Here is a 910,118-nt window from a genome sequence, read left to right as displayed (position 1 = left end):
TCGGCCTCGCGCGGCGACAGGCCGGCGGTCGGGTCGGGCGCGGCGTCGGCGCGCGCCGCGAGCAGCCGGCGCGCCGCGCGCGGGTCGATCGGCGACTCCCCGCGCGCGACCGCGCGGATGCCGTCGAGCAGCACCTCGGGCTCGGCGTCCTTGAGCAGGTAGCCCACGGCGCCCGCGTCGATGGCGGCGTGGATGCGGGCCTGGTCGGAGAACGACGTCAGCACCAGCACCTCCGTGCCGAGCGCCTCGGCGAGGATGGTGCGCGTCGCCTCCACCCCGTCGACCTCCGGCATCTGCAGGTCCATCAGCGCCACGTCGGGCCGGTGCTCGCGGACCATCTCGACCGCCTCGGCACCGTTGGTCGCCACGCCCACGACCTCGAGGTCGTCGGTCGAGTCGATCAGGCCGGTGAGCCCCCGTCGTACGACGTGGTGGTCGTCGGCCACCACCACCCGGATCATCGGACCGGCACCTCCATCCGCAACGCGGTCCCGTCCCCCGGGGCCGACTCGACCTCCAGTGTGCCCCGCGACTCCCGGACCAGTCCCTCGAGGTTGCGCAGGCCGAAGTGTCCCTCGGGCTCCTCCACCCCCCGGTCGAAGCCGCGACCGTCGTCGACGACCTCCAGCACGAGGGAGTCGCCCTCGCGGCGCACGGTGACCGAGACCCGGGTCGCCGAGGCGTGGTGCACGACGTTGCGCACGGCCTCCTGCGCGACCCGCCAGGTGAGGGCGACGACGGCCTCGCTCGCCTCCTCGTCGCCGGACACGTCGACGTCGACCGCCGTCCCGGTCGCCGTGAGCGGGGCGACGAGGTCGTGCAGCGCCGCCGCCAGACCACCCGCGTGCAGGTCTGGTGGGTAGATCTCGACCAGCAGCGAGCGCAGCGAGCGCATGCTGGTGCGCAGCGAGCGGCTCACCTCGTCGAGCTCACCGCGCACCTGCGGCTCGAGCGAGCCGGACGAGGACACCGTCGAGAGCGCGAAGGACGAGCCGGCGAGGTCCTGCACGACGCCGTCGTGCAGGTCGCGCGCGATCCGCAGCCGTTCGGCGTCGGACGCGCGCACGGCCGCCTGCAGCAGCTCCTCGCGCACCCGTGCGCCGCGGGCGATGCGCCGCGCCAGGAGCAGCACGAGCGGCGTGGTCAGGGCGAGCAGGACGATCAGCGAGCCGAGCGTGATCGGCAGGAAGCGGGCCAGCACGGCCTCGCGCTGACGGCCGATCTGACCGGCGGTGAAGTAGGCCTCGAAGAGCAGCGGCTCGCCCTCGGGTGACCAGATCTGGGTGTAGACCTCGAGCAGGTCCGGGCCGAGGTCGCGCTCGAAGCGGTTCTCCGGCTTGGACAGGTCGGACAGCTCGGCGTCGGTGTGGCCCTCGCGCAGCGCCTCGAGCTCGTCCTCGTCGAGCGGGTAGACCGAGCCGATCAGCTCCGTACGGTCGCTGTAGACGATGGTGCCGTCGGCCTTCCAGATCTTGATCCGGCGCACGTCGCCGACCAGGAGCCGGTCGAGGACCTTGCGGTCGAGACGGTCGATCGCCGCCGGGTCCTCGCTGACCAGCCCGCGCGGCACCGCCGGCTGGGCCACCGACCGGCCGAGGACCTGGGTGAGGGTCCGGGCGTCGTCGATCGCCTCCTCGTCGGCGGCGTCGCGGCTGAGCCAGCTGGTCGCCACCCCGACGAGCACCAGCACCACGACGCCCGCGGCGAGGAACTGCACCACGGGGTGGGTGAGCCAGCGCATGCGACCTCCTGTGTGGTCAGTAGTGGACCACACCCCGGCAGACCTGTCCGCCGTACGTCGCACGGAACTTCACGGTGTCCGTACCGGCGAGGTCGACCAGCATCCGCTCGACGTCGAAGGACCCGCTCGGACCGGACGTACGCCCGGTTCCCCGGGCCGTGACCGACCCGTTGTGGCGCAGCTTCCACGCCCAGCGCTGACCGGTGCGCCCGCTGTCGACCTCGCCCTCGACCTCGAGGCGGCCGTCGTCGGGCTTCACCTTGAGCTTCCACTCGGTGCTGCCGCCGCGGCACCCGCCGCGGGCCTCGACGCGGTCGCCGCCGCCTCCACCCGAGCCGCTCGACGTGGTGGTGCCACCGCTGGTCGAGCCGGTGCCCGAGGTGGTGCCGTCGTCGGCGCCGTGGCCGCCCGAGCCGCCCGAGTCGTCGCCACCCTCGCCCCCGCCCGGGTCGAGCCGGACGACCGACTCGTCGCCGTGGCTCGCCGCGGCGGGCACGGCGAGCGCCGGCACGAGCACCACGCAGCCCACGACGACGGCCGTCGCGGCGCGGGTGAGACGGGGTCGGGTGAGCACGGTTCCTCCTCTGTCGGGCCCAGCGTCCCGCAGCCGGGCCCGACGGAGAAGGTGTCCGATGGTGCTAGTACCCCGGGGGACCGACGTCCGGGACCTGCCTCCGGCAGCGTCAGGCGGTGAGGCCCTGCACCAGCAGCAGCAGCCCGAAGACGACGAACGCGGCCGTCGCGCCGTAGCGGATCGCCTTCTCCGGGAGCCGGCGGCCGAGGACCGCACCGACGCCGATGGCGAGCGCGTCGGCGGCGACCATCCCGACGGTGGAGCCGATCCAGGTGCCGAACCAGCCCTCGTGCGTGGCCAGCGTGATGGTGGCGAGCATCGTCTTGTCCCCGAGCTCGGCGAGGAAGAACGCGACACTGACCGCGAGGATCGCCGCCCCCTGGCTGCTGCGGGCCTTGTCCGCCTCCTCGTCGGTGAGCTCGTCGCCGCGCAGCGTCCAGGCCGCGAAGCCGAGGAAGGCGAGGCCGGCGACGACGTTGATCGCCGCCTGGTAGTCGCCGAACGCCGAGCCGATCGCGGCGCCGATGCCGACCGACGCGAGGTGGACGATGGCGGTCGCGACGGTGATGCCGATCAGCACGTCGCGGGCGCGGTAGCGGGCGGCGAACGTCATCGCCATGAGCTGGGACTTGTCGCCGAGCTCGGCGACGAAGATGACGGCGGTGCTCAGGAGCAGCGCTTCCATGGGGTTCCTCTCCGGCCCGGCCGGAGGTGTGTCCCAGGACGATCAGGGAGGACGCGCCTTCGACCAGGCACGTCCGTCTACAGGGTCGTGTTGCTGGTCGAAAGTCTCGTCCGCCACCGTGACGGTGGCCGGCTGCACCGGACCCGAGGGGTCAGTGTGTCGACGCAGCTGTTGGGGACTACTCCCTTTCGACACCCACCCTAGGCAGGTGCGTCGCCGGCCCGCCAATCCCCAGGACGAGGGCTGCGTCACACCTGGGTCACCCCTGGATCACCCCTGGATCACCCCTGGATCACACCGCCGTGCGACGGAACCGCTCGAGCAGCTCGAAGGCCGACTCGGCGTGGGTGTCGAGGTCGCGGCCGACCGAGTGCTTGACGAACGCGGTGTAGCCGACGATGTCGGCGACCTCGCGCGCGCTGACGTTGCGGAAGCCCATCGACCAGGTGGCGAACGCGCGGGCCGCGACCGTGCGCCGGTCGACGACCTCGATGGCGGTGTGCCGCTCGTCGCCGCAGATCGCGTCGAACACGGTCATCACGTCGGCCTCGGACCCCTCGAGGGTCTGGATCACGTTGCCGCCGCTGTAGAGCAGCAGACCGGTCACGCCGAGCTGCTCGTTCTTCGGCCGGATCTGCTCGATCAGCTCGACGAGCTCGTCGATCGTCAGCAGCGCGGTGGCGGTGCTGGTGTAGGTCAGGGTGAGGACGGCGCCCTCGACGTGGGGCTCGGTCTCGAGGGTCAGCGCACTCATAGCCGCAACACGGTAGGCACACCGGACCGGCCGGGACCACACCCGTGGGTGGGGTCCCGGGTCCGACCGCCGGGTGATCCCGGTCTCAGACGGTGATCGCGATCTTCCCGCCGGGGCTGCCCTCCTCGGAGAGGCGGTGCGCGTCGGCGATCTGCTCGAGCGGGAAGGTCCGGGCCACGGTCACGCGCAGCCGGCCCTGCTCGACGAGGTCGGCGAGCGCGTCGAGGCCGTCGCGGTCCGGGCGGACGAAGACGTAGCGGCCGCCGAAGCCCGCCACGACGTCGGCGTCGGTGACCGTCGCGATCCGTGAGGGGTCCTTTACCTGGGCCGGGGCATCGGCCAGCGCGTCACCGCCGACGAGGTCGAGGACGGCGTCGACCGGGCCGCCGTGGTCGGCGAGCTGCTCGCTCACGGGGCCTTCCGCGTGGTCGAGGACGACCGAGGCGCCGAGGCTGCGCACCAGGTCGTGGTGGCGCGCGGAGGCGGTGCCGACGACCTCGGCGCCGAGCGCGACGGCGACCTGGACGGCGAGCTGGCCGACGCCGCCGGACGCGGCGTGCACGAGCACCCGGTCGCCCGGTCCGACCTGCAGCGCCTCGGTGAGGGCCTGGTAGGCGGTGAGGCCGGCGAGCGGCACGGACGCGGCCTCCTCGAACGAGAGGCCCTCCGGCTTCAGCGCCACGGTGCGCTCCGGGGCCGGCACCAGCTCAGCGGCGGTGCCGGCGTGCACGTCGTCGCGTCGGACGTAGCCCCAGACCTCGTCCCCCACGCGGAGCCCGGTGCGGACCGCCGGACCCACGGCCTCGACCACGCCGGCGACGTCCCAGCCCGGGATGATCGGGAGGTGGTGCGGGAAGGCTCCCTGGAGGTAGCCCTCGCGCACCTTCCAGTCGACCGGGTTCACGCTCGTGGCGCGCACCCGCACGAGCACGGTGTCGGGGCCGACGGGCGGATCCGGTCGCTCACCGACGGTCAGGACCTCGGGTCCGCCGAAGCGGTCGTAGCTGGCTGCGCGCATGGTGCATCTCCTCGGGGGCGGGGATCGGACGGCTGGTGCAACGCCGCACGCGGTCGCGGATCTTCCGGGGCGGGTCAGACGTCGGCGGGTCAGTCGTCGAGGTCGATGGTGCCGACCCAGCGCTCGCCCGGGTCGCCTCCCCAGGCGTCCCACGCGACGCGGCCGGGCGACGGGAACCCGTCGCCACCACGGCTGAAGCCCTCCGCGTCCTTGTCGACGCCGTGGCGGGAGAAGTACGCCTTCATCTTGCGCACCACGTCGTCGCTGACCTCCGACCCGTCCGCCAGCTGCGAGGCGCGACGCCGGCCGGTGTCGGTGAAGCCCTTGCCGGCCTTGCCGTCCTCGATCCAGCGGACCGCGCGCTGCGCGGCCTCCTGCACGTCCTTCGGGGGCTGGTGTCCCACCGGGTCCTCCTCTGCTCGGGCTCGCGGTCGCGCCGCCACGCTAGGAGGTCACGGCGACGGGCGCCTCACCCGCGCGGACCGGCGCCGAGCCCGCGCAGCAGCGGCAGCACGTCGGCGCCGAAGGAGGAGAGGAATCGCTCCTGGTCGTGCCCGGGGGCGTGGACGACGAGGTGGTCGAAGCCGGCCTCGACGTAGGGCCGCATCGCGTCGAGGACCTGCTCGGGCGTCGTGGCGACGATCCAGCGCGATGCGACCTGCTCGATCGGCAGCCGGTCGGCGGCCGCCGCCATCTCGACGGGGTCGTCGAGCCGGTGCTTCTCCTCGGCGCTCAGCGACAGCGGCGCCCAGAACCGGCAGTTCTCCAGCGCCTCCTCCTCGGTCGACGCGTAGGACAGCTTGATCTCGATCATCCGCGAGAAGTCGCTCCGGCTGCCGTCCGCGGCCGCGCGGCCCTCCTCGACGGCCGGCAGGAGCCGGTCGGTGTAGAGGTCCATCCCCTTGCCGCTGGTGCAGATGAAGCCGTCGCCGACGCGCCCGGCGTACTTCGCCATCTGCGGTCCGCCGGCGGCGACCCAGATCGGCACGCCGCCCTCGGGGCGGTCGTAGATCGTGGCGTCGACGGTGCGGTAGTAGTCGCCGTCGAAGGTGACCCGCTCGCCGTCCCAGAGTGCACGCATCAGCCGCACCGCCTCGCGCATCCGGGCCCAGCGCTCCTTGAAGTCCGGCCACTCCTGCAGCCCGACCGAGATCTCGTTGAGCGCCTCGCCGCTGCCGATCCCGAGCACCACCCGGCCCGGGTTGAGCAGCGCGAGCGTGGCGAACTGCTGGGCCAGCACGGCCGGGTTGTAGCGGAAGGTCGGCGTCAGCACGCTCGTGCCGAGCACCACCCGCTGGGTCCGCTCGCCGATCGCGGTGAGCGCGGCCAGCGCGTTGGGGGCGTGGCCACCCTCGTGCCGCCACGGCTGGAGGTGGTCGCTCACCCACACGCTGTCGAGGCCCACCTCCTCCGCCCGCACGCCGAGCTCGACGAGGTCGCGGGGTCCGAACTGCTCGGCCGAGGCCTTGTAGCCGATCGAGAGCGTCATGGGGAGATCATGTCGTGTCGGCGGCTGCCGGCCCTCGGACTCCCCCGTCCCCGTGGGTAGTCCAGTGGCGAGACGCTCCCGGCCCCGGGTAGTCCAGTGGCAAGACGTCGGACAGCGGGCGTCCCGACGACCGTTCGCCACTGGACTACCTGGGCAGGCGGGCCACCCGCATCGCGACCCGGGCTCAGCCGGCGTACCGGTCGGCGACCGCCTCGAACCGCTCGCGCGACATCGCGACGACGGTGTGCAGGTCGTCCTCGTCGAGGCCCAGGATCCTCATGAGCGGCGCGATGTCACCGTGCGGCGCCGCGTGCGCCCCGCGTGGCTCCGCGACCTCCTCCGGCGAGGTGATCTCGTACGACATCGCGCACGCCAGGCCGACGGCCGCGCTCACGACGGACAGCTCGTCGTGGGCCTCGTGGTGGTCGCGGATGCCGGCGACGATCGTGCGCGGGAGCCCCCAGGCCTGGGCCACGGTGCTCCCGATGTCGGCGTGGGTGCAGCCGAACACCACGCGCTCGGTCTCGAGCTGGTCGACGCCGTCGGTCTCCGACGCCAGCTCCAGCATCTGGAGGATCTGCTTCCCGAAGTGCTGGGCGAGCACGACCATGCCGAAGTCGTGGAGGAGGGCGGCGGTGGCCACCTCGGCCGGGACCGGGGTGCGGGCCCGGGAGCGGATCACCTCCGCGGCGATGGACGCCGCCACCGAGCGCCGCCACAGCGCGCCGGGCTGCAGGCCGTACGCCGGCAGCGCCTGCCCCATCCCTGTGCCGACGCGCGCGGCCAGTGCCAGCGACAGCAGCGTGCTCGGCCCGAGCCGCACGACCGCCGAGCGGACCGACGTCACCTTGATCCGCCCGCCCAGCGCGGCCGAGTTGGCCCGGCGCAGCAGGTCGGCGGTCAGTGCCACGTCGAGGGAGACGGTGTCGGCGATCTCGCGGACGTCGCACTCCGGGTCGGCGACCAGCGTGGCGAGCCGGGCGACGGTCTGGGGCAGCGGCTCGACGGACTCGGCCGCGGCCATCAGGTCAGCACGGTCGACCAGCGGGGACAGGGGCACGTACGTGCGATCGGCCGACGGGGGCCCGACCTGAGGGACCCGGGCGCGTCGGTCGGGGGTCGGACCGCCCGAGGACCTCCGCTCAGCCGGCCGCCATGTCGACGAAGCGCGAGTAGTGGCCCTGGAAGGCGACGGTGAGGTCGCGGGTGGGGCCGTTGCGGTGCTTGACGACCAGCAGGTCGGCCTCGCCGGGGCGGGTCGACTCCTTCTCGTAGACGTCGTCGCGGTGCAGCAGGATCACCATGTCGGCGTCCTGCTCCAGCGACCCCGACTCACGCAGGTCGCTCATCATCGGGCGCTTGTCGCCACGCTGCTCGGGGCCACGGTTGAGCTGGGACAGCGCGATGATCGGGCACTCGAGCTCCTTGGCGAGGAGCTTGATGTTGCGGGAGAACTCCGAGACCTCGAGCTGGCGGGACTCGACCTTCTTGCCCGAGCTCATCAGCTGCATGTAGTCGATGACGATGAGCTTGAGGTCGTGGCGCTGCTTGAGCCGGCGCGCCTTGGCCCGGATCTCCATCATGGTCATGTTGGGGCTGTCGTCGATGAACATCGGCGCCCCGGAGACCTGGCCCATCTTGCGGGCGAGCTTCTCCCAGTCGTCGTCGCGCATGGTGCCGTTGCGGATGTGGTTGAGCGGCACCTTCGCCTCGGCGGAGAGCAGGCGCATCATGATCTCCGAGCGCGTCATCTCGAGGCTGAAGAAGACGCTGGTGAGGTTGTTGTGGATCGACGCCGCGCGGCAGAAGTCGAGGGCGAGGGTCGACTTGCCCATGGCGGGTCGCGCCGCGACGATGATCATCTGGCCTGAGTGCAGGCCGTTGGTGAGGTCGTCGAGGTCGGCGAATCCGGTCGGCACGCCGTAGAGCCCGGCCTCCCGGTTGCCGATCGCCTCGATCTCGTCGAGGACGCCGCTCATGATGTCGCTCAGCGGGGCGTAGTCGACCGCGGCGCGGCGGTCGGTGACCTTGTAGACCTCGGCCTGCGCGGAGTCGACGACGTCGTCGATCTGGCCCTCACCGGCGTAGCCGAGCTGGGCGATGCGGGTGCCGGCCTCGACCAGGCGGCGCAGGATCGCCTTGTCGCGCACGATCTCGGCGTAGTAGCCGGCGTTGGCCGCGATCGGCACGTTGGCCGAGAGGGTGTGGAGGTAGGGGGCGCCGCCGATGCGCTGCAGCTCGCCCTTCTTCTGCAGCTCGGCGGCCACCGTGATCGGGTCGGCCGGCTCGCCGCGGCCGTAGAGGTCGATGATCGCGTCGTGGATCACCTCGTGCGCGGGGCGGTAGTAGTCGACGGCCTTGATCACGTCGACGACGTCGGCGATGGCGTCCTTGGACAGCAGCATCGACCCGAGCACGCTCTGCTCGGCGGCGTTGTCCTGCGGTGGGGTGCGGTCGCCCGGGGAGCGCGGGGACTCGCCCGGCTCGTAGGCCGCGGGGCCGTCGCCCCACGCCTCGTCGGTGTCCCCCTCGAAGGCGATGCTCACCGCTGCTCCCTTCCCTGCTCCGCTGGTCCGACGCTAGGCCAGACCTCCGACACCGGCGCCGGACACCGGACCCGCGTGTCGCGGCCGGCTCCCGTCCGGGTCACCGACCCTGGTCAGGTTGCCGGTCCGCCACGTGGCCCGCGCGAGACCGTACGCGCTGGCGAGGGGTTCCGTGAAGCCGGCGAGCCCGAGTTATCCACAGGGCGTGTGGACAAGCTGGGTACGACCGTGGACGACACGCCGCCCGCTGCGTACACAGCGTGGACAGACCTGTGGACAAGACCCGGCACATCTCCCTCGACGGGGCTCTGACCTGCGCAAACGCCGTCGCCGGACTGTGGACGCAAAGTTTCTGCACGATGTCGTCGTTCACCCGTCCGACATCTGGGAGACGCCTGTTGCTTTGTCGACACGAGGTCGTGACCGCGGCCACCCGGCATTCATCCACACCGCCATCAACAGGTGGTCCGAAAGGACTATGTACGCGGCCGGGTGCCGTTCGGTAGTGGCCTCCCGCGCGGCTGTCGCCGCCGCTTCCTAGGGTGGTGGACGTGAAGGCCGTCGACCGCGAGATCCTGCGCCTGGCGGTGCCCGCCTTCCTCGCCCTGGTCGCCGAACCGCTCTTCCTGCTCTCCGACGCGGCGATCGTGGGCCACCTCGGCACACCCGAGCTGGCCGGGCTCGGCGTGGCGGCGGTCGTGCTGCAGACCGTCGTCGGCCTGTGCGTGTTCCTCGCCTACGGCACGACCGCCAGCGTCGCGCGCCACCTCGGTGCCGGCGACCTGCGGGCCGCGCTCGCCCAGGGCGTCGACGGCGTCTGGCTCGCGGTGCTGATCGGCACGGTCGCGACCGTCCTCGGCATCACGCTGACCCCGGCGCTCGTGGGCGCCTTCGGCACCGGGGACGAGGTCGCCGGCCACGCCGAGACCTACCTCGCCATCGCCTTCCTCGGCACCACCCCGTTGCTGGTCATGCTCGCCACCACGGGGGTGCTGCGGGGACTGCAGGACACCCGCACCCCGCTCGTGGTCGCCGTCGCCGGCAACGGGCTCAACATCGTGCTCAACCTCGTGCTGGTCTACGGCCTCGACCTCGGCATCGCCGGGTCCGCGATCGGCTCGGTCGTCGCCCAGGTGCTGTCCGCGGCCTGGCTGGTCACCGTCGTGGTCCGGGCCGCGCGGGAGCACGACGCCCCGCTGTCCCCCGACCGCGCCGGCATCCTGGCCGCGGCCCACGCCGCGGTCGCGCTGGTCGTCCGCACCCTCGCGCTGCGCGCCTGCCTGCTCGTCGGGACCTACGCCGTCACCCGCGCGGGAGGGCACGACGTCGACGTCAACGTCGCCACCCACCAGGTCGCGATCACGCTGTGGTCCTTCCTCGCCTTCGCCCTCGACGCCATCGCGATCGCCGCCCAGGCCCTCACGGGACGCGCGCTCGGGGAGGGCGACACCGCCACCACCCGGCGGCTCACCCGCCGGATGGTGCAGTGGGGCTGGGGCAGCGGCCTGGTCGCGGGGCTCGCGCTCGCGGCCGCCTCGCCGTTCGTGGGGGCGCTCTTCACCAGCGACCCCGAGGTCCGAGCCGCACTGGTCCCGGTCCTGCTGGTCGCCGCGGTGGGGCAGCCGCTCGCCGGCCTGGTGTTCGTGCTCGACGGCGTGCTCATCGGCGCCGGCGACGGCACCTTCCTGGCCTGGGCCGGGCTGGTCGTGCTGGGCGCCTACGCACCGGCCGCACTTCTCGCAGCGACCCTCCCGCACGGCCTGGTGATGGTCTGGGTCGCGATGACCGTCGTGTTCATGGGTGCGCGCGGGGCACTGCTGTCGTGGCGGGCGCGCGGCGACGCCTGGCTCGTAACCGGGGCGACGCTGGCGCGTTGAGCCTGTCGGAGGGAGCGCCGGCACCCCGCTCGGCGCACCGGAGGAGGGCTCTCGATGACCACGACCCGGGCACGCCGCTCGGCCAGCACCCTGGTGCTCGCCCTGGCCGCGTCCACCCTTGTCGCCACCGTGATCGGCACCGGCGCGGCGCCTGCCGCCGCTGAGCCGGGCTGCCTCGACGAGTCGCCGCAGACCGTGGCCGGCATCCCGACCGGCAACGGGTGCGACGACTCGACGCCGCCCGACACCCTGCTCACGCCGTCGAGCACCCCGAACGCTGCCGGGATGGTCGCGACCGCGACGATGACGTTCGCCTTCACCGCCGCGGTCTCCGACGGCGACCCGGGACCCTTCGGCTTCGAGTGCGCCTTCGCGACGCCCGCGGCGCCGACCCCGGCCTGGGAGGCCTGCACCAGCCCGGTCACGGTGCCCGCCCAGGCCGACGCCCCGGCGGGCTCGTACGGCTTCCGCGTCCGGGCCGTCGACCTCGGCGACCGGCCGCGCAACCCTGACGTCAACCCGCTGCTCCCGCCGGCCGTGGCGGACACCCCGGACGAGGACCCGACACCCGCCTCACTGACCTGGGGCCAGGACACCAAGGCCCCGTTCGTCTTCGTCACCCGCAGCGCCTACGACGAGATCACGCCCACCCAACCGGTCATCACCACCCCGAGCGTGCCGCTCCGCCTCGACAGCAACGAGCGGGGCAGCACCTTCGAGTGCCTCGACGGCGAGCGGCCGGTCGCCTGCACCGGTGGGAGGTGGGCCCTCGAGGACCCACGGCCGGGTCGCCACGTGTTCACCGCCCGCACCGTCGACAGCGGCGGCCACGTGAGCGAGTGGTCCGACCCCGTCGAGTTCTTCGTCCCGACCGACCTGCGTCGCACCCGCGGCTGGACGAAGGTCCGCGGCGACGGGTACGTCGACGGCGACGCGCTACGGGCGACCCGCCGGGGCGCCCGGCTGGTGCTGCCCCGGACCGCGGTCGGCGAGCTGCGGCTGATCGCGGCCTCGGGGCAGCGCCTGGGCAAGGTCCGGGTGCGGGTCGGTCGACGCGACTGGCACGTCGTCGACCTCGCCGGCCCGCGCGCGCCGCTGGTCCAGCACGTGGTGATCGACCGCTACTCCGGCATGCGCACCGGCCGGATCGTCATCGAGTCGCTCTCGCGACGGCCGGTCGTGGTGGATGCCGTCGTGGCGCGACCGAACCGCTTCCCCTCCGGCCACCAGCGCACGGCCGGGTGAGGGCCGACGCGGAACGCCGAGCGGCGCCTCCGCGTCGTACCGCCATGACGATCTCGGTACGTCACGTCCTCGCCCTCGCGACCTGCGCCGCCCTGCTGGGCGGGTGCGGCGGGTCCCCCGACCCGACACCGGAGGAAGCCGTGGACCCGACCGGCTCCTCCAGCCCCAGCGAAAGCGGCCCCGGGGAGAGCGGCGCCGACGAGGGCGGCCCCGGCGAGGGCGACGCGACCGGCCAGGCCGTCGCCGACCTCGCCGCGCGACTCGGCCTCGACGCCGCCGAGGTCGAGGTGGTCGCCGTCGAGCAGGTCACCTGGCGCGACGGCAGCCGGGGCTGCGCCGAGCCCGGCACGATGTACACCCAGGCCCTCGTCGAGGGGACCCGGATCACCCTGCGCGCCGACGGCGCCGACCACGAGTACCACTCCGGCGGCGGTCAGCGGCCGGTCCTGTGCGAGGACCCGACCGAGTAGCGAGGGGTGTCCCCCGCGCTGTCCACACCCCCTCGGGGTAGTCCGCTGCGTTCGACCGGTTCCGCACGCCTGCCGACCGGCCGATCGCAGCGGACTGTCGAGGAGGGTGGGGACGACGAACGGCCCGCCACCCCGGTGGGGTGACGGGCCGTCGTGTGGTGCGTCAGTGCGTGATCAGCGCGATCAGGCCGGGACGACGTTGAGGGCGACCGTGGCCGTGACCTCGTCGTGCAGCTTGACCGACACCTCGTGGGCGCCGAGCGACTTGATCGGGTTGGCGACCACGATGGTGCGGCGGTCGACCTTCTCGCCCGAGACCTCGGCGATCGCGTCGGCGATCTCCGCGGTGGTGACGGCACCGAACAGGCGGCCACCGGCGCCGGCGCGGACCTTCACGTTGACCGGGTTGGCCTCGAGCGTGGTCTTGATCTCCTGGGCGTGGCCCTCGTCGCGAGCGGCACGGGCCGAGCGCGCGGTCTTGATCGACTCGACGGTCTTCTCGCCGCCGCGGCTCCACTTGATGCCGAGGCCACGGGGAACGAGGTAGTTGCGGCCGTAGCCGTCCTTGACCTCGACCACGTCACCGGGGGCGCCGAGCCCGTCGACTTCCTGGGTCAGGATGAGCTTCATCGTCCGTGCTCCTCTCAGCGACCGGTGGACGTGTAGGGCAGCAGGGCGAGCTCGCGCGCGTTCTTGACGGCGATGGCCACGTCGCGCTGGTGCTGGACGCAGTTGCCGGTCACGCGGCGGGCGCGGATCTTGCCGCGGTCGGAGATGAACTTGCGGAGCAGCGTGGTGTCCTTGTAGTCGACACCGGTCGCCTTCTCCTTGCAGAACTGGCAAACCTTCTTCTTGGGCTTGCGCAGAATTGCCTTGGCCATTGTGGTGCTCCCTTTCAGTGAGCCCGGCCCTGAAGGCAATCAGGGACGGAATGGAGTGTGTATTTCTGGTGATCCCGGATCAGGGATCAGAAGGGGGGCTCGTCGTTGCCGCCGCTGACCCCGGGCGTGGCCCACGGGTCGTTGGCCGGCGCCGACTGGCCGCCGCCGTAGGACTGGCCACCCTGGGACTGGCCGCCCTGGGACTGACCGCCCCAGCCGCCGCCGCCCTGGCCACCCTGCGAGGGGGCCGGGCTGGCCCACGGGTCGTCGGCCGGGGCCGACTGCTGCTGGCCGCCACCGGAGTAGCCGCCACCGCCACCGCCGCCCGAGTAGCCGCCACCGCCGCCGGACCGCTGCGTCTTGGTGACCTTGGCCGAGGCAGAACGCAGCGACGGGCCGACCTCCTCGACGTCGATCTCGAACACGGTGCGCTTCTCGCCCTCGCGGGTCTCGTACTGACGCGACTTCAGGCGACCCTGGACGATCACGCGCATGCCCCGCTGGAGGGACTCGGCGACGTTCTCCGCGGCCTGGCGCCAGACAGCGCAGGAGAGGAACAGCGTGTCGCCGTCCTTCCACTCGTTGCTCTGGCGGTCGAAGGTGCGCGGGGTCGAGGCGATCCGGAAGTTCGCCACGGGGGCCCCCGAGGGGGTGAACCGCAGCTCCGGGTCGTCGACCAGGTTGCCGACAACGGTGATCGTGGTCTCGCCTGCCATGTCAGGTCTCCTCTAGATGTCCCTGGTGATCCGGGGTGCTCCCGGTGATCCGCCCATCCAACAGGCACTCACCGACAGCGGGAAGGGTCTTTCCACAGATGCCGCGAGGCGATCAGTGGGCGTCGGGACGCATGACCTTCGTGCGCAGGATCGACTCGTTCAGACCGAGCTGGCGGTCGAACTCCTTGACCGTCGCGGGCTCGGCCGTCAGGTTGACGACGGCGTAGATGCCCTCGGCGTTCTTCTTGATCTCGTACGCCATCCGGCGACGACCCCACACGTCGACGGACTCGACCGAGCCGCCGTCCTTGCGGATCACGTTGAGGTACTTGTCGAGCGACGGCTCGATGGTGCGCTCGTCGAGACTCGGGTCGAGGATGACCATCACTTCATAGGCACGCATAGCGGTCTCCACCTCCTCTGGGCTAGAGCGGCCACGGGCTTTCCGTGGCAGGAGGGCTGTGCGTTCGCGGCGTCCGACATGGGGTCGGGCCCGCGGGTGGTCGCCCGGAGGCAACCGGGAGAGGCTACCAGCGCGCGGGCGGCGCGCCGGAATCGTCGTGCGCGCCCGCCGCAGGCTCAGGGGGCGGTGCGGCGCAGCGCGGCGAGCGCGGTCCCGGCGAGCGAGCCGAGCAGCGCCAGCCAGTAGCCGATGCCGTGGCCCTGGTCGATCAGGTCGCACACGGACCCGCCGAACAGGGTGTCGTCGCACGAGCCTCCCGGGAGCACGAAGAGCGCGAGAAGCGTGCAGAGCGCGGCCACCGCGAAGAGGCCCAGCACGGTCAGCCGCACCGGCACCGGGAGCGGACGCGAGAGGAGGTGGAGCACCAGGACCACCGCACCGGCCAGCGCGAGCAGCGCACCGAACCAGCCGAAGAAGCCGTGCCAGGCGGTGGCGGACGCGCTGCTGCTCGCACCGAAGGCGTCGACGGAGACCGTGTAGTAGGGCAGGAACGAGCCCAGGAACACCACCAGGCCGGCGCCGATCGTGGCGAGGTCGAGCGGGTTGCCCTTCTTCAGGGTCGCCACCGCCTCGTTGGCCTGGCGCGACGCCTCGGCGCTGGACCAGCCGGAAGCCGGTCCGGACGCCGGGGACGGGCCACCTGCCTGTGGCGTCGCGGGATCGGCGGGCTGCTCGGACCTGGGCTGCTCGGGCGTGGGCTCGGCGCCGGGCGTGGTGTCGGACATGGGTGTCTCCCCCTCTGGGTGGCCCGCGTCCGGGCCGTGCACGCGTGAGGGTGGCGCACCCGGTGGACCGCGGCAAGGGGGCTGGCACCACTGTCTGGACCGCTGCGCCGCCGGGCCGGGCGTTGCCACCGCTCGTAGACTCCAGACGTGAGCGAGACCTCGGGGCCGAGCAGGCGGACGGTGGTGCGGGGGGCCGCGTGGGTCACCCCCGCCGTGGTCGCCGGGACCGCTGCCCCCGCCTTCGCCGCCAGCCCGTGCACGACGTCGGCCTGTCCGGACCTCTCCTTCGGCACCGTCGCCGGCGCCAACGCCGCGACCGCCGGCAACGGCTGGTCCTACGCCGCGACCTCGTCGCCGGGCAGCTGGAGCAACACCAACCCGGTCGGCTTCCAGCCGTCGGTGACGTCCGGCAACGACGTGATGGTCGGCAAGGGGCCGCACTTCGCCGCGACCGCGGAGCCGACGACCGCGAACCGCGTGCTGACGCTCTCGCAGACCGGGCAGCCGGCGCTCGTGTCCGGGTGCGCCTACACGATCAGCGTCGGGATCGTCACCTACACCTCGACCTCGACCCCCCTCGTGCTCAACGTGATGGTCGGCAGCACCCGGGTCGGGCAGTACAGCACCCAGCCGGAGCCGTCGGCCGGCTACACCGACCGTGGCACCAAGACGTTCTCCGTCCCGGCCACCGCCAGCGGTGCGGTCACCTTCCAGTTCGTCTTCGGCGCCGCGGGCGACCACGAGGACATCAAGCTCTACCGGCCGACCATCACCTGCGCCTGACGGCCTGTGGAGGACGCCCCACGGGCCGCCGTCCGGCCCTACCGTCGAGGGGTGTCCACGCTCCCACGCTCGCGGACCGGCACGGTGGTGGCCGGGCGGTACGCCCTCGTCGACCAGGTCGGCGCCGGGGCCATGGGGTCGGTGTGGCGTGCCCGTGACGAGCGCACCGGCGACGAGGTGGCGGTGAAGGTGCTGGGCCGGCCCGGGTCCGCGCTCCTCGCCCGCTTCGTGCGCGAGCAGGCGGTGCGGGTGCGACACCCGCACGTCGTGGCGCCGCACGGCTGGGCGGCGGAGGACGACCTGGTGGTGCTGGCCATGGAGCTGGTCCGCGGCGGATCGGTGGCTGACCTGCTGCGCGAGCACGGCCCGCTCGACGCCGGCACGGTCGCGGCAATCCTCGAGCAGCTGCTGCTGGGGCTCGGCGCCGTGCACGCCGCCGGGCTGGTCCACCGCGACGTCAAGCCAGCCAACCTGCTGCTCGAGGCGACTCCCGGCGGTGCCCCGCACCTGCGCCTGGGCGACTTCGGGGTGGCCGCCCCGGTCGCCGACCGTCGGTTCACCACCGTCCCCGGCGCGATCGGCACCGACGGCTACATGGCGCCCGAGCAGGCGCGGGGGGCGGCGCCCGACCCCACCCAGGACCTCTACGCCGTGGGGCGGGTGGCGCTGGAGCTCATCACCGGGCTGCCGCCGCTGCAGCAGGGCGCGATCCCCTCCCACCCGCTGCGCCCGCTGCTGGAGCGGCTGCTGGTGGCCGACCCCGAGCAGCGGCTGGTGTCGGCCGACGCCGCCCTGCGGCTGCTGCGCCGGCTGCCGGTCCCCCCGCCGGAGTGCCCCGGCGTCCCGGACCGCCTCGGCCGTCGGCCGGGCGAGGCCGCCGGTCGGGTCGACGTGGTCGGCTGGGCGGTGGTCGCGACCCTGCTCACCGTGATCGCGGGCTGTCTGTGCGTGCTCCTAGGGTGGTGGGCATGAGCACCCCCTCGCCCGCCCTCGCCGTCGGCGCCCACGTCGAGCAGACCGACCCGGTCTCCGAGGCAGTCGCCCGCGAGACCTCGCTCGTGCAGTTCTTCCTCGGCGACCCGCAGGGCTACAAGGGGCCCGAGGTCCGGTTCGAGGGCGGCGCCGCGGCGCTGCGCGCGGCCGCCGACCAGGCGGGCGTCGACCTCTACGTCCACGCGCCCTACATCGTCAACGTCGCCACCACCAACAACCGGATCCGGATCCCGAGCCGCAAGCTGCTGCAGCAGCACATGGACGCCGCGGCCGAGATCGGCGCCAAGGGCCTCGTCGTCCACGGCGGCCACGTCAACAAGTCCGACGACCCGTCCGTCGGCTTCGACAACTGGCGCAAGGCGATCGAGGCCACCGACCTCAAGATCCCGCTGCTCATCGAGAACACCGCGGGCGGCGACAACGCGATGGCCCGCCACCTCGACCGGATCGCGGGGGTCTGGGACGCGATCTCGTCGGCCGAGGGCGCCGACATGGTCGGCTTCTGCCTCGACACCTGCCACGCGTGGGCCGGCGGCATCGAGCTCGGCGACGCGGTCGAGCGGATCCGCGCCATCACCGGACGCATCGACCTCGTCCACGCCAACGACTCACGTGACGACTTCGACTCCGGCGCCGACCGGCACGCCAACTTCGGCCAGGGCCACCTGCCGGCCGACGAGTTCGCCGCGGTGGTGCGCGAGGCCGGCGCGCCCGTCATCTGCGAGACGCCCGGCGGCGCCGCGGAGCACCTCGCCGACTTCGCCTGGCTGCGCGAGCACCTCTGACCAGACGCCCAGCACCTGAAAAATCTGTCAGGAAAGTTCTGACATCGGTGCAACCAAACCGCGTGGTGCTGCGTCTGTACGGGTGAAGGGACCAGACACGTACGGGGGTCGTGTCTGGTCCCTTGTAGCCTCTCCGGGGTGACGACCCGCCTGACGCTCCGCCCGATCTCCGCGCAGGAGCACCGCGACTTCATCGCCGGCCAGTCGTCCGCCAGCTTCCTCCAGACGCCCGCGTGGGCGTCGGTGAAGGCCGACTGGCGCTCGGAGTCGGTCGGCTGGCACGAGGGCGACACCCTGGTCGGGGTGGGGCTGGTGCTCTACCGCCAGCTGCCCAAGGTCAAGCGCTACCTCGCCTACCTGCCGGAGGGCCCGGTCATCGACTGGGCCGGCGACGACCTCGCCGCCTGGCTGACGCCGCTGGTGTCGCACCTGAAGTCCAGCGGCGCGTTCGCGGTCCGGATGGGACCGCCGGTCGTGACCCGACGCTGGTCGGCCGAGCAGGTCAAGGCCGGGATCGCCGACCCGGCCGTACGACGCCTCGGCGACGTCCCGCCGCTGGAGCGCTGCCAGGAGGGCGCCCGCGTGGTCGCCCAGCTGCACGAGCTGGGCTGGCAGCAGCAGGGCACCGAGGGCGGCTTCGCCGCCGGGCAGCCGCAGTTCAACTTCCAGGTCCCGCTGGTCGCCGAGGACGGCTCGCCCCGCACCGAGGCCGACGTGCTGGCCGGGATGAACCAGCTCTGGCGGCGCAACATCAAGAAGGCCGACAAGTCCGGCGTCGAGGTGCGCCGCGGCGACGCCGGCGACCTGGAGGCGTTCCACGCCCTCTACGCCCACACCGCCGAGCGCGACCACTTCACCCCGCGTCCGCTCTCCTACTTCCGGACCATGGTCGACGCGCTGGGGGCCGAGGACCCCGACCGGATCCAGCTCTGGCTGGCCCACCACGAGGGCGACCTGGTCGCGGCCACCATCGCGATCCGGGTCGGCACCCACGCCTGGTACTCCTACGGCGCCTCCTCGACCGAGAAGCGCGAGGTCCGGGGGTCCAACGCCGTGCAGTGGGCGATGATCCGGCACGCGCTCGAGGCCGGCGCCGCTGTCTACGACCTGCGCGGCATCACCGAGACCCTCGACGCCGACGACCCGCACGTCGGGCTGATCCAGTTCAAGGTCGGCACCGGCGGCCAGGCCGTCGAGCACGCCGGCGAGTGGGACCTGCCGCTCAACCGGGCAATCTACAAGGCCTTCCAGGTCTACCTGGCCCGGCGGGGGTGAGGACGTGAGCGAGCGGAGCGAGCGAACCATCGAGCACAGTTCCCCTCGTGCCTCGTGCGCGCACGGAGCGAAGCGAGTACGCGCATGAGTCTGACCCTGACTGTCGACGGGGAGCGCTGGCGCGCCCACCTGCTCGCCACCGCGACCCGCAGCCCCGGCATCGTCCCGGTCGCCAAGGGCAACGGCTACGGCCTGACGCTCGGGCGCCTCGCGCGCCGCGCGCAGTGGCTCGCCGACCACGCCGCCGAGACCGGTGCGCCGCTCGACCTGCTCGCCATCGGCACCTACGACGAGCTCGGCGAGGTGACGTCCCGCTACCACGGCGACGTGCTGGTCATGACGCCGTGGCGCCCGTTCGGAGCGGCCCTCGCCCTCGACGAGCAGGCGGCTGCCCGCGTCGTGCACACGGTGAGCCGGCCCGAGGACCTCGACGCCCTGCGCGAGCGGCACCCGTCCGCCCGCTTCGTCCTCGAGCAGCTCACCTCGATGCGCCGCCACGGCATGACCCGGCGCGAGCTCGAGGCCGCGGCGCACGCGCTCGGCAGCGCACGCAGCGGCCTGCGCGGGGTCGCCCTCCACCTGCCGCTCGGCACCACCTCCCACCTCGGCGAGGTGAGCCGGCTGGTCAACGACGTGGTCGCCTCGGGCCTCCCGACCCGCACGATCTACGTCTCCCACCTCACCCACGCCGAGATGGGCCAGCTCGCCTCCCGCTACCCCGACTTCACGATCCGCCCGCGCATCGGCACCGACCTCTGGCTCGGCGACCGCGGCGCGCTGCGGGTCACCGCCACGGTGCTCGACGTCCACCCGGTCGAGCGCGGCGACGTCTTCGGCTACCGCGGACGCAGCGCCCCCAAGAGCGGGCACATCGTCGTGGTCAGCGGCGGCACCGCCCACGGCATCGGCCTCGAGGCCCCCACCGGCGACCAGTCGCTGCGGGCCCGCGCCGCCACCCTGGCCCGCGGCGGCATGGACGCCGCCGGCTTCGTCCGCTCGCCGTTCTCGATCGACGGCAAGCAGCGGCTGTTCGCGGAGCCGCCGCACATGCAGGCGTCGATGCTGTTCCTGCCCTCAGGGGCGCGTACGCCCCGCGTCGGCGAGCAGGTCGACGTCCGGGTGCGGTTCACCGCCACCGACGTCGACCACGTCGTCGTCGACTGACTCCTCCGTCAGGACCGCGACCACCAGCCACAGCAGGCCGGCGGTGCGCACCAGCACCGCCAGCCAGTAGGCGCGTACGTCGTCGGTGACGGTCGGCTCGATCGCCCCGCCGACGTACCAGCCGGTCACCACCCAGCTCACCAGCTCGCACGCCTGCCACACGAGCAGGTCGCGCCAGCGGCGCACGGCGACGGCCGCGAGCGGCAGCACCACGACGGCCACCTCGGGCGGCGCCGAGCCGGAGACGAGGATCCCGGCGACCAGCAGCACCAGCCCGGCTCCGGCCGCGGTGCGCGGACCGCCGTCGCTCCGCACCGCCAGCCGCGCCACGGCGAGGGCGGCGACGGCCAGGACGAGGACCGCCACGACCGCGCGGACGGTGCGCGACGGGGTGTGCCCCGCCTGCTGGAGGACCAGCCAGAGGGACCCGATGTCGGCGCGCTCGAGGCCGGCGCGTCCCGGCAGCGTGACCACGACGTACGCGGCCGCCGCAGCGAGGACGGCGTCGACCCGGTCCCGCACCCCGGCCCGGCCCTCGCGACCGCCGACGGCGAGCACGCCGGCCAGCGCGACCGCGACCGGCAGCGTGACCGCTGCGCCGATCCCGGCGCCGACGCCGGCCAGCCACGGCCGCCCGGTCGTCCAGCCCCAGAGCAGCACCGCGACGCCGACCGCGGCGAGCGACTCCCACGACAGCCACTGGACGGCGAGCACGGGGGCCATCGCCCACCCCGCCGCGGCCCACGGCCGACGCGGGTCGACCCGCACGAGCAGCGCGGTCGCGAGCAGCAGGAGCGGGGCGAGCAGCAGCGCGAGGCCGACCACCGTGGCGACCGGGCCCGTCCCCGGCACCCCGCCGGCCAGGCGCTCCAGCCACTGGGTCACGCCCGGCGGGGCCGCCGAGGTGACCGGTCGGTCGGCGAGCGCGGTCCAGCAGAGCTGGGCGTAGGGCTGCTGGTCCTTGCCCCACGCGGACGCGACGCAGGCCGACTTGCTGACCATCCCGGCGGCGAGGACCACGCCGGTGACGCCCAGCAGGACGCGCGCCGGCCCCCACCACGGGTGGGCCGCGGCGTGGTCGCCGACCGGTCCGCCGACGACCGCCGAGAGGTGGGTCGCGGTGGGATCGGTGCGGGTGGGCGACTCCGCCACGATCTCGTCCACGGGAGGTCAGGGCCGGACGTCGGCACCCGCCCGCGACTGCTGCCGCGGCGTGGTCGTCGGGGTCTCGGTCGGCGTCGCAGGGGTGGTCGGGACCGGGGTCGTCGGGACCGGCGTGGTCGGGACCGGCGTGGTCGGGACCGGCGTGGTCGGGACCGGGGTCGTCGGGGTCTCCGTCGGGGTCTCCGTCGGCGTCTCGGTCGGCGTGGGCGTCGGGGTGGGCGTGATCGTCACGCCACCGGTCGGCGACTTCGTCGGCGAGGGCTTCGGCGGCGGCGGGGGCGGCGGGACGTACTCGTGACCGTCCTCGGGCGCGTCACCGTCGACGTAGACCGGCTCGGGGAAGTCCTCGACCTCCATGCCCTCCATGACCTTGCCCATGATCGAGGTCCAGGTCTTGGCGGGGTAGTTGCCGCCGAAGTAGCCCGAGCGGCCGTCGGAGCTGGTGGGGAGCCACAGGTCGGCGCCGTCGGGGCGCAGCTCGTCGAGCGACTCGCGGCCCTTGCCGCGGACGTACATCACCGCGGTGGAGACCTGCGGGGTGAACCCGACGAACCACGAGGAGGAGACGCCGCCGTCGTCGTTGGTCGCGGTGCCGGTCTTGCCGGCGGCCGGGCGGCCGAGGGCGAGTGCCTCGGAGCCCGAGCCGGACTGCACGACCTGCTGGAGGGCGTACGTCACGTCGGAGGTGATGTCCTCGTCGACCGTGCGCTTGCTGCGCGGCTGGGCCTCGTAGATCGTCTCGCCGGCCTTGTTGACGACCTTCTGGACCACGTGGATCTCGTTGCGGCTGCCGCCGTTGGCGAGGGTGGCGTAGGCATTGGCCATGTTGATCGGGCTCACCTGGGCGGTGCCGAGGGTGACACCGACGTTGTCCTGCAGGTCGCTGGAGGCGCGCGGGATGCCCCACGACTCGCCGTCGTTGCCCGGGATGCCCATGTCCTCGGCTGCCTGGATGACCTTCTGCGGCCCGTCGTCCATCGAGTCGACCATGTCGACGAAGGCGGTGTTGATCGAGTTCTCGGTCGCCGTGATCATCGAGACCGCCGAGCCGTAGGACTCGTCGCCCTGGTTCTCGAACTCGGTGCCGGCGATGTCGATCGGGCTGTTGCCGTCGAAGGTGTCGTTGAGCGAGAAGCCGTCGCGGATCGCCGCGACGTCCGTGGCGGCCTTCATCGTCGAGCCGGCCATGCCGCCGGCGACGGCCCAGTTGATCTGGGAGTCGAGGTAGTCCTGGCCGCCGTAGAAGCCGAGCAGCGCGCCGGTCTGCGTGTCGACGGTCGCGGCGCCGATGTGGAGGTCGGCGTTGCCGGCCGGGCCGGGCATGCCGGCGTCGGGGCGCTGCTCGTTGACCGACTGCTCGATCTCGCTCATCACCTGCGGGTCGAACGTGGTGGTGATCCGCAGGCCGCCGCCGTCGATCTCCTCCTCGGAGGCGATGCCGCGTGCGAGCAGCTCCTTCTTCACCAGAGCCAGCATGTGGCCCTTCTGGCCGCCGAACTGGCTCTGGGCGGCGATCTTGGGGAACTTGGGCAGCCGCTTGAGCGCCTTGTCGCGCTGGTCGGTGGTGATGGTGCCCATCTTCGCCATCGAGTCCAGGACGTACTCGTAGCGACCCTTGAGGTCCTCCTTGGCCTCCTTGCCGTTGGCCGGGTCGTACTGCGTGGGATTGTTGAGCACCGTCGCCAGCACCGCGGACTCGCGCAGGTTGAGGTCGGCCGCAGGGTGGCCGAAGTAGGCCTTGGAGGCGGCCTGGATGCCGTAGGCGCCGCGCCCGAAGTAGATGGTGTTGAGGTAGCCCTCGAGGACTTCCTTCTTGCTGAGCTGCTGCTGGATCTTGAGCGAGACGACCGCTTCCTTGATCTTGCGCTTGTAGCTCTGCTCGCTGGTCAGGTAGAGGATCTTCACGTACTGCTGGGTGATCGTCGACGCGCCCTGGCGGGCGTTGCCGCGTGCGTTGGAGAACAGCGCGCGCACGATGCCCTTGGGGTCGATGCCCTTGTCGGACCAGAACGTCTGGTTCTCGGCGGCGACGACGGCGTCCTGGATCGTGTCGGGCATCTCCGCGAGCGGGATCGACTCGCGGTTCTGGTCCTCGTAGTAGGTGCCGAGCTGCTGCTTGCCGTCCTTGTAGTAGACGAACGTGGTCTGGGCCTGGAACGCGGAGTTCGGGGTCGGGATCGAGATCGCCTGGTAGAGCACGACGACGACGCCGGCCACCACGAGGGCGCCGACGACGCCGAGGATCGCGAGCACCTTGGCCACCTTGGCGAGGCGCTGGCGAGGAGTCCGACGGGGCTTCGGTCGACGGGTCTGTGCCGGACCGGTGGCCCTCCTCTTCTTCGCAGTCACCCAGAAAGGGTACGGGTGGCGCTCGGAGATCCCTGATTCGTCGTTCACGGATATATCGGTACGATAGATCGCATGGCACGTCGTGGTGACACCATCGAGCTGGCAGTCCTCGGACTGCTGCACGAGGGACCCATGCACGGCTACGAGCTGCGCAAGCGCCTCAACCTGATGCTCGGATGGGGCCGCGTGCTGTCCTACGGCTCGCTCTACCCGGCGCTCAAGAAGATGCTGCGCGCCAACCTCATCACCGAGGCCGCGACGACGACCACCACGGCGAGCCGCCGCCCGCGGATCGTCTACGAGGTCACCGACGCGGGACACGAGGAGTTCCACCGGTTGATGTCGGAGGTCGGCCCCACCGCGTGGGAGGACGACAACTTCGACATCCGCTTCACGTTCTTCTCCTCCACCGACATGGAGATCCGGCTGCGCGTCCTCGAGGGACGTCGCTCACGGCTCCAGGAGCGCCTGGCACGGGTCCAGGCCGAGCTCGAACGCACCCAGGCCGAGGTCGACCGGTACGCCGGCGAGCTCCAGCGTCACGGCGTGGAGTCGGTCGAGCGCGAGGTGCGGTGGCTGTCGGACCTGATCCGCGCCGAGCGCGGTGACGACCCCCCGACCGCACCGCCGGCCAGCACCCAGCAGTCCGGCACACCAGCCAGCAGTCCAGCCAACCAGCAAGCACAGACCCAGCAATGAGAAGGAGAGCCCCATGGGTTCGGTACGAGTAGGGATCGTCGGAGTCGGCAACTGCGCCACCTCCCTCGTCCAGGGCGTGGAGTACTACAAGGACGCGGACCCGTCGGCCACCGTCCCCGGGCTCATGCACGTCGTCTTCGGTGACTACCACGTCAAGGACGTCCAGTTCGTCGTCGCCTTCGACGTCGACGACAAGAAGGTCGGCAAGGACCTCTCCGAGGCGATCAACGCCTCCGAGAACAACACCATCAAGATCGCCGACGTCCCGACGCTCGGCGTCGAGGTCAAGCGCGGCCCGACCCTCGACGGCCTCGGCAAGTACTACAAGGCCACCATCGAGGAGTCCGCGGCCGAGCCGGTCGACGTCGTCCAGGCGCTCAAGGACGCCGAGGTCGACGTGCTCGTCTCCTACCTCCCGGTGGGCTCCGAGGAGGCCGACAAGTTCTACGCCCAGTGCGCGATCGACGCCGGCGTCGGCTTCGTCAACGCGCTGCCGGTCTTCATCGCCTCCGACCCCGAGTGGGCCAAGAAGTTCGAGGACGCGGGCGTCCCGATCGTCGGCGACGACATCAAGAGCCAGGTCGGCGCGACCATCACCCACCGCGTGATGGCCAAGCTGTTCGAGGACCGCGGCGTCGCGCTGGACCGCACGTACCAGCTCAACGTCGGCGGCAACATGGACTTCAAGAACATGCTCGAGCGCGAGCGCCTGGAGTCGAAGAAGGTCTCCAAGACCCAGGCCGTGACGTCCAACCTCACCGGCGAGCTGGCCGACAAGATCGACAGCAAGAACGTCCACATCGGCCCGTCCGACTACGTCGCGTGGCTCGACGACCGCAAGTGGGCCTACGTCCGCCTCGAGGGTCGCGCGTTCGGCGACGTCCCGCTCAACCTGGAGTACAAGCTCGAGGTCTGGGACTCCCCGAACTCCGCCGGCATCATCATCGACGCCGTCCGCGCCGCCAAGATCGCCAAGGACCGCGGCATCGGCGGCCCGATCATCCCGGCCTCGACCTACCTGATGAAGTCCCCGCCGGTGCAGATGCCCGACGACATCGGTCGCGCCGAGCTCGAGAAGTTCATCAAGGGCGAGTGACCCCCGGCTGACGCCCGCGCGGCGTCCGCCCCAGAACTGCGGCCGTACGACGACCCGGAGCCCTCCGGAGTGGTCGTACGGCCGCAGTTCTTCGTGCATCACCCGGCCTGAGGTCTCGCCCCGTGGCGCCGGGCGAGGGCCTCGCGGCCGGCGGCGGTCCACCCTGACTCGCGTAGGAGCGCGGTCCACGCGCGGATCCGCTGCGGCTCGTGAGGACGACCGATGACGGCATCTGCCTCGCGCAGGATGCTCACCGGTCGACGGAGCACGTCCTCGTCGGTGTAGGCATTGAGCACCCAGTCCGCACCGCTGACCCTCCGGTCACGCCGGCGGTCCTTGCGCTGCTGGCGCCGGTCGGCGTGGACCGCGCCGTCGAAGTCGACCAGGGTTCGGGTGCCGACGAGCCACAGGTCGCCGCGCGCGACCAACCAGCCCTGCTCGTCGCGCACCGTGTGCTGGGTCTCCACGGCGATGCCGCACACCACGTGCAGCACCCTCAGCAGGGTCTCCATGACCGATTCGGCCTCGGGATCGGCCAGCGCCACCGCGTCCCGCAACCGTCCTACGCCCCGGCGGTGGTGGCGACACGCGAGGTGCAGCTCGAGGAGCTCGATGTCCTTCGCGCGCAGCGCGCTGTCCACGAGCACCACGAGATCGAGCAGGCTGAGCAGCGGCGCGCAGGTCAGCAACGTCTCAGCCGCAGTGGTCAGTCGCACTCCGTCCCGGACGTCGTGCGGGGGCACCAGGCGGTGACGCGTGACCCGCAAGGCTCCCGGGCGGACCGGCGCCGTCGCGCCGTAGGGCATCGCCACGCACACCGGCAGTCGCTCGGGCAGGGGAGGCAGGTCCCACCCGCGCCGCTCGGCGGCGGTCAGGGCCGCGAAGGCGGCCCCGTCCGGCAGGAGTGCCTGCCACGCGAGCAGGTCCGCGCCCCGGGGGTCGGCCGCGTCAGCGCGACGATGGAGGCCCCGGCTGACCCGCACCCACTCCCGCCCACGCCGACAGCCGACCGCAACCACCGCGTCGCCCTGCTCCCCCGTCTGCTCCACCCAGGCACCGTTCCGTGCTGGCTCGATCGGCGCACCCGGGCCGCTCCCGCCCTGTGGAGGACCGCCGCGGTGCGCAGCCTGTGGAAGGAACGGGGCTCACGCCGTGGGCCGGGCTGCCACCTCGAGAACTGCGGCCGTACGACGACCCGGAGCCCTCCGGAGTGGTCGTACGGCCGCAGTTCTCCGTCCAGGGGGCGTCGAGCCGGCCGAGGGTGACGCACGTACGCTCCCCGCGTGACCGCACGCACGCCCCTCGTGGTCGGCTTCGACCTCGACCTCACGCTCATCGACACCGCAGCCGGGTTCCGGCAGGTGCTGCTGGCGCTCGGCGCCGAGCTCGGGGTCGACTTCCCGGTCGAGGAGATGACGGCGCGGCTCGGCCCGCCGCTCGACCACCTGCTCGCGCCCCACCTGCCGGCCGAGCAGGTCGGCCCGGCCGGCGACCGGTTCCGCGAGCTCTACCCCGACCACGCGATCACCACGGTGCCGGCGCTGGCCGGCGCCCACGAGGCGTTCGAGGCGGTGCGTGCGCACGGCGGGCGGGTGCTCGTCGTCACCGGGAAGTACACCCCCAACGCCCGGCTCCACCTCGACCACCTCGGCCTCGAGGCCGACCACCTCGAGGGCTGGGTCTGGGGCGTCGGCAAGGCCGACGTGCTGCGCCGGGAGCGTGCCCTGGCCTACGTCGGCGACCACGTCCACGACGTCGAGGGCGCCCGCGCCGCCGGCGTGCTGAGCGTGTCGGTGCTGACCGGCGGCTGCACCCGTGCCGAGCTGGTCGACGCCGGCACCGACGTCGTCCTCGACGACCTCACCCGGTTCCCGGCCTGGCTCGACGAGCAGGTCGGCGCGCGCAGCGCCTGAGCTGGCTCAGCGAGCCGCCCACCACTCCCGCAGCGCCGCCTCGGCCTGCTCGGGCGTCCGCGGGCCCTCGTCGAGGCGCAGGTCGAGCAGGAACTTGTAGGCCTCGCCGACCTCGCGACCCGGGCCGATCCCGAGCAGCTCCATGATCTGGTTGCCGTCGAGGTCGGGCCGCACGGCCGCGAGCTCCTCCTCCTCCGACAGCCGCGCGATTCGCTCCTCGAGCGAGTCGTACGTCCGCCGCAGCCGGTCGGCCTTGCGCTGGTTGCGGGTGGTGCAGTCGGCGCGGGTGAGGATGTGCAGCCGCTCGAGCTGGTCGCCGGCGTCGCGGACGTAGCGGCGCACCGCGCTGTCGGTCCACTCGCCCGAGCCGTAGCCGTGGAAGCGCAGGTGCAGCTCCACCAGCTTCGAGACCGCGTCGATGTCGTGGTTGGAGAAGCGCAGCTTCTGCATCCGCTTGCGGGTCAGCTTGGCGCCGACGACGTCGTGGTGGTGGAAGGTCACCACGCCGCCGGTCTCGAAACGCCGCGTCCGGGGCTTGCCGACGTCGTGCATCAGCGCGGCGAAGCGGCTGACGAAGTCCGGACCGCCGCCCAGGCGGTGCTCGAGGTCGATCGACTGCTCGAGCACGGTCAGCGTGTGCTCGTAGACGTCCTTGTGCCGGTGGTGCTCGTCGCGCTCGAGCGCCAGCGCCGGCAGCTCGGGCAGCACGTGCTCGGCCAGCCCGGTCTCGACGAGCAGGCTCAGCCCGCGGCGGGGGTGCGGCGCGCAGACCAGCTTGACCAGCTCGTCGCGCACCCGCTCGGCGGAGATGATCTCGATCCGCCCGGCCATCTCGGTCATCGCCGCGACCACCTCGGGCGCGACGTCGAAGCCGAGCTGGGCGGCGAAGCGGGCCGCCCGCATCATCCGCAGCGGGTCGTCGGAGAACGAGTCCTCCGGGGCACCCGGCGTGCGGAGCACCCGCTCGGCCAGGTCCACCACGCCGCCGAACGGGTCGACGAACTCGCGGCCCGGCACCCGTACGGCCATCGAGTTCACGCTGAAGTCGCGCCGGCCGAGGTCGCCCTCGAGGCTGTCGCCGAAGTCGACGTCGGGCTTGCGCGAGGACGGGTCGTAGCTCTCCGAGCGGTAGGTCGTGATCTCGACCTGCCACGGACCCTTGCGGCAGCCGATCGTGCCGAACGCGCGGCCCATGTCCCACACCGCGTCGGCCCAGCCCGACACCAGCCGCTCGGTGACGTCCGGGTGCGCCGAGGTGGTGAGGTCGAGGTCGTTCTGCAGCCGCCCGAGCATCGCGTCGCGCACCGGCCCGCCGACCAGCGCGAGCTCCTCGCCCGCCGCGGCGAAGCGGGCGCCGAGCTCGTCGATCACCGACCCGATCCGGTCCAGCTCCGCGCCGACGCGGTGCTGGATCTCCACGATCGTGAGCGGGGGCGGGGCGACGTCGGACACGGCGCCTGAGTCTAGGGGGAGATCGCCGGGCGCCCTCATCCGAGCGCACGTGGGGGGCGCGCGTCAGCCGGGGAGGGTCCCCACCGGTCCTCTAGAGTTCGTCCGTGCCCCGCCCGTCCGTCCTCCGTGCTGCCCTGGCGGGACTGGTGGCGCTCGGGGCGGTCGTGACGGGCGCGACGACGCCCTCCGCGGCGGCCGCCGCGGAGGACCCCGACCCGCTCGTGGTGCACCTCGACGAGATCGACCCGACGGTCCCACGACGCGGCGACATCCGGATCAGCGGCACCGTCACCAACACCAGCGACGACACCTTCACCCGGGTCAACATGCACGCGTTCGCCTCGCAGAGCCCGATCCTGGACTCGCTGACCAACGCCGCCGCCATCCCCACCACGGCCGACGTCGGTGGCCGGGTCACCGTCCCGGGGACCTTCGACACCATCGACACCCTCGCGCCCGGCGAGACGGCACAGTTCTCCGACTCGGTGCCGGTCGACCTGCTCGGCATCCCCGACGAGGCCGGGGTCTACTGGATCGGCGTGCACGCGCTCGGCGACGGCGCGGTGCCGCGCGACCTGGTCGCCGACGGGCGGGCCCGGACGTTCATCCCGGTGCTGCCGCGGGGCGACGTGGGGCTCGACGCGTCGTTCGTGCTGCCCGTCCGCAACCGGGTCTGGTACGACGCGGAGGGCCGGATCGGCGGCACCGAGCGCTGGCTGCGCCGGCTCTCCGACGGCGGGACGCTCGACGGCGTGCTCGACACCGCGGACGCCGCCGGCACCACGCCGTACACGTGGCTCGTCGACCCGGCCGTGCTGCTCGCGATCACCCGGCTCTCGCTCGGCAACCCGGAGCGCTCGCTGGCGCCGGACCCCACGGTCCCCGGCCAGGAGCCGACCGAGGAGCCGAGCCCGCCGGAGTCGGAGGAGCCCGCGCCCGTCCAGCTCGACCCGGCGGTGCCGACCGACGGCGAGGTCGACCCCGAGGTCGCGCCCGTCGCGGAGGCGGCGTCGGCCTGGCTCACCCGCTTCCGCACGCTCGTCGGCTCGGGCAGCGTGCTCGCCCTGCCCTTCGGCGACCTCGACGTGTCGGCGGCCGTGCGGCAGTCCCCCGAGCGCTACACCCAGGCGCTCACCCGGAGCACCGAGGCGATGGCGGACCTGCAGGTCCCGGCCACCCTCGCGGTCGCCCCGTCCGGCGGCCGGCTCAGCCCGGAGGCAATCGCGGCCACCCCCGAGGACGTCCAGATCATCCTGGGCGACAGCGCGTTCGCCATCCCGCCGCAGACGACCACCTCCGTGGTCCGCCTGCTCGGCCACGAGGCGCTGCTGACCAGCACCGGCGCCGAGTCCGGCGGTCCCGGGCCGACCGACCCCCTCGATCCCCTGGCGCTGCGCCAGCGCGTGCTGAGCGAGGCCGCGCTGCGGATCGCCCGCGACGACCGCGCCCCGCTCGTCGTCACGCTGCCGACCACGTGGCGCGACCAGGACGCCGCGTCCTTCTTCGACGGGCTCGAGCAGCCGTGGCTCGACACGATCCCCGCGACCTGGGTCGCCGCACGCCGGGCGACCGGCGTCAACGCGTCGAACCTCGCCTACGAGACCCTCGACGTCGACGAGGAGCTCCCCGCGACGGGCTTCGCCGCCGCCGACCGCGCCGACGACGCCGCGACGCTCCTCGAGCAGGTCCTCACCCTCCAGACGACGCTCGAGCAGCAGGTGGGTGACGAGGTGCTGGTCACCCTGTCCGAGCAGCACCGGCAGAGCCCGCGCCGCGCGCGGGTGGCCGCCGACCGGGTGGACGACTCGCTGCGCGCCGACCTCGGCCGGATCACGATCGAGGTGCCGACGCGGGTCACGCTCTCGGGCGACTCCGGCGGACTCGGTGCGACGCTCGTCAACGGGCTCGACCAGCCGGTGTCGGTCGGGATCGGCATCGTCACCGACGGCGAGGTCACCCTGACCGGCGACAGCGTGCGCGACCTCGGGCCCCGCGCCCGCAGCGTGGTGCGGTTCAAGGCCACCACGACCCAGGCCGGTATCCACCCGGTCCGGATGCGGGTCACCAGCGTCGACGGGGTCGCGCTCGGCTCGAGCGAGGAGCTCCCCATCCGCGCCGCCCGGGTCAGCGCGCTGATCTGGGTCGTCATGGCCGCCGGCGCCCTCGTGCTGTTCGGGATGATCGGCTACCGGCTGCCCGGCCAGATCCGCGCCCGGCGCGCCGAGCTGCGGGCCGGCGAGCACCGCGCAGCGGCAGAGCCGACCTCAGAGCCGACCGCAGAGCCGGCGCCCGAGCCGGCTCCCGAGCAGGCTCCCGAGCAGGCTCGGTCCACCTCCTCCGACACCGCGATGGGACAGGTGTGAGCGACCAGAAGGTCCTGGCCTCCTCGGCCGTCATGGCCGCGGGCACGGTCGTCTCGCGCGCGTCCGGCTACGTCCGGGCGGCGCTGCTCGTCGTCGCGCTCGGCTCCGGGCTGCGCGGCGACCTGTTCGCGATCGCGAACACGCTGCCCAACATGGTCTACATCCTGCTGGCCGGCGGCATCTTCAACGCCGTGCTGGTGCCCCAGCTGGTGCGGCGGATCAAGGAGGACCCCGACGGCGGCGACGCCTACGCCAGCCGGGTCATCACCCTCTCGGCGCTGTTCCTCGGCGCCGTGACCGTCCTGCTCGTCCTCGTCGCACCCCTCGTGCTGCGGCTCTACCTCGACTCGAAGTACTACGGACCGGCCCTCGAGGCCCAGCTGGAGTCGATCGTCGACCTGACCCGGTGGTGCCTGCCGCAGGTGTTCTTCTACGGCATGTACGTCCTGGTCGGGCAGGTCCTCAACGCGCGCGGCCGCTTCGGGCCGATGATGTGGGCGCCGATCGCCAACAACCTGATCGCCGTCGGCGTGCTCGTGGCCTACCTGCTGGTCCTCGGTCCGACCGCGGAGGCCGACGCCCAGGACGCGCTCGGGACCGGCGCCGAGGTGCTGCTGGGCCTGGGGTCCACGCTAGGCATCGTCGCCCAGCTGGTCGTGCTCGTGCCCTACCTGCGCTCGTCGGGCTTTCTCTACCGACCGCGCTTCGACTTCCGCGACCCCGAGCTGCGCCACACCCTGCGCCTGGGCGTGTGGACGGTGCTCTTCGTGGTGGTCACCCAGCTGGCGTACCTGCGGGTGGTCAAGCTCGCGTCCGGCGGCAGTGCGGAGGGCGGCACCGGCTACCTCGTCTACTCCAGCAGCCTGCTGATCATGATGGTGCCGCACGCGGTCGTCACCGTCTCGCTGGCGACCGCGATCCTGCCGCGGCTCTCGTCGTACGCCCACGAGGGCCGCCTGGCCGAGCTCGGCCGCACGGTCGGCTCCACCCTGCGCACGTCGCTCGCCCTGGTCCTGCCGTTCGCGGTGCTGCTGCCGATCACGGCGGTCGACGTCGCGAGCGTCGCCTTCAGCTGGGCCGACAAGGAGCAGGCCGCCCGGTTCGCCCCGACCCTCGCCGTCTTCGGGCCGGCCCTCGTGTTCTTCACCGTCCACTACTTCATGCTGCGCGGCTTCTACGCGATGGAGCGCACCCGGCTGGTGTTCTTCATCCAGCTCGCCGTGTCGGCCACCAACGTCGTCGTGGCGAGCGTCCTGGTGCCCCTCGGGTCGGCCGACGACACCGCCCCGCTCCTCGTGGTGGCCTACCTCGCGTCGTACGTCGTGGGCGCGGTGGTGAGCTTCGTGCTGCTGCGGCGCACGGTCGGCGGCCTCCAGACGCCCCAGCTGGTGCGGTTCCTGGTCCGGATGGGGCTCGTGCTCCTCGCGGCCGGCGTCGCCGCCTGGCTGGTCGAGCGCGGGCTCGCGGGCCTCGGCGCCTACCCCGGGCCGGTGCTCTCGCTGGTGCGCGGTGGGGCGAGCGCGGGGGTGGGGATGATCGTCGTGCTGGCCGGCGCCCGCCTGCTGCACGTGCGGGAGGTCACGAGTCTGGTCGACACCGTCGCGGCGAGGGTGCGTCGCCGCTGAGGTTCCCTACGATGAACCTCCGGGACGTGGGGAGCCTCCCGCGCCGGGACGAGCAGAGCGAGGTGAGGAGGTGAGGTCGATGCAGGCCGGAGACGTCCTCGCCGACCGCTACCGCCTCGACGACCTGCTCGCCGAGAACGGCACCGGCCGCTTCTGGCGGGCCCACGACCGGGTGCTGCACCGCGCCGTCGCGGTCCACGTCCTCGCCGCCGACGACGAGCGCGCCGGACCGCTGCTGGAGGCCGCGCGCCGGGCCGGGCCGGTGATCGACCGGCGCCTGCTGCGGGTGCTCGACGCGGAGGTCGCCGACGGCCGCTGCTACGTCGTCAACGAGTGGGGCCAGGGCGACTCGCTCGACGTGCTGCTGACCCGGGAGGGTCCGCTGCCGCCGCGCCGGGCCGCCTGGCTGGTGGCCGAGGTGGCCGACACCATCGCCGAGGCCCACGCCCTCGGGCTCGCCCACGGCCGGCTCGCGCCGGAGAACGTGCTCGTCGACCAGCACGGCCAGGTCAGGATCATCGGCTTCGGCGTCGACGCCGCGCTGCGCGGCCTCGCACCGGGCCGCACCGGGGTCGACGAGATCGACCTCGTCGGCCTGCTCTACGCCGCCCTCACCGGCCGCTGGGCCGGCGTCTCGCAGTCCGCGCTGCCGCCCGCCCCGGAGGCGCACGGCACCGTCCTGCGGCCGCGCCGGGTCCGGGCCGGCATCCCGCGGGTGCTCGACACGCTGTGCGACCAGGTGCTCGCCCCGCAGCACTCGTCGGCCGCCGCCTCCGACCTCAGCGCCCGGGCGGTGCGCGACCTGCTCGCCGACTACGTGGGCGAGATGACCGGCACCCACGTGCCGGTGGCCGGTCCACGGCCCGCCGGCCCGCCGAGCGCACCCGCGGTCCAGCCCGAGCCCGTGCCGGAGCCCGAGCCGGTCGCCGCCGAGGACGCCGAGGCCACCGCGGTCACGCCGGCCCTCGAGCCCACGGACGTCCCCGAGCCGGTCGAGGCCGCCGACACCGCCGACCCCATCGAGCCCACCGAGCAGGTCGCGCCGGTGGAGCCGACGACCACCGGTGACGTGTCGTCGACGGACCTGCCGACGCAGGCCGGCATGCCGGTGTTCCACGACGACGACGACGAGGTCGACTGGCTGCGCGCCCGCGCCGACAAGCCGGCTCCGCCGCCGCTGCTCGACGAGCCTGCCCCGAAGCCGCTGTTCGCCCCCGACCCGCCGGAGGGCGAGCCGGTGCGCCGCCCGCGTCCCGGCAGCCGCGCCGCCTCCGCGGGCCCGGACTACTGGCCGTGGGACGCGTCCTCCCCGGGCCCTGACTCGGGCGTGCGCCCGGTGTCGCGCGACACCGGCGGCTGGGGCACCGGCTCCTGGTCGGGCGACCCGTGGGGCACCGACGACGGCCTGCAGGACACGGGCGACCAGGTGCCCGGCCGCAGCTGGTTCCGCCTCGCCCTGGTCGTCGCGGTGCTCGCCGTCGTCGCGGTCGCGGCCGTGGCGGCCTACCAGCTCGGGCTGCCCGCCGCGATCGACGACGCCACGGACGACCCGACGACCTCGGCGTCCCCGAGCGCCGCCGACCCGACGCCGTACACCGGGCTGGTCGCCGACGACTTCGACCCCCAGGGCGCCGAGCCCCGCGAGGAGAACCCCGAGTCGGTCCCCAACGTCGTCGACGGCGACCCCGCGACCACCTGGAGCACCTCGACCTACAAGCAGAACTTCGGTCCCGGCGGCCTCAAGACCGGTGTGGGCGTGATCGTCGACCTCGGCGCCACCAAGGGCGTCCGACGCGTCGTGGTCACCACCGACGGCGGGCAGACGTCGCTCGCGGCCTACGTCACGACGCAGGCGCCGACGGGCGTCGCCGACCTGAGCCCCATCGGTACGGCGTCGGGCACCGGCGAGCTCACCATCGACGTGCCCGAGGCGGTGTCCGGGCGCTACGTCACCATCTGGCTCACCCTGCTGCCGGCGGTCAGCGACGGGTTCCGGGGCACGATCTCCGAGGTGCAGGTGCTCGGGTGAGCGACGACCAGCTGCCCGGCCGGTCCGACCAGGACCTGCTCCGCGCCCACGTCGACGGCGACGCGGAGGCGTTCGGCGAGCTCTTCGGGCGTCACCGCGACCGGCTGTGGGCCGTCGCGCTGCGCACGATGGGCAACCCGGAGGACGCCGCCGACGGTCTCCAGGACGGCATGATCGCGGCGTTCCGGCGCGCCGGCTCCTACCGCGGCGAGGCCGCCGTCACCACCTGGCTGCACCGCGTGGTGGTCAACGCCTGCCTCGACCGGATCCGGGCGGCGAAGATCCGTCGGCTCGAGGCCCTCCCCGAGGACGTCGAGGACCGCGGCGCACTGGTCGCGACCGCGGAGCACGACGACGAGCCCGACGCGGCCGCGGAGGCCGCCGAGCGCCGTCGTCGGGTGCTGGACGCGCTCGCCACCCTCCCGGCGGACCAGCGCGCGGCCCTGGTGCTGGTCGACATGGAGGGCTACCCGGTCGCCGAGGTGGCCGAGATGCTCGGCTGCGCCGAGGGCACCGTGAAGTCGCGGTGCTCGCGCGGGCGCACCAAGCTCGCCGCCCTGCTGCTCGACCTGCACCAGCCACCGGGTGAGGTGCCTCACGGGAACCCCGCGCCCGACGGCACCGTCCCACCCACGATGCGCCAGCGGGGTCCGCCGGCGCCCTGAGCACCCCGACCCCCCCCCCGTCCGCCCCCATTCCACCCACGCACGCCCCGAGGAGGTGAGCCCCGATGACCGACGCACCCGACCTGCCGCCCGAGCAGGACGCCGTACGCCGGCTGCTGGCCGACGCCCGCCACGACGGCGCCACGCCTCCCGAGGTCGTCGCCCGCCTCGACGAGGCCCTCGCCGGACTGGTCGCCGAGCGCACCTCCGCGCCCGTCACGCCCGCCGACGACCGCTCACCGGCACGGGTCGTCGACCTCGGCGCACGCCGTCGGCGCCTCGCCGGAGCGGGGCTCCTGGCGGCTGCGGCCGTCGTGGTGGCCGGCGTCGCGGTCGGGCAGGTCCTCCCCACCGGCGGCGGCTCCGACGACTCCTCCGCCAGCGGCTCCGCCTCCTCCGGCGACGCCGGCGGCGGGAACACGTTCTCCCAGCAGGACTCCTCGGGCGCGGAGGCGGCACCGTCCGACGAGCCGGACTCCCTCACCTCGCCGGATCCCAAGCGGGAGGTCACCCCGGAGTCCGGGCTGCCGGCCGTCTCGACGACCGACGCGGCGCTCCGCCAGCAGCTGCTGACCCTGCGCGCAGGCGCGTCCCGTCGTCTCGTGGCCCTCGACGACCTCGCCGCGGCCAGCGCCTGCCGCGCCACCGACACCGGGCCCGGACGCCGGCTCCCGGTCGAGGTCGACGGCCAGGTCGGGCTCGTCGTCTACCGCGCCCCGACCGGCACCGACCAGGACGCGGTCATCTACGTGTGCGGCACCCCGGAGCCGGTGGGCACCGTCACGCTGCCCGCGCCGTCGCCCGCTCCCTGAGCCCGTCGACCCCGGCGCGGGAAGAACGCTGGCCTACGATCGGTTGAGCACGTCGTACGCCCACCACCGAGCACTACAGGAGCCACTGAGTCGTATGAGCACCTCCGAGACCCGCAACGTCATCATCATCGGCTCGGGGCCCTCCGGCTACACGGCTGCGGTCTACGCCGCGCGCGCCTCGCTCCAGCCGCTGGTCTTCGAGGGCTCCGTCACCGCCGGCGGCGCCCTGATGAACACCACCGAGGTGGAGAACTTCCCGGGCTTCCGCGACGGCATCATGGGCCCGGCCCTGATGGACGAGATGCGCGCGCAGGCCGAGCGATTCGGCGCGGAGCTGGTCGCCGACGACGTCGTCGAGGTCGACCTCACCGGTGACGTCAAGATCGTGAAGACCGCCACCGACACCTACACCGCGCGCTCGGTGGTCCTCGCCACCGGCTCGGGCTACCGCAAGCTCGGCCTGCCTCGCGAGGACGAGCTCTCCGGCCGCGGCGTCTCGTGGTGCGCCACCTGTGACGGCTTCTTCTTCCGCGAGCAGGCCATCGCGGTCATCGGCGGCGGTGACTCGGCGGTCGAGGAGGCCACCTTCCTCACCCGTTTCGCCTCCAAGGTCTACCTGGTCCACCGCCGCGACGAGCTCCGCGCGTCGAAGATCATGCAGGAGCGCGCGTTCGCCGACCCCAAGCTCGAGATGGTCTGGAACGCCGAGGTCGCCGAGATCAACGGCACCGACAAGCTCGAGTCGATCACCCTGCGCGACACCGTCACCGGCGAGGAGCGCGGCCTGGACGTCACCGGGCTGTTCATCGCCATCGGCCACGACCCGCGCTCGGAGCTGCTGACCGGCCAGGTCGACCTCGACGACGACGGCTACGTCCTGGTCGACCACCCGTCCACCCGGACCAACCTCGCCGGCGTCTTCGCCGCCGGTGACCTGGTCGACCACCACTACCGCCAGGCCATCACCGCCGCCGGCACCGGCTGCCAGGCCGCCCTCGACGCCGAGCGGTTCATCGCCGCGCTCGACCACGAGGCGTCCACCGCCGGCGACGCTGCCGCGACGGTCGAGGCTATCGAGGAGCAGGTCCAGACCGCAGGCGCCTGAGCGCCCGCCGCCTGCACCGTCTCGAGCCCCAGCACCCTCACGAGCCCCACGCCCTCGCGGCGTGGGGCTCGTGCGGTCTCGGGTTCACCGGGCGGGGGCACGACCGACCTCCCCCTCGGGGTAGTCCAGTGACGAACGGTCGTGCCGACGGCCCTTTCGCGACAGTTCGGCACTGGACTACCCCGCCCCGGGCGTCGGCGGGAACAGATGTCGCCGGGGTGGTGTTGACTGAGGTGTTGCCGCACCCGGGCAACCCGAGACTTCCGATGAAAGGGGCAAGTGCAGTGGCCGACATCGCCGCCGTGACCGACGCCGAGTTCGAGGCGCAGGTCCTCAAGTCCGACAAGCCCGTCCTGGTGGACTTCTGGGCGGAGTGGTGCGGCCCGTGCCGCCAGGTCGCCCCGATCCTCGACGAGCTCAACAAGGAGCACGGCGAGAAGCTGACGTTCCTCAAGATGAACGTCGACGAGAACCCCGTCACGCCGTCCTCCTACCGCGTGACCGGCATCCCGACCATCAACGTCTACCAGGGCGGCGAGGTCGTGAAGTCCATCGTGGGCGCCAAGCCGAAGGCTGCGCTGCTCAAGGAGCTCGAGGGCATCATTTGATCCCTCGCCGGTCCCTCGGGACCCGCTAGTCGCTCGAGGCGGCCCGCACCGATCCGATCGGGCGGGTCGCCTTCTGCGTGGGGCGCACGACGCCCCACACCTTCTCGAGCGCCGCCTCGACCTCGTCCTTCCAGCTGAGCGCGGTGCGCAGCTCCATCCGCATCCGCGGAGTCGTCGGGTGCACCCGCTGGGTCTTGAACCCGACGCTGCCCCAGAACTCCGCCGGCAGCACGCACCCGTCCGGGCGGCCACGGGTGTCGCCGTACGCCTCGATGGCGGTGTGGCCGCGCTGCACGAGGTCGGCGGCCATCGCCTGGACCAGCAGGCGGCCCAGCCCGCCGCGACGCCAGGCCGGGTCGACCCACGCCGTGGCGGCCAGCACCGCGTCCGGCGAGGTCGGCGCCGTCGGCAACGCGGCTGCTCCCGGCAGCCGGGACGCCGGGGCGTACAGGATCATGCCGACGGTCCGGCCGTCCATGCGCACCACCCGACCGCACGAGCCCCAGTCGCGCAGCACCTCGGAGAGCCACTGCTCCTTCTGGGCGGTGCGCTCCGCGGCGTCGAGCCGGCCCCGGTCGACCGGTCCGAGCTCCCAGAACAGGCAGGCGCGGACCGGATCGGCCAGCTCCGCGAGGTGGTCGACCGTCAGGCGCGCGGTCTTGCGGGACACACGTCGATGCTAGCGGGGCGCGGCGCCTGAGAGGATGAGGCGTGCGCCCGATCCGACAGAGCAAGAAGCTGCAGGGAGTCCGCTACGACGTGCGCGGGCCGATCCTTGTCGAGGCCCAGCGGCTCGAGGCCGAGGGCCACCGGATCCTCAAGCTCAACATCGGCAACACCGCCCCCTTCGGCTTCGAGGCGCCCGAGCAGATCCTCGCCGACATGATGCACCACCTGCCGCAGGCGCAGGGCTACGCCGACTCGCAGGGCATCTGGTCGGCGCGCACCGCGGTCATGCACTACTACCAGTCGCGGGGGCTGCGCGACGTGGGCGTCGAGGACGTGTTCATCGGCAACGGCGTCTCCGAGCTGATCTCGATGGTCCTCCAGGCGTTCGTCGACGACGGCAACGAGATCCTGGTGCCCTCACCGGACTACCCGCTCTGGACCGGGGCGGTGACGCTGGCCGGTGGCATCCCGGTGCACTACCGGTGCGACGAGGAGGACGACTGGAACCCCGACCTCGCCGACATCGAGTCGAAGATCACCGAGAACACCCACGCGCTGGTGATCATCAACCCGAACAACCCCACCGGCGCCGTCTACAGCGAGGAGACGGTCAAGGGCCTCGTCGACATCGCCCGGCGCCACGAGCTCGTCGTGATGGCGGACGAGATCTACGAGAAGATCCTCTTCGAGGACGCGGTCCACCACCACGCCGCGACCTACGCGGGCAACGACGTCCTCACGCTGACGTTCTCCGGCCTGTCCAAGGCCTACCGGGTCTGCGGCTACCGCGCGGGCTGGGTGATGGTCTCGGGGCCGAAGGAGCTCGCCACCGACTTCCTCGAGGGCCTGACCCTGATCGCCAACATGCGGATGTGCGCCAACGTCCCTGCCCAGCACGCGATCCAGACCGCCCTCGGCGGCTACCAGTCGGTCGAGGAGCTGATCGGCCCCGGCGGGCGGTTCTACGAGCAGTCGATGCTGGCCCACCGGCTCCTCAACGAGATCCCCGGCGTCTCCAACGTCAAGCCACGTGGAGCGCTCTACTGCTTCCCGCGGCTCGACCCCGAGGTCTACCCGATCGAGGACGACCAGGACTTCGTGATCGACCTGCTGCGGGCCAAGAAGATCCTCGTGACGCACGGGACCGGCTTCAACTGGCCGGCCCCGGACCACTTCCGGCTCGTCACGCTTCCGGAGGCGAGCGTCCTCGAGGAGGCGATCGGCCGGATCGCCGACTTCCTCGCGACGCGACGCTGATCACGAAGGGTCGCGGGCACGCTTGCGGGACCCTAGGCTCCTCGCCATGCGCGACGTGACGTACCCGCCCATCATCGTCACCGCCAAGGCGGCTTTCCGGGCGCTGGGCCAGACCTTCCAGATGACCGGCACCGAGCACGTCCCCCGCGAGGGCGGCGTGCTCCTGGCCTACAACCACATCGGCTACGTCGACTTCGTCTACGGCGGTTTCGCCGCGAACCCCTCGGGTCGCCTGGTGCGCTTCATGGCCAAGCGCGAGCTGTTCGACCACCGCTACGTCGGTCCGCTGATGCGCTCGCTCCACCACATCGAGGTCGACCGCGGCGAAGGCGTCGCGAGCTTCCACACCGCGGTGGACTACCTGCGCCAGGGAGAGGCGGTCGGCATCTTCCCCGAGGCCACGATCTCGCGGGCGATGGAGCTCAAGGAGTTCAAGACCGGCGCCGTACGCATCGCGGCGGAGGCGGGCGTCCCGCTGGTGCCGGTCATCCTCTGGGGCACCCAGCGGATGATGACCAAGGACCACTCGCGCGACTTCTCCCGCGGCAAGACGATCGCCATCCGGGTGGGCGAGGCGATGCACCCGACTGGCGCGGACCCGATGGCCGAGACCGCCGAGCTGCGGGACCGGATGGCCGCCATGCTGGCCGAGACCATCGCGGACTACCCCGCCGACGAGCAGCCCCCGGGGTCCTGGTGGGTGCCCGCGTCGATGGGCGGCTCGGCGCCCACGCTCGAGGAGGCTGCCCGCCTCGACGCCGAGGAGAAGCGGGAGCGGGCCCGCAGGCGCGCCGAGAAGCGCGCCAAGCGCCAGGGATAATAGTTCTGTCGTTACATCGATCTGTCGACGTATCTCTTTGTCGACAAACCTGCCTGAGGACGCTGCGGACCGGTGCCGGCCGTGATGAGTCCCGCCGGGTCCGCGGGTGTCGCCGACATCGGCGACGAGCTGCCACCACCCGTGGGCATCTGAGGACGGGGTGCAGCGTTCGGGCCTCCTGGGGCTGCAACACGTCCTCAGACGCCTTCACAGGTGTCGCTGACGGCCGAGCGGCACACGAGGGCGCACGTGTACACCGACCAGCTCGCGTGCCCGGCCGATCGGGTCCCAGGTGTCTGAGGACGCCACGGGACGATTCGGATCTCCGGGACTTCCACCACGTCCCCAGATGATCCCGCGACTCGGTGGTTGAGGTGCGAGCGGAGCGAGCATCGGAACCACCGAGCTCAGCGGGCCCCGGCCCCGCCGGCGGGGGCGGTCAGATGGGGCGGTCGCTCCGGTTCCGCGGGTCCATCACGTCGACGATGCGGCGCAGGTCGTCCATGCTGGCGAACTCGACGGTGATCTTGCCCTTGGCCTTGCCCAGGTCGACCTTGACGCGGGTCTCCAGGCGGTCGGACAGCCGCTCGGCGAGGTCCTCCAGCCCGGGGGCGACAGGACGCTTGCGCTGCACGCGCGGGGCCTCGTCCTCCACGCCCATGGACACGATCTCCTCGAGGCCGCGCACCGAGATGCCTTCGGCCGTCACCCGAGCAGCGAGCCGGTCCTGCAGGCCGTCGTCCTCCACGCTGAGCAGAGCACGGGCGTGCCCCGCGGAGAGCACGCCGGCGGCGACGCGCCGCTGGACCGCGGGCGAGAGGCGCAGCAGTCGCAAGGTGTTGGAGATCTGCGGCCGTGAGCGGCCGATCCGCTGGGCGAGCTCCTCGTGGGTGCAGCCGAAGTCCTCGAGGAGCTGGCCGTAGGCCGCCGCCTCCTCGAGGGGGTTCAGCTGGGAGCGGTGCAGGTTCTCCAGCAGCGCGTCGCGCAACATGTCGTCGTCGTCGGTCTCGCGGACGATCGCCGGGATGGTGTCCCGACCGGCCTCCTGCGAGGCGCGCCAGCGGCGCTCGCCCATGATCAGCTCGTAGCCGCCCTCGCCGGACGGGCGCACCACCACCGGCTGCAGCAGTCCGACCTCACGGATCGAGTGCACGAGCTCGGCCAGCGCCTCCTCCTCGAAGACCTGGCGGGGCTGCTTGGCGTTGGGCTTCACCTGGCTGATCGGCAGCTCCGCGAAGTACGCCCCGGCAACGGTCGCCGGTGCTCCCTCCACGGTCCCCGGTCGCTGGGTCGCGACAGCGGACTCCACAGCCGAGCTGGTCGCCGAGGTCGGCGCCTCAGCGGGCGTCGGTGCAGGACCTGTCGGGATGAGCGACCCGAGTCCTCGTCCCAGTCCTCGACGGGGCGGGGTGCTGCTCATGCGGTGACTCCTCTGCTCCTGCCGGCGATCTCCCGGGCCGCCTCCAGGTAGGAGAGCGCGCCTGCCGACGCAGGATCGTAGGTCATGACGGTCTGGCCGTAGGAGGGGGCCTCCGAGACCCGCACCGACCGCGGCACGGCCGTACGCAGCACCTGCTCGCCGAAGTGGGACCGCACCTCGTCGGCCACGCCCGCAGCCAGGCGGGTGCGGGCGTCGTACATGGTGAGCAGGATGGTCGACACCTCGAGCTGGGGGTTGAGGTGCTGGCGCACCATCTCGACCGTCTCCAGCAGCTGACCCAGTCCCTCGAGGGCGTAGTACTCGGCCTGGATCGGGATGAACATCTCCCGCCCGGCGACGAGGGCGTTCAGCGTGAGCAGCCCGAGGGACGGCGGGCAGTCCACGAAGACGTAGTCGAAGCGCTCCTCCCCTGCTTCGGCCGCACTCCCGACCAACGGGTGGGCGTTGATCGCCCGGGCGAGCCGCTGCTCGCGGGCCACGACGCTGACCAGCTCGATCTCCGCGCCGGCGAGATCGATCGTCGCGGGAACTACCCAGAGGCCGGGCAGGTCGGTCGACTCGGTCATCACGTCTGCGAGGGAATGACCGTCGACCAGCATGTCGTAGGTGGAGGGAACGCCACGATGGTGGTCGACGCTGAGGGCGGTCGACGCGTTGCCCTGGGGGTCCAGGTCGATGACGAGCACCTTCTGCCCGAGCTGGGCGAGACCGGCGGCGACGTTGACGGTCGAGGTGGTCTTGCCGACCCCGCCCTTCTGGTTCGCCACGACGAACACACGGGTCGCGCCGGGACGCGGCACACCCTGCCGTCGCAGGCCTCCGGTGCGTGCCAGGACCGAGTGCTGAGCTGCCTGGGCGAGGGGTGTGTTGTGGTGCTCGAAGTCGTCGTGGCCGCCGGCCAGGTCGGCGGCTGTCCTGACCTGCCAGGCCGGCTTGGTTTCACGTGAAACGGAGTCCACCGACGTTTCACGTGAAACGCTAGCCGAGCCCACTGCCTGTGGATGAACCCCCCCAACCTGTGGAGACTCCCGCTCAGCACCCGTGTTCCACCCGGTGGAAAACTCCGAGTCACGTTCCCGGGGGGCCGGGCGCGAGCCCTGCTCCGGACCGTCGCTCACGTCACTTCACCTTTCGCTGGGCGCTACGTCGGCGACGGCGCTGCGAACCCGCGCGCGTTCCGACTGCCAAGGGCCAACCTATCTGGGCCGGATCGGCCCACGGCACCCGCACCAGGGTCGTCTGTGGATCGACCATGCCGGCGCCCACCTCGCTCACCTCGGGCGTGCCGCACCGGTACCGCGCCAGCACCGGCGCCGCAGTCTCGATCTCCTCGGCGATGCTCCTGCCCTTCATCGCCACGAGTGCTCCATGCGGTGCCACCAGCGGCATGGACCACGTGAGCAGCCGCTCCAGCGGAGCCACCGCACGCGAGGTGACGACGTCGAAGGTCTCCACCCCGTGCAGCACCTCGGCACGTCCCCGCACCACACGTACGTGCGACAGCCCCAGCTCGTCGACGACCTCCTCGAGGAAGGTGGTCCGACGCAGCAGCGGCTCGACCAGGGTCACCGTCGTGTCGGGCCGGGCGATCGCGAGCACGAGACCGGGCAGTCCGGCGCCGGAGCCGATGTCGCACACGGAGGACCCGTCGGGAATCGCCTCGCCGACGACGGCCGAGTTCAGGACGTGGCGATCCCAGAGGCGCGGTGCCTCTCGTGGCCCGATCAGGCCGCGCACCACTCCCTCCGTCGCCAGGAGCTCGGTGTACCGGACCGCCAACGGCAGGCGCTCGGACGCGAACACCCTCCGCGCCGCCTCGGGCACGGAGGGTGTTTCACGTGAAACGTCGTTGCTCACGCCGGCAAGATCACCACGTGGCGCTTGGGCTCGGCGCCCTCGGACTCCGACGTCAGCCCCGCGGCGGCCACGGCATCGTGCACCACCTTGCGCTCGAACGCACTCATTGGCTCGAGCGACAGGGACTCGCCGGACTCCTTGACCTCCGCGATCGACTTCTCGGCCAACGCCACCAGGCGGGTCCGCTGCTCGGCTCGGTGACCGCCGACGTCCAGCATCAGTCGCGACCGTTCACCGGTCTCGCGGTAGACCGCCAGCCGGGTGAGCTCCTGGAGCGCCTCCAGCACCTCGCCGTCACGTCCCACGAGCTGGCTCAGGTCGGCGCCGCCGATCTGCACGCTTGCCCGGTCGCCCTCGACGTCCATGTCGATGTCACCGTCGAGGTCGGCGATGTCGAGGAGCTCCTCGAGGTAGTCGGCGGCGATGTCGCCCTCGTGCTCGAGGCGCTGCAGCTTGGACGGGCGCGCCGCCGCAGCGGCGTCCTGCTCGACCTCGGTCTCGGCCGCGGTGCCGCCCTCGGGGTCGGTGATCTGCTCGGTCACGTCAATCTCCTGGTGGTGTCGTGCAGGGACGGTGGACCGGGCGTGCCCGCCACCGTGGGGTCGTGGGGTCAGCGCTTCTTCTTCTTGTTGGTGCGCTGCGCCTTGGTCTGGCGCTGCGGCTGGACGCGCGTCTGCGCCTTCTCCTCGCGACGCGCCTCGGCCTCAGCAGCGAGCCGCTCCTCCTCGAGCTGGGCCGGCGTCTTGAGACCCTTGCGCTCGGCCTTCGCGCGGTCGCGCTGCTCCTTGGCCTCGGCGGCCGGCGTGCCGGGCGCCGGGTTGTTCCGGATGACGTAGAACTGCTGCGCCATGGTCCACAGGTTCGAGACCGTCCAGTACACGAGCACGCCGATCGGGAACGCGATGCCACCGACGGCGAAGACGACGGGCAGGACGTAGAGGAGCAGCTTCTGCTGCTGGGCGTACGGGCCGGACAGCGCGTCGGCGGGCATGTTCTTGCTCATCAGCTGACGCTGGGTGAGGAAGGTGGTCGCGGTCATCGCCAGCACGAGGACGGCGGCCAGCACCATGACCTCGGTGACGCCGCCGGTCTTGAGGAACGTGCCCGAGACCGGGATCACGTCGAACAGCTTCGAATCACCGAACTGCCGGGCGAGCGTCTCGTCGAGGAAGCCGTGGGCCTTGCCCTTCTTCGACGCCTGGTCGAGCATCCGGAACAGCGCGAGGAAGATCGGCATCTGCAGCAGGATCGGCAGGCAGGACGCGAACGGGTTCGTGCCCGAGTCCTTGTAGAGCTTCATCGTCTCCTGGGCGAGACGCTCGCGGTCGTGGCCGTACTTCTTCTGCAGCTCGCGCACCTTGGGCTGGATCAGCTGCATGTTCCGGCTCGACTTGATCTGCTTCACGAAGAGCGGGATCAGCGCGGCGCGGATGGTCAGCGTCAGCCCGATGATCGAGAGCACCCACGCCGCTCCACCCGCGGGGTCCATGAACGTCGAGAACAGCTTGTGGAAGCCCACCAGCACGAAGGACACCGCGTAGTAGAGCGGCACCATGATCGCGTGGCCGATGGATCCGAAGAAGTCGAGCACTCAAGCTCCTCGAGTTGCGGGTGGCTGGGGAGGGGTGTCCGCAGCCGGTGTGGCGCGGGAGGGGACGGGGTCGTAGCCGCCGGCCGCCCACGGGTGGCAGCGGGAGATCCGGCGAAGGCCGAGCCAGCTGCCGCGGACCGCCCCGTGCACGGTGACCGCCTCGAGGGCGTACGCCGAGCAGCTCGGGTGGTAGCGGCAGACCTGGCCGTAGAGCGGGCTGATCGCGAACCGCCAGGCCTTGATCAGGCCGATCAGGACGTGCTTCATGCTCGACTCACGCGCTCGAGGCTACGTCCGAGGTCCGCGCCGAGGTCCGCGTAGGACGCGGAGGCGGCGGCCGGGAGCGCCCTGACCACGAGTGCAGCACGACCCGGAAGCTCCTCCAGCGAGGGGAGGTGCTCCCGGGTCAGGTGACGAAGTCGTCTCTTCACACGGTTGCGGGTGGCGGCGTCGCCCACGGCCTTGCTCACCGTGAACCCCACCTCGACCGGACCGTCGACGCCCGTCGGGTCCACCCACAGGTGGACGACGAGGGTCGCAGAACCGGCGCGACGTCCACCGCGGACCGCACGACGGAAGCTGTCGCTGTCGGTCAGGCGGTGGGCCGGGGGGAGCACGGCGGGCTGCCGTGGGCCGGGGCCGTCAGACAGCCAGGCTCTTGCGGCCCTTGCGGCGACGGCTCGACAGGATCGCGCGACCGGCGCGGGTCCGCATCCGCAGGCGGAAGCCGTGCACCTTGTGACGGCGACGGTTGTTCGGCTGGTAGGTACGCTTGCTCACGGCTATTTCTCCGAAGGTTTCGAGGGATGTCCACTCCACAGCGAGAGATGCAGGCTGGAACGTGGTGACATGTTCGGCCGGCACCGCCCACCCACGTGGCCACCTGGTGGTGGATCGTGGACATGCGGCACCCGTCGACACGGAGCGACCGGCCAACGGTACGCGGTGGCCGAACAGAGGGTCAAACCCGCGCGGGTCCCCGCGCGAAGCCCCTGTGGATGACGCCTTGCCCGCCCCCTCGCCGGGTTGTTACGTTGCGTGCTTCCGCGGCCTGTGGATTGCGCGGACCTCCCCGGCTCGACGTACGCCCGTGCGTACCGCCGGCGGGACCCCGATCCGGGTCCTGACCTGCACGAACAACGGGGAGGTCGTCCTGTTCGCGGCTGTGGAGAACTTCTGCCCCACCCGGGGCAGCCGGAGTTCACAGCTTGTGGAAAACTCTGTGGACCCGCAGGTCAGGCCAAGCCCGGCAGGACCCGGACGACGGTGATGAACGAAGGCGGTCTGGTGGACGAGCAGCAGGTAGACCTCGGGACGGCTTGGCAGCAGATCGTGGAGGACCTCCAGCCCAACCAGCGTGCCTGGTTGCGCCCGAGCGTGCCGATGACGCTGCACGAGAACACCGCGATCATCGCGGTGCCCAACGACTTCACCCGCAACCAGCTCGAGGGCCGGCTGCGCAACCACATCGAGGACGCCCTCACCGAGGGCTTCGGCCGCGAGATCCGGATGCTCGTCACGGTCAACCCGGCGCTCGAGGACTCCCCCGCTCCTGTCGATGAGACGACAGATCGACATGTCTCTTTGTCGACAAACGATCGGGTCGACGCCCCGGTCGACCCCTCCGGCTTGGCCGAGTCCGCCGATCCGGGCGCCCACGCCACGTCCGCGGGCGAGCGGCGCCCGTCGGCGCTGGAGACCCGCCTCAACCCCAAGTACACCTTCGAGACCTTCGTCATCGGGTCGTCCAACCGGTTCCCGCACGCCGCCGCCGTCGCGGTCGCCGAGGCGCCCGGCAAGGCCTACAACCCGCTCCTCGTCTACGGCGAGTCCGGCCTGGGCAAGACCCACCTCCTGCACGCCATCGGCCACTACGTCCGCAGCCTCTACAGCAACGCGAAGGTGCGCTACGTCTCCAGCGAGGAGTTCACCAACGAGTTCATCAACGCGATCCGCGACGACCGCCAGGACCGGTTCAAGCGCCGCTACCGCGACGTGGACGTGCTGCTGATCGACGACATCCAGTTCCTGGAGGGCAAGACCCAGACCCAGGAGGAGTTCTTCCACACGTTCAACACCCTCCACAACGCCAACAAGCAGATCGTGCTGACCTCCGACCGCGCACCCAAGCGGCTCGAGGCGCTCGAGGACCGGCTGCGCAACCGGTTCGAGTGGGGACTCATCACCGACGTCCAGCCGCCGGACCTCGAGACCCGCATCGCGATCCTGCGCAAGAAGGCCGCGATGGACCGGCTCACCGCGCCGCCGGACGTGCTGGAGTTCATCGCCTCCAAGATCCAGACCAACATCCGCGAGCTCGAGGGTGCGCTGATCCGGGTCACGGCGTTCGCCAACCTCAACCGCCAGGAGGTCGACATGACCCTGGCCGAGATCGTCCTCAAGGACCTGATCCCCGAGGGCGGCGAGCCGGAGATCACCCACGCGCTGATCATCGCCCAGACCGCTGCGTACTTCGGCGTCTCCCTCGAGGACCTCACCGGCCCCTCGCGCGGTCGCCACCTGGTGATGGCCCGCCAGATCGGCATGTACCTGTGCCGCGAGCTCACGTCGATGTCGCTGCCGCAGATCGGCCGCGAGTTCGGCGGTCGCGACCACACCACGGTGATGTACGCCGACCGCAAGATCCGCCAGCTGCTCGCCGAGCGCCGCGCTGTCTTCAACCAGGTCAGCGAGCTCACCAACCGGGTCAAGATGCAGGCGCGCCAGGGCTGAGCCCGTCGGGCCTGCCCGCGAGCCCGTCGGACGTGTGGAGAACATGTGATTCGGTCCGGTCGTTCGTCCCCAGCCCCTGTGGAGACCTCGGGACGAACCACACGAGTCCCGTCGCCGTCCACACCGCCGGCTGTGCCGTCCGGCCTCGTGCACAGTTGCCGTCAACAGGGTCGCAGCGCGCTGACCAGCGCAAACCCCGGTCATCCACAGTTTCCACGGACCCTACGACGACTGTGAACCTCAAGACTGGTCCGATCTCCCACGAACACCGAACGACCCCTTCGCTGGGGAGAACCCTGCCGATGGGCTCGGTGCGCGTGGCAGGATGCACTTCCCACGCGCACGCGCGTCCACCGATCGCGCCTGCCCGTCGAACCTGTCGTGCACCCCACCTCTCCCCGAGGAGACCCTTGTGAAGTTCCGCGTCGAACGCGACGTCTTCGCCGACGCCGTCGCCTGGGCTGCCCGCAGCCTGCCGGTCCGCCCCAGCTCCCCGGTCCTCGCCGGGCTGCTGATCGAGGCCAGCGACGCGGGCCTGGTGCTCTCCACCTTCGACTACGAGACGTCCGCGCGCGCGACGCTCACCGCCGAGGTCAACGACGAGGGTCGCGCCCTGGTCAGCGGCCGGCTGCTCGCCGACATCTGCCGCAGCCTCCCGGCCAAGCCCGTGGAGCTCACCCTCGACGGCCCGCGCGTGTCCCTGACCTGCGGCTCCGCCCGCTTCAGCCTGCAGACCATGCCGGTCTCGGACTACCCCACCCTCCCGGAGATGCCGGCGGCCACCGGCACCGTCTCCAGCGCCGACTTCGCCCACGCGGTCTCCCAGGCCGTGACCGCGGCGGGTCGCGACGACATGCTCCCCGTCCTCACCGGCGTCCGGATCGAGATCGACGGCTCGACCATGGCGCTGCTGGCCACCGACCGGTTCCGGCTCTCCCACCGCGAGCTCACGTGGAACCCCCAGTCGCCCGACGAGTCGGTCGCGGCGCTCGTCCCGGCGAAGGTCCTCGGCGACACGGCCAAGTCGCTCACCTCCGGCGCCGAGGTCACCATCGCGCTCAGCGCCAGCGGCGCAGGCGAGGGCCTGATCGGCTTCGAGGGCACCGGGCTCGGCGGCGTACGTCGCACCACCACCCGCCTGCTCGACGGCGAGTTCCCCAAGGTCCGCTCGCTGTTCCCGGCCGAGCACCTCACCGTCGCCAAGGTCAACAAGGCCGAGCTGATCGAGACCGTCAAGCGCGTCGCGCTGGTCGCCGAGCGCAACACCGCCGTCCAGCTGAAGTTCGGCGACCACCAGATCGTCCTCGACGCCGGGTCGGGCGACGAGGCGATGGCGACCGAGGCCGTCGACGCGGACATCACCGGCGACGACCTGACCACGGGCTTCAACCCGCAGTTCCTGCTCGACGGCCTCAGCGCCATCGACGGTGAGTTCGTCGACCTGTCCTTCACCCAGGCGACCAAGCCGGTCGTCATCTCGGGCACGGACGCCGACGACGACACCAGCTCGTTCCGCTACCTGCTGATGCCGCGTCGCCTGCTGTCCTGAGCCACGCGCTCGCACCCCTCGGTGGTTGAGGTGCGAGCGTTCGCTTGCCTCGGTGGTTGAGGTGCGAGCGCAGCGAGCCTCGAAACCACGTCCGGGCGGGCATCGATGCGCCTGGGTGCTCAGGTATCGCTCGTCCATGGGTTTCGACGCGCCTGACGCGACCTCGTTCCTCGGTCGCGGGCTTGCTCAACCTCCTCCGCTGCGCCGTGCACTCGTTCCTCGCGCACGGCTACGCTGCGGACATGGACATCGGACTGATCGGTCTCGGCAAGATGGGCGGCAACATGCGCGAGCGCATGCGCCGCGCGGGCGTCACGGTCGTCGGCTACGACCGCAACGCGGACGTCAGTGACGTCGGCTCCCTCGCCGAGCTGGTCGAGGCGCTGCCCAGCCCGAAGGTCGTGTGGGTGATGGTCCCCGCCGGCGAGGCAACCCGCGCCACGGTCAAGGAGCTCGGCGAGCTCCTCGGCGAGGGCGACGTGGTGGTCGACGGCGGCAACTCGCGCTGGACCGACGACATCGCCAACGCCGAGCTCCTCGCCGCGAAGGGCATCGGCTACGTCGACTGCGGCGTCTCCGGCGGTGTCTGGGGCCTGGAGAACGGCTACGCCCTGATGTACGGCGGCGACGCCGACGACATCGCCAAGGTGCAGGAGGCGTTCGACGCGCTCAAGCCCGAGGGCGACTTCGGTGCCGTCCACGCCGGCAAGGTCGGCGCGGGGCACTTCTCCAAGATGGTCCACAACGGCATCGAGTACGCGATCATGCAGGCCTACGCCGAGGGCTGGGAGCTGCTCGACAAGGCGGAGCTCACCGACAACGTCACCGAGGTCTTCCGCTCCTGGCGCGAGGGCACGGTCATCCGCTCCTGGCTGCTCGACCTCATGGTCAATGCCCTCGACGAGGACCCCGGGCTCAGCAAGATCGCCGGCTACGCGGCGGACTCGGGCGAAGGACGGTGGACCGTCGAGGCGGGCATCGAGCACGGCGTCGCGACCCCCGCCATCACCGCCGCGCTCTACGCGCGGTTCGTCTCCCAGCAGGACGACTCGCCGACGATGAAGGCCGTCGCAGCGATGCGCAACCAGTTCGGTGGCCACGCGGTGCGGTCGTCGGCCCCGAAGGGCGGCGACGCCGAGGGCTCGGCCGGGGCCGAGCAGTCGGACACCTCGAAGCACGCCGGCGCGGGCGACGGCGCGGAGCCCGGCGAGAGCTAAGTGCACGTCGCCCACCTGTCCCTGCACGACTTCCGCTCGTACGCCGACCTCGACGTCGCGCTGGAGCCGGGGGCGACGGCGTTCATCGGACGCAACGGCCAGGGCAAGACCAACCTCGTCGAGGCGATCGACTACCTCTCGCGGCTGTCCTCGCACCGGGTCGCCACCGACACCCCGCTCGTGCGGGCCGGTGCCGACCAGGCCGTCGTGCGCGCGTCGGTGGTCAAGGACGGCCGCACCGCCCTGCTCGAGGTCGAGCTCAACCCGGGCCGGGCCAACCGGGCGCGGATCAACCGCTCCCCCCTCGCCCGGCCGCGCGAGCTGGTCGGACTGGTCCGCACCGTCGTCTTCGCCCCCGACGACCTGACCCTCGTCAAGGGCGACCCGTCGGACCGGCGCAAGTTCCTCGACGACCTGCTGGTGCTGCGCACGCCGCGCCTGGCCGGAGTCCGCAGCGACTACGACCGGGTGCTCAAGCAGCGCAACAGCCTGCTCAAGACGGCTGGCCTGGCCCGCGGCGGGTCGCGTGACGCCGCCCTGGCCACCCTCGAGATCTGGGACGAGAACCTCGCCCGGGTCGGGGCCGAGCTGCTCGGCGCCCGGCTGGCGCTGGTCGAGGCGCTCCGGCCCTACCTCGGCAAGGCCTACGAGGCCGTGGCCCGCGGCGCCAGCCGCGACGACGCCGACGTCGACTACCGGGCGAGCATCGACGTGTCCCCGGTGGTCGAGGAGGGTGCGCAGCACCCGTCACGAGACCTCCAGCAGGCGCTGCTCGACGCGATCGCGGCCCGGCGCAAGGACGAGCTCGACCGCGGCATCTCGCTCGTCGGTCCGCACCGCGACGAGCTGCTGCTGACCCTCGGCAACGGTGAGCTCCGCCTCCCGGTCAAGGGCTACGCCTCCCACGGCGAGTCCTGGTCGTTCGCCCTCGCGCTGCGCCTGGCGTCCTACGACCTGCTGCGCGCCGACGGCGACGACCCGATCCTCGTGCTCGACGACGTCTTCGCCGAGCTCGACTCCGAGCGCCGCAGCCAGCTGGCGCAGCTGGTGGCGGGCGCGGAGCAGGTGCTGGTCACCGCCGCGGTGGCCGCCGACGTCCCCGAGGCCCTGCACGGCACCCGCTTCCGGGTCGCCGACGGACAGGTGACCCGTGACGACTGAGCGGCCGGACGACGACGGGACCCTCGAGGCCTCGGACCCCACGGAGCCCCCGGTCCCCGAGCACCGGCCGGACGGGCTCGACCTCGCGCGCTCGGCGGCCCGGGCGGCCGCGGCCTCGCCCGGCACGCCCCCCGCGCGGCGACGCACCGGCCCCACCCGACGGCGTACGCCCGGCAAGGCCACCGGCGCCCGCCCCGACGACCGCGACCCCCAGCTGCTGGAGCAGGCGATGGGGCGTCTGATCGCCAACCACGGATGGGAGGTCGACCTGCGGGTGCAGGGGGTCTTCGGCCGGTGGGCCGAGCTGGTCGGCGAGGAGGTCGCCGCCCACTGCACCCCCGAGTCGTTCGACGAGGGCCGGCTCGTCGTGCGCACCGACTCCACGGCCTGGGCCACCCAGCTCAAGCTGCTCGCGCCGGCCGTCGTGCGCCGGCTCAACGAGGACCTCGGGCACGGCACCGTCACCCTCATCGAGGTGCTCGGTCCGCACCTCCCCACCTGGACCAAGGGCCGGCTCTCCAGCCGCGACGGACGCGGTCCGCGCGACACCTACGGCTGAGGTGGGCCTCCGCGGACGCGAGGCCAGATCTGCCGATCTGCGGGCCCCGCGGTGGTGGGGACCCCCATCGACCCCCCTGTTCGGCCGCGAGACACGGCCCTGTGGGCCGCCTACGGGCGAATTTCCACCTCGGTCGTCCCCAGCTGCGGGGTAGATGCTGGGATCTGAGGCCGCTGACGGGTATCATGGGCGTACGAGTCGCAGGTCGGATCTGCTCACGCAGCCGCGGCGACTCGACTCATGTCGAGCGCCCCGTGGGCGAAGAGTAGAAGGCCGTGCCTTGAGCGAAGAGAACACCGAGTTCACCCCAGGTCAGATCTCCGACTCCGCTCCAGACCCACAGTCCGACTCCCCCAGCGAGGCGCAGCGTGCCGAGGCCCTCGCCGACTCCGTCACGGAGGCGACCGAGGCCGCCGAGGCGGCGGTCGAGAAGCGCTCGAACACCGCGGTCGACGAGGGCACCGAGTACGACGCCTCCGCGATCCAGGTGCTCGAGGGCCTCGAGGCGGTCCGCAAGCGCCCCGGCATGTACATCGGCTCGACCGGCGAGCGCGGCCTGCACCACCTGATCTGGGAGATCGTCGACAACGGCGTCGACGAGGCCCTCGCCGGCTACGCCGACCGGATCGTGCTGACCCTGCAGGCCGACGGCGGCGTGCGGGTCGAGGACAACGGGCGCGGCATCCCCACCGACACCGCCCCCGGCCAGGAGATGCCCGCGCTCACGATGGCGCTGACCATGCTCCACGCGGGCGGCAAGTTCGGCGGCGGCGGCTACAAGGTCTCCGGCGGCCTGCACGGCGTCGGCGTCTCGGTCGTCAACGCGCTGTCCACCCACCTCGTCGCCGAGGTGAAGAACCGCGGGCACGTGTGGCGCCAGTCCTTCCAGCTCGGCGTGCCCGACGCCGACCTCGCACAGGTCCGCCCGATGGAGGACGGCGAGCGCACCGGCACCACCGTCACCTGGTACGCCTCCCCCGACATCTTCGAGCACACCGACTACAGCCTCGAGACCATCACCTCGCGCATCCGCGAGATGGCGTTCCTCAACAAGGGCGTCGAGTTCGTGGTGCGCGACGAGCGCGAGCGGGCAGACGCGATCATGGACGCCGTCGAGGACGAGACCGTCGCGGGCGAGATCGACAGCGCCGGCCACGACGCGCCCAAGCGGGGCGAGGCCGGCGGCATGGAGCAGGTCTTCAAGTACGACCGCGGCCTCGTCGACTACGTCGAGCACCTCAACCGCCGCAAGGACGCCGCCAACCCGACGGTGATCTCGTTCGAGGCCGAGACCGCCGAGGGCGCGACCGGGCAGCACATGAGCCTTGAGCTCGCGATGCAGTGGAACACCTCCTACACCGAGTCGGTCCACACCTTCGCCAACAACATCAACACCCACGAGGGCGGCACCCACGAGGAGGGCTTCCGTGCGGCGCTCACCTCGCTGATCAACAACGCCGGCATGGACTGGGGCCTGATGAAGAAGCCCGAGGACCGCGTCTCGGGCGACGACATCCGCGAGGGCCTGACCGCGATCATCTCGATCAAGCTCAGCGAGCCGCAGTTCGAGGGCCAGACCAAGACCAAGCTCGGCAACACCGAGGCGAAGGGCTTCACCCAGCGCATCGTCAACGACCAGCTCGGCGCCTGGCTGGAGCAGAACCCCAACGAGGGCAAGGAGATCATCCGCAAGGCCCAGGCCGCGGCCACCGCCCGCATCGCCGCCCGCAAGGCGCGCGAGCTGGCGCGCAACCGCAAGGGCCTGCTCGGCGGCGGCGGCCTCCCCGGCAAGCTCAGCGACTGCCAGTCGACCAACCCGGCCGAGTGCGAGGTCTTCATCGTCGAGGGCGACTCCGCCGGCGGCTCCGCGCGGCAGGGCCGCGACCCGCGCATCCAGGCGATCCTCCCGATCCGCGGCAAGATCCTCAACGTCGAGAAGGCCCGCATCGACAAGGTGCTCGCCAACACCGAGGTCCAGGCGATCATCTCCGCGCTCGGCACCGGCATCCACGAGGAGTTCAACCTCGAGAAGCTGCGCTACCACAAGATCGTGCTGATGGCCGACGCCGACGTCGACGGCCACCACATCAACACCCTCCTGCTGACGCTGCTCTTCCGCTTCATGAAGCCGCTCATCGAGCACGGCTACGTCTACATGGCCCAGCCGCCGCTCTACCGCCTGCGGTGGAACAAGCCGGCCGAGCACGAGTTCGTCTTCTCCGACGCCGAGCGCGACGCGCTCACCCGCGACGGCCTGGCCAACGGCAAGAAGCTGCCCAAGGAGAACCCGGTCCAGCGCTACAAGGGTCTCGGCGAGATGAACGCCGACGAGCTCTGGGAGACCACGATGGACCCCGACGCCCGCCTGATGAAGCAGGTCACGCTCGAGGACGCCGCGCACGCCGACGAGATCTTCTCGATCCTCATGGGCGAGGACGTCGAGCAGCGCCGCTCCTTCATCCAGCGCAACGCCAAGGACGTCCGATTCCTCGATATCTAGGCCGCTAGCGGTATCTATACGCATTCCTAGACATCGATAGAACGCAGGAGAAACCACCATGACCGAGACCCCCACGGGCACCGGAGCCGGCGGCTTCGGCTTCGGCGACGACCGCATCCAGCCCGTCGAGCTGCAGACGGTGATGCAGCAGTCCTACATCGACTACGCGATGACCGTCATCGTCGGGCGCGCGCTGCCCGACGTGCGCGACGGCCTCAAGCCGGTGCACCGCCGCATCCTCTACGCGATGTACGACGGCGGCTACCGCCCCGACCGCGGCTTCTCCAAGTGCTCGCGCGTCGTCGGCGACGTGATGGGTCAGTACCACCCGCACGGCGACTTCGCGATCTACGGCACCATGGTCCGCCTCGCGCAGCCGTGGGTGCTGCGCTACCCGCTGATCAACGGCCAGGGCAACTTCGGCTCACCGGGCAACGACTCCGCCGCGGCCATGCGGTACACCGAGTGCCGGATGGCGCCGCTGGCCATGGAGATGGTCCGCGACATCGACGAGGACACCGTCGACTTCCAGCCCAACTACGACGGTCGCTCGCAGGAGCCGACCATCCTGCCCAGCCGGTTCCCCAACCTGCTGGTCAACGGCTCGGCCGGCATCGCGGTCGGCATGGCGACCAACATCCCCCCGCACAACCTCATCGAGGTCGCCGACGGTGCGAAGTGGGCGCTCGAGCACCCTGACGCCACCAAGGCCGAGCTCCAGGACGCCCTCCTCGAGCGGATCAAGGGCCCCGACTTCCCCAACGGGGCGCTGATCGTCGGCCGCCAGGGCATCGAGCAGGCCTACCGCACCGGCCGCGGCTCGATCACCCAGCGCGCCGTGGTGGAGATCGACGAGGACGCCAAGGGCCGCACGATGCTCGTCATCAGCGAGCTGCCCTACCTCGTCAACCCCGACAACCTCGCGCTCAAGATCGCCGAGCTCGCCGACTCCGGCCGGATCCAGGGCATCTCCGACGTGCGCGACGACACCTCCTCGCGCACCGGCCAGCGCCTCGTCGTCGTGCTCAAGCGCGACGCCGTCGCCCGGGTCGTGCTCAACAACCTGTTCAAGCACACCGAGCTGCAGACCAACTTCTCCGCCAACATGCTGGCGCTCGTCGACGGGGTGCCGCGCACCCTGAGCATCGACGCGTTCATCAGCAACTGGGTGACCCACCAGATCGAGGTCATCCAGCGCCGGACGCGCTTCCGCCTCGCCGAGGCCGAGCGCCAGGCGCACATCTACCGCGGTCTGGTGAAGGCGCTCGACGCGCTCGACGAGGTCATCGCGCTGATCCGCAACAGCCCCGACGTCGAGCAGGCCCGCACCGGGCTGATGGACCTCCTCGAGATCGACGAGATCCAGGCCAACGCGATCCTCGAGATGCAGCTGCGGCGCCTGGCCGCCCTCGAGCGCCAGAAGATCATGGACCGCCTCGCCGAGCTCGAGCGCGTGATCGCCGACCTCGAGGACATCCTCGCCAACGAGGCCCGCCAGCGGCAGATCGTCTCCGACGAGCTCACCGAGATCGTCGACAAGTTCGGCAACGAGCGGCGTACGCAGATCATCGCCGCCGACGGCGACCTGTCGATGGAGGACCTGATCCCCGACGAGGACCTCGTCGTCTCGATCACCCGCGGCGGCTACGCCAAGCGCACCCGCGCCGACCAGTACCGCCTGCAGAAGCGCGGCGGCAAGGGCGTGCGCGGCGCGACGCTGCGCGGCGACGACGTGGTGCAGCACTTCATCTCCACCACCAACCACCACTGGCTGCTGTTCTTCACGACCGCCGGCCGGGTCTACCGCACCAAGGCCTACAACCTGCCCGAGGCGGCGCGCGACGCGAAGGGCGGCCACGTCGCCGGCCTGCTGAGCTTCCAGCCCGACGAGGACATCGCGCAGGTGCTGGCGATCCGCGACTACGAGCAGGCCCCCTACCTCGTGCTCGCCACCCGCACCGGCCTGGTGAAGAAGACCAAGCTGGGCGACTACAACAGCCCGCGCCAGGCCGGCGTGATCGCGATCAACTTCCGCGAGGACGACGACGAGCTGATCGGCGCCGAGCTGGTCAACGGCGACGACGACATCCTGCTGGTCTCCCGCAAGGGGCAGTCCATCAGGTTCAAGGCCGACGACGAGCAGCTGCGCCCGATGGGACGCGCCACCGGCGGCGTGCGCGGCATGAAGTTCCGCGACGGCGACTCGCTGCTGTCGATGTCGGTCATCCGCGCCGCGCAGGTCGAGGCCGAGGAGGCCGTGGCCGGCGACGCCGCGGAGTCCGACGAGGTCAAGGAGCAGTACGTCTTCACCATCACCGACGGCGGCTTCGCCAAGCGCAGCCGGATCTCGGAGTACCGCCTGCAGTCGCGCGGCGGCATCGGCATCAAGGCGATGTCGCTGTCCAACGAGGACCGCGGCGGCCTGGTCGGCGCGTTCATCGTCGAGGAGGACGACGAGGTGCTGTCGATCACCAGCAGCGGGCAGGTCGTCCGCAGCCCGATCGACGCCAACTTCCGTCCCACCGGACGCTCCACCATGGGTGTGAAGTTCGTGACGCCGAAGAAGGGCGACACGGTGGCCGTGGTGGCCCGCTCGGTCGAGGCGAAGGTCGTCGAGGAGGCCGCCGGCGAGGGCGAGGAGGGTTCCGCGGAATCGCCGGACGTGGTCGACGGTGCAACAATCGAGGGTCAGGACGCCACCGAGGCGCCCGCCGACTCCACCACCGAGACCCCCGACGAGAACACCGAGGAGTGATCCATGTCGGACCGCACCGCGACGCCACGTCGTACGTCGGGGAGTGAGCCCGCCCGCCGCTCGTTCGCCGGGAAGCTGCAGGACACCCTCGCCGGAGCGGCCGAGGAGCACCGGGCCAACGCCGCACCGGCGAAGAAGGCCCGGCGCTCCGGCTCCGGCCCCTCGCGCCAGCCCCGCCGGGCCCGGCTGCGGCTGACCCGGGTCGACCCCTGGTCGGTCATGAAGACGTCGTTCCTGCTGTCGGTCGCCTTCGGAGTCGTGACGTTCGTCGCGATCTTCATGGTGTGGTCGGTGCTCGGCGCCGCCGGCGTGTGGGACTCCATCAACTCCGCGGTCGCCAGCATCGTCGAGGGCGACAGCGGCAACTCGACCTTCGACGTGACCGACTACGTCGGCATGTCGCGGGTCCTGGGCTTCACGCTGCTGGTCGCGGTGCTCGACGTGGTCCTGCTGACGGCCATCGCCACCCTCACCGCGTTCCTCTACAACCTCGCGGCCGCGCTGCTCGGCGGCATCGAGGTCACCCTCGCGGAGGACGAGCGCTGATCCCCGATTGGCACCGCCCGACCGCGGTCGGGTAACCTCTGGCGTCGCCGCACTGCGGCGGATGCGGGCCTATAGCTCAGACGGTTAGAGCGCTTCCCTGATAAGGAAGAGGTCACAGGTTCAAGTCCTGTTAGGCCCACCGCACACCCCCCTCGACGTCCTCGACGCAAGGAGAGAGTCCGTGAAGAAGCTCCTGCTGGTCGTCCTCGCCGCCGCCGGCGCGGCGTTCGCGAAGCGCAAGATGGTCGAGGGCAAGAACGAGCAGGCCCTCTGGGCCGAGGCCACCGACACCGTCGAGCGGGCCTGACTTCTCCCGATCACGGGGCCTTGGCGCAATTGGTAGCGCACCTGCTTTGCAAGCAGGGGGTTAGGGGTTCGAGTCCCCTAGGCTCCACCACACATAGCCGCAGGTCAGAGGCCAGTTGGACGCTGTTCTGCACCGGATCACCAGAGGTCTCTGCGGCCAGGTAGGTCACCGATCGGTGACGTGTCTGTCGGACGATCAGCGAGTCGGCCGCCTCAGCCGCTGCCTATCAACCTCCTTGGTGAGGCGCGGATGACCGACGTGGACCTGACCTGCACGAACGCGGCAGACGCGACATGTCCCAACAGCGCCCGTCATGGCGCGAATCTGCTTGGCAAGCAGGGGGTCAGGGGTTCGAGTCCCCCAGGCTCCACCAGTTCATGCCGCGACCCGCTCCGCAGGGAGCGGAGACGCGCAGGCATTGGTAGCCCGTGGACCCTGCTCCACGTGGGGCTGCTGGCGGCTGCGCGGGACCAATGCCTGCGCGTCTGCGACGACCACGTCGCGGGATCGACGTGCGCCGGAGCGGGCTCGAGCCCCACACTGGTGCCGTGCTGGGCATCACCGACCTCCCGACCTACCTCGTCGGCCTGGTCCTGATCGTCCTGCTGCCCGGCCCGAACTCGCTCTACGTCCTCTCCGTCGCCGCGCGGCGCGGGGTGCGCAGCGGGTACGCCGCGGCGGCGGGCGTGTGGACCGGCGACGCGGTGCTGATGACGCTGTCCGCGGCCGGCGTCGCCTCCCTGCTGCAGGCCAACCCCACGGCCTTCGGTGTCGTGAAGTGGGTGGGCGCGTCCTACCTGCTCTGGCTCGCGGTCGGGATGCTGCGGGCGGCCTGGGGGATGTGGCGCTCGCGGCGCAGCGTCGGCGACCAGCTCGCCGACGCGACGGCCGAGGCGGGCGTGGAGGCGCGCGTGCGCGGGGAGCGGCCCTACCGCCGCGCCCTGCTGATCAGCCTGCTCAACCCGAAGGCGATCCTCTTCTTCGTGGCGTTCTTCGTGCAGTTCGTCGACCCCACCTACCAGCGTCCGGCGGTGTCGTTCCTGGTGCTCGGCGCGCTCGCCACCCTCGCCAGCGCGGCGTACCTCAGCGTGCTGATCGTCAGCGGCACCCACCTGGCCGAGGCGTTCCGCCGCCGCAAGGCGCTGTCGGCGGGCGCGACGTCGGCCGTCGGCGCGGTGTTCGTCGGCTTCGCGGTCAAGCTCGCCCTGGCCTCCGCCTGACGCAGGATCGGGGAGTCCTCGAGCCACCAGGTGGCACCAGGCGTCCACGGTGCCGCCGGTCCGCGATGACCGGGCGGCTGGGACAATCGAGGCCGTGACCTCCTCGCGCCGGCCCCCGCTGCTCACCGACCTCGGTGCCGCGGTCCTGGCGCTGGTGCTGGTGGCGCTGGCCGGCCGGCTCGGGCTCTGGCAGTACGACGCCTGGCAGGCGCACCGCGTCAACGAGGCGCGCGACCTCACCGAGCTCGCGCCGGTGCCGCTCGACGACGTGATGGGCAACGACGACCCGTTCCCCGCCCCCGACGTGGGGCGGCCCGTCGAGGTGTCGGGCGAGTGGCTCGACGGCGGCTTCTGGGTCGCGGACCGCGCCTACGACGGGCGCGACGGCTACTGGGCGGTCAACCCGCTGCAGGTCGGCGACGAGGCCGTCCTGGTCGTCCGCGGCTGGGCGCCCGAGCCCGACGCGCAGCTGCTCGCCGTGGACGGCTCGGCCGACCTCACCGGCTGGCTCCAGCCCCCCGACGGCAGCCTGGCCGTCGACGACGACCCGACCGACGACGTGTTCCCGGAGATCCGTGTTGCGGACGCGGTCCAGCGCGTCGACGTCGACCTCTACTCCGCCTACGTTGTCGACCAGGCGGTGGGCGCCGGCCTCGAGCGGGCCGAGCTGGCGTCGCTGCCCGAGCCCGGCACCTTCACCGGCGTCCGCAACCTGCTCTACGCCTTCGAGTGGTGGATCTTCGGCGCGTTCGCGGCCTTCATCTGGTGGCGGTGGCGCCGCGACGCGACCCACCCGGACGAGACGCCGGTCACGGACGCGGCCGTCCCCGCGGACCGGGAGCAGGCCACCCAACCGGTCGACGGATAGGTTGGCGGCCGTGCAACGCAACCTCACCGCGTACCGCGTGATGGCCACCGTCGTCGGTGTGCTGCTCGTGGTGCTCTGCCTGATCGGCGTCCCGCTCGCGAACTTCGACGGCTCCGCCATGTGGGGCGTCTTCGACAGCACCCCGTCGTGGGTGACCCCCGGCTCGGACCTCCAGCACACCGGCGAGCTGATCACGACCTACCTCGGCGTGGCGCACGGCTGGCTCTACATGATCTTCCTGCTCAGCGCGTTCCTGCTCTCGCGCCGCGCGCGCTGGGACCTGCCGTTCACGCTGGTCACGCTGGTCTGCGGCACGGTCCCGCTGCTGTCCTTCTGGGCCGAGCACCGCGCCACCCGCCGGGTGCGTGCGGAGCACCCCGAGCTGCGCTGAGCCCGCCGCGGCCCGCCCCTGGCGGTGGCCGCCCCTGGCGGTGCGTGAGCCACCTTTCGTACGCCGGAAAGGTGGGTGGGGCACCCCCCGCGAGCGTGTCGCGCCCGGACACGCCACGAGCGGTGCCCCAGCCACAGTCCGTACGCACGGAATGTGGGTGGGACACCGCTCGTCGGTGAGTCGGGTCAGTCCTTCTTCTGCGGGACGTCGTCGACGTCGATGACCTCGGCCGGCTCGTCCGGCGTGGTGGCGGGGTGCGCCTCCTCGACGGAGTCGCTGATCGCCTCGCCGGGGGCGCCGCCGCCGGTGTCGTCGCTGGCCGGCGGGTCCTGGGTGACCACGTCGTCGGCGGTCGGCGCGTCGGGGAGCGGGTCCGTCAGCGGGTCGGGGGTCGCACCCGACGCGGGCGCGGCCGGCGAGGCCGGGGCCGCGGGGGTGGCCGGGCTCGCGGGCTTCGGCGGCGCGGGCGGGACGTAGGTCGACTGCCAGTTGGAGCCCTCGTCCTGCTTGGCCTTGAGCTTGCTGAAGACGAAGCCGCCGACGGCGAGCAGGCCGCTGAGCAGCAGCAGCTTCTTGAGCTTGCCGCCCTTGGGCTCCGGCTCGACCCCGCGGAGCTCGTTGACCTTGGCGGTGGCGATCTCGCGGCTCGCGGCCGCCTTCTCCGCGGCGAGCGCGGCGCCGACCGACGCCTTGTCGGCGGCGGTGGCGCGGGCCTCGGCGAGCAGCGGCGCCGCCTTCTCGCGGGCCTCGGTGGCCTTGGCGGCCGCCACCGCGGCACCGGCCTGGGCGGTCTCCGTGGCCTTGTCGCGGGCGTCGGCGAGGATCGGGGTCGCCTTGTCGCGGGCGTCGGCGATCGCCGGCCCGGCCTTGTCCACGGCCTGCTCCCACGCGTGCTCCAGCTGGGGCAGCACGGCGTCCGAGAGCTGCTCGACGTAGTCCTGGGCCCGGTCCTTCAGGGACTTCTTGCGGCCGAAACGCATGCGGTGACCTCCTGTGATCAGTGTGTGTCCATCTCACCATGCCGCCCCCAGCGTCAACAGCCCCGTCCGGGTGAAGGACCGCCAGTGGGTGGTGCGTGGGAGGATCGGGGCCACAAGCACGACCCACATCGAGAGGCACATCCATGGCCGACCTGAAGGCGACCCTGAAGACCAACCGGGGCGACATCGTCATCGACCTGTTCCCGAACCACGCCCCCGAGACCGTCGAGAACTTCGTCGGCCTGGCCGAGGGCACCAAGGACTACCGCGACGACGCCGGCCGCAGCGGCGAGAAGTACTACGACGGCCTCGGCTTCCACCGGGTCATCGACGGCTTCATGATCCAGGGCGGCTGCCCGCTCGGCACCGGCACCGGCGGCCCGGGCTACACGTTCAAGGACGAGATCCACCCGGAGCTCGTCTTCGACAAGCCCTACCTCCTCGCCATGGCCAACGCCGGCCCCGGCACCAACGGCTCGCAGTTCTTCATCACCGTCGGCGCCACCCCGTGGCTCAACCGCAAGCACACGATCTTCGGCGAGGTCGCCGACCAGGCCAGCCGCGACGTCGTCGACGCGATCGCCACCACGCCCACCGGCGCGATGGACCGCCCGGTCGACGCCGTGGTGATCGAGTCGGTCACCGTCGAGCGCTGACCGACCGCACATGACCCAGCCGTCCGACGGCCAGCCCGCGACCGGGGTGCCCACCTGCTACCGGCACCCCGGTCGCGAGACCTGGATCCGCTGCCAGCGCTGCGACCGTCCGATCTGCCCCGACTGCATGCGTGACGCGTCGGTCGGCTTCCAGTGCCCGCAGTGCGTGCAGGAGGCCAACCGGGGCTCGCGCCAGAACCGGGCGATGTACGGCGGCCAGCGCAGCGGCGACCCGCGGCTCACGTCGTTCGTCCTGATCGCGCTCAACGCCCTCGTGTGGCTCTCGATCACCGCGACCGGCGGTGGGTCCTCGCGCATCCTCGCGCTGCTCGGGCTCACCCCCAGCGGTCGCTGCGAGCTGTCCGACGGCACGGGCCGCTACTACCCCGGCGTCGGCAGCCAGGCGCTCTGCGACACCGTCCCGTCCACGACGTGGCACCCCGGCGTCGCCGACGGCGCGTGGTGGCAGCTGCTCACCAGCGCCTTCACCCACGTCCAGGTGTGGCACATCGCGATGAACATGTTCGCGCTGTTCCTCTTCGGCCCGACCCTCGAGGCCATCATCGGCCGCACCCGCTTCCTCGCGGTCTACCTCGTCAGCGCGCTCGGCGGCTCCGCGGCGGTCATGCTGCTCAGCAGCCCGGGTGGGTCCACGGTCGGCGCCTCGGGCGCCCTCTTCGGCCTGCTCGGCGCGCTGCTCGTCGTGGCCCGCAAGGCCCGGCTCAACTCCCAGGCGCTCATGCAGAACCTGATGCTCGGTGTCGTCATCACCGTCTACGGGTTGTTCACCGGCGGCATCTCCTGGCAGGGACACCTCGGCGGCTTCCTCGCCGGCGCCGCGGCCGCCGCGGTGGTCGCCTTCGCACCGAAACGGCAGCGCTCGCTGGTGCAGTGGGGCGGCTTGGCGCTGCTCACCATCGCCCTCGTGGTGCTGGTCCTGGTGCGGGTCACCGCGCTCACCTGACGCCCGGCCCGGTCCGACGCCGGTCCGACCCCTCGGCCCCCGCTCCGCCTCGTACGAGGAGGGGCGGGGGCCGGTGCATTTCCCACAGGTGTGCACACAACTGTGGACAACTACACGGGTGTAATTCTCCACAGCAGTTATCCACAGTGTGGAGAACTCGGAGCCGCTCCTGAGCGCGGAACCGGCGGGGGACAGCCTGTGGACAACCGGGGTGGCGGGCGCTGGCGGTTGTGCACAGGCGGGGAGAGCAAGAGCCCCGAAATCGACTCGAGCGGTGAGAGAGACGCCTTCCCTTCCCCAGGAAGGCGCCTCACTCACCGCTCGAGGCGCGGGACCGGCGAACCGGTCAGGGAGAACCTACTCCCACTTGGTCGCGAAGCTGAAGCCGACGGCCATGAACGCGATGCCGACCACGAGGTTCCACTGGCCGAGGTCGTTGAAGATCCACAGCTTCGACAGGTCGTCGGAGAAGATGTAGAAGGTGCAGATCCACACCAGGCCGACGAGGAAGCACCCGAGCATGCCGATGACGACGCCGCGCCCGCGCCCGAGCGGGGTCGAGGGGTGGGCACCGACCATCAGGCCGAGCATGAAGACGCCGAAGCCGATCGCGTAGTTCCAGCGGCCGAGGTCGGCCACGGCCTTGGGCGAGCCCTCGACCGGCGGGAACGCGAGCGGGTTGCCGCGGGCCTGGGTGTAGTAGAAGACGAGCCAGGCGATGCCGGCGACGATGAGCACGAGGCTGATCAGGAACCTGACGGTGAAGAGCTTGCTCTTCTCCTGGGCGACGAGGTTCGTGGACTTCGACACGGGTGCTCCTGGGGCTCGGCCTGCGGCGTGCGTACGGCGGTCACGGGCGCGAGGCGCCCGACGGGGGGCTAGCGTAGTCGCCATGCCTCCGCAGTCCCACGCATCCCCCGGGCGCCGCCGCGTCTGGAGGGTGGCGACCCCGGTGGTGGTGATCCTCAGCGGGACCCTCTTCGCGGTGAGCGCGGAGCAGAGCGACGGCACGGACCTGCGCGGCGGACGCCTCACCGACCTCAGCTCGGTGGTGCGCGCCGAGCGGGACGAGGCGGGCGACCTCACGGCCCAGGTCGCCGACCTCACCTCCGAGGTCGAGTCGCTCAGCGCCGAGCTCGGTGACCGCTCGGTGGCCCGTGCCCAGGACGAGATCGCCACGCTCGTCGACCCGGCCGGCCTGACGGAGAGGTCGGGCCGGGCGGTGCAGGTGACGCTCGACGACGCGTCCTTCGACGCGCGCGTCGCCTACGAGGGCGACCCCAACGACCTGGTGGTGCACCAGCAGGACATCCAGGCCGTCGCGAACGCGATGTGGAACGCCGGCGCGGTCGCGGTGACGATCCAGGGCCAGCGGGTGATCTCCACGACCGGCATCAAGTGCGAGGGCAACGTGGTCAAGCTCAACGGCCTGTCCTACTCGCCGCCCTACGTCGTCGTCGGCATCGGCGACCCGCTGCGGATGGAGTCCGAGCTCACGACCGACCCGATCCTCGCGACCTACCGCGACTACACCGACGAGCCCGGTGGCGGGGTGTCGTGGGACATGACCGAGCTCGAGTCCGCCACGGCCCCGCCCTACAGCGGCCTGCTCGACCTCACCTGGGCGACGCCCATCCCGGAGTGACCTGACGGGTGGTCACGGGGTCGTCGTCGGCGTCTCGGTGGGCGTCGTCGGTGTCTCGGTCGGGGTGGTCGGCGTCTCGGTGGGCGTCGTGGGGGTCTCGGTCGGGGTCTCCGGCTCCTCGTAGGCCGACACGAACAGCGTGATCGTGCTGTTCTGGTCGGCCGTCCCGCCGACCGGGATCTGGTCGACGACCGTCCCCTTCGGCTCCGTCGAGGTCGCGTCCACCCGCACGTCCGGGACGAAGCCGGCCTCGCGGATGGTGCGCTCGGCCTCGCCCTGCTTGAGCCCGCGGACGTCCGGCACCTTCTCCGGGCCGTCGGAGTAGAACACCGTCACGGTGGTGCCCTCGGCGACGGGGGTGCCGGCCGACGGCTCGGTGCGCAGGACCTGGTTGGCGTCCTCGTCGGAGTCCTCCTCCTCGAAGCGGACCTTGAGGTTGGCCTCGAGCAGGCGGGCGCGGGCCTCCTTGCGGAGGTTGCCGACGACGTAGGGGACCTCCACCTCGGGCTTGCCGAGGGAGAGGACGAAGCTGATCGAGTCGCCGGGGTCGCGGAAGACGTCGCGGGCGGGGTCCTGGCTGATCACCTGGTCGGCCTCGACGGTGTCGGAGGTCTCCCGCGTGATCCGGCCGACCGAGAACCCGGCGTCCCCGATCGCCATCCGCGCCTCGTCCTCGGTCATCCCCACCAGGTTGGGCACCGCGGTGCGCTCGGGGGCGTCGTCGAAGAGCATCCCGTTGAGGAACCACGCACCGAGACCCAGCAGCAGGACGAGCAGCAGCCCGCCCAGCACCCACGCGGCGCGGCCGCGCCGGGGCTCCTGCGGGGGCGGCGTGGCGGCCGCACCTGCTGCAGTGGCACCGGCGGCCATGGTCGTCGTCGCGTCGGCGGCCGGGACGGGCGGGACGTACGCCGTCGCGGCCGGCGCCGGCGCCACGGCGGGCGCCTGGATCGGGTGGCCGGCGAGGTAGCGCTCGATGTCGGCCTTCATCGCCGCGGCGCTTTGGTAGCGGTCCTCGACGCGCTTGGCGAGCGACTTCATCACGATCGCGTCGATCTCGGGGTCGAGCTGGTCGTCGAGGTCCGACGGGGGCGACGCGGGCTCGCGGACGTGCTGGTAGGCGACCGCCACCGGGCTGTCGCCGACGAACGGCGGGCGGCCGGTCAGCAGCTCGTACATCAGGCAGCCGGTGGAGTAGACGTCCGAGCGCGAGTCGACGGTCTCGCCGCGCGCCTGCTCCGGCGAGAGGTACTGCGCGGTGCCGACGACGGCGGCGGTCTGGGTCATCGTCGAGGAGGCGTCGGAGATCGCGCGGGCGATGCCGAAGTCCATCACCTTGACGTCGCCGGCCGGGGTCAGCATCACGTTGCCCGGCTTGATGTCGCGGTGGATGATCCCGGCGCGGTGGCTGTAGTCGAGCGCGGACAGCACGCCGGCGGTGATCTCCAGCGCCCGCTCGGGCAGGATCTTGCGGCCTTCGCGCAGGATGTCGCGCAGCGTGCGACCCTCGACGCACTCCATCACGATGTAGGGCTGGGCCACGCCGGACCCGTCGGTGGCCATCTCCTCGCCCGTGTCGTAGGTCGACACGATCGCGGGGTGGTTGAGCGACGCGGAGGACTGCGCCTCGCGGCGGAAGCGGGCCTGGAACGTCGCGTCGCTGGCCAGGTCGGTGCGCAGGCGCTTGACGGCGACCGTGCGGCCCAGACGGAGGTCCCGGCCCTTGCGGACCTCGGCCATCCCGCCCCGGCCCAGCAGCTCGCCGAGCTCGTAGCGTCCGCCGACCATCGTCGGCTCCGACTGCGTCATCGCGTGCTGCCACCTTCCTGGTTCTTCTGCTTCCCGGGCGCTGCCGCACCCGGACCGCCGGGACCCTGCCCGGGCGGGACCTTGCCCCAGAAGCTCACGGTCACCGGGGTCCCCTCCTCGAGGCTGCCGGAGGGATCGATCGACTCCACGATGCCGTCCGGCTGGTCGCCGGGGTTCTCCAGCTCCGCGGGCACCGGCTCGAGGCCGAGGTCGCGCAGCTCCTTCTCGACGTCCTTGTGGTCACGCCCGACGTAGGCCGCGGGGTCCACCTCGACCGTCGTCGGCTCCTCGGTGGGGGTCTCCGTCGGAGTCTCGCTCGGGGTCTCGGACGGGGTCTCGCTGGGCGTCTCGGAGGGCGTGTCCGAGGGGGACTGCGACGGCTCGCGGCTCGCGCTGCGGGTGGGGTCCTGGCCCTGCCGGTCGGACCCGGCGTCGGTGGTGTCGTCGCCGCGCGAGCCGAGCCACACGGCGAGCAGCACGGCGGCGGCGACCGCGACGAGCCCGATCACCAGCGGCCAGGGCGTACGCCGCTCGCGGGCCTGCCGCGGGGTGGGAGCGGGAGTCGGGGTGGGCGCCGGCCGCGGCGCGGGCGAGGCGGCCGGCATGACCTGGGTGCTCTCCCCGGTCAGGGGCGCGGCGACGGGCGCGGCGACGGGCGCGGCGACAGTGGCCGCACCGGTGACGGACGCGGGGTCGCGCAGCGCGCGGGCGAGGGCGGCGCCGTCGGCGAACCGCTCGTCGGGCGACTTGTCGAGCGCGCGGCGCACGACGGCGGCGAGGTCGGCCGGCACCTGCGCGGGCAGGTCGGGGACGGGCTGGCGCAGGTGGGCGAGCGCCGTCGCGACGGGGGTGTCGGCGACGAACGGCTTGCGGCCCGCGAGGCACTCGAAGGCGACGACGCCGAGGGAGTAGACGTCGGAGGCGGGGGTGGCGGTGCGGCCCTCGGCCTGCTCGGGGGAGATGTACGCGGGTGTGCCGAGCACCTGCCCGGTCTCGGTGAGCGCCATCCCCTCGGTCGCGCGCGCGATGCCGAAGTCGGTGACCTTGATCCGCCGGTCGGGGGTGACGAGCAGGTTGGCGGGCTTCACGTCGCGGTGCACGATCCCGGCCGCGTGGGCCTGGCCGAGCGCGTCGGCCGCCTGGGCGAGCAGCGCGGCCGCCGCGGCGGCGTCGAGCGGGGCGTCGGGCCGCAGCAGCGCCGAGAGCGGCTGGCCCTCGACCAGCTCCATCACGAGGTAGGGCCGCGGGGTCGTCGACCCGTCGTCGACGTCGCTCTCGCCGAAGTCGAAGACGGCGGCGATGCCGGGGTGCTGGAGGCCGGCCGCGTGCCGGGCCTCGGTCTCGAAGCGCTGGCGGAAGAGCGGGTCGTCGGCGTACTCGGTCTTGAGCACCTTGATCGCGACGGCACGACCGAGCACGGTGTCGCGGCCGGCCCAGACCTCACCCATGCCACCGGTGGCGATGCGGGACTCGAGGACGTAGCGGCCGGAGCCGTCGACGGCCTCGCCCGGGGCGAGCGTGCTCACCGGTTGATCACCGCCTCCATGATCGCCTTGGCGATCGGGCCGCCGAGCAGGCCGCCGGCGATCTCCTCGCGGGCGGTGTCGCTGGACTGCACGAGCACGGCGACCGCGACCTGCGGGTCGTCGGCCGGGGCGAAGGAGACGAACCAGGCGTACGGCGGGCGGTCGGGGGTGGACTGCGCGGTGCCGGTCTTGCCGGCGACCTCGACGCCCGGGATCTGGGCCGGGGTGGCGGTTCCGGAGTCGACGGTGGCGACCAGCATCTTGGTGAGCTCGTCGGCGGTGGTGCTGGAGATCGCCTTGCTGATGGTCTGCGGGTCGGTGCGGTCGAGGACCGAGAGGTTGGGCGCGCGGACCTCGTCGACGACGTAGGGGCGCATCACGTCGCCGTCGTTGGCGATCGCGGCGGCCACCATCGCCATCTGCAGCGGCGTGGCCGTGACGCTGGACTGGCCGATGCCCGACATCGCGGTCTGCGGGGCGTCCATGTCGCGGGGGTAGAGCGACTTCGCCTGGCCGCCGAGGTCCTCCAGCGAGGTGTCGTTGAAGCCGAACTTCTCGGCCTGGTCGGCCATCGCGTCGTTGCCGAGCTCGTTGGCGAGGCTGAGGAAGGTGACGTTGCAGGAGACCTGCATGGCCTGGGTCATGGTGATCCGGCGCCCGCCGCAGTCGCCGCCGTCGTGGTTGCGGATGACGGTGGACGACTGGGGCAGCTTGAAGCCCGAGCCGCCCGGGACCATTGAGTCGGCGTCGTAGTTGCCGGACTCGATCGCCGCGGCGGCGGTGACCAGCTTGAACGTCGAGCCGGGCGGCAGCGTGGTGCCGATGGTGCGGTTGATGAGCGGCTGGCGCTCGTCGGCGTTGAGCTTCTTGCTGAGGTCGGCGACCGCCCCGAAGTCGTGGGAGGCGAAGTTGTTGGGGTCGAACGTCGGCGTGGAGGCCATCGCGAGGACCCGGCCGGTGGTCGGCTCGAGGGCCACGACCGCACCCTGCGCGTCGCCGGGGAGGTTCTCCAGACCGTTCCACGCGGCGTCCTGCGCGGCCGCGTTGACGGTGAGCTGGACGTTGCCGCCCTTGGGGTCGCTGTTGCTGAGCAGGTCGACGAGGCGGGTCACGAAGAGCCGCGAGTCGTCGCCGGAGAGCACGTCGTTCTGCGAGCGCTCGACGCCGGTCTGGCTGTACCAGGAGAAGTAGCCGGTGATCGGGGCGTACTTGAACGGCTCGGAGTAGGTCCGCTGGAACTTGTACTGGTCGTCGGACGGCACGCTGCGCGCGATCGCCTCCTTGCCGACGAGGATCGCGCCGCGCTCGCGGGAGAACGTTGCGGTGATGATCCGGCGGTTGCGCGGGTCCTTGGCGAGGTCGTCGGAGCGCACGGCCATCAGGTAGGTCGCGTTGACCAGCAGCGCCAGGAAGAGGACCAGGCAGAAGACGGAGACGACGCGGATGGGCTTGTTCACTTGAGCTTCACCACCTGGGTGTGCTCGCTGTCGGCCTCCGCGTCGTCGACCGGGTCGAGGCGCGGGGCGGGACGGCGGGCCTGGTCGGAGATGCGCAGCAGCAGCGCCACGATCACCCAGTTGGCGACCAGCGACGAGCCGCCGTAGGACAGGAACGGCGTGGTGAGGCCGGTCAGCGGGATCAGGCCGGTGACGCCGCCGATGACGACGAAGACCTGGAGGGCGACGATCGCGCCGAGCCCGACGGCCATCAGCTTGCCGAACCCGTCGCGGGAGATCAGCGCGATCCGCAGCGCCCGCTCGACGATGAGGCCGTAGCAGAGCACGATCGCCATGACCGCGGTCAGGCCGAGCTCCTCGCCGATCGCGGCGATGATGTAGTCGGACTCGGCGTAGGTGATCCGCTCGGGGAATCCGTTGCCGAGACCACGCCCGATCAGGCCGCCCCAGCCCATGCCGAAGAGCGCCTCGACCGGCTGATAGCTGCCGGGGGAGGCGTCGTAGTAGTCCATCGGGTGCAGCCAGAAGTTGAACCGGTTCTGCACGTTGCCGACGAAGGTGTAGGCCGCGAACGCGCCGAACGCGAACAGCAGGCCGCCGACGACCAGCCAGCCGGGACGCTCGGTCGCGACGTAGAGCATCACGAGGAAGAGGCCGAAGAACAGCAGCGAGGACCCGAGGTCGTTCTGCAGGACCAGGATCATCATCGAGATGCCGAACATGGCCAGGATCGGGCCGAGGTCGCGACCACGCGGCAGGTCGACGAAGACGACCCGCCGCCCGGCCAGCGCCAGCGCGTCGCGGTGGAGCACGAGGTAGCCGGAGAACGCGATCACCAGCAGCACCTTGGCGACCTCGCCGGGCTGGAAGCTGAAGCCGGCGACGTTGATCCAGATGTTCGCGCCGTTCTTGCCGCTGCCGATGACGGGGAGGAACGGCAGGATCAGCAGCAGGATGCCGCCGAGGCCGGCGGTGTAGGTGAAGCGCTGCAGCACCCGGTGGTCGCGCAGCAGCGCCAGCGTCAGCACGAAGAGCACCACGCCGAGCGTCATCCAGATCAGCTGCTGGCGGGCGAAGTCCTGGTTGGTCCGGCCCAGCTCGGCGTAGGTGAGGTCGAGGCGGTGGATGACCGCGAGGCCCAGGCCGTTGAGCGCGGCGACGAGCGGAAGCAGCACGGGATCGGCGTACGGAGCGACGAGGCGGATCGTCACGTGGGCGACGACGATCAGGGCGGTCAGCCAGCCGCCGTAGCCGACCAGGTCGGCGGGCACGACGCCCTCGACGCCGAGCCCGACCGCGGCGTAGGCGCCGATGCCGACCGCGAGCGCGAGCAGCAGCAGGAACAGCTCCGCGCCCCGGCGTCGCCGGTGCACGAAGCCCATCAGGGTGCCGTTCTGGCTCATCGAGTGCCTCCCGTCACGCTCAGCCGACGTCCTGGCGGGCGGCGTAGTTGTCGACGGTGAGGCGGGCGTCGTCGAGCGAGTCGGCCTCGATCCCCTCGCGGACCTGCTCGGCGTCGATGTCGCTCAGCCGGTCGAGGTCGACGTCGGTGGTCTCGTAGGGGTGGGACAGGGAGACGCCGGGCAGGGAGGCGTCGATGCCGCGGAAGATCGCGACCTTGCCGTCCTGCTCGGCGACGTAGAACTGCTGCTGGCTCCACGACCAGCCCGCGGCGACGACCACCCAGGCGAGGCCCAGCACGACCGCGAGGACGAGCAGCCGCCGCAGCCAGGCGAACCGGTGCGGGGCGCGGGGGGCGTAGCGGGCGGTCTCGTGGTCGATCGGGTCGGCGGCGAAGGCGCCCTCGGGCACGTCACCCGGCACCGGGGGGATCTCGCCGGTGTCGCCGGAGCGGTGGCCGCGGAAGAGGCCGCCGACCGCGCCGGCGGCCCCGGCGAGGGGCGTACGCCGCGGCAGGTCGGCCGCGGCGCCCACCAGCAGCGGCACGAGGTCCTCGGCCGGCGGCTGCTCGCTGACCTCGGCGACGACGCAGGTGACGTTGTCGGTGCTGCCGGCCTCGAGGCTGGCGCGGACCAGCTCGACGGCGGCGAAGTCGGGCGTGCCGCTGGTGAGGATGTCGGCGATCCGGTCGTCGGTCAGGGTCCCGCAGGCGCCGTCGCTGCAGACCAGGACACGGTCGCCGGGCTCGGCGGGGAACTCGAAGAGGTCGGGCTCCTCGTGGCGGATGCCGTCGAGGGCCTTGAGGATGAGGTTGCGGTGCGGGTGGGTCCGCGACTGCTCCTCGGTGATCCGGCCCTCGTCGATGAGCGACTGCACGAAGGTGTGGTCGTGGGTCAGCTGGCGCAGTTGGCCGCGGCGGTGGAGGTAGGCCCGGCTGTCGCCGATGTGGCCGATCGCGAAGCGGGTGCCGTCGAAGAGCGCGACGGTGGCGGTGGTGGAGGTGCCGTTGAGGGCGGGGTCCTCCTCGACCAGCTCGGCGATCCGGTCGTCGGCGCGGTGGAGCGCGCCCGCCACCTGGCCGACGACGTCGTCGTCGGGCTCGCGGTCGAGCTTGCGCAGCGCCTGGACCGCGGTGCTGGACGCGAGGTCGCCGCGGACCGCACCGCCGACGCCGTCGCAGACGGTGAGCAGCCACGGACCGGCATAGCCGCTGTCCTGGTTCTCGCGGCGGACCCGCCCCACGTCGGAGATCGCGGAGTAGTGGAGGTACATCACTTGCGCAGCTCCAGGATGGTCTTGCCGACGCGCACCTGCACGCCGAGGCCGATCGTGGTGGGCTGGGTGATCCGGACGGGGCCGACGTAGGTGCCGTTGGTGGAGCCGAGGTCCTCCACGAACCACTCGTCGCCGCTGCTGGCGACCCGGGCGTGGCGGGTGGAGACGTAGTCGTCGTCGAGCTTGATCGCGGCGTCGCTGCCCCGCCCGATGAGCAGGGGAGCGTCGGCGAGCTCGGCGCGGACGCCGGGGTTCTCGCCCTCGACGACCAGCAGGTGGGTCGGCGCGCCGCGCCGCGGCTTGCGCGGCGCCTTGGTCTTGCGGCCGGTCGGGACGGGGCCGGTGCCGCGTGCGGTCTCGGGCACGCGGGCGCCGAACATGTCGGAGCGGATCACCGAGATCGCCGAGAGCACGAAGATCCACAGCACGGCGAGGAACGCGGCGCGGATCAGGAACAGGGTGAGCTCAGACATTCCAGCCCCCGGCCTCGTCGCGGCCGCCGTCGATGCGGACCGTCATGTCGGTGTGGCCGATCCGGATGGTCGACCCGTCGCGCAGGTGCGCGCGGGCGACCTTCGTGCCGTCCACGAGGATGCCGTTGGTCGAGCCCAGGTCGACCGCCTCGACGCCGTCGACCGACACCTCGAGCTCGAGGTGTCGGCGGCTCACGCCGGGGTCGTTGATCCGCAGGTCGGCCTCGGTGCCACGCCCGATGACCAGGCCCGGCGGGCGGAGCGGGTGGCGGGTGCCGTTGACCTCGAGGGTCGCGTGCGAGGCACGGGTGCGGGTGCGCTGGTCGTTGTCGGTGACGCTCGCCTGCGCCTTGCTGCGGATCCGGAACCGCCCGGTGGTGAGGTCGTCGGCCTGCTCGAACCCGATCGTGATCGGGCCGGTGAAGACGTAGCCCTGCGCGTCGGCGTGGTCCTGCAGCTGGTCGACGAGGTCCTGTTCCAGCGCGCGGCCGAGGCCGCCGATGCGCTCGAGGTCGGTGGCGGACAGCTCGACGTGGAAGTCGTTGGGCACCAGGCGTCGCTGGCGGCTCATCACCTGGGCGTTGTTGTCGCACTCACGCTGCAGCGCGGCGGCGATCTCGACCGGCTGCACCGCGCTGCGGAAGGCGCGGGCGAAGGCCCCAGAGATGAGTCCCTCGAGCCGCTGCTCGAAGCGCTGCAAGGCGTTCATCGGCGGGGCCTCCTCTCCTTGCGCTCGGGTCGCGTCGTCGTGGTGGGCAGGCGTGACTGGACCGCCCGGCCGGTGCGGCCGAGCGTACCGGCCGAGCGCCGCCGCGCCACTCAGCCGCCCCGGTGCCCACCCGTCGGAGCGTGACGAACCGGGCGATTGGGTGGCCGTGCGCCGGGTGGGGTAGCCTGAGCCCGCTTCTGGCGCGAGTGGCGGAATAGGCAGACGCGCACGGTTCAGGTCCGTGTGTCCGAAAGGACGTGGGGGTTCAACTCCCCCCTCGCGCACCAGGGCCGGTTTAGGTATTACCGGTCCAGCGGTTTAGGTAATAGAAAGGGCCCCTGGCCTGCGGAGACGCAGACCAGGGGCCCTTCTGCTGCACCTAGCTCAGGCGGCCATGCCGCCCGCGTTGGCGGCGTTGTCGCGCACCCGCGCCGCTGCCTGGTCGGCGGCGTAGCGGCTCGAGAACGACTCTCCAGAGCTCGCGACCTTGTCGGAGCCGCGCCACGCCCGCCACCGCCAGGCGCCACCGGCGTCCTGGTAGATGTCGTACCGCGCGGTCTTGGCCCCGGCCTTGAACGAGGCCGCCGCTCGCTGGGCGTTGTGTCGCGAGGCGAACGTTTCTCCGGCCCACGCGACCATCTCGTTGTTGGCGGCGTAGAGCCACCAGCTCGGCTGCCCAGCCGTGTTGTCACCAACATGGAATCGCCACATGGCGATCCTCCAATCTCCCGCATGAGCGGGCTCTTGCGCGAGCGAGGGACGTGGTGATGTCATGAACGTTCTTCCGTACGGCGACATCGCGTGTCCCGTGCACCTCAGCGCCCGGCCTGGCAGCCGGGCGCTTTGGCTTTTCGCGCGGGTTTCGCGCCACCTGAGATCTCAGGGGCACGTCCAGTGAACCCCGTCTTGCGGACCGCGCGTCGCACCGAAGTGGCGTGTCGCGCAGGATTTCGCGGTGATATCGCGCGGATAAACAGCCGTGTAGTTCGGCGCGCCTGACCACACGAGGACGTTCGTCGCGCCAGACTGAGCGTGTAGGACGGGAATCGATTCGCGCGGATAGGCGGACACATGGACGATCGACAGGAACAGACGTCGCTAGGCCAGATCGCGAGCTACTGCGGTCGCTTGTCGTGTCGGAAGCCGATCGTGCAGGAGATCGGCCCGGGCCGCCGCAAGGAGTTCTGCTCGGAGACCTGCCGGCGCGGAGCTGATCGCGAGTACAAGCGCGCGAAGGCGCACGTGGAGTTCTTCGAGGAGCAGCTCCGCCGAACGCAGCATGAGGTGGCCACTTATGGTCGGCGAGCCGACGAGGGCGTTCTGACCGCCGACGAGGTGCTGCGGCTACAGGCTGATGCCCGAGTTGCCTTGACCCGCGCCGCGACGGTCGCGGAGCTCGGCAGCGATCAGCCTGAGCGGATTCGCGCGGAACTGGACGCACTCATCGCAGCGGTCCGCCCGATCTTGGACGCAGGCCAGACGCTGCTCGCGGTTCACACCGCGTAGACAGTCGCCCCGGCACGCTCACGTGGTTGCTTCAGGCGCGGATGCCCCCTGGCCCTTCGCCCGAGGCGGGTCCTCGACTACCGCGCGCCACCCGGCTTGGTGCGCCGCAGTCGATTAGGCTCCCTCTTGCGGGGACGAGCGCGTGGTGTCAGCCGTCTCGGCTTTCCTCGTGCGACCGCGGTCAGCCTCGCGATCCCCCGAGTGTTCGGTGGGCAACACCCATGCCCATAACGCCAGGAAGGCCAGCCGTGGCTCTGAAGAAGTCGGATCTCTACTCGTCGCTCTGGAGCAGCGCTGACGAACTGCGCGGCAGCATGGACGCCAGCCAGTACAAGGACTACGTCCTGACGCTGCTCTTCGTGAAGTACGTGTCGGACAAGGCCAAGGCTGACGCATACGCCCTCATCCAGGTGCCCGAGGATGGCTCGTTCGACCACCTGGTCACCCTCAAGGGCAAGTCCGATGTCGGCGAGAAGGTCAACGTCGCGATCCGCAAGCTCGCGGAGGCGAACGACCTCCAAGGCGTCATCAACAACGCCGACTTCGACGACCCGACCAAGCTGGGCCCTGGCAAGGAGCTCCAGGACAAGGTCTCCAACCTCATCGGCATCTTCCAGGACATGGACTTCTCCGGCTCGAAGGCCGAAGGAGACGATCTCCTCGGAGACGCCTACGAGTACCTGATGCGGCACTTCGCCACGCAGTCAGGCAAGAGCAAGGGACAGTTCTACACGCCGGCCGAGGTCTCTCGCGTGATGGCCCAATTGCTGCAGATCCCGGCGGGGACGCCCAAGGCGACAACTGTCTACGACCCGACGTGCGGTTCCGGGTCGCTGCTCATCAAGGTGGCCGACGCCGCACCGAACGGCCTGACCATCTACGGCCAGGAGAACGACAACGCCACCTGGGCGCTCGCTCGGATGAACATGATCCTCCACGGCAACGAGACCCACGAGATCGTGCAGGGGAACACCCTCTCGGACCCGAAGTTCCGAACAGGCGACAAGCTGGCGACGTTCGACTACCTCGTCGCCAACCCGCCGTTCTCGGTAAAGACCTGGAGGAACGGCTTCGACGAGGACTACGACCGCTTCGACGGCTTCGGCTGGCCGCCGGACAAGAACGGTGACTACGCCTTCCTGCTGCACATGGTGAAGTCGCTCAAGTCGACGGGCAAGGGCGTGGTCGTCCTGCCTCACGGCGTCCTCTTCCGGGGCAACGCCGAGGCAGCCATCCGCACCGAGCTCGTCAAGCGCGGCTACATCAAGGCGATCATCGGCCTGCCTGCGAACCTCTTCTACGGCACGGGCATTCCAGCCTGTCTCATCGTCCTCGACAAAAACGACGCCCAGGCGCGCACCGGCATCTACATGATCGACGCCAGCAAGGGCTTCGAGAAGGACGGCCCCAAGAACCGCCTCCGGCCCCGAGACATGCACAAGATCGTCGATGCCTTCGTCAACCAGAAGGAGATCGACCGCTACTCCCGCATGGTGCCGCTGACCGAGATCAGCGACCGCAAGAACGACTACAACCTCAACATCCCGCGCTACATCGACAGCTCCGAACCCGAGGACATCCAGGACCTCCACGCCCACCTTCAGGGCGGCATCCCGAACCGCGACCTCGACGCGCTGCAGCCTTACTGGAACGCGTTCCCCGGCCTTCGCGGCCAGCTCTTCAAACCCCTTCGCGAGGGCTACTCGGAGCTGATCGTCGACAAGGCGGACATCCAGGCCACGGTCACCGGCTCGCCGGAGTACGTCGCCTTCGAGGAGGGTACGTCCGCAATCGTCGATGCCTGGTGGGGGAACAAGCGGAAATTGCTTGTAGACATCACTGGCACGACGCGACCGAATGACCTCATCCACGGCGTGTCCGAGGCGCTTCTCGACGACTTCCGTCCGAGGCCGCTGATCGACGAATACGGCGTCTACGAGCAGCTGATGAGCTACTGGAACGCCTCGATGCACGACGATGTCGCCCTCATTGTCAGTGAAGGCTGGGATGGCGCCGGGAAGCCGCGCCTTGCGCGTGCCTGGAAGGACAAGAACAACAAGACCAAGTTCGAAGACGCCCACATCGTGACTGGCGCTCGCGCGGCCGCGAAGCGGTGGGTCATGGACCTGATCCCGCCCGAGTATGTGATCGCCCGCTTCTTCCCGACTGAGAAGGCAGAGCTTGACCAACTCATCGCCGAGCAGGAGGCCGCGTCTCAAGCCGTGGAGGAGTTCACCGAGGAACACGCCGTCGAGGAGGGCCTGCTCTGGGAAGCCGTCGAGGACGACAAGATCAGCAAGACACTCGCTGCTGCGCGGCTCCGTGTCGCGAAGCGAGAGGGTGCGGAGGCCGACGAACTCCAGGCCCTGCAGCGGGTCATCAAGCTGTACGACGCTGAGGCTGCTGCGAAGAAGGCGGTAAAGGAAGCGACTGCCAAGCTCGAAGAGCAGGCGTTGGCCCACTACGGGGCGCTGTCGGTCGAGGACGTTCAGGTGCTGGTGATCGACGACAAGTGGGGTGGCACGATCCGTGCTCGCATCGGAGCGGAGGTTGTTGTGCTCGGCCAGGCTCTTGTCGGGCGGCTCCGTGTGCTGGCCGATAGGTACTCGTCCACGGTTGGCGAGTTGGAGGCTGACCTCCACGACCTCGGCGCGCGGGTTTCAGCACACCTGGCGGCTATGGGGGTCAAGCCGTGACTTCTGACGGTTGGCGGGAGGTTGGCGTCGACGATCTCGTGGCTCGAACACCAAACGCTCTGGCTACGGGACCATTTGGCTCAGCAATCAGCTCGCGATTCTTTCGCGCCGCCGGTGTGCCCGTGATCCGCGGAAGCAATCTTAGTGTGGATCCCGAAATTCGCCTGAAGGATGAAGGTCTCGTCTTCCTCGAATCCGCTAAGGCGGCGGAGTTCTCACGTTCCGTCGTTGTTCCGGGTGACCTCGTATTCACGTCATGGGGCACGATCAACCAGGTCGGGTTGATCGATGGTTCGGCAGCGTACGAGCGATATGTGATCTCCAACAAACAGATGAAGATGACGCCCGATCCGAACAAGGCTTCGGCAGAATTTCTCTATTACCTCTTCTCGGCGCCCGCAACACAGCAAGAGATCCTGGATGGCGCTGTCGGTACGGGAGTTCCAGGCTTCAACCTCACCCGGCTCCGTTCGATGCGTTTCCGTGTTCCGCCTCTTCCGGAGCAGCGGGCGATCGCGACGGCAATCTCTGAGGCAGATGCGCTTGCGACCAAGCTTCGTGAGCTGATCAAAAAGAAGCGCGAGATGTTGCAGGGCATGATGCAGGCGCTCTTGACGGGTCAGACCAGACTGCCCGGTTCATCAGGCGATTGGCACGGGTTGCGCGTTGCTGCTGCGTCGCATCTCAAGGCGCGCATTGGTTGGCAGGGCCTGACCACTCAGGAGTACCGCCACTCTGGGGATTATCGCCTTGTCGGTGGTACCGACTTTCGCAATGGCCGCGTGGACTGGGAGACGACGCCGTACGTGGACAAGTGGCGGTTCGACCAGGACCCCAACATCTGCGTGAAGGTCGGTGACGTCCTGCTGACCAAGGACGGGACGATCGGGAAAACGGCGTTCGTGAATTGGCTGCCCGGCCCGGCAACTCTGAATAGCGGTGTTTTCGTGTTGCGACCGAAGCGGGGTGCGTATGACCCAGAGTTTCTGTACTGGATGTTGCGGTCGCGCATGTTTGAACGATTCGTCGCAGGACTTAGCGCCGGTTCGACAATCAACCACCTGTACCAGCGCGACCTCGTCACCTTGGAGCTTGACGTGCCTCCGACAACTGAGGAGCAGAGCGCGATCGCCGCGGGCCTTTCGCAACTCGATCAGGAGATCTCCACGCTTGAGCAACGCCTAACCTCCGCCCGCGCCATCAAGACCGGCATGATGCAGGAGCTGCTCACCGGCCGCACCCGTCTTCTCGTGGAGGCTGCTTCATGAGCAACGTCGGCCAGAAGGAACGCGAGACCCAGAACCGAGTCGTGGCACATTTCCGTGATCGCCTGAAGTACGAGTACGGCGGCAACCGGGAGGACCGGGATAACACCAACATCGACGAGGCGCTGCTTCGTCAGAACCTGCTTGCGCGCAAGATCGACGACGAGCTCGTCAATCGCGCCATCCAACAGCTCCTGACCGCCGCCTCGTTGGGATCTGGTCAGTCGCTCTACGACGCCAACCGCAGGGTGTACGACTTGCTGCGCTACGGCGTGAAGGTCAAGAAGGACGTCGGGGAGAACTTCGAGACCGTCTGGCTCATCGACTGGGGCAACCCGGACGCGAACCACTTCGTTGTGGCGGAGGAGGTCACGGTCAAGGGCGAGCACACCAAGCGCCCCGACATCGTGCTCTACGTCAACGGCATCGCGCTGGGAGTCATTGAGCTCAAGCGCTCATACGTCAGCGCGAGCGAGGGCATCCGCCAGAACATCGGCAACCAGAAGCAGACCTTCGTGCGGCCGTTCTTCACGACGGTGCAGCTGCTTTTCGCCGGCAACGATGTGGAGGGCCTGCGCTACGCGGTCATCGACACTCCGGAGAAGTACTGGCTCGAGTGGAAGGAGGCCAAAACGAGTCAGCTTGGCGTCGATGTCGCCAATCCGCTGGACCGGGCCATCACGCAGATGTGCTCCAAGGAGCGCTTCCTCGAGCTCATCCACGACTTCATCGTGTTCGATGCAGGCACCAAGAAGACCGCGCGGCACAACCAGTTCTTTGGGGTGAAGGCGGCTCAGGCCCGCATCCGCTCGCGCGAGGGCGGCATCATCTGGCACACCCAGGGCTCGGGGAAAAGCCTGACCATGGTCTGGCTCGCCAAGTGGATTCAGGAGAACCAGACCGACGCCCGCGTCCTGATCATCACCGACCGAACTGAGCTCGACGAGCAGATCGAGAAGGTCTTCGGCGGGGTCAATGAGAAGATCACGCGGTCGCGCTCCGGCGCGGAGATGGTCACGCTCCTCAACCAGAGCCAACCGTGGCTTATGTGCTCGCTCGTGCACAAGTTCCGTGGTTCGGACGACGATTCCTCGCGCGACGAGGATGCGGCGGACTTCATCAAGGAACTCAGCGGCAAGATCCCGGCGGACTTCAAGGCCAAGGGCAACCTCTTCGTTTTCGTCGACGAGGCGCACCGCACACAGGCGGGCAAGATGCACCGCGCAATGAAACAGCTGCTGCCGGAGGCGATGTTCATCGGCTTCACTGGTACCCCGCTGCTCAAGGCCGACAAGATGACGAGCATCGAGACCTTCGGGTCGTTCATCCACACGTACAAGTTCGACGAGGCCGTTGGCGACGGCGTCGTACTCGACCTGCGCTACGAGGCGCGGAAGGTCGACCAGGAGCTCAAGGGTGCCGCACAGGTCGACAAGTGGTTCGACCTCAAGACCCAGGGCCTGACCGATCTCTCGAAGGCTCGCCTCAAGAAGCGCTGGGGCACGATGCAGAAGGTCACCTCGGCCAAGTCCCGCGCGGAGATGATCGTCCAAGACATACTCATGGACTTCGCGCGCGAACCCCGGCTGATCTCCGGACGTGGAAACGCCATGCTCGTCGGCGACGACATCTACCAGGCGTGCAAGTTCTACGAGCTCTTCGCTCAGGCCGGATTCAAAGGCAAGGTCGCCATCGTCTCCAGCTACGTTCCCAACGCCACCAAGATCTCCAAAGAGGATGCCGGCGCGGGCGACAACGAGGAACTCCGGAAGTACGACATCTATCGGCAGATGCTCAGTGACTACTTCAACGAGCCCGCCGACAAGGCTCTGCTTCGCATCGAGGAGTTCGAGAAGGAGGTCAAGCGCCGCTTCATCGAAGAGCCCGGCCAGATGAGACTGCTCATCGTTGTCGACAAGCTCCTGACGGGCTTCGACGCACCGAGCGCCTCCTACCTCTATATCGACAAGAAGATGCGAGACCACGGGCTCTTCCAGGCCATCTGCCGCGTCAACCGCCTCGACGGCGACGACAAGACCTACGGCTACGTCATCGATTACCGCGATCTCTTCAAGTCCCTCGACAAGGCCATCACCGACTACACCTCCGAGGCTCTCGACGGCTACGCCAAGGACGACATCGAAGGTCTCCTTGAGGATCGCATCAAGCAGGAGCGCGAGGACCTGGACGAAGCGCTCGAAAGGGTCAAGGCGCTCTGCGAGCCGGTCGCCGCACCCAAGGGAACGGTCGAGTACCAGCACTACTTCGTGGCATCCGTGCCGGGGGACGCTGAACAGATCAAGGACAACGAGCCGAAGCGCGTCGAGCTCTACAAGTCCGTCGCTGCACTCGTCCGTGCCTATGGCGCCCTCGCTAACGACATGGACCGCGCCGGCTACACCCCTGCCGAAGCCAAAGCCATCAAGGACGACGTCACCCACTTCGTCGCCGTCAAGAACGAGGTCGAGGTCGGTGCCGGCGAGAACATCGACATGAAGCAGTTCGAGGCGGGCATGCGTGCGCTCCTCGACACCTACATCCAGGCCGACCCCGTGGAGCAGGTCGCGACCTTCGACAAGGGTCTTGTTCAGCTCATCGTCGAGCGCGGCGCCGACGCCATCGACACGCTGCCCGAGGGGATCAAGAAGAGCCCTGAGGCGGTCGCCGAGACGATCATCAACAACGTCCGCAAGACGATCGTTGACGAGCGGGCGATGAACCCGAAGTACTACGACCGCATGTCGCTGCTCCTCGACGCCATCATCGAGCAGCGACGCCAGGACGCGATCGAGTACGCGGACTATCTGGCCAGGCTTCTAGAACACGCCGAGAAGATTGGCAAAGCCGAGTCCGAAGCAGGCGTCACCTACCCGGACTGGGCCACCACGTCGGCCCGGCGCGCGCTCGTCGACTTCGCGTGGCCACAGGGCGTCGAGATCGACATCGAGTACGTCCACGGCGTCATCCAGAGCGCCAAGGAACACGGCTGGGCGGGCAACCCAATGAAGGAGCGCGCTCTGGCTCGTGAGCTGCGCAAAGTACTGCCAGACGGCTTCGACAGCCAGAGCATGAAGGAGCTCATCGACCGACTCAAGGAGCACGATGAGTACCGCTAGCGCCTACCTCACCGTCGCGGGCCTTGGCGTCGACGTCATCTACAAGGACATCAAGAACCTGCACATCTCGGTGTACCCGCCGGTCGGTCGAGTGCGAGTTGCAGCGCCGCAGCGTACCGACGAGGACACCATTCGGCTCGCGGTCGTCCAGCGCTTGCCGTGGATCAAGCGCCAGCGCGCGCAGCTCCAGAATGCCGAGCGCCAGTCGGAGCGACGGATGCTCTCGGGCGAGACCCACTACGTATGGGGCCAGCGTTACCAGCTCGACGTCTCGCGAACCAGCGGCCACTACAGCGTCGAGGCCAAGGGCAAGACGCTCTGGGTAGTGACCCCGGCGGGCACCGACTCCGATGGTCGCCGCTCGACCTTGGATCGTTGGTATCGCCGTGAACTCAAGGCAGCCGTCGCACCGCTCATGCACAAGTGGCAACCGCTCATCGGTGTCGAGGCGAACAAGGTCGTCGTACGACGCATGAAGACCAAGTGGGGCAGTTGCGTCGCCCACTCTCGCACCATTTGGCTCAACCCCGAACTCGCGAAGAAGAACCCGCGGTGCCTGGAGTACATCGTTGTCCATGAGTTGACGCATCTTCTGGAGCGCGGCCACGGCGAGCGCTTCCTCGAACTCATGGATCAGTTCATGCCCGACTGGCGCGTCCGTCGTGACGAGCTGAACAGCGCGCCTTTGGCCGAGGAATCCTGGTCGTGACCAGCACTCACTCCGGTCCTTGACGGCCACTGCCCGGGACGGAGGTCTGGCGCCGCAGTGTTGATCGAGCCCGCAGCGCGGCTCGAAAGCCCTCGCGAGAGGCCTGTTGCGGCCTACGATGCTCTTCGGAGGTGACGGCGCGTGCCCAGAGTGGACAGCATCGAGAGTCGGATTGAGCAGATCGAGGGCTTCCGTGTGCGGATCTTGCGCAACGGTGCCGACGCCTATGGGAACCTCGAACTCCCTGTCCACTACCGCAGCTACGAGCGCAAAGCCAACGACAGCGCCACCGTGCATGAGTGGAAGCAGGCACGGTTCCGCCCCACCTTCGTCGGCTTCGACGTCGAGGTGCTCGATGGCTACGGGCGACCGGTACACGGATCCACGTCGCTGCGAACCGTGCGGCAGAGCTACAACTGACTAGATCCCAGCGGTGCAACCGGTCGCCGGCGCTGGTGCGCGTCACCACCAGCACCGCCAGCCGAGCGTATTGGACTCAGACTGCCCGCAGGTGCGCCCCATTGCGCTTCTGTCGGCGAGTTGCCTCTGCCTCGACGTCGCGGCGTGCGGCATCCCGTAGTGCCATTTCCTTCTCGATCGCGATCTCGCGGTAGGCGTCTCGCTGGGCCTCGATGGGGCGAACTAGGGAATCGACGAAGGGCCCCAAGTCCCCGTCCCGGGTGAGGTCGCGCAGCCGTGCGCCGCCCGACTCGTCGATCGAGTTGTATGGATCGTTCACGGGGTCCCCCTCGAGGTCCTCAGGATGGGCTCGCAGAGTACGCGAGCTCGCCGGATCAACGGAAGGTCCCGTTGATGCTCGTTCTTGGACCACCGACGTCATTCAAGGCTCAAAGCACGCTGACCTGTAACCGGTTTCCCGGACACCGATGCTGAGGCGATGATCGTCTCGAAGAGGAGTCCGCCATGCCGGCACCCAAGGACCCGGAGTTTCGTCGCAGGGCTGTTGAGCTCGCGCGGTTGCGGGAGAAGCCTGTCGCGCAGATCGCGAAGGATCTCGGGATCGCTGAGTCGGGTCTGCGTCGTTGGATGGCGCAGGCTGATGTCGATGACGGCAAGCGCGAGGGCCTGACGAGCGACGAGCGGGCCGAGCTGGTCCGGCTGCGTCGGGAGAACCGCACGCAGGCGATGGAGATCGAGATCCTGAAGCGGGCCAGCGCCTACTTCGCCCGGGAGAACGTGCTCCCAAAATAGGGTTCCGGCTCGTTCGTGAGCTTGCCGCTGACGGGTTCCCCGTCGCGGTGGCGTGCCGGGTCCTGGGCGTGTCGACGTCGGGCTACTACGAGTGGGCCAAGCGGCCGCCGTCGAAGCGTGATGTCGAGGACGCTTACCTGCTCGACGTGATCATCGAGGTTCATGCCGCGGCGCGGGCCACCTACGGCGTGGGGCGGGTCCATGCCGAGCTGGTGGTGGGCCGCTCGCACCGGGTGGGGCGGCGCCGGGTCGCACGTCCGATGGCCTGCCACGGCCTGGCCGGGGTTCACCGCAGGCGGTGGCGTCACCATCAACGAGCCGAGGCGACAGGGCCCGATCACGTACAACGCCAGTTCGTCGCCGACGCCCCGGATCGCTTGTGGGTCACCGACATCACCCAGCACCGCACCAGCGAGGGTTGGGTCTACTGCGCCGCCGTTCTCGACGTCTTCAGCTGCCGGGTGGTGGGCTGGTCGATCGCGGACCACCTGCGCACCGACCTCGTCGTCGACGCACTCGAGATGGCTCGGCTGCGCCGAAGGCCGGCCGGGACGATTCTGCATTCGGACCGCGGCACCCAGTACACGTCGTGGTTGTTCGGGCACCGGCTCCGCGAAGCGGGACTGCTCGGGTCGATGGGCAAGGTCGCCTGCGCTTACGACAACGCGCTCATGGAGTCGTTCTGGGGCTCGATGCAGATCGAGCTCCTCGACCGCCGCTACTGGTCGACCCGGACGAACTGGCCACCGCGATGTTGGCGTGGATCGAGGCGTTCTACAACCCGATCCGCAGGCACTCCGAACTCGGTTACAGGTCACCCGTCGAGTTCGAACGCCTTCACAAGACCGCCAACCCGGCGGCATGATCACCACACAGAAACCGTCCGGAGAACCGGTACAGGTCACGATTGTTTTTGACCTAGGTGGGGTATAGGTAGGTCGCCTCTACCAACGGGGGGTTGGCTGCGCGGACGATGTGGTTTCCTTGTCCATCCATCCGCCGCGGCGTTTTGAGCGGCGTCGAAACGTCATAGAAACGCCAGGGGGGACTGTGCCGACCTCGTCAACGACTTCTGAATCGCTTGCGGTGCCGGAGGGTGGCGTGAAGTTGTTGGATGTGACGTGGCCGCCGGCGGTGCGGGAGACGGAGCCAAACGTTCCGTTGATGCATCAGGTTGTTACTGCTCAGTTGGCTGCCGCGAGGCAGGGCACGCATTCAACACGGACGCGTGGTGAGGTTCGCGGGGGTGGACGCAAGCCGTATAAGCAGAAGGGCACCGGCCGTGCGCGGCAAGGCTCGACGAGGGCCCCACAGTTCACTGGCGGCGGTGTTGTGCATGGCCCCAAGCCGCGGTCGTATGGCCAGCGAACGCCGAAGAAGATGAAGAGAGGCGCGTTGTTGGGCGCGCTGTCTGACCGGTTGCAGAGCGACCGGTTGGTGGTGATCAGCGGCTTCGGGCTGGAGCGGCCTTCGACGAAGCGGGCGCGGTTGCTTCTTGAGAGCATCGCGGATGACAAGGGCACGCAGTTCTTGGTGGCGCTGTCCAGGGACGAGCTTCACGAGCAGTTGTCGTTGCGAAATCTTCGGTCGATGGTGCATGTGAACTTTGTGGACCAGCTCAACACCCTCGATGTGTTGAACGCCGATTACGTCGTGTTCACCAAAGCGGCCTTCCATCAGTTCGCTGATCCGACGGTCGATACAGCTGAACAGAACGGTGCGTCCTCGGGCGCGGTGCCGACAGGCAAGGCCAGTGAACTGCTAGAGAAAGGACATGAGGATGGCAAGGTCAGCCCCATCAACCTCGATCTTTCAGCCGCCATCGAAGTCGCGTCAACCATGAGCGACATCGAGACCTACGTCCGTGATGGACAGCAGCGCCATGCCGCGTCCTTTGCCGCAGCCGAAATGGACGCGATCGCTGTGGAACAGCACGACGGTTTCGTCTTAATTTCTTGGCCCACTGCTCTGCGCGCCGCTGATGCGTTGACCCTTCTGCGTGGGCACGCCCAAGCCGAACGCAACACAAGCGACGTGACGCTGTACGCCGGGTCTGACGACCGGTCTATTGAGCACGAAGACGGGGATCCCATCGAGTGGCAGGAACTGTATGCGATTGGTGACCAGTTGCACTACGTGCGCCTCGAACTTGCCGATCGAACGTTGGTGTGGAGCAAGCCGGATGGTCCGTACGAGAACGAGAACCGATTCGCGAGCTTGGCGCCGAGCATTGGTTCTGACGATCTGTTTGCTCTCTTCGCAGAGACGAAAGCGAAGCGGGTCTCCAAGGTCATGCGGAGCGTTCTGGGCAGTTCTTCTTGGGTGATGAACGGTTTGCCCGAACTCGTTTGACTTCCATGTAGCCTGCTCCGGCTGCCACGCCCCTGTGTCAGCGGAACCGCAGGAGATCGAACACGATGGCCGCTGAGACGCGCATGCGCTACGAAGTCAACGTCGCGAGCGACATCAGGGAAGCTCCGAGCGGTCAGAAGACCCTCAAGTCCATCAAGGCAGGCACGCCCACAGACGCTCTGCAGCGTCTGGTCGGTTTCAACCTGGGAAGTGGCACAGCGACGTACTACGTGAAGTTCAAGTGTCAGCCCACCACTCCGATCGTGGCCTACGACGGCTACTCGGCAAACGGGCACCAGACAACGTCGGGCGACACGTGGGAGGGAGAGATCGAGGTGACTCCTGCCTTGAAGCGCCGGCAGGCCACCCCACGGTTCAACCTGCTGACCGTTCCCGCCGCAGTGCACGCCAAGACACCAGCTGCCATCCAGTGTGACGTGCGATTGAAGGCCCGCACGACGGTCATCCAGACCCGGGAACGCCTCTCCAAGGACGACCATCGCCATTGGGGCGCCTTCGTCGTCAACTTCGACGTCGCGCCGTGAGGCTCATCTCGTGAAGGACGGGTTGCCGTTCGCGCTGGCGCTCTTCTTCATCATCGCGCAGCCTGTGCTCGACCGGATTTGGCTCCAGCACTATATGGAGGTCTTGGACCCGGCTAATTCGGACAACATCGAGAACCCGGCGAAGTGGGTCGCTGACGTCGCGCAGTTCTTGCCGTCGGCGTCGCTGACGATCGTCGGTGTGGCGCTCCTTCTCCCGGAGGACGAGGGGAACGCGACTGTCATCGCGTACGTGGCCGGCGGTTTGATCGTGGCCTTCTTCCTGTTCGTTGCCGCCGGCACGCGCGGACGGCCCGGGGTGGAGCACGCGGTCCCGTATAGCTGGCTTCAGATCGTTCTGTTTGTTCTCAATGCGGTGGGCTTGATCCTTGCGATCGTCCAAGCGCAGGCCAAGACTCCAAGCTGACTGGCCATCGCGACGGAGACCCACCTAGAGCAGGACTGCTGAAGGTCTAGTTGTCGCTCGTGGTGAGTGGTTTCAGGCCGCGTCAGCGGCCGTGCAGATGGTCTCAAACTCGATCGGGGTGAGCTTGCCGAGGGCTCGCTGACGACGGCGACGGTGGTAGGTCCGTTCGATCCAGATGACGATCGCCAGGCGGAGCTCGTCGCGGGTGCGCCAGCGTCGCCGGTTCAGGACGTTCTTCTGCAGCAACGCGAAGTACGACTCCATCGTGGCGTTGTCGCCAGCTGCACCCACGCGTCCCATCGAGCCGGTCAAGTGGTGGTGCTTGAGCTCCTCCACGAAGCGCCTCGAACGGAACTGGCTACCACGGTCGGAGTGGACCGTGCACCCGGCCACCGCGGCCGGTCCACCGCGGCGCGCGACCGCGCTCGACAACGCGTTGACCGCGATGCGAGTCTTCATCCTGGAGTCGATCGAGTAGCCCACGATCCGAGTCGAGCAGACGTCCTTGATCGCGCAGAGGTAGGGCTTGCCCTCGTCGGTGTGGTGCTCGGTGATGTCGGTGAGCCACAGCTGGTTCGGGCCGTGAGCGGTGAAGTCACGTTGGACCAGGTCGTCGTGGGCCGGCGCCCGGCCGCTTGGCAGTGCCGCGTTTGCGGCTGTGCGCAGAGAAGATCCGAGCTTGGGAGCACAGGAGCCACACCCGTCGCTCCGAGGCGACGTGGCCGGCGGCGAGCTCGTCGGCGACGAACCGGTAGCCGAACTCGGGGTCGTCGGTGTGCACGTCGAGCGCGGCGTTGGTCAGGTAGGCGTCGTCGAAGTTGCGGCCGCTGACCGGGTTCTTGTCCCAGGCGTAGAAGGCTTGGCGGGAGAGGCCCAGCACCCGGCAGGTCACCGCAACGGGGACCGGGAATGTCTCGTCGTCGGCAAGGTCACGGACCAGCGGGAACGTCATCTGGGGACTGGCTCAGCTTCAGATGCGCCTGCGAGGTGGACCGCTGCGCGGCGCAGCACCTCGTTCTCCTGCTCGAGAAGCCAGAGCTTCTTCCGGTCCTCACGTAGCTCGGCGTTCCCACTGCTGGTGACACCGGGCTTCACACCGTCCTCGACGTCGGCCTTGGCGAGCCAGTTGCGCAGACAGGACTCGCTGATCCCGAAGTCACTGGCGATCTGTGCAATCGGTGCGTCACCGCGACGAGCGACCGCGACAACGTCATCACGGAACTCCTCGGGATGGGGAGCGGGCATGGTCGACCTCCTTCCAGCGGCGACTCCCGTCGCCACAGGTCAGGGGACAACCAAATTTTCAGCAGTCCCCGATTCGCAATCATCCGATGACCTGCGAACTTGAATCGGTCACCAGCATCGAAGGCCCCGGACATCGTCCGGGGCCTTCGGCGTTCCCGGGCGGCCTGCCGGTCGACGTGCTCGCCGTTCCCGTTGGCACGACCCTGCACGAGGTCCGCGCAGGATCAGGCTGGGGAATCGGCCTCGTCGAAACGACGCCAGAATCCGTTGCGCACGAGTACTCTGTGCGCGTTCTCCGTCAGGTGGTCGCCGACGATCGCGTCCGCGGTGTCCATAAGCTCGGTGTCGTACCTGCCCGGGATCGAGCGAACGGTCTCCCCACCGCGGGTGCGGAACGTCGTCGAGGCGATCTCGCCGCGGACTGATTCCCACGCAGGGCCGTACTGCTCGACCAAGGCATCGTGCGCTGCCCGACCGACACTGATCAATTGGTCGTCGCCCCACGCGGAGCCCAGTGCGTCGTCGCTCGGCGCCGCGTGGTCGTGGTTGGAGGAGGTGCTGAGGAGCGTGGACCGGAAGTGATCGACCTGGCTGTCCGAGGTGAGAGGCACGTCAGAGCTGGGGTCGTTGTCCGTGTCGGTCTCGGGGACGAACGTCGACGCCCAGTGAGCAGGCAGGACCTTCCAGTCGTCGACGACGCGGAGGAGCCGGCTGGAGATCTGGTCGCGCTGGTCCCGGTCGGCAATCCCCCAGAGGTGGACCACGAGACCGTGCTGTCCCGCGGCGTCGAGCTCTTCTTCCATGTCCTGGTCGCCGGTCAGGACCACAAGATCCGTCACGGCCTTGTTCTGCGACAGAGCGAGGATGTCGCGCTGGATCAAGCGATCGACTCCCTTCTGCCTCCCGTTGCTCATGCTCCCGACCCGGAGCTTGACGCGATTGACCCGGCCAACCGCACGCTGCTGGACGTTGGGTACCCGGTCGGGAGCGCCGTCGTACCAGTACGTGCGCAGCACGCGGAGCTCGTCGCCCTCGGCTTCTTCCACCAGTGCCTCGATGAGTGGGACGCCGTACCCGATGAGGGGAACCTCGCGCCTGTGCTGCCGACCGACAGCCTTCGCGACCTGCTTCCAGACGTATCCCGCATCGATCAGGATCGCTGCCGTCCGACCCGCCATGTCCGTCCCCCGTTCGATGTGTTGCGCCGTGTTGGGCGCCTGCGCCGCCGACCATGGAGCGAGTGGGTCGCAGCACAGGCCCTATCCCCCAGTCGACGACGTAGTTGACCGAGACTGCCGGGCGACATCTCCGTCCTGCGGCACGATCACCGATTCTGGTGACGTGGCCGTTCCCGGGCTCCCGATGCGCCAGGGACCTCCGGCCGCCTGCCCCCACCCGCGCGCACCACGGGGGTGGCACGCACGGGCCACCCGCCCCGGGACGTCCGTCCCGCGCGCCCCGGGACCATGGGCCCGTTCGCTCCCGGCTGCCTCAGGAGGCCCCCGGCGACGCCGATCCGACGCTCGACAAGACCTCTCGGGTCTTCCCTGCGGACGGAGCCCACGTTGGATGCGATGGACGGCCTCGACGAGATCATCGGCGAGTTCCTGGTCGAGAGCCACGAGAACCTCGACCAGCTGGACCGCGACCTCATCGCGCTCGAGCGCGACCCCTCCTCCTCCACGCTGCTCGCCAGCGTCTTCCGCACCATCCACACGATCAAGGGCACCAGCGGCTTCCTGGCGTTCTCGATCCTGGAGTCGGTGACGCACGTCGGCGAGAGCCTGCTGGCCCGGCTGCGCGACGGCGAGCTGGCCCTGACGCCGGGCCTCACCAGCCTGTTGCTCGAGGTCGTCGACGCCGTGCGGTCCCTGCTGACCAACATCGAGCACACCGGTGCCGAGGGCACCCAGACCTACGACGACCTGGTGGCCCGGCTGGCCGCCGTGCTCGACGGCGCGCTGCCGGAGGACCCGGCAGCGCCCGAGGCCACCGACGACAACGCGGAGGCCGACGAGCCTGGCGAGGACGGAGACGTCGAGGAGTCGGCCGAGGACGAGGAGCCCGAGGCCGTCCTGCCGGCGCCCACCACCCTGGGTGTCGTCCCCCCGCGCGCCCCCGAGGCCGCCGAGGGCCCCGACCCGGCTGCGTCCGAGGAGCCCGCCGAGGGGCGTCGCTCGGTCGCCGACAGCACCATCCGCGTCGACGTCGCGCTGCTCGACTCGCTGATGAACCTGGTCGGTGAGCTGGTGCTCACCCGCAACCAGATGCTCCAGCGCGCCGCGACCCGCGAGGACGTCGAGCTCGCCCGCACCACGCACCGGCTCAACCTGGTCGCCGGAGAGCTGCAGGAGAGCGTGATGAAGATGCGCCTGCAGCAGATCGACACGCTGTGGAGCAAGCTGCCGCGCGTCGTCCGCGACCTCTCGGTGCAGCTCGGCAAGACGGTCGAGCTGGACATGCGCGGCAAGGAGACCGAGCTCGACAAGACCATCCTCGAGGCGGTCCGCGACCCGCTGACCCACCTGGTCCGCAACAGCATCGACCACGGCATCGAGAAGCCCGACGTCCGCACCGCGCAGGGCAAGCCGGCCCACGGCACCTTGTCGATGCGCGCCTTCCACGAGGGCGGCCAGGTCAACATCGAGATCACGGACGACGGCGCCGGCATCGACCCCACCCGGCTGCGCGACAAGGCCGTGTCGAAGGGCCTGATGGACCGCGAGACCGCGGCCAGGCTGAGCGACCACGAGGCCGTCAACCTGATCTTCACGCCCGGCTTCTCGACCGCCGAGGGCGTGACCAACGTGTCGGGTCGCGGCGTCGGGATGGACGTCGTGCGCACCAACATCGAGCGCATCGGCGGCGCGATCGACCTCTCCAGCGAGCCCGGCGAGGGCACCACGGTCCGGATCCGGATCCCGCTCACCCTGGCGATCATCCCGGCCCTGGTGGTCGCGGCGGCGGGCCACCGCTTCGCGATCCCGCAGGTCAACCTGCTCGAGCTGGTCCGGCTCGACGCGGCCCAGGCCGCGACCGCGATCGAGAGCGTGCACGGCTCGCCCGTCTACCGGCTGCGCGGACGACTGCTGCCGCTCGTCGACCTGCGCGAGCAGCTCGACCTGCCCGCCGTCCAGCGCGAGACGACCTACGTCGCGGTGCTCAAGGCCGACAACCAGCAGTACGGCCTGGTCGTGGACGACATCCTCGACACCGAGGAGATCGTCGTGAAGCCGCTCGGCACCCACCTGCGCCAGCTGCCGCTCTACGCCGGAGCCACGATCATGGGCGACGGCGCCGTCGCGCTCATCCTCGACGCCACCGCACTCGCCCGCCGCGCCGGCATGACCCCGGAGGCCGAGCTCGGCACCCTCGCCGCCCACGGCACCGACGCCGGCGAGGACGCCGCGTCGCTGCTGCTCGTCGAGCTCGGCGACGGTCGCCGCGCGGCGATCCCCGTCGCGGCGGTCGACCGGCTCGAGGAGATCGAGCGGGGCCGCATCGAGCGCGCCGGCCACCACGAGGTCGTGCAGCACCGCGGCCAGATCCTGCCGCTGGTGCGCCTCGACCACGTCCTCCACGGCGACGCCGGGCACCAGGGCCTCTCGACCCTCCAGGTGGTCGTGTGCCGCCAGGGCGAGCAGCAGGCCGGGGTGGTCGTCAACGCGATCCTCGACATCGTCGAGGCCACGCTGGAGGCGCGTACGCCCCTCGACTCCACCGGCGGAGACGGCTCGGCCGTCGTGTCCGGCCACGTCACCGAGCTCGTCGACATCGCCCAGGTCTTCGCCGGCCTCCCGTCCGGCGGCCGCCTGGCCTGGTCGGCCTAGGAGACCCCATGTCCCAGTACTGCACCTTCGCCCTCGACGGCCACGTCTTCGGCGTCCCGGTGTCCTCCGTCCAGGAGGTGCTCCGCTCGCAGGACCTCACGGTGGTGCCGCTGGCGCCGGACGACATCGCCGGCCTGCTCAACCTGCGCGGCCAGATCGTCACGATGCTCGAGCTCCGGGCCCGCCTCGGGCTGCCGCCGCGCGAGCCGGACGCCCCGTCGGTCAACGTCGTGGTCAAGTCGCCCGACGGTGGTGCCGTCAGCCTCGTCGTCGACGAGATCGGCGATGTCCTGGCCCCCTCGAGGGACGCCTTCGAGGCGCCGCCGGACACCGTGCCGGCCTCGATCCGCAGCCTCGTGACCCGGGTCTGCAAGCTCGACACCCACCTCATGCTCCTGCTCGACACCGAGCGCGCCATCACCTCAGAAGGAATGTCATGACCGTCCTGAACGCCCCGGCCCGCACCACGTCGTTCGCCCGCCCGCGGGCCGGACGAGCGCCGGCACAGCCGGCTGGTCGTGGCCTGCTCGGACGCTTCCGCGACCTGGGCACGGCCCGCAAGCTGCTCGTCGGCTACCTCACGCTGGTGGCGATGATGGGGGTCGTGGGTGCCATCGGCCTGCAGCAGCTGAGCGCTGCGGAGAACCGGATCGAGTCGCTCTACACCGACAGCTACACGGCGTCGCTCAACCTCGGCCAGGTCGAGACCGACGAGGCCCTCGTCTCCACCGTGCTGGAGACGGCCACCGCCGAGGGGATGACGCCGGACCTCCAGAAGCAGCTCGACGGGCTCGCCGCGGACGTCAACAGCAACTGGGAGGCCTACCTGGCCACCGACACGACCGGCGGCGAGAAGGTGATCGCGCAGTTCGAGAAGACCCTCGGCGAGTTCCGCACGATCCGCGACGAGACCGTCCTCCCGCTCCTCGCCGACGGCAAGCTCGGGCAGGCCAACACCGCCAAGCACGAGCAGCTCGACCCCGTCTTCGAGCAGGTCAGCGCCGACCTCAGCGCGGTCATCGACACCGAGAAGGGCCTCTCGGAGGACCTGATCAGCCAGTCCAAGAGCGCGTACGCCCACGCTCGCCTGCTGATCCTCGGCCTGGTCGTGCTCGCCACTGCCCTCGGCATCGGGCTGGCGGTCTTCCTGGGTCGGCTGGTGGCGCGGCCGCTGCAGCGGACGGTGCAGGTGCTGGAGGGGGTGGCCGCGGGTCGGCTGGACCAGCGGCTGACCGTGGAGTCGGCCGATGAGATCGGCCAGATGGGGGTGGCGCTGAACGACGCGCTGGCCAAGCTGGCGTCGGCGATGGGTCAGATGGATGTGAACGCGCAGTCGTTGGCGTCGGCGTCGGAGGAGCTGTCGTCGGTGTCGGGTCAGATGAGTGGGTCGGCGTCGGAGTCGTCGTCGCAGGCGGGGCTGGTCTCGGCTGCGGCGGAGCAGGTCTCGAGGAACGTGCAGACGGTGGCGACGGGTACGGAGGAGATGTCGGCGTCGATCCGTGAGATCGCGCAGAACGCGTCGAATGCTGCGGGTGTGGCTGCGCAGGCGGTGGTGGTGGCGGAGTCCACCAACGCGACGGTGGCGAAGCTGGGTGACTCCTCGGCGGAGGTCGGGAACGTGATCAAGGTGATCAACTCGATCGCGGAGCAGACGAACTTGTTGGCGTTGAACGCGACGATCGAGGCGGCTCGTGCGGGTGAGGCGGGCAAGGGGTTCGCGGTGGTGGCCAACGAGGTCAAGGAGCTGGCGCAGGAGACGGGGAAGGCGACCGAGGACATCGGTCGGCGGATCGAGGCGATCCAGGCCGACACGGAGGCTGCGGTGGCGGCGATCGCGGAGATCGCGGAGATCATCGGTCAGATCAACGACACGCAGGCCACGATCGCCTCGGCGGTGGAGGAGCAGACCGCGACGACGAACGAGATGTCGCGCAACGTGGCGGAGGCGGCGACGGGGTCGAGTGACATCGCGGCGAACGTGACGGGTGTGGCCAGGAGTGCCTCGGACACCCAGGCCGCGGCGAACTCGACCAGCCAGTCGGCCGACGAGCTGGCGCGGATGGCGGCCGAGATGCGGTCGCTGGTCGGCCAGTTCCAGTTCTGAGCAGCGACCGGTCGAGGAGGAGGACGTCATGTCGAGGAAGGCGCGGGTGCTGGTCGTCGACGACTCCGTCGTCGTGCGCCGGCTGGTCGCCGAGGCCCTCGCGGTGGACCCGCAGATCGAGGTGGTCGGCACGGCCGCCAACGGCCGCGTCGCACTGGCCAAGATCGCCCAGGTCAACCCGGACCTGGTGACGCTCGACATCGAGATGCCCGTGATGGACGGGCTCGAGACCCTGCGCCACCTGCGCCCGGCCCACCCGCGGCTCCCGGTCGTGATGTTCTCCACCCTCACCGAGCGGGGTGCGACCGCGACCCTGGACGCCCTCGAGCTCGGCGCGAGCGACTACGTCACCAAGCCGGCCAACGTGGGCAGCGTGATGGCCTCGATGGAGGCGGTGCGCCAGCAGCTGGTGCCGAAGATCCACGGCCTGTGCCGGGCGATCATCGCTCCGCCCGCGCCGCTGCGACCCGTGGCGCCCGCCCCGGTCGCACCCGTCGCACCGCTGGCCCCGCGCTCCCGCCCGGCGGGGACCCAGCAGATCGACGTGGTGGCGATCGGTGCCTCCACCGGCGGACCCGACGCGCTGTCGACGGTGCTCGCCGCCCTCCCTGCCGACCTCGGCGTCCCGGTCGTGGTCGTGCAGCACATGCCGCCGGTGTTCACCCGGCAGTTCGCCGACCGGCTCGACGGCAAGGTCCCGCTCCACGTGAGCGAGGCGAAGGCCGGAGATCCCGTGGTGGCCGGCGGGGTGCTCGTCGCACCGGGTGACCACCACCTGCGCTTCCGCGGCTCGCGGGCCCTCCCCTCGAGCATCGTGGCGACCCTCGACCAGGGCACCCCCGAGCACTACTGCCGGCCGGCCGTCGACGTGATGTTCCGGTCGGTGGTCGAGGTCTGGGGCGGCCACGTGCTGGCGGTCGTCCTCACCGGCATGGGCTCCGACGGGGCCAGCGGGTGTGCCGCGGTCGTCGCCGCCGGTGGCTCGGCGCTCGTCCAGGACGAGGCGACCTCGGTCGTCTGGGGCATGCCCCGGGCGGTCGTCGACGCGGGCGTCCCCGCCCAGGTCCTTCCCCTCCAGCAGATCGGTCCAGCCATCGTCGACCGCGTGCGCCGTGGGCGCCGCGGCCCCTACTCCCCCCGAGAGGCGGCCCTCGCATGAGCCTGTCCCCCCGCTCGTTCAGCTTCGTCGCGGACCTGGTCCGCCGGGAGGCGGCCATCGTCCTCGAGTCCGGCAAGGAGTACCTCGTCGAGGCCCGGCTCCAGCCGCTCGCCCGCGCCGCCGGCTTCGCGGACCTCGACTCGTACGTGTCGCACCTGCAGTCCGCCGCCGGGTATCCCGGCCGGGCAGCCGTCGTGGAGGCCCTGACCACCAACGAGACGTCGTGGTTCCGCGACCGCGAGCCGTTCGACGTGCTGGTCTCCCACGTCATCCCGGACCTGCTCGCGCGCAACGCCGCGCGTCGCAAGATCACGGTGTGGTCGGCCGCCTGCTCCAGTGGTCAGGAGGCGTACACGATCGGCATGCTGCTCGCCGAGCACGTGGTGCCGCGCGGCTGGCAGGTCGAGATCTTCGCCACCGACATCGCGCCGAGCATGGTCGCCCGCACCCGCGCGGGCACGTACAGCCAGCTCGAGATCGGGCGCGGCCTGCCGGCGCCGCTGATGGTCAAGCACTTCCAGCGCCAGGGCACCCAGTGGCAGGTCTCCGACCAGCTGCGCTCGATGGTGCGGACCCAGGTGATGAACCTGGCCGCACCGTTCCCGCCGATGCCGGTCTTCGACCTGGTCTTCCTGCGCAACGTGCTCATCTACTTCGACCAGCCGACCAAGCGCTCGGTGCTCAGCCGGGTGCGGCAGGTGATGTCGCCCGACGGCTACCTGTTCCTCGGCGGTGCGGAGACCACGCTCGGCATCGACGACACCTGGCACCGACAGCCCGTCGGCCGGCTCACCCTCAATCGTCCCCGTCCGCCCGCGACACCCGCTCCGGTCCCGCCGCGCACCGTGCCCGGCTTCACCCGACCGACCCGACAGGAAGCGATCTGACATGCACGCCCTCGTGATCGACGACTCCCGCACGATGCGGATGATGCTCGCGCGCCAGCTGCAGAGCCTGGGCTTCGACGTGCTCCAGGCCGGCGACGGCAAGGAGGCGCTGGAGGTCCTCGAGGAGTACCGCGACGACCTGCCGGTCCTCGCGACCGTGGACTGGAACATGCCGGTGATGAACGGGCTCGAGCTCGTGCACGCCGTGCGCGCGGACCCCGGCCTGCGCGACGTCACGCTGATGATGGTGACGACCGAGGCCGAGCAGGGGCAGATCGTGCGGGCGCTCGCCGCCGGCGCCCACGAGTACCTGATCAAGCCGTTCTCCGCCGAGGCGTTCGTCGACAAGCTCGACTACCTCGGCCTCAACCCGCGAAGGGGTGTCGCATGAGCTCGTACGTCCAGGAGTCGCCGGTCACGCCGGACGACCTCCACCTCCTCGGCGAGGAGGTGCTCACCGCCTTCCTGCTGCAGGACGCTCCGCCCGCGTCGTCGCCCGAGCAGGAGGAGACCGGCCGGCTGCGCGCGTCGGTGGCCGTCCACGGCCAGTGGACCGGCTGGATCACCCTCGAGGTGTCCCGCGCCGCCGCCCGCGACCTGACCCGGCGGATGCTGAGCGACCCGGAGGTGAGCGAGGAGGACGTCCGCGACGCCGTCGGCGAGCTCGTCAACGTGCTCGGCGGCAACGTCAAGAGCCTGCTCGTCGACGGCAGCACCCTCGGCCTGCCCGAGGTGCTCGACGCCGACGCGGGCGACTGGCCCCACGTCGAGATCTGCCAGGCCCTGCTCTGGTGGGCCGGCCACCCCGTCGAGGTCCGTGTCTGGGGCGTCGACCCGGACCGTCCCGAGCTCTGAACGACCAGCCGAACCAGGAGAACCCCCATGAAGATCCTCATCGCCGATGACAGCCGGGTGATGCGCCAGATCGTCATCCGCACGCTGCGCCAGGCCGGCTACGGCGGCCACGACCTCATCGAGGCCGAGAACGGCGCCGTCGCGCTCGAGCTGGTGCACACCCAGGCGCCCGACCTCGTGCTGTCGGACTGGAACATGCCCGAGATGAACGGCATCGACCTGCTGCGCGCGCTGCGCGCCAGCGGCGAGCAGGTGCCGTTCGGGTTCGTCACCTCCGAGGGGACGCCCGAGATGGTGGACCGGGCGATGTCGTCCGGCGCGCTGTTCCTCATCGCCAAGCCGTTCACCGCGGACTCGTTCCGCGACCAGCTCGACGCGGTGGTCGCATGAGCGCCGACCTCGACCAGCTGGTCCGCGCGCCCGGCGCGGCGGACGTGCGCGAGCTGCTCACCGGACTGCTGGGACGCGACGTCACCCTCGAGCCGTCGGACGGGTTCACCGGGGACGCGGCCACCGGGTCGACCTTCGCGGTCTACGTCGACGACCAGCTGACGACGCGAGCCGTGGCGGTCGTCGACCTCCCGCTGTCGGCGTACGCCGGCGCGGCGGTCGGGCTGCTGCCCGCGGGCGGCGCCCAGGACGCCGTCGCCGAGCGCGACCTCACGCCGATCCTGAAGGAGAACCTCGCCGAGGTGCTCAACGTGATGGCGGCGCTGCTCAACGAGGAGGGCCGCCCGCACGTCAAGCTGGCCGACGTCCACCACGTCGGGTCGTGGCCGAGCCCGCAGGTCTGCGCGGACGCCGCCGCGACCGGGCGGCGGCTCGACCTCACCGTGACCATCCCGCTCTACGGCGCCGGCCGGCTCTCGATCGTCGGGGTGCGCTGAGGCGCCCTCGGGGGTGACCCACGCCTCACCGGCCGGACGGCGAACGCCGTGACGGGCAGGCCGGTCAGGAATACCGTGGGGGGTATGACCACTGTCGTGATCGTCGGCGGCGTGGCGGGCGGGATGTCCGCGGCCACCCGGTTGAGGCGCCTGGACGAGGACGTCACCATCGTCGTCCTCGAGCGCAGCGGGCACGTGTCGTTCGCGAACTGCGGCCTGCCCTACCATCTCGGCGGCGTGATCGAGCACCGCTCGTCGCTGCTGCTGCAGACGCCCCAGTCGCTGGCCGCACGGTTCGGGATCGACGTCCGGGTCCGCCACGAGGTGCGCTCGATCGACCGCGAGGGCAAGCGGGTGGAGGTCCGCGACCTCGCGACCGACGAGACGGCCTGGATCGCCTACGACGCGCTCGTGCTCTCGCCCGGGGCCAGGCCGGTCGTCCCGCCGCTTCCGGGCATCGAGGTGGCGCACACGCTGCGCGACGTCGAGGACCTCGACCACCTGGTCGGCTCGAGCTCCGGTGCCTCGTCCGCGCTGGTCGTCGGTGGCGGCTTCATCGGGCTCGAGCTCGCGGAGAACTTCGTCGAGCGCGGCGTCGCGGTGACCCTCGTCGAGGCGGGGGAGCAGGTGATGGCGCCGTTCGACCCCGAGATGATCGAGCCGGTCCACGCCGCGATGCGGTCGGCCGGGGTGGAGCTCGTCCTCGGCGCGTCGGCGACCCGCATCGATCCCGGGCCGCTGCGGACGAGGTCCTCGGGCGACGGAGGCGTGGTCACCGAGGTGGGTGAGCCGGTGGTGCACCTGTCGGACGGTCGCGAGGTGCAGGCGGGCGTCGTGGTCGCGGCCATCGGCGTACGTCCCGAGCAGGTGCTGGCCCGGCAGGCGGGCCTCGCCGTCGGCGAGCTCGGCGGCATCCTGGTCGACGACCAGCTGCGGACGTCCGACCCCGACATCTACGCCATCGGCGACGCGGTCGAGAAGCGCGACGCGCTCGACGGGTCCCCGGTGCTGGTGCCCCTCGCCAACACCGCCAACCGGCAGGGCCGGGTGGTGGCCGACGTGATCTCCGGGCGGCCGGGGGCCGACCGACCGGTCCGTGGCACCGCCATCGTCAGCGCCTTCGGGCTCGACGCGGCGGTCGTCGGGTGGAACGAGCGCCGCCTGCGGACGACCGGACGCCCCCACCGGGTGATCCACCTCCACCCCGGATCCCACGCCGCCTACTACCCCGGGGCGCAGCCGATCGCGCTCAAGCTGCTGGTCGATCCGGGGACCGACGAGATCCTCGGCGCCCAGGCGGTCGGACGCGACGGCGTCGACAAGCGGATCGACGTGATCGCCACGGCCATGGCCGGCGGCCTGCGTGCGGGGGACCTGGCCGACCTCGAGCTGGCCTACGCCCCGCAGTTCGGCTCGGCCAAGGACCCGGTCAACATGGCGGGGTGGGTCGCCCGGAACCTCGCGGAGGGCCTGGTCGACACCGTGCAGTGGCACGAGCTCGCCAACGCGCTGGCCGCCGGTGCGACGCTGCTCGACGTCCGCGACCCGGCCGAGCACGAGGCGCGGCCGATCCCCGGCGCGATCAACGTGCCGGTCAACGAGCTGCGCGACCGGCTCGACGAGCTGCCCGCCGGCGACCTCGTCGTGCACTGCGAGGTGGGGCTGCGCGGCTACCTCGCCACGCGGGTCCTCGCCGAGCACGGGCGCAGCGCGCGCAACCTCGACGGCGGCTACCGCACCTGGGCGGCCGGCGTCGCGTCGACGAGGGCCGCGAGCCCGTCGAGCGTCCGCTCCAGCCCGAACTCCCACGCCCCCTCGGCCGACCACGCGCTGCCCTGAGCCTCGCCGGCAGCGCCGCCGACGCGGACCGCACGGGGGTAGGCCGCAGGGTCGAGCGCACGGGCGAGCACCGGCTGGTTGGCCGCCCACCACGCGGCGTCGCTCATCGCGGTGTCGGTCGTGGCGCGCGCTGCGTCGTGGGCCGAGCGGCAGTGCTGCTGCACGAAGCCGAGGAGGAACGCCAGGGCGGCGTCGGTGTCGACGTCCGACAGGCCGGTGCCGTCGAACGCGGCCAGCTCGTGCTCGTACTTCGCCATCAGTCCCGGCCCGAGCGGCGGACGGCTCAGCGCCGCCACCTCGGTGAGCCAGGCGTGGGCGGTGAGCAGGAGGCGGTTGTCCTGCGCGACCACGCGGAGCCGGTCGCGCCAGTGCTGGCCGGCGAGGTCCGTCCGCTCCATCGCGGCGTAGCAGCGGTCGACCATGAGGTCGAGCAGCTCCGGCTTGCCGGGCACGTAGGTGTAGACCGACATGGGCGCGACGCCGACCCGCTCGGCGACCGCCCGCACGGTCACCGCGGGCAGCCCCCGCTCGTCGGCGAGCGCGACCGCCGCGTCCACCACCCGCTCGACGCTCAGCGAGCGGGCCGGTCCTTTGCGCGGCGGTTCGGAGGCGGTGCCCCAGAGCAGCGCCAGCGTCCGGCTCGGCTCCCCGGCTCCCGTGCTCTCACCCATGGGAACCATCCTGCCACCCGTTCGTTGTACGTTGTACGCCGTACAACGTACGGTGCACTGACCGGAGGAGAGAGCCCATGCACGTCACCGATTCCGCCATCTCGCTCAACGTCGCCGACGTCGAGGCGTCCGCCGCCTGGGCGCGCGAACACCTCGGCTTCACCACGGCGATGGAGGCCGACGGCTTCTGCTCCCTCGCCCACCCGCACGCGGGCTTCCACCTCATCTACCTCCGCACCGGTCTGGGGTCCTTCAAGCCGGCCTCGGCCGCGGGCAGTGCGGACGGCCTGCTGGTCGTGCTGACCGTCGACGACGTCGACGCCGAGCAAGACCGGCTGGTGGGGGAGGGGGTCGAGGTGGTCACGCCGCTCGAGACCGAGCCGTGGGGCGAGCGCTACTTCCAGATGACCGACCCCAACGGCGTGGTCTTCCAGCTCGTCCAGTGGGTAGAGGCGCCCGACCCGCAGTACGCGGGCTGAACGGGGCCAGCCTGAACGGGGACCGGCTGGCATCCTCGAGGGATGGACGAGCCGACCGAGGACGAGAAGTGGCTGGTCGTCGACGGGCGGCGCTGGCGCCGTACGGACCCGGCGATCCCCGACGACGCCCTCGCGCGGCTGACGTCCCACCTCGGCCGGGGTCGCTCCGGCGTCCGCTCGGCGGCCGACGACGAGGCGCTGGCCGCGACGCGGCACCGGACCCAGGTGGCGAAGGTCGGGCTCGGCGAGCGCGGCACCCCCTGGTGGGAGCAGACCGACGCCGAGCGGCGCGAGCGCTGGGAGTCGGCGCTCGCCGAGCTCGACGCCCTCGACGGCTGACGGGACGCCTGAGGCCGGGCTAGGGGGGCGGTCACGCCCGGTCGGGCGTCCGCATCCGCCGTCCGGGTGGTGTGACGGGGACGAAGGTCCCGATCTCTCGTCGACTGCTTATCTCGACGTCGAGATTGCCGTTCGGTGGGGAGAGCCCACATCCATGAGTGTTCCAGTGCCTGGATCGATCTCCGTACCTCGGAATCCGCGACAGGACTCTCGGAACACCGAGATGACCACCCGGAGGTACTGTCGTGACCGCCATCCTGACCCCGCCCGCCACCCGATCGGCCGCGGCCTCCCCGCGGACGACCCGTCGCGCGCCCGGCACGGACGCGCTCGTTGCCTCCCGCCGCGGCCCGGTGGGACGCTTCAAGGACCTGGCGACCTCCCGCAAGCTGCTGGCCGGCTTCCTGGCCGTCGTGCTGCTGATGATCGGGGTGGGCGCGTTCGCCATCTCGCGCCTCGGCGCGGCCCAGGACCGCCTCGACTCGATGTACGTCGACAGCATGCAGGCGACCCTCTGGCTCACGGACACCGAGCAGCACATGACGGCGATGACCGACGCGTTCCACGACGCCGCGCTCTCCGGACGCGACGCGTCGGTGAGCGACCTCGAGGCGACGATCGCGAAGGAGGACGCCGCGCTCGACAAGTCGTGGGGGCTCTACACCGCCACCGACATGACCGGCCGCGAGAAGGCGCGCGACGCCTTCGACGCCGCCCTGGCTGACTGGCGTACGGTCCGCGACGACACGCTGGTCCCGCTGATCGCCGCGGGCCGGGCCGACGAGGTCGCGACCACGCTGCAGAACGACCTCGCGACCCCCGAGGACGCCGCCGGCGCCGCGCTCGGCGACCTCGTGCAGATCGAGACCGACGTCGCCCAGGCCACGATCGACGACGCCCGCTCGGGGTACCACACCGCTCGCAACCTGATCCTCGCCCTGCTGGCCGCCGCCACTGCGCTCGCGGTCGGCCTCGCGGTCGCCCTCGGTCGGATGGTCTCCCGACCGCTGCAGCGCACCGTCGAGGTGCTCGAGGAGGTCGCCTCCGGTCGTCTCGACGCCCGTCTCGAGATCGACTCCGCTGACGAGGTCGGTCGGATGGGTGTGGCGCTGAACGGTGCGTTGGCGAAGCTGGCGTCGGCGATGGGGCAGATGGATGCGAATGCGCGGTCGTTGGCGTCGGCGTCGGAGGAGCTGTCGTCGGTGTCGGGTCAGATGAGTGGGTCGGCGTCGGAGTCGTCGTCGCAGGCGGGTCTGGTGTCGGCGGCGGCGGAGCAGGTGTCGCGCAACGTGCAGACGGTCGCGACGGGTACGGAGGAGATGTCGGCGTCGATCCGGGAGATCGCGCAGAACGCGTCGAATGCTGCGGGTGTGGCTGCGCAGGCGGTGGTGGTGGCGGAGTCGACGAACGCGACGGTGGCGAAGCTGGGTGATTCCTCGGCGGAGGTCGGGAACGTGATCAAGGTGATCAACTCGATCGCGGAGCAGACGAACTTGTTGGCGTTGAACGCGACGATCGAGGCGGCTCGTGCGGGTGAGGCGGGCAAGGGGTTCGCGGTGGTGGCCAACGAGGTCAAGGAGCTGGCGCAGGAGACGGGGAAGGCGACCGAGGACATCGGTCGGCGGATCGAGGCGATCCAGGCCGACACCGAGGCTGCGGTGGCGGCGATCGCGGAGATCGCGGAGATCATCGGTCAGATCAACGACACGCAGGCCACGATCGCCTCGGCGGTGGAGGAGCAGACCGCGACGACGAACGAGATGAGCCGCAACGTGGCGGAGGCGGCGACGGGGTCGAGTGACATCGCGGCGAACGTGACGGGTGTGGCGCGGAGTGCCTCGGACACGCAGGCCGCGGCGAACTCGACCAGCCAGTCGGCCGACGAGCTGGCCCGGATGGCGGCCGAGATGCGCTCGCTGGTCGGCCAGTTCCAGTTCTGAGGCTCCGGGGCCGTGGGGGCCCCGGTCACCTCCAGGGGACGCCCCGGGACCGTTGGTCCCGGGGCGTGGGCCATTCCCGATCCCCTGATCGGGCCACGCGGCGCAGGGACCACCGTCCCCTCGTGCGGGCCCGTTGGTCCCGACGACCTGCGCGGCACCTCAGGACCAGGCTGCCCGCGCCGAAGCCAGGGTGACTGCCCCGCGACCCCCGTGCGGGGCGGTCACGATGCCCGACCCGGCACGCTCCCCGACCCCCGAAGGACCGCCATGGCCCTCCTCGCGCCCGCTCCGCCGGCCACCGACCGGACCCCCGCCCGCGCCGTACCCCGTCGAGGAACGACGCCTCCGACGCCCCCGCGTGGCTCGAGGGGCCGGGTCGGCGGGCTCGTCGCCGACCTCGGCGTGGGCCGCAAGCTGGCGCTCCTCACCGTCGCGTGCCTGCTCCCGTCCTTCCTCGTGGGCGTCGTCGGCTTCTCGACGATGAAGCGGCTGACCGACGACACCCACGTCATCGACGCCATGCGCACTGCGTCGGGTGAGCTCTTCCACCTCGACAACCGCAACAGCGAGATCAAGGCCGACGCCTTCCGTTCGTTGATCCCGGGCGCCGACACCGAGGCTGCCGTCACCGACGCCGCCGACGACATCGCCAGCGCGCAGGAGGTCATCGCGACGATCGACGGCCTCGACCTGCCGGCCGACATCACCGACGCGCTCGCCGACCTGCCCCCCGCTGCGGCCACCTACTACGACGACGTCGACGCGTTCGTCGCGGACGCCACCGACGGTGACGGTCCGGCGCCGTCCGACGCCGACGTCATCGAGGCCAACCACGAGCTCGACGCGCTCTTGGACGAGATCCGCACGGTCGTCGACGACGACATCGCCACCCGTGAGCGGGACATCGCAAGCTCGCGCCAGCAGGCCGACGTCCTCTTCGTCGCGCTGGTGCTCCTCGGCATGCTGGTCGGTGCGGGCGTGGCGCGCTGGATCACGCGGGGCATCGTGCGGCGGCTCCGCCGCACGGTCGACGTCCTCGAGGGCGTGGCCGGTGGTCGCCTCGACCACCGGCTCGACGTCGACTCCGCCGACGAGGTCGGCCGGATGGGCGACGCGCTCAACGCCACTGTGGCCCGGCTGGCCACGGTGATGTCCCAGATGGACGACAACGCCCGCTCGCTCGCATCGGCGTCCGAGGAGCTCTCCGCGGTCTCGGGGCAGATGAGCGGGTCGGCCGCCGAGTCCTCGACGCAGGCCGGCCTGGTCTCGGCCGCCGCCGAGCAGGTCTCGCGCAACGTGCAGACGGTCGCCACCGGCACCGAGGAGATGTCGGCGTCGATCCGCGAGATCTCCCAGAACGCCTCCAACGCCGCTGGCGTGGCGGCTCAGGCGGTCGTCGTCGCCGAGTCCACCAACGCGACCGTCGCCAAGCTCGGCGACTCGTCGGCCGAGGTCGGCAACGTCATCAAGGTGATCAACGCGATCGCCGAGCAGACCAACCTGCTCGCGCTCAACGCCACCATCGAGGCGGCCCGGGCCGGCGAGGCCGGCAAGGGCTTCGCCGTCGTGGCCAACGAGGTCAAGGAGCTGGCCCAGGAGACCGGCAAGGCGACCGAGGACATCAGTCGCCGGATCGAGGCCATCCAGACCGACACCGAGGCCGTCGTCGTCGCCATCGCCGAGATCGCCGAGATCATCGGCCGGATCAACGACACCCAGGCCGTCATCGCGTCCGCGGTGGAGGAGCAGACCGCGACCACCAACGAGATGAGCCGCAACATCGCCGAGGCCGCGACCGGGTCGACCGACATCGCCGCCAACGTCACGGGGGTGGCCCGCACCGCCTCGGACACCCAGGCGGCTGCCGGCAGCACCAACGAGGCGGCCGACGAGCTGGCGCGCATGGCGGCGCAGATGCGGTCGCTGGTCGGGCAGTTCCAGTACTGACCTGCTGGCAGACTCGGGGCATGACCACTCTCTCCGACTTCTCCGCGACGGCGATCGACGGCACCGACACGGACCTGTCCGCCTACGACGGCAAGGTCGTCCTCGTCGTCAACACCGCGTCCCAGTGCGGCTTCACCGGCCAGTACAAGGGCCTCCAGCAGCTCCAGGACACCTACGCCGACCAGGGCCTCGTCGTCCTCGGCTTCCCCTGCGACCAGTTCGGCAACCAGGAGCCCGGCGACGAGGCGGAGATCTCTGAGTTCTGCGAGCGCAACTTCGGCGTCACCTTCCCGCTGTTCTCCAAGGTCGAGGTCAACGGTGACGGCGCGCACCCGCTCTTCCAGTGGCTCAAGGACTCCAAGGGCGGGCTGCTCGGCAGCAAGATCAAGTGGAACTTCACCAAGTTCCTCGTCGGCCGCGACGGCCAGGTGATCGACCGGTACGCCCCGACCACCGAGCCGGAGAAGCTCTCGAAGGACATCGAGAAGGCACTGTGAGGCGCGCCGGCGCCGTCGCCCTGGCGCTCGTCGTCGCGGTGGCGGCGTCGGCTGCTCCGGCGCAGTCGGTGGTCGAGGAAGGCGCCCCGGCGCACCCGCTGGTCGAGGAAGGCGCCCTGGCGCCTGTCACGAGACCCCTGCGCCCGGCCGCCACCTCGGTCGTCGGCACCGGCACCCGGGCGTCCTGCACGTCGCGCGCGGTCGTGCGTGCGGTCGCCCGCGGCGGCCGGATCTCGTTCGACTGCGGGCCCGACCCGGTCACCATCGTGATGCGCCGCACCGCGAAGGTCGTCAACACCTCGTCCGAGGTGGTGCTCGACGGCGGCGGCCTGGTCACCCTCAGCGGGCAGGGCAGGCGGCGGATCCTCTACCAGGACACCTGCGACCGCCGCCAGGTCTGGACGACCACGCACTGCGACGACCAGGCCACGCCGCGGCTGGTCGTGAAGCGGATGCGGTTCGTCGACGGTGACGCGAGCCGGGCGGACGAGGGCGGCGGCGCGCTCTACGCCCGCGGCGGCCGCCTGCGGATCCTCGACTCGGTCTTCGAGGGCAACCGGTGCGCGCGCACCGGGCCCGACGTGGGCGGCGGCGCGGTCCGGGTGCTCGACCAGCACCGCGACCGGCCGGTGGTGGTGCGCGGCTCGACGTTCACCGGCGGGCGCTGCAGCAACGGCTCGGCGCTCAGCTCGATCGGCGTCTCGTGGCGGATCACCTCCTCCACCTTCAGCGACAACCGGGCCGTCGGCCGCGGCGCCAACCCGGCGCGACCGGGCACGCCCGGCGGCGGGTCGGGGGGCGCGATCTACCTCGACGGCAACGACATCCACCTGGCCCTCGACCGCTCCACGCTCACCGGCAACCGGGCCCGCGAGGGCGGCGGCGCGATCTTCTTCGTCTCCAACGACCGCACCGGGACGCTGACGATCCGCGACTCGCGGCTCACCGACAACCCCAGCGCCGGCTTCGAGACGCTGCCCGGCATCTTCTTCCTCGGCGCGAGCCGCACCATCACCGGCTCGGTCGTGCGCTGACGCGCGCGCTCGTCAGCCGGCCACGAGGTCGGCGTACTCGGGGTGCTTCTCGATGTACGACGCGACGTAGGGGCAGACCGGGCGGACGCTCAGGCCACGCGCCCGAGCCGCGTCGAGGGCGCCACGCGCCAGGGTCGCGGCGTGGCCCTGACCGGAGTGGGCCGGGTCGACCTCGGTGTGGACGAGCGCGATCGTGCCGTCGCGCAGCAGGTAGTCGATGAAGCCGACGAGCTCGTCGCCGGCGCGCAGCTCGTAGCGGCTCTGCGCGGGCGCGTCGGAGAAGACGGGGTCCATGCCCGGAGGCTAGCCCGAGCGGCGGGTCGGCGAACACTACGACCACAACCCCGTCGCCGGCCCGAGGTGACTTGCCCGTAACCCCGACGGGGCGAGAGGGTCGGGGGCATGGCAGCAACCGCGTCGTCGTACTCGATCACCATGCGGTTGTACACCGCTCCCGACCACGGCGTGGTCGGCCACGTCGCGACCACCATCGCGCGCAACGGCGGCATCGTCACCGCCATCGACGTGACGGAGTCGCGCCACGACCGGCTGACCGTCGACGTCACCTGCTCGGCCGCCGACGCCACCCACTCCCAGGAGCTGGTCGCCGCCGTCGACGCGGTCGACGACGTCACGGTCCACAAGGTCAGCGACCGGACCTTCCTGCTCCACCTCGGCGGCAAGATCGAGGTCAGCTCGAAGGTGCCGCTGCGCACCCGCGACGACCTGTCGATGGCCTACACCCCGGGCGTCGGCCGGGTGTCGATGGCGATCCACGACAATCCCGATGACGTCCGCAAGCTGACCGTCAAGGGCAACTCGGTCGCCGTGGTGACCGACGGCTCGGCCGTCCTCGGCCTCGGCAACATCGGCCCCGGCGCCGCGATGCCGGTGATGGAGGGCAAGGCCGCGCTGTTCAAGCGGTTCGCCGACATCGACGCCTGGCCGATCTGCCTGGCCAGCCAGGACACCGACGAGATCGTGAAGGCCGTCGAGATGATCGCGCCGGGCTTCGGCGGGATCAACCTCGAGGACATCGCCGCACCGCGCTGCTTCGAGATCGAGCGCCGACTGCGCGAGTCGCTCGACATCCCGGTCTTCCACGACGACCAGCACGGCACCGCGATCGTCGTGCTCGCCGCGCTGACCAACGCGCTGCGCTGCGTCGACAAGGAGCTCGCGTCCGTGCGGATCGTGGTCTCCGGCGCCGGCGCGGCCGGGACGGCCATCGTCACCCTGCTGCTCGCGGCGGGCGCGCACGACGTGGTCGTGGTCGACCGCTTCGGCGCGCTGTCGGCCGACGACGAGACGCTCTCTCCGGCCCACCGCGACCTGGCCGGCGCCACCAACCCGCGCCGCGCCACCGGCTCGCTGCAGGAGGTGCTGGTCGACGCCGACGTGTTCATCGGCGTCTCCGCCCCCGGCATCCTCGACCCCGAGTGGATCCCGACCATGGCCCCCAAGCCGGTCATCTTCGCCCTGGCCAACCCCGACCCGGAGGTCGACCCGGCCGAGGCCGACCGCTACGCCGCGGTCGTCGCCTCCGGACGCTCGGACTACCCCAACCAGATCAACAACGTGCTCGCGTTCCCCGGCGTCTTCCGCGGCCTGCTCGACGCCGGTGCCGACGAGGTCACGACCGACATGCTGCTGCGGGCGGCCCAGGCGATCGCCGACACCGTGACCCCCGACGAGCTGCACGCGGCGTTCATCATCCCGAGCGTCTTCCACCCCGACGTGACCAAGCGGGTCGCCGCCGCGATCAGCGGTCGCGTGGGCTGATCGCGGCGGCGCCCGTCAGCCGGTCACCTTCCGCGGCCACCAGAACTTCTCGCCGAGCGTCATCGCGAGCGCCGGCACCAGCACGGTGCGCACCACGAGGGTGTCGAGCAGGACGCCGACGAAGATGATCGCGCCGAGCTGGGCCAGCACCACGAGCGGCAGCACGCCGAGCACCGCGAACACCGCCGCGAGCAGGATGCCGGCGCTGGTGATCACGCCGCCGGTGGCGGTCAGCGCGCGCAGCATGCCCGTACGGGTGCCGTGCTCGCGGGCCTCCTCGCGGGCCCTCGTGACGAGGAAGATGTTGTAGTCGACGCCGAGCGCCACCAGGAACAGGAACGCCAGCAGCGGCACCCCGGTGTCCATCGCGGCGAAGTCGAACACGCTGCGGAACAGCCACCACGACGCGCCCATCGCGGCGGCGTACGTCGCGAGCACCGTCGCGACGAGCAGCAGCGGAGCCACGACCGAGCGCAGCAGCACGACCAGCGCGCCGAGCACCAGCAGCAGGATCAGCGGGAGGATCAGCAGGCGGTCCTGCGCGGCGTAGTCCTTGGCGTCGACCGCCTCGGCGTCCCCACCCCCGACGTGGGTGTCGTCGAAGTCGGCCACGGCGTCGCGGACGTCGCCGACGAGCGCACGGGCCTCCTCGCTGCCGGGCTCGGCGTCGGGGACGGCGTTGATCTGGGAGATGCCGTCGGTGCTGGTGGTGATCATCGCCGAGCTGACGCCGTCGACGTCCTCGACCGCGCTGAGCACCTGGTCGGCGTCGGCCCGGGTGACGACCTGGAGCGGGTCGCTCGTGCCGGCGGGGAACGACTCGCCGAGCCGGTCGGCGGCCGCGATCGCCTCGGGCCGCTGGAGGAACTGGTCCGAGGGCTTGAGGCCGGTGCTGATCGAGAGCGTGCCGGAGGCGAGGACGGCGAGCGCGGCGATGGTGCCGACCACGAACGTGCGCGGGCGACGCGAGACCGCCTCGCCGACCCGGTGCCACAGCGAGTTCGAGTCGACCAGGACGGTGTCACCGACGCGGGGGACCCGGGGCCAGAAGACCCAGCGGCCGAACACCACGAGGGCCGCAGGCAGCACGACCAGCGCGAACGTCGCGGCGATCAGCACGCCGACGGCGCAGGCGAGCCCGAGGCCACGGGTGGTCGGGATGGTGGAGAGCAGCAGGGTCAGGAGCCCGAGCACGACGGTGGTGGCGCTGGACAGCACCGCCTCGAAGGTGCGGCTCAGCGCGTGGGCCATCGCGTCGAAGCGGTTCTCGGTGGTCTTGAGCTCGTCGCGGTAGCGCGAGATCAGCAGCAGCGCGTAGTCGGTGCCGGCACCGAAGACCAGCACGCTGAGGATGCCGACCGTCGACTCGTCCCACGCGACCCCGGTGAGCTCGAGGACGTTGGTCGCGACGATCGCGGCGAACCGGTCGGCGATGCCGACCACGATCAGCGGCACCAGCCACAGCACCGGGCTCCGGTAGGTGATGATCAGCAGGATCGCGACGACCAGGGCGGTCGCGCCGAGCAGGCGGAAGTCCGCGCCGTCGAAGACCTGGCCGATGTCGGCCTGGATGCCGGCCGGGCCGGTGACCTGCACCTCGACGCCGTCGGGCGCGTCCTCGCGCAGCGAGGTGCGGAGCTCCTCGACCTTCTTGATGTTGTCGGTGGCCGACGACGAGGTCACCGGCACCGCGACGAACGCGGCGGTGCCGTCCTCGGCGACGACGAGCGGCGACTGCTGGCCGCCGCCCTGCTCACCGCCCTGACCGCCCTGACCGTCCTGGCCGCCCTCGGTCGCGCCCGGCGGGGGACCCTGGCCCCCCTCGCCACTGCTCTCGCCACCGGCCTCGGAGAGCAGGCCGACCGCCTGCTGGGTGAGGTCGCCCTGGACCTGCTGGGAGAGCTCGCCGTCCTCGGCGGTCCAGAGCACGATCGCGACCTGCCCCTCGTCGTCGGGCAGCTCGTCGAGCAGCTGGGCGGCCAACGTGCTGTCGGCCCCGATGGGGGCCGTGTCGGTGCTGGTCGTCTCGCGCTCGCCCTCGGGGACGAGGGCGAGGACGGCCAGTGCGAGCAGGATCGGCACGAGCGCGACGACCCAGGCCGTACGCCGTCCGGCGACGAACCGTGCCGCGGCGGGGGTTCGGTGGGGGGACACAGGGGCTCCTCGGGCGTTTCGCTAGGCAGGGTGGTTGCTAACCAAGTTACTCATCAAGTTAGCGGTATGCTGTCCGGGCAGGCAAGTACGGGGGTGCCGACGTCACCCCCCGAGGTGAGTGGGAGAAGGTCATCCGAGTGCGAGGTGGGTCATGACGGACCAGCCGTCACCGGCAGCGCCCGCGTGGACCGAGCGCGGGGCGGAGCGGCACCAGCCGCCGACGCTGGCTGCGCTGCGCGACCTGGTGTCGGCCGGCAGCCGGGTCACCCACGTCGTCTCCCGACGTGCGGGGCTGAGCGAGTCCGAGCTGGTGACGCTCGAGCACCTCAGTCGCGAGCAGATCGGACCGGCCGAGGTCGCGCGCAGGCTCGAGGTCTCCACCGCGGCGGCCACGGGCATCGTCGACCGGCTCGTCTCCCGCGGGCACGTCGAGCGTCGCCCGCACGAGGTCGACCGGCGTCGCACCGAGCTGCACATCACCGACTCCGGGCGTGGCGAGATCGTCGGCCACCTGATGCCGATGTTCGCCGCGCTCGACCGGCACGACGCGTCGTTCTCCGAGGAGGAGAAGGCGATCGTCGAGCGCTACCTGCGCGGCGCGACCGCCGCCTTCGAGCAGGTCAGCGGGCCGGTGCCGCGCCCCGGCGGCTGAGCCGGGACGTACGTCAGTCCGCCTGGCCCGCCTTGCGGTGCGCGACGAGCGCCGCGCCGACGATGCCCGCACGGTTCTGCAGGCTCGCCGGGATGATCTCGGTGTCGATCTCGATGAGGTGGCCGAACTTCTCCCACGACTTGCTCACGCCGCCGCCGACGACGAACAGGTCGGGGGTGAAGAGCCGCTCGAGGTGGCGGAAGTAGGTGGTCAGCCGCTCCGACCAGACCTCCCACGACAGTCCCTCGCGCTCACGGGCGCTGGTGGCCGTGGTGACCTCGGCGACCGCGCCGCCGAGCTCGAGGTGTCCGAGCTCGGTGTTGGGCACGAGCTCGCCGTCCCAGATCATCGCCGAGCCGATGCCGGTGCCGAGGGTGATCACGAGGACCTGGCCGCGGCGGCCGCGCGCGGCGCCGTACTCCGCCTCGGCGAGGCCGGCGGCGTCGGCGTCGTTGACGACGTGCACCTCGCGACCGAGGGCCGCGGTGAAGATCGCGTCGGCGTCCTCGCCCATCCAGGACTTGTCGATGTTGGCCGCGGAGTGGACCACGCCGTGCTTCACGATGCCGGGCACGGTCACGCCGACCGGGCTGGAGGAGGCCGGGAAGCTGTCGACGATGGTGCGGAAGACCTGCGCCACGGCCGCCGGGGTCGCCGGCCTGGGCGTGTCGATGCGGACCCGGTCGTGGGCGAAGTCGCCGACCGCGAGGTCGACCGGCGCGCCCTTGATCCCGGTGCCGCCGAAGTCGATGCCGAAGGGGTGGTCCATGGCGCACAACCTATCGCCAGCGCTCCTCGACTGTGACGCCGGCAACAGGGGTTTGAGACGTGGCCGTGCGCGGGTGCGTGGGTCGCACCGGCCTACGATCCGGGCATGGCCGTCCACACCACCCGCATGCTGCTGCTGGGCGCGGTGGCGATGTTCGAGCCGGTCAACGGCTACCAGATCCGCCGCGAGCTCGTGTCGTGGCGGGTGGACGAGTGGGCGAACCTCGGACCCGGGTCGATCTACAGCGGGCTGACCACGCTGGAGAAGCTCGGCCAGGTCGTGCGCCACGACGTCTCCGACGACGGCCGCCCGGTGGCGGTCTACGAGATCACCGCCGCCGGCCGTGACGAGCTCGCCCGCCTGCTCGGCGCGGGGCTGGAGACCGTCACGCTGTTCAACGCCGTCGCGTTCCACGCCGCGTTCGGCATGCTCCCGCTGATCTCGCGCGACGCGGCGGTCCGCCACCTCGAGGTCCGGATCCAGGAGATCGACCGCTCGCTCGCGGAGTGGGACCCGGGTGAGGGGGAGGCCGCGCCGCCGCACGCGGTGCACGGCGTACGCCACTGGCTGGCGCTGCTGCGCGAGGAGCGGGAGTGGTTGGGTGCGACGGTCGGGCGCCTGCGCGCGGGTGACTTCGACCTCGCCGGGGAGCCGTGGCGCTGGGTGCCGCCGGCCGACGACCCCGGCCGCGAGATGGCCGCGGACCGCGAGCGCTACCTCGGGCTGCTGGGCCGCTGATCCCCCGGCTCCGACGAAAGTCGGTTGTGCTGGAGCGCCGCGACCCGCAGACTTGTTCAAGTTTGAACACCACCTGAGGGGGATCGATGATCACAGCGCGAGGGCTCGTGCAGACCTTCCACACCCGGGCCGGGAGGGAGAAGAAGGAGGTCCGCGCCGTCGACGGCGTGGACCTCGACGTGGCCGAGGGCGAGGTGGTCGGCTTCCTGGGGCCCAACGGGGCCGGCAAGACCACGACGCTGCGGATGCTGACGACCTTGCTGCGACCGACCGCCGGGACGGCGACGGTCGCGGGCCACGACGTGGTGGCCGAGTCGGAGCAGGTGCGCCGCTCCATCGGGTACGTCTCGCAGGCCGGGGGCGTGTTCTCCTCCGCCCGCGCCGGCGAGGAGGTGATGGACCACGGCATGCTCTACGGCCTCGGTCGCCGGCAGGTCGAGACGCGCGGCCGCGAGCTCTTCGCGCAGCTGCAGCTCGACGGCCTGTGGGAGCGGATGCCGAAGAACATGTCGGGTGGCCAGAAACGGCGCCTCGACATCGTCATGGGGCTCATCCACGATCCGACGCTCGTCTTCCTCGACGAGCCCACCACCGGGCTCGACCCGCAGGCGCGGGCCAACCTGTGGGAGCACATCGGCCGGCTGCGCTCCGAGCGTGGCGCGACCGTCTTCCTCACCACGCACTACCTCGACGAGGCGGACGCGCTGTCGGACCGGATCGTGATCATCGACCAGGGTCGCATCGTGGCCTCGGACACCAGCGACAACCTGAAGGCGCAGGTGTCGGGAGACCTGGTCTCGCTGGAGGTGGCCGCGGACCAGGTGGGCCTGGCTGCGCAGAAGCTCGGCGCCGTCGCCGACGGGGTCGGGACCGACGGCCTGCAGGTGCACGGCCGCGTGCCGCGCGCCGGCCGCGTCGTACCGGCCCTGCTCCGCGAGCTCGAGCAGGCGGGCGTCACGCTCGAGTCGATCGAGGTGCGCCGGCCCACCCTCGACGACGTGTTCCTCACCCTGACCGGGCGCTCGCTGCGCGACGCCGAGACCGAGACGCAGGCCCCCGACGCACCGACCGCCGCTCCCGAGGAGGCGATGACCCGATGAACACCTTTGCCCGCGACAGCCTGATCGTCTTCCGGCGCCAGATCCGGATGAACCTGCGCAACCCCGCGTGGGTGCTGATCGGGATCCTTCAGCCGGTGCTCTACCTGCTGCTGTTCGGTCCCCTGCTCAAGCCGATCGTGTCCTCGTTCCCCGGGGCCGCCGACAACGAGTTCACCTTCCTCGTGCCCGGCCTGCTCGTGCAGCTCGGCATGTTCGGCGCCTTCTTCGCCGGCTTCGGGCTGATCGCCGAGTGGCGTGAGGGCGTCGTGGAGGCCGAGCGGGTCACGCCGGCGTCGCGCACCGCGCTGCTGGTCGGGCGGCTGCTGCGCGACCTCGCCCAGCTGCTGGTGCAGGCGCTGATCCTGATCGGCCTCGGCCTGGCCATGGGGATGCGGGGCTCGTTCGGCGGGATCGTCGTCGGCGTCGTGCTGACCCTGCTCGTCGGCGGTGCCTGCGCGGCCGCGTCGAACGCGGTGGCGCTGACCACCAAGTCCGAGGACGTGATGGCGCCGCTGATCAACATGGTGATGATGCCGGTGCTGCTGCTCAGCGGCATCCTGCTCCCGATGACGCTCGGCCCGACCTGGCTGCAGCGGATCAGCGACTTCATGCCGTTCCGCTGGATCGTCGACGCCGTCCGCGGCTCCTTCGCCGGGGACGTCGCGGGCAGCAGCCTGCTCTGGGGCACGACCTGGGCGCTCGGGCTGTTCGTCGCCGCGGTCTGGTGGGGCACCGCGACGTTCCGCAAGGAGAACGCCTGAGACGCCCCTTCAGCGATCCCCGGTCAGCCGGTGATCGCTGAACTTGTCAGGTGTTGCACGGGCCGACAAGTTCAGCGAGAGCCGGTCAGCCGGGAATCACTGAAAGGTTGACAAAAGGCGACCTCTTGTCAAACGAGTTGACAGATCATACGGTTCTGTCAACCCGATGGCAGGAGGCCCGCGATGCCCGGCTACCCCACCCGACTCGCCCCCAGCGGCACGGTGCCCGACGGCACGACCGCGCTGTGGACCGACCGCAAGCGCTACCTCTGGCTGATCGGCCTGGTCGTGCCGAGCCTGGCGTTCGTGGCCTTCGGCGGCTACGTCGCCACCGGCTGGGGCGTGTGGTTCTGGGTCGGGCCGATCGTCATCCTGGGGATCGTCCCGGCGATCGACCTGGTCGCCGGGCTCGACCGCTCCAACCCGCCCGACGACGTGATCGAGGCGCTCGAGCAGGACCGCTACTACCGGTGGATCACCTACCTCTTCCTGCCGATCCAGTACGCCGGCTTCCTCGGCGCGATGGCCGTCGTCGGCGGGTGGGACGCCTTCGGGCTGCTCGCCGACCAGCCGCTCGGCACGGTCGACCGGATCGGCCTCGCGGTCTCGATCGGCTGCATCGGCGGCATCGGCATCAACACCGCCCACGAGCTCGGCCACAAGAAGGAGGCCAACGAGCGCTGGCTCTCCAAGGTCGCGCTGGCGCAGGTGTTTTACGGCCACTTCTACATCGAGCACAACCGCGGCCACCACGTCCGGGTCGCGACCCCGGAGGACCCGGCGAGCTCCCGGCTCGGCGAGAGCTTCTACCGGTTCTGGCCGCGCACCGTCGGCGGGTCGCTGCGCTCGGCCTGGCGCCTGGAGGAGCGGCGCCTGGCCCGCCGCTCGCAGGGCCCGTGGCGCCTGGACAACGACGTGCTCAACGCGTGGCTGATGAGCGTCGTCCTGTGGACCGTGGTCGTCGCCGCGTTCGGCGTCGAGGTGCTGCCCTTCCTCGTGATCCAGGCGGTCGTCGGCTTCTCGCTGCTCGAGGTCGTCAACTACATGGAGCACTACGGGATGCTGCGGCAGAAGGTCGGCGAGGGCGACCGACGGCGCTACGAGCGGGTCCTCCCCAGCCACAGCTGGAACTCCAACAACATCGCGACCAACGTGCTGCTCTACCACCTCCAGCGCCACAGCGACCACCACGCGAACCCGACCCGGCGCTACCAGACGCTGCGCGACTTCGAGGAGAGCCCGGTCCTGCCCACCGGCTACGCCGGCATGATCGTGCTGGCGCTCGTCCCGCCGGTGTGGCGCCGGGTGATGGACCAGCGGGTGGTGGACCACTTCGGCGGCGACGTGACGCTGGCCAACATCAGCCCGCGCCGGCGGGAGGCGTACGTCCGTCGGTACGGCGCCGCGGGTCTCGAGGCTCGGTCGGCTCGCACCTCGACCGACGAGCCCGGGGCGCCCCAGGGAGAGGTGCTGGCCGCGCGCTGCCCGGGCTGCGAGTACGTCTACGAGGTGGCGGCGGGCGACGAGCACGAGGGCTTCGCCGCCGGGACGGCGTGGGCGGACATCCCCGCGGACTGGTGCTGCCCGGACTGCGGCGTGCGGGAGAAGGTCGACTTCGTGCCCTGCGAGCCGGAGCGCGCTGCCTAGACTGCCGGTCATGCCCGACCCCACCCGCCAGCGCATCGTCGCGGCGGCCGTGGACCTGACCACCTCCGAGGGGTGGGCCGCGGTGACCATGGCGCGGCTGGCCGCGGCGGCCGGGGTCAGCCGGCAGACGGTCTACAACGAGGTCGGCTCCAAGCCGGCGCTCGCCGAGGTGATGGTGCTCGAGGAGCTGGCGCGCTTCCTCGGCGTCGTCGAGCAGGCCTTCGACGCCGAGCCCGACGACCTCACCCGGGCGATCGAGGGCGCGGTGCGCGACGTGCTCACCTACGCCCGCGCCAACACCCTCCTGCACGCGGTGGTGAGCGCCACCCACGGCGCCGACACCGAGCTCCTCCCGCTGCTGACCACCAACGCCGGCTCGCTGCTGGGGGCCGCCAAGGAGGTCGTCAGCGCCCGCGTCGCGCCGTACGCCCCCGACATCGACGCCGCCCACCTCGACCCTGCGATCGACATGGTGGTGCGGGTCGTGCTCAGCCACGTCATGCAGCCGTCCTCCTCGCCCGAGCAGACCGGCGCCGACCTGGCGTGGCTCGCCGGGCGCGTCCTGGCCCGCTGAGGCCTAGGCTCCTCGGGTGAGCGGGGAGAGCGGGGTCGCCTGGGGTACGCCGACGGGACGCGGCGTGGTCGCGGCGGCCACCCTCGGCTCCGGGTTGACGCTGCTGGACGGCACGGTGGTCAACGTCGCGCTGCGCACGGTCGGCGACGACCTCGACGCCTCGCTCGTGCAGCTGCAGTGGATCACCAACGGCTACTTCCTCTCGCTCGCGTCGCTGATCCTGCTCGGCGGCGCGCTCGGCGACCGGCTGGGCCGGCGGCGGGTCTTCGTCATCGGGACGGTCTGGTTCGCCCTCGCGTCCCTCGCCTGCGGGCTGGCGCCGACCGCCGAGGTGCTCATCGTCGCGCGGGTCCTCCAAGGCATCGGCGGTGCGCTGCTGACGCCCGGCAGCCTGGCGATGATCCAGGGCGCCTTCCGCGCCGAGGACCGCAGCCGCGCGATCGGCGCGTGGTCGGGCCTCGGCGGCATCGCCGCCGCGCTCGGCCCGCTCGTCGGCGGCCTGCTCATCGACCACGCCTCGTGGCGCTGGATCTTCCTCATCAACCTGCCGCTCGCGGTCGTCACGGTGTGGCTCGCGCAGACGTGGGTCCCCGAGACGCGCGACACCCGGGCGCTCGACCGGTTCGACGTCCCGGGCGCCGCCCTCGCGTCCCTCGCCCTCGCCGGGACCACGTGGGCGCTCACCGACGCCGGTGGCCCCGCCACGTGGTGGGCGGCGGGCCTCGGCGTCGCCGCCGCGGTCGGGTTCGTCGTGGTCGAGCGCCGCACGCACGGGCCGATGGTGCCGCTCGGGCTGTTCGCCGACCGCACCTTCAGCGCGGCCAACCTGATGACGCTGGTCGTCTACGCCGCCCTCGGCGCGATCCTGTTCTTCCTCGTGCTCCAGCTCCAGACCGTCTCCGGCTACAACGCCCTCGAGGCCGGCCTCGCGACGCTGCCGATGACGCTGTGCATGCTGTTCCTCGCGGCCCGCGGCGGAGCGCTCGGGGAGCGGATCGGCCCGCGGATCCCGATGACCGTCGGCCCGATGGTGATGGCCGGCGGCACGCTGCTGCTCCTCAGGGCCGGCCCCGACGCCGTCTACTGGCGCGACGTCGCGCCCGGCCTCACCGTCTTCGGCCTCGGGCTGGCGCTCATGGTCGCGCCGCTCACCGCGACCGTGCTCGCCGCCGCCCCCGACGAGGTCGCCGGGATCGCCAGCGGGATCAACAACGCCGTCGCCCGCGCCGGGTCCCTGCTCGCGGTCGCCGCGCTCCCGACGGCCGTCGGGCTCGCCGGCGACGACTACCGCGACCCGGGCGTGTTCGACGCCTCCTACGGCACCGCCCTGATGATCTGCGCCGCGCTGCTGGTGCTGGGCGGACTGGTCTCCTGGTTCACCATCCCGCGACGGCTGCGCCCGGAGCCTGCCTAGGCTCTCCCCATGCACGGACGGCGGGGGGCTGGGACACGGGTGGCGGCTGCGGCCGCCCTCGTGCTGCTGCTCGGTGCCTGCAGCGGGCCCACCGAGCCCGACCCGGACGCCGACCCCGACCCGGCCGCGAGCAGCACCTCGTCCGAGCCGTCGGCCGAGCCGACGGTGCCCGTGGCCGACCCCGCGCACGCCGTCGACCCGCCCGGGCCGCGCAAGGACCGGCTGTGGAGCGCCGACGTCCTGGTGCAGTGGGACAAGCCGCTCGACGACGCGACCGTGAAGCAGATCAAGCGGCTGAAGGGGGTCGCCCACACCGAGCGGATCGGGCTCGGCCAGGTCAGCCTGGAGAACCGGGTGCTGACGGTCGCCGCCGTCGATCCGGCGGCCTACCGCCTCTTCACCCGCTCCGACGTCGCGGACCTGCAGGAGGCCTGGGACCGGGTCGCCGGTGGCGAGCTCGCGACCGATGAGAAGGTCGCCCGGAGGCTGGCCGACGACGACGGGATGATCCGCCTCGGTCTCGACGACTCGGCGCCGAGCCTGCACGTGGGGGCGTACGCGCCGCAGGTCCCGACCATCGACCTCGTCGTCAACACGGCGTGGGCCCCCGACATCGAGATGGCCGACGACAACGGACTGCTGATCTCGACCGACGGCACCACCCCGGCCTCGATCCGCAAGCCGCTCGAGCGGCTGGTCGGCAGGGGCGCCTCGGTGCAGATGCTCGACGTGGCCTCGCGCCTCGGCCTCGACCCCGACGCGAAGCTCACCGCTGTCCCGACCGGCGGCACGCTCGGCAGCCTGGTCGGCACCTACCGGTACCGGGTGCTCGGCGGCGGCCGGATCGCCCCCGACCCGGACTGGGTGGCGGCCAACATCCGCACCGAGGTGGTGCCGATCCTCGGCAGCGTCACCTGCCACAAGGACCTCTTCCCGCAGCTGCGCGCGGCGCTGCTGGAGGTGCAGCAGCGCGGGCTGGCCGACGAGATCCACCCCGGCGAGTACGCCGGGTGCTACTACCCGCGCTTCATCGCCGGCACCACGACGCTGTCCAACCACTCCTTCGGCCTCGCCCTCGACCTCAACGTCCCGGGCAACCAGCGCGGCACGGTCGGCGCCATCGACCGTGACGTGGTCGCGATCTTCCAGACCTGGGGCTTCGCCTGGGGCGGCGACTGGAAGTACACCGACCCGATGCACTTCGAGCTCGCCGAGGTGAAGCGGCCCGGGTGAGGGCCACCGCCGGTCGAGGAAGGACGGACGCCCGCCTCGCTGGTCGAGGAAGGACCGACGCCCGCCTCGCTGGTCGAGGAAGGACCGACGCCCGCCTCGCTGGTCGAGGAAGGACGGAGTCCTGTCACGAGACCTCGCAGCCCCGGGTCGGCCGGGTCTCGTGACGGTCGCTGCGCGACCTCCTCGACCAGCGGGGCGGGTCGGCCGGGTCTCGTGACGGTCGCTGCGCGACCTCCTCGACCAGCGGGGGCGGGTCGGCCGGGTCTCGTGACGGTCGCTGCGCGACCTCCTCGACCAGCGGGGCGGGTCGGCCGGGTCTCGTGACGGTCGCTGCGCGACCTCCTCGACCAGCGGGGCGCGGCCGGGTGACTAGGGTCGCCCCATGAAGGCAGCCCAGGTCGTCACGCTCACCGGTCCCGCCGACGTCGAGGTGCGGGAGGTGGCCGAGCCGGTGCCCGGCCCGCACGACGTGCTGGTCGAGGTGCACAGCGTCGGGATCTCCTTCCCCGACCTGCTGCTCAGCCGCGGGGAGTACCAGTTCAAGCCGGAACCGCCCTTCACCCTCGGCGTCGACTTCGCCGGCGTGGTCCTCGATCCCGGCTCGCCGGAGTCGAGCGGCTTCACCGTCGGCCAGCGGGTTGCGGGCGTCAACCTGCACGGCGGTGCGGCCGAGCAGGTCGCCAACCCGGCGGTCTTCACCTTCGCTCTGCCCGACGCGCTGTCCTACGACGAGGGCGCCGCGCTGCCGATGAACTACCTCACCGCACTCTTCGCGCTCGAGGAGCGCGGCGGGCTGCGCGACCGCGAGACCGTGCTCGTCCACGGCGCGGCCGGCGGGGTCGGCACCGCCACCCTCCAGGTCGCCAAGGGCCTCGGTGCGCGCACCATCGCGGTCGTCAGCACCGAGGAGAAGGCGGCGTTCGCCCGCGCCGCCGGCGCCGACGAGGTCGTCGTCGGACCCGAGTTCCGCGACGAGGTCACGGAGCTGACACAGGGCAAGGGCGTCGACGTGGTGCTCGACGTGGTCGGCGGCGACGCGTTCACCGACTCGTTGCGCTGCCTGGCCGAGCAGGGCCGGGTGCTCGTCGTCGGCTTCGCCGCGGGCCAGGGCATCCCGGAGGTCAAGGTCAACCGGCTGCTGCTCGGCAACACCGACGTCCGCGGCGTCGGCTGGGGCGCGTACGCCATGACGCGGCCCGGCTACATGCAGAAGCAGTGGCACCGGCTGGCCCCGATGATCGAGTCGGGCGTGGTGCGCCCGCCGGTCGGCGCGACCTACGACCTCGCCGACTTCGGCGCGGCGCTCACCGACATGGACGAGCGCCGCACCCTGGGCAAGTCGGTCGTACGGGTGCGCTGAGGCCCCGCCCGGTGGGTCAGCGCCTCACCTTCACCGTCGTGGCGCCCGCTCCGTAACCGCTACGCGTGGCCGTCACCTTCACGCTCCCGGTACGGCGCGGGGTCAGCCTGATCCGGCAGGTGCCGCGTCCGTTCGTCCGGCACGACGCGCCGCCGGCCCGGACCTTGGCGCCCCGGACGCCCACCCCGGCGTCGGTGACCTTCACCTTCAGCGACACGCGGCGGTCGACGCGCACCTTGCCTGGGCTCGCCGCCACGGCCAGGCCCGGGTCGACGACGCGCGCCCAGACGGCGTCGGCGCCGTCCTCGTTGACCAGGACGGTCGCCTGCGCGAGCGAGCCCTCGACCGCGATCTTCCACACCGACTGGCCGCGGCTGGGCGAGCCGAGCGAGCGCACCCCGCCGACGCGCAGGCCGGTCTCGCCGGTGCGGGCGGCGTGGACCTCGTCGTCGTCGTCGAACCAGGCCAGCCACATGCGTCCCGAGGGAGCCGCCGAGAGGGCCACCTGGTCGACGCCCGGCGCCTTGAGGAGGGTCGGGCGGCCGCCGCCGACGTTCCACAGCGCGATCCGGTCGGAGGTCGGGTAGCCGACCTTGTAGGCCACCACCGCGCCGCCCCCCGGCCGCGCCACCATCGCGACGGTCTGGTCGGCGGCGCCTGCGGAGAGGCCCTGGCTCGACTGCGGCGCCTTCAGCACGGGTCCGGGGGTCGGCCACACCTGCTGGACGAAGGTGCCGACGGTGTCCTCCGTCGAGCCGTTGGCGAACCAGGCCGCCCACACCGTGTCGCCGACGTTGACCAGCTGCGTGTCGTAGCGGCAGCACGACGAGCTGGTGTAGTCCGCGTCGGGGCTCGCCGCGATCACCGTCGCGGGAGTGGTGGTCTCGATTGCGCCGACCCGCACCGACATCGTGCTGTTCAGCGTCGACGCGGTCACCGGGGTGCCGTCGGAGAGCTGGGTGGCGCCGGTGCCGTAGCCGCCGTACGCGCTGGACGTCCGGGTCAGGGCCCGGGGCTGGAGGGCCCAGACGGCGCTGGCGGTGTCGCTGAGCGCCTCGTAGGCGTAGCCCTGGGAGTAGAAGTTGGCGCTGTTGGTGTCCTGCAGGCCGCTGAACACCAGCCGCAGCCCTCCGCTGGCCGTCGGCACCAGCTTGGGGTTGAAGACGAGCCCTCCCCAGGTCCCGAGCACGTCGCCGCGTGACACGAGGCGACCCCGACCGTCGATGCCGGCGTGCTCGTAGGACGCGCTCGCACCCTGGTCGAGGGTGTAGACGGCGTGGAGGGTCCCGTCGCCCGTGCGCTGGACGGCGATCTCGGAGAGGCTGTCCACCGGCGCGGCCGACACGCGCGTCCAGCGGCTGTCGGCGCGTGCCTGGGCGGGTGCGGCGCGATCGTGGTCGCCGGCGCCGGCCGTCGCCGACGTGGGGGCGAGCGCGGCGGCCACGAGGCCACCGACGGCGAGCAGGGCGAGCGCCCGATGACGTACGAGCATGGTTCCTCCCGGAGGTCTGGTCCGCCCAGCGTGCCCCCGCCCGCGGCCCTCCGGCAGTCGTGCCACCACGTGGTCTGGACCGGTCGGTGGCGCCGCCGGGGTGGTGTGCGGGGCTAGGGTCGGGCGGGTGACGATCCTCGACGCTGCCCGCGACGGCATGAACCCCGACATCCGCCCCCAGGACGACCTCTTCGGCCACGTCAACGGCCGGTGGCTCGACGAGACGGAGATCCCGTCCGACAAGTCGAGCTGGGGTGCGTTCATCGCGCTCGCCGACGCCGCCGAGCAGCACGTCCGCGACATCATCACCGAGCTCGCCGACCGTCCGGCCGACCAGCTCGACGAGGACGAGCGCAAGATCGGCGACCTCTTCGCCTCCTTCATGGACACCGAGGCCATCGAGGCCAAGGGACTCGACCCGGTCCGCGGCCTGCTCGACCAGGCGCGGGGGGTCTCCGACCTCACCGGCCTCGCGGCGTTCGTCGGGATGTTCGAGCGGATCGGCGGTCCCGGCCTGTTCGGGTCCTACATCACCCCCGACCGCGGTGACGCCTCCCGCAACATCGTCTACCTCGCGCAGGGCGGCCTCGGCCTGCCCGACGAGTCCTACTACCGCGAGGACAAGTTCGCCGAGATCCGCTCGACGTACGAGCGCTACCTCACCACCCTGCTCGAGCTCAGCGAGCACCCCGAGCCGGCCGCCGCGGCCGCGCGGGTGCTCGCCTACGAGACCCGGCTGGCCGAGGGCCACTGGGAGGCCGCGGCGACCCGCGACGTGCAGAAGACCACCAACCACAAGACGCTCGAGGAGCTGCGCGAGCTGTGCCCCGCGTTCGACTGGGTGACGTTCGCGACCGCGCTCGGTGGCTCCGAGGAGACGCTGCGGCGCACCATCGTCATGCAGCCCGACTTCTTCGCGCACCTGTCGGCGGTGCTCGAGGAGACCCCGCTCGAGACCTGGCACGACGTGCTGCAGGTCCGCGTGGTCCGCAGCTCCGCGCCCTACCTCCCCGAGCCGTTCGTCGAGGCCAACTTCGACTTCTACGGCCGCACCCTCAACGGCACCCCCGAGCTGCGCGCGCGGTGGAAGCGCGGGGTCGACTTCGTGGAGGGCGCGATCGGCGAGGCGGTCGGCAAGGTCTACGTCTCGCGACACTTCCCGCCGAGCTCGAAGCAGATGATGGACGAGCTCGTCGCCAACCTCGTCACGGCCTACCGCCGCTCGATCGAGGCGCTCGACTGGATGGGCGAGGAGACCAAGCAGAAGGCGTACGACAAGCTCGACCGCTTCTACCCGAAGATCGGCTACCCCACCGAGTTCCGCGACTACTCCAGCCTGACCGTCTCGGCCGACGACCTGTTGGGCAACGTCGCGTCGGCGTCGGCGTTCGAGACCGACCGCCAGCTCGAGAAGGTCGGCCAGCCGGTCGACCGCGACGAGTGGCTGATGCTGCCGCAGACCGTCAACGCCTACTACCACCCCGGCACCAACGAGATCTGCTTCCCGGCCGCCATCCTCCAGCCGCCCTTCTTCAGCCCCGACGCCGACGAGGCGGAGAACTACGGCGGCATCGGCGCGGTGATCGGCCACGAGATCGGTCACGGCTTCGACGACCAGGGCGCGCAGTACGACGGCGACGGCAACCTGCACGACTGGTGGACCGCCGACGACAAGACCGCCTTCGAGGAGAAGTCGCAGGCGCTGGTCGCGCAGTACGACGCCTTCGAGCCGCGCACGCTGCCCGGCGAGCACGTCAACGGCAGCCTCACCGTCGGCGAGAACATCGGCGACCTCGGCGGCCTGACCATCGCGCACAAGGCGTTCGTGATCGCCCGCGGCGGCGAGGCGAGCGAGGAGGACCGCCGCACGCTCTTCCTCAACTGGGCGCACGTGTGGCGCACCAAGCGCCGCAAGGAGCAGGAGCTGCAGTACCTCACCATCGACCCGCACAGCCCGGCGGAGTTCCGCGCCAACATCGTGCGCAACCTCGACGAGTTCCACGAGGTGTTCGCGACCGCGCCGGGCGACGGGCTGTGGCTCGAGCCGCAGGACCGGGTGCGGATCTGGTGACCTGGGGACCTTCGGCCCACGCAGGAGGGCACCTTCGGCCCGGTCGCGGGCGGCGGCGGTCTTCGTAGGCTCAGGTCATGGCCGGCGGCACGGAGCCCATCACCCCCGACGGGGTCGTGGTCGGACACGACGGGTCCCGACGCTGCGACACCGTGGTGCTCCGCGCCGCCGGCCTGGCCCGACGCCTCGGGTTGCCCCTGCACGTCGTGCGGGTGTGGTCGATCGCGACCGCGCCCCGGCCCGCGTCGCGTACGACGACCTACGTCCCCTCGCTCGCCGAGTTCGAGCAGGCCGTCGTCGAGGCGCTGACCGCCCAGGTGGGCGCGCTCGACCTCGGACCCGACGTCGAGGTCCAGCTGCACGCGATCAAGGGCCAGCAGGCCGCCGAGCGGCTGCTCGCCTGCGCGCGCGACGCCGAGATGCTCGTCATCGGCGCGCGAGGGGCGGGCGGCTTCCCCGGCCTGAGCATCGGCTCGACGGTCAGCCAGGTGGTGCGGCACTGTGCGGTGCCGGTCCTGGTGGTGCCGACCGCGACCACGTGACCCTGACGACCCACCAGCCCCTGCGTCCTCCTCGCAGGACGAGCCGGGGCGGGCCCGTCCTGCGGAACCACCCGGTGGGGACGGGTGGGTGAGGAGGATCGGCAGTGGCCCGTGTGGATGGGCCGTGGGTGGGACGTTGACGTGCGTTTCCCCCACGGTACGTCGCGGACCGGCCCGACCGCGACCCCCCGGACCGATTTCGTCCCGTGTGTCTGGACCGGCGTGCGGCAGGGTTGAATGAGCGGGTGACGATCCCGGGGCACGACCAGTCCACCCACCGCCTGCGCGCGGAGTGGGGTCCGACCGGTGCGGTGGCGATCCCGGCCGACATCGCCGTCGTCGTCGACGTGCTCTCCTTCACCACCACCTTGAGCGTCGCCGTCGAGCGGGGCATCGAGGTCTTCCCGTTCCGCTGGAAGGACTCCCGCGCGTCCGAGCACGCGATGCGCCACGGCGCCACGCTGGCGGTCGGCCGCTTCGAGGCGCTCTCGCGCGGCGACGCCCGCCACGTGTCGCTGTCGCCGGCCAGCCTGGCCGAGGTCGAGGGCGTCATGCGGCTGGTGCTGCCCTCTCCCAACGGGTCGACGATCGCCTTCGCCCTCGCCGAGGCCGGCGCCCGCGTCGTCGGGGCCTGCCTGCGCAACGCCTCGGCCGTGGCGGCGTGGCTGGCGCCCCAGGTGGCCGCCGGCGCCAGCGTCGTCGTCGTGCCGGCGGGGGAGCGGTGGCACGACGACAGCCTGCGACCCGCCGTCGAGGACCTGTGGGGAGCCGGGGCGGTGCTGGCCGCCCTGGTCGACCTGCTCGGGCCGGAGGCGGACCCCAGCCCGGAGGCCCGGGTCGCGATCGCGGCCTGGCGGGCGGTCGACCTCCCCACCGACCTGCTCGGCTGCGCGGGCGGGCGCGAGCTGGCCGAGGTCGGCTTCGTCGCCGACGTCGACATCGCTGCGCAGCACGACGTCAGCACGGTGGTCCCGGTGCTGGACGGGGAGTCGTTCCGCGACGCCGCGAAGCGCGACGAGGACCCGGGTGGTCGGCACCTGCGTCGCGTCGACGGCCGGGGCTGAGCCCCGACCACTGGTGCACTGTCACCGGCCTTCCCTAGTGTGAGGGCGGCCACACTCGGGTGGCCACATCTCTCGGGAGGTCTTCTGACCATGCACCGCCACGCTCGCACGTCCTCACGGCTCGCCCTCCTCGGCGCAGCCCTCGTGGGTCTGCTCAGCCCGCTCCTCGTCCAGCCGGCCCAGGCCGCCGCCCCGGTCTACGTCGCGCTCGGCGACTCCTACTCCTCCGGGACCGGCACCCGCTCCTACATCGCCGACGGCACCTCGTGCCAGCGCTCCACCTCGGCCTACCCCAGCCTGATCGCCGCCGCCCGCGGCTACGCGCTCAACTTCCGAGCCTGCTCGGGCGCGACCATCCCGGACGTCACCGGCACCCAGCTCGGCGCGCTCACCTCGGCGACGACCTACGTCACGATCTCGGTCGGCGGCAACGACGCGGGCTTCGCCGACGTGCTCACCGAGTGTGCGCTGCCCTGGTGGGCGAGCGACTGCAACGGCGCCATCGACGGCGCCCAGGCCTACGTCAACGGCTCGCTGCCCGGCCAGCTCGCGACGCTCTACTCCTCGATCCGCTCCCGCGCCCCGCAGGCCAAGGTGGTCGTCGTGGGCTACCCGCGCATCTTCCAGGGTGAGGACTGCAACGCGCTCACCTGGTTCTCGCCGGAGGAGGAGGCGCGTCTCAACCAGATGGCCGACCTGATCAACACCCGCACCCAGGCGGCCGCGTCGTCGGCCGGCTTCTCCTTCGCCAACCCGACGAGCGCGTTCATCGGCCATGCGGTGTGCGACTCCCCGGAGTGGCTCAACGGCCTGTCCAACCCGATCTCGGAGAGCTACCACCCCAACGTGCTGGGCCACTCAGGTGGCTACACGCCGGTCGTCAGCGGCGCCGTCGGCGCCGCGCTCGCCGTGACCGGTGACGTCGTCGCCGCGTCCGAGGCGTCCGGCGCCGACCAGGCGGCGCTGCAGCGCCAGTACGCCGCGGCCGACCGCACCATCGAGCCCGAGGTCGTCGAGGCGCCCGACCTGACCACGCCCGAGGTCCGCCGCGCCGCCCGCAAGGCCGGGATCGACATCGACCGCTTCGTCGAGCGCACCACCCGCTGAGCCGGCCGGAGGTCGGTCCGCCGTCCGTGACAACCTGACGGCCCACCGGCACGTCGAGGGAGCATGAGTCCAGAGACCGACCTCCGAGACCGGCTCGAGCAGGAGCTGGCACACCTGCCGGCCACCCCGCCGGAGCACTACCTGCGGGCGGGCCGGCGGGTGCGCCGGCGTCGGCGCGCCGTCGCGGTCGCAGGTGCCGTCGCGGCGTCGGTGGCCGTGGTCCAGCTCCTCGCCCCCGGCGGCGGCAGTCGCGAGGGCTCGCTGGCCGAGCAGCCCGGGGTCCCGCAGCCCACCGAGGTCCCGCCCGGTCCCGACCCGGACTTCGTGGCGCCCGCGCCCAACAACCCGGTCGAGGCCGTCGACGGGCTCGAGGGCGTCGACTGGTTCACCTCCTCGGAGATCCCCGCGTGGGCCAGCGAGGCGGGGCGCCACGGCCCGGTCGCCACGATGCCCGACGGGCGGCTGTGGGTCGCGCCCGAGGCCACCGTGCGGCGCACCGTGGTCGATCCTTTCGTCCCTGGCGAGCTCGGCATCACGGCGTCGTACGCCGTCGAGGTGGAGTGCTCGTGCCTCCCCGAGGACATGACCGACGGCATCGGATGGGTGCTGACCTCCAGCGACGGCCGCGGCGCTGGGCCCGGCAGCATGTGGGTGCCCGGGTGGTCCGAGAGCCCGGTCGCCGCCACGACCGACGACTTCGAGCTGTGGGTCGACGAGGAGACTGCGCGCGACCAGGGTCGTCCGCCGCTGGCGGAGCGGTTCGCCCACTTCGCCGACGGCACCACCGGCCGCATGGTCGCCGGTGCCCCGGGCGTCACGGTGATCCACCAGGAGCCGGATGCCTACCTCGGCTCGGGTCGGGTGACGCACACCCGCGCCGGCGCCGCCGAGGTCTCCTACGCCGGCCAGACGTTCTGGGTGGTCGGCGTCGACCCCGAGCAAGGACCGCCCTACTACCGCTGGTGGCCCGCCGAGCGAGTCCCCGACTTCGACGCCTTCCTCACCATGCTGCGGGGCAACTGGTGAGCGCGGCGGTCGAGGACTACGTCGAGTTCGTCACCGCCCGGCAGGCGGTCCTGCGGCGGATCGCCTACGCCGTGTGCCGTGACGACGCGCGGGCCGAGGACGTGCTCCAGGAGGCCCTGGTCAAGCTCTACCTCGCCTGGCCGCGGGTGCGCGGCACCGGTCGCGAGGAGGCGTACGCCCGTCGCATCATCGTCAACGCCGACCTCGACCAGCGGCGTCGTCCGTGGCACCGGCTGCGGTCCTCGGTGGAGGTCGAGCTGCTGGACCCCGCGCAGGAGTCGCGCGGGGTCACCGACGACCGGATGGAGCTGGTCGCGGCGATGCGGCTGCTGCCGCACATGCAGCGGCGCACCGTCGCGCTCCGCTACCTGATCGGGCTCTCGGTCGAGGAGACCGCCGCCGAGCTCGGCATCTCGACGGGCACGGTCAAGAGCCACGCCTCGCGCGGCCTGGCCACGCTCAGGACGCGGCTCGGGGAGCAGATCGGCTCGGCCTGACCGATCAGGCCGTCCAGCCGTTGCGGTGCCGCTCCCGGGCCACCACGGCGTCGAGGTCGTCGGGCGCGATCCGGTCGAGGTGGAGCCGGGCATCGCGGTCCAGCCGGCTGCGCCCGTCGACGAGGAGGGTCACCTCCGAGGAGCCGTAGCCGGAGTGCGAGTCGACGACCGCGAGGGCGCGTCCGCGTGGACCGTCCGCCCCGCCCTCGCGCAGCACCCACGCGGTGGGGGTGTCGCGGAGCGTGCCGACGACCGGCCCACGGGCCCGCAGGGCCTCCTCCACCTGCGACATCCGCGCCCCGCGGGACGGCAGCGCGAGCGCGACCTCCCGCACCGGGTCGTCGCCGCGGAGCGTCTCCTCCGGGCGCAGCGGGTCGCGCGTCACCACGAGGTGCCCGGGCGGTCGGGCCGTGAAGGTGCCGTGCTCGACCTCCTGGGCGAGGTCGTGGATCCGGGTCCGCGACTCGGTCCAGTCGCCCGCGGGCTCGGCGTGCACGACCGGCCACGCGAGGCTGCCGCGGCCCCGCCCGGTGCGGCGTACCTCCACCTCCCACGGCACACCGGCTGCGGTGCGAGCCAGCACCGCGATCGGCAGGAGCGCGGTGAGCAGGGCGACCTCGAGCGCGGCCCCGAGCAGCAGGACCAGGCCGGGCAGCACGAGAACGAGGGCCAGCAGGCCGAAGACCACCAGCAGCACCGCGCTGAACGGGTCGTCTCCGAGCCCAGCGACGTCGGGGAGCGAGTCGGGGCCGCCGGTGTCGATGTCGCGGATCCGACGTCGCCACGGCACCCAGCGCCGCGTCACGGAGTACGTCCTGCCCTGCGGGTCCGTCGCCCTCACCGTCTCCCCCGGTCCTGCCGTCCCCCGACGGCACCCGGTCGAGGATGGTGCCTCGGCGCGCGCCCCGCAAGGTGACCCACCGGCTCGTCCACAGGTCGACGGGACCGGGCTGCCGGGCGTCGGTGCCGGTTGGTAGGAAGGACCCATGACCACCGGGACCGACGCAGCCGTCACCGACGAGGTGCGCCTCGCGGCGCGCGAGTCCGCCGAGCGCCACCTGCGGGCGCTCGTGGGCCGCGACGACGCCGTGCTCCGCGAGGACCAGTGGTCGGCGATCGAGGCGCTGGCGGTCGACCGGCGGCGGGCGCTGGTCGTGCAGCGCACCGGCTGGGGCAAGTCGGCGGTCTACTTCGTCGCCACCAAGCTGCTGCGCGAGCGCGGGGCCGGCCCGACGGTCATCGTCAGCCCGCTGCTCGCGCTCATGCGCAACCAGATCGCGGCCGCCGAGCGTGCCGGCATCCGCGCAGTCACCATCAACTCCACCAACATCGACCAGTGGCAGCCGATCCACGACCAGATCAACGGTGGCGAGGTCGACGTGCTGCTCGTGAGCCCCGAGCGGCTCAACAACCCGGGCTTCCGCGACGAGGTGCTGCCCCGCCTGGCCGCGACGTGCGGCCTGCTCGTGGTCGACGAGGCCCACTGCATCTCCGACTGGGGCCACGACTTCCGCCCCGACTACCGCCGACTCCGCACCCTGCTCGCCGAGCTGCCGGCCGGCATCCCGGTCCTGGCCACCACCGCCACCGCCAACGCGCGCGTCACCTCCGACGTCGCCGAGCAGCTGGGGGTCCACGCCGACGGGACGGCAGGCTCGGAGGTCCTCGTCCAGCGCGGCACCCTCGACCGCGAGTCGCTGCGCCTCGGCGTGGTCCAGCTGAAGACCCCGCAGCAGCGGCTGGCGTGGCTCGCCGACCACCTCGCCGAGCAGCCGGGCTCCGGCATCGTCTACTGCCTCACGGTCGCCGCCACCCAGGAGGTCGCCGGCTACCTCCGCGACCGCGGGCTCGAGGTGGCGGCCTACTCCGGGCAGACCGAGGCCGACGAGCGGCACACGCTCGAGCAGGCGCTGGTCGAGGGCCGGGTCAAGGCGTTGGTCGCCACCAGCGCGCTCGGCATGGGCTTCGACGCGAGCCTCGGCTTCGTGATCAACCTCGGCGCCCCGTCGTCGCCGGTGTCCTACTACCAGCAGGTCGGCCGCGCCGGTCGTGGCACGGACGACGCCACCGTGGTCCTGCTGCCGCAGGTCGAGGACCGCGACATCTGGGCCTACTTCGCCTCGCTGGGCTTCCCGCGCGAGGAGCAGGTCCACGAGACGCTGGCGGCGCTCGCCGACTCCGACCGGCCGCTGTCCACCGCCACGATCGAGACCCGGGTCGAGCTCGGCCGCAACCGGCTGGAGTCGATGCTCAAGGTGCTCGACGTCGACGGGGCGGTGCAGCGGGTGCAGGGCGGCTGGGTCGCCACCGGGCGCCCCTGGCACTACGACGCCGAGCGCTACGCCCGGGTCGCGGAGGCCCGCGAGCGCGAGCAGCAGGCGATGCTGGGCTACCTCCGCACCACCGAGTGCCGGATGCGCTACCTCCGTGAGCAGCTCGACGACCCCGACGCCGCCGACTGCGGTCGCTGCGACAACTGCGGCGGCCTGACCCTGTCGACGTCCGTCAGCGACGCCGCCGTCGCCGAGGCGGGCGAGCGGCTCTCGCGTCCCGGCGTGGTGCTCGAGCCCCGCAAGATGTGGCCCACCGCGCTGGCCAACCTCGGCCTCGACCTCAAGGGCAAGATCAGCGACGCCGCCGAGCCGGGCCGGGTGGTCGCCCGGCTGACCGACCTCGGCCACGGCCAGGCCCTGCGTGCGCTCTTCCGCGAGGACACCCCCGACGGCCCGGTGCCACCGCCGCTCGCCCAGGCCGTGATGGACGTGATGAAGGACTGGGCGCCCCACTGGTCGAGGCGTCCAGACGCGATCGTCGTCGTCGAGTCCGCCACCCGCCCGACCCTGGTGCGCGACCTCGCGGAGAACCTCTCGCGCGTCATGCAGGTCCCGCTCGTCGGCACGTGGGCGATCCGCGACGAGACGGTCCCGCCGCGCGCCGGGCAGTCCAACTCCGCCCAGCGGGTCGCCGCGGTGCGCCGCCGCGGGGGTCTCGACGCCGAGGTCCCGCCCGGAGCGACGGTCCTGCTCGTCGACGACCAGGTCGCCACCGGCTGGACCCTCACCGTCGCCGCCGCGGCGATCCGCTCCGCAGGCGCCGCTGCGGTGCTGCCGCTCGCCCTCGCCACCCAGGGCTGACCCGCGGCGCCCCCCGCCGACGAGGCTCGACTCAGGAGCCGTCGTCGAGCGGGCGCCGGTGGAGCCGGGTGGTCAGCAGGCGGCGCTCGGCGTCGTTGGTGGTGAGCTCGAGAGCACGTCGGTTGGCCGCCTCGGCCTCCGCCGCGCGGCCCACGGCGGTGAGCAGCTCGGCGCGGGTCGCGTGGAAGAGGTGGTAGTCCGCCAGCGGGCCGGAGAGCTGCTCGAGGCCGGCGAGGGCCTCGAGCGGCCCGAGGACCTGCGAGCGCGCGACCACCTGGTTGAGCCGGACCACCGGGGAGGGGTCCCAGCGCGCCAGCTCGTCGTAGAGCAGCGAGATCTGGAGCCAGTCGGTCTCCTCCCAGCTCGCGCCGATGGCGTGCACGGCCGCGATGGCGGCCTGCAGCTGGTAGGGCCCCGGCTTGCCGAGCGACGCTGCCCGCTCGATCATCCGCTCGCCTCCCGCGATCGCGGCGTGGTCCCACAGGCGGCGGTCCTGGTCGCGCAGCAGCACGAGGTCGCCGGCGACGAACCTGGCACGGCCGCGGGCGTGCTGGATCGTGAGCAGGGCGGCGAGTCCCCACGCCTCCGCCTCGGTCGGCAGCGAGGTCGCGACGACGCCGGCCAGCCAGACCGCGTCGGCCGAGAGGTCCCGGTCCTGCGTCGGTCCGGTCGAGGACACGAAGCCCTCGTTGAACATCACGTAGACGACCGCGAGGACGTCGCCCAGGCGCTCGGCCAGCTCGGACTCGGCCGGGACGGTGAGGCTGATGCCGGACGAGACGATCTTCCGCTTCGCTCGCACGATGCGCTGGGCGAGCGTCGACTCGTGGGCGAGGAACGCGCGGGCGATCTGCGGGGTGGTGAGGCCGACCACCGCGCGCAGGGTCAGGGCGAGGCGGGCCTCGGGTGCGAGCGCCGGGTGGCAGCAGGCGAACAGCAGCGCCAGCCGTTCGTCGGTGCCGTCCGCGGGCTCGGAGGACGGTGGGTCGGCGCGGCCGGCCAGCGCTCGCTGGCGATCACGGTGTCGCATCCCGTCCATCGCGTTGCGGGTCGCCGCGACCTGGAGCCAGGCCCCCGGGTTGTCGGGCGGACCGTCCCGGCGCCACCTGGTCAGGGCCTCGACCACCGCGCCCTGCACCGCCTCCTCGGCGAGGTCGAAGTCGCCGAACCGCCGCGACAGCCGTGCCACCAGCGGGCCGGCCTCCTGGCGCAGGGTGCGCGCCAGGAGGCCGTCCGTGGTGGTCATCATGTCGTCTTGCGGCGCTGGGTCACTCGAACTGGGAGTAGTCCTCGACCATGGGGCGGATCTCGACGGCGACGCCCGGCAGGTCGAGCATCGGCCAGGTCTTCACGATGGCGATGGCGGCGTCCATGTCCGCCACGTCGATCACGCTGAAGCCGCCGATCACCTCCTTGGCCTCGTTGAAGGGGCCGTCGACCACGACCGCACCAGCGGGGTCGTGCTTCACGGTGGTGGCGGTCTCGACGCCGAGCAGCTCGGCGCCGGAGTCGGCCATCACGCCCGCATTCTCGCCGAACCACTCGTAGACCCGCTTGTAGATCGCCTGGGCAGCCTCGCTGTCGGTGTTCGCGGCCAGGTCGGGGCGGGAGGTGTACATCAGGACGTACTTCATGCTCGTGCCTCTCTCTCGTGACCCCGTGGTCCGGGGTTCGTCACCACCTTGTCGCCGCCCGCCGCCCGGGATCGACAGCCCGCGGAGATCTTTCTCGTCCGATCTTCCTCGCGAGGGCGAGAAATGGCACGCGGCCCGCCCTCCCGGAGGAGGACGGGCCGCGAGCACGTACGCCGTGGGTGCGCGCCGAGGGTCAGTGACCCATCACCGCGGTCGGGTCGACCGGAGCCACCTTCTTGCGCGGCAGGAACGCCGCCGGGACCAGGCAGCAGGCCACCAGCACGGTCGCCACGATGAAGACGGTGGCGAAGGAGTCGGCCATGTCGAGCGTGGCCCGGGCGAAGAGCTGCTGCAGGGACGCGGGGTCGATGCCGAGCTGCTGGGCGGCCTGGCCCAGCACGTTCGGGTCGGTGCTGCCGTCGGCCGCGGCGGTGACCGCGCCGGCCTGGGCGATCGCGTCGCTGCCCTTCATCTGGTTGGTGAGGATCACCGAGAACAGCGCGGTGCCGATCGAGGCCGCCACCTGCTGGGTGATGTTGAGCAGCGTCGAGCCGCGCGCGACGTTGTGGGCCGTGAGCGTCGCGAGCGCCGCGGTCATGATCGGCATCATCGTGCCGCCCATCCCGAGGCCCATGATGAAGAGCGCGCCGAGGATGTAGACGTAGGACGTGTCGGCCCCGATCTGGGTGAACATGCCCATGCCGACGGTGATCACCGTGATGCCGACCAGCACGACCTTCCCGGGGCCGATCTTGTCGGCGAGGATGCCGGCGACCGGCATGGTCAGCATCGCGCCGACGCCCTGCGGGGCGAGCAGCCAGCCGGTGAAGAGGGTGCCCTCGCCGCGGACCTGGATGAAGTAGAGCGGGAAGAGCAGCGAGGCGCCGAAGAAGGCGATCGCGAAGAGGGTCATCGCGATGACGGCGACGGTGAGGTTCTTGTTGGCGAACAGCCGCAGCTCGACCAGCGGGTGGATGTTGCGGCGGTTGAGCGCCCACGGGACGAACGCGACGATGAGCACGAGGCCGAGGACCATCGGCACCATCACCCGGGCGGCCATGGCGGTGCCCTCCTCGGGGATCGAGGAGACGCCGTAGAGGAAGGCGGCGAGGCCGGGGGAGAGCAGCAGCATCCCGAGCCAGTCGAAGGTCTCCGACGGCTCGACCTCGTCCTTCGGGAGCACCACCCAGGCGTAGGCGAGCGCGGCGATGCCGATCGGCAGGTTGATCAGGAAGATCCAGTGCCACGAGGCGCTCTCGATCAGCGCCCCGCCGAGGATCGGGCCGAAGATCGGTCCGAGCAGCATCGGGATGCCCAGGACGGCCATCACGCGGCCCACGCGCTCGGGGCCGGCGGCACGGGTCAGGATCGTCATGCCGAGCGGCATCAGCATGCCGCCGCCGAGGCCCTGCAGCACCCGGAAGAGGACCAGCATCTCCAGCGAGGTGGCGGCGGCGCAGAGCACGGAGCCGGCGGTGAACAGCGCGACGGCCAGCAGGTAGAGGCGCTTGGTGCCGAACCGGTCGGCGGCCCAGCCGGTGAGCGGGATGACGCTCGCGAGGGCCAGCGTGTAGCCGGTCATCGTCCACGCGACCTCGGCCGCCGTGGCGCTGAACTCCTGCTGGAAGGTGTTGAGTGCGACGGAGACGACGGTGATGTCGAGGATCGACATGATGGCGCCGAGGACGACGACGCCCGCCACCATCAGGACGCCCTTGTCGAGCTTGTCGGAGCTGTCCGGCTGGATCTCGCCGGGGGAGGTCTGGGTGCTGGTCACCGGTCAAGGGTATTGGTTGACGACGACAACCACCCAGCGATTATCGGGTGGGCTGCGTCACCCCTGGCTCATGCCGGCGCGCCGTCGAGGTCCTCGATCCGCGCGATGCTCGGGGCGCGGGTCGACTGCAGCTCGCGGGCGACGTCCTCGACCTCGCGCATCACCCGCAGCGTGTTGCGGCAGGTCAGCCGCGCGAGGTCCTCGGCCGACCAGCCGCGCCCGGCGAGGGCGGAGAGCAGGGCGGGGTACGTCGACACGTCCTCGAGGCCGGTCGGCAGCACCTGCACGCCGTCGTAGTCGCCGCCGAGGCCGACGTGGTCGATGCCGGCGACCTCGCGCACGTGCTCGCAGTGGGCCACGACGTCGTCGAGGGTGGCGGTCGGCGGCGGGTGCTCGGCCTCCCAGCGGTCGGAGAACGGCCCGAAGCGGGCACCGTCGGCCTCCGGGATCCCCTCCGCCTCCCCGGCCGCGACCATCTCGCGGTGCGCGTCGGCGCACGCCTGGTTCACGAACTTCGGCACGAACGTCACCATGCACACGCCGCCGCCGCGCGCGGTCGCCTCCAGCACGTCGTCCGGCGCGTTGCGCGGGCTGTCCGTCACGGCGCGGGCCGAGCTGTGGCTGAAGATGACGGGCGCCTCGCTCACCGCCAGCGCGTCGCGCATGGTGTCGGCCGAGACGTGCGACAGGTCGACCATCATGCCGACCCGGTTCATCTCGCGGACCACCTCGCGCCCGAACGCGGTGAGCCCGCCGGCGACCGGACGGTCGGTGGCGGAGTCCGCCCACGGGGTGTTGGCGTTGTGGGTGAGGGTCAGGTAGCGCACGCCGAGCCGGTGCAGCTGGCGCAGCGTCGCCAGCGAGCCGTTGATCGAGTGGCCGCCCTCGGCGCCGGCGAGCGACGCGATCCGGTCGGAGGCCCACGCCTGCTCGACCTCGTCGGCGGTGGTCGCCCACGCGAGGTGGTCGGCGTACCTCCGGGTCAGCTCGCGGGCGGCGTCGACCTGCTCGAGGGTCGCGGTGACCGCGGCGTCCCCGGCGAGGCGGGTCGGGACGTAGACCGACCAGAACTGCGCCCCCATCCCGCCGGCGCGCATGCGGGGCAGGTCGGTGTGGGTGGGCGTCCCGCCGGCGCCGACGTCGAGCCGGTCGAAGTCGTAGGCCACCTGGGCGCGGGCCTCCCACATCAGGTCGTTGTGCCCGTCGATCACGGGGTGGGCGGCCAGCAGCGCGGAGACGTCCATGCGAGCGACGGTAACGGAGGGGGCGCGGGGCGGGACCTGGTGGGAACGACCTGTCGGTCCCACGCGTTAGCGTCCTCGTGCCCGCAGCCAGCGGTCACGGAAAGGCACCGCATGAGCTTCGTCCCGGTCACCGGACCCGCCAGGCTGCTGGTGGGGGAGCCGCCCCGGGACGGCTCGATCGAGTTCACCGACGAGCGGCGCACCATCGTGATGCCGGTGCGCGGCGCGCTGCCGGTGCTCGGCAAGGTCCGCGACCAGGACGACCTGCACCCCTCGGTCGCGCTGCTCGCGGGCGCGGCGCTGATGGGCCTCCAGCTCGTCGCCGCCGGCCGGTTCGCGCCCGAGCCGGGCGGGAGACACTGGCAGGTCGCCGGCCTCGACGCCGACGACGAGCGGCGGATCGCCGAGCTGGTGCGGGCGCGCGGGCACGACGGGTTCGACGCGGCCACCGCCGAGGGCACCGTCCGCGCGCTGCTCGACGCCATCGCCGACACGGTGCCCCGCACCTCGCCGGGCGCCTCGCGGCACCGGGCCCGCGCGGTCGCGCCGGCCCCGACGGTCCTGCGCCCCGACGACTTCAGCGACCAGCTCCAGCAGCGGATCGCCCGGATCCGCTCGCGCGGGCGCGACGACCGCCCGCACCTGGTCTCGGTGTCGTTCCGGGTCGAGGCCGACGAGGAGGAGCTGGTCGCCGGGGCCGTACGCCTCGTGACGCAGGTGCACGCGGTCGACAACGCCGCCCACGTCGCCGACGCGGTCGAGCTCTGGGAGGACGCCGGGCCCGAGGCCGCGCACGGGTTCGGGGAGCGGGCCCGCACCCACGCCGCGATCGCGCTGCGGTCGGCCGCCGACGCCTGGCCGGTGCTCGAGCGGCTGCTCGACCTGCGCGTGCCCGACGAGATCACCCTCGACTCCGACGAGATCCTGTCGCTGCTCGACGGCGGGGCGAGTGCGCTCACCGAAGCCGGTCACCAGGTGATGTGGCCCAAGTACCTCGACCGCGAGGTCACCCAGCGCGTCGAGCTCGGCCGGCGGCAGGCCGCCGCCCCCCGCGAGGAGGCGCTCCACGACGGGCTCTTCGGCCCCGACGCGCTCTTCGGCTTCGAGTGGCAGCTCGCGCTGCACGGCGAGGAGCTGACCGACGAGGAGATGGACGAGCTGGCCCGCACGACCAGCCCGATCATCAAGCTGCGCGACAACTGGGTCGCGGTCGACTCGGGCGTGATCAAGCGGGCGCGCAAGCGGCTGATCCGCACCGTCACCCCGGTGCAGGCGATCGCCGCGACCCTCACCGGCGTCGTCGACATCGAGGACGTCCCCTACGAGGCGGTCGTCGGCGCCAGCCTGCTGAAGGTCCGCGAGCGGCTGGCCGGCGCCACCTCCGGCGAGCTGGTCGAGGTGCCAGCCGCGTTGCGGGCCGACCTGCGCGACTACCAGCGCCGCGGCCTGTCCTGGCTCGCCGAGCTCACCTCGCTCGGGCTCGGCGCGTGCCTCGCCGACGACATGGGGCTGGGCAAGACCGTCACGGTCATCGCGCTCCACCTCCACCGCGTGGAGCGTGGTCTCGAGGCTCGCTCCGCTCGCACCTCGACCGACGAGGGGAAGGAGCGCGGGGCGGGCGGCCCCACGCTCGTCGTCTGCCCGGCGTCGCTGCTCGGCAACTGGGAGGCCGAGATCCGCCGCTTCGCGCCCGGCGTCGCCGTACGCCGCCACCACGGCAGCGCCCGCGACCTCGACGACGTCGCGTCCGGCTTCGTGCTGACCACCTACGGCACCATGCGCAACGACGCGGCCCTGCTCGCGGAGGTGCCGTGGGACCTCGTCGTCGCCGACGAGGCCCAGCACGTGAAGAACGCCCGCTCGGCCGCGGCCCGCGCGCTGCGGACGATCCCGAGCGCGGCCCGCGTCGCGCTGACCGGCACGCCGGTCGAGAACGACCTCACCGAGCTCTGGGCGATCCTCGACTGGGCGATCCCGGGCCTCCTCGGCAGCCGCAACGCCTTCCGCAAGGTCTGGGCCGGGCCGATCGAGTCGGGCCTCGAGCCGACCAAGGCACGGCAGTTCGCCGACCTGATCGGGCCGTTCCTGCTGCGCCGGCGCAAGTCCGACCCGGGCATCGCGCCCGAGCTGCCGCGCAAGACCGAGACCGACCACGTGCTCGGCCTGACCCGGGAGCAGGTCGTGCTCTACGAGACGCTCGTGCGCGAGTCGATGCGTCGCATCGAGGAGGCCGACGAGGAGACCCGCCGCGGGCTCGTGCTCGCGCTGCTGACCGGCCTCAAGCAGATCTGCAACCACCCCGCCCACTTCCTGCGCCAGTCCAACCCGCGGCTGCGCGGCCGCTCGGAGAAGCTCGACCTGCTCGACGAGCTGGTCGGGACCGTCGTGGCCGAGGACGGCGCGGTCCTGCTCTTCACCCAGTACGTCGCGATGGCCCGGCTCGTCGAGCGCCACCTCGCCACCACCGGCGTCCGCCACCAGCTCCTGCACGGCGGGACGCCGGTGCGCGAGCGCGAGGCGATGGTCGCGCGGTTCCAGGCCGGCGAGGTGCCGGTCTTCCTGCTGTCGCTCAAGGCCGGCGGCACCGGCCTCAACCTCACCCGCGCCGACCACGTGATCCACTTCGACCGCTGGTGGAACCCCGCGGTCGAGGACCAGGCCACCGACCGCGCCTACCGGATCGGCCAGACCCGCCCGGTGCAGGTCCACCGGTTCGTCACCGAGGGCACGATCGAGGAACGGATCGCCGAGCTGCTCGCCCGCAAGCGTTCGCTGGCCGACTCCGTCCTCGCGCGCGGCGAGACCGCGCTCACCGAGCTCTCCGACGCCGAGCTCCGCGACCTCGTCGAGCTGCGTCGATGACGACCCCCGACAGCGGGGCCACCATCCACCCGCGGCTGCCGCCCCGGCGCGGCGGAGGCGGCGGCACGTGGTGGAGCAAGGCGGTGCTGCGCGCGGTCGAGGAGGCGGCGTTCGGCGAGAAGGAGCTGCGCGCGGGCCGGGCCTTGGCGCGGGCGGGAGCGGTCGGCGCGATCACCGTCGCCGACGGCTCCGCGGTCGCCGCGGTCCACGACGGCGACGACGCCTTCACCGTCGAGGTCACGGTGCCGGTGCTCGACGGCGGCGACGCGGCGGCGTTCACCGAGCTGGTCGCGGCGGAGTCCGGCCGCATCGCGGCACTGCTCGCCGGCCAGCTGCCGCATGCCCTCGTCGAGGCAGTGGAGGAGGCCGGCGTCGAGCTGCTGCCCTACGGCGGCGAGCTGGGGTCGGCCTGCTCGTGCGACTCGTGGCTCGACCCCTGCCCGCACGCGCTCGCCGTGCTGACCCAGCTCGCCTGGCTGATCCAGGCCGACCCGTTCGTGCTCACCCACCTGCGCGGCCTGCCGCGCGACCGGGTGCTCCGCGACCTGCACCGGATCACCCGTCCGCGTACGGCCGGCTCCGCCGACGACTCCGCGGAGGACGACGCGGAGGACGACGCGGCCGAGGCGACGGAGGAGGTCGACGACCTCGCCGTCGCCGCGGAGGCTGCTGCCCGCGCGGCCCGGCTGCTGGAGCTGGGCCCGGCCGCCGACGCCTGGTGACGCCACCCTCCGCCACCAGAGGTGTCTGAGGACGTCCTGCACCCGGGACGGGGTCATCCTCCTGCACCACGTCCTCAGATGACCCCGACCGGTTCACCCCTGGCCGCGCGACCGGGACCGTCGCTCGGGCGTCAGAGGCCGAGGGCCCCGTGCGCCATCTCGCGCAGCACCTCGTGCAGCTGCGGGTCGGGCAGCCGGCCGGAGTGCGGGGTGGAGTTGAGCAGCCCGAACAGCACGTGGGCGCGGGTGCGGGCGGCCTCCGGCGTGATCGCCGGGTCGAGCAGCCGCACCTGCGTCGCCCACACGTCGACGTACGCCCGTTGCAGCGACCGCACCCGCTCGCGCGCCTCGTCGGGCAGGCTGCTCCAGTCGCGGTCCTGCACGACGATCAGCGCGCGGTGGTCGATGGCGAACTCGATGTGCCACTCCACCAGCGCCTCGAGCGCGGCGCGCGGTCCGTCGGCGCTCTCGGCGCGACGTCGGCCCTGAGCGAGGAGCGTCTCGCTGATCGACACCAGCATCTCGGCCAGCATCGCGTCCTTGGACTCGAAGTGCTTGTAGAGCGCCGGGCCGGAGATCCCGCACGCCGAGCCGAGCTCGGCGACCGACACGCCGTGGAAGCCGCGGGCGGCGAACAGCTCGGCGGCGATGCCGAGGATCTGCTGGCGGCGCGGGGTCACGAGGTCGAGGTTAGTGGTGATTAACCCGGACGTCGGCAACGACCGTCGGGTGGACGGGACGCGACGCACGGGCGCCTCCCACACGGCGAGCGGTATCACGACGTCCTCCCTGCACGGGTCGGCACGAGTGGCCGCTCCCCCCCAGCGGCCACCGCGACCCCCACGGTCCGTGCCGACGCGGAGCATCCTGCCGTCGTCGCCGCACGCGTGTCAGTGGTGCCAGCACCACCCCCGCAGGCCCGATGGTCGCCCGTCCGGACGCCTCGCCGCCCCACGGTGGTGCCCGCCCCACCGACAGCGAGGCGCGCGCGTGGCTAGATTGCCGCCATGGCTCCCATCCGCGTGGTCCTCGCCGAGGACGGGGACCTGCTGCGCGCCGGGGTGCTCGCCCTCCTGTCCGGGTTCGACGACATCGAGGTCGTCGCGACCGCCACCAACCTCCCCGAGGTGCTGGCCGCGGTCGACCGCCACCGTCCGGACGTGCTGCTCACCGACATCCGGATGCCGCCGGACTTCACCGACGAGGGGATCCGCGCCGCGACCCACCTCCGCCGCGCCCACCCGGAGGTCGGCGTGGTGGCGCTGACCCAGTACTCCGACGTCGAGTACGCCCTCGACCTGGTGCGCGAGGGCAGCGACCGTCGCGGCTACCTGCTCAAGGAGCGGGTGGCCGACGTCGACGAGCTGGTCGCGGCGCTGCACACCGTGGCCTCCGGCGGCTCGGTGATCGACCAGATCGTGGTCGACGCGCTCGTGGCCACCGGCACCCGCCGCCACGACTCGCTGCTCGACCGGCTCACGCCCCGCGAGCTGGAGGTGCTCGCGATGGTCGCGCGCGGGATGACCAACGCGGCGATCGCGGCCGACCTGGTGGTCACGGACCGGGCCGTGGAGAAGCACATCAACTCGATCTTGACCAAGCTGGACCTGCCCGCCGACGCCCCCGTGCACCGCCGGGTGGCCGCCACGCTGGTGTTCCTCAGCGAGGCCGGCGTCGGCGGCGCGGTGGCCCCGCGCGGATGAGCCGGCTGCTCGGCGGCTGGGACGGCCTCGACCCCGCGCTGCGCTGGCTGCTGCGGATCAACCTGGTCGCGCTGACCACGGCGACCCTGCTGCTCGCCGCGGCGTACTTCCTGGGCTTCAAGCACACGGCGGTGGAGATCGACCTGGGCGTGATGGTCGCGTCGATCGTCATCATGCTCGTCACGCCGCCGCTGTGCCGGCGCTACGGCGCGCCCGCGGCGATCATCGGGCTGACGGTGTCGTCGCTGCTCTTCGCCGTCGGCGGCACGTGGGCGACCCCCAACCTGAGCCCGCTGACCGCGCTGCTGACGATGGTGCCGCTGCTCGTCGGCTTCCCCTACCTCCCGCAGCGGTGGATCCGCGCGCTGATGGTCGTGGCGGTGATCGGCAGCGCCGGGGTGGCGGCACTCGGGGAGTGGCGGCGCACGGACAACCTCAACGACACCTGGTGGGTCAACGCCGTGGTGATCGCGGCGTCCCTGCCGGCGGGCGTGGTGATCGTGGTCTACCTGGTGCGCGACGCCTACGTCCGGCTGCGCGACCAGGCCGACGAGCTCGCCGACTCCCGTACGCGCGTGGTGGCGGTCGCCGACGCCGCCCGCCGCAGCCTCGAGCGCGACCTGCACGACGGCGCCCAGCAGCGGCTGCTCGCGATGAGCGTCACCGTCGAGCGGGCCCGCAAGGAGCTCCTCGCCGGCCGCGGCGACGGCGCGGCCCGGCTGCTCGACCAGCTCGCCGCCGACAACCGCGAGGTGCTGGTCGAGCTCCGCGAGCTCGCGCGCGGCATCTATCCCCCGCTGCTCGCCGAGCGCGGCCTCGTCGCGGCGCTCCAGGCGACCGCCCGTCGCTCCCCGGTGCCGGTGACCCTCGACGTCGCGGACGTCGAGCGGCATCCCCAGCAGGTCGAGGCGGCAGCCTACTTCTGCATCCTCGAGGCGATGACCAACGCGGCCAAGCACGCGCGCGCCTCCGAGCTGCTGGTGGTGCTGCGCGGCCGGCCGCACCTCGCCTTCCGCGTCACCGACGACGGCGGCGGCTTCGACCCCGCCCGCGTCACCCGCGGCGGGCTGGAGGGGATGGTCGCGCGGATCGAGGCCGCAGGCGGCACGCTGCGCCTCGACGCGGCGCCGGGGCGCGGGACCACCGTGGTGGGCGAGTTCCCCGCACTGGACGCTGCGGGTTAACGATCGCTAACCTGACCCGGTGCCCGAGCCCCTGACCCCACCGTCCATGCGCGAGCTCGTCGACGACCTGCGCTCCCGGCTGGCCCGGGTGCGCGAGGGCGGCTCGGAGTCCGCGCGGAAGAAGCACACCGACCGCGGCAAGCTGCTGGTGCGCGACCGGGTCGACCGGTTGCTCGACCCCGGCAGCCCGTTCCTCGAGCTCGCCCCGCTGGCGGCGTACGGGATGTACGGGAGCGGCGACGACCACGCGGTCCCGTCGGCCGGGGTCGTGGCGGGCATCGGGCTGGTCTCGGGACGCGAGTGCGTGGTCGTCGCCAACGACGCCACGGTCAAGGGCGGCACCTACTACCCGATGACGGTGAAGAAGCACCTGCGCGCGCAGGCCGTCGCCGCGGAGAACGGCCTGCCCTGCATCTACCTCGTCGATTCCGGCGGCGCGTTCCTGCCGATGCAGGACGAGGTGTTCCCCGACCGCGAGCACTTCGGCCGGATCTTCTTCAACCAGGCGAACATGTCGGCCCGCGGCATCCCGCAGATCGCCAGCGTGATGGGGTCCTGCACCGCCGGCGGGGCCTACGTCCCGGCGATGTCGGACGAGACGGTCATCGTGCGCGACCAGGGCACGATCTTCCTCGGCGGCCCGCCGCTGGTGAAGGCCGCGACCGGCGAGGTCGTCACGGCCGAGGACCTCGGCGGCGGCGACGTCCACGCCCGCACCTCCGGCGTGGTCGACCACCTCGCCGAGGACGACGCCCACGCGCTGGAGATCGTCCGCTCGATCGTCGACACGCTGCCGCCCGCGACCCCGGCCCGCACCCCGGCTGTCGACGTCGAGGAGCCGCACGAGTCGCCTGAGTCGATCTACGACGTCGTCCCGACCGACACCCGCACGCCCTACGACGTGCGCGAGGTGATCCGCCGGGTCGTCGACGGCAGCCGGTTCCACGAGTTCAAGAAGCTCTACGGCGACACCCTCGTGTGCGGTTTCGCCCGGATCCACGGCTACGAGGTCGGGATCGTCGCCAACAACGGCATCCTGTTCAGCGAGTCGGCGCTCAAGGGCGCCCACTTCATCGAGCTGTGCAACCAGCGCGGCATCCCGCTGGTCTTCCTCCAGAACATCACCGGCTTCATGGTGGGTCGCGAGTACGAGAACAAGGGCATCGCCCGCGACGGCGCCAAGCTGGTCACCGCGGTCGCCTGCTCGGTCGTCCCGAAGTTCACCGTCGTCATCGGCGGCTCGTTCGGCGCCGGGAACTACGGCATGTGCGGTCGCGCCTACGACCCGCGCTTCCTCTGGATGTGGCCCAACGCCCGGATCTCGGTGATGGGCGGCGAGCAGGCCGCCGGCGTGCTCTCGACCGTCCGTCGCGACGGGCTCGAGGCCCGCGGCGAGGAGTGGTCGGCCGAGGACGAGGAGGCTTATCGAAGCCCGATCCGGGAGCAGTACGAACGCCAGGGCTCGCCCTACTACGCCTCCGCCCGCCTGTGGGACGACGGGATCATCGACCCCGCCGACACCCGCCGCGTGCTCGGCATGGCGCTCGGCGCGACGTCCTACACCCCGATCCCCGAGCCCCAGTACGGCATCTTCCGCATGTGATGGACCTCGGTCTCGTGACAGGACTCCGTCCTTCCTCGACCAGCGGCACCGCTGGTCGAGGAGGTCGCGCAGCGACCGTCACGAGACCTCGGTCGAAGGAGACCTCATGAACACCGTCCTCATCGCCAACCGCGGCGAGATCGCGCTCCGCGTGATGCGCACCGCCCGCCGCCTCGGCTGGCGCACCGTCGCGATCCACACCGACCTCGACGCGCAGGCCCCGCACGCCCGGGCCGCCGACGTGGCGGTGCGGGTCGGGTCCTACCTCGACGTCGACGAGGTGGTGGCCGCGGCGCGCGAGTCCGGCGCCGGCTTCGTGCACCCGGGCTACGGCTTCCTGTCCGAGCGGGCACCCTTCGCCCGCGCGCTCGCCGAGGCCGGCATCACGCTGGTCGGCCCGTCGGCCGACGTGATGGACGCGATGGGCCGCAAGGACGCCGCCCGCGAGGTCGCGCTGGCCGCCGGGGTGCCGGTCGTGCCGTCGTACGCCCTCGACGACGACCCCGCCTCGCTCGCCTACCCGGTGCTGGTCAAGGCGGCCGCCGGCGGCGGCGGCAAGGGGATGCGGGTGGTGCGCAGCGCCGCCGAGCTCCCCGAGGCCCGCGCGGCCGCCGCCCGCGAGGCGGCCAGCTCGTTCGGCGACGACACCCTCCTCATCGAGAAGTACGTCGAGTCCGGCCGGCACATCGAGGTGCAGGTGCTCGGCGACAGCCACGGCACGGTGCTGCACTTCTTCGAGCGCGACTGCTCGACCCAGCGCCGCCACCAGAAGGTGCTGGAGGAGGCGCCCGCGCCGACGATCGACGAGGCCCAGCGCGCCGCGATCACGTCCGCGGCGGTCGCCCTCGCCGAGCAGTGCGGCTACGTCGGCGCCGGCACCGTCGAGTTCCTCCTCGACAACGCGACCGGGGAGTTCTACTTCCTGGAGATGAACACCCGACTGCAGGTCGAGCACCCGGTGACCGAGGAGGTCACCCGGGTGCGCGGCGAGCGGGTCGACCTCGTCGAGCTCCAGCTGCTGGTCGCGACCGGCGAGCCGCTCGGCATCGCGCAGGGCGAGATCAGCCTCGAGGGCCACGCGATCGAGGCCCGGGTCTACGCCGAGGACTCCTTCCACGGCTTCCTGCCCCAGGCCGGCCGCACCTCGATCGTGCGATGGCCCCACTCGCTGGTCGAGGAAGGCGCGCAGCGCCTGTCTCGAGACCCGTTCGTACGCGTCGACCACGCCCTCGAGCCGGAGCAGGAGGTCTCCACCTCCTACGACCCGATGCTCGGCAAGGTCATCGCGTGGGGCGCCGAGCGCGAGGCCGCCCGGCGCACGCTGGTCGGTGCGCTCGAGGAGACGGTCGTCCTCGGCATCACCACCAACACCGGCTTCCTGCGCGTCCTCGCCGACTCCGACGAGTTCCGCGACTGCTCGATCGACACCGCCTGGCTCGATCACCACGAGGTGCCCGAGCCCGACGCCGACCTGGCGCGGGTGTTCGGCGCGTGGACCGAGGTGCTCCTCGACACCGTCGGCCGGGGCGCCGGGCCGTGGCGCGCGGACGGGTGGCGGATGGGGGCCGACCCCGCGCCCGACACCGTCGTCCTCGGCGACACCCTGGTCGTGGTCGACCGCCACCGCGGACGCGTCGACGACCACGCCGTCGAGATGGTGTCGGCCGAGAACCACACCGTCCACCTGCTCGTCGACGGCCGGCCCGAGCACGCCGTGCTCAACATCCAGCGCGACGTCGTCGACGTGGTCCACCGCGGCCAGCGCTGGGTCTGGGAGCGCCCCGACCCGTTCGGCGACCACGCCGTGGCGGCCGGCGACGGCACGCTGCTCGCGCCGATGCCCGGCACGGTCCTGGCGGTCAACGTCGCCGAGGGCCAGGTCGTCGAGGAGGGTGAGACGCTGGGGGTGATGGAGGCGATGAAGATGGAGCTCGCGCTCAAGGCGCCCTTCGCCGGCACGGTCACCACGATCGGCGCGGCCGCGGGCGACCTGGTGAAGCTCGGCGCCGCCCTCTTCGTCGTGGACGGGTTCGGTGGTTGAGGTGCGTCCTTCGAGGCTCGTCGCCGGGGCTCCTCGCACCTCAGGAACCGAGAGGGGGGTGGCGAAACCACTCCCCATGACCGTCCGCGCCGACGGCCTGCCCGACCGCGTCACGATCTACGAGGTCGGTCCCCGCGACGGCCTGCAGAACGAGCAGGCGATCGTCCCCGTCGCGGTCAAGGCGGAGTTCGTCCGACGCCTGGTGGTGGCCGGCCTCCCGATCGTCGAGGCGACGTCGTTCGTCCACCCGCGGTGGGTCCCCCAGCTCGCCGACGCGGCGGAGCTGATGACCGAGCTCGGTGACGCCGGGCGGCACCTGCCGGTCCTCGTCCCCAACGAGCGCGGCCTCGACCGGGCGCTCGAGCTCGGGCTGGAGCACGTCGCGATCTTCGGCAGCGCCACCGAGACCTTCGCGTCGAAGAACCTCAACCGCACCTTCGACGAGCAGTTCGCGATGTTCGAGCCCACCGTCGCCCGCGCCCGGGAGGCCGGCATGGACGTCCGCGCCTACGTCTCGATGTGCTTCGGCGACCCGTGGGAGGGCGCCGTCGCGATCGATCAGGTCGTCGCCGCCGGCACCCGCCTGCTCGACCTCGGCGCCTCGCAGCTCAGCCTCGGCGACACCATCGGCGTCGCCACCGCCGGGCACGTGACGGCGCTGGTGGCCGCGTTCGCGGACGCCGGGGTCGGCACCGACCGGCTGGCGATGCACTTCCACGACACCTACGGCCAGGCCCTCGCCAACACCTTCTCGGCGCTGCAGGCGGGGATCACCACCTTCGACGCGAGCGCCGGCGGCCTCGGCGGGTGCCCCTACGCGAAGTCGGCGACCGGCAACCTCGCCACCGAGGACCTGGTCTGGATGCTCACCGGTCTCGGCATCGAGCACGGCGTCGACCTCGACGCGGTCGTCGCGACCAGCACGTGGATGGCCGGCGAGCTCGGCCGCCCGAGCCCGAGCGCCGTCGTCCGCGCCCTCGGCTCCGCCTGAGCGGCGAGTCGATGTCCGGCCGCCTCCCGCCCGCGCGCGTCGCTCGGGCAGAATCAGCGCCATGAGTCGCGTCGTCCACCTCCACATCGGGGCTCCGAAGACCGGCACGACCTACCTCCAGGACCGGCTGATGCTCAACGCCGGGTCCCTGGCGCGCCACGGCGTGACCATCCCGTCGCAGAACCGCTTCGTCGACACCGACGTCTTCCACTTCCGCGCCGCTCTCGACCTGCTCGAGCAGGACTGGGGCGGTGCGCCCGGCCACGCCAAGGGTGCCTGGGACGCGATGGTCCGGCGCATCGGGCGTGCCGAGGGCAACGTGGTGGTCAGCCACGAGATCCTCGCCGGCGCCAAGCCCGACAAGGTCGCCAAGGCGCTCAACGACCTCGCCGGCAGCGAGGTCCACGTCGTCTACTCGGCCCGCGACCTCGGCCGCCAGCTGCCCGCGGCGTGGCAGGAGTCGATCAAGCAGGGTCGCAAGTGGCCGTTCAAGCGCTTCCTCACCAAGGTCGAGCGTGGCCAGACGTGGATGTTCAACGCGATGGACCTGCCCACCGTGCTGGCCCGCTGGGGCGCCAAGCTGCCGCCCGAGCGGGTGCACGTGGTCACCGTCCCGCACGACCGCGGCCCCAACGGCGACGAGCTCTGGCTGCGCTTCTGCCGCGCCTTCGGCATCGACCCGGCCTGGGCGCCGCTCGACTCCGAGCGCGACAACCGCTCGCTCGGGATCGCCGAGACCTCGTTGCTGCGCAAGCTCAACCGGCGTCTCGAGCTCGGCGTGTGGCGCGAGCCGGCCTACGACGCGCTCATCCGCGAGCTGCTCGCGCAGGAGGTGCTGGTCTCCCGCAAGGCCGTGCCGGTGCGCCTGCCTCCCGATCGCTACGGCTTCGCCGAGGAGCAGGCCGAGCGCTGGATCGAGTGGGTCCGCGGCAGCGGCGTCGACGTCATCGGTGACGTCGAGGACCTGCGCCCGCGCCGTCCCGAGCCGGACGCCGAGTGGCGCGACCCCGACAAGGTGCGCGCCAAGCTCGAGCTCGGCGCCGCCCTCGACGCGCTGACCGTGATGACGCAGGAGGCCGCCAACCGCGCCTCGGCCGACTCCGGCGGCCGGTTGCGCAGCGCGGCCCGACGGCTGCGCGAGCGGTGACCACCCGCGACCGGGCCACCGCGCACGGCTGGGTCGCCCACCTGCGCGGCGGTGGGACGACGCCCTGGCTGGACTGGACGGGCGAGGCCGCGTCGTCCGGTCCGCTGCCGGGCGCCCAGCAGCTCGAGCTGCTGCGCCGGGTCAACCTGGCCTCCGGCGGCAGCACCGACGCCGGCCTGGCAGACCGGGTGCTCGCCACCCCGGCCGCCGGGCGGGGGAAGGCCGACCTGCCCCTGGTCGGCGTCGACGCGTCGGCCTACGGGCCCCGCCCCGTCGACCCCGCCGCCGTCGGCGCCCACGAGCTGCTGCGGGTGGCGAGCGTGCTGCTCGCCGAGGACCTCGTCGCGCTCGGGCCGGACCCGGTCCGGACGTCGTGGGCGCGGCCGTGGCGTCGCCGGTTCCGCCTGGTCGGCGACCCCGTGACGGTCGCCGGGCTGCGCCGCGACCTCGTCGCGCGGGGCCGCCCCGAGGGTGGTCCGCGGCCGTTCCTCGTCGCCGTCGGCGCGCCGCTCGACGAGCTGCTCGCCCGCACGTGGACCCAGCGCTGCTTCGAGACCGGCACCAAGCCCTGGGAGGAGTGGCTGCGGTTCTGGCGCGAGCGCGACCAGCTCCCGGCTCGCGCCGACCTCGTGGGGTCCGTGCACCGTTGGCACGCCCGCCGACCGTTCGTCCGGGTGGTGACCGACCTCGAGCGGCTGCCGCGGCAGGTCGGCGTGCGCCACCTCCCCCACGTCCCGGTCCCCGGCGCCGACCAGGCCGAGCTCGCCCGGCGCGTCGCCGCCGTCGTCGGCCTCCGCGTCCCGGCCGCGGAGCGCCCGGCCCTGATGCGCACCCTGCAGGACCGGATGCCCGGCACCGGCGCCGAGCCCGTGGCGGTCCCGCGACGCGAGCACGACTGGGTCGCGACGTCCGCTGCCCGGGCCGTACGCGCGGTGACCCGTGCTGGCTACCCTGTCGTCGGCGACCTCGCCGCGCTCGAGCCGAGCGGAGCGACGCCGGCCGCGGACGGCGGGCCCGAGCGGGTCCTCGACCTGGCGGTCCGGATGGTCGTCGACCCCGGCTGGCGCACGGCCGGCGCACGGGGACCGAGCGAGGGGCAGGTGGAGCGGTGAGCAGGCGGGTGCTGCTGCACGTGGGCTGCCCGAAGACCGGCACGTCGTACCTCCAGGACGTGCTCTTCCGGAACCAGTCGCTGCTGCGCGAGCACGACGTGCTCTATGCCGCCGACCGCTTCGACGCCCACTTCCTCGCCGCGCTCGACCTGATGACCCTGCCCTGGGGCGGCCTGGAGACGGAGGCCGTCGGGGCGTGGGACCGGCTCGCCGCCCAGGTGCGTGCGTGGCACGGCACCGCGATCATCAGCCACGAGATCTTCGCCCGCGCCACCCCGACCCAGGTCGCCCGCGCGCTGGACTCGCTGGGCGACGCCGAGGTCCACCTCGTGCTGTCCGCGCGCGACCTGGTCCGCCAGATCCCTGCGGAGTGGCAGGAGAACGTCAAGCACCGCAGCCACATCACCTACGCGACGTTCCTCGAGACGATCCGCGACGCGGGTCGCGACTCGAAGATCGGGTCCTGGTTCTGGGCGGTGCAGGAGCTGCCCGACATCCTCGACCGCTGGGGCTCGTCGCTGCCGCCCGAGCGGGTCCACCTGGTGACGGTGCCGCCGCCGGGCTCCGACCGCGGCGAGCTGTGGCGCCGCTTCTCGCGCACCTTCGGCCTCGACGACCTGCCGCTCGACCTCACCGCCGAGCGGGAGAACCCCTCCCTCGGCGTGCCGGAGACGTCGCTGCTGCGCACCATCAACCAGCGGGTCACCTCGATCATCGCGCCGCCCGACTACCGGCCGCTGGTGCGTGAGGTGCTGGCGCACCAGACGTGGTCGCGCAGCGTGTCGTCGGCGCGCCTCGGCCTGGCCCCCGATGACCACGCCTGGGCGCGCGGCCTCTCGGCCCGCTGGGTCGAGACGCTCCGCGCCCGCGGCTACGACGTCGCCGGCGACCTCGACGACCTGCTCGGACCGGAGGCCGGCGACTTCGCCGACCCGGACACGGCCACCGCCGACGAGCTCCTGCCGCCGGCGCTCGACGCGATCAGCGCGCTGCTGGTCGAGGCCGCCCGGCTCCGGGCGGTGGAGGAGCGGCTCCACCAGGAGCTCCGCGACGCGCGCGAGGAGCGCGACCGGGCGCACGCCACCCCGGCCTACCGGGTGCGCCGCAAGATCGTCACGACGCTGGAGGACAGCCCCGCCGGGCGCGGCACGCTCGACGCGTACCGCCGGGTCCGGCGCCGGGGCTGACTGACCATGCACCCGAGCCCCTGGCCCGTCCGGACCGACGACCTGCTCCTGCGCGATCCGGTCGAGGCCGACGTGGACCGCCTGCTGAGGTTCCGCAACGACCCGGGCGTCAACTGGTTCATGGTCCGCACGTACGTCGACCCCGACGAGCTGCGCCGTGAGGTGCTGGCGATCCCGGACAGCCCGACCGACCACTCGTGCGTCGTGGAGCGCGACGGGGAGGTCGTCGCCATCGGCTTCCTCGACGTCGTCGACGGGCCCGGCCAGCCGGGTGCCCCCGAGGGGACCGACGGGCTGATCGGCTACATCGTCGACCCGGCGCACGCGGGTCGGGGCATCGCGACCGCGACCGCCCGCGCGCTGCTCGCAGCGGCGTTCGACCACCTGGGCCTGCGACGCGTGACGGCCGCGGCCAACGCCGACAACCACGCCTCGGTCGCCGTCCTCGAGCGGGCCGGGATGCGCCGCGAGCGGCTGTCGCGCCAGTCGCTGTGGCACCACGAGCTCGGCTGGCTGGACGAGGTCGGCTACGCGATCCTCGCCGAGGAGTGGGCGGCGCTGCGGGACTGAGGTGCCTCAGGGCCGTCGGCGCGCCAGCAGCTCGCGGTCGGCGTAGCGCCCGACCTTCCACGTCGCGAAGCCGTCGGCGCCCGCGCCGACCACGCCGCCGACCACGGGCACCCGGCGCCCGACGGTCGTGGCGAGCCGCTTGCCCACGACCCGGGTGAAGATGTCGGAGGCGACGACCGACGCGATGGTGCCGTCCAGCGACGGGTCGTGGACCGGCGCCGTGGCGAGCGCCATCGGGGTCGCGGGGAGCTTGCGGGTCTTCACCATCTCGGTGACGGTCTCCTCACCGAGCAACAGCGCGAGCACGGCGTTGCGGACCCGCGGGTCGGTGAGGTCGTGGCCGCGCAGGTGGGCGATGCCGGCAGCCATCCGGCACTGGATGATCGCCAGGCCGGTGACGTTGGCCGGGATCGCGACCGTCGCGGTCACCAGCCCCCCGACGTTGGTGGCGAAGCCCTGGGCGCCGGCGATGCGGACGTTGTTCTCGATGACCTCGTGGATCGCGCGCTCGACGTCGCCGCGCTGCTCCTTCAGCTGCTTGTCGGCCGCCACGGCGGCCGGCGCGAGCGGCCCGATGCCGTCGATCGCGCGGTGGAGCGCCTCGCGCACGAAACCGGTGCTCAGCCCGGGCGTGAGCTCCTGGATCTTGGGAGCGAGCTGGCGCCCCACCGTCTGCTTCAGGCCCATGGCCCGATCGTACGGCGGGGCGCCAGCGCGGCGACCGGTCAGCGGTGCGTCAGCGGCGCACCTCGCAGCGCGACAGCTTCTCGCCGTGCAGGCAGCGGTCGCGACCCTCGCCGCCGTCGATCGTGTCGCGCCCGCGACCTCCGTCGAGCAGGTCCGTGCCGTAGCCACCCTGCAGTGCGTCGTTGCCGCCTGCCCCGAAGGCGCGCACGCCGACGTCCTGGCCCTCGGCGTCGAACGTCTCCGCCCGGCCGGAGCCGAACCACCGGATGCGCGCCGACGAGCTCTGCGAGTTGAAGTCGTACTTCTCGATGCCGCCGAAGCGGACGAGCGTGCCGGCCTTCACCGTCATGGTCCGGTCGGGCACCCGCACGACGATCCGGCTCTTGTGCGGCGCGACCGCGAGCGAGGTGTTGGGGGCGAGGGTGTCGCGCCCGGCTCCGCCGCGCACGAGCACCTGGTCGGCCGCCGAGGTGAGCCCGGGGAAGAGCAGGTCGTTGCCCGCACCGCCGACGAGCTCGCTCGTGCCGCTCCCGCTGCCGGCGAACCCCCACGCACCGAGGGAGTCCCGGCCCGGGCCGCCCCACGCCTTCGCCCGCTCGCCCTGCTCGAGGACCACCTCGTCGCGTCCCTCGTCCCCGTGGACCCGGTCGGCACCGTGGCCGGCGCGGATCTCGTCGGCGCCGGGACCGCCGTGGACGACGTCGTCGCCGGGCTCGGCGGGCGCCGGGGCGTAGGGCGGCGCGGTGATCCGGTCGGCGTCGATCAGGTCGTCGCCGCCGCGACCGTCGACGACGTCGTCGCCGCCGCCCGCGTTGATGAAGTCGTCCTTGTCGGTGCCGCGCAGCGTGTCGTCGTGGGCCGAGCCCTCGATCCCGGCAGCGAAGACGATCGGGGCGATGGTGTCGGTGCCCTCGCCGGTGGCGGTGCCGGCGACGAGGTCGACGGTGACCGGACCGGTGGCGTCGCGGAAGGAGACCTGGTCCCAGTAGCCGCGGTCGACGGGGTCGAGGTCCTCGGCCTGCGGGTCGTGGCCGAGGTCGACGTAGTCGTCGCCCGGCCCCGGGACCACCAGGTCGCCCCAGAAGTCGTCGTCCGGGACGTAGACCCCGTCGAGGCCGCCGAACAGGCGGTCGTCGCCCTCGCCGCCGCGGACGGTGTCGTCACCGCCGAGCGCGCAGATCGTGTCGTTGCCCCCGGCGCCGTCGATGGTGTCGCGGGCCTCGGTGCCGACGATCACGTCGTCACCCGGAGTGCCGGTCACGGGCGCGGTCTCGGTGACGTCGGTGATCTCGCCGGGCGGCGTGGGCACCACGATCGTGGCGACCTTGCCGTCGCAGGTGACGGCAGCGCTGGCCGGTGAGGTGCCGACGAGCGCGGTCAGCGAGAGCGCGCCGGTGAGCGCGAGGGTGGTCAGGGTCGTCGTGCGTCGCATCGTGGTCCTCCGAGTCGGGTGATGTCGTGCAGGAGACGCCGTACCCGTGGGAAAAGTTGTTCGCTACCGTGCGAGGCGTGCCCCTCGCCCCCGATCCGACGCCGTGGGCATTCCCGCACCACTCCACCTGGGACCCCGACGACGACCTGGTCGCTCTCGGCGCCGACCTCGAGGCCGGCACCCTGCTCACGGCGTACGGCCTGGGCCTCTTCCCGATGCCGGTGACCCTCGAGCGCGAGGAGCTCGGCTGGTTCTCCCCGGTCGAGCGCGGGGTGCTCCCGCTGGCGGGGATGAAGGTCTCCCGCTCGCTGCGTCGCGCGGCGCGGACCTTCGAGATCCGGGTGGACACCGCCTTCGACGAGGTCGTCGCCGGGTGCGGCAGCCCCGACCGGCCGGACGGCTGGATCACCCCGGACTTCGCGCGGGCCTACGGCCGCCTGCACCGGCTCGGCTGGGCCCACTCGGTCGAGGCCTGGCGCGACGGCCGGCTCGCGGGCGGGCTCTACGGCGTGTGCATCGGCGGGCTGTTCGCCGGGGAGTCGATGTTCCACCGCGAGCGCGACGCGTCGAAGGTCGCGCTGCTCGGGCTGGTCGACCTGCTCGCCGATGAGCACGCGGAGCGCCGGGTCCTCGACGTGCAGTGGCAGACGCCGCACCTGGCCACGCTCGGCGTCGTGCGCCGCTCGCGTGCGGAGTACCTCGAACAGCTCGCCGTCGCGCTGCGCCTGCCGCCCCCGGCCGGCCTCGGAATGGACGATTGACCGGCGCCACGACAGGGTAGGCACCCTGTGACACTCGGTGACGCGACCGCCGCGTCCCAGCGAAGGGGAGCCCCATGACCGTCCGTACCCGCCTCACCACCACCGCCGCCGTCCTGCTGGTCGGCGCCGTCACCGCGGCGTGCGGCGGCTCCGCCGGGGGCGCGCCGTCCGACGCGAGCAAGGACGACTTCTGCAAGGCCCAGACCAGCCTGTTCACCAACCTCGACATCGACGTGACCGACCCGGAGGGTGGGCTGCCGTCGGAGAAGGAGATGGCCGACGCGATGCACACGTGGGCCGACAAGATCTCCGAGGTCGGCACGCCGGAGGGCATCTCCGACGACGCCCGCGACGGTTTCGAGGAGACGGTCAAGGCCGCGCAGGACATCTCCGAGGCCGACCTCAAGTCCCCCGACCTCGACGCCCTCGAGAGCGACATGTCGGAGAGCGCGAAGAAGAACGTCGAGGCGTTCTCGACCTACGTCACCGACACGTGCGGCTCGATGTTCGGCGACCTCGATATGCCGGAGGTCCCCGACGCCGGCTGAGGCGACTTGTCGAAGCCGCTGACCGATCAGGTGGGCGCCGGTAGCATGCCGAGCAGGGCACTGGACAAGGGGAGGGCGCCGTGGCCATCACACGTGAGGGAAAGATCTGCTCCTTCTGCGCGACCCCGGGTGGCACCGGGACCGACGTGGAGCTGATCGGCGGGCTCGGTGCGCACATCTGCGTGCCCTGCCTCAACGACTTCCACGCCATCATGCAGGACCCCGAACGCGTGGCGATCGCCAAGAAGTCGTCGCCGTGGGACCGCATGCCCGACACCGAGCTGCTCGCGACGTTGCCGCAGATCCTCGCGTCGGCCGAGCAGAACGCGTTCTTCGCCCAAGAGTGGGTCGACCTGCTGCGCGAGCGGGGGGTGACCTGGGCCGAGATCGGCCGGGTGCTCGGCGTCTCGCGACAGGCGGCGTGGGAGCGGTTCACCAAGAAGCCGACGCGAAAAACCGCGTCTGCATGACCGAACGGCGTGCGTCAGGGTAGGCTTGACGCACGTTGGTCGGGCTGTCACGGGGGTGAGCCCGACCAACGCTCATTTCCCGGGCGGTGTGCTCGGCGGCGCTACTTCAGCAGCCGCGACATCCTGCGGTCGGCCAACGGCTTCCCGCCGGTCTGGCAGGTCGCGCAGTACTGCAGGCTCGAGTCGGCGAAGGACACCTCGCGCACGACGTCGCCGCAGACCGGGCACGCCTGGCCGGTCCGTCCGTGGACCGCGAGGTTGCTCTTCTTCTCGCCCTTGAGCTCGCTGGCCGCGAGCCCGCTCGAGCGCGCCACCGCGTCGCCGAGGGTGGTGCGGATCGCGTCGTACAGCGTCGTGAGGTCGTCGTCCTCGAGGCTGCTGGCCGGCTTGAACGGTGACATCCGGGCGGCGTGCAGGATCTCGTCGGAGTAGGCGTTGCCGATGCCGGCGATGATCGACTGCATCCGCATCACGCCCTTGATCTGCTTGCGGCCCTCCCGCTGGAGGATCTCGCGCAGCACGTCGGGGGTGAAGTCGTCCGACAGCGGGTCGGGCCCGAGCCGGGCGATGCCCTCGACCTCCTGCGGGTCGCGGACGACGTAGATCGCCAGGCCCTTCTTGGTGCCGGCCTCGGTGATGTCGAGGCCGGGCTGGGCGTCGAGGTCGGGGTCGTCGATCACCACGCGCGCAGCCAGGGGGTTCTTGCCTCCCGGGCGTGCGGGGGTCGCCGGCACCTCGTCTCGCCAGCGGATCCACCCGGCCCGCGCGAGGTGGACGACGAGGTGCACGCCGCTGGCGTCGACGTCGAGGAACTTGCCGTGCCGGGTGACGTCGTCGACCAGGGTGCCGTGCAGCGCGTGCAGCGGCGGGTCGAAGGTCTTCAGCGCGCTGAACGCGGCGAGGTCGACGCGGCTGATCGCGCGGCCGACGAGGCGGCCGCGCAGGTCCTGGGCGAGGGCTTCGACCTCGGGCAGCTCGGGCACGAGGCCGAGTCTAGGCAGAGCCTTGTGGTCGGGGTCACAATGGAACATGGCCCAGCAGCGCACACCTCGCACCGGGACGGTCTTCCTCGACCCCCGCGGTGAGGACCGCTCGCTCCGGGTCACCTGGCACCACGAGTCCCAGCTGGTCGTGCTGTCGCTGTGGCGCGACAACGTCTGCGCGGGCACGTTCCGGCTCGCCGCCGACGAGGTGCCCGACCTGATCGCGCTGCTGCGCCGCGGCCTCGACGACGCCTACGACACCGCGCGCACACGGGTCGAGCGGGTCGACCGGGCGCCCGAGGCGGGCTGAGCGACTCGCGGACTATCCGGCAATCTAGGTCAGCGCCTAGATTCCCCGATAGCGTCCGATCATGGACCCGATCCGCAACCCGTACGCCCCGGGTGCCGGCCAGCGCCCGCCCGAGCTGGCGGGCCGCGACGAGCAGCTCGCCGCGTTCGACGTCGTGCTCGAGCGGGTCGCGAAGGGCCGCCCCGAGCGGAGCCTGGTGCTCACCGGGCTGCGCGGCGTCGGCAAGACCGTGCTGCTCAACGCGCTGCGCGGCACGGCGGTCCGCAAGGGCTGGGGCACCGGCAAGCTCGAGGCCCGCCCGGGCCAGGGGCTGCGGCGCCCGCTGAGCAGCGCGCTGCACCAGGCGGTGCGCGAGCTGGGGCACCGCGACGAGGAGTCGGTCGACCACGTCCTGGGAGTCCTGAAGTCCTTCGCCCAGCGCGACGCGGGCGCGGGCGCGCGGCTCAAGGACCAGTGGAGCCCCGGCATCGACGCGCCCCCCGTGCGCGGTCGTGCCGACTCCGGCGACATCGAGATCGACCTGGTCGAGCTCTTCACCGACCTCGGCGGGCTCGCGGCCGACGTCGGCAAGGGCGTCGCGGTCTTCATCGACGAGATGCAGGACCTCGGGCCCGACGACGTGTCCGCGCTGTGCGCGGCCTGTCACGAGCTCAGCCAGTCGGGCCTGCCGGTCATCGTGGTGGGCGCCGGCCTGCCCCACCTGCCCGCGGTCCTCAGCGCCAGCAAGTCCTACAGCGAGCGGCTCTTCCGCTACCAGCGCATCGACCGGCTCACCCGCGAGGCCGCCGACCGCGCGCTCGAGGCGCCGGCCGCCGACGAGGACGCGGCCTACGAGCCCGACGCGCTGGCCGCGATGTACGCCGCGACCGGCGGCTACCCCTACTTCATCCAGGCCTACGGCAAGGCGGTCTGGGACCTCGCGCCCCGCTCGCCGATCACCGCCGCCGACGTGGCGGTGGCCGCGCCGGAGGCCGAGTCGGAGCTCGCGGTCGGCTTCTTCGGCTCGCGCTACGAGCGGGCCACGCCCGGGGAGCGCGACTACCTGATGGCGATGGCCGACGTGGCCGCGCAGGCAGACGAGGCGGAAGGCTCCGCCGACGTCGACGGCGGCGCCGTGCTGAGCGCCGACGTCGCCGCCGCCCTCGGCAAGAAGCCCCAGTCGCTCTCGCCGGCGCGCGACTCGCTGCTGAAGAAGGGCCTGGTCTACTCCGGCGAGCGGGGCCGGATCGCGTTCACCGTCCCCCACTTCGGGCGCTACCTCCGCGAACGGGGCTGACGGCTCCGCCTCTCGGTGGTTGAGGTGCGAGCGCAGCCCGGGCTCCTCGGTGGTTGAGGTGCGAGCGCAGCCCGGGCTCCTCGGTGGTTGAGGTGCGAGCGCAGCGAGCCTCGAAACCACGCGCGAGCTGGGGTCGCTGGGTTTCGAGGCTCGTCGCTGGCGCTCCTCGCACCTAACCACCGAAGAGAGGCATCAGTCTGGCGGGGTCCGGAACTCCCGGGGCAGCTCCTCGAGCAGCCGCAGCCACAGCTCGGCGGCGGTGGGGTACGACGCGACGGCGTGGCGCAGCACGTGGACCGGCACCCCGCCGGTGATCGCGACGGTGGCGGCGTGGACCAGCTCGCCCGCCTCCGGGCCGACGAAGGTGGCGCCGAGCAGCAGCCGCGACTGGGTGTCGACGACCAGCTGGGCGTCGCCGACGACGTGGTCGCGCAGCAGGCCGGTGCCGGCGGCCGAGGAGGTCGGCACCCGTGACGTCACGACGTCGTGGCCGGCGTCGCGCGCCTGCGCCTCGGTCATCCCGACCGAGGCGACCTCCGGCTCGGTGAACACCACCTGCGGCACCGGTGCCTCGCGGTCGGGCTCCCACGCCACCTCGCCGGCAGCGGCCGCGGCGATCCGGGCGCCGACGACCCGCGCCTGGTGCTTGCCCCAGTGGGTGAGCGGCGGGCCGCCGCTCGCGTCGCCGACCGCGTGCAACCACTCCGGCAACCGGCCCCCGGTGACGTCGTCCGGGGTGACGCCGAAGGAGTCCAGGCCGACGTCGTCGAGCCGCGGGGAGCGGCCGATCGCGAGGAGCAGCTCGTCGGCCTCGACCTCACCGGCCGACGTCGTGAGGGTGACGGCGCCGCCGTGCACGCGTCCGGTGCCGGTCGCCTCCGCGGCGTCGCGGCGTACGTCCGTCACCTCGGCGCCCAGGTGCACCGTCACCCCGCGCTCGCGCAGGCCCTCGAGCACCGCGTCGGAGGCGAACGGCTCCACCCGGCCGAGCAGCCGCCGGTCCCGGACCAGCAGCGTGACCTGCGACCCGAGGGCCGTCATCCAGACCGCGGCCTCGCACGCGACGACCCCACCGCCGACGATCGCGAGCCGGTCCGGCACCTCGACCACACCGGTGGCGTCGCGGGAGTCCCACGCCTGCACGTCGGCGTAGAGGTCGGGCACCCGGGCGACGCTCCCGGTGGCGAGGACGACGGCACGGCGGCCGCGGACGGTCGTGGTGCCCTCCGACGAGACGACCGAGACGGTGCGTTCGCCGGAGAGCCGGCCGTGGCCGCGCAGCACGTCGATCCCGGCGCCCTCGGCCCACGTGACCTGCCCGGAGTCGTCGTAGTGCGACACCCAGGCGTCGCGGCGCTCGAGCAGCGCCTTGGGCGCGACGTGGGCGGTCGACACGCCGGGCAGGTCGGCGGTGATGTCGGCGACCGCCACCGGGCGCAGCAGCGCCTTGCTGGGCATGCACGCCCAATAGCTGCACTCGCCGCCGAGCAGCTCGCCCTCGACGAGCGCCGCGGTCATGCCGGTGCCCTCGACGGCGTACTGGGCGGCGTTCTCGCCCGCCGGTCCGCCGCCGATCACGACGACGTCGTACTCCCTGGTCTGGTCCATGACCCGACCATACGGGTGAGCGGGTTTGGCGCGCCCTTGCCGCTTCAACTAAAATTCCCCACGAGGGGAGTACCCCATCCAACATCCGTCGGTCAGTACGGTGCCTCGACAGGCACCCCGGCGGAGACCGCCACTCGGAGCGGTGGGGGAGACCTCAGGCACTGACACCTGAGGAGACCCATGTCGTCCATCGCGTCCCCCACCCTGTGGTTCATCACCATCGGCGTGGTGCTCGCCCTGCTCGTCGTCGACTTCATCGCCACGCGCAAGCCGCACGAGGTGAAGATGAAGGAGGCCATCGCCTGGTCGGCCTTCTACGTCGCCCTGCCGCTCGCGTTCGGCCTCTACGTCTGGACCCAGTACGGCGGTGACCGCGGGCTGGAGTACTACACCGGCTACCTCGTCGAGAAGACGCTCAGCGTCGACAACCTGTTCGTCTTCATGCTGCTGCTCGCGGCGTTCGCCGTGCCGGAGGCGCTCAAGCAGCGCGTGCTGCTCTACGGCATCGTCGGCGCGCTCGTGCTGCGCGGCATCTTCATCGCGCTCGGCGCCGCCGCGCTCTCGCGCTTCGACTGGGTCTTCCTGATCTTCGGCCTGATCCTGCTCGCCACCGGCGTCAAGCTGCTGCGCGACGCGATCAAGGGCCAGGAGCACGAGGTCGAGGTCTCCGACATGCGCGTGGTCAAGCTGATGCGCCGCATCATGCCGGTCACCGACGACTACGAGGGCGCCAAGCTCACCGTGGTCAAGAACGGCGCCCGCGCGCTCACCCCGTTCGCCCTGGTCACCGTCGCGGTGTTCGCCACCGACGTCGTCTTCGCCGTCGACTCGGTCCCGGCCGTCTACGGCATCACCGGCGACCCGTACCTCGTGTTCGTCACCAACGCCTTCGCGCTGCTCGGCCTCCGGGCGCTCTACTTCGTCCTCGAGGGCGCGCTCGGCGCGCTGGAGCACCTGTCCTACGGCCTCGCCGCGATCCTCGGCTTCATCGGCTTCAAGCTGGTCCTTCACTGGGCCCACCTGGTCTGGCCGTCGGTCCCCGACGTGCCGACCCTGATGTCGCTCTTCGTGATCGTCGGCATCCTCGGCATCACGATCGCGACGAGCCTGGTCGCCAACAAGCGGAAGAAGGCTGCCCGGTCGGCCGACTCCTCCGACGAGGCCGTCGGCACGCACTGAGCCACGGCTCCACCCGCACGACCCGGACGGCGTACGTCAGCACCAGCGGCGTACGCCGTCCGGCGTGAGGTCGCGGTCGCGCAGCACCAAGGCGAGCCGGTCGCCGAAGCCCTCGCAGGTCCGCCGGAAGTCGCGGGCGCGGTACTCCACGACCAGCACCTGGTCGCCGTAGACGTCGGTGTAGTCACCGCACTCGTCGTAGCGCCCGCACTCCTCGGCGACCGCGAAGTCGAAGCCGACCCGGGTGCCGTCCCAGCCGGCGCGGTTCTTCTGCCCGGCGGCCAGCCCGGCGTCGTGGGCCGCGGCCACCAGCAGCCGTGCGTACGCCGTCGCGTGGCGGGCCCGCAGCAGCCCACGGCTGCGGGTGAAGGAGTCGAGGTTGTCGTACTCCACGGCGTCGAAGCCGTCGCGGGCGCAGCCGGCGGTCCAGCGACCGACGATCCGGACGAGCCGCTCGCGCTTCGCAGGGGTGCGGAGGTCGAGCAGCCACTCGCCCCACGCCTCGTCGCGGACCAGGCGCCCGGAGTCGTCGCGCAGGAGGAGGTCGCCCCGCGCGCGCCAGAACCGACGCGCGCCGGGCTGGGTCTGGAAGCCGTTGACGTAGCAGACGTTGTAGGCGCCCGGTGCCGGCGTCGCGGTGCGGTCGCGCACCACGATGCCGACGTTGTCGGGGACGTAGGCCGGTCCGCCGAGCTGGTAGTCGACGTCGGTGCCGGTGGGGAGCGGGACCGGGTCGGCGTGTGCCGCCACCGGGCCCAGCAGGAGGGCGGCGAGGAGCGTCGGGAGCAGGGTCCCGAGGAGGCGTCGCACGGCGTCAGTCGACCGTCAGCATGGTCGCGCCGAGCCCGATCATCATCGTGCCGCCGGTGGCGCTGAGCGCGTCGAGCCGGGTGGGCCGCCGGGCGAACCAGGTGCGGGCCGCGCCCGCTGCCAGGGCCCAGATGCTGTCGGACGCGGCCGCCATCACGCCGAACACCACGCCGAGCAGCATCGTCTGGGCCGCGACCGCCCCGCCGGGATCGGTGAACTGCGGCAGGAAGGCGACGAAGAAGACGATCGTCTTGGGGTTGGTGGCCCCGACGGTGAAGCCGATCCGGACCGGGTGGCCGCGGCGGACCGGGGTCGCGGTCATCATCGCCACCCGCGCGTCGGCGCGGTGCCGGATCGCCTGGACGCCCAGCCACACGACGTAGCCGGCGCCGAGCAGCTTGACCACGGTGTAGGCCGTCGCGCTCGCCGCGACGATCGCCCCGAGCCCGACGGCGACCAGCGCGACCTGCACGACGAGGCCGAGCGCGTTGCCCACGACGGACAGCAGCGCCTCGCGCCGCCCGACGGTCAGTGCCCGGCCGATGGTGAACAGCAGGCTCGGTCCGGGGACCTGGATGAAGAGGATCGACGCGACGAGGAACGCGACCCACTGGCTCGACGACGGCATGGCACCAGTGTGGGGCCACGCCGCCGCCGGTGTCACCGGACTTCGCTGGTCGAGGAGGTCGCGCGTCTCGGTGGTTGAGGTGCGAGCGCAGCGAGCCTCGAAACCACACCCGTCGGGGCAGGTCTCGAGGCTCGTCGCTGGCGCTCCTCGCACCTCGACCGCCGAGGGTCGAGGGGGTGGGTGCCTGACCTCAGCAGCCGCAGGAGTAGTAGGTGATGTCCCAGTGGTTGCTCTCGCGGGCGTAGACGTTGCCGGACGGCGCGGTGTAGAGCGCGGCGCCGTCGCTGCGGGTGCCGGAGTAGGAGTAGTGGCTGGTGATGTAGCTGCTCACGCAGGTGGTGGGGCTGACGTCGACCTTGTAGCCGTTCCAGTGGCTGTAGGTGCCGGACGCGTGGCCGGTCTCGGTGCCGCCGGTGATGGTGATGGCGCAGCCGGAGATCGACGTGAAGGTCGTGATGCCGTCGACGGTGGCCTGGTTGATCTGCTCGTAGGAGGTGCAGGTGCCGACGTTGCGGTTGGTGCACCCGCCGCTGGACGAGCGGGAGATCCCGGCCGCCGACAGCTGGCTGGCGGCCTGGGAGTCGGTGAGCTTGGTGACGGCGAACGAGGGGCCGGCGAGGCCGGCGACCGCGACGAACGAGCCGAGCAGGGCCACGGCGGCCCTGGTGGTGATGGCGTGGTTGCGCATGCGTGCTCCATGGGTCGTGGCGAGACCCCCGATGGCCTCGCCGCTGCTCCCACCCGATCCGATGGAGGCCGTGCGGGTCAACCCTGCGCGGGTGAATTCGGGTCGCCTCGCGCCTGAGTCTCTGGGAGACTCAGCGGTGAGGGCGACGTCCAGCGCCCAGCCGACGCGACGGCCCCAGTCCGCGCGAGGTGGCGAAGGGGAGCAGATCCTCGGGCGGTCCGAGACGAGTTGTTCGACGCGACGCCCGCTGCGGTGGCGCACTGGGGGCGCGGTGCAGCCGAGGTGATCGAAGGATGACGAAGGACAGCGACGTCAAGCAGGTCGTGCGCGCCCGGATGGCGCGGACGGGCGAGACCTACACGGCCGCACGTGCGGCGGTGCTGGCGACGCCGGATCCGCGCCGGGAGGCGTACGCCGTGGCGCGCGCGGAGCAGGAGCGGCTGGTCGGCCGGCTCTTCAGCGACGGGCGCATCGAGCGGGTGCCGGCCAGGCGGAAGGTGCGCGCCGCGGTGCTGCTCGAGGTGCTGGCGCGCTTCGAGCCGGGCCGGACGTACTCCGAGAAGGAGGTCAACGAGGTGCTGCTCGGGGTGCACGAGGACTTCGCCTACCTGCGCCGCGAGCTGGTGAACTACCACTACCTCCGCCGCGAGGACGGCCGCTACCGCACGGCTGAGGCCGCGCCGCAGCGCAGCGCCCAGCAGCGCCAGGAGATCCCGGCGTGGGAGGAGCACTGGCTGCCCGGCTTCCTCGCGGGTCGTGCCTCTGGCCAGTGAGTCGCCGAGGGGGCAGTCTGGTGCCATGAGCACCGCTGCCCCCGAGGGCATCGACCCCTCCGTCCCCCCGTCCGGCACCGGCTGCGTGGAGTGCGAGGAGGCGGCCGGCTGGTGGGTGCACCTGCGCCGCTGTGCGCAGTGCGGCCACGTCGGGTGCTGCGACAGCAGCCCCGGCCAGCACGCCACCGCGCACTTCCGCGCGACCGGCCACCCGGTCATGCAGAGCTTCGAGCCGGGCGAGGACTGGTTCTGGGACTTCGCCCGCGAGACCGGCCTTGAGGGTCCACGCCTCGCCGACCCGCAGGCCCACCCCGAGGAACAGCCGGCCCCCGGCCCGGCCGGCCGCGTCCCGCCGGACTGGCGCGACCACGTGCACTGAGCCGGGTCAGCAGCCCAGCCCCGTCAGCAACCCAGGGCGGTGAAGGTCATGTCGCTGATGAAGATCCGCTGGTTGCCGTTGCCCGAGGCGTTCCAGAACCGCAGCACGATCGGGGTGTTGGCGGCGATCGCCGCGGTGTACACCACGTCGAGGTTGCGGGTGTTGGAGCCGTTGGCCGCGTTGCCGGCGTTCGTCGCACGCCACGGGTCGGCGCTCGTCCCCGAGCCGGTGACCCCGGTCGCGGTGCCGGTGCGGGTGCCGGTCAGCTCGACCCGGTCGCTCCAGTCACCGTTGCTGATGTCGATGTCGGTGATGGTGAACGCGAGCCCGGAGACCGCGCGGCTGAAGGAGATCGACAGCTCCTGGGCGTTGGCGCTGCCGCTCGGGATGGCTGCGGCGTGGGAGATGTTGAGCCCCGGTCCGCCGGTCGCGCCGACGTTCGCGACGGCGCCGGTCTGGGTGAGGTCGGTCGAGAGCCGCAGGTTGTCGGCGTCGCGCTGCATGGTGCCCGTCATCACGCTGCTGAAGGTGACCGTCATCGGCGCCGTGCCGGTCGAGCCGGTGACGACCGCGGAGCCGGTCTGCACGCCGTTGACGGTGCTGCCGCGGGTGTAGGACGTACCGGCCGCGCCCCAGTCGACGCGCCAGGCGTACGACGTCCCGCAGGGCGAGGCGGCGAAGGCCGGGGCGGCCGTGCTGGCGGCGACGGCAGGCACGGTCCAGGCGGCCGTGCGGACGACGGTGCGGCGGGTGGGGGTGATCAGGTCGGTCACGGGGGGAGCTCCTCGGGCGGCCGGCCGCGTCCCCCACGCGTCGAATCGGTCAGTGCACCTCAGAGCCTCGTGGGTGCGCGGAGGCGGCGCAGCGTCTTGGTGCTTCCTACGACGAACGTTGAGGATCGGAGGGGCACGCGGTCCAGACCACGTGTCCCACCGTCCGGGGAGTCCCGCGCCGCTCACCCCTCCGGGCGTGCCATGCTCCTCGCATGCGTCGTGCACCGCGCATCCGCCGCGCCCGCTCGCCCCGGGACCGTCCGCAGGTGGTCGCCCACCGGGGGAGCAGCCACGACACGGCCGAGCACACGCTCGCGGCCTACGTGAAGGCGCTCGACGAGGGCGCGGAGGCGCTGGAGTGTGACGTCCGGCTGACCGCCGACGGCCACCTCGTCTGCGTCCACGACCGCGACCTGCGCCGGACCGCCTCGACGCCCGGCCTGGTGTCGACGATGAACCTCGCCGAGCTCGACGAGCTCGACTTCGCGTCCTGGAAGAACCCGTGGGCCGACCTCGACGACGAGGCGCCGACCTCCGACCCCGACCGGGGACGGGTGCTGACGCTGCGCAAGCTGCTGGAGACGGTGGCCGACTACGACCGGCACGTGGAGATGGCGATCGAGACCAAGCACCCCACCCGCTACGGCGGGCTGGTGGAGCGGCGGCTGGTCGACACCCTCGGGGACTTCGGCTGGGACCGCGCGGGGTCGCCGGCACGGGTGATGAGCTTCTCGCTCAACGCGATGAACCGGGTCAAGAAGCTCGCCCCCGACCTCGACGTCGTGATGCTGGTCGACAAGGCCCACCACTGGCCGGTGCTGCGGCCCGTGGTCGGCGACGACTGGATCATCGGTCCCGGCGTGGAGGAGCTGCGCGACCACCCCGGCCTCGGGCGCCACCTGGTGAAGGCCGGTCGCGAGATCCACGTGTGGACGGTCAACACCGCCGAGGACCTGCAGGTCTGCCTCGACCTCGGGGTGACCGCGGTGATCTCCGACCGCCCGGCCTACATGCTCGAGCTGCTCGGCGCGTAGCGGCTCCGCGCGCGCGAGGGCGGCCAACTAGGCTCGCGCCATGGCCAAGAAGTCCCGCAACCGCACCCAGCCCGCTGCCGCCGCCCCCGGCGAGGTCGGCCCCCGCCAGCCCTGCCCCTGCGGCTCCGGCAAGCGCTACAAGGCCTGCCACGGCGCGGCAGGCGGCGCGGCGCCCACCTTCGTGGCGCGTCCGTTCGAGGGCATGCCGAGCGAGTGCGACGTGATCGCCCTGCGCGAGCTGGTGCCCGCGGCCACCGCGCCGCTGACGCTGAAGGAGGGCTCGCGCACCGTCCGGCTCGCCACCCTCCTGCCCGGCGCCGCCCCGGCGATGGTCCGCGAGTCCGGCGACGTGTGGCTCGGCCTGCAGGTGCAGCACGCCTACGGCAACCCGGCCCGCGACCTCGGCGCGGTCCTCGAGCTCGCGCTGGCCACCGAGGAGCCCGGCATCGTCGGCCTGGTGAACGCCCCCGGCGAGGGCCCGAGCCTGCAGGACCTGATCAGCGACACGGCGCTCGACATCACCGTCCACGACGGCTTCGAATACTGGATCGACGACATCCCGGAGCGCGACGCGAGCATGGAGGCTGCCCTCGAGCAGGCCAACAGCGGCGTCATGCCGACCTCACGGCTCGCGTCGGTCGAGGCGGCGTACTGGACCAACGTCGGCACCAAGGAGCACCTGCGCTGGGTGATGCCGCACGACGAGGACCGCCTGCTCGATGCCCTCGCCCGGCTGCACGCCGCCGGGCAGGACTCGGTCGCCGACGGCTCGCGCTTCGTCGGCATGTTCCGCGCCCACGGCCTGCTCGCCCCGGTGTGGGACCTCCCCGTCGGCACCGGCGCCGACGTGCTCGAGGAGCCGGCCGCCCGGTTCGCCGCCGACCTCGCCGAGGCGCTCGAGGGCGGCGAGCTCACGGCCGCCGAGCGCTCCGCACGCGCCGGACTCGCCAACCGTCAGGTGACGATCCGGTAAGGACTGACCCACGTTCTCCACCGTGCGAACACAACGCCCGCGAATGTTGTGCGCGTCGTCGCGGTGCGAGTAGATTGGTCATCGCCCGGTCGTTGTTGTTTCCCCCGTCAACAACGGCCGGGCTTTCCATGTCCCGGGAGTGTCCGCCAGCCGGTCCTCGGACATCCGCAGATTCCCGGCAGATCGTGGAAGATCCGAGCCACCAGGTGACGCGGATCTTTCACGATGTCCGTCGAGTCCCCGGAGATCCGGGGACTCCGACGATCCCGGACCCGCGCTGAGCTCAGGCCAGCCGGAGCCGCTCGATGCGCAGGTCCGAGCCCTCGCGCAGCGGCTCCCGCTCGCCGGTGCCGACGAAGCCGTGCGCCTCGTAGAGCCGGCGCGCGCCGTCGTTGCCGTCGGTGACGTGCAGCGACACCGTCCGGCCGAGCCGTCGCGCGTGCTCGAGGAGCTCGCGCAGGACCCGGGCCCCGAGGCCATGCCCGCGCGCCTCCGGGGCGACCCACATGCCCCAGACGAAGGCATCCAGCGAGTCCGCGGGGACGAAGAGCCCTCCCATCGCGACCGGCTCCTCGCCGTCGAAGGCCATCAGCAGCGGGCCGGGTCCGTCGGCCCGGTCGCGCCACATCGCCTCCGGCTGCGCCTCGACGTCGGCCAGCACGGCGCCGAACGCGGTGGGGGAGTCGGCGAGGGCCCGCAGCCGCAGGGAGCGGAAGGCCGCCCAGTCGTCGCCGGAGATCACGCGCAGCACGGGTTCCATGCCCGGGAGCGTACGGGCGCTCAGTCGTCGGTGTGCGCCCGTGCCCGCCACGCCTCGAGGTGCGAGAAGCCCTTGGCCTGCACCCGGCGGGCCCGGCGCAACCGCCACGTCGGGTCGTCGCCGATCGCCTCGTGGACCCCGGCGTCGACGAGCACCGAGCCCGGTCGCGCGGCCGAGGTGAGGCGCGCGGCGGCGTTGACGGTCGCGCCGAAGACGTCGCCGAGGCGGCGTACGACCGGGCCGTGCGCGACCCCGGCCCGGACGGCGGGGAAGGGGTCGTCCTCGTCGGCGCCGCGGGCGGTCAGGGCGAGCGCGACCGCGACGGCTTCGGCGGGCTCGGCCACGGTGAACAGCACCTCGTCGCCGATGGTCTTGATGACCTGACCACCGTGGTCGACGACGAGCGTGGTCGTGTCCTGCTCGAAGCCGTCGACCCACGCGACCAGCTCGGCGCCGTCGAGCGCGCGGCTGCGGGTGGTGTAGCCGACGATGTCGACGAAGCAGACCGACAACCGGGCCTCGCCCTGGGCGAGCGCGTCGGCGTCCTCGAGGAGGTGCTGGGCCGCGCTCGCGAGGTGACGCCGCCAGACGTAGGTCTGCAGCGCCTCCACCCGCGGGAGCACGTCGGCGGTGAGCGTGGTCAGCTGGTCGGCGGGGTCGCGCGCGCCGTCGGGGCCGTCGAGGGCGAGGCCCGCGAGCAGGGTGGTCTGCCACTCCGCGAGCCGGGCATAGCTGCGGCCCCAGGTGCGCACGAGCGCGGCCTGCGACTCCGGCGGCAGGATGCCGAGCCGGACCAGGTCGGCGCTGAGCCGCAGCGCCTCGACGTCGCCCTCGACGAACGCCACGTCGTCGTCGCCGCGGTGCGGGAAGCCGAGCTGGTGCCACAGGGAGACGGCCAGGTCCAGCGGCACGCCGGCGCGCTCGGCGACCTGGACGCGGGTCAGGCTCGGCTCCTGCCCGAGGAGGAACGTCTCCATCGCGTCGGCCACGGCCCGCTCGGTCACGGCGTCAGCCCCGGCCGGTACGCCCGGCGGCGGCCGCCCGCAGCGCCGCGCCGAAGGCCGGCACCTCCTCGGCGAGCGCGGTGATCCGGTCGCTGGTGAAGTGCACGACGCGCAGCGGCGTGAGCGCGACGACGCTCGCCGAGCGCAGGGTGCGGTTGACGATGGCGGCCTCGCCGACCACCGCGCCCGGGCCGAGGGTGGCGACCTCGACGCCGCCGCGGCGCACCGACACCTCGCCCTCGGTGATCAGGTACGCCTTGTCGGCGGGCGTGCTCTCGGCGATCGGCGACCAGCCCTGCGGGAGGGTGAGCGCGGTCCCCGCGGCCAGGACCCGCTGGCGGTCGGCCGGGTCGAGGGAGTCCAGGATCGAGTCGGTCATGCCCTCTCAACGAGCGGGCCGACCGAACGTGATGCTGGTCCAGTCAACAGATGTGCACCGACCTGTGGACGGCGCGCGGTCAGTCGACGGCGAGCGGTTCGCGCGAGATCGGGCAGCTCATGCAGCGCGGCCCGCCGCGGCCCGAGCCGAGCTCGGAGCCGGCGATCCGGACCACCTCGATGCCGGCGTCCTCGAGCCGGTCGTTGGTCTCGTCGTTGCGCTCGTAGGCCACGGCCACCCGCGGCGCGAGGGCCAGGGTGTTGTTGCCGTCGTCCCACTGCTCGCGCTCGGCGGTGACCGGGTCGAGGCCGGTGTCGATCTGGTGGAGCGTGTCGATCTGCATCGCCTTGGCGGCGGCCACCAGGAACGGCTCCGAGTCGCTGACCTGCAGCGTCAGGTCGGACTCGTCGGAGCCCGCGTCGGCCAGCGTCACCGTCACCGCGCGGAGGGTGTCGGCGACGTTGGGGTACATCACCACCTTGTCGACGTCGACCATCGTGCACACGGTGTCGAGGTGCATCGTCGCGCGCTCCTGCGCGATCGGGACGGCCAGCACGGTGTGGGCGAGGCCGGCGTGGAAGACCTGCCGGGCCAGCCGCTCGACGCCCGCGGGCGTCGTACGCTCCCCGACGCCGACCGCGATCACGCCCGGGGCGAGCAGCAGGACGTCGCCGCCCTCGACGTGCTCGTTGTGCCAGCCGTGGATCTTGCGGGTGCCGGCGAAGCGCGGGTGCTCGGTGTAGATCAGCTCGGTGAGCTGGGTCTCGCGCTTGCGCGCGGGCATCGCGAGGCTGGTGACGGCCACGCGGTCGCGCACCCACACGCTGGAGTCGCGGGTGAAGAGCAGGTTGGGGAGCGGGTCGATGAGGAAGTCGTGCGGGTCGAGCAGGCTGGTGACCAGGCCGTGGCCGCCCTTGACCTCGTCGTTGCGGATGCCCGCGGTCAGCACGTCGGTCAGCTCGGCCGGCGACAGGTCGCGCAGCGCCGAGGCGAGGTAGCGGCGCATCGTGTCGCCGAGGTGGAGGCCGGAGAGCGCGCTGGTGATCGCGTGGTTGCGGGCCAGCTCGCTGTCGAGGGTCTCGGTGAGCAGCTCGGTCAGGTAGAGCACCTCGACGCCGCGGTTGCGCAACGTCTCGGCGAAGGCGTCGTGCTCCTCCTGCGCGCGGCTGACCCACGGGATGCCGTCGAAGAGCAGCCGGTCGTTGTTGCGCGGCGTCAGGCGCTTGAGCTCGTTGCCGGGGCGGTGGAGCATCACGGTGGCCAGGCGGCCGACCTCGCTGTCAGCGCCGTGGGGAGTGGTGACCATGGCCGGACTCTATCGGTGCGGGCGCGGGACACGTGTCCGAGAAGTCGCCGCGGTGCTCGCGGGGTGAGGGCGAGATCGCGGACACGTGTGGGCGTGCGCGCTCAGGCGGCGTCGGACCAGCCCGGGAAGTGCGGCCGCCAGTCGTCCAGCAGCCGCGGCCGGACGTCCGGGTGACCGCGCGAGACGAGCACGCGGTGGACCCGGCTGAGGGTGCGGAGCGGGTCCCGGTAGATCCCCGAGCTCACGACGACCACGAGCCGCCAGTCGTCGTCGTCGATGTCGGCGCGACGCTCGAGGTCGTCCTCCCAGGTCGCGAGCACCTCGACGTGCACCTTGCCGTTGTACTCGACCGCGACCCGGACTCCGGGATAGCTGAGGTCGTAGCGCCGGACCACGGCACCGTCCTCGTCGCGGATGGTCAGGTTGATCTCGGGTTCGGGCAGTCCGCCCAGGACGAGGAGCATCCGCAACCGGGTCTCCATCGGCGAGTCCACGTCTCGCCGTACGTACCTCGCGGCGGCCAGCGCCTTGCGTGCGTCCTTGTGCCGGCTGCGCTCGCAGGCACGGACGAGGTGAGCTGGCGAGGCGCCGCGGCGACGCACGAGCCAGTCGCCCACGACCACCAGGTCGACCAGTCCCAGCTGGCCCCCGAGCTCGATGAACATCTCGACGTCCCCGGACACCCGTACGCCTCTCTCCACGACCACGCCGCTGGGATCGCCGACGTGGCACCGCAGGCCGCGGTGGTGGCATCGCATCTTCTGGTGGGCGACGCTCACGTGCTCGTCGGCGATGGTGGGGATCGGCGCCTCCTTGACCCGCGCAGCCGACGCGTGGCTCGCCCACGCGTCCTCGTGCTGGAGCAGGAGGGCGCCGACCACGCGCTGGAGCGGCGTCGCGGGGGTGGTCGAGGCGACCAGGACCCCGCGGAAGAGCTGGCGGAAGCCGGGTCCGCGGAGCACCTTGTCGGTCAGCCCGTGGGCGAGGCCGTCCGCACGGCGGAACGGGCGCGTCGGATCGAAGGACATGCCGACAGCGTCGACGATCCGGCGCCGATGCGTCGGTCGTCCTCCACAGCCCCCGCCAACCGCGTACACGTGTCCGAGAAGTCGACCTCAGATCGGGCTCGGGAGGGCGAGTACCCGGACACGTGTGCGGGCCGGGCGCGCGAGGGCCACAACCCGGACACCTGTGCCTCAGGCCCGCTGCGCGGCCCACTCCTCGCGGAGGATCGCGTACTCGTACGAGCTGGTCCACTCGCCCTTGGACCAGAAGTCCCGGAGGCGGTGCACCTCGCGGCGCATGCCCAGGCGCTCGCAGAGCGCGGCCGAGCGGTCGTTGCGGACGTCGAGGTTGGCGACGATCCGGCGCAGGCCGTAGTGCTCGAACCCGAGGGCGAGCACCGCCCGGGCGGCCTCGGTGGCGTAGCCCCGGCCGCCCTGGCCGGGGATCATCGTCCAGCCGATCTCGCCCTCGCTGAGGCCGGTGCCGCCGAGCATGAGGATCGAGTCGCCCACGACCTCGCCGTCGTGCTCGACGACGAGCCCGACGAACCTGCCGTCCCCCGGGTCCATCCGCCGGCGCACCATCTCGCCGACCTCGGCGGGGTTCATGGTCCGGGTCAGCAGCAGGCTGGCGTAGTCCTCGTCGGCCCATGCCCCGGCGAACGCGACCTCGTCGCCCGTCTGCCAGGCGCGCAGCAGCAGTCGCTCGGTGCGCACCGGCAGCTCGGGCGCGACGGGGGTCAGGAACGCCTCGCGCGGCGCGTCGACCCAGCGCTCGCGGCTGGTGGGACCGCCGAAGCGCAGCCGGTCGTACGCCGTCATCGGCCGCAGCAGGACGTCCAGCCCCGGGACGGCGAGCACGCCGTCGACGGCCTGCCCGAGCATCCCGCGACCGATCTCGTCGTGCGGGTCGCGGCGCAGCAGGTCGACCGCAGCCTCGGCCTCGGCGATGCGCTCGGTCTTCTGGCGGATCCGGACCGGCGTGACCTCCTTCAGGCAGACGTACTGCCCGGAGAGGTAGGCCGCCCACTCCTCCTCGCCGGTCGCCGGGTCGTCGGGCCAGAACGCGACGAACCAGTCGTGCAGCCGGTCGAGCCCACCGGCGTGGTCGGCCAGGACTCCGTGGTCGGCCGGCACCATCGGGGTCCCGTCGGACAGGACGTAGGACGGGAGCGGCAGCCGCCCGGCGAGCATGTGCTCCAACGTCTCGTCGGTGGCCGGGACGAAGTGCTCGCGCACGTAGGCGTCGTCGGCCGGCGTCATCGGGTGCTCCCCGTTGACCTCGGTGTAGCGGCGGTGGATCGCCTCGGTCAGCGCGTCATCTCCCACACGGTCAAGGCTGCCATGAGGACGCAGACCGTCGCACCCACGTAATGGAGGACCGACAGCCGGACCCGCTGCAGGAGCAGCCGGCCGACGATCACCGCGAGCCCGGACACCGCGAGCAGCGCGCCCCAGGCGCCGATGAAGACCGAGACCGGGTCGTCGTACTTCGCGACCAGCGAGATGGTCAGCAGCTGCGACAGGTCGCCCCACTCGGCGGCGAAGAGGACGAGGAAGGACGTCAGCACCACCTTCAGGCCGTGGGCCGTGGCGTCGGACTTCGCGGCGTACTCCTCCTCCTGCTCGGACTCCTCGGCGTCCGCCGAGCGGGCCTCGCGGAACAGGATGATCGCGCCGATGACGAACATCAGCGCCGCCACCGAGTGGATCAGCTGCTCGGGCAGGAACGACGCGGCCTTGCCGACGCCGACCGCCACCCCGGTCTGGACGAGGAACGCGAGCCCGACGCCGACCCACACGAGGAGCGGGCGCATCTTCGTAGACATGACGAGGGTGGCGATGAAGGTCTTGTCGGGCAGCTCGACGACGAAGATGGCGCCGAAGGCGAGGGCCACGACCAGCAGATCGATCACCGGGTGAGTATGCCGGTCAGGCGTCGCGGAAGGCGTCCGCGGGGTAGACGCCGAGCACCTTGACCTCGGTGGTGAAGAACGCGAGCTCCTCGAGGGCGTTGCGCACGCCCGGGTCGTCGGGGTGGCCATCGACCTCGGCGAGGAACTGGGTGGCGGTGAAGTGGCCGCCGACCATGTAGGACTCGAGCTTGGTCATGTTGACGCCGTTGGTGGCGAAGCCGCCGAGCGCCTTGTAGAGGGCGGCGGGCAGGTTGCGGACGTTGAAGATGAACGTCGTCACGACCGGCCCGTCGCCGGACGGCGCCTGCTCGAAGTCGCGCGAGAGCACCACGAACCGGGTGGTGTTGTGGTCCTCGTCCTCGATCTCCTCGCGCAGCACCTGCAGGCCGTAGATCTCCGCGGCGAGCGGCGGCGCGATCGCCGCCTGGGTCGGGTCGCCCGACTCCGCGACCTCCCGGGCCGCGCCCGCGGTGTCGCCGGCGACGACCGGCGTGAGCCCGAGCTCGCGGATCACGCCGCGGCACTGGCCCAGCGCGTGGACGTGGCTGTGCACGGTGCGCAGCGAGTCGACGCTCGCCTCGGGCAGCGCCATCAGGGAGAACTGGATGCGCAGGAACCGCTCGCCGACGATGTGCAGCGACGAGGTGGGCAGGAAGTGGTGGATGTCGGCGACGCGGCCGGCGATCGAGTTGTCGATGGGGATCATCGCCAGGTCGGCCTCGCCGTTCTCCACGGCCGCGAAGGCGTCCTCGAACGACGCGCAGGGCAGCGGCTCCCAGTCGGGGTAGGCCTGCTGGCACACGAGGTGGGAGTTGGCGCCCGGCTCTCCCTGGTAGGCGATCCGTCGAGCAGTCACGCCGCCGAGTCTGTCACCTCCGGCCGTGTCCGCCGGGCCGTGACCGCACCCCGAACATAGGGTTCGGGGGTGCTGTCCGTCGTCGCCGTCCTCCTCGCCGCCGTCGCCTGCGTGCTCGCCGGCCTCGCCCTGCGTCGTACGACCGTCCGCCCCGGCGGCGACGGCGTCGACGCCCTGCCCGAGGACGTCCACGGCCTGCGCCAGGAGGTGGCCGCGCTCAAGGCGGAGAACGCCGACGCGCTGCGCCACGTCTCGGTGGTGCGCTACGACGCCTTCGGTGACGTCGGCGGTCACCTCAGCTGGAGCCTCGCGCTGCTCGACGACGCCGGTCACGGCGTCGTGCTGACCTCCATCCACGGGCGCAGCGAGGCCCGCACCTACGCCAAGTCGATCTCCTCCTGGTCGTGCGAGCAGCAGCTCTCGCCCGAGGAGGAGGAGGCGATCGAGCACGCCCGCCCCTGACCCTGCGTCGGGTCGGCGACAGGACCGCGTCAACGACGCGTCAAGGGCGGTCCCGGAGGGGTGCGACGGTGCTGCACTGACGAGATGATCACCGTCCAGACCCCTGTCCCGTGGTGGCGCACGCCCTCGTTCGTCCGGGCCGCCGCCGTCCTGTCCCCGCTCGCGGTGTGCGGCGTGCTCGCGGGCTTCCGCGGCAGCGTCCCGGCCGCCGTCGCGGCGCTCGTGCTCGTGCTGTGCGTCGTCGCGGTCGCCGCGACCGGCGACCGGCTCGCCGGCGTGGTCGCCGCGCTGTCGAGCGGCGCGTGGTTCGACTTCTTCCTGACCGAGCCCTTCAACCGGCTCGAGATCCACGACCCGGGGGACATCCAGGTCGCGGTGCTGCTCGTGCTGATCGGGCTGTCGGTCACCGAGCTCGCGATCTGGGGCCGGCGCCAGCAGGCCCGCGCCGCGCGTCGCTCGGGCTACCTCGACGGGGTGCTGTCCGCCGCCGCGACCGTGAGCCGCGGCGAGACCGGCCCCGAGGAGGTGGTCGACGTGGTGGCCGCAGCGATCGCCGACGTGCTCGGCGCCGATCGGTGCCGCTACGTCGCCGGGCCCGTGCACGACCGCCGGGTCGCGGTGCTCGACCACGACGGCGTGCTGACGCAGAACGGCCACCAGCGCGACGTCGACCGGACCGGCCTGCCCGTCGACGAGCTCGTCGCGGTGGACGTACGCCGCGCGGCGCGCGTGGTCGGGCACTTCGAGGTCGTCTGCGCGACCCGTGTCGCCCGCCCGACCCGCGAGCAGTGCCGGGTCGCGGTCCTCCTCGCCGACCAGGTGGCCGCCCTCGTCGACGCGTGAGGCGGCCACCCGGATCCGGGGCGAGGCCTCACGCCGCGCGCGAGGCGTGGCGTGAGGCCTCGAGGACGCCAGAGGTGAGGGCGGCGCAGAGGCCGACCGCACCGTCCGGACGTCGGAGGGCCCGTGCGTGACGGGCCAGGCACTGGGAGACCTCGTCGAGCTCGCGCCCGCAGGCGAGGTAGTCGGCGTCCCGGAGCCCGGGTCGGCGGCCGAGGGCGAGGTCGTGCAGCCGCTGGGCGCCGGCCCGGCCGAGGACCGCCACCTCCGGGCGCAGGTCCTGGTCGAGGTGGGCACGACCCGAGAGGACCCGCCGGGCGGTGGCGACGATCAGCTGCTCGAGCCGCTCCACGTCGCCGATCAGCTGGACGGTGTTGACCGAGCGGACCAGCCGGCGCGCGGTCAGCACGATGCGGGCCTCGGACAGCTGGGCCTGGGCGCAGGCGCGGGCGCGCACCGCGGCCACCCGCCGCTCGCGGGCGCCGGCCAGCACCCGGCGGGCCACCTCGCAGTCGTGGAACACCACGGCGTCCAGGGCGTCGCGCCAGGCGCTGGAGGTGAGCTCGAGGAGGCAGGCGAGCTCGGTGGTGGCGTCGGTGCGGGAGTCGGCGGGCAGCGGGTCGGGATCAAGGGTCGTCATGCCCTGATCGTCACCACGGACGGGCCCGTCGTGGGGCCGCCTGACGGCGTCCTGACAGCGGATTGTCGCGTCCTTGGCACCCGGAGTGCGGCGCGCGCCACACCGGCGACAAGTGCCCGTCAACGGGCGCCAAGATCGCGTCAAGACGCCCGGTGGGGGCCGGCGACGGGATGACGCTGGGGCCATGAGCATCGAATCCAGTCTGCTCGTGGTCGCGGTGGTGCTCGCCGCGCTCTACGTCCTGGCAGCCCTGATCTTCCCGGAGCGTTTCTAGTGTCTGACACCCTCGGCGGTCTGCTGACGATCGCCCTCCTCGTCGCCCTGCTGGCGGCGGCCTACGTCCCGCTCGGCGACTACATGGCGCGGGTCTTCACCAGCTCGCGCCACCTGCGCGTCGAGCGTGCGGTCTACCGCCTCAGCGGCGTGAACCCCGACGCCGAGCAGGGCGCGCGGTCCTACGCGACCGGCGTGGTCGGCTTCAGCCTGGTCAGCATCGTGGTGCTGATGGCGATCCAGCTCGGCCAGGCGGCGCTGCCGATGGACCGCGACCTGCCGGGCGTGCCGTTCTGGATGTCGTTCAACACCGCGATCTCCTTCGTCACCAACACCAACTGGCAGTCCTACGCGGGCGAGTCCACGCTCGGCTTCACCGCCCAGATGGCCGGGCTCGCGGTGCAGAACTTCCTGTCCGCCGCCGTCGGCATCGCGGTCGCGGTCGCGCTGGTCCGCGGGTTCGCCCGCTCCCGCAGCGGCTCGCTCGGCAACTTCTGGGTCGACCTGACCCGCGGCACCGTACGCATCCTGCTGCCGATGGCGTTCGTCGCCGCGGTGCTGCTGGTCGCGGGCGGCGTGGTGCAGAGCTTCGCCGACTCGACGATGTCGACGCTCGCCGGTCACTCCCAGGTGCTCACCGGTGGCCCCGTCGCCAGCCAGGAGGCGATCAAGGAGCTGGGCAACAACGGCGGCGGCTTCTTCAACGCCAACTCCGCCCACCCGTTCGAGAACCCGACGGGCTGGACCAACTTCCTCGAGATCTACCTGATCCTCGTGCTGCCGGTGGCGCTCACCCGCACGCTCGGCACGATGCTCGGCAACCGTCGCCAGGGCCTGGCGGTCCTCGGGGTGATGGGCGTGCTGTGGACGGTCTCCCTCGTCGTCACGACGTGGGCCGAGGTCGGCGCGCACTCGCCGACCGCCCAGGCCGCCGGCGCCGCGATGGAGGGCAAGGAGACCCGGTTCGGCGAGTGGGCGTCCGCGCTCTTCGCGGTCGCCACCACCGGCACCTCGACCGGTGCGGTCAACGCCTCGCACGACTCGCTCACCGCCACCGGCGGCGGGACCGTCATGGTCAACATGATGCTGGGCGAGATCGTCCCCGGAGGCGTGGGCGCCGGCATCTACGGCATCCTCGTGATGGCCGTCCTCGCGGTCTTCGTCGCCGGCCTGATGGTCGGGCGCACCCCCGAGCTGCTCGGCAAGAAGATCAGCGCCAAGCAGATGACCTACGTCGCGCTCTACACCCTCACCACGCCCGCCCTCGTGCTGGTCGGCACCGGCATCGCGATCTCGCGCGGCTCGACCTCCGACGCGATGGGCAACCCGGGCGGCCACGGCTTCTCCGAGGTGCTCTACGCCTTCACCTCGGCGGCCAACAACAACGGCAGTGCGTTCGGCGGCATCACCGTGACCTCGGACTTCTTCCAGATCATGCTCGGCCTCGCGATGCTGCTCGGCCGGCTGCTGCCGATCGTCCTGGTCCTGCTGCTCGCCGGCTCGCTCGCCCAGCAGGGCACGGTGCCGGTGACCGCCGGCACGCTCCCCACCCACACTCCGCTCTTCGTCGGGATGCTGGTCGGCGTCATCCTCATCATGACCGGCCTCACCTACTTCCCGGCGCTCGCCCTCGGACCGATCGCAGAGGCCCTCGCATGACGACCACGCTGACCCCACCCACCGGCACCGGGCACGAGCCCGAGGCCCCGCGCCCGGCCCGCCCGGCCGCCGGCATGACCCTCGGCGTGCTGCTCGCGCAGGGCGCCCGGCAGCTGCCCGAGGCGATCCGCAAGCTCGACCCGCGACACATGTGGCGCTCGCCGGTGATGTTCCTGGTCCTGGTCGGCTCGGTCGTGACCACCGTCGCGGCCGTCCGTGACCCCGGGTTCTTCACCGTCTCGATCGCCGTCTGGCTGTGGCTGACGGTCGTCTTCGGCAACCTCGCCGAGGCCGTGGCCGAGGGCCGCGGCAAGGCCCAGGCGGCGTCGCTGCGCGCCACCCGCACCGACACCGTCGCCCGGCTGCTCGCCGACGACGGCTCCGAGCGCGAGGTCCCGGCCACGCAGCTCGCGGTCGGCGACCGGGTGGTCGTCGAGGCCGGCGACGTGGTCCCCGGCGACGGCGACATCGTCGAGGGCATCGCCTCGGTCGACGAGTCCGCCATCACCGGAGAGTCCGCGCCCGTGATCCGCGAGGCGGGCGGTGACCGCAGCGCCGTCACCGGCGGCACCCGCGTGCTGTCGGACCGCATCGTCGTCCGGATCACCGCCGCGGCCGGCGAGACCTTCCTCGACAAGATGATCGCGCTGGTCGAGGGCACCTCGCGCCGCAAGACGCCCAACGAGATCGCCCTGTCCATCCTGCTCTCGAGCCTCACCCTGGTCTTCCTCGCGGCCGTGGCGACGCTCGCTCCGATGGCGACGTACGCCGGGGCACCGCAGGACGTCGTCGTGCTGGTCGCGCTCCTGGTCTGCCTGATCCCGACCACCATCGGCGCCCTGCTCTCGGCGATCGGCATCGCCGGCATGGACCGCCTGGTCCGGGTCAACGTGCTCGCCATGTCGGGTCGTGCCGTCGAGGCGGCCGGCGACGTCAGCACCCTGCTGCTCGACAAGACCGGCACGATCACCTACGGCAACCGCCAGGCCAGCCGCTTCGTGCCCGCCCCGGGCGTCGACCGCGGCGAGCTGCGCGACACCGCGCGGCTGTCCTCGCTGGCCGACCAGACGCCCGAGGGCCGCTCGGTCGTCGACCTCGCGCTCGTCCAGGGCGCCGACGACACCGACCTCCCGGCCGGTGCGGAGTTCGTCGAGTTCACCGCGCAGACCCGCATGTCGGGCGTCGACCTCGCCGACGGCACCCAGGTCCGCAAGGGCGCCGGCTCCGCCATCGCCGCATGGCTCGGTGTCGCCCAGCCCGACGAGGTCCACCAGATCGTCGAGTCGATCTCGCGCGACGGCGGCACCCCGCTGGTGATCGGCCGCAAGGACGCGTCCGGCGCCGGCCAGGTCCTGGGCGTGATCCACCTCAAGGACGTCGTCAAGGAGGGCATGGCCGAGCGGTTCGCCGAGCTGCGCGCGATGGGCATCCGCACGGTGATGATCACCGGCGACAACGCCCTCACCGCGCAGGCGATCGCCGCCGAGGCGGGCGTCGACGACTTCCTGGCCGAGGCCACGCCCGAGGACAAGATGGCCTACATCCACCGCGAGCAGGAGGGCGGTCGGCTGGTCGCGATGACCGGCGACGGCACCAACGACGCCCCCGCCCTCGCCGCCGCCGACGTCGGCGTCGCGATGAACAGCGGCACCGCGGCCGCCAAGGAGGCCGGCAACATGGTCGACCTCGACTCCGACCCGACCAAGCTCATCGACATCGTCGAGATCGGCAAGCAGCTGCTCATCACCCGCGGTGCGCTGACGACGTTCTCCATCGCCAACGACGTCGCGAAGTACTTCGCGATCATCCCGGCCATGTTCGTCGCGGCCTACCCGTCGCTCGACCGGCTCAACGTGATGGGCCTGGCCACCCCGCAGTCGGCGATCCTCTCGGCGGTCATCTTCAACGCCCTGGTGATCGTCGCGTTGATCCCGCTGGCCCTGCGGGGCGTGCGCTTCCGTGCCGCGTCGGCGTCCGCGGTGCTGCGCCGCAACATCCTCGTCTTCGGGCTCGGCGGCATCGTGGTGCCCTTCGTCGGCATCAAGCTCATCGACCTGATCGTCTCGACCATCCCCGGCCTCGGCTCCTGACCGGGCCCAGCCGGACCAAGAAAGCGTGCTGACCATGTTCACCGACCTCGCCCGCCAGTCCCTCGCCGGGCTGCGACTCCTGCTCGTGATGACCGTCCTGCTCGGCGTCGGCTACCCGACCGCCGTGTGGGCGGCCGGCCAGGCCTTCGGCGACCGCGCCGACGGCTCGCCGGTCCGCGTCGACGGCCAGGTGGTCGGCTCCCGGCTGATCGGCCAGCAGTTCGAGGGCGACCAGTGGTTCCTCTCCCGGCCGTCCGCCAACGACTACGACACCCTGGCCAGCGCGCCGAGCAACCTCGGCCCGCTCAGCCCGGACCTGATGGCCTCGATCGAGGACCGCAAGGCCGAGGTGGCCGCCCGCGAGGGGGTCGACACCTCGGAGGTCCCGGCGGACGCGGTCACCGCCTCCGCCTCCGGCCTCGACCCGCACATCTCCTCGGCGTACGCCGCGCTGCAGGCGCCGCGGGTGGCCGAGGCCAACGGGCTGACGCTGGAGGAGGTCGAGCGGCTGGTCGCCGAGCACACCGACGGCCGCAGCCTCGGCTTCCTCGGCGAGCCGGGCGTCAACGTGCTCGAGCTCAACGTCGCCGTGCAGGCGGCGGCCGCGGGCTGAGGCCCGGCAGGGGAGACTGGGCCCATGGATCGTGGACGGCTGCGCGTCTACCTCGGCGCCGCGCCCGGCGTCGGCAAGACGTACGCCATGCTCGACGAGGGCCACCGCCGCGTCGAGCGCGGCACCGACCTGGTCGTCGGCTACGTCGAGACGCACGGCCGGCCGAAGACCGAGCGCGAGCTCGCGGGCCTCGAGGTCGTCCCCCGCAAGCAGGTGACCTACCGCGACACCGTCCAGGAGGAGATGGACCTCGAGGCGGTGCTGGCCCGGCGCCCCGACGTGGTGCTCGTCGACGAGCTCGCCCACACCAACGTCCCGGGCGGCACCCACGAGAAGCGCTGGCAGGACGTGGAGGCGCTGCTCGACGCGGGCATCGAGGTCATCACGACCGTCAACGTCCAGCACCTCGAGTCGCTCAACGACGTGACCGAGCAGATCACGGGGGTCCGGCAGCGCGAGACGGTGCCGGACCACGTGGTCCGCTCGGCCGACCAGATCGAGCTGGTCGACATGAGCCCGCAGGCGCTGCGGCGCCGGATGGCCCACGGCAACATCTACACGGCCGAGAAGATCGACGCCGCCCTCTCCCGCTACTTCCGCGAGGGCAACCTCACCGCGCTGCGCGAGCTGGCGCTGCTGTGGCTCGCCGACCGGGTCGACGAGGGCCTCGAGCGCTACCGCGACCAGCACGAGATCGACTCGACCTGGGCGACCCGCGAGCGGATCGTCGTGCCGGTGAGCGGCGGACCCGAGTCATCCACCCTGATGCGCCGCGCGGCCCGGATCGCGACCCGCCGCTCGGGCGGGGAGTGGCAGGCGCTCTACGTCACCCGCCAGGACGGCCTCACCGGCATCGCCCCCGACCAGCTCACCCGCCTCGCCGCCAAGGCCGAGGAGCTCGGCGGCAGCTTCCACACCGTCGTCGGCGACGACGCCGCCGAGGCGATCCTCGCCTTCGCGCGCGCCGAGAACGCCACCCAGGTCGTCATCGGCGCCAGCCGGCGCGGACGGGTCTCGACCCTGCTGCGCCCCGGCGTCGGCGAGCGGGTGGTCATCGGCTCGGGCGACATGGACGTCCACATCGTCAGCCACGACTACGTCGGGCGCGCCTCGTTCCGGCCGCGCACCGACAGCCTCGGGACCCGGCGTCGTGTCGCGGGGATCGTCTTCGGCGTCGTGGTGCCGTGCCTGCTGAGCCTGCTGCTCCACCTCACCAAGGACCTGCACGGCCTGCCGATCGAGGCGATGTCGCTGATGGTCGTGGTCGTGGCGACCGCGCTGATCGGCGGGCTCGCGGCGGCGGTCGTCTCGGCCCTGCTCAGCGCGGTGCTGCTCAACTACCTGTTCACCCCGCCGCTCTACACGCTCACCATCGCCGAGCCGGAGAACGTGGTCACCATCGCGATCTTCGTCGCGGTCGGCATCGCGGTGGCGACCGTCGTCGACACCGCGGCACGGCGTACGGCGCAGGCGCGCGCCGCGCGGTCCGAGGCCGACGCGCTGACCGTCCTCGCGCACAGCCTGCTGACGTCGAGCAACGACACCGCCGGTCTGCTGTCGTCGGCCTGCCGGCTCTTCGGCGCCAACGGTGCGGCGCTGGTCCGCCGCGAGGAGTCCGGTGCCGAGGTGGTCGTGGCCAGCTGCGGCGACGCACCGGCGACGGTCGAGCGGGCCGACATGTCCGCCGTCGTCGACGAGCGGAGCACGCTGGTCCTCTCCGGGGCGACCCTGCCGGCCAACGAGCGCGGGCTGCTCAACGCCTACGCCGCCTACGCCAAGGTGATGGAGGAGCGCCGGCTCGCGACCCTGGCCGACGTCGAGCGGCTCCGTCTCGCCGAGGTCGACCGCACCCGCACTGCCCTGCTCGCCGCCGTCTCCCACGACCTGCGCAACCCGCTCGCGGCCGTGAAGGTGGCCGTCGCGAGCCTGCGCAGCACCGACGTGACCTGGTCGCCGCAGGACGAGGCCGAGCTGCTCGAGACCATCGAGGAGTCGACCGACCGGCTGTCCGCCCTGGTGGCCAACCTCCTCGACATGAGCCGGATCAGCACCGGGTCGGTGAGCGTCGCGCTCGCCGAGGTCGACCTCGCCGAGGCGGTCCGCGCCAGCATCGCGCCGCTCGTGGGCGGGGAGCGGATCGAGGTCGACGTGGCGCCCGAGACCCTCGCGCTCGCCGACGCCGGTCTGCTCGACCGGGTGCTGGCCAACATCTGCGAGAACGCGCTGAAGTACACCCCCGCCAGTGCGCGGGTCCGGGTCGACGCCGGCGTCGTCGGCGACCGGGTCGCGCTGCGCATCGCCGACACCGGACCGGGCGTCCGCGACCACGACCAGGAGCGGCTGTTCGCCCCCTTCCAGCGTCTCGGCGACGTCCCCCAGCAGGACGGCGTCGGCCTCGGGCTCGCGGTGGCCCACGGCCTGACCGAGGCGATGGGTGGCACCATCGCCACCGAGGAGACACCCGGGGGCGGGCTCACGTTCGTCCTCGAGCTGCCCACCCCCTCCCCGCAGCAGACCGCCACGACAGACGCCCTCCCGACCCTCGAGAGCGAGGCCCGATGACCTTCGTGCTCGTCGTCGACGACGACCCGGCGATGCGCCGCACGCTGTCGATCAACCTGCGCGCCCGCGACTACGACGTCGAGACCGCGGGCGACGGCCGTTCGGCGCTCCAGATCGTCGACGAGCGGATGCCCGACGTGGTGCTGCTCGACCTCGGCCTGCCCGACCTCGACGGGATCTCGGTGCTGACCCGGCTGCGCTCGTTCACCCAGGTCCCGGTGATCGTGGTGTCGGCGCGCACCGAGTCCGACGACAAGGTCGAGGCGCTCGACCTCGGCGCCGACGACTTCATCACCAAGCCGTTCTCGATCGAGGAGCTGCTCGCCCGGGTGCGCGCGACCTCGCGCCGGGTGGGCCGCGAGGAGCCGGAGCTGGTGGTCGAGGTCGACGGCCTGCGCCTCGACGTCACCGACTCGCGCGCCACCCGTGACGGCGAGGAGCTGCACCTGACCCCGACCGAGTGGCGCATCGTCGAGGTGCTCGCCCGCCACCGCGGCCGCCTGGTCCGCCAGGGCGAGCTGCTGACCGCGGTCTGGGGCCCGCAGTACGAGCGGCAGACCAACTACCTCCGGGTCCACCTCGCCAGCATCCGCCGCAAGCTCGAGGCCGACCCCGCCCACCCGGTGCTGTTCGTCACCGAGCCGGGGATGGGCTACCGCTTCCTCCCCTGACGCGGACCAGCGCCGAGTGGGCGTGGATGCGCCGCAGATCAGCGCCGAGTAGGCAGAAGTGCGCAGCGGATCGGCGCCGAGTAGGCAGAAGTGCGCCGCAGATCAGCGCCGAGTAGGCAGAAGTGCGCCGCAGATCAGCGCCGAGTAGGCAGAAGTGCGCAGCGGATCGGCGCCGAGTCGGCAGAAGATCCAGGGAACGCGTGGCATTCGCGCCGACTCGGCGGGTCCGGGCGTGACATTCGCGCCGACTCGACGAGTCCGGGCGTGACACTCGCGCCGACTCGGGTCAGCGGGGGACGCGGACCAGCAGCCGCCCGTGGACGCACTCCATCCGCAGCTCGCGGCCCTCGCCGATCGAGTCGCCGTCGAGCTGGCGCGGGGTGTCGGACGTCGCGGTGATCCGCACGCGCGAGCCGGTGCGGCGGTCGAGGGTCTCGTCGACGATCGGGCTCTTGCGCAGCACGCGCATCGCGACGGTGATCCAGGACAGGAACTGGCGCGGGTGGATGATCACCACGTCGAGCACGCCGTCGTCGATCGCGGCGTCGGGCAGCAGCGGCATGCCGGCCTGGAGGAAGCCGACGTTGCCGACCACGACGGTGCGCGCGCGGTGGGTCGTCGGCTCGTGGTCGTCGATCTGGATCTCGACCTTCACGGCCGGGAACATCAGCGACTTCAGGCCGGAGACGACGTAGGCCACCCAGCCGATCTTCTTCTTGATGTCCTCGTTGACGCCCTCCATGATCGCGGCGTCGAAGCCCATGCCGGCCATCACCATGAAGTGGGTGTCCTCGATGCCGTCGCCGCTCACCTCGACGAGGTCGATCGCGCGGTCCTGGCCGTTGAGCGCGACGTCGATGGCCGAGCGGAGGTAGAGCGGGACGTCGAGGTTGCGGGCCAGCAGGTTGCCGGTGCCGGCCGGGATGATCCCGACCGGGATGCCGGTGCCGGCGAGCTCGGCGCACACCTCGCGCACCGTGCCGTCGCCGCCGCACACGATGACCAGGTCCGCGCCGGAGACGGCGGCCCGCTCGGCCATGCCGGTGCCGGGGTCCTCGACGGTGGTGTACTGCCAGGTCGGCTCGGACCAGCCCGACTCCTTCGCCATCGCGCTGACCGTCGCGCGGAACTGCCCGACGTCCTCGACCTTGATCGGGTTGAGGATCACCGCCAGCCGGCGCTCCGACGCGTAGACCTCGGGCAGGGGCTCGGCGTGGGCGGCGGTCGAGCGCGGCCTCGGGTCGATGACCGCCAGCGCGAGCGCGAAGATCCCGATGCCCAGCAGCGACCCCGCGATCACGTCGGTGGGGAAGTGCCGCCCGAGCAGCACCCGGTCGAGGCAGACGACGAGCCACCACGCGACCACCAGGGTGGTCCCGAGTCGCCGCAGGCTCGCCCGCCGCACGAACAGCACCAGCAGCGTGACGAGCAGGCAGGCGTACGCCGCGGTCGACGAGGCGTGCCCGGACGGGAAGCTGTAGGAGCTGAGCGGGCTGAAGTCGGTGCCCTGCCACTCCGGTCGGTCGCGGCCGAGCCAGATCTTGAGCCCGGACGTGGCCAAGGAGGTCGCGACCATCACGACCACGGCCAGCAGCGCGGCCCAGCGCTGGCGCCGGAGCAGCAGCCCGAGGACGAGGACGACCGTGAGGACGGTCATGCCGACGGTCCCGAAGAGGTGCTCGACCCACCGCAGCACGTCGAGGAGCAGCGGCGAGCCGTCGGCCCAGTCCTCGAGGTTGCGCCCCTCGACGTCGAAGGAGTCGAGGGGTGCGCGGTCGCCGGTGACCGCCCACCCGAGACCCGCGAAGCCGAGCAGGCACACGCCGGACAGCGTGAGGGAGCGGTTGCGGGAGGCGGGAGTCACCCGCGAAGTATGCCCAAGTCGATTGCCGCGGCGTACGCCCCTCCGGATAGCCTCTCGTCATGATCGACCCGCGGATCCTCCGAGACGACCCCGACCGCGTCCGCGCCGCGCAGGCCAAGCGTCGGTTGTCCGACGACGTGGTCGACACCGCGCTCGCGGCCGACGCCGCGCGACGCCAGGCGATCGCCGACTTCGAGGCCAAGCGCTCCGAGCAGAAGGCCAGCGGCGCGCTCGTCGCGCGTGCCCAGGGCGAGGAGAAGCAGGCCCTCCTCGCGCAGGTCAAGGAGCTCGCCGCCGGGGTGAAGGAGGCCGAGGCCGCCCGCGCCGCCGCCGAGGCCGCGTGGGACGAGGCCATGAAGGCCATCCCCAACCTCGCCGACGAGGCCGCCCCCGCCGGCCTCGAGGACGACTACACCGTCATCGAGCAGGTCGGCACGCCGCGCGAGTTCGACTTCGAGCCGCGCGACCACGTCGAGCTCGGCCAGCTGCTCGGCGCCTTCGACCTCGAGCGCGGCGCCAAGGTCAGCGGCTCGCGCTTCTACTTCCTCACCGGCGTCGGCGCCCAGCTCCAGCTCGCACTCGTGAACATGGCGATGGACCAGGCCCGCGCCGCCGGGTTCGTCCAGACCGCCGCACCGTCGCTCGTACGCCCCCGCGCGATGGAGGGCACCGGCTTCCTCGGCCAGGCCGCCGACGACGTCTACCGGATCGAGGGCGAGGACCTCTACCTCGTCGGCACGTCCGAGGTCCCGATGGCGGCCTTCCACTCCGACGAGATCCTCGACTCCGCCGCGCTGCCGCTGCGCTACGCCGCCTTCAGCCCGTGCTTCCGCAAGGAGGCCGGCTCGCACGGCAAGGACACCCGCGGCATCTGGCGCGTGCACTGGTTCGACAAGGTCGAGATGTTCGTCTACACGACGCTCGAGGAGTCCTACGCCGAGCACCAGCGGCTGCTGGCCTGGGAGAAGGAGTTCCTCGACAAGCTCGAGCTCTGCTACCGCGTCATCGACACCGCGGCCGGCGACCTCGGCCTCAGCGCGGCCCGCAAGTTCGACTGCGAGGCGTGGATCCCGACCCGCAACGGCTGGGGCGAGCTCACCTCGACCTCCAACTGCACCGAGTTCCAGGCACGCCGCCTCGACGTCCGCACCCGCGTGGAGGGCCAGACCACCCCGGTCGCCACCCTCAACGGCACGCTCACCGCCGTCACCCGCGCGATCGTCGCGATCCTCGAGACCCACCAGAACGCCGACGGCTCGGTCACCCTGCCCGTCGCGCTGCGCCCCTACATGGGTGGCCTGGAAGTGCTGAAGCCGGTTCACCTCGGTGGTTGAGGTGCGAGCGCAGCGAGCCTCGAAACCGGCTGACTGGCGCCCCCAGGTCGTCGCGCTCGACATCGACGGCACCCTGCTCGCATGGGTCGACGGGCAGACCGAGGACTACGAGACCGTCACGCCCGCCGTCCACGACGCGGTCCACCGCGCGCTCGACGCCGGCGCCCACGTCGTGCTGGCCAGCGGCCGCTCGCCGCACGGCATGACCCGGATCGCGGACCTGCTCGGCCTGCCGCGCGAGGGCTCCGACCGCCTCTGGGTGGTCGCCTCGAACGGCGCGGTGGTCTTCCGCTACCCGCCGATGGAGGTCGTCCACGAGGAGACCTTCGACGCGGCCCCCGCCGTCGCCGCCGTGCTGGAGCACCACCCCGACGCGCTGGTCGCGGTCGAGGAGCGCGAGGTCGGCGGCTACCGCGTCAACCGGGTCTTCCCCGACGGGGAGATCTCGGGCGAGCAGATCATCACCGACGTCGCCGACATCGTGGGTGAGCCGGTCAGCCGCGTCATCATCCGCGACCCCGAGGCGACCGCCCAGGACTTCGTGGACCTCGGCGCCCGGCTCGGCCTGCACGGCACCGACTACGTCGTCGGCTGGACGGCCTGGCTCGACCTGTCGCCGGTCGGCGTCTCCAAGGCGTCCGGCCTCGAGCACGTCTGCGCAGCCCTGGGTCTGTCGGCGGCCGACGTGCTCGCCGTCGGCGACGGCCGCAACGACATCGAGATGCTCCGGTGGGCCGGTCGTGGCGTCGCCATGGGTCAGGCGGTCGAGGAGGTCCGCGCCGCAGCGGACCACGTGACCGACCCGGTCCACGAGGACGGCGCCGCCGTCGAGCTCTCGCGCTGGTTCCCACCCGCGGGATCGTGACGATGACGGGTGCGCCGCGCCTGGTCGCGACCGACCTCGACGGCACGCTGCTCGACGCGCACGGCCGGGTGTCCGCGCGTACGCGTGGGGTGCTCGACGCGCTGGACGCGCGCGGCGTGCCGGTCGTCTTCACCACCGGGCGCCCGGTGCGGTGGATGGAGGAGCTGTGGGACGCGGTGGGCGGCCACGGGCTGGCGATCTGCAGCAACGGCGGCATCGTCTACGACGTCGCCCGCCGCGCGGTGCGCGACGTCAGCGTGGTGCCGCGCGAGGTCGGGCTCGAGCTGGCCGAGCGGGTCCGGCGCGCGGTGCCCGGCACCAGCTTCGCGGTCGAGCACACGTCGGGCTGGGCGCGCGAGGACGCCTTCCCGCGCCACCCCGACGACCGCGACTCCCGGCGGGGCACGTGGGAGTCGATCTACACCGACGACGTGGTCAAGGTGCTCGCCACCCACCCCGACCTCGAGGCCGAGGACTTCTGGCGCCGTGTCGAGGACGCGGTGGGCGACCTGGTGACCACCACCTGGTCGTCGAGCTTCGCGCTGGTCGAGATCAGCGCCGCGGGCGTCACCAAGGCCACCACGCTCGCGGTCGTGGCCGAGGAGCTGGGCCTCGACGCGGGCGACGTGGTGGCGTTCGGCGACATGCCCAACGACCTGCCGATGCTGGAGTGGGCCGGCACGTCGTACGCGATGGCCAACGCCCACGCCACGGTCCGCGAGGTCGCCGACCACCTCGCCCCGCGCCACGACGAGGACGGCGTCGCCGTGGTGCTCACCGAGCTCTTCGACCTGCCTCGTTAGGGTGTGGGCCATGTCCCGCGCCCTCCGACTCGTCGCCGCGATGGTGATCGCCTGCACCGGCCTGGTGCTGAGCGTCTCCGCCCCGGCCTCGGCCGCGTGCACCTGCAAGCAGGGCCAGCTCGCCCAGCAGGTGAAGAAGGCGGACGTCGTCTTCATCGGCACGGTCGACGCCGTCGGCACCCAGGGCGACGGCCACACCTACACCGTCACCGCCTCCCGCGCCTACCAGGGCAGCCCGGAGCGCTCGACGCTCGTCACCTCGCCCGGGCCGGATGCCTGCGGGCTGGGCGCGCTGAAGGTCGGCACGACTTACCTGTGGCTCGCCACCGGCACCGCGTCGCCCTACACCGCCGACAGCTGCGGCGGCACCGCGGTGGCCAACCCCACCAAGGTGCAGAAGGTCGAGAAGCTGCTCGGCGAGGGCACGCCCGTCGCCCCGCCGCCCCCGCCGGAGGCCGTGCTCACCAAGGTCGAGGACTCCGCGCCGCCGCGCTTCACGCGGATGGCCGCACCCGGCGCCGCCGCCGCCCTCATCGGGCTGCTCGGCCTCGCCGTCGTACGCCGCGTCGGACGACGCTGACCCTCAGCCGCCCCCGCCGTCGCTGGTCGAGGGAGGGACGAAGCGGTGTCCTGAGGAAGCCGCCCGCGGCCGTCTCGAAGGGTCGTGTCACGAGACCCCTCTACCGTGGTCTGGCGCCGGATCGTGGTGCCCGGGTCTCGTGACGGTCGCTGCGCGACCTCCTCGACCAGCGGGAGCCGGGATCGCTGCGCGACCTCCTCGACCAGCGGGAGCCGGGATCGCTGCGCGACCTCCTCGACCAGCGGGAGCCGGGATCGCTGCGCGACCTCCTCGACCAGCGGAAGCCGGGATCGCTGCGCGACCTCCTCGACCAGCGGTGGTCCGGCGGCGGTCGGGTCAGAGGTACATGCCCCCGGTGCCGCCGTGGCCGTCGCCCTCCTCGGCGGAGTCGTCGGCGGGCATGTTGGGCATGCCCATCGGCGGGTGACCGGCGCCGTGGCCGCCGCCCGCGGGCAGGGCGCGGCGCATCTGCTCGAGCTGGGCGCGCGAGGCCATCTGCTGGGCGTAGATCGCGGTCTGGATGCCGTGGAAGAGGCCCTCGAGCCACCCGACCAGCTGCGCCTGGGCGATCCGCAGCTCGCCGTCGGACGGGGTGCCCTCCTCGGTGAAGGGCAGCGAGAGGCGCTCGAGCTCCTCGACCAGCTCGGGCGCCAGGCCCGACTCCAGCTCCTTGATGGAGGCGGCGTGGATCTCCTTGAGCCGCTGGCGGCTGGCCTCGTCGAGCGGCGCCGCCTTCACCTCCTCGAGCAGCTGACGGATCATCGAGCCGATCCGCATCACCTTGGCCGGCTGCTCGACCAGCTCGGTGACGTGGCGCTCGCCGCGCTCCTCGTCCCCGGATCCGTCGGCAGCCTCCGCGGCCTGGGCCATCGCGGGCAGGGCGCTGGCCGGGATGGTGCCGATCGGCTGGCCGTCGGGGCCGAGGACCACGACCTGGTCCTCCCCGTCGCCGGCGCTGGGGGCTGAGGGCTGCTGGGTCATGCCCACGACCCTAGCCGGGCGGGTCAGACGGTCAGAGGGTCAGCACGATCTTGCCGCTGTGGCCGCCCTCGTCCATCAGGCGGTGGGCCTTCGCGACGTCCTCCAGCGGCATCGTGTTCTCCACGATCGGGCGCACCTGCCCTGCCGCGACGAGCGGCCAGACGTTCTCCACGACGCCGCAGCAGATCGCGGCCTTCTCCTCCAGCGGCCGCGCCCGCAGGGAGGTCGCGGTGACCGAGGCGCGCTTGCGCAGCAGGGCGTTGATGTCGAGCTCGCCCTTCGCCCCGCCCTGCATGCCGATGATGACGAGCCGGCCGCCGGTGGCGAGGGCGGCGACGTTGCGCCCGAGGTACTTCGCGCCCATGTTGTCGAGGATCACGTCGGCGCCGCCGGCCTCCTCGAGCACCTCGACGAAGTCCTCGTCGCGATAGCTGATCGCGCGGGTGGCCCCCAGCGAGCGGCACAGCTCGAGCTTCTCCGGGGAGCCGCCGGTCGCGAGGACCTCCGCGCCGCGGGCCGCGGCGAGCTGGATCGCCATCGTGCCGATCCCGCCGGCCCCGCCGTGGACGAGGAAGCGCTCGCCGCGGGCGAGGTGGGCGGTCATGAAGACGTTGGACCAGACGGTGGCGGCCACCTCGGGCAGCGCCGCCGCCTCGACCAGCGACACCCCGCCCGGGACCGGCATGACCTGACCGACCGGCACCGCCACGCGCTCGGCGTAGCCGCCGCCGGCGAGCAGGGCGCACACCTCGTCGCCGACCGACCAGCCCTCCACGCCCTCGCCGAGGGCGGCGATGCGCCCGCTGCACTCCAGCCCGATGGTGTCGGAGGCGCCGGGCGGCGGCGGGTAGAACCCCTGGCGCTGGAGGGTGTCGGCGCGGTTGACCGCCGTGGCGACGACGTCGAGGAGGACCTCGCCGGGCGCGGGCGTGGGGTCGGGGACCTCCCCGACGGACAGGACCTCGGGACCGCCGGTCCCCTCGGCGACGACAGCGCGCACGTCAGTCCTCGTACTCGTCGTCGGTGTGGTCGACCGAGGAGTCGTCCGGCACGTCGTCGTCGACGTCGTCCGGGTCGGGCGCGTCCGACGGCTTGTCCCAGCTCTCGGCGAGCGCCTGGGCGCGGGCGGCGAGCCGCTCCACCTGCTCCGGGTCCGCGTCGCCGGCGCCTGCGGCGTAGCCGAGGAGGTACGCCGTGATCGGCGCGGCGGTCTTCTGCACGTTCTGCGCGGCCGTCCGCGCGAGGTCGAGGACCAGGCCCTCGTCGACCTCGGTGTCGACGTCGAGCGCGTCGCTGAGCTCGTCGATCCAGTCGTGGAGGTTCACGGGTCCAATCTCCACCACCGCGCGGTCCGCGCACAAGCGACCCCGCGCCGACGGGCGGGTCAGCCGCGGAGGTCGCGCAGGTCGGCCCACGTGTCGACGTCGACGGCCTCGTCGGCCTCGGCCGGGACCTGGGCGAGGCGCAGCGGGGCGAGCAGGCGGTGGAGCGCCATCGCGTGCTGGCCCTCGAGGTCGGGGCGCACCTGCCCGAGCCGGTCGGCGTCGAGCACCCCGGCGAGCTGGCGGCGGCCGTCGTGGTCGTGCAGGAAGGCACCGTCGTGGCCGGCGGCCGCCTCGCGCAGCCGGCGCCACGTCGTGGCCGTCACGCGCGGCATGTCCACCGCCACCACCCCCACCGTGCGCGGCCGGCGCAGCAGGGCGTCGACGCCGGTGAGCAGGCCGGCCACCGGCCCGCCGCGCGGCGGGTCCTCGCAGACGAACGTCACCGGCCGGGCGGTCGGGACGCTCCGCGGGGCGACGACGACCACCTCGTCGGCGTCGACCAGCGCGTCGACGGCCAGGTCGAGCAGGGTGCGCCCGTCGAGCTCGATGCCCCCCTTGTCCACCCCGCCCAGGCGCGCCGCCGTGCCGCCAGCGAGGACGACGCCGCAGAAGCCGCCCGGGGCGCGCTGGGGATCGACGTCGGGCTCCATGCCCCCATCCTGCCCGGACGGCTGGCACGCTGGTTCCATGAGCGACCGGCTGCGCGTGCGCGTCCACCAGTGGGGCAGCGGGCTCGACCCCGCCGCCAACCGCGAGCGGCTCGAGGCGGCGGCGGGCGCGGGTGCCGACCTGGTCGTGCTCCCGGAGGCCTTCGCCCGCGACTTCGGCGAGGCCGGCTCGGACGTCAGCGCCTACGCCGAGCCCCTCGACGGTCCGTTCGCGCGGGAGGTCTCGCGCGCCGCCGACGCCGGCGGGTGCGCGGTGGTGGCCGGGATGTTCGAGGTCTCCGACGACCCCGACCGCCCGTTCAACACCCTCGTCGTCGGCGGGACGGCGCGAGCGGTCTACCGCAAGATCCACCTCTACGACTCCTTCGGCTACCGCGAGTCCGACCGGCTCTCCGGCGGCGCCACCGAGCCGGTCGTGGTCGAGGTCGCGGGCTGGCAGGTCGGCCTGATGACCTGCTACGACCTGCGCTTCCCCGAGCTCGCCCGCCGCCTCGTCGACGCCGGCGCCGAGGTCCTCGTGGTGCCGGCCGCGTGGCTGCCGGGGGACCGCAAGGTCGCGCACTGGCGCACGCTGCTGGCCGCCCGGGCGATCGAGAACACCTGCTTCGTCGTCGGCGCGGGCCAGCCCGAGCCGCGCTACGTCGGCCACTCCGCGGTCTACGGCCCGCTCGGTGACCTGCTCGCCGAGGCCGACGGCGCCGAGACGACCGTGGAGGCGACCCTCGAGCGGACCGTCCTGGTCGAGGCCCGTCGCACCAATCCGTCGCTGGCCAACCGCCGGCTGTAACCTCGTCCGACGTGTCTTCCCCCACCAACGGCGGTGCGCGCGGCTCGTCCCGCGGCAAGCGCGCGGCCGAGCGCCCCCCGTCGCGGTGGCGCCGGACCCCGAAGGTGACGGCGCCCGCCGACCGCCCCGAGCCCGCGCCGGCCCCTGTCCCTGCCGAGCCTGCCGAGCCTGCCGAGCCGGCCGCCGCACCCGACCCCGCGCCGGAGCCGATCCCGTCGCCGGCGATCGGCGCGCCGATCATCCCCGACGACGGACCGCCCACCCGACTGGTCGTCGCGTGGCTCGCGCTGCTGCTCGCCGGGACCCTCGCGCTCCTCTGGGCCGCCGCGGGCGCCACGTCCGACGGCGACCCGCTGCCGTCGGCCCCGACCTGGCTCGACGGGGCCGGGTCGGTGGCCGTCGTGACCGCCCTGTCGTGGCTCCTGGCCACCCGGACCGCCGGGCGGGCGCTCGTCTCCGCCGGCCTCGCGCTCGCGCTCGGCGCCGCGAGCGTGCTCGTCGGCGGGCGGGTCCTGCCCACCGGCGCCGCCGTGATGACCTGCGTCGTGGGCAGCGTCTACGCCGTGATGGCGACCGTCCCGGCCGTGACCTGGTGGAAGGCGGTCCGGGAGGTCCTGCTCGCCACGCTGGTGGCCGCGGTGACCGCGCTCGCCGCCGTCGGCTTCGAGCCGACCGTCGGCGCCGAGCGCTTCGAGCTCGCGGCGCTCGTGCTGGCGCTCGCCCTGCTCTTCACCATCGTCTACCGGCTCGGTGCCGGCCTGCACGGGCTCGGCCGGCGCGGTGCGGTGATCGTCGCCATCGGCCTGGTCGTGCTCGTGGTCACGCTGGCCTACGCCGAGCTGCTCCGGCGCTACGGCGCCCAGAGCTTCGTGTCGTCGGTGCTCGACTTCGCCGACCGCACGGCCGACGTGATCGGTGCGTTCCCGCGGCCGCTCGTCGTCCTGCTCGGCATCCCGGCGCTCGTCTGGGGGACCCACGTCCGAGCCCGGCGCCGCCAGGGCTGGTGGGTCTGCGCGTTCGGCGTGGCCGCGACGGTGCCGATGGCGAGCGGCCTGGTCGCACCCGACAGCTCCTACCTCGAGGCCGCGCTGCGCGTGGCGTACTCGCTCGTGCTGGGGCTGCTCGTCGGCTACCTCCTGATCCGCGTGGACCTCGCGTTGACCGGCCCCAAGGGGCGGCGCGGACGCCGGGCCGAGGAGGCCGGCCCGCACCGGCCCGAGCCGCGGCGCTTCGCCGAGCTCTGAGCGCGGCGGCCCGGATCAGCGTCTACGCCCGGGTAACCGCTAGCGTCGGGTCCATGGCCCGCTCCCAGTCGCTCGAGATCGTGTCCGAGCTGGTCGCCAACGTGCTGACGATCGAGGTCGCGGAGGGCGACCGCGTCGAGGCCGGCGACACCGTCGTGCTGCTGGAGTCGATGAAGATGGAGATCCCGATGCTGGCCGAGCGGGCCGGCACGGTCTCGGCGGTCAAGGTCACCGTCGGCGACGTCGTCCAGGACGGCGACGTGCTGGTCGTGCTGGACTGACGCACGCGCCATGGCTGCCGAGCGTGCCCGCAGGGTGCACCTGGTCGTGGCGGCGGTGGCGTGGTTCGCGGTGCTGTTCCAGCTGCTGCTCGTCCTCACGGGTGAGGCGATCCTGGTCGAGGAGGACCCGCCGGGGCTGGCGACGCGGATCTACCGGTTCTTCGCCTACTTCACGATCCAGAGCAACCTGCTCGTGGCGGTCACCTCGACGGCGCTGGCACGCGATCCCGCGCTCGACTCGCGCGGCTGGCGGGTCGCCCGGCTCGCGGGCCTGGTCGGCATCTCGGTGACCGGCGTCGTCCACTTCTTCCTGCTGCGGCCGCTGCTCGACCTCGACGGCGCGGACCTCGTCGCGGACAAGCTGCTCCACATGGCGGTGCCGGTGCTCGCCGTCGCAGCGTGGGCGTGGGTCGGCCCGCGACCGCGCGTGACGACCCGGGACGCGGCGTACGCGCTGGTCTGGCCGGTGCTGTGGACCGCCTGGACGCTGGTCATGGGTCAGGTGGACGGGTGGGTGCCGTACCCGTTCCTGAACGCCGCCGAGCAGGGCTGGGGCGCGGTCGGGGTCGCGTGCGCCGGGATCACGCTGCTGTTCGTGGCGCTCTTCGCGCTCTTCGGGTGGCTCGACCGGCGGCTGCGGCCGGCACCGGAGGCCCGGTGAGCGCGACTGTCGAGGCGCTCGAGGCGGCCCTGCGCGACCGCGGCTTCCGGACCGCGCCCGCGGCGTCGAGGTGCGCTGGGACGACTGGGAGGCCGTGCCCTGAGGGTCGCCCCGCGGGGTGAGGGCCCTGCGACGGCGTCGCTAGTGTCGGAGCCATGGAATTCCGATACCTCGGCAACAGTGGTCTGAAGATCTCCGAGATCACCTACGGCAACTGGCTCACCCACGGCTCCCAGGTCGAGAACGACGTCGCCACGCAGTGCGTGCGCGCCGCGCTCGACGAGGGGATCTCGACCTTCGACACCGCCGACGTCTACGCCAACACCGCGGCGGAGACCGTGCTGGGCGAGGCCCTGAAGGGCGAGCGCCGCGAGTCGCTGGAGATCTTCACCAAGGTCTACTGGCCGACCGGACCGAAGGGCAAGAACGACACCGGGCTGTCGCGCAAGCACGTCATGGAGTCGATCAACGGCTCCCTGCAGCGACTGCAGACCGACTACGTCGACCTCTACCAGGCCCACCGCTACGACGTGGAGACGCCGCTCGAGGAGACCATGCAGGCGTTCGCCGACGTGGTGCGCCAGGGCAAGGCGCTCTACATCGGCGTCAGCGAGTGGACCGCCGACCAGATCACCGCCGGTGCCGCGATGGCGAAGGAGCTCGGCTTCCAGCTGATCTCCAGCCAGCCGCAGTACTCGATGCTGTGGCGCGTCATCGAGGAGCAGGTCGTCCCGGCCTCCCGCGAGGCGGGCGTCTCCCAGATCGTGTGGAGCCCGATCGCGCAGGGCGTGCTGACCGGCAAGTACAAGCCCGGCGCCGAGCCGCCGGCCGGCTCCCGCGCGACCGACACCAAGGGCGGGTCGGACATGATCTCGCGCTGGATGAAGGACGACGTGCTCACCGCCGTGCAGGACCTCGAGCCGGTCGCTGCCGACGCCGGGCTCACCATGGCCCAGCTCGCCGTCGCGTGGGTGCTGCAGAACGACAACGTCGCCTCCGCGATCGTCGGCGCCTCGCGCCCCGAGCAGGTCGCCGACAACGTCAAGGCCGCCGGCGTGAGGCTCGACGACGACGTGATGAAGCGCATCGACGACGCCATCGGCTCGGTCGTCATCCGCGACCCGAAGCTGACGCAGGTGCCGGAGGGGCGCGCGGTCTGAGGGTTCTCTCCGGGCTCTTTTCAGCGATCCCCGGTCAGCCGGGGATCGCTGAACATGTCAGGCCGTGCACGCCCTGACATGTTCAGCGAGAGCCTGACAACCCCTGGGTGTGCGCGGTCGCCCGGGTGGCCTGCCGCGCCGGTGACGTCGAGGACGGTGGGCGGGATCACGCGTCGACCGTAGCGGGCCGCGGTCACTCGATCCCGGTGCAGTAGAAGGCGCCGTTGCCGACCATCGGGAACGCCTTCACCTTCTCGGCCGACGTGTTGGCTGCCTGCATGCCGAAGCGGTACGGGCTGGGCAGCGCGAGCTCGACGGGGAGCGTCATCCCGGGCGTGAGGGCCGGGGACTGGTAGACGGTCGCGCTCTCGTCGGTGGTGAAGGCGATGGTCCCCGTGGAGCCGTCGTCGGAGGTGTCGGCCAGGCCGAGGGTCGCGCGGAACCGCATGCAGTGACGGCCCGGCGTCACGCGGGCCTCCCACGAGCGAGTGGAGTAGCTGTAGAGGCCGCCCCAGACCTCGTAGCGGACGCCGTTGATCTCGGACTCTCCATACGTCGCCTGAGACGTCTGGAAATACGGCGCGAACTCGTGCAGCGGGACCCACCGCCACACCTTCACGCTCGTCGCGCGGGACACGACGGGCTTGACCCGCCCGCGGTAGCTGACGGCGACTCGGTAGGACGCGGTGTTCAGCGAGGTGACGGTCTCGACGAACTTCACGCGCGACCGCGCTCGCCGCGTCGTCACGTCCTCCCACACGACATCGCCCAGGATCGTCGTACGACGCTCCTGGAGGACGACCTTCTTCGCGAGCCCGGCACGAGGTACGCGTACGCGCACGGTGAGGCGGTCGCCCTCGGTGACCTCGCTCGCCGAGGCCTTCACCACCGCCTTCGGGAACGCCGAGGGGCGGTCGTGGGTCGGCGCGGCCGGCTGTGCGAGTGCGGGCATGGGCTGGACGGCCACTGCGAGGAGAGCAGCGGCCAGCGAGACGAGCTTCACGAGATCACGTTCCCCCGGTTCGATGGACCAGGAACCCTAGCCGCGCCGCCGGGAGCTCGGGCACGGTTTCGCGCAAGCCCCTCGAACGCGACACACCGCGGTGCACAACCCGCGGTTGGTAGAGGGGCGTGGTGACACAGGGCGTGTCACCTCAGGACGGGAAGGGTCGTCGGAGGCGACCCAGGTCGTGTCATGACCCGAGCCTTGCGCCCTCAGCCGACCCGCGTCACCCGGTAGCGCACGAAGGCCGGGACGGCGAGGGCGGCGGCGACGGTGAGCACGACCACCAGCACGCCGCCGCCGGCGGCGGCGACGGCGGCGCCGGTCACCGCGGCGGTGGCGCCGTGCGCGACGTCGGCGACGCGGGGGCCTCCGGCGACCACGACGATGAAGATGCCCTGGAGTCGGCCGCGCACGGAGTCGTCGGCGGCGGCCTGGAGCATCGAGGTGCGGAAGGCGGCAGAGGCCATGTCGGCGGCACCGCCGATCGCGAGCATGAGGACGGCGACGCCGAGCATGCCGGGCAGGTGGGGCGCCAGCAGCGCGGCCGTGCCGAAGCCGACCATCGCGAGGCCCCAGACGATGATCGCGGCGATCACGGCGAGGCCCTGGCGCTCGACGCGGGAGACCCAGCCGGACAGCACCCCGCCGACGACGGCGCCCGCGGGGATCGCGGCGAAGAGCAGCGCGAAGGCCAGGCCGCCCTCGCTCGGACCGCCGAAGTCGACGTGCGCCAGCTCGGGGAAGAGCGCGCGCGGCATCCCGAAGACCATCGCGATGATGTCGACGACGAACGACATCATCAGCACCGGCTGCGTACGCAGGTAGCGGAAGCCGTCGACGACCGCGCCGATGCCGGGGGTCCCGGTCGCGCCCACCACCGGCAGCGCCGGCAGCCCGATGACCGCAAACAGGGTGGCGAAGAGCGTGATCGTGTCGAGCAGGTAGAGCCAGGAGAAGCCCACGAGCGGGATCAGCGCCCCGCCGACGAGCGGTCCGGCAATGCCGCCGGCCTGCATGACCGTCATGTTGAGCGAGTTGGCCGCCGGCAGCAGGTCGGCCGGAAGCAACCGCGGCAGGAGCGCCGAGCGGGTCGGCTGGTTGACCGCGAAGAACGCCTGCTGCACCGAGAAGAGGGCCAGCAGCAGCCAGACGTCGTCACCACCGAAGGCCGCCTGCAGCCAGAAGCACGCGCTGGTGGCGATCAGGCCGGTGGTGGTGACCATCAGCAGCGTGCGCCGGTCGAACACGTCGGCCAGCGCGCCGCCCCAGAGGCCGAACACGACCAGCGGCACCAGGCCGAAGACGCCGGTGAGGCCGACGTAGGCAGACGACCCGGTGATCGCGTAGATCTGGGCCGGCACCGCCACGACGGTCAGCTGGGCACCGATGACGGTGACGATGTTGGCCAGCCACAGCCGGCGGAAGTGGGGGTTGGCGAGCGGTCGGGTGTCCGCCAGCAGCCGCCTCTCCACCTCCGCAGGCTAGGTGACCCCACCCGCGGGGACCGAAACGAGGTCCCTACTTGGCAGCGACCTGGTCGCCCCACGCCGCCTTCGCGCCGGAGTCGCCGACGCGGTAGACCTGCACGGTGGTGGCGAGCGCCGCCACGACGGCGAGCACGGTGACCGTACGCACCACGCCGGCGCCCGCGGGACGGCCCGCACCGGCTCGCCGGTCCAGCCACCACATCGCGGCGGCCAGCAGGAGCATCGGGATCGCGAACCAGATGAGCTGCTCGCCGAGCTCGGCGTGCTCACCCGGGTTGCCGACGTGCTTCTCCAGCGCCTCGCCGCTCGACGTCGACACGGGGATCAGCACGGTGGCGACCGCGGTGCACGCCACGACCAGCAGGCCGTAGGGACGACGCCACGCGGGCCGCACGGCGATCGCGATCGTGCCGAGGGTGGCGAGGGGGAGCAGGACGACCACGGCGTGGACGACCAGCGGGTGGACGGGGAGGCCGTTGATGAGATCGAACATGCTTCGACGGTAGGACCGTGAACCTGCACCCGACCTGACTTTCCCGAGCGCCAGTCAGGTCACGTGCAGGTTCGCGGAGGATGCTGGTGCCGTGAGGCGCACGAGAGGAAGCAGGACGTGGCACGGGTAGGGCTCTGCGAGGACGACCCGACGATCCGCCGCGTGGTGACCGACGCGATGCGCATCGTGGGCCACGAGGTGGTGGCCGCCCACGACGGCGGCGAGGCGCTGCGGATGTTCGGCGAGGACGACCGCCTCGACGTGCTGATCCTCGACATCGGACTGCCGGACGCCGACGGCCGCGACGTCTGCCAGGCGCTGCGCTCCGCCGGCCAGTCGGCGCCGGTGCTGTTCCTGACCGCGCTGGGGTCGGTCCACGACCGACTGGCCGGCTTCAGCGCCGGGGCCGACGACTACCTCCCCAAGCCGTTCGACGTCCTCGAGCTGATCGCCCGGGTCGAGGCTCTCGCCCGCCGTGGCCGTCTCGTCGTGGCCGAGGCCCCCACCGACCTGGTCCTCGACCCCGCGCGGCACTCGGTGGCCTGCAACGGCAAGGAGGTCCTGCTGACGCCCACGGAGTTCCGGATGCTGGCCGCGATCACGTCACGCCCCGGTGAGGTCGTACGCCGTCGGGCCGTGGTGGCAGCCGCGTGGCCGCACGGCGGCATCGTCAGCGAGAACACCGTCGACTCCTACGTCCGGCGCATCCGGATCAAGCTCCGGGAGGTCGACTCACCGCTCGAGCTCACCACCGTCCGCGGCGTGGGCTTCACACTGAGGTGATGGAGGAGACGCAGGACGCCGGCCGCAGCGGGCTCGGCCGGTTCGCGCCGCGGTCGTTCCGCGGCGCCATCGTCGCCTCCACGGTCGGGCTGATGACGGTCGCGATGGTGCTGGTGGTCCTCGGCATCCAGGTCGTCCTCGAGGTGGCCGCCCAGCGCGACATCCGCCAGGTCCTCGACGACCGCACGGACGCCATGGTGCGGGTGCTCCAGCAGGCGTCGACCGACCGGCTGACGGTGCCGGAGGAGTCGCTGCAGCCGGGCATGGTGGTCTACGACGGCGACGGGCGCCGGGTCGCGGGCTCGGTCGCCTCCGAGGTCCGCGACGCCGCCGACGGGGTCGCGACCACCGACGTGGTCCGGACGGTCAGCGGCGGGGAGGAGGACGACCGGCTGCTGGGCACGCCGTTCACCACCCCGAGCGGGGAGGGAGGCGTCCTGGTCGTCAGCCAGGAGACCGCGCCCTACGAGCGCTCGGAGCTCTACGCCCTGATCGCCGCGGTCGTGCTCGGCGTGCTGGTCATCGCCGCCACCGCGCTGATGGCGCTGCGGGTGACCAGCCAGGCGCTGCGTCCGGTCACGGTGATGGCCGACCGCGCGGCCGACTGGAGCGAGCACGACCTGTCCCACCGCTTCGCGCTCGGCCCGCCGACCAACGAGCTCGCCGCCCTCGGCGCGACCCTCGACGGGCTGCTGGACCGGGTCGCGTCGGCGATCCGGTCGGAGCAGCGGCTCACCTCCGAGCTCGCCCACGAGCTGCGCACCCCGCTGACGGGGATCCAGGGCTCGGCCGACCTGGCCCTGCTGCGCGGGGTGGCGGACCCGGCGGTGCGCGAGGACCTCGAGCAGATCGCCGCGTCCGCCCGGGAGATGGGCGCGGTCATCACCTCGCTGCTCGACATCGCGCGCGACGGCACGACCTCGGGGCGCGAGCAGTGCCACGTGGCCGACGTGGTGCCCGCCCTGGTGGCCGCCGCCGGTGGCCGGCTCGAGGTGGTCGACCGGACGGCGACGTCGACCGCGTCGGTCGCCGCCCCGGCGGGGCTCGTCGTGCGGGCGGTGGCGCCGCTCGTCGACAACGCGTGCCGGCACGGGCGCGAGCGGGTGGTGATCGAGGCGACCGACCACCCCGACCACGTCGAGCTGGTCGTCCGCGACGACGGTGACGGCGTGGAGGAGGGGGTGCGCGCGACGCTCTTCGAGCCGGGGGTCTCACGACGCGCCGGCGGCGCCGGCCTGGGTCTCGGGATCGCCCGCCGGATGGCACGCTCGTTCGGTGGCGAGGTGCTCCTCGGCGACGGTCCGGGCGGCGCGGCCTTCGCCGTCCGCCTCCCACGCCGCTAGCCGAGCCGCGGTCACCCGGCAGTCAGGTTGCGTGCAGGTCCGATGGTGCACACTGTGCGCAGGCGGGTCCGCTCATCCCCCGTGGCGGGCCCGCCGCCTGCTTCCTGCGCCGCGGCTAGCATCGTCGCCATGACGCCGCGCGAGGTCACCCGAGGCCCGGCCTGATGGGCCACGGGCACGGTCACGGCCACGCCGGCGGACGCCACCGCTGGCGGCTGGCGGTCTCCTTCGGGCTGGTGGCGGCGTTCTTCGTCGTCGAGCTCGTCGTCGGGCTCGCCAGCGGCTCGCTCGCGCTGCTCTCCGACGCCGGCCACATGGCCGCCGACGTGGTGGCGCTGGGTGCCGCGCTGCTCGCCACCAAGATCGCCACCCGCCCCGACGGGACCGGCCGCCGGACCTACGGCTCCTACCGCGCCGAGGTCTTCGCATCCGGCTTCACCGTGCTGGTGATGCTGGGCGTCGCCGCCTACGTCGTCGTCGAGGCGGTGCGCCGCGCGGGCACCGAGGTGGAGGTGGCCGCCGGGCCGATGCTGGTCGTCGGCGCCGTCGGGCTGCTGGTCAACCTGGTGTGCCTGCTCCTGCTGCGCGGCGGCGCGCAGGAGTCGATCAACGTCAAGGGCGCCTACCTCGAGGTGGTCGCCGACGCCGCGGGGAGCGTCGGCGTCCTGGTGGCGGGCCTGCTCGTACGGCTCACCGTGTCGCCCGCCTGGGACACGGTGGTCGCGGTGGCGATCGGCGTCTTCGTCGCGGTCCGCGCGGTCGTGCTCGGGCGCGAGGTGCTGGCCGTGCTCGGCCAGCACGCGCCCCAGGGCCTCGACCTCGCGGCCGTCGTGCGCGACCTCGAGGCCGTGCCGGGCGTCGCCGAGGTGCACGACCTGCACGCCTGGACCCTGACGTCGGGGATGAACGTCGCGACGGCGCACGTCGTGCTGCGCGTCGGCGCGGACGCGCAGGCGGTGCTCGCCGGCAGCCAGGCCGCGCTGCGCGAGGGCCACGGCATCGACCACGCGACGCTGCAGGTCGAGGCGAGCAAGGCCCGGGAGTGCCACGCCGCCTCGTGGTGAGGCGCGCGGGGACGGATGGAAGACTGACCGGTCTACGGCGCGTGACCCGCACGGCGCCGGGGACGGGGTGTGCGTGTCAGAGGCAGTGATCGACCAGTCGGCGACACCGACGGTGGCGAGGACGGCGAACGTGTTCGCCAAGGGGGCGCTGGTCCTGCTGCTGGTGCTGGCCCTGCTCTACCCCGACCAGGGCAACCTCCGCGACAAGGCGGCCGGCATGCGTGCGGTGGGCTACCCGCTGATCTCGTTCACCGTCCCCGTCCTGTGGTGGGCGCTGTGGCGCGACCGGATCTCGTTCCCGTGGCTGCCCGACCTGCTGATCACGATCACCTGCTTCACCGACATCCTCGGCAACCGGATGGACCTCTACGACACGGTCGTGTGGTTCGACGACTGGATGCACTTCATGAACACCGGTCTCCTCGCCGCGGCGTTCGTGCTGCTCACGCTGCCCCGTGACGTCGGCCTCGGACGCGTCGTCGAGCGGTGCCTCGCCTTCGGGGCGACGGCCGCCATCGCGTGGGAGGTCGCGGAGTTCTTCGCCTTCATCAGCCGCTCGACCGAGCGGGAGTTCGCCTACGCCGACACGCTGGGCGACCTGTCGCTCGGCACCGCGGGCGCGGTCGTGGCGGCGTTCGTCGTGCACGCGTCGTGGCGGCGCGGGCGGCTGCTCGACCCGCCGCCGGCCGTCCGGTAGGCGGCGACGCGTCCCACCCGTTCGTGCGTGGATCGGACGCGGGAGCGGGCTAGTCTCGAAGAGCCGGGACCACCCGTCCCGGCATCCCCGAGGCACAGGAGCACGCACATGGGCATCATCGGTTTTCTCGTCTTCGGACTCGTCGTAGGCGCGCTCGCCCGGCTCATCAAGCCCGGCAAGCAGAACCTCAGCATCCTCGCCACGCTGCTGCTCGGCGTGGTCGGCTCGGTGATCGGCGGCGTCGTCGCCAGCGCCCTCGGCACCGGCGACATCATGGAGCTCAACGTCCTCGGCGCGATCGTCGCGATCGTCGCCGCCGTGCTCCTGATCGGTGTCGCCGAGGGTCTCTCCGGCCGCAACAAGGCCCACGTCTGACGCAGCAGCGGCTCTCGCCGCGCCCGGCACCGTCCCGCCGCCCCGCCCCGCCGCTCAGGCCGGGGCCGGAGCGGCGGTGTCGTTGCCGGCCGGCTCCGGCGCCCGCGCCTCGATCGCCCGTCCGTTGGCCCACGCGTACGTCGTCAGCAGCGCGGTGACCGGCCACACCAGGGCGGTGACGAGCTGCGGGATGCCGCTCACCACGCCGAAGGGCGCGGGCGACACGATGAACACGATCGTCGCCAGCGCGCCGCCGAGCGCCGACACGAGCGCCACCGACACCGCGAGCACCAGCAGCACGGTCAGCAGCTGGTGGCGCACCAGCCGCCAGCTGCGCGCGAGCGCCCGCCAGCCCGCGAGCCCCTCGAGCTGGACGACCGGGAGCACCAGCGACCACGCGACCAGCAGCGCCAGCGCGACGGGGGACAGGAACCCGGTCACCAGCAGCGGCACCAGCACGACCGCCCACACCGCGAGCGTCGCGACCAGCGCCGGCACCCGCGCCCGGGTCGCCGCGACCAGCGAGCCGAGGGTGGGCACGCGACCCTCGTCGAGGTCGACGACCGCCTGCGCGGAGGCGACCTGCGCCCAGGCGAGCGCGAGCCCGAGAGTCAGCAGCACGACCACCCCGAGTGCCGACCACCACCACGTGGAGACCGGCGGCGCCACGCCGGTCAGCACCGACGACAGCACGGAGGCCGCCGCCGCCGGAGCCGCCACCAGCAGGAACACGCGCCAGTGCCGGGCCAGCATCTTCAGCGCCGCCGCGACCACCTGGCCCGGACGCCGGTGGGCGATGACCGGGCGGGGCGTGGCCTCGTCCCAGCCGGACCGGCGGACGACCCAGCCGAGCAGGAGCAGCACGCCCAGCAGGACCAGCAGGGTGGGTCCGGGGTCGGCGGAGAACTTCCGGAAGACGTCGGATCCGCCGCCGACCAGGCTGCAGAAGGAGGAGCCGGCCGTGCTGCTCGCCACCTCGGCGCCGGGCAGCGAGAACGAGTGGTCGCGGGCCTTGGCCGACCAGGCGAACGGCCGCTTCCACGACTGCTTCATGTTCGGCCCGGTCGGACCCTCGTAGAAGCGCTGCGGCCCGACCTCGCCCCAGTGGCCGCGGTAGGTCGTCCACGGGAACGCCTCGGCCGCGGCCGCCAGGTCGTTCGGGATGGTGACGACCGTCGGGCGGACCTCGTCGTGGGGGCCGAGCGTCGTGTCGCACCCGAAGCCCTCGGTGGCCGACCGGCCGAGGTAGAGCCCCTCGGCGTACTGGCTGGCGTGCGAGCCGGCGGAGACGTAGACGACGGGGTGGGTGCCGTCGTCGACCTCGAGCTTGTCGTCGCCCCACGCGGACCGCTCCGCGCCGTAGTGCTGGGAGTAGAGCACCACGTCGGGGTCGGTCCCGAGCGCCGCCTCGGCGTCGCCGACCGGGAACTCGACCTGGATCCGCTCCCAGTCGCTCTCGTGCTTGTTGTTGTAGTCGTTGAACGGGTAGTAGAACCAGTACTCCAGCGCCAGCCGGTCGTCGACGCCCGACTGGGTCACGACGCGGGCGTAGATCGTCGGCTCGGGGTCCGAGCCCCAGACGCTGTCGGCCCACTCCTCGTAGGTGCAGCCGGGCTTGAGCGGGTCGCCCGGCTGGTCGAGGGCATAGCCGTCGAGGCCGACCGAGAGGTCCTCGGCGGTCGGGGCGACGGCGACCAGGTCGCGATCGGTCCAGGGTCCGCGCAGGGCGATGGACGGCTCGCCGAAGAGCGGGTCGACGTCCCGGGGGACGTAGGGCTCGCCGGGCCCGCACGCCTCGGGCTGGGCGACGAGCATCATCACCGGGGCGTACGTCTCCGCGAGCTGCTGCTCGGCCTCCGGTGCGGCGCTCGTCGCTGTGTCCGCCCCAGCAGTCATGGAGCCCTCGGTGCCGCTGGCCTCGTCGGCGACGGCCGGGGCGCCGCCCAGGAGCAGCGTCGCCAGTGCCAGCCCGAGCCCGCGTCCCGACCTGCGCATGTCCGTCTCCCTCCGCCGACCTGCCCGAAGCGTGGCGGAACCCCGTGCTGCAGCGCAACGGACCGCTATCGTCGGGCCATGTCGGCCCCGGGTCCACGCGTGCTCGTGGACCACGCGCGAGAGCTCGAGCACCGCTTCGAGCACACCGTCCCGGTACGCCTGGTCCGGGTGTTCCTCGCCGTCGACGGCCGCGACCGGGTGCTGATGCTCGCCGGCCAGGCCTTCATCGCGGTGATCCCGCTGCTGATCGTGGTCGCCACCGTCTCCGGCACCGGCGGCGCCGGCGCGGTGGGCGGCTATCTCGTCGACCGCTTCGACCTCGACGGCAGCGCCGAGGCGTCCGTGCGGATCCTCTTCGACCGGCCACCCGACGCGACCGGCGGCATCACGATCCTCAGCGTGGTGGTCCTGCTCTGGACCACCAACAGCTTCGCCCGCTCCCTGCAGCGCACCTTTGCCGCCGCCTGGTCGCTGCCCCGGACCGGGATCCGGGGAACCGGCCAGCGCACCGTCGGGCTCGGCGTGCTCCTCGTCGTGCTGTTCGGGCTGTCCTTCCTCGGCGGACGTCTGGAGGAGGGTCCGCTGGTGACACCGGTGGTGGTCGTGGTCCAGGTCGTCGTGCTCGTGGGCGGCTGGGCGCTGGCCGCGCACCTCATGCTCGGCCGCCGGGTGCCGCTGCGCCGGCTGCTGCCGGGCGCCGTGGCGAGCGCGGTCGTGCAGGTGCTGGTGGGCTGGGGCACCGCGATCTGGCTGCCCGGCCTGGTCACCCGCAACGCCGACAACTACGGCGTGATCGGCGCCGCGCTCGCGCTCGTGTCGTGGCTGATCGTCGTCTCGGCGAGCATCGTCGCCAGCGCGGTCCTCGGCCGGGTGCTCGACCCCGAGACGGAGGCGACCCGTGCCTGACAACCCCGTCACCACCGTGCTCGCGGTGCTCGCCTCGCTGTCCGTGCTGGTCGGGATCGCGCTGCGCGTCGCGGCGCTCGGCATCATCCCGGCGCGCCGCAAGCCGTCGACGGGCATGGCCTGGCTGCTGCTGGTCCTGCTCGCGCCGGCCCTCGGGCTGATCGCCTTCGCCTTCTTCGGCAGTGCCCGCCTGGGTCGGCGCCGCGAGCAGCGGCTGCGCCGGATCAACGCCGTGATCGCGGAGCGGGCCACCCCGCTGCAGCCGCGGGAGGAGCCGCGGGACGTGCCGGCGTACGTCACGTCGGCCGTGCGGCTCAACCACCACCTCGCGTCGCTGCCGCTCTCCCACGACAACACCGTGACGCTCCTCGAGGACTACGCCGGGTCGGTCGCGGCGATGACCGAAGCGGTGCGCAAAGCCGAGCGCTACGTCCACGTCGAGTTCTACATCACCGCGCTCGACGACCTGACCCGTCCGCTGCTCGACGCGCTCGGCGACGCCGTACGCCGCGGGGTGGCGGTCCGCCTGCTCCTCGACCACCTCGGCTCGCGCGGCATCCCCGGCTGGCCCGACCTGCGCCGCGCCCTCGACGCCTCCGGGGTCGACTGGCACCCGATGCTCCCGATCGCGCCGCTCCAGGGGAAGTTCCGCCGCCCCGACCTGCGCAACCACCGCAAGCTCCTCGTCGTCGACGGCGTGGTCGGCTTCATGGGCTCGCAGAACCTCACCGAGCCCGGCTACAACAAGCCGAAGAACCACCGGCTCGGCCGGGAGTGGGTCGAGCTCATGGTCCGGCTGCGCGGTCCGGTCGTCGCGTCGCTGGAGGCCGTCTTCGCCTCCGACTGGGCGCTGGAGACCGGCGGCGTGCTCGACGTCGTGCCGGGCCCGCCCGCGGGCGAGGCGCAGCCGGGCGAGGTGTCCGGCGCGAGCTGCCAGGTGGTCCCGAGCGGGCCGGGCTACGCCGCCGAGAACAACCTGCTGCTCTTCACCACCCTGGTCTACGGCGCGACCCGCCGGCTCTCGATCACCAGCCCCTACTTCGTGCCCGACGAGTCCCTGCTCTACGCCGTCACCACCGCCGCGCGGCGCGGCGTCGCCGTCGAGCTGTTCGTCAGCGAGGTGTCCGACCAGTTCATGGTCGGCCACGCCCAGAACTCCTACTACGAGGCGCTCCTCGAGGCGGGCGTGAGGATCCACCGCTACCCCGCGCCGTACGTCCTGCACGCCAAGCACTTCTCGGTCGACGACGACGTGGTGGTCATCGGGTCGAGCAACATGGACCAGCGCTCGTTCGCGCTCAACTTCGAGGTGTCGCTGATGATGACCGGCGCCGACGTGGTCGCGGCCGTGCGCCGCGTCGAGGACCGCTATCGCGCCCTCTCGCGCGAGCTGACCCTCGAGGAGTGGGGACGGCGCGGGCCGGGCCGGCGCTACGTCGACACCGTCATGCGGCTCACGGCGGCGCTGCAGTAGGGACCGTGGGTCGCGGTTGACCGAGATCACAGCGCCGTCGTATTGGATCGTTCCAATCGAGTCGTCACACTGGAGGGGAGGAGTCCTATCCGAGGAGATGACATGCGACTCATCGACGAGCTCAACGAGCTCCACGACCACTACGCCGGACGCATCGACGAGGCCGTCGCCCGCGACGACCTGTCGGGTGCCCACGACCTGGCGCAGGCCTACGAGGACGACGCGGTGCGGCTGATGGCCGAGCGCGAGGGCCTCACCCACCTGCTGCCGCTCCAGCGCCCGCGCCCGCAGAGCGCGCTGCGCGCCCTGCTCCACCGCCTGGTCCCCAGCCGCGCCGCCTGAGCCGGGTGGCCGACGCCGTCGCTCAGATGGCGTCGTCCTCCGGCAGCGCCATCTCGGTGACCATCTCGACCACGTCGGCGATCGAGTCGACGACGAGGGTCGGGCGGTAGGGGAACTCCTGCACCTGGTGGCGCTCGGTCAGGCCGCTCGCGACGAGGATCGTGCGCATGCCGGCCTCGAGGCCGCTGATGATGTCGGTGTCCATCCGGTCGCCGATCATCACCGTGGTCTCGGAGTGCGCCTCGAGCCGGTTGAGCGCGCTGCGCATCATCAGCGGGTTGGGCTTGCCGATGTAGTACGGCTGGCGTCCGGTGGCGGCGCTGATCAGGGCCGCCACCGCTCCCGTCGCCGGCAGCACCCCCTGCGCGCTCGGTCCGCTGACGTCGGGGTTGGTGGCGATGAACCGGGCGCCGTCGTTGACCAGCCGGATCGCCCGCGTGATCGCCTCGAAGGAGTAGGTCCGGGTCTCGCCGAGCACGACGTAGTCGGGCTCCTGGTCGGTCATCACGTAGCCGATGTCGTGGATGGCCGTGGTCAGCCCGGTCTCGCCGACGACGTACGCCGACCCGCCGGGCCGCTGGTCGTCGAGGAACTTGGCGGTCGCCAGCGCCGAGGTCCAGATCGACTCCTCCGGCACGTCGATGCCGCTGCTGCGCAGCAGCCGCACCCGCAGGTCGCGCGGGGTGAAGATCGAGTTGTTGGTCAGCACCAGGAACGGCACGTCGTTCTCGCGCAGCGCGGCGATGAACTCCTTCGCGCCGGGGATCGGGTCCTCCTCGCGCACGAGGACGCCGTCCATGTCGGTCAGCCAGGTGCGTACGGGTCGCGATTCGCTCACGCGCCCATCGTCGCACCTCCCGCGCGAGCCCGACGTGAGGAGCGTCCCACCGCCGGACGGGGTCGCCAACTGGTGCCGCGGGCCGCGGAGGGACAGGCTGGTCCGGGCGCCCCCACGACGCCGCACACCCCCAGCACCAGGAGCACCGTGGACACCGACGACACCCCCGCCGAGGCCGAGCAGGACCCCGCGCCGCCCGCCGCCGAGCCCGAGCCGGAACCGGCCCCCGCCCCCGAGCCCGTACGCCTCGAGGCGCGCGGCGTCGCGATCCGTCGCCGCCGGGCCTGGCTGCTGCCGGCCACCAGCCTGGAGGTCGTGCAGGGCGAGGTGACCCTCGCGGTCGGCGACCCCGACGACCGGCACGCGCTGCTCGCGCTCGCCGTCGCCGGACGGCTGGCCGGCGTGGAGGGCGAGGTGGTCGTCGACGGCGCCGCCGACGCCCGGCGCCTGCAGCACGAGGTGGCGCTCGTCGACGTCGTCGGCGTGACCGCGCCCGAGCCCGTGCTGCCGGTGCGCGCCGTGGTCGGCGAGGACCTCGCGATGGCCGGCCGCCGTGCGTGGCCGCGCGACGTCGTCGCCTGGCTCGCCGACGCCGGCCTCGGGCCGGACGTCGACGGCGACGCCCAGGTCGGCGACCTCGAGCCGGTCGCACGGGTCTCGCTGATGACCCGGCTGGCGCTGCTGCGCGAGCCCACGTTCCTCGTCCTCGCCCTCCCCGAGCGCCACGGCGCGCTCCCCGACGGGTGGTGGCAGGTCGTGGCCGACGCCGCCACCGCGGGGGCCGGCGTGCTGGTGACCGCCAGCCCGACCGCTGCCTCGCACGTCGCCGACCGCGCCGACCGCACCGCGACCATCGGGCCCCGCCCCACCGACCAGGAGGTGTCCGCGTGACCGGCTTCAGGATGGCGCTCAACGAGCTGCGCCGGATCACCGCGGGGCGGCTGCCCAAGCTCGCCGTCGTCGCGCTCGTCCTGGTGCCGACGATGTACGCCGGGCTCTACCTGTGGGCCAACTACGACCCCTACGGCAACCTCGACCAGGTGCCGGCGGCGATCGTCGTCGACGACACCGGCGCCGACCTGCCCGACGGCACCCGCCTCGACGCCGGACGGCAGGTCGCCGACGACCTGCTCGACGGCGGCGACTTCGACTGGAGCGAGGTCAGCCTGGCCCAGGCCGAGGACGGGGTGCAGGACGGGACCTACGACTTCGCGCTGCACGTGCCGCAGGACTTCTCGGCGTCGCTGGCCAGCAACGCCGACCTCGACCCGAAGCGGGCCCGGCTCGCGCTGATCACCAACGACGCCAACTCCTACCTCTCGACCACCATCGCCGGCACCGTCACCGATCGGGTCCGCGACGCGCTCGCCAGCCAGGTGGGCGCCGAGGCGGCGACCACCTTCCTGACCGGCTTCTCCGACATCCGCACCCAGCTGGCCCAGGCCGCCGACGGTGCGGGAAAGCTGGAGGACGGCCTCGGGGAGGCCCGCTCCGGCGCCCGGCAGCTGGCTGGCGGGGCCGGTCGGCTCGAGGACGGCGCGGGCGAGCTGGCCACCGGCCTCGGCACCATCGCCGACAAGACCTCGTCGCTCCCGTCGCAGACGCGACGCCTCGCCCGGGGCGCCCGACAGGTGGCCGACGCCAACGCCCGGATCGCCGACGTCGGGGCGGAGGCCGCGGCTGCGGCAACGCAGATCGACCGCGCTCGCAAGGAGCGACGTCGCGAGCTCGTGCAGCGGATGCGCCAGCAGGGCCTGACCGGCGAGCAGCAGCAGGCCGTGCTCGCGGTCTACGACGACCTGGGCGCCACCGTCGCCGACGGGACCGCCACGGTGCGGCGCACGTCCGCGCGGCTCGACCGGCTCGCGAGCGGCGCCGACCAGGTGGCCGACGGCAACGAGGCGCTCGCCGCGGCCGTGCCCGAGCTGGTCGACGGCATCGGACAGGCGCGCTCCGGCGCGGTCCGGCTGCGCGACGGGGCGTCGCAGCTCTCCGACGGTGCCGACGAGCTCGGCACCGGGCTGAAGAAGCTCGACCAGGGGGCGCGCAAGCTCCGCACGGGGCTGGAGAAGGGCGCCTCGCAGGTCCCCGACGTCGACGGCACCACGCGCGAGCGGCTGGCCGACGTCATCGGCGACCCCGTGCGCGTGGACTCCCGGTCCGACGCCACGGCCGGGACGTACGGGGCCGGGCTCGCGCCGTTCTTCCTCAGCCTGGCCGCCTGGATCGGTGGCTACGTGCTGTTCCTGCTGGTGCGACCGCTCTCGCCGCGGGCGCTCGCCGGTGACCAGCACCCGTTGCGCGTCGCGCTCGGCGGCTGGCTCGCGCCGGTGCTGCTCGGGGTCGCGCAGATGGTCGTGATGTCCACGATCGTCTTCGGGGTCCTCGACATCGTGCCGGCCAACATCCCCGGCGCGCTGGCCTTCCTCGTCCTCACCTCGGCGGTGTTCGTCGCGATGGTGCACGCGCTCGCCACGTGGTTCGGCAAGGCCGGCCAGTTCATCGGCCTGGTCCTGATGGTGCTCCAGCTGATCACCGCCGGCGGCACCTTCCCGTGGCAGACGCTCCCGCCGGCGCTGCACCCGCTGCACCACGCGCTGCCGATGTCGTACGCCGTCGACGGTCTGCGACAGCTCGTCTACGGCGGCCCGGACGTCCGGGTGCTCTCCGACGTGCTGGTCCTGCTCGCCTGGCTCTCCGTCGCGCTCCTCGCGACGACCGTCGCCGCGCGCCGGCAACGGGTGTGGTCGCTGAAGACGGTGAGCCCCGAGCTGCAGATGTAGCGCAACGTCATGGGAACCGGCGGTCCGGACCGCCGACTCCCATGACGTCCCGGCGGGTCAGCTCGTCGCGGCGTGCCGCCCGGCCGGAGCGTCGCCTGCCACCTCCGCGTCCTCGTGCACGGGGTGGCTGCGCTCGAGGCGGGCGCCCTCGACGTCGACGTCGGGGAGGATCCGGTCCAGCCACTTCGGGAGCCACCAGGCGGCCTCGCCCAGCAGGTGCATCGCGGCCGGGATCAGCAGCATCCGGACCACGAAGGCGTCGAGCAGCACGCCGAACGCTAGGCCGAAGCCGATCGGCTTGATGGTCGCGTCGTGGGAGAACACGAAGCCCGCGAAGACCGAGATCATGATGATCGCCGCCGCGGTGACGACCGAGCGACCGGCGTGCAGGCCGTGCTGGACCGCGACCCGGGCGGGTGCGCCGTGGGCGTACGCCTCGCGCATCCCCGAGACGAGGAACAGCTGGTAGTCCATCGCGAGCCCGAAGAGGATGCCGGTGGCGATGATCGGCAGGAAGCTCAGCACCGGCCCGGGCGCATGGACGCCGAAGAGGTCGGCGAGGAAGCCGAGCTGGAAGATCGCGGTGATGCCGCCGAACGCCGCCAGCAGCGAGAGCACGAAGCCGAGCGTCGCGGTCAGCGGCACCAGGATCGAGCGGAAGACCAGCACCAGGATGAGCAGCGACAGGCCGACCACGAGCACGAGGTAGACCGGCAGGACCGACGCGAGCTTGTCGGAGATGTCGATGCCGGCGCTGGCGTTGCCGGCGACGCCGAGCGTGGCCCGCTCGCCCGAGGTGGTGACCGGCTCGAGGGTCCGGAGGTTCTGGACCAGCTCGGCGGTCGACTCGCTCGACGGCGACCCGGTCGGGACGACCTGGAAGGCCAGCGCGGTGCGGTCCTTCGAGACGCCGATCGGCACGACCGCCTCGACGCTCCAGGTCCGGCCGACCTGCTCGGCGATCGTCGCCTGCTCGGCCACGACGCCGTCCTCCGCGACGGCGGAGGGGAGGTCGGCGACGACCAGCAGCGGACCGTTGGCGCCCTCGCCGAGCTTGTCGGCCTGCACCTCGTAGGCCTGGTAGGCCGCGGTGTCGGGCGGCTGCGTCGAGCCGTCGGGCAGGCCGAGGCGCATCTGGGTCGCCGGGGCGGCGACCGCCAGCAGGGCGACGACACCCACGCCCAGCGTGGCCAGCGCGCGCCGCGTGGACATCGGGGTGTCGCGGGCGGTGATGGCCGTCGGGTCGGCAGCGTGCTCGCCCGAGTCGAGGCGGGCGCGCTCGCGGCGGCCGAGGATGCGGCGGCCGACCAGCGACAGCACGGCGGGCGTGAGCGTCACCGCCATCAGGATCGCGACCAGCACCGCCACGCCGCCGACGGTGCCCATCAGGCCGAGGAACGGGACGCCGGTGACGTTGAGCGCGAGCAGCGCGACGATCACCGTCACCCCGGCGAACACGACCGCGTTGCCGGACGTGCCGTTGGCGAGGCCGATCGACTCGTGGAGGTCGGCGCCCTGCTTCAGCTGGCGGCGGTGCCGGTTGATGATGAAGAGGGAGTAGTCGATGCCGACCGCGAGGCCGAGCATCACGCCCAGCACCGGGGTGACCGACACGAAGTCGACCACGCCGGAGAACGACAGCGAGGCGAGCGAGGCGACGCCGACGCCCAGCAGCGCGGTCACCAGCGGCAGTGCGGCACCCAGCAGGGTCCCGAGCATGACGAAGAGGACGATCGCCGCGACCACGACGCCGGCGACCTCGCCGGGGCCGAGGATCGACGGCACGGTCTGCGCGATGTCCTGCGACGGGTAGAGCTCGACCCCGTCGATGTCGGCGCCCGTCACCAGGTCCTCGATCTCGGCCTTCGCCTCGAGGCTGACCTCGTTGATCGCGACGTCGAAGGTCACGTTGGCGACGGCGGCGCTGCCGTCCTCGGAGACGGTGCGGAAGCCCGACGACAGCCGCGACAGCGTGATGCCCTGCTCGAGCGCGGGCTGCTGCTCCACGACCTTCGCGCGGTTGCGGTCGATCCGGACCTGCCCGGCGTCGAGCTGCGCCTCGGCGTCCGCCAGCGCGGCACGTGTGGCGGCGTCGAGGGTGCCGGCCTGCCGGGCCTGCTCGCGCTGGGCCTCGACCCCGGCGCGCCCGGCGTCGACCTGGTCCTGCGCCGTCTTGAGCTGGTTGAGCCCGTCGTTGAGCTGCTGCTTGCCGTCGGCGACCTTGCGGGCGGAGGCGTCGAGCTGGTCCTGGGTGGCGAACGGGTCGCTCACCTCCGAGACCTCATCGACCTCGCCGACCCGGTCGAGCAGGTCGGCGACCGCGCGCCGCTGCTCGGCGGTGAACGCCGCGCCGTCGGTCGTCTCCACCACGATCGCGCCGTTGCCGCCGCCGGTGCCCTCGAAGTCCCGCTCGAGCTGTGCCGAGACCCGGGTGGTGGGTGTGTCGGGCAGCGTGATCGAGCTGGACAGCGTGCCGGCGAAGGCGACGTACGTCCCAGCGGTGACGGCCAGGACGGCCAGCCACGCGACGACCACGGTCCAGTGGCGACGCGCGGAGAAGCGTCCGAGGCGGTAGAGGAGCTCGGCCATGGAGGGGCCTTTCGGTCAGGTGCGGGGAGGGGCGGGTCAGCCGGCGTGGCCGCGCTCGAGGCGGACGAGCAGGCGGTCGAGGAGCCGGTCCCAGTCGGTGCGGGCGCCGGCCGGGACGTCGGGGGTGAGGTCGGGGTGGTCGCACAGCCAGTGGCCGGCGATCGCGGCGAGGCCGTTGGTCAGCAGGACCAGGGTCAGGTCGAGGTCGAACGGGTCGAGCGCGGGCGCGCGGTCCTGCAGCCGCTCGCGCAGGCGGGCGCCGACGTGCTCGAGCGCCGTGCGGGAGATGGCGTCGGTGCGCTCGTCCGCCTCGCCCGGTCCGCCGAGGACCCGGCCGATCGTGGCGACCGCCGTCGCCAGGTCGACCCCGCGCGCCGCCTCGCACACGGCGGCGAGCGCCGCCCGTGAGCCGGCGTCGCCGTCGGGGAGGTCGACGGTGTCGCGGTCCACCGCGTCCAGCAGCTCGGCGGTGACCTCGGCCAGGATCTGCTCGCAGACCGCGACCAGCAGCTGGTCGATGCCCGCGACGTGGTTGAAGACGGTGCGGCGCGAGACGCCGGCGAGGACGGCGACCTGGTCGACGGTGAAGCCGTCGGCGCCGTGCTCGGTCGCCAGCGTCCGGGCGGCGTCGAGGATGGCGCGGCGGCGCTCCTCGCGGGCGGTGGACGTGGTCACCGTCCCAGTGTTGCACTCAGTGCAAATCAGCGGGTCGGGTCGATGATCGTCATCCCCGCGACGGTCGCGGTGTCGAAACCCGGCAGCATCGCGGCCGCCTCCTCGAGGCCGACCACTCGCTCGACGAGGCGCTGCGGCTGGAGGACGCCGGACTCGACGAGGCCGAGCATGGCGGGGTAGTCGGCCGCGGCCATCCCGTGGCTGCCGAGCAGGTCGAGCTCCCACCCGATGACCCGCGCCATCGGCACGCGGGGGTGGCCCCCGACCGGTGGCAGCAGGCCGACCTGCGCCAGCCGGCCGCGCCGCCGCAGCGCGAGGATCGCGTCGGCGCAGGTCTGCTCGCTGCCGACGGCGTCGACCGAGACGTGGCTGCCGCCACCGGTCAGGTCCGCGACCGCCGCGGGGACGTCGGTGGTGCCGTCGGCGAGGACGGTGTGGCCGGCGCCGAGGTCTGAGGCCACGGCCAGGGCCTCCCGGTTGCGGTCGACGGCGACGACGCGGGCACCGAGCGCCCGCGCGATCATCACCGCGCTCAGCCCGACCCCACCGGCGCCGACGACGGCGACCCACTCGCCGGCCTGCACGCGGGCCCGGCCCACCAGTGCGCGGTACGCCGTCGCGAAGCGGCAGCCGAGCCCCGCCGCGGTGACGAGGTCCACGGAGTCCGGGACGGCGACCAGGTTGGTGTCGGCGGCGTGCAGCGCGACCAGCTCGGCGAAGGAGCCCCAGTGGGTGAAGCCCGGCTGTTGCTGGTCCGGGCACACCTGGGCGTCGCCGGCCCGGCACCACTCGCAGCGCCCGCACCCGCACACGAACGGCACCGTCACCCGGTCGCCGACGCGCCAACGGGTGACGCCCGCGCCGACGTCGGCGACGTGGCCGGCGAGCTCGTGCCCGGGCACGTGGGGGAGGGCGATGTCGTCGTGCCCGGCCCACGCGTGCCAGTCGCTGCGGCACAGCCCGGTCGCCGCGACACGTACGACCACGCCGCCGTCGGGCGCGGTCGGCGCCGGGACGTCCCGCACCTCGGGCTGGGACCGGACCTCGTCGTAGACCACGGCTCGCATGGTCCGGATCGTCGCAGAGCGGCGGTCGGGGCGCAGCGTACGCTCGATGGCGTGGACGAGCAGACCCCGGCGCTGCGCGCGCTGGCCGAGGCAGGGATCGCGCACGAGGTCACCCGGCACGGCCGGGTCGGGTCGCTCGCGGAGGCCGCGGCGGTCCGTGGCGTCGAGCCGTCGGCCATCGTGAAGACGATGGTGGTGCGGCGCGGCGAGGGCGACCACCTGCTGGTGCTCGTCCCGGGCGACCGCCAGATCTCCTGGCCCAAGCTACGGGCCCTGCTCGGGGTCAACCGGATCTCGATGCCCGACGCCGACGCGGCGCGTGAGGTGACCGGCTACGAGCGCGGCACCATCACGCCCTTCGGCACGCTCGCCCCGCTCCCGGTCGTCGCCGACGAGCGGGTCGTGGGGCGGACCATCTCGCTCGGCGCCGGCGCCCACGGCGTGGCCGCCACCCTCGCCGCGGACGACGTCGTACGCCACCTCGACGCGCAGGTCGCGGACGTCACCGACCCGGCGTGAGCCCGTCGAGGAAGGCCGTGATCCGCTCGGCCGGCCAGTCCGCGTCGAGCTCGGCCGTGACCCGGTCCAGCACCTCGGCGGGAGTGCCGTCGGCCTCGGTCCAGGCGCTGCGCTCCCAGCCGGCGAGGTAGTCGTCCGCGCCGGTGTCGCCCAGTCGCATCGCCGCCTCGTCGATCGCCTCCGCGAAGCGCGGCGCCAGCTCGGCCTTCACCGCCTCGTCGCCGGACCGGGCGGCGACCATCGAGGGCAGCTCGCGCCACCGGGTGACCTGGAACTCCGTCATGACGGGAGCCTAGGGCCGGGCGTGGGCTCCCGGGAACGACGATCGGGCCGGCCCCAGGGGGACCGGCCCGATCGGCTGGCGGTGACGGAGGGATTTGAACCCTCGGTGGACTTGCGCCCACAAACGCTTTCGAGGCGTTCTCCTTAGGCCGCTCGGACACGTCACCGCGCCGAACGTTACTAGAGGGCGGTGCCGAGGATGAAACCGAGGCCGGTCCCGGTCGGGCCATGGTCAGGGTGTGGGTGACGCAGGTAACTTTCGGCGCACGCCCGTGCCCGCGCCCCGGCGCCGGCAGGAAGGAGGGGCCGTGACCGCCGTCCGACGTGTCCGAGACCTCGCGCGGGCAGGCCTGCCCCGCAGCGTCGGCGAGCGGCTGCCGGCCGCGCCGCCGCAGGAGGTGACCGAGCTCCTGCACGACAAGCGCTTCCAGGCCGCGGTACGGGACTGGGCCGAGGAGCAGGGGCGCGACGAGCCCGACGTGTGGGAGGAGGTCACCGGCTACCTCCACGAGATGGCCGCCGACCACGACGACCGCACCTCGCAGGGCTGGGCCCGGCTCGGCGACTGGTTCCTGCGCGCCTACGACGTGCTCGTCGACGAGGACCAGATGCAGCGGCTGCGCAAGGTCGACCGCGCCCACAGCCTCGCGCTGGCCTTCAGCCACCGGTCGTACCTCGACGGCATGGTCATCCCCAACGTGCTGATGGCGCGACGGTTCTCCCCGACCTACACCTTCGGCGGCGCCAACCTCAACCTCCCGGTGATCGGCACGGTCGCCAAGCGCACCGGCATGATCTTCATCCGCCGCTCCACCCAGGAGATCCCGGTCTACCGGCTCGCGCTGCGCTCCTACATCCGCCAGATGGTGACCAACAAGCGCAACCTCGCCTGGTCGATCGAGGGCGGCCGCACCCGCACCGGCAAGCTGCGCCCGCCGGTGCACGGCATCCTCAAGTACCTCACCGACACGGTCGACGGGCCGGACGCCCCGGACGTGCAGGTGGTGCCGGTCTCGGTGGTCTACGACCAGCTCCACGAGGTCTCGCTGATGACCGAGGAGGCGCGCGGGGCCAGCAAGACACCGGAGGACTGGCGCTGGCTGGTCCGCTTCGCGCGGCTGCAGCGCAACCGCCTCGGCCGGGCCTACCTCACCGTCGGCGAGCCGTTCTCGCTGCGCGAGCGGATGGACGAGCTGGCCGCGGAGGGCGTCACCGGGCACCAGGCCGTCGAGCGGGTCGCGCTCGACATCTCCCACCGGCTCAACCGGGCCACGCCGGTCACCGTCACCGCGATCGTGTCGCTGGCGCTGCTCGGTGCCGACCGGGCGCTCACCGTCGACGAGGTGCTCGAGACCGTCGAGCCGCTGGCGGCGTACGTCGAGTCGCGCCGGTGGCCGGTCGCCGGCGCCGCCGACCTGCGCGACCGCTCGACGATCCGCCGGGCGTTGGCCGAGCTGGCGCGCAGCGGGGTGCTGACGGCCTACGACCAGGGCACCGAGCCGGTCTGGAAGATCGGCGACGACCAGCACCTCGTCGCCGCGTTCTACCGCAACACCGTGATCCACATCCTCGTCGAGCGGGCGATCGGCGAGCTCGCGCTGCTCACCGTCAGCGAGCTCGAGCCGGGCGCCGACCTGCCGCCCGGTGGTGAGCTCCAGGTGGGCTGGGAGGAGGCGAAGCGGATGCGCGACCTCCTCAAGTTCGAGTTCTTCTTCCCCTCGCGCGCCGGCTTCGAGGACGACCTGCGCGCCGAGCTGCGGCTGCTGGTGGGCGACGACGTCGGCGACCTCACGCCGGTGCGGGCCCGCGAGCTGCTCGTCACCGCGCGGCCTCACCTCGCGCACCTCGTCCTGCGACCGTTCCTCGACGCCTACCTCGTGGTCGCCGACCGGCTCGCGGAGCACGGCGACGGGCCGGTCGACGAGGCCGACCTGCTCGCCGAGGCCCTGGCCGTCGGGCAGCAGTGGGCGCTGCAGCGGCGGGTGGCGAGCGCGGAGTCGATCTCGCTCGAGCTGTTCCGCACCGCGCTCGCGCTGGCCCGCCACAAGGGACTGCTCGACGAGGGAGAGGGCGTCGGGTCGGCGCGCGAGGCCTTCGCCGCCGAGCTCCGCGACACGGTGCGCCGGGTCAACATCGTCGGCGAGATCGCGGGCGAGCCGGTGCAGGTCGTGCCGCCGCCCGTGCCCCAGCCGGCCCCGGCGCAGGACCACGTGTGAGCGGGCTGTCGACCGCTGCCCGCGAGGCGGTCGAGGCCATCGAGGCCGGCCCGCAGGGCCCGGAGGTCGGGGCGTTCTTCGACCTCGACGGCACCCTCGTCGCCGGCTACACCGCCGCCACCTTCTACGGCGACCGGCTCAAGGGCCGCGAGGTGTCGCCGGCCGAGTTCCTCCGCACGGTCGTCACGGCGGTCGACGGCGAGCTCGGCGGCGACCCCACCCGCATCGCCCGCGTCGCCTTCTCGGCGATGCGCGGCGAGTCCGAGGAGGCCTTCGCCGACCTCGGCGAGCGGCTCTTCCGCGCCAAGATCGCCGGCACGATCCGGCGCGAGTCACGGGCGCTGGTGGCGGCCCACCAGCGCGCCGGGCACACCGTCGCGGTGGCCTCGGCGGCGACGACGTACCAGATCGCGCCGGTCGCGCGGGACCTCGGCGTCGAGCACCTCGTCTGCACCCGGCTGGTGGTCGAGGACGGGCAGTTCACCGGCGAGACCGACGGCCCGATGCTGTGGGGGCGCCACAAGGCCAGCGGCGTCCGCGCCTTCGCGCGCGAGCACGGCGTCGACCTCGCGGAGTCCTACGCCTACGGCAACGGCTACGAGGACGTCGCCTTCCTCTCCTCCGTCGGGAACCCGACGGCGCTCAACCCGCACCGCGACCTGCGCGCCGCGGCGGCCCGGCTCGGCTGGCCGGTGCTCGACCTCGCCGACCCGGTGAGCGGGTCCCTGCTCGCGGCCGGGCGCACCGTCGCCGCGCTGGCCGGGATGAACGCCGGCGTCGGCGCCGGCCTGGCGTACGGCCTGCTGCGCGGCGACCGCGGCGAGGGCCGCACCACCGCGGTGAAGCTCGCCACCCACCTGCCGATGGCGATCGCCGGCGTCTCGATGGAGGTCCTGCACCAGGAGCGGCTGTGGACCCACCGGCCCGCGATCTTCGTCGCCAACCACCAGAGCTCGCTCGACATCCCGGTGCTCGGGCGGCTGCTCGAGCGCGACTTCACCATCGTGGCCAAGAAGGAGGCGCGCTGGGACCCGCGCGCGATCGTGGGCTCGGTGGTGATCGACCCGGCGTGGATCGACCGGTCCGACTCGGCGTCGGCCCGGGCCACGCTCGACGGCGTCGTCGACCGGATCCGCGGCGGCACGTCGCTGATGATCTTCCCCGAGGGCACCCGGTCGGCCACGCCCGTGCTGGGGCCGTTCCGCAAGGGCGCCTTCCACCTCGCGGCGCAGGCCGGCGTGCCGGTCGTGCCCGTGGTGCTGCGCAACACCGGCGAGCTGATGGGCCGCAGCTCGCTCGTGCTCAACCCGGGGGTCGTGGACGTCTGCGTCCTCGAGCCCGAGACCGACTGGAGCACCGACGACATGGACGACCGGATCGCCGCGCTGCGGCAGAAGTTCCAGGACACCCTCGCGCGGTGGCCCTCGTGAGTCCCGCCACCTCGTCGGAGGACCTCGAGCGCTGGGGCAGCGCCGCGAGCTGGTCGTCGGGCGCCGAGCTGACGCCGATGCAGACCCTCCTGTGGCGTGCGGAGCGGCACCCGGTGCAGTCGTCGACCACGACGGTGGTCATCGACCTCGACCGTGCCCCCGACTGGCAGCGGTTCGTCGCGGCCACCGAGTGGGGCACCCGGCTGGTCCGCCGCCTTCGCCAGCGCGTGGTCGACCCGGTCGTGCCGACCGCGTCGCCCACCTGGGCCGACGACCCCACCTTCGACCTCGCCTACCACCTGCGGCGCGAGCGGGTCGGCGGCCGCGACGAGGTGCTGGCCGAGGCCGCACAGGTCGCGCTGCGCCCCTTCGACCGGTCGCGCCCGCTGTGGGAGGGCGTGCTGCTCGAGGGCGCGGACGGCGGCGCGGCCTACGTCCTCAAGATCCACCACGCGCTCGCTGACCCGCTCGGCACCGTCCAGCTGCTCTCGATGCTCCAGTCGGGCCGCAGGGCCCACACGCCCCGCAAGCCGCTGGGGGACGAGGACGCCGCGCCCGCCGAGGTGGACCCGGTCGACCTCGCGGTCGCCGGGCTGCGCGGCGACGCCGCCGCGCTCGCCGGGTCCGCCCGGAGCGCGGCGCGGTCGCTGCTCTCGACCCGGCCGTCGACGGTGGTCGCGTCCGGCCTGCGTTACGGCGCGTCCGTGCGCCGGCTGCTCACGCAGGCCGCGCCGCCGTCGCCCGAGCTCGCGCCGCGCACCGGTCGCTCGTGGGCGTTCCTCACCCTCGACGCCCCGCTCGACCCGCTGCGCTCCGCGGCCCGTCGTGGCGGCGGGACGCTCGACGACGTCGCGGTGGCGCTGGTGCTGGGCGGCCTGCGCCGCCACCACGAGCGGCGGGGGAGCGACGTGACCGAGGTGCCGGTCGGCGTACGCGTCTCGCTGAGCCGCGCCGACGACCTCGGCAACCGGTTCGCCGGGGCTGTGATCTCCGGACCGATGGCGATCGAGGACCCGGTCGACCGGGTGGCCGCGGTCCGCGGGGAGGTGCTGTCGCTCCACACCGAGCGCGCGCTCGAGGTGCTCGACGCGGCCGCCCCGCTGCTCAACCGGATGCCGTCGTTCGTCGGGGCCTCGGCCCTCCAGGCAGCGGCGCCGCCGGACGCGTTCGTGCTGACGCTGCCCGGCCCCCCGAAGCGGCGCTTCATGGCCGGCGCGCAGGTGCAGGGGATGTACGTCCTCGGCCCGCTGCCGGGCTCGGCGCTCACCGCCGTGCTCACCACCGTCGGCGACACGGCCTGCATCGGTGTCAACGTCGACGCGAGCGCCGTCGGCGACCTCGCCGCGCTGCGCTCGTGCCTCGACGAGGCAGTGGACGAGATGGTGGCGGCGGGTCGCTGAGCCTCACCCGAGCTCCCTGCGGACCACCCGTCGGCGCAGGGTGGGCGAGGCCACCACCTCGTAGCCGGCGTCGAGGAAGACCTGCAGCAGACCGACCGACGCCTCGTCCCAGATGACCGTCTTCCCGTCGGCGGGCTCGGTCGGGTAGCCCTCGAGGACCCGGGCGCCGACCTGCTGGCCGTACGCCACGGTGGCGGCAGCGAGCTCGTACATCAGCCCCGCCCGGCGGTGGCCCTTGCGGACGACGAAGCAGGTCACCGACCAGACACCCTCGCGGTCGGGGTCCATCCGCATCCACGGCTGCCTGCGGCTCCAGATGCGGGGGTAGCTCTCCCGCGGCTCGACCGCGACCCACCCGGCCGGCTCGCCGTCGACGTAGCCGATCAGCCCCGAGGTCGGGCCGTCCGTCCCGCAGCCGGTCTGCTCGACCTGCGCGGCGTCGCGCTGCTCCTGGGTGGTGTCGCGCCAGATCCAGCCCGCCACCTTGAGCCCCTGGCAGCGGCACTTGTGCGCCCCGCCGGCCTCGAAGACGGCCGCGACGTCCGCGTCGGTCGCCTCGTTGGCCGGGCGCCAGGTGAACTCGGGCATGACCCCACCCTGCCCCAGAAGCCTGCCCGCGGCGAGGCTTCGCACCCGGAGCTCGTGCTTCGCACCCGCGATCTCGGGTGCACAGCACGAGAGTCCCCGGATATCCGAGGAGCTCGGAGAGCCACCCCCGGTCCAGCGCACCAACCGCCGACCAACGCGCGGGTGGTCCCCTGTGGGCCATGAGCGTGGACAGCATGCGCGCGCACGTCGCCGACTCGTGGCACCTCTCCGCCGCGGCGGGGGTGGACGCGGAGGCGGCGGAGGCGCCGATCACCCTGGACGCGGGCGACCTGCGCGACCACCGGTCCGCGCACCCGCTCGCGCGGGTCTTCCCCCTGCTCGACGACGTGCTCGGCCAGGCGGCACGCGAGTGCGGCGCGATCATGGCGGTCAGCGACGCGGCGGGACAGCTGCTGTGGGTGTGCGGCACGCCCTCGACGCTGCGGCGGGCCGAGTCGATCGGGTTCGTCGAGGGGTCCAACTGGGACGAGCGGATGGCCGGCACCAACGCACCCGGGATGGCGCTGCGGCTCGGCCAGACCGTCCTGGTCCGCGGCTCGGAGCACTTCCGGCGCTCGGTGCAGCCGTGGAGCTGCGCGGCCACGCCGATCCTCGACCCCACCTCGTCGAGCCTGCTGGGCGTCCTCGACGTCACCGGCGGCGACGACATCGCCGTCCCGCAGACCACCGCGATGGTGCGCGCCGCGGCGCGGATGGCCGAGGCCGAGCTCGCCCGCGACCTGCTCACCGGCCGTCCCGAGGCACCGCGCAGCGGCCCGGGGCTCCAGGTCGGCGTCGAGCTCCTCGGGCGGCACGAGGCCCTGCTGACCGTGTCGCCGGACGGGCGGAGCGGGACCACGCTGCGCCTCACGCCGCGCCACAGCGAGATCGTCCTGCTGCTCGGCACGGCACCGCACGGCCTCTCGGGCGACGAGCTCGCGGTGCTGCTCTACGAGGACGACGGCGCGTCGTCCACGCTGCGCGCCGAGCTCAACCGGCTGCGCCACCTGCTGGGCGACGAGCTCCTCGTCTCGCGGCCCTACCGGCTCGCCGCCGCGGTCGCCGGCGACTGGCTGGCGGTCGAGGCCAGGCTCGCGGCCGGCGACCTGCGTGGCGCGCTGCGGGCCTACCGCGGTCCGGTGCTGCCGCGCTCGACCGCACCCGGGGTCGTACGCCTGCGCGAGCAGCTGCACCACTCGGTCCGCGGGGGCCTGCTGGCATGCCGTGAGCCCGACCTGATGGCGAGCTGGACCCGCTCGGCGTGGGGTGCCGACGACTACGAGATGTGGCTCGCCCAGCTCGACGTGGTTGCCGCGACCTCGCCGGTGCGCGCCCTCGTCGAGGGCCAGGTCGCGCGGCTCGACCGCGAGCTGGGCTAGACCCCGCCCCGCGGTAGTCCAGTGGCGAGCTGTCGTCCGCGGGGCCGCGTCGCGACAGTTCGCCACTGGACTACCCCCCCCCCGCGGGCCGGGGGCGGCAGGGGACGAGCGGCGCTGCAACGTCATCGCAACGTGCGCGTTCCTAGCGTGACGACGGTCACGTCCCCACGCACCCTGGAGCAGCACATGAGCGTCTACGCACCCCCCGGCACCGCCGACTCGGCGATCGAGGTCAAGAGCCGCTACGGCCACTACATCGGCGGCGAGTGGGTCGACCCGGTCAGGGGCGGCTGGTTCGAGAACATCTCGCCGGTCAACGGCAAGCCCTTCACCGAGGTCGCGCGCGGCACCGCCGAGGACATCGAGAAGGCCCTCGACGCCGCGCACAACGCCGCACCCGCCTGGGGGCGTACGTCGGCCACCGAGCGGTCCAACATCCTGCTCAAGATCGCCGACCGGATGGAGGCCCACCTCGAGGACCTCGCCGTCGTCGAGACCTGGGACAACGGCAAGGCCGTCCGCGAGACGCTCAACGCCGACCTGCCCCTCGCGGTCGACCACTTCCGCTACTTCGCGGGCGTGCTGCGCTCGCAGGAGGGCACCATCTCGGAGATCGACGAGACCACGATCGCCTACCACTTCCACGAGCCGCTCGGCGTCGTCGGCCAGATCATCCCGTGGAACTTCCCGATCCTCATGGCCGTCTGGAAGCTCGCGCCCGCCCTCGCCGCCGGCAACGCCGTCGTGCTCAAGCCCGCCGAGCAGACGCCGTGGTCGATCCTCAAGGTGGCCGAGCTGGTGGGCGACCTGCTGCCGCCCGGCGTGCTCAACATCGTCAACGGCTTCGGCGTCGAGGCCGGCAAGCCGCTCGCGTCGTCGCCGCGGATCTCCAAGATCGCCTTCACCGGCGAGACCACCACGGGCCGGCTGATCATGCAGTACGCCTCGGAGAACATCATCCCGGTGACGCTCGAGCTTGGCGGCAAGAGCCCGAACATCTTCTTCGAGGACGTCGCCGCCGAGCGCGACGCGTTCTACGACAAGGCGCTCGAGGGCTTCACCATGTTCGCGCTCAACCAGGGCGAGGTCTGCACCTGCCCGTCGCGTGCGCTGGTGCAGCGCTCGGTCTACAGCGACTTCGTGCCGGACGCGATCGCCCGGGTCGAGGCCGTCGTCCAGGGAAACCCGCTCGACACCGACACGATGATGGGCGCGCAGGCCTCCAGCGACCAGCTGCACAAGATCCTGTCCTACCTCGAGATCGGCCGCGCCGAGGGCGCCAAGGTGCTCACCGGCGGCGCGCGCAACGTGCTCGAGGGCGACCTCGCCGAGGGCTACTACGTGCAGCCGACGGTCTTCGAGGGCGACAACTCGATGCGGATCTTCCAGGAGGAGATCTTCGGCCCGGTCGTGGCCCTGACGTCCTTCGACGACGAGGCCGACGCGCTCAAGATCGCCAACGACACGCTCTACGGCCTCGGCGCCGGCGTGTGGACCCGTGACGGCGCCCGCGCGTTCCGCGCGGGCAAGGAGATCCAGGCCGGCCGGGTGTGGACCAACTGCTACCACGCCTACCCGGCGCACGCGGCGTTCGGCGGCTACAAGCAGTCCGGCATCGGCCGCGAGACCCACAAGATGATGCTCGACCACTACCAGCAGACCAAGAACCTGCTGGTGTCCTACTCCCCGGACAAGCTCGGCTTCTTCTGATGCCGTCACCACCCTCCCGGGTCGCGATCACCGGTGAGGCGGCAGACCTGGTCCGCCGCCTCACCGGCCTCCACGGCCCCGTGATGTTCCACCAGTCCGGCGGCTGCTGCGACGGGTCCGCGCCGATGTGCTACCCCGACGGCGAGTTCCGCGTCGGCGGCTCCGACGTGCACCTCGGCGACCTCGACGTCGGCCTCGAGCGGGCGGTGCCGGTGTGGATGTCGGCGGCGCAGTTCGCGTACTGGAGCCACACCCACCTCACCATCGACGTGGTGCCCGGCCGCGGTGCCGGCTTCTCGCTCGAGGCGCCGGAGGGCGTCAGGTTCCTGACCCGCTCGCGACTGCTGACCGACGAGGAGCAGCTCGCCCTCTCCCTCGGTGGTTGAGGTGCGAGCGGAGCGCTCGGTGGTTGAGGTGCGAGCGGATCCCTCGGTGGTTGAGGTGCGAGCGGATCCCTCGGTGGCTGAGGTGCGAGCGGAGCGAGCCTCGAAACCACTCGGTCGCGGTGTCGCAGGTTTCGAGGCTCGTCGCTGGCGCTCCTCGCACCTCAACCAGCGAGGCGGGCTGGCGCTCCTCGCACCTCAACCAGCGAACCTCTTCAACCAGCGAACCACCTCAACCAGCGAGCGTGCTCCCGACGTAGCAGAGCATCCGCCAGTCGGTGCCGTCCTCGACGGTGACGAAGCCGTGCCGCTCGTAGAAGCGCCGGGTATCGGCGTCGACCTCGTCGACGTTGATGTGCATCTCGGGGGCGCCCGCCTCGCGGGCCAGGGCGCGGGCGAGGTCGAGCACCTGCGTGCCGATCCCGGCCGAGCGGAGGCGGGGCACGACGTAGAGCTCGTCGAGGGTGGCGACCGGCCCGTCGAACCAGATCGCCGGGCGCAGCGTGACCAGCGCGAAGCCCACCGCGTCGGCGTCGTCCTCGGCCAGCACCGCGTACGCCGTCGCGAGGTCCAGCAGCCGCTCGAAGCGCACCGCCAGCACGGCGGCCGGGTCGGTCTCGGAGTCGAACTCGGTGTTGAAGTCCCACAGCAGCCGGGCGAGCACGCCGGCGTCGGCCGGGGTCGCGCGGCGGACCTGCGTCATGGCGGCGAGCGTACGCCGCGCGGCGCGAGCGGTCAGTCGTCGACGGTGTCGCCGAGGCGGACGCCCTCGAGCAGCATCGCGTCGACGGCGGCCGGTGCGAGCGCGTTGTCGAGCGCCAGCACCGCGCAGCCGACCAGGCCGGCGCGGTCGCCGTAGGTCGACGGCAGCACCTGCAGGTCGCGGGTGGCCATCGCGGTCGCGCGGGCGTAGATGCTCTCGCGCAGTCCGGCGGCGTAGACGTCGAAGGCGGCCGACATGTCGCCACCGACGACCAGGGCGTGCGGGTTGAGCAGCGTGATGGCCATGGCCACCACCTCCCCGACGAGCCGCCCGCTCTCGCGGAGCATCGCCTTGGCGTCGGCGTCGCCGCTGAGCGCGAGCGCGGTGAGGTCGCGGACGTGGCTGGCCTCGTGGCCGCGCTCGACGAACTGGGCCACCAGCGCCCAGCCGCCGGCGACGGTCTCCAGGCAGCCCTCGCCGCCGCAGCGGCACGCCCGGCCTGCGGCTGCCTCGGTCCGGACGTGCCCGATCTCGCCGGCCCCGCCGAGGTGCCCGCTGACCACCCGGCCGTCGGCGATGATGCCCAGGCCGAGGCCGGTGGAGACCTTGAGGACCAGCAGGTCGTCGTAGGACGCGGCATGGCCCAGGCGCTCGGACAGCGCGAGCACGTCGGCGTCGTTGCCCACGTGGAGCGGGGCGTCGGTGACGGAGGAGAGGTACGGCGCGAGGTCGACGCCGTCCCAGCCGGCCATGACCGGTGAGTCGATGCTGACCGCCCGGACCGGGTCGACCGTGCCGGGCAGGCTCAGCCCGACGCCGAGCACGGGACGCCCGGCGTCGCGGACCAGCCCGGCGAGCTCCTCGGCCAGGGGCGGCATCACCTCGTCGGGGCCGGCCCCGACCGTGTGCTCGACGGACACCGAGCCGAGCTCGGTGCCGCCGAGGTCGAAGGTCGCGAGCTGGCTGCGGGAGCGGCCGATGGCCACGGCCAGCACCACCCCGGCGTGGACGTCGAAGACCAGGCTGCCGGGCGGGCGGCCGCCGGTGCTCGCGAGCTCCTCGCCGAGCAGCACGAGCCCCGCCTCGGACAGCGCGCTCACCCGGGCGACGACGGCGGTGCGCGACATGCCCGTGAGGCGGCGCAGGTCGGAGCGCGTGTGGGCGCGTCCGCTGCGCAGCAGGGCGAGCAGGTCGCCGGCGGTCTCGTTCATCGTGGGGATCCTAAGCCCCGCCTACTTATGCACGAAAAAGACCGAACAAGGGATCACAAAAGACCCAACGTCCTCTACGGTGGACGAGTGACCCTCCCGACCACCGAGCTCGCGACCGAGCTGCCGGCGTGCGACTTCGTCGTCTTCGGCGGCACCGGCGACCTGGCGCTGCGCAAGCTCCTGCCGGCCCTCTACCACCGCGAGCGCGAGCACCAGCTGCCGCGCGACTTCCGGATCGTCGGTGCCTCGCGCAGCGAGATCGACGACGACGGCTACCGCGCGATGGCCCGCGAGGCCCTCGGGCGCCACGTCCCCGCCGACGAGCTGGAGCCGGTCGCGGTCGACCGGATGCTCGATCGGGTCCACCACCTCACCGTCGACGCGAGCGACCCCGACGGGTGGCACCTGCTGCACGGCCTGCTCAAGGAGCACGACCGCGGCCAGGTGCGGGTGTTCTACCTCGCGGTCGCCCCCGCGCTCTTCGGCCCGATCTGCGACCGGCTCGACGAGATCGGGGTCGTCGAGCCCACCTCCCGCGTCGTGATGGAGAAGCCGGTCGGCACCGACCTCGCCTCGGCCCGCCGGGTCAACGACGCCGTCGGACGGGTCTTCCAGGAGCACCAGGTCTTCCGGATCGACCACTACCTCGGCAAGGAGAGCGTCCAGAACCTCCTCGTCACCCGCTTCGCCAACACCTTCCTCGAGCCGCTGTGGAACTCGCGGTGGGTCGACCACGTGCAGATCACCGTCGCCGAGACCCTCGGCGTCGGCGAGCGCGGCGCGTACTACGACACCTCCGGCGCGCTGCGCGACATGGTGCAGAACCACCTGCTCCAGCTGCTCTGCCTGGTCGCGATGGAGCCCCCGACCTACGTCGGGCGCGAGACCGTGCGCGACGAGAAGCTCAAGGTGCTCCAGGCGCTCAAGCCGATGAGCGCCGAGGACGTCGACCGCGACACCGTCCGCGGGCGCTACGGCCAGGGCGTCGTCGACGGCGCCGTCGTGCCGTCGTACGACGAGGACCTCGGCGCCGCGCACGGCACCCCGGGCAGCGGCACCGAGACCTTCGTCGCGCTGCGCGCGGAGGTGCAGAACTGGCGGTGGGCGGGCGTGCCGTTCTTCCTGCGCACCGGCAAGCGGATGGGCCGCCGGCTCTCCGAGATCGTGGTGGTCTTCAAGGAGCCGCCGCACGCGATGTTCCCCCACTCCGAGGGCGCCGTCCTCGGCAACCGGCTGCACATCCAGCTCCAGCCCGAGGAGGGCATGCGGCTGCACATGACCGCCAAGGAGCCCGGTCCCGGCGGGATCCGCCTCCACCCGGTCTCGCTCGACCTCAGCTATGCGACCGCGTTCTCCGAGCGGTCGCCCGACGCCTACGAGCGCCTGCTCATGGACGTCATCAAGGGCAACCCGACCCTCTTCATGCGCCGCGACGAGGTCGAGGCGGCGTGGACGTGGGTCGAGCCGGTCCTCCGGCGCTGGCAGGCCGCCGGTGTCCCCCCGAAGCGCTACCCCGCCGGTACGTCCGGCCCGACCGCAGCGGCCATGCTCCTCGAGCGCGAGGGCCGGGCCTGGCAGGAGATCGAATGAGCCACCAGCAGATCCACCCCGTCGTCGCCGAGGTGACGGCCCGCATCGTGGAGCGCAGCAGCGCCAGCCGCGCGGCGTACCTCGCCCGGGTGCGGGCCGCCGCCGGCACCGGTCCGGCCGCGCGCACCGACCTCGGCTGCGCCAACCTCGCCCACGGGTTCGCCGCGAGCGAGCCGACCGAGAAGACCGCGCTGCGTGGGCGCACCAAGCCCAACCTGGCGATCGTCACGAGCTACAACGACATGCTCTCGGCCCACCAGCCGTTCGTCGACTACCCGCCGGTGCTGAAGAAGGCCGCGGTCCGTGCGGGTGGGCTCGCCCAGGTCGCCGGCGGCGTGCCGGCGATGTGCGACGGCATCACCCAGGGCCGCGACGGCATGCAGCTCTCGCTCTACAGCCGCGACGTGATCGCGATGTCGACCGCGATCGCGCTGAGCCACGACATGTTCGACGGCGCGCTGCTGCTCGGCGTCTGCGACAAGATCGTCCCCGGCCTGCTGATCGGCGCGCTGTCCTTCGGCCACCTGCCGACGGTCTTCGTGCCCGCCGGTCCGATGCCCTCGGGGCTGCCCAACGGCGAGAAGGCGCGGGTGCGCCAGCTGCACGCCGAGGGCAAGGCGACCCGCGAGGAGCTGCTCGAGGCGGAGGCGGCGTCCTACCACTCGAAGGGCACCTGCACCTTCTACGGCACCGCCAACTCCAACCAGCTGCTGATGGAGGTCATGGGCCTGCACCTGCCGGGCTCGTCGTTCGTCAACCCCGGTACGCCGCTGCGCGAGGCGCTCACCCGCGCCGCCGCCGCGCGGGCCGTCGCGATCACCCGGCAAGGCGGCGAGCCGACGCCGGTCGGAGAGCTCGTCGACGAGCGGACGATCGTCAACGCGTGCGTCGCGCTGCTCGCCAGCGGCGGCTCGACGAACCACACGCTCCACCTCGTCGCGATGGCGCGCGCCGCCGGGATCGCGCTCACGTGGCAGGACCTGTCCGACCTGTCAGCCGTCGTCCCGCTGCTGTGCCGGATCTACCCCAACGGCCAGGCCGACGTGAACCACTTCCACGCCGCCGGCGGCATCGCGTTCCTCGTCCACACGCTGCTCGGCGCAGGGATGCTGCACGAGGACGTACGCACGGTCGCCGGGCACGGGCTGTCGCTCTACACCCGCGAGCCGGTGCTGCGCGGGGACGACCTGACCTGGGAGGAGGGCCCCAAGGCCAGCCTCGACCACGACGTGCTGCGCCCGGCCGACGACCCGTTCTCGGCGGACGGCGGCCTCAAGGTGCTCACCGGTCCGCTCGGCACGGCCGTCATCAAGACGTCCGCGGTGAAGGCCGAGCACCGGGTCGTCACCGCGCCCGCGCTGGTCTTCGACGACCAGGCCGACTTCCTCACCGCCTTCGCCGAGGGTCGCCTCGACGGCCGCGACCTGGTCGCAGTCATCCGCTACCAGGGGCCGGCGGCCAACGGGATGCCCGAGCTGCACAAGCTCACCCCCGCCCTCGGCGTGCTCCAGGACCGCGGCCAGCGGGTCGCGATCGTCACCGACGGCCGGATGTCCGGCGCCTCCGGCAAGGTGCCCGCCGCCATCCACGTCACGCCCGAGGCCGCGCTCGGCGGACCGCTGTCGCGCGTCGTCGACGGCGACGTCCTCACCGTCGACGCCGTGTCGGGCCGGCTGCTCGTGGAGGACGAGGACGCGCTGCGGCACCGTCCGTCCACCGGCCGCGCACCGGTCGGCGAGGAGTTCGCCGGCACCGGACGCGAGCTGTTCGCCGCGTTCCGCGCCACCGTCGGGCCGGCCGACGCCGGCGCCAGCGTCTTCCCCGCGTTCGACATGCCCAGCCCGGAGGTCCCCGTTGTCCAGCACGCCTGAGCCCTCGACCGGCTCCACCCAGTCCGTCACCAGGTCGGTCCTCGACGTCGTCCCGGTCATGCCGGTCGTCGTCGTCGACGACCTCGCCCACGCCGTCCCGCTCGCCCGTGCCCTCGTCGCGGGCGGCCTGCCCGCCATCGAGCTCACCCTGCGCACGCCGGTCGCCCTCGACGCGATCGCCGCCATCGCCGCCGAGGTGCCCGAGATCCTCGTCGGCGCCGGCACGATCGTCGCCCCGGGGCAGGCCAAGCTCGCCCAGGACGCCGGCGCGCAGTTCCTCGTCTCGCCCGGTGCCACCCCCGCGCTGCTCGGCGCGATGGCCGACACCGGCCTGCCGTTCCTGCCCGGCACCTCGACGGTGTCGGAGGTGCTCGCGGTCCTCGAGGCCGGCTTCACCGACATGAAGTTCTTCCCCGCCGAGGCCGCCGGCGGCGCGCCCTGGCTGAAGTCCGTGGCTGCCCCGGTGCCGGACGCGCGGTTCTGCCCGACCGGCGGCATCACCGCCGCCTCGGCCCCGGCGTACCTCGCCCTCCCGAACGTCGGCTGCGTCGGCGGCTCGTGGCTCACGCCCGCCGACGTCGTCGCCCGCGGCGACTGGGCCGAGGTCGAGCGCCGGGCGCGGGAGGCCGCCGCCCTCGCGGGGTAGTCCAGTGGCGAGACGTCGTCCCGGGGGTGTAGTCCAGTGGCCAGGCGTCGTCCCGGGGTGTCCAGGACAGCGGTTGGCCACTGGACTACCCCGGCCCGGCGCAGGGGGCCACCCCGCCCCGCCCCGGCCCGGCGGACGTCAGCGGCGGGAGGCGAAGAAGCCGTCGAGGAGCGCGGTGGACTCCTCGGCGAGCACACCGCCCACCACCTCGGGGCGGTGGTTGAGCCGACGGTCGCGCACGACGTCCCAGAGCGAGCCGACGGCGCCCAGCTTGTCGTCGTACGCCCCGAACACGAGCCGGTCGACGCGGGCGAGGACGAGGGCGCCGGCACACATGGTGCAGGGCTCCAGGGTCACGACCAGCGTGCACCCGGTGAGGCGCCACCCGCCGCGGGCGGCCGCGGCGGCACGCAGCGCGACCACCTCGGCGTGACCCGTCGGGTCGCCCTCGGCCTCGCGCGTGTTGCGGCCGGTGCCGAGGACGGCGCCGGCCTCGTCGAGCACGACGGCGCCGACCGGCACGTCGTCACCGACGAGCGCCGACCGCGCCTCGGCCAGGGCCAGGCGCATCGCGTCCTCGTACGTCATGCAGACGTCAGTCCGACGGTGTCGTCGAAGAGCTGGCCGAAGCCGAGCCGGCCCGCGATGTCGGAGAGCACCTCGTCAGGGTAGAGCTCGACGTCGTCGAGGAGCGCCCCGAGGTCGATCGCGTGCAGCCCCAGGTCGGCGAGCAGGTCGAGGTCGCCGGCCGGCACCTCGACGTCGTCGTCCTCCGGCGGCGGCAGGCCGAGGAAGTCGATGGCCGACTGCGCCAGCTCCCACTCGTCGGCCGCGGTGACGTCGGAGAGCAGGACGCGGGTGCTGGGCCCGTCGACGCGCACCAGCACGAAGAAGTCCTCGTCGACCGCCACCATCGCGACGGCGCCGGCGTCGCCGGGGAGCCGGCGCAGTGCGTGGCTCAGCGACTCGACGGAGTCGAAGGCGGGCGAGGCGATGTCCTGCAGCTGCCAGGCGCCGTCCTCGCGGAAGGCGGCCAGCGCGAAGTCGACCTCGGCGCTCTGCTCGGTCACGGCACACCTCCCCACGCGTCGTCTGACCCGTCCAGAGTCGCAGAAACGCGGAGGCCCGCCAACCCTCTTCCGCACCCGGTCCCGCGCGCTCCTGCCTCGATCCGCACGGCTCCCGCCCACTAGGGTGATGACCATGCGCCTGCACGTGGTGAACCACCCCCTCGTCTCCCACAAGCTCACGGTCCTCCGCGACCAGGACACCGACTCCCCGACCTTCCGTCGGCTGACCGACGAGCTGGTCACCCTCCTCGCCTACGAGGCGACCCGCGAGGTGCGCGTCGAGCCGATGGGCATCACCACCCCGGTCGGCCCGACCACCGGCGTCTACCTCGCCCAGCCCAAGCCGATGGTGGTCCCGATCCTGCGGGCCGGACTCGGCATGCTCGACGGGATGATGCGGCTGCTGCCGACGGCCGAGGTCGGCTTCCTCGGCATGGTCCGCAACGAGGAGACCCTCGAGGCGTCGACCTACGCCGAGCGCCTGCCCGAGGACCTGTCCGGGCGCCAGTGCTACGTCCTCGACCCGATGCTCGCGACCGGCGGCACGCTCGCCGCCGCGATCCGGTTCCTCACCGACCGCGGCGCCGACGACATCACCGCGATCTGCCTGCTCGTCGCCCCCGAGGGCGTCGCCAACCTCGAGGCCGGCCTCGAGGGCCTCGACGTCCCGGTCACGGTCGTCACCGCCGCCCAGGACGAGAAGCTCAACGACAAGGGCTACATCGTCCCGGGCCTCGGCGACGCCGGCGACCGGCTCTACGGCGTCGCGCACTGACCTCGCTCTTCTCGCCCTCCTCGAAAGTCCCCGGATATCCGGGGACTTTCGTGCTTCGCACCCGAGATCTCAGGTGCGAAGCACGAGTCCCGGGTGCGAAGCCGCCCGGCGGCCGCGCATGGATCGATCCAACCGCGGGGCGAGTGACGACGGTCACCTGAGACTCCCGTGGCAGGCACTCGGTGTTCGGTACGTTGAGCGCGGCCAGACACCCGTGCCCCACGCAGGAGGCAGCAGTGCGCATCGGCATCCCCCGCGAGTCCCGTCCCGGCGAGACGCTGGTCGCGGCCACCGCGACCACGGCCTCCCGGCTCGCCGCCCTCGGCTACGACGTCGTCGTCGAGCAGGACGCGGGCGCCGCGGCCGACCAACCCGACACGGCGTACGCCGACGCGGGCGTCACCGTCGGGTCCTCCGACGACGTGTGGTCCAGCGACGTCGTGGTGAAGGTCAACGCGCCCTCCGACGAGGAGCTCGCGCGGCTGCGGCCCGGCGCGACCGTCGTCGGCCTGCTGGCACCCGCGCGCAGCCCCGAGCTCGTCGAGCGCCTCGCGGCGGCCGGCGTGACCGCGCTCGCGATGGACGCGGTGCCCCGCATCTCGCGGGCGCAGTCGATGGACGTGCTGTCCAGCATGGCCAACGTCGCCGGCTACCGCGCGGTGATCGAGGCGGCGCACGAGTTCGGCCGGCTGTTCACCGGCCAGGTCACCGCCGCCGGCAAGGTCCCGCCGGCGCGGGTCTTCGTCGTCGGTGCCGGCGTCGCCGGTCTCGCCGCCATCGGTGCCGCGGGCTCGCTGGGCGCGGTGGTGCGCGCGTTCGACGTACGCCCCGAGGTGGCCGAGCAGGTCGAGTCGATGGGCGCACAGTTCGTCACGGTCGAGATGGAGCAGGAGGTCTCCTCCGACGGCTACGCCAAGGAGATGACCGCCGAGCAGGAGGCCGCGACCGCGGCGATGTACGACGAGGAGGCGCGCGCCGCCGACATCGTCATCACGACCGCGCTCATCCCCGGGCGCCCCGCACCGCTCCTGGTCACCGCCGAGACGGTCGCGGCGATGCGCCCCGGCTCGGTCGTCGTCGACATGGCCGCGGCCAACGGCGGCAACGTCGCGGCGACCGTGGCCGACGAGAAGGTGGTCACCGCGGGCGGCGTGACCGTCCTGGGCTACACCGACCTCGCCGGGCGCCTCGCGGCCCAGACCAGCCAGCTCTACGGCACCAACGTCGTCAACCTGCTCACGCTGCTCACCCCGGAGAAGGACGGGCGGCTCACCCTCGACCTCGACGACGTCATCCAGCGCGGCATCACCGTCACGCGGGACGGGGCGACCATGTGGCCCCCGCCGCCGGTCCAGGTCTCGGCCGCGCCGACCACCACCGCCCCGGCCGCACCGGAGCCCGCGCCCGCGAAGGCGCCACCGGACCCCCGCCGGCGGTGGTACGCCGCCGGGCTGGCCGCGGTGCTGTTCCTCGCCCTCGCGACCGCCGCGCCGGCGAGCTTCCTGCCCAGCCTGACCGTCTTCGTGCTCGCGGTGGTGATCGGCTTCTACGTCATCGGCAACGTCCACCACGCGCTGCACACGCCGCTCATGAGCGTCACCAACGCCATCAGCGGGATCATCGTGGTCGGCGCGATCCTCCAGGCGCCCGTCGACAACGTCGCCGTCCAGGTGATCGCCGGGATCGCGATCCTGCTCGCCAGCATCAACGTCTTCGGTGGCTTCCTGGTCACCCGGCGGATGCTCAACATGTTCCAGAAGGGCTGATCGGCGTGGAGTCCTTCGTCACCGGCGCCTACATCCTCGCGGCGCTGCTCTTCATCCTCGCCCTCGCCGGGCTGAGCAAGCACGAGACCGCGCGGCGCGGCAACGCCTTCGGCATGGCCGGCATGGGCCTGGCGCTGGTCGCCACGCTGCTGCTGGTCCTGCGCTACCTCACCGAGGACCTGCTGGTCGACAAGACGTCGATCTGGGTGGGGCTGGTGATCATCGCGCTCGCCGGCTCGGTCGGCGCGACGATCGGGATCCGGCTCGCGCGCAGCGTGGAGATGACCGGCATGCCCGAGCTGATCGCGATGATGCACAGCTTCGTGGGCCTCGCCGCCGTGCTGGTCGGCTACAACACCTTCATCGAGGCGGCGTCGCTCTTCGGCGACGTCGGCGTCGCCCCCGACGGCATCCACAACGGCGAGGTGTTCCTCGGCGTCTTCATCGGCGCCGTGACCTTCACCGGCTCGGTCGTCGCCAACCGCAAGCTGGCCGCGAAGATGAGCTCGGCGCCGATGATGCTGCCGGGGCGCCACCTGCTCAACCTGGCGATCCTCGTCGCGTCCGCCGTGCTGATGGTGTGGTTCATGCTGTCCGACGGGTGGATCGGGCTGGTGCCGCTGGGCCTGATGACGGTCCTCGCGCTGGTGCTCGGCTTCCACCTCGTCGCCGCCATCGGCGGCGGCGACATGCCGGTCGTGGTGTCGATGCTCAACAGCTACTCCGGGTGGGCGGCGGCCGCGGCCGGCTTCATGCTCGGCAACGACCTGCTGATCGTCACCGGAGCCCTGGTCGGCTCGTCGGGTGCGATCCTCAGCTACATCATGTGCCGGGCGATGAACCGCTCGTTCGTCAGCGTCATCGCCGGCGGGTTCGGCTCCGACGGCGCGGTGAGCGGCGAGGCCCGCGACTACGGCGAGCACCGCGAGATCCAGGCCGACGCGGTCGCCGACCTGCTGGCCGGCGCCTCGTCGGTCGTGATCACCCCGGGCTACGGCATGGCCGTGGCCCAGGCGCAGTACCCGGTCGCGGAGCTGACGAAGCGGCTGCGCGAGAAGGGAGTCGACGTGCGCTTCGGCATCCACCCGGTCGCGGGCCGCCTCCCGGGGCACATGAACGTGCTGCTCGCCGAGGCGAAGGTGCCCTACGACATCGTGCTGGAGATGGACGAGATCAACGACGACCTCCCCGACACCGACGTCGTGCTGGTCATCGGCGCCAACGACACCGTCAACCCCGCGGCGATGGAGGAGCCGGGGTCGCCGATCGCGGGCATGCCGGTGCTCGAGGTCTGGAAGGCGAAGGACGTCATCGTCTTCAAGCGGTCCATGGCCACCGGCTACGCCGGCGTGCAGAACCCGCTCTTCTTCAAGGACAACACCCAGATGCTCTTCGGCGACGCCAAGGACAAGGTCAACGAGATCGTGGCTGCGCTCGGCTGAGCGAGGCGGCGTGGCCGGGCGTCAGTCCGGTGCGCTGGCCGTCGAGCCCCGGACGACCAGCTCGGGGCGGTAGAGCACCTCGCCCCCGCGCGGGGGCGTGCCGGCGATCTGCTCGGCGATCTCCTGGCTCGCGGCCTGGGCGAGCGCCTCGGCGGGCTGGCGCACGGTGGTGAGTGGCGGGTCGCAGAACTCCATCATCTGGCTGTCGTCGCTCCCGACGACCGACACGTCCTCCGGCACCCGCAGCCCGCGCCCGCGGGCGGCCCGCACGACGCCGAGCGCCATCACGTCGGAGCCGCAGATGATGCCGGTGACGCCGCGGTCCAGCAGCCGCTCGGCGGCGCTCTGCCCGCCCTGCACGGAGTACGTCGTGCTCTCCACGAGCTGGGTCACGTCGAGGTCGTCCGGGACCAGGCCGCGTCGCTCCACGCTGGCCAGGAAGGCGTCCTTCTTGCGCTGCGCCGGGACGTACCTCAGCTGCCCGAGCGCGGCGCCGATGCGGCGATGTCCCATGTGCTCGAGGTGCTGCACGGCGAGCTCGACGGCGGCCTCGTCGTCGGTCGACACGCACGGCGCCTCGAGGCCGGCGAGCGCCCCGTTGACCAGCACGACCGGCAGTCCCAGGTCGAGCAGCCGCTGGTAGCGGGCGGGATCGCTGTTGACCAGCGCGTGCACCCCGGAGACGAAGACGATGCCGGCGACCGAGTGCTCGAGCAGGTTCGCGACGTAGTCGTCCTCGTGCACGCCGCCGAGGGTCTGGCTGCACAGCACCGTGGACAGGCCCACCCGGGAGAGGTGGAGCTCGAGGTGGTGGGCCAGGCGCGGGAAGAACGGGTTCTCCAGCTCGGGCATCACCAGGCCGACGAGCCCCCCGGCGCGCGGGCGCAGCCGCACGGGCCGGTCGTAGCCGAGCACGTCGATCGCGGTGAGCACCTGTCGCCGGGTCTGCGGGCTGACGTTGGGCTGCTCGTTGAGGACCCGGCTGACGGTGCTGATGCTCACGCCGGAGCGCTCGGCGATCTCGCTCAGCCTGATCCTCACGCGGGTCACTCTAGTGACCCTCGCCACCTCGGGCACCACATCTCATGGGATTTTTTGCAGCCCCTTTTCATCCCTGCAAACCGCTGCTAGGTTGTGGCGACCCTCACACCTGCCGCACTCGGAGGACCCATGCGCAGACTGTCCCGCACCCTCGGCCCCGTCGCCGTCGCGGTGCTCGCCCTCACCGCCGCGGGCTGCGGCGGCGGATCCGGATCGAGCGACAGCTCGTCCAGCTCCGACAGCAGCTCCAGCTCGAGCCCGTCCGCCGACTCCGGGGGTGGCGACGCCGACCTCCTCGTGTGGACCGACTCGCTCAAGATCGACGCGGTCAAGCAGGTCGCCGAGGACTTCGGCGAGGCCAACGGCATCAACGTCAAGGTCCAGGCGATCTCGGAGGACCTGCAGGGCAGCTTCGTGACCGCGGACGCGGCCGGCAACGGTCCCGACGTCGTCGTCGGCGCCCACGACTGGATCGGCAACCTGGTCCAGAACGGCGCCATCGACCCGCTCAACCTCGCGCCCGACGAGCTCTCCGGCTACTCGGAGAAGGCCGTGCAGGCGACGACCTACGACGGCAAGCTCTACGGCGTGCCCTACGGCATCGAGGCGCTCGCGCTCTACCGCAACACCGAGGTCGCGCCCGACGAGCCGGCCACCATGGACGACGCCATCGCCGAGGGCGAGGCCGCGGTCAAGGCCGGCAAGGTCGACTCCGCCCTCAACCTGCCGGTCGGCGAGCTCGGCGACGCGTACCACATGGAGCCGATCCTGACCTCGTTCGGCGGCTACATCTTCTCCTACGACGACGCCACCGGCTACGACGCCCAGGACGTCGGCATCGGCAAGGAGGGCTCGATCAAGGCGGCCGAGGAGATCTCCAAGCTCGCCCAGTCCAAGGTGCTGCGCACCTCGATCAGCGGCGACAACTCGATCGCCCTGTTCACCAGCGGCAAGGCCGCCTTCCTCGTCTCCGGTCCGTGGGCCCTCGCCGACGTGAAGAAGGCCGGCTTCGACTACGCCATCCAGCCCGTGCCCGGCTTCGCCGGCCAGGGCGACGCGGCGCCGTTCATGGGCGCCCAGGCGTTCATGGTCGCCGCCCACGGCACGAACAAGGACATCGCGCAGGAGTTCGTCAACAACGGCGTCAACAGCGAGGACGCCATGATGACCCTCTACGAGGGCACCCAGCTCCCGCCGGCCATGACCGCCGTGCAGGACCAGGTCGACGACCCCGACCTGAGCGTCTTCACCGAGGCAGCCAACGTGGCCGCGCCGATGCCCGCCATCCCGGCGATGGCCTCGGTCTGGGAGCCGCTCGGCAAGGCCTACGCCGCGATCGTCAGCGGCAAGGACCCGGCCGCGACCATCAAGTCCGCCGGCGACACCATCACCAAGGCGATCGCCGACGCCGGCTGAGCCCGCAGGCACGACCCCGGCGGGCGGCGCACGCCGCCGCCCGCCCGGGGCCGTGCTCGACGCGCCCGCGCCCGTCCGGGCGCCCGCACACCCGTCCCACCTGCTCAGCCCGCTCGGACCCTGAAGGGGAACTGACCATGGCGGACCTCCAGACCAGCGAGCCCTCGACCAGCTCGTCGACCGACCCCGGGCCACGACGTCCCCGGTTCACGCAGCCCGGTCGCGACGGCGTGCCCGCGCTGCTGGTGAAGGTGCTCTTCCTCGGTGTCGTCGTCGGCACCGCGATCGCCCTCACGCCGGCCCTCGTCGGCAACGGGTCGTGGTTCTTCCTCGGCGCCATCTGGGTGGTCGCCGCGATCCTCGTCGCGACCTACGCCACGGGCCGCGCGCTGCCGGCCAAGTACCTCGTGCCCGGAACGCTCATGCTGGCGCTCTTCGTCGTCTACCCGATCGCGCTGACCGCGAAGACCTCCTTCACCAACTACGGCGACGGCACCCGCAACGACAAGCAGACGACCGTCGACCAGATCGTCGGCTCGTCGGTCACCCGGTCCGCCGACTCGCCGCAGTACAACCTCACGGTCGCCACCGACGGCGACCCCGCCTCGGGCCCCTTCACCTACTTCCTGGTCCCGCAGGACGACCCGGAGACGGTCTACGAGGGCACGCCCGACGGCCTCGAGGACGCCCCGGACGGGGTCACCCTGGACAACGGACGGGTCACCGCCGTCGACGGCTACACGATCTTGAACATCAAGCAGATCAGCGCCGCGTCCGACGACCTCGACGAGATCGCGGTCCCGACCGACGACGACACCTTCATCGTCCGCGACGGCACGAGCGAGGCGTTCGAGGGAGCGCCCACGCTGGTCTACGACGAGGACGCCGACACGATCACCGACACCACGAGCGACACGGTCTACTCCGTCGCCAAGCAGGGCGACCGCGAGTACTTCGTGGACGGCGACGGCACCCGGATCTCCGACCAGTCCTGGACCGCCAACGTCGGGCTGCGCAACTACGAGCGGATCGCCACCGACGCCCAGATCCGCACCGACTTCGCGAAGATCTTCATCTGGAACGTCATCTTCGCCACCGTGTCGGTGATCGGCACCTTCCTGCTCGGCCTGCTCTTCGCGATCACCCTCAACGACCCGCGGGTGCGTGGGCAGAAGATCTACCGCGCGCTGCTGATCCTCCCCTACGCGATCCCGGGCTTCATCTCGCTGCTGCTCTGGTCGAGCTTCTACAACCGGGACTTCGGCCTGATCAACGACCTCACCGGGCTGGACGTCAACTGGTTCGGTGGGGCCACGACCGCCAAGATCGCGGTGCTCATCACGAACCTCTGGATGGGCTTCCCCTACATGTTCCTGGTCTCGACCGGCGCGCTGCAGGCGATCCCGGAGGACCTGCGCGAGGCGGCGACGATCGACGGCGCGGGCGGGTTCGCCGGCTTCCGGCGGATCACCTTCCCGCTGCTCCTGGTGACGGTCGCGCCGCTGCTGGTGGCGACGTTCGCCTTCAACTTCAACAACTTCGGTGCCATCTACCTCCTCACCGGTGGCGGCCCGTTCACGCCGGAGAACCCGACGGCCGGTGGCACCGACATCCTGATCAGCTATCTCTACCGCCTCGCCTTCGGCGCGGGCGGCGTGCAGATCGGCTTCGCGTCCGCCGTCTCGGTGGTCCTCTTCGTCATCACCGGCGTGATGGCAGCCCTGCAGTTCCGCGCCACCCGCTCGCTCGAGGATGTGAACTGAGATGACCCAGGTCCAGGGCCCGCCGCCGGGCACCACCCTCGTCGAGGACGCCCCACCCACGGAGTCCGGGGGCGGCCGCCGCCGCCGCGACCCGGCCCCGCGGACGAAGATGCCCCCGGGCCGGTGGTTCCGGGAGATCGGCTGGCGCCACCTCGTCGGCGTGCTGGCCGTGGTGTGGGCGCTCTTCCCGGTGTCCTACCTCGTGTCGGCCTCGCTCAACCCGCTCGGCAACGTCGTCACCTCGACGATGATCCCGAGGTCGTTCAGCCTCGACAACTTCACCCAGCTCATCGACGAGCAGCCCTTCGGCACGTGGTACCGCAACAGCATCATCGTGTGCGTCTGCGTGGTGTTCGTGCAGCTGCTGTTCAGCACGTTCGCCGCGTACGCCTTCAGCCGCTTCCGGTTCAAGGGCCGCCGCGGCGGCCTCCTCGCGCTGCTGCTGATCCAGATGTTCCCGCAGTTCCTCGCCGCGGTCGCGCTCTACCTGATGTTCACCGAGATCGGCGAGGTCATCCCGGCCATCGGCCTCGACACGCTGCCCGGCTACATCCTGATGATGTGCGGCGGCTCGCTCGGCCAGGTCTGGCTGATCAAGGGCTTCTTCGACTCGATCCCGATGTCGCTCGACGAGGCGGCGATGATCGACGGGGCCAGCCACGTGCAGGTCTTCTTCCGGATCATCCTGCCGCTGCTCCGGCCGATCCTCGCGATCTGCGGCCTGCTCGTCTTCGTCGGCGTGATGGGCGAGTTCCTGATGGCGTCGATCTTCCTGCGCGACGAGGGCAACAAGACGCTCGCGACCGGCCTCTACGGCCTGATCGACGCCGACCGCTCCAACAACCTCGGCGTCTTCGCCGCGGGCTCGATCATGACCGCCATCCCCGTGGTCCTGCTGTTCCTCTACCTCCAGAAGTTCATCGTCGGCGGCATCACCGCCGGCGGTGTGAAGGGCTGATCCCGCCGATGCCGCACCACCCCCACCCGCTCGACCCGCACCACGACGGCTCGGTCCACTACGTCGTCGGCGACACGTCGGTCCTCGGTGGGGAGGTGACCCTGCGCGTGCGGGTGCCGCACGCCGAGGACGGCACGCCCGGCGCGACGCGCGTCGTGCTGCGGGCCGTACGCGACGGCGAGCCCGCGATCGGTCAGGCCGAGCAGGTGTCGACCGACGCGGCAGGCGCCTGGTGGGAGGTCACCCTGCGGCTGGTCAACCGGCTCACGTCCTACCGCTTCCTCGTCTCTCGCGGCCCCGACGACTTCCGCTGGCTCACCGCCACCGGCGTGCACGAGCGCGACGTCTCCGACGGCGGCGACTTCCGGATCAGCACCGACCACCGGCTGCCGGACTGGGTCGCCGACCAGGTCGGCTACCAGGTCTTCCCCGACCGCTTCGGCCGCACCGAGACCGACGCCCCGGTCCCGGACTGGGCGATCCCGTGCGACTGGGACCAGCCGGTCGTCCACAAGGGCCCCGACGTGCCCTACCAGCTCTACGGAGGCACGCTCGACGGTGTCGCCGACCACCTCGACCAGCTCGACCTGCTCGGGGCGACCCTCCTCTACCTGACCCCGGTCTTCGAGGCGTGGTCCACCCACCGCTACGACGCCGTGTCCTTCGACCGGGTCGACCCGCTGCTCGGCGGCGACGAGGCGCTCGAGCGGCTCGCGAAGGCGGCCCACGAGCACGGCCTGCGGCTGATGGGAGACCTGACGACCAACCACACCGGCCAGCACCACGACTGGTTCCTGCGCGCGCTCGCCGACCCGGACGCCCCCGAGCGGGCGTTCTACCGCTTCGGCGAGGACTACACCCACGGCTACGCCGCCTGGTTCGACATCGAGAGCCTGCCCAAGCTGGACCACACGTCCGAGGAGATGGCTCGGCGGCTCTACGCCGGCGACGAGTCGGTGGTCGCCCACTGGCTGCGCCGCGGGCTCGACGGGTGGCGCGTCGACGTCGCCAACATGACCGGTCGCCTCGGCGGCGACGACCTCGCCCACGCGGTCGCCCAGCGGATCCGGGGCACCATCGACGAGGTGTCGCCGGACGCCTGGCTGCTCGCCGAGCACGGCCACGACGCCACCGCCGACCTCATGGGTCCCGGCTGGCACGGCACGATGGACTACGCCGGCTTCACCCGTCCGGTGTGGTGCTGGCTCAACGGTGGCGCGCCGGACGGCCCAGGGCTCGCGCACGGCCTGGACTACCTCGGGCTGCCGGTCGACATCCCGGTGCTGCCCGGCACCGCCGCGGTGGCGACCATGCGGGAGGTGCACGGCGCAATGCCGTGGGCGTCGTGGCAGGGCTCGACGATGCACCTCGACTCCCACGACACCCCCCGGTTCCGCACCGTCGCCGGCGGCGGCACCGACGGCGGCGTGGACCTCGACGGCGTGGGTCGCGAGCTGCACCTCGTCGGGCTCGGGCTGCAGATGACGATGCCCGGCGTGCCGGTCGTCTTCATGGGCGACGAGCTCGGGCTGACCGCCGTCGACGGCGAGCACGCCCGTACGCCCTACCCGTGGGAGCACCCCGACACCTGGGACCGCCCGACCTTCGAGGCCTACCAGCAGTGGATCGCGCTGCGCCGCGACCACGTCGCGCTGCGCCGCGGCGGCCTGCGGTGGCTGCACGCGGGTGAGGACTCGATCACCTACCTCCGCGAGCACCCCGACGAGACCCTGCTCGTCCACGCCGTACGCCGTCCGACCGGCGCGGTCACCCTGCCGGCCGGTGCGCTCGGGCCGGACGCCTCGCTCGCCACCGTGGTCGGGGTCGACGCCGAGATGGCCGGGGGCACCGTGACGCTGCCCGGCGCGACCGGCGTCTGCGTCCACCGCGTCGGATGAGCGAGGGGGTGCAGCCGGGCGCCCTCGACCGGCTGCGCGCGGCCGGCTGGCCGGTCACCCACGAGGTCGGCCGCGGCATGGAGGGCGTGGTGGCGGCGCTCGAGGGCGACCGCGTGGTCAAGCTGTGGGACCGGCGTCCACGGGCCGAGGTCGACCGGCTGCGCGCGTTCTACGACGCGGTCGCCACCGGCCTGAGGGAGGCAGGGGCGCCGTTCGGGGTGCCGCGGATCTCCGAGGTGGGCGAGGTCGACGGACTCGTCGTCACCGTCCACCCGCGCCTGCGCGGGCGGGCGCTCGCGCTCGACGGCGCGGGGCCCGAGCCCGTGGTCGAGGTGCTGGAGTGGCTGGCCCGGGTCGAGCCGCACCCGGACATGGCGGCGCTGCCCGTGCCGGACGGCGAGGCGGCGTTCGACCCGGCGGTCCCCTTCGGGTGGTCGATGGCCGACCTGGTGGAGCGGCGCGCGCCGCTCCTCGCCGACGCCCTGCCCGCCGCGGTGGTCGAGCGGCTGGCCGTCGCCCTGCGTGCGCTGGAGCCGGTGCCGCCCAGGCTCGTGCACGGTGACCTCGGCCCGGTCCACGTGCTGCTCGAGGACGGTCGCCCGACCGGGCTGCTCGACTTCGGCTACGTCTCGACCCTCGGTGACCCGGCCTTCGACGCCGCCGTCGCGGCCTGCCTGCAGGACATGTTCAGCCCCGGCGCGGCGGCAGCGACCGCGGCGTTCGACGAGCTGTCGGTGCGGCGGCTCGGGCACGACCCGGCGCACCTCGTGCTGCACCGCGCGGCGTACGGCCTCGTCACCGCCAGCTGCCTGGCCGGCCACCCGGGTCGACACCTGACGTGGTGCCTCGACCTGGTCGCCGGGTGGGAGCGCCGCTGAGCCGGGCGGTCAGTCCTCGCCGGACTCGCCGCCGCTCGGCGTGGTGTTGGCGACGATGTCCTTCCAGACCGACGACGCGCCGGAGTGGCCGGCGTTGAAGACCGCGAACATCGCGAAGGCGAACGCGGCGAGCGCCACGACCGTGCCGATCGCCGAGGTCGACGCGGTCTGGCCGGCCCGGGCGAGGAGGAAGATGACGACGACAGCGGCGCCCAGCAGGACGTACATCGAGATCGCGGCGAGGTCGCCCTTCTCCGCGTGGTCGAAGCCGGGCTCACCGACCCGCCCCTCGAGCTGCTCGCCGCTCTCGGTCGCCGTGAAGGCGGAGATCGTAGCGATGGCGGAGAGCAGCAGGGTGGGCCAGCGCAGGCCCGTGCGCCAGGTCGGGCGCAGCGCGTAGGCGAGGAGCATCAGGGCGGCGAGGGGGCCGAGGACCACCACCGCGTGGACGACGAGTGCGTGGACGGGCAGGCCTGCGATGGTGTCGAACATCCGAGCTCCTCCGTTGGTGTCTAGCCGAGACTAGTGCCTGCGAGCATGCCGATGAGGTACGTGACACCCATCGCCAGCAGGCCGCCGGAGACGTTGCGCACGACGGCGGGCACGCGCGGGCTCAGCCCGATGCGGGCGCTCACGAAGCCGGTGAGGGCCAGCGCGGCCGCGACGCTCACCACGGTGAGGAGGACCCGGACGCTGTCGGGCACGAACGCGACGATCAGCAGCGGCAGCAGCGCGCCGACGGTGAAGGCCACCATCGAGGCCCACGCGGCGTGCCACGGGTTGGTCAGGTCGTCGGGGTCGATCCCGAACTCGATGTCGGCGTGCGCCCGCAGCGCGTCGTGCTCGGTGAGCTCGCGCGCCACCTGCTTCGCCGTCTCGGGCCGCAGGCCCTTCTCGACGTACATCCTGGCGAGCTCGCGCTCCTCGGTCTCCGGCATCTGCCGCAGCTCCTTCGCCTCGAGGGCGAGGATCGACTTCTCGGAGTCGCGCTGGGTGCTCACCGAGACGTACTCGCCGGCACCCATGCTCAGCGCGCCGGCGGTCAGCGCGGCGATGCCGGCGATGACGATCGCGCCGCTGTCGTCGGTGGCGCCGGCGACACCCATCACCACGCCGGCGGTCGACACGATGCCGTCGTTGGCGCCGAGGACGGCCGCGCGCAGCCAGTTCAGCCGCGCGCCGACGCTGTCGCCGAGCTCGTCGTGGAAGTGCTGCGGCTCCTCGTCGGTCCCGATCTCGATGCTCATGCCCCGATGCTCCCCCTGCATCCCGGGGCGTGCAACGAAGGTGAGGCTGTGCTCATCACCCCAACGTGTACGTCGCCAGCACCTCGTGGCGCGGCCGTCGCCGCGGGCCCTCGCCGAGGTGGGAGGAGACGAGCGCGACCTCCCCGACCTGCCAGCGTGGACCCTCGTACGCGTCGAGCAGCCGGACCCACGACGTGACGTTCGCCGGCCGGCCGAGGCGGGCCAGGGTGAGGTGGGGACGGAACCGCTGTCCGTCCACGCGGGCGCCGGCGCGCGACATCGCCGCCCGGCACGCCACGGCCAGCCGGTCCAGGGCGTCGTCGTCCTCGACCGCCAGTCCGGCGAAGAGCACCCGTGCGTCGTCGGGGTGGGGGAAGGCGCCGCCACCGCCGAGACGGGCGCCGAAGGCGGGGCGCCGGGCGGCCGCGTCGCGGAGCAGCTCGTCGAGCAGGTCCAGGCTGCGCTCGGGCAGCACGGCCGCGAAGGCCAGCGTGAGGTGCCACTGCTCGGCCGCCGACCAGCGCAGGTCGGCGGCCGCGCGACGCACCTCGAGGAACTCGTCGAGGTGCGCGACGACGTCGGGCGGCGGAACGACCGCGACGAACGCCCGCATCACAGGCCCAGGTCGCGCCCGATCAGCATCTTCATGATCTCGTTCGAGCCGGCCCAGATCTTGGTGACCCGGGCGTCGCGCCAGGCGCGGGCGACGCGGTACTCGTTCATGTAGCCGTAGCCGCCGTGCACCTGCACGCAGTGGTCGAGGACGTCGTTCTGGACCTGCGAGGTCCACCACTTCGCCTTGGCGGCGTCGACCGGGGTGAGCTCCTTGCGGTTGTGCGCGAGCACGCACTGGTCCACGAACGCCTGGGTGACGTCGACGCGGGTGACGAGGTCGGCGAGCAGGAACTGGGTGTTCTGGAAGGCGCCGATCGGCTGGCCGAACGCCTGGCGGTCCTTGGCGTACTGGACCGTCTCCTCGAGGATCTGCCTGGCGTGGGCGAGGTTGGTGATGGCCGAGCCGAGGCGCTCCTGCGGCAGGAACTGCATCATCGAGATGAAGCCGGTGTCGAGCGGGCCGACCAGGTCGGCGCCCGAGACGCGGACGTCCTCGAAGGCCAGCTCGGCGGTGTCGGACTCGTCCTGGCCGACCTTGTCGAGCACCCGGCCGACGCTGAAGCCGTCGAGGGTGGTGTCGACCGCGAAGAGCGAGATGCCCTTCGCCTTCTTCTCGGGGCTGGTGCGTGCGGCGACCAGGACGAGGTCGGCGGAGCCGCCGTTGGTGATGAAGGTCTTGGACCCGTTGATGATCCAGTCGTCGCCGTCGCGCACGGCCGTGGTCTTGAGGTTGGCCAGGTCCGAGCCGCCGCCGGGCTCGGTCATGCCGATCGCGGTGACCAGCTCGCCCGACGCGGCCCGCGGGAGCCAGCGCGCCTTCTGCTCGTCGTCGGTGAGGTGCACGAGGTAGGGGACGGTGATGTCGGCGTGGATGCCGACGCAGCTCGGGAGGGTCATGTTGACCTTGGCGAGCTCCTCGGTGAGGACCGCGTTGAAGCGGTAGTCGCCGGCCTCGGAGCCGCCGAAGGCCTCCGGGATCTCGAGTCCGAGGAAGCCCTGCTTGCCGGCCGCGACCCAGAAGTCGCGGTCGAGGCCGTGGTTCGCGGCGTACGTCTCGAGGTGGGGGTGACCTCGCGGTCCAGGAACTGCTTGACCGAGGCGCGGAAGGCCTCGTGGTCCTCGTCGTAGATGTCACGCTTCATGCCGCTATGTTACCCGCCAGTCACCTAGGTGGGCCATCTCTGCCCAAACCCGCCACACCGGGCCGTGGTGCGACGTAACCTCGCAGGTGCTGGCGCGTGGTAGGGGGCGGAGCAGGCGTGACGGAACACTCGAGGACGTGGGTCAGACCACGAGAGCTCGCATGGGGCAACGAGGCCCAGCGGGCCGTCCTGCACGCCATCGCCGAGGACATCGCCAAGCGCACCGACCACAAGGTGGCGGCGCTGGAGGTGCTGCGCGCCGACGGCTACCTCGAGTTCGTCGCCATCGCCGGCGACGAGGACGCCCGGTCCAAGCTGCTCGGGCAGGCCTCGCCGCTGGCGCTCGAGCACATCGTCACCCTCGGCCAGGAGATGCACGGCTGGCGCCACATCCCCGGCGAGCGGATCGACGACACGCTGCGCGCGTGGCTCGACCAGTACGGCCACAAGCCCGACGTCCCGGCCTCCGACCTGCCCGACGGGTGGGACCCCGACGACCAGATGGTCCGGATGCTCGAGGACGCCGACGGCGAGCTGCGCGGCCTGCTCTACCTCGACGAGCCGCTGTCCGGGCTGCGTCCGACGCCGGAGGTCGCGGCCGCGATCAACGCCGACGCGGGGGTGCTGTTCGAGGCGATCATCAGCATCGTCGAGCGCGAGCTCTACGGCGAGCAGGTCCGGATGGTCAACCAGGCGCGGGCGGCGATGCAGGCCAGCCCGCCCGGCGCCGCCCTCGCCGACTTCCTCGAGGCGATGACGGCCGCCATGGCCGAGCGGATGAACGTCGACACCGCCGACGTGGTGCTCAAGGGTGACGCCCTCCCGGGGCTCACGCCCGACCTCGCGCGCCTCGAGGAGGCGATGACCGAGGTCTGGCGCCGGCGCGGCCACCTCGTCGTCGAGCGTGAGCAGACCTGGGGGGCGCGGGAGACGCCGGTCCCCACGTCGAGCGGGCTGGTGGAGGAGATGGACCAGCGCGGGCTCGCGTCGTGGCTGCTCGTGCCGATCGGGCTCGGCGACGACTTCCTGGGCACGCTCGGGCTCGGACGCACGGCCGCCGGGCCGCGCTGGACCGACTCGGAGGTCAACGCCGCGTCCGTCGTGGCGGCCGACCTCGCCGGCGTGGTCCTCGACGCCCGCATCGTCGAGCGCGAGCGCGAGCTCAACGCCGAGCTCCGCCAGCTGAGCGACTACCGCCGCGACATGGTGATCACGCTGGCCCACGAGCTGCGCAACCCGGTCATGGTGCTCTGGAGCAACCTGGAGATCATCCAGGAGGACGGTGCGCCCGACCACCTCGACGGGCCGCTCGCCGCGCTCGACCGCGCCACCCGCCGGATCGAGGACATGGTCGAGGACATGATGGCGCTCGGCCGGGTCGCCGAGGGCCACCAGGTCGAGCGCGAGCCGGTCGACCTGTCCGCCGTCGTGCGCGACGTCGGGGAGTTCCTGGCGCCGATGGGCTCGCCCGACGGTGTCGCCCTCGACCTCGACGTCGGCGACGGCCTGGTCGTCGACGGGGAGGCCGCCGGCCTGCAGCGGCTGGTCACCAACCTGCTGTCCAACGCCGTCAAGTACACCCCGGCGCAGGGCCGGGTCGCCGTCGTCCTCCGGCCCGAGCAGCGCGACGGCGCGGACGGCGTGGTCCTGGTGGTCGCCGACACCGGCATCGGGATCGCCGAGGACGAGGTGGCACGGGTGTTCTCCCCGTTCTTCCGCTCGAGCAGCCCGTCGGCGCGCCAGCGCCCCGGCACGGGCCTCGGACTGGCGGTCGTCGAGGAGGTCGTGCGGCTGCACGGCGGCACCGTCGAGCTGGCGTCGGTGCTGGGGGAGGGCAGCACGTTCACCGTCTGGCTCCCGGTCCATCCCGCGGGTCCGCGCGAACCTTGACCCGCCATCCCCTTCCTGTGCGTGGCTGCCACGCCTACGATCGCCGGTGGCGACGGAGGGACGGGGCGCCATGGACCAGGTGCGTGAAGGTGAGCGACGCACGCGAGACCTCAGCTGGGGTGACGGGCGTGCGCGCGCGCTGATGCATGCCCTCGCACGGGACGCCGCCGCGCGTGCCGGCTTCGAGGTCTGCGCCATCGAGGTGGTCCGCCCGCAGGGCCTGCTGGAGTTCGTCGCCATCCACGGCGACACCGTCCACGCCGAGGAGCGGCTCGGCACGGCGTCCGGGCTGGCCGAGATGGAGCTCGCGCTCGCCGACGGCGACACGGTCGGCCACTTCGTCTGGATCCCGGAGGAGCGCTTCTCCGACGAGGCGCTCGAGCGGCTCGACGGCCTGGTGGTCGTGCCCGACCTGCCGGACACCGACGACCCCGACGCGTGGCGGGCGATGGACATGCTCGTCGCGCGGGTCACCGACGAGCGCGGCGACCTGCGAGGCCTGCTCTACCTCGACGTGCCCCACGACCTGCGGCGTCCCGACAAGCAGCGCCTGTTCGAGATCTCCGACACGCTGTCGATGACCCTGCGCTCGATCGTCACCGCGATCGAGCGCGAGGAGTACGCCGACCACATGCGCGTCATCCGCGCCACGCGCCGCCTCGCCCGCTCCAACCCGGCCCGCCACGACGTCAACCACCTGGTGCGCGAGGCCCGCAGCACCCTGCTCGGCGCGCTGTCGGTCGACGAGCTGGAGATCCATCTCTTCATCGACGAGACGCAGAGCCCCGACAGCCTCGGCCTCGACATGGCGCCCGACGTGCGCCGCGCACTCGACCGCGCGGCCGCGCGCGCCTGGGCCGCCCAGCGCGTGATCATCATCGAGCCCGACCAGGTGTGGGGCGACACGGAGCTCGCCGCGGCCCACGCCGACTGGTTCACCGACGCGCTGCGCGAGGCCGGGCTGCAGGCGGTGGTGGTGGCGCCGGTCGGCGTCGACGACGAGGTGCTCGGGATGCTGATCGCCGCCCGCCGCACCGGCGCGCGGCGCTGGACCGACGGCGAGGGGGTGGCGGCGCTCGAGCTCGGCCACGACCTGGGGCGCGCGATCGCCAACGCCCACGCGACCCAGCGCGAGCGGCGGCTGCTCACCGAGCTCCGCGAGCTCGAGGAGACCCGCCGCAAGTTCCTGCGGGTCGTCACCCACGAGATCAACAACCCGATGACCGTGATCGCCGCCAACGCCGAGTTCCTGGCCGGCAGCGAGCTCGCCGACGAGCGCGACCGGCGTCGGGCGCGGGCCATCATGCGCGGCTCCGAGCGGCTGGCCGGCCTGCTGGAGGGGCTGGCCCTGCTGTCGCGGGTCAGCGACCCCGAGCACCCGCCGGCCCGGATGCGCGTCGACCTGCGACAGGTGGTCCAGGACGCGGCGCTGTCGATGGCCGCGGTGGCCGAGCAGGCCGGCATCACGCTCCACCCGGCCCCGGCGGGCGACGCGGCGGTCGTGCTCGGCGACCCCCGCGAGGTCGCCGGGGCGGTCGCCAACCTCGTCGACAACGCGGTCAAGTACTCCGACGAGGGCGACGAGGTCTGGCTGTCGCTCGAGGTGGGCGACGAGCACGTCGTGTTCACCTGTCGCGACGAGGGGATCGGCATGTCCGAGGAGGACCGGGCGATCATCTTCACCCCGATGTTCCGCTCGACCAACGACGCCGCGCTGCGCCGCCCCGGCACGGGCCTCGGGCTCGGCATCGTGCGCGAGATCATGCAGCGCCACGACGGGACCGTCGAGGTGGAGTCGGAGCTCGGGCGCGGCACCGCCGTGCGTCTCTGCTTCCCCCGTCAGTCGGCGGGCTGAGCCGACCGGAGGTCAGGGTCGCAGCACCTCGTCGGCCGACGGCCGCTCGACGTCGACCGGCAGGTCGAAGTCGGAGAGCGACAGGGCACCGCCGTCGCGACCGGTGCGCTCGATGCGGACGACGTGGTGCGGGGCCTCGCTGAGGACCCAGACGGTCTGACGGGGATCGGGGGAGAAGTGCACCGCGCGCACGCCGCCGCCGAGGTCCTCGTCCTCCACCAGCGTGACCGAGGAGAGGTCCTCCGCCGTCAGCGGCTGCGACTCGCCGTCCGCGCCGCCCGCGCCCGGCCGGGTGAAGGTGTCGGTCCACGTCCGCAGGTCGCACAGCTCCAGCAGCGGCGGGGCGTCCGCACGGATCCACGAGGTCGCGAGGTGCGAGAGCGCACCCGGTGGGAGCGAGGCGCCGCCGCCCGCCCGGACGATGAACGCCTCGTCGCCCGTGACCCAGGCCCGGCGGCCGATCCGGCGCAGGGCCAGCCGGCCTTCACCCGTGCGCATCGTCGCGGTGCAGCTCCCGCTGTCGTCCATCGCGACGTCCACGAGCACCTCGCTGCCCCTGACCCGCACCTGGCCCGTGACGCGCATGCTGGTCACGTCGGACATCGCCTCGACCGCCGCGGCGACGACCTGCTCCGGCTCCTGCCGCGCGAAGTCGGAGGTGGTCAGCCGGTCGTACGTCGAGCACCCCGCGGTGGTCGCCACGAGGGCGGCGAGCGTCACCGCCGTGCGTACGTGCATCATCCCTGGGCCCCTCGGTCGCGCGGCGTGCTGCGCCATTCGACCACGCAGCGGACGACCGCGTGACCGGTTTCGCTCAGCCGAGCAGCTCCTCGACCCACGCCGGCACCAGCACGCTCGCCGGCCCGTGGCGCGACTCCGCGAACTCGGTCGCACCCGCGCTGGGCTCGAGGTTGAGCTCGAGCGTGGTGCCGCGGGCCCAGAGCACGAAGGCGGCGGCCGGGTAGACCACCCCGGACGTCCCGATCGAGACGAACAGCTCGCACGTGTCGAGGGCGTCCTCGACGAGGTCCATGCCGTAGGGGATCTCACCGAACCACACGATGTCCGGACGCAGCTCCGGCTCGGCGCAGGCCGGGCACGGCGGGCGGTCGCCGAGCGCGTCCGTCCAGGGGTGGCGTACGTCGCACGCCGTGCACCACGCCGAGTGCAGGCTGCCGTGCAGGTGGTGCACGCGGCGCGAGCCGGCCCGCTCGTGCAGGTCGTCGACGTTCTGGGTGACCACGAGCAGGTCGTCGCCGAGCTCGCGCTCGAGGCGCGCGAGGGCGTGGTGGGCGGCGTTGGGCTCGACGTGGGCGAGCGCGGCGCGGCGCTCGTCGTAGAAGCGCTGGACCAGCGCCGGGTCGTCCTCGTAGGCCTCGGGGGTCGCGACCTGCATCGGGTCGTGGCCCTCCCACAGGCCGCCGGAGTCGCGGAAGGTCGACAGCCCGCTCTCCGCGGAGATCCCGGCCCCGGTCAGGACGACGACCCGCGGCCCGCTCACGCGACGCCCGCCGCGGCGCGTCGTGCGTAGGCCCAGCCCGGTCGGCGCAGGAGGAACGACCACCGGTCGTGCCAGGTCCCGGCCGCGGCGACGTCGACGGCGATGTCGGCCCACTCGTGGGAGGCGATGCGCGCCGGGCTGTAGGAGTCGATGTTCTTCGTCAGGCCGTAGACGACGGGCGCGTCCTCCTCCTCGAAGGTGCCGAAGAGACGGTCCCAGAGGATGAGGATGCTGCCGTGGTTGCGGTCGAGGTACTCGCTGTTGGAGCCGTGGTGGACCCGGTGGTGCGACGGGGTGTTGAACACCTTCTCGACCCAGCCCAGTCGCTGGATCGCCTCGGTGTGGATCCAGAACTGGTAGATCAGGTTGATGCCGCGCGCCTGCTCGATCAGCGCGGGCCGGACCCCGAGGAGGGCGAGCAGGCCGTAGGGCACGGTGAGGGTGACGCCCTCGGCGACCGGCTGGCGCAGCGCGGTGGAGAGGTTGTAGCGCTCGCTGGAGTGGTGCACCACGTGGACCGCCCACAGCCAGCGGCTCTCGTGGCTGAGCCGGTGGTTCCAGTAGTAGATGAAGTCCCATCCCAGGATCGCCGCCGCGGCCGCCCACGGTCCGGTGCCGAGGTCGAGCGGGGACCGCTCGTGGAGCCGCTTGCCCGAGGTCATCGCGGCCCACGTCGTCGACGCGACGAGCGCGGTGGACGCGACGGCGCTGACCGCGAGGGCGCCGTGCGCGCGCCGCAGCGCCGGAGGGGTGCGGTCGCCGGGCCGGGAGGCGGGACCCTGGCGGATCTCCGCGAGCTCGTCCTGCACGGCGCGGACGTCGGCCGGCACCGTCTGCGGGTCGGGCAGCGAGCCGTCCCGCAGGCGACGGCGGACCACGTCCCCCACGGTCGTGAGCGCGGCCGCCGCCGCGCCCAGGGCCAGGAGGGTCCGGCCGTGGCGACCGACGCCGGGAGTCAGCGGGTCGAGCAGCTTCTTCGCGACGTAGGGCGCGGCCAGGCTGCCGATGCCCATGGTCAGGCTCGCGACCGTGTCGGCCAGCTGGTAGTCGCCCGCCCGCGTCCCGGGCTCGACCGGGTGCGAGCGCTGCCAGGCGTACTCCGCGCCCATCGCGCCGATGAACGCGGGGATGGCGGCGACGGTCAGGTCGATCTTCACGCGGCCATGGTGCCCGATCGGGCGGAGGCCTGCTACGGCTACAGCCGTCCGAGCAGGGCCAGGACCCCCACGGCCGCGCCGCCGACGACGAGTCCCACGACGGCGACCAGGGCGAAGACGAGTCCGATGATCTCCGCGGTGCCGCGCCGCAGCCGCAGGCCGAGCTGGTCGGCGACCCCGGTGACCAGGTCGCGGCCCTCCTCGGAGCTGAACCGGAAGTCGACCACCGGCCCGAACCTGCCCCGCTCGTCGAACGCCCAGACCTTCTGCACGCCGAGCTCCTTGAAGCGCCCGATCTGCCGCGAGGCCCCGGCCGCGACCCGCGGCACACCGGCGACCCACTCGACCTCGCGGGAGTCGTCGGTCACCGTGTAGGTGCCGTCACCCCGCACCGCGACGTGGTGGGTGTACTGCTTGCGCAGTCCTGCGGCGTTGAACAGCCCGAACCACTGCGCGTCGACGAGGTCGAGCGAGACGTCGAAGCCCCGCTCGGTCGGGGCGACGACGTACGGCGTGCCGGCGGCCGCGGCCTCGACCCCGCGGCGGAGCTCCTCGGCGGCGACGGGTGGGGTCATCGGCTCAGTAGTACCAGGGGAAGGGCGACCAGTCGGGGTCGCGCTTCTCGAGGAACTGGTCGCGGCCCTCTTGTGCCTCGTCGGTCATGTAGGCCAGGCGGGTCGCCTCGCCGGCGAAGAGCTGCTGGCCGACGAGGCCGTCGTCGAGGAGGTTGAAGGAGTACTTCAGCATCCGCTGGGCCGTCGGGGACTTGCCGTTGATCTTCCGGCCCCAGTCGAGCGCGACCTTCTCGAGCTGGGCGTGCTCGACGACGCGGTTGACCGCGCCCATCCGGTGCATCTCCTCGGCGTCGTACTCGTCGGCGAGGAAGAAGATCTCGCGGGCGAACTTCTGGCCGACCTGCCGGGCGAGGTAGGCCGAGCCGTAGCCGCCGTCGAAGGAACCGACGTCGGCGTCGGTCTGCTTGAAGCGGGCGTGCTCGCGGCTGGCGAGGGTGAGGTCCGCGACGACGTGCAGGCTGTGGCCGCCGCCGGCCGCCCAGCCGGGGACGACGCAGATGACGACCTTCGGCATGAACCGGATCAGCCGCTGGCACTCCAGGATGTGCAGCCGTGCGAGCCGGGCGCGGTCGATCGGGCTCGGCTCCTCCGCGCCGGTGTCGCCTGCCCCGGCGCTGACGTCCTCGTACTGGTAGCCCGCGCGGCCGCGGATGCGCTGGTCACCGCCGGTGCAGAAGGCCCACTTGCCGTTCTTCGCGCTCGGGCCGTTGCCGGTGAGGATCACGCAGCCGACGTCGGCGGAGGTGCGCGCGTGCTCGAGGGTGAGCAGCAGCTCGTCGACGGTGTGCGGGCGGAACGCGTTGAGCACGTCGGGCCGGTCGAAGGCGATCCGGACGGTCCCGTGCGCGCGGGCGCGGTGGTAGGTCAGGTCGGTCAGGCCCTCGAAGCCCGGGACGACGTCCCAGTCCTCGGGGTCGAAGATCTCGCTGACACCGTCGATCGCACTCATGCGGGGAGGCTATCGGGGGTGCGCTGCCCCCGGGGGCGGAGGTGCTCCAGTGGCGAGCCGTCGTCGCCCGGGGGTAGTCCAGTGGCCAGACGTCGTCGCGGGGCCGCGGTGCCAGCAGTTCGGCACTGGACTACCGCGGGGTGGGGGAGGGGCGCTGGAAGATCTCCGGCAGCCGTGGTGTTGTGGCGGGCATGTCACTGACCGGCACCTATGTCCCCAGCACGTCGGAGTGGGTCCGCGACCAGGTCGAGGCGTACGAGGCCTCCGACGGTCGCGAGGCGGGCACCCTGCCCGGCACCGACTACCCGATCGTCGTCGTCACCTCCGTCGGCGCGAGGTCGGGCCACCTGCGCAAGAACCCGGTGATGCGGGTGGAGCGCGACGGCGCCTACCTCGCCGTGGCGTCGAAGGGGGGCGCGCCGGAGAACCCGGAGTGGTACCACAACTTCCTCGCCCACCCCGAGGTCGAGCTCCAGGACGGCGCGGAGAAGCACGTCTACACCACGCGGGTCCTCGAGGGCGAGGAGCGCGCGGACTGGTGGGCGCACGCGGTCGCCACGTGGCCGACCTACGCCGACTACCAGACCCGGACCGACCGCGAGATCCCGCTCTTCCTGCTCGAACGCGCCTGACCCGCCCCGACGGGGCTCGTCTGGGCCTAGGCTGGGGTCCTCGGGACTCAGGGGAGGTCCAGATGAGCAGCACACCCGCGATCCGCGTCTACCTGTTGGACGACCACGCCGTGGTGCGGCGGGGTCTGCGCACCGTCCTCGAGCTCGAGGACGACATCGAGGTGGTCGGCGAGGCCGGCACCGTCGCCGAGGGGGTCCCCCAGATCCTCGAGCTCGCCCCCGACGTCGCCGTCCTCGACGGCCGGCTGCCCGACGGCCACGGCATCGAGGTGTGCCGCCAGGTCCGGTCGGCCGACCCGGACATCAAGGCGCTGATCCTCACCAGCTACGACGACGACGAGGCGCTCTTCAACGCCATCCTCGCCGGCGCGGGCGGCTACGTCCTCAAGCAGGTCGACGAGAGCGCTCTGGTGAGCGGCATCCGGGCCGTCCACCAGGGGCAGTCGCTGATCGACCCGGCGGTCGCCGTCCGGGTCATCGAGCGGATGCGGTCGCGGGAGACCGACGCCCCGGCCGGGCTGTCGGCCCTGACCGACCTCGAGTCGGAGATCCTCGACCTGATCACCGAGGGCCTCACCAACCGCCAGATCGGTGAGCGGCTCTACCTCGCCGAGAAGACGGTCAAGAACCACGTCACCGGCCTGCTCGCCAAGCTCGGCGTGCAGCGGCGCACGCAGGCGGCCGTCATCGCGTCCCAGCGCGGACGCGGTCGCCAGGCCTGAACGGGGCCCGGCCGACCGGTCTCGACGAGGGGCGCTCAGGCGTCCTTGGAACGGTCGCGGATCGCGGTCAGCAGCGAGTCGACGGCGTTGTCGCTGGGCGACGCCGCGTCCTGGTTGGACTGGGCGAGCTGGGCCAGCAGCTCCTGGCGGTGCACCGCCACCGAGCGTGGGGCGTCGATGCCGATGCGGACCACGTCGCCGCGCACCTCGAGCACGGACACGGTGACGTTGTCGCCGATGACGACGCTCTCTCCCGCACGACGGCTCACGACCAGCATGCGGCCACGCTACCGGAGCCGGGCGAGGTCGCGGTCACGCGATCAGCGGCGTGGCGACCGACAGGCCCGGGTCGTCCAGCACGACCTGCAGCGCGCGGTGGGTCGAGGTGTCGAGGACCACGGGAGCGGCGAGGTTGGCCGTGGTGCTCGCCAGGGACTCCCCCGCGGTCAGCACGCACAGCACGACCAGGTCGTCGACCGACGACGACCCGAGGTCGACCAGGACCGACTCGTCCACCTCGGGGGCGTAGTCGGGGAAGAACGGGTTCGGCGGCACGACGAGGAAGCGCAGCCCCGGCTCGTCGAGCGAGGTCAGGCTGCAGAGCACACCGTCGTCGTCGACCTGCACGAGCGCGAAGCGGGCCAGGCCGGGGAAGCCGGGCATCGGCTGCACGAGCTCGATCACCGGGATCTCGGGGACGTCGCCGGGCAACGTCGTCGTCGTGGTGTCCATCGTGGCGATCATCGCAGAAAGTCCACCAGGCTCGGCTGCAGCACGCGGGCGGTGGCGGCGAGCGACGCCTGGTAGGCGACCTCCTGCATCTTGAGGTCCACCATCGTCTTCGGGAGGTCGGCGTTCTCGATCTCGGCCAGCGCGTTGGTCAGCGACGTCTCGAGGTCGCCGGCGCGGGTCACCGCGAGGTCGACGCGGTTGGTGCGGGCGCCGACCTCGGCGCGCGCCACGACGAGCCGGTCGCTGTCGGAGGTGAGCGCCGTGACCCCGGTCTGCACCCCGGTCGTGTCGCCCGAGCGCAGCGCGGTCGAGAGCGCGGCCAGGTGGTCGAAGACGTTGTCGCCGTCGGCGCCGTACGCGGTCGGCCCGGCCACCGAGACGTCGACGACGACGCCGTCGGCGACCGACCGGTTCACCGGGTTCGTGTCCCCGGTGAAGGTGACCACCCCGGCGGACTCGGTGAACGCGGCGGAGCCCGCGGTCGTGCCGCCGAACACCGGCCGGCCGACGTAGGTCGTGTTGGCGTTGGCCACCAGCGCGGACCGGAGCTGGTCGACCTCGGCGGCGAGCGCGTCGCGGGACTGCTGGCTCATGGCGCCGTTGACCGCCTGCTGGCCGAGCTCGCGGGCGCGCCGCACCATGTCGTTGGCCGACCCGAGCGTCGAGTCGAGCGAGGCGAGCCAGCCCTGGCCGTCCTCGGCGTTGCGGGCGTACTGCTGCTGCTCGCCGAGCGAGGCACGCAGCCGCATCGCCGTCGCGGCGTCGCCCGGGTTGTCCGAGGCGCGGTTGAGCACCCGGCCGGTGGACAGGTGCTCCTGGATGTCGGCGAGGCGGGACAGGCTGCCCTGCAGGCGGGTGAGCGACCGGTCGGTCAGCATCGACTGGGTCACGCGGTTGATGGGCATCAGCGCACCAGCCCGGTCCGGTTGATGAGGGTGTCGAGGACCGAGTCGAGGGTGGTCATCACCCTCGCCGCGGCCTCGTAGGCCCGCTGCGACTGCATCATGGTGACCATCTCCTCGTCGATGTTGACGCCCGACAGCTGCTCGCGCGCGCCGTCGACCTGGTCGGTGAGGTTCTGCTGGGTGGCGGCGAGGCGGCGCACGGAGGCGACGTCGTTGCCGAGGCCGGTGACGAACTGCTGGTAGCCCGAGGTCGGGCCGGCGAGCGCGGCGGCGATCGCGGTGCCGTTGCTGCCGTCGCGGTTGGGTCCGCCGCCGATGGCGGAGGCGGCGACCGACGCCGGGTCGGTCACCAGCAGCACGAGCGGACCGTTCGGGTCGGACGGGTCCACGGCGAAGAAGGGCTGGCCGGCGGCGCCGGCCTGGTCGAAGCCGGCCTGGTGCGCGGCGTTGACGGAGTCGGCGACCTGCTGCGCCACCGCCTGCAGCCCGGCGCGCAGGCCGGGGAGCGTGGTGCCGAGCAGGTCGACGCTGCCGCCGACCTCTCCGCGCAGGCCCGACACGGCGGTCGCGGTGCCGCCGGGCGGGGTGACGGCGAGGGCGAGCGGCTGTCCGTCGGAGGTGCCGTCGGGGTTGATGCCGGAGGACACGGCGAGCGTGCCGGCCTTGCCGCCGGTGACCAGCGCGACGCCGCCGACGGTGACGTCGAGGCCGCCCTGGCCGTTCTCGACCGCGGTGCCGCCGGTGAGCTCGGCGAGGCGCAGCGCCATCTGGTCGCGGGCGTCGAGGAGGCTCGAGGTGTCGTTGCCGGCCAGGCGGGCGGCGGTGATCGCCTCGTTGGCGGCGGCGAGGTCGTGGGCGAGGGTGTTGGTCTCGCCGACATCGGCGAGCAGGGACGCCCGCTGGTCGCCCTCCTCGGCCTCGATGTTGCGGCGCTGGCCGGCCACCGCGTCCACGAGCGTGCGCGACGTGGCGACGACCTGGGCTCGGGTCGCGGCCGAGTCGGGGTTGTTGGCGAGGTCCTGCCACGCGCGGCGGACGCCGGCGAGTGCGCTGGACACGCCCTCGCCCGCGGGCTCGCCGAGGGACGACTCGACCCGGGCCAGCGCGGCCGCGCGAGTGTCGAGGAAGGACTGGGTGCCGTGCTCGCGACGCGCGCGCGAGTCGAGCAGCGGGTCGACGAGGCGGTCGACCGACCCGACGCGTACGCCGTCGCCGTGGCCGTCGAACCGGCTCCACATGGCGGGCTGGGCGGGGGCACCGACGGCCTGGCCGACGACGCGGCGACGGGCGTAGCCGTCGGTCGAGACGTTGGCGATGTTGCCGCTCGCGACCTCCATCACCGCCTGGTGGTAGCGCAGGGCGCTCGCCGTGGCGTTGATGGAGCCGAAGGTGCCCGCCACCTCAGAGGCTCCGGTCCACGAGCCGGTTGCGGGAGCCGTCGGCGGTGGCGGTGCCGTCCGCTGCGTAGCCGTCGACCGACTCGCCGAGGCTGAGGAGGGTCTCGCGCGCCGAGCGGTAGCCGGCGGAGATGAGGTGCTTGTTGGAGTCGGCGAGGGTGGCGATCTCCGCGGTGAGCGTCACGAACGCCTCGCGGTGCTCGGTGAGGATCGTGGTCCACGGGTCGCCGGCCGCCTCCGCGAGCGCGGCCAGGCTCGGGTTGGCGCTCATGCCGGCCACGGCGGCGGCGTCGTCGGCGGCGACGGCACGCAGCACCTCGGTCTCGCGGATGGTGCCGAGCAGCGCGTCGATGTCGCGGGTCGCGTGGGCCAGCCAGCGGCTGCGACCGCTCGCCAGGACGAGCTGCTCGACCTCGAGGCGGTAGTGCAGCTCGGAGAGCAGCTCGCGCTCGCGCCAGAGGACGAGGGAGAGTCGCTCCATCGTGGCGGTCGCGGTTCCACCCGCGACGAGGCGGGCCTGATCGGTCAGGTTCACGCCCGTCCCATCGGTCGTCGTCACGGTGACCTGAGGACTTCCCCGAGGTTTTGACCGGGACGTGCCACGTGTGCACGCACGGTGCAGGTGGTAACCGCATAGTCCGAACGGGCCATGGTCGTGTGGGACGTCGGTCCCCGTTCTGTTACTCCTTTGACCCCTTCCTCCTCGAATCGGTAACAAACTCCCTCGGGCTCCACAAGGCTCGACCCGTGACCACCCCCGCAGCTTCCCCCGCCGCCTCCCTCGCCCCGTCGGGCGCCGTCTCCCTCCCCCTGGAGACGCCCGACCAGGACGACCTGGTGACCCAGCACATCCCGCTCGTCGGCCACCTGGTCCGCGAGGTGCTCTCCCGGGTCCCGGCGCACGTCGACCGCGACGACCTGACCTCCGCGGGCCTGACGGCCCTCGTGATGGCGGCCCGCGGCTTCGACGCCGCGCGGGGCGTGCCGTTCGCCCGCTACGCCGCGACCCGTGTCCGGGGCGCGCTGCTCGACGAGCTGCGCGGCGTGGACTGGGCGACACGCTCGGTCCGCCGGACCGCCCGCAACCTCGACGAGACGCGGATGCGCCTCACCCACACCCTGGGCCGCGTGCCCACCGACGCCGAGCTCGCCTCGGCGCACGGCATCCCGGTGGAGGAGGTGCTGGCCAACCGCGAGGACCTCGCCCGCGCCCAGGTGATGTCGCTGGAGGCCGGCGACGAGCACGGGTCCTACGCCGACTCGAGGCCGTCGTCCACCCCGACGCCGGAGCAGGCGCTCGAGCACACCGAGCTGCTCACCTACCTCTCCGAGGCCGTGGCCGAGCTCCCCGAGCGGCTGCGCCGGGTGGTGCAGGGCTACTTCCTGGAGGAGCGGCCGATGGCCGAGCTCGCCGCCGAGCTCGGTGTCACCGAGTCGCGGATCTCCCAGCTGCGCGCCGAGGCGATGGTCCTGCTGCGCGACGGCCTCAACTCCCAGCTGGCCCCCGAGCTGGTCCCCGCCCACGACCGACCCGACGGTGTCGCCGCGCGTCGCCGCGAGGCGTACTTCGCCGCCGTGGCCGACCGCCACGCCGCCGTCGCGCGCACCTACGTGCCCCGGGTCGCCACCAGCGCCTGAGCCATGTCCCGGCGCGAGGACGACGAGGCTGCGAAGCGCGTCGAAAGAATCTCCCTCGAAACCCTCAGGTGGGACCCGGGCCCGCCGAACAGGACCTCGACGGAGTCCACGGACGGACTCCAGCTCGTGACTCAGAAACCACGGAAGGAATCCATCATGGGTCTTCGCATCAACCAGAACATCGACGCCGCCAACTCGTACCGCAACCTGTCGGTCACGCAGGGCCAGATGTCGAAGTCGCTCGAGAAGCTGTCCTCCGGCTTCCGGATCAACCGCGCCGCCGACGACGCGGCCGGCCTGGCCATCTCCGAGGGCCTGCGCTCGCAGGTCGGCGGCCTGAAGGTCGGCGCCCGCAACGCCCAGGACGGCGTCAGCCTCGTGCAGACCGCTGAAGGCGCGCTCACCGAGGTCCACTCCATGCTGCAGCGCATGAACGACCTCGCCGTGCAGTACAACAACGGCACCCAGGGCACCGACTCGCAGGCGGCGCTGAGCTCGGAGTTCACCGCGCTCAAGGACGAGATCACCCGGATCAAGGACAACACCAAGTTCAACGGCACCGACCTGTTCGGTGGCACGGCGCTGACCTTCCAGGTGGGCTACGACAGCACCGACACGATCGACGTCTCGGCCACCGCGCTCGCCGACTTCACCGCCGGCACCGCGATGGCTGCGATCGACATCACCGACAGCAACACCCTGCAGGAGGCCATCACCGAGGTCTCCACCCAGCGCGCCGACCTCGGTGCGACGCAGAACCGCTTCGAGCACACCATCAACAACGTGAACGTGGCGATCGAGAACCTGTCGGCGTCGGAGTCGCGGATCCGCGACACCGACATGGCGCAGGAGATGATGGGCTTCACCCGCTCGCAGATCCTCTCCCAGGCCGGCACGGCCATGCTGGCGCAGGCCAACCAGGCCTCGCAGGGCGTCCTCTCCCTCCTGCGCTGACAGCAGCGCTGACGGGACAGCACGACCGCGGTAGCCGGGCCGGTCGCACGACCGGCCCGGCCACCGGGTCCCCGGGATCCAACGACGGAGGACGACGATGAGCTCATCGGCCAGCGTGAGCGGCCTCGGCAGCGGCCTGGACACCGCGTCGATCATCGACCAGTTCATGCAGCTCGAGGCGTCCTCCCAGACCCGGCTCAAGACGCGCCAGACGTCGGAGAAGTCGATCGTCACGATCCTGCAGGGAATCAACACCAAGCTCGCCGCGCTCGCCACCCTGGCGACCGACCTCGGCAAGGCGTCGGCCTGGAACCCGGTCACCGCGACCAGCTCGGACACCAAGGTCGCCGTCTCGGCGACCACGTCGGCGGGCCCCGGGTCGTTCTCGCTCCGGGTCGACCAGACCGCGACGACCCACCGCCTCGAGCTCGCCGACACGGTCGGGCGCACCACGGCCGGCACCGTGCCGACCACCGTCCGCCTGGACCGGCTCGACGGCTCGACGCCGCTCGACCTCACCACCGACGGCACGCTCGCCGGCCTGGTCACCGCGCTCAACGACCCGGCCAACGCCACCGGCGTGCGGGCCACCGCGGTGAAGGTGGGCACCGACCAGTACCGGTTGGTGGTGGAGTCCTCGGCCACGGGGGCCGAGGAAGACTTCACCCTCACCGCCACGGACGGCTCCGCCCTGCTGGGCGGGGCGACGGTCCGCGCCGGCCGCGACGCCCAGGTCACGGTCGGGGACACGATCACTGCCACGTCCTCGTCCAACACCTTCTCGGACCTGGTGCCAGGGGTCACCGTCACGCTCGCGGCCGGCGCCACGGCCGGCACCACCTCCGAGGTGGTGCTGGCCCGGGACCAGTCCGCGGCCTCGAAGGCGCTCAAGGGCATCATCGACGCGGTCAACTCCGTGCTCGCGGACATCGACACCCAGAGCAAGGCCAGCGGCACCGGCACGCGGGGCCCGCTCGCGGGCGACACCAACGTCCGCACGGTCCGCGACCAGCTGATCAACAGCGTGTTCCCCGGCGACGGCACCAGCCTGGCCGACCTCGGCATCCAGACCGACCGCTACGGCAAGCTGGTCCTCGACGAGTCGGCCTTCCAGAAGGCCTACACCGCCGACCCGACCTCCGTGCAGACCCGGCTCACCGCGTCGGGCACCGGCTTCGTCACCCGTCTCGGTGCCGCGGCGAAGGCGGCCAGCGACCGGGTCGACGGCACCCTCACCACCTCGATCACCGGCCGCAACGACACGATCACCCGCCTCGGCAACGACATCGCCGACTGGGACATCCGCCTCGAGCTGCGGCGCTCCACGCTCACCCGGCAGTTCACCGCGATGGAGACGGCGCTCAACCAGATGAACAGCCAGTCGTCGTGGCTGTCCAGCCAGATCTCCTCCCTCACGACCTCGGGATAAGGACACCCCCATGGCCTACGCATCCGCCTACTCCGGCACCGCCTCCTCCGCCTCCTACCTCCAGGCGTCGGTCGAGACCGCCAGCCCCGCGCGGCTGCTGGTCATGCTCTACGACCGCCTCGCCCTCGACTGCCAGCGCGCCATCGGTGCCCAGGAGTCCGGTGACCACGCCGAGGCGCACGAGCAGCTGCTGCACGCCCAGGCGATCGTCGCCGAGCTGCAGTCGTCGCTGCGGCCGGAGGTCTGGGAGGGCGGCCCGGCGCTCAACAGCCTCTACGCCCACCTGATGGTGCAGCTGGTGAAGGCCAACGTCGAGCGCGACGTCGAGCGCACCCGCCACTGCCTCGGTCTCGTCGAGGGCCTCGGCGACGCGTGGCGCCGTGCCGCGCTCGACACCGCGCGGTCGGCATGATCGGCCGGCTCCCCGGCGACGACGACCTCGCCGACGTGGTGCGCTCGTGGCGCGACGCCCTCGAGGCGCTCGAGCACGACGTCCGGGTCGCCGAGCGGATGCTCACCGGCCCCCTCGACGGCGACACGTCGGTCCCCGCCGCCTCGGGCGCCTGGGTCCCGCCGCAGACCGGCGGTCCGATCCCGGACGCCCTGGTGGCCCGGGCGCGTGACCTGCTCAGGCGCCAGGACGTCGTGCGCGAGGGCCTGGCCCGGGCGCTCGAGCAGACCCGCGTCGGGCTCGCGCAGCTGCGCCCCGTGGACCGCGCCCCGGTCTACGTCGACATCTCGGCCTGACATCTCGGCCTGACATCTCGGCCCGACGTCGGGCCTGACCATGCCGGCACCACCTCCGGGTGGTGCCGGCATGACCCGTTCGGGTGGTTCTCGACCCTCGCCTCCCCCAACTCCTCATCTGTCGGCCCACCGGGCCGATGCAGCACGTGAGCAAGGAGTGCTCACCCCCTTCGCGCCGATGGACCGGCCGCCCTTCTCCAGCAGGAGGACCCCCGTGTCCATCGGCATGCCCGACGCCGTCTCCTCGGTGCTCGCGACCGCCCTCGACGGCCTCGCGACCCGGCAGAACGTGATCGCCGACAACATCGCGAACGTCGACACCCCGGGCTTCCGCGCCCGCGCGGTCGACTTCGAGTCCTCGCTCGCCTCCGCCCTCCAGCGAGGCGAGATGCCGGCCGGCGGCATCACCCCGACCTCCGTCCCGACCGACGCGCCCGCGGGCCTCGACGGCAACAACGTCGACCTCCGCAAGGAGTCGCTCGCGGCGATGCAGACCCAGTTCCAGTACCAGATGGTCACCCGGGCGGTCTCCGACCGGTTCTCGATGATCACCACCGCGGCGGGCGCGGTCTGATGGGCGCCTTCGACATGCTGCGCATCGCCAACAGCAGCCTGGGCATGCACCAGACCTGGCTCGACGCGCTCGCCAACAACATCGCCAACGCCAACACCGTCACGGCCACCAACCAGGACGCCTTCCAGGAGCAGATGGTCGTCGCGACGGCCCTGCCCGAGGGCGGCGTCGAGGTCTCCGGCATCGAGGCCGGCGACCCCAACGGGATCATGGAGTACGCGCCCGACCACCCGCTGGCCGACGCCAACGGCTACGTCAAGACGCCCGCCATGGACATGTCGGTGCAGATGACCTCCCTCGTCCAGGCCCAGCGCGGCTTCCAGGCGTCCGTCCAGGTCACCAAGACCGCACAGGACACCTACGCCGCGGCACTCCAGATCGGACAGCGCTGATGAGCATCGGTGGCATCGAGTCGATCGGGTTCACCCCGCTCGCCGCACCCGCCGTCGCGGCACCCGCGCCGGTTGCCCCCTCGGCGACCGCGGCGACGAAGGGCCCCGACTTCGGCAGCATGGTCCTCGACGGGATCCAGCGCCTCGAGGGGCTGCAGGACAACGCCGACACGCTCGCGGTCCGCGCCGCGTCCGGCACCCTGCCCAACATCCACGACTACACGCTGGCCGCCAGTGAGGCCGAGGTGGCCACCAAGCTCACCGTCGCCGTGCGCAACAAGGCCATCGAGTCGTTCAGCGAGATCATGAGGATGCAGGTCGGATGAGGACCGGGATCACGCAAGCACTGGACCGCTACCGGCGCGGCTTCGCGCTGTTCAGCCCCGGGCAGAAGGTCGTCGCGATCGTCGGCACGAGCGCCCTGCTGCTGGCGGCGTTCATGGTGTTCCGCTGGGCGTCGGCGCCGTCCTACGCGCCGCTCTTCACCGACCTCTCGCCCGAGGACGCCTCTGCGGTCGTCGAGCAGCTCAACGCCGACGGCGTGAAGTACGAGATCGGTGACGGCGGCGGGACCATCTCGGTGCCCCAGGACCAGGTCTACTCCGAGCGCATCGCGCTCAGCGGCCAGGGCATCCCGTCCAGCAGCGGCAGCGACGGCGGCTACTCGATCCTCGACGGCCAGGACATCTCGACCTCGCAGTTCAAGGAGCAGACCGACTTCAAGCGGGCCATGGAGGGCGAGCTCGCCACGACCATCGAGGCCATCGACGGCGTCGACACCGCCGTCGTGCACCTCGCGCTCCCGCCCAAGCAGGTCTTCGCCGAGCAGCAGGACCCCGCGACCGCCTCGGTGCTGGTCGACACCCGAGCCGGCGTCCAGCTCTCCGAGGACCAGGTCCAGGCGATCGTCCACCTCGTCGCGTCCAGCATCGACGGCCTCGACCCGTCGAAGGTCACCGTCGCCGACTCCAGCGGCCGGGTGCTCTCGGACGGGAGCGCCACCGGCGCCGGCGTCGCCACCACGCAGAACCGCCAGCAGCAGGACTACCAGGACCAGCTCTCGGCCAAGGCGCAGGCGATGCTCGACCGGGTCTTCGGCCCCGGCAACTCCTCGGTGCAGGTCACCGCGGTGCTCGACTTCGACAAGACGACCACCGAGACCACCACCTACGGCAAGGACAAGAAGGTCCCCGTCCTCTCGGAGTCGGTGCAGAACGAGACCTACAACGGCACCGGCACCCCGAACGGTGGCGCCAGCGGCGTCGTCGGACCCAACACCGGCCTCGGCACCGGCACCACGACCGGCAACGGGACCTACGACAACTCCTCGACGGTGCGCGAGAACGGCATCGACAAGGTGGTCGAGCAGTCCGAGACCGCGCCCGGCTCGATCAAGTCCCTCCACGCCGCCGTGGTCATCGACACCAACTCCAAGGTCGCGGTCGACCCCGCCCAGATCAACGCGCTGGTCTCCTCGGCCATCGGCCTCGACACCAAGCGGGGCGACACCATCGAGACCTCGTCGGTGCCCTTCGACACCTCCGTCGCCGACGCGGACGCCGCTGCGCTCAAGGCGGCGAAGGCCGCCGACGCCAAGGACGCCCGCAACGCGATGATCCGCAACGGTGCGCTGGGCGGCCTGGTCCTGCTGCTGGTCGGCCTGGCCTGGCGCCGGCAGCGCAAGCAGGCCAAGGCCCGCGACGAGGCGACGTCCTACGTCGTCGAGCAGCTGCGCCAGGAGCAGGCCGCCCGCGCCGCGCTGGCCGCCCAGTCGGCGCAGTCCGAGGCCCAGACCGCGCTCGCCCTGGCCGCCGTCGAGCCGGCCGACGAGATGCGCGAGGAGCTCATGGCGCTCGTCGAGCGCCAGCCCGACGAGGTCGCCTCGCTGCTGCGCGGCTGGCTGGTGGAGCGTCCCTGATGAGCGTGATGACGAACACCGGTGCCCGCAAGGCCGCCATCGTGCTGGTGCGGCTGGGCAAGGAGCGTGCCGCCGAGGTGCTCTCGCACATGAGCGAGGAGGAGGTCGAGGCGATCTCCGCCGAGATCGCCGCGCTCGCATCGGTCGAGCCGAACGAGGCGAAGTCGGTCATGGGGGAGTTCTCCAGCCTGCTGGCCGCGCGCCAGCACCTGCTCCAGGGTGGCATCGACCTGGCCCGCGACCTGCTGCGCCGCTCGCTCGGCGACGACAAGGCCGAGGAGGCGCTGGAGCGGCTCACCGCCCGCGCCATCCAGCTGCCCTTCCAGTTCCTCGGCCGCGCCGACCCCGGCCAGCTGCGCTCGTTCATCCGCGAGGAGCACCCGCAGGTGATCGCCCTCGTGCTGGCCCACATGACGGCGGAGAAGGCGTCGCTGGTCCTCTCCGGCCTGTCGTCGGAGCTCCAGGCTGAGGTCGCGCACCGGATCGCGGTCATGGACCGCGCGAACCCCGAGGGCGTCCGCATCGTCGAGTCGATGCTCGAGCGCCGGCTGTCGTCGGTGCTGCAGCCCAGCGACTCCTCGCACGTCGGCGGCCTCGGCCCGCTGGTCAACATCATCAACCGCGCCGACCGGTCCACCGAGCGCCAGATCGTCGAGGGCCTCGAGGCGCTCGACGCGAGCCTGGCCGAGGAGGTCCGCAGCCGGATGTTCATGTTCGAGGACGTCGTGGGCCTGTCGGACCGCGACGTGCAGCAGGTCCTGCGCCAGGTCGACACCGGCGAGCTCGCCCTCGCCCTCAAGGGCGTCCCGGACCAGGTGCGCGACAAGATCACCCGCAACCTGTCCGAGCGGGCGGCCGAGAACGTCCTCGAGGAGGTCGAGCTGCTCGGCCCGGTCCGCCTCACCCAGGTCGAGGAGGCCCAGCAGGCCGTCATCCGGATGATCCGCTCGCTCGAGGAGCGCGGCGAGATCGTAGTGCGGCGAGGAGGCGACGATGAGTTCGTCGACTGACCTGACCCGCCCCGACGTGCTGCGGATGCCCGAGCTGCGCACCGTCGAGGCCACCCACGACTCGGCCCGCGCCCAGGGCTACGCCGTGGGCTGGGCCCAGGGCCGCCGCGACGCCGCCGCCGCGGTGCGTGCCGAGGCCGAGCAGCAGGCGGCCGCCGTCGCGGCCGCCGAGGCCCGCCGTGAGGCCGAGCACGCCGCGGCCGTCGCGGCGCTGCACGAGGCCGCCGCGCAGGCCCACCGCGCCCTGGCCGAGACCTGCCGCCGGGTCGACGAGCAGGCGAGCGTGATGGCCCTGGAGCTGACCCGCGAGCTGGTGGGCGCGGTCGGTGCGGACCCGGTGCACCTGCTCGACCGGGTGGTCGGGCTGCTGCCGCACCACGCGGTCGTGTCGGTGCGGCTCAACCCCGCCATCGCCGCGGTCGCCGGCGAGCTCGCCGACCACGGCATCACCGTCGTGGCCGACCCGTCGCTCGCCCTCGGCGACGCGGTGGCGCACGCCGAGGACCACGTGGTCGACCTGCGCGTCGACGAGACGATCGCCCGGCTCGCGGAGGTGCTGCGATGAGCGTGCTCACGCACGAGCTCCGGGTCCGCGCGCTGCAGGCCGTCGCGCCGCTGCAGCTGGGCCAGGTCGCCGAGCTGCTCGGCCTCCAGGTCCGGGTCACCGGGCTGCCGGCCGCGGTCGGTGACCTCGTGGCCGTCGAGGGCCGTACGACCGTGCTGGCCGAGGTGGCCGCCAGCGGCCCCGCCGGCCTCACCTGCCTGCCGCTCGGCGACACCACCGGCCTCCGGGTCGGCGACGTCGTCCGGCACACCGGCGGCCCGCTGCGGATCCCGGTCGGCGACGAGCTGCGCGGCCGGGTGCTGGACGGGCTCGGCCGGCCCGTCGACGGCGGACCCTCGCTCGCGCACCTGCCGGTCGTCGACGTCGGACAGTCCGCGCCCACCGCGCTCAGCCGCCCGCGCATCGAGCACCAGCTCGGGCTCGGCGTCCGCGCCCTCGACGCCCTCACCCCGTGCGGCCGCGGCCAGCGGATCGGCATCATGGCGGGCTCGGGCGTCGGCAAGTCCAGCCTGCTCTCCATGGTCGCCCGTGGCACCGAGGCCGAGGTCTCGGTCATCGCCCTGGTCGGCGAGCGCGGTCGCGAGGTGCGCGAGTTCATCGAGAACGACCTCGGACCCGAGGGCCTCGCCCGGTCGGTCGTCGTCGTGGCCACCTCCGACGCGCCTCCGGTCGAGCGGCTGCGCGCCGCCGGCGTCGCCACCCGCATCGCCGAGCACTTCCGCGACAGCGGCAAGCACGTCGTGCTGATGATGGACAGCCTGACCCGCGTCGCGATGGCCCAGCGCGAGATCGGGCTGTCGGCCGGCGAGCCGCCCGCGACCAGGGGCTACCCGCCGAGCGTCTTCACGCTGCTCCCGCAGCTGCTCGAGCGTGCGGGCACGTCCCCGACCGGCAGCATCACCGGCCTCTACACCGTGCTGGTCGAGGGCGACGACATGCAGGACCCGATCGGCGACACCGCGCGCTCGATCCTCGACGGCCACGTCGTGCTCTCCCGGCGCCTGGCCACCTCCGGTCACTTCCCGAGCATCGACGTCCTGGAGTCGATCTCCCGCGTCACCGGCGCGGTGACCGGCCCCGAGCAGCGGGCCGACGCGACCCGGCTGCGCCGGCTGCTCGCCGCGCACCGGTCGGTGCGCGAGCTCGTCGAGATCGGTGCGTACGTCTCGGGCGCGGACGCCGACGCCGACGTCGCGCTGGCCCGGATGCCCGCGATCGACGCGTTCCTCCGCCAGGACATGGACGACACGACGCCCGTCGCACAGACGTGGCAACGACTGCGTGAGCTGGTGGCCTGATGGCACGCACCCCCGACCAGGACCCGGACGCCGGCATGCGCGCGGTGGCCCGCGTGCGCGGCGTCCGCGAGCAGGACAGCCGGCTCGGCCTCGCGCACGCCGCTGCCGAGGAGCGCGCCGCCGAGCAGCGGCTCGCCGCCGCTGCCGCCCACCTCGCCGCGACGACGGACCCCGACGCCATCGACCCGGCCAGCTTCGCCACCGCCCGCGTGGCCGCCGCCGGCACGGCCGCCGAGGTGATCGCGCTCCGCGCGGCCCTGGCCACCGCCGTCACCTTCACCACGACGGCGCGCGAGCACTGGCAGCGCGACCGCACCCGCCTCGCCGCCGTCGAGCTGCTGCTCGAGCGCCGCGAGGAGCGCCGCCGCGAGGAGCGGGCCCGGCGCGAGCGGGTCGAGGTTGACGACCTCGTCTCCGCCCGCTGGCTGCGGGCCCAGGCCCTCGAGCTGCCGGCCGCCGAGCTGGAGGCCGTCCGATGAGCATCACCGACGTCACCGCACGGATCTCGCAGATCCAGGCCCAGCTCGCCCTGCTGCCGCAGGCGTCCGGCGTGGGGTCGACCGGGTTCTCCTCGGTCATGTCCCGCACCGCGCTCGGGTCGACCGCGGGCACGGTCACCGGCGACCAGGTCGTGGCCAAGGCCCGCGAGATGGTCGGGCTGCCCTACGTCTGGGGCGGCACGGACCCGCAGCGCGGGGTGGACTGCTCGGGCCTCGTGCAGTCGGTCTACTCCTCCTTCGGCATCGAGCTGCCGCGGCTGTCCGCCGACCAGGCGCGCGCCGGAACGCCGGTGGCGAGCATGGCCGAGGCGCAGCCCGGCGACCTGATCGCGTGGGACAACTCCGGGCGCAACGTCGGCGCCGACCACATCGCGATCTACATCGGCGACGGCCAGATGATCGAGGCCCCGCGGCCCGGCGGCCACGTCCAGGTCGTCCCGGTCACCACTCCCCCCGACTACATCCGCCGCGTCCTGCCCGGCACGACCAGCTCGGTCGCGCCGATCGGCGGAGCCGTCCCGGTGACGTCGACCTCGGCCGTCGCCGGCAGCGGCGGCCTGCCGGCCGGCACGCCGTACGCCGACCTCTTCGCGCGGGCCGGCGCCGCGCACCACCTCGACCCCGCCCTGCTCGCGGCGGTCGCGAAGCAGGAGTCGGGCTTCGACCCGCAGGCGGTCAGCCCCGCGGGCGCGCAGGGGCTGATGCAGCTGATGCCCGCGACGGCGAAGAGCCTCGGGGTCAGCGACCCCTTCGACCCCGCGCAGGCCGTCGAGGGCGCCGCCAAGCTCCTCGACCAGCTCCTGGTCCGCTTCGGCTCCATCGAGATGGCGCTCGCCGCCTACAACGCCGGGCCGGGCGCGGTCGCCCGCTACGACGGGGTCCCGCCGTACCCCGAGACCCAGAACTACGTCCAGTCGATCATGTCCAGCTGGCAGGAGGCCGCATGAGCATCACGCCGATGAGCGCCGGACCGTCCGTCGCGCCCGCCGTCCCGGCGGCCGGGGAGACGACCGCGGCCGGCGACCCGGCAGCACCGGGGTCGTTCGCCGCGCTGGTGGCCGACCTCCTCGCCGGGACCGCCGGGACCGCCGGGACCGCCGGGACCGCCGAGCCCGCCGGGGCGCCGGTCCCGACGGACGGGGCCGAGCCGGCCGAGGTGACCGACGAGGGCGCCGCCGACGAGGGGGCGGTGCCGGCCGACGTGCTCGCATCGACCGTCGCCCCCTGGGCTGCCGTGGCCGCCGCGCCGCAGCAGCCCGCGCCCCCGCAGCAGACCGCCTTGCCGGTCAAGGACGCCGCCGGGCCGACCGCCGCCGGCCCCGTGGCCGGCGTGCTCCACGGCCAGGTCGTCACCCGCGCCACGACGACGCCCACCGGGGGCACCGCCGTGCCGACCAGCCCCGTCCCGGGAGCCACCACGGCCCCGACCTCGACCGACGGCCCGGGCGCGGACGCTCCCGTCGCAGCCCCGGGTGCCGCGGATGCCACGGGCACCCCGGTCGGACCGGCGAGCGGCGACGCGTCTGCCGGGGACCCCGCGACCGCCGACGGCGACCAGCCGGCCGCCGCGCAGCAGGTCTCCCAGCCGGCCGCGCCCCAGCAGGCCACCCAGTCCGCCCCCCAGCCGACCCTCCAGCCGGACCCCGCGAGCACCGTGCTCGCCACCCCGGCCGTGACGGCACCCAGCGCCCCCGCAGCCCCGGCCACGCCGGTCGCCGACGTGCGCCCGGCACCCGCGATGACGCAGGTCGTGCCGGAGGTGACCCGGCTGGTGTCGCGCGGGGACGGCGTCCACCGGCTCACCATGAAGCTCCAGCCCGAGGCCCTCGGCGAGGTGCGGGTGACCCTCACCGTGCGTGACGGCGCCGTCCAGGTGCAGCTCACCGGTGGCGAGCACGCGGCGCGCGCCCTGGCCGAGGGCGCCCCGGAGCTCCACCGGGTGCTCGAGATGGCCGGCGCCGTCGACGCGCGGGTGGTCGTGCGCGACCTCGCCGGCCAGCAGACCGCGACCACCGGGCAGCAGCCCGGGACCCCCGACCAGTCGTACGGCGCCCAGGGCTCCGGCGGCGACGCCTCCGCTCCCGGACGGGACGGCGGCCAGCAGGACCAGCACGCACGGACGCGTGGTGGAGCAGCAGCCAGGGACGGCCTCACCGACGGAGCGACCGTGCTCCGTCCCGACCCGGTCCGGAGCGCCCCGCGGGGCGTCGACCTGACCATGTGAGGAGGGACCCGTGACGGTCTCCGCGACCGAGGCGGTGCAGGGGACGCCCACCGCGTTCCCCACCGGGACGACGACCCTGTCGTCGACCTCGGAGGACAAGCAGATGTTCCTGGAGCTGATGGTGGCCCAGCTCCGCTACCAGGACCCGCTCAACCCGGCCGACTCCGGTGAGTTCCTCGCCCAGTCCGCCCAGTTCACGGCGCTGGAGAAGATGCAGGACGTCTCCGACCGCGTCGGGGCCCTGCTCGGATCCCAGATGGCCTTCGGCGCGGGAGCCATGGTCGGCCAGCAGGTCTCGTGGATCGACCTCGACGGCGAGACCACCCACAGCGGCACGATCTCGGGCGTCACCTTCGGCGCCGACGGCCCCGTCTTCGACATCGACGGCACCCAGGTCCCCCTCGCCCAGCTGCTCTCGGTCGGCACCACCACGCCGCCGTCGACCGGCACCTCCTCCACCACCGACCCCACCACGGCCTGAGGCCGTCCCCGAAAGGACCCACCATGCTCCGCTCGCTCTTCTCCGGCATCAGCGGCCTCCGCGCCAACCAGACGATGCTCGACGTCACCGGCAACAACATCGCCAACGCCAACACGGTCGGCTTCAAGGCCTCGACCACCGTCTTCCAGGACACCCTCAGCCAGGTCATGCGTGGCGCCGGTGCCGCCAACGGCAACGTCGGCGGCACCAACCCGCTCCAGGTCGGCCTCGGCGTCCAGGTCGCCGCCACCCGCGGCAACTTCAACCAGGGCTCCGCGCAGTCCACCGGCGCCGCCACCGACCTGATGATCCAGGGCGACGGCATGTTCGTCCTCGGCTCCGGCGCCGAGCGCACCTACACCCGCGCCGGAGCGTTCACCTGGGACAAGGACGGCAACCTGACCTCTGCCAGCGGCAAGAAGGTCCAGGGCTACGCGCCCGGCGACGCCGGCGGCACGCTGATCGACATCAACCTCAACTCGCTGCAGGCCTCGCTGCCCGCCGGCGTGGAGATGACGTCGTACTCGATCGGCGCGGACGGCGTCCTGCGCGGGACCTTCTCCGACGACGTCCAGCGCGACATCGGCATCGTGGCTATCGCCAACTTCACCAACCCGGCCGGCCTCGAGCGGGTCGGCGAGACCGCCTTCCGCGAGTCGGCCAACTCCGGTGCCGCCGACCTCGGCGTCGCCGGCCAGGGCAGCCGCGGCGAGCTGATGGTCGGCACCCTGGAGATGTCGAACGTCGACCTCTCCGCCGAGTTCACCAACCTGATCCTCGCCCAGCGCGGCTTCCAGGCCAGCTCGCGGGTGATCACCACCTCCGACCAGGTGCTCGAGGAGCTCGTCAACATCAAGCGCTGACGCTCTGACGCGCTGACGCGCGTACGTCATGGCGGGCGGTCGCCCGCGCGGCCGCCCGCCATGACCTCGCCGGTTCCCCTCAGGTGGGGGCTCCGGCGGCCGAACAGACAGGGGAGGCCCACGGACGGGCCTTCGCACAGACGCACAGGGATGGTGCAACCGACATGATTCTGCTGACCCGACTCTCGGGATCGGCGTTCGTCCTGAACGCCGACCTGATCGAGCGACTCGACAGCACACCCGACACCGTGGTGACCCTCGTGGACGGCAAGAAGTACGTCGTCGCCGAGGGCCTGGTCGAGGTGGTCGACCAGGTGCGCGCCTGGCGCGGCAGCATCATCGCCGCCGGGGCGATCCCCGCCACGGGCGTCGACCCGCACACGTTCGCGCCGCGGGCCCACCTGACGGCCGTGCACGACCGTGAGGGTGAGGCCTGATGGACCCGGCAACCCTGATCGGCATCCTCGTCGGCCTCGTCATCATCTTCGTCTCCCAGATCATGGAGGGCGGGAACCCGATGAGCCTGATGCTCGTCGCCCCCATGCTCCTGGTCTTCGGCACCACCTTGATGGTGACCCTCGCCGGCGGCACGCTCCCCGACGCCAAGCACGCGCTCGGCTCGCTGAAGACGGCGTTCACCGCCAAGGTGCGACCGGCCGCCGACGTGGTGCCGATGGTGGTCGCGCTCGCCGAGAAGGCGCGCCGCGAGGGCCTGCTCGCCCTCGAGGACGACCTGAAGAAGGTGGACGACCCGTTCCTCGTCAAGGGCGTCACGCTCGCCATCGACGGCACCGACCCGGAGGAGGTGCGCGAGATCCTCGAGTCCGAGGTCTACGCCACCAAGGCCCAGGGCAAGCACTCCGCGAAGTTCTTCGCCGACGCCGGCGCCTACGCGCCCACCATCGGCATCATCGGCACGGTCATGGGGCTCGTGCACGTCCTGGAGAACCTCGCGGCTCCCGAGGAGCTCGGCCACCTCATCGCCGCGGCGTTCATCGCGACCCTCTGGGGCGTGATGTCGGCCAACGTGATCTGGCTCCCGCTCGGCAACCGGCTCAAGCGGCTCACCGAGCTCGAGGCCGCCCGCATGGAGCTCATCATCGAGGGCGTCGCGGCGATCCAGGCAGGGTCGAACCCGCGCGTCATCGCCCAGAAGCTGTCGTCTCTGCTGCCCGCCGGCGAGCAGCCCGAGCAGAAGGCGGCCTGACGTGAGCGGGGGGCGCAAGCGCCGCGAGGAGCACGAGGAGCACGAGAACCACGAGCGCTGGCTGGTCACGTACGCCGACATGGTCACGCTGCTGATGGTGCTGTTCATCGTGATGTTCGCGATGAGCTCGGTGGACCAGAAGAAGTTCAACGAGCTCAAGGCGGGCCTCGCCGCCGGATTCGGTGAGTCGACGTCGGTGATGACCGGCTCGCAGTCGACGATGGACCAGCCCGGCGCCGGGGCGATCGCCCCCGTGGTGCCCGGCAACTTCGCCGGCGAGGCGACCCCGGCCGCCCAGCGCGCCGAGGACGCGCTGAAGCAGCAGGACAAGAACCTCAGCGACGCGCAGAACGAGGCCGCCCGCCTCGACGGCCTCGGCGAGAAGCTGGCCAAGGCCCTGAGGAAGGCGGGACTGGGCAACGACGTCACCCGCACCATCAACGGCGACGGCCTGGTGCTGAGCCTCACCTCGCGCCACGTCGTCTTCGAGCCCGACCGCGCCGAGCTCAGCCCCCGCGGCCAGCGGGTGCTGGACGCCGTCGCCCCCGTCCTGCGCGAGGCCACCGAGGACCTGCGCATCGACGGCCACACCAACCAGGTCCCGGTGAAGCCGCGCTACTTCGCCACCGACTGGGACCTCTCCGCCGCGCGCGCCGTCACCGTGCTGCGCTACCTCAACGAGGTCGCCGGCATCCCCGGCACCCGGCTCAGCGCGGCGGCGTTCGGCCACGAGGTCCCGCTCGTCGACCCGGCGAAGCCGGGATCGCAGGACATCAACAAGCGGGTGGACATCGTCGTCCTCTCCTCGCTCCCCAGCGCCTCGCGCGAGCTGCTCGACGACGTCGCGGCCGCCGGCACCACCCAGGACCACACGGCCACCGCCACCAACACCGGAGGAACATCATGAGCACCGCGACGCTCGACAAGTCGGCGGAGGCACCCGCGGACGAGAAGGCCAAGGGAGGGAAGAAGAAGCTCATCGTCATCGTGGTCGTCCTGCTGGTCGGCGCGGCGGCGGGCTACTGGTTCTTCCTCAAGCCCAGCAGCGCACCCAAGGAGCCCGAGGCCGGGACCGTGGTGACGCTCGAGCCGATCCAGGTCAACCTCGCCGACGGCCACTACCTGCGCATCGGCATCGCCCTCCAGCTCACCGCCGACGCCAAGGAGGCCGACGGGAGCAAGGCGCTCGACGCGACCATCGCGCTGTTCAGCGGGGTCGACCAGGCCGAGCTGATCAAGGACAAGCAGCGCGAGGAGCTCAAGAGCGAGCTGGAGAAGGAGCTCGAGCACGACTACGAGGGCGAGGTCATGGGGGTGTACTTCACCGAGTTCGTCACCCAGTAGACAGGGGTCGTCGGCAAATCCCTCAGGTCCGGTCCCACCGGGCCGATGGGGGTGGTCGTGACGAGCCCGCAACCCCCGCGCGGACCCGCGCACTCCGGTGCCCGGGGTCGTCGGCGTACCCGCAGCGCGGCCGAGCCGACCGCCTACGACTTCCGCCGCCCGATCCAGCTCTCGCGTGAGCACACGCGCCTGCTCGAGGAGAGCCTCGACGGCTTCGCGCGCCAGATGGGCACCGTGTTCACCTCGGCGCTGCGCGCGGTGTGCACCGCCCAGCTGCTCGGCGTCGCCCAGACGACCTACGGCGAGCACGTCGACACGCTCGACTCGATGACCTACGCGGTCAAGCTCCGCGTCGAGCCGCTCTCCGGCTTCACGCTGCTCGACCTGCCGTTGCCGGTGGTGATGAGCGCGCTCGACATGATGCTCGGCGGCCCCGGCACCGAGAAGCAGCCCGAGCGCCCGCTCACCGACATCGAGGGCGCGGTGGTCCGCGGCATCCTCACCCGTCTGCTCACCGAGCTCGGCCAGAGCATCATCGGCATCGTGGAGACCGAGCCGGCGCTCGTCGGCATCGAGTACAACCCGCAGCTGGTCCAGGCGGCCGCCCCGGGCGACGTCGTCGGCGTGGCGACCTTCGAGCTCGTCATCAAGGACCGTCCCCACCGGGTGACGCTGTGCCTGCCCTTCACCGCCCTGCACCCCTACCTCGTCCGCGCCTCGGCGCCCGCGCCGGTCTCCGAGCACGAGCGCGTGCAGCGCTCCCGCGCGGCCGAGCTCGTCGACCGCCGCTTCCAGGACGTGCCGGTCGAGGCGACCGTCCGCTTCGCCCCCACCCCGCTCGACCCGGGGACCCTGAGCAACCTCGCCGTGGGCGACGTGGTGCGGCTCGCGCACCGCGCCTCCGACCCGCTGGCCGTCGTGATGGGGGACGCCACCTTCGCCCACGCGACGGCGGGCACCCACGGCGCGCGCCTCGCTGCACTGGTCGTCGGCACCACCAAGGAGAACTCATGACCGCCCTCACCGACTCGCCCGCCGACCTCGCCGGCACCGCCCTCACCGCGGCCGCCGCCGCTGCCGAGGTGCTGCCCGCCGCGACCCCGCTGGTCGCCGGCACCCCCGTCCCGGCCGGCGCCGACGCGACCGCTGGGCTGACCGGCGCGGCGATCGCCGAGCTGCACCTGCCGGGTGCCCCCCGCATCGCTGTCCTCGTCGGACCCGACCTCGTCGAGGCCCTCGCCAGCAGCCCGATGGGCGGCCTGGACCTCGCCGCCGCGACCCAGCCCGCGCTCGAGGCGGCGGCCGCCGCCCTCGGCGCCCGCTGCGGCGCCGCCCGCGAGGTCGCGGTCGACCTGGTCCTCGGCGACCTCGGCGGTGCGACCGCCGTCCCGCTGCTCGGCGACGGCATGCCCGCCGGCGTGCTGCTGCTGTCGGACGCGGCGGTCTCCGCCGTCGACGCGGTACGCGCCACCGGGGCACCCGCCGGCCGCCCCTCCGCGCCGGCCGGGTCGTCGTCCCGCGGCATCGAGATGCTGCACGGGGTCGACATGGAGGTCACCGTCGAGCTCGGGCGCGCCCGCCTGACCGTGCGCGAGCTGCTCGCCCTCTCCCCGGGTGAGGTGCTCGAGCTGGACCGCGCGGCAGGGAGCCCGGCCGACCTGCTGGTCAACGGCCGGCTCATCGCCCGCGGCGAGGTCGTCGTCGTGGACGAGGACTTCGGCCTGCGGATCACCGAGATCGTCGACGAGAGCGCAGCAGGCTGACGATGCTCGAGCTGACGGTGCGACTCATCGCCTCCCTGGCGGTGGTCGTGGGACTCATGCTGCTGCTCGCCAGGCTGGTGGGCAAGCGGTACGGCGCGCGCGCCGGCGCCCCGGTGCAGGTGCTGCACCGGCAGCCGCTGTCGCGCAGCGCGTCGGTCGCGGTCATCACCGTCGGCTCCCGCGTCCTGGTGGTCGGCGCCACCGACCAGCAGGTCAGCCTGCTCACCGAGCTCGACCCCGAGGAGCTGGCGGACGACGAGTCCGACGCCGACCTGCTCACCATCCCGACGCTCTCCGCCACCCCGGACGCCACCCCGGACGCCACCGCCCCGGTCACCGCCCCGTCGCTCACCGCCCTCGCGTCCACGCTCGCCGACCGACCGTCGGGCGGGTCGCACCGCGCCGCCCCGGCCCCCCGGCGTACGCCGGCCGCCGGCGGTGCGCTGACTGGCTCCGTGCTCTCGCCGCAGACGTGGCGCCAGGCCCTCGCGGCCGTCACCGGGAAGGCGTCGTGACCGGGGGCCGGCGCACGGTGCGCGTGGTCGCCGGGTTCCTCGCGGCGATCGTCGCGGGCCTCGTCGTCGCCCTCGGTCTGCTCGTCGCCCCCGCGGGCGCGACGGACGTCGCCCAGGCCACCCCGGTCGCGGCCGGCGTCACGACCGGCGTGCCCGGCGGCCTGCCGCTCGCCCCGGACGGACCCAAGGGCCCCACCGCGCCCACCGGACCGGACCTCCCGGGCGGCGACAGCTCGGTGACCATCGACCTCAAGGGCATCACCGACAAGCCGAGCACCCCGGTCACGGTGATCCTGGCGCTGTCGCTGCTCTCGCTCCTGCCGGCGATCCTGCTGACCTGCACCAGCTTCACCAAGGTGCTGGTGGTGCTCGGCCTGACCCGCAACGCGCTCGGGCTCCAGGGCATCCCGCCCAACCAGGTGCTGGCCGGGCTCGCGCTGTTCCTGTCGCTCTTCATCATGGCGCCGGTCCTGGGCCAGATGAACGACACCGGCATCCAGCCCTACCTGTCCGGCGACAAGACCGCGACGGCCGCCTACACCGACGGCGTGCAGCCGCTGCGCGACTTCATGCTCGACCAGACCGGCGACGACGAGCTCCGCCTGCTCACCGACGTCGCCGGCCGCGACCTGCCGAAGAACCGCGACGAGGTCTCGATGGCGACGCTGGTGCCGGCGTTCGTGCTCAGCGAGCTCAAGCAGGCCTTCATCATCGGCTTCATCATCTTCATCCCCTTCCTCGTCATCGACATCGTGATCAGCGGTGCCCTGATGGCGCTCGGCATGATGATGATGCCGCCGGTGATGGTGTCGCTGCCGTTCAAGCTCCTGCTGTTCGTCCTCGTGGACGGCTGGGGGCTGGTCATCACGTCCGTCGTCTCGAGCTACCAGTAGCCAGGAACCCGCAGCCATGACCGACACCACCGTCATCAACATCGCCCTCCAGACCATGGTGGTCGCGCTGAAGCTCTCCGCGCCGATCCTCGTGACGTCGCTGGTCATCGGCTTCACGATCTCGCTCTTCCAGTCGATGACGCAGATCCAGGAGTTCACCCTGGCGTTCGTCCCGAAGCTGGTCGGCGTCGGCGTCGCGCTCCTGGTCTCCGGCGGCTGGATGCTGCAGACCCTCGTCGACTTCACCCGGGACCTGTTCGCGCTCATCCCGACGCTGCTGGGCTGATCCGTGGGCCTCACGCTGAGCGTCGCCGGTGAGCCGCTGCTGGCCTACCTGCTGGCGTCCGTGCGGATCATCGCGTGGCTCGCGCTCGTGCCGCCGTTCGCGGGGCGCGCGATCCCGACGGCGGCGAAGGTGGTGCTGTCGCTGGGGCTCGCCTTCGCGGTGCTCCCCTCGGTCGAGGGCGGGTCGGTCCCGACCGGCACCGGCGAGCTGCTGGTCACCACCGTCACCCAGGTCGTCGTGGGCTCCGCGCTCGGCCTGGTGACGTACGTGCTGCTCGCCGCGGTCGCGACGGCGGGCTCGATCATCGACACGTTCGGCGGCTTCCAGCTCGCACAGGGCTTCGACCCGCTCTCGATGAACATGAACACCGTCTTCGGCAAGCTCCACCAGATGCTCGCGGTGATGATCCTCTTCGCGACCGGCGGCCACCTGATCGTCCTCGGTGGCCTGCTGCGCAGCTTCACCCTGCTGCCGCTGGGGGAGATGCCGCAGGTCGACGGCGCCTCCCACGTGCTGGTCACCGCCGTCGGGATGTTCTTCATGACCGCCGTGCAGATCGCGCTCCCGCTGGTCGCGGTGCTCTTCGTCGCCGACCTCGGCCTCGCGCTGCTCACCAAGGTCGCGCCGCACCTCAACGCGATCAACGTGATGTTCCCGGCCAAGATCGGGCTGACGCTGCTGCTGCTCGGCCTGTCGTTCCCCGTGCTGCCCGAGGCCGTGTCGCACCTCGTCGAGCTCGCCAACGAGGCGCAGGCCGCGCTGCTGGGTGGGAGGTGAGCGGTCGTGTCCGACGAGAAGACCGAGAAGCCGACAGCCCGCAAGCGCAAGGAGTCGCGCAAGGAGGGCCAGGTCCCGCGCACCCAGGAGCTCGGCGGCTGGGCCACCCTGCTGCTGGTCGGCATGGTGCTGCCGACCCTGCTGGGGCGTGAGCTCACCGCGATCGCCGAGCTGATGAAGCAGTGCTTCGGCCAGCAGGGGCAGGTGGAGGTCGCCGACGCGATGGTCCTGCTCGGGCGCGGGGCGCGGCACGTCATGGTCACCCTGGTCACCCTCGGGTCGGCCGTCATGCTGGTCGGCGTCGGCGCCGCACTGGCCCAGGGCGGCTTCTTCCTCGCCACCAAGAGCGTCAAGCCGTCGCTGAAGAAGCTCAACCCGGTCCAGGGGTTCAAGCGGGCGTTCGGTCCGCAGGCGCTGTGGGAGGGCGCCAAGATGCTCATCAAGAGCGCCGTCGTCGGCTTCGTCGCCTACGGCGCGATCGCTGCGCTGATGCCGCTGATCGGCGGCCTCGTGCCGATCGCCGCGGTGCTCGAGGTGGTGCGCGACGAGGTGCTGTCGCTGGTGCGCAGCGTCGCGGTCGCCGGCCTGGTCATGGCCGCCTTCGACTACGCCATGGTGCGCCGCCGGATGGGCAAGCAGACCCGGATGAGCAAGCACGAGGTCAAGCAGGAGCACAAGCAGACCGAGGGCGACCCGCTGCTCAAGGGCGCCATCCGCTCCCGCCAGCTCGCCGCGGCGCGCAACCGGATGATGGCCGATGTGCCGAGCGCCGACGTGGTGCTGGTCAACCCCACCCACGTCGCCGTCGCGCTGCGCTACGACGCGGAGCGCGGGGCGCCGAAGGTCGTCGCGCGGGGCGCGGGCGTGGTGGCGCAGAAGATCCGCGAGCAGGCGGCCGAGCACGGCGTCCCGCTCGTGCGCGACATCCCGCTCGCGCGGGCGCTGCACCGCTCGACCGTCGTGGGCCAGGAGATCCCGCCGGAGCTCTACGCCGCCGTGGCGCAGGTGCTGGCCTTCGTGATCTCGCGCCGCTCCACGGGCGCCACGGGCGGCGAGCACCGCAGCCCGCGCAGCGAGGCCGACCTCCCCACCGTCCCGGCCGCGGGGCGTCGCCGGCGTGTGTCCACGGAGCCTGCCGCGATTTCCTCAGGTGCCCTCGCCGCCGGCCGATGAGGTCCCTGACGCCAGGACGGCGTCGCCCGGTGCCACGGAGGGCGCCCGCCTGACCGGCACCTGCCCGGCGACCCTCCGAAAGGCACCACGTGGTTCCGAAGCGGCTCCTCCAGCTCGGCGTACCGGCCGGCATCGTGCTGATCGTCGTGATGCTCGTCGTGCCGCTGCCGGCGATGGTGCTCGACCTGCTGATCGCGCTCAACATCACCAGCGCGCTGCTCGTGCTGCTCGTCGCGATGTTCGTGCACAAGCCGCTGGAGTTCGCGGCGTTCCCGGCGGTCGTGCTGGTGCTCACCCTCTTCCGGCTCGCGCTCAACGTGAGCGCGACCCGCCTGGTGCTGCTCGACGGCTACGCCGGCAAGGTGATCGACACCTTCGGCCACTTCGTGGTCGGCGGCTCGCTGATCGTCGGCCTGATCGTCTTCGCGATCCTGCTCATCATCCAGTTCGTGGTCATCACCAAGGGTGCCGAGCGGGTCGCCGAGGTCGGGGCGCGCTTCACCCTCGACGCGATGCCCGGCAAGCAGATGGCGATCGACGCCGACCTCAACTCCGGCCTCATCGACGAGGACGAGGCACGCCGCCGCCGCCACGAGGTCCACGCGGAGGCCGACTTCTACGGCGCGATGGACGGTGCGTCCAAGTTCGTCAAGGGCGACGCGATCGCGGCGATCGTGATCACGATGGTCAACCTGCTCGGTGGGTTCGCGGTGGGGATGGCGCAGAGGGGCCTGTCGTTCGGCGACGCCATCACGACCTACAGCCTGCTGTCGGTCGGTGACGGCCTGGTCTCCCAGATCCCGGCGCTGCTGCTGTCCACGGCCACGGGCCTCATCGTCACCCGCAACACCGGGGACTCGGACATGGGCTCCGACATCCTCAAGCAGCTCACCAGCAACAAGCTGCCGCTGCAGATCGCGGGCTTCGGCGCCCTCGCCATCTGCCTCATCCCCGGCCTGCCCAAGCTGCCGTTCATCACCGCCGGCGGCATCATGCTCCTGGCCTCCTCCCGGGTCCCGACGGTGGCCCCGCGCGACGAGGCGGAGGAGGCAGCCGAGCAGGCGCTCGCCGCCCCGGCCGACACCCCGGAGCTGCTCGCCGCGGAGATCCAGGTCGACCCGCTGGGCCTCGAGCTGTCGCCGGACGTGATCGACCTCGTGGACGCCGCCAGCGGCGGAGACCTGCTCGACCGGGTCAAGGCGCTGCGCCGCAAGATCGCCGGCGAGCTCGGCATCATCGTCCCGCCGGTGCGCACCCGCGACAACATCGACCTGCCCGCCAGCACCTACGCCATCAAGCTCTTCGGCATCGAGGTCGCCCGCGGCGAGGCGCCGCGCGGCACGGTCCTCGCCATCGGCGACCACGTGGGGTCGATGCCCGGCCGCGCGACCCGCGAGCCGGTCTTCGGGCTCGAGGCGTCGTGGATCCCTGCTGAGCTCCGCGTCCAGGCCGAGCTCAACGGCGCCACCGTCGTCGACCGCGCGTCCGTCATCACCACCCACCTCGCCGAGGTCGTCGGCCAGCACGCCGCCCGGCTGCTCGGCCGCGAGGACGTCAAGATGCTCACCGACCTGGTCCGCCGCAGCCACCCGGTGGTGGTCGACGAGCTGACCCCGGCCCAGCTCAGCCTCGGTGAGGTGCAGCGCGTGCTGCAGGGCCTGCTCGTCGAGGGGGTCGCCGTCCGCGACCTCGTCCGCATCTTCGAGGCACTGTCGCTCAAGGCCCAGGTCACCAAGGACCCCGACGCGCTCGTCGAGGCGGCGCGCACGTCACTGGGTCCGGCCATCGTCGCACCACACCTGCTGGAGGGAACCGTGCACGTGATCAGCTTCGACCCGATGCTCGAGCAGCGGATGCTGGAGGCCGTGCGCCCCGGCGACCAGGGAGCCGTCGTCGCGCTCGACCCGCTCGTGGGCCAGAGCGTGCTCGGTGAGCTCTCCGACCTGCGCACCGCCGCCGAGGAGCGGGGTCTGCGACCCGTCGTGGTGTGCGCGCCCCAGCTGCGCGCGGCCGTGCGCCGGATGGTGGCCCCGGTCCTCACCACCACGGCCGTGCTGTCCTACACCGAGCTCTCCGGCGCCACCTCGGTGCGCTCGGTCGGCACGGTCTCCGGTGACCGCCTCGCGGTGACCGCATGAAGCCGGTCTCGGGGGCGATGCTGCTCCTCGCCGCCGCGCTCACCTCGCCGACGCTGGCCGGCGCCGCCATGGGGACGGTGCCGGTCGACGTCGCGCTCGGGCGCTACCTCGTCGTCGCCGCGATCAGCTGGGTGCTGCTCACGGTGGCCGCCGAGTGGTTCTGGTCGGAGCCGGCCGCGCCGGCGACGACCGGTCAGGTCTCGTCGACCGCTGCGGCCGCCGACGACGGGCTCCCGGCGACCGGTGAGGTCACCGACGCCGCCTGAGGGTCGAGCGGCACCCGCCACCGCAGCCGGGTGCCGCGCGGCTCCGCGGGCTCGACGACGAGCTCGCCGCCGAGGTCCGTGGCCCGCGAGCGCAGGTTGCGCAGGCCGCTGGTGGCGACCTCCCCGTCCGGCATGCCCCGCCCGTCGTCGCACACCTGCAGGCTGAACCACCCCGACTCGACCGCGAGGTCGATCTCGCAGCGGCCCGCCCCGGCGTGGCGCGCGCAGTTGGACAGCAGCTCGCGCAGCACGACCGTCGCCTGGTCGGCGAGGTCCTCGCCGACGAGGGAGTCGACCGGGCCCCACGACCGGACGACCGGCACGAACCCCAGCGCCGGCTCGTACTCGCGGGCGAGGCCGAGCACGTCGCTGCGCAGCGACGCGGACCGGCCGCGCTCGAGCTCGAAGATGGTGCCCCGGATCTCCCGGATCGAGTCGCCGATCTCGCGGATCGCCTCCGTCACGTGGTCGTCGCCCGTCCCCTGCGGCGCGGCCCGCGCCCCGGCCCGCAGCCGGAGGACGGTGGCGTAGAGCCGCTGGATGACCACGTCGTGCAGGTCGCGGGCGATCCGGTCCCGGTCCGCGGCGAGGACGGCGTGCTGGCGCTCCTGCTGCAGGACCCCGTGGTCGAGCACGAGCGAGCCGTGCCGCACGAACGAGGCGAGCAGCTCGCGGTCCTCCGCCGACGGGTGCGACCGGGCCGGGTCGAGCAGCAGCACCACCACGCCGGCGAAGGCGTGGTCGGGGCTGAGCGGGAGCCCCCAGACGCCTCGGCCGCCCGCGCGGACGAGGAACTCCCGCCCGTCGGCCTCGGCCTCGCGGACCCGGTCGGCGACCTCGTCGAGCACGTGCCCGAGCTCGTCGTCCACCTCTCCGGCGGTCGCCTGCACGTCCATGCCGTCCACCACGGCCGCCACGACCGCGGCCGTGCGAGCGCCGGCGATCCGCAGTGCGCCGTCGGCGATGCGGCTGATCGGCTCGGTGAGGAGGAACGGCGGGCGCACCGACTGGTCGACGACGGCGGCGAGCTCGGCGGCCTCGCGGCGCTTCTCGTTGAGGTGGTAGCTGAGGGCGTTGCGGACCGCGACGCCGGTGACCTTGCCGAGCACCGAGATGCTCTCGACGTCCTCGTCGGCGAAGCCGCCGGGAGGCGGGTCGAGGAGCAGCAGGTCGGCGAACAGCCGGCCGGTGACCACCACGGGGACCCGGAGCACCTCGCGGTCGTCGGCGGGGTCGCGCAGGCGTACGACCTCGTGCTCGGGCCGTGCGCCCGGGGTGCCGTGCAGCCCGGCCTCGCCGAGCCGGGTCCGCAGTGCCGTGGCCCGCGCGACGTCGGTGCCCCGCACGGTGAGCGGCACCTCGTCCAGCGCGTCGTCGACGGCCACGTCACCCGCGGCGGGCTCGTCGAGCAGGGCCAGCACGACCGCTCCGGCGCCGGTCCGCTCGGCGCCGATCGTCGCCGCGCGCTCGAGGACCTCGTCGACGTCGAGGACCGACACCACGGCCAGGAGGTCCGCGCGACGCATCTCCGGGGCTCCAGAGAAGACCATGACCTCATTAGAGCAGCCGGACGAGGCTCGACGACCCCACAATGACGGTGGGCGGTGGCTGACCTACCTTCTGCGGGCGCGGAGTGTGGGTAACGCACCGCTCGGGGGCGAGCCGTACGCCGGCGCGCGGGTGGGCGGTGGCTGAGCCACCTTCTGCGGGCGCGGGGTGTGGGTGGCGCACCGCTCGGGGGCGTGTCGTACGCCGGCGCGCGGGTGGGCGGTGGCTGACCTACCTTCTGCGGGCGCGGGGTGTGGGTGGCGCACCGCTCGGGGGCGTGTCGTGCGCCGGCGCGCGGGTGGGCGGTGGCTGACCCACCCTCTGCGGGCGCGGAGTGTGGGTGGCGCACCGCTCGGGGGCGTGTCGTACGCCGGCGCGCGGGTGGGCGGTGGCTGACCGACCTTCTGCGAGCGCGGAGTGTGGGTGGTGCACCGCTCGGGGGCGTGTCGTACGCCGGCGCGCGGGTGGGCGGTGGCTGAGCCACGTTCTGCGGGCGTGGAGGGTGGGTGGCGCACCGCCCGGGGGCGTGTCGTACGCCGATCAGCCGCCGCTGATGGTGACGGCCAGGCCGATCAGGTGCTCGAGGCGGGCGAGCTCGGAGTCGAGGAACTCCGGTCCGCCGCGGCGTCCCATCAGCACGACGTCCCCGCCGAAGGGGGCGGCGCACTCGACGTAGACCTCGTCGCCGGGGAGCCGGGTCGGGGCGGGGATCGAGGTGATCGTGAAGTCGTCCGGCGCGGCATCGGTCGCGTGCACGACCACGGCGCCGCCGTCGGCACCGGCACGCACGCGGGCGGCCCAGTCGACGCGGAAGGCGATCGGCAGCAGGTCGACCAGCCGGTCGCGCGCCGTCGCGGGGTCCTCGGTGAGCGCCTCGACGACCTCGAGGTCGAGGAACAGGTTGCCGCCGGCGGCGTAGCGGTTGATCCACAGCACGCTCACGCCGTCGAGCACGCTGCAGGCCGACACGACGGAGTCGGGCATCGTGCCGGACGGGATCTCGAGGAGCACGTCGTCGACCGCGTAGCCGTCGCGCTTCTCGACGATCTCGATGGCCTCGATGTCGCCGCCGGCCTCACCGATCGCGCCGGCGACGCGACCGAGCGACCCGGGGACGTCGGGCAGCTCCACGCGCATGAGGTAGGGCATGGGGGGAGGCTAGCTGGGATCTGTGTCCGAGGTGTTTCGGGCATCCGACAGCCGGGCACGCAGCCCGCTCGCCCGCAGCGCCTGCCGCTCGATGGCCGCCCGGACCGCCGACTCCGACCCGATCACCCGGACCTTGCGCTGCGCGCGGGTCACCGCCGTGTAGAACAGCTCGCGGGTGAGCAGGCGGGAGTCCTCGTCGGGGAGCAGGACGGTCATTTCGTCGGCCTGGCTGCCCTGCGACTTGTGGATCGTCATGGCATGCATCGTCTCGACGTCGCCGAGCCGCGACGGTGCGAGCTCCTGGAACCCGACGCCGGTGGCGATCGCCGCCCGCGGGCCCGTGGGGCTGGCGACCACCACGCCGGTGTCGCCGTTGTAGACGCCGAGCGAGTAGTCGTTGGACTGCACCAGGATCGGGCGACCGAGGTAGGCGGAGTCGGCGACCGCGACACCGGTCTCGGCGGTGAACCACTGCTCGATGCGACGGTTCCAGTGGCGCACACCGAAGGGGCCGTCGCGGTGGGCGCACAGCAGGCGGTGCCGGTCGAGCGCTGCGAGCGCACGCGCCGGATCACCCGCCGCGGCGGCGTCGTGGACCGCGAGGGCGTGGGGGAGGACGGCCGACCGGATGGTGCCGGCCGGGTCGCCGTCGGACACCCACTCGACGGCCTCGCCGCCAGCGCGGAGCGCGTCGACGGCGGCGTCCGCGTCGCCGAGCCGGAGCGCCTCGGCCAGCCGGCCGATCTCCGCGCCGTAGCGGTGGGCCGTGCGCAGCGCGGCGACCGGGGTGTCGGCGCGGTGCTCGTAGCCGCGGACGAGGTCGGTGAGGACCGCCCCCGCGTCGACGGAGGTGAGCTGGTCGGGGTCGCCGACCAGGACCAGCCGCGCCTCGGGGCGCGTGGCCTCGAGCAGGCGCGCCATCATCGTCAGCGACACCATCGAGGCCTCGTCGACGACCACGAGGTCGTGGGGGAGCCGGTTGCCGCGGTGGTGGCGGAAGCGGGTGCTGTTGCCGGGGTGCTGGCGCAGCAGCCGGTGGAGCGTCATCGCCGTCACGCCCGCGAGCCGGGTCTGGTCGGCGGCGCCGAACCGCGACGCCGAGTCGCGCACGGACTGCTCCAGCCGGGCCGCGGCCTTGCCGGTCGGGGCGGCCAGCGCGATCCGGAGCGGCCTGCCCTGGGCCTCGGCCTGCTCCACCAGGACGGCCAGGAGGCCGGCGACGGCAGTGGTCTTGCCGGTGCCGGGACCGCCGGTGATCACCGTGGTCGCCTGGGTGGCGGCCCGTCGGCAGGCCGCTCGCTGCTCGGAGGAGGCGGCGTCGGGGAAGACGCGCTCGAGGGCGGCGTCGAGCAGGCCGGCGTCGACGAGGTGGGTCACGGCCGCCCGCTCGCCGAGGTCGGCCAGGACCTGCGTCTCCTGCTCGTGGTAGCGGTCGAGGTAGACCAGGCCGTGCTCGACGTGGAGCAGCCCGGCGGCCACCACCGGGCTCGCGTCCGTCGCGCGGGCCCATTCCGCGGGCTCGGGCCACGGCACGTCGACGTCGGGCAGCGAGCCGGGCACCGCGGCGAGGTCGAGGCAGACCGACCCGTGGCGGACGGCCCGCACCGACAGGGCGATCGCCAGGAGCACCGTCTCGTCGCGCTCGCCGGCGAGCCGGCCGAGCGTGGTGGCGACGTGGACGTCGGCGGCGGTGACGACCCCCGCCGCGTTGAAGGCGCCGAGCAGCCCTGCGGCCGACAGGGCGAGGTCGCGGTCGTGGGCGTCGACGGGCTCGAAGGTGTCGTTCACCGCGCGGTCACCCCCGGTCGGACGCCGTCGAGCAGGTCGGACAGCTCCTCCACCAGCGCCACGGGCGGCCGCCAGGAGAAGACGCCGCACGGCCCCTGGTCGACGACCGGGGTCTCCGGGCCGCACATGCCACGGAGGTAGAGGTAGAGGACGCCGCCGAGGTGGGTGGCGGGGTCGTAGCCGGGCAGCCGCCAGCGCAGGAAGCGGTGCAGGACGACGGTGTAGAGCAGGGCCTGGAGCGGGTAGTCGGAGTGCGCCATCGCCTCGTCCAGCATCTCGGGGCGGTAGTCGTGGGCGGTCAGCGGCTGGTCGACCGGGCCGAGCCAGTTGGTCTTGTAGTCGACGGTGAGGAACCGCTCCGCGCCGCCGACCTCGAGCCGCAGCACGACGTCGATCGACCCGGTGAGGTAGCCGCGGAGCGACTGCGCGGCGAGGTCGGGGTCGCCGTCGAGCGCGTCGGCGTAGACCCGGACCGCGTCGCCCTCGGGCAGGTGGCGTCGCAGGAGCGGCGCGAGGTCGCCGAGGCGTACGTCGTCGGCGCCGGCGCCGGTGTCGCCCCCGGCGAGCGGGATCTCGAAGTCGAGCTCGCGAAGCCGGTCGGGGAGGCCGAGCGAGCGCAGCGTGCGACCGCCGGCCAGCGGCCCGAGCGGGCTGTCGCACACGGCGACGAGCGCGTCGGCGAGTCGGCCCGGGTCGAGGTCGACCGGCCACCACACGAGCTGCTCCTCGATGAGCCGGAGCAGCTCGGCGTGGAGGTCGTCGGCTGCCGGGTCGGCGTGCTCGAGCACCGCGTGCACCAGCGAGCCGAAGGTGGCACCGACCGGCAGGTCGGCCATCGGCGAGGGCACGGCCGCGCTCGCGGCGGCGGCGCCGTCGTCGGGCCGCAGGAGGAGGTCGTCGGCGGCGACCGCGGCGTCCTCGTCGGGCACGACCTCGGGCTCGGACAGCGCAGCGGCGGCGTGCGCCGCGCTCGCCGCGGAGAGCGAGGAGTAGGAGGTGCGGCGCCACGACGTGTCGACCGACCGCGTGAACGACCGCACGTCGAGCCGCTCGGTCGAGCGCTCGAGCGGCGTCGGGTCGGGCGCGACCAGGGTGGCGAGCTCGATGCTCGGCCCGCCCGCGTCCTGCCAGGCCGCGAGGATCGTCATCAGCCGGTCCTCGTCGACGAGCGCCTGCGAGTCCGGGACGGGAGCCATGCCGGGGCGACGCCCGAACAGCATCCGGTGCAGCGGCGAGTCCGGGGTGTTCCGCTCGGCCGCGGCGTACCACGCGACGACCTGCGACTGCGCGCGCGTCATCGCGACGTAGAGCAGCCGCAGCGACTCGCCGGCGTCCTCGCGCCAGTGCCGGCGCAGCGCCTCGCGGTGGTGGGCGCTCGGGCCACCGACGTCGCGGCAGCGCCGGCCCTGGTCGTCGTGGAAGAGCGGCACCCCGGGGTCGCGCCCGGTGTAGCGGTTCCAGAGGGTCGGGAGGTAGACGACGGGGTACTGGAGGCCCTTGCTGCCGTGGATCGTGACCAGCTGGACGGCCTCGGCGTCGGAGTCGAGGCGGCGGGTGCGCTCGGAGGCGACCTCGAGCTTGTCGTCGGCGACCTGCTCGCGCAGCCACGCCAGCAGCCCGACCAGGCCGAGCCGCTCCTCGGTCGCGACGCGCAGCAGCGACTCCCCGACGTGGCGCAGGTCGGTGAGGGTGCGCTCGCCACCGACCCGGGCGAGCACCCGCGCGGTGAGCCCGCCGACCGCGGCCGACTCGACGACCGCGGCGACGCCCCGCTGGGTGAACACGTCGGCGAGCACCCGGACGCGGGCCGCGAGGTCGTCGGTCACGGCGTCGCCGCCGGCGTCGAGCGATGCGGCGGTGTGACCGAAGAACGAGGTGAGCGCCGCGGCGCGCACCCGGTCGGCCCGGTGCGGCTGCTCGAGCGCCTCGAGGAGGGTGAGCCACTCGCCGGCCGCCGGCGTGTGGAACACCGAGCCGCCGGCGTTGACGACCGACGGGACGCCGACCTCGGCGAGCGCCTGCTGGACGGCCTCGAGCTCGTTGCGTCGCGCGGCGAGGACCGCGATGTCGCCCGGCTGGAGGTCGCGCCCGTCGAAGGTCGGCGCCGCCTCGATCAGGCGCTTGATGTCGTGGGCGGTGTCGGTGACGACGTGGTCGCGCCACAGCGCGACCGGAGGCTTGGACCGCGGGCCCTTGCCCAGCTCGGCGCGCCGCACGACGCGCAACCGGAACGGCGCCCCGGCGCCGACCAGTCGTGACTCCTCGAGGTGGGCGTCGACGGGGTGGACGACGATGCGCTCGTCGCCGAGCTGCGCTTCCTGGAGGACCGCGTGGACCGACCGCAGCAGGGGGCCGTCGGAGCGCCAGTTGACGCCGAGGGTCTGCGTCGTCGTCGCGGTCCCGGCGGCCTGGAGGTAGGTCACGATGTCACCGCCGCGGAAGGCGTAGATCGCCTGCTTCGGGTCGCCGATGAGCACCATCGTGGTCGTGGCGGAGAAGGCCCGCTGGAAGACCTGCCACTGCACCGGGTCGGTGTCCTGGAACTCGTCGATCAGCACGAACTTCCAGCGGTGCTGCATCCGTCGGCGGGCGGCCGCGGTGGTGTCCTCCAGCGCGTCGGCGAGCTGGCTCAGCAGGTCGTCGTAGCTGAGGATCCCGAGCCGGCGCTTGCGGCGGTCGACCTCCTCGAGCACCTGGCTGGCGAAGCGCACCCGCATCGCGGCCGCCGAGTCCGGCGCCTCGGTGAGGACGGCGCTCGGCTCGACCACGGCCCGCGGGTCGCCCACCACCGAGCGGGCGAGCTCGAGCGCGGCGGCCCTGGTCCACGGAGGGCTCTGCTCGTGGCCGAAGGCGGCGAGGTAGAGGTCGTCGACCGTCTCGGCCGTGAGCTGCTCGAGGTCCTCGACGAGCGTGGCCGACGCGTCGGTGTCGCCGGCGACGCCGAGGCTGCGGAGCACGAGCTGGCAGAACTGGTGGATGGTGGCGATGGTCGCCGCGTCGAACGACACGAGGGCGGTCGTCAGCCGCTCGAGGCGCAGCGCGAGACCGGCGGCGTCGGCGTCGAGGAGCCAGTCGTGCAGGCGGTTGGAGCGATCGCGCCCGAGCGTGCCGTCGAGCACCCGGACCGCCTCGTCGAGCTGGCGGCGCACGCGCTCGCGCAGCTCCTGGCTCGCGGCGCGGGTGAAGGTGACGACCAGCATCTCGTCGAGCGGGCAGCCGAGCGCGACGTGCTTGGTGACCAGCGCCGCGATCGTCCAGGTCTTGCCGGTGCCGGCGCTGGCCTCGAGCAGGGTGGTGCCGGGCGCGAGGTCGGCCGCGATGTCGAAGACGTCCATCACAGCCCCCTGACCTGCGCGTGGCCGCCGTCGATGAGCGGCCCCCACAGCCGCCAGGCGAAGTGGCCCAGCCGGTGCGGGCCGTCCTCGCCGGGGCGGGTCGGCGCCGCGAGGAGGTCGAAGTCGGCGTGCTCGCCGAAGGCGCGGACGTGCCACACGTCGGCGTCCTCCTGGGGGAAGCCGGAGTCGTTGAAGCGCGGGGTCTCCCACGCGGCGCGGCCCTTGAGGTCGGGGTCGCCGTCGCTGCCGGCGCGCACCCGGCGCAGCTCCTCGGCCCACGCGAGCGACGTCTTCACCGGCAGGGGGAGCGGCTCGCGCTGCCCGAGGTCGTAGAGGGCGACGAGGTCGCGCAGCCACTGCTCGGCCTCGTGCTGGGCGAGCGGGGCGACCTGCTGGGCCTGGCCGCCCGAGCGGTGCTTGCCGATGGTGTGGACCGTCCAGTTCTCGTCGGGGAGGCCGGCGCCGAGCGCGAGCGCGTCGAGCCAGGAGGCGAGGCGGTGCTTGGCGCCGAGGTTGGAGAAGGACACCGAGACCGCGTTGTTGCCCCACACGTCGCTCACGGTCCCGGACAGGCGCCGGCCGCCACCGAGGTCGATGTCGACGTCGAGGGTGCGGTGGGCGCCGCGCCGCAGCCGTTGCGCGGCCTCGACCAGCGGGCGTGCGTTCTTCACGATGTCGGTCAGCACGCCGACGCCGAGGCCGCCGGGCGGGAGGGTGCCGGCGAGCTGCTCGGCCACCATCGCGGCCTGCGGGTCGGCGCCCGACATCACGTTGCTCACGATGCGGTCGCCGACCGCCCACTTCTCGAGCGCGTCGAGGGTGATCGGGATGGCGTCCTTGACCTCGTCGGCGTCGTAGGGTCGGGCGATCCGCAAGCGGCGGAAGAAGCCACGCACCGGGTGGGCGAGGAAGTCGTGGAGGTCGGCCAGCGAGACGTCGCCGGTGGCGGGATCCGGCGCCGGGAGCGGCTCGGGCACCAGCACCCCGACCGGGGTGCGGTCGGCGCGGGCGGCGCTGGCCCCGTCGAGCGCGAACCGGTCGAACGTGAAGGCTCCGCCGGCGCGCAGCCGGCCCGCGACGAAGTTGTCCTCGTCGAACGGCTGGAGCGGGTGCTGGGTGAGGACGTGGTCGCGCACGGGTCCGGCCGCCGTGCGGTCGAGCGCGTCGAGCAGCTCCCCGAGCGGGACGGCGGGCGGGCGCTCTGCGCCGGTGTGCTCGCCGCGACCGGTGTAGGTGATGACCAGCGTGTCGGTCGCGGCGACGATCGCGTCGAGGAACAGCTGGCGGTCCTCGGCCCGCAGGTCGCGCTCGCCCGTGCGCGGGCGTCGGGCGAGGACGTCGTCGCCGTCGACGGTCGAGACCCGCGGGAAGACGCCGTCGTCGAGGCCCACGAGGCAGACGACCCGGTGCGGCACCGAGCGCATCGGGACCATCGTGCAGACCGTGAGGGTGCCGGTGCGGAAGTTGGAGCGGGTCGGTCGTCCGCGCAGCCGCTGCTGGAGCAGCGCCCGCACGTCGGCCTGGCGCAGCGTCGTTCCGGAGTCGGCCGCCCCGGCCGCGATGCGCGAGACCTCGCGGTCGAACTGGGCGACCTGCCAGACCTCGGTCAGGGGCGTCGAGGTGAGCCGGTGGACCGCCTCGGACACCGTCGTCGTCCAGTCGGCCACGGTGCGCGCCCGCTCGGCGCCGTCGACGAACGCGTGCAGCCGCTCGACCATCTCGGCGAAGCGGCCGACCAGGTCGAGGTCGCCGTCGCTCACGTCGTCGACCGGTACCGTGCCGGCGACCTGGCGGTGGTCGAGCCCGGACATCGCGGCGCCGAGCAGCACCCGGCGCAGGCCGGCCACCCAGGTGTTGGCCTCGAGACCGTCGAGCCCGAACGCGCCGCGGTGGCGCCCGTCGTAGCCCCAGCGGACCCCGCTCTCCTGCACCCAGTGGGAGATCCGCTCGAGCTCGTCGTCGCCGAAGCCGAAGCGCGCCCGCACGGGGTCTGCGCCGGCGATGTCGAGCACCTGGCTGGCCGTCATCCGCCCCCGGACGAGCTCGACGAGCTGCGCGGCCAGGGCGAGCAGCGGGTTGGTGGCGGCGAGCGACCGGTCGGCGAGGCGTACGCGCAGCTGGTGGCCGGGGTGCCCGGCGCCCTCGCCGGCCACGTCGGCCATGCCGAAGGCCGCCGAGATCAGAGGCGCGTAGGTCTCGATGTCGGGGACCATCACGAGGATGTCGCGCGGCTCGAGCGTCGGGTCGTCCTCCAGCAGCCCCACGAGCACCTCGCGCAGCACGTCGACCTGTCGCGCGGCGCCGTGGCAGGCGTGCACCTGGACCGAGTCGTCGAGGCCGGTGCGGGCGGCCCGCTCGTCGGGACCGGGCGTGCGGTTGGCGCGCAGGTCGGACTGCAGCCAGCCGAGCAGCGTGCCGGGCGGCGCGGGCGCCGGCTCGGCGTGGTCGGTCGGCACGTCGCCGAGCGTGCGCCGCAGCTCGCGGGCGTCGCGCCCGAGCGACCCGAGGAGCGGGTGGCCCACGACCGCGGCGGAGCGGTCGGCCGCGCGCGGCACCTGCCCCTCCCGGGCCGCCGGTGCGAGGGCGTCCCAGAGCGCGGTGGAGGCCTGCGGGAGCCAGAGGTGGACGTCGCGGAGCCCGGCGAGGGCGCCGAGCAGGGCGACCTCGGTCTCCGGCAGCCGGGTGTGCCCGAAGAGCGAGAGCCGCGGCGGGAGGTCGAGACCCTCGCCCCCGCCGGACCGCAGCCGCTCCAGCGTGGCGGCGTGGCGGACGTCCGGCGCCGGAGCGTCGACGCGCTCGAGGAGCCGGCGCCACAGCGCCGCCTGCCAGGCGAGGTCGTCGTCGAGCGCACCGCCCGCGCCGTCGGAGTCACGGCCCTCGCGCCAGTCGGTGAGCAGGGCCGGGCGCTGCACGGCGTAGGAGCTGAACAGGCCCGCGAGGCGCCGGGCCACGGCGTAGCGCCGGGCGCTGCGCTCGTCGGCAGGGTCCCCGCCGCCGAGGTGGTCGGTGAGGTCCTCGAAGCCCGGTGCGCCCATCACCTCGTCGACGACCTCGAGCAGCGGCCAGGCGAGGCGGTCGGGGCTCCACGGGTCCTCGCCGTCGCGGTCGAGCAGCATCGAGACGAGCGAGTGGGGCGTCACGAAGTCGACGCCCGCGCAGACGCCGTCCGACCCGCCGGAACCGGTCCCGAGCCGGTGCGACAGGCGCTGGGTGAGCCACCGCTCCACGCCGCGCGCCGGCACTACGACGACCTCCCGGGCGAACGGGTCCGGCAGCGGTGCGGCGAGCAGGGACCCCAGCGCCTCCGCCAGTGCGTCCGTGCGCTCGGCGGTGTGCAGGTGGAGGGTCACGGCGCTCACCCTACGAGCGGCGACCGACACCCGGGCTCACGCCGCCTGACCGGGTCGACCCCCGCCGCACGGAAGGAGTGCGGCGGGGATCGTGCTCAGCGTCGCGGCAGCGGACGCGGAGCGGGGGCCGGCGATGCCCCCCGGTCGAGGGCCCGCGGCACGGGGGCCGCCGCGGGACGCTCGATCTCGTCGGCGCGCAGCGCGTCCATCCGCCAGATCACCGCGCAACCCACGATCGCGACGATGATGGCCATGGTGCTGATGAAGATCATGCTGCCCATGAGGACCTCCTGGGTGAGGGGCGACCGGCGAGAGCGCCGGTCTGGTAAAACCTCTGCAATCATGTATAGGTTACTTCCGCACCGATGACAAGGGTTGCGCGCAGGTCGTCACGAGGGGAATCACGAGGGGAGACGGGCATGGCGGGTCCCGACGAGGGCTTCAGCATCGGCGTGCTCGCCGCACGCACCGGCCTGACGCCGACCGTGCTCCGCACGTGGGAGAACCGCTTCGGGTTCCCGGCGGGCGAGCGCGCGCCCTCGGGCCACCGCCGGTTCACCGATGCCGACGTCGAGCTGGTGCGCCAGGTCCTCGACGTGCGGGCGTCGGGCGCGACCCTCCAGGCGGCCATCGAGTCGGTGGCGCGTCGTCAGGAGCAGCGCGTCGCCGACTCGGTGCACGCGGCGCTGGTCGAGCAGTTCCCCGACCTGCGGCCACACCGTTTCGGTCGGCGCGCGCTCGTCGCGGCGTCGCACGCGATCGAGGACGAGGCCCTGGCGCGCGCCGAGCGGGCGGTCGTGCTGGGGGCGTTCCAGCGCGGGCACAACTACGCGTACTCGCAGCACCGCTGGGACGAGCTGGCACGGACGGCGCTCTGGTCGGCGGTCGTCGCGGACTTCGCCGGCGTGGGCGACCTGCCCGCCGACCCCGGCGCCAGCCCGGCTCGCTGCCAGCTGCCGGACGACTCGCCGATGCGGCGGGAGTGGACCGTGGTGACGCTGTCGCCGACGCGGGGAGCAGTCCTGTCGGCGTGGGAGGTGCCGTCGCGACCCGGGGACTCGCGCACGTTCGAGTCGGTCGTCAGCACGCACCGGCCCGTGGTCCTCGCGGCGGCGCGGGTCCTGGTCGGCGTCGCCGAGGCGTCGGGGGCCGTGGCGCCGGACCACGTGACGGACCTGCTCGACGCGCACGCTCCGCAGCCCTCGCCCGTCGACGCCGACCGGATGTGGCTGCGGGCGCTGGCCCTCCTCGACCCCGAGCGCTGAGACGCGGGGGTGGTCCGGGCACGGAACGGGCCGGCCTGCATGTGCGTGACGTGCAGTGCCGGCCCATCCCCGACCGCGTGCGGTCGTGGCCCCCGTGTCAGTTCTTGAAGACGTCCTTGATCTTCTCGCCGGCCTGCTTGAGGTTGGCGCCCATCTGGTCGCCCTTGCCCTCGGCCTCCATCTGCTCGTCGCCCGTGGCGCGGCCGGTGGTCTCCTTGGCCTTGCCCTTGAGCTCCTCGCCCTTGTTGCCGATCTTGTCGTCCAGGCCCATCGTGTGCTCCTCGGTGTCGGGGTCGGCCGCCCCGGGTGGGCGGTCGGGGTGGGTCAGTGGTGGCGCAGGGCGTCGACCAGCTCGTCCTTGGTCATCGACGAGCGGCCCTCGATGTCGAGCTCGGCGGCGCGGTGCCGCAGCTCCTCGACCGTGCGGTCCTCGTAGTCGCTGGCCTCGCCGCCCCGCTCGCCCACGGCCGTGCGGCCCTCGGCGGCGGACGCGTTGGCGATCCGCGCGGCCTTCTCCTTGCTCGCGCCCTCGTCGCGCAGGGCTTCGTAGACCTCGGGGTCCTTGACCGACGGTCCGGGATCCTTCTTCTTCTCAGCCATGTCTCCACCGTGCCACCGGAGTGGCTGGCGGACACCACCCGTCGGTGGGTGTGTGCCCGGCGGGCGGCCGGTAGCGTCCGCCCATGACGACGGGCAGGGAGGGCGAGACGCCGCAGCAGCGCGCGGACCGCAACTGGCTCGAGCTGCTGCAGGAGCTGCGGGTCAGCCAGACCGGCGTCCAGCTGCTGGCCGGCTTCCTCGCCACGCTGCCGTTCCAGTCCCGCTTCGGCGAGCTCGACGCGTTCCAGCGCGGTCTCTACGTCGGGCTGCTCGCGCTGGCGTTCACCACCGTCGGGGTCACCCTGGCGCCGGTGGCGATGCACCGGCGGATGTTCCACGGCAACGTCAAACCGGAGCTGGTGCAGGTCGGCCACCGGCTCACCGAGATCGCGCTCTGGCTGATCGGCGTGCTGCTCGCCGGCATCGTCTTCCTGGTCGTCGACGTGGTCTACGACCGGCTGGCGGCCTCGATCGCGGCGCTGGTCGCGCTGGTGGTGCTCGCCGGTCTGCTGCTGGTGCTGCCCGTCCGTGCGGCCGCGGACTGAGCCGCGGATCGAGGTCAGGAGAGCCGGTCGAGGCTCCGGCGCAGCTGCGGCAGGGTCTTCGCGGCGAGCACCGGGAGCCAGAGCCCGACGACCGGGGAGCCGAGTGCGGCGAGGCCGGAGAAGGAGAAGTCGGCCGAGTAGCGCACCTGCGTCCCGGCCCCCGACGGCTCCAGCTCGAAGCGGTCGTGGCCCTCGAACCCGTCGCGGCCACCCCGGAGGTGGACCAGCCGTCCCGGCTCCAGCGCCACGGCGGTGTAGGTCAGCTCGACCTCGCGCCCGAGGAACGTCGACACGTTGCGGTAGATGGTCCCCTCGCCCCCGTCGCCGTCGACGCGCTCGCACGACCGGGTCCCCGGGTCCCACTCCTCGGCGTTGCGGAAGTCCGCGAGGTAGGCGAAGGCCGCCGTGGGCGTCGCGGACGTGGTGAAGGTGCGGGCGATCGAGGGCATGGCCACGACGCTAGCGCCCACCCGGACGGGTGGGCGCTGGCCGCCGCCCGTGAGTTTGTCCAAGGTTTGTCCTACCTTGGGGCCATGACCACACACAGCACCGACACCACCGTCACCAGCGGCTCGGACGCGCCGCTGACGGTCCCCGGACTGAGCCCGTCCACCGGCCACGCGGTCGCCGACGCGCTGCAGATGCGCGTCCACGCGCTCAACGACCTGCAGCTCACCCTCAAGCACGCCCACTGGAACGTCGTGGGCCCGCACTTCATCGGCGTCCACGAGATGCTCGACCCGCAGATCGACGGCGTACGCGACATGGTCGACGTCCTCGCCGAGCGGATGTCCACCCTCGGCGTGCCGCCCAACGGCCTCCCCGGCGCCCTCGTCTCGGCGCGCACGTGGGACGACTACTCCCTCGACCGCGCCGACACCGCGGCCCACCTGGCCGCGCTCGACCTCGTCTACACGGGGGTCATCGAGGACCACCGCGCCGCCATCGCTGCTGTGGGCGACGACCCGGTCACCGAGGACATCCTGATCGGGCAGACCGCCGACCTCGAGCAGTACCAGTGGTTCGTCCGTGCCCACCTGCAGGGCACGAGCGGCGCGCTCGTCTCCGGCGGTGCCGGCGACGAGGTGGCGGTGGCCGAGGCGACCGTCGACGCGAAGGCTCCCGCACAGCGCTGAGCCGGGGCAGACTCCTCCGGGTGAGCATGCTCGCCCGCACGACCGCGGCCGCAGCCGCCCTGGGCCTCGCGGCCCTGGGCGGCTGCTCCGCGTCGCCGTCCGCGGACCCCGCCCCCGACCCGGTGCTCGCCTCGGTGCGCTGGGCCGAGCACGCGCTCCCCGCGCCCCCGGGTCCGCCCGGTCGCACCGTCGTCCGGGACGCCGTCGGGTGCGGCGCCGGGTGGTGGGTGGTCGGTGCGGTGTTCCTCGACCACCCGACCGAGACCCGCGACACCCGGCCGGCGGCCTGGTTCTCGACGGACCGCGAGACGTGGGCCGCGGTGCCGGTCACGATGACGACCTACTGGGGCCGGCGCGCCATCCTCTCCTCCGTCGCCTGCTCGCGGGGGCGCGTCGTCGCGGTGGGCGCCCGCGCCGGGGGTGCCCACGGCAACCCGCGGGTCACCACCTTCCGCCCCGCCGGCGACGGGCTCGTCGACGTCCGCACCACGTTCGTCCAGTACGGCGGGGTGACCGCGACCAACGTCGGCCCGGTGTCGGGCGGCGACGCCGGCTGGATGATCGCGGGCAACCGGACCTCGGGCCCCGGGGTGTGGGTGACCGACGACCCGCGCGGCTTCACCCGCGTCGAGGGCGAGCCTGGCCTCACCGACGACGGCGACCTCGAGTCGCTGGCCCAGGCTGCCGGCTGGACCGGGTCGGAGTGGGTGCTCGTCGGCGCCGGCTCGCGCATCGGCCACCGCCTCGACCAGGACCCGCTCGCCTGGACCTCGTCGGACGGGCTGTCCTGGACGGCGGAGGAGGTGCCGGCCGAGGAGGGCTTCGAGGACCTCCACCGCGTCGTGGCGCTCGACGACCGGACGGTCGTCGCGGTGGGCCGCAGCGGCGACACGTTCGCCGCCTGGCTGCGCGAGGACGGCGCGTGGTCGACCGCCGAGCGGTTCGGGGCGATCTCCGACGACTGGCGCGGCACCCCCTACGTCGCCTCGCTCGCCCGCACCCCGCTCGGCCTGCTCGCCACGCTCAGCACGGGCGACCACTACGAGCTGTGGCGCAGCGGGGACGGCCGCGCCTGGACCCGCGTGGAGGTCCCGCTCGAGCCACCCACCGCGGGCGACCACACGCTCGTGGCGGCCGAGGGCGACGAGCTGCTGCTGGTCGGCGACTCCGGCGACGGCGGCCACGTCTGGAGCGGCGCGGTCGTCGAGCGCTGAGCCGCCCGACGGACTGGTCCAGTCCGCTCGGCCGTCCCGCCACGCGTAACGACCGTCACGCCAGGTAACGAACCGGCAACGGTCGCGCGTGGGTATGGACGTGACCACGGTCACTCCATATGTTGTGCCGAACAACATATGTACGACGGCTTGGCGCCCAGGACCAGCCGACGTGCGATTCGAAATCGCTAGGAGGCGGTTCGTGTGAAGCGGAAGCACAGTCTGGTCCTCGTCACCCTGCTCGGTGCGGCCATGAGCCTCACGGCGTGTGGCGGCGACGACAGCGGTGACAACGGCGGCGGCGGCGACAGCGGCAGCGGCTCGGAGGCCACCGGCAAGATCGGCGTCATCCTCCCCGACACCGAGTCCTCGGTGCGCTGGGAGAGCGCGGACCGCCCGGCCCTCGAGGCGGCCTTCAAGGAGGCGGGTGTCGACTACGACATCCAGAACGCCGAGGGCGACGCGAACAAGATGACCCAGATCGCCGACTCGATGATCGGCAACGGCGTCACCGTCCTCGCGATCGTCAACCTCGACTCCGAGTCGGGCGCGGCGATCCAGGAGAAGGCCGAGTCGCAGGGCGTGGCCACGATCGACTACGACCGCCTCACCCTCGGTGGCACGGCGCAGTACTACGTGTCCTTCGACAACACCAAGGTCGGCGAGCTGCAGGGACAGGGCCTCGCGGACTGCCTCGGTGACAAGGACGCCAACATCGTCTACCTCAACGGCTCGCCCACCGACAACAACGCCACGCTCTTCGCCGAGGGCGCGCACAGCGTGCTCGACGCGATGAGCAACTACACCGTCGTCGGTGAGCAGGCGGTCCCGGACTGGGACAACGAGCAGGCTGCCACGATCTTCCAGCAGCTCTACACCGCTGCCGACGGCAAGGTCGACGGCGTGCTCGCGGCCAACGACGGCCTCGGCGGCGCGGCGATCAGCATCCTCGAGGGCGCCGGCCAGGCCGGCAAGGTCCCGGTCACCGGCCAGGACGCCACGGTCGAGGGCCTGCAGAACGTCCTCGCCGGCACCCAGTGCATGACGGTCTACAAGTCCGCCACGCAGGAGGCCGGTGCGCTCGCCGACGTGGCGATCGCGCTCGCCACCGGCGGCGAGGCCGAGACCACCGGCACCACGGTCGACTCCTCGGACGACAGCGAGGTCCCCTCGATCCTGCTGACCCCGCAGGCCATCACCAAGGACAACGTGGGCGACGTGATCGACGACGGCGGCCAGAAGGTCGAGGACGTCTGCGCGGGCAAGTTCGCCAAGCTGTGCCAGCAGGCCGGGATCTCCTGACCCGCTGACCCACACCACGAGTGACGACGCCCGGTCGGGTGACCCGGCCGGGCGTCGTTCCTCGTCCACCCGCACAACAAATTCGTTCGCGATCGGAAGTGACCTCATGACCCAACCGCTGCTCGAGCTGCGCGGAGTCAACAAGAGCTTCGGCGTGGTGCACGTCCTCCACGACGTCGACTTCGCCGTCTACCCGGGGCAGGTCACCGCCCTCGTCGGCGACAACGGCGCCGGCAAGTCGACGCTGGTCAAGATCATCGCCGGCATCTACGGCCGCGACAGCGGCGACTACTACTTCGACGGGTCGGCGGTCGACGTCCACGGCCCCCGCGACGTCGCCGCGCTCGGCGTCGAGATCGTCTACCAGGACCTCGCGCTCTGCGACAACCTCGACATCGTCCAGAACATGTTCCTCGGCCGCGAGGAGACCTCCCGCTTCGGCCTCGACGAGATCACCATGGAGACCCGCGCCCGCGAGACCCTGGCCTCGCTGTCGGTCCGCACGGTGAAGTCGGTGCGCCAGAGCGTGGCCAGCCTGTCCGGCGGCCAGCGCCAGACAGTCGCGATCGCCAAGGCCGTCCTGTGGAACTCCAAGGTCGTCCTCCTCGACGAGCCGACCGCCGCCCTCGGCGTGGCGCAGACCCGCCAGGTGCTCGACCTGGTGCGCCGCCTCGCCGACCACGGCCTCGGCGTGGTGCTGATCTCGCACAACATGGGCGACGTCTTCGAGGTCGCCGACCGGATCACCGCCCTCTACCTCGGCCGGGTGGCCGCGGACGTCCCCGCGAAGGACGTCTCGCACAGCCAGGTCGTCGAGCTCATCACCGCCGGACGCTCCGGGGACCTCGGCATCGCCGACACCTCCGCGAACGCGGCCGTCTGACCCGCCCGCGAAGGACCGGAGACCCTCATGACCGACGTCACCACCTCGACCCCGTCCGCGGGCTTCGACAACGACAACCGCCAGGCAGCGACCCTCGGCGACGCGTTCCGCGACTACCTCAACCGGCTGCGCGGCGGCGACATGGGCTCGCTGCCGGCGATCTTCGGCCTGGTCGTGCTGTTCGTGGTCTTCACCTCGCTGCACGACCGGTTCCTCACGACCTACAACATGGCCAACCTGGTCATCCAGGCCGGCTCGATCATCGTGCTGGCGATGGGCATCATCTTCGTGCTGCTGCTCGGTGAGATCGACCTGTCCGCCGGTGTCGCCGGCGGTGCCTCGGCGACGGTGACCACCCTGATGCTGATCGACCACGACTGGACCTGGTGGCTGGCGACGCTCCTGGGCATGGCCGTCGGCGCGGTCATCGGCCTCGCCATCGGCTCGCTCGTCTCCGTCCTCGGCATCCCGTCGTTCGTCGTCACCCTCGCGTTCTTCCTCGGCCTGCAGGCGGTGCCGCTCAAGCTCATCGGCGCCGGTGGCTCGCTGCGCTTCAACGACCCGGTGCTGCGCGGGCTGTCGATCAACAACGTGCCGGTCACGGCCGGGTGGATCGCAGCACTCGTCATCGTGCTCGGCTTCGCGGGCCTGTCGCTCTACCGCTACCGCTCGCTGTCGGCCAAGGGCCTGGTCCACCCGCCCATGGCCCTCGTGGTCCTGCGCATCGCGGTGCTCGCCGTGATCGTCCTCGGCATCACCGCGCTGCTCAACTCCAACCGCGCACCCAACCCCAACCTGTTCAACATCAGCGGCATCCCGTGGGTGCTCCCCGTCGTGATCGCGCTGCTGCTGTTCTGGACCTTCATCCTCACCCGCACCCGCTTCGGGCGGCACCTCTACGCGGTCGGCGGCAACGCCGAGGCCGCGCGTCGCGCCGGCATCAACGTCACCCGGGTGCGCATCTCGGCGTTCGTCATCTGCTCGGGCATGGCGGCGATCGCGGGTCTGCTGTCGGCGTCCTACACCGGCAAGGTCTCGCCCGGTGCTGGTGGCGGCAACGACCTCCTCTACGCCGTGGGCGCCGCGGTCATCGGTGGCACCAGCCTCTTCGGAGGCCGCGGCCGGGCGCTCGACGCCGTCATCGGCGGCCTCGTCATCGCGACCATCCCCAACGGCCTGGGCCTGCTCAACCAGGCGAGCTACATCAACTTCATCGTGACCGGCGGCGTGCTGCTGCTGGCCGCGAGCGTGGATGCGATCTCGCGTCGTCGTCGCTCCTCGGCGGGCGTCTAGGTCACGACCATGAGCCCGCAGCAGCGGCGCTCGGGCCTCGGCACGAACCAGGAGGCCGTCCGGCGCCACAACCTCGGGACGCTGCTCCGGCACGTCCACGGCGCCGGACAGATCTCCCGGGCCGAGCTCACCAGCCTGATGGGGCTCAACCGCAGCACCATCGCGGCCCTGGTGGGGGAGCTGGAGACCCTCGGGATCTCCGAGCGGGCCACCCCGGTCGGGGGCGCACGGCAGGGAGCCGGGCGCCCCTCGGCGGGAGTCAGGATCGCCGGGGAGGGCCCGTTCGTGATCGCGGTCGACCTCGGGGTGGACCGCGCCGTCGTGGCCCGGATCGGCCTCGGCGGCCGGGTCCTGCAGCGCGCCCAGGCGCCCGTGCAGAGCGACGGCGAGGCGTGGCAGGTCGGCGCGTCCGTGGCCGCCCTGATCCGCGGGGTCGTCGAGGACGCCCCTGCGGCCGCCCCGCTCGTCGGCATCGGCATCAGCGTGCCCGGCCTGGTGCGGCGCAGCGACGGGCTGATCCGGCTCGCCCCCAACCTGGAGTGGCACGACGTGTCGTTCGGCGGCATCGTCCTGGCCGCGCTCGGGCTCGACGTGCCGGTGTCGCTGGCCAACGACGCCGACCTCGGCGCGCTGGCCGAGCACATCCGCGGGGCCGGCGTGGGCGTCGACGACCTGATCTACGTCTCCGGCAACGTCGGCGTCGGTGCCGGCGTGATCGCCGGCGGCCACCGGCTCGAGGGTGCCGGCGGCTACGCCGGCGAGATCGGGCACCTGCGCTTCAACCCCGAGGGCCGGCCCTGCCACTGCGGCAACCGCGGCTGCTGGGAGACCGAGGTCGGGGCCCACGCGATCGCCGAGGCGATCCACTGCCCGCCGGACAAGGTGGCCCAGCTCGACGAGGTGCTCGACGGCTTCGCCCAGCCCTCGCGCGAGCTGCGCGAGACCGGCACGGCGCTGGGCCACGGCCTGGCCAGCATCGTCAACACGTTCAACCCGCGCATGGTCGTGCTGGGCGGCTACTTCCGCTCGCTCTACCGCCTCGTCGGCGCCGAGGTGCAGGCCGGCCTCGCCGATCGGGCGCTGCCGGCCCCGCTGGAGTCGGTCATCCTGTCGCAGCCCGGGCTGGGCTCCGACTCGCCGCTGCTCGGCGCCGCCGAGATCGCCCTCGAGCCGCTGTTCGTCGACCCGGTCGCCGCCCTGGGCAGCGCCCTGGTCGACGTGCGCGCCCGCCTGGCGGGCTGACCGGCTGCGCCGCCCCCCGCTCAGCCGAGCGCGGTGAGGTCGAGCTCGCCGGCGAGCACCGGACCGAGCGCGAGCTCGGCCGCGCCGAGGGCGGCCGCGCCGGTGCCGAGCGTGCTGAGGCGGAGCTCGGGACGGACCTGCGCCGCCGAGGCGAGCCGCTCGTCGAGGGTGCGCCGGGCCGGGGCGAGGACGAGGTCGCCCAGCGGTGCGAAGTAGCCGCCGAGGACGACCACCTCGGGGTCGAGCACGCTGCTCAGCATCGCGATCCCGAGCCCGAGGTCGTGCCCGACCCGCTCCAGACCGGCCCGCACTGCCCGGTCCGTGGCCGCCCGCTCGGCCACCGCCGCAGCCGTGGCGAGCGGGGTGTCGAGCTCCGCCATGCCCACCGCGGCCAGCATCGCGTGCAGGCCGACCGACGCCTCCCAGCAGCCCCGTCGCCCGCATCCGCACGCGGCGGACGAGTCGCCGATCGGCATGTGGCCGACCTCGCCGGCGAAGCCCGCGGCGCCGCGCATCACCTCGCCGTCCTGCACGATCCCGGCGCCGATGCCGACGGTGCCGGTGAGGTAGAGCGCGTGCCCGACGCCGGTGGCGGCGCCGTGGTGCGACTCGGCGTACGCCGCGCAGTTGGCGTCGTTGCTCACGCCCACCCGGACGCCGGGCACCAGGTCGTCGAGCGCCTCGGCCAGCGACGGCCCGTCGACGCGCAGGTTGGGCGCCCACGCGACTGTGCGGTCGTCGCCGCGGACCAGCGCGGGCACGGCCACGCCCGCCCCGACCACGGTGCACCCGTCCGCGCCCCGGGCGAGGGCCTCGCGGGCGAGGTCCAGCAGCCCGTCGACGTCGGAGGTGCCGGTGGCGGCACGGGTCTCGGCCAGCCGGGTGCCTCCGGTGAGGTCGAGCACCACGGCCGACACGTAGTCGACGTTGAGCTCGAGGCCGAGGCCCACGAAGCGGTCGCCGCGCAGCGCCACGGGGCGGCCCGGACGACCGCGGCCACCGGCCAGCGGCTCCTCCTCGGCCACCGCGCGAGCGGCCTCGAGGTCGGCGACGATGACCCCGACGGTGGCCTTCGCCAGCCCGGTCCGCTGCGCGAGCCCGGCCCGCGTGGACGGCCCGGACCGGCGCAGCTCGCGCAGGACCGCAGCGGTGTTGGCCCGCCGCAGCCCCTCGGTGGCCGCGCCGGACCGCTGGCCGGTCAGCGGACGCCGTAGAGGTGCTCGAGCGCCAGCTGGTCGAGGTGCTCGGTGGCCGCGCCGATCGCACCGAGCTGGTCGGGGTCGGGCAGCTCCCAGTCGAGCAGCTGCTTCCAGTCCTCGCCCTCGCCGAGCGTGGGCCGGGCGAGCTCGGGCAGGCGGGCCGCCTCCAGCGCTGCCTGCACCTCGGGGTCGGCACGGAACGCCTTCACCTTCTCGCGCAGGATCAGGTAGTTGCGCATGTTGGCCGCCGCGCTGACCCACACGCCGTCCTCGTCCTCGATCCGCGAGGGCTTGAAGTCGAAGTGGACCGGGCCGTCGTAGCCGCCGGCGAGCAGCGCGTCGACCACCCAGAAGGCCCCGCGCACGTTGCCGGCGCCGAAGCGCAGGTCCTGGTCGTACTTCGGGCCGTTCTGGCCGTTGAGGTCGATGTGGAACAGCTTGCCCTGCCACAGCGCCTGGGCGTAGCCGGCGGCGGCGTTCATGCCGGCCATCTCCTCGTGGCCGATCTCCGGGTTCACGCCGACGAGCTCGGGGCGCTCGAGCTGGTTGATGAAGGCGAGCGCGTGGCCGATGGTCGGCAGCAGGATGTCGCCGCGGGGCTCGTTGGGCTTGGGCTCGATGGCGAACTTCAGGTCGTAGCCCTGGTCGACGACGTACTGGCCGAGGAGGTCGAAGGCCTCCTTCATGCGGTCGAGCGCGACGCGGGTGTCCTGGCTGGCGCCGTACTCCGCGCCCTCGCGGCCGCCCCACGCGACGTAGACCTTGGCGCCGAGCTCGGCCGCGAGGTCGACGTTGCGCATCACCTTGCGGATCGCGAAGCGGCGGATGTCGCGGTTGTTGTTGGTGAAGCCGCCGGCCTTGAAGACGGGGTGGCTGAAGAGGTTGGTCGTGGCGGTGGTGACCACGAGGCCGGTGTCGGCCAGGCCCTTCTTGAACCGGTCGATGATCTGGTCGCGGGTGGCGTCGTCGCTGCCGAAGGGGATCACGTCGTCGTCGTGGAAGTTCACGCCGTAGGCGCCGAGCTCCGCGAGCTTCTCGAGCGAGTGGACGGTGTCCATCGGCGGCCGGGTGGCGCCGCCGAACGGGTCGACGCCCTGCCAGCCGACGGTCCAGAGGCCGAAGGAGAACTTGTCCTCGGGGGTGGGGGTGGGGATCGCGGTGCTCATGGTGGTGCCTTCCGTGTCAGTCGTTCCAGGGTGCGGTGCGGGTCCGCAGCTCGGCGTACGCCGCGCGCACGTCGGGGGTCGGGTCGGCCTCGAGGACCGTGGTCGCGCCGGGCGACCAGGCGGGTGGGGCATCGGTGCCGGCGAGCGCCCAGGCGGCCTGGCGGGCCGCGCCGAGCGCGACGTACTCGCCCTCGGGCGGCAGCGAGACCGGGCGGCCGAGGACCGCGGGGGCGAGGGCGCGGAGCGCCGCGCTCCTCGTCGCGCCGCCCACCACCAGCACCCGGCGCGGCTCCTCGCCGGTCGCCGCGACCAGCCGGTCGACGGCGTCGGCGAGCGAGCAGAGGAGCGCCTCGTACGCCGCCCGCGCGAGGTCCTCGCGGCTGGTGGACGGGGTCAGCCCGGTCCAGGTGCCGACCGCCGTCGGGCGGTTCGGGCTGCGCTCCCCGCCGTAGTAGGGGAGGAGGGTGACGCCGCCCGCGCCCGGGGTCGAGGCCAGTGCGAGGTCGGCGAGGCCGGCGTGGTCGACGCCGAGCCAGCGTGCCTGGAGGTCGAGGATGCCGGCCGCGTTGATCGTGGTGACCATCGGCAGGAAGCCGCCGCTGGCGTCGGCGAAGCCGGTCACCGTGCCGGTGCCGTCGGCCACCGGCGTGCTGCTGATGGCCGAGGCGACGCCCGAGGTGCCGACCGAGACGAGCACGTCGCCGGGCTCGAGCGCCATGCCGAGCGCCGCGCCCATGTTGTCGCCGGTGCCGCCCGCGAGGACCGCGCCGGACGCGGTGTGGGCCGCGACGGCGCCGGGGGCGACGACGCGCGGCAGGGCGACCTCGTGGCCGATCGCCCGGGCCGCGAGGTCGGGGCGCCACTCGCCGGTCGCGGTGGCGAAGTAGCCGGTGCCGGACGCGTCGCCGCGGTCGGTGAACGGGTCGGTGCCCGGGGCGGCGAGGTGGCGCGAGACGTGGTCGTGGGGGAGCAGCACCGAGCGGACCCTTGCCGCGGTGTCGGGCTCGTGGTCGCGCACCCAGCGCAGCTTGGCCGCGGTGAAGGAGGCCACCAGCACGCTGCCGACGGCGTCGGCGCAGGCCTGCGGCCCGCCCATCTCCGCGACTAGGTCGCGCGCGGCCCCGGCGGAGCGGGTGTCGTTCCAGAGCAGCGCGTCGCGGACCGGGACGCCCGTGTCGTCGAGCGCCACCATCCCGTGCTGCTGGCTGGCGACGGCGACCGCGTCGGCCCGGTCGAGCAGCCCCTCGGTCGCCGCGTCGACGGCGTCCAGCCAGGCGCGCGGGTCGACCTCGGTGCCGGGCGGGTGCGGCGCGGTGCGGGTGTCGACGATCCGGCCGTCGTCGGCGTCGACGAGGACCGCCTTGGTCGACTGCGTGGAGGAGTCGAGGCCGAGCACGAGGGTCACCCGACCTATTAAGTACGAGTCTCGAACTAAAGTCAATGGGTCCGCATCCCCGGGTGGTAGCTCAGTGACGTCCTGCTGTCGATCGCACCCCGCGGCGACCGTTGGACACTGGACTACCCCGACAGTTCCTAATGATGTTAGGATGCGGACTCAACAACGAAGGAGATGCCGTGCCCCGAGCAGGACTCACCGCCGACGCGGTCGCGCGGGCGGCGGCCGACCTGGCCGACGAGGTCGGGCTGGACGCCGTGACCCTCGCGGCGCTCGCGCGCCAGTTCGGCGTCGCGGTCCCGAGCCTCTACGCCCACGTCCGCAGTGCCGCCGACGTCCGCACCCGCGTCGCGCTGCTCGCGCTGGAGGAGACCGCCGACCTCGCGGCGGCGGCGCTCGCCGGCGTCAGTGGGCGTGCCGCGCTGGGGGCGCTCGGCGACGTCTGGCGGACCTACGCCCGCGAGCACCCGGGTCGCTACGCCGCCACCCGGCTTCCCTTCGACCGCGAGACCGCGGCGGCCAGCGCCGGACCCCGCCACGCGGCGCTGGTCCGCGCCGTGCTCCGCGGCTACGACCTCTCCGACGACGCCGCGACCCACGCGGTGCGGCTGCTCGGCGCCACCTTCCACGGCTACGCCGCGCTCGACGCGGCAGGTGCCTTCGGCCACGTCGCCGGCGCCCCGACCTCCGACGAGACCTGGCAGCGCGTGCTCGACGGTCTCGACACCCTCGTCCGATCCTGGGAGACCCACACCTCATGACCACCCTCACCCCCGTCCCCGACGTCGCCGCACTGGTCCGCGGAGCCGTCGAGCTCGAGCCCACCGCCGCCGGCCTCCTGCCGCACCGGCTGCCCGCCTGGGCCCGCGCCCAGACCGACGACCCGCAGCTGCGGCTCGTCGAGGTCCAGCCCTCCGGCGTACGCCTCGCCGCGCGGACCGCGGCGACCCGTCTCGAGCTCGACGTGCTGCCCACGAAGCGGCAGTACGCCGGTGCTCCCGCCCGCCCGGACGGGCGCTACGACGTGCTGGTCGACGGCGCGCTCGTCGAGCAGCTCACCGCCCCCGGCGGCAACGTGCTCACCGTCGACATGATGACCGGCGCGAACACGTTCGAGGCGGGGCCGCCGACCACGCTGTCCGTCGCGCTCCCCGCTGGCGACAAGGCGCTCGAGGTCTGGCTGCCGCACGACGAGCAGACCGAGGTCGTCGCCGTGCGCGCCGACGCGCCCCTCGAGCCGCTGGCCGACGACCGCCCCCGCTGGATCCACCACGGCAGCTCGATCAGCCACGGCTCCAACGCCACCCACCCGACCGGCACCTGGCCGGTGGTCGCGGCCCGGCTCGCGGGCCTCGACCTGCTCAACCTCGGGTTCGGCGGCAGCGCGATGCTCGACCCGTTCGTGGCCCGCACGATCCGCGACACCCCCGCCGACCGGATCAGCGTCAAGCTCGGCATCAACCTGGTCAACGGCGACGTGATGCGCCGCCGGGTCCTCGGCCCCGCGGTCCACGGGTGGCTCGACACGATCCGCGACGGCCACCCCGAGACGCCGCTGCGGCTGGTCTCGCCGATCTTCTGCGGCGCCCACGAGTCGACCCCCGGGCCCACCGCGCCCGACCTGGCGGCGATGGCCGAGGGCCGGGTCGCGTTCGTCGCGAGCGGTGACCCCGCCGCCGTGGCGGCCGGCGCGCTCACCCTGCAGGTCGTGCGCGAGGTGCTCGCTGAGGTGGTGGAGCGCCGGGCCGACCCGCACCTGTCCTACGTCGACGGCCTCGGCCTCTACGGCCCGGCCGACGCCGAGCGGCTGCCCCTGCCGGACAACCTGCACCCCGACGGCGCGACCCACCAGCTGATCGGGGAGCGGTTCGCCGCCCTTCCCGGCTGGTGAGCCGAGTTGCGACACCATTATCTCAAATGAGACATTGATGTCTCACTCGAGGGAGGGGTGTCCATGGGTTCGAACCGCGAGGACGTGCTCGGCGCCGCGCAGCGCCTGCTCAACGCCGACCCCGGTGCGTCGATGTCGACCATCGCCAAGGCGGCGTCGGTCAGCCGGGCGACCCTGCACCGGCACTTCGAGTCCCGCGAGGCGCTGCTCCTCGAGCTCGGCACGCGCTCGCTCGACCAGTGGGAGCGCCGCCTCGACGCGGCCGGGGTCGAGGACGTCGCCGCCGCGGCGGACGCCTTCGCGATCCGCGCGACCCTCGAGGCCCTCGTCGAGGGCTACGTCGAGGACTCCGACGACCACGCCTTCGCGCTGACCGACCACGTCATCCTCGCCAACGAGGCGCTCGCCGGGCGCACGCAGCACCTCGCCGATCGCGAGACCGTCCTGTTCGCCGCCGCCCAGGAGGCGGGCGTGGTCCGCGCCGACCTGCCGCTGCGCTGGTTCGGCCACTCCGTCTACGGACAGCTCGTCGCCGGCCGTGAGGCCGTGCGGCTCGGCGACGTCGCCCGCCGCGACGTCGCCCACCTCGTCCTGTCCACCCTCCTGACCGGGATCGCCCCCTCATGACCAGCCCCGTCGCCTCCGCACCCCGCACCGCCTCCGACCCGAGGCGCTGGTGGGCCCTCGCCGTGCTCGCGGCCAGCCTCCTCGTGGTGGTCATGGACATGACCATCCTCAACGTCGCGCTCCCGGCCATGACCGACGAGCTGCACCTCAGCGCCGTCTCCCAGCTCTGGGTCGTGGACGTCTACGCCCTCGCGCTCGCCGGTTTGCTCGTGCCGGTCACGGCGCTCGCCGACCGGTGGGGCCGCAAGCGGATGCTCGTCACGGGCTACGCCGCCTTCGCGGTCGGGTCGCTCGCCGTGCTCTGGGCGGACAGCGCCGCCGCGGTGGTCGCCATCCGCGCGCTCCTCGGGCTCGGCGGGGCGATGGTGATGCCGTCGACGCTCTCCCTCATCCGCTCGACCTTCGACGACGCCCGCGAGCGCACGCTGGCGCTCAGCGTGTGGGGTGCCACGGCCGCGCTCGGTGCGGCCGTCGGCCCGGTCGTGGGCGGTGCGCTGCTCGAGGCGTACAGCTGGCACGCGGCGTTCCTGGTCAACGTTCCGCTCATGGTCGTCGCGATCGTCGCCGGTCTCTGGCTGCTGCGCGAGAGCCGCTCGGCGCGCCCGGGCCGCGTCGACGCGACCGGCGTGGTCCTCTCCGCGGGCGGGATGACCGCGGCGGTCTACGCCGTCAAGCAGCTCGGCAAGCACGGACCGACCCTGCCGACCGTGGGGCTGCTCGCCCTCGGCGTCGCGGCCCTGGCGCTGTTCGTGCACCGCTCGCTGCGCTCCGACCGGCCGATGCTCGACGTCCGGCTGTTCCGCCAGCCGGTGCTGCGCGCCGGTGTGGTGGCGGCCCTGGCCAGCAGCGCGCTGATGGCGACGGTGCTCTTCACCGGCAGCCAGTGGCTGCAGCTGGTCGAGGGGATGAGCCCGCTGCGCGCCGGCCTGGCGCTGCTGCCGCTCGCGGTCGGCGCGATGCTCGCCTCGCCGTTCGCCCCGGCCCTCGCCGAGCGCACCAGCCCGCGGCTGGTGCTCGCCGCCGGCCTGGTGGTCCTGGCGGTCGGCCTGGCGCTGGTCGCGGTGCTGCCGACGACCTACCCGTGGATCGCGGTCGCGTTCGCCGTGGTCGGCCTGGGCACGTCGGCCCTCGGGCTCGGCTCCGCGCTCATCATGGGCGCCGCGAGCGACGACCAAGCGGGGTCCGCGGCCGCGATCGAGGAGATCACCTACGAGCTGGGTGCCGTCCTCGGCATCACCTTCCTCGGCAGCATGGTCGGCGCGGTCTACCGCGCCGGCCTCCCCGACGGGGTCGACGCCGCGACCGGCGAGTCCCTGGCGGGTGCGGCCGGCGGCCCGTGGGCCACCGAGGCGGCCGACGCCTTCGTCACCGCCTTCGCGTCGATGGGGGCCGTGGGAGCGGTCGGGGCCGCGCTGGCGGCGTACGCCGTGTGGCGCCTGGTCCCCGCGCGGCTCAGCCTCGGCGACACGCAGCACTGACCCCGGGCTGGCCCTAGCATCGGCCCCATGGCCCGCTACGGCGCACAGTTCGGCCCCGACATCACCTTCCTCGGGGTGCCCGCCTGCGACCTGGACGACCCGGGGTCCTACGCCGACGCGGACGTGGTCGTCGTGGGGGCGCCGTTCGACGGCGGGACGTCGCACCGGCCCGGCACGCGCTTCGGGCCGCAGGCGATCCGGATGACCGACTACCTCCCGCACGACGGCTCGCGGCCCAGCCTCGCGCTGCGCACCGACGGCCTGGTCGACCTGCGCGTCGTCGACGCCGGCGACGTCGAGATGCCGCCGGGCGACATCGAGCGCGCCCTCGGCGTGCTGGAGGCGGCGGTCGAGAAGGTGGCCCGCGCCGGCGCGATCCCCGTGGTGCTCGGCGGCGACCACTCCATCGCCTACCCCGACGCCAAGGGCGTGGCCAACGTGCTCGGCCACGGGCGGGTCTCGATGATCCACTTCGACGCCCACGCCGACACCGGCGACATCGAGTTCGGGTCGCTGTGGGGCCACGGCCAGCCGATGCGGCGGCTGATCGAGTCCGGTGCGCTGCGCGGCGACCGCTTCCTCCAGGTGGGCCTGCGCGGCTACTGGCCCGGCCCCGAGACGCTCGACTGGATGGCCGGGCAGCGGATGCGGTCCTACGAGATGACCGAGATCGTCCACCGCGGCCTCGAGGACTGCCTGACCGAGGCGTTCGCCATCGCCACCGACGAGTGCGACGGCGTCTTCCTGTCCGTCGACATCGACGTCTGCGACCCCGGCCACGCGCCCGGCACCGGCACCCCGGAGCCGGGCGGGTTGAGCGCGCGCCAGCTGCTCGACGCCGTCCGCCGGATCTGCCTCGAGCTGCCGGTCGTCGGCGTCGACGTGGTCGAGGTCAGCCCGCCCTACGACCACGCCGACATCACCGCCGCCCTGGCCAACCGGGTCGTCCTCGAGTCGCTCTCCGCGATCGCCCGCCGGCGCCGCGACCAGCGCGACGGCACGACCTGGGACCCCTCGCGCCCGCTGCTGGACCGCTGAGTCCGCCGGGAGCGGATCCGCCCCGGGCAGAACACCCTGTGGTCCGCGCGTGCGGCGCCGCACGCTGGACGGCATGAGCACCCACACCACCGAACGCATCGAGGACGAGCTCGTCCGCCGCCTGATGCACGAGCGCATCGTCGTGCTCGGCGAGGAGCTGCAGGAGCGCAACGGCAACCGGCTGATGCACCAGCTGCTCCTCCTCTCCGCCGACGACCCCCGCGCCGACATCAGCCTCTGGATCAACAGCCCCGGCGGCTCCGTCTCCGCGATGCTCGCGATCCACGACGTGATGCGCCTGATCCCCAACGACGTCAGCACCGTCGCGATGGGCATGGCGGCCAGCGCCGGGCAGTTCCTGCTGTCGGCCGGCACGCCCGGCAAGCGTTACGTCCTGCCCCACGCCCGGGTCCTGCTCCACCAGGGGTCGGCCGGGATCGGCGGCACCGCCGTCGACATCGAGCTCCAGGCCGAGGACCTGCGCCAGACCCGCGACACGGTCCTCGGGCTGATCGCCGAGCACACCGGGCAGGACCGCGACACCGTCGAGCGCGACTCCCGCCGCGACCGCTGGTTCAGCGCCGAGCAGGCCCTCGCCTACGGCTTCGTCGACCACCTCATCACCGGCGTCGACGACGTCACGCCCGGGCGCCGGCACGCGGTCGGCCTGGCAGGTGCGCGATGAGCGGCTACACGATCCCCTACGTCGTGCAGCAGACGCCGCGCGGCGAGCGGACCCTCGACCTCTACTCCCGGCTGCTCTCCGAGCGCATCGTCTACCTCGGCACCGAGATCGACGACGGCGTCGCCAACGCGGTCATCGCCCAGCTGCTGCACCTCGCCTCGGAGAGCTCCGAGGTGCCGATCAGCCTCTACGTCAACAGTCCCGGCGGCTCGATCTCGGCGTCGCTGGCGATCTACGACGCCATGCAGTTCGTCCGGCCCGACGTGGAGACCGTCTGCGTCGGCCAGGCGACCTGGACCGCCGCGGTCCTGCTCGCCGGTGGCGCGCCGGGGAAGCGGGCGATCCTGCCCCACGGTCGCGTCGTCCTCCACCAGCCCGCGACCCAGGGTCGTGGCACCGTGCCCGACCTCATCCTCGAGGCCGACGAGGTGGCCCGGGTGCGGCTGGTGCTCGAGGAGGTGCTGGCGCGCCACACCGGGCGTACGCCCGAGCAGATCCGCCAGGACACCGACCGCACCCTCGTGCTCCCCGGCGAGGCGGCCGTCGACTACGGGGTCGTCGACACGGTCTTCCACGACCAGCCGCTGCTGGCCTGACCCCGAGGGCTGGTGCCTCACCTCAGCAGGCAGTTCGCGGCTCGGTACGCCGTCGCCACGCTCAGCGGGCACAGCCCAGCGCCGAACTGCCTGCTGTGGTCGGCCTGCTCGACTCAGGCGGCCAGTGCGAGGGCCTCGGGCCGGGCGGCGCGGGTGGCGAGCTCGCGGGTGCCGAGGTCGAGCGCGCCGGCGATCGCCTGCAGCATCTCCGACGAGGGGTCCTTGAGCCCGCGCTCGACCTCGGAGAGGTACTGCACCGACACGCCGGCTCGTCCGGCGACGTCGACCAGGCGCTCGCCGCGGCGGACGCGCTCGCGGTGCAGCTCGCGACCGACGAGCTCGCGCCAGAGCGGCTCCGGCTCGGCGGCAGCGGGGGAGGCGTCGTCGCGGTCGGGGAACGGCAGGATCTGGCCCATGTCCCGACGCTAGCCACGCCCCGGCGCGCTGCCCAGCGGTTCCGCCCAGAGCAGAACGGAGAACGGGCAGAACGTCAGACCCCGAGGCCGAGCAGTCCCAGCGGCTCGGTCATCTCGCTCTCCTCGTAGGCGAAGTGCGACTCCAGGTCCGCCCGCAGGTCGGCGACCGCCTCGACCAGCTCGTCGGCCCGGGACGGGTCCGCGGCGACCGCGACCGCGAGGTCGTCGACGCGCTCGAGGTGGGCGTGGACGACCAGGTGCTCCTCGGCGAGCCGGGCGGCGACCGGGGCGTAGTCCGACAGCGTCGCGACGGCGGGGAAGAGGTTCTGGTCCTCGATCGTGTGGTGCATGGTCAGGAAGCGGCAGACCTGGCCGCACATGCCGGCGACCTGCTGCGCGGACAGGGCGGGGGCGAGGGCGTGGACCTCGGCGCGCACGGCTCCCGCCGACCCCGTGCCGTCGCGCAGCGACTCGACGGCGCGGCCCAGCGCGGCGAGCTGGGCGCGGAAGTGGTCGTGGATCATCCGGAGGTGGTCCCCGGCCATCCGCTGCCGGGGCGTGAGGTCGACGGACCCGGCCACGCGGGGGCGGGAGGCGTCGTCGATCGGTGGCACGGACCCAGCCTAGGCCGACCCCCGGGACGTCCGTCCCGGTCGCCCGGGCCCTTTGGTCCTGCCGGACGCGGCGGGTCAGGACGAGGGTGGAGGCATCGACGAACACCACTCCCCAGGAGGTCCCGATGGTGAACCACCAGTACGTCCAGCACGACTGGTCCCCGCTCGTGTGGGCCGAGGGGCTGGCGGTCCTGGCGACGCTCGTGGTGGTCGGCATGTGCGTGTTCCTGCTCGGAGCCATGCGGGCCAAGCGAGCACGCCACGCGGCGGCCCAGACGCAGGAACGGCCCCGACCGGAGGTCGGAGCCGCTCGTCCTGCGCGCCTGTAGGGATTCGAACCCCAAACCTTCTGATCCGTAGTCAGATGCTCTATCCGTTGAGCTACAGGCGCCCGTCCGCCGCTGACGCTGTTGCGTGCGAGGACTGGACGAGGATAGCCGACGTGCACCGGACGAGCGAAATCACCCCCACCCCCCGAGTCGGTCCGACCCCCCGGACCGTGGCCTAGGGTGCCTAGCACCCCACCGAAGAGAGGCAGCGCGATGGCAGATCTCGAGGCAGTCCTGGACGAGGCCGGGCTGACGAACCCCCGCGTCCGTGCGTTCGTCACGGAGTACGCCGAGCTCACCGGCGCCGAGCACGTCGAGGTCGTCAACGCCTCCGACGATGCCCGGCTGCTCGAGGAGGCGGTGGCGGCAGGAGAGCTCCAGCGCGCCGGCGAGGGTCGGTACTACTCCCGCAGCTACCACAAGGACACCGCGCGCTCGGAGGAGCGGACCATCGTCGCGACCAACGACGAGTTGGACCGCGGCGTCTACAACAACTGGCGTCCGGCGTCGGAGATGAAGCCAATGCTCCACGACCGGATGCGCGGCGCCTCGGAGGGCAAGACGATGTACGTCGTCCCCTACCTGATGGCGCCCCCCGGCAACCCGCTCGCGCCGTGGGCGGCCGGCGTCGAGCTGACCGACACCCGCACCGTCGTGCTGCACATGATCCGGATGGCGCGCGTCGGCGTGCAGTTCGTCAACGAGCTCGAGGACCCGGACTCCTTCGTGCGCGCGGTCCACGTCACCGGCGACCTGGAGCACCTGGGCCAGGGCACCCCCGACGACCAGCGCTACTTCGTCACCGTCGCCGACGAGCGGACGATCCTGCACTTCGGGTCGTCCTACGGCGGCAACGCCCTGCTCGGCAAGATCGCCCACGGCCTGCGCCAGGGCGCGTACGACGGGTGGGCCAGCAAGAAGTTCCTCGCCGAGCAGTACATGCTCATCGGCATCCACGACAAGGAGACGGGGAAGACGTACCACGTCTGCGGCGGCTTCCCGAGTGCCTCGGGCAAGACCAACCTGGCGATGATGGCGGCGCCCGACGCGCTGGGCGACCGCTACCACGTGTCCTTCTACGGCGACGACATCGCGTGGCTGTGGGTGGACGAGAAGACCGGCCGGCTGATGGGGATGAACCCGGAGTACGGCGTCTTCGGGGTCGCGAAGGACACCAACGAGAAGACCAACCCCAACGCGCTCGCCTCGATCGCCGAGGGCACCGAGTGCATCTTCACCAACGTCGCGCACAACCCGGCCACGGGCGAGGTGTGGTGGGAGGGCAAGACCCCCAAGCCCCCGACCGACGTGAAGGGCTGGCTCGACTGGACGGGCGCGCCGCTCGCCGACCGCAAGGACAACGACACCGCCGCCTGGGCCCACCCCAACAGCCGGTTCACCACCACCCTCGCCAACGTCCCCAACGTCGCCGCCGACTACGACGACCCGGTCGGCGTCCCGATCGACGCGATCATCTTCGGCGGCCGCACCCGCGACCGCGAGCCCCTCATCCGGGCGATCACCGACCTGGCGGAGGGCGTCTACGACGGGCTCACCCTCGGCGCCGAGGCCACCTTCGCCGCGGAGGGCGTCGACGGCCAGCTGCGCTACGACCCGATGTCGAACCGGCCGTTCATGGCCTACGGCGAGGGCGACTACGCCCGCCACTACCTCGACGTGGTGGGTGCCGCCACGGACCAGCCGATCTTCGCGCATGTGAACTGGTTCCAGCGCGACGCCGAGGACGGCCACTTCCTGTGGCCCGGCTACCGCGACAACCTCCGCCCGCTGCTGTGGCTGCTCCAGCTGCGCAACGGCGAGGTGGAGGGCCGCCGCACGGCGGTCGGCATCCTGCCCACCGAGGAGGAGCTCGACCTGGTCGGCATGGACGTCCCGGCCGAGGACCTCGAGCGGATCCTCACCATCGACACCGAGCGCTGGCAGCAGGAGATGGGGTTCCGCGAGGAGCACCTCGCCCAGTTCGAGCGGATGCCCGAGGAGATCTGGGAGGCGCACCGCCGCGTGGCGGCCGACCTCGAGAAGGAGTGATTCCGCCCCCGTGAGGCCCCTGCGTCGTTACCCTTTCGTGGTGCGACGTGGGCAGACTGAGGACCGGGAGAGGCTGGGTCGTTCCGACCTGGCGAGGGGTACGACCGCGCTCGCGCTGCCCTTCGGGGCCGTCGCCGCGCTGGGCCTGCTGGCGGTCCTGCTGCCGCCCTACGACGACCGCCCGTGGTGGGCGGTCGGCCTGGCCGCCGCGGTGCTGGCCTGCTCCGCCCTGGTCTTCGTGACGAGCAGCCGTCGCCCCGACCTCGCGTGGCTCGAGCCGTGCGCGGCGTACGTCCTCGTCCCCTACGCCGGGCTGGTCTCCGCCGCGTCCGGCGGACCCTCCTCCGACCTGACCATCCTGCTGGCGCTGCCGATCCTCTGGCTGGCGCTCACCGGGACCCCGCGGCAGCTGTGGGTCGCCGGCGGCCTGTCGGTCGCGACCCTGCTGGCGCTCGGCGACTGGCGCGGCAGCGTGCTGTGGGCGGCCGTCGCCCTGCTCGTCGCCCCCGTGGTGCAGCGCATCGTGGGCGACCTCGCCCACCAGGCCCGCCGCGCGCGTACGGCGACCGCGCGGGTCGAGCGCCTCTTCGACGACGCGCCCCACGGCGTCGCGCTGCTCGACGCGGACGGCACGGTCATCCGCGTCAACATCTCGATGGCCGTGTTCGTGGGCCTCGACCCCTCCGAGATGGTCGGCCACCGCTTCAGCGCGTTCGAGACCCCGGGGGAGGACCGCCTCGAGGACCACCTCGGCCGGGTCGGGTCGCTGCGCCGCGGCGAGTCGCTCGACGCGGAGTGCCGGCTGCGCGACTCGGGCGGCAACGACGTCCACGTCTCGCTCAGCAGCACCGTCGTCAGCGACGCCGACCTCGGGCACATCACGATGGTCAACGTCGTCGACATGTCCGAGCGCCGGCGCTACCTCGACCGGCTGGCGCACCTCGCCGACCACGACGTGCTCACCGGCCTGGCCAACCGGCGCCGCTTCGAGAGCGAGCTCGAGCGCCACCTCGACCGCTGCCAGCGCAACGGGCCGGACGGCGCCCTGCTGCTGCTCGACCTCGACAACTTCAAGCAGGTCAACGACTCGCTGGGCCACAACGCCGGCGACCAGCTGCTGATCACCATCGCCGGGCTGCTGCGCCGCTCGATCCGCAGCACCGACGTGGTCGCCCGGCTCGGCGGCGACGAGTTCGCCATCCTGCTCACCGACGCCGACGAGGACGCGACCCGCCGGGTGGCCGAGCTGGTCGTCCAGCGCGTCGGCGCGCACGCCGCGACGCTCGACGGCGTCGGTCGCCGGGTCACCGCGAGCGTCGGCGCGGTCACCTTCCGCGCCGCCACCGAGCACTCCTCCGACATCCTCGCGCTGGCCGACATGACCATGTACGACGCCAAGGAGGCCGGCCGCAACCAGGTGGCGGTCCTCTCCGAGGGCGACACCCGTGGCCCCCGTGCGGCGACCCGGCTGCACTGGCAGAGCCGGATCGACGAGGCGCTGGAGCACGACCGCTTCGAGCTGCACCTCCAGCCGATCATGGACATCGCGGACGGCCGGATCCGCTCGGCCGAGGTGCTGCTGCGCCTGCGCGAGGACGACGAGCTCGTGCCGCCGTCGCGGTTCGTCTACATCGCCGAGCGGGTCGGGCTGATGCCCCAGGTCGATGCCTGGGTGGTCGACCGCAGCCTGGCGCTGCTCGCCCGGATCCGCGCGGAGCACGACCCCGGGTTCCGCCTCGAGGTCAACCTCTCCGGCCACTCGATCGGCAACCCCGAGATCGAGCGCGCCATCGTCGACTCGCTCGAGCGGCACGGGGTGGACCCCTCGGCGCTCATCCTCGAGATCACCGAGACCGCGGCCGTGGCCGACGTGGCGCTCGCCCGCGACTTCGCCGCCCGGATGACCGGCCTCGGCTGCGCGTTCGCGCTCGACGACTTCGGGGCGGGCTTCGGGTCCTTCTACTACCTCAAGCACCTGTTCTTCGACTACGTGAAGATCGACGGCGAGTTCGTGGCCCACGTCCACGAGTCGTCGGTCGACCGCACGATCATGCGCTCGATCGTCGGCATCGCCCGCGACCTCGGCAAGCGCACGGTCGCGGAGTTCGTCTCCGAGCCGGCCATCCTCGAGGCGTGCCGCGAGGAGGGCGTCGACCTCGCCCAGGGCTACCTCATCGGCCGACCGGCGGCCTACGACGAGTTCGTCGAGCAGTTCCTCCGGCGCCCCCACGCGCTCGCGCGCCGGGCCGGCTGAGCCGCCCGATCAGCACGTCCCGAAGAGGCCGAAAAGCGCCCCTTCGGGACCGACTTGAGCACCGGAAAAGCCCAAGTTCTGGGGTTTTCCGGGGGGTGGAGACGCAGGTCACACGTCTGTGATCGATCCAATAGGTGGCCCCCGGGGCACGGGCTAGCGTCCGGCGCAAGTCGCCGACAACGAGGCCGCGCGAACCACCCGCGACGAACGCTGAAGGAACCGGTCATGACCGCAACGATCGACACGCAGACGACCCCTCCGACCACCCACGAGGCCATCCTCGCCTGGGTCGCCGAGGTCGCCGAGCTCACCCAGCCCGACCGCATCCACTGGTGCACCGGCTCCGACGAGGAGTGGGCCGAGCTCACCACCTCGCTCGAGGCGACCGGCACCTTCACCCGGCTGAACCCCGACGTGATGCCGAACTCGTTCCACGCCGCCTCCGACCCCACCGACGTCGCCCGCGTCGAGGACCGCACCTACATCTGCTCGGTCGACGAGCGCGACGCGGGTCCGACCAACAACTGGATGGACCCGGCGGCGATGAAGGACCTGATGCGCGGCCTCTACGCCGGCTGCATGCGGGGCCGCACCATGTACGTCATCCCCTTCGTGATGGGCCACCTCGACGCCGAGAAGCCGATGTTCGGCATCGAGGTCACCGACTCGGCCTACGTCACCGTCTCGATGCGCGTGATGGCCCGCATGGGCACCGAGGTGCTGCGCCGCATCGAGGAGCTCACCGCCGCCGGTCACGACCCGCAGTGGGTCCCCGCGCTGCACTCGGTCGGCATGCCGCTCGAGCCCGGCCAGGCCGACGTGGCGTGGCCGTGCAACGACACCAAGTACATCGTGCAGTTCCCCGAGGAGCGGATGATCTGGAGCTTCGGCTCCGGCTACGGCGGCAACGCCCTGCTCGGCAAGAAGTGCTACGCGCTGCGCATCGCGTCGGTGATGGCGCGCGACGAGGGCTGGCTGGCCGAGCACATGCTCATCCTCAAGCTCACCTCCCCGCAGGGCGTGACCAAGTACGTCGCGGCCGCCTTCCCGAGCGCCTGCGGCAAGACCAACCTCGCCATGCTCAAGCCGACCGTCCCGGGCTGGACGGTCGAGGCGATCGGCGACGACATCGCGTGGATGCGGGTCGGCGAGGACGGCCGGCTGTGGGCGGTCAACCCGGAGTACGGCTTCTTCGGCGTCGCCCCGGGCACCAACGAGCACACCAACCCCTACGCGATGGAGACCATCCGCAAGGGCAACTCGGTCTTCACCAACGTCGCGCTCACCCCCGACGGCAACGTCTGGTGGGAAGGCCTGGAGAACACGCCGGCCGAGGCCACGAGCTGGAAGGGCGAGCCCTGGACCCCGGAGTCCGACGAGCTCTCCAGCCACGCCAACAGCCGCTACTGCACGCCGATCAAGCAGTGCTCGATCCTCGCCGACGAGTACGACGACCCGCGCGGCGTGCCGATCGACGCGATCCTGTTCGGCGGTCGGCGCAAGACCACCATCCCGCTGGTCACCGAGGCGCGCGACTGGAACCACGGCACCTTCATGGGCGCCACGCTGTCCTCGGAGACCACCGCGGCCGCCGTCGGCGCCGTCGGCGTGGTGCGACGCGACCCGATGGCGATGCTGCCGTTCATCGGCTACAACGCCGGCGACTACTTCGGCCACTGGATCAACGTCGGCAAGGACCACGACGCCGCCAAGCTGCCGAAGGTCTTCTACGTCAACTGGTTCCGCCGCGGCGACGACGGCGACTTCCTGTGGCCCGGCTTCGGCGAGAACAGCCGCGTGCTCAAGTGGGTCATCGAGCGCATCGACGGCCAGGCCGCCGCGATCGAGACCCCGATCGGCCACGTGCCGGCCCCGGGCTCGCTCGACGTCGACGGCCTCGACCTCACCGAGCAGCAGCTCGCCCAGGCCCTCGCCGTCGACGCGGACGAGTGGAAGGCCGAGATCCCGCAGATCGAGGAGTGGTTCGCGAAGTTCGGCGACGACCTCCCGGCCGTGCTCTGGAGCGAGCTCGACACGCTGAAGGCGCGCCTGGACGCCTGAGCCGCCCGACCGCCGACGCCGACCTGTCCCCGACCCGTCCGGGGGCAGGTCGGCGTCGTCGTACCGGCCGCGCTTCTCGGGTGGCCAGTGGGACGGGTGTGGCACGATCCTCATCACTGGGACGCACGGGGGGAGTGGAGGTGGGTCATGCCCCTGGGGCAGCACGAGCGCGCGGTCTTCGAGGAGAAGTCGGCTCCGCTCTACGAGGAGATCGTCACCTCGGGGGGCATCAGCGCCACCGACCGCCGCATCGGGCGGCGGGGCGAGCTGCGTGAGGCCTTCGAGCTCCTCGCCGAGGTCGGGCTCGTCGTCCAGGGCGACGACGCCACCAGCTGGCGCGCCGTCGACCCCGCCGCCGTGCAGGCGCGCGTCGTGGCCCCGCTGGGCCAGCAGGGCGCGGAGCTGATCGCGGAGTCCGCCCACTGGGCCCAGGCCTTCAGCTCGCTCTCGCACGCCTGGCGGCGCTCGCCCAGCGCGGTCGGCGGTCCGTTCACCGAGATCCGCGGCGAGGCGACGATCCGCACCTTCCTGGAGTCGATGGTCGCCGACTCGGAGGAGGAGCTGCTCAGCGCGCAGCCGCAGGACCGGCGCGGCGTCAAGCAGCTCGCCGAGGTGACCGCGCGGGAGATCGCCCTGCTCAAGCGCGGCGTGCGGATGCGGACGCTCTACCAGCACGCCGCGCGCCGCGGCACCGACACCCGCAAGTACGTCGCGGCGGTCTCCGCCGCCGGCGCCGAGGTGCGTACCCTCGACGAGTTCTTCAACCGGCTCATCGTCGTCGACCGGCGGATCGCGGTCATCCCGAGCCACGAGGGCCTCAACGCCGCGATGGTGATCAGCGAGCCGTCGATGGTGTCCTACCTCGTCGACATGTTCGAGCGGCACTGGGAGCGCGCGCGTCCCTTCACCAGCAGCGAGTCCTCCCTCATGCGCGACATCGCCGCCGAGCAGCGCGCGATGACGATCCGGATGCTGCTCGAGGGCCGGGCCGACCCGGCGGGCGCCAAGCGCCTCGGCGTCAGCCCGCGGACCTACGCCGGCTACGTCGCGGACCTGAAGAGCGAGTTCGAGGTGGAGACGCGCTTCCAGCTCGGCTACGAGATGGGCAAGCGGGGGATCTCCGGTCGCGAGGCCGACGAGCCGGACGCCTGAGCGACCTCCGGACAAGGATCGAGGGCAGCAGCTCGGGTGAGCTGCTGCCCTCGAATGCCGAGACGGGCCTGTGGGGGAGGCCAGTCGGACCAGACTCGTGGGGGGTTGAGGGGGTCCGTGTCTCGGCTCTTCACTGCGTGCACATCATGGCACGTCGGTCAGCGGGGAACCTTGATCTTCGTGCCCCAGGTGTAGTCGGCGTTGGCGGGCGCGGCCCCGACACCGACGATTCCGATGCCAAGGGCGGCCACGAGAGCGGCGGCTGCGATGCGGCGGACTGGGGTCATGTTGGCTTTCACCTCGTTGTCATGTGTCACGTCACAGGGGATGACGACCTCAATCATCACCCAGGTCCTCCGACCGCGTCATGTCGATGCGTCTGCAGGTCTGTGCAATGCACGTTCCTGCAAAACGACGCGAAATGAGCGATCGGCCCCCTGTGGGACAGGGGGCCGACCAGCGGCGGAGGCGGAGGGATTTGAACCCTCGATGGGGTTGTAGCCCCAAACCCGCTTAGCAGGCGGGCGCCATAGACCGGACTAGGCGACGCCTCCATGCCCGGCGCGTGCCGGGCGCTGTGAAGGGTACAAGGCCCGGAGCCCCCGCGCCGAATCTCCTCGGGGTGTCCGGCTCAGAACTTCGTGAGACCGTGCCCGCGCTGGAGGTGCTGCTGGACCTCGCGCACGAACGACTCGCGGTCGATGGCGAGCATCTCGACCGGGATGGTGGTGGTCCGGCCGTCGCGCAGGCGCAGCACGACCACCGGCGCGTCGGCGACGGTGGTGGTGACCGCGTCCTCGACGTCCTTCCACCGCCCGGACGCCGTCCCGACCCCGCGCACCCACTGGATCCGGTAGCCCTCGGCGGTGAACCGGGCCACCCAGCCCTTCTCGCGCCACGCCCAGAAGTTCGCGGCCAGCACCACGACGGTGAGCGCGACCGGGACGAGGAGGAAGACGGTGTGCAGGTCCAGCACCGCGATGGTGAGGGTGCAGACCAGGATCAGCACCGCGACCAGCACCAGGACGACGCCGAGCAGGCGCGCCGCGACGGCGGGGGCGAGGCGGTAGACGGTGGGGGTCTCGGTCGTCACCGCCCGATTTTCCCACGGTAGAGTCCCGCTGAGTGCGGCGCCCCGGCGGCGTACGAGGAGGGGTGCCGGAGCGGCCGATCGGAACCGCCTTGAAAGCGGTCGTAGGGAGACCTACCGCGGGTTCGAATCCCGCCCCCTCTGCTGGACGTAGGCTCGCCCGCGTGACGACCTGGTTCTCCTCGCCCGACGACGCGACCACCCGCCTGCGGGGCGCCGGCTACCTCACCGACGACGCGACCGCGCTCACGGCCTACCTCGCGGGCACGCTGGAGAAGCCGCTGCTGGTGGAGGGCCCGGCCGGCGTCGGCAAGACCGAGCTGGCCAAGGCGGTTGCCCGCGCCACGGGCGCGGAGCTGGTGCGGCTGCAGTGCTACGAGGGCCTCGACGAGGCGCGGGCGCTCTACGAGTGGAACTACAAGAAGCAGCTGCTGCGGATCCAGGCGAGCGGAGACGGCGCGACCTGGGACGAGACCCACGACGACATCTTCACCGAGGAGTTCCTGCTCACCCGCCCGCTGCTCGGCGCGATCCGGCGCGAGGAGCCGACGGTGCTGCTCGTCGACGAGGTCGACAAGACCGACATCGAGGTCGAGGGGCTGCTGCTGGAGGTGCTGAGCGACTTCCAGGTGACGATTCCCGAGCTCGGCACCGTCACCGCCACCCGGCGTCCGTTCGTCGTGCTGACGTCCAACGCCAGCCGCGAGCTGTCCGAGGCGGTGAAGCGACGCTGCCTGTTCCTGCACCTCGACTACCCGAGCGCCGAGCGCGAGCGCGAGATCGTCACCAGCCAGGTCCCCGGCCTCGACGAGCGGGTCGCCGCCCAGCTCGTCGACGTCGTCGTGCGGCTGCGCGAGCTCGAGCTCAAGAAGGCGCCGTCGATCGCGGAGTCCGTCGACTGGGCCCGCACCCTGCTCGCCCTCGAGACCGGCGACCTCGACGAGGCGACCGTCGCCCGCACGCTCGGGGTGGTCCTCAAGCACGCCTCCGACCACCAGCGGGCGCTGCGGGAGCTCAAGCTGGCCTCCCGATGAGCAGGAGGTGAGCCGGCGGTGAGCCTGCTCGACACCCACATCGGCTTCGTGGAGGCGCTGCGCGGCGCCGGCCTCCCGGTGTCGCTGGCCGAGGGCCTCGACGCGATCGCGGCGCTGGAGAAGGTGAGCTGGCACGACCGCGAGACGGTCCGCGCGGCCTACGCCGCGACGCTCGTGAAGCGGCAGCCGCAGCGGGTGACGTTCGACGCGGTCTTCGACGTCTACTACCCGCGCCTCATCGGGGACGGGGCCAGCGCTGCCGCCGACGGCTCGCCCGTGCGCGACTCCGGCGCGGACCTCGCCCGGTTCCGCGAGGCGCTGGCCGAGGCGCTCGCCGCCGGTGACCCCGCGGCGCTCCAGGACCTCGCGGTCGACGCGGTGGCGCGGTTCGGGGCGATGCCCGGCCGCGGCCCCGGCCTGTCGAGCTGGTCGGCCTACACCTCGCTCCAGCGGGTCGCGCCCGCCGAGCTCGCCGACCGGCTGGTGCAGGCGCTGCTGGGCCCGGGCGTCGACCCGGAGCAGGCGCAGCGGACCGCGGCGCGTCGCATCGGCGACTTCACCCGGCTGGTGGAGGGCGACGCCCGCCGACGGATCGCGGAGGAGAAGGGCCCGGCCCACGTCGTCGACACCACCGTCCGCCCCACGATCGACCGGCTCGACTTCCTCGCCGCGCGGCGCAGCGACCTGGAGGAGATGCGCCGCGAGATCTACCCGCTCGCCCGCCGCCTGGCCGCGCGGCTGGCCAAGGAGCAGCACGCGCGCCGCCGCGGGCCGCTCGACGTGCGCCGCACCGTGCGGGCCTCGATCGCCACCGGCGGCGTGCCGCTGGCGACCCACCACCGGCCGCGCCGCCCGCACCGCACCGACCTGGTGGTCCTGTGCGACGTCAGCGGGTCGGTCGCGAGCTTCGCGCAGTTCACCCTCCTGCTGGTCTACGCGCTGCGGGAGGCGTTCGGCGGGGTGCGGGCCTTCACCTTCGTCGACGACGTGGTCGAGGTCAGCGACCGGTTCCGTCCGGGCGCCGACGTGGTGGAGGTGATGGAGGGCCTCGCGGCCAGCACGGCCCACGCCTCGATGTGGGGACGTACGAGCTATGGCCGGGCCCTGACCCGGTTCGCCGAGGCGCACGGCGACGCCGTCGGGCCGCGCACCTCGCTGCTGGTGCTCGGCGACGCGCGCTCCAACCACAGCGACCTCGCGCTGCCGGTGCTCGGCGAGCTGGTCGGACGGGCGCGCCACGCCTGGTGGCTCAACCCCGAGCACCCCCGGCACTGGGGGACGGGTGACAGCGCCGCCGACCGCTACGGCGAGCTGCTGCCGATGCTGGAGTGCCGCAACCTCGCCCAGCTCGGCGAGTTCGTCCACGGCATCGCCTGACCCGCCCGCGGCCGGCGGCGCTCAGCCGACGAGGTAGCCGAGCTCCTGCATCCGGGTGATCTCGGCCCGCAGCTCGGGGTGCTCCGCGCTGTCGGCCGCACGGGCACCGGCGACGTAGAGGTGGGCGGCGTCGTCGGTCGCGCCGTCGAAGACCACGGTCAGCCGGTTGGGGATCGCCGCGTTGATGAGCGAGCCCAGCAGGGCGACCGGGTCGGAGCGGTCCTCGAGCGACAGCACGCGGGTGGTGTCGGGGATCCGGGGCACCTGCGCGGACGGCGAGCCCGCGGTCACGACCTGGTCGATGACGAAGCGCGACGAGCGCACCGAGGCGGCGATCTCGGCGGCGAGGGTGCCGCCGGCCGCGGCGCCGACCAGCATCACGCGGGGGTCCTCGTCGTCCGGGGCGAGGGCCTTCTCGATCGCGCGGACGACCTGCGCGGCCGAGGTCGACGGGTCGGCTCCCACCAGGCGCAGCCGCCCGGACTCGGGGCCCGGCGTGCCGGGGAGGTAGGCGATGTAGCGGCCGGCGCCGACGCGCTGCACGCTGATCCGCCGGTCCTCGGCGAGCAGCGTGGTCATCAGCTCCTCCAGCGACCGCGGCGCCGACGTCTCGGCGGCCTCGACCTCCGGGGCCTCGTCCTCCTCGGTGTCGACGAAGGACCCGGCCGAGTCCCGGAACGCGGAGATGGCATCGGTCGGGAACGGCGCGACGCCGATGGCGCGCAGCCCGCCGCGGGCGGCGTGGGCTCCCTGGTCGGTGGCCAGCACCCCTGCCGTGAGCAGCGAGCGCATGTGCAGCCCGTCGAGCAGGCCGCCCCCGCCGGAGAGGTGGTCCATCAGGTCGGGGTTGTTCTCGGCCAGCTCGTTGAGGTAGGCCGTGACGCCCTCGCGGTCGAGTGCGTCGGTCTCGATGAGGCCCGCGCTCACGATCGCGCCGCCGAGCGCGACCTCGGGCGCGAGGTAGCCGATCGCGCGGCCGGCGATGGACCCGAGCGTCTTGTAGGCCGCCTGCTGCAGCTCGTCGATCCAGCGGTAGGTGAGGACGGTGGCGCGGACGACGAGCGCGTCGGCGTCGAGCTCGACCGAGCGGGTCAGCAGGCCCTGCTTGCCGGTGGTCGCGGCGCGTACGTCCTCCTCCGCCTGGCCCCAGGTCGCCCGGGACAGCTCGGCGGTGCCGACGACGTCGTCGTCGCCCAGGATCTCCGCGCCGAGCCGGGCGCGGGTGCGCATCTCGCTGCCGGAGGAGTCGAAGAGGTCGGCGAGCGCGAGCATCTGCTCGTACTTGTCGGCCGCCACCGAGGCCGCCGTGGCGTGCTGGTCCGGGGGGTTGTCGGCGTGGGTGCGGGGGATCTCGAGGTCGCTCATGTGGGGGTCCCTGCTGCATCGGGGGTCGGGGGAGCGGGGTGGTCCGGGCGAGGTGTCACGTGGTCACCTGGGCGAGCACGGGGGCCAGCTCGGTGGCAAGGTGGTCGGGGTCGACGCGGCGCACGGCCACGCGCGGTCCGTCGTCGTCGTGGCGCGGCACCAGCGAGTGCCAGCCGTCGCGCAGGAGCACCCACGACACCACGCCGACGGACGTCGTGTCGCGGTCGGACACCTCGGCGGCGAGGATCCGCAGCCGTCCCCGGCCCTCGGTGTGGACCGCGGACACCGCCGCGGTCGCCTCGGCGTCGCCCAGCGGGTCGCCGTCGGCGAGCACCTCGCCGTCGGCCTGCGACATCAGGACCGGGACGAGGTCGGAGCGACCGGCGCGCAGCGCCTCGCCCACCGAGTCGGCCAGTGCGTAGGGGACGTCGAGGAGGGCCGGCACCTGCGAGGACGACAGGCTGAGGTCCTCGGGCACCGACGTCACGCGGGCGAGCTCGGCGGTCCACTGGTCGACCGGGAACCACGCCAGCTCGAAGACGATGCCGTCGCAGGTCGACAGGCTCGCCACGGCTCCGTCGCTGTGGCGGTGCCAGGCCTTGACCTGGGTGCTGCCGGCGGCGACGTCGATGTCGAGCGCGAGCTGGGGGGTGGCGAGCAGGCCGACCGCGCCCACCAGGCCGGGGTCCGCGCCCGCGTCGCCGACCAGGCCGCGGCGGCGCAGGGTGTCGTGGGGGTCGTGCAGCGAGGCCAGCGCCTCGGCGTAGGCCGTGTCCTCCACCGACCCGCGGCTCTGGCCGAGCCGGCCCGAGAGCGAGCCGGCCCCGTGCGCGCCGGCGTCGGTGGCCACGAGGTCGAACGGGAGCGGGGCGCCGCCGGCGAGGTCGGCGACCGCCCGCAGCTCGGGCAGCGTCAGCGCCAGCCGGCGCGCCATCGCGTCGAGGAAGCTCGCGGGCGGCGCGGGCGGCGTGGTCAGGTCGATGGTCACCATGTCAGAGTCCCGGGAGCTCGACGGTCAGCCAGTCCCTGTGGCCGGCCGGGGGTGGGTCGAAGGCGAGGAGCACCCCGTCGGCGGCGTCGGGCTCGGTGCCGGGCGCGGCCTCGGAGGCCCGCGTGCGGGCGTCCTCGACGAGGGCCTGGGCCTTGTGGGCGCGGACCTCGATCGCCTCCTTGAGGGCGTCGACCTCGAGGAGGTGTCGCCCGAGCGACTCGGCGGCGGTCTCGTGCTGGATCGCCGCGGCGCGCAGGTGGGCGGCGCGCTCCTTGACCCGCTCGCGCATCGCCTCGGCGGCCTTGCCGCGCCACGGGACCGCCTCGGCCTGGGAGACGAGACGGGCGGCGAGCGCCCGGACGTCGCCGCCCTGCTCGCGCAGCTGGGCCGCCCGCCGGCGCCCGGCGGCTGTGTCGCCGTACATCGATCACACCCTTTCGTCGGTGGACGCCTACCCCTCCGGGTGGGGTCCCAAACGTGGCACCGCGGACGACGATTCTCCCCGACCCCGACCGCGCGTCCCACCCCACCCGTCGCGGGGCGTGCGCCGTCCCGGGGCCGATAGGATCGGTCCCACGACCTGTCCACCGGCGATGGCACGAGGTGTCCGTGACGTTCGACGTCCACCAGCTCGACGCGTTCGTGCTGGTCGGCGCGGTCGTGACGTTGTCGGCCATCCTCGCCGTGCGGGTCTCGGCCGTCGCGGGCCTGCCGTCGCTGCTGATCTACCTCCTGATCGGCGTGCTCCTCGGCGAGGGCGGACCGTTCGCGATCCAGTTCGACGACGCCCAGCTCGCGCACGCCCTCGGGTTCGGGGCGCTCGCGATCATCCTGGCCGAGGGCGGCCTCACCACCGACTGGCGCCAGATGCGCCCCAGCATCCGGCTCGGTGTCTCGCTCGCCACCCTGGGGGTCGCGGTGTCGGTCGCGGTCGTGGCGGTCGGCGCCCACCTGCTGCTCGGCCTGCCCTGGGAGCTCGCGATCCTGCTCGGGGCGATCTGCTCGCCGACCGATGCCGCGGCGGTGTTCTCGGTGCTGCGGGTGGTGCCGCTGCCCAAGCGGCTCACGGGTGCGCTGGAGGCCGAGTCGGGCCTCAACGACGCCCCGACCGTCGTCCTGGTCGGCGTGATCTCCACGGGCGCGGCCGGTGAGGCCGGGCTGCTCGGCGTCGCCGGGACGATCGTGTTCGAGCTGGTCGTCGGCGGCCTGATCGGCGTCGCCTGCGGCGTCGCCGGCGCCTGGCTGATGCGCCGGGTCGCCCTGCCCTCGTCGGGCCTCTACCCGCTGGCCGTCATGAGCCTGGCCTTCACCGCCTACGGCGCGGCCGCCGCGGTCCACGCCTCCGGCTTCGCCGCGATCTACGTCGCAGCACTCATCCTCGGCAACAGCGAGCTGCCGCACCGCGTCGCCACCCGGTCGTTCGCCGAGGGGGTGGCCTGGCTCGCGCAGATCGGCCTGTTCGTGATGCTCGGCCTGCTCCTCTCGCCGGGGCGCATCGACCTCACGACCGTCGTGCAGGCCCTGGTGACCGGTCTGGTGCTCACCTTCGTGGCGCGTCCCCTGTCGGTCGTGGCCAGCAGCGTCGTGCAGCGGATGGGCCTGCGCGACCTGGCCTTCATCTCCTGGGCCGGCCTGCGCGGTGCAGTCCCGATCGTGCTCGCCACCATCCCGCTCGCGGAGGGCGTCGACGGCGCCGACGACCTGTTCGACATCGTCTTCGTGATGGTCGTCGTCTACACGCTGCTGACCGGACCCACGCTGCCCGCGGTGGCCCGGTGGCTGCGGGTGGCCCGACGCTCGGAGCCGCGCGGGCTCGACGTCGAGGCGGCGCCGCTCGAGCGGGTGGCCGCGGACCTGCTGCAGGTGACGATCGCGCCGACGTCCAAGATGCACGGCGTCGAGGTCGGCGAGCTCCGGCTGCCCGCGGGCGCCTCGGTGTCCCTGGTGATCCGGGCCGACGAGGTGCTGGTGCCCGAGCGCCGCACGGTCCTGCGCTCGGGCGACGACCTCGTGGTCGTCACCCCGCGCAAGCAGCGCGAGGCCACCGAGGCGCGGCTGCGGCAGGTGTCGCAGAACGGTCGCCTGGCCAGGTGGGCCGGCGAGCAGCGTTCCCGCGAGGACGACTGAGCGGCGTCACTCCGAGCCGGTCGCCCGGCAGTACGTCGCGGGAGCCTCTGCGACGACCGACTCCACCTGCTTGGTGCGCAGCGCCTTGAACTTCTCGCCGACCACGACGACCACGCCGTCGCCGAGCGCCTCGCCCGGCACGACCTTCGCCTTCTTGAACTGCCGGCGGACCAGCTGCACGGCCGGGTTGGTCGCGTCGTCGGCCCAGATCTGGGTGGTGGCGGCCGGCTTCGGGGAGTCGCCGACGCCGCCGGCGACGAAGCCGCGCTCGACGAGCTCGGCGCTGGTCGACCCGGCGAGACCGCTGCGCCGGCTGCCGTTGTAGACGCTCACCACGACCTGGTCGCGGCGCACCTCGGCGCCGGCGTCGACGGAGGTGTCCTCGCAGATCGCGACCTGCTCGTCCTCCGGGAACGGCTCGGTGAACGCGGCCCAGCCCCAGAGCGCGCCGACGACGACCAGCAGCGTGAGGACGCCGAGGGTCAGCGCCGTGCGCAGGCCCGCGGTCACCCGGTCGCTCCCGCGTCGTCGGCGTGGTGGACCCGGGCGTGCAGCACGCTGCGCTGCTGGAGGGCGGCCCGCAGCGCGCGGTGCAGGCCGTCCTCGAGGTAGAGGTCGCCGCGCCACGACACCACGTGCGCGAACAGGTCGCCGTAGAAGGTGGAGTCCTCGTCGAGGAGGGCGTCGAGCTGCAGCGTGTCCTTGGTGGTCACCAGCTCGTCGAGGCGGACCTGGCGCGGGGGCAGGTCGGCCCAGGCGCGCGAGGTCAGTCCGTGGTCGGGGTAGGGCCGGCCGACGCCCACCCGCTTGAAGATCACGCGAGCGATCATAACGACGCCCTCGTCGCGCCCCTCCCGGCTGACTAGGCTCGCGCCATGACGGAGACTCCCGAGTCCACGCCGGCACCCCAGCCCGACCCGCTGTCCGAGGCGGTCGCGGCGGGCTACCGCTTCGACGGTCCCGCGCTCGAGCTCGGCGGGCTGATGCTCGACGCCGAGACCCTGGGCGACGCGCGCATCCGGATCCCGCTCGCCATGCTCAACCGCCACGGGCTGGTCGCGGGCGCGACCGGCACCGGCAAGACCAAGACCCTCCAGCTGCTCGCCGAGCAGCTCAGCGCGCAGGGCGTACCGGTGTTCGCCGCCGACATCAAGGGCGACCTGTCCGGGCTGGGCGTGGCCGGCGAGCCGAGCGAGAAGCTCTCGGCGCGGACCGCGAGCGTCGGCCAGGAGTGGACCGCGACCGCGTTCCCCACCGAGCTCTACGCGATCGGCGGGCAGGGCACCGGCGTGCCGGTGCGGGTGACGATGAGCGCGTTCGGCCCCACCCTGCTGGCCAAGGTGCTCGACCTCAACGAGACCCAGGAGTCGTCGCTCGGCCTGGTCTTCTACTACTGCGACTCCCACGGCCTGCCGCTGCTCGACCTCGCCGACCTGCGCGCGGTCCTGCAGTACCTCACCGGCGACGCCGCCGGGAAGGCCGAGCTCAAGTCGATCGGCGGCCTCTCGCCGCAGACCGCGGGCGTGATCCTGCGCGAGCTGGTGGCGTTCGAGGCCCAGGGCGCCGGCGTGTTCTTCGGCGAGCCGGAGTTCGACACCCAGGACTTCCTGCGCACCACCGAGGACGGGCGCGGCATCATCAGCCTGCTCGAGCTGCCGAACCTGCAGGACCGCCCGGCGCTGTTCTCCACGTTCTTGATGTGGCTGCTCGCCGACCTCTTCCACGACCTGCCGGAGGAGGGCGACCTCGACAAGCCCAAGCTGGTGTTCTTCTTCGACGAGGCGCACCTGCTCTTCCACGACGCCTCCGACGCCTTCCTCGACCAGGTCGCCCAGACGGTCCGGCTGATCCGCTCGAAGGGGGTCGGCGTCTTCTTCGTGACCCAGTCGCCGACCGACGTCCCCGACGACGTGCTCGCCCAGCTCGGCTCGCGCGTGCAGCACCAGCTCCGCGCGCACACCCCCAACGACGCCAAGGCGCTCAAGGCGACGGTCAACACGTACCCCACGAGCGGCTACGACGACCTCGCGCAGGTGCTCACCAGCCTCGGCATCGGCGAGGCGGTCGTGACCGTGATGAACGAGCGCGGCGCGCCCACGCCCGTCGCCTGGACCCGGCTGCGCGCCCCCGAGTCGCTGATGGACGCCGCACCCGCCGAGCAGATGGCGGCCGCGGTCGCGGCGTCCTCGCTCACGCCGAAGTACGCCGAGGCGATCGACCGCGAGTCCGCCCGCGAGCTGCTCGCCAAGAAGCTCGAGGAGGGCGCCCGCAAGGCCGCCGAGGACGCCCGCGTGAAGGAGATGGCGCGCGAGCAGAAGAACGAGCGGGTCACCACCGCCTCGCGCAAGAAGGCGGAGAAGGAGCAGGACTCGATGGTCGAGACGGTCGTGAAGTCGACCGCCTTCAAGGACTTCATGCGCACCGCCGCCCGCGAGATCGCGCGCGGGATGTTCAAGAGCGGGCGCCGGTAGGTCCGGCCGGCGTACGCCGGGCAGCGGTGGCCCACCCACGTTCCGCGCGCTGGAAGTGTGGCTCACGCACCGCCCGCGGGCGCGTCGGCGTACGGCTCGCGCTGGAGCGGTGGCCCACCCACGTTCCGCGCGCTGGAAATGTGGCTCACGCACCGCCCGCGGGCGCGTCGGCGTACGGCTCGCGCTGGAGCGGTGGCCCACCCACGTTCCGCGCGCTGGAAACGTGGCTCACGCACCGCCCGCGGGCGCGTCGGCCGCCGGCTACATCGTCGGGTCGAGCCAGGCCAGCTGGGTGGTCTGGGTGCCGCCGTCGCGGGTGACCACGCGGGCGCGGCCCTCGGGCGCCGGCTGCGGGCGCAGGTTGCCGATCAGCACGCCCTCGTCGCGCGGGCCCGACAGCATGACGCCGGGCATGGCGAGGTCGCGCAGCGACTGGATGACCGGCTCGTAGAGCGCGCGGGACGCACCACCGGTGCGGCGGGCGACCACGACGTGGAGGCCGACGTCGCGCGCCTGCGCCATCAGCGGCTGCAGCGAGGCCACCGGTGAGGACTGCTGGGTGGCGACGAGGTCGTAGTCGTCGACGACCACGAAGACCTCGGCGCCGCTCCACCACGACCGGTTGCGCAGCTGCTCGGGCGTGACGTCCGGCCCGGGGATCCGGCCCTCGAGGTAGCTCGCGATGTCCTTGAGCGTCGGCGTGGCCTGCGTGGCCGACGTCAGGTAGTTGAGGAGGTACTCGTCGGGCACCTCGCCGAGCATCGAGCGGCGGTAGTCCACCAGGACGATCTGCGCCTCCTTCGGGGTCCGGGTGCGCATCACCTCGTGGACGTAGGCCCGCAGCAGCGCGCTCTTGCCGGACTGGCCGTCGCCGAAGACCAGCATGTGCGGCTCGGCGTCGACGTCGAGGCCGACCGGCGCGAGCTCCTTCTCGTTGATGCCGAGCAGGATGTGCCGCGCCGGGAGCTGGCGGCGCACGGCGTCCTCGCGGATCGCCTCGAGGGTGACCTTCTCCGGCAGCAGGCGCAGCTTGGGTCCCTGCGGGCCCTTCCACGCCGCGGCCACCTTGTCGATCAGGTCGTCGACGCCGTCGCCGAGGCTGTCGGCGTCGCCCTTGGCGTCGATGCGCGGCAGCGCGCCGAGGAAGTGCAGCTTCGACGGCACCAGGCCGCGTCCCGGGCGCCCGACCGGCACGAGGGCCGCGACCTTGCGGTCGACCTCGGAGTCGAGCGGGTCACCGAGCCGCAGCTCGAGCTTGGAGCCGAAGACGTCGCGCATCGCGGCGCGGAAGTCGGCCCAGCGGGTCGAGGCGGTGACGATGTGGAGGCCGAAGGTCAGGCCGCGCGCGGCGATCTGCTGGATCTCCATCTCGAGGTCGTCGAACTCGGCGCGCAGCGTGCTCCAGCCGTCGATCACGAGGAACACGTCGCCCCACCCGTCGTCGGCGCGGCCCTGCGCGCGACGCGAGCGGTAGGTCTCGATCGAGTCGATGCCGTTCTCGCGGAAGTACGCCTCGCGGCGGTCGACGATGCCCTCGACCTCCGCCATCACGCGACGTACGACGTCGGGCTCGGAGCGGGTCGCGACGCCGGACACGTGCGGGAGGCGGGTCAGCGGGGCGAACGTGCCGCCGCCGAAGTCGAGGACGAAGAACTGCGACTCCAGCGGGGTCGTCACCAGCGCCATGCTGGTCACGATCGAGCGCAGGAGCGTGCTCTTGCCGGACCGCGGGCCGCCGACGACCGCGACGTGGCCGGCCGCGCCGGTGAGGTTGAGCGTCATCGTGTCGCGGCGCTGCTCGCGCGGGCGGTCGACGGTGCCGAGCGGGATGACCAGTCCGGGCACGGTGCGCCACTGCGGCGACACGAGTCCGAGGTCGGGGTGCTCGACGAGGTCGGGCATCAGCTCGTCGAGGGTGTCGGGGACGTCGAGCGGCGGCAGCCAGACCTGGTGGGCCTCCGGGCCCTTGCCGATCATCCGCTCGACCGCGATGTCGAGCAGCGAGGGCTGCTCGCCCTGCTGCTGGGCGGCCTGGACCGGCGCCGGGGCGTCGTCCTCGTCGCGCAGCGGCTCGAGCGACTGCACCTCGGAGATCGTGAAGGGCAGGATGCCGCGGATGACGCCGCCCTCGTCGCGGGCGACGCGGGTGCGGCTGGACGGCGGGCCCGAGACGTAGGCCGCCTTGAAGCGCAGCAGCGTCGACTGGTCGGGCTTGAGGTAGCCCAGGCCCGGGACCGCGGGCAGCTCGTAGGCGTCCGGGACGCCGAGGACCGCGCGGGACTCGCCGGCGGAGAACGTCCGCAGGCCCACACGGTAGGACAGGTGGGACTCCAGGCCGCGCAGGCGGCCCTCCTCCAGGCGCTGGGAGGCGAGGAGCAGGTGCAGGCCGAGCGAGCGGCCGAGTCGGCCGATCGCGACGAAGAGGTCGATGAACTCGGGCTTGGCCGAGAGCATCTCGGAGAACTCGTCGACGACGATGAACAGCGACGGCATCGGCTCGAGCGGCTCGCCGTTGGCGCGGGCCTTCTCGTAGTCGCGGACCGAGGCGTAGTTGCCCGCGTCGCGCAGCAGCTCCTGGCGGCGCGTCATCTCGCCGGACAGGGCGTCCTGCATGCGGTCGACGAGGGTGAGCTCGTTGGCGAGGTTGGTGATGACCGCGGACACGTGGGGCATGTCGGCCATGCCGGCGAAGGTCGCGCCACCCTTGAAGTCGACCAGCACCAGGTTGAGCTGCTCGGAGGAGTGGGTCATCACCAGGCCGAGGACCAGCGTGCGGAGGAACTCCGACTTGCCGGAACCGGTCGCGCCGATCACCAGGCCGTGCGGGCCCATGCCCTGCTGGGCGGACTCCTTGATGTCGAGGTGTATCAGGCCGCCGGAGTCGCCGATGCCGATCGGGACCCGCAGCCGGTCGCGCGCCGGTCGCGGGCGCCACGCGGCGGCCGGGTCGTAGGCGAAGATGTCGCCGAGGCCGAGCAGCTCCATGTGGTCGGGCGTCGTCGAGGTGATGTCGACGGTGCCGCCGGACGACGACGCCTCCGCGCTGGCGGTCTTCAGCGGCGCGATGCGACGCGCGAACGCCTCGGCGGTCGCGAGGTCGCACTGGTCGGCGAGCGCCTTGACCGGCTCGCCGCGCAGGCGCAGCGCGCGCACCGGGCGCTTGCCGAGCTCGTCGGGCCCGTCGACGAACTCCAGGCGCAGCCGGGTGGCGTCCTCGAGCTCGTCCCAGCGGCTGGGCAGGTCGAGCAGGGTCACGCCGTGCAGGCCGTCGGGCGGCACGATGTGGTTGCCGGGCGGCAGGTGGCCGCCGTCGATCACGAGCAGGATGTGGGGCGTCGCGGCCCGCTCGTCGGCGCCGAAGCGCGGGCGGTCGCTGAGGTCGGGCGGCAGCAGCTGGCCGAGGTCGTCGAGCGAGGTCGACACCAGGCGCATGGGGCCGACGGCGTCGGACTCGCGCTGGCTCTGGGCGTGGGGGAGCCACTTGACCCAGTCCCAGTGGGTGAGGTTCTGCTCGGAGGACAGCACGGCGACGACGAGCTGGTCGGGGTTCTGGAACGCGGTGGCCGAGCAGATCATCGCGCGGGCGGTCGAGCGGACCTCCTCCTCGTCACCGCACAGCTCGACGCGGTCGAACGCGCGCAGGTCGATCGACGCGGGCAGGTTGGGCTGCAGGCGGTGCACCACGAGCAGGCGGTGGAGCGCGGAGGCGGCGGCCGGGTCGACCTGGTCGACGGGCGCGCTCTCCGGCGGCACCAGCTCGAGGGAGAGGGGCTGGGCGCACAGGCCGTAGCGCACGTGCAGGAAGTTGTCGTCGGAGGCGGCGTGCTCCCACAGGCGGGTGCGGTCCTCGGCGAGCGACGGCAGCGCGTCCGGCTCGGGGTGGTGCCAGTTGAGCGCGCGGCGCTGCTGGTCGGCGGCCTCGCGGGCCACCTTGCGGATGTTGCTCAGGTAGCGGAGGTACTCGGTGCGCGAGCCGGTCACCTGCTGCGCGCGCTGCTTCCGCTGCCGGTCGATCTGCACGATGATGAAGCCGAGGGTGGCGAAGAGGAACATGCCGGCTGCCAGGAAGCTGCGGCTCCGGTTCGCGCCACCCATCGTCGCGACGAGGACGATGGAGCCGAGGCTGCCGAGCATCGGGATGGCGTTCATCAGCACGCCGCCCGCGCCCTCGCCCTCCTGGAGCTCCGGCGGCGGCTGCAGGACGATCTGCCCGCCCGGCATCTCCGGCTCGTCGAGCCGCTGCCCGCCCCGCAAAGTCGTGCTCAACTCGTCCCCCAGTGCCCAGCCCGATGAAGTCGCGACGATGATAGGTGTGCTCCTGCACCGGCGCGACTACCCTGCTCCGCAGGAGCGCCCGCCCCGGTGGACGTGGAGGGGGACGTGCAGGGGGACGTGGAGGGGAACGTGAAGGGGGATCCCGTGTCGGACGTCGCGATGTCCAGCACCGCTGACGCGACCATCGCCGTGAGCGTGCACGGCGCGGCCGGCGTGCTCGACCTCGTCGTGCCGGCCGGTGCGACCTCCGTCGACGTCGCCCGGGAGTACGCCCGGCAGGCCGCGGAGGTCGGCGGCGCCACCGGCATCCCGCTGCTCCAGACGGCGCTCGGCGAGCGGCTCAACGCCTCCGTCGCGCTCGGCGACGCGGGCGTCCGATCCGGTGACGTGCTGGTCGCCACGACCGGCGTCCACCGCCCGCGACGGGCGACGCTGCTGGAGAAGGCCAGGCGCGCCCCCGAGACCCCCGAGGTGGCTGCGGCGATCGCCGCGCTCGCCGCCGGGGCGGCCGTGCTCGCCGGGTGGTACGCCGCCCGCGCCGGTGACGACACCGTGCGCACCGTGGCGGTCGGGGTGCTGCTGGGCTGTGCGCTGGCCGGGGTGCTCCCGTTCGGACGCCACCTGCAGCAGCGGGTCGCCGCGGCGCCCGCCTTCGCGGCCGCGGCTGCCTTCGCCGCCCTCTACGAGCCCGGCGCCCACCTGCTGCCCGCCATCGTCGGGGCCTCGGCGATGGCCGCGGCGGTGGTCGCGGGCATCGGGCGTGCCCTCGGCGCCGGCGCCGAGGAGATCGGCACCGTCTGGATCGTCACCGGCCTCACCGTCTTCGCCTGCTGCGCCGTCACGGCGGTGGCCGGGTGGGACGCCCGCGTCGCCTGGACCCTCCTGCTGTTCCTCTCGATGATGGCCGCCCGCTTCGCGCCGTCACTGGCGATCGACGTGCCCGACGAGGCGCTGCTCGACCTCGACCGGCTGGCGGTGACCGCGTGGTCGGCCCGTGACAGCGGCCGTGCCGGTCGGCGCGGACGGATCGTCGTCGGAGCCGGCGCGATGGAGCGGCTGGTGCGGCGGGCGTCGCGGGTCGTCACCGCGGCCTCCGTCGCGATCCTCGTCGTGGTCTCGGTGGCGAGCCCGCTGCTCCTGCAGCGCGCCACCATCGACCTCGACAGGATCGGCGCCCGCTGCCTGGTGCTGTTCGCCGGCCTGTCGCTGCTGCTGGCCGCGCGGTCCTACCGCCACGCCGCCGCCCGCACCCTGCTGCGGCTCGCGGGCCTCGCGGCGCTCGCCTGGCTGGCGGGGTTCCTCGTGGCCGGCCCGGGTGCCGACCAGCTCGACACCTTCTTCTACGCGGCGGTCCTCCTCGGCGCCGTGGCGCTCGTCGCCGCGGTCGCCACCGGGCGTGGCTGGCGCTCGGTCTGGTGGTCGCGCCGGGCCGAGGTCGCGGAGTCCCTGTGCGGCAGCCTCGCGTTCGCCGCGGCGGTCGTCGCGGCCGGCGTCTTCCGCAGGCTGTGGGAATTGACGTCGTGATGTTTAGGCCCGATCGGCCCGGGTAGATGGCTCGTCAGCGCGGGGGGTCGGGACGTCTCCCCGGGCACCGGATCACCACCAGTGCACCACCCACCACACAGAATCTCGGCCGGTCCGACCGCCGAGGGACAAGGATCTTCCAATGAGCGAGATGTACGGCCAGACAGAGAAGGCGCTCTCCAAGGCCGCCGACTACGTCGACCAGGCCCGCGGCGACGTGAAGAACAAGTGCGGCGTCCTGTCCGGCAACATCCAGACGATGATGGGTGGATGGGGCGGCCAGGGTGCCACCGCGTTCAACAACCTCATGATCGCGTGGGACCAGAAGCAGGAGACCATCCTCAAGGCCCTCGACCAGCTCTCGGCGTCGATGAAGGAGACGGAGCGCGACAACGTCTCGACCGACGAGAACCAGTCCTCCGCCCACGCCAACCTCCAGGGCCGTCTCGGCTGACCGGCCGACACCGACTCGCACAGATCTAGGAGATCGACATGACTTTCGACGGAATCAAGGTCCAGCACGGCAGCCTCGACGCCGGTGCGGCCGACGTGATGAAGGCGGCCAAGGACATCGAGTCCCGCCTCGACCAGCTCGAGAACGAGCTCAACCCGCTGAAGAGCGACTGGAACGGTAACGCCAAGATGGCCTACGACCAGGCCAAGGCGAAGTGGGACCAGGCGATGCAGGAGATGACCCTGCTGCTGCAGCAGGCCAGCCAGGGCGTCGACGCGTCCAACCAGGAGTACAAGGCCGCCGACGCGCGCGGCGCCAACCGCTTCTGAGCACCACCCGTCCGTCCGAGGCCGGTCGTCCCTCCGGGGACGGCCGGCCTCGGGCCATTTCGCGCACGACGTCGCCTAGGCTGCTCCTCGCTCGGAGCGCCGACCGCCCGGGCGGTCGCAGCACACGCACTGTCAGGGGGAAACACCAATGAGTCAGGGGTCCTCGGTCACCTCGGGCCTGGTCCGGGTGACCATCGCCTCGGGGTCCAGGCGCGTCGATCTCGTGCTGCCCGGCTCCATCCCGGTCGCCGAGCTGGTCCCGGAGCTCGCGCGGTCGGTGGGCCTGCTCGACGCCTCCACCGTCTACGGCGGCTACCGGCTGGTCACGCAGGAGGGCCGCGTGCTGGCCAACAACGCCGGGCTCACCATGCAGGGCATCGAGGACGGCGGCCTGCTCATGGTCACCGCCGGCGTGGACGACCCCGCCCCCGCGTCTACGACGACGTGGTCGAGGCGATGGCCGACGTCGTCGAGAACGAGCTCAAGCCGTGGGAGCCCGCCGCCGGACGGCGTACGGCACTGGGCGCGGGCAGCATCCTGCTCGGCCTCGGAGCCCTCGCGCTGCTGCTCAGGGGCGAGAGCCTGCTCGGTGGCGTGGTCGCAGCGGTCATCGCCGTCCTCCTCGTCGTGGGTGGCGTCGTCCTCGACCGCGCCCAGCAGGAGCCCGAGGCGGGCGTGGCGGTCTCGCTGCTCGCCGCGCTCTACGCCGCGGTCGCCGGGCTGCTGCTCGCGCCGGGCGACCTGCCCGCGTGGGCGTGGCCGCTCGACGAGGAGTTCTTCACCCAGCCGCTGCTGTTCGCCGGGCTCGGCACCCTCGCCGTCGGCCTGGTCGCGGTCGTCGGCCTCCAGCGCGGTCGCGCGCTGGTCATCCCCGCGGTCGTGGTCGGCGCGGTGCTGCTGGCCGCCGCCCTGCTGGTCCGGGTGACGTCGTTCGAGCCGGGCGCGGTCCTCACCGTGCTGCTGACTGTCGTGGTGCTCGCCGGCAGCGTCTTCCCGTGGCTGGCGCTCGGCGTCACGGGCACCAAGGTCGACCAGCTCTACTCGCTGCACGACATCACCGCCGACCCCGAGGACATCGACCCCGAGGAGGTCGCCGACGACGCGCGCGTCGGCCACGAGATCCTGCTCGCGGTCTCCGCCACCGTCGGGACGCTGCTGGTGCTGCTCGCGCCGTTCGCGGTCGACCGCGGGGTGTCCGGGACGATCCTCGCCGCCGTGTGCTGCCTGGCCGTCATGTTCCGCACCCGCCAGTACCGCACCGGCTCCGAGGTCCTCGCCGGCCTCACCTCCGGGATCCTCGGCCTGGTGTCCGTCGCCGTGTCGATGCTGCTGATCCACGACGGCTGGCGCGCCGGCGCCGCGATCGGCCTCGCCGGCGTCGGTGCGGTCCTGCTCGCGCTCACGCTGGTCCCGGCGTCCGCCTCCGTGCGGCGCGGCCGGATGGGCGACGTGGTCGAGACCCTCACCCTGCTCGCCCTGCTGCCGCTGATGGTGCTGGCCGCGGGCTTCGTCTCCGCCGTGGCGGGCTGACCCGTGGCGACCAAGAAGGACCTCGTCGAGGCGCACGCCTTCAGCCGGCGCCGGCTGGTGACCGCGTTCGTGTCCGGTGCGCCGGGCGGGCGCGAGGTCGAGCCGGTCCGGCCGGGCCGCGTGCTGATCGGTGGCGTCGCGCTGTCGGTGCTCCTGCTCGCCGGCGCCGCGATCGCCGGGTTCCTGCTCGGGCGACCGCCCGCGCAGTGGCTCGACAAGGGCAGCTTCGTCATCTCGAAGGACACCGGCGAGCAGTACGTCGTGCTCAACGACGACGAGGTCCTCCAGCGGGTCCCCAACTACGTCTCCGCCCAGCTGCTGCTCGGCGACGCGGAGCTCACGCCCTCGACCGTGCGCGACAAGTACATCCGCGGCGAGTCGCTCGGCCCCGACCTCGGCATCGAGGGCGCCCCGGCGGGCCTGCCGACCTCCGACGAGCTCGTCGACGACGGCTGGACCGCGTGCACCACCGCTGACGCCGGCATCCAGGTGGCCGTGCAGGCCCGACCGTCGGTGGAGGACCTCACGGGCTCGGCCTTCCTCGTGTCCAGCGACGACGAGCGCTGGCTGATCGCCACCTCCCCGTCGGTCGGCAGCGACCAGGGCCGGGCCTACCGGTTCCCGATGCCCGCCGACGCGACCGCCGCCTCGACGCTGGGCCAGCGGCTCGACTTCAGCCCCACGCCCGTCGAGGTCGACGCGGACTGGCTCAACCTGTTCCCGGCCGGGGACCCGCTCGACGAGGCCTCCTTCGGCATCACCGACCGCGGCGCGCCGGTGACCTACAGCGGCTCGGGCACCGACTTCTCCGCCTACCGGGTCGGCGACCTGCTGCACGCGCCGTCGGGCGACTACTTCCTGCTCGGCGACGAGGGCCCCCAGGAGCTCAGCGCCTTCGCGGGCCAGGTCTACGCCGCCGTCGTGGCGGACCAGACGGAGATCCCCGAGTCCCCCTCGGCCGACTTCGACGACCCTGACACCCCACCCGAGTGGCCCAGCGCCATGCCCGCCGCCGTCACCGGCGGCGCGCTGTGCGCCGAGCTCCACCCCGGCGCGGACGCCGACCCCGAGGTCACCCTCGCCACCAACCCCACCGGCGACGCCGCCCCGGACCTGCCGCGCGGCCAGCACCAGGTGTTCGTCGAGCCCAGCGCCGGCGCGTACGTCCTGTCCGGGTCGTGGTCGGCCGCCGATGGCGGCACGGCCTACGTCATCGACGCCAAGGGCCTGAGGTACCGCCTGGTGGGCGCGGAGGCGCCGGCCTACATCGGCTACGGCGAGGTCGACCCGCCGCTCGTGCCGAGCGCCTGGGTGGGCTTCTTCGAGCCGGGCGTGCCGCTCTCCACGAACTCCGCGCGACGGCTGCCGGAGGACGCGCCGCCGCCGGACGACTCCGCGGAAGCCGGGTCGTGAGCGGACGCCTGCGCGTCGCGCTCGCGTCGGGCGTGGTCGCGGCGGTGCTGCCCGGCGCCGCGCTCCTCGCCGCGCCCGCGCACGCCGCCGAGGATGAGGACGGTCCCTGCGGGTCCGAACAGATCCCGACGTCGGAGCGCCTCGCCGACTCGACCACGAAGGACAACGTGGTCTTCGACCGCATGCACGTCGAGGACGCCCAGCGCCTCGCGACCGGTCGCGGCGTCCGCGTCGCCGTGGTCGACAGCGGGGTGGCCGACGTGCCTGGCCTCACGGTCCAGCACCTCGGTCCGGTCGCCGGCGCCTCCGGCGCGATTCTGTCGGGCCACGGCACGATCGTCGCGGGCCTGATCGCCGGTCCCGAGGGCGTGGCGCCCGATGCCTCCCTCGTCGACGTCAAGGTCTACGACAAGGACGAGGCCGACACCAGCCAGGGCGAGAAGCCGCTCACCTCCGGCGCGATCGTCGCCGGCATCGACCGCCTCCTCGAGGTCCCCGGGGGCTTCGACGTCGTCAACATCTCCCTCGCCGTCACCCGCCCGGACCCCGCCCTCGAGGACGCCGTCGCCCGCCTGGTGGCGACCGGCGCGGTGGTCGTCGCGTCCGCGGGCAACAAGGAGGTCGACGCCGAGGACACCACCCCGTCCGAGGGAACGGAGGACAACGACGCCGACGTGTTCCCGGCCGACTACCCCGGCGTCGTCGCCGTCACCGCGCTCCCGCCCGACGACGCCTCGCCCGCGCTGTACGTCGTGCCCAACGCCGACACCGACGTCGCCGCGCCCACGGTCGGGGCGATCTCCGTCAACGCCAACGGCCAGCGCTGCGGCACGACCGACGTCGCCACGTCCTGGGCCGCGGCGGAGGTGAGCGGCGTGCTGGCCCTCCTCCGCCAGCGCTTCCCGCGGGAGACGGCGGCCCAGCTCGTCGCCCGCCTCGAGCAGACCACCGAGTCGGGCGGGCTCCCCGCCGACACCCGGTTCCGCGACCCGTGGACCGGTGCGGGCGTGGTGCAGGCGGGAGACGCGCTCACCCGCGAGCTGCGCCCGGGCCGCAAGGGCGTGATCGAGACGACGCAGCCGACGGTCGACGCCGACTCCCAGGCGCCCCCCGCGCCCGAGCGCGTGGACCTGTTCGGGACGCCGCGGGCGATGCTGCTGTGGTCGGGGCTGGGCGCCGGGGCCCTGCTCGCCCTCGCGGTCATGCTGCGCCCCCTGGTGCGCCGCCGGTGACGTTCGACCGACGCGGCCGCGCCCGGCATGGTGGAATCTCCACATGAGTGCCACCACCGACGAGCCGGTCGCCGTCATCCTGGCCGGCGGCCAGGGATCGCGGCTCTGGCCGATCAGCCGGGACCGCGCCCCCAAGCAGTTCCAGCCGGTCGTGCGCGACCGGCCCCTGCTCACGGGCACGATCGAGCGGCTCAGCGAGCTGGTGGACCCCGCGCGGATCCACGTCTCGACGCGCGCCCGCTTCGCCGACGCCGCCCGCGCCAACCTCGGACCGGTGCCCCCGGAGAACCTGATCCTCGAGGAGGACCCGGCCGGCCCCGCGACCGCGTTCGCGCTCAGCATCGCCACGCTGGCCCACACGTACGGCAACGCGCCCGCGCTGATCGCGCCGTCGGACCACCTCATCAACGAGGAGGAGGCGTTCAACGCCGCCTCCCGCGACATGCTCGCCCAGCTCGCCGAGACCCCCGAGTCGATGGTGGTGCTCGGCGCCGAGCCGACCCGCTACGACCCGAGCCTGGGCTACATCCACACCAAGGGCGGCGACGACGCCGTCCAGGTGATCGAGTCGTTCCACGAGAAGCCGGACCTCGCTCTCGTCGAGGAGCTGGGGGAGAGCGGCAGGCTCTTCTGGAACACCGCCTGCTACGGCGTACGCGTCGGGCAGGCGTGCGACGCCTACCGCACCGCGCTGCCGCTGATCTTCGACTCGATCGAGCGCTTCGCCAAGACCGGCGAGCCCGGCCAGGGCTACCGCGGCGCCGCGATCGGCGGTCACGAGATCTACCCGCTCATGTGGGCCGGGATGCAGTGCCTCGTGGTGCCGCGCCAGCTCGGCTGGACCGACGTCGGCACGTGGACCCGCCTCGAGCGGGTGCTGCACGACCAGCGGGTCACCTCGATCGGGCCGGCGCTCCAGCTCGACGCCGAGGACACCCTCGTCGCGAGCATGGACGGACGACCGGTCGTGACGCTCGGCGCCCGCGGGCTGATCGTCGTCACCCACGAGGACGCCGTCTACGTGCTCGACAAGGCCAAGGCCCTCGACACCCCCACGCTCGAGCGCCTGCGCTCGCTCCTCGCGGCCAGCACCCGCGAGGACCTCCTGTAGACACCCCGCTGACGCACCCCCGCGACGAAGGAACCCATGTCCCACGAGAACAGCCAGCACATCGTCGTCGTCGGCACCAAGCCCGACATCATCAAGCAGGCGCCGATCTACCACGAGCTGCGCGACCGCGGCCACGACGTGGTGCTCTGCCACACCGGCCAGCACTACGACCACAACCTCTCGCAGTCGATGCTCGACGAGTTCGGCGTGCGCGAGGACATCAACCTCGAGGTGCGCGGCGGCGTCAACGACCTGGTCTCCGGGATCACCGCCAAGCTCGCGCTCTACCTGCGCGGGTTCTCCGAGCGCGGCGGCTTCCCGATCACCTACGTCCACGGCGACACCACGACCGCGATGGCTGGCTCGCTGGCCACGTTCGGCGAGCGCCAGGCGCTGGTCCACGTCGAGGCCGGCCTGCGTACGCTCTCGCCGCGCCCGGAGGTCCTGAAGGGCTGGATGGAGCAGGGCGCCGACCTCGACTGGGCGTCGTTCCGCGAGCAGTCGCGCGACCGGGCGAGCTGGTCGCGCGGGAGCCGCGAACCCTCGCCCGAGCAGTTCAACACCCGGGTCTGCGACGCCGGCTCCGACCTGCACGCCGCGCCCGTCGAGCTCAACCGCGAGTTCCTCGTCGACGAGGGCTTCGCGCCCGCGGCGATCGACGTCGTCGGCAACTCGGTGGTCGACGCGCTCGAGCAGGCGATCGCCGGCAGCGACAAGAACCAGGTGCTGGAGAAGTTCCCGCAGATGGGCGACGGCTCGTTCCTGCGCTTCTGCGTGCACCGGCGCGAGAACACCACCAACCGCGACCGCTTCAACCTGCTGATGGACGCGATGGAGAGCCTGCTCGAGCAGGGGCACCACATCCTGTTCATCCGCCTCCTCGGCACCGAGGCCGCGATCGACAACTTCGGCCGCCGCCAGTGGCTGGAGGACCTCGAGGCGCGCTACGGCGACGCGCTGATCTCCACGCCGGTGTGGGACAGCTATCTCGACGTGGTGGCCGCGATGTCGATGTGCGCGGTCATCGTCACCGACTCCGGCTCGATCGTGGAGGAGGCCAACGTGCTCCAGGTGCCGTGCGTGACGCTGCGCTTCGGCTCCGACCGCTCCGAGACCTTCCTCGCCGGCAGCAACTTCCTCGCTCCGCCCGTCGACCGCGGGCTGATGACCAGCGTCATCCACCACGTCTTCGAGCACCGCGCCGAGCTCTCGTGGGAGCGGGTCTACCCGGAGAAGGCGTCCGCGATGCTCGTCGACGCCGTCGAGCGCCGCCTCGACGAGGGCAGCCTGCTGATCTCCGAGGAGTGGCGCTACGGGCTCAAGGCCCAGCTGCGCTGAGGAGCCGCCCGCGGAAGTGACCGAGGCCCCGTGACACCGATGTCGGTGTCCGGGGCCTCGTCCGGCGGAGGTAGGGGGATTCGAACCCCCGAGGGCTATTAACCCAACCCGCTTTCCAAGCGAGCGCCATAGGCCACTAGGCGATACCTCCGCGGCGGAGCCTACCGACTGCTCCCGGTGGCGGTGAAATCGCCCGGGTGATCCCGGGTTTGGGGAGCCCGTCCCCGCTCGCCTAGACTCCCGGCAACCCCCCACGCGGCGTCACCTCGCCCAATCCCCCAGGGCCGGAAGGCAGCAAGGGTCAGTGAGCTCTGACGGGTGCGTGGGGGGCCTTGTCTTATCCGCCGGTTAGGCTCCACGACGTGGAGTCACCGCTCGCGTTGTATCGCCGCTACCGGCCCGAGACCTTCGAGGAGGTCATCGGGCAGGACCACGTCACCGAGCCGCTCCGGGCGGCGCTGGCGGCCAACCGGGTCAACCACGCGTACCTCTTCTCCGGCCCCCGCGGCTGCGGCAAGACGACGTCGGCGCGGATCCTGGCCCGCGCGCTCAACTGCGCGAAGGCGCCGATCTCCGACCCGTGCGGCGAGTGCGACAGCTGTCGCGACCTCGCCCGCGGCGGCCCGGGCTCGATCGACGTGATCGAGATCGACGCGGCCTCCCACGGCGGCGTCGACGACGCGCGCGACCTGCGCGAGAAGGCGTTCTTCGCCCCGGTCCGCGACCGCTACAAGGTCTACATCATCGACGAGGCCCACATGGTCACCACGCAGGGCTTCAACGCCCTGCTCAAGCTCGTCGAGGAGCCGCCGCCCCACCTGCGGTTCATCTTCGCCACGACCGAGCCCGACAAGGTGCTGCCGACGATCCGCTCGCGCACCCACCACTACCCGTTCCGGCTGATCCCGCCGCGCCTGCTGAGCGACTACCTCTCCCAGCTCGCCGCCGAGGAGGGTGTCGCGATCGAGTCGGCGGCCCTGCCGCTGGTCGTACGCGCCGGCGCGGGGTCGGCCCGCGACACGCTGTCCGTGCTCGACCAGCTGCTCGGTGGCGCCGGCCCCGACGGCGTGACCCACAAGCTCGCCACCGACCTGCTCGGCTTCACGCCCGACGCGCTGCTCGACGAGGTCGTCGAGGCGTTCGCCTCCCGCGACGGCGGCACCGTCTTCTCGGTCGTCGACAAGGTGGTCGAGACCGGGCAGGACCCGCGCCGCTTCACCGAGGACCTGCTGCGCCGGCTGCGCGACCTGGTGATCGTCACGGCCGTCCCCGACGCGCCCGCCACCGGCCTGATCGACGTCTCCGAGGACGCCGGCGAGCGGCTCGTGGCCCAGGCCGCCCGGTTCGGGGCGATCGAGCTCAGCCGGGCCGCCGACATCGTGGCCGCCGGCCTCACCGAGATGCGCGGCGCGACCGCGCCGCGCCTGCTCCTCGAGCTGCTGTGCGCCCGGGTCCTGCTGCCCGGCGCCGACCACACCTCCGACGGCGTGATGGCCCGCCTCGAGCGGCTCGAGCGCCGCCTCGACGTCACCGGCACCCCCGCCGCGGCCGCCCGCGAGGCGGCGGCGCCCGCCGCCCCCGCGACGCTCCAGCCGCCCGCTCCGCAGGCGCTCCCGGTCCCCCAGGAGCAGGCACAGGAGCAGCCCGCCCCGCGGGCGGACGAGCCCGCCCCGCCCCCGCCGGTGCCCAGCGCGTCGCCGAGCCACGACGCCGGACCCCCGCCGCCCCCGCCGATCCCGACGTCGGCCCCGGTCGAGGCCCCCGCCCCCGCGCCGCGGGTGGAGGAGCCGGCGGCCCCCGTCCAGCAGGACCAGGCGCCTGCCGCGAACCCGGCCGAGCAGCCGGTCGCGGCCCAGCCCGCCGGACCGCGCGGCGGGCTGAGCCTGGTCGACGTGCGCCGGCTGTGGCCCGACATCCTCGAGCAGACCAAGAACCGCCGCCGGCTGGCCTGGATGGTGCTCTCCCAGCACGCCCACGTCGTCGACGTCGACGGCACCCGGCTCACCGTCGGCTTCGCCAACGCCGGCGCGCGCGACTCCTTCGTCAACGGCGGGTGCGACGAGATCCTGCGCCAGGCGGCCATCGACGTCGTCGGGATGGACTGGCGGGTCGAGTCGATCGTCGACCCGAGCGGCGCCGCGGCGCACGAGCCCGTGGTGCGCCAGGCGTCCACCCCGTCCGCCCCGGCCGCCCAGCCCGTCGCGCCGGCGCCCGAAGGTCCCCCGGGCCAGCCGCAGCAGGAGGCTCCCGGCGCCCCGCCCGACTGGGTGACCGGTGCCGCCGCGCCGGCGGAGGCCGCCCCGCCTGCCCCGCCCGCCCAGCCGGCGGTCTCCGCGGCGCCCGCCCGGGAGGCGCTCGAGGCCGCCCGCGCCGGCGGCGGCACGACCGGACCGGTCGAGCCGGTGCGCTCGCCCGACGACGACGCCGACCCCGACGACCCCGACGCCGAGTCGGCGGCCCTCGACACCGAGTCGCTGCTGAGCCAGACCCTCGGAGCGCGGTTGATCGAGGAGATCCGCAACGACTGACCCCGCCCGTCCGCACACCCACCCCACCCGGGAGAACCGATGACCCAGAACCCCTTCGACGCCCTCGGCGGCGGCGGCTTCGACATGAACGCCCTCCTCCAGCAGGCCCAGCAGATGCAGCAGCAGCTCGAGCAGGCCCAGGCCGACCTCGCGCAGCAGACCGTCGACGGCACCGTCGCGGGCGGCGCGGTGACCGTGACCGCCAACGGCGTGGGCGAGCTGGTCGGCATCTCGATCCGGACCGGTGAGTTCGACGGGTCCGACCCCGACGACCTGTCCGACCTCTCCGACCTCATCGTCGCCGCCTACCGCGACGCCCGGGCCAAGTCCGAGGCGCTCGCCGGTGAGTCGCTCGGTCCGCTGACCGAGGGCCTCGGCGGGGGTCTCGGCGGTGGGGCCGCCGGCGGGCTCGGCTTCCCGCCGCCGAGCCTGGGCTGAGGCACGCCGTTGTACGAAGGTGTCGTCCAAGACCTGATCGACGAGCTGGGCCGGCTGCCCGGCGTGGGTCCCAAGAGCGCGCAGCGCATCGCGTTCCACCTGCTGCAGGCGGAGCCCACCGACGTGCGCCGGCTGGCGGACGTGCTGATCGAGGTGAAGGCGCGGGTGAAGTTCTGCTCGGTCTGCTTCAACGTCAGCGAGGACGAGCAGTGCCGCATCTGCCGCGACCCGCGCCGTGACCCCGCGGTGCTGTGCGTGGTCGAGGAGTACAAGGACGTCGTCGCGATCGAGCGCACCCGCGAGTTCCGCGGCCGCTACCACGTCCTCGGCGGGGCGATCTCCCCGATCGACGGCATCGGCCCCGACCAGCTCCACGTCAAGGAGCTGATGCCGCGGCTGGCCAGCGGCGAGGTCACCGAGGTCATCCTCGCCACCGACCCCAACCTCGAGGGCGAGGCCACCGCGACGTACCTCACACGACTGCTGTCGCCGATGGGGTTGCGCGTGACCCGGCTGGCGAGTGGACTGCCCGTGGGTGGTGACCTCGAGTACGCCGACGAGGTCACCCTCGGACGCGCTTTCGCCGGAAGGAGATCAGCAGAATGACCGAGGTCGAGGAGACTCGCTTCGGCGAGCAGATCGCCGACTCCGTGGAGAGCTTCCTGCTCGCGCTGCGGGAGATCGCGCGCGAGGGCAACGGCTCGCAGGCGGTCTCGCTGCTGCTGCTGGAGATCAGCCAGGTCCTCCTGGCCGGAGCCCGGCTGGGTGCGCAGAACGACTTCACGCCGCGCGAGGAGTACCAGCCCGACGTCGGGCCGGAGGCCGACATCGACGAGCTGCGGCTGCGGCTGGCCGAGATGCTGGGCGGCATCGACGCCTACGCCTTCGTCTTCGACCCCTACGTCCCCGACGTCGTCGAGAGCCGGCTCTCCGACGACATGGCCTCGATCGCGATCGACCTGGAGAACGGCCTGCGCCACTTCCGCTCCGGCAACGTCGACGAGGCGCTGTGGTGGTGGCAGTTCTCCTACGTCAACAACTGGGGCAACCTGGCCGGTGCCGCGCTCAACGCGCTGCTGACCGTCGTCGCCCACGACCGCTTCGACACCGACTTCGAGGCCAACGCCGAGGCGGTCGCGGTCGCGGATGAGATGCTCGACGGGCCGCTCGGCACGCAGCCGTAGAATCGTCCCCGGACCTGCCGGCAACGGCGCCTGCGGGCGACCATCACCCGACCGCACCCGATTGTCGAGGGATCAACCGTGGGCATTGTCGTGCAGAAGTACGGCGGCTCCTCGCTCGCCGACGCCGACGCCATCAAGCGCGTCGCGAGGCGCATCGTGGAGGTCAAGAAGTCCGGCCACGACGTGGTCGTCGCCGTGTCCGCCATGGGCGACACGACCGACGACCTGCTCGACCTGGCCGCCGCCGTGACGCCGCTCCCGCCGGCCCGTGAGCTCGACATGCTCCAGTCCGCCGGCGAGCGGATCTCGATGGCGCTCGTCGCGATGGCGATCAGCGACCTCGGCTTCACCGCCCGCTCGTTCACCGGCTCGCAGGCCGGCGTGATCACCGACGCCCAGCACGGCAAGGCCAAGATCATCGACGTGACCCCGGGTCGCGTCACCCAGGCGATCGGCGAGGGCCACATCGTCATCGTCGCGGGCTTCCAGGGCGTCTCGGCGGACACCAAGGAGATCACCACGCTCGGCCGCGGCGGCTCCGACACGACCGCCGTCGCGCTCGCCGCCGCGCTCGACGCCGACGTCTGCGAGATCTACACCGACGTCGACGGCGTCTTCACCGCCGACCCGCGCATCGTGCCGAGCGCCCGCAAGCTCGACCGCGTGTCCTACGAGGAGATGCTCGAGCTCGCCGCCTGCGGCGCCAAGATCCTGCACCTGCGCTGCGTGGAGTACGGCCGTCGCTACGACATCCCGATCCACGTCCGCTCGTCGTTCAGCCAGCTCGAGGGCACCTGGGTCAGCAACGACCCGAAGCCCGGTCAGGAAGAGACCACCATGGAACAGCCCATCATCGCCGGCGTCGCCCACGACCGCAGCGAGGCCAAGATCACCGTCGTCGGCGTGCCCGACAAGGTGGGCGAGGCCGCGCGCATCTTCGAGGCGCTCGCCGACGCGCAGATCAACCTCGACATGATCGTGCAGAACATCTCGGCGGCCGCGACCAGCCTGACCGACATCTCGTTCACCCTGCCTCGCACGGACGGGCAGACCGCGATGACCGCGCTCGCGCGGATCCAGGCCGAGGTCGGCTACGACAAGCTGCTCTACGACGACAAGATCGGCAAGGTGTCTCTGATCGGTGCGGGCATGCGCTCGCACCCGGGCATCACCTCGAAGTTCTTCGGTGCGCTCGCCTCCGCGGGCGTCAACATCGGGATGATCTCCACCTCGGAGATCCGGATCTCGGTCGTGGTCGACGAGAACACCGTCGACGACGCCGTGCGGGCCACGCACACCGCGTTCGACCTCGACGCCGACGACGTCGAGGCCGTCGTCTACGGCGGGACCGGCCGCTGATGGGCGTCACCATCGGCATCGTCGGTGCGACCGGGCAGGTCGGCGTCGCGATGCGCCAGATCCTGCTGGAGCGGCAGTTCCCCGCCGACCGGGTGCGCTTCTTCGCCTCCTCCCGCTCCGCCGGGACGGTGCTGCCCTTCGGCGACCGCGAGATCACGGTCGAGGACGCCGAGACCGCCGACCCGACGGGGCTCGACATCGCGCTGTTCTCCGCCGGCGCCACGACCTCCCGCGCGCTGGTGCCGAGGTTCGTCGAGGCCGGCGTGATCGTCGTCGACAACTCCAGCGCGTTCCGCAAGGACCCCGACATCCCGCTCGTCGTCTCCGAGGTCAACCCCGACGCGATGGCGTCGGTGATCGAGGCCGGGCGCGGCATCATCGCCAACCCCAACTGCACCACGATGGCCGCGATGCCGGTCCTCAAGCCCCTCCACGACGAGGCCGGCCTGACCCGGCTCGTGGTCTCGACCTACCAGGCCGTCTCCGGCTCCGGCGTGGCCGGCGTCGACGAGCTCGCCCACGGCGTGGCCGAGGCCGGCGACAAGGCGCGCGAGCTGGCCTACGACGGGTCGGCGATCACGTTCCCCGAGCCGGTGAAGTACGTCGAGCCGATCGCCTACAACGTGCTGCCGATGGCCGGCTCGGTCGTCGACGACGGGCTCAACGAGACCGACGAGGAGCAGAAGCTCCGCAACGAGTCGCGCAAGATCCTCGGCATCCCGGACCTCCGCGTCTCCGGCATCTGCGTGCGCGTCCCGGTCTTCACCGGCCACTCGCTCGCGGTCAACGCCGAGTTCGCGCGGCCGATGACCCCGGCCCGCGCCCGCGAGATCCTGGCCGGCGCCGAGGGCGTCGAGCTCGACGAGGTGCCGACCCCGCTCAAGGCGGCCGGCAAGGACCCGTCCTACGTCGGGCGGCTGCGCGCCGACGAGGGCGTGCCGGACGACCGCGGCCTGGCGCTGTTCATCAGCAACGACAACCTGCGCAAGGGCGCCGCGCTCAACACCGTGCAGATCGCGGAGATCATCGCGGCCGGGCGCTGACGTCTGCCTCTTCAGCGATCCCCGGCTGACCGGGGATCGCTGAACATGTCAGGCCGTGCACGCCCTGACAAGTTCAGCGAGAGCCTGACAACCTCAGCGCACGTCGTGCGGCTGCGGGGCCCGGGCCTGGCCGTCGGACGACGCCAGCACCGCGGTGACCCACCAGGCGACGGCGTACGCGACGGCGCCGAGCACCGGCAGCGCGACAGCGGCCCACCAGTGGTCGAGCGCGTCGAGCAGCGCCACCAGCACCACGACCGCGGCGATGCCGACGGCGAGGGCGCTGGTCGACCCGGCGTCGCCGACGCCGAGCAGGCGCAGGCCCAGCGCGCCCAGCCACGCGAGGAGCACGAGCGAGGCGAGCAGCGCGGGGAGCCCGATCGCACCGCCGCAGGCCGACGTGCCGCGCACCGCCTCGCAGCCCGCGCCCAGCGCCCAGCCGAGGACGACGGCGGCGAGCCCGACGGCAACCCCGACGAGGAGGGCGGCCGAGGCACCGGGCAGGACGACCGCACGCGAGCGGCGTACGGGCTCGGGCTCGGGCTCGGGCGTCGGGTCGGGCTCCAGCAGCGCCGGCTCAGGGGCCGGCTCGGTGACAGGGTCAGGCGTCGGCCCAGCCGCGGCTGCCCGCCGTCGCCGCAGCGAGAAGGACGGCATCTCCAGCGAGGGTCCGTCGTCGGGCTGCTCGGTGTCGGCCATGGGGGCAGTGTGCCACCCGCGGTGCGCGTGGCCGGAGAAGCAGAACGCCGGACCTGCTGAGCAGGTCCGGCGTTCTGGTGTGTCGGGCTGACAGGATTTGAACCTGCGGCCTCCTCGTCCCGAACGAGGCGCGCTACCAAGCTGCGCCACAGCCCGCCGCCCATGGTCGACAGGTCGATCATGGGCAACGCGAGCGAGCATACCGGAGCGGTCAGGCCGCCCCGAAATCGCCCCTCAGGCGTCTGCGGGACGACGGGTCAGGCTGAGGTGCACGACGCCGCTCGGCGCGACGACGGACTCGACGTGGAACCGCTCCTCGAGGCCCTCGAGGCCGTCCCAGAGCAGGGTGCCGCGCCCCAGCACGATCGGCACCATCGCGAGGTGCAGGTGGTCGACGAGGCCCGCGGCGACGAAGTCGCGCACCGTCGTCGCGCCGCCGCCGATCCGGACGTCGAGGTCGCCGGCGGCCTCCTGCGCGATGGCCAGCGCGTCCTGCGGCGTGGTGCTGAGGAAGTGGAAGGTGGTGCCGCCGTCCATCTCGAGCGGCTCGCGGGGACGGTGGGTGAGGACGTAGGTCGGGGTGTGGAACGGCGGGTCCTCGCCCCACCAGCCGCGCCAGTCGGGGTCGTCCTGCCAGCCGGGCGGGCCGAACTTGTTGGCGCCCATGATCTCGGCGCCGAACCCGACGTCGTACTGCCGACCGAAGAGCGCGTCGACGCCGTTCGGCGCGCCGGGCTGCCAGGTCGCGAAGCGCCACTCGTGCAGCTTCATGCCGGCGTGGCCGAAGGGCGCCTCGAACGACTGCGGCTCGCCCGCGCCGTAGCCGTCGAGGGAGATCGCGAAGCTGGACACGCGCACGAGCGGCATGGAGCCCTCCTCAGGCGATGGACGTCAGGGTCAGCAGCGTCGCCTCGGGGCGGCACGCGACCCGGAAGCGGACGTACGGGTTGGTGCCGAGGCCGGCGGAGACGTGCAGCCACGCCGAGCCCGGGTCGCCCGGCGAGGAGTCGGCCGGGTGGCGGTGCAGGCCGCGCGCGCGGGCCGGCTCGATGTCGCAGTTGGTGGTGAGCGCCCGACCGCGGCCGTCGAGGGTGGGCAGGCACACCTGTCCGCCGTGGGTGTGTCCGGCGATGATCGCGTCCCAGCCGTCGGCGGCGAACTGGTCGAGGACGCGGAGGTACGGCGCGTGGGTCACCGCGATCCGGACGTCGGCGTCCGGGTCGGCGGGGCCGGCCACGCGCGGCAGGTCGTCGTACTCCAGGTGCGGGTCGTCGACGCCGACGAACGCGATCCGGGTGCCGCCGACGGTCAGCGAGCCGAAGCCGTTGGTGAGGTCGAGCCAGCCAGCGCGGCCGAAGCGCTCCTTGAGCTCGGGCCACGGCAGCTGGGGGGTCGAGGTGTTGCGACGCCCGGTGTCGGGGAGCAGGTAGCGCAGCGGGTTGCGCATGCCGGGGGAGTAGTAGTCGTTGGAGCCGAGGACGTAGACCCCCGGCACGTCGAGCAGCGCGCCGAGCGCGTCGGTGACGACCGGCACCGACCGCATGTGCGAGAGGTTGTCGCCGGTGTCGACGACCAGGTCGGGCTCGAGCGCGGCGAGGCCGCGCAGCCACTCCTGCTTGGCGCGCTGGTCGGGAGCCATGTGGATGTCACTGAGGTGGAGCACCGTGAGCGGCGCGTGGCCGGCCGGGAGCAGCGGCACGGTGACCCGGCGCAGGGTGTACTGCCGGGCCTCCCAGGCGGCGTACGCGGCGAGGCCGGCGCCGGCGGCCGCCCCCAGGGTCGCCGTGCGGCGCAGAACTGGGAGGAAGGCCATGCCGCAAGGCTGCCACAATGGACCCATGAGTGCTCTCAAGGACCGTCTCCGCGCCGACCTCACCACCGCCATCAAGGCGCGTGACGAGCTGCGCTCCTCGACGCTGCGGATGGTGCTGACCGCCATCACCAACGCCGAGGTCGCCGGCAAGGAGGCCCGCGAGCTCTCCGACGACGACATCATCGGCGTGCTGTCGACCGAGGCGAAGCGCCGCCGCGAGGCCGCGGTCGCGTTCGAGGAGGGTGGCCGCGCCGAGATGGCGGCCAAGGAGGCCGCCGAGGGCGAGGTGATCGCCGACTACCTCCCGGCCCAGCTCACCGAGGCCGAGATCGCCGACCTGGTCACCGCTGCCATCGCCCAGACCGGCGCGGCCGGCGAGGGCATGCGCGCGATGGGCAAGGTGATGGGCGTGGTGACCCCGCAGGTCAAGGGCCGCGCCGACGGCGGGGCCGTCGCCGCGGAGGTCCGCAAGCAGCTGGGCTGAACGGACTGGGCTGAGCGGGCTGGGCTAGCGGGTCAGCCCCGTCCGCCGCGCCCGCGCCCCTTGCCCTTGCCGCCGCCGTTGTTGGCGGGCGGCACGGAGCCGGTCGAGGTGTAGAGGGTGACGGTGTCGCCACTGCTCAGCGAGGTGCCGGGCTCGGGCGAGGTGTAGGCCACCAGCCCCTGGCCGACCTCGGAGCTGACCTCGCCGCCGTTGGCGACGACGAAGCCGGAGCCCTGCAGCGCCGCGGTGGCCGCCTCGACCGTCTGGCCGGAGACGTCGGGGACGCCGGTCAGCACGCCGGCGATCTCGTCGCCGGCCGGCGCCTGGAAGTCCTCGTAGGGGATGCGGTCCTGGATCGCGCCCATCGCGTCGCCCCAGACCGGGCCGGCGAAGCCGGACCCGGAGGCGGAGTAGATGGGTCGTCCACCGATGGTCTGCCCCTCGAGCTCGAGCCACTGGCCCTCGCCGTTGGCACCGGCGATCATCGCGGCGGCGGCGAGCTTGGGCGTGTAGCCGACGAACCACACCGACCGGCCGTCGTTGGTCGTGCCGGTCTTGCCGGCCGACGGCTTGTCGATCTGGAGCGCGGAGCCGAAGCCACCCTCCATGACGCCCCGGAGGATGTCGTTGACCGCGTCCGCCGTGGCGCCCGGCATGACCTGCTCGCACTGCGAGGAGAACTCCTTGAGCGGCTGGCCCTGCGAGTCGAGCACCGCGGTCACCGGACGCGGGTCGCAGTGCAGGCCGCGGGCGGCGAAGGTGGCGTAGGCCTGGGCCATGGTCAGCGGGTCGACGTCGGAGACGCCGAGGATCCACGACGGCACCTGCTGGGCCTGCGGCACGTCGACGCCCATCGACTTGGCGAGCGCCAGCGGCTCGCACATGCCGGTGCGGGTCTCGAGCTGGGCGAAGAAGGTGTTCACCGAGTTCTGGGTGCCGGTGTAGAGGTTGTAGCTGCCGAAGCCGGTGGAGTTCTGCGGGTCCCAGCCGTTGCCGTCGCCGGCGTAGGGACCGTCGCAGGTCTCGAAGTCGGAGTCGTCGAAGTGCATCGTCTGCGGCGAGTTGATGGTGGTGCTGAGCGGGATGCCCTGGTTGATGGCGGAGGCGAGCACGAACGCCTTGAACGTCGAGCCGGCCTGGAAGCCGTTGGCGTCGCCGTACTCCTTGGGGACCACGTAGTTGAGGTAGGTCTGGCCGGCCGCCTTGTCCTTGCCCATCGGGCGCGACTGGGCGAGGGCACGGACGTCACCGGTGCCGGGCTCGACCATCGCCAGCCCGCCGATCGCCTGGTCCTGCGGGTAGACGTGGCTGGAGACCGACTCGTCGGCCGCCTTCTGCATGTCGAGGTCGACGGTCGTCTTGATGGTGAGACCGCCGTTGTTGAGCGTGCGGCGGCGCTCCTTGACCGTGTCGCCGAGGACGGGGTCCTTGAGCAGCCAGTTGACGACGTAGTCGCAGAAGAACGGCGCCTGGGACTGCTGGCACCCGTTGGGCGAGTTCTCGATCTTCAGCGTCTTGGCGATCGGGCGATTCTTGAGCCGCTCGGCCTTCTTCTCGGTCAGCACGCCGAGCTGGGCGAGCCGGTCGAGGACGACGTTGCGGCGGCTCTCGGCGCGCTCGGGGTTGTCGACCGGGTCGTAGCCGACGGGGTTCTTCACCAGTCCGGCGAGCGTCGCCGCCTCGAGCAGGTTGAGGTCCTTGGCGTTCTTGGAGAAGAAGTGGCGCGCGGCGGACTGGACGCCGAAGGCGCCGTCGCCGAAGTAGGCGATGTTGAGGTAGCGCTCGAGGATCCAGTCCTTGGAGTGGTTCTTCTCGAAGGCGATCGCGTAGCGCAGCTCGCGGATCTTGCGGGCGTACGTCTCCTCGGTGGCCGCCTTGCGCTGCTCCTCGGTCTCCGCCTGGTAGAGCAGGGTCTGCTTCACCATCTGCTGGGTGATCGACGAGCCGCCCTGGACCGAGCCGCCGTTGGCCTGGTTGGTGATGAACGCGCGCAGCGTGCCCTTGAGGTCGAGCGCGCCGTGCTCGTAGAACCGGTAGTCCTCGATCGCGACGATCGCCTTCACCATGGGCCGCGAGATCTGCTTGAGGGGGACGTTGATCCGGTTCTGGTCGTAGAGCGACGCGATCACGTTGCCGTTGACGTCGACGATCGTGGTCTTCTGCGACAGGTCCTTCGCCTCGAGGGACTCGGGCAGGTTGACCATTCCCTTGGAGACGTCCTTGGCCGCTACTCCGACCAGCCCCGCGAAGGGGATGGCGAGGCAGGCGGTGAGGACGCCCATCACGACCGCGACGGCCGCCATCACCGCGAGGTGGGAGGCGATCCGGCCGGTCTCGGGACGTCCGGGACGGCGTGCGGGAGACGAAGGCATGGGCCCCAGAGTACGTGGCCGGGCCCATACCACCTGAATCCGAAGGGCGTGGCCACCTAGTCCGATTGGACTATGCGATTTGAGCCACCTGGCCCTGATGCCACCTCGTGGGATTCGTTTACTTTTCTTCAAGAGTCAGGGATGGCCGCTATGGGGGCGGCCAGTCGGCTCGATCACGATGTGGGGAACTGATATGTGGGTCGAGGACTGGGCATCGCGCGCCGCATGCAAGGGTGACACGCCGGACGCTCTCTTCGTGCGTGGCGCCGAGCAGAACAAGGCCAAGCAGGTCTGCGCCGGGTGCCCCGTGCGCACCGAGTGCCTCGCCGAGGCCCTGGACAACCAGATCGAGTGGGGTGTCTGGGGCGGCATGACCGAGCGGGAGCGCCGCGCGCTGCTCCGCCGCCGCCCGGGCTCGTCGTGGCGCAGCATCCTCGAGACCGCCCGCACCAAGGTCGAGGGCCCCTCCGTCAACGCCTGAGCTGATCAGCCCTGGCGGGCCAGGCGCTCGCCGATCGTCCGCAGGCCGTCGAGGTCGTGGACGTCGCCGGCCAGGGCCGGGACGGCCGCCGTCGCCACCGCCGGGTGCGACGCGGCGAACCGCTCGCGCAGGTGTCGCTCGCGCTCGATGATCCGCACGCGATCGGCGTGCAGGCGCAGCAGCCCCGCCGACAGCGACGCCGAGTCGGCCGCCGTCAGGCGGTCGGCCGCCGCGATCGCCTCCTCCGCCGACAGCGTCGTGCGCGGGTCGGGGGTGACCCGGTTGACCACCAGCCCCGCGAGGGGCATGGCGTCGTCGGTCAGCCGGTCCACGAAGTACGCCGCCTCCCGCAGCGCGTCCGGCTCGGGAGCGGCGACGACGACGAACGCGGTGCCGTCGGCCTGGAGCAGCGCGAACGTCTGCTCCGCGCGCTGGCGGAAGCCGCCGAAGAGGGTGTCGAAGGCCGCGACGAAGGTCTGCATGTCGCGCAGCACCTGCGCCCCGAGCACCTTGGTCAGCGCGTTGGTGACCACCGACAGCCCGGCCGTCATCAGCCGCGCCGGGCCCTTGGCCGGCGCGAGCAGCAGCCGGATGAAGCGGCCGTCGAGGAAGCTCGAGAGCCGCTCGGGGGCGTCGAGGAAGTCGAGCGCCGAGCGCGACGGCGGCGTGTCGACGACGATCAGGTCGTAGGAGCCGTCGGCCTGCGCCTGGCGGTGGAGCTGGCCGAGCTTCTCCATCGCCATGTACTCCTGGGTCCCGGCGAACGAGCTCGACAGCGCGACGTAGAACGGGTTGTCGAGGATCTGGCGCGCCTTCTCCGGGCTGGCCTGGCTCTCGACCACCTCGTCGAAGGTGCGCTTCATGTCGAGCATCATCGCGTCGAGCGACCCGCCCTTGCGCCCGCGCCTCGGGCGTAGGCCGGACACCGGCCGCGGCGTGTTGTCGAGCTGCTCGATCCCCATCGCCTGCGCCAGTCGTCGCGCGGGGTCGATCGTGAGCACCACGACCTTGCGGCCGCGCTCGGCGGCGCGCAGCGCGAGCGCCGCCGACGTCGTGGTCTTGCCGACGCCGCCGGAGCCGCAGCACACGATGATGCCGGTGCCGCGGTCGTCGAGGAGCGCGTCGACGTCGAGCGTGGGCGGGGTGAGCTTCATGCCATGCCCTGCTTCCTCAGCAGCTGGGCGAGCTCGACCAGCGCGCCGCGGTCGATGCCGCCGGCGATCCGCGGCAGCTCGTAGGTGGGCAGGCCCTCCTCGGCGACCAGGGCGCGCTGCTCGTCCTCGAGCCGACGGCGCACGGCGTGGTCGCGGGCCTCGTCGATGAGCGACTCGACGAGTCCGGCATCGACGTCCACCTTCGCGCGGGAGAGGTCGGAGGCCACCTGCGTCGGCTCGACCCGGTCCTCGCGGACCTGCGCGAGCGCGCCGGGGCTGAGGTCGCGGGGTCGGACCAGGTTGACCACGACGCCGCCGACGGGAAGGCCGGCCTCGCGGAGCTCGGCGATGCCGTCGGAGGTCTCCTGCACGGGCATCTCCTCGAGCAGCGTGACGAGGTGGACGGCGGTGCGCGGGGAGCGCAGCAGGTCCATCACCTTGTCGGCCTGGCTCTTGACCGGGCCGACCTTCGCGAGCCCGGCGAGCTCGGAGTTGACGCCGAGGAACTGACAGATCCGGCCGGTCGGCGGCGCGTCGAGCACGACGGTGTCGTAGGTGATCTGGTCCTTGCCGCGGGTGCCGCGCGGGCGCTGCACCGCCTCGTAGACCTTGCCGGTGAGCAGCACGTCGCGCACGCCGGGAGCGATGGTGGTGGCGAAGTCGATGACGCCGAACCGGTCGAGCGCCTTCCCGGCGCGGCCGAGCTTGTAGTACATCGCGAGGTACTCCAGCAGCGCCGACTCCGGGTCGATGTGCAGCGCGTGGACCTGGCCGGCGCGCCCGGTGTCGTCGGGGGCGCCCTTGGTGATCCGGCGCTCCTCGTAGGGCAAGGGGTCGACGTCGAACATCCGGGCGATGCCCTGGCGGCCCTCGACCTCGCACAGCAGCACGTTGCGGCCCGAGGTGGCGAGCGCCAGCGCGAGGGCCGCGGCGACCGTCGACTTGCCGGTCCCGCCCTTCCCGGTCACCACGTGCAGGCGCACCTTCGGCCAGTCGGTCACGTGACCAGCGTAGGGGGTGGCTCCACCCACACCCGGGGTGCTCGACAGTGGTCCCGGGGCACACAGTGGCGCCAGTCACACGACCGTTAGGGTCTGCGACATGGACAAAGTGGTCACCTCGGCGGCCGAGGCTGTCGCCGACATCCCGGACGGCGCCACGATCGCCGTCGGAGGCTTCGGACTGTGCGGCATCCCGTCGGTCCTCATCGACGCGCTGCTGGAGGCCGGCACCACCGACCTGCAGGCGGTGTCGAACAACTGCGGCGTGGACGAGTGGGGGCTGGGGCGGCTGCTGTTCGCCAAGCGCCTGCGGCGGATGATCTCCTCCTACGTGGGGGAGAACAAGGAGTTCGCGCGGCAGTACCTCTCCGGCGAGCTCGAGGTCGAGCTGACCCCGCAGGGCACGCTGGCCGAGCGGATGCGGGCCGGCGGCTCGGGGATCCCGGGCTTCTACACCGCGACCGGCGTCGGCACCCAGGTCGCCGAGGGCGGGCTGCCGTGGAAGTACGACACCGAGGGCAACGTGATCGTGTCGTCGCCGCCGAAGGAGACCAAGGTCTTCGCCACCGCCGAGGGCGAGAAGGAGTACGTCCTCGAGGAGGCGATCGTCGCCGACTTCGGTCTGGTGCGCGCCTGGAAGGGTGACCGGCACGGCAACCTCGTCTTCCGCGACTCCGCGCGCAACTTCAACCCGCTGGCCGCGATGTGCGGGCGGGTCACGATCGCCGAGGTCGAGCACCTCGTCGAGCCGGGCGAGCTGGACCCCAACGAGGTCCACACCCCGGGCGTGTTCGTGCAGCGGGTCGTCGAGCTGACGCCCGAACAGGCCGCGGACAAGCGGATCGAGAAGGTCACGACGCGGAAGAAGGAGGCCTGACATGGCGTGGACGCGTGAGGAGATGGCCGCGCGCGCGGCCTCGGAGCTCAAGGACGGGTCGTACGTCAACCTCGGCATCGGGCTCCCGACGCTGGTGCCCAACTACGTCGCCGACGACGTCGAGCTGGTGCTGCAGAGCGAGAACGGCATCCTCGGCGTGGGGGCCTACCCCTTCGAGGGCGAGGAGGACCCCGACCTGATCAACGCGGGCAAGGAGACGGTAACGCTGCGCAAGGGTGCGTCGTTCTTCGACTCCGCGCAGTCGTTCGGGATGATCCGCGGCGGTAAGATCGACGCCGCGATCCTCGGCGCGATGCAGGTCTCGGTCAACGGCGACATCGCCAACTGGATGATCCCCGGCAAGATGGTCAAGGGCATGGGCGGCGCGATGGACCTGGTCCACGGCGCGAAGCGCGTGATCGTGCTGATGGAGCACACCGCCAAGGACGGCTCGCTGAAGATCCTCGACGAGTGCGACCTGCCCTACACCGGCAAGCGCGTGGTGCAGCGGATCATCACCGACCTCGCGGTCATCGACGTGATCGACCCCGCCACCGGCGAGGTCGCGCCCTCGGGCACCCTCGGCGACCGGGTGCTCAAGCTGGTCGAGCTCGCCCCGGGCGTCACCGAGGACGAGGTGCGGGAGAAGACGGGTCCCGAGCTGCACTGAAGTGCTCCTCGAGCCGGCGGTACGACTCGTCGTCGAGGGTGCCGCGCGGGTCGTCGAGGATCGCGTCCTGGACGTGGATCCGGGCGTGGTCGTAGAGCGGTGCGCCGAGGGCGTACGGCAGGTGGCGCGCGTACCACTTCGGGAAGGTGCGCGCGCCCAGGTGCTGCAGGAGGCGGGCGACGATGCCCGGTCGGCCGCGGCGCACCCAGAAGCCGACGACCCGGCCGAGCACGACGGAGACCGCGAGCGCCAGCGCCATCACCGTCAGGGTGGAGGCGATCTCGTCCGACGCGAAGTTGTCGGTGAGCGTGAAGAAGTTGCCGTAGTAGACCGGGATCAGGACGTCGACCTGCTGCTTGAACGGCTCGACCTGGTCGGCGACCTCGGCGAGCCGGCGGATCGAGTCGAGGTCGGGGCGGGCGCTGTAGGCGCTGCCGATGTGGCCGATCGCCTCGCGCACGTTGTCGAACGTGCCCTGGATCCCGTCGAGCTGCAGCGCGTCGCGCGCCCGGCCGACCTCGTCGTACGTCGTCTCGATCGAGCCGAGCGTCTGCAGGCTCTGGTCGGCCTGCCGCTGGAGCTCGGCCTCGGGGAGCGTGTGCTCGTTGAGGTAAGTGACCGCGGCCTGGATCTCCTCGCGGTGGTCGAGGACGTAGCGGCCCTGGTGGTACTTGTCGGCGAGGTTGGGCACGGCCCGGATCGCGTCGCCGGCCTTGCCGCTCGTGGTCTCGGAGTCGCTGAGCGCGACGCTCAGCGCGGCACCCGCGCCGTAGGCCTTGATGAGCCACTCCAGGACCGACCCGAGGAGGAGGCGGCCGAGCTCCAGGCGCTTGCGGAGGACCGAGAGCTCGGGCGGGGGCACGGGGGAATCGTGCCTCGGTGTGCTCGTCTGGACCTGGTGCTCGCTGGTGGGCGTGGGGTGTGTCGGCCGAAGTTCACCCCGAGGGGTGGCGGGGAGACGGCCCGCGCGGTCAGGACATCCTGAAGATGGGCCATCCGATCTCGGTGCGCCACGCGGACGGGTCGGGGTCGTCGGCAGGCGTGACGAGATAGGTCTCCCGGACGGGACCAGCCACCGCGAGGGCGTTGGCGACGACCCACGACCCGAGCTGGCCGTAGGTGACGTCGGCGTGGTCGTGCGCGCCGACGTGGGTCGCGACCGCCAGCTCGACCGCCGGCAGGGTCACCGGGCGTACCCGGCCACGATGCGGCGGTTCCGCCGTCGGCACGTGCAGCAGGACGTGGCCGCGGCCCTCCTCGAAGAGGGCGTTGTCGTAGACCCCTCCCGCGGGCCCGGTCTGGACGTCGACCGCGGCCCCGAGCTCGGCGAGCGCGCCCGCGTACCACGCGGCCATCTCGTCGCTCTCGACGTCGGCCTCGATGGCAGCGACCGTCACCTCGGGCACCGCCAGCAGCTCGACGTGCAGGGGCACCGGTTCGGGATCGAGGAGCCGACGCAGCGACACGACCGCGGCCCGGGTCCGGTCCAGCTCGGCCTCCAGCCGCGCGAGGTGGTCGGACACGAGAGCGGCCCGGCTGTCGGGGTCGGTCGACTCGATGATGCGTCGGACGTCGACCAGGGGGACGTCGAGCTCACGCAGGCGGTGGATCACCTGTGCGGTCGGGATCTGGCCCCCGTCGTAGGAGCGGTAGCCCGTCGACTGGTCCACCGCAGCGGGGACGAGCAGCCCCGCCTCGTGGTAGCGACGCAGGGTCTTGATGCTCAGGTGCGTCAGACGCGAGAACTCACCGATGGCCAGCATGGCGGCAGTCTGCACCCTCCCCCCGGGGGAGAGTCCCGTCCTTGACCCTGCCGCGTCGAGACGCTGCACCGTGGCCGCATGACCACACACGCCAGCACAGACCACGACTCCTCCGACACCTTCGCCTGGGACGAGCTCCCCGAGGTCGTGGCGCGCTACCTCCGCGCCCACGTCACCCAGGACTACGCCACCGCCGTGAACCACCTGGCCGAGGACGTCACCGTCCTCGACGACGGCCACGTGCTGCACGGTCGCGAGGCGACGCTCGAGGTCTTCGGGAAGTCGGCGAACGACTACGACGTCGAGACCACGCTGCGCTCCATCTCCCGGCCAGCCGACGACGTGTGGGAGGTGGGCACGCACCTCTCGGGCACCTTCCCCGGCGGCGAGGTCGACCTCCGCATGCTCTTCACCCTCGTCGACGGCGCGATCCGCCGGCTCGAGATCACCGTCTGACGTCCCCCACCGACCGACCAGGAGAACAGCATGTCCCAGCAGGATCGCGACCGACTCGACGGCCGGCGCGCACTCGTCACCGGCGGGTCGAAGGGCGCAGGAGCGGCGGTGGTGGACAGGTTGCGCGAGATGGGCGCGGACGTGTGGACCACCGCACGGACGATGACGGCCGACCACCCGCTGCCCCACCGCTTCATCGAGGCCGACACCTCCACCCTCGACGGCGTCGAGGCCGTCGCAGCCCGGATCGCCGAGGAAGGCCCGCTCGACATCCTGGTCCACGTCGTCGGCGGCTCCTCGACCCCGCCCGGCGGGTTCGCCGCTGCGAGCGAAGAACACTGGACGGCCGAGCTCAACCTCAACCTGCTGGGAGCAGTCCGGCTCGATCGAGCCATGCTTCCGGCCATGGTCGAGGCCGGGTCCGGGGTCGTCGTCCACGTCACCTCGATCCAGCGCCAGCTGCCGCTGCACGACGCGACGCTTCCCTACGCGTCAGCCAAGGGCGCGCTTCGCACGTACAGCAAGGGCCTCGCCAACGAGCTCGCGCCCCGCGGTGTCCGCGTCAACGCCGTCAGCCCCGGCGGGATCCAGACCGAGGGCTACGAGGACTTCCTCGACCGCATCGCCGAGGGCAACGACCTCACGCGCGAGGAGGCGAAGCAGACCATCTTCGACTCCCTCGGGGGAGTGCCGCTCGGGAGGTTCGCCACGACCGAGGAGATCGCTGACCTCGTCGGTTTCCTGGTGTCGGACCGCGCCTCGTCGATCGTGGGCGCCGAGTACGTCATCGACGGTGGGACAGTCCCCACGACCTAGGTCCCACCGCCAGCTACGCCACGTAGATGTCGACTCCCGGCGGCGCCTCGAAGATCATCCGCGCCTCCTCCGGGTGGATCGGGTGGGTGCCGGTGTGGTCGACGAGGAAGCCCAGGCCGTTCGGGCTGAGCCAGACGTAGCGTCCCGCGCCGCACTGGCGCGATCGGAAGCCCGCGTGGGTCTTCCAGCGGTGGTGGCGGCGGCCGAGGGGGCCGGAGTTGTGGGGGCCGGTCTGGTCCGGCGGGGGATCTCGGCCCTCGTCGCCGTGGTCGTAGGGCGTGGGGTGGTCCAGGTCGACCCGGCGGCTGGTCGAGGTGGCGTAGGGCCAGTAGTCGCCGACGTTGACGAGGTGGACCTGGTCTCTGAGTGACTCGGGGTGCTCGTAGGCCGTGTAGCGGACGCGACCGGAGAGGTCCTTCACCGGCTGCACCTTCACGTCGTAGTGGCGCAGCAGCTCGGCGAGCCTGCCCAGGGTGACCGGGCCCAGGCCCTCGACCCGCACCACGCCGTCGCCGGCGTGGAGCGCGGCCTCGTGGAGGTGGACGTGGAGCACGGCCTTCGGGCGGAGCGGACGGAGGTCGAGGGAGCGCAGCGCGTTGAGGAGGTCGGCGGGGAAGGCGAGGGCGCGGGCAAGCGCCTCGCGGCGCTCGGCCGACTCCTCGTCAGCGGGCGCAGACTCGGCCTCCGACTCGCCCTCGGGCTCCGCGTGCTCCAGCAGCAGAGCGAAGAGCTCCGCGGGCCTCGCCAGCCAGCCGAAGGCGATGGCGCGCATCTCGTCGGGGTGCGCCTCGGGGTGGCGCGGCGCGATGATCTCGGCGACGCGGTGGACCACGGCGTCGACGGCCGCGGCGTCACCGGCCTCGAGGCGGGCGATCAGGGTGCGCAGACCGTGTTCATCCGTGCGTCCGAGGCCGACGTAGCGCCGGCGACGCTCCTCCTCGCGGCGCTCCTCATGGAGCTCGGTGTCGGCCTCGATCACCTTCGCCTCGGCGACCGCCAGCACGCGCCCGGCTCCCTCGCTCGCGATCATTCGCGAGATCGCGCGGTCGACCAGGCCGACCCGGTCGCGGGAGAGCTGGCGCGACATCCGCGCGACCTTCCGGGCCACCCACACCTCGCACTCGCCGCGCCGGCACACCGCCCACGTCAGCGGCAGCCGGTGCTCGAGGTCGAGCACGTCGGCCAGCGCGTTCTGCGTCGACGTCGCGCTCGCCCCGCGCGCCCACGCGATCTCGCCGAGGCAGAAGTCCTGCACGCCGGGCGTGCCGTCGCCGCCGACCTGGCGCAGCACGTTGCCCGTGCGGCGCGCGACCTGTCCGTCCGGGCCCTCGGTCGGGTCGCTGGAGTGGATCGCCGCCCAAGCCGACAGCACCTCCAGCTGGCGCACGTCCGCCAGCCGGCTCTCCCGCTGCGCCTCGGACGCCGCGGCCAGCAGGCCCGGGGCGTCGAGGTCGGTGAGAGCGGTGGTCATGCAGCAATTCTAGAGAACCCCACCGACACCCTGACCTGCGCAAACGACATCTGTGGATATCTGATTCGAACAGGTGAACCTAGGCCGATCGAGGCTCCCCTCGACGCGGATCGGCGATACTCCCACCGTGCGTCATCTGTGGTGGGTCCTGGGAGCGGTCCTCGTGTGCATCGGCCTCGCGGTCGCGGTGTCCTCCGCACCGAGCCAGCCCGACTTCGGGTGGTTCGCCTACACGCCGTCGGGCGACATCCCGGGCAGGTCGGTGTGGATGGTCTCGCGCACCCAGGCGGCCGGCCTCGCGGTCGCCGTCCTCGGGCTGGTGACGGTGGCAACGGGAGTCGGCTTCCGCCTCGGCCGCCGTCGCTGAGCGCGTCACGCTGCACCACCGATCTCGAGCCGCGGCCAGTCCGCGAGGTCGGCGAGCAGCTGCCGGTCGTGGGTCGCGACGACCACCGCGGCCGGCGTACGCCGCAGCGCCGCGGTGAGCTCGTCGACCAGGCCCGCCGAGAGGTGGTTGGTCGGCTCGTCGAGCAGCAGCACGTCCGGGCGGCGGTGGAGCAGGGTGGCGAGCACCCGGCGGCGCAGCTGACCCGGCGAGCCGTGCAGCCCCTCGCCGACGTCCTCCTGGCCGAGCAGGCCGACAGCAGCGCCCGAGAGGTGGCGTACCCGACCGACCCCGGGCTCGAGCACCCGAGCGAGCACCGAGAGCAGCGTGCTCTTCCCTGCGCCGTTCGGCCCCGTGACCACGATCCGGTCACCCCCGCACAGACCCAGGGAGACCGGCTCGTCCAGCCGCCCCGGGACTCGTACGCCGTCTGCGCGCAGCAGCGGCTGGCCGGACCGGGTGCCGGGCTCGGGCCAGTGCCAGGTCGGCGGCGGCGGCGGGGTGTCGACGCGGTGCTCGGCGAGGCGGTCCTCCTGGCGGCGGACCGCCTGCACCACCCCGGCCGCGCGCGACTGGCGCTGGTGCTTGCCGGTGCCCTTGTCGGGCCGCCAGCCCGTGGAGAGGCGGGATCGGGCGTCGTCGGCGGCGCGCTCGAGGCGGTCGCGCTCGGCGACCTGCTCGGCGTGGAGCTGGCGCCAGCGCTCGAGCTCGCGGCGCCGCGCCTCCTGCCACGCGTCGTAGCCGCCGCCGTGCAGCCGCGGCCGCCCGTCAGGGGTCGGGTCGAGGTCGAGGAAGTCGCTGGCGACCGCCCGCAGCAGCGCCCGGTCGTGCGACACCACCAGATACCCGCCGGCACGCTGCACGAGCGCCGAGGCGAGGAAGCCCAGCCCGGCTGCGTCGAGGTGGTTGGTCGGCTCGTCGAGCAGGAGCAGGTCGTCGCCGCCGCCGAGCACGGTCGCGAGCCGCACCCGGTAGCGCTGGCCGACCGAGAGCGTGGCCAGCGGCCGGTCGCGGTCGGTGCAGGCGTCGAGCCCGGCGAGGGCCACGTCGACGCGCCGCTCGGCGTCCCACGCGTCGAGCCGGGTCGCGATCTCGAGCGCGTCGGCGTAGGCCTGCTCCGCGCCCGGCTCGCCCCGGGTCAGCGCTGCTGTCGCGGCGTCGAAGGCCGCCAGCGCGTGACGGGCGTACGTCGTCGCGTCCGCGACCAGCGACCCGACGGTCGCTCCGGGGCCGGCGTCCATCGACTGGTGGGCGACGCCCACGGTGCCGGCGCGCTCGACGCGGCCCTCGTCGGGCTCGAGGTCGCCGGCGAGGACGCGCAACAGGGTGGTCTTGCCGCGCCCGTTGTCGCCGACGACGGCGAGCCGGGTCTGCGGCGAGACGGTCAGGTCGACGCCGGTCAGGACGCGGCGGCCGCCGCGGGTCGCGCCGACGCCGATGGCTCGCAGGTGGGCGGACGGGGTGGACGAGGGGAAGGAAGAAGGAGAGGTGTGCACGCATGGCTCCGCAGGTCGCTGTCGTCAGGGCAGGCGAGGGCGACGGGCCGGGCGCGCGGACGGATGATCCGGCGCGCGGCTCGTCAGCGGGTGCGGAGCTTCAGCGTCGCGGTGGGCACGGCACGACGGTAGGCGACGACGGCGTCGCGGCTCGACCGGTTTTCAGGCCTCGCCCGGCGGCAGTGGCCCCACGAGGTACGCGTCGAGCTCGACGCCGAGCCCCCACATCGACCCGCCGCCCAGGGTGAAGCGAGCCGACGGCCAGCCCAGGCGGGCGATCTCCGCGTCCCAGACCTTGCGTGCCCGCGCCGCCACGGCCTCGCCGGAGCCCTCGCGGTCGAGGGCGGCCGTGATGCCGGGGGCGTGCTTGACGACGTGCTCGCGCAGGTGGTCCGGGACGGTGCCGTCCACGTGGGTGACCAGTGCGAGGAGGCAGGCCGAGGCCTCGGGCGCGAGCGCCGACATCTTGAGCCCGTTGGCCACGAGCTCGGCCAGGTGCCCGGTCCGCGCGGTGGGGGACAGCAGGTCGCCCGCGTGCACCGCCCGCGCCTCGACCTGCAGCACCGGCGTCTCCCCGGCCACGACCGCGATGTCGGCCCGCCGCCACCCGCGCGCGACGACGTACGCGCCACCGAGCTCCTGCTGGAGCCGCCACGCGAGCCGATCGCGCACGGGGTGGCCGGCTGCACCGGTGAGCGCGAGGTAGGCCAGCTCGTCCGCGTCGAAGTCCGCGGAGAGGGAGGCGAGCGTCGTGGCCAGGGCGCCGACGACCGAGGGGCTGGCTGCCATGAGGTCATCGAACACCGCCGCGCGGTGCGGCGGGAAGCCCTGATCGGCACGCGACGCCCCGTGGACGGGTGGTCGGAATGTCCAGACCAGTGTGTTATCTGTAGTAACCCACTACAGATAAGCCGGAAAGGCCCGCGTCGCATGGAATTCCTCTGGTACATCCCCAACCAGGTCGCCCCCGGCCACCGGTCGGACACGACGACCGAAGGGCACAACAGCCTCGAACGGCTGACCGGCCTCGCCCGGCTCGTCGAGGACCACGGGTGGGGCGGCGCCCTGATCGGCACCGGCTGGAGGCGGCCGGACACCTTCACGGTCGCGACCGCGCTCACCGCGGCGACGACGACCTTCAACCCGCTCATCGCGATCCGTCCGGGCTACTGGACGCCGGCCCACTTCGCCTCCTCCGCGGCGACGCTCGACCAGCTCAGCGGCGGGCGGGTCAAGGTCAACGTGGTGAGCGGCCCCGACCACCAGCCGCAGTACGGCGACGACGAGGGCGACCAGGCGCAGCGCTACGCCCGCACCCGCGAGTTCATGCGGCTGGTCCGCCGCTACTGGACCCAGGACGACGTCACCTTCGAGGGCGAGCACTACCACGCGGACGGGGCGACGCTGGAGCACAAGCCGGTCGCCCGGGAGGGCCGGCCGCACCCGTTGCTCTACTTCGGTGGCGCGTCGGAGGCCGCGCAGCGCACGTCCGCCGCCGAGGCCGACGTCCAGCTCTTCTGGGGCGAGCCGCTCGACGGCGTCGCCGCCCGCATCGACCACCTGCGCTCGCTGAGCGAGGAGATCGGCCGCGACCTCCCGCCGCTCGAGTTCGGTCTCCGGATCACCACCCTGGTCCGCGACACGACCGAGGAGGCGTGGGCCGACGCCGAGGCGAAGGTCGCCGCGATGGCTGCGGGCAGGGACGAGTGGTTCGTCGATCCCGACCGACGCGTCGCCGTCGGCCAGCAGCGGCTGCTCGACCTCGCCGGGCAGGGCGACGTCCTCGACGACTGCCTCTACACCGCCCCCGGCCGCGTCGGTGGCGGTGGCGCCGGCACGACCTGGCTGGTCGGCTCGCCCGACGACGTCGCCAAGGCGCTGCGCCGCTACGCCGACCTCGGCGTCACCCACTTCGTGCTGAGCGACACGCCGTACGAGCGGGAGATCGTCCGCGTCGGCGACTCGCTCCTGCCCCTGCTCCGCTCCGCCTGAGGGGTGGCAGGTCCGGGTGGCAGGAAGTCCCTGCCGTCCAAAAGGCGAGTAAGTCAACTAACTCAGTTTAGTTTGGGTGTTCCACCCCACGAAGGAGCTTCCCTGATGTCACGACGAGGGCCCCGCCGCCTGGCGTTCCGCAGCCCCCTGATCCGCACGCCCCTGGTCCGCACCGTAGCCCTGGCGGCCGTCGGCCTGTCCGCCCTGACCGCCTGCGGCGGCCAGGACGCCGGACCGCGCCTCGAGCTCACCGCCGCGCTGCCCGACGCCCCCGCCGACGGCACCGTCCTCCGGGTCGGCGACCCGGCCACGCAGGTCGCCCTCGAGACCTCCGGCCTGATCGACGACCTCGACGTCGACGTCGAGTGGGCCAACATCACCGGCGGCCCCAAGACGCTCGAGGCGTTCCGCGCCGACGCGATCGACATCGGCTCGGTCGCCGACATCCCGCCGCTCTTCGCGCACTGGACCGGCACCGACGTCCGCATCGTCGCCGCCCGCGAGACCGTCGACCCGATGGAGCACCCGACCTACGAGCTCGGGGTCGCGCCCGGCGTCGACGTGAAGACGATCGAGGACCTCGAGGGCAAGAAGATCGCCTACAGCCCCGGCCAGGCCCAGGGTGCCCTCGTGCTCAACGTGCTGCGCGAGGCCGGCCTCACCCAGGACGACGTCGAGCTCGTGGAGATGCAGAGCGTCGACGACGCCTTCTCCGTGGCGCTCGCCGGCAAGCAGGTCGACGTCGCGCCGCTCGGCCAGTCGCTGGTCAAGACCTACCTCGCGAAGTACGAGCGCGACGGCGCCACCACGATCGCCCCGGGCGTCCGCGACGACGCGTGGACGCTCTACGCGCCGACCACCGTGATCGAGGACGCAGACAAGGCCGCCGCGATCAAGGACTACGTCGCGGTCTGGGCCGAGGCCCAGGACTGGATCTCCAGCCACCCCGACGAGTTCGCCCAGGCCTACTACGTCGACCACGAGGGCCTCTCCGAGGAGGACGCGCAGTACGTCGTCGAGGCGCTCGGCGAGTTCACCGTGCCGACCGACTGGGACGACTTCATCGCCCGCCACCAGCAGACCGCCGACACCCTCGCGAAGGAGCAGGGCCACGACCCGGTCGACGTCGAGACGCTCTACGACCGGCGCTTCGAGAAGGCGATCGCGGCAGCGGTCGGCGGCGGGGGGACGACGTCATGAGCGCAGTCACCGCCTCCCGGCCGATCGTCGCCGCCGAGGACGTACGCCCGGTCCGGCGCCGGCTCGGCCCCGGCGCCCCGATCCGCCTCAGCGGCCTGATCGGCATCGCTGTCCTGCTCGCCGCGTGGGTCGTCGGGTCGGCCACCGGGCTGCTCGACGAGCGCAACCTCAGCGCGCCGTGGACCGTCGTCACGACGGCCGAGACGCTGATCGAGAACGGCCGCCTCCAGGAGAGCCTGGTGACCTCCGGGGTCCGCGCCGCGCTGGGCCTCGGCCTCGGCGTGGCGATCGGCACCGTCCTGGCGCTGATCTCGGGCCTCTCGCGGATCGGCGAGTCGCTCATCGACGGCCCGATCCAGGTCAAGCGCTCGATCCCCACCCTGGCGCTGATCCCGCTGCTGATCCTGTGGCTCGGCATCGGTGAGCCGATGAAGGTCATCACCATCGCGCTGGCCGTCTTCGTGCCGATCTACATCCACACCCACAACGGCCTGCGCACCATCGAGGGGCGCTACGCCGAGCTGGCCGAGACCCTCGACGTCAGCCGCGCCGAGTTCATCCGCCACGTGGTGCTCCCCGGCGCGATGCCCGGCTTCCTGCTCGGCCTGCGCTTCGCGGTGACCTCGTCGCTGCTCGCGCTGGTCGTCGTGGAGGTCATCAACGCGACGAGCGGGATCGGCCACATGATCACGCTCGCGTCCAACTACGGGCAGACCGACATCATCGTCGTCGGCCTGGTCGTCTACGCACTGCTCGGCGTCACCGCCGACGCGGTCGTCCGACTCATCGAGAGGAAGGCACTGTCATGGCGTCGCACACTGGCGAGCTGACCACCCAGGCCGGCCCGGCCGTACGGGTCGAGGGCCTGCACCGCAGCTTCAACGAGGCGGGCGGCGTGCTCAACGGCCTCGACCTCGACATCGCGCCCGGCGAGTTCGTCGCGCTCCTCGGGCGCAGCGGCTCCGGCAAGTCCACGCTGCTGCGCGCCCTCGCCGGCCTCGACCGCGGAGTCGCCGGCCACGGCCGGGTCCTCGTGCCCGAGAAGGTGTCGGTCGTCTTCCAGGACTCCCGGCTGCTGCCGTGGAAGCGGGTCCTCGACAACGTCATCCTCGGCCTGCGCTCGTCCGACGCCGCGGAGCGCGGCTCGCAGGCGCTGGCCGAGGTGGGCCTGGCCGGACGGGAGAAGGCCTGGCCGCACGAGCTCTCGGGCGGTGAGCAGCAGCGCGCGTCACTGGCGCGGTCGCTGGTCCGCGACCCGGAGCTGCTGCTCGCCGACGAGCCGTTCGGCGCGCTCGACGCGCTCACCCGGATCCGGATGCACACGCTGCTGCGCAACCTCTGCGAGGTCCACCAGCCGGCCGTGCTGCTGGTCACCCACGACGTCGACGAGGCGATCGTGCTGGCCGACCGGGTGATCGTGCTCGACGGAGGCGTCGTCCGCCACGACGCGCGGATCGACCTCGGCGCCCGTCGCTCGCAGGCCGACGCCGCGTTCGCCCGGCTGCGCGCCCGGCTGCTGTCCGAGCTCGGCGTCGAGGACGACCACGTGCACCTCGACGAGAGGGCGGCCTCGTGACCCGGCAGATCCACCTCAACCTCTTCATCTACCCCGACGGCCACCACGAGGCCGCGTGGCGGCGACCGGAGTCGCAGCCCGAGCGGATCACCGACATCACCTACTACCAGGAGCTCGCGCAGCGCGCGGAGGACGCGAAGTTCGACGCGGTCTTCTTCGCCGACGGCCCCGCCCTGGCGGAGAACATCAGGTACGCCGCGCGCGGCGGGCTCGAGCCGATCACCAAGATGACCGCGATCGCCGCGGCCACCGAGCGGATCGGCGTCATCGGCACCTCGTCGACGACCTACAACGAGCCCTACAACCTGGCCCGGCAGTTCGCGTCGCTCGACCACCTCAGCAACGGCCGGGTCGGCTGGAACATCGTCACCACCTCGTCGGCCGGGGCCGCGCACAACTTCGGCCTCGACGCCCACCCGGCCCACGCCCAGCGCTACGAGCGCGCCGAGGAGTTCCTCGACGTCGTCACCAAGCTCTGGGACAGCTGGGAGGACGACGCCGTGCTCGCGGACCGCGCGAGCGGGATCTACGCCGACACCGACAAGATCCACCGCATCGACCACGAGGGCGAGCACTTCTCGGTGGCCGGCCCGCTCAACGCGCCGCGCTCGCCGCAGGGCCGCCCGGTCTACGTGCAGGCCGGCTCCTCGCCGGACGGTCGAGCCTTCGCGGCCCGCTGGGCGGAGGCGATCTTCACCGCCCACCAGACGCTGGAGAACGCGCAGGAGTTCTACGCCGACATCAAGGCGCAGGCCCGCGCGCAGGGGCGCAACCCCGACCAGCTCAAGGTGCTGCCCGGCATCAGCCCGTTCATCGGCTCGACCGCCGCGGAGGCCCGCGACCTCGAGCAGGCGTTCAACGACCTCACCCAGCCGGCGTACTCGCTGCGCCAGCTGAGCAACCTCGTCGGCGTCGACCTCTCGTCCTACGACATCGACGGGCCGTTCCCGACCGAGGTCGTGGCCCCCGTCGGCGACCGCGCGTTCCACAGCCGCTCCCAGCTCGTGCTCGACATCGTCGCGCGCGAGAACCCCACGATCCGCCAGCTCTGCCACAGGCTCGCCGGCGCACGCGGCCACCGCGTGGTCGCCGGCACGCCGGTCGACATCGCGGACACGATCCAGGAGTGGGCCGAGCACGGCGCCGCCGACGGCTTCAACGTGATGCCGCCGTGGCTGCCGGGTGGCATCGACGTCTTCATCGACGAGGTCGTGCCGATCCTGCGCCGGCGCGGGTTGTTCCGCGAGGAGTACACAGGAAGCACGCTGCGCGACCACCTCGGCCTCGACCGGCCCGCCAGCCAGTACGCCCCGATCCCGTTCCAGGAGAAGACCGCATGAGCTTCGAGCACTACCGCCCGCTCGGCCGCACCGGCGTCCAGGTCAGCCCGCTGACCCTCGGCGCGATGATGTTCGGTGCGTGGGGCAACCCCGACCACGACGCGTCGATCGCGATCATCCACCGCGCGCTCGACGCCGGGATCAACGTCATCGACACCGCCGACGTCTACGCCCGCGGCGAGTCGGAGGAGATCGTCGGCAAGGCGCTGAAGGCGCGCGCGGGCAGCCGCGAGGACGTGTTCCTCGCCACCAAGTTCCACGGCAACATGCACGACGACGACCCCAACCAGGCCGGCAACTCGCGGCGCTGGATCATCCGCGAGGTTGAGGCCTCGCTGCGCCGGCTCCAGGTCGACCACATCGACCTCTACCAGGTCCACCGGCCGCGCCCGGAGGTCGACGTCGACGAGACCCTCGGCGCGCTGACCGACCTCGTGCGCCAGGGCAAGGTCCGCTACATCGGCACCTCGACCTTCCTGCCCTCGCAGGTCGTCGAGGCGCAGTGGGTGGCCGAGAAGCGCCAGCGCGAGCGGCCGGTCACCGAGCAGCCGCCCTACTCCATCCTCGCCCGCGAGGTGGAGCGCGACATCCTGCCGACGGCGCAGAAGTACGGCCTCGGCGTGCTGCCGTGGAGCCCGCTCGCCGGCGGCTGGCTGTCGGGTCGCTACCGCCGCGGCGAGGAGCCGCAGGTGACGTCGAGCCGGCTGCAGCGCCAGCCCGCGCGCCACGACCCGGACGCCCCGGAGAACAAGGCCAAGCTCGAGGCGGTCCACCAGCTGCAGGACCTCGCCGACGAGGCCGGCCTGTCGCTCATCCACCTCGCGCTCGGCTTCGTGCTGGCCCACCCGGCCGTGTCCTCGGCGATCATCGGCCCGCGCACGCTGGAGCAGCTCGAGTCGCAGCTCGGCGTGGAGAAGGTCGTCCTGCCGGCCGACGTGCTCGACCGGATCGACGAGATCGTGCCGCCCGGCACGACCATCAACGAGGCGGACAAGGGCTACGCCCCGCCTGCCCTCGTCGACGCCTCGCTGCGACGTCGCTGACGCATGCAGGCCGTCGCGGCGGCGCCCACCCGCCCGGGTGGGCGCCGCTGTGACGTGGCTCTCGATGGGGAACATCGACGACTCCCGGGTGGCTGAACCGGTCGTACAGTCCTCAACCACCTGGAGGCAGCCTTCTCATGTCCCGTGCATTCGAGCCCCTCGCCGTCGGCCCCTGGAAGCTCCCGCAGCGCTTCGTCATGGCGCCGCTCACCCGCAACCGGGCCGGTGCGGGCAACGCCCCGACCGGCCTCAACGCCGAGTACTACGCCCAGCGCGCCGGAGCCGGCCTGATCATCACCGAGGGCATCGCCCCCAGCCACGTCGGCCAGGGCTACCTGAACGTCCCGGGGCTCTACACCGACGAGCAGGTCGCCGGCTGGCGCACCGTCGCCGAGGCGGTCCACGCCCGCGGCGGCGTCATCGTCGCCCAGCTGATGCACGCCGGCCGGATCGCCCACGCCGACAACAAGGGCGGCGCCGAGACTGTCGCCCCGAGCGCCGTGCAGGCGCCCGGCGAGATGGTCACCGCCGACGGCGGCAAGCCCCACGACGTGCCCCGTGCCGTCACGACCGACGAGGTCGCCGGCCTGGTCGCCGACTACGTCACCGCCGCCCGCAACGCGATCGCCGCCGGGCTCGACGGTGTCGAGGTGCACGCCGCCAACGGCTACCTCGGCCACCAGTTCCTCGACCCCACGGTCAACCAGCGCGACGACGTCTACGGCGGCTCGCCGGAGAACCGCGCGCGCTTCGTCATCGAGGTCGTCACCGCGGTCGCCGAGGCGATCGGCGCCGAGCGGGTGGGCCTGCGGCTCAGCCCCGCCCACCAGTTCAACGGCATCGGCGAGGAGATCAACGCCGACCTCGCGGAGACCTACCGCGCGGTCGTCGACGCCGTGTCCCCGCTCGGCCTGGCCTACCTCAGCCTGCTCGCCAGCCCGCTGGAGCCGCTCGAGTCGCTGGTCCGCGACCTGCGCGAGCGCTTCGACGGCGTGGTGCTGCTCAACGACGGCTTCGGCGACGTCACCACCCTCGAGTCGGTCGAGAAGCTGCTCGGCACCGGCCTCGCCGACGCGGTGGTCGTGGGGCGCCCGTTCCTCGCCAACCCCGACCTCGCCGAGCGCTGGCGCGAGGGGGCGGAGCTCAACGAGCCCAACCCCGACACGTTCTACGGCGGTGGCGCCGAGGGCTACACCGACTACCCGACGCTCGACCAGGCCTCCTGACCGCTCGACGGTCGACAGCCACGGAAGCCCCCGGACCTCCGGGGGCTTCCGTGCGTCCGGTGGCGGGCCCTGGGCAAATAATGGAGTGCTCGCTCTAGTATTGCCGGATGAGCAGCCCGTCGTCCGTGCGCGTCGGACCCACGGCACCCGCCGCCCGGGCGCTCGGTCCCGACCTTGCCCGCGGCGTGATGCTGCTGGCCATCGCGCTGGCCAACTCGCACTACTTCCTCGAGGGCTCGTCCTACCTCGGCGGCTACCCGCTCGACGGGGGGGCGCTCGACCGCGCCGTCGCCTGGGCGACCACCACCTTCGTCGATGGCCGCGCGTTCCCGATGTTCGGCCTGCTCTTCGGCTACGGCGTCGCCCAGATCGTGCGCCGGCAGGGCGACGCCCCGCCGCGCGCCGTACGCCGGCTGCTGTGGCGCCGGGCGATGGTGCTGGTCGCCGTCGGCTTCGTCCACGCGGTCCTGCTGTTCGTGGGCGACATCCTCGCCGCCTACGGCGTGCTGCTCCTGCTCGGCGCGTGGGCGGTGCGGTGGCGTGACGGCTGGCTGCTCGCCGTGGCCGCGGTCTTCTGGGTGATCAGCGGGATGCCGGACGACGGCGCGCTCAGCGACGTCACCGGCGGGCCGGACGCGACCACGATGCTTCCCACCGACCTCGCGACGGCACTGGTCGACCGGGCCTTCGCGTCCGCCTTCATCGCCTCGCTCGGCCCGATCGGCTTCGCCTGCCCGTTCCTGGTCGGCCTCTGGATCGGGCGGCGCCGGCTGCTCGAGCGGCCCGCAGACGGTGCGACCGACCGGCGCGCACGCGGGCTCGTGCTCGTCGGACTGGCCGGTGTGGCGATCGCCGTGGCCGGCGCGCAGCCGCTGGCCCTCCTGCACCTCGGCGGCCCGCTGCCCGGTGACGCCGCGCTGCGGGACCTGGCGGCGCTGCACGACGCGTCGGGGGTGTTCGGTGGCTTCGGCTACGCCGCCCTCCTCGCCGCGCTCGCCCTCCGCCTCGAGTGCACCGGCCGCGCCGAGGGCCGCGTCGTGCTCGCCCTGCAGGCAGTCGGCCAGCGGTCGATGACCTGCTACCTCGCCCAGTCGGTGGTCTGGACGCTCGCCTTCACGCCCGTGCTGCTCGGCCTGTCCGACGACGTGGGCGTCGCGGCCAACGCGTTGCTCGCGGTCGTCACGTGGGGCCTCACGGTCGTCCTCGCGGACTGGATGCGCCGCACCGGGCGGCGGGGACCGTTCGAGGTGCTGGTCAGGAGGGTGACGTACGGCTGACGGCTCGGGTCCGAGCCGCCGCGAGCACCCCGAGCACCCCGACCGAGGCGGCGGCGGTGAAGACCGCGAGGAACGGGTCGAGCCCGGCCCGGTCGGAGGCGGCGAACAGCGCGCCGGCCGCGGACAGCGCGAGCGCCGCGCCGAGCGAGTCCGCGACCGACAGCGCGGAGGAGTTGAAGCCGCGGTCCCGGTCGGTCGAGGCCTCCAGCATCGCCACGCCGGTCCGCGGGTAGGCGAAGCCCATCCCCGCGCCGGCGAGGACGTACGCCGCGGCCGGCAGCACCGCCGACGGCCGGGAGCCGGCGTCGAGCGACGCGACGGTCAGCGCCAGCACGCCGGTGCCGAGCAGCACGACGGACGTGCCGACGACCATCGCGCGGGTGTGCGAGACCCGCTCGCCGAGGCGGGACTGGAGCTGGCTCGCGGCCGCCCAGACCACGCCGACGCAGGTCAGCGCGATGCCGGCGCGACCGGCGGTGAGGTCCCAGTGGTCCTGGAGCACGTAGACGATGTAGGCCTCGGCGCAGAAGAACACGCCGCTGAGCAGGCCGCGGGTGGCGATCACCGCGGGCAGCCCGCGCCCCAGCCGCCGGCTGCCGGCGGGGAGCAGCCGACCGAGCGCGGTCCAGACGAGCGCGAGGGCGACGAAGGCGCCGAGCGCGGTCAGCCCGCTGGCCGAGCCGAGCAGCTCGAGCACCAGCACGGCCGTGGCGCCCACCACGGCCCACCACAGGCGGATGCGCGGGGTCCGCTCGCCCTCCTCCGGCGGCTCGAGGCCGCGCAGCGCGGGAGCGAGCAGGGCGAGCGCGACGACCACCAGCGCCACCGCGCCGAGGAAGACCCACCGCCAGCTCCACGTGCTCGCGACGAACGCGGCCAGGCCCGGCCCGAAGAGCGCCGGCAGCACCCACGCGGCGGCGAACGAGGCGAACACGGCGGGCCGCAGCGCGGGCGGGTAGACCAGCCCGACGACGACGTAGAGCCCCACCGTCAGCGCGCCCCCGCCGAGCCCCTGGAGCACCCGCCCGACGAGGAGGACGTCCATCGTCGGCGCGAGGCCGCAGACCAGCAGGCCGGTGCTGAAGAGCGCGAGCGAGGCGAGCAGCGGGACCACGGGCCCGCTGCGGTCGCTCCACGCGCCGGCGGCGACCATCCCGACGACCCCGCTGGCCAGCGGTGCGGCGAACGCGAGCGCGTAGAGCCCGAGGCCGTCGAGGTCGCGCGCGACCGTGGGCATCACCGTCGCGACCGCCATCGCCTCGAACGCGACGAACGCGATCAGGCCGAACATCGCCACGGTCGTCGCGGCGTAGGTGGGGGAGAGGATCCGCTCGCGTGGCGCGGTCGTCGGCGTGCTGGTGGTCACTGGCACGACGGTAGGACCTCACGTGCACCTGAGGGCAACTGACGACCACTGGAATATCCGACGCCGGGTCGACGCTGTGCAGACAGTGACTTCCGCTGCATCGTCCTCCCCGCTCGCCCTCTCCGTGCTCGACCTCGTGCCGGTCCGCAGCGACCAGGCCACCGGCGACGCCATCGCCGCCTCGCGGCGACTCGCGCAGGTCGCCGACGAGCTCGGCTACCGGCGCTACTGGGTGGCCGAGCACCACAACATGCCGGCCGTCGCCGCGACCAACCCGCCGGTCCTGATCGCGATGCTCGCCTCCGCCACCGAGCGGATCCGCGTCGGCTCGGGAGGCGTGATGCTGCCCAACCACGCTCCGCTCGTCGTGGCCGAGCAGTTCGCGCTCCTCGAGGCAGCGTTCCCGGGCAGGATCGACCTGGGCATCGGCCGTGCGCCGGGCACCGACCCGCTGACCCGCTACGTCCTGCGCGGCGGCAGCGCCGAGTCGGCGGACGACGCGGTGACCCGCTTCCCGGAGTACGTCGACGACATCCGCACGCTGATGTCGCCCGAGGGCGTCGAGGTGCAGATCGGCCCGCGCCGCCAGCCGCTGCACGCGACGCCGAGCGCCCGGAGCCTGGCCACCGTGTGGCTGCTCGGCTCGTCGGACTACTCCGCGCGGCTCGCCGCCGAGAAGGGCCTGCCCTACGTCTTCGCGCACCACTTCGCCGGGCAGGGCACGGCCGAGGCGATCGAGCTCTACCGCTCGACCTACCGGCCCTCGCCGGAGCACCCCGAGCCGCGGACCTTCCTCACCGCCAACGCGGTGGTCGCCGGGACCGACGAGGAGGCGCAGCGCCTCGCGCTGCCCAACGTGCAGCAGATGCTCGCGCTCCGCACCGGCGGTCCGCTGCGGCCGCAGCGCCTCGTGGAGGAGGCCGAGGCGGTCGAGATGACGCCCGACCAGGTGTCGTTCGGCCGCGCGATGAGCGAGCGGTGGGTCGTCGGCTCGCCGACGACCGCACGCGCCCGGCTCACCGAGCTCGCCGCGACCTACGGCGTCGACGAGGTGATGGTCCACCCGGTCGCCGGCGCCTGGACCGGCACCGACGCCACCGCCGCGCCGACCCGCGAGGAGACGCTGCGGCTGCTGGCCGCGTGAGTCAGTGACGCTCCTCGAGCCCCACGGCCTCGCGCAGGTTGTCGGCGGCCTCCCGCAGGTCGGGGTCGTCGGCGGCGCGTGAGTCCATCAGTGCGGCGAGTGCCTCGGCGATCACGTTGAGCTTCTCCTGCTGCGCCTCGCTGTTGCGGCGGCCGGCGTTCTCCAGCAGCACCAGCAGCAGCAGCGACAGCACGCCTCCGAAGGTGTGGATCGCCAGCTCCCACTTGGTGGTGCTCTTCCACAGCGGGAAGCTCGCCGCCCAGATCACCACGACCGCCACCACGACCGCGAAGAACGGCGCCCGGCTGATCGCCTTCGTCGACACCTCGACGAACCGCTCGAACGGGTCGAGCCCGTCCTTCTTCTCCCGGCTGTCCGCCGCCTCGCTGCGCTCCATGACGGGAGGCTAGCGGCCCATCCCCGCGTCCCGCGCGCGGATGATCACGTCGGCCCGGTCGGTGGCGCGCAGCTTGGCGAGGATGCTGGTGATGTTGTTGCGGATGGTCTTGGGCGAGAGGAACAGCTGCTGGGCGATCTGGCCGTTGGAGCGCCCGGCCGCGATCAGGTCGAGGACCTCGGTCTCGCGCTCGGTCAGCTCCGGGAAGGGACGCTCCGGTCGGGCGGCCGGAGCCAGCACCTCGGCGATCCGGCCGGCCAGCGACGCGCCGAACACGACACCGCCGGCGTGGACGGTGGTGACCGCCCGGACGATCTCGTCCTGCTCGGCGCCCTTGCGGAGGTAGCCCCGGGCGCCGGCACGCAGCGCTGCCAGGACGGTGCCGTCGTCCTCGCCCATGGTGAGCACCAGGACGCCGGTCGACGGGTGGGCGGCGACCACGGCGCGCGTGGCGTCGATGCCGTTCATCACCGGCATCTGGACGTCCATGATCACCACGTCGGGGGAGTGCTCGGCCGCGAGCGACACCGCCTCCGCACCGTCAGCGGCGCGGGCCACCACCGTGATCCCCGGCAGGGGGTCGAGCAGCGAGGCGAGCCCGTCGCGGAAGACCGGGTGGTCGTCGGCGACCAGCAGCCGGATCGGATCGGTCATCGTGGCTCCCCCTCGCGTCCAGTGTCGCCGACCCCGCCGCCGTAGGGCAGCACCGCGTGCACGACCGTCCCGCCCGAGTCCGGGCAGGTCACCTCGCAGCGGCCGCCGAGCTCCTCGGCACGCTCGCGCAGCGACAGCAGCCCGACGCCGGCGGACACCTCGGGCGCGATGCCGCGTCCGTCGTCGGCGACGACCACGGTCAGCGCGGTCGCTCCACCCTCGAGGCACACGTCGGCGCGGGTGGCGCGGGCGTGGCGGACCACGTTGGCGAGCGCCTCCGACACGATCCGGTAGGCCGCGACCTCGACCGCGGCGGGCAGCCCGGCGGTGCCGTCGGTGCGCACCTCGACCGCCACCTCCGCCCCGAGCCGCTCGGCCTGCTGCCGGACCGCCGCGTCCAGGCCGAGGTCGTCCAGCGCCGGCGGACGCAGGTCGTGCACGAGCCTGCGTACGTCGTCGAGCGCGTCGCGCACCTCGGCCCGCGCCAGCTCCACCAGCTCGCGGGCGCGGTCCGGGTCGTCGCCGATCGCGTTGCCGGCCGCCTGCAGGCGCAGCGCCACCCCGCCCAGCGCGGGTCCGAGCCCGTCGTGCAGGTCGCGGCGGATCCGTCGCCGGTCCTCCTCGCGCCCCAGCACCAGCCGCTCGCGGCTGTCCTGGAGCTCCTCGGCCAGCAGGCCGGCCCGGATCGCGATCGCCGCCTGCCGCACCAGGTCGACGAGCAGGCCCCGGTCGCGGTGCGACAGCATCGAGCGGAATCCGTCGACCGGCAGCACCAGCCGGCCGACCGGCTCGCCCTGGTAGGCGATGTCGACCTGCTGGACCTCCGCGGGCGGGGTGCCGTGCGCCGCCGACAGGAGTCCGCCGTCGGGGGCGAGCACCTCGACCCGTACGTGCTGCACCTTGAAGGTCTCGGCGACCGCGGCGGCCAGCGCGGGCAGCAGCTCGTCGACGCCGTGCGTGGTCTCCAGCCGCGCCGCCAGCCCGGACACCGCGCCGTAGCGGTCGCCGCGTCCGCCCAGCAGCACGCGGCGGACCAGGCCGCCCAGCCAGGTGCGCAGGGGTCCGTAGACCACGACGGCGAGCAGCAGCACCACGACGGTGACCTCGCGCTCGTCGAGCCGGTCGCCGAGCAGGGACGTGCCGGCGGCGAGCACCGCCAGGTCGACCGCGACCACGACGACCGCGACGGCGGCGGTGGTCAGCGTCCAGGCGACCAACGCGTCGACGTCGCCCCAGCCCGGCCGGACCAGGCCGACCGTGACGGACACCGCGAGCGCGGCCACCGCGAGGTCGAGCAGCACGGTGGTCACCGTGCCGCCGACCGACAGCGTCGCGCTGGCCAGCACCATGAGCACGCACATGACCCCGGCCCACAGCAGCCAGCGCAGCTGGGTGCGCTCGTACGCGTCGGCGCTGCGGTGGCGCACCCACAGCAGGCCGACGGCGGCGACGACCGACCCGAACGTCAGGACCTGGGCCAGGTGCAGCAGCACCTCGGCGGTCGGGTCCGTGACGGGCAGCGACACCAGCTCGGTCGACCCGACCGGTTCGCCCGACGTGAACAGCACGGCGTCGGGCGCGAGCAGGAGCATCACGGGCAGGGCGGCCGAGGCGACGAGCGCGCCGACGGCGACGCGCCGCCACGGGCCTGCGACCAGGTGTCCGGTGGGGTAGAGGAGCAGCAGGGCGACCAGCCCGCTCAGCAGGAAGGCGCCGAAGCGCGCGACGAACCAGTAGGCGAGGTCGGCGCCGGGCAGCCCGTGCGCCGGGGCGTACGCCGCCCATCCGTAGAGCGCGCCGTCGACGGTCCACACCACCGCGACGACGCCCAGCACCCGCCCGACCCGGTCGCGGGGGCGGGCGAGCAGCACGGCGGTCGCGGCCGCGGCGAGCAGCAGGCCGGGCAGCGCGGTCGCGGTGGCGGGCTCGGTGCGGGCGGCTGCCCGCTCGGCGCCGGAGGTGGCGAGGTCGAGCCAGACCGACGCGACGACCGCGGCCAGCGCCACGGACGCCAGGGCGAGGGGCTCGACGCGCCGGGTCACGCGAGCAGTATCACCGCGCAGGTGTCCCGTCGTCGCGGGACCGCGGTCCCCTTCCCGCGGGACCTGGACGCGGGACGCGGGTCGGGACGCCGCTCCCTGCCGGGCGGGGCGGCGGGACGAGGAGTGTCCTCGGTGTGCCGCAGGACGCGGCGACAACCCTCTTCGACAGGAGTCACGACCGTGACGCTCTCGCACTCACCCGCTCCCGCCCGCTCCGACGTCGCCACCGCGGCTCCGACCGGCTCGAGCCCCCGCCACCCGTACGCCGTCCACGGCCGGGTCCTCACGATCGGCGCCCTCGCCTGGGCGGCGGCCATCGCCGGCCTCGGGCTCGACCCGCGCGACAGCGTGGGGGTCGCCGTCTACGGCCTCGGCTCCGGCCTGTTCCAGGTCGGCCTGCTCGTCCTGCTGCGCACCCTGTGGCGCACCCGCGCCCTCGGCGAGGGACGGGTCGCCCGAGGCGTGCTGCGCCTCGAGACGGTGCTCGTCTCGCTGGCGATCACCTCGACCCTGGTCGACGCGATCCAGCTCTCCGACCTGAGCCAGCCCGGCTGGGCGCTGCTCGACGCCTTCTGGCCGCTGTCGATGCTCGGGATGTTCCTCATCGGCATCCGCATCGCGATCGCCGGCCGCTGGACCGGCCTCTCGCGGCTCTGGCCGGTGGTCGCCGAGAGCTGGGCCGTCGTGACGATCCCCGCACTCGGGATCTTCGGGCCCGGCGTCGGGCAGGTCGTCGCCTGCGTCCACCTCGTCGTCGGCTACGCCGTGCTCGGCCTGCTGGTCAGCCGCAAGACCGACTGACCGCGCACCGACGCCCCGGACCTCCCCCCGTGGAGGCCCGGGGCGTCGGCGTGCGCGGCTCAGTCCAGCGCCAGCCCCGCCGCCGGCGTGACCCGAGCCGCCTTCCGTGCCGGGAGCACGCACGCGCCCAGCCCGGCGAGCGCGGCGACCACGGCGACGCCGCCGACCTGCAGCACCGGAACCGTCAGCGAGGCACCGTCGACCACGCCCGCGATCAGCACCTGCACCCCGACCCAGGCGAAGGCCAGCCCGAGCGCCACCCCCATCGCCGTGGCGACGGCCGACAGCAGCAGTCCCTCGGCCGCCATCGCCCGCCGCAGCTGGCGGCGGGTCAGGCCCATCGCCCGCAGCAGCGCGTTCTCCCGGCTGCGCTCGAGCACCGAGAGGCCGAGGGTGTTGGCGATGCCGACCAGCGCGATGACGATCGCGATCGCCAGCAGCCCGACCACCGCACCGGTGAGGATGTCGACCTGCAGGTCGACCCACGCCCGCTGGGAGTATCCGCCGTCGAGGCCCGCCCCCGACGCACCGGCCAGCGCGGCCAGGTCGCCGCGGAGGTCCTCGGCGTCGGCGCCGTCCTCGGCGCGCACCCACAGCGCGGTGGGTCGCGGGTCCGCGTCGAGCGCGGCGAGGGTGGTCGTCGAGACGATGCCGGCCCGGCCCCAGCCGGACGCGGGCTCCACGTCGAGGGTGCGCTCGCGCCCGGCGACCGTCACCACGACCTCGTGCTCGTCCCACACCCGGTCGCCGAGCCGCTTCGGGAGCTCGTCGATCACGTCGTAGGGGAGCAGCAGCACGCCGTCGCGCGGGCTCAGGTCGTCGGGCCCGCGGACCGACGCCACCCGGCCGGCCGTGCCGACCAGCGGCACCTCGACGCCCCCGATGGTCGCGGTCGTGCCGTCGAGGACGTCCACCGACGCCACGTCGGGCAGTGCCGCGGCGCGGTCCGCGAGGTCGGCGCCGAGCGGCTGGTCGACGGCGGTCACCGTGGCGTCGAGCGGGTACTCGGCGTCCATCTCCTCGTCCAGCCCGGCCCGCGAGGAGGCGAGGCCGGTCAGCACGGCGGTCGTGAGGGTGACCCCGACGAGCAGCGACGCGGCAGTGGTCGCCGTACGCCGCGGGTTGCGCACCGCGTTGCCGGTCGCCAGGCGACGCACCGGGCCGTCGCCGGTGAGTCGACCGGCGACGCGGATCAGCCGCGGCACGAGCACCGGACCGAGCAGCAGCACGCCGAGGAACGTCACCGTCCCGCCGGCGAGCATCACGGGCAGGGTGCGCGTCGCGACCGCGACGGACAGCAGGCCCGTGCCGCCGAGGAGGAACAGCGTCGCGAGCGCCAGCCGGACGCGCCCCGCAGCCGAGCGGACGTCGACGCCGGTGTCGGGGCGCAGCGCCGCCAGCGGGGCGACGCGGGTGGCGGCACGCGTCGGGAGCCACGCGGCGAGCAGCGTCACCACGACACCGACGGCAAAGCCACCGCCGGTCCACAGCGGGTCGAGCGCGGCCGGGCCCATGTCGGCGAACCAGTGCCGGACGAGGACCACCAGCCCGGCGCCCAGCGCCGCACCGGCCAGCACGCCTACGGCCGACGCCACCAGGCCGAGGACGAGCGCCTCGAGCCGCACCGCCCGCCGCAGCTGGCGCCGCGTCACGCCGACGCAGCGCAGGAGCGCGAAGTCGCGCTGGCGCTGGGCGAAGAGGATCGCGAAGGTGTTGGCGATGACCATCACGCCGACGAACAGCGCGATCGCCACGAACATCAGGGCCATGACCGACAGCACGTCGACCCCGCGGGTGATCTCGGCCTGACGGGCGGCCACCCAGGCGTCGGCGTCCTCGACGCTCGCGTCGGGGGCGATCGACGTGGCTTGGGCGGCGGTCCCGCCCCACGCGACGGCGTCGATCCACAGCGACCCGCGCAGCCGGCGCAGGTCCTGCCACGGGACGTAGAGCGAGGCGCCGAGCGCCGGCGGGCTGTCGACGATCCCGACGACCTCGACGTCGGTGGCCGCGGCGCCCGAGCCGACGCGCAGCACGTCGCCGACCTCGACGCCGGAGCTCTTGGCCTTGTTGACGTCGGCCAGCGCCTCGCCGGGCCCGGTTGGGAAGCGGCCGTCCTGGAGGTCCTGCCACTGCAGGCGCGGGTCGAGGGAGGCCTCGGCGACGTCGGCCGACGGGGTCAGCTGGACGCCGTCGCGGGTGACCGGCTCCATGGCGTAGCCCAGGCCGAGCGCCGGCACACCGTCCTCGGCTGCGCGGTCGAGGAGCTTCTCGGCCTGTCGCTGGTCGACGAGGGTGACCACGCGGTCGACGCCGGCGACCGGGGCGCCCACGTCGGCGGTGAGGCCGGTGCGCATGGCACCGGTGAGCATCCCGGTCACGACGACGAAGGCGACGCCGATCACGACGGCGAGGGAGGCGGCGACGTAGCGCCGCGTGTGGTGTCGCAGCGAGGCGACCAGCACCGCGCGCATCAGGCACCCCGCCCGCGCAGCGCGGCCACGAGCTCGTCCTGGCCGGGCTCGGTGAGGTGGGCGGTGACGGCGCCGTCGTGGATGACGACGACGTCGTCGGCGTAGGCCGCGGCGTCGAGCTCGTGGGTGACCATCACGACGGTCATGCCGAGCTCGCGCACCGAGCGACGCAGGTGGCCGAGGACCTCCGCGCTCGCCTCGCTGTCGAGGTTGCCGGTCGGCTCGTCGGCGAAGACGATGTCGGGCCGGGTGACGAGGGCGCGGGCGATCGCCACGCGCTGCTGCTGTCCGCCGGAGAGCTCGCTGGGCAGGTGGCCCAGCCGGTCGGCGATGCCGAGCACGCCGACCACCTCGTCGTAGCGCGCGCGGTCGACGTCGCGCCCGGCGAGCTCGAGGGGGAGCACGATGTTCTGGCCGGCGGTGAGCATCGGGAGCAGGTTGAAGGCCTGGAAGACGAAGCCGATGTGCTCGCGGCGGAAGAGCGTGAGCGCGGTGTCGTCGAGGCCGGACAGGTCGCGCCCGGCGACGCCCACGGTGCCCGACGTCGCGGCGTCGAGGCCGGCCAGGCAGTGCATGAGGGTGGACTTGCCGGACCCGCTCGGGCCCATGATCGCGGTGAAGCGGCCGGCCGGCAGGTCGAGGTCGATGCCGCGCAGCGCGTGGACCGCGCTGTCGCCGCTGCCGTAGGTGCGGGTGAGGCCGCGCGCGGAGGCGGCCAGGCGGGTCTGGATCTGTGTCGTCGTCATGGGGACAACGCTCGTCGCGATCAGCCCGCGGATCGTCGGCCCGCAGCACGGACCCGGCGTACGCCTCAGGGTCGACCGGGCGCTCCGGCGTACGACCGTGGGAGGACGCTGTGCCCCAGGGCGGATGCAGCCCCCTTCAGCGCATGTGCGGCGGATGTGGCCCTGCATCGGCGCACCGTCGAGGGCGAGAATCGCCGCACGTGCGGCGCGGGTGCGGCAGCGTCGTACACGTGTCCGAGATCTCGCCCTCGAACTGCTGGGCGAAGGGCGACAAGTCAGACACGTGTGCCCCGAACGGGCAGCACGCGACCTTCACGTACGGACCTGCTGCGATCCGAACGCCCGCTCTTGCCGCGATGGGTGCGTGACGGTTGAGCAACGTCGTGAAGGAACCCGCCTAGGGCGTGACGAGCCCGGACTCGTAGCCGAGCACCACGAGCTGGACCCGGTCGCGGGCCCCGGTCTTGGCGAGGATCCGCCCGACGTGGGTCTTGACGGTCGTCTCGGCGACGACGAGGTCGGTGGCGATCTCGTGGTTGGTCAGGCCGCGGCTGATGAGGGTCAGCACCTCGACCTCGCGCTCGGTGAGCGGCGCGAGCCGGTCGTCGCGGGGCGCGTCACCGGCCGGGTCGGGCAGCGCGGCGAAGTGGTCGAGCAGCCGGCGGGTGGTGCTGGGGGCGACGACCGCGTCGCCCGCGCGGACCGCGCGGATCGCGCCCAGCAGGTCGGGCGGCGCGGCGTCCTTGAGCAGGAACGCGGACGCGCCGGCGCGGATCGCGGCGAACGCGTACTCGTCGAGGTCGAAGGTGGTCAGCACGATCACCCGCGGCGGGTCGTCGGTCGCGAGCAGCCGACGGGTCGTCTCGACGCCGTCGAGCCGCGGCATCCGGACGTCCATCAGCACCACGTCGGCGGTCGTGACGGCCAGCCGCTCGAGGGCCTCGCCGCCGTCGCCGGCCTCGCCGACCACGACCATGTCGTCCTGGCTCTCGACCAGCATCCGGAAGCCGGCGCGCACCATCTGCTGGTCGTCGACGAGGAAGACCCGGATCGGTCCGGTCGGTGGCTCGCTCACAGCGGCAGCCTCGCAGACACCGCGAACCCGCCGCCCTGCGCGGGCCCGGCGACCACGCTGCCCCCGTGCACCGCGGCGCGCTCGCGCATCCCGACCAGGCCGAGCCCGCGCCCGTCGGTGGCGGGCGCGGCGGCCCCCCGTCCGTCGTCACGCACCTCGACCTCGACCTCTTGGCCCACCGCGACGCGGACGGTCACCGTCGCCGCCGGGCCGGCGTGCTTGCGGACGTTGGTGAGCGCCTCCTGGACGATCCGGTAGGCCGCGAGGCCCACGCCGTCCGGCACCGCCGGCAGGTCGTCGGGGAGGTCGGCCTCGACGTGAGTGCCGGACGCGCGGGCCTCGTCGACGAGGTGGCGCACGTCGCCGAGCCCGGGCTGCGGCGCGACGCCCGTGTCGCCCTCGCGCAGCAGCCCGAGCAGCCGGCGCATCTCGGTCAGCGCCTCCCGGCCGGTGCCGGCGATGGTGCCGAGGGTGTCGACCGCGACGTCGGGGTCCTTCGCGGCGGCGTAGCGCGCGCCGTCGGCCTGCACCACGATCACCGACAGGCCGTGGGCGACGACGTCGTGCATCTCGCGAGCGATCCGCGAGCGCTCGTCGCGGGCCGCCAGCTCGATCTCGCGCTCGGCCATCCGCTCGGCCTGCTCGGCCCGCGCGACCAGCGAGGTGACGTAGCGCTCGCGCTCCTGGGCCGCCGCACCCAGCGCCCACGCGGCGGTCACGATCGCGCCGATGCTGACGACGTACGGCACGAGGCTGCCGGCCGTGACGTCGGTGGCACCCAGGCCGTACTGCCAGCGGACGGAGGCGACGACCGCACCGGCGTAGCCGACGAGCAGTGCGGTGGCGCCCTGCCACCGCGGTGCCCAGCGGGCGGCGGAGTAGACCGCCACCGGGAAGGCGAGCTGGCCCGTGGTCGGGGTGTCCACCGCGACCGCCTGGAGCACGCTCAGCGCGGCGACCGCGAGGAACACCGTGAAGGGGCGGGTGCGGCGCCACAGCAGCGGCAGCGGCTCGAGCGCCGCGAAGACCATCGACCCCGGCTGGCCGGACAGGAAGTGGCCCCCGGCGAGGAGCAGCAGGGCGGCGACCAGGAGCCGGTCGAACCACGACCGCGCGCGCGGGCCGAGCCGCCACGGCCGCTGGTCGGCCGTCGTCGGGGTGGTCGCCATGGTGCGAACCGTAGACGCCCCGCCGTCGCTGCGCGTCCGCCCCGGGGAGGACGTCCGTCCTCCCCGAGTAGGGTGCGAGCCATGAACAAGTGGGAGTACCAGGTGGCGCCGATTCCGCTCCACAACGAAGCGCTCATGCTCAACAACTTCGGCCAGGACGGCTGGGAGCTGGTCACCATCCAGACCAACGCGCAGGGTGGCCTGATCGCGTTCCTCAAGCGCCCCGTCTCGTCGGGGCAGGGGGCCTGAGATGGGTGCGGAGGCACGCCTGGCCGAGCTGGGCATCACCGTCCCCGAGGTGGTCCCGCCGGTCGCGGCCTACCAGCCCACCGCCCGCACCGGGAACCTCGTCTTCACCGCCGGCCAGCTGCCGGCCCGTGACGGCGAGATGATCGCGGTCGGCAAGGTCGGCGGCGAGGTCACCGAGGAGCAGGGCTACGAGTGCGCCCGCCAGTGCGCGCTCAACGCGCTCGCCGCGGTCAAGGCCGAGATCGGCTCGCTCGACGACGTGAAGCGCGTCGTCAAGGTGGTCGTCTTCGTCGCCTCGACCCCCGACTTCACCGGCCAGCCCAAGGTCGCCAACGGTGCCTCCGAGCTGCTCGGCGAGGTCTTCGGCGAGGCCGGCAAGCACGCCCGCTCCGCCGTCGGCGTGCCGGTCCTGCCGCTCGACGTGCCGGTCGAGGTCGAGATCATCGTCGAGGTCTGAGGCGCCGGTGGCCAGCATGGAGCGGCTGCCGCTGCCGGACGCGCTCGTCGCGCAGGCCCGGTCGTACGCCGACGGCGGGGCGACCCCGGCCGAGCCGCGCGACGCGGCGACGGTCGTCCTGCTGCGCCCCGGCTCGGCCGGGCCGGACGTCTACCTGCTGCGCCGGCAGACCTCGATGGCCTTCGCCGGGGGCATGTGCGTGTTCCCCGGCGGCGGCGTCGACCCGCGCGACTTCGACGACGAGCTCGTCGACCGTGGACTCTGGGCCGGGCCGTCACCCGCCGAGTGGGCGGCGCGACTGGGCGTGGACGAGCCGAAGGCGCGGGCGCTCGTGTGCGCGGCGGTCCGCGAGACCTTCGAGGAGTCGGGCGTCCTGCTCGCCGGTCCCGGCCCGGACGAGGTCGTCGCCGACACTACCGGTGACGACTGGGAGGCCGACCGGGTCGCCCTCGAGTCGCGCGAGCTGTCGCTCACCTCGTTCCTCGAGGACCGGTCGCTGGTGCTGCGCACCGACCTGCTCGGCGCGTGGTCGGGCTGGCTGACGCCGGTCTTCGAGCCCCGGCGCTACCGCACGTGGTTCTTCGTCGCGGCCCTGCCCGAGGGCCAGGTCGCCCGCGACGTGTCGACCGAGTCGTCGTCGGTGGCGTGGCTGCCGGCCGCGGAGGCGGTCGCGCAGGTCGAGCGGCAGGAGATCCTCATGCTGCCTCCGACCTGGCTGACCTGCCTCGACGTCGCCCAGCACCCCGGCCCCGACGCCGTCCTCGCCGCCGCGCAGGGGCGGACGGTCGAGATGTTCATGCCCGAGGTGGTCGCCGACGGCGAGGAGTTCATCCTGTCCACGCCGCCGTTCTACGCCGACCTGATGGCCCGCCGATGACCAGCGACGGGGGCTGGTTGGGCGGCGCGTTCGGCGAGACCGGCACCTGCGTGCTCGCGCCCAACGCGAACATGATGACCCTCGACGGCACCAACACCTGGGTGCTGCGCGACCCCGGCTCCTCGCGTTCGGTCGTCGTCGACCCCGGCCCGTCGATCGCCTCCCACCTCGACGCGATCGACGCCGCCGCCGGCGACGTCTCCGTCGTCCTGCTCACCCACCACCACGCCGACCACAGCGAGGCCGCGCGGGAGTACGCCGAGCGCCACGGCTGCGGCGTACGCGCGCTCGACCCGGCCCACCGCCTCGGCGGCGAGGGCCTCGCCGAGGGCGACGTGGTCAGCGTCGGCGGGCTCGAGGTGCACGTCGTCGCGACGCCCGGCCACACCGCCGACTCGCTGTCCTTCGTGGTCCCGCAGGACCGGGCCGTCCTGACCGGCGACACGGTGCTGGGACGCGGCACCACCGTCGTCGCGCACCCCGACGGCCAGCTCGGGGCGTACCTCTCCTCGCTCCAGCGGCTGCACGCGCTGTGCGGCGCGGAGGGCATCACCACGGTCTGGCCGGGCCACGGCCCGGTGATCGACGACGCGCTCGGTGCGCTGGATCTCTACCTCGCCCACCGCCAGCAGCGCCTCGAGCAGGTCCGGCAGGCGGTGTGCGACCTGCGCGAGGGCCAGCCGGTCGCGGCCGACGACCTGCCGCGCGCGGTCGTCGAGGTCGTCTACGCCGACGTCGACCCGGTGCTGTGGGGCGCGGCCGAGCTGTCGGTGCGGGCCCAGCTGGCCTACCTCGAGGACCTCTGACCGGTCGCCCGACCTCGTGCGCCGCGGGCCTGACGGGGTAGTCCAGTGACGAGCTGCTGACGAACGGCCTCGGCGACGACCGTTCGCGACTGGACTACATCGAGTTCCGGAGGCGGCGCCAGAGCCACCGCAGCGCCATCAGCACCGCGATCGCGGCGGCCACGCCGAGCCCGATCATCCACGAGACGTCGCGCCCCGGGGCCGTGGTGTCGCCGAAGTCGTGGGTGAGCTCCTGCGACGACGTGCCGTCGAGCTCGGGGACGAGGTCGACGGCGACGCTGAGGGAGTTCGCGACGCCCGACGTCTCCACCGACCCGACGCGGCGCCGCCAGGTGCTCCGGTCGTCGACCTTGGGCGTGGTCACGACTAGCTCGGCGCCCGAGCTGTCCACCGGCTGCACGAGGAGCAGCTGGATCCGGTCGTCGATCCATCCGAGCGGACGGGTGATCGACTCCTCCAGGGTGCCCTCCGGGAACGGGTGGGCGACCAGCCGATCGGAGGGCAGGTCGAAGGTGTACGAGGCGGTGTCGGCCCCGGTGACCAGCGCGACGCGCGCGCCGTCCGGTGAGAACGCGGCCGCTCTGACCGGTCCGCCGGTCCGGAGCGGTTGGGCCTCGCCGCGGAGAGGCAGCACCGTCAGCCCGCTGTCCGTGCCCACCACGGCGTCGCCGCCGTCGGCGACTGCGATGCTGGTCGCGTTGCCCTCGAGCACGGACCGCCAGGCCTCGGTGCTGTCGGCCCGGAGCGTTCCCGCCACCGCGGGTGCGCGCCTCGTGGCGGGGGCCACCCATCCCAGCCAGTTGCTGCCGGGTGACCACGACATCGCGTCGATCCGGACCCGGTCCTCCACGCCGACGGGGCGGACCCACCACCTCCCGGTCTCGAGGTCGACCACCTCGACCTGCGTGGGTCCGTCGACGTCCATGCCGTACGCGAGGCGCCGGCCGTCGGGCGAGAGCACCGGCGTGGAGCTGGCGGGACCGTAGGACGGCAGGTCGAGGGCGTGCGCGACACCGTCGACGGCCGACACCACGACGGGGTCGCCGCCGGCGGACACGAAGGCGACCGAGGCCCGACCGATCACGTAGTCCTCGGTCGGCTCGAGGTCGTCGGGCACGTCCGCGATCACGCGCGGGATCGCGCCGCCCGGCACCTCCTGCGCAGCCGTGCGCGACTCCCGGTCGGCGGTCGGCCAGACGGACGCGAGCCCGCCGACGGTGACGACGAGGACGATCACGGCGGCGACGGCGAGGGCCTGACCGCGGCGGCGGGCGGCCTGCGCGCGTCCCCAGAGGTCGTCGTCGACGGGGAGCGGCTCGGTGGAGTCGGCGAGCCGGTGGAGGCTCGTGCGGAGGTCGGTCATGCGTCTGCTCCGATCAGCTCGGCGAGCTCGGGTGCGAGCGTCCGCAGCCGGGCGAGCGCGTGCCGGGTCGTGGACTTCACGGTGCTGGTCGACAACGACAGCGCGCGGGCGGTCTCGACCTCGGTGAGGTCCTCGTAGAAGCGCAGCACCAGCACGGTGCGCTGCCTGGGCGTGAGGCGGGCGAGCGCCTGGTCCAGGGTCAGCCGGAGGTCGGTGTCGACGGTCGGCGCCGCGTCGTCGCGGCCGCCGAGGGCGCTCTCGGCGAAGCGCCGGCGGCGCCACCACGAGATGTTCTGGTGGTACATCGCGCGCCGGACGTAGGCCTCCGGCGAGGTGTGGATCCGCCGCCAGTGCGACGCTGCCTGCATCAGCGCGGCCTGCACGAGGTCCTGCGCGAGGTGGTGGTCACCGGTCAGCAGGTACGCCGTCCGCGACAGCGCAGCCTGCCGCGCCGCCACGAACTCGGCGAAGCCCGCCTCGTCACCAGTGATCACGTCCCACCTCCTTCACCCACCACGACGCGCGTGCCCGCCGTTCCGGGTGGTACCTCGCCCGGACTTTCTCGCAGACGCGCAGGCATTGGTCGCCGGAACCGACGATCTCACGCGTAGGTGGGCGCCAGAGGGGTGACCAATGCCCGCGCGTCTACGCGCGGCGCCGCATCATCCGGACGAACGCGAGCCCGGCGAGCAGCGCGAGGACGCCGCCCGCCACCACCGGTCCCCGACCGGGGCCGCCGTCCGCCGCGGGCGCCGCGGCGAAGTCGTGGGTGAGCTCCTGGTCGGGATCGCCGGTCAGGTCGGGGACGAGGTCTACGGCGACGCTCAGCCCGAAGCGGTCCGACTCGGCCAGCGGCCGCCACACCCAGTCCGACTCGGGACGGTCGGGCGAGGTGAGGAGCACCAGGTCGGAGCCGACCTGGGCGGCCAGCGTGTCGTCGTCGACCCAGCCGACCGGCAGCACCGGCGCGCCGGTGGGGAAGGCGTCGGCGGGAATCGGGCGGGAGACCTCGTCGCCGGACGCCGTCACGAACGGCACGGCGTCGACCGTCTCGAGCCACTGCGAGACGGGCGCGGTGATTCGACCGTCGGGGGAGACCAGCCCGGCGGGCGTCCGTGTCGCTTCGCTCGTCGCCGGGTCGATCGTCCACGCGGCGACGTCAGGGTGCTTGTTGCGCAACGTCGGTCGGCCGGGGACGTCAACGGCGATCCGGCCGTCGGCGCTCCAGGACATGGTCAGAGGCGTGCCGGTGCTGGGTGGCAGGTCGACCAGGTCCGACGTGCCCGTCGTCAGGTCGACCACGCGGTACCAGCCGGTCGTGAACGAGTCCTGGCCCGGCTCGCGCTCGAAGCGGGTCACGGTCGGGTAGGCCACCCGGGTGCCGTCGGGCGACAGCGCCAGCCACGGGCCTCGCCGGTAGTCGGCCGCGATCTCGAACGCCTCGGGCTCCGGGAAGTCCGGCAGCTCGACATGGCGGGCCTCGCCGGTGGTGGCGCTGACGAGCACCGGCAGGTCGTCGGAGTCGACGTACGCCACGGAGGCGGGGCCGAAGGCGAGGTCGGTGACCGTGCCACCGGTGGGCTCGCCGATCCGGCTCGGGATCGCACCCCCGTCGACCCGCCCGGCGGGGGCGACCGGCTCGCGGGCGGTCCACGCGGCGGCGAGGCCGCCGACGGAGGCGACGAGCACCAGCACGGCGGCGACGGCGACGACGCGGCCGCGTCGTCGCGCGCGCCGGCCGCGGTCCCAGGCCGCGGGGTCGGGGGAGAAGGAGTGGGTGTCGGCGAGGGCGTCGAGCTCCTCGCGCAGCTGGGCGGTCATGCGTCTGCTCCCACCAGGTCGGCGAGCTCGGGGGCCAGGACGCGCAGCCGTCGGAGGGCCTGGCGCGCCATGGACTTGACCGCGCCGCTGGAGATGCCCAGCGCGGCGGCCGTCTGGACCTCGGTGAGGTCCTCGAAGTAGCGCAGCACCAGCACCGTGCGCTGGCGCGGGGTGAGCCGGCGCAGTGCCTGCTCGAGGGTCAGCCGGAGCGTCGGGTCGGCAGCCGGCACCGGCTCGTCGTGGGCTCCCAGCGGACTCTCGGCGAGACGCCGGCGCCGCCACCACGAGATGTTCTGGTGGTACATCGTGCGCCGGACGTAGGCCTCCGGCGAGGTCTCGATGCGCTCCCAGTGCTTCGCCGCCTGCACCAGCGCGGCCTGCACCAGGTCCTCGGCGAGGTGGTGGTCACCGGTGAGCAGGTACGCGGTGCGCGCGAGCGCCGGTCCGCGTGCGTGGACGAACGCGTCGAACCCGGATCGATCAGCCATCAGGCACCCCCTTCACCCATGACGACGCACGCAGGCGTCACCCCGGGGGTCAGGTGGAGCCAGAAAGTCCGAGAGGGTCAGCGGGCGCGGCGCGAGAGCCGCTCGAGGTCCATGATCACCACGGAGCGGGGCTCCAGGCGCAGCCAGCCGCGCGAGGCGAAGTCGGCGAGCGCCTTGTTGACCGTCTCGCGGGAGGCGCCGACCAGCTGGGCGAGCTCCTCCTGGGTGAGGTCGTGGTGGACGTGGACGCCGTCGTCGGCGGTGCGGCCGAAGCGGTCGGCGAGGTCGAGCAGCGCCTTGGCGACACGGCCGGGCACGTCGGAGAAGACCAGGTCGGCGACGACGTCGTTGGACTTGCGCAGCCGCGAGGCGAGCTGGGAGAGCAGGCCGCGGGCGACCTGCGGGCGGCCCTCGAGCCACTTCAGCAGGTCGTCGTGGGACAGCGAGGCGAACGAGGCGTCGGTGACGGCCGTGACGGTCGCCGAGCGCGGGCCCGGGTCGAAGAGGGAGAGCTCGCCGAACATCTGGCCGGGACCCATGATCGCCAGCAGGTTCTCGCGGCCGTCGGAGGACGAGCGGCCGAGCTTCACCTTGCCCTCGGTGACGATGTAGAGGCGGTCGCCGGAGTCGCCCTCGTGGAACAGCACGTCGCCGCGGCGCAGGGTCGTCTCCGCCATGGAGCCGCCCAGCGCGGTGGCCGCCTCGTCGTCGAGCGAGCTGAACAGCGGTGCCTGCCTGAGCACGTCGTTGTCCACGTCATTCCTCCAAGTCGCTGCGTCCCGTGCCACGTCCGGTGCGGGCTCGCTGCACGGGCCCTCGGGGTCGGGCACGATCCTAGCCGTGGTGCGTGTCACAAGTGCGAATGCACCCACCCGTGCGGGTCCCGCGCCGGAGCCGGGCGTGTCGGACCCGGACCGTAGGCTGGGCGCGTGCCTGCCGCGACCGAGCCCGCCAAGCCCGACACCTCTCTCGTGCGGCGGGCCCGCAAGATGGACCGGATCCTCGCCGCGACCTACCCGGACGCGAAGGCCGAGCTCGACTTCACCAATGCCTTCGAGTGCCTCGTCGTCACGGTGATCTCCGCGCAGACGACCGACCGGCGGGTCAATGCGGCCAGCCCGGCGCTGTTCGCGGCCTACCCCACGCCCGAGGCGATGGCGGCCGCCCCGCGCGAGCACCTCGAGCAGCTGCTCGGCCCGCTCGGGTTCTTCCGGCAGAAGACCGACTCGGTGCTGCGGCTCAGCCAGGCGCTGGTCGAGGACTTCGGCGGGGAGGTCCCGGGGCGCCTCGACGACCTGGTGAAGCTGCCGGGCGTGGGCCGCAAGACCGCCAACGTGGTGCTCGGCAACGCGTTCGACAAGCCGGGCATCACCGTCGACACCCACTTCGGCCGCCTCGCGCGCCGCTTCGGCTGGACCGAGGAGACCGACCCGGTCAAGGTCGAGCACGCGGTCGGCGCGCTCTTCCCCAAGCGCGACTGGACGATGCTGTCGCACCACCTCATCTGGCACGGGCGTCGACGCTGCCACGCGAAGAAGCCCGCGTGCGGCGCGTGCCCGCTCGCCCGGCTGTGCCCCTCCTTCGGCGCCGGCCCCACCGACCCGGTGGAGGCCGAGAAGCTCGTCACCACCCAGGGCCCGGCGTGAGACGGCTCGTCCTCGCGGCCGCCCTGGTCGCCGTCCTCAGCGCGTGCAGCGGGCAGGACGGCATCGACGTACGCCCGCCCGACGTCGACGTCGACACCCCCGCCATGCGCGAGGTCAAGGCCCGCATCGGCATGGACGACTGCGTCCCCGGGAAGGGCGAGGCCAGCGCCGACGGGCTGCCGGCCGTGACGCTGCCCTGCCTCGGCGGGGGCCCCGACGTCGACCTGTCGTCGCTGCGCGGGCCGATGCTGATCAACCTCTGGCAGTTCAACTGCGGGCCGTGCCGCAAGGAGATGCCCGCCCTGGAGCGGTTCCACCAGCAGTACGGCGACCAGGTGGCCGTGCTCGGCATCGACTTCAACGACGTCCACCCCGACGGCGCCCTCGCGCTCGCGGAGGACACCGGCGCGACCTACCCCTCGCTCGCCGACCCCGGCGGCGAGCTGATGACCGAGGAGGCCTTCGCGATCGCCCGGCGCGGCCTGCCGGCGTTCGTCTTCGTCGACGCCGACGGCACGGTCGTCGGCCAGAGCTCGGGCGGCGTCGACTCGGTCGACGAGGTCAAGGCGCTCGTCGCCGACCAGCTCGGTGTCACGCTGTGAGCGCGCTCCCCACCTGGCTCGCCCCTGTGGTCGAGGCCGCCTCCACCATCACGGCCCGCGAGCTCACCCGCTTCGTCCCGCCGCCCGGCAGCGACGCGCGTCGCGGCGCCGTGCTGATGGTCTTCGCCGACCGCGACGACGACCCGCACGCCCCGGACGACCTCGCCCACCGCGGCGAGCTGCTGCTCACCGAGCGCGCCCACCACATGCGCTCCCACCCCGGCCAGGTCTCGTTCCCCGGCGGCTCGCTCGACCCCGGCGAGACCGCTCGTGAGGCGGCGCTGCGCGAGGCGCTCGAGGAGATCGGTCTCCAGCCGTCCGAGGTCGAGGTGTTCGGCGAGCTGCCCGAGCTGTGGCTGCCGCCGAGCAACTTCGCGGTCACCCCGGTCCTGGGCTACTGGCGCGATCCCGGCGAGGTCCGCATCGAGAGCCCCGACGAGGTCCACGCGATCCACCGCGTCACGATCGCCGACCTGCTCGACCCCGAGCTCCGCATCAACGTCCGCCACCCCAGCGGGTGGGTCGGGCCCGGCTTCCTGATCGGCCCCGACAAGGACGTGATCCTGTGGGGCTTCACCGCCGGCATCGTGGCGCGGCTCTTCGGCTACCTGGGGTGGGACGAGGCGTGGGACGAGGCCCGGGTGCGTGACCTGCCGGACCACATGCTGCAAGGTGTCCCCAGAACAGCCGACCTGGCGACCGACACCAAGCTCGAGGAGTAACGGCGATGAACGTCCTCGACTGGTGCCTCGTGGCGCTCGTGGGGATCTACGCCCTGTCCGGCTACTGGCAGGGCTTCATCACCGGCGCCTTCGCCACCGCGGGTCTCCTGCTCGGCGGCGTCGCGGGCATCTGGGCCGCGCCCCTCGCGCTCGGCGACGCGGCACCGTCGCTGTGGGTGTCGCTCGGCGCGCTGTTCATCGTGATCATCTGCGCGTCCCTCGGCCAGGCCGTCCTCCAGTTCGCCGGCTCGCGGATCCGGGCGCAGATCACCTGGCAGCCGGTGCGCGCCCTCGACGCCGTCGGCGGCTCCGCCCTGAGCGCCGTCGCCGTCCTGCTCGTCGCCTGGGCGCTCGGCGTCGCGGTCTCCGGCACCCGCATCGGCGCGATCACGCCGCTGGTGCGCGACTCGACGGTCCTCGCGAAGGTCGACCAGGTCCTTCCCGGCGACGCCGACCAGGCGCTGCAGGCGTTCAACAACGTCGTCGGCACCACCTTCTTCCCGCGCTACCTCGAGCCGTTCGCCCCCGAGCGGATCGTCGCGGTCGACCCCGGCGACCCGCGGATGCTGACCGACCCCGACGTCGTCGCGGCCCAGCCGAGCGTGGTCAAGGTGCGCGGCGCCAACGGCTGCGGCAGCGGCGTCGAGGGCACCGGCTTCGTCTACGCGCCGGGCCGGCTGATGACCAACGCCCACGTGGTCGCGGGCGTCACCCGCCCCGAGGTCGAGATCGGCGGCTCGACGGTCGTGGCCACCGTCGTGCTCTACGACCCCGACCTCGACATCGCCGTCCTGTCGGTGCCGTCCGCGGCGGTGGTGCCGCTGAAGTTCGACACCGAGGCCCAGCCGCTCGACGACATCGCGGTCGTCGGCTACCCGCAGGACGGCCCCTACGACGTCCGCGCCGGCCGGATCCGCTCCCAGCAGCGGCTGCGCTCGCCCGACATCTACGGCGAGGGCACCGTCATCCGCCAGGTCTACTCGCTGCGCGCCCTCATCCGCCCCGGCAACTCGGGCGGTCCGGTGCTGACGTCGGCCGGCGACGTCGCGGGCATGGTGTTCGCCGCGTCGGTGAGCGACCGCGAGACCGGCTACGCGCTGACCGCGGGCCAGGTCGCTGCGTCGGCGGCCGAGGGCCTCGAGCGGCAGTCGCCGGTCGACACCGGCACCTGCGTGCGCTGACGGGCGTACGCCCCGTCCGTCAGGCCTTGCCCTTGAGCGCCTGCGGGATCTGCTTGCCCTGCTCGATCGCGCGCTCGGGCGCCTTGACCTGCTTGACCTGCTTGACACCGATCAGGGCGAGCAGCGCGGCGAGCAGGACGTAGAGCCCGAAGACGATGAGGAACGCCCAGTGCAGGCCGAGGCCGGCCCAGTGGATGAAGTAGGCGATCGAGACCGACAGCATGATCACCGCGAGCAGGCCGAGGAAGGCCGCGCCCGCGAACAGTCCGATGCCGAGCCCACCGTGCCTGACGCTGACCTTGAGCTCGGACTTGGCGAGCTGGATCTCCTTGGAGATGAGCGTCGAGATGTCGCGCTGCGCGTCCATGACGAGCTTGCCGATCGTCGGGTCGCCATCGCCGTTCTGACCGGGCGTGATCGGTGCGTGGGACATGGAAGGAAGTCCTTCGTCGAGGGGCGCTGCTGACGGCTGTGACCCTACCAACGCGACCGTCTAGACTGGGGCCTCAGGTGAGCCGGGAAGTCTGGTCGGCCCGCGGCGGACGCTGCGGAGAGATCGCCCCGACCACCCCGAAAGGTGGCCCCCGCATGGCCTCCCGCCCCACGAACCCCCACGACGACGCCAGCGTGAGCGACGACCTCTGGGAGACCGGTCCGTCCTACATCGCGAGCAACAAGCCGCTCGCCCGCCTCGTCGCCCGTCCGGTGCGCGAGTTCCTGCGCGTCGAGGCTGCCGGCTCGCTGCTCCTGCTGCTCGCCGCGGCCGTCGCGCTGGTGTGGGCCAACAGCCCGTGGGCGTCGTCCTACGACACGCTCTGGCACACCCACCTCACCCTCGACGTCGGTCCGCTGCACCTCGACGAGTCGCTGCAGCACTGGGTCAACGACGCGCTGATGGTGGTCTTCTTCTTCGTCGTCGGCCTCGAGATCAAGTACGAGCTGGTCAACGGCGACCTGCGCGACCCGCGCACCGCGGCGCTGCCGATCGTGGCGGCGATCGGCGGCATGGTCGTGCCGGCCGGCATCTACCTCGCGCTCAACCCGCCGGGCAGCGACGGCGCCGACGGCTGGGGCATCCCGATGGCCACCGACATCGCGTTCGCGGTCGGCGTGCTCGGGATCCTCGGACGGCGGATCCCGTCGTCGGCGCGGCTGTTCCTGCTGACCCTGGCGATCGTCGACGACATCGGCGCGATCCTCGTGATCGCGATCTTCTACACTGCCGACCTCTCGCTGGGCTGGCTCGCGGTCGCGATCGGCATGCTCGCCGCGATGGTCCTCGCCCGGCTGCTGCGGATCTGGACCGTCGTGGTCTACGCGATCCTCGGCGTCGGCGTGTGGTTCGCGCTGCTCGAGTCGGGCGTGCACGCCACGCTCGCCGGCGTCGCGATCGGCCTGCTCGCGCCCGCCACCCCGCTGCTCAACGAGAGCGTCGCGCGCGGGCACGCCCGCCAGGCGCTCAAGGACAACGTGCTCGACCCGGACGAGCTGGCCAAGCTGCGGTTCCTGCTCAAGGAGTCGGTGTCGGTGGTGGAGCGGCTGCAGAGCGGACTGCACCCCCTGTCGTCCTACGTCGTGCTGCCGGTCTTCGCGCTCGCCAACGCCGGCGTCGAGCTCGGGGCGATCGGCAAGGTCTTCACCGAGCCGGTCGGGATCGGCATCGTGCTCGGGCTAGTGCTCGGCAAGCCGGTCGGCATCTTCCTGGCGTCGTTCCTCGCCGTCCGCACCGGCCTCGGCAAGCTCCCCGACGACACCTCCTGGCCGATGGTGCTGGGCCTCGGAGCCGTCGGTGGCATCGGCTTCACCGTCTCGATCTTCATCGCGGGCCTGTCGTTCCCGGGCTCCGACCTGCTCACCGAGGAGGCGAAGATCGCGATCCTGCTGGCCTCCCTCTTCGCCGCGGTGGTCGGCGTGGTGCTGTTGCTCGCCACCACCCGCGGCCAGCAGCACGACGACGAGGAGGAGCCGGACACCGGCGCCGACGAGGTCGAGGCGGCGCTCCAGCGCTGATTCGGCGCTCGTGCCGCTCAGGCCGGCGGGGCGACCGGGAGCCGGACGACGAACCGGCAGCCCGCCGCCCGCCCGCCCGCGCCGGTGTTGGCGACCTCGACCTCGCCGTGGTGGGCCTCGACGATGCCCTTGACGATGGCCAGGCCCAGGCCGGCGCGTGCGGTGTGGACGTCCTGCAGCGGGCTGTCCGGCGTACGTGCGGCGGTGCCGCGGTAGCCCACCTCGAAGACCCGCTCGCGGTCGGCGTCGGCGATGCCCCCGCAGCCGTCGGTGACGGCGAGCTCGACGCCGCCGTCGACGGGGCGCGCCGCCACGTGGACGGTGCCGTCGGACGGGGTGTGGCGGATCCCGTTGACGATCAGGTTGGCCAAGACGCGGGACAGGCCGGCCGGGTCGGCGGCGACCTGCAGGCCGTGCGGGACCTCGCCCCCGAGCGACACCTGGCGTGCCCGGGCGACCGGCTCGGCCGCCGCGAGCGCCTCGCTCACCAGGTCACCGACCACGATCGGCTGCGGCTGCACGACGAGCTGGCCGGAGTGGATGCGGGAGAGCTCGAAGAGGTCGTCGACCATCTGGACCATCCGGTCGACCTCGCCGCGGATCTGGCGGTGGTAGCGCGCGGGGTCGCTCGCGATCGAGTCCTCGAGCGCCTCGGCCATCACCCGGATCCCGGCGAGCGGGGTGCGCAGGTCGTGCGACACCCACGAGACGAGCTCGCGGCGCGACTCCTCCAGCCGCTGCTCGCGCTCGCGCGCGGCGGCCAGCCGCTCGTGGGCGAGCGCCAGCTCGTCGGACAGGCCCTGGAACTCGGCCGGCCAGCGACGACCGCCCTTGACGGAGTCGCCGTCACCGACCCGGCGTACGTCCTCGCGCAGCGACCGGGACCAGCGCGCCAGGGCGGCGGAGAGCACCAGGGCCACCACCAGGGACACCAGCGCGGCCGCGGTCGTCACGATCAGCGCCACCGAGCGGTCGTGGTCGGAGATCAGCATCCGCCGCGAGATGGCCTGCACGCCCAGCAGGATGGTGAGCGTGGTGACCACGCCGACGATGGCGAGCTGCCAGCGCAGCGAGCGGTGCCGCAGGCACCAGCCCGCGAGCAGGCCGAGCAGGCCCACGGTGACGCCGCTCCCGGCGGCGACGAGCCAGATCTCGGTCAGGTCGCTCATGCCTGGGCCTCCCAGCGGTAGCCGACTCCCCAGACGGTGAGAAGGCGGGTCGGCGTGGTCGGGTCGGCCTCGACCTTCTCGCGCAGGCGCCGCACGTGGACGGTCACGGTCGACTGGTCGCCGAAGGACCAGCCCCACACCTGCTGCAGCAGGTCGTCACGGGAGAACGCGATGCCCGGCCGCGCGGCGAGGAAGGCCAGCAGGTCGAACTCGCGGGCGGTCAGCTGCGTCTCGCGCCCCGCGAGCGTCACCTGCCGGCGGTCGCGGTCGACCACGAGGTCGCCGTCGACGGTCACCGGAGGCACGCCGACGTCGGAGCCGCCCGCCGAGCGGCGCAGGATGGAGTCGACCCGGAGGACCAGCTCGCGGGGGCTGAACGGCTTGGTGACGTAGTCGTCCGCGCCGATCTCGAGGCCGATCACGCGGTCCTGCTCCTCGCCCAGCGCGGTCAGCAGCACGACCGGCACGTCGGAGTGCCGCCGCAGCCGTCGGCACACCTCGAGACCGTCGATGCCGGGCATCATCACGTCCAGCACCAGCAGGTCCGGCCCGACGGTCCGGACCGCGTCGAGCGCACCCCCGCCGTCGACCGCCTCGTGGACGTCGTGCCCGGCGGCGCGGAGGTAGTCGACGACCACCTCGCGCACGGTCGCGTCGTCGTCGACCACCAGCACCTTCGCCACCCGGCTCACCCCTCCTCGTGCCTGCGGCGCGCCCGGACGAAGCCGGTGGCCGCCACCACGAGGACCACGATGGCACTGATGACCCACCAGGTCGCGACGTAGGGCCGGTCCAGCAGCGTCGGGTTGTCGGCCCGGACGCCGCCGCCGGCCAGGACCGGGACGGCGACCACGCTGAGGGCGCCCCACACGACCAGCGCGATCGCCGCCGGTGCCCGCCACGGGTCCGGCAGGAGCCGGGACCCGAGCAGGCACGTCCCGATGACCACCCCGGAGAGCAGGACGTCGTGCGCCACCACCCCGGCGGCGAGCCACAGCGCCACCTCGAGCCACTGGCCCGGGTCCTGACGCGACAGCAGGAGCAGGAGCCCGTAGAGGGCGAGCGCGACGCCGCCGGAGCCGAGGGCCAGCCGGGTCCTCATGCGCCCACCTCCAGTCGGGAGAGCCACTTGGTCTGCAGCACGCCCGGCCGGTTGGGCGCGATCAGGCGGCACGGGAAGCCGTGGTCGAGGGCCAGCGGCGCGCCGGCCAGGTCGAGGGCCAGCAGGGTGCGCTCGTCGTCGGCGAAGCCGGCCGGGAGAGTCGTGCGCCGGAAGGGACCGGCCTGCTGCAGCGAGGTGACGGCGACGTCGCTCCCGGCCGCCGCACCGGCGGCGCGCAAGACGTCCGCGAGCCGGACGCCCGACCAGGTGCCCTGGGCGCTCCAGCCCTCGACGCAGGCGATCGGCAGGTCGACGGTGCGCTGCGGCATCGCCCGCAGGTCGTCGAGGGACAGCGCCGCGGTGACGGTGCCGTCGACGACGACCTCGAGCCGCCAGTCGGTGGCGGTGGCCGACTCCTCGACGCCGGCAGCCTGCGCCGACTTGTTGACCGGGACCCCGCCAGGGCCCTCGCCGGTGCGGGTCGCGAACACCGAGACCCGGCGCAGCCACGGCACCGTGCCCCCGGCCGTCGCGAGCACGGCGACGCCGGCCGCGGCGAACGTCGTACGCACCAGCGCACGCCGGGAGAGCGGACCGGCCACCGTCGCGGCGGGTCGGTCGTGGCTGGTGTCGTCGATGTCGTGCGCGAGCACGTCGCGGATGACGGGCAGCTTCACCGCGACGTGGACCAGCAGCGCGCCGACGGCGATCCAGGCGAGGGCGTAGTGGGTGGTGCGGAAGGAGAAGGCGGTCCACGGGTACCACTGGGCGGCGTTGAGCACGCCGGTCGCCAGCTGGAAGACCGAGGCGGCCACGAGGACCGCGATCGAGCCGCGCTCGAGCACGGTGAGCAGCAACCGCCGCGGGTCGCCCAGCGGCGGCGCCTCGAAGAGCCGCGGCAGCACCGACCAGAGCTTGACGAGGAGCAGCTGGATCGCCGCGACGCCGGTGGTGACGTGGAGACCCTGGGTGAGCCGGTAGCCCCAGCTCGGGCTCGTCGGGAAGGGGACCGGGTGCGTCGGGAGCTGCGCGTAGTGGCTGACCAGCCCGGTCGCGAAGCAGATCCCGAACGAGACGCCCAGCCACAGGCCCACCCGGGCGGCGACCGCGGGACTGCGCAGGCGGGAGGTGAACGAGTCGGGGGTGGGCGGCCGCAGCCGCGTCGTCACCACGTCGCCCCACCCGTCTCGGTGACGACAGCGGCGTACCGGTCGCCGACGCGGAGGACGCGGTGCACCGCGAGGCCGGCCGCAGCGGCTGCGCCGGGGAGGTCGTCCACCCCGAGGGTGGCCCAGCGGAAGGGCCGGCTGCGCCGCCCCGGCGCCTCGAGCGAGGCCCACCCCTGCGTCGGGCTGACGCCCGGCCGCTCGACCTCGACGACGACGCGGCCCCCGGGCGCGAGCAGGCGGTGCACCCGGCGGAGCAGCGCGACGGGGTCGCCCCCGATGCCGATGTTGCCGTCGGCGAGGAGCGCCGTGGCCCAACGACCCTCGCCGGGCACCCGGTCGAAGACGTCGCGCCGCACCGCCGCGACACCGCGCTCGCGGGTCAGCGTCACGGCGGCGTCGACGACGTCGATCCCCAGGGCGAGGTGGCCGGCCAGCGCGAGCGCCTCGGTCATCCGGCCCGGACCGCAGCCGACGTCGAGGGTGGGTCCGACGCACAGCCCGACCAGGGCGCGGTCGTGCTCGTCGGCCGGGCGCCGCCACAGGTCGACCGGCAGCACCATCGGCTCCTCGCCGGGGCGCACGACGACCGTGGGCGCCCCGTGCAGGGCACTGGCGAACAGCGTGCTGAAGGACTGGTCGATCACGACTCACCTCCGGGGCGGGCACCGCGCCACGCGCGGGCGAAACGGGTGTGCGGGGCGAGCGCGGCGACGAGGTCGGCGTCCTCGACGGTGTCGACGTCCGTCATGACCCGGGCGTCCCCGACGCGGCAGCCGGCGCGCTCGAGCGCGGCCCGGGTGTCGGCGCAGGTGTCGGCGGTGGACATCTCGACCTGCGCCACGTGGCGTACGTCGGCGGGGTCGCGGCGGGCGAGCGCCCACCAGCCGCCGTCCGCGGCGGGCGCGAGCACCGCGTCGTGGTCGACCAGGCCGCCGGCGACCGCGGCCAGCGCCGCGGCGGTGACGTGCGGGGTGTCCATGCCGATCTGGACGACGGGTCCGGGACCGGCGTCGGCGTGGGCCCGGACCAGCCGCTCGGCGAAGCCGTCGCCGCGCTGGGGGCTGACGGTCCAGCCGTCGAGCGCCGCCGTGATGGCGGCGCCCCGGACGGCGTCGCGCAGGTCACCGGCAAGGCTCAGGTGTCCCTCGGCGCCGGCCGCGCGGCAGGCCTCGATGGTGTCGAGGAGCGCGGCGGCGGCGAGGCGCGCGGCCGCCTCCGCGCCGATGACGGCGCCGAGGCGGGTCTTGACCTGCCCGGCGACCGGGGCCTTGGCGACGACCAGCACCTTCATCGCAGGACCTGCGCGAAGTCGCGCGCGGTGCGCAGCGTGCCGCGCACCGAGCCGGACACCTTGGAGCGGGTGCCCGCGGCGCGTGGGTGGTAGTCGACGTCGTGCTCGGAGACCCGCCACCCGTGGTGGGTGACGGCCTGCAGCAGCTCGACGGGGTAGCCGAAGCGTCGGTCGCGCAGGTCGAGGCCGAGCAGTGCCTCGCGGCCGCACACCCGCATCGGCGCGATGTCGTGGGCGTCCATGCCGATGCGGCGCCGCAGCCACGCCGTGACCACGGCGTTGCCCAGGCGGGCGTGCCAGGGCCACACCCCGCGCCGGACCGGACGCCTCCGTCCGACCGCGATGTCCGCCGCGCCGGACGCGACGTCGGCCAGCATCGGCAGCAGCTGGTCGGGGTCGAAGGACCCGTCGCCGTCCATCACCGCGACGTAGTCGGCGGTCGCGGCCTCGACCCCGGCGTGGACCGCGGCGCCGTAGCCCGGTGCCTGCTCGGCGACCACCCGGGCCCCGAGGGCACGGGCGACGGCGGCGGTGTCGTCGCGCGAGCCGTTGTCGACGACGATCACGGAGAAGGCCGAGGGCACCCGCGGGAGGAGCTCGCGCAGGGCGGGCGCCTCGTCGCGGCAGGGGAGCACGAGATCACAGGTGGGCACGTCGTCGACGCTAGTGACGGCGGGTCCCGAAACCGATGGGTTGCGTCCTTACGAAGTCGTGACGTGTGGCCGCAGGACGTGATCCGTGCCGTCGCGTCCCTAGGGTGGGACGCATGAGCCAGACGACCGCGGATGCGCTGTCCGGAGCCCGTCGGGCGACCGTCGGGCTCGGCCTCGGACTCGTGGTCCTGACCGCCTCGTTCGTCGTGCCGCCGCTGGTCGGGTGGGACGTCGACGCCCGCAGCGACATGCTCGGCGTGCCGCCCACCCACGGCTACCTCGACGTCAAGGTCGCGCCGGCCACGGTCGTCGCCGTGCTGCTCGCGGTCGTCGGCGTGTGGCGGGCCGAGGCGTGGGCGCTGCGGTGGTCGGGGCTCCGCCTGCTCGTGGCGTCGTACGCCGTCGCGGTCGCCTGGTTGCTGTCGCTCGCGCTCGTCGACGGGACTGCCGGGCTGACCCGCGTCATGACCAACCCGCACGAGTACCTCATCGCTGCGCGCGGGATCGACGACGTCCCGGCGATGCTGCGCGAGTACGTCGACCGGATCCCGAACAGCCACCCGGACCACTGGCCGACGCACCTGGCCGGGCACCCGCCGGGTGCGGTGCTGTTCTTCGTCGCCCTGGTGCGGGTCGGCCTCGGGGGCGACCTCGCGGCGGCGCTGGTCGTCGTGGCGGTCGCGGCGAGCATCCCGGCCGCCACCCTGGTGACGCTGCGCCGGCTGGGGCTCGACCGCGGGGCTCGGCTGGCCGCGCCGTTCCTCGTGCTCAGCCCGGCCGCGGTCTACCTCGCGGTCTCCGCAGACGCGGTCTTCACCGTGACCGCCTGCTGGGGCCTCGCCGCGCTGGCGGCCTCCGCGACGTCGCGCTCGCGGTCCGGCCTGGTCGGGTGGGGACTGCTCGCCGGGCTGCTGCTCGGCTGGTGCGTGATGAGCTCCTACGGACTCCCGCTGCTGGGCCTCCCGTCCCTGGCGGTGCTGTGGCTGGCGCGCCGCTGGTCGCCGCTGCCGGTGGCGGCCGCGGCGGCGCTGGTGGTGGTGCTGGCCTTCGCAGCGCTCGGCTTCGCGTGGTGGGACGCCTACCCCGTCCTCGTCGACCGCTACTGGGACGGCATCGCCGCCACCCGCCCGGCGGCCTACTGGACGTGGGGCAACCTCGGGGCGCTGCTCGTCTCGGGCGGTCCGCTCCTCGCCGCGGGCGTCGTGGTCGCCGCGCGCCGGCACGAGGGGGAGGCCCGCGTGCTGTCGGTGCTCGCGCTCGCGGCGCTCGCGGCGGTCGCGGTCGCCGACCTGTCGCGGATGTCGAAGGCCGAGGTGGAGCGGATCTGGCTGCCGTTCGTGCCGTGGCTGACGCTGTCGCTGGCGCTGCTGCCGTCCGGCTGGCGGCGCTGGGGCCTGGCGCTCCAGGTCGGCACCGCGCTCGCGGTGCAGCACCTGCTCTACACGAGCTGGTGAGCCGGCTCAGGCGCGCAGCGGCGCCGTCGCGAAGTCGGGCAGGCCGGCGTCGGGGTCGACCGCAGCGGTGAAGCCGAGCTCGCGCGAGGCTCGCTCCGGCGAGGCGACGACGTGCCGCACGTCGCCGGGACGGAACCCGCCGGTCACCTCGGGTGCGATGCCCCGTCCGGTGCCGTCCGCGACCCGGCGGGCGACGTCGAGGATGGTGACCGGGCGACCGGAGCACACGTTGTACGCGGCGTAGCGCGGCACATGCTCGGCCACGACCTGCTCGAGCGCCAGCACGTTGGCGCTGGCCACGTCGTCGACGTGGACGAAGTCGCGCACCTGCCCACCGTCCTCGTAGACCTGCGGCGCCTCGCCGCGCTCCAGCGACGAGCGGAACATCGCAGCGACCCCGGAGTAGGGGGTGTCGCGGGGCATGCCCGGGCCGTAGACGTTGTGGTAGCGCAGCGCCACCGCCGCAGCACCCGCCTGACGCACCCACGACGAGGCGTAGTGCTCCTGCGCCAGCTTGCTCGCGGCATAGCTGCTGCGCGGGTCGAGGCGTGCGTCCTCCGGAACCAGCGCCCAGCCGAGCGCGCGTCCGCAGGCGGGACAGTGGTTCTCGAAGTCACCCGCCTCGAGCGCGGCGACCGCGCGCGGCGGCGGCTGCTGGTCGCCGTGCTCGGGGCACGTGTAGCGCCCCTCGCCGTAGACGACCATCGAGGACGCGAGCACCAGCCGGTCGACCCCGGCGGCGTGCATCGCGGCGAGCAGCGCGGCCGTGCCGACGTCGTTGTGGGAGGCGTACGCCGGCAGGTCCGAGACGCGCACCCCCGCGCCGACGAGCGCCGCCTGGTGGCAGACCACGTCCGTGCCGCGCAGCAGGTCGGTCCACGCGGGCGACCCGGCGTCGCGCACGTCGAGGTGGTGGACGCCGGCCGGCGGCTCGGTGCTGCCGTGCGCGCGGCCGAGCATCAGGTCGACGCCGACGACGTCGTGACCCTCGGCGTCGAGCCGTCGGGAGATCGCGGTCCCGATGAAGCCGGCCGCGCCCGTGAGCAGGACCCTCACCGGTCGGTGCCCGGCACGTCGTAGGTCAGGTCGACGCCGTCCCACCAGGTGCCGCACGCGCAGCCGTCCGGGTCGGGGAGGGCGCCGATCGCAGCCATGAGCAGGCCGCTGAGCCGCTCGAGGTTGGCCCGGAAGAGCGCGAAGACGTCCTCCTGCCCCACGCCGTCGCCCGACCCGGCGCCGGCGTCCATGTCCGTGACCAGCGCGAGGGCGGCGTAGCACTGGCCCATCTCGCGCGCGAGCGCCGCCTCGGGTGCCCCGGTCATGTTGACCAGGTCCCACCCCTGCTGCGCGTAGTGGCGCGACTCGGCGCGCGTGGAGAAGCGCGGCCCCTCGACGACCACCATGGTGCCGCCGCGGCGCACGTCGTCGCCGGCCGACGCGAGGGCGGTCGAGACGCCCGGGCAGTAGGGGTCTGCGAAGGGCAGGTGAACCGCGCCCGACTCGACGAAGGAGCCCACCCGCCGGTGGGTCCGGTCGACGAGCTGATCGGGGACCACGAGGTCGCCCGGGGCGACGGTGTCGCGCAGCCCGCCGACCGCGCAGGGAGCCAGCACCTGGCTCACGCCGAGGGAGCGCAGCGCCCAGGCGTTGGCGCGGTAGGGGATGCCGTGCGGCGGGTGGTCGTGGTGTCGTCCGTGGCGGGGGAGGAAGGCGACCGCACGACCGGCCACCTCGCCGACCGTGATCGGTGCCGAGGGTTCGCCGTAGGGCGTCGGCACCTCGTGCTCGGTGGCGTCGGGGAGGAAGGAGTAGAAGCCGGAGCCGCCGATCACGGCGACGTCGGCGCGGGGAGTGGTCACCGTCCCGAACGTAGCCGACCCGGCAGGGCTCGCCTGCCGGGTCGGTCGGTTGTTCCTCGGTCCGTAAGAACTCAGTCCTCGGCGGGGGCCGCGGACTCCTTGTCCTTGATCAGGTCCATCACCGTCGAGTCGGCGAGCGTGGTGACGTCGCCGACCTCGCGGTGCTCGGCGACGTCCTTGAGCAGGCGTCGCATGATCTTGCCGGAGCGGGTCTTGGGCAGCTCGGGCACGACCATGATCTGGCGCGGCTTGGCGATCGCGCCGATCTCCTTGGCGACGTGCTTGCGCAGCTCCTCGACGATGTCCTCGCCGCCGTCACCGGCCGAGTCGCGCAGGATGACGAACGCGCACACGGCCTGGCCGGTCGTCTCGTCGGCCGCACCCACGACCGCGGCCTCCGCGACCTTCGGGTGCGACACGAGCGCCGACTCGATCTCGGTGGTCGACAGCCGGTGGCCCGACACGTTCATCACGTCGTCGACGCGGCCGAGCAGCCAGATGTCGCCGTCGTCGTCGAGCTTGGCGCCGTCGCCGGCGAAGTAGAGGCCCTCCCAGCGCGACCAGTAGGTGTCCTTGAACCGCTGGTCGTCGCCCCACAGCGTGCGCAGCATCGCCGGCCACGGCTGCTTGAGCACGAGGTAGCCGCCGTTGCCGTTGCCGACCGGGTGCGCCTCGTCGTCGACCACGTCGGCGGCGATGCCCGGGAGCGCCTTCATCGCCGAGCCCGGCTTGCCGGCGGTGACGCCGGGCAGCGGGCTGATCATGATCTGGCCGGTCTCGGTCTGCCACCAGGTGTCGACGATCGGGCAGCGCTCGCCGCCGATGACCTCGCGGTACCAGACGTACGCCTCCGGGTTGATCGGCTCGCCCACCGAACCGAGCAGCCGCAGCGACGACATGTCGTAGGAGTCCGGGATCTCGCGGCCCTGCTTCATGAAGGTCCGGATCGCGGTGGGGGCGGTGTAGAAGATCGTGACCTTGTAGTCCTGGACGATCTGCCACCAGCGGCCCTTCTCGGGCGTGCCCTCGTACATCACCTGGGTCGCGCCGTTGGCGAGCGGGCCGTAGACCATGTAGGAGTGGCCGGTCACCCAGCCGACGTCGGCGGTGCACCAGTAGACGTCGGTGTCGGGCTTGAGGTCGAAGACCTCCCAGTGGGTGAACGAGGTGCCGGTGAGGTAGCCGCCGGTGGTGTGCAGGATTCCCTTCGGCTTGCCGGTCGTGCCGGAGGTGTACATGACGTAGAGCGGGTGCTCGGAGTCGTGCATCTCGGGCTCGTGGTCGGCCGACGCGCTGTCGACGGCGTCGTGCCACCACACGTCGCGGCCCTCGTGCCAGTCGACGTCCTGGCCGGTGCGGCGCACGACGAGCACGTTGCGCACCAGGTCGCCGGTCTTCTCGACCGCCTCGTCGACGGCCGGCTTGAGCGCGGACGGGGCGCCGCGGCGGAACCCGCCGTCGGAGGTGATCACGACGTGGGCCTCGCAGTCGGTGATGCGCGAGGCGAGCGCGTCGGCGGAGAAGCCGCCGAAGACGACCGTGTGCGGGGCGCCGAGCCGGGCGCAGGCGAGCATCGCGACGACGACCTCGGGGATCATCGGCATGTAGATCGCGACGCGGTCGCCCTTCTGCACGCCGAGCTCGGTCAGCGCGTTGGCGGCCTTCGACACCTCGTCCTTGAGCTGGGCGTAGGTGATGTCACGGGTGTCGTCCTCCGGCTCGCCGACCCAGTGCAGCGCCACCTTGTCGCCGTTGCCGGCGGCCACGTGCCGGTCCACGCAGTTGACCGAGGCGTTGATGGTGCCGCCGACGAACCACTTGGCGAACGGCGGGTTCGACCAGTCGAGGACCTGGTCCCACTTCTGGCCCCACTCGAGCCGGTCGGCGGCCTCGGCCCAGAAGGCCTCGCGGTCGGCGTCGGCCCGGGCGTACGCCTCCTCCTTCACGTTGGCGTCGGCGGCCAGGTCGGCCGGCGGCTCGAAGCGGCGGTCCTCGCGGGACAGGTTGGACAGGGTCTGCTCGGACAAGGCTCTCTCCTCAGGCGCACGTGATCGTCGTCACGGCCGAACGTACTGCGCGGAGGTTGGTCCGCGGCAGGTCGGCCCGGTCGTCGAGCGACGGACGGTCGTGCGGCTGCGCCGGGTGGCCGGTCAGAGGTCGGAGGAGAGCACCGTCCGTCCGCCCGGACCGGTCACGACGACCTGGGTGACGTCCTGGCGCAGGGCGGCCGACTGCAGGAAGCAGGTCATCGGCGCCGGGCCCACGCCGATGAACTCGCCCGCCGGGACGAGCTCCCCGTCGTCGGTGCGGAACGCCGCCTGGAACGTCTGTCCCTCGGCGAACCCGTCGGCGACGATCCGCAGCTCGACGCCCCAGGTGTGGGCCACGAGGTCGGCGCTCTCCACCGTGACCTGCTGGTCGGCGCCGACCTCCATCGAGATCGCCTCCAGCGGCGGCTGGGGAGGCTCGGGCGCCGTCGCGCGGCCGACCGCGCCGCCCACACCGAGCGCCACGACCACGGCGGCAGCCGCGCCGACCAGGCGCAGCCGGGAGCGGCGCCGGCGCTCGTCGGCGGCGGCCCGACGCCGGCCGAGCTCGTCGGCGTCGTGGTCGGCCCGCGCCTGCGCCACGGCCCTTCGTACGCCGTCGCCCAGGCCCGGCGGCACGGGCGCGGGGTCGGTGAACGACGAGACGTCGACGCTGCCCAGCGCGCGGACCACCGCGCGCAGCTCGTCGAGCTCGGCGCGGCAGTCGGCGCAGCCGTCGAGGTGCGCGCGCACCCGGTCGGCCTCGGTCTCGGGCAGGTGGCCCGACGCGTAGGACCCCAGCAGCTCGCGCAGCTCGCGGTGCCCGTCGTCGTAGGTGCTCACAGGCTCACTCCCATCTCGTCCATCGCGTCCCGCAGGGCACGCATCGCGTAGAACACCCGGCTGCGGAGCGTGCCGACCGGGATCGACAGCTCGGCGGCCACCTCGTCGTAGGGGCGCCCGAGCAGGTGGACCTGGACCAGTGCCTCGCGGTGGTGCGGGGCGATCCGGCGCAGGCCCTCCTCGACGAGCCACCCGTCGAGCACCGCGTCGGCATGGTCCTCCACGGAGCCGGCGGCGGCTTCCACGGTGGGCGGGTCGGCCAGGCTCCCCTGCCAGGGGCGGGCCCGGCGGGCGCGGGCGTGGTCGATCATCGTGTTGCGGGCGATCCCGAACAGCCAGACCCGCAGCGAGCCGACCTCCGGGTCGAACCGGTCGGCGTGGCGCCAGGCCTTGACGAACGTCTCCTGGGTGACGTCCTGGGCGGCCATCGGGTCGCCGAGCCCGCGCAGCACGAAGCGGTAGACCTCCGCGCCGTGCTGCCGGTAGGCGGCCATCACGCCGTCCTCGTCGTCGAGCGAGGGGACGCTGCCGTCGGGGTCGCTCACGTCACGCAGTCTTCCGGTCACGCCTGTGGGTACGGCGCGCGACACGACGCTGTTCAGCGATCGGCACGTCTCCCACCGGACCGGGTGGGGTCGTGAACACGCCCCCGGCGACCGCCGTACCCACTCGTGCCGGCGCAGACCGTCGCCGGACCACGACCAGGAGGGCGGACAGCGATGTCAGCACGAAGGACAGCCGGAGCACGCGCGACGACGGGGGTGGCGGCGTCCGCGCTCGCACTCGCGGCGTTCGCGGTGGCGCCGGCGCACGCGGCCGACGGCGGGAGCACCCCCGGAGCGGGCACCACGACGACCAGCACGGTGGAGACGAAGGCCGCCAAGGGACGTACGTGGCGGGTACGCACCGAGAAGCAGCTGCGCACCGCGGTGCGCAAGGCCAACAAGAGCGCCGGCAAGGACCGCATCGTCCTGCTGCGCAGCATCCGGTTCGACACCCGCGGCTCGGCGAAGGGCGGCGCGGGGCGCGGTGACCTCGACGTGCGCGGCAGCCTGGTCGTGCTCGGTCGCGGCAAGACGATCAACGCCAAGGAGGTCGACCGCGTCTTCGACGTCCGCGCCGACAGCCGGCTGGTGCTCAAGCGGGTCACGCTGCGCAACGGCGCGCCTGCCGAGACCGAGAGCGGCGGACTGATCCGCAGCCGGGGCACGGTGGTCGTGCGCAAGTCGCACCTGCTCGACTCGACGGTCGCGGGGGCGGGCGCTTCCGGCGGCGCGGTGATGAACGACGGCGGCACGCTGCGTCTCGTCGACACCCGGGTGCGCGGCAACAGCGCCGAGCGCGCAGGGGGCGGCATCGAGGCACTCGGCGGCAGCACGTCGCTCGTCCGCAGCCGGCTCACCGGCAACTCCACCGGCACCGGTGCCGGCCCCGGCAACGGCGGCGGCCTGCACCTGACCGGGAACGGCACCGTTGTGGTGCGCGACGGCCTGGTGGCCGGCAACACGGCTGCGGCCGAGGGCGGCGGGCTCTGGAACTCCGCCACCGGCACCTTCACGGTCGAGCGCACCACCGTGCGCCGCAACAGCGCGGCCGGTGCCGCGGCCGATCAGGGCGGCGGCGGTCTCTACAACGACGGCGGCGCGCTGACGGTGCGCGGCAGCGAGGTCCACGACAACACCGCCACGGGCGCGGCCGGGTCGGGTGGCGGCCTGCTCAACAACCTCGGCTCCCTCGTGCTGGTCACCAGCGAGGTGCGCGGCAACTCCGCGCCCCGCGCCGGTGGCGGCGTCGAGGCCAACGTCGGCACCACGACCGTGATCGGCTCGACGCTGCTCGCCAACAGCACCGGTGCCGCGCCCGGCAACGGCGGCGGCCTGCACCTCACCGGCGCCGGCACGGTCTCCGTCGACACCACCCAGGTCGTCGGCAACACCGCCGTCGAGGGCGGCGGGCTCTGGAACGCCGCCACCGGCACGATGACGGTGACCGGCTCGACGATCACCGGCAACTCGGCGTCCGGCGCCGCGGCCGACCAGGGCGGTGGTGGCATCTACTCCGACGGCACCACCACGGTCACCGGCTCGACGATCTCGCGCAACAGCGCGACCGGCGCGGCCGGGTCCGGCGGCGGCGTGCTCAACAACCAGGGCCGGCTGACGGTCGGCGGCACCACGCTCGAGGCCAACACGGCCAAGCGCGCGGGCGGCGGCATCGAGGCCAACCTCGGCACGACGAGCGTCGCCCGCTCGGTGCTGAGCGGCAACGACGCCGGGACCGCGCCGGGCAACGGCGGCGGCCTGCACCTCACGGGCGCCGGCACGGTCGAGGTGTCGCAGAGCAAGGTCTACGACAACCGCGCCGTCGAGGGTGGCGGCCTGTGGAACTCCGCGACCGGCACGATGTCCGTGACCGACACCCACCTGCGCGGCAACACCGCCAGCGGGGCGGCGGCCGACCAGGGCGGTGGCGCGATCTACGACGACGGCGGTGACCTCACGGTCATGGGCGCCACGATCGAGGCCAACAAGGCGACCGGCGCGGCCGGCTCCGGCGGCGGCATCCTGTCGCTGGGCGGCGACCTGACGATGGGCTGGAGCGCCCTCGACGGCAACTCCGCCCCGCGCGCCGGTGGTGCGATCGAGGTCAACGGCGGCCAGGCCGCACTGACCAACGTCGACGCCGACGGCAACGCGACGGGCGCGGCCCCCGGCAACGGCGGCGCGCTCCACATCACCGGTGCCGGCACGGTCACCTGGACCAACGGCGTGATCACCGCCAACAGCGCCACCAACGAGGGCGGCGGCCTGTGGAACTCGGCCACCGGCACCCTCACGGCGACCGGCATCGACTTCGGGGCCAACACCGCTCCGGACGGCCCGGACGCCTACAACGACGGCGGGACGATGGTCGTCAACGGCGGCCCGGTCCTGCCGGGCACCGGCATCTGAGGATCTCCGCCACGCACGACGACGCCCCGGAGGGTCTGGCCCTCCGGGGCGTCGTACGTGTCGGTGTGCTGCCGCGGGTCAGTGCGTGCTGGCCTGCTCCGCGCCCGCACCCGTGAGGGCACGCACCTCGAGCTCGGTGAAGCGCTCCTCGGCGCTCGGCTCCTTCGAGGTGATGGTGCCGAGGTAGCCCAGCAGGAAGCCCAGCGGGATCGAGACGATGCCGGGGTTCTCCAGCGGGAACCAGGAGATGTCGATGCTCGTCGGCAGCAGCGACAGGTTCTTCCCGGTGACCGGGTCGAGGCCCTTGCCGGAGACGACCGGGCTGAAGATCACCAGGCCGACCGACGAGATCAGGCCGCCGTAGATGCTCCAGAGCGCGCCGCGGGTGTTGAAGCGCCGCCAGAACATGTTGTAGATGATCGCCGGCAGGTTGGCCGAGGCTGCGACGGCGAAGGCCAGCGCCACCAGGAAGGCGATGTTGAGCTTCTGCGCCGGGATGGCGAGCACGATGGCGACCAGGCCGATGACGCCGGCAGCGATGCGCGACACGCGGATCTCCTCGGCCTCGGACGCCTTGCCGTCCTTGAACACCGAGTTGTAGAGGTCGTGCGCCACCGAGACCGACGAGGTGAGGGTCAGTCCGGCCACCACCGCGAGGATCGTGGCGAACGCGACCGCCGCGATCAGCGCCAGCAGGATGGCGCCTCCGGTCGAGCCGGGTCCGCCTCCGACGGCTTCTGCCAGCAGCGGCGAGGCCAGGTTGCCTCCCGAGGCGGCCACCTCGGCGTACGCGTCCTTGTCGAGCAGCGCCGCGGCACCGAAGCCGAGGACGAGCGTGAAGAGGTAGAACGCGCCGATCAGGCCGATGGCCCACAGCACCGACTTGCGGGCGTCGCGGGAGGTCGGGGTGGTGTAGAAGCGGATCAGGATGTGCGGCAGGCCGGCGGTGCCGAGCACCAAGGCGATGCCGAGGGAGAGGAAGTCGATCTTCTTGTGCAGCTCGGGGCCGTACTTCAGGCCGGGCTCGAGGAACGCCTGGCCCTTGCCGCTGTTGGAGGCGGCGGTGCCGAGCAGCTCGGAGAGGTTGAAGCCGAACTTCGCGAGCACCAGGACCACGATGAGCGCCGAGCCGACCATCAGCAGCACGGCCTTGACGATCTGGACCCAGGTGGTGCCCTTCATGCCGCCGACCGTGACGTAGAAGATCATCAGCGCGCCGACGAAGAAGATCGTCAGATTCTTCAGGCCCTCGCTCTGGACGCCGAGGAGCAGGGCGACCAGCGCGCCCGCGCCGACCATCTGGGCGAGCAGGTAGAAGATCGAGACGACCACGGTCGAGGTGGCTGCCGCCGTGCGGACCGGCTTCTGCCGCATCCGGTAGGCCAGCTGGTCGGCCATCGTGTAGCGGCCGGAGTTGCGCAGCACCTCGGCCACGAGCAGCAGCGCGACGAGCCAGGCGACCAGGAAGCCGATCGAGTAGAGGAAGCCGTCGTAGCCGGAGAGGGCGATGGCGCCGGAGATGCCGAGGAACGACGCCGCCGACATGTAGTCGCCGCCGATGGCGAGACCGTTCTGGAAGCCGGAGAAGCCGCGTCCGCCGGCGTAGTGGTCGGCCGCGCCGGAGGAGTTGCGGCTGGCCCAGATGGTGATGCCGACGGTCAGGGCGACGACCGCGAGGAACAACCCGGTGGTGAGGAACTGGTGGCCTTCCATGTCAGCGCTCCTTGCTCGCGTAGTAGTCGTCCGACAGCTGCTTGGCCAGCGGGTCGAGGTGGGTGTTGGAGTAGCGGCTGTAGAGGAACGCGATGAGGAACGTCGTCACGAACTGCAACAGGCCGAAGACCAGCGCGACGTTGACGTTGCCCACGACCTTCGCGGCCATGAAGCCGCCGGCGAACATCGACAGCAGCACGTAGAGCCCGTACCAGGCGAGGAACGCGGCCGTGGCGGGGATGATGAAGCGGCGGTAGCGCGAGCGCAGCTCCGAGAACTCGGGACGGGCCGACAGCTCGTCGTAGACGGGATCGTGGCGCGCGGCCTGGTCGTGCGTCTCTTGTGTCACGTCAGGGGTCCTTCCGGGCGGGGTCACCGGCGTGTGACCGCCGTCACCGTGACACCGGTCACAGGACGGGTGGGAGGGGTGCGCGCGCCCCGGTCGCCCGGTGGGCCGCCCGGCGCGGTGAGCGGTGGGAGCGGCGCGACGAGCGGTCGGCCCGTCCGGACCCTCCTGCAGGTGGTGCGGACCGCTCCCGGACCTGCCACGCTCCGCCGGTGGACGACACGACCCCTGCCCGCGCGGCGGCCCGGACCCTGGCGGTCGCATGGGTGCTCCTGACCCTCGGCGTGCTGGCCGTGGGCTGGCTGCTCACGCACCCCCTGGGGTCGACGGTGGACCCTTGGGACGACGACGTGAACCGCTGGATCGCCGATCGACGTACCCCCACGGGGGACTTCCTCGCTGCGTGGGGCAGCCACGTCGCCGACACGGTCGTCGGGGTGGGTGTCGCGGCTGTTGCGGCCCTGGTGCTGTGGCGGGTGCAGCGATCGTGGCGGCCGGTGGTCTACTTCGCCGTCCTCGTCGGCGGCACCCTCGCGCTCTACCTGGTCGTGACCGCACTCATCACCCGCGACCGGCCACCGGTGAAGATCCTCGACCCGGGTCTCGTGCCCGACCACAGCTTCCCGTCGGGCCACGTCGCGACGTCGATCGTCGTCTACTGCGCGCTCGCCGTCTACCTCCTCCGGACCGTCCCCGGCTCGCGCAGGTGGGCGTGGATCCTCTTCCTGGCGCCGGTCCTCGTGGCGCCGTCGCGGCTCTACGAGGGCGCGCACCACCCCACCGACGTGCTCACCAGCCTGGTCTTCGCCCCGATCTGGCTCGCGGTCGTCGCCGGCGTGGTGCTGCGCGGCCGACCGGGGCTGGAGCCGGGTGACAGGGTGGGGTCATGACCTCCTCCATCGTCGTCGTGACCGGAGCCAACGGCCTCGTGGGCAGCCACGTGGTCCGGGCGCTGAGCCAGCGAGGTGCCACCGTGCGGGCCGTGGTGCGCCGCACCGCCACCGCGCCCGACCTGCCCGGGGTCGAGGAGCACGTCGGCGACTTCGCCGACCCGGCCTACGCCGCGCAGGTCGTGGCCGGCGCCGACGCCCTGGTGACGACCGTGCACCCGCTCGGGTCGGGACGCGACGACCAGCGCCGCGTCGGGCTCGACGGCACGCTGACGATCGCCTCCGCCGCCACCGACGCCGGCGTGCCGCTCGTGGTCCACGTCTCGACCGCCGGCGTCTACGACCGCAGCCCGGGGGTGGGCGACGTCGACGAGGACGGTGCCCTGGTGCCCGACGACGCCGACGACTACGGCGTGGTCAAGCGCGACACCGACGCCGCGCTCGCCCGCCTCGGCGGGGCCACCCGCGTGCTGGTGCGCCCGCCCGCGATCCTCGGCGCGGGGGAGACCTCGGTGTGGAACCGCGTGCAGCCCGACCGGCTCCGCGACGACGAGGCCGCCCGCCACGCGGTGGCCGACACGACGTTCGCCTGGGTGCACGTCGACGACCTCGCCACGCTCGTCGCGGACCTCGCCACCGGTGCCATCGCCGCCGTGGCCGACGACGTCGCCGCCGGCCCGGTCGTCGGCGCATGCACCGCCGTCAACGTCGCCGGGGAGCCCGCCACCCGGCGCGACTACGTCGGCGCCGTCTGCGCGGCCCTCGGGGTCGAGCCGACCTGGGAGGACGGGCCGGCCTGGACCGGCCGGATCCTCGCGGACCGGGCGCTCGGGTGGGGCTGGAGCCCGCAGGTCGGCCTCGCCGACGCTCTCGCCGAGCTGCGGGCGGGCATCGCCGCGACGTCGTAGCAATCGGTGGTGGACACCTCCCGCGCGACCGGAGGATCCTCGCTGTCATGCGCCGCCTGATCGCCCTCGTGCTCGGACCCGTCCTCCTCGCGCTGGTCGCACCGCTCGCGCCGGCCGCCGCCGCGACCTGGCGCGGCACCGACCCCGCCCACGACGTCTGGAGGCTGACCCTGTCGGGCGACGGCGACGACTACACGGCAGCGCCGACGCGGGCCAACGCCGACCTGCGCAGCGTCGTCGTGCGGCACAGCCGGTCGCGGGTGGTGCTCCGGCTGCGGTTCGACGACATCTTCGTGCCGCCGGAGCGGGGCGGGATGTTCAGCGTCTTCGGCGACATCCGGACCGACGACCTCGGGGCGTCCTTCGACATGGTCGCCGGCCGCGCCCACCGGCAGGGCCGGGTGACCGTCTGGCAGCGCGGCGGTCGCTGCGAGGGGTCCTCGGCGATCGACTACCAGCGCGACGTCGCCACCATCACCGTGCCGACCGACTGCCTCGGCGACCCGCGCTGGGTCCGGCTCAGCTTCAAGACGTGGAGCCGCGACGACGCGTACGTCTGGGAGGACAACGCCCTGCAGGCCGGCTTCCTGCGGCGGGCCTGGACGCCGAAGGTCCGGGTGGGCTGAGCGGGGCGCGAGGGCCTTGACCTCAGGTGCACCTGAGCCGCGACGATGGCCCCATGACCGATGTGACCGAGCTCAGGATCGCCCTCACCGTCGACGACTTCGACGCCGCCGTCGCCCTCTACCGCGACGCCCTCGGGCTGCCACAGCTCGAGGACTGGAGCAGCGACCAGGGGCGGGTGCTGCTGCTCGACGCGGGTCGCGCCACCCTCGAGCTCTTCGACGGCGCCCAGGCCGCGATGGTCGACGACGTCGAGGTCGGTCGCCGGGTCTCCGGGCCGGTGCGGTTCGCGCTGCGGGTCGGCGACGCCGAGGCGACGGCCGCCGCGCTGGTGCGGGCCGGCGCGACCGAGGTGGCGCCGGCGGCGATCACGCCGTGGGGCGACCGCAACGCGCGCGTGGCGGCCCCGGACGGGATGCAGCTGACGCTGTTCAGCGCGGCGGAGGTGTCCTGAGGGACGCCCGGGTCGGGTGCGGACGGCGGAGGGTGTCGGGCAGCAGCCCGGCGCCGGGGCCACGCTCGCCGACGACGTCGCCGGGGTTGGAGAAGGCGCACGAGCGCAGGCTGAGGCAGCCGCACCCGATGCAGCCGTCGAGCCCGCTCTTGAGCCGCTGCAGCGCGGCGATCTGCTCGTCGAGGCGCCGCCCCCAGTGCCGGGAGATGCGGTGCCAGTCGGCCTTGGTCGGCGTGCGGTTGCCGGGCAGTCGGCCGAGCTCGTCGCGGATCTCCTCGATGCTCAGCCCGACGTTGGACGCCGCGCGGACGAACGCGAGCCGGCGCAGCACGCTGCGCTCGAACTGGCGCTGGCCACCGGGGGAGCGGTGCGCCTCGATGAGCCCCTCGGCCTCGTAGTAGCGGATCGCCGACGCGGCGAAGCCGCTGCGTCGTGAGATCTCGCCCATCGGCAGCAGGTCACGCGGATCCATGTTCACCCCTTGAACTTAAGTTCACTTCAACTTGAACGATAGCGTCATGGACACGACAACGACAGCACCAGTGGCCCTCGTCACCGGGGGATCAACCGGTCTGGGACTGGCTCTGACCAGGGCACTCGTCGCCGAAGGGTGGCGGGTCGTCACCGACGGCCGCAGCGGGGAGAGGTTCGCCGACGCGGAGCTGCCCGAGGGGGTGGACGTCGTCGTCGGCGACGTCACCGACGCGGACCACCGCGCCGCGCTGGTGGCGGCCGTCGAGGCGCACGGGCGGCTCGACCTGCTCGTGCACAACGCCAGCACGCTCGGGCCGCTGCCGATGCGACCGCTCGCGGAGGTGGACGTCGCGGACCTGCAGCAGGTCTGGCGCACCAACATCGGCGGCCCGCTCGTCCTGACGTCGGCGCTGCTGCCGCTGCTGCGCGCCGCGGACGGCGTGCTGGTCTCGATCAGCTCCGACGCGGCGGTGCACCACTACGAGACCTGGGGCCTCTACGGCGCCAGCAAGGCGGCGCTCGACCACGTCACGCTGACCTACGCCGCCGAGACCGGGCTCACGGCGTACGCCGTGGACCCGGGCGACATGCGGACCGCCATGCACCAGGACGCGTTCCCGGGCGAGGACATCTCCGACCGGCCCCTGCCCGAGTCGGTGGTGCCGCGCCTCCTCGCGCTGCTCGCCGAGCGTCCCGCGTCCGGGCGCTACCGCGCGGAGGAGGTCCGATGACCGTTCTCGACGAGACGCCTCGCACCCACTTCGCCGCGTCGACCTTCGCGCCGCAGCCCGCCGAGGAGCGCGGGCTGGAGCGCGACGAGGTGCGCCTGCTCGTCGGCACCCCGGACGGCCTGACCCACACCCGCTTCCGCGACATCGCGGACCACCTGCACGCCGGCGACGTCCTGGTGGTCAACACCTCGGCGACCGTCAACGCCGAGGTCGACGCGGTCCTCGACGGCGCTCCCGTCGTCGTGCACGTCGCCCACGACCTCGGCGACGGCGACCGGGTCGTCGAGCTGCGCAGCGCACCGGACGCCGCACGGGCGCTGCTCGGCGCGGGACCCGGCGACGTGGTGCACGTCGGTGACGTACGCCTGGTGCTGCGCGACCCGTGGCCGGGTCGCGCCTCCTCGCCGACCGGGTCCGGCAACCGGCTCTGGCGTGCCGGGGTACGCGGCGACCTCGAGCGGCAGCTGGCGTGGAACGGACGCCCGATCGCCTACGGCTACCTCGACCGCCGCTACCCGCTCGAGGCCTACCAGACCGTCTTCGGCCGCCACCCCGGCAGCGCGGAGATGGCCTCGGCCGGCCGGCCGTTCACCGACGCCCTGGTCACCCGGCTGGTCACCGCGGGGGTCGCCTTCGCGCCGGTCCTGCTGCACACCGGCGTCTCGTCGCAGGAGGCTGGCGAGGCGCCGGGTCCGGAGTGGTTCGAGGTGTCGCCCGGCAGTGCCCGGACCATCAACGCCGCCCGTGAGGCGGGCGGCCGGGTCGTCGCCGTCGGCACCACCGCGACACGGGCCGTCGAGTCGGCGGTGCTCGGACGCCACGTCGTCGCCAGTCGGGGCTGGACGTCACGCGTGGTCACGCCCGCCCAGCCGCCCCGCGTGGTCGACGGCCTGGTGACCGGCTGGCACGACCCGATGGCCTCCCACCTCCTCCTCGTCGAGTCGGTCGCGGGCGAGCGCCTGACGCAGGCGGCGTACGACGCGGCGGTCGCGGAGGGCTACCTGTGGCACGAGTTCGGCGACGCGGCGCTGCTCCTGCGGGGCTGAACCCCTCAGGTCGCTGCGGCGGCGGCCGATGGGTGGGGACAGAGGTGCGCGCGGACGAGTGCGGACCCGAGGCTTGTCGAGGGGGTCGACGATGCAGCTCCACGCGGTGGTGGCCGTGCCCGAGGACGCGATCCGGGCGACCGTGCTCGACGTCGTCCCCAGCCTCGTCGCAGCGTCGGCGCCGCCGGTGCCGGAGGAGGCAGGCCGCGGGCTGCTGGGTCGCTGGCGCCGCCGTCCCGAGGCGCCGCCCGCGCCGCTCGTGTCGTTCGTGCCCGCCGCACCGGAGTCGGTGTTCGTCAAGATCGCCAAGTTCGGCAACGTCACCGCCGACGTCGCGGGCGAGCTGGCAGCCGAGCTCGAGGAGGCGGCCGCCGGCTGGCACGCCCCGGTGCTGCGGGTCAGCAAGGTCGTCGTGTCCGAGGCCGCGCCGCACACCGTGACCGCCGAGCTCGAGGGCGACGTCGACGCACTGCGCGAGATCTACCGCAACGTCCTCGAGGTGGCCGCGCTGCACCGCTTCTACCTCGACCGCCGCAACTTCCGCCCCGAGATCGTCCTGGGCCGGCTCGAGGCGCCGGAGGGCGCCGCCGTCCCCGAGGTCCTCGCCGGCCTGGAGGTCGACCGGAGCGGGCCGTGGTGGTCGGCCGACCACCTCAGTCTGCTGCGGGTGTCCTTCTCCGGCGGCACCGGCTTCGCGGAGTACGCCCAGATCGCGCTGGTCGACGACGCCGGGGGGGCGGAGATCTACCACCTGGCGTGAGGGGCTCCGTCGTCCTGGCCGCCCACCCGGTGCGGCTCGTGTCTCTCATGCTCCTGGTCTTCGGTTCGCTGGACATCAGCTCAGCTGGATGTCTTCAGCGCCCGGTCGGGCACGTCGTCCGTCGGAACCGAACAAGGGAAAAGATCATGGCTCAGGGCACCGTCAAGTGGTTCAACGCCGGCAAGGGCTTCGGCTTCATCGCCCAGGACGGCGGCGGCGAGGACGTGTTCGTCCACTACTCCGCGATCCAGTCCAACGGCTACAAGTCGCTCGACGAGAACCAGAAGGTCGAGTTCGACGTCACCGCCGGCCCCAAGGGCCCGCAGGCCGAGAACGTCCGCGTCGCCTGACGCAGCGCTTCCGAGGAGCCCCGACCGCCGCGCGGTCGGGGCTCCTCACCGTTCCGGTGCGCCAAACCGGTGGCCGCGCGCCGGGCGACGTGCCTACGGTGCCCGGGTGGCCACGCCCCTGCTCGCCCTCGTCGTCCGGACCTCCGACCCCGACGCGGTCGCCCGCTTCTGGGGCGACCTGCTCGGGCGAGACGGCGACCGTGCGCCGGTCGCGCTGAGGTTCGTCGCGACCGACGAGCGGAGGCAGGGGCTCAACCCGCTCCACCTCCACCTGACCAGCAACGACCGCACCCAGCGGGAGACGGTCGAGCGCGCGCTCGCCCTCGGCGCGACCCACCGCGACGTCGGCCAGCTGCCCGACGAGCCGCACGTCGTGCTCGCCGACCCGGGCGGGGACGAGTTCTGCGTCATCCCCGAGGGCAACAACTGGCTCGCCGGCACCGGTTTCCTGGGCGAGCTCGCCGCCGACGGCACCCGCGACCTCGGTGTCTTCTGGAGCCGCGCCCTCGGCTGGCCGCTGGTGCACGACGAGGACGGCGAGACCGCGGTCTCGGCTCCGGGCGGCGGGTTCAAGATCGCCTGGGGCGGGGAGCCGCTCAACCCCAAGCACCGGCCGGACCGGATGTACCTCGAGCTCGCCGTCGACGACCTCGCCACCGACGTCGACCGGCTGGTCTCCCTCGGCGCGTCGGTCGTCGCGCGGCACGGCGACGAGGTCGAGCTGGCCGACCCCGACGGCAACGAGGTGCGGGTGCGAGCAAAGTAGGCAGTTCGGCGGCGCGTGCGCCCGCTGAGCGTGGGCCCGCCGGAGCGGCACGCGAACTGCCTGCTGTGGTCAGCTCACCGCTGGAGGTCGACCGCCTCGGGCGTGTGCAGACGCACCATGAACCGGCCGGCGTGCGCCGGCACCGAGGCGCGGGTCAGCCGGGAGACCACGACCATGGCGAGGAACGAGGCGGGGACCGACCAGGCAGCCGGCTGGCCGAGGAGGGCGGCGGTCCAGCCGGAGGCCGAGGACGTCGAGAGCGTCCAGGCGACGGCGGTGCCCGACCCGAGCCCGCCGACGAGCAGGCCCGCGACCGCGCCGGCCGGGGTGAGGCCGCGCCACCAGATGCCGAGCATCAGCAGCGGCGCGAAGGTCGAGGCGGTGACCGCGAAGGCGAGGCCGACGGTCCGCGCGACCGCGACGTCCTGGGCGGGCAGGGAAATCGCCAGCGGCACGACGACCGCCAGCGCGGCCGCCACGCGGAATGCCGCGACCCCGCCGAGGCGGAACGAGCCCCACCGCCGCCCGGTGACGTCCTGCGACAGCACGCCGGCGACCGCGATGGTGAGGCCCGAGCTGGTCGAGAGGAACGCGGCGAACGCGCCGGCGGTGAGCAGCCCGGTGAGCACGGCCGCGACCGGTCCGTCGAGCATCAGGCCGGGGAGCTCCAGCACCAGCACGTCGGAGCGGCCCGCGACGAGGTCGGGGGCGTAGATCCGGCCGAGCGCGGCGTAGACCGGTGGCAGGACGTAGAAGATGCCGAGCAGGCCGAGCACCGCGAGCGTCGTCCGGCGCGCCGCTCGCCCGTCGGGGTTGGTGTAGAACCGCACGACCACGTGGGGCAGCCCCATCGTGCCGAGGAACGTCGCCACGATCAGGGAGTACGTCGTGTAGAGCCCGATGCCGTCGCCGGGGGACGCCAGCGGCACCGACCACGACGTCGGTGCAGAGGTGGTCGGGTCTGCCGCGCCGTCGGTCGCCCAGACCGCGAGCAGCACGCACACCGGCACCAGGAGGGCCGTGAGCTTGAGCCAGAACTGGAAGGCCTGGACGAAGGTGATCGAGCGCATCCCGCCCGGGCTCACCGACGCCAGCACCACGAGCGCGACGACGAGCGACCCCACCCACGGCGGCGCCCCGATGGTGGCCCGCAGGGTGACGCCGGCACCCTGGAACTGCGGCAGCAGGTAGAGCCAGCCGATCCCGACGACCAGCACCGAGCACAGCTTGCGCACGCCGCGCGAGCCCAGCCGCGCCTCGGCGAAGTCGGGCAGCGTGTAGGCGCCCGAGCGGCGCAGGGGAGCGGCGACGAGCACCAGCAGGACGAGGTAGCCGGCGGTCCAGCCGACCGGGTACCAGAGCATCTCGGCGCCGAAGGTGAGCAGCAGCCCGGCGACGCCGAGGAACGACGCCGCGGACAGGTACTCCCCGCCGATCGCACTCGCGTTGAGCCGCGGGCGGACGGTGCGCGAGGCGACGAAGAAGTCGCTGGTGGTGCGCGAGATCCGCAGGCCCCACGTGCCGATCACGAGGGTGGCGAGCGAGACCAGCACCACGGCGATCACGCCCGGCACGACGTCGGTGCCCATGCGTCAGTCCTCGTCCGGGAGGACCGCGCCGACGAGCTCGGCGAAGTCACGCTCGTTGGACTCCGAGCGCCGGACGTACCACCAGCCGAGCACCACCAGCCACGGGTAGGCCAGGACGCCGAGCAGCGCCCAGGCCAGCGGCATCTGCCCGATCCGCGCGTCGTCGAGGGCGGGGAAGAGGTGGAACAGCAGCGGCAGCACGCCGACCGTCAACCCGAGCGCCAGCAGCACCCGCAGGGCCAGGGCGAGCTGCTCGCGCAGCAGCGAGCGCATGAAGACCTCGCCGAGCTCGGTCTCCGCGTCGATCTCGGAGGCGCGCGGGGTGCGGACCACGTGGGCGCGGCGCCGCGGCGGCCCGGTGACGCGTACGCGCGGCGGGGGCGGCTGGCTCACGTGCCCTTCCTCGTCAGCACCGAGCGCAGGTCGCGGGTGTGGCGCCGGCTGACCAGCAGCTCGACGCCGCCGACGACCACGCTGACCCGACCGGCCTCGCTGCGCACCTCCTCGACGTGGGGGAGCGCGACCAGCACCGAGCGGTGGATCCGGACGAAGCCGGCGTCGGCCCACTGCTCGGCGAGCGAGGTGAGCGGGGTCCGTACGAGGTGGGAGCCCTCGGCGGTGTGCAGCCGGGCGTAGTCGCCCTGCGCCTCGACGTGGGTGATGTCGGAGCGGTTGACGAAGCGGGTGACGCCGCCGCGCTCGACCGGGATCTGCACGTCGCCCGACGGTGCCGGGGCACCGGTCTCGACGACGCGGCGCACGGCCTCGGCCAGCCGCTCCTCGCGGACCGGCTTGAGGACGTAGTCGACCGCGCGCAGCTCGAAGGCGGCGACCGCGTGCTCCTCGTGGGCGGTGACGAAGACGATCGGCGGCGGGGTGCGGAAGCGGGACAGCACCTGCGCGAGGTCGAGCCCGGTGAGGCCGGGCATCTGGATGTCGAGGAAGACCGCGTCGACCTCCTCGGCCTGCAGCACCCGCAGCGCCTCGGTCGCGGAGTCGGTGCCGCGGACCTCACCGATGCGCGGGTCGCGGCCGAGCAGGTAGGTGAGCTCGTCGAGCGCGGGGCGCTCGTCGTCGATGACGAGGACTCTCAAGGACGTCATACCTGGACCCCCGGGGCGAACTTCGGCACCCGTACGACGACCCTGGTGCCGGCGCCGGGTGCGGTCTCGACCACCAGACCGTAGTCGTCGCCGTAGGCGTTGCGCAGCCTCGCGTCGACGTTGCCGAGCCCGACCGAGTCCATCGACGCGTCGCCCGCGAGCGCTCGGCGTACCCGCTCGGGGTCCTCGCCGGTGCCGTCGTCCTCCACCTCGATGACGCACTCCTGGTCGAGGTCGCGCGCGGTGATCGACAGCCGGCCGACCCCGTCGTCCTTGTCCGCGCTGGCCTCGAGGCCGTGGCGCACGGCGTTCTCGACGAGCGGCTGGATGCACAGGAACGGCACTGCGACCGGCAGCACCTCGGGCGCCACCTGGAGGGTCACCTGGAGCCGATCGCCGAAGCGCGCCTGCTCGAGCAGCAGGTAGCGCTCGACCGAGCGCAGCTCCTCGGCGAGCGTCGTGTACTCGCCGTGGCGGCGGAAGGAGTAGCGGGTGAAGTCGGCGAACTCCAGCAGCAGCTCGCGGGCGCGGTCGGGGTCGGTGCGCACGAAGCTGGCGATGGCGCCGAGCGAGTTGTAGATGAAGTGCGGGCTGATCTGCGCCCGCAGCGCCCGCACCTCGGCCTCCATCAGCCGGGTGCGCGACGCGTCGAGCTCGGCGAGCTCGAGCTGGCCGCTGACCCAGGAGGCGACCTCGTCGGCGGCGCGGACGAGTCCGCCGGTCGTGTGCGGCGCCCCGACCACCAGCGCGCCGACGAGGGTGTCCTCGACGACGAGCGGGCTCACGACCGCCTGCCGCACCTGGCAGCCGCCGTCGTCGCAGCGCAGCGTGCGCTCGTCGACGATCATCGTGCGGCCGGTCTCGGCGACCTGGGCGATCGTCGCCGGCAGCTGGCTGCGGTGGTGGGTGCCGAGGCCGTCCCACGCGAGCAGGCCGCTGGTGTCACCCAGTCCCGCGGCGGGGGTGTCGAGCAGTGCCCGCAGGTGCTTGACGGAGCGCTCGGCGCTCGCGACGGTCAGACCCTCGCGCAGCGCGGGGCTGGCGAGCGAGGCGTTGTGGAGCGTGCGGAAGGCCGCTCGGTCGGCCTCTCCGCCAAGCGACGTACGCCGCCACCTCCACGCCATGCGGGGAGGGTAGCCCCGCTCAGCGCTCGCAGGCCTGCTTGCGTTCCGCGACGCACCGGTCGCGCCCCGCACCGCCGCGAGCGAGGTCGTCCCCGGCGCCGCCGAGGATCCGGTCGTCGCCCCGGCTGCCGTAGAAGGAGTCGTCGCCGGCCCCGCCCCGCAGGACGGCGCTCGGCCGGCACCCGAAGGAGTACGACTCGAAGATGTAGTCGCCCTGCCAGATCAGCTCGTCGTCGCCACCTCTCCCGACGATGGCCGCCCGGCAGGCGAACGCGGAGAGGCTGTTGTCCTGGGCGTCGCCGGTGATCTCGACGCGGCGCGCCATCGCGAAGGCGTCCTCGACGCCGCCGGCCGAGAAGGTCGTGCGTCCGATCTCGAGCGTCCCGCTCGTGAGGTCGAGGGCCAGGTGTCCCGACCTGCGGGCCGCCACGAGCCGGTCCGCGCCGGAGCCCAGGTCGATCCTGCTGGCTGCGCCGAGCCTGCTCCCGTCGAGCAGGAGGTCGTCGTCGCCGTCGCCGAGGTCGGCGACCACCGTCGAGGGCTCGGTCCCGTCGCTCGTGACGGTGACGTAGTCGTCACCCTCGGTGCCGGTGATCGCGACGGCCGCACCACCGGCCTCGACCGTGAGGCTCTCGAACGAGGGGAAGTCGGCCGCGCCGGTCGGCGAGCGGAACGTGCCGGCGGCCAGGTCGAAGGCGTGCTCGCCGGACGCGCCGACGGGCTTGGTGAAGGTGTCGTAGCCGTCGCCGCCCTCGAGCGTGCCCCCTGCGGACGTGCCGGGGCCGTCGAGGGTCAGGTCGTCGTTGCCCGGACCGAGGTCGACCACGTCGGCCCCGCCCGACGTCGTGACCCTGTCGTCGCCAGCGCCCGTGCGGACCACGTCGACCTCCGAGGTGTCACCGGTGGCGTCCCCGGTCTCGACCCAGTCGCCACCGCGACCGCCCTCGAGGGTGTCCGACCCGCCCCCCAGGTGGGTGTCGACGTAGTAGCCGTTGAGCGTCGCCGACGTGGTGTCGACGACGTCGTCGCCGCTCCCCGCCTCGATGTAGAGCACGTTGATGCCGGTCCTGCGGGGGACGACGCAGATGAGGTCGTCACCGCCTCGGGCCTTCACCTGGAAGGCCTTGCCGGTGACGATGACGTCGCGTCCCTTCGTGCCGACGAGGGTCTCCTTCGTGCCGACGAGCGTGGCGGCCTCACCTTGGCAGGTCGGCACGGCGGCGGCGGTGGAGCCGGTGGCGGGCACGAGCAGGACGGCTCCGAGCAGCCCGGTCGCGATGATCGTCGTCGTACGTCGCACGTGTCTCTCCCGTGTGGCTGGTGCTGGTGGTTGGGTCGCTGGCGGGTGGCGGCGGCTCAGCGCTCGCAGGAGCGTGCACGGACCTCGGCGCGGCAGGTGTCCGGGCGACCCTTGCCGCCGTCGGCCCGGTCGCGGCCCGGGCCCCCGACCAGCCGGTCGGCGTCACCCTTGCCGAGCATCACGTCGTTGCCGGTGCCGCCGTTGAGCCGGTCCCGGCCGCTGTAGCCCTCGAGCGTGTCGGCGCCGGCGCCGCCATCGAGGGTGTAGCGCTCCTCGCGGCACTCGGGGCGGGTCTCGCCCCAGCCCTCGTAGACGCGACCCATCTGGTCGGCTCCGCCGCGACCCACCACGGTGCCGCGGCAGGCGGTCAGGCCGAGCACGTTGCGCGCGCCGGTCCCCTTCAGCACCACCGTGCGGGCGTGCGCCTCGGCGTCCTCGACGCCGCGCACGGTCGCCACCTGGGTGCCGGAGGCGGAGTCCGTGGCGCCGAGACGCTGCTTGGCCAGGTCGAGCGCCACGCTGGCGTCACGATCGACGACGTAGAGGGAGTCCCGGCCGGTCGCCGCGTCGACCGTGCTGCCGGTCAGCAGCCGCGCGCCGGTGAGCACCTGGTCGTCACCTCCTCCCATGGACGCCGTGACGACGCCGCTGCCGGTCGAGAGGGCGAGCCGCTCGTCGGCGTCGGTGCCGGTGAACGACACGTCGACCCGGGCGTCGCGGGCAGACCAGATCGAGAACGACTCCACGCCGGTCCAGCTGAGGACCTGGGCGCCGTCCTGGGTCAGCACCCCGGCCCGGTTGTCGAGGCCGAGCGTGCGGGCGGACGTCATGAGTCCCAGCGTGTCGTCGCCACCGGCGCCGCCCGTCACCGAGCCCCCGGCGGCGGGCGTGCCGCCGTAGGAGACGTAGTCGTCGCCGGAGCCGAGGTCGACGACGTCGGTGTTGAAGCGGCCGTCCTGTCCGGTGGTGAAGGAGTCGCGACCGCCGCCGCCGGACAGCACGTCGCGCTCGTCGTCGACGTGCCGGTAGGAGGCGTCGTAGGCGCCCGCGGAGACGTAGTCGCCTGCGGCTCCGCCGGTGAACGTGTCGGCCCCGGTGCCGAGGTTGCCCTGCACGCCCCAGCCGGGAGCTGCGGTGCCGTCGACGACGTCGTCACCCGGCCCGGCGTCGACGTCCACCCCGCGGGTGCCCTCGGGGTCCGTCGCACCGGTGACGCAGACGAGGTCGTCGCCGCCGAGCGCCTCGACGCCGTTGGCCCCGTTCGTCACGATCACGTCGGCGCCCTCGGTCCCGGTCAGGGTCGCGCTCGGCGTCCCGACGATGGTCGCGGGCACCCCGTGGCAGGTCTCGCCGGCCGCGGTGGCGCCGGTGGTCGGGACTGCGGCGAGGGCGAGGCCGAGCAGGCCGGCGGCGGTCAGTGACGTCGTACGACGCATGGTGTCTCCCGAGATCGATGGGTGCGTGCGGAGGTGGGACGCACGCACCGCGCCGTTTGTTGCGGTCCTCAGCGGAAGTCGATGAGCAGCATGTCGGTGTCGGTCCCGTCACTGACGACCGGGCCCTCCGGCTCGGGGTCGTCGGTGGCGGGGCCGGGTCCGTCGCGGTCGACGACCACCGCGCGGTAGCAGCGGGTCCGGTAGGGGACGCGCATGCCGTCCATGCCCCGCCCGTAGTCGTCGTAGAAGGCCAGCACGTCGGCGAGGTGGGCCGCGCGGGCGTCCTCGTCCATCACCGCGAAGCTCGACCGCGAGCGCGCCATGTCGAGGATCGACTCGCGGTCGATCTCCTGCCAGTGCTTGAACGACTGCTCCTCCACGAAGCCGAACAGGTCGCTGTGCACGACGTGCTCGGAGGAGGAGGTGTCGAGGTCCTGGCGCCCGAGGATGTCGCCCATCCGGCGCACCCACGGGATCCGCTCGTCGCGACTGTTCCAGACCAGGGCGAGGTGGCCGCCGGGCTTGAGGACCCGCGCGATCTCGGGCAGCGCCCGCTCGGGGTCGAACCAGTGGAACGCCTGCGCGACCACGACCACGTCGACCGACCGGTCGTTGGCCGGGATCTCCTCGGCCGTCGCGACCTTCGTGCTCACCTCCGGCACCCGCTCGCGCAGGACGGCCAGCATCTCCTCGTCGGGCTCGGTGGCGAAGACCGCGTGCCCCTGGTCGACCAGCTCGCGGGTGAGCTTGCCGGTGCCGGCGGCCAGCTCGAGGACCACCTTGGCCTCCCCGCCGACCAGCCACGCCGCGGCCTCCGCCGGGTAGGTCGGCCGACCCCGGTCGTAGGCGTCGGCGACGGGGCCGAAGGACCGGGCGCGGTCGACGGTGGCGGGGCTCTCGGGCTGCTGGTCGGTCATCGTGCTCACCGTATCCCGCGGGGTTGGTGTTCCCACCCCTACGCTGGCCGCGTGACGTCGTTCGACCGACTCGACGCGGCCCCGGTGCGGGAGACCGTCGCGAGGCTCGAGGCCCGCGTGCGTGCCCGCTTCCCCGAGCGCGGGCTCGTGTCCGTCGTCCAGGAGCTCGGCGTGCTGACCGCGGACGTCGCCGATGCCTCCGCAGCGGTCCGCGACCGGCTGCGCTGGGTCCGGCTCGGCTCGCGACTGGCAGCAGCGGTCGTGCTGGTGGCGAGCGCGGCCGTGTTCGTGCTGGCCTTCCGTGACGCGGTGACGTCCGGCCCCGACCGGACCTTCGAGTGGGTGCCGCTGATCGAGTCGACGATCAATGACCTGGTGTTCGCCGGACTCGCGCTCTGGTTCCTCTACGCACTGCCCCAGCGGCTCGAGCGCGGGCACCTGCTCGACCTGCTCCACCGGCTCCGCTCGCTGGCGCACGTCGTGGACATGCACCAGCTGACCAAGGACCCGGAGCGACTCCGGTCCGACTACGTCCGCACCGACGCGTCCGTGCGGACCGACCTCACCCGCAGCGAGATGGAGCACTACCTCGACTACTGCTCCGAGGTGCTCTCGCTGGTCGGCAAGACGGCGGCGCTGTGCGCCGAGGAGTCACGCGACGCCGTCGTCCTCACGACCGTCAGCGACCTGGAGACCCTCACGACGGGGATGTCGCGCAAGATCTGGCAGAAGATCTCGCTGCTCCCGTCGGACTGACCGGCCACGTCACCGCGTCGCGGCCCGGCTACCGTCCTCCCCATGACCGACCCGCTCGCCTGGCTCACCGAACTCGAGGGGGTCCCGTCGGCCTACGCCGGCACCCGCGACGGGATCGACGTGATGCTGCGCGACCGCGGGCTGCGCCGCACCTCACCGGAGATGACGGCCGAGTCGCTGCTGCGCGGCGCCCACGCGAGCGCCGTGCTCGAGGGCTCCGCGTCCTCGCTGGACGAGGTCCGCGCGGGTGAGGGTGACGAGATCGCCACCGACGCCGTCCGGCTCTCCGCGTCGATGCTGGCGCTGGCGCCGCTGCTGAAGACCGCGCCGCTGCAGGCGATCGCCCGGCTGCACGCCGTGGTGGGTGGCGCGTCCCTGCCGGCCGACCAGCTCGGCCGCCCGCGGGACGCCGCGTCGGCCGACCGGCTGCGCGGGGTCTCCGAGCTCCTCCTCTCCGGGACGTCGGCCCCGGCGCTCCTCGTCGCCGCGGTCGCCCACGCCGACGTGGCGACGGCCGCGCCGTTCGCGTCCCACAACGGGATCGTCGCCCGCGCGCTGGAGCGCCTGGTGCTGGTGTCGCGGGGCGTGGACCCGAAGTCCCTCGTGGTGCCCGAGGCCGGGCACCTCGCGCTCCGCGCGGCGTACGAGTCGAACCTGCGGGCCTACAGCGACGGCGGTCCGTCGGGCGTCCATGCGTGGGCGCTCTACGGCGCCGAGGCCTTCGCGGCGGGCGCCGAGGCCTCACCGCTGCGCGTCGGCTGAGGCAGCGCCGGGGCCGGGCATGCGAGCGGCACCCGTTCACGTGGACCGGGTGCCGCCGCTGACACGTGAGGCCGTGGCTACCAAGCGTGCTCTTCGCAATCGCTGCCTCGGGCAGTTCCCGAATGGCCAGCACCCCATCGGATGGGTGGATCGCCGCGTGGGTACCCGGCACACGTGCTGCTGTGGAGTTCTGGTTCCAGTTCTAGCCCTGCCCGGCGGCACCTTCAAGGGTTGACTTTGACCGGTGCCGGTGCGTCCGGCTCAGGCGTCGTGGCCGCGCCGGCGACGGTTCGCCCACACCACGCCGCCGGCCGCGACGGCCCCGCCGACGGCGAGCGCCGCGAGCGTCGGTCGCGCCGGCGGCACCGGGATGCGGCGGCGCAGCGCGACCGGGCGCACGAAGCTGAGCACCGGCCAGTCCTTCGCCGCGGCGACCTTGCGCAGCTCCTTGTCGGGGTTGACGGCGAAGGGGTGCCCGACGACCTCGAGCATGTGCACGTCGGTGATCGAGTCGCTGTAGGCATAGCTGGCCGACAGGTCGTAGCCGACGCTGTCGGCGAGCTGCTGGATCGCCCGCGCCTTCTCCTCGGCGTAGGCGTAGTAGTCGATGTTGCCGGTGTAGCGCCCGTCGGCGATCTCCATCCGGGTCGCGACGACCCGGTCCGCACCGAGCATCTCGCCGATCGGCTCGACGACCTCGGCCCCGCTCGCCGACACGATGACGATGTCGCGACCCGCCGCGCGGTGCTCCTCGAAGAGGGTGACCGCCTCGTCGTAGACGAGCGGCTCGACGATCGTGTTGAGCGTCTCGTGCACGATGTCGCGGACGGTGGCGACGTCCCAGCCGGCGCACAGCTGCGACATGAACTCGCGCATCTTGTCCATCTGGTCGTGGTCGGCACCGCCGGTGAAGAAGACGAACTGGGCGTACGCCGAGCGCAGCATCGCGCGTCGCGAGATCAGTCCGCCCGCCTGGAACTCGCGGCTGAAGGCCAGCGTGCTCGACTTGGCGATGATCGTCTTGTCGAGGTCGAAGAAGGCCGCGGTGGGGCGGGTCATGACGCCATCGTAGGGGCCGCGGGGCTCGGAGATCGGGCCATCGGGCGTCCACAGGCGACGCTCCGGAGCGGTCGTCCACAGGCTGCGGAGCGGACCGGTGCCGACCGTCGGTCCTCCGGTCGACCCTCGTCGTCATGCCCGTCCTCGTGATCACCGCCTCCGCCGCCGTCCACGACCTCGTCGTCCCGCTCTGCGCCGCTGCCGGCGTCGGGGCCCGCACCTGCCACGACCCCGCGCTCGCCCTCACCTCGTGGGCGCAGGCCGATCTGGTGCTGGTCGGCGCCGACCTGGCCGCCGCGCTGGCCGACCTCGCCCCGGCGCGCCGCACGGGGGTGCACGTCGTCGGTCACCCGCCCGGCGACGGTGCCTTCCGCGCCGCGGTCCGGCTCGGTGCTGCATCGGTGGTCGACCTCGAACGGGAGCCGCACTGGCTGGTCGACCTCGTCGCCGACGTCGGGGAGCGCGACGCACCGGGCCGCGTCGTCGGGGTGGTCGGCGGCGTCGGCGGCTGCGGCAGCACGACGCTGGCCTGTGCGCTCGCCCAGTGGTGGTCCGAGCGGGCGTCGACCCTGCTCGTCGACGCCGACCCGCTCGGCCCGGGCCTCGACCGGCTGGTCGGCATGGAGGACGAGGCGGGCGTGCGCTGGGAGGGCCTCGCGGAGACCTCGGGGCGGCTGGGGGCGCGTGAGCTCCGTGAGGGCGTGCCACGCCGGTGCGGCCTCGGGGTGCTGACGTGGTCGGGGCTCCGGCGCCACCTCGACGTGCCCACCGTCCGCCGGGTGCTGCCGTCGGCGACCCGCGGCCACGACCTCGTCGTGCTCGACCTGGCGCGCCAGTCGGCGTCGCTCGGCGAGCTGGTGGACCGCTGCGACGAGCTCCTCGTCGTCGCCCCGGCGACGGTGCCGGCCGTCGCGGCCACGGCGCGCCTCGTGGCCGGGCTGGGCCGGGAGGGCAGGGCGGGGCTGGTCGTGCGCCCGGGCGGGCTGTCCGACGCCGACGTCGAACGGGTCGCCGGGCTACCGGTCGTGGCCGCGCTCGCCGACCAGCGTGGTGTGGCGGAGGCCGTCGACCGGGGGCTGGGCCCGCTGACGCGACGCGGGCCGCTGGCTCGCGCCGCGCGCGACCTGCTGGGCGCGGCCGCGTGAGCGCGCAGGTGCCGGCTGCGGTCCTCGACGACGTCCGGCGCCGGCTGGCCGGGACCGCGGGCGAGCTGACGCCGCACCGCGTGGCGGAGGCGCTGCGTGCCGGCGGTTCGCCGGTGGGCGACGCCACGGTGCTGGCCGTCCACGACCTGCTCCGGCGCGACGTCCTCGGGGCCGGTCCGCTGGAGGAGCTGGTGCGCCTGCCCGACGTCACCGACGTCCTCGTCAACGGGCCCGAGGAGGTCTGGGTCGACCGCGGTCGGGGCCTCGAGCGTGCCGCCGTGTCGTTCCCCGACGACGCCGCGGTGCGCCGGCTCGCCCAGCGCCTGGCCGCGAGTGCCGGGCGTCGCCTCGACGACGCGACGCCCCACGTCGACGTCCGGCTCGCCGACGGCACGCGGTTCCATGCGGTGCTCGCCCCGGTCGCGCGGTCCGGCACCGCGCTGTCGCTGCGGGTGCCGCGCGGCCGCGTCTGGACCCTGCCCGAGCTGGTCACGGCCGGCGCGCTCCCGGACGAAGGAGCGCTGCTGCTCGAGGAGGTGGTCGACGCCCGGTGCGCGTTCCTCGTCACGGGCGGCACCGGCACCGGCAAGACGTCGGTGCTCTCGGCCCTGCTCTCGCTGGTCGCCCGTGGCGAGCGGATCGTCCTCGTCGAGGACGCCAGCGAGCTGCGGCCCGACCACCCGCACGTGGTGGCGCTCGAGGCGCGGCCCGCCAACATCGAGGGTGCCGGTGCCGTGTCCCTCCAGGTGCTGGTGCGCCAGGCGCTGCGGATGCGGCCGGACCGGTTGGTCGTCGGCGAGGTGCGGGGTGCGGAGGTCGTCGACCTCCTCGCGGCCCTCAACACCGGTCACGCGGGCGGCTGCGGCACGCTCCACGCCAACTCCGCCTCCGACGTGCCCGCCCGGGTCGAGGCGCTCGCGCTCGCGGCCGGGCTGCCCCGCGACGCCGCCCACAGCCAGCTCGCGGCGGCGCTCGACGTGGTCGTGCACCTCGGGCGGGGCCCCGACGGCCGACGACGGGTGCTCGAGCTCGCGGTGCCCGAGCGGTCGCCCGACGGGCTGGTCGCGCTGGTGCCCGCCGTCCGGCTCGAACCCGGCCGCCTGGTCCGTGGCCCCGGCGCCGGGGCGCTCGCCGAGCGGCTCGGGGCGTCGTGGTGAGCTCGTGGTGAGCGTGGGGCTGGCGGCGCTGCTGCTCGCGGCCGCCGTGGCCGTGTGGGTGCCGGTGCCCGCGGGAGCACCGCCCGGCCCGCCGCGCCGCGGCACCACCGCGACACCGCGGGGCTGGTCCCGTCCTCGTCGCGGTCAGGTCGCTCGCGACCGGTCGGCCGTGCTGGAGGTCTGCGACGTCCTGGCGGCCGAGCTGGCCGCGGGTCGTCCGCCCACCGCGGCCCTGTCCGCGGCACAGGAGAGGTGGCCGCCCCTCGGTGAGGTGGTCGAGGCGAGCCGCCTGGGGGTCGACGTGCCCGACGCGCTGCGCCGGCTGGCCCGTGGGCACCCCGGCGCCGAGGACCTGCACCGGGTGGCGAGCGCGTGGCAGGTCGCCCACCAGACCGGCCACGGCCTGGCTGCTGGCCTGGAGCGGACCGCGGCCGGGTTGCGGGTGCGGCGCCGCACCCGCCGCCTCGTCGACTCCGAGCTCGCCTCGGCCCGCGCGACGGCGCGCCTGGTGGCGTGCCTGCCGCTCGCGGTGCTGGTGATGGGCTCGGGCGCGGGCTCCGACCCGTGGGCCTTCCTCCTGGGCACCGTGGCGGGGTGGGTCTGCCTCGGTGCCGGCCTGGGCCTGCTGGCGCTGGGTCTGTGGTGGATCGAGCGGCTCGCCGACGCGGTCGTCGTGCCATGACGTGGGTGTGCGCCGGCTGCGTGCTGGTCACGGTGTGGCTGCTGGTGTCCCGTGCGCCGGAGCCGTGGTCCGGGCAGCCGACGGCCCCGGGGGCCGCCCGCGCCCACCCTGCGGGTCGACGCTGGCCGCGGGCGCTGGCGGCCCTGGGCGCGGGGGCCGGCGCGTGGGCTCTCGTGGGTGGCCGCGCAGGCGTGGCGGCATCGGTGGTCGCCGCGGTCGCGTCGTGGTGGGTGCTGGCGCGAGCCGAGCCCGCCGCGGTGCGCCGCGAGCGCGAGGAGGTGGAGCGGACGCTGCCCCACCTCGTCGACCTGTTCGCCGCGACCCTGCGCGGCGGCGCCGACCCCGTCGGCGGGCTCGCGCTGGTCTGTCGCGCCCTGCCGGGCCCGGCCGCCGACCGCTTGTCGCCGGTCGTCGACCACGCGCGCTGGGGTGCGCCGCTCGTCGACGCCTGGGCGACCCTGGCCGACGACGAGGCGCTGGCGCCCCTCGGGCGGGCGATGGAGCGCGCACAGGCGTCCGGCGCCTCCGTCGTGCAGGTCATCGAGAGGCTGGCCGACGAGCTCGAGCGCGAGTCGGCGGCCCGCGCCGAGGACGCCGCCCGCCGGGTGGGCGTCGCCGCGGCGCTACCGCTCGGCATCTGCCTGCTCCCGGCCTTCCTGCTGCTCGGGGTCGTGCCCACCGCCGCGTCCCTGCTCGGGTCGTTGGTGCCGTGAGGGCCGCCCACGCGACCGCGAGCCGTCCACAGGGCGGCCCCGGCGGCGCTCGTCCACAGGGCCGAGGGGCATCGGGTGCGCCGTCGGCCGCGGGCGCGCAGCCTCGGGTGACGACGGGGCTCATCGAGAGCCCCACGACGACGGGAGACCCGATGATCAGGACCACACACGCCACGCCTGCCGCGCCGGAGCGCGACGAGCGCGGCATCACCACCGCGGAGTACGCGGTCGGCACCGCCGCCGGTGCCGGCTTCGCGGCGCTGCTCTACAAGCTGCTCACGGGCAGCTTCGGCGACCGGCTGCTCGGCCGGCTCTTCGACCACGTCATGGGCCTGCTGGGGATCGGCTGATGGCGGCGCGGGCTCGGCACGAGGAGGAGGGGTCCGCGACCGCCGAGCTCGCGCTCGGCGTGCCGCTGCTCCTGGCCCTGACGGTCGGGCTGGTGTGGATGCTGGCGATCGGCGCCGCCCAGGTGCGCGTGGTCGATGCCTCCCGCGAGGCCGCCCGGGCGCTGGCCCGCGGTGACGACGCGACGACCGCGCGCGCCGTGGCGCTGCGGATCGCGCCCGAGGGTGCCTCCGTCCGGGTGACGGTCGACGGCGACCGGGTGGTCGTCGTGACCTCCGCGCGGGTGGCCGGACCCGGCGGCCTGCTGGCGTCGGTGCCGGGCGTCACCGTCTCCGACGAGGCGGTCGCCCTGCTCGAGGAGGGGTCACCGTGACCGGTTCCCGTGGTGAGGAGGGAGGAGCGACCGTCCTCGTGCTGGCTCTCGCCGGGGTGCTGATGTTCGTGGCGCTGGGCCTCTCGGCCGCGGGCGGGCTCGTGGTCGCGCAGCGACGGGCCCAGTCCGCTGCCGACCTCGCGGCGGTCGCAGCCGCCGGGGCTGCGGCAGCCGGCGACGGGGCGTGTGCGAGGGCGACCGAGGTCGCGACCGCCCACGCAGCCGTCCTCGACGGGTGCGAGGTCACCGGCAGCGAGGTCCGGGTGTCGGTGTCGGTGGACGGTCCGCCGGTGCCGTGGCGCGAGGTCCGGGTGCGTGCCGAGGCGCGCGCCGGGCCGACCGGCAGCAGGCCGTCGCGCCGTGTCGTCGCGACGGTGGAGCCGGTGGCCCGTAGGTCGGGCCGGTGGCTCCACTGTCGGGGTCTGGGCCTGCCGCTCAGCTGTGGGTGCGGCCCGCCACGATCACGCGGACGGGGAGGCGTCGCCGTCGGCGCGGCGCTCGGCCTCGACCCGCTCGAGCTTGGCGTTGAGCTCGCTCAGCTCCTTGCGCTCCCGGCGGTGGGCGAGGCTGCGCTTGGTGCCCCACTTGAGGATCGCGAAGCCCCACAGGATCGCGGCGCCGGCGGCGACGCCGATGAGGAAGGACGAGAGCGTGTTGACGTCGACCCCGAGGTAGGCGCCACCGGTGCCCGGGTCGGTGAAGGCGAAGGCGAAGAGGATGGCCAGCCCGCCGAGCGCGATGAGGACGAGTCCGATGATCACCATGGCGCGAATCTAGCGCTTCGCGACCTCGCGCGGCGCACCCGAGAGGAGGGCGTCGAGCAGCCGGATCGCGCCGTCCTTGTCGAGCGGGTTGTTCTGGTTGCCGCACTTGGGCGACTGGATGCACGAGGGGCAGCCCGACGTGCACTCGCACCCGGCGATCGCCTCCCGGGTCGCGGTCAACCAGGCGACCGCGGTGTGGAAGCCGCGCTCCGCGAACCCGGCGCCGCCGGGGTGCCCGTCGTAGACGAAGACGGTCAGCACGCCCGTGTCGGCGTGCCGCGCGGTGGAGACCCCGCCGATGTCCCAGCGGTCGCAGGTCGCGAAGAGCGGGAGCAGGCCGATCGAGCAGTGCTCGGCCGCGTGCGCGGCGCCCGGCACGTCGAGGGCCGCCAGCCCGGCCTCGGCGACGACGTCGTCGGGCACCGTCCACCACACCGCGGTGGTCCGCAGGGTCCGCTCGGGCAGGTCGAGCGGCTCCTCGCCGAGCACCTCGCCGCCCGGCTGGCGCCGACGCAGGAACGACACCACCTGGTGGGACACGTCGACCTCGCCGAGGGTCAGCTGGCAGCCCGCCCACGAGCGGCGCTCACGGGTCGAGACGATGCTGATGTCGGTCACCTCGCGGGCGGTCGTGGACCACGCCGGGTCGTCGCGCCGCATCGTCGCGACGTGGTGGTCGAGGTCGAGCGACTCCACCAGCCACGTCTCTCCCTGGTGCACGTAGACCGCCCCGGGGTGCGCCTGGCTGTGCGCGCCCGAGGCGTCGACGGTGCCGACGACCCGGCCGGTGTCGGCCTCGACGAGCTGCACCGCCGAGCCGCCGGCGGACCGGATGTCGGCCAGGTCGGCCGCGCGGCCGCGGTCGGTCCAGAACCAGCCGCGCGGCCGCTTGCGCAGCAGCTGGAGACCGACCAGCTCGTCGACCACCTCGCGGGCGGTCGGGCCGAAGAGCGGCAGGTCGGCCTCGGTCAGCGGCTGCTCCTGGGCGGCGGCGCACAGGTGCGGCCCCATCACGTGCGGGTTGTCCGGGTCGAAGACCGAGGCCTCCACCGGTGCGCCGATCAGCATCTCGGGATGGGTGACGAGATAGGTGTCGAGCGGGTCGTCCTTGGCCACCAGGACGCCCAGCGCGTCCTGTGCGCCGCGGCCGGCGCGACCCACCTGCTGCCAGAAGGCGGCGCGGGTGCCGGGGAAGCCGGCGATCAGGACGGCGTCGAGGCCGCTGATGTCGATCCCGAGCTCCAGGGCGTTGGTGGCGGCGAGGCCCATCAGGTCACCACGGCGCACCGACGCCTCGAGCGCCCGCCGCTCCTCCGGGAGGTAGCCGCCGCGGTAGGCGGCGACCCGCCCGGGCAGCGACGGGTCGACCTCGGCGAGCAGGCCGGCGGTGGTGGTCGCGACCTGCTCCACGCCGCGTCGCGAGCGGACGAAGGCGAGCGTGCGGACGTCCTCGGCGACCAGGTCGGCCAGCAGGTCCGCGACCTCCGACGACGCCGCACGCCGCACCGGCGCGCCGTTCTCCCCGTCGTGGGAGGTGAGCGGCGGCTCCCAGAGCACCAGCGAGACGGCCCCGCGCGGCGAGTCGTCACGGGTCAGCGCGACCACGTCGAGACCGGTCAGCCGCCCCGCGGTGACCTCGGGCTGGGCGACGGTCGCGGAGGCGAGGACGAAGGTGGGGTGCGCGCCGTACATCGCGCACACCCGGCGCAGCCGCCGCAGGACGTGGGAGACGTGGGCGCCGAAGACGCCGCGGTAGTGGTGGCACTCGTCGACCACGACGTACTGCAGCGACCCGAGGAACCGCGACCAGCGGTGGTGGGCCGGCAGCAGCGAGCGGTGCAGCATGTCGGGGTTGGTCAGGACGTACTCCCCGAAGTCGCGGGTCCAGTCGCGCTCCTCGTAGGAGCTGTCGCCGTCGTGGGCCGACACCCGCACGTCAAGGCCGAGCGAGGTCAGCGTCGCGAGCTGGTCGTGGGCCAGCGCCTTGGTGGGGGCGAGGTAGAGCACCGACGCGCCGCGCTCGCCCCGCGGACCGCGCGCGGCGCGGATCGCGGACAGCGCCGGCAGCTGGTAGGCCAGCGACTTCCCGGACGCGGTGCCGGTCGCGACGATGACGTGGTCGCCGGCGTGGGCCGCATCGGCCGCGACGACCTGGTGGCGCCAGGGCCGGGCCACCCCCTGCGACGCGAACGCCCCGCGGACGTCGTCGGGCACCCAGCCCGGCCAGTCCTCGTGGACCGCCTCGCGCGCCGGCAGCACCTCGAGGTGTCGCAGCCGGCCTTCCCGCCCCGGCACCGACGTCAGTCGGCGGACGAGGTCGTCGACCCGGGGTGGTGCGACAGGTCGGGTGGTGCTCACCCGCGAAGTCTGGCAAACGCCTCCGACGGTGCCCTCGCCGCGAAGTGTTGGGGACACCTGCGCGACGGGTGGGACTCGTGGTTTGATACCACCCGATAGAACTCAGGGGCACGCAGTGTGCCTCGCTGACGCACTGTCCGAACAGATTCGGGGACCGGGGAGCAGTCGTGGATCTCACCCTTGCCACTCGCGAGGTGGATGGTCGCGCCATCGTGGCGGTCGGCGGGGAGATCGACGTCTACACCGCCCCCAAGCTGCGCGACTGCATCACCGAGCTCGTCGGCGCCGGCACCTACGACATCGTCATCGACCTCGAGGCCGTCGAGTTCCTCGACTCCACCGGTCTCGGCGTCCTGGTCGGCGGCCTGAAGAAGGTCCGCGCCCACGACGGATCGCTCGACCTGGTCTGCACCCAGGAGCGGCTGCTCAAGATCTTCCGGATCACCGGGCTGGCCAAGGTGTTCGTCATCCACGACACCGTCGGCCTCGCGCCGGGCGCCTGACCACGCCCCCGGCCGCACCGCCGTCCACACCCCTCCGGACGAGTCCGGAGGGGTTTTTCGTGCGCCCGGCCGGACCGGCCGGTGTGGCGTGGATCACCCTGCCCCGTGATCTGGGTCACGTCTGCGTAGACTCCGGCGCGTTCACGTTCCACTTCTAGGAGGACGCGCATATGACCGGGATCCTGCCCGCAGTCGTTGAGCCGGACCTCGAAGGCGGCAACCTCGTCCTGGTCGTCATCGTCGCCCTGATCGCGCTCGGCGCGCTCGGGATGGCGGCGATGTTCCGGTCGCAGGTGATGGCCGCAGGCGAGGGCACCGACAACATGAGGACCATCGCCCAGGCGGTGCAGGAGGGCGCCAACGCCTACCTGCAGCGCCAGTTCCGCACTCTCGGGATCTTCGCCGCGGTGGCGTTCGTGGTCCTGTTCGCACTGCCGGCCGACGACGTCACCGTCCGGATCGGACGCTCCGTCTTCTTCCTGGTCGGCGCCGGCTTCTCGGCCGCCATCGGCTACCTCGGGATGAGCCTCGCGGTCCGCGCCAACCTGCGCGTCGCCGCCGCGGCCGAGACCGAGGGCCGCGACCCGGCCATGACCATCGGCTTCCGCACCGGCGCGTTCGTCGGCATGGCGACCGTGGGCCTCGGCCTGCTCGGCGCCAGCCTCGTGGTCCTGCTCTTCAAGGACGAGGCGCCCCACGTGCTGGAGGGCTTCGGCTTCGGCGCGGCCCTGCTCGCCATGTTCATGCGCGTCGGCGGCGGCATCTTCACCAAGGCCGCGGACGTCGGCGCCGACCTGGTCGGCAAGGTCGAGAACAACATCCCCGAGGACGACCCGCGCAACGCCGCGACCATCGCCGACAACGTGGGCGACAACGTGGGCGACTGCGCCGGCATGGCCGCGGACCTGTTCGAGTCCTACGCCGTGACGCTGGTGGCCGCGCTGATCCTCGGCGCCGCGGCGTTCGGCGACAAGGGCCTGGTCTTCCCGCTGCTGATCCCCGCGATCGGCGCGCTGACCGCCGTGCTCGGTGTCTTCATCACCAAGCCCAAGGCCGGCGAGAACGGCCTCACCACGATCAACCGCGCCTTCTACATCTCCGCCGCGGTCGGCGCGGTCGCGTCCGTGATCCTGTCCTACGTCTACCTGCCCGGGTCGTTCTCCGACTTCACCAACGCCACCGGCGCCGACATCGCGCAGGCCAGCGGCGACCCGCGGCTGATCGCGAGCCTCGCGGTCGTCATCGGCATCGTGATGGCGGCAGGCATCCTGGCGCTGACCGGCTACTACACCGGCACCGAGTTCCGCCCGGTCAAGGACGTCGGCAAGACCTCGCTCACCGGCCCGGCGACCGTCATCCTGTCCGGCCTGAGCGTCGGCTTCGAGTCGGCGGTCTACACCACCCTCGTGATCGGCGCGGCCGTCTTCGGGGCGTTCCTGCTCGGCGGCGCCACCGTCACGGTCTCGCTGTTCGCCGTCGCGCTCGCCGGCTGCGGCCTGCTGACCACCGTCGGCGTCATCGTCGCGATGGACACCTTCGGCCCGGTCTCCGACAACGCGCAGGGCATCGCGGAGATGTCCGGCGACGTCAGCGAGAACGGCGCGCAGATCCTCACCGAGCTCGACGCCGTCGGCAACACCACCAAGGCCATCACCAAGGGCATCGCGATCGCGACCGCCGTGCTGGCCGCCACCGCGCTGTTCGGGTCGTACTCCACCTCGGTCGCGGAGTCGGTGGCCGACGCGGGTGTGCTCAGCGACGACGACGTCTCGGCGCTCAACTTCCTCGTCTACAACCCGGGCGTCCTCGTCGGCGTGCTGCTCGGCGCCGCGGTGGTGTTCCTCTTCTCCGGCCTGGCCATCAACGCCGTCGCCCGCGCCGCGGGTGCGGTCGTGTTCGAGGTGCGCCGCCAGTTCCGCGAGATCCCCGGGATCATGGAGGGCACCGGCCGCCCGGAGTACGGCAAGGTCGTCGACATCGTCACCCGCGACTCGCTGCGCGAGCTGATCACGCCCGGCATCCTGGCGGTGATGGCCCCCATCGCCGTCGGCTTCGGCCTCGGCGTCGCGGCCCTGGCCGGCTTCCTGGCCGGCGCGATCGGCGCCGGCACCCTGATGGCGGTCTTCCTGGCCAACGCGGGTGGCGCGTGGGACAACGCCAAGAAGCTGGTCGAGGACGGCCACCACGGCGGCAAGGGCTCCGAGGCCCACGCGGCGACGGTCATCGGCGACACCGTCGGCGACCCGTTCAAGGACACCGCCGGCCCGGCGATCAACCCGCTCATCAAGGTGATGAACCTCGTCTCGCTGCTGATCGCGAGCGCGGTCGTCTCGATGAGCGTCGGCGAGGACCAGAACGACGCGCTGCGCATCGTGATCGCCCTCGTCGCGGTGGCGATCATCGCGGTCGCGGTCGTCGTGTCCAAGCGGCGCGAGGTGGCCATCGCCGACGACGGCGACAACACCGGCTCGTCGTCGTTCACCCCGCACCACGCCTGACCCACGCACCACACGCGGCCCGCCACTCCCTCGGGAGCGGCGGGCCGTCGTGCGTCAGCCCTCGCCGAAGTGTGGCCGGGTCAGCTCGTGCGCCAGCCCGCCCAGCGCCGTGCGGTCGTCGGTGTCGCCGACGTGGGGGCCCTGCAGCCACTGGGCGAACGACCAGATCTCCGAGAGCCGCCACTCCAGGTCGAACAGCCGCACCATCTCGCGGTCGTGGGGGACGTCGCGGCCCTCGTGGACCAGCGTGGCCAGGTCCCGCTCGCGCGGCGCGAGCAGCAGCGACTCCCAGTCGATCAGCCAGGTGCGCCCGCGCGCGACCCACTGGTTGCGCACGTGCGGCTCGCCGTGGGTGACGACGTAGGTCGCGGGGTCGGCGAGGTCGCGCAGCCGCGCGTGCTCGCGCACCCACCCGCCGACCTGCGCCAGGTGCTCGAGCAGCACCTCGCGCGCGGCCGGCCCGAGCGGCCCGTCCCACGGTCGCTGCAGCAGGTCGCGCAGGAGGTCGGGCAGGTCGGGGTCGAGCTCGGTGGTCCACGCGCGGGCCGTCGGCGGCGCAGGGGCTGCGTGGAGCCGCGCGAGCAGGTCGGGGAGGTCCGTGACCGACTCCGCCGGCCGCTCGCCGTCAAGCCACCCGGTCACGCTCGCGGTGCGGGGCCCGCACGCCACGGTGTAGCCGCCGCCGTCGTGCGGCAGCGACGGCCACACGAAGTCGAGGTCGAGGGCCGCGGCCGCGGCGTACGCCCCCTCGAGGCTCTCGGGGGTGTGCCGGGGCAGCGGCGGGTCGAGGGTCGCGAAGAGGGTGGGCTCGCCCGCGACGTCGACGCGCCAGTGGTGGGCGCCCCAGCCGACGGCGAGGTGCTCGACCGCGTCGGCGCGCGGCTCCCAGCGGGCACGCACCACCTCGAGCACGTCGGCGTCGGACACGTCGGGCGGCGGTTCGAGCATGCCCGCATCCTGCCTCAGGCGGGCGGGAGGGTGACCTGGAAGAGGGCGCCACCGGTGGGCGCGACCCCGGCCACGACGTCGCCGCCCATCCGTCGCACCAGTCCGGCGACGATCGCGAGGCCGAGGCCGTGACCGCCGGTGGCGCGCCGGCCGCGGTAGCGCTCGTGCAGGACGCCCGGTTCGAAGGCGACGGCCAGGTCCTCCGGGGCCAGCCCCGGTCCGGTGTCGCTGAGCTCGACGGTGCCGGGGGCGTCGCACGACAGGACGACCGACCCGCCCGGCGGGGTCACCCGCAGCGCGTTGTCGAGCAGCGCGTCCAGCACCTGGCGCAGGCGGGTGGCGTCGGCGCGGACGGCGCAGGGCCTGGTGGTCGCCGAGACGGTCACCTCCGCCGCGCGGCCCCGGGCCGACCACGCCTCGGCGGTCGTCGCGACCAGCGCGGCGAGGTCGACCGTCGTGACGTCGACGCGGAAGTCGTCGGCCTCCAGGCGGGCCAGCGCCAGCAGGTCGGCGACGTAGCCCTCGAGCCGCAGCGCCTCGGCCAGCACGGTGCCGCCGACCTCGCGCGACTCCTCCGGGGCGACGGTGCCGTCGACCAGCCCCTCGGCCCAGCCGCGCACCGCGGTGAGTGGCGTGCGCAGCTCGTGGGAGACCGACAGCAGGAACCGGCGCTGCCGCTCCTCGCTGGTGCGCAGCGCCGTGTCGAGCTGGCCGAGCGCGGCCGCGACGTCGGCGACCTCGGGCGGGCCGCCCGCCGGCAGCTCCACGCCACGCTCGCCCGCGGCGAGCCGGCGCGCGGCGTCGGCGGCGCTGGTCAGCGGACGCGCCACCCGCCGCGCCAGCCAGGCCGCGAGCCCGATCGCGACGAGCGAGCCGAGGGCCAGCGCGAGCACCACCCGCCGTCGCACCGCGGTGAGGGCGCCGTCGGCGGTCGACAGGTCGGCGGCCAGCACCACGGCGCCGCCGGAGCGGGAGGGACGGCCCTCCACCAGCACCGGTACGCCGTCGAGCTCGGCCTCGCCCGACACCGAGCCGCCGGAGCGCAGCGTGGCCAGCTCGCCGGGCGACAGGGCGCTCGCCGCGCCGGTGGCGCGGTCGGCGGTGACGACGCCGAGGGTCAGCCCGGAGGCGTCGGTCACGCGGTCGAGCCGCTGGGAGGCCAGGGAGAGGCGGGGGAGCCGCGCCAGCAGCTCGACCTGGCGGGCGAGCGGTGCGCGCACGGCGTCCTCCCGCGCGCCGGACAGCAGCGGGGTGAGGAGGGCACCGGCCAGCACCGCGGACACGGCCGCGACCGCCGCCATCGCGAGGGCCAGGCGTGCGGCCAGCCCGAGCGGCCGGGTCACGACGGCCTCCGCGCGCGGTAGCCGACGCCGCGCACGGTCTCCACGGGGCAGTGGTCGCCCAGCTTGGCGCGCAGCTGGGCCACGTGGACGTCGACGGTCCGGCTGGTGCCGTAGTCGGCCTGCCCCCACGCCCGCGACAGCAGCTCGGCGCGGTCGAAGACCCGCCCGGGTGCGCCCATCAGCACCTCGAGCAGGTTGAACTCGGTCGTCGTCAGGTGGTGGGCGGTCCCGTCGACGGTGAGGGTGCGCGCGGCGGGGTCGAGGGCCAGCCCGCCGTCGCGCAGCACCCGCGGGCCGGCGGGGGCGCTGCTGCGCCGCACCACGGTGCGGACCCGCGCGACCAGCTCGCGCGGGGAGAACGGCTTGGTGACGTAGTCGTCGGCCCCCAGCTCGAGGCCGAGCACCCGCTCGACCTCCTCGTCGCGCGCGGTGACGAACAGCACCGGCGTCCAGTCGCCCTGCTCGCGCATCACCCTGCACACGTCGGTGCCCTCGCCGTCTGGCAGCCCGACGTCGAGCAGCACCGCGGCGGGCCGCAGCCGGCGTACGGCCTCGAGCGCGCCGTGCACGCCCGCCTCGACGTGCACCCCGAACCCGGCGGCGACGAGGTAGCGCCGCACCAGGTCGCTGATCGCCGGCTCGTCCTCGACGACGAGCACCAGGCCGCGGGGGTGGTCCACGCGAGGAACGCTAGTGCGCCCGCGAGGCCCGGGGAGGCGGATCGCCGCGGCCTTACCGAACCCGAACACGCCCCTGACGTCGGCGCCACCCGCGGCCACCAGCGTCGTCCCCGGTGGCCGGCGACCGAGCCGGCCGACGACGAAGGAGACGCCATGCCCCTCATCCAGACCGCCGGCCTGTTCGCGGCCGGCCTGCTGACCACCTCCTCGCTGTTCGCCGGCGCCGCCCCCGGCACGGACGCCCCTGCGGGCGACGGACCGCGGGTGCCGTGCGGTGCCGTGTGGTCCCGGCTGCCCCAGGACCTGCGCGACGACCTGACCGCGGTGCGGGACCTCCCGACCGGCGAGCGCGCCGACGCGCTGCGCGAGATCCGCCGCGACGCCCTCGACGGCGACTACGGCTCGCGCGTCCAGCGCTTCGCCGAGCGACGTGACGACCGCGTACGCGCGGTCCGCCGCGCACTGCCGGCCGAGCTGCGCCAGGACCTGCGCGAGGCCCGACGCCTCGACGGCGACGCCCGCGCCGAGGCGTACCGCGAGATCCGCGACGGCGCCCTCGCCGGGACGTACGGCGAGCGGGTGCAGGAGGTCGCCACCGCGGTGCAGGAGCGGCGCGAGGCGTGCGGGGCGTCGTGATCCGCTCCCTCGCGCGGACGGCCGTGGTGCGGGCCGTCGTCGGGTGCGCGGTCGCCGCCGCGGTGCTGGCGGTGGCGTCGCTGCTCGCGACCCCCGCGCTCGTCCAGGCGCCCGCCGACGACGCGGCCGACGAGGGCGCGCGGACGACCCGCGACACCCGCGCCGAGCGGCGGGCCGCCCGTGTCGCCGTCCTGATGGCCGAGCACGGGTGCTGGAGCGATGCGGCGCCCGCCGGAGCGCCGGCGCCGACCCGGGCGGTCGTGACTCTGCCGGACGGCGGGCCCCGGCTGGCGACGGCGGAGGTCGGCTACGGCATCTGGCTGGACGGCGAGCCCGGCGTGCTGCACGGCTTCTGCCCCTGACCGGGTCACCTACGCTGACCGGGTGCCCGCTCCCACGCGCATCGCGCTCATCTCGGACGTCCACGGCAACCTGACGGCGCTCGAGGCGGTGCTGGCCGACATCGAGTCCCGCGGGATCACGCGGATCTTCAACCTCGGCGACTACGTCGGCAAGGGCCCCCGCGGGCGGGAGGTGGTCGACCTCTGCCGCGAGCGGTGCGAGGTCAACCTGCTCGGCAACTGGGACGACTTCCTCCCCGACCCGGACCGCACCTTCGACAACGACGACCTGCGGTGGTGGCGCGACGAGCTCGGTCCGGGACAGGGGGAGTGGCTGCGGTCGCTGCCGTTCAGCCACGACTTCCTGCTCTCCGGGCGGCGGGTGCGGCTGTTCCACGCGAGCGAGGAGACCGTCCACCGCCGGGTGCGCTACGTCCGCTCGCAGGCCGAGTACGAGGCACTGTTCACCAACACCGAGGCGACCGGCTTCGACCACCCCGAGCCCGACCTCGTCGGCTACGGCGACACGCACGACCCGTTCTACGAGTGCCAGCTCGAGGGGCGCACCGCCTTCAACACCGGCTCGGTGGGCAACTGCATGGGCGACGCGACCCCGCTCTACTGCATCCTCGAGGGGGTCGTCGACTCGCCGGAACCTGCGCCGTGGGCGGTCAGCTACGTGCGGGTGCCCTACGACGTCGAGGCCGAGCTCGAGGCGGCCCGGCGGCTCGGGGTGCCTCAGTACGACGGCTACGAGCTCGAGCTGCGGCACGGCCTCTACCGCGGGATGCTCGCCGAGTGGCGGGCCGGGGAGGCCGTCACCGGCTACCACGAGCGTGAGAGCGTGCGCGCATGAGCGACCTCGACGTCACCGGCCCGCTGCGCGAGGCACTGCTCGCCGTCGACTTCACCTACGACCGGGTCGCCGAGGCGATCGGCGAGGACGCGCACCGCGCGCTCGGACGCAACGAGACCCGCCCGGCGCTGCGCCGCACCACGTCGGGCTCGCCGCTCGACACGCTGGTGCGGCTGTTCCTCCTCCAGACCCCGGTGTCGCGCGACTCCGCCGACGCGGCGCTCCCCGGGCTCGTTGACCGGCTCTGCAACGTCGGCCTGCTCGAGCAGAGCGTCAGCGAGGTCGCCGCCCGCACCGACTGCCGTCCCTACGCCGCGGACGACCGCGACCTGTGGGTGGTCTCCGACCTCACGCCCGGCCTGGACGGCGCACCGGTGGCGGTCGGGCCCGACCACGTCCTCGGCATCTCCAGCGCCTCGACCAGCCTGGCCCAGCTGACGATGCGCGAGCCGGTCGGCAGCGCGCTCGACCTCGGCACCGGCTGCGGCGTGCAGGCGCTGCACCTCGCCGGGCACGCCGAGCGCGTCGTCGCGACCGACGTCAACGCCCGCGCGCTCTGGATGACGCGCCTCAACGCCGCGCTCAACGAGGTCGAGGTCGACGTCCGCGACGGCTCGTTCTTCGAGCCGGTGGCCGGCGAGCGGTTCGACCTGGTCGCGACCAACCCGCCGTTCGTGATCTCGCCCGCGACCGGCGAGCGGCTGGTCTACCGCGACTCCGGGCTCCCCGGCGACCGCGTCGTCGAGCACATCGTCCGGACCGGGCCCGACCACCTCACCGACGGCGGCTGGCTGCAGGTCCTGGCCAACTGGGCGATCGTCGACGGCACCCCGTGGGACGAGCGGATCGGCTCGTGGCTGCGGCCCGACTGCGACGCCCTCGTCGTCCAGCGCGAGACCCTCGACCCGGCGTCGTACGTCGAGCTGTGGCTCAAGGACTCCGGCCACCACGGCGGCCGGGACTACGCCGAGCGCTACGACACCTGGCTCTCCTGGCTCGAGCAGACCGGCATCGAGGGCGTCGGCTTCGGCTGGATCAACGTCCGGCTCGGCGGCAGCGGACGCCACGACCTGCAGGAGTGGCCCTACGACGTCGAGCAGCCGATCGCGCCGGCGATCCACGACTGGGGCACCGCGACGCGCGACCTCGCGGGCCTCGGCGACGACGACCTGCTCGGCCGCCACCTGCGGGCGCGCGAGGACGTCCAGCAGGAGACCGTCGGGCGACCCGGCGCCGAGGACCCGGAGGCCATCGTGCTGCGCCAGCAGCGCGGCTTCCGCCGGGCGCGCACCGCCGACACGGTGGAGGCGGCGTTCGTCGGGGCCAGCGACGGCGACCTGTCCGTCGGCCAGATCCTCGGTGCGCTCGGCGCCCTGCTCGAGCGCGACGAGGACGACCTCCGCGCGACCTACCTCCCGGTCGTCCGCGACCTGCTCGCCGAGGGGTTCCTGGAGGCCTGACCGGCAGCCCTGTGGACGGCCCGGGGTGGTCATCTGGCGATGTGGCGCTACCGTTGCCGCGCCGAGCCCATCTCGGCCAGCACCAAGAGGGAGCAGTGAAAGAAGTGGCAAAGCTCGTCATCGTCGAGTCGCCTGCCAAGGCCCGCACCATCGGCGGCTACCTCGGCAAGGACTACGTCGTCGAGTCCTCGATCGGTCACATCCGTGACCTCCCGAACAACGCGGCGGACACCCCGGCCAAGATCAAGGACAAGCCGTGGGGCCGCCTCGCGGTCGACGTCGACAACGGCTTCGAGCCCTACTACGTCGTGCCCCGCGACAAGAAGAGCCACATCTCCAAGCTGAAGAAGCTGGTCAAGGACGCCGACGCCCTCTACCTCGCCACCGATGAGGACCGCGAGGGCGAGGCCATCGCGTGGCACCTGCTCGACGAGCTCAAGCCGCCGAAGGGCCTGCCGGTCCACCGGATGGTCTTCCACGAGATCACCAAGCCCGCGATCCTGGCCGCGGTCGAGAACCCGCGCGAGATCAACGACGACCTCGTCGAGGCCCAGGAGGCGCGCCGCATCCTCGACCGCCTCTACGGCTACGAGGTCTCCCCGGTGCTGTGGAAGAAGGTCATGTCCGGCCTGTCCGCCGGCCGCGTGCAGTCGGTGGCGACCCGCCTCGTCGTCGACCGCGAGCGCGAGCGGATGAAGTTCAAGGTCGCCTCCTACTGGGACCTCGACGCCACCTTCGACGCCGGCACCGGCCACGACCCGCGGATGTTCCCCGCCAAGCTCTACAGCGTCGACGACGTCCGGGTCGCCCGCGGCGCCGACTTCGACAACACCGGTGAGCTCAAGGGTCGCGCCGAGCGGGTCCACCTCAGCCGTGCCGACGCCGAGGCGCTCGCCACCGGCCTCGCCGACACGTCGTACGCCGTCCGCTCGGTCGAGTCCAAGCCCTACCGCCGCTCGCCCTACCCGCCGTTCCGCACGACCACCCTCCAGCAGGAGGCCTCGCGCAAGCTCGGGATGAGCGCCAGCGTGACCATGTCGGTCGCGCAGCGCCTCTACGAGAACGGCTACATCACCTACATGCGTACCGACTCCACGACCCTGTCGGGCGCGGCGGTCGGCGCGGCCCGCGACCAGGTCCGCGAGCTCTACGGCGCGGAGTACCTCCCCGACTCCCCGCGCACCTACACCTCCAAGGTCAAGAACGCCCAGGAGGCGCACGAGGCGATCCGCCCCGCCGGCGACACCTTCCGCACGCCCGCCCAGACCGGCCTGTCGGGCGAGCAGTTCCGCCTCTACGAGCTGATCTGGATGCGCACCGTCGCCTCCCAGATGAAGGACGCCACCGGCAACTCGGTGACGATCCGCCTCGGCGGCGCCGCCGCCGACGGCCGCGACGTGGTGTTCAGCGCCAGCGGCCGCACGATCACCTTCCACGGCTTCCTCAAGGCCTACGTCGAGGACATCGACGACGCCTCCAAGCGCCGCGACGACGCCGAGACCCGCCTGCCCAACCTCACCGAGGGCGCCGCCGTCTCCGCCGCCACGCTGTCGCCGGAGGGCCACGAGACCAAGCCGCCGGCCCGCTACACCGAGGCCACGCTGATCAAGGAGCTCGAGGACCGCGAGATCGGTCGCCCGTCGACCTACGCCTCGATCATCGGCACGATCCTCAACCGCGGCTACGTCTACAAGAAGGGCACCGCCCTGGTGCCGGCGTGGCTGGCCTTCTCGGTCGTGCGCCTGCTCGAGGACCACTTCCCGCGCCAGGTGTCCTACGAGTTCACCGCGTCGATGGAGGACGTCCTCGACGACATCGCCGGCGGTCGCCGCGACCGGGTCACCGAGCTCGGCGAGTTCTACTACGGCGGCGGCGACGTCATCGGGCTCAAGACCCTCGTCACCGAGCTCGGCGACATCGACGCCAAGGAGATGGCCACCTTCCCGATCGGGGAGGGCATCGACCTGCGGGTCGGCCGCTACGGGCCGTACGTCGAGGGCCCCGGTCCCGACGGCGGTGACGCCGCGCCCGTGCGCGCCAACGTCCCCGACGACCTGCCGCCCGACGAGCTCACCGTGGCCAAGGCCAAGGAGCTGCTCGCCAACCCGGCCGGCGAGGAGCAGGTGATCGGCGAGCACCCCGACACCGGCCTGCAGATCGTCGCGAAGAACGGCCGCTTCGGCCCCTACGTCACCGAGGTGCTGCCCGAGGACGCGCCCAAGAGCGCCAAGCCCCGCACCGGCTCGCTCTTCAAGTCGATGACCCTCGACACCGTGACGCTCGAGCAGGCGGTCCGGCTGCTCGACCTGCCGCGGATCGTCGGCACCGACGAGGACGGCACCGAGATCACCGCCCAGAACGGCCGCTACGGGCCGTACCTGAAGAAGGGCACCGACTCGCGCAGCCTGACGTCGGAGGACCAGATCTTCGACATCACCCTCGACCAGGCCAAGGCGATCTACGCCCAGCCCAAGCAGCGCGGCCGCGGCGCGGCCACCCCGCCGCTCAAGGAGCTCGGCAACGACCCGGTCTCGGGCCAGCCGGTCATCGTGAAGGCCGGCCGCTTCGGCGAGTACGTCACCGACGGCGAGTACAACGCCACGCTGCGCAAGGACGACACCGTCGAGTCGATCACCCTCGAGCGTGCTGCCGAGCTGCTCGCCGAGCGGCGTGAGCGCGGCCCGGCGAAGAAGGCGGCCAAGAAGGGCGCGAAGAAGGCTCCTGCGAAGAAGACGGCGGCCAAGAAGACGGCTGCCAAGAAGACCACGGCGAAGAAGACGGCCGCCAAGAAGACGACGAAGAAGACGGCGGCCAAGAAGTCCTGACCCGAGGGTGGAGTGCCGGGCCGGTAGGTCGGGCCGCACGCTCCACTGTCGGCCGCTCGTACGGAGCCCTATCCTCTGGCCATGGAGGTCACCACCACGCTGCCGGCTCCGTCGGCGTCCGGGCGCGACGAGTGGCTCGACCGGCGCTGGCGGCTGACCGGCCTCGCGCTCGTCGTGGCGTGGTTCGCGGTGCTGACGGCCGCGCTCTTCGTGGCCCAGGAGCAGCGGACCCTCGGTGACCTCGAGCGCGGTGTCCGGGACGGGTCGGTGGTCGACGTGGTGCTGCTCCAGCCCGACCACGACGCCGGCGCCCGCATCCCGGTCACGCTGTCGTGGCGCGACCACGGGATCCGGCGGTACGCCGACGCCGTGGTGCGGCCCCGGCTCTCCGCGGCGCCCGCGCGAGGCAACAGGATCTACGGCGACCCGGTGGCGTACCTGGAGGACCTGGGAGCGCGCGTCGAGCAGCAGGTCGGCCACCCGTCGGCGACCTCGTTCTCCTGGACCGGTCGGGAATGGCGAGCCCCCGGTCCCTTCGTGGGGGCGTACCTCGCGGTCTGGTTCGCCACCTTCCTCGTCCTCGTCGGTGCGCCGGCGCCCTGGCGCGCGACCCGCTGGGCGTGGGGCTGGCTCGTGGTGCTCGGGGGCCGGTGGGCGCGCTGGCGTTCGTCGTCCTCGGCGGACCGCTCGGCATGCCGCGCCCGCGCCCCGGCCGTCGACGCCTCACCGGTGGGTGGGCTCTCCTGCTCGCGCTGGTCCTGTTCGGCGGCGGCCGGGCCGGCTGAGCGCTGACCGGTTTCATCCCTCGGTCGGTGTTTGAACCGGGCCGGAGTTGGTTAGGTGGACACCACGGCGGGACGCGTGACCATGGGGGGATCGCGCCGCCGCGGAAGAGAGCGACGACCTGATGGCCGCCACTGCCCTGACCGCCCGCACCGCTGCGCTGGTGCTCCTCGCCAGCCCGCTGCTGGTCCTCACCACCACCTCGCCAGCGCAGGCCGCGGTCACCGTCTACCCGGTCCCGACCAGCAGTGCCGGGCTCGGACGGATCACCACGGCGCCCGACGGCACCATGTGGTTCGTCGAGGAGGACACCAACAAGATCGGCCGGATCACGCCCGGTGGACAGATCACCGAGTACGGCCTCGGTGCCCAGACCACTGACGACAGCCGGGTGATGGACCTCGACGTCGCGCCCGACGGCAAGGTTTGGGTCGTCTACGACTCGGGCTGGAAGGCCGCAAGCATCGACCCCACCACCGGCAACGCCACCGGCTACGGGCTCGGCGCCTACCCGTACGGAGGTGCGGTCCGCGTCGGGCCGGACGGCGCCGCCTGGATCACCATGAACTACGACGAATCCGGGATCGTCCGGATCGTGCCGGGCCAGCCCTACAGCTGGACCGCCAACGCTCCCGAGTGCGAGGACGTGCTGGGCGAGGCCGCGGACGGGACGATGTGGTGCCAGGGCGGCGGCTTGGACACGGTCGTCAAGGTCGGCCCCGACGCCAACAGCGGCACCACCTACCCGCTGCCGAGCGACGCGACGTACCCCAACGCGCTGGCGGCGGGACCGGTCGGGTCGATCTGGTTCACCCGCAGCAGCAGCGGCACCATCTTCACCAGCCCCAGCAGCGGCTCCGTCGGCTACCTCGACGCCGCGAGCGGGGCGACGCAGATCTGGAAGACCGGCTCGCGCACCGCACCGCAGGACCTCGTGAAGGGCCCCGACGGCCAGATGTGGTTCACCAACGCCGGCGCGGCCCCGGGCATCGGCCACATCTCGGCGGGCGGGGTCGGCGCGATCGCGTCCGTCGGCAACTACGAGCCGACCTCGCTGACGTTCGCCGCCGACGGCGCGATCTGGTTCACCGACGCGAAGAACAACGCGATCGTCCGGGTCACCACCGACCAGCTCGCGACGACCAACATCGACCTCGGCGACGGGGTCACGATGATCGCGCCCGGCACGACCGAGCCGCCCTCGCCGGGCGCTGCGTCGGTCGGCACGATCCCGAAGGTCAAGGGCGTCACCCCGGTCCGGCGCGGCAAGGTCGTCGTCCCCGTGAAGTGCCCGAAGGGCACCGCCGGAGGCTGCCGCGGACGCGTCGGTCTCGAGCTGGCCAGGGGCGGCAAGAGCCTGGGGAAGGCCAGGGCGTACGCCGTGAAGCCGGGCAAGAAGGCCAAGGTCACGGTGGCGCTGTCGAAGAAGGGCCTGAAGCGACTGCGTCCCGGGAAGGTCGTGAAGGTCCGCGTCGAGCTCACGGCGAAGGGGTCGAAGAAGGTGCTGGCGAAGCGGACGATCAAGGTCCGCCGGTCCTGACCAGCGCCCCTGTCCCACCGCGCCCGTAGGGTGTCCGCGTGAACCCAGGGGTGTTTTCCGACCGCGGGCTCTTCGTCTGCTTCGAGGGCGGCGAGGGCGCCGGCAAGTCGACCCAGTCGCGCCTGCTGCGCGACTGGCTCGTCGAGCGCGGCGAGACCGTCCTGCTCACCTTCGAGCCCGGCGACACCGCCGTCGGCAAGGAGCTGCGCCGGATCGTGCTCGACCCGGCCACCGGCGACCTCTCCGACCGCACCGAGGCACTGCTCTACGCCGCCGACAAGGCCGAGCACGTCGACCACGTGGTGCTGCCGGCCCTCGCCCGCGGCGAGGTGGTCATCACCGACCGGTACGTCGACTCGACGCTGGCCTACCAGGGCGCCGGCCGCACGCTCGCCGTCGCGGAGGTCGAGGCGGTCGCCCGGTGGGCCACCGGGGACCTGCGCCCCCACCTCACCGTCGTGCTCGACCTCGAGCCCGAGACCGGGCTGGGGCGCTTCGAGGAGCGCGACCGGATCGAGGGGCAGTCCCTGGAGTTCCACCAGCGGGTCCGGCAGGGCTTCCTCGACCTCGCGGCCGCCGACCCCGACCACTACCTCGTCCTCGACGCGCGCGCCCCGATCGACGAGATCGCGGCCGCCGTCCGGACGCGGGTCGAGCAGAGCATGGGCCGCGCGTGACCGTCTGGGAGGACCTCGTCGGCCAGCGCCCGGTCATCGACCTGCTCCAGCAGGCCGTCGCCGGCCACGGCATGACGCACGCCTGGCTGTTCACCGGTCCGCCCGGCTCGGGTCGCTCCAACGTCGCGCGCGCCTTCGCCGCGGCCCTGCAGTGCGAGCACGGCACCGGCTGCGGTGCGTGCGAGGCGTGCCGCCTCGTCACCAGCGGCTCCCACCCCGACGTGACGCTGGTCCGCTCCGAGACCACCGTGCTCTACGTCGACGACATGCGCGAGCTGGTGCAGGCGTCGGCCAAGTTCCCCTCGATCGGGCGCTGGCAGATCATCCTGGTCGAGGACGCCGACCGGCTCGGCACGCCGGAGAACCCCCGCACCGGCAACGCGCTGCTCAAGGCGATCGAGGAGCCCACGCCCCGCACGCTGTGGCTGCTCTGCGCGCCGACACGCGCCGACGTGCTCCCGACGATCGCGTCGCGCTCGCGCCACGTCACCCTCGCCACCCCCACCGCCCCCGAGGTCACCGACTTCCTGGTCCGCCAGGGCATCGAGCCCACCACCGCGTCGTTCGCTGCCCGGGCCAGCCAGGGCCACATCGGCCGGGCGCGGGCGCTCTGCGTCGACGAGGACGCCCGCCGTCGGCGCCGCGAGGTGGTCTCGTTGCCCGCCCGGCTCACGTCGATCGGTGCCGTGATGACCGCGGCGACGAGCCTCGCCGAGATCGCCAAGGAGGAGACCGCCGCGATCACCGAGCAGGCCGAGCGTCGCGAGCTCGAGTCGCTGCAGTCGATCTTCGGCAGCGAGCGCAAGGACACCTCGAGCCGGGCCTACCGGGCGGCGCTGTCGTCGCTGGAGAAGCTGCAGAAGCAGAAGGCCAGGCGACGCGTCCTCGACGTCATCGACCGGGCGCTGATGGACCTCGTCTCGGTCTACCGCGACGCGATCGCGCTGCGCGTCGGCGCACCCGGCGACCTGGTCAACGAGGAGATCCGGGGCGACGTCGAGTCCGTCGCCCGCGCGTCCTCGCCCGAGGAGCTGCTGCGGATGATCGACGCGGTCTTCGCCGCCCGCGAGCAGATGCTGGAGTTCAACGTCCCGCCGCAGCTGGCGCTGGAGTCGATGGCGACCGCGCTGCGGCTGCCCGGAGGTCGCTCGTGAAGAAGGTCGTCGCGCTGGTCGCGGTCCTCGCCCTCGCCCTGTCGGCGTTCCTCGCCCTCGGGCTCTCGCTCGGCCGCGGCGGAGGCGACGGCTCCTCCGACGCGCCCGCCGCCCGGCCGACGCCCTCCCCGACCACCCCGCCGCCGGCGTCGGTGACGCAGCCACCGTCGCCCGCGCTGGCCGAGATCTACTCCCAGCGGATCGACTGGCAGCCCTGCGAGAGCAACGACGAGCAGGACTGCGGCACCCTCACCGTCCCGGTCGACTACGCCGACCCGACCGGCGACACCATCGACCTCGCGCTGCTGCGCGTCCCGGCACGCGGCGCGCGGGTCGGCTCGATGGTGGTCAACCCGGGCGGTCCCGGCGCCCCCGGCACGACCTACGCTGCGGCGGCCGGGCTGGTCTTCCGCGCACCACTGCTCGACGCGTACGACGTGGTCGGGTTCGACCCGCGCGGCACCGGGCGCTCCACGCCGGTCGACTGCCTGAGCGACGAGGAGCTCGACGCCTACGTCGCGGGCGACCCGACGCCGGACGACGCCGCGGAGGTCGCCGACTACCGGGCGTCCGTCCTCGGCTTCGGGGCGGCGTGCGCGGCCAACACCGGTCCGCTGCTCGCACACGTGTCGACGATCGAGGCGGCGCGCGACATGGACGTGCTGCGCGCAGCCCTGGGGGAGGAGAAGCTGACCTACCTGGGCGCCTCGTACGGCACCAAGCTGGGCGCGACCTATGCCGAGTTGTTCCCCGAGCGGGTCGGTCGCCTCGTGCTCGACGGTGCCGTCGACGTCTCGCTCGACGCCGAGACGATGGCGCTCGACCAGGCGGCCGGCTTCGAGACGGCGCTGCGGGCCTACGTCCAGAACTGCCTGGACTCCACCGACAACTGCTTCCTCGGCGACACGGTCGACGAGGGCCTGGCCACGATCAGCGGATTCCTCGACGACGTCGAGGAGCAGCCGCTCCCGGCCGGCGACCGCGAGCTCGCGATCGGCAACGCGTTCTACGGGATCGTGGCGCCGCTCTACAACCGCGACTACTGGTTCCTGCTCTCCACCGCGCTGTCCTCCGCGCTGGAGGGCAAGGGGTCCGCGCTGATGGAGCTCTCCGACCTCTACGCCTCGCGCAAGGCCGACGGGACCTACGAGAACAACTCGATGGAGGCGATCTACGCGATCAACTGCCTCGACGACCCGACCTCGATCCCGTTCGCCCGGGTGCCGTCGAAGATCGCGGAGTTCGAGGAGGCGTCGCCCACCTTCGGCGACGTCTTCGCCTGGGGCCTCACCGGGTGCCGGGGCAGCACGACGCGGACCACCGAGGACCCGATCGAGATCCGCGGCGAGGGCGCCGCGCCGATCCTCGTGCTCGGCACCACCCGCGACCCGGCGACCCCGATGAAGTGGGCGGTCGCGCTGGCCGACCAGCTCGACTCCGGCGTGCTGGTCGAGCGCGACGGCGACGGCCACACCGCCTACAACTCCGGCAACGAGTGCATCGACACCACGGTCGAGGACTACCTCGTCGACGGGGTGGTCCCCGACGACGGCACGACCTGCTGAGGGCCGCTGGTCGAGGAAGGACGAAGTCCTGTCACGAGACCGGGTCGCGTGACAGGACTTCGACGGGGCTCAGCCCTCCAGCGCGGCGTCGAGCGTGATGTCGACGCCGGTGAGCGCCTTGCTGACCGGGCAGCCGGCCTTCGCCTTCTCGGCGGCGTCCCTGAAGCCGGCCTCGTCGAGGCCCTCGACCTCACCGCGCACGGTGAGCGTGATGCCGGTGAGCTTGAACCCGCCGGCCTCCTTGTCCTCGCCCAGCGAGACGTCGGCCGTCACCTCGAGGGCCTGCGGCGTGCCGCCGGCCTCGGCGATCAGGGCGGAGAGCTGCATGGCGTAGCAGGAGGAGTGCGCCGCGGCGATGAGCTCCTCGGGGCTGGTGGTCCCGCCGGCGTCCTCGGCCGCGCGCTTGGGGAACGACACGTCGTAGGTCCCGACGCCCGAGCTGGTGAGCTCGACCTGGCCGGAGCCGTCCTGCAGGCCGCCGTTCCAGGCGGTACGAGCGGAGCGTGTGGGCATGGATCCTCCTCGTTGAAGACTGAACAGTCATCTCGACCCTAGTCACCCCCACCACACCCCTGCGGGCCCGCGGGCCGGCCGTGAGCCCGGCCTGAATTCGGTCCCGGGCCCGGCGCTCCGTATACTCGCCCGCGGCCCGTCGAGCAGCGCTCGGCAGCCACGCCGCCTTAGCTCAGTCGGTAGAGCGAGTCACTCGTAATGACTAGGTCGTCGGTTCGATTCCGACAGGCGGCTCCGACTCCCCCGGGGACCCGAGACCCCGGGGGAGTCTTCATGTCCGCGTTGCGCATCGTGCGACGCCTTGCGTACAGCGCAACGAATCCCTTGCGGCGGAGCAGCCCGCGCCCCCATCATCGAGGATGCCCATCAGCGCGTTCGACCTGTTCAAGGTCGGCATCGGCCCCTCGAGCTCGCACACGGTCGGGCCGATGCGGGCGGCGTACCTCTTCGTCGAGGGGCTGCGGGCCGACGACCTGCTCCCTCGGGTCGCGCGGGTGCACGTCGAGCTGTTCGGCTCGCTCGGCGCGACCGGGCACGGGCACGGCAGCGTCAAGGCGGTCGTCCTCGGCCTCGCCGGCGAGCAGCCGCACCTGGTCGACCCGGTCGCGGCCGACCCGATGGTGCAGGAGGTGCGCAGCACGCAGGTCCTGAGGCTCGGCGGCGAGCACCCGATCGCCTTCGACGCCGACGAGGACGTCGTGATGCACCGGCGCAAGCGCCTGGAGTTCCACACCAACGGGATGGTCTTCGAGGCGCTCGACGCCGACGGCGCGGTGCTGCGTCGACGCGAGTACTACTCGGTCGGCGGCGGTTTCGTGCTCGACGAGGACGAGTGCGGCAACCCGGTGGTCGTGGCCGACGACACCCCCGTGCCGCACCCCTTCACCACCGCCGACGAGCTGCTCGCGCTCACCCGCGCGACCGGCCTGCGGATCAGCGACGTGATGCTCGCCAACGAGGTGGTGCGTCGCCCGGAGGACGAGGTCCGCAGCGAGCTGCTCGCGATCTGGCGGGTGATGCAGGAGTGCGTCGAGCGCGGCACCGCAACCACGGGCGTCCTGCCCGGGGGCTCAAGGTGCGCCGGCGGGCGGCCGACCTGCGCGCCCGCCTCGAGCACGACGCGACCGCCGGGGTGCCCGACCCGCTCGAGGCCATGGAGTGGGTGACGCTCTACGCGCTGGCCGTCAACGAGGAGAACGCTGCGGGCGGCCGCGTCGTGACGGCGCCCACCAACGGTGCCGCCGGCATCGTGCCGGCCGTCCTGCACTACTACTGCCGGTTCGTCCCGGGCGCCGACGACGACGGCGTCGTGCGCTTCCTGCTGACCGCGGCGGCGATCGGGCTGCTCTTCAAGGAGAACGCCTCGATCTCGGGGGCGGAGGTCGGCTGCCAGGGCGAGGTCGGGTCGGCCTGCTCGATGGCGGCAGGCGGGCTGGCCGAGGTCCTCGGCGGCAGCCCCGAGCAGGTCGAGAACGCCGCCGAGATCGGCATCGAGCACAACCTCGGGCTCACCTGCGACCCGGTCGGCGGGCTCGTCCAGATCCCCTGCATCGAGCGCAACGCCGTCGCCTCGGTCAAGGCGATCACCGCCGCCCGGATGGCGGTCCGCGGCGACGGCTCCCACCACGTCTCGCTGGACAAGGCGATCAAGACGATGCGCGAGACCGGGCGCGACATGAAGGACAAGTACAAGGAGACCGCGCGCGGGGGCCTGGCCCTCAACGTCGTCGAGTGCTGACCGGCAGGTATTGAACGCGCCGTTCATTTATGATTATATGGACGGTACGTTCACAACCGACCGAACAGGAGCACGTGATGACCCACGTCAGCCGCACCGCCCTGGTGACCGGGGCCTCCGGCGGGATCGGGACCGCGATCGTCGAGCGCCTCGCCGCCGACGGCTTCGGGCTGGCGATCCACTACGCCGGCAACCGTGACCGCGCCGAGCAGGTCGCCGACCTCGCCCGCCGCCACGACGTCCCGACCGTCGTCGTCGGCGCCGACGTCGCCGACGAGGCAGCGGTCGCCGCCATGTTCGACGAGGTCGAGGAGGCCCTCGGCGGGCTCGACGTCCTCGTCCACACCGCCGGCGTGATGAAGCTGTCGCCGCTGGCCGACCTCGACCTCGACGAGCTCGACGCCATGCACCGCACCAACGTCCGCGGCACCTTCGTCGTCAACCGCGAGGCGGCCCGCCGGGTCCGACGCGGCGGAGCGATCGTCAACTTCTCCAGCAGCGTCGTGCGCCTCGCGCTGCCGACCTACGCGGCCTACGCCGCCACCAAGGGCGCCGTCGACGCGATGACCATGATCCTCGCGAAGGAGCTGCGCGGGCGTGACGTCACCGTCAACGCCGTCGCCCCCGGTCCGACCGCGACGCCGCTGTTCCTCGAGGGCAAGCCGCAGGAGGCGGTCGACAGCCTGGCGGCCATGGCTCCGCTCGAGCGGCTCGGCCGGCCCGAGGACATCGCCGAGACCGTCGCCCACCTCGCCGGCCCGGCCCGCTGGACCAACGGCCAGGTCCTCTACGTGAACGGGGGCATCGCATGAGCACCGCGAAGGTCGTCCTCGTCACCGGCGCCTCCAGCGGCTTCGGCGCGATGACCGTGCGCGCCCTCGCCGACGCCGGGCACGCCGTCCACGCCGGGATGCGCGACCTCGCCGGCCGCAACCAGCGCGCCGCGGCGGACGCCACGGCGTACGCTGACCAGCACGACGTCGACCTGCGCCCGGTCGAGCTCGACGTCGTCGACCAGGCGTCGGTCGACGAGGCGGTGCGCCGGGTCGTGGCCGCGTCGGGCCGCATCGACGTCGTGGTCCACAACGCCGGCCACATGGTGCTCGGCCCGACCGAGGCGTTCACCCCCGATCAGCTCGCCGCGGCCTACGACGTCAACGTGCTGTCGACCCAGCGCGTCAACCGCGCGGTGCTGCCGCACCTGCGCGCGCAGCGCGACGGCCTCGTCGTGTGGGTCGGCTCCTCGAGCACCCGCGGCGGGACCCCGCCCTACCTCGCGCCCTACTTCGCGGCGAAGGCCGGGATGGACGCGCTCGCGGTGAGCTATGCCGCCGAGCTGGCCCGGTTCGGGGTGGACACCTCGATCGTGGTGCCGGGCTCGTTCACCGTCGGCACGAACCACTTCGCCAACGCCGGCCACGCCGAGGACGGCGAGGTCGTCGCGGCCTACGAGGTGGAGTACGCCGGGCTGATGGACCAGGTCGCCGAGCGGCTCGCCGAGCTCGCCCCGGACGACCAGGACCCCACTGAGGTGGCCCGGGCGATCGCCCGGCTGGTCGACCTGCCGAAGGGCACCCGCCCGTTCCGGGTCCACGTCGATCCCGCCGACGACGGCGCCGAGGTGGTCAACGCCGTCGGCGACCGCGTGCGGACGGAGTTCTACCGCCGGATCGGGCTGCCGGACCTCCTCGCACCCGTGATGGGATGAGCCCATGCCGAGAGGACGTCGCCCCACCGACGAGGTACGGCGCGACGTCCTCGCGGCGGCCGGCCGAATGCTGCTCGCGGAGGGCATGACCGGCTTCACGATCGAGCGGGTCGCCGCCGAGAGCGGTGCCAGCAAGGTCACCATCTACAAGCTCTGGGCCTCCAAGGGCGCGCTCGCGCTCGACGCCTACTTCAGCACCGTCGAGCCGCTGCTCGCCTTCCCCGACACCGGCGACCTCGGCGCCGACCTGCGCACCCAGCTCCACGCGTTCGTCGAGCTGCTGACCGCCACGCCGGCCGGCACCGTGCTGCGCGGCCTGATCGGCGAGGCGCAGCGCGACCCGGCCCTGATGGAGGCCTACCTCACCACCTACGCGGCGCCGCGTCGCCAGCTCGCCGTCGACCGGATCGGGCTCGCGGTCGCGCGCGGCCAGGTGCGCGAGGGCGTCGACCCCGCGACGGTCGTCGACCAGCTCTGGGGCGCCTGCTACCACCGGCTGCTGATCCCCGACCTCGGCATCGACGTCGCCTTCGCCGACCAGCTGCTCGACCACGTCCTGCGCGGGATCGTCGCGGAGCCCTGAGGCGGTTGGGCCTCAGCCCAGCGTCGAGCGCCGGGCGACGAGCTCGGGGGTGAAGACCAGCTGCTGGTGGTGGTGGTCGGGGTTGTCGGCCTCGTCGAGGACCAGCTCGGTGGCCCGGCGCCCGAGCTCCTGGCGCGGCTGGCGCACCGACGTGAGCGGCACTGCGGCGGCAGCGGCGTACTCGATGTCGTCGTAGCCCACGATCGCGAGGTCGCCCGGGACCGAGAGGCCCGCGGTGCTGAGCTGCTGGAGCAGGCCGAGGGCGAGCAGGTCGTTGCCGCAGAACGCGGCGGTGGGTCGGGTGCGGTGGCTCAGCCCCATCAGCCGCTCCCCGGCGGAGCGGCCCTCGACGACGGTCAGCCCGTCGGTCGTCACGACGGTGAGCTGGTCGTCGGGCAGGCCGGCGTCGGCCCACGCGGCGCGGGCGCCGGCGAGGCGGTCGCGCACCTGGCCGATCGTCTCGGGCCCGCCGATGAACGCGACCCTGGTGTGTCCGCGGTCGACGAGGTGCTCGACGGCGAGCCGCCCGCCGAGGACGTCGTCGACGGCCACCGAGCAGAACGCCTCGTCCTGGCGGGTGCGGTCGACGATGACGAGCGGCGTGCCGTTGCGGCGCACGTCGCTGAGGACCTGGGCCTGCGGGTCGACGGGCGTGACCAGGACGCCCTGCACACGCTGCTCCACGAGGTGGGCGAGGTAGTCGCTCTCGCGCGCCGCGCGGTTGTCGGAGTGGCAGAGGAACAGCGACAGGCCCGCGGCCTCGGCGGCGCGCTCCGCACCCTCCGCGACGTCGGTGAAGAACGGGTTGCGGGCGTCGAGCAGGACGTAGGCAAGCGTGCGGCTGTGGCCGGCGCGCAGCTGGCGCGCCGACTCGTTGCGCACGAAGCCGAGCTCGCGCATGGCGTCCTCGACCCGGGCGCGGGTGGCGGGGGAGACCCGCTCGGGCCGGTTGAGCACGTTGCTCACCGTGCCGAGGGAGACCCCGGCGCGCGCGGCGACGTCCTTGACCGAGGGGGCCCGTGCCATGCCGTCCCCTCTCGGATGTTGAAACGATGAAGGCTGCAGACCGGAGCGTACGACATCCGCATCCAATTCGTGACCCAGTGACGCTTGACACGTGTGACGGCCCTCACCTACCTTTCGTTGAAACCTTTCAACGAAGGAGCACCATGGCCACCGCAGCACCGGTCCTCGAGCTGGGCGACGTCTCGAAGTCGTTCGGCCCCGTGGTCGCCCTGCGCTCGGGCAGCCTGCGCGTGGACGCGGGCTCGATCCACGCGCTGATCGGCGAGAACGGCGCCGGCAAGTCGACGCTCGTCAAGGTCGTCGCCGGGGTGCACCGCCGCGACGGCGGGACCTTCGCCCTCGGGGGAGAGGCCGTCGACTTCGGCTCCACCGCCGAGTCCAAGGCGGCCGGCGTAGCCGTGATCTACCAGGAGCCCACGCTCTTCCCCGACCTCTCGGTCACCGAGAACATCTTCATGGGCCGCCAGCCGCTCGCCCGCTGGCGGCGCATCGACCGGGCCGCGATGGTCGCCGAGGCCGAGCGCCTCTTCGACCGGCTCGGGGTGCGGATCGACCCGCGCCGTCCCGCCGAGGGCCTCTCGATCGCCGACCAGCAGATCATCGAGATCGCCAAGGCCATCTCGCTCGACGCGCGGCTGCTCGTCATGGACGAGCCGACCGCCGCCCTCAGCGGTGTCGAGGTCGAGCGCCTCTTCGCGGTCGCCCGGAGCCTGCGCGACGAGGGCCGCGCGCTGGTCTTCATCTCCCACCGCTTCGACGAGGTCTTCGCCCTCTGCGACACCGTCACGGTGATGCGCGACGGCTCCTACGTCGACACCCGCCGCGTCGAGGACACGACGCCCTCCGAGCTGGTCTCCCTCATGGTCGGCCGCGACGTCGACGAGCTCTTCCCCAAGGTCGCCGCCGAGATCGGCGAGCCGGTCCTCCAGGTCCGCGGACTGACGCGCGCCGGGGTCTTCCACGACGTCGACCTCGAGGTCCGGGCGGGCGAGATCGTCGGCCTCGCCGGGCTCGTGGGGGCCGGACGCAGCGAGGTCGCCCGCGCGGTGTTCGGCGTCGACGCCTACGACTCGGGCTCGGTCACGATGTCGGGCACGATCGTGAAGGCGCGCGACCCGCGCGCCGCGATCCGGGCGGGCATGGCGTTCATCCCCGAGGACCGGCGCAAGCAGGGCCTGGTGATCGACTCCTCGGTCAGCGGCAACGTCGCGGCCGTCATCCGGCGGGGCATCGCCCGCGCCGGCCTGGTCACGGGCGCGATGGAGAACCGCGCGGCCGGTCCGTGGGCCGGACGCCTCGAGGTCAAGACCAGCGCGCTCGACATGACCGCCGCCACGATGAGCGGCGGCAACCAGCAGAAGGTGGTCATCGCCAAGTGGCTGGCGACCGACCCCCGGCTGCTGATCATCGACGAGCCCACCCGCGGCATCGACGTCGGCACCAAGGCCGAGGTCCACCGCCTGCTCTCCGAGCTGGCCGGCCAGGGGCTGGCGATCTTGATGATCTCCTCCGAGCTGCCCGAGGTGCTCGGCATGGCCGACCGCGTGCTCGTCCTCTGCGAGGGCCGGATCACCGCCGAGCTCGACCGAGCCGAGGCCACCCCCGAGGCCGTGATGCACGCGGCCACCCACCACCTCGAGGACGCCTCATGAGCACCCCCACCGACACCACGGACGCCCAGGTCTCCACGGGCGAGGCGCTCCTGGTCGAGCCCAGCCGGCTCTCGCCCGGACGCCGCGCGCTGACCACCGTCCTGCGCTCGCGCGAGCTGTCGATCTTCCTCGTGCTGGTCGCCGTCGTCGTGCTGGCCACCACCAAGAACAACGGCTTCCTCTTCAGCTCCGACGGCTGGCGCAACTTCCTGCTCAACCCGTCGATCCTGCTGCTCCTGGCGGTCGGCCAGGCGGTCGTGATCATCACCCGCAACGTCGACCTGTCGGTCGGCTCGACGATGGCGCTCACGGCGTACCTGACGGGCCGGCTCTTCGTCGACCAGCCGAACCTCCCGATCGTCGTCGTGGTCCTGGCGTGCCTCGCCCTCGGCGCCGCGCTCGGGCTGGTCAACGGCCTGCTCGTGGCCTACGGCAAGGTGCCGGCGCTGGTGATCACCCTCGGCACCCTCTACATCTACCGCGGGATCATGCTCACCTGGGCCGGCAGCGACCGGATCAACGCCGGCGACCTCCCGCGCGACTTCCTCGCCCTCGGCACGAAGACCGTCCTCACCATCCCGGTGCTGACCCTCATCGCCGTCGTCGTGCTCGCCGCGGTGGGCTACTACCTCCACACCGCGCGCGGCGGGCGCGAGCTCTACGCGATCGGCTCCGACCCGGACGCGGCCGTCCTCTACGGCCTGCCCGTACGCCGTCGCCTGCTCGCCGCGTTCGTCCTCAGCGGCGCGCTGGCCGGGCTGGCCGGGGTCCTCTACACCGCGCGCTACGGCACGGTCAGCTCGAGCGTCGGCTCCGGCATCGAGCTGCAGGCCGTGGCCGCCGCGGTCATCGGTGGCATCGCGATCTTCGGTGGCAGCGGCACGGTCTGGGGCGCTGCCATCGGCGCCTTCCTGCTCATCACCATCAACCGGGCCCTGCCCAGCCTCGGCATCGAGGACTTCTGGCAGCGCGCCGTGGTCGGCGTGCTGATCCTCGGCGCGATCGTGCTCGACCGCGTCCTGTCCCGTCGGCAGGCCCGCAAGCTCGCAGAATCGAGGGACCACGCATGAGTGCCACGACGAGCACCCGGACCTACGCCGACTACTCGGCGCCGCTGTGGCGGCGCTGGCTGCTGACCCGCGAGACGGCCGTGATCGCCCTGACCGCCGCGGTGGTCCTCTACTCGCTCGCCAACGTGCCCAACTTCGACGGCCCCCTGACGCTGAAGTTCCTCCTCCAGGACATCGCCCCGATCCTGCTCATCGCGCTGCCGATGACGCTGATCATCATCACCGGCGAGATCGACCTGTCGGTCGCGAGCATCATGGGCCTGAGCAGCGTGCTGCTCGGCGTGCTCCACGACGCGGGCTTCTCGGTCCCGACCGCGGCGCTGCTGGCGCTGCTCGCCGGCCTGGCGTGCGGGGCGCTCAACGGCTTCCTGATCGCCTACGTCGGGCTGCCGTCGCTGGCGGTCACCATCGGCACGCTCGCGCTGTTCCGCGGGATCGCCGTCGGCCTGCTCGGCACCACCGCGATCACCGACTTCACCGAGAGGTGGGCCGACCTCGCCACCGACACGATCGGCGAGACCCGGATCCCGCTGGTGATGATCCCGTTCGCGGTCCTGGCGGTGGCGTTCACGGTGCTGCTGCACTTCTCGACCTTCGGCCGCGGCGTCTACGAGATCGGTCTCAACGACGAGGCGGCGCGCTTCACCGGCGTCGACGTCGCCCGCACCAAGCTGGTGCTGTTCCTGCTCTCCGGCGTCGTCTCGGCGCTCGCGGGCATCTACTTCACGCTCCGCTACGGCTCGGCGCGCGGTGACAACGCCACGGGCTACGAGCTGCAGGTGATCGCGGCGGTGCTGCTCGGCGGCGTCTCGATCTTCGGCGGCCGCGGCCGGCTCCACGGCGTGCTCGCCGGGGTCGTGCTGATCGGCGTCATCTCCAGCGCGCTCCGCCTGGAGTCGGTGACGGTCAACGTCACCAACATCATCGTCGGCCTCCTCCTGGTGGCCTCGGTGATCCTCCCCAGCGTCCTTGGGTGGGCCGGCTCGCGGCTGCCCCGCAAGGCACCCAGCAAGGACCCGGCGACCGCCGGCGTCTGAGACATCCGAGAGGTAGACACAGATGAAGTTCCAGAAGAGGCGGCCTGCTGCCATCGCCGCGCTGCTGCTCACCGCATCGTTCGCCTTCACCGCCTGCGGTGGTGACGACGGCGGCGACGGCGGCTCGGCCGGCGGCAGCGGTGGCGGTGACCTGAGCATCACCATGCTGCCGAAGAACCTCGGCAACGCGTACTTCGACACCAGCACCGACGGTGCCGAGAAGGCCGCCGACGAGCTCGAGGCCGACTTCGAGGAGGTCGGGCCCGACACCGCCAGCCCCGACGCCCAGGTGTCCTACATCAACACCGTCGCCCAGCAGGGCAAGAACGCGCTGATCCTCTCGGCCAACGACCCGGACGCGCTGTGCGACGCGATCGACGAGGCCCGCAGCGCCGACGTGAAGGTCGTGACCTTCGACGCCGACACCAACCCCGACTGCCGCGACCTGTTCATCAACCAGGCCACCGCCGAGGGCATCGCCGCCAAGCAGCTCGAGCTGATCTCGGAGCAGATCGGCGGCAAGGGCGAGATCGCGATCCTGTCGGCCTCGGCCAACGCGACCAACCAGAACGCGTGGATCGACATGATGGAGTCCGAGCTCGCGGACAACCCCGACTACGCCGACATCGAACTCGTCGACACGGTCTACGGCGACGACGAGGACCAGAAGTCCTTCGACCAGACCGAGGCGTTGCTGCAGAACCACCCCGACCTCAAGGGCATCATCTCGCCCACCACGGTCGGCATCGCCGCCGCGGCGCGCTACCTGTCCGACAGCCAGTACAAGGGCAAGGTCGCCCTCACCGGCCTCGGCACCCCCAACCAGATGCGCGAGTACGTCGACAACGGCACCGTGACGGCGTTCGCGCTGTGGAACCCGGGCGACCTGGGCTACCTCGCCACCTACGCCGCGGCCGCGCTGGTCAACGGCGACATCTCGGGCGAGGAGGGCGACTCCTTCGAGGCCGGCGACCTCGGCACCTTCGAGGTCGGCGCCGACGGCACCGTCCTGCTCGGCGAGCCCTTCACCTTCGACGAGTCCAACATCGCCGACTTCGACTTCTGATCGTCGAGCTCGCCCCGCACCACCACCTCGTTGGTCGAGGAGGGACGAAGTCCCGTCACGAGACCCCTGACCGGGTCTCGTGACGGGCCCCGGAGGGCCCTCCTCGACCAACGGCAACCAGAGAGGCCAGGCACGATGCACCGCGTCTGCTTCACCCTCCAGGTCAAGCCCGACCGCATGGAGGAGTACGCCGAGCGTCACGCGGCCGTGTGGCCCGACATGCTCCGGGCGCTGCACGACACGGGTTGGCACAACTACTCCCTCTTCCTCCGCGACGACGGCCTGCTCGTGGGCTACCTCGAGACCCCAGACCTCGCCGCGGCCCAGGCCGGCATGGCCGCCACCGACGTCAACGCCCGGTGGCAGGCCGAGATGGGCGAGTTCTTCGAGGAGCTCGACCTGCTGCCCGACCAGGGCTTCCTGCAGCTGGCCGAGGTCTTCCACCTCGAGGACCAGCTCGCCGCCCACACCACCACGACACCAGCGACGGACCAGTGATGACTTCCTTCTCCCAGATCAGCGACCGGCTCGGCGAGCTCGCCATCGAGGTCCCGTCCTGGGCCTACGGCAACTCCGGCACCCGCTTCAAGGTGTTCGGCTCGCCCGGCACCCCGCGCACCGTCGAGGAGAAGATCGCCGACGCCGCGACGGTCCACGCCTTCACCGGCCTCGCCCCGACGGTGGCGCTGCACATCCCGTGGGACGCCGTCGACGACTACGCCGCGCTCGCGGCGTACGCCAAGGAGCAGGGCGTCGCGCTCGGCACGATCAACTCCAACACCTTCCAGGACGACGACTACAAGCTCGGCGCGCTCACCCACACCGACGCCCGCATCCGGCAGAAGGCGGTCGACCACCACCTCGAGTGCATCGAGGTGATGAACCGGACCGGCTCGCGCGACCTCAAGATCTGGCTCGCCGAGGGCACGAACTACCCCGGCCAGGGCGACATGCGCGCCCGCCAGGACCGGCTGGCCGAGGGCCTGCGCACCATCTACGACCAGCTCTCCGAGGACCAGCGGCTGGTGCTGGAGTACAAGTTCTTCGAGCCGGCGTTCTACCACACCGACGTCCCGGACTGGGGCACGTCGTACGCCCACGTGGCCGCCCTCGGCGAACGCGCGATGGTGTGCCTCGACACCGGCCACCACGCGCCGGGCACCAACATCGAGTTCATCGTCGCCCAGCTCCTGCGGCTCGGGAAGCTCGGCTCCTTCGACTTCAACAGCCGCTTCTACGCCGACGACGACCTGATCGTCGGCGCGGCCGACCCGTTCCAGCTCTTCCGGATCATGGTCGAGGTGGTCCGCGGCGGCGGCTTCGGCAACCAGGCCGACGGCACGCCCAACAACGTCGCGCTGATGCTCGACCAGTGCCACAACATCGAGGCCAAGATCCCCGGCCAGATCCGCTCGGTGCTCAACGTGCAGGAGATGACCGCCCGCGCGCTGCTGCTCGACACCGAGGCGCTCGACGCCGCCCGCGAGTCCGGCGACGTGCTGCTGGCCAACCAGGTCTTCATGGACGCCTTCTACACCGACGTGCGCGCCGACCTCGCCGCGTGGCGCGAGGAGCGCGGCCTGCCGGGCGACCCGATGCGCGCCTACCTCGACTCCGGCCACCAGCAGCAGATCGAGGCCGACCGCGTCGGTGGCTCGCAGCTGAGCTGGAACTGACGACCTCCGTCCCGACCCGAAGGAACTGCACCGTGAACGACCTCAACCCCACCGTCGCCGCGCTCGTCGAGCGCTCGAACCGGCTGGGCGCCGACCCCCGCAACACCAACTACGCCGGCGGCAACACCTCCGCCAAGGGCACCGAGACCGACCCGGTCACCGGCGAGGACGTCGAGCTGGTCTGGGTGAAGGGTTCCGGCGGCGACCTCGGCACCCTGACCCCGTCGGGCCTGGCCGTGCTCCGCCTGGACCGGATGCGGGCGCTCGTCGACGTCTACCCCGGGCTCGAGCGCGAGGACGAGATGGTCGCGGCGTTCGACTACTGCCTGCACGGCAAGGGCGGCGCCGCGCCGTCGATCGACACCGCGATGCACGGGCTCGTCGACGCCGCCCACGTCGACCACCTGCACCCCGACTCCGGCATCGCGATCGCGACGTCCGCCGACGGCCAGGAGCTCACCACCACGATCTTCGGCGACCAGGTCGTGTGGGTGCCGTGGCGCCGTCCCGGCTTCCAGCTCGGCCTCGACATCGCCGAGATCAAGGAGAAGAACCCGCAGGCGCGCGGCTGCATCCTCGGTGGCCACGGCATCACCGCGTGGGGCGACACGAGCGAGGAGGCCGAGGCCAACAGCCTCTGGATCATCGAGGCCGCCGCCTCCTACATCGCCGAGCACTCGAAGGCCGAGCCGTTCGGCCCCGCGCTCGAGGGCTACGCCGCCCTGCCGGAGGACGAGCGCCGGGCGAAGGCCGCGGCCCTCGCGCCGACGGTCCGCGGTATCGCGTCGGCGGACCGGCCGATGGTCGGCCACTTCACCGACACCGACGAGGTCCTCGACTTCCTCGCCCACGCCGAGCACCCCCGACTCGGCGCGCTCGGCACCTCGTGCCCCGACCACTTCCTCCGCACCAAGGTCAAGCCACTGGTCCTCGACCTCCCGGCCTCTGCCTCCGTGGAGGACAGCATCGCCCGGCTCCAGGAGCTCGCGGTGTCCTACCGCGAGGACTACCAGGCCTACTACGACCGCCACGCCACCCCCGACAGCCCGGCGATCCGCGGCAAGGACCCCCTCATCGTGCTGGTGCCCGGCGTCGGCATGTTCAGCTTCGGCAAGGACAAGCAGACCGCCCGCGTCGCCGGCGAGTTCTACGTCAACGCGATCAACGTGATGCGCGGGGCCGAGGGGCTGTCGTCGTACGCCCCGATCGACGAGGCGGAGAAGTTCCGCATCGAGTACTGGGCGCTCGAGGAGGCCAAGCTCCAGCGGATGCCGAAGCCGAAGCCGCTGGCGACCCGTGTCGCGCTGGTCACCGGCGCCGCGTCCGGCATCGGCCTCGCCACGGCGCGCAGGCTCGCCGCCGAGGGCGCGGCCGTCGTCATCGCCGACCTGTCGCTGGAGAAGGCGCAGGCGGCTGCGGCAGCCATTTCCGATGAGCTTGGCGGCTCGACCGACGTCGCGGTCGGCGTGCAGGTCGACGTGTCGGACGCCGCCGCTGTGCAGGCCGCCGTCGACGCGACGGTGCTCGCCTTCGGCGGCGTCGACCTCGTCGTCAACAACGCCGGCCTCTCGCTCTCGCGCTCCCTGCTCGAGACCACCGAGCAGGACTGGGACCTCCAGCACGACGTGATGGCCAAGGGCTCGTTCCTCGTCGCGCAGGCCGCCGCGCGGGCGATGATCGCGCAGGGGATGGGCGGCGACATCGTCTACATCTCCTCGAAGAACTCGATCTTCGCCGGCCCCAACAACGTCGCCTACGGCGCCGCCAAGGCCGACCAGGCCCACCAGGTGCGGCTGCTGGCCGCCGAGCTCGGCGAGCACGGCATCAAGGTCAACGGCGTCAACCCCGACGGCGTCGTCCAGGGCTCGGGCATCTTCGCGTCGGGCTGGGGCGCGAACCGCGCCGCCGTCTACGGCGTGGAGGAGCAGGACCTCGGCAAGTTCTACGCCCAGCGCACGATCCTCAAGCGCGAGGTGCTGCCGGACAACATCGCCAACGCGGTCTTCGTGCTCTGCTCCGCCGAGCTCAGCCACACCACCGGCCTGCACATCCCCGTCGACGCCGGCGTGGCCGCGGCGTTCCTGCGGTGACCGCGACCCTGCGCGTCGCGGCCGTCGACCTCGGCGCGACCAGCGGCCGGGTGATGGCCGCGCGCGTGGGGCCCGGGGTGCTCACGCTGACCGAGGCGCACCGGTTCCCCAACGGGGGAGTGCCGGTCGGCGGTTCGCTGTTCTGGGACGTCCTCGGGATCCACCGCGAGGTGCTCGCCGGGATCGCCGAGGTCGCCCGGACCGGCGACCTCCACGGCATCGGCGTCGACTCGTGGGCGGTCGACTACGGCCTGCTCGACCGCGACGGGGAGCTGCTCGGCAACCCCCACAGCCACCGCGACCCGCGGACCCGCGACGTACCGGAGCTCGTCGCGAGGACCGTCGACGTGCGGGAGCAGTACGCCGTGAACGGCCTCCAGCAGCTGCCGTTCACCACCGTCTTCCAGCTTGTCGCCGCCCGTGGCAGCGCGGCCCTGGAGTCGGCCCACACGTTGTTGCTGCTGCCCGACCTGCTCGACTACTGGCTGACCGGGCAGGTCGGCGCCGAGCGCACCAACGCCTCCACCACCGGCCTGCTCGACGTGACGACGGGGGAGTGGTCCAGCGACCTCGCGCGGCGCCTCGGACTGCCGTGGTCGATCCTCCCCGCCCTGCGCGACGCCGGCTCGGTGGTCGGCCCGCTGCGCCCGGAGGTGGCCGCCGACCTCGGCACCGACGACGTGCCGGTGGTCGCCGTCGGGTCGCACGACACCGCGTCGGCCGTCGTCGCCGTCCCGGCCTCCGAGCCGGGCTTCGGCTACATCTCGTCCGGCACGTGGTCGCTCGTCGGCCTCGAGCTCGACGCCCCCGTCCTGACCGACGAGGCGCGCGAGGCCGACTTCACCAACGAGGGCGGCGTCGACGGCACGATCCGCTTCCTCAAGAACGTGATGGGCCTGTGGGTGCTCTCGGAGTGCCTGCGCGCGTGGAAGGACCGAGGCACTCCTGCCACCGACCTCGCGTCCCTCCTCTCCGGCGCGAGCACCGCGGCGCCGCTGCGCACCGTCATCGACATCAACCACCCCTCGCTGCTCGGCCCCGGCACCGCGACCGACCCGATGCCCGAGCGGGTCGTCGCGCTCGCGCGGGCCGCCGGTGAGCCGGTGCCCCAGACCCCGGGCGAGATCACCCGCTGCGTCCTCGACAGCCTGGCCCTGGCCTACCGCCGCCACCTGCGCACCGCCGCCCGGTTGGCCGGGCAGGACCTCGACGTCGTGCACGTCGTCGGCGGCGGCGCGCACAACCACCTGCTCTGCCAGCTCACCGCGGACGCCCTCGGCGTCCCGGTGCTCGCCGGCCCCGCCGAGGCCGCCGCCCTCGGCAACGCGCTCGTCCAGGCCCGCGCCCTCGGCGCCGACCTCCCCGACCTCTCCGCGATGCGTGCGCTCGTGCGCGAGACCCACGACGTACGCCGGCACGACCCGCGTGCCGGTCTCGACTGGGACGCGGCCGAGCGGCGCGTGGTGGGAGGATGCGAGACGTGAGGATCGCCCTGCAGGTCACCTGCGTCAACGACGCGATGTTCCCCGACGTGGGGAAGGCGGTCGTGCGGCTGCTGCGGCGCCTCGGGGTCGACGTCGACTTCCCGGCCGCGCAGACGTGCTGCGGGCAGCCGATGGTCAACACCGGCTACCTCGACGAGGCGGTGCCGGTCGTGCGGACCTTCGTCGACGCGTTCGCCGGCTACGACGCGATCGTCACGCCGTCGGGATCGTGCGCCGGCTCAGCGCGCCACCAGCACTCGATCGTCGCGGAGCGCTCGGGTGACCCGGCGCTGGCGGCGGCGGTCGCGAAGACCGGCCCGCGGACCCACGAGCTGACCGAGTTCCTCGTCGACGTGCTCGGCGTGACCGACGTGGGGGCCTACTTCCCGCATCGCGTGACCTACCACCCGACCTGCCACAGCCTGCGGATGCTCGGGGTCGGCGACCGGCCCACCCGGCTGCTCGAGGCGGTGCGCGGCATCGAGCTGGTCGACCTGCCCCACGCGACCGAGTGCTGCGGGTTCGGCGGGACGTTCGCGGTCAAGAACGCCGACACGTCCGTCGCGATGGGCGCCGACAAGGCCCGCCACGTCCGCGACACCGGCGCCGAGGTCCTGGTCGCGGGCGACAGCTCGTGCCTGATGCACGTCGGTGGCGTGCTGTCGCGGCAGCGCGCGGGCGTACGAGTCATGCACCTCGCCGAGGTCCTGGCCAGCACGGAGGAGGACGCATGAGCGCCACGTTCGTCGGGATGCCGGCCTTCCCCGAGGCCGCGCGTGCCGCCCTCGGCGACACCCAGCTGCGGCGCAACCTCGCCCACGCCACCCGCACCATCCGCGACAAGCGCGCGAAGGTGGTCGCCGAGGTCGAGGACTGGGAGGAGCTCCGCGTCGCCGGCGCCGCGGTCAAGGAGGCCGCGCTGCGCGACCTCGCCACCCACCTCGAGACCCTCGAGGCCTCGCTGGTCCGGGCCGGCGCCACCGTCCACTGGGCTCGCGACGCCGAGGAGGCGTGCGCGATCGTCGCGTCCGTCGCGAAGGACCACGGCGCCGACGAGGTCGTGAAGGTCAAGTCGATGGCGACCGCGGAGATCGGGCTCAACGAGGCGCTCGAGGCCGAGGGCATCGCCGCCTGGGAGACCGACCTGGCCGAGCTCATCGTCCAGCTCGGCGAGGACCTGCCGTCCCACATCCTCGTGCCGGCGATCCACCGCAACCGCGCCGAGGTGCGCGAGATCTTCCTGCGCCGGATGGCCGCCGTCGGGCGACCCGCCCCGGCCGACCTGACCGACGAGCCCGCGGTGCTCGCCGGCGCCGCCCGCGAGCACCTGCGCGAGAAGTTCCTGCGCGCCAAGGTCGGCGTGAGCGGCGCGAACTTCGCGGTGGCCGACACCGGCACCCTCGTCGTCGTCGAGTCCGAGGGCAACGGCCGGATGTGCCTGACGCTCCCCGCGGTCCTGGTCAGCGTCGTCGGCATCGAGAAGGTCGTCGCCACCTGGTCCGACCTCGACCCCATGCTGCGGCTGCTGCCGCGCTCGTCGACCGGCGAGCGGATGAATCCCTATACGTCGACCTGGTCGGGCGTGACGCCCGGCGACGGGCCGCAGGAGGTCCACGTCGTCCTGCTCGACAACGGCCGCACCCGCGCGCTCGCCGACGACGTCGGGCGCCAGGCGCTGCGCTGCATCCGCTGCTCGGCGTGCCTCAACGTCTGCCCGGTCTACGAGCGGACGGGCGGCCACGCCTACGGCTCGGTCTACCCCGGCCCGATCGGCGCGATCCTCAATCCGCTGCTGAGGGGCATCGAGGACGAGCAGACCGCCTCCCTGCCCTACGCCTCCTCGCTCTGCGGCGCGTGCTTCGAGGTCTGCCCCGTCCGGATCGACATCCCGTCGGTGCTGGTCGACCAGCGCGCCGCGGTCGTCGACTCCCACCGCGGCGACCGGGTCCCACGGCGTGGATCTCATTGGCCTGAGGCGGTGGCCATGAAGGCGGCCGCGTGGACCTTCTCGTCCGCGAAGCGCCTGGCGCTGGCCGAGCGCGCGTCCGGCCTCGGGGGCCGACTGCTCGGCCGGTTCTCCCGTACGTCCCTGCCCGGCGGCCGCGCCGCCGCCGGACGCCTGCCGGGGCCTGGCGCGGCGTGGACCGGCGCCCGCGACCTGCCCGCCCCGCCGGAGGAGTCGTTCCGGGAGTGGTGGGAGCGGACCGACGGCGGCCGCTCAGAGCCTGGTCACACGGGGGAGGGCCCGACGTGAGCGCTCGCGACGACATCCTGCGGCGTGTCCGCTCCGCCCTGGACGGCGTGTCGCCCGTGACCGACCTCCCTGCGGCCCCGCGCGTACCCGACCGTGGCGACCTGGTCGCGCTGTTCGCGGAGCGGGTCGAGGACTACCGAGCCGAGGTCACCCGCTGCGCGCCCGACGAGGTGGCCGCGGTCGTGGCCGCGGCCCTCGGGACGGCGCGCCCCGTCGTCCCGCCGGGTCTGGGCATCGAGGTCGCCGGATCGGTTGTTGACGACGGGCTCACCGCTGCCGACCTCGACGCGCTCGACGCGGTCGTCACCCGCGCCGCGGTCGGCGTCGCCGAGACCGGCACGATCGTCCTCGACCACCGCGACGACCAGGGGCGTCGTGCGATCACGCTCGTGCCCGACCTCCACGTCTGCGTCGTCGACGCCGCGCAGGTCGTCGCCGACGTCGCCGACGCGCTAGCGCTGCTCGACCCGTCGCGACCGCTGACCTGGATCAGCGGCCCGTCGGCCACCAGCGACATCGAGCTCGACCGGGTCGAGGGCGTCCACGGTCCGCGGACCCTGCGCGTGGTGGTCGTGGGTTGACGACGTGGACGGTCCGTCTCCCGCAGAGGTCTTCGACCTGCGTCGCCTCGACCTCAACCTCGTCGTGCCGCTGCACGCCGTGCTCGTCGAGAGGAGCGTCAGCGCCGCCGCACGTCGGGTCGGTCTCACCCAGCCCGCGGTGAGCAAGTCGCTCCAGCGTCTGCGCCAGCACTTCGGCGACGACCTCCTCGTGCGGGCAGGTCGCACCAGCGTGCTCACCCCCTTCGCCGCCACGCTCCTCCCCGAGGTCGAGGAGCTGGTGCGACGCCTCGGCGACGTCCTCACCCAGCGGGACGACTTCGACCCTGCGCAGACGCGACGCCGTTTCACCCTGGCGGCGAGCGACTACTTCGTGGTGACCCGTGGCGGCGACCTGGTGCAGGCGCTGCTCGCAGGTGCACCGCTGGCCTCCCTCGAGATCGTCGACCTGGCCGGTCCTCCCGTCCACGACCAGCTCGGCTCGGTCGACGCGATGCTCCTGCCCGCCGGGCAGGACGACCACCTCCCTTCCACCGGACACCTGCTCACCGAGCGGTGGACACTCGTCTGCGACCCCTCGATGGCCGAGGACGCGCGTGGCTGGACCGTGGACGACCTCGCCGGACGAGGCTTCGTCGCCACGTCCTTCCACGGGTTCGTCCCCGGTCAGCGGTTGCTGTCGAACCTCGGCGTCACGATGGACGTGCGGGTGACGGCCCAGACCTTCGCGGCCGTTCCCTTCCTCGTCGCCGGCACCGAGCTGCTCGGCCTGGTCGGTGGACGACTGGCGCGGCGCCTGGCGGGCGCCGCCGGCGTCGCGGTCCTCGAGGCGCCGTGGTCGGTCCCGCTGCTGCCCTACCAGCTGCACTGCGACCCCGTCCGGCGCAACGACCCAGGGGTGCGATGGTTCCTCGAGGTCGTCGAGGCTGTCGCACGCGGGTGACCTCTGCGGCATGACTGCCGGTGATGGCGTGCCAGAACCATCAGTGCGCCGTACACGTCTTGTGACGCCCGCCACAGCGTGTGAAGGTTCTGTCAGCAGTTGAAACGTTTCGTTCCTGTCGACTGAGGCCGGTTACCACTCTCACTCCGGGTCAGTGCTGTCGAACACCTTCGGCCGATGACACGAATTGATCGTTTCATCCCGTCGGCGCCGCAGGGGATCCGCGAGCCCCCTGCGTCGACGCGGTGCGTCCGCGTGCCTGCACGCGGGAAGACCACCTCACTCCCAAGGAGCACCATGAGTCCCACACCGTCGGCCCTCGGGCCGGTACCCACGTCGCGAGGCCGGCGCCCGGCGCTCGCCGCCGCCGTCGCCCTCGCCGTCGGCGCGTCGACCACCCTGCTCGGCGCCGCAGCGGGCCCCTCCTCGGCCGAACCGGCTGCCGGAGCGGTCGTCGCGACGCCGGTCCTGAAGTCGCCCGCCGTCAAGAAGACCTCTGAATTCGCCCAGCAGCTCGAGAAGAAGTACGTCGACCCCGACCGCGTCTACAGCACCGACGTGCGGTGGTGGCTGGGGGAGGCGTCCCACACCGACGAGACCCTCCTCGAGGAGATCCAGAACCTCTACGACGGCGGCTACCGCGGCGTCGAGCTCGCGATGCAGGGCGACAACGTCGCTCCCGACGCGACCTACGGCTACGGCAGTCCGATGTGGGCCCACAAGTGGGACCTCATGATGAACAAGCTCCTCGATCTCGGCATGGGGGTCTACCTGACGTCCGGCACGAACTGGGCGACGTCGAACGTGCCCGGTCTCGACCCCGACAGCCAGGCCGCGATGCAGAACCTCACCCTCGGCACCTCCACCGTGGCGCCGGCTGAGAGCATCTCAGTCCTGCCGACGCCTCCGGTCGGCGTGCAGAAGGCGGCCGCGAAGTTCGTCACCGCCTACGCCTACCGGGTCGTCGAGGGCGACACCCTCGACCCCAGCAGCTTCGTCGACCTGTCCACCCAGGTGACCCAGGGAGCCACCTCTTGGGAGCAGAACAAGAGCTGGACGGCCCCGTCCGACGGCACCTATCGGGTCTTCGCCATGTGGACCCAGGGCACGTACCAGGCCTCGAGCCCGGCCGCGACGCCCAGCTACACCACCAACTACTTCGACAAGCGCGGCGTCGAGGCGCTCAAGGCGTTCTGGCAGGAGCACTACCTCGCCGACCCGGCACTCCGGGCCAAGATCCTCGAGGGCGACGTCCAGCTGTTCATGGACTCCCTCGAGATCCACCCCGGCGGCAGCAGTGAGTGGACGGCGAAGGTCGCGACCGCACCGCAGTTCACCTTCTGGTCCGAGGACATGGCCGCCGAGTTCAAGAAGCGCAAGGGCTACGACATCACGCCGTGGCTGTTCCTCGTCAAGGGTGTGCAGTCCTTCTCGTTCGACGCCTACTTCGACCTCGACGACACGGGCAACTACCGCATCGCAGGCCAGAACGTGAAGCGCGAGCAGATCATCAGCGACTACCAGGACGTGCTGACCCAGCTCTACCGGGAGCGGATGCTGCGGCCCCTGAAGGAGTGGCTCAACTCGGTGGGCATCGAGACCCGCGCGCAGATCTCCTACGGCAAGCCGCTGGAGATATCTGAGCCGATCATGGATGTCGACTACCCCGAGGCCGAGAACTACAACCAGTACAACCAGCTCGACCTCTTCCGGCTGTGGACCGGCGGCGCCAAGCTCGAGAACAAGGTCCTGTCGACCGAGACAGGCGCGCAGATGCCGGTCTACTCCGCCACCCGGCAGGCCGACCTCACCGACGCCTACACGCAGTATGCGGCCGGCTTCCAGCGGATCGTCTGGCACGTGTGGGGCGCGGGCTTCAGCTACGGCAACACCGCCTTCCGGGCCACAACCCCACCGGCTTCCGCCAGCTCGGCTCGCGCAACCCCACCTCTGCGGACTACGACGAGTTCAACGCCCACCTCGGCCGCGTGCAGCAGCTGCTGCAGACCGGCAAGGCACGTGCCGACGTCGGGTTCGTGCGCCAGCAGTGGATCCACGGCATGAGCAAGAACGCCGGCATCGGCAACGACAACGGCGTGATGAACTGGAACCTCGCCCACCAGGGCATCTCGTACCGCTCCACGCAGCTGCAGGACAACGGCTACACCTACGACTACTTCAGCCCGAAGTTCCTGTTCGACGACGACGTCCACTTCGACACGAGGACGAAGACGATCGAGAAGGCCGGCTACAAGGCGATCGTCCTCTACCAGGACTGGCTCGACATCGAGGGCGCGAAGCGCATCCTCGCGTGGGCCAAGCAGGGCCTGAAGGTCGTCGTGCTGGAGGACGCTGCCTCGCGCACGCCGTTCAACGACGGCAAGAGCGGCGCGCTGAAGAAGGTCATGGACGAGCTCAAGACGCTGCCGACGGTGCGCCAGGCGACGGTCTACGACGACTTCGACTACTTCAGCAACGCGCCGGGCGGCTACGACGACAACGTCATGGAGAAGCTCCAGGAGCTCGGCGTCCAGCCCTACACCGGGTTCTCCGAGGAGAACCTGCAGCTGCTCACGCAGACCCGCCAGGACGACGCCGGCAACCAGTACACCTACGTCTACAACTTCGACGACGGGTCGTACCACGCCAACAGCCTCAAGCCGAGCGTGCGCAACGCGGGCACCGGTCCGCACGCCTCGACCGACCTGGTCAAGCCCGGCACCTTCGTGCCGTACTCGATCGATCCGTGGACCGGCAACGTCACCGAGCTCGCCGACTACCGCTGGGAGGACGGCAAGACGATCGTCCCGATCGAGCTCGACTACAACAACATCGCGCTCCTGGCCTTCGAGAAGGCCGACGAGAGCCGCCTCCACGTGGTCTCGACCAACGCCGACTCCGCGTTCGCGACCCAGGACGGCGTGGCCGTCCGCACGACCCGCAGTGGGAGGGTGACCGCCGCGCTCAGCAACGGTGAGGACGTCTCCGAGCAGGTCGAGGTGCCGCAGCCCTACGACATCAGGGACTGGGACCTCACGGTCCAGAAGTGGACTCCCAACCCCGTGGCGGGCAACCTCGTCCGCACCGAGTCGGTCGACGGGGTGACCACCACCAACAAGAAGACGTCGACCGTCACCACGCCGATCGACGTCAGCCTCGACACGCTCAAGACCTGGGACCAGATCCCGGAGGTCGGCAGGAACGTCTCGGGGACGGGGCACTACGAGGCCACGTTCGACTGGGACGCGGACGCTGCATCCGGGGCCTACGTCGACCTCGGTGACGGCTTCGTCGAGAGCATGGAGGTCTGGGTCAACGGTCACAAGGTCGGTGGTCACGTGTCGACCAACCCCACCAAGGTGAGGCGTGACGTGGGAGGCGTGGGCAAGCCCACGATCGACGACGGCACCGGCACCCAGGTCCCTCTGGTCGGCGACGACCTCTACACCGGCGGCGTCAGCTGGACCGACCCCGTCGCCGACATCAGTGGCCTCCTGGTCGACGGTGAGAACGAGATCGTCATCGACTACGCCTCGTCTTTGTCGAACCTGCAGCTCAGCCGCGGCATCGGCACGGTGACGCCCCACTACCGGAACTGGTGGAACCTGAAGGTGGACTACTTCGCCTTCGGCCCGCAGCAGGCGAAGATCGTGCCGTTCGTGGACGTCGAGTACACCGGCGAGGACGAGCCGACCGTCCCGCCGACCTCGAGCCCCACGCCCACCCCGACGCCCAGCCCGACCGCCACCCCGACGCCCACGCCGCCGGCGGTGGAGCCGACGGTCCGGGTCAAGCGGACCGTGCGTGCCGGGAAGGTGCTGAAGGTCCGCGGTCGTGACGTGGCCGCCGCCAAGGTCCGGATCACGCTCGGCGGCCGGAAGCTGGCCGTGGTGAAGGTGGTCGACGGCCGGTTCGTGGCGCGGAAGGTGGTGCCGGAGAACCTCTCGGGCCGCAAGGTCCTGCGGGTCCTCGACCGCAAGGGCGAGGTCCTGTTCCGGACCACCCTGCGGATCAAGCGGGCGGCGGGCTGACCCCACCTGCCCTCCCGCCACAGGGGCCTCGCCATCCGGCGTGGCCCCTGTGGCGTCTCCGCCTCAGGCGTAGGTCGCCGCGGTCTCGACCAGCACGTCGTGGAGCGCGAGCTCGGCGGCGCTGCGCACCCGCCCGGAGCGGTGGGCGACGAGCACCCGCCGCGACGGGGCGCTGGACCCGAGCGAGACCACGCGGACGTCGGGGTGCTGGTTGACCGTCGCGGTCCGCGGCGCCAGCGCGATGCCGAGGCCGACGCTGACCATCGCCTGCGCCTCCTGGTAGTCGTTGGCCTGGAACGCGATCGTCGGGGTGAAGCCCGCCGCCACGGCGCTGCGCTCCAGCACCTCGACGACGGGGTGGCCGCCGGCGCGGATGATCCACGGCTCGTCGCCGAGGTCGGCCAGCTGGACCGTGCGGCGCCGGGCCAGGCGGTGGGTCGCTCCGACCAGCAGCACGGTCGGGTCGGTGAAGAGCTCGGTGAGCACCAGCTCGTCGTCGTCGACCCGCGCCCACGCGTAGTCCCAGAGGAACGACATCGCGACCCGTCCCTCCTCGAGCATCCGCACGAGGTGGTCCTCGCGCCCGCTGCTGATGGTCAGCGCGATGTTGGGGTAGAGCTCGCGGTAGCGGCGGACCGCCAGCGGCAGGAACGAGCTGCCGACCGTGGGGAAGGTGCCGAGCGTGACGCTGCCCCGCCGCACGCCGGCGATGTCCTGCAGGTCTGCCTCGGCGGCCATCAGCTGGCGCAGCACCTTGCGCGCGTGGGTGGCGAGGACGAGTCCGGCGTCCGTGGGGGTCATGCCGCGGGCGTGCCGGTCGAGCAGCGGCTGCCCGGCCTCGCGCTCGAGGCGCAGCAGCTGCTGCGAGACCGCGGACGGCGTGTAGCCGAGCGCGGTCGCCGCGGCGGTCACGGAGCCCTCCTCGACGATCGCGAGGAGCACCTGGAGTCGTTTGACGTCGAGCACGGCAGCAGTCTGCCTGAAGGGCTGCTACAAGACCATGAAGGTCCGTCCAGTGCGCGTACAGGGCCCCGGTCGGCACGAGAGTGAGTGACGAGCGCCACCGACCATGAAGCGTTGCTACAGGAACGTGTGCCAGATCGTGATTGTGCTACACGTCATTGCGCGCGCAACCTGTCGTGGTCCGGAGCCGCCGGACGACGAGACCGGGAGGCCGGATGCGCGAGATCGAGGCGACGTGGATGCGCGGGGGGACCAGCAAGTGCTGGGTGTTCCGCCGCGACGACCTGCGGGTCCCGGACCTGTCCGTCGACGAGGTGCTGCTGCGGCTCTACGGGAGCCCCGACCACCGCCAGGTGGACGGCGTGGGCGGCGGCACCTCCACCACCAGCAAGGCCGTCATCCTCGCTCCGTCGGACGACCCCGAGGTCGACGTGGACTACACGTTCGCCCAGGTCGGCATCGACGAGGCGAAGGTCGACTGGGGCAGCAACTGCGGCAACTGCTCGGCCGTGGTCGCGCCGTTCGCGATCCGCGAGGGCTGGGTGGCGACGACCGCGCCCGAGACCTCGGTCCGGGTGCGCAACACCAACACCGGCCAGGTGATCCTCCAGTCGGTGCCGACCCCGCGCGGCCGGCTCGAGGAGGGCGCCACCGAGCACATCCCCGGAGTCCCGTTCCCGGGAGCACCGGTGCGGATGGGCTTCCTCGACCCGGCCGGTCGCAGCACCGGCCGCCTCTTCCCGACCGGGAGGGAGCGCGACCGCCTGTCCGACGCGGTCGGTGGCGTGAGCGTCACCCTCGTCGACGCGGGCGCGCCGGTCGTCGCGGTCCGGGCCGCCGACGTCGGCCTCCGTGGCGACGAGGAGATCGCCGACCTCGACGTGGTGCCCGGGCTGCTCGAGCACCTCGACGCCGTACGCCGTGAGGCGGGCGTGCTGATGGGGCTGGCCGACTCGGAGGAGGCCGTCGAGCGTGCCGTGCCGAAGCTCGCCGTGGTGTCCGCGCCCACGGAGGCGGAGGGGCCGGAGACCGACCTCACCGTGCGGATGCTGTCGATGGGCCGCTTCCACCCGGCCGTGCCGGTCACCGGCTCCGTCGCCCTCACCCTCGCGGCCGGCAGCGCCGGGACCGTCGTCCACGAGGTCGTGGCGCCCGATCGCCCCGACGAGGGCCTGCGCCTCGACACCCCCGCCGGGTGTGTCCGCACCTTCGTGGAGCAGCACGACGGCTCGCCGGTCGTCGGCGTGGTGCGGACCTACCGCCGCCTCGCGTCCGGCTCGGTGCTACTGCCCGACCCGCCCCTGCTGCCGTCGGTGTCCGCATGAGCGGCCCGCGCCCCCTTGACACACCCGCCCCCCACGAGGCTCGCTTCACCTGGAGGAACTCATGACCCAGCACGTCCCCGAGCCGGACCGTCCGGCACCGAGCCCGCGGGTCGCCGCGTCCGTCGTCGCCGGCTTCACGGCGCTCGCGGTCGGCGTCTCGCTGGTCGGCGGCGGCCTGCTCAACCCGGCTGCCTCCACGACCGACGGCGACTACGCCGGCGAGACCGTCGAGATGATGATCCCGCTCGCCGAGGGCGGAGGCACCGACACCTGGGCGCGCTTCGTCGCGACCGAGCTGACCCACGAGGTCCCGGGCTCGCCCGGCCTGGCGCCGGTGAACGACGACGGTGGCGAGGGCATCCTCGGCACCAACCACTTCATGTCCTCGGCGCGCGCCGACGGCACCGAGGTGCTGGTGAGCACGGCCTCGACCGTCGTGCCGTACCTGCTCGGCATGCCGTCGGTGCGCTACGACTTCTCCGACCTCAGGCCGATCCTGGCCAACGGCACCGGCGCGGTCGTCTACGCCCGCACGGGCGCCGGGGTGCGCGGGGTGAAGGACCTCGTCGACCGGGACAAGCCGCTCGTGTTCGGCGGGATCGCCGCCACCAGCCTGGACCTCACCACGCTCCTCGCCTTCGACCTGCTCGGCGCCGACGTGAAGGCGACCTTCGGCTTCGAGGGCCGCGGGCCGGTCAACCTCGCGCTCCAGCGCGGCGAGGTCGACATCGACTACCAGACCACGTCGTCCTACGGACCGGCCGTGCAGCCGCTGGTGGACGACGGCACGGCCGTGCCGCTCTTCTCGCTCGGCCAGGTCGACGAGGACAACGCGGTGGTCCGCGACCCGAACTTCCCGGACGTCCCGACCGTGGTCGAGGTCTACGAGGAGCTCAACGGCATCCGGCCCGACGCCGACGCGCTCGCGACCTACACCGCGATCCTCGCGCTGACCTACACGTACCAGAAGGCCCTCTGGGTCCCTGAGGACACTCCCGACGAGGCGCTCGAGCTGCTGCGCTCGACCGCCGAGGAGATGGGCGCCGACCCGGCGTTCCAGACGTCGGCCGCCGAGGTGCTCGGGGGTTACCCGATCGACGCCTCCACCGACCTCGCCGAGCGGATCGGCGACGCCTACCGCGTCGACGACGACGTCCGCGAGGACGTCCTCGACCTGCTCGCCTCCGACTACGACATCACGATCGACTGAGGCCCCCGATGACTGACGCTGCCTTCTCCGCCCTGGCCTCCCTGGCCGACCCCTCGCTCCTCCTCATGCTCGCCGTCGGCGTGCTCGCCGGCCTGGTGATCGGCCTGATCCCCGGCCTCGGCGGGACCGGCGCCGTGGCGATCCTGCTGCCGGTCACGTTCGGCATGGACCCCGAGCCCGCGCTCGCGATGCTGATCGGCGCCCTCGCCGTGGTGCACACCTCCGACACCGTCGCGGCGGTCCTGCTCGGCGCGCCCGGCTCCGCGTCGGCGAGCGTGACGATGCTCGACGGCTACTCGATGGCCCGGCAGGGACAGGCCAAGCGCGCCCTGTCGCTGGCCTTCCTCTCCTCCATGGCCGGCGGCCTCATCGGCGCGGTCGGCCTGACGCTCGCGATCCCGCTGGCGCGGCCGATGGTGCTGTCGTTCGGCAGCCCCGAGCTGTTCATGCTGACCATCCTCGGTGTCTCGCTCGCCGCCGTGCTGTCGCGCGGCAACGTGGTCAAGGGCCTGACCGCCGGTTTCCTCGGGCTGCTGCTGGGCCTGGTCGGCACCTCGCCGACGACGGCCGAGGAGCGGTTCTCCTTCGGCTCGCTGTTCCTCAGCGACGGGGTCTCGCTGGTCGCGGTGGCGCTCGGCATCTTCGGCCTCGCCGAGATCGCCAGCCGCGTCGGGCAGCGCACGATCACCGAGCAGCCGGTCGAGCTCACCGGCGGCTGGGGCTCGGGCATCCGCGAGTGGCTGACCCACTGGACCCACGTGATCCGCGGTGCGCTCATCGGCATCTGGGCCGGCGTGCTCCCGGGCGTCGGCGCGACCGCCGGCACCTGGCTGGCGTACGGCCAGGCGGTGGCGACCGCGAAGGACAAGCGGAAGTTCGGCAAGGGCGACCCGCGCGGCATCGTCGGCCCGGAGAGCGCCAACAACTCCGTCGAGGCCGGCGACCTGATCCCCACGTTCCTCTTCGGCATCCCCGGCGGCGTGCCGTCCGCGATGCTGCTCGGGATGCTGCTGACCTACGGCATCCAGCCGGGGCCCGCGATCGTCACCGAGCACCTCGACCTGATGTACCTCATCGTCTGGGCGTTCGCGATCGCCTCGGTCGCCGGTGCGTTCCTCTGCTTCCTCGCCACCGGCTCGCTGGCCAAGCTCACCAAGGTGCCGTTCGCGGTCCTCGGCCCCGGCCTGCTCGTGATCATGCTGCTCGGCGCGTTCCAGGAGGGCGGCCAGATCGGCGACCTGTGGGTGATGGTGCTGCTGGGCGTCGTCGGCTTCTTCCTCAAGGCGACGGGCATGCCGCGCGCGCCGTTCCTGATCGGCTTCGTGCTCGCCATCCCGATGGAGCGCTACTACTACCTCACCGCCAACCTCTACGACGGGGTGAGCTGGATGGCCCGCCCGGGCGTGCTGGTCTTCGCCGCGGTGCTGGTCGTGCCGGTCCTCTGGTCGCTGGTCAAGCGGCTGCGCGGCACCGCCGGGCAGGCCGACGACGGCCACCGTGACGAGCACGAGGCCGACGACGACCACGGCCTCGACGACCTCGAGGGCTCGATGGCCGGTACGACTTGGTCGGCGGCGCTCGCGGCGATCGCTGCGCTGGTCTTCGCCGGTGCGCTGTGGCTGAGCGGCTCGTTCTCCGAGGAGGCAGCGCTGATGCCGCGGCTGGTCGCCGGCGGCGGCCTGGTCCTCGCGCTCGTGCTCTCGTGGCAGGAGCTGCGGACCCGACGAGGCCGCCCGGCGGATGCTCCGGCCGAGCCGGTCGCCGACGAGCCGCTCGGTGGGGGAGGCACCGCCGTGCTGACCCGACCTGCGACGGTCGTCGACACCAAGGCGCTGACCCGTCAGCGCGACCTGGTGATCGCCGGACGCACCTTCGCCGCGATGGCGACGTTCCTCGTGCTGGTGATGCTGGGCGGCTACCTCGCCGCCACGCTGGTCTTCGTCCCGGCCTTCCTGCTCTACGCGGCGCGGGCCCGCACCCGGACCGCGATCGTCTACACCCTCGTCCTCGGGGTCGTGCTGCTCGCGCTGCCGTCCCTGCTGCCCGTGGACCTGCCGATGGGAGTCCTCCAGTGAGCATCGTCGTCGCCTACGCCGACACCCCGCCCGGCCACGCCGCGGTCGCCGCCGCGCTCGTCGAGTCCGCTCGCGAGTCCGAGCCGGTCGTGCTGGTCCCGGCCGTGCGCGGGGCAGCGGTGCCTGACTCCGACGAGCTCGCCCGGCGCTGGCCGGCCGGGGGTGACCGGCTCACGGTCGAGCGCGCCGACCTCGGCGACCCGGCGGACGCCGTCGTCCAGGTCGCCCAGCGCCTCGATGCCCGGCTGGTCGTGCTCGGCCTGCGCGAGCGCACCCCGGTCGGCAAGCTCGTGTTTGGCAGCACCGCGCAGCGGATCCTCCTGGAGGCGACGTGCCCGGTGCTGGCGGTCAAGCCGGGTCAGGCCTGAGCAGTGCCCCTGCCGGGGAACAGCCGCTCGAGCATGTCGTGCGCGGGCGGCGCCAGGCCCTTGGTGGGAGTGTCGTCGACGCTCGCGGCCGCGACGAGGTGGTCGGCCACCTCGCGGATCCGGGTGTGGGTGTGCATCGAGAAGACCCGCAGGATCGCGAACGCGGTGTCGGTGTCCACGCTGTAGAGCTGGGTCAGCACGCCCTTGGCCTGCTCGATGACGGCGCGGTGGACCACGAAGTCGACGACCGCGTCGTCGAGCTCGTCGTCGACGGCGGAGCGGCGGACGTCGGTGAGGTCGATCAGGTGGCCCGACACCACCGGTCCTCCGTCGGGGCCGCGCTCGACGTGACCCGCCGACATCACGACGCGTTCCTGCCCCTGCGCGGTGATGATGCGGTGGAGCAGGGAGAACGGCTGGTGGCGCTCGAGCGCGGCGGCGCGCGACTCCTTGGCGGCCGCCCGGTCGTCCGCGTGGATGTGTCGCAGCACCAGTGCGCTGGTGGGCACCACCTCGTGCGGCTCGAACCCGTGGATCCGGAACACCTCGTCCGACCACGTCCACGAGTCGGAGGCCGGGAGGTAGGTGTAGTGCCCGACCACGGACGCGTGCGACGCCGAGAATCCGTCTCCCGCCACCCGTCGGTCCACGTCCCTGATTCTGCTCGGACCGGGCGACCGGGGCAACGCTCACTTGTCGCGGGAGGTAGGACTGTCCCCATGGCACGCATGGAGCACCGCACCCTGGGCAGGACCGGCCGCGAGGTCTCGGTCGTCGGACTCGGCACCTGGCAGCTCGGCGCCGACTGGGGCGAGGTCAGCGAGACCGACGCCCGCGCCGTGCTCGAGGCGTCCGCCGAGGCCGGCGTGACGTTCTACGACACCGCCGACGTCTACGGCGACGGTCGCAGCGAGCAGGTCGTCGGGCAGTTCCTCGCCGACCACGCCGACGCCGGCTTCACCGTCGCCACCAAGATGGGCCGGCGGGCCGAGCAGGTCCCGTCGAGCTACGTCGAGGCCCACTTCCGCGAGTGGCTCGACCGCTCGCGCCGCAACCTCGGCGTCGACACGATCGATCTCGTCCAGCTGCACTGCCCGCCGTCCGAGGTGATCGAGGACGACGCGACCTACGACGTGCTCGACCGTCTCGTCGACGAGGGCGTGATCGCGGCGTACGGGGTCAGCGTCGAGACCTGCGCGCAGGCGCTGAGCGCGATCGCCCGCCCGCACCTCGCCAGCGTCCAGATCATCCTCAACGCCTTCCGGACGAAGCCTCTCGACGAGGTGCTGCCGGCCGCCGCGGCCGCAGGTGTCGGGATCATCGCGCGCGTGCCGCTCGCCTCCGGCCTGCTGTCGGGGAAGTACGACCTCGACACCACCTTTGCCGCCGACGACCACCGCACGTACAACCGCGACGGCAGCGCCTTCGACGTCGGCGAGACCTTCTCCGGCGTCGACTACGCCACCGGGGTCGAGGCGGCGCAGGAGTTCTCGGCGCTGGTGGCCGACTCGGGCCTCGACGTCACGCCGGCGCAGGCCGCGATCGCCTGGATCTGGCAGCAGCCGGGCGTCTCCACCGTCATCCCCGGCGCCCGCAACACCGACCAGGCAGCGGCCAACGCCGCCGCCGGGCTGGTCGACGCGCTGCCGGCGTCGTTCCTCGACGGCGTGCGGGAGCTCTACGACCGGCGGATCCGCGAGCAGGTGCACGGGCGCTGGTGAGGTCCCGCCACGGCATACGGTGACCCCGTGGACCTCCAGCGCATCGTCGTCGCCGCCGAGCGGGCGTGGGAGGGCCGGCCCAGCCGTCGCAACCGCACGCCGAAGCACTTCCGGATCGAGACCTACCTCGCGCACGGCGGTCCCGAGGGCACGGTGGTGCGCGGCCGGGTGCTCGACAACCCGCTGGAGTCCGAGGCCGAGGAGGACGAGGGTGCGCGGGCCGCGACCCGCCGCACGCTCGGCAACTTCCTCACCAACGAGCTGCCCGGCGTCCCGCTGCGGGTCACCGTCGCGGGCACCAGCGTCGAGGTGACGACCGACCGCGAGGGCTACTTCCTCCTCCGCCTGCCCACCGACCGCGCGGCGCTCACCAGCCCGTGGACCGAGGGCCGGGTCGAGCTCGTCGAGGCGTACCGCGGCATCGACCCGCCGCGGAGCGCGACGCTGCAGGTGCGGGTGCCCGACGCGTCAGCCCGCTTCGGCCTGGTGTCCGACGTCGACGACACCGTCCTGGTGACCGGCGTGCAGCGGGTGCGGCAGATGCTCGTGCAGACCTTCACCGGCTCTGCGCTCACCCGGATGCCGTTCCCCGGCGTCGTCGAGCTCTACCAGGACCTCGCGGCCGGGGTGAACCCCGTCTTCTACGTCTCCTCGAGCCCGTGGAACCTGCACTCGTTCCTCGTCGGCTTCCTGAAGCACCGCGGCCTACCGCTCGGGCCGGTGCTGCTGCGCGACCTGCTCGGCACCCGTGAGGGCCGCGAGCAGAAGCACGAGCGGATCCGGGAGGTCCTCGACCTGCACCCGGACCTGCCGTTCGTGCTCCTCGGCGACTCCGGCGAGAAGGACCCGCAGGTCTACGCCGACATCGTCCGCGAGCACCCCGGCCGCGTCCTCGCCGTCTACATCCGCGAGGTCCGGCTCGACCCCGGCGACGGCCGGGTGGAGAAGGTCTCGGACGCCTGGGACCACGACGTGCCGTTCGTGCTGGCCGCCGACTCCGACGCCGTACGCCGGCACGCGCGGTCGATCGGGCTGCTCTAGGCGGGTGACCAGGGATCGCGCCGTGCAACGTCATGGCCGACGGTCGGTCCCGCGACCACGCCCCATGACGTCATGACAATTTCCGGCTCGCACCGCTCGGGTTCATGACGTCCGCACCCGTCAGCGCACCCGCCCGAGGTGCACGAGCGCGAGCATCAGCGCGGCGACGGACTCGCCGTCGGTGATGCCGCCTCGACCGACCAGGTCGAGCACCTCGGACACCGGGACGCGGCGCACGGCGCCGATGCCCTCGGCGGCTTGCGCCGCACGGTCGTCGCTCACGAGCCTCAGGTCCCGGGCGAGGAAGAAGTGCTCGGGCGCCTCGCAGACCCCGTTGAGCGCGTTCAGCCGGCCGAGCGGCACCCACCGTGCGGCCTCGTGCCCGGTCTCCTCGAGCAGCTCGCGCTGGGCGGCGACGAGAGGGTCCTCGCCGTCGGAGCCGCCGGCCGGGACCTCGAGCGACGGACCGACCGTGTGCCGGTCGACGTCGACGAGCAGCACCTCGTCCGCCTCAGTCAGCGCGACCACGAAGACGGAGTCGTTGCGGACGGTGACGACGCCGTAGAGCCCCTCGCCGCCGCCGGGCGTGGTGACGACGTCCTCGCGGACCGAGATCCACGGGTTCTCGTAGACGTTCTCGGTCGACACCACGGGCCACGGCATGGGAGCGACCCTACGGCCCAGCCTCAGCCGGGAGGACGAGGCACGAAGAAGGCGACCCGCTGCTGGTAGTCGCGGTACGCCGGCCGGTCCTCCATCCGCTCCTCGGTGCGCTTCGCGCCGGTCGCGTGGACGAGGAACCACGTCATCGCCGCGGGCGCGGGCAGGGTCGCGAGGGCCGGGGCGGAGGCCGCCGAGGCCAGCCAGACGCCGTCCCAGAACAGCGAGTCGCCGAAGTAGTTCGGATGCCGCGACCAGCCCCACAGCCCCGAGTCGAGCACCTCCAGCTCGTCGGGGACGTCGTCGTCCGGCCCGTCCTCGCGGGCGCGCGACTTCTGCGACATGAACGCGGCCTTCTGCCGGTCGGCCAGCGCCTCGGTGACCGCGCCGGCGGCCATCACCGCGAGGCCGGCGGGCAGCAGCCACCGCCGCGGCCCGCGGGGGAGTGAGGACGCCGCCGCGACCTGCAGCGGGGCCGAGACCAGCAGCTGGGCGAGCGCCTGCGTCCCGAACACCTTGGCGGCTGCGGCGGCGGTCGAGCTGCCCTCGAGGAACTCGGTGTAGCGCTCGTCCTCCTCGTCGCTGTCGCGCAGCCGCGGCACCATCACCGACGACAGGCGCGCCGCCCACGCGGCCGTGCCCGCGGCGAGCGCCCAGCGGCGTACGCCGTCACCGGTGCCGAGCGTCGCCCCGACCAGCGCGACGCCGGCCAGACCAGGGCCCCACACCCCGTCGGCGTAGTCGCGCCGCCCGCGCGGCAGCGCGACGGCAGCCGTGACGCCCTGGAGCGCACCGACGACCAGCGCCGAGGCGCCGGCGACGCGGCGGAGGTTGGCGGTGTCGAGCGACATGTCAGCCGGCGAGCCGGTTGAGGACGGTCGTCATGTCGTCCTCGGTGTCGTTGCCGATCTTCTCGAAGACGACCTTCATGATCGGGTCGGCGAGCTTGGCCGCGCCCTTCATCTCGATGTGCGCCTCGTAGGTCACGCGACTGCCGGTGCCCTCCGGGGCCGGCACGACGGTGATGGTGTCGGTGGAGGTCGCGGTGTCGTTGCGACCGACCAGCACGATCGTGTCGTCGGTCAGCTTCTCGAGCGTGTAGGTCAGCTCGGTGCTGACCCCGGCGATCTTGGACGTGTTGTGCCAGGTCGACCCGACCGCGACCGGGCCGGTGTCGTTGCGGGTGCAGGACTCGGTGCCGGGGTCCCACTCCTCGGCGTTGCTGAAGTCCTTAAGGTAGTCGATGACGACGGGCGGGCTGGGGTGGACGTCGAAGGTGCGGCTCACGGTGGTCATGGGTGCGACGGTAGGCACGGCTCGTCCGGGGCCAGACCGCCCGAAGGGGTGCGGCGCTAGCCTCGGCGCATGGCTCCCCGCACCGCGACCAACACCGACGTCGAGCTCGACGAGCTCCTCGACTTCGTCCGCACGCGCCACCACATGGTGCTGATGACGCGGCGGAAGGACGGCTCGCCGCAGGCGTCCCCGGTCAGCGGCGGCGTCGACGACTCCGGTCGCATCGTCGTGGCGACCTATCCCCAGCGGGCGAAGACGAGGAACGCCCGCAAGCGCCCGGACGTGTCGGTGCTGGTGCTCTCCGACGAGTGGGACGACGCGTGGGTGCAGGTCGACGGCACCTGCGAGGTGCTCGACGCGGTCGACGGCGAGGAGGCGCTCGACGCCTTCGTGGAGTACTTCCGCAGCATCGCCGGCGAGCACTCCGACTGGGAGGAGTACCGCTCCGCGATGGTGACGCAGGGCAAGTCGCTGCTGCGGATCACGCCGACCCGCTGGAGCACCGTGTCGACCGGCGGCTTCCCGCCCGAGCTGGGGGCGTAGCACTCCACCCGCAGGGGCGGTGGGAGCACCCCGGCGCGGTGCGAGGGTGGGAGGACCGACCCCCCCAACCGCTCGAGGTGACCACCCATGTCCGACCAGCGCCAGTCCTCCGTGGAGACCGCCCCCAGCGAGGAGGCCGCTCTCGGGTCGACGACCGACACCGGCGCCCCCGCTCCCAGCGACCGCAACAGCCTGACGGTCGGCCCCGACGGGCCGATCCTGCTCCACGACGTGCACTTCCTGAACCAGATGGCCCACTTCAACCGGGAGCGCGTCCCGGAGCGCAACGTGCACGCGAAGGGCTCCGGGGCCTTCGGCACCTTCGAGACCACCCAGGACGTGTCCGCCTACACGAAGGCCGCGCTGTTCCAGCCCGGCGCGCGCACGGAGATGCTCGCCCGCTTCTCCACCGTGGCCGGCGAGCAGGGCTCGCCCGACACCTGGCGCGACCCGCGCGGCTTCGCGCTGAAGTTCTACACCGACGAGGGCAACTACGACCTGGTCGGCAACAACACTCCCGTCTTCTTCATCCGCGACACGATGAAGTTCCCGCACTTCATCCGCAGCCAGAAGCGCCGCGGCGGATCCGGCCTGCGCGACAACCACATGCAGTGGGACTTCTGGAGCCTCAACCCCGAGTCGGCGCACCAGGTGACCTACCTGATGGGCGACCGCGGCATCCCGCGCAGCTATCGCACGATGAACGGCTACGGCAGCCACACCTACCTCTGGATCAACGCGGCCGGCGACAAGCACTGGGTGAAGTACCACTTCCACAGCAACCAGGGCGTCGTCGGGCTCACCGGCGAGGAGGCGGAGCGGATCGCCGGCCAGGACGCCGACTTCCACCGGCGCGACCTCTACGAGGCGATCGAGCGGGGCGACCACCCGAGCTGGACGCTTTCGGTGCAGCTGATGCCCTACGACGACGCCCGCGACTACCGGATCAACCCGTTCGACCTCACCAAGGTCTGGCCGCACGCGGACTACCCGCTCGTCGAGGTCGGCACCATGACCCTCGACCGGAACCCGGAGAACTTCTTCGCCCAGGTCGAGCAGGCGGCCTTCGAGCCGAGCGCGCTGGTGCCCGGCATCGGGTTCTCGCCGGACAAGATGCTGCTGGGCCGTGCGTTCGCGTACGCCGACACGCACCGGCACCGCATCGGGCCCAACTACCTCCAGCTGCCGGTGAACCGTCCGCACGTCGAGCTCAACACCTACACCCAGGACGGGCCGATGGCCTACGACCACCGCGGCGACGACCCGGTCTACGCGCCCAACAGCGAGGGTCGGGGCTACGCCGACGAGGTCGGCGAGGTCGAGGAGAGCTGGGAGTCGGACGGCGCGATGGTCCGCCAGGCCTACACGCTGCGCGCGGACGACGACGACTTCTCGCAGGCCGGCGCGCTGGTGCGCGAGGTGTGGGACGACGAGCAGCGCGACACGTTCGTCGAGACCGTCGCCGGACACCTCCTCGGCGGCGTCCGGTCGCCCGTGCTGGAGCGTGCCTTCGACTACTGGAAGGCCGTGGACGCCGACACCGGCAAGCGGATCGAGGAGGCCGTGCGGGCCGGGCAGGGCGGCGCCAACCCCGGAGGCGACGCCGACGACGCGAAGGACGTCGAGGACCCGGTCACCGAGTCGGACACGCACGCACGGACCTGAGGCTTCACCCCCGCTGTCACCATGGACGCCATGGAGACAGCGAGCCGGCCCGCCTGGCAGCAGGCGGCCGTGCTCACGGGGGCGTTCGTCGTCCTGCTGTGGGTGCTGGAGGTCGTCGACACCGTCTCCGGCCACCGCCTCGACGCCTACGGGATCACGCCGCGCACCGAGGACGGGCTGGTCGGCGTCGCCGCGGCGCCGGTGCTGCACTTCGGGTTCGACCACCTCGCGGCCAACACCGTGCCGGTGCTCGTGCTCGGGTTCCTGACCCTCGCGACCGGGATCGCGCGCGGCCTGCTCGCGACCGCGATCATCTGGGTCGTCGGCGGTGCCGGCGTGTGGCTGGTGGCCGGTGACGGCGGCATCCACGCGGGCGCGTCGGTGCTGGTGTTCGGGTGGATCGTCTACCTCGTGGTGCGGGGCGTGCTCAACCGCAACAGCACCGAGATCCTCATCGGCGTCGGGGTGTTCCTGCTCTACAGCGGCGCGCTCCTCGGCGTCCTGCCCGGCCAGCCGGGGGTCTCCTGGCAGGGCCACCTGTTCGGAGCGCTCGGCGGCGCGCTGGCCGCGCGGGTGCTGCAGACGAGGGATCGCTAGGCGGGGACGACCGTCGCCGGGACGGTGTCGTCGCCGACGAGGGCGTTGACGGCCGCCATCAGGCCGGTGAGGTTGAAGGGCTTGCGCAGGAAGTGCGGCTGGACCTCCGCCACCGCGTCGTCGCTCACCATGTCGTGGTCGCCGGACATCAGGAGCGCCTTGGTCCGGGGGTCGCGCTGGCGCAGGGCGTGCAGCACCTCGGCACCGGTGGCGTGGGGCATGTGCTGGTCGACCACGAGCAGGTCGAAGTGCTCGGCGGTGAGGAACGCGATCGCCTCGGCACCGTCGCGCGCCGTGCTCACGTCGTGCCCGGCCCGGGCCAGCACGAAGCTCACGAACTCGCGGATGTCGTCGTCGTCGTCGGTGACGAGGATGCGCGTCATGCGGTCATCATCGACCTCGAACCTGTGACGTGCTGCCCGAACTGGTTCAGCGTCTGCTCAAGAAGTGATGAAGACCTCGGCCACGTTCGGGGGACGGGGTGACTCTGGTGGCCCTAGCGTGACCCCACGACGTCGCGCGACCCGGAACCGACGTGACGGAAGAGAGGTGCCGCGTGGCCGCAAGCATGACCGCGGGGGACCTGGCCGGCGAGGCCGGCCGACCGGCCGGGTTGTCGGCGACCCGTACCGTCAGCTTCGCGGCGCTGCACCTGTTCCTGGTCGTCGTGGGCCGCGCCACCGTGGCCGAGGGCGCCTCGGTGAGCCTCTTCTGGCCGGCCGCCGGCGTCGCGGTGCTCTGGCTGATGGCCGAGACGCCCCGCCGCTGGCCGCTGGTCCTCGCCCTGGTGGGAGCCGAGCTGGTCCTCGGTCTCGGTGTCACCGGTGCGGAGCCCGCCTTCGTCGCGCTCGCCGTGCTCTCCGTCTGGGTCCAGTCGGTCGCGATCGTGGTCGGCCTGCGGAGGTGGACGCCGCGCCTGCTCGGCGCCGGCGGCCACGAGAGCGTCCGTAGTCCGCGCACGGTCGGCGTCGTGCTGCTCGTCGTCGCGCTGGCGTGCCTCGTCGGGGCCGTGATCGGCGCGAGCGGGCTGTGGGTCACCGGGGCCGAGGCCTCCCCGGGCCAGTACGCCGCCTGGTGGGGACGCCAGTTCGCAGGCGCGGTGGTCGTCGGTGGGGTGGGTCACCTCGGTTGGGAGTGGTTCACCCAGCGTCCGCGTCCCCGTGCCTACGGGGGAGGGCCGCGCGAGCTCGTGGTGCTCGCCGTCGCGACGGCCGTCGCGACCTCCGTCGTCTTCACCCAGCCGCTTCCCCTGGTGTTCCTGCTGGTGCCGCTGAGCGTCTGGTGCGCGGCCCGGTTCGCGACGTTCCTCGCTGCGGTCCAGGCGGCCGCGATGGGCGTCGTCGCCCTCGCGCTCACCGTCCTGGGCCACGGGCCCTACACGGGCTCCGGCGCGTCGGCGTCCGACGCGATGATCGTCCAGGTCTTCATCCTCGTCAGCTTCCTCACCGCGCTGGGCGTCGGCACCCTGAGCGACCGGATCGACCACCTCGTCGGCGAGCTGGAGTCGTCGCTGCGCGAGTCGGCCGGGCGCGCCGACCTGCTGCGCGGCGTCACCGAGAGCATGGGCGAGGGCCTCGTCGTCCTCGACCACTCCGGACGCGTCGCGCTCAGCAACGCCGCGAGCCTGCGCCTGGCGCGCCGCTTCACCCCCGGCGCCGCCGACCACGCGGCTCTGACGAGCCTGGTGGCCGCGCTCGACCCGATGGAGGCGGCCGGGCGTGCCCGCCGCGCCGAGCTCGGCCCCGGCGACGTCCTGATCGACCTCCCCGGCGGCGAGGAGGTCGTCCTGGCCGTCACGTCGGCACCCGTCGCCGACCCGGGTGCCGCCCGTGAGCCGGGCCGGCTGCTCGTGCTGCGCGAGGTCACCGAGCACCGCGCCGGCCTCCGACCGCTCGTCGACTTCGCGTCCACGGTCGCCCACGACCTCCGCGGCCCGCTGACGGTGATGCACACGTGGCTCTCGCTGCTCGACGAGTCGCCCGCGGTCGCCGCCGACGACCACCTGCGGATGTCGGTCGAGCGGATCAACCGCGGCACGGACCAGATGGGCCGCCTCATCGACGACCTGCTCGCCCACGCGGTGGCCGAGGGAGGCGTGCTGTCGCCCGAGGTCGTCGTGCTGGGAGGTCGCGACGGCGTGCTGGCCGAGGTGGTGGAGCTGCTCGCCACGCCGCAGGGCACCGTGCGCGCGGTCGGTGGCCTCCCGTCGGTCCGTGCCGACCGCGGGGCCGTGCGGCAGGTGCTGGCCAACCTCGTCGACAACGCGCTGAAGTACGCCCGACCCGACGTCCCGCCGAGCGTCGAGGTGAGCGCCGTCCGGGAGGGTGACCGCGTCGTGGTGTCGGTGCGTGACAACGGCATCGGGGTGCCCGAGGAGGACCGGCAGCGGGTGTTCGACCGGTTCCAGCGCGCGGGCGCGACGCGTTCGGCGTCCCGCGGCAGCGGCATCGGCCTCTCGATCTGCCGTGCCATCGTGGAGCGCCACGGCGGCACCATCGCGTGCCTGCCCGTGGAGGACGGACCCGGATCGGTGTTCCGGTTCGACCTGCCCGCCACGGGCGCCTGACCGAGACGCACGTCTCGCCCGTCGCCGGAATCGACCTCCGGGCCGCCGGGTTGTGGAAGGGGTAGTCCCACCCCCGACCACCCAGCAGGAGACCCCCATGCGCAGCATCGGCCACGACACCTTCGGCGCCCCCGAGGAGGTCCTCACCACCCGCGAGGTCCCCGCTCCCGAGGCCGGCCCCGGCGAGGTGCTGGTGCGCACGGTGCTGGCGCCGATCCACAACCACGACCTGGTCACCGTGACCGGCACCTACGGCGTACGCCCCGAGCTGCCCGCCGTCGGCGGCACCGAGGCCGTCGGGGTCGTCCAGGCCGTCGGCGAGGGTGTCAACGACGCGCTCGTCGGCCGCCGTGTCTCCGTCGCCGGGACTCCCGGCACCTGGGCCGAGCTCTTCGTCGCGTCCGCCGCCACCGTCATCCCGGTCCCGGACGCGATGTCCGACGAGGCCGCTGCCCAGCTGGTCGCCATGCCGTTCAGCGCGATCAGCCTGGTGGAGTTCCTCGACGTCGAGGCCGGCGACTGGGTCGTCCAGACCGCGGCCAACGGCGCGGTCGGCAAGGTCGTCGCCGTCCTGGCGAAGGCCCGCGGGCTCAAGCTGCTCAACCTGGTCCGTCGCCAGGAGGCGGTGGCGGGGCTCGCCGCGCTCGGGATCGAGGACGTCGTGGCCACGGACTCCCCGGACTGGGTCGAGCAGGCCCAGGCCATCATCGGCGAGGACGGCGCCCGCGCGGCGGTCGACTCCGTCGGCGGTGAGGTCGGCGGTGCGCTGGTCCACCTGCTCGGCGAGGACGGCCTGCTGGTCACCTTCGGCGCGGCCAGCAACCAGCCGCTCGTCATCAACAGCGGCCCGGTCATCTTCAAGCACCTCAGGGTCGTGGGCTTCTGGGGCGCCAAGGTGAGCGCTCGGATGTCCGACGAGGACCGTGCGCGGCTGTTCGGCGAGCTGATCCAGCTCGTCCTCGACGGGTCCCTCGTGCTGACCTCCGGCGGCACCTTCGGCCTCGACGACCCGGCCGGCGCCGTCGGTGCGTCGCAGTCCGCCGGGCGCTCGGGCAAGATCATGTTCCGCCCGTGACACCCGCCCGGGCTCGCACCAGCTGATGAGTCGAGCGTCACGTACTGATCGGTAACGTTCCGCGGACGGCGGGGCTGGTCGGCTCCTAGCCTTCCCGGCATGCGCCTTCCCGCCCTCGCGACCCTGCTCCTGCTGCCCGCCCTCGCGGCCTGCTCGGGAGCCGGGTCCCCCGACCCGGCGGACCGGGCCCGGGAGGTGTCGGCGCAGGAGGACGCGGCCACGTCCGCCTGGCGCTCCGCCGTCGAGGACGAGCTCGGCTCCGACACCTACGACTTCGACGCGCTGCGGGCGGCGGCGTCGGTCGACTGCGCCCGCACGTCCGCCACGGAGTGGACCGTGCGGCTCGCGCTCAGCGGCGACCCGGCCACGTCCGCGCTGACCCGGATCGGCCTCGAGCACGCGTGCGCGGACGTGGTCGCGGCGTTCGACGAGGCAGTGGTGCGGGTGGAGGCGGCCGCCGACCCGCTCGACCTCGTGTGCGGGCCCGGCGTCGAGCTCTCGGCCGACGACCGGCTCCAGGCCGACCTGGTCTGCGCGAACCGCTGACCTCTCACCCGCGACGGCTCAGGTGTCGGTCGCGGGCCCGGACGGGGTGGCCCCGCCCTCGGAGGTCCAGCCCTCGTCCTCGTCGACGTCGTGCGCCGGGTCGTCGACCGGGTCGTTGGCCGGGTCGGTGTCGACGTGGGTCTGCGGGTCGTCCTGCGGGTCGGGGGTCTCACCTGTGGTGGTCATGGTTCCCCCGTACCCCCGAGCCGCCGTCGCGATGAGTTCTGCGTCCGCGCGCATGCCATGACGCGTCCGGGGTACTCCGGTGCCACGTCGAGGTCGCCCCGCCGCGACCTCGACGGCCCGGTCCGCCGGGGGTCCCTCCCGTACGCCGTGGAGGAGCCCCCGGCGCTCCGCGGATGCGGTCAGTGCGCGCGCAGCGGGCTCTGGTCGAGACGCTCGAGCAGGTCGCGGGGGTCGTCGTAGACCCAGGACGCACCGGCCGAGAGCAGTCGCTCCGCGCCGACCCCGCCGCTGCGCAGCCCGATGCAGGGAACGCCGGCGGCCTCGGCGGAGAGCGCGTCCCACACGGCGTCGCCGACCACCACGGCGGTGCCACCGCCCGCACGTGCGACGGCTTCCTCGACCATCTCCGGGCCGGGCTTGCTGGCCACGCCGTCGGACGCGGTCACCACCGTCGCGATCCGGGAGCGCTCGTCGACGAGGTCGAGCAGCTCGTCGACCAGGCCCGCCTCGGCGGAGCTGGCGAGGGCGACCCGGTGACCGCGATCGGCCAGCGAGGCGACCATGTCGGAGGCGCCGTCGAGGGCGGTGATGCTGCGCAGCGTGGCACGGAAGTGCTTGTCGTGCAGGTCGCGCACGTCGTCGCCGACCGCCGCCTCCGCGCTCGCACCCGCCACGTGCGCCACCAGCCGGTCGCCGCCCATGCCGATCGCCTCGTGGACCCGCAGCGCCGGGACCGGTAGCCCGACGTCGCGGAAGGCGCACTGCCAGGCCACCACGTGGTGGTAGACGGAGTCGACGAGGGTGCCGTCGAGGTCGAGCACGACGACGGGGTTCGAGGAGGTGGGAGCATCGGTCACGGCGACGCCGTACCCCGCCGGTCGACCCGCATGCGCCGAAGGTCCATCGCCCGGGCGGGTGTGGTGTGGCGCAGGGCGTCGGAGCACCATCGAGGCCTCGGAGAAACCGTCGTCGACGTCAGGATCGTCATGGAGCTGCTGCCCCAGAGCAGGGAGGCGCTGGACGAGTACGTCACGCTGTCGGTGGACGACGTCGAGGGCCTGCTGCGGGTGATCGAGGGCTGGGCCGTGCGTACGGTGCCCGAGTGCGTGGCGCTGAGCGTGACGCTGCTCGACGAGGACCTCACCTTCACCCTCGTCGACGACGTCGACTCCCGCGTGCGCCGTCCGGCGCGCCCCGCCCGGCACCGCTCGGCCGAGTCACCCCCCACGACGTACGCGCTCGACGAGCGTGAGTGGGCCGACATGGCGCGCGAGCGCGCGTTCGAGGGGATCGCCAGCTCGGTCTCGCTCCCCGTGGTCGAGCAGGGGCGCGCCGTGCTGACCATCGACCTCTACGCCTCGACGCCCCACGCCTTCACCGGCCGCATCGACGGTCTCGTCTCCGCGCTCGGTGCCTGGCAGGCGGGCGCGATCACCAACGCGGACCTCGGCTTCGAGACCCTGCGCCGCGCCGAGGAGGCGCCCGAGCGGCTGCGCGAGCAGCGCATCGTCGACGTCGCGGTCGGCCTGCTGGCGGCCCGCACCGCGGTGACCACGCCCGAGGCCTGCGACGCCCTGGCCCGCGCGGCGCTGGAGGCCGGCGTCACCCAGGTCCAGGCCGCCCGGGTCGCCAGCTGCCTGCTCGGCTGAGCACCCGTCGTCCCGGGTCTGTCCGTACTCTGTCCCAGGTTTGTCCAAAGTTTGTCCCGGGTTTGCGCATGCGGGTCGATCCACCGGGGTACTGGGCGGCATGGAACGACAGACCCCGACCGCGATCCGCCACATCAAGGTGGCCATCCTTGACGAGAGCGAGCTCGTCGTGAACGGCATGCGCGCCATGCTCGAGCCGCACTCCGCGGTCATCACGGTGGTGCCGCACCGGATGGACGCGCCCGCCCCCATCTGCGACCTCACCCTCTACGAACCCTCCGCCCACCGCGCCACGCCGGGCGGGCGCGGCATCCCCCAGCGCTTCCCGGCCCGGATGGTCGCGTTCGGCTGGGACTGCTCGCCCGAGGCCGTCTCGACCGAGATGGCGCGCGGTGCTGCCGGCTTCGTCAGCAAGTCCCTGCCGGCCCGCCGCCTGGTGCGCGACCTGCTGCAGATCGCCGAGGGCCGTGTCCTGGTCGACACCGGCGCCGCGCAGCCGCGGACCGGCCGCAAGGCCCCCGACGAGTGGCCGCTGACCCCGCGCGAGACCGAGGTGCTCGGCATGATCGCCTCGGGCCGCTCCAACCAGGAGATCGTCGAGGCCACCAGCCTCAGCATCAACTCGGTGAAGTCCTACATCCGCGGCGCCTACTCCAAGATCGGCGTGACCTCCCGCTCCCAGGCGGTCCTGTGGGCGGTGCAGCACGGCCTGCTCCTGTCCGGCCAGTCGGCCGCGCCGGCCGTGGCCGCCACGCCGATCCCGGCGGACGCGGCCCGTGCCGTCGCCGGGCGTCCTCCGGTGCGCCGCCAGCCGCGCCCGCCGGCGACGGCCGAGGCGATCGCCGCCGCGCAGGAGGCCAACCGTCGTCGCGCCGCGGCAGCCGCGCTCGCCGGCTGACCGGCCGGGCGGTCAGCTGCCCGGCTGGCCGTACGCCGCCTCCGGCGTCGGCTCGTGGCCGGCCCTGCCGTGGGTGCGACGCAGCTCCTTCATCTCCGCCTCGAACACGTGGCGGCGGCCCTCCACCAGCTCGTCGAGCGCGCGCTGGTGGAGGGCCTTCGTGCGTGCGTAGAACCCGTCGTCGAAGGCCTCGACCATCTGGAACGACCACATGCCGGGCAGCGGGTTCTGACCGAGGGCGTCGCGGTCGAGGGCGTCGGCCAGCGCGTCGTGGCCGGCGTCACGGACCATGGCAGTCGCTTCCTCGAGCGTGCTCTCGGCGCTCCCCATCAGGCGGTGGAAGGCGTAGAGGTGGCCGCGCGCGTCCTCGACGTGGTCGAGCGCTGCGGAGAGCTTGCCGAGGGCCTCGACGGTCGCGTCGCTGACGCCCTCGGGGCGCTGGTGGTCCTCGTCGGGGACGGGAGTGCTGCTCATCCGCCGACCGTGCCACCGGACCTGCCGCGCCGCCACGCACGCACGGGCGAGGCAGGTCAGGCACGGCGTATGCGCGACGCCGACCGGGGCACTGGAGGTCCATGAAGGCAGTCACCTGGCAAGGCAGGCACGACATCCAGGTCGTCGAGGTCCCGGACCCGGTCATCGAGGAGCGCAGCGACGTCGTCGTCGAGATCACCTCGACCGGGCTGTGCGGATCGGACCTGCACCTCTACGACCCGCTGACCCCGTTCATGACCCCGGGCGACGTCGTCGGGCACGAACCCATGGGCGTGGTGCGCGAGGTCGGCTCGGCGGTCACGACGCTGGTGCCCGGTGACCGGGTCGTGGTGCCGTTCAACGTCAGCTGCGGGACCTGCTGGACGTGCTCGCGCGGGCTCTTCAGCCAGTGCGAGACCACCCAGAACCGTGACCACGGCACCGGGGCGAGCCTCTTCGGCTACAGCAAGCTCTACGGGCGCGTCCCGGGCGGGCAGGCCGAGCTGCTGCGCGTCCCGTTCGGCGACACCCTGCCCATCAAGGTGCCCGACGGGCCGCCCGACGACCGCTTCCTGTTCCTGTCCGACGTCCTGCCGACCGCCTGGCAGGCCGTGGAGTACGCCGACGTCGAGGAGGGCGGCACGCTGCTGGTCATCGGCGCCGGACCGATCGGTGACATGGCCACCCGGATCGCGCTGCACCGCGGCCTCGAGGTGATCACGGTCGACTCGGTGCGTGAGCGGCTCGCGCGGGTGCACGGGCGCGGCGCGGAGACCATCGACTTCTCCCAGGTCGACGACGTCGCAGAACGGGTCCGCGAGCTGACCGACGGGCGCGGCGCCGACGCCGTCGTCGACGCGGTGGGCATGGAGGCGCACGGGTCCCCGGTCGCCGAGACCGCGCAGAAGGCGCTGGGGCTGCTCCCGAAGAAGATGCAGGAGAAGGTCATGCTCAAGGCCGGCTCGGACCGGCTCGCCGCCCTGATGACGGCCATCGACGCGGTGCGCCGCGGCGGCACGGTCAGCATCTCCGGGGTCTACGGCGGAGCCGCCGACCCGATGCCGATGTTCCAGCTCTTCGACAAGCAGGTGCAGCTGCGGATGGGGCAGGCCAACGTCCGCCGCTGGAGCGACGACATCCTCGCGCTGCTCGAGAAGGACGAGGACGTCCTCGGCGTCGAGACCTTCGCGACCCACCACCTCCCGCTCGAGGACGCGCCGCACGCCTACCGGTCCTTCCGGGACAAGGCGGACGGGATGGTGAAGGTGGTGTTCACCCCGTGAGGCTCCCCAAGCCGCGCGGCTGCCTCAGCGAGTGGGTCGTCGGGCGCCTCTCCGGCCGGGGAGCCGGCGACGCGCCGGCCGCGCCCGAGTCCGCCGAGGACGCCGCGATCTCGCTCTGGACGTTGCACGAGCTCTGCTACGCCGGTTTCGAGGACGCGGTCGACCGGGCCGAGCGCGACACGGGGCTCATCGCCCTGCGCCACCGGCTGGAGGACTCCCTGGAGGAGCGGCTCCGTGCCCGGTGGGCCGAGCACCGTTCGTTCCCGACGACGCCTGACCCGGTCGACGTGCCGGCCGCCCTCGAGGCGCTCGTCGCCGCCGACGGGGGCCGGTCGCTGGCCGACCACGTCCGGCGTCGTGCGGACGTGGACCAGGTGCTGGAGCTGCTGCGCCAGCGCTCGGTCTACCAGCTCAAGGAGGCCGACCCCACGACGTGGGTCGTGCCGCACCTGCCCGTGCGTGCCAAGGCCGCGCTGATGGAGGTGCAGTTCGACGAGTACGGCACCGGCGACCCGAACCGGCTCCACGCCCACCTCTTCGCCCGCGGGATGGAGTCGGTCGGCCTGCGCCCGGAGTACGGCGCCTACGTCGACGACGCCCTGCCGGAGACCCTCGAGCTCAACAATGTCCTGTCGCTGTTCGGCCTGCAGCGACGCCTGCGCGGAGCGGCGATGGGCCACCTCGCCGCCTTCGAGATGACCAGCTCGATCCCGGCCCGCAAGATCGCCCAGGGTCTCGACCGGCTCGGGCTGGACGGCCCGATGGTGCGCTACTACGACGAGCACGTCGAGGCCGACGCCGTCCACGAGCAGCTGGCCGCGCACGACGTGTGCGGCACCCTCGCAGAGGACGAGCCGGGCCAGGTCGGTGAGATCCTCTTCGGCGCCTTCACGTGCCTCGACGTCGAGGCGCGGCTGGCCGACGCGCTGCTCGACAGCTGGGGCGTGGACGCATGAGCGACGACTTCGATTATCCCGACGTCGTGGTCCGCAGGCACGGACCGATGCTCGTGCGCGGTGCCTCGTCGATCGAGGATGCCGACGGCACCGTCCACCGGGTCGACCGGCCGGTGGTGGCGCTGTGCCGGTGCGACAAGTCCAGCCGGCTGCCGTGGTGCGACGGCACCCACAAGGTCATCCCTCGTCCCGGTCGATCCTGACCAGCACGCCGCCGCCGGACGGTCGGAGACGGCGGGTGCGGTGGTGCCACAGCGCCGCCCGGGCGGCGTTGGCGCCAGCGGCGCCGTGCACCCCGCCCCCGGGGTGGGCGGACGCGGAGGCGAGGTAGAGCCCGTCCACACCGGTGGCGGCGCGACCGCGCATCGCGGGGACCGGCCGGAAGACGAGCTCCTGGTGCAGCTGCGAGGTGCCGCCGTTCACGGCGCCGCCGATGAGGTTGGCGTTGCGCTGCTCGAGCTGGTGGGGGCCCAGCACCCGCCGGGCGAGCACGCGCTCGCCGAATCCGGGGGCGAGAGCCTCGATCCGGGCCTGCACCCGGTCGGCGAAGCGCTCGCAGTCGTCGTGGTCCCACGTCCCGCGGACCTCGCCGGCGGCGTCGTCGCGCGTGGCACCGGGCTGGGGGACGTGGGTGTAGGCCCAGAACGACTCGGTGCCGGCGGGCGAGCGGGTCGGGTCGCTCGTGGTCATCTGGCCGGTGAGCAGGAACGGCCGGTCGGGGATCGTCCCCGCGGCCACCTGGGCGAGCGCCCGGGTCATCTCCTCGACCGAGTCCGCGACGTGCACGGTGCCCGGGAGCCGGTCGGGCGGGTTGCGCCACGGCACCGGCCCGGACAGCGCCCAGTCGACCTTCACGGTCCCGGGGTCGAGCTCGAAGCCACGCATCCCGCGCACCACCCCGGGCGGGACGTCGGACGGTGCGAGCAGCCGGCCGAACAGGTGCACCGCCGACACGTCGGCCAGCACCGTGCGCGCCGCGTGGCCGCCGTCGGCGGTCCTGACGCCGGTGACCCGCCCGCCGCGGACGTCGATCCCCGTGACCTCGGTGCCGGTCACGAGCTCGCCGCCGCGGGACGCGAGCCGGGTGACCAGCGCGTCGGTCAGCGCCTGTGCGCCCCCGCGCGGGACGGGGAAGCCCACCGTCTGGCCGAGCATCGTCATCAGCAGCCCGAAGACACCGGATCCCGGCGACGTGAGGGGGAAGTCGGCATGGCCGGCGTTGCCGGCGAGGAGCAGCGGCCCCGCCGGCCCGGTGAACAGCTCGCGGCCCAGCGACGCCACGGGCGTCGCGAGGCTGCGCACGGTGTCCAGGCCGCCGGCGCGCACGACCGCCGGCACGAGGGCCGCTCCCGCCCGGACCGGTGGGAACGGCGAGGTGAGCGCGTCGACGAGCGGACCGCCGATCCGGTCCCACGTCGCGCAGAGGTCGAGCCAGGCGGCACCGTCGCCGGGCTGCAGCCCGTCGAGCTCCACCGCGGTGCGCTCGCGGTCACGGTGCAGCACCCCCCACTGCCCGTCGCCGAACGGGTGGCCCAGCACGGCGGGCGCGTGCTGCCACGCCAGGCCGTGGTCCTCCAGCCGGAGCCCGCGCATCGCGCGCGAGGCCACCGCCAGCGGGTAGAAGGCGCTGAACGTGTCGTGGAGGAAGTCGGGATGGACCTCGCGGTCGCTGCGCACTGCTCCACCCGGCGTCGGCTGCGCCTCGAGCACGAGCACCGACCAGCCGGCGTCGGCCAGCAGGTTGGCCGCGACCAGCCCGTTGGGTCCGGCGCCCACGACGACGGCGTCGTAGGACCCGCGCTCGCTCACCTCGTCCGGCCCTCCACGACGAACGCCAGCCGCTGGAGCGTCTCGGTGTTGCGCGCGTGGAGCTGGACGTCGCGCAGCGGCTTGGGCACCAGGACGCCAGGCCCGCCGGTCGCGTCCTCCTCGATGGTCACCAGCGTCGCGCCGCCGGACTCCTCCAGCCGCAGGTCGACGTGCGCGCGGCCGGCTGGCCAGGCGCGCGCCTCCAACCGCAGGTGGCGGCCCACGTCGAGCGCCAGCACCTCGGTGGTGTCGTCGACGAGGAGTGGCCAGGTGCCGACGCTGTGGTGCAGCCGGGTGCCGACGGCCGGCCAGCCGGTGTCGACCTCGCGCATCCGGGACGCCCCGACCACGAACAGCGGGTAGAGCCAGCCGTCGGCCAGCACCTCCCAGACCTGCTCGGGGGTGGCGTGGATCGTGCGGACGTTGGTGCTCATGCGGTCTCCTCCTGGTGTGTCCGTACCCAGTCCTGTCCGTCCTGGCGCACCAGGCCCATCTGCTCCAGCTCGTCCAGCCAGCCGGTCATCGGCCAGGTGCCCCAGCGGTCGCGGAACCGGCGACCATTGCGCAGGATGTCGTCGACGTGCTCGACCGGCGGGCTGCTGACGGGGTGGTGCTGGTGGTAGGCGCGCGCGGTGCCGAGCACCCCGAGCGCGACCCCGGCGGCCGCGAGGGTGCGGCCGAGGTCGGTGTCCTCGGCGCCGTATCCGGTGTAGTCCTCGCAGAAGCCACCGACCCGGCGCCAGGTCGGTGCTGCGACGGCGAAGGACAGCGACCAGAACAGGTCGGGGTGCAGGTCGCGCACCACCTCCCCCGTGGCCGGTCGGGGGCGTGCGGGGTGCGGGTCGTCCCACGCGGCGAGGTCGGCGGGGTGGTCCGGGTAGCCGGCGGCGGGCGGGGGTGGGAGGTAGGTGACCGGACCCGACCAGACGGTGCCCGGCTCGCTGCGGACCGCGGCGGCGTAGGCCTTGACGAGCGCCGACCCGGGGAGGCAGTCGACGTCGAGCAGCACGACGACCTGGGCCCCGGCGTCGAGCGCCACGCGGACGCCGAGGTTGCGGGCGGCGGCGAGGGGTAGCCGACCGTCGGCGGCGCGCCCCGTGTGGACCACGGTGCGGGACAGGCCCTCCTCGGTGCGCGCGCGGATCCCACGGTCGTCCATCGCGACCACGACGTGGTGGTCGGGCTGCCGGGAGCCCCGCGCGAGCGCGCGGTGCTGGGCGTCGAGGTGGTCGTGCCGGCCGTGGGCGATCGTCACGACCGCGACCCCGCTCATGCCGGCACCTGCGAGACCTGGGCGCGCGTGCGGGCGGCGGTGGCGAGGACGACCTCGGCGAACCGGTCCGCAGCGCTGCCGTCGCACCAGCCGGCCCATCGCGAGCCGTCGAGCGACGCCGCCTCCGCGAGCAGGGCGGGCCAGGCGCCGGTCGGCCACGACTCGCGGACCACGGCCGGCCAGCCCTGCGCGAGCACCCGCGCGGTCGCGAGCTGCTCGTCGTGCGGGCGCGCCTGCGGCAGGACGACGGCGGGCCGACGCGCCGCTGCGGTCTCGGCCACCGCGTTCTGGCCGGCGTGGGTGACCACGACGTCGCACGCCGCGAGGTGGGGGGAGGGGTCCGCCACCCAGGTGGTCGCGTCGGCGCCCAGCACCTGCCACCGCCAGTGCGGCGTGGACTCCTGCGCAGCCGCGACCTGGACGTCGGACACGCCGTGGCCGCCGGAGCCCAGCATGAGGACGACGGTGCGCCCGTCGCGCCGGCCGCCGTGCGGCGCTCGGACCGGGTGCCGCGACATGGCCCCCACCGGGACGAGGCGCTCGCGCAGGCTCGCGGGAAGACCGGGCGTCATGCCGGTCGCCCGTGCCGGCCAGAAGCCGACCAGTGCCTCCGCGGTCCCGAGACCCAGCAGGTGGGCGGGGTCGTCGCGCCGCCCGGGCAGGACGACGGCGACCGTCGGCACGCCGTGCAGGCGCGCGAGCAGCAGCACCTCGACCGAGACGTCCACCACGAGCAGGTCGGGGCGCACCGACTCGATCCACGCGGACAGTCGGGCGGCGCGTGCTCGGGCACCGGCGTGCAGCAGCGGCGCCCAGTGCAGGTGTCCGCGCGCGGTGACGCCGGCGGTCGTCCCGTCGTCGTCGCGCGGCAGGTGCACCCACTCGCCCTCCCACGACGCCGGGCGCGCGAGCGAGGACAGCCCGGCCACGCGGACCGACGGAGACGACAGCCGCTGCGCGAGCGCGGTGGCGCGGTGCAGGTGCCCGCTGCCGACGTGGTGGACGTAGAACCCGATCGTCCTCATGCGGCGTCGACCCGCTGCCCGAGCTCGGCGTAGCGGGCGAGGTAGCCCTCGACCATCGCGTCGGCTCCGCAGGTGGCCTCGGCGTGCGCGCGGACGGCGCGACGGTCCAGCCGGGCGGCCCGCACGACCGCGGCGGCGAGGGCGGCCACGTCGCCGGGCGGGACGAGCACCCCCGAGTCCGGCGAGACGACCTGGGCCAGACCTCCCCGCGCGAACGCCGCCACGGGCGTGCCGCACGCCATGGCCTCGGCGGCGACCAGGCCGTAGGGCTCGTCCCAGGCGGGGGTGACGACGGCGACGGACGCCTCCTGCAGGAGCCGGGCGAGGGCGGCCCCGGTGAGGTGACCGGCGTAGGTCACCTCACCGCCGAGCCGCGGTACGACCTCCCGTTCGACGTAGTCCACGTCCTGCACCGGGCCCGCCAGGACGAGCGGCACCCCGGCTGCGCGGCAGGCGTCGATCGCCAGGTGCGGCGCCTTCTCCGCCACCAGCCGCCCCGACCACACGGCCGGCCCGCCCCCCGGACCGGGGGACCAGGCGGCGAGGTCGAGACCGTTGAGCACCACGTCGCTCGCCACCACGTGCCGCCACGCCGCCGCGGTCCACTCGCTCACCGCCACGAACCGGGATGCGTCCGGGCTGAGGGCGAGGGCCGACTCCAGCAGCGGCAGGGGCGGGGTGTGCAGGGTGGTGAGGACCGGCACGGCGAGCGCCGGCGCCATCGACACCGGCAGGTGGTGGAGGCTGTTGTTGTGCACCACGTCGAACTGCTCGGCGCCGGTGCGGGCGAGGGAGAGCATCAGCGCGAGGTACGCGTGGTGGTCGGCCACCCACTCGGGCCCGGGCGCGAACCGGTCGGCCATCGCCGCCGCGCTCACCTCGACGACCGCGAGCGGCGACAGGCGCACCTCGGGGTGCACCTGCGAGCCGGGCCCGGCGAAGAGCGTCACCTCGTGGCCGCGCTCGGCCAGGCCGCGCGCCAGGGTGGCGGTCATCGACTCCAGCCCGCCCGCGAACGGCTCGCGGATCGCGAAGCGGTTCGACGCGACGAGGCAGATCCTCACCGTGCACCGCCCGCCAGCGAGCGGTAGAGCTCGTCGTGCGCCGCCGAGACCAGCGCGCGCTGCTGCCTCCGATCCTCGACGGTCGGCCCAGGGGCGACGTGCCCGGCGTAGGCGGCCCGTACCGCGTCGGCGAGGCCGGCGGCACTGAACCGCTCCTCGTCGTGGGTGTAGGTCAGCACCGGCGCCTGGTCGGCGAAGTAGCCGCAGGTGGGAGCCACCACGGCCGTGCCGAGGTCGCGGCACGCCTCCAGCCAGCCGCTGTGCGTGCCGAACCGGTAGGGCAGGACCGACACGTCGAGGGAGGAGAGGTAGGCCCACAGTGCGTCGTCGTCGAGGAAGTCGTGGATGCGCAGGTCGATGTCCCCGCGGGAGGCGTGCGAGCGCAGGGCCGTCGCCAGGCCCTCGTCGTACCGCGCCCCGTCCGGCTCCAGCACGTCGCGGTGCCCGTTGACCTGGAGCACCGCCCCGGGGAGGTCGCGCAGGGTCTCGACCAGCACCGGGACGAGGGGGTGCGGGTGCATCCCGGCGCGGAGGCTCTTGACGTGGATGCCGACGCGGAACTCCCGGTCGCGCACGCCGCGGCGACGCACCTCGCGCATCGCGGCGGTGCGTCGCATCACGTCGAGGGGGACGACGTGCGGGTGCGGGAGCACCACGGCGTCGCGGCCCCACCGGGTGCGGATCTCGGCGGCCGCACCGGTCGTCAGGGTGATCAGCGCGTCCGCGGCGGGCACCAGCACGTCGAGCTGGGCGTCGTGCAGGCGGCGGTCGGCGTGGTGCGGGTTGCGCAGGTCGTGGACGGTGAACACCAGCGGGACACCGCGTCGGCGCAGCGCCGAGACGAGGTCCTGGAGGTCGGGCACGGTCCTCGCGTCGAAGCCGAAGTGGAGGTGGAACACGTCCGCGTCGTGGGTCTCGATCCATCGCGGGTCGAGCATCACCGGCGGCCACCACTGCTGCGAGGCGGCGGGCACGCCCGCCGGGCGCGGATCTGACAACCGGTGCGGTCCGGAGCCGTCCTCCGGCGCGAGGTGGCGGACGTAGACGTGGCCGGACGGCACGGATGCGACGACGACGCGCGTCGCGCGCGGACGTGGCACGACGGGCGCCACGGGCAGGCCGGTGCCTGCGTCGGAGATGCTCACGGCGCGCCGTACCCGTCGTCGCCGACTGCATGCAGCACCCGTCCGGGACACCTCCCTAGGGAGGGGCGCATGGACCGGGTCCACGCGCCTCGATAAAATCCCGGCGACTCCAGAACACGGGTCTCAGGTGCTTGGCCGCAAGGATCTCCATTGTCGCTCCACGAATCCCTCGCCGTGTTCGCCGCGCTGGCCGCCGACCTGCAGCAGCAGGAGGCCGACGAGGCCGCCGCGGCCCGCGCCGTCGTCGACCGGATGCGCGAGCTGGTGCCCGAGGCCGGGCACGTCGGCCTCGTCCTCCGGTCCTCCCGAGGCTCGCTCACGAGCCGCGCCGGGACCGACCCGCTCGCCGAGGAGCTGGACGTCCTGCAGGCGGAGCTGGGACAGGGGCCCGCCGTCGTCGTCCTCGACGACCCCACCTGGCTGCGCAGCGGCGACGTGGCCGACGACGTCCGCTGGTCGTCGTGGGGCGCTACGGCCGCCGAGCGTGGTGTGGGTTCAGTGCTCGCGGTGAGCGTGGACGAGCGCGACGACCCGGTCGGCGCGATCACCCTCTACGCCACGGAGCGCGGCGCGTTCGGCGACCGCGAGGTCGTCGACCGGGCGCGGCTCTACGCCGTCCACGCGGCCACGGCGCTCGCCGCCGCGCGGCGCGCGTCCAGCCTGCGCGCCGCCGTCGACTCCCGCCACGTGATCGGGATGGCGCAGGGCATCGCGATGGAGCGCTTCGGCATCGACCAGCAGCAGAGCTTCGAGCTGCTGCGCCGGCTGTCGTCGACCAGCAACGTCAAGCTGCGCGAGGTCGCGGTGCAGGTGGTCGAGACCCGCGAGTTCCCGCTCGAGCAGGCACGCTCCGACGACTGAGCGTCGTCAGTCGGGAAGAGCGCCCGTCGTCAGGACGTGCTCGGCCACCAGGCCGATCTTCGCCCGGCGGCTGCGGGCGGCGGTGCGCAGCGCGTTGAACGCCGCCACGGCGTCGCACGAGCCGCGGGCCATCAGGTAGCCCACCGCACGCTCGATGACCACGCGGTAGTCGAGTGCGTACTGCAGCTGGCGGGCGAGCTCGCCGGCCGTGTGGGCCTGGAGGGCCGCCGTGAGCGTGGTCGCGATGACCTCCGCGTAGCGCGACAGCGCGGCCACCTCGCTGTCGTCCCAGTCGTGGGGCTCCTCGCAGTAGACGTCGAGGGTGCCGATCGGGACCCCGCCGAGCCGCACCGGCACGCCGAGCACGCCGCGCACCGGCAGGTCGGCCATCGCCTTGGCGAGGATCGGCCAGCGGTCGGCCTCGTCCGTCACGTCCCGGCTCGTGACGACCTGGGCCGTCACGTAGGCCTCGGTGCACGGGCCCTGCCCAGCGCTGGCCTCCGTCTCCTCCAGCACCCGTCCGGGGCCGTCGGAGGCGGCGACGTAGCGCAGCATGTCCTGCTCGTCGGCGACCAGCAGGCCGGCCCCGCCGAGGCCGAAGAGGTCCACGCACGCGTGGACGACCTGCTCGAGCGCGGCCACCACGGTGCCGTCGTCCTCGCGCGAGAGGTGCAGACGGCGCAGGCTCTGGGCGAGGGCGAGGTCGTCGATGCTCATGGCGCCAGATCCTCCCCTGCCGATGGCCCCGACGGCCACCCCGACGCGGGCAGGTGGGCGAGGAACGAGTCGAGCACCCGCTGGTCGAGCTCGTCGGCCGTGCCGTCGTGGACGGCGACCAGCACCCGCGCCACGCTGCGCACCTTGGTGTTGCTGTCCTGCGAGACCCGCAGCATGGTCCGCCAGGCCTGGTCGGTGCTGCAGCGGTAGCGGGCGGAGACCAGGCCGATCGCCATGCCGATGTCGCGCTGCGACTTCATCGCCTCGTGGAGCTGGGCGACCTCGTCGCGCAGCTCCTCGGGCTGGGCGTGGTCGCCCGTGGGTAGGTCCGTTCCAGACATCCGTCACCTTCCAATGACGCAGGTCCGCGGACACAGGGCGGAGACTTTCGACGTACCCGGTGACACTACAAGCAGCCACCGACAACGGACCTCTGCCCCCGGTGCACCCAACCTCCTTAGGGGTGGGCCGCGCTGCGGGGGAGTAGGCTCGAGGTGGCTCGAGCACACGGGTCGTCCCACGCCTCCTGGAAGGGGGGACCCCGTGGCACATCTGGATGCCCGGCGGATGCATCCCGCCGACTTCGACTTCGAGGGCACTGGCGAGGAAGCCCGCAACTGGCTCGACGTCGCCTACGGCTCCTCGCTGGGTCTCTCGTCGCGGATGGGCGCCGTGCGACACCGCCGGACCGAGTCCGACGGTGTCGCCGTCGACCACCTCACCATCGACGCCCCGATCACCTTCGACGCCGACCCGATCCCTGGCCTGGTGGTGGTCGACGTCCTCCGCGGCCAGATCGAGTACTCCCGCGCGGGCCACACCGACGCCGCGGTCGAGGGCGACAGCGTGCTCGCCTCCGGATGGGGCATGCCGTTCGCCGGGCGCGGCAACGGCTACGAGGTCAACAACACCCGCCTGTCCCTCCCGGTCCTCGACGCCGCGATCCGCGACATCGACCCCGACCGCTCCGCCGACGACCTCACGTTCCACCGGTTCGTCCCGGTCAGCCCCGCCGCCGGCGCCCGGTGGCGGGTGACGCTGCAGGAATACCGCGAGTCGATCGGGACCCACGAGAACGAGGTCGCCCGGGGCTCCGCCACGCGTCTGCTCGCGCACGCCCTGCTGCACACCTTCCCCAACAACGTGGTGGGCGAGGCGCGCCGCCTCGACCTCGGGCGCGACCGGCGCGACGCCAGCCAGTCGGCGGTGCGCCGCGCGCAGAGCTTCATCGAGGGTCGTGCGGGCGACGACCTGTCGGTCGCCGTCATCGCGCAGGCCGCCGGAGTGTCGCCGCGGGCCCTCCAGTACGCCTTCAAGCAGCACCTGGGCTGCACGCCGCTGGCCTACCTGCGGCGGGTGCGGCTCGACCTGGTCCGCCGCTCGCTGCGCGACGGGTCGGTCACCTCGGTGGCCGACGCGGCCGTCCGGCTCGGGTTCTTCAACCCGGGACGCTTCGCCGCGGACTACCGCCGGGAGTTCGGCGAGAACCCGCGCGACACCCTGCGCCGCGCGCGGGGCTGACCCGGCCAGCACCACGCTTCGCAATCCGGCTGTCGTCGGACGGAGCGCGCTGCGAGGGTGGAGCCACGACTTGCTGGAGACCACGGCGAGCTCGCCTCCCGCAGGAAGGAGCCCACCCGTGGTTCCTGTCACCCTCGTCCCCCAGCCTCCGTCCGACACCACCGCGGCGGACGAGCTGATCCGCTCCCACCTCGACGTCGCGCGGTCCATGGCGTCGCGCTACCGCAACCGCGGCATCGACCTCGACGACCTCGAGCAGGTCGCCCTGCTCGGGCTGACCAAGGCAGCCCGGCGCTTCGACCCCGACGCCGGCAACGACTTCATGTCCTACGCCGTCCCCACCGTCCGCGGCGAGCTGCGCAAGCACTTCCGCGACTGCGGCTGGACGGTGCGACCGCCACGCCGGATCCAGGACCTCCAGGCGCGCATCTCGCGCGCCCAGGGCGAGCTGGAGGCGACCCTCCAGCGACCCCCGCGTCCCACCGAGGTCGCGGCGCACCTCGAGGAGTCCCGCGACGACGTCGTGGAGGCCATGACGGCGGACGGCTGCTTCACCCCGACCTCCCTCGACAGCTCTGCCGGGGACGGCCCGACCACGCTGGGTGAGCTGATCGGCCAGGCGGACCCGGCGATCGGACGGGCGGAGGCGCGGATGATGCTGGCGCCGCTCGTCGCCCGGTTGCGCGCCCGCGACCGCCGTATCGTCCGGCTGCGGTTCGTCGAGGAGCTCACCCAGCAGGAGATCGCCGCCGAGGTCGGCCTCACCCAGGCGCAGGTGTCGCGGGTGCTCACCCGCATCCTGGCCGAGCTGCGCCGTGGCATCGGGGCCCTCGCGCCGGCGGCCTGACTCAGGAGTCGAAGCCCAGACCGGCCCGGTCCAGCACCCGCAGGAAGGCGTTGCGCCGTCCCTCGCGGTGGTCGGCCCGGTCCAGCGACCAGCGGGTGAGGTTGATGCCGACGCTCGCCAGAGGCTCGGGGGGGAAGGGGACCGGGCGCTCGCGCACCATCCGGAGCGCGGTGCGTTCGGTCTCCTGCCCCGTGAGCAGGTCGAGCACCACCTCGGCGGCGAACCGGGTCGCCCCGACGCCGAGCCCGGTGAAGCCCGCCGCGTGGGCGACCCGGCCCCCGTGGCTGGTGCCGTAGAACGCGGTGAACTGCGTGCAGGTGTCGATGGCGCCGGCCCAGCGGTGGCTGAACCGCACGTCCTCGAGCTGCGGGAAGGTCGCCAGGAAGTGCGAGGCCAGCCGGGCGTGGCTCGCGGGGCGGTCCTCGTGCCGCACGTGGACGCCACCGCCCGTGGGGTAGATCGCGTCGTAGCCGCCCCAGAGGATCCGGTCGTCGGCCGTGAGTCGCGCGTAGTGGAACTGGTTGGCGAGGTCGCCGAGACCGCAGCGGCGCTCCCACCCGATCGCGGCGCGCTGCTCGGCGGTGAGCGGCTCGGTCATCAGCACGTAGTCGTAGACCGGGACGGTCATCAGCCGGTTGCGTCGCAGCAGCGACGGGAAGACGTTGGTCGCGAGGACCACGCCGCCGGAGGTGACCGTGGCGCGGTCGGTGGCGACCTCGATCCCGTCCGCCACCTTCCGCAGCCCGGTGACGGCGGAGTGCTCGTGGACCTCGACGCCGAGCTCCGTCGCGACCCGCGCCAGCTCGAGGGCGAGCCGGGCGGGGTGGACGAGGGCGTTCCCGTCGGTGTCGAGGGCGCCGGCCAGGAAGAGCGGGCTGTCGACCTCGGCCCGCACGGCCGCGCGGTCTCGGTGGCCGGGCTCGTCGCGCAGCCAGGCGACCTGGTGCTCCTCCACGGCGACCGCCAGGGTGCCGGTGCGCTCCCACTCGCACGCCAGACCGAGGTCGCGCACGTCGGCCTCGAAGGCGTCCAGGTTCTGCGCACCGAGACGGGTGAGCGTCTCGTGCTCCTCGGGCCAGCGCGAGCGCCCGTTCTCCTCGCCGTGGGTCAGCGAGGCCTCGCAGAAGCCGCCGTTGCGGCCCGAGGCGGCCCAGCCGACCGCCTGCGCCTCGAGCAGCACCACGCGCCGGCCGGGGTCGCGCCGCTTGGCGTGGACAGCAGTCCAGAGGCCGAGGTAGCCCCCGCCCACGATCGTGAGGTCCGCGCGGGTGCTCGCCGTCAGCGCGTCGTACGCCGGCCGGGCGCCGGCGTCCTCGAGCCAGAACACCGCGTGCCGGCTGCCCGCGAGGGCGCGCTCCACGAGTCGGGGGTCGGGGGCGTGCCGCTCGTAGGCGGTGCGGTGGGCCACGGGATCAGCGTGCCGCGGCGGTGAGCGCGTCGTCGAGGATCGCCAGTCCTTCGCGTGCCTCCTCGGCGGTGGTGGTGAGGGGCGGCACCACGTGGATCCGGTTGAAGTTCACGAACGGCAGCATGCCGCGCTCCTGGCAGCCCTTCACCACGGCCGCCACCTCGGGGCTGGAGCCGCCGTAGGGCGCGAGCGGCTCCCGGGTGTCGCGGTCGCGGACCAGCTCGAGGGCCCAGAACGCCCCGGTGCCGCGCACCTCGCCGATCCAGTCGTGCTTGGCGGCGAGCGCCCGGAGCCCCGGTCCGATCACGTCCGCGCCGAGCCGCTCGGCGGCACCCACGACGTCGTCGTCCTCCATCGCGCGGATCGTGGCGACGGCGGCGGCGCACGCGAGCGGATGGCCGGAGTAGGTCAGGCCGCCGGGGTAGGAGCGGTGCGCGAACGTCGCGTGGATCGCGTCGCTGATCGCGACACCCCCCAGCGGGACGTATCCGCTGTTGACGCCCTTGGCGAAGGTGAGCAGGTCAGGGGTGACGCCTCCGTGCTCGACGGCGAACCAGCGCCCGGAGCGGCCGAAGCCCGACATCACCTCGTCGGCGACGAGCACGATGCCGTGCCGGTCGCAGATCTCGCGCACGCCGGCGAGGTAGCCCGGTGGCGGGACCATGATCCCGGCCGTGCCCGGGATCGCCTCGAGCACGATCGCCGCGACGGTCGACGGGCCCTCGAGGGCGACGACCTGCTCGAGGTGCTCGAGCGCGCGCTGGCACTCCTCGGCCTGGGTGGTCGCGTGGAAGGCGCTGCGGTAGAGGAACGGCCCGAAGAAGTGGACGGTGCCGGTCGAGCCGTGGTCGCTGGCCCAGCGGCGCGGGTCGCCGGTCATGTTGACCGCGAGGTGGGTGCCGCCGTGGTAGCTGCGGTAGGTCGTGAGCACCTTGTGGCGGCCGGTGTGCAGCCGCGCCATCCGGACGGCGTGCTCGTTGGCGTCGGCGCCGCCGTTGGTGAAGAAGACGTGGTCGAGGTCGCCGGGCGTGTGGCTCGCGATCAGCCGCGCGGCCTCCGAGCGGGTGCCGTTGGCGAACGCCGGCGCGACCGTCGCGAGGTGGCCGGCCTGCTCCTGGATCGCCGCCACGATGCGGGGGTGCTGGTGCCCGAGGTTGGTGAAGACCAGCTGGGAGGTGAAGTCGAGGTAGCGCGTGCCGGCGCCGTCCCAGACGTACGAGCCCTCGGCCCGGGTGATCACCATGGGGGAGATCTCGGCCTGCGCGGACCAGGAGTGGAAGACGTGCGCCCGGTCGAGCTCGTAGGCCCGGTCGGCGTCGTACGTGCTGGACAGGTCGCTCTTGCTCATCACGTCAGTCATTGCGCGGGAACCCCAGCTCGAGACCGCCCGCGGGCCGGTTGGCCGGGTCGATCCACCGGGTGGTGACGACCTTGCCGCGGGTGAAGAAGTGGACGCCCTCGGTGCCGTGGGCGTGGGTGTCGCCGAAGAGCGAGCGCTTCCAGCCGCCGAAGGAGTAGTAGGCCACCGGCACCGGCACCGGGACGTTGACGCCGATCATGCCGACCTCGACGTCCGCCTCGAAGCGCCGCGCGGCGCCGCCGTCGTTGGTGAAGACCGCGGTGCCGTTGCCGTACGGGTTGGCGTTGACCAGCGCGACGGCCTCGTCGTAGGAGCCGACCCGGACCACGGACAGGACCGGGCCGAAGATCTCCTCGGTGTAGATGTCCATGTCGGGCGTGACGTCGTCGAAGAGCGTGGGGCCGAGCCAGAAGCCGTCCTGCCCGCCGCGGGCCTGCACGTCGCGGCCGTCGACGACCACCTTCGCGCCGGCGGCCTCGCCGGAGTCGATGAACGAGCTGACCCGGTCGCGGTGCGCCTTGGTGACGAGCGGGCCCATGTCGGCCTCCTTCTCGCGCCCGGTGGCCTCGCGGCCGCCGTCGCCGATCAGGAGGGTGCGGGTGCGGTCGGCGATCCGGGCGACCAGCTCGTCGCCGATCGGGTCGACGGCGACCAGCACGCTGATCGCCATGCAGCGCTCGCCGGCGCTGCCGTAGCCGGCGTTGACGGCCGAGTCGGCGGCGAGGTCGAGGTCGGCGTCGGGCAGCACGACCATGTGGTTCTTCGCGCCGCCGAGCGCCTGGACGCGCTTGCCGTGCCGGCTGGCGGTCTCGTAGACGTACTCGGCGATCGGGGTGGAGCCGACGAAGCTGATCGCCTGCACGTCCGGGCTGGTGAGCAGCGCGTCGACGGCGGTCTTGTCGCCGTGGAGCACGTTGAAGACGCCGTCGGGCAGGCCGGCCTCCTTCCAGAGCGCCGCGAGCCAGCCGGCGGCGCTCGGGTCCTTCTCGCTGGGCTTGAGCACGACGGTGTTGCCGGCGGCGATCGCGACCGGGAAGAACCACATCGGCACCATGGCCGGGAAGTTGAACGGGCTGATGATGCCCACGACGCCCAGCGGGACCCGCTTGGAGTGCACGTCGACGCCTGTCGACGCCTCCTCGCTGTGGCCGCCCTTGAGCAGGTGCGACATCCCGCACGCGAACTCGACGACCTCGAGGCCGCGGGCGATCTCACCCATCGCGTCGGAGTGCACCTTGCCGTGCTCGGCGGTGATGATCGCAGCGAGCTCGTACTTGCGGGCGTTGAGCAGCTCGCGGAAGGCGAACATCACCTGCGTGCGCCGGGCGAGCGACGTGGTGCCCCACGCCTTCGCGGCACGCGACGCGGCGGCGATCACCTGCTCCGCGTCGGCCTCGCTGGCCAGGGCGACCCGGCCCGTCACCTCGCCCGTGGCCGGGTTGGTCACGTCGGCCCAGCCGGTGGGCTGGCCGGTGAGGGGGGCGCCATCGGCCCAGTGCACGATCTCCGCGGGTGTCATGCGGTCCATCCTGCTCGTCGAGGGGCAGGCCGGCGGGTGTCGGATCGTAGGGTTTGCGCTCTTGTCCCGGACACTTCGTCGCCCCGTCCGGGCGTAGGCTCCGGCCGTGGCCGAGACGACGCCGGGCGTGACGCTGACCGAGGCGCTCGCGCTGCCCACCTTCCGCCGCGCCGCGCCGCGGGTGCTCGCGGGCGCGGGCGCGACGGACCGACCGATCCGCTGGGTGCACGCCACCGAGCGCCCCGACGTGCGCGAGCTGCTCCGCGCCGGCGACCTGCTGCTCACCATGGGCACCGGGCTGCCCGCCGACGACGACACGGCGGGGCTCGCCGCGTTCGTCGACGAGCTGGTCGAGGTCGGCAGCGCCGGCGTGGTCGTCGAGCTCGGACGACGCTGGTCCGACGAGCTCCCGCCCGCGCTGCTCGAGGCCTGCGAGCAGCACGGCCTGCCGCTGGTCGTGCTGGGCCAGGAGACCCGCTTCGCCGCGCTGGCGCAGGAGATCGGCGAGCGGGTCGTCGACCACCAGGTCGCCGAGCTGCGCGAGGCGCAGCGGGTGCACGAGACGTTCACCGAGCTGAGCTTCAGCCAGGCCGGTCCGGTCGAGATCCTGCAGGCCGTCCAGCGCCTCGCCGGCGGCCCGGTCGTGGTGGAGAACGCGCACCACCGGCCGCTCGACTACTTCCCGGGCCCGGACGACGAGGGCGGCTTCCTCGACGGCTGGCCGGCGCGGTCGCGGCGGGTCGAGGTCGCCGGCCGCACCGGGTGGGACGCCGGGAACGGCTGGCTGGTGACCCGGCTCGGCACGGCCGAGCAGGGGTGGGGCCGGCTGGTGATCGGCTCGGCCGCGGCCCCGTCGCAGCGGCTGGTGGCGGTGGCCGAGCGGGCGGCGGCGGCGCTCGCGCTGCACCGCCTGCACGACCGCGACCGCGGCACGCTCATGCGCCGGACCCACCTCGAGCTGCTGACCGGTCTGGTCGAGCAACCCGGCTCCGAGGAGGTCCAGCGCCGCTGCGAGCTCGCCGGCTTCCCGCTGCGTCGCCGTGCGTTCGCGGCGCTGGTGGTGCGCCCGCGGATCGGCGCGTCCACCCCGGCCGACCTCGACGAGGTCGCCGCGACGGTGGTGCGGGCCGCGCACGCCCTGCGCCTGCCCGCCCTGGTGTGCGAGGTGGAGCGCGACCTCCGGGTGCTCGTCTCCGCGCCCGTGTCGGCGGACGCCGACGACCTGCTCGACCGGGTGGCCGCCCGCGTGCTGGCCCACCACGAGGTCGTGCTCGCCGCGGGCCGGGCGGTCACCGAGCCCTCGGCCGTCGCCCGGGCCGTCACCGAGGCCGGACAGGTGGCCGACGCCGCGCCGCAGGTCCGCCGCGAGTCCGACCCCGACGTGCACCGCCTCGACGACCTGCACCTGCGCGGGCTGCTGGCGCTCCTCGGCGAGGACGACCGGCTGCGGCTCTTCGTCGAGCGCGAGCTGGCACCGCTGCGCCGGCACGACGCCGACGGCGGGCGCACCGACCTGGTCGCCGCCCTGCGCGCGCTGCTGCTCCACCCGGCGAGCAAGACCGAGGCCGCCGCGAGCCTCCACCTGTCGCGGGCCGCCTTCTACGACCGCCTCACGCGCATCGAGGCGCTGCTCGGCGCCGACCTCGACGACCCGGACGTACGCGTCTCGCTGCACGTCGCGCTGCTGGCCGACGAGCTCTTCAGGGATCCCCGGCCAGCCGGGGATCGCTGAACATGTCGGCCCGTGCACGGCCTGACATGTTCAGCGAGAGCCTGACCGGTCGACGCTCGACCCGCCGAATCGTCCAACGCCACGCCGAAGTCCCGACAGATCGTCGGTCCGTCTGGCCCGGCGGGCTGCCACGATGACCCCCATGAACCGTGTGCTCGACGTCGCCGCCGCCGTCCCGACCGCGCCCCTGGACCCGGGGTCCGTCGTCGACGGGGCGCCCGCGGCCGGGTCCCGCGCGCTGGCCGCGGTCTCCGGCGTCGAGGTCGGCGTGTGGGAGATGAGCCCCGGCACCGCCACCGACGTCGAGGTCGACGAGGTGTTCGTCGTCCTGTCCGGCTCGGCGACGGTGAGCTTCGAGGACGGCGAGCGCGTCGACCTCGGCCCCGGCACCGTCGTCCGGCTGCGCGCCGGCGAGCACACCACGTGGGTCGTCCGCGAGACCCTGCGCAAGATCTACGTCGCCTGATCCCGAGAGCCGGAGGAAGCCCCATGACCGAGACGATCCGCAACTTCGTCGACGGCGCGCTCGTCCAGTCCGAGGCCACGGAGTTCATCGACCTCGTGGACCCCACGACCGGCGCGACCGACGGACGCTCGCCGGTGTCCACGGCGGCCGAGGTCGACCGGGCGTACGCCGCCGCGGCCGCCGCGTCGGAGTCCTGGAAGCGGCTCACCCCGGGGCGTCGCCAGGGCCACCTCCTCGACCTGGCCGCCGCCGTCGCCGAGCGGCGCGACGAGATCAGCGCCGTGCAGGCGCGCGACACCGGGCAGCCGATCCGCTACATCGCCAGCGAGGAGGTCGACCAGGGCGTCGACCAGCTGCGCTTCTTCGCCGGTGCGGCACGGCTCCTGGAGGGAAAGTCGGCCGGGGAGTACCTCGAGGGCCACACCTCCTCGATCCGACGCGAGCCGATCGGCGTCGTCGGGCAGGTGACGCCGTGGAACTACCCGTTCGCGATGGCGATCTGGAAGGTCGCTCCCGCGCTCGCCGCCGGCAACACGCTCGTCCTCAAGCCCAGCGACACGACCCCGCGCTCGACCGTGCTGCTCGCCGAGATCGCGGGCGAGGTCCTGCCCCCGGGCGTGCTCAACGTGGTCAACGGCGACGCCACGACCGGTCGCCACCTCGTCGAGCACCCGACCCCCGGCCTGGTCGCGATCACCGGCTCCGTGCGGGCCGGCATCGAGGTCGCGACCTCGGCCGCCCGCCACCTCAAGCGCGCCCACCTCGAGCTCGGCGGCAAGGCGCCGGTCGTGGTCCTGCCCGACGCCGACCTGCCGCGGGCGGCGGAGATGATCGCGGCCGCGGCGTACTTCAACGCCGGCCAGGACTGCACCGCCGCGACCCGCGTCATCGTCCACCGCAGCGTGCACGACGAGCTGGTCGAGCTGCTGGTGAAGGAGGCCGAGGGCACCCGCCCCGGGCCCCCGTCCGACACCGACGCCGACTACGGGCCGCTCAACAACGCGACCCACCTCGCCAAGGTCGAGGCCTTCCTCGCCGACCTGCCCGCGCATTCCGAGGTCCGTACCGGCGGCACCCGCCACGGCGACACCGGATTCTTCTTCGCGCCCACCGTCGTCACCGGCGTGCGCCAGGACGACCGGATCGTGCAGCAGGAGGTCTTCGGGCCGGTGCTCACGGTCCAGCCGTTCGACACCGAGGCCGAGGCGGTCGCCCTGGCCAACGGCGTGGAGTACGGCCTCGCCGGCAGCGTGTGGACCCGCGACCACGGCACGGCCGACCGGCTCACCCGCGAGCTCGACTTCGGGTGCGTCTGGGTCAACACCCACATCCCGTTCGTCTCCGAGATGCCGCACGGCGGCTTCGGGTCCTCGGGCTACGGCAAGGACCTCTCCGGCTACGGCTTCGACGACTACACGCGCATCAAGCACGTGATGTCCGCCCACTACTGATCCGGCACCCCGACGTCGAAGACGTCGAGGAGCTGGGCGAGCGTGCGGTAGTAGCCGACCAGCACGACCAGCTCCGTCACGGTGGTCGGGCCGAGGTCGGCGGCGAGGGCCGCGTAGTCCTCGTCCTCGAGCCGGGCGTCGCCGGCCAGCAGGCGTCGGCACAGGTCGTACGCCGCCTGCTCGCGCGCGTCGTCGGAGGTGAAGGCGCCGCCCGCGAGGGCGGCGATCTCGTCGTCGGTGAGCCCGGCGGCGCGCCCGACCCGCTCGTGGGCGTACTTCTCGAAAGCGCTGCCCGTGGCGGCGGCGACCGCCAGGATCGCGATCTCGCGGGTGCGGGCCTCGAGGCCCGTGGCGTAGCGGATCGCGGTGCCGAGCTCCTGCAGCGGCGCCCCGAGCGCCGGCTCGTGGAGCATCACGCCGAACGGTCCGGTGAGCGCACCCTCCGGCGTGGTGAGCGCGAAGTGCTGCGGTCCGGAGCCCCGAGGGCCTCCGACGATCCGCTCGCGCAGCGCCCGCTGTGCCTCGTCGAGCTGGTCGGGGGTCAGGTCGGGCAGGCGCACGCGGGTCCTCCGGTCGTGCTCGGGGAGGGACTCAGGCGGTGGTGCCCGCGTCCCGGGACGAGGACGATCCTCGCTCGGCCAGCTTGCGCTTGGCCACGGGGAGCCCGACGAGGGTCAGGACCTTCCAGAACAGCCAGCCCAGCAGGGCGAACAGGTTGCGCTTGGGGTGTGCCATCGGTGCTCCTCACGTGTGGGTGGACGGGAACCGTCCGGGGGCCGGCCCGCTGCCGGCCCCCGGACGGGGATCAGTGCCCGAGGGTCACTTCTTGAAGGCGTCCTTGACGTTCTCGCCGGCCTGCTTCACGTCCGACGCGGCCTGGTCCTTCTTGCCCTCGGCCTTGAGCTTGTCGTCGTTGGTCACCTCGCCGGCGACCTCCTTCGCCTTCCCGGCGAGGTCCTGGGCGACGTTCTTGGCCTTGTCAGCGATACCCATGACGGGTTCCTCTCTCTCGGGGTTCGTGATCGTGCTTCACGTGTTGGTCGTGCGCAGCGGCCCGATCGTCACGCGGGTGTGAGCCAGATCTCGTCGCAGGCGCGTCGGGCATGCTGGGTGCATGCGCTTCACCGAGCACGAGCTGACCGTCGCCGTCACCGCCGCCGCGAAGACCGTCGCCGGCGGCCGGACGCTGCGCCGCGCCAAGGGCGAGGCGGCGTGGGAGGCGATGTCCAAGATCGACCGCTACCACCTGCTCGAGGCGGTCGGCGGCCAGGTGCTCCCGGTGCTGCTCGCGCTGCCCGACGTCGAGGTCGAGGCCGGGACCAGGCCCACCTTCACCGACCAGCAGGTGGCCGAGGCGGTCGAGGCGACGCTGGGCGAGACCGGTGTCGGCCGGATGCGACAGAAGGTCGCCGTGGCCGCGCGGGTGACCCTCGTACGCACGGCGCTCGCGCAGCTGCCGGTCCGCCAGGACCCCGACGCGCTGACCGTGCCCGACCACCTCTGAGGCTCCCCGGGCCCGCTCAGCAGGCACTCAGGTTGGGTGCGTACCGTCGACGGCGATGACTCACACGATGCGCACCCCCTCCCGCGGCTCCGGCCGCACCCGCTCCGTCCTCGGCTCCCTCGCGGTGGTCGCGATCCTCACCCTGTCCGCCTGCGGCGGCGGTGACGGCGGGTCCGACGCCTCCGACAAGGCCTCGTCGAGCCCGTCCGCCGACGCGTCGGGCGACGCCTCCGCCGCTCCCGAGCCGGACCTCGACGGCATCCCCGACGTCGTGGCCGAGGTCAACGGCGAGGAGATCACCAAGGACGAGTTCGTCCCGATCTACACCGCCGCGTTCCAGCAGGCGTCGACCCAGGCGCAGATGGGTGGCCAGGCGCCCGACGAGGAGGCGCTGCGCAAGCAGACCGCCGACGACCTCGTCGACACCGAGCTGCTCACCCAGGAGGCCGAGTCGCGGGGGATCGAGGTCAGCGACCAGCAGGTCGACGACGAGCTCACCGCGCTCGCGAAGCAGAACCAGATGGGCTCGGCCGACGAGCTGCTCGCCGCGGTCGAGGAGCAGGGCGTCACCGAGGAGCAGGCCAGGTCGCAGATCGAGACGCAGGTGATGGTCGAGCAGCTCGCGGCGGACGAGGACGGCTCCATCGACCCGACCGAGAAGGAGCTGCGCGCGCTCTACGCCCGGGTCAAGAAGCAGCAGGCCCAGTCGGGCCAGGAGGGCCAGTCGATCCCGCCGTTCGCGCAGGTCCACGACCAGCTCGAGGAGCAGGCCCGCACGCAGCAGGTCGGCACGGTCGCAGGGGAGCTGGTGCAGCAGCTGCGCAAGGACGCGGACATCACCGTCAACCTGTGAGCCACGGCACGTCGACCCACTAGGGTGGTCGCCGTGTCCGAGGTCCTGGAGCTGGAGGACCCCGCCCCCACGGGCACGGGTCGCACGGCGCTGCCCATCCGGTGGGTGGTCGCCGCCTCCGTCGCCTACGCCGTCCTGGCCGTGGTCGGGCGGCTGACCGTCGTGCACGGACAGACGGTCAGCCTGGTCTGGCCCGGCGCCGGGGCCGCGGTGATCTGGCTGCTCGTCGAGACGCCCCGTCTGTGGTGGCGGGTGCTGCTGCTGGTCCTCGTGATCCACGCGACGGTGTCGGCGATGACCGGTGCTGACTGGCAGCTCGTCGTGCTCGGCGCGGTGTCGCTCGTCGTGCAGACCGCGGTGGTGGTGTGGCTGGTGCGTCGGTGGTGCCCGTCGCTCCTCGGCGCCGGGGGCACGCAGAGCTTCCGCTCGCCGCGGCTCCTGGCGCAGGTGTCTGCGGCCGCGGCGATCGGGTGCCTGGTCGGCGCCGCGATCGGCACCGCGGGGGTCGCGGCCTCGGGCTCCCCGGTCGATGCCTGGACGCCGGTGGCGTGGTTCGCCCGGCACTTCACCGGCGTGATCGTCTTCGGCGGCCTGGGGCACCTCGCGTGGGAGTGGCGTACGCAGTCGGTCCCGCCGCGCGCGCAGGGCGGAAGCCGGCTCGAGCTGGCGCTGCTCTGGGCCATCTCGCTGGCCGCGTCGAGCCTCGTCTTCCTCCAGCCCCTGCCGCTGGTGTTCCTCGTGGTCGCGCTGAGCGTCTGGTCGGCCGCCCGCTACCCCACGTTCCTCGCCGCGCTGCACGCCGCGGCGGTCGGCTCCGTGGGCTTCGTGCTCACCCTCGCCGGGTTCGGCCCGTTCGCCGAGCTCGCCGACCCGGTCGAGCAGGCCCTGCTGATCCAGGTCTTCCTGGTCGCCGTGCTGCTCACCGGCCTCGGCGTCGGTGCGCTCGGCGACCGGATCGACGAGCTGGTCGCCAGCCTCACCCGCTCGCGGGAGCAGGCCGCCGAGCAGGCCGAGCTGCTGGCCGAGATGACCGAGAGCATGGGCGAGGGGCTGGTCGTCCTCGACGAGGTCGGTCGGGTGGTGCGCAGCAACGGCGCCAGCCGCCGGCTCGCCCACCGGGTCGCCCCCGGTGCGGACGACGACACCGCCCTGCACGACCTCGTCGTGCAGGTGCTCCACCCGGTCGTCGACACCGCCGCGGTGCCGCGCCCCGAACTGGGGGTGGGCGACGTGCCGATCCGGCTCGCCGACGGTGACGAGCTGGTGCTGGCAGTGTCGCGCGCCCCGCTGTCCGAGCAGCACGGCGACGGCCGCGCCGGCACGCTGCTGGTGCTGCGCGAGGTCACCGAGCACCGCAAGGGCCTGCGTCCGCTCGCCGGCTTCGCGTCGACCGCCGCCCACGACCTCCGGGGTCCGCTCACCGCGATCCGGTCGTGGATCTCGCTCGCGGCCGAGACCCTGGACCCCGACGACGAGGCCCACGAGGGGCTGCAGCGCGCGGAGCGGGCCTCGCTCCAGATGGCCGACATGATCGACGACCTCCTCGCCCACGCCCTGGCCGAGGCCGGCGACCTGGCGCCGGTCGACGTGCCGCTGTCCGGCGCGGACGGGGTGCTCGCCCAGGCCGGCGACCTCCTCGGCCCCGACGACGAGCTCGTCATCGCCACCGACCTGCCCGCGGTCCACGCCGACCCGGTGGCGGTGCGACAGCTGTTCGCCAACCTGATCGGCAACGGTGCCAAGTACACCCGCGACGGCGTCCCGGCGCGCGTCGTGGTCTCCGCCCGCCGGCAGGGCGCACGGGTGGTGGTGGAGGTCGAGGACAACGGCGTCGGCGTGGAGGAGTCGGAGCGCACGCTGATCTTCCAGCGCTTCCACCGCAGCGGTGCCGTGCGCGCCCACTTCCGCGGCACCGGCATGGGCCTGAGCATCTGCCAGACCGTGGTGCAGCGCCACGGCGGCACCATCGAGTGCCTCGCCGCCGACCCCGGCCCCGGCTCGGTCTTCCGCTTCGACCTCCCCGCCGCGATCGCGGAGACCGCCGACGTCCCCGTGGCCTGACGTCGAGGGCCGCGGGTCCTGCGGCCGCACGCTCACGCGCACCTGGGTCGTTGGCCGAGTGGGCGACCGCTGTGCTGTCCCTGGGCGGATGCAGCCCCCTTCGGCGCACGTGCGGCGGAGGTGGCCCTGCATCGGCAACGTCGAGAGCGAGAACCGCCGCACATGCGGCGCCGGAGCGGCAGCCTCCTACACGTGTCCGAGATCTTGCCCTCGAACTGCTGGGCGAAGGGCGACAAGTCAGACACGTGTGCCCGAACGGGCAGCACGCGACCTTCACGTACGGACCTGGTGCGATCCGAACGCCCGCTCATGCCGATGACAGTACGTGTCCGACCAGACAGTGAGCCGCTACCTTGAGCCGCATGCGGCTCGCGTTCCAGGAACTCCTCCGGCTTGGCCCGCTGCCTCCGGGGGACGCCCTCGACGAGCAGAGCGCGCAGCGTTACGAGACCGCCATACGCACGCTTCCGGATGGAGCATCGGCGGATGAAGCAGTGGCATTAGTCGACATGCTTCCCTCTGACGACAGCACAGCGTTCGGATTGGCGTGGTCGGTGCTTCACGCGATCGAAGCCTCGCCAGCGTGGCCACTATGGGACGCGCTCGATGATCGCAACTGGTGGGTGTCGTTTCTCCGCGACCGTTGTGCCCAGGCTGGGCTGCACCCCCCGCCGGACTGAGAGCGATCACGCCGTGGCTGTATCCGGTTCTGCCGCGATGAGTTCGACCGTCTACCGACTTGGGGGCCTCGGGCGCGGTGGCTGAGCCACATCTCACGCGACCGGAAGGTGGGTGGCTCACCGCCGCGACGCGGGACTCCCTCAACCTCTTCGCGTCGGCGTCCTCGCACCGCTCAGGCGTCCGCCGGCTCAGACGTTGCGGCGGTACTGGCCCCCGACCTCGAAGAACGCCTCGGTCACCTGCTGGAGCGAGCACACGCGGGCGGCGTCCATCAGGACCGCGAAGACGTTCTCCCCCGACACCGCGGCGTCCTTGAGCCGGGCGAGGGCCTCCTGCGCCTCCGCGCCGTGCTCGGCCTGGAAGGCGCGCACCCGGGCGAGCTGGGACTCCTTCTCGGCCTCGGTGGCGCGGGCGAGCTCGACCTCGACCGGTGAGGCGTCGGAGTCGGGCCGGACGAAGGTGTTGACGCCGATGATCGGCAGCGAGCCGTCGTGCTTGCGGTGCTCGTAGAGCATCGACTCGTCCTGGATCCGGCCGCGCTGGTAGCCGGTCTCCATGGCGCCGAGGACGCCGCCGCGCTCGTTGATCCGGTCGAACTCGGCCAGGACCGCGGCCTCGACGAGGTCGGTGAGCTCGTCGATGACGTACGAGCCCTGGAGCGGGTTCTCGTTCATCGCCAGGCCCCACTCGCGGTTGATGATCAGCTGGATCGCCAGCGCGCGGCGCACCGACTCCTCGGTGGGGGTGGTGACGGCCTCGTCGTAGGCGTTGGTGTGCAGGCTGTTGGCGTTGTCGTAGATCGCGATGAGCGCCTGCAGCGTGGTGCGGATGTCGTTGAAGTCCATCTCCTGCGCGTGCAGCGAGCGACCGCTCGTCTGGACGTGGTACTTCAGCTTCTGCGAGCGCTCGCCCGCGCCGTACTTCTCCTTCATCGCGACCGCCCAGATCCGGCGGGCGACCCGGCCGAGCACGCTGTACTCGGGGTCCATGCCGTTGGAGAAGAAGAACGACAGGTTGGGCGCGAAGTCGTCGATGTCCATGCCGCGCGCGAGGTAGGCCTCGACGTAGGTGAAGCCGTTGGCGAGGGTGAAGGCGAGCTGGCTGATCGGGTTCGCCCCGGCCTCGGCGATGTGGTAGCCGGAGATCGACACCGAGTAGAAGTTGCGCACCTTCTGCTGGATGAACCACTCCTGGATGTCGGCCATCATCCGCAGGGAGAACTCGGTGGAGAACAGGCAGGTGTTCTGCCCCTGGTCCTCCTTCAGGATGTCGGCCTGCACGGTGCCGCGGACGTTGGCCAGGGCGTACGCCGCGAGGTCGGCGCGCTCCTGCTCGTCGGGCTCGCGGCCCTCGCGCTCGGTGAACGCGTCGACCTGCTGGTCGATGGCGGTGTTGAGGAAGAACGCCAGCACGGTGGGGGCCGGGCCGTTGATCGTCATGCTGACCGAGGTCGTCGGCGCGACCAGGTCGAAGCCGCCGTAGAGCACCTTCATGTCGTCGAGCGTCGCCACGCTCACGCCCGAGGTGCCGACCTTGCCGTAGACGTCGGGGCGCGGGTCGGGGTCGCGGCCGTAGAGGGTGACGGAGTCGAAGGCGGTCGAGAGGCGGGTTGCGTCGTTGCCCTCGGAGAGGATCTTGAAGCGGCGGTTGGTACGCGCCGGGTCGCCCTCGCCGGCGAACATGCGGGCGGGGTCCTCGTTGTCGCGCTTGAAGGGGAAGACGCCCGCGGTGAAGGGGAAGTAGCCGGGCAGGTTCTCGCGTCGCCAGAAGCGCACGAGCTGGCCGTGGTCGGTGAAGCGGGGCAGCGCGACGCGCGGGATCTTGTTGCCGCTGAGCGACTCGCGGGTCAGGCGGGTGTGGATCTCCTTGTCGCGGACCCGGACCACCTGCTCGTCGCCGGAGTAGGACTCCACGACGGCCGGCCACGCCGCGATCTGGTCGACGACCTCGTGCGGGACGTCCTTGCGCGCCCGCTCCAGCAGGGCGGGGACGCCGCCGGCGTCCGCGTCGTCGAGCTCGCCCGCGACGGCCTCGATCCGCTGGACCCGGGTCGCCGCCACGGCGAGCTCGTCCGTGCGGGCGTGGTAGCCGCGGACGGTCTCGGTGATCTCGCTGAGGTAGCGCACCCGCTCGGGCGGCACCACCTGGCGGATCCCGGAGGAGTGGCGCACGTCGACGTGCGGGAGCGCGCCCTCGGTGACCTCGAGGCCCGACTCGGCGAGCGCGTCGCGCAGGTGCTGGTAGAGCGCGGTGACGCCGTCGTCGTTGAAGGTCGCGGCGCTGGTGCCGAAGACCGGCATGTCGTCGGGCTGCTTGCCGAACGCCTCGCGGTTGCGGACCAGCTGGCGGCCCACGTCGCGCAGCGCGTCCTTGGCGCCGCGGCGCTCGAACTTGTTGATCGCCACCGTGTCGGCGAAGTCGAGCATGTCGATCTTCTCGAGCTGGGAGGCGGCGCCGAACTCGGGCGTCATGACGTAGAGCGAGTGGTCGACCAGCGGCACGATGCCGGCGTCGCCCTGGCCGATGCCGGGCGTCTCGACGATGACCAGGTCGTTGCCAGCGGCCTTGAGCACGTCGATCACGTCGCCGAGGTGCTCGGGCACCTCGTGCGCGCCACGGGTGGCCAGCGAGCGGAAGAACACCCGGTCGCCGTCGAGGGAGTTGGCGCGGATCCGGTCGCCGAGCAGTGCACCGCCGCCCTTGCGCCGGGTCGGGTCGACCGCGACGACCGCGATCCTCAGCTTGTCTTGCTGGTCGGTGCGGAAGCGTCGCACCACCTCGTCGGTGAGCGAGGACTTGCCGGAGCCGCCGGTGCCGGTGATGCCGAGCACCGGGACCACCCGCCGGGTCGCCGCGGCGCGCACCTCGGCGAGCGTCGCGTCGTCGAGGCGGCCGTCCTCGGCGCCGGTGATCGCCCGCGCGACCGCGAATCGGTCGCCCGAGAGCACCTGCTCGACCGTGACCTGGCGGTCGGCCCACAGGTCGACGTCGCAGTCGCGCACGACGGAGTTGATCATCCCGACCAGGCCCATCTTCTGGCCGTCCTCGGGCGAGAAGATGGTCACGCCCGACTCGCGCAGCCGCTGGATCTCCGACGGCACGATGACCCCGCCACCGCCGCCGACGACCCGGACGTGGCCCGCGCCGGCCGCGCGCAGCGACTCCACGAGGTACTCGAAGTACTCCACGTGGCCGCCCTGGTAGGACGACACCGCGACGCCGTGCACGTCCTCCTCGAGCGCCGCGTCGACGACCTCCTGGACCGAGCGGTTGTGCCCGAGGTGGATCACCTCGCAACCCTGGCTCATGAAGATCCGCCGCATGATGTTGATCGACGCGTCGTGGCCGTCGAAGAGGCTCGAGGCGGTGACGAGGCGGATCGGGTGCGCGGGCGTGTGCAGGTCGGCCATGAGCAGATAGTAGGACGTCCTACTAATTACTCGCGAGTCACCTCGGTCTTCCCGTCTGGGGTATCTGGGGACGTTCTGGTGGGTGATGCGGCTCTCTCACCCACCAGAACGTCCCCAGATACCGGTCAACCGCGGCCTTCAGACGCTCTCGCCCAGGCCCGTGCGCAGCGCCGTCAGGCGGTCGGTCAGGTCGCGGACCGCGGGGGCGGGGAGCCCCGGCTGCTCGAAGACCGCCGCGTTGAGCGCTGCCGTGGCCTCCTCGACCGCCTCGCGACCGGCGTCGGTGAGCACCGCCAGCACGACCCGTCGGTCGCCGTCGCCGCGCTCGCGCCGCACGTAGTCCTGCGCGACCAGCCGGTCGACCGCGCTGGTGACGCTGGTGGGGTGGACCTGCAGCAGCGACCCGAGCCGCGACATCGGCATCGCCGCGCCACGGGAGAAGGACAGCAGGCGCAGCACCTCGTAGCGGGCGAAGGTCAGGCCGCGCGGGCGCAGCACGGCGTCGATGCGCTCCAGCAGCAGCTGCTGGGCGCGCACCACCGAGGTCACCATCGCCATCCCATCGGCGGCGTCGGCCCAGCCGTGGGCGACCCACTGGCGGTGGGCCTCGCCGATCGGGTCGCGCGTCATGGCTGGAGGGTAGCCAGCGCCGCGTGCGCCTCGACCATCGCCGGGCCGTACCAGGTCAGAAGCCGCCCCGACACCAGCCGGGCGGGAGTCGTGAACGCCTCGGGCCCGTCGTCCGCGGTGAAGACGTACGGCTCGTCCGGCAGCAGCACGACGTCGGGGCGCGCCGCGTCGACGTCGCCCGGCGTCACCGTCGGGTAGCGCCCCTCGCGGCCGGCGAGGACGTTGACCAGCCCGGCGCGCGCCAGCAGGTCGTCGGTGTAGGTGGACGCGCCGACGACCATCCAGGGGTCGCGCCAGATCGGCACCGCGACCCGGAGCCGCGGCGCCACCGGCGCCGACCACAGCCGGCGCGCCTCGGCCAGCCATCCGGGCTCGGCGACCTGGAGCGCCTCGGCGAGCAGCCGCGACATCGACGCCAGCGACTCCTCGACCGTCTCGATGCGGGTCACCCACACCGCCACGCCCGCCTCGCGGAGCCGGCGCACGTCCAGCTCGCGGTTCTCCTCCTGGTTGGCGACCACGAGGTCCGGGTCCAGGCGCCGGACCGCCGCCAGGTCCGGGTTCTTGGTGCCCCGCACGCGGGCGACCGACAGGTCGGCCGGGTGGGTGCACCAGTCCGTCGCGCCGACGAGGCGACCGGGCTCGGTGGCGGCCAGCGCCTCGGTCAGCGACGGCACCAGGGACACCACGCGGGTCGCCGGACCGGTCAGGGGGACGTCCGCGCCGAGGTCGTCGAGCATGGCCCGAGGCTAGGCCAGTGGGCCCACGACGTGTCGTCGCTGGGCCGGTCGTGGTGAAGTGGCCCCATGAGCAAGCACGTCCCCGCGCCGGTGGGCCTGCCCGTCGACGGCCGCGAGCAGCCGACGGTGGAGGGCTGGACCTTCCCGGCCCGCAACCCCGCCACCGGCGAGGTGCTCTGGCAGGTCCCGGACGCCGGGCCCGCCGACGTCGACGCGGCGCTCACGGCGGCCCGGCGCGCGTTCGACGCCACCCCGTGGAGCACCGACTCGACCATGCGGGTCGCCGCGGTGCGCGCCTTCCGCGCTGCCCTCGAGGACCGGGCCGACGACCTCGCGCTGCTCCTCGCCGCCGAGACCGGCGTCCCGGTGGCGCTGCGCGAGGACCACGTCGACCGTCCGATCGCCGAGCTCCGCGCGGTGCCGCGCCGCCTCCAGGCCGGCGTCACCGTCGTCGTCACCCCGGCCACCTCGCCGCTCGCGGTGGCGCTCGAGGAGATCGGCCGGGTCCTGCTCGCCGGCGGCACGGTCGTTCTGAAGCCGGCCGTGGAGGCGGCCAGCGCCGCGCTGGAGATCGGCCGCATCGCCCTCGACCACCTGCCTCGCGGGGTCCTCAACGTCGTCACCACGCGTGACGTCGACGTCGCGATCGCGCTCACCCTCGACCGTCGCGTCGACGAGGTCGTCGTCGCCGGGTCCGCCGTGGTGGGCGACCGGGTGAAGGCGGTGGCGCACCGTCCCGGCACCCGTGTCCGGGTCACGGTCGGCGGCCCCCGACAGGTGCGCGCGGGCGGCGCCGACATGGCCTCCCTGGTTGCCGAGGCGGCGCGTGCGGTGGCGGCCAACGCGGGTCAGGCGCCCTGGGTGCCGAGCAGCGTGGTGGTGCCCGCCTTCCGCTACGCCGAGGCGCGGGCGGCCGCGGTCGAGGCGATGGCGGCGGTGGCCGTCGGCGACCCGACCTCCCCCGAGACGCTGTGCGGTCCGCTGCGCTCGGCGGTGGCCCGCGACCGGGTGCTGCGCTACGTCGCGCTCGCCGAGTCCGAGCGCGCCGACGTCGCGCTCGGCGGCCGGCGCCTCGACCGGCCGGGCTGGTGGGTCGAGCCCACGGTGATCGGTGGCGTGGCGGCCGACTCCCGCCTCGTGGTGGAGGAGGTCCTCGGCCCGGTGCTCATGCTGGTGCCCGACGCATCGGCACGTGCATGATGCCGTCCTCGTCGAACTCCGGGCCGCTCACCTCGAAGCCGTAGCCCGCGTAGAACGCGGTGAGGCCGGTCTGCGCGTCGAGCCGCACCTCGCGGCCGGAGACGAGCGCGACCGCCTCGTCCATCAGCGTGGCCGCGAGCCCGCGACCGCGCGCCTCCGGGGCCACGACGACGCGGCCGATCCGCGCCCAGCCGCCGTCGTCGAGGACCCGCAGCGTCCCGACGACCCGGTCGTCGTCGAGCAGCACGAGGTGGCGGGCGGTGTCCTCGAGGTCGCGCCCGTCGAGGTCGGGGTAGGGGCAGTCCTGCTCGACGACGAACACCTGCTGGCGCAGCCGCCAGACGTCGTACGCCGTCCGCGGCGCCAGCTCGTCGAAGGAGGCCACCAGCACCCGCGTCGTCATGGCGCGCAGTCTACGAACGCCGGACGGGGCCGGACGGAGTGATCTCCGTCCGGCCCCGCCGGTGCTGCTGTCGTCGTGCTCAGGCCGCCCGGAGGGGCGCCTGCTTGCGGACCACGCGGACGTTGCCGGCCTTGTCGGTGGCGGTCGCCTTCACCACGACGTAGGTCGTGCCGTCCTTGCGGGTGACCTTGCGGACCGACACGGTGCAGTCGTCCAGGCCCGACCGGGGGTCCGAGGCGCGACAGGTCGGCTTCGGCACGGAGGTGTAGACCCGCTTGCCGCTGAAGCCCTTGATCCTCGCCTGCGGCTTGCCCTTGTCGATCAGCAGCGTGGTGCTCACCGACGCGGTGTCGCCGTCAGCCGTGGCGATGCTCGCCCGGAAGACGACCTTGCCCTGCTGGGCCCGCGGCACCTGGCGCGGCGCGGGGCAGGCCCCGACGAGCGGGCTGCCGTTGCCGGCGCAGGTGTAGGTGATCGTCACCGCGTCGCGGTACCAGCCGAACGCACTGATCGGCGTCGCGCTGGAGATCTCGGCCGTGATCGTCGGCTGGCCGAGGTTGACGCGCGTGGTGGCCCGCGCCGGGGCGCCGGTGTTGCCGGCGGCGTCGGTCGAGCGGACCTCGAAGGTGTACGAGCCGTCGCCGAGCGAGCCGAAGGTCCGCGACGTCGCGGCGCAGGACTGCCACGCCGCGGTCTGGCCGGCGGGCGAGAGACGGCACTCCGTCGTGGTCGGGCTCTCGTCCGACGACCAGCCGAAGGTCGCCGAACCCGTCGCGATGACGTCGGCCGGGGCCTGGGTCACCGTGGTCGACGGCGCCACGGTGTCGACCGTGAAGCGGACCGTCGCCGGGTCGCTGGTGTTGCCGGCGGTGTCGACGGCCACGACGCTGAAGACGTAGCTGCCGTCCTCGAGCGCCGCGGAGGTGAAGCCGGCCGCGTCGCACCGCTCGGGCGACGCGGACTGCGCGCCCTCGGGCACCACGACGCACTCGAAGTGGTCGAGGTCCGCGGACGGGTCCACGACGTAGGCGAACGACGGCGTGGCGTCGTTGCCGATGGCCCGCGGACGGCTGGTGACGGTGACGCCGGCCGCGGCCGTGTCGACGGCGAAGTCGAAGGACGCCGCCTCGCCCGCGTTGCCGGCGAGGTCGACGGCGCGGACCTCGAAGCGCCAGTCGCCGTCGGTGAGGCCGTCGAGCTCGTCACCCGTCGAGCACGCGTGCCAGTCGGCGGGCTCGCTGCCGTCGGCGGTGACGCGGCACTCGAAGCGGTCGAGGTCCTCGGCGTCGGAGGAGAAGTCGAAGACCGGCGACGTGACGTTGCCGCGGGCCGACGGGTGGCCGGTGATCGCGACGCCCGGGGCTGCGGTGTCGACCGTGAAGTCGTAGGACGCGCGCGCGCCCTCGTTGCCGAGGTCGTCGACGGCCTTGACCTCGTAGCGCCAGTCGCCGTCACCGAGCCGGGTGAGCGGTCCGTCGGTCGGGTCGCAGGACTCCCACGGGGCCGGCTCGCCGACCGGACGGCTCAGGCGGCAGGAGTACGACGCCACGTCGGCGTCCTCGGTGGACCACGCGAACGTGGGCGTGGCGACGATGGTCAGCGCGTCGGGGGTCGTCGTCCAGGACACGGCCGGGCCGGAGGTGTCGATGCTGAAGTCGGACGAGGTGGCGTCGCCCTGGTTGCCGGCGCGGTCGGTGGCGCGGACCTCGAAGCGGTAGTCGCCGTCACCGAGCCCGGCCAGCGCGTCACCGGAGGAGCAGGGCTCCCACGCGGCGCGCTCCTCGGGAAGGGGGCGGGTGTCGACGCGGCACTCGACCGAGCCGGTCGCCTCGCCCACGGTCCAGGCGAAGGTCGGGGTGGTGTCGGTGGAACGGGCCGAGGGCTCGTCGGTCAGCGTGACGACCGGCTTCGTGGTGTCGACGGTGAACTCGTACGAGGTGGGGTCGCCGACGCCGCCGAGGGTGTCGACGGCGCGGACCTCGAAGCGGTAGTCGCCGTCGGCGAGGTCGTAGTCGGAGCCGGCGTCCGCGCAGGTGGCGAAGTCGGCGGGGTCGGACCCCACCGCCGTCACCCGGCACTCGAACCGGTCGAAGGTCTCGGCGTCGGAGGTGGCGTAGGTGAAGGACACCGCCGAGCTGGCGCCGAGGGCGGCGGGCTTGCCGGTGATGGTCGCGTCCGGGGTGCTCGCCAGGCGGCCGTTGCGGATCCGGAACACGTAGCGGCCGAGCACCGACGACTCGCGCGAGGAGTGGATGAGCCCGGTGGCCTGGTTGGCGTCCTCGAGGGCGCCGTCGCTGCCGCTGCCGGGGGCGATCCAGTTCTCGTAGTAGCTGGAGTAGTAGGAGTACAGGTACACGCCCGACCAGGCCCAGCGACCGTCGACCTGGACCCGGTCGTAGTTGTAGACCACGTCGAAGTCGCCGGCAGCGATGTCCGATCGGTCGACGATCAGCGCCTGGGCGCTCGACGAGCCGGTCATCGCGGGGCCGCGGTAGTCGGTCATCTGCTGGCAGAAGGCCGGGCGGCCGTTCCAGGTGGTCTGTCCGTAGGTGACGCCCGAGTTGCCCCCGCTGGAGTTGTTGTTGAGGTGGAGGGGGTACAGCTCGAGCTGGCCGCCGCCGCTGCCGTTCGCGTCGTAGCCGTACAGGTAGCCCATGTTGTAGACGTTGACGGTGTCGATCGTGCCGGTGCCCACCTTGACGGGCGCGGGCAGCGACGCCGAGGCGCCGTCGTAGTACGCGCCGGTCAGGCTGTTGTCGGTGCAGCCCGGCAGGTCGACGACGGCGCCCGGTGCGGCGGCCGAGGCGGCCGACGGGACGAGGGCGACGGCGCCGGCTGCGGATACTGCGGTGGCGGAGAGGACGGTGGCGGCAGCGCGCGCGAGGCGCGCCCACGGCCGGGATGGCTGGGACATGCGGACCCTTCGGGGTGGCGAGGCGCAGCCCCCCACGGGTGCGCAGGGCCATCCCACGCCGGTTGCGGATCACCCGTCGGCGAACGCCGACGTTGTGGCACTCCTGTGGCAGTGCTGGTCACCCCGTACACCCCTTCGGGTGCAGAACGGCCCCGACCACGGACTCGGAACGCCGGACGGGGCCGGACGGAGTGTTCTCCGTCCGGCCCCGCCGGTGGTGCTGCCGTCGTGCTCAGGCCTTCCGGAACGGCGCCTGCTTGCGGACCACGCGCACGTTGCCCGCCTTGTCGACGGCCTTCGCTCGTGCCACGACGTAGACGCGGCCGCGTCGCTCGACCTTGCGCACCGTGACCTCGCAGGTGTCGAGGCCCGACCGGGGGTCGGAGGCCCTGCACCGCGGCTTCGGCACCGAGGTGTAGGTCCGGTTGCCGCTGAAGCCCTTGATCGCGGCCCTCGGCTTGCCCTTGTCGACGTGGAGCGTGGTGCTCAGCGTGGCGACGTCGCCGTCGGCGGTGCGGACCGTCGCACGGAAGACGACCCGGCCCTGCTGGGCGCGCGGCACCACGCGGGGCGCGGGGCAGGCCACGACCGCGCTGCCGTTGCCGGCGCAGGTGTAGGTGATCGTCACCGTGTCGCGGTACCACCCGAAGGCGCTGACCGGGGTCGGGCTGGAGAGAGCGGCCGTGATGGTCGGACGGCCGACGTTGACCAGCACCTTGGCGCCGGCGGGCGTCGCGTCGGTGTTGCCGGCGGCGTCCGTCGCCCGCACCTCGAAGGCGTGACCGCCGTCGGCGAGGCCGGTGAAGGTGCGCGAGGACGCGGCGCACGGCTCCCAGGCGCTGCTGCGCCCGTCGGCCAGCAGTCGGCACTCGAACGTGGAGCCCTCGCTGTCGGACGCCCAGCCGAAGGTGGCGGAGGCGGTGTCCACGACGGCCGGGGGAGCGTCGGTCACCGTGGTCTCGGGGGCCACGGTGTCGACGGTCAGGTCCTGCCGGGCGGGCTCGCTGACGTTGCCCGCGCCGTCGACGGCCACCACGACGAAGCCGTGGTCACCGTCCTCGAGCGGGGCGGACGTCCAGCCGGACGTGCAGGTCTCCGGAGTGGCGAGCTGGGCGCCGACGGGCACGACGACGCACTCGTAGTGGTCGACGTCCGTGGCGGGCGTCCCGGTGAAGCCGAACGACGGGGTGCTGTCGTTGCCCGGGGTCCGCGCACCGGACGTGATCGCGACGGTGGGCGCCACGGTGTCGACGGTGAACGCCCAGCTGGCGCTGTCCCCGACGTTGCCGGCGTGGTCGGTCGCCCGGACCTCGAAGGTCCAGTCGCCGTCGGTCAGGTCGGTCGCCTCGAAGGTCGACGCGTCGCACTCGGTCCACGCGGTCGGCTCGGCGCCGGAGACCCGGCACTCGACGCCCGCCACGTCCTCGGACGGGTCGAAGGCGTAGGTGAAGGACGGGCTCGCGTCGTTGCCGAGACGGGCCGGGCCGGTCTCGATGGTCGCGCCGGTGCCGACCGTGTCGATGGAGAAGTCGTACGACGCGGCGTCGCCGGTGTTGCCGAGGTCGTCGGTGCCGCGGACCGAGAAGGTCCAGTCGCCGTCGCCCAGCGGGCCGAGGTCCTCGGCGTCGGCGCAGTCCCACCACGGGGACGGCTCGGCGCTGGGGACGCGGTCGAGGTGGCACTCGGAGGAGGCGACGTCGGCGTCCTCGGAGCTCCAGGTGAACGACGGGGTCGGGTCGTTGGCGAGCAGCGCCGGGACCGTGTCGAGCGTCGTGGTGGGCCCGGTGGTGTCGACCTCGAAGGACTGCGCGGCCGGGGTGCTGTCGGTGCTGTAGTAGGCGTCGACGGCCCGGACCTCGAAGGTGTAGCCACCGTCGGCGAGGTCCGCGTAGGACGTACCGGCGTCCGGGCAGGTGGTGAACGCGCCGGGGACCTGGTCGTCGGCGGTGAGCCGGCACTCGAAGCGGCGGTGCTCCGCGGAGGTCGTGGTGTAGGTGAAGGCGGGAGCGGCGTCGGTGGAGCGCGCCGCCGGGCCGGAGGCGATGTCCGTGTCGGGCGGGGTCACGCCGACCGGGACGCCGTCGCGGAAGCGGAAGACGTAGCGGCCGAGGACGTCGGACTCGCGCGAGCCGTGGACCAGGCCGGCCGGGTTGGTGTCGAGGAACGCACCGGGGACGTTGGAGCCCGGGAAGACGTAGACGTGCTCGGGGTTCTGGTCCGCGGCGCTGAAGCCGATCTGGACCGATCCGCCGCGGTCGCCGTCGACGCGGGCGTAGTTGAGCACCACGTCGAAGTCGCCGTCGGCCACGTCGGACCGGTCGACGAGCAGCGCCTGGAAGTCGTTGGTCGGCGTCGTCCCGGCGCCGAAGAAGCCGATGTCGTGCCAGGACACGCACAGGGCAGGGCGGCCCTGCCACTCGACGGAGCCGTAGGTGACCGGGGTCCCGGTGTAGGTCGTCTCCAGGTCGCCGAAGAAGGGCGCCAGCAGGGGACGCGGCAGCGTCGAGATGTGGCCCGAGTAGTTGTACATCGGCCCGTCGAAGGTGATGTTGCCGTTGTTGTTGACGAACGCCTGGGTGACCGTGCGGTCGTAGAACGACAGCGGCGAGGTCAGGTCGATGGCCCCGGAGCTGTCGTCGTCGTTGAGCGGCAGGCTGCTGGCGGCGCAGCCGGGGTCGGTGATGACGGCGGACTCCGGCGCCGCAGCGTCGGCGGTTCCCGCGGCGACCGCGAGCGTGCTGACCGACGCCACGAGCGCGACGGCCCCGCTGAGGAACGCACGCGGGACGCGTGCGGAGAGGATGGACATGTGTGCCCTTCGGTCGTGGGCGCGCCCCCACGGCCCACCCCCGTCCGCATCACACGCTCCGCGCCGACCGGCCGGAGCCGAACGACCCTCTTGTGGATCTCGTGTGGCAGACCTGGTGACGTCCGTCCATCCCTCAGGACAGGAAGGACACGACCTGGTCGAACGCGCGCCGCGCCTCCGGGACGCCCGGCAGCAGGCCGTAGACGTGGATCAGGTCCGGCTCCTCGACCGCGGTGAGGTCCCAGCCGGCCTCGCGTGCCCGACGCACGAGCAGCCGGCAGCCGGGGTGCAGCAGGTCGCGGGTGCCGTAGAGCACGATGCCCGGCGGGAGGCCGGACAGGTCGGCCAGTGCGGGGGAGACCTCCGAGCGCCGGAGGTCGTCGGGCGACCCCGCCCACCAGCCCGCGTAGGCGTCGAGCTTGCCGATGAACAGCCACGGGTCGATCACGTCGGCAGCCTCGGTGTCGGCGCGCGTCGAGGTGGTGAGGTCGACCCACGGCGCGTGCAGCACGAGGTGGGTGGCGGGCATCAGGCCGCGGTCGCGCACGGACACGGCAACCGCGAGGGCGAGCCCGCCCCCGGCCGAGTCGCCCGCGAGGACCACGCCGCCCGGCTCGTCCGACCACCGCGCGACGTCGGCGACCAGCGCGTCGTGGGAGTCGCGCCAAGTGTGCTCGGGCGCGAGCGGGTAGTCGGGCATGACCACCCGGGCGCCGATCGCGTCGGCGAGGCGGGTGGCGTAGCGGACGTGGAAGGCGTCGATCGGGGCCATGTAGCCGCCGCCGTGCACGTAGTAGAGGGTGCGGTGGACCCGGCGGTCGCGCGGGGTGAGGACGTGGGACGGGAAGCCGGGGTCGTCCACCGAGACGTCCCACCGACGGGCGAACCCCGGGACCGCCCGCGTCGGCAGCGACCGGTCGAGGGTGCGGTGCCAGGCCTCGACGCGCGCCCGCTCGCGCGGCTCGGTGTCCAGCTCGCGCGAGCGACGCACGCGCGGGACGAGGGCGGCGAGCAGGTCGTGGCGGCGGCTGGGCATGCGCGCAGCCTAGGAGTTGCGCGAGTACGCTGGCCCCACAAGACAGGGGAGCACGTGCAGGCGTGCTGAGAGTGCGGACCAGCCGCAGACCCTCCGAACCTGATCCGGCTAGCACCGGCGATAGGGAGTCACGATGAACCGCGTCACCGTCCGCGCGTGCCTGGCGAGCGCCGCCACGACCCTGCTGCTCACCAGCTGCAGCCTCACCGGCGGCGGCGACACCGCCACCGAGCCGTCGACGTCCGCTGCCGGCGGCTCCGGGTCGGGCGGTGGCACCGTCGTGCTCGCCACCCACGAGTCGTTCCACCTGCCCAAGAAGCTCGTGCGCCAGTTCGAGGAGGAGTCGGGCTACACCCTCGAGGTGCGGGCCGCCGGCGACGCCGGCACCCTGGCCACCAAGCTCAGCCTCACTGCCGACAACCCGATCGCCGACGCCGCGTACGGGATCGACAACACCTTCGCGTCCCGCCCGCTCGACGAGGGCGCGTTCGCTGCCTTCACGCCGGGCACCACCCCGCCGGAGCAGTACGCCCTCGCCGAGGGTGGCGACCGGCTGGTGCCGGTCGACTCGGCCAGCGTGTGCGTCAACGTCGACACCGACTGGTTCGACCGCGAGGGCCTCACGCCGCCGGAGACGCTCGACGACCTGACCGACCCGGCCTACGCCGACCTGATGGTCACCCCCGGTGCGTCGACCAGCAGCCCCGGCATGGCGTTCTTTCTGGCGACCGTGGCGCAGTACGGCGACGACTGGCCCGACTACTGGGCCGACCTGCTCGCCAACGGGGCCAAGGTCGTCGACGGCTGGGAGGACGCCTACTACGGCGACTTCACCGCCGGGTCGAAGACCGGCACCCGCCCGATCGTGGTGTCCTACGACTCCTCGCCCGCCTTCACCGTCGAGGACGGCCGGAGCACGACCGCCGCGCTGCTCGACACCTGCTTCCGCCAGGTCGAGTACGCCGGTGTCCTCGCCGGCGCGGACAACCCCGAGGGCGCCGAGGCGCTCGTCGACTGGATGCTCTCCGCCGAGGTGCAGAGCGCGCTGCCGGAGTCGATGTACGTCTTCCCGGTGATGCCCGGCGCGACCGTCCCCGACGGCTGGGCGCAGTTCGCCCAGCAGCCGACCGACCCCTACGAGGTCGACCCCGCCGAGATCGCGGCGAACCGCGAGGAGTGGCTGACCGAGTGGACCGACGTCATCTCCCGGTGAGTCCGCACCGCTCGCTGGTCGAGGTGCGAGGAGCGCCAGCGACGAGCCTCGAGACCTCCGTGCCATGAGGCGCGTCCTCGCCCTGCTCGCGCTCGCGGCCGGGCCCGTCCTGGTCCTCGGCGTCCTCTTCGTGCTGCCCGTCGGCGGCATGCTGTCGGAGGGCTTCGTGGTCGACGGGCGGTTCGCCCCGGGCGCGGTGCTGGACGTCCTGGCGCGTCCGCGCGTGCACCGCGTCGCGTGGTTCACGCTGTGGTCGTCGGCCGTGGCGACGGCGCTCGCGGTCCTGCTCGGCCTGCCGGCGGCGTACGCCCTGCACCGGCTGCGCCTGCCCGGCCGGCACGCGGTGCGCGCGGCGCTGCTGGTGCCGTTCGTGCTGCCGACCGTCGTCGTCGGCGTGGCGTTCCGCCAGCTGCTGGGGGAGGGCGGCCCGCTCGGCTTCCTCGGCCTCGACGGCACCCCGGTCGCGATCGTGGCGGGGCTCGTCTTCTTCAACGTCGCCGTCGTCGTCCGCACGGTCGGCGTCGCCTGGGAGTCGCTCGACCCGCGGCCGGGACAGGCGGCCGCCGCGCTCGGCGCGTCGCCGTGGCAGGTGCTGCGCACGGTCACGCTGCCGGCGCTGCGGCCGGCTGTGGTGGGGGCCGCGAGCGTCGTCTTCCTCTTCTGCGCCACCGCGTTCGGCATCGTGCTGACCCTGGGCGGGGTCCGCTACTCCACGGTGGAGACCGAGATCTACCTGCTCACCACCACCGTGTTCGACCTGCAGGCCGCGGCCGCGCTGTCGGTGCTCCAGATCGTCGTGGTCGTGGTCCTGCTCGCGGTCTCGGCGCGGCTGCGCGCGGTGCCCGACCCGACCGCCCAGCGGACCGTGGTGGCCGCGCGGCCGCTGCGTCGCGGTGACGTGCCCGTCGTCCTGGCGACGCTGGTCGTGCTGGGCGCGATGCTGGCGCCGGTCGCCGCGCTCGTCGCGGGCTCCCTGAGCGTCGGTGACGGATGGGGGCTGGCCAACTACCGCGCTCTCTCCTCGGCGGGGGACGGGCAGGCGCTGCTGGTGCCGGTGAGCGACGCGCTCCTGATGAGCCTGCGCACCGCCGTCGACGCCACCTGGATGGCGCTGCTGCTCGGCGGCCTGGTCTCCGTCGTCGTCACGCGGCGCTCGCGCTCGGCCGCCGAGCGCCGGGTCCGGTCCGCGCTCGACGGGTTCTTCATGCTGCCGCTGGGCGTCAGCGCGGTGACGCTCGGCTTCGGCTTCCTCATCACCCTGGACCGCCCGCCGCTCGACCTGCGCGACTCGCCGCTGCTGGTGCCGCTCGCACAGGCGCTCGTCGCGCTGCCCCTGGTGGTGCGCACCCTCACGCCGGTGCTCGCCGGGGTGGACGACCGGCAGCGCCAGGCGGCGGCCTCGCTCGGCGCCTCGCCCTGGCGGGCCGTGCTCACCGTCGACCTGCCCGTGGTGTGGAAGCCCGCGCTGGCCGCGAGCGGCTTCGCGTTCGCGGCGTCGCTCGGCGAGTTCGGCGCGACGTCGTTCCTCGCCCGTGACGACAGCCCGACCCTGCCGGTGGTGATCTTCCGGCTGATCGGCCACCCGGGCGAGATGAACTACGGCATGGCGCTGGCCGCGTCCGTCGTGCTGGCGGCGACCACCGCGGTCGTCATGCTGGCCGTCGAGCGGCTGCGGGTGCCGGGTGTGGGAGCGTTCTGACGATGCTCTCCCTGTCCGGCGTGACCGTCCGCTACGGCGACACCGCGGCCGTCGACGACGTCTCCCTCGACCTGCCCGACGGCGAGGTCCTCGCCGTCCTCGGGCCGTCCGGCTGCGGCAAGTCGACGCTGCTGCGCGCCGTGGCCGGCCTCGAGCCGCTCGCGTCCGGCGCGATCTCGTTCGACGGCACCGACCTGCGCGGCACGCCCACGCACCGGCGCGGGTTCGCCCTGATGTTCCAGGACGGCCAGCTCTTCGGCCACCTGAGCGTCGCGCGCAACGTGGCGTACGCGCTGCGCCTGCGGCGCACGTCCGCGGCCAGGACCACCGCCCGGGTGCGCGAGCTGCTCGACCTGGTGGGGCTCGCCGGCCACGAGGAGCGCCTGCCCGGGACGCTGTCGGGCGGCGAGCGGCAGCGGGTCGCGCTGGCCCGCGCGCTCGCCGTCGACCCGCGCCTGATCCTGCTCGACGAGCCGCTGTCCTCCCTCGACGCCACCCTGCGCGAGCGGCTGGCCGCCGACCTGCGCCAGATCCTGCGTGCCGCGGGCACCACCGCGCTGCTCGTCACCCACGACCACGAGGAGGCGTTCGCGCTCGCCGACCGGCTCGCCGTGATGCGGGCCGGCCGCGTGGTGCAGCAGGGTCCGATCGACGAGGTGTGGCGCGCGCCCGCCGACGAGGAGACCGCGCTCTTCCTCGGCTACGCCCGCGTCGTGCGCGACCGGGCCGCGTCGCGCCTGCTCGCCGCGGCCGGCCTGCCCGCGGCGCCCGCGGTCGCGCTGCGGCGCTCGGCCCTGGTGGTCGACCCCGACGGTCCCGTCCCGGCGCACGTCACCTCGGCGCGCGCGACGCCGGAGCAGGTCCGTCTCGTCGTGGAGGTCGAGGGCGTCGGCACCCTCGACGCGGTCGCCCCGCTCGGCAGCCACGTGGGCCCCGGCGAGGACGTGCGGCTGCAGGGCGATGTGACCCGCCTCGCTGTGCTGCCGATCGTGCCCCGACCTTGACCCGTCCCTACACTGACCTGCGTGCATCGACCGGCCTACGCCCTCCTCGTCGGAGTCGCCGCCCTCATGGGCGCCCTCGCCGTCGCCGCGTCGATCACCCTCGACCGACCGCTCGTCGACCCCGAGGGCTTCCTCGGCCCGTCGTGGCTGCGGCTGCCGCTGCTCGTCCTGGGCGCCTTCCTGCTCGACCTGCTGCCCAGGACCCTGTGGAAGTCGCGCTTCAAGCCGGCGGCGATGCTCCCGGTGGCCAGGGAGCGGGTGCGCACGCACTGGAACCGTGAGCGGATCACCCTGGTCGTCCTCGGCCTGGTCTGCTTCTACATCACCTACGTCTGCTACCGGAACCTCAAGTCGTTCCTGCCCTTCATCATGGGCGAGGACAAGTACGACCGCGAGCTGCACCTCATCGACCGCACGCTGATGTTCGGCCACGAGCCGGCCACCATCCTGCACACCGTGCTCGGCACCGGGATCCAGGCCCACTTCTTCTCCACCATCTACCTGTGGTTCCTGCCGCTGGTGCCGCTGGCGCTGGCCGCGTGGCTGGTGTGGTCGCGCAACATCACCTTCGGCTACTGGTTCGCCACCTCCCAGTGCCTCGCGTGGACGCTCGGCACCGCCTCCTACTACGCGCTGCCGACGCTCGGTCCCGGCTTCCAGTACAGCTACCTCTACACCGACCTGCCCGACACCGGGTCGAGCGCGCTGATGGAGGCGCTGTCCTACGGGCGCTCCAACGTGTTGCGCGAGGGCGTCGAGGGCGCCGTCCAGTCGGTCGCCGGCTTCGCGTCGCTGCACACCGCGATCACGCTGCTGGTCGCCCTGATGGTGCAGTACACGCTGCGCAACCGGATCCTGCACATCGTCTTCTGGGCCAACTTCGCGATCACCGTCATCGCCACGCTCTACTTCGGCTGGCACTACATCGCCGACGACCTCGCCGGCGTCGTGATCGCCCTGTTCTCCTTCTGGCTCGGCGGCCTCGCGAGCGGGCAGAAGTTCGACCGGCACGGCCTCGCCTCACACCCGACCTCGACGACGTCGCAGGTCCCCGTCGACGCCGACTGACCGCCGGTCCTGCGCCTGGACTCCCCGGATATCCGGGGACCTTCGTGCTTCGCACCCGAGATCCCGGGTGCGAACCACGAGCTGCGGGTACGAGGATCACGCGCCGAGGCGGCGCCCCTCGCGCCGGCGCGACTCGAACACAGCGCGGATCCGCGCGGCGAGGCGCTCGGGGCGGGCCAGGTCCGCCCACGTGACGCGGATGCAGGTCCAGCCGGTGAGCTGGCACACGAGCTCCTCGCGCCTCTTCTCGCGCATGAGGAACTCCTCCAGCGTCTCGCCGTCGCGGCGGTACCGCTCGTACTTCATCCGCCCGTCGAACTCGACGAACACGCCGTGGTCGGGCCACGCGAAGTCGAGCCGCGCCACGAGCGTGCCGTTCTCGTCGCGAACCTCCCACTGCGGCTCAGGTCGCGGTAGTCCCTGGGTGTAGGTCACGTAGCTGAACCGGTCCTCGCCGACCGACTCCAGCCGTGCGTCTGCCAACCGCAGCACGATCGTCGCCGTCAGGCTCCCGGGCCAGTCGGCGTGCGCCTCGACCTGGTGCTCGAGGTCCTGCAGCGTCATCGCACGGGCGTGCAGCAGGCGGTTGACCACGACCAGCGCGGGTTCGATCCCCGTGATCGTGGTGACCTCGAAGGCGGAGCGGGCCGCGGTGCTGATCGTGAGCCCGTGGAGCTCCTCGACGTCGTCGTCGCCGAGCACCCCGCGGTGCGGTGTCCAGTCCGCGAGCTTGCGGCCGGCACGATCGGCGCCGAGCCGGGTCGTGTGGACGACGCCGAGGTCGAACCCCCACACGGGGACGCACCGCTCGACCACGGACGAGACGTGGGTGAGCGCGGTCATCGGGTCGGCGCGGGCGACGACGGCGCGGCACAGCAAGCGATGGCGTTCCTCCTCCGTGGCCTGGAGCCACACGGACGTGGGCACGTAGGCGCCGTAGCGGATCCTGGTCAGCGCCTTCGCGCGGACGAGGCGCGCGATCTGGTCGTCGGTCATGCCCTCGGCGACCAGCTCGCGGCGAAGTCGTACGACGCCGGCGAGGGCGAGCGGTGGCTTCATCATGCGAGTCGGGTGCCCGTGGCGGCAGCGCCCCAACCCTGGCTCGTGCAGCCTGTGGACAGGGCGCCGGACGTCGGGCTCCGCACCCGGAACTCGTGCTGCGCGCCCGAGATCTCGGGTCCACACCACGACAATCCCCGGATATCTCGCCGTTCGTGCTGGAATTACACCGTTGTAGTTCGTCAAAGCGACACGCCGCACGACGGTGAAAAAGTTGAGGAAACTGTTCCCTGTGTGACGAAAGTTGATTAGCGTGCCTCGAGTTGCCCGTGCGATGGGGAAGTCGCACGGGCTCCCGAGACCTCAAGGGGAACCCCCGTGCCCGACGAGACACCCGCACCACGTCGTACGACGGCGCGCTGGGCGACCGCTGCCCTCCTCGTCGCCGGACTCGCGCTCGGCGGTGGCCGCGGCGCCGCGTTCGCCGACGACGAGCAGGTGCCGAGCGAGTCCGACGTCGCCGCCGCCCGCGAGCGGGCGGACGCCGCGGAGCGTGACGTCGCCGCGGTCCGGGCCGACCTGATCCGGGCCGACCTGGCCCTCGAGGAGGCCGGCGACCGCGCGGCCCGCGCGGCCGAGGCGTTCAACGGGGCCCGGTGGCGGGCCGAGCAGGCGCGCGCCGACGCCGTCGAGGCGCAGGCCGCGGCCGACCGCGCGAGCGCGCACGTGGCCGAGCAGCGCGAGCTCTACGCCGACGCCGTCGTCGCCTCCTACGAGGACGCGGCCGGGGTGCAGGGACTGGCCGCCGTCGTCGGGTCCGACGGGATCCAGTCGATGGTGGACCACTCGGTGACCATGGCGACCACCTCCGACGTGCTCGACGGCCAGTACGACTCCTACGCCGCCGCCGCGGCGGTCGCGGAGGTCACCGCGGGCACCGCCGCCGACGCCGCCGACCGGGCGGACCGCGCAGAGGCCGAGGCCGCCGAGGCCCGGGACGCAGCAGCCGAGGCCGAGGCCGAGGCGGGCGCCCAGGCGGAGGGCATCGCCGCCCGGAAGTCGGACCTGGTCGCCGAGCTCGCCGAGCTGCAGGGGATCAGCGTCCGCCTCGCCGAGCGTCGCCAGCGCGCCCTCGAGCGGGCGGCCGCCGAGGCCGCAGCCGCCGCCGCGCAGGCCGCGGCAGAGCAGGCCGAGCAGGAGGAACAGGAGGAGGCCAGTGCGACGCCGACACCGTCGCCGACGCCCACTCCCACTCCCACCCCGACGCCCACGGCGACGTCGATCCCCACCCCGACGGCGACGCCCACTCCCACCCCGACGCCCACGGCCACGCCCACCCCGACGCCCAAACCCACCCCCACGCCCACCCCCGTCCCGACCACCGGCGACGCCGCCGCGGCCGTCGCGTTCGCCCGCGGCCAGATCGGGGAGCCGTACGCCTACGGCGCCGCCGGCCCCGACGCGTGGGACTGCTCCGGCCTCACCGCGGGCGCGTGGGCCAGCGGCGGGAAGTCGCTGCCGCACTACTCGGTCGCGCAGTACACGCAGTCGACGAGGATCTCGGCCGGCGAGCTCCAGCCCGGCGACCTGGTCTTCTGGGGGTCGTCGAGCAGCCCCGACTCGATCTACCACGTCGCGATCTACGTCGGCGACGGCCAGGTCGTGCACGCGCCGCGCACCGGCCGCGACGTCTCCGAGGAGTCGATGTACTACTGGCGGGCGCCGAACTTCTTCGCCCGCCCCTGACGGCGGGTCGGCTCAGCGCACCTTGCGCGCGAACCGCGCGGCCAGCTCGCCGGGCTCCAGGTCGCCGTCGAGGACCCGGCGGGTCGGCCAGGCGGACGTGTCGATGCCGGAGAGCTCCTCGAACAGCGCGAGGTCCTTGGCGTAGAGAGCGGCCAGCCGCGAGACGTCGTCGGCGGTCGGCGCCGTGCCCGGGACCTGCTCGGCACCCGCGTGCCAGTTGCGCAGCGGGGGCACCCGCTCGAAGCGGGGCAGGTCGAGGAAGTCGGTGGTCCGGTCGACGGTGGCGGGGAAGTCGGCCAGCATCGCGCGCAGCTCGAGCAGCAGCCACTGGCGGCGGTCGAAGAGCTCGAAGCCGCGCTGCAGCTGCTCGCCGTAGAACCCGCGCGCGAGCCCGGTCATGTGCCGCCAGCGCATCGTCCGCACACCCTCGGGCACCTCGTCGGGCAGCGAGGTGTGCGGCCACTCGGTGAGGAAGTCGGGCCAGTCGGGCCACTTCAGGTTGCGCGAGCGGAGCATCACCCAGTGCGAGAAGAGCCGCTCCAGCGGGTCGCGGAACACCGCCACGAGCGGCATGCCCGGGTCGTAGGCCCGCATCCGCTCCATCGCGTGCGGCCAGTAGAGGTAGGTAGGCGACGCGTCCCCGACCCGGCGGTGGATCGCCGCGCGGCGCGGGGCGACGTAGTCGCGGGCGTGGTCGGGCGCCGACCAGTCGACGGTCTCGTCGTCGAAGTAGTGCCGCTCCTTGTCCGGGGGCTGGCACACCAGCGGGTGCTGGTTGAGGGTCACCGCGAGGGTCGACGTCCCACCCTTCTGGACGCCCACGATCGCGAAGTCGTAGGCCATCACGCCCAGCGGGGTGGAGGGGGCGGGCTCGTTCATCGCCGCGAACCTACCGGCCCGGCTACGTTGGGGCCATGACCACCCGCGAGGTGCCGCCCGTCGCCGAGATGCCGACCCTCGACCCCGACGTGGACGTCGCGGCGCTGCGCGCGCTGCTCGACGGTCGCCACCGCGAGGTCCGCGACCTGGTCCGCGCCAACCTCGCCGAGCACGCGCAGATCCTCGAGGACGCCGAGGTCCTGGACCGCGCGGCCTACCGTGAACGGGTCCGGGACGTGGTGGTCACGATGGCCGCGACCGGTCAGACCGGCATGGGCTTCCCCGAGGCGTACGGCGGGGGCGGCGACATCGGCGCCTCGATCGCCGCGTTCGAGACCCTCGCCTACGGCGACCTCTCGGTGCTGGTGAAGGTCGGCGTGCAGTTCGGCCTGTTCGGCGGCGCCATCCTCCAGCTCGGCACGAAGCACCACCACGACGCCCTCCTCGCCGACCTCGTCGCCGGGCGCACGATGGGCTGCTTCGCGATGACCGAGTCCGGCCACGGCTCCAACGTGCAGGCCCTCGGCACGGTCGCGTCGTACGACGCCGCGGCGCAGGAGTTCGTCATCACCACGCCCGACGACGCCAGCCGCAAGGACTACATCGGCAACGCCGCGGCCCACGGCGAGGTCGCGGTGGTGTTCGCCCAGCTCGAGGTGGGCCACGGGGACCAGGGGGAGCAGGTCGAGCGGCACGGCGTGCACGCCTTCGTGGTCCCGATCCGCGAGGACGGGCGGGTGCTCGACGGCGTCCGGGTCGAGGACGACGGCCCCAAGATGGGGCTCAACGGCGTCGACAACGGGCGGCTGTGGTTCGACGGCGTCCGGGTGCCGCGCACCGCGCTGCTCAACCAGTTCGCCGAGGTGACCCCCGAGGGCCGCTACCTCTCGCCGATCGACAACCCCAACAAGCGCTTCTTCACCATGCTCGGCACCCTCGTGCAGGGGCGTGTGTGCGTCGGCGGTGCCGGCATCAACGCCGCCAAGGTCGCCCTCGCCATCGCGGTGCGCTACGCCGACCGGCGCCGGCAGTTCGAGGCGAGCGCGACCGGCGAGGAGCAGGTCCTCCTCGACTACGGCGTGCACCAGCGCCGCCTGCTGCCGCTGCTCGCCCGGACGTACGCCCTCCACCTCGCGCAGGAGGTCGTGGCCGGGCAGCTCCACGAGGTGTTCTCCGCGAACGGCGACGAACCCGACGACGAGCAGGCTCGGCGGATGCTCGAGTCGCGCGCCGCCGGCACCAAGGCGCTCGGCACGTGGCACGCCACCCGCACCATCCAGGAGTGCCGCGAGGCGTGCGGTGGCGCGGGCTACCTCAGCGAGAACCGCTTCGCCGCGCTCAAGGCCGACACCGATGTCTTCACCACCTTCGAGGGCGACAACCACGTCCTGCTCCAGCTGGTCGCGAAGGGCCTGCTCACCGACTACGCCGGCGAGTTCGAGGAGATGGACCAGCTCGGCATGGCCCGCTTCGTCGCCGGCCTCGCCGTCGACACCGTCGTGGAGCGCACTGCGGTCCACAAGCTGGTGCAGTCGGTGCGCGACCTGCTGCCCGGCGGCGACTCGTGGGACCAGGAGGCGGGGCTGCTCGACCCGAACTACCAGCTCGCCATGCTGCGCTTCCGCGAGGAGCACATGATCGCCGGCGTCGCGCGCCGCCTCAAGCGCGGCATCGACCAGGGCGACGACCCCGGCGCCGTCTTCTCCCGCGTGCAGGACCACGTCATCGCCGCAGCCCGCGCCCACACCGAGCGCCTCGTGCTCGAGGCGTTCGTCGCCAAGGTGGCCGCCGTCAGCGACCCCGACCTGGAGGCGACGCTCCGCCTGCTGTGCGACCTGCACGCGCTGTCGACGATCGAGGCGGACCGGGCGTGGTTCATGGAGCACGGCCGGCTCTCCAGCACCCGCTCCAAGGCGATCAGCCGCGAGGTCAACGCGCTGTGCCGCCGGGTCCGGCCGCTCGCGGTCGACCTCGTCGACGCGTTCGGGGTGCCCGACGAGGTGCTGCGCAGCCCCGACCTGCTCGGCTGGACCGACGCGGGACCGGTCCGATGACCTTCGGCGGGGTGCCCACCCGGTGGGAGCCGGCCGGCCCGAGCCGCGGCGTCGCGCTCGTCGCCCCGGGCCGTGCGTACGCCCCCAGCGCGCCGCTGCTCGACTTCGCCCGCGTCGCGCTCCAGCAGCACGGCTTCACCGTCCAGCAGATCTGGTGGGACAGCACCACCCGCGGTGACGACGACGAGCCCGAGCCGTGGGTGCGACGCCACGTCGCGGCCGCCCACGCCGCCGAGCAGGCCGACCACGTGCTGGTCGTCGGCAAGTCTCTCGGTACCCGTGCCGCGTCCTACGCCGCCGAGCGCGGCCTCGACGCCATCTGGCTCACCCCGCTGCTGACCGAGCCCGAGGTCGCCGAGGCCATCGCGGCCAACGCCGGACGACAGCTCCTCGTCGGGGGCCTCGCCGACGAGCTCTGGGTCCCCGCGGTCGCGCAGGAGCTCGAGGAGGGCGGGTGCCAGGTGCTCGCGGTGCCCGACGCCGACCACGGCATGGGCACGCCGGACGCCGTCCGCACCGTGGAGATCCACCTCGAGGTCGCCCGCGCGGTCGAGCAGTTCCTGTCCGGTCTCGACGGAGCCTGAGCATGCGGGTCCCGCGGGCGGTCGGCGAGTGGAGCGAGGACCCGCTCTGGGCGCGGATCTACCCGCACCTCGTCGAGCACCCCGCCCTCGGGGCGCCGCTGTGGCGGCTCGGGCTCGGCACCGACATCTCGCGGCTCGACGCGGCCGCCTCCGAGATCGGTGACCTCCCCGCCGGCGCACGCGTCCTCGACGTCCCGGCCGGCAGCGGCATCGCGCTGCGCGGGCTGCGGCCCGGCGCCGGAGTCGACCTCGTGGCCGCCGACATCTCGCCGCGGATGCTCGAGCGCACGTCGGCCGCGGCCGAGCGGCTCGGCGTCACCGACCAGGTCACCACGACCCTCGCCGACGTGGCCCGGCTGCCGTTCCCGGACGACTCCTTCGACCTCGTGGTCTCCTTCACCGGCCTCCACGTCTTCCCCGACCCGCACGCCGCGATCGAGGAGATGGTGCGGGTGCTGCGACCCGGCGCGACGATCAGCGGCAGCGCGTTGTTCGACGACGACTTCCGCGGCCTCGCGCGTCGCTACCGCCTCGTCCACGCGGCGGGCCGTCTCGGGCAGGTGCTGGGTCCGATGTGCAGCTCGGCCGAGGCGGCCACGTGGCTGGCCGGGGCGGGCGCGCGCGACGTACGCCTCGAGATGAGCGGCGGGATCGGCTGGTTCCGGGCGGTGAAGGGGCTGAGGTGATGCGCGGCTGTCACGGACCCGGGCCGGCCGGTGTCTCCATGTCATCCACCCGAGAAGGAGATGACATGCCCAGCCAGTTCAGGATCCCGAAGGCCCGGCTCACCGGTGCGTACGGCGCCCTCATGACCCGCGTCGCGAAGCGGACGTGGGGACAGGTGCCCGACAACGCCTACGTGCTGTTCCACCACCGCCCCCTCACGAGGGCGGTCTTCGGCTTCGAGCAGAAGGTCGCGCGCTGGGACGCGCTCGACCCCCACCTCAGGACGTACGCCGAGATGGCGAGCGCGGGCGCGATCGGGTGCTCGTGGTGCCTCGACTTCGGCTACTTCCTGGCCCACACCCAGGGCCTCGACGAGGCGAAGGTGCGCGAGGTGCCGCGCTGGCGCGAGTCGGGCGTCTTCACCGACCTCGAGCGCGACGTGATGGCCTACGCCGAGGCGATGACCGCCACGCCGCCGCAGGTCACCGACGAGATGGTCGCCGCCCTCGACGCGCGTCTCGGGCACGCCGCGATGGTCGAGCTGACGATGATGGTGGCCGTGGAGAACCAGCGCTCGCGCTTCAACTCGGCCATGGGACTGGCCTCGCAGGGCTTCAGCGACGTGTGCGAGCTGCCGCTCGCACCGGCGGGGACGGCCACGACGTGAGCACCGCCGACGCGTTCGTCACCCACCGCAACCTCCTCTTCACGGTCGCCTACGAGATGCTCGGCTCGGCGGCCGATGCGGAGGACGTGCTGCAGGAGGTCTGGCTGCGGTGGGCCGACGTCGTCGTCGACGAGGTGCGCGACCCGCGGGCGTACCTCGTCCGGGTGACCACCCGCCTCAGCCTCAACCGGTTGCGCACCCTGGCGCGCCGCCGGGAGGACTACGTCGGCACGTGGCTGCCGGAGCCGGTGCTGACCGCGCCCGACGTGGCGCAGGACGTCGAGCTCGCCGACAGCGTGTCGACGGCGATGCTGCTCGTGCTGGAGACGCTGCCGCCGACCGAGCGGGCGGTCTTCGTGCTCCGCGAGGTCTTCGACGTGCCCTACGCCGAGATCGCCGAGGCGGTCGGGAAGTCCGAGCCGGCGGTGCGCCAGGTCGCCAGCCGCGCCCGGACCCACGTCGCCGAGCGCCGGCCGCGGACGTCGGTGAGCACCGCCGAGCGGGACGCGGTGATCGAGCGGTTCCGCGCCGCCACCTCGGGCGGCGACCTGCAGGCCCTGATGGACGTGCTGGCGCCCGACGTGGTGCTGATGACCGACGGCGGCGGTCGCGTGAAGGCTGCGCTCAACCCGATCTCCGGCCGCGACAAGGTGCTGCGCTTCCTCACCGCGGTCACGCCCGACGCGCTCGAGCTGGTGCCGGTGTGGCTCAACGGCTCGCCGGCGATCCAGTTCGTCGTCGGCGGGCAGCGCGACGGCGTGGGCACCATGCTGGTCGAGGACGGGGTGGTGACCCGGCTGTTCCTGGTCCGCAACCCCGACAAGCTCGGGGCGGTGTCCGACGAGGTCGGGCTCGCGCGCTGAGGGTCCCCGCCGAGAGTTCTCGCCGAGAGTTCCCGCTGGCCGTTCGCGCTGGGCGAAAGCGGATCGGGCACCGATCCGGGAGACCCGGGCGTTGGAGCCTGCATGACCCAGAACCACTCCCTCCCGGCCTCGCTGCCGGTGGTCTTCCTCCACGACACGGTCGTGCTGCCCGGCATGGTCGTGCCCATCGAGCTCGACGACTCCTCGCGCGCCGCCATCGACGCGGCCCGGCTGGCGCACGACGCGGCGAGCGACGACGAGCCCACCCGCGTGCTCGTCGCCCCCCGGCTCGAGGACCGCTACGCCACCCACGGCGTCGTCGCCGTGGTCGACCGCGTCGGTCGCTTCGCCGGCGGCCGCCCCGCCGCCGTCCTCCGCGCCGAGCGGCGCGTCGCCATCGGCGCCGGCGTCACCGGTCCGGGCGCGGCGCTGTGGGTCGAGGCCGAGCCCGTCCCCGCGCCCGAGGTCACCGACGAGGTCCGCGACCTCGCCGAGGTCTACCGCGCCCACGTCATCTCGATCCTCGAGCGTCGCGAGGCCTGGCAGGTGGTCGACACCGTGCGGCGCATCGCCGATCCCGACGCGCTGGCCGACACGTCCGGCTGGGCGCCGTACCTCTCGGCGGAGCAGAAGCGGCAGGTGCTCGAGACGCCCGACATCGGTGAGCGGCTGCGCCTGCTCGTCGACTGGACCGGCGCCTACGACACCGAGGACGAGGTCACCTCCACGATCAGCCAGGACGTCCGCGAGGGCCTGGAGAAGACGCAGCGCGAGTTCGTGCTGCGCCAGCAGCTCGCCGCGATCCGCAAGGAGCTCGGGGAGGGCGAGCCCGACGGCTCGGACGACTACCGCGCCCGCGTCGAGTCCGCCGACCTGCCCGACCCCGTACGCGAGGCCGCGCTGCGCGAGGTCGACAAGCTCGAGCGCTCGAGCGACCAGAACCCCGAGGCCGGCTGGATCCGCACCTGGCTCGACACCGTCCTCGAGCTGCCGTGGAACGAGCGCACCGAGGACTCCCACGACGTCGCCGCGGCCCGCGCGGTGCTCGACGCCGACCACCACGGCCTCGACGAGGTCAAGGACCGGATCACCGAGTACCTCGCCGTGCGCGCCCGCCGCGCCGAGCGCGGCCTCGAGGTCGTCGGCGGCCGCGGCTCCGGTGCCGTTGTGCTGCTCGCCGGCCCTCCCGGCGTCGGCAAGACCTCGCTGGGCGAGTCCGTGGCCCGCGCGCTCGGACGCAGGTTCGTCCGCGTCGCGCTCGGCGGCGTACGCGACGAGGCCGAGATCCGCGGCCACCGTCGGACCTACGTCGGCGCGCTCCCCGGCCGCATCGTGCGCGCGATCAAGGAGGCGGGCTCGATGAACCCGGTCGTCCTGCTCGACGAGGTCGACAAGGTCGGCGCCGACCACCGCGGCGACCCGGCAGCCGCGCTGCTCGAGGTGCTCGACCCGGCGCAGAACCACACCTTCCGCGACCACTACCTCGAGCTCGACCTCGACCTGTCCGACGTGCTGTTCATCGCGACGGCCAACGTCGTCGAGCAGATCCCGTCGGCCCTGCTCGACCGGATGGAGCTGGTCACCATCGACGGCTACACCGAGGACGACAAGGTCGCCATCGCCCGCGACTTCCTCGTCCCGCGCCAGCTCGAGCGCGCCGCGCTGACCCCCGACGAGGTCACCGTCTCCGACGAGGCGCTCGGCGAGCTCGCGGCGAGCTACACGCGAGAGGCCGGCGTACGCCAGCTCGAGCGGCTGCTGGCCAAGGCGTTCCGCAAGGCCGCCACCCGCCTCGCCACGGGCGAGGTCGAGCGCGTCGACGTCGACCTGGCCGCGCTGGCCGACCTCGTCGGGCGCCCGCGGTTCACGCCCGACGCCCACGAGCGCACCGACGTGCCGGGCGTCGCGACCGGGCTGGCCGTGACCGGCCTCGGCGGCGACGTGCTCTACGTCGAGACGTCGGTCGCCGAGGGCACCGCAGGTCTGACGGTCACCGGGCAGCTCGGCGACGTGATGAAGGAGTCCGCCTCCATCGCCCTGTCCTGGGTGCGGGCGCACGCGGTCGAGCTCGGTGTCGAGCCGTCGGCGTTCGAGCGGTCGATCCACGTCCACTTCCCGGCGGGCGCGGTCCCGAAGGACGGCCCGTCCGCGGGCGTCACGATGGTGACCGCGCTCGTCTCGCTGCTGACCGGCCGGCCGGTGCGCTCCGACGTCGGGATGACCGGCGAGGTGTCGCTGTCGGGCAGGGTGCTGCCCATCGGTGGGCTCAAGCAGAAGCTGCTCGCCGCCCAGCGGGCCGGGTTGTCGACCGTGTTCGTCCCCGAGCGCAACCGCCCCGACCTCGACGACGTACCGGCCGAGCTGCTCGCCGCGCTCGACGTGCGCCCGGTCGGCCGGGTCACCGAGATCCTGGCCGACGCACTCGAGCCGGCGGCCGTGTCGGAGGCTCCGGCGGCTGCCTGAGCCCCGAAGTGGCGGGACTCGAGCGGACCAATGGTCGCTCGAGTCCCGCCATTCCGTGCGTCTAGCGTCGACACCGTGCGTCGAGCGTCGATCTCTCCGCTCGAGTCAACCCGTCGACGGCGTGGGTCAGGCGTCCTCGCCGAGGCTGTCGTCGGCCATGTTCTCCAGGTCGTCGCCGTGGCCCTCGGTCCTGAACCGCTCGAAGGAGGCGTGGACCTCGGCCTCGGCCTCGGTGCGGCCGACCCAGTCGGCGCCCTCGACGGACTTGCCGGGCTCGAGGTCCTTGTAGACCTCGAAGAAGTGCTGGATCTCCAGGCGGTCGTACTTGGAGACGTGGTTGATGTCGCGCAGGTGCTCCAGGCGCGGGTCGTGGCTCGGCACGCAGAGGACCTTGTCGTCGCCGCCGGCCTCGTCGGTCATGCGGAACATGCCGATCGCGCGGCACTCGATGATGCAGCCCGGGAAGGTCGGCTGCTGCAGGATCACGAGCGCGTCGAGGGGGTCGCCGTCCTGGCCGAGCGTGTTCTCGATGAAGCCGTAGTCGGCCGGGTACGCGGTGGAGGTGAAGAGCATCCGGTCCAGGCGGATCCGCCCGGTCTCGTGGTCGACCTCGTACTTGTTGCGCTCACCCTTGGGGATCTCCACCACCACGTCGAACGTCAGCACGTCTTCCTCCACACTTCTCCGGAGCCCCTCCGGCCTCATCGCACGTCCGGCAGCGGGCCCGACGCGTTGGTCTCGGGGCAGTGTCGCGCACAATGGCCCCGATGCGCGAAGCGAGAGGGTCCCAACGGCGGCGACGTGACGTACGCCACTCCCGTCGGCGGTGGGTCCGCACCGGGCTCCCGGTGGTGCTGGTGGTGGCCCTCCTCGGCGCCGGCGTCGGCGCGTACCGCTACGAGTGGGGGCCGCGCTACTTCCCCGGGCTGGCCGCCGACCCGGTCACCGAGCCGGAGCAGGTGCTGCCGCCCGCCGGGCTCGACCTGCCCGCGTGGACCGACCCCGCCCCCGTCGCCGCCAGCCTCGACACCGCGGGCACCGTCGACCCGACCCGGGTCGCGGCCGCGCTGCGCGCCGGCCTCGCCGACCCCGACCTCGGGCCGCACGTCGTCGCCGCGGTGTCGTCGCTGACCCCGGGCTCCGCGACGTGGACCTCGGCGGACGGCACGTACGTCCCCGCCTCCACCACCAAGCTGCTCACCCTCGGAGCCGCGCTCGCCACCCTCGGGCCCGACCACCGCTTCACCACCACCGTCGTCCGCGGCGACCGGCCCCGCGAGGTCGTGCTGGTCGGCGGCGGCGACCCGCTCCTCGCCAGCAAGCCGCTGACCGTCGCCGAGCAGGGGGCGACCTACCCCGAGCGGGCGGACGTCGCGACCCTCGCCGTGGCGACCGCGGAGGCGCTCGGCGGCAGCGGCCGGGTGCGGGTGCGCTACGACGACACCCTCTTCACCGGGCCCTCCGACAACCCCGCCTGGCGCCGCGACTACGTCCCCGACGACGTGGTCAGCCCGATCACGGCGCTGATGGTCGACGGCGGCCGCGAGGACGACGGCGACACCCGGGCGGACGACCCCTCGCGGGCCGCCGCGCAGGCGTTCGCCGACGCGCTCTCCGCCGCCGGGATGACGGTCGCGGGCCGCCCGGCGCCGGCGGCGGCCGCGCCGGACGCCGAGCAGCTCGCCGCCGTGCAGGGCGCGCCGCTCGCCGACGTCGTCGAGCGGATCCTCGACGTGAGCGACAACGAGGGCGCCGAGGTCCTCGGCCACCAGGTCGGCCTGGCGGTGTCCGGCACCGGGTCGTTCGAGGCGGGCGCCGCCGGTGTGGTCTCGACCCTGCAGGACCTCGGCGTCGACATGTCCGGCGACACGGTTCTCGACGGCTCCGGGCTCTCGCGCCGCAACCGGGTCACCACCTCCTCGATGCTGGCCCTCCTCCAGCTCGCGGCGGGGCCCGGGCACGACGACCTGCGCAGCCTGGTCACCGGGATGCCGGTCGCCGGGTGGTCGGGCTCGCTGACCTACCGCTTCGACGACGGGCCGGCGCTCGCGCGAGGTCTGGTGCGCGCCAAGACCGGCACGCTCACCGGCGTGCACGCGCTCGCCGGGATCGCGGTGGGCCGCGACGGCCTCCCGATGGTCTTCGTCCTCGGTGCCGACCGGGTCGCGGCCGAGGACGGCCTCCTCGCCCAGGACGCGCTCGACCGGGCCGCGGGACGCCTCGCGGCCTGCCGCTGCGCGGGCTGACCTTCCCCACGTGATCGTGGGTCTCGACGCGCGGTCGCGCCCTCGCAGGCTCGGTCGCGCGCTTGCTCAACCTCCCGCCACACGCCGGGCACTCGTTCCTCGTGCCCGGCTAGTGTCGTGACATGAACCTCGTGGACTGGGACCTCGCCGTCACCGTCGGCTCACGGCTCACCGGTCCGGGTCCGCAGGTCGGCGCCGAGGAGGCGCACGCCGTGGTCGCCGAGCTGCGCGGGGCGGCCGACCGGTCGACGCCGCTCGTGCGCGAGTTCACCGGGCTCGACGGCGGCGACGGCACCGCGCCCGTGCTGGTCGTCGACCGCCCCGGCTGGGTGCAGGCCAACGCCGACGGCTTCGCCCGGATCATGGCGCCGGTCGCGCGCAAGGTGGTGGAGCGCAAGGGCGAGCCCTCGGCGCTGGCCGAGGCCGTCGGATCGCGGGTCACCGGCACGGAGGTCGGGCTGATGCTCGGGTTCCTCAGCAGCAAGGTGCTCGGCCAGTTCGACCCGTTCTCCGAGCCCCACGGCCGGCTGCTGCTGGTGGCGCCCAACGTCGTCCAGGTCGAGCGCGAGCTCGGCGCCGACCCCCACGACTTCCGGCTCTGGGTCTGCCTGCACGAGGAGACCCACCGCGTGCAGTTCACCGCCAACCCCTGGCTGGGCGGGCACCTGCTGGCCCAGATGGAGGCGCTCGCCGACACCGTCGAGCCGGCCGCCGTGCTCGAGGGACTGCGGCGCGGCGCGGAGGTCGTCCGCGGCGGCGGCAGCATCATCGACCTCGTCTCGACCCCGGCGCAGCGCGAGGTCCTCGACCGCGTCACCGGCGTGATGTCGCTGCTCGAGGGCCACGCCGACGTCGTGATGGACGGCGTCGGGCCCACCGTCGTGACGTCGGTGAAGGACATCCGCCGCAAGTTCGACCAGCGCCGCAAGGGCGTCGGCGGTCTCGACCGCGTGCTGCGCCGCCTCCTCGGCCTCGACGTGAAGATGGCGCAGTACCGCGACGGCGCGGGCTTCGTGCGCCACGTCGTCGACAAGGTCGGCATGGACGAGTTCAACGCGGTCTGGACGGGCCCGGAGACGCTGCCGTCGAAGGCCGAGATCGGCGACCCGGACGCCTGGGTCGCGCGCGTGCTGTGAGCCTGCACCCCTCCGTCGCCGCGGTCCGGAACCCGGTCCGCGCGCTGCTCGCCGACCTGCCGACCGGGGCGGTCGTGGCGGTGGCGTGCAGCGGCGGCGCCGACTCCCTGGCGCTGGCGTCAGCCGCGGTGTTCGAGGGCCACCGGCTCGGACTGCGGGTCGTCGGCGTGACCGTCGACCACGGCCTCCAGGCCGGCTCGGCGGAGCAGGCCGGCCGGGTGGTCGCCCAGCTCGCGGCGCTCGGCGTCGACGAGACCCTCACCGCCCGGGTCGCGGTCGACGGCGGGTCCGGGCTCGGCCCCGAGGGGGCCGCCCGCGAGGCGCGCTACGCGGTCCTCGAGCAGGTGGCCGAGCACCTCGGTGCCGCCGCGGTGCTGCTCGGGCACACCCTCGACGACCAGGCCGAGACGGTCCTGCTCGGCCTCACCCGCGGCTCGGGAGCCCGCTCGCTGCGCGGCATGCGGCCCGGCTTCGGGCCGTTCGCGCGCCCGCTCCTCGGCGTACGCCGCGACGACACGGTGACCGCCTGCCAGGTCGAGGGCCTCGAGGCGTGGGACGACCCGCACAACCACGACCCCGGCTACACCCGCGTGCGGGTGCGCGACCGGGTGCTGCCGGTGCTCGAGGACGAGCTCGGGCCCGGCGTGGCCCGGGCCCTCGCCCGCACCGCCGACCAGCTCCGCGACGACACCGAGCTGCTCGAGCGGCTCGCCGACGGGCTCGCGGACGGCGCACGCCGCGACGACTGCCTCGACGTCGGCGTGCTGGCCGACGCGCCCCCGTCGTTGCGCCACCGGGTGCTGCACCGGGCCGCCGTCGCGGCCGGCTCGCCGCCCTCCGAGCTCACCCGCGACCACGTCCTGGCCGTCGACGCGCTGGTCACTGCCTGGCGCGGCCAGAAGTGGATCGACCTCCCCGGCCCGCTGCGCGCGATGCGTCGCGACGGCCTGCTGGTGTTCGTCCGGCCCTGAGACCCTAGGCTGCAGCCCATGGACTCGTCCCACGTGGAGCACGAGCTGGTCAACGTCCTCTTCACCGAGGAGCAGATCCAGCAGCGACTGGCCGAGATGGCCCTGCAGATCACCGCCGACTACGAGGGACGCGACCTGCTGGTCGTCGGCGTCCTGCGTGGCGCCGTGATGGTCATGGCCGACCTGGCCCGGTCGATGCCGCGCCACCTCGAGATGGACTGGATGGCGGTCAGCTCCTACGGCTCCGGCACCAAGTCGAGCGGCGTGGTCCGCATCCTCAAGGACCTCGACACCGACATCAGCGGTCGCGACGTGCTGATCGTCGACGAGATCATCGACACCGGCCTGACGCTGAGCTGGCTGGTCAACAACCTCTCGAGCCGCAACCCGGCGAGCGTCGAGATCGCCACCCTGCTGCGCAAGCCGGAGGCGCTGTCGATGCCGGTCGAGCCGAAGTACGTCGGCTGGGACATCCCCAACGAGTTCGTCGTCGGCTACGGCCTCGACTACCGCGAGAAGTACCGCAACCTGCGCGACATCGGCACCCTCGCCCCCCACGTCTACTCCTGACGCCCACCCCGCCGTGGTGCGAACGGGTCGCCCCGCTTCACCCCGGCTGGAAGAATGTGGGTCCTGGTGACGTGTAGCGTCGCCTCCTCAACCCCGAACCGGTGAAAGTTGCCTGTGAAGCGCATATTCAAGGGCCCTTGGCTGTGGATCGTCCTGTCCGCCTTCGTGGTGCTGCTGGCGATCCAGTTCCTCGCGCCCAACGACGGCTACGACGAGGTCAAGACCTCGACCATGACCTCCTACATCGACAAGGGCCAGGTCGACGAGATCGAGCTCAACGGCGTCGACTTCGAGATCCGGGCCACCCTCGACGAGGGCACCCGTGACGCCGGCGACAAGGTCGTCACCCACTACGCCGACGGCCAGCAGGAGGAGCTCTTCGCCTCCATCAACAAGCAGCTCGCCGCCGGTGACCTGAAGAGCTACAACGGCGACATGCCGCAGCCGAGCTTCCTCGGCTCGCTCCTCGCCACGCTGCTGCCGTTCGCGCTGATCATCCTGCTCTTCATCTTCCTGATGAACCAGGCGCAGGGCGGCGGCGGCCGGGGCGTCATGCAGTTCGCCAAGTCCAAGGCCAAGCTGATCACCAAGGACATGCCGAAGACGACGTTCAGCGACGTCGCCGGCTGCCAGGAGGCGATCGAGGAGCTCGGCGAGATCAAGGAGTTCCTCACCGACCCGGCCAAGTTCCAGGCCGTCGGCGCCAAGATCCCCAAGGGCGTGCTGCTCTACGGCCCGCCCGGCACCGGCAAGACCCTCCTCGCGCGCGCCGTCGCCGGCGAGGCGGGCGTGCCGTTCTACTCCATCTCCGGCTCCGACTTCGTCGAGATGTTCGTCGGCGTGGGTGCCAGCCGGGTGCGCGACCTGTTCGAGCAGGCCAAGGAGAACCCGCCGGCCATCGTCTTCATCGACGAGATCGACGCCGTCGGCCGCCACCGCGGCGCCGGCATGGGCGGCGGCCACGACGAGCGCGAGCAGACGCTCAACCAGCTCCTCGTCGAGATGGACGGCTTCGACGTGCGCGGCGGCGTGATCCTCATCGCCGCGACCAACCGCCCCGACGTGCTCGACCCCGCCCTGCTGCGCCCGGGCCGCTTCGACCGCCAGGTGCAGGTCGACGCCCCTGACCTCGACGGCCGCCACCAGATCCTCAAGGTGCACTCGCGTGGCAAGCCGATCGCGCCCGACATCGACCTGCTGGCCATCGCGCGACGTACGCCCGGCTTCACCGGCGCCGACCTCGCCAACGTGCTCAACGAGGCCGCGCTGCTGACCGCGCGCGGCAACGCCAAGCTCATCACCGACGCCTCCCTCGACGAGGCGATCGACCGCGTCATCGCGGGCCCGCAGCGGCGTACGCGCCTGATGAGCGAGCGCGAGAAGCTGATCACCGCCTACCACGAGGGCGGCCACGCGCTCGTCGCGGCGGCGCTCCCCGGCACCGACCCGGTGCACAAGGTGACGATCCTCCCGCGCGGTCGCGCGCTCGGCTACACGATGGTGCTGCCCGACCGCGACAAGTACAGCCAGACCCGCAGCGAGATGCTCGACTCGCTGGCCTACATGCTCGGCGGCATGGCCGCGGAGGCGCTGATCTTCCACGACGTCACGTCGGGCGCCGGCAACGACATCGAGAAGGCCACCAACCTCGCCCGCGCGATGGTGACCCAGTACGGCATGACCGAGCGCCTCGGCGCGGTCAAGCTCGGCGACAGCAACTCCGAGCCGTTCCTCGGCCGCGACATGGGCCACACCCGCAACTACTCCGAGGAGACCGCCGCGGCGGTCGACGAGGAGGTCAAGACCCTGCTGGGCCACGCCCACCAGGAGGCCTTCGAGATCCTCGAGACCAACCGCGACGTGCTCGACGCCCTGGTCCTCGCGCTGCTCGACAAGGAGACCCTCGACAAGGCCGAGATCGCCGAGATCTTCGAGCCCCTCACCCGGCGCCCGGCCCGCCCCGCGTGGACCGGCTCGCCGGAGCGGGTGCCCTCGTCGATCCCGCCGGTCGACATCCCGCAGGAGATCCGCGACCGTGCCCTCGCCGGCAGCGCCCCGGAGGAGTCCACCGCCGGTGCGGTGCTGACGCCGCCCGGCGCGGGCGGCGACGTCCACGGTGGTCCCGCGGTCGGGCCGGACGCCTCGACCCCGCCCCACCCGGACGCCCCGTGACCGACCCGATCACGATGCCCGAGCGGGCACCCGAGGACGTCCCGCAGTTCGACCACGCCCGCGCGGAGGCGGCGGTCCGCGAGCTGCTGGCCGCGATGGGCGAGGACCCCGAGCGCGAGGGGCTGCTGGACACCCCGGCACGCGTCGCGCGGGCCTACGCCGAGATGACCCAAGGCCTGCGCCAGACCGCGCGCGACGTCCTCACCACCACCTTCGACCTCGGCCACGAGGAGATCGTGCTGGTCCGCGACATCGAGCTGTGGTCGATGTGCGAGCACCACCTCGTCCCGTTCACCGGCGTCGCCCACGTGGGCTACATCCCGGCCGAGACCGGCAAGATCACCGGCCTGTCCAAGCTGGCCCGCCTCGTCGACGTCTACGCCAAGCGCCCGCAGGTCCAGGAGCGGCTGACCACGCAGGTCGCCGACTCGCTGGTCGAGATCCTCGACGCCCGCGGCGTGATCGTGGTGATCGAGGCCGAGCACCTGTGCATGACCATGCGCGGCGTGCGCAAGGCCGGCGCCCGCACGATCACCTCCGCGGTGCGCGGGACCTTCCTGAGCAACCAGGCCACGCGCGCCGAGGCGATGGCGCTGATCCGCTCAGGCACCAGGTGACCGGGCGCTCCGAGCCGCACACGCCCGGGGCGCCCCGGGTCATGGGGATCGTCAACGTCACCCCCGACTCCTTCTCCGACGGCGGCCGGTGGGACACCACCGAGGCCGCCGTCGCCCACGGCCGGCTGCTGCGCGAGCAGGGCGCGGACGTCCTCGACATCGGCGGCGAGTCGACCCGGCCGGGAGCCACCCGGCCGCTGGTGGCCGAGGAGCTCGACCGGGTCGTCCCGGTGATCCGAGAGCTGGCCGCCGACGGCGCCGTCGTCTCGGTCGACACGATGCGCCACGAGGTCGCCGCCGCCGCGGTCGCCGCCGGTGCGCGGATCGTCAACGACGTCTCGGGTGGCCTCGCCGACCCGGCGGTCCTCGACGTCGTCGCGGACACCGGCGCCACCTACGTCGCCATGCACTGGCGCGCCCACGCCGACCGGATGCGCGACTTCACCGACTACGGCCCCGACGGTGTCGTCGCCACGGTGCGGCGCGAGCTCGAGGCGCGCCTGGAGGCGATCGCCGCGGCCGGCGTGCTGCTCGACCGGGTCGTGCTCGACCCGGGGCTGGGGTTCGCCAAGCAGCCGGCACACAACTGGGAGCTGCTCGCCTCGCTCGACGTGCTGCAGGGCCTCGGACGGCCGGTGCTGGTGGGGGCGAGCCGCAAGTCGTTCCTCGGCACGCTGCTCGCCGACGACGACGGGCCGCGGCCGGTGGACGGCCGCGAGCACGCCCACGCGGCGCTGGTCGCGCTGCTGGCGTCTCGGGGCGTCGACTACCTGCGCGTGCACGACGTACGCGCGACCCGCGACGCGCTCGCCGTCGTCGCCGCGATGGAGGAGAGCAGATGACCGACGAGCTGGCCGTGAGCGGGATCGAGTGCTTCGCGCACCACGGCGTCTTCGACTTCGAGAAGCGTCAGGGCCAGGTGTTCGTGGTCGACCTCGTGCTCGGGATGGACACCCGCGCCGCGGCCGCCTCCGACGACCTCACCGACACCGTCAACTACGGCAGCCTCACCACCGACGTGAAGGCCGCCGTCGAGCGGGATCCGGTCGACCTGATAGAAACCGTCGCTCAACGCATCGCGGACGTGTGCCTGTTGGACAGTCGTGTTGAATGGGCCCGGGTCACGCTGCACAAACCTGATGCGCCCATCGACGCGACGTACTCGGACGTCGCGCTGACGATCACCAGAACGCGAGGTAGCTCATGACTGAGACCCCCAACCCCCACATCGTGGACGCCGACTCCCTCACCGGGGAGATGCACCCGATCCGCCGGGTCGTGGTCGCGCTCGGGTCCAACCTCGGGGAGCGGCTCTCCTCGCTCCAGGGTGCGGTCGACGCGCTCGCCGACACCCCCGACTTCTTCGTCACCGGCGTCTCCCCGGTCTACGAGACCGAGCCGGTCGACGCGCCGGAGGACTCCGGCCCGTACCTCAACGCCGTCGTCCTCGCCGACACCACGCTCCCGGCCGCGCGGCTGATGGAGCGGGCCCTGGCGATCGAGGACGCCTACGAGCGCGAGCGCAGCGACATCCGCAACGCGCCGCGCACCCTCGACGTCGACCTCATCGTGGTCGGCGACCGCCGCTCCAACGAGGACTTCCTCCGCCTGCCCCACCCCCGCGCCCACGAGCGCGCCTTCGTGCTCCAGCCGTGGCACGACCTCGAGCCCGACGCGGTCTTCCCCGAGCGCGGCCCGATCGCCGACCTGCTCGACGCGGTCGACGGCTCGGGCGTGAAGCGACGCGAGGACCTCGCCCTCGACTTCCAGTGACCAGTCCCGGCCCCGACCCCGAGGCCCCGGAGGACCCGGACGGCGAGGAGGGCCCGCGGGGCTCGCTGCGACCCACGTCGTCGCGCGCGCTCGGGATCTGCGCCGTGCTCGGCCTGGTCGGCGGCTGGGCGGTCCACCCGGTGTCGGTCCGGCTGGTCGGGCACGCGCCGCCGCTGTCGTGGGTGCCGGGCCTCGCCCTGGTCCTGGTGGCCGCGATCATGACCTTCGTGGCCTGGCAGACCTGGCAGACGGTGCAGGTCCGCGGCGCGCGGCTCGAGGTGCACCAGGCGGTCAACCGACTCGTCCTGGCCCGCGCGTGCGCGCTGATCGGGGCCCTCGTCGCGGCGGCCTACGTCGGCTACGCGGTGAGCTGGCTCGGTGACGGGTCCGCGGTGGCCGATCGCTGGATCGCCCGGTCGCTCGTCGCCGCGCTCGGGGCGGGCGGGGTGATGCTCGCCTCGCTCGCGCTGGAGCGAGCGTGTCGCACCGACGGGGGCCGTCCGCAGCCCTAGGGTGGCCCCATGCCTTCCCAGCAGCCCCAGCAGTCACAGGCGTCGCGCACGCCCGCTCGCCGTCGCCAGCGCAGCACGCGCCTGGCCGTGGCCGTCGCCCTCCTCGTGGCCGGCGCTGCCCTCGTCGTCGCCGCGCTCGCGTCCGCCTCCGGCCTGCTGACCGCCGTCGCGGCGGTCGTCGCCGTCGCGATCGGCGCCGCGGCCACCAAGATCACCCACTCCGAGCTCGTCCAGACCCGCCACGAGGCCGCGCGCGACCGCGCCGCCCAGGCCCAGGAGTACCGCGCCCTCACCGAGCAGCGCACCGCGGAGTCCATCGCGTTCGCCGATGACATGAAGCGCAAGATCGCCGACCGCGAGGAGGCGATCGACGTCCTCGAGCGCGCCCTGTCGTCGGCGCAGAAGAACGCCGCCGAGCAGACCCTCAAGCGCGGCCAGGAGGCCCGCCGCGCCGACCAGGCCGAGCGCCACCGTGACGAGGCCCAGCGCTTCCGCGACGACGCCGACGAGCGCGCCGCCGAGGCGATCGTCCGCGTGGCCGAGCTCGAGGCCGAGCTCGACGTGCTGCGCGCCGAGGTCGACTCGCTCCGCGTCGCTGCGGCGCGTCGCGCGCACCGGAGCGCCTGAGGCTCCTCCAGCTCCCCGAGCGGTGGCCCAGCCACATTCCTGACTCCAGGAGTGTGGCTGGGCCACCGCCGTTCTGTGGCCCGCCGCGCGATGCGGAAGGATGGGCGCCGTGATCCCCGAGGACAACAGGTTCGAGAGCGACCCCACCGACGTCCTGCCGGACGACCCCGGACTCCCCGCCGGGTGGGTCGCCGAGGCCCCGGACGGGACCGACGCCGCCACCGTCGCGCGGCTGACCGAGCTGCTGCGGGGCCACGAGCGCGCGGGTCGCGGCTGGGCCGGGTCGGGCGAGGACGAGGTGCTCGTCGAGGTCTCCGACCACGGCCTCGCGATGCGCGAGAACCTCGTCGTGCGCGACCCCGACGGCCTCATCCGGGCGTGGGGGAGCGTGCACGACCGGGCCGAGGGGCGGATGCTCTTCGTCCACGTCGTCGACCGGGACGTCGACGAGCGGCTGGCAGACCGGTGCAGCGACGTGCTGTTCGAGTGGGCCGAGGCCCAGGCCCGGTCCGTCGGCGCCGCCCGCGGCCTGTCGGTCCAGCAGATCGACACCGGTGCCTTCGCCGACGACGAGCGCCAGCACGCGTGGCTGGCCGACGCCGGCTTCGACCGGGTCCGCACGTGGTGGCAGATGAGCCGCTCGGTGGAGGCCGCCGAGGCCGAGCTGGTGCCCGACCCGGCGCGCTGGGAGCGCCAGGGCGTGGTGTTCCGGCTGGTCGAGCGGTCCGGCGACGGGATGCCCGACGTCGCCGACCTGCGCGCGGTCCACGAGGTGCTCGAGGGCGCCTTCACCGACCACTTCAACTCCGCCGAGGAGACCTTCCAGGAGTTCATCCACCGCCTGCGCGAGGACCCCGGGCACCGCTGGGACCACTGGTGGCTGGCCGAGATCGTCGACGGCGGGGGCGACCCCGAGCCGGCCGGCGCGCTCGTCGGCACCGTCAGCGAGTCGGCCACCGGGCCCGACGGGTCGTACGTCTCCTACCTCGGCGTCCTCGAGTCCGCGCGCGGGCGCGGCGTGGCCACCGGCCTGCTGCGCACGATCATCGCCGACGCCGCTGGTCGCGGCCGCGACCGCGTGGGCCTCGAGGTCGACGCCGACTCACCGACCGGCGCCGACGGCCTCTACGTCGCGATGGGCTGGGGCACCAAGTACGTCACCGAGTCCTGGCACAAGGACGTCACGGTCGGCTGACGCACGGGCCCGGTCCTGACACAGCACTGGTCGGGTCCTCGGGGCTGTCGATCCGTGTTGCGTCACGCCGTGTGCCACATCGGCGGTCACCAGCGGCTCATGCCGGCGCGTCCTGTGTCACAACGTGACGGTCGCCCGCTGGGTGGTGATCCGGAGCGTGTCACCACCCGTGCGGCTCAGCGCAGCGACTCGCGCAGCGCGCGGTGCACGCCGCCGGGCGTGAGCACGCCGACGAACTGCGCGCCGCGGCGCACGCCGACCATCGGCCGGTCGTCGCGCAGCATCGCCGCCAGCGCCTCCTCGAGCGAGGAGTCGAGGTCGATCGCGGCCCCCAGGTCGCCGGTCGCGACGCCGTCGAGCGGCTCGAGGTGCTCCTCGCGCAGGCGGGTCACCGTGAGCGTGCGCAGGCCGCCGGCGCCGACGAAGTCGGCCACCTGCTCGTCGGCCGGGTGGGCCAGCAGCTCGGCGGGGGTGGCGTACTGCAGGAGCCGCCCGCCGGTCGCGAAGACCGCGACGCGGTCGCCCATCCGGATCGCCTCGTCGATGTCGTGGGTCACTAGCACGACGGTCTTGTCGAGCTCGTCCTGGAGCCGGCGGAACTCATCCTGGAGCCGTCCGCGCACGATCGGGTCGACGGCGCCGAACGGCTCGTCCATCAGCAGCACGGGCGGGTTCGCCGCGAGCGCGCGAGCGACGCCGACGCGCTGGCGCTGGCCGCCGGAGAGCTCGTGGGGGTACTTCCGGGCGTACTGCGCGGGCTCGAGGCCGACGGTGGCGAGCAGCTCGTGGGCGCGCTCGCGGGCGGTCGACCTCGACTCGCCGTAGAGCAGCGGCACGGTCATCACGTTCTGCTCGATGCGCTGGTGGGGGAACAGGCCGATCTGCTGGATGACGTAGCCGATGCCGCGGCGCAGCTCCACCGGGTCGGCGTCGGTGACGTCCTGTCCGTCGAGCCAGATCCGGCCGGCGGTCGGCTCGATCAGCCGGTTGATCATCTTGAGCGTGGTCGACTTGCCGCAGCCGGACGGGCCGACGAGGCAGACCATCTCCCCCCGACCGACGTCGAGGTCGAGCTCGTGGACGGCCACGGTCCCGTCCAGGTAGGTCTTGCCCACGCCCTCGAGCCGGATCATCGGCTCGCCGCTCCGTGTAGCGTCCATGCGGTGACCCTACTGGCAGTGGCCGACGACCCGAGCTGCTACAGCCGGCTCGTCAACGACTGGATCTGCGCCGACTACGTCGCGGACCGGCGCTCCGAGATCGTCGACGCGACCGTGCAGCACCTCGGCATCACGGTCGTCTCCGTGCTGGTCGGCCTCGTGATCGCGTTCCCGCTGGCGCTCCTCGCCCGTCGGGTCCCGCGGCTGGAGTCGGCGATCCTGGCGGTCACCACCGGGATCTACACGGTGCCGTCGCTGGCGCTGTTCCCGCTGCTGGTGCCGTTCACCGGGCTGACCGCGACGACCGTCGTGATCGGACTGGCGCTCTACGCGCTGACGATCCTGGTCCGCAGCCTGCTCGAGGGCCTGCGTGCGGTGCCCGACGAGGTGCGCGAGTCCGCGACCGGCCTGGGCTACGGCCGCGGCAGCCTGCTGATGAAGGTCGAGCTGCCCCTCGCCGTGCCGGTCGTGATGGCCGGCCTGCGGGTCGCGACCGTCTCCACCGTCGCGCTGACGACGGTCGGGTCGCTGGTCGCCTACGGCGGGCTCGGCAACCTGATCAAGGACGGCGTGCTGACCAACTTCCGCGCCGAGCTGTTCACCGCGTCGGTGCTCTGCGTCGTGCTGGCGGTCGTGCTCGACGTGGTGCTGGTGCTGGTGCAACGGGTGCTGACGCCCTGGACGAGGGGAGCGCGGGCATGAGGGTCTTCGCCGACATGTGGGCCTACCTCTCCGACGGCGCGAACTGGTCGGGGAGCGACGGGATCGCCGCGCTGCTCGGCCAGCAGCTGCTGCTGACCGTGACTGCCCTCCTGATGGCGATGGTCGTCGGGCTGCCGCTCGCGCTGTGGCTGGGGCACCTCGGACGCGGCGGGTTCCTCGCCATCAACATCTCCAACGTGGGCCGCGCGATCCCGACCTTCGCCCTGCTCGGCCTGCTGGTCGTGGCGCCGTGGCCGGGCACCGACGGGCTGGGCCCGTACGGCCGCGCCGGCCTGGCCACCCTGATCGCGCTGACGCTGTTCGCGCTGCCGCCGATCATCACCAACGCCTACGTCGCGATGCGCGAGGTCCCGGCCGACGTGCGCGAGGCGGCACGGGGGATGGGCATGACGGGAGCGCAGCGGTTCTGGCGCGTCGAGCTCCCGCTCGGCCTGCCGCTGGTCGTGTCGGGCCTGCGCCTGGCGCTGGTGCAGGTGTGGGCCACCGCGACCATCGCCGCGCTGGTGGCCGGGCCGGGGCTCGGCCAGGTCATCACCGACGGCTTCTTCCGCTCCAACTACGGCAAGGGCATCGCCGGCGCGCTGGTGGTCGCCGTCGTGGCGCTGGTGCTCGAGCTGCTCGCCGCGCTCGTGCAGCGGGCCGCCGACCCCACCCGGAGGGGTGCGGGGTCCGGGCCTCGGAACGACGCACTGTCGGTGAACCCAGCTACCGTGGACGAGCCCGCCGAATCCGTCGGCTGACGACCTACCTCCGGACACGCGCAGCGACGCTGCGGGACACAGAAGGATCATCATGCACCTGGTTCGTTCGCTCGCCGCGGTCCTCGCGGCCAGCGCCCTCACCCTCACCGGCTGCGCCGGCGACGACCTCGACAGCTCCACCGACGCAGGCTCCGACTCCTCGTCGGGCTCCGCCGACAAGGGCTCGCTGACGATCGCCGGCCAGAACTTCCCCGAGGCGACCCTCGTCGCCTCGATGTACGAGCAGCTGCTCGAGGACGCCGGCTACACCGTGGAGACCAAGCTCGTCGACTCCCGCGACGCCTACATGCCGACCTTCCCCGGCGACGTCGACATCGTCCCGGAGTACGTCGGCGGCATCGTCAACTTCCTCAACAGCCAGGCCAACGGCGACAGCGCGAAGCCGTTCGAGGCCGGCGACGGCCAGCAGCTCGCCGACGACGGCGCCAGCCTGCTCAAGGACGCCGGCATCGAGCTGCTCGACATCTCCCCGGCCACCGACACCAACGCGTTCTTCGTGACCCAGGAGTACTCCGAGTCCGAGGGCGTCACCACGCTGTCCGACCTCGAGGGCACGAGCGTCGTGCTCGCCGCGGCCCCCGACTGCGAGGGTCGCCTCGACTGCGAGGGCGGCCTGTCCGACGACTACGGCATCGACGTGACCAAGGTGCTCGAGCTCGGCTACGCCTCCGACCAGACCTACCAGTCGGTGCTCAGCGGCGAGTCCCAGCTCGGCGAGACCTCCACCACCGACGGCACCCTGGAGTCCCAGGGCCTCGTCGTCCTCGAGGACGACAAGGAGATCCAGCCGGCTCAGAACCTGGTGCCGGCCGTCTCGGCGGAGTTCCTCGCCGACCACCCGGACGTGGCCGACATCCTCAACCCGCTGATGGCCGCGCTCACCACGGAGAACCTCACCGAGATGAACGGCCAGATGGCCGTCGACCGCGCCAAGCCCGAGGACGTCGCCAACGACTTCCTCACCTCGGAGGGCCTGCTCGGCTGACCTGCGCCGCCAGCGCATTCTCCTCGGTGGTCGAGGTGCGAGGAGCACCGGCGCATTCTCCTCGGTGGTTGAGGTGCGAGGAGCACCGGCGCATTGTCCTCGGTGGTTGAGGTGCGCGGAGCGCTAGCGACGAGCCTCGAAACCACTCCCTCACGGGTGTGGTTTCGAGGCTCGCTCCGCTCGCACCTCAACCACCGACGACCAGGAGCTCGCACCTCACCCACCGACGATCAGGAGCTCGCACCTCACCCACCGAGCTCGTGGTCGCGCAGGGCGAGCGCCTCAGTCGGGACGGTCGTCTCGTCGAGCACCGACGGCGGGACCGACAGCCGCCAGGCGCCGGTCGCGATGTCCTGCGCACGCGGCGCCGGCCCGTCGAGGGCGGCCACCCACTCCATCAGGGAGGTGACGTCGGCGCGGCGGTCCTCGGCCACGAGCCAGCCGGCGAGCCGGTGGACGGGCGGCAGACCGCTGTCGACGAGGCCGGTTCCCCACAGCTCGAGCACGCCCGAGCGCAGCATCCGCCACCAGTCGGGCGTGCACCCGGGCACCAGCAGGAAGTAGCGCCACAGGTCACCGGCCAGCACCCGGTCGCGGAAGACCCGCTCGACCTCGGGGTCGCCGTGCGCCTGCACGGACGCGAGCGCCATCCGCTTGGTCTCCCAGCGGTCGGCGAGGTCGGCGACCGACGAGGCGCGGGTCTGGGTGATCGACCCGGCGCGGATCCGCCAGTGGTAGACGACCTCCTCCAGCACGTCGAAGGTGCCGTCGAGGAAGGCGCGGGTCGTGGTCGGCTGGTCCTCGTAGCGGATCCCCTCCGGCCAGGTGAGGCCAGCGGCGTCCCACGCCGAGCGACGCCACACCTTGTTCCACGCGAAGACGTCGCCGAGGATCTCGGGCCGGTCCTCGACCCGCGCGTGCCGCAGCGGGCGGTGCAGGCGTCGCATCCACGGCGGCTCGGTGAGGGTGCCGTCCTCCCAGCGCACGATCGACCCGGTCGCGAGGTCGGACCCGGACTGCTGCAGCGACCCCAGCAGGTCGGCGTACGCCGTGCGCGGCAGGACGTCGTCGGAGTCGAGGAACGCGAGGTAGTCGCCGCGCACGTGGGCGACGCCGGTGTTGCGGGCCGCGCCGAGACCGGCGTTGGCCTGGTGGACCACCGAGATCCGGTGGTCGCGGGCCGCCCACGCGTCGGCCAGGTCGCCGGTGCGGTCGGTCGAGCCGTCGTCGACGATGACCGCCTGCCACCGGGTGTGGGTCTGCGCGAGCAGCGAGCGCACGCAGTCGTCGAGGTAGTCCTCGACGCCCCATGCGGGGATCACGACCCCCAGCAGCGGGGCCCGACGCAGGAGGCGCTTCATGGGCGACGACCCTAGGTGATGAGCGGGGCGACCGCCGGGGACCGTGGGTGCCGGGTCGGGCGCCGGTAGGCTGCCCGCCGTGACCGAGCAGCCCAGAGCGATCGACGAGATGAACCCCGACGGCGTGTCCCGCAAGGTCCTGTTCGTCGCCGGTGCCGGACGCAGCGGCACCAGCACCCTGGCCGGCATCGTGTCCAGGCTGGGCATGCACGTGCCCCTGCCGGAGGTCCCGCCGGACGACTCCAACCCCCGCGGCTTCAGCGAGCCCCAGTGGGTGGTCGACGTCCACGACGAGTGGCTCGCCGAGGCGCTCGTCCAGGTCAGCGACTCGCGTCCCTCGGCGTGGTTCGACACCGGTCGCATCTGCAGCCGCGAGCCCGCGCGGATCCGGGTCAGCGAGTGGCTCGAGCCCCACTTCGCCGAGCACCCCGAGCTGGTCGTGAAGGACCCCCGGCTGAGCTGGTTCCTCGGCCTCTGGCGCGTCGCCGCGATCCGGACCGGCGCCACGCCGGTCTTCGCCACCATGCTGCGCCCGCCGGCGGAGGTCGTGGGCTCGAAGCAGAAGTACTACGCCAACAAGCTCGGCTCGGCCCACCTCGCCGCCAGCTGGGTCAACATGCTGCTCCACACCGAGCGGGCCACGCGTCCCGCCGAGGGCGACGGCGGACGCGTCTTCGTCCGCTACGAGGACCTGCTGACCGACTGGGTGCGCACCACGACCGCGCTCGGCCACGCGCTCGACCTGCAGACGATCATCCACACCCGCAGCGACCAGATCCGCGAGGTGCACCGCTTCATCGACCCGACGTTGCGCCGCGTCACCGCCTCCCTCGAGGACCTCGGGCTGCCGCGCCGGCTGCACGAGCTGACCGCGGCCACCTGGGACGAGCTCAACAAGCTCGCCGACGACGGCGGCGACACCACGACCGCCCACGCGACCTTCGACCAGCTGCGCGAGGAGTACGTCGACCTCTACGACGAGGCGGCCGCGATCAGCCGCTCGTCGGCGGTCCACGCCCGGCTCCAGGGCCGTCGCCAGGCGCTCGCCGAGGCGGGGGCCGACGCTCCGCCGAGGTCGCTCGCCGACCGCGTGCCCCACGACGTACGTGCCGCGATCCCGCCCTCGGTGCGGCGTGGCGTGCGCAAGGCGCTCGGGCGCGAGCGGGACGCGGCCGGGACCGAGCAGTGAGCGTCCCCGTCGGGGCCGGCCACGGGCTCACCAACCTCGAGGGCCACACCGACTTCGACATCGTGTGGCCGTGGAACCAGCCCGGCGGGCTGCGGCGCGGGGCCACCGCCGTGCTGCGGGTCAAGAACGAGGCTCCCGGCCTCCGGTTCGTGCTGCCGCCGCTGCTGCGGGCCTGCGACCACGTCCTGCTGGTCGACAACGGCTCGGACGACGGCACCGGCGAGGAGGCCCTCCGGGTCGCCGCCGCACACGGCCTCGCCGACCGGTTCACGCTGAAGGAGTACCCCTTCGAGGTGGCCCGCGCGGGGGCTGAGCACCTGGCGGTCAACGAGCGCTCGGTGCACTCGCTGGCCTACTTCTACAACTGGTGCTTCTCCCACGTCCGCACCCGCTACTCGTGGAAGTGGGACGGCGACATGGTCCTCACGACCGAGGGCGAGGTGTCGATGTCCGACCTGTCGTGGCAGGTCGGCATGGCCGAGGCCGTGATCCGCTTCCCGCGCCACGGTCTCTACATCGAGTCGGACCGTCGCGCGTTCCTCGACCTGGGCCTGCGCAACATCGAGGAGTGGGGCTTCCCGATGAGCCCCGACTACGTCTACACCAAGGCGCCGGAGTGGGAGATCCGCACGACGCCGGACCGGATCGAGATGTTCGCCCTCCCGCAGGGCCTCTGCGTGGAGCTGAAGTGGCTCGACGGCGACGAGTTCGCCCACTGGACCAACCCCGAGTCGTTCGCCACCTCGATCCGCAACCGGCGCAAGCGGCGCGAGTGGCTGGTCTGGAACGCGCTGCACGACGGCGAGGTCCCCGAGGGCGTGGTGGAGATCGTCGCGCCCGACGGCGTGCACGTCGTCGACCACGTCACCCACACGTGGCTGCCGCGCGCCCCGCGCCCGTTCGTCGTCGACGACCCCGACCACGCCAAGCTGCACCTGCGCGCCTGAGGGTTGCCCCGTCGTGAGGCGGTTCACATCGCCTCCCCGGATGGTCGCGGCGTGCCGTCGGGTTCCAGCCGACTGCGGCCGCCGCGATTAAACTGTTGTTAGTCGATTCGATTAGTGTTTTTTGAGCGGCGCCCCCACGCGCGGGCCGACCGCCCTGCACTCGACGACGTACGACGAAAGGCCCCACGCCATGTCCGAGCAGCTCCCGCAGATCGCCCCGCCCTCCTCGCGGCGCACCCCGCTCCTCGTGGCGGCCGCCGTCGTGGTGGTCCTCGCCGTGGTCGCCGCGGTGTTCCTCACCCGCGGGGACGACGCCGACGCCACTGCCGGCGCCGGCAGCGAGAAGGTCGTGCTCGGCACGGTCGGCGCCAGCGACCCGTACTGGCGGACGTTCGAGGACGCCGCGGCTGAGGAGGGCATCGACCTCGAGGTCCGCGACTTCGCCGACTACACCCAGCCCAACCCGGCGCTCGCCGAGGGCGAGCTGGACGTGAACCAGTTCCAGCACCTCGTCTACCTGGCCGAGTACAACGCCGCCAACGACGGCGACATCGTGCCGCTCGGGTCGACCGCGATCTACCCGCTCGGCCTCTACTCCACGCAGTACGACTCCGTCGACGAGATCCAGGACGGCGACACCGTGGTCGTCCCCGACGACGACAGCAACCAGGCCCGCGGCCTGCTCATCCTCCAGTCGGCCGGCCTGATCACGCTGAAGGACGGCGGCACCATCTACTCCACGCTCGCTGACATCGACCAGGGCGCGTCCCGCGTCGAGGTCAAGGCGATCAAGGCCGACCTCACCCCGACCTCGCTGCCCGACGTCGCCGCCGCGATCGTCAACAACGACTTCGTGGAGAAGGCCGGGCTGGAGTTCGACGACGCGCTCGCGACCGACGACGCCGCCGACCCCACCGCGCTGCCCTACGTCAACGTCTTCGCGGTCCGCGCCGAGGACCGGGACGACCCGACGCTGCTCAAGCTCGTCGAGATCTACCAGGACACCCAGGCCGTGCTCGACGGCGTGCAGGACGTGTCGGGCGGCACCGCCGAGCTGGTGAAGGTCCCGCAGGACGAGCTGCAGACCGCCCTCGACAAGGTCGAGGCCGACACCCTCGCCCAGCAGTAGTCCCGGCGGAGCGGAGGGAGGAGCCCCATGCCGATCGTCGAGCTGACCGACGTGCACAAGACGTTCCCCGGAGGACGCGGCCGCGCACCGGTCGAGGCCATCCGCGGGGTCGACCTGAGCGTCGAGGAGGGCGAGATCGTCGGCATCGTGGGCTACTCCGGCGCCGGCAAGTCCACCCTGGTGCGGCTGGTCAACGCGCTGGAGACCACGACCTCGGGGAGCGTGCGGATCGCGGGGCGCGAGATCACCGGGCTCAAGGAGCGCGACCTGCGGGAGGTCCGACTCGGGATCGGGATGATCTTCCAGCAGTTCAACCTGTTCCGCTCGCGCACGGTGTGGGGCAACATCGCCTACCCGCTCGAGGTGGCCGGCGTCGCGAAGGCCGAGCGGGACAAGCGGATCTCCGACCTGCTCCACTTCGTCGGCCTCGCCGAGAAGGCGCACGCCCAGGTCGAGGAGCTCTCCGGCGGCCAGAAGCAGCGCGTCGGCATCGCCCGCGCGCTCGCCACCAACCCCCGGCTGCTGCTGGCCGACGAGTCGACGAGCGCACTCGACCCGGAGACCACGCAGGAGGTGCTGGCACTGCTGCGGCGGGTCAACCGCGAGCTCGGCATCACCATCGTGGTGATCACCCACGAGATGGACGTGGTCCGCAGCCTGGCCCACCGCGTCGTCGTGATGGAGGCGGGTCGGGTCGTGGAGGAGGGGCCGGTCCTCCAGGTCATGTCCGACCCGCAGCAGCCCGTGACCCGGCGCTTCGTCGGCACCGTCGTCGACGACGAGCCCGACGCCGAGGCGCTCGCCGCGCTGCACGCGCGCCACCCGGGCCGCTTCGTCAAGCTCGCCTTCCGCGGCGACGCGGTGCGCCAGAGCGACGTCTTCGCGCTGCTGCTGCGGCACGGCGTGCGCTTCGAGCTCGTCTACGGCGGGATCGAGGAGGTGCAGGGCGACACCTTCGGCAACCTGACCCTCGCCCTCGACGGCGAGGCGGGGGCGGTGGACGCCGCCCTCGACGACGTACGGGCGCTCGTCCCGGTGAAGGAGCTCCAGCGATGAGCGACAGCAACATCGGCCAGCTCTGGCCGCTCTTCTGGACCGCGGCGTGGGAGACCCTCTACATGGTCGCGCTCACGCTGACGATGGGCGGGCTGCTCGGGCTGCTGCTCGGCCTCGCGCTCTACGTCACCCGCAGCGGCGGGCTCTACGCCAGCCGTCCGGTCCACGTGGTGCTCAACGTGCTGGTCAACTTCTTCCGCCCGATCCCGTTCGTCATCTTCATCGCGGCCGTCCAGCCGCTCGCGCGGGTGGTCGTCGGCACCGGCATCGGCAACCCGGCGATCGTCTTCGCGCTCACCGTCGCGGCGATGTTCGGCATCAGCCGGATCGTGGAGCAGAACCTGGTGACGGTCGACCCCGGCGTCATCGAGGCGGCACGCTCGGTCGGTGCCAGCCGGGCTCGGATCGTGCGCACCGTGGTCATCCCCGAGGCGCTCGGTCCCCTCGTCCTCGGCTACACGTTCGTCTTCGTCGCGATCGTCGACATGACCGCGATCGCCGGCGTCGTCGGCGGCGGCGGGCTGGGCAACTTCGCGCTGCAGTACGGCTTCCGCCAGTTCGACACCGTCGTCACGTGGACCGCGGTGGTCGTGATCGTCGCCCTGGTGCAGGTCGGCCAGCTCGCGGGCAACACCGCCGCCCGCCGGATCCTGCGGCGCTGACCCGCCCGGGGCCGGGGAGTGGCGCGCGTCACCCCCTGCGGCGGGTGACGGCCCGGAATCGGCGGGCGTAGGCTCGGTGTTGATCGCAGTAGATCGGTACCCGCGAGGGACTGAAACGAAGAGGTCACCACCATGACGTACGACCGCACCTTCCGCGTGGGCGTGATCGGAGCCGGCCGCGTCGGCGCCGTCCTCGCCCGCGGACTCCGCGACGCCGGCCACGACGTGGTCGCCGCCGCCGGTGAGTCCGACGCCTCCCGTGGCCGGGTCGAGGCGCTGCTCCCCGGCGTCGAGGTGCTCAAGCCGACCGAGGTCGCGCGTGCCAGCGACCTGCTGCTGCTCACCGTTCCTGACGACATGCTCGCCAACGTGGTGCGGGTGCTCAGCGACAGCGGTGCCATCCGCGCGGGCCAGGTCGTGGTGCACACCAGCGGCCGGCACGGCCTCGCGGTCCTCGCGCCGGCCCGCGCGCTCGGCGCCCGGACGATCGCGATGCACCCGGCGATGACCTTCACCGGCACCGCGGTCGACCTGCCGCGCCTCGCCGGCTGCGTCTTCGGCGTGACCGCCGACGAGGACGACCGCGAGCTGACCGAGCGGCTCGTCGCCGACCTCGGCGGGCGTCCGATGTGGGTCCCGGAGGACCGACGCACGCTCTACCACGCCGGCCTCGCGCACGGCGCCAACCACCTCGTCACCCTCGTCACCGAGGCGATGGAGATCCTGTCCGCGGCCGGCGCCGACGACCCCGCCGCGACGCTGCGGCCGCTGCTCACCGCGGCCCTCGACAACGCCCTGGGCCACGGTGACGCCGCCCTGACCGGACCGATCGTCCGAGGTGACGTCGAGACGGTCCGCGCCCACGTCGCCGACCTGCTCGCGAACGCCCCGCAGACGCTGCCGTCCTACCTCGCGCTCGCCCACGCCACCCTCGGACGGGCCGCCACCGACGGCCGGCTGCTGCCGATCCGCGCGCAGAAGATGCTCCAGGTCCTCGACGCCGCCGAGGCGTTCGTCAACGCGGGCACCGACCCGCGATGACCTCGGGCCCCGTCCTCGCGAGCACTCGCGAGGAGCTCGCCGCGCTGCTCGCCGACGCCCGACGTACGGGCCGGCGCGTGGCGTTCGTGCCGACCATGGGGGCGCTCCACGCCGGCCACGCCAGCCTCTTCCGCACGGCCCGCGCCGCGGCCGACGGCCCGGTCGTCGCGAGCATCTTCGTCAACCCGATGCAGTTCGCCCCGACCGAGGACCTCGACCGCTACCCGCGCACCCTCGACGCCGACCTCGAGGTCTGCGCCGCCGAGGGCGTCGACGTGGTCTTCGCCCCCGCCGTCGAGGAGATGTACCCGGGCGGGTTCAGCCACGAGTCGGTGCACGACGGCGTCACCGTCGCACCGGGCGCGCTCGCCACGATCCTCGACGGGGAGTCGCGGCCGGGGCACTTCGACGGCGTGCTGACCGTGGTCGCCAAGCTCTTCGGCCTGGTCCGGCCCGACGTCGCGGTCTTCGGTCAGAAGGACTACCAGCAGCTCGCCCTGGTCCGCCGGATGGTCAGCGACCTCTGCCTGGGCATCGAGGTGATCGGGGCCGAGACGGTCCGCGAGCCCGACGGGCTGGCGCTGTCGAGCCGCAACGCGTACCTCGACGCCGACCAGCGCCGCGCCGCGACCGTCCTGAGCCGGGCGCTGCGCGCCGCGCAGGACCGGGCGGCCTACGGCGTGCCCGCCGCGCGGTGGGCGGCCATGGCGGTCCTCAAGGAGGAGCCGGCCCTCGAGCTCGACTACCTCGCGCTCACCTCGGTCGACCTGGGTGAGCCCCCGGAGCGCGGCGAGGGGCGGATCCTCGTCGCGGCGCGCCTCGGCAGCACGCGGCTGATCGACAACCTGCCGATCGTGTTCGACCGCATCACCCCCGATGCGCGCCAGGCGGGGACCGCACCTGCGGCCTCGACCACCAGTGAGAGGAGCGGCTGATGCTGCGCACCATGATGACGTCCAAGATCCACCGGGCCACCGTGACCCAGGCCGACCTGCACTACGTCGGCTCGGTGACGGTCGACGAGGACCTGCTCGACGCCGCCGACCTCCTGCCCGGTGAGCTCGTGCACATCGTCGACGTGACCAACGGCGCCCGCCTCGAGACGTACACGATCGCCGGCGAGCGCGGCTCGGGCGTGATCGGGATCAACGGCGCGGCCGCGCGCCTGGTCCACCCCGGCGACGTGGTGATCCTCATCGCCTACGGCCAGATGACCACCGAGGAGGCGCGCGAGCACCAGCCGCACGTCGTCTTCGTCGACGCCGACAACGCGATCATGGGCACCGGCTTCGACCCCGCCGAGACCTTCGGCGACGAGACCCTGCGGCGGGGCGACGCGCTGGCTCGATAGGTTGCCCGGATGAGCGAGAGCCTGCCCGGTCGCCTGCGCGCCCCGGCCCCCGGCTGGACGACCCGCGCCGACGTCGTGGTGGTGGGGTCCGGCATCGCCGGGCTCACCGCCGCGCTGCGCATCCACGCGGCGGACCCGGGGCTGCGCCTGCTGGTCGTCACCAAGGACGTGCTCGCCGCGGGGTCCACGCAGTGGGCGCAGGGCGGCATCGCGGCCGCCCTCGGGCCGGGCGACACCCCCGAGCAGCACGAGCGCGACACGCTCGTGGCCGGCGCCGGGGCCTGCGACGTCGACGCCGTGCGGGTGCTCGTGACGGAGGGGCCCGAGGCGGTGCGCGAGCTGATCGCGCTCGGGACGCAGTTCGACCTCCACCCCGACGGCGAGCTGTCCCTGACCCGCGAGGGCGGCCACCACCGCGACCGGATCGCGCACGCCGGCGGCGACGCGACCGGCGCGGAGATCCAGCGTGCCCTCATCGCCGCGGTCGAGCGCGCGCCCGCGATCGAGGTCGTCCAGCACGCGCTGGCCGTCGACCTGCTGCGCGCCCCCGCCGGCGGGGTCGCCGGCCTCACCCTCCACGTCCTCGGCGAGGGGCAGCACGACGGCGTCGGCGCGGTCCACTGCCGGGCGGTCGTCCTCGCCTCCGGCGGGCTGGGCCAGGTGTTCAGCCAGTCCACCAACCCGAGCGTGTCCACCGGCGACGGGATGGCGCTCGCGATGCGCGCGGGCGCCCGGGTGCGCGACCTGGAGTTCGTCCAGTTCCACCCCACCGTGATGTGGCTCGGGCCCGACTCGCAGGGCCAGCAGCCGCTGATCTCGGAGGCGGTGCGTGGCGAGGGCGCGTTCCTCGTCGACGCGCTGCCGGAGGAGGGCGGCACCCGCTTCATGCAGGGCCAGCACGAGCTCGCCGACCTCGCGCCGCGCGACGTGGTGGCGAAGGCGATCACCCGCCGGATGCTCGAGACCGGCCGGCCGCACATGTGGCTCGACGCGCGACACCTCGGGACGGGAGCGAGCGAAGCGAGCGGCGGTGATCGAGGAGATCGCGAAGCGATCGTCACGAGATTCTGGGAGCGGCGCTTCCCCACGATCCTCCGCGTCTGCCGCGAGCACGGCGTCGACCCGGTGACCGAGCTGATCCCGGTCGCGCCCGCGCAGCACTACGCCTCGGGCGGCGTCGCCACCGACCTCTGGGGTCGCACCACCGTCCCCGGGCTCTACGCCACCGGCGAGGTCGCCTGCTCCGGCGTCCACGGCGCCAACCGGCTGGCGTCCAACTCGCTCCTCGAGGGCCTGGTCTTCTCCCGCCGGATCGCCGACGTGCTGCCCGCCGAGCTGCGGCCCTGGGCCGAGCCCGCCGACGACGAGCGCGCGGAGGGCCTCGTCTCCGGCGAGCGGCGCCGCGAGCTGCAGGACGTGATGACCGCGCGGGTCGGCGTGCTGCGCGACGCCGACGGCCTCGCCGAGGCCCTCGACGTCCTCGCCGCCCTCGAGCACGGCGACCCCGAGGTCGGCCCGCCGGCCTGGGAGACCACCAACTTGGTCACGGTCAGCACCGCGCTCACCGAGGCCGCCGCGCTCCGCACCGAGACCCGCGGGTCGCACTGGCGCGAGGACTTCCCGGACCGCGACGACACCCGCGCCGGCCACGTCGACTGCTGGCTCGAGCCGGGAGGCACCGTCCGCGTCGAGTGGACCCACGCCCCCTCCACCGATCCCTCCACCACCGAGGTCCCCGCATGAGCGCCCCCTCCCACCTGAGCGCCGACACGACCGACCTGCCCGCCGACGTGCGCGACGACCTGGCCGCCGCCGGGCTCGACGAGGCGTACGTCGTCGACGTCGTGCGGCGCGCGCTCGCCGAGGACCTCCCCGACGGGCCGCCCGACCCCACCAGCTGGGCGACGATCTCCGAGGACGCCACCGCAGAGGCCGTGCTCGCCGCGCGCCAGGACGGCGTCGTCGCCGGGCTCGCCGTCGCCGCGGTCGTCTTCCACCTCCTCGGCACCGAGGTCACCCACCGGGTGCCCGACGGCACCCGCGCCGCGCGCGGCGACGTGGTGATGCGGGTGGCCGGCCCGACCCGGCAGCTGCTCGTCGCCGAGCGCACCGCGCTCAACCTCGCCTGCCACCTGTCCGGCGTCGCCACCGCCACGGCCCGCTGGGTCGAGGCGCTCGCCGGGTCGCCGACGCGGGTCCTCGACACCCGCAAGACGCTGCCCGGCCTGCGGGCGCTCCAGAAGTACGCGGTGCGCTGCGGCGGCGGGGTCAACCACCGCTTCGGCCTCACCGACATGGCGATGGTGAAGGACAACCACGTGATCGCCGCCGGCGGGGTGCTGCCCGCGCTCGCGGCGATCCGCGCCGGCTACCCGGGCCTGCCGGTGGAGGTCGAGGTGACGACCCTCGACCAGCTCGACGAGCTGCTCGCCCTGCCCGAGCTGCCCGAACGGGTGCTGCTCGACAACATGGACGACGCGACGATGACCGAGGCCGTGCGCCGCACCGCGGGCCGCGTGCCGCTCGAGGCCAGCGGCGGGATCACCCTCGAGCGGGCCGCACGGATCGGCGCGACCGGCGTCGACTACGTCTCCGTCGGCGCCCTCACCCACTCCGTGGTCGTCCTCGACCTCGGGCTCGACCTCGTGGAATGAACCAGGAGTCACCGAGATGACGCTCCTCACCGCCGACATCGGCAACAGCCACACGTTCCTCGGCGTGCTCGACGGCGAGGAGGTGAGCGCCCACTGGCGGGTCGCGACCGACGAGCGCCGCACCGCCGACGAGTGGTCGGTCCTGATCCGCGGCCTGCTCGGGCCGGCCCTCGACTCCGTCGACGGCATCGCGGTGTGCGCCACCGTCCCGGCGGTGCTGCACGAGTGGCGCGAGATGATCGAGCGGCACTTCACCCACGTGCGGGCGATCGTGGTCGAGCCGGGCGTGCGGACCGGGATCCCCGTCCTGATGGACAACCCGCGCGAGGTCGGCTCCGACCGGATCGTGAACTCGCTCGCCGCCGCCACCCTCCACGGCGGTCCGGCCATCGTCGTCGACTTCGGCACCGCGACGACGTTCGACGTGGTGAACCGCCGCGGCCAGTACGTCGGCGGTGCGATCTCGCCGGGCATCGAGATCTCCCTCGAGGCCCTCGGTCGTCGCGGCGCCCAATTGCGCAAGGTCGAGCTCGCCCGCCCGCGCTCGGTGATCGCGAAGAACACCGTGGAGGCGCTGCAGAGCGGGATGGTCTTCGGCGTCGCCGCGCAGGTGGAGGGCCTGGTGGCGCGCATGATCGCCGAGCTCGCCGAGCCCGTCGAGGAGGTCTCGGTGATTTCCACCGGGCATTTGGCCAGCCTCGTCGTCGACGATTGTGGGTGTTTCACCGACCATTCACCGTGGCTCACGCTCCAGGGTTTGCGGCTCGTTTTCGAGCGCAATTCCTGAATGTCCTCGTCAGGGTTTTCCTGACCCTTTTGTGCCGACGTCGAATTGCTGCCACACTGCTTTTCGTCCCCCTTTTCTCGAAAAGCACGAAGCAAAGGAATTCACCATGGCGCAGAAGGTCAACATCGTTCTCGTCGACGACCTCGACGGCACCGAGGCCACCGAGACCGTGACGTTCGGGCTCGACGGCACCTCCTACGAGATCGACCTCAACGACGCCAACGCCTCCGCGCTGCGCGAGGCGCTCAGCGGCTACGTCGGCCACGCGCGCAAGGTGACCGGGGGCGCGCGCCGCACCCGCCGTTCCTCCGGCGGCTCGTCGTCCTCCTCCAACACCAAGGACGTGCGCGAGTGGGCCAAGGCCCAGGGCATGGAGGTCTCCGAGCGCGGCCGGATCTCCGCCGACGTGCAGCAGGCCTACGACGCCGCCCACTGACCGCGCACCTGCGCGTGGGACTCCGTCGCCGCGCCGCCCTCCGGGCGTGGGGCCGTGACGTCGTCCGGGTGCACACGCCCGCGGTGGCGGACCTGATGGGCCTGCGGGCACCGCTGCCCCGCGTCCACGTGCACGTGGTGCGGCGCGACGACGTCGCGGCGTTCTGCGTGCGCAACCACGTCGCGCTGTCCGAGCCGTGGTTCACCGAGCACCCCGACGACGCCGGGGCCGTGGTCCACGAGCTCTCCCACGCGCTCCTCGCCCTCACCCGGATCCCGGAGGGCACGTCGTGGCTGCTCGAGGGCGTCGCCGACCTCGCGCGCAACCACGTCGGCCTCGAGACCTCGTGGTCCGCGCCCCACCACGAGCCGGGGGCCGCGACGGCCGGCTACCAGACCACGGCGCACTTCCTGGCCTGGCTGGAGAGCGAGGTGCCCGGATCGGTGGCCCACGCGGTCGCCGCGGCCCGCAGCGGCCGCCACGACGAGCTGCGGTTCACCCCCGACGGGCGGTCGCTGGCCGACGTCGTGGCGGCCTACGAGGCCCACCACGCCGGGTGAGGACGCCCCGGTCCGGCACAGTCGGACGTTCGCTGTCAGCGGACGCTCTGGTGCGGGGGGTGGGAACACGTAGGCTGATCTCGGGCGTTGAGCCCAGTGTCCGGAGCCGACCGCCTGCGTCGGTGACGAGGCACACGCAGACGTAGAGGAGCGCACATGTTCGAGCGGTTCACCGACCGAGCCCGGCGAGTTGTCGTGCTGGCCCAGGAAGAGGCCCGCATGCTCTCCCACAACTACATCGGGACCGAGCACATCCTGCTCGGCCTCATCCACGAGGGCGAGGGCGTCGCAGCCAAGGCCCTCGAGTCCCTCGACATCTCCCTGGAGGCCGTGCGCGCCCAGGTCGAGGAGATCATCGGCCAGGGCCAGCAGGCCCCGTCCGGCCACATCCCGTTCACGCCGCGCGCCAAGAAGGTGCTCGAGCTCTCGCTGCGCGAGGCGCTCCAGCTCGGGCACTCCTACATCGGGACCGAGCACATCCTGCTGGGCCTGATCCGCGAGGGCGAGGGTGTCGCGGCGCAGGTGCTGCAGAAGCTCGGCGCCGACCTCAACCGGGTCCGCCAGCAGGTCATCCAGCTGCTCAGCGGCTTCCAGGGCAAGGAGTCGGCCACGGCCGGCGCCCAGACCTCCGGCTCCGGCGGCGAGGCCCCCTCGAGCTCGCTGGTCCTCGACCAGTTCGGCCAGAACCTCACGCAGGCCGCCCGCGAGGGCAAGCTCGACCCGGTCATCGGGCGCGAGCAGGAGATCGAGCGCGTGATGCAGATCCTGTCGCGCCGCACGAAGAACAACCCGGTGCTGATCGGTGAGCCCGGCGTCGGCAAGACCACGATCGTGGCCGGCCTCGCGCAGGACATCGTCAAGGGCAACGTGCCCGAGACGCTCAAGGACAAGCAGATCTACACCCTCGACCTCGGCGCCCTGGTCGCCGGCTCCCGCTACCGCGGTGACTTCGAGGAGCGCCTGAAGAAGGTGCTGAAGGAGATCCGCACCCGCGGTGACATCGTGCTGTTCATCGACGAGATCCACACCCTCGTCGGCGCCGGCGCAGCCGAGGGCGCGATCGACGCCGCCAGCATCCTCAAGCCGATGCTGGCCCGCGGCGAGCTGCAGACCATCGGCGCCACCACCCTCGACGAGTACCGCAAGTACCTCGAGAAGGACGCCGCGCTCGAGCGCCGCTTCCAGCCGATCCAGGTGCAGGAGCCCTCGATCGCGCACACCATCGAGATGCTCAAGGGCCTGCGCGACCGCTACGAGGCCCACCACCGCGTCACCATCACCGACGAGGCGCTGGTCTCGGCCGCGACGCTCGCCGACCGCTACATCTCCGACCGGTTCCTGCCGGACAAGGCCATCGACCTGATCGACGAGGCCGGTTCGCGACTGCGGATCCGCCGGATGACCGCGCCGCCGGACCTGCGCGAGTACGACGAGAAGATCGGCGACGTGCGCCAGCGCAAGGAGGCCGCGATCGACGGGCAGGACTTCGAGGCCGCGGCCCGCCTGCGCGACGAGGAGAAGCAGCTCGCCGCCAAGCGCGCCGAGCGCGAGAAGCAGTGGCGAGCCGGTGACCTCGACGAGATCGCCGAGGTCGACGAGGAGCTGATCGCCGAGGTCCTGGCCGTCGCCACGGGCATCCCGATCGTCAAGCTCTCCGAGGAGGAGTCGACCCGGCTGCTCAAGATGGAGGACGAGCTCCACAAGCGCGTCATCGGCCAGGAGGAGGCCGTCAAGGCGCTCTCCCGCGCCATCCGGCGTACGCGCGCCGGGCTCAAGGACCCGAAGCGCCCCGGTGGCTCGTTCATCTTCGCTGGCCCGTCCGGCGTCGGAAAGACGTGGCTGTCCAAGACGCTCGCGGAGTTCCTCTTCGGCGACGAGGACGCGCTCATCCAGCTCGACATGAGCGAGTTCTCCGAGAAGCACACCGTGTCGCGGCTGTTCGGCTCGCCCCCTGGCTACGTGGGCTACGAGGAGGGCGGCCAGCTCACCGAGAAGGTGCGGCGCAAGCCGTTCTCGGTCGTGCTCTTCGACGAGGTCGAGAAGGCGCACCCGGACATCTTCAACAGCCTGCTGCAGATCCTCGAGGAAGGTCGCCTGACCGACTCGCAGGGCCGGGTGGTCGACTTCAAGAACACCGTCATCATCATGACCACCAACCTCGGCACGCGTGACATCTCCAAGTCCGTCAACCTCGGCTTCGCGCAGACCGGCGACGCTGCCGGCTCCTACGAGCGGATGAAGACCAAGGTGTCGGAGGAGCTCAAGCAGCACTTCCGCCCCGAGTTCCTCAACCGTGTCGACGAGATCGTGGTCTTCCCGCCGCTGTCGCGCGAGCAGATCATCGCGATGGTCGACAACATGGTCGCCGCCGTCGAGCTCCGGCTCAAGGACCGCGACATGTCGCTGGAGCTCACCCAGCCGGCGAAGGACCTGCTGGCCGAGCGCGGCTTCGACCCGGTCCTCGGTGCCCGTCCGCTGCGCCGCACGGTGCAGCGCGAGATCGAGGACGTGCTCGCCGAGAAGATGCTCTTCGGCGAGGTCGGCCCGGGCCAGATCGTCCTGGTCGACGTCGAGGGCGAGGGCGTGGACGCGAAGTTCACGTTCAAGGGTCAGAAGAACTCGGCCGTGCCCGACATGCCGCCGTTCGAGACGGCCGACCTCGCGGTCGAGCCGCAGCGCGACGACGAGGGCAACCTCGAGGGTCCGGACGACTCCGAGGGGCCGGTCGACGTGCCCCGCGACCCGTCCTGACCGACTGAGTCACCAGGTCACCCCGGGAGCGCCCAGCGCCCCGGGATGATCTGCGTCAGGAGGCCGTCGGCGACCAGGCCCGCGAGGCAGCGCTCGCGCTGCTCGGCCTGGGGCCACGCGGCCTCGACCTGGGCGGCACCGACCGAGTCGGCCTCGCGCGCCAGCGCCATGATCCGGCCGCGGCACTGCCGGTCGGTCCCGGCCCAGGCCTGGCCGCGGCGCGGCGGTCCGTCGTACGCCGGGAAGCCGGCGCCGCGCCACGCGCAGAGGTCGGCCACCGGGCAGGCACCGCAGGAGGGCTGGCGGGCGGTGCACACCAGGGCGCCGAGCTCCATCGTCGCGACCGCCCACGTCGCGGCGGTCGCCTCGTCGTCGGGCAGCAGCGAGGTCGCGACGTCCCGCTCCGTGCGGGTGACGGCTGGCGCCGGGAACTCCTCGCCGGTGACGGCGCGGACCAGCACCCGGCGCACGTTGGTGTCGAGGACGACGTGCCGCTGCCCGAAGGCGAAGCTGGCGATGGCGGACGCGGTGTAGTCGCCGACGCCCGGCAGCGCGAGCAGGTCGTCGTACGACGCGGGGACCTCGCCGCCGTGCCGCTCGACGATCGCGTTGGCGGCTGCGTGCAGGCGCAGGGCCCGGCGCGGGTAGCCCAGTCGTCCCCACATCCGCACGGCCTCGCCGATGCTGTCGTCGGCGAGGTCCGCGGGCGTGGGCCAGCGCTCCAGCCACGCCTCGTGGACCGGCAGCACCCGCGCGACCGGCGTCTGCTGCAGCATGAACTCGCTGACCATCACCGACCACGGGCCGGCGCCGGCGCCGCGCCAGGGCAGCTCGCGCGCGTGGTCGTCGTACCAGGTGAGCACGGCGTCGTGCAGGGCGGCGGTCGCGGGGGCATCCATCGACGGTGATCGTAGGTGAGGCCGGTGCGCCTCCACCGGGACGGGCCGCCGGCTCCCTACCCTGACCCCATGGCGAGGACCGTGCGAGCCCGGGGACCGCTCCCCTCGCGCGTCTACTGGCGTCGCCGCCTGGTCGTGCTCGCCGTGCCGCTGCTGCTCGTCGTCGTCCTGGCCCGCGTGCTCACCGGCTCGTCCGACGCCTCGGACGGCTCGTCCGGCACGGCCACGCAGGCCGGAGCCGAGGTGCAGGCGCCGACCGGTCCCACCGCCGGACCGACCGCGCAGGTCCCGACCGGGAAGAACGGGCAGGAGACCACGCCTCCGGAGCCGGTGCTGGCCGAGCCCGAGGGCCCGTGCGCCGACGCCGACATCGTCGCGACGCCGACCCTCGTCTCCGCCACCGGTGGCGCGGACGTCCCGATCACGATCAACCTCCGCACCGTCGAGAGCGCCGCCTGCACCTGGCAGGTCTCGCCGCAGACGCTGACGGTGACCATCACCTCGGGCAACGACTTCATCTGGAGCACGCGCCAGTGCCCCGCTTCGATCGCCCCGCAGGACGTCGTGGTCCGCCAGGCCGTCGACACCCCGGTCGTGGTGACCTGGAAGGGCGCGAAGCGCTCCGACGACACCTGCTCCAACCGGACCGACTGGGCGCTGCCCGGCTTCTACCACGTCGAGACGGCCGCCCTGGGCGGCGACGGCACCGACGTGCAGTTCGAGCTGGTCGCCCCGCAGCCGGGCGTGGTCACCGAGACCGCCCAGCCGGAGCAGGGCGGCAAGAAGCCCGGCAAGCAGAAGGACCGCTCGCACACCCCCGGCGAGGACGGCGCGGGCAACTCGGCCGGCTGAGCCCGCCGTCTGCCCAGCCCGCCGCCGTACGAGCGGTGGCTGAGCCACATTCCTGGCGCTCGGAATGTGGGTGGCGCACCGCTGGCGGGCGGGCTGCTCAGATGTAGCGCTCGGTGATGCTCGACTCGGCGAGGCGGGAGAGGCCCTCGCGGACGCTGCGGGCGCGCAGCTCGCCGACCCCGTCGACGGCCTGCAGGTCGTCGACGCCTGCGGAGAGCAGCTGCTGGAGGCCGCCGAAGTGCTCGACCAGCCGGTCGACGACCGCGGCGGGCAGGCGCGGCACCTTGGCGAGCAGGCGGTAGCCGCGCGGGGCGACCGCGCCGTCGAGGTGCTCGGCGCCGCCGAGGCCGATGGCGCGGGCGACGGAGGCCGGGTCGACCAGCTCGGTGGAGGAGAGGGCCTCCAGCTCCGCGAGGTGCGCCTCCGGGGTGGCGCTGCGCCGTCGGCTGCCGGGCAGGTAGTCGCGCACGACCAGCTCGCGCTCGGCGTCGACGCCCGTGACCAGCTCCTCGAGCTGGAGCGACAGCAGGCGGCCGTCGGTCCCGAGCTCCAGTACGTAGTCCTCGATCTCGCGGGCGATCCGGATCACCATCTCGAGGCGCTGGGCGACCACGGCGACGTCGCGGACGGTGACGAGGTCCTCGATCTCGAGCGCGGAGAGGGTCGCGGACACCTCGTCGAGGCGCAGCTTGTAGCGCTCGAGCGTGGCGAGGGCCTGGTTGGCGCGCGAGAGGATCTTGCCGGAGTCCTCCAGGACGTGGCGGATCTCGCCGACGTAGGCCGCGATGATCTGCATCGACTGCGAGACCGAGATGACCGGGTGGCCGGTCTGCTTGGCGACCCGCTCGGCGGTACGGTGGCGGGTGCCGGTCTCCTCGGAGGGGATCGTGTGGTCCGGCATCAGGTGGACGGCGGCGCGGTGGATGCGGGTGATGTCCTTGTCGACGACGATCGCGCCGTCCATCTTGGCGAGCTCGCGCAGACCGGTGGCGGTGAACGGGACGTCGAGGGTGAACCCGCCGGTCGAGATCGACTCGACGACCTTGTCCTGGCCCAGCACGATCAGGGCGCCCGTACGGCCGCGCAGGATGCGCTCGAGGCCGTCGCGCAGCGGCGTGCCCGGGGCGATCGAGGCCAGGGTCGCGCGCAGGCGAAGCTGCTCGTCGATGCGCTCTGCCACCGGTTCCTCCACCTGCCGTGTCTGGGCGCCCCCGCGCCATCGGGTTGAAGTGTAGGGGCGCGGGCGCCCGATCTCAGAGCGGAGGCGTCAGGTCGAGGGTGAGCAGGGCGCCCACGATGTCGTCGACCTCGACCACGCGCAGGCCGTCGACCATCCGTCGGGTGGGGATGCCGCGCTCGCTGGGCAGCGCCCGGCCGCGCGGGACGACCGCCACCTTGAAGCCGAGGCGGGCGGCCTCGGCGAGCCGCTGGGGCAGGTCGCGCACGCGGCGCAGCTCGCCGGCGAGCCCGATCTCACCGATCGCCACAGCGCCGCGCGGCGGCGGGACGCCGAGGTGGGAGCTCGCGACGGCGACGGCGATCGCGAGGTCGGCCGCCGGGTCGTGGAGCTTGGCGCCGCCCACGGTGGCGACGAACGTGTCGCTCCCGGCGATCCGCAGCCCCGCGTGGCGCTGGAGCACCGCGAGCGCGATGTCGACGCGCGAGGACTCCACGCCCGAGACGGTGCGGCGGGGACGCTCGAGCGGCGAGGGGGTGAGCAGCGCCTGCACCTCCGCGAGCAGCGGGCGGCGTCCCTCCATGGTGACCGCGACGCAGGTGCCGGAGACGTCCTGGGTGTGGTGCTCGACGAACAGGCCGGTGGGATCGGCGACGGCCGCGATGCCCTCGGACGACAGGTCGAAGCAGCCGACCTCGTCGACCGGGCCGTAGCGGTTCTTCATCGCCCGCACCATCCGGAAGCGCGAGTTGCGGTCGCCCTCGAAGTGGAGCACGACGTCGACGAGGTGCTCGAGCACCCGGGGCCCCGCGATCGAGCCGTCCTTGGTGACGTGGCCGACGATCACGGTGGTGATGTTGCGGGTCTTGGCGACGCGGATCAGCGCGGCCGCGACCTCCTTGACCTGGGTGACCCCGCCGGGCACGCCGTCGATCCCGGAGGCGCCGATGGTCTGGATCGAGTCGACCACGAGGAGCGTGGGCCGCACCTGCTCGATGTGGGTGAGCACGGCGCCGAGGTCGGTCTCCGCGGCGAGGAACAGCTCGTCGTGCACGCCGCCGGTGCGGTCGGCCCGCAGCCGGACCTGGGCGGCCGACTCCTCGCCGGTGACGTAGAGGGTGCGCTGGCGCACCCGCGCGGTCTGCGCCGCGACCTCGAGCAGCAGGGTGCTCTTGCCGACCCCGGGCTCGCCCGCGAGCAGGATCGCCGCGCCCGGCACCAGCCCACCACCCAGCACGCGGTCGAGCTCGGGGACGCCGCTCGTGCGGGCGACCGACTCGCTGACCGGGACCTGGCCGATCGGCACGGCGGGGCTGGTGACCGGTCCCGCGCTGGCCCGCAGCGTGGGGGCACCCGCCTCGGCGACCGAGCCCCACGCCTGGCACTCGCCGCAGCGCCCGACCCACTTCGCGGTCTCCCAGCCGCACTCGGAGCAGCGGTAGGAGGGGCGGGCCTTGGCCTTCGTCGACATGGTCCCCACGCTAGGCGAGGCCACCGACACCCCGCGGGACGCCCGGCCGTGCGCTCAGTCCTCGAGCAGCGCCGCGATCTCGTCGAAGCCGCGGGCACGGGCGTGCTGGAGCGCGGTGACGCCGTCGCGGTCGGGGATCGAGCGGTCCGCGCCGTTGGACAGCAGCACGTCCACGACCCGCTGCCAGCGCTCGGTCCCCTCGCCGAGGACCACCGCCTCCAGGAGCGCGGTCCAGCCGAGGTCGTTGACGTGGTCGACGTCGATGCGCGTGTGCTGCAGCGCCCACCGCACGTAGGCGACGTGGCCGCGCTCGGAGGCGGGGATGATCGAGACGCCGCCGTAGCGGTTGCGCAGCGTGACGTCGGGGTCGAGCGGCAGCAGGATCTGGCCCATCGCCACCGACCCGGTCACGCCGGTCACCAGCCACGGGGTGTCGCTCTGGACGTCGACCGCGTCCGGGTCCGCGCCGAGTCGCGCGAGCAGCGCGGCCACCTCGAGGCGGTCGTCGATCACCGCGAGCAGGAGGGGCGTACGCCGCCGCTCGTCGCGCCCCTCGAGGTCCGCGCCGGCGCGCAGGGCCAGCGCTGCCGCGTCCGCGTCCCCCGCCGACGCGGCAGCCAGCAGTGCCTGCGCCGGACGGGGGACCGGTCGCTCGGCACGCGCGAGCAGGCGCGCGAGGTCGTCCCGGTCGCGCACGCGCGCCACGTCGAGTGGCGTCGCGCCTGCCGCGTCGGTCGCGGTCACGTCGGCGCCGCGGGCGAGGAGCACCCGCACCTCGGTGAGGTCGGGCCCCGTCGTCGCGACCGCGCCGTGGAGCGGGGTCGGGGGGGTGGGCGAGGCGGTGGGCTCGGGCACGGCGGTGGACTCCGTCGGGTCGGTGGGGGAGGTCGTCGGCGTGGACGGTCGCGCGGAGCACGCTGCCAGCACCACGAGCGAGCCCGCGGCGAGGACGTACGCACGTCGGCGGGCGATCGGTCGGGACACGCCCCGATCCTGCCACCCGTCGCGGGGTCGGCCCCGGGGGCGGCGAAGGCTTATGCTCACCTCGAGTTGGATCGATCAAGGGGGGAGCGTGCCATGGGCCGCAGCGACCAGCGCCTCGGCAACAACCTGCCGGTCACCCCGCCGACCCTCGCCGACGTCGCCGAGCGCGCAGGCGTGTCGAGGCAGACGGTGTCCAACGCGGTCAACAACCCCGACCTGCTGCGCCCCGACACCCTCGAGCGGGTCCGGCAGACGATCGCCGAGCTCGGCTACTCGCCGAACCGGGCCGCCCGCAACCTCCGCACCCGCACCTCCTCGCTGATCGGGCTGCGCTTCGCGCCCGCGCAGGAGGGCACGGCCAACGCCGCGATGGACCGTTTCGTCCACTCCCTGGTCGAGGCCAGCGAGGAGGTCGGCTACCACGTCCTGCTGTTCCCCGGCGACGACGAGGACCCGATCGGCGGCTACGACAACCTGCTGCGCTCCACGGCGGTCGACGCGTTCGTGGTCACCGACACCTACCTCGGCAACCCTCAGGCCGCCTGGCTCAGCCAGCAGCGCGCGCCGTTCGTGGCCTTCGGCCGGCCGTGGGACGACGAGTCCGCGCGCCACGTGTGGGTCGACGTCGACGGCGCGGCCGGCACCGCCCTCGCCACCCAGCACCTCATCGACCGCGGCCACACCCGCATCGCGTGGATCGGCTGGCGCAAGGACTCGCCGATCGGCGAGGACCGGCGCGCGGGCTGGCTGAGGACCATGCACGCCAACGGCCTGCCCACCACCGGGCTCGCCTCCCGCGTCGAGGACGTGGTGCACAGCGGCGCTGAAGCCGCCGCGGTGCTGCTCGACGAGTCGCTGCCCACCGCGTTCGTCTGCGCCTCCGACACCCTCGCGATGGGCGTGCTCCACACGCTCTGGATCCGACAGCTCGCCCCCGGCACCGACGTCGCCGTGGTCGGCTTCGACGACTCCCAGGTCGCCCAGGTCTTCCCCGTCGGCCTCACGTCGGTGCGACAGCCGCTCGAGGACGTCGCGGTCGAGATCGTGAAGGCGCTGCGGTCGCTGCTGTCGCACCAGCCGGTCGCCCAGCGTGGCGTGCTGCTCGAGCCGACGCTCGCGATCCGCGAGTCCAGCTAGCCGGCTGGTCAACCGGACCGGGCCGCCCGTCGTCATCACGGGCACAGGACCCGACCGGAGGAGATCTCGTGGCCCGACGTGACGACGACTTCGTCGCCTTCGTGGACGCCCGCGCCGCGGCGTTGCTGCGCAGCGCGCGGTTGCTGACGGCAGGCGACCAGCACGCGGCGGAGGACCTGCTGCAGACCGCGCTCGAGAAGGCGTACGTCGCGTGGCCACGGATCCGGCGTACGCACGCGCAGGAGGCCTACGTCCGCACGATCATGACGCGGGCCGCCATCGACCGGACGCGCCAGCGCACCCGCCGCGGCGAGGTGGTGACCGACCAGGTCCCGGACGTGCCGGTGCACGAGGCCGGACCGGAGGACCGCGACCAGGTGTTCACCCTGCTCGCCGCCCTCACCCCGCGCCAGCGCGCGGTCATGGTCCTGCGCTACTACGACGACCTCTCCGAGGCCCAGATCGCCGACGCGCTGGGGTGCAGCCCCGGCTCGGTGAAGTCCCACGCCTCCCGGGCGCTCGCCGCGCTCCGGGAGCTGTCCGGCTCCGACCACGCCGACCTGTCAGGAGTGCAGCGATGACGCTCGAGACCCAGCTCCACGACCACCTCACCACCGCCGTGCGCGACACGGCCGTGCCCGCCGGCCTCGCACAGGCCGCGTTGACCGGCGGGCGGCGCCGCCGGGCCCGTCGCGGGGCCGCGCTCGCCGCCGTCGTCGCGGCGGTGGCGGTCGGCGTGTCCGCGCTGGTGCCGGTGCTGGGGCCGTCCGCCGACGTCGCCCCGGCCGGCCCCGGCCAGGACTCCGCCGGGCTGCGCTGGGCCCGGTCCCTCCCGCAGGGCGCGGAGCCGGGGCTGCCGTTCTTCGCGGAGGGTGGCCTGTGGGCCGACGGCGACGTCACCCCGGTGCCGCCGGAGGTGAACCGGTCCATCGCCCCACGGCCGGCCGACGGCGGCTGGGTGGTCCTGCTCGGGAGCAGCGAGGCCGACCTGGCGGTCGGCCTGCTCGGACCCGACGGGAACGTGCGCACGTTCCCTCGCGAGACCTGGGACGACGGGCTGGGCGACGCGTACCTCGCGGTCTCGCCCGACGGTCGGCGCGTGGCGACCGGTCCCTGGCTGGTCGACCTGGCCACGATGACGGCGACCCGGCTGCCGCACACCCCACGGTCCTCGGCGGAGCGTGGCTACCCGCTGGCCCGGGTGCTCGGCTTCAGCGACGAGGGACTGCTCTACGAGGCAGCTCCGTTCGACGGCGCCGGCACGGGCACGCCGTGGCTGCTGCGCGCTGACGGGTCGAGCATCGACGTCAGCCCGCCGGCGGGCAGCGCGGTCGCGCGAGGAGGCCCGCTCGCGATCGAGTACGCCGACTCGGGGTCGGACGACACCTGCCTGCGCACCTACGTCCTCGCGTCGGGCGCGTGGGAGCCGGACGGTGACAGCTGCATGGGCGAGCTCGTGCGGCAGTCGCTGTCGATCTCGCCCGGTGGCACCCACCTGCTCACCGTCGACCTGCCCCGGGTGTGGGACGTCCGGGCCGGCGCGTGGGCCGAGGTCGACCTGCCGCCCGCCGTGGTGGCGTCCTGGGGCGAGCACTGGATGGGTGCGGTGTCGTGGGAGGACGACGACACCTTCCTGCTGCCGGTCAGCGGGTCGTGGGGCACCGACGAGGTGCTCGCGGGCGACCGCGACGAGTCAGTCCAGGCGGTGCGCTGCTCCGTGCCGACCGGGGAGTGCGAGCGGGCCGGCGTCGCGCACGACGTCCACGTCACCCAGACCTGGGCCGGTGACACGGCGGTGCGGTTCACCACCGGCTAGCCGGCACCGGCTAGTAGTGCCGCCACCACAGGTTGACGGCGTAGTCGACGGTGGTGCCGGTGTGGGAGGCGAGCGCCTCCTCGGCGGCCTCGGGCGGCAGCTCGATCCGCACCACGGCCTCGAGGTCCTCGCGGGTCGCGAACGACCAGCCCATGTCGATCGGGCGGCGGCGCCAGCCGCGTACCGACCAGAAGCGCTCCACCGCGACCGGGTCGACCTCCGGGAAGCCGCGCCGGAACCACCCGCCGAACGTCGAGCGGGTCGGGTCGTTGTCGATCACGAAGGCGGTGCCGCCGTGGCGCACGACCCGGTCGAGCTCGGCGAGGCCCGGCTCTGAGCCGGGACCGAAGAAGTAGGCCCAGCGGGCGTGGACGACGTCGACCGACGCGTCCGGCAGCGGCAGGGCCTGGGCCAGGCCGTCGAGGACCTCGACGTGCGCGAGCCGGCGCGTACGTCGTCGGGCGAGCGCGGCCAGCGGCGGGTGCGGCTCCACGCCCACCACGCGCTGCGCGGCCTGCGCCCAGGTGGGCAGGTGGAACCCGCTGCCGCAGCCGACGTCCAGCACGGTGCGCCCGGACCAGTCGCCGATCTCGCGCATGGCGGCGAGGATCCGACCGTGCGGGTCGGCCGCCCGGTTCTCCAGCTCGTAGAGCTCCGGGGTGTTCCAGATGTTGGGGGAGGGGCGAGCCCTCAAATGCGCACGAGCCCGTTCGGGGTCTGGATCTGCACCGCGACGATGCCGGGGGTGCCGTTGGGGGCGACCCACTCGACCTTCACGTCCTCCAGCGGCGCCTCGACGGTCTCGCCGAGCCACTCGCTGACCCGCTGCGGGTCGCCGGCGATCTCGAGGCAGGCCAGCGAGAAGTCGCCGGTGGCGCCGTTGCTCGGGTGCATCTCGGAGGAGGAGTCCCAGTGGATGAAGAACGGGAGCTGCGGGTCGGAGAGCAGGCCGTTGACGCCGATCTGCTTCCACAGCAGCTCGGTGCCGTCGGGGCGGTGCCGGTTGCCCTTGACCGCCTCGCGGCCGAGACGCGACTCGACCGGGGTGAGGTCGTCGACCGCGACGACCCAGCCCATCCAGCCGCCGCCGAGCACCGAGCGCGCGCGCACGGCCTGGCCGAAGGGAGCCTTGTCGCTGGCCGGGTGGTCCAGCACCTCGACGATCTCCATGTAGGTCCCGCCGGCGAGGGGCAGGATCATGTTGCGGGTGCCGAATCGGGGGTGAACCCCACCGTCGACGAACTCCGTGCCGAGCAGCCCCCCGATGCGCTGGGCGGTGCTGGCAAGTCCATCAGGTCCGGCGGCGAAGCTGACGTGGTCCAGGCGCATGACCAGATTCTGTGTCGACGGCATGGCGGGCTTGACACCGGGGTCCGGTTCTCTTGACGTCGAGCAAAATCCGTGGCCGCGGAATCCGCGGTCAGCGCGGGTCGGCCGGGTGCAGCGCGAGCGCGGAGCGGGACCGGACGTGGGCGTCCGCATGCCGCACCAGCTCGGCGTACGCCGGCGCGCCCATCAGCTCGACCAGCTCGGCCTCGTGGGTGACGTAGACCGGCTCCGGCGCGACGTGCGCCTCGGTGTTGCCCGAGCAGTACCAGTCGAGGTCGTGGCCGCCGGGGCCCCAGCCGCGGCGGTCGTACTCGCCGATCGAGACCTCGGTGTAGGCCGTGCCGTCCTGGCGCTCGACCTCGCGGTACTGCCGGCGGATCGGCAGCTGCCAGCACACGTCGGGCTTGGTCTCGAGCGGGTTGCGGCCCTGCCGCAGCGCGAGGCCGTGCAGCGCGCAGCCGGCACCGCCGCCGCCACCGGCAGGGGCGAAGTCGGTGCGGTTGTGGAACACGCACGCCTGCTGGTCGTCGACCACGACCGCCAGCGTCTTGCGCTCGCCGTCCTCGTCGGTCTCGACCCAGTCGGCCCGCTTGACCGTGCGGCCGGGGTGGAGCTGCCAGTCGTCGGGGGTGAGCTGGGCGACGAAGCCCGCGACCCGCTTCTCGTCGTCCTTGTCGGCGAAGTGGGCGCCGAGGGTGCAGCAGCCGACGTCGGACGCGTCGGCGTAGATCCCCTGGCAGCCACCGCCGAAGATGCAGGTGTAGGCCGACGTCAGCCAGGTGAGGTCGCAGCGGAACACCTGGGACTCGTCGGCGGGGTCGGCGAACTCGACGAAGGCACGGGGAAAGACGAGGTCCACTTCGGGCACCCCACGAGCCTAGTAGTTTGGGGGTCATGCGCCTGGGCGTCCTCGACATCGGATCCAACACCGGCCACCTGCTGGTGGTGGACGCGCACGGTGGCGCCGCCCCCCTCCCCGCGTCGTCGCACAAGCAGCCGCTGCGCCTGGCCGAGCACCTCGACGAGGACGGCGCCGTCACGCCGGCCGGTGTCGCCGCGCTCACCGACTTCTGCGCCTCCGCCACCCGCATCGCCGAGGACAAGGGCTGCGAGGAGATGCTCGGGTTCGCCACCTCGGCGGTGCGCGACGCGGTGAACTCCGACGCGGTCCTCGCCCACGTCGAGGAGCACAGCGGGGTCTCGCTGGAGGTGCTGTCCGGCGAGGACGAGGCGCGCCTGACCTTCCTCGCCGTACGCCGCTGGTTCGGGTGGTCGGCCGGGCGGCTCGCCGTCTTCGACATCGGCGGCGGCTCGCTGGAGATCGCCGGCGGCACCGACGAGGGCCCTGACGTCGCCTGGTCGCTCCCGCTGGGCGCGGCCCGGATGGCGAAGGCGTGGTTTCGCGACGGGCCCTGGGGGCCCTCCTCAACCCCAGGGTTCGGTCGCGGCGGCACCCCGTCGGAGGACGAGGTGCGCGAGCTGCGCAAGCAGGTGCGCGCCGAGATCGCCCGCGACGCCGGCCACCTGCTGCGCCCCGGCGTGCCCGACACGGCCGCCGCGACGTCGAAGACGTTCCGCTCGCTGGCCCGGATCTGCGGCGCCGCGCCGAGCGGCGAGGGGCCCCTGGTGCCGCGCGTGCTCGAGCTGGAGACGCTGTCGGGCTGGATCCCCAAGCTGATGGAGATGTCGCCCGACGAGCTCGCCGACCTGCCGGGCGTCTCGCCGAGCCGCACCCACCAGATCGTGCCGGGCGCGCTGGTCGCCGAGGCGTGCATGGACATCTTCGACCTGCCGGCGCTGGAGATCTGCCCGTGGGCGCTGCGCGAGGGCGTCATCCTCGCCCGGCTCGACCAGATCTCGATCGTCGCCGGACGCGGCTGAGCGATGCCCTCCCCGACGACGCCGCTGGTCGCGCTCTCGACCGCCTCGGTCTACCCCGAGTCGACCGCCCACGCCTTCGCGTGGGCGGCGAGCCTGGGCTACGACGCGGTCGAGGTGATGGTCGGCATCGACGCCCTCAGCCAGCAGGTCGACGCGGTCCAGAAGCTCGCCGAGCACCACCAGGTGCCGATCTGCGCCGTCCACGCACCCTGCCTGCTCTTCACCCAGCGGGTGTGGGGCACCGACCCGTGGGGCAAGCTCGAGCGCTCGGCCGAGATGGCGCAGGCGGTCGGGGCCGACGTGGTCGTGGTGCACCCCCCGTTCCGCTGGCAGAAGGACTACGCCGCGGGCTTCGTCGAGGGCATCGCCTCGCTCGAGGCGCGCACCGGCATCGCCTTCGCGGTCGAGAACATGTATCCCTGGCGCGCCTCGTCGCGCCGCGGGATGGAGATGTACCTCCCCGGCATGGATCCCTCCGACGAGCCCTACGCCAACGCCACCATCGACCTGTCCCACGCCGCGATCGCGCGCGCCGACGTGGTCGAGATGGCGCAGCGCCTCGGCGACCGGCTGCGCCACGTGCACCTCACCGACGGCACGGGCTCGGCCAAGGACGAGCACCTGGTGCCCGGACGGGGCGTGATGGGCGCGGCCGGCTTCCTCAACCACCTGGCCCGCACCGGCTTCGCCGGCCACGTCGTGCTGGAGATCAACACCCGCCGCTGCGCCGACCGCGCCGAGCGCGAGGCCGACCTCGTCGAGTCGCTGGAGTTCGCCCGCGCGCACCTCGGCGTCGGTACGCCGTGAGCGCGGCGCCCGCGCGCTCCGCCCGGGGCCGGCGCCCCGGCGCGCCCGACACCCGCGCCGAGGTGCTCGCCGCCGCCCGCGAGTCGTTCGCCGGCAAGGGCTTCCGCGGCACCACGATCCGCGCCGTCGCCGCCGCGGCCGGCGTCGACCCGGCGCTGGTGCACCACTACTTCGGCACCAAGGACGACCTCTTCCTCGCCGCGCTCGAGCTCCCCGTCGACCCGCGCGAGGTCCTCGCGCCGGTGGTCGCGCTGGGACCCGACGGCGCCGGGGAGCGGTTCCTGCGCACGTTCCTCTCGGTCTGGGACGACCCGGAGATGCAGGTCCGCCTGCTCGCGGTCGTGCGGTCGGTGCTCAGCGAGGGCGGTGCCTCGCTGCTCAAGGAGGGCTTCATCCCGGTCGTCGTCGGCCCGGTGCTCGCCCAGCTCGTCGCCGACCGCCCCGAGGTGCGGGTGCCGCTGGTGGCCAGCCAGGTCGTCGGTCTGATCGTCACCCGCTACGTCGTCGCGCTGCCGCCGATGGCCACGATGCCCGCCGACGAGCTCGTCGCGCGGATGGGGCCGGTGCTCCAGCACTACCTCACCGGCGACCTGCCGTAGCCCACCCGCGCACCGCTCGGGCGGTGCGCCACCCACACTTCCGCGCGCCGAAATGTGGGTCAGCCACCGCTCGTACTGCCGACCCGTCGGGCCCTCACCCCGCGCGGTGCGCCACCCACACTTTCCGCGCGCCGGAATGTGGGTCAGCCACCGCTCGACGGGGGGTTGACGGCGCCCCCCGACGAGCGCACAATTCAACACATGATGAAAAACGTCGTGGAGGTCCGGGACCTCGTCGTCGTACGCGGTGAGCGCGAGGTGCTGCCCGGCATCTCGCTGGACGTGACGTCCGGCGTCACCGGGCTGCTCGGGCCCAGCGGCTGCGGCAAGACCACCCTCCTGCGCAGCCTCGTCGGCGCCCAGCAGCTGCGCTCGGGCGAGGTCCAGGTGCTGGGGGAGCCGGCCGGCAGCGCGCCGCTGCGCACGCGCATCGGCTACGTCACCCAGGCGGCGAGCGTCTACGACGACCTCACGGTCGCGGAGAACCTCGCCTTCTTCGCCCGCGTCCTCGGTGTCGGGCGCCCCGCGGTCGAAGAGGCGATCGAGGCGGTGGCCCTCGGTGACCACCGCGACCAGGTGGTCGGCCGGCTCTCAGGCGGCCAACGCAGCCGCGCCGGGCTCGCGGTGGCCCTGCTCGGCAGCCCCGACCTGCTGGTGCTCGACGAGCCCACCGTCGGCCTCGACCCGGTCCTGCGACGCGACCTCTGGGCGCTTTTCCACCGGATCGCCGACGCCGGCGCGGCCGTCCTGGTCTCCAGCCACGTGATGGACGAGGCCGAGCGGTGCCACCGGTTGCTGCTGATGCGCGAGGGCCGGATCATCGCCGACGGCTCGCCCGAGGAGGTCCGGGCCCGCACGGGCGCCGCCGACATCGAGGGCGCCTTCCTCCAGCTGGTCGAGCAGGGGAGCGCAGCATGAACGCCCGCATCACCCTCGCCGTCGCCGGGCGCGTGCTGCGCCAGGTGCGGCGCGACCACCGCACGCTGGCGATGCTCATGGTCGTCCCGTGCGTGCTGATCAGCTTGCTGTGGTGGATGTTCCAGGACCTGCCCGGCGACCTGTTCGACCGCTTCGGACCGGGTCTGCTGGCGATGTTCCCGTTCATCGTGATGTTCCTCGTGACCAGCGTGACCACGCTGCGCGAGCGCTCGTCCGGCACCCTGGAGCGCCTGCTCACCATGCCGATGGCCAAGCTCGACTTCCTCCTCGGCTACGCCCTCGCGTTCGGGCTGCTGGCCGCGCTGCAGTCCGCGCTCGCGGTCGCCGTCAGCGTCGGGCTGCTCGGCCTCGAGGTGCAGGGGTCGGTGTGGCTGCTGGGGGTCGTGGCGGTCGCCGACGCGGTGCTCGGCACGGCGCTCGGGCTGCTGGTGAGCGCGTTCGCGACCACCGAGTTCCAGGCGGTGCAGTTCATGCCGGCGTTCGTGCTGCCGCAGGTGCTGCTGTGCGGCCTGTTCGTCCCGCGCGACGCGATGCCGGGCATGCTCGAGACGATCAGCGACGTGCTCCCCATGTCCTACGCGGTCGACGCGATGCAGGAGCTCACCGGCGCCGCCGACACCGGCGCGATCTGGCGGTCGGTGGCGATCGTCGCCTGCTTCGCGCTCGCGGCGCTGGCGCTCGGCGCGGCCACCCTGCGACGGCGTACGCCCTGACGGACCGACCACCTCCTCGGATGTGGCGGGTCGGCGACCCGGGCGTAGCCTTCGGCCCATGCAGTTGCTCCGCCAGCCGATCCTGCTCCTCGCCCGCAGCCAGGCGGTGAAGAAGCTCGTCTCCACGATGCCCGTCTCGAGCGGGATCGTCACCAGCTACGTCCCCGGCGAGGCCACCGCCGACGCCGTCGCGGCGACCTCCGGGCTCGTCGACGACGGGCTGCGGGTCACCCTCGACTACCTCGGCGAGGACACCACCGACCTCGCCCAGGCGGAGGCCACGGTCGCGGCCTACAAGGAGCTGCTCGCCGACCTGTCGGCCCGCGGCCTGTCCGGCCAGGCGGAGGTCTCGGTCAAGCTCAGCGCGATCGGGCAGTTCCTCCCGGAGAACGGCCACAAGGTCGCGCTCGAGAACGCCCGCGACATCTGCCGCGCCGCGCGCAACGCCGGCACCACGGTGACCCTCGACATGGAGGACCACACCACCACCGACTCGACGCTGTCGATCCTGCGCGAGCTGCGCAAGGACTTCCCCGAGACCGGCGCCGTGCTGCAGGCGATGCTGCACCGCACCGAGGCCGACTGCCGCGCGCTGGCCTACGAGGGCTCGCGCGTGCGGCTGTGCAAGGGTGCCTACATGGAGCCCGAGTCGGTCGCCTTCCAGGACCGCCTCGAGATCGACAAGTCCTACGTCCGCTGCCTCAAGGTGCTGCTCGGCGGCCAGGGCTACCCGATGATCGCCACCCACGACCCGCGGATGGTGCAGATCGCGTCCTCGCTGGCCAGCCGCTTCGGCCGGCACGCCGGGACCTACGAGTTCCAGATGCTCTACGGCATCCGCCCCGAGGAGCAGAAGCGGCTCGCGGCCGCCGGCGAGACGATGCGCGTCTACGTCCCCTACGGCACCGAGTGGTACGGCTACCTCATGCGCCGCCTGGCCGAGAAGCCGCAGAACCTCGCCTTCTTCGTGAGATCGCTCGTCTCCAAGAAGTGAGGCCACAGCGTCTGCGACGGAGGAGCAGGCGCGTCGTGGACCAGATTGAGCAAGCACCGCGATCGAGGCACGAGATCGCGACGTGCGCGTCGAAATCTCCAAGCGATAGATTCGCGGCATGACCACTGCGATCATCGGCGCCGGCGTGATGGGGGAGACCCTGCTCTCCGGGCTGGTCCGGGCCGGCCGTCGGGTCGACCAGCTGCTCGTCGGCGAGAAGCGCGCCGAGCGGGCCCGCGAGCTCGAGGAGCGCTACGGCGTCGCCGTCGTGTCCAACCGCGAGGCGGCGGCGAAGGCCACCACCGTCGCGCTGGTGGTCAAGCCGCAGGACATGGGCGACGTCCTCGACGAGATCGCGCCCGAGCTGCGCGCCGGCCAGCTCGTCGTCTCGCTCGCTGCCGGCATCACCACCGCGTTCATCGAGGCGCGCGTCCCGGACGGGGTCGCGGTCGTGCGGGTCATGCCGAACACCCCGGCGCTGGTCGACGAGGGGATGGCCGCGATCGCGCCCGGCTCCCACTGCGACGACTCCCACCTGTCCGAGGTCGAGTCGCTGATGGCCTCCACCGGCAAGGTGCTGCGGATCCCCGAGAAGCAGATGGACGCAGTCACGGCGATCTCCGGCTCCGGACCCGCCTACATCTTCTTCGTCGTCGAGTCGATGATCGAGGCCGGCGTCCACCTCGGGCTGCCCCGCGCCACCGCCACCGACCTCGTGGTGCAGACCCTGGTCGGCTCGGCCGCGATGCTCCGCGAGACCGGCACCCACCCCGTCGTGCTGCGCGAGCAGGTCACCTCGCCCAGCGGCACCACCGCGTCGGCCCTGCGCGAGCTCGAGATCCACCGCGTGCGCGCCGCCTTCCTCGCCGCCATGGAGGCAGCGCGCAACCGCTCGCGCGAGCTCGCCGAGGGTTCCTGACAACCTCCCCGCCGCCACCGGAGTTCTGGTGGGTGTGACGGAAGACGTGACCCGGTGATCGCCCGGGACGACCAGGCCGGCTTCGATGCGTTCGTGCGCCGGTCCTCCGACCGGCTGCTGCGCACGGCGTACCTGATGTGCGGGGACCGGCAGCATGCCGAGGACCTGGTGCAGACCGCGCTGCTGCGCACCGCGCGGCGGTGGTCCAGTGCCCGCGCCGAGCCGGAGGCGTACGCCCGACGTGTCGTGGTCAACCTGGCCAGGGACCGGTGGCGCAGCCTGAGCCGGCGGCCCGACGAGGCGCCCCTCGAGCTCGACGTGCCGGTCCCGGTGCGCGACGGGGTGGCCGACCGCGACCAGCTCCTCCGGGCGGCCCGCCGGCTGCCCGCAGGACAGCGGGCGGTGCTGGTGCTGCGGTACTTCGACGACCTGAGCGTCGCCGACACCGCCGCGGCGCTCGGGTGCTCGACGGGGACCGTCAAGTCACAGACCGCGCGCGCCCTGGGCACCCTCCGGGCCGCACTCACCACCGAGCAGGAGCTGAGCGATGCTGACCGACGATGACCTGACCCGACAGCTGGGCGAGGCGTTCCGCGAGGACGTCCACGCCGTGACCTACGAGGGCCCCGTGCCGCAGGTGCGCACCCGCCCCGTCTGGGCCCGACCGGGCCTGGTCGCCCTGCCCGCCGTCGGTGCCGTCGCCGCCGCGGTGCTGGTGGCCGGCTCGCTGGGTGACACCGCGCCGCCCGCGCCTCCGGGCACGACGACCGCCCCGACGGCGGACCGCCCTGCCGACCGCACGGTCGCCGAGGAGCTCCACCTCGCTGGGATGACCTTCACCTACGAGCGTGGCGCCGGCGACCCGGCCCTCGACGACCAGTTCCTCCGCAAGTACGACCCGGGCACCGTGCCGGGCTGGGCGGAGCCGGTCGCGCTCGAGCAGGACGCCTCCGCGAAGGTCTGGGTCGGTCAGGACCCCGCGAGCGGGTCGGTGTCGATGTTCGTGCAGTCGCCCGGCCGCTGGGAGGGCAGGCTCGTCGGCCTCGCCTCGCCGAGCATCACCGTCGAGCAGATGACCTCGCTCGCGCAGACCGGCCGGCTGTCCTGAGTCTCGCGACCCGTCCCGCTGCGCGGGGCGGGGGTGCGCCCGGAGTAACGTCCGCCACATGGAGTGCGAGGGGCCCACGGCGGTCGTGTTCGACCAGTCGCTCTGCGAGTACGACTTCGGCCCCACCCACCCGATGTCGCCGGTGCGCGTCGACCTGACCATGCGCCTGGCCGACGAGCTCGGCGTGCTCGAGGGGATCGAGCGGGTGGACGCGCCGGTCGCCACCGACGAGCAGATCGCCACCGTCCACGACCCCGCGCTGATCGAGGCCGTCACCCGCGCCGGCGCGACGCCGGGCTACGAGGACGCCGCGCGCGGCCTCGGCACCGAGGACGACCCGGTGTTCGCCGACATGCACCGCGCCAGCGCGCACGTCGTCGGCGCGACGCTCGAGGCCGTACGCCGCGTGTGGAGCGGCGAGTCGCTGCACGCGGTCAACATCTCCGGCGGCCTGCACCACGCGATGCCCGACCGGGCCAGCGGCTTCTGCATCTACAACGACGTCGCCGTCGGGATCCGGCGGCTGCTCGACGAGGGTGCCGAGCGGGTGGCCTACGTCGACATCGACGTCCACCACGGCGACGGCGTGGAGAAGATCTTCTACGACGACCCGCGGGTGCTGACGGTGTCGCTGCACGAGACCGGGCAGATGCTCTTCCCGGGCACCGGCTTCCCGACCGACACCGGCGGCCCGGACGCCGAGGGCACCGCGGTCAACGTCGCGCTGCCGCCCGGCACGGCCGACGCCGGCTGGCTCCGGGCCTTCCACGCCGTCGTGCCGCCGGTGCTGCGGGCCTTCGAGCCGCAGGTGCTGGTCACCCAGCACGGCTGCGACTCGCACATGAACGACCCGCTCGCCCACATGATGCTGAGCATCGACGGCCAGCGCGCGGCCTACCTCGCGCTGCACGACCTGGCCCACGAGGTCGCCGGCGGCCGCTGGGTCGTCACCGGCGGCGGCGGCTACTCGGTCGTCGACGTCGTCCCGCGGGCGTGGACCCACCTGCTCGCGATCGCCTCCGGTCGTCCCCTCGACCCGGCCACGGTGACGCCCCCGGCCTGGCGCGAGCACGTCGAGCAGGTGCTCGGCGCGACGGCGCCGCACCGGATGACCGACGGCCGGACCCCGGCCTACCGCGACTGGTCGGGCGGCTACGACCCGGAGACCTGGCTCGACCGGGCGATCCATGCCACCCGCATGGAGGTCTTCCCGCTCCACGGCCTCGACCCACTGCCCTGATCGGCGGCCTCGGAGCGGGAGGCAAGTCGACACGCCGTCGTCCCACAAGTTTCTCTGGCATTCCTCTTCCCCACGCGTCACGCGAGCCCTATCCTCACCAAGAGCGGTACGCCTGTGACGCCGGTGGGGAAGCCGGCGCCGTCACCGCTCGAGAAGGATCGGTGCCCCATGGCTGAGAACACCCCCGGCGACATGTCCGAGGCCCACTTCCTGACCATCGCCGAGGTTGCGTCGAAGATGCGCGTCTCGAAGATGACCGTCTACCGCCTCGTGCACGGCGGCGAGCTGCCCGCGGTGCGCGTGGGCCGTTCGTTCCGGGTCACCGAGGACGACGTCAACGACTACCTGCGCAAGAGCTTCTACAACGCCGGCTGACCCGGCGGCCCCCGCGAGACTCGATTCCACCCTCCGCACACGTCCCCGTTAGGGTGTGCGGGTCCGGCCGACGAGCGTCGGCCGAAAGGAAAGGTCTCACCGTGGGTTCTGTCATCAAGAAGCGGCGCAAGCGCATGGCCAAGAAGAAGCACCGCAAGCTGCTCAAGAAGACGCGCGTCCAGCGCCGCAAGCTCGGCAAGTAACACCCCCTCGACCATGGGACGGGTCGTGCTGGTCACCGGGATCTCCCGGGACATCGGGCGACGATTCGCGCGCGCCGCGGCCGGCGACCCGTCCATCGATCGAGTCATCGGGGTCGACGTCGTCCCGCCCCGGGGCGACATCGGCGACGTGTCCTTCGTCCGCGCGGACATCCGCAGCCCGGTCATCGCCAAGGTCCTCGCCAAGGAGGACGTCGACACCGTCGTCCACATGAGCGTGATCGCGACCCCTGGCTCGGCGGGTGGTCGCGGGACGATGAAGGAGCTCAACGTCATCGGCTCCATGCAGCTGCTCGCTGCGTGCCAGAAGTCGGCGACCGTCCAGCGCCTGGTCGTGAAGTCGACGACCACCGTCTACGGCTCCGGTCCGCGCGACCCGGCGATGTTCACCGAGGACATGGGCCCCAAGCGGCTCCCGTCCTCGGGCTACGCCAAGGACGTCTTCGAGATCGAGGGCTACGTCCGCGGGTTCGCCCGCCGGCGCCCCGACGTCGACGTGACGCTGGTGCGCGCCGCCAACGTCATCGGGCCCCACGTGTCGAGCCCGCTGACCAACTACTTCCGCCTCCCGGTCGTCCCGCGGGTGCTCGGCTTCGACCCCCGCCTGCAGTTCCTCCACGAGGACGACCTGATGCGGGTGCTGCGCCACGCCGCGACGACCGGCACCACCGGCACCTTCAACGTCGCCGGCGACGGGCTGCTGACCCTGAGCCAGGCCGTACGCCGTCTCGGCACGCCGTCGGTCTCGCTGCCGCGGTTCGCGGTGGGGCGCCTGGGCGCCACCATGCGCCAGGCCCGCCTCTCGGACTTCTCGCCCGAGCAGCTGGGGTTCCTGACCTACGGTCGTGGTGTGGACACCACCCGGATGCGCACCGAGCTCGGCTTCGAGCCGGAGTACACGACCGCCGAGGCGTTCGCGGACTTCTGCCGCTCGATCGCCCCGCAGCGGTCGGTGGTGGCGCAGCGTCGTGAGGAGGCCGTCGGTGGCTGAGGAAGCCGGCGAGCGCGCCCGCGAGGACGCCGTCGTCATCCCGATCGGCACCGGCGGCCGCCCCGGTCGTGGCAGCGGCCGGTCGCGCCCGTCGTCGGCCGCTCGCGACCTCGCGCCCGGCGCGGCCCGTCCGGCCCCGCGGAAGAAGGCGCGCCCCGCGCCGCGTCCGGAGCCGCAGTCGGCGCCCGCTGCCGAGGAGCCGCCGCGCCCGGCCGCGACGGCCGAGGAGCGCACCCCGGACACCGGCATCCCGGTCGGCGACTGGCTGGTCGCCCTCCAGGGCGCCGCCCACGAGGTCTTCGGCGACGACTGGGAGCGCCGGCTCGCCGAGCTGATGGCGTTCGCCCGCCGCCGGCTCGAGGGCGACTACGAGGTCGACGACTACGGCTTCGACCGCGAGCTGACCGAGCGCTTCTTCATGGCGGCGCTGCGCCCGGTCGCGGAGAAGTGGTTCCGGCTCGAGGTGCGGGGGCTGGAGAACATCCCCGCCGAGGGCGGTGCCCTGGTCGTGTCGAACCACTCCGGCACGGTGCCGGTCGACGGCCTGATGACGATGCTCACGGTGCACGACCACGCCGGCCGCTTCCTGCGCCCGCTGGGGGCCGACCTGGTCTTCAAGCTGCCGGTCGTCAGCTCGCTGGCCCGCAAGGGCGGTGCCACCCTGGCCTGCAACGAGGACGCCGAGCGGATGCTGTCCGGCGGTGAGCTCGTCGGCGTGTGGCCCGAGGGCTTCAAGGGCATCGGCAAGCCGTTCAGCGAGCGCTACAAGCTGCAGCGCTTCGGGCGCGGTGGCTTCGTGTCCGCGGCCCTGCGCACCGGCGTGCCGATCATCCCGCTGTCGGTGGTCGGCGCGGAGGAGATCTACCCGCTCGTGGGCAACGTCCCCGCCCTCGCTCGTCTGCTGGGGGTGCCCTACATCCCGATCACGCCGTTCTTCCCGTGGCTGGGGCCGCTCGGGATGGTGCCGCTGCCGTCGAAGTGGATCCTGGAGTTCGGCGAGCCGATCCGCACCGACTCCTACGACGCGACGGAGGCCGAGGACCCGATGCTCGTCTTCAACGTCACCGACCAGGTCCGCGAGACCATCCAGCACACGCTCTTCGACCTGCTCGACGAGCGCGGCGGCGCCTTCGGCTGACCCGCTCGGTCAGGGGAGGATCCCGCCGGTCGCGTGGGTCAGGGTGTTGCCGGTGACCCCATCGACGGTGCCGGTGACCTCGCTGATCAGCCCGCCGGTGGCGTCGTCGACCGAGCCGGTCAGACCGCCGACGGCGCCGCCCGTGAGTCCGTCGACGCCCTGGGTGATGGTCGAGGTCGTGCCGGTCACGGTCTCGGTGACGCCCTCGGTCACCTCGGTGATCGTGCCGCCACCGGGCTTCGTCGGGCTGGCGGTCGGGACGGACGGCAGCGGGGTGCCGGGGGTGCCGGGGGTGGTGGGCGCGGCCGTCGGCTGACCGGTGGGCTGCGCGGTCGGGGACCCGGCCGAGGGGAGCAGTGCCGGCGGGACCGTCACGCCGGTGAGGTCCTGGCCGGACAGCGGCGCCGTCTCGAGCTGGAGCTGGTCGGCGTCGAGGCCGGCCAGCAGGTCGGTGGCGGGTGCGCTGGTGAGCAGGAACGGGGGCGTCTCGGCCACGCCGCCCGTGCAGCTCAGGCACGCAGCACCGGCCTCCTGGTCGAGGTCGGCCAGCATCTGCCCGGCGGCGACGAGCTGGTCGCGCGCGCTCTCCGGGATCGCGGACTCGAGCGCGTCGAGCCGGTCGAGGCTCGAGGAGGTGAAGTCGCGGACGTGCTGGGCGTCGGCGGTGGTGCCACTCGCGTCGTAGGCCGTGAGCAGGCTGCGTGCTCCCTCGCTCGACTGCTGCGTGAACGCGTCGAGGGTCTCGGGCACCAGCTGCTCGCGGCCACCGTCGGCGGCCAGCTCCTCGAGCTCGTCGAGGCGTGTGCCGGCCTGGGCGAGCAGCGTACGGCCGCGGGCTGCGTCGTCGTCGGCGAGGCGCACCTGCGCCGACTCGATGCCGCGCTTGACGCCGTAGAGCGACTCACCCGGCAGCGAGGACTGGGACGCGACGGCCATGGTCGCCGCCGCACCGACCATCGCGACGCCGCCGAGCACCGCGCCGAGGCGGCGCTGGCGCGGGCGCGAGGTGGTGGGCATCGCGAGCCGCTCCGGGGCGGCGGGCTGGCGCACCAGGACGGTGTCGGCCTCGGCCATCAGGCGCGAGCGCAGGTCGCTGACGAACTCGGCCCGCGGCTCGGGACCGGGCACCGCGCGCAGGTCGGCCACCACCTCGAGCAGCGCGGCGAAGCGCTCGGCCTCGCGGTCGGTCAGTCGCGCCTCGGGCCCCCGGGAGAGGAGGGCCTCGAACTCGTCGGCACGTCGGCGTGCCGAGAAGGCGGGTGTCATCGCGCTCGTCCTGTCTCACGGGTGGTGCTGGCCGTTCCTCCCACCCGGACGAACGAGGCAGGAGTGGCAGGGGTTACGGGGTGTGTCACGCGTCTCTCAACCCCTCCGGCAGCAGCTTGGCGAGGTTGCGGACCCCGCGCAGCTGGAGCTGCTTGACGGCGCCGTCGCTCCGCTCGAGCGCGCGGGCCGTCTCGGCGATCGACAGGCCCTGCAGGAACCGCATGACCAGGCACTCGCGCTGCTCGGTCGGCAGCTCGGTCAGCGCCTGCAGCAGCACCTCGTTGGTCAGGCCCGCGATCACCGCGCCCTCGGGGCCCTCGGTCGCGTCGTCGTGCGGCGTCATGTCCTCGGTGGACATCTCCAGCCGCGTCCGCCCGGCCTTGAAGTGGTCGGTGGTGAGGTTGCGCGCGATGGTCATCAGCCAGGCGCCGAAGTCCTTGCCCTGCCAGCGGAAGCCGTTCATGCTCCGCAGCGCCCGGAAGAAGGTCTCCGAGGTGAGGTCCTCGGCCAGCGTCTGCGAGCGCGTGCGGTAGTAGAGGAAGCGGTAGACCGAGACGTGGTAGTGGTCGTAGAGCAGCCCGAAGGCCTCCTTGTCGCCGGACCGGGCCAGCTCGACCAGGGCGATCAGCCGGTCGCGCTCGGCCGCGTCGCCCTCGGACGACGCCGCGCGGTCCTCGTCGCCGTAGGGCCGGGGCCGCTGCCGCCGCTGCCCGCCGGGACCTGGGCGGTCGCCATGAGCAGGACCTGCGGCGCGAGCACGGCCGCGACGGCGCGGCGGAGCTCCTCGAGCCCCTCCTCGACCGTTCGTGGTCGTGCGTGCAGCCGTGGCATCCGGCGTCCCCTCCCAGTGACGTGCCTCCCACGATAAGCGGAGGGGCCGCTCTTGTGAACCCGCGAGTAACTACGAGTTACGCGTCGTTCGGGCGCCGGGCACCGCGGACGCCCATGCCGGCGGCGACCGCCCCGGAGAGCGCGCCGGCCACGGCCGCGGCGGTCAGCCCGGCGCGCGCCGCCTTGCGTCCGGTGCGGTAGTCGCGCACCCGCCAGCCGTGGGCGCGGGCGTGCGCCCGCAGGCGGGCGTCGGGGTTGATCGCGCAGGGGTCGCCGACCAGCGAGAGCATCGGCAGGTCGTTGCTGGAGTCGGAGTAGGCCGAGCACCGCTCGAGGTCGAGGCCCTCGCGGGCGGCCAGCGCCTTGACCGCCTCGGCCTTGGCCGGGCCGTGCAGGAGGTCGCCGACCAGCCGGCCGGTGTAGACGCCGTCGACGTGCTCGGCGACCGTGCCCATCGCGCCGGTGAGACCGAGTCGCCGCGCGATGACGCTCGCGATCTCGATCGGCGCCGCGGTGACCAGCCAGACCCGCTGGCCCTCGTCGAGGTGCAGCTGGGCCAGGGCGCGGGTGCCCGGCCAGATCCGGTGGGCCATCGCCTCGTCGAAGATCTCCTCGGTCAGCTCCTCGAGCTCGGTCGTGGTGTGCCCGGCGATGAAGGAGAGCGCCGACGAGCGCGCCTCGGCGACGTGCTCGGGGTCCTCCACGCCGACGACCCGGAAGTAGGCCTGCTTCCACGCAGCCGAGGCGATCTCGCGGGTGGTGAAGAACTGGCGCCGGTGCAGCCCGCGCGCGAGGTGGAAGATGCTGGCGCCCTGCATGATCGTGTTGTCCACGTCGAAGAACGCCGCAGCGGCCGCGTCGCTCGGGGTGGAGAGGGCGGTCTCGACCTCGGCGGAGGCCGCCGCGGCCTCGCCCGCGAGGCGCGAGCGCTGCTGCAGGTTGAGCCGACGGGGGCGCTCGGACGGGGTCACCCGAGCAGCGTAGCTGTGGAAGGATCGCGTCATGCCGCGCTCCGACGTCTCCGCACTCGTGGCCGACGCAGCTGCCGACGTGCCCGACCGCCAGGCCCTCGTGGAGACGGCGGGGCGGTCGATGACGTGGGCCGCGCTGGAGGACGAGGTGGCCCGGGTGGCCACCGGTCTCGGCCAGCAGGGGATCCGCGCCGGTCAGCGCGTGATGATCGCGATGACCAACCGGATCGAGTTCGTCACGACGTACCTCGGGGTGCTGCGCGCCCAGGTCGTCGCCGTCCCGGTCAACCCGCGGTCGGTGCCCGGGGAGGTCGTCCGCATGGTGGTCGACTCCGGCACCCGGATGGTCGTCGCGGACGCCGGCTCGCTGGACGTCGTGCGCGCGGCCGTGGCCGGGCTCGGTGACGCCGCGCCCGCCGTCGTGGTCGTCGGGGCGGAGCCGAGCGGGTCGGAGCTGCCGTACGCGGTCCTGCGCGCCGACGTGGTCCGCCCGGTCCCGCCGCTGCCCGACCCGGAGAAGCTGGCGGCGCTGCTCTACACGAGCGGGACGTCAGGCACCCCGCGCGCCGCGATGCTGACCCACCGCGCGCTGCTGGCCAACATCGAGCAGGTCGCGGCGGTCGAGCCGCCGATGATGCACGGCGACGACGTCGTCCTCGGCGTGCTCCCGCTCTTCCACGTCTACGGCCTCAACGCCGTGCTCGGCGGGGTGCTGCGCCACCGCGCGCGGCTGCTGCTGGTCGAGCAGTTCGAGCCGCAGGCGGTGCTGGACCTGATCGACGACGAGGCGTGCAGCGTCGTCCCGGTCGCGCCGCCCGCCTTCGGCCACTGGCTGCCCGACGAGCACCTGCGCGAGCGGCTCGGCCCGGTCCGGCTGGTGCTGTCGGGGTCCGCACCGCTGGAGCCCGAGGTGATCGAGGAGTTCACCGCGCTCACCGACATCCCCGTCCACCAGGGCTACGGCCTCACCGAGGCGGCGCCGGTGGTCACCTCGACGCTCTGCAGCCCTGCCCCGCGGCCCGGCTCGGTCGGTGCGGCGCTCCCGGGCATCGAGCTGCGGCTCGTCGACGGCACGGGCCAGCCGACCGGCGGCGAGGACGCGGGCCGGATCGAGGTCCGCGGCGACAACCTCTTCAGCGGCTACTGGCCCGACGGGTCCGACGGCCCGCGCGGGGACGGGTGGTACGCCACCGGCGACGTCGGGTTCCTGGACGCCTCGGGCGACCTCTACCTCGTCGACCGGGTCAAGGAGCTGGTCATCGTCAGCGGCTTCAACGTCTACCCGACCGAGGTCGAGGACGTGGTCCGCGAGGTCGACGGCGTCACGGAGGCGGCCGTCGTCAGCGTGCCGGACGACGCCACCGGCGAGGCGGTCGTGGCCTACGTCGTCGCGCCCGGCGCCGACCGGGACGCCGTGGCCGACGCGGTGCGCGCCCACTGCGGCGAGCGCCTCGCCCGGTTCAAGCAGCCGACCCGCGTCGAGGTCGTCGACGAGCTCCCGCTCACCGTCACCGGCAAGGTCCAGAAGGGCCGGCTGCGGGGGCTGGAGCGACGCCGCCAGCTGGGGCTGCTCGAGTGAGCGCCTCGCGCGTCACGCTCTACACCCGCCCCGGGTGCCACCTCTGCGACGACGCCCGCGTGGTCGTCGAGCGGGTGTGCGCCGACCTGGGCGAGGACTACGACGAGGTCGACATCACCACCGACCCGGATCTCGAGGACAGGTTCGGCGAGGAGATCCCGGTGACCTTCGTCGACGGGCGCCAGCACGACTTCTGGCGCGTCGACGAGGCACGCCTGCGCACGGCGCTGGGCTGAACCTCACACGCCGGGCGGGATGCGTGCCCCGGCGCGCGGCGTTGGGCCGGACGTGAGGCTCTCCCTGCTCGACCGGTCGCGCACCCGCGCCGACGCCCCCGACGCCGAGGGGATCGAGGCGACCGTGGCGCGAGCCGTCCACGCGGAGCGGGTCGGCTACGAGCGCTTCTGGGTCGCCGAGCACCACGCGGTCCCGGGGATCGCGTCGGGCAGCCCGGCCGTCCTGCTGGCGGCGATCGGCGCGCGGACCTCGCGCATCAGGATCGGCTCCGGCGGCGTGATGCTGCCGCTGCACCAGCCGCTCGTCGTCGCCGAGCAGTTCCTCGTCCTCGAGGCGATGCACCCCGGCCGGGTCGACCTCGGCCTCGGGCGTTCGCTCGGCTTCACCGCCCCGGTGCGCAGGGCGCTGCGCCGCGACCACGACGTGCCCGACACCTTCGAGGCCGACCTGCGCGAGCTGCGCGACCACCTCGCCGGCACCGGGGAGGTCACCGCCCGCCCGGCCGCGCCGGCGCCCGTCCCGATGCACCTGCTCGCCACCGGCCAAGGGATCGCGCTCGCCGCCCGGCTCGGGCTGCCGGTCGTCGTGGGCGGCCCGGTCCTCGACTCCGACGAGATCGGCCCGGCGCTGGCTGCCTACCGCCGCGACTTCGTCCCGCACCTCGGCAGCGCGCCGCGGGTGACGGTGTCGCTCGACGTCCTCGTCGCCGACGACGACGCGACCGCCCATGAGCTCGCGCTGCCCGAGGCGTGGGCGATGGCCCGGTCGCGCCGGACCGGCGAGTTCCCGCCGCTGGAAGGTCCGTCGGCCATCCGGGACCAGCCGTGGCCGGACCAGGTGCGTCGCCGGGTCGAGGAGTCGCTCGACCGTGCAGTGGCCGGGTCGCCCGCCACGGTCCGCCGCCGGCTCGAGGCGCTCGCGGAGGGCACGGGAGCCGACGAGCTGCTCGCCAGCAGCTCGACCTACGACCGCGACGCCCTCCTCGCGTCCGACCGGATGCTGCGCGAGCTCCTCGGCTGAGGGCTCGCGCCCTCGTTGGTCGAGGCGCACCTCGTTGGTCGGGGAAGGACGAAGTCCTGTCACGAGACCCACGAGATCCACTGTCGGACGGTGGTGCTGGGATCGGCGGATGATCGAGGTCTCCGTCGGCGCCCTGGTGCGGGACGGACGCGTCCTGCTGGCCCACCGCAGCCCGCACAAGCACGCGTACCCCGACACCTGGGACCTGCCAGGCGGCGTCGTCGAGCCGGGGGAGTCGCCGGTCGCGGGGCTGGTCCGCGAGCTGCGCGAGGAGCTCGGGGTGGAGGTGGCGGCCGTCTCGGTCGAGCCGCTCTGCGAGGTCACGGTCTCGCCGGCAGGCGAGCCGGTGCTGCTGCGTGCCTGGCTGGTCCGGGAGTGGCACGGCGAGCCGGTCAACCTCGCGCCCGACGAGCACGACGACCTCGCCTGGTACGGGCTCGACGAGCTGCCGCCGATGGGCCACCACGCGGTGCGCGACGCGCTGGCCGCGGGCCCGGGGCAACCGAACGGGGGGTCTCGCCGGTCCTAGGGTCGACAGCGGAGGAGGGGACACGTGCGAGAGCCACCGGGGTTCCGTGAGTTCGTCGAGGCGCGCTCGCCCGCCCTGCTGCGGACGGCGTGGATGCTGACGGGCGACCAGGCCGCCGCCGAGGACCTCCTCCAGACGGCCCTCGCCCGGACGTGGCCGCACTGGACGCGCGTCGTCGACGGCCACCCGGACGCCTACGTGCGGAAGGTGATGGTGCGGGTGCACGCGAGCTGGCGCGCCCGGCGGTGGAACCGCGAGGTGCCGACGTCCGACGGCGAGCCGCACGAGCCGGGCGCTCCGGCGTCCGTCGACGACACCGCACGGGTCGACGACCGGCTCGCGCTCCGCCAGGCGCTGCTGGGGCTGCCGGTGCGGCAGCGCCAGGTCGTCGTCCTGCGCTACTTCGACGACCTCTCCGTCGACGCGGTGGCCGACGTCATGGGCTGCTCGGCGGGCACCGTCAAGAGCCAGGGCGCCAAGGGTCTCGCGAAGCTCCGCCAGGCCCTCGCCGCCACCGAACCCGACCGAGCGAGCCGACGATGACCACCGACGAGCTGACCGACCTGCTGCGTGACCTCCCCCCGGACATGCGGGGACCCGCCGACCGCTTCGCGGCCGTGGAGCGGCGGGCGCGCCGGCGGGCACGCACGACCGCCGCCGCCGTCACCGGTGTCGTGGCCGCGGTCGTGGTCGCAGGCGGCACCGCGGTGCTCACCGCGGGCACACCGACGACCGGCACCGGGCCCACCGACCTCGCCACCCAGCCGCCGTCGCCGAGCCGCAGCGCGGGGATCGACACGTCGCAGCCGCTGCCCGGGGCGACGACCGCGGTCCCGCTGGGCGATGCGGTCGTCGTCACCCGCACCGGCACGTCCACCGTCGAGCTCGGCCCGCGCCCGACGGGCGCGACCGCGGCCAGGGTGTCGGTCGCCTGCCTGACGGCCGGGCGGATCGCCTACCCCGACGGGTCCTCGGTCGAGTGCGACGGTCCGGCGTCCGACGCCGAGGTCGCCGACCCCGCCACGAACAACTACGCGATCGTCGACCTCCCGGCTGGCCGGACGTCGCTCACCTTCACCGCGCGGGACGGCGTGGGGTGGAAGGTCGTGGCCGCCTGGGTCCGGACCGAGACGTCGGAGTGGGGCGTCAACGCCAAGGGCGAGACCTACGGCGTCCAGCGCGACGGCAGGTCACCCGACCTGCTCGCCGTGGTCACCACCGACGGCCGCCAGGGCTACGCCTACGTCGAGGAGCTCGACGGCGGACCGCCACCCACCTCGCCCGCCGACGCGCTGGCCCAGCAGGAGGCGGACGCGGGGGTCAGGCGGTCCGTCCCGGTCTACGAGTCCGACGGCGAGACGCTGATCGGCGAGTTCCTCGTGGGCTGACGACCGCGCCCGGCGGGCTCGACCTAGGGTGCCGCCATGGATCCGTCACGCGAGGTCATGGAGTCGTCCCGGCCGCCCAGGCCGCCCCGGCCGTTCGACCCCTCCGAGCAGCCGAGCGACGACCGACGCTCGAAGGCGCTGCTGTTGGTCATCGCGCTCGCTGCCGTGGCGGCCGCGACCTTCACGGGGATCGGTGCGTGGGAGCAGCACCGCGAGCGCGTCAACAACGAGGTCATCTACTGCACGCTCGTGTTCGACAACGGCACCGGGTCGGGGGACCAGCGTTCCCCGGAGACGGCCGGCGAGCGGGCGCTCGCCGACCAGCTGAACTGCTGAGCGGTGGTGTGCGGACGGGCCTGCGATAGCCCGTCGGAGGGGCCCGGCGCAAGTTCAGGCGACCCCGGATGAGGTGGGTCTTCTCACATGTGCTAGCCCGCCTCGTCGACGTTTTGTTCTCCCGTTCACAAACTCCTACAGTGGCCGAGCCAGGCGATCCCCGTCACCTGGCTGGAGAGAAGTTCGCTGTGACCGCACGGAACCCCGACTCCGCCCGGGACATCCCCGAGGCGACCGTCGCGCGGCTACCCGTGTACCTGCGTGCCCTGACCGGCCTCGCCGACGACGGCACCACCACCTGCTCGAGCGAGGAGCTCGCGGCGGCGGCCGGCGTCAACAGCGCCAAGCTGCGCAAGGACCTCTCCTACCTCGGGTCCTACGGCACCCGCGGGGTCGGCTACGACGTGGAGTACCTCCGCTACCAGATCGCCCGCGAGATCGGCGTGACCCAGGACTGGCCCGTGGTCATCGTGGGGATCGGAAACCTCGGCCACGCCCTCGCCAACTACTCCGGCTTCCGCAGCCGCGGGTTCCGCGTCGTGGCGCTCCTCGACGCCGACCCCGCGCGCCACGAGGAGGTCGTCGCCGGCCTCGACGTGCGGTCCTTCGAGGACCTCGAGTCGATCGTCGGCCAGCACGCCGTGTCGATCGGCGTCATCGCGACCCCCGCGGTCGCCGCCCAGGCCGTCGCCGACCGGATGGTCGCCGCCGGCATCACCAGCATCCTGAACTTCGCGCCGACCGTGCTCGCGGTCCCCGAAGGCGTGGACGTGCGCAAGGTCGACCTGTCGATCGAGCTGCAGATCCTCGCCTACCACGAGCAGCGCAAGTCGGTGGTCCCCGCCGAGGAGGTGGCGAGGTGAGCGTCCTGGTCGTCGGGATCTCCCACAAGTCCGCGCCCGTCGAGGTGCTCGAGCGGCTCGCGCTCGACGCCGACGGCACCTCCAAGCTGCTCGCCGACGTCATGGGCGGCGACCACGTCTCCGAGGCGACCGCGATCGTGACCTGCAACCGCCTCGAGGTCTACGCCGAGGTCGACCGCTTCCACGGCAGCGTCGAGGACGTCTCCGGCCTGCTGGTCGCCCGCGCCGGCGAGTCGACCGAGGCGCTGCTGCCGCACCTCTACGTCCACTACGACGAGGGCGCGGTGTCGCACCTGTTCCAGGTCGCGTCCGGCCTCGACTCGATGGTCGTCGGCGAGGGCCAGATCCTCGGCCAGACCCGCGACGCCCTGCGGATCGGCCAGGAGCACGGCACCGTCGGGCCGGCCCTCAACACCCTCTTCCAGCAGGCGCTGCGCGTCGGCAAGCGCGCCCACGCCGAGACCGACATCGACCGTGCCGCACCGTCACTCGTCACCGCGGCGCTCGACCGCAGCACGCGCCCGGTCGCCGGGTCCCGCGCGGTCGTCGTCGGTGCCGGCGCCATGGCCTCGCTGGCCGTGGCCCACCTGGCGCGCGGCGGTGCCGAGCGGATCGCGGTGATCAACCGCACCGCCGCCAAGGCCGAGCGCCTCGCCGCCGACTACGCCGCCACCGCGGTGCCGTTCGCGGACCTCCACGACGAGGTGCGCGACGCCGACCTGGTGATCTCGTGCACCGGCGCGCGCGGCACCGTCGTACGCCTCGCCGAGGTGGCCGCCGTCCGCAGCGGCGTGGAGCGACCGCTCACCATCGTCGACCTGGCGCTGCCGCACGACGTCGACCCCGCCGTCGGCGAGCTGCCGGGCATCCAGCTGATCAGCCTCGCCGGGCTCGCCGACGAGCTCCGTGGGCTCGAGGCCACCGCCGGCGTCGAGGACGTCCGCAGCATCGTCGGCCAGGAGATCGCCGCGTTCCTCGCCGTGCGCCGGCAGGCCAGCGTCACGCCGACCGTCGTCGCGCTGCGCTCGATGGCCACCTCGGTCGTCGACGCGGAGATGGAGCGGCTCGCCGCGAGGCTCCCGGGCCTCGACGAGGCGACCCGCGCCGAGGTCCTCCACACCGTGCGCCGCGTCGCGGACAAGCTGCTCCACGAGCCCACCGTCCGGGTCAAGGAGCTCGCCGACGCCGAGCCCGCCAGCTCCTACACGGCGGCGCTCGCCGAGCTGTTCCGCCTCTCGCCCGACGCGGTCGACGCCATCTCGCGGGTGGAGGGCCAGCCATGAGCACCGCACCCCTGCGCCTCGGCACCCGCGCCTCCGCGCTCGCCACCACCCAGTCCGGCCACGTCGCCGAGCTGGTGCGCGAGCGCCTCGGACGCGAGGTCGAGCTCGTCGAGGTCGCCACCGAGGGCGACGTCAACCGCGCGCCGCTCGCGAGCATGGGCGGCACCGGCGTGTTCGTCAGCGCGCTGCGCGACGCGCTCCTCGACGGCCGCGTCGACCTCGCCGTCCACTCCCTCAAGGACCTCCCGACCTACCCGGCCGACGGCATCGCGCTGCCCGCCGTGCCGCCGCGCGAGGACCCCCGCGACGTCGTGGTCGCCCGCGACGGGCTGACCCTCGGCGAGCTGCCCGTCGGCAGCCGCGTCGGCACCGGGTCGCCGCGCCGGGTGAGCCAGCTCGCCGCGCTCGGCCTCGGCCTCGAGCTGCAGGGCATCCGCGGCAACGTCGACACCCGGATCCGCAAGGTCCGCGACGGCGAGGTCGACGCGGTCGTCCTCGCCCGCGCCGGCCTGGCCCGGCTGGGTCGCCTCGACGAGGCGACCGAGGTGCTCGACCCGCTCCAGATGCTCCCGGCCCCCGGGCAGGGCGCGCTGGCGATCGAGTGCCGCTCGGCCGACACCGACCTCGTCGAGCTGCTCGGCCGGCTCGACGACCCCGCCACCCGCGCCGCGGTCACCGCCGAGCGCGCGGTGCTCGCCGCCCTCGAGGCCGGCTGCTCGGCGCCGCTCGGCGCGCTCGCCGACGTCGTCGAGGGCGACGACGGCGAGGAGCTGTGGCTGCGGGCGGTGGCGCTGTCGGAGGACGGCGGGCTGTCCGTGCGGATGAGCCTCTCCGGGCCGGTCGCGGACGCCGCGGCCCTCGGAACCCGCCTCGCGAGCGACATGCTCGCCGAGGGAGCAGCAGACCTGATGACTGCACCACCAGAGCAGGTACCACCAGTGAGGAAGCAGCACGCATGACGCGAGTACAGAAGCCGCAGGCCAGCACCACCGACGCCAAGGCGGCGGCCCCGGGCTGGGTGTCGTTCGTCGGCAGCGGTCCCGGTGACCCGGGGCTGCTGACGCTGCGCGCGGTCGAGCTGCTGCGGGCCGCCGAGGTCGTCGTCACCGAGGCGCCCGAGCACGTCGACCTGGTCCGCACCGTCCTCGGTCTCACCGAGGGTCCCGACGGCGAGTGGGACGGCCCGGAGGTCGTCGACGGCGGCTTCGGCGAGGACGGCCAGCCGCTGACCCACGCCGCCCGCGCCAAGGTGGTCGTGCGCCACGGCAAGAAGCAGCGCGTGGTGCGCCTGATGACCGGCGACCCGTTCCTCTACGCCTCCGGCCCCGAGGAGGCGCAGGCCTGCGTGAAGGCCGGCGTCGGCTTCGAGGTCGTGCCGGGCGTGTCGTCGGTGAGTGCGGTCCCGGCCTACGCCGGCATCCCGCTGACGACCAAGCGCCACAAGGAGATGGCCGTCGTCACCTGCGGCGACAAGGTCGACTGGAGCGCCTACGCCGACGACCGCACGCTCGTCCTGCTCTCCGGCGTGGGCAGCATCGGCGAGACCTCCGCCGCCCTCATCGAGGCCGGCCGCTCGCCCGAGACGCCGGTCGCAATGACCCGCGTCGGCACCACGACCGAGCAGCAGACGCTCATCTCCACCCTCGCCACCGTCGCCGCCGACGCCCGTGCCGCCCGCATCGCGCCGCCGGCGATCACGGTCATCGGCGACGTCGTCGACCTGCGCGAGACCCTCTCGTGGTTCGAGACCAAGCCGCTCTTCGGCTGGCGCGCGCTCGTCCCGCGCACCAAGGAGCAGGCCGGCTCGCTGTCGCGTCGCCTGCGCGAGTACGGCGCGGTGCCCGAGGAGGTGCCGACCATCTCGGTCGAGCCCCCGCGCAACCCGCTCCAGATGGACAAGGCCGTCCGCGGCCTGGTCGAGGGCCGCTACGAGTGGATCGCCTTCACCTCGGTCAACGCGGTGAAGGCCGTCCGCGAGAAGTTCGAGGAGTACGGCCTCGACGCCCGCGCGTTCTCCGGTCTCAAGATCGCCGCGGTCGGCGACAAGACCGCCCAGGCGATCGCCGACTGGGGCCTGCGCGCGGACCTGGTGCCGTCCGGCGAGCAGTCGGCCGCCGGCCTGCTCGCGGACTGGCCGCCCTACGACGAGGTTCTCGACCCGATCAACCGGGTCTTCCTGCCCCGCGCCGACATCGCGACCGAGAACCTCGTCGCCGGCCTGGTCGACCTCGGCTGGGAGTGCGACGACGTCACCGCCTACCGCACCGTGCGCGCCACCCCGCCGCCGGCGCCGGTGCGCGACGCGATCAAGACCGGCAAGTTCGACGCCGTCGTCTTCACCTCGTCCTCGACCGTGCGCAACCTCGTCGGCATCGCCGGCAAGCCGCACCCGTCGACGATCATCGCGGTGATCGGCCCGCAGACCGCCAAGACCGCCGAGGAGCACGGCCTGCGGGTCGACGTCCTCGCCCCCACTCCCGACGTGGAGGTGCTGGTCGACGCGCTGGCCGACTTCGGCGCCGCCCGCCGCCTCGCGATGCTGGAGAACGGCGAGGTCGTGACCCGGCCGAGCGAGCGGACCGCCTCGGGCCGCCGCAAGAGCCGCGCCGCGAAGTAGTAGGCGTAGCCGCGCGCTCCGCGCCTGGCGCGGCGCCCAACCACCCACGAGCGGTGGCCCACCCACACTTCGTACGTCTCGAATGCGGGTGGGCCACCGCTCGTTCGGTGTGTTGCCGGTGACACGCCGACCGGCGGTGGCGCACCCACAGTCCGAGCGTGCGGAACGTGGGTGGGCCACCGCTCTGACCAGCGCTGCGAGAGGATGGATGCCGTGACCGAGGAGATCAACGTCCAGGGCCCGCTCGTCCGACCCCGCCGGCTGCGTCGTACGCCGGCGCTGCGGAGGATGGTCGCCGAGACCCACGTCGCGCCGAGCTCGCTCGTCCTGCCGGTCTTCATCCGCGAGGGCCTCGACGAGCCGCGGCCGATCTCCTCGATGCCCGGTGTCGTGCAGCACTCGCGCGACTCGCTCCGGGCCGCCGTCACCGAGGCCGCCGAGCTCGGCCTCGGCGGCGTGATGCTCTTCGGCATCCCCGAGCACAAGGACGCCACCGGTTCGGGCGCCATCGACCCCGGCGGTGTGCTCAACCTCGCGATCACCGACGTGGTCGCCGAGGTCGGCGACCAGCTGACCGTGATGTCGGACCTGTGCCTCGACGAGTTCACCGACCACGGCCACTGCGGCGTGCTGACCCCCGACGGCGAGGTCGACAACGACCGCACCCTCGTGGCGTACGCCGAGATGGCGCTCGCGCAGGCCGCCGCCGGCGTCGACATGGTCGGCCCGAGCGGGATGATGGACGGCCAGGTCGCGGTGATCCGCGAGGCGCTCGACGGCGCCGCCCACAGCCACGTCTCGATCCTGGCCTACTCCGCGAAGTACGCCTCCGCGTTCTTCGGGCCCTTCCGCGAGGCGGTCGACTCCTCCCTGCAGGGCGACCGCCGCACCTACCAGCAGGACCCCGCCAACGCCGTCGAGGGCGTCCGCGAGGTGCTGCTCGACATCGAGGAGGGCGCCGACATCGTCATGGTGAAGCCAGCCCTGGCCTACCTCGACGTGATCCGCCGGGTCCGCGACGCCGTCGACGTCCCGGTCGCCGCCTACAACATCTCCGGTGAGTACTCCATGGTCGAGGCCGCCGCCGCCCACGGCTGGATCGACCGCGAGGCCGCGATCCTGGAGACCCTCACCTCGATCCGCCGCGCCGGCGCCGACGTGATCCTCACCTACTGGGCCTCCGAGGCCGCCCGCCTGCTCCGCGCCTGACCCCCCCGCTGGTCGAGGAGGTCGCGCAGCGACCGTCACGAGACCCCTCGGACGTGGCTGGGCGGCGGATCAGGTGGGCGGGTTTCGTGACAGGACTTCGTCCTTCCTCGACCAGCGGGGGGAGCGGCGATCGTTGGTCGAGGAGGTCGCGCAGCCCCCCCGTCGGTCGAGGAGGTCGCGCAGCGACCGTCACGAGACCCCTCGGACGTGGTCCGACGACGGCGTCGGGCGGGGTCTCGTGACAGGACTTCGTCCTTCCTCGACCAGCGGGAGCACAGGACTTCGTCCTTCCTCGACCAGCGGGGAGCGACGGCTTGCGCCCGTTCCTCCACAGATGTCGTCACGCCACTGCCGTGAGGACGGACGCGCGAGGAGGCTGGAGCGGTGCCTCACGTCTACATCCTGCGCTGCGCGGACGGCAGCTTCTACGTCGGCAGCACCCGGGACCTCGAGCGTCGGCTGAGCGAGCACGTCCTTGGTCTCGGCGCGGCCTACACCCGGCGCCGGCGCCCGGTCGTCCTGGTGTGGGCCGGGGAGTACGAGCGGGTTCGATGAGGCGTACGCGATGGAGAAGCGCATCCAGGGGTGGTCCAGGGCCAAGCGGATCGCGCTCATCGAGGGGCGGACCGACGAGCTCCCCGGACTGGCGAGCAGGAGCTGGGTGTCAGTACGGGCCCGCCGCCCGCCGGACGGTCCGGGCTGAGGGGTCTCGTGACAGGACTTCGTCCTTCCTCGACCAGCGGGGGCTGAGGGGTCTCGTGACAGGACTTCGTCCCTCCTCGACCAGCGGGGGCTGAGGGGTCTCGTGACAGGACTTCGTCCTTCCTCGACCAGCGGGAGCACAGGACTTCGTCCTTCCTCGACCAGCGGGGCTGACCAGCGAGGACGGTCAGGGGTTCATCAGGTTGTTGATGCAGGCGTTCAGCGCCGGGAGGTCGAGGGCGGAGATCCCGCTGGCGAGGCACTGGGCCTGCGCCTGGGCGTAGGTCAGCGTCTCGGTGATCGGCGGGACGGTGACCGTGGGGAGCGGCGGCAGCGTGGTCGGGATCGGCAGCGTGGGCGTGGCGGTCGGCGTCGGCGTGGGGGTCTTCGTCGGCGTCGGGGTGGGCGTGGGTGTGGGCGTCTTGGTCGGGGTCGGAGTCGGGGTCGGCGTGGGAGTGGGGGTGCCCTTGCCGCCCTTGCCTCCCTTCCCGCCCTTGCCGCCGCCGGTGCCGCCGTAGGTCCCGCCGGTGGAGCCGCCCTTGCCGCCCTTGCCGCCCTTGCCGCCGGCCTTCCCGCCCTGGGGCCCCTGGGTCTCCGGGAGGAGGGTGCCGGTGGGCGCGGAGCCGGGCACCGCCTCGAAGTCGCCGTCGAGGTAGGCCTGCATGACCTCCAGCACGAGGTCGACGTAGGCGTTGGAGTGGTTGTAGCGGTAGACCGCGGCCCGCTGGCCCTGCTCGGCGGACAGGTCGTCGTCGCCGGAGCACAGGTAGACCGCGGTGGCGAGCGCGGCGTCGTCGATGTCCTGCGGGTTGCGGGTGCCGTCGCCGTCGCCGTCGACCCCGACCACCGACCAGGTCGACGGGATGAACTGCATCGGGCCGACCGCGCGGTCGTGGCGGGCGTCGCCGTCGTACTGGCCGCCGTCGGTGTCGGCGATGTCCTGGGTGTCGTTCTTGCCGTTGAGCGCGATGCCGTAGATCCCCGGGCGGGCGACGCCCTGGTCGTCGAGCGCGTTGCCGCCGTAGCGCCCGTGGTCGCTCTCGACCCGGCCGATCGCGGCGATCAGCTCCCACGGCAGCTTGCAGCCGCGGTCGGCCTCGTTGATGACCGCCTCGGCGCGCTGGTACGCCGCGAGCGCGGCCTGCGGGATGCTGCTGGCGCTGCCGGGGGAGAGGGCCTCGGCGCGGGTGACGGCGTCGCCGACGCTGGCCGGCGCCTCGACCGCCTCGCTCGGCACGACCGTGCCGTCGGGGAGGGTGCCGGACCCGTCGGCGTCCGCGCTCGCGGTGCCGGCGCCCACGCCCGAGAGGCTCGCCGTCCACGCGACGGACAGCAGCGCGAGCGGGACGATCGCCGTCGCGCGGTGCACTCGGCCGAATGTCGACATGTGGTGGTCCCCCCTGTGTGACGCCGCTCCCATGATGCCCCCTCCGGGCTCCGTTACACCACCAACGGGGAGGTGAGGTGGAGGTTACGCGCGTGCCTCGTGTGGCCCAGTCCACACCGGGGCACCCGGGGGCCGGTGCCGAATGGGTGGTCCTTGCCCGGCTGGGCGACAATGAGCCGGTGACCTCCGCGACGACCCGTCCCACGACCGCGGCCAGTGCAGCCCTCTTCGAGCGCGCGCGGGCCGTCACCCCGGGAGGCGTCAACTCACCCGTCCGGGCCTTCACCGCGGTCGGCGGCACGCCGCGCTTCATCACCTCGGCCTCGGGCGCCTGGCTGACCGACGCCGACGGGCAGCAGTACGTCGACCTGATCTGCTCGTGGGGCCCGATGCTGCTCGGCCACGCCCACCCCGAGGTGCAGGCCGCGGTCGTGTCCGCGGTCGGTCGCGGCACGTCGTACGGCACGCCCACCGAGCCGGAGGTCGAGCTCGCGGAGGAGATCGTCGCCCGCACCCCGGTCGAGCGGGTCCGCTTCGTCTCCTCCGGCACCGAGGCGACCATGTCCGCGATCCGCCTCGCCCGCGGCGCCACGGGTCGCGACCTCGTGGTGAAGTTCGCCGGCTGCTACCACGGCCACGTCGACCCGCTGCTCGCCGAGGCCGGGTCGGGCGTCGCGACGCTCGCCGTGCCCGGCACGAGCGGCGTCCCCGCCAGCTCCGCCGGCGAGACGCTGGTCCTGCCCTACAACGACCGCGACGCCGTGCGCGCCGCGTTCGAGGCGCACGGCCCGCGCATCGCCTGCCTGATCACCGAGGCCACGCCGGGCAACATGGGGGTCGTCCCGCCCGCGCCGGGCTTCAACGCCTTCCTCGCCGAGACCTGCCGGGCCCACGGCGCGCTGTTCATCAGCGACGAGGTGATGACCGGCTTCCGCGCCACCGCGCAGGGCGGCTACGGCCTCGACGGCGCCGTCGAGGGCTGGGTGCCCGACCTGATGACCTTCGGCAAGGTGATGGGCGGCGGCTTCCCCGCCGCGGCGTTCGGCGGCCGCGCGGACCTGATGGCCCACCTCGCGCCCGAGGGCCGGGTCTACCAGGCCGGCACGCTGTCCGGGAACCCGGTCGCGACCACCGCCGGCCTGACCACCCTGCGCCTCGCGACGCCCGAGGTCTACGACCACCTCGACGCGACCGCGCAGACGATCAAGGAGGCCGCCTCGGAGGCGCTCACCGCGGCGTCCGTCCCGCACACGGTGCAGACCGCCGGCACGATGTTCTCGGTGTTCTTCCGCGGCGAGCCGGTGCACGACTTCGCCCAGGCGTCCACCCAGGACACCTCCGCGTACGCCGCGTTCTTCCACGCGATGCTCGACGGGGGCGTCTACCTCCCACCCTCGGCGTACGAGGCGTGGTTCGTCTCCGCGGCCCACGACGAGCGGGCGGTCACGACCGTCCTCGACGCCCTCCCGGCCGCCGCCGCGGCCGCCGCCGCGGCAGGGGGGCGCTGACGTGGGGACCCAGACGATCGTCCACCTGCTCCGGCACGGCGAGGTGCACAACCCGCGGGGCGTGCTCTACGGCCGGATGGACGGCTTCCACCTCTCCGACCTCGGTCGGCGGATGGCCGAGCGCATCGCCGACTCGATCGGCGACCGCGACATCGTGCACATGCGCACCTCGCCGCTCGAGCGGGCGCGCGAGACCGGGGCGCCGCTCGCGGCCGTGCTCGGGCTCGAGCCGGTCGTCGACCCCCGCGTCATCGAGTCGGGCAGCAAGTTCCAGGGCGTGAGCTTCGGCGCCGGCGCGCGGACGTTCCTCAAGAACCCGGGCCTGCTGCGCCACATGTACAACCCGATGAAGCCGTCGTGGGGAGAGCCCTACGACGAGATCGCCGGGCGGATGCTGGCGGCGGTCCACGACGCGCGCGACGCCGCGATCGGACACGAGGCCGTGGTCGTGTCGCACCAGCTGCCGATCTGGACGACCCGGCTCTTCCTGGAGAAGCGCAGCTACCTGCACCACCCCAAGAACCGCCAGTGCACGCTCTGCTCGCTGACCAGCATCGTCTTCGACGACGAGCGGATGGTGCAGGTGCGCTACTCCGAGCCGGCCGGCGACCTGATCCCGGTCGGCGACCGCTCCGCCCCGTTCTCCGCCGGCGGCGCCGCACAGGAGGGCCGGCCCTGACGCTCGTGCGCCGTCTCGCGGCACCCCTGGTCGCGCTCGCCTGCCTCCTCGCGCTGGCGGGCTGCTCGAGCCTGTCCGGCACGGGGGACAAGGGTTACATCACGGGCGAGGGCGTGCCCACGGAGGTCGCGATCGGCGACCGCGACGAGCCGGTCGAGCTCACCGGCACCGACCTCGAGGGCAACGAGGTCGACCTGGCCGACCTGCGCGGCACGCCGGTCGTGGTCAACCTCTGGTGGTCGCAGTGCCCGCCGTGCCGCGTCGAGCAGCCCGACCTCAACGAGGCCGCCGCCGAGCTCGGCGACCGGGTCTCGTTCGTCGGCATCAACATCCGCGACTCCTCGGTCGAGGCCGCCCGCTCCTACGTCCGCGGCTTCGACGTGCCCTACCCCTCGATCTACTCCGCGGACGGGTCCGCAATCCTGCCGTTCGCCGGGACGCTGACGCCCCGCTCGATCCCGAGCACCGTCGTCCTCGACGCCGACGGGCGGGTCGCGGCCTCGGTCCAGGGCCGGGTGCCGACCACGACGACGCTGCTCGACCTCGTCGAGGCGGTCCTCGATGAGTGACTGGTTCCAGCAGACGGCCCTGTCGGGGTCGCTCGTGCTCGCGCTGCCGGTCGCCCTGGTGGCGGGCCTGATCTCGTTCTTCAGTCCCTGCGTGATCCCGCTGCTGCCGGGCTACCTCTCCTACGCCACCGGGCTGTCGGCCGCCGAGCTCGACAGCGCGCGGCGCAGCCGGATGGTCACCGGTGCGGTCCTGTTCGTGCTGGGCTTCGCCGTGGTCTTCGTGCTCATCGGCAGCCTCACCGGCGCCGCGGGCGCGCTCTTCACCCACCGCGACCAGCTCAACGTGGTCCTCGGCGTCATCACGATCCTGCTCGGGCTCGCCTTCCTCGGCGTCTTCGGCGTGCTCCAGCGCGACTGGCGCATCCACAAGGTCCCGGCCGTCGGGCTGGCCGCCGCGCCGCTGCTGGGCTTCCTGTTCGGCGTCGGCTGGACGCCCTGCGTCGGGCCGACGCTCGGCGTCATCAACGCGCTCTCGGTCAACGAGGCCACCGCCGGCCGCGGGGCGCTCCTCGCCGGGGTGTTCGCGCTCGGGCTGGGCCTGCCGTTCATCGCCGCGGCGGTCGCCTACCGCCGCTCGATGCGCGCCTTCGCGGTCCTGCGCCGCCACCAGCTGCTGCTCATGCGCCTGGGCGGCGCGATGATGATACTCATCGGGCTGCTCCTCGTCACCGGCTGGTGGCAGCGCATCGCCGACTCCCTCCAGGCCTACGTCGTCGGGTTCACGGTGCCGGTGTGACCGACCTCCAGCGCCCCGCCACCCACGAGCGGCCCTCCGACTCGCGGCAGGCCACCGCCCTGCCGATGGAGCTCACCGTCCGCGAGCTCGCCCGCTGGACGTGGCGCCAGCTCACCTCGATGCGTACCGCGCTGGTGCTGCTGCTCCTGCTCGCGCTGGCCGCCATCCCCGGCTCGGTGATCCCGCAGGAGGACATCGACTCGCTGAAGGTCTCGCAGTGGCGCGACGACCACCCGCGGCTCGCGCCGATCTGGGACCGGCTCGACCTGTTCTCGGTCTACGGCTCGGTGTGGTTCTCCGCGATCTACATCCTGCTGATGATCTCGCTGGTCGGCTGCATCGTCCCGCGCCTGTTCGTCTACGCCCGCGCCCTCCGCGCGCGGCCGCCGAAGGCCCCGCGCAACCTCATGCGCCTGCCGGAGTCGACGTCGTACGAGACCGACGAGGACCCCGACGTCGTCCTGGCCCGCGCCGCGAAGGCGATCCGCCGGCGCCGCTACCGCGTCGACCTCGTCGAGGGCTCGGATTCGGTCGCGGCCGAGCGCGGCCACCTGCGCGAGGCGGGCAACCTGCTCTTCCACCTCGCCGTGATCGTGGTGCTCGTGGGGGTCGCCGTCGGCAGCCTGCTCGGCTACAAGGGCGGCGTGATCATGCTGGTCGGCAAGGACTACGGCTTCTCCAACACCCTGACCCAGTACGACGACTTCGCCCCCGGCAGCCTGTTCGACCCCTCGGTGATGGAGCCGTTCTCCTTCAAGATCACCGACTTCGACGTCGAGTGGATCACCGACCCGGAGAGCCGGCGCGCCGGGATGGCGCGCAAGTTCGTCTCGCACCTCGACTACCGCACCGACGCGGACGCGCCGACCCAGGAGTACGACCTCAAGGTGAACCACCCGCTCTCCATCGGCGGCACCGACGTCTTCCTGATCGGCCACGGCTACGCCCCCGTCATCACCGTCCGCGACGGCGACGGCAACATCGCCCAGTCCGGCCCGTCCGTGTTCCTGCCGACCAACGCCAAGACCTTCGAGTCCTTCGGCGTGGTGAAGGCGCCGGACGCCAAGCCCACCCAGATCGGCCTCGAGGGCTCCTTCTACCCGACCTTCGGCGGCGCGACCGACGCCACCGGCAAGCTCATCCCGCCGGCCTCGGTCTTCGGCGACGCCGTCGACCCGCTGGTGTCGCTGTTCGTCTACACCGGCGACGTCGGCCTCGACGACGGCACCGGGTCGTCGGTCTACGTGCTCGACAAGGCGAAGACCACGCAGGTCATGAAGGACGACGGCCAGCCGCTCCGGCTCGACCTGCGCCCGGGCGACACCGTCGAGCTGCCGGACGGCCTCGGGTCCGTCACCTTCGACGGCCTCGAGCGGTGGAACAAGATCCAGATCAGCCGGACCCCCGGCAAGATGGTGGCGCTGACCGGCGTCGTCCTGGCGCTGCTCGGCCTGCTCGGGTCGCTGTTCGTGCGCCCGCGGCGGCTGTGGGTGCGTGCGCGTCGTCGGGAGGACGGGAGCACACTGGTGGAGGTGGCCCGGCTCGACCGGTCCTCCGGCGGTGACCCGGAGAACGGCCGCGACGAGCTCGCCGCGATCGTAGCGGCACTTCAACAGCACAAGGACCGAGAGGTGGCAACGTGACCGACCTGCAGTGGGAGACCCTCAGCAACCAGGGCGTGGCCGCGGCCGGAGTCGTCTACTTCCTGGCGCTCCTCGCCTACGCCGTCCAGTGGGCGACGCTGCGCGACGTGCCCGTGCGCGAGGCCGAGCGGGTCGCCGCGGGCGTCGGAGGTGGCGAGAGCCGCGGCTCCGACCCGGACGACGGGGTCATCTCCGACCAGGACGTCGTGCGCGCGACCGAGCGCTCGGACCTGTTCGAGCGCCTCGGGCTCCTGCTCACCGGCATCGGCGCCCTCGCCCACCTCGTGGCGCTCGTCGGACGCGGTGCCGCAGCGGACCCCAACCGGGTGCCGTGGGGCAACATGTACGAGTTCACCCTCAGCGGCACGTTCGTCGTGGTCGCCCTCTTCCTCGCCACCACCCGCCGCTGGCGGCTCTCGTGGCTCGGCCCCGTCGTCGTCGGCTTCGTGCTCTGCGTGCTGCTCGCCGACGTGCTGTGGCTCTACGAGCCGGTCGCGCCGCTGACCGAGGCGCTGGAGTCCTACTGGCTGGTGATCCACGTCGTCGCCGCCGTGATCGCGACCGGTGCCTTCACCCTCGGCGCGATCACCTCCGCGCTCTACCTGCTCAAGGCCCGCTCCACCAAGGAGACCGGCTACCTCGCCCGGCTGCCCGAGCTCGCCGCGCTGGACCGCATCTCCTACCGGATGCACGCGTTCGGCTTCCCGGTGTGGACCTTCGGCGTGCTGATCTCCGGCCCGATCTGGGCCCATCAGGCGTGGTCGTCCTACTGGAACTGGGACCCCAAGGAGGTGTGGGCCTTCATCACGTGGGTGGTCTACGCCGCCTACCTGCACGCGCGTGCGACCGCCGGCTGGCGCGGGCGCAACGCCGCGCTGCTCGCCCTCGTCGGTGCCGCGACGCTGTGGTTCAACTTCATCGGCATCAACTTCTTCAGCACCAGCAGCCAGCACTCCTACGCCAATGGCGCGGAGGTCGAGCGCTCAGTCGTCCTCCGGGTCGCGTCGGCGCCGGTCGAGACCCCGTAGGAAGTCGGGGTCGTCGTCGGGGCCGACGACCCGCGGCGGCGGGGCCGACGGGCCACCGTCGATACGGCGGAGCGCGACGCGCACCACGAACCACACCGCCAGGGCGATGAGGAGCACCACCAGCAGGACCTTCAGCATTCCTCCAATGTAGCCAGCCCGGCCTAGTCTGGGGGCGTGAAGGAGTTCGCCGTCTACACCGCCCTGCGGATCGTGCTGTTCCTCGCCTCCTTCGGCGTGGTCGTGGGAATCATGGCGCTGCTCTCCGGCGGGACCTACAACCTGTTCTGGGCCGTCGTGCTGGGATTCCTCGTCTCGGGCATCGGGTCGTTCTTCATCCTCGACCGGCAGCGTCGGGCGTTCGCCGAGCGCGTCGAGGCGCGCGCCGCCAAGGCGTCCGCGGCCTTCGAGGAGCGCAAGGCCCGCGAGGACCAGGACTGAGCCTGCCCGTCCGGCTCCGGCTCAGAAGCCGGTGAGGCAGTACGGCGGGTCGGCGAGGTCGGCCATCGCCGCCCAGCGGGCGACCGCGTCGTCGGCGCCGTCGAGCCGCTCCGCGTGGTGCAGGGTCCGGACGTCCACGCCGCCCAGGTAGAGCGCCCCGAGCGTCTCGGCGTCGAGCGCGACGTCGGCGGCGGCCTCGGTGCGGGTCACGGTCGCGACGCCGTCGCGGGTCGCGACCTCGAAGCGTCCGGCCGCCCACCCCTGGGCGTCCGCGACCTCCAGCACGACCGTGCCGTCGGCGGCCCACGGGCGCGCCGCCAGCGCGCGCGGCACGTCGAGCAGGCGCAGCCACAGGAAGTGCCGCTGACCGGTGGTCTTCAGCCGGTCGACGTCGGCCAGGGCCCACCGCAGCGGGTCGTCGGGGTGGGCGATGTTGAAGGTGACCTTCCTGATCCGGTCCATCTGCGCCAGGAAGTCCCACAGGCCGAGCTGGGCCTCGGGGGTCGACGCGATCATCTCCTGCACGACGAGGGAGTAGTCCTCACCGTGCTTGAACACCGCGAAGCCGTCGACGCTGCGGTCGGCGGCGAGGTGGAGGGCGGTGCGGATCTTGCGGTTCGGGCCACCGGCGTCGAAGTCGAAGGTGCCGCTGTGGATGTCCTCGTACTGCACCGGCCACTCCACCGACCCGCGCTGGCGGGCGTGGAAGGTGTCGAAGACGGCCCGGACGTGCGGCCACGCGTCGGCCGGCTCGAGCAGCTCGACCCGACCGGGGTCGACGAACGAGCGCAGCGAGAAGCCGGGGGAGGTGTCGAGCTCGACGACCGTGTTGAAGGTCGACGGGCCGAAGCCCCAGCGGCCGTAGATCGTGGCCTCCGACGCGGTCAGCGCCGCGATCGGTACGTCGTGGGCGACCGCGTCGGCGAGGTCGTCCTCGATCATCCGGCGCAGCAGCCCGCGGCGACGGTGGCTGGCGCTGGTGGTGACGTCGGTGATCATCCGCAGCGGGACCAGCTCGCGGCCGGCGTTGAGGGTCTTGTCGAGGCTGGCGTAGGTCGCGACCGGCATCGGGCCGGCGGCGAACTCGCCCTCCGGGAGCCAGGCGCCGCGCACGGTGACCGCGTCCGAGCGGTAGTGGCCCACCCACTTCTCGACCAGGTCGTCCCCGGGGCTGTCCTCGCGGAACCCGCGCAGCACCGCGGTGATCCAGCCGCGGCGCCGGGCGACGGCCTCCTCGGAGTCGTCGAGGAGGTCGAGGGTCGCGTGCTGGTAGTCCACGGTCGCCAACCTAGCCAGCGGCCGTGGCGACCGGCCACGGGTTATCAGGTCAGCAGGAGGGGCACCGCCACGAGCACCGACCACAGCAGCTCGCTGGCCCCGGTGCCACCCAGCACGGGGATCAGCGCCGGACCGGTCGCGCCCTGCAGGACCGCACGAGTCGGGGCGGCGGCGCGCACGAGGAAGCCGAGGCCCACCAGCGCCCACCACGTCGTCGCAGCGGCGACCGCCACGACCGCCGCTGCGGCCACCAGGACCAGGAAGGCGTAGAGGTAGCGGGTGCGCTCGTCGCCGAGGCGGACCGCGAGGGTGCGCTTGCCGGCGACGGTGTCGGTCGGGATGTCGCGCAGGTTGTTGGCGACCAGGATCGCGCAGGCGAGGGCACCGATGCCCATGCCGGCGTAGAGCGCGGCCCACTCCCACGCCTCGGTCTGGACGTAGGTCGTGCCGATCACCGCGACCAGCCCGAAGAACACGAAGACCATGACCTCGCCGAGACCGAGGTAGCCGTAGGGCGTGGAGCCGCCGGTGTAGTACCAGGCCGCGACCACGCAGACCGCCCCGACCGCGACCAGCCACCACGCGGTGGTGGCCGCGAGGACCATGCCGGCCACCGCCGCGACGCCGAACGCAGCGAACGCCGCCGCCTTCACCGCACGCGGGGTCGCCGCGCCCGAGCCGACCAGCCGCATCGGGCCGACCCGGTCGGCGTCGGTGCCGCGGATGCCGTCGGAGTAGTCGTTGGCGTAGTTGACGCCGACCTGCAGGGCCAGGCTCACCACGAGCGCCAGTCCGGCCTTCCACCACACGGCCGCGTCGGCGTGGGCCGCGACGCCGGTGCCGGCGAGGACGGGCGCGACGGCGGCGGGGAGGGTGCGCGGCCGGGCGCCGGCGATCCAGTCAGCGGATGAGGTCACCGGTGGATTCTGGCAGGGGCGCTGCGGGGTCCAGCATCGTGGGCGGCCCCGCAGGAGCCACCTCCGCCGGCGCGGGGGCGTCGGCGCGGGCGTCGGCCAGCACGTCGGCGGGCACGTGCGCCTCGAGCCAGCGTCGGCCGGAGTGCGCCGAGGCGTGCAGGCCGGTCGCCGCGAGGACCACGATCACCGCGATCGTGAGCCAGCCGAACGCACCCCACTGCATGGCGAGGAAGCCGTAGACCGCCGGCGCCCAGAACCGCCCGAGGGTGCCGCCGAGCTCGGCCACGCCCTGGTAGTCGCCGCGGCGGCGCGGGTCCATCAGCTCGGCCTCGAGGGTCCAGCCCGAGGCGGAGAGGAACAGCTCGGCCCAGGTCAGCACGACGTGGCCGAGGAAGAACATCGCGACGGTCAGCCAGCCCACCGTCTCGTGGGTCGCCAGGGTGACCAGGCAGGTCAGCACGAAGAAGACCGTGGAGAGGCGGATCGCCCGCAGGGCCGTGCCGACGTCGTGGATGCCGCGCGACGCGAGGCGCGGCAGCACGATGCACATGACCGTGTTGGTGCCGAAGAGGACCGCGACGAGGACCTTGGGCGCGTCGGTCTCGGTCACCAGCCACACCGGGATGACCGTGTGGAGCAGCACCTGGTTGGTCCACATGACGCCGGTGAAGAAGGTGACCGCGATCCAGGAGCGGTTGCGGATGGCGGGGATGCCCTCCGGCTTCACCCGCGGCTCGCTGCTGCGGACGTCGTGGGTGGCGTCGGGCAGGCGCAGGATCGCCCCGGCGTTGGCCAGGAAGAGCACGGCGCTCAGCAGTGGCGCCCACCGCAGCACGTCGGTGCCGAAGGCGATGGCGCCGCCGCCGAGGAAGGCGCCCACGCTGAAGCCGACGTTGAGCGCGGAGTACATGTAGGCGCGGGACTCGACCCGCTCCGACGGCGGCAGGACGTCGATGACGTAGGCGCCGTGGGCGGTGCCGCTGAGGGTGCCGGCGATCTCCATCGCGACGGCCAGCGCGACGTACTCCGGGAAGCTGTCGATGAACGGCCACACGAGGAAGAGCGACCCCTGCACCACCGCGCTCAGCGACCACATCCGCTTGGGGCCGTAGCGGTCGACCAGCTTGCCCATCGGGACCGCCACGAAGAAGCTCGAGATCGCGGCGATCGTGAGCCCGACGCCCACCTGGCCCAGCGTCAGCCCGACGACGAGGGTGAAGAACACCGCCGATCCCGCGAGGAAGGCCCCGTCGCCCGAGGCGAAGATGAGCGACTGGAGCGACAGTCGCCCGGCGAGGGTCGACGGGGGCGTGGCGTAGTTCTTCAGGGCGGTGAGCATCGCCGGACATTGTCTCCCGCGGCACCGACACCCGTCGCCTGATTAACGGTGGGCCCGGTCACCCCACACAGGAGGACGCGCGGATTCTCACCCATGAGGTGTCGGCGCGTTACACGAAGACGCGCAGGCATTGGTCCGGCAGCGGGCCCGCGCCTGAGCGTGGCATCGGAACCGTGGGGCACCAATGCCTGCGCGTCTACGCCGTCGCGCCGAGCGAGGCGGCGCGGGTCAGGCGCGGTTGGCCGCCACCGCGGCGCGCACCAGCTCCACGAACGCGTCGCGGTCCACCGCGTCGCCCTCGTGGACGTCGAGCGCGCGGCGGGTGCCGGCGTCCAGGCTGGCGTTGAAGACGCCGGAGGGGTCGGGGAGCGAGGCGCCGCGGGCGAAGGTCGCCTTGACCTTGTCCCGGTAGGTCTCGAGGGTGCAGATCAGGCCGTCGAGGGAGAAGGTGGGCACGCCGTCGGGGTTGGACGCCTTGCGCCACTTCACCTCCTCGACCGCGTCGGGCTCGGCCTCGAGGACGAGCGAGCGCAGCAGGTCGACGGTGTCGCGGCGCCAGTCGTCGGCCACCGTCACTCCGCGCCGGGAGCGATGCGCAGGTCGCGGTCGGCGCCGCCGTCGAGCGCGGCGAGCGCGGCCTGGTAGGCCTCGCTGTCGTGGGTGGCCTCGGCGGCCTCCACCGACGGGAACTCGATCACGACGGTGCGGGTGTCCTCGCCGTGCTCGTAGGTGCGCGCGGGCGTGCCGCGGACGAGGAACCTGCCGCCGCCGGCGCGGATCGCCGGGCCGGCGAGCTCGGCGTAGGCCGCCACCTTGTCGGGGTCGTGCACGGCCTTGTAGACGCAGATCCAGTACGCACTCATGGGCGCGAGCCTACGACCGCTAGCGTGGACCGCGTGAGCTCCCTGCGCCCCTCGGACGACCCGGCGGTCGCGCTGTCGCAGCTGCGGGGCTGGCTCGCCGCGGAGGAGCCCCTGCCGCTGCTCATCGAGACGTCCGGCTCCTCGGGCCGACCCAAGCGGGTGCTGCTGCCCCGCTCGGCGGTGCTGGCCAGCGTCTCCGCCTCCGCCGCCCGGCTCGGCGCGACCGGCCGGTGGCTGCTGGCGCTGCCGTCGTCCTACGTCGCGGGGGTCCAGGTCGTCGTCCGCTCGCTCGTCGCGGGCCACGACCCGGCGCTCGTCACCGACCTCGACCTCGCTTCGGCGGCCGCCGACGCGGGGGAGGGGCCGCTGTTCACCTCGCTGGTCCCGACCCAGCTCCACCGCCTGCTCGCCGACGAGCGCCAGGCGCGGGCGCTGGCCGGCCTGCACACCGTCCTCGTCGGTGGCGGCGGGCTCGACCGCGACCTGCGCCGCCGCGCGGAGGACGCGGGCGTGCACGTGGTGACGACCTACGGCTCCTCCGAGACCGCCGGCGGCTGCGTCTACGACGGCCTGCCGCTCGACGGGGTGGCCCTCGCGCTCGACCCGACCGGCCGGGTGCGGCTCGGCGGACCCACGATCTTCGCCGGCTACGACGGCGACGCCGACCTCACCCGCGAGGCGCTGGTCGACGGCTGGTTCCTCACCTCCGACACGGGCCGGCTCGACCCCGACGGGCGGCTCCAGGTCACCGGCCGCGTCGACGACGTCGCGATCAGCGGCGGCGTCAAGGTCCCGCTGCCGGCCGTCGCCGAGCGGCTGCGCCAGCACCCTGCGGTCGAGGACGCCGAGGTGCTCGCGGTCCCCGACGAGGAGTGGGGCCAGCGGGTCGTCGCCGTGGTCGTCGGCTCCGCGGACGAGGTCGCGCTGCGCGACTGGGTCGGCGAGGTCCACCCGCGGTCCTGGGCCCCGCGCTCCGTCGTGCGCGTCGACGCGCTGCCGCTGCTGCCCAACGGCAAGGTCGACCGCCAGACGATCCGGGCGGGGCTGTGACGTACGTCTTCTCGGTCCCGATGCGCACCCGCTTCCGCGGGATCACCGTCCGCGAGGGCGTCCTGCTGCGCGGCGACGCCGGCTGGGGCGAGTGGTCGCCCTTCCTGGAGTACGACGACCACGTCGCGCGGCCGTGGCTCGCCTGCGCCCGCGAGGCGGCCGACGTCGGCTGGCCCGAGCCGCTGCGCGACGCCGTCCCGGTCAACGTCACCGTGCCGGCCACCGACCCGGAGCGGGCGCACGCGATCGTGCGCGCGGGCGGCTGCCGCACGGCGAAGGTCAAGGTCGCCGAGCGCGGGCAGGTGCTCGCCGACGACCTCGCCCGCGTCGAGGCGGTCCGCGACGCGCTCGGGCCCGACGGTCTGGTGCGGGTCGACGCCAACGGGGCCTGGGACGTCGACGAGGCGGTCCGCGCGATCGGCGCGATCGACCGTGCCGCCGGCGGCCTGGAGTACGTCGAGCAGCCGGTGGCGAGCGTCGAGGACCTCGCCCGCGTGCGCCGGCGGGTCGACGTGCCGGTCGCCGCCGACGAGTCGATCCGGCGCGCCGAGGACCCCTACCGGGTCCGCGACCTCGAGGCCGCGGACGTCGCGGTGCTCAAGGTCCAGCCGCTCGGCGGCGTACGCGCGTGCCTGCGGATCGCCGAGGACATCGGCCTCCCGGTGGTCGTGTCGAGCGCGCTCGAGACCAGCGTCGGGATCGCGGCCGGCGTCGCGCTCGCGGCCGCGCTGCCCGAGCTGCACCACGCGTGCGGACTCGCGACCGTCCAGCTGCTGACCGACGACGTCGCCACCGACCCGCTCCTGCCGGTCGACGGGATGCTGCCGGTCGTCCGGCCGGAGGTCGACGCGGCGGCGCTCACGCGGCTGGGCGCCGACGCCGACCGGGTGCGGCACTGGGAGCGGCGGCTCGCCGCCGTGGAGGAGGAGCGACCATGACCAACCCCTCGACCTCGCTCGCGCGGACCGTCGTCACCGCGCTGCGCGGCGCGGGCGTGCGGGACGTCGTGGTCGCCCCGGGCTCGCGCAACGCCCCGCTGTCGTTCGCGCTGTACGACGCGCGGCGTCCGACGGGTCCGGCCGAGCCGGGGCTCCGGCTGCACACCCGCATCGACGAGCGCACGGGCGGCTTCGTGGCGCTCGGCCTCGCCAAGGTCAGCGGCCGCGCGGCGGCGGTCGTCTGCACGTCCGGGACGGCCGTGGCCAACCTCGTCCCGGCGGTGATGGAGGCCGCCCACGCCGGCGTCCCGCTCGTCGTCGTGACCGCGGACCGGCCCGCCCGGCTGCGCGGCACCGGCGCCAACCAGACCACCGACCAGGTCGGGATCTTCGGCACGTTCGCGCCGACCCTCGACGTCGCCGCCGGTGCGGAGGGAGCCGACCTCGACGGGCTGCTCGCCTTCCTCCGCGGCCACGACCACCGCCGCCCCGTGCACCTCAACGTCCAGCTCGACGAGCCGCTGCTGCCCGACGACGAGGGCTGGGACGTCGGGGAAGTGCCGCCGTGGGCGGCCCCCGCGGTCCACCGGCCGGTGCGGGTCGACGTCCTCGCGACCGGCCCGCGCACGGTCGTCGTGGCCGGCGACGACGCCGGCCCACCCGCCCGCCAGCTCGCGGAGGCCGCCGGCTGGCCGTTGCTCGCCGAGCCGTCGAGCGGCTGCCGCACCGGCGACAGCGTCGTGCGCACCTACCGCCTGCTGCTCGCCGGTCCGCTGGGTGCGCAGGTCGAACGGGTCGTCGTCCACGGCCACCCCACGCTCTCCCGGCCGGTGTCCCGGCTGCTCGCGCGCGAGGACGTCGAGGTGGTCTCGGTGCGCCCCCGTGGGATGTGGCCCGAGCGCCCGTACGCCGTGGCCAGCGAGCACGACGGGTTGCGCGTGGACGCCCCGGACGACCCGGCGTGGGGGGAGGCCTGGCGCGAGGCCGACCGCGCCACCTCCCGCGCCCTCGACCAGCTGCTCGCGGGCGAGCCCGACCTCACGCCGCAGGAGGTCGCGGGCGCGGTCAGCCGCGCGCTGCCGCCGGGCGGCCTGCTGGTCGTCGGTGCGTCCAACCCGGTGCGCGACCTCGACCTGATGGTCGCCCGCTACGAGGTGGGCGGACGTCGCAAGGTGATCGCGAACCGCGGCCTGGCCGGCATCGACGGGACCACGAGCACCGCGATCGGCGCCGCGATCGGCCGCCCGCGGTCCTCGCGCGCGCTGGCCCTCATGGGGGACGTGACCTTCCTGCACGACACGACCGGGCTGTTCCTCGGACCTGCCGAGGAGCGGCCCGACCTGACCATCGTGGTCGTCAACGACGACGGCGGGTCGATCTTCGCCACCCTCGAGCAGGGCGCCCCGGCCCACGCCGACCGGTTCGAGACGCTGTTCGGCACCCCGCACGGGGCAGACCTCGCGAGTCTGTGCGCAGCCGCGCGCGTGCCCCACCTCCGCGTCGACAGCCTGCCCGGCCTCGAGCAGGCGCTGGCCTCGCCCAACGGCGGCATCGAGGTCGTCGAGGTGCGGGTGCGCCGCGACAACCGGCGTGAGCTGGACGAAAAGATCCGCGCGCTGGTCCTTCCCTGAGGAAGGTCCAGCGCGCGGACCGTGTGGAGCGGGTGCGTCGTCAGCCGATCAGGACTGCGGGGTCTCCCAGACGCGGACCCAGTCGACGTACATGTGCTGCGGGAGCTTCTTGTCCGGCATGTCGAGGGCCTCGTAGTCGGAGGCGAGCAGGCTCAGGATGAGGTACTGCTGGGCCTTCGAGACGCGGGCCGACGTGCGCCAGGTCTCCTTGCCGTCGATGCGCATGATGATCGTCTTCGGGGTCCACTGGACCGAGAAGACGTGGTAGTTCTTCGACCAGCCGTCCTTCTTGTTCTTCAGGAACGACTTCGAGTCCTTGATCCACGAGCCGGTCTTGATCAGGCGCTTGCCCTTGTACCAGTGGATGAAGCTCGTCAGGCCACCCTGCGGGTGCTTGTCACCGAAGTACTCGATGATGTCGATCTCGTGGCCGTCGCTGCCCGGCTGGTTCTCGCCGACCGGCTGCATCCAGAAGCTGGCGTGCTGGCCCTGCTCCTTCTGCATCTTGATGCGGGCGGCGGCGACGCCGTACTTGAAGTCGAAGGTGCCGCTGGTGCCGACGTGGCCGTTGAGGCGGTAGGCGATCTTCTTCTTCTGCTTGCGCGAGACCGCGGTGCACTTGCCCTTGGCGGACTTGTCCTTGATGACGCTCAGGCGCAGGGCGCCGCCGCCGACCTTGACGGCCTTCGGGTCACCCTTGGAGCACTTGCGCTTGCTCATCGGCTCGTAGTCCTGGCCGCGCATGCCCCAGTAGGAGGACAGGGTCGAGCCGGAGAACTCGTCGCTGAAGGTCGGGGTCAGCCACTGCGCGGTGTCGGCGGGCTTGCTGGTGACCTTCTTGAGGCCCTTGAACTTCATCGCGGTCGCGCGGTAGGTGACGGCCTGGCCGCCCTTCGACACGACGGCGGAGAAGTTGGCGCGGCCGGCCTTGTCCTGCTTGGCCTTGCCGACCTTCTTCCACTTCGAGCCCTGGAGCTGCTCGAGGACGACCGGACGGCCGACCTTCTTGGGCTTGATCGTCGCGGTGACGGCAGCCTTGGCCTTGTCGGCGCTCGCGGCGCCCCGGCCCTGCTGGACGATCTGGGGGAGCACCTCCAGCGAGACCTTCTGGCCGGCCTTCTTGAACACCGACGTCGACGCGGGGGCGTCCGCGGATCCGGTGGAGCCCGTGGCCTGGACGGCCCCGGAACCCATGAGCAGGGACGCGGGCAGGAGCAGCGCGGCGACGCTGCCTGCGAGCACGCGGCGTGCAGACATGTGAACTCTCTTTCGAGTCGGGTGCGATAACTCCCCCGGGCACTCCACCCGTCGGAGGCGGCACCACCCTAACCGGGGCCGTGCAATCCCACGCATTCTTCGGACCAACCCGCGCGTGTGACGGGAGTGACAGGCGGGACGTCGCGCCCGGTGCGCCGGCTGCCCCGCCGTCCTACGCTGGCCGCATGCGGATCACCAAGCACGGCCACGCCTGCGTCCGGCTCGAGCACGACGGGACCGTGCTGGTGGTGGACCCGGGCGTGTTCACCGGCGCGGACGTGCTGGTGGGCGCCGACGCGGTCCTGATCACCCACGAGCACGCCGACCACGTCCACCCCGACCACCTGCGCGGCAGCGAGGCGCCGGTCTGGACGATCGCCGCGGTCGAGCGGCGGCTGCGCGAGGAGGCGCCCGAGGTCGCCGCGCGGGTCACGGTCGTACGCCCCGGCGACCGCCTCGACGTCGCCGGCCTCGCCGTCGAGGTGGTGGGGGAGAAGCACGCGGTGATCCACCCCGACTACGACCGCTTCGACAACTCCGGCTACCTCGTCGAGGCCGGTGGGTCCGACGGCCGGAGCGTCTACCACCCCGGCGACGCGCTGACGCCGCCCCCGCGACCGGTCGACGTGCTGCTGGCGCCGGTCAGCGCGCCGTGGCTGAAGGTGTCGGAGGCGGTCGACTTCGTCCGCGAGGTGGGTGCACCGGTCGCGCTCGGGATCCACGACCGGGTCTACAGCGACGTCGGGCTGGACATGGTGGCCACGCACATGGCCAACCTGCTGCCCGACGGGCTCGCCTTCGAGCGCCGGGAGCCCGGTCAGGACCTGTAGCGGACCTGGAGCGGCTCAGCCCGCCTCGAGGGCGTCGCGCACCGGGACGAACTTGGCCTGGGACTCGGCCAGCTCGGCCTCCGGGTCGGAGCTCGCGACGATGCCGCAGCCGGCGAACAGGCGTACGCCGCCCTCGACGAGCATCGCCGAGCGAAGCGCGATGCCCCACTCGCCGTCGCCGGAGGCGTCCATCCAGCCGACCGGGCCGGCGTAGCGGTCGCGCGGCATGCCCTCGATCTCGGCGATCAGCGCGGTCGCCGCCGGGGTCGGCGTGCCGCCGACGGCCGCCGAGGGGTGCAGCGACTCGGCGAGCTGGAGCGACGTCGCGACGTCGTGGACCACGCCGTTCACGTCGGTGGCGAGGTGCATGACGTTGGGCAGGTGCAGCACGAAGGGCGCTTCGGGGACGTTCATCGACGAGCAGTGCGGCTCGAGGGCGTCGGCGACCGACCGGACGGCGTACTCGTGCTCCTCGAGGTCCTTGGAGGACCGGGCGAGGGTGGCGGCCAGGGCGAGGTCGCGCTCGTCGTCGCCCGTGCGCCGGATGGTGCCGGCCAGGACGCGGGAGGTCACCAGGCCGCGCTCGCGCCGCACCAGCATCTCGGGGGTCGCCCCGAAGAGGCCGTCGACGTGGAAGGTCCAGCACATCTCGTAGTCCTCGGCGAGGCGGCGCAGGGGCCAGCGCACGTCGAGGGGCTCGTCGGTGGTCGCGATCAGGTCGCGGGCGAGGACGACCTTCTCGAGGTCGCCGGCGGAGATCCGGGCAACGGCCTCGGCCACCACCGACATCCACTCCTCGCCGTTGAGCGCACCGTCGGAGAACGTGATCCCGGCGGGCGGTCGCGGCGCGGAGGCCGGCGCGAGGTCCGGGGTCGGGACCGAGACGGTCGTGAGCCAGGTGCGGTCGCCGCGTCGCCCGACGACGACCTCGGGGATGACGAGCACGGAGTCGCCGGGGTCGTCGGCGAACGCGAACGCGCCGAAGCAGACCGGTCCGGTGCCGGGCTCGTTCACGCGGTCGTCGACCTGCGCGCGGCCGACGGTCTCCGACCACCACTTCACGGCGTCGCTGAAGCGGGTGGGGCCGGAGGTCTCGAGGCGGGCCGCGACGCCCCATCCCACGAGGCCCTCGCCGCGGCGCAGCCAGCTGACCGGCTGCTGCTCGGGCAGGAGGTCCAGGAGCGGGAGATCCGCCAGGTCCACCGGGACGGTGCGCACCACGAGGGGTGCGGTGGAGGCGGACGCAGGGGTCGTCACGACCGGGAAGCCTACGCCCGCCCCCGCAACCCGGTGACGGGAGATCGGCCAATCGGCGAACAGGAGGCGGCCGCGTCACCTAGGTTGCGCGGGGGTAGTCGAGAGAGCCGGGAGGCGCACGTGCCTGTCATGCATTCGCCGCTCGTGCGGCTGGAGCGCCACGCGCGTGAGCGCGCCCTCGAGGTCGCGCTCGTCGAGCCGGCCGGGGACGGCTGGTCCCGCCTGACCTGGAACGAGCTCTACCGGCGCGTGATCGACGGCGCCGCCGGCATGATCGAGGCCGGGGTCAACCCCGGCCAGGTCGTGGTGCTGCGCGTGCCGACGGGGGCACGCCTGGTCGAGCTCGAGCTCGCGGTCCGGGTCGCGGGTGCGGTGCCGGTCCTGCTGCCCGAGCACATGGACCCGGCGGAGGTCGGTCGGCTCCTCGACGAGATCGAGGTGCGGCTCGTCGTCGTCGACCACGAGAGCCGGCTGGCGCTGCTGCGGCACGCGGCCCTGCTCGACGCCCAGCTGTTCGAGTGCGACGACCGGTCGTGGGAGCGGCTGCGGGCGATGGGGCTCGACCGTCGCAAGCGCCAGCCCGACCTGCTCGCCTGGGTCGACCGCGCCCGCTCCGACGCGCCGTCCGGCGCGGTGCTGGGGCTGCCGCGCGAGAAGAGCCAGGCCTGGCTCTTCCGACCCGAGTCCTCCGGCCTGCTGGCCGACCTGCGCCCCGACGACGTCGTGCTGCTGACCGGCGAGGCGACCGACCGCTTCACCACCGTCGTCCGCGACGCCCACCTCACCGCCGGGTGCCTCCTGGCCTGGGTCGAGGCCCCGGACCGGCTCGAGGCCGCGCTGGCCCACGTCCAGCCGACCCATCTCCTGCTCGACCACACCGCCGCGCGCGTCCTGGAGGACCTGCTCGAGGCCGGCACCGTCGACGGGTCCCCGTGGCACGAGACGCCGCGCGACGTCCTGGAGGCCACCTCGGCGCAGGTCGCCGGGGCGAAGCTCGGGTCCCGCACCCGCAAGCTGGCCGAGGACGTCCTCGCCCTGGCGCCGTGGTGGGGCGGGCGGCTGCGCGTGCTCGCCCTCGACGCCCGGGTCAACCGCACGGTCAGCGCGCTCGCGACGACCTTCGGCTTCCGGATCGGTCGCGTCGCCCACCACCCGGCCGTGCGGCTGGACCTGCACGCCGAGCACGCCGCGGTCGCCGTCCCGGCGCCCACGGTCGTCGACGTGCCGGCTGCGACCTCGCTGCCGCGTCGCGGCCGCGGCGGTGCCGAGCTCGACTCGGCGTTCTCGCTCACCACCTGATCGGCCGGCTCGCTGTCCCAGGCTTGTCCGGGCTTGTCCAGCCCTCGGACGGCACGCGCCACAGGAGCCCACACGGCGTGCACGCGAAGGTAAAACCCGTCTCGCCGACCGGAGCGACGTCGGAAAATTCCTGACAGGTCGACCAGTCCGGTCGACGTCCAGGGGGGGGAGGACGACATGGCGTACGTACCGGTCTCGCGTGCCGCCGCCCTGCCGGGCGGGGACCGCTCGTCGGCGGCGCAGTCGCCCCGCTGGACGGTCCTGTCCGACCACGCCCTGCTGCGCGGCGACCGGGCCGCCCACCTGCTGGTCCGCGACGACGAGGTCGTCATCCGCCCGTGGTCCGAGACCGCGCGGGCCGTCGAGCTCGCCGCCGCCGGGCTGGTCCGCAGCGGCCTCCGGGTCGACCAGGTGGTCGTGTCGCTGGTCCCGCCGGGTCACGCGTGCCCCGAGCTCGACCTCGCGCTGCGGGCGATCGGCGCGGTGGTGGTGCACGTCGACCCGCACGCCGGCCCCGACGACCTGCTGCGCGAGCTCTCCGGCGTCGACGTACGTCTGGTGGTCGTCGAGGAGCCTCGCGACCTGCAGCGGCTGCCCGACCTGTCGTTCCCGTCCGCGGAGCTCTTCGCGCTCGACGGCGGACGCGGGTGGGACCGGTTGCTCGAGCTCGGCGCCCAGCGCCTGACCATGGACCCCGACGCCGTCACGCGCGTCGACCGCGCCGTCGACCCCGAGGGTGCCGTGCCGCGGCTGCTCGGACGAGGACGCCCGACCGGGCGGGTGCCCGCCGAGACCACCCTCCCCGAGGGAGTCGTGGCTCCCGACGACGTGGTGCTGCTCGCCTGCGGCCCGGCGGACCCCCTGTCCCACCTCGTCCGCGACGCCCACCTGGCGGGCGGTGCGGCCCTCGCCGAGCTCCCGGCCGGCAGCGACCTGCTCGCCGTGCTGGCGCGGGTGTCCCCGAGCGTCCTCGTCCTGTCGGGGGACGCCGTGCGCGCAGTGGTCGCCGCGCTGGACCCCGGGCCCGCCCCGCGACCGCGCCGCGTGTCGCGCCGACGGCCGGCGCCGGAGCCCGAGGCCTCCCCGCTCGGCGACCGGCTGCGGCTCGTCGTGGTCGAGTCGCTCGACGCGGCCGACCGCGCGGCGCTCGCGGCGACCGGCGTCGACGTCCTCGAGGTCGGCGCGGTCCGTCTCGCGCCGGCCGACCTGCCGGTGCCGCCCCCGGTCCTGCGGGGCGACGCGGCGGACCTGCCGCGCCGCTCGCGCCACGACCCCGGCGCGGACTTCCAGCTCGCCGTCGACCGGGCGCCCGCGCCCGTCGCGCCCGACGAGTCGGCGTTCGTGCTCCCCTCGCTGCCGCTCTTCGGCGGCGAGTCGTTCCTCGACAAGCTGCTCCTCGCGCGCGCCCGCGAGGCCGAGCAGTGACCCCCGTGCGCCACCGCCTGCGCAGCAGGCGCCGCGGTGCCGCACTCCAGAGCTCCCCGCCGGCCGTCGGCGGGACGGATGAGAAGGAAGACAACATGACGAACGTGGACGTGATCCTCAAGGAGGCCGTCTCCATCGACGGTGCCGTCGCCGCGCTGCTCGTGGACTACCAGTCGGGCATGGCCCTCGGCCAGGCCGGCGACGCCTCGGCCCTCAACCTCGACGTGGCCGCCGCCGGCAACACCGACGTGGTCCGCTCGAAGATGCGCACCATGGAGAGCCTGGGACTCGACGACCAGATCGAGGACATCCTGATCACCCTCGGCAAGGCCTACCACCTGATCAACCTGCCCAAGGGCCACCCGGGCCTGTTCATCTACCTGGTGCTCGACAAGGGTCGCGCCAACCTCGCGATGGCGCGCCACAAGCTCGCCACGCTCTCGACCCAGCTCGAGATCTGAGCGCCGCCGCGCCGGGTCAGGAGCGGTAGACGATCACCGCGTCGCCGATCCTGACCCGGTCGAAGAGCCACTCCACGGCTGCCCGGTCGCGCACGTTGACGCACCCGTGCGAGGCACCGGCGTAGCCGTTGGCGGCGAAGTCGGGGGAGTAGTGCACGGCCTGCCCGCCGGAGAAGAACATGGCGAAGGGCATCGACGTGCCGTAGAGGCTCGACACGTGGTCGCGCGACTTCCGGAACACCGAGAACGCGCCCTCGCGGGTCGGCAGCTCGTCGGACCCGAAGCGCACCTCCACCGTCTTCAGCACCACGCCGTCGACCACCCAGCGCAGCGACCGCGACGTCTTGTCCACGCACATCGCACGCCCGGTCGTGCAGCGCGGGTCGAGCGGCGGGCCGGCCGGCACGATGTTGAACAGCTCGGCCCTCGTCGGCTCGCGGGTCATGTCCTTCAGGCGGGTCAGGGTGCGCCGGTCGACCTGCCCGGTGACCGGGATCCGACGCTTGGCCTGGAACCCCTCGACCGCCTTCACGGTGGACCGGGCGTAGCGGCCGGTCACGTCGCCGTCGTACCAGCGCACCTGCTTGAGCCGGGCCTGGACCTGGCGCACCCACATCCCGCGGTCGCCGCGCTCGAGCAGGGGCCGGCCGGGCTGGTAGACGTTGTGGAGCGCGTCGGAGGTCGGTTCGGTGGTACGGGCGACGATCTTCGTCCAGGTGCGCTCGTCGACCACGCCGTCGGCGGTCCACCCGCGCCGGCGCTGGAAGGTGGCGACGCCGTCGCGCGTCTCCGCGTCGAACCGGCTGGTCACCACCTCGGAGTGCAGGTCGAGCTGGTGCAGCCGGCTCTGCAGCACCCGCACCCGCCACCCCGAGTCGCCGAGCCGCAGCGGCGTGAAGTCGCCTGCTCGGGCGGACGTGGTGGGCGTGCCGGCACCGGCCGGCGCGACGGCGAGCAGCGCGGTGCCGGCGAGGGCGACGAGGAGGGCGACGCAGCAGGCAGCGAGGCGGCGCAGGTCGTGGCGTGGCATGTGGGTCCCCCCGGTCGGGCCGGCTCGGCGCCGGCGGCTCTCGAGTGTAGGGACGTCCGAGGCCGCACCCAGGTTGCGTGCGACTGGGGCGAGACGCCTACGCTCGGCGCGTGGCCCGCGCTGACCTGGACAAGCAACCGACCGACGTCCGACGGATGTTCGACACCGTGGCGAAGCGCTACGACCTCACCAACGACCTGATGACCGCCGGCATCCAGCGCAGCTGGCGCCGCTCGATGGTGGAGGCGGTCGGTGCGCGACGCGGGGACCTCGTGCTCGACCTCGCGGCCGGCACCGGGTGCTCGACCGAGCCCTTCTTCGCCGCCGGCGCCACGGGCGTGCCGTGCGACTTCTCCGTCGGGATGCTCCGGCAGGGCAAGAAGGACCGGCCCTCGCTGCCGTTCGTCGCCGGCGACGGCACCCGGCTGCCGTTCCTCGACGACACCTTCGACGCGGTGACGATCTCCTACGGTCTGCGCAACTTCGTCGACCCCGTCGCCGGGCTGCGCGAGATGCGCCGGGTGACCCGGCCGGGCGGTCGCCTGGTCGTCTGCGAGTTCAGCACCCCGACCAACGGTGCCTTCCGCAGCCTCTACATGGACGGCTTCATGCGGGCGCTGCCCCGGATCGCGTCGGTGACCGCGTCCGCCAGCGACGCCTACGTCTACCTCGCCGAGTCGATCCGGGCCTGGCCGGACCAGACCGGCCTGGCCGCGATGGTTGCCGAGGCGGGCTGGCAGGCGCCGGAGTGGCGCAACCTGACGGGCGGCATCGTCGCCCTGCACCGCGCCACGGCCTGAGGGGGCCACGGGGGATGAGTGACGACGCGGGAGTCTGCCTGCTGTGGTGCCGGCCAGTGTCACCGACCCGTTCAGGACATGCCCCGCGGTCCGCCGCGCTGGCGAATTAACTCACGTCACTCTTGTCTAAATCCGCAGGTCAGGACACGTGAGGCAGGTCACGACCCCCACGTGACGCACGCCGCACCGGAGTCCTAGACTGTGGCACGCGCCACTCGTGAAGTCGTTCACAAGGTCACATGTCCACCCGGTCATGGGCGCGCAGGCCACCGGAAGGAAAGCGATGGAGCTCTACACGCCGATCCTGGCGCTGGCACTCATCGCGACGGGGTTCGCGGTCTTCTCCGTGATCATGAGCGCCGTCGTGGGTCCCAAGCGCTACAACCGGGCGAAGCTCGACTCCTACGAGTGCGGCATCGAGCCGACGCCGCAGCCCGTGGGCGGTGGCCGCTTCCCGGTGAAGTACTTCATCACCGCGATGCTCTTCATCGTCTTCGACATCGAGATCATCTTCCTCTACCCGTGGGCCGTCCACTTCGACGCGATGCGCCTGTTCGGCCTGGTCGAGATGGTCCTGTTCATCGCCACCGTCTTCGTCGCCTACGCCTACGTGTGGCGTCGCGGCGGCCTGGACTGGGACTGAGGGGAGAGCCCACATGGGACTCGAGGAGAAGCTGCCGTCCGGCGTCCTGCTGACCACCGTCGAGGGGGTCGCGGGCTACATGCGCAAGGCGTCGTTCTGGCCGGCCACGTTCGGCCTGGCCTGCTGCGCCATCGAGATGATGACGACCGGCGCACCGAAGTACGACCTCGCGCGCTTCGGCATGGAGGTCTTCCGCGCCAGCCCGCGCCAGGCCGACCTGATGATCGTGGCCGGTCGCGTGAGCCAGAAGATGGCCCCGGTCCTGCGCCAGATCTACGACCAGATGCCCGAGCCGAAGTGGGTGCTCGCGATGGGCGTGTGCGCCTCGTCGGGCGGCATGTTCAACAACTACGCGATCGTCCAGGGCGTCGACCACGTCGTGCCCGTCGACATGTACCTCCCCGGCTGCCCGCCGCGCCCGGAGATGCTCATCGACGCGATCCTCAAGCTCCACGACCAGGTCCAGCACACCAAGCTGGGCGTCAACCGCACCAACGAGATCGAGGAGCTCGAGACCGCCGCCCTGCGCGCGCTGCCGACCTCCGAGATGAAGGGCCTGCTGCGGTGAGCGACGACACGACCGACGACAAGACCGACAAGAACGAGTCGGCCCGCCCGGCCGAGGAGCGCAACCTCGAGGAGGCCAAGGCGGAGACCGGGACCGGCAGCGGGGTCGAGCAGGCCGCGCCGGAGCAGTCCCCGGAGAACGTCCCCGCGCCCACCGGCGAGGTGCGCGCGGTCGGCGAGCGCCGCGGCATGTTCGGCGTGAAGGGCTCCGGCGACACCTCCGGCTACGGCGGCCTGGTCAGCGCGAAGGTCTTCCCGGCGCCGACCCAGCGGCCCTACGGCGGCTGGTTCGACGAGGTGGCCGACGCCCTCGAGGCGCGCCTCGGTGCGACCGACCTGACCACCGCCATCGAGTCGGTCGTGGTCCACCGCGGCGAGATCACCTTCCACGTCCGGCGCGAGGACCTGCCGTTCGTGGCGCAGATGCTGCGCGACGACGAGGCGCTGCGCTTCGAGTTCTGCTCCGGCGTCAGCGGCGTGCACTACCCCGACGACGCCGGCCGCGAGCTCCACGCCGTCTATCACCTGACGTCGATGACCCACAACCGCCGGATCCGCGTCGAGGTCACCGCGCCGGACTCCGACCCGCACGTGCCCAGCCTGGTGAGCATCTACCCCACCCTCGACTGGCACGAGCGCGAGACGTACGACATGTTCGGGCTGGTCTTCGACGGCCACCCCGCTCTGACCCGGGTGCTCATGCCGGACGACTGGCCGGGCCACCCGCAGCGCAAGGACTACCCGCTCGGCGGCATCCCCGTGGAGTACAAGGGCGGCAGCATCCCGCCGCCGGACCAGCGCAGGAGCTACAACTGATGAGCACCGACACGAGCCAGCAGCAGGACCTCTACGCCGCCCCGGGCGAGACCAGCCAGGGCCGCGTCTTCACCGTCACCGGCCAGGACTGGGACTCCGTCACGCAGAGCATCGGCGAGTCCGCCGAGGAGCGGGTCGTGGTCAACATGGGCCCGCAGCACCCGTCGACCCACGGCGTGCTCCGGCTAATCCTCGAGCTCGAGGGCGAGACGGTGACCGAGGCGCGGTGCGGCATCGGCTACCTCCACACCGGCATCGAGAAGAACATGGAGTACCGCTCCTGGGTGCAGGGCACCACCTTCTGCACCCGGATGGACTACCTCTCCCCGTTCTACAACGAGGCGGCCTACGTCCTCGGCGTGGAGCGCCTGCTCGACATCGAGGACGACATCCCCGAGAAGGCGCAGGTCATGCGGGTGCTCCTCATGGAGCTCAACCGGATGTCCTCCCACCTCGTCGCGATCGCGACCGGCGGCATGGAGATCGGCGCGCTGACGGTCATGACGATCGGGTTCCGCGAGCGCGAGCTGGTGCTCGACCTCTTCGAGCTGATCACCGGCCTGCGGATGAACCACGCGTTCTTCCGCCCGGGCGGTGTCGCCCAGGACCTCCCGCCCGGTGCGCTCGACGAGATCCGCGACTTCATCGCGCTGATGAAGAAAAGGCTCCCGGAGTACGCCGCGCTCTGCAACGCCAACCCGATCTTCAAGGGCCGGCTGGAGAACGTCGGCCACCTCGACCTCGCCGGCTGCCTGGCGCTCGGCATCACCGGTCCGGTGCTGCGCTCGACCGGCTACGCCTGGGACCTGCGCAAGACCCAGCCCTACTGCGGCTACGAGGACTACGACTTCGAGGTCCAGACCTGGGACACCTGCGACTCCTACGGCCGCTTCCGCATCCGGCTCAACGAGATGTGGGAGTCGCTGAAGATCGTCGAGCAGGCGGCCGACCGGCTCGCCGGGCTCGAGGGTGCGCCGGTCATGGTCGGCGACAAGAAGATCGCCTGGCCGAGCCAGCTCGCCATCGGCAGCGACGGCATGGGCAACAGCCTCGACCACATCCGCCACATCATGGGCGAGTCGATGGAGGCGCTGATCCACCACTTCAAGCTGGTGACCGAGGGCTTCCGCGTCCCGGCCGGCCAGGCCTACGTCCCGATCGAGTCGCCCCGCGGCGAGCTGGGGGCCCACGTGGTCTCCGACGGCGGCACCCGCCCCTTCCGCGCGCACTTCCGCGACCCGTCCTTCACCAACCTGCAGGCGACGAGCGTGATGAGCGAGGGCGGCATGGTCGCCGACGTCATCGTGGCGATCGCCTCCATCGACCCCGTCATGGGAGGTGTCGACCGATGACACTGGACACGAAGACGTGGGACGAGCTGCGCGAGATCGCGGCCCGCTACCCCGAGGCCCGCTCGGGCCTGCTCCCGATGCTGCACCTCGTGCAGTCGGTCGAGGGCAAGGTGACGCCCGAGGGCATCGAGGCCTGCGCCGAGATCCTCGGGATCAGCGCCGCCGAGGTCAACGGGGTCGCGACCTTCTACACGATGTACAAGCGCAAGCCGGTCGGCGACTACCACGTCGGTGTCTGCACCAACACGCTGTGCGCCGTGCTCGGGGGCGACCTGATCTTCGAGCGGCTCAAGGAACACCTCGACGTCGGCAACGACGAGACGACCGAGGACGGCAAGATCACGCTCGAGCACCTCGAGTGCAACGCTGCCTGCGACTACGCCCCGGTGATGATGGTCAACTGGGAGTTCATGGACAACCAGACCCCCGAGTCCGCGGTCCAGGTCGTCGACGACCTGCGCGCCGGCACCGAGGTCCACTCCACCCGGGGTCCGCGGCTGTGCACGTGGCGCGAGGCCGAGCGCGTGCTCGCCGGCTTCCCCGACGACCGCGCCGACGAGGGCCCCTCGGCCGGTCCCGCCTCGCTGGTGGGCCTGAAGATCGCCCGCGAGAAGGGCTGGACGGCCCCGGGCGGGTCGCCCGAGAAGGGGGAGAACGATGGCTGACACACTGACCCCGGTCCTCACCGACGACTGGGACGCCGAGCGCTCCTGGACGCTCGCCGCGTACGAGGAGCGCGGCGGCTACGCCGCCCTCGACAAGGCGTTCGCGATGACCCCCGACGAGGTCATCGACACCGTCAAGGCCTCGGGCCTGCGCGGTCGCGGTGGCGCCGGCTTCCCGACCGGCATGAAGTGGGGCTTCATCCCGCAGGACAACCCGCGTCCGAAGTACCTCGTGGTCAACGCCGACGAGTCCGAGCCGGGCACCTGCAAGGACATCCCGCTCATGATGGCGACGCCTCACACGCTGGTCGAGGGCGTCATCCTCAGCTCCTACGCGATCCGCGCGCACACCGCGTTCATCTACGTCCGCGGCGAGGTCCTCCACGTCATCCGCCGCCTCCAGCGCGCGGTGCAGGAGGCCTACCTCGCCGGCCACCTCGGCACCAACATCCACGGCTCCGGCTACGACCTCGACCTGATCGTGCACGCCGGCGCCGGCGCGTACATCTGCGGCGAGGAGACCGCGCTGCTCGAGGGCCTCGAGGGCCGTCGCGGCCAGCCCCGGCTGCGCCCGCCGTTCCCGGCCGTCGCCGGCCTCTACGCCAGCCCGACGGTCATCAACAACGTCGAGTCGATCGCGTCCGTCCCGGCCATCATCGCCCGCGGCGCCGACTGGTTCGCCTCGATGGGCACCGAGAAGTCGCAGGGCCACGGGATCTTCAGCCTCTCCGGCCACGTCACGAACCCCGGCCAGTACGAGGCCCCGCTCGGCATCACGCTGCGCGAGCTGATCGACCTGGCCGGCGGCATGCGCGAGGGCCACGAGCTGAAGTTCTGGACGCCGGGCGGCTCCAGCACCCCGCTGCTGACGCCCGAGCACCTCGACGTCCCGCTCGACTTCGAGTCCGTCGGCGCCGCCGGGTCGATGCTCGGCACCCGCGCCCTGCAGCTGTTCGACGAGACCACCTGCGTGGTCCGCGCCGTGCTGCGCTGGACCGAGTTCTACAAGCACGAGTCCTGCGGCAAGTGCACCCCGTGCCGCGAGGGCACGTGGTGGCTCACCCAGACCCTCGCGCGGCTCGAGAAGGGGCAGGGGAGCGAGGAGGACCTCGACCTGCTGCTCGACCAGTGCGACAACATCCTGGGCCGCTCGTTCTGCGCGCTCGGCGACGGTGCGACGAGCCCGATCTCGAGCTCGATCCAGCACTTCCGCGACGAGTACCTCGCGCACCTGACCCACGGCGGCTGCCCGTTCGACCCGGCCGCCTCGACCGTCTTCCCCTCCAGCACCCCCGTGGGAGCCGACGCATGACGACCACCCCCGCGCGCACCGAGGTCGAGACGGTCACCCTGACCATCGACGGCGTCCAGGTCAGCGTCCCCAAGGACACCCTGGTCATCCGCGCCGCCGAGCAGGTCGGCGTGCAGATCCCGCGCTTCTGCGACCACCCGCTGCTCGACCCGGTCGGCGCGTGCCGCCAGTGCCTGGTCGACATCCCCGACGCCGGCAACGGACGCGGCTTCCCCAAGCCGCAGGCCTCCTGCACGCTGCCGGTGGCCGAGGGCATGGTGGTCAACACCCAGGCGACCAGCGAGGTGGCCGACAAGGCCCAGCAGGGCGTCATGGAGTTCCTGCTGATCAACCACCCGCTCGACTGCCCGGTCTGCGACAAGGGCGGCGAGTGCCCCCTGCAGAACCAGGCGATGAGCAACGGGCGCGGGGAGAGCCGGTTCGCGGAGAACGGCGGCGTCAAGCGCACCTTCCCCAAGCCGATCAACATCTCCGCCCAGGTCCTGCTCGACCGCGAGCGCTGCGTGCTGTGCGCGCGCTGCACCCGCTTCTCCGAGCAGGTCGCCGGCGACCCGTTCATCGCGCTCGCCGAGCGCGGTGCGCTCCAGCAGGTCGCGATCTACGAGAACGAGCCCTACCAGAGCTACTTCTCCGGCAACGCGATCCAGATCTGCCCCGTCGGCGCCCTCACCTCCGCCGACTACCGCTTCCGCTCGCGCCCCTTCGACCTCGTCTCCACTCCCGGCGTGGGCGAGCACGACGCCTGCGGCGCGGCGATCCGCGTCGACCACCGCCGCGGCAAGGTCATGCGGCGCCTCTCGGGCAACGACCCCGAGGTCAACGAGGAGTGGATCAGCGACAAGGACCGCTTCGCGTTCCGCTACGCCCAGGCCGAGGACCGGATCACCTACCCGCAGGTCCGCGAGGACGGTGTCCTGCGGCCCGCCTCGTGGCCGGAGGCCTTCGCCGTCGCGGCGCGCGGCCTGCGCGACGCCGGCGCGTCCGCGGTGCTCACCGGCGGTCGCCTCACGGCCGAGGACGCCTACGCCTACGCCAAGTTCGCCCGCGTCTCCCTCGGCACCCACGACGTCGACTTCCGGGCCCGTCCGCACAGCGCGGAGGAGGCGAGCTTCCTCGCCGCCCACGTCGCGCTGTCCGGCGACGTGACCTACGCCGACCTCGAGGCGGCGCCCGTCGTGGTGCTGCTCGGCCTCGAGCCCGAGGACGAGGCGGCGACGATCTTCCTGCGCCTGCGCAAGGCCGCCCGCAAGGGCCGTACGCAGGTCGTGTCGGTCGCGCCCTACACCTCGCGCGGTCTGGCGAAGATGAAGGGCCGTCTGGTCCCCGCCGCGCCGGGCGCCGAGGTCGAGGTGATCGAGTCGCTCAAGGACGCCGAGCACGGCGTCACCAAGGACGCGGTGATCCTCGTCGGCGAGCGGCTCGCCGCGACCCACGGCGCGCTCTCGGCGGCGGCCGCGCTGGCCGCCACCACCGGTGCCCGGCTCGCCTGGGTGCCCCGGCGTGCGGGTGACCGCGGTGCGGTCGAAGCCGGCGCGCTGCCGACCCTGCTGCCCGGCGGACGTCCGGTCGGCGAGGCCTCGGCCCGCGTCGACGTCGGTGCCGCCTGGGGCGTCGACCTGCCGGCCAAGGCCGGCCGCGACGGCAACGCGATCGTCGCCGCGCTCACCAAGGGCGACCTCGGCGGGCTCGTCGTCGCGGGCGTCGACCCCGACGACACCGCCGACCCGGCCGCGTTCCGCGCAGCGCTCGACGCCGCCGGCTTCGTGGTCAGCCTCGAGCTGCGCGAGACCGACGTGACCCGCGTCGCCGACGTCGTCCTCCCGGTCGCCCCGGTGACCGACAAGGCCGGCACCTTCGTGACGTGGGACGGCCGCGCACGATCCTTCGACGCGGTCTTCAGCAACCCCGCCTCGCTGCCCGACCTCCGGGTGCTGGCAGGCATCTCCGAGGAGCTCGAGGCGCTCGGCACCGGCCGTGCGCTCGGCTTCCGCACCGTCGCCGAGGCGCGCGCCGAGATGGAGGCGCTCGGCCCCTGGGACGGCGCCCGCCCCACGATCGACGCCGGCAAGGCGCCCAAGGCGCCGAAGACGCGTGCGGGCGGGTTCGCCCTCGCCACCTGGAAGCAGCTGGTCGACCTCGGCTCGATGCAGGACGGCGAGCAGCACCTGCGCGCCACCGCGCGCCGCCCGGTCGCCCGCGTCAGCCAGGCGTCGTACGACGCGTTGTTCGGCCTGGTCGACGACGCCACCGCCGGCCCGCAGGCGGCCACCCTCACCGGCGACCGGGGCAGCATCACGCTCCCGGTCGAGGTCGCGGACCTGCCCGACGAGGTCGTCTGGGTCCCGGCCCGGTCCGTCGGGCGCGGCGTGCTGGCCGACCTCGCCTCACCCGGCAGCACGGTCACCCTGAAGGGAGCCTCCGCATGATGGGCACAGTGATGGGCGTCCTGCCGCTCGCGGCGGACCTCCCCGACGCCGAGCTGGGCCAGTTCGGCCAGGACCCGTGGTGGGTGATCGCGCTCAAGGCGGTCTTCATCTTCCTCATCCTGGTGCTGCTCACGCTGTTCAACATCTGGTTCGAGCGCCGCGTCGTGGCCCGGATGCAGCACCGCGTCGGCCCCAACGTGCACGGCCCGTTCGGCCTGCTGCAGTCGTTGGCCGACGGCGTGAAGCTGGCGCTGAAGGAGGACATCATCCCCAAGGCGGCCGACAAGGTCGTCTTCCTGATCGCCCCGGTGATCGCGACGGTCCCGGCGTTCGTCACCTGGTCGGTGATCCCGCTCGGCCCGGAGGTGAACTTCTTCGGCCACCGCACGCCGCTCCAGCTCACCGACATGCCGGTGGCCGTGCTGTTCGTGATGGCGATCGCGTCGATCGGCATCTACGGCATCGTGCTCGGCGGCTGGTCCTCCGGCTCGACGTACTCGCTGCTCGGCGGCCTGCGCTCGAGCGCGCAGATGATCTCCTACGAGGTCGCGATGGGCCTGGCGCTGGTCGCGGTCTTCCTCTACGCGGGCTCCATGTCGACCTCGGAGATCGTCGAGGCCCAGGACCGGCTGTGGTTCGGCCTGATCCTGCTGCCCTCGTTCGTGATCTACGTGATCTCGATGGTCGGCGAGACCAACCGTGCGCCCTTCGACCTCCCCGAGGCCGAGGGCGAGCTGGTCGGCGGATTCCACACCGAGTACTCCAGCCTGAAGTTCGCGCTGTTCTTCCTCGCCGAGTACATCAACCTCGCCACCGTGTCCGCGATCGCCACGACGCTCTTCCTCGGCGGCTGGGCCGCCCCGTGGGGCATCGAGAACATCTGGGACGGCGCCAACTCCGGCTACTGGCCGCTGCTCTGGTTCTTCGGCAAGGTCTTCCTGTTCGTCTTCCTGTTCGTCTGGCTGCGCGGCTCGCTGCCCCGCATGCGCTACGACCAGTTCATGGCGCTGGGCTGGAAGGTCCTCATCCCGGTGTCGCTGGCGTGGATCGTCGCGGTCGCGACCATCCGGGTGATCTCGCTCGAGGGCAACATCAACCGCACCTACCTCGTCGCGGCGATCGCGGTCCTGCTCGTGCTGACCGTCGGCCTGATGTTCCTCGGCGACGGCAAGGGCGACGCGGCCCCGGCCGAGACGGCCGAGGAGCCGCACGACGCGTTCGCCGGCGGCTTCCCGGTGCCGCCGATGCCCGCCGGTGGGGCCGTGCGCGGTGGCGCCGCGCCGCTGACCTTCACCACCGGTCGCACCACCGTCACCGCTGCAGCGGAGGAGAGCCATGAGTGACCCGAACCAGCCCTCGAAGGGCATCAAGGAGTCCCTCTGGGACCCGATCGCCGGCTTCGGCGTCACCTTCCGGACGATGTTCAAGAAGGTCGTCACCGAGCAGTACCCCTTCGAGAAGCTGCCGACCGCGCCGCGGTTCCACGGACGCCACCAGCTCAACCGCTGGCCCGACGGCCTCGAGAAGTGCATCGGCTGCGAGCTGTGCGCCTGGGCCTGCCCGGCCGACGCGATCTACGTCGAGGGCGCGTCCAACAGCGATGCCCCCGACGCCGACGGCAACAGCCAGCGCTTCAGCCCCGGCGAGCGCTACGGCCGCGTCTACCAGATCAACTACCTGCGCTGCATCCTGTGCGGGCTCTGCATCGAGGCCTGCCCGACGCGCGCGCTGACGATGACCAACGAGTACGAGCTGGCCGACGACAACCGCGCCGACCTGATCTACGAGAAGTCCGACCTGCTCGCCCCGCTGCTGCCGGGCATGGAGCAGCCCCCGCACCCGATGCGCCTCGGCGACGACGAGGGCGACTACTACAGGGGGACCACGCGATGACCTTCTGGATCCTGGCCCCCATCATGGTCGCGGCGGCGCTCGGCATCCTGTTCGTGCGCAAGGCCGTGCACGCCGCGCTGCTGCTCGCGGTCGTGATGATCAGCCTGGCGTTCCTCTACGCCGTCCTGGACGCGCCGTTCCTCTTCGCGGTCCAGATCATCGTCTACACCGGCGCCATCCTCATGCTGTTCCTCTTCGTGATGATGCTGATCGGCGTCGACGCCTCCGACTCGGTGGTCGAGACGATCCGCGGCCAGCGCGTCATGGCGGTGCTGCTCGGCCTCGTCTTCGGCGCCGTGCTGGTGGTCGGCATCGGGCAGGTCGCCCTCGGCACGGCCGTCGGGCTCGACGACGCCAACACCGGCGGCAACGTCCCGGCCATCGCCAACATCCTGTTCAGCAAGTACGTCTTCGCCTTCGAGGCCACCAGCGCGCTGCTCATCACCGCCGCGCTCGGCGCGATGGTGCTCGCCCACCGCGAGCGCCTCACGCCGAAGGCGACGCAGGCCGACCTCGCCGCGCAGCGCCTGCGTGACTACGCCGACCACGGCAAGCACCTCGGCCCGCTGCCCTCGCCGGGCGTCTACGCCCGGCACAACGCGGTCGACACGCCCGCCCTGCTGCCCGACGGGACCGCCGCCGAGTCGTCGGTGTCGCGCGTGCTCGCCGCCCGCGGCACCGTGCGCTCCGCCCCGGCGCTGGCCGACGACATCGACGAGGTGCGTCGCCAGATCGGCGACCCGGCCTCGATGCCCGAGACGTCCGGCAAGGACGGCGCCCCTGCCAACACGACGGAGGACGTCCAGTGACGCAGTACGTGGTCCTCTCCGCGATCCTCTTCACGATCGGCTGCGTGGGCGTGCTCACCCGCCGCAACGCGATCGTGGTGTTCATGTGCGTGGAGCTGATGCTCAACGCCTGCAACCTCGCGTTCGTCGCCTTCGCCCGCCAGCACGGCAACCTCGACGGCCAGATCACCGCCTTCTTCGTGATGGTCGTGGCAGCCGCCGAGGTCGTGATCGGCCTCGCGATCATCATGACCATCTTCCGCACCCGACGCTCGGCCTCGGTCGACGACGCCAGCCTGCTGAAGTACTGAGGGAGCGCTCGTGAACCTGTTGTCCCACCCGGTGCTCCTGACCGGCCTGCCCATGGCCGAGGAGGGAGCGCACGCCCCCGTGGTCGCGCCCGACATGGGCAGCGGCGGCGTCTTCGACCTGCTCTGGCTGGTCATCGCCCTGCCGCTGCTCGGCGCGGTCGTGCTGCTCGGCGTCGCGCCGTTCCTCCCGGCGTCGCTGCGCGCCTCGGTCGACAAGCACGGCCACCTCCTCGGCACCGCGATGGCCGCGCTCTCCTTCGTCCTCAGCCTGACGCTGTTCCTCACGCTGCTCGGCCGTGACGCCGAGGAGCGCCAGGTCGGCCAGCACCTGTGGACCTGGTTCGAGACCGGCTCGCTGCGTGTCGGCATGGACCTGCTCTACGACCCGCTCGCGGCGCTGTTCCTGCTGCTGATCACCGGCGTCGGCTCGCTGATCCACGTCTACGCGATCGGCTACATGGAGCACGACGCCCGCCGGCGTCGGTTCTTCGGCTACCTCAACCTCTTCGTGGCCGCGATGCTCACGCTGATCCTCTCGGCCAACTTCGTGGGCCTGTTCCTCGGCTGGGAGGGCGTCGGCCTCGCGTCGTACCTCCTCATCGGCTTCTGGCAGCACAAGCCGTCCGCGGCCGCCGCTGCGAAGAAGGCGTTCGTCATCAACCGCGTCGGTGACATCGGCCTGACGCTGGCGATCGCGCTGATGTTCGCCACCTTCGGCTCCACCGACTTCGGCGCCGTCAGCGAGCTGGCCGGCGACGCCGACCAGGCGACGCTCAACGCGCTCGGCCTGCTGCTCCTCCTCGGCGCCTGCGGCAAGTCGGCCCAGGTGCCGCTCCAGGCGTGGCTGCTCGACGCGATGGAGGGCCCGACCCCGGTGTCGGCGCTCATCCACGCCGCGACCATGGTCACCGCGGGCGTCTACCTCGTGGTCCGCGCCAACTTCATCTACGAGCTCACCCCGGTCGCGCAGACCGCGGTCGTGGTGGTCGCCACCGTCACGCTGCTGTGGGGCGCGATCCTCGGCTGCGCCAAGGACGACATCAAGAAGGCGCTCGCCGGCTCGACGATGAGCCAGATCGGCTACATGATGCTCGCCGCCGGCCTCGGCCCGGTCGGCTACCCGTTCGCGATCTTCCACCTGCTGACCCACGGCTTCTTCAAGGCCAACATGTTCCTCGGGGCCGGGTCGGTCATGCACGGGATGGACGACGACGTCGACATGCGCCACTACGGCGCCCTGCGCACCGCCATGCCGGTCACCTTCCTGACCTTCGCCATGGGCTACCTCGCGATCATCGGGTTCCCGGGCTTCTCGGGCTTCTGGTCCAAGGACCGGATCATCGAGTCCGCGCTGGCCGACAACCTGCTGGTCGGCCTGCTCGCGCTGCTCGGCGCCGGCATCACCGCGTTCTACATGACCCGCCTGATGCTGATGACCTTCTTCGGCGAGAAGCGCTGGGAGTCCGACGTGCACCCGCACGAGTCGTCCAAGGTGATGACGGTCCCGCTGATCGTGCTGGCGGCGCTCTCCGTCCTCGGCGGCGTGCTGCTGCTCGGCGACTGGATCGTGACCTGGCTCGAGCCGGTGACCGGTACCGCCGAGCACCACGAGCCTCCGCTGCCCGCCCTGGTGATCACGCTGATCATCACCGCGGTCGTCGCGGCCGGCGTCGCGACCGCCTGGTTCCTCGTCGGCAAGCCCGAGGTCCCGCGCACCGCGCCGACGGAGGTCTCCTTCGCCACCCGCGCGGCCCGCGCCGACCTCTACGGCGACGCGATCAACGACGCGGTGGTCGTACGCCCCGGCGCGTCGCTGGTCACCGGCCTGACCTCCCTCGACCGCGCCGGCATCGACGGTGCCGTCATGGGCGGCGCAGCGAGTGTCGGCGGGATCTCCCGGACCCTGCGGCGCGTCCAGAACGGCTTCGTCCGCTCCTACGCCCTGTCCCTCCTCGGTGGCGCCCTGCTGGTCGTCCTCGCTCTCCTGGCGGTGAACCTCGGATGATGCTCACAGTTCTGGTCCTGCTGCCGCTGGTCGGCGCGCTCGTGGTCGCCCTCGCGCCCCACGCGCTCGCGCGCACCATCGGCCTGGGCTTCGCGCTCGCCTCCCTGGTCTACGGCCTCGTGGTCGCGAGCCGCTACGACGTCGGCGCCGGCATGCAGCTCACCGAGACCCACACGTGGATCGAGGCGCTCGGCGTGCACTACGCCCTCGGCGTCGACGGCCTCGGCCTGCTGATGGTCCTGCTGACCGTGGCGATCGTGCCGCCGGTGATGCTGGCCTCGTGGCGCGAGTCCGACGAGCCGGGCAACAACGGCGCCCGCGCGTACTTCGCCTGGGTGCTGGCCCTCGAGGCGATGTCGCTCGCCGTCTACACCGCGACCGACGTGCTGCTGTTCTACGTCGTCTTCGAGGCCACGCTGATCCCGGCGTACTTCCTCATCGGTGGCTTCGGTCGTGAGGGCCGCGGCCGCGCCGCCACGAAGTTCCTGATCTACCAGCTCGCCGGCGGCCTGGTGCTGCTCGCGTCGGTCGTCGGTCTCTACGTCGTCTCCGCGAACGCCGGTGCGCCGAGCTTCCTGATCTCCGACCTCGCCGCGCTCGACATCGACCCGACCACGCAGCGCTGGCTGTTCGTCGGCTTCTTCATCGCCTTCGCGATCAAGGCGCCCCTGTTCCCGTTCCACACCTGGTTGGCCGACACCTCCGAGAAGGCGACGCCCAGCACGTCGGTGCTGCTGGTCTGCGTGCTCGACAAGATCGGCACCTTCGGCATGCTGCGCTACTGCCTCGGGCTGCTGCCCGACGCGTCGCAGTGGGCGACGCCGCTGGTCGTCGTGCTGGCGCTGATCTCGATCGTCTACGGCGCGCTCATCGCGATCGGCCAGGACGACGTGCTGCGCCTGATCGGCCTGACCTCGCTGTCGCACTTCGGCTTCATCGTGCTCGGAATCTTCGTCTTCAACGCCACCGGCGGTGCGGGCGCGATCCTCTACATGGTCAACCACGGCATCGCCACCGCGCTGATGTTCCTGGTGGCCGGGTTCCTCATCCACCGCACCGGCACGGCCTCGATCCGCGAGATGGGCGGCGTCGAGAAGCACGCGCCCAAGCTGGCGGGCGCGTTCCTCATCGCCGGACTCGCGGCGTGCGGCCTGCCCGGCCTCTCGCCGTTCGTCTCCGAGGTGATGGTGATCATCGCCGCGTTCGACCACCACTGGCTGGTCGGCTCGGTGGCGGTGCTCGCGATCGTCCTCGCCGCCATCTACGCGCTGTGGATGTACCAGCGCACGATGACCGGGCCCGACCGCGTCGACATGGCGCCGGTCGTCGACCTCGACCGGCGTGAGGTCGGCATCGTGGCGCCCCTGGTGCTCGCGCTCGTGCTGCTCGGCTTCTACCCGATACCGCTGCTCGACGTCATCAATCCCTACGTCCACGACTCGCTCGTCAGCGTGGGCCTCGGCCAGGAGGGTGGTCAGCCGTGACCGAGTTCGTGAAGCCCAGTGTCGAGTACTTCGAGCTCTGGCCCCTGCTGGTCGTCTTCGGCGCCGCGTGCCTCGGCGTGGTGGTCGAGGCGTTCGCGCCGCGTGCGGCCCGCTACCCCGCCCAGGTCGGGCTGTCCCTGGTCGCCCTGGTCACCGCGCTCGTGGGCGTGGTGCTGGTCGCCGGCGACGTGAAGTCCTACGAGGACGGCGCCGCACGCGGCATCCTCGCCGTCGGCGGCACGATCGCCGTCGACGGGCCGAGCCTCTTCATCTGGGGCCTCGTCCTCGCGCTCGCCATCGGTGGCGTGCTGCTCTTCGCGGAGCGTTACCTCGACGGCGGTGCGTCGGCCTTCGCCGGCCAGGCCGCGACGGTCCCCGGCACCGACGCGGAGACCGCGGCCATCGCGGCCCAGCGCGAGCACACCGAGGTCTACCCGCTGCTGCTGTTCGCGGTCTTCGGGATGATGCTGTTCCCGGCCGCCAACGACCTGCTCACGATGTTCGTCGGGCTCGAGGTCCTCAGCCTGCCGCTCTACCTGCTCAGCGGCCTGGCGCGCCGTCGCCGCCTGCTGAGCCAGGAGGCGGCGCTCAAGTACTTCATGCTCGGCGCGTTCTCCTCCGGGTTCTTCCTCTACGGCGCCGCGCTGATCTACGGCTACGCCGGCTCGCTGGACTTCAGCGCGATCAACGAGGCCGTGCGCAACGACGTCGGCAGCTCGACCCTGCTGCTGATCGGCACCGGCCTGCTCTCCGTCGGCCTGCTCTTCAAGGTCGGTGCCGCCCCGTTCCAGGCCTGGACGCCCGACGTCTACCAGGGCGCGCCCACCCCGGTGGTGGCGTTCATGGCGGCCGGCACCAAGGTCGCGGCGTTCGGCGCGCTGCTGCGCCTGTTCTACGTCGCGCTCGGCGCCGACCGGTGGTCGTGGCAGCCGATGATGTGGATCATCGCGATCCTCTCGATGTTCGTCGGCGCGGTGCTCGCCACCACGCAGAGCGACATCAAGCGGCTGCTGGCCTACTCCTCGGTGGCGCACACCGGCTTCCTGCTCGTCGGCGTGGTCGGCCTGCAGGGCTCGGCGCAGCTCGCCGACGGCGAGATCACCTCGCTGCAGGCCGTGCTGTTCTACCTCGCGACCTACGGCTTCGCGACCATCGGCGCGTTCGCGGTCGTCGGCCTGGTCCGCGACGGCGGCGGCGAGACGACGGCCCTCGACCGCTGGGCCGGCCTCGGCAAGGAGTCGCCGGTCGTTGCGGCGGTCTTCGCGTTCTTCCTGCTGGCGCTGGCCGGCATCCCACTGACGGCCGGCTTCGTGGGCAAGCTCGCGGTCTTCTCCGTGGCGCTCGCGGCGGGCGCGTGGCCGGTCGTGGTGGCCGCGATCCTGGCGAGCATCATCGCGGTGTTCCTCTACGTCCGGGTCATCAAGGTCATGTACTTCGACGAGCCGGTCGGCGACGGCCCGAGCGTCGCGTACCCGTCGGTCCTCACCGCCACGACGATCGCCGTCGGCGCCGCGGTGACCCTCGTGCTGGGCATCCTGCCGGGCCCGGTGCTCGACCTGGCCGCGGTTGCGGGAGAATTCATCAGGTGACCGACTCGCCCCTCGCTCTCCCCGTCGTCGACGCCGCTCTCGAGCAGCGGCTCGTCGACCGGCTCGCCCGCATCGACGAGCTGCTCGCCGGGCACTGCCAGGGACGCACGCCCTACGTCACCGAGGCGGCCACCCACCTCATGATGGCCGGCGGCAAGCGGTTCCGGCCGCTGCTGGTGCTGCTCGCCGCGGAGACCGGCCCGCACCCGGAGGCCGAGGAGGTGCACACGGCCGCGTGCGTCGTGGAGCTGACCCACGTGGCGTCGCTCTACCACGACGACGTGATGGACGAGGCCGACCTGCGTCGCGGCGCCGACACGGCCAACGCGCGCTGGGACAACCTCGTCGCGATCCTCACCGGTGACTTCCTCTTCGGCCGCTCGTCCGAGCTCACCGCCGACCTGGGGCCCGACGCGGTGCGGATCCAGGCGCAGACCTTCACCCGGCTGGTCGAGGGCCAGATCCAGGAGACGGTCAAGCCCGGCCCGGGCGAGGATCCGCTGGAGCACTACCTCGACGTCGTCGCCGGCAAGACGGGGTCGCTGATCGCCACCTCGGCGCGCTACGGCGCGATGTTCGGCGGTGCCCGGCCCGAGGTCGTGGAGGCGCTGGCCGCCTACGGCGAGATCGTGGGCTCGGCCTTCCAGCTCTCCGACGACATCCTCGACATCGCCTCGGAGTCGGAGACGTCCGGCAAGACGCCCGGCACCGACCTGCGCGAGGGCGTCCCCACGCTCCCGGTCCTGATGGCGCAGGCCTCCACGGACCCGGCCGACACCCGCCTCCTCGAGCTCCTCGGCCGTCCGCTCACCGACGACGACGAGCACGCCGAGGCGCTGTCGCTGCTGCGCGCGCACCCCGCGATGGACCGCGCGCGCGAGCACGTCCTCGGCCAGGCCGCTCAGGCCAAGAAGCTGCTCGAGGTCCTCGACCCCGGCCCGGTCCGCACCGCGCTGGAGTCGTTCGCCGACGTCGTGGCCACCCGCTCGGCCTGACGTTCGCGCTCAGGCGCTCCCGCGTCGGCCCATGACGACCGTCGCGTCGCCGGTGCCCGGCCCGAGCACGTCCCAGCCCTCCCCGGCGTAGAGCCGACGCGCGGGGTCGTCCGGATCGGCTGTTGTCATCAGCAGCAGCCGGTCGTGGGGGAGGCCCACGAGCAGGGCGCGCAGCAGGGCGCGGCCGGTGCCGAGGCCCCGCGAGCCGGGCAGCACGCCGATGCTGACCACCTCGAAGTGCCCGTCCAGCCAGGTGTCCGCCACGTCCGGCGCGAGCGTCCCGCGGACGTGGTCGGTCCACCACTGACCGGCGCGACCGGTGTAGCCGTAGGCGAACCCGACGGCCCGCCCCGCCTCGTACGCCCGGACCAGCCGGAAACCATCGCGTGCGGTGTGGCGCTCCCACACGACTTCGCGCCAGGTCGCCTCGTCCGGCTGGTCGCCGAAGACCGGGTCGTAGACCGACCACACCTCGGCGCCGTCCGCTTCCGTCGCCCCATCGACCGTCGTCAGCCCCATCACGCCTCCCTGTCCGTCGTGCGAGGACATGCCGGCGGCAGGTCGCCGACGGGTGCTACTACGACCCGGTCCTTCGGGCACGTCCACACGGCACCGTCCGGGGTCGCGCGGGGCTGCAGCGGGTGTGCGTCCGGGTGCCCCGGACACGGAGGCCAGTTCGTCGGCGCCGTGCCCCAGAGCTGGTTCTCGATCGCCCAGTCCTGGACCTGTTCCGCCGCCCAGGCGATGCTTTCCTCGATCGCGGCGGAACGCAGCACCGACACCCCGGCGCCGCTCCCGCCCGCGTCCCACATCATCGCGGCCGGCTGGTCGTCGCCTCCCCAGTCCGAGTCCTCGAAGCGGGGCGCCGCGATGCCGGCGCGAGCCAGGTCGCGCAGCACTGGTGCGAGGGCGTCTGCGAGCACGTCGTCCACGGGTCGAGCCTAGACCGGTTGATCCTTCTGAAGAGCGGCGAAGTCCTCGATCTGCTCGACCACCTCGTGATCGAGTCCGGCGCGGAGGACGCCGGTGTCGTCGACCAGGAACGACTGCGCCCCGCACCAGTCGGACTTCACGATCACCCCGTCGACGATCCAGTGGGTGTTGGCCGCGGCGCCGTCCAGGCTCAGCCGGACGCGCTCTGCCTGCACCGTTGCCCCGTCGAGCAGGGTGGTGGTCTCGACACCCTCGCGGTGCAGCTCGGCTCGTTGCGGTGCTGCCTCGGGCTCGCTCTCGTCGAGCTGGAGCCACGAGGTCGTCTTCTCGCCGTCGCGCAGCAGCTGTGCCACCAGCAGGTGCTCGCCGTAGCCGCCGACGGCACCTGACAGGCCAGGGGCCGGCCTGCCGTCGACGTGCACCGTGCCGCTCGCCTCGCGGGTGCCGACGTGCCGGATGCCGGTCGCTGGGCAGTCGTAGGTGAAGCCGCTCCACCGGCGGGGATCCCCGTCGTGCTCCACGACGTGGTCGACGAGGTAGAGCGGTGCGTCGTCGCCCATCCGGAACACGGTGCGTGTCCGGAGGCGGCGAGGCTCGACGTGGCGAAGGATGGCGCCGCAGCGGCCGGCGTCCCCGTCGACGAAGGCGTGGTAGTCGGTCCGCACTGGTCCCCTCGATGTCCGGCCCGCTCACGTCGGCGGCTCCCGTCTCCTACCGCCGGAGCCGGGGGCGAAACCTCCGAACGTGCCTGTGGCCCCGTCACCGGGTGGGTGGCGGGGTGTGGGGCGGGGTCATGGTCGGCTGTCGCTGGTCTCGTCGTGCTCGTCGGGCTCGTTGGTCGAGGAGGGACGGAGTCCCGTCACGAGACCTGGTGGCCCGATCGTCACCGCGGGTGGGTCGAGGGCGGTGGTGCCGTGGTGGTCGCGGAGGTAGTGGTGGCCGTGGGGGCTGGTCCACTCGAAGACGCCGGGGCGCAGGTGCTCATAGCGCCAGGGGGTGTGGGTCTTGAGGCGGTGGTGTGACCGGCAGAGGGCGGCGAGGTTGGAGGTGGCTGTCGGTCCGGGTTGTGGCCTGCCGTCGGCATCCCCGTCGGCTGCGGCGTCGTGGTCGTACGGGATCACGTGGTCGATGTCGCAGGCCCGGGCGGGGCGGGTGCACCAAGGGAAGACGCAGGTGCGGTCGCGGAGGACGACCTGTTCGCGGATCCGGTCGGGGACGGGGTAGCCGGGGCCGGTGAGCTCGGCGTTGAGGTCGATGACGGGACGGATGGTGACCTTGGTGCGCGAGGTGGCGCACCAGGTCTGGACCTGGTCGAGCAGCGCGAGGCGCTGACCCTTCTCGAGCCTCGCGGTGGGGCCGAACACGGTCTCGACGACCTGACCGGTGTCGTCGGTGAGCAGGTGGGCGTCGAGGTGGACGTGCAGGACGACCTCGCGGGCCGCGGGGAGGGTGTCGCCGGCGGCGGCGGTCGGCGCGGACGGTCCGGTAGGTCCGGTCGGTCCGTTGGGCTCAGTCGGCTCAGTGGGCTCGGATGGCTTGGTGGGCTCGGGCTGCTCGGGCTGCTCGGGCTGCTCGGGCTGGCTGGTGGTCTGGCTCTGGTGGTGGAGGTCGAGGGAGGTCTGGGTGCGGGCGAGGTCGCCGAGCGCGGCGGCGCGTCGGGCGTCGAGGGGTGCGGTGGAGCCGAGGGCCTTGAACACCTCGGCGCGGTGGGCGAGGGCCTGGTCGAGGTCGAGGGCGTCGGCGAGGTCGAGCATCGCCTCCATGCGCATGAGGCCGTCGTAGTGGAGGTGGCGGGAGTCGATGGTGGCGTGGCGGGCGTCGGTGGCGAGGTGGCGGTCGGCGGCGAAGTCGGCGTCGTCCTCGCCGTGGGCGGTGTCGGGTCGAGACGCCGGGTCGAGGTCGTGACGCTTGATGGCTTCGGCGACGAGGCGGTCGAGCTGGGCGGTGCCGACCTTCCCGGCGACGGCCGCGACCTGGGCGTCGACCCACCCGGCGGCGTCGCGGGTGAGGGTGGGGACGGCGTGGATGGTGGTCTCGGCGACGAGCCGGGCGCGCCAGGCGGGGACGTGCCCGGCGTGGACGAGGGCCCAGAGGCGGGGGAGGCGGTGGCGCAGCTCGAGGGCGTGTCCGATGAGCCGTTTCGCGGCGGTGGTGGAGATGCCGAGGACGGCGCCGAGCTCGGGGATGCAGAACTCGGCGACGAGGGGGCAGCCGTCGCCGGCGATGGGCTCGGTCTGCTCGGTGCCGGCGCCGCGGCTGGTGAAGGTGGCGGCGTGGTGGATCGACTCGGGTGGGTGGAGGTCGGCCCAGCGGGCGGCGAGGGCGAGCTGTCGAGCGGCTTCGGCGTGCTCGTGGCGGCGGGAGTCGCGGATCGAGGCGAGCAGCGTCGAGGCGTCGAGGTCGGCCAGGTCGTCGTGTGCGACCTCTTCCTCGGGTCCTGCCAGCGTCTCGCTCATGTGTTCGAGTGTATCGGCGGGCACCGACACCCGACCACCATCGGACGGGGATCTGTGGACAGCCCGGCGACCGGGGTGGGCGGGTCTCGTGACGGGACTTCGTCCCTCCTCGACCACCGGGGGTGGGCGGGTCTCGAACCGTGCCGGGCCTCGACCGAGCCGGGTCTCGTGACGGTCGCTGCGCGACCTCCTCGACCACCGGGGTTGCGCGACCTCCTCGACCACCGGGGTGGCGCGACCTCCTCGCCCAGCGAACGTGGCGGCGGGTCAGCCCTCGAGCTCGTCGGCGTACTGCAGGACGCGGACGAGGACGACGGTGGCGTCGTCGGAGGCGAGCCGGCGCGTGTCGTCGGCGATCAGGTGCAGCCCGGTGACGACCTCCGCCATCGCCAGGCCCACGGCCGTTCCGTCCTCGGCCCCGTCGTCGACCGCCGCGTCGTCGTCGAGGTCGACCCAGGCGCGGTCGAAGAGCTCGCGCAGCTCGGCGGGGACGCGAGATCGGTCGTCGAGGTAGACGTACTCGTGCTCGTCGAAGAGCAGCACGCCGTCGCGGGCGCACCCGAAGCGCTGGTGGGCCTGGATGTTGTCGCGCACCACGGCGGCCGCACGACCGCCGCGGGACAGCGCGACCAGCACCGCGGTCGGCGGGTCGGCGTAGCCGGTGTCCTCGACCGCGAGCACGCCGCCGTCGATCGCGGTCAGCAGGTACGCGCTCCAGGTGAAGGCCTCCGGGTCGAGCTCGTCGGCCGGGACGTCCTCGACGCTCACGCCGCCGAGCGCGTCCACCACCTCGGCGACCGTGGCACCCGCCGCGACCAGCACGGTCCCGCCGTCGCCGTGGAAGGTGGCGGCCGTCTCGTCCAGCAGGGCCTCGTAGTGCGCGACCGGGTCGTCCATGGCCGAGAGCCTAGGGGCGCCGGACGGGCCGGGGCGTGGCTTCGGCCGGAGAGGGGATGGGGAACGAGATGCATCCGATCGGCGGCGTTTCGGCTGCACCTGGTTCCCCAGCAACGCGAAGCCTGGTCGCGGGTCTCGTGACGGTCGCTGCGCGACGTCCTCGATCAGCAGGGCGCGACCTCCTCGACCAGCGGGCGTGCCCCTGGGCCAGCTGCGGTCAGACGGCGCTGGCCCGCGCGACGAGGCGCAGCTGGCGGCGTCGGTGGTGGAGCGCCTCGACGGTGAAGACGACTAGCGCGACCCAGACGAGGGAGAAGCCGATCCAGCGGCTGGCAGGCATGTCCTCGTGGAAGACGACCAGGCCGAGGACGAACTGGATGGTCGGCGCGAGGTACTGCAGGAGGCCGAGCGACACCATCGACACCCGGATCGCCGCGGCGCCGAAGAGCATCAGCGGGACTGCGGTGATGATGCCGGTGGTGGTGATGAGCAGGGCGTGGCCGAGGCCGTGCGACCCGAAGTTGGACCGCCCCGCCTCGCTCAGCCACAGCACGTACGCCAGCGCGACCGGCGCCATGACCAGCGTCTCGAGGGTGATCGACTCCACTGCCTCGACCGCGGCCTGCTTCTTGAGCAGGCCGTAGGTGCCGAACGAGAACGCCAGCACCAGCGCCACCCACGGCGGCCGGCCGTAGTCGATGGTCAGCAGCGCGACGGCGACGAAGGCCACCCCCATCGCGACCCACTGCAGGCGACGCAGCCGCTCGCCCAGCACGAGCACGCCCATCAGCACCGTCACGAGCGGGTTGATGAAGTAGCCGAGCGAGGTCTCCACGACGCGGTCGTTGTTGACGCCCCAGATGTAGCCGCCCCAGTTGACGGTGATGACCACCGCGGCGGCCGCGAGCAGCAGCACCTTGCGCCGCTGGCCGAGCAGCGCGCGGAAGGCGTCGACCCGGCGCCACACGACGAGGACCAGCACCATGGTGAGGACCGACCACAGGATGCGGTGCGCGAGGAGCTCGACGGCGCCGGCCGGCTCGAGGACGGTCCAGTAGAGGGGGAAGACACCCCAGAGCGTGTACGCCGACGCGCCCAGGAGCAGTCCGCGGCGGGAGTCTGGCACTCCGGAAGTCTAGGTGGGCACGTTCCCCTACGATGGGGGCGTCCCGGGGTTGGGACCCCGGGTCATTCGTCACTGTCTCTCGAGGGGGAGTTCCATCATGCGGATGTTCCGCGCCGTCCTGGCAGCGCTCGTCGCCGCCGTTCTCGTCATGGGTGCCCTGAGCACCTCCGCCAGCGCCGGCTCGGCGCCCAAGCGCGTGCTCGACGAGAGGCCGCCCAAGCAGGTCACCTATAAGGCGTTCAAGCTCAAGGGCGTCGTCAGCGAGCCCCAGGCCGACGGCACGCTCCTGCCCTACGCCAACCAGAAGGTGAAGATCCTCAAGAAGGCGTGCGCGAAGTGCAAGTGGAAGGTCGCCAAGAAGATCAAGACCGACGCCTCGGGCACGTACAAGACGAAGCTCTACGCGCCCGAGAAGGGCCGCTGGAAGTGGCGCACCAAGATCGACCACTCCAACGGCTACGGCAACACCAAGGGCAAGGTCTGGACGCTCTACTTCGACTGAGACGCCGACGCGTCTGACCGGTCGCGCGACCGGTCAGACGATCGTCCAGGTGTCACCGCCGCCGATCAGCGCCGCCAGCCGTGCGGAGCGGTCGGCGGCGTCGTCGTTCCCGGCCGGTGCGGCGGCCGCGACCTGCTCGCGCGCGCCGTCGTCGTACGTGGGCCGCTCGACCTGGCGGAAGATGCCGATCGGCGACTGGTCGAGGTAGTCGGCCGCGGTGAGGCGCGAGATCGCGAACGCCGTCGACGGGTCCGGGTCGTGCGCGTCGTGGACGAGGACGTCCGCGGCGTCGACGTCGGCGGTCGCGACCACCTCGATCGCGCCGGAGCGCGGGTTGCGGACCAGCGCCTTCGAGCCCCGCCCGTCCTCGAGCGTCGCGCCGAACGTGACCGGCTCGCCGTGCACGAGCGGGATGATCGCGTCGGCCTTGGTGTCCGGCGACTTGATCGCGTCGAAGGCGCCGTCGTTGAAGATCGGGCAGTTCTGGTAGATCTCGACCAGCGACGTCCCGCGGTGGGCGGCCGCCGCGGCGAGCACCGACGTGAGGTGCTTGCGGTCGGAGTCGATGGTGCGGGCCACGAAGCTCGCCTCCGCGCCGAGCGCGAGCGAGACCGGGTTGAACGGGTGGTCGAGCGAGCCCATCGGCGTCGACTTGGTGATCTTGCCGGTCTCCGACGTGGGGGAGTACTGGCCCTTGGTGAGGCCGTAGATCCGGTTGTTGAACAGCAGGATCGTCATGTTCACGTTGCGGCGCAGCGCGTGGATCAGGTGGTTGCCACCGATCGAGAGGGCGTCGCCGTCACCGGTGACGACCCACACCGACAGGTCCTCGCGGGCCGTGGCGATGCCGGTGGCGATCGACGGGGCCCGCCCGTGGATCGAGTGCATGCCGTAGGTGTCGAGGTAGTACGGGAAGCGCGAGGAGCAGCCGATGCCGGAGACGAACACGATGTTCTCGCGACGCAGCCCGAGGTCGGGCAGGAACGACTGGACCGCCTTGAGCACGGCGTAGTCACCGCAGCCCGGGCACCAGCGCACCTCCTGGTCGGACGTGAAGTCCTTGCCGGTCTGCTTCTCGTCGGTCGCCGGGACGAGCTCGGTGCCGGAGCGCAGGCCCGGGAGGCCGAGGTCGGTGGTCATCAGATGTGCTCCTTCTGGGTCGGCTCGCCCCACACGCCGAGCTCGATGTCGACGCCCTCCGCCTGGCCGACCAGCTCCGCGATCGCGTGGGCGAGCTCGGTGGCCTTGAGCGGGAGGCCGCGGACGTGGTTGTAGCCGACGGCGTCGACGAGGTACTTCGCGCGCAGCAGCAGCGAGAGCTGGCCGAGGTTCATCTCGGGCACGAGCACCTTGTCGTAGCCCTTCAGCACCTCGCCGAGGTTGGACGGGAACGGATTGAGATGGCGCAGGTGGGCCTGCGCGACGTGGTAGCCGGCCTTGCGGACGCGGCGTACGCCCGCGCCGATCGGACCGTAGGTCGAGCCCCAGCCCAGGACCAGCACCTTGGCCTCGCCGGACGGGTCGTCGACCTCGACCGGGGGGATCGAGTCGGCGATCCGGTCGACCTTGGCCTGGCGGGTGCGGACCATGAAGTCGTGGTTGGCCGGGTCGTAGGAGATGTTGCCGTGGCCGTCGCCCTTCTCGAGGCCGCCGATGCGGTGCTCGAGCCCGGGGGTCCCGGGGATCGCCCACGGACGGGCCAGCGTGGCCTCGTCGCGCAGGTAGGGCCAGAACTCGGCGTCGTCCCCGGATCCGTGGTTCTTCTCGGTGGCGAAGCCCGGGTCGATCTCGGGGAGCTCGTCGATCGCCGGCACCCGCCACGGCTCGGAGCCGTTGGCGAGGTAGCCGTCGGAGAGCAGCAGCACGGGCGTGCGGTAGGTGACCGCGATCCGGGTCGCCTCGACCGCGGCGGCGAAGCAGTCACCGGGGGACTGCGGCGCGACGATCGGCACCGGCGCCTCGCCGTTGCGGCCGAACATCGCCTGCAGCAGGTCGGCCTGCTCGGTCTTGGTGGGCAGGCCGGTCGACGGGCCGCCGCGCTGGACGTCGACCACGACGAGCGGGAGCTCGGTCATCACGGCCAGGCCGATCGCCTCGGACTTCAGCGCGACGCCGGGGCCCGAGGTGGAGGTCACGCCGAGGTGGCCGGCATAGGACGCGCCGATCGCGGCGCCGACGCCGGCGATCTCGTCCTCGGCCTGGAAGGTTGTGACGCCGAACGACTTGTGCTTCGACAGCTCGTGGAGGATGTCGGAGGCCGGGGTGATCGGGTAGGTCCCGAGGAACACCGGCAGCCCGGACTGCACGCCGCCCGCGACCAGGCCGTAGGCCAGCGCGAGGTTGCCGGTGATGTTGCGGTAGGTCCCGGGCGGGAGCGTGGCCGGCTTGACCTCGTACTGGACCGCGAAGGCCTCGGTGGTCTCGCCGAAGTTCCACCCCGCCTTGAACGCCGCGATGTTGGCGTCGCGGATGTCGGGCACCTTGGCGAAGCGCTTGGCGAGGAACGTCGTCGTCGGGTCGGTCGGGCGGCCGTACATCCACGACAGCAGGCCGAGGGCGAACATGTTCTTCGCGCGGGAGGCGTCCTTGCGCGAGAGGCCGAACTCCTTGACCGCCTCGACCGTCATGCCGGTGAGGTCGACGGTGTGCAGGGCGTACTCGGCGAGCGAGTCGTTGTCGAGCGGGTTCTCCACGTAGCCGGCCTTGGCCAGGTTGCGCGCGGTGAAGTCGTGGGTGTCGACGATGATCGTGGCGCCCTTGTGCAGGTCGCCGAGGTTGGCGCGCAGCGCGGCGGGGTTCATCGCGACCAGCACGTCGGGGGCGTCGCCGGCGGTGAGGATGTCGTGGTCGGCGAAGTGGACCTGGAACGACGAGACGCCGGGCAGGGTGCCCTGGGGCGCCCGGATCTCGGCCGGGAAGTTCGGCAGGGTGACCAGGTCGTTGCCGAACGCGGCCGTCTCCTGCGTGAACCGGTCTCCGGTCAGCTGCATGCCGTCGCCGGAGTCTCCCGCGAACCGGATGATGACGCGGTCGAGCTGCTTGACCTGCTTCTCGGGGGCTACCACAAGCGTCAACGATAGCCGCCGACCCCGCGCCGACCGGCCGTCGCCTGCGAAGTGGGACGGGTCCCCGCGTGAGGTGTGACGAGGGTCATGTGGCGGTCGAGCGACCCCGGGTGCGGGAGACGACGTTCCAGTATGCGAGACAACCGGGGACCAACTCTTCCGGCGCGCCGAGAGCCCCTCGGGCGCACTGACCTGCGGATTTGTTAGATCCACTTACGAACTACCGGGACGTCATTAGTAAGGTCACCTTCCTAACCTCTTGTGACCGCTGTCACACCGGTCCTAGGTTCGGCTGCGGGCCGCGTCGTGCGCCCGTCGTCCACTCGGGAGGATCCATGTCGTTCACGCATCTCCGACGTCTCGTCGGACCACTCGTCGCGCTGGTCGCGACGCTCGCGCTGCTGCCGCTCGCCGCGGCCGGCACGGGCGGCGTCGCCGCCGCGGCCGCCGCCAGTTGCACCGCTCCGACGTGGAGCGCGACCGCCGTCTACACCGCGGGCATGCAGGTCACCCACTCCGGACGCACCTACCGGGCGAAGTGGTGGACCCAGAACGAGGTCCCGGGCACCACGGGTGAGTGGGGGGTGTGGGAGGACCTGGGCGCCTGCGACTCCACCACGCCCACCGACCCGCCGGCCACCACGCCTCCGACCACGCCTCCGACCACGCCCCCGACGACGCCGCCTGCCTCCGGTGGCAAGAAGGTGATCGGCTACTTCACCAACTGGGGCACCTATGCCCGCAACTTCCACGCCAAGGATCTCGACACCTCCGGCTCGGCCGCGAAGCTGACCCACCTGCTCTACGCCTTCGGCAACGTGCAGAACGGCCGGTGCACCATCGGCGACTCCTACGCTGACCACGACAAGGCCTACACCGCCGCCCAGAGCGTCGACGGTGTCGCCGACACCTGGGACCAGTCGCTACGGGGCAACTTCAACCAGCTGCGCAAGCTCAAGGCGAAGTACCCGCACCTCAAGATCATCTGGTCCTTCGGAGGCTGGACCTGGTCGGGCGGCTTCGGGCAGGCCGCCCAGGACCCGCAGGCCTTCGCCCAGTCGTGCCGTGCCCTCGTCGAGGACCCGCGGTGGGCCGACGTGTTCGACGGCATCGACATCGACTGGGAGTACCCCAACGCCTGTGGCCTGTCCTGCGACACCAGCGGGACCCAGGCGTTCCCCCGGCTGATGCAGGCGCTGCGCGGGGCGTTCGGCACCGACCTGGTGACAGCCGCCATCACCGCCGACGGCACGGCGGGCGGCAAGATCGAGAAGGGTGGCTACGGGCAGGCGGCGCAGTACGTCGACTGGTACATGCCGATGACCTACGACTACTTCGGCGCCTTCAACGCCCAGGGCCCGACCGCCCCGCACTCGCCGCTGACGTCGTACGCCGGCATCCCGACGCAGGGCTTCGACGCGAGCACCGCGATCGCGAAACTGCAGTCGCTCGGCATCCCGTCCTCCAAGCTGCTACTGGGCCTCGGGTTCTACGGCCGCGGCTGGTCGGGCGTCACGCAGTCCGCGCCCGGGGGCTCGGCCACCGGGCCTGCGCCCGGCACCTACGAGCAGGGCATCGAGGACTACAAGGTGCTCAAGCAGCGGTGCCCCGCCACCGGGACCGTCGGCGGCACGGCCTACGCCAGGTGTGGCGACCAGTGGTGGAGCTACGACACCCCGGCGACGATCGCGTCCAAGATGGCCTGGGCCACGCAGCAGGGACTCGCCGGCGCCTTCTTCTGGGAGCTGTCCGGCGACACGTCCAACGGTGAGCTGATCTCCGCGGTGAGCAGCGGCCTGGCCGGCTGATCCGGGCGCGCCCCTCGGGAGGGCGGTCCGGCGCGCGCCGGGGGTGGGACACCACCCCCGGCGCGTCGTCGTGACGCGCGACACGCCAGATCGGTCCAGACAATGTCACTGACGTCAATAAAGTCATGTATGTTGCTCGACATTGCTCACCGATCACGAAAGTCGAGTACCCCCCATGCAGATCCGTTCACGTGCCGCCGTAGCGGTCGCCATCGCCGGAGCGTTGGCTCTCTCCTCCTGCTCCGCTGACGCGGATTCGGGAGACGGCGAGGGCGGGACCAACCTCTCCCTCGTGGGCTTCTCCGTCATGGAGACCCCCAACGACGCCGCGTTCGCCGCGTTCGAGAAGACCGACGCCGGCAAGGACGTCACCTTCGACGGCCCCGCCTACGGTGCGTCGGGCGACATGAGCCGCGGCGTGGCCGACGGCCAGGACGCCGACCTGGTCCACTTCTCCCTCGAGCCCGACATGACCCGCCTGGTCGACGCCGGCATCGTCGCGGACGACTGGAAGGACAACGACACCAACGGGATCTGCACCCAGTCGGTCGTCGTGATGGTCGTGCCGAAGGGCAACCCGAAGAAGATCGACAGCTGGGACGACCTGGTCAAGGACGACATCTCGATCGTCACGCCCAACCCGGCCTCGTCGGGCTCGGCCAAGTGGAACCTGCTCGCCGCCTACGGCTCGGTCATCGCCGACGGTGGCAGCGAGGACGACGCCGCGTCCTACATGAAGGACTTCTTCGACCACGTCTCGGCGCTCCCGGACTCCGGTCGTGACGCCACCACCGCGTTCACCCAGGGCCAGGGCGACGTCCTGCTGTCCTACGAGAACGAGGCCATCCTGGCCCGCCAGAACGGCGAGGACTTCGACTACGTCGTCCCCGACACCACGCTGCTCATCGAGAACCCGTGCGCGGTGACCGAGGACGCCCCGTCACAGGCCCAGGACTTCCTGGACTTCCAGCGCTCGGAGGAGGGCCAGAAGCTCTACGCCGGCTTCGGCTTCCGCCCGCTGGTGGACGTCGGCGCCGTGGACGTCGAGGGTGCCCTCGACCCCGCGAACGCCTTCCCCGAGCCCGCCACCGAGCTCACCATCGACGGTGACTTCAACGGCTGGGGCGAGGCCAACGACAAGTTCTTCGGCGACGGCGAGGACGGCAACACCCTCGGCATCATCACCGAGATCCAGTCCGGCTCCGGGGTGGGCGGCTGATCGTGGCCACCACGACCCTCACGGCCGGCCGGCCGGCGCGCACGCGCCGGTCGGCCCGGCCGGGTGCGCTGAACGCGAGCGCCAGTCTCGGCCTGGGGGTCGGGCTGCTCTGGTTCAGCCTCCTCGTCCTGATCCCCCTCTCCGCCGTGGTCGTCGAGGCCTCCGGCGGCGGGTGGGGCACCTACAAGGCCGCGCTGACGAACAGCCAGACGGTCAACGCCCTCCAGCTGACCATCGGCGTCGCGGCCCTCACGACCGTCATCAACATGGTGATGGGCACGCTCATCGCCTGGGTGCTGGTCCGTGACCGCTTCTGGGGCAAGCGCGTCCTCGACCTGGTCATCGACATCCCCTTCGCGATGCCCACGATCGTCGCCGGCCTCGTCCTGCTCGCCCTCTACGGCAGCCAGGGCCCGCTCGGCGTCGAGTTCGAGAACACCCGCAAGGCCGTGTTCCTCGCGATCGCCTTCGTCACGCTGCCCTTCATCGTCCGCACGGTCCAGCCCGTGCTGGAGGAGATGGAGACCGACGTCGAGGACGCCGCCGCGTCCCTGGGCGCCAGCCGCTTCACGGTGCTGCGCCGGATCGTGATCCCCACGCTCGTCCCCGCGATCTTCGCCGGCGCCGCCCTCTCGTTCGCGCGCGGCATCAGCGAGTACGGCTCCCTGGTGCTGCTGTCGGGCAACCTGCCCAACCGCACCGAGGTGACGTCCTACCGCATGGCCTCCCTGCTCGAGGGCGGCAACCGTCCGGCGGCCGCCGCCCTGGCGACGATCATGCTGCTGGTCGCCCTGCTCGCGATCGTGGTCCTCGACGTGACCCAGCGAAGGCTGGCCCGCCGTGGCTAGCGTGAGCTCCGCGGTGGGAAACCGCTCCCGGACCCTCACATGGGTGCTGCGGCTGGTCGTCGTGGCGTACCTCTTCCTGCTGATCGCGTGGCCGACCGGCCTGATCGCGAAGAACACCTTCGCCGACGGCTTCGGCGGCATGGAGCGCGCGCTGTCCGACCCCGACGTCACCCACGCCCTGTGGCTGACGCTGCGGGTCTCGGTCATCGCCGTGGCGATCAACCTGGTCTTCGGTGTCGGCATGTCGCTGCTGCTCGTGCGCTACGAGTTCCCCGGCAAGCGGGTGCTGTCGGCGCTGATCGACCTGCCGCTGTCGGTCTCGCCGGTCGTCGTCGGCCTGGCGCTCGTGCTGGTCTACAACCCGCGCTACGGCTGGCTCGGGGAGGGCCTGCACGAGCGGGGCATCGACATCGTGTTCGCCACGCCCGGCATCATCATGGCCACCTGCTTCGTGGTCCTGCCGCTGATCATCCGCGAGGTCGTCCCGGTCCTCGAGGAGCTCGGCGACGAGCAGGAGCAGGCCGCCCGCAGCCTGGGCGCCAACGGCGTGCAGACCTTCTGGCGGGTCACCCTGCCCGGCATCAAGTGGGCGATCGTCTACGGCGTGGTGCTGAGCCTGGCCCGCTCGCTGGGCGAGTTCGGCGCGGTCAAGATCGTCGCCGGTCGCAGCATCGGCGACATGGAGACCGCCACCCTCCTCGTGCAGCGCGAGTACCAGAACTTCCACGAGGACGTCGCCTACTCGGTGTCGCTCCTCCTCGTCGTGGCGTCCGTCCTGTGCCTGGTCGTCGTCGCGATCCTGCGACCCAGCGAGGCGTCGCACCACGAACCGATCAAGGAGAAGAAGTGAGCATCGAGGTCCGCAACCTGAACAAGAGGTTCGGTGACTTCGTCGCCCTCGACGACGTCAGCGTCTCGCTGCCCTCCGGGCAGCTCACCGCCCTGCTCGGGCCGTCCGGTGGCGGCAAGTCGACCCTGCTGCGCATCATCGCCGGGCTCGACTCCGCCGACTCCGGCACGGTGTCCATCGAGGGCACGGAGGCCACGCACCTGCCTCCGCAGAAGCGCAACGTCGGCTTCGTCTTCCAGCACTACGCGGTGTTCAAGCACATGACCGTGGCGAAGAACGTCGCGTTCGGCCTGGAGATCCGCAAGAAGCCCAAGGCGCAGGTCGCCGAGCGGGTCGACGAGCTGCTCAAGCTCGTGCACCTCTCGCAGTTCGGGCACCGGATGCCGTCGCAGCTCTCCGGCGGCCAGCGCCAGCGCATGGCCCTCGCCCGTGCGCTCGCCGTCGAGCCGAGCGTGCTGCTGCTCGACGAGCCGTTCGGCGCGCTCGACGCCAAGGTCCGCAAGGAGCTGCGCGACTGGCTGCGACGCCTCCACGACGAGGTCCCGGTGACGACCGTGTTCGTGACCCACGACCAGGAGGAGGCGATGGAGGTCGCCGACGAGATCGTGGTGATCAACGAGGGGCGCGTCGAGCAGGTCGGCACCCCCGACGAGCTCTACGAGACGCCGGCCAACGACTTCGTGATGTCGTTCCTGGGCGACGTGACCCAGCTCGGCGGCGTGGCCCTGCGCCCGCACGACGTCGACGTGTCGACGACCCCGGTCCTCGCCGGCTCCACCGAGGGCACCGTCTCGCGCCTGCTCAAGGTGGGCTTCGAGGTCCGGCTCAACGTGCTGACCGTGGCCGGCGACGACGTGCACGTCGTGCTCTCCCGCGCCGAGGCCCGTTCGCTGGCGCTCGAGGAGGGCAGCACGGTGTGGGTCACCGCGGCTCCCGGGGCGGCCGTCGTGCCGTCGATGCACGCGGTCGGGTGACCGACGCCCCATCCCGAAGTGGGTGCTGCCCTCAGGCAGCACCCACTAGGGTGCGTTGGTGACCACCGCTCCCGCCGCCCCGGCGACCGCCGCCACCGAGCGGCTCTGGGCCGCGGTCGAGACCTATGACGGCGAGGTCGCCGACACCACCCTCGCCGACATGCTGTGGCAGCGTTCGCTCGCCGACGCCATCACCACGGTGGTCCTGCCGTTCCTCGAGGAGCTGGGCGACCGCTGGGAGGAGGGCCGGCTGTCCGTCGCCCACGAGCACTTCGTCAGCAACCTGCTGCGCCGCTGGCTCTGGGCGTTCGCGGGCCGGCCCACGCCCGAGGGAGCCGTGACCGACGGCCCGGTGGTGCTGCTCGCCTGCCCGCCGGGGGAGCGCCACGACCTGGTCCTGCTGAGCTTCTCGCTGCTGCTCGGCGAGGGCGGCGCCCGTACGCGCTACCTCGGCGCGGACACCCCGATGCCCGCGATCGTCGCGGCCGCCCGGGCCGCTCGGGCCGACGCCGTGGTGCTGGCCGCCACCCGCGACACCGCGTTCACCGCGGAGTCGACCGCCATCTCGCGGCTCGCGGTCGAGCACCCGGTGTTCGTCGCCGGCCGCGGCGCGTCGCAGAACGTCGCCGAGTCGCTGCACGCCCACCTGATGCCGCACGACCCGGTCGCCGCGGTGTCCTACCTGACGACGGTCCTCGCGAGGTAGGTCGGCGGCGCCGGGTCGGCGTCGGTGAGCGTGGGGTCCAGCGGTGCGGCTCAGCGGTAGTTGGTGAATCGCGCATCGAGTGAGGGACGTGGACGGGTGCGTTGGCTACACGCCTCTGACCTGCACCGGAGACGTTGGTGCAGTTGGTCGCGGATAGTCGCGACTGGACCTCTTGCGGACTCGCTGCGGACTGGGTCCTACCGGCGCTTCTTCCTCGCCTCGCTCAGCGGCGTGCGCTTCGGCATCGCATAGACCATCTCCTCGTCAGCGTCGGGAAGGCCGTCGTACCACTCATCCAGTGCAGCCTCGCGGATGAGAAATGGTGACCGTGGTGATTCGCTGAGTCGCTTCGCTCGCATCCGTCCGCTGCGGACCGCCTCGCGGATGGTGTCTTCGGACACGCGCATCCGCTCGGCGGCCTCGGCGACCAGGTAGTACGGGCCACGACCGGTCACTCGATGCGGCCGGTCTCGCGGGCCCACGTCTCAATGTCGGAGCGCAGCCAGATCTGACCCATGGCGAGCACGTCATAGGGCCTCGGGAAGCCGTCGGTCTTGGCGAGCTGCTGGACGCGCTGGCGGGTGACGTCGAGTAGGGCAGCGATCTCAGTCGCACCCATGAGGTGTTCTGGCATGCGTCGGACGGTACCTCTTGCCAAACTGCAAGGGCAAGGTCTAGCGTCTTGTCAACATGCAAGCGGCCCCGACCGGTGCTGGAACACCGGCCAGGGCCTAGGAACCGATGCCCCAAGGAGGCACCGAACCATGGCTACATCATCGCAGCCGGCGACCGCGCCGGCATCCGTAATCTCCGCAGACTGCCCCGAGTGGTGCACGCTTCCGCCGGGCCACGACCCCGCCGAGACGCCCAACCGGATCCACTATGCGCCCTCCCCGGCGAGCCTGCACCTGAGCTGGTTCCCCAACGCCGACCGAGCAGGTGGCCTCGACCGGCAGTGGTACGCCGAGGTGATCAGCATGGAGATGTACGAGGACACGCCGAGAGGCCTCGCAGCTGAGCTTCGGCGGAGCGCGGCCGACCTTGTCGCCGCCGCCGAGTGGCTCGAGGCTCGGTCGTGAGGCGGCGCAGCATGGAGCGCCTTCACCTCGGCGACCAGGTCGCCGCGATCCTGCGGGACGCGCCGGCTCCGATGTCGATCGTCGACCTGGGGCACCTCCTCGCCTTCACGTTCGTCGAGGGCTGTCAGTCCGGCTACTACGGGTGCTGCGAGAGCGAGCTCGGCCGCGATCGGATGGACAGCATGGGCGCGATCCACTACGAGTGCCTGGGCGACGGACTCGATTTGTGGACGCGTCGACCCGGGTGTGCGACTGAGACGGTGCGCAGCGAGCTCGACAGGATGCTCCGGGCCGGGATCGTGACGCGCTCCAAGCCCGGACGCCTGGTGCTGTGGGAGTGGGCCGGCGAGAGCGTCGACATGACCGCCTTCGAGCGCACTCTCGGGTGCGCGTAGGTCAGGCTGCGTGCATGAGCGACCGCATCTGGCACACCACGACGACCGCCGCCGCGGTGGCTGACCGCCATCGAGACACGATCCTGAAGGTCGTCGAGTCCGGCGAACTGCACGGCATCCAGCGCAAGCCGAAGGGCCGCTGGCGGATCCACCGCGACTGCCTCGAGGCGTGGATGTTCGGGCGGCTGTGCGAGCACCAGGACAAAGGCTAGTGTCAACGGCATGAGCGACGACACTCCGCAGATGGCAGTGCAGGGCCCCTGCTTGGGCGGGCCGCTGGACGGGGGAAACATCAGCATTGCGGCGCCATACAACGGCGAGCTCGCGCTGAGGGGCGCGACCGTGCTGGTGGCACTTGGAGACGAGGACCATCGCTACGAGCTCCGGCCGACCTCCGAGTATCCATTCCAGGGCTTTGTGTACGCCCAGTAGCTAGCAGCGTCTCCGGTTCCTAACGGGTCCGAGCGTTCGCCCTGCGCTTCTCGTTGCGCTCGCAGCGGCGACACACGGTGTACCCGCTGGGGGTCACTCGCCCGTGCTCGCCAAGGTCGTGGCCGACCGTGCAGTGCTCAGTGTCAGGACGCTTGCGGGTGGTCGTTGCCCGTGCGGTCTCCGGGGCATACCAGAGGGGGAGGATCTTGGCCCTGGCCTTGGCGACTCGCTTGCCGAAGGCCCGAGATGTGACGCCCAGAGCTCGTGCGGCGGCGACGCTCGAGCCGTGAGCCGCGAGGGCCGCGACCGCTTCGTACTCGAGGGGCGTGAGGCTACTGAGCACCGCGGGGAGCGACAGGCGCTCGGCGATGCCGTCGGTGAAGTCCTCGTTCGATCGGATGTTCACCCAGTAGCGCTCAAAGGCCGGCATCGCCCGGCGCTCGCGAGGGTCGCGGCCGTTGAATCGCCACGTATCCTGCACGGCTCGATGGACGGCGTCGGCGCCGGCGCGAGCGAGGTCGTACTCCTCGGGCCGGTCCGCCGAGGAGTAGATCAGCTCGACGATGCGGAACCACGCAGTCTCGTGCCGCTCAGAGTGCGTCAGTGCGCTGCTCGGACGCGCGAGGAAGAGCGAGCGACGGGTCAGCTTCTCGACGTCGGCCATGGTGAAGCCGTGGGCGAGGGTGGCGGTCTCGGCGATCAGGCTCATGTCAGTCTCCTAGGAACTGGATCTCGATGCGGGTGTTGCCGTAGCCGGAGGTGCCGCCGAGGAGGTTGACGGTGGCGCCGGCGTAGGCCTCGAGCGCGAGGGTGGCGCCGGCGGCGAGGCGCTTGGTGTGGTCGACCTCGACGGAGGCGAACGCGCTGGTGCCGTAGCCGGGGCTGGTCTGGTACGGCATCGGCGTGCCGCCGATGTTGAGCCGCCCGCCCCGGACGGTGCCGGCGGTGCCAGTGGCGTCGTAGACCAAAGTCGCCTTGATCCGGTAGCGACCGGGACGGGCGACGGTGATGGTGGAGCCGCTGACGGCGATCTGGCTGGACTCGATGACCGTCCAGGAGTTGAGGGCTACCCACGTGGCGCTGACAGAAGCGGTGGCGGGTGTGTAGACGGCTTCGAGGAACGGCGGGCCGGCGGGGTCGCCGGTCTGCACGGGCGGGAGGAGCTGGGGTGCGGCGACGGCGGTGGGGTTGGCGTAGTCGACGCTGACGATCCACCGGTCGGGCTCGATGGTGTGCCGGACGGTGGTGACGCGCGCCTTGGCGTTGATGCCCTTCGCGGTGTTCACGACCTTGTGCAGGTCGTAGAGGTCGACGAACGCCTTGGCGGTGACGTCGGCTGTGGTCTTCATGGCGACGAACCGGACGCCGTCGGGGCGGATGGCCGGTTGGGCGTTGCGTGCGAACACGTCTGCGGCGTGGGCGGCCGCGTCGGCGTTGCTGCCGTGGATGGTGAACGTCTTGTGGTGACGACCCCATTGGGCGATCGAGGCGGCGTCCTCGTAGCCGGTGAGGTGGTATTCGTCGGTGGTACCGGTGAACGTGTTGTTGACGAGCCACTTGTAGTCGATCGAGTTGATGCACGCGTCCATGTCGAACCCGAGATCGATGTCGGCGTAGGCAGACTCGTCGACGAGCATCAGGGGTGACGCGGCGCGGAGGGACACGTTGTCGACGTAGTGCTGTTCGTTGGCCGCCATCTTCACCGCGCCCTCGGTGATGACGGCGACGGTCATCACGGCGGCGACGGCGCCGGCCGGAGCTACGACCGGGCGCTCGATCGTCTTCCACGTGTTCACCGTCGAGGGCGTGCCGATGTTCCAGTCGTCGCCCGAGGTGCCGATGTAGGTGTTGGCGGCGTTGTACCAGTCGACGTACACGGGCGCCTTGCGTGACGTCACGGGTGAGTAGAGGTCGGCCTTCGCTAGGTAGGGCACGCCCGCCTGGACGGGAATCTTGGACGCGAGGGTGCCGGTGGCGTCCTGGCTCTCGATGCGCATGTTCGTGGTGAGCGCGTTGGCGTTGGCCCGCATCTGGAGGGAGTAGTTGCCGACGGACGCGGCGAGGTTGCTCCAGGTGAAGGTGGCGGCCGCGCCGACCCACTGGGTGCGCCACCCGGCGATGTTGGTCTCGAACGACGAGTTGGGGACGAGCTGGACGTCGGGGTCGCCGAGGCTGGAGAACGCGTTGAGGACGCCCTTGCGGTCGACCCAGGCGTAGCCGCGGGCAGTGTCGCGAGTGAGGGACACCTGATCGATGGCGGTCGCGTTGTCGTTGGTGGAGGCGAGGGTGGCCGTGGCGACCTGGTTGGTGTTGCCGTCGGCGTTCCACGGCACGCCGGCGCCCTCAAGCACGAACGGGAGGTCGCGGATGGTGCCGACGCCTTCGGGTCGTGCTGCCTGGGCCATGTTCTTGGTGACGTCGACCGCGGAGAGGCTGATCCGGGCGTGCTTGGGGTCGGCGGGGCGCTTGCGCTTCAGGTCATAGGTGACGTCTGCCGTGAGGAGCTCACCGGGAAACAGCGACTCCCACACGCCGGTGGTGGAGTTGAGGGCCGTGACGCGCACTCGTCGGCCGGGACGCAGCAGGGACGCGGTGGCGGGGTCGATGCTCGAGTCGAGCACGACGGCCTCGAGCGTGCCGAGGTCGAGGGCCGCACGCTCGATCTCGATCTCGTGAGTGGGGCCGAGGATGTTGGTCCAGTAGCCATCGGCGGAGACGCTGGCCCAGGTGATCGTGTTGGCCTCGGTACTGGTGGCCGCGCTGACGAGGGTGACGTCGCGCAGCCCCATCTCGGCTCCGCCCCCGGTGTAGGGGTAGGTGCCCGCGGCGCCTCCGACCTCGAAGACGAGGGCCGCGTAGGCGGTGCCGGCGGGCGCCTGGCGCGCCGAGCTGATCGCCGTGGCGTTGGAGTTGGTGTAGGCGCCAAGGAGGTCCGAGGAGATGAAGGTCCGCGAGGCGTTGTACCAGTAGATCGAGGCGCGGTGGTAGCCGTAGGGCGAGGTGCCGATGTACCAGCGTGCGCGTGCCCAGCGGCCGGCGGTGAAGGGCTGGGGTTCGGTGTAGAAGTAGTTGGACGCCGGGCTGATGGTGGTGCCGGTGATGTACTTCAGGCCGGGTGCGTTGCCGGTGGCGGCGTCGTTGGCGGCGACCAGGACGGAGTGCGCGACGGGGGTGACCCACCCCCATCCGCCGAGCTGGCCGGACGGGTTGGGGATGAGGTTGCGGTACTCCCCGGCCCCGGGGTCGCGTTCGACCTCGAGGCGGAGCACGTCGACGGTCTTGAAGACCTGGGGCGTGCTCACGCGGTCCGCCTGCCACCCGTGCCGACGAACGCGTCCTGAGCGGCGGTGAGGCGGCGGCCAAGCATGAGGTCGGTGAGCTGCTGGGCGGTCAGCTCGAGGGTGATGTGCATCGATTGGCCCATGCCGCCGAGGCGGTCGAGCGGGATGACGGCCTCGGGGCCCGCCTCACCGACGACGGCGAGGGTGGCGCGGGTGACGATGCCGCCGTCGGCGAGATAGGGAATGTTGGGCGTGCTGATGGTGAAGGAGTCGGGCAGGCCGGGGATCTTGTCCGGGATGTCGACGGAGAACGAGAGGTTGTTCCACCAGCCGATCATCTTGTTGATGACGCCCTTGAAGGACTCTCCGATGCCGTTCCACATGCCGGAGGCGGCGGAGGTGATCTTGGAGCCGAGGCCGGTGATGGTCTCGACCATGCCGTGCAGCTTGCCGAGCACGCCCCCGCCGTTGGCGGAGTAGGAGCCGACGACCTCGCCGACCTTCTCGCGGATGGCGCCCCACTTCTCGTTCAGGGTGGTGATGGCGTTCTTGATCGCGGGGCCGGCGGTGTCGGTGAACCAGGTGACGACGTTGCCGATGACCGCCTTCGCTCTCGACCAGACGGCGTCGACGATCTCGCGGAACGTCTCGTTCTTCTTGTAGAGCAGCACCAGGCCGGTGGCGAGCAGGGCGGCTCCGGCGATGATGAGGCCAATGGGTCCGAGGGCGAACCGGACGGCGACGCCGAGGGCTCGCTTGGCCGCTGCGAGGCCGTTGGTGGCGACGGTGGCGGCCTTCTGGAGGCCGGGGATCTTCTCGGTGGCGAGGTTCATCAGGTCAGCGGCACCGGTCGCGCCCATGATGGACGCCTCGACGACCGCGAGGGACTGGGCCGTGCCCTCGCTGATGAGCCCGGTGGCCTCGAGCGCGCCGGCGACGTCGCCGAGACCTCCAGCGGCCTGCGAGGTGGCAGAGGCGGTGGCGTCGGCTGCGGAGGCGGTGGAGGAGAACGCGGCGTCGATGCGGTCGCCTGAGCTCTTGGCCTGGGTGGCGGCGGAGTCCATGGCGGTCTCGGCCTGGGCGAGGCTGGAGCGCAGGTCGGCGGTGTCTGCGAGGAACGCGATCTTCACCGGTCGTGCTGCCACAGTCCTACCTGCCCTTCATCTCGTGTTGAATCCGTTCCGATGCCGGTCGGAACGCCTGCCGCTCGGCCCTGCTCATCGCCTTCCACTCCGATGGCTGCACACCGGTCGCGAGGACGAAGTGCGCCATCTCCTCGTGGGTCAGGCGGAGGGCTCTTTTCCCGCCTCGTCCTCGGTCTCGTCCTCGGTGAAGTAGTTCTGGGTGGCCGAGATGGTGAGGGCCATGGCGGACTGGTAGGCGTCCTTGTCGTTCTGGCCGCCGCGGCGGAAGTCGACGAACGCCAGGGCGCGCAGGAATGCGAACGGGTCGGCGTGGAGGTTGGTGATCTTGTCGCCGAAGTGCGCGGCGATCGCGATCTCGTCGAAGCCGGTGAGGCTCTCGAACATGTCGTTGGGGGTCTGGGTGCTCATGCGAGTCCGTTCCTGGTGGCGATGTCGGCCCAGCCCTGCTCGAGGATCTGGGGCGCCCGGTCGTCCATGACCGCGTCGGTGCGCTCGACGAACTTGGCGGGCTTGATGTTGCGCCGCGCCCACCCGTACTGGATGGGGCCGGCGTAGGGAACACGGGCCTTGCCGGCCGTGACGATGGCTCGGCCCTTGGCGCGGTTGCCTCGGACGGAGGCGCGCAGGTTGCCGGTGCGTCCGACGGGGACGTAGCCCTGCATGACGTCGGCGGCTTCGGCCGCCACGGCGGCCATGGCGTCCTTGAGCTCTTCGACGTCGATACCGGCCTTCTCCAGGGCGCGAGTCGTCTCGCGCAGGCCCTCGACGTAGACGCCCATCAGACGACCTCGTGCTTCTTCCCGTCGATGACGTGGGCGCCGGGGACGTCGAAGACGTAGAGGCCGCCGGAGACGGTCACTCGCGAGCCGTCCGGGCGCTCCACCTCAGTGCGCTCGGGAACCTCGACGTCCTGGCCGACCTCACGCTTCGGGGCGGTCATCAGAACGTCCCCGAGGTGGACTCGGTGGGCTTGGCAGCGAAGACCCAGCGGCACTCGAAGGTCTGCTTGGCCGTGGTCGACGGGTTGGCTGCTCCGCCGATGATGTCGCCGTCCGGCATGATCACGGTGACGTTGCCGGAGTAGTGCGGCTCGGTGGCGGTCGCGGTGGCGTTGCCGTAGGGGTTGACCTTGACGGCGACGCTGGTGCCGGGGTTGTCCCACAGGTAGCGCCACAGAGAGCCGGTGGCCATGTCCTGGGCCGCCTTGAAGCGCAGGTACCACTCGCGGGCGCCGCCGGCCGCGGCATCTGCGTAGGACGTGAAGTCCGAGTCGGCCGGGTCGGACCCGACCGCGGCCTCGCTGACGGTGGAGGTGTACTCGGTCGTCCCCACCTTGATCTTCAGGAACCGTGTCCCGAGTGCTGCCATGGTGCTTCTCCTGTCTGGGTCAGACGCCTCGGGCGCCTTCGATGATGAGTCCGTTGGTGGAGCCGCCCTCGAGCACGAGGTCCGCGGGGGTGGCGGTGGTGACGTAGAGCTCGTCGGCGAGTGCGACCAGCAGGTCGCGCAGGTGGGTCGCGATCCACTGTTCGGCGGCCTTCACGTCCTGCGGGAGCGCAACCCAGACCTGCCAGGTGTCGATCCACCCGAGGCCGCTGTCGTCGCGGTTGAGACCGTTCCACTTCACGAAGCCGGTGAAGGGCTGCAGGCTCTGGCGGTACTCGGCGGCGATGTCGAGCCCGACGACGGTCGAGGCGGCGGCCGCGATGTCCGCGCGGGCGGCCATCAGGCCACCGGACGCTTCCGCATGGGCAGCTCGAGGCGGCGCACCTCGGCGTCCGTGCCGCCGACGGTGTTGCTGACGCCCGTGGTGTCGGACAGCTCCACCTTGAAGCCGAGGGCCAGCGGACGGACCGCGAGGTTGTGCGCCACGCGGCGGCACAGCGCCTCGACGAGGTCGGCAGGCCAAGCGGCGTCGTCGGCTGGGACATTGACGACGCGCGCCTGGGCGGCCTTCTCCGCGGCGAGCACCTCCAGGATGACGGCCGCATCGGGAACCGGCAGTCCGGCTGAGGCGAGGTAGTCCGCCACGTCGTCCAGGCTCGGTGAAAGCATGACGGCCTCCCTTCGTCAGCTCTTGCGGGACGTGCGAGGGCGCTTGGGCTGCGGGTCGAGGTCCTCGCCCGCTGCGATGCGGCGGGCGATCTCGACGCGCTCCGCGTAGGACATCGGCCGGGCGCCCTCGGTGCCGCGGGGGCGGACGTTCCCGCGCTCGTCATAGACGGGCGGGTCGGGCTCCTTGTCCGCGGTCTCGGCCAGCTCGGCGTCGGTCTTCGGCTGCTCGATCTCGGCGCCGGCGAGCTCGGCGTCGGACTTGACCTTGCGGCGAGCCATCAGGCGTCCGCGGTGTCGTAGTCGATGGGCTTGACGTCGGAGTCGCGCAGGATCGCGGTGCCGACGTAGCCCCAGATCGCCATGTCGATGGACTTGACCTGGTACTCGAAGGTGAAGCGCTTCGGGGTCGAGGTCCAGCACCACACCGAGGACGGCACGAAGTTGAAGCTCATCGTGTTGGTGCCCTGTGCGAGGGCCCACGCCGCGCGCACGGTCTGGTTGCCCAGCTGGATCCGGTCGAAGGTGCCGTCGACCGTGCCCTGCGCGTTGGCGGGGCCGAGCACCGGCAGGAGGTTGCGGCCGGCGCTGTCCTTCGCGGCGACCAGCGCCGGGAAGAGCTTGGCGTCCGCGGCCATCGCGGTGAAGCGGTTGCCGCCGCGGACGAACTGCAGTCCGGCGAAGTAGTTGGTCAGGGACGCGACCAGCGGGGCGTCGACGGCGCCGGCGAGGTTGAGCTCGGCCGTCGCGGTGGTCTTGAGACGCGCAGCGATCTTGGCCTCGACCGCCTCGTAGTAGGCGTTGAGCATCTCGCCCCAGATGATCCCGTCGGCCTGCGGGCTGCCGCCCTGGTCCCAGACCTCGCGGTTGATCTCGATCTTGCCCGAGACCGGGGCCGGCGAGATCGTCTGGTTGGTGGCCGCGAACGAGCCCGGCGTGGGCTCGACTCCCTCGGCGTGGTCGCCGACCAGGCCGGCTGCCGAGGAGAACCGGGGCACCGTGAAGGGCGTCTTGTCGTCGATCGAGCCCTTGCTCACCAGGTCGTAGAGCGGCCGGGTGTAGGACAGGTTCGGCACGTAGAGCTCGGGCCGGTTCTGGGTGGGGTTGAGGGTGGCGACGTTGCCGGTGGTGACCGCGAAGGCCTCGTCCATGAACGTCTCGATGCGCTGGCGCGCCTCGGAGTCGCCGGAGGTGTAGGCGTCCTTGATGTCCTGGGTGAAGGAGTGGGAACCCGCGACGCCGTCGAAGCGGTAGGGCAGCTCCTCGGTGACCTGGCCGGTGCCGCCCGCGGTGGCCGAGACGGTCTCGCGCTGGGGGAACTGCAGTCCCTCGAAGCCCTTGGTGATGGCGTCGCTGATCGCAGAGAAGTCCGTGGCCACCTCGGTGGTGGTCTCGGCCTCCGCCGTGGTGGTGTCAGACACGGTGCTTCCTCCTGGGTTGATGGCGTCGAAGCTGACGCTCTGGACTCGCGCCCCACCGAAGACCGGTGCGGGCGTGAGGCTGATCTCGTGGATGGGGATGTCGACGGCGTGGTAGACGCCGCCCTTGAGCTGGTACTTGGCGCCCTCGCTGGGGCCGATGGAGAAGCCGTCCCACACGCCGCTGTCGGCCTGCGCGAGTGCGCGGTCGCCCTCGGGGGTCTTCGCGGCCTTGATGGCGACGTCGAGGCCCTCGTCGGTGTCGTCCCACTCGGTGACGACGCCGTAGGCGTGGGCCTGGTCGTGCAGGGCCCAGCCCTTGACCTTCATGCCGTCCTTGGCGCGGATGGTGCCCTTGGAGAACTGGAACTGCCGCCCGTTCTTGGTGCCGACGACGCCGTAGGGGATGGCGCGGCCGCGGATGATCCGCTGCTCGGTGTCGACGGAGAAGACGGTGCCGGCGGGGATGACGTCGAAGGTCATGGTCTCGGTCACGATGCGGCCTCCTGGGGAGCGGGGAGTGCGCGGACGGCTGCCGGCCGCGGGAGCTCGACGGCGGGCTTGTCCTCGGCCTCGCGGATCTCGGGGCCGGTGTAGGCGCCGACGCGCAGGCCGATCTCGTAGGTCTCCATGCGGGTCTTGGTGTCCGAGCGCAGGAAGGCGTCGAGGTTGTGCTTGGCGTAGTGCCCGCGGGGCGTGACGTCGTTCATCGACAGGCGGCCCTCGATGGCGATCAGGTAGCCACCGAGCGTGAAGTCGACGAGCTCCTTGCGCTTGTGCTCGGCGTTGAAGTAGGTCCGCGAGGTTGTGGAGACGTTCAGCGCTTCGGAGTCGACGCCTGCGACGTTGGCGATCTGCACGACGGCGTGCTGGCGGGCGTCGGCCATCTGCAGCTGCTCGGGCGACCAGCCGTCGCGCTTGTAGCGCACACCCCAGGGCACGAAGCCGGTCGTGTTGGCGCGCCGCGCCTCGGCCCAGTCGTTGACGAGCTGGGTGGGGTCGTCGACCGGGTCGTCGGACTCGAACCAGTCGATGGGCGGAGTGCCGTCGGCGTACTTGCCGGCTGCGACGTCGAGTCGCAGGCAGGTGCGGATCGCGCGGGCGCCGGCGACGAGGAGCGGGTCGTTGGGGGAATCGAAGCGGATGAGCTCGGAGTCCGGGACATGCTTGCCGTTGACGTAGACCTTGCCCTGTTCCTCATCGACGCTGACCTCGCGCGGCTTGAGCACCTTGACGAAGGTCGGGTAGCCCTGCCAGCCCGTCTCGACGATTCGCCACCAGGCGATGCCCTCGAAGAGGAGGTCCTCGACGGTCTGGGTCATCGTCACCGAGCGGGGGCGGTGCTTCTCGGGCTGGTCGAAGAGGCTGCTGACGACTTGCTCGCGCTGTGCGTTGTAGCAGTCGAGCGGCAGGCCGCCGATCGTCCCGGCGATGAGGTCCCGCACGCGCTTGACCGCCGGCACCTGGATGGCGCTGCGGCGGTCGATGCGGGGAGCGGGGGCGGTCGGGCTCTCGTAGGAGGCGATGCCGAACACCGCCGGGTCGATCGACGAGGCATCGACGGCGAAGGCTTCGGGGACGGGCTCAGACTCGACGGCCTGGGCGAGCGCCAGACCGTCGAGTCCCAGAGCACGCGACCAGAACCCCATGCGGAAATCGTTCCGCCTTCGGGACTGGTTGTCGTTACCAGTTTGGGTCCATGCCTACGCGCTGGACGGGAGCACCATGCGACTGCTGGCGCCAGCGCGGCGACGAGCCTCAGAGGTCGCCCACGCCACTGCCTTGACGGCGTCGGCGCGGGTGTTGGAGACGAGCCTGGGCCCGTCGGCGCCCGGCATCGTGCGCACTTCGAGCACCTGGCCGGTGAGGTGCTCGCCGCCGTCGTGCTGGATCGCGCCCTCGGAGAGCAGCCGGTCGAGGTCCTGCACGGCCGCGCCCACCCGGGCCTTCATCGCCTTCTTGCGCGTGGTGCGGAACGCAGGGTCGTCGGCCAGCGACGCCCCGAGGAGCAGCGGCCCTCGGTAGCCGGTCGCCCGGGCGAGCTCGAGCGCGGCCGCGGCGTCCTCGACGTCGATGGCACGCACGAGCGCGGGTCCCTCCTTGGTGGTGGCCCAAGCGATCGCGACCGAGATGCCCTCGGCGAACCAAGACTCGGCCGCGACGGCGGTCGGCACGGTGTCCGGCATCGCGGCGGTGCGTGCCGCCCAGGCGTCGGGCTCGACGAGCGCCGTGCCGCGCAGGCGCTTGGTGTGACGGAGCTTCCACATGTTGAGGTACTGCGCCTTGAACGCCTCGATGGGGTCCGGGTCGTCGGCCTCCGGGTCGGTCTCGCCGGCCAGCGCCTTCTCGTACTTGCTCTCCATCATCTTCTCGCGGTCGGCCGACCAGTGCGGCGAGGCGGCCCGCCAGACGGCGCGGTCGCTGAGGTCGGCCCCGACGGGTGCGCCCCAGACGAGCAGCAGCGTCTCGCCGTCGTCGACCGCGAGGGTGTCGATGATGCGCCCGCGCATCAGGCTGGTCGCGCGCCGGTGCGCCGTCGACGTCAGCAGCAGCTGCGGGGACTCCCGCTCCAGCATCGTCGGCTCGAGGTCGTCGTCGATGCTGGCCGGCGGGACGTCCCACGACTCGTCGACCAGCGCGAGGCACGCGTCGTAGCCGGTCGTGGAGTCCTTCGAGCGGGCGACCCAGCGGTTGACCTCGCGGTAGGCCACCTGCGGCTCGGTCATCCCCTTCTTGCTCGACCAGTCGTCGCGCGCCTCGGCCCACGGCCACGCCTTGCGCATCACCTCGCGCACGATCGCCAGGTCCTTGCCGGTGTGGAGCACGAGCTGCTCGTCCTCGAAGAGCTCCGGGCCCTTCGCCAGGCGCCACAGCGCCATGCCGCGCAGCCGCACCGACTTCCCGATGCGTCGCGGGCCCGACTCGAGGATCACCCGGTACGGGAGCGTGCCGTCCTCACGGTGCTGCAGCTGCAGGACGATCGCGAGCTTCTGCCACCAGCGAAACCGCAGCGGTCGACCGCGCTCGCGGAGGTTGGACTCCATCCACTCGATGGCCTCGGGCCCGTAGGAGCCCACCGACTCGGCGTGGACCGGCGAGACCCACAGCGGCGGGGACGCATCCCCAGGCACGACGAGGTACGGCTTGAGCCACTCGGGCGCTGCTTGGCACAGATCTGCCCACGAGAGGCCCTCACGGATGACGAGGGGCTCGTCTTGGCCTCCGTGTGTGTGTGCGGGAAGGAGCGGGGGCTTCTGGGCGTCCGTCTCGTGGGGAAAAACGGCTTCGATCTCCGCGTCGCTGAGTCCCGCGGCTCGGAGTGCGTCGACCTTCGCCTTCTCGATGACGGCGGCCTGTGCGGTCTTGCGTGAGCAGGCGTCGTGCTCGTGTCGCCAGTTGCTGGGCTCGAGCATCAGCTCGGGGTAGGCAGCCCGGGACCGGATGTGGCCGACGATCCACGTGGACGGGTCGGCGTCGGCCGCGATGGTGACGCCGCATCGACCGCACGGTGCCGGCAGCTTGGTGGCCATGTGGGCGCGAGCGTTGGTGACCACGCGGCCCGACCACTCACGAGGCATCGCGCACCTGCCCCAGTCCACGGGCGAGGGCGGCATCGGGGGACAGTCGGCGGGGGATGAGCCAGCGGGCGTGGCTATCGGGGGTGAGCAGGCTCATGCGTCGTGCACGGTCCAAGCTGCGACTGAGGGTGCGCTGGTCGAGGCCGGTGGCCTCACGCAGCTGGCCGCCGCTGAGGTGTTGGTCCTCGTGATCGACGGCGTAGAGCCAGACGCGGAACCAACCGGGGAACCGGGGGTGGTCGTAGGGCTCGGCCATCACGCGCTCCTGTGGTTGAGGTAGATGGATGCGAGGGGTGTAGGTAGGTGGGTCTTCTTAGGGTCAGGTCCGTTTCGAGTACCTCTGGCGGTCTTCTCGCGTACCTCTGGCGGTCTTGAAACGGACCTCTGGGAGCGCCAGATGTCCACGAGGCGGACCTCTGCAATCACGACGCCGCCTCCTCGCAGAAGTACGTCTCGCGTACCTCTGGGTTGGCCGGGAAGGTGAGCCGGTAGCGAGGCGCGCGGTGCTGTCGTCGGGGCTCGACCTGCTCGAGCCAGCCGCCGGCGACGAGGCCTTTGACGGCGTTGTTGAGTCCCGTCTTCGACCGGATCTTGGTGCGCTCCGAGAGCTCGGCCCAGGTCACCCACGCGATGTCCTCGGCCGCGCGCTCCTGCGTTCTGGGGTCGGTGGCGCCGGCGTACTTCGCGTACACCAGCGCGACGAGCAGCTCGTTGGGCTTGAGCGCGTTCTGGGCCCACAAGGCGTCGGTGTAGCGCGTGCGAAACTTCGACCCGGCCGCCTCAGTCACCGGCGACGGCGCGGGCGCCGTGGAGCTCGACCTGGTCCTTGAGCCAGGCGATGCCGATGTGCAGGCCGCGCTCGTACTCGTCGCAGACCCAGCCCTCGCCCGCGGGGTAGTGGCTGGCCGAGCAGTGGTCCTCGCTCGACTCGTGCGACAGACCGATGAGCTTGACCTCGGTGCCGATGACGCCGTCGAAGGTCGTGGTGCCGTGATTCTGGATGAACTCGCCCAGCTCGGTCAGCTCGTTGACGGAGTCGGGGGTCTTTGGGGTCTCGGTGGTGGTGCTCTGGTCGGACATGGGGTCTCCTACTTGCTCGCGGTGGTGGTCTTGCGGGCAGCCATGCCCTTGCCGTTGAGGACGAGGAAGAGCGCCCACTGGCGCTCCTGCTCGGTCACTCGCCGACCGCCTTGGCGAACTGGGCCTCGACCCACGCCTCGACATCGGACTTGCGGTAGACGATGCGCCGGCCGAGCTTGGCCGAGCGCGGGCCGATCTTCTTGCTGCGCATGTACCGCAGCGTCCCCTCGGGGACGCCTGTCATCTCAGACACTGCTTCGATTCGGAGGATGGGATCTGCAGCTTCCATGGCTGTCGTTCTCCTGGCGCATAGGCGTGGCTTGCTTCCTGCGCTTACCAAGTTAATCGCCGCCGGGACTGTTGGCAAGCACCTGACGCATGTAGTGTCTGTGCGCGTGGAGAATGAAGAGTTGACTGCCGAGCAGATCGCTGGCCGAGAGGTCGCTCGACTGCGGGGCGACGTGGGCATGACGCAGGCAGATCTCGCGCGGCGCCTCAGTGCGCGTGGCGTCGAGATGCACCAGACCACCGTGGCGAAGCTCGAGGCGGGCCGTCGGCCGATCCGACTCAACGAGCTCGTGGTGCTCGCTCAGATCCTCGGCGTATCACTGGAGTCGCTCCTCCCCAAGAGCGGCGCTCCCAGCCCGCTGGAAGCCGCGCGCGCCGAAGCCAGGGAGAAGGCACGACGGGTCGAGGTTTTGACGACTCACCTCAACTCGGCTCGCGCTGTCGCCGCTGCCACCGAACAGCAACTTGCCCAAGCCGAGGCCGAGTTTTCTGACGCTCTGCACCGCCTGGAGGCCGAGAGCGCCCGTCACAAGACGGAGATCGCCGGACACGAGACGGGTGCTCATGGCTAGCATCAAGAAGCGCCCGAATGGCAAGTACCGCGCGCGCTACCGCGACCCCGCCGGGCGGGAGCGCGCCAAGCACTTCGACCGGAAGGCCGACGCGCAGGCGTGGCTCGACGCCGAGACGGCCGGGATGGTTCGCGGCGACTGGATTGACCCCCGCCACGGCAAGCTGACGTTTGCGGAGTGGTTCGCCGACTGGTCGGCCAGACAGGTATGGGCGGACGGCACGCTCGAGGCCGCCCAGCAGGCCGCCGCATCCGTTCCGTTTGGATCGCTGCCCATGCGTCAGATCCTGCGTTCGCACGCCGAGGCGTGGGTCAAGTCGATGGCCGACACTCTGGCTCCCAGCACGACGAAGATGCGTTACAACTACGTGCACATGGCGTTCCGCGCGGCCGTGCGGGACAAGGTCATCCGAGAGGCGCCCACCGACGGCGTAAGGCTGCCCAAGGCGCCGCGCGCTGAGGTGGCGATGGTGATCCCGACCCCACAGCAGGTCGCGCTCGCCCGCGAGTCGTCGCACGATCCGACCTTTGTCGGCTTCGTCGCGGTGTGCGCCTATGCCGGGCTGCGCCTGGGGGAGGCGGCCGGCCTACAGGTCGGCGACGTCGACTACCTGCGCAGGGAGATCCGCGTGCGGCGTCAAGTGCAGGGCAAGACGCGAACCGACACCAAGATCGTGCCTCCCAAGGCTGGGTCCGCCCGGACGGTCTACATCACCGACGAGCTCGTGCAGGTTTTGTCCGTCCAGGCGTCCTACGCGTGGGGCGAGGAGTGCTGGCTGTTCGGCGTCGGCACGCTTCTCAACCGCAACTCCGCGGGCAACCTCTGGCGCGGCGTGCGCAGCAAGGTCGGTATGGACGAGTTCACCCTGCACGACCTGCGCCACTTCTACGCCTCCGGCTTGATCGCCGACGGCTGCGACGTGGTGACGGTCCAGCACGCACTCGGGCACTCGTCGCCGACGATCACCCTCAACACGTACTCGCACCTGTGGCCCAAGGCTGAGGACCGCACGAGGGCCGCAGCGGCATCTCTCTGGGTTTCCGCGGACCCTGTGCGGACTCAGGGCATTCTCGACCCCGCTGACCTGCAGTCTCAGCGGTAGTTGGTGAACTGCACCGCGAAGTCGTAGTCCTGCGACTTCACCAGCTGCTGGACGGCCTGCAGGTCGTCGCGCTTCTTCGACGACACCCGCAGCTCCTCGCCCTGCACCTGCGCCTTGACGCCCTTGGGGCCCTCGTCGCGGATCAGCTTGGAGATCTTCTTGGCGTCCTCGGAGGTGATGCCCTCCTTGAGCGTGATGTCGATCTTGGAGACCTGCCCGGACTGGCGCGGGTCGGAGGCGTCGAGGATCTTCAGGCTCTGGTTGCGCTTGATCAGCTTGTCCTGGAAGACGCTGAGCACCGCGCTGGCGCGGTCGTCGGCGGACGCGGTGATCTCGATCGCCTTCTCGCCCTTCCACTCGATGCTGGCCCCGGTGCCCTTGAAGTCGAAGCGGGTCGCGATCTCGCGGGCGGCCTGGCTCAGGGCGTTGTCGACCTCCTGGCGGTCCAGCTTGCTCACGATGTCGAAGCTCGAGTCAGCCATGTGTGTTGCCTCCTTGAGGGGCCTCCCGGAGGTGCCCCGGCGATTCGTGGTGAAGTCCGTGCCTTGCTATTCTTCCGCACGGCCCGGCAGGTTGCCCGAGCGGCCAAAGGGAGCTGACTGTAAATCAGCCGGCATTGCCTACAGAGGTTCGAATCCTCTACCTGCCACTGGAGACATCCAGGGACGAGGACCCCCGTCGTGCGACGGGGGTCCTCGTGCGTCCGGGGGTCGTGCGGGCCGCACGCGGGTGCTTGACTGCCCGGGTGAGCACGGCACCTCCCGACGACGCGTGGCTCGACGCCGAGCTGCGCCGCCTCCTGTCCTTCGGCGACCGCGTGGTCCACCCCCTCGGCGGAGCGGCCTGGCTCGACGACGGCGGTGCCCCCGACCTCGCGCGTCCGGTGCACACGTGGATCACCGCCCGCACCGTCCACGTCTTCGGCCTCGGCGCGCTGCTCGGGGTCGCGGGCAGCGCGGAGACAGCCGCCGGGGCGCTGCGCGGGCTCACCGGCGTGCTGCGCGACGACGAGCACGGCGGCTGGTTCGCCGCCGTCGGCCCGGACGGCTCGCCCGTCGACGCCGAGAAGGCGGGCTACGCCCACGCGTTCGTGGTGCTCGCCGGCGCGACCGCCGCCACCGCCGGCATCGACGGGGGAGAGGCCCTGCTCGCCGAGGCCACCTCCGTCTTCGAGCAGCGCTTCTGGGACGAGCCGACCGGCCGCGTCCTCGACGCCTGGGACCGCGCGTGGACCGCACCCGACGACTATCGCGGCCTCAACTCCGCCATGCACTCGGTCGAGGCGATGCTCGCGGCCGGCGACGCCACCGGCGACCGCGTCTGGCACGAGCGCGCGGCGCGGCTCTCGAGCCTCGCCGTCGACCTCGCCGCGACGTACGACGGCCGGCTCCCCGAGCACTTCGGCCCGGACTGGACCCCCGACCTCGAGCTCAACCGCGACCGCCCCGACGACCCCTTCAAGCCGTTCGGCGCGACCGTCGGGCACGGCCTGGAGTGGTCGCGGCTGCTGCTGCACGTCGAGGCCATCCTCGGCGACGACGCCCCCTCCGGGCTGCTGGAGACGTCGCGGCTGCTCTTCGACCGGGCCGTCGCGGACGGGTGGTCCGCCGACGGTGCGCCCGGCTTCGTCTACACCACCGACTGGGACGGCACGCCGGTCGTGCGCCAGCGCTTCCACTGGGTCGTCGCCGAGGCGATCGGCGCCGCGGCCGCGCTCCACCGCCGCACCGGCGAGGCGGCGTACGCCGCGCGGTACGCCGAGTGGTGGGCGTACGTCGACGCCCACGTCCGCGACCTCGAGCGCGGCTCGTGGCGCCACGAGCTCGACCCCGCCAACCGACCCGCTGCGACCGTCTGGCCGGGCAAGCCCGACCTCTACCACGCGGTGCAGGCCACGCTCCTGCCTCGACTGCCGCTGGCGCCCGGTCTCGCCGCGGGGACCGCCCGGTTCCTCGGCGGCCCGGCGACGGCATGATGTCCCCATGACCGACGAGCAGCCCCGCATCCTGGTCGTCGGCGAGGCGCTCGTCGACGTGGTGCCCGACGACGACGGCCGCCCGCGCGACCTGCCCGGCGGCAGCCCGGCCAACGTGGCGATCGCGCTCGGCCGGCTCGACCGCGACGTCCGCCTGGTCACCGTCCTCGGCGACGACGAGCGCGGCCGCCTGGTGCGCGCCTGGCTCGAGCGGAGCGGCGTCGAGGTCGAGGCCCACGCGCCGGCGGGCGGACGTACGTCCAGCGCCACCGTCACCCTCGACGAGCAGGGCGCCGCGAGCTATGTCTTCGACCTCGAGTGGGACCTGCCGACCGTGGCCGACGAGCCGCGCGACGTGCTCCACGTCGGCTCGATCGCCACCGTGCTCGCGCCCGGCGCCGACGCCGTGCTGGAGGCGGTGCGCGCCCACCGCGGCCACGCGGTCGTCTCCCTCGACCCCAACGCCCGCCCCGTCCTCACCCCCGACCGCGCACCCGTCGTCGCTCGGGTCGAGGAGCTGGTGACGCTCTCCGACGTCGTGAAGGTCAGCGACGAGGACCTCGCCTGGCTCCACCCCGACGACGACCACGTCGCGGTCGCGACCCGCTGGGCCACGCAGGGCCCCGGCCTGGTGGTGGTCACCCGCGGCGGCGACGGCGCGGTCGCCGTCCGCCCCGACGGGACCGTGCTCGAGGTGCCCGGCGTGCCGGTCGCGGTGGCCGACACGGTCGGTGCCGGCGACACCTTCAGCGGCGTGCTCGTCGACGCCCTCCTCGCCCTCGGCGTACGCGGTCGCGACGGCGCGTCCGTCCTCCGCGGCCTCTCCGACCGCGACGTCCTCGGCGCGGTGATGGCCGCCGCCGTCGGCGCCGCGATCAACGTCTCGCGACCGGGCGCCGACCCGCCGTCGCGCGCCGAGCTGTCCGCGGCCCTCGGCACCGGGGCGGACCAGGAGTGAACCCCGAGCAGGTCCACGACATCGGGAAGCGTCGGGCCTGGGTGATCTGGCTCGTCGCGCTCGCGGTCTACGTGCTCGCGGTCTTCCACCGCAGCTCGCTCGGCGTCGCCGGCATCATCGCCGCCGACCGGTTCGGCATCAACGCCACCAGCCTGGCGACGTTCACCGTCCTCCAGCTCATCGTCTACGCCGGCATGCAGGTGCCGGTCGGCGTGCTGCTCGACCGCTTCGGCTCCCGGGTCATGCTGCTGTCCGGACTGGCACTGATGACGGCCGGCCAGCTGGCGTTCGCCTTCGCGAGCTCGTTCGCCACCGCCGTGGCCGCTCGCGCCCTGGTCGGCGCGGGCGACGCGATGATCTTCGTCAGCGTGATCCGCCTGGTCACCGTGTGGTTCCTCGTCCGCCAGGCGCCGCTGGTCACCCAGCTCACCGGGCTCACCGGCCAGCTCGGCGCGATCGTCGCGGCCGGCCCGCTCTCGTTCCTGCTCCACCAGCTCGGCTGGACCCGCGCCTTCGCGCTCACCTCGAGCGTCGGCGTCGTGCTGCTGGTCGCGGTGCTCCTGCTGGTGAAGGACTCGCCCTACCGCCGCGACGAGGTCGTCGCGGTCAAGCTGCGCGCGCTCGCCGAGTCGGTGCGTACGGTCTGGGGCAACCCCGGCACCCGCCTCGGGATGTGGTCGCACTTCACCTCCCAGTTCGGCGCCACCGTCTTCACGCTGCTGTGGGGCTACCCGTTCCTCGTCCAGGGCCTCGGCTGGAGCGCGGGCGAGGCGAGCACGCTGCTGATGGCGATGACCGCCTGGGCGGTCGTGAGCGGTCTGGTGCTGGCCCGGCTGGTCGCCCGGCTGCCCTACTACCGCTCGTTCATCGTGATCGGCGTCGTGATGGCGATGGTCGTGCCGTGGACGGCCGTGCTGCTGTGGCCCGGCGCCGCGCCGGTGTGGCTCGTCGTCGTGATGGCCTTCGCCACCGCCAGCGGAGGCCCGGCCTCGATGGTCGCCTTCGACCTGGCCCGCTCGTTCACCCCGGCCCACGCGATCGGGCGGGCCAACGGGCTGGTCAACGTCGGAGGCTTCACCGCCTCGCTGCTGACCATGGCCCTGATCGGTGTGGTCCTCGACCTCGCCCAGCCCGGCGGGATGGACGCCTACGACCTCGGCGACTTCAAGCTCGCTCTGTCCGTGCAGTACCTCTTCTGGGCCTTCGGCATCTGGCAGATCCTGCGCTACCGCCGCCGCGGTCTCGCCCACCTCGATCGGCTCCACCCCGGCTCGATCGAGCAGATGAGGGCCGGGCAGCCGTTCGTGCACCCCGGCATCGGCACCGAGGGCGTCTAGCCGCGCCGAGGTGTAGGCGTCGGGCGCGGTGGCTGAGCCACATTTCGCGAGCCCGGAATGTCGGTGTAGCACCGCTGCCGGCGTGGCGCACGAGCGACCGTCCGATGGCGGTGGCTGAGCCACATTCCCCGGGCAGGAAGTGTGGGTGGGACACCGCCCAACCGAGCGAGCGAGCAGGACGTCAGCCGAGCTCGCCGTCCCCGTCGGCGTCGAGGTCGCCGGTGGGGTCCTCGGCGGCGGGGTCCTCGAGCAGGTCACCACCGACCGGGTGGCCCTGCCACGACACCATCTCCCAGCCGGCGTCGGGGTCGCCGTCGAGGACGATGAGCGCGGTGTTGTGCAGCGGCTGGGTGGCCGGGGGAGCGTCGGGGTGCGGGGTCATCCGGGTGGTGGCCCACGTACGCAGCGCGGCGCCGTGGCTGACGAGCAGCGCGGCGTCGTGGTCGGCGTCGACGATGGTGCGCACGGCGGCGTCGAACCGGGCGAGGAACTCCTCGCCGGTCTCCGCGCCGGGCATCCGGCGGCCCAGGTCGCCCTCGAGCCAGGCGGCGACGGTCTCGATGTAGCCGGCGACCGCGTCGTGGTCCTTGCGCATCTCGAAGTCGCCGGCCTGCACCTCCTCGAGGCCGTCGAGCTGGACGGGCTCGAGGCCACGCGCGAGCGCGGTGGGGGCGGCGGTCTGGTGCGTGCGTACCCGGCTCGAGACGTAGACGGCGTCGATCCGCTCGTCGGCGAGGGCACGGGCGGCCGCCTCGGCCTGGGCGCGGCCGAGGTCGGTCAGGTCGAGGCCCGGGTGGGCGGTGTCGAGCTCACCGGAGACGTTGGCGTGGGTCTGGCCGTGGCGCATGAGCAGCAGTCGCACGACGCCTCCTAGTTGTTGAACGACGAGGTCTTCGACGACGCGAGCTCGATCGCCTGCTCCAGCGGGATCGTCTCGAGCGCCTCCTCGATGTCGGTCCCGAGGCTGCTGACCTCCGTGCCGCGCTCGAGCGGGACCAGCGTGTGGACCAGCCGGTCGTCGTAGGCATGGATCATCGTGAAGGACCGGCCCGCGTCGACCCCCGACACGAAGCGGTCGACCGGCGCGGGGTCGAGGGTGTAGCAGCTGGCCGATGCGACCGACACGGGCACGCCGGCGAACGTCGACCAGGTGGTCAGGTGGAGGTGGCCGGCGATGACGCCGCGCACGTCGGTCCCGGCGATGACGTCGGCGAGGGCCTGCTGGTCGCGCAGCTCGATCAGCTCCGCCGCGCGCACCATCGGCAGCGGGAGCGGCGGGTGGTGCAGGGCCAGCAGCGTGCCGTGCTCGGCCGGCGTGGCGAGCACGTCGGCCAGCCAGGCCAGCTGGTCGGGCGTGAGCTCACCGTGGTGGTAGCCCGGGACGCTGCTGTCGAGCGCCACGATCCGCAGACCGTCGACGTCGTGGACGCGGTCCTGGCAGCCGTCGTCGTCGGAGTCGAAGAGCGCCCGGGCGTAGGGCGCACGCTCGTCGTGGTTGCCCATCGTCCAGACGACGGTCGCCCCCATCGCCGCGGCCGCCGGCTCCACGACGGCGCGCAGGGTGGCGTACGCCTCGGGCTCGGCGCGGTCGGCGAGGTCGCCGGTGAAGACGATGACCTGGGGTGCCGGCCGGACCGCCGCGAGCCGCTCGAGCACGCGACGCAGGTGGGCGGTGTTGTCGATGACGCCGTAGTGCAGCTCCCCGCCGCCGAGGAGGTGCGGGTCGGAGAGGTGCGCGACGACGTGGCGCGGAGGGGCGTACTGGCCGAGCTGTCTCACGCCGGCCAGCCTAGGACCCGGGTCAGCGGGCCGGCAGCACCCGCCCGGTCACCTCGCCGAGGGTGATCCGGCCGCCGAGCACGCCCGGCGCGGAGTAGCGCAGGGTCACCTGGTCGCCGTCCTCGAGGAAGGTGCGCTCGCGACCGGCCGCGGTGAACGGCTCCTTGCCGCCCCAGCTGAGCTCGAGCAGCGACCCGCGCTGGTCGGGCTCGGGGCCCGAGATCGTGCCCGAGGCCCAGAGGTCGCCGGTGCGGAGGCTCGCGCCGTTGACCGTGGTGTGGGCGAGCATCTGGGCGGGCGACCAGTACATCGTGCGGTAGGGCGGACGGGCGACGACCTCCCCGTCGAGGACCACCTCGACGTCGATGTCGAGCCCGGCCGGACCCTCGACCCGGAGGTAGTCGAGCACCGGCGGGTCGTCCTGGCCGGGCAGGTCGGTCCACGCGGCGGACAGGGCGGCGAGCGGGGTGACCCACGCGCTGATCGACGTGGCGAACGACTTGCCGAGGAACGGGCCGAGCGGGACGTACTCCCACGCCTGGATGTCGCGCGCCGACCAGTCGTTGAGCCCGACGACGCCGAAGGTGTGCCGCGCGAGGTCGGCGGTCGCGACCCGCTCGCCCATCGCGGACGGCACGCCGACGACGAACCCGAGCTCGGCCTCGATGTCGAGGCGCTGGGAGGGGCCGTAGGTCGGCAGGTCGTCGGTCGGCGCCTTGCGCTGGCCGCAGGGTCGCGTGACGTCGGTGCCGGAGACCACGACGGTGCCGGAGCGCCCGTGGTAGCCGACCGGGAGGTTCTTCCAGTTGGGCAGCAGCGGCTCGGCGTCGGGGCGGAACATCCGGCCGACGTTGGAGGCGTGGTGCTCGGAGGCGTAGAAGTCGACGTAGTCGCCCACCTCGAAGGGCATCAGCATCGTCACCGAGCCGATCGGGGCCAGCGCCGGCTCGACGAGGTCGCGCTCGGTCTGGTCGGTCAGCAGGCCGGTCACCCAGGCGCGCGTCGAGTCCCAGACGGCGGGGCCGGCGGCCATGAACGGGTTGAGCGACGGCTGGTCGAACAGTGCGTGCGTGTCGACCATGTCGGCGGCGGCGACCACGCTGAGGTCGAGCACGAAGTCGCCGATCCGCACCGCGACGCGGGGCCGCTCGCCCGAGCGCGCTAAGACGCCGTAGGGCAGGTGGTCGACGTCGAAGCCGGAGCCGGCGGCTCCCTCGACCCAGGTGGCGGGTGGGGTGGTCATGGTGCCTCCAGCAGGTCGAGGGAGATGAGGTCGTCGAGGGGCTCGGTCACCGAGCAGGAGCCGAACGAGGTCATCCAGCGGCGGGCCGAGGACAGGTCGGTGGCGGCGAGGGTCGGGCCGTCGCGCTGCTCGAGCACGTCGGTCGCGTCGCCCACCGAACCACCGTCCCAGAGCAGCTGCGTCGCGGCCAGCAGGTTGAGGAAGCCGTGCGCGCCGCCGCCCTCGGGGTCGTGGCGGACGGCGCGGTGCAGCCCGGCGGTGGCCTTGAACGGCGTCTCCCGGTCGAGCGCGGCGTCGACCCAGGCGGCGACGGTGGCGGAGTCGGGGACCAGGTCGTGGTCGACGTTGCCCAGCCGCAGCTTGAGCCGGTGGCCGAGCGCAGCCACCTCGTCAGCGGCCGCGAGCCAGGCCGGCGTCGGTGGCCCGGGGACCTCGACGAAGAGCGGCACCTCGACCTCTGCCGCGCGGGCGGCGGCGTCGACGCGCCGCACGTTGCCGACCAGGTCGTCGGGGTCGCGCAGCGCGATCTCGACCGCGGCGACGTCGAGGCCGAGGCGGGCGGCCGCGCCGAGCGGGCCGGCGAGCTGGCCCGCGCCACCGGTCACCACGACGGACAGCGGTCCGCCGAAGCCGCGGACCAGCGGGAGGTCGGTGTCGCGCAGGACGAACGTGCCGACCAGGGCGGCGTACCACTCCTCGCGGCGTGCGGCGTAGGTCGCGGTCGCCTCGTGGAGCGGGGCGTCGCCCGGCGGGAAGATCGCGGCGTCGTCGACCAGGCCGCGCCACGGGTCGGACACGAGGGGTGCAGGGTCGGGGGTCACGGGGCTACTCTAGCCACCAGATAGCGGACGAAAGTGTCCGATGATCGGACGGACGGAGCAGGCCCATGGCCCACTACCGAGCACTCGGCCGGCTGCCGCGGCAGCGCCACACCCAGCTGCGCGACGACGACGGCCACCTCTTCCGCGAGGAGCTGATGGGCGAGGAGGGCTTCTCCTCCGACTCCTCCCTGCTCTACCGCCGCGGCGTGCCGAGCGCGATCGTCGACAGCCAGGTCTGGGAGCTGCCCGACCAGTCGCGGACGCCCAACCACCCGCTCAAGCCGCGCCACCTCAAGCTCCACGACCTGGAGACCGGGAGCTGCCCGGTCGAGGGCCGCCGCCTGGTGCTGGGCAACAACGACGTCCGCATCGCCTACGTCGTCACCGGCACGGAGCCGTCCCCGCTCTACCGCAACGCGATCGGCGACGAGTGCGTCTTCGTCGAGTCCGGCAGCGGCACGGTCGAGACGGTCTTCGGCGTCGTCCCCTACCGCGCCGGCGACTACGTCGTGGTGCCGCGCGCCACCGACCACCGCTGGGTGCCGGCCGAGCCGTCGCGGCTCTACGCGATCGAGGCCAACTCCCACATCCACCCGCCCAAGCGCTACCTCTCCCGCTTCGGCCAGCTGCTCGAGCACGCGCCCTACTGCGAGCGCGACCTGCACGGTCCGACCGAGACGCATCTGGCGCAGGGCACCGACGTCGAGGTGCTGGTCAAGCACCGCACCAGCGCGGGCGTCGTCGGCACCCGCTTCACCTACGCCACGCACCCGTTCGACGTGGTCGGCTGGGACGGCTGCCTCTACCCCTACACGTTCAACATCGAGGACTACATGCCGATCACCGGCAAGGTCCACCAGCCGCCGCCGGTGCACCAGGTCTTCGAGGGCTGGAACTTCGTGATCTGCAACTTCCTGCCCCGCAAGGTCGACTACCACGACCTCGCCATCCCGGTGCCCTACTACCACTCCAACGTCGACTCCGACGAGGTGATGTTCTACGTCGGCGGCGACTACGAGGCGCGCAAGGGCTCGGGCATCGGCATCGGCTCGATCAGCCTGCACCCCGGCGGCCACGCCCACGGCCCGCAGCCGAGCGCGATCGAGGCGTCGCTGGGCGTGCAGTACTTCGAGGAGTCGGCGGTCATGGTCGACACCTTCGCCCCGCTCGAGCTCGGCGAGGGCGGCCGCGCGGTCGAGGACCCGGCGTACGCGTGGACGTGGGCCGGGCGTGGCCCGGACGCCGCGGACGGCGACGGCGGCCCGGCGGTCTACAGCAACTCCTGACCCGCCCCGGTCCACCCGCGGGGGCGGTCCCGCCCCTTCGGGTGGCCTCTAGCGTCGGAGGCATGACGAGCCCCGGCGCGGCGCTGCCGCCTCACGTCCTCCTCCTCTTCGGTGCGCGCGGCGACCTCGCCGCGCGCAAGCTCTTCCCCGGCCTCTACCGGCTCGCGGCGGCGGGCCGCCTGCCGGACGACTACGCCGTGATCGGCAGCGGGCGGCACTCGCCCGGCAGCGACGACGACTTCCGCGACGAGGTCCGCGACGGACTGCGCGAGAGCGTCGACGACCTCGACGACGACCTGGTGCGCGACCTGCTCGAGCGGGTCTCCTTCCGCACCTCCGACGCCGACGACGGCTCCGACCTGGCGGCCCACGTGCGCGAGGTCGAGGACGGCCTGGGCGACGACGTACGCCGCCTGGTCTACCTCTCGGTCCCCCCGACCGCGATGTCCGGGATGGTCGCGATGCTCGGGCGCGAGGGCCTCGCCGAGCGGGCCCGTCTGGTCATCGAGAAGCCGTTCGGGCTCGACCTCGAGTCGTTCGAGGAGCTCGACCACGACGTCCACGAGGTCTTCGACGAGGAGCAGGTCTTCCGCATCGACCACTTCCTCGGCAAGGAGGCCGTGCAGAACCTGCTGGCCCTCCGCTTCGCCAACGCGCTCTTCGAGCCCGCGTGGGACCGGCGCAGCATCGCGTCGGTGCAGGTCGACGTGCCCGAGACGCTGGCCATGGAGGGCCGCGGCTCGTTCTACGAGTCCACCGGCGCCCTGCGCGACATGGTCTCCACCCACCTGTTCCAGATCCTCGGCGCGGTCGCGCTGGAGGACCCGGGGGAGTGGTCGGCCGACGCCGTGCGCCGCGCCCGCGCCGCGGTCTTCCAGGACGTACGCCCCCTCGACCCGTCGCGTGTCGTGCTCGGGCAGTACGACGGCTACCGCGACGAGGACGACGTCGACGAGGACTCCGACGTGGAGACCTTCGTCGCGCTGGAGGCCTTCGTCGACAACGACCGGTGGCGCGACGTGCCGTTCCTGCTGCGCACCGGGAAGGCGATGGCCGAGACCCGGCGCACGGTGACGCTGCGTTTCCGCGAGCCCGACTCGACCGTCTTCGGCACGGTGCCCGCCGTCGACGAGCTGGTCCTCGAGCTCACCGACGAGGCGCAGGTCCACGTCGACCTGCTCGGCAAGCGGCCCGGCCCCGAGATGGACCTCGCCCCGGCCACGATGCGCCTCGACCTCGGCGAGGAGCTGCCCGACGACGACCCCCTCGAGGCCTACGAGCGGCTGCTGCTCGACGTGATGGAGGGCGACCACACGCTGTTCGCGCACGCCGACGAGACCCGCCGGCTCTGGGAGATCTGCCAGCCGGTCCTCGACGAGCGCCCCGCCCCGCTGCCGTACGAGCAGGGGTCCTGGGGCCCCGACGCGGCGCTCGACCTGCCGCCGGGCGGCTGGCGACTCGGGGGCGAGGATGCCTGAGCACGACGGCCCGCACATCGCCGACCACGGCCTGGTGGGCGACCTGCGGACCGCCGCCCTGGTGGCGACCGACGGCACGATCGACTGGTTCTGCCCGGGCCGCTTCGACGCACCCAGCGTCTTCGCCGCGGTGCTCGACCCGGACGCGGGTGCGTGGCGGCTCGGCCCCGACGACCCCGAGGCGCGCAGCCAGCAGTACTACCACCCCGAGACCAACATCCTCGTCACCCGCTTCATGACCGAGCAGGGCGTGGTCGAGGTGCAGGACTTCATGCCGGTGCTGCGCGCCCACGACCCCGACCACCACCAGCGTCTGGTGCGTCGCGTGGTCGGCCTGCGGGGCTCGGTCGACCTCACCATGCACATGGCACCGCGGCCCGACTACGGCGCCACCGACCCCGACCTCGACGTGCACGACGGCGTGGTCCGGTTCGCCGACGGCGACGTGCACCTCGCGCTGTCGAGCACCACCGACCTCGACGTCGAGGACCACGCCGCGACCGCGCACGTCGCGCTGGAGGCCGGCGAGGCGGTGCTGTTCGTGCTCGAGGTGCTGGCGCCCGACGAGGAGTCACGCGGGTGCTGCGAGGCCGACGTCGAGGAGCTCTTCGACGCCACGGCGGCGTTCTGGCGCGGCTGGCTCGCGCAGAGCACGTACACCGGTCGCTGGCGCGAGTGGGTCGACCGCTCGGCGCTGACCCTCAAGCTGCTCTGCCACGAACCCAGTGGCGGCATCGTCGCCGCCCCGACGACGAGCCTGCCCGAGACGATCGGCGGGTCGCGCAACTGGGACTACCGCTTCGTCTGGGTCCGCGACGCCGCGTTCAGCGTCTACGCGCTGCTCCGGCTCGGCTTCACCGACGAGGCGTCGGCGTTCGTGCGGTTCCTGTCCGAGCGCCTCGGGGAGGCGGCCGACGACGGTGAGGAGGCCGAGCGGCTCGGTCCGCTGCGGGTGCTCTACGACCTCGACGGCGACATCCCGCACGAGCGCGAGCTCGACCACCTCGCCGGCCACCGCGGCTCGCGGCCGGTCCGCGTCGGCAACCAGGCCGTCGACCAGCTCCAGCTCGACGTCTACGGCGAGCTGATCGACTCGGTCTACCTCTACGACAAGCACAGCCGCGGCATCAGCCACGACGCGTGGACCGACCTCACCCGCATCGTCGGCTGGCTGGTCGACAACTGGGAGCGGCCCGACGCCGGCATGTGGGAGATCCGCGGCGAGCCGCGCACCCACACCACCTCGCTCGTCATGTGCTGGGTCGCGGTGGAGCGGATGATGCGGATCGCGCGCCGTCGTGGCCTGCCCGGCGACCTCACCGAGCTGGCGGCCACCCGCGACGCGATCTACGAGCGCGTGATGACCGACTGCTGGAACGACGAGCTCGGGGCGTTCACGGCGTTCGCCGGCGGTGACGTGCTCGACGCCGGCACGCTGCTGATGCCGATGGTGAAGATGGTCGCCCCCGACGACCCCCGCTTCCTGTCCACCCTCGCCGTCATCGAGGAGCGGCTGGTCACCGACAGCCTCGTCCTGCGCTACGACGCCGAGACGTTCGACGACGGCGTCGGGGACGGCGACGAGGCGGGCGAGGGCACCTTCTCGCTCTGCTCCTTCTGGTACGTCGAGGCGCTCACCCGCTCCGGTCGGCACGACGAGGCGCGCCTCGCGCTGGAGAAGATGTTCACCTACGCCAACCACCTCGGGCAGTACGCCGAGCAGGTCGGCCTCAACGGCGAGCAGCTCGGCAACTTCCCCCAGGCCTTCACCCACCTGAGCCTGGTGAGCGCCGTCATCAACCTGGACCGTAGCCTCGGCCGGTGACCTCACCGACGCAGACCGCCCGGCAGGCTCGGCCCTTCCGGGTGGCGGTCGGCATCCCGCTGGTGCTGGCGATGCTGTCGATGATCGGCCCGTTCAGCATCGACACCCCGTTCCCGGCGTTCACGTCGATGGGCCGCGCCCTCGACGCCTCGACCGGCCAGCTCCAGCTCGTCGTCACGGCCTACATGCTCGCCTTCGCGGCGATGAGCATCTTCCACGGGCCGCTCTCCGACGCGATCGGCCGGCGCCCGGTGATCCTCGGCTCGCTCGCGGTCTACGCGGTGGCGTCGGTCGCCTGCGCGTTCGCCACCTCGCTCGAGCTGCTGCTGCTCGGGCGGGTGGTGCAGGGCCTCGCCGCCGGCGGCTCGACGATCGTCAGCCGCACCATCATCCGCGACCTCTTCGACGGACCCGAGGCGCAGCGGATGATGAGCCAGGTCGCGGTGATCTTCGGGGTCGCGCCGGCCATCGCGCCGGTCGTCGGCGGGCTGCTCGTCCAGGTCGGGCCCTGGGAAACGGTCTTCTGGTTCATGGCCGCCATGGCGCTGGTCCTCGTCGCGGCCTCGCTCGCCCTGCTGCCCGAGAGCCACCCGCGCGAGCGGCGTACGCCCCTGCGGGTCGGGGAGATCCTCGGCGGGCTCGCCGCCGTCGCGCGGGTGCCGGCGTTCCACCGGATGGCGTGGGCGGGCACCTTCGTCTTCGGCGCGCAGTTCCTCTACATCGGCGGCGCCTCGATCCTCGTGGTCGACCTGCTCGGCGAGGGCGAGCTCGACTTCTGGAAGCTCTTCGTCCCGATGATCGGCGCGATGGTGGTCGGCTCGGTCGCCAGCGGCCGCTACGGCCGGCTGGTGACGAGCAGCCGGCTGGTGTCGATCGGCTACGCCGTCAGCACCGCCGGCGCGCTCCTCGGCGTCGCGATCGCGCTGACCCCCGCCGGCGCGGTGCTTCCCTGGGCGGTGGTCGGGGTGTCGCTGGTCGCGTTCGGCAACGGCCTGGCCTACCCCAACATCCAGCTCCTGATGCTCGACCTGGTGCCGACGCGTCGCGGTGCCGTGATGTCCGCGGCCTCGTTCGTGACGCTCGTCTTCAACGCCGCCAGCGCCGCGCTGCTCGCGCCCTACGCCGGTCGCTCGGTGCTCGGCTTCGCCGTCGCGGCCGCCGTCTGCGTGCTCCTCGGCTGGGGCTGCTGGCGCTGGCACCAGCACGCCTCGCGCCGCTGACTTGCCCGCGCTCCCGCTGGTCGAGGAGGTCGAGCCGCCCCCGCTGGTCGAGGAGGTCGCGCACCTCCCGCTGGTCGAGGAGGTCGCGCACCTCCCGCTGGTCGAGGAGGTCGCGCAGCGACCGTCACGAGACCCGGGACCTCGGTCTCGTGACACGGTTCCGTCGTTCCTCGACCAGCGGACCTCGCAGCGCTAGGAGGTCCAGGCCCGCCAGAGCGCGGCGTACTCGCCGTCGAGGCCGAGCAGCTCGTCGTGGCTGCCGAGCTCGACGATCCGGCCGTCGATGACGACCGCGATCCGGTCGGCATCGTGCGCGGTGTGCAGCCGGTGGGCGATCGCGACGACCGTACGTCCCTCGAGCAGGCTGTTCATCGAGCCCTCGAGCGTGCGGGCGGTGCGCGGGTCGATCAGCGACGTCGCCTCGTCGAGGACGAGGGTGTGCGGGTCGGCGATGATCAGCCGGGCCAGCGCGACCTGCTGGGCCTGGGCGGGCGTGAGCGACTGCCGGCCGGAGCCGATCGTGGTGTCGAGGCCGTCGGGCAGGCGCTCGACCCAGCCGAGCGCGCCGACGGCCCGCAGCGCCTCGCGCACCGCGTCGTCGGAGGACGCCTCGCGGGCGAGCACGACGTTGTCGCGGACCGTGCCGATGAAGACGTGGTGCTCCTGGGTCACCAGCGCGACCTCGGTGCGCAGCACCTCCAGCGGCAGGTCGACCAGGTCGACGCCGCCGACGCGCGCGGAGCCGGTGCGGGGCCGGTTGATGCCCGACAGCAGACGGCCCAGCGTCGACTTGCCCGAGCCGCTCGGCCCGACGACCGCGAGCCGCTCGCCGGTGCGCAGCCGCAGGTCGACGCCGTGCAGCACGTCGTGGCCCTCGCGGTAGGCGAAGCGCAGGTCCTCGCCGACCAGCTCGACGCCGTCGGGGAGCCGGTCGCCGGCCTCGCGGTCCGGCGGCACCTCGGCGATGCCGAGCAGGCGGCTGGTGGACGCGGCGCCGACCTGCAGCCGGTCGACCTCGCCGATCACGGCGTCGAGCGGCTCGCCGAGCGCGACGACGTAGAGCATCGCGGCGGTGATCTGGCCGAGGTCGACCCAGCCCTGGCTGTAGCCCCACGCGCCGACCACCAGGGTCACCACCTGCGGGACCTGGAAGGCGCCGTTGAGGGCCGCGAAGAGCACGTTGCGCAGCGTCATGCCGTAGCGCTCGGCCTGCGCCGACACCTCGATGTCGTCGCTCCCAGCGCGCACCCGGGCACGGGAGAGGCCCAGCGCCTCGACGGTCCGCGCGCCCTCGACGGTCTCGGTGAGCGTCGTGTTGATCCGCGAGTACGTCGCGCCCTCGGTGATGTACGCCTTGGGCGCGCGCCGCAGGTAGGTCCGCACCGCGGGCGTGCAGAGCGCGAAGACCACCAGCGCCGGCACGGCGAGGACGAGCGAGTTGAGCAGCATCGCCACGACCGAGAGCACGACGGTGAGCAGCGAGATCAGCAGCCGCGGGACGCCCCACTGCACCGAGCGCGCCATGGTGCCGACGTCGCGCGTGACGCGGGTGACCAGGTCACCGGTGCTGGCGCCCTCCACCCGGCCGACCGGCAGCCGCAGGATCGTGCCGACGACGTACTCCCGGGCGGAGGCGAGCAGGTCCTGGCCGAAGTGGGTGGAGGTGCGCTGGGCGCCGAAGGTGAAGAGCGCCTGCAGCACCACCACCCCGACGACGGTGAGCGCGAGGGTGTCGAGCCCGGCGACCGCCGAGCCCTGCTCGACCCGGTTGACCAGTGCGCCGAGCAGCCGCGGGACGACCAGGGCGGACGCGGCCGCGAGGGCGTTGAGCAGCACGAGCAGGGCGAAGGACCTCTTCTTGCTGCGCACCAGGTCGGCGAAGAAGTGAAGCACCGCCCGGTTGCCCGAGACGGGCCAGCCGCGGACCGGGTTGCGGGACGCGGCGTAGACGTCCTCGGCCCGCTGGCGACGCAGGTCGTGGCGCTGCCACAGCGCGCGCTGCCGCTCGCGGATGCTCCCGCCCTGTGGCGGGCGCAGCGCGTCGGGGATCACGGGCGGGTCGTCGGTGCGGTCGCGCCAGGTCTCTGCCGAGGTGGCGAGCAGGTCGGTGGTCACCGGGCGACCTCCTGGCCATCGAGGTCGTCGTCGAGCGCGCGGGCCACCACGCGGCGGTAGTCGGGGTCGCCGGCGAGCAGGTCGGCGTGCCGGCCCTCGGCGACGACGGTGCCGTCGTGGAGCAGGACGACGTGGTCGGCGTGGTGCAGCCACAGCGGCGACACGGTGGTCACCACGGTCGTACGCCCGCGGCGGGTCTCCGCGACCCGCTCGGCGACGCGGGCCTCGGTGTGCGCGTCGACTGCGGACGTCGGCTCCACCAGCACCAGCACGGGCGGGTCGGCCGCGACCGCGCGGGCCAGCACGACCCGCTGGCGCTGGCCGCCGGACAGGCCACGGCCGCGCTCGTCGAGCTGGCCCTGCCAGCCCTCCGGCAGCGCGTCGTAGACGTCCTCGGCGTTGGCCACCCGCAGCGCGTGCTCCGCCTGCTCGCGGGTGAGTCGGCCGTGCGGGTCGACGGCGTCCTGGAGCGTCCCGGCGAAGAGCTGGCTCGAGGTGTCGCTCACCAGCACCTGGCGGCGTACGTCGTCGAGCGCGGCGCGCGACAGGTCGACGCCGCCGAGGGTGACGCCCCACGCCCGGCCGGCGCGCTCCTCGTCGAGCGCGGCGATGCGGGCGCGCTCCTGGGCGCGGGCCGCGCGGGAGCGACGGGCGGCGCGGCCCTTGAGGCCGTCCTCCTCCTCGGCCGCGACGGGCTCGGTGTCGGCGGGGAGGTAGCGACCGAGCCGGTCGGCCAGCGCCGCGCTCTGCTCGGGCACGGCGCTGACCACGACGGTCAGCAGGCCGGGCGGGACGGTGAGGCCGCTCGCGGTGTCGTGCAGCGCAGCGGTGCCGTCGAGCGCCACGGGTGCCTCGGCGTCGCGCCACGGCGGGCGCTGCTCGAGGATCGCGATCGCCTTGCGGGCGCTCACCAGCGAGCGGGTGCCCTTCTGGGCGAGCTCGAAGAAGGTGCGGATCGGGCCGACCATGAACAGGCCGTAGCCGAGGAAGGTGATCAGCTCGCCCACGGTGAGCGTGCCGCGCTCGACCTCGCGGGTGCCGAGCCAGACCAGCGCGACCAGGAAGACGCCGGAGAGCAGCACGCCGACGGCCTCGACCGCGGCCTGCCAGATGCCGGCGGCGACGCCGGCGCGCTTGGCCGACTGCGACTGCCGGTCGTAGTTGGCGCCGAAGGTCTGCTCGCCGCCGATGCCGCGCAGGATGCGCAGGCCGGCCACGATGTCGGTGGCCAGCGAGGTCAGGTCGGAGGTGCGTGAGCGCTCGACCTGCTGGCGGCGGTGCAGCGGCCGGAGCAGCGGGAGCGCCGCGCCCAGCAGGACCGGCGCGGCCACCAGGGTGAGCACGCCGAGCTGCCACGACATGGTGAGCACGATCGTGGCGACGGTGAGGTACGACGCCAGCTGGCCGAGCGCCCGCGCCACGATCTCGGTGAGCGCGCCGAACTCGTCGGAGTCGCTCGACGCGACGCTCAGCACCTCGCCGGTGGGAGAGCGCCGGGGCAGCACGTGCCCCATCTGCGCCACCTTGCGGGTGACCATCTCGAGGGTGCCGTAGAGGCCGACCAGCCAGCTGCGCACCACGAGCGTGTGCGACACGATCCCGAACACCGCTCCGACGACCACCACGCCGAGCAGCAGGGCGGCCCAGCCGACGAGGGCGGTCGTCGAGCCGCCGACGATGCCCTGGTCGACCGCCCGGCCGAAGATCCAGGGGCCGAGCGTCATCGGCAGGAACCACAGGGCGTAGCAGAGCGACGACAGCGCGATGAGCGCCTTCTGCTGCCCCAGCACCCACCGGAGGAAGGCTGCGGGCGAACGGGTGTCGGGGTCCGGGCTGGGCGCGTCGTCGGTGCCGGTGAAGAACGTCGCGACCCGGGGAGGGAAGTCCTGCATGTCGAGGACGACCCTAGGCGGCCGCCCCACACCGGCACGACCCGATTACGGCCGGTGTGGGGCGCGCCACCCCGAGGGTGCGCACCGGGTCAGGCGGCGCCGTGCTCCGGGTAGTCGGTGTAGCCCTCGGCGTCGCCGCCGTAGAAGGTCTCCGGGCGCTGCGGGTTGAGCGGGAGGTCCTCGGCGAGGCGCCGCGGCAGGTCCGGGTTGGCGATGAACGTCCGGCCGAACGCGGCCGCGTCGATGAGGCCGGCCTCGAGCAGCCGGTCGGCCTTGGCGCGGTCGTAGCCGCCGGCGCCGACGATCGGGCCCGGGTGCGCCGCGCGCAGGGCGCGGCGGTAGTCGTCGTCGAGCTCGGGGCCGCCGGCCCAGTCGGGCTCCGAGAGGTGCAGGAAGGCGAGGTCGCGCCGGCCGAGCTCACCGGCGACGAAGAGGCCGGCCTCGGCGCCCTCGGGGTCCTCGGTGCCGTTGAAGGACCCGATCGGCGAGATCCGGATGCCGACCCGGTCGGCGGACCAGGCGTCGACGACGGCGTCGACCACCTCGAGCATCAGCCGCGCCCGGTGGGCCAGCGCACCGCCGTACTCGTCGTCGCGCTGGTTGGCGTCCGCGGCGAGGAACTGGTGGAGCAGGTAGCCGTGGGCGCCGTGGATCTCGACGAGGTCGAAGCCGGCCTCCCGCGCGTTGACGGTCGCGCGGCGGTAGTCGTCGACGACGCGCGGCAGCTCGTCGAGCGCGAGGGCGCGCGGCGTCGGGCACGCCACGCGGGTCGGCCGGCCGTCCTCGCCGCGCACCGTCGTGCGGTTGCGGTAGGGGATCGCGCTGGCCGAGACCGGCGGCTGCCCGTCGTGGAAGGACTCGTGCGAGACCCGCCCGGTGTGCCACAGCTGGGCCGCGATCAGCCCGCCGGCCTCGTGCACCGCGTCGGTGACCTGCCGCCAGCCGGCGACCTGCTCGGCGCTGTGGATGCCGGGGGTGTCCATGTAGCCCTTGCCCTCGGGGCTGATCTGGGTGCCCTCCGACACCAGCAGCCCGGCGCTCGCGCGCTGGACGTAGTAGTCGCGCATCAGCGCGTTCGGGACGTCGCCGGGCGGGGTCGCCCGCATCCGGGTGAGCGGGGCCATGAGGACGCGGTTCGGGATCATCACCGCGCCGAGGTCGAGGGGTTCGAACAACGAAGGCATGACTGGCGGCAACGACCTGGGGGTGACCCCTATTCCGGGTGGTTGCCCGGATCACACCGTGGGGCACTATGGGAAGCGTGACGCTCCTCTCCCAGCTGCGAGACGTACCGGCCCGGCTCCGCAACGAGGCCCGGCAGGTGCCCACCCACGACATCGACGAGGACGACGTGGAGGTCGAGTCGACCTCCCACGCCGCGGCGGGCGCCACTGCCGTCGCGGTCGCGATGCGTCGCGCGATCGGGCAGATGGGCGTACGCCGCACCGCCGCGTCGCTGACCCGCCTCAACCAGGTGGGTGGCTTCGACTGCCAGGGCTGCGCCTGGCCCGACCCCGCGCCCGGCCACCGGCACCCCGCGGAGTTCTGCGAGAACGGCGCCAAGGCCGTGGCCGAGGAGGCGACCCGCCAGCACCTCGACCGCGCCTTCTTCGCCGCCCACTCCGTCGCCGACCTCGCCGAGCGCACCGAGTTCTGGCTCGGCAAGCAGGGCCGGATCACCGAGCCGATGGTGCTGCGGCCGGGTGCCACCCACTACGAGCCGATCACCTGGGACGACGCGTTCGCCACCATCGCCGGCCACCTCCAGCGCCTCGAGGACCCCGACCAGGCGACCTTCTACACGTCCGGCAAGACCTCCAACGAGGCCGCGTTCGTCTACCAGCTCTTCGCCCGCAGCCTCGGCACCAACAACCTGCCCGACTGCTCGAACATGTGCCACGAGTCGTCCGGCTCGGCCCTCAGCGAGACCATCGGGATCGGCAAGGGCTCGGTCAGCCTCGAGGACATCCACCAGGCCAAGCTGATCCTGGTCGTCGGGCAGAACCCCGGCACCAACCACCCGCGCATGCTCTCGGCGCTGGAGGAGGCCAAGTCCCGCGGCGCGAAGATCATCTCGGTCAACCCGCTGCAGGAGGCCGGGCTGGTCCGGTTCAAGAACCCGCAGACGCCCAAGGGACTCACCGTCGGCACGCCGGTGGCCGACCTGCACCTGCCGATCCGGCTCAACGGCGACCTCGCCTTCTTCCAGGCCGTCGGCTCGCTGCTCGTGGAGTGGGACGCGCTCGACCACGACTTCCTCGAGCAGTACACGACCGGCTTCGACGACTACCGCGCCCACGTCGCCGACCTCGACTGGTCGAAGGTCGAGGCGTCGACCGGCCTCACCCGCGAGCAGATCACGGAGGCGGCCCGGATGGTCGCCGAGTCGCCCGCCACCGTCACCTGCTGGGCGATGGGCATCACCCAGCACCACAACGCCGTCGGCACGATCAAGGAGATCGTCAACGTCGCCCTCCTGCAGGGCAACATCGGCAAGCCCGGCGCCGGCGTCTGCCCCGTGCGCGGCCACTCCAACGTGCAGGGCGACCGCACCATGGGCATCTGGGAGCGGGTCCCCGACCACTTCCTCGACGCGATCCGCGACGAGTTCGGCTTCGAGCCGCCGCGCGAGCACGGGCTCGACACCGTGGGCTCGATCCAGGCGCTGCGCGACGGCAAGATCCGGGTGTTCTTCGGCATGGGCGGCAACTTCGTCGGCGCCGCCCCCGACACCGAGGCCACCGAGGCCGCGATGCGCAACGCCGCCCTCACCGTCCACGTCTCGACCAAGCTCAACCGCTCGCACGTCGTGCACGGCGGCGAGGCACTGATCCTCCCCGCGCTCGGGCGCAGCGAGAAGGACCTCACCGGCGGGCGCGTGCAGCGCGTGACGGTCGAGGACTCGATGTCGGCCGTGCACGCCTCGCACGGCCCGCTCGACCCGCCGTCGGAGCACGTGCGCTCGGAGGTCGACATCATCTGCTCGATGGCCATCGCCACGCTCGGCGAGGACTCGCCGGTGCCGTGGGCGGCGTTCCGCGACGACTACACCGAGATCCGCCGCCGGATCGCCCGGGTCGTGCCCGGCTGCGCGGCGTACGACGAGAAGGTCGACGAGCCCGGCGGCTTCGTGCTGCCGCACCCGCCGCGCGACAACCGCGTCTTCGAGACCGAGAGCGGCCGGGCCGTCATCACCTCGACGCCGCTCGACGTCCTCGATGTCCCGCGCGGCCGGTTCCTGCTGCAGTCGATGCGCTCGCACGACCAGTTCAACACCACGATCTACGGCCTCGACGACCGCTACCGCGGCGTCAAGGGCGGACGTCGCGTCGTGTTCGTCCACCCCGACGACCTGCGCGACCTCGAGCTCGTCGAGGGCGACCTCGTCGACCTGGTCAGCGAGTGGAAGGACGGCGTCGAGCGCACCGCGAAGGCGTTCCGCGTCGTGCCCTACGACCAGCCGCGCGGGTGCGTGGCGGCCTACTACCCGGAGGCCAACCCGCTGGTGCCGCTCGACTCGACCGCCGAGAAGAGCAACCAGCCGGTCTACAAGTCGGTCGTCGTACGCCTCGAGAGGGCGGGCGCGACGAACGGTGCGTCCGACCGTGGCTCGCAGGGCTCGCCCGACCAGGGCTCGGGCTCGAACCGCCAGGACGACCCGCACCACCTGAGCTGACCGGCAGGTCGGTCAGGCCTTCGCTGAACTTGTCAGGCCCTGCACGGCCTGACATGTTCAGCGATCCCCGGCTGACCGGGGATCGCTGAAAGGCGGTCGCCTCCGACCAAAGTCGGACCTCGCCCCGGGACCTGCCCACGGATTGCGGGACGCGGGTAGCGTGGCGCTCGATGACCGCGCAGATCGACGTGCTGACCTCGCGCGAGGTCCCGCTCGGGGGCCCCCGCGCGATGCGCGTGCGCCGTACGCTCCCGCAGCGCCACCGCTCGCTGATCGGCGCCTGGTGCTTCGTCGACCACTACGGCCCCGACGAGGTCGACCAGACCGGCGGCATGGTGGTCGCGCCCCACCCGCACACGGGCCTGCAGACGGTGAGCTGGCTGTTCGAGGGCGAGATCGAGCACCGCGACTCCGCCGGCAACCACGCGACGGTCCGGCCCGGCGAGCTCAACCTGATGACCTCCGGACGCGGCATCAGCCACACCGAGGTCTCCACCGACGCCACGACCGTCCTGCACGGCGCGCAGCTGTGGGTGGCGCTGCCCGACGCCACGCGCGACGCCGACCCGGGCTTCCACCACTACGCGCCGCAGCCGGTCCGCGGGCCGGGCTGGGAGGCGCGGGTGTTCCTCGGCGAGGTGCTCGGCGCGAGCTCGCCGGTCCCCACCCACACGCCGCTGCTCGGCGCCGAGCTGATGCTCGCTCCGGGTCGGAGCCTCGAGGTCGAGGTCGACGAGACCTTCGAGCACGGCGTCCTGCTCGACGTCGGCGTGGTCGAGGTCGAGGGCACCGAGATCAAGCCGAGCGACCTGGCCTACGTCCCGCACGGGCGCCGCACGCTCACCGTCACCGCCCACGAGGAGGCCCGCCTGCTGCTGCTCGGCGGTCCGCCGTTCGGCGAGGCGATCGTCATGTGGTGGAACTTCATCGGCCGCTCCCACGACGAGGTCGCCGGCCACCGCCGCGCGTGGATGGAGCAGGTGGAGGGCGGCATGAGCGACGGCCGGTTCGGGCTGGTCGACACCGACCTCGAGCCGATCCCGGCGCCGGTCCTGCCCAACGTCCGGCTCAAGGAGCGGCGCTGACCGCGGCCGTCGTCGGCGACGACGGCGTGGCCCGGTGCCCCTGGGGCGCCTCCGACCCGGTCAACGGCGCTTACCACGACACCGAGTGGGGGCTGCGGGTCGCCGGCGAGGCGGCCCACCTCGAGCGGCTGACCCTCGAGGCGTTCCAGTCGGGCCTGTCCTGGCGCACGATCCTCGACAAGCGACCCGCGTTCCGGGCCGCGTTCGCCGACTTCGACGCCGACGTGGTCGCTGCCTACGGTCCCGACGACGTCGCCCGGCTGATGGCCGACGCCGGCATCGTGCGCAACCTGCGCAAGGTCGAGGCCGCGATCACCAACGCCCGCGCCACCGTCGCGCTGCGCGAGCAGGGCGGGCTCGAGGCGTTCATCTGGTCCTTCCGCCCCGAGCCCGGTCCGGCCCCGCGCACGACCGCCGACGTGCCCACCACGTCGCCGGAGTCCGTGGCGCTCGCGAAGGCGCTGAAGAAGGCCGGCTTCGCCCACGTCGGACCCACCACGATGTACGCCCTGATGGAGGCGATCGGGCTGGTCGACGACCACCTCGCCGACTGCCACCGGCGTGGTTGTGCGGGCTGACCCCGCGCCCTAGCCTCGCGGCATGACGCGCGTGCACGCCTTCACCGACGACGCCCTCGGCGACCTCGACGCGACCGGCCTGGTCGACGCGCTGCGGTCCGGCCGGGTCTCGGTCCCCGAGGTCGTCGAGGCGGCCATCGCCCGCACCGAGCGGGTCGACGCCAGCCTCGGCGCGGTGGCCCACGCGGCGTACGACCGGGCGCGCGAGGAGGCGCAGCACCCCCGTGGCGGCTGGTTCGCCGGCGTCCCGACGTTCGTCAAGGACAACTGCGACGTCGCGGGCATGCCCACCCAGCACGGCACCGACGCCTTCACCGCGCGGCCCGCTGCGGCCGACGGCGACTTCGCCCGGATGTACCTCGCGACGGGGCTGATCCCGCTCGGCAAGACCCAGCTCTCTGAGTTCGGCTTCTCCGGCGCAGCCGACCACGTCCGGCTCGGACCGGTGCGCTCGCCGTGGAGCACCGACCACTACGCCGGCGCGTCCTCGGCCGGGTCCGCCGCGCTGGTCGCCGCCGGGGCCGTCCCGATCGCCCACGCCAACGACGGCGGCGGCTCGATCCGCATCCCGGCCGCGGTCAACGGGCTGGTCGGGCTCAAGCCCACCCGGGGCCGGCTGGCGCAGGACCGGATGATGCGCGACATGCCGGTGCGGATCGTCTCCGACGGCGTGCTGACCCGCAGCGTCCGCGACACGGCCGCGTTCTACCGCGAGGCCGAGAAGGTGTGGCGCAACCCGCTCCTCGCCCCGGTCGGTGACGTCACCCGCCCCAGCCGGGCACGGCTGCGGGTCGCGGTCGTCACCTCCGGCATCGGCCGCGAGTGCAGCCCCGAGGTGCGCGAGCTCACGCTGCGCACCGCGTCCCTGCTCGAGGGGCTCGGGCACCACGTGGAGGAGATCGACAACCCGGTGCCGGCGAGCTTCCCCGACCACTTCGTGCGGTTCTGGTCGATGCTCGCGCTGGTGATCGTCCGCCGCGGCCAGAAGGACTTCGGGCCGACCTTCGACGCCAGCCGGCTCGACAACCTCACCCTCGGCCTGGCGCGGCACGCCGCCCGCAACCTGCACAAGCAGCCGTTCTCGATCGCCGTGCTGCGGACCTCGGCGCGGGTCGCCGCGCGCCACCGGGCGGCGTACGACATCACGCTCACGCCGACGCTCGCCACCGAGACGCCGCTGGTCGGCCACCTGCGCCCCGACCAGGACTACGACGAGGTGATGGGCCGGCTGATGGACTGGGTGGCGTTCACGCCGCTGCAGAACGCGACCGGTGAGCCGGCGATCTCGCTGCCGCTCGCGACCACCGCCGCAGGGCTCCCGCAGGGCATGATGCTGGGCGCCGGCGCGGGCCGCGAGGCACGCCTCCTGGGGCTCGCCCACGAGCTCGAGGAGGCCGTCGGCTGGCCCCGGATCCAGGGGTCGCACGAGGGGTCGGAAGAGGCCTCCTGAGGGCCCGTGACGACCCGATTTCGCATCACGTCGGGGCGTGTGTATCGTTCTCCGTCGTTGCCCCTTTAGCTCAGTCGGCAGAGCGTCTCCATGGTAAGGAGAAGGTCTACGGTTCGATTCCGTAAAGGGGCTCTGGGTCGGACTCCGTCAGGTGTCCGGCTTCCTGCGGCGGGGTAGCTCAGGTGGTTAGAGCACACGGCTCATAATCGTGGTGTCGCGGGTTCGAGTCCCGCCCCCGCTACCACCAGTCCTACACCGCACCACCCGCAAACCCGAGGATCTCCCATGGCCAGCAAGTCTTCTGACGTTCGCCCCAAGATCACGCTCGCGTGCACCGAGTGCAAGGAGCGCAACTACATCACCAAGAAGAACCGGCGCAACGACCCCGACCGGATCGAGCTCAAGAAGTTCTGCCCGCGCTGCCGCAACCACACCGCGCACCGCGAGACCCGCTGACGCTCTCCGTCACCGACGACCCGCCCGAGACCTCGGGCGGGTCGTCGTGCGTTGCGGGGCCGTGCAGTCGTCCCTCGTGCCCGGCTAGGGTCGTCGCATGCCCGTCGACCCCTCCCTGGTCGGGCGCGCGTTCCCCGCGCCCACGCCCCTGACCGTCACCGCCGAGCGCGTCGCCGACTTCGCTGCGGCGGTCGGCCACCCCGGTGGTCCCGGCGTGGTGCCGCCGACCTTCCCGATCGTGCTGGCCTTCGACGCGATGATGGCCTTCTTCGACGCCGAGCAGGTCGACCTGCACCGCATCGTCCACGGCGAGCAGCGCTTCGCCTACGCCCGCCCGATCGAGGTCGGCGACGAGCTGAGCGCCACGCTCACCGTCACCGGGCTGCGCCAGATCGGCGGCGCCGACATCATCGCGACCGCCTCCGAGATCACCGACGCCACCGGCGCCGTCGTCTGCACCGGCAAGGCCACCCTCGTCCACGGAGGTGCCGCATGAGCACGCTCACCGCCGGCGACGCCCTGCCGGACCAGACCTTCACGGTCACCCGCGCCGACCTCGTCGCCTACGCCGCCGCGAGCGGCGACCACAACCCGATCCACCAGGACGAGGAGGTCGCCCGCAGCGTCGGCCTCCCCGGGGTGATCGCCCACGGGATGTACACCCTCGCGCTGGTCGGCCGCGCCGTTGCCGAGTGGACCGACGGGGCCGAGGTCGTCGACCTCGGCGCGAAGTTCACCAGCCCGGTCGTGGTCCCCGCCGATGGCGGCGCCGAGGTGCGGGTCGCCGGCACGGTGAAGTCCGTCGCCGACGGCGTCGCGACCCTGGCCCTCGAGGTCACCTGCGACGGCCAGAAGGTCCTCGGCATGCCGAAGGCCGTCGTCCGTGCCTGAGCCCGACCCGGTGCCTGCCCTGCGCGACCACACCACGCTCCGCCTCGGCGGTACCGGCCGGGAGTGGGTCCGCGCGACCACCGACGCCGACCTCGTCGCGGCGGTGGCCGACGCCGACGCCGCCGGCACCCCCGTCCTCGTCCTCGCGGGCGGCTCCAACCTCGTCGTCGCCGACGCCGGCTTCGACGGCCGCGTCGTGCAGGTCGCGACCACGGGCGTGCGCACCGACGCCGGAGACGTGGACGACGCCTCCCCCCGCTGCGGCGGCATCGAGGTGACCGCGGCCGCCGGGGAGGACTGGGACCGCTTCGTGGCCACCGCCGTCGACCACGGCTGGGCCGGCGTGGAGGCGCTCTCCGGCATCCCCGGCGCGGTCGGCTCCACCCCGATCCAGAATGTCGGCGCCTACGGCCAGGACGTCTCGCAGACGATCTCCCGCGTCCGGACCTGGGATCGCGTCGACCGCACCCAGCGCACCTTCACGGCCGCCGACTGCGGCTTCGGCTACCGCCACAGCCGGTTCAAGGCCGAGCCCGGCCGCCACCTCGTCCTCGACGTCACCTTCCAGCTCCGTGTCGGCGACCTCTCCGAGCCCGTGGCCTACGCCGAGCTCGCCCGGCGCCTCGGCGTCGAGCAGGGGCAGCGCGCCCCGCTGGAGGACGTACGCGCCGCCGTGCTGGCGCTGCGCGGCGGCAAGGGGATGGTGCTCGACGCCGACGACCACGACACCTGGTCGGCCGGCTCGTTCTTCACCAACCCGGTGCTCACGCCCGAGCAGGCGGCCGCGCTCCCCGACGACGCGCCCCGCTGGGAGCAGCCGGACGGCACCGTGAAGTCGAGCGCGGCGTGGCTGATCGAGCACGCGGGCTTCGGCAAGGGCCACACCAGCGCGGCCGCGGGGGAGCGGGTCAGCCTCTCCACCAAGCACACCCTCGCGCTGACCAACCGCGGTGGCGCGACGACCGAGGAGCTGCTCACCCTCGCCCGCGAGGTCCGCGACGGCGTGCGCGAGCGCTTCGGCGTCACCCTCGTCAACGAGCCCGTGACGGTCGGCTGCTCCCTCTGACCGGCCTAACCCTTGGGTATCTGGGGACGTTCTGGTGGGCGAAACGGGCTTTCGGCCCACCAGAACGTCCCCAGATACCGGGCCTACCGGGCGGCGTCAGGTGGTGGGGGCAGCGAGCCAGGCGGCGATGTCGCGGCGGGCCGCGGCGACGACGTCCGAGGGGGCCTGCGAGGCCGCGAACGACATCTCGGCCAGGCGGGCCAGGGTGGCGTCGTCGAGGTCGTGCGCGGCGCGCATCGTGGCGTACTGCCCGGCCAGGCGCGAGCCGAACAGCAGCGGGTCGTCGGCGCCGAGGGCGACCGTGGCGCCGGCCGACAGCAGCTGCGGCAGCGGCACCGACGTGAGATCGGAGTAGACGCCGAGCGCGACGTTGGACACCGGGCACACCTCGAGGGCGACCCCCTGCTCCACGATCCGGTCGAGCAGGGCGGGGTCCTCGGCGCTGCGCACGCCGTGGCCGAGCCGCTGCGCGCCGAGCCGGTCCAGGCAGGTGCGGACGTGCTCCGGTCCGAGCAGCTCGCCGCCGTGGGGGACCAGCAGCAGGCCGGCGCGCTCGGCGATCCGGAACGCGCCCTCGAAGTCGGCGGTGGTGCCCCGGCGCTCGTCGTTCGACAGCCCGAAGCCGACCACCCCGCGCCCGGCGTACTGCGCGGCCAGGCGGGCCAGCGTCCGGGCGTCGAGGGGGTGCCGGGTGCGGTTGGCGGCGACGACCACCGCGATGCCCAGGCCGGTGCGCTCCGACGCGTCGCGCACGCAGTCGAGGACGAGGTCGGTGAACTCGGTGACGCCACCGAAGCGCGCCGCGTAGCCGCTCGGGTCGACCTGGATCTCCAGCCAGCGCCCGCCGTCGCGCACGTCGTCCTCGGCGGCCTCGAGCACCAGCCGCCGTACGTCGTCGGGCGTGCGCAGCACCGAGCGGGCCACGTCGTAGAGCCGCTGGAAGCGGAACCAGCCCTTCTCGTCGGCCGCGCTCAGCCGCGGCGGCCAGTCCTCCACCAGCGAGTCGGGCAGCGCGATCCCGTCGCGCTCGGCGAGCTCGAGCAGCGTCGCATGGCGCATCGAGCCGGTGAAGTGCAGGTGCAGGTGCGCCTTGGGCAGCGCCGTCACGTCGCGCCGACGGCGCGCACCCCCGTCCGGACCAGCCATGCGGGCATCGTAGGGGCCTCGGTTCGACTCGGCTGGCCCGGCCCCGTATGCTTCCTCACTGGTGGTTTGCCCACATGCTTCGGCCTGCCCGGGGCCATGGGGAGCGACCACCGGAGGGCACTAGCTCAACTGGCAGAGCATCGGTCTCCAAAACCGAAGGTTGGGGGTTCAAGTCCCTCGTGCCCTGCGAGGAAACACTGCACAGCAACCGACGAGAAGGTGGATGACGTGGCCGACGGCAACGCGGTTCAGGACGCGCGACGCGACTCGCGCGGCGACGACCGTGGTCGCACCGGTCCGGCCACGTTCATGCGTCAGGTGGTCGCCGAGCTGCGCAAGGTCGTGTGGCCGACGCAGCAGCAGCTGATCACCTACTTCTTCGTCGTGCTCGTCTTCGTCACCGTGGTGATGGCGCTGGTCTCGGTGCTCGACCTGGCTTTCGGAAAGCTGGTCTTCGAGCTCTTCACCGGCAGCAACACCCAGTGATCGACGGGGCAGTGGATCCCCGCCCCCCAGCAACGAGTACGGAGTGAGACGTGTCGGACAGCAATGACGTGGACCAGGTCGAGGACCAGGTCGGTTCCGTCGACGAGGTGACCGAGGACGACCTCGAGCTCGCGGAGGGTGCCGACGTCGAGGACGACGCGCCGGTCGCGGAGACCGACGAGGAGTCCGCCGAGGACACCGAGGACGACGACGAGTCGGCCGAGGACGACGCCGCCGTCGCCGAGGCGACCGACGAGGACCCGCTCGAGGCGTTCCGCCGCGAGCTGTGGGCCAAGCCGGGCGACTGGTTCGTCGTGCACACCTACTCCGGCATGGAGAAGCGGGTCAAGCACAACCTCGAGAACCGCATCATCTCCCTCAACATGGAGGACTACATCCACGAGATCGTGGTCCCCACCGAGGAGGTCGCGGAGATCAAGAACGGCCAGCGCAAGATGGTCACCCGCACCGTCCTGCCCGGCTACGTGCTGGTCCGCATGGACCTCACCGACGAGTCCTGGTCGGCCGTGCGCCACACGCCGTCGGTCACCGGCTTCGTGGGCCACAGCCACCAGCCGGTCCCGCTCAGCATGAGCGAGGTCGAGGACATGCTCGCGCCGGCCGTCGTGGCCGTCGCCGAGGCCGAGGCCGCCGCCGAGAAGGGCTCGGCCACGACGCCGCGCAAGCCCGTCGAGGTGGCGGACTTCGAGGTCTCCGACTCCGTCATGGTCGTGGACGGCCCGTTCGCCACGCTCCACGCGACGATCACCGAGATCAACGCTGAGTCGCAGCGCGTCAAGGCGCTCGTCGAGATCTTCGGCCGCGAGACCCCGGTCGAGCTGTCCTTCAGCCAGATCCAGCGGGTCTGAGGATTTCACCCCGTCCGCCCTCTCGGCGGACACTGCAGTAGCGACAACCCGTGGCAGGGGGCACCGTCCCTCGTCATGACCACATGAGAGAAAGAAGAGCAATGCCTCCCAAGAAGAAGATCGCCGCACTCGTCAAGGTGCAGCTGCAGGCCGGCTCGGCCACCCCGGCCCCGCCGGTCGGTACGGCCCTCGGCCCGCACGGCGTCAACATCATGGACTTCTGCAAGGCCTACAACGCCCAGACCGAGTCCATGCGCGGCAACGTCATCCCCGTCGAGATCACCATCTACGAGGACCGTTCCTTCGACTTCATCACCAAGACCCCGCCGGCCGCCGAGCTGATCAAGAAGGCCGCCGGCCTCTCCAAGGGCTCGGGCGTCCCGCACAAGGACAAGGTCGGCAAGCTGACCAAGGACCAGATCCGCGAGATCGCGACCACCAAGCTGCCCGACCTCAACGCCAACGACATCGACGCCGCCATGAAGATCGTCGAGGGCACCGCCCGCTCGATGGGCGTCACGACCGACTGATCCGTGGGAGGGCCGCGCTGGCCCGCTGACCACATCCTTCGCACCACAGAAACGAGAAGACCATGCAGCGCAGCAAGACCTACCGCGCGGCGGCCGAGACGTTCGACAAGGACGAGCTCTACGCCCCGCTGGCCGCCATCAAGATCGCCAAGGGCGGCTCGAAGAAGAAGTTCGACGAGACCCTCGACGTCGTCATGCGCCTGGGTGTCGACCCGCGCAAGGCCGACCAGATGGTCCGCGGCACCGTGAACCTCCCGCACGGCACGGGCAAGACCGCCCGCGTCCTGGTGTTCGCGAACGCCGACAAGGCCGAGGCCGCCCGTGAGGCCGGCGCCGAGTTCGTCGGTGGCGACGAGCTGATCGAGAAGGTCGCCGGCGGCTGGCTCGACTTCGACGCCGTCGTCGCGACCCCCGACATGATGGGCAAGGTCGGTCGTCTCGGCCGCGTCCTCGGCCCGCGCTCGCTCATGCCGAACCCGAAGACCGGCACGGTGACCCCCGACGTCGCCAAGGCCGTCACCGACATCAAGGGCGGCAAGATCGAGTTCCGCGTCGACCGCCACGCCAACCTGCACTTCATCATCGGCAAGGCCTCCTTCTCCGAGACCCAGCTCGCGGAGAACTACGCCGCCGCCCTCGAGGAGGTGCTGCGTCTCAAGCCGGCCAGCTCCAAGGGCCGCTACATCAAGAAGGTCACCGTCTCCACGACGATGGGCCCGGGCGTCCAGGTGGACCCCAACCGCACCAAGAACGTCGCGTCGGAGGACGAGGCCGTCCAGGCCTGATCCCCGTCGCTCCGCGGCCCGGTCACCCAGCAGGGTGGCCGGGCCTCGGTGCATTTCCGGCCGCCCGTTTCGGTGTGGAAGCATCGGGTAGGAAGGCTGGTACGCAGCCCCGTACGCCCAAGGAGTCCTGATGCGCCTCACGCCCCTCGCCCGCCGTCTCGGAACCGCCGCGCTGGTGGTGACGCTGGGGACCGGCTTCACCGCCTGCAGCGGTGACTCCTCCGACGACTCGACGTCCTCGGCCACCGACGCGGGCGCCGACGACTCCGCGTCGTCCTCCGACGACTCGACCGACGACTCCACCGAGGAGGCGTCCGACGACGCCCCGGCCGGGCTCTCGGCCGCCGACTTCTACCCGACCGTGATGGGCGCGCTGCGCGAGGCGGAGTCGTTCACCTTCACCTCCACGTCGGGCTCGATGGGCCAGACCCAGCAGATGACCGGCGAGGCGCGCTTCGGCGACGACGGCGTCGAGATGAAGGCCTCGAGCGAGGGCGCCCAGGCGATGGAGATCATCCTCGTCGACAAGGCGATGTACATGAAGTCCGCCGACCTCGGCACCGGCGACAAGTGGCTCAAGATCGACCTGAGCGACCCGAACTCGCTCTTCGGCATGATCGGCAAGGCGACCGACCCGGAGGTCATGTTCAAGGCTCTCGAGGAGCCGAAGGACCTCGAGCTGGTCGGGGCGGAGGACGTCGACGGCGTCGCCACCAACCACTACCGGATCACCATGGACCCGAAGAAGTACATCGACGCCATGGGGTTCCCGGCGGCGATGGCGGACATGATGCCCAAGGAGCTCGTCACGGACATGTGGGTCGACGCCGACAACCTGCCGCGCAAGTTCTCCCAGGAGGTCGAGATCCCGGCGGTCGGCGGCGGCAAGCCGACCACCTCCACGACCGAGGGCACCTACGCCGACTTCGGCACCGACGTCGAGATCGAGGCGCCGCCGGCCGACGAGGTCACCGAGGACATGTTCGGCGGCGCCTGAGCGCCACCGCCGTCACGGGTGTTCCGGGGTCACTCCCGGAACACCCGGTCGTCGATCAGCTGCTCCTTGACCTCGACGCCCTCGCTCTCGTAGCGGCCCTGGTCGAAGCGGGTGCGGAACTGCAGCACCACGCCGTCCCGCCCGAACCGGTTCTTCTCGAGGGTGAGGACGGCCCAGTCCTTGAAGCGCTCGGCGTTGGTGAGGTCGTAGGTGAGGTGGTGGCGCGCGACGATGTCGAACTTGTTGTTGAGCACCATCACCACGTCGGCCTCGTACGCCAGCGCGCTCGAGCCGCGCAGGTCCGCGGCGCGCATGCGGGTGCCGGAGCGCAGCGCCGTCTTGTCGGCGGCGGCGATCGCCAGCACCGGCGCGCCGATGTCGATGGCGAGGTCCTTGAGGCCCTCGACCACCTCGGTCGAGCGGCTCTCGTCGTCGAGCTGGGTGGACTTCACCTTCTGGAGGTAGTCCACGACGACCAGCGGCGCGGTGCCGGTCGTGGCGCGCACCGAGTCGATGGTCTGCGAGATCGCGGCGAGGTCGGTACGGCTGCCGGTGGAGCGGTGCACGAAGAGCTGGTCGGCGTAGCGCTCCATCCGGGTGAGCGCCTCGACGCCGGCCGGCACCGACTCCAGGCGTCGCTCCAGCGAGCTGACCCAGAGGTCGTCGAAGATCGCGCGGATGTTGGTCATCCGCACCTGGTCCGACTCGTCGAGCTCGCCGGCCTCGAGGGCCAGCAGCTTCTGGCTGATGTCCTCGGCGTCGTGCTCGTAGGAGAAGTAGAGGACCGGGCGGCCGGTCGCAGCGTTGTTGCGGGCGATCTGCAGTGCGAAGGTCGACTTGCCCATGCCCTGGGGGCCGGCGAGCAGCAGCAGGGAGCCGGCGCGCATGCCGCCGCCGATCAGCGGGTCGAGGCCGCCGAAGCCGGTCTTCCACACGCGCCCCGCGGCGTTGCGCCCGGTGAGCATGCGCTCGTCGCTGCGCACGAGGGAGGCGCCGATGGTCGTGAGCTGGATGTCCACGCGCACCATGGAACCAGCCCGGACCCGCGCCCGGCAGGCGAATGCACGGATCGTGACCGACCGCCCGGGCGAGGCGGACGACGATTTGGCCGACCTGCGGCGACGGCGTAGTGTTCCGTCCTGAAACCAGAGACCGCAGGTTGTCACGAGCTCCTTGCCCGTGACCGAAGGTCCGCAGCAGCGGGCGGCCGGCGCAGGATTCAGAGCAGCGGCTCCTGCCGCACCCACGCCCTGAGCCTGTGCTCAGGGCGTTCGTCGTCTGTGGGCCCGACGCCGGTGGTCAACCCCGGAAGGAGACCCATGGCGCGGCCAGAGAAGACTGCCGCCGTCGCAGAGATCGTTGACTCGTTCAACGGCTCCGCCGGCGCTGTGCTGACCGAGTACCGCGGGCTCACCGTGAAGCAGCTGCAGGACCTGCGGCGCTCCCTCGGCGAGAACGCCAACTACGCCGTGGTCAAGAACACGCTGGCCAAGATTGCCGCCACCGAGGTGGGCATCGACGGCTTCGACGACCTGCTGACCGGCCCCACCGCCATCGCCTTCATCAATGGAGACGTGGTCGAGGCCGCCAAGGGTCTGCGTGACTTTGCCAAGGCGAACCCCGCCCTTGTCATCAAGGGTGGAGTCCTGGACGGCAAGCCGCTCGACGCTGCCGAGGTCGCCAAGCTGGCCGACCTCGAGTCGCGCGACGTGCTGCTGGGCAAGATGGCGGGCGCGATGCTCGCCAGCCTGTCCCAGGCCGTCTACCTGCTCAACGCCCCGATCGCCCAGGCCGCCCGTCTCGCGGGTGCGCTGCAGGCCAAGGCCGAGCAGGACCCCTCGATCCTCGCAGGTGGTGCCGGCACGCCGGCCGCTGCCGAGGACGCTCCGGCCGACGAGGCCCCCTCTGCCGAGGGTGCCGAGGAGACCGAGGCGACCGACGAGGCTGCCGAGCCGGCCGCCGAGTCCACCGACGCCTGACCAGGCCGACGTACACCACCTGAAACCCGGCGCACCGCACGACCGCGGCCGCGCCACACACGGAAGGAACCGCCACCATGGCGAAGCTCAGCACCGACGAGCTCCTTGACGCGTTCAAGGAGATGACCCTGATCGAGCTCTCCGAGTTCGTCAAGCAGTTCGAGGACACCTTCGGCGTGACCGCCGCCGCTCCCGTCGCCGTGGCCGCCCCGGCCGCCGGTGGCGCCGCTGGTGGCGACGCCGCCGCCGCCGAGGAGAAGGACGAGTTCGAGGTCGTCCTCGAGGCCGCCGGCGACAAGAAGATCAACGTCATCAAGGAGGTGCGCGCCCTGACCTCCCTCGGTCTGAAGGAGGCCAAGGACCTCGTCGAGGCCGCCCCCAAGACGATCCTCGAGAACGCCACCAAGGACGCCGCTGACAAGGCGAAGGAGGCCCTCGAGGCCGCCGGCGCCACCGTCACCGTCAAGTGACTCGCTGACGGCGGACCCCTCGCGGGCCTGTCGTCGCACCGCCCAGGGCGGTCACCCCACCGGGGTGGCCGCCCTGCGGCATCTCCGCCCGCAGGTCTTCTCGCGGCGGCGTGCAGCCACTAGCATGGGCGTGCCTGATGCGCATCACGAAACGAGTTGCTCCATGCGCAACAAACGGACCGCCGCCACCCTCGCCCGGCTCCTCGAGCACGCCCGGTACGAGGTGCTGCCCACCGCGAGCACCGAGGACAAGGTGCTCCAGAACGTCCCCCGCGACCTGGTCGTGACGGTGACTGCCTCACCCTCGAAGGGGCTGGAGGCGACGCTCGACCTGTCCGAGCGGCTCGCCGGCCACGGCTACGACGTCGTGCCCCACCTCGCCGCCCGGATGGTCTCCGGGCGCGCCGAGCTGACCGAGGTGGTCGACCGGCTGCGCGGCAAGGGGATCTCGCGGGTGTTCGTGCCGGGCGGCGACGCCGAGGCGGTGGGCGACTACCCCGACGCCCTCGCGCTGCTCGAGGACCTCAAGGAGCTCGGCTCGCCGTTCTCCCACGTCGGGATCACCGGCTACCCCGAGTCGCACCCGACCATCCACGACGACCTCACCGTGCAGTCGATGTGGGACAAGCGGCGCTACGCCACCCACATCGTCAGCAACCTGACCTTCGACCCCGCTCTCGTGCGCGACTGGATCCACCGGCTCCGCGCCCGCGGGGTCACCATGCCGCTCCTGCTCGGGATGCCCGGACCGGTCGAGCGCACCAAGCTCCTCGGCATGGCCACCAAGATCGGGGTGGGGGAGTCGACGCGGTTCCTGGCCAAGAACAAGGGCCTCTTCGCCCGGCTCGCCGCCCCCGGAGGCTTCACCGGGGAGAGCTTCCTGGAGAAGTGCGCCCCGGCCCTCGGCGAGGACGGTGCCCTGGTGGAGGGCCTGCACGTCTTCACCTTCAACCAGGTCGCCGAGACCGAGGCGTGGCGCACGGGCCTGCTGGAGCAGCTCCGCCGCTGACGCCCGGTATCTGGGGACGAAATGGTGGGCGATCCGGGCTCCGGGGCCACCAGAACGTCCCCAGCTAGCCCGTGCGGACGAGGTCGGCGAGGGCTGCCTCGAGCCGGTGGTCGCCGGTCTCGACGACGGTGAGCGGCAGGCCGATGCTCGCGGCGGCCTCCTCGGCCAGCGCCTGGAGCTCGGCGTCGGGCGACTGGGCGAGCCAGACCACGCGCGTGTAGTGGCCGAAGTACGCGTCGCGCAGCTCGGGGTAGCGGTCGAGGCCCATCTCCTGCAGCACCGTGCGGGCGAAGGACCGCACCAGGAAGTCGGTCAGCAGGTAGGTGCCGGGCTGGTCGTCGAAGAACCGGGCGAGCCGCTCGGGGCCGGCGTAGAGGTCGTAGCAGTGCAGCCCCGGGAGCCGCTCGACGCCGAGGTCGCGGCACACCTCGTCGAGCGCGCCGTACGTCCCGCAGTCGGCGTAGCCGATCGCCACCCGGGAGTGGTCCGGCGCGAGCCGGAGCGCCAGCGCGCGCACCTCGCCCGCGATCCGGTCGGGGTGGTTGTGCAGCAGCGGCGGGAGCGGGTGGACGTCGACGGCCCAGCCGCGGCGGGCGACGACCGCGGCCGCCGGCTGGGCGATCGCGCCGCAGGCGATCAGCGCGACCCGGCCCTCAGGAACCGTCCTTCGAGACGGTTGCTGCGCAACCTCCTCAGGAACCGAAAGCGAGCTGCTCGACGAAGGCGTCGTTGAAGTCGGGGCGGTCGGAGAGCTCGACATAGGTCACCTCCTCGAGCAGCGCCAGCGCACCGGCGCGCTCGCGGACCGAGAGCAGCGCCATCTTGGCGCCCTCGCCGGCGACGTTGCCGGCGGCGACGATCCGCAGCACCGGCAGGCGGGGGACCAGGCCGATCCGGATCGCCGAGGCGGGGGAGAGATAGCTGCCGAAGGAGCCGGCGAGCAGCACCTGCTGCACGTCGCGGTGCTCGAGGCCGAGCTGGTCGAGCAGCAGCGACCAGCCGGTGGAGATCGCGGCCTTGGCGAACTGCAGCTCGCGGACGTCGCGCTGGGAGAGGTAGACGCACTCGGCGGGCTCGGCGTCGGGGGCGGGGCGGTGGAGGACGAACACCCGCTCCTCGCCGACGAGGGCCATCCGGTCGGCCAGCGCGGGAGCGATGCCGGGGGCGTCCGCGTCGGGGACGAACCGCCCGGTGCTGTCCAGCAGGCCCACCCGCACCAGCTCGGCGACCGCGTCGACCAGCCCGGACCCGCACAGCCCCTTGGGCTCGACGTCGCCGATCACGCCGAGGGTGACGGCGTCGGCCGGGTCGGCCGCCTGCGGGTCGACCTTCACCACCTCGATGGCGCCGTCGGCGGCGCGCATCCCGCAGCGGATCGCGCCGCCCTCGAACGCCGGGCCCGCCGGGGCGGCGGTGGACAGCAGTGTCTCGCCGTCGCTGAGGACGATCTCGCAGTTGGTGCCGACGTCGATGAAGAGCCGGGTGCGCTTGTCGCGGTCCATGCCGGTCGCGAGCATGCCGGCGACGATGTCGCCGCCGACGTAGGCGCCGAGCGCCGGGAAGAAGAACGCGCGGGCGCGCGGGTGCAGGGTGAGCCCGAGGTCGGTGGCGAGGACCGACGGGGGCTGCGCGGCCGACATGACGAACGGCGCCACCCCCAGCGGCTCGGGGTCGATCCCGAGCGCGAGCGCGGTCATCGTGGCGTTGCCGGCCACCGCGACCTCGTAGACCTGGGTGGGGTCGATCCCGGCCTCGCCGCACACCCGGCGCGCGAGGTCGGCGAGCGTCGCGCCGGCGGCGGTGCGGAGCCGGTCGAGCGCGTCCGGGTCGAGCATGGTCGCGCTGATCCGGGAGATCACGTCTCCACCGAACGGCTGCTGGGCGTTGAGCATCGACGCGACGGCCAGCGGCGTGCCGGTGCCGACGTCGAGCAGTGTCCCGACGACGGTCGTCGTGCCGAGGTCGAAGGCGATCGCGTAGCGCGCCCCGGTCGTGTCGCCCGGCTCCACGTCGACGAGCACCTCGTCGAGGACGACCGCGGTGACCTTGAAGTCGGCGCTGCGCAGCACCGTCGCCAGCCGCCGCAGGACGTGCAGGTCGGCGGTGAGCTCGAGGTCGTCGATCGCGTCGGTGAGTCGCACCAGGTCGGTGCGCTGGTCCTCCAGCGTCGGCTCCGCGAGCTCGACGTAGCGCTTCTGGAGCGCGGGCCGCAGGATCACCTGGCGCCCGATCCCGACGGTCGCCGCCTTGGGCCGGGTGACGAGCGGCGGGACCTCGACGGCGAGGTCGCGGGTGGCGTGCACCAGGCAGCCGAGCCGCCAGCCGTCGGACAACTGGGACTCGGTGAAGGTGCGGGCGTCGTGCCGGGTGATCGGCACCTCGACCTCGGACGTGATCTGGATGCGGCACTTGTGGCAGGTGCCGTGGCCGCCGCAGGTCGAGTCGATCGCGATGCCGTTCCACGACGCGGCGTCGAAGACCGTCACGCCCGGCGGGACGCGTACGCCGCGCACCGCCGGCGCGACCTCCGCGCCGCCCTCCCCGGTCGAGTGGACGGTGAAGGTGAGGTCGACGCGGCCGGTCCCGTCGTGGGCGGCCGCCTCGGCACCCGGGCGCTCGATCAGGCCCTCCCGCGCGACGTCGGCGAGGGAGAAGTCGGGTCCCTCGGTCGGTGACGTCATCGGGGCGGGATCACGATCCCTCGGCGGCTGCCTGCTTGGCCCGGTGGGCGGAGATCCAGGCCATGCCCCAATCGTCGTGGCCGAGGAAGACGTCGGCGGCCTTGACCGCCTCGACCACCTGCGGGGTGCGGGCGTCCATGATCGCGCTGGTCAGCCCGGAGGTCATCGCCATCGGCAGCCACGTCGCGTTGAGCGTGTGGCGTCCCGGCATCCCGAACGAGACGTTGGAGGCCCCGCAGGTCATGTTGACGCCGAAGTCGTCGCGGATGCGCCGCATCACCTCGAAGGTGACCAGGCTGGTCGTGGTGTCGGCGCCGATCGGCATGGCGAGCGGGTCGATCACGATGTCGGCCTGTGCGATGCCGTACTCCTCGGTGGCGACGCGGACGATCTTCGCGGTGAGCTCGACGCGCTTGTCGGCCTCCATCGGGATCTCGTCGTGGTCGTTGGGCAGCGCGATGATCGCGGCGTCGTGCTTCTTGACCAGCGGCAGGATCAGCTCGAGGCGGTCGTCCTCGGCGGTGACGGAGTTGACCAGCGCGCGGCCCTGGTAGACCGAGAGGCCCGCCTCGAGCGCCTCGACCACGGAGGAGTCGATGCAGACCGGGAGGTCGGTGAGGCCCTGCACCATCTGGATCGCCTTGGCCAGCAGGTCCGGCTCGTCGGTGAGCGGCACGCCCATGTTGACGTCGAGGACGTCGGCGCCGCCCTCGACCTGGGCCTTGACGTCGCGCTCGATCGCGGAGAAGTCGCCCTCGCGCAGCTGCTCCTGGAAGATCCGGCGACCGGTGGGGTTGATCCGCTCGCCGATGACCGTGAACCGGGAGTCGTGGCCGATGACCACCTCGCGGGAGGCCGAGCGCAGGACGGTGCGCAGCGGCTCGGCGGCCATCAGGCCGGGACCTTGGTGCGCTTGGCGTCGAGCAGGCTCTTCGCCCGCTTGACCGTCTGGGAGGCGTCGGCCGCGTAGCCGTCGGCGCCGACCGCGTCGGCGTACTCCTGGGTGACCGGCGCACCGCCGACCATGACGATGACGTCGCCCCGCATCCCGGCCTTCTCCAGAGCGTTGATGTTGGCCTTGAACATCGGCATCGTGGTCGTGAGGAACGCCGAGAAGCCGACGATGTCGGGCTGGTGCTCCTCGATCGCGGCGACGAACTTCTCCGGCGCGACCTGCACGCCGAGGTCGATCACCTCGAAGCCGGCGCCCTCGAGCATGATGTTGACGAGGTTCTTGCCGATGTCGTGGACGTCGCCCTTGACGGTGCCCATGAGGAACTTCCCGACCGTCTCCACGCCGGTCTCGGCGAGGAGCGGCCGCAGCCGCTCCATCGCGCCCGCCATCGCGCGACCCGCGATCAGCATCTCGGGGACGAAGAAGTCGCCGCGCTCGAAGCGTGCGCCGACCTCCTCGAGGGAGGGGATGAGGGCGTCGAAGAGCAGCGTCTGCGGCTCCATGTCGAGCGTGAGCCCCTCGTTGGTCAGGTCGAGCACCCGCGGGGCGTTGCCCACCAGCGTCTCGTCGTAGAGGGCCTGCAGGATCTCCTCGGGTGTCATGCGACCACCTCTTCGTTCTCGGTGCGAGCGCTGCGGCTGGCGGGTGTGGGTCGGTCGGGCCCGCGCAGCAGCGACGACAGCGCGGCGGACTGGTCCAGCAGGCGACGACCGAGCTCGTCGCGGCGCGGGGCCAGGCGGGGGGTGGGGCCCGAGATCCCCAAGGCGGCGACGACGTCGCCGCGGGCGCCGAAGACCGGGACCGCGATGCCGGTCAGCCCGATCTCGAGCTCGTCCTCGGTGAGCGCCCACCCGCGGTCGCGCGTGCGTACGCCGTCGCGGCGCACCGCCTCGCGGTCGGGCAGGGTGGACGGGGTGGGGCGGTCGAGGTCGCCGGCGGGCAGCTCGAGCGCACCCCAGGCCAGCAGCACCTTGCCGAGCGCCGAGCAGTGGGCCGGCACCTCGATCTCGGTCCAGTCGCGGGTGCCGAGCAGGTAGGTCGAGTCGACCTGGGCGACCTGCACGACCCGCTCGCCGCGGGTCACGCTGAGGTGGACGGTCTCGCCGGTCTCGGTGCCGAGGAGGTCCATGACCGGTCGGGCCAGCCGGACCAGCTCCTCCCACGGGTCGTGGCGCGCGGCGTAGAGCCAGAACAGCCGGCCGGCGACGTAGGAGCCGTCGTCGTCGCGCTCCACGAGGCCGGAGCGCTCGAGCGCGGTGAGCAGCCGGGAGGTCGTCGACTTGGCGAGGCCGCTGCCCTCCTGGAGGTCGGCGAAGCTCAGCGGCTCGTCGGCGTGGACGACCGTGGCGACCAGGTCGGTGGCGCGGTCCAGCGCACGCGTCCCGGTGGCGGCCTCGCTCACGTCGGCTCCTTCGTCGGCGGGGGTTCCGCTCGGTTCCATGATGTGGAACCGTGGTTCCACATCATGAGGCTAGAAGCCGTCGTCCGTCGAGGTCAAGGGAGGACCCGTGTTCCGCAACACGATGCCGCGCTACGAGGTGCTGTCCGAGGAGGCGATGGCCACCCTCGACAAGGGATGGCGCCGGCTGATGACCGAGATCGGCGTGGAGTTCATGGACGAGCGCGCGCTCGCGCTGTTCCGCGAGGCGGGCCAGCGGGTGGAGGACAACACCGTCTTCCTCGACCCCGACTTCGTGCTCGAGCAGGTCGCCAAGGCGCCGCGCGAGTTCGACGTGCAGGCGCGCAACCACGAGCACGACATCCACATCGGCGGTGACGCGATGGCGTTCGGCGCGGTCTACGGCCCGCCCTTCGTGCGGCAGGGCGACGTACGCCGCGACGCGACGATGGAGGACTTCCGCAGCTTCACCAAGCTCGCCCAGTCGTTCCCGGTCCTCGACTCGGCCGGCGGCGTCATCTGCGAGCCCAACGACACCCCGCTCGACAGCCGCCACCTCGACATGACCTACGCGCTGCAGACGCTGACCGACAAGGTCTACATGGGCAACGTGGTCTCGGGCGTCAACGCGGCGGACACCATCGCGATGACCTCGATCCTCTTCGGCTCGCGCGAGGCGATCGAGCAGACGCCGGCGACGATCTCGCTCATCAACTGCAACTCGCCGCTGCGCTGGGACGACCGGATGCTCGAGGCGCAGCTGGAGTACTCCGCCGCCAACCAGCCGGTCGTGCTCACCCCGTTCCTGCTGATGGGCGCCATGTCGCCGGTGACCATCCCGGCCGCCCTGGTCCAGCAGATCGTCGAGGCGCTGTCGGGCATCGCGCTGTCGCAGCTCGTACGTCCCGGGGCGCCGGTGATCTTCGGGTCGTTCCTCTCCAACATCGACATGCAGTCGGGCTCGCCCACCTTCGGCACGCCCGAGTCGGGCCTCGGGCTGCTGTGCACCGGCCAGATCGCGCGCCACTTCGGCCTGCCGTTCCGCACCGGCGGCGGCCTCACCTCCTCGCAGGTCGCCGACGCGCAGGCCGGCTACGAGGCGCTGATGACCCTGATGCCCACCTTCCTCGCCGGCGCCAACTGGGTGATGCACTCCGCGGGCTGGCTCGAGGGCGGCCTGGTCGCGGGCTACGAGAAGTTCATCGTCGACGTCGAGCTGCTCCAGATGCTGCGCCACGAGTTCACCCCGCTGGAGATCGACGAGGCGTCGATGGCCTTCGACGCCCACCAGGAGGTCGGCCACGGCGGGCACTTCCTCGGCGCGATGCACACCATGGAGCGCTTCCGGACCTGCTTCTACCGCCCGCTGCTGTCGTCGTCGGAGAACTACGAGCGCTGGATGCGCAACGGGGGCAGCGACGCCAACGAGCGGGCGAAGGGCATCTACCAGAAGACCCTCGAGGACTACGAGCAGCCGGCCCTCGACGACGCTGTCCGCGAGGAGCTCGAGGACTACGTCATCCGCCGCCGCAAGGAGCTCGGCGACTGACGCCCGCCCTCGTCGCTGGGTGAGGTGCGAGCGGAGCGAGCCTCGAAGCCACGGCTCATTCGGTGGTTGAGGTGCGAGCGGAGCGAGCCTCGAAGCCACGGCTCACTCGGTGGTTGAGGTGCGAGCGGAGCGAGCCTCGAAACCACGTGGAGGTGCGTGCACTGGTTTCGAGACTCGTCGCTGGCGCTCCTCGCACCTCAACCAGCGAGGGGCTGGCGCTCCTCGCACCTCAACCAGCGAGGGGCTGGCGCTCCTCGCACCTCAACCAGCGAGGGGCTGGCGCTCCTCGCACCTCAACCAGTGAGGGGCTGGCGCTCCTCGCACCTCAACCAGCGAGGGGCTGGCGCTCCTCGCACCTCAACCAGCGAGGGGCTGGCGCTCCTCGCATCTCCACCGGCGAGGGGCTGGCGCTCCTCGCACCTCGACCAGCGAGGGGAGGGGCGACTAGCTGAGGCCGAGGATCGTGCCGTCGTCCGCGAGGTCGATGCGGGCGGCGGACGGCTGCTTCGGCAGTCCCGGCATGGTCATCATGTCGCCGCACACGACCACCACGAACCCGGCGCCGGCCGAGAGGCGTACCTCGCGCACGTGCAGCTCGTGCCCGGACGGTGCGCCGAGCGCGGTGGGGTCGGTGGAGAACGAGTACTGGGTCTTCGCCACGCAGACCGGCAGGTCGGAGTAGCCGTCGCGCTCGATCCGCTCGAGCCGCCGGCGCGCCTTCGCCTCCCACGTCACCTGCCCGGCGCCGTAGAGCCGTTGGGCGATCGCCTCGACCTTGGCGGTCAGGGAGAGCGAGTCGTCGTAGGTGAAGGAGAACTCGTGGGGCGACGGCTCGGCCAGGACCGCCAGCACGCCCTCGGCGAGGTCCTTGGCGCCGGTGCCGCCGTCGGTGAAGTGGGTGGCAGGGAAGGCGCGTACGCCCTCGTCGGCCACCAGCTCCACCACCCGCTCGACCTCGCGGTCGGTGTCGGTCGGGAAGCGGTTGACCGCCACGACGGCCGGGATGCCGTAGACCTCGCGGATGTTGGCGAGGTGGCGGCGCAGGTTGGCCATGCCCCGCTCGACCGCGGCCACGTCCTCGGTGGCGAGGTCGGCGAGCGCCACGCCGCCGTGGTACTTCAGGGCGCGCACGGTGGCGACGACGACCGCGACGTCGGGTCGCAGCCCCGACTTGCGGCACTTGATGTCGACGAACTTCTCGGCGCCCAGGTCGGCGCCGAACCCGGCCTCGGTCACCACGACGTCGGCGAGCCGGAGCCCGGCACGGGTGGCCATCACCGAGCTGCAGCCATGGGCGATGTTGGCGAACGGGCCGCCGTGCACGAAGGCCGGCGCGCCCTCGAGGGTCTGCACGAGGTTGGGCGCGAGCGCGTCGCGCAGCAGTGCCGCCATCGCACCGGCCGCGCCGAGCTCGCCGGCGGTGACCGGCTCCATCGCCCGCGTGTAGCCGATGACGATGTCGCCGATGCGCCGCTTGAGGTCGGCCCACGACTCGGTCAGGCAGAAGATCGCCATCAGCTCGGAGGCCACCACGATGTCGAAGCCGTCGGAGCGCGGGAAGCCGTTGGCGTGCCCACCGAGGCCGACGGTGATGTCGCGCAGCGCGCGGTCGTTCATGTCGACCACGCGCTTCCAGGTCACGCTGCGCACGTCGATGCCGAGCTCGTTGCCGTGGTGGACGTGGTTGTCGATGAGCGCGGCGAGGAGGTTGTTGGCCGCCGCGATCGCGGCGAAGTCGCCGGTGAAGTGCAGGTTGATGTCGGTCATCGGCACGATCTGGCTCCAGCCGCCGCCCGCGGCCCCGCCCTTCATGCCGAAGACCGGGCCCATCGACGGCTCGCGCAGGCACGCGATCGCCCGCTGCCCGAGCCCGTGCAACGCGTCGGTGAGCCCCACCGTCGTGGTGGTCTTGCCCTCGCCGGCCGGCGTCGGTGACAGCGCGGTCACCAGCACCAGCCGGCCCAGCGGCCGGTCGGCCAGCGAGGCGAGGTAGCCGATGTCGACCTTCGCCTTGTGGTGGCCGTAGGGCACGAGGTGCTCCTCGTCGATGCCCAGCGTCTCGGCCGCGACATCGCGGATGGGGCGCAGGACGGCGGCGTTGGCGATCTCGATGTCGGACTGCATGGGCGGGGCTCCCTCTTCAGGCGGGTCGGCGGTGCCGTGGGTTCGGGGTGGGCTCAGCGGAACACCACGGTGCGCTCGCCGTTGAGCAGGACGCGTGACTCGCTGTGCCACCGCACCGCACGGGAGAGCACCTGCGCCTCCACGTCGCGTCCTGCCGAGACGAGCTGGTCCTGGTCGTAGCCGTGGTCCACGCGCAGGACGTCCTGCTCGATGATCGGCCCCTCGTCGAGGTCGCCGGTCACGTAGTGCGCGGTCGCGCCCACCAGCTTCACGCCACGGTCGAAGGCCTGGTGGTAGGGCCGGGCTCCCTTGAAGCTCGGCAGGAACGAGTGGTGGATGTTGATCGCGCGCCCCGAGAGGCTGCGGCACAGGTCGTCGGAGAGGACCTGCATGTAGCGGGCCAGCACGACGAGGTGGGACCCGGTCTCCTCGACGAGCTCCAGCAGCCGGGCCTCCGCCGCGGCCTTGGTGTCGGGGGTGACCGGGACGTGGTGGAAGTCGATGCCGTAGGACCGGGCGAGCGCGCCCGCGTCGGGGTGGTTGGACACGATCGCCGGCACCTCGATCTGCAGCGCGCCGGTGCTGGCCCGGAAGAGCAGGTCGTTGAGGCAGTGCAGGTGCTTCGAGACCATGATCAGCGTGCGGTAGGGCGCGGCCGACGACCACAGCTCGAAGTCCATGTCGAAGTCCACGGCGACCGGGCCGAAGGCCTCGCGCAGGTCGTCGGCGCGGGCACCGGTCTCGGTGACGAAGGCGATCCGCATGAAGAACCGGTCGCTCAGCCGGTCGCCGAACTGCTGGCTCTCCACGATCGTCCCGCCGTGGGCCAGGATGAAGCCGGACACCGCGTGCACGATCCCGGGCCGGTCGGGGCAGGAGAGGACGAGGACGAGCTCGGCGCCCGTCGGTCGGTGCGGCATGGTGTCTCCTGGGACGGTACGACCGCTCGCGAGCGGTCGAGGTGTTGCGCTTGACGGAACGCAGTCTGCGATACGCAACAGCGCCTGCGCTAGTGTCCACCCATGGTGGACGTGTCCGAGGTGCGCGATCCCTCCCGCCGGACCGACGAGGACCTCGCGGACGCAGGCCCGGCGGTGACCGGCGCCGGGGTGCAGTCGGTCGACCGCGCGCTCGCGATCCTCGAGGTCCTGGCGCGCGCCGGCGAGGCCGGCGTCACCCAGATCGCCGGAGAGCTCGGCGTGCACAAGTCCACGGCGTCGCGGCTGGTCGCCACGCTGGAGGCGCACCGGCTGGTCGAGCAGACCTCGGACCGCGGGCGCTACCGCCTCGGGGTCGGGGTGCTGCGCCTCGCGGGTGCCACCACCGCCCGGCTCGACCTGGTGCAGGAGGCGCGCCCGATCGCGCGCCAGCTCGCCGCCGACACCGGCGAGACGGTCAACATCGCGGTCCTCGCCGAGAGCTCGGCGCTCTACCTCGACCAGGTCGCCGGGTCGTCCGCGCTCCAGCCGCACAACTGGGTCGGGCAGCACATCCCGCTGCACGCGACCAGCAACGGCAAGGTGCTGCTCGGCGGCCTCGACGACGCGGCGCTCGACGCGCTGCTCGGCACCCTCGCGGCGTACACCCCCAGGACGATCACCGCGCGCGCCGAGCTGCGCGAGGAGCTCGAGCGGGTGCACCGGCAGGGCTACGCCGTCGCGGTCGACGAGCTCGAGGTCGGGCTGACCGCCGTGGCCGCGCCCGTCCGCAACGCGCACGGCGACGTGATCGCCTCGATGAGCGTCTCCGGCCCCTCGTTCCGCCTCCCGGACGAGCGCGTCGACGAGGTCGTACGCCTCGTGGTGGCCGCGGCCCGCGAGGTGTCCCACCGTCTCGGGTGGGGACACCGCTGACGGGATCCGTCACACTGCGCACGACGCTCGACCACGGGGACTCTTGACCACCGACGCAGACCTGCAGGAACGTTTCCGAACAGAGAGCGAGGCGACCGTGGCCGACCTGTACATCGACGGCACCTGGACCCCGGCCCGCGGGGGTGGCCAGCGAGAGATCCGCTGCCCGGCGGACGGCTCCCTGGTGGGCGAGGTCGCGGAGGGGGACGCGGGCGACACCGACCTCGCGATCGCCGCCGCGCACCGTGCGTTCCACGACGGACCCTGGACCGGCTGGTCGAACCGCGAGCGCGGCGACCTGCTGCTACGCGTGGCCGACCTGCTCGAGCGCGACCGCGACGTGGTCGCCCGCGCCGAGGCGCTCGACACCGGAAAGCGCCTCGTCGAGGGCGAGTACGACGTCGACGACGTGGTCTCGGTCTTCCGCCACTTCGGTCGCGCTGCCGACGCCGACGGCGGCCGGGTGGTCGACACCGGCAACCCGTCGGTCGTCAGCCGCGTGGTGCACGAGCCGGTCGGGGTCTGCGGGCTGATCAGCCCGTGGAACTACCCGCTCCTCCAGACCGCGTGGAAGGTGGCTCCCTGCCTGGCCGCGGGCAACACGTTCGTGCTCAAGCCCAGCGAGATCACCCCGCACACCTCGGTCCACCTGATGAAGGTGCTCGAGGAGGCCGGGCTCCCGCCGGGCGTCGGCAACCTGGTGCTGGGCGAGGGCCCGGCGGTCGGGGCGCCCCTCGCGGAGGACCCGCGCGTCGACCTCGTGTCCTTCACCGGCAGCCTCGCGACCGGCAAGCGCCTGATGGCCGCCGCCTCGGGCACCGTCAAGCGGGTCGCCCTCGAGCTCGGCGGCAAGAACCCCAACATCGTCTTCGCCGACGCCGACTACGACACCGCGCTCGACTTCGCGCTGACGGCGGTCTTCCTGCACTCCGGCCAGGTCTGCTCGGCCGGCGCGCGGCTGATCGTCGAGGAGTCGCTGCACGACCGGTTCGTCGACGACCTGGTGGAGCGGGCCCGGCAGATCCGGCTGGGCGGCCCCTTCGACGAGTCCGCGGAGACCGGGCCGCTCACCAGCGCCGCCCACCGCGACAAGGTCGAGGCCTACGTCGCCGCCGGGCTGGAGGCGGGCGCGGTGCTGCGCTGCGGCGGCGCCCGTCCCGACGACCCGGCGCTCGCCGACGGCTTCTACTACCTGCCGACGGTGCTCGACCGCTGCACCAGCGACATGAGCGTCACCCAGGACGAGTCCTTCGGCCCGGTCCTCACCGTCGAGACCTTCACCGACGAGGCCGAGGCGGTGCGGATCGCCAACGACTCCATCTACGGCCTGGCCGGCGCGGTGTGGACCCAGGACGCCGGCAAGGGCCAGCGCGTCGCGGCCGGGATGCGGATGGGCACCGTCTGGATCAACGACTACCACCCCTACGTCGCGCAGGCGGAGTGGGGCGGCTACAAGCAGTCGGGCATCGGCCGCGAGCTCGGGCAGGCGGGCCTGGAGGAGTACCGCGAGACCAAGCACGTCTGGCACAACATCGCACCCGAGCCGCAGCGGTGGTTCGGAGGAGGGGAGTCATGAGCGAGAAGTCCTACGACTACGTCATCGTCGGGGGCGGCTCGGCCGGGTCGGCGCTGGCCAACCGGCTCTCGGCGGACCCGTCGACCACCGTGCTGGTCCTCGAGGCGGGGCGGACCGACCGCTTCGACCCGCTCATCCACGCGCCCGCCGCGCTGCCCTTCCCGATCGGCAACCCGCTCTACGACTGGAGGTACGAGTCGGAGCCGGAGCCCGCGATGGGCGGGCGCCGGGTCTACCACGCGCGCGGCAAGGTGCTCGGCGGCTCGTCCTCGATCAACGGGATGATCTTCCAGCGCGGCAACCCGATGGACTACGAGCGGTGGGCCTCCGAACCGGGCATGGAGGCGTGGGACTACCGGCACTGCCTGCCGTACTTCAAGCGGATGGAGTCGCTGATCATGCCGGACGGCATGGTCGGCGCGGACGCGTGGCGGGGCGGCTCGGGACCGCTCAAGCTCGAGCGGAGTCCGGCGACCAACCCGCTCTTCAGCGCCTTCTTCGAGGCCGCGCAGCAGGCCGGCTACCCGCTGACCGACGACGTCAACGGCTACCGCCAGGAGGGCTTCGGCCGCTTCGACCGCAACATCGTCAAGGGCGTGCGGATGTCGGCGGCCCGCGCGTACCTCCACCCGGTGATGGGCCGCAAGAACCTCACCGTCGAGACGTTCGCCCACGCCACGAAGGTGCGCTTCGACGGCACCCGGGCGGTCGGCGTCGACTTCCTGCGCGCCGGTCGCCGGCACCAGTCGGTCACCGCCGGCGAGGTGATCCTCTGCGGCGGCGCGATCAACACCCCCCAGTTGCTGCAGCTCTCGGGCATCGGCAACGCCGAGCACCTGCGCCCGCTCGGCGTCGACATGGTGCACGACCTGCCCGGGGTGGGGGAGAACCTCCAGGACCACCTCGAGGTCTACATCCAGTACGCCTCGCTCCAGCCGGTGTCGATCGTCGAGGGCCTCAAGTGGCACAACCGCCCGCTCGTCGGGCTCGAGTGGCTGCTGAAGCGGACCGGCACGGCCGCGTCCAACCACTTCGAGGGCGGCGGCTTCTGCCGGTCCAACGAGGACGTCGACTGGCCCAACCTGATGTTCCACTTCCTGCCCATCGCGATCCGCTACGACGGGTCGGCGCCGGCCGGCCAGGACAAGTACGCCCACGGCTACCAGGTCCACATCGGCCCGATGTACGCCGACACCCGCGGCTGGGTGCGGATCGCCTCGACCGACCCGCGGCAGAAGCCGAAGATGCTGTTCAACTACCTCTCGACCGCCAACGACAAGCGGGAGTGGATCGAGGCGGTCCAGGTCGCCCGCAGCATCCTCAACCAGCCGGCGTTCGCGCCGTTCAACGGCGGTGAGCTCTCGCCGGGACCGTCGGTCGAGACCGACGAGGAGATCCTCGACTGGGTGCGCAAGGACGCCGAGACCGCGCTCCACCCGTCGTGCACCGCGAAGATGGGCACCGACGAGATGTCCGTCGTCGACCCCGCCAGCATGCAGGTCCACGGCACGGAGGGCCTGCGGGTGGTCGACGCGTCGGTCTTCCCCTACGTCACCAACGGCAACATCTACGCCCCCGTGATGATGGTCGCGGAGAAGGCGGCCGACCTGATCCTCGGCAACACGCCGCTGCCGGCCGCCGACGTCCCCTACTACCGCCACCGCGACGACAGCCCGCTCCACCCGCCCGGGGACCCCCGCAACGCCATGTGAACGGACGCAATGTGAGCCGACGCCCTGTGAACGCACCCGCACCACATTGGAGGTCCCGATGACCGCACAGCTCGACGCCGACGCCACTGCCGACACGGAGCCCGACACCCCCGGACCCTCGGTCCGCTGGCCGGTCTTCATCACGTCCTTCGTCGGGGTCTGCCTGGTCACCCTGTGGGCCGTCGTCGCTCCCGCCAACGCGGAGAAGGTCATCGGCGACGTGGTCGCCAGGGTCGGCACCGGCTTCGGCTGGTTCTACGTCGCGCTGGCGACGGTCGTCGTCGGCTTCGTGGTGTTCCTGGGCGCCTCGCGCTACGGCAACATCCGGCTCGGCCCCGACCACGCACGACCCGAGTTCTCCACGTTCGCGTGGGCGAGCATGCTCTTCGCCGCCGGCATCGGCACCGACGTGATGTTCTACTCGGTGATCGAGCCGGTCTCGCACTACACCGCGCCCCCGGTCGGTGAGCCCGGCACCGTCGACGCGGCCCGCGACGCCACCGTGTGGACGCTGTTCCACTACGGCATCACCGGCTGGGCGATGTACGCGCTGATGGGCCTGGCCCTCGGCTACTTCTCCTACCGCAAGAACCTGCCGCTCGCGGTGCGCTCCGCGCTGCACCCCGTCTTCGGCAAGCGGATCGACGGCACGCTCGGCCACGCGGTCGACACCGCCGCGGTCCTCGGCACGATCTTCGGCGTCGCCACCAGCCTCGGCATCGGCGTGGTCTTCCTCAACGTCGGGCTCAACGTGATCTTCGGCGTGCCGGTCGGCACCGGCGCGCAGGCGGCGCTGGCGATCCTCGCGGTGACCGTCGCCGCGGTGTCGGCCACCACTGGCGTCGACAAGGGCATCCGGTTCCTGTCCCAGCTCAACGTGCTGCTCGCGCTGGCGCTCGCCGGCTGGGTGCTCGTCACCGGGCGGACGTCGTTCCTGCTCAACGCGGTCGTGATGAACGTCGGCGACTTCGTCCGCTCGTTCCCCGCGAAGACGCTGGAGACCTTCGCCTTCACCGACACCCAGGACTGGATGCAGCTCTGGACCCTCTTCTTCTGGGCCTGGTGGGTCGCGTGGGCGTCGTTCGTCGGCCAGTTCCTCGCCCGGATCTCCCGCGGGCGCACGATCCGCCAGTTCGTGCTCGGCACGATGGTGATCCCGTTCAGCTACATCGTCATGTGGATCTCGATCTTCGGCAACGCCGCCATCGACAAGGTGCGCGGAGGTGACGACGCCTTCGCGGAGGCGGCCGTCGACTTCACCGGCGTCGGGTTCTACGACCTGCTCCAGGACTACCCGCTGGCCAGCGCGGTCGTGTTCGTCGCGTTCCTCGTCGGCCTGCTGTTCTACATCACCTCGGCCGACTCCGCGGCCCTCGTCATGGGCAACCTGTGCTCGGAGCTGCACGACGTCCAGCAGGACTGCGCGGCGTGGCTGCGAATCAGCTGGGCCAGCGTGACCGGCCTGCTCACCGTGGCGATGCTCGCCGTCGGCGGCATCCTGGCGCTGCAGTACGCGACGATCATCATGGGCCTGCCGTTCGCCTTCGTCCTGGTCCTCGTCATGTGGGGCCTGTTCCGCTCGCTGCGCGAGGAGGGCCGCAAGGTCGACGGCGCACGCGACATCGCGCCGCTGCTCTCGGCCCGTACCGCCCAGCCCGAGGGCGGCCGCAAGACCTGGAAGGCCCGCCTGGCCAGGACGATCAACTTCGTCGACGACGAGGACGCCGCGGCCTACCTCGCCTCGACCGTCGAGCCCGCGCTGGTCGAGGTCGCTGACGAGCTGTGCCGGATGGGAGTGCCCGCGACCGTGACCGACGGGGGAGCGGTCGGCACGGGCACCCTGCCGTGGGCCGAGCTCGCGACCGACGCGGAGGAGGGCCACTTCGTCTACCGCGTGGTCGTGCGCCGCTCGCCGGTGCCGACCTACGGCGGCCGGATGATCGGCAACCGCGACCAGTACGCCCGGCTCGAGGTGCACCTCGTCGACGGCGGCCAGGACTACGACGTCATGGGCTACACCCCCAAGCAGGTCATCCACGACTGCCTCGACCAGTACGAGCGGCACCTCGCGTTCCTCCGGCCCGTCTGAGGGGCCGACCACCGTCTGAGGAGGGTCAAGGCTCGGCACCAATGCGGTGACGACCCTTGACTCACGGGGGACCTCGCAGGATCCTTCGCTAGTCCGGCCAGTTGCGCTTGGGGCAACTGGTTGCGACATGCGCAACAGGCTGCTCCTCGACCCGAGTGCGGCCGCGGACACGCGAGGAGCCCCCATGACGGCAGCCCTGTCGGTCGACAGCCTCTGGAAGATCTTCGGACCGCGCTCGGACAAGATCATCGGCACGCCCGACGCCGAGCTCTCGCGGGCCGACCTGAAGGCCAAGACCGGCAACGTCGTCGGCGTCAAGGACGTGTCCTTCGACGTCGCGCCGGGCGAGGTGTTCGTCGTGATGGGCCTGTCCGGGTCGGGCAAGTCGACGCTGGTGCGGCTGCTGACCCGGCTCATCGAGCCGACCAGCGGGTCGGTCCAGCTCGGCGGGGTCGACATCACCACCGCCTCGGCCGCCGACCTGCGCGAGGTGCGCCGCAAGCAGGTGTCGATGGTCTTCCAGCACTTCGGCCTCCTCCCGCACCGCCAGGTCATCGACAACGTCGCCTACGGACTCGAGGTCCGGGGCGTGCCGAAGAAGGAGCGCCGCGCCAAGGCAGCCGAGATCGTCGAGCTCGTCGGCCTCGCGGGCTACGAGAAGTCCTACCCCGACCAGCTCTCCGGCGGCATGCAGCAGCGCGTCGGGCTGGCGCGCGCCCTGGCCGGCGACCCGGAGATGCTGCTGTTCGACGAGCCGTTCTCCGCGCTCGACCCGCTGATCCGGCGCGACATGCAGAACGAGGTCATCCGGCTGCACAGCGAGCTCGGCAAGACGATGGTCTTCATCACCCACGACCTCGCCGAGGCGCTCAAGCTCGGCGACCGGATCATGATCCTGCGCGACGGCGCGATCGTGCAGGTCGGGACGCCCGACGAGGTGGTCGCCCGCCCGGCCGACGACTACGTCAAGGACTTCGTCTCCGAGGTGCCCAAGGCCCACGTCCTCACGCTGAAGTGGGTGATGCGCGAGCCGCGCCCGGGGGAGGCGCTCGACGGACCGACGCTGCCGGTCACCACCGTCGTACGCCAGGCCGCGCGGGCCGCGATCGCCTCCGACGCCCCGATCCGGGTCGTCGACGGCGACCGGATGGTGGGCGTGGTCGACGAGGAGGACATCATGCGCGTCGTCGTCGCCGAGGAGGAGGCGTGACCGAGGGCGGGCTCGGGTCCGCCGGCGCCGGCGCCATCCGCTCCCGGGGCTACGTCGAGAGCCAGAAGCTCCAGCACCCGCCCGAGAAGCGGCCGGTCGAGCCAGACGCGGCACCGCCGGTCGTCGAGGACTCCGGCGTCAGCCGCTGGGTGCCGGCCGCGGCGGTCGTGGTCGTGTGGGTCGTGGTCTGGGCGTTCACCGAGGGCTCCGACACCCTCGACCTGCCCAACCTGTCGCGCACGGCGCTCCACGACCGGCTCACCGACATCCAGAACTCGCTGCTCGAGGGCCGCGCGACCAACCCGGTCATGCAGTTCACCAACGCGATCGCCGACGCGTTCCGCAGCACCGTCGACTGGCTCCAGCGACTGGTGTCGAAGCCGTCCTTCCCGCGCCCGGTTCCCGAGGTCGGCTGGCTCGGCGTCACCGCCGTGGCGACCTACGTCGGCCTGGTCGTCGCGAGCTGGCGGATCGCCCTGCTGGTCCTCGGCTCGTTCCTCTCCTTCGGGGTCCTCGGCTTCTGGGACGACTCGATGGACACCCTCATCGTGGTGCTGATCTCGGTCGTCCTCGCGATCGTGATCGGCATGCCGCTCGCGGTCTGGATCGGCACGAACAACCGCGCCAACGCGGTGGTCACGGTGTTCCTCGACCTCATGCAGACCATGCCGACCTTCGTCTACCTGCTGCCGATCGTGCTGTTCTTCGGCATCGGCACGAGCGCCGCCGTCGTGTCGACCCTGATCTACGCACTGCCGCCGCTCATCCGCATCGCCGGCTTCGGGATCCGCGAGGTGCCGACCACGACGATCGAGGCGACCGACTCCTCCGGCCAGACGTACTGGCAGCGGCTCACCAAGGTGCAGCTGCCGATGGCGCGCAAGACGATCATCGTCGGGCTCAACCAGACCACGCTCGCCGCGCTGTCGATGGCGACCCTGGCGTCCTTCGTCGACGGCCCCGGGCTCGGCAAGCCGGTGCTCCAGGGCCTGCGCGTCAACGACGTCGGCACCGCCTTCGTGCCGGGCGTGCTGATCGTGGTGATGGCGGTGATGCTCGACCGCACCACCACCGCCGCCAGCGAGCGCTCCGAGCGCGTGGCCCGCGGCGGCGGGGATCCCAACCGCCTGCGCCGCCGGGTCGTGGTCGTCGGGGGAGCGGTGGTCGCGCTCGTCGCGGTCTACCTGTCCCGCACCTACGTCAGCCTCGCCGAGTTCCCGACCTACAGCATCGGCGCACGGATCAGCAGTGGCGTCACCGACGTCGTCAACTGGATCAAGGACACCTTCGGCGGCGTCACCGGCGGGATCAAGGACGGCGTCACCGAGTACGTCCTCAACCCGGTGCAGTCGCTGCTCGCCGAGTCGCCCTGGTACGTCTCGTTCGTCGCGATCGCCGCGCTCGCGCTGGTCTTCGGCGGCGTGCGCGCCCTCGCGATCAGCGTGGTGTGCCTCGCCGGCATCTGGTACCTCGACCTGTGGCACGACGCGATGATCACGCTCAACATGACCCTGGTCGCGACCGTGCTGGTGATGGTGCTGGCCCTGGTGTTCGGCGTGTGGATGGCCCGCGACAGACGCGTCGACCTCGGCATCCGGCCCCTGCTCGACGCCGGCCAGACGATCCCGCCCTTCGTCTACCTGATCCCCGTGCTCGCCCTCTTCGGGCCCTCGCGCTTCACCGCGATCGTCGCCGGCATCGTCTACGCCGCCCCCGCCGCCATCAAGCTCGTCGCCGACGGCGTCAAGGGCGTCTCGCCGACCACCATCGAGGCCGGCCGCTCCACCGGCCAGACGACCTGGCAGGAGATCACCAAGGTCCAGCTGCCGATGGCCAAGGGCTCGATCGTGCTGGCCACCAACCAGGGCCTGCTCTACGTCCTGTCCATGACCGTGATCGGCGGCCTCGTCGGCGCCGGAGCCCTCGGCTTCGACGTGGTCTACGGCTTCTCCCGCAGCGAGGCGTGGGGCAAGGGAGCCGCCGCCGGCCTGACGATCGTGCTGCTCGGCGTGATGCTCGACCGGATCACCCGCGCCGCCGCCGACGTACGCCGCGACGACCGTCCCGGGACGCGTCGCGCCTTCAACCTCCGGCTGCCGATCGGCCCGCCGGGCAGCTAGCACCAGCACCACCCACCACCAGCCCAGCACCACCAGCCCCACAGAAGGAGCAGCACCATGCGCCACACCCCAAGCCGAGCGGCCCGCCTTGGCGCGCTCGCCACCGTCGCCGTGATGGCGCTCTCCGCCTGCGGCGGCGGGTCGATCGACGAGCAGACGCAGGCCAACGAGGAGAAGGCCGCATCGGGCGGGGGCGAGTGCGGCGAGCTCAACATGGCCGTCAACCCGTGGGTGGGCTACGAGGCCAGCGCCTACGTCGTCGGCACCGTCGCCCAGGACCAGCTCGGCTGCACGGTGAACTACAAGGAGCTCAAGGAGGACGTCTCCTGGCAGGGCTTCGGCACCGGCGAGGTGGACGTCGTCATCGAGGACTGGGGCCACCCCGACCTGGAGAAGAAGTTCTTCGCCGACTCCGGCGACGGCAGCGCCGAGGACTTCGGCCCGCAGGGCAACGTCGGCATCATCGGCTGGTTCGTCCCGCCGTGGCTGGCCGAGGAGCACCCGGACATCCTCGACTACAAGAACCTCAACAAGTACGCCCAGGAGTTCGCCACGTCCGAGTCGGGCGGCAAGGGCCAGTTCCTCGGCGCCGACCCGTCCTACGTCCAGTTCGACGAGGCGATCGTGTCCAACCTCGACCTCGACTTCCAGGTCGTCTACTCCGGCTCCGAGGCCGCCTCGATCGAGGCGTTCCGCAAGGCCGAGGAGAACAAGGAGTGGGTCATCGGCTACTGGTACGAGCCGCAGTACTTCAACGCCGAGGTCGCGATGCAGCGCGTCTCCCTGCCGCCCTACACCGACGGCTGCCAGGACGACCCGCAGAAGGTCGCGTGCGACTACCCCGAGACCGAGCTGAAGAAGATCGTCGGCACGGACTGGGCGGCCTCCGACTCGACCGCGGTCGACCTGGTCAAGAACTTCACCTGGACCAACGAGGACCAGAACGTGGTCGCCGGCTACATCGCCGCCGACGGCATGTCGCCGGAGGACGCGGCCGCGAAGTGGATCGAGGAGAACCAGGACAAGGTGGACGCCTGGCTGGGCTGAGGATCTCGCACCGCCCCGGTCGGGAGCCTTGACGCCCGACCGGGGCCGCGCGACCGTACGAGGGATGCACCGACGGACGACGTCGCGCACGACGCGGCGGGATGGGTAGGCATCGATGGCGATCAAGGATTCTCCCGGAGTGCAGCGCGAGAGCGCCCAGCCACCGCCCGAGGGGAGGGACGGCCACCTCCCGCTCGACAAGGTGACCTTCGGCGTCGCGGCCGGCGTCGCGGTCGCGTTCCTGCTGTGGGGGACGCTCGACTCCGAGGGCATGGGCACCGGGACCACCAAGGTTCTCGGCTGGCTGGAGTCGACCTTCGGCTGGCTGTTCATCCTGGTCAGCGCGTCGTTCCTGCTCTTCTCGGGCTACCTCGCGACCACCCGCTACGGCAACATCAAGCTCGGCCCGGACGACTCGGAGCCGGAGTTCTCCACGTTCTCCTGGGTCTCGATGATGTTCGCGACCGGCATGGGCATCGGCCTGATGTTCTGGGGGGTCGCGGAGCCGCTGACCTACCTCACCGCGACCGACGCCAGCAGCATCCCGCCCGGCCGCGGTGACCCGTCCACGCCCGACAGCGCGCGGGTCGCGATGGAGTACGCCTTCTTCCACTGGGGCTTCCACCCCTGGTCGATGTACGCCGTCATCGGCCTCGCGATCGGCTACTTCGCCTACCGCAAGGGCACCGGCAACCTGGTGTCCGGCGCGTTCGGCCCGCTGCTGAAGGGACGCGAGAAGGGCGGCGCCGGCAAGGCCATCGACGTGATCGCCATCTTCGCCACCCTCTTCGGCTCGGCCACCTCGCTCGGCCTCGGCGCCCTCCAGATCACCGGCGGCCTCGACGACGTCTTCGGCAGCGGCGACTCGAAGTGGCTGACCGTCGTCGTCATCGCCGTGCTGACGCTGTGCTTCGTGCTCTCGGCGGTGACCGGCATCGAGAAGGGCGTCCAGCTGCTCTCCAACGCCAACGCGATCGCGGCGGTGCTGCTGGTGTTCTTCCTCTTCGTCGTCGGCCCGACGGTCTTCATCCTCAGCACCTTCACCGAGTCGCTCGGCGGCTACCTCACGCACCTGCCGACGATGTCGTTCCGCACCGGCGCCTTCGGCGGCAGCGAGTTCCTCAGCACCTGGACGATCTTCTACTGGGCGTGGTGGATCTCCTGGACGCCGTTCGTCGGCATGTTCATCGCCCGCATCTCCAAGGGCCGCACGATCCGGCAGTTCGTGGTCTACGTGATCCTCGTGCCGAGCGTGGTCTCGTTCGTGTGGTTCTCGATCCTGGCCGGCGCCGCCTTCGACCTCCAGCTCTCCGGCGCCAAGGACCTCGGCGCCGTCCTGGTCGACGAGGGCACCGAGAGCGCGCTGTTCACCACGCTGCGCGAGTACCCGCTCGCGAGCATCACGGTCGTGCTCGCGGTCTTCCTCGTGGCGATCTTCTTCATCACCGGCGCCGACTCCGCCTCGATCGTGATGGGCATGCTCAGCCAGCACGGCAAGGAGGAGCCGATGCGCTGGCTGGTGATCTTCTGGGGCGTCGCCCAGGGCGCGGTCGCCGCGGTGCTGCTGTTCTCCGGCGGGCTCGGGGCGCTGCAGACACTGGTGATCATCGTCGCCGGGCCGTTCATGCTGGTGATCTGCGCGATGTGCGTCTCGCTGATGAAGTCGCTGCGCGCCGAGCCCTACGAGTCGACCCTGCCCTCGCGGGTGCGCAAGGCGGTGCTGCACGCCCAGCACTACGACTCCATCGAGAACCAGACGGTCGCGCTCGCCGCGCTCGGGGCCGACCCCGAGGAGGTCACCGGCGACCCGATGCCCGAGGTCGACGTGGAGGGTCGCCCGACCAGCGCGGGCTGATCCGGCCCCTCTCGTTCCCCTCGACCTGACCGGTCCACCGTGGCCCCCGGTTGCTTGACAGCCACCGGGGGCGCGGCCGTACATTTCTTGCGTCGCACATGACGCAACACGTTGCGTGATACGCAACGTTCGTTCCCACGCAGGAGGCACCCATGGCCGAGGTCCCCGCGACCGCCGACGTCGTCGTGATCGGAGCCGGCATCGTCGGCAACAGCCTGGTGCACCACCTCACCCGGCTCGGCTGGAAGAACGTCGTCCAGATCGACAAGGGGCCGCTGCCCAACCCGGGCGGCTCCACCGGTCACGCGTCCAACTTCATCTTCACCGTCGACCACTCCCGCGAGATCACCGACATCACCCTCGACTCGGTCGCGCAGTACAAGGAGATGGGCGTCTTCACCGAGTCCGGCGGCTTCGAGATCGCGCGGACGGAAGAGCGGATGGAGGAGCTGCGCCGGCGCATGTCGAGCGCGAAGGCGTGGGGGATCGAGGCCGAGCTGGTCAGCCCGGCCTTCGTGAAGGAGAAGGTCCCCTTCATCGAGGAGGACCAGTTCATCGGCGCCTTCTGGACCCCCGGCGTCGGCGTCGTCGACTCGCTGCGCGCCGGCACGATCATGCGCGAGCGCGGCCTGGCGACCGGCGAGCTCACCGTCGTCCCGACCGTCGAGGTCACCGGCCTCGACACCGAGGAGGGCCCGAACGGGCGCCGCCGCATCACCCGCGTACGGACCACCGGCGGCGACATCGAGGCGCAGGTCGTCGTCATCGCGGCCGGCGTGTGGAGCCCCAAGCTCGGCGACATGGCCGGCATCTCGATCCCGCTGACCCCCGCGGTGCACCAGATGATCAGCGTCGGCCCGTGCCCCCAGCTCGCCGAGAAGGAGGGGGAGATCTCCTTCCCGATCGTCCGCGACATGGACACCTTCTGCTACGAGCGCCAGCACGGCGCCGACATGGAGGTCGGGTCCTACGCCCACCGCGCGATCCTCCACGAGCCGGAGGACATCCCCTCGATCGAGCAGGCCAAGCTGTCGCCGACCGAGATGCCGTTCACCGAGGACGACTTCGACCCCCAGCTGGAGCAGGCCTACGAGCTGATGCCGGAGCTGCTCGGGGCCGAGGGCGCGGAGATCCGCTACGCCATCAACGGGCTGCTCTCGCTGACCTGCGACGGCAACCCGATCCTCGGCGAGAGCGAGGTCGCCGGCCTCTGGACCGCCGCCGCGGTGTGGATCAAGGAGGGCCCCGGCGTCGGCCGCGCGGTCGCCGAGTGGATGACCCACGGCCACTCCGAGATCGACCTCCACCACAGCGACATCGCCCGCTTCCACACCCACCAGAAGCGCCGCGAGCACACCCGCCTGCGCACCACCGAGTCGTTCATCAAGACCTACGGCATCGTCCACCCGGCCGAGCAGTACGAGTCCGACCGCGACCAGCGGCTCTCGCCGATGCACGACTCCCAGGCCAAGCTCGGCGCCGTCTTCTTCGAGACCGCCGGCTGGGAGCGCCCGTTCTGGTACGAGTCCAACGCCGGACTCGTCGAGACCTACGGTGACGCCGTGATGCCGCGCGAGCACGAGTGGGACTCGCGCTGGTGGAGCCCGATCATCAACGCCGAGCACCTCCGGATGCGCGAGGCCGCCGCGGTCATCGACCTGTCGGCGTTCTGCATCTTCGACATCGAGGGTCCCGACGCCCTCGACGTCGTGCAGCGCACGTGCGTCGCGCAGTGCGACGTCGCGGTCGGCAAGGTGATCTACACGCCGGTGCTCGACGCGAAGGGCGGCTTCAAGTCCGACCTGACCGTGATGCGGCTCGGCGACGACCACTTCCGCGTGGTGACCGGCGGCGCGCACGGCATGGCCGACCGCGCCTGGTTCTCCGGCCACCTGCCGGAGTCTGGCAGCACGACGCTCACCGACCTGACCGACGACGTCTCCACGATCGGCATCTGGGGTCCGAAGGCGCGCGAGGTGGTCGCCTCGCTGACCTCCGACGACGTGTCCGACGGCGGCTTCGGCTTCCTGACCTGCCGCGAGGTGTCCATCGCCGGCATCCCGGTGCTCGCCTCCCGGATCTCCTACGTCGGCGAGCTCGGCTGGGAGCTCTACGTCGCGATGGACCGCGCGGCCGAGCTCTGGGAGGCGCTGCTCGACGCGGGCGCCCCGCACGGCGTCGTGCCCGCCGGCATCGGCGTCTACGGCACCACCGGCCGGATCGAGAAGGGCTACCGCGCCTACGGCGCCGAGCTCGACTCCGAGCGCTCCATCGTCGAGGCCGGCATGCAGCGGCCCAAGGTCAAGGCCGCCGACTTCGTCGGCAAGGAGGCCTACCTCGCGCAGCGGGAGGCAGCGCCGCAGTCCGTGCTCTGCACGCTGACGGTCGACGACCACACGTCGGCGTCCGGGGTGAAGCGCTACATGCTCGGCGGCGAGCCGATCCTGACCCGCGACGGCGGGACGCTCACCGACGGCCACGGCCACCACCCGTACGTCACGAGCGCCGGCTCCGCGCCCTCGCTCGGCACGCACGTGCTGCTCGCGTACCTCCCCCCGGCGGAGGCCGTGATCGGCAACCAGCTCGCCGTGTCCTACATGGAGGAGCTCTACCCGGTGACGGTCGGCTCGGTCGACGCGACGCCGCTCCTCGACCCCTCCAACGAGCGCATCCGATGAACCACCCCACGACGTTCTCGTCCTCCCCCGCTGCGCTCCTCCGTCCGACATCGCCGAGGGGACCCCAATGACTGTGAACCCGTTGGTCTGCGTGAAGCGGGTCGTCGACTCCTCCAGCGAGGTCGTGCTCACCGAGGACGGCCAGGGGGTGGACGGCCGCTTCGCCGGCTTCACCACCAGCGCCCACGAGGAGTGCGCGGTCGAGCTCGCGGTGCGGGTCGCCGCCGACCAGGGCGGCGGGGCGACGGTCGTGACCCTCGGCGACGCCGACGCGGTCGAGCAGCTGCGCTCCGCGCTCGCGGTCGGCTGCACCGCCGCCACCCACGTCCTCGCCGACGCGCAGTCGTTCGGCCCGGCCGACGTGGCCCGCGAGCTCGCGGCCGTCGTCCGCGACCACGAGGCCGCCGGCACCCCCCACGAGCTGGTCCTGCTCGGCAACGACGCCGCCGACAGCGGCGACCACCAGGTCGGGATCCGGCTGGCCCACGAGCTCGGCTGGCCGGTCGTCAACGGCGTCAGCACCGTCTCGGTCAGCGGCGGCGAGGTGACCGCCAGCGGCGCCGGCCCCGACGGCCACGAGACCTACCGGGTGCCCCTGCCCGCCGTGGTCACGATCCTCGAGGGCGGCGTCGAGCCGCGCTACCCGACGGTGCCGGGCCGGATGAAGGCCAAGAAGGCGCCGATCGAGGAGCGCCGGCCGGCCGCCGACCCGGTCGGACCCTCACGCGTACGCCTCGTCCTCCCGCCCCCGTCGCCCTCCTCGGTCGAGGTGCTGGGTGAGGGCGCGGCCGCCGCGCCCGCGGTGGTCGACCTCTTCGAGCGGCTGGGGGTGCTGGCCCGATGATCGTCGTGCTGGTCGAGGTCTCGCCCGCGGGCGAGGCCGTCGAGACGTCCCGCGAGGCGATCACCTTCGCCCGCGACCTCGCCGCCGCCGGCGGTGGCATCCCGATCGACGTGGTCGTGGTCGGCGAGCCCGACGACGCCCTCGTCAAGGTGCTCGCGTCCTACGGCGTGCGCCGGATCCACGCGCTGACCGGTCCTGCGTTCGAGGCGTTCTCCGGTGCGGCCTGGGCCACCGGCGTCGAGCACGTACGCGCCAGCGCGGGCGCCGTCGTCGTGATGGCCTCCGGCACCCCGCGCGGCAACGAGGTGCTCGCCCACCTCGGCGCGCGCGCCGGCGTCCCGATGGCTGCCAACGTCGTGTCCTTCGGCGGGCTCTCGCCGTTCACCGTGACCCGCCAGGTCGTCGGCGGCTCGGCGCTCGAGGAGATGCAGCTGTCGCAGCGCCCGGCGCTCTTCACCGTCGCCGGACACGCGGTCGAGGCGCGCCCCGCCGACGTCTCCGGCACCGGCGAGCTGGTCGTGGAGATGCCCGACGTCCCCGCCGCCGACCTCGTCGCCCGCGTGGTGTCGACCGAGGAGCCCGAGCCCGACCTGTCGGGGACCCTGAAGTCCGCCAAGGTCGTCGTCGGCGCCGGCCGCGGCGCCGGCTCGGCCGGGGGCTTCGACGACCTGCTCGAGCTCGTCGACCTGCTCGACGCCTCGCTCGGCGTCTCCCGCGTGGTCACCTCGCTCGGCTGGCGGCCGCACCACGAGCAGGTCGGCCAGACCGGCAGCCGGATCTCGCCCGACCTCTACATCCCCTGCGGCATCAGCGGCGCGATCCAGCACTGGGCAGGTTGCAGCACGGCGAAGGCGATCCTCGCGATCAACACCGACCCCGACGCCCCGATGGTCACCAAGGCGACCCACGCCGTGATCGGCGACCTGCACGAGGTGGTCCCGGCGATCAACGCCGAGATCCGGAGGCGGCGGGGCTGAGTGGATGGCCTGCTGGTCCTTCAGTAGGCAGTTCGGCGGGCTCGGCTGCGTTGGACCGCGTGGTCGCCTGCCCGCGGCTGCGAACTGCCTATTCGCGGCGGTGACTGTTCATCCGGTGCTGGACGCGTGAGGCGTTCCGCGAGGCAGGTCTGTCGGCGTACGCTCGTGGCATGACCGGGTCGGAGAGCACCAGCACGCGAGGGCGTCCGCTCGTCGCGGTCCTCGCCGTCCTCTGGGTCGGGCTCGGGTTCTCGGCGATCGACGACGGCGACATGTGGCGCGGCGCGGCCGGGGTCGCGCTCGGCGCCATGACCGCAGCGACCTACCTGTGGCCGGACTCGCGGTTCACCACCTACATGGAGAAGCCGCTCTTCCGGCGGAAGAAGCACGCCGAGCAGGTCGGTACGCCCGACCGAGGCTGACCCGCACGGCCGTTGGTCGAGGAGGTCGCGCAGCGACCGTCACGAGACCCCCGAGCTGTCGCCAGGTGCCAGCCGGTCGGCCTACGTCCGTCGGTGGAAGGTGACCTGGTTGTCCGCGTGGACCGTCTTGGCGTAGCGCGGGTCGTGGGCGAGGCGGTGGTGGCGCGGACAGAGCAGCCGGCCGTTCGTCAGGTCTGTGCTGCCGCCGTTGGACCAGGGGTCGTCGTGGTGGGCGTGGCAGCCGGAGGCGGTGGTCTCGCAGCCCCGTGCGGTGCAGCCGCCGTCCCGCAGCCCGAGCGCGATCCGCTGCGACTTGGTGAACAGCCGTCGCGTGCGGCCCATGTCGAGAACCCGGCCCTCACCGTCGAGGACGACGGGGATGATCCCGGCCTCGCAGGATAACCGGCGCGCCATCGCCGCGGACATGCGGGTGCCGTCGTCGAGGAGCGCGGTGGCGTGCTCGCCGAGGAGCTGCTCGAGGGTCATCGTGATGACGATGGTGGCGTTGACGCCCGCGGTCTGCGGGGTCGCATCCGTGGGGTAGCGCTCGATGTACTCGATGAACGCCTCGCCCATCCGGCGGCGCAGCGGCTTCCAGCTGCCGTGCTCGTCGCGGAGCTCGTCGTCGGTGTGGCGGGCGGGGTTGGCGAGGGCCTGGAGGTGGCGCCAGAGCATGGCGCCGTTGTGGGACGGGAGGACGAAGCTGCCGTGGCAGCGACCTTCGCCGTCGTCCCTCATCGTGAACTCGGCCCCGGCGTCCGCACGCGCCTCTTCCCTCGCGAGGGTCGCGGCCTCCTGCGCCTCGCCGAGCTCGGGCGCGACGATCTCGAGGATCCGCCGCCCGAGCCGACGCAGCGCCTTGGCGTCGTGCTCGTCCGCGGCGTTCAGCAGGTGGTCACGCGCCTGGGTGCGGGCGGACGGGTCGATGATCCGGGTGGTGCCGTCACTGGTCTTCACGCTGAGCGGGATGGCGTCGACGGCGGCGACGATGACCCGCGCCTGCTCCACCCGGATCCGCCCGTCGGCGAGGGCCTGTCCGGTGGGGGCGTGGAGGTCGTCCTCGAACGCTCGGCCGAGCTTGGTGAGGCGGGCTGCTTCGGCGTGGGTGTAGCGGCTGCGGCCGGCCCACCACTGATGGGTGTGCCGCGCCCCGGTCGCGTCCCCGAGCCGCCGCTGGTCTGCTTCCGCGGCGGCGCGGCACACCTGCCGCGTCAGCCGACTCGACTCAGTCGTCAGCTCATCGAGCACCTTCGTCACGTCCGCGTCGCCGAGGCCGCTCAGCGACAGCCCGCCCAGCTCGGTCAGGGTCGCGTGCACCCGCGCCAGCACCGCGGCCACGACCGGCGACGCGGCCGGGTCGGTGCCCGGGGCACGCCACTCACCGACACGCCCACCTTCGTGGGGTTCTTCGACTGGTAGAGCACTCACAGCACTGGCCCTCCCGCACCCCTGCGTGGGCGCGTCGACAACTACGGTCGTGGGTCAATGTCGTCAGGTGTGTACAGCCAGATGCTGGCCTCAAGGAAGGACCCGAGCTCGCTCGCTCGAACACCTCAGACGCTACGGCAAGCCACCGACAACGGCCCTCGCGTCGTCCCCAAGCCGGGAGGACAGCGGGCGTCAGCGAAGGGCAAGTTCCGAGGATCTGCCCATAACGGCGTGGGCGCCGCAGCATTCGCGGCGGAATGTCGCTACTGCCCTGACCGAATCCAACGCTTGAAGCGCATCCGGCGTGACACATGTGGGGATGTGACCACTGACGCATCGCCCTCAGTTCGTTCAGCGTGACGCAGGTAGATCGTCCGAACAGCCACATAGTCGTTCGCGTGATCGCTGAGCAGCAATGCGAACTCGATGAGCACCGACACCACGACCAGCTGCCAAAAGGCCGGGTTGGAAACGTCGATGCCGTCCGCATCAGTCACGAGCCGCCATGTTGCTGGAAGGCTAACGCCGAGCCATGCGCCGCCAATGACGCCGAGCGCTTGGCCAGCGATGACTGATCGGCGCTGACCGCGAAACGCCAAGCGAGCGTATGCAGCGGCTTCGCTCTGATGCATCGGTGATGGGCCAGTGGTTGTGGGACGTGGCCATCGTTGCTCCCGAAAAGGCCACGACGAACTGAGTTCTGCGAGCCGCTCCGGAGTGGCGTGGACCAGCAGGGGCTTTCCTCGCCCGTCTCGATACTTCGTCCAGGCGACGTACGCGCTACGTGCGGACAATGCTCCTGCGGCGAGGAATCCCGCAAGGGCAACCAGCTGCACCATCGTCAGTATCACAACGAGTCGTCCTCGATCGCCGGCGGGACTTCATCTCGACCGAGCATCTGAATGATTGCGAGCAAGGGGAGGCCCGCAAGAAGAGCCCATGCGCCACCGCTCATCGCGAGATCGCTGATCTCTGCGGTTTTCGCGGGCGCAAGATCCGCACGCCGTGCGAGCGATAGCGCGACTCCGCCAGCAAAGGCGATGCACGCAACCGTTGCCAGAGCCCAAGCGCAAGATCTCAAGAGCCACCGACTTGGTTGATTGACGAATAACCGGTTGTCTGACGCGGCGTCGTTGGTCACGGCCCCATCATCTGACAGACCGCTTGAGACTCCGCGGCCGGCCCTGCTGCCGGCGTGAATTGCGGCGGTAAGACGCGGGCGGCAGAGGCTCTCTATGACGGACCCAAGAGACAACCAACTGCGATTGTCGTACGGGTCTGAGAGAGTCGCGCCGTGATTCCGCCAGAAGTAGCAGCACGACAACAAGACGCCTTGCAGAAGGCACTCGAGTGGGCACACGTGCTCGTGTGGCAGGCCGATCGACTGCACGAGGCAGAGTCCCGAGTGGTGTCTGCGAACGCCTCCCGACGACAGGGGACGACGTATATGCACGATCACAGCCGGCCCTTCTTTGAACTGCGGGCTGAGAAGCACTTCCTGTTGATCGCCGCCAGGCAGTTGGCTAGAGCGCTCCAGATTTACGGCGACCGCAAGCGTGTGCCTCGCCTCGGCACGATTCTTAAGCGATGATCGACCTTCGCAATGCGCTCGAGCACTGGGATGGGGTCTCGGCCGAGTCGTTTGAGACGCGACACGGAGATCGGCCTGACCATCACCAATGGGGTCGAGGTGGCACGTTGCTAGCCGGCGTGCTTGAGCTGGATGACTTGGCGGCATGGGCCGTAGAGGTCGAAACGTACTTGCTGGAGGCGTCAGGACAGTCGTGACGCCAGAGCGGTCATGCTGGACACGCTGCGGAATGCCCCACTCGTCGCAGATGTCCGGGTCCACGCGATTCCGCGCGGATAGCCTTCGCGAGTGGACATCTGGAAGTTGTACGAGACGTACGCGACTCCAGAGAGTCGCAGTCCGCTCTCTGACGAACAGCGGCAGCTGCTCGCCGTGTGCGACTTCCGTCAAGAGGTGAACGCGGGAGGGTTTGGCGGCTACCGTGTTTCTGGGGCGCAGACACCGCTGCTGATGCACTTGCGATCTTGCCTCGCGCTCTGGGTGAGCCGTGGCGACAGGTTTTGACGGAGGCCTAGGAGCTCTGCGGTGCTGCGAACCTTTCGACCGACGAACGTGCCGAGGTGCTCGACGGTGCCGAGGGGGCCAGCGAAGTGTTGGGCTTGCTCGATGACCGCTTCTATGAGTTGGAAGGGACGCAGGACGCGGATTCCGCCCTCGGCCACCTTGCGGATGAGTTCAGCCCGTGGCCGGGAGCGGAGGCATCGAAGGCCAAGCGCGGCTTCTGGCCTCAAAAGTCGAACTAGTGATCCACGGCCGCGTGGAAATCAGCTGACGGTGCTGTCGTCCCCGGCGGGCGGCCCAATGTTGCGCCGCGGACGGTACGCGGCGCCATGACGCAGCGGAGGGCCGCAGGCCCCCTCGACTGGCTCGCCGCAGACCAGGAGCACGACCAAAAAGTCAGGTGGCCCACCGACGCGACCCCAGCCAGGGCGGGTCGGCCACCTAGCGCGCGCGGGTGGCAGAGACGGTCGTGCCGCTTGCATCTATCGAGCCCCGCCGGCCCACCATCGCGACACGAAATGCGAAGAAGCGCACCAGGCCGGTGCCCAGGTTGGCCGCGATGAGGACCGCCAGCTCCTGCCGGCGCGACGGCTCGGCGACGGCGGCGTCGAGCACCCACAGGGCGCCAGCCGTCACGGCGAGGCTGAAGGCCAGGAGGACGAGCCCGAGCACCTGGTGCTGCACGGTCCGGTCCGTGCCGCGGACCCCGAAGGTGACGTAGCGGTGCCCGAACGTCCCGGCGATCGTCGACAGCACGAGCGCGAGCGCGTTCGCCGGCTGGGCGGCGAGCTGCTCCCGGAGGACGACGTAGAGCAGTCCGTAGAGCACGTTGAAGGCAGCGCCCACGCAGGCGAAGACCACGAGCTGCACGAGGATCGTCCGCCAGCGCGATCCCGCTCGCGTGTGCGGCACTGACGGGACGGGTGGCATGGCGAGGCAATTGTGGCACCCCGGCGACGGAAACCACGGCCCCGTTGGCGTTGTCCTGCTCCCGGCGCCGAGCCTGATCCAGCATGCTTGGCGTTGCCACTGACAGCGGGCGCTCGAGCGGCGGGCGTCGGGTCGATGCGCAGACGCCCTCCGGGCGCGACCGAGAGGTAGCCACCCACATGACAGCGACGTACGTCGCCACGGACTCGCCGCGCCGCCTTCGCGCCGCGGGCTGGGCCCTGCACGCCTACACCGCCAGCGGCACCGCGATCGCGTTCCTCGCACTGGCGGCCGCTGTCGGCGGCGAGGAGGTCGAGGCGTTGTGGTGGCTCTTCCTCGCACTGATCATCGACGGGACCGACGGGATGCTGGCCCGCCGGCTCCGCGTCAAGGAGGTCATCCCGGCCTTCGACGGGGCGCGGCTCGACGACATCGTCGACTACATCACCTACTGCTTCGTGCCGGTCTTCCTGCTCTGGCACGGCGGCCACCTGCCGGACGGGCGGCTCGGCACCGTGCTCGCGGTGCTGCCGCTCCTGGCGTCCAGCTATCAGTTCTGCCGCACCGACGCCAAGACCGACGACCACTTCTTCCTGGGGTTCCCGAGCTACTGGAACGTCCTGGCCTTCTACGTGATCGTGCTGGACGTGTCGCCCGCAGTGACCGCGGTGCTGCTGCTGACCTGCGCGGTGCTGGTCTTCGTGCCCATCAAGTACGTCTACCCCTCCCGCACCGCCTTCGCCCGCGGCCTCAACCTCACCCTGGCCGGGTCGTGGCTCGTGACCTACGCGGTGATGCTGCTGCAGTTCCCCGACCCGAGCGTCGTCGTCACCTTCCTGTCCCTGCTCTACGTGGCCTACTACGCCGCAGTGAGCGTCGTGCTGACGCTGCGGCGCTGAGCCGAGGGCAACGGGCTCGCGAGGTAGGCGACCCGAGAGGCGATCTCGTCGGGGTCGAGGAAGCGCTCGACGCCCAGCTCCAGCGGGACGCGGGGATGGCCCACTTCGAGTTCGGCATCCTCTTCGCGACTCTCGCGCGACGGGGGCGGCACGCTGCGCGTGAGCACGCTCGCCGGTCACGCCAACAGCTCGCTCTCACGCCTGTCGCGTGCGGTCGCGCGGCACGTCGCGCTCGTACGCCGCCTGGTCTTCGACGCGCTCACGCCCGCGCAGGCCCGCGCGCTCGGGGAGGCGTGCCGCCTGGTCACCGCGCGGATCGACGAGGACCGCGCCTGGCGTCCGGGTGGTCCGGCCAGCGCCGGGTGACGCTCGTCGCACCACCCCCGTAACCCCACGCCGCGAGCGGCGTTGTCCCCCCAGGAGCAGCGCGGAGGGAGCCGCGCTCGAGCCAGAGGGAGGAGGGCGCACGTGGGTGTCGAGATCGAGGTCAAGGACCTCACCAAGTCGTTCGGCAAGCAGCTCATCTGGGGCGACGTGTCGCTCACGATCCCGGCGGGCGAGATCTGCGTGATGCTCGGCCCGTCCGGCACCGGCAAGTCGGTCTTCCTCAAGACCCTCATCGGGCTCATCAAGCCCGACAAGGGCTCGATCGTCATCGAGGGCACCGACATCGCGAGCTGCTCCGAGCGCGACCTCTACGAGATCCGCAAGCTCTTCGGGGTGCTGTTCCAGGACGGCGCGATGTTCGGCTCGATGAACCTCTACGACAACGTCGCCTTCCCGCTGCGCGAGCACACGCGCAAGTCGGAGTCGGAGGTCCGCGAGGTCGTCATGGAGAAGATGGACCTCGTGGGCCTGCTCGGCTCGGAGGACAAGCTGCCCGGCGAGATCTCCGGCGGCATGCGCAAGCGCGCCGGCCTCGCCCGCGCGCTCGTGCTCGACCCCGAGATCGTGCTCTTCGACGAGCCCGACTCCGGCCTCGACCCGGTGCGCACGGCCTTCCTCAACCAGTTGATCGTCGACCTCAACGCCCAGATCGACGCCACCTTCCTCATCGTCACCCACGACATCAACACCGCACGGACCGTGCCTGACAACATCGGGCTGCTCTACCACCGCCACCTCGCGATGTTCGGCCCGCGCGAGGAGCTGCTCAGCTCCGAGGAGCCGGTCGTGCGCCAGTTCCTCAACGCCCAGCGGGTCGGCCCGATCGGCATGTCGGAGGAGAAGGACGCCGACGAGCTCGCCGCCGAGGCCGGTCAGGAGCTCCCGCCGCTGCCGCCGATCCCGCTCCAGCTCGACCCCTCCAACGGGATCCCCCGGCGCAGCCAGCGGCCCGCGGGGGAGTGGTGCCGCGAGCACGGCGTCACGCCGCCGCCCGGCTCGTTCGAGTCCAGCAACGCCGGCCTGGCACCGGGGGCCTGAGCTGACGTGGCCACCTCCCTCTCCTCGCGCGCCGTCGCGCCCGTCGCCGTCGCGGGCAACCTGTTCGCGTTCGCCCTCGACGTCCTCCGCGCGCTGTTCCGGCGCCCGTTCCAGCTGCGCGAGTTCATCCAGCAGGCGTGGTTCATCGCGTCGGTCACGATCGTCCCGACCGCGCTGGTCGCGATCCCCTTCGGTGCCGTGATCGCGCTGCAGGTCGGCGGGCTGATCAAGCAGTTCGGCGCGCAGTCCTTCACCGGCTCCGCGTCGGTGCTCGCGGTGGTCCAGCAGGCGGCGCCGATCGGCACCGCCCTGCTCATCGCCGGCGCGGGCGGCTCGGCGATCGCCGCCGACCTCGGCGCCCGCAAGATCCGCGAGGAGCTCGACGCGATGATGGTGCTGGGCATCGACCCGATCCAGCGCCTCGTCGTCCCGCGCGTGCTGGCCTGCATGCTCGTCGCGTTCTTCCTCAACGGCATGGTCAGCGTCGTCGGCGTCACCGGCGGCTACGTCTTCAACGTGATCCTCCAGGACGGCACCCCGGGGGCCTACCTCGCCAGCTTCACCGCCCTCGCCCAGCTGCCGGACCTCTGGATCGGCCTGCTCAAGGCGCTCGTCTTCGGCGTGATCGCCGCGATCGTCGCGTCCTACAAGGGCATGAACGCCAGCGGCGGCCCGAAGGGCGTCGGCGACGCGGTCAACGAGTCGGTCGTCATCACGTTCCTGCTGCTCTTCGTGGCCAACTTCGTCCTCAGCATGATCTACCTCCAGGTCGTGCCCCCGAAGGGCGGATGACATGGCGCTCAAGGACCTCCACACCAAGCCGCTCGACGCGCTCGACGGCCTCGGCGGGCAGCTCGCGTTCCACCTCGCGGTGCTCCGCGCCGTCCCGCGCTCGATCCGGCGCTACCCGCGCGAGATCCTGCGGATCCTCGCCGAGGTCACCCTCGGCTCGGGCGCGCTGGCGGTCATCGGCGGCACGGTCGGCGTGATCATCGGCATGACCTTCTTCACCGGAGCCCAGGTCGGACTCTCCGGGTACGCCGCGCTCGACCAGCTCGGCACCGCCGCCTTCTCCGGCTTCGTCTCGGCCTACTTCAACACCCGCGAGATCGCCCCGCTGGTCGCCGGCATCGCGCTCGCCGCGACCGTGGGCTGCGGCTTCACCGCCCAGCTCGGCGCGATGCGGATCTCCGAGGAGGTCGACGCGCTCGAGGTGATGGCGATCCCGTCGATGCCGTTCCTCGTCGCCACCCGTGTCGTCGGCGGCCTGGTCGCGATCATCCCGCTCTACGTCGTCGGCCTGCTCTCGTCCTACTTCGCGAGCCGGCTCGTGGTGACCCAGATCTACGGCCAGTCACCCGGCACCTACGACCACTACTTCAACGCGTTCCTGCCTCCGGGCGACGTGCTGTGGTCCTTCGGCAAGGTCCTGGTCTTCGCCGTCACCGTCATCCTCATCCACTGCTACCACGGCTACACCGCGTCCGGCGGCCCCGCCGGCGTGGGCGTCGCCGTGGGCCGCGCCGTGCGGACGAGCATCGTCGCGATCAACGTCCTCGACCTCTTCCTGTCCATGGCGATCTGGGGCGCGGCCACGACCGTGCGGCTGGCCGGGTGAGGCGGCGATGAGGCGCAAGTCCCTGGGCGTGGTGTTCCTGGTCGTGATGCTCGCCGGCGTCTGGGCCACCTACGGCGTGTTCACCCAGAAGTTCAGCGACTACGACGAGGTCGTGGTCCACGCCTCGCGCATCGGCCTGCAGCTGCCGAAGCGCGCGGACGTGAAGATCAGGGGGGTGATCGTGGGCGAGGTGCTCGACTTCGTCCCGACCGCCGACGGCGCCGACATCACGCTCGGCCTCTACCCCGACCGCACCGCCGAGGTCCCGCGCGACGTCACGGCGTCGATCCTGCCCAAGACGCTGTTCGGCGAGAAGTACGTCTCCCTCATCCCGCCCGAGGGCGGCTCGTCCGCCCGGCCGATCCGGGCCGGCGACGAGATCCAGCGCACCGCGCTCTCCACCGAGGTCGAGAAGGTGCTGAGCGACCTCTACCCGCTGCTGCGGGCGGTGCAGCCGGCCGACCTCAACATGACGCTGAACGCCGTCGCGACCGCCCTCGAGGGCCGCGGCGACCAGCTCGGCGAGAGCCTCGAGACCCTCGACGGCTACCTCACCAGGCTCAACCCCGAGATCCCCGCGCTCGTCGACGACCTGCGGCTGACCGCGAAGGTCTCCGACACCTACGCCGACGTGCTGCCCGAGGTCGCGACCATCCTGCGCAACACGATCACGACGACCGGGACCCTGGAGGGCCGCGAGGAGAAGCTCAAGGCGCTCTTCAACGACGTGTCCCGGTTCGCCGCGGTGGCCGAGGACTTCACCGGCACCAACGGCGACAACCTGGTCCGGCTCGGCGAGCTCGCCTCCTCCCAGCTCGAGGTGCTCGCCCGCTACGCGCCGGGCTACCCCTGCCTGCTCGGCGGCATCGTCGGCGCCGGCAAGCTCCAGGCCGAGGCCTTCCGCGGCTTCACCCTCCACATCGTGCTGGAGACCATCCCCAACCAGCCCCGTGCGTACGGCCCGCAGGACGCACCCGTCTACGGCGACAAGCGCGGCTACTACTGCGGCCGGCTGCCGAACCCACCGTGGTCGCAGAGCAACCCGGTCACCCACCAGCCCGACTTCGTCGACGGCATCGACGAGCCCACCGGCAAGGGCACCAGCCGGGTCGGCCCGGGCTGGTCCGGGACCGCCGCCGGCTTCGCGGGCGGCCGCGACGAGTCCGCCGTGCTCAAGGCGCTGCTCGCGCCCGGCCTCGGCGTCAGCGCGGACGACGTCCCCGACCTCGGGGTGCTGCTCGTCGGCCCGATGGCCCGCGGCGCGGAGGTGAGCCTGCGATGAGTCCCGTCCTCGACCGCCGCACGTCCGCCGACCTGGTGAAGCTGCTCGTCTTCGTGCTCGTCACCTCGCTCGCCACCGGCGTGCTGGTGGTCACCATCGGCAACCTCGGCTTCGGCTCCTCGCGGGAGTACCGCGCCGAGTTCACGGACGCCACCGGCGTCACCAAGGGCGACGACGTACGCGTCGCCGGCGTGCGCGTCGGCACCGTGGGCGACGTCGAGATCGTCGACCGCTCCCGCGCGCTGGTCACCTTCGACGTCGACGAGGGCACCCAGGTCAACGGCGGCACGTTCGCCTCGATCCGCTACCGCAACCTCGTCGGCCAGCGCTACATCTCGCTGACCCAGGAGGTCGGCGACACCGCCCGGCTGCCCGCGGGCTCCACCATCCCGCTGTCGCGGACCCGGCCCGCCCTCGACCTCACCGTCCTCTTCAACGGCTTCAAGCCGCTCTTCCAGGCGCTGTCGCCCGAGGACGTCAACCAGCTCTCCTTCGAGCTCATCCAGGTCTTCCAGGGCGAGGGCGGCACCCTCGAGGGGCTGCTCGCGCACACCGCGTCGGTCACCTCGACGCTCGCCGACCGCGACCAGGTGATCGGCGACCTCATCGACAACCTGTCGCTCGTCCTCGACCACGTCGCCGACCGCGACCAGCAGCTGACCCGCCTGATCCAGTCGTTCCGGACCCTCGTGGGCGGGCTGAAGCAGGACCGCAACGCGATCCTCGGCTCGCTCGAGGACGTCTCCGCGCTCTCGGTCGAGACCGCGTCCCTCGTCGACGGGATCCGCGCGCCGCTGGTGCGCGACATCAAGCAGCTGCGGGCGGTCGCGGGCAACGTCGACAAGAACAAGGCCGAGCTCGACCGCGCCCTGCAGGTCCTCCCGATCAAGCTCAACAAGATCGGCCGCACCGCGATCTACGGCTCGTTCTTCAACTTCTACCTCTGCGAGTTCCAGGGCCGGGTCAACCTGCCCGCCGGCGTCTCGCTGCCGGTGAACTACCAGACCGGCTCCGACAGGTGTGATCTCGGATGAAGCCCTTCCGGGAGCGCAATCCCGTCGTCGTCGGCGCGGTCAGCCTCGTCGTGCTGGTCCTGGTCGTCGTGGCCGCGCTGCGCGCCGACGACCTGCCGGTCATCGGCGGCGGCGAGACCTACCACGCGCTCTTCACCGAGGCCGGCGGCCTGCAGGTCGACGACGAGGTCCGCATCGCCGGCGTACGCGTCGGCAAGGTCGACGACATCGCCCTCGACGGCGACCGGGTCCGGGTGACCTTCAAGGTCCAGGACGACGCAGCCTTCGGCGCCGACACCGGCGCCGCGATCAAGGTGAAGACCGTCCTCGGGTCGATGTTCCTCGCCCTCGAGCCGGCCGGCGGCGGCCAGCTCGACGAGGGCGCGACCATCCCCGCCGAGCGGACGTCGTCGCCGTTCGACGTGGTCGACGCGTTCGAGGGCCTCGCCTCCACCTCGGAGAAGATCGACACCGACCAGCTCGCCGAGTCGCTGACCACGCTGGCCGACCTGACCCGCAACACCCCCGAGGAGTTCCGCGGCGCGCTCAGCGGTCTGAGCCGGCTCTCGTCCAACGTCGCCGCCAAGGACGCCCAGCTCAACACGCTCCTGCAGAACCTGCAGCGCGTCTCGACGGTGCTCGACGAGCGCGACCAGGACATCATCGCGCTGATGAAGGACAGCGACGTGCTGTTCCGGGCGCTCGTCGCCCGCCGCGACGCGGTCCACGAGCTGCTGGTGTCGAGCACCCGGCTGTCCAAGGAGCTGACCAAGCTGGTGCGCCAGTCGCGCGCCGACCTCGCGCCCGCGCTGGCCCACCTGGAGAACGTCGTCGCCGTGCTCAACAAGAACGAGGACAACATCGACAGCAGCCTCCGGCTGATGGCGCCGTTCTACCGCGTCTTCGCCAACACCCTCGGCACCGGTCCGTGGTTCGACACCTGGATCTCCAACTTCCCGCCCGTCCCGCAGGTGGGCTGACCATGGACCTCGTCAAGCGCCTCCTCGTCCCCCTCGTCGTCCTCGGCTTCGTGGTCGCCTCGGCCGTCAGCTTCCTCGGCGGCGACACCTCGCGGACCGTCGTCGCCCACTTCCCGCGCGCCATCTCGGTCTACGAGGGCAGCGACGTGCGGGTCCTCGGCGTGCCGGTCGGCACGGTGACCCGCGTGGAGCCCACCGGCACCGACGTGACGGTCACGATGACCTACGACGAGGACGTACGCCTCCCGGCCGACGCCCGCGCGGTCATCGTCGCGCCGTCGGTGGTCGGCGACCGCTACGTCCAGCTCACCCCGGCCTACAGCGGCTCAGGGAAGGTGCTCTCCGACGGCGCGGAGCTCTCCGTGGAGGACACCGCGCAGCCGCTCGAGCTCGACCAGATCTACGACAGCCTCGACCGGCTCAACGTGGCGCTCGGCCCCCGCGGCGCCAACCGGAGAGGCGCGCTGTCGGACCTGCTGTCGGTCACCGCCGACAACTTCGGCGGCCAGGGGACGACCTTCCGCCAGACCCTGTCCGACTTCTCCCGGCTGACCTCGACGCTCTCGAACAACAAGGAGGAGCTGTTCGGGTCGGTGAAGGCGCTGGAGGGCTTCATGAAGACGCTGGCCGACAACGACCAGACGGTGCGCCGGTTCAACCAGTCGCTCGCCGACGTCTCGACCATGCTCGACGGCGAGCGCCAGGAGCTGGTGGCCGCCGTCCGCAACCTGTCGGTGGCGCTGACCGCGGTGAAGGGGTTCGTGCAGGAGAACAAGGAATCGCTGACCCGCAACATCTCCGGGCTCAACCGGGTCTCGAAGGTGCTGGTGCGCCAGCGCGACGCGCTCGACGAGATCCTGCACGTCGCCCCGGGCGCGCTCAACAACCTCGCGCTGACCTACAACCCGCAGGCCGGCACGCTCGACCAGCGGGCCAACTTCGGGGAGTCGCTCAACCAGCTCAACGCCGACCCCGCCGCGTTCCTGTGCGGCTTCGTCGGGCAGGTGGACCGGTCGGAGCAGGCGTGCGACGCGATCACCCGGCTGCTCGACCGCAGCCGGCCGGGCGCGCTGTCCGGGTCGGGGCGGATCGCGGCGCAGGACGTCTTCGACCCGACCCTCGGCGGACTCGTGGAGGTGGAGCGATGAAGCGGTTGCGACGGCTGGGCGCCCTCGTCGTCGGTGTGGCTCTGGCGACGGCGCTCGCGGGCTGCGACGCGAGCGTCTACGGCCTGCCGCTGCCTGGTGGCCCCGACGTCGGCGACGACCCGATGACGGTCGAGGTGGAGTTCGCCGACGTCCTCGACCTCGTCCCGCAGTCGACGGTCAAGGTCAACGACGTCAGCGTCGGCCGGGTCAGCGAGATCGACCTCGAGGGCTACCAGGCGCTCGTCACCCTCGAGCTGCGGCGCGACGTCGACCTCCCGGACAACGCGGTCGCCGAGCTGCGCCAGACCAGCCTGCTGGGGGAGAAGTTCGTCGAGCTGAGCGCGCCCGAGCAGGGCGCGAGCAGCAACAGGCTCGCCGACGGCGACGTCATCGAGATCGACCGCTCCGGGCGCAACCCGGAGGTCGAGGAGGTCCTCGGCGCCCTGAGCCTGCTGCTCAACGGCGGCGGCGTCGCCCAGCTCAAGACCATCAGCCAGGAGCTCAACACCGCGCTCGAGGGCCGTGAGGACTCCGCCCGGTCGGTGCTGCGCCAGCTGCGCACCTTCACCGGCCAGCTCGACGACAACAAGGCCGACATCGTCGACGCGATCGAGCAGCTCAACCGGCTCGCCATCGAGGCGGAGAAGCAGCTGCCCACCATCGACAAGGCGCTCGACGAGCTGCCGAGCGCGCTCGACTCCATCGACCGCCAGCGCGACGACCTGGTCGAGATGCTGGGCGCGCTCGACCGGCTCTCGTCGGTGGCGGTCGACGTCATCGCCCGGTCCAAGGGCGTCACCATCACCTCGCTCGAGCGCCTCGACCCGGTGCTCACCCAGCTCGCCGCCTCGGGCGACGACTTCACCAACGCCTTCAACGTCTTCCTCACCTACCCGTTCGTGGACGAGGTGGTCGGCCGCGACCCGCAGGTCGCGCGCAACCTGCACATGGGCGACTACACCAACCTGTCGATCACCCTCGACGTCGACCTGACGACGATCCCCACCACGATCCCGACCACGCTGCCCACCGAGGCCTGCATCCCGCTCAGCCAGCTGCCGCAGGACGGCCCGCTGCCCGACACCAGCAAGCTGTGCCAGGACGCGCTCGACGCGATCAACAAGTGCCTCGAGGGCCTGCGCAAGGGCGACCCCAGTGCCTGCCTCGGCCTGCCCGGGTCCGTCATCGAGGTGGTCTGCCAGCAGTACCCGGTGCCGGGCCTGTGCAGCACCGGCGGGACGTCGACCCCGCTGCCGACGCTGCCGACCGAGCTGCCCTCGACCCTCCCGACGCTGCCGACGATCCCGCCGCTGCCGACCATCTCCATCCCCGGTCTGCCACGACCCGGCACCGGGGCGCGATCCTCGCCACCGGACTCCCGCCGCGGACCGACGGTCCGCGAGCTCACCGAGAGCTACGACCCCGCGCTGGTCAGCCTCCTGGTCCCGGGACTGGTGACGCGATGATCACCCGCCGCACCAAGGTCCAGCTGCTCGTCTTCGCGCTGATCACGCTGCTCGGCGTGAGCTTCGTCGGCGCGCGCTACGCCCGCCTCGACCGGCTGCTGGTCGACCAGGACTACTCCGTGGTCGCCCACTTCGCCGACTCCGGCGGCGCGTTCGCCGGGGCAGAGGTGTCCTACCGCGGGGTCCGGGTCGGCCAGGTCGACCGGCTCGAGCTCACCGCTGACGGCGTCGACCTGGTCCTCGACATCGACGACGAGTTCGCGGGCATCCCGGCCGACGCGCACGCGCTGGTCGGCAACCGCTCGGCGGTGGGCGAGCAGTACGTCGAGCTCCAGCCGCAGAGCGACCGGGGGCCCTACCTCCGTGACGGCTCCGAGATCGCCCGCGACCGCACCGCGACGCCGATCCAGACCGACACGCTGCTCACCCACCTCGACGAGACCGTGCGCAGCGTCGACCAGGACGACCTCCGCACCGTCACCACCGAGCTCGGCCTCGCGCTCGGCGGCGCCGGCCAGGACCTGCAGACGATCATCGACTCGAGCAACGCCTTCATCGCGGCCGCCGACGAGAACTTCGACGTCACCGTCGACCTGATCCGCGACAGCAACACCGTGCTGCAGGGGCAGGTCGACTCCGAGGGCGCCTTCCGGCGCTTCGCCCGGGACCTGTCGAGCTTCACCACGACGGTCGCCGGGCGCGACCAGGACCTGCGCGACCTCATCGACACCGGGTCGGCCAGTGCCAATGAGCTGCGCACCTTCCTCGAGGCCAACGAGGTCGACCTCGGCGAGCTGATCAACAACCTGGTCACCACCGGCGAGGTGGTCGTCAAGCACCTCGACGGCGTCGAGCAGCTGCTCGTGATCTACCCGTACGTCGTCGAGGGCGGCTTCACGGTCGTGTCCAAGTCACCGGGGTCGGGGCTCTACGACGCCCACTTCGGCCTGGTGCTCCAGCCCAACCCGCCGGTGTGCCTGAAGGGCTACGAGGGCACCGACCGGCGCTCGCCGCTCGACGGCAGCAACGCCCCGATGAATGAGCAGGCCGGCTGCACCGCGGGGCCGGGCACCAACTCCCGCGGCGCGCAGAACATCCAGTCGCCGCGACCGGCCACCGGCTGGGGCCCGGCCGACCTGGCCTACGACCCGGACACCGGACGGACGATCACCGACCCGGCCGCCATCCGCCGGCTCACCGGCGCCCGCGTCCCGGCGCCGACCACGCTCGGCGACGACACCTGGAAGTGGCTCTACCTCGAGCCGCTCACCGGGGAGGGCGTGACCCCGGGCACGGGGCGTCGTTGACCCTGTCGGACCCCTGGGAGAGGGTCCGGACGTCCCGAGGGAGGGAACACCCATGTCACTGACGACCGAGGGGGCCGTGCGCGACGACGTCGCCGCGCCCGTAACCGACACCGCCCCTGCGGGCGAGCCGCGCCGGCGACCGCGCGGGCGGACGCTGCTCGCCGCCGCCCTCGTCGTGGTGGTCGCCGCCGCCACGGCGGTCCTGGTGTGGGAGCACACCGGCCGGGCGGACGCCGCCGGCGGCCTCGACCACCCGGCCGAGCGCGAGCAGGTGATGAGCCTGACCAGCCAGTTCGTGAAGCGGCTCGGCACCTACAGCCCCGACATGGTCGACGGGTCGGGGGAGATGCCGGCCTACCGCGAGCAGGTCCGCGAGGTGATCACGCCGAAGTTCGCCGCCGACTTCGACAAGGAGGTCGCCACCGCCGAGCAGCTGGTCGCCCAGGGTGGCATCACCCGCAGCGCCGACGTCTTCGCGACGGCCGTCTCCTCGATCGACGACGACTCCGCCCGGGTCCTCGTGGCAGGGGCGTTCACCGACAGCTATGCCCAGGGCAGCGGCAAGAAGGCGCGCACCGTCGACCAGGAGCCGCTGCCGTTCCGCTTCACCGTCGACCTGGTCAGGACCGAGGGCGAGTGGCTCGTCGACGACTTCACTCCCGTCAGCAGCCCCTCCGACGAGGCCGACGGAGCCGGCGCGACCGAGGGGAGCACCCCGTGAGCGACGCACCCACCTGGTACGACCTCCTCGACGTCGCGCGCGACGCCTCCACCGACGAGGTGCGCGCGGCCTGGAAGTCGCAGATCGCCGACCTCGAGCCCGGCGACCGCCGCTTCGACGCGCTCAACCGGGCAGCCAAGGTGCTGCTCGACCCCGCTGCGCGGGCGGCGTACGACGCCGAGCACCCGGAGCACCCGGCCGAGCCGCCGGTCGAGGAGGACGCTCCGGCGCAGCCGCCGGTCGAGGAGGGCGCCCCGGCGCCCGTCACGAGACCCCGCCGCGCCGTCCCCGGCTGGCTGCTGGCCGGCCTGGGCATCGTGGCCGCCGGCCTGGTGGCGGTCGCGGGCTGGACCTGGACGGCCTCCGCCGCCGACGGTGGCGAGGCCAGCACCGCGGCGCGCGAGGCGCAGGTCGCGGCCGAGCGGGCGGTCGTGCCCGTGCTGTCCTACGACTACGAGCACCTCGACGAGGACCAGCGCGCGGCGCAGGCGCTGATGACCGGCTCCTACCGCCAGGAGTACGACAAGCTCTTCGCGGTGCTGCAGGAGAACGCCCCGCAGACCCGCACCCGGGTGAGCGCCGAGGTGGTCGCCTCCGGGATCGTGCGGGCCACCGACGACCGCGTGCAGGTGCTGGTCTTCGTCGACCGCCCGACTACCAACAAGCTGAGCGCCGAGCCGGTCGTCTACAAGGACCAGGTGACGCTGTCGATGCAGCGGGTGGACGGCGAGTGGCTCGTCGACGACCTGCTCACCTCGCCCGTGCAGGGGTAGTCCCGGTCCACAGGGGTGGGCCAATCGGCGCGTTCTGCTTGACCCGGGGGACTTCGGCGTTCATAGTCGTGGCCAACGCGTGGAGCGGCCCGTCAGGGAAATCGACCCCGCGATTGAGTCATGTCCGCAGGTGCGCTATCGTAGTGCTTTGCGCCTGCCCTCAGATGCCCGACGCCTTCCGGAACGGCTGTTGCGGTGGTCGGCCGGCGCCGAGATCACTTGATCATTTGTGAGGACAACTCTTGGCCGCGCGCAGCTCCGCTGGTAACCACCGTCGCACCTCTTTCGCAAAGATCACCGAACCTCTCGAGGTTCCCCCTCTCATCTCGCTCCAGACGAGCAGCTTCGACTGGCTGGTCGGCGGAGAGCGTTGGGAGCAGGAGGTGGCAGCCCGTCGGGCCGCCGGTGAGGACGTCTCCGAGAAGACCGGTCTGCAGGAGATCTTCGAGGAGATCTCCCCGATCGAGGACTTCTCCGAGACGATGATGCTCTCCTTCGACAACCCGGTCTTCCTGGACGAGAAGTACACCGAGGAGGAGTGCAAGGAGAAGGACTTCACCTACTCCCGCCCGCTCTACGTCTCGGCCGAGTTCATGAACCACGAGACCGGCGAGATCAAGGGCCAGACGGTCTTCATGGGTGACTTCCCGATGATGACCCGCAAGGGCACGTTCATCATCAACGGCACCGAGCGCGTCGTGGTCTCCCAGCTCGTCCGCTCCCCGGGCGTCTACTTCGAGTCCACCCCGGACAAGACCTCGGACAAGGACATCTTCACCGCCAAGCTCATCCCGAGCCGTGGCGCGTGGCTGGAGTTCGAGATCGACAAGCGCGACCTCGTCGGCGTCCGCCTCGACCGCAAGCGCAAGCAGAACGTCACCGTGCTGCTCAAGGCGCTCGGCTGGACCACCGAGCAGATCCGCGAGGAGTTCGGCCAGTACGAGTCGATGATGCTGACCCTCGAGAAGGACTCCGTCCGCTACGAGGTCGTCTACGAGGAGCTGCAGAAGAAGGCGCGGGGCGAGGCCCCGACCGCCGAGCAGGTCAACGACGAGGTCACCCGCCTCGCGCTGCTCGACATCTACCGCAAGCTCCGCCCGGGCGAGCCGCCGACGGCCGAGGCCGCGCAGACGCTGCTGAACAACTACTACTTCAACGGCAAGCGCTACGACCTCGCCAAGGTCGGCCGCTACAAGATCAACAAGAAGCTCGGCCTGCACGAGGCGTTCGACCAGCAGACGCTGACCATCGACGACATCGTGGCCGCGATCCGCTACGTCGTGCAGCTGCACGCCGCGGGCGTCCAGGTCGAGGCGACCGACCTCGTCGACGCCGAGGGCAACGTCGTGGAGGGCCCCGACGGTGCCCCCGTCAAGGTCCAGGCCGACGACATCGACCACTTCGGCAACCGCCGCATGCGCACGGTCGGCGAGCTCATCCAGAACCAGCTCCGCACGGGTCTTGCCCGCATGGAGCGCGTGGTCCGCGAGCGGATGACGACCCAGGACGTCGAGGCGATCACGCCGCAGTCCCTGATCAACATCCGTCCCGTGGTCGCGGCGCTGAAGGAGTTCTTCGGCACCTCGCAGCTCTCGCAGTTCATGGACCAGACCAACCCGATCGCGGGCCTGACGCACAAGCGTCGCCTCTCCGCGCTCGGTCCCGGTGGTCTGTCCCGCGACCGCGCCGGCATGGAGGTCCGTGACGTCCACCCGTCGCACTACGGCCGCATGTGCCCGATCGAGACGCCGGAAGGCCCGAACATCGGCCTGATCGGCTCGCTCGCCTCCTACGGCCGGATCAACCCGTTCGGCTTCGTGGAGACGCCCTACCGCAAGGTCGTCGACGGTGTCGTCACCGACCAGATCGACTACCTGACGGCCGACGACGAGGACCGCTTCGTCATCGCCCAGGCCAACGCCCCCCTCGACGGCACCATGAAGTTCGTCGAGGAGCGCGTCCTGGTCCGCCAGAAGGACGGCGAGGTCGACGCGATCCTCGCCGGCGAGGTCGACTACATGGACGTCTCGCCGCGCCAGATGGTGTCGGTCGCGACCGCGCTGATCCCGTTCCTCGAGCACGACGACGCCAACCGTGCGCTCATGGGCGCCAACATGCAGCGCCAGGCCGTCCCGCTGATCACCAGCGACAGCCCGCTGGTCGGCACCGGCATGGAGTACCGCGCCGCGGTCGACGCCGGTGACGTGGTCGTCGCCGACCACGCCGGTGTGGTGAAGGAGGTGTCCGCCGACGCCATCGAGACGATGAACGACGACGGCACCTACCAGACCTACAAGATGGCGAAGTTCCGTCGCTCCAACCAGGGCACCTGCATCAACCAGCGTCCGCTGGTCAAGGCCGGTGACCGCCTCGAGGTCGGTACGCCGATCGCCGACGGCCCCTGCACCGACGACGCCGAGATGGCGCTGGGCACCAACCTGCTCGTCGCCTTCATGCCGTGGCAGGGCCACAACTACGAGGACGCGATCATCCTCAGCCAGCGCCTGGTGCAGGAGGACATCCTCACCTCGATCCACATCGAGGAGCACGAGGTCGACGCCCGCGACACCAAGCTCGGCCCCGAGGAGATCACCCGGGACATCCCGAACGTCTCCGAGGAGGGCCTGGCCGACCTCGACGAGCGCGGCATCATCCGCATCGGCGCCGAGGTCACCACCGGTGACATCCTGGTCGGCAAGGTCACGCCCAAGGGCGAGACCGAGCTCACCCCCGAGGAGCGCCTGCTCCGCGCGATCTTCGGTGAGAAGGCGCGCGAGGTGCGCGACACCTCGATGAAGGTGCCCCACGGTGAGTCCGGCACGGTCATCGGCGTGCGGGTCTTCGACCGCGAGGACGGCGACGACCTTCCTCCGGGCGTCAACCAGCTGGTCCGCGTCTACGTCGCCCAGAAGCGCAAGATCTCGGTGGGTGACAAGCTCGCCGGCCGTCACGGCAACAAGGGCGTCATCGCCAAGATCCTGCCCGTCGAGGACATGCCGTTCATGGAGGACGGCACGCCGGTCGACGTCGTGCTCAACCCGCTGGGTGTGCCGCGTCGTATGAACATCGGCCAGATCCTCGAGCTCCACCTGGGCTGGCTCGCCAAGCAGGGATGGGACCTCAACCTGTCCGGCGAGGCGGGCGAGGCCGAGTGGAAGCAGCGCCTCATCGCCATCGGTGCCGACAAGGCCGACCCGGACACCAAGGTCGCGACCCCGGTCTTCGACGGTGCCCGCGAGGACGAGATCACCGGCCTGCTCGGCTCGACCCTGCCGAACCGTGACGGCGAGCGGATGGTCAAGGAGGACGGCAAGGCCAGCCTCTTCGACGGTCGTTCCGGCGAGCCGTTCCCGGAGCCGGTGGCCGTGGGCTACATGTACATCCTCAAGCTGCACCACCTCGTCGACGACAAGATCCACGCGCGCTCGACCGGCCCCTACTCGATGATCACGCAGCAGCCGCTGGGCGGCAAGGCCCAGTTCGGTGGCCAGCGGTTCGGCGAGATGGAGGTCTGGGCGATGGAGGCCTACGGCGCCGCCTACGCCCTCCAGGAGCTGCTCACGATCAAGTCGGACGACGTGCCGGGCCGCGTGAAGGTCTACGAGGCGATCGTCAAGGGCGAGAACATCCCCGACTCGGGCATCCCCGAGTCGTTCAAGGTGCTCGTCAAGGAGATGCAGTCGCTCTGCCTCAACGTGGAGGTGCTGTCGCAGGACGGCTCCACCATCGAGATGAAGGACGCCGAGGAAGACGTCTTCCGCGCGGCCGAGGAGCTCGGCATCGACCTCTCCCGCCGCGAGCCCAGCTCGGTCGAAGAGGTGTGACGGCAGGGGCCCTGCCGGGCCCCTGCCTCCGCCCCCTACCTCACTTTCAAAGAACTACGAAGGGTTGCAGCCACCGTGCTCGACGTGAACTTCTTCGACCAGCTTCAGATCGGCCTGGCCACTGCGGACGACATCCGCACGTGGAGCCACGGCGAGGTCAAGAAGCCGGAGACCATCAACTACCGCACGCTCAAGCCCGAGCGTGACGGCCTCTTCTGCGAGAAGATCTTCGGTCCCACCCGGGACTGGGAGTGCTACTGCGGCAAGTACAAGCGCGTGCGCTTCAAGGGCATCATCTGCGAGCGCTGCGGCGTCGAGGTGACCCGTTCCAAGGTGCGCCGCGAGCGCATGGGCCACATCGAGCTCGCCGCTCCCGTGACCCACATCTGGTACTTCAAGGGCGTCCCCTCGCGCCTGGGCTACCTCCTCGACCTGGCGCCGAAGGACCTCGAGAAGGTCATCTACTTCGCCGCCTACATGATCACCTCGGTCGACGAGGACGCGCGCCACCGCGACATGGAGACCCTGGAGAACAAGGTCGGCCTGGAGCGCGAGCGGCTCGAGAAGCGTCGCGACACCTCCGTGGAGGACCGCGCCAAGAAGCTCGAGGAGGACCTCGCCACCCTCGAGGCCGAGGGTGCCAAGGCCGATGCCAAGCGCAAGGTCCGCGACGGTGCCGACCGCGAGATGAACCAGCTCCGTGACCGCGCCAACCGCGAGATCGCGCGGCTGGAGGAGGTCTGGGACACGTTCAAGAACCTCAAGGTGCAGGACCTGCTCGGCGACGAGCTCCTCTACCGCGAGATGAAGACGTGGTTCGGCAAGTACTTCGAGGGCCACATGGGCGCCACGGCGATCCAGAAGCGCCTCCAGGACTTCGACATCGAGGCCGAGGTGGAGTCGCTGCGCGACACCATCGCCAACGGCAAGGGCCAGCGCAAGGTCCGCGCCCTCAAGCGCCTCAAGGTCGTCGACGCCTTCCGCAAGACCGGCAACCAGCCGATCGGCATGGTCCTCGACGCCGTCCCGGTGATCCCGCCGGACCTGCGCCCGATGGTCCAGCTCGACGGTGGCCGCTTCGCCACCTCCGACCTGAACGACCTCTACCGCCGCGTCATCAACCGCAACAACCGCCTCAAGCGGCTGCTCGACCTCGGCGCGCCCGAGATCATCGTCAACAACGAGAAGCGGATGCTGCAGGAGGCCGTCGACAGCCTCTTCGACAACGGTCGTCGCGGTCGTCCCGTCACCGGCCCGGGCAACCGGCCGCTGAAGTCGCTGTCCGACATGCTCAAGGGCAAGCAGGGTCGCTTCCGCCAGAACCTGCTCGGCAAGCGCGTCGACTACTCGGGCCGCTCGGTCATCGTGTCGGGTCCGCAGCTCAAGCTGCACCAGTGCGGTCTGCCCAAGCAGATGGCGCTCGAGCTGTTCAAGCCGTTCGTGATGAAGCGCCTCGTCGACCTGTCGCACGCGCAGAACATCAAGTCCGCCAAGCGGATGGTCGAGCGGGCCCGCCCGGTCGTGTGGGACGTGCTCGAGGAGGTCATCACCGAGCACCCGGTGCTGCTCAACCGTGCACCCACCCTGCACCGCCTCGGCATCCAGGCCTTCGAGCCGCAGCTGATCGAGGGCAAGGCCATCCAGATCCACCCGCTCGTGTGCGGCGCGTTCAACGCCGACTTCGACGGTGACCAGATGGCCGTGCACCTGCCGCTGTCCGCGGAGGCGCAGGCCGAGGCCCGCATCCTGATGCTGTCGACCAACAACATCCTCAAGCCGTCGGACGGCCGTCCGGTGACCATGCCCTCGCAGGACATGATCATCGGCCTGTTCTGGCTCACCTCGGACCGCGACGGCGAGCCGGGCGAGGGTCGCGTGTTCTCCTCGCCGGCCGAGGCGATCATGGCCTTCGACCGCCGCGAGATCACCCTGCAGAGCAAGATCAGCATCCGCCTCGACGACATCGTGGCGCCGCTGGACCTCGAGTTCGGTGCGGACTGGGAGGAGCGGACTGCGATCCAGCTCGAGACCACGCTGGGCCGGGTCTACTTCAACGACACCCTCCCCGCGGACTACCCGTTCGTGAACGAGGAGGTCGGCAAGAAGCGCCTCGGCGCGATCGTCAACGACCTGGCCGAGCGCTACACCAAGGTCCAGGTCGCCGCGTCGCTCGACGCCCTCAAGGACGCCGGCTTCCACTGGGCCACGCGTTCGGGTGTCACCGTCTCGATCGACGACGTCACCACGCCGGACAGCAAGGCCGAGATCCTCGGCCGCTACGAGGCGCAGGCGGAGAAGGTCCAGAAGAACTACGAGCGCGGTGTGATGACCGACGACGAGCGTCGTCAGGAGCTCATCGAGCTGTGGACCCAGGCTGCTGCCGAGGTCGGTCGCGCGATGGAGACCAACTTCGACCGCAAGAACCCGATCTACATGATGGTCGACTCGGGTGCCTCCGGAAACATGAACCAGATCCGGCAGGTCGCGGCCATGCGTGGTCTGGTGGCCAACCCGAAGGGCGAGATCATCCCGCGCCCGATCAAGGCCAACTTCCGCGAGGGCCTGTCGGTGCTCGAGTACTTCATCTCGACCCACGGTGCCCGCAAGGGTCTCGCCGACACCGCGCTCCGCACGGCCGACTCGGGCTACCTGACCCGTCGTCTGGTCGACGTGTCGCAGGACGTCATCATCCGTGAGGACGACTGCGGCACCGAGCGTGGCCTGCCCAAGCGGATCGACGACGAGCACGTGGAGACCTCGGCCTACGCCCGGGCCTCCGCCGTCGAGATCACCCACCCGGAGACCGGCGAGGTGCTCGCCGCCGCCGGTGAGGACCTCGGCGACGTCAAGATCGGCGAGCTCGTCGCCGCCGGCATCACCGAGGTCAAGGTCCGCTCGGTCCTGACCTGCGACGCCCGCACCGGCACCTGCGCCAAGTGCTACGGCCGCTCGCTGGCCACCGGCCAGCTGGTCGACATCGGTGAGGCGGTCGGCATCATCGCCGCCCAGTCGATCGGTGAGCCCGGCACGCAGCTGACGATGCGTACCTTCCACACCGGTGGTGTGGCCTCCGCGGACGACATCACGCAGGGTCTGCCCCGTGTGGTCGAGCTCTTCGAGGCCCGCTCGCCCAAGGGCCGGACGCCGATCTCGGAGTCCGCCGGTCGGGTGAAGATCGAGGAGACCGACAAGGCCCGCGTCGTCGTGGTCACCCCCGACGACGGTGGCGAGCCGCAGGAGATCCCGGTCTCCAAGCGCTCGCGCCTCAACGTCGAGGAGGGCCAGCACATCGAGGTGGGTCACCACATCACCTCGGGTACGCCGGACCCGCAGGACGTGCTGCGCATCCTCGGTGTCCGCAAGGCCCAGGAGCACCTCGTCGACGAGGTCCAGGAGGTCTACCGGTCCCAGGGCGTGTCGATCCACGACAAGCACATCGAGATCATCGTGCGGCAGATGCTGCGCCGCGTGACGGTCATCGAGTCCGGTGACACCAACCTGCTCCCGTCCGACCTGGTCGACCGGGTGCGGTTCGAGGAGGAGAACCGTCGCGTGGTCTCCGAGGGCGGCAAGCCGGCCTCGGGTCGCCCGGTCCTCATGGGCATCACCAAGGCCTCGCTCGCGACCGAGTCGTGGCTCTCGGCGGCCTCCTTCCAGGAGACCACCCGGGTGCTCACCGACGCCGCGATCAACGGCCGCTCCGACAGCCTGCGTGGCCTGAAGGAGAACGTGATCATCGGCAAGCTCATCCCGGCCGGCACCGGCCTCGAGCGCTACCGCAACATCCGGGTCGAGCCGACCGAGGAGGCCCGCGCCGCGGCGTACTCGGTCACCGGCTACGACGCCTACGACTACGACTTCGGTCCGTCGTCGCAGGCCGTCGCGCTGGACGACTTCGACTTTGGTTCCTACCAGAGCTGAGCGGAGCGAAGCTCTGGTGCGAGGGACCAGGTTGAGGAGCGTCGACCCGGACGGACGCAGTCCGGACGGATGACGCGTCTCGAAACCAGGGTGACGTCGTAGCAGCCCTGCTCCACGCCGAGCCCCGGTCCCCTCGTGGGGGCCGGGGCTCGGTGCATGTCGGGCACCCCTTGGGTCGCCCAGGGTCGCGACGCACACTGGAGCCCATGGTCCGTTCCGTGTGGCACCGCTCGCTCCTGCTCCTCCTCGGCACCTGTGGCCTCGTCCTGGTGGCGACGGCCTACGTCCATCCCGGAGCGCCGCCCGCCCGGGCGGCCGCGACCTCGGTCTCGGTCGCGACCCCGGAGTGCCGGACGTCCCAGCTGCACGCCGACTACCGCGCCCGTGACGCCGCGGCCGGGCACCGCTACGGCGTGGTCCGGCTGCGCAACACCGGTGACCGCGCCTGCGTGCTGCAGGGCTACGGCGGGCTGTCCTACGTCGGCGGCGGCGACGGCACCCAGGTCGGTGCCGCGGCCGACCGAGAGCCCGCGACCGCGCGCCGGGTCGTCCTCGCGCCCGGTGAGCGCGCCCTGAGCCGGGTCGCGGAGACGGTGGCCGAGAACTACCCGCGCGGCCGCTGCCACCCCACCCCGGTCGACGGCTTCCGCGTCTACGCCCCCGACGCCACCCGCGCACTGTTCGTCGCCCACCGCACGACCGGGTGCGCGGACGACGCCGTCCACCTGCTGTCGCACCGCCCGTACCACGCCTGAGGGAGCTTGCTCCGCCTATCTGTCGAGACGCAACCAACTTTTGATTGACGTACAAGCAAAAGTGGCCCTAGCGTCGAACCGATGTGGTGCCCATCACATCCCCACGACAGGAAGGTGCACCCCCATGTGCTTCGGACACGACGGTGACGCGGCGCTCGAGCGCTCGCTGCAGGCGAAGGGCGCGAGCCGCCGCGGACTGATCAGGGGCGCCGCCGGCGCGACGGCGGGCGTCGCAGCGCTCGGCGCGCTCGGCGCGGCACCCGCCTCGGCCGCGGGCCGCAGCACGGGCAAGGGCCACGGCCACGGCCACGGCCATGGCGGGCACGGGCGCCGCGCGCTCGACACGGACCTGATCAGCATCCAGCTCTACACGCTGCGCTCGGCGGCGGCCGCCCCCGGCTCCGGCCCGGCCGCGATCGGCCACCCGGCGGTACTCGAGGCCCTCGCGCGCTACGGCTACGACCGCGTCGAGCTCGCCGGGCTCTACGGCGAGACGCCGGCCAGCATGCGTACGCTCCTCGACGGCCTCGGCCTGCGCGCGACGTCGAGCCACGACGGCATCAGCGCCGACACCGGGGCGGCGCACGCCAAGCTCCAGGGCGCGGTCGCGCTCGGCCAGCGCTACGTCAACGTCCCCTACCTCGCCTCGTCCTCGCTCGCGGACTGGCAGAGGTGGGCCGACCAGATGAACGCCGAGGCGGCGCTGGCCAAGGGCTACGGCCTGCGCTACGGCTACCACAACCACGCCCACGAGTTCACGACCGACCTCGGCGGCGGCCTGACGCCGTGGGAGGTCCTGATGGACCGGCTCGACCGGCGCCTCGTGCACCTCGAGGTCGACCTCTACTGGGCCTTCACCGCGGGGGTGAACACCGGCCACACGACGGCCGAGTCCGCGCTGCGGTTCGCGAAGGACGTCATCGACGAGGCGCCGCTGCGGGTCCGGCAGTACCACGTCAAGGACCGCACGGCGATGGGCACGGCCCCCGCCGAGGCGGACATGTGCGACCTCGGCGTCGGGGTCATCGACTTCGCCTCGCTCTTCGCCCACCACCAGGTGGAGGAGTACATCGTCGAGAACGACACCCCTGACAACCTGGCGGCGCCGCTGCTCACCGCGGCGGTCGGCCGCCTGTACCTCGAGCACCTGCGGTTCTGACCTCCGGCGCGACCGGGCTCCGGGCCGGGACCGCGATTGCGCCGACTCGGCGCGAATGTCACGCGCGAAAGCGCCGAGTCGGCGCGAATGTCTCTGCGCGTGGGACTTTCGTGCCGACTCGACAGTCGGGCAGCGCACATGTGTGCCGACTCAGCGCTCGGGTGCAGCACATTCACGCCGACTCGGCGCCCGGTGGGTCAGCCGGCATCGGGAGCCGTCGACCCACCACGGCGAGGCCATGAAGCCTGCTCCACGATGCCGACCGCCACGCCGCGTCGGTGGGGGGAGCGACGAGCAAAGCGGCAGCACCGCGGCGGGCGCTGGAGGCTCCCTGAGAGAATCGCGGCGTGACGATCCCCACCACGATCCCGGCCTCGACCGACGTCCTCGTCGTCGGCGCCGGCCCCGCGGGCTCCGCCGCTGCCGCGTGGGCGGCGCGTGCCGGCCTCGACGTCGTCCTCGCGGACGCCGCGACCTTCCCGCGCGACAAGACCTGCGGCGACGGGCTCACCCCGCGCGCGATCGGTGAGATGCAGAAGCTCGGGCTCGAGCCGTGGCTGCGCGACCACACCGTCAACCAGGGCCTGCGTGCCCACGGCTTCGGGCAGACGCTGCTGCTGCCGTGGCCGGGCGGCTCGCTGCCCGACTGGGGTTCCGCGGTCGCGCGCACCGAGCTCGACGACCACCTGCGGACGGTGGCGATCACCAGCGGCGCGACCGCGCTCGACGACGCGCGGGCGGTCGGCGTACGACGCGACGGCGAGCGGGTCGCGGCCGTCGAGTTTCGAGGCTCGCAAGCTCGCACCTCAACCACCGAACGCGGCTCGCGGGGGACGTTCGAGATCGCCTGCCGCTGGCTCGTCGTGGCCGACGGCGTGCGCTCGCCGCTGGGCAAGCTGCTCGGGCGCGAGTGGCACCGCGACACCGTCTACGCGGTCGCCGGCCGGTCCTACGTCGACTCCGACCGCTCCGACGACCCGTGGATCAGCTCGCACCTCGAGCTCCGCGACGAGGAGGGTGCGCTGGTGTCCGGCTACGGCTGGATCTTCCCGCTCGGCGACGGCTCGGTGAACCTCGGCGCCGGCACGCTCGCGACCATCCGCCGCCCGGCCGAGGTCGCCATCAAGCCGCTGATGCAGACCTACGCGGACACGATCGGCAAGGACTTCGGGCTCTCCGGCCAGCTCCGGTCGCCCACCTCCGCGCTGCTGCCGATGGGTGGTGCGGTGAGCAACGTCGCCGGGCCCAACTGGGCGCTCGTCGGCGACGCGGCGGCGTGCGTCAACCCGCTCAACGGCGAGGGCATCGACTACGGCCTCGAGACCGGGCGGCTGGTCGCCGAGCACCTCGCGTCCGGCACCGGGCTCGGCGAGGCCTGGCGCTCGACACTGGTCGAGCACTACGGCGAGTCCTTCTCGATCGCCCGGCGGCTCGCCGGGATCGCCACCCAGCCCAAGGTGGTCTCCGCGCTCGGCCCGGCCGGCATGCGGTCCGACTGGCTGATGACGCTCGCGCTGCGCTGGATGGGCAACCTGGTCGACGACGCCGACCGTGACCGCGCCGCGCGCGTGTGGCGGTGGGCCGGACGTCGCTCGATGGCGCGCGACGCCCGCCCGCCGTTCAGCTGATGGCGACGACCGATCCCGGACGGGGTCGGCGCCGAACCAGCGACGTGGGCGAGACGACGTACCGGGTGGTCAACGCGCTCGGTCGCGGCGCGATCCGGGCGCTGGGGATGCGGGTGCACTGGTCCGGGCTCGAGCACCTGCCCGAGGAGGGCCCGGTGCTGCTCGCGGCGACGCACGTGAGCTTCCTCGACTTCCTCCTCCTCGAGCACGCGGCGCTGGAGCAGGGGCGGTTCCTGCGGTTCCTCACCCGGCACGACGTGTGGGACGTGCCCCTGGTGGGGGCGGCGATGACCGCGATGCGTCACGTGCCGGTGGACCGTGCGGCCCCGGCCGGCGCCTACCTCGAGGCCCGTCGGTTGCTGGTCGAGGGGGAGGCCGTGTGCGTGTTCCCGGAGGCCGGGCTCAGCCACTCCTACACGGTGCGACCGCTGATGCGCGGTGCGGTCGCGCTGGCCCGCGAGACCGGGGTGCCGGTGCTGCCGGTGGCGCTGTGGGGTCCTCAGCGGATCTGGTCGGTGGGGCGCACCGATGCGCGCGGCAGGAAGCCGAGGCCCGACCTGACCCGCGGACGGCGGGTGGACGTCAGCATCGGCGCGCCCCTGCACGTGGCGCCGGACGACGACCCGGTCGCGACCACCCACGTCCTCGGGAGCCGCCTGACGGCGATGCTCGAGGGACTCCAGTCCCTGCCCGAGCACCGTCCGGCCGCGGGCGAGCACGCGCCGTGGTACCCCGCCCACCTCGGCGGCCACGCGCCGACGCGCGGGGAGGCCGCGAGCCTCGACCTGGTGCCGCGCGCAGCCGTCAGGCCGACGTGGGGGCCGGACTGCGACGGTCTCGCCGCTTCTCCAGCCACCCCAGCGGGTTGGTGAACGGCTCGAGCACCCGGCGCACCGGCGGGCTCGCGAGCAGCAGCGCCAGCCCGATCGCCCCGGCGATCGTCAGGACCAGCCCGAGGTGGGGGTGGGCCGCGGTGAAGTCGGGCCACCCCAGCACCTTCACGGTCTTGATGACGAAGCCGTGGAAGAGGTAGACGACCATCGTCGCGGTGCCCATCGTGGTGAACCAGCCGAGGTTGCGCCGTGGCACCAGCGCCATCGCCGCGAAGGCGCCGAGCAGGCCGACCATCATCACCGTGAGCCGGGTCTGGAAGACGATCTCGTTGGAGATCGGGATGTCGGAGTAGCCGGTGTCGTACCAGAGCAGCGCGGTCTCGGCCCACGTGTCGGTGTAGAGCGCCATCACGCCGATCCCGACCAGCGTGGGGACCGCGGCGACCTTCACCCACACGTCGTCGAGGTGGGCGAGGTGGCGCGGCTTGAGGTGGAGGCCGAGGACGAAGAACGGCAGCAGGCCGAGGAACCGTGGGATCATCAGCGAGTCGTCGTTCCACAGTCCGCCGGCCAGGCTGACGATCACCGACAGGGGCAGGAACAGCCAGTGCCGCTTGAGGATCGGCGTCACCAGGCGCCACATCAGCAGCACGATGAGGTACCACATCGTCCAGTGCGGGACGAGCCAGATCGGGCCCTCCACGCCCTCCCCGACCACCAGCTTGCGGTAGTAGAAGAGCGCCGGCTCGAAGAGCAGGTAGGGGATCGCGAGCGTGTAGACCAGGCTCTTCATCCGGCGCCGGTCCCACTCGAAGGACTTCGAGAGGTAGCCGCTGACGAACACGAAGGCCGGGATGTGCCACATGTAGATGAAGTCGTAGACCCAGTGGCTGCCCTGGCTGGCCTCGACCAGGCCGATCGCGTGCCCGATGACCACGAGGGTGACCAGCACCATCTTGACGTTGTCGAGCCAGGGATCGCGGGACGGGGGAGCCACGGCGCTCACCGTACTTCACTAGGTTGTGACCATGGGATCCCTGCCGAGGCGCCAACGGGTGGCGGCGTACGCCGTGGTGCTGCGCGAGCGCGCGGGCGCCGTCCAGATCCTGCTCAGCCGGCTCGCGCCGCGGATCTCGCGCACGGAGATGTGGACGCTGCCGGGCGGCGGGGTGGACCACGGTGAGGACCCCCGTGACGCGCTGATCCGCGAGATCCACGAGGAGACCGGGCTCGCCGCGACCATCGGCGAGCGGGCCCGCGTCTACAGCGCCCACATGCCCCGGGCGCCGCGCGACGGCCAGCTCGTCGACGCCCACGCGATCCGCATCGTCTACGACGGGTGGGTCGCGCCCGACGCGCCCGACCCGCGGGTCGTGGAGGTCGACGGGTCCACGGTCGACGCGGCCTGGCTGCCGCTGGCCGACGTGCTCGCCGGCCGGGTCCCGGTCACCGCGTCGGTCGCCGACGCGCTCGAGGACCACCGCCCGTTCCGCCTCCAGCGGGTGGCCGCGTACGCCGTCGTCCGGCGCGACCGCCAGGACGGCCCGGCCGTGCTGCTGACCCGGCTGTCCGCGCGGGCGGCGCACCCCGGCCGATGGACCCTGCCCGGCGGCGGGATCGACCACGGCGAGCCGCCCGCCCGGGCGCTCGCGCGCGAGGTCGAGGAGGAGTGCGGCCTGGCGTGCGAGGTCGGCGAGCTCCTCGACGTCCACGACACCCACTTCGAGGGCACCGCCCCGTCCGGGCGGATCGAGGACTTCCACGGCATCCACCTGCTCTTCCGCGCCTCGGTCGCCGACGGCGAGCCGCGCGTGCTGGAGCAGGACGGCACCACCGACGCGGTCGCGTGGGTCGCCGTGCGCGACGTGGAGGCGGGCGCGGTCGAGGTCCTCGACGTCGTCCGGCACGCCCTGCGCCTCGACGAAGGGGACCCGGCATGACCGAGACCGTCTTCACCTACGCCGCGCCCGGCCTCAAGCTCGGCCGCGGCGCCAGCCGCGAGATCGGCTGGGACCTCGCCCAGCTCGTCGCCACGGCCGGCGGCGAGACCCGCCGGGTGCTGCTGGTGACCGACCCGGGCGTGGCCGCGACCGGGCACCCGGAGCGGGTCGCGGAGGCGGTCCGGGTCAGCGGCCTCGAGGTCGTCGTCTTCGACGGCGCACGCGTCGAGCCCACCGACGCGTCCCTCGAGCAGGCCGTGGCGTTCGCCCGCGAGGCCGGTCCGTTCGACGCCGTGGTCGCCGTGGGCGGCGGGTCGAGCATCGACACCGCGAAGGCGGTCGACCTGATGCTCACCAACGACGGCGCGCTGATGGACTACGTCAACGCCCCGGTCGGCGGCGGCCGAGCACCGGCGCGGCCGCTGCTGCCCCTGGTCGCGGTCCCGACCACGACCGGCACGGGCGCGGAGTCGACGACGATCTGCGTGCTCGACGTGCTGGCCCTGAAGGTCAAGACCGGCATCTCCCACCCGCGCCTGCGGCCCACCCTCGCCGTGGTCGACCCCGACCTGACCACCACCCAGCCGGCGATGGTCACGGCGTCGTCGGGCATGGACATCCTGTGCCACGCGCTGGAGAGCTGGACGGCCCGCTGGTACGCGGACTTCGACGCCAAGACGCCCGAGCAGCGGGTGCCCTACTGCGGCGCGAACCCGGTCGCGGACATGTGGGCCGAGAAGGCGCTCACGCTCCTCGCCGGCGCGTTCCGCACCGCCGTGCGCGACGGCTCCGACGGCGCCGCCCGCGAGCAGATGGCGCTCGCCGCGACGTTCGCCGGGCTGGGCTTCGGCAACGCGGGGGTGCACGTGCCGCACGCCTGCGCGTACCCGATCGCGGGCCGGGTGCGCGACTACCGCCCCGAGGGCTACCCCGCCGACGAGCCGATCGTGCCGCACGGCATGGCCGTCGTGATGACGGCGCCGGCCGCCTTCGCCCTCACCTTCGAGGCGTCCCCCGAGCGGCACCTGCACGCCGCGGCACTGCTCGGCGGCGCGGACGTCGAGGCCGGCCCCGACCTCCTGCCCGCCGTCCTGCGCGGCCTGATGCGCGACGTCGGGCTGCCCAGCGGGCTGGCCGAGCTCGGCTACGGCGCGGACGACGTCGACGACCTCGTCGGGGGCGCGCTGCAGCAGCAGCGGCTGCTCGCCACCGCGCCCGTCGCGGTGACCGCCGACGACCTCGCCGAGGTGTTCCGCGCCTCCCTCGAGCACTGGTGATCCGGTCCCGCGACGAATCGGGCCACGCTGCCCCGGTCACTACGATGGAGGCATGAACCCCCGTCACCGCCGACTCGTCATCCCGGTGGCGTTGGGGGCGCTGCTCCTCGTCGTCGTCCTCGCCGCGGTCCTGTGAGCGCCGACCTGTGAGCGAGGGAACCGCTCCGGAGGTCGACCGGGTCCGCGCGGCGGTGCTCGACGCCGACCGCCTGGTCCGCGCGCTCGCCACCGGGCGCCGCAAGGGCCAGCCGCACCCGGTCCTCGACGGGCGCGAGGTGCGCCGCGTCGAGCTCCGCGTCGTCGACCTGCGCGCCGGCCGCCACCTGCAGGTCACGTCGTACGACGCCACGCAGGCGCGCGCCACCAACCACCCGGTCGGCGAGGCGGCGACGGCCGCCGTGGACGCCCTGCTGGCGCAGCCCTTCGGCAACTGGCACGTCGACACCGCGACCGAGTCCCTCCAGCTGCGGGTGACCAAGAAGGGCGCGCCCCTGCTCCACGTCGCGGCCCGCGACGCGGAGGTCGAGGTGTCGCGCGGCCACGACCGTGCCAAGGACCGGCTGCTGCGCGAGGACGACCCGGTGCTGCGCGCACTGGGGATCAGTGACGCGCAGGGGAGGGTCAAGCCGAGCCGGCAGGCGAAGTACCGGCAGGTCGAGGAGTTCGTCCGGCTGCTCGACGCCAGCCTCACGGAGGCGATGGCCCAGGGCCACGTCCGCACCCCGACCGCCGACGACCCGCTGCGCGTCGTCGACCTCGGCTGCGGCAACGCCTACCTCACCTTCGCGGCGCACCGCTTCCTCACCGCCCCGCCCGAGGAGGGCGGCCGCGGCCTGGCCGTCCGGATGACCGGGGTCGACGTCAAGCAGCAGTCGGCCGACCACAACGGCGAGGTCGCCGCCGGGATGGGCATCGACGCGGACTTCGTCGTCGGCTCGATCGCCGACGCCGAGCTCGACCGGGCGCCCGACGTCGTCCTCGCGCTGCACGCCTGCGACACGGCGACCGACGACGCGCTCGCGCGCGGGATCGCGTGGGACGCCGCGCTCGTGCTCGCCGCCCCGTGCTGCCACCACGACATCGCCGCCCAGCTGCGGGCCGCGCCCGCGCCCGAGCCGTACGCAGTGCTCACCCGCCACGGCATCCTGCGCGAGCGGTTCGCCGACACGCTGACCGACGCCCTGCGGGCCACCCTGCTGCGCCGCGAGGGCTACCGCGTCGACGTCGTCGAGTTCGTGGAGAGCGCCCACACGCCGCGCAACACGCTGCTGCGCGCGGTGCGGACGGGCGGGCGCAGCGACGACGCGGCGAGCGAGTACGACGCGCTGGTCGCCGCCTGGGGCGTCCGTCCGCGGCTGGGCGAGCTGCTCGGCGCTACCCGGTGAAGAGGGCGGACGCCTTCACCAGCGTCTGCCAGAGCCCGTAGGCCAGCGGGAGCCCCACCACCAGCCAGGCCAGGGCGACCAGTGCCGGGCTGGTCGGGGTGTCGTCGGCGGTGCGGTCGTCGGTGGTCATCGGGTGGCCTCCTGTCGGGTGGCGATGCGGTCCTCGTTGGCGGCGTGGGCGTCGTGGTCGAAGTGGGTCTCGGCCACCGGGCGGACCAGCAGGTTGGCGACGAAGCCGACCGCGAGCACGCCGACCATGGTCAGCAGGGCCGGACGGTAGTCGGCGGCGACCAGGTTGCCCGGCTCGCCGACCGAGTCGAGGATCCCGTTGACGATGAGCGGCCCGGCGACACCGGCCGCCGCCCACGCGGTCAGCAGCCGTCCGTGGATGGCGCCGACCTCGAGGGTGCCGAACAGGTCCTTGAGGTAGGCCGGGATGGTGGCGAAGCCGCCGCCGTAGTAGCTGATGATCACGACCGCCAGCGCCACGAAGACGACGGTCGAGACGCTGCCGAAGAGGGCGAGCAGGAGGTAGAGCACCAGCCCGACCCCGAGGTACATGACGTAGGTGTTCCGGCGCCCGATGTGGTCGGACAGGCTCGACCACACGAAGCGGCCGAGCATGTTGGCCAGCGACAGCACGCCGACGAAGCCGCCCGCGGCGGCTGCGGTGACCGTGCTGGTGCCGCCGTCGCGGAAGAAGTCCTGGATCATCGGGGCCGCCTGCTCGAGGATCCCGATGCCGGCGGTGACGTTGCAGAACAGCACGACCCACAGCAGCCAGAACTGCGGCGTGCGGATCGCGGCGGACGCGCGGACGAGGGCGCCGTTGCTGCCGGGGGAGTGCTCGGCGGTCTCGTCGCTGCCGTGGCCCGGCGGCACGCGGACCAGCGCGGCGCCGACGAGCATCAGCGCGGTGTAGACCACGCCGAGGGTGAGGAAGGTCTGCGCGAGCGCGGAACCTGAGGCGACGGCGCCGGGCTCGGTGGCGACGAAGCCGGGGTCGTAGGCGGCCAACAGGCGGTTGGAGAGCGGGGAGGCGATCAGCGCGCCGCCGCCGAAGCCCATGATCGCCATGCCGGTCGCGAGGCCGGGACGGTCCGGGAACCACTTGATCAGCGTCGAGACCGGCGAGATGTAGCCGATGCCGAGGCCGATGCCGCCGATCACGCCGTAGCCGAGGTAGAGCAGCCACAGCTGGCCGGACGAGATGCCGAGCGAGCCGACGACGAAGCCGACGCCCCAGCACACGGCCGAGGCGAGCATCGCCTTGCGCGGGCCGGAGCGCTCCACCCACGTCCCGAGGACGGCGGCGGAGAGGCCGAGCATCACGATCGCGAGGGAGAACACCCACCCGATCGCCGTCAGGCTGGTGTCGAAGGTCGCGACCAGCGAGGTCTTGAACACCGAGAAGGCGTAGACCTGGCCGATGGACAGGTGGACCGCGAGCGCCGCTGGCGGGATCAGCCACCGGCTGTAGCCGGGTCGGGCGACGATCGCCTGCTTGTCGAGCACGGACATGACTTCCCCCTGGTTCCGAGAGCGTCCCGAGTGAACCCCTGCACGCTACGGACAGGTGGTTGAGCCGTCACACACCTCCACGGGTGGCCCCGACGAGCGGTCGGTCCAGGCGACGAGCGGTCTGACGGGCGTCCCCGGCTACCGTGGGGGCGTGGTGAGGGGCGTACGAGCGGTGGTCGGCGTGGCCGTCGCGCTGCCCTTCCTGCTGGGTGCGGCGGCCGGCGACGGCGCGTCCGGTCGCCCGGTCCTGCGCTTCGAGGACCCCGACGTCGTGGAGTCGAGCGGCCTCGCGCTGGTCGACGGGCTGCTGGTCACCACCAACGACTCGGGCGACAGCGGCCGGGTGTTCGCGGTCGACCCGACCACCGGGCAGACGGTCGGCGTGACCGCGTGGTCGCCCGCGCCGGAGGACGTCGAGGCCCTGGCCCCTGCGGGCGACGGCGACGTGTGGGTCGCGGACACCGGCGACAACCGCGCCGTGCGCGACTCGGTCGAGGTGCTGCGGGTGCCGGTCGGGCGGGGCGACGTGGATGCTGCGCCCGAGCGCTACGAGCTGGTCTACCCCGACGGCGCCCGCGACGCCGAGGCGCTGCTCGCCCACCCCGTGACCGGCCAGCTGTTCGTGGTCACCAAGGGAATCTTCGCCGGTGAGGTCTACGCCGCCCCGCTACGGCTGCGCGCCGACCGCCCCAACCGCCTGGTGCAGGTCGCGGACGCGCCGGGCATCGTCACCGACGCCGCGTTCCTGCCCGGCGGCGGCGCGCTCGTCCTGCGGACCTACACCAACGCCCACGTCGTGGCCTACCCCTCGTGGGAGCCGCTGGGGTGGTGGGAGCTCCCGGCGCAGGACCAGGGCGAGGGCATCGCCGTCGCGGGCGACGATCTGTGGCTCAGCACCGAGGGCGCCCGGTCCCAGGTCCTCGCCGTCGACCTCCCGCCGGCCGCGTCCGCCGCCGACCTCGCGGGGCCGGCGTGGTCGGTGTGGCGCTGGCTCGCCACGGCCCGCGGCCTGCCGCTCTGACCCCGGTGGTCGAGGAGGTCGCGCAGCGACCGTCACGAGACCCGCCCCGCCAGCCACCGTCATCAGGTGGGTCGAGCGGACCAATGTCCGCTCAACGCCCGCCATGGCGGGCGACAAGCGGCCACGGCGGTCGACCAGTTCGTCCTGTCGGCTGCAGCCGGGAGGGGAGGGGTGGCGCGAGCGGACTGCGGCCCCTGTGGTTCACCCGGTGGACCGCACAGGCCGCACTCACCGGACCTCGGGCACGAGTGCCGTCGGGATCCAGCGGCGTGTGGACCCCTCAGGCCAGCGCACGGTCGAGCGCGGCCTGCACGTGCAGGGTCGTGCAGGGGAAGACCGGCAGCTCGACGTCGGCCTGCTTCACCAGCAGCTCGAGCTCGGTGCAGCCGAGCAGCACGCCGCCGGCGCCGGCGTCCCAGAGCTCCTCGATGATCGACACGACCCGGCTGCGGGTGCGCGGGAGCACCACGCCGTGGACCAGCTCCTCGTAGATCGCGTCGTTGAGGACGTCGTGGTGGCGCTCGTCGGGCACGACCACGGAGAGCCCGTGGGAGGCGAGCCGGTCGACGAAGAACGACTCCGACATCGCGACCTTGGTGCCGATCAGCCCGACGGTGCCCACGCCCGCGGCCTTCACGGCCTCGGCGACCACGTCGGCCAGGTGCAGCACCGGGATGTCCACGGCCTCCTCGACCTGGTCGGCGACCTTGTGGAACGTCGTGGTGCACAGCAGCAGGAAGTCCGCGCCGGCCCGCTCGACACCGCGCGCGGCGTCGGCGAGCAGCACGCCGACCTGGTCCCAGCGCTCGTCGTCCTCGAGGTGGGTCACCTCCGCGAAGTCGACCGTGGTGAGCGCCAGCTTGGGCGACGACAGCCCGCCCAGCCGCTCGCGCGTCCCGAGGTTGAGGTCGCGGTAGTAGGCCGCGCTGCTTTCCCAGCTCATCCCGCCGACGAGTCCGATGGTCTTCACGCGCGGCAGTCTTCCACGACTCAGGAGCGGTGCACCTTGTGTGCCGCTGCTTGGGCACGGGGCTTGATCACGAGCTCGTCGATGTCGACGTGGGAGGGGCGGGTGGCCACCCAGGCGATCGCGTCGGCGACGTCCTCGGCGAGCAGCGGCTGGTCGACGCCCGCGTAGACCGCGTCGGCCTTCTCCTGGTCGCCGCCGAAGCGCACCAGCGAGAACTCGTCGGTGCGGACCATGCCGGGGGCGACCTCGCAGATGCGGATCGGCTCGCCGTTGAGCTCGAGGCGCAACGTCTCCGACAGCACCTTCACGGCGTGCTTCGCGGCCGTGTAGCCGCCGCCGCCCTCGTAGGCCCAGCGGCCGGCGGTCGAGCCGACGTTGACGATGACGCCGTCGCCGCCGGCGCGCAGCGCGGGCAGCAGCGCGCGGGTGACACGCACCAGGCCGAGGACGTTGAGGTCGTACATCCATCGCCACGCGTCGAGGTCGGCGGCGTCGACGCGGTCGGTGCCGACGGCACCTCCGGCGTTGTTGACCAGCACGTGGATGGTCGGCACCTCGGCGGCGAGCGCGGCCACGGACGTTTCGTCGGTGACGTCGCAGGTGATGGCGCGACCGCCGATCTCCTCGGCCAGGGCCTCGATGCGGTCGGTGCGGCGCGCCGCGCAGACGACGTGGAAGCCCTGCGCGGCGAGGGCGCGCGCGGTGGCCGCGCCGATGCCGCTGGAGGCACCCGTGACGACGGCGGTGCGGGACGTGGTCGGGTCCGAGGTCATGCCCCCATCCTGCCAAGATCGTCTGCTGGAACAATGCGCGGGTGATCATCGCGGCGGCTGACGGTTCGGCACTCGGCAACCCCGGCCCGGCGGGCTGGGCCTGGTACGTCGACGACGGCTGCTGGGCGTCGGGGGGCTGGCCGCACGGCACCAACAACATGGGCGAGCTGATGGCCGTGCTCGACCTGCTCCAGCAGACCGCGCACGTCGACGACGACCTGCACGTCTTCTGCGACAGCAAGTACGTCATCGACTCGGTGACCAAGTGGATGCCCGGCTGGAAGCGCAAGGGCTGGAAGAAGAGCGACGGCAAGCCCGTGCTCAACGTCGAGCTGATGAAGGCCCTCGACGCGGCCCTCGACGGGCGCCGCGACCGGGTGCGCTTCGAGTGGGTGAAGGGCCACGCCGGCCACCACCTCAACGAGGCCGCCGACAAGCGCGCCAACGCGGCCGCGGCTGCCTACCAGCGTGGCGTGGCGCCCGATGCCGGGCCGGGCTTCGCCGGCGCGACGACCGACCACCCCGAGGCCGCGGTCGGCCAGGTCGAGGCCGAGCCCGACCTCTTCTCCGGGCTCGCCGACGAGCCGGTGCCGAGCGACGAGGAGCACGTCGTCGCGCTCGAGCGCTCGCTGCTGACCGACGCCGTCCGCTCGGACCGCGCGGCGGTCGCCGCGCTGCTCCACCCCGACTGGCAGGAGGTCGGGCGCTCGGGCCGGCTGTGGACGCGCGACGACGTGCTCGACGCCATCGGGCCGATCGAGCCGGTGAGCCTCGACGTGGTCTCGGTGGGACGGGTCGACCGGGACACCATCCTGCTGGTCTGGCGCGCGCTGGCCGACGGCCGCTCGACGCTCCGGAGCAGTGTCTGGGTGCGTCCCGCGGACCGCTCGGGCTCGCCGTGGCAGCAGCGCTTCCACCAGGGCACCGACGAGTCCTGAGCCGAGTGCGCCGCGGGCACCGTGGCATCATCGCGGGATGCCCCTCGCCAAGCTCGCCGCGCCGTTGGCGCTCGTCGGCGGCCTGCTCTGGATCGTCCGCGCCCTGCTCGGCGGCGGTGACGACCCGCTCGCCGGCACGCTCCACTTCGTCGGCCTCGCCTGCCTGCTCGCGTCGGCCGGAGCCTTCGGCACCACGCTGGTGCGCAGCGACGCCCTCGGCATGCGCGTCGTGGTCGGCCTGGCCTCGGCGCTGCTGGTGCTCTCGCTGATCGAGGCGTTCCGTCCCGCGGGCGCGCGCTGGTACGACGCGTTCTGGGGCGCGATCGCGGCCATGCTCGGCGGGGTCGCCCTGCTGCGCCGCCGTGACCGCGACACGGGCAGCCCCCGCAGCGGGGCGCACGCGCGCTGACGTCGTCGGCGGCCGGGGAATCACCCGCCGCCGCCCGTGGTTGTGCCGGAGGTGCCCGCGTGCGGGCACCGGCCGCGACGCCGCGGCCCGAGCGAAGGAGGACCCAGCGTGGGTGACCGCGTGGCGATGATCAGCCTGCACACCTCGCCCCTGGACCAGCCCGGCACGGGCGACGCCGGGGGGATGAACGTCTACGTCATCGAGCTGTCCCGCCGCCTCGCCGAGCAGGGCATCGCCGTGGACGTCTTCACGCGGGCCACCTCCTCCGCCCTGCCCCAGGTGGTCGAGGCCGCCGACGGGGTGCTGGTGCGCCACGTCGCCGCGGGGCCCTTCGAGGGCCTCACCAAGGGCGAGCTCCCGGGCCAGCTCTGCACCTTCGCCCGCGAGGTGCTGCGCACCGAGGCGATGCAGCCGCTCGGCCACTACACCGCCGTCCACTCCCACTACTGGCTCTCCGGGCAGGTCGGGGCCCTCGCGCGCGACCGCTGGAACGTCCCGCTCGTGCACTCGATGCACACCATGGCGAAGGTCAAGAACGCCTCGCTCGCCGCAGGCGACACCCCCGAGCCCGCGTCGCGGGTGATCGGCGAGGAGCAGGTGGTCGAGGCGGCCGACCTGCTGGTCGCCAACACCGACACGGAGGCCCGCCAGCTGGTCGACCTCTACGACGCCAGCCCGGACGCGGTCGAGGTGATCAGTCCGGGCGTCGACCTCGACGTCTTCGTCCCGCGCGCGCAGGACGACGCGCGCCGCCGGCTCGACCTGCCGCTCGACGCCGTCGTGCTCATGTTCGCCGGCCGGATCCAGCCGCTCAAGGCGCCCGACGTGCTGCTGCGCGCGGTGCACGTGCTGCTCGAGCAGGACCCGTCGCTGCGCCACCGCCTCGTCGTCCCCGTCGTCGGCGGACCGTCCGGCTCGGGCCTCGAGCACCCGACCTCGCTGGCCGACCTCGCCGCCGACCTGGGGATCGCCGACGTGGTGCGGTTCGTGCCGCCGGTCAGCCAGGCCGAGCTCGCGGTCTGGTCGGCCGCCGCGACCGCCGTCGCGGTGCCGTCCTACAACGAGTCCTTCGGCCTGGTCGCGGTCGAGGCGCAGGCCACCGGCACGCCCGTCGTCGCCGCGGCCGTCGGCGGCCTGACGACCGTCGTGCGCGACGGCGTGAGCGGGCTGCTGGTCGACTCCCACGAGCCGCGCGACTGGGCCGCCGCGCTCCGGCGCCTCGTCGACGACCCGGCACTCGTCGAGAGGCTCGGTCACGGTGCCGTCGCCCACGCCCGCGACTTCTCCTGGGAGCGGACCGCCGAGCGCACCCTCGACGCGTACGCCCGGGCCGCCGGCCGGATGCGCGCGGCGCTTGCCTCATGATGGCCGCATGACCGACACCCCTCCGGCCGCGACCCCCTCGGAGGAGACCGCCGCGGCGGTCGAGCGGCTGCGCGCCTACCTCGCCGACAACGAGATCGAGCACGAGGAGATCGGCGGCGGGTCGTTCTCGCTGACCCTGCCGGGTGAGAAGAAGCTGCAGACGCCGGTGCGGCTCGACGTCGGCCCGCACGCGCTCGGGGTGCACGCGTTCGTGTGCCGCAACCCCGACGAGAACCACCACCGGGTCTACCGCTGGCTGCTCGAGCGCAACCTGCGGATGTACGCCGTCTCGTTCGCCGTCGACCGCACCGGCGACATCTACCTCGAGGCGCGGCTGCCCCTGTCGGCCGTCACCGACGAGGAGCTCGACCGGATCCTCGGCTCGGTGCTCGACAACGCGGACTCCTCCTTCAACGCCATCCTCGAGCTCGGCTTCGCCTCGTCCATCCGCAAGGAGTGGGAGTGGCGGATCTCGCGCGGTGAGTCGACCCGCAACCTCGAGGCGTTCCGCGGCTGGCTGGAGTCCGGCTCCGACCCGCAGTGACGCCAGTCGCAGGTTTCGAGGCTCGTCGCTGGCGCTCCTCGCACCTCAACCAGCGAGGGGTGCGGGCTTGGGCTTGCGGCGCGTCATCAGCACCCCGACGATCGCGAGGGCGCCACCGACGAAGGTGAGCGAGGGCGGCACCTCGTCGATCGCGACCCACGCGATGAAGGTCGCGATCAGCGGCACCAGGAACGTCGTGAGCGACAAGGCGCCCGCGTCGGTGTGGGTGAGGGCGTAGGCCCAGGTGGTGAAGGCGACCGCGGTCGGGAAGACGCCGAGGTAGACGATCCACCAGAGCTCGGCGCCGCCGTCGGCCACGATCCCCGGCAGGTCGCCGGACAACGGCAGGCAGGTGACCGCGCCGATCACGAACGACACCAGCACGACCTGGACGGACGGCAGCCGGCGCAGCAGCACCTTCTGGGTCAGCACGCCGACGGCGTACATCGCGGCGGCGACGAGGACCAGGACGACGCCGAGCAGGCTGGCGTCCGCATCGGTGGACGAGCCGCGCGCGATCACCGCGACGCCCGCGAAGCCGACGACCATGCCGGCGAGGAGCCAGGCGTGCAGCCGCTCCCCGAAGAGCGGCACGGCCAGCAGCGCCACGATCACCGGGCCGATCTGGATGATCATCGCCGCCGTGCCGGCGTCGACGTGGCGCTCGCCGGCGTTGAGGGCGAGGTTGTAGACGCCGAACCAGCCGAGTCCGCCCAGCGCCAGCAGCGCCCACTCACGACCGGTCGGCCGCACCCAGCCGCGCCTGAGCACCAGCGGCAGCACGACCAGGGCCGCGACCAGGAGCCGCCCGGAGCCGAGCGCGCCGGGGCTGACGTCGTGCGCGACGTGCCGGATCACCACGAAGGCGGAGGCCCACATCACGAGGGTGACGGCCCCCGCGGCGACGGGGAGCCACGGCGCGGGCGGAGTCTGCTCGGGCAGTGCGGCGGGGGTGGTCTGGCTGGCGGTGGTCACGGGTCAAGGCTAGGTACGGTCATGACCGATCGCCAGCGGATTCCGGACGTGGAACGGCGACATCCCGCCGTGGCGCGCGCTCAGAGGTCGAGCTTGTAGCCCAGCCCGCGGACCGTTACGAGGTACTTCGGCTCGCCCGGGTCGGGCTCGAGCTTGGCGCGCAGCCGCTTGACGTGCACGTCGAGCGTCTTGGTGTCACCGACGTAGTCGGATCCCCAGACCCGGTCGATGAGCTGGCCGCGGGTGAGCACCCGGCCGGGGTTGCGCAGGAACATCTCCAGCAGCTCGAACTCCTTGAGCGGCAGCCGCTGCTCGGCGCCGTCGACGGTGACGACGTGGCGCTCGACGTCCATCCGCACCGGGCCGGCCTCGAGGGTGTCGGGCATCAGCTCGGGCTCCTGGCCGCGGCGCAGCACCGCGCGGATCCGGGCCACGAGCTCGCGGGGGGAGTAGGGCTTGGTGACGTAGTCGTCGGCGCCGAGCTCGAGGCCGACCACCTTGTCGACCTCGTCGTCCTTGGCGCTCACCATGATCACCGGGACCGACGAGGTCTGGCGGATCTGGCGGCACACCTCCGTGCCGGGGACGCCGGGCAGCATCAGGTCGAGCAGCACGATGTCGGGACCGAACCGGTCGAACTCGGTGAGCGCGGTGGTGCCGTCGGCGGCGATCGCGACCTCGTAGCCCTCCTTGCGGAGCATGTAGGCGAGCGCGTCGCTGTAGCTCTCTTCGTCCTCGACGACGAGTACCCGGGTCACCTGCGTACCTCCTGTGCGCTGCGGCGTGTGGTGTCTGTGGGGTCGGCGGCGTCGGTGCCGGACGGCACGACGACCTCGACGGGGGTGGTGGGTCGGCCCGGTGTGGGCTGGAAGTTGCGGGGAAGGGTGAGCGTGAAGGTCGAGCCCTGCCCCTGCACCGACCACACCGAGATGTCGCCGCCGTGGGTGGCCGCGACGTGCTTGACGATGGCGAGGCCCAGTCCGGTGCCGCCGGTGGAGCGGTGGCGGGCGGGGTCGACGCGGTAGAAGCGCTCGAAGATCCGGTCGATGTCCTCGGGCGGGATGCCGATGCCCTGGTCGACGACCGACACCTGCACCTGCTCGCCCTCGGAGCGGGTCGTGACGACCACGCGCGAGCCGGAGCCGGAGTAGGCCACCGCGTTGGCCACCAGGTTGCTGACGGCCGCGCCGATGAGGTCCTGGGAGCCGAAGACCTCGAGGCCGTGCTCGCCGCGCGACTCGACGGTGATCTGCTTGGCCGCGGCCTCCATCGCGCTGGTGTCGACCGCGGTGGCGACGGCTGCGTCGAGGTCGACCATGACCGGCTTCTCCAGCGGGTCGTGGGCCTGCAGGCGCGACAGCTCGATGATCTGCTGCACCAGGTTGGTGAGCCGGTCGCTCTCGGTCAGCATCCGGTTGGCGAAGCGCTGCACCGCCTCGGGGTCGTCGGCGGCGTCGGTGACGGCCTCGGCGAGCAGGCGGATCGCGCCCACCGGCGTCTTGAGCTCGTGGCTGACGTTGGCGACGAAGTCGCGGCGCACCTCCTCCACCCGCTTCTCGCGGGTGCGGTCCTCGACCAGGGCGAGCACCAGGCGGGCGCCCAGCGGCGCGACGCGGGCGGTGAGCGTGCGGGCGGTGCCGCCGTCGGTGGCCGGGAGGTCGAGCTCGCTCTCGCGGATCTGGCCGTCGCGCCGCACCTGCGCGACCAGGTCGAGCAGCTCGGGCACGACGAGCGTGCTGCCGCGCACCAGCCCGAAGGCGTACGCCGGCGCGGACGCCTTGAGGACGTGGTCGGACTCGTCGACCACCACCGCGCTGGAGCGCAGGATGCTGAGCACCGCCGCGACGCCGGCCTGGACGACCGGCTCCTCCGCCTGGGGGAGGGTGTGCCGCTGGCGGTCGCTGATGTGCCAGGCGAGCACCGCGCCGCCTGCCATGACGGCCCCGACGATCGCGGCCAGACCGGCTTGCATGGTCGGGTCCACGGCCACCATCGTACGCACCGCGCGGGGTCCGCCCGACCCGATGGACGCCCGGCGCCGAGTGTTCACGCGCCGTTCATCGGGTACGTCCGGCTGTTCGCCTGGGGTGCCTACAGTGCGCTCATGCGTGAGGCTTTCCATGACCAGCTCGACGGCATCTTCGCCGACCTGTCCGACATCTGCGGGCAGGTCGAGGTCGCCGTGCGCGAGGCCACCAAGGCACTGATGACCGGCGACGTCCACACCGCGGACCAGGTGATCAGCGGCGACAAGGCGATCGACGACGCCCGCGAGCGGGTCGACGACACGTCGTTCCAGCTGCTGTCGCTCCAGCAGCCGGTCGCGGGCGACCTGCGGATGATCGTCTCGGCCCTGCGGATGGTGAGCGAGCTCGAGCGGATGGGCGACCTGTCGGTCCACGTCGCGAAGATCGCGCGGCTGCGGGTGCCGTCGGTGGCGGTGCCCGAGGAGCTGCGCCCGACGATGGAGCGGATGGCCGAGACGGCCGAGGACATGGTGCGCCGGGTGCGCAGCATCATCGTCGACCGCGACGTCGAGGCCGCGATCGAGCTCGGCCGCGACGACGAGGTGATGGACCAGCTGCGCCGCCGCAGCTTCACCGAGCTGCTCTCCACCGACTGGCAGCACGGCGTGGAGGCCGCGGTCGACATCGCCCTGCTCGGCCGCTACTACGAGCGGATCGCCGACCACGCCGTCTCGGTGGCCAACCGGGTCGTCTTCGTGGTCACCGGCGAGGTGCCGCAGCGCGACTGACGTCCGCGCACCGCTGGTCGAGGAAAGCGCCTGCGCCACCGTTGGTCGAGGAAGGCGCTCAAGCGCCTGTCACGAGACCCGGTCAGCCTTCGCGGTCGGGTGACCGGGTTTCGTCGCGCCCGTCGCGGCTTCGTTCCTCAGCCGCGGGGCTTGCTCAACCTCGCTGAGCCCACGCCGCCGGCTCGTTCCTCGCCGGCGGCTGCTCAGCGACCCTGGTTGGCGACCGCGGCCGCGGCGGCAGCGGCCGCCTCGGGGTCGAGGTACTCGCCGCCGGCGACGGTCGGGCGGAACGCGTCGTCGAGGCGGTAGACCAGCGGCATGCCGGTCGGGATGTTGAGGCCCGCGATGTCCTCGTCGCTGATCTGGTCGAGGTGCTTGACCAGCGCGCGCAGGCTGTTGCCGTGGGCGGCCACGAGGACGGTGCGTCCGGCCTCGAGGTCGGGGACGATCTCGCCCTCCCAGTAGGGCAGGAAGCGCGCGATGACGTCCTTGAGGCACTCGGTGCGCGGCATCTCCGCGCCGAGGTCGGCATAGCGCGGGTCGCCGACCTGGGAGAACTCGTCGGCGTCGTCGAGCGGCGGCGGCGGGACGTCGAACGAGCGGCGCCAGAGCATGAACTGCTCCTCGCCGTACTGCTCGAGCGTCTGCTTCTTGTCCTTGCCCTGCAGCGCGCCGTAGTGGCGCTCGTTGAGCCGCCAGGACCGCTTGACCGGGATCCAGTGGCGGTCGGCGGCGTCGAGGGCGAGCGCTGCGGTGTTGATCGCGCGTCGCTGCAGCGAGGTGTGCACGACGTCGGGGAGCACACCGGACTCGCGCAGCAGCCGGCCCCCGTGGACCGCCTCGCCACGACCCTTCTCGGTCAGGGCGACGTCCACCCAGCCGGTGAACAGGTTCTTGGCGTTCCACTCGCTCTCGCCGTGGCGGAGCAGGACCAGCGTGTGGGTCATGACGCGTCGGCCTCCGTGTCGGTGTCGGTGGTGGCGACGGAGCCGGAGGCGTCCATACCGGCCCAGTAGCCGAAGTCGTCCGGCACGACCGGCACGTCCATCGACACGCGGTCGCCGTTGCCGAAGTCGATCACCAGCGGGACGAAGTCACCGGCGGTGAAGTCGCCCTGCAGGACCACGTCCGCCGCGGGGTCGGCGAGGTTGACCAGCCCGCCCGGCGCGATGGCGACCGGGTCGAAGTCCGCGGCGGTGACCGTCGCGTCCTGCCCGCCCGAGACGCCGGTGAAGCTCTGCTCGTCGCTGGCGTCGTTGTTGGACAGCGACGCGATGAACGTGCCGGAGCCCTCCTCGGCCGAGACCACCACGGCGGAGAGCACGTCGACGGTGCCCTCGCGGTTGTTGGCGCCGCTGCCGGGGGTGTAGTCACGCTCGGTCGCGTAGTCGAAGCCGCACGAGGAGAGCGACGCGGTCAGCGCGAGGACCGCTGCGCCGGTCGCGAGGTGTCGAAGCTGCATGGCGCACAGCCTAGCGTCGCCTCAGGCCAGTCCCACCGTCTGCCCCGTGAACAGGACGGCGACCGCCAGCACGCCGGTGGCGACCGACGCGAGCACGAGCAACCGGGGGGTCCCGGTGCGCAGCGCGAGGAGCAGCGGGAAGGAGCGCTCGCCCTCCTCGTGGTCGTGCACGAGGCCCGGCAGCGCCAGCAGGACGTGGACGGTGAGGCCCAGGGCGGCGGCCAGCGCGGTCATGGTCACCGTCGGCGGCGTGGTGGTGCCGACGCCTCCCCACCCGCCGTAGGCGAGGAACGCGGGGAGCAGCCCGAACGACACCATCCACGGCACGAACGAGAGCGGGCGCGCGTGCAGCAGCCGGTCGCCGAGGGCGGCCACCACGAGCGAGGCGAGGTACGCGGCCGCAGCGGCGCGGCCGTTGGCGACCGCGAGCGGCACCACGAGCAGCACGCCGCAGGCGACCGCGAACCACACGGTGCCGGGGTCGAGCCGGCCCGAGGCGACCGGTCGGTCGGGGCGGTGCCGGGCGTCGCGGGAGCGGTCGGCGAGGTCGTCGAGCCACCCGAGGACGGACTGCCCGACGAGGACCGTCGCGGCCACGAGCGCGGCCTCGCGCAGCGGACGTCCGGAGACCGCCGCCGCGGCGCCGAGCGCGACCGCGGTGGCCACCGCCTGGCGGGGGTGCGCGGCACGGACGAGGAGCAGCGCAGGGACGGTCGCCATGGTCGGAGTATGGCGCAGCCGCACGCCCGGGCAGGTGCGCGCACCACAGGAACAGGCGATCTGTCAAGCCCGGAAGTGGCCTCTGACCTGCGCAAACGCGTCAGGGAGCACCTGCGGACCCGTGTTAGAATGGTCACCTAGGAAGGGGAACTGAACATATGACTTTCACCGTCGGCGAAACGGTCGTCTATCCCAATCACGGGGCCGCAGTCATCGAGGACATCGAGATGCGGAAGATCAAGGGAGAGGACCGTCAGTACCTCGTCCTCAGGATTGTCGCCCAGCAGGACCTGGTCGTGCGCGTCCCGGCCTGCAACCTCGACCTCGTCGGAGTGCGCGACGTGGTCGACAAGGAGGGTCTCGACCGGGTGTTCGACGTGCTGCGTGCGGCCCACGTCGAGGAGCCCACGAACTGGTCGCGCCGCTACAAGGCCAACCTGGAGAAGCTCCACTCCGGCGACGTCATGAAGGTCTCGGAGGTCGTGCGCGACCTGTGGCGCCGTGAGCGCGACCGTGGCCTGTCGGCCGGCGAGAAGCGGATGCTGGCCAAGGCCCGGCAGATCCTGGTCTCCGAGCTCGCGCTCGCGGAGAAGACCAACGAGGACAAGGCCGAGGCCATGCTCGACGAGGTGCTCGCCTCCTGAGCGGCAACGACCTCGACCGAGGCCCCTGGGACGACGTTCCCAGGGGCCTCGGTCTCGTTCTGGACGAGGACCGCGGGTCCCTGCCGTACGCGCTCCTCCACGGCGAGGCGCTCGTCGCCTGCGCCGCGTGGGCGGTGGGGGAGGCCGGCGTCGACCTGGTCGACGCCACCGTCGCGTGGGACGTGCTGGTCGAGTCGGGTCGCGACCTGGTGCTGCACGACTCGCTGTGCCCGATGACCCCGTCGGCCTTCATCGCCTCCTGCCTCGAGCGGGCGCGCGAGACGGGCCGTCCCACGGTCGGCACGCGACCGGTCACGGACACGGTCAAGGTCGTGGCCGACGGACTGGTCGGCGAGACCCTCGACCGCGACGACCTGCTGGCGGTGGCGTCGCCGCTGGTGGTCCCGGCCGCCGTCCTCGCGGACCTCGCCCAGCGACCGTCGAGCAACCTCGCGCGTGCCGTCGCCGACCTCGCTGCTGCTGGTCAGCCGGTCGAGACCGTCGCGGCGCCCCCGGAGGCGCGTCGGGTGGCCTCAGCCGACGACGTACGCCTGCTCGAGGCGCTCACCGCGCCACGGTGACGGCGAGCTCCCCGGCGAGGGCGACGTCCTCGGGGAAGGTCACCTTCAGGTTGGTCGCGCTGCCGGCGACGGCAGCCACCTCGACGTCGCGGTAGCGGGTCACGCACGCGGCCGTGTCCGTGCCCTCGAACCCGTCCGGCTCGGCCGCGCGGTAGGCCGCGACGACGTCGGCCGCCCGGAACGCCTGGGGCGTCTGGACCGCGCCCGCAGCCTCGACCACCGGGGTGAGGTCCGCGTGCAGGAGGTGCGTGACCGGCACGACCGGGATGGCTCCTCCCAGCTCGCGCGCCCGCGCCACCACCGCCCGCCACAGGTCGGCCGGTGCGAGCGGGCGGGCGGCGTCGTGCACGACCACCACGTCGACGTCGCCGGCGGCGACGTCGGCCTCCAGGACGCGCAGCGCCGCCCGCTCGGAGGCGTGGCGGGTCGCCCCGCCGTCGACGACGAGCACCTCGCGCTCGCCCAGGTGCGGGGCGACCGCGTCGGCCACCGCCTCGCGGTCCTCGGGCCGCACGACCAGCACGACCCGGCGCACGTCGTCGAGGGCCAGCGCCTCGCGCAGCGACCAGACCAGCACCGGCACGCCGCGCAGCGGCAGCAGGACCTTGTTGACCTCGGCGCCCACGCGGCTGCCGGACCCGGCGGCGAGGACGACGACCGCGGTGGGCATCAGGCCGGCACCGGCACCAGCAGCGCCGTCGCGACCGCGGCGACGCCCTCGCCGCGACCGGTCAGCCCGAGGCCGTCGGTCGTGGTCGCCGACAGGGACACCGGGGCGTCGATCGCCGCGGAGAGCGCGGCCACCGCCTCGTCGCGGCGCGGGCCGAGGCGCGGGACGTTGCCGATCACCTGCACCGCGACGTTGCCGATCTCGAAGCCGGCGGCGCGCACCCGGCGTGCCGTCTCGGCGAGGAGCGTGACGCCCGACGCGCCCGCCCACTCGGGCTCGGCGGTGCCGAAGTGGGTGCCGAGGTCGCCGATCCCGGCGGCGGAGAACAGTGCGTCGCACGCCGCGTGCGCCGCCACGTCGGCGTCGGAGTGGCCCTCGAGACCGGCGGGCTCGTCCGGCCAGGCGAGGCCGGCGAGGTGCATCGGCACGCCCTCGACGAGCCGGTGGACATCGGTGCCGATGCCGATGCGGGGCAGCGGGGCCGGGGCGGGCTGGGAGGACGTCACGGCGGCATCATGCCCGAGGACCCGCCACAATGGTCCGGTGACCACTCGCCGCCCGCCGTGGGCGCTCGCCGGCGTCATCGCCGGGTGCGCCGGGCTCGCCACCAGCTATGCCACCGCGATGGTGCTGACCATCCGCGAGTCGCCGGTGGTCGCCGTCGCGGAGGGGCTGATCCGCCTCACGCCGGGTGCGGTGGCCGAGCGCGCGATCGCCGTCCTGGGCCACCTCGACAAGCCCGTCCTGGTCGCGGGCGTCCTGCTGGCGCTGCTCGGCTGCTTCGCCGGGGCCGGCCGGCTCGCCCGCCGCGGGTGGTGGCAGCCCGCCGTGGTGTGGGTGGCGCTCGCGGCCGTCGGCCTCGCGGCCGTCGCGGCGCAGCGCGGTGCCGGCCTGGTCGACGCGCTGCCCGTCCTCGTGGGGCTGCTGACCTGGGTGAGCGTCCACTCCGCCCTCATCGACGCCCTGCGCCGCGGCGTACGGCGCCCCGAGCTCGCGTCGCACGAGCGCCGGGTCTTCCTGATCGTGGCGGGGACGATCTCGCTCGCGTCGGTCGGCATCGCGGTGGCGGGCAGGTTCGTCGGAGCCGGACGGCGCCACGTCGAGGCCAGCCGCCGACTGCTGCGGATCCCCGGCGTGACACGGCGCCAGGCCCCCGCCGACACGTCGGTCGGGCTGACCGGCGTGACGCCGTGGCAGACGCCGAACGAGGACTTCTACCTGATCGACACGACCATCGCGAAGCCCACCATCGAGCCCGACGAGTGGTCGCTGCGCATCCACGGCATGGTCGAGCGCGAGCTCACGCTCTCCTACACCGACCTGGTCGGGCGGCAGATGACGGAGTCGTGGATCACCCTCAACTGCGTGAGCAACGAGGTCGGGGGAGGGCTCGTCGGCAACGCGCGGTGGAGCGGCGTGCGGATCGCGGACCTCCTCGAGGACCTCGGGATCGACCCCGCCGCCGACTGCGTCCTGCAGACCTCGCACGACGGGTGGACCTGCGCGACCCCAATCGAGGCGCTCACCGACGACCGCGACGCGATGCTGGCGGTCGCCATGAACGGTCGCCCGCTCCCCATCGAGCACGGCTTCCCGGTCCGCACGGTCGTGCCCGGGCTCTACGGCTACGTCTCGGCGACCAAGTGGGTCGTCGACCTCGAGGTGAGCACCTTCGCCGACTCCATGGGCTACTGGACCGACAAGGGCTGGTCGGCGCTGGGGCCGGTCAAGATCGCCTCGCGCATCGACGTCCCGCGCTCCGGTGACGACGTGGAGGCGGGTCGGGTGTCCTTCGGCGGCGTGGCGTGGCACCAGCACACCGGCATCGAGGCGGTCGAGGTGCAGGTCGACGGCGGTTCGTGGGAGCGGGCCCGACTGGCCTCGGCGCCGTCGGTCGACACCTGGGTGCAGTGGGCGGTGACCCTCGACGTGCCCGAGGGCGACCACGAGGTCCGGGTCCGTGCCATCGGCAAGGACGGCGAGACCCAGACCAGCGTGCTGCGGGCGCCCGACCCCGACGGGGCGACCGGGCTGCACACGATCGCGATCAGCGCGTCGCCGGCCTGATCGCCGGCCTGACCGGCCGCCCGACCGTCTGCGTCAGCCGTTGCGGATGACGTACGCCGTGCCGCCGCTGGCCGCGATCCAGATCCGCTCGAGCTGGGCGCGGTCGTAGACGCGGCGCACCTCGCCGTTGGTCGCGCCGGCCGGGTCGTTGACGACGACGTCGCCGTCGGCCTCGAAGCCCACGATGACGAGCAGGTGGCCGTTGCTGGACGAGATCGGCGCCCCGGTCAGCTCACCCTTGCCGAAGGCGATCGACACGACCAGCGGGACGCCGGCCGCGACGTAGTCCTCGGCCTCGCGCAGGTCGCGCATCCGGGTGACGTAGGAGTCGCCGCCGACGAGCGTGGCCGCGTAGGCGGTGTTGAAGGCCCAGTTGCCGGTGCCGTCGTAGCCGTGGTCGTAGACCATCTTGGCGGTGTGGTCGACGACCGCGTCAGTGTGCCCGGCCGCGATGCCGGTGGGCGTGGGGGAGATGCCGTAGTAGCCGAGGACCATCGCCGTCGAGGTCGCCGAGCACCACGCCTCGCCGCCGCCGCCCCACTGCGGGTAGTGGCCGCTGTGCACCATCTGGCTGTAGGTCGGCACCGGCAGGACCGTGCCCGCCGCGGGGCCGGGCGTCGAGGTGGGGCGCGGTGTCTTCTCGTCGACCGACGCGACCGCGCCGACCCGCTCCAGGCTCACGGCCTGGCGTCCGCCGCGCGGACGCACCAGCGTCACCCGCACCTGCCACGAGGTGACCGGGGTGGAGGCGACCCACGTGTCGACGTTGACCGCGCCGAGGTCGTCGGACTGCCCGGAGTACGTCGTCCGCGCGACGGGACGGCCGGACGTCGACCAGTCGGCCATCGTGTCCCAGCTGCCGGTGGTGCCGGCGGCGGTGCGGCCGCGCACCTCGATGCGCACCCGGCTCTTCCCGGGCGTCGTGGCCTCCCAGGTCGGGACGAGCGACGTCGCACCGAACGGCTGCGCCGCCCACGGCGACGTCCACGTGCCGGTGTCCCAGGTGCGCCCGCCGATCCGGCGGACCTTGGGCTTCTTGAGGGTGACGCTGCCGCGGCCGAGCTTGAGGCCGCGTCGCTGTCCGGCCTTGAGGTCGTGGTAGCTGCTCCACGACGTGAGCTGCACCTGTGGCGCGGCCCGGCGCGTTGCCGCGTCCGAGGCCGCCGCTCCCGGGGTGACCGCAGGGGCTACGGTGAGGGCGAGCACGAGGGCGAGGGGGCCGCTCGCCAGCAGGCGAGGCAGGGCGCAGGCACGTCGGAGCACCGGTCGACGGTACCCCGGAATCACCCCATCAGTCTCCTGAGTCACAGATGTCACTCGCCTAGGGCGAATGTTCACCAAAATGAGGCATGACTTCATGACGTGTTCCGTGCCACATGTCGGTGCCGCCGCTTAGCGTGTCCCCCGGCCGCCACCCTGACCCCCCGGCGGCCCCGAACAAGGGACACGACAACTTGTCTGCACGCATGCCCAGACGGGCCACCAGCCTCACCTCGCTCCTGGCCCTCGTGGCCGCTCCGCTGGCCCTGGGCTTGAGTGCCCCGGCGAGCGCGAGCGTCTCCACCGCGATCTCGAGCTTCCCCTACACCCAGGACTGGTCGGGCCTCACGCCCACCAGCACGTGGGCCGACTTCCCGGGCGTCGAGGGGTTCCTCGCTGGCACGTCCATCGCCGCCTCGAACCTGCCCAACAGCACCGACGTGGGCACGCTGACCGCTGAGGGAACACTCACGACCAGCCTCGCGCTGCAGACGAGCACTGCGCTCCCGAACACCGTGGCCACTGGCGCCGTCCTCGGGTTCTACAACGTGCCGGCCGAGAGCAGGACCGTCGCGCTCGGCTCTACAGGGGCGCAGACCACCCCTCACCTGGTGTTCCACCTCAACACCACCGGCAAGTCGGGCTTCACCGTCGACTACGACGTGCAGGACCTCGACAGCAGCGCCGACGACCAGCCGACCCGCGTCGCGCTGCAGTACCGCGTCGGCACGTCGGGTGCCTACACCAACGTCCCCGCCGCCTACGTCGCGGACGCCACGGTCGCCAGCAACACCACCGTGACCTCGACCCACGTGAGCGCCCAGCTCCCGTCGGCCGTCGACGGCCAGGCCGACGTCTTCCTCCGCGTGATCACGCTGGACAACGCCACGGGCAGCAACGAGCACGTCGGCATCGACAACATCTCCATCACCGCCGGCGGAGGCCCCGCCCCGCTGAGCGCCACGGACCCGGCCGACCGCCCGCTCTTCCGCAACCGCGCGATGGCGCCGTTCACCCTGCAGGCCAACGGCGGCAGCACCCCGTATACGTGGTCCGCGACCGGCACGCCCCCCGGCGTCACCGTGAGCCCGGAGGGCGTCGTGTCCGGCACGCCGACCGAGAACGGCACCTTCGCGGTCGAGGCGACCGTCACCGACGGCGCGTCCGCCACCGCGACGGTCACCTTCGACCTCGTCGTCTCGGACATCCCGGTCAAGCCGTTCCACGAGATCGCGGAGATCCAGGGCACCGGCGCCTCGTCGCCGTTCGCCACCGGTGACGCGAACGCCGACGTCTCGACGTCGGGCGTCGTGACCGCGCGCTACCCCGACGGCGGCATCAACGGCTTCGTGATCGAGACGGCCGGCCACGACCCGGCCGACGACGCGACGCCCGGCGCCTCCGACGCGCTGTTCGTCTACGCCGGCAGCACGCCGGCCTACACGCTGCCCGCGATCGGCGACCACGTCACGGTCCTCAACGGCCGGGTGAGCGAGTTCAACGGCGCCACCCAGGTCACCGTGACCAACGGCGACTTCCTCGACACCCGCGCCGCCACCCCCGAGGAGGCGGTCGTCCCCGGCACCGTCATCCCCGGCACCGACTGCGTCCAGGGCGCCTGCCCGACCGGTGCGGAGCTCGACGCGCTGCGCGAGGCCCACGAGCACGAGGTCTTCCTGCCGACCGGCCCGCACACCGTCACCGACTCCTACAGCGGCGGCGTGGGCTCCTCGTCGATGCGCGGCGAGTTCAAGCTCGCGATCGGCTCCGACGAGCCGCTCTACATCCCGCTGGAGAAGGCCCGCCCGACCCAGACGCAGCTGCGCGCCGACATCGCGGCGTTCAACGACGCCCACGGCGTGGTCCTCGACGACGGCGCGACGGTCACCTTCAACGCCTCCACGGCCTACCCGTGGCTCACGCTGACCAACACGGTCCGCGCCGGCGCCAACGCCACCTTCGTGAAGCCGGTCGTCCTCGACTACCGCTTCAACAGCTGGCGCCTGCAGCCCTCGAGCCGCATCCAGCCGGGCAGCGACGGCAGCGGCCAGGTGTCCTTCGAGCAGGACCGCCCGGCCGCGCCGGACGCCGTCCTCGGCGCCCAGGGCAACCTGAAGATCGCCACGTTCAACATGCTCAACTACTTCGTCCACCCGGCCCAGGACTGGGTCACCACCGGTGGCGACGCCTTCCCGGGCACGAGCCGCACCTGCACCTACTACAACGACCGTGCGGGCAACCGGATCACCGCCAACACCTGCACCTGGCGCGACCCGCGCACCCAGCCGGCCGGCACCCTGCCTGACATCGGCCCGCGTGGTGCCGCGACGGCGGCCAGCCTCTCGCGCCAGCAGGTCAAGGAGGTCGCGGCCATCAACACGATGGACGCCGACGTGATGAGCCTCGAGGAGGTCGAGAACCCGGTCAAGCTGGGCTACGCCGACCGCGACGCCGCGCTCAAGGTGCTCGTCGACGCGCTCAACGCCGACTGGGACGTCAAGCACCCGGGCCAGGACCCGGCGGTCCTCGGTGACCGCTGGGCCTACGTCCCGACGCCCCGCGCCGAGGCGCAGCCGACCGTGCAGGAGCAGGACGCGATCCGCTCGGCGTTCATCTACAACCCGCGTGCGGTCACGACCGTCGGCCGGTCCGAGATCCTCGTGAACTCGGCGCCGTTCCGCAACGCCCGCGAGCCGCTGGCCCAGGCGTTCAAGCACGTCGAGGGCACCCGCGACGACGCGTTCCTCGTCATCGTCAACCACTTCAAGTCCAAGGGCGGTCCCGACGACCCGTCGACCATCGCCGGCACGGACAACGAGGACAAGGGCGACGGCGCCGGCTCCTACAACGGTGACCGCGTCCGCCAGGCCAAGGCGCTCGACGCCTTCGCCGACTCCCTCGTGGAGGACAAGGGCATCGAGTCGGTCTTCATGACCGGTGACTACAACTCCTACTCCCAGGAGGACCCGGTCACCACGCTCGAGGGCCTCGGCTGGAACCCGCTCGACGCGGACAACGGCGAGACCAGCTACTTCTTCGGTGGCCTCGCCGGCTCGCTCGACCACGTCTTCGCCAACGACGCGGCCCTCGGCCTCGTGCAGGGCGCGACGATCTGGCCGATCAACGCCAACGAGCCGATCTACTACGAGTACAGCCGCTACAACTACAACGTCACGCCGCTCTACGACGAGACCGCGTTCCGCTCCTCCGACCACAACCCGGAGATCGTCGGCATCAAGGCGCCGATCTCCGAGGCGCCCGCCGCGGTCGACACCGTCCAGGTGCTCGCCTCGAACGACTTCCACGGTCGTCTCCTCGACGACCCGGGCAGCGCGGCGGCCGGTGCCGCGGCGATGGCCGGTGCGGTCAAGGGCCTGCGGGCGGAGAACCCCAACACCGTCTTCGCGATGGCCGGCGACATCGTCGGCGCCTCGACGTTCGAGTCGTTCATCCAGAACGACAAGCCGACGCTCGACGCGATGAACGAGGCCGGCCTCGAGGTGTCCGCCGCGGGCAACCACGAGTTCGACCAGGGCTACGACGACCTGATGGACCGGATCATGGCGTCCTACGACGCCGACACCAACCCGGACGGCGGCGCCGACTGGCCCTACCTCGCGGCCAACGTCCGCGTGGGTGGCGCCGACGGCCCGTACGCCCTCGACCCGGCGCTGGTCGACGGGGGCGCGGGTCGCACCGACGGCCACTTCGAGCACTCCAACGGCGCGACCTGGTGGAAGAGCTTCGACGGCCTCGCCGGTGGCGCGGGCATCCGCGTCGGCTTCGTCGGCGCGGTGACCGAGGACCTGCCGTCCCTGGTCTCGCCCGACTCCATCGACGGACTGGCCATCACCAGCGTGGTCGACGAGGTCAACGCCTCCGCCGCCGAGCTCAAGACCGACGGGTGCGGCGGCCAGCCGTGCGACCTGGTGGTCGAGCTCGTCCACGAGGGTGCGCCCAGCCCGAGCTGCGCGACGATCACCGGCGACACCACGTCGACCTTCGGCCGCATCGTCCACGAGACGAGCGACGACGTCGACGCGATCATCTCCGGCCACACCCACCTGAAGTACAACTGCAAGGTCGCCGTGGCTGGCAAGGCCATCGACCGTCCGGTCGTCTCGGCCGGCCAGTACGGCTCCTACCTCAACCAGCTGCAGTTCGACTTCGAGCCCGGCACGGCCGACCTGGTGGGCATCCGCCAGAGCGTGCTCGCGATGAAGGACTACGACGACGACGCGGCGACGAAGACCATCGTCGACGCCGCTGTCGACGTGGCCAACGCACGCGGTGCGGTCGAGCTCGGCCAGGTCGCGGCCCCGTTCAAGCGGGCCCGCCGGGTCGACCCGACCAGCGGCGTCGTGGAGAACCGCGGCGGCGAGTCCACCCTGGGCAACCTGGTCGCGGAGATGCAGCGCGAGGAGACCGGCGCCGACATCGGCGTGATGAACCCCGGTGGCCTGCGTGACGACCTCGTCGGTACCGGCGACGGCGCCGGCCCGGTCACCTACCGCGAGGCGGCCAACGTCCAGCCGTTCGCCAACACGCTGGTGACGGTCGACCTGACCGGCGCCCAGCTCAAGACGCTCCTCGAGCAGCAGTGGCAGCGCGACCCCGACGGCAACGTGCCGTCGCGGCCGTTCCTGCGGCTGGGCACCTCGAAGGGCTTCACCTGGACCGAGGACGCGTCCCGCGCCGAGGGCCAGCGGATCACCGGCATGTGGCTCGACGGCGTCGCGATCGACCCGGCGGGGACCTACACGGTGTCGGCCAACAGCTTCATCGCCGTCGGTGGTGACAACTTCCGCGCGCTGACGCTGGGCACCAACCGGCAGGACACGGGCAAGACGGACCTGCAGGCCACGGTGAACTACCTGGCCGCGCACGCCGCCGACGGCCCGCTGGCGGTCGACTACGCGCAGCACGGCGTGGGCGCCCGGGTCCCGGCCGGTCCGTTCGCCGCCGGCGAGACGGTCACCATCCCGGTCGACTCGCTCGCGATGACCGGTGGCGGCACCTCGGCCGACATCACCGACACGACCGATGCCTCGGTGACGGTCTCGCTCGGCGCGACCGACCTGGGCACCTTCCCGGTGACGTCCGCCCTGCCCACCACCCCGTTCGACGTCCCCGGCGCGGCCTCCGTCAGCTTCACGCTGCCGGCCGGCCTGTCCAGTGGCACGACGTGGTTCACCCTCACCGGCGCCACGACCGGCACGGTCGCCAAGCTGCCGGTCACCGTGGTCGACACCCGGGCGGACTCCACCGTCACGGGCACGGCCGCTCCGATCGTGCCGGGCCAGGACGGCTCCGTCGCGGTCACGGTCACCCCGGCCACGGCCACGGGGACGGTCGAGCTGTTCGACGGCACCGCGAAGATCGGCGAAGGCACCCTCACGGGCGACGCCACGACGACCATCGCGATCCCGGCGGGCACCCTCGCGCTCGGCGAGCACCAGCTGCGCCTGGCCTACGCGGGCGACACCGCGGTGAAGCCCGCCGAGGGCACGGTCACGGTCACGGTCGCGAAGGCGGCCTCGACCACGACGGTCACCGCTACGCCGGCATCGGTGGTGCAGGACTCGGGCACCAGCTCGCTCGCCGTCGCGGTGACCGCCACGGGCGCCGCCCCGAGCGGGTCGGTCAGCGCGTGGCTCGGCGGCACCCAGCTGGCCACCGGCACGCTGGTCGACGGGCAGGCCACCTTGGTGGTCGGACCGTTCGCCACCGTCGGTGCGAAGTCGATCGAGGTCCGCTACGCCGGCGCTGCCGACGTCGCCGCCTCGACCCGCACGGTGACCGTCACCGTCACGGCCAAGCCGGTCCCGCAGCCGACCGCCACCACGGTCACCGGCACCGACACCACGGTGCAGTGGGCCAGGGCCGGCTCGGTCGCGGTCTCGGTGTCGCCCACCGCGGCGACCGGCACGGTCGAGCTCCTCGACGGGACCACCCGGGTGGGCTCCGCGAACCTGGCCGGTGGCTCCGCGAGCATCGCGCTGGCCGCCCGGTCGCTCGAGGTCGGCCAGCACGTGCTGGTCGTGAAGTACCTCGGCTCGGCGACCCACGCACCGTCGCAGGGCACCGTGACGGTCACGGTGACCAAGGCGAGGCCGAAGGTCCGCGTCGACTCGCCGAAGCGGATCCGCGCCGGCGAGAAGGCGAAGATCAAGGTCGCGGTGTCCGCCGCCGGCTACGTCCCCACCGGCAAGGTGGAGATCGTGCTGAAGAAGGGCAACAAGCAGATCGTGGTCCGCAAGACCCTGATCCGCGGCGACTCGGTGGCTCGCATCGCCGTGTCGAAGCCGGGCCGCTGGAAGGTGGAGGTGACCTACCTCGGCGACGAGCACACGCTCGCCGGTGACGACAGCACGTCGCTGAAGGTGGCGCCGCGCCGCAAGCGCTGACCACCACGCGGGAGCCCCGGGACACCACGGTGACCCGGGGCTCCTGCGTTCCCGGGGCGGCTCCGCCGAGGCGGGGAGTTGGCCCCCGGCCCCCTAGACTCGGCCGGGTGACCCTGAGGCTCCACGACACCGCCACGCGCGAGACGCGCGACTTCGTCCCCCTCGTTCCCGGGCGGGCCGGCATCTACGTCTGTGGTCTCACCGTGCAGTCCGAGCCGCACGTCGGCCACGTCCGCTCGGCGGTCAACTTCGACGTGCTGCGGCGCTGGCTGAGCGCGACCGGCTACGAGGTCGATTTCATCCGCAACGTCACCGACATCGACGACAAGATCCTGACGAAGTCGGCCGAGCAGGGCGTCCACTGGTACGCCCTCGCCGCCGCGATGAAGCGTGAGCTCGACCAGGCCCTCGCCGCGATCAACGTGCTCCCGCCGACCTACGAGCCGGGCGCCACCGGCCACGTCCCCGAGATCGTCGAGCTCACCGAGCAGCTCATCGCTCGCGGCCACGCGTACGCCGCCGAGGACGGCAGCGGCGACGTCTACTTCGACGTCCGCAGCTGGCCCGCCTACGGCGAGCTGACCCGCCAGAAGGTCGAGGACATGGAGCCCGCCGGCGACGCCGACCCGCGCGGCAAGCGCGACCCGCGCGACTTCGCGCTGTGGAAGGGCCACAAGAAGGAGACCGAGCCGCAGACGGCCGCCTGGCCGTCCCCGTGGGGCCCGGGCCGTCCGGGCTGGCACATCGAGTGCTCGGCGATGGCCGGCAAGTACCTCGGTCCCGCCTTCGACGTCCACGGCGGCGGCGTCGACCTGCGCTTCCCCCACCACGAGAACGAGCAGGCCCAGTCGCGCGCGGCCGGTCGCCCGTTCGCGTCGTACTGGCTGCACAACGCCTGGATCACCACGGCCGGCGAGAAGATGAGCAAGTCGCTCGGCAACTCGATGCTGGTGCCGTCGGTGCTCGAGCGGGTGCGCGGGATCGAGCTGCGCTACTACATGGTCGCCGCCCACTACCGCTCGCACGTCGAGTTCTCGTTCGAGGCGCTCGACGAGGCGGCGAAGGCCTTCCGCCGGATCGAGGACTTCCTCGACCGCGCCGCGCCCGTGGTCGGGCAGTGGTTCGCCTCGCTCCCCGACGCGTTCGTCGCCGCGATGGACGACGACCTCGGCACGCCGGCCGCGGTCGCGGTGATCCACGACGCCGTCCGCGAGGGCAACCGGCTGCTCGCCGACGGGCCGTCCGAGGCGCTGGGGCAGAAGTTCGGCGAGGTGATCGCGATGCTCGACGTGCTCGGCCTCAACCCGGCCGACGACGCGTGGCCGACGGCCGCGGGCGACGACCGGCTCACCGCCGTCGTCGACGCGCTGGTGAAGGGACTGCTCGAGGAGCGGGCCGCCGCCCGTGAGGCGAAGGACTGGGCGCGCGCCGACGCGATCCGGGACCAGATCAAGGCAGCCGGTGTCACGGTGGAGGACACCCCGGCCGGCGCGAAGTGGAGTGTGTGAGGGACATGGCGGGCAACAGCCAGCGCAAGGGCGCGATCAAGAAGACCGGCAAGGGCAACCCCACCGCCGGCTCCGGCGGTCGGGTCCGACGGGGCCTCGAGGGCAAGGGTCCGACGCCCAAGGCCAAGGACCGGCCGTACCACAAGGCGCACAAGGCCGCCCAGCGCGCCGAGCGCGACAAGGGACAGCAGCGCCCGAAGCGCCGCACCACCTCCGACGCCGAGTGGGCGGCCGGTCGCAACTCGGTCGTCGAGCTGCTGCAGGCCGGCGTGCCGGTGGCCGCGGTCTACGTCGCCGAGGGGGCCGAGCGCGACGGGCGGATGCGCGACGCGTTCCGCCTCGCCGCCGAGCAGGGCCTGACCATGCTCGAGGTCACCCGCAACGAGATGGACCGGATGACCGGTGGTGCCGTCCACCAGGGACTGGCCGCGCGCCTGCCCGCCTACGAGTACGCGCACGCAGACGACCTGCTCGACCGCGCCGCCGAGGCGAAGGAGCCGGCGCTCGTCGTCGCCCTCGACCAGGTCACCGACCCGCGCAACCTCGGCGCCGTGATCCGCTCCGCGGCGGGCTTCGGCGCGCACGGCGTGCTGATCCCCGAGCGCCGCGCCGCGGGCATGACCGCATCGGCGTGGAAGACCAGCGCCGGCGCGGCGGCCCGGCTCCCCGTGGCGCAGACGGTCAACCTCACCCGCCAGCTCAAGGCCTACCAGGACGCCGGCTGCATGGTCGTCGGCCTCGCGGCCGACGGCGACCTGTCGCTGCCGGAGCTGGTCGCCCCCGGAGGCCTCGCCGAGGGACCGCTCGTCGTGGTCGTCGGCTCCGAGGGCAAGGGGCTGGGCCGCCTGGTGGCCGAGACCTGCGACCAGATCGTGTCGATCCCGATGGCCGGCCAGCTCGAGTCGCTCAACGCCGGTGTCGCCGCGTCGGTCGCGCTCTACTCGATCTCGCAGGCCCGCCTGGCATGACCCCGGCCCCGGGGCGTGCCCGGACGCTCCCGCGCCGCCTGGCCGTGGGAGCGGTGCTGCTCGCGGTGGGCGTCCTGCTCGGCGGGTCCGTGGCGGTCTCGCTGTTCCTGACCAGCAGCCGCACGGTCGTCCTGGTCGGCCACGACACGGTCGTACGCCCGACGCTCACGGGCGACGCGGTCGTCGAGACCGGGCCGCTGCTCCCGGACTTCCGCTTCCGCGACGTCGGGCCGGTGGGCGTGGACCTCGCCCTCGGCAAGACCGAGGTGGGGTCGATCGAGGAGCTGGTCGACCGCTACGGCTTCATCGCGACCGACCCGACCGCGCAGGTCGGCAAGGTCCGCGACGTCGTGGTCGACATGGCCGTCACTGCGGCGCTGCGCGGGCTCGCCGTCGGGCTGGTGCCCGTCGCCGTCTACCTGCTGCTCGGGCGGCACCGCCGCGGCGAGCTGTTCCGCGGGGTGCGGAGCCGTCAGGGCGTCGTCGCGCTCGCCCTCCTCCTCACCCTCCCGGTCCTCGTGTGGCAGCCCTGGGAGTCCGACGAGGAGACCCAGGAGGAGCAGGGCACCTGGCAGACCCTGGCCGACCTGGTCGGGCCGGACGTCACGCTGCCCGCCGAGGCCCGCGACATCGAGGTGCGGGTCGGTCCGGTGACGACCGAGACCAAGAAGCTGGTGCTCAGCGCGATCGACACCTATGACAGGAGCAAGGCCTTCTACTCGACCGCCGCGGAGCAGGCCGCCGACCTCGACGTCCGCGAGCCCCAAGAGGGCGAGACGGTCGCCCTGCTGGTCAGCGACCGGCACGACAACATCGGCATGGACCGGGTGGCCCGCGCGATCGGCGAGGCCGCCGGGGCGACCGTGGTGCTCGACGCGGGCGACGACACGTCGACCGGCCAGCCGTGGGAGGCCTTCAGCCTCGACTCGCTCGCCGGGACCTTCGAGGACTGGGACCGCTTCGGGGTCGCCGGCAACCACGACCACGGCACGTTCGTGTCGACCTACCTCGCCGACGCGGGCTGGACGATGCTCGACGGCGACGTGGTGGACGCGCCGTGGGGCGGCACCCTCATGGGCGTCGACGACCCGCGCTCCAGCGGGCTCGGCAACTGGCGCGACGAGTCGGGGCTCAGCTTCGCCGAGGTCGGCACCCGCCTCGCGGACGCCGCCTGCGCGGAGGCCGAGGACGGCGAGCGGGTCAGCACGCTGCTGGTCCACGACGCCAACCTCGGCCGGGAGGCGCTCGAGCGGGGCTGCGCCGACCTCGTGGTCGGTGGCCACACGCACGTGCACTCCGGACCGGACCCGGTCGAGGCCGAGGACGGCACGGTCGGGTGGACCTGGACCAACGGCACGACCGGCGGGGCGGCGTACGCCATCGCGGTCGGCAGCAAGCCGCGCCGCGATGCCGAGGTCAGCCTGATCACCTACGCCGACGGCCGCCCGATCGGCCTGCAGCTGGTGCGGCTGCGGACCGACGGCTCGTGGGTCGTCGGCGACTGGAGCCCGCTCGAGCCGGGCTGAGGATCCCCCACCGTCCTCAGCCCGGCTCGTCGGGAGCTCAGAAGGCGCAGAGGACGCGCGCGTCGCCGAGGACGAGGTAGTCGTGGTCGTCGCCACCGGTGAGGATGTGCTCGATCCTCAGGCGGAGGGTGTTCTGGACGTCGATGTCCAGGGGATAGCTCTGGCCCAACGACATGCCCGTGCGGGAGTACTTGGTCAGGGCGTCAGTGGTGACGTTGACCGCGTAGGTGGTGCTCGTCGAGGCATAGTCGGACACCCCGATGGTCGAGACCAGGCGGGTGCACGACCGCGACAGGTTGAACTCGGGCGCCGAGTTCGACCAGGCGCTCACCGCGATCGACTTGGGGTAGGTGACGCCGTTCAGCTCGCGGGGGCCCCCGTAGTACGACCCGCTCACGGTGTCCATGTCCTCGAGGTAGTACCAGCCGAAGACCGTGATCGACACCGCCGTGGTCTCGGACGCGAGCAGGCCGATCCCGCCGGGGAACACGGCCCGCAGCGACACCGCTCGGCCGGCGGTCGTCACGGTCGCGGCGGCGGCCCAGGCGCCGTTCGAGACGGTGCCCTCCCCGACTGCGCTCCAGGTCGACGTCGCGTTGTCGAAGGCCTGGACGATGATCGTGCGCCCGTTCAGGTTGCGGCTGGCCGCACCGGAGACGGTCGTGGCCTGACCAGCCTCGATGGAGGTGGCGCCCAGCGCCGTGATCGACACCGAGGTCGGCTTCGCTGCCCGCGGTGGGCGCTTGCCCATGTGCACGACCACCGAGTCGCACGAGCGGCGCACGCACGCCTTGTAGGTCCGGTCGCCGGAGTTGACGTCCTCACGGTGGGTGAAACGGCCCTTGCCGTTCGTCCGCCGCACCGCCTCGACGACCCACCGTCGAGCACCCTTGTTGCGCTGGAGGATCGTGACCGTCACGCGACCACGCACGCCCGTGACCGTGCCCCGCAGCGTGACGATGCGGCCCTTGCGGACCCAGGTCGGCGATGCGATGAGAGTGACCCGCGGACGGGCGACGTGTTCTGCGGCCTGGCTCTCGGCCGATGCCGGCGCGCTCGCGACCGCGGCGCCGAGAGTGGTCGGAACGAGGATGCCGATGAGCAGTGCGATGACGAGACGCATGTGTTCCCCCCGGGGGCGTGTGCTGGTGGCGCGATCCTGCAGTCCCGGTGGCCCGCTGGCGGTTCGCGTTCAAGTTTTCCCTCTGCTGAAACCTTGATGTTGTCAAGGAAGGCCGGACACGCGGGTCCGGGCGATGCTCAGGCCCGATACTCGATCCGTGCCCGACCAGCCACGCATGTCCCTCGTGGAGGACCTCACGCCGCTGGACGGTGCGTCCATCGACGTCGGGGCGCGCATCGCGTGGACCATGCGGATGGCGCGGCTGACCGCCGACGTGCCCGACCGACGGATGAAGGCCCTGGCGCAGGCACTGGGCACGAGCCCGGCCCGCATGTCGCGGGCCGAGACCGCCCAGCTGCGCGACGGCTCGCTGGTCGACGGCTACGAGATCGCGCTCGAGATGCCCGAGGGCTCGCTGCGGGCACCCATCGACATCCTGGCCCGGACCTTCCCGCGCGCCACCCCGCCCGACGTCCGCCCGGGACCCGCGATCACCTCGGTCGCCGAGCTGTCCGCTCTCACCGAGCGGCTCGACAGCGACGCCCCCGCGACCGGCGGCGACTGGTTGCGGTGGGCACGAGCGATGGCCGCGCCAGGCAACATCGGCATGCCGGTCAGCCTTGCGCAGCGGGTCGTCGACCGCCTCGTCCGCGAGCTGTCCCGCTCGTGCGGCCACGGGTACCCCACCCGCTACGAGGCGCTCGCGCAGATCCGCTGCAGCGACTACGGCTTCCTCGTGCTCGAGGCCGCGCGTGCCGAGGCGACCCACCCCCACGCGCAGGGCCTCGCGGACCTGTTCAGCGCGGTCGGCGAGTCCGTCAGCGCCGACGCGGTCGAGTGGTGCCTGGGGCTGCTGCGCTCGGAGCGTCCCTACCTGGTCACGTGCAGCGCCCTCGCGCTCGAGAACATGGACGCGATCAGCGCTGGCAGCAGCTTCTGGCCCGACGTGGTGGGACCGGTGGTGGAGGCGTTCGACGCCACCGAGCCCGGCTCGGGGCAGGAGGAGTGGATCGCCCACCTCGTCCGCCTGGTCCCGGTGGCCGTGTGGCGCGACGCCGGGGTCCGCCCCTCCCGAGCGCTGCCGCCCGCCCCCGAGGTGGAGGGGTTCGACCGGCACCGCGCGAACCGGCAGTGGCAGCGGTGCGCGACGCTCGCGTCCGACGTCGGCCACGAGCTCGGCATCGGCGACCAGCCGATGCTGGCCCGGCTGGTCTTCGACATCGGCTACGGACACTGGGAGACCAGGGCCGTCACCAGCTACTTCCTGCTCGGCGCACTCCCCGCGATCGCGCACCCGACGTGGGAGCTGTTCGGCCGGCTCGTCGACTCCGAGCCCGACCAGCGCATCCGGCACCGCATGGCACGCCGGCTCCACGGAGCGCTCATGGGCCGGTTCGCGAGCGTCGCGTCGGACTGGCTCACCTCCTCCGACGCCGTGCTCCGGTCGGCGGCCCTCCAGATCGCCGGCTCGTCGGGCACGCGCCTGCCGGTCGGCGGCGTGCGGCGAGCGCTGGCCGATCCCGGCACCGCGCGGGCGGCGACCTATGCGATCGGCATGAGCGGCCACCCGGCGCTGCCGGACCTCGCGACGGACACGACGCTGGAGCCTGCCGTCCGCGGGGCCGTGTCGTGGTGGCTCGAGCGAGGACCACGCGTGCCGCTCTGACGCGTCGCCCTCACTCCTGACCCGTGATCGCCTCGTCCGGGCGGCGGGTGAGGAAGCGGTCGATGTAGTCCCGGGCCGTGTCGTGGATGTCGACCTCGTGGCCGGCCTGCTCGCTGAGGTACCAGCGGTGCTCGAGGATCTCGTGGAAGATCTCGGCGGGCTCGAGCTTGCCGGTCGCGCCGGGCGGGATCATCGCCATGATCGGCTCGAAGATCTGGTGCATCCAGCGGCTGGCGACGACGTGCCTGTCCTCGCGGCCGAGGTCGTAGTGGGCGGTGAAGGCGGCGAGGTCGTTGAGGATGCGGCGTGCCTGGTTCTCCTCCACCGACATGCCGGTGAGCGCCTGCACCTCACGGGCGTGGTGGCCGAGGTCGACGACCTTGGGCTGGATCCGGATGGTGTCGCCGCCGAGGTCGGTGACGATGTCGAGCTCGTCGACGTCGAACCCGAGGTCGTTGAGCCGTTCGACGCGGCGCTCGATGCGCCACATCTCGTCGGTGCTGAACTCCTCGAGCCCGGTGAGCTCGGCCCACAGCGCCTCGTAGCGGTCGCGGAGGTGCTCGATGATCGCGAAGCCGTCGATCGGCTGCTGGACCGCGCCGCTCGCGCTCAGGTCCATCAGCTCGGCGAAGATGTTCTCGCAGCCGACGGTGATGTCGTACTCGCGCAGCCGGTCGCCGACCGACTCGTGCAGCTCGCCGGTCTCGGCGTCGACCAGGTAGGCCGCGAACTCGCCGGCGTTGCGGCGGAAGAGCACGTTCGACAGCGACACGTCGCCCCAGTAGAAGCCCGCGAGGTGCAGGCGCACGAGCAGCACGACCATCGCGTCGATCAGCAGCGGGACGTCCTCGGCGGTGGCGCCCCGGCTGAAGAGGCTCCGGTAGGGCAGGGAGAACTGCAGGTGCCGGGTGATGAGCGCGGCCGGGAGCTCGCTGCCGTCGGCGGCCTCGCGGCCGGTGACCACGCCCTGCGGGACGACCGCGGGCATGCCCATCCGCTGGAGGTCGCGCAGCATCCGGTACTCCCGGAACGCGATGTCGTCCTGGGTCTCCTTCACGGCGTAGACGCGCGAGCCGAGCCGGACGATCCGCACGACGTGGCGCGACAGGCCCCGCGGGAGCGGCACGACGAGGTCGTCGGACCACTCCTCGAGCGGGGTGTCCCAGGGGAGGGTGAGGACGGCCGGGTCGGGTCGGCTCGCGGTGATGCGCAGCGCCATGGACGGCAAACTACTGCGCCCGCTCCTGCACCGACCAGACGTCGAGGCGCGGGCCGGTGGAGGCCGGGACGCGGAGCCCGTCCCCGTCGGCACGCAGGTCGGCGCCACCCGGCTCGGTGCCGTAGAGGTGGGCGCCGCCGGCGAGCGGCAGCGCGAAGCCGCCGCCCGCGGCACGCCGGGCGACCACGAGGACGCTGCCCTCGGGGTGCTCGCGCAGCCAGGCGATGGTGTCGTCGTCGACGTGCGCCCAGCGCAGGCCGCCGCGCAGGAACGCCGCGCGGGAGCGGCGCAGCGCGGCGAGCGAGCCGTACGCCGCGAGCGTGTCGCGGTCCCAGCGCTCCGGGTGGTCCCAGGGCATCGGGCGCCGCGAGTCCTCGCCGAGCACCCCCTCGAGCCCGATCTCGTCGCCCGCGAAGACCATCGGCACGCCGGGGAGCAGGAACTGCAGGCCGGCCGCCACCCGGTGCACGGCTGCGTCGCCGCCGACGAGGGTGCGGATCCGCGCGGAGTCGTGGGAGCCGAGGATGTTCCAGCTGCTGCAGGTGGCGCGCCAGCCGAGCGAGCCCAGCCAGTCGCGGAAGGTCGCGACCACCGCGCCACCGGGGCGCCGCGGCACCGCCGCGGGGCGGCCGAACGGCCGGGCCGGCGACGCGGGGTCGCGCAGCCACGACCACACCGGCCACGAGAAGCCCGAGTAGTTCATCGAGCCGTGCCAGCCGTCGCCGTCGACGTCGCCGGTGGCGTCGTGGTTGTGCTCGGCGATGACCAGCGGGTCCTCGCGCAGCTCGGCGGCGGTGCGGCGCGCGGCGCGGGCGACCTCGTGGTTGACGTCGATCGCGCCCAGCCGGCCGGTCATGTTGGCGACGTCGATGCGCCAGCCGTCGACGTCGTAGGGCGGGCGCAGCCAGCGCCCGACCACGGAGTCCGGCCCCTCGACCATCGCGGCCCGCAGGTCGGGGTCGGCGTGGTTGACCTTCGGGAGGGTGCCGTGGCCCATCCAGCAGGCGTAGCCGCCGGCCTCGTCGAAGTAGTAGAAGCTGCGGTGCGGGTCGGTCGGGTCGGCCTGCGCGGCGCGGAACCACTCGTGGGTGTCGCCGGTGTGGTTGGTCGTGAGGTCACCCAGGATCCGCCAGCCCCGCGCGTGCACGGCGCTGCTGAGCCGGGCGTACGCCTCGTCGCCGCCGAGCAGCGGGTCGACCGCGCTGAACGTCGTCGCGTTGTAGCGGTGGTTGCTCTCGCCGGGGAAGACCGGCGTCGTGTAGAGGATGTCGGCGCCGGTCTCGGCCACGTGGTCGAGGTGCTCGACGACGCCGTCGAGGTCGCCGCCGTAGAGCTGCAGCGGGGTCCGCGGGTCGCTCGGCTCGAAGACCACCTCGTCGTCCCACGCGGCGGGCACCGCCCAGCCCGGGACCTCCCGCTCGTCGGCGGCGGCGGACCGGGCGAAGCGGTCCGGGAACACCTGGTAGACGACGCCGTCGCGGCCCCAGTCCGGCGCCGGGTCGAACGCGCAGACCTTGAAGTCGCCGGCGTCCGGCACGTCGTGGCCGACCAGCCCGCGGCCGGTCAGCCACTCCTGGTCGTCGCCGCGCACGATCAGGAAGCGGTAGTGGGTGACCGGGTTGTGCACCGGCAGGGACCCCTCCCACCAGCCGCCGCCGGTGGGGTGCATCTCGTGGTAGACCGGCTCGGCGTCGAACGTGGTCCGCAGCCACACCCCGTCGACCGGGTCGGCCGCGTGCGTGCGCACCCGGACCCGCACCGACGTGCCGAGCCGTGGAGCCTCGTCGTCGAGGTACGTCGGCGACCCGTCGTGGTGGGGGAGGTGCAGGAGGCTCACGGGGTCCATCCTCTCGCAGTTCCGCGGTGTGCGCGGCCGGAGGGGACTGGTCCCCATGGTGCCGGGCCGCGACCGGGTGTGAGGTGGTCCTGGCGAGGAGCCCGCCGGTTTCAACCGGGGCAGTCTGTGAAACCGGCTGTGCGCGCGTCAGGTCCACCCAGATCATTGGCCCGCCGACGGAACAGACGTCGGCTCACAGGGGGTAGTTCGTGTCAGCAGTCGTTCCGGGGTCGCGTCCTGCGTCCTCGCTCCCACACGACATCGCCTTCGAATTCGGCGCCGCCTCCCACCCGGGCGTGGTGCGCAGCGTCAACGAGGACGGCTGGCTCGCCGCGCCCCCGGTGTTCCTCGTCGCCGACGGCATGGGCGGGCACCGCGCGGGCGACGTGGCCAGCGCGATCGTCGTGAGCAGCTTCGACTCGCTGGTGCGCAGCGGCGCTGTCGGGGTCTCCGACGTCGAGCGCTGCATCGCTGACGTCCGGCGCGAGCTGGAAGCGCTGGGAGCGGGCTCGGCCGTGGGTGCTCCGGGATCCACGCTCGTCGCCGCGGTCCACGTCGTGGAGCAGGGGATCGGCTACTGGCTGGTCGTCAACATCGGCGACTCGCGGATCTACTCGTGGTCCGAGGGCCGCTTCGAGCAGCTCAGCCACGACCACTCGCTCGTGCAGGAGCTCATCGATGCAGGTGAGCTCGAGCCGTCACTGGCGGCCGGGCACCCAGAGCGGAACGTCGTCACGCGGGCGCTCGGTGCCGTCCGCGGGGCGCCCGTGGACTACTCGCTCATCCCGGCCGCGGAGCTGGGCACCCTGCTGCTGTGCTCGGACGGGATCACTGCCGAGCTGGACGACAGCGCCGTGGCCCGGATCATGGGTCGTCACGCTCACGATCCTCGGGAGGCGGCCGAGATGCTGGTCGGTGCGGCCGTCGAGGCGGGCGGACGCGACAACGCGACCGCGGTCGTCGTACGGCTCGACGCGACGGCTGCCTACGTCGAGACCCTGGGGGGACCGGACACCGAGCCCGAGACCACGGGGAGCGCCGGATGAGCGGGCTCACCTACGCAACCGGCCCCTTCGCCGCCGTGGTGACGCAGGCAGCCACCGTGGCGTTCACGGACGTGGCGCCCGCCATCGCCGACGCCCTGTGGGACCTGCTGGGCGCGACGCCGGACGTCGTCGGCGTGCTCGACGTCCTGGGTGCGGCGGGCATCGCCTCGATGCCCGAGTTCGCGGCGGTGGTCGTGACGGGCGACCACGTCCGCGTCGTCGTGCGGGGGAGGTTCGTCGTCGCGGTCGACGTGGCCGGCACGGCCGTGGAGTGCGACGCGGCGGGGGTCGCGACATGGTCCGAGCGTGCCTTCGCAGCCGAGCTGGTGTCGGGGTGGCGCCTCGCGCACGTGGACGTCAGCGCGACCGACGAGCGCCTGCCGCTCGTGGGCGGCGTCGTGCGCGCCGGACTCGTGGAGTCGGGCGAGGTGCCTCTCGCCCCGGCAGGCGTCGAGGAGCCACCGACCGCCTCACCGGAGCCCGAGCCGGAGCCCGAGCCGGAGCCCGAGCCGGAGCCCGAGCCGGAGCCCGAGCCGGAGCCCGACGACTCCGCGACCTTGGTCGATCCGTCCGAGGACGTGTACGACGCCATGTTCGGTGCCACCGTCGCCGGGCGCACACCGAACGACGCCGCCGTCCGGGACCTCGACGAACCCGTACGCCAGGTAGCCGCTCCGCCCGGGGCGGCGCCGGTCCCGTCGCCGGAAGAGGACAGGACGATCTCGCCGGCCGAGTTCGCCGCGCTGCGTGCCGCCCGGCTCGACGAGGCACCCGTCGCCGCCGACGGACCCCGGCTGGTGCTCCGCTTCCCCAACGGCCGTCAGGAGCGGGTCGACGGGCTCGTGGTCATCGGTCGGTCCCCCCGTGCCGTCAACGCCGCGAGCACCGACATCACGCTCGTCGTGCTCGACGACCCCTACATCTCCGGGACCCACCTCGAGGTGGCGCTGGTGGGCGGGCGCACCGTGGCGACGGACCACTCCAGGAACGGCACGCTGATGGAGTCGCCCGGGCGCGCAGGGCAGCTGCTCACCAACGGCCTCGCGACGGAGCTCTCCGCCGGCATGACCCTCCGCCTCTCCGATGAGCTGGTCGTCGAGGTGGCGCTGGCATGACGACCTCGACGGACGCGCCCACGATCGTGGGGTACACCTACGTGAAGCACATCGGGACGGGCGGCTTCGCGGACGTCCACCTCTACGAGCAGCACCTGCCGGCCCGCAAGGTCGCGGTGAAGGTGCTCCGTGACCCCGGCAGCGACGCGGCGGTGCTGGCCCAGTTCCACGCCGAGGCCAACCTCATGGCGCAGCTCTCCGGCCACTCCTCGATCGTCGGGATCATCGCGGCCGACGTCAGCGACGACGGTCGGCCCTACCTGGTCATGGAGTACTGCCCGCCGCCGACCCTGGCGAGCCGCTACCGCACCGAGCGGATCGACCTCGCGGAGGCGCTCGAGACGGGCATCCGCGTCGCGAGCGCCGTCGAGACCGTGCACCGTGCCGGGATCCTCCACCGCGACATCAAGCCGCACAACATCCTGACCAGTGCCTTCGGTCATCCGAAGCTGACGGACTTCGGCATCGCCGGCAGCGCCGGCGGCGAGGACCAGTCCTACGGCATGTCGGTGCCGTGGTCGCCCCCGGAGTCGTTCGCCGAGACGCCCCCCGTCGACGTGAGGGTCGACGTCTGGGCGCTCGCGGCCACCGTCTACAGCCTCATCGCCGGACGGTCGCCCTTCGAGGTGCCGGGCGCACCCAACGACAACGCGACGCTGATGAACCGGATCGAGCGGCACCCGCTGGCCCCGCTCAACCGCTCCGACGTCCCGGCGTCCCTCAACCGGGTGCTGGCCCGGGCGATGTCGAAGCGTCTCGAGGACCGGCACGCCACGGCCTTCGACCTCGCCCACGACCTCCAAGACGTCCAGACCGAGCTCGGCCTGCCGCAGACCCGGGTCGATGTCTTCGACGCCTCGCCGACGGCTCCGGATACGACCGAGGAGGACCAGCGCACCTACATCCGGCCGGTGGCCGTCATCGTCCCGGACGCGCTCCGGCAGGGCACGCTCCTGCGGCCCGCAGAGGTGCACCCGAGCGACGACCGGACGCTCTCCAAGCCGGCCCCAGTCGAGCCGCACGCGACCTCCGTCCCGTCCGGGCCGCGGTCGCACGACCAGGTGCCGCACGAGGTCGAGCGCGCCGAGTCGCCCCTCGTCGGTGCCGACGAGGCCGCCGGCACCCCACGTACCCGCGTGGCCGTGCTCGCAGGGATCGCCGGGATCCTCGCACTGGTGGCCGTCGTGACCACCGTGCTGCTGACCCGCGACTCCGGTGCGCCGGAGGATCGTCAGGCGTTCGGGGGTGCCGAGAAGCCCGCCGACGCGGTGGCCGCCTTCGTGCCCTCCCCGTCCGAGGTCCGGGCCACGAGCCGATCGGGTGAGGTCGTCTTCCGCTGGACAAACCCGGAGCCCGAGTCGGGCGACGCCTTCGGCATCCAGTGGACGCGTGCCGACGAGGCTCAGCCGATCGCCACTGTCGACGGCACCTCCTTCACCGCCCCGGGCCGCGCGGGCGACATCGTGTGCGTCCGCGTGATGCTGGTGCGCGGCGACGGAAGCGCCTCGCGCCCCACCGACGACGTGTGCCGGGCGGTGCGCCGATGAGCCGCGACACACTGCCGCTGCTGGTCGAGTTCTGCGGCGAGGAGCACACCGTCCAACCGGGCCAGACCTTCTCGATCGGGCGCGACGCCGACCTGGTGGTCGACGACAACGCCTACCTGCACCGCCGGATGATCGAGCTCGCCCACCACGACGGCTTCTGGTGGCTGCGCAACGTCGGCTCACGCCTCTCGGTCACGGTCTCCGGCGAGGCCGGCCGGCTCCAGTCGTGGGTCGGACCCGGTTCGTCGGTCCCGCTGGTGCTGCCGGCCGTCTCGGTCCTCTTCAGCGCCGGCGGGACGACGTACGAGATCGACGTCCGCGCGGAGGTCCCGGTCTTCGAGTCCGTCAGCCACGGCGGTGACAGCGACTCCGACGCCACCCTGGGCGCCGTCGACCTGACGCCCACCCAGTTCCAGCTCGTGCTCGCCCTGGCGGAGCAGACCCTGCGCCGTGCCGGCACGGGGACGGCCGACCTGCCCACCAACGCGGCCGCCGCCCAGCGGCTCGGGTGGTCCACCACGACGTTCAACCGCAAGCTCGACAACGTCTGCGACAAGTTCGACCGCGCAGGCGTCAAGGGCATGCGAGGTGGTCCCGAGCGGCTCGCCACCCAACGGCGGGCTCGCCTGGTCGAGTACGCCGTCGCCGCACGCATCGTCACCGCGCAGCACCTCCCGCTGCTCGACACGCGAGGAGAAGTCTCGTGAGGATCGGACTCCCGCGCAGCGCGCGCCGTCGGCTGACGACCGCCCGCCGCCCGCGCTCGCGCAAGGTCGCGTCGACCCTGTCGCTCGCCGTGGTCGCCAGCACGCTGGTGGTGCTCGCGGTCCGCGCCGACGGGACCCCCATCAGCGACGTCGACCTCAACGACGGCAGCGTCTGGGTCACCAACGAGGACCCGGCCTACCAGCTCCTCGGCCGGCTCAACCCGCAGGTCCGGCAGCTCGACCTCGCCGTCCAGGCCCTCAGCGGTGACTTCGACGTGCACCAGCGCGAGACCTCGGTCCTGCTCGACGTGAAGTCGGGCGGGCGCGGGGTCCGTCAGGTCGACGTGGCGGCGGGGACCGCCCTCGACCCGGTGCCACTGAGCCCCGACACCGCCGTCGCGCTCGGTGGCGACACGATCGCCATGCTGGACCGTGAGACCGGCGAGGTCTGGGTCCGCAGCACCCAGACGATCCAGGGGTTCACCGCCGACCAGACGCCCGCCGACCTCGAGGCCGGGCGAGACGCCGCGCTGGCCGTCGGCCAGGACGGGACGGCCTACGTCGTCAATCGCGCGAAGCGGACCCTCACCACCGTCACGATCGACGCATCCGGGCTCGCAGCCGCAGCCGAGCCCGTCGCGGTGGATGCGCAGCTCTCGACCGATCTCGAGGTGACCGTCGTCGGCACCACGCCGGTCGTCCTCGACCGCGAGGCCGAGGTCCTCGTCCTGCCGGACATGGAGCCCGTGCGGGTGGACCTGGGCGACACCACTGCCGCACAGGTCCAGCAGCCCGGGCCGCAGGCGACCGGCGTGTACATCGCGACCCGGACCGGCCTGCTCCTCGCCGACCTCGGCGACGGTTCGGTCGAGCAGGTGCGCGCCGGCGTCGACGGGCCGCCCGCGGCGCCGGTGGTCGTGGACGGCTACGTCCATGCGGCCTGGGCCGACCCGGTCGCCGACGGCTATGTCCGGCTCGGTGGGTCGCAGCCCGCCCACGCGGAGAAGATCCCCGGCCTCAAGCCTCAGGCGAACCTGGTGTTCCGGGTCAACCGCAGCGTCGTGGTGCTCAACGACACCGTGACGGGTGTGTCCTGGCTCGTGCAGGAGGACGGCCTACCGCGGGTCGACAACTGGGACGACGTCGACCCGTCGAAGAAGAAGGAGCAGACGGCGGACCCCAGCCCGGACGAGCTCGCCAAGGCCCGGCGCACCGAGGACAACCGTCCGCCCGTGGCTCGCGACGACCGGCTGGGTGCCCGGCCCGGTCAGGACTCGATCATCCCGGTGACCCGCAACGACGTCGACCTCGACGGCGACATCCTGACGCTGACCTCGCTCGACGACGTCAAGCAGCTGTCAGGCCCCGAGCCCCAGCGGATGGCCGTCGTGGGCGACGGCACCCAGCTCCAGCTCCACTTCGGGCCCAACGACGGCGGCAAGCAGGCACGCTTCAGCTACGTGATCAGTGACGGCAGGGAGAACGGGACGGACGAGGCGACCCTCGAGGTCTCGATCATCGACCCCGACCGCAACACCCCTCCCCAGCTCGTCGAGGACAACGGCGTTCCCCGGCAGCAGGGGATGACCGTCGCCCGCGGCCAGCGCACGTCGACCTACGTGCTGCCCGACTGGACGGACGCGGAGGGCGACTCCCTGGTCCTCCAAGACGCCCGGGTCAAAGAGGGCGGCACCGTCACCTTCCGGAGCGACGGCGTGCTCGAGTTTGTCGACGACGGAGGTCGCGCGGGCAACAAGACGATCGAGATCGTCGTCTCGGACGGTCATCCGCAGGGCCAGCGCACGGGCAAGGTCACGGTCAACGTCAGCCCCAAGAACGCGGTTCCGCCGACGCTCACGCCCGACCGCGCCGTGGGTGTGGCTGGCAACGACATCCTCGTCGAGCCGCTGGCCAACGACTTCAGCCGGGACGGGACCGAGCTGCACCTGCGTGACGTCGTCGCGCTCGGCGGCATGGAGATCACCACCGATCCCACGTCCGGGACCTTCGTCGCCCGGACCTCGGCGCCCGGCACCTACTACCTCGACTACTCGGCGTACACCGACCGCGGCGAGGCGCAGTCCTTCGTCCGTCTCGACGTGCTGCCGAAGTCGAAGGTCGACCTGCCTCCCGTCGCCATGAACGACGACACCCTCCTTCCTCCCAGCGGGTCGTCGCTGGTCGACCTGCTCGCCAACGACTACGACCCGGAGGGCGGTGTGCTCGCCGTGACCTCCGTGCGGGTCGGCGCCAACACACCGGTGAAGGCGTCGCTGCTGGAGAACCGTCTGCTCCGGGTCGAGTCGACCCGAGACCTGACGGCGCCGGTGTCGATCGACTACACGGTCTCCGACGGGGTGAACTCCGCCGAGGGATCGGTCACGGTCGGGCAGGCGCCCGTCAAGGCCGGCAACCGCGCTCCGGTGGCTGCCAACGACCGCATCACCGTGCGGGCTGGGTCGGTCGGCAGCATCCCGGTCCTGGCCAACGACTTCGACCCCGACGGCGACGACCTCCAGCTGTTCCAGCAGGACCTGGTCGCGCCCGAGGGACTCCCCGTCTTCGTCTCGGGCGACGCGCTCCGCTTCCGCGCCCCCGACAGGGCGGGAGAGATCCACGCCACCTACGGCGTGCGCGACGCGCGGGGCCAGCGCGACGACGCGGAGGTCGTCATCGACGTCATCGCCGACGACGCGGAGCGCAACGCGGCTCCGCGACCCGACCCGACGCTGGCCCGTGCGGTGGGCGAGCGCCCGATACGGATCGATCTCGACCTCCAGACGAGCGACCCCGACGGCGACGCCGTGACGCTCAAGGGGATCACCACCGCACCCCAGCTCGGGCGGGTGACCGAGATCGGCCTCGACTGGATCGAGTACGAGCCGTTCGACACCCGCCGCGGCGGCACCGACACATTCGAGGTCGAGGTGCAGGACAAGTTCGGTGCGAGCAGCCGCGCGGAGGTGCGCGTGGGCGTGGTCGCCCGCGCCTCCACCAACCAGGCGCCGGTCGCCCTGGACGACCACCTGCTGGTCCGCCCGGACCGCGCCATCCAGTTCAACGTGCTGGCCAACGACGCCGACCCCGACGGCGACCCGCTGGTGATGTCGGAGAAGCTCCAGGGCGACCCCGGGGCGAGCGTCGCGGACGGGTTCGTCACCGTGAAGGTTCCCGAGTTCGACGGCAACGCCGCCAGGCAGGTGGCCGTCACGTACAACATCTCCGACCGGCTCGGTGGCGCCGACACCGCGCGCCTCACGGTCGATGCCAGCCCGGACGCGCCCCTTTACGCCCCCGTCACCCGCGACGACACCGCCGACCTCGCCAAGGTCGCCGGTCGCAAACCCGGCGACACGGTGCGCATCGACGTGCTCCGCAACGACGGAGACCTCGACGGACGCCGCAAGGACCTCGCCCTGACGGCCTACGACCGTGACGTCAGCCGCGTCGTAAAGGGTGAGCTCGAGGTCACCCTCGCCGCCCGGGACCAGGTCGTCGTCTACGAGGTCGGCGACGCCGAGGACAACACCTCCTACGGGTTCGTGTTCGTCAGCGGCACGGACACGGTGCCGCCGGTGCTCGACCCCGACGCCAAGCTGCCGGTCACGGTGAAGGCCGGGAAGTCCGTCGACATCTCCCTCGACGAGCACGTCCTCGTCCGCACCGGGCGCACCCCGATCCTCACGCTGGGCGACCGCGTCACAGCCGCGCCGTACGTCGACGCGGCCAAGGCGCGCGACGACACGACCATCCGGTTCACGGCGCCGGAGGACGCCAGCGGCCGGGCCGCCGTGACCTTTGAGGTCACCGACGGCACCTCGCTCAACGACGCGACCGGCCTGACCTCGATGCTGACGATCCCGGTCGACATCCAGGCGACGAAGAACTTCGCGCCCGAGATGCGGGACGTCGACCTGGAGCTCGTCGGCGGCGACGAGGCCGAGCAGAAGACCTTCGACCTCTCCTCCGCGGCGACGGACCCCAACCCCGAGGACGTGGCCGGTCTGACCTTCACCGTCGAGGGGACCGAGAAGGTCGAGGCCTCGGTCAGTGATCGCACCACGTTGGTGCTCGACGCCACCGATGCCGCCGAGGACGGCGAGGTCGTCGTGCTGCCGGTGCGGGTCGAGGACCCGGCCGGCGCCACGGCCGAGGCGGTCGTGCGGGTCCGGATCGTCCGGTCCGACAAGCCCCTGGTCAGTGTCGGGCGGATCGGGCCGCTCGAGGCGGAGGCCGGCCAGCCGGTGTCGTTCGACATCAACGACTACGCGACCAACCCCTACGAGGGCACGCCGCTCACCGTGAGCGGCGTAACCGTCGAGAGCGGCGATGCGCGCGCGTCCGGGTCGGGCTCGACCGTGACGGTGACGCCCGCGGAGCGCTTTGCGGGCAGCGTCGGCGTCCGGTTCGTCGTGGACGACGGCTCGGACGATCCCGAGCGCCAGGTCACGGCGCGCGCCGAGGTCGTCGTCGTCGCGGCCCCCGACGCGCCGGGACGGCCGAGCGTCAGCAGCATGACCCACGACTCGGTCGTGCTGACCTGGACGCCGGCCGACGACAAGGGGGCGCCCATCTCCGGCTACAGCGTGCGACGCAGCGACGGGAAGACCGTCTCCTGCGGTGGCGCGACGACCTGCGGCATCGAGGGACTCACGCCCGGCAACACCTACTCCTTCCAGGTCGTCGCGACCAACCGCGTGGGCGACTCCGAGCCGAGCGCAGCCTCCGAGCAGGTCACTCCCGACAAGGTGCCCGACCGGATGGCGGCGCCGACCGTCGGCCAGGACTACACCCAGCGCGACGGCAAGCTGGTGCTCCAGTGGCAGCCCCCCGCCAACGTGGGATCTGCGATCCGCACCTACGAGATCCACCGGCTCGGCACCGGCGAGACCCGGACGGCGGCCGCCAGCCCCTTCACCTGGGACGGTCTCGGCAACGGCTCCCTCGTCCAGTTCGAGATCCGCGCGGTCAACGACATCGTCGACGAGGCGAGCAAGCAGGCGTGGTCAGAGCCGTCCACGGCGGACAAGCCGTTCGGCGTGCCCGCGGTGGTGGGGCAGCCGACCGGTGTCGCGAGTGAGAACGACGCGCTGCCCGGCGGCAAGGTCGAGGTGACCTGGCCCGCCCCGCTCGACAACGGCGACACCATCGACCACTACGAGGTCACCATGTCCAGGGACGGTCAGGTCGTCACGACCAAGCAGGAGACCGGCACCTCGAGCAACTTCGACGTCGACAACGGTCACGACTACACCTTCACCGTCCGCGCCCACAACCGCGCCGGCTACAGCACCTCGCCGAGCCCGGTCTCGGCGCCGGTCAACCCCTACGACCGGGCGAGCGAGGTCCGGTCCCTCACCGTGGTGTCGGAGGGTGACCGGTCAGCGCTGCTGTCCTTCGCCCCGCCGGTCGACGATGGCGGACGGCCCGTCATCGGCTATCGGTTCTCCGGCAACGGCGTGGTCGCAGAGACGATCGGTGCTTCCGCCCAGAAGCGCGTCCGTTTCGCGGCGAACTCCGGCCCCTACACGGTCGAGGTGGTCCCGATCACGAGGGATCCGAAGGCGGGCGACCTCGAGGGAGCCAGCGCGTCCGTCGGAGGCGTCAAGCCGTACGGGCAGCCGAACCAGCCCGGTGCCACGGCGACTCAGGCGGGCAGGTCGGTCACCCTCGGGTGGAGCATGCCGGCCGAGAACGGGCGGCCGCTGACCCTGCAGACCAGCATCGACGGGGGTGCCTGGACGACCCGGACCACGTCCGGACAGGTCACGGTGGGCGACGGGTACTCCGAGACGCACCGGATCGACGTGCGCGTCACCGACGCGGAGAACCAGGTCGCCACCAATGCTGCAGCTGCCACGTCGGTCGCCAAGCCGCCGAAGGTGATGACCATCCGGTACGAGTCCGCTGCGTCGGACTGGATCGACCTCACGATGCAGGGATTCGAGCCCAACCGGACGGTGAGTGTCGCCTGCTGGGTCACGCCCAACAGCTCCGGACAGGGCGGCAGCTCGATCGGCAGCTTCTCCCTGACGACGAACGCCTTGGGCGAGGCCCGCACGAACCGAGGCTGCTCCCTCAACGGAGGCGGCTACGGCAACCTCCGCATCGGCAACGAGATCTGGTCGAACACGATCGCCCTCCACCCCTGACATCCTTCGAAAGCAGGAACCATGACCACTCCCAACCACGACCAGATCCAGTGGTTCGCCCAGACCTTCGACCAGCTCGTCGCCAACGTCGAGCGAGCGGTCGTGGGCAAGACCCACGTCATCCGGCTGGCGATGACCTGCCTGGTGTCCGAGGGCCACCTCCTGCTGGAGGACTTCCCCGGCACCGGCAAGACCTCGCTCGCCCGGGCGATGGCGCAGACGCTGCACGGCAAGCAGACCCGGATCCAGTTCACGCCGGACCTGCTCCCCAGCGACGTCACCGGCGTGACGATCTACGACCAGGGCACCCAGCGGTTCACGTTCCACCAGGGCCCGATCTTCGCCAACATCGTGCTGGCCGACGAGATCAACCGAGCCTCGCCCAAGACGCAGTCCGCGCTGCTCGAGGTGATGGAGGAGAGCCAGGTCACCATCGACGGCGAGGCCCACGCGGTGGGACGCCCGTTCATGGTCATCGCGACGCAGAACCCCATCGAGCAGGCCGGGACCTACCGGCTGCCCGAGGCACAGCTCGACCGCTTCCTGATGAAGACCTCGCTCGGCTATCCCGACCACGAGAGCACGGTGAAGATCCTCGCCCAGCCGCCGCAGGCACGTGGTGGGCTCGTCGTCGACCCGATCATCCCGACCGACCACGTGGCGAGCATGATCGACTACGCAGCCGGCGTGCACGTCGACCAGGCGATCCTCGTCTACGTCTCGGAGCTCGCGCAGGCGACCCGCTCGGCGCCGGACGTCGTCCTGGGCTGCAGCGTGCGCGCCGGTCTCGCCCTCGTCCGTGCCGCCCGGACGTGGGCACTTGCCGCGGGTCGCAGCTATGTCATCCCCGACGACATCAAGGCCCTCGCCGTGCCCGTGCTTGCGCACCGCATGGTGCTCGACCCGGAGGAGGAGTTCCGCGGCGCAACGACCGAGTCGGTGCTGGAGCGGATCCTCGGCCAGCTCCCCGCTCCCCAGGAGCGCGTGGCCTGATGAGCGAGGCGATCTTCCCGGCACGGGGTGGGGCGGGGTCACGGGTGCTCGCGCTGCGCCGACGTACGGCAACCGTCTGGCTGGAGGGCCGGCACCGGCTGGCCGCCGCGACGGCCCGACCGCGGGAGATCGCCCGACCCGTCACGCAGGTCGTCACGCCGTCGGCCTGGGTGCTCATGGTGTTGTCGCTCCTCGCCGTCGCCGCATGGACCCGGCTCGGCTGGACCGAGCTGCTGGTCGCCGCGTCGTTCGGGATGCTCCTCCTGGCCGTCGGCGTGGTCTTCATCTTCGGCGGCCACCAGCTCGTCACGACCCTCGACCTCAGCCGTGACCGCGTGGTCGTCGGCGAGCGGGCCAACGGCCGCCTGCACCTGCTCAACGACACGTCGCGTCGCACCCTCCCGGTCACGATCGAGCTGCCGATCGGCCAGGGCCGTGCGGCGTTCGAGCTGCCCAGCCTGCGCGGCCACCACGACCACGAGGAGCTGTTCGCGATCCCCACTGCCCGTCGGGCGGTCTACGACGTCGGGCCGGTGACCGCCGTGCGCGCCGATCCGCTCGGGCTGCTGCGCCGCGAGCAGCGACTGGGCGGGGCCGAGGTCCTCTACGTGCACCCGCGAACCGTCCGGATCGAGGGATCGGCGTCCGGCATCCTGCGCGACCTCGAGGGTGAGACCGTCCGCAAGATCACCGACCACGACGTCGCCTTCCACGCACTGCGCAACTACGTCCCCGGCGACGACCGGCGCTACATCCACTGGAAGAGCAGCGCGCGCTCGGGCCAGCTGATGGTGCGCCAGTTCGAGGAGACCCGCCGATCGCACCTCCTCGTCCTGCTCAGCACCCGGCTCGACGACTACGCCTCCGACGAGGAGTTCGAGACCGCGATCTCCATCGCCGGATCCATGGGCGTCCAGACCCTCGTCGACGGTCAGACGTTGACCGCCGTGACGTCGGCCCGTCGCCTGCGCAACGGCACGACGACCACCTTCCTCGACCAGCTCTCGGGCATCGACTACGCACCTGGTGCGAGCGGGCTCGCCGACCTCACGCGGCGGGCGTCGCGCGACAACACGGGTGCGAGCATCGTCCTGCTGGTCTGCGGCTCGCTGGTCGACCCGGTCGAGCTGCGCAGGGCGCGACGCTTCCTGCCCGTCGACGTGCGCACGATCGCCGTACGCGCCGAGACCGCCGAGCGTCCATCGGTACGCACCATGGGCGACCTCCACATCGCCGGCGTCACCGACCTCGCCGATCTGGCCGGGACGATGCGGAGGTTGGCGTCGTGACCCGCACCGCCCTGGGCGGACGCCTGCTCGCCACCGACGTCGTCCTCGTGGTCCTGCTGATGGCCGTCGCGACGAGCCCGTTCGCCGACGCGTACGGCGGCTGGAGGTGGCTGGCGGCGGTCGCGGCCGGCACCCTCGTCGGGCTCGGGGTCGCCCTCCTCACGCGTCGTCTCGGCTGGGGTGCCTGGCCGGCCGTCCTGCTGCTGCTCGGCTGCCACCTCCTCCTCGGGCCCGCGCTGGCCGTCCCTGACCTGGCGCTGGCGGGCATCGCGCCCGACGTCGACTCCGTGAGTGCGCTCGTGACCGGACTCGTGTCGGCGTGGCGGGACTCCCTGACCCTCCTCACGCCCCTGGGCAGCACCGGCACGGTGCTGTTGGTGCCGTGGGTGATGTCGCTGGTCGCGGGGCTCGCGGCAGGAGCCTTCCTCTGGCGGAGCAGGCGCCCCGGGGGCGCCGCGATCGTCGTCCTCGCGGCCTTCGTCGTCGCGGCGGCATTCGGCGACCGGGTGACGGGCCTGACCATCACCCGCGGCCTCGTGCTCGCGACCGGGCTGCTTGTGTGGACGCGATGGCGCGAGACGCGCGACGTACGTGTGTCGTGGACACGGCGCCTCGGCATGACGGCCGCGGTGATCGCCGTGGCCGGTGGTCTGGCCGGCGTCATGACGTCCGCCCTCGCCGGTGACACCCGGACGGTGCTCCGTGACCACGTCGACCCGCCGTTCGACCCGATGGACTACCCGAGCCCGCTCGTGCGCTACCGCGCCTACTACGACGAGCGGGCGTTGGGCGAGAAGACGATGTTCACCACGACCGGGCTCTCCACCGGCGACCGGATCCGCATCGCGACGATGGACACCTTCGACGGCATCGTCTGGAACGTCGCCGGAGGACCGGGGGCACCCACCCAGTCGGGCACTTTCGGGCGGCTCAGCGCCCAGCCCGACGAGGCGGGGGAGCAGGACGTCACGATCACCATCGAGGACTACTCCGGCCCCTGGGTGCCGACGGTCGGCGAGACGCTGGGCGTCGTTGCGCTGCGTGACGGTCGCGCCGACGGCTCCATCCAGTCCCGCGTCCTCTACAACGACGCGACCGGCACGATGGCCCAGCTCGGCGGCACCGTGCGCGGCACGACCTACGAGATGCGTTCGCTCCGGCCGGAAGTGCCCGCCTCGCCCGAGGCGCTGGCGGCGGCGAGCGGTGCGATGCCGCAGGCGCCGGCCGACATTCCGGTGCTGACCAAGAAGGTGCAGGAGTGGCTGGCCGAGGCGGGCAGTCCCGGTGGGGGAGCGGCCGCCGCGGCCCTCGCGGACGCCTTCCGCAAGGGCTACTACAGCGACGGCAAGGAGGGGGAGGCGACGTCCCCGTCCGGTCACGGCGCCAAGCGCATCACCGATCTCGTCGGCGACGACCAGATGATCGGCAACGACGAGCAGTACGCCTCGGCGATGGGCGTCGCGGCCCAGCAGCAGGGCCTGCCGGCCCGGGTGGTCATCGGCTTCGTCGTGCCCGATTCGACGGGGGTCGTCAAGGGTGCGGACGTGCACGCGTGGGTCGAGGTGCACCTCGAGGACGCGGGTTGGGTGGCCTTCGTGCCGACGCCCGACAAGGACCGGACGCCGCAGCAGCAGCAGGAGGACCCCGAGCCGGAGCCGCAGCCCAACGTGGTCCAGCCCCCGGTCATCCCCACCGAGCCGGACGACCTCGACGACAAGGCGCCGCAGGGCGCGGGCAAGGGCACACCGGCTCCGCCGCCGATCCCCATCGGCGACATCCTCACCTATCTCGCGGTGGCCGGGGGCGCCGTGCTGCTCACCTCGCCCTTCTGGGCGCTGCTCGTGGTCAAGCGGTCCCGCCGACGCCGCCGGCGTCGGGCCGCCGACCCGGTGGCACGGATGAGCGGCGGCTGGCGCGAGATCGCCGACCGCGCACGCGACCTCGGGATCCGCCTGCCCCACAGCAACACCCGGCAGGAGAGCGGCAGCCTGCTGGACGCCCGCGTCCCCGGGAGCGGTGTCCTGTTGTTGGCGGGCAGGGCCGACCGTCACGTCTTCGGCCCCACTGCACCGACCGACGAGGAGGCCCGCGCCTACTGGGACGACGTCGACACGGCGTTGAAGCGGCTGCGGAAGTCGGCGCCGTGGTGGCGTCGTCCCCTCGCCGTCCTGTCCCCAGCCTCCGTGCCGTGGCGGCAGACGCTGCGCCGCGCGGGGTCTCGCGTGGGTGCGGCGATCGGATTCCTGCCGCGCCGAGCCCTCGCGGCCATCGGCGGTCTCCTGGGCGAGGCGACCGCGACGACGAACAAGAAGGTGACCCGGTGAGCGCTCCCACCCTGCCGATCGACGGACCGCTCCACGCGTCCCTGGGCCGTCGCCTCGCGGCGAACCTGGTCGATGCGCTCGCGACGGCTGCCGTCGTGTACGTCGTGCCGCTCCTGCTGCTGCTCGCCGTGCCCGCGACCGCGTCCATGCTGGTGGCGAGCCTCTGGATGCTCGTCGCCTCCGTGGTCTGGTCGCTCGTGCAGTGGCGCTGGCTGGCGACCACCGGCCAGTCCTTCGGCAAGCGACGGCTCGGGGTCTGGGTGCTCGACGCGACCACCGGCGCGCCGGTGGGTTGGGCCCGCATCTTCGTGCGCAACCTCGTGCTCGGGCTCGCGAGCATGTTCCTTCTCCCGGTGGTGGTCATGGCCCTCACCATGCAGGGCGACCCGCGCCGCCAGGGCTGGCACGACACGGCGGCTGCGACCGTGGTGGTCACGCGTCCTCCCGCCGCGGCGTCGTACTCGCGCGACGGGGCGGGTGCCACGGCGCGGACCACGGAGCGGCCCGCTCCGTCTCCGTCACCAGCGGTCGCGCCGCCATCCCTCGCCACGGGCTACGCCACGGCCGCGCCCCCGTCCGGACCGAGCTCCGAGGCACCGGTCGGGGTTGTCGCGCCGACACCGCCCACACCCGATCCGCGGCAGCAGATCCAGGTGTCGTCCGGCGCCCCTGCCGCTCCGCCGGGAACGCTGGTGTCGCCCCCTCCGGGGTGGGAGCCGCGCCCGGCCCCGGTGGTGGACCACACCGTCGCTGCCCCCGCGCCGTCCCCGACGGCGCCGTCCCCCGCGACGGCGTACGTCCTGCGCAGCAGCGACGGCAGCACCAGCCTCGAGGTGAGGTCGGCACCGCTGGTCCTCGGCCGCGCGCCCGAGACCTCGGCTGTCCTCGGCGGCGTGGCCCAGGTGGTCAACGACCCGACGCGGAGCATGTCGAAGACCCACGCGCGCGTCGAGGTCAGGGACCACCGGCTCCACGTCGAGGACCTCGACTCGACCAACGGCGTGTGGGTGCGCGCCGCCGACGGCGAACGTCGGCTGGCGACCCGGACGCCTACCGTCGTGCACCCCGGCGACGTCGTCGCGTTCGGTGACTGCTCCTTCGTCGTGGAGTCCCTGGCATGAAGCTGAAGCTGACCTACGTCCGCGCGGCCGGTCGAGCGACCGACGTCGTCGTCACCACCGACGCCACGGCCACGGTCGGGGACCTCGCCCGTGAGCTCCTCGACGTCGACCCGGTGCGCTCGCCGGTTCCGTCCTCGCGTGACGCCGTCGTCACCCTCAGCGTCGGAGCAGACGCCGACGCGCCGCGGGTCACGATCCCCGCCGACCGGACCGTGGGCGAGACGTCCCTCACCTCGGGCTGCGCAGTGGCCGTGGTCGACGCGACTCCCGCGCCCTCCGCGCAGGGCCATGAGGCCGCTGCCGTCCTGCGGGTCGTCGCTGGCCCGGATGCGCCACGCGAGGTCCGGCTCCCGCTGGGGCCGTCGTTCATCGGCCGGGACCCGTCGGCCGACGTCGTGCTCGACGACCCCTTCGTCTCCAAACACCATGCCCGCGTCGAGGTCGGCGCGACCATCGAGCTGGTCGACCTCAACAGCGCCAACGGCCTCAGCCTCGACGGCAGCCTCGTCACCCGGCTCACGGTGCTGCCCGGACAGGAGGTCGTGCTCGGCGACTCGACGCTGACGTTCGCCCTGACGGCCGCGCCGGCGCCGCGCCAGGGCCCCGAAGCCTCGGGTGGTGCGGTCAACCACAGCCGGTCCCCGCGGGTCGAGGCGCGCTACCTCGACCAGGAGCACCCCCGTCCGTCGGTCCCCACCGAGGTCGAGCAGCAGCCCTTCCCGTGGCTCCTGCTCGTCGCCCCCGTGCTCATGGGTGTCGGCATGTACGCCGTCACCCGCAACCCGCTCTCACTGATGTTCATCGCCATGGCGCCGCTCATGATGCTCGGCAACTTCGTGACCACGCGGGGTCGGTCGAAGCGCCAGCTCGCCGGCGACATCGAGAGGTTCGAGCGACAGCTCGACATCCTGCGGACGACGCTGACGGGCGAGGTGCCGCGCGAGCGGGAGGTTCGCCAGGCCGAGGCCCCTCGCGTCTCGGACGTCTACCAGGCAGGCTTCGACCGCAGTCCGCTGCTGTGGACTCGGCGCCCGGAGCACTGGAACTTCCTCCACGTCCGGCTCGGTCTCGGCCGGCTCCCGTCGCGCAACACCATCGCCGGCGCCGGCCCCAGCGACGAAGGTCTCCCGGAGTACACGCAGCGACTCATGGACGTCGAGTCGGAGTTCCGTCACATCGACGGCGTGCCAGTCATCGAGGACCTCCTCGCCTCCGGCGCGCTCGGTGTCGTCGGCGGCCAGACCGAGGTGGCGGACGCCTTGCGCGGCCTGCTGGTCCAGCTCACGGGACTCCACTCGCCGGCCGAGCTCGTCGTCACTGCTCTCGCTCCTCCGCACGCGGTGCCCCAGCACGAGTGGCTGGCGTGGCTTCCTCACACCAGCTCTCCGCAGAGCCCGATCAGCGGCACGCACCTCGCGGACAGCGCGGCCACGGCGGGCCAGGTGGTGGCGCAGCTCGAGGAGCTCGTCGCCGTACGGCTCGGGCGCGCGGCCGCGGCCGGGCCGACCCCGCGAGGGCCGCTCGGTGCCGAGCCGCGTGCCACCCGCACCGGCGGGAGCATCGGCTCCAGTGAGGGCGGGGCGTCGGATCCCGAGGCAGCCGTCTCGCCGGTCGTGGTCGTCGTAGTCGAGAGCGAGGCGCCTGCGGACCGGGCCCGCCTGGTGCAGCTCTCCGAGCGCGCGGCCGAGGCAGGGGTGCTCCCTATCTGGGTCGCACCGCGAGCAGCCGATCTCCCGGCCGTGTGCCGCACCTTCGTCGACGTGACGGGCGGGCTCGGTGACGGTGCGATCCACTTCGTCCGGCACGGTGTCGTGGTCTCGCCGGCCGCGGTCGAGGGTGTGAGCGTCGAGCACGCGGAGAGGTTCGCCCGCGCGCTGACGCCGCTCGTCGACTCGGGTGCGCTCGTCGCGGACGCCAGCGACCTGCCGCAGCAGGTGCCGCTGGTCTCGCTGCTCGGTGACGACCTCGTCGACTCGTCGGCCGCTGTCGTCGACCGGTGGCGCCAGAACGGGTCCCTGCGTCAGCGCGGCGCGGCGGCACGCAAGTCCCGCGCCCGGGCGGGCAGTCTCCGGGCGCTGGTCGGCGCCTCCGGGGTCGACGCCATGCACCTCGACCTCCGTGCGCAGGGTCCGCACGCCCTCGTGGGCGGGACGACGGGCTCGGGCAAGAGCGAGTTCCTCCAGGCCTGGGTGCTCGGCATGGCGGCCGAGTTCAGCCCCGACCGCGTCACGTTCCTCTTCGTCGACTACAAGGGCGGTGCGGCCTTCGCGGACTGCGTGAACCTCCCGCACTGCGTCGGCCTCGTGACCGACCTCAACAGCCACCTCGTCCGCCGGGCTCTGACCAGCCTCCGGGCCGAGCTACGGAACCGCGAGCACCTGCTCAACACCAAGAAGGCCAAGGACCTCCTCGAGCTGGAGAAGCGGGGTGACCCGGAGTGCCCGCCGGCGCTGGTGCTGGTGATCGACGAGTTCGCCGCGCTCGCCAACGAGGTGCCGGAGTTCGTCGACGGCGTCATCGACATCGCCGCGCGCGGTCGCTCCCTCGGCATCCACCTGATCATGGCCACCCAGCGCCCGGCCGGCGTGATCAAGGACAACCTGCGCGCCAACACCAACCTCCGCATCGCCCTCCGGATGGCCGATGAGTCCGACAGCTCCGACGTCATCGGCACCCCGGACGCCGCGGTGATCGATCCCGAGATCCCCGGCCGCGGCGTGGTGAAGACCGGTCCCGGTCGTCTCGCGCCGTTCCAGTCGGCCTACGCCGGCGGCCGGACCATCGACGAGCACGTCCGCCCGACCATCACCATCCACCGCCTGGGCTTCGGCTCCGACACCCCGTGGGATCCCGTCGGGCGGGACGTGGAGGACGAACCGACGGCGGAGGAGCAGGGGCCGACCGACCAGGTCCGCCTCGTGGCCTCGATCGACAAGGCGGCCCGCCTCGCGGAGGTCGAGCCGCCGGAGCGACCGTGGCTCGACGAGCTGGCACCGGCCTACCACCTGAATCTCCTGGGTGAGGGCCCGCGCACCGACACCGAGCTGATCCTCGGCCTCGCCGACCTGCCGGACGACCAGAAGCAGGACGTGGTCTTCTTCCGCCCGGACGACGACGGGAACCTCGCGATCTACGGCACCGGCGGCAGCGGAAAGTCCGTCCTGCTCCGCACCCTCGCGGCCGGCGCCGGCGTCACGCCACGCGGAGGACCGGTCGACGTCTACGCCATCGACTGCGCTGCGGGCGGCCTGCGGATGCTCGAGAAGCTCCCCCACGTGGGTGCCGTGATCAGCGGCGACGACAACGAACGCGTGGTGCGACTGTTCCGCAGGCTGCGGAACATCGCCAACGAGCGGGCGCAGACCTTCCGGGCCGCCGACGCCGAGTCGATCACCGAGTACCGCGCCAACGCCGGTCGGCCCGAGGAGCCGCGGATCCTGCTGCTGGTGGACGGGTTCGCGTCGTTCCGCGACCAGTGGGAGATGGGCATGGGACGGGCCGAGTGGTACGGCGTCTTCCAGACCTTGCTCAGTGAGGGCCGACAGCTCGGCATCCACGTCGTCTTCACCGCGGACCGTCCCGCTGCCGTCCCGGGATCTGTGGCCGCCAGCGTTCCGCGCCGTGTCGTGCTCCGGCTGGCGGAGGAGGCGATGTACATGTCGCTCGACGTCCCCGACGACGTGGTGACGTCGACCTCACCGCCCGGCCGTGCCGTGGTCGACGGCCACGAGGTCCAGGTGGCGATCCTCGGCGGTTCCCGCAACGCCTCGGACCAGGCCCAGGCCATCGGCAAGCTGGCCCGGGCAATGGAGCGCCGCGGTCGTGTCCCGGTCGCCCCGATCGAGACGCTTCCCAGCGAGGTCCCGCTCGACTCGCTGCCCGCGTCGGTCGGAGGAGCACCCGTGCTCGGCGTGTCCGACGAGACCCTCGGTCCGATCGGGTTCCGGCCCACGGGCACCTTCCTCATCAGTGGCGGTCCGCAGAGCGGGCGTACGACGGCGCTGACGGCGATGGTCAAGGCGATCCGCCGCGCAGACCCGACGACCACCCTCGTCTATCTCGGCAACCGGCGCTCGGCGCTGCCGAACCTCATCGACTGGGACCAGGTCGCCGTCACGCCCGCCGACGTGGCGGAGACGGCCAAGGAGCTCGCCAACCGGCTCCCGGAGATCACCCACGACAAGTACGTCGTGGTCGTGGAGGGGCTCGCCGAGCACGCGTCGTCGCCCGCGGACCCTGCCATCGTCGACCTCGTCCGCGCCGTGAAGCGCTCGGACCACATGATCATCGGCGAGTCCGAAGCCAGCTCGTGGGCGTCGTCGATGTTCATCTACGCAGAGTTCAAGAGCGGCCGCACGGGACTGGTCCTCCAGCCCGACGGGGACGAAGGGACGCCGCTGCTGCGGACACCCTTCCCGCGTGTACCCCGACGAGAGTTCCCGCAGGGACGTGGTTTCGCCGTGCTCGAAGGGAAGGTGGTCCGCGTCCAGCTGCCGCTTCCCTAGGTGGGGACTGCTCCCCATCGCCACCAGCTCCAGTGATTCCTAGGCTCGACCCATCTCCCGGACCAGTCGATCCGGACCTCCCGAAAAGGACGCCACCATGGCCAACCTCAACGTCACCTACGAAGACCTCAACCGCGTCGCCGGCGTGATCGACGGCGGCCGTGACGCCCTCAACCAGCAGATCAGCGACCTGAGCCGCGCCGTCGACGAGCTCATCGCCGGTGGGTTCCAGACCGACGCCGCGTCCGGTGCCTACAACGAGCAGTTCGACACCTACGTCACCAACACCACGAACGCCATCGAGTCGCTCACCGGCTTCGCCGAGTTCCTCCGCAGCGCGGCCACGTCGCTCCAGGAGACCGACACGTCGCTCTCCAACGCGATCCGCGGCCAGGCCTGAGGTTCATCGTGGCCGGAACAGAGCTGAGGATCTCGGACAGCGAGCTCACCGGGCTCAAGAACGAGGTCCTCTTCGCGAGCATCGCGCTCGGCGAGGTGTCCCGTCTCGAGGACTTCGGCTCGGCTCTGGGTCACGGTGGTCTCGCAGGACGGGTGGCCGAGCTGTCGTCCTCCTGGGACCTCCGGCGAGGCGAGATCGTCACCGCCATGGACACCGTGTGGCAGGCGCTGGGCGAGATCGACAGGACATTCGACGAGGTCGACGGCCTGATGACGTCGCAGCTTCGCAAGCAGTGAGGAGCAGCCCATGTGGGACATGAACCCCCTTCCGGGGGACCCGAATCGGGTCAAGGCCGAGGGGCAGAGGCTGGTCGCAGCCGCGGAGAACATGCGCAAGGCAGCGGCGGCCCTGCGACGCATGAACGACGGTTCGACCTACCGCAGCGAAGCGATCGACGCCGTTCGCCGCAACGCCGACGACCTCGCCCTCGTGATGGACGATTCCCGCTCCCGCTTCCACGAGGCAGGGCAGGCCCTGGTCGAGTACGCGCCCAAGCTCGATGCCGCGCAGCAGCGCGCACTGCGCGCGATCAACGCCAACGGTCACACGGACGTCACCGGGACGGCCGGCAAGGCCGCGACGCTGAAGGCGGCCTCGATCGCCTTGGCGGCCAACCCGCTCGCCACGCCGGAGGAGCGGACTGCCGCCGACCTCGCCTACCAGCGGGCGAAGTCCCGCGCCATGGAGCACGCGGCGGCCGCGGCCGCCGCGCGTGGTGAGTACGAGCAGGCCCGCGCCGACGGGGACAGGGCCGCGCTCGAGGCGATGAACCGCATCAGCGCCGCGAACAAGCGGAGCAAGCTCAACGACACGTTCGGGGATCACTTCAAGAACTTCAAGGACCGGTTCCTCGTGCCCACTCTCGAGGCGATCACCACGGTGCTGTCGGTCGTGGGCGACATCATGACAGTGGTCGGAGTCATCGTCGCCTTCGTGCCGGGTCTCCAGGCGGTGGGACTCGCTCTGGCTGCAGTCGGGCGCATCATCAAGGTCGTCAGCGTGATCACTGCGACCCTCCAACTCCTCATCGGCGAGTCGAGCCTGGGTGAGTTCGCTGCGAAGATGCTCTTCATCGCTGCGGGCTCGCTCCTCAAGGCAGGCAAGGCACTCACCGGGAAGACGCCCAGCAAGCCACCGAACCTGTTCGAGGGTCTGACGGTCAAACAGGGTCTCAGCGACTCGGTGGCACGCTACAAAGTGGGGTCGATCCTGTGGGACGAAGGGCAGAAGGCTGTCGTCAAGGTGGGAGTGGACCAAGCGAAGGACGAAGCGGAGGACGCGTTCGGTTCCTGGCTCGACACGTTGGGAAGCCCGTCTCACGTGTGGACCACGGACGACCTGGCCAGTCACGACGTGTCCGCCGTGGGCACCGACTTCTCGAGCGTCGACGCCCAGAGCATCATGACGAAGAACTTCGGTCCTGACTTCGTCGGGGACGCGCCCGTCGTCGCTGGAGCGGTGCGATGAGGGGACTGGAGGTCGAGATCTCCCTCCCGGACGGGTGGCGGGTGAAGTCTCCCGACGCGTCGGCCGATGCCTGGGTGGACTCGGTCGTGTCGGAGCCCGGGCGCCCGTTGCACCTGGCCGAGCGGCTGCGTACCGACCTGGCCCGTTTCGCAGGCCGGCCGCTGGACACGGGGCGCTACGGCGTGGCCGTCATGGATGCCGACCCTCACGTCGCGTCACGCGTGATCGCTGCGGGATGGGTCGAGGTAGGTCCACTGGTCGACGTGGGCGGGCTGGCGGAGGCGTTGCGGAGCGCTCGCCTCCCGGGCGCCGTGCTGTCGCGCGACGTGCGGATGCACGAGTCTCGTCGTACGCCGGCGGTGAGCTGCCAGGACCTCATGACCGACCCGCGTGCCGCCGACGGAACGGTGCTTCACGAGCGGTGCGCGGTCGTGGTCGCTCATCCCGCGACGGCTGTCTCCGTCAGGCTCGAGCTCAGCACGTCCGACCTGACGGCATTCGAGGACATCGCCGGTGCGTGCCTTGAGGTCGCTCGTCGCGTGCGTCCCGCCGCAGGAGGAGATGTCGCATGACCACCTCGCCGACCGTCGCCACCGAGATGCCCACCTTCGCCCTGCCCGGCCGCTGGTGGCGCGTACCGCTGGAGACGCCCGAGGCCACGACGGCGTCCGTCAGGTCGATGGCACGCTCGCTCTGCCCCGGCGACGAGCTCGCCGTGCTGCGACGCGACGTCCAGGAGCGGGTCTCCGCAGCGGCCGCGGAGGCCACCAAGGCGGGCGCTCGCGCGTTCCACTTCGCGATCGAGGTGGTGCCGGGTGCTCCCGTCCCCCTGACGCTCGGCATCTACGAGCCCACGCTTCCACCACGGCTGTCCGCGCAGGGTGGTGCGCTGGCCTCGGCTGAGGCGCTCGCGGTCTCGCTGCGGAGTGCGGAGCCGAACGCAGCCGTCTCGTCCTGGGGCGACGACGAGCTCGGCATCGTACGAGTGCTCAGCACCCAGGCCCCGACCGCCGACAGCGAGGTCGACCGACCCGTGCTCCGGGCCGACTACTGGCTGACCGCGCCGGCAACCGACGCCACGACGGTGTTCTCCTTCGCCGCGCCCGTGATCTGGGACCAGACCGCGCCCGCGCTCCTCGAGCTGCTCGACGCGATCATCTCCACCGTGCGCTGGTCGCCGGGTGGCAACGCGGAGTCGGACCTCGCCTAGGATGGCCGCCGCGCCGCGAGGCGTGCGCCGGTGTAGCTCAGTTGGTAGAGCGCATTACTTGTAATAATGATGTCGCGGGTTCGATTCCTGTCACCGGCTCCGCTCACTGTTGCTCCACCATGGGATGTTGCCGGAAGCGCACTTCCCGTACGCCGTTGCGTGAGGGAGGTGCGGCAGTTCCCCACATCCCATGGGGAAGCCTCAGCGCACCTGCTCCACCGCGAACTCGCTGGCAGGGCTGGCGATCGCGTCCTGGGCAGCGATCAGCCGCAGCTCGCGCTCGCCGGAGTCGAGGGTCGCCTTCAGCACCGCGAAGACCGACGAGGCGGTGCGGGCGAGCGCGTCGGCGGGGGAGCCGGTCGCCTTCAGGTGGGCGGTGAAGAGGGCAGCGGTGATGTCTCCGGACCCGTTGGCCTTCATCGGCAGGCGCGGGGTGCTGACCAGCCACGCGCCGTCGGCGGTGACGGCGAGCATCTCGATCACGTCGTCGTCGGCGCCCTCGCGGTCGACCGACGTCACCAGCACGGTGGACGGTCCGAGCGCGCGCACCTCGTCGACGGCCGCGAGGATCGCGTCGAGCGACGAGGGTCCGCTGAGCGCGTCGCGGTCGGTGATGAAGCCGAGCTCGAACTGGTTGGGCGTGAGCACGTCGGCGACCGGGATGACCGTCTCGCGGTACTTCGGGGGGATCGCCGGGTTGACGAAGCAGCCCGAGGTCGCGTTGCCCATCACCGGGTCGCAGGTGTAGGTCGCGGCCGGGTTGGCGGCCTTGACCTGGGCGACCGCGTCGACGATCACGTCGGCGATCTCCGGCGAGCCCTGGTAGCCGGACAGGACGGCGTCGCAGGTCTCGAAGGCGCCGCGCTCGCCGATGCCGGTGATGACCGCGGCGACGTCCTCGGCGGGGATCAGCGGACCACGCCAGGCGCCGTAGCCGGTGTGGTTGGAGAAGTTCACCGTCAGCACCGGCCACACCTCGTGGCCGAGGCGCTGGAGGGGGAAGACGGCCGCGGAGTTGCCGACGTGGCCGTAGGCGACGTGGGACTGGATCGAGAGGACGCGCACCCCTCGACTGTAGTCGGCAGGCTCAGGCGACCTGCAGCGAGCGCTTGGACAGCCCCATCCAGTAGCCGTCGATCACCTGCGTCGCCGGTCGGTCGGCGCTCGTCGCGGCGCCGAGCGTCACGAAGAGCGGAGTGTAGTGCTCGACGGTCGGGTGGGCGTACGGCATGCCGGGCGCCTTGGCCTGGTAGTCGGCGAGGGTGTCGATGTCGCCACGCCCGATCGCGTCGGCCGCCCAGAGGTCGAAGTCGCGCGACCAGCCCGGCACGGCGGCGTCGATGCGCCACTCGGTGAGGAAGGGCAGGCCGTGGGTGAGGAAGCCGGAGCCGACGATGAGGACGCCCTCCTCGCGCAGCGGCCGCAGCCGCTCGCCGAGGCGCATCAGGCGCTCCGGGTCGTCGGTCGGCAGCGACATCTGCAGGACCGGGACGTCGGCCTCGGGGTACATGATCTTCAGCGGCACCCACGCGCCGTGGTCGAGCCCGCGCGACGCGTGCTGGTGGACCGGCTCGGTGCTCGGCATCATCGCCGCCACCCGCTGCGCGAGCGCCGTGGCGTCCGGCGTCTCGTAGGTCATCTGGTAGTACTTCGGCGCGAACCCGCCGAAGTCGTAGACGAGCGGGGCGCCGCTGGCCGTCAGGCTGACCGGAGCGGACTCCCAGTGGGCGCTGACGATGAGGATCGCCTTCGGTCGGGGGAGGTCCTGCGCCCACGCGGCGAGCTGCCCGGACCACGTCGGGTCGTCGAGCAGCGGCGGGGCGCCGTGCCCGATGTAGAGGGCGGGCATGGTGGCGGCGGTCGCGTCGGTCATGGTCACCTCAATAGTCCGGGTTTCAACTATATTCCCGGGGTAGTCCAGTGGCAAACGGTCGTCAGCACGTCGTCTCGACGACCGTTGGCCACTGGACTACCGCCGCGGGGCCGGACGCTCGGGGACGTCGTCGTACGCCGGCAGCGTCCAGTCGACCGGCGCCGCTCCCTGCTCCTCGAGCAGCCGGTTCGCCGTGCTGAACGGCTGGGAGCCGAAGAACCCGCGTCGCGCGCTGAGCGGGGAGGGGTGGACCGACTCGACCGTCGGCACCGATCCCAGCAGCGGCTTGAGCGACTGGGCGTGCCGCCCCCACAGCACCGCGACCAGAGGTCCGCCGCGCGCGGCGAGCGCCGTGATCGCGCGCTCGGTGACGGCCTCCCAGCCCTTGCCCTGGTGGCTGTTGGAGTCGCCGGGCCGCACGGTCAGCGCGCGGTTGAGCAGCATCACGCCCTGGTCGGCCCACGCCGAGAGGTCGCCGTGCTTCGGCGGGACGATCCCGAGGTCGTCGCGCAGCTCGACGTAGATGTTCAGCAGGCTCGGCGGCAGCGGCCAGACGTGCCGCTCGACGGCGAAGCTGAGCCCGATCGGGTGCGAGGGGTTCGGGTAGGGGTCCTGGCCCACGACCAGGACGCGTACGTCGGCGAGCGGGCGCTCGAAGGCGCGGAACACCCGGTCGGCGGACGGCTGGTAGCCGCGACCGGCGGCTTCCTCGTCGCGCAGGAACCGGCCCATCGCGGCGATCTGCTCGTCGACCGGCGCCAGCGCCTCGGCCCAGTCGGGCGCCACACGCCCCTTCTCCACGAGGCCCGCGAGCGCGCCCATCAGACCTCCCCTCGCGCGGGGCGCTGCAACCGGTCGAGGAACGCCACCAGCAGCGCCTCGCGCATCGCCGGGGAGGCGACGTCGAGCATCGCGTTGACCTCGGCCATCCGGGTGGGCAGCTCGAGCCCCCCGTCGGCGGACGCCCCGACGAGGCCGGACGCCGCGAGCAGGCCGTCGAAGTCGTCGTCGCCGAGCGACGCCGGGTCCAGGGCCTCGATGAACGCGACCACGCCGGGGTCGACGGCCACCGGGCCGGCGGCCTGCGCTGCCGCGACTGACTCCCGCAGCGCGGTGCGCAGCTCGTCGACGTGCGCGAGCGTGCCGGCGCTCACCGACAGGTGGACCGTCGGTCCGTCGCCGCCGAAGGACAGCTGCGGCTGGACGTACCACCCGCGGGCCACCAGCTCGTCGGTCAGCGTGAACGGGTCGCAGGACGCGTCGGTGGCCAGCGTCACCAGCGTGGAGTCGGGCGTGACGACCAGCCGGAGCGCCGGCTCGTCCTCGACCATCCCCACGATCGCGTCGACGGCGTCGAGCGCCCGACCGGCGAGGCGGAGGTAGCCCTCGTCGCCGATCTCCTGGACCACGGCCCACGTGCCGGCGACCGGACCGCCGGACCGGGTGGACTGGGTGGTGGCGTTGAGCATCGTGTATCCGGGCCACGCCGCCGAGGCGAAGAACTGCGGTCGGCGGAGGCCGGCGTCGCGGTGCACGAGGACCGACGTCCCCTTGGGGGCGTAGGCGTACTTGTGGGTGTCGACCGAGATCGAGGTGACGCCCTCGACCGCGAACGTCCACGCCGGCACCGCGCGCCCGAGCCGGGCGGCGTAGGGCAGCACCCAGCCGCCGATGCAGGCGTCGACGTGGCAGCGCACCCCGCGCGCGGCCGCCGCCGCGGCCACCTCGCCGACCGGGTCGACCACGCCGTGGGCGTACGACGGTGCGCTCACGACGACCAGCACGGTGTCGTCGTCGATCGCGGCGGCCATCGCCTGCGGGTCAGCGCGGAAGTCGGCACCGACCGGCACGAGCACGGCCTCGACGCCGAAGTAGTGAGCGGCCTTGTGGAAGGCGGCGTGGGCCGTGGCGGGCAGCACCATCCGGGGTCGGGCCACGTCGGGCCGGCTGTCCCGCGCCCCCTGCACGGCCAGCAGGATCGACTCGGTCCCGCCCGAGGTGACCGTGCCGACCGCGGAGCCGGGCGCGTCGAGGAGGTCGCAGGTGAACCCGACCAGCTCGTTCTCCATCTGCAGCAGCGACGGGAACGCGGTGGGGTCGAGCGCGTTCGACGCGGCGTACGCGGCCACCGCCTCGCGGGCGACCCGGTCGACCTCGGGCTCGCCCGAGTCGTAGACGTAGGCGAGCGTGCGGCCACCGTGGACCGGGAGGTCGGCGCCCTGGAGCGCCCGCAGCCGCTCCAGGGGGCTGGTCCGGCTCGGGTCGTCATCCATCGAGGGCTCCTTCCGCGGCCGCCACCGCGGCGGCGTCGAGCGTGTACTGGCGCAGCCACCACAGGCTGAGCAGGGTCAGTGCGGCCGGCAGCACCGAGAAGCCGAGGGTGATCGCGGTCAGCGCCGAGTCGGGCTGGTCGAGCTCCCGGCCCTCGCTGGAGAGGTAGCCGCCGAGGGCGAGCACGATGGCGAAGACCGCCGGGCCGAGCGCGAGGCCCAGGGTCTCGCCGGCGGTCCAGACGCCGGTGTAGACCCCGGTCCGGTTCTCACCGGTCCGGGCGGAGTCGACGGCGGCGGCGTCGGGCAGCATCGCCATCGGGAAGACCTGGCAGCCGGCGTAGCCGACGCCGACGAGGGCGGTCGCGGCAAAGACCACCGCGGGAGGGGCCACCCGCGCGGTGGCGGCGAGCAGCGCCCCGGTCGCCAGGACGACGGAGGCGATGACGTAGCCGCGGCGCTTGCCGATGCGGGTGCCGAGGGCGGCCCACGCGGGCGTCAGCAGCAGCGCCGGGCCGACGAAGCAGACGAAGAGCACGGTCGACGCGCCGGTGCTGCCGAGCACGTCGCCGGCGAGGTAGTCGACCCCGGCGAGCATGCAGCCGGTGGCGAGTGCCTGCACGACGAAGGTGGTCAGCAGGACCCTGAAGTCGCGGGCCTGCCCGACCACGCGCAGCTGCTCGCGCAGCGAGCCCGCCCCGGCCGCGACCGCGCCGACCGGCGCGTCCCGGGTGCCCCACCAGGCGCTGAGCACGCCGACGACGATGATCGCGGCCATCACCACGCCCATCACGCGGTAGCCGTCGCGGCCGCCCACGGCGTCGCGGATCACCGGCGCGGTCGCGCCCGCGAGCATGATCGTGAAGGCGAGGATCGCCACCCGCCACGTCATCACCCGCGTGCGCTCGTCGTAGGACGAGGTCATCTCCGCCGGCATCGCGACGTACGGCACCTGGAAGAACGCGTACGCTGACGCGGCCAGCACGAAGAAGACCAGCACCCATCCGGCCTCCAGCGCGGCACTGCCCAGGTCGGGCGCCGCGAAGATCAGGGCGAAGGCGCCGGCCAGCATGATGCCGGCCCGCAACAGCCACGGGCGCCGGGGACCGGCCGCATCCACGGTGCGGTCGCTCACCCGACCCGCGACCGGGTTGAGCACGACGTCCCACGCCTTCGGCAGGAAGACGATCACGCCCGCCCAGAGGGCCGCGATGCCGAGCTCGTCGGTCAGGTAGGGCAGCAGCATCAGGCCGGGAACGGTGCCGAAGGCGCCCGTCGCGACCGAGCCGCTGCCGTAGCCGATCCGCACCGAGCGCGGCAGCGAGGTGCCGGGCACACCGGTCGGTGTCGTCCCCGTGGCGCGCATGGCCCGCACTCTAGGCCCGGCCGTGCCCGTGCGGTCGGATCACCGCTGGCCGAGTGCCCGCGACCCACCTGAGCCGTAGCGGCGCGACGGGTTGGACCCGATGGTGGCAGCAGACGCCTTCTTGGCCGGCGCCTTCTTGGCCGGCGCCTTCTTGGCGGCGGTCTTCGTGGTGGCGGTCTTCGTGGTGGCGGTCTTCGTGGCGGCGATCTTCTTGGCGGCGGTCTTCCTGGCAGCGGTCTTCTTCGCTGCCGCCTTCCTGGCAGGGGCCTTCTTCACGGCCTTCCTCGCGGTCGCGGCGGCCGACCACTGCGCGACCCACGCGTCGACCGCGGTCCACGTGGTCGTGCGGGCGGCCCGCCCGGTGAGCATCCCGAGGTGGCCGCCGGGCACCACCTCGAACCGGACCTCCGGCGACCCGGCCAGCAGCGGCACCACGGCGCGTACGGCGGGCAGCGGGGCGATCCCGTCGGTGTTGCCGGCGAACACCAGGACCGGGACGTCGACGTCGGCGAGGTCGACGGTACGGTCCCCGATCTCCATCCGGCCGCGCGCGAGCGCGTTGCCCTTGACGAAGCGGTGGTAGAGCTGGCCGAACGTGCGCCCCGGGTAGGCGGTCATGCTGTTCATGAACCGGGTGACCGCCTCCATCTGCGCGAGGTAGTCGGTGTCGTCGAGGTGCGTGAGCACCGCGAGCGGCTTGGTGACGACCTTCTGGGCCGAGGCCGCGGTGAAGGCCCAGTTCACCAGCGGGGTCGGGACGCCGCCGAGCGCGCGGTAGGCCCGGGTGATCGCGCCCCGGCCCTGGGTGAGGTTGAGCAGTGGGCGGACCGGCGCCACCAGCGGCACCTTGGTGACGTCGACCGGGGAGCCGACCACGGTCAGCGACGCAATCGGCAGGTCCTGGCGGTCGGCGGCGACGAGCAGGGCGAAGATGCCGCCCAGGCTCCAGCCGACCAGGTGGACCGGACGCCCGCCCGAGTGATCGTGGACGGCGCGGACCGCCTCGGGCAGCACCTCGTCGACCCAGTGCTCCATCCCGAGCGAGCGGTTGCGGAACGACACCTGGCCGTACTCCACGAGGTAGGTGGGCCGACCGAGGCCGACGAGGTGCTCGACGAGCGAGCAGCCGCGGCGCAGGTCGAAACACAGCGACGGCGCGGCGAGCGGGGTGACCAGCAGGACCGGGTCGCCGGTCGGCGCGACGTCGCGGTCCGGGCGGTAGTGGTAGACCTCCCGCAGCTCGCCGTCGTCGATGAGGGTCCGCGGCATCGGCCGCAGGTCCGCGACGCCGCCGTAGAGCAGGGAGTGGGCGACGTTGCCCGCCGCCGAGACCAGCTGGTCGGGCTTCGGGATGAGGTCCATGGAAGAAATCTACGGGTAGGTGCATCCGGGGCGGGGTCGTCGTCCGAGAAGGGGGTGACGGGCGCGGACGGCGCCCCCGACGGAAGGACCCCCACCATGAAGCGACGCGTACCCGCTCTGCTCGCGGCCTCGGCCCTCGCGCTCGGTGCCGTGCAGGCGACCGCTCCCGCTGCGAACGCCGCGCCCGCCACGCAGAAGGCCGCCGGCGAGGACAGCCTCGCCGGCCTGCTGCTGTCGGACAACGACGAGTTCGACAAGGACAAGAACGACTTCGACATCCTGACGCAGGCCGCGCTGGCCGTGGTCACGGCCAAGCCGGACTCGCCGGTCGCCCTCGTCACCGACGGCTCCAAGCGCCTCACCGTCTTCGCGCCCACCGACCAGGCCTTCCGCAAGCTGGCCCAGGACCTCACCGGCACGAAGATCCGCAGCGAGAAGAAGATCTTCGACACCCTCGTCGCCGCGGCCGGCGTCGACGCGATCGAGCAGGTCCTGCTCTACCACGTCATCCCGGGCAAGACCCTCACCAGCGCGAAGGTGCTCAAGGCCAACGGCGCCAAGCTCACCACCGCCGAGGGCAGCAAGATCAAGGTCAAGGTCAAGATGAAGCCGAAGGTCTCGGTCACCCTCAAGGACCGCGACAAGAACGCCGAGGACCCGCAGGCGATCCTCAAGGCGCTCGACCTCAACAAGGGCAACAAGCAGATCGCGCACGGCATCGACCGCGTGCTGCGCCCCTTCGACCTCTGAGGTCGGTCGACCTGTGAGGTCGCGCCCGGGGCCCGTGCGGGCCCCGGGCTGCACCGTCCAGCACGTCCAGCAGGACCGGCACGAGGCCGGACCGGGAGGGGAGCGCGATGACCGTCGTCAGGCTCCCCACCCGGTCGGGCCACCGCTACGGTGGTGCCGTGGTGGGAGCAACAGTCCTCGAGGAGGCGCCCGAGGAGTCGGTCGAGGCCCTCGCGCTGCGCTTCCGCGACGGCGACGAGGCCGCGCTCGGCGCGGTCTTCGACCGCTGGTCCGGCCTGGTCCACACCTTCGCGGTCCGCGCCCTCGGTGACCCCCACGACGCCGAGGACGTCACCCAGCAGGTCTTCGTGGCCGCCTGGCGCAGCCGGGCCACGATCACCCCTGGCCCCAGCACCTTCCCCGCCTGGCTCGTCGGCATCGCGCGCCACAAGGTCGCCGACGCCCGCGCGGCCCGTGCGCGGGACGCCCGCAAGGTCCACGCGGTCGCCGCCGTCACCACGCCCGACGAGTCCGTCGCCACCGACTCCGCGCTCGCCGAGCGGCTCGTCGTGCGCCAGCTCGTCGACGAGATGGACGAGCCCCGCCGCACGGTCCTGCTCCTCGCCTTCTGGCACGACCGACCCCACTCCGACATCGCCGCGACGACCGGGCTGCCGCTCGGCACCGTGAAGAGCCACCTGCGCCGCGGCCTCGCCCAGCTCCACCGCGTCCTCGAGGAGGTGCGCCATGGCTCACGCTGACCCCGACACCCTGGCCGACCTCGTCCTCGAGCCCGACGCGGTCCGCGCGTCGGTGCACGCCCACGTCAGCACGTGCCCCGAGTGCGGTGCGGCCCTGGACGCGCTCCGCTCCACCCGTGCTGCCACCGGGGCCGACCCGCTGGTCGCCGCCCCTGCCGACCTGCGCGAGCGGGTGCTCGCCGAGGCGCTCGCCGACGGTGCGCTGCCGACGGCGCCGTCCGCCCCCGTGCCGCTGCGCCGGCGTACGTCCGTGCCCCTGTGGCTCGCGACGGCCGCCGCGGTCATCGGGCTCGTCGCCGGGCTGGGCCTCGGACGCTGGACCGCCGACGACCCGGCCGCCGCACCCGAGCCGGACCCCGATCCCCCCGGGGCGGTCGTCGCCAGCGCGGCGCTGACCGCGCTCGACAGCGACGCGCCCCGCGGGGACGTGGAGGCCTTCGACGCCCCCGACGACGTCGTCCGGGTGTCGGTCCGCGCCCGCGAGCTCGGTGGCGAACAGGGCTACCACGAGGTCTGGCTGATCAACCTCGACGGCAAGCGGATGGTCGCCCTCGGCTTCCTGCCCCGAGGCGACGACGGGACGTTCGAGGTGCCGCGCCGGCTGATCGACGAGGGCTACCGCATCCTCGACATCTCCGTGGAGCCCGACGACGGCGACCCCACCCACTCGGGTGTGAGCATCGCGCGCGGCGAGCTCGCCTGATCCTCGACAACCCCACCCCGGACGGCTAGGAACGTCCCATGAGGTGGAGGTACGCGATCCTGGGCGGCTCGGCCGTCGCCGCGGCGGCGACCGCCGTGCACGACCTGGTGCAGACCCGTCACGCCATCCTGCGGAACTTCCCGGTCATCGGGCACGGCAGGTTCCTGGTCGAGCGCGTCGGGCCCGAGCTGCGCCAGTACATCGTCACCAGCAACGACGAGGAGCGGCCCTTCAGCCGCGACCAGCGCAGCTGGGTCTACGCGAGCTCCAAGCTGGAGAACAACTACTTCGGTTTCGGCACCGACAACGACGTCGAGCGGGTCGAGGGCTACCCGATCATCAAGCACCGCACCTTCACCGGTCCCGGGGCGGCGGTGATGCCGCACGCCCAGGAGGAGATCCGGCTGCCCTGCGCGAAGGTGCTCGGCGCCGCCCGCGGGCGTACGCACGCCTTCCGGCCGGGGTCGGTGGTCAACATCTCCGGCATGAGCTTCGGCTCGCTGTCCGGGAAGGCCGTCGAGGCCCTCAACCGCGGCGCCGCTGCCGCGGGCTGCCTGCAGAACACCGGCGAGGGCGCCCTCTCGTCCCACCACCGTCACGGCGGCGACATCGTCTTCCAGATCGGCACGTCCTACTTCGGCTGCCGCGACGAGCGCGGCCGCTTCGACCTCGCGCGGCTCGTCGACCTGGTCCAGTCGGCACCGGTGCGCGCGATCGAGGTCAAGCTCAGCCAGGGTGCGAAGCCGGGCCTGGGCGGGATGCTCCCGGGAGGGAAGGTCAGCCGGGAGATCGCCGAGATCCGCGGCATCCCCGAGGGGGTCGACTGCGCCTCGCCGAGCCGCCACGCGGTCTTCGGCGACGTCGACTCGATGCTCGACTTCGTCGAGGAGGTCGCCGCGGCCACCGGCCTGCCGGTGGGCATCAAGTCGGCCGTCGGCAACCTCACGATGTGGGACGAGCTCGTCGAGGAGATGGCGCGCGGCGGCCGCGGCGTCGACTTCGTCAACATCGACGGGGGAGAGGGCGGCACGGGCGCCGCGCCGATGATCTTCGCCGACTCCGTCGCCTATCCCTTCCGCATCGCGTTCTCCGAGGTCCACCGGCGCTTCGCGCAGGCCGGGATCGCCGACGACGTGGTCTTCGTCGGCGCCGGCAAGCTCGGGATCCCGGAGAACGCCGTGGTGGCCTTCGCGCTGGGGGCCGACCTGGTCAACGTCGGGCGCGAGGCGATGATGGCGCTCGGGTGCATCCAGGCGCAGAAGTGCCACACCGACCACTGCCCGGTCGGGGTGGCCACGCAGAACCCGCGCTACACCCGCGGCCTCGACGTCACGCTCAAGAGCGAGCGGGTCGCGAACTACGTGCGCTCGCTGCGCCGCGACCTGCTGAAGGTCTCGGAGGCGGTCGGGGTCGTGCACCCGGGCCTGATCGGGCCCGGTGACGTCGACCTGGTCGACGGCACGAGGTCGACCGTCGGCCTCGCCGAGGCCTACGGCTACGACCCCTCGTGGCCGCGCCTCGGCGCCCGGCTGGTCAAGGAGGTCGAGGCGCTCATGGTGGCGCAGGACGCGACCCACCGCGCCGCCGACGAGGAGCCGCCGGGCTGAGCTGTCCCGCAGGGGGAGGGGTCAGCGCGCCCGCGAGCGGCGCACGGTCTTGTCGTGGTGGTCCGGCAGCTGCTCGAGCTCGCTGAGGAAGTCGTGCGCCCACCGGGCGACGTCGTGCTGCACGACCGTCTTGCGCATGGCGCGCATCCGGCGCCCGGTCTCCTTCTCGTCCGCCGCGAACGCCTCGAGCAGGGCGGCCTTCATCCCGTCGATGTCGTAGGGGTTCACCAGCCAGGCCTGGCGCAGCTCGGCCGCGGCGCCGGCGAACTCCGACAGCACCAGCGCGCCGTCGTCCTCGAGGCGGCAGGCGACGTACTCCTTGGCGACGAGGTTCATGCCGTCGCGGAACGGCGTCACCACCATCACGTCGGCGGCGCGGTAGAGGGCTGCCATCTCCTCGCGCGGGTAGGAGGAGTGGAGGTAGGAGATGGCCGGGCGGCCGATCCGACCGTGGTCGCCGTTGATGCGGCCCACCAGCAGCTCGATGTCGTCGCGCAGGATGCGGTACTGCTCGACCCGCTCGCGTGACGGGGTCGCCACCTGCACGAACACCGCGTCCTCGACGTCGAGCTTGCCGTCGCGGACCAGCTCGCCGAACGCGCGCAGCCGCGAGTGGATGCCCTTGGTGTAGTCGAGCCGGTCGACGCCGAGGAAGATCCGCTTCGGGTTGCCCAGCGCGTCGCGGATCTCCGCAGCGCGCTTCTCCACGCCCTCGGACCGGGCGAGCTCCTCGAAGCCGGCGGTGTCGATCGAGATCGGGAACGCGGTGGCCTTCACCGGGCGGCCGTCGGGCAGGTAGATGGTGTCGCGGTGGGTCTTGTGGCCGACCCGGCTGCGGACCAGCCGGACGAAGTTGGCGGCGGCGCCCGGGAGCTGGAAGCCGATCAGGTCCGCGCCGAGCAGCCCCTCCAGGATCTGGCGGCGCCACGGCAGCTGCGAGAAGAGCTCGGCGGGCGGGAACGGGATGTGCAGGTAGAAGCCGATGCGCAGGTCGGGGCGTCGCTCGCGCAGCATCTGCGGCACCAGCTGGAGCTGGTAGTCCTGGACCCAGACCGTGGCGCCCTCTGCGGCGACCTCGGCGGCCCGGTCGGCGAAGCGCTCGTTGACCCGGACGTAGCTCTCCCACCACTCGCGGTGGAACTCCGGCTTGGCGATGACGTCGTGGTAGAGCGGCCACAGGGTGCCGTTGGAGAAGCCCTCGTAGAACTCCTCGACCTCCTCCTCGCTCAGCGAGACCGGGACGAGCGAGAGGCCGTCCTCGACGAACGGCTCGACGTCCTCCTCGTCGGCCGAGCCCGGCCACCCGATCCACGCGCCGTCGTTGGCTCGCAGCACCGGCTCGAGCGCCGTGACCAGGCCGCCGGGGGAGGTGCGCCACGACACGGACCCGTCGGGCGCCGTCACCCGGTCGACGGGCAGCCGGTTGGCGACGATGACGAGGTCTGCCTGCGGGGTGTGGCTCACGCCACGACCCTATCCGCGTTCCGAGAGGCGCAGGTCACCCCCACGTGGGCCGCCCGCGGTTTTGTCCAGACGACTCGCCGGAGGCGAATGACATCGTTGTCGTTCGTCGCCTAGACTCGGGTCCAGTCCACCTGCTCCGGTGGACGTGGGGTCGACAAGGAGTTGGTCATGGACGCCGCGAAGCACATCGCAGCCGGGCAGGAGACTGCTGCCGGGCTGAGCCAGCGCGACCGCGAGATCCTCGAGTTCGAGCGCCACTGGTGGAAGTACGCGGGCGCCAAGGAACAGGCCGTCCGCGAGAAGTTCGACATGTCCTCGACGCGCTACTACCAGGTCCTCAACGCCCTCATCGACCGTCCCGAGGCCCTCGAGGCCGACCCGCTCCTCGTGCGTCGGCTGCGCCGGCTGCGAGCCTCTCGCCAGCGGCAGCGCTCGGCCCGTCGTCTCGGGTTCGAGGTCTGACGACCCACCTGTCCACCACTCACGGATCGGCTTCCTTCCCCATGGCCTCCTTCCCCAGTCCGGGCCGCACCACCGCCTCCTCCACCACCCGCCGACCGCGCGACGAGCGCGGCGTCGCCTTCCCCTCGCCGCTGGTCATGCTCTCGGTGCTCGCCGTCGCGATGGCCGCGATCACCTTCGTCGCGACCCGTGACGAGGCGCCCACCGAGCGCCGGGTCGACACCGCCACCATCGCCAGCGCCGACCAGACGCCGAGCGCCGAGCCGACCGCGGAGGCGACCGACACGGTGACGCCGAAGCCGAAGCCGCGGCTCAACCGCGGCGAGGTCTACGTCGAGGTGTTCAACAACTCCGGCATCAGCGGGCTCGCCGCCTCCACGGCCACCCGCGCGACCGACATCGGCTGGTCGGTCGTGGGGGAGGACAACTGGGTCGGCAACATCCCGACCACCACCGTCTACTTCCCGCCGCGCCTGCAGGCCGCCGGCAAGCAGCTGGCGCTCGACCTCGGCATCACCCGCACCATGCCGGCGGTCGGTGTGATGAAGCGCGACCGACTCACCGTCATCCTCACCACCGACGCGCCGCGCTGACCCGCAGCCGGTCCACGGGCCAGCCCCGTGGGGTGACCCTTCCGCGGGACGGGTGCGTGGCTGCGGCCGGCATCTGGTTGGGTGATCCCATGGAGTTCACCTCCCCGGCCGCGCGCGAGCACTACGACGCCGTGCGCGAGGTGCTCGCCGGCACGGTGGTGGGACTGGACTTCGACGGCACCCTGTCGCCCGTGGTCGACGACCCCGAGTCGGCACGTCTGCACCCCGGCGCGCCGGGCGCGCTCCTCGAGCTCGCCGAGGTGGTCCGCGCGGTCGCCGTGATCACCGGCCGGCCCGCCCGTCAGGCGATCGCGATGGGCGACCTGGACGCGCTCGGCAACGCGATGCTCGACCGCGGCGCCGAGCTGTTCGTGTTCGGCCAGTACGGCAACGAGCGCTGGTCGGCGACGGAGCAGCGGATCCGCTCGCCGCGACCACCGGCCGGCCTCGCCACCTTCGAGCGCGAGCTCCCGTCGGTGCTGCGCCGCGCCGGCGCCGCCGAGGCGTTCGTCGAGGAGAAGGGGCTGGCCGTCGCCGTCCACACCCGCCGCATGGACGACCCCGCCGGTGCCCTCGACCGAATCCGCGAACCGCTGGCCGACCTCGCCGAGCGCCACCACCTCACCCTCGAGCCGGGCCGCAACGTCATCGAGGTCCGCTCCGGCGACATGCACAAGGGCCGGGCGGTCCGGACCTTCGTCGCCGAGCAGGAGGCGACCGGCGTGGTGTTCGGTGGCGACGACCTCGGCGACATCGAGGCGTTCGAGGCCGTCCGCGACCTCCGCGCCGACGGCCTCCCCGGACTCGTCGTCTGCTCCGCCTCCACCGAGCAGCCCGACCTGGTCGACCTCGCCGACGTGGTCGTCGACGGTCCCGCCGGAGTCGTCGAGCTGCTCGGCCGCCTCGCCCGCTGACCCGGCGCGAGTGTCGCGCGTTCGGTCGCCGAGTCGGCGCGAGTGTCGCGCGTTCGGTCGCCGAGTCGGCGCGAGTGTCGCGCGTTCGGTCGCCGAGTCGGCGCGAGTGTCGCGCGTTCGGTCGCCGAGTCGGCGCGAGTGTCGCGGAGTGCATGACGTTCACGCCGACTCGGCGCGTTCTCCGGTGACGTTCACGCCGACTCGGCGCGTTGTTCAGTGACATTCGTGCCGAGTCAGCGGGTGGCGCCGGGACCTTGGTCTCGGATGTCGGACTTCGTGTGCACATCGTGAGACACGCGCCTACTGTTGGTCCTGCTCATCACGAGGGACTGAGGGAACGGCCCGACGAAGTCCCGGCAACCGCCCGTGAGCCTCCTGCCCGGACCCCGTCCGGCAGACACGGGAGCAGGTGCCAAATCCGACCCGCGCGATCGTCGCCGGGACAGATGAGGAGGAGGACTTCATGAGCACCCTGCTGGACGAGACCACGACCCACGCGCTGCGCGACGGCGCCTTCGGGAACGCCCGGGCACTGACGTGCCGGGAGTGCGGCCACGAGGTGGCCCTCGGCCCGTCGTACGCCTGTCCGGAGTGCTTCGGGCCCCTGGAGGTGGCCTACGACTTCCCGGCCGTGACCCGCGAGGAGATCGCCGCCGGGCCTCGCAACATCTGGCGCTACAAGGCGCTCCTGCCGGTGCCGTCCGACATCGAGCAGAGCCCGAACACCGAGCCCGGCTTCACCCGGCTGCTCGAGGCGAGGAACCTCGCCCGCGAGCTCGGTCTCGAGAAGCTCTGGGTCAAGGACGACTCGACCAACCCGACCAACTCCTTCAAGGACCGCGTCGTCGCCTGCGCGCTGAGCGCGGCGCGCGAGCTCGACGCAAAGGTCTTCGCCTGCCCCTCCACCGGCAACCTCGCCAACGCGGTCGCCGCTGCGGGCGCACGCGCCGGCATCCCCACCGTGGTCTTCATCCCGAGCAACCTCGAGACGCCCAAGAAGGTCAACTCGGCCGTCTTCACCGAGAAGCTGGTCGCGGTCGACGGCAACTACGACGACGTCAACAAGCTGGCCTCCGAGATCGCCGGCGAGGAGGAGGGCTGGGCGTTCGTCAACGTCAACGTCCGCCCGTTCTACGCCGAGGGCTCCAAGACCCTGGGCTACGAGATCGCCGAGCAGCTCGGCTGGCGGCTGCCCGACCAGATCGTCATCCCGGTCGCGTCGGGCTCCCAGCTGACCAAGGTCGACAAGGCCTTCCAGGAGCTGATCACGCTCGGCCTCGTCGAGGACAAGCCCTACAAGGTCTTCGGCGCCCAGGCCACCGGCTGCTCACCGGTCTCGGTCGCCTACAAGGGCGGCACCGACGCCATCCGCCCGGTCAAGCCGGACACCATCGCCAAGAGCCTGGCGATCGGCAACCCCGCCGACGGCATCTACGTGCTCGACGTCTGCCGCCGCACCGGCGGAGCGGTCGAGGACATCACCGACGACGAGGTGCGCGACGCGATCGTGCTGCTCGCCCGCACCGAGGGCATCTTCACCGAGACCGCCGGCGGCACCACGGTCGGCGTGCTGAAGAAGCTCGTCGAGACCGGCCAGCTCGACACGTCGCTCGAGACGGTCGTCATCAACACCGGCCACGGCCTCAAGACCCTCGACTCCGTGTCCGACCGGGTCGGCCCCGCCGCCACCATCGCCCCCAGCTACGACGCGTTCGTGGCGTCCGGCGTGCTCTGAGAGGAAGATCGCGAGCATGAGTGTCTCGGTACGGATCCCGACCATCCTGCGCACCTACACCGGGGGCGAGTCCGAGGTGAGCGCCGAGGGCGACACCCTCGCGGCCGTCCTCGACGACCTCGACGCCCACTACTCCGGCATCAAGGGGCGCATCCTCGACGAGGCGGGGGCGCTGCGGCGCTTCGTCAACGTCTACGTCGGCAACGACGACGTGCGCTTCCTCGACGACCTGCAGACCCCCACCCCGGACGGCAGCCAGGTCTCGGTCATCCCGGCCGTCGCCGGGGGCTGACCGGTCCGGTCACGGCGCTTGGACGTCGACGACGGCCGCGTGGCCGCGCCCGTCGATCCTGACCTCCGCGACGGCGCCGTCGCGGAGCAGGTCCTCGGTGCGCGCCGCCTCGTCCTGGGGCAGGAAGAAGCTCTCGATGCCGCACCGCACCTGCCAGGTGCGGTCGTCGCAGGCGAGGTACGGCCCGTCGGCGGGGCGCTCGCGCGTCCATCCGTCGGCGACCCAGACGTCTGCGTCGCGACGGAGCGTGACGTAGAGGTCACCCGACTCGCCGTCGTCGAGCGAGCCGATGCCCTGGTCCTCGCCGGCGGACGTTCTGCCGTGGTGCAGGTCGGGGTAGTCGAGGGCGACGTACGCCCCGCGGAACGGGTCGATCGGGTCGAGCGGTGCGACCCGCAGCTCGTAGGTGTCGCCGGTGAGCCGGGCGGAGAGCTGGGGGGCCACGGCGAGCCCGACGAGGGCGAGCTGGCCCAGGGCCACGACGGCGGTGGTGACGGTGCGCTTCATCGGTCTGCTCCTCGGGAGGGGTCGGTGTCGGGGTCCAGGGCCTGGGTGAGCTCGCGCCGCGCCCGGTCGAACAGGAAGCCGGTGCCCAGGAAGACGGTGCCCAGCACCACGAAGAGCCAGGCTCCGGTGACGATGGGGGCGAAGACCGCGAAGCTCTGGAAGGTGGTGAAGACCACGAGCCCGGCCATCGCCATCCAGGTGATCGCGGTGTGGTCGCGCAGCGTGCCGAGGGCGACCAGCGCCACGGCCAGGACGACGTAGACGCCCACCGACACGGCGGCGTGCAGCCAGTCGGAGGTGTCGACCGTGGTCGTGTCGGTCCCGGTCTGCCAGAGCGCCAGCCCGGTCCCGACGGCGAGGACGACGACCGCGCCGGCGGGCTCGAGGAGCCGTCGCACGGAGCGGTCGACGACGGCGGCAGCCACCAGGGCGGCCCCTGCGGCGGCGAGCGCCGCGACCAGCCACGCGTTCCAGGTGAGGTCACCGGAGCCGACGTCGGGGATCGCGGCCACGAAGAGGGTGAGCAGCGCCATCGCGGCGCCGACCGTGCGCCAGGTCCACGCGAAGGAGGGCAGGCGGGTGTCGTGCAGGACGGCGAGGGACGCGGCGAGCACGGCACCGGCCCCGAGGAGGAGCACGACGGCGAGTCCGGAGGGCTCCTCCCAGAGCGGCCGGGTGAACCACCACGCCACCCCGGTCGCGACGCCCACCACGAACGGCAGGTACGCGCGGGTGAGGTAGCCGTGGAGCAGCGCGCCCACCGCCCAGACAGCCAGCAGGCGCGGTTCGAAGGCCGGCACCTGCAACGACTGGGCGGCCTGGAACACCACGGCGCCGAAGCCGAGGGCCGCCAGCAGCCGGAGGGCGCCGACGACCGGTGGGCTGGTCCGACGGGCCGCGAGCGCCTCGGCGCCGGCGAGCAAGGCCAGCCAGATCGCGCTGACGGCGACGAAGCGGGTGAGGGGCGAGAGCTGGTCGAGGTTTGCCGCCACCAGCCAGATCAGGCCGATCCCGACGAAGCCGCCGCCGAGGTAGAGCAGCACGCGACCGACGCCGACGTGGTGCGACTCGGGGCGGTAGCGGGTGGAGATGCGAGCGGCCTGCTCGTCGGAGATGAGGCCCTGCGAGGTCCAGTCGGCCAGCTCGCCGCGCAGCCAGGTCAGCTGACGCGGTGGCACGGGACGGACGGTGTCCACGGATGCGTTCATGGCTCCAGCGTGGCGCGGACCGGAGGTCGCGTCCTGAGTACGTGGACCCAACTGTGGGGTGCTGGTCGGCCCCCGGTCGCCGACGGGTGACCGGCCGTTCAACCCCGCATGGTTGAACCGGGGCGTGGAGCAGGAGGAGCGCGTGCGCGGGGCCGGTGCGCTGGGGGCCGCGGTCGCGGCGGCGAGCGTCGGGACGGTGGTGACGACGGCGTACGCGGTCCGGCGGCTGCTGCACCACCAGGCCGCCCGGGCGCGACGCGAGATCGGGAAGCCGCTGGGCGAGCAGGCGCCCCCGGGCGACCGGCACTGGCGCCGGTCCTACGGCGACCCGGTCGACCTCGTGGTCCTCGGCGACTCGATCGCGGCCGGCCTCGGCGCGGAGAAGTCCAAGCAGACGCTGGGCGGCCGGCTCGCGCGGTCGGTCGCGAAGCGGCTGGGCCGTTCGGTGCGGCTGCGGACCGTCGCCGTCGTCGGGTCGGAGAGCAGCGACCTCGCGGCGCAGGTCGCCGCGCTGCCGGCGACGTACCGCCCGCACGTCGCGGTCGTCGTGGTCGGCGGCAACGACGTGACGCACCGGGTGCCGGTCGTCGACTCGGCCCGACACCTGGGCGACACCGTCGACGCGCTGCGGGCGCGAGGTGCCGAGGTCGTGGTGGGCACGTGCCCGGACCTGGGGGCGCTGCGACCGGTGCCGCAGCCGCTGCGGGCGCTCGGCTCGCGGGCGTCGCGCCAGCTCGCGGAGGCCCAGCGGGCGGTGGCCCTCGCGCACGGCGCGCGCGTCGTCTCCCTGGCCCACGTCGTCGGTCCGTTCTTCATCACCAACCCCGACGAGATGTTCAGCCTGGACCGGTTCCACCCCAGCGCGCAGGGCTACAAGCGCACCGCGAAGGCGATGCTGCCGTCGGTGCTGGCGGCGCTGGGCGTGGTCGAGGAGGTGCCGTTCGGGCACCACGCGCCGGTGGCGGGCGGGTCAGGCTAGGGTCTGCGGGTGCGCACCACTGCCCGTCGAGCCGGCCAGGCCGTCAAGAAGGCTGCCAAGAAGGCCGGCGTCAAGGCTGGCGAGAAGGCCGGACGCATGCAGGCGTCCCCGCAGCCGGCGGTGTCCGAGGTGCCCGACCCGAAGGCCGAGCGCCGGCGCCGGCTGCTGAGCAGCGACCTGACCGAGCTGGCGATCGAGTTCCGCACCGACAAGTGGGGCGTCCACAAGTACACCCCCCACTACGAGCGCCACCTTCAGCACCTGCGCCGCGAGTCGTTCACGCTCCTCGAGCTCGGCATCGGGGGCTACAAGAAGCGCCGCCGCAGCGGGGCCTCGATGAAGATGTGGCGCTGGTTCTTCCCCAAGGCACGGATCGTCGGCCTCGACATCGAGGACAAGACGTGGCTGACCAAGGGCCACGTCCACGCCTACCACGGCGACCAGACCGACCCGGAGGTCCTGCACCGCATCATCGAGGAGCAGGGCGCCCCGCTCGTCGTGATCGACGACGGCAGCCACATCCCGGCCCACGTGCGCGAGTCGTTCCGGATCCTCTTCCCGCTGCTGCCCGACGGCGCGATCTACTGCATCGAGGACACCCAGACCTCCTACTGGCCCGCGTGGGGAGGTCAGCTCGACCCGCGCGCGCCCGGCACCTCGATGGACCTGGTGAAGGACCTCGTCGACGGCCTGAACCACGAGGAGTTCCTCGTCGAGGGCTACGAGCCGACCTACACCGACCAGTGGGTCCGTGCCGTGCACTGCTACCACAACCTCGTGATCATCGAGAAGGGCGACAACCGCGAGGGCTCCAACCGCGACGCGGTCGCCCACGAGCTCTACGGGGCCTCAGAGATCCCAGCCGAGCAGCCGTCCGGCGACCGGGGATGAGCGTCCTCCTCGCCACGAGCGCCGACCTCCCGGACGGCGAGCCCGGCGCCGCGGCGCTCGACGCGGCGCTCGCGGCGCGCGGGGTGGACGCCGCCTGGGCGCGCTGGGACGACCCGTCGGTCGACTGGGCCGCGGCAGACCTGGTCGCCGTCCGCTCGACGTGGGACTACGTGACCCGACACGGCGAGCTCCTCGCCTGGACCGCTTCGCTCGACCAGTCCCGGCTGCTCAACGGGGCCGACGTCTTCGCCTGGAACCACGACAAGCGCTACCTCACCGAGCTGGGGGACCTCCCGGCCGTCCCCACGGTGCTCGCCGACGACCGGCCCGCGCTCGTCGACGCGGTGGCGCGCTTCGGCACCGCCGTCGTCAAGCCGCGGGTGGGCGCCGGAGGAGCCGGGCTGATCGTGGTCACCGACCCGGACGACCCGCGGCTGGGGCGGCCGGTCCGCAGCCACCCCGACTACCCGGAGGTCGGCGGCCCGTGGGTCGTCCAGCCCCTGGTCGAGTCGATCCGCACCCACGGGGAGACGTCGGTCTACGTCCTCGACGGCCGGCTCACCCAGCGCTTCGACAAGCTGCCGGGGGACGGCGACGTACGGGTCAACGAGGAGTTCGGCGGCCGGGTGCGCGCCGTCGAGCTCGGGGACGTCGCCGACCTCGCGCTACGCGCCGCGGCCGCGATGGCCGACCGCTTCGGCCGTCCGATGGACTACCTCCGCGTCGACCTGCTGCGCTGGGACGGGGAGTGGGCGGTGAGCGAGCTGGAGCTGATCGAGCCGGGCCTCTACCTCGACGTCTCCGACGCCAACGCCGCACCCTTCGCCGACCTGGTCGTCTCTCGCCTCCGGCAGCCCCTCCAGTAGCCCCTTCCGGCGCCCGTCGATGGTCATTTCGGGCTATACACCTCGACCGTCGTGCTGACGCATCCTTGATCCGCTGTCACTAGCGTTCGGCAAAGGTCGGGCGCGCTGCGCCTCGGGCGCGGAGACTGGGACAGCAGGTGTCGTACGTCGTCTGCAGCGGCGCACGGACAACGAGGGAGTGGTCGATGAGGTTCTTCACCAGGCGGCGGGAAGACCGCGGCGCGGTCGCCGTGGAGTTCGCGCTCACCGTCCCGATCCTGCTGCTGTTCTTCCTCGGCACCATCGAGCTGGGCCTCTACATGAAGGACAACATCTCGATGAGCAGCAGCGTGCGCGCGGGCGCACGCTCGGCTGCGGCCGCCGCCGACGCCGGCCCGGGCACCTGCGAGGCCAGCGCCTCGCCGCCGCCGTGCTCGCCGGCCTCGGTGCCCGGCTTCGCCCAGGCCGCGGCCGACACGATGCAGACCGCCGGCATGGCGATGAACTCCAACGACATCCAGTGGGTGATGGTCTACAAGGCCAACGGCGCCGGCTACCCCGGCAGCGGCTCCACCATCCCCGCCAGCTGCTCGGGCGTCAGCAACTGCGTGATGTACGTCTGGGACGCGGGCGTCGTCACGGCCAACGGCACCGGGCGCTTCCGCTACTCCAGCGGGTCGTGGGCGTCGGCGAGCGTCAACGCCTGCCTCAACGAGACCGACGCCGTCGGGGTCGCGCTGCGCGCGAACCACAACTGGATGACCGGCCTGATGAACAGCGTCCTCGGCGGCGCCAAGACGATGACCGAGCGCACCGTCATGAAGTTCGAGCCGCTCGAGCAGGACCGGTGCAAGCCGGGCACCCCCAACGCGCACAACTGATCGGACCAGAGATGAGAGCCCCCACCACCTGGCGCAGGCGCCGTGACGAAGCGGGCGCGACCGCCATCATCGTCGCGATGTTCTTCGCGTTCATCGCGCTGCCGCTCGGCGCCGCCTCGGTCGACCTGGCCCGCCTCTACGTCGAGCTCCAGCGCGTGCAGGCGGCGGCCGACGCCGCCGCCACCGCGGGTGTGACCTACATGCCCGACGACTTCAACGCCGCGCGCGCCCGCGCGATCGAGGTCGCCGAGGACAACGGCTTCCCGAACTCGGGCACCTCGTCGGTGACGGTCACGGCCGGCGAGAAGCCGACACAGCTCAAGGTGACGGTGTCGTCCACGGTCAAGAACGCCTTCGCGCGCTCGTTCGGCATCCCGCAGTCGACCATGGCGCGCTCCGCGCTCGCCGACTTCAACGGCCCCGCGCCGATGGGCAGCCCGTGCAACAGCTTCGCCAACGAGCCCGCCGGTTCCGCGCAGCTCGGCCCGCAGACCTCCCAGACCAAGGTGCCGACCTACGCCAACTGCTCCAACCCTCAGTTCTGGGGCGCGATCACCGGCCCCGAGACGTGGAAGGACCAGGGATCGCAGTACGACGCGCGCAAGTGCGGCAGCGGCGAGGACGGCTGCAGCGGCTCGACCAACGACGAGTTCGACCCGCGCGGGTTCATCTACCTGATCCGGGTCGCGCCCGCCGGCGTCGGCCAGTCGGTCAACCTCCAGATCTACGACCCGGCCTACGTCGAGACGGCCGCCGACTGCTCGACCGGCCCGGTCGCGAACATCTCCCCGTCCAACAACGGCAACTACCCCTACGCCACGACCGACGCCAGCGACCGCTACAAGAACGACAACGTCAACGCGACGATGTTCTGCACGGGCGACTCCGACAACCAGGGCCGGCGCTTCGGCAGCGAGGTCCCCACGATCACGTCGTTCACCGTGCGCAGCCCGGTGGACAACCTCAACCCGTACACCGCACCGGCGCTCAACCCCGCCCAGTGCACCAAGCAGTGGCCCGGCTACGCGTACACCAGCACGACGGGGCCGCGCGAGAAGAACCTGCGCAACGCCGGCAGCGGCAACGCGCTGCAGGAGGAGGTCGCACGGGTCTTCCACCAGTGGGTCAACCTGTGCACGTTCACCCCGACGCAGGCCGGCGACTACTACCTCCAGGTCCGCAGCAACGTCGCGCTGCCCGCGTCGTACACCCTGGACTCCACGGGGGCGGTGGCCGGCAACGCGAACGTCTACAACCAGGCGGGTGACAACGCCGCCGTGCTCGGCAACGGCACCAACCAGTTCGCCGTCCGTGCCGTCACCGGTGCGGCGGCCGGCGCGATCTCGGTCGCGCCGTGGGAGAAGATGCGCATCTTCGCCAACGCCGACTCCGCGAACACCCAGTTCAACCTGGTGCGGGTCGTGCCGGCGGCGGCCAACAAGACCTTGGTCATCACCTACTTCGACGTCGGTGAGGCGACCGGCACGACCGCGGGCAGCGTGCAGATCCTGCCGCCCGGCGACGCCAAGCTCGGTGCCACGGCGATGACGTCGATCGCCGGCTGCCAGGCCACCGGCCCCACGACCGGGACGTTGACCAACTGCAAGGTCAACAACGTCACCTCGGCGACCAACAACGGCAAGCTGCAGACGGTCCGGGTGCCGATCCCCAACACCTACACCTGCCAGGTCTCCAGCACCGGCGGCTGCTGGTTCCGGGTGGCGATCAACTTCCCCGGAGCGACGGTGACCGACGCGACCACCTGGACCGCCCGCATCGTGGGCGAGCCGGTCCGCCTCATCGAGTAGCCCCGCCGCGCCACCGCACGACCGTGCCGACGCCGTCCCGGACCTCCGGGACGACGTTTGCACTCTCGGGGGTCGAGTGCTAAACATGAGGCTGGCACTCTCGACTGGAGAGTGACAACACGACCCGGGTGACGCTGAGGTCGGCGAGGTCGGCGGGAATGGATCGCCGGCGGAGCCGGTCGTCCGTCGCGGGCAGCCCGCCCGGGGACACCACCAGACTCACGTCGATAGGAATCGCGAAGAGTTATGCCGAAGCTGATTGCTTTCAACGAGGAGGCCCGCCGCGGTCTCGAGCGGGGTATGAACACCCTCGCCGACGCGGTCAAGGTCACCCTCGGCCCCAAGGGCCGCAACGTCGTCCTGGAGAAGAAGTGGGGCGCCCCCACGATCACCAACGACGGTGTCTCGATCGCCAAGGAGATCGAGTTGGAGGACCCCTACGAGAAGATCGGCGCCGAGCTGGTCAAGGAGGTCGCCAAGAAGACCGACGACGTCGCCGGTGACGGCACGACGACGGCCACCGTCCTGGCCCAGGCCATGGTCCGCGAGGGTCTGCGCAACGTCGCGGCCGGCGCGAACCCGATGGGTCTCAAGCGCGGCATCGAGTCCGCCGTCGCCGCCGTGTCCGAGCAGCTGCTCGCCATGGCCAAGGACGTCGAGACCAAGGAGCAGATCGCGTCCACCGCGTCGATCTCCGCCGCCGACACCACCGTTGGCGAGATCATCGCCGAGGCGATGGACAAGGTCGGCAAGGAAGGCGTCATCACCGTCGAGGAGTCCAACACCTTCGGGCTGGACCTCGAGCTGACCGAGGGCATGCGGTTCGACAAGGGCTACATCTCGGCCTACTTCGCCACCGACCTCGAGCGCATGGAGGCCGTGCTGGAGGACCCGTACATCCTCATCGCCAACTCCAAGGTGTCGACGGTCAAGGACCTGCTGCCGCTGCTGGAGAAGGTCATGCAGTCCGGCAAGCCGCTGCTGATCATCGCCGAGGACGTCGACGGCGAGGCGCTGTCGACCCTGGTCGTCAACAAGATCAAGGGCACCTTCCGCTCCGTCGCCGTCAAGGCGCCGGGCTTCGGTGACCGCCGCAAGGCCATGCTGCAGGACATCGCCATCCTCACTGGTGGCCAGGTCATCTCCGAGGAGGTCGGCCTCAAGCTGGAGTCGGCCGGCATCGAGCTGCTCGGCCAGGCCCGCAAGGTCGTCATCACCAAGGACGAGACCACCATCGTCGAGGGTGCCGGCGACCAGGGCCAGATCGAGGGCCGGGTCAACCAGATCCGAGCCGAGATCGAGAAGTCGGACTCCGACTACGACCGCGAGAAGCTCCAGGAGCGCCTCGCCAAGCTGGCCGGCGGCGTGGCCGTCATCAAGGTCGGCGCGGCCACCGAGGTCGAGCTCAAGGAGCGCAAGCACCGCATCGAGGACGCCGTCCGCAACGCGAAGGCCGCCGTCGAGGAGGGCATCGTCGCCGGAGGTGGCGTGGCGCTCGTCCAGGCCGCCGCGACCGCGTTCGACAAGCTCGACCTGACCGGCGACGAGGCCACCGGCGCGAACATCGTGCGCGTCGCGACCTCGGCCCCGCTGAAGCAGATCGCCGTCAACGCCGGCCTCGAGGGCGGCGTCGTGTCGGAGAAGGTCGCGAACCTCGAGGCCGGTCACGGCCTGAACGCGGCCACCGGTGACTACGTCGACATGATCGCCGAGGGCATCATCGACCCGGCAAAGGTCACCCGCTCGGCGCTGCAGAACGCCGCGTCGATCGCCGCGCTGTTCCTCACCACCGAGGCCGTCGTGGCCGACAAGCCCGAGAAGGCGCCGGCCATGCCCGGTGGCGACATGGGCGGCATGGGCGGCATGGACTTCTGAGTCCGTCCCCCTTCGTCTCACCGGCAGGGCCCCCGCTTCGGCGGGGGCCCTGCTGCCATTTCGTGACCTCGACCCCATTCCGTCCACGGTTTCCACGTCCTACTGTGTGCTCGCAACGCGATCCGTCGTGACGACCCGCGGAGGAACTGCATGAGCGACGCTGCCGTCGAGCTGGTGGGCCTGGGCAAGAGGTTCGGGCCGGTCACCGCCGTCGACCACGTCGACCTGCAGATCGCGGACGGGGAGTTCTTCTCGATGCTCGGGCCCAGCGGGTCGGGCAAGACGACGGTGCTGCGGATGATCGCGGGCTTCGAGCAGCCCACGTCGGGACGGGTCCACCTCGGCGGGACCGACGTGACGGACCGGCCGCCCTTCGCCCGCGACGTCAACACCGTCTTCCAGGATTACGCGCTCTTCCCGCACATGGACGTGGTCACCAACGTGGAGTACGGCCTGCGGGTCAAGAAGGTGCCGCGCGGCGAGCGCCGCGAGCGGGCCCTGGCCGCGCTGGAGTCGGTGCAGCTCGCCCACCTGGCCGAGCGGCGTCCGACCCAGCTCTCCGGCGGCCAGCGCCAGCGGGTGGCCCTCGCCCGCGCCCTGGTCAACCGGCCGCGGGTGCTGCTGCTCGACGAGCCGCTCGGCGCGCTCGACCTCAAGCTGCGCCGCGCGATGCAGCTCGAGCTCAAGCAGCTCCAGCGCGAGGTCGGCGTGACGTTCGTCTTCGTCACCCACGACCAGGAGGAGGCGCTCACCATGAGCGACCGGATCGCGGTGTTCAGCGAGGGTCGCGTCGAGCAGGTCGCCACGCCCGCCGAGCTCTACGAGCGCCCCGCCACCTCGTTCGTGGCCGGCTTCGTCGGCACGTCCAACCTGCTGACCGGCGAGGCCGCGCACGCCGTCCTCGGCCGGACGGGGAGCTTCAGCATCCGCCCGGAGAAGATCCACCTCGACCCCGAGGCCGGCGCGGGCCACCGCACCGCTCGCGGCACGGTCAGCGACGTGGTCTACCTCGGCTCCGTCAACCACTACCTCGTCGAGCTCGAGGCCGGACCGACGGTCACCGTCCTGCGCCAGAACCTGCACGGCACCACCGACCAGGCGATGGCCCGCCGCGGCGAGAGCGTCACGGTCGGCTGGGCCGACGAGCACGTGATCGACCTCTCGGGCCACCTCACGGCGGACCACCCCACGGAGAAGGAGAAGTCATGAAGCGCACCAGCATGCTCGCCACCGCGGCCGCGCTCGCCCTCGCGCTCGGCGGGTGCGGCACCTCGTCGGGTGACGGGGGAGACGACGGCGGCACCGGGTCGGCGGCCCAGGGTGGCTTCACCGCCCCCGACGTCCCGATGGCCGAGGAGCTCGGCGACACCGAGGGCAGCCTCAGCGTGCTCGCCTGGCCCGGCTACGCCGAGGACGGCTCCACCGACACGAGCGTCGACTGGGTCACGCCGTTCGAGGAGAAGACCGGCTGCCAGGTCGACGTGAAGTACTTCGGCACCTCCGACGAGGCCGTCAGCCTGATGAAGTCGGGGCAGTACGACGTCGTCTCCGCCTCCGGCGACGCCTCGCTCCGCCTGGTCGCCGGCGGCGACGTGGCTCCGGTCAACACCGACCTGATCCCCAACTACGCCGACGTGTGGTCGTTCCTCAAGGACCGCGACTGGAACTCCGTGGACGGCCAGATGTACGGCGTCCCGCACGGCTACGGCGCGAACCTGCTGATGTACAACACCGAGGAGGTCAGCCCCGCCCCCACGAGCTGGAGCGCGGTCTTCGACGACGCCTCGCAGCACGCCGGCAAGGTGACGGCCTACGACTCGCCGATCTACATCGCCGACGCGGCGCTCTACCTCTCCAAGACCCAGCCCGACCTGGGGATCGAGGACCCGTACGCCCTCGACGAGGACCAGCTCGCCGCGGCGGTCGACCTGCTGAAGAAGCAGCGCGAGAACGTCGGGGAGTACTGGTCGGACTACCTCAAGGAGACCCAGGCATTCAAGACCGGCGACTCCGTCGTCGGCACCACCTGGCAGGTGATCGTCAACCTCGCGCAGGACGAGAAGGCGCCGGTCGAGGCGATCCTCCCGGAGGAGGGCGCCACCGGCTGGTCGGACACCTGGATGGTGTCGTCGAAGACCGAGCACCCGAACTGCGCCTACGCCTGGATGGACCACATCATCAGCCCGGAGGCCAACGCCGCGGTCGCCGAGTGGTTCGGCGAGGCGCCGGCCAACGAGAAGGCGTGCGACCTCACCAGCGAGGGCTTCTGCGACACCTACCACGCCGGTGACGAGTCCTACGCCGACCAGATCCACTACTGGACCACGCCGATCGAGCAGTGCCTGGACGGTCGCACCGACGTGCAGTGCACGACCTACCAGGACTGGACGCAGGCCTGGACCGAGATCAAGGGCTGACGCGTGGTCGGACAGCCGGCGCCGGGAGGCGGTGGAGCGGCCTCGGCCGGGGTGCTCCACCGCCGCCCGCGGCTGCGGCTCGGGCTGCTCCTGGGGCCCCCGGTGCTGTGGCTGGGCGTGCTCTACCTCGGCTCGCTCGCCGCGCTGTTCATCACCTCGCTGTGGACCGTCGACGCCTTCGGCGGCAACATCCAGCGGATCTGGAACCTCGACAACTACCGCGACCTCGCGACCCTCGACGTCTACCGCACCATCACCCTGCGGACGCTCGCGACCGCCGCGGCGGTGACCGTCATCGACGCGCTGCTCGCGTTCCCGATCGCGCTCTACATGGCCAAGGTCGCCTCACCCCGCGCGCAGCGCCTGCTCGTGGTCGCCGTGCTGATGCCGCTGTGGGCGTCCTACCTCGTCAAGGCCTACGCGTGGCGCGGGATGCTCGCGACGGGCGGGCCGCTGGACTCCGTCGGCCTGTCGCCGGGCTACGGGCTGGCCGCCACCGTCCTCACCCTGTCGTACCTCTGGCTGCCCTACATGATCCTGCCGATGTACGCCGGCCTCGAACGGCTGCCGGGGTCGCTGCTCGAGGCGTCGGCCGACCTCGGCGCCTCGACTGCCACCACGATGCGCCGGGTGGTGCTGCCGGTGCTGTTCCCGGCCGTCGTCGCCGGGTCGATCTTCACCTTCTCGCTCACCCTCGGCGACTACATCGCGGTGAAGATCGTCGGCGGCGCCAACCAGATGCTCGGCAACGTCGTCTACGACTCGTTCCTCACCGGCAACAACACGCCGTTCGCCGCGGCGGTCGCGACCATCCCGGTCGCGGTGATGCTGGTCTACCTCGCGGCGGTGCGCCGGACGGGAGCGCTGGACTCGCTGTGACCTTCTCCCGGACCACCCGCACGGTGCTGCTCGCGCTGAGCGCGCTGGTGCTGCTGTTCGTCTACGCCCCGCTCGCGCTGGTGGTGCTCAACTCGTTCAACACCTCGCGCACCTTCGCCTGGCCGCCGCCCGGCCTCACGACGCACTGGTGGGGAGCGGCCCTCGACAGCGCGGGCGCCCGCAACGCCGTCGTGGTGTCGGTCGAGGTGGCGCTGATGGCGACTGCGGTGGCGCTCGTGCTCGGCACGATGGCCGCGCTCGCGCTCCAGCGCTTCCGCTTCTTCGGCCGCGACACGGTCTCGCTGCTCATCGTGCTGCCGATCGCGCTGCCCGGCGTGGTCACCGGCATCGCGCTGGCCAACGCGTTCCTGACCATCTTCGGCATCGAGCTCGGGATGTTCTCGCTCGTGGTCTCGCACGCGACGTTCTGCATGGTGACCGTGTTCAACAACGCCGTCGCGCGGCTGCGTCGCCTCGGCGGCAACCTCGAGGAGGCGTCGATGGACCTCGGCGCCGGCACCTTCCGCACCTTCTGGTCGGTCACCCTGCCGATGATGCGCTCGGCCCTGCTCGCCGGCGCCCTGCTGTCGTTCGCGCTGTCCTTCGACGAGATCATCGTGACCACCTTCACGGCCGGCCAGGGCATCCAGACGCTGCCGATCTGGATCTACCAGAACCTCTTCCGCCCCAACCAGGCACCGGTGGTCAACGTCGTCGCCGCCGCCCTGATCGTGGCGTCGATCCTGCCGATCTGGCTCTCCCAGCGGCTCGCCGGCACCGACGAGGCGGTCGCCGCGGCACGCTGACGGCGACGAGTTCCGACGTTCCCGGGACTGGCAGCCACCTGCGCTCCTAGGCTCGGCGCGCGCCTGGCCGCCGTGGGAGTGGCCGCGCACTCGACCCCCAGGAGAACTCGTGCCCCCGTTCACTTCTGCGCGCCCCGGGAAGCGCGCTGTCCCTGCCCTCGTCGTCGCCGCTGCCCTCGTGGTGTCCGCCGGCGTCGGTGGCGCCACCGCCGGCGTGCTGATCACCGGCAAGGACATCAAGGACAAGTCGATCACCGCCGACGACATCGCCAACCGCACCATCGGCAAGCAGCAGATCAGCACGGAGGCACTCGACAGCCTTCGCACCAGCTGGAACTCCGGCGTCGGCGCCCCGAAGGCCGGCGACGGCGACACCAACAGCTGGTACCTCGACACCGCGACCGGCGACGCCTACAAGAACACCCCCAGCGGCTGGGCGTTCCGCGTCAACATCATGGGCGCCACCGGTGCGCCCGGTGCGGTCGGACCGCAGGGTGCGAAGGGTGAGACCGGGGCGACCGGTGCGACCGGAGCGCAGGGCGCGAAGGGTGACCGCGGTGACAACGGGGCCGACGGGGTGAAGGGCGACACCGGTGACCAGGGTGAGACGGGTGCGACCGGCGCCGCCGGCAGCCAGTGGCTCCAGGGGGCCGGCGAGCCCGGCCAGGGCGTCGGCTCGACCGGCGACTGGTACCTCGACACCACCTCGTGGGACGCCTACCGCAAGGGCGCCCAGGGCTGGGCCGCCGTCGTCAACCTGCGTGGACCGATCGGCCCGAAGGGCGACACCGGCGACACCGGCGCGACCGGCGCGACGGGCGCCACGGGTGCCACGGGATCGACCGGCGCCCAGGGTCCGCAGGGCTCGGTCGGCGCCACCGGCTCGGCCGGCGCCACCGGAGCGCAGGGCGCCCAAGGGCCGCAGGGGCCGCAGGGACCTGCCGGTCCGACGGGTCCGCAGGGCCCGCAGGGCGCGACCGGAGCCACGGGTGCGACCGGCCCGCAGGGTCCCGCCGGCAGCGGAGGCGCCGTGCTCAAGGACGGCAACGGGGTGACGCTCGGCACGATCGTCTCCGCGGGCTCGCCGGTCGGCGGCGCCGGCGTCGCGGCCTCCAGCCGGGGAGTGCTGATCGAGACCTCGAAGGGCTTCCTGATCAACGTCGGCTGGGACGGGGCGGCGGCCAAGGGGCAGCTGTACTACACCGGAAGCTGCAGCGGGGACGCGTACTGGAACGCCGGCAGCTCGACGCCGCAGACGATGTACGGGCAGAGCGCGGTCTACTCCCACTCGCTCAACCAGTGGATGGTGATCGACTCGCCCGCCAACGGCTTCGCCACCTCGACCGTGATGCCGTCGATCAGCGGCTTCGACAACACCGGCGCGAGCGGCTGGAACTGCTCGACCCCAGCCAACCAGCCGACCCAGACCGGCTGGAGGATGCGCGCGACGACCGCCGGTGACCTCGGCCTGCCGGCCATGTCGGGGAACCAGTTCGCGCTGCCGCTGTCGATCGGCTGACCGGCGACCCGCATCTCTCGCACCACCGGCAGGGCCTCGCGGACGCGGGGCCCTGCCGACATTTCGCGTCGGCCGGTAGGAATGGGCCATGCGACTGCCCGTGCCCGGCCCCCGCGACGTGATGTCCCTCCTCGAGCGCGGGGGTGACCAGGTCGAGGCGGTCATCGGCGCCGTGCCGCGGATGCTCACGCTCCTCGACGACGCCGAGCGGCTGCTGGTCCGCGCCTCCGCCGCGATCGAGCGGGTGCGCGAGGTGACCGAGGCGGCCAACGTCGTCGTGGTGCGCGTCGACGGCGTCGTCGACGACGCACAGGTGCAGGTCGGGCGGATCACCGGCCTCGTCGACGGGCTCGAGCCGTCGCTCACCCGGCTGCAGCCGACGCTGGAGACGCTGGCCGACACGACGCACCCCGACGAGGTGACGGCGCTCGTCCGGCTCGTCGACCAGCTCCCGGTGCTGACCGAGCGGGTCGAGCAGGACGTGGTGCCGATCCTCGGCACGCTGGGATCGGTGGCGCCCGACGTGCACGACCTGCTCACCGTGGCCCGCGAGCTCAACGACATGCTCGCCAAGCTGCCCGGGATGGGACGGATCCGGCGTCGGATCGACGAGCAGGAGGGCGAGGACTCCACCGACGCGACCGTGCGGTGAGGGAACGGACGGCCCTCCCCGCCCGTCCCACTCACACGGGCCGGTGATCCACGCCGGCCCGGCCAGACCAGCCCGACCAGCCCGACCAGCCCGACCAGGAGGAACCGTGAAGACCCTGCGCAGCCTCGTCGCCGCCCCCGTCGCCGTGCTCGCCCTCGCCACCCTGTCCGCCTGCGGCGGCAGCGGCAGCACCGGCTCGGACGCGCCGGAGTCGGCGTCGTCGGCGTCCTCGGACGGGTCCGCGGCCGACGGCGGTGCGACGGCTGGAGACGGCGCGCTCGCGCTGACCGCCGACGGCACCGCGGCGGGCAAGTGCGCGGTGCCCAGCGCCGAGACGCTCGCCGGCTTCGACACCGCCTTCGCCGGCACCGTGTCGTCGATCGACGGCGGCACCGTCACCCTCGACGTCGACGAGTGGTACGCCGGGGGCGACGGCTCGACCGTCACCGTCGACGCGCCGAGCAAGGACCTCCAGGACCTGCTCATGGCCGTCGACTTCCAGGAGGGCAGCACCTACCTGGTCAGCGCCGAGGGCGGCCGGGTCACCCTGTGCGGCTTCACCGCCGAGGAGACCCCGGAGCTGCAGGCGCTCTACGACCAGGCGTTCGCCGGGTGACCTCGGTCGCCGGCCTGCTCCTGGCCGCGGGCGAGGGACGCCGGTTCGGCGGCCCGAAAGCGCTGGCCCGCGACGAGGACGGCACGTCCTGGCTGCTCCGGTCGGTCCAGGCGCTGCGCCCGTGCGCGGGCGTCGTGGTCGTCCTCGGGGCGGGCGCCGAGCAGGCCGCCGCCCTGCTGCCGATGTCGGTCTCCCGGGTGCGCGCCGACGACTGGTCCCAAGGGATGGGCGCGTCGCTGCGAGCGGGCCTCGAGGCACTGAAGGGGACGGATCACGACGCCGCGCTCGTCACGCTCGTCGACCTGCCCGACGTCGGCGGTGACGTGGTGCTGCGCCTGCTGGGGGCCGTCCGGGGGAGCGACGTGCTCGCCCGCGCGGCGTACGACGGGGTGCCCGGCCACCCCGTGCTGATCGGGCGCGACCACTGGGCGGGTGTCCGTGAGAGCGCCACCGGCGACCGGGGCGCGCGGGACTACCTCGCGACGCACGACGTCACGCTCGTCGAGTGCGGCGACCTGGCCACAGGTCTCGACGTCGACAGCCGCTGAGCTCGGCGTCTCGCGCCAACGTGGGACCAACGTGCCGGGACGTAGCCTTGGTCACATGGACTCTGTCGCCGACGTCGCCGCCCGGCTCCGAGCGACCGGCTACCTCGCCGACGACGAGCTGGCCACGGTCGTCTTCCTCGCCTCGCGCATGCAGCGCCCGCTGCTGCTCGAGGGCGAGCCGGGCACCGGCAAGACCGCTCTGGCGGAGGCGCTCGCGCAGACCCTCGACCTGCCCCTCGTGCGGCTGCAGTGCTACGAGGGCATCGATGCCAGCCAGGCGCTCTACGACTGGGACTTCCCGCGCCAGATCCTCCACCTCCGCGCGCTCGAGGCCGCCGGTTCGGTGGACTCCGACGAGGCCGAGAAGAGCCTCTACGACGAGCGCTTCCTGCTGGCCCGACCGGTCCTGGCCGCGCTGCGGCAGGCCCCGGCGGTGCTGCTGGTCGACGAGGTCGACCGTGCGGACGACGAGTTCGAGGCGTTCCTGCTCGAGGTGCTGTCGACCTGGCAGGTGACGATCCCCGAGTTCGGGACGGTGACCGCACCCGAGCCGCCGCTGGTGGTCCTCACCTCCAACCGCACCCGCGAGCTCCACGACGCCCTCAAGCGGCGCTGCCTCTACCACTGGATCGACCACCCGGGCCTGGATCGCGAGGTCGAGATCGTCCGCTCCCGCGCGCCGGAGGTCGGCGAGCAGCTCGCCCGGCAGGTCGTGTCGCTGGTCCAGCAGCTGCGCGTGCGGGACGACCTGCTCAAGCCGCCCGGCGTCGCGGAGACCCTCGACTGGGCGCGGGCGCTCACCCACCTCGGCACCACCGACCTCGACCTGGAGTCCGCCGCGGCCACCCTGGGCGCCCTGCTGAAGTACCGCGAGGACGCCGACCGGGTGAAGGCGGCGCTCGACCGGATGCTGTCGCGATGAGCGACGTCGCCGAAGCGGCGGAGGAGGAGCGGCACGCGCCCGACGAGGTGCTGCTCGGCTTCACCCGGGCTCTGCGGGCCTCGGGTGTGCCGGTCACCCAGGACCGCGCCCACGGCTTCCTCGCCGCGGTCGCGGCGGTCGGGCTCGGCGACCGGCAGGCGACCTACTGGGCCGGTCGCGCGACGCTGTGCGGCTCGCCCGACGACCTCGCCCGCTTCGACCAGGTCTTCGCCGGGTGGTTCGACCACCGCGACGGCCTGCCCCGCGCGCGACCGCGCGAGACGCCGCGGCCGGCCACGGCCCACTTGCTGCCGGAGGCGGAGACCGGGGCGGCCGGACCCGGTGACGACGAGGACGTGCAGCGGGTCGCGGCGTCGACGTCGGAGGTGCTGCGCCACCGCGACGTCGCGACGCTCGACTCGGCCGAGAAGCGCCGCCTCGACGCGATGTTCGTGCGTCTCGCCCTGCGCCCGCCCACGCGGCGCACCGCCCGGCACCGCGCCTGGCACCGCGGGGACGTCGATGCCTCCCGCACGCTGCGCAACTCGCTGCGCCGGATGGGCGAGCCCGGCGAGATCGCCTGGCGCCGCCGCGGGACCCGTCCACGCCGGGTCGTGCTGCTGGTCGACGTCAGCGGCTCGATGAGCGCGTACGCCGACGCGCTGCTGCGCCTGGCCCACCGGCTGACCCAGTCGGCCCGGGCCAACGGCGGCGTCGTCGAGACCTTCACCGTCGGCACCCGGCTCACCCACGTCACCCGGGCGCTGCGCTCGCCCGACGCCGACCGCGCGATCGTCGCGGCCGGTGAGGTCGTGCCCGACTGGTCCGGCGGCACCCGCCTCGGCGAGACGCTCCGCGTCTTCCTCGACCGCTGGGGCCAGCGCGGCATGGCCCGCGGGTCCGTCGTCGTCGTGTTCAGCGACGGCTGGGAGCGCGGCGACGCCGCCCTCCTCGGCGAGCAGATGGCCCGGCTCCAGCGGGTCGCGCACCGCGTCGTCTGGGTCAACCCGCACCGCGGCAAGGCCGGCTACGCGCCGCTCCAGGGTGGTGTGGTCGCCGCCCTGCCGCACTGCGACGACTTCCTCGCCGGACACTCGCTGGCGACCTTCGCCGACCTCACGGAGGTGATCTCACGTGCGTGACGTGCTGCCCGAGCTGATGCAGTGGTGGGAGGCGGGCGAGACCATCGGGGTCGGCACCGTCGTCGCCACCTTCCGGTCCGCGCCCCGCCCGGCCGGGGCGTCGATGCTCGTCGGCCCCGACGAGTCCGCGGTGGGCTCGGTGTCCGGCGGCTGCGTCGAGGGCGCGGTCTACGAGCTGGCCCAGACCGTCGTGGCCTCGGGCGAGCCCGTCCTGGAGCGCTACGGCGTCTCCGACGACGACGCCTTCGCCGTCGGCCTGACCTGCGGCGGGATCCTCGACGTCTTCGTCGAGCGGGTCTCCCGCGAGACCTTCCCCGAGCTCGGCGAGGTCGCCGCAGACGTCGAGGCCGGCCGCCCGGTCGCGCTCGCCACCGTCATCGAGCACCCCGACCCGGCCTGGCTCGGCCGCCGGATGGTCGTACGCCCCGACGTGCCCGCCCAGGGCAGCCTCGGGTCGCCGCGCGCCGACGCGGCGGTCCACGACGACGCGCTCGGGCTGCTGGCCGCCGGCAGCAACGCCACCCTCACCTACGGTCCCGACGGGGAGCGTCGCGGCGAGGGGATGCGGGTGTTCGTGTGGGGCTTCGCCCCCAAGCCGCGGATGCTGGTCTTCGGTGCGATCGACTTCGCGGCCGCGGTCGCCAAGGTGGGGTCCTTCCTCGGCTACCACGTCACCGTCTGCGACGCCCGCCCCGTCTTCGCCACCAGCTCGCGCTTCCCGGGAGCCGACGAGGTGGTCGTCGACTGGCCGCACCGCTACCTGCAGGCCGAGGTCGACGCCGGCCGCATCGACCGGCGCACCGTCCTGGCCGTGCTCACCCACGACCCCAAGTTCGACGTGCCGCTCCTCGAGGTCGCGCTCCGCCTGCCCGAGGACCTGCGCCCTGCGTACATCGGTGCCATGGGGTCGCGCCGCACCCACGACGAGCGGATGCAGCGGCTGGTCGACGCGGGGCTCGGCGACGACGAGCTGGCCCTGCTGTCCTCGCCGATCGGGCTCGACCTCGGCGCCCGCACCCCGGAGGAGACGGCCGTGTCGATCGCCGCCGAGATCGTGGCCCGCCAGTGGGGCGGCTCGGGGGAGCGGCTGGTCACCACCTCGGGCCGGATCCACCACGACGACTGAGGCGCCGACGCGGGTCCGCGCGGGGAGGACCCGCGCCCGTCCGTGACGGTCGCGGCCCCCTCCGGTCGGGCAGTGTGCGTCGGTCCGCCGCGCCCCTAGCGTCGAGGGACCACGTGAGGAGGCGGCAGATGGCGGCTTGGTTCGAGACGGTCCACGAGGCACAGCGGCGTGCGAAGCGGCGGCTGCCGCCGTCGGTCTACTCGGCGCTGCTGGCGGGGTCCGAGCGGGGCGTGTCCTACGCCGACAACACCGAGTCGTTCGCCGAGCTCGGGTTCGCCCCCCACGTCGCGGCGACGCTCGCCGAGCGCGACCAGGCCACCACGGTGATGGGTCAGGACATCTCGCTCCCGGTGCTGATCTCGCCGACCGGCGTCCAGGCGGTGCACCCCGACGGCGAGGTGGCCGTCGCCCGGGCGGCCGCCGCGCGCGGCACGGCGATGGGGCTGAGCTCGTTCGCCAGCAAGCCGGTCGAGGAGGTCGTCGCGGCCAACCCGAGCACCTTCTTCCAGATGTACTGGATGTCGGGCCGCGACGTGATCCTCCGGCGGATGCAGCGCGCCCGCGAGGCCGGCGCGGTGGGGCTCATCGTCACCCTCGACTGGTCGTTCTCCCACGGTCGGGACTGGGGCAGCCCCACCATCCCCGAGCACCTCGACCTGAAGGCGATGGCCCGCTTCGCGCCGGAGGTCGCGCGGCGCCCGGCGTGGCTCGCCGGGTTCGTCCGCAGCGGCAGCCTGCCCGACCTCCGGGCCCCCAACCTGGCCCTCGACGGCGAGGAGGCCCCGACGTTCTTCGGCGCCTACGGCGACTGGATGACCAGCACCCCGCCGACCTGGGACGACATCGCCTGGATGCGCGAGCAGTGGGGTGGGCCGTTCATGCTCAAGGGCATCTCGCGGGTCGACGACGCCGAGCGGGCGGTCGCCGTCGGGTGCACCGCGATCTCGGTCTCGAACCACGGTGGCAACAACCTCGACGGGACCCCCGCCCCGATCCGGGTGCTCCCCGCCGTCGTGGACGCGGTCGGCGACGACGTCGAGGTGCTGCTCGACGGCGGGATCCGGCGGGGCAGCGACGTCGTGAAGGCGGTCGCGCTGGGCGCCCGCGCGGTCATGATCGGCCGCGCGTACCTGTGGGGGCTCGGCGCGGGCGGGCAGGCCGGGGTGGAGAACGTCCTCGACATCCTGCGCGGTGGCATCGACTCGGCGCTGCGCGGCCTCGGCAAGGGCTCGATCCACGACCTCGAGCGCTCCGACGTGCTCGTCCCGCTCGACTTCACCCGGACCCTCGGCGCCCACCAGGTCGCGGCGGTCGATGGCTGAGGAGCGCGTCGCGCTCGTCACCGGCGCCGCGAGCGGGATCGGTGCGGCGGTCGTGGCCCGCCTCGCGGGCCGGGGGATGCGCGTGGTCGCGCTGGACGTGGCCGCCGGACCGGGCGGGCTGCCCGGAGCCGGCTACCCGCTCCCGACCCCCGCCGATCTCGAGGACGTCGTGGCCCCGCTCGGCGACCGGGCGGTGCCGGTCGTGGCCGACGTGCGTGACGCGGACGCCGTCGACGCGGCGGCCGCCCTGGCGGTGGAGAGGTGGGGTCGCCTGGACGTGGCGGTCGCAGCGGCCGCGCTGGTCGCCGGCGGACGACCGCTGTGGGAGGACGACTCGCTGCCGCTGCTGTGGGCCGTCGACGTGGCCGGCACCTGGCACACCGCGTCCGCCGCGGTGCCGCGGATGCTGGCCGGCCCCGACCCGTCTGGCTGCCGGTTCGTCGCGCTGTCCTCGGTCGCCGGGTCGCGCGGGCTGTTCCACCTGGCGGCGTACACGACCGCCAAGCACGCCGTCGACGGCCTGGTGCGCGGCCTCGCCGCCGACCTGGCGGGCACCGGCGTCGTCGCGATGGCCGTGGCGCCGGGCGCCACGCGCACCCCGATGCTCGCCGCCACGGCCCGGCTCTACGGCGTCACCGAGGACGAGCTGGCCGGGCACCAGGTCGCGGGCGTCCTCGAGCCCGACGACCTCGCCGCGACGGTCGAGTTCTGCTGCACGCCCGAAGGCCGCGCGCTGCACGGCTCGGTGGTGCGCGCGGACGGTGGCTTCGGCTGAGCCGACGTGCACGCGACCTGCCCGATCGGGCAGGTCTGGAGCAGCCCGGTCGCCGGGGCTCGCCGGGGCGGGGCGCACCTAGGGTGGGTGGATCGCGGAGGGGTGTGCTCGGCGCTGTCCGCGGTCTACCGTTGGTCCTCGTTCCCACACCGGAGACCTGCCCGATGCCAGTCAGCACTCCCGCTCCCTGCCGCGTGCCGGCGCCCGCGATGGCGCACGAGGGCGCCCACGGGGGCGGCGACGCGCCGGACGTCGCGCCGCACGAGGCCCCCGCGGTCGCGAAGTTCCACGCGCCGGAGGTCGTCTTCGGTGTCGGGTCCCTCGTCGAGGCCGGCTACGCCGCCGCGCGGCTCGGTGCCCGGCGCCCGTTCGTGGTCACCGACCCGGGCGTGCTCGAGGCCGGCTGGGCGGACGAGCTGCTCGCCCACCTGCGCGAGGCGGGGCTCGAGCCCGTGCTCTGGACGGAGGTGACGCCGAACCCGAAGGACCACGAGGTGCGCCGGGCCTGGCAGAAGTACGCCGAGGAGCGGGCCGACGTCATCATCGCCATCGGCGGCGGGTCGTGCATCGACGCCGCCAAGGGCGTGGCGATCCTCTCCGGCAACGACGGCGACATCCTCGACTACGCCGGGGTCGACCAGGTGACCCGCCCGATCCCGCCGATGCTGATGATCCCCAGCACCTCCGGCACGGGCGCCGACGTCAGCCAGTTCTGCATCGTCACCGACACCGAGCGCTCGGTGAAGATCACGATCATGGGCCGCGCGCTGGTGCCCGACATCTCGATCACCGACCCGCGCCTGCTGACCACGATGCCCGAGGACCTCAACGCCGCGACCGGCCTCGACGCGCTCACCCACGGCATCGAGTCCTACGTCTCGCTCGCCCACAACCCGCTCGCGGACATCCACGCGCTCAACGCCGTCGGGCTGGTCTGCGAGCACCTGCGCGACACGATGACCGAGCCGCTCGACCCGGGCCCCCGCGCCAAGATGGCGCAGGCCAGCCTGCAGGCGGGGCTGGCGTTCAGCAACGCGATCCTCGGCGCCACCCACGCGATGAGCCACCAGGTCGGCGGGTTGCTCGACGCCCCGCACGGGGTGGTCAACGGCGTCCTGCTGCCCCACGTGATCCGCTACAACGCGCGGGCCACCCCCGACCGGTTCGTCGAGCTCGCCCGCCGCGCGGGGCTGGCCGTGGCCGGCGTGCCGGGGGAGGAGGCCGCCGACCTGCTGGCCGAGCACGTACGACGCCTGGGCGACGACGTGGGCGTGCCGCGCGGGCTCCGCGAGCTCGGTGTCACCGAGGACGACGTCACCCGCCTGGCCAGCACCACGCTCGACGACGCCTGCCTCACCACCAACCCGCGCTCGGCCTCCCTCTCCGACGTCCACGCCCTCTTCCTCGAGGCGCTGTGAGCACCGACCCCGTGTCGGGGGCGCCGGACCTCGCCACGCTCACGGGGATCCGGTCGGGCAAGCGGTCCTACTACCGCGCCCTCCTCCGCTCCGACGAGCGGCTCCAGCACGCGGTCCGGGCGATGGACTCGATCTCGCGCGCCCTGGTGCGGACCGTCGAGGGCCCGCGCGGGCTGCTCGAGGAGGTGCTGCGGGCCGCCGCGACGCACCTCGCCGCGGAGTGGGCGATCCTCGCGCTGTCCGACGGCCACGTCGCGGGGGCGCGGCCACGCTTCCTCGTGGTCGACGCCCACGGCACGCTGACCGACGACGACGCCGACCTCCCCGCGCACGTGCGCCGCGAGCTCGGCGCGATCCGTGCCGGGCACGCGACCAGCAGCGACGACGGGGGCGGGTGGGTCCGCGTGCCGATGCACCTCGAGGGGCGTCCGGTCGGGAGCCTGGTCGGGCTGCACGGACTCGCGGTCGACCCCGAGCCCAGCGACCTGTCCGTGCTGCGGATCCTGGCCAACCAGGCGGCCGTGTCGCTCCACACCAGCGAGCAGCACCAGGCCGGCATGGCCCTCCACCGCCGCGCCCAGCAGCTCTACGACGAGGCGACGAGCCAGGCGCGCGACCTCGAGCAGCGCACCCGCGAGCTGCGGCACACCGAGCAGCGGCTCACCGTCGCCCTCCAGCGCGAGCTCCTCGACGCCGAGCGCCACCGCATCGCCCGCGAGCTCCACGACAGCGTCACCCAGTACGTCCTCGCGGCCGGCATGGCGCTCGAGGTGGCGCGCGGCGACCTCGAGACGATGGACGACGCCGCCGAGGTGCTGGAGCGGGTGGTGACGGCCAAGCAGCTCTCGCAGGAGGCGGTCGACCAGCTCCGGCGGGCGATCTACTCCCTGCACCGCGACCCGCGCGAGACCGTGTCGACGCTGCCCGAGCTGGTGGCCGACGTCGCGGAGCACCACCGGCCCCAGCTCAAGGTGCAGGTCCGGGTCCAGGGCGAGGTCGAGCCGCTCCCCGCCGACGGCGACCACGAGATCGCCCGGGCGGTCGGCGAGGCGCTCTTCAACGTCGCCACCCACGCCGATGCGACGCGCGCGGTGGTCCGGCTGCGCTACAGCGCCGACGAGCTCTACGCCAGCGTCGCGGACGACGGGGGCGGTGACCCGACCCGGATGAGCCGGGTGCTGCGGCTGCAGCGCAGCGACACCAGCGGCCGGCACCGCGGACTGGCCAACATCGAGTGCCGGATCGTCCAGCTCGGCGGCCGCATCGCGTTCCGCCGCGCCCGCCTCGGCGGCGTCCGGGTGGAGATGCGGGTGCCCCTGCCCGTGGTGGTGCCCGAGCGCGACACGCTCGCCGACCTGTTGGACCGAGGAGGACCATGGCCACGCTGACCCCGCCCGACGCCCCCGGCACCCGCGCCGACGCCGTCGACATCGTGCTGGTCGACGACCACGCGATCGTGAGGCAGGGCCTGCGCTCGATCCTCGAGCGCGAGCGCGACCTCACCGTGGTGGCCGAGGCGTCCACGGCGGCCGAGGCGCTCGCGGTCGTCGACCGCGTACGCCCCCACATCGTGCTGCTGGACCTCAAGCTCTCCGCGTCGTCCGACGTCGAGGGCCTCGACCTGTGCGCCGAGCTCGCCCAGCGCGACCCCGACCTCGGGATCCTGGTCCTCACCACGTTCCTCGACGAGCAGCTGGTGATCCGCACGATCCGCGCCGGCGCCAAGGGCTACGTCGTGAAGGACGTCGACACCACGGGCCTGATCCGCGCGATCCGCGACGTCGCGCGGGGCGGGTCGGCCTTCGACCCGCGGTCGGCGGCCGCCATGGTGCGGGGGCTGCACGCGCCGCCGGTCGAGGAGAGCCACCAGCTCACGCCCCGCGAGCGCGAGGTCGTCCAGCTGCTGGCACGCGGGCTCTCCAACGGGGAGATCGGCGCCCAGCTCTACATCTCCGAGACCACGGCGAAGTTCCACGTCGGCAACATCCTGCGCAAGCTCGGCGTCAGCCGTCGCGCCGAGGCGGTCTACGAGGCGACCAAGCAGGGCCTGCTCTGACGAGGTGCGTCGCTGCCGGTCAGGCGCCCACGTCGACGACCAGCCACCCGCCGTGGTGCTCGTGGACGTCGAACGGCCGTCCCGTGAGCACGCCGCACCTCTCGAGGTCGGCGAGGCTGACCGTGCGGACGTGGCCCCACGTCTCGTCGGCCTCCTCCTCCAGCGGCACCGCGACCACGAGCCGGTGGCGGGCCAGCCGCAGGGCCTCGACGACCACCCGGTCGCCGTGGTCGGGGGCGAGGTGCTCGAGCAGGTGGAGGGCGACGACGGTGTCGGCGCTGCGCGGGCCGAGCGGCACGTGGGCGGCGTCGGCCACCAGCGTGCGCACGTCGACGCCGAGCCGCGGCGCGACCGCCGCGAGCAGCCCGACCGTTCCGGGGTTGACGTCGGTGGCGAGGATCTCCCGACCGGCTGCGGCGAGACGCAGCGAGAAGAAGCCGAAGCAACAGCCGAGCTCGAGCACGCTGCCCGGGGCGAGCAGCGTCTCGGCGTGGGCGTGCACGGGGGCGTAGCCGGCCAGGCTCCCGTGCGCGCGGCCGGGTGCCGTCGCGTGCGACGGGTCGGCGAGGCGCCGCAGGGTGTTGCGGTAGAACAGCTCCCAGCCGGCCAGCGGGTCGGAGGAGTCGGTGCTGGTCAGCACGATGCCGGTGAAGATCCGCTCGAAGAGGTCGGCGCCGCGCAGCCAGCCGGGGCCGAACAGCTCGGTCGCCAGCAGGCCGGCCAGGTCGTCGTCGACCTCGTCGCGGTCCAGGGAGTGCTCGACGCGGATCGTGCTCCCCTCGGGGTGCACGTCGAAGTGGCCGGTGCGGATCGAGCGGTGGTCGAGGCGCGCGCGGAACCGACCCGCCGAGCGGACCTCGACGACGCCGTCGCGGTAGATCCCGCTGCGCGCCGGCGCGAGTGGGTCGATCGGTGCCGCGTCGGTCGTCATCGGCTCACGCCTCCACGCCGGAGGTCGCCATGGTGGTCGACACGCGTTCGAGCCCGGAGAGGTTGCGCACGACCTGGACCCGGTCGCAGAACTCGGCGTAGGCGGGAAGGTCGCACGACCCGAGTGCCCAGGAGTAGCGCGGCTCGGGGGTGAGCCAGATGGTCGAGCGCGCGCGGCGGGTGATCTCCTCGAAGACGTCGAGCCGGGGGTCGTGCCGGTTGCCCCGGCCGTCGCCCAGCACGATGACCGTCGTGCGCCGGGTGAGGGCGGAGCCGTGCTGCTCCAGGAAGGTCTCCAGCGCGTGGCCGTAGTCGGAGTCGGCGTCGACGTCGAGCACGCCGCCCGCGGGGAGGCCGGACATCACCAGCGAGAGGGCCTCCTCGATGCGGTGCTCGGCGAACAGGTCCGTGATCTCCACGAGGTCGCGCACGAAGGCGAACGTGCGGACCTGGGTGGCGACCGACTGCAGCGAGTGCACCAGGTGCAGGGTGAACCGGGCGGTCATCCGGACGGACAGGGACACGTCGCACAGGACCAGCAGGCGCGGGCGGTCCTCGGCCCGGCTGACCGTCACCGGTCGGAACGGCACGCCGTCGAAGCGCATGTTGTGCCGCATCGTGCGGGCGCCGTCGACCTGACCGCGCGCCGCGGTCCGCCGGCGAGGGCGGGGCGCGCCGTGCAGGCTGCGCAGGAGACGGCGCAGGCTCTCCTCGAGGTCGGCGCGGACCTGCTCGTCCACCGTCTCGGCCTGTGCCGCCGCGACCTCGCGCTCCTCGACCTCCCGCTCGAGCTCCATCAGCCGCTGCAGGTGCTCGCGCAGGCGCTCGGGCAGCTGCTCGAGCAGCGGCGCGAGCCGCTCGCGGAGCGCCCGCAACGACTCGGCGGTGTCGGGGTCGAGGTCGTCGGGCGCGTCCGGGAGCTCGTCGGCGAGCCAGGCCAGCAGCGCCATCTCCTCCGCGACGGTGAGCTCGGCGTCGACCTCGAGCCCGGCCCGGGTCGCGAGGTCGCCCGGGGCGCCGGGGTTGTGCAGCCGCCGTGTCGACAGCTGCACCCGCGCGGCCTCGCCGGCGCCGGACGCCTGCTCGTCCGAGAGCACGATCTCGTCGGTGAGCTGGGCCATGTCGAGCCGGTTGGCCTCCTGGTGCAGGTTGTACTGCTGCGCCATGTCCTCCGGGCGGAAGAACTGGTGCAGGTCCATCGGCCGCCCGTGCGAGTGTCCCTGTGCCGGGGTGTCGCCCGGCTCGTCGGAGAGCGTGAACTCGTCGAGGGACCCCGTGTCGCTCAGGTCGTCGTGGGCGTGCGAGTGCTCGGCGTCGTCCTCCTCCACGACCGGCCGCAGTCCGAAGAACCGGTCGAAGACGCGGTCGAAGGCCGCGAGGTCGCGACGGTCCTTGACCAGCGAGACCGCGAGCGCCGAGCGCAGCACCTCCGGGTCGTCGAGCACACCCGGCTGCGCGGCCGCGTGCAGGCCGTCGACGGCCTCGGAGACGCTGACGCGCACCCCGTGCAGCCGCAGCAGCCGGACGAACCGGTGGATCGCTCCCTCCACGTCGACTCCTAGACCGGCCGCCTGCGAGCGCGCTGCGCCGCGAACGACCGGGCGCCCTGCCCCTCGGTCACCTCGCGCGCGCCGCCGCTGCTGCCGGGTGCGCCGTAGTAGGCCTCGTCGTGGCGGCCCGGCTGGTCCTTGGAGCGTCGCACCTCGCGCCCGTCCACGTCGCCGTCCGGCGCGTGGTCGTGGTCGTGCGGGTGGTCGTGGCCGTGCCCGTGGCCGTGCCCGTGACCGTGGCCCGGCACGTGCCGGTGGTCGGGCACGCTGGCGTTGGGGTCGACGAGCGTGGGGAGCGCCGCGGTGGCCCGGCCGAGGTCGCGCTCGTACTTGACGACGACGTTGAGCGTGGAGGCCAGCACCTCGGCGCTGAGCTCGGTCACGCCCAGCACCGCGAGCGTGTGGGCCCAGTCGATCGTCTCCGAGATGCTGGGCGCCTTGCGCAGGTCGAGCTCGCGCAGCCCGCGGACCACCTCGACCAGCCGGGTGGCGAGGGCGTCGGCCAGGCCGGTGTCCTTCGACCGCAGGATCTCCAGCTCGCGCTCGGCCGAGGGGTACTCGAGGAACAGGTGGAGGCAGCGTCGCTTGAGGGCGGCGGACAGGTCGCGCGTGTTGTTGGAGGTGAGCACCACGTAGGGCAGGTGGCGGGCGCGGACCGTCCCGATCTCCGGCACCGAGACCTGGAACTCGCTCAGCAGCTCGAGCAGCACCGCCTCGAGGGCCTCGTCTGCGCGGTCGACCTCGTCCACGAGGAGGACGACGGGGTCCTCCGAGGTGATCGCCTCGAGCAGCGGACGCGGCGCCAGGAACCGGTCGGAGAAGAACACGCTCTCCTGCGCGGCGATCCGGTCGACGGCCTCGCCGAGGTCGGCGGCGTCCGCGACGAGCTGGCCGATCTTCTCGCGCAGGATCTGGGTGTAGAGCAGCTGCTTGCCGTAGTCCCACTCGTAGAGCGCCTTGGACTCGTCCTGGCCCTCGTAGCACTGCAGCCGCAGCAGCCGCCGTCCGGTCACCTCGGCCAGGCTCGTCGCCAGCTGGGTCTTGCCCACGCCCGCCGGTCCCTCCAGCAGGACCGGCTTGTCGAGGCGGGTCTGCAGGAACACCGTCGTCGCGAGCCGCTCGTCGGCGAGGTAGCCGTGCTCGCGGAAGCGGGACAGCACCTCGCCGACGTCGGCGAACGGGGGAGTGCTCGGGTCGGGGGCGCTCACGTGAGCAGGTCGTCGAGGTCGCCGGTCATGCAGTGCTCGACGACCGGGCGGACCGTCTCGAACGTGCACTCCTTCGCGTTGCCGGGCGTGCACGCGTCGCCCAGGACGTGGTTCGTGATCCGGTCCACGTCCGCGGCGTCGCCGACGATCTCCTTGGCGTTCTCGTAGAACTTCGTCGGACCGGTGCCGAGCCGGTTCTTGGAGTAGGTGTCCTGGGTGACGTCGACGAAGCGCTCGGTGATGCCGACGTCGCGCAGCAGCCGGATGGCCGCCTCGAGTGCCGCGTCCGCGGCCCGCACGTCGGTCATGCCGTAGGTGTCGACCCCCATCGCCTGGGCCATCTCCGCGAACCGCTTGTACTGGGTGGGCATGTTGAACGCCCAGACCCGGGGCAGCGCGATCGCGTTGTTGAGCCCGTGGTGGGTGTCGTAGAACGCCGACACGGCGTGGCTGATCGAGTGGATGATGCCGAGCCCGCCGGAGTTGAAGGCCTGCGCCGCGATGTACTGGGCGTACATCATCCCCTGCCGTCCCGCGAGGTCCTGGCCGTTCCAGACGGCCTGGCGCAGGTTCTCGGCGGTCAGCTTGATCGCGCGCAGCGCGTTGCCGAGCGAGGGCTCGAAGTTGAGTCGCGACACGTAGGGCTCGCTGGCGTGGGCGAGCACGTCGAAGCCGCACTGGGCGGTGTAGTCGACGGGGCAGTCGTAGTAGAGGACCGGGTCGTCGATGGCCAGGGTGGCGACCGAGGCGTCGTCGAAGGCGACGTACTTGTGCGGGTTGTCCGGGTCGGTCGTGGTGTCGGTGATGACGTAGGCCCACGAGGTCTCCGAGCCGGTGCCGGCGGTGGTGGACACCGCGATGTGCGGCGGGTTCTTCGGGTTCTCGGACATGTTGAAGCCCTCGAACTCGTTGACGTTGCGGCCGTCGTGGGCCACCGAGACCCGCGCCCCCTTGCAGGCGTCGTGCGACGACCCGCCGCCGATGGAGACGAAGGAGTCGCACTCGTTCTCCTGGTAGAGCGCCACGGCGTCCATGACGTTGTAGTCCTTGGGGTTGGACTCGACCTCGTCGTAGACCACGACCTCGAGCCCGTGGTACTTCATCGACTCGGCGATCTTGTGCACGATGTCCGTGCCGCGCAGGCCCGAGGTCATGATCAGCGACTTGCGGAAGCCCATCTTGAGGGCCTCCGGGCCGATCATCTCGTGGGCACCGGGGCCCATCAGCGCCCGTGGGAACGGGTGGAACTCCTTGATGGGGAACGGCTTGAGAAGTTCGTCGACCTGCATCGTGGGACCCTTCCGTCGGAGGATGGCCGCCCGTGGACCGGCCGACGTCGCGGACCCGGACCCGGTGGCGGACCGTTGCTCGGACGCTAGGAGCGCCGGCGCGCCGCCGACAGGTGGGGATCGCAAAACAGGCCGCCGGGTGGGCGTGGCACCTGCCCGATCCGACAGGGGGCACCGCCCCACCGAGCGGTGTCGCCGGGGTGCGCGGCGTTCCTAGCGTGGACGTCGTCCGAGGTGTCCGGCGACGAGCGCCGGTACGCCCGCCCGCGCACCGAGGGAGCCAGCCATGACCGACCCGCAGCCCACCCAGGACACGTCGCAGGACGACGCCGCCCAGCTCGCCGAGGAGCTGGTCGAGGAGGTCTCGATCGACGGCATGTGCGGTGTCTACTGAGCCGACGGGGTTCACCGGACGGGCGTACGTCCTCAGCCCCTCCGTGGCCCTGAGGCCGGAACCCTTCGGCGCCCTCGCCTACGACTTCGACACCCGCCGGCTGAGCTTCCTCAAGACCCCGACGCTGGTCGACGTCGTGCGCCTGCTGGGCGAGTGCCCCGACGTGGCGTCGGCCCTCGACCGGGCGGGAGTGACCGGTGGGTCGCGGGCGGCCTACGTCGCCGCGCTCGAGGGACTCGCCCGCACCCACATCATCCAGGAGCGTGCCGCATGACCCTGACCACCCCAGCGCCACCAGCACCGGCACCCGGGGCGGCCCGGCCCGAGGCCGGTCGGCTCGTCGAGCAGTTCGAGCTGGGCCTCGACGCACCCATCTGCCTGACCTGGGAGCTGACCTACGCGTGCAACCTGGCGTGCGTGCACTGCCTGAGCTCCTCGGGCAGGCGGGACCCGCGCGAGCTGACGACCGGGGAGTGCAAGCAGCTCATCGAGACCTTCGAGCGGATGCAGGTGTTCTACGTCAACATCGGCGGCGGGGAGCCCACCGTGCGTCCCGACTTCTGGGAGCTCCTCGACCACGCCGTCGAGCACCACGTCGGCGTGAAGTTCTCGACCAACGGGTTCCGGATCACCGCCGAGCGGGCCCGCCGGCTCGCCGCGACGCCCTACGTCGACGTGCAGGTGTCGCTCGACGGGGCGACCGCCGAGGTCAACGACCGGGTCCGTGGCCGCGGCACCTACGACGCGGCCCTCCGGGCGTTGGCGCACCTGCGCGACGCCGGCATGGAGGACGTGAAGGTGTCGGTGGTCTGCACCCGCGAGAACGTCTCGCAGCTCGACCGGTTCAAGCAGATCGCCGACGACCACGGCGCGCGCCTCCGGCTCACCCGGCTGCGCCCGTCGGGCCGCGGCGCCGACGTGTGGTCCGAGCTGCACCCGACGGCCGAGCAGCAGCGCGTGATCTACGACTGGCTGGTGGCCCACGGCGAGGGCGTCCTGACCGGCGACTCCTTCTTCCACCTGTCTGCCTTCGGCGAGGCCCTGCCCGGCCTCAACCTGTGCGGCGCCGGGCGGGTGGTGTGCCTGGTCGACCCGGTCGGCGACGTCTACGCCTGTCCGTTCGCGATCCACGACCGCTTCCGTGCCGGCAACGTGCGCGGGGACGGTGGGTTCGAGGGCGTGTGGCGCGACAGCGAGCTGTTCCTCGACCTCCGCACGCCGCAGACGGGCGGTGCGTGCACGCGCTGCTCGGCCTACGACGCCTGTCGCGGCGGGTGCATGGCGGCGAAGTTCTTCACCGGCCTGCCGCTCGACGGCCCGGACCCGGAGTGCGTGCGCGGCAACGCGGCCGAGGCGCTCGAGGTCGTCGGGTCGCGGCCGGCCCCGAGCGGCGACCACTCCCACCCCGGGCCCGTACGCCACGCGCCGGTCCCGCTCACCCTGTCACCCACCCGGACCCGGCCGCCGTCGGCGTGCGACCAGGACCCGCTGGCGCCCGCCCGGACCCTGGGGTGACCGTGCGGGCGGCCGCCACGGCGGGGCCCCGGCTCGGCGATCGCCGCTGGCCCGAGCTCGACGGCCCGGCGGACGTCCTCGTCCTGGTGCCGGTGGGGTCGCTGGAGCAGCACGGGCCCGGCCTGCCGCTGTGCGTCGACACCGTCGTCGCCACCCGGGTCGCGCTCGAGGCCGCCGCCCGCCGGGTGGCCGACGGCGACCGGGTCCTGGTCGCGCCCGCCGTCGCCTACGGGTCCAGCGGTGAGCACCAGGACTTCCCCGGCACCGTGTCGATCGGGCAGGAGGCGCTGCGGCTGGTGCTGGTCGAGCTCGGCCGCTCGGCGTGCACGTGGGCGCGAGGGGTGATCTTCGTCAACGGGCACGGGGGCAACCTCCGCCCACTGACGTCAGCGGTCGCGACGCTGCGCGACGAGGGCCGGCCGGTCGCGTGGACGGCGTGCGTCGTGCCCGACGGCGACGCGCACGCCGGCCGGACCGAGACCTCGCTGCTGCTGGCGATGGCGCCCGGCCTGGTGCGGACCGACCTGCTGGCACCGGGGGAGACCCGGCCGGTGGCGGACCTGATGCCGCGGCTGCGCTCGGAGGGCGTGCGAGCCGTGTCGGGCTCCGGGGTGCTCGGTGACCCGACGGACGCGAGCCCCGAGCTCGGCCGGACCCTCCTCGACGGCCTCGTGGACCGCCTCGACGCCGAGCTCCGCGCGCTCGACGTGGACGAGCGTGGCCGGCTGGGCGTCCGGGCGGGGGCGCCCGCGTGAGACCGGTGCCGGAGCCCGGCGACGAGATCCTCCCGGACGACCACGGCCTCGTCCTCGCCCCCGACACCCACGTCTGCGACGACGGACGCACGCTGATGGGCGGCTCCGGCACGGTGCTGCACCTGTCCGGGTCGGCCGCGGCGGTCGTGGCCCGGCTGCCGCTGGTGGCCTCGGACTCCGACGCGACCCGGGTGCTCGGCCGCCGCCTGCTCGACCGGGGGCTGGCCGACCCGTGGTGGCCGGACCCGCCCGTCGCGGACGCCGAGGTCCGCGACGTCACGCTCGTCGTGCCGGTGCGCGACCGGGCGGCGGGGCTGGCGCGCCTGCTCGCCGCCGTCCCCGCCACGGTGCCGGTGGTGGTCGTGGACGACGGCTCGCTCGACCACGCGGGCGTCGCGGCGGTGGCCGCCGCCCACGGCGCGACCCTGGAGCGCCACCGGACCAGCCGCGGGCCGGCGGCCGCCCGCAACACCGGGCTGGCCCGCGCCCGCACGGCCCACGTCGCCTTCTGCGACTCCGACGTGGTGCCCGACCCCGGGTGGCTCGGCACCCTGCGACGACACCTCGACGACCCGGCGGTCGCGCTCGCCGCGCCGCGGGTCCTCGGCGCCGCGAGCGCTCCCACCGGCTGGCTGGAGCGCTACGAGCAGGCGCGGTCCTCCCTCGACCTGGGCCCGCGCCCCGCGTCCGTGCGCGTCCACGGCCGGGTGTCCTACGTGCCGAGCGCCTGCGTCGTGGCCCGGGTCGCCGCCCTCGGCGACGGCTTCGACCCGGACCTGCAGTGCGGCGAGGACGTCGACCTCGTCTGGCGGCTGCTCGACGCCGGGTGGCGGCTGCGCTACGAGCCCGCGGCGACCGTGCGCCACGACCACCGCACCCGCTGGACCGAGTGGCTGGGACGCAAGGCCTTCTACGGGACGTCGGCGGCTCCGCTGGCCGCCCGCCACCCCGGGGCGGTGGCACCGCTGGTGCTCACGCCGTGG

At 72.7% G+C, this 910,118-nt stretch carries 871 protein-coding genes, 15 tRNA genes, 1 other RNA gene, 5 pseudogenes and 2 riboswitches (2 of these 894 running past the window's edge); of the genes and pseudogenes, 572 read left to right on the top strand and 320 right to left on the bottom strand.

All coding sequences use genetic code 11. The annotated features are described in order from the left end of the window. From KDN32_RS21220 to dnaB, 10 genes are all read right to left on the bottom strand, one after another. A protein-coding gene (locus KDN32_RS21220) for a response regulator (RefSeq protein ID WP_211734591.1) crosses the window boundary here: on the bottom strand, positions 1-461 show its 5' portion. Its footprint begins 175 nt before the window's first position; 461 of the gene's 636 nt are visible here — the first part of the coding sequence; its start codon is at positions 459-461; the stop codon falls past the left edge of the window. After that, positions 458-1,741: a sensor histidine kinase gene (locus KDN32_RS21215; protein WP_211734589.1), complete on the bottom strand. Its 1,284-nt coding sequence runs from the start codon at positions 1,739-1,741 to the stop codon at positions 458-460. Before KDN32_RS21215 ends, KDN32_RS21220 begins: the two co-directional genes overlap by 4 nt. Positions 1,742-1,757: 16 nt before the next feature. Continuing rightward, complete coding sequence (locus KDN32_RS21210) at positions 1,758-2,315, bottom strand: hypothetical protein (protein ID WP_211734587.1); 558 nt, start codon at positions 2,313-2,315, stop codon at positions 1,758-1,760. Positions 2,316-2,424: 109 nt separating this feature from the next. Further along, complete coding sequence (locus tag KDN32_RS21205; protein WP_211734585.1) at positions 2,425-3,000, bottom strand: TMEM165/GDT1 family protein; 576 nt, start codon at positions 2,998-3,000, stop codon at positions 2,425-2,427. A 292-nt stretch (positions 3,001-3,292) separates the two neighbouring features. Beyond that, complete coding sequence (locus KDN32_RS21200; protein ID WP_211734583.1) at positions 3,293-3,754, bottom strand: BLUF domain-containing protein; 462 nt, start codon at positions 3,752-3,754, stop codon at positions 3,293-3,295. 85 nt (positions 3,755-3,839) lie between these two features. Continuing rightward, positions 3,840-4,772, bottom strand: a complete 933-nt coding sequence (locus tag KDN32_RS21195) for an NADP-dependent oxidoreductase (protein WP_211734581.1) — start codon at positions 4,770-4,772, stop codon at positions 3,840-3,842. Positions 4,773-4,861: 89 nt separating this feature from the next. Beyond that, on the bottom strand, positions 4,862-5,176 hold the full coding sequence (locus KDN32_RS21190; RefSeq protein WP_211734579.1) for a hypothetical protein: 315 nt from the start codon (positions 5,174-5,176) through the stop codon (positions 4,862-4,864). 65 nt (positions 5,177-5,241) lie between these two features. Beyond that, on the bottom strand, positions 5,242-6,261 hold the full coding sequence (gene fgd / locus KDN32_RS21185; RefSeq protein ID WP_211734577.1) for a glucose-6-phosphate dehydrogenase (coenzyme-F420): 1,020 nt from the start codon (positions 6,259-6,261) through the stop codon (positions 5,242-5,244). A 184-nt stretch (positions 6,262-6,445) separates the two neighbouring features. Further along, a complete protein-coding gene (locus KDN32_RS21180) occupies positions 6,446-7,321 on the bottom strand; it encodes an HDOD domain-containing protein (RefSeq protein WP_211734575.1) in 876 nt (291 codons plus the stop codon). Between the two features lie 82 nt (positions 7,322-7,403). Beyond that, the gene (dnaB, locus tag KDN32_RS21175; RefSeq protein ID WP_372446604.1) at positions 7,404-8,801 is read right to left on the bottom strand and encodes a replicative DNA helicase; all 1,398 of its coding nucleotides are present in this window, start codon (positions 8,799-8,801) and stop codon (positions 7,404-7,406) included. A gap of 551 nt (positions 8,802-9,352) precedes the next feature. Here dnaB and KDN32_RS21170 point away from each other — a divergent pair. The 3 genes from KDN32_RS21170 to KDN32_RS21160 are packed head-to-tail and all read left to right on the top strand — an operon-like array spanning position 9,353 to position 12,399. Then, positions 9,353-10,684 carry an MATE family efflux transporter gene (locus tag KDN32_RS21170; RefSeq protein ID WP_307854269.1) on the top strand — a complete coding sequence of 444 codons (1,332 nt, stop codon included), beginning with the start codon at positions 9,353-9,355 and terminating at the stop codon, positions 10,682-10,684. Between the two features lie 54 nt (positions 10,685-10,738). Next, the gene (locus KDN32_RS21165; RefSeq protein ID WP_211734569.1) at positions 10,739-11,929 is read left to right on the top strand and encodes a hypothetical protein; all 1,191 of its coding nucleotides are present in this window, start codon (positions 10,739-10,741) and stop codon (positions 11,927-11,929) included. 44 nt (positions 11,930-11,973) lie between these two features. After that, complete coding sequence (locus KDN32_RS21160) at positions 11,974-12,399, top strand: DUF8738 domain-containing protein (protein WP_211734567.1); 426 nt, start codon at positions 11,974-11,976, stop codon at positions 12,397-12,399. Positions 12,400-12,582: 183 nt separating this feature from the next. On the opposite strand, the gene rplI is transcribed toward KDN32_RS21160, so the two are convergent. From rplI to KDN32_RS21135, 5 genes are all read right to left on the bottom strand, one after another. After that, a complete protein-coding gene (gene rplI, locus KDN32_RS21155) occupies positions 12,583-13,029 on the bottom strand; it encodes a 50S ribosomal protein L9 (protein ID WP_211734565.1) in 447 nt (148 codons plus the stop codon). A gap of 14 nt (positions 13,030-13,043) precedes the next feature. Further along, positions 13,044-13,280, bottom strand: a complete 237-nt coding sequence (rpsR, locus tag KDN32_RS21150; RefSeq protein ID WP_056603689.1) for a 30S ribosomal protein S18 — start codon at positions 13,278-13,280, stop codon at positions 13,044-13,046. Positions 13,281-13,366: 86 nt separating this feature from the next. Further along, a complete protein-coding gene (locus tag KDN32_RS21145) occupies positions 13,367-13,996 on the bottom strand; it encodes a single-stranded DNA-binding protein (RefSeq protein WP_211734564.1) in 630 nt (209 codons plus the stop codon). A gap of 112 nt (positions 13,997-14,108) precedes the next feature. Continuing rightward, positions 14,109-14,399 (bottom strand): 30S ribosomal protein S6, encoded by a 291-nt coding sequence (rpsF, locus tag KDN32_RS21140; protein ID WP_211734562.1) that lies wholly within the window; start codon positions 14,397-14,399, stop codon positions 14,109-14,111. A gap of 176 nt (positions 14,400-14,575) precedes the next feature. Next, complete coding sequence (locus tag KDN32_RS21135; protein ID WP_211734560.1) at positions 14,576-15,184, bottom strand: DUF5336 domain-containing protein; 609 nt, start codon at positions 15,182-15,184, stop codon at positions 14,576-14,578. Positions 15,185-15,331: 147 nt separating this feature from the next. On the opposite strand from KDN32_RS21135, the gene KDN32_RS21130 reads away from it, so the two are divergent. The 5 genes from KDN32_RS21130 (at position 15,332) to KDN32_RS21110 (ending at position 20,184) form a co-directional block, all read left to right on the top strand. Next, positions 15,332-15,967, top strand: a complete 636-nt coding sequence (locus KDN32_RS21130) for a hypothetical protein (RefSeq protein ID WP_211734558.1) — start codon at positions 15,332-15,334, stop codon at positions 15,965-15,967. Between the two features lie 51 nt (positions 15,968-16,018). Then, entirely contained in the window at positions 16,019-16,939 is a 921-nt protein-coding gene (locus tag KDN32_RS21125) for a serine/threonine-protein kinase (RefSeq protein ID WP_307854266.1), read from the top strand. Continuing rightward, the gene (locus tag KDN32_RS21120; protein ID WP_211734556.1) at positions 16,936-17,745 is read left to right on the top strand and encodes a deoxyribonuclease IV; all 810 of its coding nucleotides are present in this window, start codon (positions 16,936-16,938) and stop codon (positions 17,743-17,745) included. Before KDN32_RS21125 ends, KDN32_RS21120 begins: the two co-directional genes overlap by 4 nt. A gap of 138 nt (positions 17,746-17,883) precedes the next feature. Continuing rightward, positions 17,884-19,020 (top strand): lipid II:glycine glycyltransferase FemX, encoded by a 1,137-nt coding sequence (locus KDN32_RS21115; protein ID WP_307854264.1) that lies wholly within the window; start codon positions 17,884-17,886, stop codon positions 19,018-19,020. A gap of 84 nt (positions 19,021-19,104) precedes the next feature. Further along, complete coding sequence (locus tag KDN32_RS21110) at positions 19,105-20,184, top strand: alanine racemase (protein ID WP_211734554.1); 1,080 nt, start codon at positions 19,105-19,107, stop codon at positions 20,182-20,184. Here the strand turns inward: KDN32_RS21110 and KDN32_RS21105 are convergent. Beyond that, positions 20,095-21,348, bottom strand: coding sequence for a glycosyltransferase family protein (locus KDN32_RS21105; RefSeq protein ID WP_211734552.1), 1,254 nt, complete (start codon positions 21,346-21,348; stop codon positions 20,095-20,097). The two genes, KDN32_RS21110 and KDN32_RS21105, sit on opposite strands and share 90 nt — an antisense overlap. A 6-nt stretch (positions 21,349-21,354) precedes the next feature. Then, positions 21,355-23,697 carry a transglycosylase domain-containing protein gene (locus KDN32_RS23460; protein ID WP_211734550.1) on the bottom strand — a complete coding sequence of 781 codons (2,343 nt, stop codon included), beginning with the start codon at positions 23,695-23,697 and terminating at the stop codon, positions 21,355-21,357. 72 nt (positions 23,698-23,769) lie between these two features. Between KDN32_RS23460 and KDN32_RS21095 the strand changes: the two genes are divergently transcribed. Both KDN32_RS21095 and KDN32_RS21090 read left to right on the top strand, forming a co-directional pair. Beyond that, positions 23,770-24,396, top strand: a complete 627-nt coding sequence (locus KDN32_RS21095) for a PadR family transcriptional regulator (protein WP_211734548.1) — start codon at positions 23,770-23,772, stop codon at positions 24,394-24,396. Positions 24,397-24,409: 13 nt separating this feature from the next. Beyond that, a complete protein-coding gene (locus KDN32_RS21090) occupies positions 24,410-25,492 on the top strand; it encodes an inositol-3-phosphate synthase (protein WP_211734546.1) in 1,083 nt (360 codons plus the stop codon). A gap of 98 nt (positions 25,493-25,590) precedes the next feature. Here the strand turns inward: KDN32_RS21090 and KDN32_RS21085 are convergent, their stop codons facing one another. Beyond that, the gene (locus tag KDN32_RS21085; RefSeq protein WP_211734544.1) at positions 25,591-26,541 is read right to left on the bottom strand and encodes a hypothetical protein; all 951 of its coding nucleotides are present in this window, start codon (positions 26,539-26,541) and stop codon (positions 25,591-25,593) included. 234 nt (positions 26,542-26,775) lie between these two features. Between KDN32_RS21085 and KDN32_RS21080 the strand changes: the two genes are divergently transcribed. Further along, the gene (locus KDN32_RS21080) at positions 26,776-27,405 is read left to right on the top strand and encodes an HAD family hydrolase (protein WP_211734542.1); all 630 of its coding nucleotides are present in this window, start codon (positions 26,776-26,778) and stop codon (positions 27,403-27,405) included. A gap of 6 nt (positions 27,406-27,411) precedes the next feature. Here the strand turns inward: KDN32_RS21080 and KDN32_RS21075 are convergent, their stop codons facing one another. Beyond that, on the bottom strand, positions 27,412-28,857 hold the full coding sequence (locus KDN32_RS21075) for a CCA tRNA nucleotidyltransferase (protein WP_307854263.1): 1,446 nt from the start codon (positions 28,855-28,857) through the stop codon (positions 27,412-27,414). Positions 28,858-28,961: 104 nt separating this feature from the next. Between KDN32_RS21075 and KDN32_RS21070 the strand changes: the two genes are divergently transcribed. The 7 genes from KDN32_RS21070 to trxA all read left to right on the top strand — a co-directional run bounded on the left by KDN32_RS21070 (position 28,962) and on the right by trxA (position 38,064). Further along, positions 28,962-31,220 (top strand): DUF6049 family protein, encoded by a 2,259-nt coding sequence (locus KDN32_RS21070; RefSeq protein WP_211734538.1) that lies wholly within the window; start codon positions 28,962-28,964, stop codon positions 31,218-31,220. Next, positions 31,217-32,845 carry a murein biosynthesis integral membrane protein MurJ gene (gene murJ / locus KDN32_RS21065; protein WP_307854262.1) on the top strand — a complete coding sequence of 543 codons (1,629 nt, stop codon included), beginning with the start codon at positions 31,217-31,219 and terminating at the stop codon, positions 32,843-32,845. The genes KDN32_RS21070 and murJ overlap by 4 nt, the downstream gene beginning before the upstream one ends. Positions 32,846-32,924: 79 nt before the next feature. Beyond that, positions 32,925-34,874, top strand: a complete 1,950-nt coding sequence (locus tag KDN32_RS21060) for a protein kinase domain-containing protein (RefSeq protein ID WP_211734536.1) — start codon at positions 32,925-32,927, stop codon at positions 34,872-34,874. After that, positions 34,871-35,539: an RNA polymerase sigma factor SigM gene (gene sigM / locus KDN32_RS21055; RefSeq protein WP_211734534.1), complete on the top strand. Its 669-nt coding sequence runs from the start codon at positions 34,871-34,873 to the stop codon at positions 35,537-35,539. Before KDN32_RS21060 ends, sigM begins: the two co-directional genes overlap by 4 nt. A gap of 65 nt (positions 35,540-35,604) precedes the next feature. Further along, positions 35,605-36,351 (top strand): hypothetical protein, encoded by a 747-nt coding sequence (locus KDN32_RS21050; RefSeq protein ID WP_211734532.1) that lies wholly within the window; start codon positions 35,605-35,607, stop codon positions 36,349-36,351. Positions 36,352-36,445: 94 nt separating this feature from the next. Continuing rightward, positions 36,446-37,456, top strand: a complete 1,011-nt coding sequence (gene trxB / locus KDN32_RS21045) for a thioredoxin-disulfide reductase (RefSeq protein ID WP_211734530.1) — start codon at positions 36,446-36,448, stop codon at positions 37,454-37,456. Between the two features lie 284 nt (positions 37,457-37,740). Then, positions 37,741-38,064 carry a thioredoxin gene (gene trxA / locus KDN32_RS21040; protein WP_211734528.1) on the top strand — a complete coding sequence of 108 codons (324 nt, stop codon included), beginning with the start codon at positions 37,741-37,743 and terminating at the stop codon, positions 38,062-38,064. Between the two features lie 25 nt (positions 38,065-38,089). Here the strand turns inward: trxA and KDN32_RS21035 are convergent, their stop codons facing one another. After that, on the bottom strand, positions 38,090-38,734 hold the full coding sequence (locus KDN32_RS21035; RefSeq protein ID WP_211734526.1) for a GNAT family N-acetyltransferase: 645 nt from the start codon (positions 38,732-38,734) through the stop codon (positions 38,090-38,092). A 41-nt stretch (positions 38,735-38,775) separates the two neighbouring features. Between KDN32_RS21035 and KDN32_RS21030 the strand changes: the two genes are divergently transcribed. Together KDN32_RS21030 and KDN32_RS21025 are read left to right on the top strand one after the other, a co-directional pair. Then, on the top strand, positions 38,776-39,990 hold the full coding sequence (locus KDN32_RS21030) for a pyridoxal phosphate-dependent aminotransferase (RefSeq protein WP_211734524.1): 1,215 nt from the start codon (positions 38,776-38,778) through the stop codon (positions 39,988-39,990). Positions 39,991-40,036: 46 nt separating this feature from the next. After that, entirely contained in the window at positions 40,037-40,810 is a 774-nt protein-coding gene (locus KDN32_RS21025) for a lysophospholipid acyltransferase family protein (RefSeq protein ID WP_211734522.1), read from the top strand. Between the two features lie 439 nt (positions 40,811-41,249). On the opposite strand, the gene KDN32_RS21020 is transcribed toward KDN32_RS21025, so the two are convergent. The 8 genes from KDN32_RS21020 to rpmH form a co-directional block, all read right to left on the bottom strand. Further along, entirely contained in the window at positions 41,250-42,230 is a 981-nt protein-coding gene (locus KDN32_RS21020; RefSeq protein WP_211734520.1) for a ParB/RepB/Spo0J family partition protein, read from the bottom strand. Beyond that, positions 42,227-43,051 carry a ParA family protein gene (locus tag KDN32_RS21015; RefSeq protein ID WP_372446603.1) on the bottom strand — a complete coding sequence of 275 codons (825 nt, stop codon included), beginning with the start codon at positions 43,049-43,051 and terminating at the stop codon, positions 42,227-42,229. Before KDN32_RS21015 ends, KDN32_RS21020 begins: the two co-directional genes overlap by 4 nt. 319 nt (positions 43,052-43,370) lie before the next feature. Then, the gene (gene rsmG / locus KDN32_RS21010; RefSeq protein WP_307854261.1) at positions 43,371-44,075 is read right to left on the bottom strand and encodes a 16S rRNA (guanine(527)-N(7))-methyltransferase RsmG; all 705 of its coding nucleotides are present in this window, start codon (positions 44,073-44,075) and stop codon (positions 43,371-43,373) included. A gap of 29 nt (positions 44,076-44,104) precedes the next feature. After that, positions 44,105-44,656 carry a Jag family protein gene (locus KDN32_RS21005; RefSeq protein ID WP_211735091.1) on the bottom strand — a complete coding sequence of 184 codons (552 nt, stop codon included), beginning with the start codon at positions 44,654-44,656 and terminating at the stop codon, positions 44,105-44,107. Between the two features lie 62 nt (positions 44,657-44,718). After that, complete coding sequence (gene yidC, locus KDN32_RS21000; RefSeq protein WP_211734515.1) at positions 44,719-45,699, bottom strand: membrane protein insertase YidC; 981 nt, start codon at positions 45,697-45,699, stop codon at positions 44,719-44,721. Continuing rightward, on the bottom strand, positions 45,700-45,966 hold the full coding sequence (gene yidD / locus KDN32_RS20995) for a membrane protein insertion efficiency factor YidD (protein ID WP_211734513.1): 267 nt from the start codon (positions 45,964-45,966) through the stop codon (positions 45,700-45,702). Further along, positions 45,963-46,316: a ribonuclease P protein component gene (gene rnpA, locus KDN32_RS20990; protein ID WP_211734511.1), complete on the bottom strand. Its 354-nt coding sequence runs from the start codon at positions 46,314-46,316 to the stop codon at positions 45,963-45,965. Before rnpA ends, yidD begins: the two co-directional genes overlap by 4 nt. A 25-nt stretch (positions 46,317-46,341) precedes the next feature. Next, a complete protein-coding gene (gene rpmH, locus KDN32_RS20985) occupies positions 46,342-46,479 on the bottom strand; it encodes a 50S ribosomal protein L34 (RefSeq protein WP_011758123.1) in 138 nt (45 codons plus the stop codon). 489 nt (positions 46,480-46,968) lie between these two features. On the opposite strand from rpmH, the gene dnaA reads away from it, so the two are divergent. From dnaA to KDN32_RS20915, 14 genes are all read left to right on the top strand, one after another. Beyond that, positions 46,969-48,432, top strand: coding sequence for a chromosomal replication initiator protein DnaA (gene dnaA / locus KDN32_RS20980; RefSeq protein ID WP_211734509.1), 1,464 nt, complete (start codon positions 46,969-46,971; stop codon positions 48,430-48,432). 412 nt (positions 48,433-48,844) lie between these two features. After that, on the top strand, positions 48,845-49,981 hold the full coding sequence (gene dnaN / locus KDN32_RS20975) for a DNA polymerase III subunit beta (RefSeq protein WP_211734507.1): 1,137 nt from the start codon (positions 48,845-48,847) through the stop codon (positions 49,979-49,981). 242 nt (positions 49,982-50,223) lie between these two features. Further along, positions 50,224-51,198, top strand: a complete 975-nt coding sequence (gene gnd, locus KDN32_RS20970) for a phosphogluconate dehydrogenase (NAD(+)-dependent, decarboxylating) (RefSeq protein ID WP_211734505.1) — start codon at positions 50,224-50,226, stop codon at positions 51,196-51,198. Further along, entirely contained in the window at positions 51,199-52,359 is a 1,161-nt protein-coding gene (gene recF, locus KDN32_RS20965) for a DNA replication/repair protein RecF (protein WP_211734503.1), read from the top strand. Next, positions 52,349-52,918, top strand: coding sequence for a DciA family protein (locus tag KDN32_RS23455; protein ID WP_211734501.1), 570 nt, complete (start codon positions 52,349-52,351; stop codon positions 52,916-52,918). The genes recF and KDN32_RS23455 overlap by 11 nt, the downstream gene beginning before the upstream one ends. Before the next feature lie 316 nt (positions 52,919-53,234). Then, positions 53,235-55,418, top strand: coding sequence for a DNA topoisomerase (ATP-hydrolyzing) subunit B (gene gyrB, locus KDN32_RS20955; RefSeq protein WP_211735089.1), 2,184 nt, complete (start codon positions 53,235-53,237; stop codon positions 55,416-55,418). A gap of 58 nt (positions 55,419-55,476) precedes the next feature. Then, complete coding sequence (gene gyrA, locus KDN32_RS20950; RefSeq protein ID WP_211734499.1) at positions 55,477-58,173, top strand: DNA gyrase subunit A; 2,697 nt, start codon at positions 55,477-55,479, stop codon at positions 58,171-58,173. A gap of 3 nt (positions 58,174-58,176) precedes the next feature. Further along, positions 58,177-58,719 carry a DUF3566 domain-containing protein gene (locus KDN32_RS20945; RefSeq protein ID WP_211734497.1) on the top strand — a complete coding sequence of 181 codons (543 nt, stop codon included), beginning with the start codon at positions 58,177-58,179 and terminating at the stop codon, positions 58,717-58,719. 65 nt (positions 58,720-58,784) lie between these two features. Then, positions 58,785-58,858: transfer RNA gene (locus KDN32_RS20940), tRNA-Ile, on the top strand. Between the two features lie 42 nt (positions 58,859-58,900). After that, the gene (locus KDN32_RS20935) at positions 58,901-59,026 is read left to right on the top strand and encodes a DLW-39 family protein (protein WP_211734495.1); all 126 of its coding nucleotides are present in this window, start codon (positions 58,901-58,903) and stop codon (positions 59,024-59,026) included. A gap of 14 nt (positions 59,027-59,040) precedes the next feature. Continuing rightward, positions 59,041-59,116: transfer RNA gene (locus KDN32_RS20930), tRNA-Ala, on the top strand. 458 nt (positions 59,117-59,574) lie between these two features. Then, positions 59,575-60,246, top strand: coding sequence for a leucine efflux protein LeuE (leuE, locus tag KDN32_RS20925; protein WP_211734493.1), 672 nt, complete (start codon positions 59,575-59,577; stop codon positions 60,244-60,246). A 94-nt stretch (positions 60,247-60,340) separates the two neighbouring features. Further along, a complete protein-coding gene (locus KDN32_RS20920; protein WP_211734492.1) occupies positions 60,341-61,114 on the top strand; it encodes an SURF1 family protein in 774 nt (257 codons plus the stop codon). Between the two features lie 10 nt (positions 61,115-61,124). Beyond that, on the top strand, positions 61,125-61,505 hold the full coding sequence (locus KDN32_RS20915) for a DUF3817 domain-containing protein (RefSeq protein ID WP_307854259.1): 381 nt from the start codon (positions 61,125-61,127) through the stop codon (positions 61,503-61,505). Positions 61,506-61,690: 185 nt separating this feature from the next. Here KDN32_RS20915 and KDN32_RS20910 read toward each other — a convergent pair whose 3' ends face one another. Continuing rightward, on the bottom strand, positions 61,691-62,485 hold the full coding sequence (locus tag KDN32_RS20910) for a hypothetical protein (protein WP_211734490.1): 795 nt from the start codon (positions 62,483-62,485) through the stop codon (positions 61,691-61,693). A gap of 143 nt (positions 62,486-62,628) precedes the next feature. Here KDN32_RS20910 and KDN32_RS20905 point away from each other — a divergent pair, with 143 nt between their 5' ends. Further along, positions 62,629-63,141: a peptidylprolyl isomerase gene (locus KDN32_RS20905; RefSeq protein WP_211734488.1), complete on the top strand. Its 513-nt coding sequence runs from the start codon at positions 62,629-62,631 to the stop codon at positions 63,139-63,141. Between the two features lie 10 nt (positions 63,142-63,151). Further along, positions 63,152-64,105, top strand: a complete 954-nt coding sequence (locus KDN32_RS20900; RefSeq protein WP_211734486.1) for a rhomboid family intramembrane serine protease — start codon at positions 63,152-63,154, stop codon at positions 64,103-64,105. Positions 64,106-64,462: 357 nt separating this feature from the next. On the opposite strand, the gene KDN32_RS20895 is transcribed toward KDN32_RS20900, so the two are convergent. Continuing rightward, a complete protein-coding gene (locus KDN32_RS20895) occupies positions 64,463-64,999 on the bottom strand; it encodes a cell division protein CrgA (protein ID WP_211734484.1) in 537 nt (178 codons plus the stop codon). Here KDN32_RS20895 and KDN32_RS20890 point away from each other — a divergent pair. Further along, entirely contained in the window at positions 64,998-65,750 is a 753-nt protein-coding gene (locus KDN32_RS20890) for a DUF881 domain-containing protein (RefSeq protein ID WP_211734482.1), read from the top strand. The genes KDN32_RS20895 and KDN32_RS20890 overlap by 2 nt on opposite strands. 12 nt (positions 65,751-65,762) lie before the next feature. Here the strand turns inward: KDN32_RS20890 and pknB are convergent, their stop codons facing one another. The 7 genes from pknB to KDN32_RS20855 are packed head-to-tail and all read right to left on the bottom strand — an operon-like array spanning position 65,763 to position 74,400. Continuing rightward, the gene (gene pknB / locus KDN32_RS20885; RefSeq protein ID WP_211734480.1) at positions 65,763-67,559 is read right to left on the bottom strand and encodes a Stk1 family PASTA domain-containing Ser/Thr kinase; all 1,797 of its coding nucleotides are present in this window, start codon (positions 67,557-67,559) and stop codon (positions 65,763-65,765) included. Continuing rightward, positions 67,556-69,085: a serine/threonine protein kinase gene (locus tag KDN32_RS20880; protein ID WP_211734478.1), complete on the bottom strand. Its 1,530-nt coding sequence runs from the start codon at positions 69,083-69,085 to the stop codon at positions 67,556-67,558. The genes pknB and KDN32_RS20880 overlap by 4 nt, the downstream gene beginning before the upstream one ends. After that, positions 69,082-70,542 carry a peptidoglycan D,D-transpeptidase FtsI family protein gene (locus tag KDN32_RS20875; protein ID WP_211734476.1) on the bottom strand — a complete coding sequence of 487 codons (1,461 nt, stop codon included), beginning with the start codon at positions 70,540-70,542 and terminating at the stop codon, positions 69,082-69,084. Before KDN32_RS20875 ends, KDN32_RS20880 begins: the two co-directional genes overlap by 4 nt. After that, entirely contained in the window at positions 70,539-71,945 is a 1,407-nt protein-coding gene (locus KDN32_RS20870; RefSeq protein ID WP_211734474.1) for an FtsW/RodA/SpoVE family cell cycle protein, read from the bottom strand. Before KDN32_RS20870 ends, KDN32_RS20875 begins: the two co-directional genes overlap by 4 nt. Positions 71,946-71,964: 19 nt before the next feature. Continuing rightward, positions 71,965-73,215, bottom strand: coding sequence for a PP2C family protein-serine/threonine phosphatase (locus KDN32_RS20865; protein ID WP_211735085.1), 1,251 nt, complete (start codon positions 73,213-73,215; stop codon positions 71,965-71,967). After that, positions 73,215-73,691, bottom strand: coding sequence for an FHA domain-containing protein FhaB/FipA (locus KDN32_RS20860; RefSeq protein WP_211734472.1), 477 nt, complete (start codon positions 73,689-73,691; stop codon positions 73,215-73,217). The genes KDN32_RS20865 and KDN32_RS20860 overlap by 1 nt, the downstream gene beginning before the upstream one ends. After that, positions 73,684-74,400, bottom strand: a complete 717-nt coding sequence (locus KDN32_RS20855) for an FHA domain-containing protein (protein ID WP_211734470.1) — start codon at positions 74,398-74,400, stop codon at positions 73,684-73,686. The genes KDN32_RS20860 and KDN32_RS20855 overlap by 8 nt, the downstream gene beginning before the upstream one ends. A 200-nt stretch (positions 74,401-74,600) precedes the next feature. On the opposite strand from KDN32_RS20855, the gene KDN32_RS20850 reads away from it, so the two are divergent. Continuing rightward, positions 74,601-74,687, top strand: a tRNA-Leu gene (locus KDN32_RS20850). A 97-nt stretch (positions 74,688-74,784) separates the two neighbouring features. On the opposite strand, the gene KDN32_RS20845 is transcribed toward KDN32_RS20850, so the two are convergent. After that, positions 74,785-75,111 (bottom strand): DUF1508 domain-containing protein, encoded by a 327-nt coding sequence (locus KDN32_RS20845; protein WP_211734468.1) that lies wholly within the window; start codon positions 75,109-75,111, stop codon positions 74,785-74,787. A gap of 360 nt (positions 75,112-75,471) precedes the next feature. Here KDN32_RS20845 and KDN32_RS20840 point away from each other — a divergent pair, with 360 nt between their 5' ends. The 6 genes from KDN32_RS20840 to KDN32_RS20815 all read left to right on the top strand — a co-directional run bounded on the left by KDN32_RS20840 (position 75,472) and on the right by KDN32_RS20815 (position 84,112). Beyond that, positions 75,472-75,906 (top strand): hypothetical protein, encoded by a 435-nt coding sequence (locus tag KDN32_RS20840; protein ID WP_211734467.1) that lies wholly within the window; start codon positions 75,472-75,474, stop codon positions 75,904-75,906. 248 nt (positions 75,907-76,154) lie between these two features. Then, complete coding sequence (locus KDN32_RS20835; protein ID WP_211734465.1) at positions 76,155-78,602, top strand: type I restriction-modification system subunit M; 2,448 nt, start codon at positions 76,155-76,157, stop codon at positions 78,600-78,602. Further along, positions 78,599-79,870 (top strand): restriction endonuclease subunit S, encoded by a 1,272-nt coding sequence (locus KDN32_RS20830; protein WP_211734462.1) that lies wholly within the window; start codon positions 78,599-78,601, stop codon positions 79,868-79,870. The genes KDN32_RS20835 and KDN32_RS20830 overlap by 4 nt, the downstream gene beginning before the upstream one ends. Beyond that, entirely contained in the window at positions 79,867-82,983 is a 3,117-nt protein-coding gene (locus tag KDN32_RS20825; protein ID WP_211734460.1) for a type I restriction endonuclease subunit R, read from the top strand. The genes KDN32_RS20830 and KDN32_RS20825 overlap by 4 nt, the downstream gene beginning before the upstream one ends. After that, positions 82,970-83,692, top strand: a complete 723-nt coding sequence (locus tag KDN32_RS20820; RefSeq protein WP_211734458.1) for a M48 family metallopeptidase — start codon at positions 82,970-82,972, stop codon at positions 83,690-83,692. The genes KDN32_RS20825 and KDN32_RS20820 overlap by 14 nt, the downstream gene beginning before the upstream one ends. A 150-nt stretch (positions 83,693-83,842) precedes the next feature. Continuing rightward, the gene (locus KDN32_RS20815; protein ID WP_211734456.1) at positions 83,843-84,112 is read left to right on the top strand and encodes a hypothetical protein; all 270 of its coding nucleotides are present in this window, start codon (positions 83,843-83,845) and stop codon (positions 84,110-84,112) included. Positions 84,113-84,188: 76 nt separating this feature from the next. On the opposite strand, the gene KDN32_RS20810 is transcribed toward KDN32_RS20815, so the two are convergent. Further along, positions 84,189-84,431, bottom strand: a complete 243-nt coding sequence (locus tag KDN32_RS20810; RefSeq protein ID WP_211734454.1) for a hypothetical protein — start codon at positions 84,429-84,431, stop codon at positions 84,189-84,191. 185 nt (positions 84,432-84,616) lie between these two features. On the opposite strand from KDN32_RS20810, the gene KDN32_RS20805 reads away from it, so the two are divergent. From KDN32_RS20805 to KDN32_RS20785, 5 genes are all read left to right on the top strand, one after another. Then, entirely contained in the window at positions 84,617-84,904 is a 288-nt protein-coding gene (locus KDN32_RS20805) for a transposase (protein ID WP_211734452.1), read from the top strand. Beyond that, positions 84,901-85,821, top strand: coding sequence for an IS3 family transposase (locus KDN32_RS20800; protein WP_211735083.1), 921 nt, complete (start codon positions 84,901-84,903; stop codon positions 85,819-85,821). Before KDN32_RS20805 ends, KDN32_RS20800 begins: the two co-directional genes overlap by 4 nt. A 133-nt stretch (positions 85,822-85,954) precedes the next feature. Beyond that, a complete protein-coding gene (gene rplD, locus KDN32_RS23565) occupies positions 85,955-87,256 on the top strand; it encodes a 50S ribosomal protein L4 (RefSeq protein ID WP_372446587.1) in 1,302 nt (433 codons plus the stop codon). Between the two features lie 65 nt (positions 87,257-87,321). Further along, a complete protein-coding gene (locus KDN32_RS20790) occupies positions 87,322-87,801 on the top strand; it encodes a hypothetical protein (protein ID WP_211734450.1) in 480 nt (159 codons plus the stop codon). 10 nt (positions 87,802-87,811) lie between these two features. Beyond that, positions 87,812-88,225: a hypothetical protein gene (locus KDN32_RS20785; protein ID WP_211734449.1), complete on the top strand. Its 414-nt coding sequence runs from the start codon at positions 87,812-87,814 to the stop codon at positions 88,223-88,225. 72 nt (positions 88,226-88,297) lie between these two features. Here KDN32_RS20785 and KDN32_RS20780 read toward each other — a convergent pair. Further along, positions 88,298-89,470, bottom strand: a pseudogene (locus KDN32_RS20780) (IS3 family transposase). 224 nt (positions 89,471-89,694) lie between these two features. After that, entirely contained in the window at positions 89,695-90,648 is a 954-nt protein-coding gene (locus KDN32_RS20775) for an NYN domain-containing protein (protein ID WP_211734447.1), read from the bottom strand. 396 nt (positions 90,649-91,044) lie between these two features. Here KDN32_RS20775 and KDN32_RS20770 point away from each other — a divergent pair, with 396 nt between their 5' ends. From KDN32_RS20770 to KDN32_RS20725, 10 genes are all read left to right on the top strand, one after another. Continuing rightward, complete coding sequence (locus KDN32_RS20770; RefSeq protein ID WP_211734445.1) at positions 91,045-93,300, top strand: chemotaxis protein CheA; 2,256 nt, start codon at positions 91,045-91,047, stop codon at positions 93,298-93,300. An 8-nt stretch (positions 93,301-93,308) separates the two neighbouring features. Next, entirely contained in the window at positions 93,309-93,740 is a 432-nt protein-coding gene (locus tag KDN32_RS20765; protein ID WP_211734443.1) for a chemotaxis protein CheW, read from the top strand. Next, positions 93,737-95,404: a methyl-accepting chemotaxis protein gene (locus KDN32_RS20760; RefSeq protein ID WP_211734441.1), complete on the top strand. Its 1,668-nt coding sequence runs from the start codon at positions 93,737-93,739 to the stop codon at positions 95,402-95,404. The genes KDN32_RS20765 and KDN32_RS20760 overlap by 4 nt, the downstream gene beginning before the upstream one ends. Before the next feature lie 28 nt (positions 95,405-95,432). Beyond that, the gene (locus KDN32_RS20755; RefSeq protein WP_211734439.1) at positions 95,433-96,563 is read left to right on the top strand and encodes a protein-glutamate methylesterase/protein-glutamine glutaminase; all 1,131 of its coding nucleotides are present in this window, start codon (positions 95,433-95,435) and stop codon (positions 96,561-96,563) included. After that, a complete protein-coding gene (locus tag KDN32_RS20750; protein ID WP_211734437.1) occupies positions 96,560-97,450 on the top strand; it encodes a CheR family methyltransferase in 891 nt (296 codons plus the stop codon). Before KDN32_RS20755 ends, KDN32_RS20750 begins: the two co-directional genes overlap by 4 nt. 1 nt (position 97,451) lies before the next feature. Continuing rightward, positions 97,452-97,841: a response regulator gene (locus KDN32_RS20745; RefSeq protein ID WP_211734435.1), complete on the top strand. Its 390-nt coding sequence runs from the start codon at positions 97,452-97,454 to the stop codon at positions 97,839-97,841. Next, a complete protein-coding gene (locus KDN32_RS20740; RefSeq protein ID WP_211734433.1) occupies positions 97,838-98,305 on the top strand; it encodes a chemotaxis protein CheX in 468 nt (155 codons plus the stop codon). Before KDN32_RS20745 ends, KDN32_RS20740 begins: the two co-directional genes overlap by 4 nt. 27 nt (positions 98,306-98,332) lie before the next feature. Further along, positions 98,333-98,695 carry a response regulator gene (locus tag KDN32_RS20735; protein WP_211734431.1) on the top strand — a complete coding sequence of 121 codons (363 nt, stop codon included), beginning with the start codon at positions 98,333-98,335 and terminating at the stop codon, positions 98,693-98,695. Beyond that, positions 98,692-99,192, top strand: coding sequence for a hypothetical protein (locus tag KDN32_RS20730; RefSeq protein WP_211734429.1), 501 nt, complete (start codon positions 98,692-98,694; stop codon positions 99,190-99,192). The genes KDN32_RS20735 and KDN32_RS20730 overlap by 4 nt, the downstream gene beginning before the upstream one ends. Positions 99,193-99,276: 84 nt before the next feature. Continuing rightward, positions 99,277-101,031, top strand: a complete 1,755-nt coding sequence (locus KDN32_RS20725; RefSeq protein ID WP_211734427.1) for an FAD-dependent oxidoreductase — start codon at positions 99,277-99,279, stop codon at positions 101,029-101,031. Here the strand turns inward: KDN32_RS20725 and KDN32_RS20720 are convergent. Continuing rightward, positions 100,923-101,702 carry a TetR/AcrR family transcriptional regulator gene (locus KDN32_RS20720; protein ID WP_211734425.1) on the bottom strand — a complete coding sequence of 260 codons (780 nt, stop codon included), beginning with the start codon at positions 101,700-101,702 and terminating at the stop codon, positions 100,923-100,925. The genes KDN32_RS20725 and KDN32_RS20720 overlap by 109 nt on opposite strands. A gap of 77 nt (positions 101,703-101,779) precedes the next feature. Here KDN32_RS20720 and KDN32_RS20715 point away from each other — a divergent pair, with 77 nt between their 5' ends. From KDN32_RS20715 to KDN32_RS20690, 6 genes are all read left to right on the top strand, one after another. After that, positions 101,780-102,181 (top strand): VOC family protein, encoded by a 402-nt coding sequence (locus KDN32_RS20715; RefSeq protein WP_211734423.1) that lies wholly within the window; start codon positions 101,780-101,782, stop codon positions 102,179-102,181. 42 nt (positions 102,182-102,223) lie between these two features. Next, positions 102,224-102,520 (top strand): hypothetical protein, encoded by a 297-nt coding sequence (locus tag KDN32_RS20710; RefSeq protein WP_211734421.1) that lies wholly within the window; start codon positions 102,224-102,226, stop codon positions 102,518-102,520. A gap of 245 nt (positions 102,521-102,765) precedes the next feature. Continuing rightward, a complete protein-coding gene (locus KDN32_RS20705) occupies positions 102,766-104,460 on the top strand; it encodes a methyl-accepting chemotaxis protein (RefSeq protein ID WP_211734419.1) in 1,695 nt (564 codons plus the stop codon). 267 nt (positions 104,461-104,727) lie between these two features. Next, positions 104,728-106,407, top strand: coding sequence for a methyl-accepting chemotaxis protein (locus KDN32_RS20700; protein ID WP_249217282.1), 1,680 nt, complete (start codon positions 104,728-104,730; stop codon positions 106,405-106,407). Between the two features lie 20 nt (positions 106,408-106,427). After that, positions 106,428-106,904 carry a glutathione peroxidase gene (locus KDN32_RS20695; protein WP_211734417.1) on the top strand — a complete coding sequence of 159 codons (477 nt, stop codon included), beginning with the start codon at positions 106,428-106,430 and terminating at the stop codon, positions 106,902-106,904. Further along, the gene (locus tag KDN32_RS20690) at positions 106,901-107,938 is read left to right on the top strand and encodes a hypothetical protein (protein ID WP_211734416.1); all 1,038 of its coding nucleotides are present in this window, start codon (positions 106,901-106,903) and stop codon (positions 107,936-107,938) included. Before KDN32_RS20695 ends, KDN32_RS20690 begins: the two co-directional genes overlap by 4 nt. 12 nt (positions 107,939-107,950) lie before the next feature. Here KDN32_RS20690 and KDN32_RS20685 read toward each other — a convergent pair whose 3' ends face one another. Continuing rightward, a complete protein-coding gene (locus tag KDN32_RS20685) occupies positions 107,951-108,232 on the bottom strand; it encodes a GNAT family N-acetyltransferase (protein WP_211734414.1) in 282 nt (93 codons plus the stop codon). A 108-nt stretch (positions 108,233-108,340) separates the two neighbouring features. Here KDN32_RS20685 and KDN32_RS20680 point away from each other — a divergent pair, with 108 nt between their 5' ends. Then, a complete protein-coding gene (locus tag KDN32_RS20680) occupies positions 108,341-109,720 on the top strand; it encodes an NAD-dependent malic enzyme (protein ID WP_211734407.1) in 1,380 nt (459 codons plus the stop codon). 15 nt (positions 109,721-109,735) lie between these two features. Here KDN32_RS20680 and KDN32_RS20675 read toward each other — a convergent pair whose 3' ends face one another. Further along, positions 109,736-111,874 carry an MMPL family transporter gene (locus tag KDN32_RS20675; RefSeq protein ID WP_211734405.1) on the bottom strand — a complete coding sequence of 713 codons (2,139 nt, stop codon included), beginning with the start codon at positions 111,872-111,874 and terminating at the stop codon, positions 109,736-109,738. Between the two features lie 151 nt (positions 111,875-112,025). Here KDN32_RS20675 and KDN32_RS20670 point away from each other — a divergent pair, with 151 nt between their 5' ends. Beyond that, positions 112,026-112,526, top strand: a complete 501-nt coding sequence (locus KDN32_RS20670; RefSeq protein WP_211734403.1) for a MarR family winged helix-turn-helix transcriptional regulator — start codon at positions 112,026-112,028, stop codon at positions 112,524-112,526. A 13-nt stretch (positions 112,527-112,539) separates the two neighbouring features. Here KDN32_RS20670 and ppgK read toward each other — a convergent pair whose 3' ends face one another. Beyond that, positions 112,540-113,295 (bottom strand): polyphosphate--glucose phosphotransferase, encoded by a 756-nt coding sequence (gene ppgK, locus KDN32_RS20665; RefSeq protein WP_211734389.1) that lies wholly within the window; start codon positions 113,293-113,295, stop codon positions 112,540-112,542. A 105-nt stretch (positions 113,296-113,400) separates the two neighbouring features. On the opposite strand from ppgK, the gene KDN32_RS20660 reads away from it, so the two are divergent. The 8 genes from KDN32_RS20660 (at position 113,401) to KDN32_RS20625 (ending at position 122,122) form a co-directional block, all read left to right on the top strand. Then, the gene (locus tag KDN32_RS20660; RefSeq protein ID WP_249217281.1) at positions 113,401-114,033 is read left to right on the top strand and encodes a PadR family transcriptional regulator; all 633 of its coding nucleotides are present in this window, start codon (positions 113,401-113,403) and stop codon (positions 114,031-114,033) included. An 86-nt stretch (positions 114,034-114,119) separates the two neighbouring features. Continuing rightward, complete coding sequence (locus tag KDN32_RS20655) at positions 114,120-115,133, top strand: ATP-binding cassette domain-containing protein (protein ID WP_211734387.1); 1,014 nt, start codon at positions 114,120-114,122, stop codon at positions 115,131-115,133. Next, a complete protein-coding gene (locus KDN32_RS20650) occupies positions 115,130-115,894 on the top strand; it encodes an ABC transporter permease (RefSeq protein WP_211734385.1) in 765 nt (254 codons plus the stop codon). Before KDN32_RS20655 ends, KDN32_RS20650 begins: the two co-directional genes overlap by 4 nt. 183 nt (positions 115,895-116,077) lie before the next feature. Further along, positions 116,078-117,541, top strand: a complete 1,464-nt coding sequence (locus KDN32_RS23065; RefSeq protein ID WP_211734384.1) for a fatty acid desaturase — start codon at positions 116,078-116,080, stop codon at positions 117,539-117,541. A gap of 10 nt (positions 117,542-117,551) precedes the next feature. Beyond that, complete coding sequence (locus KDN32_RS20640) at positions 117,552-118,115, top strand: TetR/AcrR family transcriptional regulator (RefSeq protein WP_211734382.1); 564 nt, start codon at positions 117,552-117,554, stop codon at positions 118,113-118,115. 16 nt (positions 118,116-118,131) lie between these two features. Then, positions 118,132-119,529, top strand: a complete 1,398-nt coding sequence (locus tag KDN32_RS20635) for an MFS transporter (RefSeq protein WP_211734380.1) — start codon at positions 118,132-118,134, stop codon at positions 119,527-119,529. A gap of 9 nt (positions 119,530-119,538) precedes the next feature. Beyond that, a complete protein-coding gene (locus tag KDN32_RS20630; RefSeq protein ID WP_211734378.1) occupies positions 119,539-120,762 on the top strand; it encodes a M15 family metallopeptidase in 1,224 nt (407 codons plus the stop codon). 382 nt (positions 120,763-121,144) lie between these two features. After that, positions 121,145-122,122, top strand: a complete 978-nt coding sequence (locus KDN32_RS20625) for an NADPH:quinone oxidoreductase family protein (protein WP_211734376.1) — start codon at positions 121,145-121,147, stop codon at positions 122,120-122,122. A gap of 16 nt (positions 122,123-122,138) precedes the next feature. On the opposite strand, the gene KDN32_RS20620 is transcribed toward KDN32_RS20625, so the two are convergent. Then, positions 122,139-123,614, bottom strand: a complete 1,476-nt coding sequence (locus KDN32_RS20620; protein ID WP_211734374.1) for a hypothetical protein — start codon at positions 123,612-123,614, stop codon at positions 122,139-122,141. A 127-nt stretch (positions 123,615-123,741) separates the two neighbouring features. On the opposite strand from KDN32_RS20620, the gene KDN32_RS20615 reads away from it, so the two are divergent. The 6 genes from KDN32_RS20615 to KDN32_RS22705 all read left to right on the top strand — a co-directional run bounded on the left by KDN32_RS20615 (position 123,742) and on the right by KDN32_RS22705 (position 129,921). Beyond that, on the top strand, positions 123,742-125,685 hold the full coding sequence (locus KDN32_RS20615) for a M13 family metallopeptidase (protein WP_307854252.1): 1,944 nt from the start codon (positions 123,742-123,744) through the stop codon (positions 125,683-125,685). A gap of 77 nt (positions 125,686-125,762) precedes the next feature. Further along, a complete protein-coding gene (locus KDN32_RS20610) occupies positions 125,763-126,227 on the top strand; it encodes a universal stress protein (protein WP_211734372.1) in 465 nt (154 codons plus the stop codon). Positions 126,228-126,472: 245 nt separating this feature from the next. Next, the gene (locus KDN32_RS20605) at positions 126,473-127,291 is read left to right on the top strand and encodes a 2-phosphosulfolactate phosphatase (protein ID WP_211734370.1); all 819 of its coding nucleotides are present in this window, start codon (positions 126,473-126,475) and stop codon (positions 127,289-127,291) included. Positions 127,292-127,381: 90 nt separating this feature from the next. Beyond that, positions 127,382-128,398, top strand: coding sequence for an SGNH/GDSL hydrolase family protein (locus KDN32_RS20600; RefSeq protein WP_211734368.1), 1,017 nt, complete (start codon positions 127,382-127,384; stop codon positions 128,396-128,398). Positions 128,399-128,461: 63 nt separating this feature from the next. Continuing rightward, positions 128,462-129,424, top strand: a complete 963-nt coding sequence (locus KDN32_RS22710; RefSeq protein WP_249217280.1) for a hypothetical protein — start codon at positions 128,462-128,464, stop codon at positions 129,422-129,424. Beyond that, on the top strand, positions 129,421-129,921 hold the full coding sequence (locus KDN32_RS22705) for a SigE family RNA polymerase sigma factor (protein ID WP_307854250.1): 501 nt from the start codon (positions 129,421-129,423) through the stop codon (positions 129,919-129,921). Before KDN32_RS22710 ends, KDN32_RS22705 begins: the two co-directional genes overlap by 4 nt. 4 nt (positions 129,922-129,925) lie before the next feature. Here KDN32_RS22705 and KDN32_RS20590 read toward each other — a convergent pair whose 3' ends face one another. After that, entirely contained in the window at positions 129,926-130,726 is an 801-nt protein-coding gene (locus KDN32_RS20590; RefSeq protein WP_211734364.1) for a hypothetical protein, read from the bottom strand. Positions 130,727-130,907: 181 nt separating this feature from the next. On the opposite strand from KDN32_RS20590, the gene KDN32_RS20585 reads away from it, so the two are divergent. Next, positions 130,908-133,055 (top strand): RecQ family ATP-dependent DNA helicase, encoded by a 2,148-nt coding sequence (locus KDN32_RS20585; protein WP_211734362.1) that lies wholly within the window; start codon positions 130,908-130,910, stop codon positions 133,053-133,055. Between the two features lie 31 nt (positions 133,056-133,086). On the opposite strand, the gene KDN32_RS20580 is transcribed toward KDN32_RS20585, so the two are convergent. From KDN32_RS20580 to KDN32_RS20565, 4 genes are all read right to left on the bottom strand, one after another. Further along, positions 133,087-134,301, bottom strand: coding sequence for an RNA polymerase sigma factor (locus KDN32_RS20580; protein ID WP_249217279.1), 1,215 nt, complete (start codon positions 134,299-134,301; stop codon positions 133,087-133,089). A gap of 22 nt (positions 134,302-134,323) precedes the next feature. After that, positions 134,324-134,689, bottom strand: a complete 366-nt coding sequence (locus KDN32_RS20575; RefSeq protein WP_211734358.1) for a YciI family protein — start codon at positions 134,687-134,689, stop codon at positions 134,324-134,326. Positions 134,690-134,882: 193 nt separating this feature from the next. Continuing rightward, a complete protein-coding gene (locus KDN32_RS20570; RefSeq protein ID WP_307854247.1) occupies positions 134,883-136,466 on the bottom strand; it encodes a DHA2 family efflux MFS transporter permease subunit in 1,584 nt (527 codons plus the stop codon). Positions 136,467-136,534: 68 nt separating this feature from the next. Beyond that, a complete protein-coding gene (locus KDN32_RS20565) occupies positions 136,535-137,710 on the bottom strand; it encodes a dipeptidase (RefSeq protein ID WP_211734356.1) in 1,176 nt (391 codons plus the stop codon). A 111-nt stretch (positions 137,711-137,821) separates the two neighbouring features. On the opposite strand from KDN32_RS20565, the gene KDN32_RS20560 reads away from it, so the two are divergent. Further along, positions 137,822-140,572: a DEAD/DEAH box helicase gene (locus tag KDN32_RS20560; protein WP_211734354.1), complete on the top strand. Its 2,751-nt coding sequence runs from the start codon at positions 137,822-137,824 to the stop codon at positions 140,570-140,572. Next, positions 140,569-141,294, top strand: a complete 726-nt coding sequence (locus KDN32_RS20555; RefSeq protein WP_211734352.1) for an SWIM zinc finger family protein — start codon at positions 140,569-140,571, stop codon at positions 141,292-141,294. Before KDN32_RS20560 ends, KDN32_RS20555 begins: the two co-directional genes overlap by 4 nt. 131 nt (positions 141,295-141,425) lie before the next feature. Here the strand turns inward: KDN32_RS20555 and KDN32_RS20550 are convergent, their stop codons facing one another. Next, on the bottom strand, positions 141,426-141,974 hold the full coding sequence (locus KDN32_RS20550; RefSeq protein ID WP_307854246.1) for an SACE_7040 family transcriptional regulator: 549 nt from the start codon (positions 141,972-141,974) through the stop codon (positions 141,426-141,428). A gap of 327 nt (positions 141,975-142,301) precedes the next feature. Between KDN32_RS20550 and KDN32_RS20545 the strand changes: the two genes are divergently transcribed. The 9 genes from KDN32_RS20545 (at position 142,302) to KDN32_RS20505 (ending at position 152,832) form a co-directional block, all read left to right on the top strand. After that, positions 142,302-142,997, top strand: a complete 696-nt coding sequence (locus tag KDN32_RS20545) for a response regulator transcription factor (RefSeq protein ID WP_249217278.1) — start codon at positions 142,302-142,304, stop codon at positions 142,995-142,997. Next, positions 142,994-144,181 (top strand): sensor histidine kinase, encoded by a 1,188-nt coding sequence (locus tag KDN32_RS20540; protein ID WP_211734348.1) that lies wholly within the window; start codon positions 142,994-142,996, stop codon positions 144,179-144,181. Before KDN32_RS20545 ends, KDN32_RS20540 begins: the two co-directional genes overlap by 4 nt. A 19-nt stretch (positions 144,182-144,200) precedes the next feature. Beyond that, positions 144,201-145,784, top strand: coding sequence for a carboxyl transferase domain-containing protein (locus tag KDN32_RS20535; protein WP_443678654.1), 1,584 nt, complete (start codon positions 144,201-144,203; stop codon positions 145,782-145,784). A 106-nt stretch (positions 145,785-145,890) separates the two neighbouring features. Then, positions 145,891-147,825, top strand: coding sequence for an ATP-binding protein (locus KDN32_RS20530; protein WP_211734346.1), 1,935 nt, complete (start codon positions 145,891-145,893; stop codon positions 147,823-147,825). A gap of 76 nt (positions 147,826-147,901) precedes the next feature. Beyond that, positions 147,902-148,816: a hydroxymethylglutaryl-CoA lyase gene (locus KDN32_RS20525; RefSeq protein ID WP_211734344.1), complete on the top strand. Its 915-nt coding sequence runs from the start codon at positions 147,902-147,904 to the stop codon at positions 148,814-148,816. A 61-nt stretch (positions 148,817-148,877) separates the two neighbouring features. Further along, complete coding sequence (locus KDN32_RS20520; RefSeq protein ID WP_211734343.1) at positions 148,878-149,963, top strand: hypothetical protein; 1,086 nt, start codon at positions 148,878-148,880, stop codon at positions 149,961-149,963. Then, positions 149,960-151,075, top strand: a complete 1,116-nt coding sequence (locus KDN32_RS20515) for a hypothetical protein (RefSeq protein WP_211734341.1) — start codon at positions 149,960-149,962, stop codon at positions 151,073-151,075. Before KDN32_RS20520 ends, KDN32_RS20515 begins: the two co-directional genes overlap by 4 nt. After that, positions 151,072-152,262 (top strand): hypothetical protein, encoded by a 1,191-nt coding sequence (locus KDN32_RS20510; RefSeq protein WP_211734339.1) that lies wholly within the window; start codon positions 151,072-151,074, stop codon positions 152,260-152,262. The genes KDN32_RS20515 and KDN32_RS20510 overlap by 4 nt, the downstream gene beginning before the upstream one ends. A gap of 6 nt (positions 152,263-152,268) precedes the next feature. Continuing rightward, positions 152,269-152,832, top strand: a complete 564-nt coding sequence (locus tag KDN32_RS20505) for a GNAT family N-acetyltransferase (protein ID WP_211734338.1) — start codon at positions 152,269-152,271, stop codon at positions 152,830-152,832. 6 nt (positions 152,833-152,838) lie between these two features. Here the strand turns inward: KDN32_RS20505 and KDN32_RS20500 are convergent, their stop codons facing one another. Further along, positions 152,839-153,519: an EcsC family protein gene (locus KDN32_RS20500; protein ID WP_211734336.1), complete on the bottom strand. Its 681-nt coding sequence runs from the start codon at positions 153,517-153,519 to the stop codon at positions 152,839-152,841. 49 nt (positions 153,520-153,568) lie between these two features. Then, a complete protein-coding gene (locus KDN32_RS20495) occupies positions 153,569-154,951 on the bottom strand; it encodes a calcium-binding protein (protein WP_211734334.1) in 1,383 nt (460 codons plus the stop codon). 77 nt (positions 154,952-155,028) lie between these two features. On the opposite strand from KDN32_RS20495, the gene aat reads away from it, so the two are divergent. The 3 genes from aat (at position 155,029) to KDN32_RS20480 (ending at position 156,730) form a co-directional block, all read left to right on the top strand. After that, positions 155,029-155,712 carry a leucyl/phenylalanyl-tRNA--protein transferase gene (gene aat / locus KDN32_RS20490; RefSeq protein ID WP_307854245.1) on the top strand — a complete coding sequence of 228 codons (684 nt, stop codon included), beginning with the start codon at positions 155,029-155,031 and terminating at the stop codon, positions 155,710-155,712. A 74-nt stretch (positions 155,713-155,786) separates the two neighbouring features. Further along, positions 155,787-156,260, top strand: a complete 474-nt coding sequence (locus tag KDN32_RS20485) for a hypothetical protein (RefSeq protein WP_211734332.1) — start codon at positions 155,787-155,789, stop codon at positions 156,258-156,260. Between the two features lie 80 nt (positions 156,261-156,340). Beyond that, positions 156,341-156,730, top strand: coding sequence for a hypothetical protein (locus tag KDN32_RS20480; protein ID WP_211734330.1), 390 nt, complete (start codon positions 156,341-156,343; stop codon positions 156,728-156,730). 101 nt (positions 156,731-156,831) lie between these two features. Here KDN32_RS20480 and KDN32_RS20475 read toward each other — a convergent pair whose 3' ends face one another. After that, positions 156,832-157,713: an Fpg/Nei family DNA glycosylase gene (locus tag KDN32_RS20475; RefSeq protein WP_211734328.1), complete on the bottom strand. Its 882-nt coding sequence runs from the start codon at positions 157,711-157,713 to the stop codon at positions 156,832-156,834. Positions 157,714-157,759: 46 nt separating this feature from the next. Here KDN32_RS20475 and KDN32_RS20470 point away from each other — a divergent pair, with 46 nt between their 5' ends. Both KDN32_RS20470 and KDN32_RS20465 read left to right on the top strand, forming a co-directional pair. Beyond that, complete coding sequence (locus KDN32_RS20470; protein WP_211734326.1) at positions 157,760-158,023, top strand: hypothetical protein; 264 nt, start codon at positions 157,760-157,762, stop codon at positions 158,021-158,023. Positions 158,024-158,084: 61 nt separating this feature from the next. Beyond that, positions 158,085-159,299 (top strand): ATP-binding protein, encoded by a 1,215-nt coding sequence (locus KDN32_RS20465; protein WP_211734324.1) that lies wholly within the window; start codon positions 158,085-158,087, stop codon positions 159,297-159,299. A 192-nt stretch (positions 159,300-159,491) separates the two neighbouring features. On the opposite strand, the gene KDN32_RS20460 is transcribed toward KDN32_RS20465, so the two are convergent. Then, positions 159,492-160,907 (bottom strand): dihydrolipoyl dehydrogenase family protein, encoded by a 1,416-nt coding sequence (locus tag KDN32_RS20460; RefSeq protein WP_211734322.1) that lies wholly within the window; start codon positions 160,905-160,907, stop codon positions 159,492-159,494. 180 nt (positions 160,908-161,087) lie between these two features. Here KDN32_RS20460 and KDN32_RS20455 point away from each other — a divergent pair, with 180 nt between their 5' ends. Then, positions 161,088-162,086: a TerC family protein gene (locus tag KDN32_RS20455; protein WP_211734320.1), complete on the top strand. Its 999-nt coding sequence runs from the start codon at positions 161,088-161,090 to the stop codon at positions 162,084-162,086. A 36-nt stretch (positions 162,087-162,122) separates the two neighbouring features. Here KDN32_RS20455 and KDN32_RS20450 read toward each other — a convergent pair whose 3' ends face one another. The 3 genes from KDN32_RS20450 to KDN32_RS20440 form a co-directional block, all read right to left on the bottom strand. Continuing rightward, positions 162,123-162,896, bottom strand: coding sequence for an endo alpha-1,4 polygalactosaminidase (locus KDN32_RS20450; protein WP_211734318.1), 774 nt, complete (start codon positions 162,894-162,896; stop codon positions 162,123-162,125). Between the two features lie 4 nt (positions 162,897-162,900). Beyond that, positions 162,901-163,524 carry a LysE family translocator gene (locus KDN32_RS20445; protein WP_211734317.1) on the bottom strand — a complete coding sequence of 208 codons (624 nt, stop codon included), beginning with the start codon at positions 163,522-163,524 and terminating at the stop codon, positions 162,901-162,903. A 190-nt stretch (positions 163,525-163,714) separates the two neighbouring features. Then, positions 163,715-164,212, bottom strand: a complete 498-nt coding sequence (locus KDN32_RS20440; RefSeq protein WP_211734315.1) for a hypothetical protein — start codon at positions 164,210-164,212, stop codon at positions 163,715-163,717. Between the two features lie 293 nt (positions 164,213-164,505). Here KDN32_RS20440 and KDN32_RS20435 point away from each other — a divergent pair, with 293 nt between their 5' ends. Both KDN32_RS20435 and KDN32_RS20430 read left to right on the top strand, forming a co-directional pair. Then, on the top strand, positions 164,506-164,985 hold the full coding sequence (locus KDN32_RS20435) for a DUF2087 domain-containing protein (RefSeq protein ID WP_211734313.1): 480 nt from the start codon (positions 164,506-164,508) through the stop codon (positions 164,983-164,985). Positions 164,986-165,010: 25 nt separating this feature from the next. Continuing rightward, positions 165,011-165,364 (top strand): UBP-type zinc finger domain-containing protein, encoded by a 354-nt coding sequence (locus KDN32_RS20430; RefSeq protein ID WP_211734311.1) that lies wholly within the window; start codon positions 165,011-165,013, stop codon positions 165,362-165,364. Positions 165,365-165,387: 23 nt separating this feature from the next. Here the strand turns inward: KDN32_RS20430 and KDN32_RS20425 are convergent, their stop codons facing one another. Further along, positions 165,388-166,137, bottom strand: a complete 750-nt coding sequence (locus KDN32_RS20425) for a hypothetical protein (protein ID WP_211734309.1) — start codon at positions 166,135-166,137, stop codon at positions 165,388-165,390. Between the two features lie 212 nt (positions 166,138-166,349). Between KDN32_RS20425 and KDN32_RS20420 the strand changes: the two genes are divergently transcribed. Then, a complete protein-coding gene (locus tag KDN32_RS20420; protein ID WP_211734307.1) occupies positions 166,350-167,171 on the top strand; it encodes a glycerophosphodiester phosphodiesterase family protein in 822 nt (273 codons plus the stop codon). A 40-nt stretch (positions 167,172-167,211) separates the two neighbouring features. Next, positions 167,212-168,144 (top strand): DUF5926 family protein, encoded by a 933-nt coding sequence (locus tag KDN32_RS20415; RefSeq protein WP_211734305.1) that lies wholly within the window; start codon positions 167,212-167,214, stop codon positions 168,142-168,144. 283 nt (positions 168,145-168,427) lie between these two features. On the opposite strand, the gene KDN32_RS20410 is transcribed toward KDN32_RS20415, so the two are convergent. The 8 genes from KDN32_RS20410 to KDN32_RS20375 form a co-directional block, all read right to left on the bottom strand. Next, positions 168,428-168,904: a GNAT family N-acetyltransferase gene (locus KDN32_RS20410; protein ID WP_211734303.1), complete on the bottom strand. Its 477-nt coding sequence runs from the start codon at positions 168,902-168,904 to the stop codon at positions 168,428-168,430. 20 nt (positions 168,905-168,924) lie between these two features. Further along, the gene (locus KDN32_RS20405) at positions 168,925-169,908 is read right to left on the bottom strand and encodes an adenylate/guanylate cyclase domain-containing protein (RefSeq protein ID WP_307854244.1); all 984 of its coding nucleotides are present in this window, start codon (positions 169,906-169,908) and stop codon (positions 168,925-168,927) included. Between the two features lie 4 nt (positions 169,909-169,912). Next, entirely contained in the window at positions 169,913-170,287 is a 375-nt protein-coding gene (locus KDN32_RS20400) for a cyclic nucleotide-binding domain-containing protein (RefSeq protein WP_211734301.1), read from the bottom strand. Positions 170,288-170,366: 79 nt separating this feature from the next. Next, the gene (locus KDN32_RS20395; RefSeq protein ID WP_211734299.1) at positions 170,367-171,593 is read right to left on the bottom strand and encodes an arginine deiminase; all 1,227 of its coding nucleotides are present in this window, start codon (positions 171,591-171,593) and stop codon (positions 170,367-170,369) included. Positions 171,594-171,694: 101 nt separating this feature from the next. Then, positions 171,695-172,621: a hypothetical protein gene (locus KDN32_RS20390; RefSeq protein ID WP_211734297.1), complete on the bottom strand. Its 927-nt coding sequence runs from the start codon at positions 172,619-172,621 to the stop codon at positions 171,695-171,697. 168 nt (positions 172,622-172,789) lie between these two features. Next, positions 172,790-173,926 carry a GNAT family N-acetyltransferase gene (locus tag KDN32_RS20385; protein WP_211734295.1) on the bottom strand — a complete coding sequence of 379 codons (1,137 nt, stop codon included), beginning with the start codon at positions 173,924-173,926 and terminating at the stop codon, positions 172,790-172,792. Continuing rightward, entirely contained in the window at positions 173,908-174,513 is a 606-nt protein-coding gene (locus tag KDN32_RS20380) for a TMEM165/GDT1 family protein (protein ID WP_307854243.1), read from the bottom strand. The genes KDN32_RS20385 and KDN32_RS20380 overlap by 19 nt, the downstream gene beginning before the upstream one ends. 16 nt (positions 174,514-174,529) lie before the next feature. Beyond that, positions 174,530-175,369: a prephenate dehydratase gene (locus KDN32_RS20375; RefSeq protein WP_211734293.1), complete on the bottom strand. Its 840-nt coding sequence runs from the start codon at positions 175,367-175,369 to the stop codon at positions 174,530-174,532. A 69-nt stretch (positions 175,370-175,438) separates the two neighbouring features. On the opposite strand from KDN32_RS20375, the gene KDN32_RS20370 reads away from it, so the two are divergent. Then, the gene (locus KDN32_RS20370) at positions 175,439-175,831 is read left to right on the top strand and encodes a DUF4446 family protein (protein WP_211734291.1); all 393 of its coding nucleotides are present in this window, start codon (positions 175,439-175,441) and stop codon (positions 175,829-175,831) included. Between the two features lie 84 nt (positions 175,832-175,915). Further along, the gene (locus KDN32_RS20365; RefSeq protein ID WP_211734290.1) at positions 175,916-176,674 is read left to right on the top strand and encodes a DUF4118 domain-containing protein; all 759 of its coding nucleotides are present in this window, start codon (positions 175,916-175,918) and stop codon (positions 176,672-176,674) included. Positions 176,675-176,702: 28 nt separating this feature from the next. Here KDN32_RS20365 and KDN32_RS20360 read toward each other — a convergent pair whose 3' ends face one another. Further along, positions 176,703-177,311: a hypothetical protein gene (locus KDN32_RS20360; RefSeq protein WP_211734288.1), complete on the bottom strand. Its 609-nt coding sequence runs from the start codon at positions 177,309-177,311 to the stop codon at positions 176,703-176,705. A gap of 184 nt (positions 177,312-177,495) precedes the next feature. On the opposite strand from KDN32_RS20360, the gene KDN32_RS20355 reads away from it, so the two are divergent. From KDN32_RS20355 to KDN32_RS20330, 6 genes are all read left to right on the top strand, one after another. After that, positions 177,496-177,585, top strand: a complete 90-nt coding sequence (locus tag KDN32_RS20355; protein WP_211734286.1) for a potassium-transporting ATPase subunit F — start codon at positions 177,496-177,498, stop codon at positions 177,583-177,585. After that, positions 177,585-179,243, top strand: a complete 1,659-nt coding sequence (gene kdpA, locus KDN32_RS20350; RefSeq protein ID WP_211734284.1) for a potassium-transporting ATPase subunit KdpA — start codon at positions 177,585-177,587, stop codon at positions 179,241-179,243. The genes KDN32_RS20355 and kdpA overlap by 1 nt, the downstream gene beginning before the upstream one ends. 74 nt (positions 179,244-179,317) lie before the next feature. Continuing rightward, positions 179,318-181,333 carry a potassium-transporting ATPase subunit KdpB gene (kdpB, locus tag KDN32_RS20345; RefSeq protein ID WP_211735061.1) on the top strand — a complete coding sequence of 672 codons (2,016 nt, stop codon included), beginning with the start codon at positions 179,318-179,320 and terminating at the stop codon, positions 181,331-181,333. Between the two features lie 34 nt (positions 181,334-181,367). After that, a complete protein-coding gene (gene kdpC / locus KDN32_RS20340; RefSeq protein ID WP_211735059.1) occupies positions 181,368-181,946 on the top strand; it encodes a potassium-transporting ATPase subunit KdpC in 579 nt (192 codons plus the stop codon). A 24-nt stretch (positions 181,947-181,970) separates the two neighbouring features. After that, positions 181,971-184,508: an ATP-binding protein gene (locus KDN32_RS20335; protein ID WP_211734282.1), complete on the top strand. Its 2,538-nt coding sequence runs from the start codon at positions 181,971-181,973 to the stop codon at positions 184,506-184,508. Then, positions 184,505-185,179, top strand: a complete 675-nt coding sequence (locus tag KDN32_RS20330; RefSeq protein ID WP_211734280.1) for a response regulator — start codon at positions 184,505-184,507, stop codon at positions 185,177-185,179. Before KDN32_RS20335 ends, KDN32_RS20330 begins: the two co-directional genes overlap by 4 nt. A 286-nt stretch (positions 185,180-185,465) precedes the next feature. On the opposite strand, the gene KDN32_RS20325 is transcribed toward KDN32_RS20330, so the two are convergent. After that, complete coding sequence (locus KDN32_RS20325) at positions 185,466-187,043, bottom strand: bifunctional phosphatase PAP2/diacylglycerol kinase family protein (RefSeq protein WP_307854242.1); 1,578 nt, start codon at positions 187,041-187,043, stop codon at positions 185,466-185,468. Positions 187,044-187,102: 59 nt separating this feature from the next. Here KDN32_RS20325 and serS point away from each other — a divergent pair, with 59 nt between their 5' ends. The 4 genes from serS to KDN32_RS20305 are packed head-to-tail and all read left to right on the top strand — an operon-like array spanning position 187,103 to position 190,625. Next, positions 187,103-188,377 (top strand): serine--tRNA ligase, encoded by a 1,275-nt coding sequence (serS, locus tag KDN32_RS20320; RefSeq protein ID WP_211734278.1) that lies wholly within the window; start codon positions 187,103-187,105, stop codon positions 188,375-188,377. 1 nt (position 188,378) lies between these two features. Beyond that, the gene (locus KDN32_RS20315; RefSeq protein ID WP_211734276.1) at positions 188,379-189,242 is read left to right on the top strand and encodes an HAD family hydrolase; all 864 of its coding nucleotides are present in this window, start codon (positions 188,379-188,381) and stop codon (positions 189,240-189,242) included. 2 nt (positions 189,243-189,244) lie between these two features. Then, positions 189,245-190,045, top strand: coding sequence for a Cof-type HAD-IIB family hydrolase (locus KDN32_RS20310; protein WP_211734274.1), 801 nt, complete (start codon positions 189,245-189,247; stop codon positions 190,043-190,045). A gap of 10 nt (positions 190,046-190,055) precedes the next feature. Then, complete coding sequence (locus tag KDN32_RS20305; RefSeq protein ID WP_211734272.1) at positions 190,056-190,625, top strand: hypothetical protein; 570 nt, start codon at positions 190,056-190,058, stop codon at positions 190,623-190,625. Positions 190,626-190,961: 336 nt separating this feature from the next. On the opposite strand, the gene KDN32_RS20300 is transcribed toward KDN32_RS20305, so the two are convergent. Genes KDN32_RS20300 through mobA form a run of 4 tightly spaced genes read right to left on the bottom strand, consistent with a single transcriptional unit; the run spans position 190,962 to position 193,581 of the window. Continuing rightward, positions 190,962-191,606 carry a bacterial proteasome activator family protein gene (locus tag KDN32_RS20300; RefSeq protein ID WP_372446584.1) on the bottom strand — a complete coding sequence of 215 codons (645 nt, stop codon included), beginning with the start codon at positions 191,604-191,606 and terminating at the stop codon, positions 190,962-190,964. 31 nt (positions 191,607-191,637) lie between these two features. Then, entirely contained in the window at positions 191,638-192,606 is a 969-nt protein-coding gene (locus KDN32_RS20295) for an NAD(P)H-quinone oxidoreductase (RefSeq protein WP_211734270.1), read from the bottom strand. Position 192,607: 1 nt separating this feature from the next. After that, complete coding sequence (locus KDN32_RS20290) at positions 192,608-192,931, bottom strand: DUF6457 domain-containing protein (protein ID WP_211734268.1); 324 nt, start codon at positions 192,929-192,931, stop codon at positions 192,608-192,610. Positions 192,932-192,990: 59 nt separating this feature from the next. Next, a complete protein-coding gene (gene mobA / locus KDN32_RS20285; protein WP_211734266.1) occupies positions 192,991-193,581 on the bottom strand; it encodes a molybdenum cofactor guanylyltransferase in 591 nt (196 codons plus the stop codon). Between the two features lie 37 nt (positions 193,582-193,618). On the opposite strand from mobA, the gene KDN32_RS20280 reads away from it, so the two are divergent. The 5 genes from KDN32_RS20280 (at position 193,619) to KDN32_RS20260 (ending at position 197,732) form a co-directional block, all read left to right on the top strand. After that, the gene (locus tag KDN32_RS20280) at positions 193,619-194,386 is read left to right on the top strand and encodes a carbon-nitrogen hydrolase family protein (RefSeq protein WP_211734264.1); all 768 of its coding nucleotides are present in this window, start codon (positions 193,619-193,621) and stop codon (positions 194,384-194,386) included. 11 nt (positions 194,387-194,397) lie between these two features. After that, positions 194,398-195,630: a hypothetical protein gene (locus tag KDN32_RS20275; protein ID WP_211734262.1), complete on the top strand. Its 1,233-nt coding sequence runs from the start codon at positions 194,398-194,400 to the stop codon at positions 195,628-195,630. A 53-nt stretch (positions 195,631-195,683) separates the two neighbouring features. Next, a complete protein-coding gene (locus tag KDN32_RS20270; RefSeq protein WP_211734255.1) occupies positions 195,684-195,911 on the top strand; it encodes a biotin/lipoyl-binding carrier protein in 228 nt (75 codons plus the stop codon). A 10-nt stretch (positions 195,912-195,921) separates the two neighbouring features. After that, the gene (locus tag KDN32_RS20265; protein WP_211734253.1) at positions 195,922-196,572 is read left to right on the top strand and encodes a Pr6Pr family membrane protein; all 651 of its coding nucleotides are present in this window, start codon (positions 195,922-195,924) and stop codon (positions 196,570-196,572) included. Between the two features lie 155 nt (positions 196,573-196,727). Then, complete coding sequence (locus KDN32_RS20260; RefSeq protein WP_211734251.1) at positions 196,728-197,732, top strand: aldo/keto reductase family protein; 1,005 nt, start codon at positions 196,728-196,730, stop codon at positions 197,730-197,732. A gap of 193 nt (positions 197,733-197,925) precedes the next feature. Here KDN32_RS20260 and KDN32_RS20255 read toward each other — a convergent pair whose 3' ends face one another. From KDN32_RS20255 to KDN32_RS20245, 3 genes are all read right to left on the bottom strand, one after another. Further along, positions 197,926-198,735, bottom strand: a complete 810-nt coding sequence (locus KDN32_RS20255; RefSeq protein WP_211734249.1) for a hypothetical protein — start codon at positions 198,733-198,735, stop codon at positions 197,926-197,928. A gap of 212 nt (positions 198,736-198,947) precedes the next feature. Then, positions 198,948-200,210 carry an MFS transporter gene (locus KDN32_RS20250; RefSeq protein ID WP_211734247.1) on the bottom strand — a complete coding sequence of 421 codons (1,263 nt, stop codon included), beginning with the start codon at positions 200,208-200,210 and terminating at the stop codon, positions 198,948-198,950. A 46-nt stretch (positions 200,211-200,256) separates the two neighbouring features. Then, positions 200,257-200,718 carry a DUF2231 domain-containing protein gene (locus KDN32_RS20245; RefSeq protein ID WP_211734245.1) on the bottom strand — a complete coding sequence of 154 codons (462 nt, stop codon included), beginning with the start codon at positions 200,716-200,718 and terminating at the stop codon, positions 200,257-200,259. A 117-nt stretch (positions 200,719-200,835) separates the two neighbouring features. Between KDN32_RS20245 and KDN32_RS23450 the strand changes: the two genes are divergently transcribed. The 5 genes from KDN32_RS23450 to KDN32_RS20220 all read left to right on the top strand — a co-directional run bounded on the left by KDN32_RS23450 (position 200,836) and on the right by KDN32_RS20220 (position 204,980). Then, on the top strand, positions 200,836-201,501 hold the full coding sequence (locus KDN32_RS23450) for a response regulator transcription factor (RefSeq protein ID WP_211734244.1): 666 nt from the start codon (positions 200,836-200,838) through the stop codon (positions 201,499-201,501). Beyond that, positions 201,501-202,844, top strand: coding sequence for a sensor histidine kinase (locus tag KDN32_RS20235; RefSeq protein ID WP_211734242.1), 1,344 nt, complete (start codon positions 201,501-201,503; stop codon positions 202,842-202,844). Before KDN32_RS23450 ends, KDN32_RS20235 begins: the two co-directional genes overlap by 1 nt. A gap of 164 nt (positions 202,845-203,008) precedes the next feature. Next, on the top strand, positions 203,009-203,908 hold the full coding sequence (locus tag KDN32_RS20230) for a cation diffusion facilitator family transporter (RefSeq protein ID WP_211734240.1): 900 nt from the start codon (positions 203,009-203,011) through the stop codon (positions 203,906-203,908). Between the two features lie 73 nt (positions 203,909-203,981). Further along, positions 203,982-204,605 (top strand): DUF2238 domain-containing protein, encoded by a 624-nt coding sequence (locus tag KDN32_RS20225; protein ID WP_211734238.1) that lies wholly within the window; start codon positions 203,982-203,984, stop codon positions 204,603-204,605. A 108-nt stretch (positions 204,606-204,713) separates the two neighbouring features. Beyond that, complete coding sequence (locus KDN32_RS20220) at positions 204,714-204,980, top strand: GlsB/YeaQ/YmgE family stress response membrane protein (RefSeq protein WP_249217275.1); 267 nt, start codon at positions 204,714-204,716, stop codon at positions 204,978-204,980. Positions 204,981-205,034: 54 nt separating this feature from the next. Here the strand turns inward: KDN32_RS20220 and KDN32_RS20215 are convergent, their stop codons facing one another. Continuing rightward, complete coding sequence (locus tag KDN32_RS20215) at positions 205,035-206,975, bottom strand: hypothetical protein (RefSeq protein ID WP_211734236.1); 1,941 nt, start codon at positions 206,973-206,975, stop codon at positions 205,035-205,037. Positions 206,976-207,053: 78 nt separating this feature from the next. Between KDN32_RS20215 and KDN32_RS20210 the strand changes: the two genes are divergently transcribed. The 3 genes from KDN32_RS20210 (at position 207,054) to KDN32_RS20200 (ending at position 209,697) form a co-directional block, all read left to right on the top strand. Further along, positions 207,054-207,881: a YhjD/YihY/BrkB family envelope integrity protein gene (locus KDN32_RS20210; RefSeq protein ID WP_211734234.1), complete on the top strand. Its 828-nt coding sequence runs from the start codon at positions 207,054-207,056 to the stop codon at positions 207,879-207,881. Further along, complete coding sequence (gene cls / locus KDN32_RS20205) at positions 207,874-209,355, top strand: cardiolipin synthase (protein WP_211734232.1); 1,482 nt, start codon at positions 207,874-207,876, stop codon at positions 209,353-209,355. Before KDN32_RS20210 ends, cls begins: the two co-directional genes overlap by 8 nt. 102 nt (positions 209,356-209,457) lie before the next feature. After that, entirely contained in the window at positions 209,458-209,697 is a 240-nt protein-coding gene (locus tag KDN32_RS20200; RefSeq protein WP_211734230.1) for a hypothetical protein, read from the top strand. Positions 209,698-209,719: 22 nt separating this feature from the next. Here KDN32_RS20200 and KDN32_RS20195 read toward each other — a convergent pair whose 3' ends face one another. After that, a complete protein-coding gene (locus KDN32_RS20195; protein WP_211735051.1) occupies positions 209,720-210,496 on the bottom strand; it encodes an HAD-IIA family hydrolase in 777 nt (258 codons plus the stop codon). A gap of 186 nt (positions 210,497-210,682) precedes the next feature. Here KDN32_RS20195 and KDN32_RS20190 point away from each other — a divergent pair, with 186 nt between their 5' ends. Both KDN32_RS20190 and KDN32_RS20185 read left to right on the top strand, forming a co-directional pair. Then, positions 210,683-211,426: a hypothetical protein gene (locus tag KDN32_RS20190; protein ID WP_211734229.1), complete on the top strand. Its 744-nt coding sequence runs from the start codon at positions 210,683-210,685 to the stop codon at positions 211,424-211,426. Next, positions 211,423-213,318, top strand: a complete 1,896-nt coding sequence (locus KDN32_RS20185; protein WP_211734227.1) for a YhgE/Pip family protein — start codon at positions 211,423-211,425, stop codon at positions 213,316-213,318. The genes KDN32_RS20190 and KDN32_RS20185 overlap by 4 nt, the downstream gene beginning before the upstream one ends. A gap of 57 nt (positions 213,319-213,375) precedes the next feature. On the opposite strand, the gene KDN32_RS20180 is transcribed toward KDN32_RS20185, so the two are convergent. From KDN32_RS20180 to KDN32_RS20170, 3 genes are read right to left on the bottom strand one after another with little or no spacing between them, the layout of a single operon-like run. Then, entirely contained in the window at positions 213,376-215,907 is a 2,532-nt protein-coding gene (locus KDN32_RS20180; protein ID WP_211734225.1) for an MMPL family transporter, read from the bottom strand. 36 nt (positions 215,908-215,943) lie between these two features. After that, a complete protein-coding gene (locus tag KDN32_RS20175; protein WP_211734223.1) occupies positions 215,944-216,582 on the bottom strand; it encodes a TetR/AcrR family transcriptional regulator in 639 nt (212 codons plus the stop codon). 26 nt (positions 216,583-216,608) lie between these two features. Then, positions 216,609-217,649 (bottom strand): zinc-dependent alcohol dehydrogenase family protein, encoded by a 1,041-nt coding sequence (locus KDN32_RS20170; RefSeq protein WP_211734221.1) that lies wholly within the window; start codon positions 217,647-217,649, stop codon positions 216,609-216,611. A gap of 51 nt (positions 217,650-217,700) precedes the next feature. Between KDN32_RS20170 and KDN32_RS20165 the strand changes: the two genes are divergently transcribed. Next, complete coding sequence (locus KDN32_RS20165; RefSeq protein ID WP_211734219.1) at positions 217,701-218,168, top strand: aminoacyl-tRNA deacylase; 468 nt, start codon at positions 217,701-217,703, stop codon at positions 218,166-218,168. Here KDN32_RS20165 and KDN32_RS20160 read toward each other — a convergent pair. Together KDN32_RS20160 and KDN32_RS20155 are read right to left on the bottom strand one after the other, a co-directional pair. Next, a complete protein-coding gene (locus KDN32_RS20160) occupies positions 218,152-218,451 on the bottom strand; it encodes a virulence factor (protein ID WP_211734217.1) in 300 nt (99 codons plus the stop codon). The genes KDN32_RS20165 and KDN32_RS20160 overlap by 17 nt on opposite strands. Before the next feature lie 76 nt (positions 218,452-218,527). Then, positions 218,528-218,617 (bottom strand) — tRNA-Ser (locus KDN32_RS20155). Between the two features lie 141 nt (positions 218,618-218,758). Between KDN32_RS20155 and KDN32_RS20150 the strand changes: the two genes are divergently transcribed. From KDN32_RS20150 to KDN32_RS20140, 3 genes are read left to right on the top strand one after another with little or no spacing between them, the layout of a single operon-like run. Continuing rightward, positions 218,759-220,666, top strand: coding sequence for a lysophospholipid acyltransferase (locus KDN32_RS20150; RefSeq protein ID WP_211734215.1), 1,908 nt, complete (start codon positions 218,759-218,761; stop codon positions 220,664-220,666). Next, positions 220,663-222,096 (top strand): HAD-IB family hydrolase, encoded by a 1,434-nt coding sequence (locus KDN32_RS20145; protein WP_211734214.1) that lies wholly within the window; start codon positions 220,663-220,665, stop codon positions 222,094-222,096. The genes KDN32_RS20150 and KDN32_RS20145 overlap by 4 nt, the downstream gene beginning before the upstream one ends. Beyond that, complete coding sequence (locus KDN32_RS20140) at positions 222,084-223,496, top strand: wax ester/triacylglycerol synthase domain-containing protein (protein WP_211734212.1); 1,413 nt, start codon at positions 222,084-222,086, stop codon at positions 223,494-223,496. The genes KDN32_RS20145 and KDN32_RS20140 overlap by 13 nt, the downstream gene beginning before the upstream one ends. Positions 223,497-223,499: 3 nt before the next feature. Here the strand turns inward: KDN32_RS20140 and KDN32_RS20135 are convergent, their stop codons facing one another. Next, positions 223,500-224,084 carry a GNAT family N-acetyltransferase gene (locus KDN32_RS20135; RefSeq protein WP_211734210.1) on the bottom strand — a complete coding sequence of 195 codons (585 nt, stop codon included), beginning with the start codon at positions 224,082-224,084 and terminating at the stop codon, positions 223,500-223,502. A gap of 179 nt (positions 224,085-224,263) precedes the next feature. Between KDN32_RS20135 and KDN32_RS20130 the strand changes: the two genes are divergently transcribed. The 3 genes from KDN32_RS20130 to KDN32_RS20120 all read left to right on the top strand — a co-directional run bounded on the left by KDN32_RS20130 (position 224,264) and on the right by KDN32_RS20120 (position 227,559). Further along, a complete protein-coding gene (locus KDN32_RS20130; protein WP_211734208.1) occupies positions 224,264-225,463 on the top strand; it encodes a helix-turn-helix domain-containing protein in 1,200 nt (399 codons plus the stop codon). A 186-nt stretch (positions 225,464-225,649) separates the two neighbouring features. Beyond that, positions 225,650-227,173, top strand: coding sequence for an acetaldehyde dehydrogenase ExaC (gene exaC, locus KDN32_RS20125; protein ID WP_211734206.1), 1,524 nt, complete (start codon positions 225,650-225,652; stop codon positions 227,171-227,173). Continuing rightward, on the top strand, positions 227,173-227,559 hold the full coding sequence (locus KDN32_RS20120) for a DUF779 domain-containing protein (protein WP_211734204.1): 387 nt from the start codon (positions 227,173-227,175) through the stop codon (positions 227,557-227,559). Before exaC ends, KDN32_RS20120 begins: the two co-directional genes overlap by 1 nt. Positions 227,560-227,788: 229 nt before the next feature. Here the strand turns inward: KDN32_RS20120 and KDN32_RS20115 are convergent, their stop codons facing one another. Continuing rightward, positions 227,789-228,259 (bottom strand): GNAT family N-acetyltransferase, encoded by a 471-nt coding sequence (locus KDN32_RS20115; RefSeq protein WP_211734203.1) that lies wholly within the window; start codon positions 228,257-228,259, stop codon positions 227,789-227,791. 32 nt (positions 228,260-228,291) lie between these two features. After that, positions 228,292-229,470 (bottom strand): ROK family transcriptional regulator, encoded by a 1,179-nt coding sequence (locus tag KDN32_RS20110; protein WP_211734201.1) that lies wholly within the window; start codon positions 229,468-229,470, stop codon positions 228,292-228,294. Positions 229,471-229,557: 87 nt separating this feature from the next. On the opposite strand from KDN32_RS20110, the gene zwf (KDN32_RS20105) reads away from it, so the two are divergent. The 3 genes from zwf (KDN32_RS20105) to eda are packed head-to-tail and all read left to right on the top strand — an operon-like array spanning position 229,558 to position 233,577. After that, complete coding sequence (gene zwf, locus KDN32_RS20105; protein ID WP_307854240.1) at positions 229,558-231,060, top strand: glucose-6-phosphate dehydrogenase; 1,503 nt, start codon at positions 229,558-229,560, stop codon at positions 231,058-231,060. Further along, positions 231,057-232,931 carry a phosphogluconate dehydratase gene (gene edd, locus KDN32_RS20100; RefSeq protein ID WP_211734197.1) on the top strand — a complete coding sequence of 625 codons (1,875 nt, stop codon included), beginning with the start codon at positions 231,057-231,059 and terminating at the stop codon, positions 232,929-232,931. Before zwf (KDN32_RS20105) ends, edd begins: the two co-directional genes overlap by 4 nt. Further along, complete coding sequence (eda, locus tag KDN32_RS20095; protein WP_249217274.1) at positions 232,915-233,577, top strand: bifunctional 4-hydroxy-2-oxoglutarate aldolase/2-dehydro-3-deoxy-phosphogluconate aldolase; 663 nt, start codon at positions 232,915-232,917, stop codon at positions 233,575-233,577. Before edd ends, eda begins: the two co-directional genes overlap by 17 nt. 138 nt (positions 233,578-233,715) lie before the next feature. On the opposite strand, the gene KDN32_RS20090 is transcribed toward eda, so the two are convergent. Together KDN32_RS20090 and KDN32_RS20085 are read right to left on the bottom strand one after the other, a co-directional pair. Further along, complete coding sequence (locus tag KDN32_RS20090) at positions 233,716-234,165, bottom strand: nucleoside deaminase (RefSeq protein ID WP_249217273.1); 450 nt, start codon at positions 234,163-234,165, stop codon at positions 233,716-233,718. After that, positions 234,162-234,647, bottom strand: coding sequence for a tRNA adenosine deaminase-associated protein (locus KDN32_RS20085; protein WP_307854238.1), 486 nt, complete (start codon positions 234,645-234,647; stop codon positions 234,162-234,164). Before KDN32_RS20085 ends, KDN32_RS20090 begins: the two co-directional genes overlap by 4 nt. Positions 234,648-234,780: 133 nt before the next feature. Between KDN32_RS20085 and upp the strand changes: the two genes are divergently transcribed. The 3 genes from upp (at position 234,781) to pntB (ending at position 238,630) form a co-directional block, all read left to right on the top strand. Further along, positions 234,781-235,422 (top strand): uracil phosphoribosyltransferase, encoded by a 642-nt coding sequence (gene upp / locus KDN32_RS20080; RefSeq protein WP_211734193.1) that lies wholly within the window; start codon positions 234,781-234,783, stop codon positions 235,420-235,422. Positions 235,423-235,658: 236 nt separating this feature from the next. Beyond that, on the top strand, positions 235,659-237,188 hold the full coding sequence (locus KDN32_RS20075; RefSeq protein ID WP_211734191.1) for a Re/Si-specific NAD(P)(+) transhydrogenase subunit alpha: 1,530 nt from the start codon (positions 235,659-235,661) through the stop codon (positions 237,186-237,188). Continuing rightward, on the top strand, positions 237,188-238,630 hold the full coding sequence (gene pntB, locus KDN32_RS20070; protein ID WP_372446600.1) for a Re/Si-specific NAD(P)(+) transhydrogenase subunit beta: 1,443 nt from the start codon (positions 237,188-237,190) through the stop codon (positions 238,628-238,630). The genes KDN32_RS20075 and pntB overlap by 1 nt, the downstream gene beginning before the upstream one ends. A gap of 21 nt (positions 238,631-238,651) precedes the next feature. Here pntB and KDN32_RS20065 read toward each other — a convergent pair whose 3' ends face one another. Beyond that, on the bottom strand, positions 238,652-239,671 hold the full coding sequence (locus KDN32_RS20065; RefSeq protein WP_211734189.1) for a LacI family DNA-binding transcriptional regulator: 1,020 nt from the start codon (positions 239,669-239,671) through the stop codon (positions 238,652-238,654). Positions 239,672-239,800: 129 nt separating this feature from the next. Here KDN32_RS20065 and KDN32_RS20060 point away from each other — a divergent pair, with 129 nt between their 5' ends. The 5 genes from KDN32_RS20060 to KDN32_RS20040 all read left to right on the top strand — a co-directional run bounded on the left by KDN32_RS20060 (position 239,801) and on the right by KDN32_RS20040 (position 246,584). After that, complete coding sequence (locus tag KDN32_RS20060) at positions 239,801-241,087, top strand: sugar ABC transporter substrate-binding protein (RefSeq protein ID WP_211734187.1); 1,287 nt, start codon at positions 239,801-239,803, stop codon at positions 241,085-241,087. A 137-nt stretch (positions 241,088-241,224) separates the two neighbouring features. Then, on the top strand, positions 241,225-242,850 hold the full coding sequence (locus tag KDN32_RS20055) for an ABC transporter permease subunit (RefSeq protein WP_211734185.1): 1,626 nt from the start codon (positions 241,225-241,227) through the stop codon (positions 242,848-242,850). 1 nt (position 242,851) lies between these two features. Further along, the gene (locus KDN32_RS20050; protein ID WP_249217272.1) at positions 242,852-243,808 is read left to right on the top strand and encodes a sugar ABC transporter permease; all 957 of its coding nucleotides are present in this window, start codon (positions 242,852-242,854) and stop codon (positions 243,806-243,808) included. Positions 243,809-243,816: 8 nt separating this feature from the next. After that, entirely contained in the window at positions 243,817-245,706 is a 1,890-nt protein-coding gene (locus KDN32_RS20045; RefSeq protein WP_211734183.1) for a glycoside hydrolase family 13 protein, read from the top strand. Then, positions 245,703-246,584 (top strand): phosphotransferase family protein, encoded by an 882-nt coding sequence (locus KDN32_RS20040; RefSeq protein WP_211734181.1) that lies wholly within the window; start codon positions 245,703-245,705, stop codon positions 246,582-246,584. Before KDN32_RS20045 ends, KDN32_RS20040 begins: the two co-directional genes overlap by 4 nt. A 9-nt stretch (positions 246,585-246,593) precedes the next feature. Here KDN32_RS20040 and KDN32_RS20035 read toward each other — a convergent pair whose 3' ends face one another. The 5 genes and pseudogenes from KDN32_RS20035 to KDN32_RS23605 all read right to left on the bottom strand — a co-directional run. Further along, positions 246,594-247,076, bottom strand: a complete 483-nt coding sequence (locus KDN32_RS20035; protein WP_211734179.1) for a DUF2231 domain-containing protein — start codon at positions 247,074-247,076, stop codon at positions 246,594-246,596. Between the two features lie 20 nt (positions 247,077-247,096). Then, positions 247,097-247,831 (bottom strand): VIT1/CCC1 transporter family protein, encoded by a 735-nt coding sequence (locus tag KDN32_RS20030; protein WP_211734178.1) that lies wholly within the window; start codon positions 247,829-247,831, stop codon positions 247,097-247,099. Between the two features lie 55 nt (positions 247,832-247,886). Beyond that, positions 247,887-248,444, bottom strand: coding sequence for an RNA 2',3'-cyclic phosphodiesterase (gene thpR, locus KDN32_RS20025; protein WP_211734176.1), 558 nt, complete (start codon positions 248,442-248,444; stop codon positions 247,887-247,889). Further along, positions 248,444-249,211: an acyl-CoA dehydrogenase family protein gene (locus KDN32_RS20020; RefSeq protein WP_443678668.1), complete on the bottom strand. Its 768-nt coding sequence runs from the start codon at positions 249,209-249,211 to the stop codon at positions 248,444-248,446. Before KDN32_RS20020 ends, thpR begins: the two co-directional genes overlap by 1 nt. A gap of 78 nt (positions 249,212-249,289) precedes the next feature. Continuing rightward, positions 249,290-249,451, bottom strand: a pseudogene (locus KDN32_RS23605) (acyl-CoA dehydrogenase family protein); the annotation flags it as partial. Between the two features lie 254 nt (positions 249,452-249,705). On the opposite strand from KDN32_RS23605, the gene KDN32_RS23445 reads away from it, so the two are divergent. After that, positions 249,706-251,478 (top strand): sensor histidine kinase, encoded by a 1,773-nt coding sequence (locus tag KDN32_RS23445; protein ID WP_211734174.1) that lies wholly within the window; start codon positions 249,706-249,708, stop codon positions 251,476-251,478. Between the two features lie 46 nt (positions 251,479-251,524). Next, a complete protein-coding gene (locus KDN32_RS23440) occupies positions 251,525-253,333 on the top strand; it encodes a sensor histidine kinase (protein WP_211734173.1) in 1,809 nt (602 codons plus the stop codon). A 12-nt stretch (positions 253,334-253,345) separates the two neighbouring features. Here KDN32_RS23440 and KDN32_RS20005 read toward each other — a convergent pair whose 3' ends face one another. From KDN32_RS20005 to KDN32_RS19985, 5 genes are all read right to left on the bottom strand, one after another. After that, positions 253,346-254,074 (bottom strand): hypothetical protein, encoded by a 729-nt coding sequence (locus KDN32_RS20005; protein ID WP_211734171.1) that lies wholly within the window; start codon positions 254,072-254,074, stop codon positions 253,346-253,348. Positions 254,075-254,147: 73 nt separating this feature from the next. Then, complete coding sequence (locus tag KDN32_RS20000) at positions 254,148-254,834, bottom strand: NAD-dependent deacylase (RefSeq protein WP_211734169.1); 687 nt, start codon at positions 254,832-254,834, stop codon at positions 254,148-254,150. After that, on the bottom strand, positions 254,831-255,991 hold the full coding sequence (locus KDN32_RS23435; RefSeq protein WP_211734167.1) for a sterol desaturase family protein: 1,161 nt from the start codon (positions 255,989-255,991) through the stop codon (positions 254,831-254,833). The genes KDN32_RS20000 and KDN32_RS23435 overlap by 4 nt, the downstream gene beginning before the upstream one ends. A 38-nt stretch (positions 255,992-256,029) precedes the next feature. Then, positions 256,030-256,566: a hypothetical protein gene (locus tag KDN32_RS19990; protein ID WP_211734165.1), complete on the bottom strand. Its 537-nt coding sequence runs from the start codon at positions 256,564-256,566 to the stop codon at positions 256,030-256,032. A 4-nt stretch (positions 256,567-256,570) separates the two neighbouring features. Continuing rightward, complete coding sequence (locus KDN32_RS19985; RefSeq protein ID WP_211734163.1) at positions 256,571-257,515, bottom strand: 1,4-dihydroxy-2-naphthoyl-CoA synthase; 945 nt, start codon at positions 257,513-257,515, stop codon at positions 256,571-256,573. Between the two features lie 191 nt (positions 257,516-257,706). On the opposite strand from KDN32_RS19985, the gene KDN32_RS19980 reads away from it, so the two are divergent. Both KDN32_RS19980 and KDN32_RS19975 read left to right on the top strand, forming a co-directional pair. After that, a complete protein-coding gene (locus KDN32_RS19980) occupies positions 257,707-258,147 on the top strand; it encodes a nitroreductase family deazaflavin-dependent oxidoreductase (RefSeq protein WP_211734161.1) in 441 nt (146 codons plus the stop codon). Between the two features lie 62 nt (positions 258,148-258,209). Beyond that, positions 258,210-258,869, top strand: coding sequence for a response regulator (locus KDN32_RS19975; RefSeq protein WP_211734159.1), 660 nt, complete (start codon positions 258,210-258,212; stop codon positions 258,867-258,869). Between the two features lie 35 nt (positions 258,870-258,904). On the opposite strand, the gene csrA is transcribed toward KDN32_RS19975, so the two are convergent. The 5 genes from csrA to flgN are packed head-to-tail and all read right to left on the bottom strand — an operon-like array spanning position 258,905 to position 262,438. Next, positions 258,905-259,147, bottom strand: coding sequence for a carbon storage regulator CsrA (csrA, locus tag KDN32_RS23050; protein ID WP_211734157.1), 243 nt, complete (start codon positions 259,145-259,147; stop codon positions 258,905-258,907). A gap of 34 nt (positions 259,148-259,181) precedes the next feature. Then, positions 259,182-259,601 (bottom strand): flagellar assembly protein FliW, encoded by a 420-nt coding sequence (fliW, locus tag KDN32_RS19965; RefSeq protein ID WP_211734155.1) that lies wholly within the window; start codon positions 259,599-259,601, stop codon positions 259,182-259,184. An 8-nt stretch (positions 259,602-259,609) separates the two neighbouring features. Further along, positions 259,610-260,506 carry a flagellar hook-associated protein FlgL gene (gene flgL, locus KDN32_RS19960; protein WP_211734153.1) on the bottom strand — a complete coding sequence of 299 codons (897 nt, stop codon included), beginning with the start codon at positions 260,504-260,506 and terminating at the stop codon, positions 259,610-259,612. After that, positions 260,506-261,906 (bottom strand): flagellar hook-associated protein FlgK, encoded by a 1,401-nt coding sequence (gene flgK / locus KDN32_RS19955; protein ID WP_211734152.1) that lies wholly within the window; start codon positions 261,904-261,906, stop codon positions 260,506-260,508. The genes flgL and flgK overlap by 1 nt, the downstream gene beginning before the upstream one ends. Position 261,907: 1 nt before the next feature. After that, positions 261,908-262,438: a flagellar export chaperone FlgN gene (gene flgN, locus KDN32_RS19950; RefSeq protein ID WP_307854235.1), complete on the bottom strand. Its 531-nt coding sequence runs from the start codon at positions 262,436-262,438 to the stop codon at positions 261,908-261,910. A gap of 212 nt (positions 262,439-262,650) precedes the next feature. Between flgN and KDN32_RS19945 the strand changes: the two genes are divergently transcribed. From KDN32_RS19945 to KDN32_RS19800, 30 genes are all read left to right on the top strand, one after another. Next, positions 262,651-263,541, top strand: a complete 891-nt coding sequence (locus tag KDN32_RS19945) for a sigma-70 family RNA polymerase sigma factor (protein ID WP_307854234.1) — start codon at positions 262,651-262,653, stop codon at positions 263,539-263,541. Positions 263,542-263,697: 156 nt separating this feature from the next. Further along, positions 263,698-264,495: a flagellin N-terminal helical domain-containing protein gene (locus KDN32_RS19940; protein WP_211734150.1), complete on the top strand. Its 798-nt coding sequence runs from the start codon at positions 263,698-263,700 to the stop codon at positions 264,493-264,495. 97 nt (positions 264,496-264,592) lie between these two features. Continuing rightward, the gene (fliD, locus tag KDN32_RS19935; RefSeq protein WP_211734148.1) at positions 264,593-265,924 is read left to right on the top strand and encodes a flagellar filament capping protein FliD; all 1,332 of its coding nucleotides are present in this window, start codon (positions 264,593-264,595) and stop codon (positions 265,922-265,924) included. A gap of 10 nt (positions 265,925-265,934) precedes the next feature. Next, positions 265,935-266,336: a flagellar export chaperone FliS gene (gene fliS, locus KDN32_RS19930; protein ID WP_211734144.1), complete on the top strand. Its 402-nt coding sequence runs from the start codon at positions 265,935-265,937 to the stop codon at positions 266,334-266,336. Further along, complete coding sequence (locus tag KDN32_RS19925; protein ID WP_211734142.1) at positions 266,333-266,671, top strand: hypothetical protein; 339 nt, start codon at positions 266,333-266,335, stop codon at positions 266,669-266,671. The genes fliS and KDN32_RS19925 overlap by 4 nt, the downstream gene beginning before the upstream one ends. 214 nt (positions 266,672-266,885) lie before the next feature. Beyond that, entirely contained in the window at positions 266,886-267,245 is a 360-nt protein-coding gene (locus KDN32_RS19920; RefSeq protein ID WP_211734140.1) for a flagellar basal body rod protein FlgB, read from the top strand. Continuing rightward, positions 267,245-267,637: a flagellar basal body rod protein FlgC gene (locus KDN32_RS19915; RefSeq protein ID WP_211734138.1), complete on the top strand. Its 393-nt coding sequence runs from the start codon at positions 267,245-267,247 to the stop codon at positions 267,635-267,637. The genes KDN32_RS19920 and KDN32_RS19915 overlap by 1 nt, the downstream gene beginning before the upstream one ends. Further along, positions 267,637-267,963 (top strand): flagellar hook-basal body complex protein FliE, encoded by a 327-nt coding sequence (gene fliE, locus KDN32_RS19910; RefSeq protein ID WP_211734136.1) that lies wholly within the window; start codon positions 267,637-267,639, stop codon positions 267,961-267,963. The genes KDN32_RS19915 and fliE overlap by 1 nt, the downstream gene beginning before the upstream one ends. Beyond that, complete coding sequence (gene fliF, locus KDN32_RS19905; protein ID WP_211734134.1) at positions 267,960-269,555, top strand: flagellar basal-body MS-ring/collar protein FliF; 1,596 nt, start codon at positions 267,960-267,962, stop codon at positions 269,553-269,555. Before fliE ends, fliF begins: the two co-directional genes overlap by 4 nt. Beyond that, entirely contained in the window at positions 269,555-270,565 is a 1,011-nt protein-coding gene (fliG, locus tag KDN32_RS19900; RefSeq protein WP_211734132.1) for a flagellar motor switch protein FliG, read from the top strand. The genes fliF and fliG overlap by 1 nt, the downstream gene beginning before the upstream one ends. Next, on the top strand, positions 270,549-271,130 hold the full coding sequence (locus KDN32_RS19895; protein ID WP_211734130.1) for a FliH/SctL family protein: 582 nt from the start codon (positions 270,549-270,551) through the stop codon (positions 271,128-271,130). The genes fliG and KDN32_RS19895 overlap by 17 nt, the downstream gene beginning before the upstream one ends. Then, positions 271,127-272,428: a FliI/YscN family ATPase gene (locus KDN32_RS19890; RefSeq protein ID WP_211734128.1), complete on the top strand. Its 1,302-nt coding sequence runs from the start codon at positions 271,127-271,129 to the stop codon at positions 272,426-272,428. Before KDN32_RS19895 ends, KDN32_RS19890 begins: the two co-directional genes overlap by 4 nt. Continuing rightward, positions 272,428-272,907: a hypothetical protein gene (locus tag KDN32_RS19885; RefSeq protein ID WP_211734127.1), complete on the top strand. Its 480-nt coding sequence runs from the start codon at positions 272,428-272,430 to the stop codon at positions 272,905-272,907. Before KDN32_RS19890 ends, KDN32_RS19885 begins: the two co-directional genes overlap by 1 nt. Beyond that, complete coding sequence (locus tag KDN32_RS23045; RefSeq protein ID WP_211734125.1) at positions 272,904-273,875, top strand: transglycosylase SLT domain-containing protein; 972 nt, start codon at positions 272,904-272,906, stop codon at positions 273,873-273,875. Before KDN32_RS19885 ends, KDN32_RS23045 begins: the two co-directional genes overlap by 4 nt. Next, positions 273,872-275,152 (top strand): flagellar hook-length control protein FliK, encoded by a 1,281-nt coding sequence (locus tag KDN32_RS23040; protein WP_211734122.1) that lies wholly within the window; start codon positions 273,872-273,874, stop codon positions 275,150-275,152. Before KDN32_RS23045 ends, KDN32_RS23040 begins: the two co-directional genes overlap by 4 nt. 10 nt (positions 275,153-275,162) lie before the next feature. Continuing rightward, positions 275,163-275,633: a flagellar hook assembly protein FlgD gene (locus KDN32_RS19870; protein WP_211734120.1), complete on the top strand. Its 471-nt coding sequence runs from the start codon at positions 275,163-275,165 to the stop codon at positions 275,631-275,633. Positions 275,634-275,656: 23 nt separating this feature from the next. Then, complete coding sequence (locus KDN32_RS19865; protein WP_211734118.1) at positions 275,657-276,496, top strand: flagellar hook-basal body complex protein; 840 nt, start codon at positions 275,657-275,659, stop codon at positions 276,494-276,496. 164 nt (positions 276,497-276,660) lie between these two features. Further along, on the top strand, positions 276,661-276,933 hold the full coding sequence (locus tag KDN32_RS19860) for a flagellar FlbD family protein (RefSeq protein ID WP_211734116.1): 273 nt from the start codon (positions 276,661-276,663) through the stop codon (positions 276,931-276,933). Further along, positions 276,933-277,703, top strand: a complete 771-nt coding sequence (locus tag KDN32_RS19855) for a motility protein A (RefSeq protein ID WP_211734114.1) — start codon at positions 276,933-276,935, stop codon at positions 277,701-277,703. Before KDN32_RS19860 ends, KDN32_RS19855 begins: the two co-directional genes overlap by 1 nt. Position 277,704: 1 nt before the next feature. Then, the gene (locus KDN32_RS19850) at positions 277,705-278,610 is read left to right on the top strand and encodes an OmpA/MotB family protein (RefSeq protein ID WP_211734112.1); all 906 of its coding nucleotides are present in this window, start codon (positions 277,705-277,707) and stop codon (positions 278,608-278,610) included. Beyond that, a complete protein-coding gene (locus tag KDN32_RS19845) occupies positions 278,607-279,047 on the top strand; it encodes a flagellar basal body-associated FliL family protein (RefSeq protein WP_211734110.1) in 441 nt (146 codons plus the stop codon). Before KDN32_RS19850 ends, KDN32_RS19845 begins: the two co-directional genes overlap by 4 nt. A 57-nt stretch (positions 279,048-279,104) precedes the next feature. Next, a complete protein-coding gene (locus KDN32_RS19840; protein ID WP_307854233.1) occupies positions 279,105-280,061 on the top strand; it encodes a flagellar motor switch protein FliM in 957 nt (318 codons plus the stop codon). Further along, positions 280,058-280,810, top strand: coding sequence for a flagellar motor switch protein FliN (fliN, locus tag KDN32_RS19835; protein ID WP_211734106.1), 753 nt, complete (start codon positions 280,058-280,060; stop codon positions 280,808-280,810). The genes KDN32_RS19840 and fliN overlap by 4 nt, the downstream gene beginning before the upstream one ends. A 2-nt stretch (positions 280,811-280,812) precedes the next feature. Further along, positions 280,813-281,325: a FliO/MopB family protein gene (locus KDN32_RS19830; RefSeq protein ID WP_211734104.1), complete on the top strand. Its 513-nt coding sequence runs from the start codon at positions 280,813-280,815 to the stop codon at positions 281,323-281,325. Beyond that, on the top strand, positions 281,322-282,218 hold the full coding sequence (gene fliP / locus KDN32_RS19825; protein ID WP_307854232.1) for a flagellar type III secretion system pore protein FliP: 897 nt from the start codon (positions 281,322-281,324) through the stop codon (positions 282,216-282,218). Before KDN32_RS19830 ends, fliP begins: the two co-directional genes overlap by 4 nt. Positions 282,219-282,234: 16 nt before the next feature. Next, positions 282,235-282,504, top strand: coding sequence for a flagellar biosynthesis protein FliQ (fliQ, locus tag KDN32_RS19820; RefSeq protein ID WP_211734102.1), 270 nt, complete (start codon positions 282,235-282,237; stop codon positions 282,502-282,504). 3 nt (positions 282,505-282,507) lie between these two features. Continuing rightward, the gene (locus tag KDN32_RS19815) at positions 282,508-283,281 is read left to right on the top strand and encodes a flagellar biosynthetic protein FliR (RefSeq protein WP_211734100.1); all 774 of its coding nucleotides are present in this window, start codon (positions 282,508-282,510) and stop codon (positions 283,279-283,281) included. A 6-nt stretch (positions 283,282-283,287) separates the two neighbouring features. Then, complete coding sequence (locus KDN32_RS19810; RefSeq protein WP_211734098.1) at positions 283,288-284,454, top strand: EscU/YscU/HrcU family type III secretion system export apparatus switch protein; 1,167 nt, start codon at positions 283,288-283,290, stop codon at positions 284,452-284,454. 89 nt (positions 284,455-284,543) lie between these two features. Next, entirely contained in the window at positions 284,544-286,592 is a 2,049-nt protein-coding gene (gene flhA, locus KDN32_RS19805; RefSeq protein ID WP_307854231.1) for a flagellar biosynthesis protein FlhA, read from the top strand. After that, the gene (locus KDN32_RS19800; RefSeq protein WP_211734096.1) at positions 286,589-286,858 is read left to right on the top strand and encodes a hypothetical protein; all 270 of its coding nucleotides are present in this window, start codon (positions 286,589-286,591) and stop codon (positions 286,856-286,858) included. Before flhA ends, KDN32_RS19800 begins: the two co-directional genes overlap by 4 nt. Here the strand turns inward: KDN32_RS19800 and KDN32_RS19795 are convergent. From KDN32_RS19795 to KDN32_RS19770, 6 genes are all read right to left on the bottom strand, one after another. After that, positions 286,786-288,408: a sensor histidine kinase gene (locus KDN32_RS19795; RefSeq protein WP_211734094.1), complete on the bottom strand. Its 1,623-nt coding sequence runs from the start codon at positions 288,406-288,408 to the stop codon at positions 286,786-286,788. The two genes, KDN32_RS19800 and KDN32_RS19795, sit on opposite strands and share 73 nt — an antisense overlap. A gap of 538 nt (positions 288,409-288,946) precedes the next feature. Continuing rightward, a complete protein-coding gene (locus tag KDN32_RS19790; protein ID WP_211734092.1) occupies positions 288,947-289,555 on the bottom strand; it encodes an ACT domain-containing protein in 609 nt (202 codons plus the stop codon). A gap of 9 nt (positions 289,556-289,564) precedes the next feature. Next, positions 289,565-291,343 (bottom strand): exodeoxyribonuclease V subunit alpha, encoded by a 1,779-nt coding sequence (gene recD / locus KDN32_RS19785; protein WP_211734091.1) that lies wholly within the window; start codon positions 291,341-291,343, stop codon positions 289,565-289,567. Further along, positions 291,340-294,678, bottom strand: coding sequence for a UvrD-helicase domain-containing protein (locus KDN32_RS19780; protein ID WP_211734089.1), 3,339 nt, complete (start codon positions 294,676-294,678; stop codon positions 291,340-291,342). The genes recD and KDN32_RS19780 overlap by 4 nt, the downstream gene beginning before the upstream one ends. Beyond that, positions 294,678-298,028, bottom strand: coding sequence for an exodeoxyribonuclease V subunit gamma (recC, locus tag KDN32_RS19775; RefSeq protein ID WP_211734087.1), 3,351 nt, complete (start codon positions 298,026-298,028; stop codon positions 294,678-294,680). The genes KDN32_RS19780 and recC overlap by 1 nt, the downstream gene beginning before the upstream one ends. Positions 298,029-298,123: 95 nt before the next feature. Then, entirely contained in the window at positions 298,124-298,309 is a 186-nt protein-coding gene (locus tag KDN32_RS19770; protein ID WP_211734085.1) for a hypothetical protein, read from the bottom strand. Positions 298,310-298,447: 138 nt separating this feature from the next. On the opposite strand from KDN32_RS19770, the gene KDN32_RS19765 reads away from it, so the two are divergent. After that, positions 298,448-299,293, top strand: a complete 846-nt coding sequence (locus KDN32_RS19765) for a DICT sensory domain-containing protein (protein WP_211734083.1) — start codon at positions 298,448-298,450, stop codon at positions 299,291-299,293. 97 nt (positions 299,294-299,390) lie between these two features. Here the strand turns inward: KDN32_RS19765 and KDN32_RS19760 are convergent, their stop codons facing one another. Together KDN32_RS19760 and KDN32_RS19755 are read right to left on the bottom strand one after the other, a co-directional pair. Continuing rightward, positions 299,391-299,564 (bottom strand): CsbD family protein, encoded by a 174-nt coding sequence (locus KDN32_RS19760; protein ID WP_211734081.1) that lies wholly within the window; start codon positions 299,562-299,564, stop codon positions 299,391-299,393. A gap of 53 nt (positions 299,565-299,617) precedes the next feature. Continuing rightward, positions 299,618-299,893 (bottom strand): DUF7218 family protein, encoded by a 276-nt coding sequence (locus KDN32_RS19755; protein ID WP_211734079.1) that lies wholly within the window; start codon positions 299,891-299,893, stop codon positions 299,618-299,620. 83 nt (positions 299,894-299,976) lie between these two features. On the opposite strand from KDN32_RS19755, the gene KDN32_RS19750 reads away from it, so the two are divergent. Continuing rightward, positions 299,977-300,438, top strand: coding sequence for a DUF6328 family protein (locus KDN32_RS19750; protein WP_211734077.1), 462 nt, complete (start codon positions 299,977-299,979; stop codon positions 300,436-300,438). A 14-nt stretch (positions 300,439-300,452) separates the two neighbouring features. Here the strand turns inward: KDN32_RS19750 and KDN32_RS19745 are convergent, their stop codons facing one another. Further along, positions 300,453-300,887: an SRPBCC family protein gene (locus KDN32_RS19745; protein WP_211734074.1), complete on the bottom strand. Its 435-nt coding sequence runs from the start codon at positions 300,885-300,887 to the stop codon at positions 300,453-300,455. An 84-nt stretch (positions 300,888-300,971) separates the two neighbouring features. On the opposite strand from KDN32_RS19745, the gene KDN32_RS19740 reads away from it, so the two are divergent. From KDN32_RS19740 to KDN32_RS19715, 6 genes are all read left to right on the top strand, one after another. Continuing rightward, positions 300,972-301,574, top strand: a complete 603-nt coding sequence (locus KDN32_RS19740) for a Dps family protein (protein WP_211734073.1) — start codon at positions 300,972-300,974, stop codon at positions 301,572-301,574. Positions 301,575-301,594: 20 nt separating this feature from the next. Beyond that, complete coding sequence (locus tag KDN32_RS19735; protein WP_211734071.1) at positions 301,595-302,788, top strand: hypothetical protein; 1,194 nt, start codon at positions 301,595-301,597, stop codon at positions 302,786-302,788. A gap of 204 nt (positions 302,789-302,992) precedes the next feature. Further along, positions 302,993-304,090 carry a sugar ABC transporter substrate-binding protein gene (locus KDN32_RS19730; RefSeq protein ID WP_307854230.1) on the top strand — a complete coding sequence of 366 codons (1,098 nt, stop codon included), beginning with the start codon at positions 302,993-302,995 and terminating at the stop codon, positions 304,088-304,090. Positions 304,091-304,196: 106 nt separating this feature from the next. Then, the gene (locus KDN32_RS19725) at positions 304,197-304,973 is read left to right on the top strand and encodes an ATP-binding cassette domain-containing protein (RefSeq protein ID WP_211734069.1); all 777 of its coding nucleotides are present in this window, start codon (positions 304,197-304,199) and stop codon (positions 304,971-304,973) included. Between the two features lie 27 nt (positions 304,974-305,000). Further along, a complete protein-coding gene (locus tag KDN32_RS19720) occupies positions 305,001-306,266 on the top strand; it encodes a sugar ABC transporter permease (protein WP_211734067.1) in 1,266 nt (421 codons plus the stop codon). Positions 306,267-306,275: 9 nt separating this feature from the next. Continuing rightward, complete coding sequence (locus KDN32_RS19715) at positions 306,276-307,508, top strand: ROK family protein (protein ID WP_211734065.1); 1,233 nt, start codon at positions 306,276-306,278, stop codon at positions 307,506-307,508. 20 nt (positions 307,509-307,528) lie between these two features. Here the strand turns inward: KDN32_RS19715 and KDN32_RS19710 are convergent, their stop codons facing one another. The 3 genes from KDN32_RS19710 to KDN32_RS19700 form a co-directional block, all read right to left on the bottom strand. Further along, positions 307,529-308,533, bottom strand: a complete 1,005-nt coding sequence (locus tag KDN32_RS19710; RefSeq protein WP_211734063.1) for an ROK family protein — start codon at positions 308,531-308,533, stop codon at positions 307,529-307,531. 173 nt (positions 308,534-308,706) lie between these two features. Next, a complete protein-coding gene (gene xylA, locus KDN32_RS19705; RefSeq protein WP_211734060.1) occupies positions 308,707-309,873 on the bottom strand; it encodes a xylose isomerase in 1,167 nt (388 codons plus the stop codon). A gap of 16 nt (positions 309,874-309,889) precedes the next feature. Continuing rightward, positions 309,890-311,278 carry an FGGY family carbohydrate kinase gene (locus KDN32_RS19700; RefSeq protein ID WP_211734058.1) on the bottom strand — a complete coding sequence of 463 codons (1,389 nt, stop codon included), beginning with the start codon at positions 311,276-311,278 and terminating at the stop codon, positions 309,890-309,892. A 170-nt stretch (positions 311,279-311,448) separates the two neighbouring features. On the opposite strand from KDN32_RS19700, the gene KDN32_RS19695 reads away from it, so the two are divergent. From KDN32_RS19695 to KDN32_RS19665, 7 genes are all read left to right on the top strand, one after another. Then, entirely contained in the window at positions 311,449-312,030 is a 582-nt protein-coding gene (locus KDN32_RS19695; RefSeq protein WP_211734057.1) for a TetR-like C-terminal domain-containing protein, read from the top strand. Beyond that, positions 312,027-313,160 carry an SGNH/GDSL hydrolase family protein gene (locus KDN32_RS19690; RefSeq protein ID WP_211734055.1) on the top strand — a complete coding sequence of 378 codons (1,134 nt, stop codon included), beginning with the start codon at positions 312,027-312,029 and terminating at the stop codon, positions 313,158-313,160. The genes KDN32_RS19695 and KDN32_RS19690 overlap by 4 nt, the downstream gene beginning before the upstream one ends. Positions 313,161-313,223: 63 nt before the next feature. After that, positions 313,224-313,787 carry a TetR/AcrR family transcriptional regulator gene (locus tag KDN32_RS19685; protein WP_211734053.1) on the top strand — a complete coding sequence of 188 codons (564 nt, stop codon included), beginning with the start codon at positions 313,224-313,226 and terminating at the stop codon, positions 313,785-313,787. Next, positions 313,784-315,265 (top strand): MFS transporter, encoded by a 1,482-nt coding sequence (locus KDN32_RS19680; protein WP_211734051.1) that lies wholly within the window; start codon positions 313,784-313,786, stop codon positions 315,263-315,265. The genes KDN32_RS19685 and KDN32_RS19680 overlap by 4 nt, the downstream gene beginning before the upstream one ends. Before the next feature lie 27 nt (positions 315,266-315,292). Next, positions 315,293-316,303: an agmatinase gene (gene speB, locus KDN32_RS19675; RefSeq protein ID WP_211734049.1), complete on the top strand. Its 1,011-nt coding sequence runs from the start codon at positions 315,293-315,295 to the stop codon at positions 316,301-316,303. Between the two features lie 73 nt (positions 316,304-316,376). Further along, entirely contained in the window at positions 316,377-316,988 is a 612-nt protein-coding gene (locus tag KDN32_RS19670) for a ClpP family protease (RefSeq protein WP_211734047.1), read from the top strand. Further along, positions 316,985-317,584, top strand: a complete 600-nt coding sequence (locus KDN32_RS19665; protein WP_211734045.1) for a ClpP family protease — start codon at positions 316,985-316,987, stop codon at positions 317,582-317,584. The genes KDN32_RS19670 and KDN32_RS19665 overlap by 4 nt, the downstream gene beginning before the upstream one ends. 113 nt (positions 317,585-317,697) lie before the next feature. Here KDN32_RS19665 and KDN32_RS19660 read toward each other — a convergent pair whose 3' ends face one another. Both KDN32_RS19660 and KDN32_RS19655 read right to left on the bottom strand, forming a co-directional pair. Then, positions 317,698-318,000 (bottom strand): helix-turn-helix domain-containing protein, encoded by a 303-nt coding sequence (locus KDN32_RS19660; protein ID WP_211734043.1) that lies wholly within the window; start codon positions 317,998-318,000, stop codon positions 317,698-317,700. 74 nt (positions 318,001-318,074) lie between these two features. After that, positions 318,075-318,614 carry a hemerythrin domain-containing protein gene (locus KDN32_RS19655; protein WP_211734041.1) on the bottom strand — a complete coding sequence of 180 codons (540 nt, stop codon included), beginning with the start codon at positions 318,612-318,614 and terminating at the stop codon, positions 318,075-318,077. A gap of 125 nt (positions 318,615-318,739) precedes the next feature. On the opposite strand from KDN32_RS19655, the gene KDN32_RS19650 reads away from it, so the two are divergent. Then, the gene (locus KDN32_RS19650; protein ID WP_211734039.1) at positions 318,740-318,943 is read left to right on the top strand and encodes a hypothetical protein; all 204 of its coding nucleotides are present in this window, start codon (positions 318,740-318,742) and stop codon (positions 318,941-318,943) included. Here KDN32_RS19650 and KDN32_RS19645 read toward each other — a convergent pair. After that, positions 318,933-319,005 (bottom strand) — tRNA-Arg (locus KDN32_RS19645). The genes KDN32_RS19650 and KDN32_RS19645 overlap by 11 nt on opposite strands. A 151-nt stretch (positions 319,006-319,156) precedes the next feature. Between KDN32_RS19645 and KDN32_RS19640 the strand changes: the two genes are divergently transcribed. From KDN32_RS19640 to KDN32_RS19625, 4 genes are all read left to right on the top strand, one after another. After that, positions 319,157-320,992 (top strand): phosphoenolpyruvate carboxykinase (GTP), encoded by a 1,836-nt coding sequence (locus KDN32_RS19640; protein WP_211734037.1) that lies wholly within the window; start codon positions 319,157-319,159, stop codon positions 320,990-320,992. A 40-nt stretch (positions 320,993-321,032) separates the two neighbouring features. Beyond that, positions 321,033-323,246 (top strand): putative bifunctional diguanylate cyclase/phosphodiesterase, encoded by a 2,214-nt coding sequence (locus KDN32_RS19635; protein ID WP_211734035.1) that lies wholly within the window; start codon positions 321,033-321,035, stop codon positions 323,244-323,246. A 225-nt stretch (positions 323,247-323,471) separates the two neighbouring features. Beyond that, complete coding sequence (locus KDN32_RS19630; RefSeq protein ID WP_211734033.1) at positions 323,472-325,307, top strand: phosphoenolpyruvate carboxykinase (GTP); 1,836 nt, start codon at positions 323,472-323,474, stop codon at positions 325,305-325,307. A 147-nt stretch (positions 325,308-325,454) separates the two neighbouring features. Continuing rightward, positions 325,455-326,459 carry a TrmB family transcriptional regulator gene (locus tag KDN32_RS19625; RefSeq protein ID WP_211734032.1) on the top strand — a complete coding sequence of 335 codons (1,005 nt, stop codon included), beginning with the start codon at positions 325,455-325,457 and terminating at the stop codon, positions 326,457-326,459. 158 nt (positions 326,460-326,617) lie between these two features. Here KDN32_RS19625 and KDN32_RS19620 read toward each other — a convergent pair whose 3' ends face one another. The 3 genes from KDN32_RS19620 to KDN32_RS19610 all read right to left on the bottom strand — a co-directional run bounded on the left by KDN32_RS19620 (position 326,618) and on the right by KDN32_RS19610 (position 327,552). Then, the gene (locus tag KDN32_RS19620) at positions 326,618-326,803 is read right to left on the bottom strand and encodes a hypothetical protein (RefSeq protein WP_211734030.1); all 186 of its coding nucleotides are present in this window, start codon (positions 326,801-326,803) and stop codon (positions 326,618-326,620) included. Positions 326,804-326,922: 119 nt separating this feature from the next. Continuing rightward, a tRNA-Ser gene (locus KDN32_RS19615) sits at positions 326,923-327,013 on the bottom strand. Between the two features lie 77 nt (positions 327,014-327,090). Then, positions 327,091-327,552, bottom strand: a complete 462-nt coding sequence (locus KDN32_RS19610; protein WP_211734028.1) for a hypothetical protein — start codon at positions 327,550-327,552, stop codon at positions 327,091-327,093. A gap of 56 nt (positions 327,553-327,608) precedes the next feature. Between KDN32_RS19610 and KDN32_RS19605 the strand changes: the two genes are divergently transcribed. From KDN32_RS19605 to KDN32_RS19595, 3 genes are all read left to right on the top strand, one after another. Beyond that, positions 327,609-327,693 (top strand) — tRNA-Ser (locus KDN32_RS19605). Positions 327,694-327,713: 20 nt separating this feature from the next. Then, positions 327,714-328,583: an AAA family ATPase gene (locus tag KDN32_RS19600; protein WP_211734026.1), complete on the top strand. Its 870-nt coding sequence runs from the start codon at positions 327,714-327,716 to the stop codon at positions 328,581-328,583. A gap of 18 nt (positions 328,584-328,601) precedes the next feature. Beyond that, a complete protein-coding gene (locus tag KDN32_RS19595) occupies positions 328,602-329,960 on the top strand; it encodes a VWA domain-containing protein (protein ID WP_211734024.1) in 1,359 nt (452 codons plus the stop codon). A 21-nt stretch (positions 329,961-329,981) separates the two neighbouring features. On the opposite strand, the gene KDN32_RS19590 is transcribed toward KDN32_RS19595, so the two are convergent. From KDN32_RS19590 to KDN32_RS19580, 3 genes are read right to left on the bottom strand one after another with little or no spacing between them, the layout of a single operon-like run. Then, a complete protein-coding gene (locus tag KDN32_RS19590) occupies positions 329,982-331,325 on the bottom strand; it encodes a hypothetical protein (RefSeq protein ID WP_211734022.1) in 1,344 nt (447 codons plus the stop codon). A 55-nt stretch (positions 331,326-331,380) separates the two neighbouring features. Then, positions 331,381-332,313 carry a hypothetical protein gene (locus tag KDN32_RS19585; RefSeq protein ID WP_211734020.1) on the bottom strand — a complete coding sequence of 311 codons (933 nt, stop codon included), beginning with the start codon at positions 332,311-332,313 and terminating at the stop codon, positions 331,381-331,383. A gap of 4 nt (positions 332,314-332,317) precedes the next feature. Further along, positions 332,318-332,740 carry a hypothetical protein gene (locus KDN32_RS19580; RefSeq protein ID WP_211734018.1) on the bottom strand — a complete coding sequence of 141 codons (423 nt, stop codon included), beginning with the start codon at positions 332,738-332,740 and terminating at the stop codon, positions 332,318-332,320. 185 nt (positions 332,741-332,925) lie between these two features. Between KDN32_RS19580 and KDN32_RS19575 the strand changes: the two genes are divergently transcribed. Next, the gene (locus tag KDN32_RS19575) at positions 332,926-334,443 is read left to right on the top strand and encodes a potassium/proton antiporter (protein WP_211734016.1); all 1,518 of its coding nucleotides are present in this window, start codon (positions 332,926-332,928) and stop codon (positions 334,441-334,443) included. A gap of 6 nt (positions 334,444-334,449) precedes the next feature. Here KDN32_RS19575 and KDN32_RS19570 read toward each other — a convergent pair whose 3' ends face one another. Both KDN32_RS19570 and KDN32_RS19565 read right to left on the bottom strand, forming a co-directional pair. Then, on the bottom strand, positions 334,450-334,953 hold the full coding sequence (locus KDN32_RS19570; RefSeq protein WP_211734015.1) for a LytR C-terminal domain-containing protein: 504 nt from the start codon (positions 334,951-334,953) through the stop codon (positions 334,450-334,452). Further along, on the bottom strand, positions 334,950-335,261 hold the full coding sequence (locus tag KDN32_RS19565; protein ID WP_211734013.1) for a type II toxin-antitoxin system VapB family antitoxin: 312 nt from the start codon (positions 335,259-335,261) through the stop codon (positions 334,950-334,952). The genes KDN32_RS19570 and KDN32_RS19565 overlap by 4 nt, the downstream gene beginning before the upstream one ends. Positions 335,262-335,318: 57 nt before the next feature. On the opposite strand from KDN32_RS19565, the gene KDN32_RS19560 reads away from it, so the two are divergent. Beyond that, positions 335,319-336,914 carry a helicase HerA-like domain-containing protein gene (locus KDN32_RS19560; RefSeq protein WP_211734011.1) on the top strand — a complete coding sequence of 532 codons (1,596 nt, stop codon included), beginning with the start codon at positions 335,319-335,321 and terminating at the stop codon, positions 336,912-336,914. 261 nt (positions 336,915-337,175) lie between these two features. Here KDN32_RS19560 and eccCa read toward each other — a convergent pair whose 3' ends face one another. After that, complete coding sequence (eccCa, locus tag KDN32_RS19555) at positions 337,176-341,180, bottom strand: type VII secretion protein EccCa (protein ID WP_249217268.1); 4,005 nt, start codon at positions 341,178-341,180, stop codon at positions 337,176-337,178. Positions 341,181-341,333: 153 nt separating this feature from the next. Here eccCa and KDN32_RS19550 point away from each other — a divergent pair, with 153 nt between their 5' ends. The 9 genes and pseudogenes from KDN32_RS19550 (at position 341,334) to KDN32_RS19515 (ending at position 350,120) form a co-directional block, all read left to right on the top strand. Continuing rightward, positions 341,334-342,713 (top strand): ubiquitin family protein, encoded by a 1,380-nt coding sequence (locus tag KDN32_RS19550; protein ID WP_211734009.1) that lies wholly within the window; start codon positions 341,334-341,336, stop codon positions 342,711-342,713. Positions 342,714-342,855: 142 nt separating this feature from the next. Then, on the top strand, positions 342,856-343,167 hold the full coding sequence (locus tag KDN32_RS19545) for a WXG100 family type VII secretion target (RefSeq protein WP_211734007.1): 312 nt from the start codon (positions 342,856-342,858) through the stop codon (positions 343,165-343,167). Between the two features lie 38 nt (positions 343,168-343,205). After that, entirely contained in the window at positions 343,206-343,496 is a 291-nt protein-coding gene (locus KDN32_RS19540; protein ID WP_211734006.1) for a WXG100 family type VII secretion target, read from the top strand. 148 nt (positions 343,497-343,644) lie between these two features. Then, positions 343,645-343,836: pseudogene (locus tag KDN32_RS22655) on the top strand (EsaB/YukD family protein); the annotation flags it as partial. Positions 343,837-343,952: 116 nt separating this feature from the next. Beyond that, complete coding sequence (locus KDN32_RS19535; protein WP_249217267.1) at positions 343,953-345,026, top strand: type VII secretion integral membrane protein EccD; 1,074 nt, start codon at positions 343,953-343,955, stop codon at positions 345,024-345,026. 3 nt (positions 345,027-345,029) lie between these two features. Next, positions 345,030-346,439 carry a type VII secretion protein EccB gene (locus KDN32_RS19530; RefSeq protein ID WP_211734004.1) on the top strand — a complete coding sequence of 470 codons (1,410 nt, stop codon included), beginning with the start codon at positions 345,030-345,032 and terminating at the stop codon, positions 346,437-346,439. Then, positions 346,436-347,671, top strand: a complete 1,236-nt coding sequence (locus tag KDN32_RS19525; RefSeq protein ID WP_211734002.1) for a S8 family serine peptidase — start codon at positions 346,436-346,438, stop codon at positions 347,669-347,671. The genes KDN32_RS19530 and KDN32_RS19525 overlap by 4 nt, the downstream gene beginning before the upstream one ends. Before the next feature lie 43 nt (positions 347,672-347,714). Further along, positions 347,715-348,782, top strand: a complete 1,068-nt coding sequence (locus KDN32_RS19520; protein WP_211734000.1) for a sugar phosphate nucleotidyltransferase — start codon at positions 347,715-347,717, stop codon at positions 348,780-348,782. 36 nt (positions 348,783-348,818) lie between these two features. Then, the gene (locus KDN32_RS19515) at positions 348,819-350,120 is read left to right on the top strand and encodes a UDP-N-acetyl glucosamine 2-epimerase (protein ID WP_211733998.1); all 1,302 of its coding nucleotides are present in this window, start codon (positions 348,819-348,821) and stop codon (positions 350,118-350,120) included. A 65-nt stretch (positions 350,121-350,185) separates the two neighbouring features. Here the strand turns inward: KDN32_RS19515 and KDN32_RS19510 are convergent. Then, positions 350,186-350,271: transfer RNA gene (locus tag KDN32_RS19510), tRNA-Ser, on the bottom strand. A 91-nt stretch (positions 350,272-350,362) separates the two neighbouring features. Between KDN32_RS19510 and ffs the strand changes: the two genes are divergently transcribed. The 7 genes from ffs to KDN32_RS19475 all read left to right on the top strand — a co-directional run bounded on the left by ffs (position 350,363) and on the right by KDN32_RS19475 (position 356,672). Then, positions 350,363-350,460: signal recognition particle sRNA small type (gene ffs, locus KDN32_RS19505), an RNA gene on the top strand. Between the two features lie 22 nt (positions 350,461-350,482). Next, positions 350,483-352,648, top strand: coding sequence for a DNA polymerase III subunit gamma and tau (locus KDN32_RS19500; RefSeq protein ID WP_211733996.1), 2,166 nt, complete (start codon positions 350,483-350,485; stop codon positions 352,646-352,648). A 39-nt stretch (positions 352,649-352,687) separates the two neighbouring features. Beyond that, entirely contained in the window at positions 352,688-353,086 is a 399-nt protein-coding gene (locus tag KDN32_RS19495; RefSeq protein WP_211733994.1) for a YbaB/EbfC family nucleoid-associated protein, read from the top strand. A gap of 9 nt (positions 353,087-353,095) precedes the next feature. Next, entirely contained in the window at positions 353,096-353,692 is a 597-nt protein-coding gene (gene recR, locus KDN32_RS19490; protein ID WP_211733992.1) for a recombination mediator RecR, read from the top strand. Then, positions 353,689-354,270, top strand: coding sequence for a DUF5063 domain-containing protein (locus tag KDN32_RS19485; protein ID WP_211733990.1), 582 nt, complete (start codon positions 353,689-353,691; stop codon positions 354,268-354,270). Before recR ends, KDN32_RS19485 begins: the two co-directional genes overlap by 4 nt. A gap of 78 nt (positions 354,271-354,348) precedes the next feature. After that, positions 354,349-355,629: an aspartate kinase gene (locus KDN32_RS19480; RefSeq protein ID WP_211733988.1), complete on the top strand. Its 1,281-nt coding sequence runs from the start codon at positions 354,349-354,351 to the stop codon at positions 355,627-355,629. Further along, the gene (locus KDN32_RS19475; protein WP_211733986.1) at positions 355,629-356,672 is read left to right on the top strand and encodes an aspartate-semialdehyde dehydrogenase; all 1,044 of its coding nucleotides are present in this window, start codon (positions 355,629-355,631) and stop codon (positions 356,670-356,672) included. Before KDN32_RS19480 ends, KDN32_RS19475 begins: the two co-directional genes overlap by 1 nt. Positions 356,673-356,765: 93 nt before the next feature. Here KDN32_RS19475 and KDN32_RS19470 read toward each other — a convergent pair whose 3' ends face one another. The 4 genes from KDN32_RS19470 to KDN32_RS19455 all read right to left on the bottom strand — a co-directional run bounded on the left by KDN32_RS19470 (position 356,766) and on the right by KDN32_RS19455 (position 359,184). Beyond that, a complete protein-coding gene (locus KDN32_RS19470; protein WP_211733978.1) occupies positions 356,766-357,371 on the bottom strand; it encodes a hypothetical protein in 606 nt (201 codons plus the stop codon). Positions 357,372-357,453: 82 nt separating this feature from the next. Then, a tRNA-Pro gene (locus tag KDN32_RS19465) sits at positions 357,454-357,527 on the bottom strand. A 78-nt stretch (positions 357,528-357,605) separates the two neighbouring features. Beyond that, complete coding sequence (locus tag KDN32_RS19460) at positions 357,606-358,238, bottom strand: dihydrofolate reductase family protein (protein ID WP_211733976.1); 633 nt, start codon at positions 358,236-358,238, stop codon at positions 357,606-357,608. Positions 358,239-358,248: 10 nt separating this feature from the next. Continuing rightward, positions 358,249-359,184 (bottom strand): metallophosphoesterase, encoded by a 936-nt coding sequence (locus tag KDN32_RS19455; RefSeq protein WP_211733974.1) that lies wholly within the window; start codon positions 359,182-359,184, stop codon positions 358,249-358,251. A 25-nt stretch (positions 359,185-359,209) separates the two neighbouring features. On the opposite strand from KDN32_RS19455, the gene KDN32_RS19450 reads away from it, so the two are divergent. Next, positions 359,210-359,668: a GatB/YqeY domain-containing protein gene (locus KDN32_RS19450; protein WP_211733972.1), complete on the top strand. Its 459-nt coding sequence runs from the start codon at positions 359,210-359,212 to the stop codon at positions 359,666-359,668. A gap of 32 nt (positions 359,669-359,700) precedes the next feature. On the opposite strand, the gene KDN32_RS19445 is transcribed toward KDN32_RS19450, so the two are convergent. Continuing rightward, positions 359,701-362,040 (bottom strand): transglycosylase domain-containing protein, encoded by a 2,340-nt coding sequence (locus tag KDN32_RS19445; RefSeq protein WP_211733970.1) that lies wholly within the window; start codon positions 362,038-362,040, stop codon positions 359,701-359,703. Between the two features lie 193 nt (positions 362,041-362,233). Here KDN32_RS19445 and KDN32_RS19440 point away from each other — a divergent pair, with 193 nt between their 5' ends. Next, on the top strand, positions 362,234-362,521 hold the full coding sequence (locus tag KDN32_RS19440) for a WhiB family transcriptional regulator (RefSeq protein ID WP_211735029.1): 288 nt from the start codon (positions 362,234-362,236) through the stop codon (positions 362,519-362,521). Positions 362,522-362,526: 5 nt separating this feature from the next. Here KDN32_RS19440 and bagB read toward each other — a convergent pair whose 3' ends face one another. Together bagB and bagA are read right to left on the bottom strand one after the other, a co-directional pair. Continuing rightward, on the bottom strand, positions 362,527-363,675 hold the full coding sequence (gene bagB / locus KDN32_RS19435) for an ArsA family ATPase (RefSeq protein WP_211733969.1): 1,149 nt from the start codon (positions 363,673-363,675) through the stop codon (positions 362,527-362,529). After that, positions 363,672-364,676: an ATPase BagA gene (bagA, locus tag KDN32_RS19430; protein WP_307854228.1), complete on the bottom strand. Its 1,005-nt coding sequence runs from the start codon at positions 364,674-364,676 to the stop codon at positions 363,672-363,674. The genes bagB and bagA overlap by 4 nt, the downstream gene beginning before the upstream one ends. A 100-nt stretch (positions 364,677-364,776) precedes the next feature. Here bagA and KDN32_RS19425 point away from each other — a divergent pair, with 100 nt between their 5' ends. Both KDN32_RS19425 and KDN32_RS19420 read left to right on the top strand, forming a co-directional pair. Continuing rightward, positions 364,777-365,553: a CoA transferase subunit A gene (locus tag KDN32_RS19425; protein WP_211733966.1), complete on the top strand. Its 777-nt coding sequence runs from the start codon at positions 364,777-364,779 to the stop codon at positions 365,551-365,553. 1 nt (position 365,554) lies between these two features. Beyond that, positions 365,555-366,223 carry a 3-oxoacid CoA-transferase subunit B gene (locus KDN32_RS19420; protein WP_211733964.1) on the top strand — a complete coding sequence of 223 codons (669 nt, stop codon included), beginning with the start codon at positions 365,555-365,557 and terminating at the stop codon, positions 366,221-366,223. On the opposite strand, the gene KDN32_RS19415 is transcribed toward KDN32_RS19420, so the two are convergent. Further along, entirely contained in the window at positions 366,177-367,085 is a 909-nt protein-coding gene (locus KDN32_RS19415; RefSeq protein ID WP_211733962.1) for a DNA-binding protein, read from the bottom strand. The genes KDN32_RS19420 and KDN32_RS19415 overlap by 47 nt on opposite strands. A gap of 109 nt (positions 367,086-367,194) precedes the next feature. Continuing rightward, positions 367,195-367,986, bottom strand: coding sequence for a MerR family transcriptional regulator (locus tag KDN32_RS19410; RefSeq protein ID WP_211733960.1), 792 nt, complete (start codon positions 367,984-367,986; stop codon positions 367,195-367,197). A gap of 78 nt (positions 367,987-368,064) precedes the next feature. Between KDN32_RS19410 and KDN32_RS19405 the strand changes: the two genes are divergently transcribed. Together KDN32_RS19405 and KDN32_RS19400 are read left to right on the top strand one after the other, a co-directional pair. Continuing rightward, on the top strand, positions 368,065-368,442 hold the full coding sequence (locus KDN32_RS19405) for a nuclear transport factor 2 family protein (protein ID WP_211733958.1): 378 nt from the start codon (positions 368,065-368,067) through the stop codon (positions 368,440-368,442). Between the two features lie 30 nt (positions 368,443-368,472). Next, positions 368,473-369,258, top strand: coding sequence for an SDR family oxidoreductase (locus KDN32_RS19400; RefSeq protein ID WP_211733956.1), 786 nt, complete (start codon positions 368,473-368,475; stop codon positions 369,256-369,258). Positions 369,259-369,271: 13 nt separating this feature from the next. On the opposite strand, the gene KDN32_RS19395 is transcribed toward KDN32_RS19400, so the two are convergent. After that, positions 369,272-370,729: a DUF222 domain-containing protein gene (locus KDN32_RS19395; RefSeq protein ID WP_211733954.1), complete on the bottom strand. Its 1,458-nt coding sequence runs from the start codon at positions 370,727-370,729 to the stop codon at positions 369,272-369,274. Between the two features lie 127 nt (positions 370,730-370,856). Between KDN32_RS19395 and KDN32_RS19390 the strand changes: the two genes are divergently transcribed. Beyond that, positions 370,857-371,096 carry a hypothetical protein gene (locus KDN32_RS19390; protein WP_211733952.1) on the top strand — a complete coding sequence of 80 codons (240 nt, stop codon included), beginning with the start codon at positions 370,857-370,859 and terminating at the stop codon, positions 371,094-371,096. Between the two features lie 5 nt (positions 371,097-371,101). Here the strand turns inward: KDN32_RS19390 and KDN32_RS19385 are convergent, their stop codons facing one another. Together KDN32_RS19385 and KDN32_RS19380 are read right to left on the bottom strand one after the other, a co-directional pair. Further along, on the bottom strand, positions 371,102-372,610 hold the full coding sequence (locus tag KDN32_RS19385) for an ATP-binding cassette domain-containing protein (protein WP_211733951.1): 1,509 nt from the start codon (positions 372,608-372,610) through the stop codon (positions 371,102-371,104). Positions 372,611-372,772: 162 nt separating this feature from the next. Further along, positions 372,773-373,399: a hypothetical protein gene (locus tag KDN32_RS19380; protein WP_211733948.1), complete on the bottom strand. Its 627-nt coding sequence runs from the start codon at positions 373,397-373,399 to the stop codon at positions 372,773-372,775. A gap of 141 nt (positions 373,400-373,540) precedes the next feature. Between KDN32_RS19380 and KDN32_RS19375 the strand changes: the two genes are divergently transcribed. The 8 genes from KDN32_RS19375 to KDN32_RS19340 all read left to right on the top strand — a co-directional run bounded on the left by KDN32_RS19375 (position 373,541) and on the right by KDN32_RS19340 (position 382,264). Further along, positions 373,541-374,602 (top strand): LLM class flavin-dependent oxidoreductase, encoded by a 1,062-nt coding sequence (locus tag KDN32_RS19375; RefSeq protein WP_211733946.1) that lies wholly within the window; start codon positions 373,541-373,543, stop codon positions 374,600-374,602. A 105-nt stretch (positions 374,603-374,707) separates the two neighbouring features. Further along, positions 374,708-375,802, top strand: a complete 1,095-nt coding sequence (locus KDN32_RS19370; protein ID WP_211733945.1) for an ABC transporter substrate-binding protein — start codon at positions 374,708-374,710, stop codon at positions 375,800-375,802. Next, positions 375,799-376,632 (top strand): ABC transporter permease, encoded by an 834-nt coding sequence (locus KDN32_RS19365; protein WP_211733943.1) that lies wholly within the window; start codon positions 375,799-375,801, stop codon positions 376,630-376,632. Before KDN32_RS19370 ends, KDN32_RS19365 begins: the two co-directional genes overlap by 4 nt. Beyond that, complete coding sequence (locus KDN32_RS19360) at positions 376,608-377,378, top strand: ABC transporter ATP-binding protein (RefSeq protein ID WP_211733941.1); 771 nt, start codon at positions 376,608-376,610, stop codon at positions 377,376-377,378. Before KDN32_RS19365 ends, KDN32_RS19360 begins: the two co-directional genes overlap by 25 nt. Next, entirely contained in the window at positions 377,375-378,718 is a 1,344-nt protein-coding gene (locus KDN32_RS19355; protein ID WP_211733939.1) for an LLM class flavin-dependent oxidoreductase, read from the top strand. Before KDN32_RS19360 ends, KDN32_RS19355 begins: the two co-directional genes overlap by 4 nt. Beyond that, complete coding sequence (locus KDN32_RS19350; RefSeq protein WP_211733937.1) at positions 378,715-379,761, top strand: aldo/keto reductase; 1,047 nt, start codon at positions 378,715-378,717, stop codon at positions 379,759-379,761. The genes KDN32_RS19355 and KDN32_RS19350 overlap by 4 nt, the downstream gene beginning before the upstream one ends. Before the next feature lie 137 nt (positions 379,762-379,898). Continuing rightward, positions 379,899-380,987 carry an alkene reductase gene (locus KDN32_RS19345; protein WP_211733934.1) on the top strand — a complete coding sequence of 363 codons (1,089 nt, stop codon included), beginning with the start codon at positions 379,899-379,901 and terminating at the stop codon, positions 380,985-380,987. Positions 380,988-381,094: 107 nt separating this feature from the next. Next, complete coding sequence (locus KDN32_RS19340; RefSeq protein WP_211733932.1) at positions 381,095-382,264, top strand: DUF418 domain-containing protein; 1,170 nt, start codon at positions 381,095-381,097, stop codon at positions 382,262-382,264. Here the strand turns inward: KDN32_RS19340 and KDN32_RS19335 are convergent. Further along, positions 382,242-383,630: an MFS transporter gene (locus tag KDN32_RS19335; RefSeq protein ID WP_211733930.1), complete on the bottom strand. Its 1,389-nt coding sequence runs from the start codon at positions 383,628-383,630 to the stop codon at positions 382,242-382,244. The genes KDN32_RS19340 and KDN32_RS19335 overlap by 23 nt on opposite strands. A gap of 85 nt (positions 383,631-383,715) precedes the next feature. On the opposite strand from KDN32_RS19335, the gene KDN32_RS19330 reads away from it, so the two are divergent. After that, positions 383,716-384,774: an LLM class flavin-dependent oxidoreductase gene (locus tag KDN32_RS19330; RefSeq protein ID WP_211733928.1), complete on the top strand. Its 1,059-nt coding sequence runs from the start codon at positions 383,716-383,718 to the stop codon at positions 384,772-384,774. Between the two features lies 1 nt (position 384,775). Here KDN32_RS19330 and KDN32_RS19325 read toward each other — a convergent pair whose 3' ends face one another. The 3 genes from KDN32_RS19325 to KDN32_RS23430 are packed head-to-tail and all read right to left on the bottom strand — an operon-like array spanning position 384,776 to position 387,867. After that, positions 384,776-385,171, bottom strand: a complete 396-nt coding sequence (locus KDN32_RS19325) for a low affinity iron permease family protein (protein ID WP_211733925.1) — start codon at positions 385,169-385,171, stop codon at positions 384,776-384,778. Between the two features lie 9 nt (positions 385,172-385,180). Next, complete coding sequence (locus tag KDN32_RS19320; protein ID WP_211733924.1) at positions 385,181-385,825, bottom strand: response regulator; 645 nt, start codon at positions 385,823-385,825, stop codon at positions 385,181-385,183. Beyond that, complete coding sequence (locus KDN32_RS23430) at positions 385,822-387,867, bottom strand: sensor histidine kinase (RefSeq protein WP_211733922.1); 2,046 nt, start codon at positions 387,865-387,867, stop codon at positions 385,822-385,824. Before KDN32_RS23430 ends, KDN32_RS19320 begins: the two co-directional genes overlap by 4 nt. Positions 387,868-388,047: 180 nt before the next feature. On the opposite strand from KDN32_RS23430, the gene KDN32_RS19310 reads away from it, so the two are divergent. Then, a complete protein-coding gene (locus KDN32_RS19310) occupies positions 388,048-388,668 on the top strand; it encodes a hypothetical protein (protein ID WP_211733919.1) in 621 nt (206 codons plus the stop codon). A gap of 59 nt (positions 388,669-388,727) precedes the next feature. Here KDN32_RS19310 and KDN32_RS19305 read toward each other — a convergent pair whose 3' ends face one another. The 4 genes from KDN32_RS19305 to KDN32_RS19290 all read right to left on the bottom strand — a co-directional run bounded on the left by KDN32_RS19305 (position 388,728) and on the right by KDN32_RS19290 (position 394,132). Next, positions 388,728-391,142 (bottom strand): FtsX-like permease family protein, encoded by a 2,415-nt coding sequence (locus tag KDN32_RS19305; RefSeq protein ID WP_211733917.1) that lies wholly within the window; start codon positions 391,140-391,142, stop codon positions 388,728-388,730. Then, complete coding sequence (locus tag KDN32_RS19300; protein WP_372446599.1) at positions 391,142-391,909, bottom strand: ABC transporter ATP-binding protein; 768 nt, start codon at positions 391,907-391,909, stop codon at positions 391,142-391,144. Before KDN32_RS19300 ends, KDN32_RS19305 begins: the two co-directional genes overlap by 1 nt. 376 nt (positions 391,910-392,285) lie before the next feature. Then, positions 392,286-392,963, bottom strand: a complete 678-nt coding sequence (locus KDN32_RS19295; RefSeq protein WP_211733913.1) for a response regulator — start codon at positions 392,961-392,963, stop codon at positions 392,286-392,288. Continuing rightward, the gene (locus tag KDN32_RS19290; RefSeq protein WP_211733911.1) at positions 392,960-394,132 is read right to left on the bottom strand and encodes a sensor histidine kinase; all 1,173 of its coding nucleotides are present in this window, start codon (positions 394,130-394,132) and stop codon (positions 392,960-392,962) included. The genes KDN32_RS19295 and KDN32_RS19290 overlap by 4 nt, the downstream gene beginning before the upstream one ends. A gap of 81 nt (positions 394,133-394,213) precedes the next feature. On the opposite strand from KDN32_RS19290, the gene sp36 reads away from it, so the two are divergent. Genes sp36 through KDN32_RS19270 form a run of 4 tightly spaced genes read left to right on the top strand, consistent with a single transcriptional unit; the run spans position 394,214 to position 396,521 of the window. Next, positions 394,214-394,381, top strand: coding sequence for a Sp36 family protein (sp36, locus tag KDN32_RS19285; RefSeq protein ID WP_211733909.1), 168 nt, complete (start codon positions 394,214-394,216; stop codon positions 394,379-394,381). 1 nt (position 394,382) lies between these two features. After that, positions 394,383-394,838, top strand: coding sequence for a RidA family protein (locus KDN32_RS19280; protein ID WP_211733907.1), 456 nt, complete (start codon positions 394,383-394,385; stop codon positions 394,836-394,838). 16 nt (positions 394,839-394,854) lie between these two features. Continuing rightward, positions 394,855-395,715 carry an NUDIX hydrolase gene (locus KDN32_RS19275; RefSeq protein WP_211735025.1) on the top strand — a complete coding sequence of 287 codons (861 nt, stop codon included), beginning with the start codon at positions 394,855-394,857 and terminating at the stop codon, positions 395,713-395,715. Continuing rightward, positions 395,712-396,521: an MBL fold metallo-hydrolase gene (locus tag KDN32_RS19270; RefSeq protein WP_211733905.1), complete on the top strand. Its 810-nt coding sequence runs from the start codon at positions 395,712-395,714 to the stop codon at positions 396,519-396,521. Before KDN32_RS19275 ends, KDN32_RS19270 begins: the two co-directional genes overlap by 4 nt. Positions 396,522-396,615: 94 nt before the next feature. Here the strand turns inward: KDN32_RS19270 and KDN32_RS19265 are convergent, their stop codons facing one another. From KDN32_RS19265 to KDN32_RS19245, 5 genes are all read right to left on the bottom strand, one after another. After that, positions 396,616-397,884 (bottom strand): WD40 repeat domain-containing protein, encoded by a 1,269-nt coding sequence (locus KDN32_RS19265; protein ID WP_211733903.1) that lies wholly within the window; start codon positions 397,882-397,884, stop codon positions 396,616-396,618. After that, positions 397,881-398,378, bottom strand: coding sequence for a SigE family RNA polymerase sigma factor (locus KDN32_RS19260; RefSeq protein ID WP_307854226.1), 498 nt, complete (start codon positions 398,376-398,378; stop codon positions 397,881-397,883). The genes KDN32_RS19265 and KDN32_RS19260 overlap by 4 nt, the downstream gene beginning before the upstream one ends. 151 nt (positions 398,379-398,529) lie before the next feature. Beyond that, on the bottom strand, positions 398,530-399,705 hold the full coding sequence (locus tag KDN32_RS19255; RefSeq protein WP_211733900.1) for a hypothetical protein: 1,176 nt from the start codon (positions 399,703-399,705) through the stop codon (positions 398,530-398,532). Further along, complete coding sequence (locus KDN32_RS19250; RefSeq protein WP_211733898.1) at positions 399,702-400,193, bottom strand: SigE family RNA polymerase sigma factor; 492 nt, start codon at positions 400,191-400,193, stop codon at positions 399,702-399,704. The genes KDN32_RS19255 and KDN32_RS19250 overlap by 4 nt, the downstream gene beginning before the upstream one ends. Before the next feature lie 77 nt (positions 400,194-400,270). Beyond that, positions 400,271-400,948, bottom strand: coding sequence for a Crp/Fnr family transcriptional regulator (locus KDN32_RS19245; protein WP_211733895.1), 678 nt, complete (start codon positions 400,946-400,948; stop codon positions 400,271-400,273). Positions 400,949-401,182: 234 nt separating this feature from the next. On the opposite strand from KDN32_RS19245, the gene nth reads away from it, so the two are divergent. The 4 genes from nth to KDN32_RS19225 are packed head-to-tail and all read left to right on the top strand — an operon-like array spanning position 401,183 to position 404,344. Further along, on the top strand, positions 401,183-401,839 hold the full coding sequence (gene nth, locus KDN32_RS19240; protein WP_211735021.1) for an endonuclease III: 657 nt from the start codon (positions 401,183-401,185) through the stop codon (positions 401,837-401,839). Next, positions 401,836-402,441 (top strand): TlpA family protein disulfide reductase, encoded by a 606-nt coding sequence (locus KDN32_RS19235; protein ID WP_211733893.1) that lies wholly within the window; start codon positions 401,836-401,838, stop codon positions 402,439-402,441. The genes nth and KDN32_RS19235 overlap by 4 nt, the downstream gene beginning before the upstream one ends. Then, positions 402,438-403,163 carry an NUDIX hydrolase gene (locus tag KDN32_RS19230; RefSeq protein WP_211733891.1) on the top strand — a complete coding sequence of 242 codons (726 nt, stop codon included), beginning with the start codon at positions 402,438-402,440 and terminating at the stop codon, positions 403,161-403,163. The genes KDN32_RS19235 and KDN32_RS19230 overlap by 4 nt, the downstream gene beginning before the upstream one ends. Positions 403,164-403,168: 5 nt before the next feature. Further along, complete coding sequence (locus KDN32_RS19225; RefSeq protein WP_211733889.1) at positions 403,169-404,344, top strand: MarP family serine protease; 1,176 nt, start codon at positions 403,169-403,171, stop codon at positions 404,342-404,344. A gap of 19 nt (positions 404,345-404,363) precedes the next feature. On the opposite strand, the gene KDN32_RS19220 is transcribed toward KDN32_RS19225, so the two are convergent. Further along, positions 404,364-404,777 (bottom strand): phage holin family protein, encoded by a 414-nt coding sequence (locus tag KDN32_RS19220; RefSeq protein ID WP_211733887.1) that lies wholly within the window; start codon positions 404,775-404,777, stop codon positions 404,364-404,366. A 155-nt stretch (positions 404,778-404,932) separates the two neighbouring features. On the opposite strand from KDN32_RS19220, the gene nhaA reads away from it, so the two are divergent. Beyond that, the gene (gene nhaA / locus KDN32_RS19215; protein ID WP_211733886.1) at positions 404,933-406,354 is read left to right on the top strand and encodes a Na+/H+ antiporter NhaA; all 1,422 of its coding nucleotides are present in this window, start codon (positions 404,933-404,935) and stop codon (positions 406,352-406,354) included. 17 nt (positions 406,355-406,371) lie between these two features. Here the strand turns inward: nhaA and KDN32_RS19210 are convergent, their stop codons facing one another. From KDN32_RS19210 to KDN32_RS19180, 7 genes are read right to left on the bottom strand one after another with little or no spacing between them, the layout of a single operon-like run. Further along, the gene (locus KDN32_RS19210) at positions 406,372-407,523 is read right to left on the bottom strand and encodes a sensor histidine kinase (protein ID WP_211733884.1); all 1,152 of its coding nucleotides are present in this window, start codon (positions 407,521-407,523) and stop codon (positions 406,372-406,374) included. After that, positions 407,520-408,206: a response regulator transcription factor gene (locus tag KDN32_RS19205; RefSeq protein ID WP_211733881.1), complete on the bottom strand. Its 687-nt coding sequence runs from the start codon at positions 408,204-408,206 to the stop codon at positions 407,520-407,522. The genes KDN32_RS19210 and KDN32_RS19205 overlap by 4 nt, the downstream gene beginning before the upstream one ends. Before the next feature lie 5 nt (positions 408,207-408,211). Further along, positions 408,212-408,625, bottom strand: coding sequence for a hypothetical protein (locus KDN32_RS19200; RefSeq protein ID WP_211733879.1), 414 nt, complete (start codon positions 408,623-408,625; stop codon positions 408,212-408,214). Continuing rightward, positions 408,622-409,794 (bottom strand): molybdopterin-dependent oxidoreductase, encoded by a 1,173-nt coding sequence (locus KDN32_RS19195; protein ID WP_307854225.1) that lies wholly within the window; start codon positions 409,792-409,794, stop codon positions 408,622-408,624. Before KDN32_RS19195 ends, KDN32_RS19200 begins: the two co-directional genes overlap by 4 nt. Then, positions 409,791-410,438, bottom strand: coding sequence for a methyltransferase domain-containing protein (locus tag KDN32_RS19190; protein ID WP_211733877.1), 648 nt, complete (start codon positions 410,436-410,438; stop codon positions 409,791-409,793). The genes KDN32_RS19195 and KDN32_RS19190 overlap by 4 nt, the downstream gene beginning before the upstream one ends. Next, positions 410,435-411,085, bottom strand: coding sequence for a TIGR04282 family arsenosugar biosynthesis glycosyltransferase (locus KDN32_RS19185; protein ID WP_211733875.1), 651 nt, complete (start codon positions 411,083-411,085; stop codon positions 410,435-410,437). The genes KDN32_RS19190 and KDN32_RS19185 overlap by 4 nt, the downstream gene beginning before the upstream one ends. Continuing rightward, the gene (locus tag KDN32_RS19180; protein ID WP_211733873.1) at positions 411,082-411,738 is read right to left on the bottom strand and encodes a glycosyltransferase family 2 protein; all 657 of its coding nucleotides are present in this window, start codon (positions 411,736-411,738) and stop codon (positions 411,082-411,084) included. Before KDN32_RS19180 ends, KDN32_RS19185 begins: the two co-directional genes overlap by 4 nt. Before the next feature lie 113 nt (positions 411,739-411,851). On the opposite strand from KDN32_RS19180, the gene KDN32_RS19175 reads away from it, so the two are divergent. After that, on the top strand, positions 411,852-413,192 hold the full coding sequence (locus tag KDN32_RS19175; protein ID WP_211733871.1) for a hypothetical protein: 1,341 nt from the start codon (positions 411,852-411,854) through the stop codon (positions 413,190-413,192). Positions 413,193-413,198: 6 nt separating this feature from the next. On the opposite strand, the gene KDN32_RS19170 is transcribed toward KDN32_RS19175, so the two are convergent. From KDN32_RS19170 to KDN32_RS19150, 5 genes are all read right to left on the bottom strand, one after another. Beyond that, a complete protein-coding gene (locus tag KDN32_RS19170; RefSeq protein ID WP_211733868.1) occupies positions 413,199-414,248 on the bottom strand; it encodes an NAD-dependent epimerase/dehydratase family protein in 1,050 nt (349 codons plus the stop codon). Next, positions 414,245-415,051: an S-methyl-5'-thioadenosine phosphorylase gene (locus tag KDN32_RS19165; RefSeq protein ID WP_211733866.1), complete on the bottom strand. Its 807-nt coding sequence runs from the start codon at positions 415,049-415,051 to the stop codon at positions 414,245-414,247. Before KDN32_RS19165 ends, KDN32_RS19170 begins: the two co-directional genes overlap by 4 nt. Positions 415,052-415,122: 71 nt before the next feature. Beyond that, positions 415,123-417,078: an acetate--CoA ligase gene (gene acs / locus KDN32_RS19160; protein WP_211733865.1), complete on the bottom strand. Its 1,956-nt coding sequence runs from the start codon at positions 417,076-417,078 to the stop codon at positions 415,123-415,125. Positions 417,079-417,201: 123 nt separating this feature from the next. Continuing rightward, positions 417,202-417,921: an anti-sigma factor family protein gene (locus tag KDN32_RS19155; RefSeq protein WP_211733863.1), complete on the bottom strand. Its 720-nt coding sequence runs from the start codon at positions 417,919-417,921 to the stop codon at positions 417,202-417,204. After that, positions 417,918-418,466 carry a sigma-70 family RNA polymerase sigma factor gene (locus KDN32_RS19150; RefSeq protein WP_307854224.1) on the bottom strand — a complete coding sequence of 183 codons (549 nt, stop codon included), beginning with the start codon at positions 418,464-418,466 and terminating at the stop codon, positions 417,918-417,920. Before KDN32_RS19150 ends, KDN32_RS19155 begins: the two co-directional genes overlap by 4 nt. Positions 418,467-418,640: 174 nt before the next feature. Here KDN32_RS19150 and KDN32_RS19145 point away from each other — a divergent pair, with 174 nt between their 5' ends. Continuing rightward, positions 418,641-420,872: a hypothetical protein gene (locus tag KDN32_RS19145; protein ID WP_211733861.1), complete on the top strand. Its 2,232-nt coding sequence runs from the start codon at positions 418,641-418,643 to the stop codon at positions 420,870-420,872. Between the two features lie 78 nt (positions 420,873-420,950). Here KDN32_RS19145 and KDN32_RS19140 read toward each other — a convergent pair whose 3' ends face one another. Further along, complete coding sequence (locus KDN32_RS19140; RefSeq protein WP_211733859.1) at positions 420,951-422,585, bottom strand: monocarboxylic acid transporter; 1,635 nt, start codon at positions 422,583-422,585, stop codon at positions 420,951-420,953. Position 422,586: 1 nt separating this feature from the next. Beyond that, complete coding sequence (locus KDN32_RS22645; RefSeq protein ID WP_307854223.1) at positions 422,587-422,934, bottom strand: DUF485 domain-containing protein; 348 nt, start codon at positions 422,932-422,934, stop codon at positions 422,587-422,589. Positions 422,935-423,143: 209 nt separating this feature from the next. On the opposite strand from KDN32_RS22645, the gene KDN32_RS23425 reads away from it, so the two are divergent. From KDN32_RS23425 to KDN32_RS19115, 4 genes are read left to right on the top strand one after another with little or no spacing between them, the layout of a single operon-like run. Beyond that, positions 423,144-423,821 carry a phosphatase PAP2 family protein gene (locus KDN32_RS23425; protein ID WP_211733856.1) on the top strand — a complete coding sequence of 226 codons (678 nt, stop codon included), beginning with the start codon at positions 423,144-423,146 and terminating at the stop codon, positions 423,819-423,821. Then, on the top strand, positions 423,818-424,729 hold the full coding sequence (locus KDN32_RS19125; protein ID WP_211733854.1) for an NAD-dependent epimerase/dehydratase family protein: 912 nt from the start codon (positions 423,818-423,820) through the stop codon (positions 424,727-424,729). Before KDN32_RS23425 ends, KDN32_RS19125 begins: the two co-directional genes overlap by 4 nt. A gap of 47 nt (positions 424,730-424,776) precedes the next feature. Further along, positions 424,777-425,355 (top strand): hypothetical protein, encoded by a 579-nt coding sequence (locus KDN32_RS19120; protein ID WP_211733852.1) that lies wholly within the window; start codon positions 424,777-424,779, stop codon positions 425,353-425,355. Positions 425,356-425,408: 53 nt separating this feature from the next. After that, positions 425,409-425,807 carry a VOC family protein gene (locus tag KDN32_RS19115; RefSeq protein WP_211733850.1) on the top strand — a complete coding sequence of 133 codons (399 nt, stop codon included), beginning with the start codon at positions 425,409-425,411 and terminating at the stop codon, positions 425,805-425,807. Here the strand turns inward: KDN32_RS19115 and soxR are convergent. Beyond that, entirely contained in the window at positions 425,785-426,279 is a 495-nt protein-coding gene (soxR, locus tag KDN32_RS19110) for a redox-sensitive transcriptional activator SoxR (protein WP_211733848.1), read from the bottom strand. The two genes, KDN32_RS19115 and soxR, sit on opposite strands and share 23 nt — an antisense overlap. A 46-nt stretch (positions 426,280-426,325) precedes the next feature. Between soxR and KDN32_RS19105 the strand changes: the two genes are divergently transcribed. The 5 genes from KDN32_RS19105 (at position 426,326) to KDN32_RS19085 (ending at position 429,934) form a co-directional block, all read left to right on the top strand. Then, positions 426,326-427,012: an SDR family oxidoreductase gene (locus KDN32_RS19105; protein ID WP_211733846.1), complete on the top strand. Its 687-nt coding sequence runs from the start codon at positions 426,326-426,328 to the stop codon at positions 427,010-427,012. Beyond that, positions 427,009-428,058 carry an S-adenosylmethionine:tRNA ribosyltransferase-isomerase gene (locus KDN32_RS19100; protein ID WP_211733844.1) on the top strand — a complete coding sequence of 350 codons (1,050 nt, stop codon included), beginning with the start codon at positions 427,009-427,011 and terminating at the stop codon, positions 428,056-428,058. The genes KDN32_RS19105 and KDN32_RS19100 overlap by 4 nt, the downstream gene beginning before the upstream one ends. Positions 428,059-428,149: 91 nt before the next feature. Next, entirely contained in the window at positions 428,150-428,818 is a 669-nt protein-coding gene (locus tag KDN32_RS19095; RefSeq protein WP_211733842.1) for a 2'-5' RNA ligase family protein, read from the top strand. A 146-nt stretch (positions 428,819-428,964) separates the two neighbouring features. Continuing rightward, positions 428,965-429,168, top strand: coding sequence for a cold-shock protein (locus tag KDN32_RS19090; RefSeq protein WP_211733840.1), 204 nt, complete (start codon positions 428,965-428,967; stop codon positions 429,166-429,168). Positions 429,169-429,274: 106 nt separating this feature from the next. Beyond that, positions 429,275-429,934: a VOC family protein gene (locus KDN32_RS19085; protein ID WP_211733837.1), complete on the top strand. Its 660-nt coding sequence runs from the start codon at positions 429,275-429,277 to the stop codon at positions 429,932-429,934. A gap of 74 nt (positions 429,935-430,008) precedes the next feature. Here KDN32_RS19085 and KDN32_RS19080 read toward each other — a convergent pair whose 3' ends face one another. The 7 genes from KDN32_RS19080 to KDN32_RS19050 all read right to left on the bottom strand — a co-directional run bounded on the left by KDN32_RS19080 (position 430,009) and on the right by KDN32_RS19050 (position 437,403). Continuing rightward, positions 430,009-431,523 (bottom strand): sodium/solute symporter, encoded by a 1,515-nt coding sequence (locus KDN32_RS19080; protein ID WP_211733835.1) that lies wholly within the window; start codon positions 431,521-431,523, stop codon positions 430,009-430,011. Positions 431,524-431,526: 3 nt separating this feature from the next. Then, positions 431,527-431,916, bottom strand: a complete 390-nt coding sequence (locus KDN32_RS19075; RefSeq protein WP_211733833.1) for a hypothetical protein — start codon at positions 431,914-431,916, stop codon at positions 431,527-431,529. Then, entirely contained in the window at positions 431,913-432,626 is a 714-nt protein-coding gene (locus tag KDN32_RS19070; RefSeq protein ID WP_211733832.1) for a LytR/AlgR family response regulator transcription factor, read from the bottom strand. Before KDN32_RS19070 ends, KDN32_RS19075 begins: the two co-directional genes overlap by 4 nt. Beyond that, a complete protein-coding gene (locus KDN32_RS19065) occupies positions 432,623-433,750 on the bottom strand; it encodes a sensor histidine kinase (RefSeq protein ID WP_211733830.1) in 1,128 nt (375 codons plus the stop codon). The genes KDN32_RS19070 and KDN32_RS19065 overlap by 4 nt, the downstream gene beginning before the upstream one ends. Before the next feature lie 19 nt (positions 433,751-433,769). Next, on the bottom strand, positions 433,770-435,050 hold the full coding sequence (locus KDN32_RS19060) for a hypothetical protein (protein ID WP_211733828.1): 1,281 nt from the start codon (positions 435,048-435,050) through the stop codon (positions 433,770-433,772). 56 nt (positions 435,051-435,106) lie between these two features. Then, on the bottom strand, positions 435,107-436,486 hold the full coding sequence (locus tag KDN32_RS19055) for a hypothetical protein (RefSeq protein ID WP_211733826.1): 1,380 nt from the start codon (positions 436,484-436,486) through the stop codon (positions 435,107-435,109). 68 nt (positions 436,487-436,554) lie between these two features. Then, the gene (locus KDN32_RS19050) at positions 436,555-437,403 is read right to left on the bottom strand and encodes a class I SAM-dependent methyltransferase (protein ID WP_211733824.1); all 849 of its coding nucleotides are present in this window, start codon (positions 437,401-437,403) and stop codon (positions 436,555-436,557) included. Positions 437,404-437,454: 51 nt separating this feature from the next. On the opposite strand from KDN32_RS19050, the gene KDN32_RS19045 reads away from it, so the two are divergent. Together KDN32_RS19045 and KDN32_RS19040 are read left to right on the top strand one after the other, a co-directional pair. Next, complete coding sequence (locus KDN32_RS19045; RefSeq protein WP_211733822.1) at positions 437,455-438,159, top strand: hypothetical protein; 705 nt, start codon at positions 437,455-437,457, stop codon at positions 438,157-438,159. A gap of 42 nt (positions 438,160-438,201) precedes the next feature. Beyond that, positions 438,202-438,921, top strand: coding sequence for a Fic family protein (locus KDN32_RS19040; protein ID WP_211733820.1), 720 nt, complete (start codon positions 438,202-438,204; stop codon positions 438,919-438,921). Between the two features lie 261 nt (positions 438,922-439,182). On the opposite strand, the gene KDN32_RS19035 is transcribed toward KDN32_RS19040, so the two are convergent. Beyond that, a complete protein-coding gene (locus tag KDN32_RS19035; RefSeq protein ID WP_211733817.1) occupies positions 439,183-439,980 on the bottom strand; it encodes an HAD family hydrolase in 798 nt (265 codons plus the stop codon). A 134-nt stretch (positions 439,981-440,114) separates the two neighbouring features. Between KDN32_RS19035 and ssd the strand changes: the two genes are divergently transcribed. From ssd to KDN32_RS23560, 7 genes and pseudogenes are all read left to right on the top strand, one after another. Beyond that, positions 440,115-441,125 carry a septum site-determining protein Ssd gene (gene ssd, locus KDN32_RS19030; protein WP_211733816.1) on the top strand — a complete coding sequence of 337 codons (1,011 nt, stop codon included), beginning with the start codon at positions 440,115-440,117 and terminating at the stop codon, positions 441,123-441,125. Further along, complete coding sequence (locus tag KDN32_RS19025) at positions 441,122-442,282, top strand: TadA family conjugal transfer-associated ATPase (RefSeq protein WP_211733813.1); 1,161 nt, start codon at positions 441,122-441,124, stop codon at positions 442,280-442,282. The genes ssd and KDN32_RS19025 overlap by 4 nt, the downstream gene beginning before the upstream one ends. A gap of 7 nt (positions 442,283-442,289) precedes the next feature. Then, on the top strand, positions 442,290-442,964 hold the full coding sequence (locus KDN32_RS19020; protein ID WP_211733811.1) for a type II secretion system F family protein: 675 nt from the start codon (positions 442,290-442,292) through the stop codon (positions 442,962-442,964). Continuing rightward, positions 442,961-443,677 carry a type II secretion system F family protein gene (locus KDN32_RS19015; protein ID WP_211733809.1) on the top strand — a complete coding sequence of 239 codons (717 nt, stop codon included), beginning with the start codon at positions 442,961-442,963 and terminating at the stop codon, positions 443,675-443,677. The genes KDN32_RS19020 and KDN32_RS19015 overlap by 4 nt, the downstream gene beginning before the upstream one ends. 152 nt (positions 443,678-443,829) lie before the next feature. Next, the gene (locus KDN32_RS19010) at positions 443,830-444,027 is read left to right on the top strand and encodes a DUF4244 domain-containing protein (protein ID WP_211733808.1); all 198 of its coding nucleotides are present in this window, start codon (positions 443,830-443,832) and stop codon (positions 444,025-444,027) included. Beyond that, entirely contained in the window at positions 444,027-444,398 is a 372-nt protein-coding gene (locus KDN32_RS19005) for a TadE/TadG family type IV pilus assembly protein (RefSeq protein ID WP_211733806.1), read from the top strand. The genes KDN32_RS19010 and KDN32_RS19005 overlap by 1 nt, the downstream gene beginning before the upstream one ends. Continuing rightward, positions 444,395-444,724, top strand: a pseudogene (locus KDN32_RS23560) (Rv3654c family TadE-like protein); the annotation flags it as partial. The gene KDN32_RS19005 and the pseudogene KDN32_RS23560, both read left to right, overlap by 4 nt. A gap of 135 nt (positions 444,725-444,859) precedes the next feature. Here the strand turns inward: KDN32_RS23560 and KDN32_RS18995 are convergent. Both KDN32_RS18995 and sftH read right to left on the bottom strand, forming a co-directional pair. Beyond that, positions 444,860-445,162 (bottom strand): hypothetical protein, encoded by a 303-nt coding sequence (locus KDN32_RS18995; RefSeq protein WP_211733804.1) that lies wholly within the window; start codon positions 445,160-445,162, stop codon positions 444,860-444,862. Positions 445,163-445,171: 9 nt separating this feature from the next. Beyond that, positions 445,172-447,520: a DEAD/DEAH box helicase gene (gene sftH / locus KDN32_RS18990; RefSeq protein WP_211733802.1), complete on the bottom strand. Its 2,349-nt coding sequence runs from the start codon at positions 447,518-447,520 to the stop codon at positions 445,172-445,174. Positions 447,521-447,687: 167 nt separating this feature from the next. On the opposite strand from sftH, the gene KDN32_RS18985 reads away from it, so the two are divergent. Together KDN32_RS18985 and KDN32_RS18980 are read left to right on the top strand one after the other, a co-directional pair. Beyond that, a complete protein-coding gene (locus tag KDN32_RS18985) occupies positions 447,688-448,023 on the top strand; it encodes an anti-sigma factor antagonist (RefSeq protein WP_211733800.1) in 336 nt (111 codons plus the stop codon). Positions 448,024-448,193: 170 nt separating this feature from the next. Next, positions 448,194-450,521: a sodium-translocating pyrophosphatase gene (locus KDN32_RS18980; protein WP_211733799.1), complete on the top strand. Its 2,328-nt coding sequence runs from the start codon at positions 448,194-448,196 to the stop codon at positions 450,519-450,521. A gap of 54 nt (positions 450,522-450,575) precedes the next feature. Here KDN32_RS18980 and KDN32_RS18975 read toward each other — a convergent pair whose 3' ends face one another. Genes KDN32_RS18975 through KDN32_RS18965 form a run of 3 tightly spaced genes read right to left on the bottom strand, consistent with a single transcriptional unit; the run spans position 450,576 to position 453,492 of the window. Beyond that, a complete protein-coding gene (locus KDN32_RS18975; protein WP_211733797.1) occupies positions 450,576-451,469 on the bottom strand; it encodes a phosphotransferase family protein in 894 nt (297 codons plus the stop codon). 14 nt (positions 451,470-451,483) lie between these two features. Further along, positions 451,484-452,812: a sensor histidine kinase gene (locus tag KDN32_RS18970; protein WP_211733795.1), complete on the bottom strand. Its 1,329-nt coding sequence runs from the start codon at positions 452,810-452,812 to the stop codon at positions 451,484-451,486. Continuing rightward, positions 452,809-453,492, bottom strand: coding sequence for a response regulator transcription factor (locus KDN32_RS18965; protein ID WP_307854222.1), 684 nt, complete (start codon positions 453,490-453,492; stop codon positions 452,809-452,811). The genes KDN32_RS18970 and KDN32_RS18965 overlap by 4 nt, the downstream gene beginning before the upstream one ends. 153 nt (positions 453,493-453,645) lie before the next feature. Between KDN32_RS18965 and KDN32_RS18960 the strand changes: the two genes are divergently transcribed. From KDN32_RS18960 to KDN32_RS18915, 10 genes are all read left to right on the top strand, one after another. After that, positions 453,646-454,128, top strand: coding sequence for a hypothetical protein (locus KDN32_RS18960; protein WP_211733793.1), 483 nt, complete (start codon positions 453,646-453,648; stop codon positions 454,126-454,128). Continuing rightward, a complete protein-coding gene (locus KDN32_RS18955; protein ID WP_211733792.1) occupies positions 454,125-454,490 on the top strand; it encodes a hypothetical protein in 366 nt (121 codons plus the stop codon). The genes KDN32_RS18960 and KDN32_RS18955 overlap by 4 nt, the downstream gene beginning before the upstream one ends. 22 nt (positions 454,491-454,512) lie before the next feature. Further along, positions 454,513-455,325 carry a metallophosphoesterase family protein gene (locus KDN32_RS18950; protein ID WP_211733790.1) on the top strand — a complete coding sequence of 271 codons (813 nt, stop codon included), beginning with the start codon at positions 454,513-454,515 and terminating at the stop codon, positions 455,323-455,325. Next, positions 455,322-456,785: a DUF7059 domain-containing protein gene (locus KDN32_RS18945; RefSeq protein WP_211733788.1), complete on the top strand. Its 1,464-nt coding sequence runs from the start codon at positions 455,322-455,324 to the stop codon at positions 456,783-456,785. Before KDN32_RS18950 ends, KDN32_RS18945 begins: the two co-directional genes overlap by 4 nt. 104 nt (positions 456,786-456,889) lie before the next feature. Then, positions 456,890-459,610, top strand: a complete 2,721-nt coding sequence (gene topA / locus KDN32_RS18940) for a type I DNA topoisomerase (RefSeq protein ID WP_211733786.1) — start codon at positions 456,890-456,892, stop codon at positions 459,608-459,610. A gap of 81 nt (positions 459,611-459,691) precedes the next feature. Beyond that, positions 459,692-460,402 (top strand): hypothetical protein, encoded by a 711-nt coding sequence (locus tag KDN32_RS18935; protein ID WP_211733785.1) that lies wholly within the window; start codon positions 459,692-459,694, stop codon positions 460,400-460,402. Between the two features lie 115 nt (positions 460,403-460,517). After that, positions 460,518-461,933: a Vgb family protein gene (locus KDN32_RS18930; RefSeq protein ID WP_211733784.1), complete on the top strand. Its 1,416-nt coding sequence runs from the start codon at positions 460,518-460,520 to the stop codon at positions 461,931-461,933. A gap of 38 nt (positions 461,934-461,971) precedes the next feature. Beyond that, a complete protein-coding gene (gene tmk, locus KDN32_RS18925; protein ID WP_211733783.1) occupies positions 461,972-462,610 on the top strand; it encodes a dTMP kinase in 639 nt (212 codons plus the stop codon). Continuing rightward, entirely contained in the window at positions 462,607-463,764 is a 1,158-nt protein-coding gene (locus KDN32_RS18920) for a DNA polymerase III subunit delta' (protein WP_211733782.1), read from the top strand. Before tmk ends, KDN32_RS18920 begins: the two co-directional genes overlap by 4 nt. Then, positions 463,761-465,329, top strand: coding sequence for an alpha/beta hydrolase (locus KDN32_RS18915; RefSeq protein ID WP_307854220.1), 1,569 nt, complete (start codon positions 463,761-463,763; stop codon positions 465,327-465,329). The genes KDN32_RS18920 and KDN32_RS18915 overlap by 4 nt, the downstream gene beginning before the upstream one ends. A gap of 69 nt (positions 465,330-465,398) precedes the next feature. Here KDN32_RS18915 and KDN32_RS18910 read toward each other — a convergent pair whose 3' ends face one another. Beyond that, positions 465,399-465,842, bottom strand: a complete 444-nt coding sequence (locus KDN32_RS18910) for an OsmC family protein (RefSeq protein WP_211733781.1) — start codon at positions 465,840-465,842, stop codon at positions 465,399-465,401. A gap of 161 nt (positions 465,843-466,003) precedes the next feature. Here KDN32_RS18910 and KDN32_RS18905 point away from each other — a divergent pair. The 5 genes and pseudogenes from KDN32_RS18905 to KDN32_RS18885 all read left to right on the top strand — a co-directional run bounded on the left by KDN32_RS18905 (position 466,004) and on the right by KDN32_RS18885 (position 469,871). Continuing rightward, positions 466,004-466,076: transfer RNA gene (locus tag KDN32_RS18905), tRNA-Thr, on the top strand. A gap of 125 nt (positions 466,077-466,201) precedes the next feature. Beyond that, positions 466,202-467,580 (top strand): annotated as a pseudogene (locus KDN32_RS18900) (L-serine ammonia-lyase). Positions 467,581-467,657: 77 nt separating this feature from the next. Next, entirely contained in the window at positions 467,658-468,392 is a 735-nt protein-coding gene (locus tag KDN32_RS18895) for an SDR family oxidoreductase (protein WP_211733780.1), read from the top strand. Beyond that, positions 468,389-469,288 carry an SDR family oxidoreductase gene (locus tag KDN32_RS18890; protein ID WP_211733779.1) on the top strand — a complete coding sequence of 300 codons (900 nt, stop codon included), beginning with the start codon at positions 468,389-468,391 and terminating at the stop codon, positions 469,286-469,288. Before KDN32_RS18895 ends, KDN32_RS18890 begins: the two co-directional genes overlap by 4 nt. 4 nt (positions 469,289-469,292) lie before the next feature. Next, positions 469,293-469,871, top strand: a complete 579-nt coding sequence (locus tag KDN32_RS18885; RefSeq protein WP_211733778.1) for a TetR/AcrR family transcriptional regulator — start codon at positions 469,293-469,295, stop codon at positions 469,869-469,871. Positions 469,872-469,883: 12 nt separating this feature from the next. Here KDN32_RS18885 and KDN32_RS18880 read toward each other — a convergent pair whose 3' ends face one another. Next, the gene (locus KDN32_RS18880) at positions 469,884-470,897 is read right to left on the bottom strand and encodes a LacI family DNA-binding transcriptional regulator (protein WP_211733777.1); all 1,014 of its coding nucleotides are present in this window, start codon (positions 470,895-470,897) and stop codon (positions 469,884-469,886) included. Between the two features lie 143 nt (positions 470,898-471,040). Here KDN32_RS18880 and KDN32_RS18875 point away from each other — a divergent pair, with 143 nt between their 5' ends. The 14 genes from KDN32_RS18875 (at position 471,041) to KDN32_RS18810 (ending at position 488,760) form a co-directional block, all read left to right on the top strand. Beyond that, the gene (locus KDN32_RS18875) at positions 471,041-472,549 is read left to right on the top strand and encodes a sugar ABC transporter ATP-binding protein (protein ID WP_211733776.1); all 1,509 of its coding nucleotides are present in this window, start codon (positions 471,041-471,043) and stop codon (positions 472,547-472,549) included. Then, positions 472,546-473,619 carry an ABC transporter permease gene (locus KDN32_RS18870; protein ID WP_211733775.1) on the top strand — a complete coding sequence of 358 codons (1,074 nt, stop codon included), beginning with the start codon at positions 472,546-472,548 and terminating at the stop codon, positions 473,617-473,619. The genes KDN32_RS18875 and KDN32_RS18870 overlap by 4 nt, the downstream gene beginning before the upstream one ends. Next, positions 473,616-474,656: an ABC transporter permease gene (locus KDN32_RS18865; protein WP_211733774.1), complete on the top strand. Its 1,041-nt coding sequence runs from the start codon at positions 473,616-473,618 to the stop codon at positions 474,654-474,656. Before KDN32_RS18870 ends, KDN32_RS18865 begins: the two co-directional genes overlap by 4 nt. A 22-nt stretch (positions 474,657-474,678) precedes the next feature. After that, positions 474,679-475,722, top strand: coding sequence for a rhamnose ABC transporter substrate-binding protein (gene rhaS / locus KDN32_RS18860; protein ID WP_211733773.1), 1,044 nt, complete (start codon positions 474,679-474,681; stop codon positions 475,720-475,722). Positions 475,723-475,857: 135 nt separating this feature from the next. Next, positions 475,858-476,220, top strand: coding sequence for an L-rhamnose mutarotase (locus KDN32_RS18855; protein ID WP_211733772.1), 363 nt, complete (start codon positions 475,858-475,860; stop codon positions 476,218-476,220). Next, the gene (gene rhaI / locus KDN32_RS18850) at positions 476,220-477,398 is read left to right on the top strand and encodes an L-rhamnose isomerase (protein ID WP_211733771.1); all 1,179 of its coding nucleotides are present in this window, start codon (positions 476,220-476,222) and stop codon (positions 477,396-477,398) included. Before KDN32_RS18855 ends, rhaI begins: the two co-directional genes overlap by 1 nt. 32 nt (positions 477,399-477,430) lie before the next feature. Continuing rightward, positions 477,431-479,488 (top strand): bifunctional aldolase/short-chain dehydrogenase, encoded by a 2,058-nt coding sequence (locus KDN32_RS18845; protein ID WP_211733770.1) that lies wholly within the window; start codon positions 477,431-477,433, stop codon positions 479,486-479,488. After that, positions 479,485-480,972: a rhamnulokinase gene (locus KDN32_RS18840; RefSeq protein WP_307854219.1), complete on the top strand. Its 1,488-nt coding sequence runs from the start codon at positions 479,485-479,487 to the stop codon at positions 480,970-480,972. Before KDN32_RS18845 ends, KDN32_RS18840 begins: the two co-directional genes overlap by 4 nt. Next, the gene (locus tag KDN32_RS18835; RefSeq protein WP_211733769.1) at positions 480,960-481,706 is read left to right on the top strand and encodes a (Fe-S)-binding protein; all 747 of its coding nucleotides are present in this window, start codon (positions 480,960-480,962) and stop codon (positions 481,704-481,706) included. Before KDN32_RS18840 ends, KDN32_RS18835 begins: the two co-directional genes overlap by 13 nt. Beyond that, positions 481,703-483,226 carry a lactate utilization protein B gene (locus KDN32_RS18830; RefSeq protein ID WP_211733768.1) on the top strand — a complete coding sequence of 508 codons (1,524 nt, stop codon included), beginning with the start codon at positions 481,703-481,705 and terminating at the stop codon, positions 483,224-483,226. The genes KDN32_RS18835 and KDN32_RS18830 overlap by 4 nt, the downstream gene beginning before the upstream one ends. Next, entirely contained in the window at positions 483,223-483,807 is a 585-nt protein-coding gene (locus KDN32_RS18825) for a LutC/YkgG family protein (protein WP_211733767.1), read from the top strand. The genes KDN32_RS18830 and KDN32_RS18825 overlap by 4 nt, the downstream gene beginning before the upstream one ends. A 4-nt stretch (positions 483,808-483,811) precedes the next feature. Further along, positions 483,812-484,729: a LysR family transcriptional regulator gene (locus tag KDN32_RS18820; RefSeq protein WP_211733766.1), complete on the top strand. Its 918-nt coding sequence runs from the start codon at positions 483,812-483,814 to the stop codon at positions 484,727-484,729. Positions 484,730-485,026: 297 nt separating this feature from the next. Beyond that, positions 485,027-486,793 (top strand): hypothetical protein, encoded by a 1,767-nt coding sequence (locus KDN32_RS18815; protein ID WP_211733765.1) that lies wholly within the window; start codon positions 485,027-485,029, stop codon positions 486,791-486,793. Continuing rightward, positions 486,718-488,760 (top strand): hypothetical protein, encoded by a 2,043-nt coding sequence (locus tag KDN32_RS18810; protein WP_211733764.1) that lies wholly within the window; start codon positions 486,718-486,720, stop codon positions 488,758-488,760. The genes KDN32_RS18815 and KDN32_RS18810 overlap by 76 nt, the downstream gene beginning before the upstream one ends. Positions 488,761-488,823: 63 nt before the next feature. Here KDN32_RS18810 and KDN32_RS18805 read toward each other — a convergent pair whose 3' ends face one another. Then, positions 488,824-489,726 (bottom strand): LysR family transcriptional regulator, encoded by a 903-nt coding sequence (locus KDN32_RS18805; RefSeq protein WP_211733763.1) that lies wholly within the window; start codon positions 489,724-489,726, stop codon positions 488,824-488,826. Positions 489,727-489,938: 212 nt separating this feature from the next. Here KDN32_RS18805 and KDN32_RS18800 point away from each other — a divergent pair, with 212 nt between their 5' ends. The 4 genes from KDN32_RS18800 (at position 489,939) to KDN32_RS18785 (ending at position 494,701) form a co-directional block, all read left to right on the top strand. Continuing rightward, a complete protein-coding gene (locus KDN32_RS18800) occupies positions 489,939-491,048 on the top strand; it encodes a PrpF domain-containing protein (RefSeq protein ID WP_211733762.1) in 1,110 nt (369 codons plus the stop codon). A gap of 61 nt (positions 491,049-491,109) precedes the next feature. Further along, positions 491,110-492,258: a Bug family tripartite tricarboxylate transporter substrate binding protein gene (locus tag KDN32_RS18795; RefSeq protein WP_211733761.1), complete on the top strand. Its 1,149-nt coding sequence runs from the start codon at positions 491,110-491,112 to the stop codon at positions 492,256-492,258. Positions 492,259-492,266: 8 nt separating this feature from the next. Then, positions 492,267-494,333 carry a tripartite tricarboxylate transporter permease gene (locus KDN32_RS18790; protein WP_211733760.1) on the top strand — a complete coding sequence of 689 codons (2,067 nt, stop codon included), beginning with the start codon at positions 492,267-492,269 and terminating at the stop codon, positions 494,331-494,333. Beyond that, positions 494,330-494,701, top strand: coding sequence for a universal stress protein (locus KDN32_RS18785; RefSeq protein WP_307854217.1), 372 nt, complete (start codon positions 494,330-494,332; stop codon positions 494,699-494,701). The genes KDN32_RS18790 and KDN32_RS18785 overlap by 4 nt, the downstream gene beginning before the upstream one ends. On the opposite strand, the gene KDN32_RS18780 is transcribed toward KDN32_RS18785, so the two are convergent. After that, complete coding sequence (locus tag KDN32_RS18780; RefSeq protein WP_211733759.1) at positions 494,692-495,351, bottom strand: PAS and ANTAR domain-containing protein; 660 nt, start codon at positions 495,349-495,351, stop codon at positions 494,692-494,694. The two genes, KDN32_RS18785 and KDN32_RS18780, sit on opposite strands and share 10 nt — an antisense overlap. A 69-nt stretch (positions 495,352-495,420) precedes the next feature. Between KDN32_RS18780 and KDN32_RS18775 the strand changes: the two genes are divergently transcribed. Together KDN32_RS18775 and KDN32_RS23420 are read left to right on the top strand one after the other, a co-directional pair. Continuing rightward, complete coding sequence (locus KDN32_RS18775; RefSeq protein ID WP_249217264.1) at positions 495,421-496,422, top strand: aldo/keto reductase; 1,002 nt, start codon at positions 495,421-495,423, stop codon at positions 496,420-496,422. Positions 496,423-496,449: 27 nt separating this feature from the next. Continuing rightward, positions 496,450-497,463 carry an App1 family protein phosphatidate phosphatase gene (locus KDN32_RS23420; protein WP_211733758.1) on the top strand — a complete coding sequence of 338 codons (1,014 nt, stop codon included), beginning with the start codon at positions 496,450-496,452 and terminating at the stop codon, positions 497,461-497,463. 120 nt (positions 497,464-497,583) lie between these two features. Here KDN32_RS23420 and KDN32_RS18765 read toward each other — a convergent pair whose 3' ends face one another. From KDN32_RS18765 to KDN32_RS18755, 3 genes are read right to left on the bottom strand one after another with little or no spacing between them, the layout of a single operon-like run. Then, a complete protein-coding gene (locus tag KDN32_RS18765; RefSeq protein ID WP_211733757.1) occupies positions 497,584-498,126 on the bottom strand; it encodes an NUDIX domain-containing protein in 543 nt (180 codons plus the stop codon). 23 nt (positions 498,127-498,149) lie between these two features. Further along, entirely contained in the window at positions 498,150-498,974 is an 825-nt protein-coding gene (locus tag KDN32_RS18760; RefSeq protein WP_211733756.1) for a DUF1295 domain-containing protein, read from the bottom strand. 1 nt (position 498,975) lies between these two features. Continuing rightward, on the bottom strand, positions 498,976-499,419 hold the full coding sequence (locus tag KDN32_RS18755; RefSeq protein ID WP_249217263.1) for an SRPBCC family protein: 444 nt from the start codon (positions 499,417-499,419) through the stop codon (positions 498,976-498,978). A gap of 69 nt (positions 499,420-499,488) precedes the next feature. Here KDN32_RS18755 and KDN32_RS18750 point away from each other — a divergent pair, with 69 nt between their 5' ends. From KDN32_RS18750 to KDN32_RS18740, 3 genes are all read left to right on the top strand, one after another. Beyond that, complete coding sequence (locus KDN32_RS18750) at positions 499,489-499,962, top strand: PPOX class F420-dependent oxidoreductase (RefSeq protein ID WP_211733755.1); 474 nt, start codon at positions 499,489-499,491, stop codon at positions 499,960-499,962. Between the two features lie 87 nt (positions 499,963-500,049). Continuing rightward, positions 500,050-501,627 (top strand): catalase, encoded by a 1,578-nt coding sequence (locus KDN32_RS18745; RefSeq protein ID WP_211733754.1) that lies wholly within the window; start codon positions 500,050-500,052, stop codon positions 501,625-501,627. 30 nt (positions 501,628-501,657) lie between these two features. Continuing rightward, complete coding sequence (locus KDN32_RS18740) at positions 501,658-502,224, top strand: rhomboid family intramembrane serine protease (protein WP_211733753.1); 567 nt, start codon at positions 501,658-501,660, stop codon at positions 502,222-502,224. On the opposite strand, the gene KDN32_RS18735 is transcribed toward KDN32_RS18740, so the two are convergent. After that, the gene (locus KDN32_RS18735; protein WP_211733752.1) at positions 502,221-502,607 is read right to left on the bottom strand and encodes a response regulator; all 387 of its coding nucleotides are present in this window, start codon (positions 502,605-502,607) and stop codon (positions 502,221-502,223) included. The two genes, KDN32_RS18740 and KDN32_RS18735, sit on opposite strands and share 4 nt — an antisense overlap. 173 nt (positions 502,608-502,780) lie before the next feature. On the opposite strand from KDN32_RS18735, the gene KDN32_RS18730 reads away from it, so the two are divergent. The 3 genes from KDN32_RS18730 to KDN32_RS18720 all read left to right on the top strand — a co-directional run bounded on the left by KDN32_RS18730 (position 502,781) and on the right by KDN32_RS18720 (position 506,411). Further along, a complete protein-coding gene (locus KDN32_RS18730; RefSeq protein WP_211733751.1) occupies positions 502,781-504,790 on the top strand; it encodes a sensor histidine kinase in 2,010 nt (669 codons plus the stop codon). A 97-nt stretch (positions 504,791-504,887) separates the two neighbouring features. Next, positions 504,888-505,865 (top strand): zinc-binding dehydrogenase, encoded by a 978-nt coding sequence (locus KDN32_RS18725; RefSeq protein ID WP_211733750.1) that lies wholly within the window; start codon positions 504,888-504,890, stop codon positions 505,863-505,865. Between the two features lie 99 nt (positions 505,866-505,964). Beyond that, positions 505,965-506,411 carry a hypothetical protein gene (locus KDN32_RS18720; RefSeq protein WP_211733749.1) on the top strand — a complete coding sequence of 149 codons (447 nt, stop codon included), beginning with the start codon at positions 505,965-505,967 and terminating at the stop codon, positions 506,409-506,411. An 18-nt stretch (positions 506,412-506,429) separates the two neighbouring features. Here the strand turns inward: KDN32_RS18720 and KDN32_RS18715 are convergent, their stop codons facing one another. Together KDN32_RS18715 and KDN32_RS18710 are read right to left on the bottom strand one after the other, a co-directional pair. Beyond that, a complete protein-coding gene (locus KDN32_RS18715) occupies positions 506,430-506,597 on the bottom strand; it encodes a hypothetical protein (RefSeq protein ID WP_211733748.1) in 168 nt (55 codons plus the stop codon). Between the two features lie 179 nt (positions 506,598-506,776). Continuing rightward, positions 506,777-507,454, bottom strand: coding sequence for an HAD family hydrolase (locus KDN32_RS18710; protein ID WP_211733747.1), 678 nt, complete (start codon positions 507,452-507,454; stop codon positions 506,777-506,779). A 129-nt stretch (positions 507,455-507,583) separates the two neighbouring features. Here KDN32_RS18710 and KDN32_RS18705 point away from each other — a divergent pair, with 129 nt between their 5' ends. Beyond that, entirely contained in the window at positions 507,584-508,246 is a 663-nt protein-coding gene (locus KDN32_RS18705; RefSeq protein ID WP_211733746.1) for an ANTAR domain-containing protein, read from the top strand. 100 nt (positions 508,247-508,346) lie between these two features. Then, positions 508,347-509,144: a helix-turn-helix transcriptional regulator gene (locus KDN32_RS18700; protein ID WP_211733745.1), complete on the top strand. Its 798-nt coding sequence runs from the start codon at positions 508,347-508,349 to the stop codon at positions 509,142-509,144. Between the two features lie 12 nt (positions 509,145-509,156). On the opposite strand, the gene KDN32_RS18695 is transcribed toward KDN32_RS18700, so the two are convergent. After that, a complete protein-coding gene (locus KDN32_RS18695) occupies positions 509,157-509,618 on the bottom strand; it encodes a hypothetical protein (protein WP_211733744.1) in 462 nt (153 codons plus the stop codon). 101 nt (positions 509,619-509,719) lie between these two features. Between KDN32_RS18695 and KDN32_RS18690 the strand changes: the two genes are divergently transcribed. From KDN32_RS18690 to KDN32_RS18680, 3 genes are read left to right on the top strand one after another with little or no spacing between them, the layout of a single operon-like run. Beyond that, a complete protein-coding gene (locus KDN32_RS18690) occupies positions 509,720-510,901 on the top strand; it encodes a zinc-dependent alcohol dehydrogenase (protein WP_211733743.1) in 1,182 nt (393 codons plus the stop codon). Further along, positions 510,898-511,857 carry an iron-containing redox enzyme family protein gene (locus KDN32_RS18685; RefSeq protein ID WP_211733742.1) on the top strand — a complete coding sequence of 320 codons (960 nt, stop codon included), beginning with the start codon at positions 510,898-510,900 and terminating at the stop codon, positions 511,855-511,857. Before KDN32_RS18690 ends, KDN32_RS18685 begins: the two co-directional genes overlap by 4 nt. Continuing rightward, the gene (locus KDN32_RS18680) at positions 511,854-512,060 is read left to right on the top strand and encodes a CDGSH iron-sulfur domain-containing protein (RefSeq protein ID WP_211733741.1); all 207 of its coding nucleotides are present in this window, start codon (positions 511,854-511,856) and stop codon (positions 512,058-512,060) included. Before KDN32_RS18685 ends, KDN32_RS18680 begins: the two co-directional genes overlap by 4 nt. Here the strand turns inward: KDN32_RS18680 and KDN32_RS18675 are convergent. The 6 genes from KDN32_RS18675 to KDN32_RS18650 are packed head-to-tail and all read right to left on the bottom strand — an operon-like array spanning position 512,035 to position 518,173. After that, positions 512,035-513,666 (bottom strand): phytoene desaturase family protein, encoded by a 1,632-nt coding sequence (locus tag KDN32_RS18675; RefSeq protein WP_211733740.1) that lies wholly within the window; start codon positions 513,664-513,666, stop codon positions 512,035-512,037. The two genes, KDN32_RS18680 and KDN32_RS18675, sit on opposite strands and share 26 nt — an antisense overlap. Beyond that, entirely contained in the window at positions 513,663-514,100 is a 438-nt protein-coding gene (locus KDN32_RS18670; RefSeq protein ID WP_211733739.1) for an SRPBCC family protein, read from the bottom strand. The genes KDN32_RS18675 and KDN32_RS18670 overlap by 4 nt, the downstream gene beginning before the upstream one ends. After that, complete coding sequence (locus KDN32_RS18665; RefSeq protein ID WP_211733738.1) at positions 514,097-514,939, bottom strand: glycosyltransferase family 2 protein; 843 nt, start codon at positions 514,937-514,939, stop codon at positions 514,097-514,099. The genes KDN32_RS18670 and KDN32_RS18665 overlap by 4 nt, the downstream gene beginning before the upstream one ends. Further along, positions 514,936-515,964, bottom strand: a complete 1,029-nt coding sequence (locus KDN32_RS18660) for a glycosyltransferase (RefSeq protein WP_211733737.1) — start codon at positions 515,962-515,964, stop codon at positions 514,936-514,938. Before KDN32_RS18660 ends, KDN32_RS18665 begins: the two co-directional genes overlap by 4 nt. Further along, complete coding sequence (locus tag KDN32_RS18655) at positions 515,961-517,028, bottom strand: glycosyltransferase (RefSeq protein ID WP_211733736.1); 1,068 nt, start codon at positions 517,026-517,028, stop codon at positions 515,961-515,963. The genes KDN32_RS18660 and KDN32_RS18655 overlap by 4 nt, the downstream gene beginning before the upstream one ends. Continuing rightward, entirely contained in the window at positions 517,025-518,173 is a 1,149-nt protein-coding gene (locus KDN32_RS18650; RefSeq protein ID WP_307854216.1) for a glycosyltransferase, read from the bottom strand. The genes KDN32_RS18655 and KDN32_RS18650 overlap by 4 nt, the downstream gene beginning before the upstream one ends. Positions 518,174-518,323: 150 nt before the next feature. On the opposite strand from KDN32_RS18650, the gene KDN32_RS18645 reads away from it, so the two are divergent. Next, positions 518,324-519,034, top strand: a complete 711-nt coding sequence (locus tag KDN32_RS18645; protein ID WP_211733735.1) for a GAF and ANTAR domain-containing protein — start codon at positions 518,324-518,326, stop codon at positions 519,032-519,034. Between the two features lie 6 nt (positions 519,035-519,040). Here the strand turns inward: KDN32_RS18645 and KDN32_RS18640 are convergent, their stop codons facing one another. Then, a complete protein-coding gene (locus KDN32_RS18640) occupies positions 519,041-519,751 on the bottom strand; it encodes a GAF and ANTAR domain-containing protein (RefSeq protein WP_211733734.1) in 711 nt (236 codons plus the stop codon). Next, entirely contained in the window at positions 519,748-520,092 is a 345-nt protein-coding gene (locus KDN32_RS18635; RefSeq protein WP_211733733.1) for an ANTAR domain-containing protein, read from the bottom strand. Before KDN32_RS18635 ends, KDN32_RS18640 begins: the two co-directional genes overlap by 4 nt. A gap of 202 nt (positions 520,093-520,294) precedes the next feature. Here KDN32_RS18635 and KDN32_RS18630 point away from each other — a divergent pair, with 202 nt between their 5' ends. Together KDN32_RS18630 and KDN32_RS18625 are read left to right on the top strand one after the other, a co-directional pair. Next, positions 520,295-521,272: an AraC family transcriptional regulator gene (locus KDN32_RS18630; protein WP_211733732.1), complete on the top strand. Its 978-nt coding sequence runs from the start codon at positions 520,295-520,297 to the stop codon at positions 521,270-521,272. A 118-nt stretch (positions 521,273-521,390) separates the two neighbouring features. Further along, a complete protein-coding gene (locus KDN32_RS18625) occupies positions 521,391-522,119 on the top strand; it encodes a sigma-70 family RNA polymerase sigma factor (RefSeq protein ID WP_211733731.1) in 729 nt (242 codons plus the stop codon). Position 522,120: 1 nt separating this feature from the next. On the opposite strand, the gene KDN32_RS18620 is transcribed toward KDN32_RS18625, so the two are convergent. Genes KDN32_RS18620 through KDN32_RS18610 form a run of 3 tightly spaced genes read right to left on the bottom strand, consistent with a single transcriptional unit; the run spans position 522,121 to position 526,406 of the window. Further along, the gene (locus KDN32_RS18620) at positions 522,121-523,527 is read right to left on the bottom strand and encodes an NAD(P)/FAD-dependent oxidoreductase (RefSeq protein ID WP_211733730.1); all 1,407 of its coding nucleotides are present in this window, start codon (positions 523,525-523,527) and stop codon (positions 522,121-522,123) included. Between the two features lie 4 nt (positions 523,528-523,531). After that, complete coding sequence (locus KDN32_RS18615) at positions 523,532-524,875, bottom strand: aspartate aminotransferase family protein (protein ID WP_249217261.1); 1,344 nt, start codon at positions 524,873-524,875, stop codon at positions 523,532-523,534. Positions 524,876-524,879: 4 nt separating this feature from the next. Then, the gene (locus KDN32_RS18610; protein WP_211733728.1) at positions 524,880-526,406 is read right to left on the bottom strand and encodes a CoA-acylating methylmalonate-semialdehyde dehydrogenase; all 1,527 of its coding nucleotides are present in this window, start codon (positions 526,404-526,406) and stop codon (positions 524,880-524,882) included. Between the two features lie 106 nt (positions 526,407-526,512). Between KDN32_RS18610 and KDN32_RS18605 the strand changes: the two genes are divergently transcribed. The 3 genes from KDN32_RS18605 (at position 526,513) to KDN32_RS18595 (ending at position 530,055) form a co-directional block, all read left to right on the top strand. Beyond that, positions 526,513-528,138 carry a PucR family transcriptional regulator gene (locus tag KDN32_RS18605; protein WP_307854215.1) on the top strand — a complete coding sequence of 542 codons (1,626 nt, stop codon included), beginning with the start codon at positions 526,513-526,515 and terminating at the stop codon, positions 528,136-528,138. 142 nt (positions 528,139-528,280) lie between these two features. Continuing rightward, positions 528,281-528,604, top strand: a complete 324-nt coding sequence (locus KDN32_RS18600) for a cupin domain-containing protein (RefSeq protein WP_249217260.1) — start codon at positions 528,281-528,283, stop codon at positions 528,602-528,604. Positions 528,605-528,627: 23 nt separating this feature from the next. Then, on the top strand, positions 528,628-530,055 hold the full coding sequence (locus KDN32_RS18595; protein ID WP_211733726.1) for a gamma-aminobutyraldehyde dehydrogenase: 1,428 nt from the start codon (positions 528,628-528,630) through the stop codon (positions 530,053-530,055). Here the strand turns inward: KDN32_RS18595 and KDN32_RS18590 are convergent. The 3 genes from KDN32_RS18590 to KDN32_RS18580 all read right to left on the bottom strand — a co-directional run bounded on the left by KDN32_RS18590 (position 530,049) and on the right by KDN32_RS18580 (position 531,048). After that, complete coding sequence (locus tag KDN32_RS18590) at positions 530,049-530,615, bottom strand: carboxymuconolactone decarboxylase family protein (RefSeq protein WP_211733725.1); 567 nt, start codon at positions 530,613-530,615, stop codon at positions 530,049-530,051. The genes KDN32_RS18595 and KDN32_RS18590 overlap by 7 nt on opposite strands. A 31-nt stretch (positions 530,616-530,646) precedes the next feature. Next, positions 530,647-530,790, bottom strand: coding sequence for a hypothetical protein (locus tag KDN32_RS18585; RefSeq protein ID WP_211733724.1), 144 nt, complete (start codon positions 530,788-530,790; stop codon positions 530,647-530,649). Between the two features lie 84 nt (positions 530,791-530,874). Further along, complete coding sequence (locus KDN32_RS18580) at positions 530,875-531,048, bottom strand: CsbD family protein (RefSeq protein ID WP_211733723.1); 174 nt, start codon at positions 531,046-531,048, stop codon at positions 530,875-530,877. A 121-nt stretch (positions 531,049-531,169) separates the two neighbouring features. On the opposite strand from KDN32_RS18580, the gene KDN32_RS18575 reads away from it, so the two are divergent. The 4 genes from KDN32_RS18575 (at position 531,170) to KDN32_RS18560 (ending at position 535,153) form a co-directional block, all read left to right on the top strand. Then, on the top strand, positions 531,170-531,559 hold the full coding sequence (locus tag KDN32_RS18575; RefSeq protein ID WP_211733722.1) for a hypothetical protein: 390 nt from the start codon (positions 531,170-531,172) through the stop codon (positions 531,557-531,559). A 67-nt stretch (positions 531,560-531,626) separates the two neighbouring features. Continuing rightward, positions 531,627-532,412, top strand: a complete 786-nt coding sequence (locus KDN32_RS18570; RefSeq protein ID WP_211733721.1) for a SurA N-terminal domain-containing protein — start codon at positions 531,627-531,629, stop codon at positions 532,410-532,412. A 33-nt stretch (positions 532,413-532,445) separates the two neighbouring features. Then, complete coding sequence (locus tag KDN32_RS18565; protein WP_211733720.1) at positions 532,446-534,473, top strand: sensor histidine kinase; 2,028 nt, start codon at positions 532,446-532,448, stop codon at positions 534,471-534,473. 362 nt (positions 534,474-534,835) lie between these two features. After that, a complete protein-coding gene (locus KDN32_RS18560) occupies positions 534,836-535,153 on the top strand; it encodes a hypothetical protein (protein WP_211733719.1) in 318 nt (105 codons plus the stop codon). A 189-nt stretch (positions 535,154-535,342) separates the two neighbouring features. On the opposite strand, the gene icmF is transcribed toward KDN32_RS18560, so the two are convergent. The 3 genes from icmF to KDN32_RS18545 all read right to left on the bottom strand — a co-directional run bounded on the left by icmF (position 535,343) and on the right by KDN32_RS18545 (position 539,934). Then, positions 535,343-538,564, bottom strand: a complete 3,222-nt coding sequence (gene icmF, locus KDN32_RS18555) for a fused isobutyryl-CoA mutase/GTPase IcmF (RefSeq protein ID WP_211733718.1) — start codon at positions 538,562-538,564, stop codon at positions 535,343-535,345. Positions 538,565-538,702: 138 nt separating this feature from the next. After that, positions 538,703-539,194 carry a MarR family winged helix-turn-helix transcriptional regulator gene (locus KDN32_RS18550; RefSeq protein ID WP_211733717.1) on the bottom strand — a complete coding sequence of 164 codons (492 nt, stop codon included), beginning with the start codon at positions 539,192-539,194 and terminating at the stop codon, positions 538,703-538,705. Continuing rightward, entirely contained in the window at positions 539,191-539,934 is a 744-nt protein-coding gene (locus tag KDN32_RS18545; protein ID WP_211733716.1) for a helical backbone metal receptor, read from the bottom strand. Before KDN32_RS18545 ends, KDN32_RS18550 begins: the two co-directional genes overlap by 4 nt. 66 nt (positions 539,935-540,000) lie before the next feature. On the opposite strand from KDN32_RS18545, the gene KDN32_RS18540 reads away from it, so the two are divergent. Then, on the top strand, positions 540,001-541,134 hold the full coding sequence (locus KDN32_RS18540; RefSeq protein WP_211733715.1) for an aldehyde dehydrogenase family protein: 1,134 nt from the start codon (positions 540,001-540,003) through the stop codon (positions 541,132-541,134). Here KDN32_RS18540 and KDN32_RS18535 read toward each other — a convergent pair. The 4 genes from KDN32_RS18535 to KDN32_RS18520 form a co-directional block, all read right to left on the bottom strand. Further along, positions 541,100-541,537 carry a GNAT family N-acetyltransferase gene (locus KDN32_RS18535; protein ID WP_211733714.1) on the bottom strand — a complete coding sequence of 146 codons (438 nt, stop codon included), beginning with the start codon at positions 541,535-541,537 and terminating at the stop codon, positions 541,100-541,102. The two genes, KDN32_RS18540 and KDN32_RS18535, sit on opposite strands and share 35 nt — an antisense overlap. A gap of 79 nt (positions 541,538-541,616) precedes the next feature. After that, positions 541,617-544,451: an Ig-like domain-containing protein gene (locus KDN32_RS18530; RefSeq protein ID WP_211733713.1), complete on the bottom strand. Its 2,835-nt coding sequence runs from the start codon at positions 544,449-544,451 to the stop codon at positions 541,617-541,619. Positions 544,452-544,683: 232 nt separating this feature from the next. Further along, positions 544,684-547,260 (bottom strand): Ig-like domain-containing protein, encoded by a 2,577-nt coding sequence (locus tag KDN32_RS18525; RefSeq protein WP_211733712.1) that lies wholly within the window; start codon positions 547,258-547,260, stop codon positions 544,684-544,686. A gap of 133 nt (positions 547,261-547,393) precedes the next feature. Then, positions 547,394-548,296 (bottom strand): alpha/beta hydrolase, encoded by a 903-nt coding sequence (locus KDN32_RS18520; protein WP_211733711.1) that lies wholly within the window; start codon positions 548,294-548,296, stop codon positions 547,394-547,396. 34 nt (positions 548,297-548,330) lie between these two features. Beyond that, a riboswitch (TPP riboswitch) is annotated at positions 548,331-548,440 on the top strand. Here KDN32_RS18520 and KDN32_RS18515 point away from each other — a divergent pair. From KDN32_RS18515 to KDN32_RS18500, 4 genes are all read left to right on the top strand, one after another. Next, complete coding sequence (locus KDN32_RS18515; RefSeq protein ID WP_211733710.1) at positions 548,430-549,509, top strand: thiamine ABC transporter substrate-binding protein; 1,080 nt, start codon at positions 548,430-548,432, stop codon at positions 549,507-549,509. Its footprint overlaps the riboswitch before it by 11 nt. Positions 549,510-549,573: 64 nt before the next feature. Then, positions 549,574-551,208, top strand: a complete 1,635-nt coding sequence (locus KDN32_RS18510; RefSeq protein WP_211733709.1) for an ABC transporter permease — start codon at positions 549,574-549,576, stop codon at positions 551,206-551,208. Between the two features lie 2 nt (positions 551,209-551,210). Then, entirely contained in the window at positions 551,211-552,212 is a 1,002-nt protein-coding gene (locus KDN32_RS18505; RefSeq protein ID WP_211733708.1) for an ABC transporter ATP-binding protein, read from the top strand. Positions 552,213-552,233: 21 nt separating this feature from the next. Then, complete coding sequence (locus KDN32_RS18500) at positions 552,234-553,280, top strand: phosphatase PAP2 family protein (RefSeq protein ID WP_307854214.1); 1,047 nt, start codon at positions 552,234-552,236, stop codon at positions 553,278-553,280. A gap of 96 nt (positions 553,281-553,376) precedes the next feature. On the opposite strand, the gene KDN32_RS18495 is transcribed toward KDN32_RS18500, so the two are convergent. Continuing rightward, entirely contained in the window at positions 553,377-554,342 is a 966-nt protein-coding gene (locus tag KDN32_RS18495) for a putative endonuclease domain-containing protein (protein ID WP_211733707.1), read from the bottom strand. A 315-nt stretch (positions 554,343-554,657) separates the two neighbouring features. On the opposite strand from KDN32_RS18495, the gene KDN32_RS18490 reads away from it, so the two are divergent. Then, positions 554,658-556,025, top strand: a complete 1,368-nt coding sequence (locus tag KDN32_RS18490; protein ID WP_211733706.1) for a C40 family peptidase — start codon at positions 554,658-554,660, stop codon at positions 556,023-556,025. A gap of 12 nt (positions 556,026-556,037) precedes the next feature. Here the strand turns inward: KDN32_RS18490 and KDN32_RS18485 are convergent, their stop codons facing one another. Then, entirely contained in the window at positions 556,038-556,904 is an 867-nt protein-coding gene (locus KDN32_RS18485) for a sulfotransferase domain-containing protein (protein WP_211733705.1), read from the bottom strand. Positions 556,905-556,939: 35 nt separating this feature from the next. Between KDN32_RS18485 and KDN32_RS18480 the strand changes: the two genes are divergently transcribed. The 6 genes from KDN32_RS18480 (at position 556,940) to lon (ending at position 564,201) form a co-directional block, all read left to right on the top strand. Further along, positions 556,940-558,958 (top strand): acyl-CoA dehydrogenase family protein, encoded by a 2,019-nt coding sequence (locus KDN32_RS18480; RefSeq protein ID WP_249217259.1) that lies wholly within the window; start codon positions 556,940-556,942, stop codon positions 558,956-558,958. Further along, positions 558,955-559,542, top strand: a complete 588-nt coding sequence (locus KDN32_RS18475) for a hypothetical protein (protein ID WP_211733704.1) — start codon at positions 558,955-558,957, stop codon at positions 559,540-559,542. Before KDN32_RS18480 ends, KDN32_RS18475 begins: the two co-directional genes overlap by 4 nt. 2 nt (positions 559,543-559,544) lie before the next feature. Continuing rightward, positions 559,545-560,228 (top strand): class I SAM-dependent methyltransferase, encoded by a 684-nt coding sequence (locus KDN32_RS18470; protein ID WP_211733703.1) that lies wholly within the window; start codon positions 559,545-559,547, stop codon positions 560,226-560,228. Positions 560,229-560,293: 65 nt separating this feature from the next. Further along, on the top strand, positions 560,294-560,875 hold the full coding sequence (locus tag KDN32_RS18465; protein ID WP_211733702.1) for a carboxymuconolactone decarboxylase family protein: 582 nt from the start codon (positions 560,294-560,296) through the stop codon (positions 560,873-560,875). Between the two features lie 56 nt (positions 560,876-560,931). Then, the gene (gene sigJ / locus KDN32_RS18460; protein ID WP_249217414.1) at positions 560,932-561,738 is read left to right on the top strand and encodes an RNA polymerase sigma factor SigJ; all 807 of its coding nucleotides are present in this window, start codon (positions 560,932-560,934) and stop codon (positions 561,736-561,738) included. Between the two features lie 102 nt (positions 561,739-561,840). Continuing rightward, a complete protein-coding gene (gene lon / locus KDN32_RS18455; RefSeq protein WP_211733700.1) occupies positions 561,841-564,201 on the top strand; it encodes an endopeptidase La in 2,361 nt (786 codons plus the stop codon). 126 nt (positions 564,202-564,327) lie between these two features. On the opposite strand, the gene KDN32_RS18450 is transcribed toward lon, so the two are convergent. Continuing rightward, positions 564,328-564,906 (bottom strand): inorganic diphosphatase, encoded by a 579-nt coding sequence (locus tag KDN32_RS18450; RefSeq protein ID WP_443678644.1) that lies wholly within the window; start codon positions 564,904-564,906, stop codon positions 564,328-564,330. Between the two features lie 62 nt (positions 564,907-564,968). On the opposite strand from KDN32_RS18450, the gene dacB reads away from it, so the two are divergent. The 12 genes from dacB (at position 564,969) to KDN32_RS23415 (ending at position 576,020) form a co-directional block, all read left to right on the top strand. Beyond that, on the top strand, positions 564,969-566,447 hold the full coding sequence (gene dacB, locus KDN32_RS18445; protein ID WP_211733699.1) for a D-alanyl-D-alanine carboxypeptidase/D-alanyl-D-alanine endopeptidase: 1,479 nt from the start codon (positions 564,969-564,971) through the stop codon (positions 566,445-566,447). Between the two features lie 122 nt (positions 566,448-566,569). Then, positions 566,570-567,583, top strand: a complete 1,014-nt coding sequence (locus tag KDN32_RS18440) for an Rv3626c family coenzyme F420 biosynthesis-associated protein (RefSeq protein ID WP_211733698.1) — start codon at positions 566,570-566,572, stop codon at positions 567,581-567,583. Then, on the top strand, positions 567,580-568,554 hold the full coding sequence (gene tilS, locus KDN32_RS18435; RefSeq protein ID WP_211733697.1) for a tRNA lysidine(34) synthetase TilS: 975 nt from the start codon (positions 567,580-567,582) through the stop codon (positions 568,552-568,554). Before KDN32_RS18440 ends, tilS begins: the two co-directional genes overlap by 4 nt. An 18-nt stretch (positions 568,555-568,572) precedes the next feature. Then, entirely contained in the window at positions 568,573-569,124 is a 552-nt protein-coding gene (gene hpt / locus KDN32_RS18430) for a hypoxanthine phosphoribosyltransferase (RefSeq protein ID WP_211733696.1), read from the top strand. 114 nt (positions 569,125-569,238) lie between these two features. Then, positions 569,239-571,296: an ATP-dependent zinc metalloprotease FtsH gene (ftsH, locus tag KDN32_RS18425; RefSeq protein ID WP_307854213.1), complete on the top strand. Its 2,058-nt coding sequence runs from the start codon at positions 569,239-569,241 to the stop codon at positions 571,294-571,296. Positions 571,297-571,310: 14 nt separating this feature from the next. Further along, positions 571,311-571,913 carry a GTP cyclohydrolase I FolE gene (gene folE, locus KDN32_RS18420; RefSeq protein ID WP_249217412.1) on the top strand — a complete coding sequence of 201 codons (603 nt, stop codon included), beginning with the start codon at positions 571,311-571,313 and terminating at the stop codon, positions 571,911-571,913. 41 nt (positions 571,914-571,954) lie between these two features. Then, positions 571,955-572,755, top strand: a complete 801-nt coding sequence (gene folP / locus KDN32_RS18415; RefSeq protein WP_211734994.1) for a dihydropteroate synthase — start codon at positions 571,955-571,957, stop codon at positions 572,753-572,755. Continuing rightward, on the top strand, positions 572,752-573,120 hold the full coding sequence (gene folB, locus KDN32_RS18410) for a dihydroneopterin aldolase (protein WP_211733693.1): 369 nt from the start codon (positions 572,752-572,754) through the stop codon (positions 573,118-573,120). The genes folP and folB overlap by 4 nt, the downstream gene beginning before the upstream one ends. Next, complete coding sequence (gene folK, locus KDN32_RS18405) at positions 573,117-573,686, top strand: 2-amino-4-hydroxy-6-hydroxymethyldihydropteridine diphosphokinase (protein ID WP_211733692.1); 570 nt, start codon at positions 573,117-573,119, stop codon at positions 573,684-573,686. The genes folB and folK overlap by 4 nt, the downstream gene beginning before the upstream one ends. Then, positions 573,683-574,198 (top strand): DUF3180 domain-containing protein, encoded by a 516-nt coding sequence (locus tag KDN32_RS18400; protein WP_211733691.1) that lies wholly within the window; start codon positions 573,683-573,685, stop codon positions 574,196-574,198. Before folK ends, KDN32_RS18400 begins: the two co-directional genes overlap by 4 nt. Before the next feature lie 9 nt (positions 574,199-574,207). Further along, positions 574,208-574,825 carry a hypothetical protein gene (locus KDN32_RS18395; protein ID WP_211733690.1) on the top strand — a complete coding sequence of 206 codons (618 nt, stop codon included), beginning with the start codon at positions 574,208-574,210 and terminating at the stop codon, positions 574,823-574,825. 109 nt (positions 574,826-574,934) lie between these two features. Continuing rightward, complete coding sequence (locus tag KDN32_RS23415; RefSeq protein ID WP_211733689.1) at positions 574,935-576,020, top strand: GNAT family N-acetyltransferase; 1,086 nt, start codon at positions 574,935-574,937, stop codon at positions 576,018-576,020. 176 nt (positions 576,021-576,196) lie between these two features. Here KDN32_RS23415 and KDN32_RS18385 read toward each other — a convergent pair whose 3' ends face one another. Then, on the bottom strand, positions 576,197-577,180 hold the full coding sequence (locus tag KDN32_RS18385; RefSeq protein ID WP_249217258.1) for an ABC transporter ATP-binding protein: 984 nt from the start codon (positions 577,178-577,180) through the stop codon (positions 576,197-576,199). A 3-nt stretch (positions 577,181-577,183) separates the two neighbouring features. On the opposite strand from KDN32_RS18385, the gene KDN32_RS18380 reads away from it, so the two are divergent. The 3 genes from KDN32_RS18380 to KDN32_RS18370 are packed head-to-tail and all read left to right on the top strand — an operon-like array spanning position 577,184 to position 579,649. Then, on the top strand, positions 577,184-577,882 hold the full coding sequence (locus KDN32_RS18380) for an ABC transporter permease (protein ID WP_211733688.1): 699 nt from the start codon (positions 577,184-577,186) through the stop codon (positions 577,880-577,882). Continuing rightward, the gene (locus KDN32_RS18375) at positions 577,879-578,643 is read left to right on the top strand and encodes an ABC transporter permease (protein WP_211733687.1); all 765 of its coding nucleotides are present in this window, start codon (positions 577,879-577,881) and stop codon (positions 578,641-578,643) included. The genes KDN32_RS18380 and KDN32_RS18375 overlap by 4 nt, the downstream gene beginning before the upstream one ends. Positions 578,644-578,695: 52 nt before the next feature. Continuing rightward, positions 578,696-579,649 carry an ABC transporter substrate-binding protein gene (locus KDN32_RS18370; protein ID WP_211733686.1) on the top strand — a complete coding sequence of 318 codons (954 nt, stop codon included), beginning with the start codon at positions 578,696-578,698 and terminating at the stop codon, positions 579,647-579,649. 245 nt (positions 579,650-579,894) lie between these two features. On the opposite strand, the gene KDN32_RS18365 is transcribed toward KDN32_RS18370, so the two are convergent. After that, positions 579,895-581,010 (bottom strand): glycosyltransferase family 2 protein, encoded by a 1,116-nt coding sequence (locus tag KDN32_RS18365; protein ID WP_211733685.1) that lies wholly within the window; start codon positions 581,008-581,010, stop codon positions 579,895-579,897. Positions 581,011-581,089: 79 nt separating this feature from the next. Here KDN32_RS18365 and KDN32_RS18360 point away from each other — a divergent pair, with 79 nt between their 5' ends. From KDN32_RS18360 to KDN32_RS18295, 14 genes are all read left to right on the top strand, one after another. After that, positions 581,090-582,199, top strand: coding sequence for a sulfotransferase family protein (locus tag KDN32_RS18360; protein ID WP_307854212.1), 1,110 nt, complete (start codon positions 581,090-581,092; stop codon positions 582,197-582,199). Continuing rightward, positions 582,196-583,146 carry a glycosyltransferase gene (locus KDN32_RS18355; RefSeq protein WP_211733684.1) on the top strand — a complete coding sequence of 317 codons (951 nt, stop codon included), beginning with the start codon at positions 582,196-582,198 and terminating at the stop codon, positions 583,144-583,146. Before KDN32_RS18360 ends, KDN32_RS18355 begins: the two co-directional genes overlap by 4 nt. Positions 583,147-583,336: 190 nt before the next feature. Continuing rightward, entirely contained in the window at positions 583,337-584,275 is a 939-nt protein-coding gene (locus KDN32_RS18350; RefSeq protein ID WP_211733683.1) for a MetQ/NlpA family ABC transporter substrate-binding protein, read from the top strand. 27 nt (positions 584,276-584,302) lie between these two features. Further along, the gene (locus KDN32_RS18345) at positions 584,303-585,331 is read left to right on the top strand and encodes a methionine ABC transporter ATP-binding protein (protein WP_211733682.1); all 1,029 of its coding nucleotides are present in this window, start codon (positions 584,303-584,305) and stop codon (positions 585,329-585,331) included. Continuing rightward, a complete protein-coding gene (locus KDN32_RS18340) occupies positions 585,328-585,993 on the top strand; it encodes a methionine ABC transporter permease (RefSeq protein WP_211733681.1) in 666 nt (221 codons plus the stop codon). The genes KDN32_RS18345 and KDN32_RS18340 overlap by 4 nt, the downstream gene beginning before the upstream one ends. A 132-nt stretch (positions 585,994-586,125) precedes the next feature. Then, entirely contained in the window at positions 586,126-587,034 is a 909-nt protein-coding gene (locus tag KDN32_RS18335) for a Rossmann-like and DUF2520 domain-containing protein (RefSeq protein ID WP_211733680.1), read from the top strand. Further along, the gene (gene panC / locus KDN32_RS18330) at positions 587,031-587,969 is read left to right on the top strand and encodes a pantoate--beta-alanine ligase (RefSeq protein WP_211733679.1); all 939 of its coding nucleotides are present in this window, start codon (positions 587,031-587,033) and stop codon (positions 587,967-587,969) included. Before KDN32_RS18335 ends, panC begins: the two co-directional genes overlap by 4 nt. After that, a complete protein-coding gene (gene panD / locus KDN32_RS18325) occupies positions 587,969-588,385 on the top strand; it encodes an aspartate 1-decarboxylase (protein ID WP_211733678.1) in 417 nt (138 codons plus the stop codon). The genes panC and panD overlap by 1 nt, the downstream gene beginning before the upstream one ends. A 9-nt stretch (positions 588,386-588,394) precedes the next feature. Beyond that, complete coding sequence (locus KDN32_RS18320) at positions 588,395-590,128, top strand: L-aspartate oxidase (protein ID WP_211733677.1); 1,734 nt, start codon at positions 588,395-588,397, stop codon at positions 590,126-590,128. After that, positions 590,125-591,039: a carboxylating nicotinate-nucleotide diphosphorylase gene (gene nadC, locus KDN32_RS18315; RefSeq protein ID WP_211733676.1), complete on the top strand. Its 915-nt coding sequence runs from the start codon at positions 590,125-590,127 to the stop codon at positions 591,037-591,039. Before KDN32_RS18320 ends, nadC begins: the two co-directional genes overlap by 4 nt. 16 nt (positions 591,040-591,055) lie before the next feature. Next, positions 591,056-591,826 carry a type III pantothenate kinase gene (locus KDN32_RS18310; RefSeq protein WP_211733675.1) on the top strand — a complete coding sequence of 257 codons (771 nt, stop codon included), beginning with the start codon at positions 591,056-591,058 and terminating at the stop codon, positions 591,824-591,826. A 106-nt stretch (positions 591,827-591,932) separates the two neighbouring features. Further along, positions 591,933-592,262, top strand: a complete 330-nt coding sequence (locus KDN32_RS18305) for a histone-like nucleoid-structuring protein Lsr2 (protein ID WP_211733674.1) — start codon at positions 591,933-591,935, stop codon at positions 592,260-592,262. 14 nt (positions 592,263-592,276) lie between these two features. After that, positions 592,277-592,822, top strand: coding sequence for a basic secretory protein-like protein (locus KDN32_RS18300; RefSeq protein WP_211733673.1), 546 nt, complete (start codon positions 592,277-592,279; stop codon positions 592,820-592,822). Positions 592,823-592,978: 156 nt separating this feature from the next. Then, on the top strand, positions 592,979-595,573 hold the full coding sequence (locus KDN32_RS18295; RefSeq protein WP_211733672.1) for an ATP-dependent Clp protease ATP-binding subunit: 2,595 nt from the start codon (positions 592,979-592,981) through the stop codon (positions 595,571-595,573). Between the two features lie 17 nt (positions 595,574-595,590). Here the strand turns inward: KDN32_RS18295 and KDN32_RS18290 are convergent, their stop codons facing one another. Then, positions 595,591-596,472 (bottom strand): iron-sulfur binding domain-containing protein, encoded by an 882-nt coding sequence (locus KDN32_RS18290; protein WP_211733671.1) that lies wholly within the window; start codon positions 596,470-596,472, stop codon positions 595,591-595,593. Positions 596,473-596,541: 69 nt separating this feature from the next. Between KDN32_RS18290 and KDN32_RS18285 the strand changes: the two genes are divergently transcribed. Then, positions 596,542-597,324 carry a hypothetical protein gene (locus KDN32_RS18285; protein WP_211733670.1) on the top strand — a complete coding sequence of 261 codons (783 nt, stop codon included), beginning with the start codon at positions 596,542-596,544 and terminating at the stop codon, positions 597,322-597,324. 97 nt (positions 597,325-597,421) lie between these two features. On the opposite strand, the gene disA is transcribed toward KDN32_RS18285, so the two are convergent. From disA to KDN32_RS18270, 3 genes are all read right to left on the bottom strand, one after another. Further along, positions 597,422-598,504, bottom strand: a complete 1,083-nt coding sequence (gene disA / locus KDN32_RS18280) for a DNA integrity scanning diadenylate cyclase DisA (RefSeq protein WP_211733669.1) — start codon at positions 598,502-598,504, stop codon at positions 597,422-597,424. A 73-nt stretch (positions 598,505-598,577) separates the two neighbouring features. Then, a complete protein-coding gene (gene radA, locus KDN32_RS18275) occupies positions 598,578-599,972 on the bottom strand; it encodes a DNA repair protein RadA (RefSeq protein ID WP_211733668.1) in 1,395 nt (464 codons plus the stop codon). 54 nt (positions 599,973-600,026) lie between these two features. Further along, positions 600,027-600,956: an ankyrin repeat domain-containing protein gene (locus KDN32_RS18270; protein WP_307854211.1), complete on the bottom strand. Its 930-nt coding sequence runs from the start codon at positions 600,954-600,956 to the stop codon at positions 600,027-600,029. Between the two features lie 93 nt (positions 600,957-601,049). On the opposite strand from KDN32_RS18270, the gene KDN32_RS18265 reads away from it, so the two are divergent. The 3 genes from KDN32_RS18265 to KDN32_RS18255 all read left to right on the top strand — a co-directional run bounded on the left by KDN32_RS18265 (position 601,050) and on the right by KDN32_RS18255 (position 603,909). After that, positions 601,050-602,093 (top strand): LacI family DNA-binding transcriptional regulator, encoded by a 1,044-nt coding sequence (locus tag KDN32_RS18265; protein ID WP_211733667.1) that lies wholly within the window; start codon positions 601,050-601,052, stop codon positions 602,091-602,093. A 68-nt stretch (positions 602,094-602,161) separates the two neighbouring features. Further along, entirely contained in the window at positions 602,162-602,674 is a 513-nt protein-coding gene (locus KDN32_RS18260) for a SigE family RNA polymerase sigma factor (RefSeq protein WP_211733666.1), read from the top strand. Further along, positions 602,671-603,909: a hypothetical protein gene (locus KDN32_RS18255; RefSeq protein ID WP_211733665.1), complete on the top strand. Its 1,239-nt coding sequence runs from the start codon at positions 602,671-602,673 to the stop codon at positions 603,907-603,909. Before KDN32_RS18260 ends, KDN32_RS18255 begins: the two co-directional genes overlap by 4 nt. Positions 603,910-603,919: 10 nt before the next feature. Here the strand turns inward: KDN32_RS18255 and KDN32_RS18250 are convergent, their stop codons facing one another. The 3 genes from KDN32_RS18250 to KDN32_RS18240 all read right to left on the bottom strand — a co-directional run bounded on the left by KDN32_RS18250 (position 603,920) and on the right by KDN32_RS18240 (position 606,106). After that, positions 603,920-604,603, bottom strand: a complete 684-nt coding sequence (locus KDN32_RS18250; RefSeq protein WP_249217257.1) for a class I SAM-dependent methyltransferase — start codon at positions 604,601-604,603, stop codon at positions 603,920-603,922. Next, positions 604,600-605,238 carry a VOC family protein gene (locus tag KDN32_RS18245; protein WP_211733664.1) on the bottom strand — a complete coding sequence of 213 codons (639 nt, stop codon included), beginning with the start codon at positions 605,236-605,238 and terminating at the stop codon, positions 604,600-604,602. Before KDN32_RS18245 ends, KDN32_RS18250 begins: the two co-directional genes overlap by 4 nt. Before the next feature lie 91 nt (positions 605,239-605,329). Continuing rightward, positions 605,330-606,106 carry a DUF3109 family protein gene (locus KDN32_RS18240; RefSeq protein ID WP_211733663.1) on the bottom strand — a complete coding sequence of 259 codons (777 nt, stop codon included), beginning with the start codon at positions 606,104-606,106 and terminating at the stop codon, positions 605,330-605,332. Between the two features lie 26 nt (positions 606,107-606,132). Between KDN32_RS18240 and KDN32_RS18235 the strand changes: the two genes are divergently transcribed. The 14 genes from KDN32_RS18235 (at position 606,133) to KDN32_RS18170 (ending at position 617,163) form a co-directional block, all read left to right on the top strand. Beyond that, a complete protein-coding gene (locus KDN32_RS18235; protein WP_211733662.1) occupies positions 606,133-607,119 on the top strand; it encodes a Ppx/GppA family phosphatase in 987 nt (328 codons plus the stop codon). A 3-nt stretch (positions 607,120-607,122) separates the two neighbouring features. Next, the gene (locus KDN32_RS18230; protein ID WP_211733661.1) at positions 607,123-607,926 is read left to right on the top strand and encodes a sugar phosphate isomerase/epimerase family protein; all 804 of its coding nucleotides are present in this window, start codon (positions 607,123-607,125) and stop codon (positions 607,924-607,926) included. Further along, positions 607,923-608,525, top strand: coding sequence for a TetR/AcrR family transcriptional regulator (locus tag KDN32_RS18225; protein WP_211733660.1), 603 nt, complete (start codon positions 607,923-607,925; stop codon positions 608,523-608,525). Before KDN32_RS18230 ends, KDN32_RS18225 begins: the two co-directional genes overlap by 4 nt. Positions 608,526-608,726: 201 nt before the next feature. Then, positions 608,727-609,443, top strand: a complete 717-nt coding sequence (locus KDN32_RS18220; protein ID WP_211733659.1) for an ABC transporter ATP-binding protein — start codon at positions 608,727-608,729, stop codon at positions 609,441-609,443. Continuing rightward, positions 609,440-610,177 (top strand): ABC transporter permease, encoded by a 738-nt coding sequence (locus KDN32_RS18215; protein ID WP_211733658.1) that lies wholly within the window; start codon positions 609,440-609,442, stop codon positions 610,175-610,177. Before KDN32_RS18220 ends, KDN32_RS18215 begins: the two co-directional genes overlap by 4 nt. Before the next feature lie 58 nt (positions 610,178-610,235). Further along, complete coding sequence (locus KDN32_RS18210; RefSeq protein WP_211733657.1) at positions 610,236-611,171, top strand: proline dehydrogenase family protein; 936 nt, start codon at positions 610,236-610,238, stop codon at positions 611,169-611,171. Positions 611,172-611,289: 118 nt separating this feature from the next. Continuing rightward, a complete protein-coding gene (proC, locus tag KDN32_RS18205) occupies positions 611,290-612,090 on the top strand; it encodes a pyrroline-5-carboxylate reductase (protein ID WP_211733656.1) in 801 nt (266 codons plus the stop codon). Between the two features lie 54 nt (positions 612,091-612,144). After that, positions 612,145-612,654, top strand: coding sequence for a SigE family RNA polymerase sigma factor (locus tag KDN32_RS18200; protein WP_307854210.1), 510 nt, complete (start codon positions 612,145-612,147; stop codon positions 612,652-612,654). Continuing rightward, positions 612,638-613,198 (top strand): hypothetical protein, encoded by a 561-nt coding sequence (locus tag KDN32_RS18195; protein ID WP_211733655.1) that lies wholly within the window; start codon positions 612,638-612,640, stop codon positions 613,196-613,198. Before KDN32_RS18200 ends, KDN32_RS18195 begins: the two co-directional genes overlap by 17 nt. 58 nt (positions 613,199-613,256) lie before the next feature. Continuing rightward, positions 613,257-614,438, top strand: a complete 1,182-nt coding sequence (locus KDN32_RS18190; RefSeq protein WP_211733654.1) for an acetoin utilization protein AcuC — start codon at positions 613,257-613,259, stop codon at positions 614,436-614,438. Positions 614,439-614,606: 168 nt separating this feature from the next. Then, on the top strand, positions 614,607-614,813 hold the full coding sequence (locus KDN32_RS18185) for a helix-turn-helix domain-containing protein (protein ID WP_211733653.1): 207 nt from the start codon (positions 614,607-614,609) through the stop codon (positions 614,811-614,813). 101 nt (positions 614,814-614,914) lie between these two features. Beyond that, on the top strand, positions 614,915-615,016 hold the full coding sequence (locus KDN32_RS18180; protein ID WP_008356322.1) for a 30S ribosomal protein bS22: 102 nt from the start codon (positions 614,915-614,917) through the stop codon (positions 615,014-615,016). 13 nt (positions 615,017-615,029) lie between these two features. Beyond that, positions 615,030-616,025, top strand: a complete 996-nt coding sequence (locus KDN32_RS18175) for an NAD-dependent epimerase/dehydratase family protein (RefSeq protein ID WP_211733652.1) — start codon at positions 615,030-615,032, stop codon at positions 616,023-616,025. Next, positions 616,018-617,163: a lysophospholipid acyltransferase family protein gene (locus tag KDN32_RS18170; RefSeq protein ID WP_211733651.1), complete on the top strand. Its 1,146-nt coding sequence runs from the start codon at positions 616,018-616,020 to the stop codon at positions 617,161-617,163. The genes KDN32_RS18175 and KDN32_RS18170 overlap by 8 nt, the downstream gene beginning before the upstream one ends. Positions 617,164-617,172: 9 nt before the next feature. Here the strand turns inward: KDN32_RS18170 and KDN32_RS18165 are convergent, their stop codons facing one another. The 4 genes from KDN32_RS18165 to KDN32_RS18150 form a co-directional block, all read right to left on the bottom strand. Then, complete coding sequence (locus KDN32_RS18165; RefSeq protein ID WP_211733650.1) at positions 617,173-618,429, bottom strand: DUF5667 domain-containing protein; 1,257 nt, start codon at positions 618,427-618,429, stop codon at positions 617,173-617,175. A gap of 85 nt (positions 618,430-618,514) precedes the next feature. Further along, positions 618,515-619,006 (bottom strand): sigma-70 family RNA polymerase sigma factor, encoded by a 492-nt coding sequence (locus KDN32_RS18160; RefSeq protein WP_249217401.1) that lies wholly within the window; start codon positions 619,004-619,006, stop codon positions 618,515-618,517. Positions 619,007-619,053: 47 nt separating this feature from the next. Beyond that, on the bottom strand, positions 619,054-619,260 hold the full coding sequence (locus KDN32_RS18155; RefSeq protein ID WP_211733649.1) for a hypothetical protein: 207 nt from the start codon (positions 619,258-619,260) through the stop codon (positions 619,054-619,056). Positions 619,261-619,337: 77 nt separating this feature from the next. Continuing rightward, positions 619,338-620,231 (bottom strand): HAD family hydrolase, encoded by an 894-nt coding sequence (locus tag KDN32_RS18150; RefSeq protein ID WP_307854209.1) that lies wholly within the window; start codon positions 620,229-620,231, stop codon positions 619,338-619,340. A gap of 31 nt (positions 620,232-620,262) precedes the next feature. Between KDN32_RS18150 and KDN32_RS18145 the strand changes: the two genes are divergently transcribed. The 14 genes from KDN32_RS18145 to KDN32_RS22615 all read left to right on the top strand — a co-directional run bounded on the left by KDN32_RS18145 (position 620,263) and on the right by KDN32_RS22615 (position 631,995). Beyond that, the gene (locus KDN32_RS18145; RefSeq protein WP_211733647.1) at positions 620,263-621,810 is read left to right on the top strand and encodes a class I adenylate-forming enzyme family protein; all 1,548 of its coding nucleotides are present in this window, start codon (positions 620,263-620,265) and stop codon (positions 621,808-621,810) included. Next, positions 621,807-622,046 (top strand): glutaredoxin family protein, encoded by a 240-nt coding sequence (locus KDN32_RS18140; protein WP_211733646.1) that lies wholly within the window; start codon positions 621,807-621,809, stop codon positions 622,044-622,046. Before KDN32_RS18145 ends, KDN32_RS18140 begins: the two co-directional genes overlap by 4 nt. A gap of 52 nt (positions 622,047-622,098) precedes the next feature. Beyond that, positions 622,099-623,067 (top strand): MsnO8 family LLM class oxidoreductase, encoded by a 969-nt coding sequence (locus KDN32_RS18135; RefSeq protein ID WP_307854208.1) that lies wholly within the window; start codon positions 622,099-622,101, stop codon positions 623,065-623,067. Positions 623,068-623,176: 109 nt separating this feature from the next. Further along, complete coding sequence (locus tag KDN32_RS18130; protein WP_211733644.1) at positions 623,177-623,596, top strand: NUDIX domain-containing protein; 420 nt, start codon at positions 623,177-623,179, stop codon at positions 623,594-623,596. Between the two features lie 24 nt (positions 623,597-623,620). Beyond that, a complete protein-coding gene (locus KDN32_RS18125; RefSeq protein ID WP_211733643.1) occupies positions 623,621-624,139 on the top strand; it encodes a SigE family RNA polymerase sigma factor in 519 nt (172 codons plus the stop codon). Next, positions 624,136-624,984: a hypothetical protein gene (locus KDN32_RS18120; RefSeq protein ID WP_211733642.1), complete on the top strand. Its 849-nt coding sequence runs from the start codon at positions 624,136-624,138 to the stop codon at positions 624,982-624,984. Before KDN32_RS18125 ends, KDN32_RS18120 begins: the two co-directional genes overlap by 4 nt. Positions 624,985-625,020: 36 nt before the next feature. Beyond that, positions 625,021-625,320 carry a hypothetical protein gene (locus KDN32_RS18115; RefSeq protein ID WP_211733641.1) on the top strand — a complete coding sequence of 100 codons (300 nt, stop codon included), beginning with the start codon at positions 625,021-625,023 and terminating at the stop codon, positions 625,318-625,320. 188 nt (positions 625,321-625,508) lie between these two features. Further along, entirely contained in the window at positions 625,509-626,183 is a 675-nt protein-coding gene (locus KDN32_RS18110) for a redox-sensing transcriptional repressor Rex (RefSeq protein WP_307854207.1), read from the top strand. Continuing rightward, positions 626,180-627,466 (top strand): glutamyl-tRNA reductase, encoded by a 1,287-nt coding sequence (locus KDN32_RS18105; RefSeq protein WP_211733639.1) that lies wholly within the window; start codon positions 626,180-626,182, stop codon positions 627,464-627,466. Before KDN32_RS18110 ends, KDN32_RS18105 begins: the two co-directional genes overlap by 4 nt. Continuing rightward, positions 627,463-628,425: a hydroxymethylbilane synthase gene (hemC, locus tag KDN32_RS18100; RefSeq protein ID WP_211733638.1), complete on the top strand. Its 963-nt coding sequence runs from the start codon at positions 627,463-627,465 to the stop codon at positions 628,423-628,425. Before KDN32_RS18105 ends, hemC begins: the two co-directional genes overlap by 4 nt. Next, on the top strand, positions 628,422-630,083 hold the full coding sequence (locus KDN32_RS18095) for a bifunctional uroporphyrinogen-III C-methyltransferase/uroporphyrinogen-III synthase (RefSeq protein WP_211733637.1): 1,662 nt from the start codon (positions 628,422-628,424) through the stop codon (positions 630,081-630,083). Before hemC ends, KDN32_RS18095 begins: the two co-directional genes overlap by 4 nt. Before the next feature lie 204 nt (positions 630,084-630,287). Next, positions 630,288-631,292, top strand: a complete 1,005-nt coding sequence (hemB, locus tag KDN32_RS18090) for a porphobilinogen synthase (protein ID WP_211733636.1) — start codon at positions 630,288-630,290, stop codon at positions 631,290-631,292. A gap of 384 nt (positions 631,293-631,676) precedes the next feature. Further along, entirely contained in the window at positions 631,677-631,847 is a 171-nt protein-coding gene (locus KDN32_RS22620) for a GIY-YIG nuclease family protein (RefSeq protein ID WP_307854205.1), read from the top strand. Between the two features lie 10 nt (positions 631,848-631,857). Next, positions 631,858-631,995 carry a hypothetical protein gene (locus KDN32_RS22615; RefSeq protein WP_249217256.1) on the top strand — a complete coding sequence of 46 codons (138 nt, stop codon included), beginning with the start codon at positions 631,858-631,860 and terminating at the stop codon, positions 631,993-631,995. A gap of 186 nt (positions 631,996-632,181) precedes the next feature. Here KDN32_RS22615 and KDN32_RS23025 read toward each other — a convergent pair whose 3' ends face one another. Then, positions 632,182-633,363, bottom strand: coding sequence for a lytic murein transglycosylase (locus KDN32_RS23025; protein ID WP_307854203.1), 1,182 nt, complete (start codon positions 633,361-633,363; stop codon positions 632,182-632,184). Positions 633,364-633,560: 197 nt separating this feature from the next. Here KDN32_RS23025 and hemL point away from each other — a divergent pair, with 197 nt between their 5' ends. The 6 genes from hemL to ccsB are packed head-to-tail and all read left to right on the top strand — an operon-like array spanning position 633,561 to position 639,544. Continuing rightward, positions 633,561-634,889 carry a glutamate-1-semialdehyde 2,1-aminomutase gene (gene hemL, locus KDN32_RS18075; protein ID WP_211733634.1) on the top strand — a complete coding sequence of 443 codons (1,329 nt, stop codon included), beginning with the start codon at positions 633,561-633,563 and terminating at the stop codon, positions 634,887-634,889. Between the two features lies 1 nt (position 634,890). Then, positions 634,891-635,568 (top strand): histidine phosphatase family protein, encoded by a 678-nt coding sequence (locus tag KDN32_RS18070; RefSeq protein WP_211733633.1) that lies wholly within the window; start codon positions 634,891-634,893, stop codon positions 635,566-635,568. A gap of 5 nt (positions 635,569-635,573) precedes the next feature. Further along, positions 635,574-636,137 (top strand): TlpA family protein disulfide reductase, encoded by a 564-nt coding sequence (locus KDN32_RS18065; protein WP_211733632.1) that lies wholly within the window; start codon positions 635,574-635,576, stop codon positions 636,135-636,137. Continuing rightward, positions 636,130-636,873 (top strand): cytochrome c biogenesis CcdA family protein, encoded by a 744-nt coding sequence (locus KDN32_RS18060; RefSeq protein ID WP_211733631.1) that lies wholly within the window; start codon positions 636,130-636,132, stop codon positions 636,871-636,873. Before KDN32_RS18065 ends, KDN32_RS18060 begins: the two co-directional genes overlap by 8 nt. Further along, the gene (gene resB, locus KDN32_RS18055; protein WP_307854201.1) at positions 636,870-638,516 is read left to right on the top strand and encodes a cytochrome c biogenesis protein ResB; all 1,647 of its coding nucleotides are present in this window, start codon (positions 636,870-636,872) and stop codon (positions 638,514-638,516) included. Before KDN32_RS18060 ends, resB begins: the two co-directional genes overlap by 4 nt. Next, positions 638,513-639,544: a c-type cytochrome biogenesis protein CcsB gene (gene ccsB, locus KDN32_RS18050; RefSeq protein ID WP_211733630.1), complete on the top strand. Its 1,032-nt coding sequence runs from the start codon at positions 638,513-638,515 to the stop codon at positions 639,542-639,544. Before resB ends, ccsB begins: the two co-directional genes overlap by 4 nt. Here ccsB and KDN32_RS18045 read toward each other — a convergent pair. Next, positions 639,500-639,682 carry a hypothetical protein gene (locus KDN32_RS18045; protein ID WP_211733629.1) on the bottom strand — a complete coding sequence of 61 codons (183 nt, stop codon included), beginning with the start codon at positions 639,680-639,682 and terminating at the stop codon, positions 639,500-639,502. The two genes, ccsB and KDN32_RS18045, sit on opposite strands and share 45 nt — an antisense overlap. Before the next feature lie 36 nt (positions 639,683-639,718). Between KDN32_RS18045 and KDN32_RS18040 the strand changes: the two genes are divergently transcribed. Continuing rightward, complete coding sequence (locus tag KDN32_RS18040) at positions 639,719-639,982, top strand: DUF4229 domain-containing protein (RefSeq protein WP_211733628.1); 264 nt, start codon at positions 639,719-639,721, stop codon at positions 639,980-639,982. Positions 639,983-640,003: 21 nt separating this feature from the next. Here KDN32_RS18040 and KDN32_RS18035 read toward each other — a convergent pair whose 3' ends face one another. The 5 genes from KDN32_RS18035 to KDN32_RS18015 form a co-directional block, all read right to left on the bottom strand. After that, positions 640,004-641,260, bottom strand: a complete 1,257-nt coding sequence (locus KDN32_RS18035) for a GNAT family N-acetyltransferase (RefSeq protein WP_211733627.1) — start codon at positions 641,258-641,260, stop codon at positions 640,004-640,006. A gap of 44 nt (positions 641,261-641,304) precedes the next feature. Further along, a complete protein-coding gene (locus KDN32_RS18030; protein WP_211733626.1) occupies positions 641,305-642,177 on the bottom strand; it encodes a 1,4-dihydroxy-2-naphthoate polyprenyltransferase in 873 nt (290 codons plus the stop codon). Next, the gene (locus tag KDN32_RS18025) at positions 642,161-643,516 is read right to left on the bottom strand and encodes an MFS transporter (protein ID WP_211733625.1); all 1,356 of its coding nucleotides are present in this window, start codon (positions 643,514-643,516) and stop codon (positions 642,161-642,163) included. Before KDN32_RS18025 ends, KDN32_RS18030 begins: the two co-directional genes overlap by 17 nt. A gap of 228 nt (positions 643,517-643,744) precedes the next feature. Next, complete coding sequence (locus KDN32_RS18020) at positions 643,745-644,086, bottom strand: DUF1801 domain-containing protein (RefSeq protein ID WP_211733624.1); 342 nt, start codon at positions 644,084-644,086, stop codon at positions 643,745-643,747. Between the two features lie 2 nt (positions 644,087-644,088). Continuing rightward, on the bottom strand, positions 644,089-644,379 hold the full coding sequence (locus tag KDN32_RS18015) for a DUF1330 domain-containing protein (RefSeq protein WP_211733623.1): 291 nt from the start codon (positions 644,377-644,379) through the stop codon (positions 644,089-644,091). Positions 644,380-644,412: 33 nt separating this feature from the next. Between KDN32_RS18015 and KDN32_RS18010 the strand changes: the two genes are divergently transcribed. From KDN32_RS18010 to menD, 3 genes are read left to right on the top strand one after another with little or no spacing between them, the layout of a single operon-like run. After that, positions 644,413-645,429: an AMP-binding protein gene (locus tag KDN32_RS18010; RefSeq protein ID WP_307854200.1), complete on the top strand. Its 1,017-nt coding sequence runs from the start codon at positions 644,413-644,415 to the stop codon at positions 645,427-645,429. Further along, on the top strand, positions 645,426-646,367 hold the full coding sequence (locus KDN32_RS18005) for an o-succinylbenzoate synthase (protein ID WP_307854199.1): 942 nt from the start codon (positions 645,426-645,428) through the stop codon (positions 646,365-646,367). Before KDN32_RS18010 ends, KDN32_RS18005 begins: the two co-directional genes overlap by 4 nt. Continuing rightward, the gene (menD, locus tag KDN32_RS18000; RefSeq protein WP_211733622.1) at positions 646,364-647,998 is read left to right on the top strand and encodes a 2-succinyl-5-enolpyruvyl-6-hydroxy-3-cyclohexene-1-carboxylic-acid synthase; all 1,635 of its coding nucleotides are present in this window, start codon (positions 646,364-646,366) and stop codon (positions 647,996-647,998) included. Before KDN32_RS18005 ends, menD begins: the two co-directional genes overlap by 4 nt. 48 nt (positions 647,999-648,046) lie before the next feature. Here the strand turns inward: menD and KDN32_RS17995 are convergent, their stop codons facing one another. Further along, the gene (locus KDN32_RS17995) at positions 648,047-649,255 is read right to left on the bottom strand and encodes a glycoside hydrolase family 16 protein (RefSeq protein WP_211733621.1); all 1,209 of its coding nucleotides are present in this window, start codon (positions 649,253-649,255) and stop codon (positions 648,047-648,049) included. Positions 649,256-649,440: 185 nt separating this feature from the next. On the opposite strand from KDN32_RS17995, the gene KDN32_RS17990 reads away from it, so the two are divergent. Next, positions 649,441-650,085: an MBL fold metallo-hydrolase gene (locus KDN32_RS17990; RefSeq protein ID WP_211733620.1), complete on the top strand. Its 645-nt coding sequence runs from the start codon at positions 649,441-649,443 to the stop codon at positions 650,083-650,085. Positions 650,086-650,100: 15 nt separating this feature from the next. Here KDN32_RS17990 and KDN32_RS17985 read toward each other — a convergent pair whose 3' ends face one another. Beyond that, on the bottom strand, positions 650,101-651,342 hold the full coding sequence (locus tag KDN32_RS17985; RefSeq protein WP_211733619.1) for an isochorismate synthase: 1,242 nt from the start codon (positions 651,340-651,342) through the stop codon (positions 650,101-650,103). Positions 651,343-651,471: 129 nt separating this feature from the next. On the opposite strand from KDN32_RS17985, the gene KDN32_RS17980 reads away from it, so the two are divergent. The 3 genes from KDN32_RS17980 (at position 651,472) to KDN32_RS17970 (ending at position 654,527) form a co-directional block, all read left to right on the top strand. Further along, complete coding sequence (locus KDN32_RS17980; protein WP_249217386.1) at positions 651,472-652,641, top strand: AMP-binding protein; 1,170 nt, start codon at positions 651,472-651,474, stop codon at positions 652,639-652,641. A 177-nt stretch (positions 652,642-652,818) separates the two neighbouring features. Beyond that, positions 652,819-654,066, top strand: coding sequence for an AMP-binding protein (locus tag KDN32_RS17975; protein WP_211733617.1), 1,248 nt, complete (start codon positions 652,819-652,821; stop codon positions 654,064-654,066). Positions 654,067-654,161: 95 nt separating this feature from the next. Next, on the top strand, positions 654,162-654,527 hold the full coding sequence (locus KDN32_RS17970) for a hypothetical protein (protein ID WP_211733616.1): 366 nt from the start codon (positions 654,162-654,164) through the stop codon (positions 654,525-654,527). 16 nt (positions 654,528-654,543) lie between these two features. Here the strand turns inward: KDN32_RS17970 and KDN32_RS17965 are convergent, their stop codons facing one another. Continuing rightward, positions 654,544-655,557 carry a L,D-transpeptidase family protein gene (locus KDN32_RS17965; RefSeq protein ID WP_211733615.1) on the bottom strand — a complete coding sequence of 338 codons (1,014 nt, stop codon included), beginning with the start codon at positions 655,555-655,557 and terminating at the stop codon, positions 654,544-654,546. A 110-nt stretch (positions 655,558-655,667) separates the two neighbouring features. Here KDN32_RS17965 and KDN32_RS17960 point away from each other — a divergent pair, with 110 nt between their 5' ends. The 16 genes from KDN32_RS17960 (at position 655,668) to KDN32_RS17885 (ending at position 673,203) form a co-directional block, all read left to right on the top strand. Next, positions 655,668-656,357, top strand: coding sequence for a demethylmenaquinone methyltransferase (locus tag KDN32_RS17960; RefSeq protein WP_211733614.1), 690 nt, complete (start codon positions 655,668-655,670; stop codon positions 656,355-656,357). A 283-nt stretch (positions 656,358-656,640) separates the two neighbouring features. Continuing rightward, a complete protein-coding gene (locus KDN32_RS17955; protein ID WP_211733613.1) occupies positions 656,641-657,000 on the top strand; it encodes an NADH-quinone oxidoreductase subunit A in 360 nt (119 codons plus the stop codon). A gap of 13 nt (positions 657,001-657,013) precedes the next feature. Continuing rightward, positions 657,014-657,568: a NuoB/complex I 20 kDa subunit family protein gene (locus tag KDN32_RS17950; protein WP_211733612.1), complete on the top strand. Its 555-nt coding sequence runs from the start codon at positions 657,014-657,016 to the stop codon at positions 657,566-657,568. A 161-nt stretch (positions 657,569-657,729) separates the two neighbouring features. After that, positions 657,730-658,383: an NADH-quinone oxidoreductase subunit C gene (locus KDN32_RS17945; RefSeq protein ID WP_372446598.1), complete on the top strand. Its 654-nt coding sequence runs from the start codon at positions 657,730-657,732 to the stop codon at positions 658,381-658,383. After that, positions 658,383-659,735: an NADH-quinone oxidoreductase subunit D gene (locus KDN32_RS17940; RefSeq protein WP_211733610.1), complete on the top strand. Its 1,353-nt coding sequence runs from the start codon at positions 658,383-658,385 to the stop codon at positions 659,733-659,735. Before KDN32_RS17945 ends, KDN32_RS17940 begins: the two co-directional genes overlap by 1 nt. Then, on the top strand, positions 659,732-660,400 hold the full coding sequence (gene nuoE, locus KDN32_RS17935) for an NADH-quinone oxidoreductase subunit NuoE (protein WP_211733609.1): 669 nt from the start codon (positions 659,732-659,734) through the stop codon (positions 660,398-660,400). The genes KDN32_RS17940 and nuoE overlap by 4 nt, the downstream gene beginning before the upstream one ends. Continuing rightward, entirely contained in the window at positions 660,393-661,712 is a 1,320-nt protein-coding gene (gene nuoF / locus KDN32_RS17930) for an NADH-quinone oxidoreductase subunit NuoF (RefSeq protein WP_211733608.1), read from the top strand. Before nuoE ends, nuoF begins: the two co-directional genes overlap by 8 nt. Then, the gene (locus tag KDN32_RS17925) at positions 661,709-664,138 is read left to right on the top strand and encodes an NADH-quinone oxidoreductase subunit G (RefSeq protein ID WP_211733607.1); all 2,430 of its coding nucleotides are present in this window, start codon (positions 661,709-661,711) and stop codon (positions 664,136-664,138) included. Before nuoF ends, KDN32_RS17925 begins: the two co-directional genes overlap by 4 nt. Positions 664,139-664,149: 11 nt before the next feature. Then, a complete protein-coding gene (gene nuoH / locus KDN32_RS17920) occupies positions 664,150-665,481 on the top strand; it encodes an NADH-quinone oxidoreductase subunit NuoH (RefSeq protein ID WP_372446597.1) in 1,332 nt (443 codons plus the stop codon). Continuing rightward, the gene (gene nuoI, locus KDN32_RS17915; protein ID WP_211733606.1) at positions 665,474-666,031 is read left to right on the top strand and encodes an NADH-quinone oxidoreductase subunit NuoI; all 558 of its coding nucleotides are present in this window, start codon (positions 665,474-665,476) and stop codon (positions 666,029-666,031) included. The genes nuoH and nuoI overlap by 8 nt, the downstream gene beginning before the upstream one ends. After that, positions 666,028-666,840 (top strand): NADH-quinone oxidoreductase subunit J, encoded by an 813-nt coding sequence (locus KDN32_RS17910; RefSeq protein ID WP_211733605.1) that lies wholly within the window; start codon positions 666,028-666,030, stop codon positions 666,838-666,840. Before nuoI ends, KDN32_RS17910 begins: the two co-directional genes overlap by 4 nt. Further along, complete coding sequence (gene nuoK / locus KDN32_RS17905) at positions 666,837-667,130, top strand: NADH-quinone oxidoreductase subunit NuoK (RefSeq protein WP_056907095.1); 294 nt, start codon at positions 666,837-666,839, stop codon at positions 667,128-667,130. Before KDN32_RS17910 ends, nuoK begins: the two co-directional genes overlap by 4 nt. 94 nt (positions 667,131-667,224) lie before the next feature. Further along, the gene (nuoL, locus tag KDN32_RS17900; protein ID WP_211734971.1) at positions 667,225-669,135 is read left to right on the top strand and encodes an NADH-quinone oxidoreductase subunit L; all 1,911 of its coding nucleotides are present in this window, start codon (positions 667,225-667,227) and stop codon (positions 669,133-669,135) included. After that, positions 669,135-670,619 carry an NADH-quinone oxidoreductase subunit M gene (locus KDN32_RS17895; protein WP_211733604.1) on the top strand — a complete coding sequence of 495 codons (1,485 nt, stop codon included), beginning with the start codon at positions 669,135-669,137 and terminating at the stop codon, positions 670,617-670,619. Before nuoL ends, KDN32_RS17895 begins: the two co-directional genes overlap by 1 nt. Continuing rightward, positions 670,616-672,208, top strand: coding sequence for an NADH-quinone oxidoreductase subunit NuoN (gene nuoN, locus KDN32_RS17890; RefSeq protein WP_211733603.1), 1,593 nt, complete (start codon positions 670,616-670,618; stop codon positions 672,206-672,208). The genes KDN32_RS17895 and nuoN overlap by 4 nt, the downstream gene beginning before the upstream one ends. After that, positions 672,205-673,203: a polyprenyl synthetase family protein gene (locus KDN32_RS17885; RefSeq protein ID WP_211733602.1), complete on the top strand. Its 999-nt coding sequence runs from the start codon at positions 672,205-672,207 to the stop codon at positions 673,201-673,203. The genes nuoN and KDN32_RS17885 overlap by 4 nt, the downstream gene beginning before the upstream one ends. Positions 673,204-673,212: 9 nt before the next feature. Here the strand turns inward: KDN32_RS17885 and KDN32_RS17880 are convergent, their stop codons facing one another. From KDN32_RS17880 to rarD, 6 genes are all read right to left on the bottom strand, one after another. Then, on the bottom strand, positions 673,213-673,722 hold the full coding sequence (locus tag KDN32_RS17880) for a GNAT family N-acetyltransferase (protein ID WP_211733601.1): 510 nt from the start codon (positions 673,720-673,722) through the stop codon (positions 673,213-673,215). Next, positions 673,722-674,135 carry a hypothetical protein gene (locus KDN32_RS17875; protein WP_211733600.1) on the bottom strand — a complete coding sequence of 138 codons (414 nt, stop codon included), beginning with the start codon at positions 674,133-674,135 and terminating at the stop codon, positions 673,722-673,724. Before KDN32_RS17875 ends, KDN32_RS17880 begins: the two co-directional genes overlap by 1 nt. A gap of 9 nt (positions 674,136-674,144) precedes the next feature. Continuing rightward, a complete protein-coding gene (locus KDN32_RS17870) occupies positions 674,145-674,696 on the bottom strand; it encodes a hypothetical protein (protein ID WP_211733599.1) in 552 nt (183 codons plus the stop codon). A gap of 231 nt (positions 674,697-674,927) precedes the next feature. After that, positions 674,928-676,592: an HNH endonuclease signature motif containing protein gene (locus KDN32_RS17865; RefSeq protein ID WP_211733598.1), complete on the bottom strand. Its 1,665-nt coding sequence runs from the start codon at positions 676,590-676,592 to the stop codon at positions 674,928-674,930. Between the two features lie 267 nt (positions 676,593-676,859). Continuing rightward, positions 676,860-677,489, bottom strand: coding sequence for a DUF6461 domain-containing protein (locus tag KDN32_RS17860; protein WP_211733597.1), 630 nt, complete (start codon positions 677,487-677,489; stop codon positions 676,860-676,862). A 217-nt stretch (positions 677,490-677,706) separates the two neighbouring features. Further along, positions 677,707-678,615: an EamA family transporter RarD gene (rarD, locus tag KDN32_RS17855; RefSeq protein WP_211733596.1), complete on the bottom strand. Its 909-nt coding sequence runs from the start codon at positions 678,613-678,615 to the stop codon at positions 677,707-677,709. Positions 678,616-678,718: 103 nt separating this feature from the next. On the opposite strand from rarD, the gene KDN32_RS17850 reads away from it, so the two are divergent. Continuing rightward, positions 678,719-679,117 (top strand): hypothetical protein, encoded by a 399-nt coding sequence (locus KDN32_RS17850; protein WP_211733595.1) that lies wholly within the window; start codon positions 678,719-678,721, stop codon positions 679,115-679,117. 33 nt (positions 679,118-679,150) lie between these two features. Here the strand turns inward: KDN32_RS17850 and KDN32_RS17845 are convergent, their stop codons facing one another. Both KDN32_RS17845 and KDN32_RS17840 read right to left on the bottom strand, forming a co-directional pair. Further along, positions 679,151-680,257: a 2-oxoacid:ferredoxin oxidoreductase subunit beta gene (locus KDN32_RS17845; protein ID WP_211733594.1), complete on the bottom strand. Its 1,107-nt coding sequence runs from the start codon at positions 680,255-680,257 to the stop codon at positions 679,151-679,153. After that, complete coding sequence (locus KDN32_RS17840; RefSeq protein WP_307854198.1) at positions 680,257-682,182, bottom strand: 2-oxoacid:acceptor oxidoreductase subunit alpha; 1,926 nt, start codon at positions 682,180-682,182, stop codon at positions 680,257-680,259. Before KDN32_RS17840 ends, KDN32_RS17845 begins: the two co-directional genes overlap by 1 nt. A gap of 335 nt (positions 682,183-682,517) precedes the next feature. Between KDN32_RS17840 and KDN32_RS17835 the strand changes: the two genes are divergently transcribed. The 6 genes from KDN32_RS17835 (at position 682,518) to KDN32_RS17810 (ending at position 688,587) form a co-directional block, all read left to right on the top strand. Next, the gene (locus KDN32_RS17835; RefSeq protein WP_249217255.1) at positions 682,518-683,990 is read left to right on the top strand and encodes a glycosyl hydrolase family 18 protein; all 1,473 of its coding nucleotides are present in this window, start codon (positions 682,518-682,520) and stop codon (positions 683,988-683,990) included. Positions 683,991-684,282: 292 nt separating this feature from the next. Next, positions 684,283-685,209 carry a sulfate ABC transporter substrate-binding protein gene (locus KDN32_RS17830; RefSeq protein WP_307854197.1) on the top strand — a complete coding sequence of 309 codons (927 nt, stop codon included), beginning with the start codon at positions 684,283-684,285 and terminating at the stop codon, positions 685,207-685,209. 2 nt (positions 685,210-685,211) lie between these two features. After that, positions 685,212-686,057: a sulfate ABC transporter permease subunit CysT gene (gene cysT / locus KDN32_RS17825; protein WP_307854196.1), complete on the top strand. Its 846-nt coding sequence runs from the start codon at positions 685,212-685,214 to the stop codon at positions 686,055-686,057. 13 nt (positions 686,058-686,070) lie between these two features. Continuing rightward, a complete protein-coding gene (locus tag KDN32_RS17820) occupies positions 686,071-686,907 on the top strand; it encodes a sulfate ABC transporter permease (protein ID WP_307854195.1) in 837 nt (278 codons plus the stop codon). Beyond that, positions 686,904-687,881 (top strand): sulfate/molybdate ABC transporter ATP-binding protein, encoded by a 978-nt coding sequence (locus KDN32_RS17815; protein ID WP_211733591.1) that lies wholly within the window; start codon positions 686,904-686,906, stop codon positions 687,879-687,881. Before KDN32_RS17820 ends, KDN32_RS17815 begins: the two co-directional genes overlap by 4 nt. A 58-nt stretch (positions 687,882-687,939) precedes the next feature. Continuing rightward, entirely contained in the window at positions 687,940-688,587 is a 648-nt protein-coding gene (locus KDN32_RS17810; protein ID WP_211733590.1) for a cobalamin B12-binding domain-containing protein, read from the top strand. A 197-nt stretch (positions 688,588-688,784) separates the two neighbouring features. Here the strand turns inward: KDN32_RS17810 and KDN32_RS17805 are convergent, their stop codons facing one another. Together KDN32_RS17805 and KDN32_RS17800 are read right to left on the bottom strand one after the other, a co-directional pair. Further along, complete coding sequence (locus tag KDN32_RS17805) at positions 688,785-689,042, bottom strand: excisionase family DNA-binding protein (RefSeq protein ID WP_307854194.1); 258 nt, start codon at positions 689,040-689,042, stop codon at positions 688,785-688,787. After that, positions 689,039-689,221, bottom strand: coding sequence for a DNA-binding protein (locus KDN32_RS17800; RefSeq protein ID WP_211733588.1), 183 nt, complete (start codon positions 689,219-689,221; stop codon positions 689,039-689,041). The genes KDN32_RS17805 and KDN32_RS17800 overlap by 4 nt, the downstream gene beginning before the upstream one ends. Before the next feature lie 456 nt (positions 689,222-689,677). Here KDN32_RS17800 and KDN32_RS17795 point away from each other — a divergent pair, with 456 nt between their 5' ends. From KDN32_RS17795 to KDN32_RS17785, 3 genes are read left to right on the top strand one after another with little or no spacing between them, the layout of a single operon-like run. Next, the gene (locus KDN32_RS17795) at positions 689,678-690,061 is read left to right on the top strand and encodes a hypothetical protein (protein WP_211733587.1); all 384 of its coding nucleotides are present in this window, start codon (positions 689,678-689,680) and stop codon (positions 690,059-690,061) included. Between the two features lie 14 nt (positions 690,062-690,075). Beyond that, complete coding sequence (locus KDN32_RS17790) at positions 690,076-690,273, top strand: helix-turn-helix domain-containing protein (RefSeq protein ID WP_211733586.1); 198 nt, start codon at positions 690,076-690,078, stop codon at positions 690,271-690,273. Between the two features lie 10 nt (positions 690,274-690,283). Beyond that, on the top strand, positions 690,284-690,493 hold the full coding sequence (locus KDN32_RS17785; RefSeq protein WP_211733585.1) for a hypothetical protein: 210 nt from the start codon (positions 690,284-690,286) through the stop codon (positions 690,491-690,493). Positions 690,494-690,512: 19 nt separating this feature from the next. On the opposite strand, the gene KDN32_RS17780 is transcribed toward KDN32_RS17785, so the two are convergent. From KDN32_RS17780 to KDN32_RS23015, 17 genes are all read right to left on the bottom strand, one after another. After that, positions 690,513-691,202 (bottom strand): hypothetical protein, encoded by a 690-nt coding sequence (locus KDN32_RS17780; RefSeq protein ID WP_211733584.1) that lies wholly within the window; start codon positions 691,200-691,202, stop codon positions 690,513-690,515. Between the two features lies 1 nt (position 691,203). Beyond that, on the bottom strand, positions 691,204-693,795 hold the full coding sequence (locus KDN32_RS17775) for a hypothetical protein (RefSeq protein ID WP_211733583.1): 2,592 nt from the start codon (positions 693,793-693,795) through the stop codon (positions 691,204-691,206). Continuing rightward, a complete protein-coding gene (locus KDN32_RS17770; RefSeq protein ID WP_211733582.1) occupies positions 693,792-694,919 on the bottom strand; it encodes a phage tail tape measure protein in 1,128 nt (375 codons plus the stop codon). The genes KDN32_RS17775 and KDN32_RS17770 overlap by 4 nt, the downstream gene beginning before the upstream one ends. 138 nt (positions 694,920-695,057) lie before the next feature. Then, a complete protein-coding gene (locus KDN32_RS17765) occupies positions 695,058-695,327 on the bottom strand; it encodes a hypothetical protein (protein ID WP_211733581.1) in 270 nt (89 codons plus the stop codon). After that, positions 695,324-695,698 (bottom strand): HK97 gp10 family phage protein, encoded by a 375-nt coding sequence (locus KDN32_RS17760; protein ID WP_211733580.1) that lies wholly within the window; start codon positions 695,696-695,698, stop codon positions 695,324-695,326. Before KDN32_RS17760 ends, KDN32_RS17765 begins: the two co-directional genes overlap by 4 nt. After that, entirely contained in the window at positions 695,698-695,859 is a 162-nt protein-coding gene (locus tag KDN32_RS17755) for a hypothetical protein (protein ID WP_211733579.1), read from the bottom strand. Before KDN32_RS17755 ends, KDN32_RS17760 begins: the two co-directional genes overlap by 1 nt. Continuing rightward, positions 695,859-696,287 (bottom strand): hypothetical protein, encoded by a 429-nt coding sequence (locus tag KDN32_RS17750; RefSeq protein ID WP_211733578.1) that lies wholly within the window; start codon positions 696,285-696,287, stop codon positions 695,859-695,861. Before KDN32_RS17750 ends, KDN32_RS17755 begins: the two co-directional genes overlap by 1 nt. Positions 696,288-696,306: 19 nt before the next feature. Beyond that, positions 696,307-696,645 (bottom strand): hypothetical protein, encoded by a 339-nt coding sequence (locus KDN32_RS17745; RefSeq protein ID WP_211733577.1) that lies wholly within the window; start codon positions 696,643-696,645, stop codon positions 696,307-696,309. Further along, positions 696,645-696,950 carry a hypothetical protein gene (locus tag KDN32_RS17740; protein ID WP_211733576.1) on the bottom strand — a complete coding sequence of 102 codons (306 nt, stop codon included), beginning with the start codon at positions 696,948-696,950 and terminating at the stop codon, positions 696,645-696,647. The genes KDN32_RS17745 and KDN32_RS17740 overlap by 1 nt, the downstream gene beginning before the upstream one ends. Positions 696,951-696,989: 39 nt before the next feature. Beyond that, the gene (locus KDN32_RS17735) at positions 696,990-697,253 is read right to left on the bottom strand and encodes a hypothetical protein (protein WP_211733575.1); all 264 of its coding nucleotides are present in this window, start codon (positions 697,251-697,253) and stop codon (positions 696,990-696,992) included. Next, the gene (locus KDN32_RS17730; RefSeq protein WP_211733574.1) at positions 697,253-698,884 is read right to left on the bottom strand and encodes an HK97 family phage prohead protease; all 1,632 of its coding nucleotides are present in this window, start codon (positions 698,882-698,884) and stop codon (positions 697,253-697,255) included. The genes KDN32_RS17735 and KDN32_RS17730 overlap by 1 nt, the downstream gene beginning before the upstream one ends. Beyond that, positions 698,881-700,038, bottom strand: a complete 1,158-nt coding sequence (locus KDN32_RS17725) for a phage portal protein (RefSeq protein WP_211733573.1) — start codon at positions 700,036-700,038, stop codon at positions 698,881-698,883. The genes KDN32_RS17730 and KDN32_RS17725 overlap by 4 nt, the downstream gene beginning before the upstream one ends. 54 nt (positions 700,039-700,092) lie before the next feature. Next, positions 700,093-701,919: a terminase large subunit domain-containing protein gene (locus KDN32_RS17720; RefSeq protein WP_211733572.1), complete on the bottom strand. Its 1,827-nt coding sequence runs from the start codon at positions 701,917-701,919 to the stop codon at positions 700,093-700,095. A gap of 37 nt (positions 701,920-701,956) precedes the next feature. Beyond that, positions 701,957-702,223 carry a hypothetical protein gene (locus KDN32_RS17715; protein WP_211733571.1) on the bottom strand — a complete coding sequence of 89 codons (267 nt, stop codon included), beginning with the start codon at positions 702,221-702,223 and terminating at the stop codon, positions 701,957-701,959. 166 nt (positions 702,224-702,389) lie between these two features. Further along, positions 702,390-702,707 carry a MarR family transcriptional regulator gene (locus tag KDN32_RS17710; protein WP_211733570.1) on the bottom strand — a complete coding sequence of 106 codons (318 nt, stop codon included), beginning with the start codon at positions 702,705-702,707 and terminating at the stop codon, positions 702,390-702,392. Between the two features lie 40 nt (positions 702,708-702,747). Beyond that, on the bottom strand, positions 702,748-703,047 hold the full coding sequence (locus tag KDN32_RS17705; RefSeq protein WP_211733569.1) for a hypothetical protein: 300 nt from the start codon (positions 703,045-703,047) through the stop codon (positions 702,748-702,750). Positions 703,048-703,141: 94 nt separating this feature from the next. Continuing rightward, a complete protein-coding gene (locus tag KDN32_RS23015) occupies positions 703,142-703,336 on the bottom strand; it encodes a helix-turn-helix transcriptional regulator (RefSeq protein WP_283093585.1) in 195 nt (64 codons plus the stop codon). Positions 703,337-703,442: 106 nt separating this feature from the next. Here KDN32_RS23015 and KDN32_RS17695 point away from each other — a divergent pair, with 106 nt between their 5' ends. Both KDN32_RS17695 and KDN32_RS17690 read left to right on the top strand, forming a co-directional pair. Beyond that, positions 703,443-703,907, top strand: a complete 465-nt coding sequence (locus KDN32_RS17695) for a helix-turn-helix domain-containing protein (protein WP_211733567.1) — start codon at positions 703,443-703,445, stop codon at positions 703,905-703,907. Further along, positions 703,900-705,009, top strand: a complete 1,110-nt coding sequence (locus KDN32_RS17690; RefSeq protein ID WP_211733566.1) for a tyrosine-type recombinase/integrase — start codon at positions 703,900-703,902, stop codon at positions 705,007-705,009. The genes KDN32_RS17695 and KDN32_RS17690 overlap by 8 nt, the downstream gene beginning before the upstream one ends. Here the strand turns inward: KDN32_RS17690 and KDN32_RS17685 are convergent. Next, positions 705,000-705,491 carry a YajQ family cyclic di-GMP-binding protein gene (locus KDN32_RS17685; RefSeq protein WP_211733565.1) on the bottom strand — a complete coding sequence of 164 codons (492 nt, stop codon included), beginning with the start codon at positions 705,489-705,491 and terminating at the stop codon, positions 705,000-705,002. The two genes, KDN32_RS17690 and KDN32_RS17685, sit on opposite strands and share 10 nt — an antisense overlap. A gap of 85 nt (positions 705,492-705,576) precedes the next feature. On the opposite strand from KDN32_RS17685, the gene KDN32_RS17680 reads away from it, so the two are divergent. The 4 genes from KDN32_RS17680 to KDN32_RS17665 all read left to right on the top strand — a co-directional run bounded on the left by KDN32_RS17680 (position 705,577) and on the right by KDN32_RS17665 (position 709,279). After that, positions 705,577-705,658 (top strand) — tRNA-Tyr (locus KDN32_RS17680). A gap of 96 nt (positions 705,659-705,754) precedes the next feature. Continuing rightward, positions 705,755-706,984, top strand: a complete 1,230-nt coding sequence (locus KDN32_RS17675; RefSeq protein ID WP_211733564.1) for an AGE family epimerase/isomerase — start codon at positions 705,755-705,757, stop codon at positions 706,982-706,984. Between the two features lie 7 nt (positions 706,985-706,991). Then, complete coding sequence (locus KDN32_RS17670; protein WP_249217252.1) at positions 706,992-707,942, top strand: carbohydrate kinase family protein; 951 nt, start codon at positions 706,992-706,994, stop codon at positions 707,940-707,942. Then, positions 707,939-709,279 carry an MFS transporter gene (locus KDN32_RS17665; protein WP_307854193.1) on the top strand — a complete coding sequence of 447 codons (1,341 nt, stop codon included), beginning with the start codon at positions 707,939-707,941 and terminating at the stop codon, positions 709,277-709,279. The genes KDN32_RS17670 and KDN32_RS17665 overlap by 4 nt, the downstream gene beginning before the upstream one ends. Before the next feature lie 181 nt (positions 709,280-709,460). Here KDN32_RS17665 and KDN32_RS17660 read toward each other — a convergent pair whose 3' ends face one another. Genes KDN32_RS17660 through KDN32_RS17645 form a run of 4 tightly spaced genes read right to left on the bottom strand, consistent with a single transcriptional unit; the run spans position 709,461 to position 713,122 of the window. Beyond that, positions 709,461-710,141 carry a histidine phosphatase family protein gene (locus tag KDN32_RS17660; RefSeq protein WP_211733563.1) on the bottom strand — a complete coding sequence of 227 codons (681 nt, stop codon included), beginning with the start codon at positions 710,139-710,141 and terminating at the stop codon, positions 709,461-709,463. 8 nt (positions 710,142-710,149) lie between these two features. Further along, entirely contained in the window at positions 710,150-711,058 is a 909-nt protein-coding gene (locus KDN32_RS17655; RefSeq protein WP_211733562.1) for a phosphodiesterase, read from the bottom strand. A gap of 22 nt (positions 711,059-711,080) precedes the next feature. Continuing rightward, positions 711,081-712,301: a fumarylacetoacetase gene (gene fahA, locus KDN32_RS17650; protein WP_211733561.1), complete on the bottom strand. Its 1,221-nt coding sequence runs from the start codon at positions 712,299-712,301 to the stop codon at positions 711,081-711,083. Beyond that, complete coding sequence (locus tag KDN32_RS17645) at positions 712,298-713,122, bottom strand: hypothetical protein (protein WP_211733560.1); 825 nt, start codon at positions 713,120-713,122, stop codon at positions 712,298-712,300. The genes fahA and KDN32_RS17645 overlap by 4 nt, the downstream gene beginning before the upstream one ends. 65 nt (positions 713,123-713,187) lie before the next feature. On the opposite strand from KDN32_RS17645, the gene KDN32_RS17640 reads away from it, so the two are divergent. From KDN32_RS17640 to KDN32_RS17620, 5 genes are all read left to right on the top strand, one after another. Beyond that, complete coding sequence (locus tag KDN32_RS17640) at positions 713,188-714,408, top strand: homogentisate 1,2-dioxygenase (protein ID WP_211733559.1); 1,221 nt, start codon at positions 713,188-713,190, stop codon at positions 714,406-714,408. Between the two features lie 62 nt (positions 714,409-714,470). Then, positions 714,471-715,886, top strand: coding sequence for a glucose-6-phosphate dehydrogenase (gene zwf / locus KDN32_RS17635; protein WP_211733558.1), 1,416 nt, complete (start codon positions 714,471-714,473; stop codon positions 715,884-715,886). Next, positions 715,879-717,711, top strand: coding sequence for a glycoside hydrolase family 15 protein (locus KDN32_RS17630; RefSeq protein ID WP_211733557.1), 1,833 nt, complete (start codon positions 715,879-715,881; stop codon positions 717,709-717,711). Before zwf (KDN32_RS17635) ends, KDN32_RS17630 begins: the two co-directional genes overlap by 8 nt. Then, entirely contained in the window at positions 717,708-718,931 is a 1,224-nt protein-coding gene (locus KDN32_RS17625) for a multidrug effflux MFS transporter (protein ID WP_211733556.1), read from the top strand. Before KDN32_RS17630 ends, KDN32_RS17625 begins: the two co-directional genes overlap by 4 nt. Position 718,932: 1 nt before the next feature. Next, positions 718,933-719,127, top strand: a complete 195-nt coding sequence (locus KDN32_RS17620; RefSeq protein ID WP_211733555.1) for a hypothetical protein — start codon at positions 718,933-718,935, stop codon at positions 719,125-719,127. On the opposite strand, the gene KDN32_RS17615 is transcribed toward KDN32_RS17620, so the two are convergent. From KDN32_RS17615 to nemA, 3 genes are all read right to left on the bottom strand, one after another. Beyond that, positions 719,124-721,046, bottom strand: coding sequence for an ABC transporter ATP-binding protein (locus KDN32_RS17615; protein WP_211733554.1), 1,923 nt, complete (start codon positions 721,044-721,046; stop codon positions 719,124-719,126). The genes KDN32_RS17620 and KDN32_RS17615 overlap by 4 nt on opposite strands. Then, entirely contained in the window at positions 721,043-722,938 is a 1,896-nt protein-coding gene (locus KDN32_RS17610; protein WP_211733553.1) for an ABC transporter ATP-binding protein, read from the bottom strand. Before KDN32_RS17610 ends, KDN32_RS17615 begins: the two co-directional genes overlap by 4 nt. Positions 722,939-723,027: 89 nt before the next feature. Continuing rightward, positions 723,028-724,122, bottom strand: a complete 1,095-nt coding sequence (nemA, locus tag KDN32_RS17605) for an N-ethylmaleimide reductase (RefSeq protein WP_211733552.1) — start codon at positions 724,120-724,122, stop codon at positions 723,028-723,030. A 77-nt stretch (positions 724,123-724,199) separates the two neighbouring features. Here nemA and KDN32_RS17600 point away from each other — a divergent pair, with 77 nt between their 5' ends. From KDN32_RS17600 to KDN32_RS17555, 10 genes are all read left to right on the top strand, one after another. After that, complete coding sequence (locus KDN32_RS17600) at positions 724,200-726,614, top strand: FdhF/YdeP family oxidoreductase (protein WP_307854192.1); 2,415 nt, start codon at positions 724,200-724,202, stop codon at positions 726,612-726,614. A 170-nt stretch (positions 726,615-726,784) separates the two neighbouring features. Then, positions 726,785-727,699 (top strand): pirin family protein, encoded by a 915-nt coding sequence (locus tag KDN32_RS17595; RefSeq protein ID WP_211733550.1) that lies wholly within the window; start codon positions 726,785-726,787, stop codon positions 727,697-727,699. 26 nt (positions 727,700-727,725) lie between these two features. Continuing rightward, on the top strand, positions 727,726-728,277 hold the full coding sequence (locus KDN32_RS17590) for a DNA-3-methyladenine glycosylase I (RefSeq protein ID WP_307854191.1): 552 nt from the start codon (positions 727,726-727,728) through the stop codon (positions 728,275-728,277). A 22-nt stretch (positions 728,278-728,299) separates the two neighbouring features. After that, the gene (locus KDN32_RS17585; protein WP_211733549.1) at positions 728,300-729,727 is read left to right on the top strand and encodes an amidase; all 1,428 of its coding nucleotides are present in this window, start codon (positions 728,300-728,302) and stop codon (positions 729,725-729,727) included. A gap of 59 nt (positions 729,728-729,786) precedes the next feature. After that, a tRNA-Thr gene (locus tag KDN32_RS17580) sits at positions 729,787-729,859 on the top strand. A gap of 35 nt (positions 729,860-729,894) precedes the next feature. Next, positions 729,895-729,971: transfer RNA gene (locus KDN32_RS17575), tRNA-Met, on the top strand. Between the two features lie 41 nt (positions 729,972-730,012). Then, positions 730,013-730,183, top strand: coding sequence for a 50S ribosomal protein L33 (rpmG, locus tag KDN32_RS17570; protein WP_090969093.1), 171 nt, complete (start codon positions 730,013-730,015; stop codon positions 730,181-730,183). Between the two features lie 97 nt (positions 730,184-730,280). Next, positions 730,281-730,679, top strand: coding sequence for an FAS1-like dehydratase domain-containing protein (locus tag KDN32_RS17565; RefSeq protein ID WP_211733548.1), 399 nt, complete (start codon positions 730,281-730,283; stop codon positions 730,677-730,679). Continuing rightward, positions 730,676-731,074 (top strand): MaoC/PaaZ C-terminal domain-containing protein, encoded by a 399-nt coding sequence (locus KDN32_RS17560; RefSeq protein WP_211733547.1) that lies wholly within the window; start codon positions 730,676-730,678, stop codon positions 731,072-731,074. The genes KDN32_RS17565 and KDN32_RS17560 overlap by 4 nt, the downstream gene beginning before the upstream one ends. Beyond that, on the top strand, positions 731,067-732,140 hold the full coding sequence (locus KDN32_RS17555) for a UDP-N-acetylmuramate dehydrogenase (RefSeq protein ID WP_307854190.1): 1,074 nt from the start codon (positions 731,067-731,069) through the stop codon (positions 732,138-732,140). Before KDN32_RS17560 ends, KDN32_RS17555 begins: the two co-directional genes overlap by 8 nt. Positions 732,141-732,236: 96 nt before the next feature. On the opposite strand, the gene KDN32_RS17550 is transcribed toward KDN32_RS17555, so the two are convergent. Further along, entirely contained in the window at positions 732,237-733,286 is a 1,050-nt protein-coding gene (locus KDN32_RS17550) for an adenosine deaminase (protein WP_211733546.1), read from the bottom strand. Between the two features lie 114 nt (positions 733,287-733,400). Here KDN32_RS17550 and KDN32_RS17545 point away from each other — a divergent pair. From KDN32_RS17545 to KDN32_RS17520, 6 genes are all read left to right on the top strand, one after another. Then, a tRNA-Trp gene (locus KDN32_RS17545) sits at positions 733,401-733,473 on the top strand. 41 nt (positions 733,474-733,514) lie between these two features. After that, the gene (gene secE, locus KDN32_RS17540; RefSeq protein ID WP_211733545.1) at positions 733,515-733,772 is read left to right on the top strand and encodes a preprotein translocase subunit SecE; all 258 of its coding nucleotides are present in this window, start codon (positions 733,515-733,517) and stop codon (positions 733,770-733,772) included. A gap of 50 nt (positions 733,773-733,822) precedes the next feature. Beyond that, positions 733,823-734,641, top strand: a complete 819-nt coding sequence (nusG, locus tag KDN32_RS17535; RefSeq protein WP_307854189.1) for a transcription termination/antitermination protein NusG — start codon at positions 733,823-733,825, stop codon at positions 734,639-734,641. 101 nt (positions 734,642-734,742) lie between these two features. Then, positions 734,743-735,171 (top strand): 50S ribosomal protein L11, encoded by a 429-nt coding sequence (gene rplK, locus KDN32_RS17530; RefSeq protein ID WP_211733544.1) that lies wholly within the window; start codon positions 734,743-734,745, stop codon positions 735,169-735,171. A 62-nt stretch (positions 735,172-735,233) separates the two neighbouring features. After that, positions 735,234-735,956, top strand: a complete 723-nt coding sequence (gene rplA / locus KDN32_RS17525; protein WP_211733543.1) for a 50S ribosomal protein L1 — start codon at positions 735,234-735,236, stop codon at positions 735,954-735,956. A gap of 130 nt (positions 735,957-736,086) precedes the next feature. Next, the gene (locus KDN32_RS17520; protein WP_211733542.1) at positions 736,087-736,953 is read left to right on the top strand and encodes an SCO4651 family lipoprotein; all 867 of its coding nucleotides are present in this window, start codon (positions 736,087-736,089) and stop codon (positions 736,951-736,953) included. Between the two features lie 29 nt (positions 736,954-736,982). On the opposite strand, the gene KDN32_RS17515 is transcribed toward KDN32_RS17520, so the two are convergent. After that, entirely contained in the window at positions 736,983-737,972 is a 990-nt protein-coding gene (locus KDN32_RS17515) for a DnaB-like helicase C-terminal domain-containing protein (RefSeq protein ID WP_211733541.1), read from the bottom strand. Positions 737,973-738,272: 300 nt separating this feature from the next. On the opposite strand from KDN32_RS17515, the gene rplJ reads away from it, so the two are divergent. The 3 genes from rplJ (at position 738,273) to KDN32_RS17500 (ending at position 740,411) form a co-directional block, all read left to right on the top strand. Next, complete coding sequence (rplJ, locus tag KDN32_RS17510) at positions 738,273-738,932, top strand: 50S ribosomal protein L10 (protein ID WP_211733540.1); 660 nt, start codon at positions 738,273-738,275, stop codon at positions 738,930-738,932. A gap of 77 nt (positions 738,933-739,009) precedes the next feature. Continuing rightward, entirely contained in the window at positions 739,010-739,402 is a 393-nt protein-coding gene (gene rplL / locus KDN32_RS17505) for a 50S ribosomal protein L7/L12 (RefSeq protein WP_211733539.1), read from the top strand. Between the two features lie 163 nt (positions 739,403-739,565). Continuing rightward, positions 739,566-740,411: a methylenetetrahydrofolate reductase gene (locus KDN32_RS17500; RefSeq protein WP_211733538.1), complete on the top strand. Its 846-nt coding sequence runs from the start codon at positions 739,566-739,568 to the stop codon at positions 740,409-740,411. Positions 740,412-740,475: 64 nt separating this feature from the next. On the opposite strand, the gene KDN32_RS17495 is transcribed toward KDN32_RS17500, so the two are convergent. Genes KDN32_RS17495 through KDN32_RS17475 form a run of 5 tightly spaced genes read right to left on the bottom strand, consistent with a single transcriptional unit; the run spans position 740,476 to position 745,449 of the window. Beyond that, positions 740,476-741,171, bottom strand: coding sequence for a DUF1638 domain-containing protein (locus tag KDN32_RS17495; RefSeq protein ID WP_211733537.1), 696 nt, complete (start codon positions 741,169-741,171; stop codon positions 740,476-740,478). Next, positions 741,104-743,092 (bottom strand): ASKHA domain-containing protein, encoded by a 1,989-nt coding sequence (locus KDN32_RS17490; RefSeq protein WP_211733536.1) that lies wholly within the window; start codon positions 743,090-743,092, stop codon positions 741,104-741,106. The genes KDN32_RS17495 and KDN32_RS17490 overlap by 68 nt, the downstream gene beginning before the upstream one ends. A 10-nt stretch (positions 743,093-743,102) precedes the next feature. Next, complete coding sequence (locus KDN32_RS17485; protein WP_211733535.1) at positions 743,103-743,984, bottom strand: dihydropteroate synthase; 882 nt, start codon at positions 743,982-743,984, stop codon at positions 743,103-743,105. Next, positions 743,984-744,649, bottom strand: a complete 666-nt coding sequence (locus KDN32_RS17480; RefSeq protein WP_211733534.1) for a cobalamin B12-binding domain-containing protein — start codon at positions 744,647-744,649, stop codon at positions 743,984-743,986. Before KDN32_RS17480 ends, KDN32_RS17485 begins: the two co-directional genes overlap by 1 nt. Then, positions 744,646-745,449 carry an IclR family transcriptional regulator gene (locus tag KDN32_RS17475; RefSeq protein WP_211733533.1) on the bottom strand — a complete coding sequence of 268 codons (804 nt, stop codon included), beginning with the start codon at positions 745,447-745,449 and terminating at the stop codon, positions 744,646-744,648. The genes KDN32_RS17480 and KDN32_RS17475 overlap by 4 nt, the downstream gene beginning before the upstream one ends. A 106-nt stretch (positions 745,450-745,555) precedes the next feature. Between KDN32_RS17475 and KDN32_RS17470 the strand changes: the two genes are divergently transcribed. Next, entirely contained in the window at positions 745,556-746,995 is a 1,440-nt protein-coding gene (locus KDN32_RS17470) for a trimethylamine methyltransferase family protein (RefSeq protein ID WP_211733532.1), read from the top strand. Positions 746,996-747,439: 444 nt separating this feature from the next. Here the strand turns inward: KDN32_RS17470 and KDN32_RS17465 are convergent, their stop codons facing one another. Together KDN32_RS17465 and purU are read right to left on the bottom strand one after the other, a co-directional pair. Then, entirely contained in the window at positions 747,440-749,119 is a 1,680-nt protein-coding gene (locus tag KDN32_RS17465; protein WP_211733531.1) for a formate--tetrahydrofolate ligase, read from the bottom strand. 53 nt (positions 749,120-749,172) lie between these two features. Beyond that, complete coding sequence (purU, locus tag KDN32_RS17460; protein ID WP_211733530.1) at positions 749,173-750,039, bottom strand: formyltetrahydrofolate deformylase; 867 nt, start codon at positions 750,037-750,039, stop codon at positions 749,173-749,175. A gap of 102 nt (positions 750,040-750,141) precedes the next feature. Here purU and KDN32_RS17455 point away from each other — a divergent pair, with 102 nt between their 5' ends. The 12 genes from KDN32_RS17455 (at position 750,142) to KDN32_RS17400 (ending at position 767,502) form a co-directional block, all read left to right on the top strand. Beyond that, positions 750,142-750,972 carry an IclR family transcriptional regulator gene (locus tag KDN32_RS17455; protein ID WP_211733529.1) on the top strand — a complete coding sequence of 277 codons (831 nt, stop codon included), beginning with the start codon at positions 750,142-750,144 and terminating at the stop codon, positions 750,970-750,972. 97 nt (positions 750,973-751,069) lie between these two features. Then, positions 751,070-752,548 (top strand): aldehyde dehydrogenase family protein, encoded by a 1,479-nt coding sequence (locus KDN32_RS17450; protein ID WP_211733528.1) that lies wholly within the window; start codon positions 751,070-751,072, stop codon positions 752,546-752,548. After that, positions 752,545-754,260: a choline dehydrogenase gene (betA, locus tag KDN32_RS17445; RefSeq protein WP_211733527.1), complete on the top strand. Its 1,716-nt coding sequence runs from the start codon at positions 752,545-752,547 to the stop codon at positions 754,258-754,260. Before KDN32_RS17450 ends, betA begins: the two co-directional genes overlap by 4 nt. Positions 754,261-754,318: 58 nt before the next feature. Then, complete coding sequence (gene betT / locus KDN32_RS17440) at positions 754,319-756,349, top strand: choline BCCT transporter BetT (protein WP_211733526.1); 2,031 nt, start codon at positions 754,319-754,321, stop codon at positions 756,347-756,349. Positions 756,350-756,533: 184 nt separating this feature from the next. Further along, positions 756,534-757,559 carry a quaternary amine ABC transporter ATP-binding protein gene (locus KDN32_RS17435; RefSeq protein WP_249217250.1) on the top strand — a complete coding sequence of 342 codons (1,026 nt, stop codon included), beginning with the start codon at positions 756,534-756,536 and terminating at the stop codon, positions 757,557-757,559. Next, entirely contained in the window at positions 757,556-759,679 is a 2,124-nt protein-coding gene (locus tag KDN32_RS17430; protein WP_307854188.1) for an ABC transporter permease, read from the top strand. Before KDN32_RS17435 ends, KDN32_RS17430 begins: the two co-directional genes overlap by 4 nt. A gap of 57 nt (positions 759,680-759,736) precedes the next feature. After that, positions 759,737-760,726, top strand: coding sequence for an ABC transporter substrate-binding protein (locus tag KDN32_RS17425; protein ID WP_211733524.1), 990 nt, complete (start codon positions 759,737-759,739; stop codon positions 760,724-760,726). A gap of 139 nt (positions 760,727-760,865) precedes the next feature. Next, on the top strand, positions 760,866-762,581 hold the full coding sequence (locus KDN32_RS17420; RefSeq protein ID WP_211733523.1) for a BCCT family transporter: 1,716 nt from the start codon (positions 760,866-760,868) through the stop codon (positions 762,579-762,581). A gap of 152 nt (positions 762,582-762,733) precedes the next feature. After that, a complete protein-coding gene (locus tag KDN32_RS17415) occupies positions 762,734-765,259 on the top strand; it encodes a GcvT family protein (RefSeq protein ID WP_211733522.1) in 2,526 nt (841 codons plus the stop codon). 67 nt (positions 765,260-765,326) lie between these two features. After that, entirely contained in the window at positions 765,327-766,103 is a 777-nt protein-coding gene (locus KDN32_RS17410; RefSeq protein ID WP_211733521.1) for an electron transfer flavoprotein subunit beta/FixA family protein, read from the top strand. Further along, positions 766,100-767,080 carry an electron transfer flavoprotein subunit alpha/FixB family protein gene (locus tag KDN32_RS17405; protein WP_211733520.1) on the top strand — a complete coding sequence of 327 codons (981 nt, stop codon included), beginning with the start codon at positions 766,100-766,102 and terminating at the stop codon, positions 767,078-767,080. Before KDN32_RS17410 ends, KDN32_RS17405 begins: the two co-directional genes overlap by 4 nt. A 170-nt stretch (positions 767,081-767,250) precedes the next feature. Further along, positions 767,251-767,502: a hypothetical protein gene (locus KDN32_RS17400; protein WP_211733519.1), complete on the top strand. Its 252-nt coding sequence runs from the start codon at positions 767,251-767,253 to the stop codon at positions 767,500-767,502. An 81-nt stretch (positions 767,503-767,583) separates the two neighbouring features. Here the strand turns inward: KDN32_RS17400 and KDN32_RS17395 are convergent, their stop codons facing one another. The 3 genes from KDN32_RS17395 to KDN32_RS17385 all read right to left on the bottom strand — a co-directional run bounded on the left by KDN32_RS17395 (position 767,584) and on the right by KDN32_RS17385 (position 770,071). Continuing rightward, positions 767,584-768,840 (bottom strand): HNH endonuclease signature motif containing protein, encoded by a 1,257-nt coding sequence (locus tag KDN32_RS17395; RefSeq protein WP_211733518.1) that lies wholly within the window; start codon positions 768,838-768,840, stop codon positions 767,584-767,586. Positions 768,841-769,193: 353 nt separating this feature from the next. After that, a complete protein-coding gene (locus KDN32_RS17390) occupies positions 769,194-769,427 on the bottom strand; it encodes a hypothetical protein (protein ID WP_211733517.1) in 234 nt (77 codons plus the stop codon). Positions 769,428-769,777: 350 nt separating this feature from the next. Further along, a complete protein-coding gene (locus KDN32_RS17385) occupies positions 769,778-770,071 on the bottom strand; it encodes a hypothetical protein (protein ID WP_211733516.1) in 294 nt (97 codons plus the stop codon). 1,010 nt (positions 770,072-771,081) lie between these two features. Between KDN32_RS17385 and KDN32_RS17380 the strand changes: the two genes are divergently transcribed. Continuing rightward, on the top strand, positions 771,082-771,264 hold the full coding sequence (locus KDN32_RS17380; RefSeq protein WP_211733515.1) for a hypothetical protein: 183 nt from the start codon (positions 771,082-771,084) through the stop codon (positions 771,262-771,264). Between the two features lie 199 nt (positions 771,265-771,463). Here the strand turns inward: KDN32_RS17380 and KDN32_RS17375 are convergent, their stop codons facing one another. Next, complete coding sequence (locus KDN32_RS17375) at positions 771,464-771,952, bottom strand: GtrA family protein (RefSeq protein WP_211733514.1); 489 nt, start codon at positions 771,950-771,952, stop codon at positions 771,464-771,466. Positions 771,953-772,131: 179 nt separating this feature from the next. Here KDN32_RS17375 and KDN32_RS17370 point away from each other — a divergent pair, with 179 nt between their 5' ends. From KDN32_RS17370 to KDN32_RS17280, 19 genes are all read left to right on the top strand, one after another. Beyond that, a complete protein-coding gene (locus tag KDN32_RS17370) occupies positions 772,132-772,851 on the top strand; it encodes a CDP-alcohol phosphatidyltransferase family protein (RefSeq protein WP_211733513.1) in 720 nt (239 codons plus the stop codon). A 159-nt stretch (positions 772,852-773,010) separates the two neighbouring features. Next, positions 773,011-773,217 carry a hypothetical protein gene (locus tag KDN32_RS17365; protein WP_211733512.1) on the top strand — a complete coding sequence of 69 codons (207 nt, stop codon included), beginning with the start codon at positions 773,011-773,013 and terminating at the stop codon, positions 773,215-773,217. 102 nt (positions 773,218-773,319) lie between these two features. After that, positions 773,320-774,276, top strand: a complete 957-nt coding sequence (locus tag KDN32_RS17360; RefSeq protein ID WP_211733511.1) for an ABC transporter ATP-binding protein — start codon at positions 773,320-773,322, stop codon at positions 774,274-774,276. A 6-nt stretch (positions 774,277-774,282) separates the two neighbouring features. Further along, complete coding sequence (locus KDN32_RS17355; RefSeq protein WP_211733510.1) at positions 774,283-775,068, top strand: MlaE family ABC transporter permease; 786 nt, start codon at positions 774,283-774,285, stop codon at positions 775,066-775,068. Position 775,069: 1 nt separating this feature from the next. Then, a complete protein-coding gene (locus tag KDN32_RS17350) occupies positions 775,070-775,894 on the top strand; it encodes an MlaE family ABC transporter permease (RefSeq protein ID WP_211733509.1) in 825 nt (274 codons plus the stop codon). Between the two features lie 7 nt (positions 775,895-775,901). Continuing rightward, positions 775,902-777,176: an MCE family protein gene (locus KDN32_RS17345; protein ID WP_211733508.1), complete on the top strand. Its 1,275-nt coding sequence runs from the start codon at positions 775,902-775,904 to the stop codon at positions 777,174-777,176. After that, positions 777,173-778,210 (top strand): MCE family protein, encoded by a 1,038-nt coding sequence (locus KDN32_RS17340; protein ID WP_211733507.1) that lies wholly within the window; start codon positions 777,173-777,175, stop codon positions 778,208-778,210. The genes KDN32_RS17345 and KDN32_RS17340 overlap by 4 nt, the downstream gene beginning before the upstream one ends. Next, positions 778,207-779,169: an MCE family protein gene (locus tag KDN32_RS17335; RefSeq protein WP_211733506.1), complete on the top strand. Its 963-nt coding sequence runs from the start codon at positions 778,207-778,209 to the stop codon at positions 779,167-779,169. Before KDN32_RS17340 ends, KDN32_RS17335 begins: the two co-directional genes overlap by 4 nt. Positions 779,170-779,171: 2 nt before the next feature. After that, positions 779,172-780,317: an MCE family protein gene (locus tag KDN32_RS17330; RefSeq protein WP_211733505.1), complete on the top strand. Its 1,146-nt coding sequence runs from the start codon at positions 779,172-779,174 to the stop codon at positions 780,315-780,317. Then, on the top strand, positions 780,314-781,783 hold the full coding sequence (locus tag KDN32_RS17325; protein ID WP_211733504.1) for an MCE family protein: 1,470 nt from the start codon (positions 780,314-780,316) through the stop codon (positions 781,781-781,783). Before KDN32_RS17330 ends, KDN32_RS17325 begins: the two co-directional genes overlap by 4 nt. Further along, a complete protein-coding gene (locus KDN32_RS17320) occupies positions 781,780-783,090 on the top strand; it encodes an MCE family protein (protein WP_211733503.1) in 1,311 nt (436 codons plus the stop codon). Before KDN32_RS17325 ends, KDN32_RS17320 begins: the two co-directional genes overlap by 4 nt. A gap of 52 nt (positions 783,091-783,142) precedes the next feature. Further along, positions 783,143-783,811, top strand: coding sequence for a hypothetical protein (locus KDN32_RS17315; RefSeq protein ID WP_211733502.1), 669 nt, complete (start codon positions 783,143-783,145; stop codon positions 783,809-783,811). Further along, entirely contained in the window at positions 783,808-784,584 is a 777-nt protein-coding gene (locus KDN32_RS17310) for a DnaJ domain-containing protein (protein ID WP_211733501.1), read from the top strand. Before KDN32_RS17315 ends, KDN32_RS17310 begins: the two co-directional genes overlap by 4 nt. A gap of 242 nt (positions 784,585-784,826) precedes the next feature. Further along, on the top strand, positions 784,827-788,408 hold the full coding sequence (rpoB, locus tag KDN32_RS17305; protein ID WP_211733500.1) for a DNA-directed RNA polymerase subunit beta: 3,582 nt from the start codon (positions 784,827-784,829) through the stop codon (positions 788,406-788,408). A 75-nt stretch (positions 788,409-788,483) separates the two neighbouring features. After that, positions 788,484-792,329: a DNA-directed RNA polymerase subunit beta' gene (locus KDN32_RS17300; RefSeq protein ID WP_211733499.1), complete on the top strand. Its 3,846-nt coding sequence runs from the start codon at positions 788,484-788,486 to the stop codon at positions 792,327-792,329. 206 nt (positions 792,330-792,535) lie between these two features. Further along, positions 792,536-793,084, top strand: a complete 549-nt coding sequence (locus KDN32_RS17295; protein ID WP_211733498.1) for a DUF4232 domain-containing protein — start codon at positions 792,536-792,538, stop codon at positions 793,082-793,084. Between the two features lie 124 nt (positions 793,085-793,208). Continuing rightward, on the top strand, positions 793,209-794,243 hold the full coding sequence (locus KDN32_RS17290; protein WP_211733497.1) for a sugar phosphate isomerase/epimerase family protein: 1,035 nt from the start codon (positions 793,209-793,211) through the stop codon (positions 794,241-794,243). A 347-nt stretch (positions 794,244-794,590) separates the two neighbouring features. Next, positions 794,591-795,871: a geranylgeranyl reductase family protein gene (locus tag KDN32_RS17285; protein ID WP_307854187.1), complete on the top strand. Its 1,281-nt coding sequence runs from the start codon at positions 794,591-794,593 to the stop codon at positions 795,869-795,871. A gap of 44 nt (positions 795,872-795,915) precedes the next feature. Then, the gene (locus KDN32_RS17280; protein WP_211733496.1) at positions 795,916-796,743 is read left to right on the top strand and encodes a lysophospholipid acyltransferase family protein; all 828 of its coding nucleotides are present in this window, start codon (positions 795,916-795,918) and stop codon (positions 796,741-796,743) included. Here KDN32_RS17280 and KDN32_RS17275 read toward each other — a convergent pair. After that, positions 796,676-797,701 carry an acyltransferase family protein gene (locus tag KDN32_RS17275; RefSeq protein WP_211733495.1) on the bottom strand — a complete coding sequence of 342 codons (1,026 nt, stop codon included), beginning with the start codon at positions 797,699-797,701 and terminating at the stop codon, positions 796,676-796,678. The genes KDN32_RS17280 and KDN32_RS17275 overlap by 68 nt on opposite strands. A 31-nt stretch (positions 797,702-797,732) precedes the next feature. Here KDN32_RS17275 and KDN32_RS17270 point away from each other — a divergent pair, with 31 nt between their 5' ends. The 3 genes from KDN32_RS17270 to KDN32_RS17260 all read left to right on the top strand — a co-directional run bounded on the left by KDN32_RS17270 (position 797,733) and on the right by KDN32_RS17260 (position 801,306). Next, positions 797,733-798,644 (top strand): NUDIX domain-containing protein, encoded by a 912-nt coding sequence (locus tag KDN32_RS17270; RefSeq protein WP_211733494.1) that lies wholly within the window; start codon positions 797,733-797,735, stop codon positions 798,642-798,644. After that, on the top strand, positions 798,641-799,921 hold the full coding sequence (locus KDN32_RS17265; protein ID WP_211733493.1) for a hydroxyacid-oxoacid transhydrogenase: 1,281 nt from the start codon (positions 798,641-798,643) through the stop codon (positions 799,919-799,921). Before KDN32_RS17270 ends, KDN32_RS17265 begins: the two co-directional genes overlap by 4 nt. 146 nt (positions 799,922-800,067) lie before the next feature. Then, positions 800,068-801,306, top strand: coding sequence for a class I SAM-dependent methyltransferase (locus tag KDN32_RS17260; protein ID WP_211733492.1), 1,239 nt, complete (start codon positions 800,068-800,070; stop codon positions 801,304-801,306). Here the strand turns inward: KDN32_RS17260 and KDN32_RS17255 are convergent. After that, complete coding sequence (locus tag KDN32_RS17255) at positions 801,296-801,436, bottom strand: MFS transporter small subunit (RefSeq protein WP_211733491.1); 141 nt, start codon at positions 801,434-801,436, stop codon at positions 801,296-801,298. The genes KDN32_RS17260 and KDN32_RS17255 overlap by 11 nt on opposite strands. After that, positions 801,433-802,827, bottom strand: coding sequence for an OFA family MFS transporter (locus tag KDN32_RS17250; protein WP_211733490.1), 1,395 nt, complete (start codon positions 802,825-802,827; stop codon positions 801,433-801,435). Before KDN32_RS17250 ends, KDN32_RS17255 begins: the two co-directional genes overlap by 4 nt. A 151-nt stretch (positions 802,828-802,978) precedes the next feature. Between KDN32_RS17250 and KDN32_RS17245 the strand changes: the two genes are divergently transcribed. After that, on the top strand, positions 802,979-803,848 hold the full coding sequence (locus tag KDN32_RS17245) for a hypothetical protein (protein ID WP_211733489.1): 870 nt from the start codon (positions 802,979-802,981) through the stop codon (positions 803,846-803,848). 280 nt (positions 803,849-804,128) lie between these two features. Here the strand turns inward: KDN32_RS17245 and KDN32_RS17240 are convergent, their stop codons facing one another. Then, the gene (locus KDN32_RS17240; RefSeq protein ID WP_211733488.1) at positions 804,129-804,818 is read right to left on the bottom strand and encodes an aspartate/glutamate racemase family protein; all 690 of its coding nucleotides are present in this window, start codon (positions 804,816-804,818) and stop codon (positions 804,129-804,131) included. Positions 804,819-804,838: 20 nt separating this feature from the next. Then, positions 804,839-805,591: an SDR family NAD(P)-dependent oxidoreductase gene (locus tag KDN32_RS17235; protein ID WP_211733487.1), complete on the bottom strand. Its 753-nt coding sequence runs from the start codon at positions 805,589-805,591 to the stop codon at positions 804,839-804,841. Positions 805,592-805,632: 41 nt separating this feature from the next. Here KDN32_RS17235 and KDN32_RS17230 point away from each other — a divergent pair, with 41 nt between their 5' ends. The 4 genes from KDN32_RS17230 (at position 805,633) to KDN32_RS17215 (ending at position 808,847) form a co-directional block, all read left to right on the top strand. Then, positions 805,633-806,529 carry a ribonuclease HI family protein gene (locus KDN32_RS17230; protein ID WP_211733486.1) on the top strand — a complete coding sequence of 299 codons (897 nt, stop codon included), beginning with the start codon at positions 805,633-805,635 and terminating at the stop codon, positions 806,527-806,529. A 37-nt stretch (positions 806,530-806,566) separates the two neighbouring features. Beyond that, positions 806,567-806,938, top strand: a complete 372-nt coding sequence (locus KDN32_RS17225; RefSeq protein ID WP_211733485.1) for a hypothetical protein — start codon at positions 806,567-806,569, stop codon at positions 806,936-806,938. A gap of 108 nt (positions 806,939-807,046) precedes the next feature. Continuing rightward, a complete protein-coding gene (gene mshA / locus KDN32_RS17220; RefSeq protein WP_307854186.1) occupies positions 807,047-808,303 on the top strand; it encodes a D-inositol-3-phosphate glycosyltransferase in 1,257 nt (418 codons plus the stop codon). Between the two features lie 7 nt (positions 808,304-808,310). Continuing rightward, the gene (locus KDN32_RS17215; protein ID WP_211733484.1) at positions 808,311-808,847 is read left to right on the top strand and encodes a type III secretion system chaperone family protein; all 537 of its coding nucleotides are present in this window, start codon (positions 808,311-808,313) and stop codon (positions 808,845-808,847) included. Between the two features lie 45 nt (positions 808,848-808,892). Here the strand turns inward: KDN32_RS17215 and KDN32_RS17210 are convergent, their stop codons facing one another. The 3 genes from KDN32_RS17210 to KDN32_RS17200 all read right to left on the bottom strand — a co-directional run bounded on the left by KDN32_RS17210 (position 808,893) and on the right by KDN32_RS17200 (position 811,806). Continuing rightward, the gene (locus KDN32_RS17210) at positions 808,893-809,822 is read right to left on the bottom strand and encodes a DMT family transporter (protein WP_307854185.1); all 930 of its coding nucleotides are present in this window, start codon (positions 809,820-809,822) and stop codon (positions 808,893-808,895) included. 80 nt (positions 809,823-809,902) lie between these two features. Continuing rightward, positions 809,903-810,580: a response regulator gene (locus tag KDN32_RS17205; RefSeq protein ID WP_211733483.1), complete on the bottom strand. Its 678-nt coding sequence runs from the start codon at positions 810,578-810,580 to the stop codon at positions 809,903-809,905. Next, positions 810,577-811,806, bottom strand: a complete 1,230-nt coding sequence (locus KDN32_RS17200) for a sensor histidine kinase (protein WP_211733482.1) — start codon at positions 811,804-811,806, stop codon at positions 810,577-810,579. The genes KDN32_RS17205 and KDN32_RS17200 overlap by 4 nt, the downstream gene beginning before the upstream one ends. Positions 811,807-811,926: 120 nt before the next feature. Between KDN32_RS17200 and phoU the strand changes: the two genes are divergently transcribed. Further along, a complete protein-coding gene (gene phoU, locus KDN32_RS17195) occupies positions 811,927-812,577 on the top strand; it encodes a phosphate signaling complex protein PhoU (RefSeq protein WP_211733481.1) in 651 nt (216 codons plus the stop codon). A gap of 203 nt (positions 812,578-812,780) precedes the next feature. Here the strand turns inward: phoU and KDN32_RS17190 are convergent, their stop codons facing one another. From KDN32_RS17190 to KDN32_RS17180, 3 genes are read right to left on the bottom strand one after another with little or no spacing between them, the layout of a single operon-like run. Further along, complete coding sequence (locus KDN32_RS17190; RefSeq protein ID WP_211733480.1) at positions 812,781-813,524, bottom strand: phosphoglyceromutase; 744 nt, start codon at positions 813,522-813,524, stop codon at positions 812,781-812,783. Further along, a complete protein-coding gene (locus KDN32_RS17185) occupies positions 813,521-814,039 on the bottom strand; it encodes a hypothetical protein (RefSeq protein WP_211733479.1) in 519 nt (172 codons plus the stop codon). The genes KDN32_RS17190 and KDN32_RS17185 overlap by 4 nt, the downstream gene beginning before the upstream one ends. Before the next feature lie 21 nt (positions 814,040-814,060). Beyond that, entirely contained in the window at positions 814,061-814,759 is a 699-nt protein-coding gene (locus tag KDN32_RS17180) for a UbiA family prenyltransferase (RefSeq protein ID WP_211733478.1), read from the bottom strand. Positions 814,760-814,917: 158 nt separating this feature from the next. Here KDN32_RS17180 and KDN32_RS17175 point away from each other — a divergent pair, with 158 nt between their 5' ends. Both KDN32_RS17175 and KDN32_RS17170 read left to right on the top strand, forming a co-directional pair. Next, entirely contained in the window at positions 814,918-815,403 is a 486-nt protein-coding gene (locus KDN32_RS17175; protein WP_121141777.1) for a CarD family transcriptional regulator, read from the top strand. 134 nt (positions 815,404-815,537) lie between these two features. After that, positions 815,538-815,984 (top strand): 2-C-methyl-D-erythritol 4-phosphate cytidylyltransferase, encoded by a 447-nt coding sequence (locus KDN32_RS17170; RefSeq protein WP_307854184.1) that lies wholly within the window; start codon positions 815,538-815,540, stop codon positions 815,982-815,984. On the opposite strand, the gene KDN32_RS17165 is transcribed toward KDN32_RS17170, so the two are convergent. After that, positions 815,968-816,654: an IspD/TarI family cytidylyltransferase gene (locus KDN32_RS17165; protein WP_211733477.1), complete on the bottom strand. Its 687-nt coding sequence runs from the start codon at positions 816,652-816,654 to the stop codon at positions 815,968-815,970. The two genes, KDN32_RS17170 and KDN32_RS17165, sit on opposite strands and share 17 nt — an antisense overlap. Continuing rightward, entirely contained in the window at positions 816,654-817,160 is a 507-nt protein-coding gene (ispF, locus tag KDN32_RS17160; protein WP_307854183.1) for a 2-C-methyl-D-erythritol 2,4-cyclodiphosphate synthase, read from the bottom strand. Before ispF ends, KDN32_RS17165 begins: the two co-directional genes overlap by 1 nt. Before the next feature lie 37 nt (positions 817,161-817,197). Between ispF and KDN32_RS17155 the strand changes: the two genes are divergently transcribed. Beyond that, complete coding sequence (locus KDN32_RS17155; protein ID WP_211733475.1) at positions 817,198-818,721, top strand: molybdopterin-dependent oxidoreductase; 1,524 nt, start codon at positions 817,198-817,200, stop codon at positions 818,719-818,721. A 33-nt stretch (positions 818,722-818,754) separates the two neighbouring features. Here KDN32_RS17155 and KDN32_RS22605 read toward each other — a convergent pair whose 3' ends face one another. Further along, complete coding sequence (locus KDN32_RS22605; protein WP_211733474.1) at positions 818,755-819,984, bottom strand: C39 family peptidase; 1,230 nt, start codon at positions 819,982-819,984, stop codon at positions 818,755-818,757. Between the two features lie 203 nt (positions 819,985-820,187). On the opposite strand from KDN32_RS22605, the gene KDN32_RS17145 reads away from it, so the two are divergent. From KDN32_RS17145 to KDN32_RS17130, 4 genes are all read left to right on the top strand, one after another. After that, positions 820,188-826,388 (top strand): ExeM/NucH family extracellular endonuclease, encoded by a 6,201-nt coding sequence (locus tag KDN32_RS17145; protein WP_211733473.1) that lies wholly within the window; start codon positions 820,188-820,190, stop codon positions 826,386-826,388. 107 nt (positions 826,389-826,495) lie between these two features. After that, positions 826,496-827,896: a cysteine--tRNA ligase gene (cysS, locus tag KDN32_RS17140; RefSeq protein WP_211733472.1), complete on the top strand. Its 1,401-nt coding sequence runs from the start codon at positions 826,496-826,498 to the stop codon at positions 827,894-827,896. Positions 827,897-827,901: 5 nt separating this feature from the next. Then, complete coding sequence (gene rlmB, locus KDN32_RS17135; protein WP_211733471.1) at positions 827,902-828,864, top strand: 23S rRNA (guanosine(2251)-2'-O)-methyltransferase RlmB; 963 nt, start codon at positions 827,902-827,904, stop codon at positions 828,862-828,864. Then, positions 828,861-830,390 carry a metallophosphoesterase gene (locus KDN32_RS17130; RefSeq protein ID WP_211733470.1) on the top strand — a complete coding sequence of 510 codons (1,530 nt, stop codon included), beginning with the start codon at positions 828,861-828,863 and terminating at the stop codon, positions 830,388-830,390. The genes rlmB and KDN32_RS17130 overlap by 4 nt, the downstream gene beginning before the upstream one ends. 37 nt (positions 830,391-830,427) lie before the next feature. Here KDN32_RS17130 and KDN32_RS17125 read toward each other — a convergent pair whose 3' ends face one another. Continuing rightward, entirely contained in the window at positions 830,428-831,513 is a 1,086-nt protein-coding gene (locus KDN32_RS17125) for an NPCBM/NEW2 domain-containing protein (protein ID WP_211733469.1), read from the bottom strand. Positions 831,514-831,670: 157 nt separating this feature from the next. Here KDN32_RS17125 and KDN32_RS17120 point away from each other — a divergent pair, with 157 nt between their 5' ends. After that, positions 831,671-833,179, top strand: coding sequence for a hypothetical protein (locus KDN32_RS17120; RefSeq protein WP_211733468.1), 1,509 nt, complete (start codon positions 831,671-831,673; stop codon positions 833,177-833,179). A gap of 10 nt (positions 833,180-833,189) precedes the next feature. Here KDN32_RS17120 and KDN32_RS17115 read toward each other — a convergent pair whose 3' ends face one another. After that, on the bottom strand, positions 833,190-834,398 hold the full coding sequence (locus KDN32_RS17115; RefSeq protein WP_211733467.1) for a DUF4032 domain-containing protein: 1,209 nt from the start codon (positions 834,396-834,398) through the stop codon (positions 833,190-833,192). 10 nt (positions 834,399-834,408) lie between these two features. Then, entirely contained in the window at positions 834,409-836,235 is a 1,827-nt protein-coding gene (locus KDN32_RS17110) for a glycoside hydrolase family 13 protein (RefSeq protein ID WP_211733466.1), read from the bottom strand. 209 nt (positions 836,236-836,444) lie between these two features. On the opposite strand from KDN32_RS17110, the gene KDN32_RS17105 reads away from it, so the two are divergent. From KDN32_RS17105 to KDN32_RS17030, 16 genes are all read left to right on the top strand, one after another. After that, a complete protein-coding gene (locus KDN32_RS17105; RefSeq protein WP_211733465.1) occupies positions 836,445-837,281 on the top strand; it encodes a PP2C family protein-serine/threonine phosphatase in 837 nt (278 codons plus the stop codon). Further along, the gene (locus tag KDN32_RS17100; RefSeq protein ID WP_211733464.1) at positions 837,278-838,396 is read left to right on the top strand and encodes an FHA domain-containing protein; all 1,119 of its coding nucleotides are present in this window, start codon (positions 837,278-837,280) and stop codon (positions 838,394-838,396) included. Before KDN32_RS17105 ends, KDN32_RS17100 begins: the two co-directional genes overlap by 4 nt. After that, positions 838,393-839,943, top strand: a complete 1,551-nt coding sequence (locus KDN32_RS17095; protein WP_211733463.1) for a serine/threonine-protein kinase — start codon at positions 838,393-838,395, stop codon at positions 839,941-839,943. Before KDN32_RS17100 ends, KDN32_RS17095 begins: the two co-directional genes overlap by 4 nt. Continuing rightward, on the top strand, positions 839,940-840,650 hold the full coding sequence (locus KDN32_RS17090) for an FHA domain-containing protein (RefSeq protein ID WP_211733462.1): 711 nt from the start codon (positions 839,940-839,942) through the stop codon (positions 840,648-840,650). The genes KDN32_RS17095 and KDN32_RS17090 overlap by 4 nt, the downstream gene beginning before the upstream one ends. Continuing rightward, positions 840,647-846,802 carry an Ig-like domain-containing protein gene (locus tag KDN32_RS17085; protein ID WP_211733461.1) on the top strand — a complete coding sequence of 2,052 codons (6,156 nt, stop codon included), beginning with the start codon at positions 840,647-840,649 and terminating at the stop codon, positions 846,800-846,802. Before KDN32_RS17090 ends, KDN32_RS17085 begins: the two co-directional genes overlap by 4 nt. Positions 846,803-846,823: 21 nt before the next feature. Beyond that, entirely contained in the window at positions 846,824-847,795 is a 972-nt protein-coding gene (locus KDN32_RS17080; RefSeq protein ID WP_211733460.1) for an AAA family ATPase, read from the top strand. After that, positions 847,795-849,084, top strand: a complete 1,290-nt coding sequence (locus tag KDN32_RS17075) for a DUF58 domain-containing protein (RefSeq protein WP_211733459.1) — start codon at positions 847,795-847,797, stop codon at positions 849,082-849,084. Before KDN32_RS17080 ends, KDN32_RS17075 begins: the two co-directional genes overlap by 1 nt. After that, positions 849,081-851,408 carry a transglutaminase TgpA family protein gene (locus KDN32_RS17070; protein WP_211733458.1) on the top strand — a complete coding sequence of 776 codons (2,328 nt, stop codon included), beginning with the start codon at positions 849,081-849,083 and terminating at the stop codon, positions 851,406-851,408. Before KDN32_RS17075 ends, KDN32_RS17070 begins: the two co-directional genes overlap by 4 nt. After that, a complete protein-coding gene (locus tag KDN32_RS17065; RefSeq protein WP_211733457.1) occupies positions 851,405-852,529 on the top strand; it encodes an RDD family protein in 1,125 nt (374 codons plus the stop codon). Before KDN32_RS17070 ends, KDN32_RS17065 begins: the two co-directional genes overlap by 4 nt. Further along, positions 852,526-857,034, top strand: a complete 4,509-nt coding sequence (locus KDN32_RS17060; protein WP_211733456.1) for a type VII secretion EssC family protein — start codon at positions 852,526-852,528, stop codon at positions 857,032-857,034. The genes KDN32_RS17065 and KDN32_RS17060 overlap by 4 nt, the downstream gene beginning before the upstream one ends. 97 nt (positions 857,035-857,131) lie before the next feature. Next, positions 857,132-857,434: a WXG100 family type VII secretion target gene (locus tag KDN32_RS17055; protein WP_211733455.1), complete on the top strand. Its 303-nt coding sequence runs from the start codon at positions 857,132-857,134 to the stop codon at positions 857,432-857,434. Between the two features lie 8 nt (positions 857,435-857,442). Beyond that, positions 857,443-857,730 carry a hypothetical protein gene (locus KDN32_RS17050; protein WP_211733454.1) on the top strand — a complete coding sequence of 96 codons (288 nt, stop codon included), beginning with the start codon at positions 857,443-857,445 and terminating at the stop codon, positions 857,728-857,730. 10 nt (positions 857,731-857,740) lie between these two features. Next, positions 857,741-858,961 carry a hypothetical protein gene (locus KDN32_RS17045; protein ID WP_211733453.1) on the top strand — a complete coding sequence of 407 codons (1,221 nt, stop codon included), beginning with the start codon at positions 857,741-857,743 and terminating at the stop codon, positions 858,959-858,961. Positions 858,962-859,002: 41 nt separating this feature from the next. Continuing rightward, positions 859,003-859,533 carry a hypothetical protein gene (locus KDN32_RS17040; RefSeq protein ID WP_211733452.1) on the top strand — a complete coding sequence of 177 codons (531 nt, stop codon included), beginning with the start codon at positions 859,003-859,005 and terminating at the stop codon, positions 859,531-859,533. Beyond that, positions 859,530-860,171: a hypothetical protein gene (locus KDN32_RS17035; RefSeq protein ID WP_211733451.1), complete on the top strand. Its 642-nt coding sequence runs from the start codon at positions 859,530-859,532 to the stop codon at positions 860,169-860,171. Before KDN32_RS17040 ends, KDN32_RS17035 begins: the two co-directional genes overlap by 4 nt. A 26-nt stretch (positions 860,172-860,197) precedes the next feature. Beyond that, positions 860,198-860,270, top strand: a tRNA-Thr gene (locus tag KDN32_RS17030). A gap of 102 nt (positions 860,271-860,372) precedes the next feature. Here KDN32_RS17030 and pdxY read toward each other — a convergent pair. The 6 genes from pdxY to KDN32_RS17000 all read right to left on the bottom strand — a co-directional run bounded on the left by pdxY (position 860,373) and on the right by KDN32_RS17000 (position 867,042). Continuing rightward, the gene (gene pdxY / locus KDN32_RS17025) at positions 860,373-861,236 is read right to left on the bottom strand and encodes a pyridoxal kinase PdxY (protein ID WP_211733450.1); all 864 of its coding nucleotides are present in this window, start codon (positions 861,234-861,236) and stop codon (positions 860,373-860,375) included. A 22-nt stretch (positions 861,237-861,258) separates the two neighbouring features. Beyond that, positions 861,259-862,044, bottom strand: coding sequence for a dioxygenase family protein (locus KDN32_RS17020; RefSeq protein WP_211733449.1), 786 nt, complete (start codon positions 862,042-862,044; stop codon positions 861,259-861,261). A 96-nt stretch (positions 862,045-862,140) separates the two neighbouring features. Further along, positions 862,141-862,866 carry a uracil-DNA glycosylase gene (locus KDN32_RS17015; protein ID WP_211733448.1) on the bottom strand — a complete coding sequence of 242 codons (726 nt, stop codon included), beginning with the start codon at positions 862,864-862,866 and terminating at the stop codon, positions 862,141-862,143. Next, positions 862,866-864,317, bottom strand: coding sequence for a pyridoxal phosphate-dependent decarboxylase family protein (locus tag KDN32_RS17010; protein ID WP_211733447.1), 1,452 nt, complete (start codon positions 864,315-864,317; stop codon positions 862,866-862,868). The genes KDN32_RS17015 and KDN32_RS17010 overlap by 1 nt, the downstream gene beginning before the upstream one ends. Then, positions 864,310-865,680 carry an MFS transporter gene (locus KDN32_RS17005; protein ID WP_249217247.1) on the bottom strand — a complete coding sequence of 457 codons (1,371 nt, stop codon included), beginning with the start codon at positions 865,678-865,680 and terminating at the stop codon, positions 864,310-864,312. Before KDN32_RS17005 ends, KDN32_RS17010 begins: the two co-directional genes overlap by 8 nt. Before the next feature lie 39 nt (positions 865,681-865,719). Beyond that, entirely contained in the window at positions 865,720-867,042 is a 1,323-nt protein-coding gene (locus tag KDN32_RS17000) for an alpha/beta fold hydrolase (protein WP_211733446.1), read from the bottom strand. Between the two features lie 96 nt (positions 867,043-867,138). On the opposite strand from KDN32_RS17000, the gene KDN32_RS16995 reads away from it, so the two are divergent. From KDN32_RS16995 to KDN32_RS16980, 4 genes are all read left to right on the top strand, one after another. Continuing rightward, complete coding sequence (locus KDN32_RS16995) at positions 867,139-867,792, top strand: fasciclin domain-containing protein (RefSeq protein ID WP_211733445.1); 654 nt, start codon at positions 867,139-867,141, stop codon at positions 867,790-867,792. Between the two features lie 107 nt (positions 867,793-867,899). Continuing rightward, complete coding sequence (locus KDN32_RS16990) at positions 867,900-868,532, top strand: RNA polymerase sigma factor (protein WP_211733444.1); 633 nt, start codon at positions 867,900-867,902, stop codon at positions 868,530-868,532. After that, a complete protein-coding gene (locus KDN32_RS16985) occupies positions 868,519-869,235 on the top strand; it encodes an anti-sigma factor (protein ID WP_211733443.1) in 717 nt (238 codons plus the stop codon). The genes KDN32_RS16990 and KDN32_RS16985 overlap by 14 nt, the downstream gene beginning before the upstream one ends. Positions 869,236-869,273: 38 nt before the next feature. Further along, positions 869,274-870,842: an FMN-binding glutamate synthase family protein gene (locus tag KDN32_RS16980; RefSeq protein ID WP_211733442.1), complete on the top strand. Its 1,569-nt coding sequence runs from the start codon at positions 869,274-869,276 to the stop codon at positions 870,840-870,842. Positions 870,843-870,863: 21 nt separating this feature from the next. On the opposite strand, the gene KDN32_RS16975 is transcribed toward KDN32_RS16980, so the two are convergent. Beyond that, positions 870,864-872,306, bottom strand: coding sequence for an alpha,alpha-trehalose-phosphate synthase (UDP-forming) (locus KDN32_RS16975; RefSeq protein WP_211733441.1), 1,443 nt, complete (start codon positions 872,304-872,306; stop codon positions 870,864-870,866). Positions 872,307-872,474: 168 nt separating this feature from the next. Between KDN32_RS16975 and napA the strand changes: the two genes are divergently transcribed. The 5 genes from napA to KDN32_RS16950 all read left to right on the top strand — a co-directional run bounded on the left by napA (position 872,475) and on the right by KDN32_RS16950 (position 876,302). Then, entirely contained in the window at positions 872,475-872,768 is a 294-nt protein-coding gene (gene napA / locus KDN32_RS16970) for a nucleoid-associated protein NapA (RefSeq protein WP_211733440.1), read from the top strand. 41 nt (positions 872,769-872,809) lie between these two features. Next, positions 872,810-873,361 carry a LytR C-terminal domain-containing protein gene (locus tag KDN32_RS16965; protein WP_211733439.1) on the top strand — a complete coding sequence of 184 codons (552 nt, stop codon included), beginning with the start codon at positions 872,810-872,812 and terminating at the stop codon, positions 873,359-873,361. Between the two features lie 89 nt (positions 873,362-873,450). Continuing rightward, positions 873,451-874,275, top strand: coding sequence for a trehalose-phosphatase (gene otsB, locus KDN32_RS16960; RefSeq protein ID WP_211733438.1), 825 nt, complete (start codon positions 873,451-873,453; stop codon positions 874,273-874,275). A 313-nt stretch (positions 874,276-874,588) separates the two neighbouring features. Beyond that, positions 874,589-874,728, top strand: a riboswitch (SAM riboswitch). Positions 874,729-874,738: 10 nt separating this feature from the next. Beyond that, positions 874,739-876,010: a threonine synthase gene (gene thrC / locus KDN32_RS16955; RefSeq protein WP_211733437.1), complete on the top strand. Its 1,272-nt coding sequence runs from the start codon at positions 874,739-874,741 to the stop codon at positions 876,008-876,010. Between the two features lie 16 nt (positions 876,011-876,026). Continuing rightward, positions 876,027-876,302 (top strand): MoaD/ThiS family protein, encoded by a 276-nt coding sequence (locus KDN32_RS16950; protein WP_211733436.1) that lies wholly within the window; start codon positions 876,027-876,029, stop codon positions 876,300-876,302. A gap of 9 nt (positions 876,303-876,311) precedes the next feature. Here KDN32_RS16950 and KDN32_RS16945 read toward each other — a convergent pair whose 3' ends face one another. Both KDN32_RS16945 and KDN32_RS16940 read right to left on the bottom strand, forming a co-directional pair. Continuing rightward, positions 876,312-876,809 carry a GDYXXLXY domain-containing protein gene (locus KDN32_RS16945; protein ID WP_211733435.1) on the bottom strand — a complete coding sequence of 166 codons (498 nt, stop codon included), beginning with the start codon at positions 876,807-876,809 and terminating at the stop codon, positions 876,312-876,314. Beyond that, positions 876,806-878,017, bottom strand: coding sequence for a DUF2157 domain-containing protein (locus tag KDN32_RS16940; protein ID WP_211733434.1), 1,212 nt, complete (start codon positions 878,015-878,017; stop codon positions 876,806-876,808). Before KDN32_RS16940 ends, KDN32_RS16945 begins: the two co-directional genes overlap by 4 nt. A 124-nt stretch (positions 878,018-878,141) precedes the next feature. Between KDN32_RS16940 and KDN32_RS16935 the strand changes: the two genes are divergently transcribed. The 22 genes from KDN32_RS16935 (at position 878,142) to KDN32_RS16830 (ending at position 901,494) form a co-directional block, all read left to right on the top strand. Next, entirely contained in the window at positions 878,142-878,996 is an 855-nt protein-coding gene (locus KDN32_RS16935; RefSeq protein ID WP_307854179.1) for an SGNH/GDSL hydrolase family protein, read from the top strand. Positions 878,997-879,005: 9 nt separating this feature from the next. Beyond that, complete coding sequence (locus tag KDN32_RS16930) at positions 879,006-879,887, top strand: hypothetical protein (protein WP_211733433.1); 882 nt, start codon at positions 879,006-879,008, stop codon at positions 879,885-879,887. Next, positions 879,884-880,753, top strand: a complete 870-nt coding sequence (locus KDN32_RS16925) for an ATP-grasp domain-containing protein (RefSeq protein WP_211733432.1) — start codon at positions 879,884-879,886, stop codon at positions 880,751-880,753. The genes KDN32_RS16930 and KDN32_RS16925 overlap by 4 nt, the downstream gene beginning before the upstream one ends. Positions 880,754-880,938: 185 nt before the next feature. Then, positions 880,939-881,613 carry a TadE family protein gene (locus tag KDN32_RS16920; RefSeq protein ID WP_211733431.1) on the top strand — a complete coding sequence of 225 codons (675 nt, stop codon included), beginning with the start codon at positions 880,939-880,941 and terminating at the stop codon, positions 881,611-881,613. A gap of 11 nt (positions 881,614-881,624) precedes the next feature. Then, complete coding sequence (locus KDN32_RS16915; protein ID WP_211733430.1) at positions 881,625-883,421, top strand: pilus assembly protein TadG-related protein; 1,797 nt, start codon at positions 881,625-881,627, stop codon at positions 883,419-883,421. Between the two features lie 246 nt (positions 883,422-883,667). Next, complete coding sequence (gene groL, locus KDN32_RS16910) at positions 883,668-885,296, top strand: chaperonin GroEL (RefSeq protein ID WP_211733429.1); 1,629 nt, start codon at positions 883,668-883,670, stop codon at positions 885,294-885,296. A 150-nt stretch (positions 885,297-885,446) separates the two neighbouring features. Further along, the gene (locus KDN32_RS16905; RefSeq protein ID WP_211733428.1) at positions 885,447-886,505 is read left to right on the top strand and encodes an ABC transporter ATP-binding protein; all 1,059 of its coding nucleotides are present in this window, start codon (positions 885,447-885,449) and stop codon (positions 886,503-886,505) included. Next, positions 886,502-887,713 carry an ABC transporter substrate-binding protein gene (locus tag KDN32_RS16900; protein ID WP_211733427.1) on the top strand — a complete coding sequence of 404 codons (1,212 nt, stop codon included), beginning with the start codon at positions 886,502-886,504 and terminating at the stop codon, positions 887,711-887,713. The genes KDN32_RS16905 and KDN32_RS16900 overlap by 4 nt, the downstream gene beginning before the upstream one ends. A gap of 3 nt (positions 887,714-887,716) precedes the next feature. Beyond that, on the top strand, positions 887,717-888,592 hold the full coding sequence (locus KDN32_RS16895) for an ABC transporter permease (protein WP_307854178.1): 876 nt from the start codon (positions 887,717-887,719) through the stop codon (positions 888,590-888,592). Beyond that, complete coding sequence (locus KDN32_RS16890; protein ID WP_211733426.1) at positions 888,589-889,398, top strand: ABC transporter permease; 810 nt, start codon at positions 888,589-888,591, stop codon at positions 889,396-889,398. Before KDN32_RS16895 ends, KDN32_RS16890 begins: the two co-directional genes overlap by 4 nt. 109 nt (positions 889,399-889,507) lie before the next feature. Further along, positions 889,508-890,917, top strand: coding sequence for a collagen-like domain-containing protein (locus tag KDN32_RS23010; protein WP_283093583.1), 1,410 nt, complete (start codon positions 889,508-889,510; stop codon positions 890,915-890,917). Positions 890,918-891,005: 88 nt separating this feature from the next. Next, the gene (locus KDN32_RS16880; protein WP_211733425.1) at positions 891,006-891,569 is read left to right on the top strand and encodes a hypothetical protein; all 564 of its coding nucleotides are present in this window, start codon (positions 891,006-891,008) and stop codon (positions 891,567-891,569) included. Positions 891,570-891,675: 106 nt separating this feature from the next. Beyond that, complete coding sequence (locus KDN32_RS16875; protein ID WP_211733424.1) at positions 891,676-892,185, top strand: hypothetical protein; 510 nt, start codon at positions 891,676-891,678, stop codon at positions 892,183-892,185. Next, positions 892,182-892,733: a nucleotidyltransferase family protein gene (locus KDN32_RS16870; protein ID WP_211733423.1), complete on the top strand. Its 552-nt coding sequence runs from the start codon at positions 892,182-892,184 to the stop codon at positions 892,731-892,733. The genes KDN32_RS16875 and KDN32_RS16870 overlap by 4 nt, the downstream gene beginning before the upstream one ends. Positions 892,734-892,788: 55 nt before the next feature. Beyond that, positions 892,789-893,655, top strand: coding sequence for an AAA family ATPase (locus KDN32_RS16865; protein ID WP_211733422.1), 867 nt, complete (start codon positions 892,789-892,791; stop codon positions 893,653-893,655). Continuing rightward, positions 893,652-894,797 carry a vWA domain-containing protein gene (locus KDN32_RS16860; RefSeq protein ID WP_211733421.1) on the top strand — a complete coding sequence of 382 codons (1,146 nt, stop codon included), beginning with the start codon at positions 893,652-893,654 and terminating at the stop codon, positions 894,795-894,797. Before KDN32_RS16865 ends, KDN32_RS16860 begins: the two co-directional genes overlap by 4 nt. Then, entirely contained in the window at positions 894,790-895,923 is a 1,134-nt protein-coding gene (locus tag KDN32_RS16855; protein WP_211733420.1) for an XdhC family protein, read from the top strand. The genes KDN32_RS16860 and KDN32_RS16855 overlap by 8 nt, the downstream gene beginning before the upstream one ends. A gap of 128 nt (positions 895,924-896,051) precedes the next feature. Next, a complete protein-coding gene (gene mftD, locus KDN32_RS16850) occupies positions 896,052-897,245 on the top strand; it encodes a pre-mycofactocin synthase MftD (protein ID WP_211733419.1) in 1,194 nt (397 codons plus the stop codon). Further along, positions 897,238-898,020: a mycofactocin-coupled SDR family oxidoreductase gene (locus KDN32_RS16845; RefSeq protein WP_211733418.1), complete on the top strand. Its 783-nt coding sequence runs from the start codon at positions 897,238-897,240 to the stop codon at positions 898,018-898,020. The genes mftD and KDN32_RS16845 overlap by 8 nt, the downstream gene beginning before the upstream one ends. A gap of 164 nt (positions 898,021-898,184) precedes the next feature. Continuing rightward, complete coding sequence (locus KDN32_RS16840) at positions 898,185-899,438, top strand: iron-containing alcohol dehydrogenase (RefSeq protein ID WP_249217246.1); 1,254 nt, start codon at positions 898,185-898,187, stop codon at positions 899,436-899,438. Next, complete coding sequence (locus KDN32_RS23410) at positions 899,435-900,826, top strand: MadS family sensor histidine kinase (protein WP_307854177.1); 1,392 nt, start codon at positions 899,435-899,437, stop codon at positions 900,824-900,826. Before KDN32_RS16840 ends, KDN32_RS23410 begins: the two co-directional genes overlap by 4 nt. Further along, a complete protein-coding gene (locus KDN32_RS16830) occupies positions 900,814-901,494 on the top strand; it encodes a MadR family response regulator transcription factor (RefSeq protein ID WP_211733417.1) in 681 nt (226 codons plus the stop codon). Before KDN32_RS23410 ends, KDN32_RS16830 begins: the two co-directional genes overlap by 13 nt. A 19-nt stretch (positions 901,495-901,513) precedes the next feature. Here KDN32_RS16830 and mftM read toward each other — a convergent pair whose 3' ends face one another. Genes mftM through mdo form a run of 4 tightly spaced genes read right to left on the bottom strand, consistent with a single transcriptional unit; the run spans position 901,514 to position 906,471 of the window. Beyond that, the gene (gene mftM / locus KDN32_RS16825) at positions 901,514-902,425 is read right to left on the bottom strand and encodes a mycofactocin oligosaccharide methyltransferase MftM (protein WP_211733416.1); all 912 of its coding nucleotides are present in this window, start codon (positions 902,423-902,425) and stop codon (positions 901,514-901,516) included. 4 nt (positions 902,426-902,429) lie between these two features. Next, positions 902,430-903,974 (bottom strand): VWA domain-containing protein, encoded by a 1,545-nt coding sequence (locus KDN32_RS16820; protein WP_211733415.1) that lies wholly within the window; start codon positions 903,972-903,974, stop codon positions 902,430-902,432. A gap of 8 nt (positions 903,975-903,982) precedes the next feature. After that, complete coding sequence (locus tag KDN32_RS16815) at positions 903,983-905,182, bottom strand: AAA family ATPase (protein WP_211733414.1); 1,200 nt, start codon at positions 905,180-905,182, stop codon at positions 903,983-903,985. Next, positions 905,179-906,471, bottom strand: a complete 1,293-nt coding sequence (gene mdo, locus KDN32_RS16810; RefSeq protein ID WP_211733413.1) for an NDMA-dependent methanol dehydrogenase — start codon at positions 906,469-906,471, stop codon at positions 905,179-905,181. The genes KDN32_RS16815 and mdo overlap by 4 nt, the downstream gene beginning before the upstream one ends. 286 nt (positions 906,472-906,757) lie before the next feature. On the opposite strand from mdo, the gene mftA reads away from it, so the two are divergent. The 5 genes in view from mftA to mftF are tightly spaced (each overlapping or abutting the next) and all read left to right on the top strand, a layout consistent with a single transcriptional unit that may run on beyond the window. Next, a complete protein-coding gene (gene mftA, locus KDN32_RS16805; protein ID WP_211733412.1) occupies positions 906,758-906,865 on the top strand; it encodes a mycofactocin precursor MftA in 108 nt (35 codons plus the stop codon). Beyond that, positions 906,855-907,139, top strand: coding sequence for a mycofactocin biosynthesis chaperone MftB (mftB, locus tag KDN32_RS16800; RefSeq protein WP_211733411.1), 285 nt, complete (start codon positions 906,855-906,857; stop codon positions 907,137-907,139). Before mftA ends, mftB begins: the two co-directional genes overlap by 11 nt. Beyond that, on the top strand, positions 907,136-908,380 hold the full coding sequence (mftC, locus tag KDN32_RS16795) for a mycofactocin radical SAM maturase (protein ID WP_211733410.1): 1,245 nt from the start codon (positions 907,136-907,138) through the stop codon (positions 908,378-908,380). The genes mftB and mftC overlap by 4 nt, the downstream gene beginning before the upstream one ends. Then, the gene (gene mftE / locus KDN32_RS16790; protein ID WP_307854175.1) at positions 908,377-909,135 is read left to right on the top strand and encodes a mycofactocin biosynthesis peptidyl-dipeptidase MftE; all 759 of its coding nucleotides are present in this window, start codon (positions 908,377-908,379) and stop codon (positions 909,133-909,135) included. Before mftC ends, mftE begins: the two co-directional genes overlap by 4 nt. Next, positions 909,132-910,118: the 5' portion of a mycofactocin biosynthesis glycosyltransferase MftF gene (gene mftF / locus KDN32_RS16785; RefSeq protein ID WP_211733409.1), read on the top strand. Its footprint extends 495 nt past the window's final position; only the first 987 of its 1,482 coding nucleotides appear in the window; its start codon is at positions 909,132-909,134; its stop codon lies beyond the right edge, outside the window. Before mftE ends, mftF begins: the two co-directional genes overlap by 4 nt.

This window comes from Nocardioides palaemonis, from assembly GCF_018275325.1.
In the GTDB taxonomy this organism is placed as follows: domain Bacteria; phylum Actinomycetota; class Actinomycetes; order Propionibacteriales; family Nocardioidaceae; genus Nocardioides; species Nocardioides palaemonis.
This window is presented reverse-complemented; position numbering and strand designations above follow the sequence as displayed.

Bases quoted from the DNA above. Each gene is read 5' to 3' on its own strand.
- KDN32_RS21215 (WP_211734589.1), bottom strand. From the start codon at position 1,741: ATGCGCTGGCTCACCCACCCCGTGGTGCAGTTCCTCGCCGCGGGCGTC.
- KDN32_RS21205 (WP_211734585.1), bottom strand. From the start codon at position 3,000: ATGGAAGCGCTGCTCCTGAGCACCGCCGTCATCTTCGTCGCCGAGCTC.
- KDN32_RS21200 (WP_211734583.1), bottom strand. From the start codon at position 3,754: ATGAGTGCGCTGACCCTCGAGACCGAGCCCCACGTCGAGGGCGCCGTC.
- KDN32_RS21195 (WP_211734581.1), bottom strand. From the start codon at position 4,772: ATGCGCGCAGCCAGCTACGACCGCTTCGGCGGACCCGAGGTCCTGACC.
- fgd (WP_211734577.1), bottom strand. From the start codon at position 6,261: ATGACGCTCTCGATCGGCTACAAGGCCTCGGCCGAGCAGTTCGGACCC.
- KDN32_RS21165 (WP_211734569.1), top strand. From the start codon at position 10,739: ATGACCACGACCCGGGCACGCCGCTCGGCCAGCACCCTGGTGCTCGCC.
- KDN32_RS21160 (WP_211734567.1), top strand. From the start codon at position 11,974: ATGACGATCTCGGTACGTCACGTCCTCGCCCTCGCGACCTGCGCCGCC.
- rplI (WP_211734565.1), bottom strand. From the start codon at position 13,029: ATGAAGCTCATCCTGACCCAGGAAGTCGACGGGCTCGGCGCCCCCGGT.
- rpsR (WP_056603689.1), bottom strand. From the start codon at position 13,280: ATGGCCAAGGCAATTCTGCGCAAGCCCAAGAAGAAGGTTTGCCAGTTC.
- KDN32_RS21145 (WP_211734564.1), bottom strand. From the start codon at position 13,996: ATGGCAGGCGAGACCACGATCACCGTTGTCGGCAACCTGGTCGACGAC.
- rpsF (WP_211734562.1), bottom strand. From the start codon at position 14,399: ATGCGTGCCTATGAAGTGATGGTCATCCTCGACCCGAGTCTCGACGAG.
- KDN32_RS21135 (WP_211734560.1), bottom strand. From the start codon at position 15,184: ATGTCCGACACCACGCCCGGCGCCGAGCCCACGCCCGAGCAGCCCAGG.
- KDN32_RS21120 (WP_211734556.1), top strand. From the start codon at position 16,936: ATGAGCACCCCCTCGCCCGCCCTCGCCGTCGGCGCCCACGTCGAGCAG.
- KDN32_RS21110 (WP_211734554.1), top strand. From the start codon at position 19,105: ATGAGTCTGACCCTGACTGTCGACGGGGAGCGCTGGCGCGCCCACCTG.
- KDN32_RS21095 (WP_211734548.1), top strand. From the start codon at position 23,770: ATGGCACGTCGTGGTGACACCATCGAGCTGGCAGTCCTCGGACTGCTG.
- KDN32_RS21090 (WP_211734546.1), top strand. From the start codon at position 24,410: ATGGGTTCGGTACGAGTAGGGATCGTCGGAGTCGGCAACTGCGCCACC.
- KDN32_RS21060 (WP_211734536.1), top strand. From the start codon at position 32,925: ATGCAGGCCGGAGACGTCCTCGCCGACCGCTACCGCCTCGACGACCTG.
- KDN32_RS21050 (WP_211734532.1), top strand. From the start codon at position 35,605: ATGACCGACGCACCCGACCTGCCGCCCGAGCAGGACGCCGTACGCCGG.
- trxB (WP_211734530.1), top strand. From the start codon at position 36,446: ATGAGCACCTCCGAGACCCGCAACGTCATCATCATCGGCTCGGGGCCC.
- KDN32_RS21025 (WP_211734522.1), top strand. From the start codon at position 40,037: ATGCGCGACGTGACGTACCCGCCCATCATCGTCACCGCCAAGGCGGCT.
- KDN32_RS21020 (WP_211734520.1), bottom strand. From the start codon at position 42,230: ATGAGCAGCACCCCGCCCCGTCGAGGACTGGGACGAGGACTCGGGTCG.
- yidD (WP_211734513.1), bottom strand. From the start codon at position 45,966: ATGAAGCACGTCCTGATCGGCCTGATCAAGGCCTGGCGGTTCGCGATC.
- dnaA (WP_211734509.1), top strand. From the start codon at position 46,969: ATGAACGAAGGCGGTCTGGTGGACGAGCAGCAGGTAGACCTCGGGACG.
- gnd (WP_211734505.1), top strand. From the start codon at position 50,224: ATGGACATCGGACTGATCGGTCTCGGCAAGATGGGCGGCAACATGCGC.
- gyrA (WP_211734499.1), top strand. From the start codon at position 55,477: ATGACCGAGACCCCCACGGGCACCGGAGCCGGCGGCTTCGGCTTCGGC.
- KDN32_RS20945 (WP_211734497.1), top strand. From the start codon at position 58,177: ATGTCGGACCGCACCGCGACGCCACGTCGTACGTCGGGGAGTGAGCCC.
- KDN32_RS20910 (WP_211734490.1), bottom strand. From the start codon at position 62,485: ATGCGTTTCGGCCGCAAGAAGTCCCTGAAGGACCGGGCCCAGGACTAC.
- KDN32_RS20905 (WP_211734488.1), top strand. From the start codon at position 62,629: ATGGCCGACCTGAAGGCGACCCTGAAGACCAACCGGGGCGACATCGTC.
- KDN32_RS20900 (WP_211734486.1), top strand. From the start codon at position 63,152: ATGACCCAGCCGTCCGACGGCCAGCCCGCGACCGGGGTGCCCACCTGC.
- KDN32_RS20890 (WP_211734482.1), top strand. From the start codon at position 64,998: ATGCCTCCGCAGTCCCACGCATCCCCCGGGCGCCGCCGCGTCTGGAGG.
- KDN32_RS20895 (WP_211734484.1), bottom strand. From the start codon at position 64,999: ATGGCGACTACGCTAGCCCCCCGTCGGGCGCCTCGCGCCCGTGACCGC.
- pknB (WP_211734480.1), bottom strand. From the start codon at position 67,559: ATGACGCAGTCGGAGCCGACGATGGTCGGCGGACGCTACGAGCTCGGC.
- KDN32_RS20870 (WP_211734474.1), bottom strand. From the start codon at position 71,945: ATGAGCCAGAACGGCACCCTGATGGGCTTCGTGCACCGGCGACGCCGG.
- KDN32_RS20865 (WP_211735085.1), bottom strand. From the start codon at position 73,215: ATGTACCTCCACTACTCCGCGATCTCCGACGTGGGGCGGGTCCGCCGC.
- KDN32_RS20860 (WP_211734472.1), bottom strand. From the start codon at position 73,691: ATGTCTGAGCTCACCCTGTTCCTGATCCGCGCCGCGTTCCTCGCCGTG.
- KDN32_RS20855 (WP_211734470.1), bottom strand. From the start codon at position 74,400: ATGAACGCCTTGCAGCGCTTCGAGCAGCGGCTCGAGGGACTCATCTCT.
- KDN32_RS20845 (WP_211734468.1), bottom strand. From the start codon at position 75,111: ATGTGGCGATTCCATGTTGGTGACAACACGGCTGGGCAGCCGAGCTGG.
- KDN32_RS20840 (WP_211734467.1), top strand. From the start codon at position 75,472: ATGGACGATCGACAGGAACAGACGTCGCTAGGCCAGATCGCGAGCTAC.
- KDN32_RS20825 (WP_211734460.1), top strand. From the start codon at position 79,867: ATGAGCAACGTCGGCCAGAAGGAACGCGAGACCCAGAACCGAGTCGTG.
- KDN32_RS20820 (WP_211734458.1), top strand. From the start codon at position 82,970: ATGAGTACCGCTAGCGCCTACCTCACCGTCGCGGGCCTTGGCGTCGAC.
- KDN32_RS20805 (WP_211734452.1), top strand. From the start codon at position 84,617: ATGCCGGCACCCAAGGACCCGGAGTTTCGTCGCAGGGCTGTTGAGCTC.
- KDN32_RS20790 (WP_211734450.1), top strand. From the start codon at position 87,322: ATGGCCGCTGAGACGCGCATGCGCTACGAAGTCAACGTCGCGAGCGAC.
- KDN32_RS20775 (WP_211734447.1), bottom strand. From the start codon at position 90,648: ATGGCGGGTCGGACGGCAGCGATCCTGATCGATGCGGGATACGTCTGG.
- KDN32_RS20770 (WP_211734445.1), top strand. From the start codon at position 91,045: ATGGACGGCCTCGACGAGATCATCGGCGAGTTCCTGGTCGAGAGCCAC.
- KDN32_RS20765 (WP_211734443.1), top strand. From the start codon at position 93,309: ATGTCCCAGTACTGCACCTTCGCCCTCGACGGCCACGTCTTCGGCGTC.
- KDN32_RS20760 (WP_211734441.1), top strand. From the start codon at position 93,737: ATGACCGTCCTGAACGCCCCGGCCCGCACCACGTCGTTCGCCCGCCCG.
- KDN32_RS20755 (WP_211734439.1), top strand. From the start codon at position 95,433: ATGTCGAGGAAGGCGCGGGTGCTGGTCGTCGACGACTCCGTCGTCGTG.
- KDN32_RS20750 (WP_211734437.1), top strand. From the start codon at position 96,560: ATGAGCCTGTCCCCCCGCTCGTTCAGCTTCGTCGCGGACCTGGTCCGC.
- KDN32_RS20745 (WP_211734435.1), top strand. From the start codon at position 97,452: ATGCACGCCCTCGTGATCGACGACTCCCGCACGATGCGGATGATGCTC.
- KDN32_RS20740 (WP_211734433.1), top strand. From the start codon at position 97,838: ATGAGCTCGTACGTCCAGGAGTCGCCGGTCACGCCGGACGACCTCCAC.
- KDN32_RS20735 (WP_211734431.1), top strand. From the start codon at position 98,333: ATGAAGATCCTCATCGCCGATGACAGCCGGGTGATGCGCCAGATCGTC.
- KDN32_RS20730 (WP_211734429.1), top strand. From the start codon at position 98,692: ATGAGCGCCGACCTCGACCAGCTGGTCCGCGCGCCCGGCGCGGCGGAC.
- KDN32_RS20725 (WP_211734427.1), top strand. From the start codon at position 99,277: ATGACCACTGTCGTGATCGTCGGCGGCGTGGCGGGCGGGATGTCCGCG.
- KDN32_RS20720 (WP_211734425.1), bottom strand. From the start codon at position 101,702: ATGGGTGAGAGCACGGGAGCCGGGGAGCCGAGCCGGACGCTGGCGCTG.
- KDN32_RS20715 (WP_211734423.1), top strand. From the start codon at position 101,780: ATGCACGTCACCGATTCCGCCATCTCGCTCAACGTCGCCGACGTCGAG.
- KDN32_RS20710 (WP_211734421.1), top strand. From the start codon at position 102,224: ATGGACGAGCCGACCGAGGACGAGAAGTGGCTGGTCGTCGACGGGCGG.
- KDN32_RS20700 (WP_249217282.1), top strand. From the start codon at position 104,728: ATGGCCCTCCTCGCGCCCGCTCCGCCGGCCACCGACCGGACCCCCGCC.
- KDN32_RS20695 (WP_211734417.1), top strand. From the start codon at position 106,428: ATGACCACTCTCTCCGACTTCTCCGCGACGGCGATCGACGGCACCGAC.
- KDN32_RS20685 (WP_211734414.1), bottom strand. From the start codon at position 108,232: ATGGACCCCGTCTTCTCCGACGCGCCCGCGCAGAGCCGCTACGAGCTG.
- KDN32_RS20680 (WP_211734407.1), top strand. From the start codon at position 108,341: ATGGCAGCAACCGCGTCGTCGTACTCGATCACCATGCGGTTGTACACC.
- KDN32_RS20670 (WP_211734403.1), top strand. From the start codon at position 112,026: ATGACGGACCAGCCGTCACCGGCAGCGCCCGCGTGGACCGAGCGCGGG.
- ppgK (WP_211734389.1), bottom strand. From the start codon at position 113,295: ATGGACCACCCCTTCGGCATCGACTTCGGCGGCACCGGGATCAAGGGC.
- KDN32_RS20660 (WP_249217281.1), top strand. From the start codon at position 113,401: ATGGCCGTCCACACCACCCGCATGCTGCTGCTGGGCGCGGTGGCGATG.
- KDN32_RS20655 (WP_211734387.1), top strand. From the start codon at position 114,120: ATGATCACAGCGCGAGGGCTCGTGCAGACCTTCCACACCCGGGCCGGG.
- KDN32_RS20650 (WP_211734385.1), top strand. From the start codon at position 115,130: ATGAACACCTTTGCCCGCGACAGCCTGATCGTCTTCCGGCGCCAGATC.
- KDN32_RS23065 (WP_211734384.1), top strand. From the start codon at position 116,078: ATGCCCGGCTACCCCACCCGACTCGCCCCCAGCGGCACGGTGCCCGAC.
- KDN32_RS20640 (WP_211734382.1), top strand. From the start codon at position 117,552: ATGCCCGACCCCACCCGCCAGCGCATCGTCGCGGCGGCCGTGGACCTG.
- KDN32_RS20630 (WP_211734378.1), top strand. From the start codon at position 119,539: ATGCACGGACGGCGGGGGGCTGGGACACGGGTGGCGGCTGCGGCCGCC.
- KDN32_RS20625 (WP_211734376.1), top strand. From the start codon at position 121,145: ATGAAGGCAGCCCAGGTCGTCACGCTCACCGGTCCCGCCGACGTCGAG.
- KDN32_RS20620 (WP_211734374.1), bottom strand. From the start codon at position 123,614: ATGCTCGTACGTCATCGGGCGCTCGCCCTGCTCGCCGTCGGTGGCCTC.
- KDN32_RS20610 (WP_211734372.1), top strand. From the start codon at position 125,763: ATGGCCGGCGGCACGGAGCCCATCACCCCCGACGGGGTCGTGGTCGGA.
- KDN32_RS20600 (WP_211734368.1), top strand. From the start codon at position 127,382: ATGCACCGCCACGCTCGCACGTCCTCACGGCTCGCCCTCCTCGGCGCA.
- KDN32_RS22710 (WP_249217280.1), top strand. From the start codon at position 128,462: ATGAGTCCAGAGACCGACCTCCGAGACCGGCTCGAGCAGGAGCTGGCA.
- KDN32_RS20585 (WP_211734362.1), top strand. From the start codon at position 130,908: ATGACCACCGGGACCGACGCAGCCGTCACCGACGAGGTGCGCCTCGCG.
- KDN32_RS20580 (WP_249217279.1), bottom strand. From the start codon at position 134,301: ATGACCACCACGGACGGCCTCCTGGCGCGCACCCTGCGCCAGGAGGCC.
- KDN32_RS20575 (WP_211734358.1), bottom strand. From the start codon at position 134,689: ATGAAGTACGTCCTGATGTACACCTCCCGCCCCGACCTGGCCGCGAAC.
- KDN32_RS20565 (WP_211734356.1), bottom strand. From the start codon at position 137,710: ATGGACGTCTCCGCGCTGCTGGCCGCCCACCCCGTGATCGACGGGCAC.
- KDN32_RS20560 (WP_211734354.1), top strand. From the start codon at position 137,822: ATGAGCTTCGTCCCGGTCACCGGACCCGCCAGGCTGCTGGTGGGGGAG.
- KDN32_RS20555 (WP_211734352.1), top strand. From the start codon at position 140,569: ATGACGACCCCCGACAGCGGGGCCACCATCCACCCGCGGCTGCCGCCC.
- KDN32_RS20545 (WP_249217278.1), top strand. From the start codon at position 142,302: ATGGCTCCCATCCGCGTGGTCCTCGCCGAGGACGGGGACCTGCTGCGC.
- KDN32_RS20540 (WP_211734348.1), top strand. From the start codon at position 142,994: ATGAGCCGGCTGCTCGGCGGCTGGGACGGCCTCGACCCCGCGCTGCGC.
- KDN32_RS20530 (WP_211734346.1), top strand. From the start codon at position 145,891: ATGAACACCGTCCTCATCGCCAACCGCGGCGAGATCGCGCTCCGCGTG.
- KDN32_RS20525 (WP_211734344.1), top strand. From the start codon at position 147,902: ATGACCGTCCGCGCCGACGGCCTGCCCGACCGCGTCACGATCTACGAG.
- KDN32_RS20520 (WP_211734343.1), top strand. From the start codon at position 148,878: ATGAGTCGCGTCGTCCACCTCCACATCGGGGCTCCGAAGACCGGCACG.
- KDN32_RS20505 (WP_211734338.1), top strand. From the start codon at position 152,269: ATGCACCCGAGCCCCTGGCCCGTCCGGACCGACGACCTGCTCCTGCGC.
- KDN32_RS20500 (WP_211734336.1), bottom strand. From the start codon at position 153,519: ATGGGCCTGAAGCAGACGGTGGGGCGCCAGCTCGCTCCCAAGATCCAG.
- KDN32_RS20495 (WP_211734334.1), bottom strand. From the start codon at position 154,951: ATGCGACGCACGACGACCCTGACCACCCTCGCGCTCACCGGCGCGCTC.
- KDN32_RS20485 (WP_211734332.1), top strand. From the start codon at position 155,787: ATGACCGTCCGTACCCGCCTCACCACCACCGCCGCCGTCCTGCTGGTC.
- KDN32_RS20470 (WP_211734326.1), top strand. From the start codon at position 157,760: ATGGCCCAGCAGCGCACACCTCGCACCGGGACGGTCTTCCTCGACCCC.
- KDN32_RS20465 (WP_211734324.1), top strand. From the start codon at position 158,085: ATGGACCCGATCCGCAACCCGTACGCCCCGGGTGCCGGCCAGCGCCCG.
- KDN32_RS20460 (WP_211734322.1), bottom strand. From the start codon at position 160,907: ATGGACCAGACCAGGGAGTACGACGTCGTCGTGATCGGCGGCGGACCG.
- KDN32_RS20455 (WP_211734320.1), top strand. From the start codon at position 161,088: ATGTCGTCCATCGCGTCCCCCACCCTGTGGTTCATCACCATCGGCGTG.
- KDN32_RS20445 (WP_211734317.1), bottom strand. From the start codon at position 163,524: ATGCCGTCGTCGAGCCAGTGGGTCGCGTTCCTCGTCGCGTCGATCCTC.
- KDN32_RS20440 (WP_211734315.1), bottom strand. From the start codon at position 164,212: ATGCGCAACCACGCCATCACCACCAGGGCCGCCGTGGCCCTGCTCGGC.
- KDN32_RS20435 (WP_211734313.1), top strand. From the start codon at position 164,506: ATGACGAAGGACAGCGACGTCAAGCAGGTCGTGCGCGCCCGGATGGCG.
- KDN32_RS20430 (WP_211734311.1), top strand. From the start codon at position 165,011: ATGAGCACCGCTGCCCCCGAGGGCATCGACCCCTCCGTCCCCCCGTCC.
- KDN32_RS20420 (WP_211734307.1), top strand. From the start codon at position 166,350: ATGCGTCGTGCACCGCGCATCCGCCGCGCCCGCTCGCCCCGGGACCGT.
- KDN32_RS20415 (WP_211734305.1), top strand. From the start codon at position 167,212: ATGGCCAAGAAGTCCCGCAACCGCACCCAGCCCGCTGCCGCCGCCCCC.
- KDN32_RS20410 (WP_211734303.1), bottom strand. From the start codon at position 168,904: ATGGAACCCGTGCTGCGCGTGATCTCCGGCGACGACTGGGCGGCCTTC.
- KDN32_RS20400 (WP_211734301.1), bottom strand. From the start codon at position 170,287: ATGACCGACTCGATCCTGGACTCCCTCGACCCGGCCGACCGCCAGCGG.
- KDN32_RS20395 (WP_211734299.1), bottom strand. From the start codon at position 171,593: ATGGTCACCACTCCCCACGGCGCTGACAGCGAGGTCGGCCGCCTGGCC.
- KDN32_RS20390 (WP_211734297.1), bottom strand. From the start codon at position 172,621: ATGTCCTTCGATCCGACGCGCCCGTTCCGCCGTGCGGACGGCCTCGCC.
- KDN32_RS20365 (WP_211734290.1), top strand. From the start codon at position 175,916: ATGATCACCGTCCAGACCCCTGTCCCGTGGTGGCGCACGCCCTCGTTC.
- KDN32_RS20360 (WP_211734288.1), bottom strand. From the start codon at position 177,311: ATGACGACCCTTGATCCCGACCCGCTGCCCGCCGACTCCCGCACCGAC.
- KDN32_RS20355 (WP_211734286.1), top strand. From the start codon at position 177,496: ATGAGCATCGAATCCAGTCTGCTCGTGGTCGCGGTGGTGCTCGCCGCG.
- kdpB (WP_211735061.1), top strand. From the start codon at position 179,318: ATGACCCTCGGCGTGCTGCTCGCGCAGGGCGCCCGGCAGCTGCCCGAG.
- kdpC (WP_211735059.1), top strand. From the start codon at position 181,368: ATGTTCACCGACCTCGCCCGCCAGTCCCTCGCCGGGCTGCGACTCCTG.
- KDN32_RS20335 (WP_211734282.1), top strand. From the start codon at position 181,971: ATGGATCGTGGACGGCTGCGCGTCTACCTCGGCGCCGCGCCCGGCGTC.
- KDN32_RS20330 (WP_211734280.1), top strand. From the start codon at position 184,505: ATGACCTTCGTGCTCGTCGTCGACGACGACCCGGCGATGCGCCGCACG.
- serS (WP_211734278.1), top strand. From the start codon at position 187,103: ATGATCGACCCGCGGATCCTCCGAGACGACCCCGACCGCGTCCGCGCC.
- KDN32_RS20310 (WP_211734274.1), top strand. From the start codon at position 189,245: ATGACGGGTGCGCCGCGCCTGGTCGCGACCGACCTCGACGGCACGCTG.
- KDN32_RS20305 (WP_211734272.1), top strand. From the start codon at position 190,056: ATGTCCCGCGCCCTCCGACTCGTCGCCGCGATGGTGATCGCCTGCACC.
- KDN32_RS20300 (WP_372446584.1), bottom strand. From the start codon at position 191,606: ATGACCCAGCAGCCCTCAGCCCCCAGCGCCGGCGACGGGGAGGACCAG.
- mobA (WP_211734266.1), bottom strand. From the start codon at position 193,581: ATGGAGCCCGACGTCGATCCCCAGCGCGCCCCGGGCGGCTTCTGCGGC.
- KDN32_RS20280 (WP_211734264.1), top strand. From the start codon at position 193,619: ATGAGCGACCGGCTGCGCGTGCGCGTCCACCAGTGGGGCAGCGGGCTC.
- KDN32_RS20270 (WP_211734255.1), top strand. From the start codon at position 195,684: ATGGCCCGCTCCCAGTCGCTCGAGATCGTGTCCGAGCTGGTCGCCAAC.
- KDN32_RS20265 (WP_211734253.1), top strand. From the start codon at position 195,922: ATGGCTGCCGAGCGTGCCCGCAGGGTGCACCTGGTCGTGGCGGCGGTG.
- KDN32_RS20260 (WP_211734251.1), top strand. From the start codon at position 196,728: ATGGAATTCCGATACCTCGGCAACAGTGGTCTGAAGATCTCCGAGATC.
- KDN32_RS20245 (WP_211734245.1), bottom strand. From the start codon at position 200,718: ATGTTCGATCTCATCAACGGCCTCCCCGTCCACCCGCTGGTCGTCCAC.
- KDN32_RS20235 (WP_211734242.1), top strand. From the start codon at position 201,501: ATGGAGGAGACGCAGGACGCCGGCCGCAGCGGGCTCGGCCGGTTCGCG.
- KDN32_RS20230 (WP_211734240.1), top strand. From the start codon at position 203,009: ATGGGCCACGGGCACGGTCACGGCCACGCCGGCGGACGCCACCGCTGG.
- KDN32_RS20220 (WP_249217275.1), top strand. From the start codon at position 204,714: ATGGGCATCATCGGTTTTCTCGTCTTCGGACTCGTCGTAGGCGCGCTC.
- KDN32_RS20215 (WP_211734236.1), bottom strand. From the start codon at position 206,975: ATGCGCAGGTCGGGACGCGGGCTCGGGCTGGCACTGGCGACGCTGCTC.
- KDN32_RS20210 (WP_211734234.1), top strand. From the start codon at position 207,054: ATGTCGGCCCCGGGTCCACGCGTGCTCGTGGACCACGCGCGAGAGCTC.
- KDN32_RS20200 (WP_211734230.1), top strand. From the start codon at position 209,458: ATGCGACTCATCGACGAGCTCAACGAGCTCCACGACCACTACGCCGGA.
- KDN32_RS20195 (WP_211735051.1), bottom strand. From the start codon at position 210,496: ATGGACGGCGTCCTCGTGCGCGAGGAGGACCCGATCCCCGGCGCGAAG.
- KDN32_RS20180 (WP_211734225.1), bottom strand. From the start codon at position 215,907: ATGGCCGAGCTCCTCTACCGCCTCGGACGCTTCTCCGCGCGTCGCCAC.
- KDN32_RS20170 (WP_211734221.1), bottom strand. From the start codon at position 217,649: ATGCGAGCCGTGGTCTACGACGAGGTCCGGTCCCAGCCCGAGGTGCGG.
- KDN32_RS20160 (WP_211734217.1), bottom strand. From the start codon at position 218,451: ATGACGGAGTTCCAGGTCACCCGGTGGCGCGAGCTGCCCTCGATGGTC.
- KDN32_RS20135 (WP_211734210.1), bottom strand. From the start codon at position 224,084: ATGCCCGAGTTCACCTGGCGCCCGGCCAACGAGGCGACCGACGCGGAC.
- KDN32_RS20130 (WP_211734208.1), top strand. From the start codon at position 224,264: ATGAGCGTGGACAGCATGCGCGCGCACGTCGCCGACTCGTGGCACCTC.
- exaC (WP_211734206.1), top strand. From the start codon at position 225,650: ATGAGCGTCTACGCACCCCCCGGCACCGCCGACTCGGCGATCGAGGTC.
- KDN32_RS20120 (WP_211734204.1), top strand. From the start codon at position 227,173: ATGCCGTCACCACCCTCCCGGGTCGCGATCACCGGTGAGGCGGCAGAC.
- KDN32_RS20115 (WP_211734203.1), bottom strand. From the start codon at position 228,259: ATGACGCAGGTCCGCCGCGCGACCCCGGCCGACGCCGGCGTGCTCGCC.
- KDN32_RS20110 (WP_211734201.1), bottom strand. From the start codon at position 229,470: ATGAACGAGACCGCCGGCGACCTGCTCGCCCTGCTGCGCAGCGGACGC.
- edd (WP_211734197.1), top strand. From the start codon at position 231,057: ATGAGCCACCAGCAGATCCACCCCGTCGTCGCCGAGGTGACGGCCCGC.
- KDN32_RS20090 (WP_249217273.1), bottom strand. From the start codon at position 234,165: ATGACGTACGAGGACGCGATGCGCCTGGCCCTGGCCGAGGCGCGGTCG.
- upp (WP_211734193.1), top strand. From the start codon at position 234,781: ATGCGCCTGCACGTGGTGAACCACCCCCTCGTCTCCCACAAGCTCACG.
- KDN32_RS20060 (WP_211734187.1), top strand. From the start codon at position 239,801: ATGCGCAGACTGTCCCGCACCCTCGGCCCCGTCGCCGTCGCGGTGCTC.
- KDN32_RS20055 (WP_211734185.1), top strand. From the start codon at position 241,225: ATGGCGGACCTCCAGACCAGCGAGCCCTCGACCAGCTCGTCGACCGAC.
- KDN32_RS20050 (WP_249217272.1), top strand. From the start codon at position 242,852: ATGACCCAGGTCCAGGGCCCGCCGCCGGGCACCACCCTCGTCGAGGAC.
- KDN32_RS20045 (WP_211734183.1), top strand. From the start codon at position 243,817: ATGCCGCACCACCCCCACCCGCTCGACCCGCACCACGACGGCTCGGTC.
- KDN32_RS20040 (WP_211734181.1), top strand. From the start codon at position 245,703: ATGAGCGAGGGGGTGCAGCCGGGCGCCCTCGACCGGCTGCGCGCGGCC.
- KDN32_RS20035 (WP_211734179.1), bottom strand. From the start codon at position 247,076: ATGTTCGACACCATCGCAGGCCTGCCCGTCCACGCACTCGTCGTCCAC.
- KDN32_RS20030 (WP_211734178.1), bottom strand. From the start codon at position 247,831: ATGAGCATCGAGATCGGGACCGACGAGGAGCCGCAGCACTTCCACGAC.
- thpR (WP_211734176.1), bottom strand. From the start codon at position 248,444: ATGCGGGCGTTCGTCGCGGTCGTTCCGCCGCCCGACGTCGTCGCGCAC.
- KDN32_RS20020 (WP_443678668.1), bottom strand. From the start codon at position 249,211: ATGACCGAGCCCGGCGGCGGCTCGGACCTGGCCAACCTCAAGACCACG.
- KDN32_RS20005 (WP_211734171.1), bottom strand. From the start codon at position 254,074: ATGATGCACGTACGCACGGCGGTGACGCTCGCCGCCCTCGTGGCGACC.
- KDN32_RS19990 (WP_211734165.1), bottom strand. From the start codon at position 256,566: ATGACCCCACCCGTCGCCGCCGAGGAGCTCCGCCGCGGGGTCGAGGCC.
- KDN32_RS19985 (WP_211734163.1), bottom strand. From the start codon at position 257,515: ATGAGTGCGATCGACGGTGTCAGCGAGATCTTCGACCCCGAGGACTGG.
- KDN32_RS19980 (WP_211734161.1), top strand. From the start codon at position 257,707: ATGTCACTGACCGGCACCTATGTCCCCAGCACGTCGGAGTGGGTCCGC.
- KDN32_RS19975 (WP_211734159.1), top strand. From the start codon at position 258,210: ATGAGCAGCACACCCGCGATCCGCGTCTACCTGTTGGACGACCACGCC.
- csrA (WP_211734157.1), bottom strand. From the start codon at position 259,147: ATGCTGGTCGTGAGCCGTCGTGCGGGAGAGAGCGTCGTCATCGGCGAC.
- fliW (WP_211734155.1), bottom strand. From the start codon at position 259,601: ATGGACACCACGACGACGACGTTGCCCGGCGACGTCCCCGAGATCCCG.
- flgL (WP_211734153.1), bottom strand. From the start codon at position 260,506: ATGCCCATCAACCGCGTGACCCAGTCGATGCTGACCGACCGGTCGCTC.
- KDN32_RS19940 (WP_211734150.1), top strand. From the start codon at position 263,698: ATGGGTCTTCGCATCAACCAGAACATCGACGCCGCCAACTCGTACCGC.
- fliD (WP_211734148.1), top strand. From the start codon at position 264,593: ATGAGCTCATCGGCCAGCGTGAGCGGCCTCGGCAGCGGCCTGGACACC.
- fliS (WP_211734144.1), top strand. From the start codon at position 265,935: ATGGCCTACGCATCCGCCTACTCCGGCACCGCCTCCTCCGCCTCCTAC.
- KDN32_RS19925 (WP_211734142.1), top strand. From the start codon at position 266,333: ATGATCGGCCGGCTCCCCGGCGACGACGACCTCGCCGACGTGGTGCGC.
- KDN32_RS19915 (WP_211734138.1), top strand. From the start codon at position 267,245: ATGGGCGCCTTCGACATGCTGCGCATCGCCAACAGCAGCCTGGGCATG.
- fliE (WP_211734136.1), top strand. From the start codon at position 267,637: ATGAGCATCGGTGGCATCGAGTCGATCGGGTTCACCCCGCTCGCCGCA.
- fliF (WP_211734134.1), top strand. From the start codon at position 267,960: ATGAGGACCGGGATCACGCAAGCACTGGACCGCTACCGGCGCGGCTTC.
- fliG (WP_211734132.1), top strand. From the start codon at position 269,555: ATGAGCGTGATGACGAACACCGGTGCCCGCAAGGCCGCCATCGTGCTG.
- KDN32_RS19895 (WP_211734130.1), top strand. From the start codon at position 270,549: ATGAGTTCGTCGACTGACCTGACCCGCCCCGACGTGCTGCGGATGCCC.
- KDN32_RS19890 (WP_211734128.1), top strand. From the start codon at position 271,127: ATGAGCGTGCTCACGCACGAGCTCCGGGTCCGCGCGCTGCAGGCCGTC.
- KDN32_RS19885 (WP_211734127.1), top strand. From the start codon at position 272,428: ATGGCACGCACCCCCGACCAGGACCCGGACGCCGGCATGCGCGCGGTG.
- KDN32_RS23045 (WP_211734125.1), top strand. From the start codon at position 272,904: ATGAGCATCACCGACGTCACCGCACGGATCTCGCAGATCCAGGCCCAG.
- KDN32_RS23040 (WP_211734122.1), top strand. From the start codon at position 273,872: ATGAGCATCACGCCGATGAGCGCCGGACCGTCCGTCGCGCCCGCCGTC.
- KDN32_RS19865 (WP_211734118.1), top strand. From the start codon at position 275,657: ATGCTCCGCTCGCTCTTCTCCGGCATCAGCGGCCTCCGCGCCAACCAG.
- KDN32_RS19860 (WP_211734116.1), top strand. From the start codon at position 276,661: ATGATTCTGCTGACCCGACTCTCGGGATCGGCGTTCGTCCTGAACGCC.
- KDN32_RS19855 (WP_211734114.1), top strand. From the start codon at position 276,933: ATGGACCCGGCAACCCTGATCGGCATCCTCGTCGGCCTCGTCATCATC.
- KDN32_RS19845 (WP_211734110.1), top strand. From the start codon at position 278,607: ATGAGCACCGCGACGCTCGACAAGTCGGCGGAGGCACCCGCGGACGAG.
- fliN (WP_211734106.1), top strand. From the start codon at position 280,058: ATGACCGCCCTCACCGACTCGCCCGCCGACCTCGCCGGCACCGCCCTC.
- KDN32_RS19830 (WP_211734104.1), top strand. From the start codon at position 280,813: ATGCTCGAGCTGACGGTGCGACTCATCGCCTCCCTGGCGGTGGTCGTG.
- fliQ (WP_211734102.1), top strand. From the start codon at position 282,235: ATGACCGACACCACCGTCATCAACATCGCCCTCCAGACCATGGTGGTC.
- KDN32_RS19800 (WP_211734096.1), top strand. From the start codon at position 286,589: ATGAAGCCGGTCTCGGGGGCGATGCTGCTCCTCGCCGCCGCGCTCACC.
- KDN32_RS19795 (WP_211734094.1), bottom strand. From the start codon at position 288,408: ATGGTCTTCTCTGGAGCCCCGGAGATGCGTCGCGCGGACCTCCTGGCC.
- KDN32_RS19790 (WP_211734092.1), bottom strand. From the start codon at position 289,555: ATGCCCTACCTCATGCGCGTGGAGCTGCCCGACGTCCCCGGGTCGCTC.
- KDN32_RS19780 (WP_211734089.1), bottom strand. From the start codon at position 294,678: ATGGACGTCTTCGACATCGCGGCCGACCTCGCGCCCGGCACCACCCTG.
- KDN32_RS19770 (WP_211734085.1), bottom strand. From the start codon at position 298,309: ATGGGCAGCATGATCTTCATCAGCACCATGGCCATCATCGTCGCGATC.
- KDN32_RS19765 (WP_211734083.1), top strand. From the start codon at position 298,448: ATGGCGGGTCCCGACGAGGGCTTCAGCATCGGCGTGCTCGCCGCACGC.
- KDN32_RS19760 (WP_211734081.1), bottom strand. From the start codon at position 299,564: ATGGGCCTGGACGACAAGATCGGCAACAAGGGCGAGGAGCTCAAGGGC.
- KDN32_RS19755 (WP_211734079.1), bottom strand. From the start codon at position 299,893: ATGGCTGAGAAGAAGAAGGATCCCGGACCGTCGGTCAAGGACCCCGAG.
- KDN32_RS19750 (WP_211734077.1), top strand. From the start codon at position 299,977: ATGACGACGGGCAGGGAGGGCGAGACGCCGCAGCAGCGCGCGGACCGC.
- KDN32_RS19745 (WP_211734074.1), bottom strand. From the start codon at position 300,887: ATGCCCTCGATCGCCCGCACCTTCACCACGTCCGCGACGCCCACGGCG.
- KDN32_RS19740 (WP_211734073.1), top strand. From the start codon at position 300,972: ATGACCACACACAGCACCGACACCACCGTCACCAGCGGCTCGGACGCG.
- KDN32_RS19725 (WP_211734069.1), top strand. From the start codon at position 304,197: ATGACCCAACCGCTGCTCGAGCTGCGCGGAGTCAACAAGAGCTTCGGC.
- KDN32_RS19720 (WP_211734067.1), top strand. From the start codon at position 305,001: ATGACCGACGTCACCACCTCGACCCCGTCCGCGGGCTTCGACAACGAC.
- KDN32_RS19715 (WP_211734065.1), top strand. From the start codon at position 306,276: ATGAGCCCGCAGCAGCGGCGCTCGGGCCTCGGCACGAACCAGGAGGCC.
- xylA (WP_211734060.1), bottom strand. From the start codon at position 309,873: ATGAGCACCGCGATCCCCACCCCCACCCCCGAGGACAAGTTCTCCTTC.
- KDN32_RS19690 (WP_211734055.1), top strand. From the start codon at position 312,027: ATGACCACCCTCACCCCCGTCCCCGACGTCGCCGCACTGGTCCGCGGA.
- KDN32_RS19685 (WP_211734053.1), top strand. From the start codon at position 313,224: ATGGGTTCGAACCGCGAGGACGTGCTCGGCGCCGCGCAGCGCCTGCTC.
- KDN32_RS19680 (WP_211734051.1), top strand. From the start codon at position 313,784: ATGACCAGCCCCGTCGCCTCCGCACCCCGCACCGCCTCCGACCCGAGG.
- speB (WP_211734049.1), top strand. From the start codon at position 315,293: ATGGCCCGCTACGGCGCACAGTTCGGCCCCGACATCACCTTCCTCGGG.
- KDN32_RS19670 (WP_211734047.1), top strand. From the start codon at position 316,377: ATGAGCACCCACACCACCGAACGCATCGAGGACGAGCTCGTCCGCCGC.
- KDN32_RS19665 (WP_211734045.1), top strand. From the start codon at position 316,985: ATGAGCGGCTACACGATCCCCTACGTCGTGCAGCAGACGCCGCGCGGC.
- KDN32_RS19660 (WP_211734043.1), bottom strand. From the start codon at position 318,000: ATGGGCCAGATCCTGCCGTTCCCCGACCGCGACGACGCCTCCCCCGCT.
- KDN32_RS19650 (WP_211734039.1), top strand. From the start codon at position 318,740: ATGGTGAACCACCAGTACGTCCAGCACGACTGGTCCCCGCTCGTGTGG.
- KDN32_RS19640 (WP_211734037.1), top strand. From the start codon at position 319,157: ATGGCAGATCTCGAGGCAGTCCTGGACGAGGCCGGGCTGACGAACCCC.
- KDN32_RS19630 (WP_211734033.1), top strand. From the start codon at position 323,472: ATGACCGCAACGATCGACACGCAGACGACCCCTCCGACCACCCACGAG.
- KDN32_RS19625 (WP_211734032.1), top strand. From the start codon at position 325,455: ATGCCCCTGGGGCAGCACGAGCGCGCGGTCTTCGAGGAGAAGTCGGCT.
- KDN32_RS19620 (WP_211734030.1), bottom strand. From the start codon at position 326,803: ATGATTGAGGTCGTCATCCCCTGTGACGTGACACATGACAACGAGGTG.
- KDN32_RS19590 (WP_211734022.1), bottom strand. From the start codon at position 331,325: ATGAGCGACCTCGAGATCCCCCGCACCCACGCCGACAACCCCCCGGAC.
- KDN32_RS19580 (WP_211734018.1), bottom strand. From the start codon at position 332,740: ATGTACGGCGACACAGCCGCCGGGCGCCGGCGGGCGGCCCAGCTGCGC.
- KDN32_RS19560 (WP_211734011.1), top strand. From the start codon at position 335,319: ATGACGGAGACTCCCGAGTCCACGCCGGCACCCCAGCCCGACCCGCTG.
- KDN32_RS19545 (WP_211734007.1), top strand. From the start codon at position 342,856: ATGAGCGAGATGTACGGCCAGACAGAGAAGGCGCTCTCCAAGGCCGCC.
- KDN32_RS19540 (WP_211734006.1), top strand. From the start codon at position 343,206: ATGACTTTCGACGGAATCAAGGTCCAGCACGGCAGCCTCGACGCCGGT.
- KDN32_RS19535 (WP_249217267.1), top strand. From the start codon at position 343,953: ATGGCCGACGTCGTCGAGAACGAGCTCAAGCCGTGGGAGCCCGCCGCC.
- KDN32_RS19520 (WP_211734000.1), top strand. From the start codon at position 347,715: ATGAGTGCCACCACCGACGAGCCGGTCGCCGTCATCCTGGCCGGCGGC.
- KDN32_RS19515 (WP_211733998.1), top strand. From the start codon at position 348,819: ATGTCCCACGAGAACAGCCAGCACATCGTCGTCGTCGGCACCAAGCCC.
- KDN32_RS19495 (WP_211733994.1), top strand. From the start codon at position 352,688: ATGACCCAGAACCCCTTCGACGCCCTCGGCGGCGGCGGCTTCGACATG.
- KDN32_RS19485 (WP_211733990.1), top strand. From the start codon at position 353,689: ATGACCGAGGTCGAGGAGACTCGCTTCGGCGAGCAGATCGCCGACTCC.
- KDN32_RS19475 (WP_211733986.1), top strand. From the start codon at position 355,629: ATGGGCGTCACCATCGGCATCGTCGGTGCGACCGGGCAGGTCGGCGTC.
- KDN32_RS19470 (WP_211733978.1), bottom strand. From the start codon at position 357,371: ATGGCCGACACCGAGCAGCCCGACGACGGACCCTCGCTGGAGATGCCG.
- KDN32_RS19460 (WP_211733976.1), bottom strand. From the start codon at position 358,238: ATGCCGCTCGTGCGCGTGTCCAGCTTCGCGATCTCCCTCGACGGCTAC.
- KDN32_RS19455 (WP_211733974.1), bottom strand. From the start codon at position 359,184: ATGGCCTTCCTCCCAGTTCTGCGCCGCACGGCGACCCTGGGGGCGGCC.
- KDN32_RS19450 (WP_211733972.1), top strand. From the start codon at position 359,210: ATGAGTGCTCTCAAGGACCGTCTCCGCGCCGACCTCACCACCGCCATC.
- KDN32_RS19445 (WP_211733970.1), bottom strand. From the start codon at position 362,040: ATGCCTTCGTCTCCCGCACGCCGTCCCGGACGTCCCGAGACCGGCCGG.
- KDN32_RS19440 (WP_211735029.1), top strand. From the start codon at position 362,234: ATGTGGGTCGAGGACTGGGCATCGCGCGCCGCATGCAAGGGTGACACG.
- bagB (WP_211733969.1), bottom strand. From the start codon at position 363,675: ATGAAGCTCACCCCGCCCACGCTCGACGTCGACGCGCTCCTCGACGAC.
- KDN32_RS19425 (WP_211733966.1), top strand. From the start codon at position 364,777: ATGGACAAAGTGGTCACCTCGGCGGCCGAGGCTGTCGCCGACATCCCG.
- KDN32_RS19420 (WP_211733964.1), top strand. From the start codon at position 365,555: ATGGCGTGGACGCGTGAGGAGATGGCCGCGCGCGCGGCCTCGGAGCTC.
- KDN32_RS19410 (WP_211733960.1), bottom strand. From the start codon at position 367,986: ATGCTGGCCATCGGTGAGTTCTCGCGTCTGACGCACCTGAGCATCAAG.
- KDN32_RS19405 (WP_211733958.1), top strand. From the start codon at position 368,065: ATGACCACACACGCCAGCACAGACCACGACTCCTCCGACACCTTCGCC.
- KDN32_RS19400 (WP_211733956.1), top strand. From the start codon at position 368,473: ATGTCCCAGCAGGATCGCGACCGACTCGACGGCCGGCGCGCACTCGTC.
- KDN32_RS19395 (WP_211733954.1), bottom strand. From the start codon at position 370,729: ATGACCACCGCTCTCACCGACCTCGACGCCCCGGGCCTGCTGGCCGCG.
- KDN32_RS19380 (WP_211733948.1), bottom strand. From the start codon at position 373,399: ATGGCAGCCAGCCCCTCGGTCGTCGGCGCCCTGGCCACGACGCTCGCC.
- KDN32_RS19375 (WP_211733946.1), top strand. From the start codon at position 373,541: ATGGAATTCCTCTGGTACATCCCCAACCAGGTCGCCCCCGGCCACCGG.
- KDN32_RS19370 (WP_211733945.1), top strand. From the start codon at position 374,708: ATGTCACGACGAGGGCCCCGCCGCCTGGCGTTCCGCAGCCCCCTGATC.
- KDN32_RS19365 (WP_211733943.1), top strand. From the start codon at position 375,799: ATGAGCGCAGTCACCGCCTCCCGGCCGATCGTCGCCGCCGAGGACGTA.
- KDN32_RS19360 (WP_211733941.1), top strand. From the start codon at position 376,608: ATGGCGTCGCACACTGGCGAGCTGACCACCCAGGCCGGCCCGGCCGTA.
- KDN32_RS19350 (WP_211733937.1), top strand. From the start codon at position 378,715: ATGAGCTTCGAGCACTACCGCCCGCTCGGCCGCACCGGCGTCCAGGTC.
- KDN32_RS19345 (WP_211733934.1), top strand. From the start codon at position 379,899: ATGTCCCGTGCATTCGAGCCCCTCGCCGTCGGCCCCTGGAAGCTCCCG.
- KDN32_RS19340 (WP_211733932.1), top strand. From the start codon at position 381,095: ATGAGCAGCCCGTCGTCCGTGCGCGTCGGACCCACGGCACCCGCCGCC.
- KDN32_RS19325 (WP_211733925.1), bottom strand. From the start codon at position 385,171: ATGGAGCGCAGCGAGGCGGCGGACAGCCGGGAGAAGAAGGACGGGCTC.
- KDN32_RS19320 (WP_211733924.1), bottom strand. From the start codon at position 385,825: ATGACCGATCCGATCCGGCTGCTGGTCGCCGACGACCACCCGGTCTTC.
- KDN32_RS19305 (WP_211733917.1), bottom strand. From the start codon at position 391,142: ATGCGCGCGGTGCTGGTCGCCTCGCTGCGACACCACACGCGGCGCTAC.
- KDN32_RS19290 (WP_211733911.1), bottom strand. From the start codon at position 394,132: ATGGCGACCACCCCGACGACGGCCGACCAGCGGCCGTGGCGGCTCGGC.
- sp36 (WP_211733909.1), top strand. From the start codon at position 394,214: ATGAACAAGTGGGAGTACCAGGTGGCGCCGATTCCGCTCCACAACGAA.
- KDN32_RS19280 (WP_211733907.1), top strand. From the start codon at position 394,383: ATGGGTGCGGAGGCACGCCTGGCCGAGCTGGGCATCACCGTCCCCGAG.
- KDN32_RS19275 (WP_211735025.1), top strand. From the start codon at position 394,855: ATGGAGCGGCTGCCGCTGCCGGACGCGCTCGTCGCGCAGGCCCGGTCG.
- KDN32_RS19270 (WP_211733905.1), top strand. From the start codon at position 395,712: ATGACCAGCGACGGGGGCTGGTTGGGCGGCGCGTTCGGCGAGACCGGC.
- KDN32_RS19265 (WP_211733903.1), bottom strand. From the start codon at position 397,884: ATGACCGACCTCCGCACGAGCCTCCACCGGCTCGCCGACTCCACCGAG.
- KDN32_RS19255 (WP_211733900.1), bottom strand. From the start codon at position 399,705: ATGACCGCCCAGCTGCGCGAGGAGCTCGACGCCCTCGCCGACACCCAC.
- KDN32_RS19250 (WP_211733898.1), bottom strand. From the start codon at position 400,193: ATGGCTGATCGATCCGGGTTCGACGCGTTCGTCCACGCACGCGGACCG.
- nth (WP_211735021.1), top strand. From the start codon at position 401,183: ATGGACCGGATCCTCGCCGCGACCTACCCGGACGCGAAGGCCGAGCTC.
- KDN32_RS19225 (WP_211733889.1), top strand. From the start codon at position 403,169: ATGAACGTCCTCGACTGGTGCCTCGTGGCGCTCGTGGGGATCTACGCC.
- KDN32_RS19220 (WP_211733887.1), bottom strand. From the start codon at position 404,777: ATGTCCCACGCACCGATCACGCCCGGTCAGAACGGCGATGGCGACCCG.
- nhaA (WP_211733886.1), top strand. From the start codon at position 404,933: ATGGCCTCCCGCCCCACGAACCCCCACGACGACGCCAGCGTGAGCGAC.
- KDN32_RS19210 (WP_211733884.1), bottom strand. From the start codon at position 407,523: ATGAGCGACCTGACCGAGATCTGGCTCGTCGCCGCCGGGAGCGGCGTC.
- KDN32_RS19200 (WP_211733879.1), bottom strand. From the start codon at position 408,625: ATGAGGACCCGGCTGGCCCTCGGCTCCGGCGGCGTCGCGCTCGCCCTC.
- KDN32_RS19185 (WP_211733875.1), bottom strand. From the start codon at position 411,085: ATGAAGGTGCTGGTCGTCGCCAAGGCCCCGGTCGCCGGGCAGGTCAAG.
- KDN32_RS19175 (WP_211733871.1), top strand. From the start codon at position 411,852: ATGAGCCAGACGACCGCGGATGCGCTGTCCGGAGCCCGTCGGGCGACC.
- KDN32_RS19145 (WP_211733861.1), top strand. From the start codon at position 418,641: ATGTCAGCACGAAGGACAGCCGGAGCACGCGCGACGACGGGGGTGGCG.
- KDN32_RS19140 (WP_211733859.1), bottom strand. From the start codon at position 422,585: ATGGAAGGCCACCAGTTCCTCACCACCGGGTTGTTCCTCGCGGTCGTC.
- KDN32_RS19125 (WP_211733854.1), top strand. From the start codon at position 423,818: ATGACCTCCTCCATCGTCGTCGTGACCGGAGCCAACGGCCTCGTGGGC.
- KDN32_RS19120 (WP_211733852.1), top strand. From the start codon at position 424,777: ATGCGCCGCCTGATCGCCCTCGTGCTCGGACCCGTCCTCCTCGCGCTG.
- KDN32_RS19115 (WP_211733850.1), top strand. From the start codon at position 425,409: ATGACCGATGTGACCGAGCTCAGGATCGCCCTCACCGTCGACGACTTC.
- soxR (WP_211733848.1), bottom strand. From the start codon at position 426,279: ATGGATCCGCGTGACCTGCTGCCGATGGGCGAGATCTCACGACGCAGC.
- KDN32_RS19105 (WP_211733846.1), top strand. From the start codon at position 426,326: ATGGACACGACAACGACAGCACCAGTGGCCCTCGTCACCGGGGGATCA.
- KDN32_RS19100 (WP_211733844.1), top strand. From the start codon at position 427,009: ATGACCGTTCTCGACGAGACGCCTCGCACCCACTTCGCCGCGTCGACC.
- KDN32_RS19095 (WP_211733842.1), top strand. From the start codon at position 428,150: ATGCAGCTCCACGCGGTGGTGGCCGTGCCCGAGGACGCGATCCGGGCG.
- KDN32_RS19090 (WP_211733840.1), top strand. From the start codon at position 428,965: ATGGCTCAGGGCACCGTCAAGTGGTTCAACGCCGGCAAGGGCTTCGGC.
- KDN32_RS19080 (WP_211733835.1), bottom strand. From the start codon at position 431,523: ATGGGCACCGACGTCGTGCCGGGCGTGATCGCCGTGGTGCTGGTCTCG.
- KDN32_RS19070 (WP_211733832.1), bottom strand. From the start codon at position 432,626: ATGACGTCCTTGAGAGTCCTCGTCATCGACGACGAGCGCCCCGCGCTC.
- KDN32_RS19065 (WP_211733830.1), bottom strand. From the start codon at position 433,750: ATGGCGTGGAGGTGGCGGCGTACGTCGCTTGGCGGAGAGGCCGACCGA.
- KDN32_RS19055 (WP_211733826.1), bottom strand. From the start codon at position 436,486: ATGCGTCGTACGACGTCACTGACCGCCGCCGGCCTGCTCGGCCTCGCC.
- KDN32_RS19050 (WP_211733824.1), bottom strand. From the start codon at position 437,403: ATGACCGACCAGCAGCCCGAGAGCCCCGCCACCGTCGACCGCGCCCGG.
- KDN32_RS19040 (WP_211733820.1), top strand. From the start codon at position 438,202: ATGACCGACCCGCTCGCCTGGCTCACCGAACTCGAGGGGGTCCCGTCG.
- KDN32_RS19035 (WP_211733817.1), bottom strand. From the start codon at position 439,980: ATGACCCGCCCCACCGCGGCCTTCTTCGACCTCGACAAGACGATCATC.
- ssd (WP_211733816.1), top strand. From the start codon at position 440,115: ATGCCCGTCCTCGTGATCACCGCCTCCGCCGCCGTCCACGACCTCGTC.
- KDN32_RS19015 (WP_211733809.1), top strand. From the start codon at position 442,961: ATGACGTGGGTGTGCGCCGGCTGCGTGCTGGTCACGGTGTGGCTGCTG.
- KDN32_RS19010 (WP_211733808.1), top strand. From the start codon at position 443,830: ATGATCAGGACCACACACGCCACGCCTGCCGCGCCGGAGCGCGACGAG.
- KDN32_RS19005 (WP_211733806.1), top strand. From the start codon at position 444,027: ATGGCGGCGCGGGCTCGGCACGAGGAGGAGGGGTCCGCGACCGCCGAG.
- KDN32_RS18995 (WP_211733804.1), bottom strand. From the start codon at position 445,162: ATGGTGATCATCGGACTCGTCCTCATCGCGCTCGGCGGGCTGGCCATC.
- KDN32_RS18980 (WP_211733799.1), top strand. From the start codon at position 448,194: ATGACCGGGATCCTGCCCGCAGTCGTTGAGCCGGACCTCGAAGGCGGC.
- KDN32_RS18975 (WP_211733797.1), bottom strand. From the start codon at position 451,469: ATGCTCGAACCGCCGCCCGACGTGTCCGACGCCGACGTGCTCGAGGTG.
- KDN32_RS18960 (WP_211733793.1), top strand. From the start codon at position 453,646: ATGCCCCTCATCCAGACCGCCGGCCTGTTCGCGGCCGGCCTGCTGACC.
- KDN32_RS18945 (WP_211733788.1), top strand. From the start codon at position 455,322: ATGAGCGACCTCGACGTCACCGGCCCGCTGCGCGAGGCACTGCTCGCC.
- KDN32_RS18935 (WP_211733785.1), top strand. From the start codon at position 459,692: ATGGAGGTCACCACCACGCTGCCGGCTCCGTCGGCGTCCGGGCGCGAC.
- KDN32_RS18930 (WP_211733784.1), top strand. From the start codon at position 460,518: ATGGCCGCCACTGCCCTGACCGCCCGCACCGCTGCGCTGGTGCTCCTC.
- KDN32_RS18910 (WP_211733781.1), bottom strand. From the start codon at position 465,842: ATGCCCACACGCTCCGCTCGTACCGCCTGGAACGGCGGCCTGCAGGAC.
- KDN32_RS18895 (WP_211733780.1), top strand. From the start codon at position 467,658: ATGACCCACGTCAGCCGCACCGCCCTGGTGACCGGGGCCTCCGGCGGG.
- KDN32_RS18890 (WP_211733779.1), top strand. From the start codon at position 468,389: ATGAGCACCGCGAAGGTCGTCCTCGTCACCGGCGCCTCCAGCGGCTTC.
- KDN32_RS18885 (WP_211733778.1), top strand. From the start codon at position 469,293: ATGCCGAGAGGACGTCGCCCCACCGACGAGGTACGGCGCGACGTCCTC.
- KDN32_RS18880 (WP_211733777.1), bottom strand. From the start codon at position 470,897: ATGGCACGGGCCCCCTCGGTCAAGGACGTCGCCGCGCGCGCCGGGGTC.
- KDN32_RS18875 (WP_211733776.1), top strand. From the start codon at position 471,041: ATGGCCACCGCAGCACCGGTCCTCGAGCTGGGCGACGTCTCGAAGTCG.
- KDN32_RS18870 (WP_211733775.1), top strand. From the start codon at position 472,546: ATGAGCACCCCCACCGACACCACGGACGCCCAGGTCTCCACGGGCGAG.
- KDN32_RS18865 (WP_211733774.1), top strand. From the start codon at position 473,616: ATGAGTGCCACGACGAGCACCCGGACCTACGCCGACTACTCGGCGCCG.
- rhaS (WP_211733773.1), top strand. From the start codon at position 474,679: ATGAAGTTCCAGAAGAGGCGGCCTGCTGCCATCGCCGCGCTGCTGCTC.
- KDN32_RS18855 (WP_211733772.1), top strand. From the start codon at position 475,858: ATGCACCGCGTCTGCTTCACCCTCCAGGTCAAGCCCGACCGCATGGAG.
- rhaI (WP_211733771.1), top strand. From the start codon at position 476,220: ATGACTTCCTTCTCCCAGATCAGCGACCGGCTCGGCGAGCTCGCCATC.
- KDN32_RS18835 (WP_211733769.1), top strand. From the start codon at position 480,960: ATGCGAGACGTGAGGATCGCCCTGCAGGTCACCTGCGTCAACGACGCG.
- KDN32_RS18830 (WP_211733768.1), top strand. From the start codon at position 481,703: ATGAGCGCCACGTTCGTCGGGATGCCGGCCTTCCCCGAGGCCGCGCGT.
- KDN32_RS18815 (WP_211733765.1), top strand. From the start codon at position 485,027: ATGAGTCCCACACCGTCGGCCCTCGGGCCGGTACCCACGTCGCGAGGC.
- KDN32_RS18800 (WP_211733762.1), top strand. From the start codon at position 489,939: ATGCGCGAGATCGAGGCGACGTGGATGCGCGGGGGGACCAGCAAGTGC.
- KDN32_RS18795 (WP_211733761.1), top strand. From the start codon at position 491,110: ATGACCCAGCACGTCCCCGAGCCGGACCGTCCGGCACCGAGCCCGCGG.
- KDN32_RS18790 (WP_211733760.1), top strand. From the start codon at position 492,267: ATGACTGACGCTGCCTTCTCCGCCCTGGCCTCCCTGGCCGACCCCTCG.
- KDN32_RS18775 (WP_249217264.1), top strand. From the start codon at position 495,421: ATGGCACGCATGGAGCACCGCACCCTGGGCAGGACCGGCCGCGAGGTC.
- KDN32_RS18765 (WP_211733757.1), bottom strand. From the start codon at position 498,126: ATGCCGTGGCCCGTGGTGTCGACCGAGAACGTCTACGAGAACCCGTGG.
- KDN32_RS18760 (WP_211733756.1), bottom strand. From the start codon at position 498,974: ATGTCGCTCGACACCGCCAACCTCCGCCGCGTCGCCGGCGCCTCGGCG.
- KDN32_RS18755 (WP_249217263.1), bottom strand. From the start codon at position 499,419: ATGACCACCGTGAGCCGCACCTTCGACGTCCACCCCAGCCCGCCCGTC.
- KDN32_RS18750 (WP_211733755.1), top strand. From the start codon at position 499,489: ATGGCTCCCCGCACCGCGACCAACACCGACGTCGAGCTCGACGAGCTC.
- KDN32_RS18745 (WP_211733754.1), top strand. From the start codon at position 500,050: ATGTCCGACCAGCGCCAGTCCTCCGTGGAGACCGCCCCCAGCGAGGAG.
- KDN32_RS18740 (WP_211733753.1), top strand. From the start codon at position 501,658: ATGGAGACAGCGAGCCGGCCCGCCTGGCAGCAGGCGGCCGTGCTCACG.
- KDN32_RS18735 (WP_211733752.1), bottom strand. From the start codon at position 502,607: ATGACGCGCATCCTCGTCACCGACGACGACGACGACATCCGCGAGTTC.
- KDN32_RS18725 (WP_211733750.1), top strand. From the start codon at position 504,888: ATGCGCAGCATCGGCCACGACACCTTCGGCGCCCCCGAGGAGGTCCTC.
- KDN32_RS18720 (WP_211733749.1), top strand. From the start codon at position 505,965: ATGCGCCTTCCCGCCCTCGCGACCCTGCTCCTGCTGCCCGCCCTCGCG.
- KDN32_RS18715 (WP_211733748.1), bottom strand. From the start codon at position 506,597: ATGACCACCACAGGTGAGACCCCCGACCCGCAGGACGACCCGCAGACC.
- KDN32_RS18705 (WP_211733746.1), top strand. From the start codon at position 507,584: ATGGAGCTGCTGCCCCAGAGCAGGGAGGCGCTGGACGAGTACGTCACG.
- KDN32_RS18700 (WP_211733745.1), top strand. From the start codon at position 508,347: ATGGAACGACAGACCCCGACCGCGATCCGCCACATCAAGGTGGCCATC.
- KDN32_RS18695 (WP_211733744.1), bottom strand. From the start codon at position 509,618: ATGAGCAGCACTCCCGTCCCCGACGAGGACCACCAGCGCCCCGAGGGC.
- KDN32_RS18690 (WP_211733743.1), top strand. From the start codon at position 509,720: ATGAAGGCAGTCACCTGGCAAGGCAGGCACGACATCCAGGTCGTCGAG.
- KDN32_RS18680 (WP_211733741.1), top strand. From the start codon at position 511,854: ATGAGCGACGACTTCGATTATCCCGACGTCGTGGTCCGCAGGCACGGA.
- KDN32_RS18670 (WP_211733739.1), bottom strand. From the start codon at position 514,100: ATGAGCACCAACGTCCGCACGATCCACGCCACCCCCGAGCAGGTCTGG.
- KDN32_RS18665 (WP_211733738.1), bottom strand. From the start codon at position 514,939: ATGAGCGGGGTCGCGGTCGTGACGATCGCCCACGGCCGGCACGACCAC.
- KDN32_RS18660 (WP_211733737.1), bottom strand. From the start codon at position 515,964: ATGAGGACGATCGGGTTCTACGTCCACCACGTCGGCAGCGGGCACCTG.
- KDN32_RS18640 (WP_211733734.1), bottom strand. From the start codon at position 519,751: ATGAGCATCGACGACCTCGCCCTCGCCCAGAGCCTGCGCCGTCTGCAC.
- KDN32_RS18635 (WP_211733733.1), bottom strand. From the start codon at position 520,092: ATGTCTGGAACGGACCTACCCACGGGCGACCACGCCCAGCCCGAGGAG.
- KDN32_RS18615 (WP_249217261.1), bottom strand. From the start codon at position 524,875: ATGAGCAAGAGCGACCTGTCCAGCACGTACGACGCCGACCGGGCCTAC.
- KDN32_RS18610 (WP_211733728.1), bottom strand. From the start codon at position 526,406: ATGACACCCGCGGAGATCGTGCACTGGGCCGATGGCGCCCCCCTCACC.
- KDN32_RS18600 (WP_249217260.1), top strand. From the start codon at position 528,281: ATGAACCGTGTGCTCGACGTCGCCGCCGCCGTCCCGACCGCGCCCCTG.
- KDN32_RS18595 (WP_211733726.1), top strand. From the start codon at position 528,628: ATGACCGAGACGATCCGCAACTTCGTCGACGGCGCGCTCGTCCAGTCC.
- KDN32_RS18585 (WP_211733724.1), bottom strand. From the start codon at position 530,790: ATGGCACACCCCAAGCGCAACCTGTTCGCCCTGCTGGGCTGGCTGTTC.
- KDN32_RS18580 (WP_211733723.1), bottom strand. From the start codon at position 531,048: ATGGGTATCGCTGACAAGGCCAAGAACGTCGCCCAGGACCTCGCCGGG.
- KDN32_RS18575 (WP_211733722.1), top strand. From the start codon at position 531,170: ATGCGCTTCACCGAGCACGAGCTGACCGTCGCCGTCACCGCCGCCGCG.
- KDN32_RS18570 (WP_211733721.1), top strand. From the start codon at position 531,627: ATGCGCACCCCCTCCCGCGGCTCCGGCCGCACCCGCTCCGTCCTCGGC.
- KDN32_RS18560 (WP_211733719.1), top strand. From the start codon at position 534,836: ATGCGGCTCGCGTTCCAGGAACTCCTCCGGCTTGGCCCGCTGCCTCCG.
- icmF (WP_211733718.1), bottom strand. From the start codon at position 538,564: ATGGCCGACCTGCACACGCCCGCGCACCCGATCCGCCTCGTCACCGCC.
- KDN32_RS18550 (WP_211733717.1), bottom strand. From the start codon at position 539,194: ATGACGCGCGACCCGATCGGCGAGGCCCACCGCCAGTGGGTCGCCCAC.
- KDN32_RS18545 (WP_211733716.1), bottom strand. From the start codon at position 539,934: ATGCTCGACGACCTCGGCGCGGACGTCCCCCTGACCGGTCCGGCGACC.
- KDN32_RS18540 (WP_211733715.1), top strand. From the start codon at position 540,001: ATGAGCAAGCACGTCCCCGCGCCGGTGGGCCTGCCCGTCGACGGCCGC.
- KDN32_RS18535 (WP_211733714.1), bottom strand. From the start codon at position 541,537: ATGACGACGCGGGTGCTGGTGGCCTCCTTCGACGAGCTGGCGCCGCGG.
- KDN32_RS18530 (WP_211733713.1), bottom strand. From the start codon at position 544,451: ATGTCCCAGCCATCCCGGCCGTGGGCGCGCCTCGCGCGCGCTGCCGCC.
- KDN32_RS18525 (WP_211733712.1), bottom strand. From the start codon at position 547,260: ATGTCCATCCTCTCCGCACGCGTCCCGCGTGCGTTCCTCAGCGGGGCC.
- KDN32_RS18520 (WP_211733711.1), bottom strand. From the start codon at position 548,296: ATGCCCAGCCGCCGCCACGACCTGCTCGCCGCCCTCGTCCCGCGCGTG.
- KDN32_RS18515 (WP_211733710.1), top strand. From the start codon at position 548,430: ATGAACCGCGTCACCGTCCGCGCGTGCCTGGCGAGCGCCGCCACGACC.
- KDN32_RS18510 (WP_211733709.1), top strand. From the start codon at position 549,574: ATGAGGCGCGTCCTCGCCCTGCTCGCGCTCGCGGCCGGGCCCGTCCTG.
- KDN32_RS18505 (WP_211733708.1), top strand. From the start codon at position 551,211: ATGCTCTCCCTGTCCGGCGTGACCGTCCGCTACGGCGACACCGCGGCC.
- KDN32_RS18495 (WP_211733707.1), bottom strand. From the start codon at position 554,342: ATGATGAAGCCACCGCTCGCCCTCGCCGGCGTCGTACGACTTCGCCGC.
- KDN32_RS18485 (WP_211733705.1), bottom strand. From the start codon at position 556,904: ATGAACGAGCCCGCCCCCTCCACCCCGCTGGGCGTGATGGCCTACGAC.
- KDN32_RS18480 (WP_249217259.1), top strand. From the start codon at position 556,940: ATGACCACCCGCGAGGTGCCGCCCGTCGCCGAGATGCCGACCCTCGAC.
- KDN32_RS18475 (WP_211733704.1), top strand. From the start codon at position 558,955: ATGACCTTCGGCGGGGTGCCCACCCGGTGGGAGCCGGCCGGCCCGAGC.
- KDN32_RS18470 (WP_211733703.1), top strand. From the start codon at position 559,545: ATGCGGGTCCCGCGGGCGGTCGGCGAGTGGAGCGAGGACCCGCTCTGG.
- KDN32_RS18465 (WP_211733702.1), top strand. From the start codon at position 560,294: ATGCCCAGCCAGTTCAGGATCCCGAAGGCCCGGCTCACCGGTGCGTAC.
- sigJ (WP_249217414.1), top strand. From the start codon at position 560,932: ATGCTCGGCTCGGCGGCCGATGCGGAGGACGTGCTGCAGGAGGTCTGG.
- lon (WP_211733700.1), top strand. From the start codon at position 561,841: ATGACCCAGAACCACTCCCTCCCGGCCTCGCTGCCGGTGGTCTTCCTC.
- KDN32_RS18450 (WP_443678644.1), bottom strand. From the start codon at position 564,906: ATGAGGCCGGAGGGGCTCCGGAGAAGTGTGGAGGAAGACGTGCTGACG.
- dacB (WP_211733699.1), top strand. From the start codon at position 564,969: ATGCGCGAAGCGAGAGGGTCCCAACGGCGGCGACGTGACGTACGCCAC.
- KDN32_RS18440 (WP_211733698.1), top strand. From the start codon at position 566,570: ATGAACCTCGTGGACTGGGACCTCGCCGTCACCGTCGGCTCACGGCTC.
- hpt (WP_211733696.1), top strand. From the start codon at position 568,573: ATGGACTCGTCCCACGTGGAGCACGAGCTGGTCAACGTCCTCTTCACC.
- folE (WP_249217412.1), top strand. From the start codon at position 571,311: ATGCCCGAGCGGGCACCCGAGGACGTCCCGCAGTTCGACCACGCCCGC.
- folP (WP_211734994.1), top strand. From the start codon at position 571,955: ATGGGGATCGTCAACGTCACCCCCGACTCCTTCTCCGACGGCGGCCGG.
- folB (WP_211733693.1), top strand. From the start codon at position 572,752: ATGACCGACGAGCTGGCCGTGAGCGGGATCGAGTGCTTCGCGCACCAC.
- folK (WP_211733692.1), top strand. From the start codon at position 573,117: ATGACTGAGACCCCCAACCCCCACATCGTGGACGCCGACTCCCTCACC.
- KDN32_RS18395 (WP_211733690.1), top strand. From the start codon at position 574,208: ATGCCTTCCCAGCAGCCCCAGCAGTCACAGGCGTCGCGCACGCCCGCT.
- KDN32_RS18385 (WP_249217258.1), bottom strand. From the start codon at position 577,180: ATGGACGCTACACGGAGCGGCGAGCCGATGATCCGGCTCGAGGGCGTG.
- KDN32_RS18375 (WP_211733687.1), top strand. From the start codon at position 577,879: ATGAGGGTCTTCGCCGACATGTGGGCCTACCTCTCCGACGGCGCGAAC.
- KDN32_RS18370 (WP_211733686.1), top strand. From the start codon at position 578,696: ATGCACCTGGTTCGTTCGCTCGCCGCGGTCCTCGCGGCCAGCGCCCTC.
- KDN32_RS18365 (WP_211733685.1), bottom strand. From the start codon at position 581,010: ATGAAGCGCCTCCTGCGTCGGGCCCCGCTGCTGGGGGTCGTGATCCCC.
- KDN32_RS18350 (WP_211733683.1), top strand. From the start codon at position 583,337: ATGTCCGAGCAGCTCCCGCAGATCGCCCCGCCCTCCTCGCGGCGCACC.
- KDN32_RS18345 (WP_211733682.1), top strand. From the start codon at position 584,303: ATGCCGATCGTCGAGCTGACCGACGTGCACAAGACGTTCCCCGGAGGA.
- KDN32_RS18340 (WP_211733681.1), top strand. From the start codon at position 585,328: ATGAGCGACAGCAACATCGGCCAGCTCTGGCCGCTCTTCTGGACCGCG.
- KDN32_RS18335 (WP_211733680.1), top strand. From the start codon at position 586,126: ATGACGTACGACCGCACCTTCCGCGTGGGCGTGATCGGAGCCGGCCGC.
- panC (WP_211733679.1), top strand. From the start codon at position 587,031: ATGACCTCGGGCCCCGTCCTCGCGAGCACTCGCGAGGAGCTCGCCGCG.
- panD (WP_211733678.1), top strand. From the start codon at position 587,969: ATGCTGCGCACCATGATGACGTCCAAGATCCACCGGGCCACCGTGACC.
- KDN32_RS18320 (WP_211733677.1), top strand. From the start codon at position 588,395: ATGAGCGAGAGCCTGCCCGGTCGCCTGCGCGCCCCGGCCCCCGGCTGG.
- nadC (WP_211733676.1), top strand. From the start codon at position 590,125: ATGAGCGCCCCCTCCCACCTGAGCGCCGACACGACCGACCTGCCCGCC.
- KDN32_RS18310 (WP_211733675.1), top strand. From the start codon at position 591,056: ATGACGCTCCTCACCGCCGACATCGGCAACAGCCACACGTTCCTCGGC.
- KDN32_RS18305 (WP_211733674.1), top strand. From the start codon at position 591,933: ATGGCGCAGAAGGTCAACATCGTTCTCGTCGACGACCTCGACGGCACC.
- KDN32_RS18295 (WP_211733672.1), top strand. From the start codon at position 592,979: ATGTTCGAGCGGTTCACCGACCGAGCCCGGCGAGTTGTCGTGCTGGCC.
- KDN32_RS18290 (WP_211733671.1), bottom strand. From the start codon at position 596,472: ATGGATGCCCCCGCGACCGCCGCCCTGCACGACGCCGTGCTCACCTGG.
- KDN32_RS18285 (WP_211733670.1), top strand. From the start codon at position 596,542: ATGGCGAGGACCGTGCGAGCCCGGGGACCGCTCCCCTCGCGCGTCTAC.
- radA (WP_211733668.1), bottom strand. From the start codon at position 599,972: ATGTCGACGAAGGCCAAGGCCCGCCCCTCCTACCGCTGCTCCGAGTGC.
- KDN32_RS18265 (WP_211733667.1), top strand. From the start codon at position 601,050: ATGGGCCGCAGCGACCAGCGCCTCGGCAACAACCTGCCGGTCACCCCG.
- KDN32_RS18255 (WP_211733665.1), top strand. From the start codon at position 602,671: ATGACGCTCGAGACCCAGCTCCACGACCACCTCACCACCGCCGTGCGC.
- KDN32_RS18245 (WP_211733664.1), bottom strand. From the start codon at position 605,238: ATGCGCCTGGACCACGTCAGCTTCGCCGCCGGACCTGATGGACTTGCC.
- KDN32_RS18235 (WP_211733662.1), top strand. From the start codon at position 606,133: ATGCGCCTGGGCGTCCTCGACATCGGATCCAACACCGGCCACCTGCTG.
- KDN32_RS18230 (WP_211733661.1), top strand. From the start codon at position 607,123: ATGCCCTCCCCGACGACGCCGCTGGTCGCGCTCTCGACCGCCTCGGTC.
- KDN32_RS18220 (WP_211733659.1), top strand. From the start codon at position 608,727: ATGATGAAAAACGTCGTGGAGGTCCGGGACCTCGTCGTCGTACGCGGT.
- KDN32_RS18215 (WP_211733658.1), top strand. From the start codon at position 609,440: ATGAACGCCCGCATCACCCTCGCCGTCGCCGGGCGCGTGCTGCGCCAG.
- KDN32_RS18210 (WP_211733657.1), top strand. From the start codon at position 610,236: ATGCAGTTGCTCCGCCAGCCGATCCTGCTCCTCGCCCGCAGCCAGGCG.
- proC (WP_211733656.1), top strand. From the start codon at position 611,290: ATGACCACTGCGATCATCGGCGCCGGCGTGATGGGGGAGACCCTGCTC.
- KDN32_RS18195 (WP_211733655.1), top strand. From the start codon at position 612,638: ATGCTGACCGACGATGACCTGACCCGACAGCTGGGCGAGGCGTTCCGC.
- KDN32_RS18190 (WP_211733654.1), top strand. From the start codon at position 613,257: ATGGAGTGCGAGGGGCCCACGGCGGTCGTGTTCGACCAGTCGCTCTGC.
- KDN32_RS18185 (WP_211733653.1), top strand. From the start codon at position 614,607: ATGGCTGAGAACACCCCCGGCGACATGTCCGAGGCCCACTTCCTGACC.
- KDN32_RS18175 (WP_211733652.1), top strand. From the start codon at position 615,030: ATGGGACGGGTCGTGCTGGTCACCGGGATCTCCCGGGACATCGGGCGA.
- KDN32_RS18165 (WP_211733650.1), bottom strand. From the start codon at position 618,429: ATGACACCCGCCTTCTCGGCACGCCGACGTGCCGACGAGTTCGAGGCC.
- KDN32_RS18155 (WP_211733649.1), bottom strand. From the start codon at position 619,260: ATGCCACGGCTGCACGCACGACCACGAACGGTCGAGGAGGGGCTCGAG.
- KDN32_RS18145 (WP_211733647.1), top strand. From the start codon at position 620,263: ATGCCGCGCTCCGACGTCTCCGCACTCGTGGCCGACGCAGCTGCCGAC.
- KDN32_RS18130 (WP_211733644.1), top strand. From the start codon at position 623,177: ATGATCGAGGTCTCCGTCGGCGCCCTGGTGCGGGACGGACGCGTCCTG.
- KDN32_RS18120 (WP_211733642.1), top strand. From the start codon at position 624,136: ATGACCACCGACGAGCTGACCGACCTGCTGCGTGACCTCCCCCCGGAC.
- KDN32_RS18115 (WP_211733641.1), top strand. From the start codon at position 625,021: ATGGATCCGTCACGCGAGGTCATGGAGTCGTCCCGGCCGCCCAGGCCG.
- hemC (WP_211733638.1), top strand. From the start codon at position 627,463: ATGAGCACCGCACCCCTGCGCCTCGGCACCCGCGCCTCCGCGCTCGCC.
- KDN32_RS18095 (WP_211733637.1), top strand. From the start codon at position 628,422: ATGACGCGAGTACAGAAGCCGCAGGCCAGCACCACCGACGCCAAGGCG.
- hemB (WP_211733636.1), top strand. From the start codon at position 630,288: ATGGATGCCGTGACCGAGGAGATCAACGTCCAGGGCCCGCTCGTCCGA.
- KDN32_RS22615 (WP_249217256.1), top strand. From the start codon at position 631,858: ATGGAGAAGCGCATCCAGGGGTGGTCCAGGGCCAAGCGGATCGCGCTC.
- KDN32_RS18060 (WP_211733631.1), top strand. From the start codon at position 636,130: ATGAGTGACTGGTTCCAGCAGACGGCCCTGTCGGGGTCGCTCGTGCTC.
- KDN32_RS18045 (WP_211733629.1), bottom strand. From the start codon at position 639,682: ATGCTGAAGGTCCTGCTGGTGGTGCTCCTCATCGCCCTGGCGGTGTGG.
- KDN32_RS18025 (WP_211733625.1), bottom strand. From the start codon at position 643,516: ATGCTCACCGCCCTGAAGAACTACGCCACGCCCCCGTCGACCCTCGCC.
- KDN32_RS18015 (WP_211733623.1), bottom strand. From the start codon at position 644,379: ATGAGTGCGTACTGGATCTGCGTCTACAAGGCCGTGCACGACCCCGAC.
- menD (WP_211733622.1), top strand. From the start codon at position 646,364: ATGACCAACCCCTCGACCTCGCTCGCGCGGACCGTCGTCACCGCGCTG.
- KDN32_RS17995 (WP_211733621.1), bottom strand. From the start codon at position 649,255: ATGTCTGCACGCCGCGTGCTCGCAGGCAGCGTCGCCGCGCTGCTCCTG.
- KDN32_RS17990 (WP_211733620.1), top strand. From the start codon at position 649,441: ATGCGGATCACCAAGCACGGCCACGCCTGCGTCCGGCTCGAGCACGAC.
- KDN32_RS17980 (WP_249217386.1), top strand. From the start codon at position 651,472: ATGCATTCGCCGCTCGTGCGGCTGGAGCGCCACGCGCGTGAGCGCGCC.
- KDN32_RS17975 (WP_211733617.1), top strand. From the start codon at position 652,819: ATGGCGTACGTACCGGTCTCGCGTGCCGCCGCCCTGCCGGGCGGGGAC.
- KDN32_RS17970 (WP_211733616.1), top strand. From the start codon at position 654,162: ATGACGAACGTGGACGTGATCCTCAAGGAGGCCGTCTCCATCGACGGT.
- KDN32_RS17965 (WP_211733615.1), bottom strand. From the start codon at position 655,557: ATGCCACGCCACGACCTGCGCCGCCTCGCTGCCTGCTGCGTCGCCCTC.
- KDN32_RS17955 (WP_211733613.1), top strand. From the start codon at position 656,641: ATGGAGCTCTACACGCCGATCCTGGCGCTGGCACTCATCGCGACGGGG.
- KDN32_RS17950 (WP_211733612.1), top strand. From the start codon at position 657,014: ATGGGACTCGAGGAGAAGCTGCCGTCCGGCGTCCTGCTGACCACCGTC.
- KDN32_RS17940 (WP_211733610.1), top strand. From the start codon at position 658,383: ATGAGCACCGACACGAGCCAGCAGCAGGACCTCTACGCCGCCCCGGGC.
- nuoE (WP_211733609.1), top strand. From the start codon at position 659,732: ATGACACTGGACACGAAGACGTGGGACGAGCTGCGCGAGATCGCGGCC.
- nuoF (WP_211733608.1), top strand. From the start codon at position 660,393: ATGGCTGACACACTGACCCCGGTCCTCACCGACGACTGGGACGCCGAG.
- KDN32_RS17925 (WP_211733607.1), top strand. From the start codon at position 661,709: ATGACGACCACCCCCGCGCGCACCGAGGTCGAGACGGTCACCCTGACC.
- nuoH (WP_372446597.1), top strand. From the start codon at position 664,150: ATGGGCGTCCTGCCGCTCGCGGCGGACCTCCCCGACGCCGAGCTGGGC.
- nuoI (WP_211733606.1), top strand. From the start codon at position 665,474: ATGAGTGACCCGAACCAGCCCTCGAAGGGCATCAAGGAGTCCCTCTGG.
- KDN32_RS17910 (WP_211733605.1), top strand. From the start codon at position 666,028: ATGACCTTCTGGATCCTGGCCCCCATCATGGTCGCGGCGGCGCTCGGC.
- nuoL (WP_211734971.1), top strand. From the start codon at position 667,225: ATGGGCAGCGGCGGCGTCTTCGACCTGCTCTGGCTGGTCATCGCCCTG.
- KDN32_RS17895 (WP_211733604.1), top strand. From the start codon at position 669,135: ATGCTCACAGTTCTGGTCCTGCTGCCGCTGGTCGGCGCGCTCGTGGTC.
- KDN32_RS17880 (WP_211733601.1), bottom strand. From the start codon at position 673,722: ATGGGGCTGACGACGGTCGATGGGGCGACGGAAGCGGACGGCGCCGAG.
- KDN32_RS17870 (WP_211733599.1), bottom strand. From the start codon at position 674,696: ATGGGCGACGACGCACCGCTCTACCTCGTCGACCACGTCGTGGAGCAC.
- KDN32_RS17865 (WP_211733598.1), bottom strand. From the start codon at position 676,592: ATGAGCGAGACGCTGGCAGGACCCGAGGAAGAGGTCGCACACGACGAC.
- KDN32_RS17860 (WP_211733597.1), bottom strand. From the start codon at position 677,489: ATGGACGACCCGGTCGCGCACTACGAGGCCCTGCTGGACGAGACGGCC.
- KDN32_RS17850 (WP_211733595.1), top strand. From the start codon at position 678,719: ATGTTCCGCGCCGTCCTGGCAGCGCTCGTCGCCGCCGTTCTCGTCATG.
- KDN32_RS17845 (WP_211733594.1), bottom strand. From the start codon at position 680,257: ATGACCACCGACCTCGGCCTCCCGGGCCTGCGCTCCGGCACCGAGCTC.
- KDN32_RS17835 (WP_249217255.1), top strand. From the start codon at position 682,518: ATGTCGTTCACGCATCTCCGACGTCTCGTCGGACCACTCGTCGCGCTG.
- KDN32_RS17800 (WP_211733588.1), bottom strand. From the start codon at position 689,221: ATGCCAGAACACCTCATGGGTGCGACTGAGATCGCTGCCCTACTCGAC.
- KDN32_RS17795 (WP_211733587.1), top strand. From the start codon at position 689,678: ATGGAGCGCCTTCACCTCGGCGACCAGGTCGCCGCGATCCTGCGGGAC.
- KDN32_RS17790 (WP_211733586.1), top strand. From the start codon at position 690,076: ATGAGCGACCGCATCTGGCACACCACGACGACCGCCGCCGCGGTGGCT.
- KDN32_RS17785 (WP_211733585.1), top strand. From the start codon at position 690,284: ATGAGCGACGACACTCCGCAGATGGCAGTGCAGGGCCCCTGCTTGGGC.
- KDN32_RS17780 (WP_211733584.1), bottom strand. From the start codon at position 691,202: ATGAGCCTGATCGCCGAGACCGCCACCCTCGCCCACGGCTTCACCATG.
- KDN32_RS17765 (WP_211733581.1), bottom strand. From the start codon at position 695,327: ATGAGCACCCAGACCCCCAACGACATGTTCGAGAGCCTCACCGGCTTC.
- KDN32_RS17760 (WP_211733580.1), bottom strand. From the start codon at position 695,698: ATGGGCGTCTACGTCGAGGGCCTGCGCGAGACGACTCGCGCCCTGGAG.
- KDN32_RS17755 (WP_211733579.1), bottom strand. From the start codon at position 695,859: ATGACCGCCCCGAAGCGTGAGGTCGGCCAGGACGTCGAGGTTCCCGAG.
- KDN32_RS17750 (WP_211733578.1), bottom strand. From the start codon at position 696,287: ATGGCAGCACTCGGGACACGGTTCCTGAAGATCAAGGTGGGGACGACC.
- KDN32_RS17745 (WP_211733577.1), bottom strand. From the start codon at position 696,645: ATGGCCGCCCGCGCGGACATCGCGGCCGCCGCCTCGACCGTCGTCGGG.
- KDN32_RS17735 (WP_211733575.1), bottom strand. From the start codon at position 697,253: ATGGCTCGCCGCAAGGTCAAGTCCGACGCCGAGCTCGCCGGCGCCGAG.
- KDN32_RS17725 (WP_211733573.1), bottom strand. From the start codon at position 700,038: ATGGGGTTCTGGTCGCGTGCTCTGGGACTCGACGGTCTGGCGCTCGCC.
- KDN32_RS17720 (WP_211733572.1), bottom strand. From the start codon at position 701,919: ATGGCCACCAAGCTGCCGGCACCGTGCGGTCGATGCGGCGTCACCATC.
- KDN32_RS17715 (WP_211733571.1), bottom strand. From the start codon at position 702,223: ATGGCCGAGCCCTACGACCACCCCCGGTTCCCCGGTTGGTTCCGCGTC.
- KDN32_RS17705 (WP_211733569.1), bottom strand. From the start codon at position 703,047: ATGTCCGACCAGAGCACCACCACCGAGACCCCAAAGACCCCCGACTCC.
- KDN32_RS23015 (WP_283093585.1), bottom strand. From the start codon at position 703,336: ATGGAAGCTGCAGATCCCATCCTCCGAATCGAAGCAGTGTCTGAGATG.
- KDN32_RS17690 (WP_211733566.1), top strand. From the start codon at position 703,900: ATGGCTAGCATCAAGAAGCGCCCGAATGGCAAGTACCGCGCGCGCTAC.
- KDN32_RS17685 (WP_211733565.1), bottom strand. From the start codon at position 705,491: ATGGCTGACTCGAGCTTCGACATCGTGAGCAAGCTGGACCGCCAGGAG.
- KDN32_RS17670 (WP_249217252.1), top strand. From the start codon at position 706,992: ATGACCGACGAGCAGCCCCGCATCCTGGTCGTCGGCGAGGCGCTCGTC.
- fahA (WP_211733561.1), bottom strand. From the start codon at position 712,301: ATGACCACCCCACCCGCCACCTGGGTCGAGGGAGCCGCCGGCTCCGGC.
- KDN32_RS17640 (WP_211733559.1), top strand. From the start codon at position 713,188: ATGGCCCACTACCGAGCACTCGGCCGGCTGCCGCGGCAGCGCCACACC.
- zwf (WP_211733558.1), top strand. From the start codon at position 714,471: ATGACGAGCCCCGGCGCGGCGCTGCCGCCTCACGTCCTCCTCCTCTTC.
- KDN32_RS17630 (WP_211733557.1), top strand. From the start codon at position 715,879: ATGCCTGAGCACGACGGCCCGCACATCGCCGACCACGGCCTGGTGGGC.
- KDN32_RS17610 (WP_211733553.1), bottom strand. From the start codon at position 722,938: ATGCAGGACTTCCCTCCCCGGGTCGCGACGTTCTTCACCGGCACCGAC.
- nemA (WP_211733552.1), bottom strand. From the start codon at position 724,122: ATGCCTTCGTTGTTCGAACCCCTCGACCTCGGCGCGGTGATGATCCCG.
- KDN32_RS17595 (WP_211733550.1), top strand. From the start codon at position 726,785: ATGACCGCGCAGATCGACGTGCTGACCTCGCGCGAGGTCCCGCTCGGG.
- KDN32_RS17585 (WP_211733549.1), top strand. From the start codon at position 728,300: ATGACGCGCGTGCACGCCTTCACCGACGACGCCCTCGGCGACCTCGAC.
- rpmG (WP_090969093.1), top strand. From the start codon at position 730,013: ATGGCCAGCAAGTCTTCTGACGTTCGCCCCAAGATCACGCTCGCGTGC.
- KDN32_RS17565 (WP_211733548.1), top strand. From the start codon at position 730,281: ATGCCCGTCGACCCCTCCCTGGTCGGGCGCGCGTTCCCCGCGCCCACG.
- KDN32_RS17560 (WP_211733547.1), top strand. From the start codon at position 730,676: ATGAGCACGCTCACCGCCGGCGACGCCCTGCCGGACCAGACCTTCACG.
- KDN32_RS17550 (WP_211733546.1), bottom strand. From the start codon at position 733,286: ATGGCTGGTCCGGACGGGGGTGCGCGCCGTCGGCGCGACGTGACGGCG.
- rplK (WP_211733544.1), top strand. From the start codon at position 734,743: ATGCCTCCCAAGAAGAAGATCGCCGCACTCGTCAAGGTGCAGCTGCAG.
- rplA (WP_211733543.1), top strand. From the start codon at position 735,234: ATGCAGCGCAGCAAGACCTACCGCGCGGCGGCCGAGACGTTCGACAAG.
- KDN32_RS17520 (WP_211733542.1), top strand. From the start codon at position 736,087: ATGCGCCTCACGCCCCTCGCCCGCCGTCTCGGAACCGCCGCGCTGGTG.
- rplJ (WP_211733540.1), top strand. From the start codon at position 738,273: ATGGCGCGGCCAGAGAAGACTGCCGCCGTCGCAGAGATCGTTGACTCG.
- rplL (WP_211733539.1), top strand. From the start codon at position 739,010: ATGGCGAAGCTCAGCACCGACGAGCTCCTTGACGCGTTCAAGGAGATG.
- KDN32_RS17500 (WP_211733538.1), top strand. From the start codon at position 739,566: ATGCGCAACAAACGGACCGCCGCCACCCTCGCCCGGCTCCTCGAGCAC.
- KDN32_RS17495 (WP_211733537.1), bottom strand. From the start codon at position 741,171: ATGTCGAGCTCTCCGACCGCCCCGACTTCAACGACGCCTTCGTCGAGC.
- KDN32_RS17490 (WP_211733536.1), bottom strand. From the start codon at position 743,092: ATGACGTCACCGACCGAGGGACCCGACTTCTCCCTCGCCGACGTCGCG.
- KDN32_RS17485 (WP_211733535.1), bottom strand. From the start codon at position 743,984: ATGGCCGCCGAGCCGCTGCGCACCGTCCTGCGCTCGGCCTCCCGCGAG.
- KDN32_RS17480 (WP_211733534.1), bottom strand. From the start codon at position 744,649: ATGACACCCGAGGAGATCCTGCAGGCCCTCTACGACGAGACGCTGGTG.
- KDN32_RS17465 (WP_211733531.1), bottom strand. From the start codon at position 749,119: ATGCAGTCCGACATCGAGATCGCCAACGCCGCCGTCCTGCGCCCCATC.
- purU (WP_211733530.1), bottom strand. From the start codon at position 750,039: ATGCCGCACCGACCGACGGGCGCCGAGCTCGTCCTCGTCCTCTCCTGC.
- KDN32_RS17455 (WP_211733529.1), top strand. From the start codon at position 750,142: ATGGTGGACGTGTCCGAGGTGCGCGATCCCTCCCGCCGGACCGACGAG.
- betA (WP_211733527.1), top strand. From the start codon at position 752,545: ATGAGCGAGAAGTCCTACGACTACGTCATCGTCGGGGGCGGCTCGGCC.
- betT (WP_211733526.1), top strand. From the start codon at position 754,319: ATGACCGCACAGCTCGACGCCGACGCCACTGCCGACACGGAGCCCGAC.
- KDN32_RS17435 (WP_249217250.1), top strand. From the start codon at position 756,534: ATGACGGCAGCCCTGTCGGTCGACAGCCTCTGGAAGATCTTCGGACCG.
- KDN32_RS17425 (WP_211733524.1), top strand. From the start codon at position 759,737: ATGCGCCACACCCCAAGCCGAGCGGCCCGCCTTGGCGCGCTCGCCACC.
- KDN32_RS17415 (WP_211733522.1), top strand. From the start codon at position 762,734: ATGGCCGAGGTCCCCGCGACCGCCGACGTCGTCGTGATCGGAGCCGGC.
- KDN32_RS17410 (WP_211733521.1), top strand. From the start codon at position 765,327: ATGACTGTGAACCCGTTGGTCTGCGTGAAGCGGGTCGTCGACTCCTCC.
- KDN32_RS17405 (WP_211733520.1), top strand. From the start codon at position 766,100: ATGATCGTCGTGCTGGTCGAGGTCTCGCCCGCGGGCGAGGCCGTCGAG.
- KDN32_RS17400 (WP_211733519.1), top strand. From the start codon at position 767,251: ATGACCGGGTCGGAGAGCACCAGCACGCGAGGGCGTCCGCTCGTCGCG.
- KDN32_RS17375 (WP_211733514.1), bottom strand. From the start codon at position 771,952: ATGCCACCCGTCCCGTCAGTGCCGCACACGCGAGCGGGATCGCGCTGG.
- KDN32_RS17370 (WP_211733513.1), top strand. From the start codon at position 772,132: ATGACAGCGACGTACGTCGCCACGGACTCGCCGCGCCGCCTTCGCGCC.
- KDN32_RS17350 (WP_211733509.1), top strand. From the start codon at position 775,070: ATGGCGCTCAAGGACCTCCACACCAAGCCGCTCGACGCGCTCGACGGC.
- KDN32_RS17345 (WP_211733508.1), top strand. From the start codon at position 775,902: ATGAGGCGCAAGTCCCTGGGCGTGGTGTTCCTGGTCGTGATGCTCGCC.
- KDN32_RS17340 (WP_211733507.1), top strand. From the start codon at position 777,173: ATGAGTCCCGTCCTCGACCGCCGCACGTCCGCCGACCTGGTGAAGCTG.
- KDN32_RS17335 (WP_211733506.1), top strand. From the start codon at position 778,207: ATGAAGCCCTTCCGGGAGCGCAATCCCGTCGTCGTCGGCGCGGTCAGC.
- KDN32_RS17330 (WP_211733505.1), top strand. From the start codon at position 779,172: ATGGACCTCGTCAAGCGCCTCCTCGTCCCCCTCGTCGTCCTCGGCTTC.
- KDN32_RS17325 (WP_211733504.1), top strand. From the start codon at position 780,314: ATGAAGCGGTTGCGACGGCTGGGCGCCCTCGTCGTCGGTGTGGCTCTG.
- KDN32_RS17320 (WP_211733503.1), top strand. From the start codon at position 781,780: ATGATCACCCGCCGCACCAAGGTCCAGCTGCTCGTCTTCGCGCTGATC.
- KDN32_RS17315 (WP_211733502.1), top strand. From the start codon at position 783,143: ATGTCACTGACGACCGAGGGGGCCGTGCGCGACGACGTCGCCGCGCCC.
- KDN32_RS17295 (WP_211733498.1), top strand. From the start codon at position 792,536: ATGGTCCGTTCCGTGTGGCACCGCTCGCTCCTGCTCCTCCTCGGCACC.
- KDN32_RS17290 (WP_211733497.1), top strand. From the start codon at position 793,209: ATGTGCTTCGGACACGACGGTGACGCGGCGCTCGAGCGCTCGCTGCAG.
- KDN32_RS17270 (WP_211733494.1), top strand. From the start codon at position 797,733: ATGGGATCCCTGCCGAGGCGCCAACGGGTGGCGGCGTACGCCGTGGTG.
- KDN32_RS17265 (WP_211733493.1), top strand. From the start codon at position 798,641: ATGACCGAGACCGTCTTCACCTACGCCGCGCCCGGCCTCAAGCTCGGC.
- KDN32_RS17255 (WP_211733491.1), bottom strand. From the start codon at position 801,436: ATGACCACCGACGACCGCACCGCCGACGACACCCCGACCAGCCCGGCA.
- KDN32_RS17250 (WP_211733490.1), bottom strand. From the start codon at position 802,827: ATGTCCGTGCTCGACAAGCAGGCGATCGTCGCCCGACCCGGCTACAGC.
- KDN32_RS17235 (WP_211733487.1), bottom strand. From the start codon at position 805,591: ATGACCTCGGACCCGACCACGTCCCGCACCGCCGTCGTCACGGGTGCC.
- KDN32_RS17225 (WP_211733485.1), top strand. From the start codon at position 806,567: ATGCCCCTCGCCAAGCTCGCCGCGCCGTTGGCGCTCGTCGGCGGCCTG.
- KDN32_RS17215 (WP_211733484.1), top strand. From the start codon at position 808,311: ATGACCGACACCCCTCCGGCCGCGACCCCCTCGGAGGAGACCGCCGCG.
- phoU (WP_211733481.1), top strand. From the start codon at position 811,927: ATGCGTGAGGCTTTCCATGACCAGCTCGACGGCATCTTCGCCGACCTG.
- KDN32_RS17190 (WP_211733480.1), bottom strand. From the start codon at position 813,524: ATGACCCACACGCTGGTCCTGCTCCGCCACGGCGAGAGCGAGTGGAAC.
- KDN32_RS17185 (WP_211733479.1), bottom strand. From the start codon at position 814,039: ATGCAGCTTCGACACCTCGCGACCGGCGCAGCGGTCCTCGCGCTGACC.
- KDN32_RS17180 (WP_211733478.1), bottom strand. From the start codon at position 814,759: ATGGCGACCGTCCCTGCGCTGCTCCTCGTCCGTGCCGCGCACCCCCGC.
- KDN32_RS17175 (WP_121141777.1), top strand. From the start codon at position 814,918: ATGACTTTCACCGTCGGCGAAACGGTCGTCTATCCCAATCACGGGGCC.
- KDN32_RS17165 (WP_211733477.1), bottom strand. From the start codon at position 816,654: ATGCCCACCGCGGTCGTCGTCCTCGCCGCCGGGTCCGGCAGCCGCGTG.
- KDN32_RS17145 (WP_211733473.1), top strand. From the start codon at position 820,188: ATGCCCAGACGGGCCACCAGCCTCACCTCGCTCCTGGCCCTCGTGGCC.
- rlmB (WP_211733471.1), top strand. From the start codon at position 827,902: ATGGCGGGCAACAGCCAGCGCAAGGGCGCGATCAAGAAGACCGGCAAG.
- KDN32_RS17130 (WP_211733470.1), top strand. From the start codon at position 828,861: ATGACCCCGGCCCCGGGGCGTGCCCGGACGCTCCCGCGCCGCCTGGCC.
- KDN32_RS17125 (WP_211733469.1), bottom strand. From the start codon at position 831,513: ATGCGTCTCGTCATCGCACTGCTCATCGGCATCCTCGTTCCGACCACT.
- KDN32_RS17115 (WP_211733467.1), bottom strand. From the start codon at position 834,398: ATGGCGCTGCGCATCACCGCGAGCCGACCCGACCCGGCCGTCCTCACC.
- KDN32_RS17100 (WP_211733464.1), top strand. From the start codon at position 837,278: ATGAGCGGGCTCACCTACGCAACCGGCCCCTTCGCCGCCGTGGTGACG.
- KDN32_RS17095 (WP_211733463.1), top strand. From the start codon at position 838,393: ATGACGACCTCGACGGACGCGCCCACGATCGTGGGGTACACCTACGTG.
- KDN32_RS17090 (WP_211733462.1), top strand. From the start codon at position 839,940: ATGAGCCGCGACACACTGCCGCTGCTGGTCGAGTTCTGCGGCGAGGAG.
- KDN32_RS17080 (WP_211733460.1), top strand. From the start codon at position 846,824: ATGACCACTCCCAACCACGACCAGATCCAGTGGTTCGCCCAGACCTTC.
- KDN32_RS17075 (WP_211733459.1), top strand. From the start codon at position 847,795: ATGAGCGAGGCGATCTTCCCGGCACGGGGTGGGGCGGGGTCACGGGTG.
- KDN32_RS17060 (WP_211733456.1), top strand. From the start codon at position 852,526: ATGAAGCTGAAGCTGACCTACGTCCGCGCGGCCGGTCGAGCGACCGAC.
- KDN32_RS17055 (WP_211733455.1), top strand. From the start codon at position 857,132: ATGGCCAACCTCAACGTCACCTACGAAGACCTCAACCGCGTCGCCGGC.
- KDN32_RS17045 (WP_211733453.1), top strand. From the start codon at position 857,741: ATGTGGGACATGAACCCCCTTCCGGGGGACCCGAATCGGGTCAAGGCC.
- KDN32_RS17035 (WP_211733451.1), top strand. From the start codon at position 859,530: ATGACCACCTCGCCGACCGTCGCCACCGAGATGCCCACCTTCGCCCTG.
- KDN32_RS17020 (WP_211733449.1), bottom strand. From the start codon at position 862,044: ATGACCGACGCGACCGCCGCCACCATGCCCGCCCTCTACATCGGGCAC.
- KDN32_RS17015 (WP_211733448.1), bottom strand. From the start codon at position 862,866: ATGGGCGCGCTCGCGGGCCTCGTGGAGAAGGGGCGTGTGGCGCCCGAC.
- KDN32_RS17010 (WP_211733447.1), bottom strand. From the start codon at position 864,317: ATGGATGACGACCCGAGCCGGACCAGCCCCCTGGAGCGGCTGCGGGCG.
- KDN32_RS17005 (WP_249217247.1), bottom strand. From the start codon at position 865,680: ATGCGCGCCACGGGGACGACACCGACCGGTGTGCCCGGCACCTCGCTG.
- KDN32_RS17000 (WP_211733446.1), bottom strand. From the start codon at position 867,042: ATGGACCTCATCCCGAAGCCCGACCAGCTGGTCTCGGCGGCGGGCAAC.
- KDN32_RS16995 (WP_211733445.1), top strand. From the start codon at position 867,139: ATGAAGCGACGCGTACCCGCTCTGCTCGCGGCCTCGGCCCTCGCGCTC.
- KDN32_RS16990 (WP_211733444.1), top strand. From the start codon at position 867,900: ATGACCGTCGTCAGGCTCCCCACCCGGTCGGGCCACCGCTACGGTGGT.
- KDN32_RS16985 (WP_211733443.1), top strand. From the start codon at position 868,519: ATGGCTCACGCTGACCCCGACACCCTGGCCGACCTCGTCCTCGAGCCC.
- KDN32_RS16980 (WP_211733442.1), top strand. From the start codon at position 869,274: ATGAGGTGGAGGTACGCGATCCTGGGCGGCTCGGCCGTCGCCGCGGCG.
- napA (WP_211733440.1), top strand. From the start codon at position 872,475: ATGGACGCCGCGAAGCACATCGCAGCCGGGCAGGAGACTGCTGCCGGG.
- KDN32_RS16965 (WP_211733439.1), top strand. From the start codon at position 872,810: ATGGCCTCCTTCCCCAGTCCGGGCCGCACCACCGCCTCCTCCACCACC.
- otsB (WP_211733438.1), top strand. From the start codon at position 873,451: ATGGAGTTCACCTCCCCGGCCGCGCGCGAGCACTACGACGCCGTGCGC.
- thrC (WP_211733437.1), top strand. From the start codon at position 874,739: ATGAGCACCCTGCTGGACGAGACCACGACCCACGCGCTGCGCGACGGC.
- KDN32_RS16950 (WP_211733436.1), top strand. From the start codon at position 876,027: ATGAGTGTCTCGGTACGGATCCCGACCATCCTGCGCACCTACACCGGG.
- KDN32_RS16945 (WP_211733435.1), bottom strand. From the start codon at position 876,809: ATGAAGCGCACCGTCACCACCGCCGTCGTGGCCCTGGGCCAGCTCGCC.
- KDN32_RS16940 (WP_211733434.1), bottom strand. From the start codon at position 878,017: ATGAACGCATCCGTGGACACCGTCCGTCCCGTGCCACCGCGTCAGCTG.
- KDN32_RS16925 (WP_211733432.1), top strand. From the start codon at position 879,884: ATGAGCGTCCTCCTCGCCACGAGCGCCGACCTCCCGGACGGCGAGCCC.
- KDN32_RS16920 (WP_211733431.1), top strand. From the start codon at position 880,939: ATGAGGTTCTTCACCAGGCGGCGGGAAGACCGCGGCGCGGTCGCCGTG.
- KDN32_RS16915 (WP_211733430.1), top strand. From the start codon at position 881,625: ATGAGAGCCCCCACCACCTGGCGCAGGCGCCGTGACGAAGCGGGCGCG.
- groL (WP_211733429.1), top strand. From the start codon at position 883,668: ATGCCGAAGCTGATTGCTTTCAACGAGGAGGCCCGCCGCGGTCTCGAG.
- KDN32_RS16905 (WP_211733428.1), top strand. From the start codon at position 885,447: ATGAGCGACGCTGCCGTCGAGCTGGTGGGCCTGGGCAAGAGGTTCGGG.
- KDN32_RS16900 (WP_211733427.1), top strand. From the start codon at position 886,502: ATGAAGCGCACCAGCATGCTCGCCACCGCGGCCGCGCTCGCCCTCGCG.
- KDN32_RS16880 (WP_211733425.1), top strand. From the start codon at position 891,006: ATGCGACTGCCCGTGCCCGGCCCCCGCGACGTGATGTCCCTCCTCGAG.
- KDN32_RS16865 (WP_211733422.1), top strand. From the start codon at position 892,789: ATGGACTCTGTCGCCGACGTCGCCGCCCGGCTCCGAGCGACCGGCTAC.
- KDN32_RS16860 (WP_211733421.1), top strand. From the start codon at position 893,652: ATGAGCGACGTCGCCGAAGCGGCGGAGGAGGAGCGGCACGCGCCCGAC.
- mftD (WP_211733419.1), top strand. From the start codon at position 896,052: ATGGCGGCTTGGTTCGAGACGGTCCACGAGGCACAGCGGCGTGCGAAG.
- KDN32_RS16845 (WP_211733418.1), top strand. From the start codon at position 897,238: ATGGCTGAGGAGCGCGTCGCGCTCGTCACCGGCGCCGCGAGCGGGATC.
- KDN32_RS16840 (WP_249217246.1), top strand. From the start codon at position 898,185: ATGCCAGTCAGCACTCCCGCTCCCTGCCGCGTGCCGGCGCCCGCGATG.
- KDN32_RS16830 (WP_211733417.1), top strand. From the start codon at position 900,814: ATGGCCACGCTGACCCCGCCCGACGCCCCCGGCACCCGCGCCGACGCC.
- mftM (WP_211733416.1), bottom strand. From the start codon at position 902,425: ATGACGACCGACGCGGCACCGATCGACCCACTCGCGCCGGCGCGCAGC.
- mdo (WP_211733413.1), bottom strand. From the start codon at position 906,471: ATGCAGGTCGACGAACTTCTCAAGCCGTTCCCCATCAAGGAGTTCCAC.
- mftA (WP_211733412.1), top strand. From the start codon at position 906,758: ATGACCGACCCGCAGCCCACCCAGGACACGTCGCAGGACGACGCCGCC.
- mftC (WP_211733410.1), top strand. From the start codon at position 907,136: ATGACCCTGACCACCCCAGCGCCACCAGCACCGGCACCCGGGGCGGCC.